We start from the raw sequence: 646,001 nt of genomic DNA, 5'->3' as shown, positions 1-646,001 counted from the left end.
AGTGGGGGCAACAGCAGCTGCGCTGGTAGACTTATCCACAGTTGCTGGTAAAAAAATCAGCAATCCGCCCTGGGTCAAATTTCAATCGGCAGGGTGGGTCAATTTTCCATCAGCGCCAACAACACGCCTGGCAGGATCGCTAATAAGAGCAAAGCTCGCATCGATCTGCGCATTGAGCTCCAATGCCGTGTCAACGATCAGACTGTCGAACAGAGCTTCTGCACTAGGGAAGTAATTATAGAAATTGGCACGCGATACCCCAGCAGCCGCTGCAAGCTCATTAATCGGCACACAAAGACCCCGTTCAGACAAGATCTGCCGGCCTGCGTTCTGAATACTCCGACGAGTTCGCTCCGCCTTTGAAACCTGAATTGCACACATTCTCACAGCAGCCATAAATGACGTTAATGTCAGCCATTCTACCTGTGATGCAAAACAGGATTAAGAAAATAGCTCTTCTGAATCGCACCGGGTTTCTTCATCGCACGTGACTATTTGTTGTGCTGTAAGCCAGTTCACGAGCCAAAGCGGCAGCTGGCGACGGTCAGAAAACGGCCAATAGCAGCCCGTAGGATGCGTCCAGAAATCAGGGGCAAATCACGCCGCTAGCTCAGCGATACACGTAGAAATCAACTCAGTAGTACTAATACAAGGTCGAGATCAGGATAGAGGCTATGTGTAGACCTCATAACTGCGCTGGGTGCACCGCTTGAAGGTGGTTCGAAAACCCTGACTCGTTCTCACACCGCCAGGTTGTCCAAAGCTTACCCCCCCTCTCACCTCCCATATCCAGCTCGAATGCCATCCAGTTTCTTGCCGGCATGATGTAACGGTTATAGCCCGGGAAAATCATCATTTCCACACAGTGCTGGACATCAATGGATTGGACTTTACTTGCGGTGCTGTTAAGGAGCTGCAAGAAGAGCCGCTCCGCCACACCGATTAGCGATGTATGCACGATGCCAGAAGACGTGAACTGCTGAATTTGCGCCCAGTTCGACGTAGGTGGAATGTCACGTCTGTAGCAGCTACCCCATGCAGCCACATGCACGTCACCCGAGGCGATAGAGACCCGTAGTAGTCGGTCTTCGGCAATTTTGGTGAGGGTTTCCAGCAGTCGCTTACGCTCCCCCTCATGATCGCCGTGAGACCAGTGGTCCTTCAGATCATCGGCATTGCTATCAAGTACGTGATCTTGGCCGAACGTATCTAGTAACCCTTCCGCCAACGATAATTTGGGATGAGCGACTGGAACCGAGGACATGAGAATCAGGTGCTGGCATTTGCTACCTGGATGCTTAGGCTCTCCAGCCTGGAGGGTGTTAAGCCATTGCTGAAAAGCTGTCCATGTATAGGAACCCATAATCTGAGTGCGCGATCGTTCAGTACGCAAATCAGCGACAAACAGAGACAGTGGTCCAAGGTGATGGCCGAAGCTGAAACCGGGCTGGGAATCTAAAAGAGGTAATGCCAGGGGGTCATCCTTCAGCTGCTCGCCCCACTGTATGGGCTCGAACTGGGGATCCTGTATGGATACATTCGCACGCTTTAGAGCCTCTAGTTGAGGCAAATCTTCCAGTGCGTGCTGCATCTGAAAAACCCAGAATGCTCTGCGAGCATGCCGTATGAGTACTTGAAACAACGGACAGTTCTGCATAGCCGGGCTATATGAGCCCCAACCGTCGAAAATGTCATGATCATCCCACATCATAACCGTCGGGATTCGAGCCATTGCATCCGCGGCATCAAGATTATACTCACGCCCCCAATCGCGCCTGGTTTCAGGTAGCCAACGCGTTGAGTAGAGGTCGAAATAGTACGCCTCTATCTCCTTTTCCAAGGTGCCATTAACCTTGAATTCAAGCTGCTCCTTGCGGGCCAACCCGACCCACCTTTTGAGCGCGTTGATGTCCTCCCAAATGGAGTCGAAGTAGATCTGGTCTCCACCCATACTCAGAAGATGAAAGCGCTTTAGCCCTTTATCGTGGATACGTCCCTCATGCCACAGCTGTTCTTTATCTAGCACATAGCCGTTGGGACGAAGTGCGCTGTCGTGATTGCAGAGCAAGTCAGCCCAGACCGCATATTGAGGGCGAGCAAGCTTCCTTAACCCGCTGGAATCGGTATAACCATTACAAGATACATAAGCGATCCTCGGGGCGTACTCGCGCCCAGGAATCGAGAACTCCCACTCAGGGCCGCCTCCTGCGATACCGTACTGCACGACACGTTCTTGATGGCCGAGATCACAGCTCAAGTCATACCGAAGAATTGTCTCATGGGAGGTTGCTAGAAGAACCCTGGGCACAGGACATGTACGCCCGTCGACACTCAATGTCGGAATTTTTGATCCCTTGCGAATACCTATCAGGGCAGTCACTTGCCATTGAGCCCCCTTGATTCCTCTGAATGAAAGCACAGGCCCCACGGTGAAAATAGCTTTAGGCATAACTGCTAGTCCTTTGTCAGTTCGGCGGCGATAACCTTAACGATTTTGGCGCGGGAGGTCGCTCTGGAGGCTAAGTTCATCGCCTCACCAGTTTGCTCCAGCCACTCCAAAAATCGCTGAAGAGCATGGCGGGTATGAGACTCGTCTCGGCAATTGGCGAGGAATGCGAATTGCACTTTCTGAACATCGTCCGCCACAAATATGCCGAAGGAGCCACTTACGACAGTCGCATCAGCGAAACCCAATAACGCAGCAGCCTGGGTTTCTGTTGCCCCCCGATGGCATGCAATTAAATGTATAGGCCCTTGTGCCCCCTCTAGGAGGCCAATTTGTTCGTGGTCACGTAAAAAAGGTTTACCCACTAGTTCACGGGCCGCAGCGACCGTGAAGGCTGCCGGTATCGCATGAACAAGGACTGCGACCTTAACGCCAGCTATCTCTGAAATCACACCCCGCTCATTTCCATCACATCCAGAAGCGGCCAGAGCATCGCGCAAGACTTTCTCCATTGCAGATTTACGCTGCCGAAAGTCAAGGCGCGTCCAATCCAGAGCCTGGCCCATATCAAAACGGCTGGATGCAGCGGAGGTGACCCCGCGCTGAGTCAAGACAACAACCGCGTCCAACAACGCCTCATGCACGCGCGTACGTAACTGCTCGGTCGTAGCGACATTCCCGCCTCTAAAGGGGGACTGCAGTGCAACATAGTCCTGAAAAAGTTGATTACGTTGCGTGATGTCAGCCTGAGCGGTGTCAACGGGCACGTTAGGCAAGGCAATCAAGCGCACTTTTCCTCGCGAGCTCGCCAAACCCTCTATGTACTCCGCGTGACATATTCCAATCTCGCCAGCACGCTTTGCCCATCCCGCATTACCATTGGATAGCACGATCAGGACATCACAATCCCTGACCGCTTTTAGACACGCGTCCCAGCTGTCTTGTGTCGCATCCTCAGGCGGAGCATCTTCGTTGATCCACACTTCAAACAGCTGCTTTCCGAAAAAAAGCGTGGACTCAATCTCGGCCTTGAGCTGCTTGCGGATGTGACTGAGCGCCTGATCACCACCCAAAGGAAAATGGTCAAGGCAACGACTTGAGATCATGACTTTGATTTTTTTTGACTGGGCCATCCCTTACTCCTTAGCCACCTGCGGGCAACCGATGTCCATCCTGAAGACTCTAGGCCTGTGGTCAGCGTTACCAGCCACCACATAGCGGTTTTCACAAACCTTCCACGAGAGTGATCATGTGCATAGATCAAGAGCTGAACAATTAGTCTTTAGTCAGCCACTTCGCATAGGAATCAATGTCCATCATCGGGACTGCGCCACTCAACTGAAGCTGCTCTATCAGTTTAAATAGGAAACTGCTGTCTTCGGCGGAAACACTAGTTCGTCGTGTAGGGTGCAAATGAGCCTATGGTCCAGCACATGGAACAGTGCCGGATTCTGTAAGCCTTGGTTGCCAATAAAGAAGATATAGCTGCGTGACGCTTGCTTCGCTTTTTTGGCTTCCATTCCCTCCTTTCGGGCTACTTCCAGCTCATTCTTGAGCCGTCCGCGTGCAACCTCCGACCATTCTCGCCAGTGGACGATCACTTGGTAGGGCGTAAGCTTTTCATCTTTCCACTCTCCCGCATTGAGCGAAATGGTCAGGTGTTCAGGCGACTCTACGGCCTGAGACCATGCCAGCTCTCCATAGAGCACACGCGCTTGAGCGAACTGCCCCAATCCATCCGAGCGAAGTTTCTTGAAGGCCGTTTGATAAGTAGTTGGAGTAACGCCGGGGACCTTGAGCGAGAGGTGCCGATCGTAGGGAAAGCGCAAAAACGCACGACAAATTGGGCGAATACTATTTGCAGCGCGCCGTCCTTCTCTGCGAGCTGTGTTGCCCATAGTGTCCTGCCGACCAACGCTCTGTGTTTGTTGCTCTGTGCGAGGCAAGGCGGGGTCGACGATTGTTCGAGTATCAATAAGTTGCAATCGGGCAGGGGATAAACCAGGGGAGGTCTCTAGCTCCTTCTGGATACTGCCGCGCTTGCCCTGGGCGATAACCTTGCTTTCTTTCTCCGTCTCACAATCTGGGCCATGAGGGTCGCGAATTTGAAAGTGAGCGCGCAATAGGTTTTCCGGGCGGTAGGACCGCGGGAAAGCCTGGATTTCACAGCCGGTGCACTGGTAGCCATAGGTGTCCACTACTGCCAACAGCTTGAGGTCTTCGGCCTCAACAATTTCCTTGGTCACACAGTCACGAGCATTATCCACGACGATTACTTCTCCATCGAGTTGGGGTGTTCGCCTTATTCAACTCGCAGCATACTGTCCGAAAGATAAGGGGCAAGATATGAACGATGAGCTTTATGTTTCCGTCGATGTCGAGACTTCAGGACCGGTGCCGGGCATTTATAGCCTGCTTTCCATTGGGGCTTGCCTTGTCTCGGAGCCTGCTCAGTCAATCTATCTCGAGCTTCAGCCAGATGGCCTAAAGCTCGATCCGGAAGCCGTGGCCGTAACGGGTCTTGACCTCCGCAAGCTCGAAAGCGAAGGGCTTGCTCCGCAGGCGGCGATGCTCAAGCTGGAGCAATGGTTGACCCAGGTCTGCTCCGCAGACCAGAAAGTCGTTTTCGTGGGGCTTAATGCCCCGTTTGACTGGTCCTTCATCAACTATTACTTCCACAAGTATTCTGGGTCGAACCCCTTTGGGTTCACCGCAATCGACATGAAGGCGTATTACATGGGAGTGACCGGATGCCGCTGGAAGGAAACCAAATCCTCCCAGATGACCGCCCGGCTCAATCCCATAAGCGCGCCCAACCATAACGCGCTAGACGACGCACGGTTTCAGGGGGAGCTTTTCGCTCTTATGTTGGCAGAAGCACGTAACCGTTAACCCGACCAGCGCCCCCAGGCGGCTTCAAGATACCGCCCATCCCTGAAGGACCAAGCCTTTATGCCATCACGGCTACTGGAGTTGCCCACAATGATTGCCATCGGGTGCGGCAGCTCTTGGGTGTAGTGTGCGGCGAACCGAGAAAAGCTCCCGATATCAGTTGGGGAGATCATAGGAATGCTTTGCGGGTGTGTATGCCAGTACCCTACCAAGCGGAGACCTTTAGCATTGGCCTGCTCAATTTCATTTCGGCAGCGACGAGCATTCAAATCCAGCCAAGTCCTGCCTGCCCGATCATCTTTATTAGGGCGAGTCGCCAAGGCGAGTACCAGTCCGGTAGCGCTTGAGGGGTCGACGAATAGCTGGCCCCCACGCTCTACATCAAAGCGCTTCTGCCTATAGCTCTCCAGGAGGCTCGCGACCTCCTGCGATACCAACAGAGGAGTGTTCAGCCCAGGCCAACTCCATTGCCAGGCGATCGCCGTCATTTACCTCTCTCCAATGTCTCCGGCCAGTCGCGCTCCAACTGAGCCTGATACATTCCGGCAGGTAGCTCAGGCCCAAGGTACTTACCTCCCAGCGTCACCACGTCATCAGGCCTATTGATGCTGCTGATCCAGCTCGGGCTATCGACGTTTCCATTCAACACTCGTAATGCAGTTTGAGAAACCATCGAAGCAATGTTCACCATTCCAAGAGAGCCTCCTGGGATGAAACTCTCCCCGCAGGCGGGAAGAGCGACGACTCCACCTTCCGGCCACTCGGTGAACTTGTGCTTAAAATCACCGTTGTCTGTGAACAGGCCTCGAGCATCGAATGCACCAGATGGAGCTAGGAGCGCATGTCCCACCTGCGTATGAGGCTCACTCCAGGCCTGGAGTAAACCCCAGGAGGTACCATTCGACTTGGATCCCCACAGTGCCACCTCCGACTGCCAGTCTGCGGTAGTAACCACCACCAGATCCGCCTGTTCAAAAACCTCGGGATTCTTGTACATCACCACTTCGGCGAAGGTTGCAAACGCCGCGACTTCCGTAGTGGGTAGGTCATTGCGAATTTGTTCCTGAAGTGCTTCGGCCTTTGGGAGGCCTAGGTCATCGGCACCGAGCACATGTCTGCCGAGATTCGCCGAGACCAAGTGGTCCGGGTCAATGAGTGTCAGGTGCCCAACACCCGAGCGCGCCAACTGGAGAGCGACGGTGCTGCCCAACGAGCCGACCCCAACACAAACGACGCGAGCCCCCTCGAGTTTCTGCGCCATGCCACTGAGGTCACGGGACAATATCTCGGTCCGATCCAGCACATCCAGTGTCGTTGCTCGGATCAGAACTGGGGGATGATTGATCGCAACTGCAGGCCGGCGCCGCGCTGATCGCAAGTAAAACCTCGACCCTCGATCCAACTGTGGGCCGAACGCCCGAACATTAAGGCAGTAAATCGGAGCACTGACATCCCCAGGAAGCTCCAATGCAATCCAGCGGTTGGGCAATGAGCCGCGCTCATTGAACCAAGCCAGCAGCTGCGTTCTGTCGTCAGGAGCAAGATGCGGCATGAGCCATGTGAGCAGTAGTTCAGGGGCTGGAAGACGCAGGTCCGGATAGCTCTGAAGCTTTGCGTAGAAACCTGGGGCCTCCGGTTCTCGCATCCTTGGAGATCGGCCAATCGTTCGCCGGCAGTGTCTTTTCAGTGATGCCAGATCCGTGGCGAGCCAGACTGTTTCTTGCCCAGACAGCAACGTTTGTCGAGGATCGCTAAGAGCAAACAGCTTCGAGGCGGTTTGGGGGCGATCGAGAAGAATTAGGTTCTGTAATGACAGCCCCTGCTGCCTAGACCAGTAAGATGTGATTTCCCGTCGAAATTCGGCGTTCCGAGTAGCTGCGCATGATCCCATTCGGGACAGATCAACGATTTTGCGTAACCGAGCAAGGCTGTCCGATACAACATATTCAGGGGCGCCCATCACTGGGCGCTCCTGGAAGCCATGAAGGCAAAGCCCGACTTCCATGGCGTGAGGCCATACAAGCCATGGTGAGGGCTCGACTGTAAGCCCCAACCCACCGCGGGGGAAATTCTTGGGAAAGCTGATGCGTAGCCGCCGCTCCGTGCCCGTATAGTCAACAGGCAGAGGAAAGTAGTAGCTCGCAGCTTCACCGGTCCGAGCGGCCGCAGGCCGAAGCAGCGCTAGTGCGGCATCTTCGCCAATAGCGCCTCGCAGCGCGGCTATACCGCGCTGCAGAGACGTATCGGTGTGATCAACCAAGACGCCCAACTGGCTTCACATCCTCTTGAGAGCCCGCTGTTCCGCTGAAACCACCAAATAGTGCCCCCATCGACGTGGAGTTTCGGGTGGTTCCGTCCGGGCGGCCAGGCATCGTCCAATTGGACGGAATTTCGCTGTTCACTGCCGAAATGAAGGTAGGACCCATGCCAAAGTTTTCCTTCACTGCTTTGGCAAAAGCCTCAGCGGACTCGAAGCTTTCAAGCCCCAGGGACACTGATGCGCTGGCAATCTCATGCCACTCCTTGAATGCCCGGCGGTAACGGTGCCCGTCGAGCGGCCTATTCCATTTCTCAGCGAAGTTTTCGCCGTTATCTGCCGGGTTGCAGACTAGGCATTCATTCCCCTGGCGTTTGACGTGATCCGGCATCCGCCGGACGATTTCTAGGATGGCGTCCAGTGGCTTTAGCGGCGCCGACTGCGACTCTTTCGCTACTTCAAGGTAGGCGTGGGTAGCGAGTGTGGTGATGACTGCCGAAATCGGGCGATGGTCTGCATTTTTGGTGCGAATGGCCCACTCATCTCGATGTCGCTTCAACAGCTTAATCGTTGCCCGAAGTGGGTCTTGATCGAGGTAGTCCTCATACTGCGGCAGTGGATCCTGAGTGGCGGCATCAAAGGTACGCTGACTTTTTGCGACGGCCAGATGCTCCAACGAAATCGTCTGTTTTGAAGCCACTTGCAGCCAGTTGGAGTAGGGGATCGGGCTGCTCGCCTTCCAGCCAGTTACCCGATCTGGCACTTCCAGCTTACCTTCGCCGTTGCCCTGAGAATTCCCATTGATGGCACGCGCCGGTGTGACATCAATGTGGAATCCGGGGTTTTCATCGGCATAGATGATCCGGATGCCCCGGCGTAGCTGCTTGATTTCCTCCTGAACGCGGCTGCCAGCTTTGAAGCTTTCCTCAATGGCATCCAGAACTCCTTGAGCTTCAGCCCCTTGGGCATGAGGGAGCCAAATAATGGCGTCCGCATCGATGGTGTCCAAATCTTCTGGAGCGCCAGAAACGGGTTTGATTGTCGTCTTCAGGCGCATGGAGCCTTGGACAAAAATATGCGCCTCCGCCAGTAGTGGATTGTCGGACGCGTTGAGGATCCGCTCCAACTGGGAGTATCGGTCGTTGATCTTCTCGTACTGTGCTTCCGACAGTGAGATTTCCCTCGCGGCGCGGAGCAGAAAGTGCTCCCAGCTCCCGCGCTTGGTCTGCTCATTGCTCATGGACATCAACGAACCTCCTGGGCTTGGTGGCCCAACTGTAGTGTTGGCGTGAACCTATTTTGGTTGTCTTTATCTCGATCGAAAATCAGGTAGGCGTGTTGGTGTTGCGTGGTGAGCAAGGCACCGAACTCAATTGCCAAAGCAGCGGGAATCGCCGCAAACACATGGATTGTGTCTGCAGTCATGGCCTCAAGCCGGCTCAAATGTGTTTGTAGAGCGTCGCGAAACGCGTGTATCACGCGCCGGTTCTGGACCATCGCGTAGCTAGGAACTGGGATGGTCAGCTCTGCGATACGTGCGCCAGGCAGTGCCTCTTCGACATCGCGAGTAGGGACTTGCGCGGAGATAGACAACACCAAAGCAAGCGGGCCTTCACCATCCGCGGGCGGTGTGAACACAAACTCCGGAGGCTCGGCTGACTGGTCAGGCCAACGTAGTTGGTGCTCGCGATTGAACGAGAAAAGCAGGCGCTTGGATCGATCACCTAAAGACTGCCCTAGCATGATTAGCGCCGGGATATCTGCCACGCCCACTACGGCCAGCGCAGGAGCATCACCATAGGCTCCTCCGCGGCGCTTTAGCTGCTGCTCTAATTCGTGCTGAATATTGTCCTGAATACTCAGCCAATAGTGGGCATCCCTGCCACGATGGCTCGGGGCCGGAAAAGTGATCTTGATGGGATGATCGAATGCAGTCAGTCCCTCTGAAGACATCGCCACCAACAGATCACGAACGGGGATGTCGTTGTTCGTCGCGAAATGCTGGCTTTGGACAATTACTGGAATCGCTCTTCCACCCTCAGGAGTGGTTGCCGCTAGCCGGACTCGTTCCAAGTACGCTTGGTGCAGGCCGCTAAGATCGCTTTCTGGATATCCATCAGCATCCCGATCAATTTTGTCATGGCAGCCAGGGCAGAGAAGCATGAGATTAGCTGGGTCGTTGGTAAGCGACGCGGCCTTGGCTTCGTCATGGTCAGATCGACCCCGTGGACCCTTTGGGCTAGCTGGCAGGATGTGGGCTACCTCGCCCCATTTCATGGGCTTACCTGCACGGTAGTCGTACATGAGGTCGGTGCCGCACAGCTCACAATGGCCTGCAGCCTGAGTCCACACGACACGCTTTGTAACGTCGTCGGTGTCGTAGCGACCGGTGGCGACATTGGCTTTTTCTTGTTTTCCCATGAAGCCTCCTTGAAATATCAGGAGCACTGATGCGTACTGGCTCTTTGAGATCAGATGAGGTCGCTAAATCGGAATTCAAGGGCGGGGAAGCGAAGCGGCTAAAATAAACATCGGCACCCCAAGCCGTTTTTTGCGCGCCGCTACCCTTCGCGAGCGGGAGCGCAATCGCCACGAGAGTCGACAGCTGGATCGCCGTGTGAGTGGCAGCCCCTGCTGCTCAAAGGTGGCCGTCATTCCCTCCCATGAAAACATGGATGCCCGGCACCTCTGCGTCGCCCTGACGCGTGGGGCTTGTCGGCTTGTCGTGTGCTCGGCAACGCCGGAGCTGGCACCACAACAGAGTTGCGTGAAGCTGCAGCCCGTTTCTTCGGGTGGTCGAATGGATGACGAACTCGCTCATTCCATCTTCCGGTGTCATAACAAGCGTCGCCTTGTGGCCCAGGCTGTGTAAAAACGTTTTTGAGCACGCTCGCGGCCCCCAACTGCGCAGAAAATCTCGCTTCTATGCGAAATCTTGGTCTGCTGACCTAGCGACAAATTTTAGATTTCACGCAGACGCGCGTACTTCGATTTGAGCTGCGCGTTTTTACACACTCTGGGCCGACACCAGCCTTTTACAACCGGCGACTCCCGGCCAGAAATCGAAGGCGGTGGCGAAGCGATATCTACTCTGTCCTTGATGAGATGGCGGGAGAGGCTGTGGCGCTTTCTGCGAAGGTTTTGCAGAATGAAGGGGTGCTATAGGGCGGTGGAACCTAGGTCTTAGGTGATTCCTTTTCGCTTCCAGATTTGCCAAGTAAATATCCTGCGATTGTTCCAAGTAGGCCCATGACCGGTGCAATTTGCTGATCAGAGTAACCCGCCACAACCAAGAAAACTGATGCAATGATAATGAGGATGGTTCCGAATGTTCTTAGCAGGTTTTCAGATGCTATTCCCTTGCCAAGTAGGTAGCCCACAACTACAACGATGACAAATCCGAATACTAAGACTGCTGAGCTTATGGTCATTGCTTCGTTTACAGACCACCAAGATTGTTGCTTGACGCTAGGAGTCTCGGAAGTAGTCCATGTGGCTGCAGTCGCCTTCTTGGCTGCAATTTGAGCCTTCAGCTCTTCAATTGTTTGGTCATTGCTTGGCATTTAATTGACTTTCCAGTAGGTGGATTTTTTTCTCAAGGTGAATGATTAGATCCTCCTGGTCTCGAATTATTGAGAGGAGATGAGAGTGACCGTCGATAGCCATGTCCTCAGAGAACTCTTTGGGTGGGGCAGGTGCAGCAATCTCAGCTGAGTCATTCATCAACTTAAGATCGTCAAGGTGAAAGTTCGGTGCAGGGGCGGGTTCTGGTGCGGAGTCTGATCGAATAGTTGGTTCGTGTTGGACAGCATCGACCCCATTGCTTTGTTGCTCTTGTTCGGCGGATGTGTAAGTCGCCCAAGTGGCCGCTGCCCAGCAAAGTAGCAATGATGCTTTAAACGCTATTGGTTTAGTCATGATGTCTATCCGAGGTGAGACTATTGATCACTGATAGACGATTTAACGACTTTGCGCCAATTTAGGCGTTGCATCGAATGGTCGAATGGCCGAATATTTCCCCATCTTATCGATCTTACGGGTTTAGGATTGGTAAGCCCGATTTCGGGGAGCAACCGGTTCAACTCCGGCGGCTATGTCAGCTACTCAAATGGCAGTGCTGTTCGTCTTGGCAGTCCTTGTGACTGCGTTTTCCGTGACCCCAGATCTGCTGATCGCGACGGCTCAATTCGCGAATGAGGGTAGTTTTATGATGAGAGAAATTAGTGTGGCGCTGTTTAAGTCGGTTTCCATGTGCGTTTCTGCCATCTGGTGTAGCTGTATTGCTGCTGGTGCAGTGCCCCGCTCCATCTGAGGACTGAGTCCTCAACAAGACCCCGCTACGAGCAATCTGGCGGGGTTTTTCATTTCTGCATCTGCTGCTTCCTGAGTCAGCGCAATCAGCGGCGCCTGTCGGATTTATATTTCTGCCCCGCTGAGGGGATATCGAGATGACTCGCATGCCTGAAAAAGAAATGAATGAATTCCCCCCTGTCTCGGCATGCCCCTTTAGTGTCTGGACAGGAGCGGCTCGGCTCCGGAAAATTCGAGAAGGCTGGAGGTCTGCAATCAGCCTGAAATGGTCATTCGTCTAGCCGAACCGAAGGGCAGCTCCTGTCCGTTAGCAACACCGTGAGTAGCACCGGTGTGGGCAACTCAAACCCCTGTCTCCTTGGCTCTTTTCAGCGTATCGCCTACCAAGGCCTGCGTTGCTCTTCCATAGTCCCTAGTTCCCTCATCGCACGCATGTCCTGTGGTGTAGGAATAGGCGCCGCGAAATCAAATTTGTACTCGGGCTTATAGTTTCCCGTGAACATCTCAATTGTCCCCTCTTCGTCTTGCTCTCCCAGCTGCCGGAACCCATTGGCCAAATGCCATTGCACTGCACTGGGCACCGCGTATGAGTGAAGCTCTCCGCCTGCTCGGCCCTCCGCCATAAGGCTTCTCGCCACCCCCATTCTGCGGTACGGCGAGAAAACAGTAATTGCCTCCATACGCCGAATTTTCGGCTTGCTCGTCTTGGTCACAATGATCATGCCCATTGGTATCCCGCTCGGATCATCGGCGACATACATCTTTGAATGTCCTCCCGCGATCATCATTTTCGTCTTGAGTATCTGCATGTAGCGTTGTTCCACGCTCCACCCCAACTCCATCCCCATTTCTTTCGCATAGAACATGGTGATACACAGGTGCGCCGCCATATCGGCATCCAAACGCTGCTTGTGTACCAGACGAATGCGCGCCCTCATCGCTTCCCCTTTTTTCCTCATCGTGGTTCTCCTGCGGCCGTGAGATTTTGGTTCATGATTTCAGCTTCCGTAGTTCACGTCGACGACCTCAACAGCCCGGAAACAGCAGTGTTGTCCACTTGATAGCCGCAGGTGAGATACGGCAGGAGCAACAGCTACTTCTGAACCGGCTGGGCGCTCTATTTCATCTACTGCATAATCGCGTTGACATACACACCGAATTGCATTGCTTCTGAACACCCAATTGCATTGATCCTGCACACAAAATTGCATCCGTAATGAACAACAAGTTCTGTCACTGAAAAACACAAGGCCCATACGAGATGGGCCTTGTGTTCACATCAACAAACCACTACTGCCAGTTAGCGGCGATCACACTATCCAATGCGGCGTGGTAGTTAGATGGCAAGCTGGTTTGTCCTGCACTAGGCGGTGCGAAGGCAGCCATGGCATTCACCAGGTTCTGTACTTTGCTATCGAGCAGCGTTTTACCATCGCTGGTCTTGAACTGCTCGATATGGTTTGCAGCACCGACATACCAGTCTTTTACGGTGAGTTTGTCAGAGGTACCGATAATGCTCACTTCCAGGTTGTTGGTCCCCGACACCTGTTTAAACCACAGCTGATCGGTGGCGATGCCACTAAGAAATTGAGCCATGTCGGTGTTGCCCGCAGTGGCGTCATTCTCAATCGCCGTATCTGCACCGTAGCCACGGCCCAGTACGTAGGTATCGTTACCTGCTCCGCCAGTCAGCGTATCCGTACCGCCCTGACCGTCCAAACGGTCGTTACCAACACCGTCAGTCAGGACATTGTTACCGGCATTTCCGACTAGGACGTTGTTGAGATTGCTACCCGTCGCGTTGATGGCGCTCGTGCCCGTGAGCGTCAGGCTTTCCACGTTGGCGAAATTGGCCAACGACAACGTCACGCTCGACTCGATGGTGTCAGCGCCCTCATTGGCACTCTCAGTCACCTTGTCAGTGGCAACATCAATGACATAGGTGTCATCACCCAGCCCACCAATCATGGTGTCGGCCCCGCCAAGCCCAATTAGTCGGTCGTTACCGGCATATCCAGTCAAGGTATTAGCCGCACTGTTGCCCGTGAGGATGTTATCCAGCGCATTGCCTCGTCCGCTGATAGCACTGGTTCCAGTCAACGTTAGGTTTTCGACGTTAGCCATGAGGTCCTTGTTCAAGCTGATACCTGTTTGAACCGTATCGGTGCCCTCGTTGACGTTTTCAGTCACTACATCAGAGGCGCTATCCAGCACATAGGTGTCATTACCAATACCTCCTTTCATGCTGTCGATGCCACTACCGCCATCCAGCCGGTCATCACCTGCATTGCCATTAAGTGTGTCGTTACCGCCACTGCCGCTCAGGGTGTCGTTGCCAGAACGCCCATTGAGGGTGTCGACTCCGGAGGTTCCATTGAGGGTGAGATTCTGAACGGTGATACCAACATTGAAGATATCGCTAACACTGAGGCCGCCTTTATCGGTTGCGGTCACCAACACACTGAGTGTGCTTGCGCCGTTTACCGGTGCAGTACCTGTGAGTTGGCGCGTACTCGCATTGAAGGTCAGCCAGCCGGGCAAAGCACTGCCATCTGCCATGGTCGCCTTGTAAGTCAGTGCATCACCTGCATCCGGGTCTGTGAACGCCCCACTGGGAACGGTGTAACTTAATGCAGCGCCTTCGGCGACCGTCTGATCAAGCAGAGCAGAGGCCAATACCGGCGCTCGGTTGGGTGGTGAAACTGTCAGCGTTACGTAAGTGCCTGCGGCTGAGCCATAGTTATCGGTGCCCCAGAGTACAAACTGTAGGTTACCCACGTTGGCTGATGTAGGCGTGCCCGATAGGGTTCTGGTTTGCGTATCAAAAGCCAACCAGCTCGGCAGTGCCGAACCATCCTGCATCGTTACGCTGTAAGTGATGGAGTCCCACGCATCTGGATCAGTAATGACCCCCGCCGCAAATACATAACTAAAAGCAGCACTTTGACTCGCTTTAAGCGTCGGAACCGAAGAGCTCACAACCGGCGCATGATTATTCGATGCGCGATCAACCACTTCCTGAATCTTCGCCTGATCCCAGACCACCCCATTAGCAAATTCAACACGCTCGATCTTACGATCGTAGGTAAGTCCGCCACTGTTGGTGTCCGCCGAGTAGTAACCGGCCAAAGCGATCTGGTCGGTACTGCTCTTGATCTTGATGAAGAGGTTTTCACCCTGACGGAATGCCAGAACATCGTTATCTGTTACACCGCTACCGAATCTCAACGTATCGACTGCTGTAATCACGTCGGTGTTATCGAACGTATCCTGACCATCTCCGCGATTGAAGTGGTACACATCATTGCCTGCACCACCGACGAGATAGTCATTGCCAGTAAGGCCTGTGAGCAGGTTATTGCCGGCGTTACCCCAAATCCCGTTGTCTAGAGCGTTGCCGGTAAGCAGCAAATCTGCCGAGCCATCACTGGCCAGCCGCTCGACGTTATTACCCAGCGTAAAGCTAACGGTGGTGCGAACGAAATCATCACCTTCACCGGCGTATTCGCTGACCACATCGCCAGCGTCCTCGACCGCGTAGTAGTCGTCGCCTGCGCCGCCCGCCAGTTCATCAGCACCGATACCGCCAAACAACGAGTCTTTACCGGAACCGCCTTCGAGTCGGTCATTACCACTACCGCCATCCAAATAGTCGTTACCGTCGCCGCCTAGCAACCTGTCATCGCCGGCACGGCCCCAAACCTGGTCATTGCCTGCGCCCGCGTCCAGTTGCTCAGAGCGGTCGCGATACCCCAGCAACTGATCGGCTGCGTCAGTACCAAGAATCCGGACACTGTTCTCGATCTCATCCACGGTCATGGACGAACCATCAGCAAAATCTATCCGATCCAGCTTGAAGTGCTCAGTAGGCTCTTGGAACCAGTTCTGAACGGTCAGCGCATCGGTTCCATTGGCCAGACTGATCAGAAGGTCATCACCATGGCGGACAAAGCTCAGGCTCGCACGGCTGATGCCCTCACCAAAGGTCAAAACATCAAATGAGGCCTCAATATTGGTGTAGTCCTCACCATCGCGACGCTCGATGATCAAATCCTTACCATCACCAAGATTGAAGAGATAGGTGTCCTCGCCGAACGAGCCATAGAGCGTGTCGTTGCCAGCGCCACCTTGCAGCGTATTGCTCAGTTGATCCCAGGCATCGCTGTAAGCGATCAGGCTGTCGTCTCCTGCTCCGCCACTCAGTGTGTCAGCGCCCTCACCATTGAGGATGTCGTTACCGTCGCCACCATCGAGGAGCCCTGAGCCGGTCAGCAGGTCGTCGCCTGTCTCACCATAGAGGCTATCTGCGCCTCCACCGCCTATGAGCGTGTCATTACCCTCACCAGCTTGCAGCTGATCATCTCCCCAATCGCCGTTGAGCAGGTCATCGCCGGCATCACCAAAGAGGCTGTCATTGCCATCGCCACCCGACAGGCTGTCCATTCCTGCACCGCCACTGATGAAGTCGTCGCCGTTGAGCCCTTGTACATCATCATTACCGGCTCCAGCGTCGATGAAGTCAGCGTCAGGGTGCGCAACAATCAGATCATCCCCAGAGCTACCAGCAACCGCTTGCATTGCGATTTCCGCAGCGTCCAAAACCTGGCCGTCGGCAAAACGGATCGACTCAAGGCCTTGTAGGCCGGTAGCCTTTGACTCGGGGTCGAAGTGATTCTGCACTCGAATGCTTTCACCGCTACCGTTGACCTTAACTACGAGGTCATTTTCCTCGCGACGCAGGGTGACTTGGCTCAGTACGAGATCTACCAACGAGAGTCGATCATTTCCTGTCTGCTCCACAATCACATCGCTGCCGTCGCCGACCTGGTAGAGGTAAGTGTCATCGCCAGCTCCGCCCATCAAGACGTCATCGCCTTTGCCGCCGCTGAGGGTGTCGGCAGTAGCGTAGGCCTGAATACTGTCATCGCCATCCTTACCGATTAGCACGGTGCTCAACAGATCTTGGCGACTCAACACCTCACCGCCAGCGAACTCAATCCGATCAATCGACATTGACGAGTTGCCTTCACTGTCGAAGAAGCCTTTCACTGTGATGCTGTCACCAACGCCATAACTCAGCAGTAAATCCTGTCCCGTACGGTTGACCGCCACAGACGCTAGAGAAATGCCCTCACCAAAGCGGATCATATCCTGCCGGCCAGGGGCGGCATCCTGGTTCAGAACCGTGTCTTGCCCATCACCCAGTTCGAACACGTAGGTGTCATTACCGCCAGCGCCACTGAGGGTGTCGTTACCTTTCTTACCCTGAAGAAGATCCTCTCCTTGGTAGCCGGTCAGCGTATCTGCTGCATCTGTACCAATCAGTACCAATGCCTTAAGGGCTTCGACACTTAGTTCGCCACCGTCGGCAAACACAACTTTGGACAGCGTCGGCAAGGCACCTTCAAAGAAACGCTTGATGGTAATAATGTCCTGACTTCCGACAATCGTCAGCGCAAGATCATTACCCACTCGCCGCCCGCTAATTTGGTTGACCGCAACGCCAGCCTCGAAGCGCAGAATATTCTGCTCCCCGCCCAGGTCGATGATCTGATCCTGGCCATCGCCACGCGTGAATACGTAGGTATCACTGCCTGACCCGCCCTCTAGAACATCATTACCCGTGCCGCCCGTGAGACTGTCATTCCCAGCAGCTCCCTTGATCAGATCATCACCCGCCAACCCCACGAGGACATCATCAGAGGCGTTGTAACCGATCAACTCATCGGCCTGCTCGGTGCCGATAAGCACCATTTGTTTGATGTCTTCGATGTTCCACTTGGTGAACGAGCTGACGAATGAAATACGATCAACAGCTTTGGCCGTCGCTCCGTCTTGTTCAAAGAAACCCAGTACGCGAAGGCTGTCAGTCGTGCCCTTGATGCTTAGCAACAGGTCATTGTCTTGCCGTTTGGCGGAGATATTCTGCGGATCTATGTCATCTTGGAACTCAATCATATCCATGCCATTGCTGGCATCCGTGTTATCGATGGTGTCCGCACCATCACCTAGTGAGAACAGATAAACATCCGAACCTGAGCCACCCACAAGCGTGTCGCTGCCAGCACCACCGATCAACTCGTCGTTACCAGCGCCACCCAGAAGGCTGTCATCGCCCGACTTGCCGTCAAGCGTGTCATTGTCGGCGCCGCCATCCAAAAGATCGTTACCAGCCCCGCCATCTAGTAAGTCAACACCCGCTTCGCCGGCCAAGGTGTCATTGCCTGCTCCACCAAATAACAGATCGTTGTCCATGCCGCCCGACAGCGAATCATTACCGTCACCACCTCTGATCAGATCATTGCCAGCACCGCCCGAGAGCGTATCGTTGCCAGAAGTGCCTTGCAGAACCTGATCGTCAGCATTGACCCCAGAGGTATCGCCTGCTGCACCTACAGGCTTAGTCGGCGGAGCATTCGGATCGCTCAATTGGGTGTTTTCAGTTACGGCATTAGCTGCTTTCGAAGACAGACTGCCGTCCGGCCAGAGAACAAACTCTGTCACTGCGCCAGCCGGAACCTGAGCATTCCCATTTTCGTCAATGACCGGTGAAAGGACATTCCCAGCAGCATCCTTGTAGTAAAGCATCGGACCGCTCAAGGAAACCGCGCCGCTGGCGACCCAGGTAGAGGGATCATTCAAATTGATACCGGCGAGCGCAGAGTTAACGCCCAAAAGTTGACCGCCAAACCAGCCGAATTTGTCGACACTGCTACCAAGAAACTGCCCCGAGGACATTACGTCACTAAGCGTCTGAGACGTCTTGCGCTTGCTCAGGTCGATCTTTGTAAGAAGATCACCCAAGTCTAATGAGTCACCATTAGCAAACTTGGCTTCACTGATTTTCAAGAACGAGCTATTAGACATGCTGATCTGGTCAGCGCCGTAATTGATATAGGTGGTATGTGGGCTCTGCTGAATCAGTAGGCTTGCGGCAGAAACGCCGGCGCCGAAAATGAGCGTGATGTTCCCGCTGTTGTCGCTGATGTAGTCAAAACCATCGCCACTTTCAAAGCGATAATCATCGTCCCCTGAGCCGCCAAACAAATAGTCATCACCACGGCCTCCAGTTAACTTATCGCTACCCTCCTGCCCCAATAGCGCATCAGATCCTGAGTCACCGAATAGCAGATCATCGTTACTGCCTGCCTGAACATGATCGTCACCAGCACCGCCGTAGAGACGGTCCTGGCCGATTGAAGAGAGCACCGTATCGTTGCCGCCATCGCCTTGCAGTACATTGCGGTCACCTGAAGATGCATCGAACCAATCCTGCACCCAGTCATCGCCATCGCCGCCGGAGAGATTGTCGCTGCCGGCTTCTCCCCAGAGGCTGTCATTGCCGTCATCACCATAAATAGTGTCGTTACCCGCCATACCCATGAGCGAATCATTACCATCGCCGCCACGAATAAAATCATTACCTACTTCAGCCCAAACTTTATCGTCTTTAAGTCCAGCATCGATAACATCGTTGCCATCCCCGCCCCAGATACTATCTACCCCATCCCCGCCAAAAATATAGTCATGATCGTCGCCTCCAGAAAGCGAATCATTACCAGATCCGCCATCTAACGTATCATTGCCCTTAGCGCCAAAAATATTGTCATTATCCGCTTCGCCATAGAGCTGATCATCGCCGCCACCACCGACGAGTTGATCGTTTCCAGTGCCACCAAAAAGTACATCATTACCTACAAGGTTGGTGTCATCGACATCTACTTCGTCGCCCCATAACAAATCATCATCGCCGCCACCATCTATAAAGTCATCACCGCCGCCACCTAATACTTGATCCTCGCCTGCACCAGCATAAATAGTGTCATTACCGTGCATTGCTGGAGCGAGAGCAACATAGCTTTCCTTAAGGCCCGGTTGATATCGATCAATTGTTGACAAGTCCCCGTGAATCTTATCCTTTCCACCCCCTGTGATTATGAGGTCGGAACCAGCGCCTGCAGTAACCTCATTATTTCCCTCGCCAGCATCTATATAGTCGTCATAAGTACTCTTGCTTGATGAACTATCCGCTTGTAGGCGAGTAATCACTCCACCATTCAATTGCTCAATAAATCCATCGCCAAAGAATTTATCATTACCAGCACCGCCGATAAGCGTGTCTTTACCAGATCCGCCAGCTAGAGCATTTTCGCCCTCGCCACCATCTATATAGTCATCACCGCCGCCGCCACTAATGAAATCCGAGCCTGAACCACCCTCTGCAAAATCGTCACCTTCACCGCCGGAATCTTTATCGTCAACTTTATCCAAGAATATAAAACTTGTACCTGAGCCGCCAAGAATATGATCATGGCCCTCGCCACCAACAAGGGTATTGTATCCACCTTTCCCGTCTAGCTCATCGTCGCCCTTTCCACCGCTTAATGAGTCGTAACCATTTCCACCCGTCAAAGTGTCGTTTTTGTTACCGCCCTCAAAATTTGACGAAGCGGTTGAAGATCCATTGTAGATGGTCGAATCGAACACCAGGGCCTTATCATTTAAATGAACCTGACTCAGGCTGTTACCAAGATCATCTTGTTCGCTGGCAGTAGAGCTGCGCCCATCAAATGTATTTTCTATATAGTAGTCAACAGCATCAATCGAGCCATCAGATTGATCAATATAATAAGCCTTGCCTAGAATGCCCTTGCCGACATTATGTGCCGATCCTGACGGCGTAGGAGCCTCCGGCTTTTTAGGGTCTTTATTCTCAAACGAAACGCCAAAATTGTTGGCCGAGCCACCAACAAAGAAATTCTTAATTACTATTGAGCCTGCCTGGCTGCCAAAAACAGCAACAGTTAAATCACCATTCGTATTGCGATGATATAAATTCCCATTGTCATCATAGAAATTGTCGGGCGAGTCTGCGCGCGAGTAAATCTTGCCAACCGGACCACCATTAATAAAAAGCTTGTTATCACCGAACGAATCAGTAATTACATCAGTGCCGCCATTTGACTCGTAATGATAACTATCATTACCCTGCCCGCCATTGAGTAGGTCATGGCCCTCGCCGCCATAAAAATCATCATCATTTTCACCGCCTATAAGCGTGTCGTTGTCTTCGCCGCCATATAGCTTGTCATTGCCGCTGCCGCCTTCTAGGTAGTCAGCACCAGCGTAACCACTGAGAATGTCGTTGCCGGACATTCCGTATAGGTGATCTTCCCGAGCACCACCCACCAAAGTGTTGCCGCTGTCATCACCAAACAAAAAACGGCGTGCATTAGGATCGTTAATAGTATTCGCTACAGACAAATTCATGTTTGAGGCTGAATCAGAGAAATACAAACTCAAGCCGTTATCTGCGGTCACAGGAAGAAAATCACTACCGTCTATTGATCGGGTTTTCATAACCCATGACAACATCTCTGCTCGATCGGCAATCCACTCCTGAGTCAGTGACCCTTGGCCAGTGTTGGCATCATACAGATCAAGCCCTGCCGCGTTAGAAGGCTCGACAGCGAAGATGCTCAGAGCATTCAGCGCATTTCGATATGCAATGCCTTTAGCATCATTTTGTTTAGCTGCTTCAATCCACTTTTCCGAATCGTCCTCAAGCCAAGTAAGTGTTTTTGTTCTTTCATCGCCAACAGTTGAGCTATTGAAAAACTCATACGCCTTCTGAATAAAATTGTCTGGGGTAACTTCGTTGACGACCTTACCTTGAAAACTACTCATCAATAGATTGAGTATTGTATCCGATCCTAGACTAACGATTTGCCCTAAATATTTCTTGGCATTCGAATTCGATGGCGCCAATAAATTCAAGTAAAGATCTTTTGGCAAGATATCCGTAAAATCAGACACCCCCATGATATTTAAACCGACCGCAACATCCTCAATTGTAACTGAAATAATTTTCTTGGCTGTTTCTGCGTAAGCGGCCTCGAAAGCGGCCCAAGAAAAAAGCATATTTTTCAAGTCACTAACAGTGTCGACATGATCAACCTGATCATTCTTACCAACCTGAAGCAACCTGTCTACAAACAGTGTCTCGCCGAGCTTATTTAGCATGACAATTCCTGGCCATGCCTGATTTAAATACAGCTCACCGCCAGGTAAGTTATCGCCATTCTGCGTAAACAAGGTATCGACCACACCGCGAAGGTCGGTCTCTCCAATAGCGCCGACGTCCGGTAGAATATAATCAAGATTTATAACTTGTGCCGCCAGCAGTGCACCCACCGCATTCGAAGCATTTTGTATTTTCTCCTTTATTAGCGCCGAATCAGAATCCGTAGTGCTGCCATAACGCATGGCCATCTGAAATACGTTATATTCACGGATAACCGACGAGAACAAACCCTCCCCCGAATTCACCCCAGAGGCACCGATCAACCATATTACCGAGTTTTTCGTATCTGTATCTAATGTAGCCATTGCAAGTGCCAGAGCCGCAGCATCTGTAATGTTCGATGGCCCAGATGGATCTATGTTGCCCAAATCAAGCATAGCAGCCACGACTGGCGCAAAACACTCGATCATATAGCCATATACGGGAGCATAGGCACCAACCGCCTTGACAGGGTCAGCTGCATTTAGAGCTGCCTGCTCACTCAACTCTCTGAAACGAGCCCGCTGAACTTCCGTCATAGTAGCTTTCATATTAATTTTCTCCCTTTATATATGCGCCATCAATTAAATTCATGGTCGACTCATAAATCCTTGCAAAGTCGACAAGCTGTGCTTTAGGAAAGTGATAACGAAGTTCAATATTTTGCCACGGAACAATTTTTGCAAAACAGGTCCCACCGCTGATTCCAGAGTCTCTCCGATCACAACGTATATGTGGATATCCCGCCTCAACCTGGCCACCACTTCCTTTCAGGAAATATATGTCCGGACCTTTGCCTTTAATCGCATCACTTACTTCATAAAATCCAAGAGCATTATTAAATCTGACGACATAATCTGAAATATCCCCCACAACCACATCAGGGAGAATTTTTTCAATCTCAAATCTTCCCTCTTGGGGTGGAATGACACCTAATTTACAGCTAATCTCAATCTCAAAATAAGGCTTGGCTGGATCAAGGGTGGACTGTATCGAATCATGCATATTTTTTTGAAGTTCCGTCACCGTGGTTCTCATTCGCACGCGAACCCCTGGATACCCCTTACCTTCCTTACTTACTCGGTAATACCCATTAAGGAAGATAAACTCAGAGTTACCAGCACTGCTTTCTGCATAATTAAAATCGAATTTTTTTCCAGCAACCCATACAGCTTCGCCAGACCTCATACCTTTATCCGTGTATTCAGCGTAACTTTCACCTCTTTTCTCTATCGCTGCTTTCGTATATTCAATACACTGCATATCGTCTGGCGGAATATAGAACTCAGACCCTTCCTCTTTGCATCCTGAAATTATCAACACCGAAGAAATTACGCCAAAAAATATTCCCGCGCTAATTAATCTTCGCCGCAGTCCACTACCAGCAAACAACAAAAAACTCATGGGATTTTCTCTTAGCGTTTAATTTCTATACTTTAGCGTTTTCTCTAACTTTCTTTCGCCCGCGTTCAAGCATGCAATTCATAGCTCGCACATACTCCGCAACACCCTGCGCTATCGAATACCGCTGTGCAGTTTCCCGCGCCGCCGCGCTTAACTCATCGCGCAACTCCAGCGGCTGTTTTAATGCCGCTAACAGTTGCTCGGCCAGTTGTTCGGCAGCGAAGAAGTCAACCAACAAGGCGCTTTCACCATGGCTGATCACTTCCCGCACCGGTGCGGTGTCTGAGGCAATAATCAAACAACCGCTGGCCATGGCCTCTAACAACGACCAAGACAACACGAAGGGGTAAGTCAGGTAGACATGTGCCGCCGAGACTTGCAGCACCTTCTTGTAAGTCTCATAGGGAACCTTGCCGAGAAAGTGCACGCGACTTAGATCCAGCTGATTTTCCGCAAGTAGCTTGCTACGCCAGTTAGGGACATCTTTGGGTAGGCTGCCGTAGCTGACACCATCGCCGCCAACTATCACCACCTGACAAGTGGGATGTTGTTTAAGCAACTGTGGTAGCGAGCGCATGAAGGTGTGAAAGCCACGGTAGGGTTCCAGGTTGCGCGCCACGAAGGTGACAATTGGCTGGCCGGCCTGCAGCCATTTGCCGTTGGGCAACTGCAGCTTTGCGTCGGGGTCTGGACCAAGACTTTCGGTATCGATACCTTCGTGAATGACCCGCAATTTATGCCGGTACGCCTCGGGGTGCAGGCTGTATTGCCATTGGGTTGGGGTGATGCCCAGGTCGCAATTTTCCAGGTTGAGCAGGTGCAGGCTGTTGCGGGTGCGCAGCCGCGCGGCGCTATCCAGGCTCAACGGAAACTCTGGGTCGAAGTTCGCATCGGCACCATGGGCGTGGTAGTAGAACTCGCAAAAATGAATCAGCTTGGCATCCGGGAAGACGTCCTTGGCGTATAGCGTTTCGCCCCAGCCAGGATGGGCGACTATTACGTCGGGCCGGTAGCCCTTGCGCTTGAGGTCCAACAGCAGACGCAACACTTGCTGACCGTGCAGCACGGCATCTTCAAAGCTGCGCAAATACGGATGGGTAGCTGCCGTGGTGCCACGCTGCGGTTTGTAGCGCAGCAGTTTTATAGCAGGCAGCCCGGGGGCGGTATCACGACCAATGGCCAGCACCTCGACGCCCGGTTGCTGGGCCAGATGCAGTGCGATATGCCGGAACTGACCGGGGAAGTTTTGGTGGATAAACAGCACTTTCATCCTGACGCTCCCTGCAGTTTTTCTGCTTAGGGTGATACTCCTGTAGCCGTACTACGGCTGCTTACCGCTCACTCAAGCTCTCGCTTTGATACTCCTTCAGGGGGCTCAAGAAGTAGTCGATTACTTTGCGCTTATCCGTCTTTACTTCTGCGCGCACAGACATGCCCGGTGACAGCGGTATCTGGTTATTACCGACGCGGATGCTGTTTTCTTTCAACTGGATACGGGTGCTGTAGATCAGACCGCGCTTTTCATCTTCGATGGCGTCGTTGGAGACGCTGACGACGGTGCCGTGCACTACGCCATACTTAGTGAAGGAGAAAGTCTCGACCTTGATCTCCACTTCCTGGCCTGGCCGGATGAAGCCGATGTCCTTGTTCTCCAGCATGGCCTCGACTTCCACTGGCTGGTCACTGGGGACGATAACCATCAAGGGTTGCGCCTCGGTGACTACGCCGCCATTGGTGTGAATAGCCAGCTGTTGTACGGTGCCGTTCACCGGGGCGACCAACTGCGTCAGGCGCTGACGTTGCTCAGCCTTCTTCAGTTCTTGACTGAGGGCGGCAACCTTCTGGCTCGCTTCGTGCTGCAGATCAAGCATGGCGCGACGGCTCTGCGCGAGGACATTTTGCTGACGTTGCTCGGCTTCTTTCTTGGACGCAAGCAGCTCGACGACGCGGGATCGCTGTACCACCAACTGGCGCTCCTGATCCATGCGTGTCTGTTCCTTTTCCAGCCAGGCGTGCTTGCCGAGGATGCCTCTGTCCAGTAACTGCTTGTAGTCGGTAGACAGTTGCCGGGCGATTGGCAGGCTTTCCTGCAGCGAGGTGACGGTAGCGCGTGCCGCTTGAATCTCGGCGACCTGTTGCTCAATCGCTGCCTGTACTTGATCTAGGCTGCTGCGCAGCTCTAGGTATTGGCCTTGCACCCACCGCTGGGCCGCTTGTTGTTGCTCGACACTGGAGTCTGGAAGCCAGTGAGCTAGCGAATCGGGGGCGCGGTTGTTTTGGATAGCCGCCAACAGAGCATTGGCCCGTGCGTTGTCTACTTGCGCTGCAAGCAGGTCGCCGTGCAGACGCTCTACGTCGGCACCGGTGATCTGCGTATCCAATTCCACCAACAACTCGCCAGCTTTGACCTGCTGGCCGTCGTAGACATGAATGGCTTTAACCACTGCCACTTCGCTGGGTTGAATGATTTTGCTCTTGCCACTGGCGACGACTTTGCCGCTGGCAGTGGCCACCACGTCGATCTCTCCTAGGCACGCCCAAAGCAGCGCCAAAACGGCGAAGGCGATGATCAGCCACTGAATAATACGTGGTGCGGGATGTACAGGTTGCTCCTGCAAGGCCAGGGCTGCTGGTAAGAATTGCAACTCATGGCTCAGCCGTGGCGCGGCATCCATGGACTTACGATTGCGCCAGGTGTGTCGCCACGCACGTTGGTAGCGGCTCAGTAGATCGCGTTTAGCACCCATGGCTTAACCCTGCTGCAGTCGGTGCAGACGGGCGTAATGGCCGGCCTGGTGGGTAAGGAGTTCGGCATGGCTGCCTTGCTCGACGATCTGCCCGCGATCCATGACGACGATGCGATTGGCCTCGCGAACGGCACTGAGGCGGTGCGCGATGATGATCACTGTACGGCCCTGGCAGATGGTCTTCATGTTCTGCTGGATAATACGCTCGGACTCATAGTCGAGCGCGCTGGTAGCCTCGTCAAAAATCAGGATCCGAGGGTTGCCAATCAGTGCCCGAGCGATGGCAATGCGCTGACGTTGGCCGCCCGACAGCGAGGCGCCATGCTCACCAACTACGGTGTCGTAACCTTCCGGTAGTTCGAGGATAAATTCGTGAGCGCCGGCCATTTTGGCGGCCTGCATCACTGTCTCTATGGGTGCACCAGGATCACTCAGTGCAATGTTCTCGCGGATGCTACGAGCAAAGAGCAGGTTGTCTTGCAACACCACGCCGATCTGCCGGCGCAAGGACGACACATCCGCCAGCGCCAGATCCATGCCGTCGACTAGCACGCGACCGCGCTCCGGGGTATAGAGGCGTTGCAGCAGGCGCGTTAGGGTGCTTTTGCCAGAGCCGGAGCGTCCGACCACACCAATCACCTCGCCGGCATGAATACTCAGACTGACGCCGCGCAGGACCTCAGAGCCGTCAGCACGATAACGGAAATGCACCTGATCGAATTCAATCTGCCCTTTGATTGGCGGCAACGCACTGCGGGTGGCTTGCGACAGCTCGGTACGGCTGTTGAGAATGTCGCCGAGACGCTGTACCGACACGCCGGTTTGCTGGAAATTAGTCCATAACTGGGCCAGGCGCATGATCGGTTGCGACACCCGGCCGGCGAGCATGTTGAAGGCAATCAGCTGGCCGACGCTGAGGTCGCCATCGATCACCAGCCGTGCGCCCATCCACAAGGTGGCGACCGTCACTAGCTTGCCGATTAGACCGACGCTTTCATTGGCGATAGTCGACAGGGTTTGCGTCTTGAAGCCGGCAGCCACATAAGCGGCCAACTGGTTGTCCCACTTACGGGTGATCTGTGGCTCAACCGCCATGGCCTTAAGAGTGTCAATGCCGTTGACCGTCTCGACCAAAAAAGCCTGATTCTCGGCGCCTCGACTGAAGCTTTCGTTGAGGCGAGCACGAAGTACGGGGGTGATCAACAGCGACACCACGAAATACAGTGGCAGCGACAACAGCACGATCAGTGTCAACCAACCACTGTAGACAAACATCACCGCGATAAACACCACCGAGAACAGCACATCCAATATCAGTGTGATGCTGTTGCCGGTGAGGAAGCTGCGGATGTTCTCCAGCTCACGTACCCGCGCCACCGAATCGCCGACTCGGCGCGCCTGAAAATAGGCCAGCGGCAGGGTCACCAAATGGCGAAATAGCCGTGAGCCCAGTTCCACATCAATACGACTGGCGGTGTGGGCAAACACATAGCTGCGCAGACCGCTGAGGGCCGTCTCGAACAGCATGATGCCGAGCAGACCGATGGCGATTACATCCAATGTGGACAGGCCGCGATGGACCAACACCTTGTCCATCACCACCTGAAAGAACAGAGGCGTCAGCAAGGCAAAAATGTTCAGTACAAACGAAACCAGCAGCACCTCGCCGAGCAGCTTGCGGTACTTGACGATGGCAGGAATGAACCAGGTGAAATCAAACTTGCTCAGTTCACCGGCGATTGAGGCCTCGGAGCGCAACAGAATCAGTTCGCCGTTCCAGCGTGTCTCCAGCTCCTCGAAGCTCAGCACCTCAGGCCGCTGTGCCAAGGGGTCGTGGATCAGGGCTTTACCTTCATCCAGACGGGCGATGATAAAGAAGCGGCCATCCCTATCACTGGCAATAGCCGGCAGTGGAGTGTGGCTGAGTCGCGAGAGAGAACTGCGCGCTGATTTAGCCTTGAGGCCTAGCTTTTTCGCCGCCAACAGAATTTCTGCACGGCCAAACAAGTGGCCATCTTCGGCGTATTCATGGGTGAGTTGCTCGGGTGATGCGGCGACATTATGGAAACGCGCAAGCATTACCAGGCAGGCAAGACCACTATCCGCGGCGGGGGCTGCACCCATTCCCGGGTGTTCATCTGTCATTAGCAATCCTTTGCGCAGACACCGTTAGATAAACGGTTGTTTGAACAGCGAACCTATCCCATCACTTGGTGTGTCGCAAGCGGCCAAAGTAACGATTCAGAGGCTTTCACATCATTTGTGAAAGTGTTCTCATCTGCACACGAGCCATAAGATGATTGAAGGCTTTGTGTCTGTTGGCGTTATCGGTGGAATCGAGAAGCACCTTAGGCCTGCGCTGCTGAAAATCATTGATCGGCAGTCGATGAATGGTGCGCGGTTGTTGACCAGCTAGTTCCCGACAGAGAAATGCTACGACCTGTTTGGTGATCCGACCATCGTCGACGCCATTCTGGATCGTATCGTTCACCGCACGCTCATGCTGTCGTTGAGCGGTGAATCAATGCGTAAGCGCAAAGGCAAGGAGCGCTAACGCACCTGCCGATTGCAACCCCAAAGCCGGTCACCTGTGAACGGCTTTCTCATTTCAGCCAAAGCGGGCCATGGCATGCGCAATCGATGTTCATCTGCGATGCAATTGGATGTTCAGAGCGAGTCCAATCCGGTGTGCAGATCACTGCGTTTTCCCAGTACGCACAAAGACAGAAATGGCAAAACAAAGACAGCATATACTTGTCGTTTTTCGAGAAACTGAAGGAGCACCAGATGAATAAAGCTGAACTGATCGAAGCAATCGCGGCCGCTGTTGACCTGCCAAAGGCTACTGCCGCTCGTACCCTAGATGCCATGACCAGCACCATAACTTCTGCTCTGAAGATCGGAGATAGCGTCAGCCTTGTTGGCTTTGGTACCTTCGCAGTAAAGGCCCGCGCTGCACGCGAAGGACGCAATCCGCAAACAGGTGCCACACTCAAGATAGCAGCAGCCAACTTGCCAAGTTTCAAAGCCGGGAAGACACTGAAAGATGCGGTTAACTGAGCATCCGGAAAATGCGTTGATCAAAGCGATAAAAAAATCCTTAAATCACCGCACCAAGTAATCGAAAAGTCACCGATACACTTTCTAGCCACGCAGCATTTTGGGTCGCAAGCCAAAATGCTGCACTTACAGACTCGACGGCATCCTGCCGCCAGCCTAAAATGCCTTCCAGGCGCAAAGGCGTGAGCTAATTACGGCCCTAGTATTGACTCAGTCAGATTGAATCTCTAAAGCCATAGCCGGAACCTCTCGCCCTATTGATGCCTGCAAAGATCCGGCAAAGAACCCACCCGCCTCGACATAACGCAAAGCAGATTTGGCGTCCTTCCAGCCAACATAACTCATCAGGGACTTTTGGTCCCAGCCGTTGCGTGTCGCCCAGGTCGCAAAACCACGGCGCAATGAATGGCTGCTGTACTGCACTCCGTCTAGCCCGGCACGCTGCAATGTTTGCCTTAGTAGTGGAATCACACTGTTGTGATTCAGCGCGGTTTCTTTTAATTGTCCCCAGCGGTTGATCCCACGAAACACCGGCCCGCCAACAATTCCCGCCACCGATATCCACTCTAGGTAAGCCTGCACCGGACAGAGGCGTTGCAAGGCCGGCGCTGAATAGGTAGTGCCAAGGTTGTCGCGGTCACCCTTACTCCTCGATAGGAAAAGCGTCATGCCCTCCCCGGCTCGCGCTTGAACATGCTCAACCTGCAGACGGCACAGTTCGTCGCTGCGGAAGGCTCGCCAAAAACCCAGCAAGATCAGCGCCCGGTCTCGCCAGCAGCGCAACAAAAGACCTAAGTCCTCAACTTCACGAGCGCGCAGCCCTTCCAGCTCCAGCCACAGCACGCACTGTTCCAAATGCGTGAGTTGCAGAGGCTCGGCCTGCTTCTCTTGGGTGGGATGCAGGGCGCGGATACCACGGAAAACTTGGCGCACCAGCGGCGCCTTAGTTGGATCGGGGAAGCCTTGGCTGTTGTGCCACTGGGCCAACGCAGAGAGGCGCAGCTTGAGGGTATTAGTCGAAAGGACGCTGGCATGCTCGACCAAGTAGCGCACCACGCTATCGCTGGTGGCCGGCAGGAAACCGCCCCAGCTCACCTCGTAATGCTCGAGTGCAGCCCGGTAAGCCCGTCGTGTGTTTTCACGAGTGGCGGCGCGCAGGTAGCGATCTAGCTCGGTCGATTCACTCATGTAGGGGGGGGGGCTCCTAGACAGGTGTACTGAAATCGCCGTGAAAAAAATCAAAAATGATCATAACACGGGATAATCCTCAATTATCACGTTCTATCTTGTGAATTAATACAAAATTTATAAAGCATAAATCAGTATGTAAATACATAGTATGTATGCTGGTACGAAATCGTAGGAGAGAACCCCATGGCACGTGGCGGCATTAACAAGGTATTGGTTAAACAAGCTCGTCAAGCACTGCTGGTCCGAGGTGAGAATCCAAGCCTTGATGCACTGCGAATCGAGCTAGGCAATACCGGCTCGAAAACCACTATTCACCGCTACCTAAAGGAGCTGGAAGCCGCTGAGGCTGGACGCTTGAGCGCAGCCAAGCCTCTCAGTGATCAGCTCACAGTGTTCGTGGCGCAACTATCGGAGCAGCTACAGGATGAAGCGAATGAGACCGTCACTCAGGCCCATGAGCGCTGGACCCAAGAGCGCACCGAATACGCCGAAAAAGTACGACAGGCCGAAATCTGTATCCAGCAACAGGGACTGGACACAGAGATCCTAGAGAACCAGTTAAAAGAGGAGCGCCAAGCTCATCACCAAGCCGTACAGCAACTTCAGCAGGCGCAGATTGAAAATGCACGCCAGCTACAGGCGAATCAAGATCTGATGACACGTCTAGCTGATCGTGACGAGCAGATTCGCTCACTGGAGGAGAAACACCAGCATGCTCGCGATGGTCTGGAGCACTACCGCGAAGCAGTGTTGATACAACGCGAGCAGGAGCTGCGGCGTAATGAGACAAAAGCCCAACAACTCCAGATGGAAATTCGCCAACTACAGCAAGCGCTGATGGTCAAGCAAGATGACATCACCCAGCTAAATCGCGACAACGAGCGACTGCTAACGGAAGCCAGGCTGTTGCAGAAGGAAATAGCCTGCCAGCAAGAATATATTAAGCAACAAACCATCGAAATAGCCGCACTAAATACTCGACTGACTCAATCACAAACAAATCTGATATATATACAAGAACACGTATCCACCTTAGATACAGATAATGTCGAGCTACGTAAAATTATCTCGGCGCAAACACTGTACGCAACATCTTTGGCAGGTAGTCTCGCTGAAGCAAACCTAGAATTAAGAAAATGCATGAAATTAAAAATACCGACCATTAAAAACAAATAACACATTCATTGAGTTTGCACCCGCCCATCAAATAAATAGCATTAGCAGCAAGGAATAAAATAGCAAGAACTAGAAAGGAGCTTTAATTTTTTATATATAGATTTTTAATCAGTGGCAACTTAAGAAATTTCCTAAATGTAGAGATATCTCTTTTTGCTCGCGCCGGGAATTATTAATTCAAAGAGAGTTACTCTGGGCACATTGGCTAGGCCGGCGGAGTCTTGTATCCGGAAACGTCCCAGAATCAAACTTCTACCTCGCCTTGCTCTGCACCTTGCTAGGCTTTGCTGCAGCAAAAAACTGCCGGAAATATAGTAATGATTTTTTTCTTCGAGCGTCGCTGCATGCCTTGTGCGCAACGAAAGCGAATGTCGATAGTCATCCACATCGCGGCCAGACCGGATACGCACCTCAAGATTCCACTGCGCTTCATCCCCCCAATCATGTAGCTCATACATACTCCACAGATCATGAAAAATCGCCCACGATTCAAGTAAAACTTTCTGAATTGAGTGACCACTGGCATATTGGTGAAATTTACCATCGAGAGCATAAGGATTGATGCTTCTATCGTTAATATCCTTCATTGTGTAAAGATTCAACGTCGAAACTAGCCATGAGTAATAAGCCATGGCGCAACTGCACCGTACACTGCCGTCCAGCGAGTAGTAATTATTCAACCCCAAGCCTTTGAGTTGATTGATGCATTGGTGGTGTGGCCGAGCACATCGTTTATATATCTGGCGCCTAAGGGATTTAAAACACGAAATCAATTGCTCAAAATCGGATTTACTCGTCCATTTGTTGGTTTCATCCATGAAGTCTAGGGATAGCCTTGAAACATCATACATTGGCGCAGCAATACTCAGCGGTGAGGCTCCTATCTTTCCTTCTAAATAGCGAAAATAAACAAAACAATTTTTGATCGAGTTAGAAGAGAGCGGGACAGCTATGATCCCCAACACATCCTCAGTGCCAATTTCGCGAGCCTTACGGAACCATGTAGCAAACGATTCCCCCCACACATAAAAAAATGAACACTCCTCGTCGGATAGCCTATGTACCGGAAATTGCCCCTCTAAAAACGGCCAGAGGTGAAAGCACAACCGAGAGCGATCCTTGGCGCGTATCCTTTTCAATTTCAGGTCTTGAAATATAGAGGAACAGGCTCTGCACTCGATCAAGTTAAGCTTATGCACCGGGCACTGAGTGACCCAGGGAAGCTGAAATAGGCTGCAGTGATATAATTTTTTTATACACTCATTACAGTGGCGCACCACCTCCTTGGGCGCAGAATATTTGGACATCAAAAGCCTGTCTAAAAAAGCATTGTCGACCGCCTGCGAAGAAAGGCCTAAAGCAAAACGTAAGGCCGTCAGATTAAACTGATGACTTTCGCACCATCGCGAATTCGCCCTACGGACTTGCATATTATCTCTCTCAACAAGGGAAATAAAATCCCTGAAGGAAATATCATTAACTATCAATGCTTTTAAGAAAATCAACCAAGACGATTCAAAGTAGACCATTTTCCGATGATACGTTAAGATGCTGCCCATACCACGCCTTCCTATTTAAATATACTTGAGAATTCAACCATGTTCGATTCAATGATAGCGTTCTGAATGGATTCGAAGGACAGATCAAAATCTTCTGCATCGCTGTTTCTCGAGCTGATTAGCATATATTCAATCGCAATAAACAAGTGCTCAATAGGAATCGGCACGGACGCCCCGCCTACGGCTTGTTTAGCTGCTTTATAAATTAATGTCGCATAGTTGTTTAATCGAAAGCCTTGGGCGAAAGCACGAGGTAAGAAAAATCGACTATACGAACATCCTGAGTCGGGCGGGTAGAACAGATCCTCATCGAAGTTCTGCAGTAGTGACTGTAGCCAAGCCTCATCGGTGCAACCTTCAAAGGCAATCCGTTGACTGAGAAACCTGGCCAAAATCGCGTCTTCCTTGGCGATGCGAAAGCTGCTGTGCCTGCTGTTGATATCGGATTGCGCGAAACCTACGGTGGTGGTTGTGATGCCCTTAATCTTGAGATCATTTTGGATGACCTGCAAATGCTTGTAGTCCTCCAAGCCTAGCGCCTGCATCTCATCAAGAATCAACAAGAAATGATTGCCGAGTATCGAAGACAGCTCGCACGCGATATGCGTCGTCAATCGACCTCGCAACTTGGCCAAGTTTTCACGAGTCTTCTGCATTAAATTAATCGCTTTGCAGATAGTTTCGATCACCGACTCGCTTTCGGAGACATCGCAGGAAACTAGCACCACATACTTGTCAGGAAACTCTTGAGCGATCAGGTGCTCTATCGCCATAGCACACTGCGTCTTACCCATCCTAGGAGTAGAATAAAAATATACACTAGGCCGGCCCAACCAAATTTGCTCTCGAATCATGCCGTAGGTCAAACCGATCGTCTTCGTTAAAGTTGTAAACCTCTTAATCCGTAACGGGTGAGAGTTGAGCAACGCTTCGCGCTGTTCCAAGTTAAGTGGATCAAACGACTCCATAGGTACTTCCTCATACTTAAAAATCTTTCATCAATCCCTTTAGATCCGGAATTTTTGACGGCATAACGGTTTTAATAATCGTGTTGGTCGTCAAATTGTATTTAGGCTCATTCACAATAGGCTGCTTGATGGCTGGTGGTTCCGTACCCCCCGTTTCTACCATTCCAAGAAAAGTTCCAACCAAATCGGGACGATCATTCGCAACCTCTGTGCTTATCCGATTGAGCTCGGACGCGACGCTTCGCGTGCTCCCTTGTTTCGGTGACTTGCCCGCTCCGCTATCGGTGGCTAACACCTGATTACGCAGGTGCCGTATGTAATGTTCAACGGGATCGTCAAGTTCGCTGATCGTTAACGCCCTTTTCGCCTTCAATTGATTGATGGCTTTTCGTGTTTTACGGCTATGCTTGGTGTTTGACCATTTTCCTGCTGCCTGTAACATCCCAATTGGCGAGCCATCTGGAAAATAAGCTCGCACTACCCGCATATCCTGCTCATCAAGCTCAATGTTGATTTCTGTATTAGCTAGCCACGGAGATTTTCGTAATATGTCATTGCTATAACGCACCCGGTCCAGATTAATGAATGGTCGAACTCCCTTATTGAGATAACATTTTACTTTTACTTTTACGGTAGTTCGATAATGCGTGATTGCGCTGACCTGGCTGTCCAACAGTCGTCGTGGAATAACATGCTGATTGTGTGCAGACATTTTCTGTCTAATGAACTCCAAGGGACTTAGAAATCCAATTCCTTCGCTTTCCAATGCATTATGTTGGGCGAAATGGTGGTAAGCCAATTCCTCTACAATACTTGCCTCCATTCTGTACGTTCGCGCGATGGCTGCGCCGTTAGCCGCCTTGCCGCTAAACGGGGATGCCCCGGTGGTGTTGGGTAATCGCTGAAAAATGCTCTGAGCAATATTTTTGAAGGTGTGCTCGACATTCGGTCGGCACTCGAAGTGACCAGGAGGGCCGTAATTCAGGAAAAATCCTAACTTCTGCCGCAACTCCTGCGACACCGAGGCGGCCAAATTGGAGAGTGCATTGTCAGGCATCACTACAGTAGGCAGAGCATGGCGCAGCTCTGGAATCCGCTCGCCGGGGAAACCCGCATCACCTTTGATGTGCATACCCAGCACGTTGTTCTCGGGCACTGGTAGTTGCGCGCGAAGGCTTTCGCTGATCAGGCGCACTACATCCGAGGCACTCACTTCCGAGCTATATACGACGAGAAACCATATTACCGCCGAGGACGCCCGATCGACTAAGGCGAGCACATTCAATCGCTTTAGGTTGATATAGCTAAAGAGTCCGTCTGCATTAGGTATACCGATGGTAAAGTCAGCATCAATTTTATGACTATCGATTTCCCAAGCATCGTATACCTCGACACTCCTAATCAATGCTTCTTTTCCGCTACCAAGGGACAGGTGCGCTTTGGCTCCTGCCTCATGATAGATCAACACATTTTTGTCAAAATGATGATGCAACTGCTTCTGCATAAAACTGGTAATTGAGCGACTGCCTCGATACTTTGTATTGAATGGCCACTCTGTGAAGGGGTGATTGAGCGCCTTTAACTCCTCAATAAATAGCTTCTGCAGCGTCTGAGGTTTGGGTCGAAATTCTTCTAAGTGTTTGTTTTTTCCCAGCTTCAGTATTTTGGCGAGCAATGAATCGTATAACACAGGGTATTTCTTGAATAACTGGCCTAGCGCGCCGGCGTAGCCAGATTTGTGCTCTGGCAGGTGTTGACCGATGGGCACAACGCGAGTGTAAGCATTGATTCGATAGTGTGGGATCAACGCTCTCTCACCCCAAACGCATCCATCATCCGCGAGCTCGGTACAGCGCCTGATCAGGCGGTGGAGCTCGCTGTTTGATATTTTGGTGCTTGCTCGGATTTGGTTTTGGGGCTCGCCATCCAAGTACAAATAAATCGCTGTCCTTCTTCGCTGAAAAAGGTCGCGGTCCTCACTGCTCATCTCCTCCGCATAAACCCCCTCCCAGGGCATGGTCAACCGAATGGACTGTTCTACCTCACACCGCCGGCGCCTTGTTCGCATAGAGTTCATCTCACTGACCAGAGCGTATTTCTCCCAAAACACTGGTTTTCCAAATCCAGCGTGATGGTCCCAAACAGTGCTTCTTGTGCAATTACACCAAGGACCTTCATCGGTTCATGATGCGGGGTGCGATCGAGCAGTCCTCCCACAGTGCCCTTAAGACCACCACGGATGAGGAGATTGACCTGATCAGATTCGGTGGCACACTTTTCATTTCTTATTTGATTAGAGAAAGCCATCACCTGCAGCCAGCGCGTGGACAGCATTGCAAGCTGCCCAATCCCTTTGGTGTTAAACAACGTTACGCGTACGTTCTCCTGTACACCCTGATGGTCGCGAACCTCCACCTCAGAGTGAGTTTCGGTGATGTCCCCGGTGATTAGTTGATGTAGTTCATACCCTCCGGTCTCAGGCTCTACGACAATGAACTCGCGGATTTTAAATTTCTCCTCCCAAGGATATTTAGCATTCAGTTCGCAGCCGAATTGGAACGATTTTATCTGGGGATTGCTCTCCAGTCGGCTGGCCCAATAAATACATTCGTTATTGCTGGCGAGGGTGATGTCCGCTGCTGATTTCACGCTGTACGCCAGCCACAGATTATTCTTGGTATTACGACGCGTGCCATGTGAGGCCATCAAGTGCCCGCGTAATTTTGACTTTAAAGAAGCCACTCCAAATCCTCCAACTTAAGACTTGAATACAAACACTTAACAGCCAAGCGAGCTTGAACTGCTGAGTACTTAATTAGCCGTGATAAGCGCTCGACTACGCCCCATATTTCCCAGCTGGATAGCGCTTCCCTCCTCGCGTTCAACGATACAAAAGAAGTCGGGGCTCTCACCCCAAATCTGCCATGTATGCACGGGAGAAGGACAACGCCCCAACACTACGGAGTTGTTTCGCGTCGACGCGGTTTAGTGAATTTTGGTCATGCGGGCAGGCGGCTGACTTGACATCAACCGTGATAAATGTGCAAAATCCGGAGGGTCAGGGGAACCTTTTTCTGACGTCTTCGCGAAGGCCCAGGGCTCCACCCCTGGGCTTTTTTTGCATCTAATATCCCTGCTAATTACTATCGTCAGCAGCTATTCATAAAACCTCCCGTTACGGGTGCCATGCCCCCTTTCGATTATGCTGTCAGTTTACGAAACAATTCCCAGCCGCTGGCGGGCTATCCAACTCGCCACATCTTTGGCCAGCGCAAAGCGTCCACGCCTATTACTCACTTCGAATACGGGAACGTCCAGTGTTCCGCGCGTCAGCGCTTGCCTAAAGGCATTCGGACTGGGGAAACCTAATTCCCGCCATAGATCCTTGCTTCCGAGCATTGCGCCATAACGCTCGCTCAATTGGTGCTCCAGATCGAGTGACAGGAGTTGAATATCTTGTTGGGAAGTCATGGTGTGCACCGTGTCGTGTAGTCACGCCATGTTAGTGGCGCGAGCCGTATTGGTCCATGGCCCCATAATCGCGTATTATTACTCTGGCCAAACTGCATAGATAGCCACAAATGATTGTTTTTAAAGAACAAAAATATATAGACGAAGAATTCGCTGAGTTTCGGCGGGAATTAAATTTGCTCAGTTTCGACGCGCTGGACATCCCAATTAAGGAGCTGAGCATTCGTTACTGGTACGAATCGCTGAGAACGGGGGCGGGCCTAAAAATACCCAGCCAACTTCAGGAAAAATTTGAACCGGACGCTATTTCTCGTACGACAAAAGGCACTATCGAGTTCACCACGAACAAGTGGTCAGCGTATCGAAGAGGTCAACACCGGCCCCAGAGTGCGCTGCTAAAAAAGGTAGAATCCGTCGCCCCTGGCTCGACTCGAGCACTTGACCATCCGCTCTGGTCAGTGCTCGACGTCACCAACACCCAGATGCTCGAAGGCGATGATTTTCTGCGCCGACTCACCCCAGAGATTCAATTTTTGGTTTTACAACCAAATGATCTGCTCATCGCGTCCGCGAATATTGAACCGCTCTCAAAAAGACGTATCAATCAAATTCTCCGAAGGTTAAATCTGGATGCTTTGGCCTGCCTAACTTGGTTTTTGCGTGATGCGCATGCCAATCAGGCCGATAACATTGAACTTATATTCGACGCCATCCATAATGCGCTGATCATGCTGGCCATGGATATGCACCATTTAAATATCGCGCTTCCGCTAATTAAAAAATTTATTGATGATATTCTGCCGCTAGGTTTGCCGCCTTACCTTAAACAATTGATGAAGCCAGAAGATTATTTGATTTCTTCATTTATTCTGAATGCAACGGCATATCATAATCTTGTCAGATTAAAACGACCCACTTCCTGGAAAAGCCGAAGAGGCTTCATGCTAAAACTGCTGGATGGCAAATGTGGCTTCGATATTAAGTTAGCAATGACAGCTGACCTGGAACTCATCCATAGTCACAACTCAATTTCGCCAGAGATCAATGATCAATTTAAGCAGAGGCATAGGGCACGCATCTATGCTTGGAGACGTTTACTCTATGGTGCTTCTTAATAGCCCCCAGCACCTGAATCTAAACTTATACGCGCCGTGCAAACTTCTGATATTCCGTCTGATGGTTCGAGTCTTATCAAGAGAATCCTGCTTGCAGATAATTTAAGCACTGGTGAGAAATTGCACTCACTTAACCAGTCAACTGTATATCTTTCGCTTAATACGTTCCCGCTTCAGTAACTGGAAGAAGCTTTCTGCCACAGCGTTGTCATGGCAGTTACCGCGCCGCCCCATGCTCACAAACAAGTTGTTGGCCTTCAGGAAACTCTGTCTGTCGCCCCTACTGAACTGGCTACCCTGATCTGAGTGAATCATCACTTCCTGCTTTGGTTCACGCCGCCAAACCGCCATCAGCAACACATCAATAGCTATATCGCTAGTCATCTACGGCTTCATTGACCAACCGATTACCTGTTGCGAAAACAGATCGAGCACCACAGTCAAATGCAACCAGCCCTTATAGGCGCGAATATAGGTCATGTCCGTGACCCAGAACTTGTTGGGCTCGGTAACATTGAATCGACGCTCCAGATGATTTGGAGAAACCAATGAAGGCTTTCCACCGTAGCACCTGGCCGACGCCGATAACCTGTCTGCGAGCGAAGCCCTTCCCGTCGCATTAATCGAGCAACAGGATGTCTGCCTCACTGCTCACCAAGCTAACGCAGGTCGTCATAGATTTGGCGGTAAGCGTAGACACCGCCGCTTTCTAGCCCGAGTGCTTGATCAGGCCAAGCAGGCGTTGTTCATCCTTGGCTCGTGCCGACTTTGGCTCAGCCAACCAGGCGTAGTAACCTCTGGCACGTACTTTCAAGGCCAGGCACAGACGGCGAACTTCATATTCCGCTGACAGCTGATTGATGAAGACGTACTTCAGCCGAACTCCTTGGTAAAGTACGCTGCGGCCTTTTTAAGGATTTCTCGCTCTTCGGTCACACGCTTAAGTTCAGCGCGCAAACGTCATAGTTCAGCATGCCTCTTGGGGCTTGCTGTAGCGCTTCACCCAGACAACTAGGCTTGCCGTCAACTACCGGCAGACCTCGCTCGGTCACCTGCGTGACTGCTTCGATTTTGAATTCTTCGGGGTAACGCGGGTTGCTCATAGCATCTCCTAATGGACCGCATTATGAGCCATGGAGGTGTCTACGAAACTAGGGGCGATTCACTGTCCCTGCACCTCATAATGTTGAACGCTCTATGGAAGATTTACTTCACCATGTCGCCTTAACTTTTATTTATTAGCATTTTTCTGTAAGTAAACTTTGGCTTTATCCGAAGAAATCCTGGAAGGTACATCTCCTATCCAATTGTTTCTAAAGTCTTATTTTATTTTCATCATCACCTGACCATTACTTCGGCGTACTATCCGGCGCCAGCCACAAGGAATGATATGGCTTTTGTAGACTCGCTCGTCGCTCAGCTCCTTCGCTGCCAGGTTGACCTCTGGGAAATTCAGGCGCGTCTGCAGGCCGAGACGGACAACGAGGCTTTGCATGACCTGCGCATTCAGTTGCGGCGTCTGCGCACCTTATTGCGGCCGCTGCGCAAGCACTCGAGCATTACGCCGTTGTATGTCGCCGCGACTGAGTTGGGCCGACTGACCACGCCCTGGCGTGATCTCGAAGTACTGATTGCGCATTTGCAGTCACAAGAGTTCTGGCACGCCAGCGCTGTGCGCGAAGCCGCGTTGCAGTCTGCTTACGCAACCTTGCGTGATGATCGAGTGCTCGGGCCTTTATTGGCATTGCTCGACAACTCCCCCGCTACGCTGCGCACTGCTGCCGAACAAGGACTATTGCTTGGAGGTAAGAAACGCATTCGCGCGTACCTGCACAAGCAACGCAAACAATTGCAGGCGGCGCTGGCTGACCCTCGCTGTGATCGGCATCGCTTGCGCCTGCTGACCAAGCGCGTGCGTTACAGCAATGAGATGTATGGCCAATGGTCCACGGAGTCCGCGGCGACCATGGCTGCGTTAAAGGATTTGCAAGCGGCACTGGGAGACTGGCATGACATGTACCAGTGGTGCCAACAAGCAACCTGCGCCGTTGACCTGCAGCCCTTAGAGGATTACTGGCAATTGCGCGCGAATCAGGCCTTGGCCGCCGCCGATGTGCCATTGCGCAGGCTCAGCAGACAGTTGGTCAAGTAATACTCATATCCCAACAAAACAGCGGCTGCTCCCTCGCGCCGCAGTGGGATCACGCCAGCCACATGCTAATGTTGGTGGCACCTGTTAATGCCCATTCTGGAGACGTTATGTTCGCTCGTTTACTGACTGCTACCGCACTGTCCCTGGCCTGCAGCCTGAGTTTTGCCCACGACTACAGCACCGCCGAGCTGAAAATTGATCACCCGTGGTCCCGCGAATTGCCGCCTAATGCCGCCGCAGGTGGTGCCTACTTTGTCGTGCATAACCATGGCAAAACGGCTGATCGCCTGGTCGGTGTGCAAACTCCACAAGCCGCCAAGGCGGAAATTCACACCATGGTGCAGCTGGGCGACGTGATGAAAATGCAGCAGCTCGACTCGGTGGGCATCCCCGCTGGCGGCCAGGCCGTGTTTGCTCCGGGCGGCAACCACGTGATGCTGTTTGGTTTGCAGAAACCCCTGGTGGCGGGCGAGCGCTTCCCGCTGACCCTGCAATTCGAGCACGCCGGCAAGGTTGAGGTTGAAGTGCAGGTCGAGGCCACTGCCCCCGACGCTCACGCCGGGCACTGAGTTCTGAGTATTAGCGGCAACCTGGCGGGTTGCCGCTGACTTTTAAGGGTTGCGATCCAGCAAATGGAAACGCGGCAAGCCCAGGCCCCACTGAATCGCTGCCAGGCGAGTCAACAATACCGTGAGCATCGCACACAGGGTGTCCAGCCAGTGCGGTGTGCCCAGTTCTCGCATCACGAGGAACACCACGGAGCCTAGGATGCAGGCCGTGGCGTAGATTTCCTTCTTGAAGATCAGCGGGATCTCGTTGCAGATCACGTCACGCATCACCCCGCCGGCAACCCCAGTCATCACGCCCATGATCACGGCGGTACTGAACGGCACATTGTGCTGCAGTGCCACTTCGCAACCGATTACAGTGAACACGGCCAGACCGAAGGCGTCGGCAATCAGCAGTCCGCGTTCATGAATCGGCTGGGTCATGCGCACCCACAGCACCGTGCCGATGGCAGCAACCGACGCCACCAGAATATAAGTGTCGTTGCGAATCCAGCTTACCGGGTGGTTGTCCAGAATCACGTCACGCAAGGTGCCGCCGCCTAGGGCGGTAACGATGGCAATTACCAGCACCCCGAACAGGTCCATGGATTTGCGCCCGGCCATCAGCGCGCCAGTGATGGCAAACACGGCAACGCCGAACAGGTCAGACCAATAGAAGATTTGTTGCATGATCAGTCAGCTAATTTCGAGGGGTGCGCATGGTAACAAACTCCTCGGCTGCCGTTGGGTGGATGCCCAGTGTTTCGTCGAAAATTTGCTTTGTAGCACCGGCTTTGAGGGCCACGGCCATGCCCTGAACGATTTCCCCAGCGTCCGGCCCGACCATGTGGCAACCCAGTACGCGGTCCGTGTCGGCATCCACCACCAGTTTCATCAGGGTCTTCTGCTGGCAGCTGCCAAGGCTCACTTGCATGGGCCGGAAGCGGCTTTCAAACACCTGCACATTGAAGCCTTCGGCCGTGGCCTGCTCTTCACTGAGGCCCACAGTGCCGATATTCGGCAGGCTGAAGACGGCAGTCGGGATCAGTTGATAGTCAACCGCACGGTACTCTTCAGGTTTGAACAAGCGCCGCGCCACGGCCATGCCTTCAGCCAGGGCCACCGGTGTGAGTTGCACCCGGCCGATCATGTCACCAATGGCCAGGATCGACGGTTCATCGGTTTGATACAGCTCATCAACCTGCACATAGCCGCGCTTATCCAAGCGTACCTGGGTGTGTTCCAGGCCGAGGTTGTCGAGCATCGGCCGCCGCCCTGTGGCGTAAAACACTGCATCGGCCGCCAATACGCGGCCATCCTGCAAGGTGGCCAACAGGCTGCCGTCGGCTTGTTTGTCGATGCGCACGATATCGCTGTTGAACTGCAGGTCCATGCCGCTCTTGCTCAGTTCCTCCTGCAAGTGTGTACGTACGGCGCCATCGAAGCCGCGCAGGAACAAATCGCCCCGGTAAATCAGTGATGTCTTGGCGCCCAGGCCGTGGAAGATCGAAGCAAATTCGACGGCGATATACCCTCCCCCAACCACCAATACCCGCTTGGGCAATTGTTCAAGGAAGAACGCCTCGTTGGAGGTGATAGCGTGCTCTGCGCCTGGAATTTCAGGCTTCTGCGGCCAGCCACCGGTGGCCAACAGGATGTGCCGGGCGCTGAATTCCTGGCCGTTGACTTCAACCCGGTGGCCGTCCTGCAGACGCGCGTGGCCTTCCAGCAGGGTGACGCCGCTGTTGACCAGCAAGGTGCGATATATGCCGTTCAACCGCTGAATTTCGCGGTTCTTGTTGCCGATTAGGGTGGCCCAATCAAAGCGCGCCTCTCTCAGTTGCCAGCCAAAGCTTTCAGCTTGGTCAAATGCCTCGGCGAAATGGGCGCCATACACCAGCAGCTTTTTCGGTACACAGCCCACGTTCACGCAGGTACCACCCAGGTAACGGCTTTCCGCCACGGCCACTTTGGCACCAAAACTGGCGGCGAATCGTGCAGCGCGTACGCCGCCGGAACCGGCGCCGATGACAAAAAGGTCAAAATCGTAATTCATCAATACTCTCCTGCTTGCCCCTGGCTGCGCGGATAAAGACGCGGGCAGCACCTAAACTGCAATCATGCCTGAAGGAGAGCCGCCGATGCGCCCTACTCTGACCCATATAGCCCTGCATGTGCCGGATCTGGACGCCTGCATCGCCTTTTACCGCGACTACTGCGCCATGCAGGTAATCCACGAGCGTGCGGGCAAAGGCTCACGGATTGTCTGGCTGGCCGAGCCTGGTAAAGAGCATTCATTCATTTTCGTGCTGATGCCCGGTGGCCAGGCGCGACAACTGGCCAGCGATGACTACAGCCACTTGGGCTTCGCCTTGGACAGCCGCGCAGCAGTCGATGCCATCGCCGCCCGTGCCTTGGCTGACGGCTGCCTGATCTGGCCTGCGCGGGATGAGCCTTATCCTGTGGGCTATTACTGCGGTGTGCGTGATCCTTCAGGTAATTACGTCGAGTTCAGCTATGGCCAGCCGCTGGGGCCGGGCGCAGAGCAAATGCCCATTCCTTGATTCAAGGGCCTGAAACGAAAAAGCCACCCGTAGGTGGCTTTGTTCAACGTTCGAGGCTTAGTAAGCCTTGCCCGTCTTGTAGAAGTTCTCGAAGCAGAAGTTGGTAGCTTCGATGTAGCCTTCGGCGCCGCCGCAGTCAAAGCGCTGGCCTTTGAACTTGTAGGCAATCACGCAGCCATCCTGGGCCTGCTTCATCAGCGCGTCAGTGATCTGGATTTCACCACCCTTGCCCGGCTCGGTTTGTTCGATCAGGTTGAAGATGTCCGGAGTCAGGATGTAGCGACCGATGATGGCCAGGTTCGATGGTGCATCTTCCGGCTTGGGTTTTTCCACCATGCTGTTCACGCGGTAGATGTCGTCGCGGATCATCTCGCCAGCAATCACACCGTATTTGGAGACTTCAGCCATCGGCACTTCCTGGATGGCCACGATCGAGCAGCGGAACTGGTTGTACAGTTTGACCATCTGCTTGAGTACGCTGTCGCCTTCAAGGTTGACGCACAGGTCGTCCGCCAGCACCACGGCGAAGGGTTCGTCACCGATCAGAGGACGGCCACACAAGATGGCGTGGCCCAGGCCTTTCATTTCCACCTGACGGGTGTAAGAGAAGCTGCACTCGTCGATCAGTTTACGGATGCCAACCAGGTATTTTTCCTTGTCGGTGCCGTGGATTTGATGTTCCAGCTCATAGCTGATGTCGAAGTGGTCTTCTAGCGCGCGCTTACCACGGCCGGTGACCATGGCGATTTCGGTCAAGCCGGCATCCAGGGCCTCTTCTACGCCGTACTGGATCAGTGGCTTGTTCACCACTGGCAGCATTTCCTTGGGCATGGCCTTGGTTGCAGGCAGGAAACGAGTGCCGTAACCGGCTGCCGGGAACAAGCATTTCTTGATCATGGTAATCCTTGAATGAAGGAGGTAACGGAGTTGCCGCGCAGTCTAATCAGCCGGCCGAGACCTTACAATGGCCTGCCGCTATTCGCCGCACCAGCACGCTACACCATAGGCGACGTTTATGAGTGGCGATCTAGAGACAATGTTGGTCGGTCTCGTGAGCTATCAGGCGATGCTGCATTTGCACTGCAGTTGGTGAATTCCCGTACTGGACGATGCTGGCACAACACTATCATTTGTCTTGACGCTGGGCTTAGAGTTGCCCTTGTTCGCAAGAAGAGCGGACGCCAAGTTTCAGTACTTAGGAGCTATTCATGCATCGAGCAATTCGAGTGGTACGCCCCCTTTCCCTTGGCCTGGCGTTCGCACTGGGTGCCAGCCAGGTATTCGCCGCCGGAGCCTTGGCTATAGACAGCAATCAGGGCGAGCAATATGGCTTTGCATACCAATACGCGGACGTTGGTGAAGCCCAAACGCGCGCTTTGAACGAATGCGGCGCCGGCTGCCAGGTAGTGCTGCAATTTGCCGATGAATGCGCGGCCTATGCAGCAGACCAAGCTAATGGCTCAAGCGTCTACGGTTGGGCGACGGCACCGTCTGCGGTTGGTGCACAAAGCGGCGCTATTTCCGAATGCGCAGCGCGTGGCGGCAACAGTTGCATCGTACGCACTTGGGGTTGTGAAAACTAACCGCTGGGCTGCACAGAGTGGCAGCTGTTAAGAACAGCATTTTCAATGCTCACTCTGTGGAGTGGGCGAAGCCCAATCTACTATCGAGGTTGCCATGCCTGATCTAAGCCAAGAGGCCTGCAGTGCATGCAGGCCCGGTAGCAAAGCACTGTGCGCCACCGAGCAGGTCGAGTTACTGAGCCAACTGCAGGGTTGGCAGATCGAAACCCGCGACGCCGTTGCGCAGCTGGAGAAATCCTTCACGTTCAGCAACTTTGCCCAGGCGCTGGCCTTTACCAACGCCGTGGGCGCGCTTGCCGAAGCGGCGGATCACCACCCGGCGCTGCTGACCGAGTGGGGCAAGGTCACTGTGACCTGGTGGACCCATACCCTTGCTGGGCTGCATCACAACGACTTCATCATGGCTGCACGTACTTCGGCGTTGCTATCACGGCCTAGCTGACTCGACGCCCAGGCTAGACGCGCTTAAACCGCAGGCGCCTCAATGCCAGGGATTACGGTGACCCTGACCTGCAATTCCTGTGCACCGCCGCCGAGTACCACGCCGCGCAAGGGGGTGACGTCGCTGAAGTCGCGGCCCCAACCGAGGGTGATGTGTTCGGCTTGCACCAGGCAGCGGTTGGTGGGGTCGAAATCCACCCAGCCGAGGGTTGGGCAAAATACCGAGACCCAGGCGTGGGACGCATCGGCGCCGATCATTCGCGGCTGGCCGGCCGGCGGATGGGTGAGGATGTAGCCGCTGACATAGCGCGCCGCCAGGCCCAGGCTGCGCAAACAGCCGATCATCAACTGGGCAAAGTCCTGGCACACGCCACGGCGGCCTTTGAGCACCTCTTCCAGGGGGGTGGATATATCTGTGGCGCTGTCATCGAACTCGAACTCGTCGAAGATCCGCTGCGTCAGTGCCAGTGCGCCCTGTAAATGGGGCCGGCCGGGGCTGAAACAGCTGCGGGCATAGTCGGCCAGCGCGCTGCTGCAGCGGATGTGTGGCGAGTCATAGAGGTAACGCGCGGCGTCCAGGGTCGCCGGGCTGCGCAGCTGTTGCAGCATTTGCGCCAGGCTTTCCCAACCTGGCCCGCCCTTGATCTGGCCCAAGCCTGGACGCGGGCTGAGGATAACGCTGGACTCGGCCTGCACCCGCAGCACTTTGTGCGGCTCGGTGAGGGTTACATGGCGGGTGAGATTGCCGAAGTAGTCTTCCCCGCCCTCCTCGTGCTCGGCTGCTGGTTCAACCCAGACCAGCGACGACTCAACCTGCTGATAGGCAAACGAACGCGGGGTCAGGTGCAGGTACTGCTGCGATAGGCTCACCGGGCTCTGGTAGCTGTACAGGGTTTCATGCACCACGCGGTAGCGCACGCCGCCTGCCATTGGCTCGCTCATGGTTGTTCCTTGATGCTGGTTGCATTGCTGGTGTAACTGAAAAACCGCACGCTGATCTGCTCCGATAATTGCTCGCCGGCCTGTTTGATCCGTTGCAGCAGGTCGATCAGGTGGGCATTGCCGCAATACAGATCGGCATCCGGGTCGAGCCCGAGCAGTTCGTCTTTGAGCGGTGCCAACAACAGTTCACCACAGCTGCCATAGGTAAACGCCAGCTTGCCGAGGCTGCTGAGAATGCCATCCAGCTGGAACAGCACCGAGCGCGGGTTGCTGCTGTCGAGCAGGAGCAAGTCGAGCACCGGCAGCCATTCCGACTGCGCCCGATAGCGGGCACGGTAGGTAACGATGCTGTCGGACAGCTCCAGTAGCCAATCGAGGCTGCCATCGGCGTCCATGGCCAGGGCGCGCTGCAGCACCAGGGTCTGGAATTGCAAGCGCTCCAGGCGCCGGCCGATGGACAGGAAGTTCCAGCCCAGGTCGCGGGTCATGCCGTCCAGGGCGAAGCCCGACAGGGTCATCAATGAGGCGGCGGCATCATCCAGCAAGGTCATGGCCTCGGCTGGTGACGGCGTGGCGCTGCTGGCCTGGCTGCGTTGCAGCATGCGGTTGAGGGCGCGCCAGTTGTCCGCTGACAAGCGTTCACGCAACTGGCTGGCGGTGTTGTACAGCTGCTGTTGCTGCCTCGCCAGGCCCGCCAGATCGGTCGACACCACCGCCTGCAGCAAGGTGCTCTCGATGCGTTCATCGCTCCAGCGGATCGGCGCCGGGGGTAGGCTTTGACTCTGGCTTTGCCCTGCGCCGCTGGATTGTTGTTGAGCCTTTGCCACGGCGTCTTTATCGGCGGTTTCGATCAGTTGCAGCCAGGCACAGAGGCCTTTGACGATGGTCCATTCAGCGCCCCGCTCATCGGGGCTGACGTTGAACAGAAAGCTCAAGGCCACGCGCATCAGGCGCGCGACATTGTCGCAGCGCTCGGTATTGCGCCCCAGCCAGAACAGGTTCTCGGCCATACGGCTGGACAAGTGGGTGTCGTCACGAATCAGGTCTTTGCTGGTGGTGGTGCGCGTCGACTGGCGGTGCGGCGCGACCTGCGCCCGTGCCTGCACCCAGGTGTCCTTGCTGCTGCCGCCGCGCTGCATGGTGATCACCCGCGAATCCGGCCCGGTCGCCACGCGGGTCAGGCCGCCGGGCATCACCACATAGCCGTCCGGAGTGGCGCAGGCGTACACGCGCAAGCCAATCGCTCGCGGGTTCAGGCCAACAGGTGCGCTGGTTTGCCAGACCGGTGCCTGGGACAGGCGCACCAGTTCCTGGGCTACGTAGTTGCGCGGGTTGGCGCGCATCTTGGCAATCAGCGCGGTGCGCGCCTCGCCAGTCAGGTCCTGGCCAAACACCGGCAACTGGCGCAATTGTGGAAAGCTGGGTTTGATCACCAGTTGATCAAGCTTGGCGATCACCTGCTCCAGGGCCGCCGGCTCGCCGCACCACCAGGTGGCGACCGATGGCATGCGCAACTCCTCACCCAGCAGGCGCTTGCTCAGTGCCGGCAGGAAGCCCAGCAACGCGCCGGACTCCAGCAGGTTGGAGCCCAGGCTGTTGGCGATCAGCACATTGCCCAGGCGCGCAGCCTCGGTCAGGCCGGCGACGCCCAGGGCCGACTCGGTGCGCAGCTCCAGGGGATCGCAGAAGTCATCGTCGACCCGGCGCATGATCACATGCACCCGTTGCAGGCCGGACAGGGTCTTCAGCCAGACAATACCGCCGCGCACGGTCAGGTCGCTGCCTTCCACCAGCGGCAAGCCCAGGTAGCGGGCGAGATAAGCCTGCTCGTAATAGGTTTCGTTGTAGGGGCCTGGCGTGAGCAAGACAATCAGCGGGGACTCGCTAACACGCAGCGGCACCCCGCCGTTGCCCGCGCACTGGCGCCCCCAATGGGCCAGGCTGGCGCGCAAGGTGGCGAAGAAGCCTGACAGGTCCTGAACTTTTAGGTCGCGCAGCAGATCAGGAAAGGTACGCGCGATCACCGCACGGTTTTCCAGGGCATAACCGGCACCGGATGGTGCCTGGGTGCGGTCTGCCACCACCCACCATTGGCCATTGGGCGCTCGGGCGAGATCGACGGCGTAAAAATGCAGGGCCACGTTGCCAGGATGGCGCATGCCATGGGCTGGACGCAGAAAACCGGCATGGCCGTGGATCAAGGCACTGGGCAGCAGGCCTTCCTGGAGCAAGCGCTGCTCGCCATAGACATCGCCAAGAATCTGATTGAGCAGCGTGGCGCGCTGGATCACCGCTGCCTCGATTCCGGCCCACTCGGCGTGGGGCAGAATCAGCGGTAGCACGTTCAAGTCCCAGGGCCGCTGAATGCCCTTGGCGTCGGCATACACGTTGTAGGTCACGCCGTTCTCGCGCACCTGGCTGTCCACTGCCTCCAGGCGCTGGCGCATTGACTCTGGCGATTCCTTGGCCAGGCTGGCGAGCATGGCGCGCCAATGCTCGCGGGGTTGGTTGCCCGCATCCAGCAGCTCGTCATAGCTGTTGGGGGGCGTACGGTATTCGGCGAGTAGTTTCTTTGGCATCAACTCGATTCTTCTGCGCGCAAAGGGCGAACCCGGCCGTTACTGCAGGCCGGGACGTTCAGGTGAGCTACCAAGGCTGCCAGCGCAGGTCCAGGGTCATGGGGAAGCTTGGGTTCAGCTCCTCCTTGTACACCCGCATTGGCCCTGGCGTGTGGCCGTGACTCCAGAAGCGGGCAAACCGGCGCGCTTCGGCGGCATTGGCGTTCACTGGCGAGCTTTCCTCGCTGCGCCCGCCTGGATGCACCACATGGTAGGTGCAACCGCCAATGGCGCGCCCGCTCCAATTGTCCACCAGGTCGAAGGTCAACGGTGCCTGCACCTTGATGGTCGGGTGCAAGGCCGACCACGGGCTCCAGGCGCGGAAACGCACCCCCGCGACATATTCACCCGGCACGCCAGTTGGGTGCAGCGGCAAGCGCCGGCCATTACAGGCGATCTCGTGACGGCCATCGGTGAGGCCGCGCACGCGCAATTGCATGCGCTCCACCGATGAGTCGACATAGCGCGCGGTACCGCCGCCGGTCATCTCTTCGCCCAGCACGTTCCAAGGCTCGATGGCCTGGCGCAACTCCATCTCCACGCCTTCGTAAACCACGGTGCCAAAACGCGGGAAACGGAACTCGATAAACGGTTCGAACCAGTGTTCTTCGAAGGCATAGCCACTGGCGCGCAGGTCCTTGACCACATCGCGAATGTCCTGAGCAACGAAGTGCGGCAGCATCCAGCGGTCATGCAGCGCGGTGCCCCAGTTGACCAGCTTGGCCTGGTACGGCTCGCGCCAGAAACGTGCCACCAGGGCGCGCAGCAAGAGCATCTGCAACAGGCTCATGCGCTCGTGGGGCGGCATTTCGAAGGCGCGGAACTCGACCAAACCGAGGCGCCCGGTAGGTCCGTCTGGCGAGTACAGCTTGTCGATGGAAAACTCGGACCTGTGGGTGTTGCCGGTCAGGTCCACCAGCAGGTTGCGCAACAGCCGATCGACCATCCAGGGTTTGTCGCCGGGGTGCATGGTCGGCAGGATCTGATCCATCTGTTGAAAGGCAATCGCCAGTTCATACAGGTTGTCGTCGCGGGCCTCGTCGACCCGTGGCGCCTGGCTGGTGGGGCCGATAAAGGTGCCGGAAAACAGGTAGGACAGCGCCGGGTGGTTCTGCCAGTAGGTGATCAAACTCTTGAGCAGGTCCGGGCGGCGCAGCAGCGGGCTGTCTTCGGCGGTGGCACCGCCGAGGGTGGCGTGGTTGCCGCCGCCGGTGCCGGTATGCCGGCCATCGAGCATGAATTTCTCGGTGCCCAGACGGGTCAGACGCGCCTCTTCATACAGGGTCGAAACCGTGTAGACCAGTTCGTTCCAACTGGCGGCCGGGTGGATATTGACCTCGATCACGCCCGGGTCTGGGGTCACGCTAAGCAGCTTGATGCGCGGGTCGCGCGGCGGCTGGTAGCCCTCGATGCGCAGCTTCAGCTTGAGCTTGGCGGCGCTGTGCTCGATGGCCGTGACCAGCGCCAGATAGTCTTCGATGCGCTTGAGTGGCGGCATAAACACATGCAGACGGCCATCACGAACCTGCACACACAGGGCGGTGTGAATTACATCGGCGGGCGCCAAGGGCTTTTCCGCCGTGGCAGCCGCTTTGCGGCTGAGCACCGGGCGCTTCTCGCTTTTTGCCGCAGTGGTCGCCAGGGCTTCACGCGGTGCAAAAGGATCGACGTCGAAGGTTTGCGGCATGTCCTCCGGCATCACCCAGGGCAGCGAGTTAAGCGGCAGGCGCAGGCCCATGGGCGAGTCGCCTTCCAGCAGGTACAGGCGCCCGCGTTTGAGCGGCCACGGGCAGGTGCGCCAGGCAATGCCCAGGGCAATGTCCGGGTCCAGGGCCTTGGTGGTCAGCGGCAGCACATAACCCACCACCGCGCCCAAGCCTTGCTCCAGCAGTCGCGCTAGGCGCTGGCGGGCTTCTGGAGCCTTGAGATCGAGTTGTAGCGGGTCGAGGTTGTCCGGCAGGCCCTGCTCCAGATGGGCCTGCTGAACCACGTCTTCGTACGCCGGAATCGGGCTGCTGGCCGGCAAACCGAGGATTTTGACCAGCTCGGCGGTAAAGCGCTTGGCCTCGTCAGGGCCGTAGCCGTCGTCATCGCCGTCGGCGGAAAAAAGGCTGGCATCAAGCCACATCGGCTGGCCATCGATGCGCCAGAACATATTCAGCGCCCAGCGCGGCAACGGCTCGCCCGGATACCACTTGCCCTGGCCGTAATGCAGCATGCCTCCGGGGGCGAAGTGGTTTTTCAAGCGCAGGGTCAGCTCGCCGGCCAAGGCGCGTTTGTGGTCGCCATGGGCTTCGGTGTTCCACTGGGCGCCGTCCATGTCGTCGATGGAAACGAACGTTGGCTCGCCGCCCTGGGTCAGGCGCACATCCTGCTGCTTGAGGTCGGCATCAACCTGCTGGCCGAGCTGGTCGATCTTGTGCCAGTCCTCATCGCTGTAAGGTTTAGTCACCCGCGGATCTTCATGAATGCGGGTGATGGTCATCTCGTGTTCAAAGGTCACCTCGGCCTTGTCGGTGAAGCCACTGACGGGTGCCGCCGAGGACGGCAACGCCGTACAGGCCAGCGGAATGTGCCCTTCGCTGGCGAGCATGCCCGAGGTGGGGTCGAGGCCGATCCAGCCGGCACCGGGGATATACACCTCGGTCCAGGCATGCAGGTCGGTAAAGTCCACCGCGGTGCCGCTGGGCCCATCCAGCGCTTCTTGGTCGGCCGTCAGCTGGATCAGGTAACCCGAAACAAAACGCGCTGCCAGACCGAACTCACGCAGGATCTGCACCAGCAGCCAAGCGCTGTCGCGGCACGACCCCGAGCCTTTTTGCAGGGTTTCTTCCGGGGTTTGCACCCCCGGTTCCATGCGCAGCAGATAAGCGATATCCGCCTGCAAGCGCTGGTTGAGGGCAACCAGGAAGTTATTGATTGGCTGGGCGTCGGGAAGGATGGCCTTGCGCGCCGCCGCGACCCATTTGCTCAGCAGCGGGCCGGGCTTGTCAGCTTGTAGATAGGCGCCCAGCTCCACCGCCAACTGCGCCGGATAGGCGAAGGGAAACTGCTCGGCGTACTTCTCGACGAAAAAGTCGAAGGGGTTGATGACGGTCATGTCCGCCACCAGGTCGACCGTGAACTCCAGGGTGCCGGACTTTTCCGGGAACACAAAACGGCCGATGTAGTTGCCGTAGGGGTCCTGTTGCCAATTGATAAAGTGTTCCTGCGGCGCCACCGTCAGCGAGTAAGACAGGATCGGCGTGCGCGCATGGGGCGCCGGACGCAGGCGCACCTCATGGGGCGACAGGCTGACCAGGCGATCATAGTGGTAGCTGGTTTTGTGGTGCAGCGCGACACGTATGGCCATCGACGGGTGCCTTCCATGAAGGTTTGCGCACGACGGCAGGCAACGCCCGGCCGCAGTGCTGGGAACGAGTTAAACCGGTGGTTGCAGAATTCATGCCCGTAGGCTCTGGATGGCACCTGTAGCGCTGCAATCGGCCGGCAAGCGCGGCAATCAGTATCCATGGGGCTGGGCTGCAGGCCTTACAGGGCGGCGCTGCCCTGCCCCGCGGCGGTTGGCGCCCTGCCCGGCCAGCGCCCAAGGGTGGTCGCGCACCAGAGTGGACAACCTGGCGCCTGTAAGTGGTGCGCTGCGCTGCTCGCTGCACCCATATGGCGCCTACAGCGCAAACCTGTCCGCCGTGGCGATGGCCAAGCCCGCCGGGATCGGGGAAGATTGCCAGCCAGAGTGACGCCACGGTTGCGGATTAACTGCCCCCATGCGCCGCCCAGCAGGTATCGCCATGCAATCACTTCCCAACGGTTTTCGTGCGCTCATCATCGGTGCCTCTGGTGCTATCGGCGCCGCATTGGTGGACGAGTTGCGCAACAGGCCAGGCTGCGCCCTGGTCGTGGCCCTGCATCGGCATTCACAACCGGCCATCGACTTTGCCGATGAAGCCAGTATCGCGGCCGCCGCTGCAGAGGTGGCCGACCAAGGGCCTTTCCAGCTGATCATTAATGCCACTGGTATTTTGCATGGCGGCGACCAAACCAGCGCTGCACCGCTAATGCCAGAAAAGCGCTTGGCCGATGTGCACTACGCGCAGATGCAGCAGGTCTTTCTGATCAACACTTTCGGCCCAGCGTTGGTGCTGCGCCATTTCAGCGGCTTGCTCGATCGCCAGCGCGGCATCCTGGCGCTGCTGTCGGCCAAGGTCGGCAGCATTGGCGACAACCGCCTCGGCGGCTGGTACAGCTACCGGGCCTCCAAAGCGGCGTTGAACATGCTGGTCAAAACCGCAGCCATCGAGCTCAAACGCAGCCAACCGAATGCGCTGCTGCTGGCCCTGCATCCGGGCACGGTCAACTCGCGGTTGTCGCAGCCGTTTCGCGGTGGCGAAATCGGCCGCAGCCCGGCCGCGGCCGCCCAGGACTTGCTGCGCGTGCTCGACCAGCAATCGGCCGAGGCCAGTGGCTGCTTTCTGTCTTACAGTGGCGAGCAGTTGCCTTGGTAACTAATGCCACTTTGTTTGACCGATGTCTGCACGCCAGCCCTGACTAGATCCTTACACTGCTAGCCCTGTTACTTGCCTTTCTGGAGCATCTGCATTTGTCCGCCGCCAAGTTACCCCTGCGCACCGTCGGCCTGACCCTGCTGGGTCTATTGCTGCTCGGCGGCTACATCTGGCAGCAGTGGCGTGGCCCGGAAGTCGCGGGCTATCGCCTGGAGCAGCGGCCCCTGGTGCAGCGGGTGGTGGCCAGCGGCGAGGTCGATAGTCAATCGATCAGCCAGATCGGCAGCGAAATCACCGGTGTGATCGCCCAGCGTTTGGTGCGCGAAGGCGATCGGGTGCAAGTGGGTGATTTGTTGCTGTCGCTCAACGACGAGGAGCAGCAGGCCAAGCTGCGCGAAGCCAGCGCCGCCCTGCGTCAGCTCACCGACTCCAGCCGCCCGCAGGCGCAAGCCACCCTGGCCGAACTGAATGACCGCCTGGCCCAGCTGAGCCGCGAACGGCAACGCCGTGAGCAGCTGTTCAAGCGCCAACTGCTTTCGGTTGAACAGCTGGAGCAGGCACGTCAGGTTGAGCTGATTGCGCGCCTGGCCCGTGACCGGGCGCAGCTGGCTGCCACCGCTCAGGCCCCCGGAGGCAGCGAAGAACAGGTGCTGCGCCAACGCCTGGCGGCGGCGGTGGCCAATCTGGCCAAGACGCAAATCTTCGCGCAGACCTCGGGTCTGGTGCAGAGCCGTGATGTGGAACCCGGTGACCTGGTGCAGCCTGGCCGCGTGTTGCTCACCCTCGCCCGTGCCGACAGCCAGGAAATTCGCCTGCCACTGGATGAGAAGAGCCTGGCACCGGTGGCCGTCGGCCAGAGCGCCACGGTAATTGCCGATGCCTACCCGCAACAACCACTCGCGGCGCGGGTCAGCTTTATGGCCCCGCAGGTGGATGCCGCCCGTGGCACCCTCGATGTGCACCTGGCGCTGCTGGAGCCGGCGGCGTTTCTGCGCCAGGGCATGACCGTGTCGGTGAGCATCGAAACCGGCCGCCGCCCGCAAGCCTTGGTGCTGCCCAACGATGCCCTGCGCGCCCGCCAGGGCGACCGCGCCGAGGTGCTGCGCGTGCGTGACGGTGTGGTTGAGGTGGTGACCGTGCGCCTCGGCTTGCAAGGCACCGGCTTGAGCGAGGTGCTCGAGGGCTTGCAGGTTGGCGACCAGGTGCTCAGCGGCGAAGCCGTGGCGGGCCAGCGCGTGCGCTGGCGCGAGCAGGCCATGCCCAGCAGCTGCGCGGAGTAAGCCCATGCGCCTGCACAATCCGCTGTGGACCGAATGGACCCTGGCCGTGCGCTTTCTCTTCGACAACCGCATGCAGACCCTGCTGATCAGCCTTGGGATTGCCATCGGCTGTGCGGTAATCGTGTTTATCACCGCGCTGATCACTGGCCTGCAGGCCAACGTGGTGCAACGCACCCTGGGTACCCAGGCGCATATCCGCATCCTGCCCTTGGACGAGGTCAACCACGCGCCGCCTGGCCTGCCTGCCGAATGGACCCTGCAGTTGGATAACCCGCGTGCCCAGCGTCTGCGCTCGATTACCAACTGGCAGGAGGTGCGCGACCTGTTGGATCAGGACCCGCAGCTGCGTGCGGTGTCGCCGCTGATCAGTGGCCCGGCCTTGGCCCGCCGCGGGCAAGCGCGCGCCTCGGTGGTGCTGATGGGTATCGATCCTGAGCGCTATGCGCGAATCATCCCCCTGGCCGACGACCTGCTCGCCGGTAGCGTCAGCATTCAGGCCGGCCACGCCTTGATCGGCAGCGAGCTGGCCAAGGATCTGGGCCTGCGCCTGGGCGACAAATTGCGCCTGGATGCCGGCGAAGGCCGCGAAGCCATCGTCGACGTCACCGGCATCTTCAACCTAGGGGTGCGTGAGCTGGACTCCCGCTACGTCTACCTCGACCTGAAACAGGCGCAGACCCTGCTGAACTTACCCGGTGGCGTCAGCGCGATCGAAACCACCGTGGCGCAGATCTTCCAGGCCGACCAGATTGCCCAGCGCCTCGGGCGCCTCACCGGTTTACAGGCGGAAAGCTGGATGGCCAGCAACGGCCAACTGCTCAATGCCCTGACGTCGCAAAGCATGACCACCCAGATGATCCGCATCTTCGTCGGCATTTCGGTGGCCTTCGGCATTGCCAGCGTGCTGGCGGTGAGCGTGGTTCAACGCACCCGTGAAATTGGCATCCTGCGCGCCATGGGCAGCCCTCGCGGGCAGATCCTGCGGGTGTTTTTGCTACAAGGCGGACTGCTCGGGCTGTTCGGCTCGCTGGTGGGCAGCGCGCTGGGTTGGGGGTTGGTGCAGGTGTTCAACCTGCTGGGGCCAAAGCTGTTCATCATCCCGGTGCCGGCTGACCTGATCCCGCTGGCGATCCTGATCGCTACCCTTACCGGCATTCTCGCCGCCGCCATGCCAGCCCGCCGCGCCGCACGTTATGACCCAGCCGTGGCGATTCGTTATGTCTGATGCCCTGCTGCCCCTAACGGGCCAAACTTCGCCAGCCAGCAGCGAAGTGCTGCGTCTGCAGCAAGTCGACAAGACCTTCAATGCTGGTACGCCACTTGCCAGCCAGGTGCTGCACGACATCAACCTGCGCCTGTGCCGTGGCGAACTGGCGGCGCTGATCGGCCCGTCGGGCTCAGGCAAGAGCACCCTGCTGAATATCATCGGCTTGCTCGACACCCCCAGCAGCGGTGAGCTGTACCTGCTCGGCCGGCCCACCCGCGATAGCGATGACGCGACCCGCACCGCGCTGCGTAATCAGGCGATTGGCTTTGTGTTCCAGTTCCATCACCTGATTTCCGCCTTTAGCGTGCTGGAAAACGTGCTGATGCCACTGATGATCCGCCACGGCAAGCCCAGCCGCGCCGAGCGGCAACTGGCCCTTGAGCTGTTGGCTGAGGTCGGGCTGGCGGACCTGGCCGAGCGCCGCCCAACGCAGATTTCCGGTGGCCAGCAGCAACGGGTGGCCATTGCCCGCGCACTGGTCACCCGCCCTCCGCTGCTACTGGCGGACGAACCCACCGGCAACCTCGACTCGCGCAGCGCACAGGGCATCTTTGAGTTGTTCCGCCGGGTCAATCAGCAGTTGGGCTGCGCCATTCTGGTGGTGACCCACGACCAGCAACTGGCCAACAGTTGCCAACGCATCATCCAGCTCAGCGATGGCCATATCGTGGCCGATGGCCCCAGCTAGCGGCGCTTGCGTAGATGGGCGGCGAGCAGTTGGCTGGCGCCCTGGGTCTTGGCCGTGTACCAGAACACCCGGCTGACGCCACGGGTAATTGCCACATAGGCCAGGCGCAGGTTTTCATCGGCCATGGCTTGGTCGTAACTGCTGGTAAAGAAGCCGCTGGCGGCATACAGCGCATTGCGCAGCGGATGGGCCGGCGCCGGGCTGCCGTCGTCGATGATGATCGCCACTTCGGCCTGCAGGCCCTTGGCCCGGTGAATACTGTAAGCCTTGACCGCTAGTTGCTTGTCCAGCCGTGCCTGGATCTGCTGCAACGGCGCATTACGCCGGCTGAGCAGCAAGACGGCGGTCTGCTCACGGCTCTGGCGCTCACTGGCATAGGCGCATTGCGCCTGGATCTGCGCCAGCAGCTCCGGCAACTGGCGGTTGAGGTCGAAGTCTTCGATCAGCTTGACCCCGTGATCGCCGGTTTGGGTGGGTTTGCACGCCTGACTGGCTTTCACCTGCTTACAGGCAACCGCGGCCAGCACCGCCTCGCCATCGCGAATCACGGCCTCGATGCTGCGGTAGTTGTTGCTCAGGTTCAGCACCTCGCTGTTCTTGGCCTGGCCTTTGCCGGGGAAGTGGCGATCAAAATCAATAAACAGCTCCGGCGAGCTGCCACGCCAGGCGTAGATCGACTGCCAGTCGTCGCCAATCGCCATCAGGCTGACCGCCTGCCCACGGCTCGCCAGGCTGCGCTGCACGGCCTGCAGCCAGAGCACGATCTGCGGCGAGATATCCTGAAACTCATCGATCAACAGATGGCTGAGGGGCGCCAGGGCATCGAGGCCGATACTCGACTCATCCACCGTCAAACGCTCGGTCAGGCACTGAAAGGCGCCATCGAAGGTCTGCAAGCCCTGGGCCTGCAGGCCGTGCTGAAAATAGGCCCAGAACTGCAGCAAGGCCTCGACAAACAGGCGCTCGCCCGGCGCACAACTCAGCTGCGCGGGCTGCAACTGATCGAGCCGAATGCCGATGCTCTGGCAAAAACCGGCTTGGGCATAGAACGCCTCATACAGCGGCAGTGCACTGAACTCCCCCGCCAGCTTGAAGCCTTGCAGTGGCGCCGGCCCTGGTTGGCCGCCGGTTTCGTTGGCCGGCGTCAACGCCAGCAGGCGGTGCACCTGTTGGCGAAAGGTCGGTTGCTCGGCATAGCACCGCTGGTAGGCCTCGATCAGCAGGCGCTGCTGAGCCGGGCGCAGGCGGCCGCAGGTGAGTGGGTTGTCCAGTTCACGAACTGCGGGCCGTTCGGCCAGTTGCTCGAACCACTGCGGGTTGTCCAACTCACTTTTGGCCAGCACGCCCATGGCCGAATGGAAGGTGCGTACGCACTGGCGCGCCTGGCTGGCACTGAAGTCGTACCCCCAAAACGCGAGAAGCTTGAGCAATTGTTCGCGCAACTGGGCGCAGGAGGCATTGGTGAAGGAAATCACGGTCAATTGCGACGGCGCGATGCCCACGTGGCAGAGCATAAACACCACTCGCAGCACCAGGGTGGTCGACTTGCCGGAGCCTGCCCCGGCGAAGATCCGGCTCAGTGGCTGACGCGTGAGGATCATCGCCCACTGCTCGTCCGAGGGCGGGCTGAGTAACCCGGCCTGCACGGCGGCGCCCACCCGCTCCCGCATGGCCAGGCTCTGCGCCGCTGTTACCGCCAGCAGCGTCGGGCCGTAGATGGCACGCTTGGACTTTTTGCCTGCCGCTGTGGCGCTGGAATGCTTACTGGCGGGCTTCGGTTGGGCTTGACTGGCACGTTTGCTCTGACGTGACGGGCCTTTTACCGTGGTTGTCACCGGGACCAAGGCCAGGGCTGCTTCACGCTCGGCACGCAGGTAGGCAGTGGTACGGGGGAAGTACCGCGCCAGGGCGGCGCGTAGGCGCAGCTGGTAGCGCTCAACAGCAGACAACATTCAACGATTTCCGCCCACGGTGGAGTTAGATCGTTGAATGATAAGTGGTTTTTCTCAGGTCAGGGGAAACCCATCAGCGCCTAGCCCAGCCGACTGGCTTGGCCGTGCAGCTCATCACGGGCCAGACGCAAGTCGTCGGCATCCTGGTTGAGCTGGTGAATGGCGTTGAGCAGACGCTGACGCAGCAACTCATCCTTGATCTGTTCGGCGGCGCGCATTACATCCAGGGCCGCAGCCTCGTTGTGGCTGGCAACGGCGTCCAACACTTTGCGCATGTTTCTAACTGATCGGCTCATGACTGGGTTCCTCCTGGATTAGTCAGCCATCCTAGGACCACAAGGTTGCCAAATGATTGCAGCGTCGGCCGAATGTCGGCGATGGGGAGTCGCGCCGGGAGTTTGTTGTGCTGCGCAACTACAGCCATGTGCCCGTGGCATTGCACCACGGGCACTTGCGGCTAGATGCCGTTATTCCGGCAAGGTGCCGGGCAGCAGTTCAAAGTTGGGGGTGAAGGTCGTCATCGCCGCCATCAACTGCTCAAAGGGTTTGCTGTCACCCTCGAACGTGGCTTTGCCACCAGCAATCAACTGAGCAAAGCTGGTCTTACGGGCCATTACCTGCTCGAGATCGCTGCGGTTGAGGGTGATGGTCAGGTCTGCATCCTTGACCTGCTGGCCTTTGATGTTGGTCAGTGTCGAGTTACTCAACTCAACCACGAACTGCTCGCCGTTGTCCGGGGTCTTGAGGTTGAAGACAAAGTGCTGACCGTCGAACTTGCTGCCATCCAGGCTGATGCCAAGGAAGTTCAGCCACAGCTCGGTGCTCATGCCACGAATCAAGTCTGGCCCGCCAGTTTTTGGCGATACGCCTTGAGGCATGCCATTGCGCAGTTCGTAGGCGGCAGCGAGGAAGCTGTTGCGCACGCTGGGGCTTTCTTTCTGGTAGCCCACTTGCTCGTAGACATCCGCCAGTAAGTCCTTGGCCGCGCTGTTGTTCGGCTCGGCATAGACCAGTTTGTTGAGGATTTCATAGGCCTCGCGGTACTGGCCCTGGTCGGCGAGGCTCTTGCCCTTGGCCATGATCTTCTCGGCGCCGCCCATCATCTCCACATACAGCGGTGCGGAGTCTTTTGGCGACAGCGGCATCAGGGTTGCCGGGTTGGCGTCCCAGTAGCCGAGGTAGCGGTTGAGCACTGCGCGACTATTGTGCTCTTCCGAGCCGTGATAACTGTGTGCTGCCCAGCTCTTTTTCAGGCTCTCGGGCAGTTTGTAGACGTTGTGAATCTCGTTGATGGTGACGCCCTGGTTGGCCTCGTGCAGCACGGCGTTGTTGAGGTTGGCGTACACGTCGCGTTGGGTGCGCATGACTTCCTGGATACGTTCGTTGCCGAAACGCGGCCAGCTGTGGGACGCGAACATCACGTCAGCCTGTTGGCCATAACGGTACAGGGCGACGTTGATATGTTTGGACCAAACCAGCGCATCTCGCACCAGGGCGCCGCGCAGGGTGTAGATATTGTGAATGGTGCCGGTGATGTTTTCTGCCGCCCAGAAGGCCTTGAACTGCGGAAAGTAGGTGTTCATCTCGGCGGGCGCCTCGGTTCCCGGCGTGCTCTGGAACTCCATCTCGACACCGTCGATGGTCAGCGTCACGAAGTCTTTCTCGATGTAGCGGTTGGGCTCGATCAGGCCCAGGTTGCCGGCGGCAGTATTCTTGCCGATTGACTGGTCGACGTGGCCGAACGGGCTACGCGGCAGCAATACGCCGTACTGGAAGAACATCCGTCGGGTCATGGCATTGCCGGCATACACGTTCTCGGCCACCGCATGTTCCATAAAGCCGGACGGCGCGATCAGCGGGATTTTGCCGCTGCGCACGTCGGCCTCCTCCACCACGCCGCGAATACCGCCGAAGTGGTCGCCATGGGAGTGGGAAACCACTACGGCCACCACCGGGCGCTTGCCGAGCTTCTCGTTGATAAAGTCCAGTGCGGCCTTGGCGGTTTCCTTGGCGGTCAGCACGTCAAAGATGATCCAGCCAGTGTCGCCCTTGATAAAGCTGATGTTGGCCAGGTCATAGCCGCGCACTTGATAAACCTTGCCCGGCACCACTTCATACAGGCCGTAGGCCATGTTGAGCACGGCCTGGCGCTGCAATGAGGGGTGGACGCTGTCGAAATCCTTGCCCTGCAACAGGTACTCGTAGCTGCCCATGTCCCAGGCCACGTTGCCGGCTTCGGCCATGATCTGCTTGTAGGGCGGTGCGGCGATAAAGCCCTTTTGCGCTTCCTCGAAGTCGCGTTTGTCCTCGAACGGCAGGCTCTTGCGCAAGGCATTTTGCAGCTCGATGGTATAGGGCGATGGCAGCTTGCCCTTGGCGTCGAAGTGCTTGCCTTGCATGGCGCCAGGATCAGTTTGGGCCACACCGCCGCCGGCGGCGTGAACCGTGGCACTGACGCTGCTGGCCAGGGTAATAGCCAACGCCAAACGAAGATTGCTGTGCTTTTTCATGTATTCATTCCTTTGTGCGCTATCGATATCGTTACTGCACTGATGCGTGTGGACTAGAAGCGCCACGTCATATTGGCTGTCAGGGTTTGAATCCAGGCATTGCTGTACTCGCCGGAAAGGCGCTCGCCAGAGAGTTTTTTGCTTTGCTCAACGGGCATATCGCCCATCCAGACTAAGTCCCAACTGAGGTTTACATCGGTGTTCTGATCCAGGCTGTAGGTGGCCCCGGTGCCAAGCCGCCAGGTCGAGCCCGTGGGCAGAATCACTCCGCGGTTGGCATCCGAGACAGCCGCCGTGTCATAGGCCAGGCCGAGGTTCCAAAGCAGCTGTGGATTGACCTGATATTGGCTGCCCACGGCCAACTGATAGGTATCCTTGAACCGCGCATCCACGCTTGCGGACTGGGCACCGGCCAGCTGGGTATCCAGCTCAACGCCGATCTCGCCAAACCGCGACCAGTCCTGCCAGTTGACACTGGCCAGCAACGCCCACTGTGCATTCAGCTGCTGATAGAGGCTGAGCGTGGCAGTTTGCGGCACCTGAGTGTCGAGCTGGATGCGCCGACCATCAAGCGGCGTCAGCAACGGTCCTGTACCACTGACATCCAGGCGGCTGTCGAAGTCCAGATTGATTTCACTGGTGTAAGCCAGACCAATCCGGGTGCCCGGCTGCGGGGCGTAAATCAGACCGAGGTTGGCGCCGTAGCCCCATGTCTGGTCCTCATACTTAAATTGGCCGTCGCTGCGATCGAGCAAGCCAAAGGGCGCTCGATTGATCGCTGCCTGCGACTCCAGCATGGCGTACATGGCCTTGACGCCGATGCCCAGGGACCACTGTTGATTAAGTTTGTAGGCCGCGCTCGGCACCAGCGATAGGCCGACAATCGAGGCGTTTTGCAGGTAATGGCGGCCGGCCCAATCGTTGTCGTAATTCTCGGCCAGGCCAAAGTCGCCATAGTTACCGAACCCTATGGTCCAGCGCTCATCCAGTTGCTGGCTGATAAAAAAACTGGCCGACGGGGTCAACCCCAACGGGTTGCCGCCATCACCGCCGCTCGCGGTGCTGGTGCCATCCACATCAAAGCCCAGGTCGCCAAACAACAGTTGGCCACCCGCACTCACCTGGGTGCCCGGCAAATAGCTGAGGCCAGCCGGATTGCTGGCGATGGTTGAAGGCCCCTGCGCCCGCGCCGCCGCCCCGGCGTTGGCCAGGCCGGTGTTATCGCTGCCAATTTCATACAGCATGATCCCGCCGGCCAGCGCTGAGGCCGGCAACGACAGGTACAGCGTGGCGGCGGTCAGTAGCGTTAGGTGACGCTTCGGCATAAGCAGGTTCCAGTGGCGGCGTGTGATCGCTGTGATTGCCATAGATTGAAGCACAGCGAGAAAATTACTTTAAATGGTATATTTTCAGAAAGTCATAACCTTGAGGTTATTATGATTACCCAACGCCGCTTGCTGCACTTGCTGACACTCGTCGAGTACGGCCATTTTGGCCGGGCTGCGGATGCCTTGAATATCTCCCAGCCAGCCTTGTCCAAAAGCATCCAGGCACTGGAGGCCGAACTTGAAGTCACCCTGGTTGACCGCAAGAGTGGCGGCGTCAGCCTGACAGTTTTTGGTCAGATAGTGGCCGAGCGCAGCAAGCCCCTGCTTACCGTAGAAGATGACTTGCGGCGAGAGATCAAACTGCTTAATGAGCACCAGATCGGCGCTCTGAGCGTGGCCTTCGGGCCTTATCCCAGCATCACGTGTGGTTATGCGGGCGCGTCGCGGCTGCTGGCTCGGCATCCGGGTATTAACATCGGCATGCGGGTGAGCGGCTGGCACGAAGTGGCCCAGCAGGTACAAGCGCGCACGGTAGACCTGGGCATTGCTGAAATCAGCGCCCTGGAGGGCAATGAGCATTTCGCCACCGAACTGCTTGGCGAACATGCCGGCCGGCTGTTCTGTCGGCCCGGACATCCGCTCTTGAGCGCAGGACCGCTGACGCCGGCCATGTTGTGCCAGTATCCGTGGATTTGCCCGCGCCTCCCTGGGCGCAGCAGCACGGCCTTACCGGCAGACTTGGGGGTGGCTGGGACGATTGACCCACTGAACGGTGATTTTGTCCCGGCCATTGAGATTGATGTACCCATGCACCTCGACAGCTTTTTGCATGCCAGCGATGCCCTGGCCATCAGCCTGCTGAGCAACATGGAATCAGCACTGCTGGCCGGCGAGGTTGCGCTGCTACCCGTGACAGGCTTTGCGCTGAAAGCCCATTACGGTTTTATCTACCTGCGCAATCGCAGCCTGGCACCGGCGGCCAAGGCCTATATGGCAGAAGTACGCGCGCTTGAGGCAGAGATTCGCGCCAAGGAACAGCGCCTGGCGGCACAGTTCGCCGTGCATCGTTAACGCCCACTGCCACGTAGCGCGCGCTCCACCTGGCTTTGTATGGCGTAGGCCGGGGCCTCAACGGTGCGATAGTCGCGAGTGTAATCGCTGGCGAACTGCGCGGCACCCCACTGCTGGTACTGCTGCACATGCTTGAGCTCATGGGCCCAGAGCGCGACGTTGTTCTGCGCGTCCTCGGCATGGCGAAAGACGATGATGTCGAGCAGCGTCACGGCATTCACATCAGGGTTTTGCAGCATGGTATTGGCGGCATTGAGGGCCACCCCATTACCGACCTGATAGCGCACGGCATCCAGCACCTGCAGGTCGTAATAACTCTCCAGCGCGGCGCGGATATGCAACGGAATGGCCTCCACCCCCTGTACCGAGGCGCTGTTGCGCGACTCCTCCAGCCAGCGCTGCAAGTTGGTGGCGGCGAGCTGATTGACGCTACTGGTAATCGCCTCAAGCTCTTCTTTACTGCCCGGCGCACAAAAGCACGCGACCACACAGACTTCACTCTGCCCGGCTGGGCAGGCGCTGACGCCAGTGGCGCTGGCTGCCATGAGCAAGAAGGCCAATAAGCGAAAAAGGTGAGGTACGGAAACGGGCAAAGAGTGGCTCCTGAAACAATGGCGTGTGCGGGCAATACTACCGGAGTAACCGCGCCAACTGGCGCCGGCACGCGTGGTTTGCAGCCACGCAACATGGAGGATTAAGGCGCAACAAAGCGCAGCGCAAGCATCGGTCTAGCCTAGCCATTGTGTGGGTCGGGCAATATTGACCTGGATAGCGCGCGTTTTTCAGCGCGCTGTTGGCTATAGTCGAAGGGAATTTCGTCGCGCTAAGGGCCCTGGAATGCACATGCCGCAACACCAGACCGTGATCGATGCCTTGTGCCAGGTGATTAGCGGCCATTTGCCGCCGCCATTACAACGCGTGCTGGATGAATTGATGGAGCGCCTGCAACAACAGCGCATCCACGCCGGTAGCAACAAGGAAGAGCAAACCTACATCGACTTCTTGCGCGTGTGTAAGCGCCTGCGTGACGTCGTGCCTTCGAATACGGCCGCCAGCATTTGCCAGCGGCTGCGCCATAACGCGCCCCTGAGTGCGCCGCCCAGTGATCTGAGTGAATGGAACCTGGTGGATGACACCGAGGTGGAGGCCATGCTCGACACTCGGCGCATGGCGCGCGCCTTGCGTATGCCACTGGGCACGCTTGAGTGGCGCCTGTGTAACTGCCTGGAGCAGGTCGATGGTGGGCTAAAGAAAGACAGCGACAATCCGTTGTCCCTGGAGTTTCTCTTGCACAACGTGCAAGCCGAGCTGCATGTGCATGAGCAGTCGGGGGCCATCCGCGAGGTGTTCTACCGCTGCTGCGTAGATGTTTTAGGGCAAGACTTAAAAGCCTATCTGGAACAACTGGATGGCGTATTTACCCAGTTTGCGATCGTGCCCCGTCGTGCGGGACTAACCCTGGCCAATCCCGCCCCCAAACACGTGCCTACCAGTGCTGCGGCGAACAGTAGTTATCACGCGATCAAACAGCTAAGCCCGCTCAGGGGCGAGCCCCAAGTTGGTCACAGCAACGCTCAGGCCGTCGGCCTGACGCAGTTGCAACAGGCGCTGCCGCTCTTACGGGCAACCCCCTGCCCGGAACATGGCTGGACAGCCGAGAGTTTCCTTGGCGCCCTGCAAGCGGCTGGCCTGCAGCCGTCAGCACAGCAATGCCAGGACACCCAATTGGTGGCCGAACTCTTTCAGCATATTGAGCACGAACAGGTTATCGCACCGGCCGTTAAGCCCGCCTTGCGCCGGTTGATGGCCCCGGTGGCTCAAGCTGTCATGCTCGACCCTGCAGCGTTTGCCGACCCGCTCCACCCGGTCCGCGCCAGCCTGGACAAAATGATGCGTCTGTGCGATTTCGCCGAGCCCGCCAACCTGGTACTGGATCGGCGGATGGAGCAATTGATCGACCAGATTGTCAGCGACTACCAGGGCGACAGTCGGGTCTTCAGCCGTTACGACGAGCAGCTGGAGCAACTGCTGGCCGCCCAGCAACGGGCCTACAACAACAATGCCGAGCGTGTGCTGCAATACCACCGCGGTCGCGACAAGCTGCAGCTGGCACGCCGGCAAGTAAAGAGCACCTTATTCGAGGTGCTCGGGCCACAGGCGCCGAAAGTACTGATCGAGTGGCTCGATGCCGGCTGGCAGGAGTTGATGGTGCACGCGTTGTTGCGCCAAGGTGAACAAGGGCAGGACTGGCTGGATCAACTGACGGTGATCCGTCAGCTAAGCGGCTGGCTGCACACGACACATCAGGTCAATGGCGATACAGCCCTGGCCGTCGAGCGCGCCTACGAAGTTGATCAGGTTCTGGAGTTGCTGCGCCGTCAGGTCGAAAGCTTGTTACCGGGGCAGTACCAGCACATTCCGGTGCTGCAGCACCTGCAGTTGCAACTGCAAGGGTTGGAGCCCATTGAGCTGATCGCCACCCCGCTCTCCAGCGAGCCTGTCACAGCGACCAGCCACGCCCCTGAGCAGCAGCGCTGGCATGAGCGCCTGCAGCAGTTGAGCACCGGCGACTGGCTAAGCACGGAGAGTGGACAAGCCCTGCAATTGATCTGGGCTAACCCGGCCAATGACCATTTTGTTCTCGCCGACCGCCAGGGCCACGAAGCCGGCAGTTTCAACAGCGCGGAGCTGATGCAGCGGTTGGCCAATGGTTGGATTGAGACGTCCACAACGGCACCGCCCAACGTGGTGAGGGATCACCTGCAAAGCATTGTCGGTCAGCTCTACCGTGACATCGCCCATGCCCGCAGTCATGACGAACTCACGGGCGTTTACAACCGCCGCAGCTTTGAAGCCTGCGTAGCGCAGACGATTAACCAGCACGACAATTACGCCTTTATTTACGGTCATATCGACCAGTTCAGCCTGCTCAATTCCAGCTGCGGCCCCTTGGCCGGTGATACTTACCTCAAGCAGTTAGCCGCCCTGCTCCGCGACCAATTACCCGCTGAAGCGACGCTGGCACGGATCGGTGCTGCCGACTTCGCCGTGGCCTTGCCCAAGACCGCTGGCGGCCAGGCTTACAGAACCGCAGAAAAGCTGCGCCTCGCCGTAGAGACCCAAGCCTTTAACTGGCAAGGCCAGGATCGCAGCCTGACCATGAGCCTGGGGTTGGTACTGACCAGCGAGCGCCGCGATGTGATCAACATTTTTTGCGACCTGCAAACTGCCTGCAATGCCGCCAAGGAGTCAGGACGCAACCGTGTGCACATTTACGATGAAGCGGTTGATGGTGCGCAAACCAGCCTGATGGCAATCGCGGCGCGGGTGGACGGGATTATTGAGCGCGGCGAGCTGAGCATGCGTATGCAACAAATCGCCCCAGCCGACAGTCAGCAACACCAGCTCCCCCATTACGAACTGCTACTGGTCATGGAAAACGACATCAATTTGCTCGACTTCATCACCGCCGCAGAACGCTATCACCGGATGACCAAGGTGGACCGTTGGGTGCTCAAGCGCGCATTCAGCGAGCTGGCCGAGTGTCCACAGGTGTGGGAGAAGACCAGCGGTGTTTCCATCAATCTGTCCGGCAGTAGCCTGAACGACGATAAATTGCAGGGGTTTATCGAAAACCTGTTTGAGCAATACCCGGTGCCCCCCGAACGTATCTGCTTCGAGCTGACTGAAACCGCCGCGGTGGCCAACCTGACCAAAACCGCAGATTTTGTTCGCCAGTTGCAGAAGCTGGGCTGCACCTTTTCTATTGACGACTTTGGTACCGGATTTTCATCCTATGAGTACCTCAAGCGGCTGCCGGTCGACTACGTCAAAATCGACGGCAGCTTCGTCAAGGAAATCGAGCGCTCGCCCAGCGACCTGGCCATGGTCAAATCGATCAACGAAATCGCCCATGTGCTGGGGCGCAAGACCATCGCTGAATACGTCGAAACCCAGAGCATTCGCGAGCAGTTGGCCGCCCTTGGCGTTGACTATGTGCAGGGCTATGGCGTCGAACACCCGCGGCCATTGAGCGAGTACCTACAAAGCTGCTAGCCGCAGCCGTTAGGCGCTGACGGGCAAGGCAACGCCGTCGACATCATCCAGTGCCCCATGACTGTCCGCAAACTGCTCGCGGATGCGCAGCATCTCGGGCAACGCTGTTTTGAAAGGGCCAAGCAAGTTGGGGTCAAAATGGCTGCCGGCCAGCGCCTCGATATGGCTGACGGCGGCCTCTACCGTCCAGGCATGCTTGTAGGGGCGCTCAGTGGTCAACGCGTCGAACACATCCGCCAGGGCTGCAATGCGCGCCAGCAACGGAATATCTTCGCCTTTGAGGCCGTTGGGGTAGCCGCTGCCGTCCCATTTTTCGTGATGACAAAGGGCGATTACCCAGGCGCTCTGCAACAACTCATCGGTGTGTTGGCCAATGATGTCGGCGCCCATTTGCGGGTGGCACTTCATGACTTCCCATTCGTCAGCGGTCAACGCACCTTGCTTGAGCAGAATATGGTCGGGAATACCAATCTTGCCGACATCATGCATGGGCGATGCGTTGTAGAGGATTTCCACGCTTTTCTCGCCCAAGCCTGCCGCCGAGCCAATCAGCCGACAGAAATGGCTCATGCGGATGATGTGGTTACCGGTTTCATTGTCACGAAACTCGGCCGCGCGGCCCAAGCGGCGGATAATCTGCTGGCGGGTGTTGAACAGCTCCGCCGTGCGCTCACCGACCTGGCGGGCCAGCTCGCGGTTTTGATCATAAAGCGCCAGGTGAGTACGCACCCGCGCCAGCACGATGGCCGGGCTGACGGGTTTGGTGATGTAGTCGACCGCGCCCAGTTCAAGGCCGTGACGCTCGTCCTCGACCTCACTCATGGCGGTAACAAAGATCACCGGAATGGTGCGGGTGTCGGGATTGCTCTTCAGTTGTTCGCAGACCTGATAGCCGTCCAACCCGGGCATCATCACATCCAGTAGGATCAGATCCGGTGGATTGGGCGAGGCGGCGATCTTCAGCGCTTTTTCGCCACTCAGGGCGACCCGGGTACGGTAAAAAGGCGACAGCACCGCATTGAGGATGTCGATGTTGTCGGCCATGTCATCGACCAGCAGGATGGTGCTTGGAGAGCTATCGGCGCTCACGGTGACTCCTCGTTGACTGGACCTCCTAGGCCCATCGGCACGTCACTCCAAACCAGCAGATAGCGTCATGCGCTGGCGTAGGGCCTGTACTAACTGTAGTGCCTGATCGAACTGGTAGCGACCAATCAATCGCTCCAGGTCCTGGGCCTCGGACTTCCAGCCCAGGCTCGCCAGCCCGACAAGGTGTGCACTCAGGCACTCGCCGGCCTCGCCGTCGTCTTCACGCAACAGGTATTCCAAGCGCTCCAGCCCTGCGCGCAACCGGACCAGGTCAACCTCGCCGGGTATCGCCGCGGGGCCAGCAGGGGCTGCGGGCGGCAGTGCCACGGTCTGCAGCCCTTGCTCAATATGGGTGATCAATCCGTGCAGTTCGAGTGCCAAGCCTTGCAGGTTCAACTCGGCGTCCTCATCACGGCCATGGCGGAGCTGCGCTTCGAGTTCTGCGGCATTCAGCATCAGGGCGCGAGCGCCAATATTGCCGGCCAGGCCTTTGAGTGAGTGTGCCGCGCGCACCGCCCCTTCACGATCCTGTTCTGCAAGTGCCGCGCGAACACGCTCCAGGCTGTCGGCCTGGGTTTCGCAGAAGCGCTTGAGTAACTTGCGCAGCAAGGCGCTATTGCCGTCCAGGCGCTGCAAGGCGGCGTCCATTTGCAGGCCGGCAATCAACGGTAAATGGCCATCGTCCGTCGTTAGGTCCGCCAGTGGGCCCTGACTGCCGGAGGACTTGATCCAGCGCTGCAAGGTGATGAACAGCTGATTGACATCAAGCGGCTTGGCGATGTGATCATTCATGCCGGCTTGCAGGCATTTTTCTTTGTCGCCGGCCATGGCATTGGCCGTCATGGCCAGAATTGGCAAATGGGCAAAGTGGGCTTGTGCCCGAATTCTGCGGGTTGCTTCAAAACCGTCCATCACCGGCATCTGGCAATCCATCAAGACACCGTCATAGCTCGTCTTGGCCACCATGGACAGCGCCTCGGCGCCGTTACAGGCAACATCCACGCGTATGCCGCCACGCGCGAGAATTTCCACGGTCATTTCCTGATTCACCTGGTTGTCCTCAACCAGCAGCAGAAAGGCGCCTTGCAGTGCCTGACGCGCTTCGTGCACCTCGGCCAGTAGCTCTTTCTTACGTGGCCGCGCCAGTGCCTGCTGGCCGAAGGTGTTGAGAATGCAATCGAGCAGGGACGACGGCGTGATTGGCTTGACCAGCACGCCGGCCACCGGAAGATTGGCCAAACGCACCAATAGCTCGTCGCGGTTGTAAGCCGTGACCATCACGAAAAAAGGCGTGTCGCCGATACGGCTGTCGCTGCGGATCGCACGAATGGCTTCGACCCCGTCCATGTCCGGCATCATCCAGTCCATGAGGACCAGTCGGTAAGGCTGACCCGCTGCGCTGGCGTCAGCGAGCACATCAATGGCCTCGCGCGCAGAACTAACCGCGGTCACGGCAAACTTCAGCGAGCTGAGCATGCTGTGGAAAATGCCTCGGGCACTGGCATTGTCATCGACCACCAGGATCGACAGGCCGAGCAAGCCATCGCCATCGACCAGCAGTTGGCGCTGCTGGCTTTGCAGCTTAAAGGGGGCGCGGATGAAAAACGTGCTGCCCACGCCCAGTTCAGTGTCGCAACCGATCTCACCGCCCATCAACTCCACCAGGCGCTGGCAGATCGTCAGGCCCAGCCCGGTGCCGCCGTATTTGCGCGAGGTCGACGAATCCGCCTGGGAGAACGCCTGAAACAACTTGGCGCTTTGCTCTGGGCTCAGACCGATGCCGGTATCGCTGACCTCAAAGCGCAGCCATGCCTGGTCACTGTTTTGCTGTTCGCAGCGAATCGCAAGCGTGACCTCACCCCGCTCAGTGAACTTCAGTGCGTTGCTGACCAGATTATTGAGGATTTGTCCCAGTCGTAGCGGGTCGCCGATCAAACGGGTAGGCACGTCTGTACCGATATCAAACAGCAGTTCCAGGCCTTTTTCCTGCGCCTTGAGGGTGGCCAGATCAACCAGGCTGTCGAGCACATCCTCCAGGTAAAACGCGGTCGTCTCGACCTGCAGCTTGCCTGCTTCGATCTTGGAGAAGTCGAGGATGTCGTTGATGATCCCCAGCAGCCCCTGGGCCGCGCTGGAGATTTTTTCGAGGTAATTGCGCTGGCGTTTGTCCAGCTGACTGTCTAGCGCCAGATGGCTCATGCCCATGATCACGTTCATAGGCGTGCGTATTTCGTGGCTCATGTTGGCGAGAAAATCCGATTTGAGCCGTGTGGCCTCCTCTGCCAGCTCCTTTGCCTGGGTCATGGCTTGTTCAGCGGCCTTCTGCGCTGAAATATCAATCAGTGTGCCGACCAGTCCGGCGATCTTGCCATCACTGCCCGGGTAACTGGACAAGCAGTAAATGGCCGGGTGCATCTCGCCATCAGCGCCTGGAATGCGCATTTCGCGGGTGTACAAACCACCCTCGCGCAAGACTTTTTCGTTGGCCTGCTGGTAGAGCGGCCGGTCCTCGACGGGTAACTGCAAGAACTGCAACACCGTCTTACCGATCAGGTCTTCGCGGCGCACGTTAAACACATCGAGGAACGCCTGGTTGAAGCCCAGGTAATGGGCCTCGGCATCCTTGAAAAAGATCGGGTACGGCAAGGTGTCGAGCAACACCCGCTGAAACTCCAGCTGCTCGGCAATGGTCTGCTCGTAGTGCTTGCGTTCGGTGATATCGCGCACCGTAACGCAGGCGCACGCTGGATGGCCTTCGACCAGGGGCAAGCGGGTCAACCCCAGCTCAACAGGAAACTCGTGGCCGCGGCTATCCACCGCACTAAAGTCACCATTGACCCTGTCCATGGCGCGATGGCCCGTACCGGCCATGAAGCGCTTGCGCATCTCGGCGTGCTGCTGGCGGATGCTTGTTGGCACCAGTCGATCAATCGCCATGCCGATGAGGCTGCCGGGTGGATAGGCAAATTGCTCATGTGCTTTAGGGTTAGCAATCAGGATCTGACCTTCGGCATCCACCACCAGCATGCCATCCGGTGCAAATTCGATGATCTGTCGATACCAGGCATCAGATTCGCTGAACCGGCGGCGCTCGATCTCCAGTTCGCGAATAACCTCGCCGTAGCGGCTTAACGCCCGACTGAGGTCACCGATTTCCGAGACCTCATCGACATTGGCATAACGAATGTTGCGCTTGCCCGCGAGTAACTGATGAGTGTTGTGGGTCAGTGCCAGCAGTGGTTGCAGTACGCGGCGATGGTAAAAGCTGCGCAGCACCAGCAGTACCAGCAGCAGGCTGATGAGCATCAGCGCCACGGCGATTATGGTGGCACGGGTGAGCTGTTGCTGCAGGCTCTCGATGCGCGCTAGGCCTTCGCTGTGCAGCTTTTTTTCCAGTTTTTCCAGCGGATCGATAATCGCCAGCATGGTTTTCTGATAAGGCGCGCCGAAGACCAACTCGACGGCTTGCGCCCAGTCCCCTGCACGGGCAGTGGCAAAGGCCTGCATCTGCAACTGTGCCAGGCGCTGAGACTGATTCTGCGACTCCAGCAGCAGAGCTACATCCGTGCTTGTTAGCTGTTGCGACAGGAACTGCTCCAAGGCTTTGTCGTAGGTGCGGTCGCTGTTTTTTTCGTCCAGGTAGGCCTGGTAATAAAGTTCATCTGTGGTGGTGACATAGTTACGCACCGCCAGGGTCAGGGCGTGACTGCCCAACTGCAGGCTGTTGATGGTTTCGCTGGCCTGATGCAGGCGAGTCATCTCCGCGCGGTAATCCTGGCTCAAGGTAAAGGCCAGCCAGACACTGGCACACGCGGCTATAAGCAGGCTTACCACCAGCCATGTCAGCAGGTTACTGAATTTGGCAAGTCTCACGGCGAACTCCCTTCTCCTTGTGCAACAGCCAATGACGTCCCGGTACAGGCAGAACCCAAGTGGTTATCCAAGCAGAACAACACATCACGGCGGGTCTAGCAATTCCACCTCAGTCTGGCAGCCCATTGCTCATTGTGCGTCTGCAAAAACGACAAGGCCCGGTAAACCGGGCCTTGGAACTCTCTGTTGTTGCGTGTTGCGCTGTCAGTCTAGAGACCAAGCTGTTTGCTGATGATCTCGTTCATCACCTCGCGCGTGCCGCCCCCAATGGACAGGATGCGGTTATCGCGGTACAGCCGCTCCACCAGGCTTTCACGCATAAAGCCCATACCGCCGAGGATCTGCGTGGCGTCGTAGGTGATGCGATCGGACACGTCAGTGGCGAAGTTCTTGGCCATGGAAATTTCCTTGATCACGCTCTTGCCGGCGGCCATCTTCGCGGCCTGGCGGTAGGTGAACTCGCGGGAAACTTCCAACTGGGTGGCCATCTCGGCCAAGCGGTGCTTGAGCACCTGGAATTTGCCGATCGGCTTGCCGAAGGCCTCACGCTCTTTGGCCCACTTCATCGACTCTTCCAGCGCCAATTGCGAGGTCATGTTGGCCATGATCGCCAGCGATAGCCGCTCGCTCTGAAAGTTGGCCATGATCCCAGCAAAACCCATGTTCTCGACGCCGATCAGGTTCTCCACCGGCACTTTGCAGTCATCGAAGAATAACTCGGCGGTGTCTGATGCCCACCAGCCCATCTTCTTCAGTGAGCGGCCAACGGTGAAGCCAGGGGTGCCTTTTTCGATCAGCAGTAGGCTAACACCGCCGAAACCGTCACCGCCGGTGCGTACGGCCACGGTGTAGTAGTCGGCGCGCACGCCGCTGGTGATAAAGGTCTTGCTGCCACTAACACGGTAGTAATCGCCCTCCTTTACCGCACGGGTTTTAAGGTTGGCGACATCGGAGCCGCCGCTGGGCTCGGTGACAGCCAAGGCCATGATCTTCTCGCCACTTAGCACCTGCGGCACCACACGATCACGCACCGCCGGCTTAGCCCACTTCAGTACCGGCGGCAGGCCGATATCCAGTGAGCCCAGCCCCGCCACCAGACCACCGGAACCGCAACGCATCAGCTCTTCGCTGACGGCCACCTTGGCGAACAGGTCGCCCTCGTGGCTGCCACCGAACTGCTCGGGGTAACCGATGCCTAGAATGCCGGCAGCGCCGGCCTTGACATACAGCTCGCGGGGGAAGCTCTCCGCCTCCTCCCACTCAGCCACGAAGGGCAGGATTTCCCGTTCGACAAAACGCCGTACCGAGTCGCGCAGCAGTTGATGGTTTGCGTCGAAATATTCTTGATAAGCAGACATGAGTAGGCTCCAGCCGAGATAGCCAGACCTTACCAAGCGCTTGCTTGGTATTCAAGGCGCTATTTATGCCATCACTGCCGCTGTTCCAGCCACGACAGGCGATGGGCTTCAGGTGCCCATAGGCCGCCGGCCAGACAACGCGTGGGCCAGGGTGCCACCGTCGACCATTTCCAGCTCTCCTCCCAAGGGCACGCCATGGGCGATACGGGTCAGGGATAAACCGTGGCCGGCCAGCATTTGCGCGATGTAGTGGGCCGTGGCCTCACCTTCGACAGTCGGGTTGGTGGCCAGGATGATTTCGCTAAACGCGGCTTCGTCGATGCGCGCCAGCAGCTCAGGAATGCCGATAGCCTCGGGACCGAGGCCATCGAGCGGCGACAAATGGCCCTTGAGCACGAAGTAGCGGCCGCGATAGCCGGTCTGCTCCACGGCAAACACATCCAGCGGCCCTTCCACTACACATAACACCGAATCGTCCCGGCGCGGATCGTCGCACTGCGGGCACAGTGGGTCTTCACACAAGGTGCGGCAGCGCTGGCAATGGCCAACACCTTCCATCGCTGTACTCAACGCATGGGCCAGGCGCATGCCGCCACTGCGATCACGCTCAAGCAACTGCAAAGCCATGCGTTGAGCAGTCTTCTGCCCGACACCCGGCAGGATGCGCAGCGAATCAATCAATTGGCGGATCAGCGGGCTGAAGCTCATGAAGGTTTACCAGAAAGGAAAACAACGCTTTTGAGTGTTCCCACTCGGTGTAAGTGGCGGTCAGACGTAGTGCAGAGCAAGGCGCGACTCGGCCTGGGCAGCGGAGTTTACTGGCTGTAAATGAGCATGCCCGGGCCGAGTCGCAACGCCGCTATGTGCTGCGGCTGGACGTCACGCTTAGAAGGGCATTTTGAAGCCGGGGGGGAGCTGCATGCCGGCAGTCATACCCGACATCTTGTCCTGGCTATTGGCTTCAATCTTGCGCACAGCGTCATTGACGGCGGCAGCAATCAGGTCTTCGAGGATTTCCTTGTCTTCCTGCATCAGGCTGTCATCCAGGCTGATACGTTTAACGTCGTGACGACCAGTCATCACCACGCTAACCAGGCCGGCACCGGACTGGCCAGTGACTTCGGCGTTGGCCAGTTCTTCTTGCATCTTTTGCATTTTTTCTTGCATCTGCTGGGCCTGTTTCATCAGACCGGCCATGCCACCTTTCATCATGGGATCACCTCAATACATTACGGGGTCAATATCGGCGCACCGCAATCAGCGCGGCACGCGTTGTTTAAGTTAACGGTGGGCTGGCGGACAGGCAGGCGCGTTAGGCCGCGACCCCATCCACCGGCACAATACTCTCGGCACGAATAACCGCGGCAAATTGCTGCTGCATCTGCTGGATCAGTGGGTCGGCATGAATCGACGCCTCAGCCTGGGCCTGACGCTCACCACGCTTGCGCGCCGCCGCCTGGGCCGGGGTTTCCTGCTCGGGTTTGCACAGCTGGATATCCAGGTTGATGCTGCGCCCTTGTAACTGGTTGAGCGCATCGTTGATCCGGCGCTGCTGGCTGGCGTTGAACAGCGCGCCCTGCGCCGGGTCCAAGTGCAGTAACCAGTTGTCGCCCTCCACCGCCATCAGGCTGCAGTTGGCGGCGATGCTGCCGGTCAGGCCACTCAAGCCCAACTGAGCAAACATCTCCAGCCACTGCGCGGCCAGCCCGGTGGCCGGCAGTGCGGCAGGTGCAACGATGTCGACCGGCACCTCAGGCTCATCGGGCAGCGTGTCCATATAGGCATAAGCGCTGTCATCGGCCATTTCATAGTCGTATTCCGGCGCGCCCTCTTCATCTTCATCGGCAGCCACTTCTGGTGCACTGACGGTCGCGGCAGGAGTGACTACAGCTCCGGCGACTGGCAACGGCTGAACAGCTACCGGCACGACCTCAGGCTCGGCAACAACCACGGCTGGCTCATTCCACGGCAGATCGACCTCAGCCACCGGTGCGCTTGCAGGCGCTACTACGACGGCGTTGGCTGGTACTGGCGTAACTGCAACGGTCTCGGCAGGTGCAGCAGCAACCGGAGCCTGCTCGGTAACAACCGCCGCAACCACTGCCGGGGCTTCAGCTATGGGGGCAGGCGCCGGCATAACCGCAGCACTGATGGGCGCCGCGGCCACTGGGTTGGGTCTGGAATCAGTGGTGGCCGGGCTGATCCCCAAGGGCTTTAGTGCGCCTCTGGGGGGCTGACCATTGTCGGCCGGGCGAAAGGCCAGCATGCGCAGCAAGACCATCTCGAAGCCACTGCGCGGGTCGGGGGCCAGGGGCAGATCGCGGCGACCGATCAGGCCCATCTGGTAATAGAACTGCACATCTTCGGCCGGCAAGGCTTGCGCCAGTGCCAGGACCCGATCACGGTCGCCCTGGCCATTGTCGACGGCATCCGGCAGCGCCTGAGCAATCGCCACGCGGTGCAGGACATTGAGAATCTCGGCCAGTACGCCGGCCCAATCCGGGCCTTGCTCGGCCAGATGGCGCACGGCCTCAATCAGCCCACGCGCGTCACCCTCCAGCAACGCTTGCAGCACGCCATACACTTGGCCGTGATCAAGCGTGCCGAGCATGGCGCGCACATCGGCGGCCAGTACCTTGCCCTCCCCGAAGGCGATGGCCTGGTCGGTGAGGCTCATGGCATCACGCATCGAGCCATCGGCGGCACGGCCCAACAGCCACAACGCATCGTCTTCAAACGGTACTTGTTCAACACCCAGCACATGGGTCAGGTGCTCGACCACTCGCTCAGGCGGCATGTTCTTCAGCGAGAACTGCAGGCAACGCGAGAGGATGGTTACCGGCAGTTTCTGCGGGTCGGTGGTAGCCAGCAGGAATTTGACGTGGGGTGGCGGCTCTTCGAGGGTTTTCAGCAAGGCGTTGAACGAGTGCGAAGACAGCATGTGCACTTCGTCGATCAGGTAGACCTTGAAGCGCCCGCGGCTCGGTGCGTACTGCACGTTGTCGAGCAGCTCACGGGTGTCTTCGACCTTGGTGCGGCTGGCGGCATCGACTTCGATCAGGTCAATAAAACGGCCTTCGTCGATTTCCTTGCAGATCGAGCACACGCCGCACGGCGTGGAGCTGACGCCGGTCTCGCAGTTCAGGCATTTGGCGATGATCCGCGCAATGGTGGTCTTGCCCACCCCACGGGTACCGGTAAACAGATAAGCGTGGTGCAGTCGCTGGCTGTCGAGCGCGTTGATAAGGGCCTTGAGCACATGGGTCTGGCCGACCATTTCGCGGAACGAGCGCGGACGCCATTTACGTGCAAGAACCTGATAACTCATCGAAAACCGTCGCGACAGGGAGGCTAAAGAGGGCTAATCCTAGCGGAGCAAGCGGCAAATTGCACCCGCTGCCTGGCCGCAGCAAAAACTGCCGCACACAACGACGCTCAGGACTGGCCGCGAATGATCTACAGAGAAAACTACAAGAGGTTGATGCTGCGCCACAGTTGAGCGCTGGTATTACTGACAGGTGTTGCCTTGGGCAACACCTAGAATTTGGAGGCGACCCCGCCAGCCACACCCCGGCACACAATGTCACCGCTACGGCTGCTCCCTTCCAGGCCTGACCGGGTTAACGGCTGATCGTTGCGGGGGGACCGACAGGGCCACCATAACGACGCTCGCCTTGCAGCGAGCCGCGCCATTGTACCGGCTTGTCGACAACTTACAACCGCTCTGCGGTGATTAAAACGCAGAATTAAAACATAGCGGCAACAAGCACTTGCCGTACCTAAACCCGAAAGCGACCGACCAGCTGAGCCAGCGAACTGGACAGTTCAGACAAGTGCTGAGTGGCCTTGGTGCTTTGTTCCGAGTTCTGCGCCGCATCATTGGACAGGTCGCGAATATCGCTGATATTGCGGGCGATTTCTTCGGTAACACTGCCCTGCTCCTCGCAGGCCGTGGCGATTTGCGCAGCCATGTCGTTAATCCGCTGCACCGAATCACCGGTATCACTGAGCGCCTGATCGACCCCGGCGGCCCGCTCGACACTGTCGCGCGCTTGGCTGCCGCCGGCGTGCATGGCTTTAACCGCGTTCTGCACCCCGGACTGCAGGCGTTGAATCATCTCCTGGATATCCTTGGTGGAGTCTTGCGTACGTGCTGCCAGCGCCCTGACCTCATCCGCTACTACGGCAAATCCGCGTCCCTGCTCGCCAGCGCGGGCGGCCTCGATAGCGGCGTTGAGCGCCAGCAAGTTGGTCTGCTCGGCGATGCCTTTGATCACGGCGAGCACAGCACCGATATTGGCGGTTTCCTGCTCCAGGGTCTGGATCGTGTCGGAGGCGTTCTCCACCTCCTGGGCCAGTTGGCGAATGGCATTGATGGTGGCGCTGACCACCTGGGCGCCCTGGCGTGATTGCTGTTCGGCATCACGGGCTGCATCGGCGGCGTTTTGCGCGTTGCGGGCCACCTCGTGGACGGCGGCACTCATCTCGGTGGCTGCCGTGCTGACTTGGTCGACTGCCGCGTGCTCGCTGCTGATCAAACGGTCGTTGGCGGCTGCCATATTGGCCAGATCCTGGGCCGAGCTTTTCACTTCATCCGTGACTCGCCCGACTTCCTTGATCAGCGGCTGCAACTTATCCAGGAAGCGGTTGAAGGCAAAACTGAGACGGCCCAGCTCATCACGGGACAGCACATCCAGGCGCACACGCAGGTCACCATCGCCATCGGCAATCTGTTCGATGCGGTTAAGTAAATTCTCCAAAGGACGAGTGACCAAAATCGGAAAACCGATCACCAGTACCAGGCACAGCAATAGACCTGCGCTGACAATCAGGCCCTGCTCCCAACCCAAGCGCTCGCCCATGGCAACGGCGGCGGCGCCCTCGGCACTGGCGGCCTGATCTTCCAAGTCGCCCAGTTTGTCGATGGCTTCACGCATGCTTTCAAATTGGCTTTCGCTGTCGCCAAAACTCAGCTTGCTGGCCGCCAGGGCGTCGTTGCCCGACAGTTGCAGCACCTGCTGAGACGTGGTCTTCCAGCGTTCAAAGCCACGGTCGAACTGAGCTACCAATTGCAGCGCCTCAGACCCTGGCTGCATCGCGGCATATTTGTGCACCCGGTCATAAGCCTGCTGCAGGTTCTCGGCATGAGCAGCCTTGAGGTTGCTGACGTAATCTCCGGCTGCCGCATCCAGCAGGCTGCGTTCCGCGACGAAAGCCTGATAAAGGTCGCGGTCGGCATTGAGCAACAGGCTGATGGCCGGCAAATAACGGCCTGTGAGTTTACTGCTGGAGTCGGTCACCTGATTGATGCCGCGCATGCCCAGAACGCCCATCAGCACCAGCAAGAACGCCAGGAGCAAAATGGGCAAAGCAATTTTCCAGCGAAAGCCAAGATTGGCGAACACACTCAACATGTCGAACTCCCGACGCAGAGGCGGCTATCAGCGATATGCTCTTCTGCCAGCGTAGACCCTGGCCCGCCACTCCAGCCAGTTATCGGCCAATAGCTTGAATACATAAACAAAAACGCCTCCGGGAGTGGAGGCGTTTTTCTGGGTTGATCGTTACATCACTGCGATGACTTTATTCCGGCTTGCTGTCGACGACCCCGGCAGTGTTATCGAGCAAACTCTTGGTGGCGGTTTGCAGGAAGGCTTCGAGCTTGTGCTTGAGATCAGGCGCCTGTTGTAGATCGACCCGCGTGGCACTGGCCTTGGCGCCCAACTGGTAATCGTACAGACGAGCGTCAAAGCCTTTGGGTTGAATCAGAATCCGTTCTGGTGAAACGATGGCCACGGTCTGGTCGCCACCGGAAGGCTTGATCACACCAATGCCGCCGTCGCCTGCGGGCAGGTTAAGCAGGTCACGGCCCCAGCACTGATGGCGCACCTCACCACCGAGGCGGCCCATGATGGTTGGCACCACGTCGATCTGCGTCCCCACCACTTCGCTGCTGGTGCCGAATTTCTCCTGGATGCCGGGAGCAATCAACAGCAGCGGCACGTTGAAGCGGTGCAAGTCCATTTCCGTCAGTTGTTCATCGGCGCCAAAGCCATGGTCGCCAACGATCACGAACAGCGTCTCCTTGAAGTACGGCGCTTTGCGCGCCTTCTCGAAGAACTGGCCCAGGGCCCAGTCCGAATAGCGCATGGCGGTCAGGTGCTCGTCCGTCGAACCCTGGCCGCTCACCCGCTCCACCGGCAAGTCGCTCGGCAAGGCGTATGGCGTGTGGTTGGAGAGTGTTTGCAGCAAGACGTAAAACGGTTTGCTGCCGTAATTTTTTTCCAGTTCCAGGGCTCCACGATCAAACATGTCTTGGTCGGACACGCCCCAGGTCGGGTCCATGAACACTGGGTTGACGAAGTCTTCGCGGCCGATGAAGTTGGTCATGCCCTGGTTGCTGAAGAACCCGGACTGGTTGTCCCACTGGAAGTTGCCGTTGTACACGTACAGGTTGTCAAAACCGCGGGGACTCAACAGTTGCGGCAAGCCGGAAAACTTGTGGCCACCCTCAGGGGTGCGCATCAAGTACTCAAAGCCCGGCAGATTAGGGAAACAGGCCATGGTGGCAAACATGCCTTGATGGGTATGGGTGCCATTGGAGAAGAAGCGTTTGAACAGCAGCCCTTCCTTTGCCAGCTTGTCGAAATGCGGGGTGATGTTCAGCGGGCTGCCCAAAGCGCCAACGAAGTGGCCGGCAAAGCTTTCCATGAGGATCACCACCACATTTTTGATCGGCAGCGTGCCCTCTGCTGGCGGTGTGAAATCGCGGCGAATCGCGGCGCTATCCGCATCCACCAGCTTGTCGTGCGGTGTCAGGAGCATCTCGCGCACGGCCTTGAGTGCGTCCTCATCCTTCAGGGTGGCCTTCCAGGCATTGTCGCGATGGGTGCCGAAGGTGTTGGCGGCTGCGGTATACAGGGTCAAGGTGCCATTCAGGCCCAGCTGATTGGCGAACATAGAGTCAGTGGTATAGGCATCGCCCCAGCGCAGTGGCGGTCCCTGACGCAGATGACCGCGCGCGGCTACAACGGAAATCACCAAACACAGCAACAGTGCCAGCCAGCGCCATTGCCACGGCAATGAATGGGGTGCAGTGCTGAGTTGCAGACTTGGCTGCGCCGGGCGAGTAAGCAGATCGAGGCCTTTGAATGCCTTGGCCAGTACCCAGGTAGCGATTGCCCAGGCCAGCAGGTAGCGACCGACCGGGAAACCATTCCAAAGCATGCTCAGGACCGTTTGCGGGTCTTCCTGGAAATACTGGAACACCAGGCTGTTCAGGCGCTGGTGGAATTCACGGTAGAAATCCAACTCAGTCAGGGCTAGGAACAGGGTCAAGCTGGCAAAGCCGGTCAGCCACCAGCGCAAGGCTTGGCGCGCAGCCATGGCGCGCTGGCTGAATAGCGCCAATACCAACGGAACGCAGGCATATACGACCACGCGCAGGTCAAAGCGCATGCCGTTGTAGAAGGCTTCGACAAAAGTGCTGGCCGGCGTATCGCCTATCAGCTCGCGGTTGTAGATCAGCAATGCGCCGCGCAACAGGCCGTACATCAGCAGCAAGGCCAAGGCACTTAAGGCGGTGAAGGTCAGGTGACTGGCGATAGTCGGGCGAATGCTCGGCGATGCCGAGGACTTGGCGTGCAAGGTGTCCGCGAGGGCCATGGAGTTAAAATCCGTACTGCTAATTAATGAAAAGGAACCGGGCACTGGCCCGCTGCTGGGCGACAACTGCGCCGATTATGCGCAAAACAAGGCGATCCAGTATGCACAGACCCTGTAAAAAAATTGTTGAGAGGTTAAACGGCTGAGCCCTGCCCTGTAGGCTCAGCCAGCCCCACGATCAGGTCCACTCTTCCAGGCGCGAGAACTGGCTGGCAATGTCATCGCCGGTGCGCTGTAGGGCAACGCCTTGAGCAGCCTTGTTCAGGCGGATTACAGCCACATTGGCACGCTCGCCAAAGTCGACCCAGTGTTTGGTGCCGCTCGGCAGGGTCAGCAGATCGCCGCGCTCGCACAGCACTTCGTAGACGTAATCTTCAATATGCAGGCTAACCAGGCCACGACCGGCGAGGAACAGGCTGCTGTGCTCGCCATCCAGGCAAAACTCATCGGCAAAGCGTTCACGCAGCACCAGCCCTTGTGCGTCAGCGGCCTTGAGGCTGAGCACTTCGTCGACCACATAGCCCTGGGCTAGTAGCGGCGCGAGCAGCTTCTGACTCTCGTTAGTCAGGGTTGCCACATCAAGACCGAGTACAACTGCCGCCGGGACGGACCATTGCTCAAGCCCCACGCCAACCTCGGCCAACGTGCGTGCAATGTCGTCGGCATGGCACAGCACCTTGTTCGGCTGTTCCGGCAGGCTCTGGTGATAAACGCTCAAACGGCTCACGGGCGAAACTCCTCAATCGGCATGATCATTTCACGGCCCGCTGGCGGGCTGAACGGGCGCAGGCACCCAGCGGCTCATGATAACGGCTGCGCCCAGCGCCGCCAGGCTGGCCAAGGCAAAGGTCCAGCCTGGCCCGAGAGCCTTCCAGCTGTAACCGGCATACAGTGCCCCAAATGCACCGCCAACACCCGCCAGGGCTGCATATAAGGCCTGGCCCTGCCCCTGCTGGCGGGAATCGAAACTGCGTTGAACAAAATGAATAACTGCAGCATGAAAGCAGCCAAAGGTGGCGGCGTGCAGCAACTGGGCGAACAGCAGCACCGCCCAGTGCTCGGCCAGGTAGCCCAGCAGCCACCAGCGCAGTGCGGCCAGGAGAAAGCTGCCAATCAACAAACGCCGCAAGCTGACTCGCTGCATCAACCAGGGCATCCCCATAAACAGCAGAATTTCCGCCACCACACCGAGCGCCCAGAGCTGGCCGATGACCCCGCGCGAATAGCCCAGGCTCTCCAGGTGGATGCTGATAAAGGTGTAGTAAGGCCCGTGGGACAGCTGCATCAGGCCCACACACAGGTAAAAGGCGATTACGCCGGGTTGGCGCAACTGGCGCAGGAAGCCGCCGCGCTCGGCCACGGGCGGTGCATGCACCGGCTGGGCATCCGGCACCCAGCAACTGCTCAGGGCGATGCCGGCGATGATGGCGAGCAATATCCACGGGTACAGCGCCAGGCTGAACACCTCGAACAGCCATCCCAAACCGACCACGGTGAGGATGAAACCCACCGAACCCCACAATCGCAACTGGGTATAGCGCGCCGACTGTTCGCGCAGATGGGCCAGGGTAATGACCTCGAACTGCGGCAGCACCGCATGCCAGAAGAACGCATGCAGGGCCATCACCAGCGCCAGCCAGGCGTAGCTCTGGCTGACAAAGATCAGGCTCAAACTGGCCAAGGTGCAGAAGGCGCCAATACGCACGATCAGTAAACGCCGGCCTGTACGATCACCCAGCCAGCCCCACAGGTTCGGCGCCAGGCAGCGCATCAGCATAGGGATGGCCACCAGTTCGCCAATGCGCGCCGGTGAGAATCCCAGGTGTTCGAAGTACAAAGCCAGAAACGGCGCCGTGGCGCCGAGCAAGGCAAAGTAAAAGAGGTAAAAACCCGACAGCCGCCAGTACGGCAGCGGCTGTTGGCTCATAGCCGCTGGCCGATCACAGTTGCGGCAATACCGGGGTGATGACTTGCACGGCAGCGTTCTGCGCGCGGTGACGCATCAGGTGATCAAGCAAGACGATAGCCATCATGGCTTCGGCAATAGGCGTGGCGCGGATACCCACGCACGGGTCGTGACGGCCCTTGGTGATGACGTCCACCGAATTGCCGTGGATATCGATTGAGCGGCCTGGGGTGGTGATACTGGACGTCGGCTTGAGCGCCAGATGCGCGACAATCGGCTGCCCAGAGGAGATACCGCCAAGAATGCCGCCGGCATTGTTGGACAGGAAACCGTCGGGGGTCATCTCGTCACGGTGCTCGGTGCCGCGCTGCGCCACGCTGGCGAAACCAGCGCCGATTTCTACCCCTTTAACCGCGTTGATGCTCATCAGCGCATGGGCCAGCTCGGCATCCAGGCGATCGAAGATAGGCTCGCCCAACCCCGGCATCACGCCCTCGGCAACCACGGTAATCTTCGCCCCGACCGAATCCTGGTCGCGACGCAGCTGGTCCATGTAAGCCTCAAGTTCCGGCACCTTGTCCGGGTCCGGGCTGAAAAATGCGTTGTCTTCCACGCCGTCCCAGCTCTTGAACGGAATCTCGATCGGCCCCAGCTGGCTCATGTAACCGCGCACGCTGATGCCAAAACCGGCCAGCACTTTCTTGGCAATCGCCCCGGCCGCCACGCGCATGGCGGTTTCCCGCGCCGAACTGCGGCCGCCGCCACGGTAATCGCGCAGGCCATATTTATGGTGGTAGGTGTAGTCGGCATGGGCCGGACGGAACAGGTCCTGGATCGCCGAATAGTCCTTGGACTTCTGATCGGTGTTGCGAATCAGCAAACCAATGGCGCAACCGGTGGTCTTGCCCTCAAACACGCCGGCGAGGATTTCCACCTCATCCGCTTCCTGGCGCTGCGTAGTGTGACGGCTGGTACCGGGCTTGCGCCGATCCAGATCGCGCTGCAGGTCGGCCTGCGACAGCTCGATACCCGGCGGGCAACCATCAACAATGGCCACCAGGGCCGGGCCATGGCTTTCGCCGGCGGTGGTAACAGTAAACAGCTTGCCGTAGGTATTGCCAGACATGCAGAGTGCTCCGCGGGGCTGAAACGAGGGGCCGGCAGTATACCTGTGCCGGCTGCGAGGAGCACGTTTGCAGGCGATAGCGGCAGCAGGTTTCAGCGCGGAAAGCCTCTCGAGCCGCCAGCCGAGTGGCCGATATACTAACAATGACGCGCCTATGTCGCGCGCCTGCAAGGAACCTGAACATGACTGATGATCCTGAGCAGCCCAGCCACGAAGAGCAGATCAGCGCCCTGAAGCGCCAGTGGGCCGAGCTGCCCCCGCGGCAATGGCAACTGCTGCGTCTGTCACCGTTGGCGACCGAACGCAGTACCGGTCCGCGACCGCTGCGTTTTGCCGAGCTGGCGCGCCTGGAGCGGCACAGCCCGACCTTGAGCATGCTGCGCCTGACCATCCAACTGCCGGCGCAACTGCTGCACAAGGAACAAAACGTCCTGGAAGTGTGGCTCGACCATCAACAGCGCACCCTGCAGTTTGGCCCTGAGACAGGTTTGCTGATCGAGCCCAATAATCGCGGCTTGGCGCGTTTTCTGCTGGCCCAGGGCATCCTGTGGGCGCAACAACGCTGTGGTCATTACCGGGTGATCGGCGCTGATTTCGCCGCCAAGGACAGCTTCGACGAACAGCAGCGCAGCCGCCGCGACCACATCCTCGAAGCCCTAGGCTTTACCATCAGCTACAGCGATAAACTGCAGATCAAGGGGGGCTTTGGCGCCAACCTGGCCAGCGACCTGATTGGCGAATGGAACCGCGACAAGGTGCAAACCATCGCCCTGCTCGACGCCGGCAAGATTCTCCAGCAGGCCGACCAGACCCTGGCCGAGCAGGCCATCAAACTACGTCAGAAAGAAGAGTTGCTGGCGGCCTACAAGCGTGACGAGGGCGCCCTGCGCTTTACCATCAGCGCTCTGATGCTGCTCTGCCTGTTTCTGACCGCCCTCACCCTGTGGATGATGTTTCGCTAACCCAGCACCCGCTGGCGAAACAGCGCCTGGTGCTCGCGGCACTGGGCGGCAGCCAGCAAAAACACGCCATGACCGCCCTGCTCGAACTCCAGCCAGGTGAAATCCACCTCGGGATAGAGCTCTTCAACGTGCACCTGACTGTTACCCACTTCGACGATAAGAATGCCGCGCTCAGTCAGATGGTCGGCCGCCTCGGCCAGCATGCGCCGCACCAGGTCCAGGCCGTCATCGCCACAGGCCAGGCCTAGCGCCGGCTCGTGCTGGTATTCGGCCGGCATGTCGGCGAAATCCTCGGCATCCACATAGGGTGGATTGGAGACGATCAGGTCGAAGCGCTGCTTGGGCAAACCGCTAAAACCATCGCCCTGGACGCCATACACACGGTCTTCAAGGTTGTGCCGGTGGATATTTTCACTGGCCACTTCCAGCGCATCGAAGGAAATATCCCCCAGCACCACTTCTGCCTCGGGAAAGGCCACAGCGCAGGCGATACCGATACAGCCGGAACCCGTGCACAGGTCAAGAATTCGCGCTGGGGTATGGGGCAACCACGGCTCGAACTGCTGACCAATCAACTCGGCAATGGGCGAACGCGGAATCAGCACCCGCTCATCCACCACAAACGGCATGCCGCAAAACCAGGCCTCACCAAGCAGATAAGCCGTCGGAATGCGGTCCTCAATGCGCTGCTTCAACAAGCCTTGTAGGTAAGTGCGCTCGTCGTCTTCCAGGCGGCAGTCGAGGTAGCTGTCGGCGATTTCCCACGGCAGGTGCAGCGCCCCCAAAACCAACTGGCGCGCTTCATCCCAGGCATTGTCGGTGCCGTGACCGAAGAACAGTTCGCTGGCATGAAAACGGCTGACGGCCCAACGGATATGGTCACGCAGGGTACGCAGGCGGGAATCGGTCACGGCACAGTCCTCCAAAACGGGAGGCGATTTTAGGTGCTAGTGGCCTGTACGGCTAGTTGGTTCACTCAAGTTCGGATGCCTGCGGTTGTGAGGCAACGCAGTATTAGGACTTTAGGCGCCGAATCTGACTAATTGAGCGAGCCACACAGGCCACCCGGGACTGCTGCTGGCGAGTCGCTTGCAATCGGTGTCGCGCGCTCGCCTGAGATCGTCTGACAATCCATGCGGAACCACTTGCCCATCTGCACACTCTGACCTTGGTTAGTCCCGCAGGAACCTGCCATGAAGCGCTCCAACCTCCCCTCCGCCCGCCGCTTTCGCATGCACAGCCAATCGCGCTGGCATTGGCGCCTGGCGTTGCTGCTGGCCGGCCTTGTGGTGTGCCTGGGTGCATTACTGCTATTGGCAGGCGCTGCCAGCCTGCTTGGCCAACCCAGCACGCCCCCGCTTATTGTTGAACCCTTGCCTCTGCTGCTTGGCGGCGGATTGCTGCTGTGCTGTGGCGTGCTCGGCTGGCGCGCCTGCCGGACACGCTTGCGCCGCCGCAGCGACATCAGCCTGCCTCGGCACCTACTGAAGAAATCGCACTAAGTGCAACGAGCCGCACAAGCGCTGAATTTTTTCCGCTTAGCCAGTTAAACTGGCGGCCCGTGGCGGAGCCCTATATGCAAGACGACGACCTCAACCTGTTCAAATCCGCGACTCAGGGCATCAAACCCCTTGTCCACGACCGTGCCGACACCGGCAAAAGCAAAGCCGATCGCCAGTTACTGGCCAAACGCCGACAAGCCGCCACCGTGCGGGTAGACAACGTCACGGTCGACGGTCTGTCCGATCTGTTTGTCATCGACGTCGCCGCCGAGGAAGAACTCTACTGGGCTCGCGACGGCGTGCAGGACGGCCAGATGCGCAAGCTCAAGGCCGGCCAGATCAGCTTCGAAGGCAGCCTCGACCTGCACGGCATGAGCGTGGAGAAAGCCCGAGAAACCCTCTGGGAGTTCCTCGCCGAAGCCGGCAAATTCGAAATCCGTTGCGTACGCGTCACCCACGGCAAAGCCGCGCGCATGGACGGCAAGCGTCCGTTGATCAAAAGCCACGTCAACACCTGGCTGCGCCAGCACCCACTGGTGTTGGGCTTTAGCTCCTGCCTGGGCAAGCACGGTGGCACCGGCGCGCTCTATGTGATGCTCAAACGCACCATGCTCGAAGGCCGCGACGAGTAATCACGCTACCCCTTCACTGGCCACAGGCTGATAGCGCGCTCGGCCAGGGCCGTGATGGTTAGACTCGGATTGACCCCGACATTGGCGGGGATGCTACTGCCATCGATAACAAACAATCCGGCATGGCCAAACACCTGATGACGGGCGTCGATCACTCCCGCCTCAGGCGACGCCGCGATCACCGCGCCGCCCAGCAGGTGCGCCGTTACCGCACGATTACCCAGGCTCTCGGCCAACACATTCAGGCCGTCGCCGCCACTCACCCGAGCAAACGCACGGGCAGCGGCATTGGCCTGGGGCAAGTAGGTGGGTGACGCAGCCCCAACCGCCAGCCGCGAATCCAGGCCGAAAGCGCCCAGGCGCCAGAACCGCCGCCGATAGTCAAAAGCCAGTTCGTTATCGGCCTGCTGCATAACCGTGAGCACCGAGATGCGTTCTTGCCACTGCCGTGCGCCCCAGCGGCGCAGGGTCGTCCAGGGTTGCCCCAGCAAACGCAACAGCACTTTCGCGGCACGCCGCAGTGGCTGCGGATCATCCACCAGAGGGCCCATGTACCAGCGCATAAAGGCATAACTACGCGGGAAGCGGTTCTGCGTGATGTGGGTGCTGGCGTCCGGGTAAAAGTGACTGGAGATGGTCGTGCCGGCGCTGATGTCCACCCCCGGCTTACCGAGAATGCCGACAATCGCCTCGCTGTTGGTGCGCACATGCTGGCCAATTGCTGCGGGCAGCGCCGGCAGCGTGCGATAACGGTCACGGCTGGCGAAGAGAATTTCCAGAGTACCCAGCACCCCGGCGGCCAGAATCACCTGCGGAGCCCGCAACACGACCGCACCCATGCCGCGGCGCTGCAGATGCACGTGATAGTACTCACCCTTGCGACTCAGGTGACTGACGCGTGCTTCGCTGATTACCTGCACACCCAACTGCCGAGCGAGGTGCAGGTAGTTCTTGTCCAGGCTGTTTTTCGCGCCTTGGGCGCAGCCACTGATGCAGTTACCGCAGCGACTGCAGCCTTGGCGCAGCGGTCCCTTACCGGCGAAAAAGGGATCGACAGCGGCGTCAGGTGCGCCAAAGTAAATGCCCTGGGTCACCGGCCCATAACTGTCGGCACGGCCCAGTTGCGCCGCCGTTTGCTGCAGCCAGTCATCCTGCAGGCCGACATAGGGATTGACGCTGGCTCCGAGCATTTGTCGGGCCCGCTGATAATGCGGCGCCAGTTCGCGCTGCCAGTCGCTGTGCAGATCGCGCCAGGCCGGCGCCTGATAAAAACTCGCCTTCGGCTCCAACAGCACTGCGGCATACACCAGACTGCCACCGCCTACGCCAACGCCATGGACCACACCGACATTGGCAAACACCTTCTGTGCCAAAGGCCCGCGCATGCCCAGCGCTGGCGCCCAGAGCAGATGCCGCACGGAGCTGCCAGCACGCTGCAGATCGGCGCTGGTCAAGTCTCGCCCCTGCTCTAACACCGCAACCCGATAGCCCTTCTCGGCCAGACGCAGGGCACTGACGCTGCCGCCAAAGCCGGAACCGATGACGATCACATCGAAGTCGGCGCTCATCGCCCCCGCACCAGCACGAAAGGTAAACCAATCCGGCGCAGCAGCGGCAGATCGACAAAGGTCAGGCACAGGCAGTGCTGTTCATCCAACTGACGTAACTCGTCGCGCACCCAGCGCCACGGCAAGCGCGTCGCGGCGCCGTAGCTCAATGCCGCGCACGGCTTGCCATCCAGCCACGACGGCTGCTCGCCACACGCCATGGGCAAGGCCTCGCGCAGGCCGGCACCGCAGCGCAGCAGGTTGACCGCGGCCTCTGGCGTGCTGAAGCGCTTGCCATACCATCCTGGTAAGCCACTCAGCGCCACGCTTGGCCCCGCACTCAGACGCAACCACCAGGGTCCGACAAAAGCCGCACGCCAAGTGCCCAGCCGCGCTTGTGGCGCCACGGCTGGCAGCTCGGCATAACGTGCATGTAGCTGCGTAAGAGAAAGGGCGTTGAGATCGTCGAGCATGGCCTGCGCCTTATTATTAGAGTAGTTGCTCTAAAGTACCCACTTGCGCGTCAATGAACAGCGCCGACTTCGGTCAAAACTGACGCCAAAGCCGCCAGCACAGCCATATGGCACCCAACATGGCGGTTAAAAATAACGGCGTATCTCTTGCCAGCCTCCGACCTGCCCCCTACCCTGCGCGTCTGCACTGCTTACTGGAAAAGTCATGTCCCTGGAACAGAATTACACCGCCATTCTCGGTCAACTCGGCGAAGACGTCGGTCGCGAAGGCTTGCTCGACACCCCCAAGCGCGCGGCCAAAGCCATGCAGTACCTGTGTCGCGGCTACCAGCAAAGCCTGGAAGAAGTCACCAACGGCGCCCTGTTCAGCTCCGACAACAGCGAGATGGTGCTGGTCAAGAACATCGAGCTGTATTCGCTTTGTGAGCATCACCTGCTGCCCTTCATTGGCAAGGCCCACGTGGCCTACATCCCCAATGGCAAAGTACTCGGGCTGTCGAAGGTCGCGCGGATTGTCGATATGTATGCGCGCCGCCTGCAGATCCAGGAAAACCTCAGCCGACAGATTGCCGAGGCAATCCAGCAAGTCACCGGCGCCCTGGGCGTGGCCGTGGTCATCGAAGCCCAGCACATGTGCATGATGATGCGCGGCGTGGAGAAGCAAAATTCATCGATGGTCACCTCGGTAATGCTCGGTGAGTTCCGCGACAACGCCGCCACTCGCAGCGAGTTTCTCAGCCTAGTGCGTTGAACCTGGCGAAACGAGAAAACCGGCTGCGGCCGGTTTTTTTCTGCCTGCTACCGACCGGCTGTCCAGCCAGCGGCCGGCCGTTCAGGTAAGCTGCGCGCCTTATTGACTACCCAAGGAGCGCACGGCAGTGCTTATCAAGGCGTTACGAATTGGCCTGGGCCAACTGATTATCTTCATCGACTTCATCACCCGTCCGCGCAAAATGCAGCGCAGCCCTGAGGCCCAGGCTGAAGTTAACCAGTCTGCGTCCAACCTGGCCCTGTACCAGTTTCGCGCCTGCCCGTTTTGTGTAAAAACCCGCCGTACTCTGCACAAACTCAATGTGCCGATGACCCTGCGCGATGCCAAGAACGATCCCCAGGCACGCCTGGAGCTTGAACAACAGGGCGGCAAGATTCAGGTCCCATGCCTGCGCATTGAGGAAAACGGCCAGAGCACCTGGCTGTATGAGTCCAAGGCCATTGCCAGCTATCTGCAGCAGCGTTTTGCCTGAAAGACAGCACGCATAAAAAAACCGGCCAATGGCCGGTTTTTTTATGCCGCTACTTCAGTCGAGCATGCCGACATGGCGCGGCTGGCTGGCCACTCGCTCCAGCCAGCCGCGGACCGCAGGATAAGGCGTCAGATCAAAACCACCTTCGTCCGCCACATGGGTGTAGGCATACAGGGCGATGTCGGCAATCGAATAGTGCTCACCCACCAGGTAAGGCGTGCGACTCAGTTGCAGCTCCATGACCTTGAGGGCCTTGTAGCCGCGTACGTGGCATTCCTCGTACTCCTTCTGCCGTTCGGCCGGCAACCCCTGATACAGCTGAATAAAACGCGCTACCGCGACATAGGGCTCGTGGCTGTATTGCTCGAAGAACTGCCACTGCAACACCTGGGTGCGCAGGCGCGGCTCGGTGGGCAGAAACTCGCTGCCGTCGGCGAGAAAATTGAGGATGGCGTTGGACTCCCACAGGCAGGTGCCGTCTTCCAGCTCCAGCACCGGGATCTTGCCGTTGGGGTTTTTGGCCAGGAATGCCTCGCTCTGGGTCTCGCCCTTGAGAATATCCACCGCCACCCATTCATACGGAAGACCAAGCAGCTCCAGCATCAGCTTGATCTTGTAGCAGTTGCCGGAACGGTAATCGCCGTAAACCTTGTACATGAGCCCTCCCCGATCAGTCCGCGTTGGCGGCCTGTGCTTGACGAATAACGGCAGCCAGACGCTTGAGCCCTTCGCTCAGGCGCTCCGGCGCAACATGGCTGAAGTTAAGCCGCAGATAGCCCGGATGCTGGTCCGGGTCGACGAAGAACGGCTCGCCCGGCATAAAGGCGACGTTCTGCGCCAGTGCCGGCGCCAGTAAGGTGCGGGTATCCAGCGGTTGCTTCAGGGTCAGCCAGAAGAACAGCCCGCCTTGAGGGATTTCCCAGTTGGCAATATCGCCAAAGTGCTCGACCAGCGCCGTCTGCATGGCATCACGACGCAGACGATAGAAGTCGCGCAACTCGGCCAGATGACCGCGGTACTGTTCAGTGCCCAGCCACTGCAGGGCCTGCCACTGGCCAATGCGATTGGTGTGCAGGTCGGCCGATTGCTTCAGACGCAACAGGTGCGGATAGAGGTCAGGGGTGGCGATCAAAAAGCCCACGCGCAGGCCTGGCAGCAGGGTTTTCGACACGGTGCCGGTGTAGATCCAACTGGCGGTTTTCAGGCGGGTGACGATCGGCGTGGCCTGGCCGGCATCAAACACCAGCTCGCGGTAAGGTTCATCTTCGATCAGGGTGACGTTGAACTCATCCAGCAAGGCCGCCACGGCATCGCGCTTGGCTTCGCTGTAGCGCACCGCGGAAGGGTTCTGGAAAGTGGGAATCAGGTAGGCGAACGCCGGCTTGTGTTGCTCCAAGCGCGCGCGCAACTCGCCAAGCTCAGGACCATCGGCTTCCTGGGTGACGGTGATGCAATCGGCACCAAACAGCTGGAAAGCCTGCAGGGCGGCCAGATAGGTTGGCGCTTCCAGCAGGACTTCGGTGCCCGGATCGATAAACAGCTTGGAGGCCAGGTCGAGGGTCTGCTGCGAACCGCTGACGATCAGTACCTGACTGGCATCGCATGGCACGCCCAAGGCGCGTGCTTCGGCAGCAATGGCTTCGCGCAGCGCCGGCTCACCTTCGCTCATGCCGTACTGACTCATGCTCGCCGGCATGCCACTCCAGTCCACCTTTGGCAACATGGCTTCGGCAGGCAGGCCGCCGGCGAAGGACATCACTTCCGGGCGCTGGGCCGCGGCAAGGATCTCGCGAATCAAGGAACTTTTCAGGCGGGCAACACGTTCGGAAAAAGCCATGGAAATCACCGGTAGCAAAGGCGCAATAAATTAAGTCAAACTGATTGACCGAAATTACGCCGACCAAGCTAGATACGTCAATATGCTTGACCTGAAAAACAGTGCCACTCAGCAGACTGCCATGGAAGCCTTCTTCCTCGGCTACCAAGCCTTCACCGCCAAGGCCGACGAAATGCTCGCGCGCCGCGGGTTGGGTCGGGTGCATCACCGCATCCTGTTTTTTATCGCCCGTTACCCCGGCCTTAGCGTCAAAGAACTACTCGCAGCCCTGGGCGTGAGCAAACAAGCGCTGAATATCCCGCTGCGGCAATTGATGGAGATGCAGCTGGTACAGAGCGTTACGGCCGCCGATGACAAGCGCAAACGCCTGCTCGGCTTCACCCCGGAAGGCGCCAAGCTGGAGCTGGCCCTGCGCCGCGAGCAGGCCAAGCTGCTGCAGCGAGTGTTCGGCGAAACCGGTGAAGCTGCGGTGCATGGCTGGCTGGCGGTCAATCAGGCGCTGGGCAATACCCGGCCAACCGGCACTAACTGACCCATACAGTTGCCGTTGAGCTAGGCGATACAGTTTCTACTGCTACTAATTCAGCTGAAAACTGTACCGCCCATTGCTTGTTTCGCTGTACCGCGACACCTGCCGACAGGGCCGCTTAGTCTGGGCGCCACTGCCGGAGCCACGCCCATGACCATCCAATTGCTACTCGCCTTTATCACCTTCGCTTTTGTTATGTCGGTCACCCCAGGGCCGAACAATATGATGCTGCTGGCCTCCGGCGTTAACTTCGGCCTACGCCGCAGCCTGCCACACCTGCTGGGGATCAGCCTGGGCTTGATGCTGATGGTATGCGCCATGGGCTTTGGCCTCGGCCAACTGCTCAAGCTGTACCCGCCGCTGTTCAACATCCTGCGCTATGTCGGCGGGGCTTACCTGTTGTACCTGAGCTGGCGGATCGCCACGGCGGCGGCCCCGCAGGTGGACGGCGCTGCAGACGCCAAGCCCTTCGGCCTGCTGCAGGCTGCGGCCTTTCAGTGGGTCAACCCCAAGGCCTGGATCATGGCCGTGGCCGCCATCACCACCTATGCACCGGCGCAGCCGCTGTGGCATCAGGTGTTGCTGATCGCGGGCTTGTTCGCCCTGATAAACTACCCGACCTGTTCGATCTGGGTGCTGGCCGGCAGCCTGCTGCGCCGTACCCTGAATAACCCGCGGCGGCGCCGGCAATTCAATGCTGCGATGGCGGCCCTGCTGGTGTTGTCTCTCTATCCGCTGCTGTTACCCGCCCCGGGAGTTGTTTGATGTCTGCTGCACCTGCCCCGCGTTTACTCGCCGACAGCTCCCTGAGCGCCCTGGTCGCCGGTTTCATCGCCATGCTCACCGGCCATACCAGCGGCCTGGTGCTGATTTTTCAGGCTGGCCAGGCTGCCGGTTTGAGCGATCTGCTGATTGCCTCGTGGATCTGGGCCCTCTCCTTAGGGATGGCGGTGTGCACCATTGGCCTGTCGCTGTACTACCGTGCTCCGATCGTGGTGGCCTGGTCGACGCCGGGCGCTGCCCTGCTGATCAGCAGCCTGCCGGGCGTGAGTTTCAGTGAGGCGATTGGCGCCTACCTGCTGTGCGCCGTGCTGCTGACTCTGGTGGGCCTGACCGGCACCTTTGAGCGCTTGATGCGCCATCTGCCCGCCTCCCTGGCTGCGGCCCTGCTGGCTGGGATTCTGTTCCGCATCGCCAGCGCCATCTTCGGCGCTGCCGAGCAGCAAAGCCTGCTGGTGCTGAGCATGCTGGCCAGCTACCTGATCTTCAAACGCCTGCAACCGCGCTACGCGGTGCTCGCGGCGCTGCTGGTGGGTTGCGGGTTGGCTTATCAGCTGGGCCTGCTCGACCTGTCAGCCGTGCCGCTAAGCGTGGCGCTGCCGCAGTGGACCACGCCAACCTTCACCCTCAACGCCGCCATCAGCATCGGCCTGCCGCTGTTCGTGGTGGCGATGGCCTCGCAGAACATTCCTGGTCTGGCCGTGCTGCGCGCCGATGGCTACAACGTGCCGGCCTCGCCACTGCTCAGCGCAACGGGCATTGCTTCGTTCCTGCTGGCCCCACTGGGCGCCCACGGGGTCAACCTGGCCGCCATCACAGCGGCCATCTGCACCGGTCCGCATGCCCATGAAGACCCACGCAAGCGCTACACCGCGGCGGTGTTCTGTGGGTTGTTCTATGCCCTGGCGGGGCTGTTCGGTGCCAGTTTGGTGGCACTGTTCGCCGCTCTGCCCAGCGCCCTGCTGCTGTCGGTGGCGGCCATCGCCTTGCTGGGTTCGATCGGCAATGGCCTGAGCGTGGCCATGCAAGCGCCCAACGAGCGCGAAGCGGCGCTGCTGACCTTTATGGTCAGCGCCTCGGGAATCAGTTTCTTCGGTATCGGCTCGGCCTTCTGGGGCCTGGTGGCCGGCGTTGTGACCCTGATAATCGTCAACGCCGGCAAGCGTTACTAGGGTCTGTTGACGTTTCAGCGCGAGCTGCGTTGCTGCGAGAAATGGTCCCCGGTTAGGCGCAGAACGCAGGTAATGGTTATTCCCTTGCCCAGTCCTGCAACAACAGCGGGGGCCATTTCTCGCGCAACCCGAAGGGCCGGGCCGGTTTTTGTGCGAGGCGGCGTTACTCGTCGCTTATTTGGAACAACCAAATCACGCTCCTCGTGCCTTGCCTCGCGCAAAAACCGGCTCCGGCGCGGCCGCGATGAAACGTCAACAGACCCTAACGCCGCCTCAGGCGCTGGCGGCGGACAGCTCGCGGCCATGCACGCGATTCACCAGCCAGCCAAATAGCGCGGCGGTGAAGAACATGATGAAGCCATACAGCGCCGCCGGGATGGCCATGGTCGGGTTATTCAGCAACGCCGGGCTCAGCGCCAGGGCTATGGCCAGGGTGCCGTTGTGGATGCCAATCTCCATGCCGATGGCAATCGACTGACGCAGGCTCAGCTTCATCAGGCGCGGCACCCAGTAGCCCACGCCGAGGCTGACCAAGTTGAACACCAGCGCCGCCAGACCGACCTGCGGGGCATAGGTGACCACGGTGTCCCAATCCTTGGCGATGGCCAGGGCAATGATCAGCAGCAGGAACAGGCCCGAAAGAATCTTCACCGGCTTATCCATGCGCGCAGCAAAACCAGGCATCTGACGCTTGATCAGCATGCCAATGGCCACCGGCCCCAGCACAATGGCAAACACCTGCAGCACCTTGCCGAACTGCAACGGCAGCGTCTGATCGGCGGCCATAAAGTGATTCAGCGACAGATTGACGATGATCGGCATGGTCAAGATCGCGATCACCGAGTTCACTGCCGTTAGGGTGATATTCAGTGCCACGTCACCGTGGGCCAGGTGGCTGTAGAGGTTGGCACTGGTACCACCCGGCGAGGCTGCCAGCAGCATCAGGCCTACCGCCAACGCCGGCGCCAGACCAAAGCCCTTGGCAATAAAGAAACACACCACCGGCAAGAGCAGGATCTGGCACACCAACCCCACCAGCACCGGCTTGGGAAACTGCACCACGCGGGCAAAGTCGGCCAGGCTCAGCGACAGGCCAAGGCCGAGCATGATGATGCCCAAGGCCGCGGGGAGGAAAATTATCAGCAGTGGATCGGCTGTCATTGTTGTTATTCCCTTATTTAAGACTGGCTCGATTGTGCAAGGCTCGCCGCCCAGGCACCAGTGGCCTGCGCGGCCAAGTCTGTGCGACTTTGCGGCAAAATATGTAGGCACAAAAAAGGCGCCGTAGCGCCCTTTTCATGCACGGCGCGATTTACATCGCGGTCACGCCACCATCGACGGCCAAAGCCTGACCGGTGGTGAAGGCGGCGGCATCGCTGCACAGGTAGAGCACCGCAGCGGCGATTTCCTCAACCTTGCCGATACGGCCAACCGGGTGCATGGCGATGGCGAACTCGCCCTTCTTCGGATCGGACTCATAGGCGCGGCGGAACATATCGGTGTCGATCACCGCTGGGCACACGGCATTGACCCGCACCTTCTTCTTGGCAAACTCGATGGCGGCCGACTTGGTCAGACCGATCACCGCATGCTTGGAGGCGCTGTAGATACTCATTTTCGGCGCAGCACCGAGACCGGCCACCGAGGCGGTGTTGACGATGGCGCCGCCACCCTGGGCCACCAGCAGCGGCAACTGGTACTTCATGCACAGCCATACGCCTTTGACGTTGACGCCCATGATGGCGTCGAACTCGGCTTCGCTGCCTTCGTTGAGGCGCCCCTTCTCAATTTCGATGCCCGCGTTGTTGAAGGCGTAATCCAAGCGACCGTAGGCCTCGATTACGGTGGTCATCAGCGCCTGCACCTCAGCGTCGCGGCTGACATCGCAGCGCACGAACAGTGCTTCGCCGCCGGCCTGACGGATCAGTTCGACCGTCTGCTCGCCACCCGCCACATCGACGTCAGACACCACCACCTTGAGGCCTTCGCTGGCAAATGCCTGGGCGGTGGCGCGACCGATTCCGTTAGCGGCGCCCGTTACCAGGGCGACCTGACCGGAGAAACTCATGCTCATGACTGTGTCCTTATCTGCAAGTGGATAACTGCGGGCAGTCTAGCCAGTCCCCCGGTGTACCGGCAGCACTATCAGGCGCTCGGTTAGGGCCTTATGCAGCTCACTGATAAAGCCACCGGGTGCTTCATCATTGAGATGGATCAGCGCCCATTTGCCAAGGTGCTGGCGCTTGCTGGAATGGCCGTAGCGGGCTATCACAGTAACTTCCTTGCCTGCGAGTAACTGCCATGTCCGCCCAACTCAACCGCCAATTCCTCCTGGCCCAGCGCCCGCAAGGCCTGCCCAGCCGGGAAACCTTCAGTTATGTAGAAACTAACCTTGGCGAGCCAGGCCCTGGGCAGATTCTGGTGAAGAACGAATACCTGTCCCTGGACCCGGCGATGCGCGGCTGGATGAACGACGCCAAGTCGTATATTCCACCGGTTGGCCTGGGTGAAGTGATGCGCGCCCTCGGTGTCGGCAAGGTGATCGCTTCGCAGAACTCGGCATTTGCCGTCGGTGACTACGTGAACGGCGCCCTGGGTGTGCAGGATTACTTCCTCGGCGAGCCGAAGGGCTTCTACAAGGTTGACCCGAATCGCGCGCCGTTGCCGCTGTATCTGTCGGCACTGGGCATGACCGGCATGACCGCCTATTTCGCCCTGCTCGACGTTGGCCAACCCAAGGCCGGTGAAACCGTGGTGATTTCCGGTGCAGCCGGCGCGGTGGGCAGCATTGCCGGGCAAATCGCCAAGCTCAAGGGTTGCCGCGTGGTCGGCATTGCCGGCGGCGCTGACAAGTGCAAGTTCCTCATTGACGAGCTCGGCTTCGATGGCGCCATCGACTACAAAAGCGAGGATGTGATTGCTGGACTGAAACGTGAATGCCCGAAAGGCGTTGACGTGTACTTCGATAACGTCGGCGGCGACATTCTTGATGCCGTGCTCACCCGCCTGGCCTTCAAGGCGCGGGTGGTGATTTGCGGAGCCATCAGCCAGTACAACAACAAGCAGGCGGTCAAAGGCCCGGCTAACTACCTCAATCTGCTGGTCAACAGCGCACGCATGGAAGGCATGGTGGTGATGACCTACGCCCCGCGCTTTGCCGAGGCAGCGGCGGAAATGGGCGGCTGGCTGGCCAGCGGCAAGCTGAAAAGCAAGGAAGATATCGTCAGCGGCCTGCAGACCTTCCCGGAAACCCTGCTGAAACTGTTCAGCGGCGAGAACTTCGGCAAGCTGGTGCTGAAGGTCGACTGAATCGAGCCTGCGTGTTGCAGTAGGAGCGGCTTTAGCCGCGATACTTTCAAAGTAAACGGCATCGCGGATAAACCCGCTCCTACAGCCGAAAGTCACGTTAACTCAGCAGAAACACCCGGATTGCATCCGGTCTACGCACCTTCCGTGACTTAAGCCAGTTCGGCCAGCACGGCCGCCAACGCTTGCTGTGGGTTAGCGGCCTGGCTGATCGGTCTGCCGATCACCAGATAATCCGAGCCAGCCTGCAACGCCTGACTCGGGGTCAGAATGCGGCGCTGATCGTCCTCAGCACTGCCTGCCGGACGAATTCCCGGCGTCACCAACTGCAACTGCGGGTGCGCCACTTTCAGCACACCGGCCTCTTGCGCCGAACACACCAGACCGTCCATGCCAGCCTGCTGAGCCAGCCCTGCCAGACGCAGAACCTGGGTTTGCGGCTCGATATCCAGGCCAATACCGCTCAAGTCTTCGCGCTCCATGCTGGTCAGCACGGTCACGCCAATCAGCAACGGCTTGGCGCCGTTAAGCTTGTCCAGCTCATTGCGGCAGGCCGCCATCATGCGCAGGCCGCCGGAGCAGTGCACGTTGACCATCCACACGCCCATTTCGGCGGCAGCCTTGACAGCCATGGCCGTGGTATTCGGGATGTCGTGAAATTTGAGGTCGAGGAACACGTCAAAGCCCTTGGCTTGCAGTGCTTCCACAATGGACGGCCCGCAGCGGGTGAACAGCTCTTTGCCGACTTTTACCCGGCACTGTGCCGGATCAAGCTGCACCGCCAGCGCAAGGGCTGCGTCGGCGTTAGGGAAATCGAGGGCAACGATAATAGGGCTCAAGCAGGACATGGCAGCTTCTCAGGCAAGTCAAAACGCCGCGCATTGTACCTCAGGGGGCGCTACCGCGGCCCCTGAGGTACACAGTTAAAGCAGGTGACTGAGGGCAAAGGCAGTCATAAACCCCGCCAGGGTGATCAGCCCAGTGAGCGCATGGGTTTCGGCAAAAGCTTCCGGAATCAGGGTATCCACCAGCATGCACAACACCGCACCAGCAGAAAAGCCCAAGGCAAAGGACAACCACAGCGGTGACACCTCGGCCATCAGCGCCGGCCCCACCATGGCCGCCACACCGGAGAGCAGCACGATCACGCCCCACAAGGTAAATACATACCCGGCACTGCGGCCCTCGCCTTTCAACCCTGCCGCGCTGGCCAGGCCTTCCGGCAGGTTGGCCAGGAAAATCGCCACCAGCATGACCGCGCTGATGTTGCCACCGCCGAGCAAACCCAAGCCCAAGCCGAGAGACTCGGGAATGCCATCGAGGAAGGCGCCAGCTGCAATCAACAGCCCAACCAGCGAGCCCTTGCCCGGCAAACGGCTGCGGTGATGCCGTTCAAGATGATCAAGGTATTCGTCCGCCAGCACAAAAACCGTACCGCCGATCAACAGGCCACTCAGGGTCGGCCACAAGCCACCCAGGCGCTGGGCCTCGGGGATCTGCTCGAAGCACAGGGCTGCGATCAGTACGCCGCTGCCATAAGCCATCACCGTAGCCACCAGTTTGCGTGGCAAGTGCCAGTAGAAACCAATCAATGCCCCGACCAGCAGGCTGCTGGCTGCCAGCCAGCCCCAAAGCCCGGCCTTGAAAACCATCGCCCAATCCATACCGTCTCCCGTTAAAGGACCCAGGCTAACGGTTGCAAGGGATACCTGTCAGCCCTGACACAGTGAAAGGCTGAATCGATGATGGGTTAAGCTGGGCGCCGGAAACCCTCCGCCAACTGCAAGAGTGAACGCACAGCATGGGACGAGTCGTGGCCGCCGCGGTGTATACCAAAGGCAAAAGAGTGGCCGATATAGAATTGGTCGAAGGCAGCAACTGGGCCGCAAAGCCTGACCATTTCGTCTGGATCGGCCTGCAAAAACCCGATGCGGCGGCCCTACACAGCCTGCAGCAGCAGTTTCATCTGCACGAACTGGCCATCACCGACGCACTCGAACAGCACAACCGCCCCAAGCTAGAAACCTTTGGTGATGCACTGTTTATGGTGCTCTACAACCCGGTGCGCATCGACGGCAAACTGGAGTTCGTGGAAACCCATCTGTTTGCAGGCAAGGGCTACATCATCAGCGCCCGTTATGGCGATTCGTCACCTTACTCACGGGTGCGCCAGAGCTGCGAGGCACGGCCACTGCTGCTGGAAAACGGCGAGGATTTCGTCCTCTACGCCCTGCTCGACTTCATCGTGGAAAACTACCGACCAGTCACCGAGCTAATCCACAGCGAGATTGATGAGCTCGAACAAAACGTACTCAGCCAGTCATTGCGGCAAGAAGACATCGAACGCATTCACAGCCTGCGCCGTGAGTTGCTGCGCTTGCGCCGCTACGTGGCACCCATGGTGGAGATCTGCCAGGAGCTGCAAAGCCTGTCGTTCCCGTTTATCGACAAAAACATGCGTCCGTACTTTCGCGACGTGGCGATCCACGTCAACCGCCTGCTGGAAGACCTCACCGGCCTACGTGATATCGCCAGCCAGACCATCGAAATCGGCCTACTGCTTGAGTCGTCGCGACAAAGTCTGGTGCAGCGAAAATTTGCCGCCTGGGCAGCGATCCTGGCGTTTCCTACGGCTGTGGCCGGGATTTACGGGATGAACTTCCAAAACATGCCCGAGCTGACCTGGCATTACGGCTACTTCGGTGTGCTGGCACTGATCGGGGTTGGCTGCACAGCGCTGTTTGCCAACTTCAAGCGCCTGGACTGGCTCTAGGCCAGGCCTGCACCATCGCTCAAAGTCCCCACGGTCAATGGGTCAGGCCGCTGATACGGCTCGGCCCTGCGCCACGAAGCGCATCATCCACTCGGCCACCATGTTGCCCTGGTGCTGCAGGTCCAGGCTGTTAATGCCTTGTTGGTAAACCTGCTCGCCATAGACATCCTGGCGAATGTTCAGAATCGAACGGGAGTAATCCGGCACAAACTCCGGATGGCCTTGGAAGCAAAGCACTTGATCGCCGATGTAATAAGCGGCGATCGGGCAGAACGCACTGCTTGCAAGTACGGTGGCATTGACCGGGGGCTCGGTCACCTGATCTTGGTGGCTGATCAGTAGCGACAACTGCTCGGCATGGGGCTGCAGCCACTCGGGTTGTTCGACCACCTCGTATTGATGCACACCTACGCCCCAGCCCTGCCAGGCCCGTTCAGTTTTACCCCCCAGGACCAACGCCAGCAGTTGGTGACCAAAGCAGATGCCCATGAGTTTGTCGCCGTGCTCGTAGCGCTCCAGCACATAGGTGCGCAAGGTCTGAATCCAGTCGTCCTGACCAAAGGAATCGTACTTGCTGCCAGTGATCAAATAAGCGTCGAAATGCCGCGAATCATCCGGGTAATGGCCCTGTACCACATTGAATACTTCAAACTCGGCGGCTATCGGCTGACGCGCGAACAGCTGCTGAAACATCCAACCGTATCCGCGGTACTGCTCAACCAGTTCAGGCCGGATGTTGTCGGTTTCTAGGATGCAAATACTCAGGGTCATCAGGCTTCCTTAGGCAGTAGGGAGAGCAAACAGGCGTGTGTTTTTTTTAACACAGATGACCGAACAATTGAACGCCCACTCTCTGCAATGGGTGAAAAATCACCGCCTGATGCTCGTAAGCCCGCCGCAGCCATCAAGGCACGCAGCCCGACTTAGTCCTCGGCGCCGTAAGCCACCCTGGCCAGCCCCAGCATGACCAACAGAAAACCAGCCATCAGCATTGTGTTTACGATAATCGAGGCAGCAAACCACATAGGAAACCGTCCTTTCGCACTGAGATAGAGGTCAATAGCTGGGGCGAACATGGCCAATTGAGGTCGTACCAATCGCCTTCGGCATAACTGTATATCCATACAGTTAATAAAATCAAGCATTGCCCTGCAGGTCTATCCACATCGCGTAAGTGCCGCTCATTCGCCAGTCGCAGCCGGCTCTGGGGGATAAAAACACCCCGCCGAAATGCCACCAAAACCTCAGTGCCAGGCTCAAGCAAATGGTGAAAGTTACTGATTTTTTTGACTTTAAATTCCGCTCACGTACACCGATGCCACCCTGCCGCCAACCTTGCGTGAACCGGAAGGGCTGTATATATTCCAGCCCTCGCAGCATTGCCCCATTACCCGAATGGCGAATCAGTAGACACACAGGCCTTGAAAAGAGGCTCGGTGCTACAAAAAATCCATGGATCAATGGATTAATTCACCCCACGGTTTATGGCGCAGATGCGCGCTTCGTAAAATGCCCCGGTGGCGAAATAGGTATACGCAGCGGACTTAAAATCCGCCAGACGCGAGTCTATGCCGGTTCAAGTCCGGCCCGGGGCACCAGTTACGCCAAAGATCATGCTGGCTTCAGCATGCGTCTTCAGCCAGGCCCATCGGCAGCCTTTGTACATCGACCGCCACGCCCTCCGCTGACAGCCATTTCGGCAGCCATATAACTGCAGTCACACCTATGCGACAATATGCGCAATGTCCGCCATGACAGGTTGTGTGAAAACGACTGCGCGCGTTTGAACGACCTGATGAACTCCGTTTTCATCTCTCAGCAGCTGGGTCAATACACCCAGATGTTGTTGTCTACGTACACCCGCAGGATCAACTCAAGCTCCGACTGGAGCGTGCTGGAGAATCGTGTATTGCCATCAATACGCTTTAGTTCCAGCCAGCCATAAGCTATTGATAGGTAAACACTTTGATCTCCACCGCTAACATCACCATGCAATTCGGGGCTAAACCCCTGTTCGAGAACGTTTCCGTCAAGTTCGGCGGCGGCAACCGTTATGGCCTGATCGGGGCTAACGGCTGCGGCAAGTCGACCTTTATGAAGATCCTGGGCGGCGATCTCGAACCCTCCGGCGGGCAGGTGATGCTGGAGCCGAACGTGCGCCTGGGTAAGTTGCGCCAGGACCAGTTCGCCTACGAGCAGTTCAGCGTAATCGACACCGTGATCATGGGTCACGAAGAGCTCTGGGCCGTCAAAGCCGAGCGTGACCGCATCTACTCGCTGCCAGAAATGAGCGAAGAAGACGGCATGGCCGTGGCCGAGCTGGAAACCGAGTTCGCCGAGATGGACGGCTACACCGCCGAATCCCGCGCGGGTGAACTGCTGCTGGGCCTGGGTATCGGCATCGAGCAGCATTTTGGCCCGATGAGTGAAGTGTCCCCCGGCTGGAAACTGCGTGTGCTGCTGGCCCAGGCACTGTTCTCCGACCCGGAAGTGTTGCTGTTGGACGAACCGACCAACCACTTGGACATCAACACCATCCGCTGGCTGGAAAACATCCTGACCCAGCGCAACAGCACCATGATCATCATTTCTCACGACCGTCACTTCCTCAACTCGGTCTGCACCCACATGGCCGACCTGGACTACGGCGAGCTGCGTCTGTTCCCGGGCAACTACGACGAGTACATGACCGCCGCCACCCAGTCGCGCGAGCAATTGCTGTCGGACAACGCCAAGAAGAAAGCGCAGATCAACGAACTGCAATCCTTCGTCAGCCGCTTCTCGGCCAACGCCTCGAAAGCCAAGCAAGCCACTTCGCGCGCCAAGCAGATCGACAAGATCCAGCTGGCCGAGGTCAAGCCGTCCAGTCGGATCAGCCCGTTCATCCGTTTCGAGCAGACCAAGAAGCTGCACCGCAACGCCGTGACCGTGGACCACATGGCCAAGGGCTTCGACGGCAAGATTCTGTTCAAGAACTTCAGCTTCACCGTGGAAGCCGGCGAGCGCGTGGCCATCATCGGCCCGAATGGCATCGGCAAAACCACCCTGCTGCGTACCCTGGTGGGCGAACTGACCCCAGATGCCGGCTCGGTGAAGTGGACTGAAAGTGCGGAACTCGGCTACTACGCCCAGGACCACGCCCACGACTTCGAAGACGACTGCAGCCTGTTCGACTGGATGGGCCAGTGGACCCAGGGCGAGCAGATGGTGCGCGGCACGCTCGGGCGCATGCTGTTTTCCAACGACGAAATCCTCAAGTCGGTCAAGGTTATCTCAGGTGGTGAACAAGGCCGCATGCTGTTCGGCAAGCTGATTCTGCAAAAGCCCAACGTGCTGGTCATGGACGAACCAACCAACCACTTGGATATGGAATCCATCGAAGCGCTCAACCTGGCGCTGGAAAACTACCCGGGTACGCTGATCTTCGTCAGCCACGACCGTGAGTTCGTGGGCTCCTTGGCGACGCGCATCATCGAGTTGTCGGCTAACGGCATCACCGACTTCAGCGGCACCTACGACGACTATCTGCGCAGCCAGGGCGTGATCGTCTAACAGGCCGTTGAAAAACTACCTGCGTTGGCAATACCGCGTTAAAAACGGCCTCACAGCCGAAGGCTGAACGTGCTTTAGCACGGCCCCAAAGGGGTGAGTGAAGCGAGTCAAATGCTCATTTACAACTCATAAACTCCGCTTTTTCGGCCGTTTTTTCCTTGTCTTGCCTGCCTCGCCTACATTTTTCAACGGCCCGCTAAGCCTGCCAGATCCGCTGTCCGTCATAAAAACGCCCCGCAATTGCGGGGCGTTTTTTATTGCCGGCTAAATACTCAGGCCATGGCGGGCGCAAAGTAGGCGGCAATCTGTTCCTGCGCGGCACTCAGGGCAGCGGCGCGCGGGGCTTCGCCGTAGGCCAGGCCTTGGGCGCGCACCACCTCGATATCGCTGATACCGAGGAAGCGCAGTACCACCTGCAGATAATCTTCATGGCCAACGCCGCTCGGTTGACCGGCATGCAGACCGCCGGCGGTGGAGACGATCACCACCTTTTTACCGCCCGCCAGGCCTTTGGGGCCGTTCTCGTCGTAGGTGAAGGTCTTGCCGGCCACCGAGATGCGGTCGATCCAAGCCTTCAGCTGGCTGGGTACACTGAAGTTGTACATCGGTGCGGCGATGACGATGGCATCGGCGTCGAGGAACTCCTGCAGGGTCGACTCTGCCAGTTCAGCTTCGTGCTGCTGCGCCGCATCGCGCAGCTCAGTGGCCGTACCGGCCGCGACCAGGCTAGCCGCCGAGAAATGGCTCAAAGCGTCCGCCGCCAGGTCACGGTAGCTCAGGCTGGCCGTTGGCTCGGCGGCCAACCAGGCAGCAACCACGCTGTGGCTGAGTTGGCGCGAGGCGGATGCGTCACCGAGGATGCTGGAGTCGAGGTGCAAGAGTTTCATGGGTGTCTCCTTGAGTAGGGATCGCAGGGTGGCGATCAAGTGAAACAAAGCTTACCGATAGAACCAATAGCCGATTAGTCAGGAAAAATGTGATAGTTCGTCCCACTGACAGGACGATGACCGCCATGCAAGACCTCAACGATCTCTACTATTTCGCCAAAGTGGTCGATGCCGGCGGCTTTGCTGCCGCCGGGCGCCTGCTGGGCATTCCCAAGTCGCGCCTGTCGCGGCGCCTGGCCGAACTGGAAACCCGACTCGGCGCGCGCCTGCTGCAACGCAGCACGCGCAAGCTGTCGCTGACCGACATTGGCGAGCAGTACTACCGGCATTGCCAGGCCATGCTGCTGGCCGCCGAGATGGCCGACGAAGCCGTGGCCAGCCATGCCAGCGCGCCGCGCGGGCGCCTACGGGTCTCCTGCCCGGTGGCACTGGCGCAATCGCACCTGAGCCCGATCATCAACGACTTCCTCGCCGCCTATCCGCAGGTGCAGCTGGACATGCTGCTGACCAACCGCCGAGTCGATCTGCTGGCAGAAGGTATCGATGTGGCGTTGCGGGTACGCGATGATGGCGATCAGGATCCGGCGCTGATCGCCCGCAAGCTGCGCCCCGGACGCCTCGCCCTAGTTGCAGCGCCGGCATTGCTGGCGGGCCAGTCGATCAACGATCCTGCCGAGCTCACCCGCTTACCGCTACTCGGCGCCGTCGAGGCTGATCGCAAGGTGCATGTGCGTCTGTTCGCCGCCGATGGCAGTAAGCGCGAGATCGCCGTTGAACCGCGCCTGGGCATCGACGATTTTGCCGTGCGCAAAAGCGCGGCCCTGGCCGGCCTGGGCGTAACCCTGCTGCCTTGGCAGTTTTGCCAAGAGGAACTGGCCGCCGGCCGCCTGCAGCAGTTACTCCCCGAATGGACGTTGCCAGGCGGCTATCTGCAGGCGGTGTACCCCCATAGGCGCGGCATGTTGCCGGCCGTACGGGCCTGGATCGAGCATCTGAGCGAAGCCTTTAAAGGTGACTGGGACCAACCAATATGAGAGCACTACCTGAGGAGACAACCATGAACCCGGATGCCGTCGCCCGTTATCTGTTGCAACTGCCCGGCATGCACGAAGAGCGCAAGTGGGGCAATTGCCGAGTGTTCTCCATCGCAGGCAACAAGATGATCGCAATCCTCGACCTAATGGGCAGCGATCTGGCCTTCAAGGTCGACCAGGACCTATTCCTCGGCTTCACCGACCGCCCCGGCATTCGCCCCGCGCCCTATCTAGCCCGTGCCCACTGGATCAGCATGGCGGTGCCCTACCCGCTGGCCGACATGGAACTGCAGACCTTGCTGCGCCGCTCCCATCAACTGGTGGTGGGCCGCCTGCCAAAGCTTAAGCGCATCGGCCTGCTGCTGGATTAGCTCAGCCGCCACTGCGCGCTCACTTCTAGGCGTGAGCGTGCAGGGTTAAACGAACAAGGCCTAGGCGGGATAGTGACGGGCGAGAAAGCCCAGCAGGTGACGATTGACCGCTTCGGGTTGCTCGCATTGCAACCAATGGCCGCACTGCGCCAGCACATGACTTTCCAAATCGGGGATCAGCTTGGGCATCTGCTTGAGGGTATAGGCCTCCAGGGTGCCAACCGGGTCGAGGTCACCCAGCAGGAACAGCGCTGGCTGCTCGATCTGCCGACCGGCCAGACCTTCCGTGCGTTGCCAGTTGCGCTCGAAGTTGCGGTACCAGTTCAGCGCACCACGAAAACCGAGCCCGCTAAAGGTGGCGACGTAACCGGCAAAGGCCTGCGGCGAACACCAGGCCGGCAGTTGATCGACCTGTTGCAGGCCATCGAACAGCCCGGCGCCGGCGGGTTTGTCCTGTAGGAACAGGTCTTTGGGTACTGCCGCGGAGAGGTTGTGCATCATCCAGCGCAAGGTACGTGGGATGTCAGCGTCCATTTCCGCCTCGGCCACGCCAGGGGTCTGAAAATGCAGGATGTAATGGAATCGCCCGGCATACAGCTGCTGCATGATGCCAATCGCCGGCTGTTTGGGCCGCCCACCAAAAGGCACAGCCATGCCCACCACGGCCCTGACCCGCTTCGGCTCCAATAAGGCCAGGTGCCAGGCAATCGGCGCGCCCCAGTCATGGCCAATCACACAGACCTGCTCCTGACCCAGAACATCCATCGCCGCCTGGATATCGCCACACACGGTCAGCAGGTCATAGGCCTCGACGGCTTGCGGCGCACTGCTTTGCCCGTAGCCACGCATTTCCGGGATAAACACCTGATAACCAGAAGCGAGCAACGGCTCCAGCTGATGGCGCCAGGACAACCAACACTCCGGAAAGCCATGCAACAGCCACAGCGGCCGACCGTCCGCTGGGCCGGCGCTGTAGAGGCTGAGGTTTATGCCGTTGACGGCCAGCAACTGGTGATCGAGTGGGCGCATGCAGAACTCCTTGATGGTGCAGCACTATGCCAAAGACGGAGGACCTGTGGCACACCATCACTAGGCGCAATACCGCGTCAAAGCATCAGCACGAAGGGTTTCTGTCACACGTGCAGTTGGCCGGCAGCGTCAACGCATCGCCCACAGAGTCTCGCAGCTGGGCCAGACAGAACAGGCGATTCTGGAAGACTCGACTTCGGGGTAATACAGCGCCACCACGCCGTCCAGGTCACGATGTTTCCAGCACGGGTGATAACACAGCACCACAGCGCGGGTGCTGGCACTCAAGGTGCTGTCGACAGGGTCGGCGCGGGTCGTTTCGATGATTACCCAAGCCCATCAGCCCTGGGCACTGCTCCAGTCGATCAGGCTGAACTGCCAGGTGGCCAGAATCAGCAGACCGAACAGGATGCGGTACCAGGCAAAGGTCACATAGCTGTGGTTGGCGATGAACTTGAGCAAGGCGCGCACCGCAATCATGGCGAAGATAAACGAGGTGACAAAACCAATGGCGAACACCGGCAGATCGCCCGGCTGAAACAGCTCGCGGTATTTGTAGCCCGAGTACACCGCCGCCCCAACCATGGTCGGCATCGCCAAAAAGAAGGAAAACTCGGTGGCTGCCTTGCGTGACAAACCGAACAGCAACCCGCCGATAATGGTTGCGCCCGAGCGCGAAGTACCCGGAATCATCGCCAGGCACTGGGCGCAGCCGACCTTGAGAGCATCCTTCCAGGTCATTTGATCGACGGTTTCGACGGCGACCAGATGCACCCGCCGTTCGGCCCACAGCATGATCACGCCGCCCACCACCAACGCCACGGCCACGGTAATCGGGTTGAAGAGGTAAGCGTGGATCACATCGGCAAAAGCCACCCCAAGAATCACTGCGGGAAAAAACGCGATCAGCAAATTGATGGTAAAGCGCTGGGCCTCAGCCTGCTTGGGCAGCCCCACCACCACGTCGAGAATCTTGCGCCGGTACTCCCAGACCACGGCCAGAATCGCCCCCAACTGGATGATGATATTGAAGGCCATGGCCCGATCACCGCCGAAGCCCAACAGGTCAGCGACGATAATTTGGTGGCCGGTGCTGGAGATCGGCAAAAACTCGGTCAGCCCCTCAACAATGCCCAAAATCAGCGCTTGTACTGCAGTCCAATAATCCATATCCATCCCACTCAGCGCCAAGGCCAAACTGTTATTCACGTGATTGGCGGTCAAATCAAAACAACTCGCCGTTATAGGCCGCGCAGTTTATCAACTCAGCACGTGCTCTGACCGGCGTTTTTTTGCCGTTGTCCGCCGGTGCAAGCATTATCGAGCGCGGCCAATGGCTAATTGCCAAGGCTCTGGGACGGTGCTTAGCTGTAGAGACGATTTCCGGAGTCATTGCCATGCCAACCTTTCGCCGCCTACCTATCAGCCGCCGTCTGTGGCTGATAGTGCTGGTCGCTGTGGCCTTGCTGCTGGCCATGAGCGTGCTGCTGTTGCGCCAGAGTTATGACGACCTATACGCCGGCAAGGTATTGAAGACCCAACACGTGGTGGAGAGCGTACAGGGCATCCTCAAGCATCAGCATGCGCTGCAACTCAGCGGCAAACTGAGCCAAGAACAAGCGCAACAGCAGGCCATCACCCTGATCCGCGATCTGCGGTACGGCCAGAATGAATATTTCTGGATCAACGACCTGGGTCCGAAAATGGTCATGCACGCCATCAAACCAGAACTCGAAGGCAAGGACCTTGGCGGCATGAAGGACCCCAACGGCCTGCCACTGTTCAATGAGATGGTGCGTATTGCGAAAACCCAAGGGGCTGGCAGCCTCGGCTACAGTTGGCCGAAGCCAGGTGCCTCGGAGCCGGTCGACAAAGTCTCTTACATTGCCCTGTTCGAACCCTGGGGCTGGATTCTCGGCTCGGGCATTTATATCGACGATATGCAGAGCGAATTCCGCAGCCAAGCCATTCGTACCCTGGTCAGCACCCTGGTTATTGTCATTTTAATGGTCATCCTCGCCAGCTTGATCGTGCGCAGCATCGCCCGGCCATTGGCAGAAACGGTCAATGCCATGGCCAGCATCGCCAGTGGTGAGGCCGACTTGACGCGCAGCCTGTCGACCCTCGGTAGTGATGAATTGAGTGCCACAGCCCGCCACTTCAATACCTTCACCCAGCGGTTACGCCAGGTCATCACCGAGTCCCTTGGTGCTGCCGGAGAGTTGGATAACGCCGCCAGCGCACTCGGGCAGATTTCCGCCGAGGCCAGCCAGTACAGCCGTCAGCAGGCCGAGCAGATGGAGTTGGTGGCCACAGCCATCAATCAAGTCAGCTATGCCGTGCAGGATGTGGCCCGCAATGCTGAACATGCCTCCAACGAAATGATCCAAGCCGAGCAACAAGCCACCCAGGGGCAGCGCAATATCGGCAGCAGCCTGAAGCAAATCGATCAACTGTCCGGCACCATCGCCCAGGCAGTGGAGGTCATCCAGAGTCTGGCCAAAGAAAGCACCCAGATCGGTAGTGTCCTGGAAGTAATTCGCTCGATAGCTGAACAGACCAACCTGCTGGCCCTGAATGCCGCCATCGAAGCCGCCCGCGCGGGTGAACAGGGTCGTGGCTTTGCCGTAGTGGCTGACGAAGTGCGCCTGCTGGCGCAGCGCACGCAAAAGTCCACGGCCGAAATCCACACCATGATCGAGCGCTTGCAGAGCAATTCGGAAGCAGCGGTCGACGTCATCAACGAGAGCAGCCGCGCCTCGCAATTGACGGTGGAACAGGCCAGCCAAGCCGGCGAAAGCCTCAACCTGATCACCCAGTCATTGTCCAACCTGAGCAGCCTCAACAGCTCGATTGCCAGCGCCACCCTGCAGCAGTCGCATGTGGTTGACGATATCAATCAGAATGTCACCCAAGCGGCAGGGCTGGCCAACAGCAACTCAGCCGCCGCCGAGCAATCCAGCAACGCCAGCCGTGACCTGAGCGCACTGGCAGCGAAGCTAAGTGGCCTGCTGGGTCAATTTCGCGTGTAAGAGGACATTATGAGCAGCATGGAGCACCAGGAAGTTGATCTGAGCAAGCCACAGAACCAGGACCTGATCTGGGACTTGGACAGCATGGCCCGGCGGGAGCTGGCAGAGCGCTTTATCCAGCTGTTTGAAAACCGCCTGTGCGTGTATTCGGAGTCGGTGAGTCAGCTCTACACCAACTACAACCTGCACTTCCCCTCCGAAATGGGCCGCAAGATGGTGGTGCTGCCCAACCCCTATGCCTTCCATGACACCTTGCATGGCATTGACTCTTTGGCTGTGCGCAAGACGGGGCTGTGCGTTCTGCCTGGTATGGTGATGGGTAAGCCCGGGTTGTTGTTGACCACGGAAATCAAAAACGGCGGGCCGGGGCCGAAGACCATGCCGTTCAAGCAGGCGTTGGCGCAAATCATCAGCAATCAGAAGAAGATCGGCGACGACTTCCTGCCGATCATGATGAAGGGCGATCTGCGCGAGTTTGACCAGCAGATGCCCTATATCCATCTGCATCGCCTGCAGGTGCAAAAGCTCAGTCGCCTGTCCGCGTTCGAGCGCAGCGACATCCAGCAGAGCATCACACGCAAGTTGCTCCTGCTGTATCGCCAGGCCGACAGCCTGTCCTGCTGATTAATCTCAAGCCAAACGGATCAAGCCCTGACGTGCCACGCGCAGTAGCGCTGGCAGCTGCGTGTCGATTTCGCCTGCAGATACACGGATAACGGCCCAGTCGAGACTGTCGCTGGGGCGTTCTGACAGGGGTATCTGCTGGTCGGTGAACTCGAGTAACCGGCTGGCCGCTGGCGACCAGCCATCGAGTTGGCGCAGCAAAGTCACAGGCAAGCGTGCATCCAGCAGCACTTTGCGCAAAGGAGCCGCGCTGCAAACTGGGGTTAGGCGATGGGGGCAGTTCATGGGTGTGTTCCGGCCTCGTGAATCCCGCTTGGCAGCGGTGAGAGGCAACACCGAACCAGCGCTTTAGCGGTATTTCGAAGACTTCACAGAAGTCCCCTGGCGCCCCGCAAGTAGCTGTTTAAATCGGCGCTGTGGCAACCATGCTAGAGAACCGCCGCTAAAACTGTCAAGGCCACCCTGCCCACCTATCTTTTGGATGGCAGACCAATTTTCCAGGTGTGCGTGCTACGGCTCGGCGCGCGCCAGCGCCCTGTAGCGCAGTTTCCTGCTGTAACACCCTTCCCACTATTTACCCTCAGTGATTTTCGCCTGCAGGCCTGAAAACCCCGAAATAGAGACCTTACGGCCTCGAATTGGTGCATGGCATGGAAACTGCCTTAGCGATCAGGATGCAGCACTCGCCTTGGATGGGCGTTTCAGCGTGCCAGGACCGCGCGAAACCTCTTCACCCAATGATGAGAGCACTCATGAACAACAAGAAAACCCTGCTCGCACTCGCTGTCGCCGCCTGCCTAACCGTGCCTGCCCAAGCCTCTGCCGCGACCGGCTACACCCAAACCAAATACCCGATCGTGCTGACCCACGGCATGCTTGGCTTCGACAACATACTCGGCATCGATTACTGGTACGGCATCCCGTCCGCCCTACGTCGTGACGGTGCCAAGGTCTATGTCACCGAAGTCAGCCAACTCAACACCTCCGAAGCCCGTGGCGAAGAGTTGCTTGAGCAAGTGGAAGAAATCGTTGCCATTAGTGGCAAGCCAAAGGTCAATCTGCTCGGCCACAGCCATGGCGGGCCGACCATCCGTTATGTAGCAGCGATTCGTCCTGATCTGGTGGCGTCAGTAACCAGCATCGGCGCTCCGCACAAAGGCTCGGCTGCTGCCGACTTTATCCGCAACGTACCCCCAGGCTCGGCTGGTGAAACCCTGCTGGCTGGCATCGTCAACGGCTTGGGCGGGCTGATTAATCTGCTGTCTGGCAGCTCTAGCACGTCGCCGCAAAATGCACTGGGCTCACTGGAGTCGCTTAACAGCGTGGGCGCAGCCAAGTTCAACGCCAAGTTCCCCCAAGGTATGCCGACCAGCGCCTGCGGTGAGGGTGTCTACAGCGTTAATGGCATTCGTTATTACTCCTGGAGCGGCACTAGCCCGGTCACCAACGTGTTGGATCCGAGCGACTTGCTCATGGGTGCGGCTTCGCTGACCTTCAAGGAAGCCAACGACGGCCTGGTGGGTCGCTGCAGTTCGCACCTGGGCAAGGTGGTGCGCGATAACTACCGGATGAACCACCTAGATGAGGTGAACCAGTTCATCGGCCTGACCAGCCTGTTCGAGACCAGCCCGGTCAGCGTCTATCGCCAGCACGCCAACCGCCTGAAAAACGACAGTCTGTAAGCCCGGTTGTGGCGCCGGCAACGGCGCCACAACACTGATGAGTAGTTGCGGTGAAGAAAATCATATTGCTGTTGCCGGTGTTTTTTGCGGCCTGTGTTGCGATCACCCTGTACCTGGAGCCCGTTACGCCTGAACCTGCCACAGGCCTAGCCGGCGGTTCTGCCACTGCCAGTAGCAAACAACTGCCCGCCGCCCAGCCACAAGCTGCGGTAGATCGCCCCGCCCCCGCGTCAACCCATGCCACACCACTCCCCGCCTCGTTCAGCGGCACCCAAGTGGATGGCGAGTTCCAGCTCGATGAGCACGGCAATCTGCGGATTACACGCGACATCGTGCAAATTTTTGATTACTTCCTCAGCGCTATCGGTGAGGAAACCCTGGCACAGAGCATTGAGCGCTTGCAGGCCCATATTCGTAGCCAACTGCCAGCCCCCGCCGAGGCTCAAGCCTTGGCGCTGCTGGAGCAATACCTCGACTACAAGCGTCAACTGGTTCTGTTGGAGCGCGACCTGCCACAACTGCCCAGCCTGGACGCCCTGAAGCAACGCGAAATGGCCGTGCAGGCGCTGCGCGCACGGCTCTTCAGCAGTGAGGTGCATCAAGTATTTTTTGCCGCCGATGAAAGCTACAACCTGTTCACCCTGGAGCGTTTGGCCATCCAGCGTGATGACAGCCTGGATGCCAACGCCAAAAGCGCAGCCCTGGATCGACTGCGTGAGGGCTTGTCGGAAGAGCTGCAAGCCAGCGTACTGCCGCAACTGCACACTGAGCTGCGCAGCCAGACCAGCGCTCTGCAAGCCGCTGGCGGCAGTGCTGAACAACTCCAGGCGCTGCGCCAGCAATTAGTGGGCAATCAAGCGGCCAATCGCTTGCAGGCGTTGGATCAACAACGGCAAAACTGGAAACAGCGGCTGCAGCGTTTTCAGCAGGAAAAAAGTGCTATCGAAAACCATCCAGGGCTCACGTCAGCTGACAAACAGGCGGCCATTCAACGCCTAGCGCAAGAGCAGTTCGATGAGCGTGAGCGTCTGCGACTGGATGCCAGCGCACAACTGGCCAGTGCCCGGCAAAACAACACCCCATAAACCAAGCCCGCGTCATGCGCGGGCCTGTTCTCAGCAGCCCGATCAGGCGCCGATACGGCGGTCCAGCGACAGCTTGCCAGCACCTTCGATCAATAACACAGCGCTGATCAAGGCCAGGATCATGGCGTACTCAAAACCGTTTTCGGTGATGAAAAAACCGTTAACCCAGTGCACGCTGACAATCGCGACCAGCATGGCAATCAGCAGCGAGACGGCAGCTGGTCGCACCAGCAGACCAACGACCAAGGCCAGGCCACCGAAGAACTCGGCGCTGCCGGCCAGGGCGGCCATCAAATAGCCTGGCGTGATGCCAATACTCTCCATCCACTGCGCCACGCCTGCCAGGCCATAGCCACCAAACCAGCCAAACAGCTTCTGTGAACCGTGGGCGGCAAACGTCAGGCCGGTGACAACTCGCAACAGACTAATACCGTAGCCGGCATGGGTGCGAGTAATGGATGTGAGCAGAGCATTCATGGCGTGATCCTCGGTGCAGGGGCTTAAGAAGCTCTAGATTAGCCAATTATTTGATAATTAAAACCGTAAAATACGGCATTTAAATATCGAATAATTCGATTTATAGGCTTATTTCCTGCGTTGCTCAGGCGCGTCCAGGCTGTAGCGCTCCCGTACAAACGCCAGCCGATATTTATTCACGCTGCTGACATAGCTGACGGCAGCTAAGCCCATCTGCTCCATGGCCACCCGCTCGACCTGAAAGAACCACTGGTTGGCGTTCAAGCCGCGCCGCCGCGCTTCGGCCCGCAGACTTTGCACCCGTTGCGGACCCATGCTGTAGGCAGCCAGGGCAAACGCCAGTCGTTCGGGATCGGCAATCTGCGCACTGGCAAAAAAGCGCCGGCGCAGCATGGCCAGATAGCGGCTCGACGCCTGCACGTTACCTTCAAGGTTACTGATATTGCTGACGCCAACGCTCTGCGCCGCTGGCCGCGTGATCTGCATCAGGCCGGTAGCGCCGTTTGCTCCGCGGGCCGCTGGGTTCAAGGATGATTCCTTGTAGGCCACGGCTGCCAGATTCAACCAGTCGAGATCGGCCTGCTCGGCATGGCGCTGCAACACACTACGGACCTTCTCCAGCCGCTGTCGGTCGGCACGGGCCAGGGGGTAATGCACCCGATAAGCGCGACGATTGAGCCGCACGAAGGCTGCATCCTGGTCACCTGCCGGCGCGTAGCCCTGCAAAAAACGATTGGCCTTAGCCAGCAGCATCGGCGCATCACGGCGCACCCACCAGTGCATATCGCTGCGCGCCCCCACCTGTAAATGGCGCTCCACGCGCAATTTGGGCAACACCTTGGCCCAGCGCTCGGCAATCGGTTGCTCGACCGCGCTAAAGGGATAAATCCCGGCCTGGACCATCTCGAGCACATCTTCAACCGCCAGGCTGCTGTCCACCCACTCGATCAGCAGCGGCGCCAATTTGCGTTGCCCGAGTTGTTGATTGAGCTGGCGCACGGCCTCAGCGGCGGCGCTACCGCGAGGCAAGGTCAGGTTGCGACCGGCCAACTGCTCCAGGCGTCGGTAACGCCGCGTGCCTTGACGCGTGACCAGTACCATCGGCACCTGCGCCTCGGTCGCGCGGGTCGGGGTGACGTGTTGTTGGCCCTGCAGGCTTAACAGCTCTCCCGGCGCCAACAGATCACCTTCACCCCGTTGCAGGGCGGCCAGCAGTTGCTCTTTGGCTTTGGGGATCAGCCGCAGCCGCAATGGCCGCTGACTATCACGATTGAGGTATTGGACAAAGCTGCGCACCCGCTGCAGTTCAACGCCAAGCGCCTGGCCCTTGACCTCTGCGGAACTGTGACGACTCTGATTGATCAGCACCCGCAGCTCGCCGCGCTGGCGGATATCGGCCAGGTCAGCCGTCACCTGAGCGCCTTGCTCCGGGTGCAGCGGCTCGCCCAGGCGCGCACTGACCGGCAGTGGCAGCCACAGCAGCAGGTAAATGAACAGCCGTCGGATCATCCGCTCTCCATACAGGCAACCAGGGCAAACCACCCCGCCAGCCTGAGAGATGGGCGGCCACGGCGGCCGCGGAGGTTCGCACAGCGCGATCAAAGGCGCCAGCCAAAGCTAGCTCGATACGTTAAAAAGCGGGTTTAACCCTCTGTAAATAGAGGCTTTATAGCTTGTTAATAAGCTCTGCTATGCTGCGCCGGCAACAGCCCTTAGCAGCGTCAGAGGAAGCACCATGCAACTCATCGACATTGGCGTCAATCTGACCCATCCAAGCTTTGCCAACCAACGTGAAGCGGTACTCGAACGTGCCATTGCCGCGGGTGTTTGCCAGATGCTGCTGACTGGCACCAGCGTGGAAGGCAGTGAACAGGCCCTGCAGCTGTGTGAACAACTCGACCCGCAAGGCCAGCGCCTGTTCGCTACAGCTGGCGTTCATCCCCATGACGCCAGCAGCTGGACAGCCGACAGCCCGCGCGTGCTGCTCGACCTTCTCAAGCACTCCCGCGCCCGTGCCGTAGGTGAATGCGGACTGGACTTTAATCGCGACTTTTCCCCGCGGCCCCTGCAGGAAAAAGCCCTGGAGCAACAATTGGCCCTGGCCGTCGAGTTGCAGTTACCTGTGTTTCTCCATGAGCGCGACGCGACTGAACGCCTATTGGCCATCCTGCGTGAGTTCCGTGACCAATTGCCGGCCGCGGTGGTGCATTGCTTCACCGGCGAGCAGCGCAGCTTGTTCAGTTACCTCGACCTGGACCTGTACATCGGCATTACCGGCTGGGTCTGCGATGAGCGCCGCGGCAGTCATCTGCACCCCTTGTTGCGTGAGATTCCCCCGCAGCGCCTGATGCTGGAAAGCGACGCGCCCTTCCTGCTGCCACGCAACCTGCGACCCAAGCCCAAAAGTGGCAAAAATGAACCGGCATTTTTGCCTCACGTGCTTAATGAAGTGGCCTTGCACCGCGGCGAGAGCCTCGAACAACTGGCACTCAGTACCAGCGCCAATGCCCGCCGATTTTTTGCATTACCTTCTATTGCCGATACGCAATTCGCTGATGATGAAACCTGCGCCTAAGCTACTGTCATGCTTGCGTAGACACTTTGTTTCCAATTGGTTAAAGCTCACTTGCTGCTGGCCGTTACAGTGACCAAGCCAACATTGATGTTGGTCAAGTGGTCAGCAACGGTCCTGTATAAGAATGCTGGCGCATTGCCATCCGGCACCTCAACCCTCTGACTGAAGAAGATCCCCATGGGCGCGTGGATGCGAGATTTATCCCTCAAGTACAAGTTCTGGGCAGTCAATGCCGTGTCGTTCTTCACCACTCTGCTGCTGGTTCTTTACGCCATGCAGTTGGAGCAGCAAACGGCTGTCAGTTCAGCTAAACGTGCGGCCCAGGAACAGGCGCAGATGCTGGCCAGTTGGCCGGCAGAGCAAACCCTGCCAAAAGGCGAGCAGTTGCTGACCTTTGCCAAGGGCCAAACGCCGAGCCGTGCCGGCACTGCCGAGTTGGCCCGAGCCCAAGGCTGGGTCGACCTTGAAGGCGATGCTGTGGCTGCGGATGAGCCGTTGATTGGCGCTCATGTGATTGATCTCGCCAACGGTCAACGTCTCGCCGTGCTGGCCCACGCGCCAACGCTGCTGCAGGTATTCGAGCAGCGCGCCTTCAGCTACGCCGTGGTGGTGTGTGTGCTGATGTTGGCATTGCTGGCAGCCTCGCAACTGTTGATTCACTTCCTTTTGGTGCACCTCAACACCCTTAAAGACGTGATGTTGCAGGTGGAAAAGAGTGGTGATCTGAACGCCCGTGTGCCGCTCTCCAGCCGCGACGAAGTGGGCCAGATGGCCAGCGCCTTCAACGCTATGCAGGCTGGTTATCTGCGCATTGTCAGCGCCGTCGATCAAGCCGCCAGCCGCCTGGATGTCGATGCAGAGTTGCTGGCAGCGAACATGCAGAACGTTCGCCAGGGCATGCTCGGCCAACAAAGCGAGACCGACCAGGTGGCCACCGCCATCAACGAGATGTCGGCGACAGTGCATCACATTGCCCAATACACCGCTGAAACCCGCGACCAGTCGAAAAATGCCGACCAATTGGCTGGCGATGGCCAGGCGGCCGTCAGCCGCGTCAGTCAATCAATTGCCGGGTTGTCAGCGGGCGTCCAACAAACCGCGGAAATGATTCAGCGCCTGGCCACCGACAGCCAGAAAATCAGCAACGTCGTCAATGAAATCCACGGCATTGCCGAGCAAACCAACCTGCTCGCCCTGAATGCCGCGATCGAAGCCGCCCGTGCGGGGGAAATGGGTCGCGGCTTTGCCGTGGTGGCCGATGAAGTGCGCAACCTGGCCAAGCGCGTGCAAAATTCCACCGACGAAATCACCACCATGATCGGCACCCTGCAGTCAGGCACCCGCGACGCCGTCGACTTCATGCAGGAAAGCTCGTTCAAGGCTGACGACTGCGTGCAGCAGGCTCAGGAAGCCGGCGAAGCCCTGGCCGCTATTGCCGGTGCCGTTGGGCAGATGCGTGACAGCAATACGCAAATTGCCGTGGCAGCAGAACAGCAAAGCCAGGTTGCCGAAGAAATGACCCGCGCGGTGATCAGCATTCGCGATGTCACCGAGAAGACCGTGCAACAAACCGTTGAGTCGGCCAGCACCAGTAAGCACCTGGCCATTCTGGCCGGTGACCTGACCAAAGCCATTCACCAACTCAAGTTCTAAACCTTGGCTATTGCCTGCCGGCTGCAACAGCTCCGGCAGGCAACCTCAGCCAAACACCGTAACGGTCTGCCGACTCAAGGCAATCAGCTCCCCGCTCGGGCTCCACAGTCCGGCAGCAATATGCCCGTAACCGTCACGGGCATGCTCCACTTCAGCCTGATACATGCACCAGTCCTCGGTGGTCAGGGCCGGGAATGGCTGCACGAACTCGATGGTCCATGTCAGCGAGCTGCCCGGTGCCGGCGCACTCAGGTGCGGCAGCACCGCTGGCGGCCAAGCGTCTACCAGGGCCAGTAAGTGCGCTTCCTCCAGCGCCTCCACTGGATCGTGGTCACGCAAGCGTACCCAGCCGCCCATATGCCGCGATTGGTTGTTACTGAACGGCATGCCGCCCTCGCCCCAGCGCATGGCCAGATAGCGGGTGAACTCCGGGGTGACGTTCTTGATGTAGGGCATTTCCTGACACTCGGCTGCCGGCTTCATCGTCGGCGCGGGCAGTGCCGGCACATCGATTACCGAGGACCGCGAAGCGCCAAAACTGCCCTGCACCAGGGTCACTACCTGGCCGTTCTGCACCGCACGTCCCAGCACCTGGCTAACCGCCTTGCCCTCACGCAGCACTTCGGCCTCGAAACTCACCGGCGCATCCAGTGTCAGGGGCCCGACGAAGGTCACCGCCAGCGAACGCACCGGCCGCCCAGCCGGCACCTTGGCGCGCATGGCCTCAAACACCAATGCCACAGCCAGCCCGCCAAAACCGGCGCGGCCCTGGCCCCAGACACTGGGAATCACCACCGCATGGGGATTGAGGCGCACCGCGTGAAGCAATTGAGAAAACGTCATGCCAACCTCGCAAAGAAAATTCAGTGGCGATCTTAGGCGACGCCACTGGCCGTTAGGAACCGACTGAACGGATATTTATGCCCGTGTTAACGAGGCATTGATCAAGCATGCTGAACCCATCAACCCGGCGTTTTGGTTAAGCGCCAAGGCAAGCCTCGGCGCAAGACGCGCAAGCTGCGTACCAACGACTGGGCATCCAGCGCAGTGCGACCATACTGCTGCGCCTCAAACGCCTGGGCAAATGCCCTGATTGCTTCGGCCTGCGCCGGCAACTGCCGGGCCGCACGTTCGGCATAGGCCCGTGGGCCTTCCGCGGCCTGACGTGGCACGCCATGGCGAGCGAGCAAGCGGTCGAAATGGCGAAATTGGCGCAGCAGCGGATCGCACTCGCGGCGCCAGGGTTTGAACAAAAACAACGCCAACAGCCCCAGCAACAGCCCGCCGCCACCCACCAGTGCCAGGCCCAGTAATTGACCGTCCATGCGCCCAAACCAGCGCTGCAAGAGCTGCAGCTGCTGGGCACCTTGATAGCCGAGAACCCAGCGCTGCCAACCGTGGTTGAGATCGTCCCAACTCAGACGCAACTGATTCAGCCAGGCCACCTGCCGATAGCGCAGGGGCGACAGCGGAGAGTCGGCCAGAAAGCTTTGCTCGCCACTGAGAGCCTGCTCAAGCCCCTGCTCAATTCGCTCGGGCGCGACGGCAAAGGTCGGATCGACGCTGGTCCAGCCCTGCCCGGCTTGCCAGTACTCAACCCAGGCATGGGCGTCGAACTGGCGCACAGTGAGAAAATTGCCCCGCGGGTTCAGCTCCCCTCCCTGATAACCGGCCACCACCCGCGCAGGGATGCCGGCTGCGCGCAGCACAAAGGTCATGGCCCCGGCGTAATGCGCGCAAAACCCACGACGGGTACGAAACAGAAACTCATCAATGCTATCGACACCCACCAGGGGCGGTTTCAGGGTGTAGTGATAAGGCTCGCGATTGAAGTGCTGCAATAACGCCTGCACCAGGTCGTCTGGTTTCGGATGGCGGGCCAGCAGCTCGCGGGCCCACGCGCGGCTGCGTGGATCGCTCTGCGCCGGCAGTTGCAGGCTGTCGCCCATGGCGCTCATGGGTAGATCGGCATTGCGCAGCACCTCTGGCCAGGATCGCACACGGTATTGCAGCGGCTGATCGAGCGGCTGCGGCGACTGCAAACTGAAGTCGCGGCGCGCTTGGATACCGCCCTCCTCGCTGCGCGCCACATCCAAGGCAAACAGCCAATTACGCCCACTGGCCTGGGCGATCACGCTGTACTCCCAGGGCTGCCCACGGGCAGTCCACTGCGCAGCGTTTGGCTGATTGACCAAGGGCGCCTGGGACCAGCGCCGACCATCAAAGTGTTCAAGGGTCAGCGCGCGCCAGTACAACTGCGCCCGTGCCGGCGGCGCGCCGTCAAAGGTGGCGGTAAATACCAGCTCATCGGACTTGCTCAGCTCGGCAATATCGGCCGGCGCCATGCTGTCAGACAGGCCACTCAGGGCCTTGTTAGGGTTAGGCAGCGCCCACAGCGGCCCCAGACGCGGAAAGAACACAAACAGCAGCAGCATCAACGGCAGCGCCTGGGCCAACAACCCTAAAGAAAGGCGCAGGGTCGGCCAGGGACGCATGGCCAGCCGGCTTTGCTGTAAGCCGATCAAGGCCGCCAGCAGTGCGCTGACCGGCAGCAGGCTGTAGGCGGCGGCCAGCAGGCTGTCATCGAACAGGTAGGCAGTTACCACGCAGAAGAAACCAAGCAGGATCAACACTAAGGCATCACGCTGGCTGCGCAGCTCCACCAGCTTGAGGACAAACGCGGCGATCAACAGCACCACCCCGGCATCGAGGCCCACCAGGCTGCCGCGCGAGGCGAATACACCCGCCGCAGCGGCCAACATCAGCCCAGCTTTGGCCAGGCGGGTTGGATAACCGACGCGCATGCGAAAGATCTGCACTCGCCAACCGGCGCAGCCCAGCCACAGGCCAATTACCCACAGCGGCAGATGGCCAAGGTGCGGCACGATCACCAGGGCCTGGGCCACCAGCAGCCAGGTCAGGCTAATGCGCGGAATCGCTGGCTGAGCACGGGCTTCGCTCATGGGCTACTCCCGAACAACGCCAGGGCCCTTAGGCAGGTTTCACGCTGAGCGGCCCCGCTGGCCATGGGCAAGTGCTGACCGGGCAGGTGCAGGGCAAACGCCTGCTGCGCCGCGCTTAACTGCAATACCCAATGGCACAAGTGCGACAGGCGCGTCTCGACATCGCCACCTATGGCCTCGAAATCCAGGCAGATATCACGCCCCGCCAGCGCAGCAAAATCCTTCACCAGCAAACCCTGGCCTCGTGAATAGGCTTTCCAGTGCAGACGCTTTTTCGAGTCGCCCGGCTGGTAACTGCGCAAGCCCTGAAAGTCATCACTGCCTTGGCCTAGCGCCCGACTGCCCTGCTCTTCGCTGTCGTCTGCGCCGGCAGTCAGCAAGGGCAAATCGGCGGCCAGAGGTTGCGGATAGACCAGCACGGACTGGTCCAGATCGACCCAACTCCAGGCCAGCAGAATCCCCAGGGGAAAGCGACTCTCGACCCGCAAGCGACCTGGCCTTAACCAACCGCGGGCCTGTGCTGGCAGGTTCAGTTCGGCATCACTGACGCCACCGGCGGGCACATCCAGCACCTGTAAGTCCGCCTTCGACCAGCCCAGGGCAATGGCTTGATGCTCACGCCCGCCACTTTCCAGGCGCAATCGAAAGCGCCCCTGCTCGCCGACAAACACCGGATTGGCGCCCACAGCTCTGAGGGTTAAACCGGCCAGGTTGCGGTAGGTATGCAGGATGGCAATTATAAACAGCGACATCAGCAGAAAGGTCAGGCCGTAGGCCAGGCTGTTCTGGTAATTGATCGCCGCCAGCAGCATCAACAGTAAGACCAAGGCAAAAGCACCGCCCGTAGCGCTCGGCACAATGAAAATGCGCCGCTGGTTCAGCGTTACGCTGCTAGCGGCGGGGATGCGCCGGGCTAGCCAACGCTGCCAACGTCGTTGCAAGGCCGCCAACATCAGCGCCGGCCTGATACAACGGACCACAACCCAGGGCCGCCACTCACAGCGCAGGGACCTCGCGCAGCAGCCACTGCACCAGGGCGCCGCCACCATGGCCAGCCGGGTCAGCCTGCTCGCGCAGACGGTGACCAACCACCGACGGCAGCACCGCCTGGATGTCTTCCGGAATCACATAATCACGCCCAGCGAGAAACGCCCAAGCCTTAGCTGCTGCAAGCAAGGCCAGGCTGGCGCGTGGCGACAGGCCCCAGGCGAACTGCGGTTGGCTGCGAGTCGCCTCCACCAGACGCAGTAAGTAATCGACCAGGGCATCGCTGACCCGCACCTTGGGTACTTCCGCCTGGATCAGCGCCAACTCGCGGTGCTCCAGCAAGGGCTGCAGGCGCGGCAACAAGCCACGGCGGGCTTCACCCAACAGCAGTGCCTTTTCCGCGGCGGGCGCCGGATAGCCCAGGGACAGGCGCATCAGAAAACGGTCCAACTGCGATTCCGGCAGACTGAAGGTGCCGCCCTGGCTGATGGGATTTTGCGTGGCAATCACAAAAAACGGTTCAGGCAAGGGCCGGGTTGCCCCCTCGATGGTCACCTGGCCCTCCTCCATGGCTTCGAGCAAGGCGCTCTGGCTCTTGGGCGTGGCCCGGTTGATCTCATCAGCCAGCACCAACTCGGTAAAGATCGGCCCCGGATGAAAGACAAACTGGCCGCTGTCCTTATCGAACACCGAGGTGCCGAGAATGTCGCCAGGGAGCAGATCGGAGGTGAACTGGATGCGCTGAAAACTCAGGCCCAGCACCCGCGCCAACGCATGACTGAGGGTGGTTTTGCCCATGCCGGGCAGGTCTTCGATGAGTAAATGACCACGGGCCAACAAGCAGGCCAGGGCCAGGCGCACCTGTGGCTCCTTACCCAATATCACCTCATTGACGGCCTGCAAAACGGCATCCAGCTTACTGCGCATACGACTCTCCTCAAGGCAGGGGTCGATGCTACTGCGCGTATGCGTTGACGCATAGACATTGGCAATCTTTGCTGACAATGGTCTATCAGGGCAGGTCGCTGGCCACCCGCGCGCGCCAATCCGGCTCAGCAAGCAAACCGAGCAAGGCTGTGTGCAATAGTTCCAGGCTGCTGGTGGGTGTGTCCGGGTGGCAACCCATGGCGCGCAAGGTGGTAAGAAATACCAGGGACGGTTGGCCCAGAGCTGTTTTGTCGGTCGCTGAGGCCACCTGCGCCGAGCGGGTATCCGAGACCCAGAGGTCGAAGCGTTTGTGCCGCAGCATATTGGGACCGAGCTTGGCGCTGCTGACTTCGATAACGCTAAAACCCCGCACCAGCAAGTATTCACCTAAGCCGCTGCCCAGGTAACTGCCGATGCTGTAGGGCCGGGCATCCTCCAGGGTTTGCAGGCGTACTTCGTGGCCCGCCGGGGCATACAGGCCATAGCGACTGAGTACCAACGGGCTGATCCAGCGCAGGCTGGTTTCCCGCTCTTGACTGCGCTCAATGGGGAACACACAGGTACCAGGCTGATTTTGCGCCTCTTTTAATCCACGTTTGAGCGGCAACACCTCAATGCTGTAAGGCACGCCCGCGCGCTCGAACAGCTGCTTGATCAGCTCGATGGTTGGCCCCTGCAAGCGCTCGCCTTCGGCTTCAACCCAGGGCGGCTCATTGAAGGTCAGCAAGCGAATCGGCGCCTGATCGGCCTGGGCCGCAGAACCCAGCAGCGCACCCAGGCTCAGTACCAACAATCGCAACAGGGCGCGCGGGGCACTCATTGCCATTTGCGAATCGCCTCCGGGTACGTCAGGGTCTGCCCTGCCGGCTGCTCATCGCCCTGCGGCATGGGTGAACCAGGCTGTGCCAGCCAGTAGGCAGCATCCCGCAGTGGCCCCAGGCGCGGCTGACAGCGCTGCAACTCGCCCCGCTCGGCAATACGCGCCAGCTCCAGGTCCATCTGACTGGCCAGGTTGTGCAGGCTGCTGGCCACCGTCTGCCGGCCATCCACCAGCGGCCCCAGTTGTTGCCACCAGAGAGCCGCCAGGGCCGCGTAATCCGGCACATTGGTGCCGGTCGGGGTCCACACATCACGGGCGCGGCTGCGGTAAAACTCGACCAGGCCGCCCAAGCGCGGGGCAGCATCGGTCATGGCCTGGGACTGCACATCGGAGAGGCGCACCGGGGTCAGCCCCACCAACGCCTTACGCAGCGAGACTGTCTTGGCAACGGTAAATTGCGCATACAGCCAGGCGGCGGCCTGACGGTCGGTGGCCGTGCTGTCGAGCAAGGTCCAGGCGCCGACATCCTGGTAACCGGACTTCATTCCCGGCCGCCAGTAGGCGCCAACCGGCGACGGCGCCACCCGCCAGCGCGCACTGCCGTCGGGGTTGTACATAGCATTCCCAGCATGCACTAGGTTCGGTACAAACGCTGTGTACCAGAAAATCTGTTGGGCAATCTGGCCCTTGGGCACCCACTCGGTCGACGTCGTAAAGGTCAAATCGCGCGCTTGTGGCGGGGCAAAACGGTCCAGCCAGCTTTTGTATTTGCTCATCGCATAGATTGCCGCCGGGCTGTCCAGCGCGCCGCCGCGACTGACCGAAGCACCTACCGGGTGGCAGCCGTCCACGCGAATCCCCCAGTCATCCACTGGCAGGCCATTGGGCAAGCCTGGGTCGCCGACCCCGGCTAGGCCCAGCCAGGCATCGGAAAAGCGCCAGCCCAGGGACGGGTCCATACGGCCGTAATCCATATGGCCCCAGACCCGCTGACCATCCAGTTCGCGCACATGCACGGTGAAAAATTCGGCAATGTCCTCATAGGCGCGCCAGTTCTGCGGCACCCCAAGTGGGTAGCCATAACGTTGGGCAAAGGCCTGCTTGAGTTCAGGGCGGCTGAACCAGTCATGGCGGTACCAGTAGAGGTTGGCAAACTGCTGGTCAGGCAACTGATAGAGCTTGCCATCCGGACCGCTGGTAAAGCGCAAGGCCATGAAATCGGCCAGGTCCAGGGTTGGCAGGGTCACCTCACGGCCATCGCCGGCCATGTAGTCGGATAACACCAGGGTCTTGCCCATGCGAAAGTGAGTGCCGATAAAATCGCTGTCATTCACATAAGCATCATAGATCGGCAGCCCCGTCTGCATCTGCGCCTGGAGCTTCTTTACTACGTCGTCCTCGCCGGTGATTTCGTGCACCACCTGAATACCGGTGATATCGGCAAAGGCCCGCGCCAGCACCTTGCTCTCGTATTCATGGGTGGGAATCTGCTCGGAAACCACGCGAATCTGCATGCCGCGATAAGGCGCAGCGGCGCGAATAAACCAAGTCATTTCCGCCAACTGCTCAGCGGCAGTCAAGGTTGAAGGTTGGAACTCCTTGGCAATCCAGCCCTGCGCCTGGGCCAGTTGCTCCTTGGGGACAGACTCCTGCGCTAGCAGCGGAGTGCTGTAGATGCCCGTTACCAGCAGCCCCAAAAAGGCTCTCTGTAACAACCGAGCAAGCGATAACGGCATAAAATGGCAGCCTTGAACGCATAAATGGCGTGTTATTTTGGGTTAAATATAGCTGCAATCCGGGCAGGTAACCTACCCGATCCAAGTAACTGTAAGCAGCAAGGGAGAACACCATGGCTAAGCGCGTAGCGCTGGTGCTGGGCTCGGGCGGAGCCCGCGGTTATGCGCATATCGGCGTGATCGAAGAACTGCAGGCCCGCGGCTATGAAATCGGCTGTATTGCCGGTTGCTCCATGGGCGCAGTCGTCGGCGGGATTTATGCCGCCGGTAAGCTGCGCGAATACCGCGAATGGATCGAAAGCCTGGACTACCTGGATGTGCTGCGCCTGCTGGATGTGAGCTTTCGCCTGGGCGCCATTCGCGGCGAGAAGATCTTCGGCAAAATTCGCGAACTGGTCGGCGAGATCAACATCGAAGACCTAAGCATCCCCTACACCGCCGTCGCCACCGACCTCACCAACCAACAAGAAATCTGGTTTCAGGAAGGTTGTCTGCACCAGGCCATGCGCGCCTCAGCGGCGATTCCCAGTCTCTTCACCCCGGTCGTGCAGGGCAATCGCATGCTGGTGGACGGCGGCCTACTTAACCCTCTGCCGATCGTGCCGGTGGTGGCCAGCCATTGCGACCTGATCATCGCGGTCAACCTCAGCGCCACCAACCAGAAGCAGTACCAACTGCCGGTCATCGAGCGGCCGCCGGCATTGAAGAATCGCTTCGACCTGCTGATGGAATCCCTCGGCTCGCGCTTGCCGTTCAAGCGCAAGGGCAGCGAGGCTGACGACGGCGAATTACTCTTGCTCGACGCCCCCGCCGCCAATGCCTGGCTGGAACCCGTCGTCAGCAAGCCGCAGGCTTCATCGAGCACCTCCGCCAACGGTTCACGGCTTGCCGACCTGAGCGGCCCGGCCTCGCTGCTGGACGTGATTAACCAGAGCTTCGAGGTCATGCAAACGTCCCTGGCGCAGTACAAGATTGCCGGTTATCCGCCGGACATCCTGATCAACATCCCCAAGCGCGTGTGCCGTTCGTTCGAGTTCTACAAAGCTCCGGAGTTGATCCAGCTGGGCCGCATCATTGCCCACGACACACTGGATAAATACGAACGCGATAACGCCTGACCGCGGCTAAACCTCCAGCAAGCGATACCCCACGCCGGCCTCGGTGACGATAAAGCGTGGTGCGGCAGGGTCGTCATTGAGTTTCTGCCGCAGATGACCCACCACCACCCGCAGGTAGTGGCTGTCGTCTGCGTGGCTGGGGCCCCAGATGTCCTTGAGCAGTTGCTGCTGAGTGACGACGCGGCCCAGATGCCGCGCCAACAGGGCCAGCACGTCGTACTCCTTGCGCGTCAAGCTAACCTCGGCACCGTCCAGCGTCACCCGCCGATAAGCAAAATCCACGCTTAGCGCACCGCTGCTGATACGCGCCTGCGCCTGTTCAGCACCGCCGGCCTGGCGCAGCAAAGCGCGCACGCGGGCAAGGAACTCCTGAATGCCGAAAGGCTTGGTCACGTAGTCATTGGCGCCGCCGTCCAGGGCCAGGACTTTTTCACTCTCTCTGGCGCGCACCGAGAGCACCAGCACCGGCACCTGCGACCACTCGCGCAGTTCACGCAGCACGGCCTGACCGTCCATGTCCGGCAGGCCGAGGTCGAGCACCACCAAGTCGGGTTTGCTCAACGCCGCGTGGGCCAGGCCTTCACTGCCATTGACCGCTTCCAGCACCTTGTAGCCTTGGGCAATCAGGCTGATGCGCAGAAACTTGCGGATCTGCGCTTCGTCATCAATTACCAGGAGGGTGGGTTGATTACTGGTCATCGCATTCGTCTACTGTTCATCATCAAGCGCCGGCTGGGGATGCAGCGGCAGGTGCAGGGTCAACGTAGCACCGTGACCGTCGATACCCTCGCTGACGCTCACCCGGCCGCCGTGGGCACCGATCATACCCTGACAGATGGCCAGCCCGAGTCCTGTGCCCTGCCCGCCGCGGTCACCACGCGCCGCGGTATAGAACATGTCGAAAATCTTCTCCCGTTCGTAGGCCGGAATCCCCGGCCCTTGATCGCTCACACTAAAGCGCAGCTCCTGGACATCGCTATCAACGCTGATGCGCAAACGGCCCTGACTGGGCGAAAAGCGTGCAGCGTTCTCCAGCACATTGATCAACGCCTGCTCGATCAGTGCCCCGTGCACATACAGCAAGGGCAACTGCTGCGGCACCTGCAGCTCGACCTGCAAGGGTGCTAACACCGGGCGCAAACGCTGTACGGCACTGGCGACGATATCGGCGGGCGCCACCCAGTCACGCGCCAGGGCCAAGCCGCCGTGGCCCAAGCGCGTCATGTCCAGCAGGTTCTGGATATAGCGATCCAGGCGCTCGGCCTCATCGCGGGTGCCCTCCAGCAGCTCACGCCTGTCGCTCAACGGAATGCGCTCGCCGAGGGCCAGCAGGCTGTCGATAGACCCGCGCATAACGGTCAAGGGCGTGCGCAAGTCATGGGACACCGAGGCCAGCAAGGCGCTGCGCAACTCTTCGGTCTGGCCGTGCAGACGGGCTGCCTCCAGTTCCTGCGCCAACTGCGCGCGCTCCAGCGCCTGCGCCAGTGGTTGCGCCAAGGCAGCCAGCAAGCGGCGCTGCTCCGGCGCCAAGGGCCGCTGATCTTTTGGACTCACCCCAAGCAATGCCAGCGGGCCTTCCTGGGCCGATAAGGGCCACCACCACCAGCGCCCACCGGGCAAGGTGCCGGTGCCCAAGCCGGCGGCCTGCTCATGCTGCCAGGCCCAGTCAGCTGCGGCGCGCTCTTGCTCGGTGAGCAGCCGTTGCACCCCGGCTTCGACCTTCCAGACCTCATCGTCGCTGCGCGCCAGCACACTGATCTCAAGCTCGTTCCAACCACTCAAGTGCTGCAGGGCGGCGGCCAGCACTGCCTGGCGATCGGTGGCGGCGGTCAGTTTGCGCGAGAGGTCCAATAGCGCCGTGGTTTCTGCCTGCGTCTGGCGCAGGGCTTCCATTTGCCGACGTTGGCGGCTGGCCAGATTGCCGGTCAAGGCAGCCATCAGCAGGAAGAACAACAAGGTCAGTACGTCTTGCTGGCGAGCGATGGTCAGCGACCAGGTCGGCGGGATAAAAAAGAAGTTGTACGCCAGAAACGACAGCCCGGCGCAGGCCAGAGCCGGCCCCAGGCTGCTGCGTACCGCCACCAGCAACACCGCAGCCAAAAACACTAGGGAGATATTCGGCAATTCGAGAAAGCGCGAGACCCCCAGCGCCACCCCGGTGGCACCCACGGCCGCCAGTAACGCCAGCAAGTAGTCGTGCCACTGCAGCGGCAGCCGACGGCGACTGCTCGCTTGCGGTGGCTCGCCCTGGCTGTCCAGCACACTGATCTCGAGGCCCTGCCCCAGCGCCAACAAGCGTTCGGCCAGCCCTCGACCGAAGTAACGGCGGCGCAGATGCTGGCGGCTACGGCCCACCAGAATCACGCTGGCGCGGCGCTCGCGCGCATGTTCGACCAGGGTTTTCGCCACCTCACCGGCGCGCAGACTGATAACTTCCCCGCCCAGGCGCTCGGCCAACTGCTGCGCTGCCTGCAGATAACCCAGGCCTTGCTCGTCCCGGTCCGCGCCGATATCAACATGCACCACTGACCAAGGCAAATGACGCCGCTCCGCCACCCGGCTGGCATGCCGCACCAGGCGTTCGGCGTCTTCACTGGCGTCGATGCCGACCAACAAGCGCCCACGCAGCGTAGGCGCCTGTTGCCCCTGCAAGCGGTAACGCCGGCTGAGGTCGGCATCCACCCGCGCCGCTGCCGTTTGCATGGCCAACTCGCGTAATGCGGTGAGGTTGGTCTGCGAGAAAAACGCATCAATCGCCGCCCGCGCCTGCTCTGGCACGTAGACCTTGCCGTCGTGCAAGCGTTCGAGCAGCTCCCGGGGTGGCAGGTCGATCAGCAAAATCTCATCGGCTTCTTGCAGCACCCAGTCCGGTACTGTTTCGCGCACCTGCACACCGGTGATATCGCGAACCTGATCGTTGAGGCTTTCCAGGTGCTGGACGTTGACGGTGGTGTAGATGTCGATGCCCGCCTCCAGCAGCTCGCGCACGTCTTGCCAGCGCTTACTGTGGCGGCTGCCCGGAGCGTTGGTGTGGGCCAGTTCATCGACCAGCAACAGTTTGGGCGGCTTGGCCAGAATGCCGTCCAGGTCCATCTCGGTCATGGCCACGTCACGGTACATGAGGCTGCGCTGCGGTTGCTGCGGCACGCCCACCAGCAAGGCTTCGGTCTCCGCCCGACCATGGGTTTCCACCACGCCGGCGCGCAGGTCGACGCCCTGACGCAGTTGCGCCTGGGCGGCCTGCAACATGGCAAAGGTCTTGCCGACGCCGGGGGCCGCGCCGAGGAAAACTTTCAGCCGGCCACGGCCCTCGCGGGGCATCTCGGCCAACAGGGCATCGGCACGTACGGCATCACTCATAGGGCTTACTCAGGGGCAACTAGCAGGCTGTTGAAAAATGTAGGCGAGGCAGGCAAGACAAGGCAAAAACGGCCGCAACGTAGCGAAGCGCAGTAACAGCCATAGGCTGGCCCACAGGGCGAGCGTAGCGAGTCAAAAGCGGAGTTTACGAGTTGTAAATGAGCATTTGACTCGCTTCGCTCACCCCTTTGGGGCCGTGCTAAAGCACGTTCAGCCTTCGGCTGTGAGGCCGTTTTTAACGCAGTATTGCCAACGCAGGTAGTTTTTCAACGGCCTGCTAAAGGGCGATTGTCGGCCAGGGCCATGTTGAGAGCCAGCACATTGACCACTGCCGGTCCCACCAAAGGCTTCTCAGTGTGTTGCACCAGCAGGCGCTCCAACGCTTCAACCGGCATGCTGCGGGCGGCGGCGATGCGGGCAATCTGGTAGCGCGCGGCCGCTGGCGGCAGGTGCGGATCAAGGCCGCTGCCGGAGGTGGTCAGCAGCGCCATGGGTACCGCGCCCTGGCCGGCAACGCTGAGTTGGGCGGCATCGGTGGCGACCCGTTCAGCCAATGCCGGGTTGCTCGGTGCCAGGTTGCTGGCACCGCTGGCGACCGTGGCGAAACCTGCTGCCGAGGGCCGCGACTGGAACCACTCGGCGCCGCTGAATGGTTGGGCCAGCAGTGCACTGCCGCGCACCTCACCCTTGGCATCCTTGACCAGGCTGCCGTTGGCTTGCGTCGGGAACGCAACCTGGGCAATGCCGGTGACTGCCAGCGGATACACCACACCGGTAACCAGTGTCAGCAAGGCCAACAGACTTACGGCGGGACGAAGTTGTTTAAGCATGATCATTCTCCAAATTCTATGTAGCCCGGATGCAATCCGGGGCCACGGTTCCCGGATTGCATCCGGGCTACAGGCGGTAGGATGGGTTGAGCGCAGCGATACCCATCATTGCAATCTCCTTGGGTATCGCTGCGCTCAACGCAAACCCACAAATGCGCTACACCAGCCCCACTGCTACCAGCAGCAGATCGATCAGTTTGATCCCGATAAAGGGCGCGACAATGCCGCCAAGGCCGTAGATCAGCAGGTTGCGGCGCAGCAAGCTCGCGGCATCCAGCGCCTGGACCCGTACTCCGCGCAGGGCCAGGGGAATCAGCGCGACGATAATCAGGGCGTTAAACACGATCGCCGAGAGAATCGCGCTCTGCGGGCTGTGCAGGCCCATCAGGTTGAGCACGCCGAGCTGCGGGTAGATGCCGGCAAACAGCGCCGGCAGGATGGCGAAGTACTTGGCGATGTCGTTGGCCACCGAGAAGGTGGTCAGCGCGCCACGGGTCACCAGCAGCTCCTTGCCGACCTGCACCACGTCCAGCAACTTGGTTGGGTCGCTGTCCAGGTCCACCAAGTTGGCGGCCTCGCGGGCGGCCTGGGTGCCATCGTTCATGGCCATGCCGACGTCAGCTTGGGCCAGCGCCGGGGCGTCGTTGGCACCGTCGCCACACATGGCGACCATCTTGCCTTCGGCCTGTTCACTGCGGATGCGCTGCAGTTTGCGCTCTGGCGTGGCTTCGGCAATAAAGTCATCAACCCCGGCTTCGGCGGCAATCGCCGCGGCGGTCAACGGGTTATCGCCGGTCACCATGATGGTGCGAATGCCCATCGCCCGTAGCTCGGCGAAACGCTCGCGAATGCCGGGTTTAACCACGTCCTTCAGATGAATGGCGCCCAGCAACTGACCATCGCCGGCTACCAGCAAGGGCGTGCCACCGCTCTGGGCGATTTTCTCGACTTCACGGGTCAGGGCCGCCGGCACCTGCTCACGACTCAGGTTGAGGTAATTGAGCACCGAATCAACTGCGCCCTTGCGGTAGATATGCCCTTCCCAGTCGGCCCCGGACAACCGCGTTTCGGCCGAGAACGGAATCACTTTGATCGTCTCGCGGACTGGCTCCTGCAAGGGGTGCAGACCACGCAAGTACTCGACAATCGACTTGCCCTCGGCGGTGTCGTCGGCCAACGAGGCCAGCAACGCAGCTTGCGCCAAGTCGGTAGTGGACACGCCAGGCGCCTTGATCATGGCGCTGCAGCGACGGTTACCGAAGGTGATGGTGCCGGTCTTGTCCAGCAGCAAGACGTGCACGTCACCGGCGGCTTCCACTGCACGGCCAGACTTGGCAATCACGTTCAGGCGCACCAGGCGGTCCATGCCGGCGATGCCGATGGCCGACAACAAGCCGCCAATGGTGGTCGGAATCAGCGTCACCAACAGCGCCACCAGGTACACCAGCGGTAGGTCGCCACCGGCATAACGGGCGAACGGTTGCAGGGTCGCGACCACCAGCAGGAAGATCAGCGTCAGGCCAATGAGGAGGATATCCAGCGCCACTTCATTGGGAGTTTTCTGCCGCTTGGCACCTTCCACCAGGGCAATCATCCGGTCGAGGGTCGACTCGCCCGGATCGGCGGTGATCTGCACCAGCAACCAATCCGAGACCACGCCGGTGTTGCCGGTAACGGCCGAACGGTCGCCACCGGACTCACGAATCACTGGCGCGGACTCACCGGTAATCGCCGCCTCGTTGACCGCAGCGATGCCTTCGATCACCTCGCCGTCACCGGGAATCTGCTCGCCGCACTCAACCCGCACTATATCGCCGCGGCGCAGGCTGCTGGCGGCAACGGTGGTGTAGTGCCCCGGACTGGTTTGCTTGCGCGCACTCAGGCCCTGGCTGCCCGCTTTGAGGCTGTCGGCGCGCGCTTTGCCACGGCCTTCGGCCAAGGCTTCGGCAAAGTTGGCAAACAACACGGTGAACCACAGCCACAGGGCGATCTGCACCGCCAGCCCCGTGGTCACTTGTGGGTTGGGTACAAAGCACAGCAGCGTGGTGACCACGGCCGTCAGCTCCACCACCAGCATCACCGGGGAGCGCACCAGTTGGCGCGGGTCGAGCTTGACGAAGGCTTGTTTCAGCGCCGGTTTCCACAGCGCCGCCAGGCTGGTCTTAGCCTGTTTGGTATCTTGCTTGGCGCTTTTCAGCACCTTGGTCTGCGAATTCATAGCGGATTCCTTATTGAGCCAACATGCCCAGATGTTCGGCAATCGGGCCCAGGGCCAGTGCCGGCAGGAAGGTCAAGCCACCCACCAGCAAGATGGTCAACGTCAGCAAGGTGACGAACAGCGGGCCGTGGGTGGGGAAGCTGTTGCTGCCAATCGGTGCACGCTTCTTCGCCGCCAGGCTGCCGGCAATCGCCAGAATCGGCAGGATGTAACCGAAGCGGCCAATCAGCATCGCCAGGCCAATCATCAGGTTGTGGTACGGCGTGTTGGCGCCGAAACCGCCGAAGGCCGAACCGTTGTTCGCTGCACCCGAGGTGTAGTTGTAGAGAATCTGGCTAAAGCCATGGGCACCAGGGTTGCTTACCGAGGCTGACGCGACCGGCAAACTGGCAGCCAAGGCACCCAGAACCAAGACACCGACCGGCATCACCAGCAAGGTGGCCACCAGCAAGCGAACTTCACGGGCTTCGAGCTTCTTGCCGAGGTATTCCGGGGTGCGGCCGATCATCAGGCCGGCCAGGAACACCGCAATCAACACGAACAGCAACATGCCGTACAACCCGGCACCGACGCCGCCGAAGATCACTTCACCGAGCATCATGTTGAACATCGGCACCATACCGCCCAGCGGGCTGAAGCTGTCGTGCATGGCATTCACCGAGCCGTTGGACGCGGCCGTGGTGGTCACCGCCCAGAGGCTCGATGCCACCGTGCCGAAGCGGCTTTCCTTACCTTCCAGCGAACCCACTTGCTCAATCGACGCGGCGCTCAGGGCCGGGTTGGGCTGCAGCTCGGAATACGTGGTCACACCTAGGCCGAGCACAAACAGAATCAGCATGCTGGCGAGCAGCGCGCGGCTCTGGCGCAAATCCTTGACGTAATGACCGAAGGTGAACAGCAAGGCCACCGGAATCAGGATGATCGAGGCCACCTCGAACAGGTTGCTCCACGCCGTCGGGTTCTCAAACGGGTGCGCCGAGTTGACGCCAAAGAAGCCGCCACCGTTGGTGCCCAATTGCTTGATCGCAATCTGGCTGGCAGCCGGGCCCAACGGAATGGTCTGGTCGGCACCTTGCAGCGTCACGGCGTGGGCATAATCGAGGAAGGTTTGCGGCACGCCCTGCCACACCAGCAACAACGCCAGAATCAGGCAGAACGGCAACAGGCCATAGAGTGTGGCGCGGGTCAGGTCGACCCAGAAGTTACCTAGGTTGTTGGTGGACTTGCGCGCAATGCCACGGCAGAACACCACCAGCACCGCCAAGCCAACCGCCGGGCTGACGAAGTTCTGCACCGTCAGACCAATCATCTGGCTGAAGTAGCTCAGCGAGGCTTCACCGCTGTAAGCCTGCCAGTTGGTATTGCTGACAAAACTCACCGCGGTATTGAACGCCAGCGTCCACTCCATACCCGGCAAGTGTTGCGGGTTAAGCGGCAAGCTGCCTTGCATAAGTAAAATGCTGAACAGCACCACCAGGCTGACGGCGGTGAACGCCAGTAATGCCAGGGCATAGGTTTTCCAGCTTTGTTCGGCGCGCTCATCCACCCCACCGAGCCGGTAACAAAGCCGCTCGACCGGCTGCAACAGCGGCGTGAGCAGGGTTTTCTGCCCTTCCATTACCCGGTACAGGTAACGCCCTAAGAAAGGCGCTGGAGCCAGCACCAACACAAAAAAGGCCAGCAATAGCCAAACGTCTTGAAACTGCATGGCGCCTCCTAGCTACGATCGGCGCGCAGCAGCGCGACCAACAAATAGATAAAAAGTCCTATGGCCATAGCCAAGGACAACCCATCGAGAATATTCATCTGTCCTACTCCTGGAAGCGGCTGTATCGCTGCTGGACAAAGCTTGCGCAAAAGCGCCGTAAAGGCGCGATTGCCACGCCACGGGCTGGGCATAAAGAAACCGTAAAATTTCGCGACGTGTTGCAAGGCATTCGTCGCCGCGCCGATGGTTGTGTTTGACACCGCAATGACCTCGCGCTGCTAAAGATTTCGCGGTCAAGACCGCTCCCACACATCTAGCAGGCGCCGCGCGTCCCCGGTCCCGTCAGGAGGCCAAGTGGAGGTGCTGTGTAGAGGGGCGTTTGGCATGGATGCCAAACGAGTCACGATGGGCCAGGGATGGCCCTTCGTGACGACCCTCGGAACAGCACCGGAACGAGGGAAGTTTCGCGCAGCGAAACCCGGATGCCGGGTGCGCTTTCTCTTTGGTTACTTTCTCTTTCGCGCAAGCAAAGAGAAAGTGACTCGGCGTAAAGCCGAAACCGGTAGTGGCCAAGCGCAACACGTAACAGGCTCAGAGCTTAAAATCTGACCGCACAGGCGGCTAGCGCGGGCATGGCGTTGTGTATCAAGGTCGATACAGTGCCGACACGCTGCCGATACGCCGACCCGCCAGCATGGCGACGGGCGGCGCTGCCGGGCATGGTCGCCGCGGTTATGACAGGCTAGGATGCCCGCCCCCTCCCACAGCCCTGAAGTCGATGGAGCCTGCACCGGTGCACCCCTTGAATGCACATGACGTGCGCCCCCGTAGCACCCGCGCCCTGATCGTTGATGACAACGAAGAGCTGCGTGAACTGCTGGGCGGCTACCTGAGTCGTTTCAATATCGACAGCCAAGCGGTCGGCGATGGCCAGGGCATGCGCCAGGCCCTGGCCCAGGGTCATTTCGACGTGATCATCCTCGACCTTATGCTGCCCGGCGAAGACGGCCTGGTGCTGTGCCGCGAGCTGCGCAGCCAGTCGGATATCCCGATTCTGATGCTCACCGCCCGTTGCGAGCCGACAGATCGCATCATCGGCCTGGAGCTCGGGGCCGACGACTACATGGCCAAACCGTTCGAGCCGCGCGAACTGGTGGCACGCATCCAGAGCATCCTGCGGCGGGTCCGCGACGACCGTTTCGAGCCACGGCAAGAGCCGCCCAGCAGCATCCGTTTTGATAACTGGCGCCTGCACAGCGTATTGCGCCAACTGCACGCCCCCGATGGCCTGGTGGTGCCGCTGTCGAATGCCGAATTCCGCCTGCTGTGGGTGTTCCTCGAACGCCCACGGCGGGTATTGAGCCGCGAACAGTTGCTGGATGCGGCCCGCGGCCGCTCCATCGAGGCCTTCGACCGCAGCATCGACCTGCTGGTCTCGCGCCTGCGGCAGAAACTCGGCGAAGACCCCAAGGCACCGCGCCTGATCAAGACCGTGCGCGGCGAGGGTTACCTGTTCGACGCCCGCGAGATCGCCTGATGCGCCGCGCTGACAGCCTGTTTGCGCGCCTGTTCGGCCTGTTGCTGTTGGCCATTGTGCTGGCCCATGTACTGGCCTTTGTCTGGTTCAGCCAGTACGGTCACCGTCCGCCACCACCGCCCCACTCGCCGCCCCCCGCCAATGGCCTGCCTGTTGGTCAACCGCCACCACCGCCGCCTGGTTTTGGCGGTCCGCTGGTGCCGCTGCTGTTTCAGTTGCTGACCCTGATCGTCGCCGCCTGGTATGGCGCGCGCCTGCTCAGCCGCCCCATTCAGCACCTGGCCGAAGCCGCCGAGCAGCTGAGCAACGACCTCGACAGCCCGCCGCTGGCCGAAACCGGCCCGCGCGAGTCGCGGTTGGCGGCCCATGCGTTCAACCAGATGCAGCACCGCATCCGCCAGCAGGTGCAGCAGCGCGGGCGCATGCTCGCTGCCGTCTCCCATGACCTGCGCACCCCGCTGGCACGCCTCAAACTGCGGGTCGAGGAAGTGCCCGATGCCCACCTGCGTGCCCGCATGGGCCAGGACCTTGGCGAGATGATCAGCATGCTCGACGCCACCCTCAACTACCTGCACGAACAGCGCAGTTGCGAGGCCCTGCAGTGGTTGGATTTGCAGGCCCTGGTCGAGTCCATGGCTGAAGACGCCCAGGACCGTGGTGCCGACGCGCAGGTCAGTGGTTACTGCGCGCCGCTGCGTGTGCAGCCGCTGGCACTGCGCTCGTGCCTGAGCAACCTGCTGGAAAATGCCCTGCGCTATGCCGGCAGCGCACAGATTGAGCTGCGCGACAGTCGTGAACAGGTCGAAGTACGGGTCTGCGATCACGGCCCCGGGATCGCCCCCGAACAGCGCGAGGCGGTGTTCGAAGCCTTCTTTCGCATCGAAGGCTCACGCAACCGCAACTCTGGCGGCGTCGGCCTGGGCCTGACCATCGCCCGTGAAGCGGCGCGCCGTCAGGGCGGCGACATTCACCTGGAACAAACGCCTGGCGGCGGTCTGACTGCCGTGCTCTGCCTGCCGCGCCAGCCGCCTGTATAAGCGCCGATACAAAGCCCACATAGCCTCGACACATGCACCACTGACGCTGCCAGCACCGGTAAACCCTTACCGGTGACAGCGATAGGAGTGACTCCCATGATCAGTGGTGTCAGCAGTTATTCGAGCTACAGCAGCTATAGCTCGACACTCGCCAGCAGCGCGCGCAACAGCACCGCCAATAGCACGGCGGCAAGTTGTAGCGGCGGCCCGGCGAAAGCCCAGGAAAAGCTCTTCAGCATTCTCGACAGCGATGGCAACGGCAGCGTGGCCAAGGAGGAGCTGGACAGCGCGCTCTCGGCTGCCAAGGACAGCGACAGCAGCCTGACAATCGATATCGATGAGCTGTTCAGTCAGTTGGATGCCAACAGCGACGGCAGCATCGATAAAGAAGAAACCGCCGCCCTGGCACCACCGCCGCCCCACGGTGGACCCGGTGGACCGGGCGGCGCCAATCCCGAAGAGCTGTTCGGCCAGCTGGACAGCGACGGTGATGGCAGCGTCGGTCTGGCCGAGCTGAGCAGCGCCTTGGGCGTCAGCAGCGACGACAGTGATCTGGCCACCCTGTTTGGTGAGCTGGACAGTGATGCCGACGGCGTTCTCAGCGCCCAGGAGACCGCCGCCCTGGCGCCACCACCCCCTCCGCCCGCGCAGATGAGCAGTGCCGACAGTGAGGAACTGTTCAGCGCCATCGACAGCGACAGTGATGGCAGCATCAGCAAGGATGAGTTGAGCAGTCTGTTCGAGGCCCTGACCAGCAGCGACAAGAGCAGCAGCACAAACGCCAGTGCCAGCAACGACAGCGGCTATGCCGATATGGTTGCCAGCCTGCTCAAGCAGTACAGCGAAAATACCAGCTATACCAGCAAGATCGGCAGTCAGCTCAGCCTGACGGCCTGAGTCGGCAGCTTGCAGCCGTTACCCGCGCGGCGGGCAACGGCTGCAGATCAGGTGGACGGAGTTTCGCTCGCGGCTTTGCCCGGCGTGGCGATCCAGTCCTTAAGCAGGCTGTAGGCCACTGCCAACAGAGTCGGACCGAGGAACAGGCCCATAAAACCAAAGGCCAGAATCCCGCCGAACACGCCGAGCAATACCACCACCAGCGGCAGGTTACCGCCGCGGCTGATCAGGTAGGGTTTCAGCACGTTATCCACGCCGCTGACGATAAAGGTGCCCCAGACGCCGAGGAAAATCGCCAGGCCGTAATCGCCCCGCCACACCAGCCAGGCCACCACCGGCCCCCAGATCAGGGGTGGGCCCATGGGGATCAGGCTGAACACGAACGTCAGCAAGCCGAGTAACACCGCACCCGGCACACCCGCAATCCAGAAGCCAATCAGCGCCAACAGGGCCTGAGCCGCGGCGGTGCCGATCACGCCGTTGACCACCCGTTGCACCGTGCCTGCCACCAGGTGCAGGTAATGATCGGCGCGCTCGCCGATCAGGCGGTGCAACAAGGCATGCACAAAGTGCGCAAGGGCCGGGCCGTCACGGTAGAAGAAGAAGATCAACACCAGGCTAAGCACCACTTCGAGCATGCCGCCGCCAATCTGCGCACTGCGCGCCAACAGCCAGTTGCCGATTTCACCCAAATACGGGCGAGCACTGGCGAACAGCGCCGCACCACGGGCATCGATGTCGTTCCAGAGACTCACCAGACGTTCGCCCACCAGCGGCAAACTCCCCAGCCAGGTGGGTGGCTCCGGCAGCCCATCGACCTGCACGGTCTTGAGCAAAGCCAGGCCCGTTTGAATATGGTCGGCCAGGTTGAAACCCAGCCACACCAGCGGTGCCGACAGCACCAGCATCCACACCAGGGTCAGCAAGGCAGCCGCCGCCGTTACTCCGACCTTGAGTGGCCCGGTCAGCAGGCGCATCAACGGCCAACTGGCAAAGGCCAGTACCGCCGCCCAAAACAGCGCCGACCAGAACGGCGCCAGCACCAGCACACAGGCGCCCAGCAGGATAAACAGCAGAATCTGCCCCAAAAGGCGGTCGTTATTTAACATCCAGTCTGCTCCCTGCAGAAAAAATCAAAACCGCGCGGCGAGTAACTCCCACGCGGTGCATTAACCTTGCGCCCATTATCACTGGCGAGTTTGCACGCTGATGACCAGCCCGGCCTCCGCGTTGACCTCGGCCGTCAACCGCGCACTGCGTACGCCCTGAGCCACCAGAGCCGCGCGCCAGGCCTCAGCCTGGGCACCCGCTAGGCTGACACGCAAGGTGCTGTCCATATTCAGGCTGCGCGCCAGCAATGCACTCCAGGCCGCGTTGGGCGTTGCCGGCAAATGCGCCAAGCTCAGGCGCTGGGTGCTTTTCAGTTGCTGCAACAGGGTTCCGGGGCTGGGCAACAGCTCAGCCAAGGGGGCGCTGGCGTTCAATTGCTCCACATGCAGGTAGGCACGGCGGTTGCCACGGGTAATCCCGTACAACACCAACAGGCTGTCTTGCTGCGGTGCAGCCAGGCGCAGCAAGGCGTAGGCCTGCTGATCGTCGCTGCCATACAGCTGGGCATTGGCAAACACGCTATTGGCCCACAGGCTGCTGGAGCCGCAATCACGGCCCTGGCACCAATACAGCAACTCGGCGCCCTGGGCCTGGACTTGGGTACGCGCGAGGTTGAACACATCCAGCGCGGCGTGACCGTCGGGCAAGGCATAGGTCAGGGCCGTCAGCTGCCCTTCGGCGCTGACCTGGGACTCGATCCGCAGCTTGCCGCTGATACGGCTCAAGGGCCCGGTGGGGAACACCCGCTCCAGGCCGCTGGCCTGACTGAACTCGATGATCTCGGCACGGGCAAAACGCGGTAGTACCTCAAGGTCCTGACTGCCCGCCACGTCGGCGGCCAGGGCCACACTGCCGTACAGACAAAACAGCATAAAACTGAATAAACGCACCGATAACCTCAACGTTGCAACATCGCTTGGGCGGCTTTGACCAGCTGCGCAGCCTCGGCCTCACGGGGCGGAACCAACAAGCCGCGCTGCACGGCCGGACGCCCACCCACGGTGGCCATCCAGCGCTGCAAGTGCTCAAGACCATCGACCGAAACACCGGCCCAGTCGTGGATTTTCACCCAAGGGTAGGTGGCGATATCGGCAATGCTGTAATCGCCGGCCAGGTATTCCACCTCGCCCAGACGCGTATTGAGCACCTCGTAGAGACGACGGGTTTCATTCTGATAGCGGTCAATCGGGCCCTGGAGTTTTTCCGGGTAATAGCGGAAGAACACATTGGCCTGACCCTGCATGGGCCCGACGCCGCCCATCTGGAACATCAACCACTGAATCACTTGCGAGCGGCCCTTGGCATCGGCCGGTATCAGTTGCCCGGTTTTTTCCGCCAGGTACAGCAGAATCGCCCCCGACTCAAACACCGCAAAATCGTCGTTGCCGCGGTCGACAATCGCCGGAATGCGGCCATTGGGATTGATCTTCAGGTAGGCCGGAGCTTTTTGCTCCTGCTGGTCAAAGCGCAGAGGGTGCACCTCATAGGCAAGCTCCAGCTCTTCCAGGGCAATCGAAACCTTGTGGCCATTGGGTGTGGCGGCGGTATACAGATCAATCATGGCGAACTCCTTATTAGGGTCTGTTGCCGTTTCATCGTGAGCCGCGTTGCCGCGAGAAATGGTCCCCGGTTAGGCGCAGGACGCAGGTAATGGTTATTCCCTTATCAAGTCCTGCAACAACAGCGGGGGCCATTTCGCGCGCAACCCGAAGGGCCGGGCCTGTTTTTGTGCGAGGCGGCGTTACTCGTCGCTTATTTGGAACAACCAAATCACGCTCCTCGCGCCTTGCCTCGCGCAAAAACCGGCTCCGGCGCGGCCGCGAATGAAACGGCAACAGACCCTAAGCGCCCAGAGTCCGCAGTTGCTCCACGCAAGTCAAGGCGCGTGGAAGAAGGGATTGAAACAGTCTGCGACAGACTGGGCGCCCGCCTCGTCATCCAGGTGCAAATGATGACCGCCAGGCAATGACTGCACGCTGAACGGCAAACCGGCCAACAGCTCCGTCAGGCCAGACTGGGCCTGCATCATGCCCTGCTCGGCCAGCACCAGGCTGACCGGGCACTGCACGGCGTGCACAAAAGCGGCGGCGTGGGCCTTGGTCAGTCGCAGCGGCGACGGCAGGGTCAAGCGTGCGTCGGTGCGCCAGGTGTAACCACCGGGTACCGGCATCAAACCGCGGCTGGCCAACAGCTCAGCGGCTTCGCGACTGACCGCACCGACGCCTTGCATACGCGCCGCCACGGCCCGCTCGATCTGCGCGTACACAGGCTTGCGTTTGTCGGCCAGGGCCAACTGCGCCAGCAGCGCGTCACCGAGCTTGGCCGGCGCCGTATCAGCTTCGCCGGTATAGGGAATCAGGCCATCGATGAGTGCCAGACGCTCGACCCGCTGCGGCATGGCGCCGGCCAGCAGCACCGAAACGATGGCACCCATGGAGTGTCCCAGCAGGGAAAAACGCTGCCAGCCAAACTGCTCGGCAACCTGCAGCACGTCGTGGACGTAATCCCAGATGGCATAGCTGCCGCCTGCCGGGCGGTGATCGGAATGACCGTGACCGGCCAGGTCCAGGGCGACAATGCGCAAGCCTTGCAGCTTGGGCGCCAGGCGGGCGAAGGTCATGGCGTTATCCAACCAGCCATGCAGGGCAATCACCGGCTGGCCATCCTCGGGACCGAACAGATGGGCCGCCAGTTCGATATGGGGCAAGCTTAAGCGGACTTCTTCAAAAGGCGTGGTCATACGGGTTGCTGCTCCTGACTCCAACGCTTGAACAGACCGCGCAGCAGCTCGGCCGTATCCTGCGGGCGCTCCAGCGGGAACATGTGCCCGCCCGGCACACTGAGGTATTCGCCTTGGGGCACCCGGCGCAGCAAACGGCCATGGTGAGCCATGACCACTCGGCTGTTACGGCCGCGCACCATGGCCAGAGGCACCTGCAGCTGCTGCGGTTTGCCCGGACTGGTGTGGGGCACGCTGCGGTAAATGCTTATTTCGGTTTGCGCATCAAAACGCAGCGCCAGCCCTTCGTTACTGGCCTGCAGGCCGTGGGCAACGTAATCGTCGAGGCACTCGGGATCAAAGCGACTGAACAGGGTTTTGCCCGCAAAATAATCGCGCGCTTCACCCGCATCGGCGAAACGTTCGCGCCGGCCAATGGTGCGCCCAGCCGGGGTGATGCGGTCGATAAAGCCAAAATGTTTGGCGGCACGAATCACCAGCTTGTCTGCCAGGGTCAGCAGCGGCGAATCAAGCATCACCACCCCGCGGTACAACTCGGGATGACGCAGCGCCGCGTGGTAATGCAGCACCCCGCCCAGGGAGTGGCCCACACCCCACACCGGCTCAGCGCGTTGTTGCAGATGAAAGATCAGCTCGCTGACCAGTTGCTCCCAGTTGTCGTTAACCGGAAAGCGCGGATCGTGGCCATGCTGCTCAAGAAAATCCACCGCGTAGTCAGCCCCCAGAGCACGGAACAACTTGCCGTAGGTGGCTGAAGGGAAGCCATTGGCATGGGCGAAAAAGACGGGCTGTGACATAAGAGAAAGGCTGGCCGGGAACTGAGGATTGGATTGTCCAGCAGCACCGCCCTGACAGCAATCGCAGAGCGGCCGCTGAATGACGGCAGTGTGGCCAAAGGCACGGCGGCAATGGTCATACCGCCGGGGTCGATCAGTCCGCCACGGGCGCCGACTTGCCCAACGGCACCACGGCCATGGTCAACCGTGACACGCAGCTGAGTTTGCCATCGTCACCACTCAAGCGGATGTCCCACACCTGGGTGGTGCGGCCCAAATGCAGCGGTCGCGCCACGGCGGTCACCCGCCCGCTGCGCAGGCCGCGCAGGTGATTGGCATTGACCTCCAGCCCTACGCAATAGAACTGCGTGCTGTCGATGCACAGGTAGCTGGCGGTGGACCCTAGGGTTTCCGCCAGCACCACCGAGGCGCCGCCATGTAGCAGGCCATAGGGTTGATGGGTGCGTGGATCGACCACCATGCTGGCAGTCAGCGAATCATCGTCGAACGCCTCAAAGCGGATATCCAGCAGTTCGACGATGGTGTTTTTCGACAGCGCATTCAGCGCCGTCAGCTCGGGTTGCTGCAACCAGATGCTCATGCCCGCTCCTTATTCATGCCAAAGCACCGGCTCGCGGCGCTCCATCCAGGCATCGTAGCGGTCAGCATAAGCACCCTCCACCACGCTGCGTTTGATTTTCAGGGTCGGCGTGAGGAAGCCGTTATCAATGCCCCAGACATCCTTGACCAGCACAATACCGAGCAGCCGCTCATGCTTGTCGAGTTGTCCATTGACCTCGTCCAGCAAGGCTTTGAGGCTTTGCTCCAACTCCACACGGCCACCCAGACTGGCGTCCTGGCGCGCCATCTCCGACAACACGCATAGGGCCATGGGTTGCGGCATGCCATCGCCAACCACGCACACCTGTTCGATCTTGCCATGCACGGCCAGGCGGTTCTCGATCGGCGCCGGGGCCACGTACTTGCCTTTGCTGGTCTTGAAGATTTCTTTCAAGCGTCCGGTGAGGCGCAAATTGCCCTCGCCATCCTGCTCGCCCTTGTCGCCCGTGCGCAGAAAACCATCGACGGTGAGGGTCTCGGCGGTCTTTTCCGGGTCCAGGTAGTAACCCTGCATGGTGGCGCCACTGCGCACCTGCACTTCGCCGGTTTCGGCAATCCGCACTTCAACATCGGTGCAGGGCTGGCCAATCCAGCCATGCCGGCGCTTACCGGGCCGGCAGACATGGGAGTAGCCGCAGTTTTCGGTCATGCCATAGACCTCAAACAGGTCCAGGCCCAGGCGCTGATACCACTTGAGCAAGGCATCCGGTACCGGCGCGGCGCCGCACAAGGCATAGCGCACGGCATCCAGCCCCAGGCCGGCAAGCACCTTGCGGCCCATCCAGCGCCCAACCAGCGGCAACTTGAGGAGGAAGTCCAGGCGCTGCTCGGGCATTTTCGCGAACACACCCATCTGGAACTTGGTCCAGATGCGCGGTACGCCAAACATCACGGTCGGCCGCGCCCGCTTGAGATCGGCGAGGAAGGTATCGAGGCTTTCGGCGAAGAAAATCGTCGAACCGCCGTAGAACGACACCATCTCGACAAACATGCGCTCGGCCACATGACAGAGCGGCAGATAGGAGAGCATGCGGTCGTTTTCATCAACGCCAAACAACTCAAGGCCACGGCTGGCGCCAAAGGCGAAGTTGCTGAAATTGTGCATCACCCCTTTCGGCGTGCCAGTGGTGCCGGAGGTATAGATGATGGTGCACAACTGATCGGCCGCAGGCTTGGGCTGATCCTGAATCGGCGTGCAGGCTTGCAGGTCGCTCCACAACGCGTCAAAACGCCCGCTGGGTCGTAGTGGCAGACCGACACAGGGAATTCCCTCGGGAACGCCTGGGGCCATGGCCGGCCAGTCGTCCAGCTTGCCGACAAACACCACCGCCGCCTGGGCATGTTCAAGCACCTGGCGCACCGAGTCAGCCGTGAGGTTGGGATACAGCGGCACCGACACATGCCCGGCCATCCAGATGGCCAGGTCGGTAATAATCCAGTGCGCGCAATTCTTGGAAATGATCGCAATGCGGCTGCCCTGGGGCAACTCCAGGCTGCGCAGCCAGTTGGCCGCACGACGGGCCTGGTCACCAACTTCGGACCAGTTCAGCTGTTCTATCTGGCCGCCGGCAATGGGCTGCGACAGGTAGGGTTTATTCGGGTGACGGGCTTCACGGGCGTAGAACGCATCCAGCGGTAAGCGGACAGCAGTCATCACAGGCATCCTCCATTGTTGTTGTTCTGGGGACAAACCAAGCACTTGCTTGGTTGAATAAACCACGCAGAAGAAGGAGGTGCAAGTGAAGAAATGTATCCGCCCAGCATGACCACCGCCGGCTCTGAAAGCCGACGACAGTCACTCAGTGCTTATGCGGGTGATGCAGCGCGTTGAGGTGCATTGCGCCCGGCAACGGCAGCTCGCCCTCTAGCTCTGCCAGGCTGGCTGTTTTCATGGGTAACGGCGCCTGCCGGTGCCCATGCTGAAGCAAGCCTGCCAGTTCACCGATAAAGGGCTGATGGCTGACCAGCAGCAATGTGTCCTCTGCGTGCGCATCCAGGTAGTCCACGGCCTCGCGCAGATCACCCTCTGGCGTAAGCCAATTGACGGTTTCAATCGGCGGATGGCTGGCCAGCACTTCGCGCACGATCTGCGCCGTTTGCTGGGCACGCACATAAGGGCTGGCGACAATCTTGCTCACGCCGTGGCCGGGCAAATGCCCGGCACTCTGTTTGACCTCCTTGCGCCCGTGCGGAGTCAGCTCGCGCTGGGCATCACTGCGCGCATGGGCCTCGGCCTCGCCATGGCGCAGTAACCAGAGCTTCACAGCTTTGGCTCTTCATCCCGCACTGGATGGGCCGCTGGCGGGATGCTGTGGGGCGTTTCGCCTTGCGGTGCGGCGGGAGTCGGCCAATCGCTGAACGGCCAAGGCTTTTCGTCCGTATTGAAGGTACCGAAACGACCGATCTGCGCCAGGTACTGACTCAGGCTGTCGCCAAAGCTCAGCAAGCTGGCGTTAGGCGCTGTGTAAAACAGGCGATAGCCTAGTTGCAGCAGCACCACACCGGCCAGCACCAGCTCAGCCACTTGCCAGGCACAGGCGAACAGCACCATCCAGAGTATGCGCAGCAGGATTGATTCGCGCTGCAGGTCCTGTTGGGGGTTATTCATAACTATCTCCTTATGGCAGCGCCGGCGGCGCAATGGGGTAAATCAGAAATCGTTGATGGAGATGAAATCGACGTCGGTTTTCGGCTCACCGCGCATCAGCAACTCGATAACCTGGGCCAGCGTACGCCCCTCAAAGAGAATCGCGTGCAGACCGGCGACCAAAGGCATGTACACCTCCAGGGCCTGGGCACGGGCCTTGAGCACCTTGAGGGTGTTGACCCCTTCGGCCACTTCCCCCAGGCGCGCCACGGCATCTTCCAGGCTCAAGCCCTGGCCGAGGGCAAAACCCACCTGGTAATTGCGGCTCTTGGCCGAGGAACAGGTAACGATCAGATCACCCACGCCGGCCAGCCCCAGGAAAGTCATCGGGTTGGCGCCCAGTTTGACCGCAAAGCGAGTCATTTCTGCGAGCGCGCGGGTAATCAGCATGCTCTTGGTGTTTTCGCCCATGCCCAGCGCCACGGCCATGCCGGCCATGATGGCGTAGACGTTTTTCAACGCGCCACCCAGCTCGACGCCAAAGCGGTCCTGGCTGGCGTATACGCGGAAGGTGCGCCCGTGCAGAGCAGCCTGCACGCGCTGGCAAAGGACCTCATCCTCGCTGGCCACCACGGTGGCCGTCAGGGCGTGCTCGGCCACTTCTCGGGCCAGGTTTGGCCCCGACAACACGCCAATTCGCGCCTCAGGGGCCACTTCCTCGAGTATCTGGCTCATGAGCTTGAAGCTTTCAGCCTCAATACCCTTGGTCAGGCTCACCAGCAACTTGCCCGCCAAGCCGGCGGCTAAGGGCTGCAGCACATTGCGCAAGGCACTGGACGGCAGCGCGACAAAAATCAGTTCGCACTGGGCCAAGGTGGCCGGCAAGTCGGTGACCGGATGGACGCCAGGATGAATCTTGATGCCTTTCAGGTAACGGGGGTTTTCCCGCTGGCTACGCATCGCTTCGGCCTGCGCAGGGTCGCGCATCCATTGGTAAACCTGTTGGCCATTTTCGGCCAACAGGTTGGCGATTGCCGTGCCGAAACTGCCGCCGCCAAGTACGGCAACGGGTTGCTGTTCAGTCATAACCTATCCCTGTATGAGCCTGCGGCTCAGGTAAGCGCCAGCACAGTGGCAATTTTCGCCATTATACGGCCCGCGCGCCAACGAACCAGCAGTGCCTATCAGGGCTGGGATGGGCTTCAGTGACTGGCAAAGCGCCGCAGCTCGGTTAACATGCCTAGACAAGCTCCTGCGAACAAGGTCGTTCCGTGTACTCATCCGCCATCCCGCCCTGCCCGCTCCCCCGTCTTGCCTGCCTCTTGCATGCCACACCTCCAGCTGTGCGGGCTCCCAGCCGCGCCTGGAGTTGCCGCCCATGAATACAGGCCACGGCTGGAACATCCGCACCCATACGTTACTCATCAGCCTGGGCCCGGCCCTGCTGCTGACGGTTCTGCTGACCAGCTTTTTCACCTTTTCGCGGCTGCAGGACCTGCGTGATGAAAGCATCAACACAGGCCAACTGATCGCCAACCAACTGGCCACCGCCACCGAGTACGGGGTATTGACCGGTAATCCAGAAGTATTGAAAACCCTGCTGCAAGCGACTCTGCAAACACCGCAGGTACGGTTTCTGGAAGTGCGCGACCCCAATGAAAATATTTTGGTGTACGTCGAGCAGAACAAAGCTGCCGTGCTGGAAGGTTCCCAGGTGGAGTTGTTCAACGCCTCCATCCAGATGCAAGCAAACCCTACTCAGGCAGCAAACCCGGCCAGTGACCCTGGTTACCTCGGGCGCGTGGTCGTTGGCATGTCCAACGATGCCTTTAACAGCCAGCAGCAGCTGATTTTGCTCAAGGCTTCGGCCCTGGCGCTGGGCGCCCTGGTGTTGACCTTCTTATTAGCGCGACGACTGGCCAGTCGCCTGTCCAACCCCATCAGCACCATGGCGGAGGCAGTCAAAGCGATTCAGGCCGGCAATTTCCAGGCCTCGGTGCCTGAACGTGGCAATGTTGAACTGGTTGAACTGGCGCGGCATATCAACAATCTGGCCAGCGGCCTGCAACAGGCCCAGGTCGAGCAGCAGCAAGCCATCAACCAACTGATCAAAACCCGTGAAGAGGCCGAGCAAGCCAACCGGGCTAAATCAGACTTTCTGGCCATGATGAGCCATGAACTGCGCACTCCCATGAACGGTGTCTTGGGCATGTTGCAGCTGCTGGAAACCACTGAAATGAACCGGGAACAGGCCGAGTACACCGCCCTGGCCACCGAGTCCACGGAGCACCTATTAAAGGTCATCAATGACATTCTCGATTTCTCTCGGATCGAGCGCGACGCCCTGGCGTTGGAGTGCATCCCGTTCAACCTGCTGGAATTGCTCCAGAGCTCTGCTCAGGTGTTCCAGCACAGCGCCCAGCAGCGCGGCCTGCAGCTGCAACTGGAGACTCAGCCGGGTCTGGAGCAGCTCGAAGTTCAGGGCGACCCGACGCGCATTCGACAGATTCTGGTCAACCTGCTCGGCAACGCACTGAAATTCACCGAGGAAGGCAGCATTCGCGTGCAAACTCGCTGGCAACCGCTGGATGACCAGGTGCTGTGGCTAACCTGTTCGGTGCAGGACAGCGGCATCGGTATATCCCCCGAGCGCCTGGAGCACATGTTCGACGCCTTCCAGCAGGCCGACACCTCGATTTCTCGCCGCTATGGCGGCACCGGCCTGGGTTTGCCGATTGCTCGCACCCTGGCCGAACGCATGGGTGGCACCTTGAGCGCCAAGAGCGAGGCTGGCCAGGGCTCAGTCTTCACTCTGGAGATTCCACTACCGTTTCGTCAGCAAAACGCCCGCCCCATCATGCTTGAGCGTGAAGCCACAGGCGATGACAACGGTCACCTGGTCCTGTTGGTGGAAGACAACCCAGTCAATCAGACCGTGATTGAGGCCATGCTGCGCAGCCTCGGCTATCAGGTTTGCCTGGTCGGTGACGGTGCGCAAGCCCTGCACAATGCCGAGCACTTTGAATATGCGGCCATCTTGATGGACTGCCGCCTGCCGATCATGGACGGCTACGAAGCCACCCGGCAGATCCGCTTGCTTGAGGGCAAGGGGCAGCTCCCCATCATAGCCCTGACCGCCAACGCCCTGCAGGGCGACCGTGAAGCCTGCCTGGCTGCCGGTATGGATGATTATCTGGCAAAACCTTTCAAACGCGCCGATCTGCAACGAATCCTGCAACGCTGGGTGCCCCCCCGACCTTCGGAGGCTGGTCAACAGTGCTAGAGTGCCGGAAACTTGTTCCAAGACAATGCGCGCCTATAGGGCGACTGGACACAATCCGGCACATTGAGCGTACACGCGTACGCAAGGCTGTGACTTTCACCGTAACGCAACAGTCTACGACTAGGCTGCCAGCGGACATCTATGTGTATTTGCCTGGCAAAGACCTTTAGCCAAGCCCTCCCGTACGGGGATTTTGAGGAGCTCGCATGACCAAACCAAACGCCTATTCTCGGGAAGAGCTGTTGCGCTGCAGCCGCGGCGAACTGTTCGGCCCAGGAAACGCGCAACTGCCCGCCCCGAACATGCTGATGATTGACCGCATCACCCATATCAGTGAAACCGGCGGCAAGTACGGCAAAGGCGAACTGGTTGCCGAGCTGGATATCAACCCGGACCTGTGGTTCTTCGCCTGCCACTTCGAAGGTGATCCGGTAATGCCAGGCTGCCTGGGCCTTGACGCCATGTGGCAGCTGGTGGGTTTTCACCTCGGCTGGCAAGGTTGCCCTGGGCGCGGCCGCGCGCTGGGTTCAGGCGAAGTGAAATTCTTCGGCCAGGTGCTACCAACCGCCAAGAAAGTCACTTACAACATTCAAATCAAACGCACGATCAACCGCTCCCTGGTCTTGGCAATTGCTGATGGCACCGTTAGCGTCGACGGCCGTGAAATCTACAGTGCAGAAGGCTTACGCGTAGGCCTGTTCACCTCTACCGATAACTTCTAAAGGACTCCCGCATGCGTCGCGTCGTCATCACTGGCCTGGGCATTGTTTCCTGCTTGGGCACTGATAAAGACTCCGTCTCCGCCAGCCTTCGCGCTGGTCGTTCAGGCATTCGCTTCAACCCAGCCTATGCCGAGATGGGCCTGCGCAGTCAGGTTTCCGGCTCGGTTGACCTGAACCTGGAAGAGCTGATTGACCGCAAGGTTTACCGCTTTATGGGCGACGCGGCGGCCTTCGCCTACCTGTCCATGGAACAAGCGATCAAGGATGCCGGCCTCAGCGCCGAAGAAGTGTCCAGCCCGCGTATCGGCCTGGTAGCAGGCTCTGGCGGCGCCTCGACCTTCAACCAGATGGAGGCCATGGACATCCTGCGCGAGAAAGGCGTCAAGCGCGTTGGCCCGTATCGCGTACCGCGCACCATGGGCAGCACCGTATCGGCCTGCCTGGCCACGCCGTTCAAGATCAAGGGTGTCAACTACTCGATCTCCTCGGCCTGTGCCACCAGCGCTCACTGCATTGGTCACGCCATGGAGCTGATCCAGTTGGGCAAGCAGGACATCGTGTTTGCCGGCGGCGGTGAAGAAGAACATTGGAGCCAGAGCTTCCTGTTCGACGCCATGGGCGCCCTCTCCAGCAAGTACAACGACACCCCGCAAAGCGCCTCGCGCGCCTACGATGCATCCCGTGATGGCTTCGTCATCGCCGGTGGCGGCGGCATGGTGGTGGTTGAAGAACTGGAACACGCCCTCAAGCGTGGCGCGAAGATCTATGCCGAAATCATCGGTTACGGCGCCACCTCGGACGGCTACGACATGGTCGCCCCAAGTGGCGAAGGCGCTGTGCGTTGCATGCAGCAGGCGCTGTCTACCGTTAACGAGCCAATCGACTACCTGAACACCCACGGCACCTCGACTCCGGTCGGCGACGTGGCAGAAAGCCGTGGCGTGCGTGAAGTGTTTGGTGACAAGGCGCCGCTGATCAGCTCGACCAAGAGCCTGTCGGGCCACTCCCTGGGCGCCGCCGGCGTGCATGAGGCGATCTATTGCATGCTGATGATGGAAGGCAACTTCCTCGCAGCCTCGGCCAATATCGAAACCCTCGACCCCGAGATTGCCGATTTGCCGATCCTGCGCGAAACCAAAGAGAACTTCAGCGCCAATGTGGTGATGAGCAACAGCTTTGGTTTTGGCGGCACCAACGCCACGCTGGTGTTGAAACGCTGGCAGAACTGATACGCCCCGCAACACGCCTCTTGCAGCTCGCCTGACCAAGAGGCTCACCGGGTAACAGCAGAGTAATGGCTGACAACTCAGTCATTACCCTGCCACCCGTCCCCGCCCCCGCCCCCGCCTCACTGCCTTCACTAGCCCTACGGGTTGTTTGCAGCCCCAACCAGCGGCACACCCCTGACTCCGTTTTTTATTCCCGCAAGCTCAAGCGCAGGCTTTATCATTCGCTCCACGCGTCCTGCCAAGTTGATTTTGCATGAAATTCGCCATCGCCCTGTTCGCCCCGCCTCACGCGCCGTCCTCACGTCGCGCCCTGCGCTTTGCTCAGGCTGTACTGGCTGGCGGGCATGAGATCAGCCGCCTGTTTTTTTATCAGGAAGGCGTGCACAGCGCCTCGCAGACGGTGGTCACCCCGCAGGATGAACTGGACCTAAGCCGCGAATGGAGCGACTTCGTTCGTGAACAGCAACTCGATGGCGTGGTGTGCATTGCCGCCGCCTTGCGCCGGGGCGTGCTCAATCAGGAAGAAGCCGACCGCTACAGCCGCAGCGCCGCCAACCTGGGACAAGACTGGGAGCTTTCTGGCCTGGGCCAACTGCACGAAGCAGCACAATTGAGTGACCGCTTGATCTGCTTCGGAGGCCATTGAGATGGCTAAATCCATGCTGCTGATCAGCCGTCAGGCACCCTGGAGCGGCCCCGGTGCCCGCGAGGCGCTGGATATCGCCCTGGCCGGCGGCGCCTTCGACCTGCCACTGGCCTTGCTGTTTCTCGATGATGGCGTACTGCAATTGTGCCCGACGCAACAACCGGCCCAACTGCAACAGAAAGACCTGACTGCCAACCTGCAGGCCCTGCCACTGTTTGGTGTTGAAGCCCTGTATGCCAGCAGCCGCAGCCTGCAGGAGCGCGGCCTGGACCCGCTGACCCTGAACCTGGCGGTAGAACCCCTGGACGATCAGGCCATCTGCGCCCTGATTGGCCGTTACGACCTGGTGATGACACTCTGATGACCACCTTGCACCTGCTTGCCCACTCGCCCTTCACCGACAGCCGCCTTAGCAGTTGCCTGCGCCTACTCGGCAGCCACGACGGCCTGCTGCTCAGCGGCGATGCGGTGTATGCGCTGCAACCCGGCACCGCCCAGCGCCACGCACTGGAACTGATGCCGGAAAGTATCGCCCTGTTCGCCCTCGACGAAGACCTGCAGGCGCGTGCGCTCAGTGGGCTGCCCAGTCGGGTCAAACGCCTGGATTATCCGGCGTTTGTCGAACTGACCCTCAGCTACGCCAAGGTCAACAGCTGGCTATGAGTGCCCTGCAAGTGAACGGCCAGAGCATTGCCCTGGATAAAGAGGGCTACCTGCTCGACCTCAACGACTGGTCACCCGCGGTAGCAGAAGCCCTGGCCGCACGCGAAGAGTTGCACCTGAGCGCCGAGCACTGGGAAGTGCTGCAACTGCTGCGTACGTTTTACACCGAGTATCAACTGTCACCCGCGACCCGCCCGCTGATCAAGTACGTCGCCCTGCACCTGGGCGCCGACAAGGGCAACAGCCTGCACCTTAATCGCCTGTTCAAGGGCACTCCCGCCAAGCTGGCGGCCAAGCTGGCTGGCCTGCCAAAACCGACGAATTGCCTATGAACCTGATCACTCCCGCTGAACACCCCTTTGCCCACTTCGTGCGCATCCTTGGTAAAGGCAAACGCGGCGCCCGCGATCTGACCCGCGAGGAGGCACACGAGGCCATGGGCCTGCTGCTCGACGACAAGGTCGAAGACACTCAGCTCGGCGCCTTCTTGATGCTGCTGCGGCACAAGGAAGAAAGCGCCGAAGAAATGGCCGGCTTCGCCGAAGCCGTGCGCGAACGCTTGCAGGTACCGCGCATCGCAGTCGACCTCGACTGGCCCAGTTACGCCGGTAAGAAGCGTCACTTGCCCTGGTACCTGCTGGCGGTCAAAGCCCTGGCCGCCAGCGGCGTGCGCATTCTCCTGCATGGCGGTGGCGCCCACACCGCCGGACGCATGTACAGCGAACAGCTGATTGCCCTGCTGGACATTCCCCTGTGCCGTGACTGGGACAGCGTGGCCCAGGCGCTGGATCAACAGCACCTAGCCTTTATCCCGCTGGGCGATTGGGCACCGCAGCTGCAGCGAATGATCGACCTGCGCAACATTCTTGGCCTGCGCTCGCCGATCCACTCACTGACCCGCATTCTCAACCCCCTACAAGCCCGCTGTGGCCTGCAGAGTATTTTCCATCCCGGCTATCAGGTGACCCACCGCGCCGCCAGCCAGCTGCTGGCGGACAACACCATCGTGATCAAAGGCGAAGGCGGTGAGATCGAGATCAATCCCGATGCCGTCAGCCACCTGTATGGCACCTGCGGCGGCGTGGATTGGGACGAAGAATGGCCGGCGCTGTCAGCGCTGCGGCATGTCAAACCCGAGCAATTGGACCCGGAGCATTTGCTCGCGGTTTGGCTGGGCAAAACCGAGGACGCCTATGGCCACCTGGCCGTGATTGCCACCATGGCCCTAGCCCTGCGCGGGCTGGGTGAAACCCGCGAAGCGGCATTCGCCCACGCCGAACAGCTCTGGCAACAGCGCCTGGGCTAACGCTCGTCAGTCCTGGAGTGCCAGGACTGATTTGGCGACTACTCGCGGCTTTGAGCGCCTTCGAACCAGGCGAGTTTTTCCCGCAGGGTCACCACCTCGCCGACGATCACTAGGGTCGGCGCACGCACCTGCTGCTGCGCCAAGAGCTCAGGCAGGCTGGCCAACGTGCCGGTGTAGACCCGCTGCTGCTGGGTAGTGCCCTGCTCGATCAGCGCCACCGGGGTTTCTGCTGCGCGGCCGTGGGCGATCAGCTGAGTGCAGATCTGCGGCAAACCCACCAGGCCCATGTAGAACACCAACGTCTGCCCCGGCGCGACCAGGTCGCGCCACGGCAGGTCACAGCTGCCATCCTTCAAGTGGCCGGTCACGAACCGCACCGATTGGGCGTGATCGCGATGGGTCAGGGGAATCCCGGCATAGGCGGCGCAACCACTGGCGGCGGTAATGCCCGGCACCACCTGAAAGGGAATGCCCTCGGCTGCGAGCTCCTCGATCTCTTCGCCGCCACGGCCGAAGATAAACGGATCGCCGCCCTTGAGGCGTAGCACCCGCTTGCCCTCTTTCGCCAGCGTCACCAGACGCTGATTGATTTCGTCCTGCGGCAGCGCATGCTCGGCGCGGCGTTTACCGACATAGATACGTTCGGCATCGCGGCGGCACAGCTCAACGATGGCCGGCGCCACCAGGCGGTCGTAGAGCACCACATCGGCCTGCTGCATCAGGCGCAAGGCGCGAAAGGTCAGCAAATCAGGATCGCCAGGCCCGGCGCCAACCAGGTAAACCTCGCCCAGCTGCCGCGGTGCGGCGCCGGCGATTTTCTCTTCCAGCAGACGTTCACCTTCATGCAACTTACCGGCAAATACACTCTCGGCGATCTGCCCCTGAAACACGTCCTCCCAGAACACCCGGCGCTGCTGCACATTGGGAAACAACGCTTTGACTCGCGCGCGGAAGCGCTTGGACAACCCCGCCAGCTGGCCATAGGTAGCCGGAATCCAGGTCTCGATCTTGGCCCGAATCAGGCGCGCCAGCACCGGTGCATCACCGCCACTGGTAATGGCGACGATCAACGGCGAGCGGTCGACGATGGCCGGAAAAATCACGCTGCACAGCTTCGGCGCATCCACCACATTGACCGGCACCCCCAACGCCTGGGCCTGCACCGATATTTGCGCATTCAGCGGCTCATCATCGGTGGCGGCGATGACCAGGCAGATGTCCTGCAGGTCGTCGGCCTGATAGCCGCGCAACTGCACAGAACCCTGGCTGCGCAGGGCCAGCTCAGTCAGCTGCGGATCAATCTCGGGAGCGACTACTTTCAGCGCTGCACCGGCATCCGCCAGTAAGCGGCCCTTGCGCAGCGCCACCTCGCCACCACCGACCAGCAACACGTTGCGGCCCTTGAGGTTGTGAAACAGAGGAAGGAAATCCATGGGCCAGTCTCGTGATCGGTTAAAACAAAACGGGGCGGCTCTGGCCACCCCGTAGTTCACTGCGCGGCTGCTCAGCCGATGACTTCAATCCCAGCCATATAAGGTTTGAGCACCTCCGGCACGCGGATCGAACCGTCGGCCTGCTGGTAGTTCTCCAACACAGCCACCAGGGTGCGACCCACGGCCAGGCCGGAGCCGTTGAGGGTGTGGACCAACTCTGGCTTGCCGGTTTCCGGGTTACGGTAGCGGGCTTGCATCCGGCGGGCCTGGAAATCGCCGCAGTTGGAGCAGGAGGAAATCTCGCGGTATTTGTCCTGGCTCGGCACCCATACTTCCAGGTCGTAGGTCTTCACTGCGCCGAAGCCCATATCACCGGTGCACAGCGCCAGCTTGCGATAAGGCAGCTCGAGCAACTGCAGCACGCGCTCGGCGTTGGCAGTCAGGCTTTCCAACGCTGCAAACGATTGGCTTGGCTCGACGATCTGTACCATCTCGACCTTGTCGAACTGGTGCTGACGGATCATGCCGCGCGTGTCACGGCCAGAGGCGCCGGCTTCACTGCGGAAACATGGGGTGTGCGCCACCAGCTTCATTGGTAGTTGCTTAGGGTCAAGAATTTCGCCGGCAACGATATTGGTCAGCGACACTTCAGCGGTAGGGATCAGGTACAGATCCGCCTCGCCTTCACGGCTGATCTTGAACAGGTCTTCCTCGAACTTCGGCAGCTGGCCAGTGCCTTGCAGCGCCGGCGCCTGCACCAGATAGGGCGTATAAGCTTCTTCGTAGCCGTGCTCTCCGGTGTGCAGGTTAATCATGAATTGCGCCAGGGCGCGGTGCATGCGGGCGATGGGGCCACGCAGCAAGGCAAAGCGCGCGCCGGAGAGCTTGGCGGCGGTTTCAAAATCCAGCCAGCCATGCTGCTCGCCGAGGGCGACGTGATCCTGAATCGGGAAATCAAAGCTGCGTGGCGTGCCCCAGCGCGAGACTTCAACGTTACCGTCTTCATCGGCCCCTACCGGCACCGACTCGTGCGGCAAGTTGGGGATGTTCAGCAGCAGGTTGTCCAACTCGACCTGGATGCTTTCTAGCTCGCGTTTGCCTTCTTCCAGGTCGCTGCCCATGCGATCGACTTCGGCGAGCAAAGGCGCGATGTCTTCGCCACGCTGCTTGGCCTGACCGATCGACTTGGAGCGGGCATTGCGCTCGGCCTGGAGTTGTTCAGTGCGGGTTTGCACGCTCTTGCGTTGCGCCTCAAGGGCTTCGAAACGCACCACGTCGAGCTGGAAGCCTCGGCTGGCAAGGCGTTCCGCTACTTCGTGGAGCTGCGCACGTACGAGTTTGGAGTCGAGCATGGTGGTGGTCCCAAAAAATCTGAATTGAACGCGCCGACAAGGGCGCAATGCCGCGCAGTTTACGGATTCTGCGCCGGCAAGCCGAGTGTTTTATCAGTTACAGGCGTGCCAGGGACATCCCCAGCCAGGCCGCCAGCAGGCCGCCCACTACGCTGCTTAACAGGTAGCCAGCAGCCACGCCGAACTGGCCAGCCTCCAGCAGACGCAACACTTCCAGGCTGAAGCTGGAAAAGGTGGTCAAGCCACCGAGTACGCCCACCGTTAAGCCGGTGCGCAGGACCAGGGGCAAATCGCTACGCAGGAGAAAATAAGCCGAGAGAAAACCGATAAGGAAACAGCCCACCAGATTGACCGCAAAAGTGGCCAGGTAGTAATGCCGTGGCCACTGCGTCACAACCCAGCTACTGGTGAGAAAACGCAGCACCGAGCCAACAGCACCGCCGACGGCGACTGCCAGAGCGACCTGGATCATGACTTACTCCTTTGCCGTGGGCTCTGCTGATCAAGGGCAGCCAAGTACTTCAGCTTTTCGCCAATTTTCAGCTCTAAACCGCGCGGCACTGGCTGGTAATAGCGGCGACCCAGCAGTTGCGCCGGCAGGTACTCTTCGCCCGCGGCATAAGCTTCGGGCTCGTCGTGGGCATAGCGATACTCATCGCCATAACCCAGTTCTTTCATCAATTTGGTCGGCGCGTTGCGCAAGTGCAGCGGCACTTCCAGCGAGCCATGCTCGGCCGCTTCACGCTTGGCCTGGTTGAAGGCGTTGTACACCGCGTTGCTTTTCGGTGCACAGGCCAAGTACACAATCGCCTGGGCCACGGCCAGTTCACCCTCGGGGCTACCCAGGCGCTCTTGCACATCCCAGGCATTCAGGCAAAGGGTCAGGGCCCGCGGATCGGCATTGCCGATATCTTCACTGGCCATGCGCACCACCCGGCGGGCGATATACAAGGGGTCGCAGCCACCGTCGAGCATGCGTGCGAACCAGTACAGCGCACCGTCCGGACTGGAACCACGCACGGACTTATGCAGCGCAGAAATCTGGTCGTAAAAGGCCTCGCCGCCCTTATCAAAACGCCGACGACTGTCGCCCAGCAAGTTCTGCAGCAGCTCGACGCCGATTTCGCTGGCGTCTTCGGCCAGGTCTGCGGCGTTTTCCAGCAGATTGAGCAAGCGCCGGCCATCACCATCGGCGGCGGCCAGCAACATCTGAAAACTCGCCTCGGGCAAGCTCAGCTGGCGTTTGCCCAAGCCCTTGTCCTCACTCAAGGCGCGCTGCACCAACTGACGCATGGCCGCCTCATCCAGGCTTTGCAGGACATACACCCGCGCACGCGAGAGCAAGGCGTTGTTGAGTTCGAACGAGGGGTTTTCCGTGGTGGCGCCGATAAAGATCAGCGTGCCGTCTTCCACGTAAGGCAGGAAGGCATCCTGCTGCGACTTGTTAAAACGGTGCACTTCATCGACAAACAGAATGGTCCGTCGGCCATATTGTGCCGCTTGCTGTTTGGCGATTTCTACCGCCTGACGGATCTCCTTGACCCCCGAGAGCACCGCCGAAAGGGTTTCGAAGTGGGCCTCGGAGACTTCCGCCAGCAGGCGAGCCAGGGTGGTTTTACCCACCCCAGGCGGGCCCCAGAAGATCATCGAATGCAGCGCGCCCTGCTCCAGCGCCTCACGCAGTGGCTTGCCCGGCGCCAACAGGTGCTGCTGACCGACATACTCCTGCAGGTTGGCGGCCCGTAAACGGGCAGCCAGCGGTTGAGCAATCGGCGTGCTGCGAAACAGATCCATGGCGGCGGTGACAACCCTCTCGACGGCGAACGCTTATTCTTCGATCACGTCAGCGTCGGCCGGCGGCTGGAAGCTGAACTGCGCGGCATCCATGGGCTGATTCATCTTCACGCTGAGAAACAGGATATTGGTGCGCTGGCCGGAACCATCGATCAGCTGCATGTCGTTGATCACACCATTGCGAAACGACAGGCGCAGGTTATCGAACAGGCTGTCTTTGGCCTTGGGCTTGAGGATGAAGTCGACCACACTGCCGCCTTCCTTGTGGCTGATCTCGAAGTTGTCGCTGATCTTCGACACGTCGCCGGACAGCAGCAAGGCCGGGGTATGGGTCAGGCGCTGATCGAGGGTCTGGATGGTCACCTGATTGAGATCAGGGTCGAACAGCCAGACCTTCTGGCCATTGGAGACGAGCAACTGCTCCTGAGGCGCATCGGTGTGCCAGCGGAACAGCCCAGGACGCTTGAGCGACAGTTCACCAGCGGTTTCCTGCAACTGGGTGCCGGAGCCGTCCAGGGTCAGTTGCGAGAAGCGCGCGGTCAGGGTCTGCGCCTGACTGAGCAGGTGGGTCAGACGAGCCACGGCGGCGGCATCATCGGCCTGGGCCGGAAGAGTGACCAGGGCCATAACAGCCAACAACAGCATGCGAAAAGCGCGCATGGAAATCCTCTTGGAGTGAGAAAACTAAAATCAGTCGCGAACCGGACTCGGTGCTATGACCTCACGGGAGCCGTTTGTGTTCATTGAAGTCACCACACCGGCCATTTCCATGGCTTCGACCATGCGTGCGGCGCGGTTGTAGCCGATCTTCAATTTACGCTGCACAGCGGAAATCGATGCACGGCGACTTTCCAACACAAAGTTGACGGCCTCGTCATAGAGCGGATCAGACTCGCTACCCTCACCGCCCTCGCCACTGCCGCCACCGTCAAAGCCACTGCCGGACTCTTCCACGCCAGCCAGAATGTCTTCGATATAGTCCGGCGAGCCGCGCAGTTTCCAGGCCTCAACCACGCGATGAACTTCTTCATCGGAGACAAACGCGCCATGCACACGAATCGGCAAGCCAGTGCCCGGCGGCAGGTACAGCATGTCGCCATGGCCGAGCAGTTGTTCGGCGCCGCCCTGGTCGAGGATGGTGCGCGAGTCGATCTTGCTGGAGACCTGGAAGGCCATACGGGTGGGAATGTTGGCCTTAATCAAACCAGTGATCACATCCACCGACGGGCGCTGGGTGGCGAGAATCAGGTGAATACCGGCAGCCCGCGCCTTTTGTGCGATCCGCGCGATCAGTTCTTCAACCTTCTTGCCGACGATCATCATCATGTCGGCAAATTCGTCGACCACTACCACGATGGTCGGCAGGGTTTTCAGCAGCGGCGCTTCGTCGTGAATGCTTTCGCGCTTGTACAGCGGATCGCTCAACGGCGTGCCGGCTTCCTCAGCGTCTTTGACCTTGCGGTTGAAGCCGGCCAAGTTACGCACGCCCATCTTCGACATCAGCTTGTAGCGCCGCTCCATCTCGGCGACGCTCCAGCGCAGGGCGTTGGCCGCCTCTTTCATGTCGGTGACGACCGGGCAAAGCAGGTGCGGAATGCCCTCGTAAATCGACAGTTCAAGCATTTTCGGGTCGATCATGATCAAGCGCGCCTGCTCCGGCGTGGACTTGAACAGGATCGACAGGATCATCGCGTTGACCCCCACCGACTTACCAGACCCCGTGGTACCCGCCACCAGCAGGTGCGGCATCTTGGCCAGATCGGTAATCACCGGACGGCCGCCGATATCGTGGCCAAGGGCCAGGGTGACTGGCGATTTAGCTTCGTCGTACTCCGGCGAAGACAGCACTTCGGAGAAGCGCACGATCTGCCGGTCTTCGTTGGGGATTTCGATACCGACGGTGGTCTTGCCGGGGATCACTTCGACTACCCGCACGCTGATGATCGCCATCGAGCGCGCCAAGTCCTTGGCCAGGCCGGAAATTCGGCTGACTTTGATGCCAGGCGCCAACTGAATCTCGAAACGGGTGATCACCGGGCCCGGATGCACCGACTCGACCATCACCTCAACACCGAACTCCTTGAGCTTGATCTCCAGCAGCCGAGACATGGCTTCCAGTGACTCAGGGGAGAATTTCTTCTGCACTTTCTCGGCCACATCCAGGATCGAGATGGGCGGCAAGCTGCCTTCCACCGCGCTGTCGGTGAACAACGGCGCCTGTTTCTCCTTCAGCACCCGCTTGCTCTGTTCGGCGGCTTTCGGCGGAGCTGGCGGGGTGATGACCGGCGCAGGGCGGCTCTCGCGCTCGCTCATGTGCTTACTCAAGGACTCTTCGCGTTCGATCAGGCGCTCTTTGACCTTGGCCTGCTCGCGACGGTCCAGCGGCGCGGCCATATTGCTGACGCGCTCATCCACTTCCCGCAACTTGGTGGCCAATTGCTGGCGCTCAACGCGAGAGTTCCACCAGCGATTGATGGCGCTGTGGATCAGCTCAAACAAGTCGAGGGTGATCTTACCGGTCACATCCATAACCTTGAACCACGACAAATCGCAGAACACGGTCAACCCAAACAGAAACAGACTGATGAACAGCAAGGTGCTGCCTTGCACGTTCAGCGAATCAAGCGCCAGCTGACCCAGGCTTTCGCCCAAGGCACCGCCCGCGGATGCCGGCAGATTGCCGCCATTATTGAAGTGGATAAAGGCCAGGGCCGAGCCTGAGAGCACCAGAAACACCAGGCCGATCATGCGCCAGGAAAACAGCCAGCCGCTCCAGTCAAAGGCCTGATGGCGCTGGCGGAATACCTGCCAGGTCTTGGCTGCCAGCAACAGGGGAAACAGATAGGCGAAATAGCCCAGGGCCACAAACAGGATGTCGGCACACCAGGCGCCAACGGGGCCGGCAGCGTTCTGCACCTGGGCGACATTGCTGTCGTGGCTCCAACTGCGATCACTTTTGTCGTAACTGAGAAGCGCCATCCAAAGGATCAAGCAAAGCGAGCCGAGCGCAAGCAATGCCCCTTCCTTGAGGCGGTAGTGCAGCTGCTGACGCCAAACGGGCGTCTGCGCTGGAGGAGTCGTGCTGTTCTTCAAAACGCTTAATTTCCTGCGCCTGGGGCGGCCCTGACCAATGTTTGACCGCCGATTGCGCTGCATTGTACGGCTTTAGTGACGTGATGACATGCCGCCGGAAGCGCCTGCAGTGCATTTTGCCGGCCTCTCCCGCTTCGGTGTAGCATAGCCACCAGCACCCCTGTGAGCGGCTCAATTGGAGCACGCATTCTCTTTTGTGACAAAGGCTTATGAGGTCTTTTTATGAGCGAAGTCAAGCATTCACGCCTGATCATCCTGGGCTCAGGCCCCGCCGGTTACACCGCTGCGGTGTACGCTGCCCGCGCCAACCTCAAGCCCCTGGTTATCACCGGCATGCAGGCTGGCGGCCAACTGACCACCACGACTGAAGTGGACAACTGGCCGGGCGACGTTGAAGGCCTGACCGGCCCGGCACTGATGGAACGCATGCAAAAGCATGCTGAGCGTTTCGATACCGAAATCGCTTACGACCACATTCATACCGCCGAGCTGCAGCAACGTCCTTTCGTGCTCAAAGGCGACAGCGCCACCTACACCTGCGACGCCCTGATCATTGCCACTGGCGCCTCGGCCCAGTACCTCGGCCTGCCATCGGAAGAAGCCTTTGCCGGCAAGGGTGTCTCCGCCTGCGCCACCTGCGATGGCTTCTTCTATCGCAACCAGGTGGTCGCAGTGGTCGGCGGCGGCAATACCGCCGTTGAGGAAGCCCTGTACCTGGCCAACATCGCCAAGGAAGTGCACCTGATCCATCGCCGCGACAAGCTGCGCTCGGAGAAAATTCTCCAGGACAAGCTGTTCGAGAAAGCCGCCAACGGCAATGTGCGCCTGCACTGGAACCAGAGCCTCGACGAAGTCCTGGGCGATGCCAGCGGCGTTACCGGCGTGCGCCTGAAGGACACGCTCAACGGTGAAACCTCCGAGCTGGCCCTGGCCGGCGTGTTTATTGCCATCGGCCACAAGCCCAACACCGAGCTGTTCGTCAACCAGCTGGAGATGCGCGACGGCTACCTGAGCGTGCGCGGCGGCAGTGAAGGCAACGCCACTGCTACCACCATCCCAGGTGTCTTTGCTGCGGGCGACGTGGCTGACCACGTTTACCGCCAGGCCATTACCTCTGCCGGCGCTGGCTGCATGGCGGCACTGGATGCCGAGAAGTTCCTCGACGACAATTAAGTCGTCTCGGCGGGCGCCTGGCGCCCGCCTCCCCTCCCCCTGCTGGCATCCCTCCTCATGCTGACCTGGCTGCAGCGCGATTCATTGAATTTCCCGCCACTAAATCGCGCCTTGCGCGAGCCCAATGGGCTGTTGGCCGCGGGCGGCGATCTCAGCCCTGCGCGGCTGATTCAAGCATACCGGCACGGCTGCTTCCCCTGGTTTCAAGATGGCCAGCCGATTCTCTGGTGGTCCCCCGACCCGCGCACCGTATTGTTCCCTGAGGAACTGCACGTATCGCGCAGCCTGGAGAAATGCCTGCGCCAACAGCGCTACAAGGTCACCCTCGACCAGCAATTCAGCCGCGTGATCCAAGCCTGTGCTGCACCGCGCACCTATGCCGACAGCACCTGGATCACCACACCCATGCAGGCGGCCTACTTGCAGCTGCACGAGCAAGGTATTGCCCATTCCGTCGAGGTTTGGCAAGACGAGGAGCTGGTCGGCGGCCTCTACGGCCTGGCCATGGGCCAGCTGTTTTTTGGCGAATCCATGTTCAGTCGCGCTGACAACGCCTCCAAGGTGGGCTTTGTCACCCTGGTTAGGCAGTTGCAAGATTGGGGTTTTCGCCTGATCGACTGCCAGATGCCCACCCAGCACTTGCATAGCTTCGGTGCCCGCGCCATTTCACGGGACGCCTTTGCTGAGCACTTGCGCAACGACCTGGACCTGCCAACAAGCGCTAATTGGCGTGCCTGGTCGGGTGCGACCAGCTGACATACACTTAAAACGCACGCATCCCGCGAGACCTAACCATGACCGAGTTGGCGCGACTCAAGTTTTATGCCACTCAAGCCCATCCCTGCAGCTACCTGCCGACAGAACAGGCCACCACCCTGTTTCTCGACCCCAGCCAGCCCATGGATGCGCAGGTTTATGCCGAACTGTCAGAAGTCGGTTTCCGCCGCAGTGGCGACCACTTGTACCGCCCGCACTGTCAGAATTGCTCCGCCTGCGTACCCGCACGTCTACCCGCAGCCGATTTCACCCCCAATCGCCAGCAAAGGCGCATCCGCAGCCGCAATGCCGACCTGCAGGTCCAAGCCGCGCGCCCGACCTTCAGTGAAGAATATTACGACCTGTACGCCAGCTACATCGAACAACGCCACGCGGATGGCGACATGTATCCGCCCAACCGCGAGCAGTTTTCGACTTTTTTGGTTCGCGACCTGCCCTTTTCACGCTTTTACGAATTCCGCCTAGACGGACGCCTACTCGCCGTGGCGGTCACCGACGTGTTACCCAACGGCTTATCAGCGGTTTACACCTTCTACGATCCAGATGAAGAACATCGCAGCCTGGGGCGCTACGCCATCCTCTGGCAAATCGCCGAAACGGCCCGCCTGGGCCTCCACGCGCTCTACCTCGGCTACTGGATCAAGAACTGCCGAAAGATGAATTACAAGACGCAATACCGCCCCATTGAACTCTTTGTCAATCAACGCTGGGTGATACTCACCTGAAGCCCTTGGCGTACGCGGCCTTTTTCGGGCACAATGCACGCCGCTTTTGCCTGGCGCCAGTTGCACCGGGCCACTCATTTGTATACCGAGGGCTTTACTGCATGTCGAAAGAAGACAGCTTCGAAATGGAAGGCACTGTCGTCGACACCCTGCCCAACACCATGTTCCGTGTGGAGTTGGAAAATGGGCACGTCGTTACTGCGCACATTTCCGGCAAGATGCGCAAAAATTACATCCGCATCCTCACCGGCGACAAAGTTCGTGTTGAGCTGACCCCTTATGACTTGAGCAAAGGCCGCATTACTTACCGCGCTCGCTGATCAAGCCCTAATAAAAAACGCCCGGCTAGCCGGGCGTTTTTTATTGCCTGGCAAAAAGCCTCAGGCCATTTCCACCGTCGTTTCATAATCGAAAGTCAGCTCCCCAGAGCTCACATCGATATGCACGACACCGCCATGCTCGGCCAGCTCACCGAAGAGAATCTCTTCCGCCAACGGACGTTTGATCTTGTCCTGAATCAAGCGTGCCATCGGCCTGGCGCCCATTTGCGCATCGTAACCACGCTCCGCCAACCAGCAGCGCGCAGCGTCGCTAACCTCAAGCTGCACATGTTTGTCCTCAAGCTGCGCCTGCAACTCGGTGAGAAACTTGTCGACGATGCTTTTGATCACCTCATGGTTGAGGCGACCAAACTGGATGATGGTATCCAGGCGATTACGGAACTCCGGCGTAAAGCCCTTCTTGATCACTTCCATGGCATCCGAAGAGTGATCCTGATGGGTGAAGCCAATCGACGCCCGCGCTGCAGTTTCTGCACCGGCATTGGTGGTCATGATCAGAATCACATTGCGGAAGTCCGCCTTGCGGCCATTGTTGTCGGTCAAGGTGCCGTGATCCATCACCTGCAACAGCAGGTTGAAGACTTCCGGATGGGCCTTTTCGATTTCATCGAGCAGCAACACACAGTGCGGCATTTTCGTGATGGCTTCAGTCAACAGGCCACCCTGGTCAAAGCCGACGTAGCCCGGTGGCGCACCAATCAAGCGTGAAACCGTATGCCGCTCCATGTACTCAGACATGTCAAAGCGCACCAGTTCAATACCCATGGCCCGCGCCAGCTGACGCGCCGCCTCGGTCTTGCCAACACCGGTTGGCCCAGCAAAGAGGAACGAACCCACCGGCTTATCCGGCGACTTGAGCCCGGCCCGCGACAATTTGATCGCGGTGGCCAGTGAATCGATCGCGGCATCCTGGCCAAACACAGTCAATTTCAGATCGCGTTCTAGGTTGCGCAGCAACTCCTTGTCGGAGCTGGTGACATGTTTTGGCGGAATCCGCGCGATCTTGGCGACGATGTCTTCAACCTGGGCCACCTCGATGCGCTTCAGCCGCTTAGCTTCAGGCTGCAGGCGCTGGTAGGCCCCTGCCTCGTCGATGACGTCAATGGCCTTGTCCGGCATGTGCCGATCATTGATGTAGCGCGCAGCCAGCTCCGCAGCGGCCCGCAACGCCTCATCGCTGTACTCGATGTGGTGGTGTTGCTCAAAACGCGCGCGCAAGCCCCGCAGGATGCCCACGGTGTCTTCAACTGACGGCTCGCTAACATCCACCTTTTGAAAGCGCCGCGCCAAGGCCCGGTCTTTCTCGAAGATGCCGCGAAACTCCTGAAAGGTGGTTGAGCCAATGCAGCGAATCTCACCCGAGGAGAGCATCGGCTTGAGCAGATTGGACGCATCCATCACTCCGCCGGAGGCCGCACCTGCACCGATAATGGTGTGAATTTCATCGATAAACAGAATCGCCTGAGGACGCTTGCGCAGCTCATTGAGCAACGCCTTGAAGCGCTTCTCGAAGTCGCCGCGGTATTTGGTCCCCGCCAGCAATGCGCCCAGATCCAGGGAATACACGACGCTTTGAGCCAGCAGGTCCGGCACCTGATTGTCGACAATGCGCTTGGCCAGCCCCTCAGCAATGGCGGTTTTACCCACGCCGGCCTCACCCACCAGCAACGGATTGTTTTTCCGGCGACGGGCCAGGATCTGCGCCACCCGCTCAACTTCCGTCTCGCGCCCAACCAGCGGATCTATACGACCCTGGCGAGCTAACTCGTTAAGGTTGGTGGCATAGGCATCCAGCGGGTTACTCGACGAGGCCGTGTCAGCGCCCTCTTCATCCTGCATTTCTTGCTCGCCATCATGGGCATCGCCATGGCCTGGAACCTTGGAAATGCCATGGGCGATGTAATTGACCACATCAATGCGCGCAACACTTTGCTGCTTGAGCAGAAACACAGCCTGGCTTTCCTGCTCGCTGAAAATCGCCACCAGCACATTGGCGCCGGTAACCTCGCGCTTGCCAGAGCTTTGCACGTGGAAAACAGCACGCTGCAGGACACGCTGAAACCCAAGCGTTGGCTGAGTTTCGCGCTCTTCATCGTGAGCAGGGATAAGGGGTGTGGTGGAATCAATAAACTCACGCAGATCGTGCCTGAGCTTGTCCAGATTGGCACCGCAGGCGCGCAGAACCGAAGCAGCAGCTTCGTTGTCCAGCAAGGCCAGTAATAGATGCTCAACCGTCATGAATTCATGACGCTTGGTGCGTGCCTCCTTGAAGGCGAGATTGAGGGTAACTTCGAGCTCTCGATTTAACATGCTTCACCTCTTACCCAAGTGGCCGGCATCAACCGTCCTTCTCGATTTCACAGAGTAGCGGATGCTGGCTCTCCCTCGCGTACTGATTGACCTGCATCGCCTTGGTTTCGGCGATATCGCGGGTGTATAAACCGCAGACAGCACGCCCCTCAGTGTGGACAGCCAGCATAATCTTGGTTGCCTGTTCGCGATTCAGGCTGAAAAAAACCTCCAGCACCTCAACAACGAAATCCATCGGCGTGTAGTCATCATTCAGCAGCAGCACCTTATAAAGAGGCGGTGCCTGCAATGTTGGCTTGGCCTCCTGCACGGCCAAGTCCGATGCATCATCCTCATGCTGGGCGGGATGATCATGATTGAATGTTAGTCGAATCTGGCTGCGTGCATGCATGCTGGAAAGATTGCTTCGCAAGTGGAATAAGCGGGATGTCAGGCAGAGTTTGAACGACTTCGCAGTCGTCTGCCGCATGACCTTGACTAACGGCAAAACAGTGTTACAACAAACTTGTACTCACGCGCTGAGCACGGGTGTGTCGCCTCCTCGCCAAACGGCTGACCGGAGCGCGATGCCAAAATGGATGATACTCCAGTGATGGAGACCTTTGCAGAGGGATATCGGCATGGTTAGCGGCAAGGTCAAGTGGTTCAATAACGCCAAAGGCTACGGGTTCATCCTGGCCGATGGCCGAGATGATGAAGATCTGTTCGCACACTTCTCGGCTATTCAGATGGAAGGCTACAAAACGCTCAAGGCGGGCCAAGTAGTTTGTTTCGATATTATCCAAGGCCCCAAAGGCCTGCATGCGATCAATATCAGCGCACCGGCATCCGTACGCAGCCCGGCTACCATTGCCAGCCCTGCCGCAACCAGTACTATTAATGCCTGAAAAATCCAGGCAATAACCCAATAAAAAAGGCCGATCATATGATCGGCCTTTTTTGTGTTTCGCCCAGCTTACATGTGCGCGATGGTCGCATCACCAAACTGCGAGCAAGACATCAGCTTGGCGCCTTCCATCAAACGCTCGAAGTCGTAGGTCACAGTCTTGGCTGTGATCGCGCCTTCGGTGCCCTTGATGATCAGGTCAGCCGCCTCAGTCCAACCCATGTGACGCAGCATCATCTCGGCAGAGAGAATCAGCGAGCCTGGGTTGACCTTGTCCAGGCCAGCATACTTCGGCGCAGTGCCGTGAGTGGCTTCGAACATGGCAATGGTGTCAGACAGGTTGGCGCCCGGAGCAATACCGATACCGCCCACTTCTGCCGCCAAGGCGTCAGACAGGTAGTCACCGTTCAGGTTCAGGGTCGCGATCACGTCATATTCGGCCGGACGCAGCAAAATCTGCTGCAGCATGGCATCGGCGATGGCGTCTTTAACGACGACGTTCTTGCCGGTGTTCGGGTTCTTGAACTGCATCCAAGGACCGCCATCCAGCAACTCGGCACCGAATTCGTTTTTGGCGATTTCGTAGCCCCAATCTTTGAAGGCACCTTCGGTGAACTTCATGATGTTGCCTTTGTGCACGATGGTCAGCGACTCGCGATTGTTATCAACCACGTACTGCAGCGCTTTGCGCATCAGGCGCTGGGTGCCTTGCTTGGAAACCGGCTTGATGCCGATACCGCAATCCGTATCGAAACGGATCTTCTTGACGCCCATTTCCTCTTTGAGGAACTTAATGACTTTTTCTGCTTCAGGCGAACCTGCTTTCCACTCGATACCCGCGTAGATGTCTTCGGAGTTCTCACGGAAGATGGTCATGTCGACGTCTTGCGGATTTTTCACCGGGCTTGGCACGCCGGTGAACCAACGCACTGGACGCAGGCAAACATACAGGTCGAGCTCTTGGCGCAGGGCCACGTTCAAAGAGCGAATGCCGCCGCCAACTGGCGTGGTCAATGGACCTTTGATCGACACGACATAGTCGCGCACTGCTTCGAGGGTTTCTTTCGGCAGCCAGGTGTCTTGATCGTAAACCTGGGTCGCTTTTTCGCCGGCGTAAACTTCCATCCAGGCAATTTTGCGCTCGCCGTTGTAGGCCTTGGCAACCGCCGCGTCGACGACTTTGATCATCACCGGACTGATATCAATGCCGATGCCATCACCTTCGATAAAAGGGATGATCGGATTGTTCGGTACATTCAGTGACATGTCGGCATTTACGGTGATTTTGTCGCCGCCTGCTGGCACCTGGATCTTTTGGTATCCCATGCTGGACTCCGTTGTTCTCGTGGTCTGACATACCGCTGCGCGGATGGCGCGGCAGATGGATCTTTTGGTCTCGGAAAGGCAAATCATTCTTGTAGTTTTTCTACAAAAAGTCACGCACTTTCCTTTATAAAGCCAACTTCTTACTGCATTGCGACAGCCTAAGACGGGCTATCGGCGTCAGCATGTAGCCAAACTACAAAGCACTACACACTGCAACAAATTGACCCTGATTGAATCTAGCAGCACATCGCACACTTAACCGAGTCTCGCTCCATCATGCCTGTGCGCGCTACCATCAGCGACCCGCCCAAGGAGCATCGCATGCGCTTCACTCCCCACGTCACCGTCGCCACCATCGTTGAAGACAATGGCCGCTTCCTAATGGTTGAAGAGCTCGCCGATGGTCAAGCCGTATTTAACCAGCCCGCCGGACATTTGGAAGCAGACGAAAGTCTCATTCAGGCCGCCCTCAGGGAAACCCTGGAAGAAACTGGCTGGGATGTCGAACTGACCTCGGTGACCGGCATTTACCTGTACACCGCGCCCAGCAATGGCATTACCTATCAGCGCATCTGTTTTGCCGCCAAACCTGTTCGCCACCATCCCGACTTAGCGCTCGACCACGGCATCATTGGCCCGCAATGGCTGACTCGCGAGGAGCTCGCGGCCCAACCCGAGCGCTGGCGCAGCGAGCTGGTCATGCAGTGCATTGACGACTACCTGACTGGCGAACACTTTCCACTGTCCGTGATCCGCTCGCCGCGCTGATCAGCGCAGCCGTGCCGAGCCTGATAGAATCGCCACCTTTATTGCCTTATAGCCGCGCCTGAATACTTATGCCCGATCCAGTCCGTGACACCTCAACACAGCGCGTAATCGTCGGCATGTCCGGCGGCGTCGACTCTTCCGTCTCTGCCTTGCTGCTACTGGAGCAAGGCTATCAAGTGGAAGGCCTGTTCATGAAGAACTGGGAGGAAGACGACGGCACGGACTACTGCACGGCCATGGATGACCTGGCCGATGCTCAAGCGGTATGCGACCGCATCGGCATCAAGCTGCACACCGCCAACTTTGCCGCTGAGTACTGGGATAACGTCTTCGAGCACTTTCTGGCCGAGTACAAAGCCGGACGCACGCCGAACCCGGACATCCTCTGCAATCGCGAAATCAAGTTCAAAGCCTTTCTCGATTACGCCCTGATGCTCGGTGCCGACCTGATTGCCACCGGCCACTATGTGCGTCGCCGCGACATCGACGGACGCACCGAACTGCTCAAGGGCCTCGATCCCAACAAGGATCAAAGCTACTTCCTGCACGCGGTTGGCGGCACCCAGATCGCACGCACCCTGTTTCCGGTTGGTGAACTGGAAAAACCCGCCGTGCGCGCCATCGCCGAAAAATATGAATTGGCCACCGCAAAGAAGAAAGACTCCACCGGCATCTGTTTTATTGGCGAACGGCGCTTCAGCGACTTCCTCAAGCAATACCTGCCCGCTCAACCTGGGGTGATTGAAACCACCGACGGCGAACAGATCGGCCAGCACCACGGCTTGATGTATCACACCATTGGCCAGCGCCAGGGGCTGGGCATTGGCGGAATGAAAGACGCCAGCGACGAACCTTGGTACGTGCTCGCCAAAGACGTCGCGCGCAACGTACTGGTCGTCGGCCAGGGCAACGAACATCCCTGGCTGTTTTCCCGCGCCTTGTTGGCGTCGGAAATATTCTGGGTCAACCCTGTAGACCTCAGCTCGCCCCGCCAACTGACGGCCAAAGTCCGCTACCGGCAAAGCGATCAGCAGTGCACCCTGGAGCAAACCCCCGAGGGCTATCGCGCCGTATTCGACACCCCACAACGCGCCGTCACCCCTGGGCAATCAGTGGTGTTCTATGACGGCGATATTTGCCTGGGTGGCGGCGTGATCGAAACCGCCGAGCCCTGGAGCTTCACGGAGCAGCGCCCATGAGCCCGACCCAGGAGCAATTGATCGCTCTCGGCGCCGTTTTCGAAGCAGCCTTTCTGGTGGATAAAATCGCCAAGAGCGGCCAGGTCAGCGAAGCACCTTTGGGCTGCATGCTCGGCAGCCTGCTGGTACGTGACCCGAAAAACACCCTGGATGTTTACGGCGGCGACGACCTGAACCTGCGCGACGGTTACCGCGCACTGGTCAGCGCCCTGGAGCGCGACCCATCAACCCTGCAGCGTGACTCCTTGCGTTACGCCCTGGCGCTATTGGGCCTGGAGCGCAAGCTGGCCAAGAGAGACGACATGCTGCAAATCATGGGCTCCCGTCTGGACCAGATCCAGCAACAAGTGCAGCACTTCGGCCTGGTGCATGACAACGTGATTGCCGCGTGCGGCGGCCTCTATCAGGACACCCTGAGCACTTTTAGTCAGCGCATTCAGGTGCAAGGTGACATGCGCCACCTGCAGCAACCGAGCAACGCCGCCAAGATTCGCGCCTTGCTGCTAACTGGCATCCGCGCCGCCCGCCTTTGGCGGCAACTGGGCGGGCACCGCTGGCAGTTGGTATTCAGTCGGGGAAAGTTGCTCAACGAACTCCGCCCCTTGCTGCGCGGCTAGGCCCGTGCTGACCCGCAGCGTCAAACCCCTGCAAGGGGCCGCTATGCTGGCGCTGTCGGCCCTGTTGTTTTCGCTGATGGGCGTCGCCATTCGCGAGGTGTCGGTCAGCGTCAACAATGAGTCTGTGGTGTTCTTTCGCAACCTGGTGGGCGTGGTGTTTTTTCTGCCGCTGGTGCTGATCAAAGGCTTTCAGCCGCTACGCACTCAGCGCCTCAAGTCGCACCTGTGGCGCACCACCTACGGCCTGGCGGCAATGTACTGCTTCTTCTACGCCATCGCCCACTTGCCGCTCGCCGACGCCATGCTGTTTACCTACTCGGCGCCCGTGTTCACCCCGATCATCGCCTGGTGGCTGCTCAAGGAGTCGCTCAGCAAACGCATGCTGATCGCCACCTGTATCGGCCTTACAGGCGTGCTACTGGTGGCCAAGCCCAGCGCCGCGCTGCTCGACAGCCAGGCCATGATTGGCCTGGCTGCGAGCTTGCTGGCGGCCTTTGCTTTTGTTTCGATTCGCGAGATGAGCGACACCGAACCTGCTTATCGGATCGTGTTTTACTTCTCTTTGTTCAGCGCTTTGATCTCGGCGATTCCACTGATCTGGGCCTGGCAGCCGCTGCACAGTCATGAACTTTGGTTGTTGCTGATCGTCGGACTGCTGGCCACCACCAGCCAGATTGTCATGTCCAAGGCCTATAGCCTGGCGCCGCCCGGCGTGATCGGACCGTTCGCTTATCTGGCCATTGTCTTCGCCGGGCTGATCGCCTGGTTGCGCTGGGGTGAAACACCGGACAGCGCCTCACTGCTGGGCGCGGCATTGATTTTCTCGGCCAGCCTGCTGTCCATTGCCCGACGGCGCGACTGACGGCAACGCGCCAGTCCGGGCTCAGCTGCATTTTTAATGTATGATATGCGCCCTTTTCGTCGCCCGACTGCCCGAGAACACCCCATGCAGCTTTCCTCGCTCACTGCGGTTTCCCCCGTTGATGGCCGTTACGCCAGCAAAACCAGCGCCCTGCGCCCCATTTTCAGTGAATACGGCCTGATCCGTTTCCGCGTCATGGTTGAAGTGCGCTGGTTGCAGCGCCTCGCCGCCCACACCGGCATTGCCGAAGTGGCGCCCTTCTCAGCCGAAGCCAACGCCTTGCTCAACACCTTGGCCGATAACTTCGAGCTGGCCCACGCCGAGCGCGTGAAAGAAATCGAGCGCACCACCAACCACGACGTAAAAGCCGTGGAGTACCTGCTCAAGGAACAAGCAGCCAAGCTGCCAGAGCTGGATAAAATCAGCGAGTTCATCCACTTCGCCTGCACCAGTGAAGACATCAACAACCTGTCCCACGCCCTGATGCTGCGTGAAGGCCGTGACGGTGTGTTGCTGCCGCTCATGCGCCAAACGGCCGACGCTATCCGCCAACTGGCCGTCAAGTTCGCTGCCGTGCCGATGCTCTCGCGTACCCACGGCCAGCCGGCTTCGCCGACCACTCTGGGCAAGGAACTGGCCAACGTGGTCTACCGCCTGGAGCGACAGATCGCCCAGGTAGCTGCCGTGCCGCTGCTGGGTAAAATCAACGGTGCCGTCGGCAACTACAATGCGCACCTGTCGGCCTACCCGGATATCGATTGGGAAGCCAACGCCAAGCAATTCATCGAAGGTGACCTGGGCCTGCAGTTCAACCCCTACACCACGCAGATCGAACCGCACGACTACATCGCCGAACTGTTCGACGCCATCGCTCGCTTCAACACCATCCTGATCGACTTCGATCGCGATATCTGGGGCTACATCTCCCTCGGCTACTTCAAGCAGCGCACCATCGCTGGCGAAATCGGCTCGTCGACCATGCCGCACAAGGTCAACCCGATCGACTTCGAAAACTCCGAAGGCAACCTGGGCATCGCCAACGCACTGCTGCAGCACCTAGCCAGCAAATTGCCGATCTCGCGCTGGCAGCGTGACCTGACGGACTCCACCGTACTGCGCAACCTGGGCGTGGGTTTTGCCCACAGCATCATGGCGTATGAGGCCACCCTGAAAGGCATCAGCAAACTGGAGCTGAACGAGACGCGCATTGCCGCCGATCTGGATGCTTGCTGGGAAGTGCTCGCCGAGCCGATCCAGACCGTCATGCGCCGCTATGCCATCGAGAACCCCTACGAGAAGCTCAAAGAGCTGACTCGCGGCAAAGGCATCAGCCCGGAAGCCCTGCTGACCTTCATTGACGGTCTGGACATGCCTGCCGCCGCCAAGGCCGAACTCAAGCTACTGACGCCGGCTAACTACATCGGCAACGCCATCGAGCAAGCCAAGCGCATCTAAAGCGCCTGGACGTTTTGCACGCCCGGCAGTGCCGGGCGTTTTTTATTATGGCCATGACCTGGCAAGGACTTAGCGATGAATCCTGACACTCCCATGCAACTACTGGGCGGCCTCACGGCACGCGAGTTCCTGCGCGACTACTGGCAAAAGAAACCCCTGCTGATCCGCCAAGCCATCAGCGACTTCGAGAACCCAGTCTCCCCGGACGAACTGGCCGGCCTGTCACTGGAAGACGAAATCGAAGCACGCCTGGTCATCGAGCATGGCCAGCAACCCTGGGAGCTGCGCCGCGGCCCCTTCACTGAAGATGACTTCAAGGCCCTGCCGGAACGCGACTGGACCCTGCTGGTTCAGGCGGTTGACCAGTTTGTGCCGGAAGTCTCGGAGCTGCTGGAACACTTCCGCTTCCTGCCGAGCTGGCGCATCGACGACGTGATGATCAGCTACGCCGCACCCGGCGGCGGCGTCGGCCCCCACTACGACAACTACGATGTGTTCCTGCTGCAAGCCCACGGCCAACGCCGCTGGAAAATCGGCCAGATGTGCGATGCCGACAGCCCGATTCTGGAACACGCCGACCTGCGCATCCTCGCTGACTTTGCCGAGACCGATGAGTGGGTACTGGAACCCGGCGACATGCTCTACCTGCCACCCCGCCTCGCCCACTTTGGTATCGCCGAGAATGACTGCATGACTTACTCCGTGGGTTTCCGCGCCCCCAGCGCAGCCGAAGTACTGACCCACTTCACCGACTTCCTTGGCCAATTCCTGACCGACGAAGAGCGCTACAGCGATGCCGGCAGCGTCCCCTGCACTGACCCGCACCAAATCCAGCGCGACGCCCTGGATCGCCTCAAAGCCCTGCTCAATGAGCACATGAATGACGAGCGCCTGCTGCTGACCTGGTTCGGCCAATTCATGACCGAGCCGCGTTACCCGGAACTGGTTGCCGGCCCGGAACTGGAAGAAGACGACCTGCTCGCCAGCCTCGAAGATGGCGCCGTACTGGTGCGCAACCCCAGCGCCCGCCTAGCCTGGTCCGATGTTGACGACGATCTGCTGCTATTTGCCAGCGGCCAAAGTCGCCTGCTGCCCGGCAACCTGCGCGAACTACTGAAACTGATCTGCGCCGCCGACGCTCTGCACAGCGACAACCTGGGCCAATGGCTTGCCGACGACGAGGGGCGTAATCTGCTCCTAGAACTGGTCAAACAAGGCAGCCTGGAGTTTGCTGATGAGTGACATCCACGTCCGCATTGCCGATTGGCAAAAGGACCACGCCGCCCTGCGCAGCATTCGCGAGACGGTGTTCATAGCCGAACAAGCAGTGCCGCCGGAGCTGGAATGGGATGCTGACGATGCGAGCGCCGTGCACTTTCTCGCCCTTGAAGGCGAGTATCCGATCGGCACCGCACGCCTGCTACCGGACGGCCATATCGGCCGTGTTTCGGTACTCAAGGACTGGCGCGGCCTGAAAGTTGGCGATGCGCTGTTGCGCGCAGCCATCAGCGAGGCCGAGAAACGCGGCCTGAAGCAGCAAATGCTCAGCGCGCAGGTGCATGCCAGCTCGTTCTATGAGCGCTTTGGCTTTGCGGTCGTCAGCGGCGAATTTCTCGACGCCGGCATCCCCCATGTCGACATGGTGCGCCACAGCCACTGAGGATCGCATGAACAACCACGACGCCCCGCCTCTCAGCACCGACGAGCCCGGCGCCCACGAGCTGCCCGCCATTGAGTTTGAGTCGCCGGGGCGTTTTGCCATCCATAACCCAGCCCAACAAAACAGCCCACCCAGCGAAATCCAGGCGGCCGCCTTTACCCTCGGCGAACACCGCGACCTGCAAGCTTTCAGCACCCCGGAGCAAGCCCGCAGCCACGCCCTAGCGTTGCTGCAACAGGCCCGGCGCCAACTCTGCCTGTACAGCTCCGACCTGGAGCCCTGGCTCTACCATCACAGCAGCATCCAGGAGGCCTGCACCCGCTTCCTGCTGGCCAATCCGAAGAACCAGTTGCGCATTCTTCTACGTGACAGCTCCCGCGCGATTAAAGATGGCCATCGCCTGCTGACCCTGGCGCGCCGTCTGCCCAGCAGTTGCCAGATACGCAAGCTGCATCCGGACTACCCGAACGAAGAAATCACCTTCCTACTGGTCGATAACTGCGGCCTGCTGCTGCGCCCGGAGCTGAGCCAATTTGCTGGCTACGCTCTGTATCAAGACCCCGTACGCAACCGCCAGCGCCTAAGCCAATTCGAACAAGCCTGGGCCACCAGCATCAGCGACGCCGACCTGAGGAGTTTTCTGCTATGACCCTGCGCCCACTGCTGGCCTGCCTGCTCCTGAGCCTGAGCCTCACGACCCAGGCCGCCACCGAAGCCATCGCCCTCAGCTACCGCAGCGCCGACGAAGTGCTCAGCGTCGCCCAATCGGTGCTCGGCAGCGAAGGCCGGGTGAGCGCCTATGGCAACCAACTGATCGTCAACGCCTCGCCCGCCAAGATTACCGAGCTGCGCACTCTGCTCAGCCAACTGGACACCGAGCCCAAACGCCTGCTGATCAGCGTCGATACCCGCGACAGCAGCCAACAAAATGACCGTGGCTATTCCGTCAATGGCTCCGCCAGTGTCGGCAACGTCGAGATTGAAAGCGGTCGTGGAGAAGTTCGCGGTCAAGATCAGGTACGTATCATCCGCCGCAGCACCGACAGTCGCAGTGGCGGCGTCCAGCAGGTACAAGCCAGCGAAGGCTATCCAGCCCTGATCCAGGTGGGCCAGAGCGTGCCGCTGACCAGCACCACCACCGGTCCGTATGGGCAAATCTACAATCAGACCCAGTACCGTAATGTGACCCAGGGCTTTTATGTCACCGCCAGCCTGACCGGCGATATTGTCCACGTCAGCATCAGCAGCAATAACGACAAGCTCAGCCAGAATCACAGTGGCGCCATCGATATCCAGAGCACCGACACCCGTGTCAGCGGCCGAGTCGGCGAATGGCTGACACTGGGCGGTGTCAGCTCAGACAATCAAACCGACCAGAGCGGCTTCCTTCAGCGCCGCAGCACCCAAGGCCAGCAGGACATGACCCTGCGCCTGAAGGTCGAGGTTTTGCCCTAAGCCAAACTGACCGACGAGTCGCCCTGCGCAATTATGTAGTGCAGTGAATTGCGCACTACAAAGCATTTGACGAAGGTTGTTTTCGGGCGCATCATGGCGCCGCTCCCGCTAGCCTGGGGTCCTGTTTAGGGCCTCTGGATCGACGCCAAACACTATTTGACGCGATTCATGTCCAGACCGCCCATAAGGCTGTACGACGAGACTGCGACTGGAACGAAGTTGTCCTGAGGGACGGGGAAGCGTTTTACGTACACAGCTCACTGCAAGATTGCATCACACGGTACCCAACGGTTTCCACGAACCAGCAAGTGCTAGATGTACATTTTGCATGTCGACGCGGTACGTCTCGTCACCCCTCCTCCCAGCTACAACCTTGTCTCGGTCCAAACCTCGGCGTCATGTGGTGAGCAACCCGCAACAATAAACCTTCTTCACACAGGTTTGAGTGGGGAAAGTCGGTGCTCAACCAATACACACTTTGAAGGATTGACCATGTCAGCTTATCAAAACGACATCAAAGCCGTTGCCGCCCTTAAAGCCGCCGCAGGCAGCAGCTGGAGCGCTATCGACCCTGAGTCCGTGGCCCGCATGCGCGCCCAGAACCGCTTCAAAACCGGTCTGGAAATCGCTCAGTACACTGCCGACATCATGCGCAAAGACATGGCCGAGTACGATGCTGACTCCTCAGTCTACACCCAGTCCCTGGGCTGCTGGCATGGTTTCATCGGTCAGCAAAAGCTGATTTCGATCAAGAAGCACCTGAAGACCACCAACAAGCGCTACCTCTACCTGTCGGGTTGGATGGTTGCTGCTCTGCGTTCGGATTTCGGTCCGCTGCCGGATCAGTCCATGCACGAGAAAACCTCGGTTTCCGGCCTGATCGAAGAGCTGTACACCTTCCTGCGCCAGGCTGACGCCCGTGAGCTGGACCTGCTGTTCACCGCTCTGGATGCTGCTCGCGCTGCTGGCGACAAAGTCAAAGCAGACGAAATCCAGGCTCAGATCGACGGCTACGAAACTCACGTTGTACCGATCATTGCCGACATCGACGCTGGTTTCGGCAACCCAGAAGCCACCTACCTGCTGGCTAAGAAAATGATCGAAGCGGGTGCTTGCTGCATCCAGATCGAAAACCAGGTTTCCGATGAGAAGCAGTGCGGCCACCAGGACGGTAAAGTGACCGTTCCTCACGCCGACTTCCTGGCCAAGATCAACGCTGTTCGCTACGCATTCCTCGAGCTGGGCATCGACAACGGCGTGATCGTTGCACGTACCGACTCCCTGGGTGCTGGCCTGACCAAGCAAATCGCTGTTACCAACGAGCCGGGCGACCTGGGCGACCAGTACAACTCCTTCCTGGATTGCGAAGAAGTTTCTGCTGCCGACCTGAACAACGGCGACGTAGTTCTGAACCGTGGCGGCAAGCTGCTGCGTCCTAAGCGCCTGCCTTCCAACCTGTTCCAGTTCCGCGCTGGCACCGGTGAAGCACGCTGCGTACTGGACAGCATCACTTCGCTGCAGAACGGCGCTGACATGCTGTGGATCGAAACCGAGAAGCCGCACGTTGGTCAGATCGCTGGCATGGTTAACGAAATTCGTAAAACCATCCCGAACGCCAAGCTGGTTTACAACAACAGCCCATCGTTCAACTGGACTCTGAACTTCCGTCAGCAAATGTTCGACATCATGGTTAGCGAAGGCAAAGACGTTTCTGCCTACGACCGCACCAAGCTGATGAGCGTTGACTACGACACCACTGACCTGGCTGCTCGTGCTGACGAAATGATCCGTACCTTCCAACGCGACGCTTCGGCTCAGGCTGGTATCTTCCACCACCTGATCACACTGCCGACCTACCACACCGCCGCGCTGTCGACCGACAACCTGGCCAAAGGGTACTTCGCAGAAGAAGGCATGCTGGCTTACGTGAAAGGCGTTCAGCGTCAGGAGATCCGTCAAGGTATCGCTTGCGTTAAGCACCAGAACATGTCCGGCTCCGACATTGGCGATGCTCACAAAGAGTACTTCGCTGGTGAAGCAGCTCTGAAAGCAGGCGGCAAAGACAACACCATGAACCAGTTCAGCTAATAGCGACTGCTTCTGCCCGGCAAAGATCTCGATCCAAGCCAGGCATGGTGTGAGAAAACCCCAGTAGCGATACTGGGGTTTTTCTTTTTCTGCGTTTAACCCCCCCCTACAGGTCGGCACACTTCCTAGCGCCCGCCCTGCATCTTTCGCAAAGCCGACAAAAATGGTCAGCGCCTGGCTATTCACCCCAAGCCGGATATGCTGCATAACTGCAGCCAAGCCTGGCAAACGCTTGCGCACCAAGGGTTTCTTCGACTAAAAGCCTACTAATTACCTCGATAGATAAATTTACTTACCACTCTTGTCGCGGGTAGAATTGCGCAAATTTTTTGACGATCCGTTTTCGTTACCGCACAAGCAGTTACAGCAATCTTGTAACGCTTGGCGCAAGATAGAGCAGGATCGCGAGGGGCAGCATGATGAGCGAAGCCACAAACCTTTTGTCACACAATTGGGGATTTGCGTTCTTTTTACTCGGGGTATTTGGCCTGATCGGCTTTATGCTCGGCGTGTCCAGCCTGCTCGGCAGCAAGGCATTCGGGCGCAGTAAAAATGAACCCTTCGAATCCGGCATGCTGCCCACCGGCGGCGCGCGTCTGCGCTTGTCCGCCAAGTTCTATCTGGTCGCGATGCTCTTCGTGATCTTCGACGTTGAAGCCCTCTTTCTCTTTGCCTGGGCCGTTTCTGTTCGCGAAAGCGGGTGGGCCGGCTTTATCGAAGCTACGCTTTTTATAGCAATTCTGTTGGCTGGCCTTGTCTATCTATGGCGGATCGGTGCTCTTGACTGGGCTCCCGAGAGTCGTCGCAAACGGCAGGCAAAGCTAAAACAATGAGGCTTTGGCGATGCAATACAAACTCACCAGGATCGACCCGGACGCGCCCAATGAGCAGTATCCGATCGGCGAGCGGGAAACCGTAGCCGATCCGCTAGAAGGCCAAGTCCACCGCAACATCTACATGGGCAAGCTCCAGGATGTGCTGAATTCGACGGTCAATTGGGGTCGCAAGAACTCCCTTTGGCCATACAACTTCGGCCTTTCGTGCTGCTATGTGGAAATGACCACAGCCTTTACCGCCCCCCACGATATCGCCCGTTTCGGTGCCGAAGTAATTCGAGCATCGCCGCGTCAGGCTGACTTCATGGTCGTCGCCGGTACCTGCTTCGTAAAAATGGCGCCGATCATTCAGCGCCTTTACGAGCAAATGCTGGAGCCCAAGTGGGTCATCTCCATGGGTGCCTGCGCCAACTCCGGCGGTATGTACGACATTTACTCGGTCGTTCAGGGGGTGGATAAATTCCTCCCCGTGGACGTTTATGTGCCCGGCTGTCCGCCCCGCCCTGAGGCCTTCTTGCAAGCGTTGATGTTGCTGCAAGAGTCCATCGGCCAGGAGCGTCGTCCGTTGTCCTGGGTGGTCGGCGAGCAAGGCGTGTACCGCGCCGATATGCCGTCACAAAAGGAACAGCGCCGCGAACAGCGGATTCAGGTCACCAACCTACGCAGCCCCGACGAAGTCTGACGCGGTCTTTGCACAACAAAGCCCACTCCATTCTTTACGTTGACCGATAGCGACCGAGACTATGACTGCAGACACCGCTCTGTACATCCCGCCCTACAAGGCTGACGACCAAGATGTCGTCGTTGAATTGAACTCGCGCTTTGGCGCAGAGGCATTCACCGCCCAGGAAACCCGTACCGGCATGCCGGTGATCTGGGTTGCCCGCGAAAAACTGGTCGACGTGCTGCGTTTCCTGCGCAACCTGCCGCGCCCCTACGTCATGCTCTACGACCTGCATGGCGTCGATGAGCGCCTGCGCACCCAGCGCCGCGGCTTGCCGGGCGCCGACTTCAGTGTGTTCTACCATCTGATGTCGATCGAGCGTAACAGCGACGTCATGATCAAAGTCGCCCTGTCCGAGAGCGATCTCAGCCTGCCTAGCGTCACCAGCATCTGGCCGAATGCCAACTGGTATGAGCGTGAAGTCTGGGACATGTACGGCATCACTTTTACAGGTCACCCGCACCTGACCCGCATCATGATGCCGCCGACCTGGGAAGGTCACCCGCTGCGCAAGGACTACCCAGCGCGCGCCACTGAATTCGATCCGTACAGCCTGACCCTGGCCAAACAGCAACTGGAAGAAGAAGCCGCTCGCTTCAATCCGGAAGACTGGGGCATGAAGCGCAAAGGCGAGAACGAGGACTACATGTTCCTCAACCTCGGCCCTAACCACCCCTCCGCCCACGGCGCCTTCCGCATCATCCTGCAACTGGATGGCGAAGAAATCGTCGACTGCGTGCCGGAAGTTGGCTACCACCACCGTGGTGCCGAGAAGATGGCCGAGCGTCAGTCCTGGCACAGTTTCATTCCCTACACCGACCGCATCGACTACCTCGGCGGGGTGATGAACAACCTGCCGTACGTGCTGGCCGTCGAGAAACTCGCTGGCATCAAGGTGCCGCAGAAGGTTGACGTCATCCGCATCATGATGGCCGAGTTCTTCCGCATCACCAGCCACCTGCTGTTCCTCGGCACTTACATCCAGGACGTCGGCGCCATGACGCCGGTGTTCTTCACGTTCACCGACCGCCAGCGCGCCTACACCGTAATCGAAGCGATCACCGGCTTCCGCCTGCACCCGGCCTGGTACCGCATCGGTGGTGTCGCCCACGACCTGCCGCGTGGCTGGGAAAAACTGGTCAAGGACTTCGTCGACTGGCTGCCCAAGCGCCTCGACGAGTACGAGAAAGCCGCCCTGCAGAACAGCATCTTGCGTGGCCGGACCATCGGCGTGGCGCAGTACAACACCAAAGAAGCCCTGGAATGGGGCGTCACTGGTGCTGGCCTGCGCTCCACCGGCCTGGACTTCGACCTGCGCAAGGCACGCCCCTACTCGGGCTACGAAAACTTCGAGTTCGAAGTGCCGCTGGCCGTCAATGGCGACGCCTATGACCGCTGCATGGTGCGTGTAGAAGAAATGCGCCAGAGCATCAAGATCATCGACCAGTGCATGAAGAACATGCCGGCCGGCGCCTACAAGGCGGATCACCCGCTGACCACGCCGCCACCGAAAGAGCGCACGCTGCAGCACATCGAGACCCTGATCACGCACTTCCTGCAAGTTTCCTGGGGCCCGGTGATGCCGGCCAACGAATCCTTCCAGATGATCGAGGCCACCAAAGGCATCAACAGTTATTACCTGACGAGCGACGGCGGCACCATGAGCTACCGCACCCGTATTCGCACCCCGAGTTTCCCCCACTTGCAGCAGATCCCTTCAGTGATCCGCGGCAGCATGGTGGCTGACCTGATTGCGTATCTGGGCAGTATCGATTTCGTTATGGCCGATGTGGACCGCTAATCATGAGCCAAAGCAGCCTGATCCAATCCGACCGTTTCGTCCTCAGTGAGGCTGAGCGCTCAGCCATTGAGCACGAATTGCATCACTACGAAGATTCCCGCGCCGCCTCCATCGAAGCACTGAAGATCGTGCAAAAGGCCCGTGGCTGGGTGCCGGATGGCGCGATTGCCGCCATCGGCGAACTGATCGGCATTCCTGCCAGTGATGTCGAAGGCGTTGCCACCTTCTACAGCCAGATTTTCCGCCAGCCAGTCGGTCGCCACATCATCCGTGTCTGCGACAGCATGGTCTGCTATATCGGTGGTCATGAGTCGGTAGTTAGCAGCCTGCAGCAACAACTGGGCATTGGCTTGGGTGAAACCACCCAAGATGGCCGCTTCACTCTGCTGCCGGTGTGCTGCCTGGGCAACTGCGACAAGGCGCCGGCACTGATGATTGACGATCACACCTTCGGTGACGTGCAACCTACCGGCGTGGCCGCTTTGCTGGAGAACTACCCATGAGACTCAGCTCTTTTGGCCCAGCCAACAGCATTGCCCGCAGCGCAGAAACCCATCCGCTGACTTGGCGTTTGCGTGAAGACGCGGCCCCGGTGTGGCTCGCCGAATACCAGGCCAAAGACGGCTACAGTGCCGCCCGCAAAGCCTTGGCGCAAATGTCCCAGGACGAAATCGTCCAAACGGTTAAAGACTCCGGCCTCAAGGGCCGCGGCGGCGCCGGCTTCCCCACTGGGGTGAAGTGGGGCCTGATGCCCAAGGACGACGCACAGAACATCCGTTACCTGTTGTGTAACGCCGATGAGATGGAGCCCAACACCTGGAAAGACCGCATGCTCATGGAGCAGCAGCCGCACTTGCTGATCGAAGGCATGTTGATCAGCGCGCGCGCACTCAAGGCTTATCGCGGCTACATCTTCCTGCGCGGCGAATACGTCGATGCTGCTACCAACCTCAATCGCGCCATTGATGAAGCCAAGGCCGCCGGCCTGCTGGGCAAAAACATCCTCGGCAGCGGTTTTGATTTCGAGCTATTCGTGCACACCGGTGCTGGGCGCTACATCTGCGGTGAAGAAACCGCACTGATCAACTCCCTTGAAGGCCGCCGAGCCAACCCGCGCTCCAAGCCGCCCTTCCCGGCTGCCGTTGGCGTATGGGGCAAGCCGACCTGCGTGAACAACGTCGAAACCCTGTGCAACGTGCCCGCCATCGTGGGTAACGGTGTCGACTGGTACAAATCCCTGGCCCGTGCCGGCAGCGAAGACATGGGCACCAAGCTCATGGGCTTCTCCGGCAAGGTGAAAAACCCCGGCCTGTGGGAGCTGCCGTTCGGCGTCCCAGCTCGCGAGCTGTTCGAAGACTACGCCGGCGGCATGCGCGATGGCTTCAAGCTCAAGTGCTGGCAACCCGGCGGCGCCGGTACCGGCTTCCTGCTTCCGGAACACCTGGACGCGCCCATGTTTGCCGCTGGCATCGCCAAAGTCGGCACGCGTATGGGCACAGGTTTAGCCATGGCGGTCGACGAGAGCATCAACATGGTCTCGCTGCTGCGCAATATGGAAGAGTTCTTTGCCCGCGAATCCTGCGGTTTCTGCACCCCTTGCCGCGACGGCCTGCCTTGGAGCGTGAAAACCTTGCGCGCCCTGGAACGAGGCGCCGGACAACAAGGCGACATCGAAACCCTGGAGCAGCTGTGCAATAACCTCGGCCCTGGTAAGACTTTCTGCGCCCACGCCCCGGGTGCCATCGAGCCTCTGGGCAGCGCGATCAAGTACTTCCGCCACGAGTTTGAAGCCGGTATTGCTGAGCAAAGCCAGGTAAATAAGCTGACGCAACGGGTCGGCGCATAAGAGATTTGCAGCTTGGCGGCCTTTACAAGGCCACGACTGCGACCGTGATTCCATTAGCCACGTCTGCCTTCGGGCGGATAAACGAAGAAAACTGAACCATGGCCACTATCCACGTAGACGGCAAAGCGTTCGAAGTTGACGGTGCAGACAACCTGCTACAGGCCTGTCTGTCACTGGGACTCGACATTCCGTATTTCTGCTGGCACCCCGCCCTCGGCAGCGTTGGCGCCTGTCGCCAGTGTGCGGTCAAGCAGTACACCGACGAAAACGACAAACGCGGTCGTCTGGTGATGTCCTGCATGACGCCGGCCACCGACAACAGCTGGATCGCCATCGACGACGAGGAAGCCAAAGCCTTCCGCGCCAGCGTGGTCGAGTGGCTGATGACCAACCACCCGCACGACTGCCCGGTGTGTGAAGAAGGTGGCCACTGCCACTTGCAAGACATGACCGTGATGACCGGCCACAACCAGCGCCGTTATCGCTTTAGCAAGCGCACCCACCAGAATCAGGAGCTCGGCCCGTTCATCGCCCACGAGATGAACCGCTGCATCGCCTGCTATCGCTGCGTGCGTTATTACAAGGACTACGCCGGCGGTACCGACCTCGGTGTATTCGGCGCCCACGACAACGTCTACTTCGGCCGTGTCGAAGATGGCGTGCTGGAAAGTGAGTTTGCCGGCAACCTCACCGAAGTCTGCCCGACCGGTGTGTTCACCGACAAAACCCACTCCGAGCGCTACAACCGTAAGTGGGACATGCAGTTCTCGCCGAGCATCTGTCACGGCTGCTCCGCCGGCTGCAACATCAGCCCCGGAGAGCGTTACGGCGAAATCCGCCGCATCGAGAACCGCTACAATGGCTCGGTCAACCACTACTTCCTCTGCGACCGTGGCCGCTTCGGCTATGGCTACGTCAACCGTGAAGACCGCCCGCGTCAGCCGTTGCTGGCCAATGGCAATCCGCTGAGCCTGGATACCGCCCTGGACAAAGCCGCCGCCCTGCTCAAAGACCAGCGCGTTATCGGCATCGGCTCGCCGCGTGCCAGCCTGGAAAGCAACTTCGCCCTGCGCGAACTGGTGGGTGCGAACAACTTCTACAGCGGCATCAATGCCGTCGAGTTGAACAACCTGCGTCTGGTGCTGCAGATCCTGCGCGACAGCCCGCTGCCGATCGCCTCGATGCGCGAGATCGAAGAGCACGATGCGGTGTTCGTCCTCGGTGAAGACCTGACCCAGACCGCTGCCCGCATCGCCCTGGCCCTGCGCCAGTCAGTGAAGAACAAAGCGGTGGCCATGGCTGAAGCCATGAAGGTTCAGCCGTGGTTGAATGCCGCCGTACAGAACATTGGCCAGCACGCCCTCAGCCCATTGTTTATCGCCAGCCTGAGCGACACCAAGCTGGATGACGTGGCCGAAGAAACCGTGCACGCCGCCCCGGACGACCTTGCCCGCCTCGGCTTTGCCGTGGCCCACGCGCTGGATGCCAGCTCACCCGCCGTGGCCAATCTCGATCCCGAAGCGGCTGCATTGGCGCAACGGATTGCCGACGCCCTGCTCAACGCCAAGCGTCCACTGATTGTTTCCGGTGCGTCCCTGGGCTCCCAGGCCATCCTGGAAGCCAGTGCCAACATTGCCAAGGCCCTCAAGCTGCGCGAGAAAAACGCCTCCATCAGCCTAGTGGTTGCCGAGGCCAACAGCCTGGGCCTGGCCATGCTTGGCGGCGACGCAGTCGAAGCCGGCCTGCAAAGCCTGATCGATGGCCAGGCCGATGCCGTGGTGGTACTGGAAAACGATTTGTATCGCCGTGCCGACGCGGCCCAGGTGGACGCTGCCCTGCAAGCCGCCAAGGTCTTGCTGGTGCTTGATCACCAGCGCACAGCGACCGCCGCCCGTGCCGACCTGTTGTTCCCGGCCGCCAGCTTCGCCGAAGGCGATGGCACCCTGGTCAGCCAGGAAGGCCGCGCTCAGCGCTTCTTCCAGGTTTACGAGCCGTCCTATTACAAGCCGGAGATTCTGATCCGCGAAGGCTGGCGCTGGCTGCATGCCCTGCACAGCACCCTGCAGCACAAGCCGGTGGACTGGACTCAACTTGATCAGGTAACCGCCGCCTGCGCTGCCAGCAACGTCGAGCTGGCCGGCATCATTGGTGCTGCACCGAGCGCCTCGTTCCGCATCAAGGGCATGAAGTTGGCCCGCGAACCGCTGCGCTACAGTGGCCGTACATCCATGCGCGCCAACATCAGCGTGCATGAGCCGCGCACCCCGCAGGATCAGGACAGCGCCTTCGCCTTCTCCATGGAAGGCTACTCAGGTTCGGCTGAACCGCGTCAGCAGGTGCCATTTGCCTGGTCGCCGGGTTGGAACTCGCCGCAAGCCTGGAACAAGTTCCAGGACGAAGTCGGTGGTCACCTGCGTGCCGGCGACCCTGGCATCCGCCTGATCGAACCCAAGGGCGATGGCCTGAACTGGTTCACCGGCGTGCCCAAGCCATTTGCCCCGGCCGCCGGTCAATGGCAAGTGGTGCCGCTCTACCATCTGTTTGGCAGTGACGAAACCAGCGCCCTGGCCGCACCGATTCAGGAACGCATAGTTCCGGCGTACGTGGCCCTGGCCAAAGCCGAAGCTGACAAGTTGGGCGTCAATGACGGAGCCCTGCTCAGCCTGCAAGTGGGCAGCCACAAGCTGAGTTTGCCACTGCAGATCGATGACAGCCTGAGTTTGGGCGTGATCGGTCTTCCGGTAGGTCTGGCAGGCATTCCTTCGGCCATCTTCGGCACCTTCGCCGAGGCTCTGCAGGAGGCCGCACAATGAGTTGGCTAACGCCCGAACTGCTGGAAATCTTCTTTGCCGTGGTCAAGGCCATCGTCATCCTGCTCGCGGTGGTGATCTGTGGCGCCCTGCTCAGCTGGGTCGAGCGCCGCTTGCTGGCCCTCTGGCAGGACCGCTACGGTCCGAACCGGGTGGGCCCGTTTGGTGCCTTCCAGATCGCCGCCGACATGATCAAGATGTTCTTCAAGGAAGACTGGACCCCTCCATTCGCCGACAAGATGATCTTCACCATCGCGCCGATTGTAGCTTTCAGCACTTTGCTGATCGCTTTTGCGGTGGTGCCGATTACCCCAACCTGGGGCGTGGCGGATCTCAACATCGGCTTGCTGTTCTTCTTCGCCATGGCTGGCTTGACCGTCTATGCCGTGTTGTTTGCCGGCTGGGCCAGTAACAACAAGTTCGCCCTGCTCGGTAGCCTGCGGGCCTCGGCCCAGACCATTTCCTATGAAGTGTTTATGGGCCTGTCGCTGATGGGCGTGGTGATCCAGGCCGGCTCGTTCAACCTACGCGAGATCGTCGAAGCCCAGCACCAAGGCCTGTGGTACATCATTCCGCAGTTCATCGGCTTCTGTACGTTCTTCATTGCCGGTGTGGCCGTGACTCACCGTCACCCCTTCGACCAGCCGGAAGCTGAACAGGAACTGGCCGACGGTTATCACATTGAATATGCCGGGATGAAATGGGGCATGTTCTTCGTCGGCGAATACGTCGGCATCGTGTTGATTTCGGCACTGCTGGTCACGCTGTTCTTCGGCGGCTGGCACGGCCCATTCGATATCCTGCCGCAGATTCCGTTTGTCTGGTTCGCCCTGAAAACGGCCTTTTTCATCATGATCTTCATTCTGCTGCGCGCTTCCATCCCGCGCCCGCGTTATGACCAGGTCATGACCTTCAGCTGGACGTTCTGCCTGCCGCTGACCCTGATCAACCTGCTGGTTACCGCTGCCTTTGTGCTGCTCGCGGCCCCTGGCGCGGTTCAGTGAGGAATATGAACATGATCAAGTACATCCTCCACGTTCTTTACGGCACCTACACCCAGCTGCGCAGCCTGGTGATGGTGTTCTCCCACTCTTTCCGCAAGCGCGACACCCTGCAGTACCCGGAAGAAGCGGTGTACCTGCCGCCGCGTTACCGTGGCCGCATCGTCCTGACCCGCGATCCGGATGGCGAAGAGCGTTGCGTTGCTTGCAACCTGTGCGCCGTAGCTTGCCCGGTTGGCTGCATCTCCCTGCAGAAAGCTGAAACCGAAGACGGCCGTTGGTATCCGGAGTTTTTCCGCATCAACTTCTCGCGCTGCATCTTTTGCGGCCTGTGCGAAGAAGCCTGCCCGACCACCGCAATTCAGCTCACGCCCGACTTCGAGATGGCCGACTTCAAACGCCAGGATCTGGTGTATGAGAAAGAGGACCTGCTGATCTCCGGCCCCGGCAAGAACCCTGATTACAATTTCTACCGCGTGGCCGGTATGGCCATTGCCGGTAAACCGAAAGGGGCTGCACAAGATGAAGCCCAACCGATCAACGTGAAGAGCCTGCTGCCCTAAGGAGGACGCTGTGGAATTTGCTTTCTATTTCGCCGCCGGCGTCGCTGTAGTGGCCACCCTGCGGGTGATCACCAACACCAACCCGGTTCATGCCCTGCTCTATCTGATCGTCTCGCTGCTGGCCGTATCGATGTGCTTTTTTAGCCTCGGCGCGCCCTTTGCTGGGGTTCTGGAGATCATCGTCTACGCCGGTGCCATCATGGTGCTATTCGTGTTCGTGGTGATGATGCTCAACCTCGGCCCACCCGCCAGTGTCCAAGAACGTCAATGGATGACCCCAGGCATCTGGGGCGGTCCGGCAATGATGTCCCTGGCTTTGCTGTGCGAGCTGCTCTACGTACTGTTCGGCAATCACAGTGGCGCGGCCATTGGTGTCACTACCGTCGATGCCAAGGCCGTGGGCATCAGCCTGTTCGGTCCTTACCTGCTGGTCGTCGAACTGGCCTCCATGCTGCTGTTGGCAGCACTGGTTGCCGCCTTCCACCTCGGCCGTCACGAGGCGAATGAATGACTATGGATATGATTCCAATGGAGCATGGCCTGGCTGTGGCCGGCGTGCTGTTCTGCCTGGGCCTGGTCGGCCTGATGGTGCGGCGCAACATCTTGTTCGTGCTGATGAGCTTGGAAGTGATGATGAACGCCACTGCCCTGGCCTTTGTCGTGGCCGGTAGTCGCTGGGCGCAAGCCGATGGACAGATCATGTTCATTCTGGTGATCACCCTGGCAGCCGCCGAAGCCAGTATTGGCCTGGCGATCCTGCTGCAGCTGTATCGCCGCTTCCACACCCTCGATATCGACGCTGCCAGCGAGATGCGCGGATGAACCTCATATTCCTGACGTGCCTGTTCCCCCTACTCGGTTTCGCGCTGCTGGCGTTTTCCCGCGGCCGTTTCTCCGAAAACCTCTCGGCCTTGATCGGCGTCGGCTCGGTGGGCCTCTCGGCCCTGACCAGCGCATGGATCATCTACCAGTTCAACGTCGCCCCACCGGAGGGCGGCGCCTACAGCCAGCTGCTCTGGCAGTGGATGGCGGTGGACGGTTTCACACCGAGCTTCACCCTGTATCTGGACGGCCTGTCGCTGACCATGCTCGGCGTGGTTACCGGCGTTGGCTTCCTGATCCATATGTTCGCCTCGTGGTACATGCGCGGCGAGGCCGGTTACTCGCGCTTCTTCGCCTACACCAACCTGTTTATCTTCAGCATGCTGCTGCTGATCCTCGGCGATAACCTGCTGTTGCTGTACTTCGGCTGGGAAGGCGTGGGGCTGTGCAGCTACCTGCTGATCGGCTTCTACTACAGCAATCGCAACAACGGTAATGCCGCCCTCAAGGCCTTTATCGTCACCCGTATCGGCGACGTGTTCATGGCGATTGGCTTGTTCATTCTGGTGCAGCAACTGGGCACCCTGAACATTCAAGAGCTGCTGGTGTTGGCACCGCAGAAGTTCGCCGCTGGCGACTTCTGGATGCAGCTGGCGACCCTGATGCTGCTGGGTGGCGCGGTCGGTAAATCCGCCCAGCTGCCCCTGCAAACCTGGCTGGCCGACGCCATGGCGGGCCCGACTCCGGTCTCCGCCCTGATCCACGCGGCCACCATGGTCACCGCCGGTGTCTATCTGATCGCTCGTACCCACGGCCTGTTCCTGCTCGCCCCTGAAGTACTGCAGCTGGTTGGTATCGTCGGCGGCGTGACCCTGGTCCTGGCCGGCTTTGCCGCCCTGGTACAGACCGACATCAAACGCATCCTCGCCTACTCGACCATGAGCCAAATCGGCTATATGTTCCTGGCACTCGGCGTCGGCGCATGGGATGGCGCGATCTTCCACCTGATGACCCACGCCTTCTTCAAGGCCCTGCTGTTCCTCGCTTCCGGTGCAGTGATCGTGGCCTGCCACCATGAGCAGAACATCTTCAAGATGGGCGGTCTGTGGAAGAAGCTACCACTGGCCTATATCAGCTTCGTAGTCGGTGGCTCCGCCCTGGCGGCCCTGCCGCTGGTCACTGCGGGTTTCTACTCCAAGGACGAAATCCTCTGGGAAGCCCTGGCAAGCGGCCATCAGAACCTGCTGATCGCCGGTTTGGTGGGCGCCTTCATGACTTCGCTGTACACCTTCCGCCTGATCTTCATCACCTTCCACGGTGAGGCAAAGAGCGAAGCCCACGGTGGTCATGGCGTCGCCTACTGGCTGCCGCTGTCGGTGCTGATCGTGCTGTCGACCTTCGTCGGCGCCCTGATCACGCCACCGCTGGCGGGCGTACTGCCACAAAGCGTCGGCCATGCCGGCGGCGCCGCCCAGCACTCGCTGGAGCTGATCTCCGCTGCCATCGCCATCAGTGGCATCCTGCTGGCTGCTCTGCTGTTCCTCGGCAAACGCCGCCTGGTTACGGCCATCGCCAACAGCGCCGTCGGCCGCCTGCTCAGTGCCTGGTGGTTCGCCGCCTGGGGCTTTGACTGGGTCTACGACAAGCTGTTCGTCAAACCCTATCTGCTTATCTGCCGCCTACTCGGCAATGACCCGCTGAACACCACCATGGGTGTGTTGCCAAGCCTGGCCCGCGGCGGTCACCACCTGGTGGCACGCGCCCAGACCGGTAACCTGCGCTGGTATGCCTACTCCATGGTGGCGGGAGCCGTACTGTTGCTGGGCATCGCCCTGCTGGCGGCGGCCTGATATGAATTTGCCCATTTGTGTAAGGAATTGAGCCCGTTATGATTTTGCCCTGGCTAATCCTGATCCCCTTTATCGGCGGTATTTTGTGCTGGCAAGGCGAGCGCTTCGGCGCCGCCCTGCCCCGCGCCATCGCCATGTTCACCATGCTGCTGGAACTGGCCCTGTGTCTCTGGCTGTGGTCCACCGGCGACTTCCAGCTGGCTCCGCACCCAGGTGCCGATCCGGTCTGGACCCTGGAATTCAAGCAGGTGTGGATTGAGCGCTTCGGCATCAACCTCCACCTGGCAATGGATGGCCTGTCGCTGCTGATGATCCTGCTCACCGGCCTGCTCGGGGTGCTGTCGGTACTCTGCTCGTGGAGTGAGATCCAGAAGAACGTTGGTTTCTTCCACCTCAACCTGATGTGGATTCTGGGCGGTGTGATCGGCGTATTCCTCGCCCTTGACCTGTTCCTGTTCTTCTTCTTCTGGGAAATGATGCTGGTGCCGATGTACTTCCTGATTGCGCTGTGGGGACACAGCTCAGCGGAAGGCAAAACCCGCATCTACGCCGCCACCAAGTTCTTCATCTACACCCAGGCCAGCGGCCTGATCATGCTGGTAGCGATTCTCGGCCTGGTACTGGTCAACTACAGCACCAGCGGCGTGCTGACTTTCGACTACAGCCAATTGCTGAAAGCCGAACTGCCAGCCGGGGTCGAATACATCCTGATGCTCGGTTTCTTCGTCGCTTTCGCGGTCAAGCTGCCGGTCGTGCCGTTCCACTCCTGGCTGCCGGACGCCCACGCCCAGGCACCCACGGCTGGCTCCGTGGACCTGGCCGGCATCCTGCTGAAAACAGCCGCTTACGGTCTGCTGCGCTTTGCCCTGCCGTTGTTCCCCAACGCATCGGCCGAGTTCGCCCCAATCGCCATGGTGCTCGGCCTAATCGGCATTTTCTACGGTGCCTTCCTGGCCTTTGCACAAAACGACATCAAGCGCCTGGTGGCCTACTCCAGCGTCTCGCACATGGGCTTTATCCTGATCGGCATCTACTCCGGCAGCCAGCAAGCGCTGCAAGGCGTGGTGGTGCAGATGCTCGCTCACGGCCTGTCCGCAGCAGCACTGTTTATCCTCTGCGGTCAGCTCTATGAGCGCCTGCACACCCGTGACATGCGCGAGATGGGCGGCCTCTGGTCACGCATAGCGTACCTGCCAGCAATAAGCCTGTTCTTCGCCGCCGCGTCGCTGGGCTTGCCGGGGACCGGTAACTTTGTCGGCGAATTCCTGATCCTGCTGGGCTCGTTCAAGAGCACGCCTTGGATCGTGGTGGTGGCCACCTTCGGCTTGGTGTTCGGTTCGGTTTACTCGCTGATCATGATCCACCGCGCCTACTTCGGTCCGGCCAAGGCCGAGCATACCCTGCGCGGCATGAACGGCCGTGAACTGGGCATGGCCTTGAGCCTGGCGATCCTGCTGATTCTGCTCGGGGTGTATCCGCAACCGATTTTGGATACTTCCGCCGCCACCATGCAGGGCGTGCAAAGCTGGCTGGACACGGCCTTCACTCAACTCGCTTCGGCCCGGTAAGTAAGAGTTATGGAATTGACCACTCAACACCTCATCGCCCTGCTACCGCTGCTGGTCACCTGTGCCACCATCGTGGTGGTCATGCTGGCGATTGCCTGGCGGCGTCATCACTCGCAGACCTTCGTGCTCTCGGTGGTAGGCCTCAACCTGGCCCTACTGTCGATCATCCCAGCCCTCAAGGTCGCGCCGTTGGCCGTCACCGGCCTGCTGCAGATAGACAGCTATGCCTGCTTCTACATCGGCCTGATCCTCGCCGCGACTTTGGCCTGCGTCACCCTGGCTCATGCCTATCTGGGCGGTGAAGGCGACAGCGGCCCTGGCTTTCCGGGCAACCGTGAAGAGTTCTACCTGCTGATTCTGCTGGCCGCCGCCGGCGGTATCGTACTGGTCAGCGCTCAGCACCTGGCGGGCCTATTTATCGGTCTGGAGCTGCTCTCAGTGCCGGTCTATGGCCTGGTGGCCTACGCCTTCTTCAACAAGCGCTCGTTGGAAGCCGGGATCAAATACATGGTCCTCTCGGCTGCCGGCTCGGCCTTTTTGCTGTTTGGCATGGCTTTGTTGTACGCCGATGCGGGCACCCTGAGCTTTGCCGGCCTGGGCAGCAAGCTGGGCGCTGCTGGCCAACTCAGTCAACTGGTGCACCTGGGCGTTGGCATGATGATGGTCGGTCTGGCCTTCAAACTGTCGATGGTGCCCTTCCACCTGTGGACGCCAGACGTCTATGAAGGCGCACCCGCGCCAGTGGCGGCCTTTCTTGCTACCGCCAGTAAGGTGGCCGTGTTTGCCGTGCTGCTGCGCCTGTATCAGCTGTCCCCAGCTCTGGCTGGCGGCTGGTTGAACGACCTACTGAGCATCATCGCGATCGCCTCGATCCTGGTCGGCAACCTGCTGGCCCTGACCCAGACCAACATCAAGCGCCTGCTCGGTTACTCCTCCATCGCCCACTTCGGCTATCTGCTGGTGGCCCTGATTGCCAGCAATGGCATGGCGGTGGAGGCCATTGGCGTGTACCTGACCACTTATGTGCTGACCAGCCTGGGTGCCTTCGGTGTGGTCACACTGATGTCCACTCCATTCCACGGCCGTGACTGTGATGCACTGTACGAATACCGCGGCCTGTTCTGGCGTCGGCCAACCCTTACGGCAGTACTAACCTTGATGATGCTGTCGCTGGCGGGCATCCCGCTAACGGCGGGCTTTATCGGTAAGTTCTACATCATCGCCGTGGGCGTCGAGGCGCACCTGTGGTGGCTGCTGGGTAGTTTGATCATCGGCAGCGCCATCGGCGTGTTCTATTACCTGCGGGTGATGATCACCCTGTTCCTGGTGACACCGGGCCTGCATCGTCACGATGCGCCGGAGAACTGGGGTCAGCGCGCTGGCGGCATCATGCTGATGGCGATTGCCGCTCTGACCCTGCTGCTCGGCGTGTACCCGCAACCGCTGCTGGAGTTGCTGCAACACACGGCCCTTACGGCGCTGTAACTGCAAGCAAGCCACAAAAAAGCCCCGAAGTTCGGGGCTTTTTTGTGGCTGCGCATCCGTCAAAGTCACATGTATAAGCGCGGCTTCAGCCACAACTATTGCTGCTATCTCCTGGGGCGACATACTTTTTTGCGTTGCCGCTGATCCCTTGCGGACGACTCAACGGCTACAGCACCAAGGCTGCCAACACCAGGTAACGACCGCTCTTGACCACTAGCACCAGCAACAAGAAGCGCACAAAGGGTTCGCGCATCACCCCGGCAACCAAGGTCAGGGGGTCACCGACCACCGGCAACCAGCTCAGCAGTAAGCTCCAGCGCCCGTAACGCTTGTACCAACCTTGTGCCCGCAGCAACTGCGCCGGGCTAACCGGAAACCAGCGGCGCGATTGAAAACGCACCAGCTCACGGCCCAACCACCAATTAATGGTCGAGCCCAAGGTGTTGCCGGCGATGGCCACCAACAACAAGCCGGCCACGTTGTACTCATCGGTCAGCAACAGGGCCACCAGCCCGGCCTCTGACTGCAGGGGCAACAGGGTCGCAGCGCCGAGCGCCAGCAGAAAAAGACCGAAATAAGCCATCAGTTCCAGCACCGACTCATGCGGCCTTCCAGGCGCTGACGATGATGGCCATACCCACTAACGTCACCCCAGCGCCCAACCAGTCCAGCGGACTGAGCTTGACCCCATCGACAACACGCAGCCAGAGCAACGCGCTGACCACATACACCCCACCATAGGCGGCATACACCCGGCCACTGGCCGCCGGATGCAGACTCAGCAGCCAGACAAACAACACCAGACTCAGCGCTGCCGGCAACAACAGCCACACCGAGCCATCCTTGCGCAGCCACAGGTACGGCAAAAAGCAGCCGATGATTTCCGCCACGGCGGTGGCAAAGAACAGCGCCATGATTTTTAGCACAGGGATTACTCACGCAAGAAGGAAGGACTGGCCAGCGGATTACAACGATTAGGCCGCCACCGAGAGTTGCACATGATGCCGATAACATCGAGCAGGACCAAGCGCGGCTCTGTTAGCACGGAAATCTGCATGGAGCCACCACAAAAAGCCCCTCGCCACGTGCAGAATTTGCAACGCATCACGTTATTAATGTTCAGTATCTTATTCATTCTGTGCATACTTCTTGCTTTATAAACATAGCCTTGGGCGCTAAGTCGCCACAGTGCACATCAAGAAGCCCCGGCCACGGCCGATAGCTACTCAGTCCAGAGCACACCCAAAAGGATCACCCCCATGCCGTTCAGTCGCCTCTCTATCCAGTGGAAAATTACGCTACTGGCCGGACTTTGCTTACTGGTAATCGTGACCTTGCTGGTGGCCACCTCCCTGTACCAGGCGCGTAACAGCGCTGAGCTGGTCAAGCACTCCAGCAGCCAGATGCTCGAACAAGCGGCGCAATTGCGCATGCAGGCTCGCGCCGAAGCCCAAGCGCTGGAGATCCAGCGCTACTTCATGGACGCTTACCAGTACGGTAAAGGCTTCTCGCGCCAAGTGCTGTTCCTGCGCGCACAGGCCGAAAAACGTTTTCTTGACGCCTTTGACCTGCGCGAAGACATGACCCGCCAGGTGCGTACTGCACTGGAAGGCAACCCCGATCTGCTGGGCTTGTATGTGGTGTTCGAGACCAATGCCCTGGACGGCAAAGACAATCTGTTCGCTGGCCAGGCGGAGCTGGGCAGCAACGATAAAGGCCGTTTCTCGCTGTACTGGAGCCAGGCTACCGTTGGTGAGTTGGAGTCCGAGCCCCTCACCGAGGAACAACTCGCCGACACCACGGCCGGCCCCAGCGGCACGCCCTACAACGCCTGGTACACCTGCCCCCGCGACACCAAGGCAGCCTGTGTGCTTGACCCCTACTTCGACGATGTCGGCGGCAAACAAATCCTCATGACCAGCATCGCCTTTCCCCTGCTGCTGGACGGCAAAGTGGTCGGCGTGATGGGCGTCGATATCAGTCTCGATAGCCTGCAAAAACTCAGCATGCAAGCGCATAAAGCGCTCTATGAGGGTGCCGGCCAGGTCAGCATCATCAGCCCTGTCGGGCTGCTCGCGGGTCACAGCAATAACAGCAAACTGCTGGGCGAACCTCTGCTGAAGGCTTTTGCTGAGCAAGGTAGCGAGCTGCTTGACCTGGTCAAGCGCGGCGAGCCGGCGGTGCTTAAACATTCGCAGATGCAGCGCCTTATCAGCCCGTGGCAGCCGATCCCTGGCGCCCAGCCCTGGAGCGTTCTGCTGGAAGTACCCAATGCCGTGCTGCTCAAGCCAGCCCTGCAACTGGAAGAACAACTCGACCAGCAAAGCACCGCCGACAGCGCTAAATCACTAGTACTGGGCCTGCTTGCCGTGCTCCTCGGCCTGCTGCTGATGTGGCTGACCGCCCGCGGCGTTACCCGGCCGATCCTTGGCGTGGCGGCCATGCTCAAGGACATCGCCTCCGGCGAAGGCGACCTGACCCGTCGCCTGGCTTACGCCAAGCAGGATGAACTGGGTGAGCTGACGGGCTGGTTCAACCGTTTTCTCGACAAGCTGCAACCGATCATCAGCGACGTGAAAAACTCCGTTCAGGATGCCCGCAGCACCGCCGACCAGTCCTCGGCGATTGCCAACCAGACCAGCGCCGGTATGCAGCAGCAATACCGCGAAGTTGATCAAGTGGCGACAGCCTTCCATGAAATGAGCGCCACCGCCCAGGACGTGGCCCGCAGTGCGGCCCAGGCAGCCGAGGCCGCTCGCGGCGCCGACCAGGCCACCCGTGAAGGGCTGGGCGTGATCGACACCACGACCCTGAGCATTGAGCACTTGGCCAGCGAAATGACCACTGCCATGCGCGAGGTCGAAGGCCTGGCCAGTAGCAGCGATAAGATTGGTTCGGTGTTGGAAGTGATCCGCTCGATCGCCGAGCAAACCAACCTGCTGGCCCTCAATGCCGCCATCGAAGCCGCCCGCGCCGGGGAAGCCGGGCGCGGTTTTGCTGTGGTGGCCGATGAGGTGCGCAACCTGGCCAAACGCACCCAGGATTCCGTGGAGGAGATCCGCCAAGTGATCGAAGGCCTGCAAAGCGGCACCCGCGAAGTGGTCAACAGCATGCACAGCAGCCATCGTCAGGCCCAGGGCAGCGTGACCCAAGTGGAAATGGCAGTGGCCGCCCTGCAGCGCATTGGCGAAGCTGTCGGCGTGATCACCGACATGAACCTGCAAATCGCCAGTGCCGCGGAAGAGCAAAGCTCGGTAGCGGACGAGATCAACCGCAATATCTCCTCAATCCGTGACGTCACCGAAGCTATTTCCAGCCAGGCGGCCGAATCGGCCCAGGTCAGTCAAGCTCTCAACAGCCTGGCTAACCATCAGCAAAAATTGATGGATCAATTCCGCGTATAAAGGTGTTTGCACTCAGGCTGGCGTCATTTGCGCGCCAGCCTGGCGTGCCCCTCCTTGCCCTGGACTGCGCTGCACACTAGGGTTTTTCGGACCTCAAGGGAGAAACACCGATGCTCAATTTTGTTCTCGTCGCCGGCTCCAGCCGCGCCAACAGCCAGTCCGCCAAAGTGGCTGAATTTCTCCGCCAACGCCTGATCGAACAGGGTCACAGCAGTGCCGCACACTGCAGCGTGATCAACTTGGGCGCAGGCCCGTTGCCGCTCTGGCCAAGCGATGACAGCGGCCCATGGCCACAGTATGCCGAACAGTTGAAGAACGCCGACGCGCTGGTAATCGTCGCCCCGGAATGGAATGGCATGGCCTGCCCGGCGATCAAAAACTTCTTCATCTATGCCAGCAAGGCCGAACTGGCGCACAAGCCTGGGCTATTGGTGGGCGTTTCGTCCGGCATCGGCGGCGCTTATCCGATCAGCGAACTGCGCGCGTCCAGCTACAAAAACTGCCGCCTTTGCTACATCCCCGAACACCTGATCGTGCGCCATGCCGAGCAGGTCTTGAACGACGGCGCCGCCAGCAATGAAGACGATCAGCGCCTGCGCCCACGCATCGATTACGCCCTGGATATTCTCAACAAATACGCCCAGGCACTGCAGCCGGTGCGCGCCAGCATCGACCTTAGCCAACCCGAGTTCGCCAACGGCATGTAAAGCCGCGCGACATAAAAAAAGCCCGGCACATGGCCGGGCTTTTTTTATGTCTGGGCAAGCACTGATCAGGAGCGCCACATCCGCGCCAGGGTGCCGTCACGCTCAATAAAGTGGCGTTTAAGGCCGCCAGCAATGTGCAGGCCGATCAAGGCAATGGCGAACCACGGCAGGTTCTCATGCAGCTCTTCGGCAATTTCCCGCACATCGCCGTTAGGGGTGAACTTGGGTAGAGGGAACAGGCCATAGAACTCGAACGGTTTAGTGCTGGTGCCCAAAGCCACCAACAAATAACCCGACAACGGCAGGCCGATCATCAACACGTACAAACCGATGTGCACACCCTTGGCCAGCAGGTTGGCCGGGCCATTGTCACCAATGGCGCGCGGCTTAGGGTTGACCAGGGTCCACAGCAGGCGCAGGCCGATCAGCAGCAGCAATAGGCTGCCAGTGGATTTATGCAGGCTGTAGAGCACCGGCCGCAGGGGATTATCACGGCCAAACTCACCCATCAGGAACCCGCCGGCCAGCATGCCGATGATCAGCAGCGCCATCAGCCAGTGCAGGGCGCGACTGACGCTGCCATAGGTGTCTTCGGTATTGCGCAACATGCAGTTCTCCTAGTGGTCCGGGCCCGCGCCGGTCATGGCGCTGATCATCCCCGCCCAGGCTTAACCCAAGCTTAAGCCGATAACGCCAGCGGCCATGTGCCGATCATTCACGCGGTGAAGTCACTTGGTCTGTGCCGGAGGGTCTTTATAATCACGACCAGTTATAAGGGAGAGCGGCATGCACGCCATACAGATCAAATCCCCGGCCCTGACCATCAAGGCCGGCCCCCGTGCCCTGGAGCGGATCAAGGCCAATGGCCTGACGCCCTCAGATGTCGGGATTTTGCCCGGCGCCGCCGGCGGCCCGAAGGCCCTGGGTATTCAGGGCCTGGACCTGGCGCTGTTTGGCGACTGGCTGGCCCGTGCGCCCCGTGAGCGCGCCCTGATCGGTGCATCCATTGGCTCCTGGCGCTTTGCCAGTGCCTGCCTGCCCGATGCTGCCGCCGGCATTCGTCGCCTTGGCGAGCTGTACAACGACCAGCACTTCAGCAAAGACAGCAACAGAGCCGAGGTCAGCGCCAGCTGTCGGCAGATGCTCGCCGACCTGCTCGACGGCCAGGACGCCCAGTTGCTGAACAACCCCCACTATCGCCTGAACATCGTGGTGGTCAAAAGCCATGGCCTGCTCGCCGAGGATCACCCCAAACGCCTAGGCCTCGGGCTGTCGGCCGTGATCGGCAACAACCTGCTAAGCCGCGCACGGCTGGGCAAACACTTCGAACGTCTGATTGCCCACGACAGTCGCCAAGCCCCGCCATTGCAGGCCCTGGATGATTTCACCACGCGCTACCTGAGCCTGACCCCGGAAAACCTGCGCCACAGCCTGCTGGCCTCTGGCTCCATTCCCATGGTCATGGAAGCGGTGCGCGACATCCCCGGCGCGGCCAAAGGCACCTACCGCGATGGCGGCCTGCTCGACTATCACCTCGACCTGCCCTACAGCGGCAGCGACATCGTGCTCTACCCGCACTTCACCGACCGAGTGATTCCCGGCTGGTTCGACAAGAGCCTGCCCTGGCGCCGGGCCGACAATGGTCGCCTGCAGGACGTGCTGCTGCTCGCCCCATCACGCGAATACCTGGCCCGCCTGCCCCACGGCAAGCTGCCGGACCGCAACGACTTCAAACGCTACCTGGGCGATCCGACCGGCCGCCGGCGCTACTGGGATCAGGCCATGGCCGAGAGCCAGCGCCTGGGTGATGAATTCCTAGAACTGGCCGATAATGGCCGCCTCGCCGAGCGCCTGCAGGCGCTCTGAAACCACCACTGCTGGCTGCCCGATAGCGGCGGCCCTGCCCCGAGACCCGCCATGGCCCGCCTGTCCCTGCACTTTCCCGAAGACCAGTACTGCTACCAGACCCAGCTGACGGTGCGGGTCACCGACATCAATGGTGCCAATCACCTGGGCAACGACTCGATGATCTCGATGATTTCCGAGGCGCGGGCGCGTTTTCTTTTCGAGTTCGGCATTACCGAAGCGGCCAGCGAAGGCGTCGGCATCATCGTCACCGACCTGGCCACCACCTATAAAGCCGAAGCCCACGCCCGCGACCAATTGCTGTTTGAAGTCGGCGTGATGGACTTCAACACCTATGGGGGCGACATCACCTTCCGTATCACCCGCCCAGCCGACGGCACGCTGGTGGCCATGGCCAAATCGGGTTTTGTATTTTTCAACTACAGCAGCAGCCAGGTCACGCCCATACCCGAGGCGTTCCGCAATAAATTCCCCAAGGTCAACTGGCTGAGCTGAGCCCGGCAGCGCCCCAACTCGGCGCACCCATTCGCCATCACGCCCCGTTTCAGCCCACGGCGTGCGCCTGAACTGCACTCAAGCGCTGATTTAGCGGCACCAGGCAGACCTGGCTCAGCTCTTGCAAATACCCTCGCAGCGGCAACCAAAGACGGTTGCCACCGCACGACAAAGACGTCGCGTCATCCTCGCAGCAATGTGAGCCATGGCGCGGCGTCTTTTGCGTTTGGCCCCAGTGATCGGGGCGGTGGACGGGCCGTGATCCGGACGTTCCGCTAGCAACTCTCTCAACCTGACTGTGGCTTCGGCCGCAGGGTTGTCCGCCACAAGCAGACGACCTCCCCGGCGGGTCAAGGTCAGCGTGTCCACGACCATGCTGAACCCTGACCCGACCGGGCCCCTTTGAGCCAACGAGGTGTTCGATGAATACAAGTTTCTGGAAAGCCGGCCACGCGCCCACGCTGTTTGCAGCCTTTCTCTATTTCGATCTGAGTTTCATGATCTGGTATGTGCTCGGTCCAATGGGCGTGCAAATTGCCGCCGACCTGCAGCTGACCACCCAACAACGCGGCATGATGGTCGCCACGCCGATCCTCGCCGGTGCCGTGCTGCGCTTCCTGATGGGTATCTTGGCGGACCGCACCTCGCCAAAAACCGCCGGTCTGATCGGCCAGGTGATCGTCATCGGCGCCCTGTTCTGCGCCTGGCAACTGGGCATTCACAGCTATGAGCAGGCTCTACTGCTGGGACTGTTCCTCGGCTTTGCCGGTGCCTCGTTTGCGGTTTCCCTGCCGCTGGCTTCCCAGTGGTATCCGCCAGAGCACCAGGGCAAGGCCATGGGCATCGCCGGTGCGGGCAACTCGGGCACCGTGCTCGCCGCCCTGTTTGCGCCAGGCCTGGCTGCAGCCTTCGGCTGGGGCAATGTGTTCGGCCTGGCGCTGATCCCGCTTGTGCTGACCCTGATCATCTTCGCCAGCGTGGCCAAGAACGCCCCCAACCGCCCCGCCCCGAAAGCCCTGGCCGACTACCTGAAAGCCCTCGGTGACCGCGACAGCTGGTGGTTTATGTTCTTCTACAGCGTCACCTTCGGCGGCTTCCTCGGCCTGGCCAGCACCCTGCCCGGCTACTTCCATGACCAGTACGGTTTCGACCCGGTCAAGGCGGGCTACTACACCGCTGCCTGCGTTTTCGCCGGCAGCCTGATGCGCCCCCTGGGCGGCGCCCTGGCCGACCGGATCGGCGGCATCCGCAGCCTGTTGGTGGTCTACACCGTGGCTTCGCTGAGCATCTGCGCCGTCGGCTTCAACCTGCCCAGCGCCACCGCGGCCCTGGCGCTGTTCGTGGTCGCCATGCTCAGCCTAGGGGCCGGTAACGGTGCCGTGTTCCAACTGGTGCCGCAGCGCTTTCGCAAGGAAATCGGCGTAATGACTGGTCTGATCGGCATGGCCGGCGGCATCGGTGGCTTCCTGTTGGCAGCCGGCCTGGGTGCGGTCAAGCAATCCACCGGCGACTACCAACTGGGCCTGTGGCTGTTTGCCAGCCTGGGTATCCTCGCCTGGTTCGGCCTCTATGGGGTCAAACTGCGCTGGAGAACCACCTGGGGCTCGGCGGCCGTGACGGCTGCACGGGTTTAAGCACTAGCCCCTAACCTTGTCATGGCCCGCGCCGGTTTTTGCCGCCGCGGGCTTTGTCGTCAGCCACACCGAGAGAGTCGCCCATGAGCCTGCAATTGAGCGCTGGTGAAGCCACGGCCACCGGCCCCCGGGCCGAGAACCAGGATGCCCTGCGCATCGTCACGCCGACGCCGGCCCTGGCCGCCAGCAAAGGCAGCCTGTTCGCCCTCGCCGATGGCGTCAGCCAATGCGCCGACGGCGGCCTCGCCGCCCGCGCCACCCTGCAGGCCCTGGCCCTGGATTACTACGCCACACCAGAAACCTGGGCCGTGGCGCAATCGCTCGATCGCCTGCTGATCGCCCACAATCGCTGGCTACAGGCCAATGGTGGCGGCCAGCCGCTGCTCACCACCCTCACCGCCTTGGTACTACGGGGGCGGCGTTTTACCCTGGCCCACGTCGGCGACTGCCGCGCCTACCGCTGGCACGCCGACACCCTGGAGCTGCTGACCGAGGACCATGTCTGGGAACAGCCCGGCATGCAGCATGTGCTCAAACGTGCCCTGGGCCTGGATCAGCACCTGGTGGTGGATTACCTGGAAGGCGAACTGCACGAAGGCGAGAGTTTCCTGCTGGTCTGCGACGGCATCTGGTCGGTGCTCGGCGATCATGGCATTCGCAGCATCCTGCAGGCCGAAGCCGAACCCACTGCCGCCTGCCAAGCCCTGGTCAGCGCCGCCCATCTGGCCGGCAGCCAGGACAACGCCAGCGCCCTGCTGGTGCGCATCGAACAGTTGCCGCAAAGCGCCCTGGCCGACACCCTGGCCCAGCTCGACCAATGGCCGCTGCCGCCGAAACTGCGCGCTGGCCAAACCTTCGAGGGCTGGCAGGTAGAAAGCCTGCTGGGCGAGTCACGCCAGTCCCTGCTGTACCGGGTGCACGACAACCAGCAACGCGCCTGGCTGCTCAAGACCCTGCCACCGAGCCGTCATAACGACCCACAGGCCGGCCCGGCACTGCTGCAGGAAGAGTGGTTTCTCAAGCGGGTGGCCGGCCGCCATTTTGCCGAGGCCCACCCCCTGCCTCAACGCCAGCACCTGTATTACGTGCAGCGCGAATACCGCGGCCAGACCCTGGCCGAACAGCTGCGCCTAAACGGCCCGCTGGCCCTGCCGCACTGGCTGGAGATTGCCCCGCGCCTGTTACGGGCGCTGGGCATGCTGCACCGACGCAATATCCTGCACCGCGACATCAAGCCGGAAAACCTGCTGTGGAGCGAGGATGGCGAGCTGCGCGTGCTTGATCTTGGCCTGGCGTATTGCCCTGGCCTGTCGCGCGATGAAGAACACAGCGTGCCGGGCACCCCCAGTTACATCGCCCCAGAAGCCTTTGCCGGCGCTTCTCCCAGCGCACAGCAGGATCTCTATGCCGCCGGCGTCAGCCTCTATTACCTGCTGACCGGGCATTACCCCTACGGCGAAATCGAAGCCTTCCAGCACCCGCGCTTTGGCCAGCCGACCGCCGCCAGCCGCTACCGTCCGGACCTGCCGAACTGGCTGGACGACTGCCTGAACCGCGCCGTGACCGCCAACCCGGCGGAGCGCTTCGAGACCGCAGAGGAATGGCTGCTGCTGTTCGAACGTGGCGAGCGTGAAGCCATCAGCAGCCGCCCACGACCATTGCTGGAGCGCGAACCCCTGGCTGTCTGGCGTGGTCTGGCGCTGCTGTCGCTGCTGGCCAACCTGGTATTGCTGGTGCTGTTGATGCAGGGCTGACGCCCCGCCAGGCAGCATGCAGGCACCACCGCGGTGCAACTTTGCCTTAAAGCAGTGCGCAACGCCCTCAAGGCCGACCTTAAAACCCCTGGCAAGGGCCCAAATACCGCGCCTGGGCAAAGTTGGCACAACCCCTGCAATAGCCAATCTGACAATTTAAATAAAGCGCAGCCCTCAACGATGAAGGCCGCACTTCCCGACAGAACGGGACTTGGACAAAGGCGTCCTGCTAGGTAACTGGCAGGGCGCCTTTTTTTATCCCTAGAAATGCGGTTGCAGATGCGTGGAGTAAAGCCATGAACAAACTCAAGTTGGTAATGATCGGTAACGGCATGGCCGGGGTTCGCACCCTGGAAGAGCTGCTCAAGCTGGCCCCCGATCTCTACGACATCACCGTGTTCGGCGCCGAACCGCACCCCAACTACAACCGCATTCTGTTGTCGCCGGTGCTGGCTGGCGAGCAGACCTTCGAAGAGATCGTGCTCAACGACCTCAGCTGGTATGCCGACCACAACATCCGCCTGCTGCTCAATCGCAAAGTGGTGCAGATCGACCGCAAAAAGCGCCTGGTGATTGCCGAAGACGGCACCAGCGCCGAGTACGATCGCCTGCTGATCGCCACTGGCTCCAACCCGTTTATCCTGCCGGTGCCGGGCAACAAGCTGCACGGCGTGATCGGCTACCGCGACATCGCCGACACCCAGATGATGATCGACACCGCCAAAACCCACAGCCACGCCGTGGTCATCGGCGGCGGCCTGCTCGGCCTGGAAGCGGCCAACGGCCTCAAGCTGCGCGGCATGGACGTGACCGTGGTGCACTTGTCCGACTGGCTATTGGAGCGTCAGCTCGACCGCACCGCCGGCAAGTTGCTGCAAACCGCCCTGGAAGCGCGCGGCATTCACTTCCGTCTCAATGAACAGACCGAAGAACTGATGGACAACGGCGAAGGCCGGGTCTGCGCGGTGCAGTTCAAGAGTGGCGACGTGATCCCCGCCGACCTGGTGGTGATGGCCGCCGGTATCCGCCCCAACACCGAACTGGCTGAGAAAGCCGGCATTCCGTGCAACCGCGGCATCCTCGTCAACGACACCATGCAGACCTACGACCCGCGCGTGTATTCGATCGGCGAGTGTGCCAACCACCGTGGCACCGCCTACGGCCTGGTGGCGCCGTTGTTCGACCAGGCTAAGGTCTGCGCCAACCACCTGGCCCAACTCGGTTTTGCCCGTTACCAGGGCTCGGTCACCTCAACCAAGTTGAAAGTCACCGGCATCGACCTGTTCTCCGCTGGCGAATTCATGGGCGCCGACGGCACCGAAACCATCACCCTCTCCGACCCTATCGGCGGCGTGTACAAGAAGCTGGTGATCAAGGACGACATCCTGGTCGGTGCCTGCCTGTACGGCGACACCGCGGACGGCGGCTGGTATTTCCGCCAAGTGAAAGAAAACGCCAACATCAGCCAGATCCGCGATCACCTGATGTTCGGTGAGAACGTCATCGGCGACGTCGGCCACCAGGGCCAGAACAGCACCGCGAGCATGCCTGACAGCGCCGAAGTGTGCGGCTGTAACGGCGTGTGCAAGGGCACCATCGTCAAGGCCATTCAGGAAAACGGCCTGTTCAGTGTTGACGAGGTCAAGAAACACACCAAGGCCGCCAGCTCCTGCGGCTCCTGCGCCGGCCTGGTTGAGCAGATCCTGATCAGTACCGTCGGCGGCGCCGCCGACGTCAAACCGAAAAGCGAAAAAGCCGTGTGCGGTTGCACCGAGCTGAACCATGGCCAGGTGCGCAAGCTGATCCGCGACAAGCACCTGATCACCATGAGCCAGGCCATGACTGAAATGGGCTGGACCTCACCCAACGGTTGCGGCACCTGCCGCCCTGCCCTCAACTATTACCTGCTGTCGACCTGGCCAGGTGAGGCCAAGGACGATCCGCAGTCGCGCCTGATCAACGAGCGCGCCCACGCCAACATCCAAAAAGACGGCACCTACTCGGTCGTGCCACGCATGTGGGGCGGCGTCACCAATCCGTCCGAGCTACGCCGGATCGCCGACGTCGCCGACAAGTACAACGTGCCGATGGTCAAGGTCACCGGCGGTCAGCGTATCGACCTGCTGGGGATCAAGAAGGAAGATCTGCCGGCGGTGTGGAAAGACCTCGACATGCCCTCCGGCCACGCCTACGGCAAGTCCATCCGCACCGTGAAGACCTGCGTTGGCAGCGAGTTCTGCCGCTTCGGCACGCAGAACTCGACCCAGCTGGGCATCGACCTGGAACACGACCTGTTCAACATGTGGTCGCCGCACAAGGTCAAGCTGGCGGTCTCCGGCTGCCCGCGCAACTGCGCCGAGGCAGGGATCAAGGACGTCGGCATCATCGGTGTGGATTCAGGCTGGGAGATGTATATCGGCGGCAACGGCGGGATCAAAACCGAGGTAGCTGAGTTCTTCGTCAAGGTCAAAACCGCCGAAGAAGTGCGCGAATACAACGGCGCCTTCCTGCAGCTGTATCGCGAGGAGGCCTTCTACCTGGAGCGCACCGTGCACTACATGCAGCGCGTTGGCATGGACCATATCAAGAAGGCCGTGCTGGAAGATGAAGGCAACCGCCAAGCGCTGAATGCGCGCCTGCAGTTCGCCCTGTCGTTTGAACAGGACCCGTGGAAAGAGCGCATCGAACAGCCGCAGCTGAAGAAAGAATTCGACCGCATCGCGATCACCGAACTGGCCTGAGTGCCGCCGCCTGGCGGGGCTGAACAAGCGCCCCGCCAGCCGCACAACCTGCTTGAGGACTACGTTATGAATTGGCTGGATATCTGTGCCCTGGAAGAAATCAACGTGCTCGGTTCGCGCATCGTCGACGGCCCCAAGGGCGACATCGCCATCTTCCGCACCAGCAACGACGAGGTGTTTGCCCTCGACGACCGCTGCCCACACAAAGGCGGCCCACTGTCCCAGGGGCTGATCTACGGCAAGCGCGTGGCCTGCCCGCTGCACAACTGGCAGATCGACCTGGAAAGCGGCGAAGCCCTGGCGCCGGACGTCGGCTGCACCCACAAGTACCCGGTCAAGCTGGAAAACGGCCGGGTCCTGCTGGCCCTGAAAACCATCACCGAGTGCGCGTAAGCCTGCAACAGCCAGCCTGCTGACCGCCTTGCGCGGCAGCGGCGTACGGGACAAGAGCCATGACCGCAAACCCAGCCACACACATCACCGCCTCCACCTGCTGCTACTGCGGCGTGGGCTGCGGCGTGCTGATCGAGCATGACGGCGAACAGATTCTCGGCGTCAAGGGCGATCCACAGCACCCCGCCAACTTCGGCAAGCTGTGCAGCAAGGGCTCGACCCTGCACCTCACCGGCGACCTCAGTGCCCGCGCGCTGTACCCCGAACTGCGCCTGGGCAAAGGCCTGGCGCGTTCACGCACGGACTGGGACAACGCCCTCGATCACGCCGCCAATGTGTTCGCCGAAACCATCCGCGAGCATGGCCCCGACAGCGTGGCGTTCTATATCTCCGGCCAGTTGCTGACCGAGGATTACTACGCCTTCAACAAGCTGGCCCGCGCGGTGGTCGGCACCAACAACATCGATAGCAACTCGCGGCTGTGCATGTCCTCGGCTGTGGCCGGCTACAAGCGCAGCCTGGGTGCCGATGCGCCGCCGTGCAACTACGAGGACATCGAGCAGACCGACTGCCTGCTGATCGCCGGCTCCAATATGGCCTATGCCCATCCGGTACTGTTTCGCCGCCTGGAAGAAGCCAAAGCCAAGCGCCCGGAAATGCGCATCATCGTTATCGATCCACGGCGCACCGACACCTGCGAACTGGCCGACTTGCACATAGCTCTGCAGCCCGGCACCGACGTTGCGCTGTTCCACGGCCTGCTGCACATCCTCATGTGGGAAGGCTGGATCGACCGGCGCTTTATCGACCAGCACACCGAAGGCTTCGATGCCCTCAAGACCCTGGTGCGCGACTACACCCCGCAAATGGTCAGCGAACTCTGCGGCATCCCGGTGGCCGACCTGCAGACCTGCGCCCGCCTGATCGGCAGCGCGCCGAGCTTTCTGTCTCTGTGGTGCATGGGCCTCAACCAATCGAGCAGCGGCAGCGCTAAAAACAGCGCCCTGATCAACCTGCACCTGGCCACCGGGCAAATCGGCCGGGCCGGCGCCGGACCCTTCTCCCTCACTGGCCAGCCCAATGCCATGGGCGGACGGGAAACCGGCAGCCTCAGCAATCTGCTTCCTGGCCACCGCGACGCCGGCAACCGCCAGCACCGTGAAGAAGTGGCGCGTTACTGGGGCGTCGAGCAATTGCCGGACAACACCGGCCTGACCGCAGTTGAGCTGTTTGACGCCGTCCACGCCGGGCGCATCAAGGCCCTGTGGATTGCCTGCAGCAACCCCGCGCAGTCGATGCCCAACCAGACCCTGATTCACCAGGCGCTGGCCAGCTGCCCGTTCGTGGTGGTGCAAGAAGCCTTCGCCAACACCGAGACCTGCCGCTACGCCGACCTGCTGCTACCCGCCGCCAGTTGGGGCGAGAAAGAAGGCACGGTGACCAACTCCGAACGGCGCATCACCCATGTGCGCCAGGCCGTGCCGGCACCCGCTGAAGCGCGGCCGGACTGGGCCATCACCAATGACTTCGCCCGCCGTCTCGAAGCCCTGCTGCGCCCCGACCAAGCCAGCCTGTTTGACTTCGACAGCCCGCAAGCACTGTTCGACGAATACAAATACCTGACCGAAGACCGCGACCTCGACCTCTGCGGCCTGAGTTATGCGCTGCTGGATGCGCAAGGCCCGCAACAATGGCCATTCCCCCGCGGCGCAAGCGCCGGCACTGCGCGCCTGTACGCCAACGCCCAGTTCCCGACGCTGACCGGGCGAGCGCACTTTATTGCCGACGCCTACCGCGCCCCGCAGGAAAAGCGCGATACCCGTTTTACCCTGAGCCTCAACACCGGCCGCCTGCGTGACCAGTGGCACGGCATGAGCCGCACCGGCACCGCCCCACGCCTGTTTGCCCACGCTGAAGAAGCCGTGGTCAGCCTGCACCCGGACGAACTCCGCCGCCGGCGCCTGCAAGACGGCCAGCTGGTAACGCTCAAGAGTCGCCGTGGCAGCCTGGTACTGCCGGTACACAGCGACGACAGCGTGCGCTCCGGCCATGCCTACCTGCCCATGCACTGGGGCGATCGCTTCCTCAAGGGCTTGGGCACCAACGTATTGACCTCACCAGCCTTCGATCCGCTGTCGAAACAGCCTGAACTGAAACACGCGGCGGTGGAAGTCAGCAAAGTTGACCTGCCCTGGCAGTTGTTCGCCCTGGTAGAAGGCGACGTGCAGAATCGCCTCGGCGCCTTGCGCCCGCTGCTGGAAGGTTTTACCTATGCCAGCCTGGTGCCCTGCGGTCGCGAACACCCCGCCCTGGTGCTGCGCGCCGCAGCGGCCGTGCCGCCGGACAACGCCTTGCTGGCGCAAATCGACCAGTTGCTTGGCCTCAATGACGGTCCGGTACTGGCCTATGACGACCCGCGCAAGGCCGTTGGCAAGCGCGTACGCATCGAAGACGGCCGCATCACTGCCATTCGCCTGGCCGGCGAGACCGCTGCCCGTGACTGGCTGAAAAGCCTGTGGCAGGAGCAGCGCGCCGATGCCGAACTGCGCCGCTGGTTCCTCGCACCGCTGAGCACGCCTCCCGGCAGCGCAGAAGCCCCCAGCAGTGGCGGTAAAACCGTTTGCAGCTGCATGAACGTCAGCCGCAACGCCATTTGCGCCGGTATCGGCCGCGGCCTGGATTTGGCTGGACTGAAGCAGGAACTCGGTTGCGGCAGCCAATGCGGCTCCTGCGTCCCGGAAATCAAACAACTGCTGGCGAAACCGATGTCCGCCACTGTTAACGCCTGAGGAGAAACCCATGAGCGCAAAAGTCTGGCTGGTAGGCGCAGGCCCTGGCGACCCCGAGTTGCTGACCCTCAAGGCCGTGCGTGCCCTGAAACAGGCGCAGATCGTCATGATTGATGACCTGGTCAACCCGGCCGTGCTCGAGCACTGCCCCGACGCTCGGGTGATCAGCGTTGGCAAGCGCGGCGGTTGCCGCTCCACGCCCCAGGCCTTTATCCATCGCTTGATGCTGCGCTATGCCCGCCAAGGCAAGTGCGTGGTACGCCTGAAAGGCGGTGACCCGTGCATCTTCGGGCGCGGCAGCGAAGAAGCCGACTGGCTTGAGCAGTTCGGAATCGAAGTAGAAATGGTCAATGGCATCACCGCCGGCCTGGCGGGCGCGACCAATTGCGGCATTCCCCTGACCCTGCGCGGCGTCAGCCGTGGCGTCACTCTGGTTACCGCCCACACCCAGGATGACAGCAGCCTGAATTGGGCCGCCCTGGCGCAAGGCGGCACGACCCTGGTGGTGTACATGGGCGTGGCCAAATTGGGCGAGATTCGCGACAGCCTGTTGGCCGGTGGTATGCGCGCCGACATGCCGGTGGCGATGATCGAGAACGCCTCACTGCCGCAGCAGCGCGAATGCCGCAGCACCCTTGCGGCCATGCAAGCCGCAGCCACTGACTTCCAGCTGAAAAGCCCTGCCATTCTGGTGCTCGGCGATGTCGCCGCAAGCCGCCAGGCGCTGGCCCTGGTGCACAGCGCCTAACCGCTTCGCTCCTGCGCCTGTGCGCACTGCCCGGCCCAGGTCGGGCTTTTTTACGGGCATAAAAAAACCCGGCCGGAGCCGGGTTTTTCGGATCATGCTCAGGCTAGCTGAGCATGACGGTGCAGCACTTACTTACCCGCTTCAACAGCCGCTTCTACGCGACGGTTTACAGCGCGGCCAGCTTCGCTAGCGTTGTCAGCAACCGGAGCAGCTTCGCCGTTGCCTACAGCGTTTACGCGATCAGCTTCAACGCCGTACTGGTTAACCAGTACTGCACGAACAGCGTTTGCACGACGCTCGGACAGCTTCTGGTTGTAGGCGTCAGAACCAACGGAGTCAGTGTGACCTTCCACGGTGGTGCTGGTTTGTGGGTACTGCTTCATGAAGTCAGCCAGGTTTTTGATATCGCCGTAGCTGTCTTGCTTCACGTCAGCTTTATCGAAGTCAAATTTCACGTCCAGTTCAACGCGAACAGCTTCAGCAACAACTACACAGCCATCAGCATCAACGGTAGCGTTGGCTTCGGTGCCTGGGCACTTGTCCAGGTTGTCGCACACGCCGTCGCTGTCTTCGTCGTTGCAGACTTCAGCAACAACTGGAGCTGGCTCAGCTTTCTTGGTGCCGCCGCCGAAGTTGGCGCCGATGCCCAGGCCAGCGGCCATTTCGGTTTCGTTAGCGTCGATGTTGTACATCGCGTCAACGCTAGCCTTGGCGAAAACGTTCTCGGTGAAGTAGTACTTCACGCCAGTGCCCACGTTAGCGAAGGTGCTGTGGTCACGGCCGGTACGATCCGGAACGTTGCTGATGTTCTGGTGAGCGAAGCCAGCAGACACGAAAGGACGCAGGCCTACACCTGGGGTACCGAAGTTGTACACGGCGTCAAGGGCAGCCAGGTTGCCTTTGATGTTCTTGTTGCCGGTGTCATTTTCCGAACGCATGTCGTGGTATTCGCCGTACGACAGCGCCAGTTGCACGTCATCAGTCAGGAAGTAACCAACCGAACCGCCGAGCAGGTTGCCGTTGCTCAGATCGCGAGAGCTGTCGGTGATGTAACGCTTACCGAAAGCATCCACCTCGACTGCGCCTTGGCCCTGAGCCAGTGCGCCGATGGAAGTGGCAGCAACGAGAGCGCCAATGACTACGCCTAAGGTGTTTTTCAGTTTCATCCGTAAATCCCCATTATTCATGAATTACACAGTTGCCCAACAGTTTAGGAACAACTCAGTTTCGGATTTTAGCACGCGTGACCCGCGAACTAACAAAAATTTCACATAACTATTCGTCGGTCACACCGGCAAATTTCTCGCGTAAGCGGTCCAGCGCACGTTTGTAGCGCATTTTTGTCGCGCTCAAGCCCATATGCATGATGTCGGCGATTTCCTGGAACTCCAGTTCAGCAACAAACCGCAGCACCAGAATCTCACGATCAATCGGGTTCACATGCACCAGCCAACGATCTAGGCCGCCGCGATCCTCAGGCTTTGGCGTTTTTTCTTCCGACGCCTCTTCTAGCGGATCCAGACTCAGAGCATCGAGCAAACGGCGTTTGCGCCGCTCTTTACGATATTGGGTAATGCACTCGTTATACGTGATGCTATATAGCCATGTTTTAAACTTGGACTTGCCTTCAAAGTTCTTTAAACCATAAAGAACCTTGAGCATGACCTCCTGGCAGACATCATCCGCATCACGGTCATTACCCAGATAACGCGCACAGACATTGAACAGCGTGCGCTGGTAACGGCGCATAAGCTCTTCATAAGCACGAGTAATGTGGAATAGCTCGACGCGTGCACGCTCCACCAACTCTTCATCCGAGAGTTCACGGGGATCGTAACGCGAGGATAACGCTTGAACTGTATTCAAAACGAATTGGGCCGGCAGTCAGGTCTAGACAGCCGCCACCCAAAACCTCGAATGGAATGGGTTAGCGGCATACAGTAGCAGGGTTTGGAGCGTTAGTGACTGCTCACTCGCTGCTCAAGAAGCACCCGATTGGCGACAGAAACCAGCTCGCCTGAGGCCGTCAGCAGCGTGGTTTTAACCGTGCCGATTTCCTCGATCTGCCCCTCAATCTCGCCAACCTGAATGTCTTGCCCAACCGCGTACAACTCGCGCACATAAATGCCCGCCAGAATTTGCCCGGCAATATCACGACTGCCCAGCCCCAGCGCCAGCGCCACTGCCGCACCCACCGAGATCAGAACAATGGCGATCACGTTGTTGAGCAGATCGGTCTTCACCTCGAGCTGCCCAATGGCCACCGACAGGCTGATGATGATGATCAGACCCTGCGCGATACGACCCAGGCCATTGGCATATTCCAGCCCAACACCTTCGGCAGCACCGCGTACTACGCCATTAAGCAGTTGCGCCAGCAACACGCCAGCCAGCAGAACCAGGGCTGCGCCGAATACTTTCGGCACATACAGCGCCAGCACATCGAGGGTTGCGGAGACCCGCTCAAGGCCCAGCAACTCAGCGGCCGAGACCAGAAACACCAGCAGGATGAACCAGTAGACGATTTTGCCGATCAGGGTCGAAACCGAAACCTGAATGCCGACCCGGCCGATCATCTTGGTCAGCCCGGTGCCCGCCATCAGGCGGTCCAAGCCGATTTTGGCCAGCACCTTGGATAACAAGGTGTCCAGCAGTTTGGCCACCACAAAACCGAGCAGCACCAGCACCAGAGCGCCAATCAGGTTCGGGATGAAGACGGCGACACGGGTCCAGAGCGCGCCCATGGCGCCTACCAAACCTTGAGTTACAGGATCAAATTCCATGTTCAATCAGCCTTATCAGCAGGACGGACGGAGGGAGTACGACGGGAAACCGGGGCCACATGGGCCGAGCCCTTGTTCAGGGCGATCATCAATGCACCCATCCAGTGCCCCAGCAAACTGAACAGATCACCGGCACCAACCTGGCGGTTGGCGGTTTTCAGCACGCGACCCAGGCAAGCATCGTCGTCATGGCTGGAAGGCGCGGTGTTCAACAGATCACGCAGTGATTGTTCAAATGGATCGTGCATAGGCACCTCGGGGTATATGGGGGCTAGACGCTGGCAAACGACAGCTGGTCACGTCAAAGCCAGCGCAAGCGGCGGAACAGCCACCACTGGCCACAGGTCAACCCCACCATCAACAGGCACACCACGACAAAGCCGTAAGTGTGGTCGGCACCCGGAATACCGCCAACATTTATACCCAGTAAGCCGGTGAGGAAACTCAGAGGCAGGAAGAAACCCGTAATGATGCCGAAGCGGTACATGGTCCGGTTCATTTGCTCGGACATACGCCGATGCTCGGACTCGAGGATCAGCGCCACTCGCTCGCGGATCAACTCCAGCTCTTCGAGACAACGGGTCAGGTGGTTGTGCAACTCATTCCAGTACCCTGATGCTGCCTCATCGAACCAGGGACGCCGGTGGCTGGACAGCTGCGCATAGATGTCGCGCTGCGGCGCCAAAAAACGCCGCAATCCGGCCGAACGGCGGCGGACCTGTTGCAACTGGGCATGATCCGGCACATAGCGCTCATCGGCATCAATGCGCTCCTCCTCGCCGTCCACCGGATCGGTCAAGGCCACCACCAGGCTTTCCACTTTGCTGGTCAACTGGCTGGCCAACCCCAGCATCAACTCGGAGATGGTCTTCGGCCCCTGGCCTTGGGCAAACTGCAGCGCCAGGTCATTGACCGCGCGCATTGGCCGCAAGCGCATGGAGATCAGTTGCTGAGCGTTGGCAAAGATGCGGATCGACACCATGTCTTCAGGCTCGGCGCCGGGATTGAGATTGACCCCACGCAGAAACAGCAGAAGCTCATCCCCCGGAAGTGCCAGCAGCCGCGGCCGAGTGTTTTCCTCCAGCAGCAGATCACAGCTGAACTCACTCAACCCGCTGCGCTGGCGCAACCACTCCTGCGCCATGGGATGACTGCGATCCCAATGCAGCCAGAGACTTTCCTCGGGCTGCAAGCTCAGGCTGTCTAGCGCCTCCCGCGCCAGGCGGCGCGCGCCACCATGCCCATCCAGCACAAAGCCGTGGACCAGGCCCGACTGCGCATTTACATCCTCGTGCATTACCACTCCTGGGCCGGGTATCCAAATAAACAAACAGGCCCGCCGTGGAGGCAGGCCTGCGGGTGCAACGGCAACAACTTAGGCCGGCATTTGCAGCGGCTGCGGCGAAACAATGATGCCGTTGTTGTCGGCATACACGTACTCACCCGGACGGAATGTCACACCGCCAAAGGTGACGGCCACGTTCAGGTCGCCGATGCCGCGCTTGTCGGTCTTCATCGGGTGGCTGGCCAGCGCCTGCACGCCCAGCGCGGTTTGCGCGATGACATCCACATCGCGGATGCAGCCATACACCACCAGGCCTTCCCAGCCATTCTTGGCAGCTTTCTCAGCCAGCATGTCGCCCAGCAGGGCGCGACGCAGCGAACCGCCGCCGTCGACAACCAGCACTTTGCCCTTGCCGTCCAGATCAACCTGATCCTTGACCAGGGAGTTGTCCTCGAAACACTTGATGGTGACGATTTCACCACCAAACGAATCATGGCCGCCGAAGTTACTGAACATCGGCTCGACTACCTGCACCAGCTCTGGGTAGGCATCGCACAAATCGGGAGTGACGTATTGCATGGCAAAACTCCTGTAAGGAACAACAAAATTCAGATATCGGGGGCTGGTCGGCAACGGCACAGCCCAAATGGCTAATAGCTACAGCTTAACCTCGTCGGCCGGCGAGCGGAACGCTGGTGGCAAGCACTGGTGCTGCAGCCAATGCTCGACCAGCGGCCAGACCTCTTGCTGCGCCGGCTTGCTGAGCAACATCTCGACATGACCAAAATCGGAGGAGAAACCTGTCTTGCGTCCCAGACACAGGTACTCGCGCGCGGCCGAGCCAAACTGCTTGAGCAGCTTGTGGCAAGCCCATGGCGGGTCCTGACGATCACCCTCGGCGCTGACGGCCAGTACCGGCACCTGCACATCCGCCAGGCCCGCCCACCAGTCGCGCTCGGCATCGCCAAAACGCCCGAACAGACCGTGCCAACGCAAGCTCTCCAGGGCTAAACCAATGGGCTCGTCCTCCGGGCCACGCTTAAGCCGCGAGCCGGAGAGATGGGCAAAGCGCTTGAGCAGCAAGCGGCCGCCCCACTCCACCGGCGGCACCTTCAGTGGCCAGTAGATTCGGCTGATTTGACTGCCGAACAAAGCGGCCGAGGCCACCTCATGCTCCCCCAGGTAATGACCACCGAGGGCCGCAGTCAGGGTCGTACCGCCAAGCGAGTGACCCAACCAGTGCGGCACTTGTCCTGTCTGCTCGCGGACGAACGCGGCAATCGCCGGCAAGTCGTAGCGTGCATAGTCGCTGACGCGGTTGTGCTTGTACTGCTGATTGCGCGGCGACAAGCCGTGGCCACGCATCTCAGCGATCCACACATCAAAACCACAGCGCGCCAGGTGCGGCCCTAGGCCAATGGCTTTGGGTGAATACCAGAACCGCCGATTGGAAAAACTGCCATGCAGAAGAACGACCGGCACACCACGGGTGTGCTCACTGCCGGCCTGGCCCAGGCGAGTCAAGGCCAGCTCGACGCTGTAATCACCACTATTGCCAGGCTTGAGGCGATAAACGTCTTCGCTGAGGTCGTTACGAAACTCGGCACTGATTAATGCGACGGGGAATAGACTGCTGCTGCTTTGCATAATGCTTCTTGAACAAAAAGTTGCCGGGAGCAATTTTTGACGTCGCCCCTGCGACGGCCCGAAAAGTGCCAGCCAAGGATGGTAGGACACAAAAACGCCAGGAGCGTTTTTGAGCGCAAGCCCCGGAGGGGTGAGGCACATGGATGTGCTGAACACAAAAAAGGGCGGAAACCCCGCCCCTTCATGGATGAGGAATGATCAGGCCGGTGCTTGGCCTTCCGCCAGGAAGAACCAGGTATCCAGTACCGAGTCAGGGTTCAGGGAAACGCTCTCGATACCCTGCTCCATCAGCCAACGTGCCAGGTCCGGATGATCCGACGGCCCCTGACCACAAATACCAATGTATTTGTTGGCCTTGCGGCACGCCTGAATGGCATTGGACAGCAGCTTCTTGACCGCCGGATTACGCTCGTCGAACAGGTGCGCAATGATCCCCGAGTCACGGTCCAAGCCCAAGGTCAGCTGGGTCAGGTCATTGGAGCCGATGGAGAAGCCGTCGAAGAACTCCAGGAACTCCTCGGCCAGAATGGCGTTGGACGGCAGCTCGCACATCATGATCACGCGCAGGTCATTTTCGCCGCGTTTGAGGCCATTGCTGGCCAGCAGATCGACCACCTGGCTGGCTTCGCCGAGGGTACGCACGAACGGCACCATGATCTCGACGTTGGTCAGGCCCATCTCGTTGCGCACTTTCTTCAGTGCCCGGCATTCCAGCTCGAAGCAGTCGCGGAACGACTCGCTGATGTAGCGCGACGCACCACGGAAGCCCAGCATCGGGTTCTCTTCTTCCGGCTCATAGAGCTTGCCGCCAATCAGGTTGGCGTATTCGTTGGACTTGAAGTCCGACAGGCGCACGATGACTTTCTTCGGCCAGAAGGCTGCAGCCAGAGTACTGATGCCCTCGACCAGCTTTTCAACGTAGAAACCAACCGGATCGCCATAACCGGCAATGCGCTTCTCGACGCTGTCCTTGATCTCCGCCGGCAGGCTGGCGAAGTTCAACAAAGCTTTCGGGTGCACGCCGATCATGCGATTGATGATGAACTCCAGGCGCGCCAGGCCCACACCTTCATTAGGCAACTGGGCGAAGTCAAAAGCGCGGTCCGGGTTGCCGACGTTCATCATGATCTTGAACGGCAGATCAGGCATGGCATCCACGGAGTTTTTGCGGATATCGAAGCCCAGCTGACCTTCAAAGATAAAGCCGGTATCACCCTCGGCACAGGACACGGTTACGCCCTGGCCATCGCTCAGCACGTGGGTGGCATTGCCACAGCCAACCACAGCCGGAATACCCAGTTCACGGGCGATGATCGCAGCGTGGCACGTACGCCCACCGCGGTTGGTGACGATGGCGCTGGCGCGCTTCATCACCGGCTCCCAGTCCGGGTCGGTCATATCGGAAACCAGCACGTCGCCGGGCTGAACCTTGTCCATCTCGGACACGTCGTGAATAACCTTGACCGGGCCAGCACCAATGCGCTGGCCGATGGCACGGCCTTCGACCAGTACGGTGCCTTTTTCCTTGAGCAGGTAGCGCTCCATCACATTGATATTGGAGCGGCTCTTCACGGTTTCCGGACGAGCCTGGACGATGTACAGCTTGCCGTCATCGCCATCTTTGGCCCACTCGATGTCCATCGGCCGGCCGTAGTGCTTCTCGATGATCAGCGCCTGTTTGGCCAACTCGGTGACTTCGGCATCGCTCAGGCAGAAGCGCGAACGCTCGGCGCGATCAACATCGACCACTTTGACCGAACGACCGGCCTTGGCTTCATCGCCGTAGACCATCTTGATTGCTTTGCTGCCCAGGTTGCGGCGCAGGATGGCCGGGCGGCCAGCTTCCAGGGTTTGCTTGTGCACGTAAAATTCGTCGGGGTTGACCGCACCTTGCACGACGGTTTCGCCCAGGCCGTAAGCGCCGGTGATAAACACCACGTCACGGAAGCCCGACTCGGTGTCGAGGGTGAACAGCACGCCGGCAGTGCCGGTTTCCGAACGGACCATGCGTTGCACGCCAGCAGACAGGGCGACCAGTTTGTGGTCGAAGCCCTGGTGTACGCGGTAAGCGATGGCACGGTCGTTGAACAGTGAGGCGAATACTTCCTTGGCCGCGCGGATCACGTTGTCCACACCGCGGATGTTCAGGAAGGTTTCCTGCTGACCAGCAAACGAGGCATCCGGCAAGTCTTCGGCGGTCGCCGAAGAGCGCACAGCCACCGCCATATTTGGATTGCCGGCGGACATGGCTTCGAATGCCGTGCGGATTTCGCTGTTCAGGCGCTCGGGGAACTCGGCTTCCATCACCCACTGACGGATCTGAGCACCGGTGCGGGCCAGAGCGTTGACGTCATCCACGTCCAGCGCATCCAGAGCCGCATGGATCTGCTCATTCAGGCCACTGAGTTCGAGAAAGTCGCGGTAGGCCTGGGCGGTGGTGGCAAAACCACCAGGCACCGATACACCGGCGCCGGCGAGATTGCTGATCATCTCGCCCAGGGAGGCGTTCTTGCCCCCTACGTGCTCGACGTCGTGGTTGCCGAGCTTATCGAGGGAAACTACGTACTCTACCAAGGTGATCTCTCCACTAGTGGGTTGGAAAAGCGCAGGATGCCGGAAAATCCCTTACCGCGGCGCCCTGCGCCACGGTGGCCTGCCCCTTGAAAATAAGTAACAATGCCGTCTGGCAAGGGCTTGTCGAAACTGGCCCATGATAGCCAAGAATCGTCCCCACCTTAAGGCCTTTGGTGCAAATGAAACGAACCGCTTTTTTCATCTCCGATGGCACCGGCATCACGGCCGAAGCACTGGGTCAGAGTTTGCTGGCGCAATTCGAAACGATCACCTTCGACAAGCTCACTCGCCCATACATCGACAGCATCGAAAAAGCGCGCGCAATGGTACAACAAATAAACGCTGCCGCAGAGAAAGACGGGGGCCGCCCGATCATCTTTGACACCGTGGTTAACCAGGAAATTCGCGACATCCTGGCTGAATCTTCGGGCTTTATGATCGACATTTTCTCGACCTATTTAGCCCCGCTTGAGCAGGAACTGACGTCTCATTCGTCCTACTCGGTGGGCAAATCACACTCCATTTCACACAACGCCAATTACATGGAGCGGATTGATGCGGTGAACTTCGCCCTCGATAACGACGACGGCGCCCGCACTCATTACTACGACAAGGCCGACCTGATCTTGGTGGGCGTCTCACGTTGTGGCAAAACCCCGACCTGCCTGTACATGGCCATGCAGTATGGCATTCGCGCCGCCAACTACCCGCTGACCGAAGAAGACATGGAGCGCCTGCAACTGCCAGCCGCCCTCAAGCAGCACAAGGACAAGCTGTTCGGCCTGACCATCGACCCCGACCGCCTCACGGCCATCCGTAACGAGCGCAAGCCCAACAGCCGCTACGCCAGTTACGCCCAGTGCGAATTCGAAGTGCGCCAGGTTGAAAACCTGTTCCGTCGCGAGAACATCCCGCACATCAATTCCACTCATTTCTCGGTGGAAGAAATCTCCGCCAAGATACTGGTGGAAAAAGGCGTGGAACGGCGCCTGAAGTAAGCAGGCTTCAGACTTGCGCGCGGCGCGCCCCCAATGCTGGGGCCGCCGGGCCATCCTGCCCTTACAGCAGCCAGCCCGCGGGTACTTTGGGCAAATCCTCGGGGCAATCGATATCGTCCAGTACCGGCCCCTCGAACAAGCTCCAACCCAACTCAGCCAGGCGCTCACGGGTGCTGCTGGCGACGCTGGCGCTGCTCCAGGCAATCTCGGCGAACACTCGCGGATGGCTTTGCCGCAAGCCCAGTAGGACGTAACCGCCATCACTGGCCGGAAACAGCACGCTGTCGTGACGGGCCAGCCCCTCGGCCGCCTGACGCAACAATTGCGCCGTCAGTTGCGGGCAGTCGGTGCCAATCAATAGCACCGGCAAGCCCAATTGCACACCCGCTTCGACCGCACGCGCCATACGCTGGCCCAGGTCGCCATCGCCCTGATCGCGCAGCTCCACCCCAGCTGGCCAGTCAAACTCCGCCCAAGCCGGATCGCCAGGCGGCGGGCTCAGACATAACTGCAACGGGCCGAGTGCCGCGGCCTGGGCCGTCGCCAGCGTGGTCTGCAACATACGCTGCGCCAGGCGCGCGGCGCCCTCACCGCCCAGCGCCGGAATCAGTCGAGTTTTGGCCCGCCCGGCTTGCGGGGCCTTGGCAAAAATAATGATGCGTACGGCGCTCATCGATAGGCCTCGGCCAGTTGCGCCACCGGCACGCCGCGCCAATAGGCCCAGCGCAGCCGCCACATCAGGAATATCGTGCGCCACACGCCGCGCTGCTCCCAGCGCCGCCCCGAGGTGCTCAGGCGCGTGGCGATGCACGCCGGCCGGCTCAGTTGGCGCAGACGCGTGCACAGCTCGATATCTTCCATCAGCGGCTGATCAGCGTAACCACCAAGGGCCTCGAAGCGGCTGCGCAGGACGAAAATGCCTTGGTCGCCGGTGGCGATGGAGGTCAGCCGCGAGCGCCAGTTGATCAGCCGCGCCACCATTTTGAGCAACCAAGGGCGACCGTCGATGCGCAGATCGAAGCGCCCCCAGCAGCACTGTCCATCAACCAACGCTGCCTCGATCAATTGATCGGCAGCCGCCGGCAGGCGCGTATCAGCATGCACAAACCACAGCACAGCGCCCGCAGCCTGGGCGGCGCCAGCATTCATTTGCCGGGCGCGGCCACGGGGCGTGTCCAACCACAGGACGCCAGCCGGCAACAACGCCCGACTGCCGTCCGTGCTGCCGCCATCGGCCACGATAATTTCTGCGCCACGGGCCTGTAACGGCGCCAGCTCGGCCAACAGTTCCGGCAGGTTGGCCGCTTCGTTAAGGGCCGGAATGATGATGCTCAAGCTCATGGCGTGCGGTTCAGGTGCCAGTCATAGTCGAGAAACTCGATGTCAATTTCGCCGTCCAGCAACTGCTGGCGCTGCGCGTCATCCAGGCCCAGAGCATCAGCCTGACTGGCGAAGTAGTTAGCCAGGGTCTGGCCGTTTTGCTCGAAGTCATCCTGATACCAGTCGAAGATGCTCGACACCTCCAGGCTGTCACCGGTCAGGCGATTGCGACTGCGATCGGTCAAAAACCGCTGCTCGGCATCCGCCAACTGCGCCTGCAACTGCGCGCCGTTGTAAGCCTCGGCGCGCAGGGCCGGGCAGCCGATGCTGGCGCAGTTGAGGGCAAAGTGCGTGCGTGGCTGGTGATAGCCCTGCTCGCCGCGAATCAACTCATGTTCCAGCTCGTCCAGGCTGCGGGTCTTGCCTAGCAGCTGCAGGGCCGGTTGCTTCCAGGGCGAGCGCAACAGGCTGCCCAGATCCTTGATCGACTCCAGATCCGGGTAACCGCCGAGCACCAACTCGACGGTGGCCGCGTTGTAGGCATTGATCAGCATGGCCAACTGCTCGTCCTCGCTCCAGCGCGCAAACGCCGCCGGGCGCACCGCTGCCACCTTGCCCAGGTAGGCGCGCAGCTGCTCACGCTCGGCGGCCATGCCGGCGTAATCCACCTGACTGGCATGGCCGCCCTCAAGCACGCGCACATGGCGGCTGAGGAGATCATTCCACAGGCGGTTGTCCAGCCCGGCCGCAGTCGCAGGGGCGGCCAGGGCCAGCCCGAGCAGCAGACTCAACAGGCAACGATAAAAGCGCATAGGGTGTTCTCAACAAGTCAGGGTAAACATCAGACCCACGTTACCGCGCTATGATTCAAACCGTTTGCATGGCGGCAAAGGCTTGCTGCAAGTCGGCGAGCAAATCAGTTGGATCTTCCAGGCCGATGTGCAAACGGGCCATCACCTTGCCCTGCCAGCGCGCCGCCGTCACGCTGCGACTGCTGGGGGGGTGACAGGGAATCATCAGGCTTTCGTAACCGCCCCAGCTGTAACCGATGCCAAACAGCCGCGTGCTGTCGATCAGCCGATTGACCTGGGCACGGCTGATGCCTTCGGCAAACACCACACCGAGCAGACCGCAGGCGTACTCAGGTTTGAAGTCGCGCTGCCACAGTTCATGCCCGGCGGCACCGGCCAGCGGTGGGTATAGCAGCTCGGCCACTTCCGCACGCTGGGCCAACCAGGCCAGCACTTGGACGGTGTTCTCGCGGTGCACGGTCAGGCGCGCCGCCAACGTGCGCAGGCCGCGCAGGGCCAGGTAAGCATCGTCGCCACCCACCGACAGGCCGAGGGCTGCATAGGTCTGGCGCAAGCGCGGCTGCACGGCCGCCGTACACAGAATTGCCCCAAGCAGCACATCGGAATGGCCGACGATGTACTTGGTCGCCGCGTGCAGCGACACATCGATACCCAAGGCAAAAGCATCCCAACCCAGCGGCGTGGCCCAAGTGCTGTCAGCCACCAGCAGCGCGCCCTGGGCGTGAGCGGCGGCCGCCAGGGCAGGCACGTCATGAATTTCAAAGGTCAGAGAACCGGCAGCTTCGACAAATACCACGCGGGTGTTGGCCTGCAGCAGCTCGCTGATCTCGGCGCCGATCAGCGGGTCGTAGTAGCTGGTGTGGATGCCCAGGCGCGCCAACAGGCCATCGCACAAAGCCCGCGTCGGCTCGTAGCAGGCATCGCTCATCAGCAGGTGATCGCCTGGTTGCAGCAAGGCCAGCAGCGTGGTGCTGATCGCGGACAAACCGGACGGCGTCAGCAGGCAATCGGCAGCGCCTTCCAGTGCGCAGAGCGCCTGTTCCAGGGCCATGGTGGTTTCGCTGCCATGCCGCCCATAGGTGCGCCGCGTACCCGCCGCAGCCTTAAGCTCTGTGGTATTGGCAAACAGCAGGGTCGAGGCGCGCACCACCGGCGGATTGACCGGGCCGTAGCACGACTTGTCCGCCCGCCCGCTGTGGGCCAGGCGCGTGGCGGGACGGTCGCTGGGAAGATCAGTCATGGCAGGGCCTGCATCGCGGGTGAATAAATAGGCAGCGGTCACGCTAATGGAAATCTGCGGTCTTGAATAGAAGAGGCGCCCCGCGCCAGGGTTTGTTAGGGTCGCCGACCAATATCAGCCAATTTTGTAACGTCAGGCACGCACGCCACTCTAATGGGCACGTTGTCGGAGATTTGTCCTTATGCACCCTATGCTGCCCCTGCTCAACGCCTTGAATTTCCCCAGCCTGCGCCGCGGGCCGGTCGAGGCGTTGCAGGTCAACCTGACCTACCGCTGCAACCAGCGCTGCCTGCATTGCCATGTGAATGCTGGGCCGACGCGCACCGAAAGCATGACCGATGCCAGCTTGGCGCTGCTGCTGCAGGTGCTGGATGCCCATCCGGTGCAGACCCTGGACCTAACCGGCGGCGCGCCGGAGCTGCACCCGCGCTTTCGTGAGCTGGTCAGCCATGCGCGGCGCGCCGGCATCCGCGTCATCGACCGCTGCAACCTAAGCATCCTCAGCGAACCAGGCCAGGGCGATCTGGCCGCGTTTCTGGCCGCAGAGGGTGTCGAGGTCAGCGCTTCGCTGCCCTGCTACTCGCGCGAACGGGTCGACCAGCAACGTGGTGACGGCGTGTTCGAGGCCAGCATCGCCGGCCTGCGCCAACTCAATGCGCTGGGCTATGGCATTGAGGGTTCGGGGTTGCTGCTTAACCTGGTCTACAACCCCCAAGGGCCAAGCCTGCCGCCGCCGCAACAAGCCCTGGAGCAGGACTACAAGGCGCACTTGCAGGAAGACTTCGGCATCCAGTTCAACCAACTGCTGACCATCACCAACCAACCGATTTCCCGGTTTGGCAGCACCCTGGTCAGCAAGGGCCAGTTCAACGGCTATATGCAGTTGCTGCGTGACAACTACCGCGCCGACAACCTCAAGACCGTCATGTGCCGCAGCCTGGTCAGCGTCGACTGGCAGGGTTACCTGTATGACTGCGACTTCAACCAGATGCTTGAACTGCACCTGCAATTGCCTGCCGACGCTATGTTGGCCCGTGACCGAGCGCACCTGAGTGACCTGCTCAACAACCGTTTCGACGGCAACCCGATCGTCACCCGCGACCATTGCTATGCCTGCACCGCCGGCCAAGGCTCCAGTTGCTCGGGCGCCTTGGGCTGAAACAAGCGCCGGATTATTGCTTGCCGCATGGGTGGGCACCAACCCACCCCACAACAGGAACTCACCGCCCCATGACTCTGCGTAAAAGCCTGCTGCTCGGCCTGATCCTGCTCTTACTGGCCAGCTTTTTTGCCTTCGACCTCGGCCAGTACCTGACCCTGGCCAGCCTCAAGGCCCAGCAAAGCGCCTTGCAAGCCCAGGTGGCGGCCGAGCCGTGGCTGGCCGCCGGGGCGTTTTTTGCCGTGTATGTGGCCGTCACCGGCCTGTCGCTGCCCGGCGCCAGCCTGATGACCCTGGTGGCCGGCGCTTTGTTCGGCCTTTGGCAAGGCCTTTTGATTGTGTCCTTCGCCTCCACCTTGGGCGCGCTGTTGTCGATGTTCAGCAGCCGTTTTCTACTGCAGGACTGGGTGCAGCAGCGCTTCGGCCAGCGCCTGGCGGGCATTGAGGCCGGGCTGGCGCGTGACGGCGCCTTTTACCTGTTTGCCCTGCGTCTGGTGCCGGTGTTTCCGTTCTTTCTGATCAACCTGGCCATGGGCCTGACCAAACTGCCGGCGCGCACCTTCTGGTGGGTCAGCCAGCTCGGCATGTTGCCCGGCACCCTGGTCTATGTGAATGCCGGCCGCGAGCTTGGCCAACTGGACTCCCTCGGCGGAATCCTCTCCCCCGGCCTGCTCGGCGCCTTTGCCCTGCTCGGGGTGTTTCCGCTGCTGGCGCGCAAGCTGCTGGATCGTCTGCAGGCCCGGCGTGTGTATCAGGGCTGGGACAAACCCAAGCGTTTTGAGCGCAATCTACTGGTGATCGGCGGCGGCAGCGCCGGCCTGGTCAGCGCTTACATTGCCGCGGCGGTAAAGGCCGAGGTCAGCCTGATCGAAAAACACCAGCTCGGCGGCGATTGCCTGAACACCGGCTGCGTTCCCTCCAAAGCCCTGCTGCGCTCAGCCAAATTTGCCGCCGAGCTGCGCAAGGCCGAACAACTGGGCTTCAAACAGGCCCACGCCGAGGTGGATTTTGCTGCGGTGATGGAGCGCGTGCAGCGGGTGATCACTACCATCGAGCCCCACGACTCGGCCGAACGTTACACAGGCCTGGGGGTTGAGATGCTGGCCGGCAATGCCCGCCTGACCTCGCCGTGGTCGGTCGAGGTCAACGGTAAAACCCTAACCAGCCGCGCCATCATCATCGCCAGCGGCGCTCGCCCCCTGGTGCCTGCCCTGCCAGGCCTGGAGCTGATTGAGCCGCTGACTTCAGACAACGTCTGGGCACTGCGCGAACGGCCGGCACGCTTGCTGGTACTGGGTGGCGGGCCGATTGGCTGTGAGCTGAGCCAGGCCTTCCAGCGCCTCGGTAGTCAGGTCACCCAGGTGGAAATGGCCGAGCGCCTGCTGGTACGCGAAGACCCCGAGGCCAGCGCCGCATTGACCCAGCAACTGCGCCTTGAAGGCGTGGATCTGCGCCTGCAGCACCAGGCCGTGCGGGTTGTCGTGCAGGACGGCGAGAAACAACTGATCTGCCTCGACCGGGTCAACCAGCAGGAAGTGGCCATCGCCTTCGATCAACTGCTGCTGGCCCTCGGCCGAGTGGCCAACACTCAGGGCCTGGGCCTGGAAACCCTTGACCTCAAGCTGCGTGGCAACGGCACGCTGGAAACCGATGAGTACCTGGCCACACGCTTCCCCAACATCTACGCCTGCGGCGACGTGACCGGGCCTTATCAGTTCACCCATGTGGCCGCGCACCAGGCCTGGTATGCGGCGGTGAATGCGCTGTTTGGCGATTTCAAGCGCTTCAAAGTGGATTACCGGGTAATCCCCTGGGCCACCTTCACCGACCCGGAAATCGCCCGTGTTGGCCTCAACGAACAGGACGCCAAGGTCCAGGGCATCGCCTATGAGGTGACCCACTTCGCCATCGACGACCTCGACCGGGCGATTGCCGACGAGGCCGCCCATGGCTATATCAAGGTGCTCACGGTGCCCGGCAAGGACCGCATCCTCGGCGCCACCATCGTCGGCGAACATGCCGCCGAACTGCTCACCGAATATGTGCTGGCGATGAAGCATGGCCTGGGCATGAACAAGATTCTCGGCACCATCCACACCTACCCGACCCTCAGCGAAACCAACAAGTACGCGGCCGGTGAGTGGAAGCGCGCCCACGCCCCACAGGGTCTGTTGCGGCTGGTGCAGCGCCTGCACGCCTGGCGTTTGCGATGAACCAGGGCTTCGACCTGTTGCTGGCCGGCGCCGGTCACGCCCATCTCGGTGTGCTGCGCCGCTGGGCCGAGCCGTCGGCCCGGCACAACCGCCCGACGGGTCGCATCGGCCTGCTCAGCGCCGATGGCCATGCCTGGTATTCGGGCATGCTGCCGGGCTTGCTCAGTGGCCGTTATCAGTTGGCCGAGTGCCGTATCGAGCTGGATGCCCTGTGCCGCGCTGCCGGCGTTGAACTGCTGATCGGCCAAGCCACGGGACTGGACAGCGCCAGCCAACAGCTGCAACTGAGCGACGGCCGCGCGCTGGACTACAACTATCTGTCCCTCAACCTCGGCTCCCTGCCTGCCCTGCCCGCACAATCCGGCAGCGGCCTGGAGCTACTGGCGGTAAAACCTTTCAGTGCCTTTATCCAGGGCTGGCAGCGCTGGCAAAGCACGCCACAACCACTGGCAATCCTCGGTGGCGGTGCCGCCGGCGTGGAGTTGGCCCTGGCTATAGCGGCCAAGGTGCAGACAGTGACCCTGCTGACCGGCAGCACCCTGCTCAGCGGACATCCGCCGGCGCTGCGCCAGCGAGCCCTCAAGCACCTGGCCCGGAGAGGCGTGCGCGTACAGGAACACTGCCCGGTCGAAGCCATTGTTTATGAGCAGTTGCTCAGCCATGGTCGTTCGGTCTGGCAGGGCCATCGACTAATGGTTGCCAGCGGCGCCAGCGCCCTGCCCTGGCTGGCCGACAGCGGCCTGGCCTGTGATGCGCAGGGTTTTGTGCAGATCAATGCGCAGCTGCAGAGCACCTCCCACAACAATGTTTTCGCGGTCGGGGACTGCGCCAGCCTGGCCCACTGCCCGCACAACGGCGTGTATGCCGTGCGCCAGGGGCCGGTGTTGGCGCAGAACCTGGCGGCCTTGCTGTGCGGCCGGCCGCTGCAAACCTTTAACCCGCAACGCCGCGCCCTGGCCCTGCTTGCAACGGGCGACGGTGGTGCGCTGGCCAGCTGGGCCGGACTGACGGGCGAAGGCACACTGTTCGGCCATTGGAAAGACCATCTCGATCGCGGCTTTATGCAGCGCCACCGTATTCCTTAACTTATTTTCAGCTCATCAACCACGAGGCCCGTCATGCTCGAATCCGTGCAGAACTACTACGGCAAGGTCCTGCAACACAGCAACGACCTGAAAACCAGCGCCTGCTGCGATGTCTCCAGCATGCCCGACTGGCTTAAACCGCTGCTGGCCAAACTGCACCCGCAGGTCACCGAGCGTTACTACGGCTGCGGCCTGGTGGCCCCGGCCGTGCTAGAAGGCGCACGGGTGCTGGACCTCGGCAGTGGCTCTGGGCGTGACTGCTACCTGCTGGCGCAATTGGTGGGCCGCCAAGGCCAGGTGGTTGGCGTGGACATGACCGTCGAGCAACTGGCGGTGGCCAACGCCCATCTGCAGTACCACGCCGAGCAGTTCGGCTTTGCCAATGTCGAGTTCCGCCAGGGCTATATCGAGAACCTCGATGCCCTGGGCTTGAGCGATGCCAGCTTCGACGCGATCGTCTCCAACTGCGTGATCAACCTCTCGCCGGACAAGGACAGCGTGCTGCGCGAGGCCTATCGCCTGCTGAAGAAAGGCGGCGAGCTGTACTTCTCCGACATCTATGCCGACCGCCGCCTGCCGGCCGCGCTGCGTGAAGACGAGTTGCTGTACGGCGAATGCCTGGGCGGCGCGCTGTACTGGAACGACTTCCACAACCTGGCCAAGCGCCACGGCTTTGCCGACCCGCGCTTGGTGGAAGACCGGCCGATCGCCATTACCGACCCCAAACTGGCCGCCAAACTGGGTAATACCCGCTTCTATTCCGCCACTTACCGGCTGTTCAAACTGGATGACCTGGAGCCGGCCTGCGAAGACCACGGTCAGGCAGTGATCTATCACGGCGGCATCGCCGATGCGCCCCATACCTTCGTCCTCGACAAACACCACAATATCGAAACCGGCAAGGTCTTCCCGGTGTGCGGCAACACCTACCGCATGTTGCATGACAGCCGCTTCGCGCCGTACTTCAGCTTTATTGGCGATTTCAGCCAGCACTTCGGCATATTCCAGGGCTGCGGCTCGGTGCTGCCTTACGACAATGACAACGGCACCGCCAACCCAGGCGCCTGCTGCTGAATCGGGAGACCGCACGATGAAGGTTCTGTTTCTGTGCACCGCCAACAGCTGCCGCAGCATCCTCAGCGAGGCGGCCTTCAATCATCTGGCACCAGCCGGCATGCGCGCCTACAGCGCCGGCAGCGCACCCAGCGGCGTGGTTCACCCGCTGAGCCTGCACACGCTTAACCACGCTGGCATCGACACCACTGGCCTAGCCAGTAAAGGCAACGAGGCGCACCTAGCGCTGGCGCCGGACTACGTCATCAGTGTTTGCGGGCGCGCCGCGCAACAGCCCTGCCCGGCCTACTTCGGCAGCAGTACGCGCTTGCATTGGGGGCTGGATGATCCGGCCGAGGTACACGGCAGCAGCCTTGAAGTAGAGGCCGCCTTCGCCGCCACCCTGGCGCAGATCGAGCGGCGCCTGCAGGTATTTTTTGCCTTGCCCTTCGCGCAACAAAGCCCAGCGCAACTGCTGCCACAACTGCTCGCCATCGGTGAGTTGCCGTGACGACAACAAGGGGCCTTTAACTGGTCGGCAAATCGATAAAAAACAACCCTCCCTAGGCTTGTGGCGCTGCCACAGCATGCTGTTATGATCGGGCCCGCGGTCTACCCCTGATAATAAAAATCACTAGTGGAGTGTCGATTTGCCTTTCCTTGGTGCCCAGCGCTGGCTGCTGCAACGCGCGCCCAGCGTATTCGCCCTGCTGCTTGTGGCATTGATGAGTGCCAGCCTGGCGTGGCAGAGCGTCGCCTGGCAGCGCTTGCTCCGCGCCCCGGCGGCGACCAATAACAGCGCTACTGACAGTCAGGCTCACACGCCAGATATGCAGGCCCTGCTGCCGTTGTTCGGCAGTGCCCCAGTGGCCGATAGCGGCGTAGCCCCCAACACCAACCTGCGCCTGACCCTGCTCGGCAGCTTTGTCGATACCGCGGGTAAGGGCTCCAGCGCCATCATCCAGCTCGAAGGCAGCCCGGCCAAACGTTATGCAGTGGGTCAGGAGCTGAGTAGCGGTGTGCTGCTACATGCTGTGTACCGCGACCGGGTAGAGCTAAAGCGCAACGGCCGCCTGGAAACCCTGGCCTTCAGCAATCGCAAGACAACCCCGGCGTCCGGGCTCGTTAGCCCTGCGCCTGACAGCGAGAGTGCTGCCCAATTACAGGCTCTGAGCGACGAGGACACCCTGCAGTTGCAGCAACGCATGCAGGCCTTGCGCGACCAACTCCAGGCTACAGACGATGCACCCGCGCAGCTGGAAACCACCGAACCTACCGAACCGTCTACGGAAGCATATTAAGTTTATGTCTAGGATTCTGCCGCGCCTGAGTTGCGCACTGTTCGCTGCTGGTTTGTTGGTTACTCCCGTGCCGCTGCTGGCCGCTATTACTGCCGTAGCAGCCGATAGCAGCCAGCAGGAGGAACGCTGGACCATCAACCTGAAAAACGCCGACATCCGCGAGTTTATCGACCAGGTTGCCGACATCACCGGCGAGACCTTTATTGTCGACCCGCGGGTCAAGGGTCAGGTCAGCGTGCTGTCCAAAACCCCGTTGACCCTCAGCGAGGTCTATCAGCTGTTTCTCTCGGTGATGTCGACCCACGGTTTCAGTGTGGTGACCCAAGGCGACCAGGCCCGTGTCATCCCCAACGCTGAAGCCAAGGCCGAAGCCAACGGCGCCGCCAACACACCGGGCAAGCTGGAAACCCGCCTGATCCAAGTGCAGCAGGGCTCGGTAGCAGAACTGATCCCGCTGATTCGGCCGCTGGTGCCGCAATATGGTCACCTAGCCGCCGTGACCTCGGCCAACGCCCTGATCATCAGTGACCGCAGCGCCAATATCGCCCGTATCGAAGACCTGATTCGCCAACTGGACCAGAAAGGCAGCAACGACTACAGCGTGGTCAACCTGCAACACGCCTGGGTGATGGACGCCGCCGAACTGCTCAATAACGCCATGCTACGTGGCCAGGCCAAGGGCAGCAGCGGCACTCAGGTGATTGCCGATGCACGCACCAATCGCCTGATCATCCTCGGCCCACCGGCGGCGCGGGCCAAGCTGGTGGGCATGGCCCAGTTGATGGACACCCCCACCACCCGCTCGGCCAATACCCGGGTGATCCGCTTGCGTCATAACGATGCCAAAGCACTGGCGGAAACCCTCGGGCAACTCTCTGAAGGTCTGAAAGCGCCGGCTGGCGGCGAGTCCAGCGGCCAGCAGAAAAACATCATGATCCGTGCCGACGAAAGCCTGAACGCTCTGGTGCTGTATGCCGAGCCGGAAGTCGTCGCCACCCTTGAGGAAATCGTTCGCCAACTCGACGTACCCCGCGCCCAGGTTATGGTCGAAGCCGCCATCGTCGAAATCAGCGGCGACATCAGCGATGCCATCGGCGTGCAATGGGCGATTGATGCACGTGGCGATTCAGGCGGTCTGGGCGGCACCAACTTCAGCAACACCGGCCTGTCAGTCGGGACGGTGCTCAGTGCCATTCAGGACAAGAAAATCCCAACCGCCTTGCCCGATGGCGCCATCATCGGCCTCGGCAATGACGACTTCGGCGTCCTGGTGACCGCCCTGTCGGCCAACAGCAACTTCAACTTGCTCTCCACGCCCAGCCTGCTGACCCTGGACAACCAGAAAGCCGAGATTCTGGTCGGCCAGAATGTGCCGTTCCAGACAGGCTCTTACACCACCGACGCAGCCGGGGCGAACAACCCCTTTACCACCGTCGAGCGTCAGGATGTCGGGGTCAAGCTCAAGGTCGTGCCACACATCAACGACGGTGCCACCCTGCGCCTGGAGATCGACCAGGAAATCTCCTCCCTGGCACCGACAGCCACCGCCACCTCCGGCGCCACCGACCTGATCACCAACAAGCGCTCGATCAAGAGCACCGTGCTGGCCGAAGACGGACAGATCGTGGTTCTCGGCGGCCTGATCCAGGATGACGTGACCCAAAGCGACTCCAAGGTGCCGTTGCTCGGCGACATCCCCTTTCTCGGTGCACTGTTCCGCTCCAGTAAAGACGTACACACCAAACGCAACCTGATGGTGTTCCTGCGCCCGACCATCATTCGCAATGCCACCGGCCTCGCGGCGATTTCGGGCAAGAAGTACAGCGACATCCGCATCCTCGGCGCCGATGGCAACGACAAGATCCCCAACGTGCTGCCACGCACCCCTGGCCAGTTGTTTGACGGCCAAGGCGGCGCCGCCGTCGACCTGCGTCAGCCATAACTCACCCCTCCATCGCAGGAGGTAGGCCCTAGCAAGGCATACCTCCTCCGGGGAATGGTGAGCGCCCCTCCCGCCCCTTACTCTGCCAGCACTGCACAAGGTCACCGACGTCAGAGGTGGGCTCCGACGCCAAGCCCTTTGCGGTGCTTCATCACGGTTATTTGCCCGCGCAGTTTTCACGGCACTGCCTGGGCATTTTTTTGCCTCGGCATTTGCCTTTGCCGGCGCCTGCTGAGCCCGCCACCAGCCTGAGGGGCTAGCGATGATCCAGACCCGCGACGTGCGCCAGTTGATCCTGCAGCACCCGCTGTTCAACTTGTTTGCCAAGGACGCCCAAGAACGCCTCCTCGGTGAGGCGCAACAGCGTCATGCACCGGCCAACAGCCTGCTGCTGCAACAAGGCCAGCCGGCGGAACGTTTTTTTCTGGTGCTCAGTGGGCGGGTAAAGCTGTTCCGCATTTCTGCCGACGGCCAGGAAAAAGTGGTGGAGATCATTCACCCCGGACAAACCTTTGCCGAAGCGGTGATGTTTATGCAGCACGCGGTGTATCCGGTATGTGCTGAAAGCCTCGACGCCGTCGAGCTGGTTAGCTTCCCCAATCGCCTGATGCTGAACCTGCTCGCCGAACACCCGGCCACCTGCCTGCACCTGCTCGGCCACCTGAGTATTCGCTTGCACCAGCGCCTGGGTGAGATCGAGACCCTGACCCTGCAGAACGCCACCCAGCGCTTTGCCCTGTACCTGATTCAACAACTGGAAAACCGCGCCGTCGACAGCGCCGAAATTGACCTGCAGCTGCCCAAACGGCTGATTGCGGCGCGCCTGTCGATGCAGCCGGAAACACTCTCGCGGACCATGGCCCGCCTGCGTCAGGCCGGGCTGATCGAAAGCCGTGGCCGGCACATTCATATCCCCAGCGTGGCGCGCCTGCTCACCGAGTTTAATGAAGACCCGGGGCTTATTGCCCGCGCAGGCTGAAGTGGGGAAACAGCTGCTGCATTAACTGCCAGAGTTCACGCTGATGCAGGGGCTCAGGGGCCGCCGGCAGGCTCGGGTCCCACATCTGATCCGTACGCACACACTGCACCACATAGCGTTCAACACCGGCGTCGCGCAGGCGCTTGGCCAGGGTCCAGAGTTTGTGAAAATCGAGCAGGTGCCAGTGCACGGTGGTGCGGCATTCGTAGTCGACCCCGCTGGCCAGCAATAACTCCAGGCTGCGCCAGTTGGCCGCGCCACTGCCGCGAATGCCGGTAATCAGCGCGGTGTCTTCGGCCAGTGCCTTGACATCGAAGCCCACCCAATCCACCAGTGGCAACACTCGCTCCAGTGCCTGCGGGCGGATACCGGCCGTGTGCAGGCCGATCTTGTAACCCAGCTCGCGCACCTCGACAATTGCCGCCGGCAAGGCCGCCTGCAAGGTAGGCTCGCCACCGCTGAACACCACGGCTTCAAGCAAACCCTGACGGCGCTGGAGGAAATCCACAATCTCGGGCCAAGGTTTCTCGTCCTTGCCGCGCGGCACGATCAGCCCTGGATTGTGGCAATAGCGACAGCGCCAGGCACAGCCCTGACAGAACAATACGCAAGCCAGGCGCCCCGGATAATCCAGGGTGGTCAGGGGCACAAAGCCCCCGACCCGTAGCGCTGGCGTCACGCCGAGCGGCATGAACTGGCCGCTTCGGTGAAGTGCCGGCGCTCGCGGTGCTCGGCCTGCTTGCCCGGATTGAAGGCCGCCACCGGACGGTGATAGCCCATCACGCGGGTCCAGACTTCGCAGCGTTGACGCAGTTCTTGCGGGAGTTGTTCGACGGTCATGGTATTGCTCCTTGCGTGGATAAAGAGGTTTAAGAACCTGTTTACGATCTCGCGAGCTAGAGCCAGACAAGGCAAAAGTGGCCGAGAGAGCGGAATTTACAGGCTGTAAATGAGCATCTTGAGGCCAGTTTTAACGCGGTATGGCCGACGCGCAGCTGATCGTAGACAGGTTCTCAGGCGCAGCTCTCGGCACAAGCCTGCTGCCGCTGCAGCAGGGCCTGATCGCACTGCGGGCAGAATTCGTGTTCGCCGGCCAGGTAGCCGTGCACCGGACAGATGGAAAAGGTCGGGGTGATGGTCAGGTACGGCAGGCGGAAGCGGCTCAAGGCGTTGCGCACCAGGTTCTTGCAGGCCTCGGTGGAGCTGATCCGCTCGGCCATATACAGGTGCAGCACGGTGCCGCCGGTGTACTTGCACTGCAGGGCGTCCTGCAGCTCCAGCGCCTCGAAAGGGTCGTCGGTAAAACCCACTGGCAGCTGCGAGGAATTGGTGTAGTACGGCGCATCGCCACAACCGGCCTGGAGAATGTCCGGGTAGCGTTTAAGGTCTTCCTTGGCGAAGCGGTAGGTGGTGCCCTCCGCCGGCGTGGCTTCGAGGTTGTACAGGTGGCCGGTTTCTTCCTGGAAGCGCACCAGGGTAGCGCGCACATGGTCGAGCAGGAGCAGGGCAAACTCGCGCCCGGTGGCGGTATGCATGCCCTCGCGATCGGCGCTGAAGTTGCGCAGCATCTCGTGGATGCCATTCAGGCCGATGGTCGAGAAGTGGTTACGCAGGGTGCCCAGGTAACGCTTGGTGTAGGGGTACAGACCATTGTCCATATGGTGCTGGATGACCTTGCGCTTGACCTCCAGGCTCTGCATGGCCAGCTCCATCAGCTGATCGATACGCCGCAGCAAGCCACTGGTGTCGCCCTTGTACTCGTAGCCCAGGCGCGCGCAGTTGATGGTTAGCACGCCCAACGAGCCGGTCTGCTCGGCCGAGCCAAACAGGCCGCCACCGCGCTTGAGCAGCTCGCGCACGTCCAGTTGCAGGCGGCAGCACATGGAGCGCACCTGGTTGGGCTGCATGTCCGAGTTAAGGAAGTTCTGGAAGTACGGCAGGCCGTAGCGCGCGGTCATCTCGAACAGGCGCTCGGCGTTCTCGCTGTCCCAGGGGAAGTCGTGGGTGATGTTGTAGGTCGGGATCGGGAAGGTGAACACCCGGCCCTTGGCATCGCCGGCCTGCATCACCTCGATATAGGCGCGGTTGATCAGCTCCATCTCGGCCTGCAGCTCGCCGTAGGCGAAGGGCATTTCCACCCCGCCGATATAGGGGATCTGCTCACGCAGGTCTTCGGGGCAGACCCAGTCGAAGGTCAGGTTGGTGAACGGCGTTTGCGTGCCCCAGCGCGACGGCACGTTGAGGTTGTAGATGAACTCCTGAATGGCCTGACGCACTTCATCGAAGCCCAGCTGGTCCTTGCGCACATAAGGCGCCAGGTAGGTGTCGAAGGAGCTGAACGCTTGGGCGCCGGCCCATTCGTTTTGCAGGGTGCCGAGGAAATTGACCATCTGCCCCAGGGCACTGGTCAGGTGCTTGGGTGGCCCGGCTTCGACCCGCCCCGGCACGCCGTTCAAACCCTCATTGAGCAGGGTGCGCAGCGACCAGCCGGCGCAATAGCCGGCGAGCATGTCCAGGTCGTGGATATGCAAGGCGCCCTCGCGGTGAGCCTCACCGATTTCGGCGCTGTACACCTCGTCCAGCCAGTAATTGGCGGTGACCTTACCGGCCACATTGAGTACCAGACCACCGAGGGAATAGCCCTGGTTGGCATTGGCCTGCACGCGCCAGTCTTCACGGGACAGGTATTCGTTCATCGAGGCGGCCACTTCGACGATCGCCTTGCGGTCACGGCGCAGGCGCCCATGCTGCTCGCGATAGACGATATAGGCGCGGGCAGTGGCGTAGTAATACGCCTCCATCAGTACCCGTTCGACCTGGTCCTGCACCTGCTCGACATCCAGGGTTTCATGGGCCATTAGACGAGCAAGCACCAGCTCAGCCAGCGCACCGGCCTGGGCCGCGACAAACTCGCCGCTGGCATTGCCCGCAGCCGTCAAAGCCCGTTCGATCTTGACCAATTCAAAGGCAACCAAACGACCATCGCGCTTGCGCAACGACACCGGACGACGGCTATGGGGCAAACCAGACATACGACCTCCACCACTACATGTTGTTATTTAAGCAATAAAGAAACACAACATGGAGCAATTTACGGAGAACTCGCCCTCAAGCAATTGACAGCCGTCAACTTTATTCAAAAGCATAAAATACGCGTCAGCATGGCCACACTGCGCCAGCATTCTGGGTCGCCGCCTGGTGGCCACGGCCTGTCCATTTGGCCACTGGCCGGCGCTGATGGCTCTTCCCATACTGGCGATTGGACACCTACCCAAGGAGATCGCCATGTATTGCGTGACCGTGCTCTACCCCAATCAGGCCGATGGCCATTTTGACTTCACGTATTACCGCGACAAGCATCTGCCAATGATGCTGGAGATGCTCGGCGATAACGTCGTCAGCATGCAGCTGCGGCGTGGCATGCACGCCGTGGATGGCTCACCGGCGCCGTACCTTTGCCTGCTCAACACCCACATTCGCTCGCCAGAGCAGTTTGCCCAGGTGATGACCGACAACAGCACGCGCGTACTCGGCGACATCCCCAACTACACCAACCTGCAGCCAATCATCCAGATCGACGAAGTTCTCTAAGGCCCTGCAGCGCCAGGCGCGCACCGCGCTGCGCCTGGTCGGGCAACTGCAGCAACAATCGTGGTTTGGGCCGGACTTGGTATTGACGTACCTGAGTTTCGATTTCAATAATGACCGCTATGAAAAAGAAGCTAGAAAAAGCCAAACGCGGTCGCCCCCTCAGTTTCAATCGGCAAGCCGCCCTGCACACTGCCCTGCACATGTTCTGGGCTCAGGGCTACGAAGGCACCTCAATCGCCGATCTTGTCAGTGCCATGGGCATCGCTCCCCCGAGCCTTTACAGCGCCTTTGGCTCCAAGGAACAGCTGTACCTGGAGGCGATTGAGCTGTACCTGCAGGGCCCTGGCAGCTTTATCAAGCACGCGCTGGAGCAAACCCACACCGCCCACGACTTTATCCAGCAAATGCTGCGTAATGCCGCTGCAGAGTTCACCACCCACAGCCACCCACCAGGCTGCATCGTGTCCACCGGTCTGGTTGCCAGCGGCGCCCTGCATCACAGGATGGCGCAGAACATGCGCGACCTGCGCAGCGCTACCCTGGATGCCATCGGTCGCCGCCTGGAAGCGGCGCGCGCACTCGGCGAGCTGCCGATCAATAGCGACTGTCCGGGCATGGCCCGTTTCTTTGCTGCGATTATTCAGGGCATGTCCATCCAGGCCCGCGACGGCGCCACTCCGGAAGAACTGCAGGCCATGATCAACCTCGCCATGGCCTCCTGGCCGCGCCCTTAAGCGCACTCCCCACCTCGGGCATGCCCTCGACATGCACTGAAATACGCTGAAATACCCAGGCACTTCTGCGTGCATTTACTTTAGCGATCACTAGCAAACAAGAGCACTGCTCTTCTTTTGCCAGTGTTGCGCGCGACCAGCAGCACTCACCTAGAAGTGCACCAGCGCGCGCGAACCTTTGATGACTGCCCGCAACAGCACGGCACGAATGCTCCGCAAAGCCATTAGCTAAAGGGAATCCGCTATGTCTATCGAACGAATCTTCATCGTCGGCGACAAGTTCAAGCAGTTCGCCGAGAACACCAACGTCATGCTTGCTAGCGAGCTGGAAGCAATCCTCGATGGTGACCTGCTGCATGAACGCAATCTGCGTTTCCAGCTAGGTCAGGGCGTTTCAGAAGAACAGATTACGCGCTTGCTGGAGAAGACCAGCAGCCAGAAGAAAGCCTGGCTTGCCGACTTCGCCAAACCGCAAAAAGCCAGCCGCCAACACGTGCACAAACACCGCATGGAGAACTCCATGATCAGCTTGCCGCGCCGACTGACCCGCAGCACCTACGAGGTGGACGTGCTGCTGGATGAGCGCTGTGCAGAAATGAGCGACCACGTTACCGGCCAGCACATTCAGGGCATGGTGCTAACCGAAGCCGCCCGGCAGACCTTTCTCGCTGTCAGTGAAGAGTTCTACCTGGTGGACCAGAAAGACAGCAGCTACTTCGTCATCAACAACATGGATGTGCAGTACCTGCATTTTGTCTTCCCGCTACCGATGAGCATCCACTACGAAGTGCTCGATCACAGTATCAACCCGCGCCGCGGCTCACACCGTTTCGACGTCAGCATGTCGGTGATTCAGGGCCAGCAAACCTGTTGCGTCATCAAAACCAAGTTCTCCACCTACCCCGACGCGGTGATTGCCGAAAAAGAAGGCCTATTGGCCAAAGGCGCCATCGACAGTGAACTGAATATGGAGGTCCGCCATGAGCAGTTTGCCTGAGGCTCCGCAGCGCTGGTCTGCGTTCTTCGATGTCGACGGCACCCTGATCAGCATCAAGAGCATGTTCAGTTTCCTCGACTTCCTCGTCGACCACTTGCCCGCGAGTGCGGCACCGCGACTTCACACTCATCGCGAGACCCTGCTGCAGATGATTGCCGCCGAGCAACCGCGCGAAGCCATCAACCGCTTCTACTACAGCATCTATGCCGGCCTGGACGTCGCCTGGGTGCAACAGTTGGGGCGCGACTGGTACGCCAGTATCCGTCAGCACGATGGCCTGTTTTTCCAGCGAATGTTGGATGAAATTTGCTGGCATCAACAGCAAGGCGCCAGCACCGTCCTGGTCTCCGGCTCCTTTGCCGCCCTGCTGACGCCACTGGCCGAAGAGCTGGGTGTCAGCGATGTCATTGCGGCCCCCATGGAAACCCGCAACGGCTTCTACACCGGCCAGCTTACGGGCCTACCAACGATTGGCCAGGGCAAGGCCGATGGCCTGCTGGCCTTTACCCGCCAGCACGGCCTACAGCCCCGGCATTGCTATGCCTACGGCGACGACGTTTCCGACATCCCAATGCTGGAGAGCGTGGGCCACCCCTGCATGGTCAACCCGAGCGCGCAGGTGCGTGACATGTGTCAGCAGCGCAACTGGCACGTCATCGAAGCCGCTTAAAGCCAGCGTTTAGCTGCACATCCGCATGGACAGCCCTGTGCAATCCACGCGGATGTGAACGGCCTATCACCTACCTGTCCGTTCGAACAGTGATGCCCAACAGGCTGGCTACGTAACGTACAGGTAAGCCCCGGTTAACGACTTACCCCGATCGAACATCCTTATGGAGAGCGACATGAACAGACTTCTGGCAAACAAATCCGTCCCGGCTGTTGGCCTTGGCTGCATGGGCATGAGTGAGTTCTATGGCGAGACCGACGACGCCCAGTCGCTGGACACCCTGCACGCCGCGCTGGAACTCGGCTATCGCCACTTCGACACCTCCGACATGTATGGCCGTGGCCACAACGAAGAGCTGCTCGGCAAGTTCGTCAAACAACTCGGCCCACGCCGCGACGAGATCCTGCTAGCGACCAAGTTCGGTATTTATCGCGACCCAAGCGACAAGTACAACCTGCTGATTGATGGCTCGCGCGAGTACGTAAAAAAGGCCTGTGAAGCCTCGCTCAAGCGCCTCAACACCGACTGCATCGATCTGTATTACGTGCACCGCCGTGACCCCAATACGCCCATCGAAGAAACCATCAGCGCGATGGCCGAGCTGGTGCAGGAAGGCAAGATCAAAGCCATCGGCTTGTCGGAGGTCTCAGTCGAAACCCTACGCAAAGCGCACGCGGTGCACCCTATCGCGGCCTTGCAGAGTGAGTACTCGCTGTGGTCTCGCGATCTGGAAGAAGACATTCTGCCCGTGCTGCAAAACCTCAACATTGCCCTGGTTGCTTACAGCCCACTGGGACGGGGCTTCCTCACGGGCGCCATCACCAAACAACACATTGAACAGGCCAGTGCCGACAGCGACTTCCGCGCCAAGTTGCCGCGCTTCCAGGGTGAGAATCTTGATAGCAACCTGCAACTGGTTCGGGCCCTGGAAGAGCTCAGCCAAGAGCTTAAGTGCACACCGGCGCAACTGGCCCTGGCCTGGTTGCTGGAGCAGTACGACAACCTGCATGTAATCCCAGGCACCAAGCGCATCAAGTACCTAAAAGGCAACTTTGCGGCCCAGGATATCAAGCTCGACGTCGCCGCCTGCACCATGCTCGGCAAGATCTTCGCGCCACAAGCCATCGCCGGTAAACGCTACCCAGACGCCATCCTCAAAGGCACCAACATCTGAGTTGCAGACTGCCGGCAGCTCTGCCGAGCTGCCGGCCAATGACTGGCCATCAAGGAGCCGTGCAGATGAACGCGCAAGTATTGATCGTCGGCGGCGGACCGACCGGCATGACCCTGGCACTGCAACTGAAGCGTTTTGGCATTACTTGTCGCCTGATTGAAAAACGTCCCAAAGAGCCCTCGGGTTCAAAAGCGCTGAGTGTCAATCCAGCCTCGCTAACCCTGCTCAATGATCTCGGGGTGGCCAGTGATCTGGTGGCAGTTGGACACAAGACCGACGTCATCAATTTGCTCTACCACAATCAGCCGCTGACCCGTGCACGCTTTGCCAAGCTGCCGAGCAAGTACCCGTATTTTCTGATGTTGCCGCAGCCGGACACCGAGGCCGTGCTGGAGCAACGCCTCAATGACCTGGACCAGCACATCGAACGGGACTGTGAACTGCTTGGGCTGCAGCCCCACAGCGACCATGTGGAGGTTGAGTTGCGTGAGGGAAACCAGACCCGCCGGCAGCGCTTTGCCTATGTGGTGGGCTGCGATGGCGGGCTGAGCACAGTGCGCAATGAGTTGGGGCTCAGCTTTACCGGCTACGACTACAACATGCACTTCATCCTGGCCGATCTGCGCATTGACTGGGACGGCAAGCAGCAGCAAGGTTTTTACTTTATTCGTGATGACGGCTTTCTGATTCTCTTACCGCTCAAGAGTGGTTATCACCGCATCGTCATCAAGGTCGCCGAGCAGTGCCCGCCTGGCTACAAGCCAAGCCTGCAGGAGATCCGCGACTACATTGCCCGCTACGAGATACCCGGACTGCAGGTCAGTGAACCGATCTGGCTCTCTAGCGCCCCGTTCTATAACCGCTCAGCATCGGCCATCCGCCAGCAGCGCGTATTCCTCGCCGGTGATGCGGCCCATATGTTCAGCCCCATCGGTGGGTTTGGCATGAACTCCGGCATTGCCGATGCCTTTAACCTGGGGTGGAAGCTCGGCTATGCCATGAACGGCATAGGCAGTGACGCCCTCCTGCAGTCCTATGCCGAAGAGCGCGAGCAAAACACCCAGGCCTTGCTGGCCAAAACCGACAAATCCACATCACTGATTGCCCGCCTGGATCGTCACCAGCCGGCAGACGAGCAGCACTACTTACCCCTGCTGCGTAACCGCCCATTTATTCGCCAGTTCCCACTGGAGACGGCCGGACTGACATTGCGCTACGGGCCTGCAACAAAGGCCCTGGCAAGCGGTTGCATGCTGCCTTATGCCCGTAACGGCGCGGGTTTGCCAGACAGTCTGCAGTTGGTTGGCCAGGCGCAACACACCCTGCTTCTGGCCAGTGACGCGCTGCCACAGGCCTCTGCTTTGCAGCGCTTACACCGCGCACTGGCACCGTTACACGCGCGCTTGCGAATTCAGGTCCTGAGTGCCGCTGAAGGTGAGATTGCCATCGGCCAGCTACTGCCTGACCCCCACCAGCAGTTGCGCTCGACCTGGCAACTGCAGGACGGCGACTACCTGCTGGTAAGACCGGACCTGTTCATTGAGCACCGTGGTCACCTGGACGATCTCGACGCGCTCAGCCGGCACCTGGCCACGCACTACACGCCAGACGCGGCCCGACAAACACGACTCGCTGGCTAAGGAGAGCCCCCATGAAAACCATAGCCAGTCGCCCGCTGGGGCAAATCGAGACCAGTATGGCCTTGATGCACCAGCTCAACGGCAGTACACAAACCACCAGCCTGCTGAGCGTGGGCGGGACCTTACCGACCGAGATCATCAACCAGGCGGCAGCGGCGCTACATGCCCGCCACCCGCTGCTGCACAGCCGCATTGAAGAACGTGCCGATGCCTTGCACTTTTGCGCTGATGTGCCCTTTGAGCACATTGCTGTGCAGTGTTTGCCAAGCCGCACAGGCACAACGCAAAGCCAGCTCTTAGAGCAGCAACTTGATCAGGTGCTTGATCCCAGCCGCCAGCTTTGGCGGCTGCTGGTGCTCAGTGACGCTCAAGCCACTCAGCACCTGCTACTGCTCACCTGTCATCACGCCATTGTCGATGCGGTGAGCTTGGTTCAGCTGCTGGACGAGTTTTTGGACGACTGCGAACGTCTTTGTTCGGGCCTGACATTGCAGTGCGACGTCGAACCTCTGGCCGCGCCCCTGGAAGCACATTTGGCAGACGCCAGCGTGCCAGCTCCGGTGTGTGCCACACCCCCAGCGCTGCCCTACCTGCAAACACTGGCACTCGAACAGCGAACCACAAGGGTCAGTCGACTGTTGCTGCAACGCAGCCTCAGCAACCACCTGCAGCGCATGGCGGGCCAACAGCAGTTGAGCCTGAACTCGTTGCTGGCCGGCGCCCTGCTCAAGTCCGCCGAGGATATTGGCTGCGGCCCACAGCTTCGCATCGGCACTGCTATATCACTGCGCCAGCGGGCGGCACGCACAATTTCGCGCAGCAGCATCGGTTGTTATATCGGTGTGGCACACCAGTGTCTGAACGTGGCCGATCGTGCACTGCTCGATCTGGCCACTGACTATCAGCAACAACTGCGCGCCAGTCTGCCCATGCAAGCCCTGCGTCAGCCGGACATTGGGCTGTCCGCACGCCGCCAGGGGATTGACCGCCTGCGCCAGCAGCAGGGGTTCAGCCAGGGCATTGCGCTGACCAACCACGGCAACATCCATTTCTCCCCACGCCAGCACCTGCAGGTACACGACTACGTCAACGTCGCCTCGCGCGTTGCCGGCAATTTTGCCGTGGCTGTTCACGTCACCCGCTTTCAGGGCTGTTTGTCGCTGTGTTTCACCTTTGCCAAACCCTTGATGAGTGAAACCCAAATCCACTTGCTCCAGCGCAGGCTGCTGCGCGCCCTGCTGAGTCTCAACCCGGTCAGTGAGGTGACCTCATGAAGTCCGCTTTTATTCAGTTGGCGCAAGGCCAGTTGCGCTTTCTCGACAGCCAAAGTGACGGCCCTGTGATCATCTTGCTGCATGGTAACTCTTCAGCTGCGGCCGCCTTCAGCGAGCAGTTTGCCGAGTTTGGCGAGCACTACCGCTTACTGGCGCTGGACTTACCCGGCCATGGCCAATCCAGCCCCATGGCAGCTGCGCAGTACAGCTTTGCCGGCTTCGCCGACACGCTGATTGAATTTATCGAGCAGCTGCAACTGCACGACGTTGTGCTGGTGGGTCACAGCCTTGGCGGCCATGCAGCGCTTGAAGCCTTGCCGCAGCTGACGAGTGTGCGGGGCTTAGTCCTGCTGGGTGCGCCACCGTTCAACAGCCAACTGGCGGCGCAAGTGTTTCACCCGGAGCCCACGGGCGGCCTGGTGTTTCAGGCCGGTCTGGATAATCAGCAAGTAGCCCGCCTGGCCGCCGCATTCGTCAGCCCGAACACCGCGACCGAACACCGACAGGCCACTCTGGAGCACTTTATTCGCGTCACCGATCCACTGGTGCGCTCAGCCTTGGGCGCAAGCCTGAGCCGCGGCGACTTTGCCGATGAGCTTGCGCTGCTCGCCACCAGCGGCGTGCCCGCCCTACTCGTGCTGGGCGAGGACGATGCCTTTATCAATGCCAAGGCCTGTGCACAACCGCAGGTATTTGCCACAACACCTCTGCAAATCGCCCTGCTCAGTGGTTGCGGTCACTGCCCGCATATCGAAGTCCCGCAGCATTGCAATGACCTGATCAACGCCTTTATCAGCACCCTCTATGAGACCTCGCCATGCACGCTTTCGTAATCAATTCGTTTGGCCCTAGCGACGTGTTCGAACACGTCGAACTAGCAACCCCCTCTGCCGGCAAAGGCCAATTAGTGGTCGCCATTGCCGCCAGTGGCATCAACCCGTTGGACTACAAAATCCGCCGCGGAGATTTCCCCGGTTTCACCCACGACTTCCCCGCCATCCTGCACGGTGATTTCGCCGGTACGGTGAGTGCAGTAGGTGAAGGTGTCAGCGGCTTTGCCATCGGCGATCAGGTCTACGGCTGCGCCGGCGGCGTACGGGGTCGCCAGGGTGCACTCGCCGACTTCATGCAAGTTGATGCGGCGCTGGTCGCGCACAAACCCAAGAACCTGTCGATGGCCGAAGCGGCAGTACTGCCTCTGGTCGCCATTACCGCTTGGGAAGGGCTGATCGACCAGGCGGATATTCAGGCCGGTGATCGGGTGCTGGTTCATGCTGGCACAGGCGGTGTGGGGCACATCGCCGCGCAGCTGGCCAAGTGGAAAGGTGCGCAGGTGTTCACCACCGTCAGCTCGCCGGAAAAAGCTGCGCTATCACGCCAGTTGGGGGCTGATGTCACCATCGACTACCGCAACATGTCGGTTGCTCAGTACGTTGAGCAGTACACCGGTGGCCAGGGTTTTGACGTTGTGGTCGATACCGTGGGCGGCGAAACGTTCGAGCAGAGCCAACAGGCCGCCCGGGTGGGTGGCACCATCATCAGCGTGCTGGCTTTGGGCAAGCTCGACCTGACGACGGCCTGGGCGCGCAAACAAAGCATTCACTGTGTGAACATGTCGTGGCCGATGGCCACCGGCGTCGGCATGCAGCAGCATGGTTTCATTCTTCAGCAAATCGCCCAGTTAGCAGAGAACGGCAGTTTACGACCGTTGCTTGACCCACAAGCGTTCAGCTTCTCGCAGATCGCCGCCGCCCATGCCTTTGCCGAAAGTGGTCAAGCCGTGGGCAAGATCAGCCTGATCCAAGGCTGAGTGAGGCGCCTCATGCCCACAACGATCAAGCGCGCGGAGCCTCCTGGCCCGCGCAGCGCCTTGCTCCTAAATATCAGTGCGTTCCTGCTCTGGGCCTCGGCCACCCTGGTGTTCAAGGCCCTTGACCACTTACCAGTGTGGGACGTTTTTGCGTACCGGGTGATCGGCTCGTTGGGTTGGTGTGTGCTGCTGCTGTGGCTAGGCGGCAGTTTGACTGAGACGTGGCACACGCTGCGCTCGGGCCAGGAGCGCTGGCAGCTGCTGATCAGCAGCGGGTTAATTGCTTGCAACTGGTTTCTGGTGATTTGGGCAGTGGCACACAACCGCTTACTGGACGCAAGCCTCGGTTACTACCTGTCCCCAGTGCTCAGCGTAGTGCTTGCGCATCTGCTATTCGGGGAGCCCTGGGGGCGCCGCGAACAGCTCACCAGCGCACTCTGCCTGTGCGGCGTGGTGTTGATTGTCGCAGGCGCGCAAGACCTTCAGGTGCCTTGGACAGGCCTGGTCATTGCCATGACCTTTGCGCTGTACAGCGCCGTCAAAAAGCGCTGCCAAACTCCAGCCCTGATAGGCCTCGGCGTCGAAACGACTCTGGTCGCCCTCCCAGCCGCTGCACTGCTGCTGTTAAGCCACTGGGACGCATCGGCAAGCATCGGCCCTCGCCCGTCTGACTGGCTCTGGCTCGTGCTATTGGGCCTGATAACGACGGTGCCGATGTGGCTCTACATCGCCTCAGTTAAGGCGCTGTCGCTGACCACTGTTGGCTTCTTGCAGTACCTCAACCCCACGCTGATGTTCATCCTGGCCATCACACTGTTCGGGGAAACATTCAGCGGGCTCAAGCTGGCAGGGTTCGCGCTGATCTGGTGTGCCTTGGCCGGACTGCTGCTAAGCAACGCCCTGCGCTGGCAACGTACGCACGCCATCAGTCGCCCGAAAGCGATCGCCAAGGAGATGCCATGAGCCTGGTAGATATGCCCTCGGCCCACTTTACCCAAGCCAGTGAATGGAATCGCTTCGCCTTGCCGGAGCAGTTTCGCGGTTGCGTGGACCATACACCGGCCCTGCTCAACCACGCCGACCAGGAGCAAGACTGGCAGCGCTGGACTGAGCATTTATTGCAAAGCCCTTTTACCCACGTGGTGATCGGCGAGCTCATGGGTAACCGCCATGGGCAAGCACTGCTGGAAGCTATCAACCGTCTGGCACCGCATATCACGCCCTGGCTAGAAACCCCCTGTCTGGTCGAGATCGACACCCTTAAGCACCTCTGTAACAGCCCGGCGCGCTTCGGCCTACAGCTGCATCTACATGTTCACAGAGAGGACTGCCAAAGCAGCAGCCAGCAGTTGGACAACTTGCTCAGCCTGATCGAACAGTTGCCCGAACAGGCTCCGGCCTTGTCTTTGTTACTGCGCGACGCTCCCAGCGCATCTGCCTCGCAACTTCAAACGTGCCTGGAGCTGGCCAAGCAATTTGGCTTTACCCGCATCACCCTCTGCGACGAGCAGGCACGGCTCACACCATTGGGCGCCGGCAACTTGTGCAGCCATTTGGCCAAGCAACTGCGCGGCCTTACCGACAACGGGCTCAGCTTGGGCTTCATGGCCGGTAATCAACACGGTTTGGCCGTCGTTAACAGCATGTCTGCAATCGCCAATGGCGCTCATTTCGTCCACGGCAGCATTCTCGCCAGCGCCCACACCCTGGGGCTCAACCAACTGCTGCGCAATTATGTAATGCCTGATCAACACGCGATTTGCCGCTATGCCGAACTGATCAGCCAACTGACCGGACTACCCGCCGAAAGCCCCGAACCTAGACAGCCCGACCTGAGCAGCAGCGTGCACGTGAGTCACTGTCCAGCGCTGCCTGAGCAACTGCCGATCAATCACGAAGTGCCACGCTTCATCTTTCATGTCAGCGCTGATGATTGGCATGTGCGCCTGCACATTGAACAGGGAACGCAGCGCCTTGATCTGGGTGAGCGAGTCCATCACTACGTACTGCTGCTACTCGCCCGTGAGTTCTGTCAGCAACAAGACCAGCAGCGACTGAATGGCAACAGCGGCTGCGACCCGCTCAGCCTCGGCTGGATAGAGCGGGAGTGCCTGCACAAGATGATTGGGGACAGCGATACCCAGCTGAATGTGAAGATTTTCCGCGCAATTAAACAAATCAGCTGCGCCTTGACGACTGCCAACCTGGCGAATTTCAAGCCCGTCCTCACACGCGTTGGCTGCATTCGCTTCGCTTGTCCGAACTTCACCATCTTCAAAGATTCCTCCCTCGAGTACGACGTACGGGGCTGGATACGACTCAATGCTCATCCAGCAGCGAGCGTTTTCCCCTGACGGGGTCAGTAACAAAACCCATCCCATACAAGGAGTTAGTTATGCATCGGAGTTTACCGACCACCGCCCTGTTGATCGCCATGGGATTAACCGCCACCGGCATTGCCCAAGCCGAATCTGCACTGCCGAAGAATCCACGAATGCTGGAGCAATTGGCCAATCTGACGTTTATCAGTGAGAGCCTGGCCAAACAATCGGCCTACTTTGAAGCGAACCAAATTGTTCGCCGTTTTTTTCTCTGCATTCCAGAGGCCTCTAATCAAAAGCAACAGCCTGGAACGCTGGACAAAGTAAAGAAGTGCTTTGACGAGACAGTCGATGACAGCATTCTCATCGATATCGGCGGGAAGCTCTCCAGTGGCCGGGCATCGGCGCTGAGCATCGCCACTCAAGGGCTGGCCAGCATTCGCCAGAATGCCTCGTTCTCGTTGAGCGCACCCTACATCAGCAAATACAACGGTGGCCGATTGGCCGGTACCGGCACTATCGAACTGAACTTCAACGTCATGGTGCATCAGGACATCACGGCTGTATCCGGTGAGCCGCAACCCTTCGACCCCACACCAGGCCCGCAATTGTTCGTCAGCAACAACACCCTGGGTTTGAAATCCATCGCACCCGGGAAATGGCGAATCACCTTGCTCAAGGTCAGTCCACTGCTCACCCAGTTGAGCCCGAATATCAAGTTCAACACCCCCTACCCGAGCTTCCCAATCAACAAGTTCTAATACCCAGCGCAGTAAAAGAAAGGCCTGGCAACTGCCCGAAGAGACAGGTGCCAGGCCTTTCTGCACGCTCCTAAAGTCCTAATCCTAGGTCACCGGGCAGGGAGCAATCTGATGGTTACACACGCACAACATCCTCATGCGCACGCCTATCAACTGCTTGTCAGTTCTGAGCTGCAACAAATCCAAGCCTGCCGAGAGTTACGCGAACGTGTTTTCGCCCATGAATTACAGTGGGTGCCTCGGAGTGTGGACGGCCAGGAACGTGATGCTTTCGATCCAGGCAGCGTGCATGTTGCTGTCATTCATCAATGGCAAGTGGCCGGTTACCTGCGCATCACGCCGTACGGCAAACCCTGGATGTTAAATGAATGTTTCAGCTTCCTGCTGGAGGCCGGAGCACGGAGTGAGATGGGCCAAGACAGCCTGGAAGTTTCCCGCCTGGCAGTCGAGCGCAAACATCGCGGGCGCACCCTCCATGACCACTACAGCGTGTTCGACCAACTGATCACAGGCATCATCGACTACTCACTGCGCACCCACTGTCGCTACTGGTTTGTGGTGGTCGCCGAGCCGATCTATCGCTTACTGCTGAAGAAAGGTCTGCCCTGCGCACGCCTGGGGCCTATCGTGCAGATGCCCGATGGTGTCCAGACCCTGGCCGTGCGCATTGATCTGCAGGCATTCATGCACAGCGCACCGTCGCTCTTTAGCGCTGCCACCGGACTCCAGGTACAGGCCAGTCCACGCGAAGTCATGGTCGTCTAAACAGCAATTACGCCGTAGTGAATAGCTTTGGCAATCGCCTGGGAACGGTTGAGCACGTCAAGCTTGCGAAAGATATTGCCAAAGTGAAACTTCACCGTGCGCTCGGAAATACTCAGGATATTGGAAATATCCCAGGTACTTTTGCCCTCTTTGGCCCAATGCAGCACCTCCTGCTCACGGGCAGAAATATCCGGAGCCATGAGGCTGCTGCGATTCAAGCCACCGCGTCGATTGAAGATTTCGTGCACGTGGGGCGCCAGGTACGCCAAGGCTTCCACGTGCTCGTCGGCAACTTCTGTCGCTGGCAAAACCATGGAAATCAGCGTCGCACTGGTGCCTGTCCGCCCTGCAACAGAGCAGGCAAGGCCATTACTGCCAACAAATTCATGGGCTGTGCGCATGAAGGCACCACTGGCACTGCCGCACTGCCGATACCCTTGCTCCCAGGAAAAAGCCCCTGAGGCCTGCTGGGCGTATTTCAGGATCGGATCTTGCAGCTGATAGGCATCGCGGAAATACAGCTCAACCCACTCAGGGTGATAGCCGTAATTAAGTAATTGCTGTGTAGCTTTAAGCTCCAGCGTCGCGGCGTTGTCCAGGCAAATCACCATCGAGGTGAAGGGAATCACGCCCCTGGCCAGCGCAATCACCTGCTCGACTTCTGCAGGATCACTGCTGGCCTGGATGCAGAACTGAGCAAGCTCAAGGAGTTTGATGAGGTCGTTGCGTGAGTGAAACATCCTGTTCATGAGTTCTGGCCTCCCTGTCTGACATTTACACCCTGCTCGGGTGGACATGTTCAACGTGCCGTAACACTGCAACGGTCTGAACCGATGCTAGCGCTGTGCAGCGTGCTTTCTCAAGACTTATTTAACGATCACTAATAAATTAATAAATCACCACACGCCACATGCGCGGGCAGCCCATCACGCATAATTGCGCCTTGAATTGACGCCTCGACCTTATCAACACCGCCTAACCCCACCCGGCGTTTACGGAGTTACATCTGTGCCCCCAATCACTCATCCCGCGCCCGGTCGCTTACTGGTTATCGGTTATGTCTGGCCAGAGCCGCGCTCATCGGCGGCCGGCGGGCACATGATGCAGTTGCTTGACTGCTTCCTCGCCGACGGCTGGCGGATCACCTTCGCCAGCCCGGCGGGCGAAGGCGAGCACAAGGCCGATCTCGCCAGCCTGGGCATCGCCGAACAGAACATCACCCTCAACTGCACAAGCTTCGATGACTTCGTCCGCGAGCTAAACCCGGACGTGGTGCTGTTCGACCGCTTTATGATGGAGGAGCAATTCGGCTGGCGCGTCGAGAAGCACTGCCCCAATGCCCTGCGCGTGCTGGAAACCTCGGACCTGCAAAGCCTGCGTGATGCCCGCCAACAGGCACTGAAAGAGCAACTGGCGGCCGGCGACCACGAGGATTTCACCCAACTGCTGAACCTCGATCAGCGCCAACTGTTCCAGCGCATGGCGGCGGGCGACACCGCGCAACGCGAGATCGCCGCCATCTACCGCGCGGACCTGAGCCTGATGATCTCCGATGCCGAGATCGAGCTGCTCACCACCCAGTTCAAACTGCCGCCGGCGCTGCTAGTGCACTGCCCGCTGCTGCTCGACAGCACGCCGCAAGCGGTGCCGGGCTTTAGCGAGCGCGAGCACTTCATCAGCATCGGCAACTTCCGCCACGCCCCCAACTGGGACGCCGTGCTGTGGCTGAAAAACAGCCTGTGGCCGCTGATCCGCCAGCAGTTGCCCAAAGCTCAGCTGCATATCTATGGGTCCTACACACCGCCCAAGGCCACGGCGTTGCACAACCCCGCACAGGGCTTTCACATCATGAATTGGGCGCCAGATGCGCTTGAGGTGATGCGCAACGCCCGCGTGTGCCTCGCGCCGCTGCGCTTTGGTGCCGGAATCAAGGGCAAGATTGCCGACGCTCTGCTCTGTGGCACGCCCAACGTCACCACGCCGATTGGCAGCGAAGGCATGCACGGCGACCTGCCCTGGCCCGGCGTGATCGCCAGCAGCCCGCAAGATCTGGCTGACGCGGCGGTGCAGTTGTACCAGGACCAAGCCGCCTGGCAGCAGGCCCAGAACGCCGGCTGGCAATTGCTGGCGGCACGCTACGATAAAACCCGCTTCGCCGAACAACTGATGACGCGCATCAACGAATGCCGAGCCCTGCTCAGCGAGCATCGGCGCGACAACTTCACCGGCGCAATGCTGCGTCACCATCACCACAAGAGCACCCAGTACATGGCGCAATGGATCGCGGCCAAGAACCGCCTGCCCGGCGCCTAAGCCAGCCCTGTACTTGCCCGACGGACAGCCATAATGCGAGGGTTGATTCACCTCGCAACCAGGAGCACGAAGACCATGCAACCCATCCACCAACGCCTCGGCGCCCTGCTCTGCCTGTCGCTGCTGTTGAGTGCGTGCAGCAGCAGCCCCGGTTACTTCGAAGCCCAGCAGCCGACTGCGGGCAGCAGCCTGCTCTACCTCTACCGGCCCAAGGCCGTCAACCCGGGGATGCAGCCATTGCGCTTTTCCTATCCGGATATTCAACTGGATGGCCGTAGCGTTGGCCAGTTGCCGTTCAACAGCCATTTCGCGGTCGGCCTTAGCCCAGGTAAACACACGCTGCGGGTCACAGGCCTGAGCAAAAATGCCAAGTGGGAACCGCGCGACATCGAGCAGAGCTTCACCGTCAGCGCCGGCGAGGTGAAATACATGAAGCTCAACGTGCAGTACAACCTCAACGAGATGAACCTCGGCCAACCCTCGCCGAGCTACACGCTGTTCCTCATGCCGGTTCGCTCGGACGATGCGGTCTACGAAATTCGCAACACTTCGCCCCTCGACTGACCCGCGCCCGCGTCGCACACTCTGCAACCAGACCAAACCTGGCCCTGCCATGAGGGCCAGCAACTTGCGGAGTAATGCCCAGTGCCATTGATTCTCTCTCGCCCCGGCCAACTCGTCCTGCTCGCCCTGGCCAGTAGCCTGTTGGCCGCCTGCAGCAGCGCACCGGCGCCCGACAGCAGCCTGCAGAGCAAAGCCCAGCACAGCACGATTCAGCTACAAGGCGTGCCGGGGGGGGTGTACACCAAAGTGGAAAGCATTACGGCCACAGTTACCGCCATCGATTACCAGAGCCGCCTGGTCAGCTTGCAGGACCCGCTTGGCAATCAACGCACCCTGCACGCCGGGCCCAATGTGCAGCACCTGGAGCGGGTCAAGGTGGGCGATCGGGTACATGCCAATGCCGCCGAAGAAACTGCAGTCTTTCTCCAGGGCCGTGGCGTCGCAGCGGACGACGGGATCATCGAGCGCCTGCTGCGTGAGGCCAAGAGCGGCCAGCCCGGCCTGGCCATGAGCGGCAGCGAACAAGTCACAGCCCGGGTCGTCGCGATTGACCTGGCGCAGCACAGCGCCACTCTGCAATACCCCAACGGCAAGCAGCGTACCTTCGCCGTGCGCCCGGACGTAGCCCTCAGCCCATCATCGGTCGGTAGTCAGGTGGTCATCCGCACGACCACGGCCATGCTCATTCGAGTCGAAAAACCCTGAGTTACCCCGCCTACCACTCAGCAAAGGAATGCTTCGCTATGCACAACACTCGATTGCGTGCCCTCATCAGCGCCCTGCTCCTGCTCGCAGCGCCACTGGCTAGCGCCGGGCCGTTGCGTGACAAGCTGCAAGAGTTGCGAGCCGAGCGCCAGGCACCGCATGCAAACGTACAGCGCGACCTGGCCTACGGCAGCGACAAGCAGCAGCGCCTGGATCTGTACCTGCCAGCCAATGCCCAACAGGCCCCAGTGCTGGTGATGGTGCATGGCGGCGCCTGGCGCATCGGCGACAAGGGTGCCGATGCGGTGGTCGACAACAAGGTCAAACGTTGGCTGCCCAAGGGCTTTATCTTCGTCTCGATCAACTACCGACTGCTGCCGGCCGCAGCCCCGCAACAACAAGCGGATGACGTCGCCCACGCCCTGGCCTTCGTCCAGCAACATGCCAGCGGCTGGGGTGGCGATCCGCGCAAAGTCATCCTCATGGGCCACTCGGCAGGCGCTCACCTGGTCAGTCTGTTGGCAGCCCGGCCGCAGCACGCCTACGACCTCGGCGCCGCGCCCTGGCTCGGCACCGTCGCCCTCGACAGTGCGGCCATGGATGTTGAACAGATCATGCAGCGCTCCCATGCGCGTTTTTACGACCAGGCCTTCGGCAAATCCCCCGCTTACTGGGCCGCCACCTCGCCACTGCACCAACTGGATAAAACCGCCACACCGCTGCTGGCCGTCTGCTCCAGCCAGCGCAGCGACTCCTGCCCCGCTGCGCAGAAATTTATCGCGGCCGCCAACCGCCTCGGTGTAAATGCCCAACTGCTCAGCCAGGACCGCAGTCACAAAGCTATCAACCAGGACCTGGGCGTCGATAACGCTTACACCAGAGAAGTTGAACGCTTTATGGCGACCCTCGATAGCAAGGTCGCGCAACAGCTGGGGTTGGGCCGTTAACCGCAACCAAGATGGCGGTATTTCGGGTTCAGTCAGGCCCGTTACTCACGGACTCCGGTGCCCGCAGTCGATCGGCTCAAACAGCGGCTGTTGCTTTGGCACCAGCAGACACCCAGCGATGCCTGACGCGCTCATCACCGGCCCGCGATTAAATCACCCAGAATTGACGCGAATCATTATTAATTAGATTAGTAACACCTAACCTCTGCCTACCTTCACTGTCAGAGGAAGCTCCCATGAGCCCCCGTCTCCTGTTTACCCTTACCGCACTGTTGGCGGCCACCCAGAGTTACGCCAAGGAATACCCGATCGGCGAGCCGCAGCAATGCGCCGGCATGGAGGTGGGTGCCGTGTACCTGCAGCCCATCGTCATGGACCCACCAGGCATGATGCGCCCGGCGGCCGAGTCGGATGTGCATATGGAGGCCGACATCAGCGCCCTGGAAAGCAATGCCCACGGCTTCCAGGAAGGCAGTTTCGTCCCCTATCTGGGCGTGCGCTACCGCCTGCAAAAGGTCGGCAGCGAGCAGCTGGTTGAGGGCGACTTCCATGCCATGGTGGCCAACGATGGTCCCCACTACGGCGACAACCTCAAACTGATGGGCCCAGGCCAATACCAGCTGACCTACTGGGTCAGCGCTCCCGGAGGCCATGGCGCGCACTTCGGCCGGCATACCGACAAGGAAACCGGCGTGGCACCGTGGTTCGCCCCCTGCGAGCTGAACTACAGCTTCACCTTCGCCGGCATCGGCAAAAAAGGCGGCTACTAGGGTCTGTTGCCGCTTCATTCGCGGCCGCGCCTGAGGGCGCGCCCTTTGCTGGAGAAGCCTGATGAAGCTTTACCCCTTGCTGCTTGCCGCCATCCTGCCCGGCGTCGCCCTGGCCGCGCCCCTGCCCAGCTATGAACTGCAGATCCGCGACGGACATTTCACCCCCACCAGCCTGCAGGTGGCCGCCGGGCAACGCTTCAAAATCATCGTCCACAACCTCGGCCAAGGTCCGGTGGAGTTTGAAAGCACGCCGCTGCGCATCGAGAAGGTGCTCAGCCCCGGCGTCAGCTCCTTTGTCGTCATCCACCCGCTCAAGCCCGGCAGTTATGGCTTCTTCGACGAGTTCCACCCGGAACTGCCGCCTGGCGTGATCGAGGCTCGTTGAGCCGTTAATTTCGAGGTTTACCCATGGAACAAGCCCTGCTGATCGTCTGGCGCGAAAGCGTCGAGGCCTTGTTGGTAATCGGGATTTTATTCGCCTGGCTGCGCCAGCAACCCGGCCGACGCCACGCCATGGTCTATCTGTGGGGCGGCGTAGGCCTGGGCCTGCTGTTGGCCGGGCTGCTGGCCGGCTTGATGGCGCTGGCGGGCAACTGGATGAATGGCCCGTCTGGGGAATGGTTCCAGGCCGGCCTGAGCCTGGTCGCCAGCCTGCTGATCTTGCAGATGGCCTGCTGGATGGCGCGCCACGGCGGGCAATTGCGCCAGCAACTACAGCGCGACGCCGGCGCCGCCTTGCAGCAAGGCCGCTTGCTCAGCCTGAGCCTGTTGGTGGCGCTGGCCGTGGCCCGCGAGGGCAGCGAAACGGTGATCTTTCTCTATGGCGTCAGCACCACGGCCAACCCATCCAGCCTGGCCCTCGGCGCCCTGCTCGGTTTGCTGCTGGGGCTGGCGTGCTTTGCCCTGTTGCAGGCCGGTAGCCGCTTTATCGCCTGGCGGCAGTTCTTTTTAATCAGCGAATGGCTGCTGATTTTGCTCGGCGGCGCCCTGCTGATCAGCGCCCTGGACCGCGCCAGCGCACAGTGGATGGCCATGGAGCTGCCCGAGCAGCTGTACACCCTGATCGGTACACCGCTATGGGACAGCTCGGCCCTATTGGATGACGGCAGTCGCGTCGGCACCCTGCTGGCCAGCCTGACCGGCTACCGGGCAATGCCCTCGGCGCTGCAGGCGCTGCTGCTGGGTGGTTACTGGCTGCTGGCCTGGCGCCTGCTGCGCAAGCCAGCCCCGGTGCTGCGGAGCAGTCTGGCGTGAACACCGCCATTAATGCCTGGCTCATGCAGGCCGGGCACGCCATGCGCCGCCATGCCGGGGTGATCCGCCGCCTGCAATGGGCGGTGGTGCTGTTCTACTGCGTGCTGCTGGTGATTCCCGCGTTCCTGTCGTTGCCGCCGGCCGAAGCGGGAATCCTCAACAACCTGACCCTGCTGGCGCAGTTTCTGTTCTGGGGGCTGTGGTGGCCCTTTGTGTTGCTCTCGGTGGTGCTGTTCGGCCGCCTTTGGTGCGGCGTGCTCTGCCCGGAAGGCGCGCTCAGCGAATGGGCCAGCCAGCGCGGCTTGGGCCGCGGCACGCCGCGCTGGATGCGCTGGGGCGGCTGGCCGACCCTGGCGTTTCTGCTCACCACTTTGTATGGCCAGTTGATCAGTGTTTACGACTACGCCCAGGCCGCCCTGCTGATTCTCGGCGGCTCTACCCTGGCGGCGATGCTGGTGGGCTTTCTCTATGGCCGCGGCAAGCGGGTCTGGTGCCGTTACCTGTGCCCGGTCAGCGGCGTGTTCGGGTTGCTGGCTAAGCTCGCGCCAGTGCATTTTCATGTCGATGAACAACGCTGGCGCGACAACGCCGCGCCGCACCTGCCGCCGCCCAACTGCGCGCCGCTGCTGGACATCCGCCGCATGCGCGGCGCATCGGCCTGTCACGCCTGCGGCCGCTGCAGCGGCCAGCGCGATGCGGTGCAGCTGATCGCCCGTTCCAGCAACGAAGAAATCGTCCGTTACGGCAATAGCCCCGACAACCTCTGGGAAGTACGTTTGCTGCTCTACGGCGTGATTGGCCTGGCCATGGGCGCCTTTCAGTGGACGGTCAGCCCCTGGTTTATCAGCCTCAAACAGACCATGGCCGAATGGCTGGTGGCCCGCGACATTCTCTGGCCGCTGGAGGCTAACGCGCCTTGGTGGCTGCTGACCCACTACCCGCAACTGAACGATGCCTTCACCTGGCTGGACGGCCTGGCGATCAGCCTTTACCTATTGGCCGCCAGCGTGCTGCTGGGCGGCAGTTTGCAGCTGCTGATCCACGTCAGCAGCCGCCTGGCCGGACAGACTCCAGCCTTTGCCCGCCAACTCATGCTGTGCCTGATCCCTTTGGGCGCGGCCGGGCTGTTTCTCGGCCTCTCGGCCACCACGGTCAAACTGCTGCGCTACGAAGGCCTGGCCCTGCTCTGGGTACAACCGACCCGCGCCGCCCTGCTCGGCGCCGCCATCACCTGGTGCCTGTGGCTAAGCTGGCGGGTTTGCAAGCCCTTGCCCGTCAGCCGCAAGGTCGGTTTATTGCTGAGCATGACCCTGGTCTGCAGCCTGATTGGCTATGGCTGGTGGTTGCAGTTCTGGGGGTGGTAACGACCAAGACCAGCGCTGACTAATAAAAATGCCTGCGGTCGTACTGGACCACCGCATCAACCGCCAAGTCGCGGTGCATTTGCCGATCAGTTCTTAGCCGCGCCGTTGTTGAACAATTTGCCAAGTGGGTCTCATCCTGTTCGCAAGCGGACAAAAAACTGTCATTAGTCGGTCGCTTTTACCCAGTAGCGTCAAGGTTCCGTCCATTGCTTTTGAGGAGCCGACCTTGACCACTCATAACGAAGACAACGCACTGTTTGGCAGCGGTGATGAATTACCCAGCAACCACTCCAGCAACCCCCATATGAGTGAGTTGATCAGCGACCTCAGCCGCCGCCAAGTGCTGGCTGGCGGTGCCACCTTGGGCGCGTTGGCGTTTTTCGGCGTAAGCCTGCCAGGCACCAGCGAGGCCGCCGAACCCGTAGCCAAAGGCTTGGGTTTTCCTTTCTCGCGCTCACGCCTGCCCTTCACCCCGGTGGCTATTGGCCGCGGCGATACCATCAGCGTACCGGCAGGCTATAAGGCCACGCCGTTTATTCCCTGGGGAACGCCGATTACCGGCAGCTATCCTGCGTTTCTCGATGACGCCAGCAACAGCGCCCGAGACCAGGCCGAACAGGTTGGCATGCACCACGACGGCATGCACTTCTTCCCTATCGACGCCCAACGGGGTCATGGCCACGGCCATAACAGTGAGCACGGCTTGCTGGTGCTCAACCACGAGTACATCGACGCGCCGCTACTGCACCCTAACGGCCCAACGGTGGTGGCTGGCAAACGCAGCAGCGCCGAGGAAGTGCGCAAGGAGATCAACGCCCACGGCGTCTCGGTGGTGGAAATCCGCCGTAACGTGCGCGGTGAATGGGAGGTGATGCCCAGCGCCCGCAACCGCCGCATAACCGCAGCCACACCGATGCAAATTCAGGGGCCGGCCCGTGGCCATGCCCTTATGCGCACCCGCCACAGCCCCGACGGCACCGCGACGCGTGGCACCCAAAACAACTGCGCCAATGGCCACACGCCCTGGGGCACCTACCTGACTTGCGAAGAAAACTGGGCAGGCTATTTCGCCAACCGCGATACCACGCTGCCCCGCGAACAAAAGCGCTATGGCCTGCGCAGCACCAGCCGCTTCGGCTGGGACACCCTGCCAGGCGATGAATTCGAGCGTTTCGACGCCACCCGCAAGGCGGATAACGCCAGCGGCGACTACCGCAACGAGCCCAACCAGTTTGGCTGGATCGTCGAAATCGACCCCTTCAACCCCGACTCAGTGCCGGTCAAGCATACGGCTCTGGGCCGCTTCGCCCACGAAGGACTGGTGTTTGCTCCAGTGCGCTCCGGTAAGCGCGTGGTTTGCTACTCCGGCGACGACTCGCAGAACGAGTACATCTACAAATACGTCAGCCGTGACAAATACCGTCCAGGTCGCAGCAATGGCCAACTGCTGGATAACGGAACCCTCTACGTCGGCCGTTTCAATGGCGACAACAGCGGCCAATGGCTGGCGCTGGACTTTAACGATCCAGCCTTCCAGGCTGCCTGTACGGCGGCTGGAGTAACCTTTGCCGACCAGGGCGATGTACTGATCAACACCCGCCTGGCCGCCGACGTTGTCGGCGCGACCAAGATGGACCGCCCGGAATGGGGCGCGGTACACCCCGATACTGGCGAGATCTACTTCACCCTGACCAACAACACCGCCCGCACCACCGCCGATGCAGCCAACCCACGGCCCGCCAACGCCAATGGCCACATCATCCGCTGGCGCGAAGAGTCCCGTGACCATGCGGGCACCCACTTCAGCTGGAGCCTGTTTCTGCTGGCCGGCCCACAAGCTGACAGCCGCAGCCCCAAAGGCAAGCCGCTGGACGCCAGCAACATCCTCGCTAGCCCAGACGGCCTGTGGTTCGACCCCGAAGGACGGTTGTGGATTCAAACCGACATGAGTGGCAGCCAGTTGGCCAGCGGCCCGTTCGGTAATAACCAGATGCTGGTGGCAGACCCAAAAACCGGCGAGATGAAGCGCTTTCTGGTCGGTCCGCTGGGTGCGGAAATCACCGGCATCACCGCCACTCCTGATATGCGCACGCTGTTTATTAACGTGCAGCACCCCGGCGAAGGCTCCACCGCCACCAACCTGCTCAGCACCTGGCCCGACGGTCCGGGTAAACGCCCACGCTCGGCCACGGTCATCATCAGCCGAGTGGACAAAAGGCGCCTGCTGTAACTAAAGCGCCTGCGAAGACACCCAAGCATCATTCTGGATCAGCCATTTGGCTGACCCCGCGTGATGCTTGCGGCAGACGGTTTAACTCCGCGACCAAACCATAACGACTGAATAAAGCGTTAAGTTTTCAGCCGCCGGTCATGTTCATAAAGCGCAGCACCTGTACGTCATCGTTCAGGCGGAAGTCGTGGCCCCAGGGTTTGCGGGCGATGGCGCCCAGCAGGGCATCGCGGATGCGCGCCGGTTCGCCGGGGTAGCGGCGCAGAATGGCTTTCAAATCCAGCCCATGCTCATTACCCAGGCACAGCAGCAGGCGGCCTTCGGCAGTCAGGCGCACGCGGTTGCAGCTGCCGCAAAAGTTATGGCTGTGCGGTGAGATAAAGCCGATACGGGTGTTGTCCACGCCAGGAATGCGCCAGTAGCGGGACGGCCCCTGGGTCGATTCAGCGGATTCAACCAAGTCGTAACGCTGCTCAATCAGGGCCCGCACCTCGGCACTGGAACAGAACGCCTCGGCGCGGCTGTGCTCACTGATGGTGCCCAGCGGCATTTCCTCGATAAAACTGATGTCCAACTGGTTGGCCACGGCGTAGTCGACCAGGGCCGGCACTTCGCTGTCGTTGCGGCCTTTCATCACCACTACGTTGAGCTTGATGTGCTTGAAGCCCGCGTCCTGTGAGGCGGCGATGCCGGCCAGCACCTGATCGAGTTCACCGGTGCGGGTGATGGCGTGAAATTTTTCCGCGTCCAGGCTATCCAGGCTGACGTTCAGGCGTTTGACCCCTGCCGTGCGCAATCCTTGGGCATAACGCTGCAACTGTGACCCATTAGTGGTCAGCACCAGTTCACGCAGGCCCGGCAGGCTGGCGATACGCTCGCACAGCCCGACAATGCCCTTGCGCACCAGCGGCTCGCCGCCAGTGAGGCGAATCTTCTTCACCCCCAGTTCAACAAACTGTTCGGCCAGCAGGTACAGCTCTTCCAGCCCCAGCACCTGCTGGCGCGGCAGAAAGGTCATGTCCTCGGCCATGCAATACACGCAGCGGAAGTCGCATCTATCCGTGACCGACATGCGTACGTAGTCGATCTCCCGGCCGAAGCCATCCTGCAACAAGCTGCCCATCCGCACCTCTCCTGTGGGTTAGTGCATCCAGCGGGTTACTGCAACAACGGGGAGTCTGCCCCCGCCAACTGAATGCCTTGGATATCTGCAGCGCCGACCAGGGTCTGCAAATACTGCGCCACGGATTTTTGCCAAACCCGCTGATACAGCTCGCGACGGATATCCTGAGCCACCGCCTCGTAAGGCAGTTGCAAGCCTTCGATACGCTGATCGACATACACCACATGGAAACCATAACGGCTTTCCAGCGGCTGGCTGACCAGGCCCTGGGGCTGACGGAACAACTGACGCTCGAACTCCGGTACGGTCTGGCCTTTGCTCAACTGACCGAGCGCGCCGCCCTGCTCTTTCGACGGGCAGGCCGAATGGGCCAGGGCCAACTCGGTGAAGCGCTGCGTGTCAGCCTGCAATTGCACCAGCAAGGCGTCGGCCTGTTCGCGCTTGCTGATCCGCGCCTCGATATCGTCCGGCGCGCACTCCAGCAGGATATGCCGGGCGGCCAGCAGCGGTGCGCTGACAAAACGCGGCAGGTTGCTGGCGTAGAAGTGCTCACAGACACTCTCATCGGCTTCCGGCACCGGCACTTCCAGCTCGATCAGGCTGCGAATCGCCGCCTCTTCCTGGCTCTCGCCAATCCCAGCTTCCACCTCGACGCTCAGCGCGCTGCAGCGTTGCTGCAACAGCTCGCGAATCACCAGCGCCTGAGCCGCGAGGAACATCGCCTCGCTCTGCTCGGCTGCCGGGTGATATTGCAGCTCCAGGGCCATGGCCTCGGGCTCGATCAGCACGCCATTGACGCGAATCCGCGGCCAATCCTGCTCGCTGCTGGCAATCAGCAACGGTTCGGCATCGGGCGCAGCAGGCGCCGGGTCGAACTCCACCACCGCACTGGCCGTTGCCTGCGGCAACTCATGGGCCAGCTCGGTTTCCAGCAAGGGGTTGGCCAGCGGCTTGTCGCCGCCACAACCACCCGAGCCACCGTTAGTACCACCACATCCACATGCCATGACAACCTCCAATAGCTTGTATTTTCAGGTCCCGAAGGACCTGATTCCGGGGCTGGCGATTCAACGCAGCAGCCCCGAGCGGTTTAACCCTTTTGCCGCACGATCTGGTAGCGCCGGCCCAGGTACCACACTGGAGCACTGACGATGTGCACCAGGCGGGTGAAAGGGAACAGCACAAACAGGGTCAGGCCGAGGAACACGTGCAGCTTGTACACCAGGCCCACCGAAGTAATGGCTTCAGCGGCATGCACCGGCTGCAGGGTCACGGTGTATTGCGCCCAGTTGGCCAGTTGCACCATCACCGAACCGTCCATGTGCTGGGTCGAAGCGACGATGGTCAGCAGGCCGAGCACCAACTGCGCCAGCAACACCAGCAGGATGAGGATGTCCGAGGTGCTGGACGAGGCCCGCACGCGGTCATCGGTCAGCCGGCGCTTGACCAGCATCAGCAAGCCGATCAGGCACAGCACGCCGAAGAAGCCGCCGGAGACCATGGCCAGCAACTGCTTGTTCTCAGTGCTGATCACATGGTGGTAAAGCGACGCCGGCATCAGCAGGCCGACAAAGTGTCCGGCCAGCACGAACAGCACGCCGACGTGGAACAGGTTGCTGGCGATGCGCATGTAGCGTTGCTCGGCCGCATTGCGGTTGAACACCTGGCTGGAACCGGCCTTCCAGGAGTACTGCGACAGATCAAAGCGCGCCCAGCTGCCGATCAGGCAGATGGCCAGCGCGATATAGGGATAAACCCCGAACACCATTAAGTTGAAGCTAGACATGACGTGCCTCCTGGGTCAGTTCAGTGGCCAACCCATCCTGTTTGAAATCGACCCAGTGCAGCGGGATCGGTGACTCTTCGCGGGCCTTGCCCGGTGCGCTGGCCATGCTCGGGCAACGCTCCTGCTGCTCGGCATTGAGGAAGTCCACGGCCTCCTCCTCCCAGATTTTGTCCAGGGCTTCGAGCGAGTCGTCACGGACTTCCGCGGCGACCTGCTCACGCACTTCGGCCATGGCCTCCTGCGGCTCAACCCCGGCGATCTGCAACAACGCACGGAAGCAACCGGCATAGGCGCTTTCGCGCTCGTCCAGGCGCGTCGCCAGCAATGCCAGCAGATGCGCGACATCGGCCAGGCCCTCGCGGGCCTCCAGGTCTTCGCGGGTGGAGAGGAACTCCAGGTACAGCGGGATGTAGTCCGGCAGCTCTTTGACGCCGATGGCAAAACCGGCCTCTTCGTACTGGGCCATCATGTCGACCATGGCCTGACCCCGGTCGCGGGACTCACCGTGCACGTGTTCGAACAGCAACAGCGACAGCGCGCGACCGCGGCCGAACAGGGCACCGTAGTGCTCCTGGCCGTCCATCAGGTCGTTTTCGCAGATCAGTTCGAGCAGCTCGTGCAGCGCATTGCGCTGCTCCGGGCTGATTTCACGGCTGGCAGCAATCGCCTGATCCAGTTCGTCACGCCCCGCCAGCAATTGCTCGGTGGGGTAGTCGAGTAGCAGGGAAATCACCTTGAGAATTTGCATGCTCAGTCCTCCCACAACTGTACGGTTTTCAGGATGTCGCGCTTGTTGGCCTTCTTGCCGCCGAACATGTTGGTGTCCGAGCTGCCACTGCAACCGCTACCAAAGCTGAAGCCACAGCCGGAACGCTCGGCAAAGGCATCACTCATGGCGTCTTCACGGTGCGCGCTGGGCACCACGAAACGGTCTTCGTAGTTGGCAATCGCCAGGTAGCGGTACATGTCCTCGACCTGGGCCACGGACAGACCCACGTCTTCCAGCACCTTGAGGTCCTGTACGCCATCGACCTGCTCGGCACGCTTGTAGGCACGCATCGCCAGCAGACGCTTGAGAGCCAGTTTCACCGGCGCCACATCGCCTGCGGTCAGCAGGTTGGCCAGGTAACGCAGCGGAATGCGCAGGCTGTCGACATCCGGGATCACCCCGTTCATGCCCACGGTGCCGGCGGTGGCGGCGTTCTGGATCGGCGACAGCGGCGGCACGTACCAAACCATCGGCAGCGTGCGGTATTCCGGGTGCAGCGGCAGGGCCAGCTTCCAGTCCACGGCCATCATGTACACCGGCGAACGCTGGGCGGCGTTGATCACCGACTGCGGTACACCATCGGCCAGGGCCTGCTTGATCACGGCGGGATCATGGGGGTCCATGAAAATATCCAGCTGCTTCTGGTACAGGTCCTGCTCGTTCGGTGTGCTGGCCACTTCGTGGATACGGTCGGCGTCGTACAGCAGCACGCCGAGGTAGCGGATGCGCCCTACGCAGGTTTCCGAGCAGACGGTCGGCATGCCGGCTTCGATCCGTGGGTAGCAGAAGATGCACTTCTCGGATTTACCGCTCTTCCAGTTGAAGTAGATCTTCTTGTACGGGCAGCCGCTGATGCACATGCGCCAGCCGCGGCACTTCTCCTGGTCGATGAGGACGATGCCGTCTTCTTCACGCTTGTAGATCGCGCCGCTCGGGCAGGATGCCGCGCACGCTGGGTTCAGGCAGTGCTCGCACAGACGCGGCAGGTACATCATGAAGGTATTTTCATACTCGCCATAAATGTCGGCCTGGATCTGGTCGAAGTTCTTGTCCTTACGGCGCTTGGCGAACTCGGTGCCGAGAATCTCTTCCCAGTTCGGGCCCCACTCGATCTTCTGCATGCGCTTGCCGGTGATCACCGAACGCGGCCGTGCGGTCGGCTGGTGCTCACCCAGCGGCGCGGTGTGCAGGTGCTGATAGTCGAAGTCGAACGGCTCGTAGTAGTCGTCGATGGTCGGCAGGTCCGGGTTGGCGAAGATGTTCGCCAGCACGCGGAACTTGCCGCCAATGCGCGGGTTGATCGAGCCATCCTTGTTGCGCACCCAGCCGCCCTTCCACTTGTCCTGGTTCTCCCACTCTTTCGGGTAACCAATACCTGGCTTGGTTTCAACGTTGTTGAACCACGCGTATTCCATGCCTTCACGGCTGGTCCAGACGTTTTTGCAGGTGATCGAGCAGGTGTGGCAACCGATGCATTTGTCGAGGTTCAGGACCATGCCGACTTGTGAACGAATTTTCATGTCAGCTCTCCTCAGAGGTCTTTTGGCAGGGGTTGTGGCAGAGCGTCGCCGCCCAGGCCGCCAACATCGGTGCCGTCGAGCCAGTCGACCTTGGCCATCTTGCGCACCACCACAAACTCATCGCGGTTGCAGCCCACGGTGCCGTAGTAGTTGAAGCCATAAGCCTGCTGCGCGTAGCCGCCGATCATGTGGGTGGGTTTAAGCACCACACGGGTCACCGAGTTGTGGTGGCCGCCGCGGGTCTTGGTGGTTTCACTGCCAGGGACGTTCACGATCCGTTCCTGGGCGTGATACATCATCACCATGCCGTCTTTCACCCGCTGGCTGACCACCGCACGGGCGGTCAGTGCGCCGTTGGCGTTGAAGCATTCGACCCAGTCGTTGTCCTCGATACCGGCACGCTTGGCGTCGGTTTCCGAGAGCCAGATGATCGGCCCGCCACGGCTCAGAGTGAGCATGATCAGATTGTCGCTGTAGGTGCTGTGGATACCCCACTTCTGGTGCGGGGTGATCCAGTTGAGAACGATCTCGGTATTACCGTTAGTACGCTTGCCCTTCACGTAGTCGATGGTGCGGGTGTTGATCGGTGGCCGGTAGCTCATCAGCTGCTCGCCGAAGGCCTGCATCCACGGGTGATCCTGATAGAACTGCTGGCGGCCGGTGATGGTGCGCCACGGGATGTACTCGTGAACGTTGGTGTAGCCGGCGTTGTAGCTCACGTGTTCGTCTTCCAGGCCTGACCAGGTCGGGCTGGAGATGATCTTGCGCGGCTGCGCCTGGATGTCGCGGAAGCGAATCGCTTCGTGCTCTTTCGGCAGTGCCAGGTGGCTGTGATCGAGGCCGGTGAACTCGGAGAGTGCCGCCCACGCCTTGACCGCCACGTGACCGTTGGTTTCCGGGGCCAGGGACAGAATCACTTCCGCCGCGTCGATGGCCGTGTCGATGTGCGGACGGCCCTTGCTCACGCCTTCGTCGCGAACCTTGTGGTTCAGCTCGCCGAGGAAGTCGACCTCGTGCTGGGTGTTCCAGTTGATGCCCTTGCCGCCGTTGCCGTTCTTGTCCAGCAATGGGCCGAGGGAACTGAACTTCTTGTACACGTTCGGGTAGTCACGCTCGACGACGCGCATGTTCGGGCAGTTCTTGCCCGGAATCGGCGCTTCGCCTGCGGTTTTCCAATCGATGCCACCAAACGGCTGGGCCAGTTCGCCCGGGCTGTCGTGCAGCAACGGGGTGGTGACCAGGTCCTGCTCGACGCCGAGGTGACCGACCGACATTTCCGAGAAGCGCTTGGCGATGCCCTTGTAGATTTCCCAGTCGGAACGCGATTCCCACGCCGGATCAATCGCCGCCGACAGCGGGTGAATGAACGGGTGCATGTCCGAGGTGTTCATGTCGTCTTTCTCGTACCAGGTTGCCGTCGGCAACACGATGTCCGAGTAGACGCAGGTGGAGGACATACGGAAGTCCAGGGTGGTGACCAAATCGAGCTTGCCGATCGCGCCTTCGTCCACCCACTCGACATCGTTGGGCTTGAAGCCGCCACGCTTGCCGAGGTCTTCGTTCATCACGCCGTTCTTGGTGCCCAACAGGTACTTGAGCATGTACTCGTGGCCTTTGCCCGAGCTGCCCAGCAGGTTGGAACGCCAGATAAACATGTTGCGCGGGAAGTTGTTCGGGTGATCCGGCTGCTCACAGGAGAAGCGCAGCGAACCGTCCTGCAACGACTTGGTCACGTAATCCACCGGCGACATGCCGGCTGCGGCCGCATCACGGGTGATCTGCAACGGGTTGCGATTGAGCTGTGGCGCGCTAGGCAACCAGCCGCCACGTTCGGCGCGGATGTTGTAGTCCAGGGCGTGCTCGGGGAACTGCGTCTTGTCGGCCAGCGGCGAGAGCACTTCGTGCATGCTCATCTTCTCGTGGCGCCACTGCGAACTGTGGTTGTAGAAGAAGCTGGTGCCGTTCATCTGCCGGGGTGCCGGGCTCCAGTCCAGGCCGAAGGCCAATGGCAACCAGCCGCACTGCGGACGCAGTTTTTCCTGACCGACATAGTGAGCCCAGCCACCGCCAGTCTGACCTACACAACCACACAACATCAGCATGTTGATCAGGCCGCGGTAGTTCATGTCCATGTGGTACCAGTGGTTCATCGCCGCACCGACGATGATCATGGAACGACCCTTGGTCTTGTCGGCGTTGTCAGCGAACTCACGGGCGATCTGGATCGCCTTCTCACGGCTAACGCCGGTGATCAGTTCCTGCCAGGCCGGAGTGCCCGGAACGCTGGCATCGTTGTAGTCCTTGGCGACGTTGCTGCCACCCAAGCCACGGTCGATGGCCAGGTTGGCGGCCGAGAGGTCGAACACGGTGGCGACTTTCGCCTGGCTACCGTCAGCCAGGGTGATGGTGCGCACCGGTACACGACGCAGTTGCACGGCTTCGCCGGCCACATGTTGGAAGTGCTCGTGGGTCTGGCCGCCGAAATACGGGAAGGCCACTTCGGCCACGCCTTCGCCGATCAGGCTCAGTTGCAGGTCGATCTCGCGGCCTTCGCCGCCTTCCAGGGCCTGGATGTTCCACTTGCCCTTCTGGCCCCAGCGGTAGCCGATCGAACCCAGCGGCGACACCAGCTCATTGCTGTTGGCGTCCAGGGCGATGGTTTTCCACTCAGGGTTGTTCTCTTGACCGAGGTTGTCGGCGAGGTCGGAGGCACGCAGGAAGCGGTCCGGCTGGTAGCTTGGCTGTTCAGCCGAGCCGGCGTGATCCTTGAGCAGCACCAGCACCGGCAAGTCGGTGTAGCGCTTGGCGTAATCCTTGAAGTAAGCGCTCGGCTTGTCGAGGTGGAACTCTTTGAAAATAACGTGGTTGAACGCCTGCGCCAGCGCCGCATCGGTGCCCTGCTTGGGGTTCAGCCACAGGTCGGTAAGCTTGGCCACCTCGGAGTAGTCCGGGGTGATGGAGACGGTCTTGGTGCCCTTGTAACGCACTTCGGTGAAGAAGTGCGCGTCTGGCGTGCGCGTCTGCGGCACGTTGGAGCCCCAGGCGATGATGTAGTTGGAGTTGTACCAGTCGGCCGATTCCGGCACGTCGGTCTGCTCGCCCCACACCTGCGGCGAGGCCGGCGGCAAGTCGCAGTACCAGTCGTAGAAGCTCAGGCACACGCCACCGATCAGCGACAGGTAACGAGAACCCGCGGCATAGCTGACCATCGACATCGCCGGGATCGGCGAGAAGCCCACCACGCGGTCCGGGCCGTGCTGCTTGACGGTGTAGACGTTGGCGGCGGCGATGATTTCATTGGCTTCGTCCCAGCTGGAACGAATAAAGCCACCCATGCCGCGCTTGCTCTTGTACGACTCGGCCTTGACCGGGTCGGAGACGATGCTGGCCCAAGCCTCCACCGGCGCCATGGTCAGGCGCGCTTCACGCCACAACTTGAGCAGCGGCTTGCGGATTTTCGGGTACTTCAACCGATTGGCGCTGTAGATGTACCAGCTGTAGCTGGCACCACGAGGACAGCCGCGCGGTTCGTGGTTAGGCAGGTCGTTGCGGGTACGCGGGTAGTCGGTCTGCTGGGTTTCCCAGGTGATCAGGCCGTTCTTCACGTAGATCTTCCACGAGCAGGAACCCGTGCAGTTCACCCCGTGGGTGGAACGCACGATCTTGTCGTACTGCCAGCGGGCGCGATAGACGTTTTCCCAGTCGCGAGACTCCTGACGAGTCTCGCCGTGGCCGTCGGCAAATTCACCCTGCTTGCGATTGAAGAAACGCAGTTGGTCGAGTAAGTGGCTCATTTTCTTTCCTCTCAGGCCGGCGGCGAAATAGCCGCCACCGGCACAGTCAATAACGGTTGCAATCTGGGCGGAAAACTCGTTCTAGGGCGTCGCGAGCGAAGGTCAGGCAAGGCAAAAGTGGTTGAGGAAGCGGAATTTACGTTCTGTAAATGAGCATTCCGAAATCACTTTTAACGCCGCCTGGCCGAGCGCAGCAGCTCTTGAACGGGTTTTTAGCAAGGCATCTCTGCGCCTTTCCTCGCATAGCTCCACCAGGTCAGCAAAATGCAGCTGACGTAGAAGCCGACAAACACATACAGGGCCATTTGCGGGCCGCCGGTCAGGGCCATCGAGGAGCCAAAGGATTTCGGGATAAAGAAGGCGCCGTAGGCGGCAATCGCCGAGCTGAAGCCCAGTACGGCAGCGGCTTCCTTACCGGCGTTCTTGCCGGCCTGCTCCTGCACGTCCTTGCTCTTGCCGGCGCTGAGGCGCTCGTGCAGGGTGCGGAAAATCACCGGGATCATGCGAAAGGTCGAACCGTTGCCCACACCTGTGGTAACGAACAGCAACATGAACATGGCCAGGAAGCCGTAGAAGTTGCCTTCACTGCCGGCCTGCGGCAGGAAGTGCAGGACGCCGAACACCGCGGCGATCATCACCACGAAGTTCCACAGGGTGACGCGGGCGCCGCCCATCTTGTCGGCCAGCCAGCCGCCGACCGGGCGAATCAACGCACCCACCAGCGGGCCGAGGAAGGCGAACTTGAGCGGATCAACGCCCGGGAACTGGGTCTTGATCAGCATCGGGAAGCCGGCGGCAAAGCCGATAAACGAACCGAAGGTGGCCAGGTACAACCAGCACATCAACCAGTTGTGCTTGCGCTTGAAGATCACCGCCTGCTCGCTGAACGAGGCCTTGGCGCTGGACAGGTCATTCATGCCAAACCAGGCGGCAATGGTCACCGCGAGGATAAACGGCACCCAGATAAAGCCGGCGTTCTGCAACCACAGCTGGCTGCCGTCTGGCAGGTTCTGCGGGGCACCACCGAGGGCACCGAAGATGCCGAGGGAGATCACCAGCGGTACGCCGAACTGCATCACCGACACACCAAGGTTACCCAGGCCAGCATTCATTCCCAGTGCAGTGCCCTGCTGGGCCTTGGGGTAGAAGAAGCTGATGTTGGACATGCTCGAGGCGAAGTTGCCGCCACCGAAACCGCACAACAGGGCAATCAGCACAAACACGTTGTAGGAGGTGTTGGGGTCCTGCACGGCAAACCCCATCCACAGCGCCGGTGCCAGCAAGGACGCAGTGCTCAGGGCCGTCCAGCGGCGGCCGCCGAAGATCGGCACCATAAACGAATAAAAGATCCGCAGGGTGGCACCGGACAGGCCCGGCAAGGCCGCCAGCCAGAACAACTGGTCAGTGGTAAAGGTGAAGCCGATGCTGTTGAGACGGACGATCACCGTGCTCCACACCATCCATACCGCGAACGCCAGCAGCAGCGCCGGGATCGAGATCCACAGGTTGCGGGTGGCAATCGCCTTGCCGCCGGCAGCCCAGAAGTGACTGTCCTCCGGGCGCCAGTCGGTAATCACCGGCCCCTGTTTGGGCACTGCGCCCGTCACCGCATTTTTTGTGGCTGACATGGTCTTTCTCCTAGAACGAATCAGGCGTCGCCAGGCAGCGGGCTGTTTGCCCCACTACCCATCATTGGGGTTTTGCGCACTTCGCTGAGGTACATCCAGATCAGCGAGACCCAGACCACCCCGTACATCAACATGAAGCAGGACGAGCGCACGCCGGTGAGGTCCACCAGGGCGCCGAACATGATCGGCAGGACAAAACCACCCAGGCCGCCGGCCAGGCCGACGATGCCGGAGATGGCGCCCATGTTTTGCGGGTAGTCGTTGGAGATGTACTTGAACACCGAGGCCTTGCCGAAGGCGAAGGCGATGCCCATGACAAACAGCAGCACGGTGAACAGCACAGGGCTGAGGCCGATGTGGAAGCTCTGCGGGCCGTTGACGGTCTGGATCACCAGGTCTGTCGGCGGATAGGACAGCAGGAACAGGCAGATCCAGCTCACCCACATCACCCACCAGGTCACGCTATGGGCGCCCCACTTGTCCGACATCCAGCCGCCGATGGCACGCAGCACACCGCCCGGCAGGGAGAAGCAGGCCGCCAGCAGCGCCGCGCTTTGCAGGTTGAAGCCGTACTCCTGCACGTAGTACTTGGTCATCCACAGGGCCAGGGCCACATAGCCGCCGAAGACGATCGAGTAGTACTGGCAGTAACGCCACACTTTCGGGTCTTTGAGGGTCAGCAGCTGCTCTTTCAGCGACACCGAGCTGGGCACCCGGTGTGCCTTGTTCTCGTAGGTGAGGAACCAGAACAGCAGCGCGGTGATAAACATCACGGCCGAGAACACCTTGGGCACCATCTGCCAGCTGGCGGCGGCGATGATCGCCGGGGCGACAAACTTGGTCACCGCGGCACCGGCGTTACCGGCACCGAAGATGCCCATGGCCGTGCCCTGGGTGGATTTATCAAACCACTTGGCGACGTAGGCGATGCCCACCGAGAACGAGCCACCGGCCAGGCCGACAAACAGGCCGAGGAGCAGGAAGTGCCAGTACTCGGTGGCCAGGCTGATCATGTAGATCGGCAGCACGCACACCAGCATCAGAATGAAGAAGACGATGCGCCCACCGAACTTGTCGGTCAGCAGGCCCAACGGCAGACGGACCAGCGAGCCGGTCAGCACCGGGGTCGCCGCCAGCAAGCCGAACTGGGTTTCGTTCAGCTGCAGAAGCTCCTTAACCGGCACACCGAGGACGGCGAACATCATCCAGACCATGAAACAGACCGTAAATGCCAGGGTACTCATCCCCAACACCAAGCCTTGTTGAACCTTCACACTCGCCATGACGGACTCCTAATCCGGTTACCATGGCTCGCACACTAGGTAGTCAGAGGCCGAGCAAAATTGACCTGGGTCAAGTCGGACCCAGGGGGCAAACCCCTACCCTGCGCCCCTCTACCTCTTAAGTGATAGCGCCTAAATGCTCCAATAAGTCTATAAATAACAGGCTCTTAGCCAATTAGGCTGAGTTCGATGGGCGCCTCGTTGGCCGTCCAGGTTCTTTGGAGGTAGTAGTGCCATGTTGAAGTGGATGCGCAGCTCATTACCGGCCCGTGCCGGCTTTGCCGTGCTGCTGATTGCCGTCCTCGCCCTGGCCAGCGCCCTCAGTGCCGGGGTGATTGCCTGGCTCAGCCAGGACGATGCCGCCGCCATCAACACCGCCGGCTCCCTGCGCATGGCCACCTACCAACTGAGCTGGAAGCTCGAAGCCCAGGCGCCGCGCGAACAGATCGACAGCCTGGTGGCCAGCTTCGAACAACGCCTGGACAGCGCCGACCTGCACAAGGTGCTGGAAAGCGACCCGCAAGCACCGCTGCAAAGCGCCTACCTGCAGTTGCAAAGTAACTGGCGCAACAACCTGCGCCCGGCCCTTGCCAGTGATGACCGCCGGCACTTTCTCGACCAGGCCGATGGCTTCGTCGAGCAACTCAACCACTTCGTGCTGTTGCTGCAGCAAAAGAGCGAACGCAAGCAAAGCTGGCAGCAGAACATTCAGGGCGCGTCACTGTTCATTACCGTGCTGATCCTGCTGATCGGCATGTACGAGCTGCAAACCAACGTCATCACCCCGCTGCAATACCTGATGAGCGCCGCCGAGCGCTTTCGCGATGGCGATCACTCGGCACGGGTGGAGTTCCAGTCAGAAGACGAGTTAGGGCAAATGGCCCTGAGCTTCAACGCCATGGCCGATGCCATCGAAGAGTCGCACCGCACCCTGGAAAGCCGTGTCGCGCAGAAAACCGCCACCCTCAACCAGGCCAATGGCGCCCTGCAATTGCTGTTTTTCAGCAGCCGCCAGTTGGCCAGCCACCTGACCAGCGCCGAACAGCTGGACCTGCTGATCGACAACTTCCAGGCCCTGATCCCCGGCCTGCGCCTGACCCTGTGCCTGCACGGCAACCCGCACAAACCCGCGGAACAACTGATCGCCCTGCACGGCAGCGAGTCGCGAGAAATTTGCTCGCGCAATGACTGCGCCACCTGCGAACGGCAACTCAAACCCAACCTGCAGACCTACCCGATCAACAACCAGGGCAACAGTCTCGGCGAGCTGAGCGCCAACTTCGTCGATGGCCACCGCCCACAGCACTGGGAGAACGAGCTGATCCAGGCACTCGCTGACCTGGTCGGCACGGCACTGTCGCTAGAGCGCCAGCGCGAGCAGGACCATCGCTTGCTGCTGCTGGATGAGCGCACCATCATCGCCCGCGAGCTGCATGACTCACTGGCCCAGGCGCTGTCGTATATGAAGCTGCAGGTCAGCCGCCTGCAAACTCTGATGCGCCGCGGCGAAAGCGCCGAGCAGCTGTTTGCCGTCAGCGAGGAAATCCGCGAAGGCATCAACAATGCTTACCGCCAGCTGCGCGAGCTGCTGACCACCTTCCGCCTGCAGATCCACGGCAGCGGCCTGGATCAAGCCCTGGATGACACCGTGCGCGAATTTGCCGAACGCGGCGCCTTCGAGGTCCTGCTGCAGGTCGAACCGCTGGCTTTCACCCTGGATGCCAGCGAACAGATCCACCTGCTGCAGATCGCCCGCGAGGCGCTGTCCAACTGCGCCCGCCATGCCCAGGCCAAACACGTCAAAGTGCATCTGGGCCAGCAGGGCGAGCGCATCGAGCTGCTGATCGAAGACGACGGTTGCGGCATCGGTGCCAGCCCCGACCCGCGCCAGCATCACGGCCTGACCATCATGCAAGAACGCACCCGCAGCCTGAACGGCCAGCTCGACGTGAGCCGCAACACGCCCCACGGCACCCGTATCCACCTGAGTTTCCAGCCCGGATTTCTCGGTCGCCATGCAGAGGAATCACCCGCATGAACACGCCATCCGCCGACACCCCGCCGCGCGCCCGCATTCTCCTGGTCGATGACCACCCGATGATGCGCCGCGGCATCCGTCAGCTGCTGGAGCTGGAAGACGACTTCCTCATCGTCGGCGAAGCCAATAATGGCGAAGAAGCCCTGAGCCTGATAGACAGCCTGCAACCGCAACTGATCCTGCTGGACAACAACATGCCGCAGATGAACGGGGTAGAAACCCTCAAGCGCCTGCGCCAGGTCGGCTATCCCGGCAAGATTTTGTTGTTCACCGTCTCTGACGCGGAACGGGACGTGCGCGATGCCCTGCGCTTTGGCGCCGACGGCTATCTGCTCAAGGACATGGAGCCGGAAAAACTCATCCAGCAAGTGCGCGAGGCCCTGCAGGGTGAGCTGGTGATCAGCCCAACCCTGACCCGCGTCCTGGCCCAGGCCCTGCGTGAACCGCAAGGCGCGCCCCAGGTGGAACTCACCGAGCGCGAGCGTCAGGTGCTGAAGATGATTGCCGGCGGCAACAGCAACAAAATGATCGGCCGCAAACTGGGCATCACCGAAGGCACGGTCAAGGTCCACGTAAAAAACCTGCTGCACAAACTCGGCCTGCGCTCCCGGGTCGAAGCCGCCGTCTGGGCCATGGAGCATGTGGGGCACTGACCTCTGCAACGATGCTGTTGCGCGCAGTCGTGATGCGGTTAAAAAATTCGCGGTCAAGACCGCTCCCACAAATAGCGCCGCGCCCTGCCTAGCGAAGCGCAAGACCGAGGCGCCCGGTAACTCAGCCCGTAGGATGGGTTGAGCGCAGCGATACCCATGCAGCTGGGCGATTAACGGGCAGCCATGCCTGTCAACCTCATGCGTAGGAGCGGCTTTAGCCGCGAAGCCTTTGCTCTTGGACTGCGCCCAATCGCTGACAACACGTCAGGCTGGAGCTCACGACAGCTCCCCACCGTCGCCAACTGGCACGTACGTTCAACCCTGCCACAAAAGCGTGACCGACTCAGCAATAGCCCGCCGGACACTGGGGTATTCTCCCGCGCCAAGGGCTGTTGCCGTTTCATTCACGGTTGATAAAGCGCCAACAGACCCTGGCCCAAAACAATAAAAATAATATCCGCCAGGTGCCTGCATATGGACTGCCGAGAAATCCCCCCCGGGGTGCTTCGCGACGACTTGCTGCAACTGCTTTGCCGCTGCGAACACTACCCGCTGACCCTGCTACTGGCCCCGGCCGGTTCGGGCAAGTCGACCCTGCTCAGCCACTGGCGCGCCCATTACAGCAGCCGCGCGCTGGCGTATTACCCACTGCAGGCCCGCGACAACCATGCCCTGCGCTTCTTCCGTCGACTGATCGAAAGCATTCGCGCCCAGGTCAGTGACTTCGACCTGTCGTGGTTCAACCCGCTAGAAGCCAGCCTGTCGCCGGAGGTGGTCGGTGAATACCTGGCAGAAGCCCTGGAGCGCATCGACGGCGGCCTGTGCCTGGTGTTCGACGACTTCCAGTACATCCGCGAGCCGGCCATCCTTGAGGTGCTGGCCGCCCTATTGGAAAAACTGCCGGACAACATCCGCGTGGTCATTTCCAGCCGTAACCATCCGGGTTTTTCCCTGACCCGCCTTAAGCTCGCCAACCAGTTGCTCAGCCTCGACCAGCAGGACCTGCGCCTGGACGCCAACGGCGTGCAGCAACTCAACACCCACCTCGGCGGCCCAGCCCTCAGCGAGGCCTACGTCAGCAGCCTGCTGGCGATGACCGAAGGCTGGATCGCCGGGGTCAAGCTGGCGCTGTTGGCCTATGCGCGTTTTGGTACCACGGCACTGGAATGCTTCAACGGCACCCAGCCGGAAATCGTCGACTACTTCGGCCATGTGGTGTTCAAGGGCCTGTCACCAAACCTGCATGAGTTCTTTTTGTGTACGGCGATCCTCGACAAATTCGACGGCGCGCTCTGCGACCACGTGCTGCAACGCACGGGCAGCGCACTGCTGCTGGAAGAGCTTTCAGCCCGCGAGCTGTTTATGCTGGCGGTGGAAAACCAGCCTGGCTGGTTTCGCTATCACGCCCTGTTACTGACCTTTCTCAACAGCCGCCTGCTGATCGAGCAACCGCAGTTGATCAGCGCCCTGCACAGCCGCGCCGCCGACTACTTTCTGGCCCGCAACGACCACGACCAGGCGTTACAACATGCCCAGCGCAGTGGCGATGAGGCGTTGTTTAGCCGCCTACTGGAGAGCAGCTGCGCGGCCTGGATTCCCCAAGGCCAGTTCAACGAACTGCTCAAGTGGGTCGAGCCCCTCAGCGAAGCTACCCTGCTCGCCAGCCCGCACCTGCTGGTGCCGCTGATCGGCGCCCTGACCCTGTCGCGGCGCTTCCATCAGGCGCGTTATTACCTCGATTGCATTCAGGCCCGCCAGGACCCAGCCGCGCCACTGCTGGAGCCGCTAACCCTGCAATTTCTGCATCTCAACCTGCAGCTGTTTCAGCATGACCTGGACTTTCATCCAGGCGCCGATTGCCAAGCGTTGCTGGCCCCTGGCGTGCACCACGGCATTCGCGCCGTGAGCCTGACCATCCTCGCCTATCACCACCTGATGAATGCGCGCCTGGAAACCTCAATCCGCTATGCCGTACAAGGCAAGGCCCTGCTCAGCCAAAGTGGCCACAGCTTTTTCGAGAGCTACGCCGACCTGATCATCGCCTTGTGCAACCGCTACGCCGGCCGCGCCAGCAGCGCCCGCAAGGATGTCTACAGCGACTACCAGCGCACCCCCAAGGCCTCGCCGGCCTGGGTCAACCGCGCCACGGCGATGGTCGTGGCCCTGTATGAGCAAAACCAGTTGGTGGCGGCGCAGCAGTTGTGTGAAGACCTGATGGCCGAGGTCAACTCCTCGTCCGCCACCGAGGCCATCGCCACCGTCTACATCACCCTCTCGCGCCTACTTCACCGGCGCCAACAAACGGTGCGCGCCACCCGCCTGCTGGAACAACTGGCGAGCATTTTGCAACTGGGCAACTACGCCCGTTTCGTCAGTCAGCTGGCTCAAGAGAGCCTGCGCCAGGCCTATATCAGCGGCAAAAGTGCAAGCCTCGACAGCCTGGCCCAGCGCTACCGGCTGGGCGAACTGCTGGCAGAGGGCTACTGGGACAGCGCCCGCCCCCACGATGAATGCTGGGAGCGCTACGGCCTGGCCTGCGTTTATTGGCTGCTCGGGCGCGGCGCCAAGGTGCGCGCCTGCCGCCTGCTCAAGGTGCTGGACGAATCCCTGCGCCACAGTGAGCTGACCGTGCGCCGGCTTATCATCGAAGCCAACCTGATGGTGGCCGGCAACAGCCAACCGGACCTGGCCGCCCAACGCCAGGAACTGCTGCGCCTGCTGGACGCCTACGGCATGGTCAATATCAGCCGTTCGGTGTTCGATGAAGCACCCGGCTTCGGCCCCGGTCTGCTGGCGCTGAGCCAGGCCGGGCTGCTGGATATTCCGGAGAAATACCGCGAATCCTATGCCGAGTTCTTCCCCGATGAGCGCACGGCCAACCGCAGCGAGCGCAACATCAACGGCCTGCTCACCGACAAGGAAAACGAGATTTTCGCCCACCTGCTCAGCGGTCTGTCCAATAGCCAGATCAGCGCGCAAACCGGGGTGGCGCTGTCCACCGCCAAATGGCACCTGAAAAACATCTACGCCAAGTTGAACGTCGCCAATCGCACCGAAGCCATCCTCTGCGTTCAGCCACGCACGTCACAAAACTGATCATCCCCCAGCCTTTATGGCGCCTTATTTACCCCACCCCCTCCCCCTGGAGGGGGTGGCTGGCCAACCCTTGCCCCTACTCTCCCGAGCGCTGCTGCCTGCGGGCAATCAGCCCACCTGCAACACCACAAAAATAAAAGAGGAGAGATTGCCATGGCTGTCTGGGTGACTTGGCCGGCTTTAACCAAGCTGGGTACATTGGGTATTTTCGCAGGCCTGCTCACGCTGAGCATGGAGCGTGAAGCCCTGTTGAAAAATAACCTGTTCGATGTCGACGACTATCCGCGCGCCAACAAGGACATCACCTGCGATGAACGCAGCAAAACCGTGCGTACCGAGGACGGCACCTGCAACATCCTCAGCAACCCGGCGGAAGGCTCGGTCAATCGCCGCTTCGGCCGTAACGTCGACCCCAGCATCACCTACGGCGAAACCGCAGCCGGCACCCTGCTGACGCCCAACCCGCGCGAAGTCAGTAATGTCCTGCTGGCCCGTGACACCTTCAAGCCAGCCACCAGCTTGAACTTTATTGCCGGCTCCTGGATTCAGTTCATGGTCCACGACTGGGTCAGCCACGGCGTTAACTCCGTTGGCGATGAGATTCAAGTGCCCTTGCCTGCCGGCGACGTATTGGGCTCAGGCAGTTTGTCGATCCAACGCACCCAGGCCGACCTCGACCGCAGCCCGGCCGATGCCGGCAAGCCGCCCACCTATCGCAACGTCAACACCCACTGGTGGGACGGCTCGCAGCTGTACGGCAGCAGCAAGGAAAGCAGCGACAAAATTCGTTCATTCGTCGACGGCCGCCTCAAGGTCAACGCCGACAACAGCCTGCCCACCGAGCTGATCAGCGGCAAACCGGTCACCGGCGTCAACGACAACTGGTGGCTGGGTCTGAGCATGCTCCACCAGCTGTTCACCCTTGAGCACAACGCCATCGCGGCCAAGCTCAAGCAAACCTACCCGGCGCAAACTGACCAGTGGATCTACGACCACGCGCGTCTGGTCAACGCCGCCCTGATGGCCAAGATCCACACCATCGAATGGACTCCGGCCATCATCGCCAACCCGGTTACCGAACGCGCCATGCATGCCAACTGGTATGGCCTGCTCGGCGACGGCGGCACCCGCGACAAGTACCAGGAAGAAATCCGCAAAGTGCGTGAGGACTTGGAGAAATCCGACTCCTTCATCTCGCGCATCCTGGGCATTGACCCGAATGCAGCCGATGGCGCTGGCAACTCCGCCATCTCCCACGCCCTCGCCGGCATCGTCGGTTCCGCCGCACCCAACAACCACGGCACGCCTTATACCCTGACTGAAGAGTTTGTCTCGGTGTACCGCATGCACCCCCTGTTGCGCGACAACATTGATGTCTACGACATCGGCTCGAACGTTGTGTCCCGCTCGATCCCCTTCGCCAACACCCGTGACCGCGACGCGCAAAGCATCATCAGCACTGAGCGTACGGACCGCCTGTGGTACTCCTTCGGCATCACCAACCCAGGCTCCCTGACCCTCAACAACTACCCGAACTCGCTGCGCAACTTGTCGATGCCTCTGATCGGCAATATCGACCTGGCGACCATCGACGTAGTGCGTGACCGTGAACGAGGTGTGCCGCGTTACAACGAGTTCCGTCGGCAGATCGGCCTCAACCCGATCACCAAGTTCGAAGACCTGACCACCGACCCAACCACCCTCGCCAAACTGAAGAAGGTCTACAACAACGACATCGAACTGATCGACACCATGGTCGGCCAGCAAGCTGAAACCGTGCGTCCTGAAGGCTTCGGTTTTGGCGAAACGGCGTTCCAGATCTTCATCTTGAATGCCTCGCGGCGCTTGATGACTGACCGCTTCTACACCGCCGACTACCGCCCAGAAATCTATACCCAGGTGGGCATGGATTGGGTCGAAAACACCACCATGGTCGACGTGCTCAAGCGTCACAACCCAGAGCTGAACACCAGCCTGAACGGCGTAGAAAACGCCTTCAAACCTTGGGGCCTGAACATCCCGGCGGATTACGAAAGCTGGCCGGCCGCCAACAAGCAGGAAAACCTCTGGGTCAACGGCGCCCTGCGCTCCCAGATCGCCGCCGACAAGCTGCCAGCGCTGGAGCCAGTGAACGTAGGTGGACTGATCAGCACCATCCTCTGGAAGAAGGTCAAGGACCGCACTGACGTGGCCCCCGCCGACTACCAGAAACCCCTGCACGCCCACGGCGTGATGGCCAAAGTGAAGTTTGCCGCCGTCGCCGGCAACCCTTACACCGGCCTGTTCCAGGGCGCTGACAGCGGCTTGCTGCGTCTGTCCCTGACTGGTGACCCTGCCGACCGCGGCTTTGCACCGGGCCTGGCCTGGAAGGCCTTTGTCGATGGCAAGCCATCGGAAAACGTCTCTGCGCTCTACACCCTCAGCGGCCAAGGCACCAACTACAACTACTTCGCCAACGAGCTGTCGCAGTACGTCGTACCAGAAGTCAACGAGTCGCTCGGCACCACCATCCTGTTCTCCGCGGTGAGCGCCAAACCGACCCTGCTGAAACTCAACGACATGGCCGAAGTCAGCCAAAAAGGCGTCGCCGTCGCCACGCCCAAGGCACCAACGCAGATCTACTTCGTACCTCGTGCCGAGCTGAAGAATCGCTTCTCCAGCGCCCCGCACGACTTCCGCAGCGACCTGCTGACCCTGACTGCCGGCACCACCCTGTATGACGTATACGCCACCTCGATGGAGATCAAGACCTCGATCATCCCCTCGATCAGCCGTACCTACGCCAGCCAGCGCCGCAACAGCGCCACCAAGATCGGCGAGATGCAACTGACCTCACCGATGATCGCCTCCACCTTCGGCGACAGCGGCGTGTTCTTCAAACACCAACGCAACGAAGACAAATAATCAGCCCCGCTGATTAGCCACAAACAACAACCCCGGCCATGGCCGGGGTTGTTGTTTTCTAGACCGCGCAAAGCTCAAACAGCCTCGACAATTTTTTTCGGAGCCGCCTAACATTTGGTTAAGGGGCGGGCTTGTCCAGCGTGAGATGGTTAGATCAATTATTTCTTTTTCGCTAGTTGGGCCTTGGCTGCCGACATGACTTCACTTGTGAATTTTGCTCGTTTGAGTTCGTCGTCAGTTGGGAATCCTACTGAATCAATAATTTTCTGACACTTTTCAAAAGTCCTAATATAGGATCGATTTTCAGAGTTTAGTGCATCAATGAGTTTCGAGGCATAGGCTGCAGCTTTTTTTGAGTTAGGCATAGGCGTGTCCATTGTGCCAATGCAGTGCCACTTGAAGAGCTGAATGATGTGCCATCTAACCTTTATGTAGTTCTGTGCATTGATCTTTCGACCATTAATTAGAGTTTGATACTTGTATAGCGCAAGGCAGGCCGCATAGTAGTACGATTCATGATCCTCTTCGCGAAAGAGATTGTCACCATTCGCAGAAAAAATTGTTGCTACATATCGGGCAGAGTTATGTGGAAGATCGAGAAACATGGCTGCGTAACATCTGGCCACTTCCCTTACATCGAATATTCGAGTTGATTGGTAACCAGCGTGCTTGTATTCGCCTTGACGCCGCTCAAAGTAAACCTGAGCTTCTGGAGAAACTAGGCCATTCTGTGCCTTGAAGTATTTCTGTACTAATTTTGCCTTACTGCGAAGCCCAAAAAATGCTTCCTTTGGTATGTCTGACTGGCTATTAGTTGCAGAAATAATATCACTTGCAGCATCATTCTCTGGCGACTCAATAAACTTGACAACAACATTTACTGAGTCGGTGAGCAGTAACTTATTTTCGTGCAGCGTACTGCTTGTTTGGCACCCATTTATTATTTGGTAGTTAGTTAACTGTATTTCCTTGGTATTGGGTGTAAGAGTCAGCTCTGGCGCAACAATTGTAATTCCGTTGTTTAGCACGGAGAATAATGATTTCTTGCCGGCATCTTTCAGTGTATCTTGGATTGCCGCATTGACATCATTTTTGCTTCCGAGGAAGGATCGAACATTTTCCTCAAATACTGATTCTTTAAGGTTGCCGTCTGTGCCTTCAAGAAGGGCCTCCACTAATTTACAGGCATTTACAATTGCAACGTAAGATTGTGGAATCCCAGGCATTGCAGGCATTCCGAAATATTCGACCAACTGGAGGGTTGCTTCATTTTTTTCAGAAAGTTTTGCGTAAAGCTCAATGAGCTCACTTCTACCTAGTGGGCTTATCGAAACCGAGCTAAAAAATTCAGTACTCTTTAAATATCTCTCGATAATATCAAACGATGCCTTTATCTCTCGCTCTGCATTGTAAACGCCAGATGTACAATAAAAGGCATGGCAACTTGGCCTGCGATTCTTAACTTTTTTAAGATTTGAAAATATTACTTTCAGTATCTCAACCGCCTCGGTATTGAACTTGCCATTAGGTAGTTTTGGGTCCAGGGATAAGAAATCTTCAAGACCTATCTTAAAGTTTGCAATCTCTTCTTTTTTAAATTGCTCTCCACTCTTAGCTTGAATAAATACGACTTCAACTGGAAGATTAATTTTGTGGGTTTTAAATACTTCTCTAGCGTCATCCGCTGTCGTAATCAGATCGCCGTCAATGATAAAGGCAAGTCCGTCAATTGATGCATCATCCTCGTCGGTTGTTACCACTGCTGGGTTAAAGCGACCAAAGAACAACTTTGACACAATGCAGTGATTGCAAAAACGTTCAAATTGCTTGCTCATTTGTTGATCTTCGTACTCGAAGTCACGAGCCAACTCTTCAACATGGCTTTTCAGAATAATATGCATAATGACAATCTTTCCAAGATAGTGTTAAATCAATGTAATTGGTGAGCACCTAACGTTTTAGTTCAGTGACCGACAAAAGAGAAACTTTTGACGACCCACTGAAATGCAGTAATGCCCCCCCGCCACAGTTCTATACCCAGAACCGTGGCGACTGCTATACCCTCTCTGATTTTTCGACATCACTCTTGAGCTGAAGAATGTCGCCAACCACTAAATATGTGTAAATAACATATCTATCGGCCTCGTCTTGACTGGAAATTACGTCGTGAGAGCCTTTTTGTGCGGCTTGAAATATTGAATCCAGCCGTTCCCCAAGGTATTTCATGTGTGAGCCAACTATTTCCTCAAACCTCTTGGACTTTGAATTATCTTCAACATAAGCAATAAGCCGGTTAATGTAATTATCTGACCCCAAGTTTATTTTTTGTTCTTTTCCGTTTACCTTTATCGTCTTTGGCTCTCTTGCTGGATAGAGGGCATCTGCGGTGTCTTGCAAGATGCGCCTACAGCTATGAACAGCATTTGACCAGTCTTCGGAATTTTCGGATTTAAGGTTTTCGTATACTGCTGAAAACTTCTGAACAGAGTCAGGAATCAAATAACCGACACTCTCGTCAACTCTAGTTCTAATCCTTGCGAATATGTCATCCGAAATTGATGAATACTTTATTTCATAGTAAACAGAAGAAACGTACTCATATATAAAGGCCCGGCGCACTGCAATAAATCCTGACTTATTACTGATACTTCTTCTTAAAGAGTCGCGCTCATTTTTGTTACCAGCTGGAGCTGAGACATATTGCTTTGGGTTTGCCGATGTTATTGATACATCGGCATCTCTTGCAACTGTCAAGCTGTCTTTTGCGGCATCGATATCGGACTGTAATTGCTCAAGAGATTCAAGGGATGCCGTCTCAGATATTTCGCCGTCAACTTTATTTTTATTGATGCGACCAGCTATTGCTGCAAGTGCCCAAATCTTTCTATCCACACCGCTAGGCGTAGCCGGATACCCGCTCACTTCATAAAGAAATATTTTTTGATGATCAAAGTGGCCAACCAATCTGGCAAGCCTACTTGCTTTTAAAGCAATGTTGCTCAGTGAATTAGAGTTAAGTTCAATGTCGCTAATTATGCTTTCACATAAAATTAGTGCTTCTTTCAGACCTTCGGATGTTGCAATGAACTCTTCCATTTCTGACCTTGTTCAAAGGGTATAACTATAAATAGACGACACAAATGACCTAATACCTTGCGCCACTTGTGCCTGATAACGTTCCTTGTCCATGCGTAACTCCTTGAATGCGCGCGTATCGTCTTGGGCAAAGGCGACACGGCAAAAGAAGGGAAAACGACAGGATCAAACCACTGATTTCGCCAGCCCTGTGCCGGCGAAATACCCGGCCAACTTAACCAACTCCGCTAAGGCTGTCTATTCAGGCCTGCGCACAGCACACAGCCAAGCCTTAGGCCTGAACCAAGTGCACCACTAACCCCGCTAGGGCGCAGCTCAGCAGCACTTGGATCACTCCGCGCTTGTAGCGGAACAGCGCCACGGCGGCGGCCACGGCGATGATGGCCGAGGGCAGATCGAAGTTGCCGCTAAAGCCCGTCGGCCAGAGCACGTGGTAGCCGAAGAACAGCGCCAGGTTGACGATCACGCCCACCACGGCGGCGGTAATGGCAGTCAGTGGCGCGGTGAATTTCAGTTCGTTGTGGGTCGATTCCACCAGCGGGCCGCCGGCGAGAATGAACAGAAACGACGGCAGAAAGGTGAACCAGGTAACCAGCGTGGCCGCCAGGGCGCCGGCGATAAACGCCTGTTCAGGGCCAAACACCTGCTGCACATAACCGCCAACAAAACCGACAAAGGCCACCACCATAATCAACGGCCCCGGTGTGGTTTCGCCCAGCGCCAGGCCGTCGATCATCTGTGTTGGGGTCAGCCAGCCATAGTGATCCACCGCGCCCTGGTACACATAGGGCAGCACGGCGTAGGCGCCGCCGAAGGTCAGCAGCGCTGCTTTGGTAAAGAACCAGCCCATTTGCGTCAGCGTGCCCTGCCAGCCGAACACGGCAGCGAGCACGCCCATCGGCAACAGCCACAAGCAAGCGCCAACCAGCAGCAACAGCGCCAGACGTGAAGCGCGAAAGCGCGCGTGGGCCGGGGTTGGCGTGTCGTCATCGATCAGCGCCGGGCCAAAGGTCTGCTTGGCTGGGCCGTGACCACCGCCGAGGCTGAAGTGCTGCGGGGCCAAGCGCCCACCCAGGTAACCAATCACAGCGGCACCGATAACGATCAGCGGGAATGGCAGTTTGAGGGCGAAGATGGCCACGAAGGACGCCCCGGCAATCCCCCATAACCAGTTGTTTTTCAGCGCCCGCGAGCCGATGCGGTGGGCGGCCTGCAAGACGATGGCGGTGACCGCCGGCTTGAGCCCGTAGAACAAACCCGCCACCAGCGGCACGTCGCCATAGGCGATGTACAGCCAAGACAGGCCGATAAGGATAAACAGCGACGGCAGCACAAACAGCACGCCGGCAATCACCCCGCCCCAGGTGCGATGCAACAGCCAGCCAATGTAGATGGCCAACTGCTGGGCCTCGGGGCCGGGCAGCAACATGCAGTAGTTGAGGGCATGCAGGAAGCGCCGCTCGGAGATCCAGCGGCGTTGCTCGACCAACTCCTGGTGCATGATCGCAATCTGCCCCGCCGGGCCGCCGAAACTGATCAAGCCCAGCTTTAACCAGAACCAGAAGGCCTGCAGCAGGCTGACGCTGCGGGCTGGCAAGGGGCTTGGGGGCTCAACAGGCATGGACATCACTCACACATCAGGGGGCTAAACGGCAACGGCCGGCAGTCTACAACAGCACTGTGACAGTGCCTGTGTGGCACTCACGCCAGCAAGGCTGCACAGCGCTGCTGCAGAAACGCCTGCAACAGCTTGACCCGCTCGGACACCTGGGCGCGATGGGGGCACAGCAGATTGAACGGCGCGCTCTCGCCCTGCCAGTCCGCCAGCAGCGGCAACAGACGCCCGGCATCGAGGTCGGCCTGCACGTCCAACTGCGCTTTGTAGACGATGCCGTGCCCAGCCAACGCCCAGCGCCGCGCCACTTCGCCGTCGTCACACAGGTAGTCACCACTGACGCGCACTTCCTCCACCTCACTGCCACGGCTGAAGCGCCAGAGGTCGTAGGCGCGGTCATTGCGCAGGTACAACACCGCCCGATGGCTGGCCAGCTCGGTCGGGCTCTGAGGCGTGCCGTGCTGCGCCAGATAGGCCGGGCTGGCGCAGACCATGCGCCGGTGCTGCGGCGCAATCGGCAGGGCCACCAAGCTGGAGTCGACTGGGACGCCGTAACGCAGAGCGATATCCACCGGCTCGCGGAACAGGTCGGCATTGCGGTCATTAAGCAGCAGGCGCAATTGGATATGCGGGTGCTGCTGCTTGAACTCGTCCAGCCAGGGCAACAGCACGTTACGGCCAAAATCCGAGGGCGCGGCCAGTTGCAGGCTGCCACTCAGGCCCAGGGTGTGGGCCTGCAGCGCCTGCTCGCCTTCGGCCAGGGCACCGAGGGCCAGGCGCACGCTGTCGAGATAACGGCGGCCTTCATCGGTGAGGCGCAGGCTGCGTGTGGAGCGCACCAGCAGGCGCACACCGAGGCGGGTTTCTAGGCGTTTGATGGCGATACTGGCGGCCGCCGGGGTCAGCTCAAGGGCCCGCGCGGCCGCAGAAAAACTGCCGCTGTCGGCCGTGCGCACGAAGATGTCCAGATCAAGAATCGAGCTCATTGATTAAAATCCTTAACAAGTGATTCCTTTTTACCCGGCTTTTTCCAGCACTACCATTGTTTGATCATGCAACCACGCCCACCACGGAGCAGTGGCCATGACCTGGCACTTCGATCACCTGGCATTCAACACCCACGACGGCGCGCCGTTGCAGCGCCTGTTCGGCGACTTGCTCGGCTTGCAGCCGGGCGCTCGTCCGCCCTTCCCGTTCCCCGGCCGCTGGCTGTATCAGGGCAACCAGGCGCTGGTGCATGTCATTGAGCGCGCCGATGTGAGCGGACCGATCCTCAGCCATATCGCCCTGCGCACCGACAGCGACGCCGCCCACGTGCTGGAACGGGTGCAAGCCAGTGGCCTGCCCCATCAGATCGCCCAGGTGCCGGAGGACGGCCTCTGGCAAATCTTTGTGCAGCTCCCCGGCGGCCTGTTGCTGGAGCTGGATGCACCGGCCACACAACCGCTACCCAGCACGTACCACTATCAGAGTAACGCCGGCGCACCGGCCTGAACCTGCCAAACAAGGAACCTGAACATGACCACCAGCACGCTGTTTCAACCCCTGAATCTGGCCGGGCGTGAACTGCCCAACCGCATCGTTATGGCGCCGCTCACCCGCGCCCGCAGCAGCCAACCCGGCGATATCCCCAACCCACTGATGGCCGAGTATTACGCCCAGCGTGCCAGCGCCGGCCTGATCGTCAGCGAAGCCACGCAGATCAGCCCGCAAGGTCAGGGCTACAGCTTTACCCCCGGCATTTACAGCGCCGAGCAGGTCAACGGGTGGCGGCAAGTGACCGATGCAGTGCATGCCGCCGGTGGGCGCATCGTCCTGCAGCTCTGGCACGTGGGGCGGATGTCCCATGCCAGCTTTCATGCCGATGGTTTGCCGGTGGCGCCCTCGGCCTTGGCACCGGACGCCCAGGTCTGGGTCGCTGGCGACGATGGCATCGGCCGTATGCTCGATTGCCCGACGCCGCGCGCACTGAGTACCACCGACATCGCCGCGATTATCGAGGACTACCGCCGCGCCGCGCGCAACGCCGACCTCGCTGGTTTTGACGGGGTGGAAATCCATGGCGCCAACGGTTATTTGATCGACCAGTTCCTGCGCAGCACCTCGAATCAGCGCACCGACGCTTATGGCGGCAGCCGCGAGCGGCGCATGCGTTTTCTTCAAGAGGTGGTCAGCGCAGTGGCCGAAGAAATCGGCGCGGCGCGGGTGGGTGTGCGCTTGGCACCGTTTATTACCGCGCGCAACATGGCCTGCCCGGACATTATCCCGACCATCCTTGAGGCTGCCGCGTACCTTGACCGCGTAGGTGTCGGTTATCTGCACCTCTCGGAAGCCGACTGGGATGACGCCCCGCAAATCCCCCATGAATTTCGCGTGAAGCTGCGCGCGGCGTATCACGGCGTCATCATCGTGGCCGGGCGTTATACCCGTGAGCGCGGCGAGGATTTACTGCAGCAAGGGCTGGTGGACTTAATCGCCTTTGGCCGTCCGTTTATTGCCAACCCTGACCTGCCGGCACGCCTGGCCCAGCACTGGCCGCTGGCCGAACTGGACAGCACCCGTTTGTTTGGTGGTGATGCCAGGGGTTATAGCGACTACCCTGCGTTTCAGGCATGAATAGCCCTGAGCGACTGAACGTCATTTCCACCGTATTTGGAGTACTTGCATGAAAGCCGTCGCCTATTACCAGTCCCTGCCCAGCAGCGACCCACACTCCCTGCAAGACATCGAACTGCCCGCGCCAACGCCCGGCCCCCGCGACCTGCTGGTGGCTGTGCGGGCCATCTCGGTCAATCCGGTGGACACCAAAATTCGCAGCAATGTCGCCCCCGCGGGCGGCCAGGCCAAGGTACTCGGCTGGGACGTGGCCGGCGTGGTGCAGGCGGTGGGCAGCGCGGTCAGCCTGTTTCAGGTCGGTGACGAGGTGTATTACGCCGGCGCGCTGCAACGTGCCGGCGGCAACAGCGAACTGCATGTTGTAGACGAGCGCATCGTCGGCCATAAGCCTAGGAGCCTGGGTTTTGCCGAAGCTGCCGCCCTGCCCCTGACCGCCATCACCGCCTGGGAGCTGTTGTTCGAGCGCCTGAAAATCGCCGAAGGCAGCGCCAGCAGTGGGCAAAGCCTGCTGATCATCGGCGCCGCCGGTGGCGTTGGTTCGATCCTTACCCAACTGGCGCGCCAGCTCACCGGCCTGACGGTGATCGGCACCGCCTCACGCCCGGAAACCGCCGACTGGGTGCGCCAGCTCGGCGCCCACCATGTAATCGACCACAGTCAGCCGTTGCTGCCACAGTTGCAGCAACTGGGTATTCAGCAGGTCGACCATGTGGCCAGCCTGACCCACACCGACCAGCACTACGACCAGCTGATCGAAGCCCTGGCACCCCAGGGGCAACTGGCGCTGATCGACGATCCGGCCCAGCTCGATGTGGTCAAGCTCAAACGCAAGAGCCTGTCGCTGCACTGGGAGTTCATGTACACCCGCTCGCTGTTCGAAACCCCGGACATGCAGGCCCAGCACGCGCTGCTAGAGCGGGTCGCCCAGCTGATCGACGCTGGCACCTTGCACACCACCCTCGGCGAACACTTCGGCAGCATCAACGCCAACAACCTGCGCCGCGCCCACGTCCTATTGGAAAGCGGCAAGGCCCGCGGCAAGATCGTGCTCGAAGGCTTCTAAACAACCCGCGTGGCGCGGCTGGTCTTAGCCCGCGCCACGGCGGCATTGGCAGGCTGACGGCTTTGTCGTTAGAGTCGTGCCAATTCGCCAGCCCCGGCGAGCTGCCGCAAGGACCGCCATGCCTACCCTAAATCGCAGTGATGCCCAGCAGCGTGCCGATGCCATCGGCGTATTCAATAGCGAACTGCAACGCCTGGAAGACGAGCAGGTCTTGCAGCTCAGCGAACCTCAGCGCAGCCGCTTACAGGCCCATCAGCAGGCCTTGCTGGCGCAGTATCGCGCCGCCTTCGACATAGACCAGAACAACCAGGCGCGGCAACTGTCGCTGGGCATGCGCATTGCCTCGTTCCTCGGTGCCTTGGCGTTGGCCGCCAGTGTGTTCTTCCTCTTCTACCAATTCTGGGGGCTGTTCGCCGAGGTGGCCCAGGTGGCCATCCTGATCAGCGCCAGCCTGCTGTCCCTGGGCCTGACCTTGGCCGTGCAACAGCGCGACAGTTCCGGTTATTTCAGCAAGCTGGCGGCCCTGGTGGCCTTTGCCTGTTTTGTGCTGAACATCGTCATGCTCGGGCAGATCTTCAATATCACCCCGTCCGACAAGGCCCTGCTGCCCTGGGCCGCCTATGCCCTGTTGCTGGCCTACGCCACTGAAGCGCGGGTGTTGTTGGCCGCAGGGATTGTCTGCCTGCTGGGGTTTATCGCCGCACGGGTCGGCACCTGGGGCGGGATGTACTGGCTGGGCTTTGGCGAGCGCCCGGAGAACTTCTTCCCCGCCGCCCTGCTGATGTTTGCCGTGCCCTGGCTCATCCCGCAGCGACGCTTCGACGGCTTTGCCATGACCTATCGGGTGTTCGCCCTGCTGGCGCTGTTTCTGCCGATGCTGCTGCTCGCGCACTGGGGCGACGGCAGCTACCTGGATTACCCGAGCGACGACATCGAAGCGGCCTATCAGCTGCTCGGCTTTGCTACGGCCGCCGCGGTGATCTGGCTTGGCGTGCGTCGTGAGTGGCCGGACGTGGTCAACACCGGGCTGACCTTCTTCGTCATCTTCTTCTACACCAAGCTGTTCGACTGGTGGTGGCAGAGCATGCCCAAGTACCTGTTCTTCCTCCTGCTGGGCCTTAGCGCCGTATTGATCCTGCTGATCCTGCGCCGCCTGCGCAGTGCCAATGGCTTGCTCGGAGGGCACCCACAATGAACTGGAGCAACCGCCACAGCCTGTTCGCCGGCCTGGGCCTGATTGTGCTGGTCAACGCCATCGCCCTCGCCGGGGTGGCCTGGAACCGCAGCGAGCCGGCCGACAGCCGCCTGCAGGTGTCCGAGCGCGAGCTGAGCCACAGCTACCCCTACTGGCGCCAGGACAACAGCGGCATCGCCCTGCACCTGATCCACCGCTGGCCCAACAGCAAACCCAACGACTACAGCTATGACAGCCTGCGCCAACTCAGCCCCGAGCAGATGGGCGCATTGGGCTTCAAGGTGCCCAGCGAACTCAACGACGAAAGCGTGCGCCGCTACCGCCGGCAACTGGATCGCGACGGCTTGCTGGTGCTGGAATTCAACGGCCCGCTGTATCAACAGCAACTGCACAGAGCCCGCGAACAATTGGAAAAAAGCCGCGCCGACCTCGCTGCGGTGCCAGACAACAAACAACTGATCGAGAGCCACAAACTGGCCCGCGAAACCCTGCAACGGGAACAGACCAGCGCCAGCCGCTTGTTCGTCATCGATGCCGGCAACGACCTGGCCAGCCTGCGGGCCCGTTACCCGGACCGTCAGCGTTACGCGATTGTGCAGGGTCGCTTCGATGCCTGGGCTTGGCATGACGACGGCCGCTGGCAGATTGGCGGCTCAGCCCAGGTGCCGGTGGCCGAGAGCATCAACCTGCCGCACCGTTGGCATGCCGTGTTCGCCAAACTGCCACGCCGGCCAGACACGCCGGGCTTCCCCCACTCCGGTGGCGACAGGCTGCTCAACGCCGAACTGGTGTTCGGCAAACGCCTGGAGCCGTGGGTGGTCGAGTTCAGCGCCGGCAAGCCTGAGTAATCCCACCGGGCCTTCGATGGGCCTCCTCACAGCTCGTAGAGAAACGCCTCGTCGAGCTGGTCCGGGGCGCTGATGGTGCTGTCGAGGTCTTTGATCAGGCCATTTTCCAGGCCGTAGATCCAACCGTAGACGGTCAGGTCCTGGCCGCGCATCCAGGCGTTCTGCACGATGGTGGTGTGGCAGACGTTGCGCACCTGGCGTTGCACGTTGAGCTCGCAGAGGCGATTGACCCGCTGCTCATCGTCCATGCCCTCGAACTCGTGCAGGCTCTGGTGATACAGCGCCTTGATCGCCCGCAGCCAGTTGTCGATCAGGCCTAGGGCCTGGTGGCTGATGGCCGCCCGCACACCGCCGCAGCCGTAGTGGCCGCAGACGATGATGTGTTTGACCTGTAGCACATCCACCGCGTACTGCAGCACCGACAGCAGGTTCATGTCGGTGGCCACCACCATATTGCCGACGTTGCGATGCACGAACAGTTCGCCCGGCATCAGGCCGACCACCTCATTGGCCGGCACTCGGCTGTCGGAACAACCGATCCACAGGAACTCCGGACGCTGCTGCATGGCCAGGCGTTTGAAGAACTGCGGGTCGCGGGCGTTCAGCGACTCGGACCAGAAACGGTTGTTCTCCAGTAGTTTATTCAGCTGCATTGCCTGACTCTCCAAAAAGGGCTTATCCACACAGTAGACGCAGTGGCGGATGCTGATTGCAGTATCCCGGCCACGCTCTTTTCGGCCTTGATAATGGTCAAGGTCATCAAGCCGTCACATTGCCCACACTGCCGGCCAGTTTCCTGTCTGGAGTGGCCGAAGATGCCCGACAGCTCGCTGCCCCTGGTGTATTCCTGTTCCGGTTGTTCCAACGTCGCGCAGCTGGCCAATACCCTGGCCCTGCGTCTGGATCGCCAAGGCCTGGCCGAGATGTCGTGCATTGCCGGCGTCGGCGGCGGCGTGGCGGCACTGATCAGCAAGGCCAAATCAGGCCGCCCGATCCTCGCCCTCGACGGCTGCCCGCTGCAATGCGTCAAGGGCTGCCTGGCGCAGCACGCCATCGAGCCCGACACCCACCTGATTCTCAGCCAGTACGGCCTGCGCAAACGCTACGGCGAAGACTGCAGCCCGGCGCAAGTGGACGCCCTGTTCCGTGAACTGAGCCTGCTGCTGCAACCCCGGCAACTGATTGCCAGCGATTGCCCACAGAGCCAGCACGCCTGAATTTCCGTTTTCCTTTGATGAGGTATGCACCATGAAGCCACTGCAACTTTCCCTGCTGGCCCTGGCGATAGCCGGCGGCAGCGCACAGGCCATTGCCAGCGAAGAGCTTGGCAACCTGTTCAGCGGCGGCAAGGCGATTGTCGATGCGCGCTATCGCTATGAGTTTGTCGATGAAGACAACGCCAAGGACCACGCCAACGCCCAGACCCTGCGCACCCGCATCGGCTTCCAGAGCGGTCAGTGGTACGGCCTCTCGGGCCTGGTGGAGGCCGACAACGTCAGCCACATCGGTGACGAAGGCTTCAACTCCACCCGCAACGGTCAGACCCAGTACTCCACTGTCGCCGACCCGGACGGCAGCGAGATCAACCAGGCCTTGCTGCGCTATGACCACCAGTACGGCAGCGCCGTAGCCGGCCGCCAACGCATCAACCTCGACAACCAGCGCTATATCGGTGGCGTGGCCTGGCGCCAGAACGAGCAAACCTACGATGGCGGCCTGGTGCAGTTCAAACCGCTGACCGGCCTGACCCTGACCGCGGCCTATATCGACAACGTCAACAGCATCTTCGGCCCGGACAACGGCCAGTACGACAACAAAACCAACCCGGCCAATATCGAAGGCCACAGCCAGCTGTTCAACGCCCAATACGTGGCCATGCCCGAGCTGACCGTCACCGGCTACGTCTACCAGTTGGGCCTGGATAACATTGCCGTGGCGCCCACTGCGGCCCTCGGCACCCTGGCCAGCCAGACCAACGGCCTGCGCCTGAACGGCGTAATTGCCGGGGTCAGCTACACGGCCGAATACGCCCAGCAAAAGGACTACGCCGACAACCCCAACGACCTCGACAGCGATTACTACCTGGCCGAACTGGGCTACACCCTGGCCGGTGTGGCACTGAAAGGCGGCTATGAAGTGCTCGGCGGTAGCGACGACGGCAAGGGTGCCGGCAACCTCGCGTTCCAGACCCCGCTGGCCACCAAGCATGCCTTCCAGGGCTGGGCCGACGTGTTCCTCACCACCCCAACCGACGGCATCAAGGACGCCTACCTCGGCGCCAGCCTGCCCTTGTTCGGCGGCACCGCCCAGGCCGTGTACCACGACTTCCGCGCCGAACAGAGCAGCCCGATCAGCCAGTACGGCGAAGAGCTGGACCTTTCCTACGCCCACCCGATCCCCGGTGTGAAAGGCCTGGTCGGCCTGGTCAAATATGCCGACTACGACGCCAACGACTTTGGTGTCGACACCCGCAAGTTCTGGACCCAGGTGCAGTACAGCTACTGACCCGCAACCTGGCCACAAACGCCAAACCGACACCGGCCCACCCACCGGAACTGCCTCTTTGGAGGTAGTCCCGGTGGGGCATGGGTCTGCAGGTCGTCAGGCTTTAAGATGGGGTTGGCTAACCCAAGGTGACGATTGATCCGCGAACTTCGCGGCTAAAGCCGCTCCTACAATTGCGGCGGCGTGCGGTGTCGGATCAGTCAGTACCGTGGCCGTGCGCGCCGCAGAATAGGTTGGGCCTAGAGGCTCTCTCTGGGCAGGAACAAGGCCTTACACCCGTTAATGCTTGCAGCGCTAGCGTCACGTCGTAGGAGCGGCTTTAGCCGCGAATTTCGCAGACAAATCCGTTCCTACACGCCTGCATGCGTGCCTTCAACGCATAACGTGGGCAGAGCTTTAAAGCGAGCCAGCACCCGCTGCCGCCCTTCAACCGCGCAAGGAACATGACCATGCAGGTTCTCGATCGCCGCAAGGCGCTGCAAATCCCGCCCATCTGGCGCCTAGGTTTTCGCCCGTTCTTTCTCGGCGGCAGCCTGTTTGCCCTGCTCGCCATTCCTTTGTGGATCGCCGCCCTCAACGGTCTGCTGGGCAACTGGCAACCGGCCGGTGGCTGGCTGGCCTGGCATCGCCATGAGCTGCTGTTTGGCTTTGGCGCGGCGATCATCGCCGGCTTCCTGCTCACTGCCGTGCAGAACTGGACCGGCCAGCCGGGCCTCAGCGGCAAGCCCCTGGCGGCACTGGCGGGGCTATGGTTGGCGGCGCGGCTGGGCTGGCTCTTCAACCTGCCGCTGCCCTTGCTGCTGCCACTGGAGGCGGCCTTCCTGTTTGCCGTGGCGGCGTTGATGGGCCAGCAGGTGTGGCGCGTGCGGCAGAAGAACAATTACCCGATTGTTGGCGTTTTATTGCTGCTCGCCAGCGTCAACTGCCTGCTGCTGTTTGGCCTGGCCACGGGCGATGACGGCCTGCAACGCCAGGCCGTCTATGCCGGGATCTGGCTGGTGGGCGCCTTGATGGGCCTGATCGGCGGCCGGGTCATTCCCTTCTTTACCCAGCGCGGCCTGCGCCGGGTGCAGGGGGTCAAACCCTGGGTGTGGCTGGATAAAAGCCTGCTGGCCTGCGGCCTGCTGCTGGCCGTGCTGTTTGCCACGGGCCTGGGCCTGCAACCAAGCCTGTGGCTGGCCCTGCCGCTGGCGGCCTTCGGCATCGGCCATCTGCTGCGTTTGGCGCGCTGGTATGACCGCGGTATCTGGCAGGTTGACCTGCTCTGGTCGCTGCACCTAGCAATTGCCTGGTTGGCCATTGCCGCTCTCGGCCTGGCGCTCTGGCACTTGGGCCTGCTGAGCAGCCCGAGCCCGGCGCTGCACGCGCTGACGGTCGGCGCCATGGCTGGGCTGATTCTGGCCATGATCGCCCGCGTCAGCCTCGGCCACACCGGCCGTGACTTGGTTGCCCCCAAAGCCATGGCCTGGGCTTTCGCCCTGCTCAATCTGGGTAGCGTGGCGCGGGTGTTCTTGCCCAGCGTCTGGCCGCTGTATTCGCTGTGGCTGGCCGCGGCCTGCTGGGCCGGAGCCTTCGGCCTGTTCGCCTGGCACTACGCGCCGATGCTGCTGAGCGCCCGTACCGATGGGCATCCGGGTTAATCGCGGTAACGGTTGTTCGCGGCTGAAGCCGCTCCTACAGGGACGGAGTGGCTCATCTTAATTCGATCTGCAATGAGCGCCGCGTCAGCGTCAGGTGCCCCGGATTGCATCCGGGCTACGGACTGTTTAGCGGACGCACCGACGGTGCATCCAGGCTAATCGCGGTTGCGGTTGTTCGCGGCTGAAGCCGCTCCTACGGTTACCGAGCGGCTCATCTTAATTCGATCTGCAATGAGCACCGCGTTAGCGTCAGGTGCCCCGGATTGCATCCGGGCTACGGACTGTTTAGCGGACGCACCGACGGTGCATCCAGGCTAATCGCGGTTGCGGTTGTTCGCGGCTGAAGCCGCTCCTACGGTTACCGAGCGGCTCATCTCAATTCGATCTGCAATGGGCGCCGCGTTAGCGTCAGGTGCCCCGGATTGCATCCGGCACGACAGCCGTAGGATGGGTTGAGCGCAGCGATACCCATCATGGGTTAGCGTGCAGGCTGCGACTTGATGGGTATCGCAAGCTCAACCCATCCTACCCAGCCCAAATCAGTTGGCGAAGGTAGCCCGGATGTAATCCGGGAAAGACCCACGCAAACACCCCAGCCCCAGAGGATTCCGAGGTTGAGGTTAGAACTGCCGTCAGCTGGCGCTGCGCAGCAACTGAGCTTCACCGAGTTGTTGCAGGGCGCTCCACAACCAGGTCGGCAACTCGTCGGGGTCGAGGCTGTCGAGCAGGTTTTTTACCGCCAGGCCCAGTTCGGTATCCCCTTCAATCACCAGGCGACGGCGGAAAAACAGGGTGTCCGGGTCTTCCTTGCGGCTGGCCAGTAGCAGGAAGTCGCCCCAGTTGCCGCTGATGCTGACCTGGGCCAGCGCCCGTTCGGCCACTTGCAGGCCGCTGTCGGTGCGGGTCAGGTACCAGGCCAGGTTGAGGTCACGCACCTGCAGGCGCAGCCAGCAGCCACGCAGGATATCGAAGGCACCGTCGGCCAAGGGCTCGGCGAACAAGCGATTAAGGCTCTTTTCCAGGGCCAGGCGTTGCAGCATAAAGGGCACATGACGGGTCAGCGGCAAGCAGCGCTCGGCACCGCGCAGGAACAAACCAGCAGGTTTCAACATACGCCCAACTCCTCGGCCCGCAGCATGCCGGGGCGGCCATGCCAGTAGCCATTGCAGCCCTCCACCGCCAGCGGCGGCAAGCCACCGTTGCGCACCGCATCAAAGGCGGCGATCACCTCTTCCATGCCTTGGGCCCGCGGACTCAGGCGCAGCAGGTCGACGCCGGCAGCCGGCAGCGAGGGGTAATCGGCCAACAGGTTATGTACCTCGGCCGACATGGTCTGGATGCCGTTGAGGGTGAACAGCGGCGTGCCTTCCTGGCTGAGCATGTTCATGCCCTCGGGGTATTTCTCGCAGCAGATGGCGCAATCGTCCTTGGCCAAGTTGTGCGCCCGCGCGGTGAAACAGCGTGCCGAATAGGCCAGCGGCAGATGGCCGTAGGCAAACACCTCGATCTGCGGCAACGGCGGCACATCCGCCAACTCCAGGTATTGAGCGCGGGCCAGGCGGATCAGTTCGGCCGAGCATTCCACCGGCGGCACCCAGCGCTGCAGGCCGCAGGCCGTGAACTCGGCCAGGGCATGGCCGTTGTAGATATTCAGGGCTGCGCCACCGACAAAACCAACGCCCTTGGCCGCGAGAAACTGCACCGCCGCCAGGTCATTGGCCTCCACCATCAGCTCGCCGTTGTCACACAGACGGCGCAGGCTCGACAGCTCGGAGGCGGCCTCCAGCAGGGTCAGCCCGCTGATCACCAGTTCCGCCGAACAGGCTTCGCGCAGGTCCCGGGCCAGGCCCAGCCAGTCATCCAGCGACAGGGCGCGGCGCTTGCTGCACACCGTCTCGCCCAGGTAAATCACGTCCAGCGGCTGGCTGGCCATCTCGGCATAAAAATCCAGCAATTGCTGGCGCTGCCAACCAAACAGTACCGGGCCAAGTGTCAGTTGCATGTGCATTCCCCTTATTGCCAGGCGCGGTGGTAGGCGCCCAGGGTGGTCTGGCTGCCTTCGGACAACGCCGCCAGCGCGCTGCGCCAGTCCGGCGCCACGCTGTAGCTGTGCGGGGCCTTGGTGTAGGCGTCCAGCGCCGCGCGCCAGACCTTGGTGACCTGCTCGACATAGGCCGGGCTGCGTTGCCGCCCTTCGATCTTCACCGCCGCCACGCCCATGCTCACCAGCTCGGGAATCAGCTCGATGGTGTTCAGGCTGGTGGGCTCTTCCAGGGCATGAAAGCGCTGGCCGTCGACCACAAAACGGCCTTTGCACAGGGTCGGATAGCCGGCCGATTCGCCTTCGGCGTAACGGTCGATCAGCACGCCATTCAGGCGCGCACTCAAGCCCTCGGCATCTTCACTCCAGCGCACCGCCTTGGCCGGCGAGCAGACGCCGCATAGGTTTGGCGACTCACCCGTGAGGTAGGACGACAGGTGGCAACGGCCCTCGGCCATGATGCACAGGCTGCCAAAGGCGAACACCTCGATCGGCACCGTGCTCTTGCTCGCCAGTTGCTTAACCTGGGCCAGCGACAACACCCGCGGCAACACTGCACGACGGATGCCGTAGCGCTCCTGGAAGAAATTCAGCGCGCCAGCATTGGTCGCCGAGCCCTGTACCGACAGGTGCAAATTGAGGTTGGGATGGCGCCGCGAGGCGTAGGCCAGCACGCCAGGGTCAGCGGCAATCAGCGCGTCCACGCCCAATTCGGCGGCATGGTCGACCGCCCGCTGCCAGCGCGCCCAGCCATCGGCGCGGGCGTAAGTATTGACCGCGATGTACAGCTGGCGACCCTGCTGACGGATCAGCTCAAGGCCGCTTTGCAGCTGTTTTTCATCCAGATTGAGGCCGGCGAAATGGCGCGCATTGGTGTCATCGCGAAAGCCCACATAGATGGCATCAGCGCCTTGGCGCACCGCCGCCTTGAGCGCGGGCAGGCTGCCTGCCGGACAGACCAGTTGCATGGCGTACTCCTAAGGGCAGGCGGCGGACAGTAACGCCGACGACGAGCCTGAACATGATGGCCGGCACTCTAGGGTTGCGACCCGGCACCAACCTTGACCAAGATCAACGCAGGCCATGTACAGCCCTGCGACCCAGTAGCGCAGGCCAGACAGCCACGCGCCCTGGGTACGGCCCACTCGGTGTTGGGGCCGCGTGTGCTGCGACCTACTGCAACAGCTCGGCAAAGCTCAGGTAGTTCACCGCCTCGCCGGCTTGCAGGGTCTGGCCGATTTCGATCACCGCCAGGCCGTCGCTCCAGCACGCCGAACTGAGCATCGCCGAGCCCTGGCGCGGATGCAGATGCACCTGCAACTGACCACTGGCATCCGCCTGCAGACGGGCCCGCAGGTACTGCCGGCGCGGCCGTGGCTGGGTCCAGCTGAACGCCGCCGGTAATGGCAGCGCCTTGGGCAGCACTTCGACACGGCCCTGGGCACGCAGCAGAAACGGCCGCGCCACGATCAGCGCGGTAATCAGCGCCGCCGCCGGATTGCCCGGCAACCCCAGCCAGGGCTTGCCGCCCACTTCGCCAAACGCCAGCGGTTTGCCCGGCTGAATGGCCAGGCGCCACAGGTGCAGCTCGCCGAGCTCGCGAATCGCCTGTTTGAGGTGATCCTCCTCGCCCACCGAGACGCCGCCGGAGGTCAGCAACATGTCCCATTCCGAAGCCGCCAGGCTCAAGGCATCACGGCTGGCGGCCAGGTCGTCGGCCATCACTTCATAGTCATGCACCTGCATCCCCAGGCTACGCAGCACCGCGCCGAGGGTGAAGCGATTGGCGTTGTAGATCTGCCCCGGTTGCAGGGCCTCTCCCGGTTCGCGCAGCTCATCGCCGCTGCTCAGCAGGCCGACCCGCAGCGGTCGATAAACCGCCACCTGGGCAAAGCCCATGCTCGCCAGCAGGCCGATTTCCTGGGGGCGCAGGCGCTGCCCCGCGCTCAGCAACAGGCTGCCATTAGTCAACTCCTCACCCCGCTGGCGCACATGGGCGCCCTGCTTGGCGGCCGGCAACCACACCCCGGAGCCTTCAACCCGGCAATCTTCCTGGGCCACCACGGTATCGGCGCCCGGCGGCAAGGGTGCGCCGGTAAAAATTCGCACCGCCTGCCCCGGTGCCAACGGTGTCAGGCCACTGTCACCGGCGGCGATGCGCCCGGCCAGGGGCAGAAAGCCGCCTTCGATGGGCAGGTCGCGGGCGCGCAATGCATAACCGTCCATGGCGCTGTTGTCCCAGGCCGGCACGTCGCTGGGCGCCAGCAGGTCTTCGGCCAGCACCCGGCCGAGGGCATCGACGAGGGCCACTTGCTCGACTTTTGGCGGACGCGGGGCGCGGCTAAGCAGGTGCTCGATGACCTCATCGACCGGGTGCAGGTTGCTGCCATCGCAGCCACAGCCACTCACGAACGCGGCCCGCAGGCAGCGACCGGGCGCTCCGGCAAGGCCTTGAGGTGCGGAACGAAATTGCACGGCCGGGTGCGGCTATCCAGTTGCTCGCCGAGGATCTTCTGCCAGGCGGTGCGGCAGGCATTCGGTGAACCTGGCATGCAGCACACCAGGGTGCTGTTGGCAAAACCGGCCAGCGCCCGCGACTGCAGGCTGGAGGTGCCGATTTCCAGCACCGAGACCTGGCGGAACAATTCGCCAAAGCCTTCGACGCGTTTGTCCAGCAACGGCTCCACGGCTTGGGGGGTGTTATCGCGGGCGGTAAAACCGGTGCCGCCGGTGATCAGCACCACCTGCACCAGGGCGTCGGCAATCCACTGCGAGAGCTGGGCGCGGATCTGGTAGATGTCGTCGATGACGATGGCCCGCGCCGCCAAGGCGTGCCCGGCTTCCTCCAGGTGGCTGATCAGGGTCTGGCCGGAGGTGTCGGTGTCCAGCGTGCGGGTATCGCTGACCGTGAGTACGGCGATGCGCAGCGGCTGGAAGCTGCTCTGGGCAAGGTGAGACATGCTGAAGTCCTCGACAGGATAAATTCAGCACAGCCTGCACGCCCCCAACTGCAGGGCCTATTCCCCGATGGAGGTAGGCCGCTGGCGCCAAAGGTTTACAGGCTATTGAAAAACTACCTGCGTTGCCGATACGGCGTTAAAAACAGGCTCAGAATGCTCATTTACAACTGTAAACTCCGCTTCTTCGCCTGTTTTTGCCTTGTCTCGGCTGCCTCGCCTACATTTTTCAACAGCCTGTTAGCGGCTTAACCGCCGGTAACGGTGGGAAAGAATGCCACTTCATCGCCATCGCTTAACGGCTCGGCGAGGCTGCAGAGGTCCTGATTGCGCGCGCACATCAGGTTCTGCTCAGCCAGCACCGCCCAGGCACCGCCACGGGCGGCCAGCTGCTCGCGCAACTGCGCCAGGGTCTGTACGTCGGCGTGCCAGTCGAGGCTTTCGCCGTCCAGGCCAAGGGTTTCGCGATAACGGGCAAAGTACTGGACGTTAATCATTCGGCGTCTCCGTGGCGGTAGTGGCCGCTCTTGCCGCCGAGCTTTTCCAGCAGACGCACCTGCTCGATGACCATGCCGCGGTCCACGGCCTTGCACATGTCATAGAGGGTCAGGGCGGCGACGCTGGCGGCGGTCAGGGCCTCCATTTCCACCCCGGTCTGGCCGGCCAGTTTGCAGCTGGCGGTGATCTGCACGCAGTCCTCGCCCTCGGCCTGCAGCAGTACCTTAACGCTGCTGAGCAACAGCGGATGGCACAGCGGAATCAGGTCAGAGGTCTTCTTTGCTGCCTGAATGCCGGCAATCCGTGCCACGGCGAACACATCACCTTTGGGGTGACCGCCCTGCACAATCATCTGCAGGGTTTGCGGGCGCATGCGCACCCGCGCTTCGGCCACCGCCTCGCGCTGGGTCAGGGCCTTGTCGGTGACATCGACCATGTTGGCGTGGCCGTGGGCATCAAGATGGGTGAGCACTGACGGTCTCCATAAGTCTGCAATCAAGGGCGTACTGCGTGCCCGCCAATGCGGGCGCGCAGCTATATCCAAAGAGGTACTGAAGGGCCGCTACAGCGCTGGCCATGGGGGTGCAAAACGACAGACGGCGCTGGCGTCAGAAGAACGACACCGGCAAGCCGTCGCGATCAAAGGCAATAAAATTGCCGATACTGCCGGTTTCAATCGCGCCGACCATCATCTTCAGCGGTTGTTCGGCTTCATCGCTGTTGGGCGCCTGGCCTGCGCGACCGGACAAGCCGGCGACGAACACCAGGTCCCAGTTGATGCCGGTGCGCGCCGACTCATCCAGCAGGCCGGCAAAATCCTCCAGTTCGGCGGGCAACTTATCCACGCACAACACCGGGCGCAGGGAGCCGCCCTGCTGCTCGGCATGTCGCTGTTTCTCGGCCTCGGTGGCGTCTTCCGGCAGCTCGGCGGCAACAAACACGAACAACAGGCGCTGCGGCTCGGGCTGAGCCTTGGCGGCACTCAGCAGGTCGGCAAACTGGGCAATATCCATGGTGGCGAATCCTGTGGGCAGAATTGAGCAAAATCATTGCCCTCACTCTATCGCCCTGCCCGCGCCTGACCATATCTCTTAAGGCATAGGCCGGCGGTTGGAGCCGCACGCCGCGATGCGCCCACAATCCAACGTTGATTGCTTCAAGGGTTTCGTCAGAGCAATGGCTTGAGCACCGGCCAGACGTTATCCAGCAGCCGAGGCTGGGCGGCGGCGGTCGGGTGGATGCCATCAGCCTGCGTCATCAGCGGCAAACCTGCCGCACCTTCCAGCAGGAAAGGCACCAAGGCAACATCCTGTTCCTTGGCCACTTGCGGGAACACGTCAGCAAAAGCGGTGGTGTAACGCAGGCCATAGTTAGGCGGTAATTTCATCCCCAGTATCAGCACTCGGGTTCCTGCCTTGCGCGCTTGCTGCACCATGGCCGCAAGGTTTTGTTGCAATTGCGCAGGCGGCTGGCCGCGCAAGCCATCGTTGCCACCCAGCTCGACGATCAGCAGGTCCGGGCGATGCTCTGCAAGCAGCGTCGGTAGGCGCGCCAAGCCTCCTGCGCTGGTGTCGCCACTGACCGATGCATTGACCACCTGGTAGTCAAAACCCTCTGCCTCCAGGCGCTGTTCGAGCAGGCTCACCCAGCCCTGGCGTGTATCCAGACCAAAAGCGGCGCTGATACTATCGCCGAGCACCAGCAAGGTGCCGGCCACAGCTCCCTGGGCCCACAGCAACAACGTCACCACGGCAGTTATTCGCCACGCCCGCATCGAATCCTCCTGAGCGCCAGTGCATGAACGCCACTTTGATGAACACACCGATTCTTACTGCCCGGCACCTTAACAAAGTGGTCCCTAGCGCGGAAGGCGAACTGAGCATCCTGCACGACCTGAGCCTGGACCTGTGCCGCGGTGACAGCCTGGCGATTGTCGGCAGCTCCGGCTCGGGCAAATCGACCCTGCTGGGCTTGCTCGCCGGCCTCGACCTGCCCAGCAGTGGCAGCATCCACCTGGCCGGCCAGGATCTGAGCCAGCTCGATGAGGACCAGCGTGCGCGCCTGCGCGCCGAGCAGGTCGGTTTCGTGTTCCAGTCATTCCAGTTGCTCGACAGCCTCAATGCTCTGGAAAACGTCATGCTGCCGCTGGAGCTGGAAGGCCATGCCGATGCCCGCCAACGGGCACGCGCCCTGCTTGAGCGGGTTGGCCTGGGGCATCGTCTGACCCACTACCCTCGCCAGCTGTCCGGTGGCGAACAGCAGCGCGTGGCGATTGCCCGTGCCTTTGTCGCCGAACCGGCCGTGCTGTTCGCCGACGAACCCACCGGCAACCTCGACAGCCACACCGGCGAACGCATCTGCGACCTGCTGTTTGAACTCAACCGTGAACGCGGCGCCACCCTGGTGCTGGTCACCCACGATGCCCGGCTGGCCCAGCGCTGCAATCGGCAGATCCGCCTTGAGGCCGGGCAGTTGGTCGATACCGTGCCTGCCCTATGAGCCGCCTGCCGTTCAGCCGCTTATTGGCCTTAGCAGGCCGCCAACTGCTGCGCGATGCCCGCGCCGGCGAATTGCGCACCCTGTTCGCCGCGCTGCTGATTGCCGTCGCTGCCAGCACCGCCATTGGTTATTTCAGCACCCGCCTGAATGACGGCATGCTGCTGCGCGCCAGTGAGTTTCTTGGCGCCGACCTGCAAATCAAAGGCAGCACTGCCGCCAGCAGCGAACAACTCGACGCCGGCACCGCCCTAGGCCTTGAATCTGCCCTGGTGGTGGAATTTGCCAGCGTGATCGCCAGCGACACAGGCATCCAACTGGCCAGCGTCAAGGCCGCGGACAACGCCTACCCCTTGCGCGGTCAGCTCAGAAGCGCCGCCACACCTTACGGCCCCGAGCAGCCCGGCGAGGGGCCTCAAGCGGGTGAAGCCTGGGTCGAAGTACGCCTGCTCAACGCCCTCAATCTAGAGGTCGGCGATAACCTGGAGGTGGGCCGCAAGCTCTTGCGCATCAGCCGGGTACTGACCTACGAGCCCGACCGCGCCGGCGACTTTTACAGCCTGGCCCCACACCTGTTGATGCATCTGGACGACCTCGCCGCGACTGACATCGTGCAGCCCGGCAGCCGCGTTACCTATCGCCTGCTCTGGCGTGGCGAGGCTGCGGCCCTGGCACGCTATCGCGAAGCGGTAACGCCAGGCCTGCAGGCTCAGCAAAAACTCGAAGATGCCCGCGATGGCAATGCCCAAATCGGCAACGCCCTGGGCCGCGCCGAACGCTATCTAAATCTGGCCAGCCTGGCCGCGATCCTGCTCGCCGGCGTCGCCGTGGCGTTGTCAGCCTCGCGCTTTGCCGCCCGGCGTTTCGATGCCAGCGCACTGCTGCGCTGCCTGGGCCTATCACGGCGCCAGGCACTGGGGTTATTCAGCCTGCAACTGGCCATCCTGGGCATAGCCGCCAGCCTCGGCGGCGCGGTGCTTGGCTGGCTGGCGCAACAGGTGTTGTTCTATTTACTGCAAGGCCTGCTGCCGGCAGATATCCCCTCCGGTGGTCTCTGGCCGGCACTGGCCGGTATGGCCACCGGGCTGGTTGCCCTCGCCGGTTTTGCCTTGCCGCCACTGGCTGCGCTGGGCCGCGTACCGCCACTGCGGGTGCTGCGCCGCGATTTGCTCCCCGTGCCCGCCAGCTCCTGGCTGGTGTACGGCGCCGCCTTGCTGGCACTGGGCCTGATCATGTGGCGCCTGAGCCTGGATCTGGCCTTGACCCTGGCCCTGCTGGGCGGCGGCTTGCTCACAGCGTTGCTGCTTGGCGGCTTGCTGCTGTTGGGCCTGCGCAGTCTGCGACGCTTGCTAGCCAATGCCGACTTGAGCTGGCGCCTGGGTTTGGGTCAGTTACTGCGTCAGCCATTGGCCGCCGCAGGCCAGGCGCTGGCGTTTGGCTTGATCATTCTGGCCATGGCACTGATCGCCTTACTGCGCGGCGAGCTACTCGACACGTGGCAAAATCAGCTGCCTGCCGACGCCCCCAATCATTTCGCCCTGAACATTCTGCCGGCTGAGCAAGCCGCCTTCGCCACCCACCTGGCCACGCTCACGCCCCATCCGCAACCGCTGTACCCGGTCGTGCCGGGGCGCTTGCTGCTGGTCAATGGTGAGCCACTGCGACAAACCGTGAGCAAGGAGTCGCGGGGCGAGCGCGCCCTCAACCGCGATCTGAGCCTGACCTGGGCCGCCGACATACCGGCGGACAACCAGTTGCTGGCCGGCCACTGGTGGCAGGCAAAATCGAACGACAGCCTGCCCGGCGTATCGGTGGAAGCCGAACTGGCCGCCAGCCTGCAGCTGAAACTGGGCGACCGCCTGAGCTTCAACGTCGGCGGCCTCAACCGCGATGCCCAGGTCACCAGCCTGCGCAAGGTTGACTGGAACAGTTTCCAGCCCAACTTCTACATGATCTTCGAGCCCGGCACCCTGCAGGACCTGCCCACCACCTACCTGACCAGTTTCTACCTGCCTGCCCAACAGGACCGGCAGTTGCTGGCACTAGCCCGCGCCTTCCCCACCGTCACCTTGTTGCAGGTCGATGCCCTGGTGGCGCAACTGCGCAGCATCCTCGCGCAAGTCACCCTGGCCATCGAGTTTGTCTTGCTGTTCGTCCTGGCCGCCGGGCTGGCGGTGCTGTTTGCCGGGCTGCAGACCACCCTCGATGAACGCATCCGTCAGGGCGCACTACTGCGGGCATTAGGGGCCGAGCGGCGCCTACTGGTGCGCGCCCGACGTGCTGAATTTGGCCTGCTCGGCGCCGCCAGCGGCCTGCTTGCGGCCCTTGGCTGCGAACTGATCAGCGCCCTGCTCTATCAACTGGTCTTCGACCTGGCGTGGCACCCTCATCCCTGGCTGTTGCTGTTGCCCTTGCTCGGCGCCCTGCTGGTCGGTGGCGCTGGCGTACTCGGCACCCGTCGCGCCCTGAATGCCAGCCCGCTGACCGTGCTACGGGAGGGCTGAGCTTGATAAACTCGCCACTCACTCATCACCTGCACAGCCCATGAGCCGCTATCGCCCACCTCGCTCCGCCGGCACTGCCCTGATCACCCCCGAAGGCGAGGCGCGCATGCGCGCCGAACTGCACGAACTTTGGCACGTGCGTCGCCCGCAAGTGACCCAGTCGGTCAGCGAAGCGGCCGCCCAAGGGGATCGTTCCGAGAACGCGGAATACACCTATGGCAAAAAGATGCTGCGTGAGATCGACAGCCGGGTGCGCTTTCTAACCAAGCGCCTGGAAAACCTCAAGGTCGTCGACAGCCGCCCCAGCGACCCCAACAAGGTCTACTTCGGCGCCTGGGTCAGCCTGGAGGATGACGATGGCCACGAATCGCGCTACCGGATTGTCGGCCCCGACGAACTGGACCTGAAGACCCAGCAAATCAGCATCGATGCCCCACTGGCCCGCGCCCTGATCGGTAAGGCCCTGGATGCCGAAGTACGGGTGCAGACGCCCACCGGGGAAAAAGCCTGGTATATCGTCGCCATCGAATACCCATAAGCGCCGGCGACCGCCAACAAGCGCCCCACGAGAACGACCGATGTCCGTAATTGAACTGATTGCCGCCTCACTCGGTGTGTTGGCCGTCTGGCTGACCATCCGCCAAAACCTCTGGTGCTGGCCCATCGGCCTGGTCATGGTGCTGATTTACAGCTGGATTTTTTACGACGTAAAACTCTATTCCGACATGCTTCTGCAAGGCGTCTACGCCGTGTTGCAGCTATATGGCTGGTGGCAATGGACGCGCGGCGGCAGCCAACACAACGGCCGGCAGATCAGCCGTCTGGGGGTTAACGGCTTGCTCCTGAGCCTGGCCATCGGCGCCGCCGGCAGCCTGCTACTGGGTTACGGCATGGCCACCTACACCGACGCTGCCGCCCCTTGGCTGGACGCCAGCCTGACCGCCTTCAGCCTGGTGGCACAGGTGTGGATGGCGCAAAAACGTCTGGAAAACTGGCTGCTGTGGATCATCCTCGACGTGATTTTTGTCGGCCTCTTTATCCATAAAGAGCTGTACCTGACCGCAGGCTTGTATGCCCTGTTCACCTTGCTGGCGATACATGGCTGGCGGCAGTGGCAGCGCCAGCCGGTTGCTGCTTATTCATGAAGGTCTTGGTTCTCACCGGCCCCGAGTCCAGCGGTAAAAGCTGGCTGGCTGCGAGCATCCAGCAGCGCTTTGGCGGTGTAATCGTTGGCGAGTACGTGCGCCACTTTATCGAGCAGCACCAGCGCGACACCTGCTATGCCGACATCGCGCCCATCGCCCAGGGCCAACTGGCCTGGGAGGATGCGGCGCGGGCAGCGGCCCCGCCTCTGCTGATTCTCGACACCCACCTGCTGAGCAATATGCTCTGGAGCGAGGCCCTGTTTGGCGCCTGCCCGCCATGGCTTGAACAGCAATTGCTCGCCCGCCATTACGACTTGCACCTGCTCCTCGACCCCAACGCCGTGCCTTGGGTCGATGACGGCCAACGCTGCCAGCCGCAACTTCCCCAGCGCGAGCAATTCCACCAGGCATGCCGTGACTGGTTACAGCAACACCAGCAAGCCTATGTCGACATCCAGGGCGACTGGTCGCAACGTCAGCAGCAGGCGCTGACACAGGTAGACACCTGGCTACAGCGGGCAGACTGAGACAACGGCCGACGCCGAAGTAACAAGCAAACGAGTCCACCACAATAGACGCCTCAGGCTTGCCAAGCCACGCATCACTTGGCATAAGTCCACTCCATTATAAAAAAACATAAGGACGTTCTTGATGCGCCTCCTGCGTCGTGTGCTAGTGCTGGCACTTCTGGCCCTTTTACTGGGCGTCGCCGTGGTGATGTATTTCATTGCCAACCCCAACCTGCCGACGTTCGTGCAGCCCAAACAGCTGCATTACCTTGAGCAGTGGAGCCCAGAGGCGCGGCAAACCTACTACTACACCCCGCAGGGCACCCAGGTTAAAGGCCTGCAATACGACTGGTTCACTGCGCTGGAGCGGCCCTTCTCAACGGCCAAATTCGCTGAACTGGACTATTTGGCCCGTTTTGGTTTCCTGACCGACCCGCAGCAACAGCCCAGCAGTGCCAACCCAGGCAACTTGCCAGTCGGTTTTACCCACCATCAGGATGCCGAGACGGGCACCCGCTACCTGGACATCAGCTGCGCGGCCTGCCACACCGGCGAGTTGCGCTACCAGGGCCAAGCGGTGCGTATTGATGGCGGTGCCGCCCTGCATTCGCTGGCATCCACCGTGCCGACCCTGCGCGGTGGCAGCTTTGGCCAGGCGCTGGGCATGAGCATGGCCTTCACCTATTACAGCCCGCTCAAATTCAAACGCTTCGCCAAAACTGTCCTGGGCACGCAATACCCGAAAGGCCGCAGCGAACTGCGCAGCGAATTCAAGCAAGTGCTCGATCGCATGCTCGGGCAAGCCTGGAACGACACTCACCGAGGCCTCTACCCCACCCAGGAAGGCTTCGGCCGCACCGACGCCTTCGGCCGGATTGCCAACAGCGTGTTTGGCGACACCCTTGATGCCAGCAACTATCACGTCGCCAACGCCCCCGTGAGTTACCCCCATGTGTGGGATATCTGGAAGTTCGACTGGGTGCAGTGGAATGCCTCTGCCATGCAGCCGATGGCACGCAATATCGGCGAAGCATTGGGCGTCGGCGCCCCGGTACGCCTGCTGCAAACCAATGGGGAGCCGCTTGCCGAAGCCGAGCGTTATCCATCCGGCGTGCGCCTGCGCGACCTCTACACCCTTGAAGACACCCTGCGCCAACTGCAACCACCCCGCTGGCCGCAAGAAGTGCTGGGCAAGATTGACCTGGCCAGCGCCAGCCAGGGGCGCGCCCTGTTTGCCGAGAACTGCGCTTACTGTCATGCCGCCAACGTCGCCCCGCCCGGCGAGCACCTGGCCGCGGCACGCAACCCGGAGTGGCGGGTGCGTTTGGTACCAACCCGCATCATCGGCACCGACTCAACCGCCGCCGACAACATTGCCGATCAGCGCTTTGATATCCGCAAGCTGGGCTGGACGAAAACCGAGCTGAGCAAACTTAACGTCCGCCTGATCGGAAGCGACCTCAGCGAGGTCGATTTTTCCAGCATTTCCAGCGCCAAGGGCCTGGCCTATATCACCGCCTATGTCGAGCAGCGTGCTTACAAGGACGCCGGCATTGGTGCCGCCGAGCAAGCCCGCATGAACGGCTACGGCCTGCCCATTGGCGTGCAGGAAAAGCGCGGCTACAAGGCCCGCCCGCTGCAAGGCATCTGGGCGACGCCGCCGTTCCTGCACAATGGCTCGGTGCCCAACCTATATCAGCTGCTGTCGCCAGTAGCCGAACGAGACACGCAGTTCTGGGTCGGCAACTTCGAATACGACCCCCGGCACGCCGGTTTTGTCAGCGATAAATTCCCCGGCGGCTTTTTGCTCGACACCGGCATTACCGGCAACAGCAATCGCGGCCATGAGTTCCGCGACGGCTGCCGCCAGGACGGTGTGATTGGTCGCGCCTTGCAACCAGAAGAGCGCTGGGCGCTGATCGAATACCTCAAGGTCATGGGCGACAGCGCGCTGGAAAAACAGCTCACCCCGATCGACAGCAAACCCTGGAATGCCGGCCCCAACTGCCCACAATAACCCCTGCTGGCGCGTCGCCATGACGCGCCCACTGCGCACTTACACCTACAACAAGGATGCTGTCGATGTTTAAGCAAATCTGGCTCTGGCTGGGCCGCCTGCTGGGCCGTGTGTTGCTCTTGCTGCTGGTGCTGGGCCTGACTGGCGCAGTATTGGGCTACGCCTACTACAGCTGGAAGTTCTCCGGCCCGGTGGCCAGTGAGGAGCAGATCCCTGCTGATGAAAGCGCCCATACCGAGGCCATCATCGAAGACGCCATTCGCGTCGTCGAACAACACCGCAGCGACACCCGCGTACTGCGCGATGCCCATGCCAAAGCCCACGGTTGCGTGAAAGCCGAGGTGCGCGTGCGCAGCGACCTTGCGCCGCAATGGCAACACGGCGTGCTGCGCGAGCCGGGCAAAACCTGGCAAGCCTGGATGCGCCTGTCCAACGGCAACGCCTACCCGCAGTTTGACCGTGTGCGCGATGCCCGCGGCATGGGCCTGAAGCTGCTCGACGTACCGGGTGAAAAACTGCTCGGCACGGCCGCGGAACAAGACTTCGTGATGTTCAACCACCCGACCTTTTTCGTGCGTGACGTGGCCCAGTACCGGCAGAACTTCGCCGCCCAGGCCAAGGGTGAAAAAGTCATGGCCTTCTTCCCCAGTGCCGACCCACGCACCTGGGAATTGCGTCATCTGCTGATCGCCCTACAAACCCTAAGCCCGGCGCCAGAAACGCCGCTGGCCAGCACCTACAGCTCAATCGCCCCATTCAAGCTTGGCCCGCAGGTAATCAAGTACCGGGTAATCCCCGCCAACGACCAATGCCCGGCCTACAGCCCGGCGGCGCAAAACCGCGAGCTGCCCAACTTCCTGCGCAACGCCTTGTACCAGCAACTCTCGGCGGATCGCGTCGACGCCTGTTTTGCCCTGCAGGTGCAGGCGCAAAATCCGGCTTACTACATGCCCATCGAAGACCCGAGCGTGGCCTGGGATGAACGCATCTCGCCGTTTGTCACGGTCGCCGACATCCGCGTACCCGCCCAAGACTTCGACAGCCGCGAGCAGAATGTGCTGTGCGACAACCTGTCCTTCAATCCCTGGCACGCCCTGCCCGAGCACCAGCCATTGGGCGGTATCAACCGTTTGCGCAAAGCGGTGTACGAAGCCGTTAGCGTTTACCGACATGCTCGCAATCACGCCCCCAGCAGCGAAACACCCAAATGACAGGGTCGTGCGCCGCCATTTGATTTTTTGCGACACGCTCGATCATTTTCACGACAGGGTGTGACTTAACGGTCAACTGCCGCCATCAATACTTACGAACGGGCAATACAGCGCTGCTTTCGCTGTCAGCCCAACGTGAATTGGGCAGATAGCCGGAGAAACACCCCATGAGCAACACCTTACGCTTCAACGACGCACTCTTGATCGCCGACCGCGCGTTCCGACCTTTTCAATGCGTGGCCTGGGCCCCACAACCGGGCAGCGGCGAACTCAGCATCAGCGTGATCGACCGCAGCAGCACCCGCCTGCTGGGTCGCACCAAGCTGAGCGCCAGCACCTACAGCGATGCCGATCAACTGGCCAGCGTCCTGCAACAATCCCGCGCAGCCCTGAGCGAGCAAGGCTACGCGCTGGAACCCTGGACGATGCCGGCGTAACCGTTGACCAAAGCAAAAAGCTGAACCGCGGGTTAATTCTGCTCACCTAAGCAGTGACAGACGTAGCCCGGATAAAATCCGGGGACGAATTTGCAGGATAATCAGCGCCCCGGACTTCTTCCGGGCTACAAAAAAGGCGACCCGTGGGTCGCCTTTTTTGTTTTCACCAACACAGGCTGGAAAGCGCTTAGTAGTAAGCGTTTTCCTTGATGCTGTGGTCGGTCACATCACGCACGCCTTTAAGCTCAGGGATGCGCTCCAGCAAGGTTTTCTCGATGCCCTCCTTGAGGGTCACATCGGCCTGACCGCAACCCTGACAGCCACCGCCAAACTTCAACACGGCAATGCCGTCGTCGACGACATCGATCAGGCTGACTTCACCGCCGTGACCGGCCAGACCCGGATTGATCTCAGTCTGCAGGTAGTAATTGATGCGCTCGTTGACCGGGCTGTCGGCGTTAACCATTGGCACCTTGGCATTCGGCGCCTTGATGGTCAGCTGGCCGCCCATGCGGTCGGTGGCGTAATCGACCACGGCGTCATCGAGAAAGGTCTCGCTGAAGGCGTCGATATACGCCGTGAAGCTCTTCAGTGCCAGTGCGGTGTCTTCCGGCTTTTCTTCGCCCGGCTTGCAGTAGGCAATACAGGTTTCGGCGTACTGGGTACCCGGCTGGGTGATGAAGATACGAATGCCGATGCCTGGGGTGCTCTGCTTACTCAGCAGGTCAGCCAGATAATCGTGGGCAGCTTCGGTGATATTGATGGCGCTCATGGCAACTCCTCGCGAACATGGGCGCAGTGTACGCCACTGCCCCGGCGCCGGCAAAGTCCTAGTAATTTAGTAGGACTAAAAAGTTGTAGCCGTTAGGTACTGATCTCGATTTAGCGCCCCACACAGACCGGAGGATGGTGTGGAGCGCAGCCATACCCATCACGCTCACTGGCAATTTGATGGGTTTCGCTCGCTCAACCCATCCTACGGGTACCCTGCGGCTGCCGTAGGAGCGGCTTCAGCCGCGAAGTGGGTGTTCAGGGTTGGAGGGTTCGCGGCTAAAGCCGCTCCTACAAAAGCCTGGTCGTCGTGCACACAAGCAGCGCAATTCTCTGGATTAGCGAGAGCCGCGCAGTGGGCTATATCAGCAACAGCAACAGCAACGCTCGCCCTCATTCCCGTAGGAACTTCAGCCGCGAATTTCGCGCCAAACAGCAGCACTTACAGATTCTGGTAGCGGTTCATGTCCAGCACCCCGGCCTCCAGCGGCTCGGTTTGCTCGATATAGCGCGCCAGATCATGGAAGTAGTACCAAAACTGCGGATGGCTGCGGCGCACGCCCCAGCGCTGGGTGATGCGTTCAAAGGCGGCGGCGTCCTTGCTCTGCTCCAGCGCTGCGACAAACGCCGGCACCTCGGCGGCCGGCACATTGAAGATAAAGTTGGGATAGCTGCTCAGCACCCCCGGATAGACCGTCAGGTCATCCAGCCCCGGCTGATAGCGCAGAGACTCGCCCATGATGAATGCCACATTACTGTGAGCCCGGTTGCGCAGCAGGCTGTAGACCTCGCGCTGACCATCCGCGAGTTCGATACGCAGCAGGGTGGCTTCCGGCAACTGATCAATGACTTTGAGGCTGGCTGCCGGCCGCGCCGTGAGGCGGCTCAGGCGCTGCTCGACCGCCTGCAGCTGCGGGCTGACAGTGGTGCGATAACAGTTGCCACTCAGGCACCGGTTGATCGGGTCAGGCTTGGCATTCAGGCTGCCATGCCGGGCCAGCAAGGCACTGACAAAGCTCTGTTTGGGCCGCAACGGCTCCAGCGCCAGGGCACTGGGCGTGTCGGTATCCAATGGCGGATAGGAAAGCCACAGCTTGAGTTTGCCGCTGTCCTGATACCAATCATCGCGCAGCGCCTGGCGGCTTTGCGCGGGCATCAGGCGCAGGAAGTTCTGCTCGGCACCGTTACGGATCAAATCGAAATACATGCGTGTTTGCGCCTGGTGGGAGACATTGCCAAACACGTCAAAGTTGACCACCAGCTGATAGTAAGCGCGCTCGAACAGCGGGTAATCGAGTAGCCACAGGGTCTGCGGCACCGCACCAACCAGGCCTTTTTCCACAGCCGCACTGTCGTGGTGGCGGAAGACCGACAGCAAGGCATTGTCGTTACCGGCCCAGATGCTCGACCAAGCGGGCGCGGGTGCATCGGCGTAGGCCTCGTTGCGCAGCGCCTCGTACTGGTTGCGCAGGTCTTTGTAGTCACCCCACACCAGCGGCAGATTAGCCAACTGCGCCACCTGCCCTGGGATGGCCAGCAACGGCGTGGCCTCCTCGCGGAAGTCAGCATCGGTGATAAACAAATCCTGCTCCGGGGCCTGGAACAGCGCCCAGAACTGATCGCGGATCACATCGGTAGCAATCTGCCCACGACACACTGGCCCACGGATAAAGGTGCGCACGAAGTACTCGGCGTTATCCAGCATGAACTGATAACGGGCCTGGGCGGGAATGGCGGCAAAGGTCTCGAACGGGTTGGCGCGCCGCTGCGGGCCGTAGCCGGGCACCGCATCCACCGTCCAGTTGCCGCTGAAAAACAGCTCGTTGACCCGTGCCAGCTTCTGCGCGCTCAAGCCATAGGTGATATGGGTCTTATGCACGATGACGCCCTGCACCGGCCACAGGCGGTAGTAAAAGGTATTGCCCGGATCATCGTTAGGGCGGCGCGTGGCAATCGGGTCAATCGGCTGGCCGCTGGGGGTGCGCGAACGCACCAACTGGAAGAAATGCCCCGGCTCGCCGCCGGCAAAATACAGATGGGCAATAAACAGATGCTCATACAGCCAGCGGCTCACCAGGTTGGCGCGGGCACCGTTGGCATTCAACAGCGCTTCCCACTCGACAATCTGCTCCGCTTCGCTGGCGCTGGGTTGCAGGGCCTGTGAGTCCACCGGCGCACCCGCCGCCAGCCAAGCCTGCAGGGTTTGATATTCCTGCGGCTCCAGCCCCGTTACAGCAAAGGGCATGCCTTCGGCCGGGCGCTTGGCCGCGTAACTGGCGAACTCCCCGGGTAGTGCGCACTGGTTGTTACGAGCAATGCCCAGCTCCAGCTCGGCAGGCAGCTTGGCGTTGGCCACCAGCGGTTTGGCATGACCCAGTTCCAGCATGCGCGCCATCAACGCCGCCTGACTGCCTTGGGTATTGAGTACCGAATAGAAGCTCTTGCGCCGCCAGGCTGCCTCACCGTGGGCATCGAGATACAGCCGCGTGGTGGCCTGCTCATTCGTGCGGCCGCCGTCGTAAACCAGGGTTTTGCTCGCACCACGCTGCACGCCTTCGCCGCTACCCAGGTTGAGCTGGCACGGCGCGTCGTAACAGGCATGGCATGCCACGCACTTGGCCGTGAAAATCGGCTGCACATCGCGGCTGTAGGAGACCGGCTCGGCCTGCAGCAACGGCGCAATAAAGATCAACAGCATGCTGACAAGTGCCCGGAGCGACATGGTTCTGATCCCTGAATGACGTGAAGACAGCAAAAGCGGCGATTTTAGTCGTCTTCAGGGGCGCAAAGCCAATGGCACCAACATGAGCGATTTTCATGCAAATGCCGAGCGTGCTCAGAAACCATACAGTTTTGCTATCATCGCCGCCTTTCTGTTCCCCTGCTTCCAGGTAGTTGTCATGTCCGCCATGTCCGATCGCACCGCCCGCCTTCACGCCCTGCAGCAAGCGCTGCAGCAACGCATCCTGATTCTCGACGGCGGCATGGGCACCATGATCCAGAGCTACAAGCTGGAAGAAGAGGACTACCGTGGCGAGCGCTTCGCCGACTGGCCGAGCGATGTGAAAGGCAACAACGACTTGCTGCTGCTGAGCCGCCCGGACGTGATCGCCGCCATTGAGAAGGCCTACCTGGACGCCGGCGCTGACATTCTGGAAACCAACACCTTCAACGCCACCCAGGTGTCCCAGGCCGACTACGGCATGGAATCCCTGGTCTATGAGCTGAACGTCGAAGGCGCCCGCGTGGCCCGCAGCGTGGCCGATGCCAAGACCCTGGAAACCCCGGACAAGCCACGCTTCGTTGCTGGCGTACTCGGCCCTACCAGTCGCACCTGCTCACTGTCGCCGGATGTAAACAACCCTGGCTACCGCAACGTCACCTTTGATGAGCTGGTGACGAACTACGTTGAAGCCACCCGCGGCCTGATCGAAGGCGGCGCCGACCTAATCCTGATCGAAACCATCTTCGACACCCTCAACGCCAAGGCGGCGATCTTCGCCGTGCAGGAAGTCTTTGAGCAGCAAGGTTTCGAGCTGCCGATCATGATCTCCGGCACCATCACCGACGCCTCCGGCCGCACATTGTCCGGGCAGACCACCGAAGCCTTCTGGAACTCCATCAGCCACGCTAAGCCGATTTCCGTGGGCCTGAACTGCGCCCTCGGGGCCAAAGAGCTGCGCCCGTACCTGGAAGAGTTGTCGAGCAAGGCCGACACCCGCGTGTCCGCCCACCCCAACGCTGGCCTGCCGAACGCCTTTGGTGAATACGACGAAAGCCCGGCGGAAATGGCCGTGGTGGTGGAAGAATTCGCCGCCAGCGGCTTCCTGAACATCGTCGGCGGCTGCTGCGGCACCACGCCTGCGCACATCAAGGCGATTGCCGAGGCCGTGGCCAAGTACCCGCCGCGCGCTATTCCGGACATCCCCAAGGCCTGCCGTCTCTCCGGCCTGGAGCCGTTTACCATCGACCGCAGCTCGCTGTTTGTGAACGTCGGCGAGCGTACCAACATCACCGGTTCGGCCCGCTTCGCCCGCCTGATCCGTGAAGACAACTACACCGAAGCCCTCGAAGTCGCCCTGCAACAGGTGGAAGCCGGCGCGCAGATCATCGACATCAACATGGACGAGGGCATGCTCGACTCCAAGGCGGCGATGGTCACCTTCCTCAACCTGATCGCTGGCGAGCCGGACATCTCCCGCGTGCCGATCATGATCGACTCCTCGAAGTGGGACGTGATCGAAGCCGGCCTCAAGTGCATCCAGGGCAAGGGCATCGTTAACTCGATTTCCATGAAAGAAGGCGTCGAGCAGTTCAAGCACCATGCCAAGCTGTGCAAGCGCTACGGCGCCGCCGTGGTGGTGATGGCCTTCGACGAAGCCGGCCAAGCCGACACCGCCGCGCGCAAGCGCGAAATCTGCCAGCGCAGCTACGACATTCTGGTCAATGAAGTGGGCTTCCCGCCCCAGGACATCATCTTCGACCCGAACATCTTCGCCGTCGCCACCGGCATCGAAGAGCACAACAACTACGCGGTCGACTTTATAGACGCCTGCGCCTACATCCGCGACCACCTGCCCTACGCCCTCACCTCGGGCGGCGTGTCCAACGTGTCGTTCTCGTTCCGCGGCAACAACCCAGTGCGCGAAGCCATTCACTCGGTGTTCTTGTACTACGCGATCAAGAACGGCCTGACCATGGGCATCGTCAACGCCGGCCAGCTGGAAATCTACGACGAGATCCCCAAAGAGCTGCGCGACCGCGTTGAAGACGTGATCCTCAACCGCACCCCGGAAGGCACCGACGCCCTGCTGGCCATTGCCGACAACTACAAGGGCGACGGCAGCGTTAAAGAAGCCGAAACCGAAGAGTGGCGCACCTGGACGGTGGTCGAGCGCCTCAAGCACGCGCTGGTTAAAGGCATCACCGCCTTTATCGTCGAAGACACCGAGGAATGCCGCCAGCAGTGCGCACGCCCGATCGAAGTGATCGAAGGCCCGCTGATGGCCGGCATGAACGTGGTCGGCGACCTGTTCGGCGAAGGCAAGATGTTCCTCCCGCAAGTGGTGAAATCCGCCCGCGTGATGAAGCAGGCCGTGGCCCACCTGATCCCCTTTATCGAGCTGGAAAAAGGCGACAAACCGGAAGCCAAGGGCAAGATCCTCATGGCCACGGTAAAAGGCGACGTGCACGACATCGGCAAGAACATCGTCGGCGTGGTGCTCGGCTGTAACGGCTACGACATCGTCGACCTCGGCGTGATGGTGCCGGCGGAGAAAATCCTGCAAACGGCGATTGCCGAGAAGTGCGACATCATCGGCCTGTCCGGCCTGATCACCCCGTCGCTGGACGAGATGGTGCACGTCGCCCGCGAAATGCAGCGCCAGGGCTTCCACCTGCCACTGATGATCGGCGGCGCCACCACCTCCAAAGCCCACACAGCAGTCAAGATCGAGCCCAAGTACCAGAACGACGCCGTGGTCTACGTCACCGACGCCTCGCGCGCCGTGGGCGTGGCCACCCAGCTGCTGTCCAAGGAGCTGAAAGCCGCCTTCGTTGAGAACACCCGCCTCGACTACATCGAAGTGCGTGAACGCACCGCCGCGCGTAGCTCGCGCACCGAGCGCCTGCCCTACGCCGCCGCGGTCGCCAACAAGCCGAAATTCGACTGGGCCACCTACCAGCCGCCAGTACCAAGCTTTACCGGCACCCGTGTGCTGGACGATATCGACCTCAACGTACTGGCCGAGTACATCGACTGGACGCCGTTCTTTATCTCCTGGGACCTGGCCGGCAAGTACCCGCGCATCCTCACCGATGAAGTGGTTGGCGAAGCCGCCACCGCGCTGTTCGCCGATGCTCAGGCGATGTTGAAGAAGCTGATCGACGAAAAACTCATCAGCGCCCGCGCCGTGCTCGGCTTCTGGCCCGCCAACCAGGTGCAGGACGACGATATCCAGCTGTACGGCGACGACGGCCAGCCGCTGGCCAAACTGCATCACCTGCGCCAGCAAACCATCAAGCCGGACGGCAAGCCAAACTTCGCCCTGGCTGACTTCGTGGCTCCGCAGGACAGCGGCCTGACCGACTACGTCGGTGGTTTTATCACCACCGCCGGCATCGGCGCGGAAGAAGTGGCCAAGGCCTACCAAAACGCCGGCGACGACTACAACTCGATCATGGTCAAAGCCCTGGCCGACCGCCTGGCCGAAGCCTGCGCCGAATGGCTGCACAAGCAAGTGCGCACCGACTTCTGGGGCTACGACAAAGACGAAGCGCTGGATAACGACGCATTGATCAAAGAGCAATACAAAGGCATCCGCCCTGCCCCCGGCTACCCGGCCTGCCCGGATCACACCGAGAAAGGCACCCTGTTCGACCTGCTCGACCCGGCGGCCACCCACAACCAGGCCGGCCGCAGTGGCGTGTTTCTCACCGAACACTACGCCATGTTCCCGGCCGCCTCGGTCAGCGGCTGGTACTTCGCCCACCCCCAAGCCCAGTACTTCGCCGTTGGCAAGGTCGATCAAGATCAGGTCGAGAGCTACACCGCCCGCAAAGGCCAGGACATGGCCGTTAGCGAGCGCTGGCTGGCGCCAAACCTGGGCTACGACTACTAAGCCCGCGCAAACAATCAGGCCCGCTTATGCGGGCCTGATTGTTTATGGGTAACCTGCCGTGCAGCGCCCAACGCGGCGCTAGCAACTTGCCGCAAGATGGCGGCCTCCACAGCGACCCAAACCGCCTGTTCCAAGCCCCCCCATCAGTGCAAGTGCCACGTCCCGTGGGAGCGGTCTTGACCGCGAAGCTTTTAACCCCATCCGCACCAAACCCAACCACCGCACGCCCCATCACCAGAGCAGCTTCCCGCCCTGCGACGCCCATCGCTGGAATTGGCGATAGTTACACAGCGACTGAACGCTTTGCCCAACACGCAATAGACCCACTCAACCAGAATCGGGTAATGTTTGAGCCGAATCTGATCACCTAGCTGATCGAGCAACCATGGCTTTGCGCCCATGGTGCATAACTCCCCTCAGCGGTCATCGCACCGCTACAAAGCCCGGCCTAGACAGGGATAGCCGAGAGGACAAGGAATGTTATCCACCAAGCCCGTAAAAGCGTTATCACCCCATTTGGGGTCTATTTATAGTTATAAGGCTTTCCAATGACCGCGTACAAATGGACCTGTCTCGCGTGTGATGAGACCAATGAGGCCAATTCAAATAGTTGTGCAAAGTGCGGCTGTCCTTCCACTGCCAATGCAACTGAAGTTGAGGCCCATAAAGCGTATTTTAATTCAGGTCAAGGCAAGAAATACCAACGCTTTAAGTGCCAGCATGATAAATATCAAGTTGGAGAAACTCGTAATTCTGGCGGTCTTCTCTCTAGTATTTTCGAGGTCGAGTCCGAAAAATTCTCGTTCATAGCTTGCGCGCGTTGTGGGTACACAGAGTTTTATCGCGGAGAGCGCAGCGTCCTTCGCAATATCTTCGACCTAAACCTTTGAGAAACCTTATAACAATGCGCTCAAATCGTTCGCTTTGCTCACTGGGACCGGCTAAAGCCGGCCCCTTAGCTTAATCGTTATGTGCCAAAGGAAGGCCTATGTCGTCCCCAAAAGACAGAGTTGTAGTGGCAAGCGATGTAAGCTCACGGGATGGTATTGGTGTCGAAATTTACAGAGACAACGAGTTGATCGTTGAGCTATTTCGTGATGACACAGAAAGAACTCGCACAATCACTGTATTTAAAGAATCAATCTCGCTGGAACTCATGGAAGAATCCATTCAAATTTTCAAAAATGAAATTCCATGGGCTTTTAGTGATCCAGTGTAATTGGCGCATAACAATGCGCTCAAATCGTTCGCTTCGCTCACTGGGACCGGCTAAAGCCGGCCCCTTAGCTTAATCGTTAGAGGTTGATGTGAATATCAGCGTCATCCCACGATCCATATTTTCTCTATCTCTAGCAGTATCGTTATTCTTGATATTTAGCTTTGCAAGCATGTCAATAATTTCAGCAGAACCTAATTTTTTACTCATGGCGGCAGCTTCAATTCTGACCAGCATTGCAATATCGATTTCCTGTTTCAGCAAAGGCTTTCTAGATTCGCGCAACCAAACATCAGTCGCGCACGTTTTATTTGTAATAATTCTTATGTCAACTGCCTCATACATATGCTTAATTCCACTTTTCGCTTTGTTAGCCTACCTTTTTATCCGAGTAGTGGGCGATCCACATGCGGCCGATGCAGGTATGGCTATATGGGCAATTTCTGTTATCTTTCCGCTTGGTTTTGCAACAACGATTGGAGCGGCCTTAAGCCATAGAACTTTAACAACAATCAGTTCTGCCAGTGTCAACCTCTAACTAGCGGTTCAAATCGTTCGCTTCGCTCTCTGGGACCGCGTACCGCGGCCCCTTAACCTAAACGTTATGCACTATGAGGTATTGCGTGGACAAGAAGACATTCGCCATCGAGCCTGGCATAGGTGCCGGTCCAATAATACTTGGCAAACATCGAGACTCCATTCAGGAAGCGTACACATACGTATACTCAAGTTTCTTCAAAGTTCAAACGTCTAAATTTCGATCAGATCAATGCGAGTTAGCGGGTTTCATCGCGCATTATGACTTAACTGGTAAAACCAAACACATCGAAATATTTAATAGCGAACGCCAAGCAATTGAGTATGAAATTTTTGGTATGAAAGCCAAGAGCACAACACTATCAAGCCTGAAGAAATATCTAATTTTAAAAGGCGTTTTTTTCGAGATCGATGATTACGGTATAAAAGCTGCCAGCATTGGGCTTTCCACCTTCAATCACGACCTGCAATCAGACGAAGATATTATTGAAAGTTTCGGTATTTTCAACCCAGTGCAAAGCGCATAACAAACGGTTCAAATCGTTCGCTTCGCTCTCTGGGACTGCGTGCCGCAGCCCCTTAACCTAAACGTTAGAGGCAAAGCGTGAAACTTAAGTGGCTAACCTTACCGCTAATCGCAATCATGCTAGGTGTGGCTAGCCTATATACATTTGCACACACGCTACCGAGTCTTGCCCTCCCCCTAAAGTCAGTAAATGCATATGCTCTTACTGATGGTGGATCACTAACAGTTGAGCTAGAAGACGCAGAAAGAAATCAGCTTTACTTCGGGATCAAAGGTGATCTAGATACACCGCGTGAAAAATTTCCATCATTCTATATGCGCACCTTCTTAGGTATACCTCTTATGGTTACACCAGATATTGGCAGCCTTGAGGAGCATGAGCTTGCAAATTTCGCAAAGAGCCTAGCAGAGGCAAATCTCACAACAGATTCACTGAGCAAGGTTAAAAATAACGATCTAGATGGGCTTTCAAAAACCGAGTTCAAGTACGCCGTCATCTACTCTATATACAGCAGCATCAGCGAGCGCCATGCCTCTAACTAATGGTTCAAGTCACTCGCTTCGCTCGTTCGGGACCGCGTTCCGCGGCCCCTTAACCAAACGTTAGGTGCAATCGTGAATATCAGCAGCTTCGTAGAAAGCACATATAAATTATTCGAGTGCTTCGAGAAGCCTAAGTGCGCGACTGATATAAATCATTGCGAAGAGTGCGTAGATCATAACAATGAGATTAATGGTGCAAATCGGCGTGATCTATCGCCTGAACAAATAGGCACGGTATGCTGGAGCATCTCTTCATTCCTTACACCGCAAGCAATGGGCTATTATATTCCCCGATTTATCGAGCTGGCTGTTACAGGGATAAACGATAAAGACGATACTCCTTACATGTGTGCATTCATAAACCAAATAGGTCTCAACTCAGACTCTAATCAATTCTCGTTATTTTCGAAGGAGCAAAGAGCGGCGGTAGTAAACAGTTTGGTTGCCATAAAAAATCACCACATGGATATACTGATTGATAATTGTTGGGAAAATGACATCGACCCTGCAATTAACCAGTGGAGCACCTAACTAGTGGTTCAAATCGTTCGCTTCGCTCACTGGGACTGGCTAAAGCCAGCCCCTTAACCAAACGTTATAGGCCATGCTGATTAACATTCTTAAGCAAGCCCTAGCTCCAGCTGTAGCATCGAAAGCGTTTGTGCACTACTGGCGCGGCAACTACGCGAAAAGCCATGCGCTTTTAGTTAAAGCCAGCAGCTGGAACCCTGACGTAGTAAAAGACAGCATATTTGAAGCCTGTCTTGGGCTTAGCCTTTATCATCTGGGCAAGCACGAAGCAGCAATGCCGCATCTAGTTTCAGCTAAAAAATTTCTAAATAAGGTCTCATCGCACAATTCCGAGGTGGCTTCGGTAGAAAATGAAACCCTAAAAGAAATAATCCAAATATTGAGTTGTCGCAATGGCCTATAACAAGGCGCTGAAGCCGCTCATTTCATTCGCTGGGACCGGCGAAGCCGGCCCCTTAGCTTAATCGTTATACAGCGACCAAAACCATGGAAACGGAAATGATCTTAGACTGCTCCGACCAAAGCACAGCATGGTCAACCGTCTGCGAAATATTTAATACAGACAAATCAACTCTTACCTTACTGCTAAGACCACTCACCCCTTATCAAGATCACACATATAGACCGGAAGAGTATATTTACAAAAAAATTTGCGATGCACTTGGAAACCCCAAATCAGAAATAAAAGCGATGTGGTTTCACGGCACAAGAACTAATGATATAGCCTCCTTCCACACAAGAGGAATTCTCCCTAAGAGCGCAATAAAGGAAGAAATAAAAACAACTCTAATTCCTCTATCTTCTGGAATAGAGAGGAAAGGAAATAATCAATTCAGCATGTCAATTCAAGGGAAACAAACCCCAGCTGACGAAGGGCCTTTTGCTGTCCTCTTTAAAGAAGTAGCGATTCATGCTCCAGGATTCAATCACAGTTACGTAGATACTCCAGAAATGGTTGAAGATATCGCAGGAACCTTGCTGGGTGAAAATTATGACCAGCTTGTCATGCGATACAGATCAATAACAGAGCCATATGTTGTCACCTTCATAGGGGAGGCTGGGGGGCATGAGTTGTCGCTGGCGCTTTGGTATCTTCATTCAATTGTCGATGGTGATCCGTCCGTAGAGGCTGCGGACAGAGCAAATACTTGTTTCAATTCCAAGGGCATCACGATAGACCCATCGAGAATTGTTAGATCTGAACCAATAGGCAATGTATAACAACTGGTTCAAATCGCTCACTTCGTTCGCTGGGACGAGCTAAAGCCCGCCCCTTAACCAAACGTTAGGCACAGCAAGGAACAGCTATGCATCAAATCATCGCGATAGCCGCAGCTTTATTCATGCTCCCCTTGCTTATGCCATCGTTAAAGTGGGTTATAGGCTGTGTTGCTGCATTCACTATCATTTGCCTTGCAGCTTATCTTCAACACTACTATTCAGCTTTATCGAATCCAACCCAAGGTAGCCCAGGGGACGGATTGGGAATTATATTCTCTATATTTTTTATCCTATGCTTCTCTGGTGGCACAGCAGCAAAACTCATATACATATTCACTCGGAAGCACTTAAATGGATCACAACATAAACGAGGTGGCAATGCCTAACAAGGCGCTCAAATCGTTCGCTTCGCTCACTGGGACCGCGTTCCGCGGCCCCTTAGCTTAATCGTTAGGGTCAAAACAAATATTGGAGTACCACGCACATGGAAGTCAGATGCAACTCACTAAATGAAGTCCGCGAAAACGTCGACAGAATTGATCGCGAAATCGTTACGTTAATCGCTAAGCGCGGCAATTTCGTCACTCAAGCAGCATCATTAAAAAAAACAACAGACGAAGTAAAAGCGCCCAATCGAGTAGAGCAAGTTATTGCAAAAGTCACCGCGCTTGCACAAGAGCAAGGGGCGAACCCTCTGGTAGTAGAAAGCGTCTATCGCGCTATGATATCGGCGTTCATTGAGGCAGAGCTAAAAGAGCACTCTCTGCTTAACGCGCATACCGGAAAACCCTAACTAGTGGTTCAAATCGCTCGCTTCGCTCACTGGGACGGGCTAAAGCCCGCCCCTTAACCAAACGTTAGGGGTTACTCATTGCCCATTTTCAACAGGCACTAATGATGACATCTCAAACTGAGCCACTAAAAACTAGCGAAGCAATCCACAAGGTCATGATTGCAAACCTCATAATTATGCTGATATTTATGTTCGCACCGTATACCGAGTTACTTACAGTCACGTCAAATTTTTTACAAATAAAAATAGCAAGCTCTTGCTCCGTCGGTGCATGGATTTCACCACGGCATGCGTTATCTATGAGCGCCAGCATGGCATTCAGCGTATCGATTGCCATATTTTTTTCTTTGTTCGGCGCTTACTCCAAGGAAGAAATGAAACGAGAAAGAAATGGAGGGAGTGTCATACTTGGCATGACATTAATAGCGGTATTTCTATTTTATTTTGTTGTTTTTTACCTGCCATGCGGCGCATCCAGTTATCACGGAACCACCACAGGTAAAGCCAGACTAGGCGAGGCGATGATCTATTTCTTAACAAACTATAAACTTTTATTTATTTTATTTGTTTCTGGATTTTCTGGCTTGCTATTTTATTGCACTGCGCTGGCGTTAAAGCTAATAAAAGACGGAAAGTGAATTTATAGTGCGTGGAATTCCCCCCCCTAACAAGCGGTTCAAATCGTTCGCTTCGCTCTCTGGGACTGCGTGCCGCAGCCCCTTAACCTAAACGTTAGGCCGCACAATGAAAAATACAATCAACCTAACATGTAATTTGCTCGCAATATTATGCATTCCACTTGCCCTAGCTTACTATGTATTCATAATGATCACGCTTACAGGCATCATATCAATCCTTACGAATAACTTAAAAATTTCCTGGCTATTTATTCTACTAACGCTTCAAATAATTTTTGGGAGTTATGGCTGGATATCTCTATACAAACTATACAAAGCAAGAAACAAAAATCTTAGCAAAACTCCAGAATGCATCAAAGCAGGTATTACTTGTGGATTTCTTTCAATCGCATGGAATCCACTAATGCTTGTATGTGCAACGCCTGCTATAGCACTTTCAACAATATTGTTATTTTCGCGGGCGTACCGTGCAAATGCGTAACAAGCGTATATGGACTCTCCCCACAAGTAGTGAGCAAAGCTTTTCTTTTGCACTTGTCGTCAGCGCGGTTGCATTCGTATATCCGGCCTGTTTTGGGCTTTTCGCCCTGGCCAATCTGTAGTTCGCGCAGCGGGGGCCAAGCGTTCAATCGATCACGCGGATCATGATTGTTATCGGCCTTATTCCGCTGCAGGACTCGCCTGTTCCGACAGTGCTGCTGCTCACCACAACCACAAGAAAACCATCACGTATTACTGATTACCTCCGCCGTCAGGCGGGATTTGTGCTCTGCCAATTGCCATTGAAACGCCGCTCATGGCACCACACCGCCCAGCATTCAAATCGTTCGCTTCGTTCGCTGGGCCCGGCAAAGCCGGCCCCTTAGCTTAATCCTTAGCTCTGCTTGCGCCACCCAAATAGTGACACTATAGTGTCACTTTGATCGAATCTAGGGTGCCACCATGAAAGTTGAGCTTGTCACCAATCTCAAGCGCCAAGCCACGAAAATCCTGGCAGACCTCCACGTGTCAAAGGAGCCGGTACTGATCACCGAGCATGGTCAACCATCTGCGTATCTCGTCGATGTACAGGATTACGAGTTCATGCAACGCCGACTGGCACTGCTTGACGGGCTCTCACGTGGAGAGCGCGCAGTACTTGAAGGGAGAACGTACACCCAAAGTGAGGCCAAGGAGAAAATGAGCAAATGGCTGAAGTAATCTGGACGGAGCCCGCCCTCCAAGAGCTGGAAGCCATCGCTGAGTACATTGCCCTAGATAATTTCACAGCAGCAAGCCAGTTTGTCAGCGCTGTTTTCGAAAAAACCAAACGCCTAGAAAGTTTTCCCCAGTCGGGTCTAACTCCGCCAGAGCTTCCAAACTCCGTTTATAGAGAGCTAGTGGCACCACCCTGCCGGGTTCTTTATCGTGAAAATGGCAACCAGGTTTTCATCCTATTTGTTATGAGAGAGGAACGGCAGCTTCGCGCTTATATGCTCGGTAATAGCTAACAACTTATATGGACTCTCCCAGCAAGTAGTGAGCAACGCTTTTCTTTTGCACTTGTCGTCAGCGCGGCTGCATTCGTACACTTGGTTTGCAGCGAAGGATCGCCAAGCTTGAAACCAGCACAACAGCACCCGAGCAACTTCGCTTTTTGCACCTAGAGGCAGCACCATGGATATCAATACAACCGCCATATTTATCACCGTCGCATTGGCGCATTTCGTTGCTCTGCTAAGCCCAGGACCAGATTTTTTGCTGGTGGTGAAAAGCGCCGTACGCAACAAGAAGCAAGTGGCTATCGGTGTGGCCTTGGGCATTGCCTCTGCGAACGCAGTTTATATCGCCTTGTGCCTTGCCGGCGTCGGCGCAATTCTAGCAAGTTCGATCACCATAATGACTGCGATAAAATTTGCCGGCGGCGTCTTTTTAACTTATTTAGCCGTCATGGCCCTTAAAGCCAAGAAAAGCGACTATGCCTTTCTTATAAAATCGGCAGAGGCTGAAGGCACAAAAGAATCCACGTTCGCTAAAGAATTCCTGATTGGTTTTGCTTCCGGCATTCTAAATCCCAAGAACCCGCTGTTTTACCTCAGTCTGTTCACACTAATACTCAACAACGAAGTCGGCATCGGCTTCAAGATTGCGCTCGGTGTCTGGATGACCTTGATCGTGTTACTGTGGGACTCGTTTATTATTTTTGCCCTGTCGCATAAACACGTGCGCAGCCTATTCAATCGCGGCGCATTTTATATCGACAAAACTGCAGGCGTAATATTGGGTGCATTTGGCGTGACGTTAATTTACTCGGCACTCATCAAGAACAATAAGTAAGCGCCAGCCGCACTATTACTCTCTGTCCTAACGCAAAAAGCCCCGCTAGCAAAACTGGCGGGGCTTTTTGTTGCTGCCGGATCAGGCGGCCAGGCTGTTTTGCGCGCGCTCCTGGCTGGCGAAGCGCAGCATCCATTCGGCCACTGCCACGCCCTGATGCTGCAAGCTCATGCTGCTGATGGCCTGTTGGTAACGGGCCTCGCCGAGGAATTCGCGGCGCAGGTTGAGCAGGCCCAGTTCGTAGTCGTCGACAAATTCGGGGTGGGCCTGGAAGCACAGCACCTGGTCGCCAATGCGGTAAGCGGCGTTGGGGCAGAACGGGCTGCTGGCCAGCAGCGTGGCGCCGACTGGTAGCTCGGTGACCTGGTCCTGGTGGAACACCAGCATGTCGAGGTGTTCCAGGCTCGGGCTCATCCACTCGGGTTGTTCGAGCACGGCGTAGCGATTGACGCCAATACCCCAGCCTTGGGCGGCACGTTCGGTCTTACCGCCCAGCAGCAGGGCCAGCAGTTGGTGGCCGAAGCAGATGCCGATCAGGCGGTCGCCATTGTCATAGCGCTCAAGCAGGAACTCGCGCAGGGTCTGAATCCACGGATCAGTGCCGAACGAGTCGGCCTTGCTGCCGGTAATCAGGTAGGCGTCGTAGCCTTGGGCAGCATCCGGGTAGCAACCTTCCACCACGTTGAACACATCGAACTGCGCCGGTATCGACTGCTTCTCAAACAACTGCCTGAACATTCGGCCATAGCCGTGGTACTGCTCAATCAACTGAGGTCGGAGGATGTCGGTTTCCAGGATGCAGATGCGCATGGTCATAGTTGGGGATGGTTACCTCTTGTTGGATGTTGGAATGGGAAAAACGCGCGCTTTTTAACACGTCATTTCGCCCATGAAAACCATCCATTTTCGCCCCTCGGCAAATCGTCTGGACCACTGGCGCCACGCGGCTTCCAGCATATTCCTGCAGAGGCCGAAATACGGCCCTTGAAGGAAAAAAGTGGCCGCCAAGACCGGTGCAAATAAACGACCAACGGTAGCTTTATTTGCTGCCCGCGCATGCCGCTGAACCACCCAACAGAAGGCTAACGCGAAGAGGCACTGATGCCGTTCGGCTGGCTGGCCGCGCACAGCAAGGTTCGCCTGCCACTCCACGACGCAGCCCTAACCGCCAAACGCCTGAATGCTGTCAGCCGCCCCCGCAATAGCGCGAGCAGTTGCTGATACTTATGAGCGCTTAAGGGGGCCTTGCCCGCCTACATTTCGAAGTGCTTGCGCACGCAGTCTTCCAGCAACTGGCGCGAGTCGGCTTCGTCGCTGTGTTCGAGCCGCTGGTACAGGGTTTGGGCGATGCGGCTAAAGACCTTCATCACTGCGGGGTCGAAATGACTGCCGGTGTCTTGATCCAGAATCGCCATGGCCGCGTCGAAGCCCATCGGCTCCTTGTACGGGCGCTTTGAGCACAGCGCATCGAATACATCAGCCACAGCAAAAATTCGCGCGGCCAGCGGAATCTGCTCGCCGCTCAATGCCCGCGGGTAGCCGCTGCCGTCCCACTTTTCATGATGGCCCGCCACCACCGCATGGGCGCCGTCGAGCCAGCCCATGCCCTTGACGATCTGTTCGCCTTGCTCGACATGGGTGCGCATCACCGCCATTTCCCCAGCGTCGAGCTTGCCGGGCTTGAGCAGGATGGCATCGGGGATGCCGATCTTGCCGACGTCATGGAGAAAACTGCCGGCGATCAACGCCTGCATTTCGCGCCCGGCCAAGCTCATGCGCTCGGCAATCTGCGCAGCAATCCAGGCGACCCGATAATTGTGCGCGCCGGTGTCGGAGTCGCGTTTGGCTATCGCTCGCCCCAGGGCCTCCATCATTGAGATATGCGAATCAAGCACCTCGCGGGCCTTGCGGTCGTTGTCCGTGGACAGAAACGCCACCAGCGGGAAAATCAGCGCGCCACTGAGTAGCGAGGCGAGGCCGATCAACATCGCCACTGTCAGTGAGTTGCTGAATATCTGCTCGCGCTGCCAGGCGGGAATGATGCGCACGCCTTCAAAGTAACCACTGATCGCACCCTGGCTATCGCCCGGCGTGTCGCGCAGCGGCACAAATACACGCAGGACCCAGTCACGGCTCAGCTCGACACTTTCATAAGACGCCTGCTGGTATTGCGGTGCGCCGTGGGGGGCGAGAAATGGCTCGATGACGGCGCCCTGCTCGCTCATCGACTCGGCCACCTTGTGGCCCTGTGGGTCGTAGATTTCCGCGATATCAAACAGGCCGCCGGTAATGGTATCCGCGGCCTTGCGTGCATTCTGCTGACCTTCTGCACTCTCCAGGCCGACAGCGCGGTAGTAGTGCAATACCCGCGCGGACTCCTCGATGGCCAGCGACACCACGCTTTCTTCAGCGCTTTCTCGGGCCACAAACCAGGCCACGGGGCTGGCGATCGAGGCCAGCGCAATACTGACAGCGGCGATACGCAACGCCGTGCGTTTGAGAAATTGATTCATCCTGCGCCAGTCACTCCACACAATAAGACGCCCTGCTCAGGCCCAGCGAACTGGCGTGAGTGTCGCAGTGACTGCTTAAGCAATGCTTAACCTTAAGGCGCCAGGCGGGTGGTTGCGGCGGACGTCAAAATGCCGAGTACAGGGCAAGCACAGAGCAATCACCGATGCCCTGTAGCCCTTGAGCTTTGGCGGCGCGCGCCATCTGATCTGCTTTTTATTTAAAAAACTGAGTCTGTTTTCATTTGTGTGCTGAGCCGATCATGCGCCCCGCCTGCTACAGCCAGATGGAGCTACCTGCATGAGCGAACGCATTCCCGCGCGGATCGTCGAAACCATTGACCCGCAACGTCCAATCCGCCTGACACCCGCGCAAGCGGGCGGCACCATTCACACCCGCAGTTTCAGCGGGCTGTTTCGCAGCCTGCGCCTGGGCGGGGCCGGGTTGCTGATCGTGCTGTTTTTTGCCACCGCTTGGTTCAACTGGAACGGCCAGCAAGCGGTGCTCTGGGACCTGGGCAGCGGCAAGATCCATCTATTTGCCCTGACCCTGTGGCCGCAGGATTTCGTCCTGATCTCGGCCACCCTGATCATCGCCGCCTTCGGCCTGTTCTTTATCACCGTGCTGGCCGGGCGCGTCTGGTGCGGCTACACCTGCCCGCAAAGCGTGTGGACCTGGATGTTCATGTGGGTGGAGAAAACCATCGAGGGCGAACGCAACCAGCGCATCAAGCTGGCCGCCGCGCCCTGGAGCGTTGGCAAGCTGCTGCGGCGCAGTGCTAAGCACGGCCTGTGGTTGCTGCTCAGCGGTGCTACGGCGTTAACCTTTGTCGGTTACCTGACGCCGATCCGCGAACTGAGCAGCGCCCTACTGAGCCTTGAACTGGAATACGCCACCAGCTTCTGGCTGGTGTTTTTCAGCGTACTGACTTACCTCAACGCCGGCTGGATGCGCGAGCAGGTGTGCCTGCACATGTGCCCTTATGCACGTTTTCAAAGCGTGATGTTCGATCAGAACACCCTCAACGTGGCCTATGACAGCCGCCGCGGCGAAGGTCGCGGGGCGCGCAAGAAAGACAGCGACTACCGGGCCGAAGGCCTGGGCGACTGCATCGACTGCACCCTGTGTGTGCAGGTCTGCCCGACCGGCATCGACATCCGCGACGGCCTGCAACTGGGCTGTATCAGTTGCGGCGCCTGCATCGACGCCTGCGACAGCGTGATGGACAAAATGAACTACCCACGGGGCCTGGTGCGCTACGCCAGTGAAAACAGCCTGGCCGGCGGCAAAACCCAGGTACTGCGCCCGCGCCTGCTGGGCTATGCCACCACCTTGACGGTGATGATCGGCGCGCTGATCTGGGCCCTGAATGCCCGCACTGAGGTGTCGCTGGACGTAGCTAAGGACCGCACGATGTTCCGTGAGAACAGCCAGGGGCAGATCGAGAACAGCTACAACCTCAAAGTCATCAACAAGACCCAGCAGCCGCAACGTTATGCTCTGAGCTTGGATGACGGCGCGCGCTTCCAGCTCCAAGGCGCCGAGGTGCTGCAGTTGGCCGCCGGAGAAATGCGCAACGTGGCCGTCAGCGTGGCCCTGCTCGGCGCGCCGGCAGCCCACTCGCCGGAACAGCTGCGCTTTCACCTGCGTGATACCAATGACGTAGACAGTGCCGTCAGCACCGAGAGCACCTTTGTCGCCCCGCGCCAACGCTGAGGACGGTCGCCTGGACACTGCGCAGGCAGTACAGTGGCAGGCAACAGAGCCTGCCAGAGTCCCGAGCGACCGCATGAAGCGCTACGAGAAGTTTGCCGACGAAATCGCCGCCCTGATTCGTAGCGGCGTGCTCGCACCCGGCGAAAAGGTGCCGTCGGTGCGCCATGCCAGCCGTACCTATGGCATCAGCCCGTCCACTGTGTTCGAGGCCTACTACCTGCTGGAGAGTCGCGGCCTGATCAGCGCCCGTCCGCGCTCCGGTTACTTCGTCCGCGACCAGGCGCAGCGGCCGCTGCACGAGCCGCAACAGCGCAGCCGCGAAGCGCAGACCAGCGAAGTGGATGTCAGCGAGCTGGTGTTCTCCGTGCTCGCCTCCCTCAAGGACCCACACACCGTGCCCTTCGGCTCGGCCTTCCCGAGCCCGGCGCTATTCCCCCTGCCGCGCCTGGCCCGCTGCATGAGCAAGAGCCTGCGGGCCATGCCGGCCCATGCGGTGATCGCCGACATGACCGAGGGCAACCCCGACCTGCGCCGACAAATTGCCCTGCGCTACCTGAACAGCGGCGTACTGCTGGCACCGCAAGAACTGGTGATCAGCAATGGCGCCATGGAGGCGCTGAACCTGTGCCTGCAGTGCGTAACCCAACCGGGCGACCTGGTGGCCATCGAAGGGCCGGCGTTCTACGCCACCCTGCAGGTGCTGGAACGGCTGAAACTCAAGGCGGTGGAAATCCCCGTGCACCCGCGCGAAGGCATCGACCTGGAGGCTCTGGCCAACAGCCTGGCGCACCTGCCGATCAAGGCCTGCTGGCTGATGAGCCATCTGCAGAACCCGCTCGGCGCGAGCATGAGCGAGGCGAAAAAGCGCGACCTCTATGCCCTGCTGGAGCAGCACCAGCTGCCGCTGATTGAGGACGATGTGTACGCCGAGCTGTACTTCGGCAGCCAGCCGCCGAAGCCGGTGAAGAGTTTTGACCGCGCCGGCCTGGTGATGCACTGCGGCTCGTTTTCCAAGTGCCTGGCACCGGGCTACCGGGTCGGCTGGGTGGCCGGTGGGCGCTATGCCGAGCAGATTCGGCGCCTCAAGCTAATGACCACCATTTCGCCCTCAGTGCCGGCCCAAGCGGCCATTGCCGAGTACCTGCAACACGGTGGCTACGACCGCCACCTGCGCAGCTTGCGCCATGCGTTGGAAAGCCAGCAGGCGTCGATGCTGGCCTCGGCGGCCCGGCACTTTCCCGCCGACACGCGCGTCACCCGCCCGGCCGGCGGCTACTTTCTGTGGTTTGAATTTGCCCCGCAGGTCGACTCACTGCAACTGTTCAAGCAGGCCCTGGCCGAGGGCATCAGCCTGGCGCCGGGGCCGATCTTCTCCGCCACCCGCGGCTTTGGCCACTGCGCACGGCTCAATTCCGGCCACCCCTGGGACGCCGCCAGCGAAGCCGCCATGGCCGTGCTGGGGCGGCTGCTCGCGGCGTTTTAGCGCTCAAGCATCAGGTGCCGACGGCGCTGCACAGCTCCACCAGGGTGCCATCCGGGCAGCGCACATAAGAAACCATCTGCCCCCAAGGCTTGCTCACCGGCGGGGCAATTTCTTCGGCACCGGCCGCCACGGCGCGGGCATGGGCCGCTGGCACATCCTCAGTCACAAAGCCCACTTCCATGCCCAGTGGTTGCGGCGAACGATGGGCCTCGACATGGCCGCAACTGAAGTTTGACTCGGCCAACTCATGGGCGGCAAAAGCCAGGGCTGTAGCGCCGGTTTCCAACTCGCCATAAGTGCCGGACTCATGCACAAAGCGCGGTTGAAAGCCGAAGGCATTCTGGAAAAATGCCAGTGAAGCCCTGACATCCGGCACATAGATAATGGTGTAGGCAAAGCGCATGGCAGTTCTCCGAAGAGGTTGATTTCAGCCCTGAAGCACGGTCAACAGTACGCCAATCCCCGCCGCGGCAACCACCGCGCCGGCGCCCAGAGTCAGGCTACTCAGCAATGCCTCATGGCGACTGCCCTTGAGCAGCAAGGCGGACAACTGCGCCAGCAATACCACCAACCCGGCCAGCAGACCCATGGCGGTAAGGCTAACGATAAAACCAATGCGCCAGGCCGAGGCATACACCGGCGGCGTGCCATCGGCGGCCGGGGTGTGCAGCAGAATGCCCTGGGGATTGGCCTCGGCCGTAAACCAGCCGGCCAGCGCTGCCAAGGCAAAAACCAGTGCCAGCAGCAGGCCGATGTTCAGCAGTTTGTTCGACAGTAAGGGCATCAGTGTTCGCTCCCGGCATAGATCCACATGGATTGAGTGTGGCCGGCGCGGCTAAAGCCCAGGCCCTCGTAGAAGGCGATGGCGCGACCGTCGGCGGTCAGCATTTGCTGATGGAAGCCGGCGTACCGCGCCTGCAAGGCATTCATCAGCAAACGGCCAATGCCCTGCCCCTGCACCTCTGGATGCACCAGCATGTGCGGGTAATAGACCACCAGATGACCATCGGAAATGGCATTACCCAAACCCAGCAAGCGCCCATCGCGACGGGCCGTGACCAGGCTGTGGGAGTTGCGCAGCGCTGCCAGCAATTGCTGCGGTTTGTCGGCGCTGGACCATTGGTTGGCCTGATAGAGGGCCAGCACTTCGGCTTCGCCAAGGGTGTCGTCAAGGGAGATATGAACAGTCATGCCAGGGTGCCTGAGTGGATAAGCCCGCGACTATTCACTAATCCGCTGCGCCCGACAATCCGTCAGGCCTCAGCGTACAGGCGGGCGAACTCTGCCAGCGGCATCGGCCGGCCAAATAGGTAGCCTTGAAAATGCCGGCAACCATTGGCCAACACCAGAGCCCGCTGGGCCTCGGTCTCTACGCCTTCGGCGATAACGTCCAGGTTGAGGCTGTTGGCCAGACTGCAGATAGCGCGAATGATCGCCAGGCTGTTGGGATCATCCGGCAAGGCACGTACGAACGACTGGTCGATTTTCAGTTGGTCCAGCGGCAGTTGCTGCAAATAGGCCATGGACGAGTAGCCCGTGCCAAAATCGTCAATCGAGAAGCGGATGCCGTGGGCCTTGAGGGCCGTCATGCGCAGCACTGCACCCGCCAGGTCATCAAGCAGCAACGACTCGGTCAGCTCCAGCTTCAAGCGGTGCGGGTCGGCGCCACTGGCCTTCAGCAACGCCATGACCTGGTCGACAAAGTGCGGCTGATACAGCACGCGCGCACTCAGGTTGACCGCCAGACGCAACTCCTCTGTGGCAGGCTGCCGCGCCCACTCGGCGAGTTGCTCGCACGCTTGGCGGAGCATCTGCAGGTCCAGTTCCTCAATCAAGCCAGCGCGCTCGGCCACGCCGACAAACGCCGCGGGCGAGAGCAAGCCGCGTTGCGGGTGCTGCCAGCGCACGAGCGCTTCGGCACCGATCAGGCTGTAGTTCTCATCCATCTGCGGCTGCAGGTACATGACGAACTCGCCCGCGACCAGGCCGCGACGAATATCCTCCTCCAGCTGCAGGCGCGCACTCACGGCCTCCTGCATCGCCGGGTCAAAAAAGCGCAGGGCATTCTTGCCGGCAGCCTTGGCCTCGTACATGGACAGGTCCGCGCGCTTCATCAATTCATGGCTGTCGACCAGCTCGTCGTTGAACAGCAGCACGCCGATGCTGGCGGTGCTGCGCAGTTCCAGCTCGCCGATCAGGTAAGACGCCTCCAGGGCGTGCAGGATGGTTTGGCCGATGCCCTCAACTTGCCCGGCGGCGTCTTCGGAGTGCGGCTCAAGGTCTTCCAGCAGCACCACAAACTCGTCACCACCCAGACGGGCCACGGTGTCGCACGTGCGAATCGCATGACTCAGACGCTCGGCCACCAGGCACAGCAACTGGTCGCCGGTCTGGTGACCGTGCAGGTCGTTGACGTTCTTGAAGTTGTCCAAGTCGAGAAACATCAGCGCAGCAAACTTGCCTTTACGCGCGCTGGCGGCCTGCGCTTGCTGCAGACGGTCGAGCAACAGCCGACGGTTGGGCAGCCCCGTCAGGGCATCGAAAAACGCCAGGTGTTTGATCTGATCTTCCGCAGCCTTGTGCTCGGAAATATCGGTCAATGAGGCCACGTAATTACTGACGCGGCCGAACCCATCACGCACCGCACTGATCGACAGCCACTCGGGAAACACCTCGCCGCTCTTGCGCCGGTTCCAGATTTCACCCTCCCAGGCCGAGGTCTCGTTGATGCTGCGCCACATGGCCTGATAGAACTCGGGCCCCTGTCGACCAGAGCTGAGCATGCGCGTGTCCTTGCCGATGACATCCGCAGCGCTGTAGCCGGTGATGGCACTAAAGGCTTGGTTGATGCGCAAGATCTTGCTGCTGGCATCGGTAATTACCATGCCTTGCTGCGACTCGAAGGCAATGGCGGCGATGCGCCGTTCCATCTCCACGTTCTCACGCTCGGAGATATCCCGCGCCACCATCACTACCGCGCGCTTGCCTTCCAGCAGCCCTTCAAGACGCTGAGCGCGGCCTTCAAACACCGTGGTGCCGGCCTGGGTATGAATGGCGTATTGGAGAATTTGTGGCGTATCGCTGGCCAGGGTGCGCTGGATAAACGCATAGAAACGTTCGGCCTCGCCCTGGGACATCACCTCATGCAAGCGTTTGCCCAGCAATTCGGCACGCGGCAACAGCAGCAACCTGGGTTCGGGGGCGACAACGTCAACGTAATGACCATCTTCGTCCAGCACCAGCAACAGATCGGGAATCGCGCGGGTAACGGCGCCCATGCGTGCATCGCTTTGCGCCAGGGCGCGCTCAGTATCCAGTCGCTGTTCGATATCCCGTAGCAACAGACCGAGGATTAAGGTTGCCAGCGGTAGCACCAGCAAAATCGGCAACGCCACCTCGTGCAAGCTCAACGAGGCCTGAGCGGCAGGCAACAATGCCAACAGCAGCACCATCAGCACATGCACCAGCAGACCAAACGCGAGTAACTGCCAAGGGCCAATCTTCAGTTTGCCGCGCCGGTACCAATAGCGGTAAGCCAGACCCAGCAACACCGGCATCAGCACATTGGCCAAGCCGATCCAGACGCCGCTACCGCCCAGCCAGAGGCGATAACCGCCGGCCATAAGGCCCGCCACAGCCGCCGCCAAGGGTCCGCCAAATAGCCCGGCCATGCTCAGCACCACCGTGCGAGCATCAAAAATAAGACCTTGTTGCAAGACGATTGGCGTGAGCATGCCAACAATGCAGGTACTGCCGAACAGGAGTCCCGACAGCAGTGGAGCCACGACGCAATGATCAGTCCACAGGCGTCTGTTGATGGTCTGCAACCAGCACAACGCCAGCAGCAGAGCAGCGCCCTGAATGAAGTCGAGAATCATGGTGGTGGGTTCCTAATGCCTGATACAGCCATACAGCACTGGGGTCAGCGCATTAAACAGCTTAATGATAGTAGTTTACATCAGCAGTAACCCCACAGCCAGAAAGGTCTAGCCTCAGGCTGGGCCCACAGTTGCCGATCTGCCTTCAGCCCCTGCGCCAGGGTCATAGCCAGCACCCGCCGCAATGCTCTAGATTCGCCGTTGGCGTATTTAAGTCCCGCATAACAACGACAAGCGCGAGAGCCATGACCCAAGCCGACCTGATTTCCCCTGCCCGCTTCCTTGCCCGCCTGCCTAAGCACCTTCCTCGCATCGGGAGGATGCTGCGCGGGTTGTACTACGCCGGGATCCGCAACCGCGACAAAACCCTGTCACTGGCCTGGGCCCTAGAACGCGCCACCCGCCTTTACCCAGACAACCCGGCGCTGATGGATGAACAGCGGCGCCTTAGCTATCGCCAGTTCAACGCCTGGGCGAACCGTCTGGCCTGGGCCTTCAAGGCCGACGGCGTGGGCCATGGCGATGTAGTCGCAGTGCTGGTGGAAAACCGCCTGGAGTTACTCGCCGTCCTCGCTGCCCTGACCAAACTGGGCGCTATCGGCGCACTGCTCAATACCACCCAGCGCGGCAAGGTACTCAGCCACAGCCTGAACCTGGTGAAGCCAAGGTTCTTTGTGATTGGCGAAGAGCTGGTCGATGCCTTCAATGAGGTCCGTCCCCACGTGCACGGCGCCGAGCACCCGTGCTACTGGCTAGCCGATCAAGATACGCTGCAGGACAGTGGCAACACGCCTGACAACTGGGTCAACCTTGGTCTGCGCCAAGCCAGCCAGAGTGAGCAGAATTTGCCGGACAGCCTGCGCGTCAAGATGAAGGACCCGTGCTTCTACATCTACACCTCCGGCACCACCGGCCTGCCCAAAGCCTCGATCATGAGCCACGGCAAATGGATCAAAGCCTACGGTGGCTTCGGCCACTCCGGCCTGGGCCTGGGCAGCAGCGACGTGCTCTACCTGACGCTGCCTTGCTATCACAACAATGCCGTGACGGTCTGCTGGGGCTCGGCCCTGGCCGGCGGCGCGGCCATCGCGCTGCGACGCAAGTTCTCGGCCAGCGCCTTCTGGAAAGACGTCGCCCACTATCAGGCCACCAGCTTCGGTTATATCGGCGAACTGTGCCGCTACCTGCTCAACCAGCCCGTCACTGACCATGAGCTCAACAACAGCCTGACCAGCATGATCGGCAACGGCCTGCGCCCGGCGATCTGGGCTGAGTTCAAGACACGTTTCGACATCGAGCAAATCGCCGAGTTCTACGCCTCTAGCGAAGGCAATATCGCCTTCACCAACGTCTTCAACTTCGACAACACCGTAGGTTTTACGCCGGCCACCTTCGCCATCGTCTGCTACGACCTGGAAAATGACCGGCCGCTGCGTAACGCCAAGGGTTTTCTGGAAAAGGTCAAAGCTGGCCAACCTGGCCTGCTGGTCAGTGAAATCAGCAAGAAATTCCCCTTCGACGGCTACACCGACCCGGCCAAGAGTGAGGCGGTGATCCTGCGTAACGTGTTCAAAAAGGGCGACGCCTGGTTCAACACCGGCGACCTGATGCGCGACATCGGCTGCAAGCACGCGCAGTTTGTCGATCGCCTGGGTGACACCTTCCGCTGGAAGGGCGAGAACGTCTCCACCACGGAAGTGGAAAGCGTGCTGGGGGCTTTTCCTGGCGTAGAGGATGCGGTGGTGTATGGCGTGGCCATCAACGGCAGCGATGGCCGCTGCGGCATGGCCGCGCTGCGCATGGCTGCAGACTCGACACTCGACACGCAGGCCCTGGCGCAGTATCTGGATGGCGAGCTGCCCGTGTATGCCGCGCCGCTGTTTATCCGCCTGCTGAGCGAGCTGGAAACCACCGGCACCTTCAAATACAAGAAGAACGACCTCAAGCAAGTGGCCTACAACCCGGCGCAAACCGGCGATCCGCTATTCGTGCGCCTGCCTGGCGCCAAGGCTTTCCAGCCAGTGGATGACCAACTCTGGGCACGCATCGAAGCGGGCGAATTTCGCTTCTGAGGTTTACTTGCGGAACTCGAAATTGAGCTGGGCGCCTTCAACCTTGTCCAACAGGTTGTCCGACTCCAGCTTCTCGCGATCAAGGTCATTGGTGATCAACTTGCCACTGAGCTGAAAAGCCGAGGGCTCAGCCGGCTTCTCGCCAAACAGCGGCGGCAGCAGGCGTGGCTTGGGCACTATTTCGGGGATCGGCTCACCGGGCTCCAGTTGATCGACCAGGTCATGAGGCAGGCTCAAATCAAGGGGCAGCGGCGCCAGCTTCTGGCCCGTCGCGCTCGATTTGCTCGCGGGCTTGCTGGCAGCAGGTTTAGGACGCGGCGCTTGCGCCTTCACCACCGGCGTGGGCAATGGTGCCGATTCAGGCTGGGCGGGCACACCGACAGGCGTTGGGGTAGGCACTGGCACATCAAGACGGGTAACCGCGGCCGGCACTTCGGCTACATCGGGCACCTCCACCGGAACGGAAGGCGCCAAGGGCACGGCATCCTTGGGCTCATCGCAGCCACTCAGGCACAGCATCAATGCAATCAGGCAGTAACGGATCATGGTCGGCGCGCGCGAATTAAAGATGCCATGCTCGCCTTCATCCTTGTTCGTTGGCAAGTGCTCGCGCGCCCAGCCACGCTGCGCAGCCCCTTCAACTGCCGCCAACCTCCTGACACAACTGCGTGGCGAGCATGCCCAGGGTCATGATCGCCCGCTCCACCTCACGACTCCACGGCAAGCCACAACTCAGGCGCAGGCAGTGGTTGAACTGCTCGGTGTTACTGAAGATGCCGCCAGGGACGATGCTAATACCGTGCTGCAAGGCACGCACATGCAGCTCCTTGCAGTTGACCGCTGCCGGCAGACTCAGCCAGAGAGTGAAACCACCGTTGGGCCGCGTCATCTGCGTGCCTTCCGGGAAGTGCTGCTGCACCGCCAACTGGAACGCCGTGAGGTTCTTGCGGTACTCCTGACGGATGTGCCGCAGATGGCGGTCGTAACCACCGTTTTCCAGGTAGGCGGCCACGCCCATTTGAGTAACGCTGCAGGCCGAGTAGGAGCTGAAGGTTTGCAGACGCTGAATGGCCTGCTGGTATTTACCGGCAATCACCCAACCGATGCGCGCCCCCGGCGACAGGGTTTTCGAGAAGCTTGAGCAATACACCACCCGCCCCTGGCGATCGAAGGCTTTGAGGGCACGACTGGCGCCCTCGTCGAACATCAGCTCGCCGTAGATATCGTCTTCGATGATCTGCAGGTCATGGCTTTCGGCCAACCGTAACAGTTCGCGCTGACGCGCTTCCGGCAGCGTTCCGCCCATTGGATTACTGACCCGTGCAGTCAACACCAGGGCCTTGATCGACCACTGACTGGCCGCCAACTGCAAAGCCTCCAGGCTGATGCCGGTGTTGGCGTCACTGGGGATCTCGATAACCTTCAGACCGAGCAGATCGGCCACCTGCAGCAAGCCGTAATACGTCGGTGATTCGACGGCAATCAGATCGCCCGGCTGGGTCATCACCCGCAGGGTCATGTGCACCGCGTCGGTACAGCCATGTGTAATCACCACGTCGGCCGGGGCCACCACCACGCCGGCATCACGCATGCGAATGGCCACTTGGCGGCGCAAGGGCTCGTGGCCTGGGCTGAACATATAACCGAACGCCTGGGAGCCATGAAAACGGGTGACCTTGGCTACCTGCTGCTGCAAGGCACGCACAGGCAGATAAGAGCTGTGTGGCACGGCGGCGCCGAGTGGCAATACACCCTCGGTGCGCGATTCGCTGAGTACCTGGCTGATGATGCTGCTACGGGTCACCAGTGCCGGCCCTTCGACCGTGGCAATGTCCGGCGTTTGTGCGGTCAGCGCCGCACTCTGGTGCACATAAAACCCCGATTGCGGCCGCGCCCGGATCAAACCCTGATCCTCCAGATTGGCATAGGCCTGCAACACGGTGGCATGGCTGACACTCATCTGCGCACTCAGCTTACGCACCGAGGGCACACGCTCACCCGGCTGATACACGCCACGGCGGATATCGTCGGCCAGTTGCTGGGCGATGCGCTGATAGAGCAACAGATTGGTCATGGCTGCGGGTCCGCTAAATTGAACCGATACAGTAACAAAGCCGGCAGCCACTGAACCGGCACAGTTATCAGCATAGTCGACGATACAGCACAGTTTTCAATCAGTGCTCAGGACCGCTGGCACAATAAAAAAACCCGGTACCTTGCGGCAGCCGGGGTTTTGTCTACGCGCCGGAATTAACGCGCAGGACTGAGCTGGCCTTGCTCGTCGGAGAAGACGATTTCAACCCGCCGATTCTGGGCGCGACCGCGTTGCGAGGCATTTTCCGCCAACGGATGAGCTTCGCCGTAGCCTACAACCTGCAGGCGCTGCTTGTTGACCCCGAGGTCTTCCAGCACATTGGCCACTTCCTGGGCGCGCTCGCGGGACAGAGCCAGATTGGAGGGCTGATCACCCTGGTTGTCGGTATAACCCTCGATACGCACGATGCGTCGCGGGTTGAGCTGAAGAAACTGCACCAGCTTCAACACGGTGCGATTGGCCGAGGCATTCAGGCTGGCCTGAGCCGGCTCGAACAGCACATCGCCCAAGGTCATCACCAGACCGCGCTCACCCTGATTACGGGTCAGGCTGACCATCTGTTCTTCCTGCGCTTGGCCCTGTTGCTGCACGCTAAGCAATTTGGCATCGCGCAACGCTTGCTGCAGGCGCTGGCGCTCACCTTCCAGCTTGGCGATGCGCTCCTGATTGAGCAGCAGCTGACTGCCCTCACTGGCGATATCGCTATAACGCTGGCTCAGATAGGCGTAATGGATGACGTCCTCGCTGCTGCCCCAGTACCCGGCATAACGATCGGCACGGGCCAGTGACTCGCCAGCACGGATCACATCCTTGGGCGAGTTGCGCAGCACGTCGGGCGCTTCCTTGACCTTGTAGAAGCTGACGCGGGCCGCCTCCAGAGCGCTTTCACTGCGCTGCTGATCAGCACAGCCGCCGAGCAGCATGGCCGCGGCACAGAGGGTCAACAGGCGCGAGGATGGGCGATTCATTGCAGGTCCCCCAACTGTTTGCGCAAGCGCGTGATGCGTGCCTGCAGGTCGGCCAACTGCGCCTGGCTCTTGGCCGTCAACACGCGTGACTCGGCCAGGCGCGCATCCAGCTCAGCCTCTTCGGCCAACACACGTGCGCGCTTGTAATCCTGCTCCCCCATGTTCTTGTGCGCACGGGCAAGCTTCTGCTCAGCCAGCTGCATCTCAGCCAACTGCTCAGTAGCACCCACGGCACGGGCCTGAGCCACCGCCTGCTCACTCAAGCGCAACTGTTCGTTAGGCACAGGGTCAACCGCGCAGCCGGCCATGGTCAGGCCCAAGGCGAGAATGCAGAGATATCGATTACGCACGAAAATCATCCTACTGAGACGGGGCATCAACGGCTGGCGCTTGCTGCGCTTGCCAGCGCGCCATGTTGGCTTGCAGCACGGCGGCGGGAACACCAGAGGCGAGCAATTCTGTCATCTTTTTTGCCAGTTGTCCGCGCAGCCAAGGCTCATTGCACGCCGAGTTATGAGACAACCCCAGAAACAACGGCTGGCTCATAACCACCGCAGGCAAGGCCTGCAGCTGCTCGAGCAAAGCTGAACCGGCCACGGCCAGTTGACCGGCATCACGCGGCGCCAACACATAGTCATACTGTCCTGAAGCTAATGCCTGCAGAGCCTTGGACAGGCTCGACTGGGTTTCAATACTGAGATTGTCCTTGGCGAACGCGGCAAATTCCGCAGAGCTCGCACCATGGCGAATGTCTGCACCTTTATAACCGCGCAGGCTATTCCAATCGTTGTAGACCAAGGCTTGATCAGGACGCACCCAGACCACGGTGTCTATGGCCCAAGCCGGTGGATGCACGTAATCCAACTGTTCGAGCTGAGGCAACGTCAATGGTGTATCCAGTAGCAAGTCCATGCGGCCATTGCGTACTTCGTCCTGAGCTGACGTCCAGGTGCCACTGTCGAGCACCGCAATCTCAACGCCCAACTCGCGACCCAGATGCTGCAGCAGGTCAACGCTGGCACCTTGCAGCAGCTCGGGATGCTGCGGATCACGCCATAAATACGGCGGCGACTGCGGGTTACCCGTGGCCACCAGACGCTCGCATTTGCCTGCCGCCAGCACTCCCGACGGCAAACAAAAGACGCTGCTCAACAACACAGCACAGATAAACCGACCATTACTCATGCACAGCATCCCGACAGAACGTTTGATTGGCCGCGTTCGCCACTCGCGCCTTTATAGCAGGCTTCATGCTAGCTTAAACGGCTTCTCAATAACCATTCGTGATAAGGCCTCGCCATGAGAAAACTGCTGATCTGTCTTGCCCTGATTCTGGCCGCCGGAGCCACAACCCTGTACCTCTCCCCCGCATCGTTGCTTGCCAGCGTGCAATTTACCGAGCGGCAATTAGCCGGTCTCGATTCGCGCCAAGTACAGGTGGGTGAGTTCAACGTTCATTATTACGAAGGCGGCCCGCAAGGCGCAGAAACCATCCTGATGATTCACGGCTTTGGTGCCGACAAGGACAATTGGCTGCGTTTTTCCCGCCCGCTGACAGCCCGTTATCACGTTGTCGCCCTCGACCTGCCGGGGTTTGGCGACAGCAGTAAACCCGAGGCCAGTTATGACGTAGGCACTCAGGTTGAACGCTTGAATGCCTTCGCCAAAGCCATCGGCCTTCACAAATTGCACCTGATTGGCAATTCCATGGGTGGCCACATTGCTGCGCTGTATGCCGCACGCCACCCCGAAGAGGTCCTGTCGGTCGCGCTGCTAAACAATGCAGGCGTCAACGCTCCACAAGCCAGTGAACTGTTCAAGCGCCTGGACCGGGGGGACGCCAACCCGCTACTGGTTCGCAACGCTGACGACTTCAGCAACATGCTGGACCTTCTCTTTGTAGAAAAGCCGCCGCTACCGGGCTCGCTCAAGCAATACCTGGCAGAGCGCGCGATGGCCAGCCACGACTTCAATCAGAAGATATTCAACCAACTGCGCGAACGCTATATCCCTCTGGAAACAGAGCTGGCGAAGATCCAGGTACCGACCCTGCTGCTCTGGGGTGATCAGGATCAGATTCTGGATGTGTCGAGCATCAAGGTCATGCAACCCCTGCTCAAACAGCCCAGCGTAGTGATCATGCAAGCGTGCGGACACCTGCCGATGATCGAGCGCCCGGAAGAAACCGCCGAGCACTACCTGGCGTTTCTCGACAGCGTTAAACGCTGAACACCGCGCAATAAAAAACCCGCTCAATGAGCGGGTTTTTTATTGGCTGAGAAAACTGGCTTAAACCAGTTTCTCCAGCTCAGGTACCGCTTCGAACAGATCAGCTACCAGACCGTAGTCGGCTACCTGGAAGATCGGCGCTTCTTCGTCCTTGTTGATCGCAACGATCACTTTGGAGTCTTTCATGCCGGCCAGGTGCTGGATCGCGCCGGAAATACCAACGGCGATGTACAGCTGAGGAGCAACGATCTTGCCGGTTTGACCAACCTGCATGTCGTTCGGAACGAAACCGGCGTCCACTGCAGCGCGCGAAGCACCCACAGCAGCACCCAACTTGTCGGCCACTTTGTACAGCAGCTGGAAGTTGTCGCCGTTCTGCATGCCGCGACCGCCGGAAACGACGATCTTGGCAGCGGTCAGTTCTGGACGATCGGACTTGGCCAGCTCTTCGCCAACGAAAGCCGACTTGCCAGCATCGGCAGCGCCGCTGACCGCTTCAACAGCAGCCGAACCGCCTTCAGCAGCAACCGGGTCGAAACCGGTGGAACGCACAGTGATCACTTTCACGGCAGCCGAAGACTGCACGGTAGCGATGGCGTTACCTGCATAGATCGGACGTTGGAAGGTATCAGCGCTGACTACGGCAGTGATTTCGGAGATCTGGTCAACGTCCAACTGCGCAGCAACGCGCGGCAGGATGTTTTTGCCATTGGAAGTAGCGGCAGCCAGGATGTGGCTGTAGCTCTTGCCCAACTCGGCAACCAGTGGCGCAACGTTTTCCGGCAGCTGATGAGCGTAAGCCGCGTTGTCGGCAACCAGAACCTTGGCAACGCCAGCGACTTTGGCCGCAGCTTCAGCAGCAGCGCCACAAGCAGCGCCAGCCACCAGAACGTGAATGTCGCCGCCGATGGCTTGCGCCGCGGCAACGGTGTTCAGCGTGGCAGCAGCCAGGGCAGCGTTAGTGTGTTCAGCAATAACCAAGATAGTCATTTAGATTACCTTCGCCTCGTTCTTCAGTTTCTCGACCAGTTCAGCCACGGACTTGACCTTGATACCAGCGCTGCGGGTAGCCGGCGCTTCTACTTTCAGGGTCTTGACGGTGGAGGTGGTAGAAACGCCCAGGGCGTCCGGGGTTACCACTTCCAGCGGCTTTTTCTTGGCCTTCATGATGTTCGGCAACGACGCATAGCGCGGCTCATTGAGGCGCAGGTCGGTGGTCACGATCGCCGGCAGGTTCAACGCAACGGTCTGCAGACCGCCGTCGATTTCGCGGGTTACGTTGACCTTGTCGCCAGCCACTTCAACCTTGGAGGCGAAGGTGCCTTGGCCGAAACCGGTCAGGGCAGCCAACATCTGGCCAGTCTGGTTGTTGTCGCTGTCGATGGCCTGTTTACCCAGGATCACCAGCTGAGGCTGCTCTTTGTCGACCACTGCTTTAAGCAGTTTGGCCACAGCCAGGGAATTCAATTCGTCAGCGCTTTCAACCAGGATCGCGCGATCAGCACCCAGAGCCAGCGCAGTGCGCAGTTGCTCTTGAGCAGTGGTCGGACCGATGGAGACGACGACGATTTCGCTAGCCACGCCTTTTTCTTTCAGGCGGACGGCTTCTTCCACGGCGATTTCGCAGAAGGGGTTCATCGACATCTTGACGTTTGCAAGGTCAACGCCGGAATTGTCCGCTTTGACGCGAACTTTGACGTTGTAGTCGACCACTCGTTTGACAGCTACAAGAACCTTCATGGATTCCTCGTTACTCTCCGGTGAATAAGAATGTCGTCCAGGCGCACCTGGTCGGCTCTGCGGGGGTCGGCCGGAACCGACAAACAGCCCAAATAATGAGCGCAAAACCGTCCATATCTTGACCGTAACGCCTTGCCTGGTCAATACGGAGCCGCGCTCATTAATCGTCATGCAGCCTCGATAATACAAGGCTTGGACAGAATTCAAACAAACGTTTGTATTGGACCTCTCCGAGGGTGTGGATATAATGCCTTGGCTCTGATCATGGAAAGGTCCTAGCTTCCAATATTAAAACATCGAAGAGCCCTGAGTAGGAGATAGTCTGTGGAACGCGAATTTATGGAATTCGACGTCGTCATCGTCGGCGCCGGCCCTGCTGGTTTGTCCGCCGCCTGCCGACTGAAACAGAAGGCCGCTGAAGCTGGTAAAGAGATCAGCGTCTGCGTAGTAGAGAAAGGTTCCGAAGTCGGCGCCCATATTCTCTCTGGCGCAGTCTTCGAGCCGCGCGCGCTGAACGAACTGTTCCCGGACTGGAAGGAACTCGGCGCACCGCTGAATACCGCGGTCAAGCGCGACGACATCTACATGCTGAAAAACGCCGACAGCGCAGTCAAGGTGCCGAATTTCTTCGTGCCCAAGACCATGCACAACGAAGGCAACTACATCATCTCCCTGGGCAACCTATGCCGCTGGCTGGCCCAGCAGGCTGAAAACCTTGGTGTAGAGATCTACCCAGGCTTCGCCGCTCAGGAAGTGCTGTTCGACGAAAACAACGTGGTGCGCGGCATCATCACTGGCGACCTCGGCGTCGACCGTGAAGGCCATCCGAAGGAAGGTCTGTACACCCCCGGCATGGAACTGCGTGGCAAATACACGCTGTTCGCCGAAGGCTGCCGCGGTCACCTCGGCAAGCAACTGATCAACAAGTTCAACCTGGACAGCGACGCCGATGCCCAGCACTACGGTATCGGCATCAAGGAAATCTGGGACATCGACCCGGCCAAACACGAGCAAGGCCTGGTGGTGCACACCGCTGGCTGGCCACTGTCGATGGTCGATAGCGAGAACACCGGTGGTTCGTTCCTTTATCACCTGGAAAACAACCAGGTCGTGGTCGGCCTGATCGTTGACTTGTCCTACAGCAACGCCTACCTCTCGCCGTTCGACGAGTTCCAGCGCTATAAGCACCACCCTGTGGTAGCCCAGTACCTGGAAGGCGGCAAGCGCGTAGCGTACGGCGCCCGCGCCATCTGCAAAGGCGGCCTGAACTCGCTGCCGAAAATGGTCTTCAACGGCGGCGCACTTATCGGTTGCGATCTGGGCACCCTGAACTTCGCCAAGATCAAAGGCAGCCACACTGCCATGAAGTCCGGCATGCTCGCGGCCGACGCCGTAGCTGACGCCCTGTTTGCCGGCAAAGACGGCGGCGATGAGCTGACTTCTTACGTTGACGCATTCAAAGGCAGCTGGCTGTTCGATGAACTGTTCCGCAGCCGCAACTTCGGCCCGGCGATTCACAAGTTCGGCGTACTCGGTGGTGGCGCATTCAACTACCTGGACCAGAACATCTTCGGTGGCAAGATCCCGTTCACCCTGCACGACACCAAGCCTGACTACGCGCACATGAAGCTGGCGGCTGACTCGACGAAAATCGACTATCCGAAGCCAGACGGCAAACTCAGCTTCGACAAGCTGAGCTCGGTGTTCCTCTCCAGCACTAACCATGAAGAAGAGCAGCCCTGCCACCTGAAACTCGCTGACGCCAGCATCCCGCTGGGCAAAAACCTGCCGTTGTACGACGAGCCTGCACAGCGTTACTGCCCGGCCGGCGTTTACGAGGTGGTGAGCCTGGAAAACGGCGACAAGAAGTTCCAGATCAACGCGCAGAACTGCGTGCACTGCAAGACCTGCGACATCAAAGACCCGTCGCAGAACATCACCTGGGTAACCCCAGAGGGTGCTGGCGGCCCAACCTACCCGAACATGTAACGGACAGGCTGGTCGCAATAAAAAAGGGCTCCCGCGGGAGCCCTTTTGTTTACCTGGGATTTAAGCGTCCAGCGGACCAATAGGGAAAAACACCCCGCCACTCCAGACGCCCAACCACTCATGGCCATCGATTTCGCGCGACTGCGCCAACTCGACCAACTGATAGAACACATTGCGATGCACCCGTGCTTCGAGGTTGGTGCGCATCAGCACGTAAGGGGAAGGCTCCTGCGTCAGCGGATCAATCACTACACGCAATGGATGCTCGGTGCCCGCCGCCACCTCATCGTCAACATTATTGGTAAAGCGCAGCACCTGCGCCTCACCCTCGCCCTCCACCTGCAGACTGACCGCCACAAAGGGCGCGTCGTCCACCTGGATGCCAACCTTCTCCACCGGGGTGACCAGAAAATAGTCATCGCCGTCGCGCCGAATGATGCCGGAGAACAGCCGTACCATGGGTTTGCGGCCAATCGGCGTACCCAGGTAGTACCAAGTGCCATCGCGAGCAATGCGCATATCGATTGCGCCGCAGAACGGTGGATTCCACAGGTGCACCGGCGGAAAGCCCTTTTTGTCGGCGACCGGTATCTGCGCCAGCAGGTTGCCTGGATCAATCATGGGTAACCCCTTGCTCACTGATCCCAAGTAGACGCCGCGCATAATCACGCAAGGGCGCCGCCAGCAGATCCTCCGGCTTGGCATCGTAAAGCGTCAATAAGCCGCCCCGGCTTCGGATTTGCGCCGTGTCGACCAGATACCGCGTATTGGTTTCGATCAGCATCAAGTGCACCACGCCGTGATCGACGCCAAGACGATCCAGCGCCTCCTGATCCTGCCACTCATCCGTAGTGCCGATGCGGTCATCGGCCGCGGCAAAGCGCGCATAGAACAGATAGTTGGCTCCGGCAGTGCGCGCCTGCGCCATGGCCTCTTCCAGCCCGACAGGGGCCGGCGCCCGGCGCACGAGCGGGAAGTATTGAATAAAACCGCTGAAAGCCTCCTCCGCCACCACGTTAGGTCGCGGATACGCCTTGCCGGGCGGCACGAAGGGGGCCTGACCGATGTAGATAAAGGAGTCCGGCTGCAGGTGCCAGTTACTCACCCGATAGGTACGACTGTGATCCAGCACGCCGGCATCGCGGAATTGATAGCCCACGCCATCGGCCATATCACTGACCTTCATGCAGCCACTCAGCCCCACCCACAACAGCACCCATATCAGCTTACGCATCGCTCACTCCCTCTACACCGCGACAAGAAAACGGCGGACCAACCCTAGATGGCCGATGCCAATGCAGCATCCGCGCCACTACAAGCCGCGCTGCCACTCCTGACGTAAATGAGCCTGCTGCGGCTGCTCGATGGCTTTGCGCACCTGCGCCAGCATGCGCGCCTTATCGACACCCAGCGTGCCCTTGAGCACTAGATAATTGGACGCATGATCGCTGCGAAACACCGTATCGCGCAGTTCCAGCGCCTGCAGCAGTTGCTCGATCTCGCGAAACAACTGGTCCTGACTCAGCGGCTGATAATCGGCAAAACCGGCACGAAAACGCGCCTCACCGGTGGGAAAGCTCACCACCAGGGTAGACAGGTATTCTGGCTGGGCGGCATTCATCAGCCGCGCAGAGTTCAACGCGTGCTGCTCGCTCAACAGCTGCCCGCCCAAGCCGTTGAGGACCATCACCGAACGGGTGATACCGGCCTGCCCAAGCTTGTCCAACGCCCTCAGGGTCGACTCGAACGTCTCCCCCTTGTTGACCCGCGCCAGCACCTCGTCATCCCCGGACTCGGCACCGACATAGGCCATTTTCAAGCCGGCATCGGCCAACTCCTTGAGCTCGTCGACCGACTTTTTGCGCAGGTTGCGCGGCAGACAATAACTGGACACCCGCTCGACCTGCGGCATGTGCTCACGAATGGCACCAAGAATCGCCAGCAGCCGACGCGTCGGCAGCACCAGTGCATCGCCGTCGGCAAGAAAGACTCGCTGCACGATCAGCTGCTCACCGCAGCGCTGGATTTCCGCCAGCACTTCAGCCTCGTCGCGGGCGCGAAACTTCTTCTGCGGCTGCGTGTACATCTCGCAAAAGCCACAATTGTTCCACGAACAACCGTTGGTCACGGGCAGGATCAGCGAATGCGCCTCGCTGGGCGGACGAAACACCGGCTCGATGTAATTGATTGGGAACACTGCAGACATGGCACTCACTCAAATGCTGGCAGCTTAGCCGCCAATAATTTTCATCACCGTAACACCACCCGAGAACGCCAGCTCCTGCTTATCGCCCAGCGCCCGCACCAGCAAACGCTGCAAGGCCGGCAAAGCCTGATGGCGCGGCTTGTCCAGCAGGTCACCGATAAAATGCCGGTTACTGGAAGACAGGCAACCGTGTAACCAGCCGGTAGACGACAAGCGCAGGCGCGAACAGCTACGGCAGAACGGCACACTCTCATTGGCAATCACACCAAAGAACCCGCGCCCGGGGATCTCATAACGCAACGCCGTAGCATCCTGCGGTGCATCGGCTTGCTGATACTCATACCGCGCACCAATCACAGCCAGCAATTCGTCCAGGCCGACAAACTGGCGCTGAAAACCCTGTGGATCCCGTGCCAGGTGGCCCATGCGCATCAACTCGATAAAGCGCAACTCAAACCCGCGCTCCAGGCAATAGTCCAACAGCGGCAGCACCTGATCGAGATTCTGCCCACGCAACGGCACCATATTAAGCTTGATGTTCAGCCCAGCAGCACGCGCATCCTGCAAGCCGGCCAGCACGGTCGACAAATCACCGCCACGGGCAATCCGACGAAACGCCAGCGGGTCGAGGGTATCCAGGGAGACGTTCAGACGCTTGATGCCGCAGGCCAGTAATGCCGGCAATTTGCGACTGAGCAACTGGCCATTGGTGGTCAGGCTGATGTCCTGCAACCCCAGACCCGCCACCTGCTGCAGAAACGGCTCAAACCTGGGGCTGACCAGCGGTTCGCCACCGGTAATGCGTAGGCGCTCGATACCGGCGGCTTCGATCAAATACGCCACCGCACGGCCCAGGGCATCTGCCGACAACTCATCTTCGGCGGCAACCAGACGCTTGCCATCGGCCACACAGTAGGTACAGGCGTAATTACAGGCAGCCGTGAGGCTAATGCGCAGGTTGCGAAAACGCCTGCCCTGGCGATCAACAATCATGGGAAGCTCCGGCGGTCAGTGCGCCGGAGTATATCGGCGCCAGCCTGCACGGCACACGCCAGGCATGCCGTCATAGACCAGCTGAATGACCTCAACTGCTCGGCGCTTCGCCATCGCGCTTGCGCTTGTTGCCCATGCGCACGCCGATGTCCATGAGGAACTGGAAGAAGCCTTCCTGATCTTCCAGCACGCCACGCCAGAACGGCGAGTGGTAGAGCGATACAGCACCATCCACCAACGCCCAGGCGGCGCAAAAGTGGAAGTACGGCGGCACGTCTTCAAGCTTGCCTTCGGAGATACGGCCCTTGATCAGCAAGGTCAGGCGCTCGAAGTTGGAGGCGCGGATCTTGTGCAGCTCCTCGACCATTTCCGGCACATGGTTGCCTTTGACGGCCTTTTCTTCCAGGCGATCAAACAACCGGTAGCGCTGCGGATCACGCATGCGGAACTCGAAAAAAGCCCGCGACATGGCTTCCTTGTCGCGCTCTACATCGGCCGACTGCAAGATTCCGTTCAATTCGCGCTCGTAGTCGAGCATCAAACGCAGATAAATCTCCGCCTTTGATTTGAAGTGCTTATAGATAGTGCCTTTGCCGATGCCGACCGCATCAGCAATCATCTCGACGGTCACACCTTCCTCACCTTGCTCAAGGAACAGCTTCAGCGAGGTGTCGAGAATCTCTTGCTCGCGGCGGCGAAACTCACGGACCTTACGGGGTTCTTTTTGCATAAAAAACACTGAGGGAGACAAAAAAAGAAGTCGCGTATTATGCCTATCTAGCGCAGAAATGCACGGATCATCGGCGCTTCAAGGCATTATCTAAGGTTTCCCCAGCGCCTGGCAGGCCAACCGAAAAACTCTCACCCGCCCATCTGACACGCCTTTTGCCAACCCTCAGCGCCAGCGCGCCAGCAGCTTCTCGGCCCACCATTGGCCAGTCAAACCGCCGATACAGAGCAAACCGCACCGGGCAGGCTTCAGGCGCCCAAGTGAGTAAGGGCTATTCCAAAAGCGTTTAAAAATGCCGGCGTTTCGCCTGGACGCTGGGCAAACATCGCCAATACTTGAACTTACTGGCGCGCGGCTTCTTCCCCCCAAGTGCCCCGCCAGGAAAGGTGCAGCAGACCGCGCACCTTTCGTTCTACTCCTAATGGTCTTAACCCGGATTCCCCCCCAGAAACCGGGTTTTTTTTACCTGCGATTTACCCGCGCCAAAGGGAACAGACGCTGGAAATTCTGCGTGGTCTGCTCCGCCAAGGTATCGACATCCACGCCACGCAGCGGCGCCAGAAACTCGGCTACATCGCGCACGTATTCAGGCAGGTTGGGCTTGCCGCGATGGGGTATCGGCGCCAGATACGGCGCGTCGGTCTCGATCAGCAAGCGGTCAGCCGGCACCTGGCGCGCCACGTCACGCAGCGCATCGGCATTGCGAAAGGTCACAATGCCGGACAGGGAAATATAAAAGCCCAGATCCAGCGCGGCCTTGGCCATCGGCCAGTCTTCGGTAAAACAATGCAACACGCCAGCCTGCGGCAACGCCGCCTCGCGCAACAAGGCCAAGGTGTCAGCGCGCGCTTCGCGGGTGTGCACAATTACCGGCTTGCCGGTGAGTTGCGCAGCTTGCAAATGCAACCGAAAAGCCTGGCGCTGCAACTCGGCCGCTTCCGGCTCGTAGTGATAGTCCAGACCTGTTTCGCCAATGGCCACCACATGGGGGTGATTCAGCTCGGCCAACAGCCAATCCAGCGCAGGCGCTACACCCGGCTGCAGGTCCAGCGGATGCACACCCACTGTGCAATCAACATCGGCATAGCGTTCGCTCAAGGCTTTGACCACCGCCGCATTGTCGGCACTGATGCCAATACACAGGAAATGGCCAACACCGCGCCCGCGCGCAGCCGCCAGCGCCGCATCGAGGGAACCGCCATAGGCGCTCAGATCGAGACGATCAAGGTGACAGTGGGAATCAATCAGCACGAAAAAACCTCAGGCCGCGGACTGCGCAGAACAGGCAGCCTCGGACAATTAACGCTCAGCGCAGGTGGCTGTTACATCGTATGGGTTGGACGATCGGACTTCAGCGCGCCGGCCAGATAGGTCTCGATCTTGTTACGGGCGGCGTTGTCGCCATCATTGAACTGCACACCAACGCCCGCTGCACGGTTGCCTTGTGCGCCTTTCGGGGTGATCCAGACAACCTTGCCGGCGACCGGAATTTTCTCCGGCTCGTCCATCAGATTGAGCAACATGAACACCTCATCGCCCAACTTGTAGCTCTTGTTGGTCGGGATAAACAGGCCGCCGTTTTTGATAAAGGGCATATAGGCGGCATACAACACGGACTTGTCCTTGATGGTCAGAGACAAGATCCCGTTACGCGGACCCAAATTCGGTGGCAAGCTCATGCGGCATTCCTAGCAAACTGATCCAATGGCCGATTCTAGCCCGGTCCGGGCAAGCTTGCCCACTGCACGAGCAAGGCTTCGAGAAGCAAGACACGATTAAGGTTGGCCTTGCCGAGGACTTTTTGACGCTGCGCCAGCAACCAGTCCTGCAGTGCCAGTACCTTGTTCTGGGTCGTTTTCTCCGCCAGGTACTGCACCACCTTGTGCATATCCGCCAAACCCAAGCCGGTTTCATCACGCGTCATCTGGTAACGCAGCATCAATTGCGCCCAGTCGCAGAACCAGTCGAACAGCAGAATCAGCGGCACGGCATTCCAGCTTTCGGCCAACTGACTGACACCGATCTGTTGCTTGATCAGCTTTTTCACCCCGTCGACCACCTGCGCGCGCTGCGCCAGTACGCCCTGCCCGTGCAAACGCACGGCTTCCAGCGGCGAGCCGCCGGCCAGCTGCAGCAGGTCCTGCACCTGCGCATCCTCCACATCGGCCAAGGCGCTGCGCAACCAGAGCAAGCTCTCGCCGGCACTTGGTAGCGGACAGGCTTGTTGCACGCAGCGACTCTTGACCGTCGGCAGCAGCCGACTGGGCTGATGGCTGACCAACAGCAGAACAGTATCGCCCGAGGGCTCTTCCAGGCTTTTCAGCAAGGCATTGGCCGCGTTCAGGTTCATCGCCTCAACGGGCTCAAGCAGCACCACCTTGCGTCCGCCCAACTGCGCGGTTTGCACCACGAAGCTAACCAACTCGCGGACCTGGTCGACCCGAATGGCTTTATCAACCTCCTCCGGTTCGAGGACAAAGTCGTCTGGATGAGTCCCCGCCGCCAGCAGATGACAGCCCTTGCACTGACCGCAGGCCTCTAACGCAACAGGCGCATGGCACAACAGCAAGGCACGCAAACGCTCGGCCAGCGCACGCTTGCCGATACCGGCCGGGCCATGCAGCAGATAGGCGTGGGCATGTTGCTTGCGACTGGCCAACTGCTGCCAGAGCGCGGCCTGCCAGGGATAGGCTTCAGCCACGGCAGCGCCCTACCAGTTCCGGCAACAAGGCATCCAGGGACGCCTGAACTGCCGCCAACGATTGGCCAGCATCCAGAATGCGATAGCGTTGTGGCGCCAGCGCGGCACGTTCGAGGTATGTTTTGCGCACCGCATCGAAGAAGCTGCGGCCTTCCTGCTCGAAACGGTCCAACCGGCCGCGCGCGGCCGCGCGGGCCAGGCCCACCTCAATCGGCAAATCAAATACCAGGGTCAGATCAGGACGCAGCGAACCCTGCACAAAGCTTTCCAGCTGCTCGATCCGCGCCGTGGACAAACCGCGGCCACCGCCCTGGTAGGCATAAGTCGCATCGGTAAAGCGGTCGCAAAGAACCACGCTACCGCGCGCCAACGCCGGCCGGATAACCTCGGCCAGGTGCTGGGCGCGGGCCGCGAACACCAGCAATAACTCGGTATCGGCCGCCATGACTTCGCTGCTGGGGGTCAGCAGCAGTTCACGAATCCGTTCGGCCAGCGGTGTGCCTCCCGGCTCACGGGTGAGCAGCACATCGATACCCTGCTCGCGCAGGCGCTCGGCCAGGTAATCCCGGTTGGTGCTTTTGCCGGCCCCTTCCGGGCCTTCCAAGGTAATAAACAGGCCGCTCACTGGCTGTCCTTTTTGAGTTCGGGCGTGGCTGGGCTGGAACGATAATCGGCGCGGCGTTTGAGCTGAAACTCGCGTACCGCGCGGTTGTGCGCATCCAGGCTGGCGGAGAATACATGGCTGCCGTCGCCGCGGGCGACGAAATACAAGCTGTTACCCGGTGCCGGATGCAGCGCGGCATGAATAGCGGCGCGCCCCACCAGGGCAATCGGCGTGGGTGGTAAGCCGGCATTGGTGTAAGTGTTATAGGGCGTAGGTTCACGCAAATTGGCGCGGGTCAGATTGCCGTTGTAGCGCGCCCCAAGGCCATAAATCACCGCTGGGTCGGTCTGCAGCAACATGCCAATGCGCAAGCGCCGCACGAACACGCCGGCAATTTCCTCGCGTTCGTGGGGCACGCCGGTTTCCTTCTCCACCAACGAGGCCATGATCAATGCCTGCCTTGGATCTTTATAAGGCAAGCCTTCGGCCCGCTGCGCCCACTCCTGCGCCAGCACTTCATCCATCCGCGCCAACGCCTGCTTAAGCAGATCAAGGTCGCGCATGCCGCGCACATAGCGGTATGTATCAGGAAAGAACCGCCCCTCAGGATGCACTCCGTCGCGCCCCAGGCGCGCCATCAGTTGTGCATCGCTTAGACCGGCCAACTCTTGCACCAGCTTGTCCTGCCGCGCCAGGGCGCTGCGCACCTGCTGAAAGTTCCAGCCTTCAACCAACGTTAGGCTGTACTGCACCACTTCACCGCGCTGCCACAGCGTGAGCAACTCACGGGCAGTCATGCCCGGCGTCAGGCGGTATTCACCACTGTGCAGGGCATGTTCGGCCAGATTGAAGCGCCAGTACAGACGCAGCCAGAAGGCATCCTGTAGCACACCCTCCGCTTGCAGACGATTGAGCACCCCGCCAGGCGTTGCACCCGCGGCGACATCCACAAACTGCTCGGCGGACAGTTGCAGCGGTTGCTGCAAGGCCTCGCGCTGCCACCAGAACGCCAACGCCAACAACAAGCCGGCAGTCAGCACGCCAACGCCCAGTAGCACCGATATTTTTCGCATCACAACTCAACAGCCCACTAGGTCGCCAGCAATGGCCTGCAGTTTACGGGTGAGCGGGCCGACCGGCCAGTCATGTGCAGCCAAGGCGCGCACTGGCCAGACACCATAGAGGCTGTTACACACAAACACCTCATCGGCGCTTATCAACTCGGCATAGTCGATGTCACGCTCAACGACGGTGACACCCAACTGCCGCGCCTGGGCCAGTAATTCACCGCGCATCACACCCGCCACTCCGCAGCGGGTAAGTTGCGGGGTCAGCAAAACCTGATCGCGGACCATAAACAAATTGCTGAAAACCCCCTCGACCACCCGCCCCGTGGTGTCACAGAGCAAGCCTTCGGCATAGTCCGGCGACTGCCATTCGGCACGCGCCAGCACTTGCTCCAGCCGGTTGAGGTGCTTGAGCCCGGCCAGCAAGGGCTGCTCGGCCAGACGGGTTACGCAGGGAAACAGACGCACGCCCTGTTCGGCATTGGTCGCGGGATACGCCGGGCGAGGAGCGCCCAGCATAATCCGCCGTGGCTGCGTCGGTTCCGGCAAGGCATAGCCACGCTGACCATCGCCACGGGTCAACATCAACTTGAGCACACCGTCGCCAAGCTGCGCAGCAAAGGTCAGCAACTCTTGCCGCAACAAGCCCAGGTCACAGGGCAACGCCAAACGCGTGCAGCCCTGCTGCAGACGTGCCAACTGGCGCTCAAGCAATTGAATCTGCGCGCCGCGAACGCCCATGGTGGCGAACAAGCCGTCGCCATAGGCCAAGCCACGGTCCTGGACCGACAGCGACTCAGCCGGCTGCCCGTCGATCCAACTCAGCATCAGCCGACAAACCGGCGAAACACCAGCGAACCGTTGGTTCCGCCAAAGCCGAAGGAGTTGGACAGCACCACATCGATCTTGCGGCTTTTGGCTTGATGCGGGACGAAGTCCAGGTCGCATCCCTCATCCGGCTCATCCAAATTAATGGTCGGCGGAGCCACCTGATCGCGCAGCGCTAGCACACTGAAGATCGCCTCGACTGCGCCAGCGGCGCCCAGCAGGTGCCCAGTCATCGACTTGGTGGAGCTGACCGACAGTTTGTAGGCATGCTCACCAAACACCGACTTGATCGCCGCCACTTCCGCCTTGTCACCGGCCGACGTGGAGGTGCCATGGGCGTTGATGTAGTCGACCTGATCCGGGCTCACCCCGGCATCGCGCAGCGCCTGGGTCATGCAGCGTGCCGCACCCTCTCCGTCTTCCGGCGGCGATGTCATGTGATAAGCATCGCCGCTCATGCCAAAACCTATCAGCTCGGCATAGATGGTCGCGCCACGTGCCTTGGCGTGCTCCAACTCTTCCAGCACCAGAGCGCCGGCACCGTCGGACAAGACAAAACCATCACGGTCTTTGTCCCACGGGCGACTGGCACGGGTCGGCTCATCGTTGCGGGTCGACAGGGCGCGCGCTGCGGCAAAACCGCCGATGCCCAGTCCGCAAGCGGCCATTTCGGCGCCACCGGCGACCATGACGTCAGCTTCGCCATAAGCAATATTGCGCGCCGCCATGCCGATGCAATGGGTGCCAGTGGTGCAGGCTGTGGCAATAGCGTAATTCGGTCCCTGCAGCCCAAGATGGATCGACAGGAAGCCGGAAATCATATTGATGATCGAGCCCGGCACGAAGAACGGCGAAATCCGCCGCGGACCCTGCTCAATCAGCGATTTACAGTTGTTCTCAATATTGGTCAGGCCGCCGATACCCGAGCCCATGGCCACGCCAATGCGCTCACGGTTGGCATCCGTAACTTCCAGGCCGGAATGCCGCACGGCCTGAAAACTGGCCGCCAATCCGTACTGGATAAACAAGTCGATTTTCCGGGCCTCTTTGGCCGACAGGTACTCTTCGACATTGAAGCCCTTGACCGAGCCGCCAAAACGGGTGGTGTAGGCCGAAAGGTCCATGTGTTCAATCGGACCGATACCGCTACGCCCTTCCAGAATGCCCTGCCAGCTACTCGATACATCCGTACCCAGTGGCGTGAGCATGCCCATCCCGGTAATCACTACACGTCTACGCGACACAGCAAGTTCCTCTTTTTGTTCGATATTCCAGACTTAACCGCACTTAAAGAAAAACCGCACGCCGGTAAAGGCAGTGCGGTTTTTCCAAGTCGGGAATCGACGATTACGGACTGTTACGCGTGAGCGGTAACGTAATCGATAGCTTCCTGAACGGTGGTGATCTTCTCGGCTTGCTCGTCCGGGATTTCGGTCTCGAATTCCTCTTCCAGAGCCATCACCAGTTCAACGGTGTCAAGGGAGTCAGCACCCAGGTCCTCGACGAAGGAAGCGCTGTTGGTTACTTCCTCTTCTTTGACGCCAAGTTGCTCGGCAACGATTTTCTTGACGCGTTCTTCGATGGTGCTCATACCTTGTTTTCACTCCTATGGACAAATCCAGGTAGCTGGTTGCGGCTAAGTGTATAGAAAGGGTTTTCTGCATTTCAAGCTGAATGCCACAACCACCCTTGCTACACATCAACCTTCTATCGATAAACCAGCCACGACGTTATAACGAATTCTAAACCGCTGTTATGACAGATACTCGAGGCATCTGGTCACATTCAACTCATGTACATGCCGCCATTCACCGGGATAGTAGCCCCAGTGACGTAGGCGGCGCCATCAGAAACCAAGAAAGCCACGACCTTGGCGATCTCTTCCGCCTGACCAAGACGACCCAGCGGGATCTGCGTCAACAACGCATCGCGCTGCGCATCCGGCAATTCACGGGTCATATCGGTGTCGATAAAACCAGGCGCCACCGAGTTCACCGTGATCGCCCGCGAGCCCACTTCACGCGCCAGCGCGCGGCTGAAGCCCTCAAGACCCGCCTTGGCTGCCGCGTAGTTGACCTGGCCAGCATTGCCCATGGCACCGACGACCGAACCAATATTAATGATGCGACCCCAGCGCGCCTTGGTCATGCCGCGCAACACGGCCTTGGACAAACGGTAGAGGCTGTTCAGGTTGGTATTGATGACATCGAACCACTCGTCGTCTTTCATCCGCAACATCAGATTATCGCGGGTGATACCGGCGTTATTAACCAAAATCAACGGCTGACCGAGGTGCTGCTGAATATGCTCCAGGGTCGCGGCAACCGACTCGCTGTCACTCACATCCAAGACCAGGCCAGCGCCTTCAATGCCATTCGCCTTGAGAGTCTCGGCAATGCGCTCGGCACCGGCCGGCGAAGTCGCCGTACCTATTACCACCGCGCCTTGACGCCCCAACTCAAGCGCAATGGCCTGACCAATACCACGGCTTGCGCCAGTAACCAGCGCGACCTTACCTTGCAGGCTCATATCCATTTCTCCTTGATTCAGACCAGTGCCGCACGGGCAGCAGCGAAAGCATCGGGGGTATCCAGGTTGTGGGTATTCACACCCTTGACACAGCGCTTGTTCAAGCCGGACAGCACACGACCAGGACCGCACTCCACCAGGTCAGTCACACCACGATCGGCCAGGCAAACCATTGATTCGACCCAACGCACCGGGTTGTACAGCTGCGCCAGCAGGTCACGCTTGAGACTCTCAAGATCCTGCACAACCGCCGCACTGACGTTCTGCACCATCGGGATCTGCGGCGCCTGCCAGTTGATGTCGGCAACAGCCTGAGCAAACCGCTCCGCCGCCGGACGCATCAGTTCGCAATGCGACGGCACACTCACCGGCAATGCCATCGCACGCTTGGCACCATGGGCCTTACAGGCCGCAATCGCGCGCTCAACGGCAGCCGCACCACCGGCAATAACCACCTGACCAGGGGCATTGAAATTCACTGCACTGACCACCTCGCCCTGGGCTGCTTCGGCACAGGCTGCCAGCACCTGAGCATCGTCCAGGCCGAGAATCGCCGCCATACCACCCTGCCCAGCCGGCACGGCCTGCTGCATCAACTGACCACGGCGCTCCACCAACTTCAGCGCATCGGCAAAGCCGAGACTGCCCGCCGCCACCAAGGCCGAATACTCGCCCAGACTATGCCCGGCGACAAAGGCTGGACGCACGCCAGCCTCAGCCAACCACAGACGCCACAAGGCAATCGAGGCAGCCAGAATCGCAGGCTGAGTCTTGTCGGTTTGATTGAGCAGCGCTTCCGGCCCTTGCTGGGTCAACGCCCAGAGGTCGTAACCCAACGCGGCGGACGCTTCAGCAAAGGTCTCGATAATCAGCGCGTGCTGAGCACCCTGCTCAGCCAACATGCCAAGGGCTTGAGAGCCCTGGCCTGGAAAGACAAATGCGAGGTTTGCAGACATTTGAATGGCTCTCTAATGATCTGATCGTCGAAGGAATAGTCATCCGGTAGACCCGGCGAAATACGTTCTTCGTTGGATGCCAGGCCCACCAAAGGGGTCACATCCTACAGCAACAGATGCTCAAGACGCCCATGCAGACGCTGCGGCAGGTTTTCTCGCACCTCCGCCAACGCCAGGCGGATGGCACTTTGAAAGGCCTCAGGGGCTGCCGCGCCATGACTTTTGACCACAATTCCCTGCAGACCTAGAAAGCTCGCGCCATTGCGCTGCACCGGCCCCAACTCACGTTGCAAACGGCGTAACAGCGGCAGCGCCAACAAGCCCAGCAGGCGAGCCCGTAGCGACGCACGGAACAACGCCTCGATCCGCGTCGCAATCATCGCAGCCAAACCCTCGCTGGATTTGAGCAGAATATTGCCGACAAAACCGTCGCACACCACCACATCGGCGTCGCCACGGTAGAGCCCATCCCCCTCAATGAAGCCGATGTAATTCAGCCCCTGCGCCTGCTGCAACAGACTGGCTGCCAGCTTCACCTGCTGATTACCCTTGACGTCTTCGGTGCCGACATTCAACAGCGCCACGCGCGGACGCTCAACGCCAAGCGCCTCGGCAGCCACAACGCCCATCAGGGCAAACTGGTACAAATGCTCGGCACTGCAATCGACATTGGCACCCAGATCCAGCAGGTGACAATGACCGCGCGCCGTAGGAATGGCCGTAACCATGGCCGGTCGATCAATACCCGGCAGGGTTTTCAGCACATAGCGCGACAACGCCATCAGAGCCCCGGTATTGCCAGCACTGACACAGGCCTGCGCCTTGCCATCACGCAGCAATTCCAGCGCCACGCGCATGGAGGAGTCAGGTTTACCGCGCAACGCCTGTGAGGGACGTTCGGCCATGCCAATCACTTCAGCGGCGTGCTCAATGCGCAGGCGCGAGCGATCGACACCGGAATGGCGGGCAATCAGTTCTTCAAGGAGGGATTCTTGGCCGACGAGGACCAGGTGCAACGAGGGGATTTCGGCCAAACAGGCGAGGCTGGCCGGAACAATGCAGTGGGGACCGAAGTCCCCACCCATTGCATCAACTGCGATGATCGGAGCGGACAAGATTTACTCGTCAGCGCCCTTGTCGATCACTTTACGACCACGATAAACGCCTTCCGGAGACACGTGGTGACGCAGGTGTACTTCACCAGTGCTTTTCTCTACGGACAGAGCGCTAGCGTCCAGTGCGTCGTGCGAACGGCGCATGTCGCGGGCGGAACGGGATTTTTTGTTCTGCTGAACAGCCATAACTTATTAACTCCTAAACGTTTGGGTCACGCTTTAACTGCGCAAGTACGCTGAACGGGTTGGACCGTGTTACCTCGTCCTCGCTCGAATCAGGCTCATCAAGGCCCGCCGGCGGCTGGCAAGCATCAGGGGCATGGGCTGGAACAATCGGCAAGGCGAGCAATAATTCATCCTCAACCAACGCCAACAAATCCAGCGGTTCCTCACCCATTTCCAGGACATCGTAGCCTTTCGGCTGCAACTCAATGGCCGTTCCTTCTTTCACCACAGCGTATTCACATTCGCTATGGATCGGCAGAGCGACCAGCTCCAGACAACGCTGACAAACCATCTTGACTTCAACATCGATCTCGCTGCGAATAACCACAGCTTTTTGCTCATCGCGACCGAAGACAAACTTCGCCCGAACGAGCCCAGCGTCATCCGCAAGCGGATCACAGAGTCGCAACAAGCCAGCTAGCAACACCTCCCCTTCCAGGGTAGTGCCACGATCAGCCAGTTTGCGCGGATCAACGTGAGGTGGAATCGGTGCATTCAACATAGGCGCAGCATTCTAGGGATGCGCCCTACCACTGTCAAAGGAAATTCCACCTGTCAGCCCATAGACATAGCCACTAGAATCGCCGGCCACGCCACAGGAGAAGACCATGCAACCCCTGGTACTCGCATCCAGCTCACCTTACCGCCGCGAACTGCTCAGTCGCTTGCGCTTGCCATTTACCTGGAGCGCCCCGGCAATCGACGAAAGCCACCGCCCGAACGAGAGCCCTGAAAGCCTGGTACGCCGCCTGGCAGAAGAAAAAGCGCGCGCCTTGGCCGAGCAACACCCCAACCACCTGATCATCGGCTCAGACCAGGTCGCCGTGCTTGGCGACCAGATCCTTGGCAAGCCCCACACCATGAGCCGTGCACAAGCGCAGCTAGAAGCCGCCAGCGGTGCCAGCGTGACCTTCCTGACCGGTCTCTGCCTGCTCAACAGTGCCAGCAATCGCCAGCAAACCGACTGCATCAGGTTTACCGTGCATTTTCGCCAGCTCGACCCCGAGCGCATTCGCCGCTACCTGGAGGCCGAACAGCCCTTTGACTGCGCCGGCAGCTTCAAGGCCGAAGGTTTGGGTGTCAGCCTGTTTCGCGCTACCGAGGGCTGCGACGCTACCAGCCTAATAGGCCTCCCCCTGATCCGCCTGGTGGACATGCTCATCAATGAAGGCGTGCAAATCCCCTGACCGCGCCATAATGAAAAAGCCCGGCAAAAGCCGGGCTCAGACAACAGTCTTGAACGATCAGCGCAGCGTCGGCCCCGAGAAGCCCGCCCAGATCGCCACATGCTCAGCCACACTGGCGCCAAGCTTTTTCGCAAAGCGATCAAACGGTGTGTCCTGCAGGGTGTAATCAACGATTTCCTTGGCACCAATCACGTCGCGCGCAACATAGCTGCTGCTGCCCAGCTTATCGACCAAGCCCAACGCCAATGCCTGCTCACCCGACCAGACCAACCCAGAGAACAACTCTGGATGCCCTTCAACCTTCAGGCGATCGCCACGCCCCTGCTTGACGCTGTCGATAAACTGCCGATGCGTGGTATTCAGCACCGACTGCCAGAACTGCGTCTCGTCAGCCTTTTGCGGCTGGAAGGGGTCGAGAAAGGCCTTGTGCTCACCGGAGGTGTACACGCGCCGCTCAACACCGACTTTTTGCATCACATCGACAAAACCAAAACTGGCCGCCGTCACACCAATGGAACCCACCAAACTGGATTTGTCGGCGTAAATTTCATCAGCCGCACTGGCGATGTAATAGGCCCCAGAAGCACCAATATCGGTAATCACTGCATACACCTTGACCGCAGTGTGCTCGGCCCGCAGCCGGCGAATTTCGTCATAGATATAGCCGGACTGCACCGGGCTACCACCCGGACTGTTGATACGCAGGATAATGCCCTTGGTTTTCGGGTCCTCGAAGGCCGCGCGCAGACTGCTAACGATGTTATCGGCACTGGCCGACTCCTGATCGGCAATCACCCCACGCACTTCGATCAGCGCCGTATGCGATGCACTGCGTGCTGCCGTTTTCTGAAAATCAAGCATCGGCGAGAACATTGCCAGTGCGCCAAACAGGTACACAAAAGTCAGCAACTTGAAGAAGATCCCCCAGCGCCGCGCCCTACGCTGCTCTTGCACGCCCGCCAGCAGAGTCGTTTCCAGCAGCTTCCAACTTTTACCCTCAGCACCCTCTGCCGAGGCCGTCTTCCATTCGTCCGCCATGCTCATCCTTCCTGTCAATTATTCACCGGAAAATCACGCCAACCACTCGCGCAACTGTGAAAAACGTTCGATCGCCAAACGCGGCCGCTGCTCCTGCAGCACAGCCAAGGGCTGCGCCCCGTAGCCAACCGCCACCGAATCCATGCCAGCGTTATGCGCCATCTGCAAATCGAATGACGAGTCCCCCACCATCAACGCCCGCTCCGGCGGCAACTGAAAATGCTGGAGGGTCTCATGCAACATCAACGGATGGGGCTTGCTGGCCGTTTCATCCGCGCAACGCGTGAGATCAAAATAATCACACCAGCCACGCCCCTTGAGCACCCGCTGCAAACCATGGCGACTCTTGCCCGTAGCCACCGCCAAGTGAAAGCCCTGCGCCCGAAATGCCTCAAGCGCCTCAGCCACACCCGGAAACAGCGGTGACGGCTCGGTCTCCAGAGTTAAATAGCAGTCACTGTAGCGCTGCGCAAAGCGCTCACTACACGCCTGATCCTCCAGCTCGGGATACAACACCCGAATAGCCTCCGGCAAGGCCAGGCCAATAATGCCTTTGATGACCACATCATCGAGGCGCGGCAATCCACTGCTAAGGGCAGCCTGATGCATCGCCTCAACGATACGACCGATGGAGTCGACCAGCGTGCCATCCCAGTCGAAGATCAGCAGCTGATAATCACGCACCCAGACGCTCCAGCGTACGCGCCCACATTTCATCCACCGGCGCTTCCAATTGCAGCTCGCCGCCATCCGGCAGCGGCACCCGCAGTGCGTATGCATGCAGGAACAGACGCTTGCCTCCGGCATCGCGAATTTCACGGGTGAAGTCTTCGTCGCCGTATTTCGAATCGCCAGCAATCGCATGCCCGGCATGCAGCGCATGCACACGAATCTGATGGGTGCGCCCAGTAACAGGCTTGGCCTCGATCAAGGTGGCGAATTCACCAAAGCGGCGCAGCACACGAAAGATCGTCAGCGCCTCCTTGCCCTCATCATTGACCTCAACCATGCGCTCGCCGGAACGCAGGGTGTTCTTCAGCAATGGCGCATTGACCTGTTTCTTGGCCGTCGCCCAGTGCCCGCGCACCAGCGCCATATAGCGCTTGTCCACGCCATCACCGCGCAATTCGGCATGCAGATGGCGCAGCATGCTGCGCTTTTTAGCGATCATCAGCAGACCAGATGTATCGCGATCCAGGCGATGGACCAACTCCAATTCCTTGGCATCCGGACGCAACTGGCGAAATGCCTCAATCACCCCAAAGTTCAGGCCGCTACCACCATGCACAGCAATCCCAGCAGGCTTGTTAATAACAATCAGCGCCTTGTCCTCGAAGACAATTGACGCCTCCAAGCGGTCAAGCAAGCCCTGCGCCAGTGGCGCCGGCTCATCACGCTCAGCCAGGCGTAGCGGCGGCACGCGAACAATATCGCCGGCCTGCAACTTATATTCAGGTTTGATTCGACCCTTGTTCACCCGCACTTCGCCTTTACGCAAAATGCGATAAATCAAAGTCTTGGGCACACCCTTGAGCTGGGTGCGCAAGAAGTTGTCGATACGCTGGCCGGCATACTCCGGCGCGACCTCCAGCAGTTGCACTGCGGTGATCGGAGAGGAAGGATTTGTCATCCTTCAATCATAACAATTTTTTATGGAATTGAAGCACTTAATGATTACTGCTATATTCGCGAACGCCGCCAAAAGCGGTCCGATTTGCGGATGTTCGCTAAAACTGCCATCCCCCATCGAGCGCAATCCATTCAGGACGTAAGGCCGTCCGACGGATCATTCGCCGCCAAGGCCGTGAATGAGCCGGAAACCAACGCCTTTAGATACGACGCGCGATAATCCCTGAGGATTATTGCGGTAATTGCTAACCCGCTGCGGATTCTGCGCGCGGCACCCGATTTTCTTCGGATACGTGTAGGGTGGAGATGCACAACCGTCGGACTGTGTAGCATTGGACCTTATTCAAGACGCTTCATTACGTCCGCTACCGATGGTTGATTCCTCCTCCTGACTGAATGCTTCAGTCATCACCATTAGCAGGAGATGTCGTCGCGACCCCGGCCCTATTGGCCGAGCGCCGCTAGACACTGGAACGGCTGACAACCGCTCCTGACTCACCTGACACCGACCGTGAGAGTCGTGTGTGCCGAACGCTTTTTCCGCAAGCCCGGAAACCGACGGTACAACATGAAAAGAATGCTAATTAACGCCACTCAACCCGAAGAGTTGCGTGTTGCTCTGGTAGATGGCCAGCGCCTGTACGACCTGGACATCGAGTCCGGTGCCCGTGAACAGAAGAAAGCCAACATCTACAAAGGCAAGATCACCCGCGTCGAACCCAGCCTCGAAGCTGCGTTCGTCGACTTTGGTGCCGATCGCCACGGCTTCCTGCCGCTGAAAGAAATCTCCCGCGAATATTTCTCCAAGGCTCCTGAAGGCCGCGTCAACATCAAGGACGTGCTCAAGGAAGGCCAGGAAGTCATCGTCCAGGTCGAGAAAGAAGAGCGTGGCAACAAGGGCGCCGCCCTCACCACCTTCATCAGCCTCGCCGGTCGCTATCTGGTACTGATGCCGAACAACCCACGTGCCGGTGGCATCTCGCGCCGCATTGAAGGCGAAGAACGTAACGAACTGCGTGAAGCCCTCAACGGCCTCAACGCACCGGCAGACATGGGCCTGATCGTGCGCACTGCAGGCCTGGGTCGCTCCAGCGAAGAAATGCAGTGGGACCTCGATTACCTGCTGCAACTGTGGGGCGCCATCAAGGAAGCCTCGCTGGACCGCGCCGCGCCTTTCCTGATCTACCAGGAAAGCAACGTGATCATCCGCGCCATCCGCGACTACCTGCGCCAGGACATCGGCGAAGTACTGGTCGACAGCGTTGAAGCGCAGCAGGAAGCCCTGAGCTTCATCAACCAGGTGATGCCGCAGTACGCCAGCAAGATCAAGCTGTACGAAGACAGCGTGCCGCTGTTCAACCGCTTCCAGATTGAAAGCCAGATCGAAACCGCCTTCCAGCGTGAAGTACGCCTGCCATCCGGCGGCTCGATCGTGATCGACCCGACCGAAGCCCTGGTGTCCATCGACATCAACTCGGCCCGCGCGACCAAAGGCAGCGACATCGAAGAAACCGCCCTGCAGACCAACCTGGAAGCAGCCGAAGAAATCGCTCGCCAACTGCGTCTGCGCGACATCGGCGGCCTGATCGTGATCGACTTCATCGACATGACCCCGGCCAAGAACCAGCGCGCCGTGGAAGAAAAAGTCCGCGAAAGCCTGGAAGCCGACCGTGCCCGTGTACAAGTCGGTCGCATCTCGCGCTTCGGCCTGCTGGAAATGTCCCGTCAGCGCCTGCGTCCATCCCTGGGCGAAAGCAGCGGCATCGTCTGCCCGCGTTGCAACGGCCAGGGCATCATTCGTGATGTTGAGTCGCTGTCGCTGGCGATCCTGCGCCTGATCGAAGAAGAAGCCCTGAAAGACCGCACCGCCGAAGTTCGCGCCCAAGTGCCAATTCCGGTCGCCGCCTTCCTGCTCAACGAAAAACGCAACTCGATCACCAAGATCGAACTGCGCACCCGTGCACGCATCGTGATCCTGCCAAACGATCACCTGGAAACGCCGCACTTCGAAGTGCAGCGCCTGCGCGACGACAGCCCGGATCTGCAGACCCCGCTGTCCAGCTATGAAATGACCACCGTCGAAGTGGAAGAAGCCCAACCGGCTGCCGCCACCCGCACCCTGGCACGCCAGGAAGCTGCCGTGAAGACCGCTCCGGAACGCACCGCCGCTCCGGCTCCAGCCCCGATCACCGAAGCACCGGCTGCGCCTGTTGCCCATGCCGCCAGCAGCGAGCCAAGCCTGTTCAAAGGTCTGGTCAAGTCGCTGGTCAGCCTGTTCGCCAGCAAAGAAGAAGCGCCGGCACTGGTAATCGAAAAACCAACCATCGAACGCGCACCGCGCAGCGAAGAGCAGCGCCGTAACGGTCGCCAGCAAACTCGCGGCCGTGGTGGTCGTGGCGGTCGCGACGAAGAGCGCAAGCCGCGCGAAGAGCGTCAGCCTCGTGAAGAACGCGCCGCCCGCGAGCCACGCGAACCCCGTGAAGAGCGCCAACCGCGCCAGCCGCGTGAAGAGCGTCAACCACGTGAAGTGGTAGAAGTTCGCGAGCCGCAGGAAGTGCGTCAGTCGCGTCCGCCGCGCGAGCCTCGTGAAGACCGCAAACCACGCGAAGAGCGTCAGCCGCGTGAACTGCGTGAGCCGCTGGATGCACAAGGCCAGGAAGTGGTTCGTGAAGAACGCCCTGCTCGTCCGCCACGGGAAGAACGTCAACCACGCGCACCGCGTGAAGAGCGTCAACCGCGCGCCGAGAAAGTCAGCGAAGACGAAGAAGTACTGAGCAGCGAAGAACAACTGCAAGATGATGGCCAGGACAACAGTGAAGGTGGCGATCGCCCCCGCCGCCGTTCCCGTGGTCAGCGTCGCCGCAGCAATCGTCGCGAGCGTCAAAGCGATGCCAATGGCAACGTGATCGAAGGCAGCGAAGAAGGCACCGAAGAGTCGGCCGAACAGCCTGCTCAAGAACTGCCAGTGGCTGATGTTGCCGTAGCGACTGCAGTAGCCGTCGCTGCCAGCGAAATCATCAGCGACAGCCAAGCCGCTACCGAAGTTGCCGCTGAAACCGCCGCTCCGGCAGTTACCAGCCACAACGAAGAAGCTGTTGCCGTAGTTGCCGAGCCAAGCCCTGCTGCTGTCGCTGAACCTGCTCCTGCAGAACAAGCCGCTGCAAGCGTAAGCGAAGTGATCGTTGAGCCGGCCCCAGCTGTAGTAGAAGCTGAAACCGTGCAGGCAGTGACTGCAACTGTTGAAGCGCCTGCCGCCGTTGCCGAAGCAGCACCAGAAGTTGTTGCTGCACCGACAGACGTGGCGCCTGTAGTCGTCGAGGTTGCTGCTGAAGCAGTACCTGAGGCAGCTACCGTGGCCGAAGTGGTCGCCGCACCGGTAATTGCCGGTGGCCGCGCGCCCAACGACCCACGCGAAGTTCGTCGTCGTCAACGCGAAGCCGAACGCCTGGCACAAGAGGCCGCTCAGGCCCCTGTCGCCAGCATCGAAGTGGCCGCAGCACCGGAAGCCGAAGTTGTAGCCGCTGTTGAAGCGCCAGCAAGCGCCAACGTCGACAGCGAACCTGCTGCCGTCGTTGAGACTGCTCCGGCCGCTGAAACCGCAGTAGAGACTGAGGCCAACACGGCCAGCGAAGCTGAAGTACAACAGGCCGAGGAAGTGAAACCCCTCACCTGATGTAGTCCATCCATAAAAAAGGGGATGCTAAATGCATCCCCTTTTTTATTTGCGTCTTTTAATCAGTGCAATTGGCTCCATACCCGCCAAACATTGCAGCACCCCCAAACGTAGGAGCGGCTTCAGCCGCGAATATCAGGGGTAGAACTGCTTAGACCAGAGGCGCACAGCGCATCACAAGATATTCGGCTCAATCTCTAGCGAAACGGCAAACTGCGCCTGTATGTCGGCCTGGATACGGCGGGCCAGCGCCAGCAGCTGGGCGCCTGTAGCCTCACCGTAATTGACCAGTACCAGTGCCTGCTGACGGTGAACACCCGCATCGCCATCGCGAAAGCCCTTCCAGCCAGCTTTCTCGATTAGCCAGCCCGCAGCCAGCTTCACCTGACCATCGGCCTGCGGATACGCCACCAGATCGGCATGTTCCACGCGCAACTGCGCCGCCAGGTCGGCAGACACCAAGGGATTTTTGAAAAAACTCCCGGCATTGCCGAGCACAGCCGGATCGGGCAGCTTTTCGCTGCGAATGCTGCAGATGGCCAGACTGACATCACTGGCGGTCGGCTCGCTAACCCCCTGCTCGGCCAGCCGCTGACGCAGCGGACCGTAATCTAGACGCAGAGCGCCAGCGCGAGCCAAGGCGAAGCGCACACGCAGAATCAACCAGCGACCCGCTTCACGCTTGAACCGGCTGTCACGGTAAGCAAACTCACACTCGTCCAGCGTGAACTCACGCAACTCACCGGTGTGCCGATCCAGGGCGGTCAGCCCGGCAAACACATCTTTGATTTCAACCCCATAAGCGCCAACGTTCTGCATCGGCGCCGCGCCCACCGTACCGGGAATCAGACTGAGATTCTCCAGCCCTTGCAGGCCTTGCTCCAGGGTCCATTGCACAAAGGGATGCCAGGGCTCCCCCGCTTCGGCTTCCACCAACACCGCATCACCCTGGCTCGACACAATCCGCAGACCGCGACTGGCCATGCGCAGCACCAGCGCCTCAACATCACCCGTCAGCAACAGGTTGCTGCCACCGCCAATCACCAGCAGCGGTAATTGCAGGCGCTTGGCCGCCTGGAGCGCCTCGCCCACCTCGGCATCGTCATGGGCATGCGCCAGGTAACGCGCACGCGTCGCCACGCCGAAGGTATTGAACGGCTGCAGCGAAACATCGGCTTCTACATTCAGACTCACAGGCGCCCCCGAACTTCAGCCAGCAAGCAGGCCGCGGCCTGTTCAGCCAGATCCAGAACGTGCTCGAAGCCCTCTTCGCCCCCGTAATACGGGTCCGGCATTTCATCCAGGGCCAACTGATAACGACGCAGGTAGAGGTCCAGCTCCGCATGGGAGTCAGCCGGCTGCAGCGCTTGCAGATCAGCCATATTGCTGGCGTCCATCGCCAGAATCAGATCAAAGCGGGAAAAATCCTCGACCTGCACCTGCCGACCACGCAGCGCCGTCATGTCGTATCCACGGCGCTGAGCCGCCAGGCGCGTGCGGGTGTCCGCCGGCTTGCCTACATGCCAATCGCTGGTACCCGCGGAGTCCACAGCAACCTGGGCATCGAGCCCCGCCGCACTCAACTGCTGGCGAAATACCGCCTCGGCAGTTGGCGAACGACAGATATTACCCAGGCAAACAAACAAAACCCGCATCAAGCCCCCAACAGGCGGCGGACCCGCTGCAGGTCTTCCAGGGTGTCGACGCCTGCGGGTGGCGACTGCAAGGCATCGGCAACATGAATGGCCACGCCATGCCAGAGCGCACGCAGCTGCTCAAGGCACTCGGTATCTTCAAGCTGACACGGGCCCCAGGCGACGAAGTCGTGCAGAAAGCCGGCGCGGTAAGCATAAATACCGATATGCCGACGGTACGGCACGCCGGCCGGCAAGGCATCGCGGCTGAGCGCAAACGCATCTCGCGCCCACGGCAACGGCGCACGACTGAAGGTCAGGGCCAGGCCTTTGAGGTTGCACGAGACCTTGACCACATTGGGATTGAACAGCGCCGCCACATCTTCAATAGGCTCAGCCAAGGTGGCGATCCCGGCTTCGCTGTGGGCGGCCAGATTGGCAGCCACCTGATCGATGATCGCCGGCGGGATCAACGGTTCGTCGCCCTGCACGTTGACCACAATGGCATCCGCAGCCAAGCCCAGTTGCGTCGCCACTTCGGCCAGGCGATCAGTACCGGAGTTGTGTTCGGGGCGGGTCATGACCACTTCGGCACCAAAGCCCTGGCAGGCTTCAAGAATGCGCGCATCATCGGTGGCAATGACCACCCGCGCAGCACTGCTTTTGCGCGCCTGCTCCCAGACATGCTGAACCATCGGCTTGCCGGCAATGTCCTGCAGCGGCTTACCCGGCAGGCGGCTGGAGGCATAACGGGCTGGGATAACCACGGTGAAGGCAGTGTGCATACTATTTATCCAGACGCTCGTCAGTGCTCAAAGTGCGCGCTTCGCTTTCCAGCATCACTGGGATGCCATCACGCACCGGGAAGGCCAAGGCATCAGCCTTGCAGATCAACTCGGACTTGTCGCTCGTCAGCTTCAGCGGGCCTTTGCACAGTGGGCAGGCAAGAATATCGAGCAGTTTCGGGTCCATGATGGCGTCCTTGAAGGCAAATTAATAAACGGAGGAATCCGTGACAGATCAGTGGCGGGCGACCAGCAAAGCATCCAGCTGCCCATCCAGCCAGGCGCTAAAGGCCGGCGAAGGTCGTGCATCGACCGCCAGATACCACCAATCCGGTTGTGCGAAGGCACGACACTTGACCGCATCCTTCTCAGTCATCAGCAGTGGCAACGACGGGCTGAACTCCAGGCTCGCCGCGCTGTAGGTGGCATGATCGGCAAACGCATGGGCGATTGGGCGCCAGTTTAGCGCCTCAAGGGTACGGAAGAAACGCTGCGGATTACCGATACCCGCCACTGCATGGACGGCCTGCCCCGGAGCAAATACATCCAGGGACTGGCGCTCGCCACTGGCGACATTGACCAGTGCCGTTGGCTGCAGGGTAAAACCGAAACCCTCGGCGCTATCGGCACTGGCACCGTTGAACAGCACGGCATCTACCGACTGCAACCGCGCCTGCGGCTCGCGCAGCGGGCCGACAGGCAAGCAACGGCCATTCCCCAGGCCGCGCACCGCATCAATCAACACCAGCTCTAGGTCGCGGGCGAGGCGGTAATGCTGCAAACCGTCGTCGCAGAGAATCAAGTCCAGCGGCTCGGCGCTGAGCAAGGCCTGCACCGCGCGCGCGCGATCAGGGTCGATCATCAGCGCGACGCCGCTGCGCTGCACCAACAGCAAGGGCTCATCTCCCGCTTCGTCGGCACTCTGCTCGGCCGTGACGCGCCACGGTACGCTCGGCGGCTGGGCGCCATAACCACGACTGACCACACCAACGCGCAGCCCGCGAGCGCGGCAATGGTCGATCAAATAGAGAATCAGCGGCGTCTTGCCGGTACCGCCCACGGTGATATTACCCACCACGATCACCGGCACCGGGGCACGATAGGATGGCGACTGACCAGCAAGGAAGCGCTGACGCTTACGCTGCACCACTGCGCGGTACAGCCACTCCAGCGGACGCAGCAGTAATAAAGCCTGATGGCCTTGATACCAGGCGTTGACCAGCCGCTCTGCCAAGCCCATCAAGGTGCCGCCTTGGCCTCAACAGTGGTGATGCGCAAGTGGGCAAAGCCCAGCTTGCCGGCGGCATCCATGGCGGTGATAAAAGCTTGATGCGGGGTTTTGGCATCAGCGCTAAGGGTCAAGGGCAAGCTGTTGTTGCCCTCTGACTCGCGCTGCAGAGCAGTCATCAGACTGTCCAGATCACTGGTAAGCAACAGCTGGCCGTTGACCTCGTACTGGCCATCAGCGCCCACCAACACCTCCAATTGCTTCTGCGCACTGGCTTCTGGCGGCGTACCGCTGCTGGCTTCGGGCAAGTCGATCTTCAGTTGGCTGGGCCGGCTGAAGGTGGTGGTGACGACGAAGAACAACAGCAACACGAAAATCACGTCAATCAACGACGTGAGATTAAGGTAAACCTCTTCGCGGGCCGCACCGCCCGCCCTGCGGCGAAATTTCACGCTTTACCCACCTCGCTGAAATCCACCTCACGGTCACCTTGCACCACTTCTACCAACTTGATGGCTTCCTGCTCCATGGACACCACAATCTCGTCGATGCGGCGCAGCAGGTAGCGATGGAAGAACACCGCCGGGATGGCCACGATCAGGCCGGCAGCCGTGGTGATTAACGCCTTGCCGATGCCACTGGCCAATGCGGCCGTGTTGGCCATGCCGCCATCCATGAAACCACTGAAAATCTCGATCATGCCGAACACGGTGCCCAGCAAGCCCAGCAGCGGCGCCATGGCAGCAATGGAGCCCAGGGCATTGAGGTAGCGCTCCAGCTCATGGATGACCCGGCTGGCGGCTTCCTCGATGCACTCTTTCATGATCTCGCGACCATGCTTGGAGTTGGCCAGACCAGCGGCCAGCACCTCACCTAACGGCGAAGAAGCGCGCAGCTCTTTGAGCTTCTGACTATTCAGTTGTTTGTCTTTGATCCAGCGCCACACCTGACCGAGCAGATGGGCCGGAGCCACGCGACTGACACGCAGGGTCCACAAGCGCTCGGCAATGATCGCCAGGGCCACAATCGAACTCAAAATAATCGGCAGCATCATCCAACCGCCAGCTTTGACCAATTCCCACACTGTGGCATGCCCCCTAGTAAAAAGTGGCCACACTCTAGGGTCTGTTCCCGCTTCATTGCAAGCCGCGTTGTCGCGAGAAATGGTCCCCGGTTAGGCGCAGGACGCAGGTAATGGTTATTCCCTTGCCAAGTCCTGCAACAACAGCGGGGGCCATTTCTCGCACAACCCGAAGGGCCGGGCCGGATTTTGCGCGAGGCGGCGTTGCTCGTCGCTTATTTGGAACAACCAAATCGCGCTCCTCGCGCCTTGCCTCGCGCAAAATCCGGCGCCGGCGCGGCCGCGAATGAAACGGGAACAGACCCTGGCATAGGGCCGTGACGCCGCCGACCGCTGCGGTTCGCATTTTTACCGGCATCTCTTATCGCCAGAAATACCGCTGCTCCCGTTCACCACGGGCCTCGCCGTATTGACCCAGCAGCAGGCGCAAGGTGCCATTGGGCACGTTGTCATAGACCACAGCGCCAAGCGCACGGTAACGCGCCATCACCCGCGGATGGGGATGGCCGTAGGCGTTATAACGGCCCCGCGAGAGCAACACCGCCCGCGGCGCCACGGCCTGCACAAACGCCAGGGACGAGGAGCTGCCACTGCCGTGATGAGGCACCTGCAGCCAGTCGGCGCGCAGATCGCGACCACTGGCCAATAGCGCCCGCTCGGCGGCCTGATCAATATCACCGGTGAGCAACAAACGCTCGCCGCTCGCCGCCTCGACCTGCAATACACAGGATGCCGCATTGCCCTCTGGCGCCTGCTGCCAGCGCCAAGTGGTGAAAAGCACCCCATCCCATTGCCAACTGTCGCCATCGATGCATGCCTGCGCCGCCAATTGCGCCGGCAGCGCCGATGCCTCACCACTCAAGACACGCCCTACGACTAAGCCCCGCTTTAATGCCTCAGCGCCACCGGCGTGATCTAGGTCGGCATGACTGAGCAGCAGCACATCCAGGCGGTTGACGCCCTGTGCGCGCAGTGCCGGCAATACCAAGCGCTCGCCCAAGTCGAAATCCCCATGCCTGGGGCCGGCGTCATACAACAGCGCATGCTCGCGAGTGCGCAGCAGCACCGATAAGCCCTGCCCCACATCCCAATGCCAAACCTCCACCTCCCCCACAGCCGGCCGGGCAACTGGCACCCACAGCAAGGGCAGCACGAGCAAGAAGCCCAGACCGCGCCCTGGCACACCCGCCGGCAACAGCAGTAGCACGGCCCCGAGCGCCCCCAGACACCAGGCCCACAGTGGTGGCGCCACGGGCAGCCAGGCGGGCAGTACGGCAGCCATTTGCGTCAACACCAAGAACAAACCGTGCAACAACCCGCCGGCCAGCCACAAACACGCCTCACCCAGCCATGGCACAGGCAACAGCAACGTCCCGAGCAAGGCCAGTGGTACTACCAAGACACCCAGCAACGGCACCGCCAGCAAATTAGCCAGCGGCCCGCTGATACTCACAGGCAGGCCCAGGGCGAGCATCGCCGGCAGCAGGCCCACCGCCATGGCCCACTGTGCTCGCCCCCAACTGCGCCACCACGACCAGGCGCCCAGACGGCCGGCGAACACCAGCAACAACACCGCCACAGCGGCAAACGACAACCAGAACCCCGCCTGCAAACTGGCCAGAGGCTCAACCAGCAACACGGCATTGAGCGCCACCAGCAGCGGCAGCCAGACACCCAGATGACGAAAACGCAATCGCCACAACAGCACCAGTGCCACCATCACACAGGCCCGCTGCACCGGCACCTCGAAGCCCGCCAGCACGCCGTAACCCACCGCAGCAGCGAATCCCAGACCACAGGCCCACGGCAGCCACGGCAACGCCCGCGGCCATAAGCCCAGCCGCGCCAAGCCGGCCACGGCGGCATACACCAAGCCTGCCAACAGGGCGATATGCTGACCGGAGATCACCATTAGATGAACCGTGCCGGTGGCCTGCAGCGCCTGCCAGTCAGCCCGCGACAACCCCGAGCCATCACCCAGCACCAGCGCCGCCAGAGCACCTTCACGGGCAAAGGCCGGGGTCTGTAGCAAACGCTGGCGCAACTGGTCACGCCATCCGGTGATGCCACCGGCCGCCTGCACGCGCTCACCGGCCTTGACGCTGCCCACCGCACCGATGCGCTGGGCCAGCAGCCAGGCCTCGTAATCAAACACATGGGGATTGGCAGTGCCGAGCGGGCGACGCAACTGCACCGCCAGACGCCAGCGCTCGCCAGCCTGCATCGGCGGGCCGCCATACCAGGACAGACGCAGCCGTTGCGGCAGCTGCACCGTGCGTGCTTCGGCCGCTTCAAGCTGAAAGCGCAGCACGCCATCGCCGCGTGCTGGCAACCCCGTCACCTGCCCTTCGAGCCACAGCGTGCGGTTGTCCAGGGCTGCCGTCAGTCGGTCATCCAGCGCCCATTGCGCCGACGTGCAGGCCCAGGCAAAACCCAGGAGGAAAAAGCCCAAGGGATAACTGCGCCACAGCAGCAACAACCCTACCAGCACCAATACCAGCAACAGCCAGGTCGGCGGCAATACCGTCAGCCAGCGCAAAGCCAACAAGCCCATCGCCAGCGCCAACATCCCTGTGCGCATCTGCCACCACCCCGAAAACACATCCGTGCTCACAGCATAGCGGGCGGCGCCTGCATATTTATTGTCACAAAGTGAACCTCGGCCAGCGCCCATAAAGCCGTGCATAATGTCGGCGCGCCTGTCCGCCAGAGAGCCCCCATGCCGCGTCGCCTATTCAAGCGTTATATGCCTGACCCCGAGTACCTCAAGGGCCACCCTACCCTGCGGCACTTGGGACAAGTCCTGCACGACCCTAACCTCTGGCACCTCAACCGCCACTCGGTGTCGCGCGCCATGGCCATGGGCCTATTCGCGGCGTTTATTCCCATTCCCATGCAGATGCTTCTGGCCGCCAGCCTGGCTGTGATCAGCCGCGCCAACCTGCCGATCTCGGTTGGCCTCGTGTGGCTGACCAACCCGATCACCATGCCACCGGTGTTTTACTGCACCTATCAACTGGGCAGCTGGATTCTGCAGACACCCAGCATGGTGATGCCCGACGAGCTGACCTGGGCCTGGATCAGTGCCGAACTCAGCAGCTTATGGCAGCCCTTCCTGCTCGGCTCAGTGATTACCGGACTGCTAGCTGCGGGTCTAGGTTATGGCTTGACCATGACTTACTGGCGCTGGTGGGTACGCCACAACTGGCGCAAACGCCAGGAAGCCCGGCGCCAGCGCTGAATAAAAAACGCCGCATCAAGCACACTGTTGCCCGCTTAAAGCGCCACAAACGTAGCCCAGATGAAATCGGGGAAAAATGTGCAGGACAACCAGCGCCCCGGATTTCATCCGGGCTACAAAAATGCCGCTCACCCGACTTAAGTGAACGGCATTGCGCATCCAGCGGCGTTTTTTATTCAGGCTAACAACTACTCGTAGCGCAAGGCCTCGGCAGGCTGGATCTGCGCAGCACGCCAGGACGGATACAGGGTGGCCAGAAAGCTCAGACCAAACCCGGCAGCACACACCAGCAGCACATCGGCCGATTGCAGGTCCGACGGCAGATTGCTGATGTAGTAAACGTCCGAGCTGAACACATGCTGGCCGCTGACACGCTCGATCCAGGCCACCAGGGTGCTGACATTCAGCGCTGCCAAAACGCCCAGCACGGCGCCCACCAGGGTGCCGACAAAACCGATCAGCGTGCCCTGGACCATGAAGATCTGCATGATCTGCGCGGGCGTTGCGCCCAGGGTGCGCAGGATGGCGATATCGCCGCCCTTATCGGCCACCACCATGATCAGGGTGGCGATGATATTGAAAGCCGCCACCGCCACGATCAGCAGCAACAGCAGGCCGATCATGGTCTTCTCCATTTTCATCGCACTGAACAGGCTGCCCTGGGTCAGGGTCCAATCCACCGCGCGATAGCCCTCACCCAGCTGCTGGGCAATGGCACTGGACACCTGCGGCGCCTGGTACAGGTCCTTCAGCGCCAGGCGCACGCTCTGCACCTGATGGGGCTGCCAACGCAGCATCTGCGCGGCATCCGCCAAGTGAATCATGGCCAGGGAGCCATCCAGCTCAGCGCCGACCTTGAATACCCCGACCACATTCAAGCGCTGCAACCGCGGCGTCACACCGCCAGCGGCGCTGCTGCGCTCGGGAATAATCAGAGTCAGCTTGTCGCCCAGATTAAGGCGAAAGCGTCGGGCGGTGACATCACCCACCACCACGCCGAACTCACCAGCCTGCAGGTCCGCCAAGCGCCCCTGCTGCATATGTTCGGCAATAATTGAGACTTGCGGCTCCAGTTGCGGGTCAATGCCGCTGATCTGGATTGGCTGCATCGCGCCCCTGAACGAGAGCATGCCTTCCAACTCAGTAAAGGGCACCGCCGCTGTCACCTGCGGATGCTTCAGAGCAGCTGCAGCCACGGGCTGCCAGTCATCCAACGGCTGCGCAGCGAGCAGGCTGGCATGGGGCACCATGCCGAGAATCCGCGTGCTCATTTCCTTCTGGAAACCGTTCATCACCGAGAGCACCACGATCATCGCCAGCACGCCCAGGGCCAGGCCGATCATCGAGGTCAGGGCAATAAACGAGATGAAGTGGTTACGCCGCTTGGCGCGGGTATAGCGCGTGCCAATAAAAACGCTGAGAGGCCGGAACATATCAGATCGCCACCAGCCGGCCGTCTTCCAGACGCAGTACTCGGTCCATCTGCCGCGCCAGCGCCATGTCGTGGGTCACCACCAGGAAGGCGGTCTGCGAGGAGCTGCTCAGCTCACGCATCAGGTCCTGAATACCCTGGGCAGTGTGTTGATCGAGGTTGCCGGTCGGTTCATCGAGCAGCACCAGGCCCGGACGATTGGCCAGAGCACGGGCAATGGCCACGCGCTGACGCTCGCCACCGGACAACTCTGCCGGCTTGTGCGACAGGCGATGGCCCAGCCCCACACGCTCCAACAGCGCCGTGGCGCGCTGACGTGCCTCTGGAATGGCCACCCGACCAATCAGCAGCGGCATGCAGACGTTTTCCAGGGCGCTGAACTCGGCGAGCAAATGGTGGAATTGATAGACGAAGCCCAACGCCCGATTGCGCAGCAGACCGCGCTGTTTTTCATTCAGGGCCGACAACTCTTCGCCCGCCAGCCAGACGCTGCCAGTGCTCGGCGTATCCAGACCGCCGAGCATGTTGAGCAAGGTGCTCTTGCCCGAACCGGAGCTGCCGACAATCGCCACGCGCTCGCCGGGCAGCAATTCCAGCTGCAAGTCGGCCAGTACCACCACCGCTTGCGGGCCCTCGTCATAACTCTTGCCCAAGTTACGGCAACTGAGCACGGCACGCCCGGCCTGGGTTTCATTGGTCATAGCGAACTCACTCATAGCGCAAGGCCTCTGCGGGCTGGGTGCGGGCGGCACGCCAGGCGGGATATAAGGTGGCAAAAAAACTCAGCAACAAGGCGGCGGCGCTGACCAGCAGCACATCGCCGAGCAGCAATTGCGCCGGGATGTAGTCGATGAAGTACACCGCCGAGTTAAGAATCTTGAAGCCAAACAAGCTTTCCAGACTGGAGATGGCGCTGCTGATATACAGCGAGGCCAGGCTGCCCAGTGCAGCACCGAGCACGGTGCCGACCACGCCAATCACGGTGCCTTGAACCATAAAGATGGCCATGATCTGCCCAGGTGTCGCGCCCAGAGTACGCAGGATGGCGATGTCGGCCTTCTTGTCGGTAACCACCATCACCAGGGTGGAGATGATGTTGAACGCGGCCACAGCGACGATCAGCAGCAACAGCAGGCCGATAATGGCCTTCTCCATGCGGATCGCCTGGTAAAGGTTGCCATGGCTGCGGGTCCAGTCACGGGCATAAAAGTCATCGCTCAAGCGCCCAGCCAACTGCCAGGAGACCTTGGGGGCCTGGAACAGATCGGCCAGTTTCAGGCGGATGCCCTGCACCTGATCAGGCTTCCAGCGGTGCAGGCGAGCCAGGTCCTGGATATTGGCCATGGCCACGAAGTTGTCCACTTCACCGGCACCCACATGGAAGATGCCGACCACGGTGAAACGCTTCAGACGCGGGAACATGCCCGCCGGGGTCACCGTGACTTCCGGCGCGACGAAGGTGACCTTGTCGCCAACCCCTACGCCGAGTTTGGCTGCGGAGCTGTCGCCGATAACGATGCCAAAGCTGCCCGGCGTCAGGGCCGCAAGGCTGCCTTTTTGGAAGTAATCGCCAATGATCGAGACCTTGGCCTCTTCCTGGGGATCAATGGCATTGATCAGCACTTTTTGCACTTCGCCGTTGCTGCTCAGCAAACCCTGCATCTGCACGAAAGGCGCCACTGCCAGCACCTGCGGATGCTTGGCCATGCTGGCCGCCAGGCTGCGCCAGTCATTGATCGGCACACTGCTTTCCACGGTGGCGTGCGGCACCATGCCGAGCACACGGGTGCGCATCTCGCGGTCGAAACCATTCATTACCGACAGCACGACGATCATCACCAGCACGCCAAGGGCCAGGCCAATCATCGACGTCAGGGAGATAAAGGAAACGAAGTGGTTGCGGCGCTTGGCGCGCGTGTAACGCGCACCGATGAAAATGGACAGCGGTCTGAACATAGGAGAAGTATTCGCTGGCGAAAGAAGAGACGTCCTGGTCGGGCCTTGCAGTGCCCGCTAGCGCAGACAGGAGACGCATCGGGCGCTTTTCAGTCCGTGCGGCTAGCAGGGTCTGGCTGCGCGCCGTACACTCTGACAACCACTCAGGCCATGGGTTCGCCATGTCGACACAAGACGTAGATGATCGCCGCGAATACTACCGTATCGACGACACGATCGCACTGGATTTCACCCCACTGTCAGGCGCCAACGCCCAGGCCAACGAGGTGCTGCAAGACGCTTCGCCGCTGTTCAATCTGCTCAGCGATTTGCACTTGATGGACTTCGAATCCCAGCACCTGCTGCGCCACATCAGCGAGCGCGACCGCACCCTGGCCAATTACCTAAAAGTGATCAATAAGCGCATTGATCTGCTCGGCCAGGCCCTGGCGCAGAACCTGCTGCGCGACATCGGCGCACCGCGGCGAGTGTCGATGTCCGAAGGCGGCATCAGCTTCAACAACCTGCTGCCCATATCGGCTGGCACCCACTTGGCCATCAAAATGGTGCTTATGCCCCAAGGGCTTGGCCTGCTACTGCGCGCCGAGGTCATCAACTGCCGTGAGCGTAATGATGGCCAGTTTGAAATCGGCACCGAATTCGAAGCCCTGACCGACGCACAGCGCCAGTTACTCGCCCGCCACATTTTGCAAAAGCAGGCCCTGGAGCGCCGTCAGCTGCGCGAACAACCTTAAGGCAACTGCCGTACCGCTAAACAAGGAGCAAGCGTGACAGTCATCTACGGCCACCGCGGCGCCAAAGGCGAAGCACCGGAAAACACCCTCGCCAGCTTTCAACGCTGCCTGGAGCACGGCGTCAAACGCTGCGAACTGGATCTGCACCTGTCCAGCGACGGCGAATTGATGGTCATTCATGACCCCACCCTCAAACACACCACCGGCCGGCGCGGCAAAGTCAGTCAACACAGCGCCGCCGAACTGATGAGCTACGACGCGCGCCAAGGCGGCCCTGGCTGGAAACAGCCCTGCCCGATTCCGCGCCTGGAAGAGCTGTTCCAACACTGCGACTTCGACCACTGGCAGCTGGAAGTGAAAAGCGCTTCGCGGGTCAAAGCCGCGTGCATGGCCCTGGCGATCCGCGAACTGGTTGAGCGCTACGGCCTGCTCGACAAGGTCACCGTAACCTCCAGCTCCCGCGTTGTGCTGCGTGCCCTCAAGCGCCTAACCCCGGACTTGTCCCGCGGCTTGGTTGCCGAGTACGCCTGGCTCGACCCGCTGAAAGTGGCCAAGCACTATGGCTGCGACCTGCTGGCCCTGAACTGGACCCTGTGCACCCCGGAACGCCTGCAAAAAGCCCAGCGCCAGGGCCTGCATGTGTCGGTATGGACAGTCAATGAACCGGCCTTGATGCGTCGCCTGGCGGATTTCGGCGTAGACAGCGTGATCACCGACTTCCCCGGACTGGCCGCACAAACCCTGAAAAGTTGAAAGCCAAACTGCGCACAATAAAAAACCGACCTCGATGGGTCGGTTTTTTATTGCCTGATTCAGAAACTCTCCCGGTTCGGCCAGCGCCACGCCTGGGAGTCACTGAACGGATCTACCCCGCCCGGCTCAGGCCACCGGCCGGAGCCGCTCAAAAAAGCCGGTTGAGGCCGTCGAACGCCGCCACCCGGTAGGCTTCCGCCATGGTCGGGTAGTTGAAGGTGGTGTTGACGAAATACTTGAGGGTATTGGCTTCGCCCTTCTGGTTCATGATCGCCTGACCGATGTGCACGATCTCCGACGCCTGGTAGCCAAAGCAATGCACGCCAAGGATTTCCAGGGTCTCGCGGTGAAACAGAATTTTCAGCATGCCCACCGGCTCAGCGGAAATCTGCGCCCGTGCCATACCCTTGAAGAACGCCTTGCCGACCTCGTAAGGGATCTGCTCCTGGGTCAGTTCTTGCTCGTTCTTACCGATCGAGCTGATTTCCGGAATGGTGTAGATGCCCGTTGGCACATCGTTGACGAAACGGCAGCTGTCATTGCCCACCGCATTGCCCGCGGCTGAACGGCCCTGGTCATAAGCGGCACTGGCCAGGCTCGGCCAGCCAATCACGTCGCCGGCGGCATACACATTCGGGATCGAGGTTTGGTAATGCTGATCCACTTCCACCTGGCCACGGCCGTTGGCCTTCAGGCCAATGTTTTCCAGCCCCAGCTTGTCGGTGTTGCCGGTACGCCCATTACACCAGAGCAAGGCGTCGGCCTTGATCTTCTTGCCGGACTTCAGGTGCAGGATCACGCCGTGCTCCTGACCCTCAATGCGCTCGTACTCTTCGTGGTGACGAATCGTCACGTTGTTGTTGCTCAGGTGATAACTCAACGCCTGGGAAATTTCGTCGTCAAGGAAGCTAAGCAGTTGGTCACGGTTGTCGATCAAATCGACCAGTACACCGAGGCCACTGAAGATCGATGCGTATTCACAACCGATCACGCCAGCGCCGTAGATGATCAAACGACGCGGGGTGTGGCTGAGACCGAGGATGGTGTCGCTGTCATAAACCCGCGGATGGCTGAAGTCGACATCCAGCGGACGATACGGGCGCGAACCGGTAGCAATCACCACCTGCTTGGCCACCATGGTTTCCATCACCCCATTGGGGCAAACCACTTGAATGGTCTGGGCGTCGGCAAAACTGGCAGAACCACAGAACACATCGATGCGATTGCGCGCGTAGTAACCGGTGCGCGAACTGACCTGTTTGGCAATCACCCGCTCGGCGCTTTTCAGCACATCAGGGAAGGAGAACCAGCGCGGCTCACCGATCTGGCGGAACAGCGGGTTGGTGTTGTACTGCATGATCTGCCGTACCGAGTGACGCAAGGCCTTGGACGGGATAGTGCCCAGGTGCGTGCAGTTGCCCCCCACCAGCCGACGATCATCGACCACGGCAACCTTGCGCCCGGCCTTGGACGCATTCATGGCTGCACCCTCGCCTGCAGGGCCTGAACCCAGCACCACCACGTCGTAGTTGTAGACCGCCATGCTTACTCCTCGATAACTGTCCGGCGCGCCGCTCTGGCGCCCGCCATGACCGCGGCAATAAGCCGAGGTATTTACAATGCTGACAACAGCTTAGCTGCCACTCATGGCGCTGAACATTAGCGCTTGGTCGCGTCGTAGGCGAGCTTTGCCGGCACTACATTTTGCTCGCGCTGCACTTCTTCGCATTTTTCCCGCACGCCACCGCAGATCGAGCACTCTTTCTCGATGCCCAAATTGGCGATACCACCGCAGGAACCGGCAATCGGTTTGCGCCCGAAGATCACTCCGACGGCCATGCCCAGCACCACCAATAACATGCCGACAAACACCAGCAACCAGGTCATTGCTGCTCTCCTTTAACCAGCCAACGCTGAAATGCGCTGCTGCGTTGTGTGACAAAGCCTTGCTCGCCACGGGTCACAAACAGCGCCTTGATGCCCTCGCGCTCGGCAAACGCCAGCCCGCGCTCCGGCCCCAGCACCATCAACAGGGTAGACAGACCATCGGCACGCTGCACCGAGGCATCCACCACACTGACCTGAGCCAGCGCGTGGTTAATGGGCGCGGCAGTTTGCGGGTCCAGGGTGTGGGAATAGCGTCGACCGTCACGCTCGAAATAGTTGTGATAATCGCCCGACGTTGAAATGCCCTCGCCATCCAGGGTGAGGATGGTTTGCGCCACCTGCTGATCGTCCAGCGGCGCCTCGATGGCAACGCGCCAGGCGGAACCGTCACCCTTGCGGCCTAAGGCCTTGAGCTCGCCCGTAACCTCCACGAGATAACTGCTCACCCCCAGCTGCTGCAAGCGTGCACCGATGCGATCAACCGCATAACCGGCAGCAATGCTGTTGAAGTCGACCATCAACGCCACGTCCTTGCACAGCTGCTGGCCGTCAATGTGCAAATGCCGATGACCAATACGCTCACGCGCCTCAGCGATTTGCTCGGCGCTAGGCACCTGCTCGCCACGGGACTGCGGGCCAAAACCCCAAAGATTGAGCAACGGTTCCAGGGTCAGGTCGAAGGCTCCGGCACTCTGCAGCGACAACTGCTCGCCAAATCGCACCAGCCCCAGCAGCGACTCGGGCATCGACTGACACCCCTTGGCCGGTAGCGCATTGAAGCGACTGATCAGCGAGTCGCTGCGGTAGGTCGACAGCTGTTGATCGACCTCGGCAAGAATCGCCTCGGTGGCCGCCTGAGCCTCGGCCAACGCCGGACCGTCGCTGCCACGCAGGTATTTGACCGAGTAACGGCTGCCCATGGTCGGGCCGCCGAACTCCTCAACCCGTTCACTGCAGCCCACCAGACTTACGCAGGTCAGCAGCAGTGCGACTACCCAGCGGCTATCAACCACCGAAGTCGTCCAGCAGGATGTTGTCACGCTCGACCCCAAGGTCCAGCAGCATCTTCACCACAGCAGCGTTCATCATGGGCGGACCACACATGTAGAACTCGCAGTCTTCCGGCGCCGGGTGGTCCTTCAGGTAGTTCTCAAACAGCACGTTATGGATAAAGCCCTTGAGGCCGGTCCAATTGTCTTCGGGTTGCGGATCGGACAACGCCAAGTGCCACTGAAAGTTCGGGTTATCCGCCTGCAGCTGATCGTATTCCTCGACATAGAAGGCCTCACGCAGGGACCGCGCGCCATACCAGAAGCTGATCTTGCGCTTGGAGCCCAGACGTTTGAGCTGGTCGAAGATGTGCGAACGCATCGGCGCCATACCGGCACCACCGCCGATGAAAATCATCTCGGCATCGGTGTCCTTGGCGAAGAACTCACCGAACGGGCCGTACACCGTGACCTTGTCACCGGGCTTCAAGCCAAATACCCAGGACGACATCTTGCCCGGCGGCAAATGATCCTTGCCCGGCGGTGGCGAGGCGATACGGATGTTGAATTTGACGATGCCCTTTTCGTCCGGGTAGTTGGCCATGGAGTAAGCGCGAATGACCGTCTCGTCGACCTTGGACACGTACTTCCACTGGTTGAACTTGTCCCAGTCGCCCCGGTACTCGGGCTGGATGTCGAAATCCTTGTAGTGCACCTCGTGGGGCGGGCATTCCAACTGCACGTAACCACCCGCGCGGAAGTCCACACTCTCGCCCTCAGGCAGGCGCAGGGTCAGCTCCTTGATGAAAGTGGCGACGTTGGGGTTGGACTCCACCGTGCACTCCCACTTCTTCACGCCGAACACTTCTTCCGGCACTTCAATATGCATGTCCTGTTTGACCGGCGTCTGGCAGGACAGGCGCCAGCCTTCACGGGCCTGACGGCGGGTGAAGTTGGCTTCCTCGGTGGGCAGCATCTCACCACCACCGCTTTCGACGATGCACTTGCACTGGGCGCAGGTACCGCCGCCGCCACAAGCTGAAGACAGGAACACGTTATTTGCCGCCAGGGTCTGCAGCAATTTGCCACCGGCCGGCACGGTAAGGGTGCGCTCGCCGTTGATGACGATATTCACGTCGCCGCTGGATACCAGCTTGGCGCGTGCGGCGAGGATGATCACCACCAGTCCGAGGACGATGGCGGTGAACATGCCAATGGCCAGGAAGATTTCAAAGCTAATCACACATGGCTCCTTAGAGTTGAACGCCGCTGAAAGACATAAAGCCCAGCGACATCAGACCGATGGTGATGAAGGTAATCCCCAGCCCCTGCAGGCCTTCGGGCACATCACTGTATTTGAGCTTCTCGCGGATACCCGCCAACAAGGCAATCGCCAGGGCCCAGGACAGCCCGGAGCCCACGCCGTAAACCACGCTTTCGCCAAGGTTGTAGTCGCGTTCAACCATAAACAGCGAGCCAGCCATAATGGCGCAGTTCACCGTGATCAGCGGCAGGAACACGCCCAGGGCGTTGTAGAGCGACGGCACGTACTTATCCAGGAGCATTTCGAGGATCTGCACGATGGCGGCAATTACGCCGATATAGCTGAGCAGGCCAAGAAACGACAGGTCCACCTCTGGCAAGCCCGCCCAAGCCAGAGCGCCGTCCTTGAGCAGGTAGGTGTACAGCAGGTTGTTGGCCGGGATGGTGATGGCTTGCACCACGATCACCGCAACACCCAGGCCAATGGCCGTTTCCACCTTTTTGGAGATGGCGATAAAGGTGCACATGCCAAGGAAAAACGCCAAGGCCATGTTCTCAACGAACACCGCCTTCACGAACAAGCTGATGTAGTGTTCCATCAATAGGCCTCCTTATCCGAAACCTGCGGCGCCATCTTGAAGCTCGGCGCCTCCTTCTGTTCGGTCTTCCAGCTGCGCAGCGCCCAGATGATCAGGCCAATCAGAAAGAATGCCGAAGGCGGCAGCAACAGCATGCCGTTGGGCTGGTACCAGCCGCCTTCATTGAGGGTCGGCAGAATGCTGTAGCCCAGCAGTTTGCCGGCGCCAAACAGTTCACGGATCACGCCGAGCACAATCAGCATGGCGCTGTAGCCCAAACCGTTGCCGATACCGTCGCAGAACGACAGCAGCGGCGGGTTCTGCATGGCAAACGCCTCGGCACGGCCCATCACGATGCAGTTGGTGATAATCAGACCGACGAACACCGACAGCTGCTTGGCCAGGCTAAAGGCATAGGCCTTGAGCACCTGATCAACCACGATCACCAGGGACGCGATGATCACCATCTGCACGATCATGCGGATGGAGCTGGGGATCTGGCTGCGAATCATCGAGATAAACAGGTTGGAGAAGCCGGTCACCAGAGTCAGGGCGATCGACATCACCAAGGCCGTTTTCAGGTTGGAGGTCACCGCCAGGGCCGAACAGATGCCGAGAATCTGCAAACCGATGGGGTTGTTGTGCAGGATCGGGTCCAGCAGCACTTGCTTGAATGTTGGCTGGCTCATGCTTACGCCTCCCCTTTTTGCAGTTTCATCAGGAACGGACCGAAGCCGTTCTCGCCCAGCCAGAAGTGCAGCAGGTTATCCACGCCTTTACTGGTCAGGGTCGCACCGGCCAGGCCGTCGACCTGATGCTGGGCATTGGCCGCCGCCGGATCGACGCTGCCCTTGATGATCTGCACAGCCAGTTGGCCATTGCCATCAAACAGGGTCTTGCCGTGCCACAAGGCCTTCCATTTCGGGTTATCCACCTCACCACCCAGGCCTGGCGTCTCGCCATGCTGGTAGAACCCGAGGCCAACCACGGTATTCAGATCGCCCTTCACGGCCATAAATCCATACAGGGTCGACCACAGGCCGTAGCCGCGAATCGGCATGATCAGGGTGTCGAGTTGGCCGTCGGACTCCACCATATAGACGGTGGAATAACGCTCGCGGCGCTTGATCGAGGCAATGTCCTGCTCGCCTTTGAGGGCATCCGAGAGGGCTGGATCTTTGGCGGCCTTTAGCGGGTCGAAGCTGGCGGCATCCTGAGCATCGGTGAACTGGCCGGTCTGCAGGTCAACCACACGGGCCTTGATCCGCTCGGCGTACAGAGCCTTGACGGCCTTGGCCGACATGTCGGCTTCACCCAGGCCAGCAATCGCCAAAATACTGCGCTGTTTGTCCAGCAGGCGGTTTTCCACCTGTACGGGCTTAAGTGCCACGGCGGCACCGGCGACAAATACCGAACACACCAGGCAGACGATCAACGCCACCATCAGGGTGCGAACAGTGGACTCTTGTTGACTAGACATTACGTGCCAGCCTCCGCTTGATATTGGCCTGAACGACAAAGTGGTCAATCAAAGGCGCACACAGGTTGGCGAACAGAATCGCTAGCATCATGCCTTCCGGGAAGGCCGGGTTGACCACCCGAATCAACACCACCATGACGCCAATCAGCGCGCCGAAGATCCACTTGCCGGTATTGGTCATCGATGCCGAAACCGGATCGGTGGCCATGAAGATCATGCCGAAGGCAAAGCCACCGACCACCAGATGCCAGTGCCACGGCATGGCGAACATCGGGTTAGTCGCCGAACCGATGCCGTTGAACAGGTAGCTCATGGCGACCATGCCCAGCATCACGCCGCTGACGATGCGCCAGGAGGCAATCTTGGTCAGCAACAACACGGCGCCACCGATGAAGATGGCCAAGGTGCTGGTCTCACCCATCGAGCCATGCTCAAAACCGACGAAGGCATTCCACCAGCTCAAGCCATTGGCCGTGACCTGTTCGATGCCACCGGACGCGGCAACACTAAGGGCGGTGGCGCCGGCGAAACCGTCCACCGCCGTCCACACGGCATCGCCGCTGAGCTGCGCCGGATAGGCGAAAAACAGAAAGGCGCGACCGACCAGGGCCGGGTTAAGAAAGTTCTTGCCGGTGCCGCCAAAGACTTCCTTGCCGATCACCACACCGAAGCTGATACCCAGCGCCACCTGCCAAAGCGGAATGCTCGGCGGCAGAATCAGGGCAAACAGCACCGAGGTCACAAAGAAGCCTTCATTCACCTCATGCTTGCGGATCGAGGCAAACAGCACCTCCCAGAAACCGCCAACGATAAAGGTCACTGCGTACACCGGGAGGAAATACGCCGCGCCCTGGATCAGGTTGTCCGAGAGGCTATTTGGGTCAAAACCCGCCAGCGCGCCGATCAGAGCAAAGCGCCAGCCCTCCTGGGCGACCAGCAGTTCCGGCTGCGCGGCAAACAAGCTATTGGCCTGATAACCGATGTTCCACATGCCGAAAAACAGTGCCGGCATCACGCAGAACCACACCGTCATCATCATGCGCTTGAGGTCGATGCCATCGCGCACGTGAGCGGTGGTTTTGGTCACGCTGCTGGGACGATAGAAAAAGGTATCGGCCGCTTCATAGAGGGCATACCACTTCTCGAAGCGCCCGCCTTTCTCGAAGTTATGTTCGATTTTGTCGAGGAATTTACGCAAGGACATCGATCAGCCCTCCTTCTCTATGCGAGTCAGGTTGTCCCGCAGGATCGGGCCGTATTCATACTTACCGGCACACACGTAGGTACAGAGCGCCAGGTCTTCTTCGTCCAGCTCCAGGCAACCGAGCTTCTGCGCCATTTCGCTGTCACCGACGATCAGGTAACGCAGCAATTGGGTAGGCAGGATGTCCAGCGGCATCACCGCCTCATAGTTGCCCACCGGCACCATGGCCCGTGGGCTGCCGTTGGTGCTGGTATCAAAAGCAAAGCGCTTGGCCGCGGCCAACTTGGAAACGAAGATATTCAGCACCGAATGCTTGTTCACCCCGGCGCGCAGGTAATGCAGCAGTTCGCGCTCGTCGCCTTCATGCAGGCAAGAGACTTGCTGGTGATAACGCCCCAGGTAGGCAAAGGGGCCACGTGCAGTGCGCCCGCCAAATACCGAGCCGGAAATCACACGATTCAACCCAGGCTGCAACTCGCCAGCACTCAGGCTTTGCAAGCAAGCCCCAAGGCGCGTACGCAGCAAACGCGGTTGATTGACCACGGGGCCGGCCAGAGCAATCACCCGTTCCACCCACAGTTGCCCAGTGGTAAAGAGTTTGCCGATGGCAATCACATCCTGATAACCGATCTGCCAGACACTCTTGCTGGCGCTCACCGGATCGAGGAAGTGCATATGGGTGCCCGGCAAACCCGCCGGATGGGGGCCGCTGAAGCTCTCGGTGTGAACACCTTCCAGCTGTTCACCGGGCAGGCCTACATCGGGCGCCTTGCACAGAAACACCTTGGCCAGCCGAGCCAGCACCTGCAGGCCGGCGGCGAAATCGTCGGCATAGGCCTGGATGATCAGCGCCGGGTCAGCGGCCAGCGGTTGGGTATCGATGGCCGTGACGAAGATCGAGCTGGGCACGGCATCAATCGCCGGCACCTTGCTGAACGGGCGACTGCGCAGCGCAGTCCACAAGCCCGATTGCAGCAGGTTGTCGCGTACCGCCTGGGACTCAAGGCTGGCCAACTGGGCTGCTGGGTAGCTAGCAAACTGCACGGCATCATCGCCCTCCAGCTCAATCACCACCGATTGCAGCACACGCTGGGCGCCGCGGTGAATGGCACTGACCACCCCAGCCCCAGGCGCGGTGAAATGCACGCCAGGGTTGTTCTTGTCACTGAACAACGGTTGGCCGAGCTTGACCCGATCCCCCACCTGCACCGCCATGCTCGGCTTCATGCCGTGATAATCACAGCCCAGCACCGCCACACTGCGCACCGGGCGAGCGACCCCGATGTGCTGCTGCGGACTGCCGGTGATTGGCAGATCCAGCCCACGTTTGATCTTGATCATTGAGTACCCCATGCGCTGCAACCAGCGCATTTACCGAATTCAAATACTGCCCGAGTGACAAAAGTCCGCGTTGTACGGCAGGCGTCATAAACGTTACGGATAGTTGCCCCCTGCAATCAAAGCTTTTGATTATAAAAACATCGTTGATGCGATGCTCGCGCCCATGCGACCGATTGATTCAAGTATTGGTAACACCATGCAACAGTGCCCGCTTGACCACTGCGCCCCCCGTGGCCAAATCTGCACGCAGACTCAGGAGCCTACGCCATGCACCGATTGATTTGCCTGATCTTGCTATTTAGCAGCGCCAATCTACTGGCCAACGAGCGCGACCGCCTGCTTGAGGCCGCATTCAGCCCCTACCGGCAAGCGGCCGAAAAGCCTCTGCAACGGCAAAACCAGGCCGTACTCAACTACCTGTGGGTCGATGTGTACGCCGCTGCGCTCTACACCGAACCGGGTATCAGCCCCCGCCAAGCCGTGGGCAACAGCCACCGGCAACGCCTGGAGTTGTACTACTTCCGCGCGATAGACCGGGAAGACGTGATCAAGGCGGCCTGGGTCACCCTCGAACGCCAGCAATCGGCAGCCCAACTGCAGCGCCTGCGCCCCGAACTGGACGCCTTGCACGCGACCTTCGCCGACATTCAACCCGGCGACCGCTATGCCCTCGACTATTCGGTTACCGCTGGCCTGCACCTGGAGCGTAACGGCCGCCGCGTGTTCAGTAGCCGCAACGCCGAACTGGCCCACGCTTACCTGGGCATCTGGCTGGCTGACAATGGTTTGTCCGCCAGCCTGCGCGAGCAACTGCTCGGCGCCGCGCCGCCTCAGGCCGCGCGGGTCTTGAGCCAGTAGCACAGGCCGATAAAAGCCAACCAGAATGGAATTGCATAGACCGACAGGTTGATCCCCGGAATCAGCAACATCACCCCCAGAATCAAGGCCACAAACGCCAGGCACAGGTAGTTGCTGAACGGATACCACAGCGACTTGAAGCCAGGTTCGATGCCGCGCTTGTTGAGGCTTTGACGAAACTTGAGATGCGACAGGCTAATCATCGCCCAGTTGATCACCAGCGACGACACCACCAAGGCCATCAGCATTTCCAGCGCCCGCTGCGGCGCCAGGTAGTTGACCAGCACGCACAGCAAGGTGATCAGCGCTGACACGCCAATCGCCAGCACCGGCACACCACGACTGTTGACCTTGAGAAAGGCCTTGGGCGCATCGCCCTGCTCGGCCAGGCCGAAGAGCATGCGGCTGTTGCAGTAGACGCCACTGTTGTAGACCGACAGCGCCGCCGTCAGCACCACAAAATTCAACAGATGGGCCGCTGTGTCACTGCCCAGCAGGGAGAAAATCTGCACGAAGGGACTGCCGCTATAAGGGTCGCCGGCGGCATTCAGGGTTTCCAGCAGCTTGTCCCACGGATAGAGCATCAACAGCACACTGAGGGCGCCGATGTAGAAAATCAAAATCCGCCAGATCACCTGATTGATCGCTTTGGGAATCACCTTCTTCGGCTCGGCCGCCTCAGCGGCGGTAATCCCCACCAACTCCAGGCCACCGAAGGAAAACATGATGATTGCCAGCACCATCACCAGGCCTTCAAGGCCATTGGGGAAGAAGCCGCCATGGCTCCACAGGTTGCTCACCGCCGCCTGCTCGCCGCCGGTACCGCTGACCAGCAGGAAGATGCCCAGCAGGATCATGCCGATGATCGCCACCACCTTGACCAGGGCGAACCAGAACTCGGTCTCACCGAAGACTTTCACGCTGGTCAGGTTGAGCAGGTTGATGGCCACAAAGAACACCGCCGCCGACACCCAGGTCGGGATCTCTGGCCACCAGAACTGAATGTACTTGCCCACCGCCGTAAGCTCGGCCATGCCCACCAGCACATACAGCACCCAGTAGTTCCAGCCCGAGAGAAAACCGGCATAGCCACCGAAATACTTGTGCGCAAAGTGGCTGAAAGAGCCAGCCATCGGTTCCTCGACAATCATCTCGCCCAATTGGCGCATGATCAGAAAAGCAATAAAGCCGGCAATCGCATAGCCGAGGATCATCGACGGCCCGGCGGACTTCAGCACCCCGGCCGAGCCGAGGAACAACCCCGTGCCGATCGCCCCACCCAGGGCGATCAACTGGATATGACGGTTTTGCAGACCGCGCTTGAGTTCACCCGTGTGGAGCGGCTGATTCATTGTTACTGCCTCATCGCGGCGACGCGTGTAACGCCGGCGCAGTGGTCAACCTCTGCGCAGGATCACCGCCTGAAGGTTGCATTGACGAAAAACGGCAGCTGCTGCCGCCGCTTGCTTGACTGGTCGGCCAGTTTAGCGTGCTGCGCCTATTTAGGGCACCCGGCTTTGCCTGTTACGCCGCCAGTAACGCGCCCTGCCAGAGAGTTCTGCCGGCGGCAATCGCTTAACGCTTTGTTAACATTACCAAGCCTAAAGTGACTCTCAATTGTTCAGGGCGCCTGCGGAGTGTTCCGCTTCAGCCCGGTATTACTCGGAGAGTCATGATGATTGCTGCCCGTGCAGAATCTTCGCGCAAAGGCATCGAATGGGCAGCCCTGGGCTGGATGTTCCTGTTCTTCTGGTACATGTCCGGGGTCACGCAACTGCTGCTGTTTGCCACCGACACCATTGGCTGGCGCGGTTTCCGCCAAACCCTGCTGCTCAGCGGCTTGTGGCTGGTGCCCTTGTTGCTGTACCCGGCCCACACGCGCCGCCTGGCCGGCATCATCGGTGGTGCGCTGTGGCTGTGCTCGCTGCCGGCTTTTGGCTATTACCTGATTTACGGTCAGGACTTCTCCCAAAGCGTCATCTTCATCATGTTCGAGAGCAACAACGCCGAGGCCGCCGAATACATCAGCCAATACCTGACCTGGTGGATGCCGCTGGCGTTTATTGGCTATGGCCTGGGCGCCTGGCTGCTCTGGCAAAAAATTCGTCCGGTCTATCTGCCCCGACGCTCGGCCATTATTGCCAGCGCGCTGATTGTGACGGCCACCGTCGGCTATCCCGCACGTTACATACTCACCAGCGACAACCTGAGCGCCGGTGTAAACAAGTTCGAAGAACGACTGGCCGCCGTCACCCCCTGGCAAGTCATGGTTGGCTACCACCAATATCGCCTGCAACTGGGCAACATGCAGGATCTGCTCACCGCCAACGCCCAGTTACCACCCCTGAAAAACCTGACCGACGCCCATGCAGGGCAGCCGAACACCCTGGTGCTGGTGATCGGCGAATCAACCAATCGCCAGCGTATGAGCCTGTATGGCTACCCACGCGCCACCACGCCAAAGCTGGATGCCATGCGCGACCAACTGCAGGTGTTCGACAACGTCGTGACCCCGCGCCCTTACACCATTGAAGCGCTGCAACAGGTGCTGACCTTTGCCGACGAGCAAAACCCCGACGCTTACCTGACCACGCCCTCGATCATCAACCTGATGAAGCAAGCCGGTTACAAGACCTTCTGGATCACCAACCAGCAGACCATGACCGAACGCAACACCATGCTCACCACCTTCTCCAAGCAGGCCGATGAACAGGTGTACCTGAACAACAACCGCGAACAGAACGCCCGCCAGTACGACGGCGAAGTGCTGGCCCCGTTCAGTCAGGCGTTGGCCGACCAGGCGCCGCGCAAATTAATCGTGGTGCACCTGCTCGGCACTCACATGAGCTACAAGTACCGCTATCCCGAGGACTACGCCCAATTCAACGACCGTAAAGGTGTACCAGCCTGGGTCACCGACGACCAACTGCCGACCTACAACAGCTACGACAATGCGGTGCTGTACAACGACTTCGTGGTGTCCAGCCTGATCGAGCGACTGTCGGGTAGCCAGGCCAATGGCTTCTTGCTGTACCTGGCGGACCACGGCGAAGCGGTGTTTGACTCCCCCACCGACACCATCCTGGGTCGCAGTGAAGGCCGGCCAACCGCACCGATGTACACCATCCCCTTTATGCTCTGGACATCCAAACAATGGCAGGCGAACAACCCGGTTGCCTATCAACAGGAACTGGGGCGCCCCTACAGCAGCGCCAACCTGATTCACACCTGGGCCGACCTCGCGGGCTTGCGCTCCGATGAACTTGACCCGGCCAAGAGTCTGGTAAGCGCGTCATTCAAGGAGCGGCCGCTGCTGATTGGCGACCCTTATCAGCCCAAGTCCATGATCGACTTCAGCCTGATCAAGCCCAAGCCACAAGTGGCGTTTGAGGATAAGAGCCTGGAACGGCTGCAAGCTGCACCGATAAACTGAACGAGTCGCGCGCTTACTCAGGCTCGCGCAATGGCGGCTGCGGCTCACCCGGTAGCCAGCGCTGATAAATGACCGCGAAGCTGCCATCGGCCTTCATCTCATCCAGCGTGGTTTGCCAGCGCTGCAACGTCTGCACGTCGGTGCCGCGCCAGAAGGCGATATAGCCATAAGAGGTGCGGTACGGCAGAACCACCTCCACATCGTCGGCGGTCAGGTAATCCACCTGGCTGGCAGCATCGCCTCGACTGAAGAAGCTCAGGTTATCGGCCAAAATCAGCTTGATCCGGCCGCGGCGCAGCATTTTGAACATCTGCACCGGCTCGTTGACACCCAGCAGATTAGGCTGGCCCTGCGCGGTGAGCTCCTGAAAAGTGAACCAATCGCGCGGCACAGCAATCTGCCCGGCGGCGGCCAGCTCTGCTTGATTGCCAATCACCAGGCCCGAATTCTTCAGCGCATAAAAGCTGTCACGGGCCAACAAAATCGGCCCTACCCACTGAAAGGACGCCTCGCGCTCAGCATTGCGAATGGTCGCAAACAGGGCAGTATCGGGCGTGCGCTGCACCGTCTGGTAACCCCGCGCCCAAGGCACGACCTGAATACTGGCCACCTGCCCCTGACGGCGCAGAATCTCTTCAACCACCTCGGTCGCCATGCCGGCAGCCAGCCCCTCGCGCGAGAAACTCACCGGCGGATACTCCTCCGTGTACAGCTGCAGCGGTGCAGCAAACAGCGCCCCAGAGCAGCCCAGCAACAAAGCAAACAACAGCGCAAGGGAGTTGAGCACGGCAATCCTCGATCAGCACGTAAAGCAACATGACAACTGCATCAGTCTGCAGACTAACGCCAATTCCCCTGATACGGCGAAAACCATAGGCCTCCAAGCAGACGCAGTGCCCACAGCACAATGCAAAACGGGAGCCGAAGCTCCCGTTTTGTTGTTACCCGGCGTCGCTATTAACGCGGGAAGGCTGGTGGGTTAACCCCGGCCATATCTTCCATCACGCGCACAACCTGGCAGCTGTAGCCAAACTCGTTGTCGTACCACACGTACAGGACAACGCGGTTGTCATTGCAGATGGTGGCTTCAGCATCGACCACACCGGCGTGGCGCGAACCGACGAAGTCGGTGGAAACCACTTCCTGAGACTGAACGAAGTCGATCTGCTTTTGCAGATCCGAATGCATGGCCATCTGGCGCAGGTATTCGTTGATTTCGTCACGGGTGGTGGCTTTCTCAAGGTTGAGGTTGAGGATGGCCATCGACACGTTTGGCGTCGGTACGCGAATGGCGTTGCCGGTCAGCTTGCCTTTCAGCACTGGCAGCGCCTTGGCGGCAGCGGTCGCGGCGCCAGTTTCGCTGATCACCATGTTCAACGGTGCCGAACGACCACGGCGATCACCTTTGTGGAAGTTGTCGATCAGGTTCTGGTCGTTGGTGTACGAGTGCACGGTCTCCACGTGACCGTTGGCAATGCCGTACTGATCGTTGATCGCCTTGAGCACCGGCACGATAGCGTTGGTGGTGCAGGAAGCCGCCGAGATGATCTTGTCATCGGCAGTGATGTCGCCATGGTTGACGCCATGCACGATGTTCTTCAGCGCGCCCTTGCCCGGTGCAGTCAGCACCACGCGATCAACACCTGGGCAGGCCAGGTGCTGGCCCAGACCCTCGGCGTCACGCCATACACCGGTGTTGTCCACCAGCAAGGCGTTTTCGATGCCGTACTGGGTGTAGTCCACTTCGGTCGGCGACTTGGCGTAAATCACCTGGATCAGGTTGCCGTTGGCGGTGATGGTGTTGTTGGCTTCATCAATGGTGATGGTGCCGTCGAACGGGCCATGGACCGAGTCACGACGCAGCAGGCTGGCACGCTTGACCAGGTCATTCGGGGCGCCTTTGCGCACAACGATGGCGCGCAGACGCAGGCCGTCGCCACCACCGGTTTTCTCGATCAGGATGCGCGCCAGCAGGCGGCCGATACGACCGAAGCCGTACAGCACCACGTCGGTGCCTTTGCGCGCCACGCCGTTTTGCTGACCCACAACCTGAGCCAGCTCTTCACGCAGGAACTGCTCAAGGCTGCGGCCTGCGCCTTCAGCCTTGAACTTGGCGGCCATCTTGCCCAGGTCCACCGACGCGGCACCGAGCTTGAGCTCGCTCATCGCTTTGATGATCGGGAAGGTGTCGTGCACCGACAGCTCGCCATCGTTAGCCAGGCGGTGACGGGCAAAACGGTGGGCTTTGAGGATCGAGATCACCGAGCGGTTGATCAGACCGCGACCGAAGATCGAGGTCACCACATTGTTATTGCGGTAAAGCTGACCGATCAACGGAATCATCGCCTCGGCGAGCGCTTCACGATCAATCCATTCACCAAGACACTGGTCGGGCTTCTGAGTCACGGGCAGTACCTTCCACATATGTAGGGGCTGAAAAAAGGGGCTACATTATGCCGGCGCAGCCGCGCAGGAGCAATGCACGCCTGTCGTCAGTCGCCGGCTAAAAACCGTACAAGTGGCCGATATGCCCGACATAGCCGCTAGCGACTGCCATTCAGTGGTCACCCCCGCTACAATCGCGCCTTTCTCGTCACGTCCGCGAGCCGACCGTGCCTGTACTGCGCCTACCCAGCCTTCCCGCCGCCAGCAGCAAACACTTCTCTGCTAAACAAGAGTGGGGCAATTTGCCCGGTGCTGCGCTGTCTCTGGCGATTGCCGAGGCGGCGACTGCCGCCAAACGCTTCACCCTGCTGCTGACTGCCGACAGCCAGAGTGCCGAGCGACTTGAACAAGAGCTGGGCTTTTTTGCCCCGGAACTGTCCGTGCTGCACTTTCCCGACTGGGAAACCCTGCCCTACGACCAGTTCTCGCCGCACCAGGACATCATCTCCCAGCGCATCGCCAGCCTTTATCGCCTGCCGGAGCTAAGCCGCGGCGTGTTGGTGGTACCAATCACCACGGCCCTGCACCGCCTGGCGCCGACGCGCTTTCTGCTCGGCACCAGTTTGGTATTGGACGTGGGCCAGAAGCTCAACGTCGAGCAGATGCGCACGCGCCTGGAGTCGGCCGGCTATCGCTGCGTCGACACCGTGTATGAACACGGTGAGTTCGCCGTACGCGGCGCGCTGATCGACCTGTTCCCGATGGGCAGCGAGTTGCCTTATCGCATCGACCTGTTCGATGATGAAATCGAAACCCTGCGTACCTTCGACGCGGAAACCCAACGTTCGATCGACAAGGTCGAGTCGATCCGCCTGCTGCCGGCTCGCGAGTTTCCTCTGGATAAAAAGGCTGTCACCGACTTCCGTGCACGCTTTCGCGAGCGCTTCGATGTGGATTTCCGCCGCTGCCCGATCTTCCAGGACATGGCCAGCGGCATCACCCCGGCCGGCATCGAGTACTACCTGCCGCTGTTCTTCGAAGACACCGCCAGCCTGTTCGACTACCTGCCCGAAGACACTCAGGTGTTCTCCCTGCCCGGCATCGAACAGGCTGCCGAGCAATTCTGGCACGACGTGCGCAACCGCTACGAGGACCGGCGCGGCGATCTGGAGCGACCACTGGTGCCGCCCGCCGAGCTGTTCCTGCCAGTAGAAGACTGCTTCGCCCGCCTCAAGCAATGGCCGCGAGTCGTGGCCAACCCGGAAGCCATCGAGCCTGGCGTCGGCCGCGAATGCTTCGCAGCCCGCCCGCTGCCGAACCTGGCGATTGAAGCCAAGGCCAACCAGCCTTTGGCCAGGCTGGCGGCCTTTCTCGACGAGTTCCCCGGTCGCGTGCTGTTCAGCGCCGAATCCGCTGGCCGCCGTGAAGTCTTGCTGGAGTTGCTGGCGCGCCTGAACCTGCGCCCGCAAACCGTGGATGGCTGGGCCGAGTTTCTCGCCAGCAAAGAGCGCCTGGCCGTCAGCATCGCGCCGATGGACGAAGGCCTGCTGCTGGATCAACCCGCCCTGGCCCTGATTGCCGAAAGCCCGCTGTTCGGTCAACGGGTGATGCAACGCCGCCGCCGCGACAAACGCAGCGACGGCCACGATGCTGTGATCAAGAACCTCGCCGAACTGCGCGAAGGCGCGCCGGTGGTGCATATCGACCACGGCGTCGGCCGCTACCTGGGCCTGGTCACCCTGGAAATCGACGGCCAGGCCGCCGAGTTCCTGACCATGATGTACGCAGAAGAGGCCAAGCTGTATGTGCCGGTCGCCAGCCTGCACCTGATCGCCCGCTACACCGGCAGCGACGACGCCCTGGCGCCATTGCACCGGCTCGGTTCGGAAACCTGGCAGAAGGCCAAGCGCAAAGCCGCCGAACAAGTCCGTGATGTGGCCGCCGAGCTGCTGGACATCTACGCCCGCCGCGCCGCCCGCGAAGGCTATGCGTTCAAGGACCCAATGGCCGACTACGCCACCTTTAGCGCCGGCTTCCCGTTCGAGGAAACCCCGGACCAGCAAACCACCATCGATGCGGTCAAAGCCGACATGCTCTCGGGCAAGCCGATGGATCGCCTGGTCTGCGGCGACGTTGGCTTCGGCAAGACCGAAGTGGCCATGCGCGCGGCCTTTATCGCCGTGCACAGCGGCCGTCAGGTCGCCGTGTTGGTGCCCACCACCCTGCTCGCCCAACAGCACTACAACAGCTTCCGCGACCGCTTTGCCGACTGGCCGGTGAATGTCGAGGTAATGAGCCGCTTCAAGTCCAACAAGGAAGTGGCCGAGGCCGTTGGCAAGCTGGCCGAGGGCAAGATCGATATCGTCATCGGCACCCACAAACTGCTGCAAGACGATGTCAAATTCCAGAACCTCGGGCTGGTGATCATCGACGAAGAACACCGCTTCGGCGTGCGCCAGAAGGAGCAGCTCAAAGCTCTGCGCAGTGAGGTCGACATTCTCACCCTGACTGCAACGCCGATCCCGCGCACCCTCAACATGGCTGTGTCTGGCATGCGCGACCTGTCGATCATCGCCACCCCGCCGGCGCGCCGGCTGTCGGTGCGCACCTTCGTCATGGAAGCCAACAAGCCGACGATCAAGGAAGCCCTGCTGCGTGAACTACTGCGTGGCGGCCAGGTGTATTACCTGCACAACGATGTGAAAACCATCGAGAAGTGCGCCGCCGATCTGGCCGAACTGGTGCCCGAGGCACGTATCGGCATCGGGCACGGCCAGCTCGGCGAGCGCGAGCTGGAACAGGTGATGAGCGACTTCTACCACAAGCGCTTCAACGTGCTGATCGCCTCAACCATCATCGAGACCGGCATCGACGTGCCGAGCGCCAACACCATCATCATCGAGCGCGCCGACAAATTCGGTCTGGCCCAGCTGCACCAGTTGCGTGGCCGCGTCGGTCGCAGTCACCACCAGGCCTACGCCTACCTGCTGACCCCGCCGCGCAAGCAGATGACTCCAGACGCCGAGAAGCGCCTGGAAGCCATCGCCAACACCCAGGACCTCGGCGCTGGCTTTGTGCTTGCTACCAACGACCTGGAAATTCGTGGCGCCGGCGAGCTGCTGGGCGACGGCCAAAGCGGGCAGATTCAAGCGGTCGGTTTCACCCTGTATATGGAAATGCTCGAACGCGCGGTCAAGTCGATCCGTAAGGGCGAACAACCGAACCTCGACCAGCCGTTGGGCGGCGGCCCGGAGATCAACCTGCGCGTGCCGGCACTGATCCCCGACGATTACCTGCCGGATGTGCACGCCCGCCTGATGCTGTACAAACGCATCGCCTCGGCCGCCGACGAGGAGGCCCTGAAGGACTTGCAGGTGGAGATGATCGACCGCTTCGGCTTGCTGCCCGAACCGAGCAAAAACCTGGTGCGCCTGACACTGCTGAAGCTGCAAGCGGAAAAGCTCGGCATCAAGAAGGTCGACGCCGGCCCGCAAGGCGGTCGCCTTGAGTTTGCCAGCGACACCTGCGTCGAACCGCTGACACTGATCAAGCTGATCCAGGGCCAGCCCAACCGCTACAAGTTCGAAGGCGCCACCCAGTTCAAATTCCAGGTGCCGATGGAGCGCCCGGAAGACCGTTTTAATACCTTGGAGGCGCTATTGGAGCGCCTGACCCCACAATCCACATAGGCGCTGTTGCGCTCGGTGATGCTGCGTTAAAAACAGGCTCGAACAGTGAATTTGCTCACTGAACGCACTTTAGTGCGGCCCGTAGGGCGAGCGAAGCGAGTAATGCTCATTTACAACCAGTAAACTCCGCTTCCTCGCCTGTTTTTGCCTTGCCTGACCTTCGCTCACGACGCCCCCATGCGGATTGTAATTCTCCCGAAAGGACTGATTTATGCGTTTACTTCGCTTGCTCCCCCTACTGCTCACCCTGCTGGCACCCAGCGTCTTTGCCGCGGGGAATTATCAGGTTGAGCTAATTCTCTTCCGCCAAGCCGGCACGCCGATCCTGGCCAGCCAACCGGTACCGGATGAGTGGGCCGGCGACGCACAACTGCCCGCCAGCGGCAGCCAGCGCGGCACCGCACTGAATGCCGAGGCTGCCAAGTTGGTGGCCGCCAACGGCTATGAGGTGGTCCTGCACCAAGCCTGGGTACAGGCCGCCGGCCCAACCCCGGTAAAAGTCGCCCTGAGCAGCGGCCAGGCACAGCTGGGCCACTCTCCAGCTGAAGGCACCCTGAGCCTGACCTTCGTTGACTACCTGGATGTGGATGCCGATTTCTGGGTCAACCAGTTCGATGCCGACGGCCTGGTTACCGCCAGCGAACGCATCAAACACAGCAGCCGCCTGAAGAACGGCCAACTGACCTACCTGGACCACGGCAGCCTGGGCCTACTGATCAAAGTTACGCCGCAGTAAGGGCACCTTTACCGGACAATAAAAAACCGCCGATTAGGCGGTTTTTTATTGGGGGAAATACCCAGGCAACGCCTAACTGGCCAATACCCGCGCCAGGGTGGCCTTGACCTGATCCATGCCCGCCGCCAGCACCCGTTCGATATCGGCCATGGTAATCAACTCGCTGGACTTGCCGGCTGCCGGGTTAACCACCAGCGCCAGGCATGCATAAGGCAATTCCAGCTCACGGGCCAGAGCCGCCTCGGGCATACCCGTCATCCCAACAATGTCGCAGCCATCGCGCTGCATGCGCGCAATCTCCGCCGCACTCTCCAGGCGTGGTCCCTGGGTGCAGCCGTACACACCAAAATCACTGAAACTGCAGCCGCTGGCCTGGAGTGCGGCAAGCAGCTGACTGCGCAACTCGGCTGCGTATGGGTAGCTGAAGTCGATGTGGGTGACGTGCTCAAGCCCGTCCTGACCATCGGCCTGAAAAAACGTGTGCTCGCGACCGTAGGTGTAATCGATGATCTGCTCGGGCACGCAAAAATGCCCTGCTGGCATATCCGCATGGATACCGCCCACCGCATTCACCGCAACAATCGCCTCGGCGCCAGCCTGCTTGAGCGCCCAGAGATTGGCGCGGTAGTTGACCTGATGCGGCGGGATGCGATGGGGATGGCCGTGACGGGCGAGAAACAGCACCTCACGCCCGGCAAAGTGCCCGCGTAGGATAGGCGCCGACGGGGCGCCATAGGGCGTATCGATATGCAGCTCAGTGTCGATGCGCAAACCATCCAGTTGGGTCAGGCCAGTGCCACCGATAATCGCGTAAACCGTCATCTTAGCCTCACTCAATCAATTCAGCGGCGCGCAAGGCACCCAACGCGGCCAGCCAGCGAGGCTGCTGACGGTAATCAGTGCTCGCCGTGCCCTGCCCGCGCATACGTTGCAGCCCCTGGGGTGGCTGCACGTGCAAGCGCTGCAGCGCACTCAGGGCCAGCTCGGCCGCCGCCCGATCATTACACACCAGGCCCATGTCACAGCCGGCGGTCAACGCCGCTTCAATCCGACTGGCAGCATCGCCGACCACATGGGCGCCGGCCATCGACAAGTCATCGCTAAAGATCACGCCTTTGAACTGCAGCTCGCCGCGCAGGATGTCCTGCAGCCAGCGCCGCGAGAATCCGGCCGGCTGGTTGTCGACCTGCGGATAGATCACATGGGCCGGCATCACCGCCGCCAGTTGCTGGCTGAGCAAGGCAAACGGCTGCAGGTCGGCGGCGCGGATCTGCTCCAGGCTGCGCTCGTCCACTGGAATCGCCACATGGGAATCCGCCTCGGCCCAACCATGGCCAGGGAAGTGTTTGCCGGTAGCGGCCATACCGGCAGCCGCCATACCGCGGATAAAGGCGCCAGCCAATTGCGCTGCACGTTGCGGATCACCGTGAAACGAACGTGTGCCGACCACCGCACTGCGCTGGTAATCCAGATCCAGCACTGGAGCAAAACTCAGGTCCAGCCCCACAGCCAGCACTTCAGTAGCCATCAACCAACCACAGTGTTCGGCCAGCTGTTCAGCATTGGATTGCGCGGCAATCGCCGCCATCGCTGGCAAACGCACAAAGCCCTGACGCAAGCGCTGCACGCGCCCGCCTTCCTGATCAACCGCCAAAAGCAGGTCCGGACGCACGGCCCGAATAGCCATGCTCAACTCACGCACCTGGCGCGGGCATTCGATATTGCGCGCAAACAAAATCAGCCCAGCCACTTCAGGCTGGCGCAGCAACTGGCGATCCTCGGCGGTCAGCCAAGTGCCGCCGATATCCAGCATCAAAGAACCTTGCATAACAGCCTTCCTTAACAATCAGCAGCGGCCCAATCGGGGCACGGCGCTTCATCAATCAGCACCCGGCAGTGCACAGGCACGCGAGCAAAGAGGTCGAGTAAATCGGCATTGCGCAGACGCACGCAGCCATGGGACAACGGCACGCCCATCGGCTCGGAGTCCGGGGTGCCGTGTAGGTAGATGTAGCGGCGAAAGGTATCGACGCGACCAAGGCGATTGCGGCCCAGCTCGCAGCCGCTAAGCCAGAGAATGCGAGTAAGAATCCAGTCGCGACCCGGAAATTGCGCCTGCAACTCCGGGCTGAATACCTCGCCCGTCCAGCGCCGACCACGCAGCACAGCACCGCAGGGCAAACCAGCGCCAATTTTGGCGCGCACCTGATGCAAGCCGCGCGGCGTACAGCCCGAACCATTGAGTTCACCGGCGCCATTGAGCGCCGTGGAAACCGGCAGACGCAGTAACAGGCGACCCGCAGCAAAGCCATACAGCTGCTGATCGGCGAGGGAAATATGGAGGAAATCGAGGGTCAACATGGGGCGCTAGCTTAGGGTCTGTTCCCGCTTCATCGCAAGCCGCGTTGCCGCGAATGAAGCGGGAACAGACCCTAACGGATTGGCCTTGCCGCGCCCACCGCCAAGGTTTACAGCTTGGGCACCAACGGGGAATTTTTGCTACGCGGTTTTAGCTGCGCCTTGGCCAAAGCCTCGTCAGTGACACCACTTTCGGCGCGCATACCGGCGGCCAGGAACGGCACCATCAGTCGCATTACCTGCTCAATCGAGGTATTTACACCAAAATCGTTCTCAGCAATGGCGCGCAAGGCCTTGATCCCGGACATGCTGAACGCCGCCGCACCCAGCATAAAGTGCACACGCCAGAACAACTCAATCGGCGGAACGCGCGGGGCCGTTTCGTAAACCAGCTGCATGTAACGGCGGAAGACTTTGCCGTACATGTCCTCCAGATACCGTCGCAAGTGCCCCTGGCTCTGACTGAAAGCCAGCCCCAACAGGCGCATGAAAATCGACAGATCATTACCACTGCGCGGTTTTACGGCGAGCGATTGCTCAACGAGAATTTCCAGCAACTCTTCAAGGCTAGCCTTGGTTTCAGGCTTGCCCTGGCGACGATCCAACTCACGTTCGAGGCTGATGCAGAATGGGCCAAGAAAGCGCGAGAACACCGCTTGAATCAGGGCCTTTTTCGAGCCGAAGTGATAGTTCACCGCAGCCAGATTAACTCCAGCCTTACTGGTGATCAGGCGCAGGGAAGTCTCAGAGAAACCCTTCTCCGCAAACAACTGCTCTGCCGCATCGAGAATACGCTCGACAGTTTCTGACTGGGCCATGGCCGCTCCGCCTAACAAACACTTGTTTGAAACATACGTTTCAAGCTGATCAATTGTCAAGCCGATCCGTGGCCATACAGCCTAGTTCAGTGCCTCGACAAACAAAGTTCTCAGTGCGAGACGTTCCGCAGCCTCTGCGGGTTACAAGCCACTCTCAACGGATATACCAATCAGCGGGATTGCCAAGCGCATTTCACTGTATATAATCACAGCACCTGTACAAACAGACAGACCCTCTACCATGATCAAGCTCACCCCGCGCCAAAGCGAAATCCTAGCCTTTATCAAACGCTGCCTGGAAGACCACGGCTTCCCGCCGACACGCGCCGAAATTGCCCAGGAACTCGGCTTCAAATCGCCCAATGCCGCCGAAGAGCACCTCAAGGCCCTGGCACGCAAAGGCGCCATTGAAATGACCCCTGGCGCCTCCCGCGGCATTCGCATCCCCGGCTTCGAACCCAACGCCGTTGAAGAGGACGGCCTGGCCGTCATCGGTCGCGTTGCTGCAGGCGCACCGATTCTGGCCCAGCAGCATGTAGAAGAAACCTGCAAGATCAATCCAGCCTTCTTCCACCCCCGCGCCGACTACCTGCTGCGCGTGAACGGCATGAGCATGAAGGACATCGGCATCTTCGACGGCGACCTGCTGGCCGTGCACACCACCCGCGAAGCACGTAACGGACAAATTGTCGTGGCCCGCATTGACGATGAAGTGACAGTGAAGCGCTTTCAACGCACCGGCAACAAGGTTCTGTTGATTGCGGAAAACCCGGACTTTGCACCGATAGAAATCAATCTTGAAGAACAAGACCTCGTGATCGAAGGCTTGAGTGTCGGCGTAATCCGCCGCTAGAGGAGGCTTTATGCAGTTCCCACAGTCGCCCAACCGTACCCAACTTCCGCTGTTTGATGCCTTCCTGCCCTCGCCAATGGCGCCCTTGCTAAACAGCAACGGCCAAACGCCCTGGATGGAAGAAACCGAAACCTGCAGCGAATTGACCTTACGCGGCTCGACTGGACACTGCCTGAACCTACTGGCACCCATCCTGCGCGAACTCAGCCAGAACCAGGACGCACGCTGGCTGACCCTGATCGCCCCACCCAGCAGCTTGACGCAAACCTGGCTACGCAACTCAGGGCTCAATCGTGAGCGCATCATGCTGCTGCACCCACGAGGCGAACAAAGCGCCCGCGACCTTGCCTGCTCAGTCCTGCGCCTGGGCCGCAGCCATACCGTGATCAGTTGGCTGCACCCACTGGATGCCAGTACTCAGCAACAATTGGCCAACGCGGCACAAGCCGGTGGAGCACAAAGCCTGAATATCAGTCTGAGCTAAGGCTTTCCGCTGCTCAGCAGCAGATCCAATTAAACAGCAACAACCCCGCGTAGTATGAGTTGCGCTCAGGACACCCATAAAGTCTCGAACCACTTACGCGCTGCATGTGTACGCAAGCCCTTGTAGGAGCCAGCTAGCTGGCGATTGGGCGAGCACACAGAACTTGGCAGCCGTCACGCTCGAAGCCTCTCCCACGACAACGCCGCAACACCACAAACACGCACACTCATGCAGGCTGCGAGTTTATTGACACGCAGTGCATGAGCATATGCCTGCTGTGGCAGCAGCATTTTATGGCGCTGTACCCGTTATGTGTTGCGCACGGGGCCGCTACCGGTTTTTGCTTTACGCCGAGTCACTTTCTCTTGACTCGCTTTGCTCACCATTCGGGCAAGCCTGCGGCTGTTACTTCGCTTCGCTACGTTCCGGCCTCCTGACGGGACCGGGAAACCGAGGCGCCTGCAAATCCGTGGGAGCGGTCTTGACCGCGAAGCTTTTAACTGCGCCAACTCGCCGCTGTGTCAGACACAGCCATCGGCAATGGGACCAATGCCTTGCAACACGTAACGGGTACATAGCCATTTTTATTGGTGACATTCACGGCGGAAGCCGCCGCTACAACGCAACATGCACCAAGTAGCTGACCCGCAGCTTGCCAACAGCCTGCAACTCCTTACGGCTTCGTGATTTTCTTCGTCCTGCGCTGGTGAATCCAATCAACGATCTCACCTTCAGGCGCATAGCCACTGACTGTCTGCCGCAGCAACTTGCGTACACAGTCATAATCATCCTGCTCAACAGCCTGCAAGAGCTCGCTCAGAACGGCCTTGAAATCATCCCATGACAGGTGATCTTCATTGGCACGCATGATCATCGGATGCTCAGTGGCAATCACGTCATCACCAATCAACAACTCTTCGTAAAGCTTTTCACCAGGGCGCAGACCGCTAAATTCAATAGCAATATCGCCATAAGGATTCTTCTCAGAGCGCACACTCAGGCCACTGAGGTGAATCATTTTCTCAGCCAATTCAGCGATTTTCACTGGCTGCCCCATATCCAGCACAAATACATCACCACCCTGCCCCATGGCACCAGCCTGAATGACTAATTGAGCGGCCTCGGGGATGGTCATGAAATAACGAGTGATGTTCGGGTGGGTCACAGTCACCGGGCCACCCCGACGAATTTGCTCATGAAACAGCGGAATGACCGAACCTGAAGACCCCAACACATTGCCAAAACGCACCATGGTGAACCGGGTTTTATTGACCTGATGCAGGCCCTCTTTATCTCCAAACAACACCGGCGCGGATTCGCGACTGAGTGCCTGCAGTACCATTTCTGCCAAGCGCTTGGTGCTGCCCATCACATTTGTAGGTCGCACAGCCTTGTCCGTAGAAATCAACACAAAGTGCTCTACACCGGCCCTAACAGCAGCCTGGGCGGTGTATGTCGAACCCACGACATTGTTAAGCACGCCCTCGGCAATATTGTGCTCAACCATCGGTACATGCTTGTAAGCGGCAGCGTGATAAACGGTATTGACCGCCCACGAGCGCATCACATCTAACAACCGCTGCGGATTGCGAATCGAGCCTAGAATGGGCACCAGTCGCACAGCCAAGGACTCACGGCGAATACGCTGTTCAAGCTCGCTGTGAATGCTGTAAAGATTGAACTCGCTGTGTTCGAACAGCAGCAAGGTGGTAGGTCCAGTAGACACAATCTGCCGGCACAACTCCGAGCCAATCGAACCACCGGCCCCCGTAACCATCACCACCTGATCGCGAATGCAGCGCTCGAACAAAGCTTTCTGCGGTGGCACGGCATCGCGCCCGAGTAAATCGGCGATGTCGACCTCTTGCACATCATCGACCGTGACCCGACCGCTGGCTAAATCCATAAAGCCCGGCACACTGCGCACGTGTAGCGGGTACTGCTCCAACAACTCCAACACCTCACGGCGTCTTGCCCGCGTGGCAGATGGAATAGCCAATAAGATCTCATTGGCGCCAGTTTCATCAATCATCTGCTGAATGTGCTTAGCGTTGTAAACCCGCAGCCCTGCGATAACCCGATTGGCAATGCCCGGATCATCGTCAATAAACGCCACCGCACGCATACCGCGCCCAAGTCGTAATGCCGCGACCAACTGATTGCCTGCAGCACCGGCGCCATAAACAGCCACCCGAGGCAAACCATCATCTTTGCGACTGAACTTGAACGGCTGATTTGATGAATACCAATCGCCCATAAAATACTGGCGCATTAGCAAGCGTAAACCGCCAATGGATAAAAGGCTCAGCAGCCAATAATTGAATACCATCGAACGCGGAATAACCTTTGGGGCCCCCTGATACCAATACACCGCAAGCGCCAACAACAAGGCCGAGATAGAAACTGCCTTAGCAATCGCAAGCAGTGCATCATTACCGAAATAGCGCATCACCGCGCGGTACATACCAAAGCGGATGAACAATGGAATGGCAATCACAGGAGCAGCTAAAAATAGCCAAAAATGCCCAGTTAATGGCTCAATCGCTTTGCTGTCGCCCAAACGCACCACAAACGCCAGCCACAACGAAACCCAGACCAGTACCACGTCCGTAGCGACTTGAAGCAAGCGCTTGTGGCGCCTAGGTAAACCAACCAAACGAGTTCGTAACTTTTCGGCCAACCCCAACACGATAATCCCTCACCACGACTGTAAGAACAAAAATTCCAGAAACTGAGAATTCAAAAAAACCATCGAGCGGATTTTATCCACCCCAAAAGTCTTAAATCTACTGCTGATAGCCAGCTTTGAACTTTAAAGCCAAAAAAATCAGCGGGATGTATGACACTAAAACACCAATAAAACCATCCAGAACCCCAAAAGTTACACACAGGGAAATCGGTAAAAGCCACAGGATATTGATTAGCAAAACACACAAAGTAACCGGCTTGTGCCCCGCGTACAACCGCGCCGCACATTGATAAGCGTGAGTACGGTGCGGCTCATATACCTTGTCGCCACGAATCAAACGACGAAGCAATGTAAAAGTTGCATCAACAACAAATACACCAAGCAATATCAACCAAGCCCACAATAATTGCGGCTGCACCCAAGCGGCTTGTAAAGATAGAACCCCCACTGTAATGCCAAGAAATCCGCTGCCAGAATCCCCCATAAACACTTTTGCAGGGGGAAAGTTCAAAATTAAAAAACCAGCAACTGCCGCCGCTAAGAATAAAGGCACAAGATACTGGCCAAGCTGAATTTCAGCTCCCAAATAGCTTGAAACACCATACAACAACGCCCCACTCACACAGACAAAAATGGCCTCAACGCTGGCAATACCATCGATACCATCCATAAAATTGTACAAATTTAGCAACCATACCAAATACACTGCAGCAAGCATGTGACCAAACCATCCCAAGTCGATAGTAAAGCCACATATCATCAAAGGCGGTAAGCCACCCACCCAAAATAACGACCAAAAAGCTGCAGCAAAATGCCCACTTAAACGCCAACGTATAGCAACATCAGCGATGTCATCGCGAAAGCCCAAAAAGGCTACAAAAAAACCTGAGAGCAAGGAAATAAAATTTATCGTACTAACAAGTCCCTGAGCAAAAATCACAGAAAGACTTATAAAAAAAATCACAGAAAATAAAATACCTCCGCCACGAGGCACAGCAATAGAGTGAGAACTTCGCGCATTGACAAGATCATTCAAGCTCGAGTGACGCGCATAAATTTGAAACACGCCCACCAACACAAACGAGCACAGAAAAACAGCCAGCAACTGAACAGCGTAAATAAACACTTAATTAATTTCCCGATAATAATTAACAGTCTGCGCCAGCGCGGTATCAACTGAAACAGGAGGCCGCCACCCTAAAACTTCGCAAGTCTGCTGCATATCAACCTGTAACGAACCACACAACCGCTGAAACAAAGCGTCTTGCCCAACACAATGGGCAATCATACGCAGAAAAAAAACGGGCACAGAAATTAATCTCGAAGATTTACCCATAGCACTAGCAACGCGCAGCAATAGATCACCAGTTGAAAGATCCTCGCCATCGCTTAATAAAAAGACTCTATTAGCGGCCAATGGATGAGCAGTGCAAACTACCAAAAGATCAACAAGGTTATCCACTGAGACAAAACTACGCTTATTTCTGACTGCACCAAATGGTAATGGAATACCCCTCCGCGTCCACTGCATCATTTTAAGAAAGTTTGCGCCAACACCAGGGCCATAAACGAGCACCGGCCGGATGATTACTAACTCCATTTCGGTATCAGCGCAAAGCGCAGACAGGCCTTCCTCTGCAGCCTTCTTGGATAACCCATAAGGATCAGAAGCTTGAAGCTTTCCCTCTGCACAATATGGCTGACCAATTTCTGTGCTTTCACCCATTGCCTTAATGGAACTGATAAAAACAAAACGTTTCACGCCGCGGTCTGCCGCCTGACGAGCCAGTGATAATGTGCCATCGACATTGATTTTGTGGAAAAGCGATAAACCTTCATTTCCCTCGCTAGCAAGTACATGAGCACGTGCAGCAACATGTACTACAACTTCCACATCTGCCAATCCGAACGCCCAGTCGACATCAAACTCCAAACCAGGGTAATAAAATAATCCTGCACACTCAGGCGGCTCATCGACACCGGAACGAAGCGCCAAAATAACTTCGTGTCCAGCGGAATTCAATGCGCGCAACAAGGGTGTACCTACAAAGCCTGTACCGCCGGTCAAGAGCACTTTCACTTTACCGCCTCACAGGCAAGTGCATGCAGCCCTATATAAATACCAGAATTTTGAATTTTTATTATTATATTCATAATATACTTATTATTTAGCAAGAGGCTAAAGCAAGGAAAACAAAGCGCCGCAGCAGTCGCAAGCGCTTCAACCAACCAGACTCAACGCAAAACCACCTTCACAACAGTAATTAATATAATTCTAATATCATTAATAAAACTCTGAGTATTGACATAGTCCAAATAAAACTTTTGCTTAATCGGCAACACTACATCTATATAGGCTTGCCTTGGATTTTCATAAGTAGCTAGCAACTCATTTTCATCAACCATCTCGATAGATGCAAGATCTGTTATCCCTGGACGAACCGACAAAACCTTATCGCGAACCTCAACAGGATAGCAGTCGATAAACTCCTGCACTTCAGGGCGCGGCCCAACCAGGCTCATGCTACCGACTACCACATCAATCAGCTGAGGCAACTCGTCGAGTTTGTATTTACGTAAGAAATGACCAGAGCGAGTGACTCTACTATCAAGGCCGACTGTTAATCGGCCTGATAAATCTGCATTCACTGACATGGTACGAAATTTGTGAATTCGAAATGGAACACCATGACGCCCAACTCGCACTTGCCGATAGAAGACAGGCCCAGAAGAGTCTAGCTTGACCCAAGCGGCTACGAGTATGAAGACAGGCAGTAATATTAAAATGCCGAGCACGGCACATACAAAATCGAAAATACGTTTAAGCATCCTGCAGCACCGTTTTGACAGCATCAACCACACGAATGAGATCCCCTTCTGTCATACGCGTGTAGAGGGGTAAGGTCACCTCCTGCTCAAACAGCTTTTGAGCAACAGGAAAGTCTTCCACTAATAATTCACAGCTGTTTTTCCAGTACGGATGCAAGTGCAAAGGAATAAAGTGTACTGAGCAACCAACGCCCAACTCTGACATTTTTACAATGAACTCATCACGACCAATGCGCGCCTCAGGCAAAATACGGACTGGATAGAGATGCCGCGCATGCATATCGCCAATCGGCGAATTTTGAGGAATAACGATAGGTAGATCCTTCAACTTCTCGTTGTAAAACAACGCCATTCGCTCTCTTTTTTCCTGAAATCCAGACAATTTACGCAATTGATGAATCCCAATTGCTGCAGCCGGATCACTTAAATTGTACTTGAAACCAGGTGCCACGACCTCGTAGAACCATGCGGGGGTTGTAGAGACATAACGATCAAATGCATCACGGCTTATGCCATGCAGGCGCATCACACGACAACGCTTAGCAATCTCCTGGCACCTAGTTACTACCATACCGCCTTCGCCGGTGGTCATGGTCTTATTAGCATAAAAACTGAAGACAGTAACATCAGAATCAAGAGTTCCAATTTTACGCCCGCTCCAAGTAGTTGGAAGTGCGTGGGCAGCATCTTCAACAACACGCAGATTGTGTTTTTTAGCCAAGGTTAACAATTTATCCATGTCGCAGCTTAAGCCTGCGAAGTGCACAGGCATAATTGCCTTTGTACGCGAGGTGATTGCCGCCTCTACTGCTGCTGGATCGATGTTAAAGGTATCTTCAAGGACGTCCACCATAACGGGAGTCGCCCCTAAATAACGTACTACCTCTGCTGTTGCCGTGAAGGTATACGTAGGCAAAATAACCTCATCACCCGGCCCCACACCAATTGCTTCTAACGCGAGATGAAGACCTGCGGTTGCAGAATTAACGGCAATACTTTCAACATCACCGCCAAGAAATGCGCTGAAATCTTGTTCGAACTGACGCGTCTTGGGGCCTGTTGTTACCCATCCAGAACGCAACGCGCTCACGACCTCAGCAATTTCTTCTTCACAGATTTCGGGCAATGCAAATGGAAGAAATTTATTATCCATCATAATTATCCAAATATTATCAAAAATTATACATCAAGGAAATTCAAAAGATCGAAAACCTAGCGCCACTCACTTGGAGTCGGGATCAGCAGAACTTACCCCCCTCAAAAACTCTAAGTGCTCAAAATCAAAGTAAGTAAACTCTATGCCTGGGGAGTGAATATATCGCTTATCGAAAGAACCAGTGTTTCCTATTATTTTTGCAGGGTTACCCGCCACCACAGAAAAGTCAGGAATTTCTCCCTTAACAACACTGCCGGCAGCAATTATACATCCTTTCCCGATACTAGCCCCCGGCATAATAACAGCACCTGCCGCAATAAAAGTATAGTCGCCAATGGATACTGGAGCACGGACATAACCAATGCGATCATCTGCCGCCACTTTAATAAAGTCCGCACCCAAAAGCCTAATTGAAACATGACTACTATGGGTAAAAATCCCAACATAAGCACCAATTTGCACACCATCGCCTATGCTAATGCCATTACTTGCATCCAATATTGAATGATGCCAGACCCAGCACTGATCTCCGATCTTAAGTTTTCCGGGCTCCAATATGCTAGCAGTAGAACTTATTCTCGTATTCCGAAAAAATCGCTTACTACAGCGATCATAATATCCGTAAACCATAAACGGCCTAGTAAATAAAGCGGCGAAATTCTGCAAAAATGATATTATGTAGCCCGCCGGCGAAAGATATATTTTTTTCAGAAAACTCATATAGACCTCCTAGAATTAAATATAGCACTCAGGAGCAAGGTTAAATTTCCACGCCTACTCAGAGCATTCTCAGCAAAAGAAAATGCACGCGCCCCCATACTATCAAGTTGATCCTGATCACTCGTGACAGCTGATTGCATTGCCTCTGTAATTTTTTGAATGTTTTCCGGCTCAACAACCCAACCACACTGGCACTCTTCAACAATCGTTGCCGCTTCACTTCCCTCGTCAACTATTGCCAAAATTGGCTTGGCTGAGAACATATAAGCTGTCATTTTCGAAGGTAAGGCCGTACTCGAAATACCTTTTCTCAACGGCATAATTAACACATCAGACTTGGATTGAAGAAGAGCAACCTGCGCTGGCAAAACCTCTATAAACTCTATATCGCAACTATAATTTTTAGCCACATCCTGACACCTAATTTTATCGGGACCATCCCCAGCTATAATCAAGCGCGAGCCTTCCAAACCGGAACGACCGAATGCATGTATCAATAAATCAACGCCAGCAGAAGGATTTACAGTACCTAAAAACAAAAAACACTTGCCTACAATTTCATTTCGACGTGGAGAATCTCGAAACACATTAAAGCTACTATCATCTTGCCAATTTCTAACAACCATGATTTTTGAACTATCAATATTTCTCGTAGCTATGAGATATCGACGCATTTGATTTGAAATTGCAACAACTTTATCAGCTGAGCGGAGAACATATTTATCAAAAGAAACAAAAACTTTACTTACAACCCCCCCCAAAAAACCGAGTTTTGCAACCAATGATTCAGGATAAACATCTTGGACATGTATAACAAATGGTATATTAAACTTACGTGAAATTCGCGCCAGCATTAATTGCGAAAACACAGGCCATACATTTGCATAAATAACTTCAATGTTTTTCTGATGCAGCTTTACAAAATTTTCCAGACTGCGTCCATAACTGTAACTTTCTAAAAGCCTGCCGAGAACGCTAGATCTCGCACAAACATATGAATCAGAAATCACGTGTTCAAAACAATAGCTACTAGCTTCTTCAGAGGAAAAATTAAATCCATAAGGCCTAGAGGGCCTAGGAGAGAAAACTACAACTTCAGCTTCCCCACTTAATGTACTGGCAATGTCATATGATATATTTGCAGAAACTACAGGCTCAGGAGGAAATAAAGAAGAAGCGATTAAAATCATTAATTAGTATTCCTTCCAAACAACTCGCATCACATAATCGCGATAACTGTGGATTATTCGCACCACCTTATCTGCCACATTCGGCATGCTGTAATCAGCCACCAAACGCAAGTTGCGCTCATCACCACGACACTGACTCTCCAGCACCTGGAGGCCCTGCAGCACGCGCTCGACCTCAAGGCCGACCATCATGACCGATGCCTCTTCCATACCTTCCGGACGCTCATGTGCTTCCCGGATATTTAGCGCAGGAAAATTGAGAATCGAGGACTCCTCGTTGATGGTGCCACTGTCGGACAAAACGGCTTTAGACTCCACTTGCAACTTGTTGTAATCTTTGAAACCCAAGGGCTTGAGCAGGCGTACGTTGCCATGGAATACCACTCCCATCGCGTCCACACGCTTTTGCGTACGTGGATGTGTGGAGACGATTACTGGGTAATCGTAATGCGCGGCGACCGCGTTGAGTACATCCACAAGCTTGAGAAAATTCTTGTCGGAGTCGATGTTCTCTTCACGGTGACCACTAACCACAAAGAACTTGCCTGGCTCCAAGTTCAAGCGCCCCAGCACATCGGAGGCTTCAATACCCTCACGGTAATGATTTAGCACTTCAAACATAGGGCTACCAGTCTTGATAATCATGTCTGGTGGCAGACCTTCTCGCAGCAGGTAGTCGCGCGCAATGGTGCTGTAGGTCAGGTTGATGTCGGCGGTATGATCGACGATACGCCGGTTAATCTCTTCGGGGACGCGCATATCAAAACAACGATTGCCAGCCTCCATATGGAAGGTAGGAATCTTGCGACGCTTAGCGGGGATCACCGCCATGCAGCTATTGGTATCTCCCAACACCAGCAAGGCCTCAGGCTGCACTTCAGCCAGCACGCGATCCACTGCGATGATTACATTGCCAATGGTTTCGGCACCGCTACTACCGGCAGCATTCAGAAAATGATCCGGTTTACGAATACCTAGATCATCAAAAAAAATCTGATTCAACTCGTAATCGTAGTTTTGCCCAGTATGTACCAACACATGCTCACAGCACTCATCAAGCTTGGCCATCACGCGCGAAAGACGAATGATTTCCGGACGGGTACCCACCACGGTGACAACTTTCAATTTTTTCATTGCAGTATCCTGCTCACAGCCGCTCATGCCTCAGTCCCCACAGCGCAGGTAAAGGTATCTGGGTGTTCACGGTCAAAAATTTCATTGGCCCAAAGCATGACAATCATTTCTTCGTCACCAATATTGGTGATGTCATGAGTCCAGCCAGGCACGGTTTCGACGATTTGAGGCGCTTCACCCGTGGTTAATAATTCGTAAAATTCACCCGTTACAATATGGCGAAAACGAAAACAAGCTCGCCCCCTTATAACAAGAAATTTTTCGGTCTTTGAATGATGATAATGCCCGCCGCGGGTAATACCAGGATGGGCCGTAAAGAACGAAAACTGGCCTGAGTCTTTAGTTTTAAGCATTTCAACGAACACACCACGTGAGTCGCCGTACTTAGGCACATCGTAGGCAAATCGTTCGGCCGGCAGGTAACTTAGATAGGTAGAGTACAACGCTCTTACCAGTCCGGTACCAACGGGCTCAGTAATCATCGACTTACGGCTGTCGCGGAAGCTATACAGTTGTTCGGCAAGATCACCTATGGTGATGCTATATTGTGGTTCGACGCTAACAAACGGACCGTCTACCAACTTCCCATCCATGACATGGATGAAATGACGCACCACATCGTCGATGTACACAAGGTTAATGCAAGCAGTCGGGTCATTAATCTGAATTGGTAAATCACGAGTGATGTTATGGCAGAAGGTAGCCACCGCAGAGTTGTAATTTGCGCGCGCCCACTTCCCAAAAACGTTTGGCAAACGAAATATATGTAACGGAGTACCGCAGATGCTTACCAACTCCAGCAAAGCCTCTTCAGCACCACGCTTACTAATACCGTAAGGATTTTCCTGTTCGGCCTGGCTTGATGATGTGTAAAGCACTGGCAGCATTTTTTTGCTCGCCTTTATGGCATTACATAACACTTGAGTGAGATCTGTATTACCACTTTGGAACTCTTGTGGATCTTCTGGCCGGTTCACACCCGCCAAGTGAAATACGAAATCTACATCAAGGATCAACTGCGGCAATAAGCTTGGATCGTCGCCACGCGTGAAGCGCAAAAGCTCGACATCATTGCGCTCACGCAAGTGCGTAATTAAATTTTTGCCAATAAAGCCATCGGCGCCAGTGATCAGCACTTTCATCGCTTATTCCTCAGCGGTTGCGTATTCACCGCGTTGAATAGCGCGCATGAAATCCAACTTAAGTAGCAAGCGCTGCATGCCTTCGACATCTAAACGCTCAGTGTTGTGGGAGTTGTAATCTTCGGTGCGAGAAATCTTCTCTTCACCCTGCTCCACAAACTTACCGTAATTGAGATCACGCAAATCAGGCGGTACGCGATAATACTCACCACGGTCCTCTGCACAGGCCATTTCCTCACGGCTGAGTAACGCCTCGTAAAGCTTCTCGCCATGACGCGTGCCAATAATTTGAATCGGATGTTCAGGCTTGCCAAGCAATGCAGTCAGCGCCTGGGCCAAAACTTCCACCGTTGCAGCAGGCGCCTTCTGTACGAACATATCGCCATTATTTCCGTGCTCGAAGGCATACAGCACCAGATCCACGGCATCCGCCAATGTCATCATGAAGCGCGTCATGTTTGGATCGGTCAATGTCAGAGGTAGACCCGCTCGAATTTGCTCAATAAATAACGGAATCACCGAGCCTCGAGAGGCCATAACATTGCCGTAACGGGTACCACAAATCACTGTCCTACTGTCTTCGACATTACGCGATTTGGCGACCATCACTTTTTCCATCATCGCCTTTGAAATACCCATAGCATTGATTGGGTAAACCGCTTTATCCGTGCTGAGACAGACCACACGCCTGATACCGTTTTGGATAGCTGCCTCCAACACGTTTTCAGTGCCGAGCACATTGGTTTTGACCGCCTCCAAGGGATGGAACTCACAGGATGGCACTTGCTTCAGCGCTGCCGCGTGAAATATGTAGTCCACGCCACGAGTGGCGTTGAGGATACTCTGATAGTCGCGAACATCGCCGATGTAAAACTTTAATTTAGCGTTAGCGTAGCGTTTACGCATGTCATCTTGCTTTTTTTCATCGCGACTAAAGATACGAATTTCTTCGATATCCGTATTCAAAAAACGCTTCAGAACCGCATTACCGAAAGAACCCGTACCACCGGTTATGAGTAGCTTTTTGCCTCTAAACATATCTATACCCTCCCCGCACTAAAATCTGTATTTTTTTGCCGAACCGTCGCTTTAACTTCAGCCAGCACGCAAGACAGCTCGTCAAACGAATAAACTTTTTTGATTTGCGAATCAGTCAAAGCAGGTAGCATTCGCTCAACATAAGCCCGATCTCTTGGATCTGCCAAAATAGCTATCGCTATAGAATTATTATAAATTGCCTCTACCAACACCGTAGATTTTCTTGCTAAACAAATTTTATTAGAAATAGAAGAGCTAAAATCGCTAACAAACACCACACGACCAGCATATTTATTATAATGCTCTAAATTATCTTTAGGGTGCAGCTTAACTGAAATTTTGTAATCCATACCCACCAGGTAGTCTAAGATAGATATATTTACCCCAACATCCCTCGACTCTGGAAAAAATACAATTTCATATATGGGTTCAACACTCCGGCCGCGCGAGAACATGTTACGAGCAACCTCCTCGTCATACACAAATTTCCCATCAGTCGCATACAACTCAGACAAATGCTTGCGTGCATACTCCGTTGTGCAGTAAAAAATATCACCCGCCAAACCTGCAGGTGTCTTAAATGCATATTCAATACCATGCGGAACGCAGACAGAACTTATCGAGTATTTTTGGCATAGCCGCATTTCAAGTATTGCAAACCTATCCTCTTTGTTGCCCGTATAATATTTATCGACCCGACTGCTTTTAAAAATCAGATTAAGATGGTACGCAAAATTTGACGTGTGAGCGATTCGCTTTGAAAAATAGTACAGTACATACCCTGTGTACCATCCACCCAGCAGTCGCTTTGACTCACTTAAGATCAAAAAATAATCGCGAACGGCCATAACTGGAACGACGAACAGCGAAAAAAATCTTTCACCCATCCCTCCGAATGAATACATTGATGAGGACGAGGATTTCTTTTGAAATAGATCATCATAATAGAATGCTACAGCTCCCGAATCATTCAGGAATCGCATTTTGTCGAACGATGCAGGGCTACGAATAATTGAAAAAGCAGGAGAGCTAATTTTCGCCCGTCCTCTGCTTTTCAGAAGTGTCAGCGCAGGAATGATCAACGAGCTGGCCACTACAACAATGAGTGATACAACATACAACATACAACTTAAAAAATAATAATAAAAAAAACCAAGATTGCATATGTGCAAGCCTATACGTCTTGCTGCAGCAGCATGAAGTGACCACACACCTTTGTACTGCCTAAATAAAATAGCATCTGCACCACTGCTATTCAACGTTGAGGCTGCCTCTGCCACCCTCAAGTAAAAATGCATGAAAATCTCATTTATATAATTAGACGCGAAGCCTACTGATGTAGCCTCTGAGTTAATATCTTCAATAAACCTCTCAGAATATATCGAATCAAAAGAGTCCTCACGGCCCTCAGACTTATGGCTCAACCCAGAAAGCTCAGTATACTCAACTATATTCTTCACCATTTCCTCTCCTGGGCTAATATTCAAACTCTAAGGCTTATTGCTACCATATTCAAAAATATTTGAAACATATCCAAATGTCCCGTATGCAAAATACAGCCCAGTCAACAAAACGCCTACATTTAGCCCTCTATTCACAGGCAGTGCGTAATATAAAAAAACAAAATACGCCATCATATTAACACGATCCCCTCCCACGAGAAATACAATCACTATTAGCGGGATAAAAACCAATACAGCCTCAACTTTATTTTTCGCATACCAGACACTTAAGGTAAAAAAAACAAACACCCTAACTAACTCCTCGACACCTCGAAAGCCATTATAGTAGGAATTAAACTTTGAGACCAATTGACCCGAAACAAGACCGACAGGGATTAATAGCAGCAACGCCAAAACCAAGAAAGCACTTGAAATTCGCTTAGTAATAACCACCCTAAATATTTGAGCACAAAGAAATTTAAAAAAAATTGAAAAATATATTATCAACGTCTGCGCATGCGATATCAGCGCGAGAAATGAAAACACATAAAATGATCTTAGCTTATCAATATATAAAAACGATAACCCAGCAAAAATGAAGCCAAACTTTAGTCTTTCGGCTGAGAAATACATAGCTATCAGATAATAATTTGTCAAAGTAAGAAAGGTCGCAACATAAAGAGAAGCTTTCCACCGCTGGAAAAGCGCTAACGACACCCATGCAAGTAAAGAATTTGAAATCGCGATGAAGAGATCTTTTTCAAGATAAGGACTTGCCAACCAAGACAAAAAAAAGTGGACAAACTCTAGTGAATCTATAGTGCCTGTATAGAAAACATATGCATCTCCTAGAGCCAATCCGCTTAAACCCTCATATATTTTCCTGTAATGAATTTGATCACCCAACACATAAAAAGGCCCAACATAGTAACTGCCAAAAAAAACAATCAGAACGACACACGAATAGGAAAATATTTTTAAACCATAATAAAGCTTTGCAGCATTAACATGCATAACCACTACCTGAATAATAAAAAACTTCGAAACGACATCACAAAAAAGTCGACAGACTCAATATTAAACCATCAAATTTACAACCTCAAAGCCAACTTTTCATAACCAGAATTAAGTCAACTCAACACCCCATTGATCGCATCTAAAATTTTCAGCTAAATACACTCTTCTCTGTAAATATTTAAAATCACTCTATCAGCACAAAAAATAAATCGCTCACAACTCCCTGGCTGTGTTTCACACCATACGAATTATTATTCCCCATTCAAGAAAGTGAAGAATCTCAATATCCTTGCATTGTCCGAAGGTGCTTTTCTGCCAAAAAATTTTCATGGATCAATAGATCCGCCCGACTGAGTGTATATATACATCATTTTTTGTAACATTAAGGTAGAGCGCCTTGTTTCCTTTTAAGTTAGTCGGCACTTGGTGAGGCATATACACCATGTGCTGATCTTCATTAAAAATCACTTTAGAGATACAGATGCTATTTTTATCTTATACCGCTCTAATTGGGCAATAGTCATTGACCACTTCAGACTGATACTGTTTTTTGACCTCAAGGACTTTTAAGATATCTTTGGGGTTTAGCAGCGGCTCGACACCTTGCACATTAAGATAAATATCCTCGGCTATCAGTTGGGCAGCTTCAGCCAACCGATCGGCACCGGTGAGCGCTTGATCACTGGTCATCACGGCATTAAACCCGCATCTGCGAGTACTTTAGCAATGTGCTCATCTTCGCAGGCAATGTATGCGGCCTTCTTTGGCAAAGCTCTAGCGCTCAGCTCTGCCCCCCCCCCCCCACAAGATCATGTTTTTACCAAGAAGAGGAATCAGCGGCATTCCTGGGAAACGTGAATATTTAATCCGGGCCGGGATGATGACCGTTTTCATATCGTATGCCTAAGCATTGAGCGCATAGACAGAAGTACTTGAAAGCTCGTAAAGCGTGGGAGTTATTGCTAATAGGGGCAGAGCGCCCGCCGCACTTCGGTACGCTTGGAACACTTTATCTGCCTCTTGTCGACGAGGGTCATCCGCGCCATAACCATCAAAACCAGCCAAGTAGACTGACCTTCCCCGACCGCTTGTAGCTATCGCTAGGGCATAGGCAATCACGAGTGAGGTCGGTAGTTGCGCATAATGCGCGTGAAAGGCAAAAGAGCCAGCCTGTACGCTCAAGCCAAAATCCAGTAATTGTTTACCCGCCAAAGCTAACTGCACATCATCCGGCAGCATGGAGGCTGGTGTAGCTAGCGGTTGGGGTAAGCGAGCATGGACTTCGCAGTCAGCGAGCAATCGCACTGGGTGACAGGCGGCGCGGATATCAATGAGGTCATCACTCAGGCTAAGTTGGGTATTCAGCGCGATAACGAACGGCTTCTGCTGACGAATAAAGCTTTCTAGTGCAGGGCGATGAGCCTGCACTCCTGGCCCGCTACCGAGTATCAGCACATCGCGCCCTTGGATCATGTCCATAGGGTTCCAACTGCCTCTTGGCTCCCCCCGGTAGAAGTGTCGTGCAGCCTCCAGCGTGGTAAGGCTGAACTTTTTGCCACCTTCGGTTTTCAGATGGTCAATCACCGCAAGAATGTCTTCTTCGCTGTAACGGCTGTCTCCGAGCATTTCCTGAATATATGACGGGTGAATGCCGTGCTTACCCGCTAAATAGTAATAGGGATTACTGCCCCAGCCGTAACGTGCCTGTAGCGGCTGGAAATGCTTACGAATCACCCCCATCAACGGCGTTATATTGGTAGTGGCACTGCGCTCGGCCTCAAGGGCCAGTACCAGATACTCTGTTTTGACATTACCCGGGCCGCGCCCCATCCCTGTAACGGTCCCATCTACCCAGGTCACTCCAGACTCAATAGCTGCAACCGAGTTCGCTAGCGCCTGCCCCATGTTGTCATGGGTGTGTATGCCTAAGGGACCAGACCAGCCAGCCTTGAAAGCTTCAATAACTTGGCGCGTGTGTGCCGGGCACATGCTACCCATAGAATCAGCAAAATAGAGTACATCTAATGGATAACGACTCGCCATTTCGGCCAGAACTGTTATCTCTTTAAGTTCACGATCAGCAACTTGCATTAAATTGAAGCCGACGGTGTAGCCCTTTTCTTTTAGCCATGTTGCTGCCGGCAAGGCTCTTTCAAACTCATGTACGTGGCAAGCAATCCGCACAAGCTCAATGGGTGAATCGCTCTTGGGGCTAAACAGCCGACTTAACTTTGCGTGCATCTCATCCAAATGACCCAGTATTTCACTGGCGTTGATCATGACGCCTAGATTAAGACCGTCCGGAATTGAAATACTGCGAATAAAGCTATCTGTTGTATAAGCACAGCCACCTTTAAAGCCATCGTAATTTAACGAGCGAAGGCCCAACTCAACGTAATCGGTGCCGATGCTCAACATGGCTCGGAGATAGTCTTCGACTAGCTCAATAGAAAAATTCCAAGAATTGTAATAACCACCATCACGAAGAGTGCAGTCTAATAATATGACTGGTTTACTTTGCATAAATTCCTCAGCTGAGTGGATGACCAAACATAGCTCCATGCTTGATTTTAAGCAGTACTTTAAGATCTCGATCAAACCAGTCCATCAAGTAATTTGCAAAAAACGTACATACAAGAGTCGCTATAGCAGCACCTTTTATCCCATAAATTGGAATAAGAACAAAATTTAAACCGATATTAATTACGACAGCCAAGGCTGTACGGAGTGCGAATTTCCGCTCCATTTTCTCAGCATTGAAATAGCGTGCCGACACAGAGCCCATAGCAGCAAACACTGAAGTCCACATTATGATATCCAGCACCGGGGCGGAATCTTTATATTCAACACCAAATGCAAATAACATTAAATAGTCACTTAGCATTGTCACAACGGCAGCAGACAGCACACTCAACCAAATGACCAATCTAAATAACTGCCGCAATCTTTTGTGGTACTCAACCAAGCTTCCTTGCTTCAACTTGATAATGGCAGGCAATAGTGAGACGGTAACAAGAGCAATCACAATGGCCCAAGCCTCGTATATTCTCACTGCGGCAGAGTACACGCCAACCTCTTGCAAACCCAGCATGTTACGAATCATCACTTGATCAATGCGCATGTACAGCTGAATGGCTACAGCCCCCATGACCATCGGCCAAGCACTTTTTAGCATTTGCTTTGCTTCCGCCCAGCAGAAAACACTAAAAAATATAATCTCTTTACTCTTGATTGCCGCAATGAAGAATATTATAGCCAACACCACGCTATCCAAGAGAAAAGCTACAACAAACCAAATCAAATCAGCCTGAATAAATATCAAGAACAATTTTAATACCGACACTAAAAACAAAGCCAGCGACTTACAAATTGCAGAATACTTTGCCTTGACTTGCGACTGAAAATAAAAATCAACTACTAGAAATGAAGTAAAAAAAACACTGGCCGCGATGATGCTGGTATAGATTTTTATCTCAAAAGTCTCACTCGCATTCCATATCACAGCCTCAACCACGATAAAACTTACTAGGGCCGCAACAATCATCATCCAAAAAGCCGTACCCATGAGTGATTGTTTTTTTTCTGGTGCGCTAACAAGTTCACGCACCAATATCGCATCCATTCCCAGGCGAGAAATAGCCGTAATAAATGTCGAGATAGCCAAAATATAACTTAAAATACCAAAGCGCTCAGGCCCAAGATAGCGCGCAATATAAATTCCGACAAAAACCCCAGAAACAATACGTAGAAACTGCTCAGCCATCATCCAGGACGAGTTAAAGAAATAGCGCTTGAACACACCCCCTCTAATAGTATCGAGCATATTAATCAACACCCCACACCCACAGAAAAACAATCACTAATAAAATCGAAAATCTCCACCATCAAAAGACACACCCCAATAATTTAATAACTAAAAACACCATAAAATCTTTACTTCAAGGAACCAGCCGCGAGCGCAAGAGACATTAAATTATCTACTTATAGATCCGCAACTGGCACAAGAGAACAATCAAGATTTAGAATTAACACCCTTAATTAACATGATACGAATAAGAGCAAAAAACACACCGAGCATGCTACCCAAAATCACACCGAGCACCAATATCAATAATTTCTTTGGTTTAATGGGGGTTTCAGATATTTCCGCAGCACTATCTAGCGTGAACACCGCAACGCCATCCGGACTTACACTGACTTTAGCCAAGAAGTCCAACTGATTTTCCAAGTCACGTAGGCCGGCGATGAAGGGGTCGTCATTCTTGCGATTTTGCAGCACATCCAACTCAGCACGAATGGCCTTGGCACCACGCATATACATCAAGTTGCCGTCAACGAACTGCTCCAGCTCACCATCCGATGAGGTTCTGCTAGCTTTTACCTGCGGTGCTTGCAAGCCGACCTTATCTGCTACCTTCAAGGCTTCGCTTAGACGGGCTATACGGTCTTCGCGGAGCATTTTGGCGCTATCACGCAGCACTGCGATTCGGCTTTGTATAGAGCGAACTCGCGTACTAATTTCTGTGGCAACAGTGTCGGCCATGTCTTGCCGGGTTTTATTTGCTACTCGATCGACATACAAGTTTGCCCACTCTGCTGCCCGGCCGGGGTCGGCAGATTGAGCCGTCACGGCAAATCGCTCAGGGCTGTTTTTAGCGTCAGGATTGGTGATGCTCAGCTTTTTATTGAAGCTCTCACGAAGTTCATCCTTGGCCGTTGTATCTTGGCCTTTCGTTTCGGCTGGCAGATATACTTGCTCGAAAAAGTCACGACGCAAACCGTCCGAACGTAAGTTCTGAGTAAACATTGAGTAGACACTTGCAGGCGTGAACTCTTTTAGCCCAGCCTCTGAGCGCCCGAGGTTATAGCCGGCAATATCGGCTAAACGCGGCGGCAGAATTGTAGATTGACTCTCATAAACGGGTGAAGAAAAGAACGCATAACTTGCAGCAAGCACCGTAATCGCAAGGGTTACCACGCTAATCAACAGTTTTTGCTTCCACAGATTCTGAGCAAGCTCAAACAAGTCGATCTCATCGCTATTTACAGTCACGGGCGTTGGGGTAGTCGTGCTCACTGGAGCTCCATTTTTACGTCGATATTGAATAATTTTGTTTGATTCGGCCTAGCTGCCTCACACCTTCGTTTAAGAAAATCCAAGTACATTCACCCAGTTCAGACACGCTACCGCCCTAGGATTTACCGTTGCTTTCCTAAAAACGATTTAGCTACAGATTTTACCGACATTGCCGGGTATTACTTGCGGTGCGTCCGTTCTCGATTGAGAACGGGCACGCCTGCTTATGAGGCTTTAGTGATACTGGCCAGCGGAACACTGATTTGTTGCTGACGATTGAGCAGATTAAGTAACAAGACCACCCGCTCATCGCCATCCATAGCCAAAAAAATGGCGTCCAGATCGGCAAAGCCACCCTCGGAAATGCGTACACTTTGACCCACGTGGAGCACAGGCGTGGGTTCTTGAGCAGAACGCTGCTGTAGCTGACAAATCAGCCGGATATCAACTTCAACCGGCATACCACCAAAGCTAACCACACGAGACACTCCGCGGGTCGATCGCAGAGGTGCCCAGTTTGCATCTGCCGCTAGCGCTATAAATAGATAACCAGGGAACAGCGATTGAATGTTGACCTTCCGGCGGCCTCGCACAATGCATTCATACTGATGCAACGGCCTAAAACACTGGTAACCCTGCCGTTCAAGGTGTTCTTGCGCACGATCATCTTGGCGTGGCTTGCACTGCACAAGGTACCAGGCGGCTTGGTGTGACGTGCAAGCTGACTGCTCAGTGCTCATCGCTGTAAATTCGCTCCGGATCTTGACTCATCTGAATGTGAAAAAGCCTCTATACAGAATGTCTTTGACCCTCTTTAGGCCTGAAGCCATTGGTGCCTTAAAAACGGGCGGTCAACTGCGCATCACGATGATGCCTATTCCCATACCGCTCGCTCAAATCGCGGCAAGGCGGCGTTGCACAGTACAAATGTCTGACGGTAACTCGGCCATCTACGCCACAAGCCCCCCACCCTGGCTGGTCCGTACGGGTAGAACAACCAGCGCTAGTACTTATTCTGGCACGAATGCCGTAATGAACCTTACCGATAAGTACATAGCCGCCCAATGGGGCATACATTCGAATGGCACACCGGCGGACCCAAAGTGCCTGATAACCGACAAACAGTAGATAGGACAGCGCAATAATGCACTGCTCAAGCAACTTGATGTATTGCTCAGCCTGCTGCTGATCACGGCTAAAGCCAAATTTGAATGAATTTTTCATAACGACAGGTAGCAGCTTGGCCGATGATGGACTGCATAAGATCGGCACTTTGAAGCCGGCTGCTAGCAGGTATGGAATGTGGCCTACATGATCGATACACGCACGGATGAAGACTAAGGCCTTAATACAGTTCAAGGAGAAATCAATCGGACTGCTGTTGACTCCTGCCCGACCTTCAGGCGAGATCTCCGCGACAGTAAATAGACAGCAGTCGAGAAGTACGACGTGTGTATCCATCCGCAACTGATGGCAGGGGCCCGTCACGCCAGCAATGGCGCCGTGGTACAGGATGTGCGGATAGCTCATGGTTAGTCCTTTAACTCGGGCAGATGACAGCGTCACATCATCCATGGACACCGACTACTAGACGAACGCATTACTGATCGACCGGCTAGCATTTTAGCGGGCGGCATTATGCCATGCAGAGCACACTCTGACGAGCTAGAGAGCTGCGTGAAGGGTTATCTGCAAGAGGCCAGATTCATAACGGCGGCATACAAGCGGGAGGGTATTGGTTCAACCCAGATCGTCAGCAATCTGGGTCATATGCGGGTAAAAAAATACAATCTGCTGCTGCGAGTTTAAGGCGCGTGTGCCGCTAGTCATGAAGCATCAACTGCGACTGCCTGAGAAAGCGTTGACTCAACCTAGATCGCCAGCAAGCTAGCTCCTGCGGTAGGTCGTTCACCTGATGCAGTCACTCGTCTTCGTTTACCCGATCACGCAGCTCTTTACCCGGCTTGAAGTGCGGGACAAATTTGCCGTCCAGGCTCACCGAGTCCCCCGTCTTCGGGTTGCGACCAACCCGCGGCGCGCGAAAATGCAGGGAAAAGCTACCAAAGCCACGAATCTCGATGCGATCGCCAGTCGATAGCGCCTGGGACATTTGCTCGAGCATGGTCTTGATGGCCAGCTCGACATCCTTGGATGAGAGCTGCCCCTGATGGGTAACGATGCGTTCGATCAACTCCGACTTGGTCATGGTTTTCCCTTCTATATCAAGCGGCTAGATCACTAGGTAGATCGTTTTTAGCATGTTGAACGGGTTTTGAACAGCCCACAATTTCAGCATGCTATGCAACCTCCATAACGCAGGCATCGCGAGCACGCTCGCCTCAACAGGTTTGAGTTTTTGCCCTTGTCGCGCTAACAGCATGCAGTGGCGACATGGCTTTTGGCGGGCTAAGCACCCGCTGTGGGTCGCGGGATGCTGTCAGCGCGAATAGCTGTGCGCGCCCCACGCCAGCAGCAGCTTGCGTTCAACAGGTTCGCGGTCAAGACCGCTCCCACGACGCTCGTAGGCGCTTTGGTCTACTAGGCCCGCATGAAGACGAAGCGAGGCAACCACTGCAGCAGGCCCGAAAGCTGAGCACAGCAGCAGTGCAGAAGTGCAGACACCACAAGGATGGACATGAACTACTTTTTTGCGGGCACAAAAAAGGGCGACCGAAGTCGCCCTTTTTCTGGAGTACCTGAACTTAGTTCTGGTTTTCCATTTGCGCACGGATCAGATCACCAATGGTGGTCGGACCTGTGGTTTCTACTTCTTGCTTGGTACGCAATTCTTTCATTGCGTCTTTTTCGTCTTCAACGTCTTTCGACTTGACCGACAAGCTGATTACGCGGCTCTTACGGTCAACGCTGATGATCTTGGCTTCTACTTCTTCGCCTTCTTTCAGAACGTTACGCGCGTCTTCAACGCGGTCACGGCTGATTTCGGAGGCTTTCAGTACAGCTTCGATGCCTTCAGCCAGGGTGATTACAGCGCCCTTGGCGTCAACTTCTTTAACGATACCGCGCACGATGGTGCCTTTATCGTTAACAGCTACGTAGTTGGAGAACGGATCGTCTTCGAGCTGCTTGATGCCGAGGGAGATGCGCTCACGCTCAGGATCAACCGACAGGATTACGGTGTCCAGCTCGTCGCCCTTCTTGAAGCGACGCACGGCTTCTTCGCCGGCTTCGTGCCAAGAAATGTCGGACAGGTGAACCAGACCGTCGATGCCGCCGTCCAGACCAATGAAGATACCGAAATCGGTGATCGACTTGATGGTGCCGGAGATCTTGTCGCCCTTGTTGAATTGACCCGAGAAATCTTCCCACGGGTTAACTTTGCACTGCTTGATGCCGAGGGAGATACGACGACGCTCTTCGTCGATATCCAGAACCATAACTTCCACTTCGTCGCCAACCTGAACGACTTTCGACGGGTGAATGTTTTTGTTGGTCCAGTCCATTTCGGAAACGTGCACCAGACCTTCCACGCCTTCTTCCAGCTCTGCGAAGCAGCCGTAGTCGGTCAGGTTGGTTACACGCGCAGTTACGCGAGTGCTTTCTGGGTAACGTGCCTTGATAGCAACCCATGGGTCTTCGCCCAGTTGCTTGAGGCCCAGGGAAACACGATTGCGCTCGCGATCGTATTTGAGAACCTTAACGTCGATTTCATCGCCAACGTTGACGATCTCCGACGGATGCTTGATGCGCTTCCAAGCCATGTCGGTGATGTGCAGCAGGCCGTCCACGCCGCCGAGGTCGACGAATGCGCCGTAGTCGGTGAGGTTTTTGACGATACCTTTAACTTGTTGACCTTCCTGCAAGGATTCCAGCAGAGCTTCGCGCTCGGCGCTGTTTTCGGCTTCCAGGACGCTGCGGCGAGAAACGACAACGTTGTTGCGCTTCTGGTCGAGCTTGATAACTTTGAACTCGAGTTCTTTGCCTTCCAGGTGAGCGGTATCGCGCACTGGACGGACGTCAACCAGGGAACCTGGCAGGAACGCACGGATGCCGTTAACGTCGACAGTGAAGCCGCCTTTAACCTTACCGTTGATAACGCCCTTAACCACTTCCTCAGCTGCGAAGGCTGCTTCCAGAACAATCCAGCACTCGGCGCGCTTGGCTTTTTCACGGGACAGCTTGGTTTCACCAAAGCCATCTTCAACCGCGTCCAGCGCAACGTGCACTTCGTCACCGACCTTGATGGTCAGCTCGCCAGCGTCGTTGTAGAACTGCTCGAGCGGGATGACGCCCTCGGACTTCAGGCCAGCGTGTACGGTTACCCAGTCACCGTCGATATCAACGATGATACCGGTGATGATGGCACCCGGCTGAAGGTTGAGGGTCTGTAGGCTTTCTTCAAAGAGGTCTGCAAAGCTTTCGCTCATTTTAATTCCTGTTGATCAGGGGCGGAAAATCGCCCAGCTCCACATTCCAGACAATGTGGGTTCGTTCAATTAAAGAAGCCATGCGGTCAAGGACTGGTTCCCCGCCTGTCTTCTTGTTCATCCGGCGATGTCGCGATCGGCGACTTCACTCAGAATGCGTTCCAGCACCTGCTCGATGGAGAGCTCCGTGGAATCCAGCTGTATCGCGTCAAGTGCCGGCTTTAAGGGGGCTATGGCGCGCTGGGTGTCGCGCTCATCGCGCGCACGGATCTCTTCTAGCAGACTCGCAAGGCTAACATCATCGCCTTTAGCCTTCAACTGCAAGTAGCGCCGACGGGCACGCTCCTCGGCGCTGGCGGTGAGGAATACCTTCAGCGGGGCATCGGGAAATACCACGGTGCCCATGTCGCGACCATCGGCAATCAGCCCCGGCGCTTCGCGAAAGGCGCGCTGGCGCTGCAGCAAAGCTTCGCGCACGGCAGGCAAGGCGGCCACCTGGGAAGCGTCGGCACCAATCTGCTCATTACGGATGGCTTCGGTGACCTCTTCGCCCTCCAGAATGATGCGTTGGCCATGACCTTCAGCGGCGGCGATGAACTGCACATCCAGATGAGCGGCAAGCATTTTCAGCGCATCTTCATTGGCCAGGTCGACGCCATGATTACGTGCAGCAAATGCCAGCAAGCGATACAGCGCACCCGAGTCGAGCAAACACCAACCGAGCTTGCGCGCGAGAATGCCGGCGATCGTGCCCTTACCGGAGCCGCTCGGCCCATCAATGGCGATGACCGGGGCGAGAGTGGTCATGCTTGCACCTCTTCGGCGACACGAATGCCGACCTGAGCCGCCAACCCGAGAAAGTTCGGGAAGGACGTTGCCACGTTGGCGCAGTCATGGATGCGAATCGGCGCACTGGCGCGCAGCGACGCCACGCTGAACGACATGGCGATGCGGTGATCGCCATGGCTGTGCACTTCGCCGCCGCCAATGGCGCCGCCGTCAATAATGATGCCGTCTGGAGTCGGCTCGCACTGGATGCCCAGGGCCAGCATGCCATCAGCCATAACCTGAATACGGTCGGACTCCTTGACCCGCAGCTCTTCAGCGCCGCGCAGGATGGTGCGCCCTTCGGCACAGGCCGCGGCGATAAACAGCACCGGGAACTCGTCGATGGCCAGCGGCACCAGGTCTTCAGGAATATCGATGCCGCGCAGCTTGGCGGCACGTACACGCAGATCCGCCACCGGCTCGCCACCCACTTCACGCAGGTTTTCCAGGCTGATATCGGCGCCCATCAATTTAAGAATATCGATGACCCCTGTGCGGGTCGGGTTGATGCCGACATGCTCGAGCAACAACTCGGAACCCTCAGCAATGCTCGCCGCCACCAGGAAGAACGCGGCGGAGGAGATATCCGCTGGCACTTCGATATGGGTCGCAGTCAGCTTGTGGCCGGACTCGACGGTCGCCGTACTGCCGTGCACCGCAACCGGGTAGCCGAAGCCGCGCAGCATACGCTCGGTGTGATCGCGGGTCGGTGCAGGCTCGGTAACGGCCGTCTCACCCGCCGCATACAAACCCGCCAGCAGCAGGCTGGATTTGACCTGGGCACTGGCCATCGGCATCTCGTAGCTCATCCCGGTCAGGCGCTGACCACCGCGAATCACCAGCGGCGGTCGCCCTTCTGCTGCCGTTTCGATCACCGCGCCCATTTCGCGCAGCGGCTTGGCCACGCGATTCATCGGTCGCTTGGACAGCGACGCATCGCCAGTCAGGGTGGTGTCGAATGCCTGGGCGGCCAGCAAGCCCGAAAGCAGGCGCATGGAGGTGCCCGAGTTACCCAGGTACAGCGGCCCCGGCGGCGCCTGCAAGCCGTGCAAGCCGACGCCATGGATGGTGACGCGACCATGCTGCGGACCTTCGATAACCACGCCCATGTCGCGAAAGGCCTGCAGGGTCGCCAGGGCGTCTTCGCCCTCAAGGAAACCTTCGACCTCAGTGGTGCCTTCGGCTAGCGAGCCGAGCATGATCGAGCGGTGCGAAATGGATTTGTCGCCCGGAACACGAATCCGGCCCGACAGGCTGCCGCCCGGCTGGGCGAGGTAAATCAGATCATTCGAATGCATAGCGTCCACATAAGCCCTGCGGGCCAAAATTTTGCTGAAATGCTCACGTGCTACCCGAGCGCGAGTAAACACGCCCAGCATGTGATGTCCGTCGCCAGTGTCGATCGCCGCGCGCAAGGCGTCGAGATCGCCACGAAAGGCATCGAGTATCCGCAACACCGCATCGCGATTGGTGAGAAAAATGTCATGCCACATCACTGGATCGCTGCCGGCAATCCGGGTGAAATCACGAAAACCACCGGCGGCGTAGCGGAATATCTCTAGGTTCTCGCTGCGTTTGGCCAGCGAGTCAACCAAACCGAAGGCCAGTAAATGCGGCAGATGGCTGGTGGCGGCGAGCACTTCGTCGTGATGCTCGACGTCCATGTGCTCGACATCGGCGCCCAACTCGCGCCAGAGCCGATCAACTATCTGCAACGCAGCGCCATCGGTATCCGCCAACGGCGTAAGAATCACCTTATGACGGCGGAACAGCTGACCATTACTGGCCTCTACCCCGCTCTGCTCGGAGCCGGCAATGGGGTGTCCAGGGACAAAACGCGGCGGCACACCGTCGAAAGCCAGCGCTGCAGCACGGACCACATTGCCTTTGGCGCTGCCCACGTCCGTCAGCACGGCATCACCCAACGGCAACTGCGCCAAGGCGCCCAGCAGCTTTTGCATGGCCAGAATCGGCACCGCCAGCTGGATCACATCCGCGCCCACGCAAGCCGCTGCCAAGTCTTCCTCGCAGCGATCAACCACGCCCAACTCGACCGCCATGCGGCGGGATTCGGGATCGAGGTCGACGCCGATCACTTCGCGAAACAAGCCTTTGTCGCGTAAGCCCTTGGCAAACGAGCCGCCGATCAAACCCAGACCCACCACCACCAGCCGACCCAACGCCGGTGCCGCAACGGCCTCAGCCACGGGGCAACACCTTGGCCAGCGCCTCAAGGAAACGAGCATTCTCAGCCGGCAGGCCGATGGAGATGCGCAGGTAAGTCGGCATACCGTAGTTGGCCACTGGCCGCACGATGACGCCCTCACGCAGCAGCGCCTGAAAAATCGGCATGGCTTCGCAGCCTAGGTCCACGGCAATAAAGTTGGCCTTGGAGGCAATCCAGCTCAAACCCAGCTGACGGAAACCCGCTTCCAGCTGTGCCATGCCCTGGTCGTTGATCGTGCGACTAGCCGCCAGATAGTCGCTGTCGGCCAACGCAGCACAAGCCGCCGCCAGTGCCAAGCTGTTGACGTTGAATGGCTGGCGCACACGATTGAGCACATCGGCAATCTGCGCCGAGCAAATGCCGTAACCCACCCGCAACGCCGCCAAGCCATAAGCCTTGGAGAAGGTGCGCGAAACCAGCAGGTTCGGGTAACGGGCCAGATAGGTCAGGCCATCGGGCAATTCATCGCCTTCAGCATACTCGATATAGGCCTCATCCAGCACCACCAGCACGCTTTCCGGCACCCGTGAAAGGAATGCCTCAAGCGCCTGCGGACCAAACCAGGTACCGGTTGGGTTATTGGGGTTGGCGATAAAGACCACACGGGTCTGGGCATCAATCGCCGCCAGCATGGCGTCGAGGTCATGGCCAAAGGCCTTGGCCGGCACCACGTGCGCGTCGGCACCGACGGCCTGGGTGACGATCGGATAGACCGCAAAGGCGTGCTCGCTGAACACCGCATTCAAGCCGGGCGCCAAATAGGCGCGGGCCACCAGCTCGAGAATATCGTTGGAACCGTTACCCAGCGTCACCTGGCTGACCTGCACACCGCAGCGTTGCGCCAGGGCGCTTTTCAGGGCAAAGCCATTGCCATCGGGATAGCGCGTCAACTCACCCAGAGCCTGACCAATCGCTTCCAGCGCGCGCGGGCTGGGGCCCAGCGGGTTTTCGTTGCTGGCCAGTTTGACAATCTGCAGCGGGTCGAGATTCAGCTCGCGCGCCAGCTCATCGACCGGCTTACCCGGTACATAGGGAGACAGCTTCTGCACGCCCGGCAAGGCCTGGGCAAGAAAATCGGTCATACACACGCCTCGAACTGCAGGTTACGGCCAAGCGGGTTTTGCACAACGTTGCGCTCTGCTTTCGCTGCAGGAGTGGCTTTAGTCGCACATTTCGCGGCTAAAGCGGCTCCTACAGAAAAGCGCGCTAGCTGATGCATCAGCCAAGCGGCCATAAGTGCTTTTAAAGTACCGCTTTCGGGTAAGAGCCAAGCACCTTGAGGGCCACGGCTTCCTGATTGATCTGCTCCAGCACGGCACTGATCAGTGGATCACGGTGATGGCCGACAAAATCGATAAAGAAGGCGTAAGTCCACTTACCACTGCGCGACGGCCGCGTTTCAATGCGCGTCAGGTCGATGCCGCTGGTATGGAACGGCACCAGCAACTCGTGCAGCGCGCCCGGCTTGTTGCGCATGGAGACAATGACCGAAGTCTTGTCGTCGCCGGTAGGCGGCACTTCCTGGCTGCCGATGATCAGGAAGCGCGTGGAGTTGTCCGGGCGATCCTCGATTTTCTCCGCCAGCTTGGTCAAGCCATACAGGCTGGCTGCCATATCACCGGCGATGGCCGCCGAATTCCACTCACTTTTCACCCGCTTCGCCGCATCGGCATTGCTGGCCACGGCCACGCGCTCGACATTCGGGTAGTGGGCGTCCAGCCACTTGCGGCACTGGGCCAGGGACTGGGCGTGAGAGTAGATACGGGTGATTTTGTCGGTCTTGGTGGTTTCGCCGACCAGCAGGTGGTGGTGGATACGCAGTTCCACCTCACCGCAGATCACCATGTCGTGCTCAAGGAAGCTGTCGAGGGTGTGATTGATCGCGCCTTCGGTGGAGTTCTCCACCGGCACCACGCCAAAATTCACCGCGCCGGCCGCCACTTCGCGGAACACTTCGTCGATGGCCGCCATCGGCACGCTGATCACCGCGTGGCCGAAATGCTTCATCGCCGCCGCCTGGGAGAACGTCCCTTCCGGGCCGAGGTAAGCCACTTTCAGCGGCTGCTCAAGGGCCAGGCAGGAAGACATGATCTCGCGGAACAAACGCGCCACTTCCTCGTTGTCCAGCGGTCCCTGGTTGAGTTCCATGATGTGCTTGAGCACCCAGGCCTCACGTTCAGGACGATAGAACACCGGCTTTTCCCCAGCCGGCAGCGAGAGCATCTTCACCCGCGCCACTTCCTGGGCGCAGCTGGCGCGCTCGCTGATCAGCTCGAGGATTTTCTCGTCGAGGCTGTCAATGCGCACCCGCAGCGCCTTGAGCTGATCGAGATCAGACATCAGCCGTGCTCCTTCTCGAACTCGGCCATGTAGGCGACCAGCGCTTCTACGGCATCCAGACCCACAGCGTTGTAGATGGAGGCACGCATGCCGCCTACCGAGCGATGGCCTTTCAGGTTGAGCAAACCGCGGGCATCGGCACCGGCCAGGAACGGCTTGTCCAGGCGGTCATCGGCCAGGCGGAATGGCACGTTCATCCACGAGCGGGCGTTCACGGCAATTGGGTTGCTGTACAAGGCGCTGCTGTCGATGGCCTTGTAGAGCAGGTCTTTCTTGGCGCGGTTGAGACGCTCCATGGCTTCGACGCCGCCCTGCTCTTTCAGCCATTCAAACACCAGACCGGACAGGTACCAGGAGAAGGTCGCCGGGGTGTTGTACATCGAGCCGTTATCGGCGGCGATTTTGTAGTTGAGCATGGTCGGGCAGATGGAGCGGGCCTTGCCGAGCAAGTCCTCACGCACGATTACCACCACCAGGCCACTAGGGCCGATGTTCTTCTGCGCGCCGGCGTAAATCATGCCGAACTGCGACACATCGATGGGACGCGAGAGGATGTCCGAAGACATGTCCACCACCAGCGGTACGTCGCCCACTTCCGGCACCCAGTCAAACTGCAGGCCGCCAATTGTTTCGTTACTGGCGTAGTGCAGGTAGGCCGCGTTCTTGCTCAACTGCCAGTCGTTCTGCCCAGGAATGGCGAAGTAGTCATACGGCTTGGCGCTGGCCGCGACATTGATAGTGCCGAAGCGACGAGCTTCTTCGATGCTCTTCTGCGACCAGATACCGGTATCGATGTAATCGGCAACGCCTTCTTCCGGCAACAAGTTCAGCGGAATCTCGGCGAACTGCTGGCTGGCGCCACCCTGCAGGAACAGCACTTTGTAGTTGGACGGGATGGCCAACAGGTCACGCAGGTCCTGTTCGGCTTTTTCCGCGATGGCCACGTAGTCGTCGCTGCGATGGCTCATCTCCATCACCGACAGGCCTTTGCCTTGCCAGTCCAGCAGATCCGCCTGGGCACGCAGCAAAACAGCTTCGGGAAGCGCGGCCGGGCCGGCGCAGAAGTTATGGGCTCGTTTGCTCACATCGACTCTCACTGTAATAGGACCGGCCGCCTGTACGGCGGCCGGTCGATATGACTTGTACTGACAGCGCCATCGCAGCCCGATGGCACCGCCCTGCTGCTGTTACTCGTCGCTGGCGACAACCTCGTCAGCGTCTGCGCCGCCGGCTTGCTCAGCCAGAACGCCGTCGCCTGCTTCACCTTCAGCCAGGTCGTCGCCGTCCAGCGCTTCAGCGTCAAGTTCTTCGCCCTCAACTTCAGAAGGCTCCTGCACGCGCTCCAGGCCGACCAGGGTTTCATCACTGGCCAGCTTGATCAGGGTTACGCCCTGGGTGTTACGGCCAAGGGACGAAACCTCGTCGACACGGGTACGCACCAGGGTGCCCTGATCGGAGATCAGCATGATTTCCTCACCATCGAGCACCTGCACAGCGCCCACCAGCGCACCGTTACGCTCGTTGCTGACCATGGCAATCACGCCCTGACCACCACGACCGCGACGCGGGAACTCAGCCATTGCCGTACGCTTGCCGTAACCACGGGCCGAGGCGGTGAGGATCTGCGCGCCCGCTTCGGGAATCAGCATGCTGATGATGAACTGACCATCGGGCAGACGCATGCCGCGCACGCCGCGGGCGGTACGGCCCATGGTGCGCACTTTGCTTTCTTTAAAGCGAATCACCTTGCCGCCGTCGGAGAACATCATCACTTCACGGGCACCGTCAGTGACCGCTGCGGCGATCAGGGTATCGCCCTCATCCAGACGCAGGGCAATCAAACCGCTGCTGCGCGGACGACTGAACTGCACCAGCGGCGTCTTCTTCACGGTGCCTTTGGCGGTTGCCATAAAGATGTAGGCGCCGGTTGGCTCATCGGAGCCTTCAGCGTCATCGCCGTCTTCGTCTTCGCCCAGCTCTTCAACTTCTTCCTGCTCGACAATCACGCCTTCGATGTCGTCGCTTTCGTCGCCTTCCGGCGCCTGCTGACGCAGGGCTTCCAAGTCGACCTGGAGCATGGCGGTAATCTGCTCGCCCTCATCCAGCGGCAACAGGTTGACCAGCGGACGACCACGAGCGGCGCGGGAGGCCTCAGGAATTTCGTAGGTCTTCAGCCAGTACACCTTGCCCTTGCTGGAGAACAGCAACAGGGTGGCGTGGCTGTTGGCGACCAACAGGTGTTCGATGTAGTCCTCGTCCTTCACGCCCGTCGCCGACTTGCCTTTGCCGCCGCGGCGCTGGGCCTGGTAGGCCACCAGCGGTTGCGACTTGGCATAGCCACCGTGGGAGATGGTCACCACACGCTCTTCTTCGGTGATCAAATCCGCCAGGGTCAAGTCCAGACGAGTATCAAGAATCTCGGTACGGCGCTTGTCGCCGAACTCGGCTTTAACGCCTTCGAGCTCTTCGCGGATCACTTCCATCAGGCGCGTGGCGCTGGTGAGGATGCGGATCAGCTCGCCGATCTGGGTGAGAATTTCCTGGTACTCGGCCAGCAACTTCTCGTGCTCCAGCCCGGTCAGGCGGTGCAGACGCAGTTCGAGAATGGCTTGGGCCTGCTCGGGCGACAGGAAGTACTTACCTTCGCGCAGGCCGTATTGCGGGTCCAGCGTCTCGGGACGGCACGAATCAGCACCGGCGCGCTCAACCATGGCCACTACGGCCGAGGATTCCCAAGCGGTGGCAATCAGGCTTTCTTTAGCTTCAGCCGGGGTCGGCGAGGCTTTGATCAGGGCGATAACCGGATCAATGTTGGACAGCGCAACCGCCTGACCTTCAAGGATATGGCCGCGCTCACGGGCCTTGCGCAGTTCGAACACGGTACGCCGGGTCACCACTTCACGACGGTGCAGGACGAACGCTTCAAGCAGGTCTTTGAGGTTCAGGGTGCGCGGCTGGCCGTCAATCAGGGCCACCACGTTGATACCGAACACGGTCTGCAGCTGGGTCTGGGCGTAGAGGTTGTTGAGCACCACTTCGGCCACTTCACCACGGCGCAGCTCAATCACTACGCGCATACCATCCTTGTCGGACTCGTCGCGCAGCTCGCTGATACCTTCAAGCTTCTTCTCTTTCACCAGCTCGGCGATCTTCTCGATCAACCGCGCCTTGTTCAGCTGGTACGGCAGCTCGGTAATGATGATCTGCTGGCGACCGCCGGCCTTGTCCATATCTTCAATAATGGCGCGGGCGCGGATCTGAATGCGGCCACGACCGGTGCGATAGGCTTCGATGATGCCGGCACGGCCGTTGATGATCGCCGCCGTCGGGAAGTCCGGGCCAGGGATGTACTGCATCAGCTCATCGACGGTCAGGTCTGGATTGTCGATCAGCGCCAGGCAGCCATCGATCACTTCGCCAAGGTTGTGCGGCGGAATGTTGGTGGCCATGCCCACGGCGATACCGCTGGAGCCGTTGACCAGCAGGTTGGGGATCTTGGTCGGCATGACCGCCGGGATCATCTCGGTGCCGTCGTAGTTCGGCACCCAGTCGACGGTTTCCTTGTCTAGGTCAGCCAGCAGCTCATGGGCCAGCTTGGCCATGCGCACTTCGGTGTATCGCATGGCTGCAGCGTTGTCGCCGTCCACCGAACCGAAGTTGCCTTGACCGTCCACCAGCAGGTAGCGCAGCGAGAACGGCTGCGCCATCCGTACGATGGTGTCGTACACGGCCGTGTCACCGTGCGGGTGATACTTACCGATCACGTCGCCGACCACACGGGCGGACTTCTTGTACGCCTTGTTCCAGTCGTTACCCAGCTCACTCATCGCGAACAGCACACGACGGTGCACGGGCTTCAAGCCATCGCGTGCATCCGGCAGCGCGCGGCCGACAATTACGCTCATCGCGTAGTCGAGATACGACTGTTTCAGCTCGTCTTCGATATTGACCGGTAGAATTTCTTTGGCCAGTTCGCCCATGAGAAGCCTGGTTCCTTTTTCTGGTGAAACTTCGCGCCGACCCTGGAGGCGATGGCGAAGCTCGCCGCTGCGACCCCCAGGGCCTGCAACGACTCACGACAAATCAACGAGTTAAGCTATGGATCTGCGCAGTTTGACGCCCCTTCTGGGGCGTCCTGAAAACTGCCGGAGCTTACCACAATCACCGCCTCGCACCTAGGGTCTGTTCCCGCTTCATCACGAGCCGCGTTGCTGCGAGAAATGGCCCCCGGTTAGGCGCAGGACGCAGGTAATGGTTACTCCCTTATCAAGTCCTGCAACAACAGCGGGGGCCATTTCGCGCGCAACCCGAAGGGCCGGGCCAGTTTTTGTGCGAGGCGGCGTTACTCGTCGCTTATTTGGAACAACCAAATCACGCTCCTCGCGCCTTGCCTCGCGCAAAAACAGGCTCCGGCGCGGCCGCGAATGAAACGGGAACAGACCCTTGCCCGCAGGACAGGCAAAAAACAGGGCTCAGTGCAGACGCTTGCGGCACATCAGCTGGGCCATTTTTGCGGCATCCGGGCGCTCGACCACACCTTTCTCGGTGACCAGATAGTCAATCAAGTCAGCAGGCGTCACGTCGAACACTGGATTCAGCGCTGGTACATCGGCAGCAATCCGCTGACCGGCCAGTTCCAGCAACTCGCCACCGTCGCGCTCTTCGATGGGAATCTCATCGCCGCTTTCGAGGCTCATATCAATGGTCGAGCTGGGCGCCACCACCATAAAGCGCACACCGTGGTGCATGGCATTCACCGCCAGCTGATAGGTACCGATCTTGTTGGCCACATCACCGTTGGCGGCAATTCGGTCGGCGCCGACGATCACCCAGGTAATACCCTTGGTTTTCATCAGATGAGCCGCCGCCGAGTCGGCATTCAGGCTCACCGGCACGCCATCACACGCCAGCTCCCAGGCAGTCAAGCGCGAACCCTGCAGCCAGGGCCGGGTTTCATCGGCATACACATGCTCAACCAGCCCTTCCAAATAGGCAGCGCGAATCACCCCCAGCGCCGTGCCAAAGCCACCGGTCGCCAGCGCACCCGCATTGCAATGGGTCATGACTGGCTGCGAATTGCCTTGCTGCTGGCGAATCAGCTCCATCCCCAGCTGCGCCATGGTCAGATTGGCCTCGCGGTCACTGGCATGGATACCGACCGCCTCCTGCTCCATAACCCGCAGCGGATCATCCCCCACCTTCAGGCGCTGCAAACGCTCACGCATACAGTTGAGCGCCCAGAACAGATTGACCGCCGTTGGCCGTGATTCACTGAGCAGGCGAAAATCCTCTTCCAGCGCCGCCTGCCAGTCACCGCCTGCCGCCACCCGTGCGCGCACCGCCAGCACCACGGCATAGGCCGCGGCAATACCAATGGCCGGCGCACCGCGCACCACCATCAAACGAATAGCGTCAGCCACCGCGGCGGCCGAATCGTAGGCCAACCAGGCTTGTGTAAACGGCAGCAAGCGCTGATCAAGCAAGTGCAGCGCACCCTCGCGCCAGGCAATGGCGGTCACTTTCTCTGCCGCCAACAATTGCTCGCGCATACCTTTACCCCACACCCAGAAACCAAAAGCCGCCGATTATAGCGAGCCGCCCCACAAGACGCTCGGGTATACTGGCGCGCCCTTAACCCCGACACACCAGCCCTCTGCCCGTCGCCCCAGCGCCACGCCAGAGCCGCTCACCGGATTAGCCGACATGCCAGACGCCAGCGCCCCGCTCGACCTCCTGCTCCTGCCCACTTGGCTGGTGCCGGTCGAACCCGCCGGCGTGGTCCTCAAGGATCACGGCCTGGGCATTCGCGACGGCCGTATCGCCCTGATCGCGCCACGGGCCACGGCGCTCAAGCACGCCGCCAAGGAAGTGCGCGAACTCCCGGACATGCTCCTCAGCCCCGGCCTGATCAACGCCCACGGCCATGCCGCCATGACCCTGTTTCGCGGCCTGGCCGACGACCTGCCACTGATGACCTGGCTGGAACAGCACATCTGGCCCGCCGAAGCGCGCTGGGTCGATGAAGCCTTCGTGCGTGACGGCACTGAACTGGCCATCGCCGAGCAACTTAAAGGGGGCATCACCTGCTTCTCGGACATGTACTTCTTCCCGGAAGTGGCCAGCGAAGTGATTCACGCCAGCGGCATCCGCGCACAGATCAGCGTGCCGGTGCTGGACTTCCCGATTCCTGGCGCCCGCGATGCCGACGAGGCGCTGCGCAAGGGCCTGCATCTGTTCGACGACCTGCGCCAGCACCCGCGCCTGTCAGTTGCCTTCGGTCCTCACGCGCCTTACACCGTCAGCGACGACAAGCTGGAAAACATCCGCATGCTGGCCGAAGAGCTGGATGCTGGCATTCACATGCACGTGCATGAAACCGCCTTCGAAGTGCAGCAGAGCCTGACCCAATGGGGCGAACGCCCGCTGGCCCGCCTCGCCCGCTTGGGCCTGCTGGGCCCGCGCTTCCAGGCCGTACACATGACCCAGATCAGCGACGACGACCTGGCCCTACTGATAGAAAGCAACAGCTCAGTGATTCACTGCCCGCAGTCCAACCTGAAACTGGCCTGTGGCTTCTGCCCGGTGGAATGGCTGTGGCAGGCCGGTGTCAACGTGGCTATCGGTACAGATGGTGCCGCCAGCAACAACAGTCTCGACCTGCTCAACGAAACCCGCACCGCCGCCCTGCTGGCCAAGGCCACGGCCGGCTCAGCTACTGCCCTGGACGCCCATCGCGCCTTGCGCCTAGCCACCCTAAATGGCGCCCGCGCTCTGGGCCTGGACGCGCACACCGGCTCGCTGGAAGTGGGCAAGATGGCTGACCTGCTGGCCTTCGACCTCTCGGGCCTGGGCCTGCAGCCGGTTTATGACCCGGTCTCCCAACTGATTTACGCGGGCAGCCGCGAAGCAATAAAACATGTCTGGGTCGGTGGTAAGCAGTTGCTCGACAACCGCCAGCTAACCCGACTGGACGAGGAACGCCTGCTGGCGACCGCCCGCCAGTGGGGCGAGCGCATCGCGGCCCGCTAATTCATTATTCTTCAGTCTTCATTTACAGGTGCTGATATGAGCAACGTCGACCACGCCGAAATCGCCAAATTCGAAGCCCTGGCGCACCGCTGGTGGGACCGCGAAAGCGAGTTCAAGCCACTGCACGACATCAACCCGCTGCGGGTCAACTGGATTGACGAACGCGTCAGCCTGGCCGGCAAAAAAGTGCTCGATATCGGCTGCGGCGGCGGCATCCTCAGTGAAGCCATGGCCCTGCGTGGCGCCACGGTCACCGCCATCGACATGGGCGAAGCCCCACTGGCGGTAGCCCGCCTGCATCAACTGGAATCCGGCGTGTCGGTCGACTACCGACAAACCACCGCCGAAACCCTGGCCGAGGAAATGCCCGAGCAGTTCGACGTGGTCACCTGCCTGGAAATGCTTGAGCACGTACCCGACCCCTCCTCGGTGATCCGCGCCTGCCACGCCATGGTCAAGCCGGGCGGCCAGGTCTTCTTCTCCACCATCAACCGCAACCCCAAGGCTTACCTGTTTGCGATTATTGGTGCCGAGTACCTGATGCGCCTGCTGCCGCGCGGCACCCATGATTTCAAGAAGTTTATTCGCCCCTCTGAACTGGGCGCCTGGAGCCGTGACACCGGCCTGCAGGTCAAAGACATCATCGGCCTGACCTACAACCCGCTGCTCAAGCACTACAAGCTGTCCAGCGATGTCGACGTCAACTACATGATCCAGACCCTGAAGGAAGACTGATGCGCCTGCGTGCTGTGCTTTTCGACATGGACGGCACCCTGCTCGACAGCGCGCCGGACTTTATCGCCGTGTGCCAGGCCATGCGCCTTGAGCGCGGCTTACCAGCGGTGGCCGAACACCTGGTTCGCGACCAGGTCTCCGGCGGCGCCCGCGCTATGGTCGCCAGTGCCTTCGCCATGGCCCCAGAGGCTGACGGCTTTGAGGACCTGCGCCAGGAGTTTCTGGAGCGCTACCAGCAGCACTGCGCCATCCTCACCCGCCCGTATGCCGGCATCGAGTCACTGCTGGCCGACATCGAGCACGCCAAACTGATCTGGGGCGTGGCTACCAACAAGCCACTGCGCTACGCCGAACCGATCATGCAGCAACTTGGCCTGGCCCAGCGCTCGGCGGTGCTGGTCTGCCCGGATCACGTCAGCCGCAGCAAGCCCGACCCGGAAATGATCCTGCTGGCCTGCGAGAAAATCGGCATCGCCCCCAACGCCACCCTGTTCGTCGGCGACGACGCCCGCGACATCGAAGCCGGGCGTACCGCAGGCTGTAAAACCGCCGCAGTCACCTGGGGCTACATCCACCCTGATGACAACCCCAACCACTGGGGCGCCGACGTGGTGGTCAAGCATCCTGCCGAGCTGCGCACGATCCTCGATCGCGCGCTCTGCGGTTGCTGAGCCACCCGACTGCAGCGCAAACCCATTTACGCAATAACGAGATACCTGCCATGTTCGACTACACCGCCCGCCCCGACCTGCTGCAGGGCCGCATCATTCTGATTACCGGTGCCGGTCGCGGCATCGGCGCCGCCGCCGCCCTAAGCTATGCCGCCCACGGTGCCACCGTGCTGTTGCTGGGTAAGACCGAGGACAACCTCAACGAGGTCTACGACCAGATCGAAGCCGCCGGCTACCCACAGGCCGCCGTCATCCCCTTCAACCTGGAAACCGCCCTGGCGCATCAGTACGACGAACTGGCGGCCATGGTTGAGCGTGAATTCGGCCATCTCGATGGCATGCTGCACAACGCCGCCATCCTCGGCCCGCGCACGCCGCTGGAGCAGCTATCCGGCGACAACTTCATGCGCGTCATGCAGGTCAACGTCAACGCCACCTTTATGCTGACCAGCACCCTGCTGCCGCTGCTCAAGCTGTCCAAGGATGCCTCGGTGATCTTCACCTCCAGCAGCGTCGGCCGTAAGGGCCGTGCCTACTGGGGTGCCTACGCCACCTCAAAGTTCGCCAACGAGGGGCTGATGCAGGTGTTGGCCGACGAGATGGACGGCATCTGCCCAGGCCGCGCCAACAGCATCAACCCCGGCGCCACCCGCACAGGCATGCGCGCCCAGGCCTATCCGGGCGAAAACCCAGCCAACAACCCGCTGCCCGAAGCCATCATGCCGCTCTACCTGTACCTGATGGGTCCAGACAGCATCGGCGTCAACGGTCAGGCTTTCGACGCGCAGTAAGACAAGGGGCTGTTGCCGCTTTATCGTGAACCACGAATGCAGCGGCAAAAGACCCTGTGACAAACGACCGCCGGTTTTCCGGCGGCCACCTCTAGCAAGCGGCATCAGATTGCCAGCAGTCGCGTCAGAGAACCGGCAAAGACTCGCCACACGGCACCTTACACCGCTCTCAACTCACTGATAAACAAAGCCTTTTCACCAAAATCCAGAACCTGGCATGGAATTCGCTCTATGCCTACTGTCGCAGCATTGAGCGCCAGAGGTTCACCATGGTCACCCACAGCCAAACCAACACCATCGATTTCGACGCCGCCAAACTGCAGCGCCTGGGCTTTTCCAGCAACCGCACGCAGTCTCTGCGCCCGGTCAGCCTGGCCCAATTGCGCCAGCAGCTAAGCCTGCAACTGCAGACCAGCCTCGACGTCGAGCGCATCCTCGGCCTGTTTTTCCGTGAAGTGCAGCGCCTGGTGCCGTTGGGGGCCCTGAGCTATCAACTGGCGGCCAGCGACCTGCGCCTTGACCTCGGCGTGCGCGCCAGCCACTCGGCGTGCTACCGCCTCAGCCATGAAGGCGAATACCTCGGCGAGCTGACCTTTCGCCGCGGCGTGCGCTTTGCCGAAGAAGAACTCGGCCAACTCGAATCCCTGCTGGCCAGCCTGTTGTTCCCACTGCGTAACGCCTTGCTCTATCGCAACGCCATGCGCAGCGCCCTGCGCGACGCCTTGACCGATACCGGTAACCGCCTGGCCATGGATCAGGTGCTGCAACGGGAAGTTGACGTAGCACGGCGCACCCAACAACCGCTGTCGCTGCTGATGCTTGACCTCGACCACTTCAAACGCATCAACGACACCTACGGCCACAGCACCGGCGACGAAGTGCTGAAAGCCATTGCCGCGACCCTCAAGGCCCAGTTGCGTAACATCGACATGATCTTCCGCTTTGGCGGTGAAGAGTTTCTCGTGGTGCTGTCCAACACCAGCCGTGAGGCCGCCGCCATGGTTGGCGAGCGCTTGCGTCACGCGGTAATGGACCTGCAATGCCTGGCCCAGGGCCGCGCCATCGAACTGTCCATCAGCCTCGGCTGCGCCACCCTGCTGCCGGCTGAATCCGTCGACAGCGTCCTGCGCCGCGCAGACACCGCTCTGTATTCTGCCAAACGCGACGGCCGCAACCGCCTGGCCATGGCTGGCTAAGCAACTTCGAGACAAAAAAATGGGCTCCCGAGGGAGCCCATTTTTGTTACTGCGGCTTGCGCGGTGTGCGCCCGAAGCCTGGTCGCTGGCCGTCGCCAGCTGGTCGACCGCCACGCTTGGCCGGCGCACCGGCAGGTTTGCGCGCGGGCCGATCGGCCAACTCAACACCGGCACGGCCACTAGGCTTGCTTGGACGCTTGTTAGCGCTGTCGTTCGGACGATCAGCCACCGGCGTACCGCGCGACGAGTCGCCACGACCGGCCGGACGCGAACCCCGCTCAGACGAGTCGCTACGACCAGCAGGACGTGGCGTGCGCGAACCGCGCTCAGCATTCTCGCCAGTGCCTTGCGGACGCGGCGCGCGTGGCGCACCTTCAGCCCCTTCACGACGCGCGGACGGACGCGAAGCGCTGTCGCCACCGCCGTGGGCCGGACGCAAGGTACGCGCCGGACGCTCGCCACGGCCAACCGGTTTGGCCGCCTTGCGCTGCATACGATCGAGCTTCTCGCGGGTCTTTTCCTTCATGCCCGGCAAGGCAATCGGGGTTAGGCCAACTTCAGCGCTGAGGATATCCACCTCGCGCTGGCCCATTTCACGCCAACGTCCCATGGTCAGATCGGAGGTGAGGAACACCGGACCGAAGCGCACGCGCTTCAGGCGGCTGACCACCAGGCCCTGAGATTCCCACAGGCGACGCACTTCACGGTTACGGCCTTCCATCACCACGCAGTGATACCAGTGGTTGAAGCCTTCGCCACCCGGCGCTTCTTTGATGTCGGTAAAGCGCGCCGGTCCGTCTTCCAGGACCACGCCTGCTTTCAAGCGCTCGATCATTTCCTCGTCGACTTCACCGCGCACGCGCACGGCGTACTCGCGGTCCATCTCGTTGGAAGGGTGCATCAGGCGGTTGGCCAACTCACCGTCAGTGGTGAACATCAGCAAGCCGGTGGTGTTGATGTCGAGGCGGCCGATGCTGATCCAGCGGCCTTCTTTCGGCCGTGGCAGGCGGTCAAACACGGTCGGACGGCCTTCTGGGTCGTCACGGGTGCAGATCTCGCCATCGGGCTTGTTGTAGATCAGCACACGACGAACCGACTCACCGCCTTCTTCGCGCTTGAGCAGGCGGCCATCGAGGCTAATGGCGTCCAAGGAATCAACCCGCTGACCCAAGGTGGCCACGTTATTGTTGACCTTGACGCGACCGAGGCTGATCCAGCTCTCGATATCACGACGCGAGCCTAAGCCCATGCGCGCCATGACTTTCTGTAGTTTTTCCCCGGCGGGACTGTATTCGGACTCACTCATCTGGGCACCTCCCGGTGTGACAGTTAATTAATAGTGATGGATAAAGCGCGGCGACTAATCGCCAAAAGGGCGCGAATCATACGCTCATTAACAGTCGCGCGCACGACTGAGCCTAGCAGGCTGTTGAAAAACTACCTGCGTTGGCAATCCTGCGTTAAAAACAGGCTCGGATGCTCATTTACAGCTCGTAAACTCCGCGTCCTCGCCTGTTTTTGCCTTGTCTTGCCTGCCTCGCTTACGTTTTCAACGGCCTGCTAGCGCAACGACAACCGGCAGTGAGATCAACCGCCCAACGGCAGGGTCAATCGCGCATCCGCTCCAGCGCCTCGGCGGCGATTGCCCGCGCGAGCGCGGCCTCTTCTTCGGCGTCGGCATCCAGCTCTGGCGCGCTTTCAAGGGCAACCAGGTCGGCCACTGGCGCAGGCGAAACCGCCGCCAACGCCGCCGGCTCGGGCACTTCTGGCAGCTCAAGCAAATCATCGAAGTCAGTCTTCAGACCCTGCTCCATGCCATCCAGCTCGGCCAGCAGGCTACGGAAACTGGTTTCATCGCGTGGTTCGGCCGGCAGCGGCTCGCCGTCCGCATCCAGTTCGGCGTCGGCGCGCGCCTGCAGGCCGGCGGGCACCGGCAGGTCTTCGTCGAACGCCAGCAGCGGTTCGGGCTCCAGCTCACGCAAGGCAGCCAGGGTCGGCAAGTCGTCCAAACCCTTGAGGTTGAAGTGATCGAGAAAGGCCTTGGTGGTCGCCAGCATCGCAGGCCGGCCCGGCACATCGCGATGGCCGACCACGCGAATCCACTCGCGCTCCTGCAGGGTCTTGATGATCTGGCTGTTGACCGCCACGCCGCGGATGTCTTCGATCTCGCCACGGGTGATCGGCTGGCGATAGGCAATCAGTGCCAAGGTTTCCAGCATGGCGCGGGAATAGCGCTGCGGACGCTCCTCCCACAACCGCCCGACCCAGGGCGCGTAACGCTCGCGCACCTGCAGGCGATAGCCGCTGGCAACCTCCTGCAGCTCAAAGGCACGGCCCTCACAGGACTTGCCCAACAGCGTCAGGGCCTTCTTGAACACCGCCGGCTCCGGCCGCTCGGCCTCCTCGAACAGCTCATAGAAGCGTTCAAGCGACTGCGGTTTGCCCGAGGCAAGCATAAAGGCCTCCAGCAAGGAGGCCAGTTCACGAGGTTCGTTCAGGTTCATCGTTGCACTCTTGAGTCACGTGCCTGCGGCTGGGCCAGCAGGTCAATCATTCAGCCCGCGCACGGACGTGAATAGGGCCAAAGATCTCGTTCTGCACCAGTTCCACCAGCTGCTCTTTGATCAGTTCCAGCACGGCCATAAAAGTCACCACCACGCCCAAGCGCCCTTCTTCCGCCAGAAACAACGCGACAAAGGGCACGAAAGCGCCGCCTTTCAGGCGCTCCAACACTTCGCTCATGCGCTCGCGGGTCGACAGCACTTCGCGGCTGACCTGGTGACTCTCGAACATGTCGGCACGCCGCAGCACCTCGGCCATGGACAACAGCAGCTCTTCCAGGCTGACATCCGGCAACAGCTTGCGCGCCTTGGCCTGCGGCGCTTCCAGGCACGGCACGGTAAGGTCGCGACCGACCCGCGGCAGCTGGTCGATGCCTTCGGCCGCGGCCTTGTAACGCTCATACTCCTGCAGCCGGCGGATCAGTTCGGCACGCGGGTCGTCTTCCTCTTCTTCGATTGTCGCCGAGCGCGGCAACAACATCCGTGACTTGATCTCGGCCAGCATGGCGGCCATGACCAGGTACTCGGCAGCCAGTTCCAGGCGTACCGACTGCATCAGCTCGACATAGCCCATGTACTGGCGGGTGATCTCGGCCACCGGAATGTCCAGCACATCGATGTTCTGCTTGCGGATCAGGTACAGCAGCAGGTCCAGCGGCCCCTCGAAAGCTTCGAGAAACACTTCCAGGGCATCCGGCGGGATATACAAATCCAGCGGCATCTCGGTGACGGCTTGGCCGTACACCAGGGCAAACGGCAACTCCTGCTGAGCGCTGGCCGGATCAACCGCAACCGTGGCGTCGCTCATCAGGCTTGCGCCGCGAACGGTGCTGGGTCGCCACAACCGACGCGAATCACTTCCGGCTCGTCGCCGGCCAGGTTGATCACCGTCGAAGCTTCCAGGCCGCCAAAGCCACCATCGATGATCAAGTCCACATGGTGCTCGAGCACCTGGCGCATTTCGTACGGATCACTCAACGGCTCGGCGTCACCGGGCATGATCAGGCTGACGCTCATCAGCGGCTCGCCCAGCTGCTCCAGCAGCGCCATGGCGATCGGATGACTCGGCACACGCAAGCCGATGGTGCGGCGCTTGGGGTGCATCAGCATGCGCGGCACTTCGCGGGTGGCATTCAAAATAAAGGTGTAAGGCCCCGGCGTATGGGCCTTGAGCAGGCGAAAGGCGCCTGTATCGACCTTGGCGAACAGGCCCAACTGCGACAGGTCGCTGCACACCAGGGTGAAGTTGTGTTTGTCGTCCAGCTGGCGCAAGCGGCGAATGCGCTCGACCGCAGACTTATCGCCGATGTGGCAACCAACGGCATAGGAAGAATCCGTGGGGTAAACCACCACGCCGCCGTTTCTGATGATTTCCACCGCCTGCTTGATCAGGCGCGCCTGCGGATTTTCCGGATGGATCTGGAAAAATTGGCTCACGTCGGTTGCCTCTTCAGCATGCAGGTGATGAATAGTCATGGTCGAACCGAGTCCACAAAGGCGACAGATCTTCGGGAAGCGGGCGGTGCAGACCCAGTTCAGACCAGTCGCCGGGGGCATGGAAATCGCTGCCAACGCTGGCCAACAAGGCAAATTCGCGAGCCAGAATGGCCAACCCGCCGACCTGTTCGGCAGGCTGCATGCCATTCACCACTTCCAGGGCCTGGCCGCCGGCCTGACAGTATTCCGCAATCAAGCGCCTGCGCTTGCTGCGCGTAAAGTCGTACTGCCAGGGATGCGCCAGACTGACCCAGGCGCCCGCTTCGCGCAGGGTGCCGACTGCCTGCTCCAAGGTCGGCCAGTGCTGTTTGACGTCGCCGAGCTTGCCCGACCCCAACCACTTGCGAAACGCCTCGGCACGATCCCGGACAAAACCTGCACGCACCATAAACTCGGCAAAGTGCGGGCGGGCCGGCGCGTTGCCACTGTCGCCGAGTTCCTGCTGCACCGCGCGGGCGCCGTCCAACGCGCCAGGCATGCCTTTGGCCGCCAGGCGCAGACTGATTTCCTCGGCACGCAGCCAACGGCCGTCACGCAATTCACTGATCGACTGCACCAGGGCTGGCGCATCGGCGGCAAAGCCGTAGCCCAACACATGAATGGTCGCCCCGCCCCAGGTGCAGGACAGCTCCACGCCATTAATAAAGTGCATATCCAGCGCCTGGGCAGCCGCGCGGGCTTCATCCAGGCCTTCAAGGGTGTCGTGATCGGTCAGGGCCAGCATCTGCACCCCGTTTTCATGGGCGCGCGCCACCACTGCCGCCGGCGCTAGGGCGCCGTCGGAAGCAGTGCTGTGGCAGTGCAGATCGACGTTCATCAGGCTACTTTCGCTATGTTTGATGTTTGTTATTATGCCGCCACATCCTCCTCCTGGCTGCTGCCGTGAAACAATTCATCGATTTCATTCCGCTTCTGCTGTTTTTCATCGTTTTCAAGCTTGACCCCCGCACCGTCGAATTCGCCGGCCAGAGCATTGAACTGGGCGGTATTTTCAGCGCCACTGGCGTGCTAATCGCCAGTTCGGTGGTGGTCTATGGCACGCTGTTCGCCGTGCAAAAGCGCCTGGAGAAAGGCCAATGGCTGACCCTGGCGGCCTGCTTGCTGTTCGGCGGCATGACCCTAGCGTTCCACAGCGAAACCTTCCTGAAATGGAAAGCCCCGGTGGTTAACTGGCTGTTTGCCTTGGGCTTTGCCGGCAGCCACTGGATCGGCGACAAGCTGCTGATCCAGCGCATGATGGGCCATGCCATCAGCCTGCCGGCGCCGGTGTGGCGCAACCTGAACCTGGCCTGGATCGCCTTCTTCCTGATTGCCGGGAGCGCCAACCTGTTCGTCGCCTTTACCTTTCAGAGCATCTGGGTCGACTTCAAGGTGTTCGGCAGCCTGGGCATGACCCTGCTGTTCCTGGTGGGCCAGGGTATTTACCTGTCGCGCCACCTGCATGATGAACAACCGGCCAATGGGCCTACCGACTCCAAGGACTGACATGCTCTACGCCATCATCGCCACTGATATCGCCAACTCCCTCGACCAGCGCCTGGCCGCACGCCCTGCCCACCTGGCCCGCCTGACCCAATTGCAGAGCGAGGGCCGCCTGGTACTGGCCGGCCCGCACCCGGCCATCGACAGCAACGACCCCGGCGCCGCCGGTTTCAGCGGCAGCCTGATCGTGGCCGAGTTCGACTCCCTCAGCGCCGCGCAAAGCTGGGCCGATGCCGACCCCTACCGTGCCGCCGGCGTGTATGCCAACGTGCTGGTGAAACCGTTCAAGCAAGTCTTGCCCTGAGGCAAGGCGCTGCCCGCCCCGCCAACCACAAGAATAATAATTCAGGAAACCGGAGTTCCCATGCGCCTCAGCCAGCTTGCTCTTATCGTCAGCTTCAGTGTGTTTGCCCAGGCCGCCCTGGCCGAACAAACGCCCGCTCCGGTCATCACCAGCGTGGTCAACGCCGAGGTGCGCGCCATGAATGCACAGCTTGACCAGCTGGAGCAGCGTCTGGCTGAGAGCGAGCGCCTGCGTGGCGAACTCAGCGCACAACTGGAAGGCAGCCAGGCCGAGCAGGAAAACGCCCAGCTTGCGCGCCTGCGCCAGGACAATCAGCGCCTCAAGCTGCAACTCAAGGCCGCCCAGGCGCAGCAACCCCAGCGTTTCCTCGGCGAACAGCAACAATGGTTTGCCGTCGGCGGCGCGGTGGCTATCTTCGGCTTTATTCTCGGCATGCTCGCCCGCGGCAAACGCCGGTCTCGGCGCGAATGGTCCAACTGAGCACCTTATGAGCGAACTGCTGCTGATCGATGACGACACCGAACTGTGCGACCTGCTCAGCCGCTGGCTGAGCCAGGAAGGTTTTCAGGTCAGTGCCTGCCACGATGCCCACAGCGCCCGCGCCCTGCTCGCGCAGAGCAGCCCGGATGCGGTGATTCTCGACGTCATGCTGCCCGACGGCAGCGGTCTTGACCTGCTCAAGCACCTGCGCCGCGAGCACCCAGAGCTGCCGGTACTGATGCTCTCCGCCCGTGGCGAGCCACTGGACCGCATCCTCGGCCTGGAACTGGGCGCCGATGACTACCTGGCCAAACCCTGTGATCCGCGCGAGCTCACCGCACGCCTGCGTGCCGTGCTGCGCCGCAGCCTGCCGCCGGCCACAGTCAGCCAACTGCAACTCGGCGACCTCAGTTACAGCCAGGCCCGCGGCGTAGTCAGCATCGGCGAGCAGGAAATCAGCCTGACCCTGTCGGAAAGCCGCATCCTCGAAGCCCTGTTGCAGCAGCCCGGCGAACCGGTAGACAAGCAAGCCCTGGCGCAACTGGCCCTGGGCCGCAAGCTGACCCTTTATGACCGCAGCCTGGACATGCACGTCAGCAACCTGCGCAAGAAGCTCCGCCCCCACGATGACGGCCGACCACGCATCGTCGCCCTGCGCAGCCGCGGCTATTACTACAGCCTTTAATGCACGACCTTAACTGCCGTCTTTACCCAGCCTTTACGCTTGCCTGACCGCCCCTGACCTTGCCCGCCCTAAACTGGCCACATCCGGTAATCGCCGGGATCAAGACGAGGACACGACCATGCGCAAGACCCTGATTGCTCTGTTATTCGCTGCCACCCTGCCAGCTGTCGCCCTGGCCATGCCCGAAGACGGCAAGCGTCATGGCGGTGAGCACGGCGCACAAATGCTCAAAGAACTGGACCTGAGCAAGGAACAGCGCCAAAGCATCGGCAAGCTGATGCGTGAGCAGATGGACAGCCGCCGCAGCATCACCCAACGCTACATGGACAAACTGCCGGCAACCGAGCAGAAAGCCATGCAGGACGAACTGAAAGCAGCCAAAACCAAGAACGAGCAAGCCATCCGCGCACTGCTCAAACCAGAACAGCAAAAAGGTTACGACGCCGCCCTGCAGAAAATGGCCGAGCGCCACGCCGAAATGGCCGAATTCCAAGCCTGGAAAGCCCAGCGCGCGGTAAAAGCCGAGTAAACACTCCGGGCCACGGCCGTTAGGTCGCCACCCCGAACCCACCTATATTCCCCGCCGCCCCTATGGGCCGGCGGGTTTTGTCGCTTGAGGAGTCCCCGTGCGGTCATTGTTCTGGCGCATATTTGCCAGCTTCTGGTTGGTCTTTGCCGTACTGGTGGGGTTAACCCTGCTGCTGGGCAAGGCCCTCAACCAGGACGCCTGGGTCCTCAACCACCACCCGGCTATCGATGGCCTCGCCGAGCGCTGGACCCAGCTCTATGAAAATCGCGGCGAACAAGTCGCCCAGGCCTACCTGGAAAAACGCAAAAAGCGCTTCCACGTCGATGTACAGGTGCTCGACGACACCGGCGAGCCGCTGGTCAAAGGCACCTTTCCGCGCCGCGCCGCGGCCTTCGAAGCCCGCCAGCACAATGAACAACGCCTGCCCTGGCGGCGCCTGACCGGCGAATACACCAGCCCGGAGAGTGGCACCAGCTACCTGTTGATTTATCGCATCCCCTACCCGGAACTCGCCGCCTGGCACCGTGACAGCCTGCTCTGGCCGCTCAGCGCACTGGTGATCAGCCTGCTGGTCATCAGCCTGTTCAGCCTGCTGCTGACCCTGTCGTTCACCCGCCCGCTGCAACGTTTACGCAGCGCCGTGCATGACCTCGGACAAACGACGTACCAACAGACCAGTCTGGCGCAGCTGGCCACCCGCCGCGATGAGTTCGGCGTACTGGCCAACGATTTCAACCGCATGGGCGCGCGCCTGCAAAGCCTGATCAGCAGCCAGCGCCAATTACTGCGTGACGTCTCCCACGAGCTGCGTTCGCCACTGGCGCGCCTGCGCATCGCCCTGGCCCTGGCCGAGCGCGCTGATAACGCTGAACGCGAGCAGCTATGGCCACGCCTGGACCTGGAGTGTGATCGCCTGGAAGCGCTGATCAGCGAAATTCTGGCGTTGGCGCGCATGGATGCCGATCCGGGGCCCGCCCAAACGATTGATCTGCCAGGGCTGCTGGGCAAACTGCAGGAGGACGCCCGTTTAAGTGATCCCGAGCAGCAGATTCGTATTCAGCTGGAACCTGACCTGCACTGCCTGGGCTGGGCGTCGATGCTCGAACGAGCGTTGGACAACCTGCTGCGTAATGCCCTGCGTTTCAACCCACCGGAGCAGCCGATTGAGATCAGCGCCCGCCGCCAAGGCCCGTGGCTGCACCTGTGCGTGCGTGACCACGGCCCCGGCGTCAGTGCCGAGCAACTGCCCAAACTGGGCGAGGCTTTCTACCGCGCCCCCGGCCAGGACAGCAGCGGTCACGGCCTCGGCCTGACCATCGCGCGCCGCGCCGCCGAGCGCCATGGCGGCAGACTGGAGCTGAGCAACGCCCGTGATGGCGGCTTTAGCGCCTGCCTACAACTACCGCTGACCGAAGCGCATTAAGGGCTGTTGAGCCTAAACCGCGGGCCAGGCGCTGACGAAGTCCTGGGGATCGAGCAGCACCGGCGTACGTAACTCGCCCGCCGGCATACCCAGGTAGATAAAGGCAATGACGTGCTCATCCGCGTCCAGCCCAAGCCCGGCAGCGACCGCACGGGAATGGGACAGCTCGCCAGTGCGCCAGACAGCACCGATGCCCTGAGCATGGGCAGCCAGCAACAGGCCATGGGCGGCGCAACCGGCCGCCAGAATCTGTTCCTGTTGCGGCACCTTGGTGTGGGCCTGCAGGCGCGCGATCACCGCCACCAGTAAAGGCGCGCGCATTGGCATGGCGCGGGCTTTGGCCAACGCTTCGGCCTTGGCGTCGGGTTGTTCGGCCAGCAGCGTGGTGGCGAACAATTCGCCCAGCGCGGTTAACCCGGCGCCTTCGATGGTGAGAAAACGCCAGGGCCGTAACTGACCGTGATCCGGGGCGCGCAAGGCGGCACGGAACAGCAGCTCGCGCTGCGCGGCATCCGGCGCAGGCGCCGTCAGACGCGGTACAGAAACACGATTAAGCAGAGCGTCAAGCGCCTCCATCGGCCACCTCCAGATCAAAGAGTTGGCATTCTAGCCGATCACGCTGCGGCGCTTACGGGCAAATCCGGCCGACAACCCAACAGGCCTCGGTAAAGCTCTGATTTACAGCGCCCGCCGCGCGAGTAGAATGGCGCCCCCGTTCACTGCGAGCCCAAGCCGACGTCATGGCCCTTTCGACCCTGCGCATCATCGGTTTCATTCTTGGCATCTTTCTCATCACCCTGGCCGTCAGCATGACGATCCCGATGCTGACCCTGGTGCTGTTCGAGCGCAGCGACGACCTCGATGCTTTTCTTTGGTCCAGCCTGATTTGCCTGGTTGCCGGCGTCTTGATGATGTTGCCCGGCCGGCCTAAAGACGCCCATCTGCGCCCCCGCGACATGTACTTTCTGACCACCGCCAGTTGGGTCGTGGTGTGTTGCTTCGCGGCCTTGCCGATGGTGATCATCCAGCACATCAGCTATACGGACTCGTTCTTCGAGACCATGTCCGGCATCACCACCACCGGTTCCACCGTGCTCACCGGCCTTGACCATGCGTCGCCGGGCCTGTTGATCTGGCGTTCGATGCTGCACTGGCTGGGGGGCATCGGCTTTATCGGCATGGCGGTGGCGATTCTGCCGCTGCTGCGCGTCGGCGGTATGCGCCTATTCCAGACTGAGTCCTCGGACTGGGGCGAAAAGGTCATGCCGCGCTCGCACATGGCCGCCAAGTACATTCTCGGCATTTACAGCCTGCTTACTCTGCTGGGTTTTGGCGCTTTCTGGCTCGCCGGCATGACCCCGTTCGACGCGATCAATCACTCAATGTCGATGATCTCCACCGGCGGCTTCTCCACCTCCGATAACTCCATGGCCAACTGGCGTCAGCCGGCGGTGCACTGGGTGGCCATCCTGTTCATGATGCTCGGCAGCCTGCCGTTCACCCTGTATGTCGCCACAATGCGCGGCAACCGCAAAGCCCTGTTCAAGGATCATCAGGTGCGCGGCTTCGTCGGCTTTCTGGTGTTGACATGGCTAGTGTTCGGCACCTGGCTGTGGGCCAACTCCGAACACAGCTGGATGGATGCCTTCCGCATCGTTGCCCTCAACGTCACGTCGGTGGTCACCACTACGGGCGTGGCCCTGGGTGACTACACCTTGTGGGGCAGTTTCTCGGTGCTGCTGTTCTTCTACTTGACCTTTGTCGGCGGCTGCTCCGGCTCCACCGCCGGCGGCCTGAAGATCTTCCGTTTCCAGGTGGCTTATGTGCTGCTCAAGGCCAACTTGCAGCAGCTGATCCACCCGCGCGCGGTGATCAAGCAGCAATACAACGGCCACAACCTGGACGAAGACATCGTTCGCTCGCTGATCACCTTTTCGTTTTTCTTCACCATCACCATCGGCCTGATTGCCCTCGGCTTGGCGCTGATCGGTCTGGACTGGGTCACCGCCCTGACCGGCGCCGCCACCGCCGTGTGTAACGTCGGCCCTGGCCTGGGTCCGATCATCGGCCCGGTCGGCAACTTCTCCACCCTGCCGGATGCCGCCAAGTGGCTACTGACCATCGGCATGCTGTTGGGCCGTCTGGAAATCCTTACCGTGCTGGTGCTGCTGACCAAGGCATTCTGGAAGCACTGACCGGCGTTACAGCCGGGCGCGATACTCGCCCGGCGTGCTGGCAAACCAGCGGCGGAAGGCGCGAAAGAAATTGCTCGGATCGGCAAAGCCGAGCAAATAGGCGATTTCCAGTAGGGTCAAGTTGGGTTGGGCCAGGTACTGCACCACCAACTCGCGGCGCGTGTCGTCGAGCAACTGCTGAAAGCTCGTGCCCTCCTCCTGCAGGCGCCGCTGCAAGGTGCGCTGCGACAGACACAACGCCTGGGCCACAGCATCGCGCTTGGGCTCGCCCTGGGGCAACAGGCGGCACACCACCTGACGGGTCTGGTGCGTGACTCGACTCTCGGAAAACCGTGCCAGGTATTCACCGGCAAAGCGATCATGCAACTGCGCCAGGGCCGCATTGGCTGTGGGTAATGGTGTCTGCAGATCGCTGCGGGCAAAGATCAGCGCATAGTGCTCGCAATTGAATTTAAGCGGTGCCTGGAACGCCTGCTGATAGGGATCAAGATCACTGGGCGGCTCACCCTGAAAACAGATCTGCAAAGGTGTAATCGGCTTACCGCTGATCCACCGGCAAAACGCCAGGGTGCAGGCCAGTGAAGCCTCGGCACTCTGCCGGGCCGGCGCCAGATGATCGCCATGAATGCTCAAGATCAAGCCATAGCCCTGCCCCAAGGGGCGAAAACTCAAGTCCGCACCCTCAGCAATGATGCGCTGGTAACGCACCAGGCGGGCAAAGCCTTCCTGCAGCGTATGGCTGGACATCAAGGCATAGCCGACCACATGAAAGGAGCCGGGGCGCACCACCTTGGCCATGTTCAGGCCGATGGCTGGATTACCCGACACCTCAACCGCCCGCAGCCACAGGCGCGTCATGCTGTCTTGGGCAAAGCGTGCGTCCGGGTCATCGAGGGCGGCGTAATCCAGCCCCAAGTCGAGAAACAGACTACGGCAGTCGACACCGCCCATTTCCAGAGCCTGGACAATGCCCAGGGCCCAGCTCGACGACGTGGTACGTTGGCTCATAACACTATTCTTATTCTGGAGGGCTAACAGGGTGCTGGCGGCCCAAGGATACTAAACTGGCACTCAATGTCACTGGCCCACGAAGACACTCCACTTACACTGCAGGCACCGCCAACCCCCGAGGTATGCCATGTCCAGCCAAACCCAAGAACGCTTTAACAGCTTTGCCGAGTTCTACCCCTTCTACCTGCAAGAGCACAGCAACGACACCTGCCGGCGCCTGCATTACGTCGGCAGCCTGCTGGTTCTGAGCGTTCTCGGGTATGCCATCAGCACCCAGCACTGGGCGATGTTGTGGCTGTTACCACTAGTGGGTTATGGCTTTGCCTGGGTCGGCCACTTCGTGTTTGAAAAAAACCGACCAGCCACCTTCAAATACCCGCTGTACAGCTTTCTCGGCGACTGGGTGATGCTCAAGGACGCCTTTACCGGCCGCATTCGCTTCTAAGCAAGCGCCACCGCACGTTCCCACTGAAGCGCCTGCGCACACCGTTGGGCGGCGCTGCTTGGCGGCTGACACACGGCTTGGTTATGATCCCCGGCCAGGTTACTTCAGGCCCAGGTTTGCAGACCGCCCAGACGCCCACTAGAGGCGTCAGTCATCAGCAGGGATCGTTTAAGTCGTATGAAAGCTGTCAGCCCCGCTCATCGCGCCAATAATTTACCGACACCACCGCTTCGCGAGTACTACTCGCGCATTCTCGCCTATATCGCTGTGGCGGCCAGCGTGGCAGCGGGCAACTACGCCCACTACTTCGGCAACGAATTGCTCTGGCTCGTGCCTTACACCCTGCTTTATCCGCACCTGGCGCACCACGTAAGCGCTCGCTTCAAGTACGACCACCCCCAGCAAACCTATCTGGTGCTGCTCTTTCTCGACGCCCTGCATGCCGGTGCCGCCATTGCCCTACTGGGGTTATCGGTAGTGCCCTGCCTGATGCTGATACTGACCCTGGCATTCAGCGCCCTGATCAATGGCGGCCTGCGGCAACTAGGCCTGGCTTTATTGGTAGCGGCCAGCGGCGCGATCTTCACCGGCGCGTTGATCAACCTGCAACTCAAAGCCAACACGCCGGCCCTGGTGGCCGTGGTCAGTGTGCTGTTCACCACCCTGTATATCTGCATCACCGCTTACTTCGTGCATCAGCAGGGGTTGAACCTGGCGGTGGCCCGCGGCGACATCAAGCGCGAACAGGAAAAAGCCGCCCGACTGGCCCGTAACCTGGCCAAGTACCTGTCCCCACAGGTCTGGGAAATGATCTTTAGCGGCAAGAAACACGTGCGCCTGGAAACCCAGCGCAAGAAGCTCACGGTGTTTTTCTCCGACATCAAAGGCTTTACCGAGCTGGCCGAAGAATTGGAGGCCGAGGCCCTCACCGACCTGCTTAACACCTATCTCAACGAAATGTCGAAGATCGCCCTGAAGTACGGCGGCACCATCGACAAGTTCGTCGGCGACTGCGTGATGGTGTTCTTCGGCGACCCAGCCAGCCAGGGCGCAAAAAAGGACGCCGTGGCCGCCGTATCCATGGCCATTGCCATGCGTAAGCACATGAAGGTACTGCGCCAGCAATGGCGCGCCCAGGGCATCACCAAGCCGCTGGAAATCCGCATGGGCCTGAACACCGGCTACTGCACGGTGGGTAACTTCGGCGCCGATACCCGCATGGACTACACCATCATCGGTCGCGAAGTGAACCTCGCCAGCCGCCTGGAGAGCGCGGCCGAATCCGGCGAAATCCTCATTTCCCACGAAGCCTATTCGCTGGTCAAGGACGTGATCATGTGCCGCGACAAGGGCCAGATCACAGTCAAAGGCTTTACCCGCCCGGTGCAGATCTACCAGGTGGTGGATTTCCGCCGCGACCTCGGTGCCAGCTCCAGCTACCTGGAGCACGAGCTACCGGGCTTCTCCATGTACCTGGACACCAACGGCATCCAGAACTACGACAAGGAAAAGGTCATTCAGGCCCTCAACCTGGCGGCCGAGAAGCTGCGCGACAAGGTCATCCTCTAAGTCGGCAACCCCAGATTCACTTACGCGGAAGGCGCCAGCCCCAACTGACAGGGCTGGCCATCCAGCAGGACCTGATGGGCCAGAAACTCCAGCGCCGAAGCGCGCCAGGATTGCTGCGCCGCCAGCGCCGCACAGGCCTCCCGCGACAGCCCCATGGCCGCCAGACAGGCCTCACGCAACTCTTCGTTCATCACCCCGCTGACGCCCGCCGTCAGGACGTCCAGCGGCCCGGCCACCGGAAATGCCGCCACCGGCGTACCGCAAGCCAGGGCCTCAAGCATCACCAGGCCATAGGTGTCGGTGCGCGAGGGAAACACCAGCACACTGGCCGCCCCGTAGGCTTCAGCCAGCGCTGCGCCCTGGCGATAACCGAGAAACTCCACCTGCGGATAGCGCGCTTGCAGCTCTGCCCGTTGCGGGCCATCGCCGACCACCCGCTTGATCCCTGGCAGGTCGAGATCAAGAAAAGCGCCGATATTTTTCTCCGGCGCCACCCGACCGACATACAGGAACACCGGCGGCAGCGGCTCAGTGCGCCCTGCCAAGGGTTTAAACAGCCGGGTATTCACGCCCTTGCGCCACAGGTGCAGATTGCTCAGCCGCCACAGGCCAAACTCCGCCGCCATCCGCTCGGTGCTGACCAGCACCGCCTGACTCGGCCGATGAAACGCACGCAGCCAGGCATAGCCCCAGGACAGCGGCAGCCACGGCCAGCGAGTAGTCACATAATGCGGGAAATGGGTATGGATGGCCGACGTAAAGGCCAACCCACGCCGGTCCAGCCAACAGCGCGCCGCCCAACCCAGCGGCCCTTCGGTCGCCAGATGAACCATGTCTGGGGCAAAAGCGCGAATGGCCGGGCCAACCCGCCAGAGGTCCCAGGCCAGGGCAATTTCCGGATAACTGGGGCACGGCAGATGACGAAAATCTTGCGGCGTCAGCAGCTTGACCTGATGACCAAGCCCCTGCAGTTCAGCCACCAAAGCCTGCAGGCAGGTGACGACGCCATTGACCTGGGGCAGCCAGGCATCCGTGACGATCAACACCCTCATACGACAGGCTCAGCGCTGGTCGCCTCAGCCTGCGCCAAGCTGGCCTGGCGCGCCTGATCTTCCGCCAGCCGATACAGCTCGATACGGCCATCCCAGTGTTCGATCAAGGCCGTGCACGACTCAACCCAGTCACCGCAATTGAGGTACTCGACCTCGCCCATCTGGCGGATTTCGGCATGGTGGATATGGCCGCAGATCACGCCATTGAAACCACGCTTGGCACACTCATGGACGATGGCTTCTTCGAAGTCGCTGATAAAGTTAACCGCCGACTTGACCTTGTGTTTGAGGTAGGCCGACAGCGACCAGTAGCCATAGCCGTAACGCCCACGCCAGTGGTTGAGCCAGCGGTTAAGGGTCAGGGTGAACTCGTAGGCACTGTCGCCAAGGAACGCCAGCCAGCGGTGATAGCGGGTAATCACATCAAACTGATCACCGTGCACCACCAGCAAGCGCCGGCCGTCTGCAGTGACATGCTCGGCCTCATCGACCAGTTGGATATTGCCCAGTATCAGCGAGGAGTAACGGCGCAGGAACTCATCGTGGTTGCCAGTGACATAAATCACCTCAGTACCGCGTTTACTCATGGTCAACAGCCGGCGCAACACGTTGGTGTGGGCCTGGGGCCAGTAGATACCACTGCGCAGCTTCCAGCCGTCAATGATGTCGCCCACCAAATAGACCTTGTCGGCGTGGTAACGCTTGAGAAACGCCGCCAGGTGTTCTGCCTGGCAGTCACGCGTGCCCAAGTGAACGTCCGACACCCAAAGGGTGCGTACGCGTTGCTTACGAGTCGGTCTGGCGAGCTGGGCACTGGTCATCGGCGGCTTCCGGCTTGGGTTTCCCCGAGCCTGAGTCACGGCAATGAAAGCGCCATGACAATTGGGCGGCAATTCAATGACAGCCGCCAAAACGTCACGGCGGTGTAGACTGCCGGCTCGATTCAGGAGTCTGCCATGCACCCGGTCCTCTCCCTGCGCCAGTACCGCCACGAACAGATTGCCCACAGCCACGCACACGCCCAATTGGTGTTCGGCCTGTCCGGCTGCCTGGATTTCGAGGTGGCCGGCCAGGGCTGCCAGGTGCTCAGCCACAGCCTCGCCGTGGTGCCGCCCAGCGCCCATCACGCCTGCGCCAGCCCGGCGGGCAGCCACTGCCTGGTTCTCGACGTACCCATAGGCGGATGGCTGCAGCAGCGCCTGGGTGTCCATGCCGATGCCGGCCAGCGCCTGCTCGAACGGCCTGGCCGGGTGCTGCTCAATCCAGCCCAAAGCCAACTGGTCAACTGGCTGGCCGCCAGCCCGATCAACGACGAAGTGATCGCCCAGCAAGGCGCCGCCCTGCTTCTGGCCAGCCTCAGCAGCAGCCAACCCGCGCCCCAAGCTGGCTTGCCCCTGACCTTGATCGACGCTCACATCACGCGCCACTGCGCCCATCCGCTTCAGGTCGCCGACCTGGCGCGCCTGTGCGGCCTGTCGACGGCACGCTTCCATGCGCGCTTTCTGGCCGAAACCGGGCAGACGCCCATGGACTACGTACGCAGCCACCGCCTACAACTGGGCCGCGAACTGCTGTTGAGCAGCAACCTGGCGGTGGGAGATATCGCCGCGCGGGTCGGCTACGCCTCCCAGAGCGCTTTTACCGCCGCCCTGTTGCGCCAACTCGGCAGCACACCGCGTCAGCTGCGCCGCGAGTCTCGCGACAAATCCCACGAGTAGCGCGACAGACCGCGCATACAGGCGCCGCCTAGACTCTGGGGCTACTCAGGAGGCGCCGATGCACATCATCCAATGGCAATATTTCCAGCCCATGTCGCTGCACAGCACAGGCAAGGTGCGCCTGGCATGAACCGGCGCAAGGCTCTGCTGGCGTTGCACCTGGGCGCGCTGTTCTTCGGCCTCTCCGGGATCTTCGGCAAGCTGGCCCTGGCCGCCCCGATCGTCATCGTGTTTGGCCGCGCCCTGTTCGCCGTTGCCGCGCTAGGCCTGTTTACCCAGCGCGGCGCGGCTCAGGTGCGTCCCAACTGGCAGCGCTGCCTGGCGCTGGCCGGGGCGGGTCTGCTGCTCGGCGGGCACTGGTGGAGTTTCTTTATCGCGATAAAGGTCGCGGGCGTGGCGGTGGCCACTCTTGGCTTCGCCAGCTTCCCGGCCTTTACCGTGCTGCTCGAAGGCTTGCTGTTCAAGGAGCGGGTCAGCCGTGGCGAGTGGGCCGTGGTTGGCCTGGTCTGCCTGGGCCTGGCACTGGTCACCCCGCATTTTGACTTCGGCAGCGAGGCCACCCTCGGGCTGGCCTGGGCGGTACTCTCCGGCCTGCTGTTCGCCCTAGTCTCGGTGAGTAATCGCGCCACCACCCGCGGCCTGCACCCGGCCCAGGCGGCGCTGTGGCAGAACATCAGCATCCTGCTCTGCAGCCTGCCCTTGGCCTGGAGCCTGCTGCCGACGGTGCGCGCCCTCGATTGGTTGTGGATCGCCCTGCTCGGCCTGCTCTGCACGGCCCTGGCGCACAGCCTGTTCGTCGCCAGCCTGCGCGTACTCAACGCACGCAGCGCCTCAGTGGTGTTTGCGCTAGAGCCGGTCTACGGCATCGCCTTCGCCTGGTGGTTGTTTCACGAGCAACCGAGCCTGCGCATGCTTGGCGGCGGCGCGCTGATCGTCTTGGCCACGCTGCTCTCTGCGAGACTGAGCAAACACAGCCCGAGTGTCGACGACCTTAGTTAATTCAGCGGTCGTTATGGCCCAGGTCGCGCTGCGGATCGATCAGGTCGCGAATCCGCTGCTTGAGCACCTTGGCCTCGGGGAAGCCGCCATCGGCCTTACGTTCCCACACCTGCACACCGTCACAGGTAATGCGAAAGGTGCCGCCCGTGGCCGGCTCCAGGCTGACCCGCGCCAGGTCATCGCTGAAGCTGCTGAGCAGCTCCTGAGCTAGCCAGGCAGCCCGCAATAACCACTGACACTGGGTGCAATAACTGATCACCACTTCGGCTTTGGACGTGTTCATCTGCGTGCTCTCGACTAGGGGGAGCCGATAGTAGCGAGCCTGACGCCTCAACGTCAGCCCATCTGGCGTCAGAAACAAAACGCCGCAGCACTATGGCTGCGGCGTTGGGCTGACACACCGTGGTTCAGGCAATACGTGCAAGCAGTGCCCGAGCCTCGAGCCTCTGCTCGTCGTCACCCTCGATAATCACCTCATTGAGGATGTCGCACGCGCTGACCAGATCGCCCTGCTCGATATAGGCCAGCGCCTTGTTCAGCTTGACCAAGTTCTGCCGGTTGCTGGCCAGATGCTGCAAATCACTCAGCTCGGCCGCCTGGCCACGCGGCAACGGTTCACGGGCAAAGGCATCGGCAAAACTGTCATCCAGAATCAGCTCGTCCTTCGCCCCCATCACAGGCCAACCGGCAAAAGCGCTGTCGGCGTGCTGCTCAGCCGACAGTTCGCTGACTTCCGGCAACTGCCGTAAGTCCGAACGAAAACCCGGATCGTTGGCCACCACGGCCAAATCAGCTGCACGTGCGCGAGTAGATGCCGCCGTTTTGAATGGGCTGAGCACATCCCAGTCAGTGTCCAGCGACAAGTCATCCAGGTTCAACTGGAACTCATCCAGCGCCGTCGGCGTGGTGTCTTGCCCCGCCTCATCCAGCAACAACACGGCATCTTCCAGCAAGCGACTGGCATAACGGGCGCGCAACTGATCAAGCTGCTCCAGCTCGACGCCTTGCTCACGCAGCGCCGCCTCTTCCTGATTGAAACCTGCACCGTCACCCAACTCGCCCAGCACGCTGAGTAAACGCAGACGCAAGTCAGTGCGCTGAGGCGCCTGCTCAATGGCCTGACGCAGCACCACAAGCGCCTCGCCGAAGCGGCCGTAGGCGATGTAGATATTGGCCCCATCCAGAGCATCTGCCTCAGCGGCCGGCGCTCGCGGCGCCAGCGAGGCTGCAACTACCGGCGCAGCAGCCACCACGGCAACAGGCGCCGGCACCGCGACGGGCGCTGGCGCGTCACCCGGAGGTGTTGCGACAGTGACCACAGCGGCCTCGGGTTGACGCCGACGCCGCCACAACGCCAGCCCCGCCAACACGCCCAGCAGCAAACCGATGCCAGCGACTGGCCAATGCCAACCCAGAGGCGATGCGTCTGCCGAAAGATCCGTAGTCGCAACAGGCGCAACGACAGCCGCGGGGGCGTTCACGGCGGCAGGGACGACAGCCTGATCGACGCTGGCCAGATCGGCACGCAACAATTCCAACTGTTGATCCTTGGCCTGCATCTGCTCCTGCAGCGCTTGCAATTGGGCCTGCAAAGTCAGCATCGACGCCTGCAACTGGCGATTTTCTTCCGCTCGCTGCGCCAGCTCCTGATCGATGCGTAGCTGTGTTTCGTCGCGGGCCGGTGCAGCGGCTTGAGCAATTTCGGGGGCGCTCACAGGCGCGCCCGGTTGCGTGTCAGTCACTGCCGCAGGCGCCGCCGCCACGCGTGCCACCGTCGCTGCGGCGTCCGGCAGCAACAGGTCGGCACCCAGAGACAGGCGATTCTTGTCACCGCCCAGGAAGGCCTGTGGATTCAAGCCATACAACGCCTCCATCAAGGCCGACTGCGACAGGCTACTGCCAGCCTCACGCAGGCGCTGGGCAATCAGCCACAGGCTGTCGCCGCGCTGCACCGTATAGCGTTGCCCCTGGGTTGCCGGCGGCAAATCCACCACGGGGGCAGCAACCGGACGAGTCATGTTGGCGCGCGAGCGCTGAACCACAGGAGCAGCAGCCACGGCGCTATAGGCTGAGGAACTGGGCGGGTCGAGCAACACCGTATATTCGCGCAGCAGCTGACCATTGGGCCGCGCCACTTCGATGATGAAATTCAGGTAGGGCTCCTGCACCGGCTTGCTGGACACCACCCGAATGACATGACGGTTGCCACGCAGCAACGGGGTGAAGCGCAAGTCGTTAAGGAAAAACAGCCGATCCACCCCGGACCGGGCGAAGTCGGCATCGGAGGCCAGGCGCACGCGAATGTCATCGCTGTCCAAACCGCCCATTTGCAGCAGCTCGATCTCGGCTTCCAGTGGCTGATTGAGCGCTGAATGCAGGGTAATTGCGCCCAAGCCCAATGCTGGGACCAACCCGGAGTACAAGACCGAACCGGACGCCAGCGTCAGTAGCAGCGTGCGTACATGCGCCATAAAGCCTCCAACCGAACGTCCACCGCCACGCTGTACAAGCGCCCTCGCCAGCGCATCCCTGTGGCGAGCAAAAGGGTGGACAGACAGGTGCAATGCGGGGGATCTACGCTCCGTGTTCGACCCGGCTAGCTGATCAGCATGGCCATTACCGACGAACGCCAGCGTAATGACCAAATGCCATCAGACTCACCTGCAGCATAGGCGAACCTGTTCACAAACAGCCGCAATAGCGTGACACGCATCACAAAAAACACCGTCACATCGACCAATGACCGCCAATAAACCGTCGAGCCACGCGCTCAGTGCTTCTCCAAGTTGGCCAGGATACGTTCCTGAACCTGCTGGCAACGCTGCAGCTCGACCGGATCGATACCGGCAAACAGCTCGTGGCGTAATTGGGTGGAGATGGCCTCAATTTGCTCGATCAGCGGCTGGGCCTTGGTACTCAGGGTGATCTGCTTGGCGCGCCGATCGTCGGCCACCGCCTGCCGACTGACCAGGCCCTGTGCCTCCAGGCCATCAAGCAAACGCGCCAGGGTTGGGCCTTCGACCCCAACGCTCTGGGCCAGCTCGCGCTGGGTCGGCGGCGTATCGAAACGGGCCAGATGGAGCAGCACCAGCCAGCGTGCCTGGGAAAGACCGAGGCCTACCAGACGACGATCCAGTTCGGCACGCCAGGCTCGGGACAATTGCGCCAACTGCATGGCAAAACGGTGTTGCTGGAACTGCGGCATAAAAAACTCGTGGGGCTGCTTGTACTAATTATTAGTCAGCTAAGCATGACCTGCGCGTAGAGAACAAGCACCACCCGCCGCTTACCACTTCACATATTGATCTTCGACAAAGCCCCAGAGGTTTTCGATCAAAACAGACGGTCGTCCATGGGGCCGCAGTACGCCGTTGAAGCGTCCGAATATCTGTTTGAAGTTACTGGCGATAATACCCAGATTGGTGCGCTCTTCATGCAGGCCATGGGCCTCGAAGCGCAGCTCCACCTGACCATCAAAAGACTGGATGCGCCAAGGCAGGAGTGGCTGCTGACGGTCAAACTCGAAACGCACGGTATCAACTTTAAGCAACTCGCCATCCAGCCAGAAGCAGTTCTCGGTGAAGCTGGTTTCGTTGACCCCGCAGGACAGGTTCACCCCAACCCGCAGCTCCCCCGCCTGACCAGACAGACACGCCCAGTTCCAGAAAGTCTCCGGGCGCATGTAACCAGCAGACCAATCGTGATGAGCGAAGGCATTGATCGTCTGCAGGTCGAAATCACCGAGGGCACTGTGCACCGTACCGCTACAGCGCACCCCAGCTACCTTCTGCGCGTAAACCCAGCCATTGGCGGCCGTTGGCGTGCACAAGCACATGGGCTGGAACGCCGGTTCGGCCTCGGAGAAGCGCGCTTCAATGCGCGTCCCGTCGTCCAGCTCAACCAGCAGGCTTTTCTCCAATGGCGCCGGGTAATTCTCCAGACGCAGGCGATTACCACCCCAACGCACTTCGCAAACGCCGTCATTCGGCTGCTGGGAAAACTGGCTGCCAAAGCCCAGGGGCAGCTTGAACTGGCGTTCGATCATGCGCCCGGAGGCCGGGTGGAAGAGATAGACAAAGCCGACACCGGCCAGGCTCAGATTGGCCAGGGCGCAACCGCCAATCAGCGTTTCACTGATCAAACCGAAGTACTGAAACTGGTGAAACCGCCGCCATTTCGCCAAACGCCCCAAAGGACGCCCCATGGGCGAACGGAAGTCGAAATCACGGTAATTGATGTGCGTAGGCGCAGCGACAAACTGGCCGTAATGGGGCTGGCCATCGGCCTTGATCAGTTGGTCCATCCGGCGCCGCTCACAATGACTGGAGCGGCGATGCTAGCACCGCCCGGCGGCCGTGCCAGTCACCCATCACGCCAACCCCAGGGACCAAATCAGCCAGCCATCACGGCGCCGTGCAGGCCAGTGCCACTTGATTGCGCCCCGCGCCCTTGGCCACATACAGCGCGCGGTCAGCGCGCTCGTAAAGCTGGGTCAGCGCCCCGGTCGGCTGTGGCTGCAAGCAGGCCACACCCACGGACAGCGTGACCACCGCCGCGGTGGTCGAAGCCTCGTGGGCAATCTGCAACTGTTCGAGGGCCGCGCGCAGGCTTTCGGCGCGTTGCTGGGCTTCATCAAGGCTGATGTCATAGAGCAGCACGGCAAACTCTTCCCCGCCCAGGCGCACAGCCATATCCAGCGGCCGCCGACCGGCCTGAGCCAGTAACTGCCCGACCCGCTGCAACACATAGTCGCCAGCCTGGTGGCCGTAGTGATCGTTATAAGCCTTGAAATGATCGATATCGCAGATCAGCAGCGCCAGGCTCACCTCATCGCGTTGCGCCAGGCGCCACAGGCGCTCCAGCTGGCGATTGAAACTACGGCGGTTGTGCAAGCCAGTCAGGCTGTCGTGATCGGCCAATACCCGCATCAAGCGACTGACCAGAAAGTGCTCGCGGGATTTGTACTCCAGCAGGTAGCAGCCAACGATACCGATCAGATTGCCGAACAAGAGAAACATCAGATTATTGAACAGCCGCGCCGTCGGGATGCCCACCAGCAACTCAAACAGCAGGTAACTGCTGAGCATCAAGGCTGGGCTGATCAACGCCTCGGACAGGCGTAAACCGGCAAGAAAGTAGCCCGCCATACAGACCAGCAACAAGCCTTCATAGGGGTAACTGGGATCGACGCTATGGGCGATGCCGACGACCGCCGCTGTACCGACACCCAGCACGGAAATACAGGCGATCGTCAGTGGATTGAGCAGCTGGGTATGCCGGCGCTGAATCAGCAAATAACCACACACCAGCAAAAACGCCAGCACAAACATCCGTACCGCCAGCATCCACCAGCGCTCGACGGAGTCGATCAGCAGTTGGTCGACCGCAGCAAACCCCAGCCACAACACAATCGCGCCTGGCAGCGCTGTGCGTTGCAGCTCGAAGCGGTCGTCTCGGACAAAATCGAGGTACTCATGCTCCAGCACTGGGCTGAAACGCAGCCGGCGAAACCCGACTGACAACTGATCCGCGTATGAATTGGAGCCAACGTCGCCTAACCACTCGTGATGTTGCGCCACCCTGCACTCTCCAGCACCGTACTCTATTTACTATAGCCTACGGCCGAGAGTGCCACATTTCCGCCGCACACAAATGCCAGATTAATGACGACCCACCGACAGCGGAGCGCCCTTCAGACCTCGAACTCCGCCTGCAACGCCGCGCGCACGCAATGCAAGACCCCCTCACTGGCGCGTCCCTGAAACTGCGCACTGAGACTGGCCACTGCCGGCAACTCACCTTCACCGTCGAGAAACGCTTCTTGAATCTCGCCCAATAGTTCCTCGGGCAGATCCAGGGCCTGTTCCAGCGACAATTGCTGAGCCGCAATAGCCTCGGCCAGCAGGCTGTAGACGTTCTTCTCCGAGCAGTTCAACTGCCGAGCGATCTGCGCCGGCGTCATACCGGCACAAGCCAGGCTGATCAGCTCATGGCGCAAGTCGGCAACCACCCGCGGCGCCTCGGCAGCGCCTTGCAGCACCTCAAGAAAGGCCATGCCGTAACGCTCAAGCTTGCGCGCGCCAACGCCACTGACCTGAGCCATCTCCGCCAGGGAGCCGGGCTTGCTGCGTAACATTTCCAGCAGGGTGGCATCCGGGAAGATCACATACGGCGGTACCGAATGTTCCTGAGCCAGGTTGCGCCGCAGGGTGCGCAGGGCCTCCCACTGTTCGCGCTCTTCGATGCGTACCAGTTGGCTGGCACTGCTGCCAGCGCCTTTGCCAGCGCCGCTGCTTTGCGGTTTCGGCTCGCGGCGCAACTGTAAAGGCTCCTCGCCGCGCAGCAATGGCCGACAGGTCTCGGACAGGCGCAAACCACCGTAGCCTTCGAGGTCGACATCAGCCAAGCCACGGGCCACCAACTGGCGGAACAACGTGCGCCACTCACCCTCACTCAGGGCCTTGCCAACCCCGAAGACGGACAAGTGCTGATGACCGAGGCTGCGGACCTTGTCGTTGTCGCGCCCAAGCAACAGATCGACCAGATGGCCGACCCCATAGCGCTGACCACTGCGATAGATCGCCGACAGCGCCTGACGTGCAGGCTCTGTGGCATCCCAGGTCTGCACGCCGTCGACGCAGTTGTCGCAATGGCCGCAAGGGTTGGGCATGTCCTCGTCGAAATAGGCCAGCAGCGCCTGACGGCGACAGCGGATCTGCTCGCACAACGCCAGCATGGCATCCAGCTTGTGCTGCTCCAGGCGCTTGTGACGTTCATCGCCATCGGAATTGTTGAGCATCTGCTTGAGTTGCACCACGTCCTGCAGGCCGTAGGCCATCCAGGCATCGGCCGGCAGCCCGTCACGGCCGGCGCGGCCGGTCTCCTGGTAATAGGCTTCCAGGGATTTGGGCAGGTCCAGGTGGGCCACAAAGCGCACGTTGGGTTTGTCGATACCCATTCCGAAGGCAATGGTGGCGACCATGATCAGGCCTTCCTCATTGAGGAAGCGCCTCTGGTGATAGGCCCGCAGGTCGCTGGGCAGGCCCGCGTGGTAAGGCAATGCGGGGAAGCCCTGGGCGCTGAGGAACGCCGCTACTTCGTCGACTTTTTTGCGTGACAGGCAATAAACGATACCGGCATCGCCACGGCGTTCGGCGAGAAAGCCCAGCAACTGCTTGCGCGGCTGCTCCTTGGGCACGATCCGATAGAAGATGTTTGGACGGTCAAAACTGGCGAGAAAACGCTCGGCGTTCTCCAGATGCAGACGCTGAACGATCTCCTCACGGGTGCGCATGTCCGCCGTGGCGGTCAGGGCAATCCGCGGCACATTGGGAAACAGCTCGGCCAGCTGGCCTAATTGCAGGTATTCCGGGCGAAAATCATGGCCCCACTGCGATACACAGTGCGCCTCGTCGATGGCAAACAGGGCGATCTGCAAGCCGCGCAGGAAATCCAGCATGCGCTGCTGCACCAGGCGTTCCGGCGCCAGGTAGAGCATTTTGATCTCGCCACGACGGATGCGCGCGGCAATCTCGCGCTGGGCCTCGGCGCTCAGGGTCGAGTTCAGCGCGGCCGCAGCCACGCCCAGCTCTTCCAGGGTGGCCACCTGATCGTCCATCAACGCGATCAAGGGTGACACCACCACCGCCAGGCCGTCGCGCAGCAGCGCCGGGACCTGGAAACACAGCGATTTACCGCCGCCCGTGGGCATCAGCACCAGAGCATCTTCGCCGCCGGCCACGCGCTCGATAATCGCCTGCTGGCGACCACGGAAATGGTCATAGCCGAAGACGTCTTTAAGGATGCGTTGAGCCTGTTCGAGCATAGAAACTCCAAATCGTGGCGGAAAACCTCATCCCTGAGGCCGTCGCAGAATCATTCTCCGGCTTTATCGAGGGCATATAGCTGTCAGCCCGGCCAGAAAGGCGAGCATTATACGCGACCCAGCCGCGACAAAGGCCCACGCCCATCGGCGGTGCTTTTGCCCACGGCCGCAGTAGACTAGAATCGTCCTTCGCTTATTCCCTCAAGGTAGCCCCCGATGTCCTTCGCCGAGCAATTGACCCGCCTGCAAGCCTTCCTCGACGCCGACGAGCTGCACGACGAGGCCCTGGACTACGTCGCAGCCCACGGTTACCTGACCGCCCTGTCGATCTGCACCGAGCAGCCCGACGAGCGCGAGTGGATCGACGCCCTGTTCTCCGAGCCGCCGCACTACCGCAGCGAGGAAGAGCGCGCCGAGATCGAAGCCACCCTGATCCAACTCAAAGCCCACATCGCCCGCCAACTGGCCAGCGACGACGAGCCGGAAATCCCTTGCGACCTCGACCTCGGCGACGAGCCGGACGATTCGGACCTGCGCGGCTGGTGCATCGGCTTTATGGAAGGCGTATTCCTGCGTGAAGCCGCCTGGTTTGAAAACGCCGAAGAAGAAGTCAGCGAGCTGCTGCTGCCGATCATGGTGGTTTCCGGCCTGTTCGACGACCAACCGGAATTCAGCGACATCGCGGCCGACGCCAAGCTGGTAGACGACATGGTTGAGCAGATTCCCGAATTGCTCACCGCCCTGTTCCTGCTGTGCAACGCTCCCGACGAAAAACCCGCCCTGCTCAAACCGCGCCACCACTGACAGCAGCGTCCAGCCATGAGCAGCAGCCCGCGTGTACACCGCCATCTGGGTGTGCGTTACCTGCTGCTGACCATTGGCTGGCTGAGTGTGCTGTTGGGGGTTATTGGTATCTTCCTGCCAGTGCTGCCAACCACGCCGTTCCTGCTCTTGGCGGCGGCCTGCTTCATGCGCAGCTCGGCGCGCTTCTATAATTGGCTGGTGAGCCACCCTCGGCTCGGCCCCTGGATTCACGATTACCTCGAAGGCCAGGGCATCCCGTTGCGTGGCAAGGTCTACGCTATCAGTCTGATGTGGTTGAGCATCGCCCTGTCCTGCTATCTGGTACCGATGATGTGGGCGCGGGCGTTCATGCTCACCAGTGCGGTACTGGTCAGCCTGTACATCCTCCGGCAAAAAACCTTGCCGGCGCGCGTACCACACCCATAGTCCGCTGGCAGATGAGCCAGGTATCCCGCCATGCTGCATAAGCTGCAACGCCGCAACGCGATCAGGGCCACACAGCCATCATGGCTGCGCAGGCTGCTGCTCGCGTGCTTGCTTGCGGGCGTGGCCATCAGTCAGGCCAACTGGGATTTTGGCCTGATTCTGCAGAAAGCCGAGCAGCGCTACGGCAACCTCGGCCTGGCCAAGGGCCGCATCGAGGCCTGGGATGAGCTGATCAACAGCAATCTGGGCAAATCCGAAAGCGAACTGCTGCAGACCACCAACCGCTTCTTCAATCGCCAGCTGCGCTTCGTCGACGACAGCCAAAACTGGCGCCAGAACGATTACTGGGCCTCGCCGATCGAAGCCCTGGTCAAAGGCGCCGGTGACTGCGAGGACTACGCGATTGCCAAGTACTTCACCCTGCGCCGCCTGGGGGTGCCCAGCGAAAAACTGCGCATCACCTACGTCAAGGCGCTGCGCTACAACCAGGCGCACATGGTCCTCACCTACTACGCCACGCCCAGCGCCATACCCTTGGTACTGGACAACCTGATCAGTGAGATTCGCCCGGCTTCGCAGCGTAAAGACCTGCTGCCGGTGTACGCATTCAACGCCGAGGGCCTTTATCTGCCCGGCGCGGCCGGCGGCAAACGGGCCAGCGACAGCAAAAAACTGTCGCGATGGCAGGACCTGCTGAAAAAAATGAAAAGTGAAGGCTTCGCCATCGGCGAAGGTTAGGAGAAGGTCATGTCACTACTCAAACAGCTCTTTTTGGCCATTTGCCTCTTCTTGGTGGTGGCCTTTACCGGCAGCTTCATTGCCGGCGTCGAGAGCTCGCGTGAGCAATTGCTCAGTCAACTGCGTTCCCACGCTCAGGACGCCGCCACCGCGCTGGGGCTATCGATGACGCCCCACGTCGACGACCCAGCGATGATCGAGCTGATGGTCAGCTCAGTGTTCGACAGTGGCTACTTCGCCAGCATCCGCGTGGTGCGCATCGACAACGGCGATGTGATCGTCGAACGCACCACCACCGGCATCAGCGAGCAGCCTGTGCCGGCCTGGTTCGCCAGCCTGGTCAACCTGCAACCCCAGGGCGGCGACGCCCTGATCATGCGCGGCTGGGAGCAAGCTGCCCGCGTCGAAGTGCTCAGTCACCCGCAGTTCGCCCTGGCCAAGTTATGGGACAGCGCCCTTGGCAGCCTGGCCTGGCTGCTGATCTGCGGCCTGATCAGCGCCATTCTCGGTGGCTGGCTACTACGCACCCAGTTACGTCCCCTGGACAACATGGTCAACCAGGCCGAAGCCATCACCCGCCGCGAATTCCTGACCACCCCGGAGATCCCCAGAACACCGGAACTCAAGCGCGTTGTACTGGCCATGAACCAAATGGTCGAGAAGCTCAAAACCCTGTTTGCCGAAGAAGCCTCACGCAGTGAAAAACTGCGCGCAGAAGCCTACCAGGACAGCCTTACCGGGCTCGCCAACCGTCGCCTGTTCGATATTCACCTGGCTGATCGGCTGACTGAAAACGAACAGCATGCCGAGGGTTATTTGCTGTTACTGCGGGTCAACGACCTCGGCGGCCTCAACCAGCGCCTCGGCGGCCAACAAACCGATGCCCTGATCAGCGCTATTGGTGAATGCCTCAAACGCTTGCAGGCCCAGCACGGCAACTCCGACTGGCTGGCCTCGCGTAACCGCGGGGGCGAGTTCTCCCTGCTAGCGCCGGGCCTGACGGGCGAGGATGCCGACCAACTGGCCAGCGAACTCTGCACCAGCCTGGACAACCTTCGCCAAACGGGCGCCTCCGACTGCACGCCCGTGGCTCACTTGGGGCTGGCCGCATTCAAGCAAGGGGAAACAGCCGGCAACGTATTTGGCCGTGCGGATCAGGCCTTGGCCCAGGCACAGAGCAATCCAAGCAAGCCCTGGGCGCGGGTCGATGACTTCAACAGCCTGCCGACCCAAGGGCTGCACGACTGGCGCACCTGGATCGACGCCGCCCTCAACCAGGGCAAGGTGCAGCTGTACTTCCAGCCGGTGGTCGAATGCGCTGCACCGCAAAACATTCTCCACCGCAAAGTCCTCGCTCGTCTGCTCGATCCGCAGGGCGAAGCCATTGCCGCCGGCCGCTTCCTGCCCTGGATTGAACGCCTGGGTTGGCTGGCGCGCTTTGACCTGGCCATGCTGGAACACAGCCTGCGCCACCTCAGCCAGTATCCACAGCCGCTGGCCCTCAGCCTCTCGGCCGCCACCCTGCGCGAGCCGGCCAGCCTTGCGCGCCTGCTCGCGCTACTTAAGAACCACCCGCAGCATGCCAGTCTGATGACCCTGGAGATCGACGAGCGCCACCTGCCGCCTGCTGCAGAACTGGAGCGCTTCAGCCAAGCCGTGCGCGAAACGGGTTACCGGTTGGGACTGCAACATTTCGGTGGACGCTTCAGCCTGATCGGCAACCTGACCCATTTGGGCCTCGCCTACCTGAAGATCGACGGCAATTACATCCGTGCTATCGACCTGGAAAGCGACAAGCGCCTGTTTATCGAAGCCATGTTCCGCGCCACCAACAGCATCGACTTGCCGCTGATGGCTGAAATGGTGGAAACCGCTGGCGAACTTCATGCACTCAAGGAGCTGGGGATCTATGCCGCCATGGGCCGCCTGATTGGCGCACCGGCACCCTGGAAGGACTAGATCGTTGACCCATCTGGCGCGCGGTGCGCCCCATCAAGGCAATGGCTACCCCCCAACCCGCGCGCCGGCTACACTGACAGCAGGTTTAGAGTGCACACGCATGGCGCTGCGATAAATCGAAGCCCATAGAAACTGCAATGCAAACAATAATAATCGACAGTGCTATGACGTCACTCTAACCACTGAGAAATTGCCGTCTGCCAGGAGCTCATGCATGCCACCCCGACAGCTGATGTACCCCCTTGCTGTCATGCTCGCCCTCCTTCTTACGCCCCTTGCGGCACAGTCCGAAGACGGCGTTAGTGCACACGACATTCGCCTCGGCATGGTCAACGCTCAAAGCGGCCCAGCGTCCGGCTTAGGCATTCACATGAAAGCCGGTGTTCAGGCCTACTTCACCCGCGTCAACGCCGCAGGCGGCGTTCATGGCCGCACGCTCAACCTGATCGTCAAAGATGATGGGTATGAACCCGCTCGCAGTGCCGCGCACACGGAAGAGTTGATCAATCGCGACAACGTATTCGCCCTGCTTGGCTACGTCGGCACCCCAACCTCAAGGGCCGCCCTGCCCATTGCCATGCGCGCGGAGGTACCTTACCTGTTCCCCTTCACCGGCGCCGAGTTTCTGCGCACCCCGGTGAAAAAGTGGGCATTCAATGTGCGCGCCTCCTACCTGGATGAAACCGAAACACTGGTTGAGCACCTGACCAGCGATCTCGGGGTTAGCAAAATCGCCCTGCTGATGCAGGACGACTCCTTCGGTGAGTCAGTCAAAAGCGGCATTAGCGGCGCCTTGAGTAAACGCAACCTGAGCATTCACGCGGAGGCCCGAATCAACCGCAACTCGCTGGATGTAGCCGGAGCAGTGGCCACGCTTAAACAGGCCCAACCGGAAGCCATTGCCTTTGTCGGCACTTACCGGCAGCTATCCGCAGCCATTCAAGCGGCGAAAATAGCCGGTATCCACGCACGCTTCGTGACAGTGTCTTTCATCGGCACAGAAGACTTTATTGCAGCCGCGGGACCCAACGGCGATGGCGTGTATATCACCCAGGTCATGCCCTCACCGCACGACACCTCGCTGGCCATCGTGCGCCAGTACCTGGCCGATGTACCGCCTGCCGAGGTGGGTTATACATCCCTGGAGGGCTATATAAATGCCAGTGTCTTCGTACAAGCGCTGCAAGCCACCGGTGCAGAACCCACACGATCAAAACTTGCAAACGTGCTTAAAAATCTGAACGCGGATATTGCTGGCTTCCCTGTGCACTTCTCACCCAAGCGCCATCAAGGCTCCACAGCCGTGTTCCTCACGCGGGTAGAGGCAGGCAAGGCGCTGCCTGTGCAGACCATGCGCTGAGCCTCACGCCCGGTCCTGTTCAGCATCGGTCATAACGCCTTGTGCGCATCAACAAAAAGGCCCACGCCCCAGAGGGGTGTGGGCCTGATGACTTCAGCAGGGTTTAAGCAGCATCAACCTTGAGGCTGCCATCATTGAGCATGCCCAGGATCACACTGGCTTCGTTAGCCCCTGGACCATAGCTGGCAAACAGGTTCACGTCCTGCAGGACAATGGTCTGCTCAGTCGACGTCGCCGGATTCGACGTTGTGGTATCACTCACTTTGATGACCGTATCCAATGCAGAAGAGCCGCCAAAGCTGGCAGTGCTGATATCGATAAAACTCAGCAGATTACCCACATCCCCGGTTTGTCCGTGCTCGCCGATAAGCAGTTGCGAAAGATCAAGACGATCGCCTTGAGCATTGCCATTGAAGTTGTGGACAAAGCCCAGCACGGTGTCAGATCCACTGTCACCGGCCAGCCATTTGAAGGTGTCGTGACCCGTACCACCGATCAACAGGTCATCACCCGTTCCGCCAATCAGCGTGTCATTGCCACCCTGCCCGTAAAGGATGTCATTACCGGCACCACCACTGAGGATGTCATTTCCGCCTACGGAGCCTTCCTGGCCGAAAGTGGCATGATCGGCAGCAATCAAGGTGCTGAGTTGGCCATTTGTCGCCCCAGGATGTGCGGCAACAAATGCAGCCCAGCCACCATCGGCGTTATCAGCATGGATGCTGTCACCGAAGATGATGTCGTTGCCGCTACCGCCATTCAGTTCATCGTTACCCACGCCAGCAACACTGGTTGATCCACCGGAAATGGTACCAATCACCGAAGTCAGCTGATTGGCGGTGGTCACGTTATTGGCACTGCCACCGACACCTTCAACCTGACTCAACAGAGACAACGCGCCAGCATCCACGCTTATGCCAACAGACTCGATAGTGAATGTCTGCCCGACGGTGGTCCCATCTGAGTTTTCGATACGCCCCACTTCACTGACGTTATCGCCATCCCCTCCACCAAGAACATGCAGCATTGCATCTGAAGAGCTAACGCTCTCTACAGTAGTGCCATTATTGTTGTAGGCCCGGTTCGGCACACCGTCAGATACAAACAGCACCTTGTTCACATCCGCCGCCGATATCGGTGAATTGCCGCCTGATGACTGAATCCAGTTATTGGCTTGAACCAAACCAGCCTCATAGTTCGTATATTCCCCGCCCGTAGCACTACCATTGGCAGTCATCGCATTGACGAAGGCGATGGCAGCAATCAGTTGTGCACTGTTGTCGGAACCACCTGCAGTAAGCGTGAACGTAGAGCCTGCGGGTGCGTCTGTACCAAACTTGACCAGATGCACCCGGATATCACTGGCACCCGAGTTGTACAGGCCGTTGAGGGACGCAATTACAGACTGCTTCAACGCATCGAGACGGCTGATATTGCTGGTTGCACCAGCGGAATTGGTGAACTGGATAGTGGTCGTCATGCTGCCCGAGTTATCCAGTACGTAGGCGATGTTGGCCTTCTGGCCAGCCAACTGTGTGGCACCACCGATATCACCGATCAGCACATCGTTGCCGCTACCGCCCTGGATGTCGCCATCTGGAGCATACCGCGAGGTATCCACCTCGTGATCCGTGCCTTGTGCTGGATTGTCATTGACGTTCTTACCAACCACGAGCGCATTTTCATCGCTACCAAAGATGGTGATGGTCAGCGTCGCCGTGCGTGGCGTTGTGCCATCCGTGACGGTGTAGGTGTAAGTCTCGGTCAGCGTGCCGCCATCATTAAGCGCTTGCACTGCCGGCTTGGTGTTGTCCAGCGCATAGCTGTAGTTGCCGTTTGAATTCAACGTCAAGGTACCGTAGGCGTTACCACCGGTGTAGCCAGTTACCGTAAGTGGGTCGACATCAACATCGGTGTCAGCCACATCGCCACGGATTGCGCTGTCGGGCGCGCCGTTGTGCGCTTGGTTCGCCAGTACATTGCCGCTGGCATCGCTCTGGTCTTCCCTCGCCCAGTTGGTATCAGCATTGGCAACCGGACGATCATTGGTACCGAAGACCGTGATGGTCAGTGTTGCAGTCCGCGGCGCCGTACCGTCTGTGACCGTGTAAGTATAGGTTTCGGTTAGCGTGTCACCCTCACCCAGAGCCTGAACCGCCGGGTTGGTGTCAGTGAGGCTGTAGCTGTAGGTTCCGCTAGCATTCCAGGTGAGGGTGCCATAGGCATTGCCGCCGGTGACACCCGTCACGGTCAAGGTTTCGCCATCGACATCGCTATCCGCCACATCACCTCTGGCCACGCTGTCAGGAGCGCCGTTGTGCGATTGGTTCAGCAGCAGGTTACCGCTGGCATCACTGCTATCTTCTTTCGCCCAGTTCGTATCTGCATTGACCACTGGCGCATCGTTCGAGCCGAACACAGTGATGGTAAGCGTTGCTGTGCGCGGCACTGAACCATCGGTGACCGTATAGGTGTAAGTTTCGGTCCGCTTCTCGCCATCATCCAGGGCCTGGACCGCCGCCTTGGTATTGTCCACGGCGTAGGTATAGGTGCCACTAGGGCTCCAGGTCAGGGTGCCATAGACATTGCCGCCAGTAACGCCGGTGACCGTCAGCGTGTCGTCGACATCGGTGTCAGCCACGTCCCCCCGCACAGCGCTGTCTGGCGCCCCATTGTGGGCTAGACTTTGCAGCATATTGCCGGTGGCATTGATGACATCTTCCTGCGCCCAATTGGTATCGGCTTTGGCGATTGGAGAATCGTTGCTGCCATTGATGGTAATCGTCAGTGTGCTGGTGGTTGGATCTCCATCCGCATCCTGCGCGGTATAGGTAAGAACCTTCACCACGGCAACGCCATCATCAAGCGCCTGGGTCGCTACGGCGTCGTTGTTCAGCGTGAACGTGTAATGCCCATTTGGATCAAGCACCAAGGTTCCGTACTGAGCAAGATCGGCGATGGCACCAGCGTTTCCAGCACTCCAATTCAAGAAAGACAGCGGCACATCTGCACCGGAGCCATCGTTGGCCAGTACATTACCCTCAATGGGTACAACCGGCGGTGTAACCGCAGCAAGCAGCGTATTAACCAATCCACCAAAGTTTGTAACCAGGATCGGAGCGCCACTTCCATCAAGATCAACATCCTGCAAACGGGCATTGTTGATGCCGTCACCGACCCCAATAGCAGTAACGTTGATGCCATTGCTGTCGACAAAAGTGTTCCATGCGCTGGCCGTTGCATCGCTCAGGGAATTATTTCCTGACCCAGTCTGCTCGTTCGGATTACCGTCGCTGATAAAGAACACCTGATTGCTTGAGCCTAGAATCGGCGTGTAAGCAACCATGGTTTCCTGTATGGCATCGGTAAAGTCGGTTGATCCATTAAAAGGCCGGTTGGCAATGATGCTGTCCACTTGAGCATTGAAATCAGCCAACGTGGTCACGGGCGCGTATGAAGTCGAGTCAGATGAGAAGGCCACGATGGTGATCCGCACATCCCCGCCATTGCCATTGAACAGAGCCTGGCCGGCAGACTTGACGGCATTCATCATGGTGGTGAATTCGCTGTTGCTGATGCTGCCGCTGGAGTCCAACACGAACGCCGCGTTGATGTTTTTACCCGCAGCCTCAGTCACCGAACCACTGTTGCTATTGGCTTGCGGCGTATCGTCATCAACATTGATGGTCAGGCTTCCGTCCACGATATCGGTATCACCGTCGGTTACCCGGTAAGCCAGATCAAAAGAGACATTGTTCTCGTCATTGCCCAGTGGGTGATCAATCACTGCATTCTGCGTAACGGTGTAAGCACCAGAGGCCGTGTTCAGTGTCACCGTGAGGACGGTGGTGCCATCTTGCTTGATCAGCAAGTTATCGCCCGATTTGACATACTCAAAGCCATCGGGCGCTCCCGATGTCAGCCATTCGATTGAACCGGAGCCATCAGCACCGAAAGCATGTCCCAAGGTGCCGCTCTCATTGGCAGAGTCAGCATCATCATCAATGCCATTCGCAATGCCATGAGCGAGCGCATCATCATCCAGTTGCACCGTTGCGTTCTGACTGACCGTGGGCATGTCGTCGATGATGTCGATCGTGATCGATGCCGGACCTGAGACTTCAGAACCGTCGGTAGTTGTCAGACTGAACACATCTTGCTCGGTGACAGCCGGAACATCGGTGGTCGCTTCTGTGAGCTTGTAGCTATAGGTGGCAATGCCTGTCAGGGCGTTGTATCCCGTGACGGTCAATGTGCCGTGCGCACCCTGAACCACGTTATTGTTGCCAAGGTTCGCAATGCTGATGACGACCGGCGCACCAAACCCGGTGATGGTCACCGACTCGATGTCACCCAGCCCATCGGAATCAGCCAGCGCAAAAGTACCACCAGCGAACTCGCCGTTACCGCCTGCATCAGTGCCATTCGGGAACAATCCGGCTTCGTCAACCACACTGTCGGTGGCCCGCACATCAATTGTCGGAGCCTCGTTAGTGCCCTCGATACGGATGGTCAACTCTGCCAGCGAGACATCACCATCCCCGTCCCGCATGGTGTAGAGCAATTTCTGACTGATTACAGAGCCATCTGTGAGCGCCTGAGTATCTGGGTCAGCATTATTCAAGGTGTAGGTATAAGAACCGTTCGGATTCAGCTGCAAGGTGCCGTACTTGGCCAGTTCAACAAGTGCTGTCTGGTTAAGGTTGGCATCGTCATTCCAGCGTACAAACGCCTTGCCTCCATCATTGCCGCCGGAGTCGTTACCCAGCACATTGCCGGTTGCGACGACATGCAGAGGGTCGCCCTCAAACACCGTGTCGGCAGTGTCATCGGTGGCCGTCGGAGAGTCATCACGGAAGGAGACACGCCCTCCCAGATCAAAGTCAGCGGAGGCGGTGTCATTATCGCCATCGGTAACGGTAGCTGTGAGTTTCACCAACCCCGACGCCAAGGATTTAACTTCGTCCGGGTCGGTAGTCGGATGGAAAATTGCGCGCAGCTGTTCAAGGGATACAACACCGGTATTGACGTTGACTGAAAGGGTGAAGACGTTTTCCTCACCACCATCAGCGACCCCGTTCAGATCCACATACCCGACTACGCCGCCCGCCCCATCGCTTTTGAGCAACACAACCTGGCCCGAAACCGTATCCACCAAATTCGAGGCAGTTCCATCAACAACCTTGAGGCTATAGCCGACACTCTTCAAGCCGTCCTCACCCGCATTGTGGGTGAAAGCCCCAGCGAAGTTGCCACTGGCAGTCGCACCAGGTACACCGAGATCAGTCTCATCAACCTGCAAGTTGAAAAGATTCCAGTTGGCCTGGATGTTGACGTCGTTGAAGTCATCATCAGGACTGCCAGTCAGGTCTTCCCAGTTCTGGTTACCTGGCTCGCCATTGTCCGTCAGGTGCGCGCCGTCGACATTGAGCGCGCCATCGCTAAACAGCACATGGGAACCGTCAGAACCCAGCAGCACAGTGGCTCCCACCTTGGCGACCCATTGATCGCCAACCTTCTCAAAGGTGACCATCGCACCATCGGCGAGCCCGAGATTGTTAACGGCACCATTGGGGATGATGAAGAAGCCGGTGGTATCCGGATCCAAGCTATTGATGACGTCAGGCACACCCGGGTGGCCCTTGACGTTTGCCCAGATCACTTGGCCGCTGACAGGGTTTCCATCCGCATCTTTGGTGTAATAGCCATAGCTGCTGTAGTAGCCCGCACTCCCGCCGAGGAACTCAACCGAGAGCTGCGCTCCGGTTGCCCCCGAGGCGCTGATGCTTGGACCGTCATCCTCAAAGCTGATCTGCCGTCCGATCTGAACCTCGGCGGTTTTCACATCGCCGTCCCCATCGGTAACGGTTACCACCGCGTTGATCTTGCCTGCCAGATTGACGGCTTCGTCGTAGCTGCTTCCGGTGATTGGATGCTGCAAGGAAATGTACTGCGCCACGCTTATTTTGCCGTCATCGGTGATAGCCACTGCAAATGCAGCTTTGCCGGCATCCGCCCCGCCGCCGTCAACGCGCCCCACGATCAACAGGCCTTCCTTAACCAGCGTGATGGTCTGGCCGTCGGTGGTTGTTAGCCCGCTCGCCGCGTTGGAAATCGACAGGCTCAACACCAGGCCGGCGCCTTCCTGGTCTTGACCAACATTCGAACCGGCTGTGCTGACCAACGCCGAAGCACTTTGCGCATAACCGCTGGGTGACAAATCGCCACCTGGATTACTGACCCCGGCAAACAGTCCACTGACCGACGAATCACCTGTGTCGTTATTTTGCAGCCCTGCCGTTTCGTCATGAGTGACACCAACCTCACCGACAAGACGGATCGCGGCGGTTGGGCCATCATCGTCAAAACCAATCAACTGACCGATGGGCACAGAAGCCACATCGACATCACCATCGCCATCAGTGACCGTCACCACCGCATTGATCTTGCCCAGCAGCGTGACCGTCTCATCAAAGCTGCCAACGCCGCCTGAATGATTCGGGTGGTTGAGCGACATGTACTGCGCAACGCTGACGAAACCATTGGCATCGATGGCCACAGCAAACGCAGCCTTGCCGGTGTCAGCCCCAGCACCAACAACCCGCCCAACAACAAGATCTCCTTCCAGCGAAAGCGAGATGCTTTGACCATTGGTGGTCGTCAGCCCGGAATCTGCCGAACCGGTGAGCTCAAGGCTCACAACCTTGGTAGCACCTTCATTATCTTCACCGGTATCACTGAGCAGCGTCAGCACCACTGGCAGTGTGCTTGTGGCGAAGCCGGACAAATCGGTGCCGGCATTGGCCACACTGCCAAATACGGCAACGCCAGGCACATCGTTGCCGTCGCTGTTCACTAATGCGCTGAATACGGGAATCTGCTGCAAACCCGCCGTTTCATCGTGCACGACCTTACTCAGCAGCGGATTGAGGAAAATGCTGGCATGTGGGCCGTCATCCTCAATGCTGAACACGCCAGCCCCGAGGGCAACCGCGGCCTCACTGCTGTCGCCGTCGGCATCTGTCACTGTCTGCACGATTTGCAGATCAGAGGCATTTTCAAGTGTGAGCGTTGAACTGTCGTCATCACTGCCGGTTGCGGCGTGCCAGATATTGTTGACCGGGCTTCCTAGCTGGGTGAACGTCACAACACCCGTATTGCTATCAACACTGATAGTGAAATAGTCGACCCCACCCACTGAACCGGTTATGACATCGCCTACCTGGTACAGCAGTATTTCCGCGCCCTGGCCATAACCGTCGCCATCACCACCTTCACCCAGTTTGTCATTCGACTGCAGAGCAAACAGCCCTGAACCGATGCCATCCACTTTAAGCGCCAACGCGTAGGTCACATCACCAGGGCCGTCGGTGCCGTAATCAATACTCGTGACAAAATTGTCGGCAAAGTCCGCACTGACCGACGCCTTGCCTGCAGGATCAGAATTGCCGGCCTGCTCAGTGCCCACCTTGCGCGTCTCATCCAGCACCAGGGTATCCAGCACCGCATCGGCAACAGCCGCCCGCGGGCCGTCGTCGTCAAAGCTGAAGTAGCTGGTGTTGCTGACCAGGCCCTCTTGGCCTTCACCCTCAACCGTGGTGTGGCTGATCAGATCCACTGTGGCCGATTGAGTGATGCTGTCGCCATCGGCATCCTCACGGGTCACGGTGTATTGCAGTTGTACGGCGCCGTCGGTGAGCAGCTGCAGCTGCACAGCCTCATCGAAGGTTCCGTTGCTGGGATGCTCCAGCGCTTCAAACAGCGTGGTTTGCAGCTGCTCGCCGACGATGGCGATGGTGAATACCGGATCACCACCATTGGCATCCCGGCCGACGATTACGCCCGCCTCAAGGAACAACGTGATCGCGCCACCGGCCATCGAGAACAAGTTGGTCGCCAACCCACCCTCAGGCGGAAAGCCGACAAAACTCAAAACACCCTTGGTCGTGCCTGCTCCATCCGCGCCATAGCTGCCACCCGGCGCTGCAAACAGGCTGGTTAAGCCACCCGTCACATTCGTTGTTACCTGACCTAGGCCAGGGCCCACATCGTCGGTATTGCCGTCAGTATCCAGCTCACCCACTGCCAGGCGCTCATCGCCTTCGGTTTCATCCACATTGACGAAAAGTGCGGCTTGCTCCTCAGGTGAGACATCCACGCTCACCGTTAGGGTTGGACCGTCGTCGTCAAAGCTGAAGTAGCTGGTGTTGCTGACCAGACCCTCTTGGCCCTCACCCTCAACCGTCGTGTGGCTGATCAGATCCACTGTGGCCGATTGAGTGATGCTGTCGCCATCGGCATCCTCACGGGTCACGGTGTATTGCAGTTGTACGGCGCCGTCGGTGAGCAGCTGCAGCTGCACAGCCTCATCGAAGGTTCCGTTGTCGGGATGCTCCAGCGCTTCAAACAACGTGGTTTGCAGCTGCTCGCCGACGATGGCGATGGTGAATACGGGATCGCCACCATTGGCATCCCGACCGACGATTACGCCCTCCACAAGGAACAACGTGATCGCGCCACCGGCCATCGAGAACAAGTTGGTCGCCAACCCACCTTCAGGCGGAAAGCCGACAAAACTCAAAACGCCCTTGGTCGTGCCTGCTCCATCCGCGCCATAGCTGCCGCCCGGTGCAGCAAACAGACTGGTTAAGCCACCCGCCACATTCGTTGTTACCTGACCTAGGCCTGGGCCCACATCGTCGGTATTGCCATCGGTGTCCAGCTCACCCACTGCCAGGCGTTCATCACCTTCGGTTTCATCCACATTGACCAAGAGTGCGGCTTGCTCTTCACGTGAGATATCCACGCTCACCGTTAGGGTCGGACCGTCGTCGCGGAACACCAACAGCCCCCCCAGGTCCAGATTGGCACTGGCAGTGTCACCATCGCCGTCGGTTGCAACCGCAACCAGCCTTATGGCTCCGCCGGCAATAGCCAAAGGCTCATCGTTGTTGCTCGGGTCCGGGTGCTGCAACGCGCGCAGTTGGGTCAGGGTCAAATCACCCGCCCCATCGACTTCTGCCGTGAAGGCCACCACAGCGGGATCGCCATCGACCCAACCCTGGATAGTGCCATCCACCAGATGCAACTCGATGACGGCGCCCGTGGCGGCATCCCTAAGGCCACTGTCGAGACTGCCGATCTCAAGGGCGTAAGCAACGGCGCCACCATCCGCGCCCAAGCTGGCTTGGAAGGCCCCGGCGAAATTGCCCGTCGCACTGAGATCAAGACTGGTCTCATCGACAACCAACGCAGAGAACTCGCCCTGCCCAAGGCTGATAGCGGGATTGTCGTCGTTGATCTGCACATTCAGCTGTACGGTTGGCGACACATCGCCATCGAGGTCAAACATGCGCACGGCGAAGCTCTCGCCAACCTGGTCAGCCGTGCCGCTGGCATTGGGATTAGTGTGATCAAGGGTGTTATCGCTGAGCGTATAGGTCCAATTTCCCGCCCCATCAACGGTAAGCACACCGTATTGGCCCTGGACCACGCCGCCATTGGTCACATCGATAAAGTTGCCGTTGATATCCTGGATTTGCAGGGCTGAGATACCATCCGGGGAATTGATAACAATGCGCCCGCTGGCCTGCTCGGCGGCACTGTCTGGGTTGCTGCCATCGCCCAAGGCCTCTTCATCAACCACGCCAGGCCCGGCAATGAGCTGGCCTTCGGCATCTTGGTACTCAACCTCAAGGTCAGGCGTAAAGTCCACGACCTCGGGATCAGGTACGTCCGCGGCTTCCGCTACCCGAAACTCTGGCGCCGAGCCGATCGGGCCTGTGGGATACCCAATGGTGGGGTCAACTGCCTCACCGGTTTCACCCAGCAGCACGAAGGAATGTCCACCGCCGGCGCCACCCGCGCCGCCCGCACCACCGCCGCCTGGTCCCGCAGCAGTGGCTTCAGCGTTTTGTGTCGGGTCGACGCCCGCTTCGATAGCCGCTTGCAACTGCTCAACATCCGTCAGCTCTTGCTGACTGGGTGCCACGGGCGCGGCGTCTGCAGGCGCATCGCTTGCCCCATCAGCTTGCGCCTGGGCCAGCAGTTGGCTGTCGAGCATCTGGGTACTCTCACGCCCCAGGGTCAACTCGCCGCCACCGGCGAGTGCGACCGCCACGGAGCCATCGACGCCAGTGACCAATTGCTCGCCGGCAAACACACGATCACCTTCCGTTAGAAGCCGGCGCGTTCCGTCGCTAGCGACTGCGTAAACCTCGCCTACTACTTGTCTGACGACACCGATCAACGTAGCCATGAGTCCATCCTCCGCAACACCGCTGCCGACCACCGTCGGCACATGCTCAAAAGATCAATGCACCCGTCAAATCCGTAGGAATACGCACAACTCGCCAACCCGAGGCCTTACTGCAGTAACGAAAAAAATATTGCGACAATAAAATGTCGCCAAAACGTCACTGCAAACACCCTCTAAACGGCCGATTGACATTTCCCTAGCCCAAGGCCCACTGACCACCAAATTCTCATCACGCACAGGCTGCAAGCCACGCATTACGTAACGACTAAATAAAACAATGTGCTGCTTTACGCTGCCTGCATAAGATTTTTTCGGCATATCACTTGTTACAAAGTTTTCTTAGATGAACGAAAAGATGTTCTTAGCTGTGTAGTTACAAGCCTGAATCAGCTGAACAGGCGAAATCGTCAATTACTTGGCGACAGGAATAAAACAGCTTCCAAGGAGACTGACTTCATGCGCCGTCCGAACCTTATCTGCAGCAGCATCGCGCTCGCCGTGAGCTGCACATCCGCCCACGCCATGACCCTGACCGAGGCCATTCAAAGCACGGTCGAAAACCACCCGCAGATCCAGGCCAGCCAGAACGCGCGCCTGTCTGCCGACGAGGAAGTCAAAGTAGCCAAGGGCGGCTACCTGCCGAGCGTCGATGTGCTCGCGGGTTACGGTCGGCAGAACTCCGACACACCAAGCACCCGTGCGTTGTCGCCGGGCAGCCACAACAAAGAAACCCTGACCTACGGCACCTCAGAGCTGCGCTTGCGGCAAATGCTGTTTGACGGATTCAACACCCCCAACGAAGTGGCGCGCACTGAAGCGGTCGTTAACTCGCGGGCCTATTACACCCTCGGTACCGCCGAGGCGCTGGCCTTGCGTACCATCGAGGTCTACCTCGACGTGCTCAAGCGCCGCGAAATGGTCACCCTGGCCACCAATAACCTGCAGGCGCACTTGCGCATGCATGATCAGATCCGCCTGCGCAGCGACCAAGGCGTGGGCCGCACGGCCGACTCCGACCAGGCCGAAGCGCGCTTGGCCCTGGCCCAGAACAACCTCTACACCGAGCAGGTCAATTTGGCCGATGCCGAGGCCAGCTTTCTCAGTGTTACCGGTCGCCCCGCCGACGACCTGGCCTCTCCCGCCAGCATCAAAAGCGCCATGCCGACCGACATCAACAGCGCTCGCCAAAGCGTGGCCAGCAACAACCCATTGCTGAAATCCGCGCAAGCCGATGTGCAGGCCGCCGAGAAGCAATACGAATCGGCCAAATCCCCCTTCTACCCACGCTTCGATGCCGAGTTGGCCACCAATGCGGACAACGATGTCTCAGGTGAAAACGGCCATTCCAACGGCTGGCGTGCCGGCGTGTCGATGAACTACAACCTGTTCAACGGCATGCGTGACAAGGCTCGCCTGCAGTCATCGGCCTACAAAATCAACGAGGCCATGGACATCCGCAACAACGCCCTGCGTGAACTCAACGAGAACCTCGCCCTGGCCTGGAACGCCATGGACAACGCCCGCCTGCAAACGCCCAAAGCCCGTGACTATGCGGACTACTCCGCACGTGTGCGCGAGGCCTACCAACAGCAATTCACCCTGGGCCAGCGCACCTTGCTGGATCTGCTCGACAGTGAAAACGAGCTGTTCACCGCCAACCGTCGCTATACCGAGGTGCGCTACACCGAAGAGTTCTCCATGTACCGGGTGATAGCGGCCACCGGCGCCCTGCTGCAGCAACAGAACATTGTCGTACCGACGGAAGCCGTTGCCCTCAGCGATGTGCAAAACCAGGCCAGCCTGCCGGAGATGAAGTAACCCGGCCTGATGGCTGACGCGCGGCAACCGCCAAGACGCAACACCGCATAAGCTCTGCCGGCTAATCGGCCGGGAAACGCAATGCAAAGGAGTAGTTGCCATTGACGACCATGGAGCGGCCTGGACCGGTGGGAGATCCGCGGCTTAGCCACGACGATCCACTACTGGATGGCCTATTGATCCTGTGCAGGCTGCACGACTGCCCTGCCAGTCGCGCCAGCCTGACTGCCGGCTTGCCCTTGCCCGAGCAACGCCTGTCAGCCGAATTGCTGCCTCGCGCAGCGGCCCGCGCAGGCTTGCAGGGTCGCTTGTTGCGGCGCGAACTCAGCGCCATCTCCAGTCTGAACCTGCCCGTATTGCTGCTGCTTAAAAACGGCCGCAGCAGCGTTCTGAGCCGCTGGGGCGACAATCAGCAAGCCCTGGTACTGCCCTGCGAAACCGATGGCGGCGAGCAGTGGGTCAGCCGCGAGGAACTCACCGAGGCCTACAGCGGCCAGGCCCTGTTCGCCCGCCCGCGCCACGAGCTGGAAGAGGCCCGCAAGCCACTGGTACCGCGGGTAGAAGCCTGGTTTCGCGACACCCTGAAACTCTCCCGCGGCCTGTATGGCGATGCCTTGCTGGCCAGCCTGCTGGTCAACCTGCTGGGCCTGATGGTGCCGCTGTTCGTGATGCAAACCTACGACCGCGTGGTGCCCAACCAGGCCTTGTCGACGCTATGGGTGCTGGTCATCGGCCTGTTTATTGGCACCGCGTTCGAGCTGCTCTTACGGGTATTACGGGCCCATCTGCTGGATACCGCCGGCAAAAAGACCGACGTGGTCCTGTCAGCCACCTTGTTCGAACGCATCACCGGCATGTCGATGAGTGCTCGCCCTGCCACGGTTGGCGGTTTTGCCCAGAGCATTCATGACTTCCAGGGCCTGCGCGAGTTCCTCACGGCGGTCACCCTGACCAGCCTGATCGACCTGCCCTTCACCATCCTGATGTTGCTGGTTATCGGCCTACTCGGCGGCCCCCTGGTCATAATCCCAATCTTGGCATTCCCAATAACAGCCCTGTTTGCCTTCATCATCCAAAGCCGCTTGCGCGACACCGTACAACGCAGCCTCACCCTCGGCGCCGCCCGGCAGGCCTTGCTGATCGAAACCCTCGGCGGCCTGGAAACCCTCAAAGCCTGCAGTGCCGAAAGCGAGCGCCAGCACAAATGGGAAAGCACCCACGGCGCCCTCGCACGACTGGACAGCCACTCACGACTGCTGGCAGCCGTGGCCATGAACGGCACCCTGTTCCTCCAGCAAGTAGCGGGTATGGCCACCATCGTCGTCGGTGTGTACAGCATCACCGCAGGCACGCTTAGCGTCGGTGCATTGGTCGCCTGCTACATGCTCGGCAGTCGGGTCTTGGCACCGCTGGGGCAAATTGCCGGGCTGATCACCCGTTACCAGCAAGCTCAACTGACGATGAAAAGCACCGACGCCCTGATGAGCCTGCCCCAGGAGCGTCAGGCCAAACAGCGTCCCCTGGAACGCACCCACCTGAAAGGTGCCCTGGATGTACGCCAGGTCAGCTTCAGCTATCCCGGCCAAAGCACCCCGGCGCTGGCCAATATCAGCCTGCGCATGAAGGCCGGCGAGCACATCGGCATCATCGGCCGCAGCGGCTCGGGTAAAAGTACCCTGGCACGCCTGGTGATGGGCTTCTACCCACCGGCAGAAGGTCAACTGCTACTGGACGGCCTCGACCTGCGGCAACTGGACGTTGCCGACCTGCGTCACCAGATCGGCTATGTCGCCCACGACCTACCTCTGCTGGCCGGCAGCCTGCGCGAAAATCTGACCCTCGGCGCCCGCTATGTCAGCGACGAGCGCATGCTCGAAGTCGCGGAAATGACCGGCGTCGGCGATCTCGCCCGGCAACATCCGCAAGGCTTCGACCGCCCCGTGGGTGAGCGCGGCCAATTACTCTCCGGCGGTCAACGCCAAGCCGTACTGATGGCCCGCGCACTGCTGCTGGACCCGCCAATTTTGCTGTTTGATGAGCCCACCAGCGCCATGGACAACACCAGCGAGGAAATCCTGCGCAACCGCCTGCATATCTGGGCCAAGAACAAGACCCTGCTGCTGATCACCCACCGCACCTCCATGCTCAGCCTGGTGGACAGCCTGATCGTGCTGGATAACGGTCATATTGTTGCTGACGGCCCCAAAGAAGCTGTCATCGAAGCCCTGCGCAAGGGCCGTGTCGGCCCTGCCGCCGTCTAGGGTCTGTTGCCATTTCATTCATGGCCGCGCCGGAGCCGGTTTTTGCGCGAGGCAAGGCGCGAGGAGTGTGATTGGTTGTTCCAAATAAGCGACGAGTAACGCCGACTCGCACAAAAACCGGCCCGGCCCTTCGGGTTGCGCGAGAAATGGCCCCCGCTGTTGTTGCAGGACTTGATAAGGGAATGACCATTATCTGCGTCCTGCGCCTAACCGGGGACCATTTTTCGCGGCAACGCGGCTCACGATGAAACGGCAACAGACCCTAGGATGCTCATGATGGAACTCAGCCAGTCGTTGCGCGAATACGTCACTCAGTGGCGGCAAAAGCCCGACACCGAGTTTATGCCCGAGGTGGACGGCACCCTGCTGGAGGACTCACCGACCCTGGCGCGTATCACCGTATGGCTGGTTAGCCTGCTGCTTCTAGTGGCGTTGATATGGGCCAAGTTTGCGGTACTGGAAGAAGTCACCATGGGCGAAGGCAAGGCCATTCCGTCGAGCAAGATTCAGGTCATTCAGAACCTGGAAGGCGGCATCGTTGCCGAGATTTTCGTCCGCGAAGGGCAGTTGGTGAATAAGGGCGATGTGCTGCTACGTCTGGATGACACCCGCTTTCTCTCCAACCGCGGTGAAAGCGATGCCGACCGCATGGCCCTCACCGCCCGCCTGGAACGCCTGCAGGCGGAAGCCGAAGGCCGCCCTCTGGAGATGCCCGCTGAAATCACCCTGAAGGCACCGCAATTGGTCGAGGACGAGTTGGCCCTGTACAACTCGCGCCAGGACCGACTGCACAGCGAACAACGCACCCTCAACGAGCAACTGCGGCAAAAAACCCAGGAACTGGCGGAATTCAGCTCCAAACAGCAGCAATACCGCTCCAGCCTTGGCTTGATCCAGCAGGAGTTGAACATGTCGCAACCGCTGGTCAGCAGCGGCGCCATTTCCGAAGTGGAGATTCTCCGTTTACGTCGCAGTGCCGTGGAAATGCGTGGCTCACTGGACGCCACCACCCTGGCCATCCCACGGGCGCAGGCGGGCATCAGCGAAATCAAAAGCAAGATGGAGGAGTCTGAGCTGGCGTTTCGCTCTGATGCCTTCAAAGAGCTCAACGAGGTGCGCACCGAACTGCAAAAAATCACCGCCAGCAGCCTGGCCATCGAGGACCGCGTTAGCCGCACCACCGTGCAATCGCCGGTGCACGGCATCATCAAACAACTCAAGGTCAACACCATCGGTGGCGTGGTCCAGCCTGGTAGCGATCTGCTGGAAATCGTGCCGTTGGAAGACAACCTACTGATCGAGGCCAAGGTCCGCCCGCAAGACGTGGCCTTCCTGCATCCTGGGCAAAAAGCCATGGTCAAGTTCAGCGCCTACGACTACACCATTTACGGCGGTCTCAAGGCCAATCTCGAGCTGATCAGCGCCGACACCATCACCGACGAAGAAGGCAACAGCTTCTACCTAATCCAGGTGCGCACCGACAAAAACCACCTCGGCAGCGACGCTCATCCACTGCTGATTATCCCCGGCATGATCGCCACGGTAGACATCATCACCGGCGAAAAAAGCGTCCTCGACTACCTGCTCAAGCCAGTGCTTAAAGCGCGCTCCGAAGCCCTGCGCGAACGTTAAGCGGACGCAGGGGCCCGACCATGATTGCGCTGATAAGTGGTCTCGCCCATGGCCGCAATCTGCCCGTCGATCAGCGCCTCAAACGGTTGCAGCAAGGCCGCGAACGAGTGCGGCCTTTCCAACGCCTCCAGCGCCACGACGATGGCCTCCAGGGTCGACAAGGCGCCGGCCATCGGTGCCTTGCGCAGGCGGTAGCGCGACTCCAGCCCCGCAGGCAGACACACTCGCGGCAATGCCGCCAATAAGGGATTGAGGTACAGCAGTTTGCGCGCCTTGCGCCAGGTGCCATCCGGCACCACCAGCAACAGTGGGCGCTCCTGAGCGCTGATGGCCATGCTGGCCAGCGGCTGCGCGTCGTCGCCGGGAAACAACAGGCACGCCTGATACGCAGGGTCAGCCAGCCAGCTCGCCAAGTCGGCAAATTGCTCGCCCACCTGCAACTCGCCATTGACCAGGCCCAGGGCCGCCAGGCGCGCCGTGTTCAAGGCATGCCGGCTTTCCTCCGGGTGCTGCAAAATCAACACCCGCGTACGGCTCTGCAGCTGCGGTATCAGGGCACACAAACAATGACTGTGGGGCCGTTGGCAGCGCCCGCAGCGTGCACGCGCCGCGACATCAGACATGCTCAGACCGCATCGCCCTTGCGTCGATAAGGGAACACGTCGATCACCTTGCCCTCACGAATGGCGGTCTGCAGCCCTTGCCAGTACTCGGAGGTAAACAGGTCGCCATGCAACTGATTGAACAGCCGACGCTGGCGAATATCGACAAACAGGAACGGCGGGAACTCCTCCGGGAACACATCCAGCGGCCCTACCGAGTACCACGGCTCGGATGACATTTCGTCTTCCGGGTAGCGGGCCTGGGGGATCTTGCGGAAGTTCACTTCGGTCAGGTAGCAAATTTCGTCGTAGTCATAGAACACCACGCGGCCGTGACGGGTGACGCCGAAGTTCTTCAGTAGCATGTCGCCGGGGAAGATATTGGCCGCCGCCAATTGCTTGATGGCCAGACCGTACTCCTCCAGCGCATCCCGTACCTGGGCCTCGTTGGCGTGCTCCAAGTAGATGTTCAGCGGCGTCATGCGCCGCTCGGTCCAGCAGTGGCGCACCAGCACCACATCACCCTCGACCTGTACCGTAGACGGCGCCACTTCCAGCAACTCGGCCAGGCACTCGGGGTCGAACTTGCTCAGCGGGAAGCGGAAGTCGGCAAATTCCTGGGTATCGGCCATGCGCCCGACGCGGTCGACGCTTTTCACCATGCGGTATTTCTCCAACACGGTGGCACGGTCGACGTTCTTCGACGGCGAGAAACGGTCCTTGATGATTTTGAATACGGTATTGAAGCCCGGCAGGGTGAACACGCTCATGACCATGCCGCGCACGCCCGGCGCCATGATGAATTTGTCATCCACATTGGCCAGGTGGTTGATCAGCGCGCGATAGAACTCCGACTTGCCATGCTTGTAGAAGCCGATCGAGGTGTACAGCTCAGCAATGTGCTTGCCCGGCATGATGCGCCGCAAAAAGCCAATGAACTCCGCCGGATAGCCGACCCGTACCATGAAGTAGGAACGGGTGAAGGAGAAGATGATCGACACCTCTGCCTCGTCGGTAATCAGCGCGTCCACCTGGATGCCCTGGCCCTCGCGGTGCAGGAAGGGAATCACCAGCGGCCACTGCTCATCACGGGTGAAGATACGCCCCACCACATAAGCACCCTTGTTGCGGTACAGGCGCGAGGCGAACAGCTCGATGCACAGCTCCGGGTCCTTGCACACCCAGTCCGGCAGGTTCTGCCGCAACTGGCTGAGCACATGGCCAAGGTCACGCTCTAGGTCCTCATAAGGCACCTCGAAGCGGTAATCCTCGAACAACTGGCGCAGTGCCGTCTCCAGGTCGCCCTGGGGGTGATACTGACGCACCTGCGGCGCCCGCTCGTTGACCCGCAGCGCCGGGCGCGTGGTGTGGATAAACATGCAGCCGTCGCTGATCTGATCGTGCTTGAACAGGCCGCAAAAAATCGAGTTAAACCAGGTTTCCGCCAGCTCGTCGTCAAAACGCAGATCGATCAGGGCGATATAGGCGCTCTTCACCAGCGGCCATTGGCTGACATCCAGCAGCACCTCGTCGACGTGGGCCTGGTGCAAAAGCTCACTCACCTCGGCGACTTTCTCTTCGTACAAGTTAATCCGCGCGGCCGATGCCTGCTGGATTTCCTGCCACTGCGCCTGCTCGAAACGTACTCGCGCGCCATTGGTGATCTGGCGGAAGTGCTCGCGGTAATCGTCAAAGCCTTCGAGGATAAGCTTGGCGATATTGCCGGCCGGCCATTGCTGTGGCATGAGAAAGCCTCTACGCGGAGAAAAGAAAGAGTGGCGAGCTTAGAGTCTGTTGCCGCTTGATCGCAAGCCAGGTTGCCGCGATTGAAACGGCATAGGCCCTACGCCAGCTGCCGGGCACGCAGGTAAGCCTCGATAAACTCGATAAACGCCTGCACTTTGCGCGTGGCGCGGCGGTGACTGGGGTACATGGCGAGGATCAGCGGGCCGAAGGCATCCGGGGCGATCTGGTAGTCGGGCAGCACCTGCACCAACCGGCCGCTGGCTAGCAAAGGCTGCACACTCCAATGCGGACAATCGAGCACGCCCTGGCCGGCCAGACAGGCCGCCAGCAGCAGGTCGTAGTTATCGCTGCTCAAACGCCCCAGGGGAAGCAGAGTAAAGGTTTGCTCATTGAGGCTCAGGCGCCAGCGCCGGTCGAGCACCACATGCTCGTAAATCAGCGCCTGATGGCTGAGCAGATCATTGGCTACCTGCGGCGTGCCGCAACGCTGCAGATACTCAGGGCTGGCGCACAGCAGGATACGACTGGCCGCCAGCGGCTTGACGATCATCCCAGGCAAGTCGCCACGGCCTTCGCGCAGGGCTAGATCGATACCCGCCTCCAGCAGATCGACATAATCGTCGCAGAGATTGACCTGCAGTTTCAGTTGCGGGTGTTCAGCCATAAACGCCGCGCAGGCCTCATTGAAAAACGCTGGGCCGAAGGCCAGCGGTGCCGTCAGACGCAGGGTGCCGTGCAGGCTGTGCTGCAACTGGCCAATCTCCTCGCCGGCCTCACGTAGGCTGGCCAGCACTTGTCGGGCTGTGTCCAGGTACAGCAAGCCGGCCTCAGTCAGCACCAGGCGCCGGGTCGAGCGCTCGAACAGCCGCGCGCCCAGTTCGTCTTCTAGATGGCCAACCGCCTTGGTCAGCGCCGACGGGGTCTTGCCCAACTGTTCAGCCGCACGACTGAAACTGCCCAGTTCGGCGGTGACGACAAACATATTGAGGGCACTGAGCTTGTCCATTTATTCCTCTGCGGCACAGCCATGACGATTAACCAAGAGTAGCGCGGCGCAGGGACTGAATCCTAGCCAGATATTCTTGCCATTCAGGCACAGCAAAACTCAGGCATAACCCCGTTCGCGCAGGAAGGCTTCGAGGAACTGGATAAATACCTGGACCTTGTGGGTCGCCCGTCGATGGCTCGGGTAGACGGCCAGGATGTGCACACCGAATGCATCCGGATCGAGCTCACAATCGCTCATCAGGCGCACCAGGCGGCCATCGGCCAGGTACGGTGCGGCGCTCCACCAGGGCGTGATCAACAGGCCAGCGCCGGCCACTGCGTTGGCCAGGAGAAAGTCGTAGTTGTCGCTGAGGATGCGTGGCACTGGCTGCTCAATGCGCATCACCTGCTCGGCCTGACGAAAGGTCCAGTAATGGCGGCTGAGTGCCGGGTGCTTGTACATCAGCCACTCATGTTCGCCCAAGGTCGCCGGCGTCACTGGCAATGGCTGACGCGCCAGGTAGGCCGGGCTGGCACTCAGAACAATGCGGTTGCTGCCCACCGGCCGGGCAATCAGGCCAGGAATGTCGCAGGCGCCTTCATGCAGGATCAGGTCGTGGCCGCTTTCGAGGATGAACTGGTCGTTGTCACTCAAGTCCACCTGCAAACGCAGCTGCGGGTGCGCCAGGCAGAACGCCGCACAGACATCGGCCAGAAACGCCGGGCCAAAGGCCAGCGCCGCCGAGATGCGCAACTCGCCATGCAGGCCGTGCTGCATCTGGCCGATTTCCTCGCTGGCATTGTTCAGGCAATTCAGGGCTTCGCGCGCAGCCTGGGCATACAGGCGCCCGGCTTCGGTCAATTGCATGCGCCGAGTGGTGCGTTCGAACAGGCGGATGCCCTGCTCTTCCTCCAGCGCTGCAATGGATTTGGCCACGGCCGACGGAGTCTTGCCCAGCTGCTCGGCGGCGCGGCTAAAGCTGTTCTGCTCGACCACACACACCAGCGTGGTCAGCGCGTTGAATTTATCCACCATTGACTCCCAACAGGAACAAAAGTTGTGCCCGAACCGGGCATTCCGCTGCCAGACGAACTTGCTTAGTCTCGCAGCAAGCCCAATAAAAACAAGGGAGTCACCATGAAACGGTTTATTCCAAGCCTGCTCAGCGCTGCGCTGGCTTGTGCCTCACTGGAATCGATGGCCGCCGCCGATTTGATCCTCACCAACGCCAAGGTGTTTACCGGCGAACCCGGCCAGGCCTTGCAACAGGCCGTGGCGGTGGAGGACGGCAAAATCCTCCAGGTTGGCAGCAATGCCGCGATCAACGCCCTGGCCGACGCCAAGACCCAGCGGATCGACCTGGCCGGCAAGGTGCTGATGCCCGGCATGATCGACACCCACAGCCATCCGGTCATGGGGGCTATGGCCAGCATGGGGGCCAACCTGTATGACGAAGTGAAACCACTGGCAGAGCTTGAGCAGTGGATCATCGAGCAGGACAACGCTGGGCATGCACGCCACGCTGACGTAATCCTGATTGACGGCGCGAGTTCGGCCTATTGGGAGCAAAGCGCTGAAATTGGCAAGATCTTCAACCAGGGTCGCTGGGCCGACCAACCGGTAGTGCTCAACGGCATCGACGGGCACACCGGCTGGGCCAACAATGCCATGCTCAAACGGGTCAAGATCGACGCCGCCCTGGTGAAGAGCCTGCCCGAGAAAGAGCAAAACTATTTCGGCCATGCAGCCGACTTCACCCCTAACGGCTATTTAGCTGAGAACGCTTGGGACCGGGTACGCAGCCAACTGCCAGCGCCTAGCCACGAATTCATGCTCGATGCGACCCGTGAAGCGGTGAAACTTAACAATCAGGTTGGCGTGACCGCCTGGATGGACGCTGCCGCCAATGCCGGCCTCGGTGATTCGGTATTCGAGTTAATCCCAACCGATACGACCACCGGCGTTCTGCCGCTGTACCGCACGCTCGCCGAAAACGGCGAACTCAGTGCCCACGTCGCCGCCCTGATGATCGCCAACCCGAAGAGCAAGCCGGCCGATCTAGCCGTGATCGACAAGGTCGTGCAGCAGTTCAAGGGCGTGCCCAACCTGAGCTTCCCCGGCATCAAGATCTTTGCCGACGGGGTTATGGAGTTCCCCGGGCAGACCGCGGCGGTGATCGATCCGTTTAAAAACAGCCTCAAGCGCGGCGAGCTGCTGATCGACCCGGCCAACTTTGGCCAGCTGGTAGCCGCGGCAGAGAAACGCGACTGGATCGTACATATGCACGCCGTCGGTGACCGCGCGGTGCGTGAAACGCTGAACGGCGTGGAATACGCACGCAAGCTCAACCCAACCCCTATGCCGCACAGCATCAGCCACCTGCAACTGGTCAACCCGAAGGAGTTTCCACGCTTCAAGGAACTTGGCGTGATCGCCTCCATGCAGTTGCTGTGGGCCACTGCGGAGAGCTACACCGAGGAACTGGTCAAGCCTTACGTCAGCGCCATGACCTACAGCCACCAGTATCCCGCCCAATCGCTGCACAAGGCCGGCGCCACCATTGCCGGCGCCAGCGACTGGCCGGTGTCCAGCCCCAACCCATGGAACGCCATCGCCCAGGCCAGCACCCGTAAAGGTCCGCTGGGCGTCCTGAATGCCAAGGAAAGCATCGACCGCGAAACCATGTTCTACGCCTACACCCTGAATGCAGCCAAGGCTCTGCGCCTGGACCAGCAAATCGGCTCCCTGGCACCCGGCAAGCAAGCCGACCTGATCGTCCTCGACCGTGACGTGTTCAAGGTCAGCGATGCCGAGTTGTTCGACACCCAGGTGCTCGAAACCTTCTTTGCCGGCAAGTCGGTGTACCGCGCCGAAGCCACGCCCGCTGTTGCCCAGGCGCAGTAACAGCAAAAACCAAGGCTATGGCCTCACGCCGTAGGAGCGGCTTCAGCCGCGATGCTTTCAAGGCAAACGGCATCGCGGATAAATCCGCTCCTACACAAGCCCAATGGCGCCCTCAACCCAGAACGTGAACAGCGGCAAAACAAAGTCGCTGCCGCCCTCTCGGCAGTAACGCTGTAACGCCGTTACCGCCGGGTCGGGCGCAGCCTCACCCCACGCCCCGCACAAACATAAAAATAGGGATGTACACATGAACCGATTGATCGCTCTCGCCCTCGCCAGCTTGGCGCTCGCGCCCCTCTGCGCCCAAGCCATCGACATCAATGAGCAGTTCAGCCTGCTCGTCACCCCCACCCTGGTCAGCGACTACCGCGCCAGCGGCATCTCGCAAACCCTCGGCGACCCGGCGGCCCAGCTCAACGTGATGCTCAGTCACGCCAGCGGCCTGTATGCCGGGGTCTGGACCTCCAATGTCGACTTTGGCCATGATGATCAAGCCCGCCAGGAACTTGAGTATTTCGCCGGTTACTACTGGCAGATCAGCGACGCCATCAGCCTCGACGCCTGGTACACCCAATATGATTTCTCCGGCGCGAGCCAATACAACCAAAGTGATGTCCAGGCCACTCTGGACGCCTACGGCGTACTGCTGGGGGCTAAATACGCCAGCAACGTAAAAGGCCCAGACTACGAAGATGAAAACGGCAACTGGCACACCGGCGCCCAGAACGAAGACCTAGCCTCGGCCTTTATCGGTTACCGCACGCTGCTGCCGGCCGAGATCGGCTTCGAAGCCCGCTATGAATATGTCGATTACAAGGACGAGGCGTTCTGGAACAGCGACTTCAGCAGCAGTCGCTCCGACTACCGCGATTGGGAAGTCAAGTTGACCCGCGACCTGCTCGGCGTGAGCTGGGGCCTGAGCTATATCGACACCGACCTGTCAAAAGCCGAATGCCTGAACTTTATGGGGTACGACGACGTCTGCAGCGCAACCCTGGTGGCTAGCGCCAGCAAGACTTTCTAACCCCCATCCGCGAAGGGCTGGCTGGACGGCTAATGTGGCGATAGGCGGTTGATGATACGTATATCGCCACAAAATCGCGGCATACGCCGTTCGCGGTCGAGACCGCTCCCACAAAAATTGCGCCTGACGCAAACCCTGTGGGAGCGGCCTTGGCCGCGAATCCAGGCGACTCGGTGACGCAGCCGAGCCAGTGGCGCGGTGCGCTGCTGATGAAACGTATAACCGTCACGAACCCGTATGGGCACAGGTCTTGTGTTTCAAACAGCGTCAAACATAAGACCCTCCGACTACGAAACTGCATTATTGTCAGCACCGCGGCCAAACACATACGCATTGCCTTGGCCGCCATTGCCACCAACAATGGTCGGCCTACTCCGCTTGCGAGCTTGTGCCGTGTCCACCTCTGCTTATCTGCGCCTGATCGGCCTTGCCGCCATCTGGGGTGCCAGCTTCCTGTTTATGCGCGTGGCGGCCCCGGTGCTTGGCGCCGTGCCGACCGCGTTCTTTCGCGTGATACTGGCGGGGCTCGGCCTGTTCGCCTTGCTTCTGGTACTGAGCGTAAAGCTGGATTTTCACGGCAAATTCAAACAGGTGCTGCTGCTCGGAGTGATCAACTCCGGCGTGCCGGCGCTGATGTACACCCTCGCCGCCCTGGTGTTGCCAGCCGGCTACTCAGCCATTTTCAACGCCACCACGCCGCTGATGGGCACGCTCATCGGTGCCCTGTTTTTTGCCGAGCGCATGACCTTGAACAAAGGCCTTGGGGTGTTTCTTGGCCTGTTCGGGGTGGCTGTGCTAACCCGCACCGGACCGTTGGCGTTTAGCCTGGAATTGCTATGGGGCGCCCTGGCCTGCCTGCTTGCCACCACCTGTTATGGCTTTGCTGGCTTCCTCGCGCGGCGTTGGCTGGACCAGCAAGGCGGCCTCGACAGTCGCCTGTCGGCCTTTGGCAGCATGCTCGGCGCCAGTCTGTTCCTGCTGCCGCTGTTTGCCTGGACGCTGTGGCAGCAACCACCGGCCAGCTGGGGCGGGCTTAACGTCTGGCTGTCACTGCTGGGCCTGGGGCTGCTCTGCACGGCGCTGGCCTATGTGTTGTATTTCCAGCTGCTGAGCGATATCGGCCCACTGAAATCCATGGCCGTGACCTTTCTGATTCCGCCATTCGGGGTGTTCTGGGGGGTGTTATTGCTCGATGAGCCGCTGTCGTGGGCCTATCTGTACGGTGGCGCACTGATTCTGCTGGCCCTGTATCTGGTGCTTAAGCCCGCCGTTGCAGCGGAGCACCCGCGCGCCGCCTAAGACGACGCGCGAGAATCACCTTCACTCGCCGCAGGGCGGCTCGCCCGGCAGGGTTGGCGGATGTTCCAACAAGTCCCTGGACAGGGCCTCGCCAGCCATCTGCCGCTCCTTGCCCAACTGCTCCACCAGGGTGTCGCGCAGCTCGACCACGTCGGCATCGCCGGCACTGGCGGCCAGGTTCAGCCAGGCATAGGCCTGCACCGGATCCTTAGGCAACCCGTAACCGATCACCTGCAAGGCGCCCAGACGCGACTGCGCCTCGCTATTGCCCTGCTTGGCCGCCAGCAACCAGCACTGAGCGGCGCGGCGATAGCGGGTGTCGTCGTAATAGCGCTGCGCCAGGCTATTGGCCGCCAGCACCGAGCCCTGACGCACGGCTGAACGCAGCCAGCGCTCACCATCCTGACCGGACAACAGCTCGCCCAGGCGGAACTGCGCCTCTGGCATACCGGCTACTGCAGCCTGTTCCAGCAGGTACAGGCCTTCGCTCTGGCGACCCGCGTCGAGCGCCTTGAGACCATTCAGATAGTCGTCCGTGGCCGACGCCTGGACGGTGCCGCTCAGCAGCACCGCCAATCCATACACAAGGGTTTTTCTCACTGAACCATTTCCTGTTCGGTAAACAGCCCGTCGAACAGCATGCTCGACAGGTAACGCTCGCCGGAGTCCGGCAGGATCACCACGATGGTTTTGCCCTGCATCTGTGGTTCGCTGGCTATACGGACGGCTGCCGCCATCGCCGCGCCACAGGAAATCCCGCACAAAATGCCTTCTTCGCGCATCAGGCGCAGGGCCGTGGCCTTGGCATCGTCATCGCTCACCAGTTCAACCCGGTCAACAATGCTCAGATCGAGGTTCTTCGGTACAAAGCCGGCACCAATGCCCTGGATCTTATGCGGCGCAGGCTTGAGCTCGTGCCCAGCGCGGGCCTGGGTGATCACCGGTGAAGTGATCGGCTCGACGGCCACGGAAACAATCGCCTTGCCCTGCACATGTTTGAAATAACGCGAAATGCCGGTGATGGTACCGCCCGTGCCGACGCCAGCCACCAACATATCGACGTTGCCGTCGGTGTCATTCCAGATTTCCGGGCCGGTGGTTTTTTCATGGATCGCCGGGTTCGCAGGGTTCTCGAACTGCTGCGGCAGGAAGTACTTGCTCGGGTCGCTGTTAGCGATTTCCGTGGCCTTGTCGATGGCGCCCTTCATGCCCTTGGTCGGCTCGGTCAGCACCAGCTCGGCGCCCAGGCCCTTGAGCACTTTGCGCCGCTCCAGGCTCATGGACGAAGGCATGGTCAGCAGCAGCTTGTAGCCCTTGGCGGCTGCCACGAAGGCCAGACCGATGCCGGTATTGCCCGAGGTTGGCTCAACAATGGTCATGCCCGGTTTGAGCACGCCGCGCTCCTCAGCATCCCAAATCATGTTGGCGCCGATCCGGCACTTGACCGAATAAGCCGGGTTGCGACCCTCGATCTTGGCCAGAATGGTTACCCCAGGCGGGCCCAGGCGATTGATCCGCACCAGCGGGGTATTACCGATGGCTTGTGCGTTATCTGCATAAATGCGGCTCATAACGAAGTCCTCCTGTCTGCGTCGCTGATAATCAACCAAGCCTAAGGTGCCGGCTTGAGGCCGTCTAGTCGCTGGGAGCTGTTTCCGCTTCAGCGCAGGCACCATGGACACACAATGAGCGGGGAATGAAACGCTAACACCCTTCAACCCAGAGTTTGCTGACTCGTCATTCAGTGACTGAATGCTGCGTCTGCGTTCACAGGCCACTAGCCCGCGCGTTATAGTCGGCTTTTCCAATACTGTACTGTCCAGTTTCGCCGCTGGCTTTAGCGTCCGAGGTTTCCCCATGAAGTTCGAAGGTACCCAGTCCTACGTCGCCACCGACGATCTCAAGCTGGCGGTCAATGCAGCCATCACCCTGCAACGCCCGCTGCTGGTCAAGGGCGAGCCTGGCACCGGCAAGACCATGCTGGCCGAGCAACTGGCCGAGTCCTTTGGCGCCAAGCTGATCACCTGGCACATCAAGTCCACCACCAAGGCCCACCAGGGCCTGTACGAGTACGACGCGGTAAGCCGCCTACGCGACTCGCAGCTGGATTCGGACAAGGTCCACGACGTACGCAACTACATCAAGAAGGGCAAATTGTGGGAAGCCTTCGAGTCCGAAGAGCGGGTCATCCTGCTGATCGACGAGATCGACAAGGCCGACATCGAGTTCCCTAACGACCTGCTGCAAGAACTCGACAAGATGGAGTTCTACGTTTACGAGACCAACGAGACGATCAAAGCCAAAGTACGGCCGATCATCATCATCACCTCGAACAACGAAAAAGAGCTGCCGGACGCCTTCCTGCGCCGCTGCTTCTTCCACTACATCGCCTTCCCCGATCGCGGCACCCTGCAAAAGATCGTCGACGTGCACTACCCCAACATCAAGAAAGACCTGGTGGCCGAAGCCCTCGACGTATTCTTCGACGTGCGCAAAGTGCCAGGCCTGAAGAAAAAGCCTTCCACCAGCGAACTGGTTGACTGGCTCAAGCTGCTGATGGCCGACAACATCGGCGAAGCGGTACTGCGCGAACGCGATCCGACCAAGGCCATCCCGCCACTGGCCGGCGCCCTGGTGAAGAACGAGCAGGATGTAATGCTGCTTGAGCGCCTGGCGTTTATGAGCCGTCGCGGTAGTCGCTGATTGCCTCCCCTCTCCCATTCATGGGAGAGGGGCCGGGGGAGAGGGTATCAGCGACCGCGCGTCGCCTGCCCCCACCCTCTCCCTAGCCCTCTCCCCCAAGGGAGAGGGGATTGTCACCTGTTTCCCGGAGGGCAACTTATATGCTGCTCAACCTGTTCAACGAAATGCGTGCCGCCAAGGTACCGGTGTCGGTGCGCGAGCTGCTTGATCTGCTCAATGCGCTCAAGCACAACGTCGTGTTCGCCGACATGGACGAGTTCTACTTCCTTGCCCGCGCCATTCTGGTCAAGGACGAACGCCATTTCGACAAGTTCGACCGCGCGTTCGGCGCCTACTTCAAGGGCCTGGAAAACCTCAACCAGCACATCGAGGCGTTGATCCCCGATGAATGGCTGCGCAAAGAATTCGAGCGCTCCCTGACCGACGAAGAGCGCGCCCGGATCGAGTCTCTCGGCGGCCTCGACAAGCTGATCGAGGAGTTCAAGAAGCGCCTCGAAGAGCAAAAGGAACGCCACGAAGGCGGCAACAAGTGGATCGGCACCGGCGGCACCAGCCCGTTCGGCTCCGGTGGCTACAACCCGGAAGGCATCCGCGTCGGCGACGCCGGCAAGCGCCAGGGCAAAGCAGTCAAGGTCTGGGACCAGCGCGAGTACAAAAACCTCGACGACCAAGTCGAGCTGGGCACGCGCAACATCAAGGTCGCCCTGCGTCGCCTGCGCAAGTTTGCCCGCCAAGGCGCCCAGGATGAGCTCGATCTGGACGGCACCATCGACTTCACCGCCCGCGACGGCGGCCTGCTGAATATCCAGATGCGTCCGGAGCGCCGCAATGCGGTCAAATTGCTGATCCTGTTCGACATCGGCGGCTCCATGGACGCCCACGTCAAGGTTTGCGAAGAGCTGTTCAGCGCCTGCAAGACCGAGTTCAAGCACCTGGAGTACTTCTACTTCCACAACTGCGTGTACGAGTCGGTGTGGAAGAACAACCTGCGCCGCACCTCGGAGCGCTTCTCCACCCTCGACCTGCTGCACAAGTACGGCGCCGACTACAAAGTGGTGTTCGTCGGCGACGCAGCCATGGCCCCCTACGAAATCACCCAGGCCGGCGGCAGCGTCGAACACTGGAACGAAGAGCCGGGCTACCTGTGGATCAAGCGTTTTATGGAGAAGTACAAAAAGCTTATCTGGATCAACCCCTACCCCAAGGACACCTGGAACTACACCGCCTCGACCAACATCATGCGCGAACTGGTGGAAGATCAGATGTACCCGCTGACACTGAGCGGGCTGGAAGAAGGGATGCGGTTTCTTTCCAAGTAAACCAAGTGCAATAAATAACGGGCCCAAGTGGGCCCGTTATTTATTGGTTTTAGATCATGCGCAAGGATCGGAAAGGCTACGGAATTTATAGCCTGCCTAGGCCATGCACTTCAGGGATATGACTGGCTGTGATCGGCCAAGAGCGGACATACTTGGCTAGTATTTGCGCAAGGATATTTAGCAGAAAAATTAGGGGTAGATAACTATCCGCGCGGTAGGGTCAAGTAACCTGTCTTCCGATTGCTCTTTGTTAGCCTCCGACAAGGAGGAAAAACAGCGCAACACTACGCTTTGTCTCGGCCCCCCAAAAGGGTCGACCCAAGCGGAGCAAACACCCACTGCAGGTGAACAGCTCTCCCGCTTGTAGTCGAAGGTTTGCCAGACCCCTGGTTGCTGTACCGCGACTTTCTGCACGAACTTCTTGGTTATTTCTATCAGTTGCTGGGACGATGCGTTTGTACTCGGATCATTGAATACAGTGGACAGCGCGTCCGGATTTTTTTGGTAATCATTGGACATAAGGTACACATAACAAAACTCCAAAATAGTTGGATCTGTGCTCTTTGCTGAAGCAGGGGCAGTGATCTCTTCCTTCGCAATTAAACGGGCATGCATTGCAGGCGAGGATGTGACTGCTTGTGCGCTTATTCCTGCTGGAATGGCTAGGATCAACTCATGATTGACGCGATTACGCCACACGCTCAAGGGCGCCTTGTAGCCAGAGCGCAACTTTCCGGCAATCGCCATGAAATCGCTGGGTTCGTTGATCAGTTGCCCAGATAAATCCTGAATGACGTCCATGGGCTTGATCCCTGCCTTGGCCGCCGGGCTATCCGGTGTGACGCTGACAACCCAGGCACCATTCGTATCATTGAGGCCCAGAGCCTTGACCAATTCGGGACTAAGACTTTCAAGAGTAAGGCCTAGATTGTCGGCCGCCTGACTCCTGCTGGCTGTTGGTACGGGGGCGAGTATTTCCGGCGCGACAGATGGCGATGATGGCGAAGGGTCCGTTTCCGAGTCGTCAGAAAGAACTGGCACAACGACCATAGTTGCGACGGCAACTGTCCCTAAAGCAGCCACTGTCCCTGAGTCCACGCCTGGCATCATCGACCCCGCTATTGCGCCCATCGTGGCCAGTTCTCCTAGACCTCCATCGGAGGCACAGCCATTGATGCCTGAAAAGCAGCAGGCTATGGCGAAATAGCGGGCTGACTTCGAGATGTCTATGAGCATTTAAATCACCAAGGTAATGAAACATACGCGCTCGTATCTATTGGCATAATGGCAATTTCGACATGATTTTGTATATCAACTGTTAACGGTTGTTGGCCTAAATCTTTTTGCAGCATGCGGTCGGCCCGCACAGCGAAAGGAGGCGCATCGACGGCGCGGGTCGCCGCAGACTTAGTAGCTAATCAGGCGTGAGTGCTTCAAGTAAATGTCCGCTCCTGGCCGACTTTTGCCAGTCGTCACCAGCAGCGATGGGTCGATAACAGCCAAGCTTCATAGGGGCTGGAGCCTGGAAACAGGCCAGCCCGAAGGCCACCCAACTCAACCACCAATTAACGCCAATGGCGCGACTGCACCTGCCGGCTGCGACCCAGGCCGGCCAGGGCAGCGAGGGTCAGCAGCGTACCTTCTACCAACCAGGCCAGCAGCAAACCGCAGCTGAGGCCCCAGGCGATGGCTTGGGGGGCCAGCAAGACTTGGTAGCTGTAGCCGTTGTAGGTTTCTTCCAGCAGTGGCCGGTCGGCTGCGGTGATCAGGTGCCAGACGCGCTGATACCAGGCGCCCTGCATAGCCCACCATTCGGCCTCCAGCTGCGCATCACGGCTGACCAGGGCGGCCACGCTCTGGCCGTCGCTGCGCATCACGGGGTCGTCACTCACCCGGTAATGGGCCACCAGTGCGTCCAGATCGCCCTTGAAGAACTTCTGTGCAGTCGCGCGAAAGCCCTTGAGGCTCTGCTGTGCTTCCAGCCGGTGGGCCTCCAGGCGCTGGCTGTAATCGGTGATAAACCCTGGCACCTGCACACCCACCAGCAAGCCAAAGGTAAACACCAACAAACGTAGATAGCTGCGCAACATATTCCTCTCCCTGAAGTTTTCGGACGGCGTTACACGCTGCCATCGGCAATGCATTCACCACGGCGCCACAGGCGCCACTCGCCTGAGCGCATCAGCATCCAGGCCTCGTTGCTGGTCAGTGGCGCCGTGGCCAGCACAGTGACCACATCATTGGGCGAGGTTTCCGCCTGGAAATCCACGGTCAGCTCGGCATCGGTCAGGCAGGCCGGGCCAAAAGGTGCCCGGCGGGTGATATAGGCCAGCTTGGTCGAGCAAAAACTGAACAGCCAGTCACCGTTGCTGAGCAGGCAGTTGAACACACCCTGGCTGCGGTAGTGCGCGCAGGCCTGCACCAGCACCGGCAAGAGCATCTCCACCGTCACCGGCTCGGGGAACGCCTGGCGCACGCGGTTGAGCAGATCGCAAAAGGCTGCCTCACTGTCGGTATCGCCCACCGCCCGGTAGAAGCTCGGCGCGGGAGCGAAATCAGCCAGTTGGCCGTTGTGCGCGAAGCACCAGTTGCGGCCCCAGAGTTCGCGCACGAACGGATGGGTATTGGCCAGGCAGACGTTGCCGACGTTGGCCTGGCGGATATGGCCGATCACTGTTTCGCTCTTGATCGGGTAGCGCTGCACCAGCCGCGCCACCTCGGACTCGACGCTCGCTGCCGGGTCCTGGAACAGGCGCAAACCACGCCCCTCATAGAAGCCGATACCCCAGCCGTCGCGGTGCGGGCCGGTACCGCCGCCGCGCTGCATCAGCCCGGTAAAGCTGAACACGATATCGGTCGGCACATTGGCGCTCATGCCCAGCAGTTCACACATGACTCAACCCTCCGCCTGCAAGGCGCGGCGTAACAACTGGACTTCCCGCTGCAGGCGCGCCTCGATGCGCGTGCGCCCCAGCGGTAGAAAACGCGTGAGAATACGCCACAGCAACGCGGGCACATCGCCACGTCGCCGCGGCAACAGATGCAGGTGCAGATGGGGCACATGCTGATTGGCCACCGGGCCGTCATTGAGCAGCAGATTGATGCCCTGCACGCCCAGTTCCGGGCAGCCATACAGGGCCTTGGTCACCCGTGCGGCCAGCGCCAGCAGAGCATCGCGGGCGGGTACGGACAGATCGCCGAGTAGCGGCGCGTGTTCACGACTGACAATCAGCACATGGGCCGGGCGCAACGGAAAGATATCCAGCAGGACGAGGAAGTGTTCATCCTCATGCAGCAGATGGGCCGGCATCTGGCCGGCGGCGATGGCACAAAACACGCAATTCATGGGCATTCCCTAGCTCGAACAACCCATGCTGAACGCCCGCCGCAGGCCAGGCAAGGGCCAATTGCGCAGCGCTCCGGGCGCGGCAATTACAGCCGTGGTTCGATGCGCAGACGGCGATCGCCGTGCTGATCGATGCGTGTATCAGCTTGCGGTGCGGGGTCACGCTGCAGCACTTCGCGCAGGGTGGGCTCGTCGTCAGCACCGGCGGCGGCCGCGCGCTCCTGTCGGTGCTTCTGGCTTAGGCGCTCAAACGGCCAGCGGATCAGGGCGAACAATAGGTACACGCCCATGGCCAGCATGGCGTACATGCTCAGGTCCGCCGCCGCGCGCCAGGCGTTGTTGCCCACTTTCAGCAGCAAATCGAGGGCGGTGATGGCGATCGCCGGAGCGAACTGCTCTTTGGCCGGGTCGACCACCGTGGGCGAGAACAGCAGCACCGCCATAATCACCCGCAGCGGCTCGCGCAGCCAGCGCCACAGCCAGCCAGTCATGCGCAGCCAAACCAGCAGGCAACCCAAGGCGGCAGCGCCATACAGGCTCCAGGCGAGCAGATAGTCGTGTTCAGTCATGCGCGTTCATGGCCGGGCTGGCAAAAGGGCGCTTATGATAGCGGCTTTTGCCCGTCGCGGCCTCCCCCGCCCGCCGTCCGCGCCAACCGCCTGCATCAACCGTTCACACCCACAGAGAACCGCCCATGCCGCACGCCCCGATAGCCCGCCAAGCCAGCAGTGCCGACCCGTACGCCTGGCTGGAGCAACGCGACGACGCCGAAGTCCTGGCCCACCTGCGCGCCGAAAACACCTATCTGGAGGCTGAACTGGCCGAGCAAGGGCCGTTGCGCGAGCAGTTGTTCGAGGAGATCAAGGGCCGCATCCGCGAGACCGACCTGTCGCTGCCCTCGCCCTGGGGCCCGTGGCTGTATTACCAGCGCACCACCGCCGGCGACGAATACCCGCGTCACTACCGCTGCCCGCGCCCGACCGATGGAGCGCTGAGCGTCGACCCAGCCCAGGAGCAATTGCTCCTCGACCCCAACGCCCTGGCCGACGGCGGCTTTATCGCCCTCGGCGCCTTCACTATAAGCCCCGACCACAGCCTGCTGGCCTACAGCCTGGACACCAGCGGCGATGAGATCTATCAGCTGTTTGTTAAGGACCTGACCAGCGGCGCCATCACTGCCCTGCCCTTCGACGATTGCGACGGCAGCCTGACCTGGGCCAACGACAACCAGACCCTGTTCTTCGCCGAACTGGACGACACCCACCGGCCGCACAAGCTGTATCGCCACACCCTGGGCCAGGACGGCGCCGAGTTGGTGTTCGAGGAATCCGACGGGCGCTTCTTTCTGCATTGCTATCGCTCCAGCTCCGAGCGCCAGTTGATCCTCCTGCTCAGCAGCAAGACCACCAGCGAAAGCTGGGTGCTGGATGCCGCCACGCCCCAAGGCGAGTTTCGCTGCCTGGCGCCGCGCGAGGACGACCACGAATACGACGTCGACCACGGCCAGCTCGATGGCCAGTGGGCCTGGCTGATCCGCAGCAACCAGAGCGGCATCAACTTCGCGCTCTACGCCGCCAGCGAAGCCCAGCCAGAGCGTCAGCACTGGCGCGAGCTTATCGCCCATGACCCGCAGGTGATGCTCGAAGGCCTGAGCCTGAACGCTGACGCCTATGTGCTGAGCCTGCGTGAAGCCGGCCTGCCGATCATTCAGGTGCATCCCCACGGTATGCCGAGTTATCGCGTGCAGTTGCCGGATGCCGCCTACAGCCTGTCGGTGCAGGACACCCTAGAATTTGCCAGCCCGCTGATTCGTCTGCGCTACGAAGCGCTCAATCGCCCGGCGCAAATCCGCCAGTTGGAGCTGGCCAGCGGCGCCCAACAGGTGCTCAAGGAAACCCCGGTGCTCGGCCCGTTCGATGCCGACGCCTACGTCAGCCAGCGCCTGTGGGCCAGCGCTGCCGACGGCACGCAAATCCCCATTAGCCTGGTGGCCAAACGCGAGGTGCTCGGTCAACCGGCACCGCTTTACCTGTACGGTTACGGCGCCTATGGCGAAAGCCTCGACCCGTGGTTTTCCCATGCGCGCCTGAGCCTGCTGGAGCGCGGTTTCGTGTTTGCCATCGCCCATGTGCGCGGCGGCGGCGAGCTGGGCGAGGCCTGGTACCGCGCCGGCAAGCTGGAGCACAAGGCCAACAGCTTCAGTGACTTTATCGCCTGCGCCGAACACCTGATCGCCAGCGGCTACACCCGCCCGCAGCAGTTGGCCATCAGCGGCGGCAGCGCCGGCGGTTTGTTAATCGGCGCGGTGCTTAACCAGCGCCCCGAGCTGTTTGCCGCGGCGATTGCCGAAGTGCCTTTCGTCGATGTGCTCAACACCATGCAGAACCCCGACCTGCCGCTGACCGTCACCGAGTACGACGAGTGGGGCGACCCGCATGACCCCGAGGTCTACGCGCGGATCAAGTCCTACGCGCCCTACGAAAACGTAAGCGCCCAGGCCTACCCGGCGATCCTCGCTGTGGCCGGCTACAACGACAGCCGCGTGCAGTACTGGGAAGCAGCCAAGTGGGTGGCCAAGCTACGCGCGAGCAAGACCGACAACCACCTGTTGCTGCTGAAAACCGACCTGGACGCCGGCCACGGCGGCATGAGCGGCCGCTACCAGGCGCTCAAGGATGTGGCGCTGGAGTACAGCTTCCTGCTCAAGGTGCTCGCGAGCGCGCCATGACCGCAGCGGCGGCCAACACCGCGCCAGCCCTGGGCTTTGTCCTGACCCAGCACTGGCGTGACACGCCCACCGGCACCGAGGTCGAGTTCTGGCTGGCCACCGATGCCGGCCCGCGCCTGCTGCGCCTGTCGCAGCAGCCCGCCGTGGCGTTTATCCCAGAAGCCCAGCGCGCCCAAGCCGAGGCGCTGCTGCAGGGCGAACGCGATGTCGAGTTGCGCCCTTTGGGCCTGCGCGACTTCCAGCAGCGGCCGGTGCTCGGCCTGTATTGCCAGCACTACCGCCAATTGCTGCACCTCGACAAGCTGCTGCGTGGTGCCGGGGTGGATGTCTACGAGGCCGATATTCGCCCGCCCGAGCGCTACCTGATGGAGCGCTTTATCACCGCACCCGTGAGTTTTAGCGGCCGCCCAGGTGCCGACGGCGTGCTGTTCGATGCCCAGTTAAAGCCCGCGCCGGACTATCGCCCACCCCTGCGCCTGGTCTCCCTGGACATCGAAACCAACCCCCAGGGCGAGCTGTACTCCATCGCCCTGGAAGGCTGCGGCCAACGCCAGGTGTATATGCTCGGCCGGGCCCAAGCGGCGGACCCAGCGGTGGACTTCCAACTGGAGTACTGCAGCAGCCGCGGGCAACTGCTGGAGCGCCTGAACCAGTGGCTGGCCACCCACGACCCCGACGCCATCATCGGCTGGAACCTGGTGCAGTTCGACCTGCGCGTGCTGCACGAACATGCGCGGCGCCTGGCCATCCCCTTGCGCCTCGGCCGTGACGGCGCGGAAATGCTCTGGCGTGAGCATGGCAGCGGCAACCAGCATTACTTCGCCTCGGCGGCCGGGCGCCTGCTGATCGACGGCATCGAAGCCCTGCGCGAGGCGACCTGGCGCTTTAGCTCGTTCAGCCTGGAAAACGTTGCCCAGACCCTGCTCGGCGAAGGCAAGTCGATCGACAACCCCTACCAGCGCATGGCCGAAATCGACCGCATGTTCGTCGAGGACAAGCCTGCCCTGGCGCGCTACAACCTGCGTGACTGCGAGCTGGTGACGCGGATCTTCGCCAAGACCGAGCTGCTCACCTTCCTGCTCGAACGCGCCACCGTCACCGGCCTGGCCGTCGACCGCAGCGGCGGCTCGGTGGCGGCCTTCACTCATCTGTATTTGCCCTTGATGCACCGCCAGGGCTTTGTTGCACCCAACCTCGGCGAGCGCCCGCCGCAGGCCAGCCCTGGTGGTTTCGTCATGGAGTCGCAGCCGGGGTTGTACGAGTCGGTGTTGGTGCTGGACTACAAGAGCCTCTACCCGTCGATCATCCGTACCTTTCTGATCGACCCCGTGGGTTTGGTGCAAGGTCTGCAGCAGCCTGACGATGGGAACTCGGTGGCGGGTTTTCTTGGCGCCCGCTTCTCACGCCACAGCCATTGCCTGCCGGGCATCGTCGCGCGGGTGGCCGAGGGCCGGGAAACCGCCAAGCGCGAGCATAACCAGCCGCTGTCACAAGCGCTGAAGATCATCATGAACGCCTTCTACGGCGTGCTCGGCTCCAGCGGTTGTCGCTTCTTCGACACGCGCCTGGCCTCCTCGATCACCCTGCGCGGCCACCAGATCATGCACCGCACCCGCGCCCTGATCGAAGCCGAGGGTTATCAGGTGATCTATGGCGACACCGACTCGACCTTTGTCTGGCTCGGCCGCGAACACGACGAAGCCGACGCCACACGCATCGGCCTCGCACTGGTGCAGCGGGTCAACCAGTGGTGGCGCGAGCACCTGCACAGCGAACTGGGCCTGGACAGCGCCCTAGAGCTGCAATTCGAGACCCACTACCGGCGCTTCCTGATGCCCACCATTCGCGGTGCCGAAGAAGGCAGCAAGAAGCGCTACGCCGGCCTGGTGCGCCGCGCCGACGGCAGCCAGGAGATGGTCTACAAAGGACTGGAAACCGTGCGCAGCGACTGGTCGCCGCTGGCCCAGCAGTTCCAGCAGGAGCTGTACCTGCGCATCTTCAAGCGCCAACCGTACCAGGCCTATGTGCGCGACTTTGTGCAACGCACCCTGGCCGGCGAGCTGGACGAGTTGCTGGTGTACCGCAAACGCCTGCGCCGCAAACTCGACGACTATGAGCGCAATGTGCCGCCCCACGTACGCGCCGCGCGCCTGGCCGACGCTTACAACGACCTGCACGGCCGGCCCCGGCAATACCAGAGCGGCGGCTGGATCAGCTATGTGATCACCCGCGCCGGCCCGGAACCGCTGGAAGCACGCAGCGCGCCCATCGACTACGAGCACTACCTGACCCGCCAGTTGCAGCCGGTGGCCGACGCCATCCTGCCCTTCGTCGACGACGACTTCAGCGCCCTGGTGGGCGGCCAACTCGGGCTGTTCTAGGCATTCGGTTGGCGTCGGTTTTGCGGCCCCGACGTGGGCAGATGGCCCGGTGTTAAAGCTTCGCGGTCAAGACCGCTCCCACAAACACTAACGCCATCCCGCCCAGTGAGAGGGCCTAATGCAGGTACTGCATCGAGCGGTTGGGCTCTTTCTCTTGCCTGCTGCAACTGTCACTGCGTCGCGCAGGCGAAAGCACACACGGCCCCGTGGGAGCGGTCTTGACCGCGAAGCTGTTGACTGTAAAGAACAGCGCTTGCCGGCATCTACGTTGAAACGCTTGCGCTGCAACACAACAGGTTTAACCACTCGGCCAAAGGGCTGCCTGCTGGTCGAATCAAGGTAGACTGCCGGCCTTCGATTCCCGCCGCCGCCAGCCGAGACCACCATGAAGCGCTTTGTCCTGCTCGATACCGCCCCGATCCCCAACAACGGCGGCGCCCTGTGCCTGTTCGAGTACGGCGAAGACTTCGTGATCAAGATCCAGGGCGGCGACGGCGGCCAGCTGATGAACACGCGCATGCACGGCTCGGAAGATGCCCTGGCGCAAATCCCCTGCAAGCGCATCGCCGGTCGCCCAGCACCGCGCGGCCTGGTCGGCGGTTTGGGCATGGGCTTTACCCTGGCCTCGGCACTGCAGCACATCGGCAAGAACGGCAAGGTGGTGGTGGCCGAACTGGTGCCCGGGGTGATCGAGTGGAACCGCGGCGCGCTGGGCGAGAAAGCCGGCATGCCGATCCTCGACCCCCGCGCCGAGATCCGTTGCCAGGATGTGGCCGAGGTAATCAAAAGCGAACCCCTGGGCTTCGACGCCATCATGCTGGACGTCGATAACGGCCCCGAAGGCCTGACCCACACCGGCAACAACTGGCTGTACTCGATGGCCGGCCTGCACGCCTGCCACCGCGCCCTGCGCCCGGCCGGCATCCTCGCGGTATGGTCAGCCAGCGCCGACCGCAAGTTCGCCGAGAAGGTCGGCAAAGCCGGCTTCAAGGTTGAGGAAGTGCAGGTCTACGCCCACGGCAACAAGGGCACCAAACACACCCTGTGGATCGGCAGCAAACTCAAGGGCTAACCGGCGTGCTTTAGCCGTCATAGAGAACGGGTTAAGCTTCGGTTATGTGATCAAACGAATTAGCAGGTAAGAACATGAGCACGGAAAAATCCGCGGCGACCCTCAAGACCGACCGCATCATCGCCGAAGCCCAGCGTTCGCGCGAAGCCGGCTACCGCGACAAGGCACTGAAGATGTACCCGCACGTGTGCGGCCGCTGCAGCCGTGAATTCGCCGGCAAACGCCTGAGCGAACTGACCGTGCACCACCGCGACCACAACCACGACAACAACCCACAAGACGGCTCCAACTGGGAGCTGCTGTGCCTGTTCTGTCACGACAACGAACACTCGCGCTACACCGACCAGCAGTACTTCGCCGAAGGCTCCACCGCCAGCCCCAAAGGCCCGAAGTCGACCCACAAAGCCTTCGCCGACCTGGCCGCGCTGCTGAAAAGCAAAGAGTAAGTCCCATCGCCGCGGGCAATCGTAGGATGGGTTGAGGCGCGCAGCGTCGATACCCATCAACAGCGGATCGCTGGCTATCGACAGAGAATTGATAGGCACCGAGGGCGGAGTGATGGGTATCGCTGCGCTCAACCCATCATCCGGTCTACGGCCTGCCGGGGCTCATCACGGCAGGCCGAACATGGCCGTCCAGTAGATGCCGGCATCGCTACTCGAATCCACCGCATAGGCCGCACCCAGCTCGCGATATTGCGGGTTCATCAGGTTGGCGCAATGCCCAGGGCTGGCCAGCCAGCCATCGACCACCTTGCGCACGCTGTCGTGCCCGGCGGCGATGTTCTCGCCGATCTGCTGGCCGAGATAACCGGCCAGTTCGGCGCGATCACCCGGCATACGACCATCACGATCCTTGTGATCGAAGAAGTTGTGATTGGCCATATCCCGCGAATACAACTCGGCGGCACTCGCCAGCGTGGCATTCCAGGCCAGCGCGCCAGTGGCCGCAAAGGCTTGGGTGCCGCACTGACGCGGCTGAGTGCGGGCGGTGTTGATCGCGGCGAGCAGTTGCTGGCCTTCCGCCTGCCAGTCAGCCAAACGCGCCGACAAAAGCTGCCGCGCCAGTACGATGCGCCACTCACGGTCCGCGCGGCTGACGCCAACATCGACAAACTGCGGGTCGAGCAACACCTGACAGAAACTCTCCTGCAGCGCCGTCATGGCCGCCTGGGCATTGCGCGGCCCGGACAGGCTGATCGCCTGCACGCTGGTCATCGGATAGCCCGCACGGGCCAGCTCCGGCTGCAGTCCACCGAGACTATTCAGCGCCAGCACCAGGCGCGCATCACTGGCCAGCGGAGGCAACGGCAGGGACGCCTGACCGGCACAGCGCTGCGCCTGGCTGCGGTAGGCATTGATCGACTCCACCAGCTGCGTCTCCTCACTGGCCTTGGCAGGGGCCGCACACAGCAGCGCCAGCGATAGAGCCGTAAGATGCAAAACCGAGAATAAAACGCGCATGAAAGTCTCCCTTGAACTGACAGCGTCAATGATCGGCGATTTTGCCACGCCGCGCATAATGGCATGCAGGTTCCGGCGAAACTGCGCAGGGCAAAACCATATAACCCGCACAGCATACTTGTGCCTGATCAAGTTCTTGTTGCCGCTGTTGCCGTAGCCTTGCCCTGTTCGCTGCGCGCAAGCGCCGCCAGGAGCCGCCCCATGGCCAAGCCATTCCCCCTGCATCCCAAACACCCCGAACGCATTTGCTGGGGCTGCGACAGGTATTGCCCCGCCGGCTCACTGGCCTGCGGCAATGGCTCGGACCGCACCATGCACCCGGCAGAAATGCTCGGCGACGATTGGTACCTGCACGGCGACTGGGGCATCGTGGTGCTGCCGGAATCTGAGTCAGCCGCAGCGACCGAGAACGCCCCCGACTGAGTCGTCCACCCCACTCGCCGCGCCAGCAGCAAAGCAAGCCGGTATACTCGCGCGCTTTGTGCAAGAGCATCCCCCCGTGGCCAACAGACGCTACAGCTGCATCGGTTTATTCAACCCCAAGTCCCCAGAGAACGTCGGCTCGGTGATGCGCGCCGCTGGCTGCTACGGCGTCAATTCGGTGTTTTACACCGGCAAGCGTTATGCCCGCGCCCAGGAATTTGCCACAGACACCAAGATGATCCACCAGGACATCCCGCTGATCGGTATCGATGATTTGCAGAAGATCATTCCGCTGGGTTGCACGCCCGTGGCCGTGGAGCTGATCGAAGGCGCCCGCCCGCTGCCGGAATACACCCACCCGGATCGCGCCATTTATATCTTCGGCCCGGAAGACGGCTCCCTCGGCAAGGACGTACTGGAGTGGTGTGAGGACGTAATCTACATCCCCACCCAGGGCTGCATGAACCTGGCCGCGACGGTCAACGTGGTGCTCTATGACCGCCTGGCCAAGGGCCTGAATACCAAGTCCGGGGCCAAGTTCAAGTAAGCCGTCGCGCCACTATCGACCCGACTTGAGCCGACTAAAGGCCCGCGTCAGCGCCCGATTGAACGCTTGAGCATTGTCATTCTTGGTGTACAGCTGAGCGCGCAGCGCCGCCGGCGGATAGATACCGGGGTCGGCGAGGATCGCCGGATCAACGCTGGCATTGGCTGCCGGCACCGCATTGGCGTAGTAGATGCTGTTGCTGATGGCACCGATCACCTCCGGGGTCATCAGGTGATCCATCAACGCCAAACCGGCGGCAGGGTGCGGCGCATCCTTAGGAATCACCATCGCATCGAACCAGATCAGCGTGCCTTCACGCGGGATGCTGTAGTGCAGGCTATAGGGCTTGCCCGCCTGCTGCGCCTGACTGGCGGCAATCGATACATTGCCGTTCCAGGACATGGCCAGACAGGTGTCGCCGTTGGCCAGGTCGCTGATATTGCGGTCATTGTCAAAATAACGAATCGACGGCCGCACCTTGGCCAAATGCGCTTCGGCAAGCTTCAGGTCATCCAGGCTTTGTCGGTTGATATCGAGCCCCAGGTAACGGAACGCCGCGGCAAACACCTCGTTAGGGTCGTTGAGAAAGCTCACCCCGCAGTCGGCAAACTTCGCCACCACCTGCGGATCGAGCAACATGGACCAACTGTCCGTCGGCGCATTGGCTATGCGTTTGCCGATCGCCTGCTGCTGATAGCCAAACCCCGTGGTGCCCCAGACATACAGACCGGCATAGCGATTACCCGGATCGAACGTCGCCATATGCCCGGTGAACTCGGGATCAAGACCACTGAAATGCGGCAATGCGGTTTTATCCAGCGGCTGGATCGCGCCGCTCTGGATTGCCCGCTGTAAGTGTTGACCGGCCGTCAGCACCAGGTCATAGCCACTGCGCCCCGTCAGCAGCTTGGTTTCCACCGTTTCCAGCGAGTCAAAGTGGTCGACCACCACCTTGATGCCGGTCTTCTTCTCAAAGTTGCTGAGGGTGTCCGGGGCCAGGTACTCGCCCCAGATAAACAAATTGACCTGCTTCGGCGCCTCGGCCGCCAGCGCCTGAACGCTAGCGGCCAGGCCCAGGGCCAACAAACTGGCATGGAATTTCATCAGAGCCCCCTAGGCGCGCTTGGGCGCGGCGTATTGCGGCATGGTGATGCAGGCAACGTTGCCACCACCGAGGAGAATTTCCCGCGAGTTGTCGATGCCGAGGATGCGGTGCTTGGGGAACAGTTCGGCCAGGGTGGCCTGGGCCACGCGGTCGCAAGGGTCATTGAACAACGGCACAACAATGGCCGAGTTGCCGGCGTAGTAGTTGATGTAGGACGCGCAGATCTGCGTGCCGGCCTGGCGCGTATGGGTGGCATCGTCCTGGTCCAGACCTGCGGCCTCCTCCGCTGTCCACTCCAACACACGCGGCTGCGGCAGCTTGTGTACTTCAAGCGCGCCGCCTTGGGCATCACGGGTGCTGCGCAGGATGTCGTAGGCCTCCTGGTAGATTTCCCACTGCGGGTCCGAACGGTCGTCGGTCCACTGCTGCACCACCACACCGGGGCGTACGAAGCAGGCCAGGTCATCGATATGGCCGTCGGTTTCATCGAACTTGCAACCGCGCGGCAGCCAGATCACCTGTTCGGCACCGAGGTAGTCGGACAGCCTGCGGGTCATCTCATCCTTGCCCAGGTGGGCGTTGCGGTTGCGGTTGAGCAGGCACTGCTCGGTAGTCAGCAGGGTACGCTGACCGTCGGTTTGGATGCCGCCCATCTCGGCAATAAAGGGCGCGCGGTAGCGGTCATAGCCTTCGATTTCGAGGATCTTCTGCGCGATCTGATCGTCTTTGTCCCACGGGTAGTACAGGCCGCCGTCCAGACCACCGTAAGCGTTGAACTCGAAGTCCACGCCGCGCACTTCGCCGCTGTCGTCATTGACCAGAAAGGCCGGGCCGCTGTCGCGGAACCAGGTGTCGTTGCAGGTCATTTCCACCACCCGCACATGGGCCGGCAACTGGCGACGGGCGTTGGCGTACTGGCTGGCCGAGGCGCACACGGTGACCGGCTCGCTGCTGGCAATCGCGCTGACGATATCCACCCAGACCTTCTGCGCCGGCTTGGCACCGTTGCGCCAGACGTCGGTGCGCTCCGGCCAGCCGAGCCAGCAACCGGCCTTGGGTTCGAATTCGCCGGGCAGACGGAAGCCATCGGCTTTAGGGAGTGAAGTCAGGGAACGCGCCATCGGATGCACCTTTAATGCCTGTGGGGAAGATGGCCACACAGTACGCGGCGCTTTGGCCGAGGTTCCAACGACGATAATTACGGAATAACTGAATTCAACTCATCAATCAGCTAGCTGATCCGCGAACCAATCTAAGAAGTTGGCCACCGCCGGCTTCTCCAGACGAATCCGTTCACAGACCAACGCATACTGCCCGAGCGCCGCCACGCTGGCGTTGAACGGGCGTACTAGACGGCCGCTGGCCAAATCTTCGGCAGCCGTCAGATTATCTCCCATGGCCACCCCCTGCCCTTGCGCTGCTGCCTCCAGAGCCAGGCCTGCATGGCCTAAATACAGATGACGAGCCGGCTGAATATCGCCGGCATGGGTGGTCAGCCAGGCGGTCCAGGTCTTGCCGTCCTGATCGTCATGCAGCAGACCATGCCGGGCCAGATCACGCGGGTGTTTGAGCCCTCCCAGGTTGAACAGGCTGGGACTGCACACAGGGAAGAATTGCAGGGTCGGCAGCGGTCGCACAAAGTACGCACTGGCATCCTCCGGCCCAGTGCCGTAGGTGATCGCCAGGTCAATATCCGGGCTGGGCAGACAGGCTTCCAGAAGCTGTTCGTGCAAATGCAGGGTGATTTGCGGGTAGCGGTCGCTGAAGTCAGCCAGGCGGCTGACCAGCCATTTCTGCGCCAGCTCGGGCGTTACCGCAATACGCAACACCACCTGAGAGCCGGGATCACGCAGCTCGTCACAGGCCTCACCGATCAGCTCGAAAGCCTGCTGCAAACGCTGTAGTAAGCGCCGCGCCGCGGGCGTCGGCACAACTTGCCGACCCTCGCGGGCAAACAGTGGCGTAGCCAGTTGCTCTTCCAGCTGGCGAATCTGGTGGCTGACCGCACTGTCGGTGACGCACAGCTCGGCAGCGGCGCGGCCGAAATGGGCATGGCGGGCGGCGCACTCAAAGGTGCGCAAGGCAGTAAGCGATGGCAGGCGACGCATAGACGGGCTCCAGGCTGCGGCCGTGCATGCTCGCCCAGCCGCGCCCAGGCGTCCAGCTCACCCGCTGCGTCTAGCGCAACCTAGGGCTGCAGTGCAAAGCAAGTACGGCTTAAACAGCACCGTTGCTTTTAGGTTTGCGCAGCAGTTTGCTGTCGAGCACTTTCGAGGGTTTGCCCAGCAGGCTTTCGCTGAGTTCGATGAAATCTTTGGTGCTGACTTTGTCCATGCGCATCAAGCCGCGGGCCACGTCGTCGAGGGAATAGCGACCTTCGCTGGTTTGACGGATTTCCTTGTCCAGCTCCTGCAGCAGCACCACCGAGCGCGCGGTGATCGCGCCGTTGGAGTGTTCGCCGCGCAAGCTGGTGACTTTCAGACCCCAGCGCAGCAGTTTTTTGCGCACTTGCTGGTAACGCGGCTCGGTCATACCACCGGCGCGGCGCAGCAGTTCGATGGCGTAGTACTCAGCCAGGCCTTCGCTGATCCAATCACTGGCATCGGTATCTCGGATACCGCCCAGCACGTGGACCAACTCATGGACCACCGAACTGGTGCCGTTTTCGCTGACCAGGGGGCGCTCGGCGTGCATAAACAGCGAATTAGGTGCGGACAGGCCGCCGCGCCACATCGGGTCGGCTGCACCGACCACCAGCAATTTACGCGGGTCGCGGGGGAATACCGCTTGGGCTTCTGGCCAAACAAACGTCAGCAGGGTCAACACGTCCATGCGGCGCATACCCTCGCCTATCGGCGCGGCGATGGTCACATCGGTTTCACCAAGGTGCGCACGGCGGGTGCCGATTTTACCGGCGATGATCCAGCCAATCGGCCGATCAAATTTGCGCGACGGGTTGTCGATGCGAAAGCGGTTCTTGCCGATCCGTGGCCAGCCGGTTTCCACCGCCTTCCAGCCCTCTGGCAGTTCAAACTGCAGGCGCGCGACCATTTCCACATTGTCGTCCTGCTTGAGCTGGGCCGCCGGCACCAGGTCGTCGCCGCGCAACAGCGCCCAATCGGCGGTCATCCGGGCGGTGTAGGCGCCTGACTCTTTTTGCTGGTTGATGCGCACGCGGTAACTGAGACTGGCCGGACCTTTGGCCGGAACCCAGGTGGCGCGCCCGGCGGTGTCTTCCGTCCATTGGCCGTCAGCCTTGAAGTCACGGTATTGGCCGGAGGTGCCCAAGGCAAACGCCATGCTGTGAATCAACTCGCCCTTGGCCAGGGTCAGGCGCACCTCGGCCTCGTCGGAGGCTGGCAAGAAGCGCACCTGGTAATCCAGATCCACCCGTTTGGCCGCCCACAACGGCGCGCTCAGGGCCAACAGGCCGACGGACAACAAGGCATTCAGGCGCAGGTGCATGGTTCTTCTCCGTGAATTGGGGGTCTGTTGCCGCTTGCTCGCCAAACGCGGCTTAGCAGGCCGTTGAAAAATGTAGGCGAGGCAGGCAAGACAAGGCAAAAACGGCCGAAAAAGCGGAGTTTACGAGTTGTAAATGAGCATTTGACTCGCTTTGCTCACCCCTTTTGGGCCGTGCTAAAGCACGTTCAGCCTTCGGCTGTGAGGCCGTTTTTAACGCAGTATTGCCAACGCAGGTAGTTTTTCATCGGCCTGTTAGCCGGAGCGAAAAATCAGGTAGTCCTCCCAATCTTCCTCGGCCACGCTGTTTTCACTGAGCATGCGCCCGGACTGGGAAATACGTTCGTGATGCACGGCCTGCGGGTCACCGCAAACCAGGTGGTGCCACAGCAACAAGTCCTTGCCTTCGGCCACCAGGCGATAGGCGCAGGTGGGCGGCAGCCACTGGAACTGGTCGGCCTGATCGGGCGTCAACTGGATGCAGTCGGCGACGAACTGGCGACGGTTGGGGTAATCGGTGCAACGACAGGTGTTCAGGTCCAGCAATTTGCAGGCGATGCGCGTGTAGTAAACGCTGCCATCGTCTTCGTCTTCCAGTTTCTGCAGGCAGCACAGGCCGCAGCCGTCGCACAGCGACTCCCACTCATCCTGATCAAGCTGGGCGAGGGTTTTACGTTTCCAGAAGGGTTCGACTTTGGCGGCCATGGTTCTACAACTGAGTTCTGCAAAAGGTCGGCAGTCTAGGGTCTGCTGCCGTTTCATCGCAAGCAAATGAAACGGGAACAGCCCCTAGCAGACGACCCTACCCGCCGGCATCAATAGCCGCGACTGAAGGTGACTTCGCCCTGCAGCGGCTGGCCTGCGTGATAGGCCTGCAGGTTGCGCACAAACAGCTGCACCATGGGCGCTGGCAGGGTCGGCGCGGCGCTGTGGCCGGTGAGCAGCAAGCGCGGTGTCGACCAGAACGGATGGCTTGGCGGCAGCGGCTCCTCGCGACACACATCCAGCACTGCGCCCGCCAGTTGGCCTGCTTCAAGGGCGGCGACCAAATCCGCATCGACCACCGCAGATCCCCGACCGGCATTGATAAACAGCGCGCTAGGTTTGAGCTGGGCCAACAGGCGGGCATCGAACAGATTGGTGGTGGCTGGCGTATCCGGCAGCAGGTTAACCAGGTAATCGGCGTGGGCCGCCTGCTCCGCCAACTGCGACAAACCCACCACCTGCGCGAATGGCGCTTGCTGGCGAGCCTGACTGGCCACGCCAAATACCTGCACACCCAGTGCGCTGAACACCTGGGCGACGGCGCTGGCAATATCGCCGGCACCGACCAGCAACAAACGCCGCCCCTGCAGACTGCCCGTCAGGCGCTCGTCCCAATGCCGCTCGGCCTGACTGGCCAGCCGCGCGAGCAAGTGGCGCTCATGGGCCAGCACATAGGTCAGCAGGTATTCGGCCATCAGCGGGCCAAAGATGCCGCTGGCGCGGCTCAGCCGGTAGTCGCGTGGTAGATCGGCAGCCAGCAGCGGGGTAATGCCCGCCCAGGTGGACTGCAGCCAGTCCGGCTTGAAGCCTTGGCGCAGCAAGCCGACCAGCAGATCCGGCGGGCCTAGCCACAGCGGACAGCTGGCTGCCCAGGCTGCCAGCTCGGCAGGGTCGTTGCTAACACACAGTTGCAGGTCCGCCGCGGCGGCTGTCAGCAACTCGGCATAAGCGCCGTGCGCGGCGTCGGCAACCAGCAGGCGCATGGCTTAGATAGGGTCGTTACGGCACAGCAACTCTTGCGGCAAGTGCTGGATGTATTCGTCTTCGCCCGGCGGCATTTGCAGGTGATAGCCCTGCTTTTCGAGATTCTCCAGCACCTGAGCGATATCTTCACGGGCCAGTTTGCGTTCAGGGCTGAGCACCAGATCGAAAGCGTGAATCGGCGCGCCAAAGGCCACCAACAAGGCCTCTGGGACTTTCTTCAAGGCCTCGCTGCGCTCGACATACAGATACATCTCGTTCTTGCGCGGGCTTTTATAGATGGAGCAGATACGTTTCATGCGGTTTCCTTGGCCAGCAGCTCAAGCAGAGCCGGACCCATTAATTCACGCCGCCAGCCACGTAGGGCATCAGGCAATTGATACGGCCCATTCGGGTAACCGGTCTTGAGCAAGGCATCGAGGATCTTCTTGCGCAACATCAACTCGGGCGCCATCTGCAGACGCTCAGCCTCGCGCTGAGCAAAGGCCTTGAGCTTTTTCAACAGGGCCGAGGCCTCCAGCGGCAGCGGCTCGGGTAAAGCCGCAGGCCATTGCGCTTCCGGCAGGGCAGCGGCTTGCTTGATCAACTCAAGCAGCTGATTGCCATCCTGACGCACGGTCCGTGGGTGCATGTCTTCGATGCGCGCCAGACTCACCAGGTTGTCTGGCTGGGTACGGGCCAGCGGCCACAGGCAATGATCACGCAGAATATGGCTGCGCGGCTTGTTACGGGCGCGCGCTTCGCGCTCGCGCCAGGCACACAGCTCGCGCAGCACGGCGAGCTGCTGGGGCGCCAGCTTCCAGGCCAGCTTGGCCTCGCGATACAACTCTTCGGGGAGCACTTCGCGGCGCATATTGCTGATCAGCTCGGCACCGTCCTCCAGCACAGCGGCGGTTTTCTCTGCCGACAACTGCGGTGCCAACTTGCGGTAAACCTCGGCCAGGTGCACAGCATCCTCCGCGGCATAGCTGACCTGCGTCTCGCTCAAGGGCCGCTGCAGCCAGTCGGAACGGGTTTCGCCCTTGGGCAGCTCGATACCGAGCACCGCCTGCACCAGGCGCGAATAGCCCATGGAGAAGCCGAGATTGAGGTAAGCCGCCGCCAGCTGGGTGTCGAACAGCGGCGCCGGCAGGCTGCCGGTCAGACGCAGCAGCACTTCCAGGTCTTCACTGCAGGCATGCAGCACCTTGAGCAGCGCCGGGTTTTCCAGCAGTGCGGCAAAGGGTTGCCAGTCGCGGATCAGCAGCGGGTCGATCAGATAGGCACGTTCGCCATCCCCCACCTGCAGCAAGCCAGCAATCGGGTAGAAGGTATCCACCCGCATAAATTCGGTATCGAGGGCTACGAACGGCAACTGCTGCCATGCGGCGCAATGCTGCGCCAGGCTGACGTCGTCGCGAATCCAGTGAATATCGATAGCCACACAGCTCTCCCTTATGAATGCCGCGCAGTATATATCGCCAGCGTCCATAGCCGGACATTCACGCCTTGCTGCGAACAAATCAGCTCTCTATGCTCGGGCGCTTGTCTCTTCAAGAAGCCAATCAAGGATAGTTATGAACAAGCTTCTGGGCCTTGGCGCCCTGCTCACCGGCGCTGCCGCCGCGTACCTGATCATCGCCCCCAGCCCGATTGACCCGGTTGCCTGGGAAGCTCCGCCAATCCCCTTGATGAGCGGCGCGCTGGAGCCCAACGACACCCTGATGAAAGCCGAACTGATCGGCAAAGGTGCCATTCACGGCCCGGAAGACACCGCCGTGGACGCCGAGGGCCGCCTCTACGCCAGCCTGCACAATGGTCAGGTGGTGCGCTTTGGCAGCGACGGACAACCAGCCGTATTCGCCGACACCCAGGGCCGACCGCTGGGCATGGACTTCGACCGCCAGGGCAACCTGATCGTGGCCGACGCCTACAAAGGCCTGCTGAGCATCAATCCACAAGGGCAGATCCGCGTACTCAGCACCACCGCAGGCGGCGTGCCATTTGCCTTTACCGACGATCTGGACATCGCCAGTGACGGGCGCATCTATTTCAGCGATGCCTCGGACAAGTTCCAGCAACCGGACTACCTGCTCGACCTGCTCGAAGCCCGCCCCCACGGCCGCCTGCTGCGCTACGACCCAGCCACTGACAGCACCGAGGTGCTGCTCAAGGACCTGTACTTCGCCAACGGCGTGGCCCTGTCGGCCAACGAAGACTTCGTTCTGGTCAACGAAACCTACCGCTATCGCATCAGCCGCTATTGGCTGAAAGGTGAAAAAGCCGGCCAGCACGACATTTTCATCGACAATCTGGTGGGTCTGCCGGACAACCTGCAGGGTGATCGCGCCGGCACCTTCTGGGTCGCCCTGCCCACGCCGCGCCTGGCCGATACCGACCTGCTGCACCGTCACCCCTGGGCCAAAAATCTGCTGGCCAAGCTGCCCCGCGCCCTGTGGCCCAAGCCGCAGAACTACGGCCTGGTGCTGGCCCTCAACGAGAACGGCGAAATCATCCACAGCCTGCACGACACCAGCGGCACGCACCTACGCATGATCACCTCGGCCAAGCCCGTCGGTAATTACCTCTACCTTGGCAGCCTGAACAACGACCGCATCGGCAAGCTGCAGATCAAGTAAGCCCAGCCCCCAACACCACCACAGGAGTTCGGTATGCCCATCGCCCAACTGCTCAGCCCGCAACAATTGGCCGAGCGCCTGCAGCAACCCGGCCTGGTGCTGCTCGATTGCCGCTTCGCCCTCGACGATCCGGCCTACGGCCTGCGTAGCTATAACGCCGGGCATATTGCCGGCGCTCAATTCGCTGACCTCGAACGCGACCTCTCGGCCCCGGTGCGCAAGGGCATTACCGGCCGCCATCCGCTGCCCGCTAGCAATGCGCTGATCGCCACGCTGCAAGCCTGGGGCATCAATAACGACAGCCAGATTGTCCTCTATGACGACGGCCCGGGCGCCTTTGCGGCGCGCGCCTGGTGGCTGTTGGCTTGGCTGGGTAAGCAGGACAACGTCTGGCTATTGGATGGTGGCCTGCAAGCCTGGAACGCCGCCGGCTTACCACTGACCGCTGCAAGCGCCAGCCCACAGCCAGGCAACTTTAGCGGCCAGCCCCAGCCGGCACTGGTGCTAGACGCCAGCCAATTGCAACAGCGCCTGGACAGCACACAAATGACCTTGCTGGACGCTCGCGCCCAGCCGCGCTTTCGCGGCGAAGTGGAGCCTCTGGACCCGGTCGCCGGACACATCCCCGGCGCCCAGTGCGCGGTGTTTACCGACAACCTCGCCAGCAATGGCGGCTTCTTGCCAGCGCCGCAGTTGCAACAGCGCTTTGCCGCCCTGCTCGGCTCGCGACCGGCCAGCGATCTGGTGGCCTACTGCGGCTCCGGCGTCACGGCCTGTCACAACCTGTTTGCCCTGTGCCTGGCCGGCTACCCACTGGCACCGCTGTACGCAGGCTCATGGAGCGAATGGATCACTGACCCGCAGCGACCGGTCGCCACCGGCGATTGAGAAGAATGCCAGATAGCCCCCAGCCTTAAGCGCTGGGGGCTATATAGAAAATAACCAGAAACCCAAAACAGTTTAAAAACAGCCCTTTACAGCCGATTGATCGCACTACACTTCAAAACATGCGGCTAACCCCGCTGCCGGCGGGGCCTTTGCCATATCCCGTTCAAACAGCTGCCAAGCGCCCCGGCCCCGCCGACCACCTTTTACGAGGGTTTTATGGGTATTGCCGCCAGCGACCTGTGCCAGCACGTGATCCGCCCCACCCTGATCTATCTGGAGCGCTACTCCACCGCTGCCGAAGCGTTGCTGCTGGGCGCGGCGGCCTGCCAGTCAGCCCTCGGCGCAGTGCTGAACGACCGCCGCGGTCATGGCCTTTATCGCATCGGTAGCCAGCGCCATGCGCAGCTCTGGGATCAGCACCTGGCGCGCGACCCAGACCTGGCCAGCAAGATCCGCGGTCTGGCCAGCCAGCATGCCTTCCTCAGCGCCCCCCATCTGGAACTGACGGTCAACCTGCGCTACGCCACGGCGATTGCCTGGATGCTGGTGGAGGCCGCCGACAAGCCGCTGCCCGCCAGCCATGACCTGCTAGGACTGGCCCGCGTCTGGCGCCAGGTGTTTTACCCCCAGGGCCGTTCGCGGGACTTTATCGACGCCTGGGAGCACTGCATCGGCAAGGTGCCGATTGCGGCCTGAGCGGTACTTAAACTCGCGCACACATCAGAGCGGCGAAGCGATCGCCTGCTCCAGCGCCTTGATCAGCGCCGGGTCATCCGGCTGGGTCTGGCTGGAAAAACTGGCAATCACCTGGCCCCGGCGATCCACCACGTATTTATAGAAATTCCAGCGCGGCGCACTGCTTTGCGTCGCCAACTGCTTAAACAAAGGAATGGCCTGGTCGCCCGTCACCACCTGCGGCTCGCTCATGGCAAAGGTCACGCCGTAATTGACGTAGCAGACCTTGGCTGTTTCAGCACTGGCATCCGCCTCCTGACTGAAGTCGTTGGATGGCACCCCGAGTACCTGCAGCCCTTGGGCCCGATACGTCTGATAGAGCGCCTCCAGCCCCTTGAACTGCGGCGCAAACCCACAATAGCTGGCGGTGTTGACCACCAGCAGGGGCTTGCCGGCGAACTGCTGGCACAGGTCGATGCTGTCCTTGGCCCGCAACCTCGGCAACTCACCCTGCAACAACGGCCCACAATCAGCCGCCAACACCGGGCCGCTCAAGGCAGCCAGCAACAAAGCCAACAGGGATAGACGGATAGGCATGGCGTGCTCCACAGCATTCATCAGTGAAAAATCGTGTAGTTACGCATCAGTTTCAGGCCTGTGTCTGAAGCAGCGTGCAGCTGCGCGGCTGCAAAACTGAACGCGGCAGCCCTCGCCCAATCAAGCCGATAGCAACCTGTACAGCGAAGAGGCGACTTAGAAGTTGTTGGCCAGCTGACCACCGGCGATCACCCGCTTGGCGTTCAGGTAGCTGCGCTGCCAATAGGCCGTCGACAGGCTTTCCAGGCGCACCGTGCCGCCACTGGAGGGGGCATGGACGAAACGCCCCTCACCAACATAGATGCCGGCATGACTAACCCGACCACCACCCGCGGTGGCAAAGAACACCAAGTCACCAGTCTGCAGGGCCTCGCGGCGTACGCTGGGCACCGGCATGGCGATCAGTTCACGGGTGGAGCGCGGCAGGTTGATGCCAGCGGCATCACGGTAGACGTAGCCAATCAAACCACTGCAATCGAAACCACTATCCGGGGTGTTGCCGCCATAACGATACGGCGTTCCGACCAAACCAATGGCACGCAGCAAAACGTCGTCAGCCACGGGAGGAAACTGCTCGAATGGTGCACTGACAACAGGAGGAGATGGTGGCGGAGAACTGGCACAGCCGCTCAGCAGGGCCACAGCAACAACGAGGGCGACACGGGTTGTTGCGGACATGGCGGACGATCCTGAGGGTGGATGCGCCTTACTTTGCCGGTCGCAAGGCTCTGACGCAAGGATCAGAGCCGCACGGGCTTAGCGATGCAGGGGATTACGTTGTGGCGCAACCGGTGCCTGAGCAAGCACACGCTTGGCTTCCATAAAGCTGGCACGCCAGTAACGATCATCCAGGCTGTCTACACGTACGCCACCGCTGCGGGAGCTGGACGAGTGGATGAACTGGTCGTCGCCAATGTAGATGCCGGCATGGCTGACACGCCCGCGCCCACGATTATTGAAGAAGACGATGTCGCCCGGCTCCAACTCGGTGCGCGAAACCAGCGGCGCATCCAGGTTGATCATCTCGCGAGTCGAACGCGGCAGCTTGATTCCGGCCTCTTCGCGGAACAGGTAACCGACGAAACCGCTGCAATCGAAACCGGTTTTGGTCGAGGTGCCGCCCGGACGGTAACGGGTACCAACCAGTTCGAAGCCACGATCAAGAATGCTGTCTGCCAGCGCCGGCAGCACGTAGGGCTGCTCATCGGTCAACTCGGTGACCTGGGCGGGCGAAGGTTCCGGCAGCTGTACAGGTGCAGTTTGCACAGCAACAGGATGGTGCACTGCATGGCCCGCACACGCGGACAAGAGTGCTGCAAATGCCAATGGCACGAGGGGTGCGAAGCGTTTGAGCATGGGCACAGCCGTGTCTTTAGTTATTCGAAGGGCCCGAATATGCCTTCCATAAGGCCCATATGCAAATTTAATTAGCCAAAATGTGACCTTTAGATCACGCAGCTACCTCTAAGCGCCCACTGCTGCATCAACCGCTCAAGACCGCCTTGGCAACGCGGGAAAAAGCCCAATCGCGCTAAAACAGGGGGCTGAAGCCAAACACGGATAAGCGATCAAGCACGTTGCAGCATGCCGCTAGAGCCGCCTGTAACCGTTGGTCAGTGGAATCACTGGGACGCTATGACGCACCCATGAGCAATCAGTGATTGACCGTGTGCGCCAGCATCACCGACAACTGGCACAGCGGCCGACCGCTTTGCGCCTGCCATTGATTGAAGGCATCTTGCACAGCCGCCAGCTCCTTGAGACTCGTGGGGGCTTTGTCGACGATGCCCTGAGCCTTGAGCGCCGCCACCATATCGTCAGAAGGCACGAAGGTGTCCTTGCCGATCATGCGCAACAAGCGCGGAGCCGACAGCCCACCCAGTTGAGCACCATGCTTGGCCAGGTACTTCCACAGGCCGACGATATCGTTGCAGGGCCAGTCGGCGATCAGCGCACCGAAGCTGCCCCGCTCGTGCGCCACATCCAGCACGAACTGGGCATTGCGCGGCACGCTCTTGAGCTTGCCCAGGTGACGGATAAGCCGCGCATCCTGCATCAGCCGCTCCAGATGCTCGGCGCCCATCAGTACCACCTTGTGCGGATCGAAGCCAAAGAACGCCTGCTCGAAAGCCGGCCACTTGGCATCCACCAGACTGTGCTTGAGGCCAGCACGAAAGACCCGCAGGGCAATCAGCGACAAATAACGATCATCACCAATCTGGCGCAGCTCGGCCTCTGTACGCGGCGTCGGCAATCGCGCCTCCAGGGCCGCCACTGAACCGAAGCGGTTCAGACAGTATTCGTGCAGCCATTTATAGTCGCGCATGGTGGGTACTCGCTGGCAATCGCGCCGCGTCAGAGGTTCATCAGGTCAACAAAGCGCGGCGTGGCCGTGTCGTCGATGCGCAGGCTGGTAAAGTCGAACAGGTTGCGATCCGCCAGCTGCGACGGCACCACATTCTGCAGGGCACGGAACATGATCTCGGTGCGTCCCGGCGATTTGCGCTCCCACTCGTGCAGCATCTCCTTGACCACCTGACGCTGCAGGTTCTCTTGGGAGCCGCAGAGGTTGCACGGGATGATCGGGAATTCCTTGAGCACCGAATAGGCCTCGATATCCGCCTCGCTGCAGTAAGCCAACGGGCGAATCACCACATTGCGCCCGTCGTCGGAGAGCAGCTTGGGCGGCATGGCCTTCAAGGTGCCGCCGTAGAACATATTAAGGAAGAAGGTTTCGACGATATCGTCGCGGTGATGCCCCAAGGCCATCTTGGTCGCGCCAATCTCGTCGGCGTAGGTGTACAGCGTGCCGCGGCGCAGGCGTGAACACAGCGAGCAGGTGGTCTTGCCTTCGGGGATCTTGTCCTTGACCACCGAATAGGTGTCTTTCTCAATGATGTGGTACTGCACGCCAATGGACTCAAGATACGCCGGCAACACATGCTCAGGAAAACCCGGCTGTTTCTGGTCCATGTTCACTGCAACGATCTCAAACTTGATCGGCGCCACCTTCTGCAAGTGCAGCAAGACATCGAGCATGGTGTAACTGTCTTTACCGCCAGACAGGCAAACCATGACCTTGTCGCCCTCCTCAATCATGTTGAAGTCGCTGACGGCTTCGCCGGCCAAGCGGCGCAGGCGTTTCTGCAGTTTGTTCTGATTGACCGAAAGGCTGCCCATGGTGCTTGAAATCCGTGCAAGTCTTGAAAGTGCGGCATTTTACCCACAAAGCCCGCCCTGCCCTAGCCCATAAGTCATCGCCAGGAGTTCAGCTGTAGGTGCCTGCATGCTAGGGTTTAGCCATGACCGCCGACCTCAATCCCGACCTCGACCTTGCCGAGCAACTGCTCGAATTGCTGCAAGCCTGCCCCCAGGGCTGCAGCGAATATGAGCTGATCCAGCAACTCAAGGCGCGTCACTCGACGCACATCCCCCACCTGCCACTGACCGACCGGCTGGTGCTGTTTCGTACCCACTTCTTGCTGTTCAACGCCCTCTATCGCCTGCGTGATCAACTCTGGGCCGAGCAGCGCGGCCATCTGCAGATCAGCGCCCTGTGCACCTGCCTGCTGCCTTATCAAGCCGGCTGTGCCGCCCTCAGCGAACACGACCCACTGCGCGACTACTACCTTGATCTGCAACAACTGCGCGACACCAGCGCCGACGATGTCGATCAACTGATGGCCAGCTTCTGGACCCGCCTGCAGGGTGGCGACGAGAAGCGCGCCGCCCTGGAGTTGTTCGAGCTGCATGAGGAAAGTCGGCTGGACCTCAGCACCATCAAATACCGCTACCGCCAACTGGTGAGCCTGCACCACCCCGACCGGGGCGGCAGCACCAGCCGCTTGCAGTCGATCAACCAGGCCATGGAAATACTGCAACGCTATTACGAGTAAATTTCAGAGGCCGATTTGCTCTAAAGCACCACCCCACGAGGGCGAAAACCCGCACCTATACTGCGACATACGGTCGCATAGATTCGGCCTGACACCTGGTGACGCTGCTCACGCGCACCAGGCGTTCGCCCGGGGTGATCGCCATAAGAAAAGAGGAGGTGTCGACATGATCCACCACGTTTGGGGGCTCTTCACCCATCCCGATGAGGAATGGCAAGAAATCCGTGGCGAGGAAGAAAGCATCAGCCACATGTATCTCACCCACGTACTGCTGCTGGCAGCCATTCCGGCAGTTTGTGCTTACCTCGGCACCACCAAGGTCGGCTGGAGCATTGGCAATGGCGCCCCGGTGATGCTCACCGAAGCCAGCGCCCTGCAACTCAGCATCATGTCCTACTTGGCCATGCTCGCTGGCGTTGCCGTGATGGCAGCCGTCGTACACTGGATGGCACGCACCTACGACGCGGCACCGAGCATGGCGCAGAGCGTGGTGTTTGCGGCCTACACCGCCACACCGTTGTTCGTCGGCGGGCTGGCGGCACTGTACCCGAACATGTGGCTGGCCATGTTCGTTGGCATCGCAGCCATCTGCTACACGGTTTACCTGCTGTATGTGGGCATCCCAACCTTTATGAATATTCCAACGGAGGAAGGCTTCCTGTTTTCCAGCTCGGTCCTGGCGGTAGGCCTGGTGGTGCTGGTCTCGATGATTGCCCTGTCGGTAATTTTCTGGGGCTTTGGCGTCGGCCCGGTGTACACCAGCTGACAGACAGCTATCAGGTAACTGACTCAACCCGAAGCCGCCGAACAGGCGGCTTCGTCGTTTTCTGGCTGTAGAGGACAGCAGGCTTGGGCATAATTGCCGCGACCGCGGAGCTGCAGGGTCTGTTCCCGCTTCATCGCGAGCCGCGTTGCAGCGAGAAATGGTCCCCGGTTAGGCGCAGGGCGCAGATAATGGTCACCCCCTTATCAAGCCCTGCAACAACAGCGGGGGCCATTTCTCGCGCAACCCGAAGGGCCGGGCCGATTTTTGTGCGAGGCGGCGTTACTCGTCGCTTATTTGGAACAACCAAATCGCGCTCCTCGCGCCTTGCCTCGCGCAAAAACCGGCTCCGGCGCGGCCACGAATGAAACGGGAACAGACCCTGAATGCCTGACCTGCTCAACCAACGTATTGAATCCTGCTATCAGCAGGCCGAAGCCTTCTTCAAGCGCTCATTCAAACGCCCTGAAGTCAGCCTCAAACTACGCGGCCAAAAGGCCGGCGTGGCCCATCTGCACGAGAACCTGCTGCGCTTCAACCCACAGCTGTACCGGGAAAACCACGCGCATTTTCTTGAGCAGACGGTGGCCCATGAAGTGGCCCATTTGATTGCCCACCAGATGTTCGGCTCTGGCATTCAGCCCCACGGCGAGGAATGGCAACTGATCATGCGTGGCGTCTACGAGCTGCCACCGCACCGCTGCCACACCTATGCGGTGCAGCGGCGTACCGCGCTGCGCTACATCTATCGTTGCAAATGCCCTGAGCAGGATTTCGCCTTCAGCGCCCAGCGCCACACGCTGGTGGGCAAAGGCCGGCGCTACCTGTGCCGGCGTTGCCGAGCGACGCTGGTATTTAGCGGCCAACAGCGCCGCGAGTAGTTAGCAGGCCGTTGAAAAACTACCTGCGTTGGCAATACTGCGTTAAAAACGACCGAGAAATGCTCATTTACAACTCGTAAACTCCGCTTTCTCGGCCGTTTTTGCCTTGTCTTACCTGCCTCGCCTACATTTTTCAACAGCCTGCTAGCCAATCACCTTGGCGGCTTTGAGCGCCTCAATCTGCTCGCTGGAATAACCCAGCCCCTGCAGCACCTCAACACTGTGAGCCCCAACCGGTGCGCCGACATGCCGTGGCGCCGGCAAACCTGCAGAGAACTTGATCGGACAAGCAATCTGCCGTTGCGGCGTTTTGCCTTCGCGCGGCACCTCCACCACCAGCTCTCGGGCCTGAATCTGTGGATGCTCGACCGCTTCGGACAGTGGCAGCAACGGTTCGACACAGGCATCCAGGGCGGCAAACACCTCGCGCCACTCGGCAAAATCGCGCAGCTCGAACTCCAGCTGAATTTCCCGCTTCAGCGCTTGCTGCACCTCCGGCTGCTGATTCAAGCCGCGAGCCGCCAGTTCCGGACGGCCAATAGCTGCGCACAGCTGCTGCATAAATTGCGGTTCCAGGCTGCCCACCGAAAACCAGCGCCCATCGCGAGTGCGGTAATAGTCGTAAAAACTGCCGCCGTTCAGCGCCTGATTCTCCATCTGCGGTTCCACCCCGCAGGCCAGGTAGCCGGCGCCGGCCATGGCGTGCAGGCTAAAGGCGCAGTCGGTCATGCTGATATCCACCTGCTGCCCCTCCCCCGTCACTTGCCGCTGGATCACCGCAGCGAGCAAGCCCATCACCCCATGCAGGGAGCCACCGGCGATGTCAGCCGCCTGAATACCCAGCGGCAGCGGCCCGGTATCACGGCGCCCGGTGTAACTGGCCAGGCCGGCGACGGCCAGATAATTGAGGTCATGGCCGGCGCGGTCCTTGTACGGCCCGGTCTGGCCATAACCGGTGATCGACACGTAGATCAGCTTGGGGTTGATGGCTTTGAGCGCTGCATAACCAACGCCAAGTTTGTCCATCACCCCTGGACGAAACTGCTCCAGCACGATGTCGTAATCGAGCACCAAGCGCTTGACCAGCTCGACCGCCTCGGGCTTTTTCAGGTCCAGGGCCATGCAGCGTTTGTTGCGATTGAGGTAGGCGTGACTGGCCGACACCCCGTCCGCATGGGGTGGCAGCACCCGCACCAGGTCCATGCGCGTCGGCGACTCAATGCGCAGCACGTCCGCGCCCATATCCGCAAGCAGCAGCGAGGCAAACGGCCCTGGCAGCAAGGTGGAGAAGTCCAACACTTTCAACGACGACAACGGGCCCGACATGGTGACTCCTAACAATGATTGAACTGGCCTAGAGCATGTCCGGGCGATTTCCAGAATTACAGCCGGACTACGGTTCTGCCTGACGTAGCCCGGATGCAATCCGGGAGCGACGTAAAATTACTCCCAGACCAGCGGCTGGCGCGCTGGCAGTGCGGCGACCAACTCGGTATAGCGCGCCTCCAGCACATTACGGCGGATCTTCATGGTGGGTGTCATGCAGCCGTTGTCTACCGTCCACGGCTCACGCACCAGAACGAAATGACTGATGCGCTCATGGGGTTGCAGCTGCGTATTGAGGTGGGCCAGGGTGGTCTGCAACTCGGTGCTGACCTGTTCGGCAGGCAACAGCCGCGCTGCCGGCGAGAGTTCAATCAGCGCCAGCGGCTGATCCAGGTTGCTGCCCATCAGGCAGACCTGCTCCACATGGCTGTTCTTGGCGATCTCACCCTCAATCGGCGCCGGCGCCACGTACTTGCCCTTGCTGGTTTTGAAGATGTCCTTCACCCGGCCGGTGATGCGCAGGTATCCATCGCTGTCCAGCTCCCCCTTGTCACCGGTGTGCAGCCAGCCGTCCTTCAAGGTCTCGGCGGTTTTCTCCGGGCCCAGGTAGTAACCCAGCATCAGCGTCGGGCTGCGAAACAGAATTTCGCCGTCCTCGGCAATGCGCACTTCCAGCCCCGGCATTGCCCGGCCAACGGTGCCAAAGCGCACCTGTCCTGGCCGATTGAAGCAGCCATAGGCGACGTTTTCGCTCATCCCGTAGCCTTCACAGAGGGTCAGGCCGATGGCGTGATACCAGTCGAGCAGCCCGCGGGAAATCGCCGCTGCACCGGAGATCATCACGCGCGCCTGATCCAGCCCCAGGCCCCGGCGGATCTTGCGTGCCACCAACCCGCCCAGCAGCGGAATGCGCAGCAGCCGCGCCAGTTTGGCCTGGGGTAATTTCTCCAGCACGCCTTGCTGAAAGCGCGTCCACAAGCGTGGCACGGCGAAAAACACCGTCGGCCGGACGTGACGCAAATCACTGGCAAAGCTCTCCAGTGACTCGACAAAAGCCACCGGTGCGCCGCAGTAAAGGCTGTTGAACTCGACCATAAACCGCTCGGCCACATGGGACAGCGGCAGAAAGGAAAAGAACCGATCCTGCGGACTCATGCGCAATTCCGCGCAGGCATTGGCCGAGGTATAGGCCATCGCCTGCACCGACAGCATCACGCCCTTGGGGTTGCCGGTGGTGCCGGAGGTGTACACCAGGGTCAGCACCTGCTCAGGCTGCTGCTCTGCCAGGGTTTGCAAGGGTGCATGGCGGGCCAACAGGCTGTGCCATTCATGAGCGCAGGCCAGGGTTGGATATGGCAGAGCAATGCGCGTCAGTTGCGCGCCGATCCCCGCCTCCAGCTTGTCGGCATCATCCAGCTTGCCCAGCAGGATCACCTTGCACTGCGCATGCTCCAGCACATAGGCAATGCTCTCGGCCGACTGCAGAGGGTACAGCGGCACGCTAACCAGTCCGGCCATCATGATCGCCAGGTCGCTGACAAACCACTCGGCGCAGTTCTTCGACAGCAGCGCCACCCGATCGCCCGGCGCGCAGCCCAGCGCCAGCAAGGCACTGGCCAGGCGCCGCGCCTGATCATCGACCTGACGCCAGGTCAGGTCGTGCCACTGGCCGTTAATCGGCTGGCGCAGCCAGACCGCATCGGGCTGCACAGTCAGCCAATGGGCAAACTGTTGTAACGGCAGTTGTACAGTCATGGCGCCTCTCTTCTTATTATTGGCAGTGCGCATTGGCCAGCTCAGGCATGCCCGTCAGAGCTTCATGCCACGGCTGATGATCTCTTTCATGATCTCCGAGGTGCCGGCGAAGATGCGCTGGATACGTGCGTTCGCGTACATCTTGCAGATCGGGTACTCCCACATATAGCCCCAGCCGCCGTGCAATTGCACGCCTTCATCGACGACTTTGCCGAGCAACTCAGTGGTAAACAGCTTGGCCTCGGCGGCCACTTCCGGGCTGAGCTTCTTCTGGTTGTGGTCCATCACGCAGCGGTCGACAAACACCTGGGCCACGTCGATCTGGGTGCGCATCTCGGCCAGCTTGAAGCGGGTGTTCTGGAAGTGGGAAATCGGCCGATCAAACGCCTTGCGTTCCTTCACATAGTCGATGGTCACCTGCAACGCCGCCTCCGCACCGCCTACGGCGCCACAGGCGTTGGTCAGGCGCTCCTGGGCGAGCATGTTCATCAGGTAGAAAAAGCCGCCCTTGGCATCACCGAGCACATTGGCTTTCGGCACCTTGACGTTGGTGAAGAACAACTCGGCAGTGTCCTGGCTCTTCATGCCGAGTTTTTTCAGCGGCGTGCCGCGCTCGAAGCCGGCCATGCCGCGCTCCACCAGAAACAGGCCCATGGCGTGTTTGTTAGCTGGGTCGGTCTTGGCCGCAACGATGACCACGTCAGCCAGGATGCCGTTGGAGATAAACACCTTGGAGCCGTTCAGCTCATAGTGATCGCCCTTGTCTACGGCCGTGGTACGCATACCCGCCAGGTCGGAGCCAGCGCTCGGCTCGGTCATGGCCACCGCCAGGATAATCTCGCCGCTGATGATGCCCGGCAGCAGTCGCGCCTTCTGTTCAGCATTGCCGTATTCGGTGATGTAAGGGCCACACAGCGCCGAGTGCAGCGGCAACATAAAGCCGGCCTCGTTAATGTTGGCCAGCTCCTCACACATGATCTGCTCGTAGCGGAAATCCTTCAGACCGCTGCCGCCGTATTCCTCATCAGCCCAGGGCAGCAGAAAACCCATCTCACCGGCTTTCTTCCACACCTCGCGGCTAACCACGCCGGCCTCCTCCCAGGCGTCCTGGTGCGGCACCACTTCCTTTTGCAGAAAGGCGCGGAACGACTCGCGGAACATGTTGTGTTCGGTTTCGAAGTGAATGCGTTGCATGGACGGCAGCTCCTGACAGGATTGAGACGTCCCACCAGAGTAGGCGGCGCAGGCCGCAGCGGTCAGTGACGCATACGCTCAGCTGCGGTTGACGTTTTCGGTCAGAAGGCGGATGTAAATTACCGCGGTCAATTTATCCGGCCCGCGTTGCCAGTACCATGGCCCCCGCTTTTGCCAACCCAGACGGCTTGCCCGCCTGAACGCCGACCCAATACGCGCCACGAGTGCATGATGAACAACGAAAATAGAGCCTTGGCGTTTGCCCCCCTGATCATGCCCTTTGCATTTACCGGCTATGCCTCCTTTGCCGGAATTTCCGGCTTCGATATGCAGGAGGGGTTACTGACATTCTTTCTTTTATTCCTCGGCACTGTCGTCGCTGGCCTGCCGGTGGCCTACCTCTACGAGTTCTTTATCGGCATGCGCTTTTACCAACTGCTGGCGAAAAAGAACCGGGTGAACATTGTCACCCTGACGTTGGGCGGCGTATTTGTAGCCGATATTCCGATGCTGCTGATCTGGCCCCTGGCTCACGGCAAAGGCACCGTCGATTTCGCCGTGACCGTGCAGCTGTTCTCCTTTGTCGGTTTTATGATCGGCCTGAATTTCTGGGTGCTGCTGAACTTCGAAAGCCTGCGCGATCGGGTTAAAGGGCTGCTGCACAAGGCCTGATGCGCAGGGCCGCAAACGCGAGAGCTTGCCCCAGACAAACAAATGGCTTTTTACCCGTTAACTGTTGCAGCGCTGGCGTCACGCCGTAGGAGCGGCTTCAGCCGCGAAGCTTGCAGGGCAAACGGCATCGCGGCTGAAGCCGCTCCTACAAAAGCCCAATCGCGCCTTCGCCGTATAACGTGGACAGAGACAAACAAAAGCCCGTCACCAGGACGGGCTTTTGTTAACTGCAAAGGCTTACGCCAAGGTGCGCGTCGCCTGAGGCGCCGCGACGGGCGCTGGGCCGTTGCCCAGTTCGTTGTGCAGAGCGGTTTCATCCAGCTGCTTGCACCACTTGGCTACCACCACGGTGGCCACGCCGTTGCCGATCAGGTTGGTCAGAGCGCGGGCTTCGGACATAAAGCGGTCGATACCGAGAATCAGCGCCAGACCCGCCACCGGCAAGGTGCCGACCGCCGAGAGCGTCGCCGCCAGCACGATAAAGCCGCTGCCGGTCACCCCCGCCGCGCCTTTGGAGGCAATCAGCAGTACCGCCAGCAAGGTCATTTGATCGACCAGACCCATTGGGGTGTCGGTGGCCTGGGCGATAAACACCGCGGCCATGGTCAGGTAGATCGAGGTGCCATCCAGGTTGAAGGAGTAACCGGTCGGGATCACCAGACCCACCACCGACTTGTCGCAGCCGAGCTTCTCCATCTTGCGCAGCATGTTAGGCAGCGCCGACTCCGACGATGAGGTGCCCAGCACGATCATCAGCTCTTCGCGGATGTAGCGGATAAAACGCAGGATGCTGAAGCCGTGGGCGCGGGCGATACCGCCGAGGATCACCAGCACGAACAGCACGCAGGTGATGTAGAAGCAGATCATCAACTGGCCCAGTTGCACCAGCGAACCCACGCCGTACTGGCCGATGGTAAAGGCCATGGCACCGAAGGCACCCAGCGGCGCGACCTTCATGATCATGCCGATGATGTTGAACATCACCTGGGCGATGCGGTCGATAAATTCCAGCACCGGGCGACCGTAGTCACCCATGCGATGCAGGGCGAAACCGAACATCAGCGAGAACATCAACACCTGCAGGATATCGCCGGTGGCGAAGGCGCCGACCACGGTGCTTGGGATGATATTGAGGAAGAACCCGATGGTGCTCTGCTGCGCGCCCGCCTGGGTGTAAGCGGTGATGCCCGAGGTATTCAGGGTGGCCACGTCGACATGCATGCCAGCGCCCGGCTGCACCAGGTTGACCACCACCAAACCAATCACCAGCGCCACGCTGGAAACAATCTCGAAATACAACAGCGCCAGGCCACCGGTCTTGCCCACCGCTTTCATGTTCTGCATGCCGGCGATGCCGCTGACTACGGTGCAGAAGATGATCGGCGCAATGGCCATCTTGATCAGTTTGACGAAGCCATCACCGAGCGGCTTCAACGCCACCCCGGCTTGCGGGTAGAAATGGCCGATGGCAACGCCCAAGGCGATGGCCACCAGCACTTGCACATATAGGCTTCTGTAAAAAGGTTTGCGGGTCATGGCAGTGTTCCTCATGGGAGCGCACAGCACCCTCCAGGGGCACCGGCGCCAAACGCAGCGCTGACTCTCCTTACCTGGAGAGATTTATTTTTCACTCGCGCTTAACGCAAGCTTGCTAGCCCTATCGCAAGCCCCATGCCAGGCCTAAAATAAATAATAAATCCTTTAAAAACATATAGTTAAAAATTAATCAGAGAGAAAACAGCGAGCAATCTGGCGGATCTCCGCACAGCCGCTGGCGGTTATCCGCCAACCTAACCAGGCAACCGCCCCCACGCTTGGCCAGCACGCCTGCCGGCGGCTTGTGGCGATACCAATCCGCGGCCTAACATCCTTCTACAGGCCGGCCAACAGGTGTCCTGTGACTGCCCATTTGCTCAGCACCCAGGGGTCTGCGTGATCACCGAAATACCCCAGCCATCCATTGCCCGGCGCCCACGCTGGCGCAGCCTGCTGTTACTGGCCCTGGTGCTGTTGCCGCTGCTGTGGCCGGTGCAGCAACTGGCCGAGCGCTACTACCGGGAAAAACTGCTAGAGCGCAACAGCCAGACCCTCGACCTGTTCGTCGCCAACCTGCTCGGCACCCTTAAACGCTATGAAGTGCTGCCCGCCCTGCTCGGCGACCTGCCGGCCCTGCGTGCAGCCCTGGCCACGCCCCAGGACGACACGCGCTTAAAGCAAGCCAATCAGTTGCTCAAGGACACCGCCGAACTCACCGGTGCCGCCGTGATCTACCTGATGGCAACCGACGGCCAGACCATTGCCTCATCGAACTGGGACCAAGCCGACAGCTTCACCGGGCGCAACTTCACCTTCCGCCCGTATTTCCGTGACGCCATGGCCGACAAACCCGGACGCTTCTTCGGCCTCGGTACCTCGTCGGGCAAGCGCGGCTATTACTTTGCCGATGCCCTGCACGAGAACGGCAAAATCCTCGGCGTGCTGGTGGTCAAGATTCACCTCGATCACACCGAAACCCTGTGGGGCAAAACCCCCGAACAATTGCTAGTGACCGACGCCAATGGCGTGGTGATTCTCACCTCGCAGACCGACTGGCGTTTTCGTGCCAGCCGGCCACTGAGCGCCAGCAGCCGCCAGCAGATTGCCCGCGACCAGCCCTACCCGACCATCGACCCGCCGCCACTGCAATTGCCCGCCCAGCAGTGGCTGCAACAGAGCCGCACCCTGGCGCAAACCGACTGGCAGGTGAGCATCCTCGCCCCGCGTTATCTGGTAACCCGGCCGGTACAGACCGTGCTACTGATCGCCGCCGCCAGCTTGCTCGCCGTGCTGTTGTTGCTCGGTCTACTGATGCAGCGCCGGCGCCACTACCTGCAACGCATCGCCCTCGCCGCACAGACCCGCAACGAGCTGGAAATCCGCGTGCACCAGCGCACCCAGGACCTGCAAAACCTCAACAACCGCCTCAAGGATGAAGTGCTCGAACGCGAGCACACCCAGCAAGAACTGCTGCGCACCCAGGACGAGCTGCTGCAAGCCGGTAAGCTGTCGGCCCTGGGCACCATGTCGGCGAGCATCAGCCACGAGCTGAACCAGCCGCTGGCGGCGATCCGCAGTTATGCCGACAACGCCAATATCCTGCTCGACCAACAACGCATCGAAGAAACCCACAACAACCTGCGCCTGATCAGTGAGCTGACCACGCGCATGGCCTCAATCATCGCCCACCTGCGCGCCTTCGCCCGCCGCGACCGCCACGCCCCTGAAAGCGTGGCCCTGCAACCGGCTCTGGAAGATGCCCTGGCGCTACTGGCCAAGCGCCGGCGCAGTCTCGACGTGGAGCTGATCCGCGACCTGCCCGAGACACCGCTGTGGGTGCAGGCCGGCGAAACCCGCCTGCGCCAGGTGCTCGGCAACCTGCTCGGCAACGCCCTCGATGCCCTCAGTGGCGTCGCCCCGCCGCGGCGCCTGTGGCTGACCGTGGAGCAACGCAGCGACAGCATCACCCTGCTGATCCGCGACAACGGCCCAGGCTTCAGCCCCGAGGCCCTGCAACGCGCACGCGAACCCTTCTTCACCACCAAGACCAACGCCCAGGGCCTGGGTCTTGGCCTGGCCATCTGCGACAACCTGATCAGCGCCCTCGGCGGTGAACTGGCCCTGGCCAACCACCCACAAGGCGGCGCCCTGCTCAGCCTTAATTTGCAACGGGCCGCGGGCGGCACCAGCGCCCAATCTGCCGAGGACTCACCACTATGAGCAGCACCCTTGAGATGACCTGCCAGGTGCTGCTGGTCGACGACGACCCGCACCTGCGCCAAGCCCTGAGCCAGACCCTTGACCTGGCCGGCTTCCAGGTCAGCACCCGCGCCGACGCCCAGGGCCTGGCCGCCCAATTGCCAACCGACTGGCCCGGCGTGGTGGTGAGCGACATCCGCATGCCCGGCCTCGACGGTCTGCAGTTACTGGAGCAGTTGCAACAGGCTGACCCGCAACTGCCGGTGATCCTGATCACCGGCCATGGTGATGTGCCGATGGCGGTGCAAGCCATGCGCGCCGGCGCCTTTGATTTTCTGGAAAAACCCTTCGCCAGCGACGACCTGCTCGCCAGCGTGCGCCGCGCCCTGGCCTTGCGCCAACTGGTGCTGGAAAACCGCAGCCTGCGCCTGGCCCTGGCCGACCGCCAACAACTGAGCGCGCGCCTGCTCGGTCGCTCACCGGCCATGCAGCGCATGCGCGAACAGCTCGGCGCCCTGGCAGCGATCGACACCGACGTGCTGATCCTCGGCGAAACCGGCGCCGGCAAAGAGGTGGTGGCCCGCGCCCTGCACGATCACTCCAGCCGCCGCAACGGCCCCTTCGTCGCCATCAATGCCGGCGCCCTGGCCGAGTCGGTGGTGGAAAGCGAGCTGTTCGGCCACGAGGCCGGCGCCTTTACCGGCGCGCAAAAACGCCGCATCGGCAAGTTCGAGTTTGCCAACGGCGGCACCCTGTTTCTCGATGAAATCGAAAGCATGAGCCTGGAGGTACAGGTCAAGCTGCTGCGCCTACTGCAAGAGCGGGTAGTCGAACGCCTCGGCGGCAACCAGCTGATCCCCCTGGATATCCGCATCATCGCCGCCAGCAAGGAAGACCTGCGCAGCAGCGCCGACCAGGGCCGCTTTCGCGCCGACCTGTATTACCGCCTGAACGTCACCCCGCTGCGCATCCCGCCACTGCGCGAACGGGGCGACGATGTGCTCAGCCTGTTCCAGCACTTTGCCGACGCCGCCAGCGCCCGCCATAGCTTGCCGGTGCGCGAATTGCCCGCCCCGGCTCGCGCCCAACTGCTGCGCCACGGCTGGCCGGGCAATGTGCGCGAGCTGCAAAACGCCGCCCAACGCTTTGCCCTGGGCCTGGAGCTGGGCCTGCAAGACCCGCTTGCGAGCCCGGCGGCCCAGCAAGCCGCGGCGAACGGCGGTCTCAGCCAGCAGGTCGACGCCTATGAACGGGCGCTGATCGCCGCCGAACTGGCCCGCCCGCACAACTCCCTGCGCAGCCTCGCCGAGGCCCTCGGCCTGCCACGTAAAACCCTGCACGACAAACTGCGCAAACACGGCCTGAGCCTGGCGGCGGCCGACCTGGGTGACAGCGACTAGGCTGCTGTAACTGTGATCGCAACCTCAACCGTTCGCGGTCGAGACCGCTCCCACACCCATCAGGCCTGGCGCAAACTCTGTGGGAGCGGCCTTGGCCGTGAAGCGTCGCCGCGCACCGGCAGGATGGGTTGAACCTGCGTTCCCCTGCCAAAGGTCTAGAGAGGGGATTTCCCTCATGTGGTCCTGGCTACGGATGCCATATGCTCAAACCCGCACCCGTATCCACTCACAGGAAACCTCAAATGCACGCAGCCAGTGATGACAAACGCCCAACAGCCGATGTAGCGGAAAACAATGCGTTCTTCCCCTCTCCGTACTCCCTGTCACAGTTCACCTCGCCGAAGTCCGACTTAAGTGGCGCGCACTACCCCACGCCCTACAACGGCGGGCGCTGGAAAATCCTGATGATTGCCGCGGATGAGCGCTATTTGCAGATGCAAAACGGCACCATGTTCTCCACCGGCAACCACCCCATCGAAACCCTCCTGCCCATGTATCACCTCGACCAGGCAGGCTTTGAGTTTGATATCGCCACACTGTCTGGCAACCCAGTCAAATTCGAATACTGGGCATTCCCTGAAGAAGATATCGAAGTAAAAGCCATCCACGACAAATACCTGGCGCAGTTCAAACAACCGCTGAAACTGGCTGACGTCATCGCGCAGCACCTGGGTGAAGATTCGGACTACCTGGCTGTGTTTATCCCCGGTGGTCACGGCGCATTGATTGGCCTGCCCCACAGCCGGGATATAAAAGCGGTCCTGCATTGGGCGATGCAGCACGATCGTCACATCATCACCCTGTGCCATGGGCCGGCGGCCCTGCTCGCGGCAGGCGTGGGTGAGGCCACGCAGGATTACCTGTTCAAGGGCTACAAAATCTGTGCCTTCCCCGACGCACTCGATGCGCAAACACCACAAATGGGCTACATGCCGGGTGAAATGCCGTGGTTTATGGGTGAAAAGCTCAAGGCATTAGGCGTCGAAATCATCAACCAGGACATTGCCGGGCACACCCATCAGGATCGCAAGCTAATCACCGGCGACAGCCCATTGGCCTCCAACAAAGTGGGCCAATTGGCCGCTCAGGCCCTGCTCAGCGAAGTGGAAAAAGGCTGACATGCCCTCAAGCAGAACGCCCGCAACGGCAATAAACTCCTTGCTCGACAGCCTCCTGCGCATAGAAAGGAGCCAACACCTTTCGCACATACAGGAGGCTGTTCGGCAAGTTGCTACCCCGCTGGGTTACGAGCTGTTTGCCATGTTCTCGATGGCCGCCATCCCCGACGCAATTATCGGCCGGGTTTACTGGCTTGAAGGGGACTGGTTCGCCGACGGCAGCAGTGTCGACACCGCCACTTACGTTCAACGCTGCCCGGTTACGCAACACGTATTGCAAACCGATGAGGCGTTCTTCTGGAGCAAAAACGCATCTGCTGCAGAAGACCTCTACCGCATCGTGCAAGTACCGGCAGGTCCAGGCATTCATGGCCTGCAAGTGCCTATTTTCGGACGTACAGGCCTTGAGGGTGCTGTCAGCTTCGGCGGCAACACCATCGACAGCAGTGCACAAACACGCCTTTTGCTGGCCATGATCGGCCAGCAAAGCTTTCGCAAAGCCAAGCAACTGCTGGAACACAACGAACGCGAGCTACCACCCGCACTCACCCAGAGAGAACGCGAAGTGTTGCAGTGGATTGCCTCGGGGCGACGCCAATCAGAGATTGCCACCATCCTCGGTTTGTCACCGCGCACGGTCGAAAACCACCTGCGGCGCGCTCGATTGCGCCTGGGGGTGGCAACCACAGCCCAAGCGCTCCATGCAGCACTGCAACGGGGCGAAATCAAACACTGAACAGCGCAGGGACTCGCACGCGCTTATGGGCCACCAACCCCCATAACCTACAGGCCAAAGGGATAGCTTGTCCGCCATTGCCCGCGCGGCCTACCATCGGCGAGTTTTTTCACCGGGACCCGTCATGCGCGAACGCACCATCGCAAGTCATTTCGTCCGTGCTGCCCTGCGCGGCGCCGAACGCCATGGCCAGGATTACACCCCCCTGCTGCGTCAGCTGAACATCCAGCCGGCACTGCTCGACGAGCCGCGCGCGCGCATCGCCCCCGAGCAGTTCGCCCGCCTGATGCAACTGCTGTGGGAATCCCTCGACGACGAATATATGGGCTTTGGCCGCCAGCGCAGCAAGCGCGGCACCTTTGCCATGATGTGCTACGCCATCATCCATTGCCGCTCGCTGGAAAAAGCCCTGACCCGCGGTGGCCTGTTCTACAGCCTGTTCCCCGACGCGCCGAGCATTAGCCTCAGCCGTGAAGGCGACTGGGCTCGCCTGACCGTGGACGACTCGACCCTCTGGGACCCGGACCACTTTCTGGTGGAAAGCCTGCTGGTGATCTGGCATCGCCTCGGCAGTTGGCTGATCGGCCAGCGCATCCGCCTAGAAGAAGCCACCTTCGCCTACCCGGAACCGGCCCACAGCAGCGAATACCAGCGCCTGTTCCCCTGCTCTCGGCGCTTTGCCGCCGGCAGCACCAGTTTGCTGTTTCAAGCCCGCTACCTGGCCATGCCGCTGCTGCAGGACGAACGCACCCTCAAGCAGTTCCTCCAGCATTCACCCGCCGACCTGCTGGCCCGCCCGGACGGCGGTGACAGCCTGATCAGCCAGATCCGCCGCCTGCTCGGCCGCGACTGCAGCGCCTGGCCGGACCTGGAAGCCGTGGCTCGCCAGCTGCACATGAGCCCGCAAACCCTGCGCCGCCACCTCAGCGAGGAAGGTTCCAGCTTTCAGGAATTGAAAGACCACCTGCGCCGCGACCTGGCCATCTACCACCTGGGCCGCAGCGACCTGTCGATCCAGGACATCGCCGAGCAACTGGGCTTTTCCGAACCCTCGGCCTTTCACCGCGCGTTTAAAAAGTGGACCGGCCTCACCCCCGGCGCCTACCGCGCCAATCAGGAAGGCTGATACGCCCATGCCTGCCGGCGAAGTTGCCCTGCGGCCTGTTACACTGCGCCTCTTTTTGTAGCGGCTACCACCATGACTGATCCGATCCGCCTGTCCAAACGCCTTGCCGAGCTGGTCGGCTGCTCACGCCGTGAAGCCGAGCTGTATATCGAGGGCGGCTGGGTCAGCGTGGACGGCCAAATCGTCGAAGAACCGCATTTCAAAGTGGCCGACGAGACCGTCGCCCTGCACCCGGAGGCAGTTCTCACACCCCAGGAGCCGATTACCCTGCTGCTGCACAAACCGGCCGGGCAAACGCCTGAACAAGCCGAGCAGCTGCTGAACAAGGCTAACCAGAGCGCCCTCGACCTCTCAGCGGTGCGCCCTCTGCAACGCCACTTCGAACGCCTGACCCTGTGCCTGCCGCTGGACACCGACGCCTGCGGCCTGCAGGTGTTCACCCAGAACTGGAGCGTGTCGCGCAAGCTCAGCGACGACGCCAAGAAGCTGGAGCAGGAGTTCATCGTCGAAGTCAGCGGCACGCTGCAAGCCCACGGCCTCAAGCGCCTGGCCCACGGCCTGAACTTTCGCGGCAAGCCACTGGCGCCCTGCAAGGTCAGCTGGCAGAACGAAACGCGCCTGCGCTTCGCCCTGAAAAACCCGCTGCCAGGGCAAATTCGCCACATGTGCGAAAGCGTTGGCCTAAAGGTCATCGCCCTCAAGCGCATCCGCATCGGCGGCGTGCCCATGGGCAAACTGGCCAACGCCGAATGGCGTTACCTGGCGGACAAAGAGAAGTTCTAGGCCGCCGCCATCAGCCCATCGACTCACCACTGCCCGTGTAAGGAAGCGCCCGCTTCATGAGCCGCAACATTCTCCGCAGCACCCTCCTGTGCGCCGCCCTGCTCACCTCAGCGACAGCGGCCGCCAAGGTTGAGGTGCAAGCCGTACAGCACAAAAGCGCCGGCCCGATCCTCGCCGTGAACATCTCCGAGGCGATTGCCCCCGGCGACTACGAAGCCCTGCTCAAAGGCCTGCTGGCAAACCCTGGCAAGTTCAAGAAGAAGCTGGCGTTGCTGGACAACATCGGCGGCAGCGTGGCGGAAGCCATCCGCATGGGCCGCCTGCTGCGCGAGTCCGGCTTCGACACCCTGGTGCCGGCCGATGCCGTGTGCCAGGGCAGCTGCGTCTACCTATTGGCCGCCGGCCGCGACAAAACCGTACGCGGCCACGTCGGCATCCACCGCCCCTACTTCCCCAACGGCGACTCCGCCCAAAGCGGCAACACCCTGCGCTACAGCACCGCCGCCTACCTCCAGGAAATGCGCATCCCCGCCAGCCTGCTCACCGACATGCAAGCCATCCCCCCACACAACGTCCGCGTGCTGACGCACAAAGAGTTGGCTGGGTATCGGCTCGACTAAGGGCGTGCGGTTGGGCAAGGCTTCACTTGGCTAGACAGAAGCTCAGGGCCGGGCAGGTCACGGTGAACTGAGTACAGCTGCCCACCTGCCCGAGCAAGAGCGCTCCACCGCTTAAGGCCAGTCAACTACAACTGCTTGCGGGTCCCCTTTACGCATCTGATCCAACTCAACATCGGCCTTGGCTTGGGTCGCGTGGCAAAACTGGAAGGCGTTCTGGGTTTTCCCGTTGGGGCCTTTGGCCTCAGCCATGCAAACCGCAGCACCTGGCGCGCAAGCCGCCGCATTGAGTTTGAAATCACCCCAAACGCCGGGCTGTCTCTGTTTAACGTGGTCTATGTAACTCTTGAGCGAAGGCTGCATATCGTTTGCGGCCCCGGCGATTAGTTTGACCGGACTGGCAGTAGCTCCATCAGTGTGCTGAGTGGCCAGCACGGCCGTGCAATACATAGCCCCTTCCAGAGTTGTTGTTTGTTTCGCCAATGGCGCGCCTGAAACATCTCCAGCTGGCACTGTTGGCGCCGTCTCTCCAGGGCCGACCACAACAGAAACCATGTTAAACATGCCGCCTCGCCACACCTGCATATTCACCCGTGAACCGATTGCTTTTTTTGCGACCGCCAATCTGAAGTCGATAGTGTCCGCAATAGGCTGGCCATCGAGGGCTACGATCACGTCCTGAGACAAAATCCCTGCTTGTTGAGCACCACTGCCCGGAACTGTTCCTAACACCACCACTCCAGCTGACGGTCGTGACAAGGCCCTCGCTCGTTGCGGGTCGATGGTATCCATGCTTATGCCGACCTTTCCGCGAGGCAGATTGGTGCTCTGGCAGACTTTCTCCACCCATACCTGGCTGGCAGCCACTTTTCGTGCATTGCCGACCTGTTTCATAACGGGCTCCGTGCTTGCTAGATACATCGGCACCTCGCTCAAGGACATCTCAATGTAGTCACACGCCTTGGCGCGATAACGCTCGGGCGTTTCGCGATTTACAAGTTTCTGCAGGTCAGTCGGTGAAACACCTTCTGGTGTCGATAGGGTTGTTGCGCTGGGGGCTGGCGTTGTCGACGACGATGAAGGGGCCGTTTCCGAGTCATCAGGAAGGAGCGGCGAAACGACCATAGACGTGACTGCCACCGTCCCTAAAACATTCGAAACACCTGAGTTCATGCCTGGGATCATCGACGTCCCTAATGCGCCCATCGTAGCAAGCTCTCCCACACCGCCATCGGAGGCACATCCAGTGATGCCTAACAAACAGCAGGCAATGGCGAAGTAGCGGGCTGACTTCAAGATGTCTACGAGCATTTGAATTATCCAAAATGATGGAAGGTCGGTACTTTTACAGTCAGGAATAGTAGCTCGTAGGATGGGTTGAGCGCAGCGATACCCATGCAGCGCGACCAAACACCTTGTGCAGCCGGATAGCCGTTTAGGTGTCGTTTTACTCAACCCAAACTGCTGTGCGGAAAGGTCCCTGCTTCTGGCTAACGCCCCACCGCTTGCTGGCTTCGACCTGATTACGCTTGCGCTGGGATATTCAAAATGTGCCAGCGCTTGACTGGCTTGATCCTCGTAATGCATTGCATATCCAGCGCATCTTACAAGAGACCTTCTCCAATATTATCAAGCACACCAACGCCACAGAAATCCGGATTACCACATCCTCTGATGCGACTCATGTCAGGGTCATCATTGTCGATAATGGCCAGGGTTTCCCGGCAGAACAGTCCGCTGGCTATAACGGCAAAGGGCTGAAAAACCAACTTCGCCGCGCCGCCTCAATCGGCGCTGAAATGCTATGGCACTCCACTGCAACCGGCGTGAGTGTCACCTTGGTGTTGCCGATTGTGGCCACCGAGCGCAGTGGCCAGCCCACCCCAGTGCCGGGCTAGTTGTCGCCTCAGGCATCGCGAAACAAGTCGTGGGCATCCAGCAAGCGGTAGGCGATCTCCGGGCGTTTTTCCAAACCGCGGCGGATGGCCGCCTGGATGGCCTGACGCGTCTTGCGGCACAGGCCTGGCAGGTCATCAATATTCACCGCGATACCCCGCATGCTGCGCACTTCATTGCGACCTGGAGCAACATGCACGCGAATGCCCAACTGCTCGGCCAGGCGTTGCTGGATACGCTCCAAATCGCCAAGGCTGTCCAGGTTCTCCAGCCGCTCAACCAGACGTTTTTCCTCCGGCCGGGTCAGGCGCAGAAAGCGCAGGTCGGCCTCGGGGTTATCAAACAAACCGTCTCGCCCGCAAATGCAGGCGCCGGGTGGGCAGGATTGGCGATTCTGAAAGGAAGGCGTCATGACCATGGAGCATAACCATCCCCAGACGCTGTTGCCTATGGTCTACGGGACAAACAGCGGCAATGACCCCTATGGCTCAGCGTAACGCTGCTCTATACGCAGGTAATCGCCGCTGTCGCGCAATGCTTTAAGGCCCTGATTGAACACGTCACGCTGGCTGGCCTGGCGAAAGCCGACGCTGTAGGGCGTGCTGGGAAACAGCGGGTAGTAAGTCAGCGCCTGGGTGACATCGACTTGATCGGCCACCTGGGTGTTGAAGTATTTGAAGATGCGCAGATCACCGATGATCAGGTCGGCCCGCCCTGAATACAGCAGGCGGTTGCGGTTGATCTGCAGGGCCTCTTCGCGGTAAAGCGGGTTGCGCTCGGCCATGGCCTGGAACGTAGGACCTAGCAGGTAGCGGGCACGCTGATAGGTGCTGATGGAATAGCGGGCCATGTCGGCGATGTTAAGAATGGCTAGGTTTCGACTGGCGAGTGCCACAGCGACGTTGTGGTATTCGATGTACGTATCGGAATAGAACGCCGGCACCCTGCTTTGCACACCGGTGGTAGCGATGGCATCCAGCTCGCCACGCGCCAGCATCAGGTGCAGGCGCTCCATAGGGGCGTAGTAAGGCGTCAATTGCAGGCTGCCACGCGTGGCAGCGGCCATCACCAGGTCATATTCCAGACCGCGCGGTTCGCCCTCGAAGATATACGGTGGTTTGTGGGTGCCAAAACCGATGCGCAACAGCTCGGCCGCCGCCATCTGGCAGTAACAACAGCACAACAACGCCAGCAGACCAACCCGCATACCCGCCCCCTCGTTCGCGACTGCCCAGCATACCGACAAAGCAGCAACAGCGGCAGGCGCCGGGGTTAATCGCTAGCGGGCACCTGAGCGACTATGGCGGGCACTGTGGCACGCACGGCATTGCGGCTATGGGCACCAAAGTTACCGATCAGCTCGATCAGCAAGGCGTTCAGCTCAGCGCTCGGCGCCGGTTCTGCAGCCAACTGATTGCCGGCGCTAAAACCCGGCGCCTGTTCGGCGGCAGTGAGGGATTGAGCCAGCAACGCATCCAGTTGATTGGCGCGTGCAAACGATTGCGCCGACACCACGTTGCGCAGGTAGCCACTGTCGAAGGCCGGGTAGCGCGCCTCCTTGTCCGCCTGGGCATAGGCCTGCAACAACGGGCTGGCGCTTTCACCGTCATGCAGCAGTTGCTGCAACCACTTGAGCTGGAATTTTTCGACCACTGTGTGCCGCGTGGCCACCCGAGCGATGGCAGCCTGCTTGTCCTCGGGGAAGCCTGCAGCGTCCTTGGCCGCCGTCCAGATCAAGTCTGGGGTCTCGACACCGGGCAGCACTTTGGCGTGATAGGGCTGAGTCAGGTCCTGCAGGTAATGCAGGCCCCAGCCCATAAAGCGATAACCCCAATACGGATGACCGTGTTCGAAGGCGTAGCGGGCCAAGCCGAAATACTGGAAGGCACGCCACTCGGGATAGGTACGGGTAAGAAACGGCCCAGCGGCAAAGACGATGGCGTCTTCGTGGTAATACCCGATATGAAACGGCGCTTGGGACGAATATTCAAAACGCGCATCGCCAAACGGCTGCACGCCGAAGTTGTACTGGCTGCCAACCTCGCCAGGGTTGTCGCTGAACAGGTTGATATCGTGACCGTAGTCCGGCTCATCGGCGGCACTGGCCACCACCACCAGCGGCGCAACCCCCTCCCCTGGCTGCACGGCAAGAAACTTCCACTCGCCCCAGATGCTGACCTGTTTGTAGACCATCACCTGCTGTGCATTCAGGTGTACGCGGTCGCTGCCTGGATGCCCTGGCAAGGCTTGAACAAAGTTGGCCAGCTTGATCTCCGGACTGATACGCAGCGCCTTGAGGAAATCGCGCTGGCGCGCCCCCTCGCCTTCGACCTGCCAGCGCAGTGCTGCCGGACGTGCGGGATAGCCGGGGAAGTTGGCCAGGGCGAAGGCTTCCTGCTCGTCCAGCAGGGCCTGTAACCCCTGCGCTTCACTGCGCAGAAAATCTTCCAGCGCCTCGACCTTGACCTCTGGCGCCTGCTGCATCGACGGCAGCCCCTGCAACGCCAGGGCACTGCCCAGGGAATGATTGGACCAGGCCAGGACACTGCCCGGCAGGCTCACCAGTAACAGGCACACAGCAGCAGATAGACAACGCATGGGAGACTCTTCTTCAACGGACGCCGGCCGCCCGTAGCGACCACCAGTAGCAGGTCGGCCAGATTACCAGCGCGCCCGCCTGCCGGCAGTGTCCAGCCGTGCCAGGACGACTCACAAAAGAGGCCGCAGGCAGCCCGTAACAGCCATCCGCGCGGCTTGCCACGAACGGGTTATTAGAAGAACGCAATGAACGCGATAAAACCGACGTGTATGGCCACAATCAGCCAAAACTGTCGCTGATAAGACGCCTTGCGACTCTTGTGGCGGATCAGCCGCTGCGCCACAAGGCCACCCGGCCAGCCACCCAGAAACTCGTAGAGATGCAAACGCGCTTCCGGCGTGCGCTGCAGGCCTCGGATAGCCCGTTGCTTGTCGCGGTAATAGGCCAGGAAGCACACCGGACTCATCAGCAGGTAGAGCATTAACAGCAACGCCAGCGGCTGAGGGTGTTGCAGCAAAGGCTGGAGATCGTCGCGCCAAAGGGGCCAGCGGCTCTCGAAGGCATCGCGCAGCTGGGTGACCATCGTCGCCTCGCCAGCGCCCTCAAGCGCCTGCTGCGCAGAGCATCCTCGGTCGCTGTAACGCACCACACCGTCAGCCTGGATGCACTTATAGACTTGCGCCTGAGCCAGGCCGAACGGCATGAGCAACAAGACGACCAGGCAGTACTTCAGGCCGCCAAGAATTACTCGCTGCACAGCTTACTCAGCGGTGGGCATTTTGCGTTTCAGCGGCGCCAGGCCATCACTGCTGGACAGTGCAGGTGCATCAGGCTTCGGCCGGTTGCTGGTCTTGCGCTTGTTCGGCTTGGCGGTGGCTTTCTTCGCGGCGCCTTTCTTATCGGTCTTGCCGTCGGTTTTTTTCTTCTTCGGCCCAACGGCCTTGCCGGAAGCCTTGAGGTTTTTCGGGCCCTGGTAGATGCCCTTGATGTCTTTGATGTTACGGCGTTCGAAACGCTGCTTGAGGTAGCGCTCGATGCTCGACATCAGGTTCCAGTCGCTATGGCAGATTAGCGAAATGGCCAGGCCTTCCTTGCCGGCGCGACCGGTGCGACCGATACGGTGCACGTAGTCATCGCCACTGCGCGGCATGTCGAAGTTGATCACCAGGTCCAGACCGTCCACGTCCAGACCACGGGCCGCCACATCGGTGGCGACTAGAATCTTGGCCCCACCCTGCTTCATGCGGTCGATGGCCAGCTTGCGGTCCTTCTGGTCCTTGTCGCCGTGCAGCACGAACACTTTGTACTCGGCGGCCACCAACTTGCCGTACAGACGGTCGGCCTGCACCTTGGTGTTGGTGAAGATGATCGCCTTGTCGTAGGTCTCGTTGGCCAGCAACCAATCCACCAGACGCTCTTTGTGGTGGTTGTGGTCGGCGGTGATGATCTGCTGACGGGTGCCTTCGTTGAGCTGGCTAACGCTGTTGAGCTGCAGGTGCAGCGGATCGCGCAATACGCTGCCGACCATTTCGCGCAGGCCGGCACCGCCGGTGGTGGCGGAGAACAGCATGGTTTGCTGACGGTTGCAGCACTCCCCAGCCAGACGCTGCACGTCCTCGGCAAAGCCCATGTCGAGCATGCGGTCGGCTTCGTCGAGGATCAGCACTTCAACGTCATTCAGTTTCAGGTTGCCAGCGTTCAGCTGCTCAAGCATGCGCCCTGGAGTGCCGATCAGGATGTCCGGCACCTTGCGCAGCATGGCGGCCTGCACCTTGAAGTCTTCACCGCCGGTGATCATCCCCGACTTAATAAAGGTGAACTGCGAGAAGCGCTCAACTTCCTTGAGGGTCTGCTGGGCCAACTCGCGGGTCGGCAGCAGGATCAGCGCACGGATGGTGACGCGTTGCTGGCTCGGGCCCATCAGGCGGTTGAGCAAGGGCAGAACAAAAGCGGCGGTCTTACCGCTGCCGGTCTGCGCGGTTACCCGCAGGTCACGCCCTTCCAGCGCCGGCGGAATGGCCGCTGCCTGGACCGGGGTTGGCTCGACAAATTTAAGCTCGGCCACGGCTTTCAGCAGACGTTCATGCAGGGCGAATTGGGCAAACACGGGTAACACCTCGAAAAAATCACAGAATCAACTGCATAGGGTAACCCGGATGCCGCTGCAAGGCCTGGATTTTTCACCCAGGCCAGCGACAACAGCCTAGTCTGGACCACGCTAGACTCACGCGTGCAATCTCTAAGCAGGACCTCCAAGGAGTCATAACTATGCCCGCCAAACCGTTTCTAATGCTAGGCACTACCTGCCTGGCCTTGCTGCTGAGCGCCGGTCAGGCCCTGGCCGACCCCAGCAACGGCAAGTCCAACCAGGCCAAAGGCCAAAATGGCAAAGACGCCAGCAGCCAACACCCATCCAGCCAGCCTGAGAAAGGTAAAAAAACCACCCATACCAGCAACGACGATTACGACGATGACGATTTCCAGCGCCGCTACGACGATGACCTCGACGACATCCGGCGGATTTTCAGTCGTAACAGCGACAGCTATGGCCAGGCGCAAGCACTGCCACCGGGTATCCGCAAAAACCTCGCCCGTGGCAAGCCGCTGCCACCCGGCATCGCGAAGAAACTCGACCCCGCTTTCGCCCGGCAACTGCCCTACTACCAAGGCTACGAGTGGCAACAGGTAGGCACCGACGCGGCCCTGGTCAACATCACAACTGGCATCGTGCGCGAAGTGCTCAACGACGTGCTGCGCTAACGCCAGCCTATATGCCCGACCATTGACCCAACTCAGCGATGGCCATTTGCCAGCCTGCATACTGAAAGGACCATCAGTACGGGGGGCCGCCAATGTCGTCTTTGTTCAAGAACAGCCGTGATTTGCGCCAGCATCTGCAGGAACACCCGAGCCTGACGCCACAAGGCATGTCACTGGGCAACCTGCTGCTTGAGTGCGGCGTCATCTCGCCCTCACAGCTGGAAAAAGCCCTCAGCCACCAGCACCAACACCCCGAACTGGGCCGTCTCGGTCAGGTGCTGCTGGAACTGAAGATGATCAGCGCCGAGCGCCTGGGCCTGACCCTGGCCCAGCAACTAGGTATCGCCCAGGTCAGCCTGGAGAACTTCGACATCCAGCCGGAGTGCGTGAAGCTGGTGCCTGAGAGCCTGGCGCGGCGCTATCTGGTGGTGCCGTTGATGCTTGATGGCGAGCGCCTGATCGTCGCCTCCCCTGACCCAACCCACTGCGAACTCCTGCACCTGTTGGGTTTTGTCACCGGCAAACCGGTGGAAGCGGTATTGGCCAACGCCAGCGAAGTGGAACAAACCATCAGCCGCCTGTATGCCAGCGCCACCGCCCATGAGTTGCCAGAAAACGAAACCAGCGAACAATCGCTGAGCTTGCACCGCATCAAGCAGTTGGCCGAGGACCCGCCCACTGTGCGTTTTGTCGACTCGCTGCTGGAAGAGGCTATCAGCCGCCGCGCCTCGGACATTCATTTGCGGCCGGGCGAGCACGACGTGGTGATTCTGCTGCGTATCGACGGCGTGCTACTGGAGATCCGCCGGGTTAAGCACAGCAACCTGTCCGCCATCGTCAGCCGAATCAAAATTATCGGCGGCATGAACATCGCTGAGCGGCGCCTGCCCCAGGATGGCCGGCACATGGTCAAACAGGGCGACCGCACCATCGACCTGCGCCTGTCGATCATGCCCACGGTGCATGGCGAGAGCGTGGTGATCCGTATCCTCGACACCCGCCAAAGCCTGAAAACCCTCGACCAAATCGGCTTCAATGGTCGCGACGTTGAGCGCTTCCGCGACCTGATCAGCCACAACCAGGGCATCGTCTTAGTCACCGGCCCCACCGGCTCGGGCAAGAGCACCACCTTGTATGCCGCCCTGAACGGGATCAAGAGCAGCGGCGTCAACATCATCACCGTGGAAGACCCGGTGGAATACCAGATCGACGGCATCCGCCAGATCCAGGTCAAGCCGCAGATCGGCTACACCTTCGCCCGCGCCCTGCGCCACATCCTGCGCCATGACCCAGACGTAATCATGGTCGGCGAAATCCGCGACCAGGAAACCGCCATGATGGCCACCGAAAGTGCCCTCACCGGCCACTTGGTGCTCAGCACCCTGCACACCAACAGCGCGGCCACCACCGTGACCCGCCTGCTGGAAATCGGCATTGCCCCCTACCTGCTCAACGCCAGCCTGTTGGGGGTTCTGGCCCAGCGCCTGGTACGACGCAACTGCCCGCACTGCCTGGTTGAGGAAGAGGTCAGCGCCCATGTGCGCAGCACCCTGGGGCTCAGCAGCGACGAACCCTTTTATGTGGGGAGCGGTTGCGAGCATTGCCGCAACCTCGGCTTTGCCGGGCGGGTGGCCGCTTATGAGTTGCTGGAAGTGACCCCGGCGCTGCGCGCCCTGATCGAACCGTCGGTATCGGCACAAAGCATCGAGCAGCAAGCCATCCACGACGGCATGCGCCCGCTGACTCAGAGTGCCCTGCAACTGGCGCGGGACAAGCTCATCCCGCTCAATGAGGTGTACCGCGTGCGCCTGGAGTAAACCTACGCGGGTAAATGGCCAACCTTCACGTAGATCAAACAGCCCTCAGTCGAGAACGGCCGATGGCTGGAGCCGTGGGGGTTGCGCAGCCAGGTACCGGCCGGGTAATCGCCCTGCTCGTCCTGAAAAGTACCTTCCAGCACCAGGATTTCTTCACCCCCCCAATGGCTGTGCGGCTTGAACTGGGTGCCCGGTGCCCAGCGCACCAAGGCGGTGTGGGTCGTGCCTACGCTGTCCAGCGGCAACACACTCAAGCCCTCGACCAATCCGGGTTGCCACTGGGCACTGCGGGTATCGATGCGCCCGGCAATCTCGTCGTCTGCCGTCAGGTGACAGAGTTTGACGAACAGCAGGCAGCCGTCCGGGCTGGAAGGCGCGTGCTGGCTGCCCGGTGGATTTTTCAGCCAGGTGCCGGCCGGGTACTGACCGTGCTCGTCGGCAAACACGCCGTCCAGCACCAGGATTTCTTCGCCCAGGGGATGCAGGTGAGCCTTAAAGGAGGAACCCGCGGCATACCGCACAATCGAGGTGGTGCGCCCACTTTCCGCGGCCAGGCGTTCCAGCGGTCGGCGCTCGACACCCGGCAGTGGCGAGGGCTGCCAAGCCACGGCGTGGCTATCGATGACCACGCGCTGGTGCAAATCGGTATTCAACTGCATGACCTGTCTCCGTGTATTCAAAGGCCCTGCCGAGCCTGGCGACGCAAGAGTCGCGCGCTGTCCCAGCCGATCAGCAGTACCGCCAGCCAGATCGGCAGGTAGGTCCACAGCTGCGCCGGGTTGAAATGCTCGCCCAGCACCAGCACCGACACCGCAAACAGCAGCACCGGCTCGACATAACTGAGGATGCCGAACAGCCCCAACGGCAGCAAGCGGCTGGAGGCCATCATCGCGCCGAAGGCCAGGGTGCTTAGCAACCCCAGCCCAGGCAGCAACCACCATAGTTGCGGCGCCAGGCTAAACACGTCAGGCAGGCCGGCGCTGGCGATCAGCCAGATGGCCAGCGGTGCCAGCATGAGCATCTCCAGAATAAAACCGGACAAGGCATCCAGACGCATCCAGCGCCGCAACATGAAATACGGCGGGTAGCCCAGGGCTGCCAGCAGAGTCACCCAAGAGAACGCGCGGGTCAGCCACAGTTCATGCACCACCCCGAGCACGGCACAGACCACCGCCAACGTCTGCAACGGCCGCAGGCGTTCGCCATAGAACAGCCGGCCGACCAGCACCATTGCCAGCGGCAAGAGGAAATAGCCGAGGGAAATCTCCAGCATCCGCCCGGCCAGGGGCGCCCAGACAAACAGCGCCCATTGCACCCCCATCAAAGCCGCCGCCAGGGGCAAGGCCGCCAGCAAACGCGGTTCACGACGCAGGCGCTGCAGCACCGCACCCAGCACGCCCCACTGCCGCGTGAGCAGCACCAGCAGCAACACCATCGGGATCGACCAGAGCACGCGCTGGGCAAACACCTGCACGCCATCCAGCGGCGCCAGTTCGCGCACATAACCGGGAATCAGCACAAACAACACCGACGCAATCAGCGACAAACCGACGCCACGTCCGGACAACTGCATACACGCCTCACCTGGGCCCGGCTTATCCACGCAAGGAAAACCTGACCATCTGTTGCAAAAGCCGGCCACCTTAGCGCGTTCATATCGACAGAGATAGGCACAAACCGTCGCCCATAAAAAAGCCTGATCGATTAACCGATCAGGCCAGGGTTGCGGCCAAGGAGAGCGACCGCGGAGAAACCGCAAAGAATGCCATTAACGTCTGGAGCAAGACGCTCCAGAGGGGATGCGCACAGGTTAGATAGATACCGATCGATTAAATAGCGCAAAAAACCGCTTTAAATGATCGACCAGACTGATCTATCGTGCCCATGTACCGCGCCCGTGATGCACGCTTATTGCGGCTTGCAGGTCAGTTGGATACGCATATGGATAACGCTGCGGGTAAAACGCACGGTCAGGTTCTCGCGCTTGCCGCCAGCCAGCGTCGTCTTGCGCACCCGCGGGCTTTCCGGGCCGTTGGCAAAGCGCGCCACGCAACTGGCATCGGCCTTGCCATAGTTTTCCAACAGCAGGCCGACCATGTTGTGGTCGATTTCCACCGCCGTGGCCGAGACTTCGCTGCCGTTGAGCTGCTTGCTCACGTCAATCGGGTAAGCCAGGGCTGTCAGCGGCAGCGCCAACAGCAAAAAAGCACAAAGTTTCTTCATCGGTGGTCTCCGCCAAGGGGGCGCCAGCTTAGGACACAAAGAGGCCAAGATGAAAGCACCCCGCGTTAGCCTGGAACAATGGCGCACCCTGCAGGCTGTGGTCGACAACGGCGGCTTTGCTCAAGCCGCCGAGGTTTTACACCGTTCACAATCGTCCATCAGCTACACCGTGGCGCGCATGCAGGAGCAGTTAGGCGTGCCGTTGCTGCGCATCGACGGGCGCAAGGCGGTGCTCACCGATGCCGGTGACGTGTTACTGCGCCGCTCGCGCCAACTGGTGCTGCAGGCCAGCCAACTGGAAGACCTGGCCTACAACCTGGACCAGGGCTGGGAAGCGGAAGTGCGTCTGGTGGTCGATGCGGCCTATCCAACCGAACGTCTGCTGCGCGCACTGGCGGCCTTTATGCCGCAAAGCCGCGGCTGTCGCGTGCGCCTGCGCGAAGAAGTGCTCTCCGGGGTCGAGGAAGTACTGCTCGAAGGCAATGCCGACCTGGCCATCAGCAGCCTGGATATCGTCGGTTACCTGGGCCATGAGCTCTGCGAAGTCGAATTTATCGCCGTCGCCCACCCCGACCACGCCCTGCACCAACTGCAACGGGACCTGACCTTTGCCGACCTGCAAAACCAGCTGCAGGTGGTGATCCGCGACTCCGGCCGCAGCCGCCCACGGGATGTCGGCTGGCTCGGTGCCGAACAGCGCTGGACGGTCAGCAGCTTGTCCACCGCCGCTCACTTCGTCAGCAGCGGCCTGGGGTTTGCCTGGCTACCCCGGCACCTGATCCAACGTGAGCTGGACGCCCAGCAGCTGAAGGCCTTGCCGCTGGAAAGCGGGATGAGCAACCACCCGCGTTTCACCCTCTACAGCCACAAAGACAAAGCCCTGGGCCCGGCCAGCCGGATTCTGGTGGAGCTGATCAAGACCTACGACAGCTGCAATCTGGACGATCAGCCCTGACTGCGGCACAGTTGAGCCCAGTCGCACAAAGCCCCAGCCCGCACGAGCCCCACGAGGAAAGTCCATGGCCTTTTTCACCCACGACGGTTGCCAGTTGCACTACGAGGATTACGGCCACGGCACGCCGCTGCTGCTGGTTCACGGCCTGGGCTCCAGCACCCTGGATTGGGAATCGCAGATCCCCGTGCTTAGCCCCTTGTACCGGGTGATCGTTATCGACCTACGCGGCCATGGCCGCTCCGACAAGCCCGATGAGCACTACAGCATTGCCGGCTTTGCCGAGGATGTGGCCGCGTTGATCGAACACCTGCAGCTCGGCACCGTGCATCTGGTGGGCATCTCCATGGGTGGCATGATCGGCTTTCAACTCGGCGTCGATCGCCCGGAGCTGTTGCGCAGCCTGACCATCGTCAACAGCGGCCCGGAGGTGAAAGCCAAATCCTTTGCCGATTGCGTGCAAATTGCCAAACGCTGGAGCCTGTCGCGCCTACTGAGTCTGGAGACCATCGCCAAGGGTCTGGGCAAACTGCTATTCCCCAAACCCGAGCAGGTCGAACTGCGCCTGAAGATCGAACGCCGCTGGCCGCGCAACGACAAGCGTGCCTACCTGTCCAGCCTGGACGCCATCATCGGCTGGGGCGTGCGTGGGCAAATCAGCAAGATCACCTGCCCGACCCTGGTGGTCAGCGGCGACCGCGATTACACACCAGTGGCGAACAAGCAGGCCTATGTCGACGAGATGGTCAATGCCCGCCTGGTGGTGATCGAAGACTCCCGCCATGCCACGCCCATGGACCAACCCGAAGCCTTCAATAGCCAACTGCTGCACTTTCTCACCGAGCTGGATGGCACCTCCCAGCCGGTTAACCCGCCGATGAAAAAAACGCGCAAGCAAAAACCATAACCTAACAGGACACCGACACCATGCTGAAAACCCTCGCCCTTGCCGCCGGCACCTTGCTGTTCAGCGCCAACCTGCTGGCCGCAGACAAGCCCCATGTACTGCTCAATACCAGCCAGGGTGCGATTGAAATCGAGCTGGAGGCCGACAAGGCGCCGATCAGCGTGAAGAACTTTCTCGCTTATGTGGACAGCGGCTATTACAACGGCACCATCTTCCACCGTGTGATCCCCAACTTCATGGTTCAGGGCGGCGGCTTCACCCCGGACATGCAGCAGAAAGCCACCCAGCCACCGATCAAGAATGAAGCTGATAACGGCCTGCGCAATGTGCGTGGCTCGCTGGCCATGGCCCGCACCTCGGCGGTGGACTCAGCCACCAGCCAGTTCTTTATCAACAGCACCAACAACGACTTCCTCGACAACGGCCAGCGCGACTTCGGCTATGCCGTGTTTGCCCATGTGGTCAAAGGCATGGACGTGGTCGACCGTATCTCGGCAATGCCTACCGGCGCCCGTGATGTACCGCGTGAAGCGATCCTGATCATCGACGCCAAGCGCCTGTAAACGCCACAACGAAAAAGCCGCGCCGGCAGTACTAACTGCCGGCGCGGCTTTTTTCTGGTCGACGCTAAAGCATGCTGCTTAGCGATTCATGCTCTTGAACTTGACGATCAGTTTTTCCGGCTTTTTCTCTTCTTTGGCCAGCGCGTAAATCAAGCGCTCGCCATCCGGGCCAGCACCCAGCTCGATGTAGCTGAAAATCGGCTCGCCCAATTTGACCACGTCCATCATGTCGCCGTAGCGCTGAAACACGAAGATCTTGTTGTCTTCGCGAATCTCGCCATAGAAGCTGCTGCTCGGCGGCAGGTTGACGTCGATGAAGCGCTTGGCCGCCAGGGTGTTAACGTCCTTGCTGCGGTCTTCGGCGCGCAGCCCCAGAACGATGTTGCGTCCCTGCTGGTCCTTGATGCCGAGGTCTTTCATAACCGGCGCCTTGCCGGTCTTCACGTACTCGGCATAGACCGCGTGATCGTCAAACACCACCGCCTGACCTTCAGTCCACACCTGATACCAGTCATCGTTATTCAGCGCTGCTTCCGCGGCCTTGGCGGCACTCGCTGATGGGGCCGGAGCATTCATGCTGCAAGCAGCCAAGGTGGCGGCCAGCAGGGCAATCGACAGCGGTTTGATAACAAACGATTTCATAGACTCAGCAACTCCGGCGTTAGAAGACATAGGCCTGCAAAATTGCCCGAGTTTCGTGACAGGACTATGACCCCTTTATGACAAATCCCTTTTCGGCCACCGCCAGCAATGCGTTAGCCCTGCTCCGCGTGCCGATAAGGCAACAATTCGCGCGCCTGCTGAGCATACAACTGCACGCCTGCACGCTCCTGCTGAAGAAAATCCGCCACGGCGGCGCGCAAGCCCGGATGACACAGGTAGTGCCAGGAACGGGTGAGCTGCGGCTCAAAACCGCGAATCAGCTTGTGCTCGCCCTGGGCGCCAGCATCGAAGCGCTGCAAACCCTGGCCGATGGCGTAGTCGATGCCCTGATAGAAACAGGTTTCAAAGTGCAAGCGGTCGAAATCACCCAGGCAGCCCCAGTAGCGACCATACAAGGTGTCGCCGGCCTGCAGGCTGAAAGCCATGGCGACCGCACGCCCGCGCTGCCGAGCCAACACCACGCGAATCGTCTCCGGCAGACGCTCGGCCAGCAGGCTAAAGAAACTGCGCGTCAGGTACGGTTGACGCCCACGCACGTGATAGGTGTTGGCGTAGCAGGCATAGACAAAATCCCACTCAGGCTCGCTGAGTTGCCGACCCTCACACCACTCAAACTCGATGCCCTGCCCCGCCACCTGCTCGCGCTCCTTGCGCAGCTGCTTGCGTTTGCGCGAGGTCAGTTGATCGAGAAAGTCGGCAAAATCGCGATAACCGCGGTTGTGCCAGAGGAACTGGCAACCCAGGCGTTCCAGCCAGCCCTCACGGCCGCGCAGCAACTGATCGGCAGCGGCATCGGTGAAGTTCACATGCCAGCTCGACAGGCTCTGGTCATGCAAGCTGGCGCTCAACTCATTCAGTAGCTGCGCCGCTGCCACACCATCACCCAGCAATCTGCCCCCACTGACCGGAGTAAAGGGCACCGCGGTTAGCAGTTTGGGGTAGTAGTCGATCCCGGCACGGGCACAGACCTCAGCCCAAGCCATGTCGAAGACATACTCGCCATAGGAATGCTGCTTCACATAACCCGGCAACGCCGCCAGCGGCGCGCCATGGGCATCGACCAACAGGCGATGGGCCGGTTGCCAGCCCGTTCCTGGGCCAACACTGCCGCTGTCCTCCAGCACCGACAGAAAACCGTGTTGAACAAACGGCTGAGAGTCCGCCAACAAGGCATTCCACTGGGCGGCAGGCAGATCGCTAAGGCTATCGAGAGTCAGAATAGGCATGGGCTCAGTCTGGGGTTTTGTGCCGACGAAAAAAAGCCCCGCACGAGGCGGGGCTTAAGAGGAGCAGCACTGTTACAACATTTTTAGAACACGTATTGAGCGCGCAGCGAGATAGCTTTGCCGTCGTCGTCAGTGGCGTCGGTTTCACGTTTCTGTACGGCAACGGTATCGTCGTCAGTCGTGCTCATCAGGTAGTTAAGGGAAACCTTAACGGCCTCATTGGCGTACCAGTTCACACCCAGGGTGTGGATCTTGGCGGTCGTTTCATCGATATTCAGACCAGAAATGGTGTCCAGGCCGCCGTTATCGTCTTCAACCTGCAGGTTGTCGTAACGGTAGAACACTTCCCATGCACCCATGGTCTTGTCAGCAGGCTTGATGGCGTCAAACTTGCCGCCGTCCAGCTTGTAGGTACGCGACTCACCGGTCAGCGTGTAAGCCAGTTGAGCGTTGTAACCTGTTGCGGTGCGATCGCTGTTGTCGTCTTGACCGCTGAGGTCACGCTTCAAGTATTCGCTCTGCACCGAAATCGGGCCATTCATGTAGGCGAACTCAGCGCCCCATACTTGGTCATCGCTGAAGTAGCCGGCGTCAGTGTCAGCCATTTTGATGGACGACGAATTCTTAGTGTTCTCGGTGATGCCTCGCACGCCCAGACGGGAGGTGATGCCACCCTTGAAGGTGTCATCTTCGTAACTGCGCTGCGCGTAATCCAGGCCCAGGTGCAGCACTTCGGTCTCGCTAACGATCGGGGCAAATACGCCACGGGCGTTGAAGGTGTTTACATCTTCGCCGTCGTCATCTTCGCCCAGCTGCTCGGTAGTATCACCGTAGGTGGCAGTACCGTCTTGCTGGGTGATGCCAGCCGAACCGTAGAACATGCCAGCGGTGGTGCCGCTAACCTGGATACCCATGCCGTCTTCCTTGTCGTTAACCCAGGAAGCCAGGTCATAGACAGCGGTACGCTCGATGGCGGTGGTCCACTTGGAGCTGGTGGCTTTTTCCAGGCCGTAGTCCTGGTCAAACTTACCGACCTTGATCACGATCGGCGCGAAGCCAGTGTAAGCAATGGAAGCTTCATCCCACTTGGTTTTGGAGCCAGCCAGGTCAGCGAAGTCAACGTTGGCCTGGTAGCGCCAGTCCTTGTAGTTACCGCCGAATTCCAGCTGAGCGCGACGGAAGTAGGATTCGTTGGCGCTGTTGTTGTTCTTGGTGTAAACACCGTCGAACTGGTCGAAGTCAGCCTGCAGACGGCCGCCCAGCTTGAAGCTGTACTGCTTGTCAGTGGTGGTAACTTCCAGACCGCTCTTGGTCTTGATCATGATGTCAGTACCGTCAGTGGTCACGGTACCTGCGAAAGCCTGGGCCGAAACGGCCAGTGCGAGGGCGCTGGCGGCAAAACCGGCGAAGTGCTTACGAATCATCCAGAATTCCCCTACTTAGTCTTAAGAAACACCGAAGCCGTTGGGCTACGTTGTGTTGGGGGGAATATTGGCGGGGGGTTATTTCAGCTCAGTTGCACAAATATAAAGCTTTTGTGACAGTGGAACTTTTCCAGGCAGTTGAAAAACAAGCGTTTTTAGCCGAATGGCGAAGGCACGCTACGCAGATCATCGACGCCTGCAGCGCCCATGTCGTCAGCCTTACGAGCGTTTTTCTGGCTTTTTGGCGGCGCGTGCGAGGCGCTCGGCCAATGCATCCAGACCTCTGATTTCAACCTCGGGCAGTTGCTGCACGACACGTTGAGTAAGGCGCAGTTGGCGAATAAAGCGCCGACAGTTAATGCACATGGCCAGGTGAGTACGCACCGCAAAACGCTCACGCAAGGTCAATTGCCCATCGAGAAAATCACTCGAGCGCAGCACCAGTTGTTTGCAGCTCAACATTGGCCAGTCTCCTCAAAGTGTTCCAACGTGGCAAAAACCTTTAACCGGGCACGGTGCAGCAGCACACGGACATTAGAGAGCGAGATATCAAGAAGATTACAAATAGCGTCCAATTCAAGCCCTTGACGCTCGCGCAACAGCAAAACACTGTTCTGCAACTCAGGCAGGGTGACCAGGGTTTTCTCCAAACACTCGCGCAGCTCGCTGGCGTTCAGCAGGGCCTCTGGCGAATCTTCATGCCACGCATGGGGTGCCAGCAGCCAGTGACCATCGGCTGAAAAGCGCTCATCGCCGACGCTGCCATGGGGGGACGGCAGGTCATCCAGCAACACTTCACGACGGTTCTGTTTGAGGCGAGCCTTGGCCGTATTGGCCGTGATGGTGAACAGCCAGGTCTTGAGACTGGAACGTCCCTGAAAACCGTGCAGATGGCGCACCACAGCCAGCCAGGCGTCCTGCACCACCTCATCGGCATGGCGACTGCCGACAATGGCGTAGGCCACCGCCCGCATGCCGCCCTGATAGGCCACCACCAACTCGCGAAACGCTCGCTGCTCCCCCGCCAGCAGGCGAGTGAGCAACGCGCTGTCGGCGGGATAATCCATCAACGCTTGCGCAGGATCACGCTGCCAATGGAGTAACCGGCACCGAAGGAGCTGAGCACGCCCAGGGCACCGCGTGGCAGATCATCCTGATTCTTGTGCAGGGCAATCACCGAACCGGCGGAACTGGTGTTGGCGTAGGTGTCGAGAATCACCGGCGCTTCGCTTGGCTCGGCGTCACGGCCCAGCAGCTTGCGGGTGATCAGCAGGTTCATGTTGAGGTTGGCCTGGTGCAGCCAGAAGCGCTTGACGTCGCCGACGTTCAACTGGTTTTCCGCCAGGTGTGCGGCGATCAGCTCGGCCACCATCGGGCAGACATCGCGGAATACCTTGCGGCCTTCCTGGACGAAGAGCTTGTCCGGCGCGCCGATACCCTCTTCCGCGGCGCGGTTGAGGAAGCCGAAGTTGTTACGGATGTTGTTGGAGAACTGGGTGATCAGCTTGGTGCCAACAATGTCGAACTGATGCGCGGAAGTAGCCAGATCGGCACGTTCCACCAGCACCGCAGTGGCGGCATCGCCAAAGATGAAATGACTGTCGCGGTCACGAAAGTTGAGGTGGCCGGTGCAGATCTCCGGGCTAATCACCAGCACGGCACGGGCCTGGCCTAGTTGCACGCAGTTGGTCGCCGCTTGCAGGCCGAAGGTGGCCGACGAGCAGGCCACGTTCATGTCATAGGCAAAACCCTGAATACCCAGAGCCGCCTGAATCTCAATCGAAATGGCCGGGTAGGCGCGCTGCAGGTTGGAGCAGGCAACGATGACCATGTCCACATCGGCGGCGGTCTTGCCGGCACGGGCCAGGGCGTCTTGAGCAGCGCCTACGCCCATCTGGCAGAGGATCGACTGTTCGTCGTTGCTGCGCTCGGGAATCCGCGGGGTCATGCGTTGCGGGTCAAGAATGCCGGCCTTGTCGATGACAAAGCGACTTTTGATCCCGGAGGCTTTTTCGATAAATGCGGCGCTGGATTCGGTCAGCGCCTGGACTTCGCCAGACTCGATAGCAGCAGCGTTATCCGCGTTGAATTGCTGAACGTAAGCATTGAACGCTTGCACCAACTCCTCGTTGGAGATGCTGTTCGCTGGGGTGTACAAGCCAGTGCCACTGATTACGACGTTGTGCACGGTCTTTCCTCTTCTTGTCATGGCCACCCGCAGTGGCCGGTTATGCGCTAAAGCCTCTGGGCTGCGAGCCACAGGCACAAATATGGGGGGCGACACCTCAGGGTCGGGTCGGCACACCGACAAAGGCCCTGAAAAAAAGCAGAGTTTGCCACAGCCAGGGCCTGCGCGTCCGCCTGTCAGACCAACGCCTAACGACAGACTGCTGCATGTCAATAGAAGATGCCTGCTGTGCGGTGCAAGACACATGTTCTGTGCCTGCCCTTAGCAGAGATGGCGGCGCCCAGTCGGACGCCGAAAAGAGGAAGAAAGGCGGATAGAACAGCTCAGGCTAGCGCCCCAAAACGCGGTAATGGCGGGCCAGCAAATGATCAAGAGAAAACACACCCGGCCCTCTGGCCAGCAGATAGAGCAGCACCGCCGCCCAAGTGGCATGGGTCGGATAGGCATCTGGATAGACCAATAGTTGAATGACCAAGGTCATGCCCAGCAGACCCAATGCTGCAAAACGCGTGGCCAGCCCCAGCAATAGCAGTAGAGCCAGTACATGCTCGGCCGTCGCGGCCAGCAGCGCCGCAACGGCCGGGGCGATAAATGGCAACTGGTATTCGCTGGCAAACAATTCAACCGCGAAATCCGCCAGCCGTGGCCAACCGATTTGCCAGGTACCGGCAAACGGATCAAGCGCAAAATTCGCCACTTTGGTTTGCCCGGCCTTCCAGAACAGCGCTGCCAGGGCAAAACGCCCCAACAGGGCTAGCAGGCTGTGGGGCACCTTCGAGCACAACGCGACATAGCGTTCGAGCAAAGCAACCAGGCCGTCCATACGGGGCCGAGTACTGAACTGAGACATAGGTTTTTCCTTTAATGACTGGGTTCGCAACACAGAACCTGAGCCTGCAGCAGCAAGGCCAAACTGGCCGCAAGATCGAAATGGGAGTCCGTCGCTGCTGCCGCTGCGGCAAGCCCAAGGGGCTGTCCTTGCTGCAGAGCTCGGACAAAATTTGCGCAGCCCACACCGACGGCATGCACCTGGACCTGCCATTGGCTGCGCAGCACTAGGGCGTGCTCCGCCTGCAACGGATCCAGTGAGGCAAAGTCAGCGTCGCCTTGGTGGGCTTGCCAGATGGACACCAACGCATAGGGCGCACTGAGCACTGCCACGCTGGCATGCAGATTGATGCGCAAATCGCCCAAGGTGTCAGGCTGCGCCAGGGCCGCGGCCAGCTGATCCGCCGTCAGGGGTTGGCTGTCAGCGGCGTGATAGGCCTGCACCCGAGCACGCTCCAGACGCGCCACCGCCGCCAGATAGGGCACGCTGGCCGCCGGAGCAAAGCCCTCGACGAAGTCGGCAAAATCACCACCATAGTCCACCAACAGCGGCGTGCGCGGCGGCGCCTGGCGCACATAGACAAGCGCCATGGCGCGAAAGAAGGCCGCCCCCACCAGTTGCACCAACACCGGGTAACTGTCGGCCAGGGCATCCACCAGGGAACTCTGCACATTGTTCCGGTAGACCGTAAAACGCACCGCCTGATCAGAGCCATTGGCCGTCACCAAGCCCACCGGACATGCGCCCTCGGGAGCGAGCAAGGCCGCAGCAAAGTCCGCGTAGAGACTCATGCCGCACACCCCGCCGCGCCATGCTCGCGCAGCAAGCTGTCGGCCTGCCGCGCCTCAGCCAGTAGCACGGCCAATGCTGGCACCTGATGGTCTCGCTCGATCAGGGTCGGCAGCGCCCCGGTCAACGTCAGGGTCTGCGCATACAAGGCCCAGACAGCCTGATCGACCGGCGCACCATGGCTGTCAATCAGCAGGCGCGCACCGGCGCCATCACAGTCCTCGGCAAACCCGGCCAAGTGCAGCTCACCCACCGCATGCAGCGGCAGGCTCTGGATATAAGCCCAGGGATCGCGCTGGTGATTGATGCTGGAGACATACACATTGTTCACATCCAGCAGCAGCCCACAGCCGGTGCGCTGCACCACCTCACCAAGGAACTGCGCCTCATCCATGCTTGAGCAGGCAAATTCGACATAGGTCGCCGGATTTTCCAGCAACATCTGCCGCTGCAAACGACTCTGCACCCGATCGATGTGCTCACAGACTCGCGCCAGGGTGGCGGCGTCATAGGCCACCGGTAACAGATCATGGAAAAACACCTGATCATGACTGGACCAGGCCAGGTGTTCGGAAAAAGCCTGTGGCTGATAACGCTCAATCAACACAGCCAGCCGCTGTAGATGGGCCTCATCCAGCGGTGCGGCGGCACCGATGGACAGCCCTACACCATGCAGTGATAAGGCATAGCGTTCACGCAGCAAGCCCAGGTAATGGTGGAACGGCCCGCCGGCCACCATGTAGTTCTCGGCATGCACCTCGAAAAACCCAACATCCGCCGAGCTGTCCAGAATCGCCTGGTAATGCTCAGATTTGAGGCCCAGGCCCGCGCGCGCTGGCAACTGCGGCGCACGGGCCGCAGACCCGGCAGCAAACCCTGCTGCGTGATTGGTCATGATCCGTCCCTAATCAGCCTTTGGCTTTGAATGCCGCCAACTGACCAAAGCCGGTTGGCGAACTCTGACTGACGGTTTGCTCACACGTGCCCTTGGGAACCAGCTTCCAAGCATCGCTCTGATAGTCCTTTTTCGAAGTGCCTGCACAGGAAGTTCCAGCACCTGCTGCGCAGTCGTTCTGACCTTTTAGCGCAACACCAAAGCATTTATCACTGTCGCCGGCCGCTTGGGCGGTCAGTGGCGCAGCCGCGAGTGTGAGAGCTGAACCCAATGCCAAGGCCAGGGCTGCGGCGGAAAACGTGCTCGTATTGCTCATGGTGAAATCCTCATATCGACAATGAAATACACAGTAAAACAGGCAACGGCTTGCTTACCTGTATCACTAGAGCTGATTAGCCAAGCATTGTTACAACGGATGAGGATTTTTTGTTTGCGCGCAGACGCGTCGGGCCCCATGCAGGTAATTACCCCCACAGCAGCCGGCCTGATGATCAAGGGTCTACGCTCATCTGATGATTTCTGAAGGACAGCCACTGTGGTTTATCCGCGTTTGTTCACCTGCCTGTTCAGCCTGATGTTCAGCACCGCGCTGTCGGCAGAGACGTTGCGCCTGGTGGCCAATACCTGGCCGCCGTTTACGGACGCGCAGTTGCAAAACAATGGCCTGGCCACTGACTTGGTCAGCACCGCCCTGCAACGCGCCGGCTACACCAGCGAATATCATGAGGTGCCCTGGGCGCGTGCGCTGCAGGGCATGCAACATGACCGCTACGATGTTCTGCTGTCCTCCTGGTTCGCCGCCGAGCGGCAAGCCTATGGAATCTACTCCGAGCCTTACCTGATCAACCGCATCCGTTTTATGCGCCGCACCGGCAGCGTCATCGAGTTCAAGCACTTGGATGACCTGCTGCCCTACAGCATCGCGGTGGCCAGGGGGTTTGCCTACGGGCCAACGTTCGACAGCGACGCACGCCTGCACAAAGAAGTGGCCTCCAGCTTTGCGACCGCCGCACGCATGCTCGCCGCTGGGCGTGTCGACCTGACCCTGGAAGACGAATGGGTGGCCAGGTACTACCTCAGCCATGAACTGGCCGAACTCAGCCCGGCACTGGAGTTTTTACCCGTTCCACTGTCCGAATCGCCGCTGCATATTCTGGTGCGGCGCAAGCACCCACAGAGTGGGCAAATCGTAAGTGCCTTCAATCAGGCACTGCGAGATATGCGTGCCGACGGCAGCTACACCGCCATTCTGCAACGCCACGGCCTGCAGTAAGCACTGCGCGACCTCAGCCGTCTGCGGCGTTACTTGACCAGGGTTACCGGCAGTTCGCTAAGCCTGACCACCTCACTGGCCACCGAGCCCAGCAGCGAACCCAGGGTTAGGCCGGCACCATGACTGCCGATGATGATGCTCTGGCAATCCAGCTCCTTGGCGCAGGCAACGATGCTGGCACCCGGCGCACCAACGCGGCTGTGCACAGTAGAGGAGATGCCTGCTTGCTGTAACTGCGCCAGCGCTGTGACCAGGGCACTGTTGCTGTGGCTTTGGTAGTACTCGTGCAAATCTTCAGCACTCATCCCCTGACTGATGCGACTGGGCAGGTGCGGCTGCACATTGAGCAGATGCACGGCGCACGCATCACTGAGCAAGCCACCCTGCTGAATCTGTTCAATCAAGTAGGCCACCGCACGGTCGGCATGGGCGGAACCGTCGCTGGCCAGTAGGACTATTTGCATATTCATACTCCTTGATCATCAACTCATCTAAAGCGCCGCCGTTGGCCCCTATGCCCGCAAACGACGCAACACAACCTTTTCCAGTTCTACCAGCACGCACACACCGACGGCAGTCCCCAGGCACCAGGCCCAGGCCAGCACGGGTAACGCGGCCATGGCAAACAGCCCCTGCAACGGCGGCCAGTAAGTCAGCGCCAGTTGCAGGGCGCTGAGCACCAGCACCATGGCCCAGATCATCGGGTTATCCCGCCAGCCAAAACGTGCCGGGCCATACAGGCTGCGGCTGCTGAACAGGTAACCGATTTCACACGCGACCATGGCATTCACCGCCAGGCTGCGGCTGGCCTCCAGGGCCCAGCCCAGGTGTTGGCTGTAGGCAAACAGCCCGAGGCTGACCACGGTCATCAACATGGCGATCCAGACAATCCGCCATAACAGCACGGGGCTCAGCAGCGGCATGCGCGGATCGCGCGGCGGCCGGGCCATCAAGCCTTGCTCTGCCGGTTCGAAGGCCAGGGCCAATGCCAAGGTGACGGCAGTAATCATATTGATCCAAAGAATCTGCAACGGTGTGATCGGCAATGTCAGGCCAAAGGCAATCGCCACCAGCAACACCAGCGCCTCGCCACCATTGGTGGGCAGAATAAACATGATGGCCTTTTTCAGCGTGTCGTAGACCGCCCGTCCCTCTTCCACGGCATGGGTGATGGTGGCGAAGTTATCGTCGGCCAGCACCATCTGCGCCGCTTCCTTGGCCACCTCAGTGCCTTTGATGCCCATGGCAATACCGATGTCGGCACGCTTGAGGGCCGGGGCGTCGTTGACGCCATCACCGGTCATTGCCACCCGTTCGCCGAGGGCCTGCAAGCGCTCAACCAGGCGCAGCTTGTGGCTCGGATTGGTGCGGGCAAACACCTCGGTAGTGGCCAGGCGAGCGTCCAGTTCGGCATCGCTGAGGGTGTCCAATTCGACGCCGGTTAACGGCGCGTCACTGTTCAGCCCCAGACTGCGAGCAATGCTGGCGGCGGTGGCAGCGTGATCGCCGGTAATCATCTTCACGCGGATGCCGGCACTGTGGCAGTCGGCGATGGCACGGATGACCTCCTCGCGCGGCGGATCGAGCATGCCGACCAAGCCGAGCAGGACAAAATCACCGTCGATATCGGCATAGTTCAGTTCGTGCTGCACCTGCGGCAGTGTGCGCAGGGCCAGGCCGATCATGCGCAAGCCCTGACTCGCGCCCTGCTCCAGGCGGACACGCCAATGCTTGAGGTTGAGGGGTTCGTCGTGGCCATCGCGCCACTGCCGATTGCACAGCGCCAGCAGGCGCTCAGGCGCCCCGACCACATAGATCAGGCCATGGCCGCTGTGATCATGATGCAGGCTGGCCGAGTAGCGGCGCTCGGAGCTGAATGGAATGCTATCTGCCTGCGGCAACTGCTGGTGCTCCTGAGCAAGCTGCAAACCCAGCTTGCCCGCCAGGGTCAGCAAGGCCGCCTCTGTCGGGTCACCGCTGATCTGCCACTGCTTATCGCTCAGGGCCAGACTGGCGTTGTTGGCCAGCAGACCGGCACGGGCCAACTCACGCAAATCATGGGCACTGTCCAGGCTGCACAACTGGCCGTCATCGCAATGAATGCTGCCATGGGGCGCATAACCGACGCCTTCGACCTGATAGTGATGACCAGCAGTAAACACTTGCTGCACGGTCATTTCGTTGCGGGTCAGGGTGCCAGTCTTGTCGGTGCAAATCACCGTCACCGCGCCCAGGCTTTCCACTGCCGGCAAGCGGCGAATAATGGCCCGCCGCCGCGCCATGCGCTGCACGCCCAAGGCCAGAATAATCGTTAGCACGGCCGGCAAACCCTCGGGGATCGCCGCCACAGCCAGGCCTACAGAGGCCATCAGCATTTCGCTGGCACTGTAGCCGCGCAGCAACACACCAAAGGCGAAGGTCAGGCCGGCCAGCGCCACAATAATCAGGGTCAGATAACGGGCAAAGCGGCTCATATCGGCCAGCAACGGGGTTTGCAAGGCGGTGACCGCGCCGAGCATATGGCTGATGCGCCCCAGCTCGGTGTTCTCTCCCGTGGCCACCACCACACCACAACCGCTGCCGGCGCTGACCAGGGTGCCGGAGTAAGCCATGCAACGCCGATCACCCAGGCTGGCCAGGGCTGCCACAGGTGCGATGTGTTTATCCACCGGCAGTGATTCCCCCGTCAGAGCGGCCTCTTCGATGCGCAGATCGCGCGCCTCCAGCAGGCGCAGGTCAGCCGGCACTCGATCACCAGCATCCAGCAGCACCACATCACCCGGCACCAACTGCTCGGCCGCCAAGCTGAGCACCTCACCATCACGGCGCACGCGGCTGTCCACGGTGAGCATCGACTGGATCGCACGCATCGCTTGCTCGGCCTTGCCCTCCTGGATAAAGCCGATCACCGCATTGATTAGCACCACGGCAAAAATCACCGCACTGTCGAGCCACTGGCCCAGCGCCAGGGTCATCGCCATGGAGGCCAGCAACACATAGATCAACAGGTTATGAAACTGCAGCAGAAAACGCCGCCAGGGGGTTAGCCCCGCGCGCTGCGGCAGTTGGTTGAGGCCGTAGTCCTGCAGACGCTCGGCGGCTTGCGCGCTGCTGAGTCCGACGTCGCTGCTGTGCAGCTGCTGCAGACTGTGCCCGCGGGTAAGGGCGTGCCAGTCACAAGGTTCGGGCTCGCGCATCGTCGATTCCTCCTGGAGAGAAACCCGAGCCTAACAGTATCCGTCGCTCACCCACCGGCCTGGATCAAGGTAAGTGCGCCCACCTCGCAATCACACCGGCTGGACTACAGACGACTCCATTGGCAGCGTATCGGCCAATACAATGCAATTACGCCCTTGATGCTTGGCCTGGTACAACGCAGCGTCCGCAGCATTCAGCCAGGCCGTCGTATCCGCCAGGGCCGGGCTGTAACCGGCGATACCAATACTCAGACTGACCTGCAACTCTTCGGCCTCGACAAAGCGCAAGCCACTTACTGCCGCGCGCACCCGCTCAAGTACTTCGTAGGCCTGGGCTGGGGTGGCGCGAGGCAACAACACACAAAACTCATCACCGCCATAACGCCCGGCAGTATCGGCGCCGCGTAGGTTGCGGCTGATGCACTCGCCGACCTCACGCAACACGCTATCGCCGGCCACATGCCCATGACGATCATTGGCGTGCTTGAAGTGGTCGACATCAATCAACACCAGACAGGCCGGTGTCGCCATCTGCCGACAGCGTTCGAACTCCAGCCCCAGGCATTCCTTCCAGTAACCACGATTGAACAACTGAGTCAGGCTGTCGGTACGGCTTAAATCACGCAAGGCGCGCTTGCTGCGACCCAGCTGCACGGCCAGTTGGTAAAGCACCAGACCGATGGTCAGCGGGTGCAGCACCAACATCGGAATGCAGGCATAAATCACCGTTTGACTGGTCAGCGGCTGCCAGCCAAAACCGAACAACAGCACCGCCAGCACCATGCCCAGCACCTGCAAGCACAGACCCCAGCCAACCAGGCGCGCGCCCCCTGCCGCCGTATTGTTCATGGCCAGCATCGACAGCATCATCACCGTGGGCAGCACGTTGAACTGAATGGTGGCAATCCAAAAGCCGCCCATCAGCGAATCCATCAGCACTTGGCGGCGCTCCACCTGCAGCGGCTTTTCAGCACGTTGCGCCAGCTGTAGTGCTAACAACGGCCAGAGGTAACAATTGGCCACCAGCACAGCCCACAACCACAGCGGTGCACCCTGCTCATGCAGCACCGCCGCCACGCAAAAAAAGCCCACACCCAAGCCAATCGCCCGCGGCAGGAAGCTGCGGCGGGCCAATGCCAGACCGGCTTGTTTCGACAGCGGTGTTCCCTGCGTGCCTGACTTCAACTGGCCATTACCCCTACAAAACGGCGGACTCTAACCTAAGCATCGTGGCGTCGATATAACCCCTTAGTCCCCCTCAAGCACGCAAGCGACTCAAAGTCGTTACGGCTGAGGCTGGGCGAGCCGTTGCAAGAGTAGCGAACACAGCATGGCCACAGCCCACCAAAACAGCCTTAGAGACTGGGCTGCGCAAGAAACGTCGCAATCCGGGCCTGATAGGCTGACGACTCGCGCTGACGCTCAATTTCCGCCCACAGACGCTTTGCCTTGTCCGGTTGGGCCTGACAAAAGGCATTGGACAGCATCAAGTAATAGGCCTTCGTTTCCAGCGGTAACTCGGCTTTTTCGATATCCAGCGCCAACATCGGATGCCTCTGCAAGACGAAATCGGCACGCAGGCTTTGCAGCGCAACCGCATCGACCCGTTGCTCCTTGAGCATGCGCAGCAGGGCCAGCGGATCGCGACTGGACTCATCCACCGTAGCGCCGTGGCTGCGTAAAAAATCGCTGATGGAAAACCCGCTCAACGAGCCAATGGCGCTCGTCAATTGGCGAAATTCCGTGCCATTCCAGCCCACCGAACTGCCACGACGCCGATACAGCGCATAGACCGAGGTATGCAAACGCTTACTCTCATCCAGGCGGCCGTCACTGTCGGTCGGGTAGCGCCCCATGCTCAGACGCTCAGCCTTGAAACTGGAAGCAAACGCGCCGTCATAGCGACCCCGCGCCAGCCCCGCCAGGCAACGCTTCCAAGGCACCGCCACATAGCGAATATGCAGCTGGCTGGCTGCAGCCACCAGGCTTAGCAGCTCAAAATTGAGGCCCGTGTGATCCGTCATCACCCACGGGTAGGAGTCCTTGTCTTCATAACAAAACGTCAACGTGTCTGCGGCCTGTGAAGTAAGCGGCGACAGGACCAACAACAGCAGAATGACAAGACATCGCAACGTGCTGCCCCCCGGCATCAGCGCAGCCTCGCAAGATCGCGAGGCTAACTGCCAGTATAGGTCAGCGGCACCCACATTGTGATCAAGCTGGCACGTTAGTACTCGGCCAGCCAAACCAAAACCTTATGAAAGGCTTGCCTGAAAACCCGCCAGCCCGCGCCGCGCCTGGGCACGAATAGCACCCTGTACTGCCGGCAACCAACCCAGCAACCAGCCCTTGAGGCCCAGAGCCTGGCGACTCCAGCGCCACAGGTCAAAATGATCGCGGTGCTCAATGATGCGCCCGTTACCAAACACGAACTCGGCGCGGATCACATTGACCACGGTGCGCCCGGTCTGGCTGAAGGTGTAGCGCGCCACCCACTGCGCCGATCCGCGCTGATCGTCTGCCTCAACACCGTCATAGGTCAGGGAAAAATCGGCCGCTCGCGTGCACAGCATACGCCACATATCGCCGGCCTCACGGCCCTGCAAGCCGACAAAAACCGGGTCGCTGAAACGCACATCGGCGCTGTAGCACGCGGCCATGGCCTCGGCATCGAGACGCTGAAAAGCCTGATAGAAGGTGTGGATCAGTTCGACATTGGCGTGAGTCATGGCGGCATTCCGATAAGGACAGGTGCTGAGTATGGTCGGCACCACGTCACCCTGCGATTGGCATTAATGCCAACTTTGTGTTGATAATCGCCAATACGCATCTATCAGGAACACGCCCCATGATTCAGGTCGCGGTATTCGTCAGCCCACTGACGGTGTGCTCCAGCCTAAGCCAGGCCTGCGACGCCTTCAGCCTCGCCAACCGCCTGGCCGGACAACGTCTGTTTGCCCTGCACAGGTTCAGCGTCGACGGCCTGCCGGTGGCACTGGACTATGCGCAGATTCAGGTCGACGGCGACCTGAGCAGCGCCGAACGCGCCGACGTGGTGTTGCTACCCGCCACCGGCAGCGACATCGACAAGCTGCTCGCCCAACACACCGTCCTGCTCGCCTGGCTGGCTTACCGCCCGTCAAGCCAACAACTGGCCAGCATCTGCAGCAGCGCCTTCTTGCTGGCCGCTGCCGGCCTGCTGGATGGCGGCCCAGCCACCACCCATTGGGCCCTGGCCGACAGCTTTCGCCGCCGTTTCCCAAAGGTCCATCTGAACGAACGCGCCCTACTCAGCCAACAGCACAATCGCTTTTGTTCAGGCGGCGCCCAGGCCGGCCTGGACCTGTGCCTGCACCTGATTGGCTGGCATGCCGGCCTTTGGCTGGCGCAACAGGTGGCCGCCGCCCTGGTGGTGGAGCGCCACCGCGGCCTGCAAAGCCGCTTTCAGCCTTTGCTCCCGGAGGCCCGCCAAGATGACGCAGGCATCAACGCCCTGCTGCTGTGGCTGCAACGTCATCATGCCCGAGCACTCGACCTCGAACAGCTGGCCGCACGCCTGCACTGTTCAACGCGCAGCCTGCTGCGGCGCTTCAAGGCCGCCACCGGCCTGACCCCGATCGATTACCTGCAACGCTTGCGCATCAGCGCCGCGCAAAGCGCCCTGCACCAACCCCAGCGCTCACTTGAACAGGTGGCCCAAGCCGTCGGCTACCAGGACCGGGCCACCTTCGCCCGCCTGTTCAAACAACTATGCGGCGAAACCCCAGGCGCCTTTCGCCGGCGCGTACGCGATAGCCCGACTTAAAAGCTGCCCAGGTCGTCAGAAATACTCCACACAGCGCCGGTTTGACTTGTATTTGCGCCGTCTATTCCGGTACTTTCCGCGCCCCGTCGCACGTCCTCAAGGAGCACCATGAAACCCGCCGACCTTGTCATGCAAAGCTATGGCCGCTGCTGCGCCAGCGATGGCTTTTTCGACAGTTTTTACCAGTACTTTCTCGCCAGTTCGCCGCAGATCCGCGATCGCTTTGCCAACACCGACATGCCGGCGCAAAAACTCCTGCTGCGCCATGGCATTCTCAATCTGGTGATGTACGCCCGCGGCATGCCGGACACCAAATTGCGCGCCCTCGGCAGCACCCATTCGCGCGAAGGCTTCAATATCCGACCGGAACTTTACGACCTCTGGCTCAACGCCCTGCTGCAGGCCATCGGTGAACACGACAAGAGCTGCGACGCGGATACCCGCCAGGCCTGGCGCGAAGTGCTGAACAAAGGCATCGACGTGATCAAGGCGCAGTACTGAGCCGGCGCCCTTACACCGAGGGCATGTCCGCGAAGTAACAGTCTGCAAAGCAGCTACCCATCACCACGCCCTTCGCGGGCAAGACGGACAACGCCTGGCCAGAGCGGTTGCCCGGCGCTCTAAGCCACCGCCGCCGGATGACGACTTGTAACCTCAGTACCCAGGCGCTGTCCGCAGCCGCCTGAAAGGCTGCACAGCAGGCACCGCGGGGCCTGCAGAGCCAGCACCAGGCCCGACAAATCATACCTTTGGACGAGTGACGCTCCGGCGAGCACTTCATAAAGTCGCCCGCACTCACCCGCGCACGTCTGCCAAAGGTTCTGCCCATGATTCGCACCCGCCGCCCTCTGTGGTTTATCGCCAGCGTGCTGCTGAGCATGCTCAGCGTCAGTGCCCTGGCCGCACCGGCCAGCTACGAACAAGCCCAGATCTACGCCTGCCGTGCCGCCAGCAGCTTCATGATCTATCGCGGTGAAGGCCTGCAACCCGAGCATGCACAACAAGTGCAGGCCGACCTGCAGGAACTGCAAAACGTCACCCAGCCGCTGCTGGCCCAAGGCGATGCCGCCCTCAACAGCGCCCTGAAGAGCCTGGTAGCCCAGCTGCAGGAAGGCATGCAGTACGGCCCTGAAGAAGAAGACATGCCCTGGGCTTACCCATCCAACCTGAGCAAGAACCTGCGCAGCTTCCTCAAGGCTTCAATGGACGCGGAGCAACGGCAAGGACTGAGCAGCGGCGTATCGCCAAAGATCCAGTACCTGATGACCCAGTACATTTACAGCGCCTACTTCGGCCTGTTTGAGGTCAGCCGCGAAACCCCGGACATCTACCTCGGCCAGACCGAAGTGCAGCTGATCCCGCAGATCGAAGCCGCCGTGGGCGCCGATACCGCCAGCACCGACGCGAAAACCCGCACCCGCTGGAAGTTCCTCAAGACCGCCCTGGCCGACATGGACAGCAGCGTTAGCAGCAACTCCACCCGTTCCAAGCGCCCCTTTGCGCCGCTGGTGGTCGACCGTCACGGTCGTTCACTGACTGGCCTGCTGCTGCAGCAACCGGGCACCTAAGTACCGGGCGGGCTCCGGCCCGCCTTGCTCAAAATCCCGCCTACACGTCCCGCCAGCACTGCCTCAGCCTTGCGCCATCAGACTGGCGATATCCGTCAGACGGGCGTCCACATGGGCTTCCAGCGCCTTGATGTCCGCAGCATGCTTGCTCTGCATGGCCACCTGCTGCTGACACAATTGCAATGCCGTCAGCACCAACAAACGGTCACTCGCCAATCCCCGCGCCTTAACGCTGTTCTCAGCCAGCATCTGCTTGAGCAACTGGGCTGCGGCCTGCAAAGCCGGCGCCTCGTTGACCGAGGTTTTGATGCTGTAGTCACGGCCCAGAATGGAAACAAGGCTGACCACATCCGCCGCGTCACTCATGAGCTAACCGGACTCCGACTGCTTTCACCACCGGCCAGCGCCACCAGCGCCTGAATCCGCGCCAGGGTCGCGCTTTGCTGATCGTCCTGCTCCAGCGCACTGAGCTGCAGGGTTTCGTTTTCTTCCTTAAAGCTGGCCAGCTCGGTGGCCAGTTGTGCGTTGGCGCTCAACAGCACCCGATTCTCTTCCACCAGGGTTCGAACAAGCCCTTCCAGCTGACTTAGTGAATTTTCCAACATATTGATTACTCAGGCTTTTTGGCGGGCCGCCACAATAGAGAAAAGCTTCCGCAGATGCCAGCCAAGCAGCCGGCAGGCGAACGCCACACGTCTGTTAGTCAGGCAAATGCCAAGAAAAGTCCACGACGCTGACAGAAGTGCGGCAATAAAGCTGATTCGTCGACCACGACCAAGAGCCAACGGCGCGGCCGCCTGCGCCGACCGTATGATCGGCGCCTTCGGTGGTGCGGCTCGCTGATGGGCTTTACCCCTCCACCAGGCTCCACTGCTTGCTTACGCGCTTGTCCGAGACCGGCAGCTTGGTGCCCAGTTGCTGGGCGAATAGCGACACGCGGTATTCCTCCAACATCCAGCGGTACAGCACCAGCTGTGGATCGCGCTTACCCTCCTGACGGTGTTTACTCAGGCGCGCCTGGTATTGCGCCCAGCAGGCGTTCAGCTCGCCGCTCCAGACCCGGTCTTTCTGCAACTGACCGGCCAGTTTGTCGAAGCGCTGCTCGATGGCCTTGAGGTAGCGCGGCAGTTCCTTCAACCACTCGGCCGGGGTTTCACGCACAAAGCCCGGATAGACCAGATTGCTCAGTTGCAGCTTGATGTCGTTGAGGGCCACAGCCTGGGCCAGGTCGATCTTGCCCTTGAAGCGTTTTTGCAGGGCGTGCCAGAGCTTGAGAATCTCCAGGGTCAGCTTGGCCAGGCGCTCGGCGTGCTCGGTCCAGGCGCCACGTTTCTGTTCGGCCAGGGCTGCCAGCGCCGCACCATCACGCGGCAGCGGCTCGACACCGTCGAGGATGCAGCTGTCCAGGCTGGCCAGCAGGATGTCTTCCACCAGGGCATCGACGCGGCCCATGTCGCGATACAGCAGGCCCAGTTCGGTCAACCCCGGCAGCTTGCCACGCAGGAACTTGGCCGGCTCGGCCAGTTGTTGCAGGAGCAAACGCTGCAACGCGCGACGGTGCTGGAAGTCCGCTTCGGCGGCCGTCGAAAAGCGCTCTTCCTTGACCACTCCAGCCTCTTCCACCAGCGCCGGGAACACGGTCATGCTCAGGCCGGCAATCTTGTGCTGGGTGCTTGAAGCCACCTCAGCAAAGGCCTTGGCCTGCACCGGTTGCTGGGCCTGTTTTTGCGGGATCGCCAAAGCGGCCTGGCTGGCCTCAGCAAAGCGTGCGGTCAGCTCGGCCAGATCGCGACCTTCACCAAGGAACTTGCCCGTGGCATCCACCACTTCCAGGTTCATCCGCAGGTGGCTGTCGAGCTGCTGGGCGGCTTCGACCCAGGCTTCATCCGGCACACGTACGCCAGTCATGCGTTGCAGCTCGCGGCCCAGCGCCTGCGGCAACGAACCCTCAGCAAAACTGATACGTGCCAGGGCGGCCTTGATAAAGTCCGGCACCGGCACGAAGTTCTTGCGTAGCGCCTTGGGCAGCTCGCGCACTAGGGCGATGCACTTGGCCTCCAGCACGCCGGGCACCAGCCACTCCAGGCGCTCGGGCGGCAATTGCGGCAGCAGCGGTGCTGGCACCCGCAGGGTCACGCCATCGCGCGGATGGTTGGGTTCGAAGTGATACGTCAGTGGCAGTTGCAGCTCGCCGAGTTGCAGTTTGTCCGGGTAATGGGCGGCGGTGACTTCGTTGGCCTCGCGGGCCAGCACGTCTTCCTCGCGCATGATCAGCAGCTGCGGGTTCTTCGCGCTTTCGATCTTGTACCAGCTGTCGAAGGTGGCGGTCTGATGGATCTCCGCCGGGATGCGCGCATCGTAGAAGGCGAACAGGGTTTCCTCGTCAGCCAGGATGTCACGGCGGCGCGCCTTGGCTTCCAGTTCGTCGAGCTGCTCCAGCAACTCGCTGTTGGCTTTCAGGCAGCGCGCACGGGACTGGATCTCGCCACGCACCAGGCCTTCGCGGATAAACAGCTCACGCGACAATACCGGCTCAATCGGCCCGTAATGCACCGCGCGGCGACCGACCACAATCAAGCCGTAAAGCGTGATCTGCTCGTAAGCCACCACCTGGCCGCGCTTTTTCTCCCAGTGCGGCTCGAAGTGGTTCTTCTTGATCAGGTGGCCAGCCAGCGGCTCGATCCAGTCCGGCTCGATCTTTGCCACCTGGCGTGCATAGAGCTTGGTGGTTTCCACCAGTTCAGCGGTCATCAACCATTGCGGACGCTTCTTGCCCAGCCCCGAGGATGGATGAATCCAGAAACGCCGCTGACGGGCGCCAAGGTAGTCGCCCTCCTCGGTCTTCTGCCCGATCTGGCTGAGCAGGCCGGAAAGGATCGCCTTGTGCAGTTTGGGAAAGTCCGCCGGCGTGGCGTTATTGCTCAGCTGCAGCTCCTTGCAGATCAGGCTGAGCTGGCGATGGGAGTCACGCCACTCGCGCAGGCGCAAGTAATTGAGGAAGTTCTTCCGGCACCAGCTGCGCAACGCACTGGCACCCAGCGCCAGGCGCTGCTCCTCGAAGCCGCGCCACAGGTTGACCAGCGCGGCGAAGTCGGAATCCACGTCCTTCCACTGCGCATGGGCTTGGTCGGCAGCTTGCTGACGCTCGGGTGGGCGCTCGCGTACGTCCTGCACCGACAGCGCACTGGCGATGATCAACACTTCCTGCAGGCTGCCCTGCTTGGCGCCTTCCAGCAGCATGCGACCCAGACGAGGATCTACCGGCAGACGCGCCAGTTGGCGCCCGAGCGGGGTCAGCTGGCCCTCGCGATTGACCGCCGACAGCTCCTGCAACAGGTTAAAGCCGTCGCTGATGGCCTTGCCGTCCGGCGCCTCGATAAAGGGGAACTGCTCGATGGCGCCGAGGCGCAGATGGAGCATCTGCAAAATGACGGCGGCCAGGTTGGTGCGCAGAATTTCAGGGTCGGTAAACGCCGGCCGGCCGTTGAAATCGTCCTCGCTGTACAGGCGCACGCAGATGCCCGGCTCGACCCGCCCGCAGCGGCCTTTGCGCTGATTGGCACTGGCTTGCGAGACGGCCTCGATGGGCAAACGCTGAACCTTGGCGCGGTAGCTGTAGCGGCTGATGCGCGCCGTGCCGCTGTCGATCACATAACGAATGCCAGGCACTGTCAGCGAGGTTTCCGCGACGTTGGTGGCCAGCACAATCTTGCGTCCGGGCCGTGATTGGAAAATCTTCTGCTGCTCGGCCGGCGATAGCCGCGCGTACAGCGGCAGCACTTCGGCGTGCTTGAGGTTGGCCTTGCGCAGCAAGTCGGCGGCGTCGCGAATCTCGCGCTCGCCGGGCAGGAACACCAGCACGTCGCCGGGGCGCTTGCCTTCGCTGCGCTCGAACGCAGCGAACTCATCCAGCGCACGCAGAATCGCCTGATCGACACTGAGGTCGTCTTCTAGGGTTTCGCCGTTCTCGTCTTGCTCACCGAGCAGCGGGCGGTACCAGGTGTCGACCGGAAAGGTACGGCCGGATACTTCGACAATCGGCGCATCGTTGAAGTGCGCGGAAAAGCGCGCCAGGTCGATGGTCGCCGAGGTAATGATCAGCTTCAGATCGGGGCGGCGCACCAGCAGGGTTTTGAGAAAACCCAGGAGGAAGTCGATGTTCAGGCTGCGCTCATGGGCCTCGTCGACGATGATCGTGTCGTACTTTTCCAGGTAACGGTCGTGCTGGGTTTCCGCCAGCAGGATGCCGTCGGTCATCAGTTTGATCAGCGTGGAGTCAGTGCTCTGGTCTTCGAAACGCACTTGATAGCCGACCAACTCACCAAGCGGCGTGTTCAGCTCTTCCGCCACCCGCGTGGCCACGCTGCGCGCGGCGATACGGCGCGGCTGGGTATGGCCGATCAGGCCATGCACGCCTCGACCCAGCTCCAGGCAGATCTTCGGCAACTGGGTGGTCTTGCCCGAGCCGGTTTCGCCGGCGATCACCACCACCTGATGCTTGGCGATGGCGGCCTTGATCTCATCGCGCTTGGCGGCAATCGGCAGACTGTCGTCGTAACGGATCGCCGGAATGCTCAGCCGACGCGCCTCGACCTTGGCGCAGGAGTGCTGCAACCGCTCAGCCCACTGCGCCTGCTTGACCGCATCCGGATGCTTACGCAACTCGTGCAACTGCCGACGCAGCTTGTGCCGGTCGCCCAGCAGGGCCAGCTCGACGGATTTGTGCAGGGTATCGAAGACGGCTGTTGAATCGGTCATCAGGCAATCGCGGGCAAATTGATCAGGGCGGCGATTGTCGCAGATTTAGCGCTCAGCCGGCCAAAGCCTGCGCAGCTAGAACGCAGGATTGCGGTAGACCTCCTCCCCGCCCAGCAACGTCCAGAGCACCTTGGCTTTACCGATTTGCTTGGTCGGCAAGTCGAAAATGTTCTTGTCCAGCACCAGCAAGTCGGCCTGTTTACCGACTTCCAGCGAACCGGTGCTCTGCTCCTGGCGCAGGGTGTAGGCGGCATCCAGGGTGTAAGCCTTAACCGCCGCGGCGAGATTGGGCAGGCTGCGCTCACCCAGGCTCAGGGCGTTTTGCATGATGCCAAGGGGCGACAGCGGGTTCACGTCCCAGTCGGAACTCAGGGTCACGCGGGCACCCGACTCATAGAGCTGGCGCATCGGCAGCATTTGGTAGGCGCGCTCGCCGATCATTGGCACGTTGTCCTTGAGGAACGATGGCGTGAAATAAGGGCTGGGCTGGAAGTCTGCAATCGCATTCAGCTGCTTGAAGCGCGGCACGTCAGCGTTGTCCACCAGCTCGACGTGGGTGATGCGATGGCGACCCTGACCACGAGTGGCGTCGATCGCATCCAGGGCATCACTGACCGCCTGGTCGCCGATGGCATGGATGTGCATGTCGAAACCGGCCTTGCTCAGTTCTCGGGCGTAACGTTCGAGACGCTCAGGACTGAAGTAGTACAACCCCTTGGCATAGACGCCCGGCAGACTCTGGTCATAGGGCTTTTGCAGCCGCGCGGTAGTGTTGTGGGTAATGCCGTCGACATAGAACTTGATCTGGGTGACGCGCAGCAGGCTGTCGTCAGAGCCTGGGTCATACATGCCTTTGAGTGCTGCCAGTTGCTCGTCGTCATCCAGCTGCGGATAGGCCCAGAGATCCAGTGCGGTGCGAGCCTTCAGCTGATCTTTGTCAGCGGCCTTTTGCCAGGCTTCAAGGTGGCCGCGGCGCCAGAACACCCGCGCATCGGCCACCGAGGTGATGCCGTTTTTCGCTAGTTCGTCCTGCCCGGCCAACACGGCCTGGTAATACACGTCTTGCAGGGCCTTGGATGGCGGCAGCGCCTTGTCCAGGGCCAGGTCACCCGCGTTATCCAGCAATACACCCGTGGCCTCACCCTGCTCATCACGCAGAATGATGCCGCCGACCGGATTGGGCGTTTTGGTATCGATACCAGCCAGTTCCAGAGCCTTGGAGTTAAGCCAATAGGCGTGCGAGGTTTCCTCCATGATTGCCACCGGACGCTCGCTGATGATGCCGTCGAGCAATGCCAGCGGGCTTTGCTTGGCCTCCAGCAAAGCATGCAAACCGAAACCCGAACCCAGCAGCCATTCGCCCTCGGTATCCGCAGCGCAGGTTTTTAGCGCGTGCAGCCATTGCGGCACGTCGTCTTCAGGACTCAGCTCGCAACCGGCCTGGGCCTCCGACGAGGCATCCAGCACATGGGCATGGGTGTCCTGAAACCCCGGCAGCACCAGCCGGCCGTCGAGATCGATCTGTTCGGTTTCATCATCGACGTACTCGGCCACATCCTCATCACTGCCAATTGCAACAATGCTACCGTCTTCGTCTATGACCAGGGCACTGGCCCACGGCTGCGCGGAATTCACCGTGTAGATCTTGGCGTTATGCAGCAGCATGGTACTGGCTTCGGCAACCCCAGCAAGGCTACCTGCCAATAGCCCGAAAGCAGCAAGAAATGGTGCGGCTCGCATGGTCGATACCTCGTAAAAGTTGGCCGATTTAATCGGTGTGCTGAGTCAGTAAAGAACACCCAGCCAACCGCGCCAGGCCTTGGGCTTGCGCCCATCGCCTGGCCCGGCGCATCACAGCTGAGACTTACAGAATATCCAGCGGGTAGCTGGTGATAATGCGGATCTCGTCATTGTCCGCGCCTGAGTTAGTGGCGTTCATGGCGCTATTACCGCGGTAGGTGGCTTGACGTAGGGTCACGGAGAGGTCCTTGGCCGGGCCGGCTTGCACCACATAGGCCACTTGAATATCGCGCTCCCACTCCTTGCCGTCGGTCAAGTCGCTGTAGAAGCCATAGGCGCCGCTGGCGTCGGCATGGCTGCCATCGGCGTCGCTGCCGCGCACGTAGCGGGTCATAAAGCTCAGGCCCGGCACGCCGAAGCTGCTGGCGTCGAGGTCATATTGCAGCTTGTAGGACTGCTCGCCAGGGGCGTTGAAGTCAGCGAACTGCGAGGAGTTGGCCAACCAGATCGAGCCGGCTGGATTGAACGTGCCGCCGCCAGTTTCCACCCCAAGGTAGTCAAACGGCGTGCTGCCGTTGATGCGCTGGTGGGCGAAGGTCAGGGTGTGTGCGCCACGGATCAAGGCCAGTGCCAGACTGTAAGCATCGGTGTTGATCTGGCCGGCTTTAGCGTCGCCCGTGTCGTCGGTCTTGTAATAAGCCAGGCTGGTGTTCAGGCTAGTTTCTTCGCCCAACACCCAGCTGTGGTAGAGATCGGCGTAATACTGCTGCCATACATCCTCGTAGTTGGAGGCGTGCAGGCCGCCCGACAGGGTGTCGCTGAAGCTGTAGTCACCGCCGATAAAATCGGCGCGACTAAACCTTGTCTGGCCGTACGTAGTGCCCAGATTACCGTCCTGGTTGGTGCTATTTTCCGCGTTGCCGGAGGTAAAGTGACCGCCCTGCAGGGCCAGGCCGGCAATCTCGTTACTGGTCAGCAAGCCACCGGTGAAGTGTTGCGGCATCAGGTACAGGTCGCTGTAGCCAAACACCGGGCTGTTGGGTTGCAGGTTACCGGCCTTCAGTTCGGTCTCGGATACCCGCAATTTAACTGCGCCACCGACTAGGCCATAAGCACTCTCGCCTTGGCAGCTGCCGGTAAGGTTGTCGCAATGGTTACTGCCTGGGAAAACGTTTACGCCACCCACCCCGCCCGTCCCGCCGGTACCCGCACCGCCGGTCAAACGCACCGCGCCATTGGCAAAGGCATCCATACCAAAGCCGACGGTACCTTGGGTAAAGCCCGAGGTGTAGGTCAGCATGGCCGCCTGACCCCACTCATTGATAGAGCCCTGATTGCTATTCACACCGTCGACGTTATCGGCGGCGTTATTGTTATTTTTGAAGTTGCGATTAATCGCCACGTTGCGATTCAACACGCTCAACGTGCTGTCTTCAACAAAACCATTCGACTGGCCTTGGCTGGAGTCTGCCAGGCCTTTGGCCAATGCCTCGACAGCCACCTCATCGGCGGCATTGGCCATCTGCAAGGTGGCCAGCGAAACGGCCAACGTCAAAGCGCTACAGGTCTTCATGTACATGGGGTGTTCCTTATTATTGGAGGGCGATAACGGACAAAGCACAGCGTTGCGGCACTCATCTCAACGTACGCAAGACTGTCGAGAGGGCAGCAGGCTGACGTGAAGAAAGCGCATAAAAACTGCTGCATCGCGGCTGTAATCGGTCGCTACTGGCCTGTGAATACCCGCACAGCACCGCGATGCAGCCAAAAGAGAGGCGCGATGCCCCTCAGGAGCAGACTTTCTTACACCGCTGGCAGGTTCTTAGTGACACAGTGAATTCCGCCACCGCCGGCGGCAATCGGGTCGATATTCACCTGCACCACCACCCGGCCCGGATACAGCTTGGTGAGCAAATCCTTGGCATATTTGTCGGCCGCCGTATCACCGAACTGCGGCACGATCACCGCGCCATTGATGGGCAGGTAATTGATGTAGCCCGGCGCGAAGTCTGGGTTGTTCTGGGTGTAGACGTTGCTGCGCTTTTTCAGCGGTGGCGGCAGGGTGAATACCTGGAGCTTGTTGCCATCGGCATCGGTGGCGGCCTTGAGGATGTCCAGATGCTTGCGGGTCACCGCGTAGTCATAGGACTTGGGGTCGTTGTCGAGGTTGGCGATGACCACGCCTTTGCTGGCAAAGCGTGCGTAGAAGTCGACGTGGGCATCGGTGATGTCCTTGTCCTTGATGCCTGGCAACCAGATGATTTTGCGCAAGCCCAGATTGGCCTTCAGCTCGGCTTCGATTTGCGCGCGGCTCATGCCCGGATTGCGGTTGCTGTTGACCCAGCAGCTCTCGGTCATGATCGCCGTGCCGTGGCCATCAATTTCAATGCCACCGCCCTCACCGGTCAGCTGACTGCTGATGTAGGTGGCGTTGGTCTGGTAGCTCAGTTCATCAGCCACCAAGGTGTCGTTAGCATGGGTTTGCTTGTTGCCCCAACCGTTGAAGTTGAAGTCCACCAGGCCGCGACCGCCCTGATCGTCCACCACAAAGCAGCCGCCAAAGTCGCGCATCCAGATGTCATCCAACGCCACACTGATGAACTTGATATTAGTGGTGCCGCACTTGCTTTTGGCCAGCGCCAATTGCGCCGGGCGGCACAACACGGTCACCGGCTGGTACTTGGCGATGGTCTTGGCCAGCAGCGCCACGGTGTTGTTTACCGGCGTGGCCCAATCAGCCCAGACGCCAGAGGTCGCGCCAAAGGACAGGAAAATTCGCTCCTGCAGCTCGTTCTCATCCGGCATGTACCAGCTGCCAGCAACGGCGGCGCGCACTTGCTGAGCATTCAGGCCTAAGCCCATGGAAGCGACGGCGCCAAGACCGGCGACGGCACCCAGCTGCTTGATAAAATCACGACGTGTAGACATGCGTTAACCCTCGGTTTTATCCGTATTGGCCGATCATCAGGTGCCGCCAGCGCGACGCCCTGCCCCAGACCGCCCCCTCCCTACAGGCCATACCTGCGGGGTAAATCAGCGCCCTTACTGAACGCTGGCGGTCTTGAACTTGGTCCAGGCGCGCATACGCGCGCGCATCTCGCGCTGGGGAATGTCCTTGCCAGGGATCAGCCGCTCATAGGTGGCATCATCGACATAGATATCCGGGTTGTTGCGCATGTCCGCGTCAACACTGGCGCGAGCCTTGGCACTGGAGGTCGGATAGCCGGTGAAGTTACTGATCGCTGCCATGTTTTCCGGGCGCATGACGAAGTTGATAAAGGCATAGGCGTATTCCGGGTGCTTGGCATCGGCGGGAATGGCCATGGTGTCCATCCAGACGGTGGTGCCCTCCTTGGGAATCCGGTACTGGAAGTCGATCGGCTTGCCCGCAGCCACCGCCGCCCGCTGCGCCTGGGTGACATCGCCGCTGTAGCCCAGCGACAGGCACAGGTTGCCGTTGACCAGATCGGTCACCGGCTGCGACTGGAATTTGCGGATATACGGTTTGATCGAAGTGAGCAAGGCCACCGCCGCGTCCAAATCCTGGGCCTGCCCACTACGCGCTGGACGGCCGAGGTAGTTGAGCGCCACGGCCAGCACTTCGTCGGGAGAGTCGATCATCGAAATGCCGCAGTCGGCGAATTTGGCCGCGTTCTCCGGTTTGAACAACAGGTCCAGGCTGTTGACCGGAGCATCGGCCAAACGCTGCTGGATCTGCGCAGCGTTATAGGTAATTCCGATCGACCCCCAGGTGTAAGGCACCACAGCGTGACGCGAATACGGATATTTAGTTTGCAGGCGCTGCAAACCAGGCTCGATATCGGCCACTGCGGGCAACTTGCTCTTATCCAGCTTTTGCAACGCCCCGGCACGCATCAAACGCTCGGCCACGGTGTCACCCGGGAAGATCAGGTCGTAGCCGCTGCGGCCGGCCATCATCTTGGCTTCCAGGGTTTCACTGCCATCCATCACGTCATAGGTGACCTGGATACCGGTTTCTGCGGTGAACTTGGCGAGCGTATCCTCGGCAAAGTAATCGGCCCAGTTGTACAGCTTGAGGGTCTTATCCTCGGCCGCCTGGGCCGTCGAGGCCAGAGCGCCGAGGGTCAGGCTCAGGGAACAGAGCAACAATGTGCGGGAAGCGTGCATGATCAGACTCCTGGGTGATTCCAGCGGGCATTCAAATGACGGCCATCGAGGCCCAGCAACGGGCCGTACATTTCCGGCCGGCGGTCGCGGTAGATCCCCCACGTCAGGCGCTCTTCGCGCATCACGGCAAGATCCAGGGTCTGAACCAGCACACCACGGCTGTCACGATCAGCTTCGGCGAGCAACTTGCCCTTGTGGTCGGTGATAAACGACGAGCCGTAGAAACTCATTTGCAGAGCCGGATCACTCGGCGCCACTTCGCGGCCAACGCGGTTGGCGGCAATCACCGGTAGGATGTTGGCCGCCGCATGGCCACGCTGAGTCAGCTGCCAGTGGTCGCGAGAATCCATGGCTGCAGCACCTGGCTCGGAGCCGATGGCGGTCGGATACAGCAGCACCTCAGCGCCCATCAGCGCCAGGCAGCGGGCCGTTTCCGGGAACCACTGATCCCAGCAAATGCCCGCACCAATGCGCCCAAATGCGGTATCCCAGACTTTGAAGCCGGTATCACCAGGACTGAAATACTCCTTCTCCTGATAACCAATGGCGTTGGGAATGTGGGTCTTGCGATAAACCCCCAACAGCGTGCCATCGGCATCCGCCACAGCCAGCGAGTTGAAGTAGGCATTCCCGGCTTTTTCAAACCAGCTCAGCGGCAATACCACGCCGAGCTCCTTGGCCAGCGTCGCAAAGCGCTTGAGCAAAGAACTGCTGGAATACTCTTCGGCCAAGGCCAGGTGCTTGTGATCCTGCTCGATACAGAAGTACGGCGTGGCGAACAGCTCCTGCAACAGGATCAGCTGTGCGCCCTTGGCCGCAGCCTCACGCACCAGCTGCTCAGCCTGATCAAGGTTGTTGTTCAAATCCCAGCTGCACGCGAACTGGGTGGTGGCAACGGTCAGTTTGCTCATGCTCTCACCCCTTCAACGGCCAGGCCGGTTGCTGTTGAGTGATGCAATGCACCCCGCCACCGCCATGGGCCAGATGATTGATCTGCACCGGCACCACTTCGCGACCGGGGAAGGCCTGAGCCAGTACGGCAGCGGCTTCCTTGTCGGCCTCAATGCCGTAGGCCGGCATGATGATGGCGCCGTTGGCGATATAGAAATTGGTGTAGGAGGCGCAGAACACTTCGGCCTCGGTATCCACCGCATCGGTGGCTTCATACAGCTCAATCAATTCAAACTTGCGACCCTGAGCATCGGTGGCCAACTCCAGTGCACGACGGTTCTCACGCACCACCTCGGCATACACCGAACCCTGGTCACGGGTGGCATCCACCAGCAGCACGCCAGGGCGGGCAAAGGCGCAAACACCGTCGACGTGACCATCGGTCATATCGCCGGTAACGAAGTCGGGATCACCCGGCAGCCAGATGGTTTTTGTCACCCCCAACAGCCGGGCGAAAATCTCCTCCATTTCGGCCCTACCCATGCCTGGGTTGCGATTGGGATTGAGCAGCACCGATTCGGTGGTGATTAGCGTGCCTTCGCCGTCGACATGGATAGCACCGCCTTCGTTGCTCAGCGGCGTACCGAAGCACTCCAGACCCAGACTGTTGAGCACTCGGCGCGCCAAGCTCTCATCGAGATCGTGGGCCGACTTACCGCCCCAGGCGTTGAAGCGCCAGCTGACACCGGCCAAGCCACGTTGCGGATGACAGACAAAGCTCGGGCCGGAATCGCGGCACCAGCTATCATTCACCGTCTGTACGATCAGCTCGATATTGCCGCCACACAGCGCCTGGGCACGGGCGACGGCAGAAGGATCGACGATCATCTTCACCGGTTCGAAGCGGGCGATGGCATTGGCCACCCGAGCGAAATCCACCTGCACATCGGCCAGGGTCACGCCCCAACCCGACTCCCACAACGCTTGATTGTGCGGCCAAACCATCCAGGTGGCGGCGTGTGGTGCCCATTCAGCGGGCATCCGCCAAGCGCTCTGCTGTACTTCATTTTGCTGCATGACAAGTGCCTTTCAGTTAAGTCATTGTTATCACTGAAAACCGCCTTCGCGGTCATGGCACCCATCCTAGGCCTGTAAAATTAGTGCAACAAACGATGGATTTTGCCGACAAATGATTAGCAGGACTTATTAGGGTCTGCTCCCGCTTCGTCGCGACCGCGACGAAGCCAGTTTTTGCGCGGAGTTAGGCGCAAGGAGAGAAATTTGGTTATTCCAAATGAACGACGAGTAACGACACGCCGCGCAAAAACTGGCACGTCCCGAAGGGTTGCGCGTCAAATGGCGCCATGCGTCGTTGCGGGACTTGCCAAGGGAGCGACCATTGCCTGCGCCCCACGCCTAGCCTGGCGCCATTTGACGCAGCAACGCGGCTCGCGCCGAAACGGGAGAAGACCCTAGCATGCTCAAACACTGGCCACCCCTGAACGCCCTGCGCGGCTTCGAAGCTGCCGCACGGCTTGGCAGTTTCCATAAGGCTGCCGAGGAGCTGCACCTGACCCAGTCGGCCATCAGCCAACAGATTCGCAGCCTCGAAGGCTATCTGGAGCAGCCGCTGTTCTTCAGGAACGGCCGCAGCGTGGCCCTGACCGATGCGGGCTTTGACTTGCTCAGCACCACCCAGTCGATGCTGCAGCAACTGGCCGTCGGCATTCGCCGCCTGGAGCAGTACCGCAAGCCCAACCAGTTGGTGGTCAACACCACACCGGCGTTTGCCCGCAACTGGTTATTGCCGCGCCTGGCGGATTTTCATCGACTGCACCCGGAGGTCGACCTGTGGCTGCTGACCACCGACGAGACGCCTGACATGGCCACCCAGACCATCGACATCGCCATCCGCGATGACCTCAGTGCTCAGGCCGAATGCAGCTTCAAGGTACTGCACGCCGACCGTCTGCTGCCGGCCTGCCACCCCCACCTGCTCACGCTGCCAGCCGAGCAGCGCACCACCCTGCACGGTGAACGGGAAATGGACTGGAGTCACTGGGCGGTGCAAGCCGGCGTGGACGTCGGCCAGCAGCAACACGGACTGAACTTCTCCGACCCTGGCCTGTTACTGGATGCCGCCTGCCAGGGCCTGGGCATTGCCCTGGTCAGCCAGCTACTCAGCCAGCAGGCGCTGGCCAACGGCCTATTACAGCCACTGCTGGAGCAAACCATTCGTGGCCCGAACTGGGCCTGGTTGATCCATCGCGATAGCGAAGCCGATCCTTTGACCCGCGGTTTCTGCGCCTGGCTACAGGAACAACTTGAGCAGAATTAACCCGCCATAAAAAACGCCACCCGAAGGTGGCGTCTTTTGCACGCGTTCAAGTCAGCCGACGCTTACTTGCTGGCGATTTTCTTCAGCTCTTCGTCACGCAGTTCGCGGCGCAGGATCTTGCCGACGTTGGTGGTCGGCAGCGTTTCGCGGAACTCGATGGCTTTGGGCATCTTGTAGCCGGTGACGTTGGCGCGCATGTGCTCCATCACCTGCTCCTTGCTCAAACTAGCGCCTGGCTTGGCCACCACGAACAGCTTGATCGCCTCGCCCGAACGCTCGTCTGGGATACCGATAGCTGCGCATTGCAGCACGCCCGGCAAGGTGGCGAGTACGTCTTCCAGCTCGTTCGGGTAGACGTTGAAGCCGGACACCAAAATCATGTCCTTCTTGCGGTCGACGATGCGCAGGTAGCCATCGGCCTGGATCACGGCGATGTCGCCGGTCTTCAGCCAGCCGTCGGCATCGAGGATTTCATCGGTGGCGTCCTGGCGCTGCCAGTAGCCTTTCATCACCTGCGGGCCCTTGACGCACAGCTCGCCGCGCTCGCCCAGGGGCTGTTCGACGCCGTTGTCGTCGATCACCTTGCACAGGGTCGACGGCACGGGAATACCGATGGTGCCCAACTGGATGTTGTCGACCGGGTTGACCGTGGCCACCGGACTGGTTTCGGTCATGCCGAAGCCTTCGCAAATCGAGCAACCGGTCACTTCTTTCCAGCGCTCAGCGGTGGCCATTTGCAGGGCCATGCCGCCGGACAGGGTCAGTTTCAAGCCGGAGAAGTCCAGTTTGCGGAACTCTTCGTTGTTGCACAGGGCAACAAACAAGGTGTTAAGACCGACAAAACCGGTGAACTTGTACTTGGCCAGGTCCTTGATCATACCTGGCAGGTCGCGCGGGTTGGTGACCAACAGGTTGTGGTTACCGATCAGCATCATTGCCATGCAGTGAAAGGTGAAGGCATAGATGTGATACAGCGGCAACGGCGCAACGATGATCTCAGAGGCTTCGTGCAGGCTGGAGCCCATCAGGGCGCGGCATTGCAGCATGTTGGCCATCAGGTTGCGATGGGTCAGCATGGCACCCTTGGCCACCCCAGTGGTGCCACCGGTGTATTGCAATACGGCGATGTCGCCGGCAGCCGGGCTGGCTTCACGGACGATCTTGCCACGGCCCTTGGCCATGGCAGCGTTGAACGTCACGGCTTGTGGCAGATGGTACGGCGGCACCATCTTCTTCACGTACTTGACCACAGCGTTGATCAGCAAGCGCTTGGGCAGCGCCAGCAGGTCGGCCACTTCGGTGATGATCACGTGCTTAACGCCGGTTTTTGGCAGCACTTCTTCGGCCAGGTGGGCCATGTTAGCCAGGCACACCAGCGCCTTGGCGCCGGAGTCGTTGAACTGGTGTTCCATTTCCCGCGCGGTATACAGCGGGTTGGTGTTAACCACGACCAGGCCGGCACGGATAGCACCGAAGACCACGATCGGGTATTGCAGAATGTTTGGCATCTGCACGGCGATACGGTCGCCCGGTTGCAGATCGGTGTGCTGTTGCAGGTAGGCGGCAAAGTTGCCCGACAACTCATACAACTCAGCGTAGGTGAGGGTCTTGCCCAGGTTGCTGAACGCCGGTTTGTCCGCAAAACGCTGGCAGGATTGTTTCAGTACCGCCTGAATATTCGGGTACTGGTCGGCATCGATTTCGGCAGGAATGCCCGCAGGGTACTTGTCCTTCCAGAAGTTTTCAGACATGGAAGCCCTCTCCTAAACTGCAGCTGATCTTTACCGCCTGAACGACGGTTATTCTTGGTTTTTTACCGGTCAATTTGCCCATTTACGGGCAAAAAACCGCGCCGAGCGTAACAGTTTTACCCAGGCCAGACCAGCAGCAAAAACCGCCTAGCGAGTATCGAGAATGACTAAAAATACAACTTTAGTCACCCACGAAAACCCGCTCAGCAACAGCCTAAAACCCTTTTAAACACGGGACCTCAGGCGATATCGCGCAGCTCGCGACGGAGGATTTTACCCACCGGACTCATCGGCAACGCATCGCGCAGGACGATATGCCGAGGCACTTTGTAGCCGGTGAAGTTCTCCCGACAGAAGGCCTTCAACTCATCCACTGTCACACCGCCGGCACGTGGCACCACGAACAGCTTGACCGCCTCGCCGGAGCGCTCGTCCGGTACGCCGATCACGGCGCAACTGGCCACCTGCGGGTGAGTCATGAGCACATCTTCGATCTCGTTGGGATAGACATTGAAACCGGAGACGATGATGAGGTCCTTCTTGCGGTCGACAATCCGCACAAACCCGTCGGCATCGATGATCGCCACGTCGCCAGTCTTCAGCCAACCGTCGGCGTCGAGCACCTCAGCCGTGGCCTCGGGACGCTGCCAGTAGCCCTTCATGACCTGCGGGCCAAGGATGCACAGCTCGCCGCGCTCGCCGAGCGGCTGCTCGACACCGTCGTCGTCAATCACCTTGAACGCCGTGCCCGGCACCGGAATGCCCACAGTGCCCAGACGGGCCTTGTTGCCGTAAGGGTTGGTGCTGGCCACCGGCGAGGTTTCAGTCAGGCCGTAGCCTTCCACCACCGTGCAACCCGTGATCGCCTGCCAGCGCTCGGCCGTGGCCTTGACCAGCGCGGTGCCGCCGGAGTTGGTGACCTTGAGGTGGCTGAAGTCGATGTCCTTGAATTCAGGATGGTCCATCAGCGCCACGAACAACGTGTTCAGCCCCAGCAAGGCGGAGAAACGCCACTTTTTCAGCTCTTTGATAAAGCCGCTGATATCGCGCGGGTTGCTGATCAGAATGTTGTGGTTGCCATTGACCATCATGCACATGCAGTTCGCGGTGAAGGCATAGATATGGTAGAGCGGCAGGGGCGCGATCATGATCTCCTGCCCCTCTTTCATCAGCGGCTGGCCATCATCGCCCTGCTGCGACAGACAGGCGTGCACCTGCTGCATATTGGCCACCAAGTTACTGTGGGTCAGCATCGCGCCCTTGGCCACCCCGGTGGTGCCACCGGTGTATTGCAGCACGGCGATATCGGCCAGCTCGACCTTGACCGGCTTGAGACCATGGCCGCCGCCCTGGCGCAGCACCTGCTTGAAGGACTGAGCCTGGGGCAACTGGTAGTCCGGCACCATCTTCTTCACGTGCTTGACCACGCTGTTGACCAGCCAGCCCTTGAGGCTGGGCAACATATCGCCCATGCGCGCCTCAATCAGAAACTCGATATCGGTGTCGGGCAGCACTTCCTGCACCAAGCGGCCGAACACATTGAGGTACACCAGCGCGCGGGCGCCAGAGTCCTTGAACTGGTGACGCATCTCCCGCGCGGTGTACAGCGGGTTGGTGTTGACCACGATCAGCCCGGCGCGCAGGGCACCAAACACGGCGATCGGGTATTGCAGGATATTGGGCATCTGCACGGCGATACGGTCGCCGGGCTTGAGGTCAGTGTGTTTTTGCAGGTAGGCGCCAAAGGCCGCTGAGAGACGGTCCAGCTCGGCGTAGGTCAGGGTTACACCCATATTGCTGAAGGCCGGACGATCGGCAAATTTCTTGCAGGAGCGCTCAAACACTTCAACGACGGATTTGTACTCCGTCAGGTCGATCTGATTGGCCACTCCGGCCGGGCGTTTATCATTCCAGAACTCAGCGAGCATTATTATTATCTCCATCGACAAGCCGATCCGCGCGCGCGGGACTGGCTCGGAACTTAACAGCTCCGGATCAAGGCGAAAACACCTGCCAGGGTGTTATTAGCGAGATGAATCACACAGGCCCACGCTATACACATGAATCAGCCTAGACTCAGACGACCCACCACCAGCGCCGCGGAGCCCAGATGCGCGGATTGATTCTGCTAAGTTGCCTGCTGATCTCGCTCAACGTTAGCGCCCGTGCCGCCGATGTGCGCCTGGCCACCCTTGAATACCCGCCCTACAGCTCAGTATCACTGCCAGAGCGTGGCAGCATCGTTGAGCTAACCACCCGCGCCTTTGCGGCAACCGGCAACAGCGTGCAAATTGATTTTCTACCGTGGGCACGCGCCTTGGCGGAGCTGCGCAAGGGTAACTACGACGGCATCCTGCTGCTCTGGCCGGAAGAGATCATCAGCGAACAGCTGATCGCCTCACGCCCGCTGCTGTACAGCGAACTGGGCTTTTTTATCCGCCAAGACACCCCTGTCGCCTTCACTGAACTCAGTCAACTAAAAGGACGGAAGGTCGGCATTGCCCGCGGCTATGGTTACCCGAAGGACATCCTCAATTCCGGCATCGTCAGCGAAGAAGGCACAGACGACCTAACCAATCTGCGCAAACTTGCCGCTGGGCGTTTCGATCTGGTGCTGTTGGAGCAACAAGTAGGGCTGCACCTGCTCAGTCGTGAACCGGCGCTGCAAAAAAACCTGGCCTGGCAGGGACAAATCCTGGCGCGTATTCCCCTGTTCGTTGGCTTTGCCCCGCCCAAGCCCGGCCAGCCCGATTGGGCCAGCGTTTACGCCCAAGGCCTGAGCGCCCTGTTCGCCAATGGCGACTATCTGCGCATCCTGCAGAAACACAGCCAGACAATTCCCTGAAGCGACTTTGCCCGCAGCCGCTAGACGTGCAAAATGCCCCGTCTCCCCGGGCACAAGGACCCGCCATGCACCACGAATCTTTTTGGCTGAATGCCAGCGATGCCACCCCGCTCTTCGTCAATCGCTGGTTCGCCGATGAGGCACCCAAAGCGATTGTCATGATTGCCCATGGCATGGCAGAACACAGTGGTCGCTATGGCCGCCTCGCTACCGCCTTGGTCCAAGCGGGTTTTGCCGTGTATGGGCACGATCAGCGCGGCCACGGCCGCAGCGCAGAACATGGCATTGCGGGCCACTACGCCGACCAGGATGGCTGGTCAAAAGTGGTCAGTGACCTGACCGGCATCAACCATCACATCCGCAAACAATACCCAGATACGCCGATCTTCCTGCTGGCCCACAGCATGGGCAGCTACATCGGCCAGGCGTATCTGATGCAACACAGTTGCAGCCTGCAAGGCGCGATTCTCTCGGGTTCCAATTACCAACCTGTGGGCCTGTACCGCGCCGCCGAGCAGATTGCCCGCTTCGAGCGCTGGCGCCAGGGGCCGACGGGGCGCAGCGCGCTGCTGGAGTTCCTCTCGTTTGGCTCGTTCAACAAGGCCTTCAAGCCCAATCGCACAGCCTTTGACTGGCTAAGCCGCGACCCGGCAGAGGTCGACAAGTACATCACCGACCCGCTGTGCGGCTTCCGTTGCACCAACCAACTGTGGCTCGACCTACTCCAGGGCCTGCAACACATCACCCCGCGCGGTAGCCTGTTGCAGATCGACAGCAATCTACCGTTGCTGGTGATCGGCGGCGAATGTGATCCGGTCAGCGAAGGCAAGCGTCTGAAGGCACTGGCAGGCGCACTGTGCAGTGCCGGCGCCAACAACCTGCAAGTGAAAATCTACCCGAATGCGCGCCATGAACTGTTCAACGAAACCAATCGCGACGAGGTTACCGCCGACGTGATCCACTGGTTGAACCAGGCCCTGAACGCCAGCCGTAATTGTCCCACCAGCAAGGAGACCCCATGAGTCTGGTCAAGAACTTCCCCTACGACGCCCTCGAAATCGGCCAAACCGCCACTTACAGCAAAAGCGTCGAGGAACGTGATATCCAGCTGTTCGCCGCGGTGTCCGGTGACTGCAACCCGGTGCACCTGGATGCCGACTATGCCGCCACCACCCTGTTCAAAGAGCGCATTGCCCACGGCATGTTCAGCGGCGCCCTGATCAGTGCGGCGATTGCCTGCCAATTGCCTGGCCCTGGCACCATCTACCTGGGTCAAAGCCTGAAGTTCAGCCGCCCGGTCAAACTGGGCGACACCCTGAGCGTACGCTTGGAAGTGCTGGAAAAGCTGCCCAAGGGCCGGGTAAAACTGGCCACTCGCGTCTTCAACCAGAACGACGAGCAAGTGGTTGACGGCGAAGCTGAAGTGCTGGCTCCACGCAGCGAACAAACCCTGGAAATGCCCGCTCTACCGCCCGTCACCATCGGCTGAGCAATCGCGTCACGCCGGCCAGTGCGCCGGCGTGACGCGAACCTCCGCTCGAATTGCAGGCAAAAAAATGGGCGACATAAGTCGCCCAAAATTGCCTTGCGTGCCCTGCAGCTGGAAGAATCAGTCGCGCTTGGTGGTGGCCGGAGCCTTGACCTTGTGCGCGTCCTTCCAGACGAAATAACCGAAGCCAGCAAAGAAGGCGACCATCAGCCCGACGGTGCCAATACCGGCGATTACCACTACGTCCATAAACATGGCTATGTCCTCTCTTCTTGCACTGAATGTGATGGCTTCAAGGTAGCGAGAGAACGCGTGTGGAAAATTGACCCGGATCAATAGTGCGAAGGGGCGAAAGCCGTGGATCAGCAAGCACTGACCTGGATCAACAAAGCGGGTGGCACGGCGCGGCGAATGGTCACGCCCGCCGGGCGTTTCAGCGTTTTTTCGGTTTGCTTTTCGGCTTCTTCTTGGCCTTGCTCAGCGGCAACGCCTGGGCAAAAGCGTCGCGTACTTCATTCAGGCGTTTGTCATGCAGGTCATGGATGCGCTTGTCGCGCTCAGCGGCGAAGTCGATCAGTTTGTCGTCGCTCATAATGGCGGCAGTACCAGGCGGAAGGTGAGATTCAGGCGCGGCGCGCAGGGGCTGCGGGTCTTTGCCACTTGATGTTGCCAATGATGCTGGGTTGCGCCAGCCATGACCAGCAGCGAGCCGTGGCCCAAGGTCAACGAATGTTCGATACGACTGCCGCCCTTGCGACGCAGATCGAAGCGCCGTGCGCCGCCCAGGCTAAGGGAAGCAATCAGCGGGTTGCGCCCCAGCACAGCCTCGTCATCACTGTGCCAGCCCATCGAGTCCTGGCCGTCACGGTAATAATTGAGCAGCACGCCATTCAAGCGCTGCCCGGCCTCGGCTTGCACGCGAGCGCGGATCTCGGCCAGCAAGGGCGTCCAGGGCAACGGCTGATGGCTCAGACCGGCATAGCCGTAACGCGCCTCGCTGTCGCCATACCAAGCCAGCAGGCGCGGCACCGGATGCTGGCGCCCATGCACAAACACCTCGGGCTGCTGCCACGGCACCTCGGCCAGCAACGTGGCCAGCCAGTCATCGGCGGTCGCGCGGTCAAGCCACACGGGGTGCCAGCGCAGGTCGGCATCGGCCAGGGTCAGCGGTAGGTCGCTAAATAGATCCACGGTTATCTCGAACAACGGTACAGACGTCAATTAGGCCCTAAACTTCCACATCTACCCACAGGCCTTGGCGCGGCAACTGCTCCAACACCTGCGCATCGGCTTCATCCACCTCACCCTCGGCCAGTTGCTCGGCGGTATAGCCGCGGCGTTGCTGGCGACGGCGCTGCTCTTGCCGCAGCAGCTCCTCGGTTTCCTGCGGATGACGCTTCTCCAGGCTCACCGAGCTTTCGCTGGAGCTGGCCTGAACCGGCGTCACCGGCGGGATTTCCGGTCGCGGTTTGGGCACGTCCTGCTGCGCCGTCACCGGCTGCAGGCTGTGGGGAATGGGCGGCAACATGGCAGTTTTCTCATGTCCTTTGGTCAGACTGTCGGCCGTTCAGCCGGCGACTTGAACCTGCTGAAACAGCACTAACTACACTTTCGACCGACAACCAGTCGGCAAGTGCCGTCGCCCTGCGCACGGCGTTCCGTTACCATAGCCGGCTTTTTCACCGCGGGAGTCAAGCATGGCGCAGTATCAACCGGGGCAACGCTGGATTAGTGACAGCGAAGCTGAATTGGGTCTTGGCACCGTCCTGGCAGAGGATGGTCGGTTGCTTACCGTACTCTACCCGGCCACAGGCGACACCCGTCAGTACGCCACCCGTAATGCACCGCTGACCCGTGTGCGGTTTTCGCCGGGCGACGACATCACCCATTTTGAAGGCTGGAAACTGACCGTCCAGGAAGTCGACGACGTCGACGGCCTGCTGGTTTATCACGGCCTGAATGCGCAGCACCAGCCGGTGACCATGCCGGAAACCCAGCTGTCGAACTTTATTCAGTTCCGCCTGGCCAGCGACCGCCTGTTTGCCGGGCAGATTGACCCTCTGGCGTGGTTCAGCCTGCGCTACCAGACCCTCGCCCACACCAGCCGCCAACTGCAGTCATCACTGTGGGGCCTGGGTGGCGTGCGTGCGCAACCGATCGCCCACCAGCTGCACATCGCCCGCGAAGTCGCCGACCGCAGCGCCCCGCGCGTATTGCTGGCCGACGAAGTGGGCCTGGGCAAGACCATCGAAGCTGGCTTGGTGATCCATCGCCAGCTGCTCAGCGGCCGCGCCAACCGCGTACTGATCCTGGTGCCGGAAAACCTCCAGCACCAATGGCTGGTGGAAATGCGCCGGCGCTTCAATCTGCAAGTCGCCCTGTTCGACGCAGAGCGCTGCGCCGAGAGCGATGCCGACAACCCCTTCGAAGACAGCCAACTGGCGCTGGTGGCGCTGGAATGGCTGCGCGACGACGACCGCGCCCAGGCGCACCTGCTCGCCGCCGACTGGGACCTACTGGTGGTCGACGAAGCCCACCACCTGGTCTGGCACCCGGAACAAGCCAGCGCCGAGTATCAACTGGTGGAAGAGCTGGCCCGGCAGATCGCCGGCGTGCTGCTGCTGACCGCCACGCCGGAGCAATTGGGTCTGGACAGCCACTTCGCCCGCCTGCGCCTGCTCGACCCGGACCGTTTCCACGACCTGGCGGCCTTCCGCGCTGAAAGCGCGCAGTACCAGCCGGTGGCCGAAGCCGTGCAGGAACTGCTCGATCAAGGCAAATTATCGAAGAAGGCCCGCGACGCCATTCATGGCTTCCTCGGTGCCGAAGGCGACGAGCTGCTGGCCGCCGTCGAAGGCGGTGACGACGACGCCCGTGCACGCATGGTCCGCGAGCTGCTGGACCGCCACGGCACCGGCCGCGTGCTGTTTCGCAACACCCGCTCAGCGGTGCAGGGTTTCCCTGAGCGTGAACTGCACGCCTACCCGCTGTCCTGCCCAGACGCCTACCTGGAACTGCCATTGGGCGAGCACGCCGACCTCTACCCGGAAGTCAGCTACCAGGCCCAGCCCGAGGCCGGCGACGAAGAGCGCTGGTGGCGCTTCGACCCGCGCGTCGAGTGGCTGATCGACACCCTGAAGATGCTGAAAAAGGTCAAGGTACTGGTCATCTGCGCCCACGCCGAAACCGCCCTGGACCTGGAAGACGCCCTGCGCGTGCGCTCCGGCATCCCAGCCACGGTGTTCCACGAGGGCATGAACATCCTCGAGCGGGACCGCGCCGCCGCCTACTTCGCCGATGAAGAGTTCGGCGCCCAGGTGCTGATCTGCTCGGAAATTGGCAGCGAAGGCCGCAACTTCCAGTTCAGCCATCATCTGGTGCTGTTCGACCTGCCGGCCCACCCGGACCTGCTCGAGCAACGCATCGGCCGTCTCGACCGGATCGGCCAGAAGCACACCATCCAGCTGCACGTGCCGTACCTAGAAACCAGCCCGCAAGAGCGCCTGTTTCAGTGGTACCACCAGGCCCTGAATGCCTTCCTCAACACCTGCCCGACCGGCAACGCCCTGCAGCATCAGTTCGGCCCACGCCTGCTGCCGCTGCTGGAAGCCGGTGATGACGGCGAGTGGCAAGCGCTGATCGATGAAGCTCAGGCCGAGCGCCTGCGTCTCGAAGGCGAGCTGCATGCCGGCCGTGACCGCCTGCTGGAGCTCAACTCCGGGGGTGCCGGTGAAGGTGAGGCGCTGGTCGAAGCGATTCTCGAACAGGACGACGAATTCGCCCTACCGATCTACATGGAAGCGCTGTTCGACGCCTTTGGTATCGACAGCGAAGACCATTCCGAGAACGCCCTGATCCTGCGTCCCAGCGAGAAAATGCTGGATGCCAGCTTCCCCTTGGGCGACGACGAAGCCGTGACCATCACCTACGACCGCAACCTGGCGCTGTCGCGCGAGGACATGCAGTTCCTCACCTGGGAACACCCCATGGTGCAAGGCGGCATGGACCTGGTGCTGTCCGGCTCGATGGGCAACACCTCGGTGGCACTGTTGAAAAACAAGGCACTGAAGCCCGGCACCGTGTTGCTCGAACTGCTCTACGTCAGCGAAGTGGTGGCCCCGCGCGCCCTGCAACTGGGCCGCTACCTGCCCCCAGCCGCCCTGCGCTGCCTGCTCGACAGCAATGGCAACGACCTGGCCAGCAAGGTGTCCTTCGACAAGCTCAACGAACAGTTGGAAGGTGTGCCACGGGCCAGCGCCAACAAGTTCGTGCAGGCTCAGCGCGATGTGCTCAATCCGAAGATCAACGCAGGCGAAGCCAAGATTGCCCCGCGTCACGCCGAGCGCGTGGCCGAGGCCAAGCAACGCCTGGCCGCCGACACCGAGGAAGAGCTGGCGCGCCTGACGGCCCTGCAAGCAGTCAACCCGAGCGTGCGCAACAGCGAGCTGGACGCCCTGCGCCACCGCCGTGAGCAAGGCCTGGCCATGCTCGACAAGGCCGCCCTGCGCCTGGAGGCAATCCGCGTGCTGGTGGCTGGCTAAACGCAGCGCGTTACACGAAAAACCCGGCAGTGATTGCCGGGTTTTTCGTATCTAGGCTTAATCACTGCCAATAGCCTTTGTCCCGTACCACTAGAGCGTCCCATCCATGAATTTTCTTCTGCTCTCCGGCAGCTTCCACCGCCGCAGCTACTCCCAGGCACTGCTGCGTTTTATTGCCGAGCAACTGCCCGAGCATCAGCACGTCAGCCCCGACCTACTGCATCTGCCGTTCTACAGCGAAGACCTGGCCGGCGAGCAGCGTCCACAGGTCATTGTGGATTTCCTCCAGCAGGTCAGTGCCGCCGACGCGCTGATCGTCTGCAGCCCCGAGTACAACCACAGCATCCCGGCGGTGCTGAAAAACGCCATCGACTGGGCCTCGCGCCCGGCGTTCAATTCGCCACTAAAAGACAAACCCGTGACCTTTATCACCCAAGCCAACAGCCCTGTGGGCGGCGCCAGGGCACAGGCGCACCTGAAGCTGGTGTTCGACTCCACCCTGTCGCGCATCCATATGTGCCACGAGATGATGATTGCCGGCGTCGAGCAGAAGTTTGATGAGCACCTGAGCCTGGTCGACGAGCCCAGCCAGACGCGGATCAAGCGGCACCTGGCCAATTTCATCCAATTCATTTGTTGAGCCACATATCCCCGGACTGCGCCTGGGCTACGGTTTACCAGTCCAGCGTCAGTTGGCTCTTGAACCGTCGCGTTTCGCCACTAAGCGGATCGACAAAGCTGAGCTCTTGAGCCAGTAACTTCAGCGGTTTGGCGTAATCGTCCTGCGCATCGCTGGCGGCGATCAGCTGCGGGTAGAAGGGGTCGTTGCAGATCCCGGCGCCGAGGGCGGCCAGATGCACGCGCAGTTGATGCTTCTTGCCGGTCACTGGGTACAAGCCATAGCGGCACAGACCGCCCTGCACTTCACGCACCTCGATACGGGTTTCGCTGTTCGGTGTGCCCGCCACTTCCTGCATGCGAAAGAACGGCTCGGCAGGCCCCAGGCGCGTGTGGCGCAATAAGGGGAAGTCCACATCAGGCAGCGCTGGGGCAATGGCTTCGTAGGATTTATCGATCTGCCGGTCACGAAACAGCGCCTGATAGGCGTCGCGACTGGCAGGGTTGGCCGAGAACAACACCAACCCCGCCGTCAGCCGGTCAATGCGGTGAATGGGCACCAACTGCGGATTGCCCAAACGGCGCACCAGCCGCGCCAACAAGGTTTGCTCAACGTAGCCGCCAGAGGGCGTGACCGGCAGAAAATGGGGTTTGTCTGCCACCACCAGGTGCTCGTCGGCATACAGAATGCTCTCGACAAAGGGCACCACGATTTCGCTCGGCACTTCGCGAAAATAGTGGATGCGCAGGCCGACCTTGTAAGCGTGCTCGGCCCCGACTGGCTGCTGCTCAGCATCCAGCACGCGACCACGAGCCATGCGGTCAAGCCAGACCTCGCGACTGATCGCCGGAAAGTGCGCACATAAGCAATCGAGCACCGTCGCCCAATCACCTTGGGGCAAATGCAGGGTGCTGCGCCGCGCCAGGGCTTCAGGCATTGGCAGCAGGCTCATCATCCAGTTCGTCGTCGGCACTGGCCGAGATCGCGCTCAGGCAATTCAGCTGCTGCACGCCGTCGGCATCGCTGAGGCTCCAGCACTGGCTGGCTGCATCGAACGTGGCCGCCAGCACCGCGGCGCTGGTGAATTTCCACACCCGACGGGTGCGGCCATCCATGCACTCGATCTGCAACAACAGCTGTTCAGCATCACCGCCCTGCCCTGCTGCCAGCGCAGCCTGGGCCGCGACCAAGGCTTCCGGCGCAAGGACAAACTCCCAAGCGTGCAAGCCGTTGATTTCGAGCATGTCGGTGGACTGGAGAATATCCAGCAAGGAAGGAGTGGTCATAACCGTGCGCAGCCTAAGAAAACCGGGCGAGCATGATAGGGGCTGCGGCGACACAGGTCGAATCAACGCGACGATCTAACGCAGAAGGGGCTTTAACGGCGGCGCCCTGTTACGAGCGCCGCGGCTAAAGCCCCTTCTGCAAAATCTGCGGAACCACCGTAAGGGCGGTTCCAGTCGTCATCAACGCAGGTGTTCAAGCATGCCGTAGTACCACATGCCGACCGCCAGCATCGGGTTGCCGAACACGTCGCCCATCGGCACTTTGATGTGCTTGCAGGCGGCGAAGGTGTCGAACTTCTCCAGGGTGCCGGTCATGGCGTTGGCCATGATCTCACCCATGATGTGAGTGGTAGCCACGCCATGGCCGGAGTAGCCCTGGCAGTACCAGACGTTGTCCGAGAGCTTACCCAACTGAGGGATGCGGTTCATCACGATGCCCATCGCGCAGCTCCACTGGAAGTCGATTTCCACGCCTTTCAGCGCCGGAAAAGTGCGTTCAATGCACGGGCGCAACTCGGCGGCGATATCGCGCGAATCGCGGCCAGAGTAGTTGGCACCGCCGCCAAACAACAGGCGGCCGTCGGCAGTCATGCGGTAGTAGTCAAGCACGAAGCGGCAGTCGTACACCGCCAGGTCCTGCGGGTTGAGCTGCTTGGCCAGGTCGCCCAGCGGCTTGGTGGTGACGATGCCGCCCATGGCCGGGAAGATCATGCCCTTGAGTTTCTTGCGCTCAAGCTTGTGGTACACGTCGCCGGCCAGCAGCACCTGCTTGGCTTCGACGCGGCCCTGAGCAGTAATCACCGCCGGGTTGGCTCCATGCACGATGTCCAGCACTTCGGAGTGCTCGAAGATCAGCGCGCCCAGGCTCTCGGCGGCTTTAGCCTCGCCGATGCACAGGTTCAACGGGTGCAGGTGCATGTTGCGGGTGTTCTTGATCGCGCCGCAGTACAGGTCACTCTGCAGGTGATTGCGCACGCCCTGGGCGTCTAGCAGGGTGACTTGATCACCCATGCCGCGGCGCACGGCTTCCTCGTAGGACGCGTTCAGCTCGTTCATGTGCACTGGCTTCATCGCCGCGTGCAGGTGACCGTGCTTGAGGTCGCACTGGATGCCGTACTTGGCCACCCGACTCTTGATGATGTCGTGACCACGCCAGCGCAGATTCCAGATGAAGTCATCGACGTCCTGGCCGAGGGTCTTGCTCATCTGTTTGTGCATGGCCTCTTCGCCGGACAGGCTGCCGGTGACCTGGCCGCCGTTGCGCCCCGTGGCGCCCCAACCAATCTTATTGGCCTCGATGATCGCCACTTTCAGCCCACGCTCGGCCAGCTCCACCGCCGTGGCCACACCGGTAAAGCCGCCACCGATGATGGCCACGTCAACCTGCACAGTGCCCTGCACCGTCGGGTAATCAGTTTCGCTATTGAGGGTGGCACTGTAATAAGACGGGCAGCGCTCGGCGGCGGCAATCACGGGTTTCAGGGCAGCGGTCATGGTGTATTCCTTGTTGGCGCAGCGCAGAGAGGCTGAGCGATTACAGCAAAAGGTCAGGCGAGATCATTGGGGCACGTGACAACGGCCAGGGACGAAGCCTGAAGCCGTGCACACGACTAAAACGCCCCGTCTGGTGGCCGCGCGTGGCGACAATGCCAAAGCGCCCAGAAGGCTGCAGGAATATGAGCAGACAAGCCGCTGACGGGCGACTTGCCCAAAGAAAAACGCCGTTCGCAATTCATGTCGCACAGACTCACACGGGCATTCACCGAGTTAAATCCAGTTTTATCTACGCTTAGTTTTGATATTGCTAAACATTTGCCCGCACTGTTCAGCCAGCATTCGCCAAGCGCAGAAAATCTCGGCACTCTGGCTACCCAAAACCAGCACCCACTACCGGTGTACACCTGCGGAGCAAACCTGATGGATCAACTGCGTTCGCTGCGCATCTTTACCCAGGTCATCGCCTCCGGCAGTTTTGCCGCCGCAGCCCGCGCCCTGGACCTTGCCCCGGCCGTGGTAACCCGCGCGATTGCCGACCTGGAGCAGCACCTGGGTGCTCGCCTACTCAACCGCAGCAGCCGGCGTCTGGCGTTGACGGAGATTGGCGCGACTTACTTACCGCGCGCACGGTTGATTCTTGCCGAACTGGATGACGCCGACGCCCTGGCCGGCGCCGCCACAGAGCGCCCCAGCGGCACCCTGCGAATCCTCTGCCCGCCGGCCTTTGCGGCACACCAACTGGCGCGCCAGTTGCCCGAGTTTTATCGTCAGTACCCGGACATCCATCTGGAAATCAGCAGCCCAGGAGCCGTAGAGGTTGCCGATGAGAACTTTGACGTGTCGATCCTGTCGATTGGCGAACAAGGCTTGCAGGGCGACTTTATTGTGCGACCACTGGCCTGTTCCTCATTCATCATCTGCGCTTCACCGGACTACCTGGCTCGCCACGGTTGCCCGCAACAACCCCAGGACCTGCTCCAGCACGCTGGTCTGCTGCCCGCCGTAAGCGCCGTGCGCCGCGAGCTAACGCTGTACCGCCAGATACCCGACGGCCAGGCCAACGACAGCATCCGCCTGGCACTCCCGCCAACCGTGCTGGCCACGCCACAGATTGAACTGATCCTTGCTGCCGCCCTGGCCGGCCTGGGTGTGGCCGGTTTGCCATCGTTTGTCAGCGCTCAAGCGCTCCGTGAAGGGCGCCTGCAGAGACTCCTCCCAGACTGGCGCGGCACGACGCTGAACCTCTACGTGGCCATGCCCACACGTAAATACGTCCCTGCGCGCAGCCGAGTATTTATCGATTTCCTCCTGCAGACATTCGGTGGAAATCGCAACGATCCCTGGCTCAACGGCACGCTCTGATCATCGCCTAGCGATAACTCGCGGCCACGTTCGAATACTCAACGCGCGCATCCAAATCTTCATGTTTGCCTGCCACCGACTGCTGCGGCGGTACGCGCCCTTCGTAGCGTAACAGGGTCTTATCCGCAGCACTGAAGGTCAGCCGCAAGGGCGCAACTACCAGGCCGACCCAGAAACTACTGGGACTCAACGAAAAGTGAGCCTGTCCGTCAACACTGCCGTCGTAGCGCACAGTAAAACCGTAAGTCTGTTTTTCGCGCAGCACGATAAAGCGCACGGGCAAACTCTGCCCGGCCACCAATGCGGCCCAATGCTGGTAAATAAATCCGTGTAACGACGGCCCGCTGAGCACAGGACTGCTGACCTCCTCCTCAGCACTGCTCCACTGCCCCTGCTCGTACAACCGGTAGCGCAGGTGGCGACCATCGGCACTCACGTGCACCGAACCGCTGAAGTCGTTCTGTTGATTAATCACCGTAAACACGTGCAGGGCATAGTCTGCCGCGACCTGTGCCGACTCGACGATGATCAGTCGCCCATCGGGCTCGCGGGTTAAGTGGGTGGCGAGCAGACCTTCGGCGCCCTCTTGTACGCGGCGCTCATAGCGAAAGAGCGGCGGCTGGCCGGGTCGATCCTGGGCATAGGTGGCGCCCTGATAAATCAGCTCACCCGCCGCATCGGGGCGGCTATCGAGCATGCGCAGCTGGACATGACTGGGCTCATCCAGAGCAGCAAACAGCGGCCCCGCCGTCAGCAGACCAAGGCCCAGGATGACGGCGCGGCAAGAACGAGTGGGCAATTTACGCATAGCGACCTCCAGCCCTGGCGACATGCACAGGGAGGTCGCCACTCTAGGCAGGCGCACGGCGGGCAAACAGTAGCCAGCGCGCAAGGCAACCTTGCAAAACCCGCAATGATCGCGCGTTAGTTGCGACTCAATGCTGCAAATGCCCGTAAAGTTTGGCGTACAGACCACCGTCGGCGATCAGCTGCTGATGATCACCGTCCTCGGCGATGCGCCCGCCGTCGAACACCAACACCCGATCGGCCTGCTTCACCGCGGACAAGCGATGGGCAATGATCAGGGTGGTACGACCGCTGAGGAAGCGCCCGAGGGCCTGATGCAGCGCGTATTCGGTGGCGGCATCCAGGGCTGAGGTGGCTTCATCGAGGATCACCACGTTCGGCTCGGCCAGCACCATCCGCGCAATCGCCAGGCGCTGCCGCTGACCGCCAGATAGGCGCACACCGGAGCGGCCGACGATGCTGTCCAGGCCTTGCGGCAACACGCGGATAGCCTCGGCCAGCTGAGCGATTTCCAAGGCGCGCCAGCAGGCTTCATCACTGCGCTCGCGGCCCATGGTCAGGTTGGCGCGCACGGTGTCGTTGAACAGCGCCGGGTGTTGCAGCACCACCGCGACATGCTCGCGGATACACGCCAGGCCGGCCTGCTCCTGACTGACACCACCAAAACTGATGCTGCCGGCCTGTGGCGTATAGAGCCCTAGCAGCAGCTGCACCAAGGTGCTTTTACCACCACCGCTGGCACCAACGATGGCGACCTTCTCGCCCGGCGCGATGCTCAGGTTGAGGCCGTCCAGCACCGGTTCGTCGTTGTAGGCAAAGTGCAGATCGCGCACCTCAATGCCAACCGTACCGTGACCGACAAAGGGATCGACCTGGGCCGGGTATTGCGGCTCGTCGGCCCGCGCCAGCAACTCGTTGATCCGCGTCAACGCACCGCCGGCGGCGTAATAGGCGTATTGCAGGCTGAGCAGTTGTTCGACCGGGCCGATCATGAACCATAGGTAGCTGAACACCGCGAGCATCTGCCCAATCGACAGGTCGGAAAACAGCACGGTGAGCATGGCCGCCGCACGGAACACGTCGATACCAAACTGGAACAGCAAACCGCTGGCGCGGCTAGAGGCGTCGCTCTTCCACTGCGAGGCCACGGCGTAGTCGCGCACCTCACGGGCCTTGGTGCCGAGGCGACCGAGGAAGAAACCCTGGCGATTGCCGGCGCGCACCTCCTGAATGGCCTCCAGGGTTTCCCCCAGGGCCTGGGTAAAGCGCGCGGTGCTGTCGTTTTCCAGTTTCTTCAGGTGCTTGACCCGCTTGCCCAACTGCACCGTGGCGTAGATCACCAACGGGTTGAACAGCAGAATCAGCAGCGCCAACTGCCAGTGCATCCACAGCAAAATCGCCGAGGTGCCGGCCAGGGTAAGCATGGCCACCAGAAAGCGGCTGAGGGTTTCGCCGACGAACTTGTCGAGCGTATCCAGATCGGTGACCAGGTGAGTGGTTACGGTGCCGCTGCCGAGGCTTTCGTACTCCGCCAGGGAGATGCGCTTGAGCCGTTCGATCAGGCGCAGGCGAATGCGGTAGACGATGTCTTTCGACAACCGCGCAAACAGCCGCGCCTGCAACACGTTGAAGCACAGGGCCGAGCCGCGCAGCAGCAGGGTCAGCACCAGCATCAGGCCGATGTAACCCACTGCCTGCTGGGCTGCGACGGGCAGAAAACGGTTCATCACCAACAAGGCGGCGTCGCCATTACCCAGCAGCACTTCGTCCACCAGCAACGGCAACAGCAAGGGGATCGGCACGCTGCACAGGGTGGTCAGCACCGCCACGGCATTGGCCAAGAACAAGGCCTTGCGGTGGCGCAGGGCCAGCCGGCGGATTTCCGCCCAGCTCAGACGGTCCGCCAACGGTTGGTCAAGCATGGGTGGCCCGCTCCAGCCAGCGCGCCAGCAGCGGCTGCAGCTGTGCCAACGGCTGATAACCATTGGTCAGCAGGGCCTTCTGCCCGTTGTGCTCGGCCAGCAAGGTGGGGAAACCGGCAATACCCAGGTCCTGCACCCAGGCGAAGTCCTTCTGCGTTGCCGCTTGCGTGGCCGCACTGTCAAAGGCTTCGGCAAACGCCTGGCGCGGCAAGCCCGCGGCGGTCGCCAGCTCGCGCAACACCGGCGCCTGGGTGACATCGCGGCCTTCACAATAAAAGGCTTCCTGGATCAGCTGCAGCAACGTCCAGACCTTTTCGCCATCCAGTTGGCGCGCGGTGACCAGCGCCCGGCACGCCGGCTCGGTGTGGTAAACCAGACCTTCGGGCAAGCCATCGTGAAAGTTAAACAGCTGTCCGGTCATGGCATTGACCGCCTGCCAGTGACCAAGAATGCGCACCCGCCCGGCCGGATCGAGGGCGGCGCGCTCCTGGCGCAAGCCACCGACCACCAGCTCCAGCGGCACACCACAGGCCTCGGCCTGCTCGGCCAGGGCCTGCAGCACCGGAGCAAAGCCCCAGCACCAGGAACACATCGGGTCCATCACATAGAGCAGGCGGGTGTGCATGGCTCAGGCCTCTTTCTTCTGCCGTGGATTGTGCCCCAGGGGATGCGGCTGGTTGCGCGCTTTGGCCAGTTCGATCTGCTTTTGCCGCTCACGGGCACCGGCACGGGTTTTCTCGCTGAGGTTGTCCCAGCAATAAGGGCAGCTGACGCCCGCCACGTAATGCGGTGACTGGCAGTCCTCTTGGGTAATGGGTGCGCGACAAGCGTGGCACTGGTCGTAATCGCCTTCGGAGAGGTCGTGACGCACCGTCACCCGGTTGTCGAAGACAAAGCAGTCACCGCGCCACAGGCTGTTTTCCTCAGGCACTTCCTCGAGGTACTTGAGGATGCCGCCCTTGAGGTGAAACACCTCGGCGTAGCCGGCCCCCAGCATGTAGCTGGAGGCTTTTTCGCAACGGATACCGCCGGTGCAGAACATCGCCACTTTCTTGTGTTTGGCCGGGTCGAAGTGGGCTTCGACGTACTCGGGAAACTCACGAAAGCTCTTGGTCTTCGGGTCGATGGCGCGCTCGAAGGTGCCGATCGCCACTTCGTAGTCATTACGGGTATCGATCACCAGCACTTCCGGGTCAGCAATCAGAGCGTTCCAGTCCTGGGGCTCAACATAGGTACCGACCAACTGGTTGGGATCGACACCCGGCACACCGAGGGTGACGATTTCTTTCTTCAATTTGACCTTGCTGCGGTAGAACGGCTGTTCATCGCAATAGGACTCTTTGTGGTCGATATCGACAAAACGCGGGTCAGCCTTGAGCCAGGTCAGCAGGCCGTCAATGCCGGCGCGACTGCCGGATACGGTGCCGTTGATGCCTTCTTCGGCGATCAGCAGAGTACCTTTGACGCCGTTATCCAACAGGGTTTGCAACAGGGGTTCGCGCAGCGCCTCGAAGTCCGGCAGAGACACGAACTTGTACAGCGCGGCCACGACAATGGCTTGGGTCATAAAAAACGCTCCAGGTGGTCGTCCACGTAAAGGACGGACCGGACAATACAAACAACAACGCCGGCGAAGGCCGGCGCTGCTGAATGGTAACAGATCGCGTTCAGGCCGATCAGCTTGGGCTACTGATCAGTTAGTGGCTTTTGCTACCACCCTGACACGTCGGCGACGCCGGCACCGCGTGCAGTGCAGCCCACTCCTCAGCGGTGTAGGTGTGCAGCGCCAGCGCGTGGATCTGCCCCATCAACGCGCCCACGGCGGCATACACCCGCTGGTGACGCTTGACGAGATTGAGGCCGGCGAACAGCGCACTGACCACCACGACCTTGTAATGGGTTTCCAGGCCACGGCTGTGCATATGGCTCTCGTCCAGCACCTCAAGGTGTTCCGGCGCCAGGGCCTGCAGGACGGCTTGCAACTGATCACGCTTGCTCATTCAGGTTCTCGTTCAAGGCTTCTTGGCGGCGGCGGGATCAACTTTTTCCATCATCTCGGCCAGCAGCTTATTGACCTCAGGTACGGCCTTTTCCAGGCGACCCTGGGTCATTTGCGCCGACTGCGCGCTGAGGGTCGGCATTTTTTCCATGACCTTCTTGCCCAGCGGCGACTGGTAGAACTCAATCAGGCCCTTGAGTTCAGCTTCCGAGAAGTTAGTGGTGTACAGCTTGATCAGGTCGGGCTTGATCTTGTCCCAGCCCACGGCTTTTTCCAGGGCAACATTGGCCTTGGCCTGATAGCTTTCCAGCAGGGCTTTTTTCGACTCCGGCGCTTTGGCCTGGGCGAAGCGCTGGGCAAACATCTGCTGCACCTGGGCATAAACCGGCACGGCAAGCTTGTCGGCATGGGCCAGGATCAGAAATTTTTCAGCATCGGCGGCATGACTTTTGGCATCAGCCATTACCTGGCCAGTGGCGCAAACCAACAGAGCAGCGGTGCAAAGCGCGCGAAAACGGGTCATCGGGAGTCCTTGTCTGAGCAATGTGAGCGATAGGCGGGTTCGGCCACGCCCGGCGCCGCACATTCTGCGCCCAAGCCTGCACCGGGCTCAAGCAGCCTTAAGATGGGGCACCACAGGTCGCCGCCAGGCAAAAGACAGGCACAGCGCCCACCATCGGGCAGACGATGCCCCCCAAGGCGTAAAAACGGCTTAAACTAACGAACTGGGTTTGAATGCAATCCCGTTTCTCCACATCTGCACACATGGAAGTGTCCGATGAATAGCCAAGCCATCGCCGTACCACCTGCCCTGTTACCCCGCCTGTGCGACAGCCGCGGACAACTTGATCCGCAGCACATCGGTTGGTCCCGGCGCCCTCAGCTGAACTGCGCCCTGCCTGGCAACCTGGGCCGGCGCAAGCGCTGGAATCACTGGTGCATCACCACGCCGCAGTGGACCCTGTCGCTGACCCAGGCCGACCTCGACTATGTCGGTTATGGCGCTGCTTACTTTCTTGACCTGCAGACTGGCCAGGCCGTGGCCCACACCCAGATGCGCCCTTTCGCCCGTGGCTGCCGTTTACCGGATACGCCGCTGCAAAGCCATGCGTTCGAGCACCCGCAATTGCAGATCAGAATCGACGAGCAGCCAGGGCGCCTGCGCCTGAACTGTGTGGCGCCAAGCATTGGCGGCCATCCCCTGCACGTCGAGCTGGAGATCATTCGTCCGCGCCACCTGGACTCGGTCAACCTAGTGGTGCCCTTTGCCGGCAAAGGCTTCCATGCCTGCAGTCGGCAGATCGGCCTGCCGTGCACGGGCAACCTGCAACTGGGCGACAACAGTTACAGTTGCGAGAGTGGCCACAGCTTTGCCGCCCTGGATTTCGGCCGCGGCGTCTGGCCATTCAACAGTCACTGGACCCGCGCCGCCTTCGCCGCCCCTGGCGGTATTGCCGGCAACTTTGGTGACGGCTGGACCGACCACAGCGGCCTGTCGGAAAACGCCCTGTGGTTTGGCGGCGAACTGCTGCACCTGCCGCACCCGGTACACATCAAAGCCAGCACAGGTGATGAGCTGAGTAACTGGCGCCTCAGCAGTGCCGACGGCCGCGTGGCCCTAACCTTCAGCCCGCATAAACAACACCGGGCTAACCCGCAAGTGGGCCCGCTGCAGGCCAACACCCAACAGTGGTTCGGTCGCTTTGACGGTGCCTTGCGCGCGCCCAGCGGCGAGTCGGTGCCCGTCAATGGCGCCTTGGGCTGGATTGGCAGCACCGTCGCCCGCTGGTAGTCAGCGCCGCCCATCGGCCTACACTGCTAGGGTCTGTTGCCGTTTCATCGTCAGCCGCGTTGCGACGAGAAACGGCAACAGACCCTAGCCACCCTCCCCCCAGGAACCACCGCCATGCATCGCATTGAAACCGACAGCCTAGGGCCTATCGAGGTCCCGGCCGAGGCTTACTGGGGCGCTCAGACTCAGCGTTCGCAGAGGTATTTTTCCAGTGGACAGGAGGCCATGCCGCTGCCGGTGATTTATGCCCTGAGCCTGATCAAGAAGGCCGCCGCCCGGGTCAACCAGCGCAACGGCAGCCTCAGCGCCGAGATCGGCCAACTGATCGAACAGGTCGCTGATGAAGTCCTCGCGGGCCAGCATGACGCGCAATTCCCCCTACGGGTCTGGCAGACCGGCAGCGGCACGCAAAGCAACATGAACGTCAACGAGGTGATCGCCGGCCGCGCCAACGAACTGGCCGGCCAAGGCCGCGGCGGCAAACAGCCGGTACACCCCAACGACCATGTCAACGCGGCGCAAAGTTCCAACGACAGCTTCCCCACCGCCATGCATATCGCCACCCTGCTGGCCGTGCACCAACAGCTGTTGCCGGCACTGCATGAACTCACCGCAGGGCTGGCCCTCAAGGCCCGCATCTATGCCGAGCTGCTGAAAAGCGGTCGCACTCACTTGATGGACGCCACACCCATCACCTTCGGGCAGGAACTCTCGGCCTTCGTCGCCCAACTGGGTTACGCCGAAGCCGCCATCCTGGCGTGCCTGCCGGCGGTCTGCCAGTTAGCCCAGGGCGGCACAGCGGTGGGCACGGGGCTCAACGCGCCGGCCGACTTCGGCTCGGCAATGGCCAGCGAATTGGCGGTCCTGACCGGCTTACCACTGATCAGTGCCGAGAATAAATTTGCCGCCTTGAGCGGCCATGAAGCGCTGGTCAGCCTGAGCGGCGCGCTAAAAACACTCGCCGTGTGCCTGATGAAACTGGCCAACGACTTGCGCCTGCTCGGCTCCGGTCCGCGCACAGGCCTTGCGGAAGTACGCCTGCCAGCCAATGAACCGGGCAGCTCGATCATGCCCGGCAAGGTCAACCCGACCCAGTGCGAAGCCCTGTCGATGATCGCCTGCCAGGTGCTGGGCAACGACGTCACCCTCGGTATCGCCGCCAGCCAGGGCCAACTGCAGCTGAACGTGTTCAAGCCGGTGATCATTTACAACCTGCTGCAATCGATCCAGTTACTGGCCGACGGCTGCCGTAACTTTCAGCACCACTGCATCGACGGACTCGAAGCCGATGCGGCGCAAATGGCCCTGCACTTACAGAACAGCCTGATGCTGGTTACGGCGCTGAACCCGCATATCGGCTACGACCGCGCTGCCGAGATCGCCAAGCTGGCCTACCGCGACGGCTGCACCTTGCGCGCCGCAGCCCTGACCTTGGGCTACCTCAGTGGCGAGCAGTTTGACGACTGGGTCCGCGCCGAACAGATGCTCGGCACCCCAGCCAACACAGGGGCGTGATCCGGCGGCCAGCAACCATTGGTCGCCAACTGCAACGCCTTGACCACAGCTGCTTACACTGAAATCCGATAGCTCGTTTGCGAGGGTTTTAACATGTTCGGTCAACGCAGAGTGGATCCCAGCCCTGGCACGCACTACCGCAGCGAGCGGGTCAGCGCGGTCAACGGTCAGTACTTTTTCTCTACCCGAGAAGGCAGCCTGGAAGGCCCCTACTTCACCCGGGTCGACGCCGAGCGAGAAATCGCCTTTTACATTCGGCGGATGATTCAGGCCAAGGACATCATCGAAAGCCGCTCGTTCTAAACTCACGGCGAGCCCATAAAAAAACCGCGCCTCGGCGCGGTTTTTTATTCTTCAATGAGGCCTTCTCAGCGCACGGCCTCGAACAAACCGGTGGCACCCATGCCGCCACCCACACACATGGTCACGATGCCATAGCGCAGGTTGCGCCGCTGCAGCTCGCGCACCAGATGGCCGACCTGGCGCGAGCCGGTCATGCCGAATGGGTGACCGATGGAAATCGAGCCGCCATTGACGTTGTACTTGTCGTTATCAATCCCCATGAAGTCGCGCGCATAGATACACTGGGAGGCAAAGGCCTCATTCAGCTCCCACAGGTCAATATCGGCAATCTGCAGGCCGCGTGCCTTCAGCAGCTTGGGTACCGAGTAGACCGGGCCGATGCCCATCTCATCGGGCTCGCAGCCGGCCACGGTGAAACCGCGAAAGAATGCCCGTGGTTTCAGGCCCAGTTCAATGGCTTTATCCAGGCTCATCACCAGCGTCATCGAGGCGCCATCGGACAGCTGCGAGGCGTTGCCGGCAGTTACCGAACCGTCCTCGGCAAACACCGGCTTGAGCGCCGCCAGGCTTTCCAGGGTGGTGTCGGCGCGGTTGCAGTCATCGCGATCAACGATACCGTCGACCAGGCTCTTCTCGCCCGTGGCCTTGTCTTCGACCTGGTACTTGACCGCCATCGGCACGATTTCATCGTCGAACAAACCCTCAGCCTGGGCGCGCGCGGTGCGCTGCTGACTTTGCAGGGCATACAGGTCCTGCTGCTCACGGGTCACGCCATAGCGGCGGGCAACGATTTCCGCCGTCTGCCCCATGGGGAAGTAAATGCCCGGCAAATTCTGCTGAATCAGCGGATTGAACAGCTGATTGGTGTTCATGCTCTTCAGCGTCATGCTAATCGACTCGACACCGCCGGCGACGATCACGTCGCTGCAGCCAGAGGCAATCTGGTTGGCGGCAATCGCGATAGCCTGCAAACCCGAGGAGCAGTAGCGGTTGAGGGTCATGCCGGCCACGTCTTTGCCCAGGCGCGACAGCACGGCCACGTTGCGACCGATGTTCATGCCCTGAGCGCCCTCGTTGGAGCCGGCGCCGACGATGCAGTCATCCACCAGCAGCGGGTCCAGGTCATTGCGCTCAAGCAGGGCGTTGACACAGTGGGCCGCCATGTCATCCGGGCGGGTCTGGTTGAACTTGCCGCGAAACGACTTAGCTAGGCCAGTGCGCACACTGTCGACGATAACTACTTCACGCATGATTACCTCTGCTGGTTCGGGTGGACGATGGCTACAGAGTAGAACCGCCCAACCGCCCGCGGCGACGATCATTCATCCGCCGTATGCAGCGCCATCCAAGCTTCTCAATCGCGGGCGTAGGCGGCCTCCAGCGCATCATTGATGGTGCGCAGTACCTTGACCCGGGCAAAGCGTTTGTCGTTGGCCTCCACCAGGGTCCAGGGGGCGATCTCGCTACTGGTGCGGTCGACCATGTCGCCCACTGCATCACTGTACTGCTGCCACTTGTCGCGGTTACGCCAATCGTCTTCGGTGATTTTGAAGCGTTTGAACGGGATCTGCTCACGCTCTTCGAAACGCTGCAGCTGAGTCGCCTGGTCGATCGACAACCAAAACTTCACCAACACCACGCCCGCGCGGGTCAGCTGTTCTTCGAAGTCATTGATTTCGCTGTAGGCGCGCAGCCAATCTGCCGGGCTGCAATAGCCCTCCACGCGCTCCACCAGAACCCTGCCATACCAGGAGCGGTCAAATACGGTGAACTTGCCGCGCGGCGGGATATGCCGCCAGAAGCGCCACAAATAGGGCTGGGCCAGCTCCTCCTCGGTGGGTGCGGCAATCGGCACGATGCGGTACTGACGTGGGTCCAGGGCCGCCGCCACGCGGCGAATGGCACCGCCCTTGCCGGCCGCATCGTTGCCCTCAAACACAGCGATTAGAGCATGCTTGCGAAAGCGTTTGTCGCGCATCAAACCGGCCAGTCGCGCCTGCTCGGTTGCCAGTTGCTCCTGGTACTCGTCCTTGCCCAGACGCTGGGTCATGTCCAGGCTGTCCAGCAGGCCCAGGTTGTCCAAACTGGAAATCAGCGGCGCGGCATGGGGCTGACTGTGGGGCAGTTCCTTGCGTTGCAGCGCGGCCTGCAGGCCCTCCAGCAGAATGCGTCCGACGGTCAGGCTGCGGTAATACTCGTTAGCGCCCTCGACCACATACCAGGGCGCGTAGTCGCGGCTGCTGCGGCGCAAGATGCGCTCGCCGTAGCGCACGAACTTGTCGTAGGTTTTCGACTGCTGCCAGTCCAGCGGACTGATGCGCCAGCTGTGCAGGGGGTCGTCCTTAAGGGTGTTGAGGCGCACGTTCATCTGCTTTTTCGACAGGTGAAACCAGAATTTGAAAATCAGCGCACCTTCGTCACAGAGCATGCGTTCCAGGCGCTCAGCGCTGTCGATGGCCTGGTCCAGCACGGCATTCTTGATCCGCCCGTGCACCCGCCCCTGGAGCATTTGGCTGTACCAGTTGCCGAAGAAGATACCGATCCGCCCTTTCGGCGGCAGCTGACGCCAGTACCGCCAGGCCGGTGGGCGGGCCAGCTCTTCGTCGGTCTGCTGGTCGAAGGTATTTACCTGAATCAGCCGCGGGTCCATCCACTCGTTGAGCAGCTTGACCGTTTCGCCTTTGCCGGCGCCTTCGATGCCGTTGATCAGCACCACCACCGGAAAGCGTGCCTGCTGCTGCAATTCAAACTGCGCCTCCAGCAAGGCCTCACGCAGCGCCGGCACGGCCGCCTCGTAGGTTTCCTTGTCGATGGCATGACCGATCTCGGCGGACTCAAACATAAACAGGCTCCAGAACAGCAGATGATGGCGCCAGCCTAGCCGATTGCCGAAGCGTTTGTCTGAGTCCTTGCCGTAGATCAAGCGTTACCAGGTGGATCGGCCAGCAGGCTGTTGAAAAACTACCTGCGTTGGCAATCCTGCGTTAAAAACAGGCTCGGAATGCTCATTTACAGCTCGTAAACTCCGCTTCCTCGCCTGTTTTTGCCTTGTCTTGCCTGCCTCGCCTACGTTTTTCAACGGCCTGCTAAAATGCGCGCCTCTTTGCCAGGTGCGCGCCATGACCGATCAACCCACATCCGCCGACTTCCAGCACGCCCAGCTCGATTGGGACGCCGACGGTCAGCCGCGCTCACGCCAGTTTGCCGATGTGTATTTCGCCAATGACGGCGGTCTGGCCGAAGCCCGCCATGCTTTCCTGCTGCAGAACGACCTAGCCCGGCGCTTTGCCGAACTGGCAGCGGGCGAGCACCTGGTGATCGGTGAAACCGGTTTCGGCACCGGGCTGAATTTTCTCGGCGCTTGGCAACTGTTCGAGCAACACGCTGGAGCCGACTGTCGCCTGCACTTTGTCAGCGTGGAAAAGTACCCATTAACCCGCAACGACCTGCAGCGGGCCCTGGCCCTGTGGCCGGAGCTGGCAACCTACGCCGACGCCCTGCTGGCCCAATACGTGGCCGTACACCCTGGCTTTCAGCGTTTCACCTTTGCCTGTGGCCGGATCAGCCTGACCCTGCTGATTGGCGATGCTCTGGAGCAGCTGCCGCAGCTGGATGCCGCCATCGATGCCTGGTTCCTCGACGGTTTCGCCCCCCAGCGCAACCCGCAGATGTGGTGCCCGGAGCTGTTCGCCGAACTGGCCCGACTGTCCCACCCTGGCACCACCCTGGGCACTTATTGCAGCGCTGGCGACGTGCGCCGCGGGCTCAAAGCCGCTGGCTTTAGCATGCGCCGGGTACCCGGCATCGGGCGCAAGTGGGAGGTACTCAAGGGCCAGTTCAATGGCCCCGCCAGCAGTTCCGGCAAACCCTGGTTTGCCCGGCCAGGCTGGTGCCCTGCCGTGCGTGAGGCGCTGGTGATCGGCGCCGGCCTGGCGGGTTGCGCCACGGCCGCCAGCCTGGCTGCCCGCGGCTGGCAAGTGACGCTACTGGAACGTCACGCTGCCATCGCCGAGGAGGCCTCCGGCAACCCCCAGGGCGTGCTGTATTTAAAACTCTCGGCCCACGGTACGGCCTTGTCGCGCCTGATTGTCAGCGGCTTCGGCTACACCCGCCGACTGCTGGAGCAGTTACAACGCGGCCTCGACTGGGACGCCTGTGGCGTTCTGCAACTGGCATTAGACGCCAAGGAGCAAGCACGCCAAGCGCCGCTGGCGGCAGCCTTCCCACCCGATCTATTGCACGTACTCAGTCGCGAAGAAGCCGAAGCTCTCGCCGGTATCGCCCTGGGCAGCGGCGGACTGTTCTACCCCGAAGGTGGCTGGGTGCATCCACCAGCGCTCTGCCAACGGCTGAGTGAGCATCCACGGATTCGCCTGCTGCCCTTGCACGACGTCGTCGACCTGCAACACCATGCCGATGGTTGGCACGCCTGCGTGGCCGGCCAGGTGGTCGCCAGCGCCCCGGTGGTGGTGCTCGCCGGTGCCGCCGAGATTGCACGCTTCCCGGCTGCCGCCGGCCTGCCACTTAAACGCATCCGCGGGCAAATCACCCGCCTGCCACAAACCGCCAGCAGCGCCAAGCTGCGCACCGTGGTCTGCGCCGAAGGTTATGTGGCACCGCCACGCCTGGGCGAACACACCCTCGGCGCCAGCTTCGACTTCCACAGTCAGGAGGTCACACCAACAGCCGCCGAACACGCCAGCAACCTGCAGCTACTGGAAGAAATCTCCAGCGACCTGGCCGCCCGCCTGCACAGCAGCACACTCGACCCCGCCAGCCTGCAAGGCCGTGCAGCATTTCGCTGCACCAGCCCCGACTACCTGCCGATCATCGGGCCATTGGCCGACCCGCAGGCCTTCGCCGCGGCCTACGCCGTGCTGAGCAAAAACGCCCGCCAGGTGCCAGATACGCCCTGCCCCTGGCTGGACGGCCTGTACGTCAACAGCGGCCACGGCTCCCGCGGCCTGATCAGCGCCCCACTGGCCGGCGAACTGCTGGCCGCCTGGCTGGATAACGAGCCGCTGCCACTGCCGCGCGAGGTCGCCGAAGCCTGCCACCCCAACCGCTTTGCCGTGCGCCAACTGAGCCGCGGCCAATAGTCGCACGCCGTGCTGAGGCCCCGTCAGAACTGGCTGCCCGAGCGGATCAGGGTTAGGCTGATAACCAGGCCCGCGGTATTCAGACCGGCAAACTGCGCGACGCCCTTACTCTGCGCCGGCCTCTGGAGAACCAGCCGATGAGCGACACCCCACGCGCGGCCCATCAGGACGCGATGCTCAAGCGCCTGGCGCGCATTGAAGGACAAATGCGTGGCCTGCAAGCCATGATCCGTCGCGACGAAGACTGCGAAGCCATCGCCCAGCAATTTGCCGCGGCGCGCAAGGCCTTGGACAAGGCCTACCAGGAGTTACTGGCCTGCATGCTGGAAGAAGCCGTGCTTGATCCCAACCAGGACAGCAGCGCCACCCTGAGCCGAGTCCGCGGCATTTTTACCAAGTACACCTAAGCCAGCAGCGCACAAGCCTATGGCTTGAAGCCGCCGCTGCAACCCGGCACAGTGGCTACAGACACACCAAAATAAGAAAAATAGGTTACCTGATGCCTCGCATGAGTCTGTTTTTGCTCTGGCTGTGCCTGTGCAACAGTGCCTGGGCACTGAGCCCGGCACGCCTGGACAGCGCCGACATACGCCTGTCCCTGGCCCCGCACATGAGCTACCTGGAAGACCCACGCGGCAACCTGCGCCTGCAGGACGTGCGGAACACCCCCAGCGAACGCTTCCAGCCGGTCAACCGCGAGCACATCAACCTGGGCAAGAACAAATCGGTCTGGTGGTTTCGGCTTGAGCTTAAAAACCAACTGCCGAATGCCTTGCCCGGCTTCCTGGAAATCAACTACCCGCTGCTCGATCACCTGCAGGTGTTTTTGCTGACGCCCGATGGCCGGGTTAACAGCCAGGAAAGTGGCGACCGCTTTGCCTTTAACGAGCGGCCAGTGAAAGTGCGCAACTTCTGGTTTCCGCTGCAGCTGCCCAGTGGCGACAGCCAACTGCTGATCCGCGTGGAGACCAGCAGCACCGTGTTTTTGCCGATTTTCTTCAGCACCTACAGCGCCAACGCCGCCGCCCAGGAAAACCTCATGGCCTGGAACGGCGCCTTCTACGGCATGCTGCTGGCGATGATTTTCTACAACCTGTTTCTGTTTCTCTCGCTGCGTGAAGCCACCTATTTCTGGTACGTGCTTTACGGCTTGAATGTCGGCCTGCTGGGCGCCTGCTTTGACGGCATGTTGTTCAAACTGCTGCCCGATTACACCGAGCTGCAGGCCGTGAGCATCTATATCCTGCTGTTCACCCAGACGCTGGCGGCGGGCCAGTTCAGCCGCTACTTCCTGCATACCCGGCAATTTTTCCCGCGTCTGGACAGCGGCCTGCGCGTGGCCATGTTGGTCATCGTGGCCACGCTGCTCAGCGGCCTGCTGCTGGACCTGCAACTGTGGGGCGCGCTGGCCAGCATCACCTTGTTGAGCTTTTCCCTGGCGCTGCTGTTGGTGGGTATTTTCAGCTGGCGTCAGGGGGTGTCCTACGGCCCGTATTACACCGTCGCCTGGACCGTGCTGCTGCTGGCCTTTGCGATTGTCACGGCAGGTTCCCTGGGCTTCGACATCCTCGGTCTGTATGGCGCCACGGTAATCAAAATCGGCGTCACTATCGAACTGATCACCCTGTCCATCGGCCTGGCCAACCGCATCAACATTCTCAAGGATGAAGGCTTCTCCTCGCGCCAGGCCGCCGAGCAGGCCAACCTTGCCAACCAGGCCAAGGGCCGCTTTCTGGCCACCATGAGCCACGAGATCCGGACCCCACTGAACGGCGTATTGGGCATGCTGCAACTGCTCAAGGACACGCCACTGGACCGCAGCCAGCGCTTTTATGTCGACACCATTGCCAGCTCTGGCCGCTCGCTGCTGGCGGTGATCAACGACATCCTCGACTACGCCCGCATCGAATCCGGCAAGCTCAAGCTGGAACATATCGAGTTTGACCTGGAACAGCTGATCGCCGAGACCTTCAGTCTGTTTACCGCCCAGGCCCTGGAAAAACGCCTGCGCTTGTATGTCAGCATGGAAGGCGGCGTCCCGCAGCGCGTCCTCGGCGACCCCACCCGGCTCAAGCAGGTACTGATGAACCTGCTCAGCAACGCCTTGAAGTTCACCAGCGACGGCCATGTCAGCCTGACTGTTTACCGGCGCTGCAACGCACTGCAACAGTGGCAGCTGCACCTCAGTATCAGCGACACCGGTATTGGCATTAGCGAGCAGGTGCAAACGCAGCTGTTCGACTCCTTTGCCCAGGGCGACTCCAGCACCACTCGCCGCTATGGCGGCAGTGGCCTGGGCCTGGCCATCAGCAAGGAGCTGGTGGAAATGATGGGGGGACAGATCGAGGTGCACAGCACCATGGGCCAGGGCAGCCAGTTCAATTTCCACATACCGCTGCTGGTCGACAGCGACGCAGTCGACCCGCTTTGCGAGCTGCTAACTGGACGCACGGCCCTGCTGACATCACTGGATGGTTTGGCCCTGGACGCCTTGAGCGGCCTGCTCAGCCGCTGGGGCATGCGCACCGAGCGCTGCCAGACCCCTGAACGCCTGCAAAGCTGTCTGGATGACTTTGCCAGCCCGCCCCTGCTGGTGCTGATGGCACCCTGGCCTGGCAGCGTCGCCAGCTGGCTGGAGCCCGTACGTTCGCGCCTGCAAGCAGGCCAGCCGGTGCTGCTGCTATGCCCACCCGGGCAAGGCAGTCAACTGCCCGAATACGGCGCCCTGCGAGTGCGCAATCTGACCCAACCCCTGGCAATCACCGAACTGCGCCAGCACCTGCTAGAGTTGTATCAGCAGCCACGCCCAGCGACGCCAACGCTGGTGGCCGAGCCGCCACGGGTGCGCAGCAACGCCCCCTGCATTCTGATTGCCGAAGACAACCCGGTGAATCAACTGGTTGCTCAGGGCCTGCTGAAAAAGCGTGGCTACAACGTGCGCACGGTCAACACCGGTGCCGCCGCCGTGGCTGAATACCTGCGCGCACCGAGCGCCATACAGCTGATTTTGATGGATTGCGAAATGCCGGAAATGGACGGTTTTGAAGCAACCCGACAGATTCGCCAACTGGAGCAACGTCAGCACCTGCGGGCGGTGCCGATCATCGCCCTGACGGCGCACATCTTTGATGAGTATCGCCAGCAGGGCCAGGCGGCGGGTATGGACGACTTTATCGGTAAACCACTGGACAGCCAGTTGCTGTACGACACCCTGGAACGCTTCCTTCCCGAAGCAACAGAGTCATAGCCCGACAGCATGGCGCCAGGCTGCTACCATCGCCCGGCGCTGAGGAGGCGCTGCCTATGTTGATCCCCCAAGCCCTGCTGGAAGCCGACACCCTGACCCGCTTGATCGAGGACTTCGTCACCCGCGAAGGCACCGACAATGGCGACGAAACCCCGCTGGACACCCGCGTGCTGCGCGTGCGCCGTGCGCTGGACAAAGGTGAAGCGGTGATAGCCTTCGACCCCGACAGCCAGCAATGCATGCTGCTGTTGAAGCGCGATGTGCCGAAAGAATGGTTCATCGAGCCGAACGACGCGTGAACGGAGCGGCCTGTTAACCGCGCAAGCCGCTTTCGCGCTCCCACACACAGCGCACCCGCAAGTCATCTTCCGCAGGGCTGTGGAAACCGCGCTCCGACTCCCAGCGAAAGGTGTGACAACCTTTCAGTTCGGTGTCCAGATGGACCACCGCGCTGGCCCAGTACAGGCGCTTGAGCAAGGTTTCAAACTGCTCAACCCACAGTGGCCATTCGTACTCCAGGGCCCGGTAGCTGGCGCCGAAGTGAATCACCTGGGTCTGGTACAGGCCCTCGCCCGCGGTCTCGCAGCAGCTGAACATCTCCCGCCCGAGAAACGGCCAGGCCTCACCGCTGGGCAAGCTGGCCAACACCTGGCGATTGGTGTCGCGGCGCAGGCGCCGTTCATCCGTCCGGTCAGACGGCCAGTCGCGGATGCAGCCATAGACGATGGATTCGGACTCCACGCGGGTACTCCAGAGAAAGCAGGCAGGCCTGCACCGTGCTGCTCTGAGGCAGACGGTGCAACGGCAGGCAGCCTTCTATCACAGGCGGCGCCTGACGACCATCTCTGCGTAGCGCCGCAGTGACCGGTTGCACAGCACGCGCATGCGCTGGCGACCGGCAACACAGGCGCTGAGCGACCTCAGACCGGTGCGGTTTTGCTGCGCATCTTGCCGGCCATGCTGGCCATTTCGCTGTACAGCAGCTGCGGGTTCTTCTGCTTCAACGCCCAGGCCATACGGCCCTGTTCGTGGGGCAGGATCATGAACTCGCCTTTGTCGATGGCGGTGTAGATGTACTCGGCAATGTCCGTGGCGCTGATCGGCGAACTTTCCAGCAGCTTGCCGACTGCCTGCTTCATCGCCGGCGTAGGGCCGCGGAAGGAGTCCAGCAGGTTGGTCTGGAAGAACGATGGGCAGACCACATGCACACCCACCTGCTGAGCCTGCAATTCGATCAGCAGGCTTTCCGAGAGGGCCACCACACCGGCTTTGGCGACGTTGTAGTTGCTCATGGCTGGGCCTTGCATCAGCGCCGCCATGGAGGCGATGTTGACGATCTTGCCCTGGCTGCGCTGCAGCAGCGGCAAGAAGGCCTTGCAGCCCTTGACCACGCCCATCAGGTTGATGGCGATCTGCCAATCCCAGTCTTCCAGCGACAGCTCTTCGAAGAAGCCACCCGAGGCCACGCCGGCGTTGTTGACGATCACATCAATGCCACCGAGCTTTTCTTCGCAGGCCTGGGCCAGGGCCGTCAGCTGACTGTAGTCGCGCACATCACAGCGCTGGGTGAAACCGTCGCCGCCGGCCTCGCGGACCAGCTTTAGGGTTTCAGTCAAACCGGCATCGTTGACATCCGAAAGTGCCAACTGCCAGCCCTCACGGGCCCAACGCAGCGCTATCTCACGGCCCAGACCAGAACCTGCACCGGTAATCATCATGCGCTTTTGCATCGTCAGAGCCTTCTTGTGCGGGAAATTGGCCTGCAGTGTAACCAAGGCCGCACGTGCGCCAACGCGCTATAAAGCGCCTGAATACCGCACCCCACGGGCATGCAATTACTGCATGAGCAAGGCGGCAGAACTCATGTCGCGCTGGGCGAACAAGGCAAAGTCATTGGCCACCAGCGGCCGGGCAAACCAGTACCCCTGGCCCTGATCGCAACCCAGCTCAGCCAGCATGCAACGGGTCGAATCATCTTCGATGCCCTCGGCAATCGTGAGCAGGTGCAGGCTTTTCGCCATCTGGATGATGGCCGTGACGATGGCCCGGTCTTGCGGGCTGTCCTGCAGCTTGCGCACAAACGACTGGTCGATTTTCAATTTATCCACGTGAAAACGCTGCAGATAAGACAAGTTGGAGTAGCCGGTGCCGAAGTCATCAATGGACAACTTCACACCCAGCGCCTTGAGGCGATACAGGGTGTCGATAAAGCCTTCGGAGTCCTGCAGCAGCAGAGATTCGGTCAACTCCAACTCCAGGCACTCCGCGGGCAGGCCGTAACGGTGCAAGGCAGCAGCCACTAACGCCTCCAGGTTGCCGCGGCGAAACTGCACCGTGGACAGGTTGACCGACACCACAAAGGCCGGCAACCCAGCGGCCCGCCAGAGCATCATCTGCCGGCACGCCTCGTTCAACACCCACTCACCAATCTCGACGATCAGCCCGGAGCTCTCGGCCACCGGAATGAACTTGTCCGGCCCGACCATCCCACGCTCTGGATGCTGCCAACGAATCAGCGCTTCAGCCGAGAGCAAACGGCCGCTGTGAATATCGACAATGGGCTGGTAGTGCAACACAAATTGCTGCTGGCTCAAGGCTTCTCGTAGCCCCGAATCGAGGTTCAGACGCTCGAGAATATCGGCGTTCATGCGCGTATCAAAAAAGCGGAAGGCATTACGCCCAGCAGCCTTGGCCTGGTACATGGCCAGATCAGCATGCTTGAGCAAGGCGGCAAAATCATCGCCATCTTCCGGGTACAGGGCGACGCCGATGGAGACCGACGAAACGATCTGCATGCCTTTAAGACTGAAGGGCTGAATCATCGCATCCAGCACATGATTGGCTACCGCAGAAATGGCCCCCAGATCCGGCACATCGGTGAGCACAATAAGAAACTCGTCACCGCCCTGACGGCTGACGGTATCCACCTCGCGCACGGCACCCTGCAAACGCCGGGCAACTTCTTTGAGCAGCTCGTCACCGGCGTCATGGCCGAGGGAGTCGTTGATGGTCTTGAAGTTATCCAAATCAAGAAACAGCAAAGCTGCACGGCGCTGATAACGGCGCGCCTGACCGATGGCCTGCTCCATGCGGTCGCTAACCAGCAACCGATTGGGCAGATTGGTCAGGGCGTCGTGCTGAGCCAAATGGGTGAAGCTGGCCTCGGAGGCTTTGACCCGCTGAATTTCCTCCTGCAGGCGCTGCATGGTCTGGCGCAGGTCATTGGCCAGAATCCATACGGCGCAGGCACACACCAGCAAAATGCAGCTGACGTTGACCATCCGCCCAAGCCCCATCGGCAGCGGTTCAAAGCGCTGCCAGCCGAACATCGCGGCACAGGTTATGAGCGCAACAGAGGCCAACATAAACAGCAACAAGGCCACAAACAGCCTCAAGCGCGAGACCATACCGGCGACGATCAGGATCACCGGATAACCCAGCAAGGCACCGCTGTACAGGCCCTGACTGATCCACAGTGACACGCTGACGACCGCCGTCATGGTCCCTAGCACCAGCACAATGGCCGTATCGGTGGCACCACGCAGGTTCAGCCGGGCGCCGGCCATAACCGCCAGCATGGCCAGGATCACCAGCAAGGAATTCGTCCAGCTGTTGGCCAGCACCGTCTGCACACCGATGATGACCAGCACCACGCTGAGCACGGAGGAAATCTGGTTCAACCGCCGCGCTTGCGCACCGCGATCCACCGATTCCAGCAAGAGGGCTTGTTGCTCCAGCAGATTACTCATCGCGTTTCCATTCAGTCCAAACGGTCAACAAACCTGTGCAGGGGCGCGACGCTAGCCAAACCGCCGCCCGTCGGCAAGACTTTGTTGGCGTTACACGCAACCAAGCCTCCCGCGCCAAGACCGTGCCGACCGTGCGCGCATAAAAAAGGCGACCCGAAGGCCGCCTAACGTTACACGGAGTTGATGCAATCAGTGGGCTACGGCACCGCTGGCGCCCAGGCCGGTTTGCGAGCGAACGAACTGTGGCAGGAAGCGCGCACGTTCTTCAGCCGCCGAGGTGGATTTGTCGGTGATCGAGAAGAACCAGATCCCGATAAACGCCACCGCCATGGAGAACAGCGCCGGGTACTCGTAGGGGAAGATTGCCTGCGCATGACCCAGTACCTGCACCCACACGGTTGGGCCGAGGATCATCAGCGTTACCGCAGTCACCAGGCCCAGCCAGCCGCCGATCATGGCGCCACGGGTGGTCAGGTTCTTCCAGTACATGCTGAGGAACAGCACGGGGAAGTTGCAGCTGGCTGCGATCGAGAACGCCAGACCTACCATGAACGCGATGTTCTGCTTCTCGAACAGGATACCCAGACCGATCGCCAACACGCCCAGGGCGATGGTGGTGATCTTCGACACGCGGATTTCATCCTTGTCGTTGGCCTTGCCCTTCTTGATCACACTGGCATACAGGTCGTGGGACACCGCCGTTGCGCCAGCCAGGGTCAAGCCTGCTACTACCGCCAAGATGGTGGCGAAGGCCACAGCCGAGATAAAGCCGAGGAACAGGTTGCCGCCGACCGCATTGGCCAGGTGAATAGCCGCCATGTTGTTACCGCCCACCAGCAAGCCAGAGGCATCCATGAACGATGGGTTGGTGCTGACCAGCAGGATCGCGCCGAAGCCGATGATAAAGGTCAGGATGTAGAAGTAGCCGATAAAGCCAGTGGCGTAGAACACCGATTTACGAGCTTCTTTAGCGTCGCCAACGGTGAAGAAGCGCATCAGGATGTGCGGCAGACCTGCAGTACCGAACATCAGGGCCAGGCCGAGGGAGATCGCCGACACCGGATCTTTCACCAGACCGCCGGGGCTCATGATCGCCAGGCCTTTCGGGTGCACTTTGACCGCTTCGGCGAACAGCTGAGCGAAGTCGAAGTTGACGTGTTTCATCACCATCAGGGCCATAAAGCTGGCACCGGACAGCAGCATGACCGCCTTGATGATCTGTACCCAGGTGGTTGCCAGCATGCCGCCGAACAACACGTAGAGCATCATCAGTACGCCCACCAGGACCACCGCGACGTAGTAGTCGAGGCCGAACAGCAGCTGAATCAGCTTGCCGGCACCCACCATCTGCGCGATCAGGTAGAACGCCACCACCACCAGCGAACCGCTGGCCGAGAGGGTACGGATTTCCATCTGCTTGAGGCGGTACGAGGCCACGTCGGCAAAGGTGTATTTGCCCAGGTTGCGCAGGCGCTCGGCCATCAGGAAGAGGATCACCGGCCAGCCCACGAGGAAGCCGATCGAATAGATCAGGCCGTCATAGCCGGAGGTGTACACCAGCGCGGAAATCCCCAGGAAGGACGCCGCCGACATGTAGTCGCCGGCAATCGCCAGGCCGTTCTGGAAGCCGGTGATGTTGCCGCCAGCAGCGTAGTAGTCAGAGGCCGAGTTGTTCTTTTTCGATGCCCAGTAGGTTATGCACAGGGTCGCACCAACAAAGGCCACGAACATGACAATCGCCGAGACGTTCACCGGTTGACGCTGCACTTCGCCGGTCAAGGCTTCGCCAGCCCACAGCAGCGGGGCAAAAATGGACAAACCCAAGGCAGTCAGTAGACGCGCAATCATTTCTGCACCTCGTCAAGAATGGCCTGATTCAGGGCATCGAACTCGCCGTTGGCGCGTTGCACATAGATGCCGGTGAGGATGAAGGCAGAGAGGATCAAGCCAACACCCATGGGAATGCCCCAGGTGGTGACTGACCCTTCACTGATGGGCGTACCCAACAGTTGCGGAGCAAAGGCGATCAGCAGGATAAAGGTTACATACAGGCCAAGCATGATGGCCGACAGCAGCCAGGCGAAACGCTCGCGCTTGGCTACCAGTTGCTTGAATTGCGGAGTTTTTTCGATCCGCTCGTAGACGTCGTCTTTCATTGTTGTTGTCCTCCACAGCACGGGTTGCTGGTGAGTTCACTCTAGATCGCCAGCGCCGGGGTGAAAGACGACCTTAGTCGTAGCCACGACCAAAGTCGCAGGTCACAGGTGCCCAGGAATCACCAGGCCTTTGCGCCGGTAAGCCTCGATATCAATGCCGAACGCCCCCGTAGGATAGACATCCTTGATTCGGTACGAACGACCGCTGTGGTCACGCGGGGTTTCCTGCAGATCAACCACCCGCTCGGGGCCCAATTGCTTGTCTTCGTTAAGCACCAGCAAGACCTTGGGCTTGAGTTTGCTTAGCGGTGAGCAGGCGATAATGATGCCGACCTCGCCGTTGTTCATCTCGACGATCTCGCCGGGCGGGTAGATGCCGATACGGCGCACGAAGACCTTCACCAGCTCCTCATCGAACTGGCTGCCGCTGGCTTCGAACAGGATGCGCAGCGCTTCCAGGCTCGATTTGCCCTTGCTGTAGGGGCGATCACTGTTGATCGCGTCATAAGCGTCGACCACCGCAACGATCTTGGCAAAGTAGGGAATCCGTGGCGCATCCAAGCCACGCGGGTAGCCGCGACCGTCCAGGCGTTCGTGATGAGAAAAGGCAACGTCCACCGCTGCCGCAGTAACCTGCTGATTGCTCATCAGCAACTTGCGCCCTTCGCTGGCATGGCTCTGCATGACGCGCAGTTCGTGGGGCGTCAAGGCGCCGGGCTTGTTGAGAATGGCACTGGGCACCTTGATCTTGCCCACGTCATGGAGCATGCCGCACATGCCCAGGTGCTCCAGCTCGTCCTGCCGCAGGCCCAGTTCACGGCCCAAGGCGATGCTGAAGATGGCCACCCGCAGACAATGCTCAGCAGTGTATTCATCGCTGTTCTTGATTCGCGCCAGCCAGAGCATGGCGCCGGGGTTGCGCAACATGCTCTCGACACATTCCTTGACCACCACCTTTACCTGCGCCACATCCAGCTCATGACCCAGACGCACCGCCTCCAGCAGGCGCAAGGATTGCTCGCGAGCGGAGTGAAAGGCGGGCTCGGCCTGCTGCATTTCCAGGTTGAAATCGACCTTGGCAATCACCGGCTGCAGCTCGGCGGTGGCCGCGGCCGCAAGGTTTTCCTCGACCTGACGCTGCATCCCGACCGAACGCCGAGCATCCACCCAGACGTATTGGCAGACTTCGGCCAGCAACAGAATTTCCTGCTGCTGACGAATTCGAAAGCCTTGAAACAGAAACGCCGTCTCGCCCCACGGGCGGTCCAGCTCAACCACGTACATGCCAATGCTCAGCTGCCCAATGGGCATTTTGATGCGGTCACGGGCACCAGCATCCGACATACACATACTCCGCAGGGAAAACCCCCTAATTCATTAATAATGGTCGCACCCCGGCCATGAAACAAGGCGCCGCCGCCTGCTTGTTTCGATCGAACAGCGAGTACTTGCGGCCTTCATCTAATTAGCCAATCACTATCAACACCATAATCAAGATTGACTCTCACAATCATTAGCAAAGCCCTACTCTGAACCTGTCGCTCCAGCCCAGATTCCGAGGTGCATCATGTGCAAAACCATCAGCTTCACCCTTATGCATTTCTGCATCGCCTTCAGCGTTGGCTATGCGTTGACCGGCAGCTTGACTGTTGGCGGCTTGCTCGCGGTGGTGGAGCCCCTGTGCAACTCGGTGGGTTTTTACTTCCACGAAAAATTCTGGAGTCATCTGCAGCAAGCCGATGCAAACGGCGCCGCCCATCCGATCAGTCAGTGGCTGCACGCGCACAGCTAACGACGCCTGCACCTTGAGCGTGCCGGCAGCCTCCTACCGGCGCGCCGAATCCGCTAAGATGCGCGCCTTCGTTTTCAGACCTGCGCCCGACCATGCCCATCACGTCTCGCTTCCCCGTCTTGCCGTACCTGTTCGCCAGCGTGCTCGCCCTCTCGGCCCTGGCCGGGCTGTGGTACGCCATTGGCCAACCTGTGGTGCTGGCCGATGCCGCCACCCCGACCCATAAGCTGCAGTGCGCGTCCTACACGCCGTTTGACAAGGACCAGTCGCCGTTCGACCAGCCCTTCACCCTGCGCCCGGAACGCATCGATGCCGACCTGGCCCTGCTGGCCACGCGCTTCCAGTGTGTGCGCACCTATTCGATGACCGGCCTGGAAGGCATTCCTGACATGGCGCGCAAGCACGGCCTGAAGCTGCTGCTGGGGGCTTGGGTCAGTGCCAACCCGGTGGACACCGCCATTGAGGTCGAGGCGCTGATCAAAAGCGCCAACGCCAACCCGGATGTGGTCGACGGCGTCATCGTCGGCAACGAAGCCTTGCTGCGCAAGGAAGTCACTGGCGACCAGTTGGTCAAACTGATCCAGCAGGTCAAAGCCCAGGTCAAGCAACCGGTGACCTATGCCGATGTCTGGGAGTTCTGGCTGCAATACCCGCAAGTGGCGCCGGCCGTAGACTTCCTCACCATTCACCTGCTGCCGTACTGGGAAGATGACCCCACCGGCATCGATGCCGCCCTCGCCCACGTCGGCGAGGTGCGCCGCACCTTTGGCAATCGCTTTGCGCCGAAAGACATCCTGATCGGCGAAACCGGCTGGCCCAGCGAAGGCCGCCAGCGCGAAACCGCCCTGCCCAGCCGCGTCAACGAAGCCAAGTTCATCCGCGGCTTTGTCACCATGGCCGAGCAGAACGGCTGGCGCTACAACCTGATCGAAGCCTTCGACCAACCCTGGAAGCGGGTCAGCGAAGGGGCCGTTGGCGGCTTTTGGGGCCTCTACGATGCCGACCGACAGGACAAGGGCGTGCTCGCCGGCCCCGTCTCCAACCTGCCGCACTGGCCGTTGTGGCTGGCCCTGAGCCTTGGCCTGTTTGCCGCCAGCCTGACGCTGGCCGGCAGACCAGCCTCGACCCGCGCCGCTTTGCTGCTGCCACCCGTGGGCGCCCTGGGCGCCGCCTGTATTGGCCTGTGGGCCGAACTGGCGCTGATCACCAGCCGCTACCTGGCCGAATGGCTGTGGGCCGCGGCCCTGATCGGCCTGAACCTGCTGGTGCTGGCCCACGCCAGCCTGAGCCTGAGCACCCACAGCGGCTGGCGTGCGCGGGCCTATGCCTGGCTGCAGGCCCGAGCCGGCTGGTGGTTGCTGGCCAGCGGCTTTGCCGGCGCAGTGCTGATGCTGGCGCTGGTGTTCGACGCCCGCTACCGCAGCTTCCCGAGCGCCGCCCTGCTGCTGCCGGCACTGTTCTACCTGTGCCGCCCGGTGGCCGCACCGCGCCGCGAAATCGCCCTACTGGCGGTCTTCGTTGGCGCCGGTATCGTGCCGCAGCTGTACGAGGAAACCCTCGGCAACCTGCAGGCCATTGGCTGGGCGGCTGTCAGCCTGCTGCTGCTCGGCGCCCTATGGCGCAGCCTGCGCCTAGCACGCGGGTAAAAAACGCGGACAAAAAAAGGGATGACCATGGTCATCCCTTTTTTATATGGCTATGCCCCCGTTAACTGTTGCAGCGCTAGCGCCGCACCGTAGGAGCGGCTTCAGCCGCGATGCTTTCAAGGCAAACGGCATCGCGGATAAATCCGCTCCTACAGAAGCTCAATCGCACCTTCAACACATAACGTGGACAGAGCCTTTTTTATGCCGGCAACCTCAGGCCGGAAGCGGCGCCCGCACCAGGCGGAGCGCTGCGATCACCAAAGCAAACACCGCCAGACTGGCGGTGTAAAGCACCAGGGCAGGCAAGGCGAACAGCAGCGCCACTACTGCCAGCACCGAACCCTTGCGGCCCGGCAGCAAGAACCCCAACAGCGCCGCCCCCAGTGCCACCCAGGCCAGCACTCGCCAGTGAATCAACAGCCCCAGCGTGGCGCGCACCTGGCACTGCCAAAGGCCGGCATCGTCGGCACAAGCGCCCACCCACTGGCCATCTTCCATAAAACCAAAGCGCACGCCGTAACAGGCCGCCAACCACAGCGACAGAACCAGCAACAAAATCAGCGGTACAGGGCGCGACATAGAACTACTCCAGAAGGCAAAAACGGCGCCAAGGATAACCGCCAACCCCGGCGATGCAAGCCATACACACCCGCAACCACAGGCCAATAGAAAAAATAGTTCCTTGTTTACGGGTTGCCCCATTGTGTACGCCATAGTCTCTATGGTCCTTTAGGGTCTGCTGCCGTTTCATCGTGAGCCGCGTTGCTGCGAGAAATGGTCCCCGGTTAGGCGCAGGGCGCAGGTAATGGTTATTCCCTTATCAAGCCCTGCAACAACAGCGGGGGCCATTTCTCGCGCAACCCGAAGGGCCGGGCCAGTTTTTGTGCGAGGCGGCGTTACTCGTCGCTTATTTGGAATAACCAAATCACGCTCCTCGCGCCTTGCCTCGCGCAAAGACTGCCTCCGGCGCGGCCACGAATGAAACAGCAACAGACCCTAACCGACTCTAACCCCATGAGATTGCACCATGCTCCGGCTTACCAGCCTTGCCGCCGTGCTTGCCGGCCTGCTTCTGACCACCTCAGCCCAGGCCACCCGCATCGATGCCAGCACCTACGGCTACCCCATCAGCAATCCGTTCGAAGCCACCATCAGCGGCACACCGCCGGACCTGCGTCCGAGCCTGCCCGCCGACGAGGACATCGAGCAGAGCGACTACCGCCTGAGCCTGCATGCCGACGGCGCCAAGCGCCTGCCGGATATTTTCTGGAATGGCACCAGCCTGCCCTATCGCCTGGCCCAGCAGGACGGTCCGGCACCGCTGATCTTTATTATCGCCGGCACGGGTTCGGCATACTCAACCGGCACGGCCGAGTCGCTGAAAAGGCTGTTCTACGGCGCCGGCTACCATGTGGTGCAACTGTCTTCGCCGACCAGCTACGACTTCATCACGGCAGCGTCCACCAGCGCCACGCCAGGCATTTCCAGCGAAGACGCCCAAGACCTGTACCGGGTGATGGAAGGCATCAAGGCCCAGCACGGCGACCTGCAAGTCACCGACTACCACCTCACCGGCTACAGCCTGGGCGCCCTCAACGCCGCTTTTGTCAGCCACTTGGATGAACAGCGCAAAAGCTTCAATTTCAAACGGGTGCTGATGCTCAACCCGCCCGTAGACCTGCTGACCTCGGTCGACAACCTCGACCGCCTGTCGCGGGCGCAGTTGCAGCTGCAAGGCCAGTCGGCGTCGTTCGATCTGGTCTTCGACAAACTGGCACGCTACTTCAAGGACAAGGGCCGGATCGAAATCGACCAAGCGCTGCTGTATGACTTTCAGGACTCCAAGGAGCGCCTCAATACGCCAACCATGGCCGCGCTGATCGGCAGCGCCTTCCGCTTCTCGGTGGCGGATATCGTGTTCACCTCCGACCTGATCAACCGGCGCGGCTTGATCACTCCGCCCCAGCAGCAATTCAACTACGGCACCGAGCTGACCCCCTTCTTCCAGAAAGCCGCCGCCTGCAACTTCCGCTGCTATGCCGAGCAGCAATTGCTGCCCATGTGGCAGGCCAAGCATGCGGGAGGCTCGCTGCCAGAGCTCAATCAGCAGGTCAGCCTGCACGCCCTGAAAAGCTACCTGAAGAACACGCCGAAAATTGCCGTAATGACCAACGCCGACGACCTGATCCTCGGCCCTGGCGACCTCAGCTTCCTGCGTCAAACCTTCGGCCCGCGCCTGAGCGTTTACCCCCTGGGCGGCCATTGCGGCAACCTCGACTACCGCGTCAACACCGACGCCATGCTGGAGTTTTTCCGTGGCTAAGCACCTGCTCCTGACCGCCCTACTCCTGGGCAGCGGCCTGGCTCACGCCGACCAAGCCAGCCACAGCGCCGATGAAGGCTTCACCCAACCGCTGCAACGTCTGACCTTCGTCTCCGGGCCCGACACCTTCGTCACCGCCAGCAACGCCGCCATGCAGGTCTACGACCCGCTGGAGCGCTGGAACCGCAGCATCTACCAGTTCAACTACCGTCTCGATCAGTGGGTCATGCTGCCGGCAGTGCAGGGCTACGTCTACGTCACCCCCAAGCCGCTGCGCACCGGCGTAAGCAACTTCTTCAGCAACCTGGGCGATGTCACCAGCCTGGGCAACAGCCTGCTGCAGTTGAAAGGCGAACGGGCCATGCGCACCACCGCGCGCCTGCTGTTCAACACCCTGCTGGGTGTCGGCGGCCTATGGGACCCGGCCACCGCCATGGGTGTGCCAAAAGAGCGTGAAGACTTTGGCCAGACCCTCGGTCACTACGGCGTGCCCAACGGTCCCTACTTGGTGTTACCGCTGTTCGGCCCGTCCAACCTGCGCGACACCACGGGCTTAGTGGCTGACACCGTGGCAGCCAGCAACATCAACTACCTCGACGTGGCCGAAAGCAGCAGCCAGCATCCAGAAATAAAAGTCCTGGAGGCCATCGATACGCGCTATGTCACGCCGTTCAAATACGGCCAGCTGAATACGCCCTTCGAATACTCGCGGGTGCGTTACCTGTACGGTGAAGTGCGCAGACTGCAGATCAGCGACTAAGCGCTCAGCAACCGCTCCTCAGCGCGTCGACAAGGGCTCGAGCACCTGAGGAGCGGCACTCAAGCTGCCGAGATCGAGGAAACTGCTCAGCGCTTCCTTGCGCGCCATCGCATCCTGGTAGCCGAGTTCGATCAGCTCGCCGCAATAACCCGCCTCAAACAGCAGATAACTGAGCACGCCGGCACCGCTGGCCTTGGTCGCACCCGGCCCGCGCAGAAACATGCGCAGGGTTTTCGGCAGCTCATGGCGATGGCGGGCGGCGATCTGGTCCAGCGGCTGGCTGGGCGCAATCACCAACACATCCACCGGCTTCAACCCCAAACCCCGCGGATGCAGGCCAGACGGCACCAGACCACTCATGTGATTGAGGCGTTGCAACAGCTCAATATCGCCTTCCAGACTGTCGATGAACGTGCTGTTAAGCATATGCCCACTGATTTGCGCCAGGCTCGGTGGCCGCGCGCTCTGCGCCCGAGGTAACTCAACGGGCGGTGTGCCGCTGCCCTGGGGATTGCCACTCACGCCCACCACCAGCACCCGCGTAGCGCCCAGGTGCAAGGCGGGACTGATGGGCGCCGACTGACGCACCGCGCCATCACCGAAGTACTCGCGATTGACCTTGACCGGCGGAAAGATCAACGGAATTGCCGTACTGGCCAACAAGTGTTCAAGGCTCAAGCGCGTGGGCACGCCGACACGCCGATGGCGGAACCAGGGGTCAATGCTGCCGCGCCCCTGATAGAAGGTCACCGCTTGGCCCGACTCGTAGCCAAAGGCCGTCACCGCCACCGCGCGCAGCTGCCGCCGGGCAATCGCCGCGTGAATACCGGAGAAATCCAGCTCGCGAGTGAGCAACTCACGCAGCGGCGAGCTATCCAGCAGCGCCACCGGCATATCGCCCCCCAGGCCGAGCATGCTGTGTCCGACGAAACGTCCGGCCTGACGCAGCACGCCCGGCCAGTCACTGCGATACACCTGATGGGTATGAAAACCCTGCCAGACTGCCGTTAGCCTCCGGATGGCCTCACTGAAATGCAACGCCCCGCAGGCCAGACCCACGGCATTGATGGCGCCGGCCGAGGTGCCGACGATGACCGGAAACGGATTTTTCGCCGCATCTGGCAACAAATCGGCAATCGCCGCCAGCACCCCGACCTGATAGGCCGCACGGGCCCCACCTCCGGAGAGAATGAGTCCGGTCACATGTTTTTTGGCGCTGGCGGCTTGAGTCATGAAAACGTCCCGGTTTTTCTTGGCAAGTGTAGAAGCGCTTATCGACGGCGTTTCTTATACAGTTTCGCTTCACCTACAGGCCGCGTCTTGAACCGCCGATGGGCCCACAAGTACTGCTCCGGGCACACTTCAATGGCCTGCTCGACCCATTGATTGATGCGCAGGCAATCGGCCTCTTCATTCTCGCTGGGGAAATCCGCCAGCGGCGGATGGACGATAACCCGATAGCCCTGCCCATCGGGCAAGCGTTGTTGAGTAAAGGGAATCACCCGCGCCTTGCCCATCCGCGCAAATTTGCTGGTGGCCGTAACCGTAGCCGCCGCCACACCGAACAAGGGCACAAACACACTGCGCTGGGCGCCGTAATCCTGGTCGGGGGCATACCAGACCACGCCGCCAGCGCGCAGCGTTTTGAGCATGCCACGCACATCATCGCGGCCAATCACGCCCAGCAGACGCTGTTCACGACCACGACGCTGGACATAGTCAAACACCGGGTTCTTGTGCGGCCGGTACATGCCGTACATGTCTCGCTGCACGGCCAGCAGCGCGCCGCCCATTTCCAGGGTGGTGAAATGCAGGGCCATCAGAATCACGCCCTGGCCATCGGCCTCGGCCTGCTGCAGATGCTCAACCCCTTCGACCGTGCCCAAGCGACGCAAGCGCGCAACCGGCCACCACCAGCTGATGGCCATTTCAAAAAAGGTCATGCCGGTGGAGGCAAAGTTCTCCTTCACCATGCGCTGCCGCTCAAGGGCGGACATGTGTGGGAAACACAGCTGCAGATTGAGTTCGACAATTTGCCGACGCGACGTGGCAAAGCGGTACATCAGCGCACCCAGCCCACGCCCCAGGCGCAGCAACACCTTGTAAGGCAGCTGCGTGACCAGCCATAGCAGGCCAAGGCACAACCACAGCAGCCAGAAGCGCGGATGGAGAAAATAGGCGCGAAACCGAGGGCCTTCCATTACATATTCCAGATTCACAACAAAGGTCGCGCATTCTACATAGGTTGCCCGGCTTGCGGCCCACCGGCGTTATCGCTATAAGTCGTCGCCTATTTCGTTGGTAGCGTTTGTTTCATCCGTGGCGACAGCCGTCGGGTGCCGCTGCTTGACAGCCGCCTTTGTCCTTCTGTGCAGACCATGAGCCAAGCCGACCTTCTCGACCAAGACCCCGTGTTCCAACTCAAAGGCAGCATGCTGGCCATCACGGTGCTGGAGCTGGCCCACAACGACCTGGAGCGCCTCGACCGGCAGTTGGCGGAGAAGGTCGCCCAAGCGCCCAACTTCTTCAGCAATACCCCGCTGGTGCTGGCCCTGGATAAACTGCCGGAAGGCGAACCCAGCCTCGACCTGGCCGCCCTAATGAGCGTCTGCCGCCAGCATGGCCTGCGCACCCTGGCTGTGCGCGCCAGCAGTGAAGACCATATCAGCGCCGCCCTGGCCCTCGACTTGCCCGTACTGCCACCCTCCGGCGCCCGTGAGCGCTTGATCGAGCCAGAACCGGTCAAAGAGCCAGAGAAACCCGCCGAACCCGTGGCCCGCCCAAGTAAAGTCGTAACCACCCCCATTCGCGGCGGCCAACAGGTCTATGCCCAGGGCGGGGATTTGATCGTGCTGGCACCGGTCAGCGCCGGTGCCGAGTTGCTGGCCGACGGCAATATCCATGTCTACGGCCCGATGCGCGGCCGCGCACTGGCCGGGATCAAGGGTGACCGCACGGCACGCATCTTCTGCCAACAACTTGGCGCCGAATTACTGTCTATTGCTGGCCAGTACAAGGTCGCCGAAGACCTGCGCCGCGAGCCGTTATGGGCCGAAGCCGTACAGGTCAGCCTGTCGGCTGACGTGTTGAACATCACCCGCCTTTAACGGATACTGCGGCCAATTTTAAGGGACACACGGCACCCGCAAAGCCGCCGTTCTGGCTGATCACGTTGCCGTTTAATCGATATTTGGGGTAAAGCACCTTGGCCAAGATTCTCGTAGTCACTTCCGGCAAGGGCGGCGTGGGCAAAACCACCAGCAGCGCTGCCATCGGCACCGGCCTCGCCCTACGCGGGCACAAGACCGTAATCGTCGACTTCGACGTCGGTCTGCGTAACCTCGACCTGATCATGGGCTGCGAGCGTCGCGTGGTGTACGACTTCGTCAACGTCATCAACGGCGAAGCGACCCTGACCCAGGCCCTGATCAAAGACAAGCGCCTGGAAAACCTCTACGTGCTGGCTGCCAGCCAGACCCGCGACAAAGACGCGCTGACCAAAGAAGGCGTCGGCAAGGTCATCGACGAGCTGTCGCAAAACTTCGAATTCGTCATCTGCGACTCCCCGGCCGGTATCGAAACCGGCGCCCACCTGGCGATGTACTTCGCCGATGAGGCGATTGTCGTGACCAACCCGGAAGTTTCCTCGGTGCGCGACTCGGACCGTATGCTCGGCCTGTTGGCGAGCAAATCACGCCGCGCCGAACAAGGCGAAACACCGATCAAGGAACACCTGCTGCTGACCCGCTACAACCCTGAGCGCGTGGTCAAGGGCGAGATGCTCGGCGTCGAAGACGTTGAAGAAATCCTCGCCATTCGCCTGCTCGGCGTAATCCCGGAATCGCAAGCGGTGCTCAAAGCCTCCAACCAAGGCGTACCGGTGATTCTCGACGACCAAAGCGACGCCGGCCAAGCCTATGGTGATGCCGTCGACCGTCTGCTCGGCAAGGAAGTTGCCCATCGTTTCCTCGATGTGCAGAAGAAAGGACTCATGCAGCGTTTATTTGGTGGCCGTGAATGAATATTTTCGACTTCTTTCGCGAGCGTAAGCCGAAGGAAACCCCCGCTTCAGTTGCCAAAGAGCGCCTGTCGATCATCGTTGCCCACGAACGTGGCCAGCGCAGTCAGCCTGACTACCTGCCGGCTCTGCAGAAAGAGCTGGTGGAAGTGATCCGCAAGTACGTCAACATCGACCAGGACCAAGTCCAGGTCGCCCTGGAAAACCAGGGCAGCTGCTCGATCCTTGAGCTGAACATCACCCTGCCCGATCGTTGATCGCGCGGACGTGAACAACGGCGGCCAATTGGCCGCCGTTTGCATTTATGCCCCTTAGCATTAGTGGAACGCACCATGCCGCTGTCGAATGTCGAAATCATCCACCAGGACGCCGCCCTGCTGGTGATCAACAAGCCTACCCTGCTGCTCTCGGTGCCCGGCCGCGCCGAAGACAACAAGGACTGCCTGGTCACCCGCCTGCAAGACAACGGCTACCCGGAAGCACGCATCGTGCACCGCCTGGACTGGGAAACCTCCGGCATCATCGTGCTCGCCCGCGATGCCGACAGCCACCGCGAACTCTCGCGGCAATTCCACGACCGCGAAACCGAAAAGGCCTACACCGCCCTGTGCTGGGGTGAGCCTGCCGCCGACAGCGGCAGCATCGACCTGCCGCTGCGCTACGACCCACCGACCAAGCCGCGGCATGTGGTTGACCACGAGCAAGGCAAACACGCCCAAACCTTCTGGAAGGTGCTGCAGCGCTGCGGCCATTACAGCCGCGTCGAGCTGACCCCAATCACCGGCCGCTCACACCAGTTGCGCGTGCACATGCTTTCGATCGGCCATCCGCTGCTGGGCGACGGCCTCTATGCCCACCCCGAAGCCCTCGCCGCCTACCCACGCCTGTGCCTGCACGCCAGCATGCTTGCCCTCACCCACCCGCAAACAGGCGAGCGGATGCGCTTCGAGTGCCCGGCGCCGTTCTAAAAAGCCCCTAAACGATAGTCACACCGCACATAAAGGAAGTGCCCCACCAAACCTAGCCAGCTCTCCTGAGCTCAAGTTAAACTTCACTGTATTAGGGATCGTTTGCACCACCATTCCACCGGAAAAGCCCACTACAAGGAACCGTAATGCCTTCTCCAACTGACGCCACTCCTGGCTCATACATCGACTTCAGCGGCAATAACTTAATCGACAGTCTAGTAGCGGGCACCAAGTGGGGTGGCGGGGCCGGCACTTATGCCTCTTTGACCTACAGCTTCTTTGTTTCAGGACAGTCCTACTACGCCACAAATTACTCTGACGACAATGAGTACCTCGCCGCTTATGTTCTGAGTATCAAACAACAGACAGCCATTACTAACGCTCTGCAGAAATGGAGCACCGTAGCCAATCTTACTTTCAGCCAAGTCAGCGACAGCATGACTAGCACCGGCGATTTGAGATTTTCTGGCTACGTAAATATGCCAAACGATGTTGCCGCATGGGCTTATTATCCCAGCCAAAGCCCTAGCGGTGGCGATACATGGGTCGGGCCATCCACTGCAGAAGAAACACCCACTCCCGGCAGTTACGACTTCATGACATTTACCCATGAAATCGGCCATGCGATAGGACTCAAGCACCCGTTTGAAAGTGAGCCCGACAATAACAATACGTTACCTGCAGCCTATGACGATGTGCGCTATACGGTAATGAGCTACAACAACAGCTATGACTTTGAACCAACAGGTCCAATGCTGCTGGACATTGCAGCAATCCAATATATCTACGGAAAAAACCTGGCTTGGCAAACGGGCAACAACACTTACAAATGGGCAGCTGACGCACGTATTTTTGAAACACTTTGGGATGCCGGCGGAACAGATACTATCGACGCGAGCAACCAAACACGCGGCGTCGGAATCAATCTTAACAGCGGCGAATTTAGCTCTATCGGCCAAGGCATATACAGTTATGACAAGGGCACTTACATCAACAACTGCCTAAATATCGCTTACGGTTGTACGATTGAGAACGCCATAGGCAGTAACTTCAACGACACGATAATAGGCAATGCTGTCGCCAACATACTGAATGGTGGTACCGGCAATGACACACTGATCGGCGGCCTCGGTAACGACACCTATGTCGTCAATATTGCAACCGATGTGATCAGCGAAACCAGCACTCTTGCCAGCGAGATAGACACTGTACAAGCGGCCGTCAGCTGGACGCTGGGCGCCAACCTCGAAAAGCTCCTGCTCATCGGCAGCGCTGCAATCAACGCCACCGGCAACACGCTCAACAACACTCTGATCGGCAATGCCGCCGCCAACATACTGAACGGCGGCACCGGCAATGACACACTGATCGGCGGCCTCGGTAACGACACTTATGTCGTCAATGTTGCAACCGATGTGATTAGCGAAACCAGCACTCTTGCCAGCGATATAGACACTGTACAAGCGGCCGTCAGCTGGGCGTTGGGTGCCAATCTTGAAAAGCTCCTACTCACAGGCAGCGCTGCAATCAACGCCACCGGCAACACGCTCAACAACTCCCTGATCGGCAATG

574 protein-coding genes, 1 tRNA gene, 1 other RNA gene and 5 pseudogenes are annotated in these 646,001 nt (G+C 59.9%); 249 read left to right on the top strand and 332 right to left on the bottom strand.

The genetic code is table 11. From position 1 onward, the window contains the following. Window positions 1-81: 81 nt before the first annotated feature. The 4 genes from AC56DI_RS13720 to AC56DI_RS13705 form a co-directional block, all read right to left on the bottom strand. Window positions 82-381, bottom strand: a complete 300-nt coding sequence (locus tag AC56DI_RS13720) for a TetR/AcrR family transcriptional regulator (protein ID WP_496346644.1) — start codon at window positions 379-381, stop codon at window positions 82-84. 304 nt (window positions 382-685) lie between these two features. Continuing rightward, the gene (locus tag AC56DI_RS13715) at window positions 686-2,449 is read right to left on the bottom strand and encodes an alkaline phosphatase D family protein (protein WP_496346643.1); all 1,764 of its coding nucleotides are present in this window, start codon (window positions 2,447-2,449) and stop codon (window positions 686-688) included. A gap of 5 nt (window positions 2,450-2,454) precedes the next feature. Next, a complete protein-coding gene (locus AC56DI_RS13710; protein WP_496346642.1) occupies window positions 2,455-3,579 on the bottom strand; it encodes a DUF4062 domain-containing protein in 1,125 nt (374 codons plus the stop codon). A gap of 219 nt (window positions 3,580-3,798) precedes the next feature. Then, window positions 3,799-4,713 carry a hypothetical protein gene (locus AC56DI_RS13705; protein ID WP_496346641.1) on the bottom strand — a complete coding sequence of 305 codons (915 nt, stop codon included), beginning with the start codon at window positions 4,711-4,713 and terminating at the stop codon, window positions 3,799-3,801. Between the two features lie 79 nt (window positions 4,714-4,792). On the opposite strand from AC56DI_RS13705, the gene AC56DI_RS13700 reads away from it, so the two are divergent. Continuing rightward, window positions 4,793-5,338 (top strand): 3'-5' exonuclease, encoded by a 546-nt coding sequence (locus AC56DI_RS13700; RefSeq protein WP_496346640.1) that lies wholly within the window; start codon window positions 4,793-4,795, stop codon window positions 5,336-5,338. Here AC56DI_RS13700 and AC56DI_RS13695 read toward each other — a convergent pair. From AC56DI_RS13695 to AC56DI_RS13635, 13 genes are all read right to left on the bottom strand, one after another. Beyond that, a complete protein-coding gene (locus AC56DI_RS13695) occupies window positions 5,335-5,826 on the bottom strand; it encodes a Mov34/MPN/PAD-1 family protein (protein WP_496346639.1) in 492 nt (163 codons plus the stop codon). The genes AC56DI_RS13700 and AC56DI_RS13695 overlap by 4 nt on opposite strands. Then, on the bottom strand, window positions 5,823-6,983 hold the full coding sequence (locus tag AC56DI_RS13690) for a ThiF family adenylyltransferase (RefSeq protein ID WP_496346638.1): 1,161 nt from the start codon (window positions 6,981-6,983) through the stop codon (window positions 5,823-5,825). Before AC56DI_RS13690 ends, AC56DI_RS13695 begins: the two co-directional genes overlap by 4 nt. Before the next feature lie 607 nt (window positions 6,984-7,590). Further along, entirely contained in the window at window positions 7,591-8,841 is a 1,251-nt protein-coding gene (locus tag AC56DI_RS13685) for a nucleotidyltransferase domain-containing protein (RefSeq protein ID WP_496346637.1), read from the bottom strand. Beyond that, on the bottom strand, window positions 8,841-10,016 hold the full coding sequence (locus tag AC56DI_RS13680; protein ID WP_496346636.1) for an HNH endonuclease: 1,176 nt from the start codon (window positions 10,014-10,016) through the stop codon (window positions 8,841-8,843). Before AC56DI_RS13680 ends, AC56DI_RS13685 begins: the two co-directional genes overlap by 1 nt. Before the next feature lie 755 nt (window positions 10,017-10,771). Then, window positions 10,772-11,158, bottom strand: a complete 387-nt coding sequence (locus AC56DI_RS13675; RefSeq protein WP_496346635.1) for a hypothetical protein — start codon at window positions 11,156-11,158, stop codon at window positions 10,772-10,774. Further along, window positions 11,145-11,513: a hypothetical protein gene (locus AC56DI_RS13670; RefSeq protein ID WP_496346634.1), complete on the bottom strand. Its 369-nt coding sequence runs from the start codon at window positions 11,511-11,513 to the stop codon at window positions 11,145-11,147. Before AC56DI_RS13670 ends, AC56DI_RS13675 begins: the two co-directional genes overlap by 14 nt. A 773-nt stretch (window positions 11,514-12,286) precedes the next feature. Beyond that, complete coding sequence (locus tag AC56DI_RS13665; protein WP_496346633.1) at window positions 12,287-12,865, bottom strand: hypothetical protein; 579 nt, start codon at window positions 12,863-12,865, stop codon at window positions 12,287-12,289. Window positions 12,866-13,196: 331 nt separating this feature from the next. Further along, window positions 13,197-22,520 carry a calcium-binding protein gene (locus AC56DI_RS13660; protein ID WP_496346632.1) on the bottom strand — a complete coding sequence of 3,108 codons (9,324 nt, stop codon included), beginning with the start codon at window positions 22,518-22,520 and terminating at the stop codon, window positions 13,197-13,199. A 1-nt stretch (window position 22,521) separates the two neighbouring features. Next, complete coding sequence (locus AC56DI_RS13655; protein ID WP_496346631.1) at window positions 22,522-23,373, bottom strand: hypothetical protein; 852 nt, start codon at window positions 23,371-23,373, stop codon at window positions 22,522-22,524. Window positions 23,374-23,398: 25 nt separating this feature from the next. After that, window positions 23,399-24,643 (bottom strand): glycosyltransferase family 4 protein, encoded by a 1,245-nt coding sequence (locus tag AC56DI_RS13650; protein WP_496346630.1) that lies wholly within the window; start codon window positions 24,641-24,643, stop codon window positions 23,399-23,401. A gap of 61 nt (window positions 24,644-24,704) precedes the next feature. Beyond that, window positions 24,705-26,120, bottom strand: a complete 1,416-nt coding sequence (locus AC56DI_RS13645) for an HlyD family type I secretion periplasmic adaptor subunit (protein WP_496346629.1) — start codon at window positions 26,118-26,120, stop codon at window positions 24,705-24,707. Between the two features lie 3 nt (window positions 26,121-26,123). After that, window positions 26,124-28,265 (bottom strand): type I secretion system permease/ATPase, encoded by a 2,142-nt coding sequence (locus tag AC56DI_RS13640; protein WP_496346628.1) that lies wholly within the window; start codon window positions 28,263-28,265, stop codon window positions 26,124-26,126. Window positions 28,266-28,371: 106 nt separating this feature from the next. Next, window positions 28,372-28,611 carry a hypothetical protein gene (locus tag AC56DI_RS13635; RefSeq protein WP_496346627.1) on the bottom strand — a complete coding sequence of 80 codons (240 nt, stop codon included), beginning with the start codon at window positions 28,609-28,611 and terminating at the stop codon, window positions 28,372-28,374. On the opposite strand from AC56DI_RS13635, the pseudogene AC56DI_RS13630 reads away from it, so the two are divergent. Further along, window positions 28,561-28,674: pseudogene (locus AC56DI_RS13630) on the top strand (ATP-binding protein); the annotation flags it as partial. The gene AC56DI_RS13635 and the pseudogene AC56DI_RS13630 sit on opposite strands and share 51 nt — an antisense overlap. Window positions 28,675-28,907: 233 nt before the next feature. Continuing rightward, a complete protein-coding gene (locus tag AC56DI_RS13625) occupies window positions 28,908-29,180 on the top strand; it encodes an HU family DNA-binding protein (protein WP_496346626.1) in 273 nt (90 codons plus the stop codon). 210 nt (window positions 29,181-29,390) lie between these two features. On the opposite strand, the gene AC56DI_RS13620 is transcribed toward AC56DI_RS13625, so the two are convergent. Beyond that, complete coding sequence (locus tag AC56DI_RS13620; protein WP_496346625.1) at window positions 29,391-30,368, bottom strand: site-specific integrase; 978 nt, start codon at window positions 30,366-30,368, stop codon at window positions 29,391-29,393. Window positions 30,369-30,554: 186 nt separating this feature from the next. On the opposite strand from AC56DI_RS13620, the gene AC56DI_RS13615 reads away from it, so the two are divergent. Beyond that, complete coding sequence (locus tag AC56DI_RS13615) at window positions 30,555-31,547, top strand: DNA-binding protein (protein WP_496346624.1); 993 nt, start codon at window positions 30,555-30,557, stop codon at window positions 31,545-31,547. Window positions 31,548-31,678: 131 nt separating this feature from the next. Here the strand turns inward: AC56DI_RS13615 and AC56DI_RS13610 are convergent, their stop codons facing one another. From AC56DI_RS13610 to AC56DI_RS13590, 5 genes are all read right to left on the bottom strand, one after another. Continuing rightward, complete coding sequence (locus tag AC56DI_RS13610) at window positions 31,679-33,106, bottom strand: hypothetical protein (RefSeq protein ID WP_496346623.1); 1,428 nt, start codon at window positions 33,104-33,106, stop codon at window positions 31,679-31,681. 11 nt (window positions 33,107-33,117) lie between these two features. After that, a complete protein-coding gene (locus AC56DI_RS13605; protein WP_496346622.1) occupies window positions 33,118-34,074 on the bottom strand; it encodes an ATP-binding protein in 957 nt (318 codons plus the stop codon). A gap of 16 nt (window positions 34,075-34,090) precedes the next feature. After that, on the bottom strand, window positions 34,091-36,061 hold the full coding sequence (locus AC56DI_RS13600; RefSeq protein WP_496346621.1) for a hypothetical protein: 1,971 nt from the start codon (window positions 36,059-36,061) through the stop codon (window positions 34,091-34,093). A gap of 86 nt (window positions 36,062-36,147) precedes the next feature. Continuing rightward, window positions 36,148-36,816, bottom strand: a complete 669-nt coding sequence (locus AC56DI_RS13595; protein WP_496346620.1) for a hypothetical protein — start codon at window positions 36,814-36,816, stop codon at window positions 36,148-36,150. A gap of 471 nt (window positions 36,817-37,287) precedes the next feature. Further along, window positions 37,288-37,545 (bottom strand): hypothetical protein, encoded by a 258-nt coding sequence (locus AC56DI_RS13590; protein ID WP_496346619.1) that lies wholly within the window; start codon window positions 37,543-37,545, stop codon window positions 37,288-37,290. A gap of 110 nt (window positions 37,546-37,655) precedes the next feature. Here AC56DI_RS13590 and AC56DI_RS13585 point away from each other — a divergent pair, with 110 nt between their 5' ends. Continuing rightward, window positions 37,656-38,660 (top strand): hypothetical protein, encoded by a 1,005-nt coding sequence (locus tag AC56DI_RS13585; protein WP_496346618.1) that lies wholly within the window; start codon window positions 37,656-37,658, stop codon window positions 38,658-38,660. Window positions 38,661-38,798: 138 nt separating this feature from the next. On the opposite strand, the pseudogene AC56DI_RS13580 reads toward AC56DI_RS13585, so the two are convergent. Beyond that, window positions 38,799-39,763: pseudogene (locus AC56DI_RS13580) on the bottom strand (IS3 family transposase). 287 nt (window positions 39,764-40,050) lie between these two features. Between AC56DI_RS13580 and AC56DI_RS13575 the strand changes: the two are divergent. After that, window positions 40,051-40,812 (top strand): CHAD domain-containing protein, encoded by a 762-nt coding sequence (locus AC56DI_RS13575; protein ID WP_496346617.1) that lies wholly within the window; start codon window positions 40,051-40,053, stop codon window positions 40,810-40,812. A 107-nt stretch (window positions 40,813-40,919) separates the two neighbouring features. Then, window positions 40,920-41,381 (top strand): copper chaperone PCu(A)C, encoded by a 462-nt coding sequence (locus AC56DI_RS13570; RefSeq protein WP_496346616.1) that lies wholly within the window; start codon window positions 40,920-40,922, stop codon window positions 41,379-41,381. Window positions 41,382-41,423: 42 nt separating this feature from the next. Here the strand turns inward: AC56DI_RS13570 and AC56DI_RS13565 are convergent, their stop codons facing one another. Beyond that, window positions 41,424-42,050, bottom strand: coding sequence for a trimeric intracellular cation channel family protein (locus AC56DI_RS13565; protein ID WP_496346615.1), 627 nt, complete (start codon window positions 42,048-42,050; stop codon window positions 41,424-41,426). Window positions 42,051-42,060: 10 nt separating this feature from the next. Further along, complete coding sequence (gene gorA, locus AC56DI_RS13560) at window positions 42,061-43,416, bottom strand: glutathione-disulfide reductase (protein WP_496346614.1); 1,356 nt, start codon at window positions 43,414-43,416, stop codon at window positions 42,061-42,063. Window positions 43,417-43,501: 85 nt separating this feature from the next. Between gorA and AC56DI_RS13555 the strand changes: the two genes are divergently transcribed. Next, window positions 43,502-43,924 (top strand): VOC family protein, encoded by a 423-nt coding sequence (locus AC56DI_RS13555; protein WP_496346613.1) that lies wholly within the window; start codon window positions 43,502-43,504, stop codon window positions 43,922-43,924. Between the two features lie 57 nt (window positions 43,925-43,981). Here AC56DI_RS13555 and galU read toward each other — a convergent pair whose 3' ends face one another. Beyond that, window positions 43,982-44,821 (bottom strand): UTP--glucose-1-phosphate uridylyltransferase GalU, encoded by an 840-nt coding sequence (gene galU, locus AC56DI_RS13550; RefSeq protein WP_324520716.1) that lies wholly within the window; start codon window positions 44,819-44,821, stop codon window positions 43,982-43,984. 311 nt (window positions 44,822-45,132) lie between these two features. On the opposite strand from galU, the gene AC56DI_RS13545 reads away from it, so the two are divergent. Both AC56DI_RS13545 and AC56DI_RS13540 read left to right on the top strand, forming a co-directional pair. Next, a complete protein-coding gene (locus AC56DI_RS13545) occupies window positions 45,133-45,507 on the top strand; it encodes a DUF4189 domain-containing protein (protein ID WP_496346612.1) in 375 nt (124 codons plus the stop codon). A gap of 94 nt (window positions 45,508-45,601) precedes the next feature. Then, window positions 45,602-45,949, top strand: coding sequence for a 4a-hydroxytetrahydrobiopterin dehydratase (locus AC56DI_RS13540; protein WP_496346611.1), 348 nt, complete (start codon window positions 45,602-45,604; stop codon window positions 45,947-45,949). Window positions 45,950-45,972: 23 nt separating this feature from the next. Here the strand turns inward: AC56DI_RS13540 and AC56DI_RS13535 are convergent, their stop codons facing one another. From AC56DI_RS13535 to AC56DI_RS13525, 3 genes are all read right to left on the bottom strand, one after another. Beyond that, the gene (locus AC56DI_RS13535) at window positions 45,973-46,890 is read right to left on the bottom strand and encodes a transglutaminase family protein (RefSeq protein WP_496346610.1); all 918 of its coding nucleotides are present in this window, start codon (window positions 46,888-46,890) and stop codon (window positions 45,973-45,975) included. Beyond that, the gene (locus AC56DI_RS13530) at window positions 46,887-49,469 is read right to left on the bottom strand and encodes a circularly permuted type 2 ATP-grasp protein (RefSeq protein ID WP_496346609.1); all 2,583 of its coding nucleotides are present in this window, start codon (window positions 49,467-49,469) and stop codon (window positions 46,887-46,889) included. Before AC56DI_RS13530 ends, AC56DI_RS13535 begins: the two co-directional genes overlap by 4 nt. Before the next feature lie 67 nt (window positions 49,470-49,536). Next, on the bottom strand, window positions 49,537-52,860 hold the full coding sequence (locus AC56DI_RS13525; RefSeq protein ID WP_496346608.1) for a transglutaminase family protein: 3,324 nt from the start codon (window positions 52,858-52,860) through the stop codon (window positions 49,537-49,539). 433 nt (window positions 52,861-53,293) lie between these two features. Between AC56DI_RS13525 and AC56DI_RS13520 the strand changes: the two genes are divergently transcribed. The 4 genes from AC56DI_RS13520 to AC56DI_RS13505 all read left to right on the top strand — a co-directional run bounded on the left by AC56DI_RS13520 (window position 53,294) and on the right by AC56DI_RS13505 (window position 57,248). Continuing rightward, window positions 53,294-54,013, top strand: a complete 720-nt coding sequence (locus AC56DI_RS13520; protein ID WP_496346663.1) for an SDR family NAD(P)-dependent oxidoreductase — start codon at window positions 53,294-53,296, stop codon at window positions 54,011-54,013. 95 nt (window positions 54,014-54,108) lie between these two features. Continuing rightward, complete coding sequence (locus tag AC56DI_RS13515) at window positions 54,109-55,293, top strand: efflux RND transporter periplasmic adaptor subunit (RefSeq protein ID WP_496346607.1); 1,185 nt, start codon at window positions 54,109-54,111, stop codon at window positions 55,291-55,293. A 4-nt stretch (window positions 55,294-55,297) separates the two neighbouring features. Then, window positions 55,298-56,518 carry an ABC transporter permease gene (locus tag AC56DI_RS13510; protein WP_496346606.1) on the top strand — a complete coding sequence of 407 codons (1,221 nt, stop codon included), beginning with the start codon at window positions 55,298-55,300 and terminating at the stop codon, window positions 56,516-56,518. Further along, window positions 56,511-57,248, top strand: coding sequence for an ABC transporter ATP-binding protein (locus AC56DI_RS13505; protein ID WP_496346605.1), 738 nt, complete (start codon window positions 56,511-56,513; stop codon window positions 57,246-57,248). Before AC56DI_RS13510 ends, AC56DI_RS13505 begins: the two co-directional genes overlap by 8 nt. On the opposite strand, the gene AC56DI_RS13500 is transcribed toward AC56DI_RS13505, so the two are convergent. The 4 genes from AC56DI_RS13500 to AC56DI_RS13485 all read right to left on the bottom strand — a co-directional run bounded on the left by AC56DI_RS13500 (window position 57,245) and on the right by AC56DI_RS13485 (window position 63,035). After that, window positions 57,245-59,200: a UvrD-helicase domain-containing protein gene (locus AC56DI_RS13500; RefSeq protein ID WP_496346604.1), complete on the bottom strand. Its 1,956-nt coding sequence runs from the start codon at window positions 59,198-59,200 to the stop codon at window positions 57,245-57,247. The genes AC56DI_RS13505 and AC56DI_RS13500 overlap by 4 nt on opposite strands. A gap of 80 nt (window positions 59,201-59,280) precedes the next feature. Further along, entirely contained in the window at window positions 59,281-59,496 is a 216-nt protein-coding gene (locus AC56DI_RS13495) for a hypothetical protein (protein WP_496346603.1), read from the bottom strand. A 171-nt stretch (window positions 59,497-59,667) separates the two neighbouring features. After that, entirely contained in the window at window positions 59,668-61,710 is a 2,043-nt protein-coding gene (locus tag AC56DI_RS13490) for an alkyl/aryl-sulfatase (RefSeq protein ID WP_496346602.1), read from the bottom strand. A 53-nt stretch (window positions 61,711-61,763) separates the two neighbouring features. Further along, window positions 61,764-63,035 carry an OmpP1/FadL family transporter gene (locus AC56DI_RS13485; RefSeq protein WP_496346601.1) on the bottom strand — a complete coding sequence of 424 codons (1,272 nt, stop codon included), beginning with the start codon at window positions 63,033-63,035 and terminating at the stop codon, window positions 61,764-61,766. 111 nt (window positions 63,036-63,146) lie between these two features. On the opposite strand from AC56DI_RS13485, the gene AC56DI_RS13480 reads away from it, so the two are divergent. Further along, window positions 63,147-64,109: a LysR family transcriptional regulator gene (locus AC56DI_RS13480; protein ID WP_496346600.1), complete on the top strand. Its 963-nt coding sequence runs from the start codon at window positions 63,147-63,149 to the stop codon at window positions 64,107-64,109. Here the strand turns inward: AC56DI_RS13480 and AC56DI_RS13475 are convergent. Next, window positions 64,106-64,654 carry an eCIS core domain-containing protein gene (locus tag AC56DI_RS13475; protein WP_496346599.1) on the bottom strand — a complete coding sequence of 183 codons (549 nt, stop codon included), beginning with the start codon at window positions 64,652-64,654 and terminating at the stop codon, window positions 64,106-64,108. The genes AC56DI_RS13480 and AC56DI_RS13475 overlap by 4 nt on opposite strands. 298 nt (window positions 64,655-64,952) lie before the next feature. On the opposite strand from AC56DI_RS13475, the gene AC56DI_RS13470 reads away from it, so the two are divergent. Continuing rightward, window positions 64,953-68,165: a DUF1631 family protein gene (locus AC56DI_RS13470; RefSeq protein ID WP_496346598.1), complete on the top strand. Its 3,213-nt coding sequence runs from the start codon at window positions 64,953-64,955 to the stop codon at window positions 68,163-68,165. A gap of 9 nt (window positions 68,166-68,174) precedes the next feature. Here AC56DI_RS13470 and AC56DI_RS13465 read toward each other — a convergent pair whose 3' ends face one another. The 13 genes and pseudogenes from AC56DI_RS13465 to aroC form a co-directional block, all read right to left on the bottom strand. Continuing rightward, window positions 68,175-69,254 carry a response regulator gene (locus AC56DI_RS13465; RefSeq protein ID WP_496346597.1) on the bottom strand — a complete coding sequence of 360 codons (1,080 nt, stop codon included), beginning with the start codon at window positions 69,252-69,254 and terminating at the stop codon, window positions 68,175-68,177. 42 nt (window positions 69,255-69,296) lie between these two features. Then, a complete protein-coding gene (locus AC56DI_RS13460; RefSeq protein WP_496346596.1) occupies window positions 69,297-73,127 on the bottom strand; it encodes a response regulator in 3,831 nt (1,276 codons plus the stop codon). Between the two features lie 209 nt (window positions 73,128-73,336). Next, the gene (locus tag AC56DI_RS13455) at window positions 73,337-74,485 is read right to left on the bottom strand and encodes an acyl-CoA dehydrogenase family protein (protein ID WP_496346595.1); all 1,149 of its coding nucleotides are present in this window, start codon (window positions 74,483-74,485) and stop codon (window positions 73,337-73,339) included. 108 nt (window positions 74,486-74,593) lie between these two features. Then, window positions 74,594-75,193, bottom strand: a complete 600-nt coding sequence (gene recR / locus AC56DI_RS13450; protein ID WP_324520740.1) for a recombination mediator RecR — start codon at window positions 75,191-75,193, stop codon at window positions 74,594-74,596. Window positions 75,194-75,370: 177 nt separating this feature from the next. Then, a complete protein-coding gene (locus tag AC56DI_RS13445; protein WP_324520742.1) occupies window positions 75,371-75,697 on the bottom strand; it encodes a YbaB/EbfC family nucleoid-associated protein in 327 nt (108 codons plus the stop codon). A gap of 100 nt (window positions 75,698-75,797) precedes the next feature. Further along, window positions 75,798-77,813, bottom strand: coding sequence for a DNA polymerase III subunit gamma/tau (dnaX, locus tag AC56DI_RS13440; RefSeq protein WP_496346594.1), 2,016 nt, complete (start codon window positions 77,811-77,813; stop codon window positions 75,798-75,800). Window positions 77,814-78,039: 226 nt separating this feature from the next. Continuing rightward, window positions 78,040-78,136, bottom strand: an RNA gene (ffs, locus tag AC56DI_RS13435) — signal recognition particle sRNA small type. 128 nt (window positions 78,137-78,264) lie between these two features. Beyond that, on the bottom strand, window positions 78,265-79,044 hold the full coding sequence (locus AC56DI_RS13430) for a methyl-accepting chemotaxis protein (RefSeq protein WP_496346662.1): 780 nt from the start codon (window positions 79,042-79,044) through the stop codon (window positions 78,265-78,267). A 78-nt stretch (window positions 79,045-79,122) separates the two neighbouring features. Beyond that, window positions 79,123-79,899 (bottom strand): annotated as a pseudogene (locus tag AC56DI_RS13425) (HAMP domain-containing protein); the annotation flags it as partial. Window positions 79,900-80,068: 169 nt separating this feature from the next. Then, the gene (locus AC56DI_RS13420; RefSeq protein ID WP_496346593.1) at window positions 80,069-82,150 is read right to left on the bottom strand and encodes an LTA synthase family protein; all 2,082 of its coding nucleotides are present in this window, start codon (window positions 82,148-82,150) and stop codon (window positions 80,069-80,071) included. Between the two features lie 178 nt (window positions 82,151-82,328). Further along, the gene (locus AC56DI_RS13415) at window positions 82,329-82,877 is read right to left on the bottom strand and encodes a cupin domain-containing protein (protein ID WP_496346592.1); all 549 of its coding nucleotides are present in this window, start codon (window positions 82,875-82,877) and stop codon (window positions 82,329-82,331) included. Window positions 82,878-82,907: 30 nt separating this feature from the next. Beyond that, the gene (locus AC56DI_RS13410; RefSeq protein WP_496346591.1) at window positions 82,908-84,077 is read right to left on the bottom strand and encodes an MFS transporter; all 1,170 of its coding nucleotides are present in this window, start codon (window positions 84,075-84,077) and stop codon (window positions 82,908-82,910) included. A 13-nt stretch (window positions 84,078-84,090) separates the two neighbouring features. Beyond that, window positions 84,091-85,182, bottom strand: coding sequence for a chorismate synthase (gene aroC / locus AC56DI_RS13405; RefSeq protein ID WP_496346590.1), 1,092 nt, complete (start codon window positions 85,180-85,182; stop codon window positions 84,091-84,093). 182 nt (window positions 85,183-85,364) lie between these two features. Between aroC and AC56DI_RS13400 the strand changes: the two genes are divergently transcribed. Continuing rightward, on the top strand, window positions 85,365-86,144 hold the full coding sequence (locus tag AC56DI_RS13400) for a hypothetical protein (protein WP_496346589.1): 780 nt from the start codon (window positions 85,365-85,367) through the stop codon (window positions 86,142-86,144). Here the strand turns inward: AC56DI_RS13400 and prmB are convergent. Continuing rightward, entirely contained in the window at window positions 86,141-87,055 is a 915-nt protein-coding gene (gene prmB / locus AC56DI_RS13395; protein WP_496346588.1) for a 50S ribosomal protein L3 N(5)-glutamine methyltransferase, read from the bottom strand. The genes AC56DI_RS13400 and prmB overlap by 4 nt on opposite strands. 282 nt (window positions 87,056-87,337) lie before the next feature. On the opposite strand from prmB, the gene AC56DI_RS13390 reads away from it, so the two are divergent. Together AC56DI_RS13390 and AC56DI_RS13385 are read left to right on the top strand one after the other, a co-directional pair. Then, on the top strand, window positions 87,338-87,646 hold the full coding sequence (locus AC56DI_RS13390; protein WP_496346587.1) for a hypothetical protein: 309 nt from the start codon (window positions 87,338-87,340) through the stop codon (window positions 87,644-87,646). A gap of 74 nt (window positions 87,647-87,720) precedes the next feature. Continuing rightward, entirely contained in the window at window positions 87,721-88,278 is a 558-nt protein-coding gene (locus AC56DI_RS13385; protein ID WP_422587677.1) for a Smr/MutS family protein, read from the top strand. Window positions 88,279-88,283: 5 nt separating this feature from the next. Here AC56DI_RS13385 and AC56DI_RS13380 read toward each other — a convergent pair whose 3' ends face one another. Together AC56DI_RS13380 and AC56DI_RS13375 are read right to left on the bottom strand one after the other, a co-directional pair. Then, the gene (locus AC56DI_RS13380; RefSeq protein ID WP_496346586.1) at window positions 88,284-89,846 is read right to left on the bottom strand and encodes an FAD-dependent oxidoreductase; all 1,563 of its coding nucleotides are present in this window, start codon (window positions 89,844-89,846) and stop codon (window positions 88,284-88,286) included. Then, window positions 89,843-90,298: a hypothetical protein gene (locus tag AC56DI_RS13375; RefSeq protein ID WP_496346585.1), complete on the bottom strand. Its 456-nt coding sequence runs from the start codon at window positions 90,296-90,298 to the stop codon at window positions 89,843-89,845. The genes AC56DI_RS13380 and AC56DI_RS13375 overlap by 4 nt, the downstream gene beginning before the upstream one ends. Window positions 90,299-90,503: 205 nt before the next feature. Between AC56DI_RS13375 and folE the strand changes: the two genes are divergently transcribed. Next, a complete protein-coding gene (folE, locus tag AC56DI_RS13370) occupies window positions 90,504-91,049 on the top strand; it encodes a GTP cyclohydrolase I FolE (protein WP_324520762.1) in 546 nt (181 codons plus the stop codon). 127 nt (window positions 91,050-91,176) lie between these two features. Beyond that, the gene (locus AC56DI_RS13365; RefSeq protein WP_496346584.1) at window positions 91,177-91,542 is read left to right on the top strand and encodes a glutaredoxin family protein; all 366 of its coding nucleotides are present in this window, start codon (window positions 91,177-91,179) and stop codon (window positions 91,540-91,542) included. Between the two features lie 54 nt (window positions 91,543-91,596). Here the strand turns inward: AC56DI_RS13365 and AC56DI_RS13360 are convergent, their stop codons facing one another. Together AC56DI_RS13360 and AC56DI_RS13355 are read right to left on the bottom strand one after the other, a co-directional pair. Beyond that, window positions 91,597-92,199 (bottom strand): glutathione S-transferase family protein, encoded by a 603-nt coding sequence (locus AC56DI_RS13360; protein WP_496346583.1) that lies wholly within the window; start codon window positions 92,197-92,199, stop codon window positions 91,597-91,599. 13 nt (window positions 92,200-92,212) lie between these two features. Further along, the gene (locus AC56DI_RS13355; RefSeq protein ID WP_496346582.1) at window positions 92,213-93,379 is read right to left on the bottom strand and encodes an aminotransferase-like domain-containing protein; all 1,167 of its coding nucleotides are present in this window, start codon (window positions 93,377-93,379) and stop codon (window positions 92,213-92,215) included. Window positions 93,380-93,461: 82 nt separating this feature from the next. On the opposite strand from AC56DI_RS13355, the gene AC56DI_RS13350 reads away from it, so the two are divergent. From AC56DI_RS13350 to AC56DI_RS13340, 3 genes are all read left to right on the top strand, one after another. Then, the gene (locus AC56DI_RS13350) at window positions 93,462-93,911 is read left to right on the top strand and encodes a MarR family winged helix-turn-helix transcriptional regulator (RefSeq protein WP_324522053.1); all 450 of its coding nucleotides are present in this window, start codon (window positions 93,462-93,464) and stop codon (window positions 93,909-93,911) included. Between the two features lie 147 nt (window positions 93,912-94,058). Beyond that, window positions 94,059-94,673, top strand: coding sequence for a LysE family translocator (locus tag AC56DI_RS13345; RefSeq protein ID WP_422587683.1), 615 nt, complete (start codon window positions 94,059-94,061; stop codon window positions 94,671-94,673). Continuing rightward, on the top strand, window positions 94,673-95,860 hold the full coding sequence (locus tag AC56DI_RS13340; protein ID WP_496346581.1) for a benzoate/H(+) symporter BenE family transporter: 1,188 nt from the start codon (window positions 94,673-94,675) through the stop codon (window positions 95,858-95,860). Before AC56DI_RS13345 ends, AC56DI_RS13340 begins: the two co-directional genes overlap by 1 nt. A 273-nt stretch (window positions 95,861-96,133) precedes the next feature. On the opposite strand, the gene AC56DI_RS13335 is transcribed toward AC56DI_RS13340, so the two are convergent. The 3 genes from AC56DI_RS13335 to AC56DI_RS13325 form a co-directional block, all read right to left on the bottom strand. Next, window positions 96,134-97,021, bottom strand: a complete 888-nt coding sequence (locus AC56DI_RS13335; RefSeq protein WP_496346580.1) for a bile acid:sodium symporter family protein — start codon at window positions 97,019-97,021, stop codon at window positions 96,134-96,136. 151 nt (window positions 97,022-97,172) lie between these two features. Further along, on the bottom strand, window positions 97,173-97,934 hold the full coding sequence (locus AC56DI_RS13330; protein ID WP_496346579.1) for an SDR family oxidoreductase: 762 nt from the start codon (window positions 97,932-97,934) through the stop codon (window positions 97,173-97,175). A gap of 39 nt (window positions 97,935-97,973) precedes the next feature. Then, window positions 97,974-98,132 (bottom strand): hypothetical protein, encoded by a 159-nt coding sequence (locus AC56DI_RS13325; RefSeq protein ID WP_496346578.1) that lies wholly within the window; start codon window positions 98,130-98,132, stop codon window positions 97,974-97,976. Between the two features lie 29 nt (window positions 98,133-98,161). Between AC56DI_RS13325 and AC56DI_RS13320 the strand changes: the two genes are divergently transcribed. Then, entirely contained in the window at window positions 98,162-99,169 is a 1,008-nt protein-coding gene (locus tag AC56DI_RS13320) for an NADP-dependent oxidoreductase (protein WP_496346577.1), read from the top strand. 149 nt (window positions 99,170-99,318) lie between these two features. Here AC56DI_RS13320 and pyrF read toward each other — a convergent pair whose 3' ends face one another. Next, complete coding sequence (gene pyrF / locus AC56DI_RS13315) at window positions 99,319-100,014, bottom strand: orotidine-5'-phosphate decarboxylase (protein WP_496346576.1); 696 nt, start codon at window positions 100,012-100,014, stop codon at window positions 99,319-99,321. 75 nt (window positions 100,015-100,089) lie between these two features. After that, a complete protein-coding gene (locus tag AC56DI_RS13310; RefSeq protein WP_496346575.1) occupies window positions 100,090-100,830 on the bottom strand; it encodes a ZIP family metal transporter in 741 nt (246 codons plus the stop codon). A 137-nt stretch (window positions 100,831-100,967) separates the two neighbouring features. Between AC56DI_RS13310 and AC56DI_RS13305 the strand changes: the two genes are divergently transcribed. Next, window positions 100,968-101,939 carry a magnesium and cobalt transport protein CorA gene (locus tag AC56DI_RS13305; protein ID WP_496346574.1) on the top strand — a complete coding sequence of 324 codons (972 nt, stop codon included), beginning with the start codon at window positions 100,968-100,970 and terminating at the stop codon, window positions 101,937-101,939. A gap of 42 nt (window positions 101,940-101,981) precedes the next feature. On the opposite strand, the gene AC56DI_RS13300 is transcribed toward AC56DI_RS13305, so the two are convergent. Next, window positions 101,982-102,710: an amidotransferase gene (locus tag AC56DI_RS13300; protein ID WP_496346573.1), complete on the bottom strand. Its 729-nt coding sequence runs from the start codon at window positions 102,708-102,710 to the stop codon at window positions 101,982-101,984. A gap of 740 nt (window positions 102,711-103,450) precedes the next feature. Here AC56DI_RS13300 and AC56DI_RS13295 point away from each other — a divergent pair. Beyond that, window positions 103,451-103,537 (top strand) — tRNA-Leu (locus tag AC56DI_RS13295). A 367-nt stretch (window positions 103,538-103,904) separates the two neighbouring features. Then, a complete protein-coding gene (locus AC56DI_RS13290) occupies window positions 103,905-105,491 on the top strand; it encodes an ABC-F family ATPase (RefSeq protein ID WP_324517808.1) in 1,587 nt (528 codons plus the stop codon). A 272-nt stretch (window positions 105,492-105,763) separates the two neighbouring features. On the opposite strand, the gene AC56DI_RS13285 is transcribed toward AC56DI_RS13290, so the two are convergent. Next, window positions 105,764-106,378 (bottom strand): FMN-dependent NADH-azoreductase, encoded by a 615-nt coding sequence (locus AC56DI_RS13285; protein WP_496346572.1) that lies wholly within the window; start codon window positions 106,376-106,378, stop codon window positions 105,764-105,766. Between the two features lie 125 nt (window positions 106,379-106,503). Between AC56DI_RS13285 and AC56DI_RS13280 the strand changes: the two genes are divergently transcribed. Both AC56DI_RS13280 and AC56DI_RS13275 read left to right on the top strand, forming a co-directional pair. Next, complete coding sequence (locus tag AC56DI_RS13280) at window positions 106,504-107,412, top strand: LysR substrate-binding domain-containing protein (protein ID WP_496346661.1); 909 nt, start codon at window positions 106,504-106,506, stop codon at window positions 107,410-107,412. Between the two features lie 23 nt (window positions 107,413-107,435). Beyond that, entirely contained in the window at window positions 107,436-107,783 is a 348-nt protein-coding gene (locus AC56DI_RS13275; RefSeq protein WP_496346571.1) for an MmcQ/YjbR family DNA-binding protein, read from the top strand. 60 nt (window positions 107,784-107,843) lie between these two features. Here AC56DI_RS13275 and AC56DI_RS13270 read toward each other — a convergent pair whose 3' ends face one another. Both AC56DI_RS13270 and AC56DI_RS13265 read right to left on the bottom strand, forming a co-directional pair. After that, window positions 107,844-108,812, bottom strand: coding sequence for an alpha/beta fold hydrolase (locus AC56DI_RS13270; RefSeq protein WP_496346570.1), 969 nt, complete (start codon window positions 108,810-108,812; stop codon window positions 107,844-107,846). A gap of 339 nt (window positions 108,813-109,151) precedes the next feature. Beyond that, window positions 109,152-109,982, bottom strand: a complete 831-nt coding sequence (locus AC56DI_RS13265; protein WP_496346660.1) for an undecaprenyl-diphosphate phosphatase — start codon at window positions 109,980-109,982, stop codon at window positions 109,152-109,154. A gap of 227 nt (window positions 109,983-110,209) precedes the next feature. On the opposite strand from AC56DI_RS13265, the gene AC56DI_RS13260 reads away from it, so the two are divergent. Then, window positions 110,210-111,844 (top strand): methyl-accepting chemotaxis protein, encoded by a 1,635-nt coding sequence (locus AC56DI_RS13260; protein WP_496346569.1) that lies wholly within the window; start codon window positions 110,210-110,212, stop codon window positions 111,842-111,844. A 9-nt stretch (window positions 111,845-111,853) separates the two neighbouring features. Then, window positions 111,854-112,468, top strand: a complete 615-nt coding sequence (locus tag AC56DI_RS13255) for a hypothetical protein (RefSeq protein ID WP_496346568.1) — start codon at window positions 111,854-111,856, stop codon at window positions 112,466-112,468. Between the two features lie 6 nt (window positions 112,469-112,474). Here AC56DI_RS13255 and AC56DI_RS13250 read toward each other — a convergent pair whose 3' ends face one another. Further along, window positions 112,475-112,753 (bottom strand): hypothetical protein, encoded by a 279-nt coding sequence (locus tag AC56DI_RS13250; protein ID WP_496346567.1) that lies wholly within the window; start codon window positions 112,751-112,753, stop codon window positions 112,475-112,477. 467 nt (window positions 112,754-113,220) lie between these two features. Between AC56DI_RS13250 and AC56DI_RS13245 the strand changes: the two genes are divergently transcribed. Both AC56DI_RS13245 and AC56DI_RS13240 read left to right on the top strand, forming a co-directional pair. After that, window positions 113,221-114,150 carry a triacylglycerol lipase gene (locus tag AC56DI_RS13245; RefSeq protein WP_496346566.1) on the top strand — a complete coding sequence of 310 codons (930 nt, stop codon included), beginning with the start codon at window positions 113,221-113,223 and terminating at the stop codon, window positions 114,148-114,150. A gap of 50 nt (window positions 114,151-114,200) precedes the next feature. Then, window positions 114,201-115,235 (top strand): lipase secretion chaperone, encoded by a 1,035-nt coding sequence (locus tag AC56DI_RS13240; protein ID WP_496346565.1) that lies wholly within the window; start codon window positions 114,201-114,203, stop codon window positions 115,233-115,235. 42 nt (window positions 115,236-115,277) lie between these two features. Here the strand turns inward: AC56DI_RS13240 and AC56DI_RS13235 are convergent, their stop codons facing one another. After that, window positions 115,278-115,712, bottom strand: coding sequence for a DoxX family protein (locus tag AC56DI_RS13235; RefSeq protein WP_496346564.1), 435 nt, complete (start codon window positions 115,710-115,712; stop codon window positions 115,278-115,280). A 108-nt stretch (window positions 115,713-115,820) separates the two neighbouring features. After that, window positions 115,821-117,221, bottom strand: a complete 1,401-nt coding sequence (locus AC56DI_RS13230) for an MltF family protein (RefSeq protein ID WP_496346563.1) — start codon at window positions 117,219-117,221, stop codon at window positions 115,821-115,823. 226 nt (window positions 117,222-117,447) lie between these two features. Between AC56DI_RS13230 and AC56DI_RS13225 the strand changes: the two genes are divergently transcribed. Together AC56DI_RS13225 and AC56DI_RS13220 are read left to right on the top strand one after the other, a co-directional pair. Next, window positions 117,448-118,287 carry a TatD family hydrolase gene (locus tag AC56DI_RS13225; RefSeq protein ID WP_496346562.1) on the top strand — a complete coding sequence of 280 codons (840 nt, stop codon included), beginning with the start codon at window positions 117,448-117,450 and terminating at the stop codon, window positions 118,285-118,287. Window positions 118,288-118,464: 177 nt separating this feature from the next. After that, window positions 118,465-119,940, top strand: coding sequence for a methyl-accepting chemotaxis protein (locus AC56DI_RS13220; protein ID WP_496346561.1), 1,476 nt, complete (start codon window positions 118,465-118,467; stop codon window positions 119,938-119,940). A 45-nt stretch (window positions 119,941-119,985) separates the two neighbouring features. On the opposite strand, the gene AC56DI_RS13215 is transcribed toward AC56DI_RS13220, so the two are convergent. From AC56DI_RS13215 to AC56DI_RS13190, 6 genes are all read right to left on the bottom strand, one after another. Further along, complete coding sequence (locus AC56DI_RS13215) at window positions 119,986-120,783, bottom strand: acyl-CoA thioesterase (protein WP_496346560.1); 798 nt, start codon at window positions 120,781-120,783, stop codon at window positions 119,986-119,988. Between the two features lie 119 nt (window positions 120,784-120,902). Then, window positions 120,903-122,903, bottom strand: coding sequence for a transglutaminase TgpA family protein (locus tag AC56DI_RS13210; RefSeq protein ID WP_496346559.1), 2,001 nt, complete (start codon window positions 122,901-122,903; stop codon window positions 120,903-120,905). Then, complete coding sequence (locus tag AC56DI_RS13205; RefSeq protein ID WP_496346558.1) at window positions 122,900-123,856, bottom strand: DUF58 domain-containing protein; 957 nt, start codon at window positions 123,854-123,856, stop codon at window positions 122,900-122,902. Before AC56DI_RS13205 ends, AC56DI_RS13210 begins: the two co-directional genes overlap by 4 nt. 43 nt (window positions 123,857-123,899) lie before the next feature. Further along, window positions 123,900-124,817 carry an AAA family ATPase gene (locus tag AC56DI_RS13200; protein ID WP_496346557.1) on the bottom strand — a complete coding sequence of 306 codons (918 nt, stop codon included), beginning with the start codon at window positions 124,815-124,817 and terminating at the stop codon, window positions 123,900-123,902. 85 nt (window positions 124,818-124,902) lie between these two features. Beyond that, window positions 124,903-125,637 (bottom strand): substrate-binding periplasmic protein, encoded by a 735-nt coding sequence (locus tag AC56DI_RS13195; protein ID WP_496346556.1) that lies wholly within the window; start codon window positions 125,635-125,637, stop codon window positions 124,903-124,905. Next, on the bottom strand, window positions 125,634-127,313 hold the full coding sequence (locus AC56DI_RS13190; RefSeq protein ID WP_496346659.1) for an ABC transporter substrate-binding protein: 1,680 nt from the start codon (window positions 127,311-127,313) through the stop codon (window positions 125,634-125,636). Before AC56DI_RS13190 ends, AC56DI_RS13195 begins: the two co-directional genes overlap by 4 nt. Window positions 127,314-127,486: 173 nt before the next feature. Here AC56DI_RS13190 and AC56DI_RS13185 point away from each other — a divergent pair, with 173 nt between their 5' ends. Beyond that, entirely contained in the window at window positions 127,487-128,491 is a 1,005-nt protein-coding gene (locus AC56DI_RS13185) for a patatin-like phospholipase family protein (RefSeq protein ID WP_496346555.1), read from the top strand. A gap of 6 nt (window positions 128,492-128,497) precedes the next feature. Here AC56DI_RS13185 and AC56DI_RS13180 read toward each other — a convergent pair whose 3' ends face one another. The 6 genes from AC56DI_RS13180 to AC56DI_RS13155 form a co-directional block, all read right to left on the bottom strand. Continuing rightward, a complete protein-coding gene (locus tag AC56DI_RS13180) occupies window positions 128,498-129,190 on the bottom strand; it encodes a response regulator (protein ID WP_496346554.1) in 693 nt (230 codons plus the stop codon). Between the two features lie 9 nt (window positions 129,191-129,199). Continuing rightward, the gene (locus AC56DI_RS13175; RefSeq protein WP_496346553.1) at window positions 129,200-131,851 is read right to left on the bottom strand and encodes a DUF4118 domain-containing protein; all 2,652 of its coding nucleotides are present in this window, start codon (window positions 131,849-131,851) and stop codon (window positions 129,200-129,202) included. Between the two features lie 266 nt (window positions 131,852-132,117). Continuing rightward, window positions 132,118-132,681: a potassium-transporting ATPase subunit KdpC gene (gene kdpC / locus AC56DI_RS13170; protein ID WP_496346552.1), complete on the bottom strand. Its 564-nt coding sequence runs from the start codon at window positions 132,679-132,681 to the stop codon at window positions 132,118-132,120. A gap of 157 nt (window positions 132,682-132,838) precedes the next feature. Beyond that, window positions 132,839-134,899, bottom strand: coding sequence for a potassium-transporting ATPase subunit KdpB (gene kdpB, locus AC56DI_RS13165; protein WP_496346551.1), 2,061 nt, complete (start codon window positions 134,897-134,899; stop codon window positions 132,839-132,841). A gap of 10 nt (window positions 134,900-134,909) precedes the next feature. After that, complete coding sequence (gene kdpA / locus AC56DI_RS13160) at window positions 134,910-136,607, bottom strand: potassium-transporting ATPase subunit KdpA (protein WP_496346550.1); 1,698 nt, start codon at window positions 136,605-136,607, stop codon at window positions 134,910-134,912. Window positions 136,608-136,615: 8 nt separating this feature from the next. Beyond that, entirely contained in the window at window positions 136,616-136,705 is a 90-nt protein-coding gene (locus AC56DI_RS13155; protein WP_422589056.1) for a K(+)-transporting ATPase subunit F, read from the bottom strand. A 704-nt stretch (window positions 136,706-137,409) separates the two neighbouring features. On the opposite strand from AC56DI_RS13155, the gene AC56DI_RS13150 reads away from it, so the two are divergent. The 3 genes from AC56DI_RS13150 to xopAW all read left to right on the top strand — a co-directional run bounded on the left by AC56DI_RS13150 (window position 137,410) and on the right by xopAW (window position 140,078). Beyond that, on the top strand, window positions 137,410-138,144 hold the full coding sequence (locus AC56DI_RS13150; RefSeq protein WP_422589055.1) for a response regulator: 735 nt from the start codon (window positions 137,410-137,412) through the stop codon (window positions 138,142-138,144). After that, window positions 138,144-139,181, top strand: coding sequence for an ATP-binding protein (locus AC56DI_RS13145; RefSeq protein WP_496346549.1), 1,038 nt, complete (start codon window positions 138,144-138,146; stop codon window positions 139,179-139,181). Before AC56DI_RS13150 ends, AC56DI_RS13145 begins: the two co-directional genes overlap by 1 nt. A gap of 96 nt (window positions 139,182-139,277) precedes the next feature. Next, on the top strand, window positions 139,278-140,078 hold the full coding sequence (gene xopAW, locus AC56DI_RS13140; protein WP_496346548.1) for a XopAW family type III secretion system calcium-binding effector: 801 nt from the start codon (window positions 139,278-139,280) through the stop codon (window positions 140,076-140,078). 47 nt (window positions 140,079-140,125) lie between these two features. Here xopAW and AC56DI_RS13135 read toward each other — a convergent pair whose 3' ends face one another. From AC56DI_RS13135 to AC56DI_RS13090, 10 genes are all read right to left on the bottom strand, one after another. Beyond that, on the bottom strand, window positions 140,126-141,187 hold the full coding sequence (locus AC56DI_RS13135; protein ID WP_496346547.1) for an AI-2E family transporter: 1,062 nt from the start codon (window positions 141,185-141,187) through the stop codon (window positions 140,126-140,128). Between the two features lie 78 nt (window positions 141,188-141,265). Then, window positions 141,266-142,078, bottom strand: a complete 813-nt coding sequence (locus tag AC56DI_RS13130) for a DUF4892 domain-containing protein (RefSeq protein ID WP_496346546.1) — start codon at window positions 142,076-142,078, stop codon at window positions 141,266-141,268. An 8-nt stretch (window positions 142,079-142,086) separates the two neighbouring features. Beyond that, window positions 142,087-142,749 carry a glutathione S-transferase family protein gene (locus tag AC56DI_RS13125; protein ID WP_496346545.1) on the bottom strand — a complete coding sequence of 221 codons (663 nt, stop codon included), beginning with the start codon at window positions 142,747-142,749 and terminating at the stop codon, window positions 142,087-142,089. A 315-nt stretch (window positions 142,750-143,064) separates the two neighbouring features. Beyond that, the gene (locus AC56DI_RS13120; protein WP_496346544.1) at window positions 143,065-143,928 is read right to left on the bottom strand and encodes an alpha/beta hydrolase; all 864 of its coding nucleotides are present in this window, start codon (window positions 143,926-143,928) and stop codon (window positions 143,065-143,067) included. Then, window positions 143,925-144,725 (bottom strand): alpha/beta fold hydrolase, encoded by an 801-nt coding sequence (locus AC56DI_RS13115; protein ID WP_496346543.1) that lies wholly within the window; start codon window positions 144,723-144,725, stop codon window positions 143,925-143,927. The genes AC56DI_RS13120 and AC56DI_RS13115 overlap by 4 nt, the downstream gene beginning before the upstream one ends. A gap of 133 nt (window positions 144,726-144,858) precedes the next feature. Then, window positions 144,859-145,305, bottom strand: a complete 447-nt coding sequence (locus AC56DI_RS13110) for a hotdog fold thioesterase (protein ID WP_496346542.1) — start codon at window positions 145,303-145,305, stop codon at window positions 144,859-144,861. 9 nt (window positions 145,306-145,314) lie between these two features. Continuing rightward, window positions 145,315-146,982, bottom strand: a complete 1,668-nt coding sequence (locus tag AC56DI_RS13105) for an AMP-binding protein (RefSeq protein WP_496346541.1) — start codon at window positions 146,980-146,982, stop codon at window positions 145,315-145,317. A 142-nt stretch (window positions 146,983-147,124) separates the two neighbouring features. Beyond that, window positions 147,125-147,589 carry a phosphohistidine phosphatase SixA gene (sixA, locus tag AC56DI_RS13100; RefSeq protein ID WP_496346540.1) on the bottom strand — a complete coding sequence of 155 codons (465 nt, stop codon included), beginning with the start codon at window positions 147,587-147,589 and terminating at the stop codon, window positions 147,125-147,127. Next, window positions 147,586-147,933, bottom strand: a complete 348-nt coding sequence (locus AC56DI_RS13095) for a DUF4389 domain-containing protein (RefSeq protein ID WP_496346539.1) — start codon at window positions 147,931-147,933, stop codon at window positions 147,586-147,588. Before AC56DI_RS13095 ends, sixA begins: the two co-directional genes overlap by 4 nt. 42 nt (window positions 147,934-147,975) lie before the next feature. Next, a complete protein-coding gene (locus AC56DI_RS13090) occupies window positions 147,976-148,998 on the bottom strand; it encodes an NAD(P)H-dependent glycerol-3-phosphate dehydrogenase (protein ID WP_496346538.1) in 1,023 nt (340 codons plus the stop codon). Window positions 148,999-149,290: 292 nt separating this feature from the next. On the opposite strand from AC56DI_RS13090, the gene AC56DI_RS13085 reads away from it, so the two are divergent. The 8 genes from AC56DI_RS13085 (at window position 149,291) to AC56DI_RS13050 (ending at window position 155,761) form a co-directional block, all read left to right on the top strand. Continuing rightward, window positions 149,291-151,195 carry an ATP-binding protein gene (locus AC56DI_RS13085; protein ID WP_496346537.1) on the top strand — a complete coding sequence of 635 codons (1,905 nt, stop codon included), beginning with the start codon at window positions 149,291-149,293 and terminating at the stop codon, window positions 151,193-151,195. A 206-nt stretch (window positions 151,196-151,401) separates the two neighbouring features. Beyond that, window positions 151,402-151,917, top strand: a complete 516-nt coding sequence (fabA, locus tag AC56DI_RS13080) for a 3-hydroxyacyl-[acyl-carrier-protein] dehydratase FabA (RefSeq protein ID WP_324517770.1) — start codon at window positions 151,402-151,404, stop codon at window positions 151,915-151,917. A gap of 11 nt (window positions 151,918-151,928) precedes the next feature. Beyond that, a complete protein-coding gene (fabB, locus tag AC56DI_RS13075; RefSeq protein WP_496346536.1) occupies window positions 151,929-153,146 on the top strand; it encodes a beta-ketoacyl-ACP synthase I in 1,218 nt (405 codons plus the stop codon). Between the two features lie 253 nt (window positions 153,147-153,399). Beyond that, window positions 153,400-153,792: a sulfurtransferase complex subunit TusD gene (tusD, locus tag AC56DI_RS13070; protein ID WP_324517768.1), complete on the top strand. Its 393-nt coding sequence runs from the start codon at window positions 153,400-153,402 to the stop codon at window positions 153,790-153,792. Window position 153,793: 1 nt separating this feature from the next. Beyond that, the gene (gene tusC / locus AC56DI_RS13065) at window positions 153,794-154,153 is read left to right on the top strand and encodes a sulfurtransferase complex subunit TusC (protein ID WP_496346535.1); all 360 of its coding nucleotides are present in this window, start codon (window positions 153,794-153,796) and stop codon (window positions 154,151-154,153) included. Next, on the top strand, window positions 154,153-154,455 hold the full coding sequence (gene tusB / locus AC56DI_RS13060; protein ID WP_496346534.1) for a sulfurtransferase complex subunit TusB: 303 nt from the start codon (window positions 154,153-154,155) through the stop codon (window positions 154,453-154,455). The genes tusC and tusB overlap by 1 nt, the downstream gene beginning before the upstream one ends. Next, window positions 154,452-154,787 carry a TusE/DsrC/DsvC family sulfur relay protein gene (locus AC56DI_RS13055; protein WP_496346533.1) on the top strand — a complete coding sequence of 112 codons (336 nt, stop codon included), beginning with the start codon at window positions 154,452-154,454 and terminating at the stop codon, window positions 154,785-154,787. The genes tusB and AC56DI_RS13055 overlap by 4 nt, the downstream gene beginning before the upstream one ends. After that, window positions 154,784-155,761, top strand: coding sequence for a glycosyl transferase family protein (locus AC56DI_RS13050; RefSeq protein ID WP_496346532.1), 978 nt, complete (start codon window positions 154,784-154,786; stop codon window positions 155,759-155,761). The genes AC56DI_RS13055 and AC56DI_RS13050 overlap by 4 nt, the downstream gene beginning before the upstream one ends. Window positions 155,762-155,799: 38 nt before the next feature. Here the strand turns inward: AC56DI_RS13050 and cysG are convergent, their stop codons facing one another. The 6 genes from cysG to ftsK form a co-directional block, all read right to left on the bottom strand. Beyond that, window positions 155,800-157,194: a siroheme synthase CysG gene (gene cysG, locus AC56DI_RS13045; RefSeq protein WP_496346531.1), complete on the bottom strand. Its 1,395-nt coding sequence runs from the start codon at window positions 157,192-157,194 to the stop codon at window positions 155,800-155,802. Between the two features lie 71 nt (window positions 157,195-157,265). After that, window positions 157,266-158,546 carry a serine--tRNA ligase gene (serS, locus tag AC56DI_RS13040; RefSeq protein WP_496346530.1) on the bottom strand — a complete coding sequence of 427 codons (1,281 nt, stop codon included), beginning with the start codon at window positions 158,544-158,546 and terminating at the stop codon, window positions 157,266-157,268. A 97-nt stretch (window positions 158,547-158,643) separates the two neighbouring features. Continuing rightward, entirely contained in the window at window positions 158,644-159,018 is a 375-nt protein-coding gene (crcB, locus tag AC56DI_RS13035; RefSeq protein ID WP_496346529.1) for a fluoride efflux transporter CrcB, read from the bottom strand. Beyond that, complete coding sequence (locus AC56DI_RS13030; protein ID WP_496346528.1) at window positions 159,015-160,340, bottom strand: replication-associated recombination protein A; 1,326 nt, start codon at window positions 160,338-160,340, stop codon at window positions 159,015-159,017. The genes crcB and AC56DI_RS13030 overlap by 4 nt, the downstream gene beginning before the upstream one ends. A gap of 33 nt (window positions 160,341-160,373) precedes the next feature. After that, entirely contained in the window at window positions 160,374-161,000 is a 627-nt protein-coding gene (gene lolA / locus AC56DI_RS13025) for an outer membrane lipoprotein periplasmic chaperone LolA (protein WP_496346527.1), read from the bottom strand. A 30-nt stretch (window positions 161,001-161,030) separates the two neighbouring features. Continuing rightward, window positions 161,031-163,496 carry a DNA translocase FtsK gene (ftsK, locus tag AC56DI_RS13020; protein ID WP_496346526.1) on the bottom strand — a complete coding sequence of 822 codons (2,466 nt, stop codon included), beginning with the start codon at window positions 163,494-163,496 and terminating at the stop codon, window positions 161,031-161,033. 159 nt (window positions 163,497-163,655) lie between these two features. Here ftsK and trxB point away from each other — a divergent pair, with 159 nt between their 5' ends. The 4 genes from trxB to infA all read left to right on the top strand — a co-directional run bounded on the left by trxB (window position 163,656) and on the right by infA (window position 166,428). Then, on the top strand, window positions 163,656-164,606 hold the full coding sequence (gene trxB, locus AC56DI_RS13015; RefSeq protein ID WP_496346525.1) for a thioredoxin-disulfide reductase: 951 nt from the start codon (window positions 163,656-163,658) through the stop codon (window positions 164,604-164,606). Window positions 164,607-164,663: 57 nt separating this feature from the next. Then, window positions 164,664-165,362, top strand: coding sequence for a leucyl/phenylalanyl-tRNA--protein transferase (gene aat / locus AC56DI_RS13010; protein ID WP_496346524.1), 699 nt, complete (start codon window positions 164,664-164,666; stop codon window positions 165,360-165,362). A 38-nt stretch (window positions 165,363-165,400) separates the two neighbouring features. Further along, window positions 165,401-166,108, top strand: coding sequence for an arginyltransferase (locus AC56DI_RS13005; protein WP_496346523.1), 708 nt, complete (start codon window positions 165,401-165,403; stop codon window positions 166,106-166,108). Between the two features lie 101 nt (window positions 166,109-166,209). After that, window positions 166,210-166,428, top strand: coding sequence for a translation initiation factor IF-1 (gene infA / locus AC56DI_RS13000; RefSeq protein WP_002553999.1), 219 nt, complete (start codon window positions 166,210-166,212; stop codon window positions 166,426-166,428). A gap of 60 nt (window positions 166,429-166,488) precedes the next feature. Here the strand turns inward: infA and clpA are convergent, their stop codons facing one another. Beyond that, window positions 166,489-168,759, bottom strand: a complete 2,271-nt coding sequence (gene clpA, locus AC56DI_RS12995) for an ATP-dependent Clp protease ATP-binding subunit ClpA (RefSeq protein WP_496346522.1) — start codon at window positions 168,757-168,759, stop codon at window positions 166,489-166,491. 28 nt (window positions 168,760-168,787) lie between these two features. Further along, complete coding sequence (gene clpS, locus AC56DI_RS12990) at window positions 168,788-169,150, bottom strand: ATP-dependent Clp protease adapter ClpS (protein ID WP_496346521.1); 363 nt, start codon at window positions 169,148-169,150, stop codon at window positions 168,788-168,790. A gap of 229 nt (window positions 169,151-169,379) precedes the next feature. Between clpS and AC56DI_RS12985 the strand changes: the two genes are divergently transcribed. Next, window positions 169,380-169,646 (top strand): cold shock domain-containing protein, encoded by a 267-nt coding sequence (locus AC56DI_RS12985; RefSeq protein ID WP_496346520.1) that lies wholly within the window; start codon window positions 169,380-169,382, stop codon window positions 169,644-169,646. 68 nt (window positions 169,647-169,714) lie between these two features. On the opposite strand, the gene icd is transcribed toward AC56DI_RS12985, so the two are convergent. Next, window positions 169,715-170,971 (bottom strand): NADP-dependent isocitrate dehydrogenase, encoded by a 1,257-nt coding sequence (gene icd / locus AC56DI_RS12980; RefSeq protein WP_496346519.1) that lies wholly within the window; start codon window positions 170,969-170,971, stop codon window positions 169,715-169,717. 321 nt (window positions 170,972-171,292) lie between these two features. On the opposite strand from icd, the gene AC56DI_RS12975 reads away from it, so the two are divergent. The 23 genes from AC56DI_RS12975 (at window position 171,293) to nuoN (ending at window position 196,381) form a co-directional block, all read left to right on the top strand. Then, window positions 171,293-171,739, top strand: coding sequence for an NUDIX hydrolase (locus tag AC56DI_RS12975; protein ID WP_496346518.1), 447 nt, complete (start codon window positions 171,293-171,295; stop codon window positions 171,737-171,739). Window positions 171,740-171,807: 68 nt separating this feature from the next. After that, the gene (mnmA, locus tag AC56DI_RS12970) at window positions 171,808-172,938 is read left to right on the top strand and encodes a tRNA 2-thiouridine(34) synthase MnmA (RefSeq protein ID WP_496346517.1); all 1,131 of its coding nucleotides are present in this window, start codon (window positions 171,808-171,810) and stop codon (window positions 172,936-172,938) included. After that, window positions 172,935-173,555 carry a high frequency lysogenization protein HflD gene (hflD, locus tag AC56DI_RS12965; RefSeq protein WP_496346516.1) on the top strand — a complete coding sequence of 207 codons (621 nt, stop codon included), beginning with the start codon at window positions 172,935-172,937 and terminating at the stop codon, window positions 173,553-173,555. Before mnmA ends, hflD begins: the two co-directional genes overlap by 4 nt. Window positions 173,556-173,598: 43 nt before the next feature. Further along, window positions 173,599-174,417: a DMT family transporter gene (locus AC56DI_RS12960; RefSeq protein WP_324517865.1), complete on the top strand. Its 819-nt coding sequence runs from the start codon at window positions 173,599-173,601 to the stop codon at window positions 174,415-174,417. A gap of 84 nt (window positions 174,418-174,501) precedes the next feature. Next, window positions 174,502-175,872 (top strand): adenylosuccinate lyase, encoded by a 1,371-nt coding sequence (gene purB, locus AC56DI_RS12955; protein WP_496346515.1) that lies wholly within the window; start codon window positions 174,502-174,504, stop codon window positions 175,870-175,872. 75 nt (window positions 175,873-175,947) lie between these two features. Continuing rightward, window positions 175,948-177,114: a ribosomal protein uL16 3-hydroxylase gene (locus AC56DI_RS12950; protein ID WP_324517426.1), complete on the top strand. Its 1,167-nt coding sequence runs from the start codon at window positions 175,948-175,950 to the stop codon at window positions 177,112-177,114. After that, on the top strand, window positions 177,107-177,532 hold the full coding sequence (locus AC56DI_RS12945; RefSeq protein ID WP_324517425.1) for a GNAT family N-acetyltransferase: 426 nt from the start codon (window positions 177,107-177,109) through the stop codon (window positions 177,530-177,532). Before AC56DI_RS12950 ends, AC56DI_RS12945 begins: the two co-directional genes overlap by 8 nt. Before the next feature lie 7 nt (window positions 177,533-177,539). After that, window positions 177,540-178,181: a DUF7931 domain-containing protein gene (locus AC56DI_RS12940; RefSeq protein ID WP_496346514.1), complete on the top strand. Its 642-nt coding sequence runs from the start codon at window positions 177,540-177,542 to the stop codon at window positions 178,179-178,181. Beyond that, window positions 178,178-178,987: a secretin N-terminal domain-containing protein gene (locus tag AC56DI_RS12935; protein ID WP_496346513.1), complete on the top strand. Its 810-nt coding sequence runs from the start codon at window positions 178,178-178,180 to the stop codon at window positions 178,985-178,987. Before AC56DI_RS12940 ends, AC56DI_RS12935 begins: the two co-directional genes overlap by 4 nt. Before the next feature lie 492 nt (window positions 178,988-179,479). Further along, complete coding sequence (locus tag AC56DI_RS12930; protein WP_324517422.1) at window positions 179,480-181,075, top strand: isocitrate lyase; 1,596 nt, start codon at window positions 179,480-179,482, stop codon at window positions 181,073-181,075. A 419-nt stretch (window positions 181,076-181,494) separates the two neighbouring features. After that, window positions 181,495-181,908: an NADH-quinone oxidoreductase subunit A gene (locus tag AC56DI_RS12925; RefSeq protein ID WP_496346512.1), complete on the top strand. Its 414-nt coding sequence runs from the start codon at window positions 181,495-181,497 to the stop codon at window positions 181,906-181,908. Window positions 181,909-181,918: 10 nt separating this feature from the next. After that, the gene (locus tag AC56DI_RS12920; RefSeq protein WP_324517421.1) at window positions 181,919-182,593 is read left to right on the top strand and encodes an NADH-quinone oxidoreductase subunit B; all 675 of its coding nucleotides are present in this window, start codon (window positions 181,919-181,921) and stop codon (window positions 182,591-182,593) included. Window positions 182,594-182,654: 61 nt separating this feature from the next. Beyond that, window positions 182,655-184,436, top strand: a complete 1,782-nt coding sequence (gene nuoC / locus AC56DI_RS12915; RefSeq protein WP_496346511.1) for an NADH-quinone oxidoreductase subunit C/D — start codon at window positions 182,655-182,657, stop codon at window positions 184,434-184,436. Between the two features lie 2 nt (window positions 184,437-184,438). Then, window positions 184,439-184,939: an NADH-quinone oxidoreductase subunit NuoE gene (nuoE, locus tag AC56DI_RS12910; protein WP_496346510.1), complete on the top strand. Its 501-nt coding sequence runs from the start codon at window positions 184,439-184,441 to the stop codon at window positions 184,937-184,939. Next, window positions 184,936-186,282 carry an NADH-quinone oxidoreductase subunit NuoF gene (gene nuoF / locus AC56DI_RS12905; protein WP_496346509.1) on the top strand — a complete coding sequence of 449 codons (1,347 nt, stop codon included), beginning with the start codon at window positions 184,936-184,938 and terminating at the stop codon, window positions 186,280-186,282. Before nuoE ends, nuoF begins: the two co-directional genes overlap by 4 nt. A gap of 98 nt (window positions 186,283-186,380) precedes the next feature. Beyond that, the gene (nuoG, locus tag AC56DI_RS12900; RefSeq protein WP_496346508.1) at window positions 186,381-189,095 is read left to right on the top strand and encodes an NADH-quinone oxidoreductase subunit NuoG; all 2,715 of its coding nucleotides are present in this window, start codon (window positions 186,381-186,383) and stop codon (window positions 189,093-189,095) included. Next, complete coding sequence (gene nuoH, locus AC56DI_RS12895) at window positions 189,092-190,096, top strand: NADH-quinone oxidoreductase subunit NuoH (RefSeq protein WP_496346507.1); 1,005 nt, start codon at window positions 189,092-189,094, stop codon at window positions 190,094-190,096. Before nuoG ends, nuoH begins: the two co-directional genes overlap by 4 nt. Window positions 190,097-190,107: 11 nt before the next feature. Next, on the top strand, window positions 190,108-190,656 hold the full coding sequence (gene nuoI / locus AC56DI_RS12890; protein WP_422587717.1) for an NADH-quinone oxidoreductase subunit NuoI: 549 nt from the start codon (window positions 190,108-190,110) through the stop codon (window positions 190,654-190,656). 10 nt (window positions 190,657-190,666) lie between these two features. Further along, window positions 190,667-191,167, top strand: a complete 501-nt coding sequence (nuoJ, locus tag AC56DI_RS12885; RefSeq protein ID WP_496346506.1) for an NADH-quinone oxidoreductase subunit J — start codon at window positions 190,667-190,669, stop codon at window positions 191,165-191,167. 2 nt (window positions 191,168-191,169) lie between these two features. Then, window positions 191,170-191,478: an NADH-quinone oxidoreductase subunit NuoK gene (nuoK, locus tag AC56DI_RS12880; RefSeq protein WP_324517413.1), complete on the top strand. Its 309-nt coding sequence runs from the start codon at window positions 191,170-191,172 to the stop codon at window positions 191,476-191,478. Continuing rightward, window positions 191,475-193,328 carry an NADH-quinone oxidoreductase subunit L gene (gene nuoL / locus AC56DI_RS12875; RefSeq protein WP_496346505.1) on the top strand — a complete coding sequence of 618 codons (1,854 nt, stop codon included), beginning with the start codon at window positions 191,475-191,477 and terminating at the stop codon, window positions 193,326-193,328. Before nuoK ends, nuoL begins: the two co-directional genes overlap by 4 nt. Window positions 193,329-193,366: 38 nt before the next feature. After that, window positions 193,367-194,896 carry an NADH-quinone oxidoreductase subunit M gene (gene nuoM / locus AC56DI_RS12870; RefSeq protein ID WP_496346504.1) on the top strand — a complete coding sequence of 510 codons (1,530 nt, stop codon included), beginning with the start codon at window positions 193,367-193,369 and terminating at the stop codon, window positions 194,894-194,896. Between the two features lie 9 nt (window positions 194,897-194,905). Beyond that, window positions 194,906-196,381 (top strand): NADH-quinone oxidoreductase subunit NuoN, encoded by a 1,476-nt coding sequence (nuoN, locus tag AC56DI_RS12865; protein ID WP_496346503.1) that lies wholly within the window; start codon window positions 194,906-194,908, stop codon window positions 196,379-196,381. A gap of 166 nt (window positions 196,382-196,547) precedes the next feature. On the opposite strand, the gene AC56DI_RS12860 is transcribed toward nuoN, so the two are convergent. Together AC56DI_RS12860 and AC56DI_RS12855 are read right to left on the bottom strand one after the other, a co-directional pair. Next, window positions 196,548-196,964, bottom strand: coding sequence for a YqaA family protein (locus tag AC56DI_RS12860; protein WP_496346658.1), 417 nt, complete (start codon window positions 196,962-196,964; stop codon window positions 196,548-196,550). 16 nt (window positions 196,965-196,980) lie between these two features. Beyond that, window positions 196,981-197,313: a YnfA family protein gene (locus tag AC56DI_RS12855; protein WP_496346657.1), complete on the bottom strand. Its 333-nt coding sequence runs from the start codon at window positions 197,311-197,313 to the stop codon at window positions 196,981-196,983. Between the two features lie 327 nt (window positions 197,314-197,640). Between AC56DI_RS12855 and AC56DI_RS12850 the strand changes: the two are divergent. The 3 genes and pseudogenes from AC56DI_RS12850 to AC56DI_RS12840 all read left to right on the top strand — a co-directional run. Next, window positions 197,641-198,927: pseudogene (locus AC56DI_RS12850) on the top strand (methyl-accepting chemotaxis protein); the annotation flags it as partial. A 102-nt stretch (window positions 198,928-199,029) separates the two neighbouring features. Then, complete coding sequence (locus AC56DI_RS12845; RefSeq protein WP_496346656.1) at window positions 199,030-199,785, top strand: methyl-accepting chemotaxis protein; 756 nt, start codon at window positions 199,030-199,032, stop codon at window positions 199,783-199,785. Window positions 199,786-199,895: 110 nt separating this feature from the next. Continuing rightward, window positions 199,896-200,492 carry an NADPH-dependent FMN reductase gene (locus AC56DI_RS12840; RefSeq protein WP_496346502.1) on the top strand — a complete coding sequence of 199 codons (597 nt, stop codon included), beginning with the start codon at window positions 199,896-199,898 and terminating at the stop codon, window positions 200,490-200,492. Window positions 200,493-200,557: 65 nt separating this feature from the next. Here AC56DI_RS12840 and AC56DI_RS12835 read toward each other — a convergent pair whose 3' ends face one another. Then, window positions 200,558-201,100: a cytochrome b gene (locus AC56DI_RS12835; RefSeq protein WP_496346501.1), complete on the bottom strand. Its 543-nt coding sequence runs from the start codon at window positions 201,098-201,100 to the stop codon at window positions 200,558-200,560. Window positions 201,101-201,278: 178 nt separating this feature from the next. On the opposite strand from AC56DI_RS12835, the gene AC56DI_RS12830 reads away from it, so the two are divergent. From AC56DI_RS12830 to cobA, 8 genes are all read left to right on the top strand, one after another. Beyond that, window positions 201,279-202,358 carry a patatin-like phospholipase family protein gene (locus tag AC56DI_RS12830; protein WP_496346500.1) on the top strand — a complete coding sequence of 360 codons (1,080 nt, stop codon included), beginning with the start codon at window positions 201,279-201,281 and terminating at the stop codon, window positions 202,356-202,358. A gap of 51 nt (window positions 202,359-202,409) precedes the next feature. Continuing rightward, on the top strand, window positions 202,410-202,853 hold the full coding sequence (locus AC56DI_RS12825; protein WP_496346499.1) for a thioesterase family protein: 444 nt from the start codon (window positions 202,410-202,412) through the stop codon (window positions 202,851-202,853). A 422-nt stretch (window positions 202,854-203,275) separates the two neighbouring features. Then, entirely contained in the window at window positions 203,276-204,487 is a 1,212-nt protein-coding gene (locus AC56DI_RS12820; protein ID WP_324517404.1) for a NarK family nitrate/nitrite MFS transporter, read from the top strand. Window positions 204,488-204,570: 83 nt separating this feature from the next. Beyond that, a complete protein-coding gene (locus AC56DI_RS12815; RefSeq protein WP_496346498.1) occupies window positions 204,571-206,241 on the top strand; it encodes a bifunctional protein-serine/threonine kinase/phosphatase in 1,671 nt (556 codons plus the stop codon). A gap of 296 nt (window positions 206,242-206,537) precedes the next feature. Beyond that, window positions 206,538-208,982 carry a nitrite reductase large subunit NirB gene (nirB, locus tag AC56DI_RS12810; protein ID WP_496346497.1) on the top strand — a complete coding sequence of 815 codons (2,445 nt, stop codon included), beginning with the start codon at window positions 206,538-206,540 and terminating at the stop codon, window positions 208,980-208,982. Between the two features lie 66 nt (window positions 208,983-209,048). Continuing rightward, on the top strand, window positions 209,049-209,375 hold the full coding sequence (nirD, locus tag AC56DI_RS12805) for a nitrite reductase small subunit NirD (RefSeq protein ID WP_324517401.1): 327 nt from the start codon (window positions 209,049-209,051) through the stop codon (window positions 209,373-209,375). A gap of 59 nt (window positions 209,376-209,434) precedes the next feature. Continuing rightward, window positions 209,435-212,164: a nitrate reductase gene (locus AC56DI_RS12800; RefSeq protein WP_496346496.1), complete on the top strand. Its 2,730-nt coding sequence runs from the start codon at window positions 209,435-209,437 to the stop codon at window positions 212,162-212,164. A 10-nt stretch (window positions 212,165-212,174) separates the two neighbouring features. Beyond that, complete coding sequence (gene cobA, locus AC56DI_RS12795) at window positions 212,175-212,912, top strand: uroporphyrinogen-III C-methyltransferase (RefSeq protein ID WP_496346495.1); 738 nt, start codon at window positions 212,175-212,177, stop codon at window positions 212,910-212,912. A 128-nt stretch (window positions 212,913-213,040) separates the two neighbouring features. Here the strand turns inward: cobA and AC56DI_RS12790 are convergent, their stop codons facing one another. From AC56DI_RS12790 to ppsA, 8 genes are all read right to left on the bottom strand, one after another. Next, a complete protein-coding gene (locus AC56DI_RS12790) occupies window positions 213,041-214,078 on the bottom strand; it encodes an OmpA family protein (protein WP_496346494.1) in 1,038 nt (345 codons plus the stop codon). 109 nt (window positions 214,079-214,187) lie between these two features. Further along, window positions 214,188-214,778, bottom strand: coding sequence for an RNA polymerase sigma factor SigX (gene sigX, locus AC56DI_RS12785; protein WP_422587223.1), 591 nt, complete (start codon window positions 214,776-214,778; stop codon window positions 214,188-214,190). 92 nt (window positions 214,779-214,870) lie between these two features. Further along, window positions 214,871-215,695, bottom strand: coding sequence for a mechanosensitive ion channel family protein (locus AC56DI_RS12780; RefSeq protein ID WP_496346493.1), 825 nt, complete (start codon window positions 215,693-215,695; stop codon window positions 214,871-214,873). Between the two features lie 2 nt (window positions 215,696-215,697). Next, window positions 215,698-215,943: a CrfX protein gene (locus tag AC56DI_RS12775; RefSeq protein WP_496346492.1), complete on the bottom strand. Its 246-nt coding sequence runs from the start codon at window positions 215,941-215,943 to the stop codon at window positions 215,698-215,700. Window positions 215,944-215,996: 53 nt separating this feature from the next. Continuing rightward, on the bottom strand, window positions 215,997-216,992 hold the full coding sequence (gene cmaX / locus AC56DI_RS12770) for a divalent cation transporter CmaX (protein WP_496346491.1): 996 nt from the start codon (window positions 216,990-216,992) through the stop codon (window positions 215,997-215,999). Window positions 216,993-217,070: 78 nt separating this feature from the next. After that, window positions 217,071-217,559 carry a ribonuclease E activity regulator RraA gene (rraA, locus tag AC56DI_RS12765; RefSeq protein WP_324517393.1) on the bottom strand — a complete coding sequence of 163 codons (489 nt, stop codon included), beginning with the start codon at window positions 217,557-217,559 and terminating at the stop codon, window positions 217,071-217,073. 78 nt (window positions 217,560-217,637) lie between these two features. Further along, window positions 217,638-218,627 carry an alpha/beta fold hydrolase gene (locus AC56DI_RS12760; protein ID WP_496346490.1) on the bottom strand — a complete coding sequence of 330 codons (990 nt, stop codon included), beginning with the start codon at window positions 218,625-218,627 and terminating at the stop codon, window positions 217,638-217,640. Window positions 218,628-218,825: 198 nt separating this feature from the next. Continuing rightward, window positions 218,826-221,201, bottom strand: a complete 2,376-nt coding sequence (gene ppsA / locus AC56DI_RS12755; protein ID WP_496346489.1) for a phosphoenolpyruvate synthase — start codon at window positions 221,199-221,201, stop codon at window positions 218,826-218,828. A gap of 179 nt (window positions 221,202-221,380) precedes the next feature. Between ppsA and ppsR the strand changes: the two genes are divergently transcribed. Further along, window positions 221,381-222,199 (top strand): posphoenolpyruvate synthetase regulatory kinase/phosphorylase PpsR, encoded by an 819-nt coding sequence (gene ppsR, locus AC56DI_RS12750; RefSeq protein WP_496346488.1) that lies wholly within the window; start codon window positions 221,381-221,383, stop codon window positions 222,197-222,199. A gap of 61 nt (window positions 222,200-222,260) precedes the next feature. On the opposite strand, the gene AC56DI_RS12745 is transcribed toward ppsR, so the two are convergent. From AC56DI_RS12745 to metC, 4 genes are read right to left on the bottom strand one after another with little or no spacing between them, the layout of a single operon-like run. Then, window positions 222,261-222,872 (bottom strand): TIGR04282 family arsenosugar biosynthesis glycosyltransferase, encoded by a 612-nt coding sequence (locus AC56DI_RS12745; protein WP_496346487.1) that lies wholly within the window; start codon window positions 222,870-222,872, stop codon window positions 222,261-222,263. Then, window positions 222,869-223,540, bottom strand: a complete 672-nt coding sequence (locus AC56DI_RS12740) for a TIGR04283 family arsenosugar biosynthesis glycosyltransferase (RefSeq protein ID WP_496346486.1) — start codon at window positions 223,538-223,540, stop codon at window positions 222,869-222,871. Before AC56DI_RS12740 ends, AC56DI_RS12745 begins: the two co-directional genes overlap by 4 nt. Then, entirely contained in the window at window positions 223,537-224,331 is a 795-nt protein-coding gene (locus AC56DI_RS12735) for a DUF547 domain-containing protein (protein WP_496346485.1), read from the bottom strand. The genes AC56DI_RS12740 and AC56DI_RS12735 overlap by 4 nt, the downstream gene beginning before the upstream one ends. 55 nt (window positions 224,332-224,386) lie before the next feature. Then, on the bottom strand, window positions 224,387-225,571 hold the full coding sequence (gene metC, locus AC56DI_RS12730; RefSeq protein ID WP_496346484.1) for a cystathionine beta-lyase: 1,185 nt from the start codon (window positions 225,569-225,571) through the stop codon (window positions 224,387-224,389). A gap of 181 nt (window positions 225,572-225,752) precedes the next feature. Between metC and arsS the strand changes: the two genes are divergently transcribed. From arsS to AC56DI_RS12690, 8 genes are all read left to right on the top strand, one after another. Then, window positions 225,753-226,730: an arsenosugar biosynthesis radical SAM (seleno)protein ArsS gene (gene arsS, locus AC56DI_RS12725; RefSeq protein ID WP_496346483.1), complete on the top strand. Its 978-nt coding sequence runs from the start codon at window positions 225,753-225,755 to the stop codon at window positions 226,728-226,730. Window positions 226,731-226,801: 71 nt separating this feature from the next. Beyond that, a complete protein-coding gene (locus AC56DI_RS12720; protein WP_496346482.1) occupies window positions 226,802-228,943 on the top strand; it encodes a dihydrolipoyl dehydrogenase family protein in 2,142 nt (713 codons plus the stop codon). Further along, complete coding sequence (locus AC56DI_RS12715; RefSeq protein ID WP_496346481.1) at window positions 228,940-230,028, top strand: FAD-dependent oxidoreductase; 1,089 nt, start codon at window positions 228,940-228,942, stop codon at window positions 230,026-230,028. The genes AC56DI_RS12720 and AC56DI_RS12715 overlap by 4 nt, the downstream gene beginning before the upstream one ends. 33 nt (window positions 230,029-230,061) lie before the next feature. Next, window positions 230,062-231,102: a methyltransferase domain-containing protein gene (locus tag AC56DI_RS12710; protein ID WP_496346480.1), complete on the top strand. Its 1,041-nt coding sequence runs from the start codon at window positions 230,062-230,064 to the stop codon at window positions 231,100-231,102. A gap of 16 nt (window positions 231,103-231,118) precedes the next feature. Beyond that, entirely contained in the window at window positions 231,119-231,592 is a 474-nt protein-coding gene (locus tag AC56DI_RS12705; protein ID WP_496346479.1) for an arsenate reductase ArsC, read from the top strand. Between the two features lie 139 nt (window positions 231,593-231,731). Then, entirely contained in the window at window positions 231,732-232,382 is a 651-nt protein-coding gene (locus tag AC56DI_RS12700) for a type II secretion system protein N (protein ID WP_496346478.1), read from the top strand. A gap of 4 nt (window positions 232,383-232,386) precedes the next feature. Continuing rightward, window positions 232,387-234,324: a type II secretion system secretin GspD gene (gene gspD / locus AC56DI_RS12695; RefSeq protein WP_496346477.1), complete on the top strand. Its 1,938-nt coding sequence runs from the start codon at window positions 232,387-232,389 to the stop codon at window positions 234,322-234,324. A gap of 262 nt (window positions 234,325-234,586) precedes the next feature. Continuing rightward, the gene (locus AC56DI_RS12690) at window positions 234,587-235,303 is read left to right on the top strand and encodes a Crp/Fnr family transcriptional regulator (protein ID WP_496346476.1); all 717 of its coding nucleotides are present in this window, start codon (window positions 234,587-234,589) and stop codon (window positions 235,301-235,303) included. Here the strand turns inward: AC56DI_RS12690 and AC56DI_RS12685 are convergent. From AC56DI_RS12685 to AC56DI_RS12675, 3 genes are all read right to left on the bottom strand, one after another. Next, window positions 235,284-235,982, bottom strand: a complete 699-nt coding sequence (locus tag AC56DI_RS12685; RefSeq protein ID WP_496346655.1) for an anaerobic ribonucleoside-triphosphate reductase activating protein — start codon at window positions 235,980-235,982, stop codon at window positions 235,284-235,286. The genes AC56DI_RS12690 and AC56DI_RS12685 overlap by 20 nt on opposite strands. After that, window positions 235,979-236,143 (bottom strand): anaerobic ribonucleoside-triphosphate reductase, encoded by a 165-nt coding sequence (gene nrdD / locus AC56DI_RS12680; protein WP_496346475.1) that lies wholly within the window; start codon window positions 236,141-236,143, stop codon window positions 235,979-235,981. The genes AC56DI_RS12685 and nrdD overlap by 4 nt, the downstream gene beginning before the upstream one ends. 173 nt (window positions 236,144-236,316) lie before the next feature. Next, complete coding sequence (locus tag AC56DI_RS12675) at window positions 236,317-238,335, bottom strand: ribonucleoside triphosphate reductase (RefSeq protein ID WP_496346474.1); 2,019 nt, start codon at window positions 238,333-238,335, stop codon at window positions 236,317-236,319. A 253-nt stretch (window positions 238,336-238,588) separates the two neighbouring features. Between AC56DI_RS12675 and AC56DI_RS12670 the strand changes: the two genes are divergently transcribed. The 13 genes from AC56DI_RS12670 to AC56DI_RS12610 all read left to right on the top strand — a co-directional run bounded on the left by AC56DI_RS12670 (window position 238,589) and on the right by AC56DI_RS12610 (window position 251,040). Continuing rightward, the gene (locus AC56DI_RS12670; protein WP_496346473.1) at window positions 238,589-238,894 is read left to right on the top strand and encodes an EthD family reductase; all 306 of its coding nucleotides are present in this window, start codon (window positions 238,589-238,591) and stop codon (window positions 238,892-238,894) included. Window positions 238,895-239,004: 110 nt separating this feature from the next. Further along, entirely contained in the window at window positions 239,005-239,628 is a 624-nt protein-coding gene (locus tag AC56DI_RS12665; protein WP_496346472.1) for a TetR/AcrR family transcriptional regulator, read from the top strand. A 244-nt stretch (window positions 239,629-239,872) separates the two neighbouring features. Next, window positions 239,873-240,625 carry an AfsA-related hotdog domain-containing protein gene (locus tag AC56DI_RS12660; protein ID WP_496346471.1) on the top strand — a complete coding sequence of 251 codons (753 nt, stop codon included), beginning with the start codon at window positions 239,873-239,875 and terminating at the stop codon, window positions 240,623-240,625. Then, window positions 240,609-241,295, top strand: a complete 687-nt coding sequence (locus AC56DI_RS12655; RefSeq protein ID WP_496346470.1) for an HAD family hydrolase — start codon at window positions 240,609-240,611, stop codon at window positions 241,293-241,295. Before AC56DI_RS12660 ends, AC56DI_RS12655 begins: the two co-directional genes overlap by 17 nt. A gap of 175 nt (window positions 241,296-241,470) precedes the next feature. Further along, complete coding sequence (locus AC56DI_RS12650) at window positions 241,471-242,469, top strand: aldo/keto reductase (RefSeq protein WP_496346469.1); 999 nt, start codon at window positions 241,471-241,473, stop codon at window positions 242,467-242,469. A 65-nt stretch (window positions 242,470-242,534) separates the two neighbouring features. Beyond that, window positions 242,535-244,109: an FAD-dependent monooxygenase gene (locus AC56DI_RS12645; protein ID WP_496346468.1), complete on the top strand. Its 1,575-nt coding sequence runs from the start codon at window positions 242,535-242,537 to the stop codon at window positions 244,107-244,109. A gap of 11 nt (window positions 244,110-244,120) precedes the next feature. Further along, window positions 244,121-245,383: a condensation domain-containing protein gene (locus tag AC56DI_RS12640; protein WP_496346467.1), complete on the top strand. Its 1,263-nt coding sequence runs from the start codon at window positions 244,121-244,123 to the stop codon at window positions 245,381-245,383. Next, a complete protein-coding gene (locus tag AC56DI_RS12635; protein ID WP_496346466.1) occupies window positions 245,380-246,216 on the top strand; it encodes an alpha/beta fold hydrolase in 837 nt (278 codons plus the stop codon). The genes AC56DI_RS12640 and AC56DI_RS12635 overlap by 4 nt, the downstream gene beginning before the upstream one ends. Then, window positions 246,201-247,193, top strand: coding sequence for a zinc-dependent alcohol dehydrogenase family protein (locus AC56DI_RS12630; RefSeq protein ID WP_496346465.1), 993 nt, complete (start codon window positions 246,201-246,203; stop codon window positions 247,191-247,193). Before AC56DI_RS12635 ends, AC56DI_RS12630 begins: the two co-directional genes overlap by 16 nt. 12 nt (window positions 247,194-247,205) lie before the next feature. Then, on the top strand, window positions 247,206-248,156 hold the full coding sequence (rarD, locus tag AC56DI_RS12625) for an EamA family transporter RarD (protein WP_496346464.1): 951 nt from the start codon (window positions 247,206-247,208) through the stop codon (window positions 248,154-248,156). Beyond that, complete coding sequence (locus tag AC56DI_RS12620; protein WP_496346463.1) at window positions 248,153-249,547, top strand: hypothetical protein; 1,395 nt, start codon at window positions 248,153-248,155, stop codon at window positions 249,545-249,547. The genes rarD (AC56DI_RS12625) and AC56DI_RS12620 overlap by 4 nt, the downstream gene beginning before the upstream one ends. A gap of 41 nt (window positions 249,548-249,588) precedes the next feature. Beyond that, a complete protein-coding gene (locus AC56DI_RS12615; RefSeq protein ID WP_496346462.1) occupies window positions 249,589-250,275 on the top strand; it encodes a hypothetical protein in 687 nt (228 codons plus the stop codon). A gap of 111 nt (window positions 250,276-250,386) precedes the next feature. Further along, window positions 250,387-251,040 (top strand): acyl-homoserine-lactone synthase, encoded by a 654-nt coding sequence (locus AC56DI_RS12610; protein ID WP_496346461.1) that lies wholly within the window; start codon window positions 250,387-250,389, stop codon window positions 251,038-251,040. On the opposite strand, the gene AC56DI_RS12605 is transcribed toward AC56DI_RS12610, so the two are convergent. Next, the gene (locus tag AC56DI_RS12605; protein WP_496346460.1) at window positions 251,037-251,837 is read right to left on the bottom strand and encodes a helix-turn-helix transcriptional regulator; all 801 of its coding nucleotides are present in this window, start codon (window positions 251,835-251,837) and stop codon (window positions 251,037-251,039) included. The genes AC56DI_RS12610 and AC56DI_RS12605 overlap by 4 nt on opposite strands. 220 nt (window positions 251,838-252,057) lie before the next feature. On the opposite strand from AC56DI_RS12605, the gene AC56DI_RS12600 reads away from it, so the two are divergent. The 9 genes from AC56DI_RS12600 to AC56DI_RS12560 all read left to right on the top strand — a co-directional run bounded on the left by AC56DI_RS12600 (window position 252,058) and on the right by AC56DI_RS12560 (window position 261,187). Further along, complete coding sequence (locus AC56DI_RS12600; protein ID WP_496346654.1) at window positions 252,058-253,353, top strand: glycosyltransferase; 1,296 nt, start codon at window positions 252,058-252,060, stop codon at window positions 253,351-253,353. 75 nt (window positions 253,354-253,428) lie between these two features. Continuing rightward, window positions 253,429-253,917, top strand: a complete 489-nt coding sequence (locus AC56DI_RS12595; protein WP_496346459.1) for a DUF2846 domain-containing protein — start codon at window positions 253,429-253,431, stop codon at window positions 253,915-253,917. 81 nt (window positions 253,918-253,998) lie between these two features. Then, window positions 253,999-254,622 carry a hypothetical protein gene (locus AC56DI_RS12590; protein ID WP_496346458.1) on the top strand — a complete coding sequence of 208 codons (624 nt, stop codon included), beginning with the start codon at window positions 253,999-254,001 and terminating at the stop codon, window positions 254,620-254,622. A gap of 38 nt (window positions 254,623-254,660) precedes the next feature. Further along, window positions 254,661-255,569, top strand: coding sequence for an alpha/beta hydrolase family protein (locus AC56DI_RS12585; protein ID WP_496346457.1), 909 nt, complete (start codon window positions 254,661-254,663; stop codon window positions 255,567-255,569). Between the two features lie 236 nt (window positions 255,570-255,805). Further along, complete coding sequence (locus AC56DI_RS12580) at window positions 255,806-256,339, top strand: iron transporter (protein WP_496346456.1); 534 nt, start codon at window positions 255,806-255,808, stop codon at window positions 256,337-256,339. Between the two features lie 61 nt (window positions 256,340-256,400). Then, window positions 256,401-256,724 carry a cupredoxin domain-containing protein gene (locus AC56DI_RS12575; RefSeq protein ID WP_496346455.1) on the top strand — a complete coding sequence of 108 codons (324 nt, stop codon included), beginning with the start codon at window positions 256,401-256,403 and terminating at the stop codon, window positions 256,722-256,724. A gap of 23 nt (window positions 256,725-256,747) precedes the next feature. Beyond that, the gene (locus AC56DI_RS12570; RefSeq protein WP_496346454.1) at window positions 256,748-257,593 is read left to right on the top strand and encodes an FTR1 family iron permease; all 846 of its coding nucleotides are present in this window, start codon (window positions 256,748-256,750) and stop codon (window positions 257,591-257,593) included. Window positions 257,594-257,616: 23 nt separating this feature from the next. Next, window positions 257,617-258,957, top strand: coding sequence for a 4Fe-4S binding protein (locus tag AC56DI_RS12565; RefSeq protein WP_496346653.1), 1,341 nt, complete (start codon window positions 257,617-257,619; stop codon window positions 258,955-258,957). 226 nt (window positions 258,958-259,183) lie between these two features. Further along, on the top strand, window positions 259,184-261,187 hold the full coding sequence (locus AC56DI_RS12560; protein WP_496346453.1) for a PhoX family protein: 2,004 nt from the start codon (window positions 259,184-259,186) through the stop codon (window positions 261,185-261,187). Window positions 261,188-261,314: 127 nt separating this feature from the next. Here the strand turns inward: AC56DI_RS12560 and moaA are convergent, their stop codons facing one another. From moaA to AC56DI_RS12520, 8 genes are all read right to left on the bottom strand, one after another. After that, window positions 261,315-262,310, bottom strand: a complete 996-nt coding sequence (gene moaA / locus AC56DI_RS12555; RefSeq protein WP_496346452.1) for a GTP 3',8-cyclase MoaA — start codon at window positions 262,308-262,310, stop codon at window positions 261,315-261,317. 35 nt (window positions 262,311-262,345) lie between these two features. Further along, window positions 262,346-263,317, bottom strand: coding sequence for a peptidylprolyl isomerase (locus AC56DI_RS12550; RefSeq protein WP_496346451.1), 972 nt, complete (start codon window positions 263,315-263,317; stop codon window positions 262,346-262,348). Window positions 263,318-263,400: 83 nt separating this feature from the next. After that, complete coding sequence (narI, locus tag AC56DI_RS12545) at window positions 263,401-264,096, bottom strand: respiratory nitrate reductase subunit gamma (protein ID WP_496346450.1); 696 nt, start codon at window positions 264,094-264,096, stop codon at window positions 263,401-263,403. Continuing rightward, entirely contained in the window at window positions 264,089-264,844 is a 756-nt protein-coding gene (gene narJ, locus AC56DI_RS12540) for a nitrate reductase molybdenum cofactor assembly chaperone (protein ID WP_496346449.1), read from the bottom strand. The genes narI and narJ overlap by 8 nt, the downstream gene beginning before the upstream one ends. 2 nt (window positions 264,845-264,846) lie before the next feature. Next, window positions 264,847-266,385, bottom strand: a complete 1,539-nt coding sequence (narH, locus tag AC56DI_RS12535) for a nitrate reductase subunit beta (protein WP_324520222.1) — start codon at window positions 266,383-266,385, stop codon at window positions 264,847-264,849. Window positions 266,386-266,396: 11 nt separating this feature from the next. Further along, window positions 266,397-270,179 carry a nitrate reductase subunit alpha gene (locus tag AC56DI_RS12530; RefSeq protein ID WP_496346448.1) on the bottom strand — a complete coding sequence of 1,261 codons (3,783 nt, stop codon included), beginning with the start codon at window positions 270,177-270,179 and terminating at the stop codon, window positions 266,397-266,399. 212 nt (window positions 270,180-270,391) lie between these two features. Beyond that, window positions 270,392-271,807, bottom strand: coding sequence for a NarK family nitrate/nitrite MFS transporter (locus tag AC56DI_RS12525; protein ID WP_496346447.1), 1,416 nt, complete (start codon window positions 271,805-271,807; stop codon window positions 270,392-270,394). 20 nt (window positions 271,808-271,827) lie between these two features. Continuing rightward, window positions 271,828-273,090, bottom strand: a complete 1,263-nt coding sequence (locus AC56DI_RS12520; RefSeq protein WP_496346446.1) for an MFS transporter — start codon at window positions 273,088-273,090, stop codon at window positions 271,828-271,830. A 235-nt stretch (window positions 273,091-273,325) separates the two neighbouring features. On the opposite strand from AC56DI_RS12520, the gene AC56DI_RS12515 reads away from it, so the two are divergent. The 4 genes from AC56DI_RS12515 to AC56DI_RS12500 all read left to right on the top strand — a co-directional run bounded on the left by AC56DI_RS12515 (window position 273,326) and on the right by AC56DI_RS12500 (window position 281,781). Continuing rightward, window positions 273,326-275,128: a histidine kinase gene (locus AC56DI_RS12515; RefSeq protein WP_496346445.1), complete on the top strand. Its 1,803-nt coding sequence runs from the start codon at window positions 273,326-273,328 to the stop codon at window positions 275,126-275,128. Then, a complete protein-coding gene (narL, locus tag AC56DI_RS12510) occupies window positions 275,125-275,781 on the top strand; it encodes a two-component system response regulator NarL (RefSeq protein ID WP_496346444.1) in 657 nt (218 codons plus the stop codon). The genes AC56DI_RS12515 and narL overlap by 4 nt, the downstream gene beginning before the upstream one ends. 474 nt (window positions 275,782-276,255) lie before the next feature. Continuing rightward, window positions 276,256-278,877 (top strand): winged helix-turn-helix domain-containing protein, encoded by a 2,622-nt coding sequence (locus tag AC56DI_RS12505; RefSeq protein WP_496346443.1) that lies wholly within the window; start codon window positions 276,256-276,258, stop codon window positions 278,875-278,877. 153 nt (window positions 278,878-279,030) lie between these two features. Then, window positions 279,031-281,781 (top strand): peroxidase family protein, encoded by a 2,751-nt coding sequence (locus tag AC56DI_RS12500; RefSeq protein WP_496346442.1) that lies wholly within the window; start codon window positions 279,031-279,033, stop codon window positions 281,779-281,781. A gap of 158 nt (window positions 281,782-281,939) precedes the next feature. On the opposite strand, the gene AC56DI_RS12495 is transcribed toward AC56DI_RS12500, so the two are convergent. The 4 genes from AC56DI_RS12495 to AC56DI_RS12480 all read right to left on the bottom strand — a co-directional run bounded on the left by AC56DI_RS12495 (window position 281,940) and on the right by AC56DI_RS12480 (window position 287,478). Then, window positions 281,940-283,682 carry an AIPR family protein gene (locus tag AC56DI_RS12495; protein WP_496346441.1) on the bottom strand — a complete coding sequence of 581 codons (1,743 nt, stop codon included), beginning with the start codon at window positions 283,680-283,682 and terminating at the stop codon, window positions 281,940-281,942. A 154-nt stretch (window positions 283,683-283,836) separates the two neighbouring features. Next, window positions 283,837-284,877, bottom strand: coding sequence for an AbiTii domain-containing protein (locus tag AC56DI_RS12490; RefSeq protein ID WP_496346440.1), 1,041 nt, complete (start codon window positions 284,875-284,877; stop codon window positions 283,837-283,839). 271 nt (window positions 284,878-285,148) lie between these two features. Further along, window positions 285,149-286,504, bottom strand: a complete 1,356-nt coding sequence (gene chrA, locus AC56DI_RS12485; protein ID WP_496346439.1) for a chromate efflux transporter — start codon at window positions 286,502-286,504, stop codon at window positions 285,149-285,151. A 74-nt stretch (window positions 286,505-286,578) separates the two neighbouring features. Further along, entirely contained in the window at window positions 286,579-287,478 is a 900-nt protein-coding gene (locus tag AC56DI_RS12480; RefSeq protein ID WP_496346438.1) for a LysR family transcriptional regulator, read from the bottom strand. Window positions 287,479-287,575: 97 nt separating this feature from the next. Here AC56DI_RS12480 and AC56DI_RS12475 point away from each other — a divergent pair, with 97 nt between their 5' ends. From AC56DI_RS12475 to AC56DI_RS12455, 5 genes are all read left to right on the top strand, one after another. Continuing rightward, window positions 287,576-287,986, top strand: coding sequence for a VOC family protein (locus AC56DI_RS12475; RefSeq protein WP_496346437.1), 411 nt, complete (start codon window positions 287,576-287,578; stop codon window positions 287,984-287,986). A 24-nt stretch (window positions 287,987-288,010) separates the two neighbouring features. Beyond that, window positions 288,011-289,108 carry an alkene reductase gene (locus AC56DI_RS12470; protein ID WP_496346436.1) on the top strand — a complete coding sequence of 366 codons (1,098 nt, stop codon included), beginning with the start codon at window positions 288,011-288,013 and terminating at the stop codon, window positions 289,106-289,108. Between the two features lie 49 nt (window positions 289,109-289,157). Continuing rightward, entirely contained in the window at window positions 289,158-290,171 is a 1,014-nt protein-coding gene (locus AC56DI_RS12465) for a zinc-binding alcohol dehydrogenase family protein (protein WP_496346435.1), read from the top strand. A 118-nt stretch (window positions 290,172-290,289) separates the two neighbouring features. Next, window positions 290,290-291,366, top strand: coding sequence for a DUF2157 domain-containing protein (locus tag AC56DI_RS12460; RefSeq protein ID WP_496346434.1), 1,077 nt, complete (start codon window positions 290,290-290,292; stop codon window positions 291,364-291,366). Then, window positions 291,363-292,214 (top strand): DUF4824 family protein, encoded by an 852-nt coding sequence (locus AC56DI_RS12455; RefSeq protein ID WP_496346433.1) that lies wholly within the window; start codon window positions 291,363-291,365, stop codon window positions 292,212-292,214. The genes AC56DI_RS12460 and AC56DI_RS12455 overlap by 4 nt, the downstream gene beginning before the upstream one ends. Before the next feature lie 26 nt (window positions 292,215-292,240). Here the strand turns inward: AC56DI_RS12455 and can are convergent, their stop codons facing one another. Next, window positions 292,241-292,867 carry a carbonate dehydratase gene (gene can, locus AC56DI_RS12450; protein ID WP_422588396.1) on the bottom strand — a complete coding sequence of 209 codons (627 nt, stop codon included), beginning with the start codon at window positions 292,865-292,867 and terminating at the stop codon, window positions 292,241-292,243. A 162-nt stretch (window positions 292,868-293,029) separates the two neighbouring features. Here can and AC56DI_RS12445 point away from each other — a divergent pair, with 162 nt between their 5' ends. From AC56DI_RS12445 to AC56DI_RS12435, 3 genes are all read left to right on the top strand, one after another. Further along, entirely contained in the window at window positions 293,030-293,431 is a 402-nt protein-coding gene (locus AC56DI_RS12445; RefSeq protein WP_422588397.1) for a putative zinc-binding protein, read from the top strand. 31 nt (window positions 293,432-293,462) lie between these two features. After that, window positions 293,463-294,719, top strand: a complete 1,257-nt coding sequence (locus tag AC56DI_RS12440) for an alginate export family protein (RefSeq protein ID WP_496346432.1) — start codon at window positions 293,463-293,465, stop codon at window positions 294,717-294,719. A 449-nt stretch (window positions 294,720-295,168) separates the two neighbouring features. After that, on the top strand, window positions 295,169-296,359 hold the full coding sequence (locus AC56DI_RS12435; protein WP_496346431.1) for an NnrS family protein: 1,191 nt from the start codon (window positions 295,169-295,171) through the stop codon (window positions 296,357-296,359). A gap of 632 nt (window positions 296,360-296,991) precedes the next feature. Here AC56DI_RS12435 and ubiT read toward each other — a convergent pair. The 9 genes from ubiT to AC56DI_RS12390 all read right to left on the bottom strand — a co-directional run bounded on the left by ubiT (window position 296,992) and on the right by AC56DI_RS12390 (window position 303,629). Further along, the gene (gene ubiT, locus AC56DI_RS12430; RefSeq protein WP_422586681.1) at window positions 296,992-297,471 is read right to left on the bottom strand and encodes a ubiquinone anaerobic biosynthesis accessory factor UbiT; all 480 of its coding nucleotides are present in this window, start codon (window positions 297,469-297,471) and stop codon (window positions 296,992-296,994) included. Then, window positions 297,465-298,361 (bottom strand): U32 family peptidase, encoded by an 897-nt coding sequence (locus tag AC56DI_RS12425; protein WP_496346430.1) that lies wholly within the window; start codon window positions 298,359-298,361, stop codon window positions 297,465-297,467. The genes ubiT and AC56DI_RS12425 overlap by 7 nt, the downstream gene beginning before the upstream one ends. An 11-nt stretch (window positions 298,362-298,372) precedes the next feature. Beyond that, a complete protein-coding gene (ubiU, locus tag AC56DI_RS12420; RefSeq protein ID WP_422586683.1) occupies window positions 298,373-299,368 on the bottom strand; it encodes a ubiquinone anaerobic biosynthesis protein UbiU in 996 nt (331 codons plus the stop codon). Window positions 299,369-299,573: 205 nt separating this feature from the next. Further along, window positions 299,574-300,809, bottom strand: a complete 1,236-nt coding sequence (locus tag AC56DI_RS12415; protein WP_496346429.1) for a molybdopterin molybdotransferase MoeA — start codon at window positions 300,807-300,809, stop codon at window positions 299,574-299,576. Further along, window positions 300,806-301,360 (bottom strand): molybdenum cofactor biosynthesis protein B, encoded by a 555-nt coding sequence (moaB, locus tag AC56DI_RS12410; RefSeq protein ID WP_496346428.1) that lies wholly within the window; start codon window positions 301,358-301,360, stop codon window positions 300,806-300,808. The genes AC56DI_RS12415 and moaB overlap by 4 nt, the downstream gene beginning before the upstream one ends. Before the next feature lie 245 nt (window positions 301,361-301,605). Further along, window positions 301,606-301,854, bottom strand: a complete 249-nt coding sequence (locus AC56DI_RS12405) for a MoaD/ThiS family protein (protein ID WP_422588755.1) — start codon at window positions 301,852-301,854, stop codon at window positions 301,606-301,608. After that, on the bottom strand, window positions 301,851-302,327 hold the full coding sequence (gene moaC, locus AC56DI_RS12400) for a cyclic pyranopterin monophosphate synthase MoaC (RefSeq protein WP_496346427.1): 477 nt from the start codon (window positions 302,325-302,327) through the stop codon (window positions 301,851-301,853). The genes AC56DI_RS12405 and moaC overlap by 4 nt, the downstream gene beginning before the upstream one ends. A 136-nt stretch (window positions 302,328-302,463) precedes the next feature. After that, window positions 302,464-302,868 carry a ribonucleotide reductase subunit alpha gene (locus AC56DI_RS12395; RefSeq protein ID WP_496346426.1) on the bottom strand — a complete coding sequence of 135 codons (405 nt, stop codon included), beginning with the start codon at window positions 302,866-302,868 and terminating at the stop codon, window positions 302,464-302,466. A gap of 155 nt (window positions 302,869-303,023) precedes the next feature. Continuing rightward, complete coding sequence (locus AC56DI_RS12390; RefSeq protein ID WP_496346425.1) at window positions 303,024-303,629, bottom strand: arylesterase; 606 nt, start codon at window positions 303,627-303,629, stop codon at window positions 303,024-303,026. Between the two features lie 38 nt (window positions 303,630-303,667). Between AC56DI_RS12390 and AC56DI_RS12385 the strand changes: the two genes are divergently transcribed. The 8 genes from AC56DI_RS12385 to AC56DI_RS12350 all read left to right on the top strand — a co-directional run bounded on the left by AC56DI_RS12385 (window position 303,668) and on the right by AC56DI_RS12350 (window position 312,174). Next, window positions 303,668-304,354 (top strand): ABC transporter ATP-binding protein, encoded by a 687-nt coding sequence (locus AC56DI_RS12385; protein WP_496346652.1) that lies wholly within the window; start codon window positions 303,668-303,670, stop codon window positions 304,352-304,354. Beyond that, complete coding sequence (locus AC56DI_RS12380) at window positions 304,351-306,855, top strand: ABC transporter permease (protein ID WP_496346424.1); 2,505 nt, start codon at window positions 304,351-304,353, stop codon at window positions 306,853-306,855. Before AC56DI_RS12385 ends, AC56DI_RS12380 begins: the two co-directional genes overlap by 4 nt. A gap of 40 nt (window positions 306,856-306,895) precedes the next feature. Beyond that, entirely contained in the window at window positions 306,896-307,393 is a 498-nt protein-coding gene (greB, locus tag AC56DI_RS12375; RefSeq protein ID WP_324522094.1) for a transcription elongation factor GreB, read from the top strand. Between the two features lie 40 nt (window positions 307,394-307,433). Then, a complete protein-coding gene (pnuC, locus tag AC56DI_RS12370) occupies window positions 307,434-308,000 on the top strand; it encodes a nicotinamide riboside transporter PnuC (protein ID WP_496346423.1) in 567 nt (188 codons plus the stop codon). Further along, on the top strand, window positions 307,997-308,527 hold the full coding sequence (locus AC56DI_RS12365; RefSeq protein WP_496346422.1) for an AAA family ATPase: 531 nt from the start codon (window positions 307,997-307,999) through the stop codon (window positions 308,525-308,527). The genes pnuC and AC56DI_RS12365 overlap by 4 nt, the downstream gene beginning before the upstream one ends. 124 nt (window positions 308,528-308,651) lie before the next feature. Continuing rightward, window positions 308,652-310,526: a di-heme-cytochrome C peroxidase gene (locus tag AC56DI_RS12360; RefSeq protein ID WP_496346421.1), complete on the top strand. Its 1,875-nt coding sequence runs from the start codon at window positions 308,652-308,654 to the stop codon at window positions 310,524-310,526. Between the two features lie 65 nt (window positions 310,527-310,591). Then, complete coding sequence (locus AC56DI_RS12355; RefSeq protein ID WP_496346420.1) at window positions 310,592-311,737, top strand: catalase family protein; 1,146 nt, start codon at window positions 310,592-310,594, stop codon at window positions 311,735-311,737. A 167-nt stretch (window positions 311,738-311,904) separates the two neighbouring features. Next, the gene (locus AC56DI_RS12350; RefSeq protein WP_496346419.1) at window positions 311,905-312,174 is read left to right on the top strand and encodes a hypothetical protein; all 270 of its coding nucleotides are present in this window, start codon (window positions 311,905-311,907) and stop codon (window positions 312,172-312,174) included. A 187-nt stretch (window positions 312,175-312,361) separates the two neighbouring features. Here AC56DI_RS12350 and nfuA read toward each other — a convergent pair whose 3' ends face one another. Together nfuA and AC56DI_RS12340 are read right to left on the bottom strand one after the other, a co-directional pair. Continuing rightward, a complete protein-coding gene (nfuA, locus tag AC56DI_RS12345) occupies window positions 312,362-312,946 on the bottom strand; it encodes a Fe-S biogenesis protein NfuA (RefSeq protein WP_324522101.1) in 585 nt (194 codons plus the stop codon). Window positions 312,947-313,387: 441 nt separating this feature from the next. After that, complete coding sequence (locus AC56DI_RS12340) at window positions 313,388-315,667, bottom strand: fatty acid cis/trans isomerase (RefSeq protein WP_496346418.1); 2,280 nt, start codon at window positions 315,665-315,667, stop codon at window positions 313,388-313,390. 187 nt (window positions 315,668-315,854) lie between these two features. On the opposite strand from AC56DI_RS12340, the gene metH reads away from it, so the two are divergent. From metH to AC56DI_RS12325, 3 genes are all read left to right on the top strand, one after another. Beyond that, the gene (gene metH, locus AC56DI_RS12335) at window positions 315,855-319,565 is read left to right on the top strand and encodes a methionine synthase (RefSeq protein ID WP_496346651.1); all 3,711 of its coding nucleotides are present in this window, start codon (window positions 315,855-315,857) and stop codon (window positions 319,563-319,565) included. A 548-nt stretch (window positions 319,566-320,113) separates the two neighbouring features. Then, complete coding sequence (locus AC56DI_RS12330) at window positions 320,114-320,455, top strand: zinc ribbon domain-containing protein (RefSeq protein ID WP_496346417.1); 342 nt, start codon at window positions 320,114-320,116, stop codon at window positions 320,453-320,455. A 98-nt stretch (window positions 320,456-320,553) separates the two neighbouring features. Beyond that, window positions 320,554-320,784: a hypothetical protein gene (locus AC56DI_RS12325; RefSeq protein ID WP_496346416.1), complete on the top strand. Its 231-nt coding sequence runs from the start codon at window positions 320,554-320,556 to the stop codon at window positions 320,782-320,784. A gap of 69 nt (window positions 320,785-320,853) precedes the next feature. On the opposite strand, the gene AC56DI_RS12320 is transcribed toward AC56DI_RS12325, so the two are convergent. Further along, window positions 320,854-321,126 (bottom strand): hypothetical protein, encoded by a 273-nt coding sequence (locus AC56DI_RS12320; RefSeq protein ID WP_496346415.1) that lies wholly within the window; start codon window positions 321,124-321,126, stop codon window positions 320,854-320,856. 278 nt (window positions 321,127-321,404) lie between these two features. On the opposite strand from AC56DI_RS12320, the gene AC56DI_RS12315 reads away from it, so the two are divergent. The 10 genes from AC56DI_RS12315 (at window position 321,405) to AC56DI_RS12270 (ending at window position 327,886) form a co-directional block, all read left to right on the top strand. Continuing rightward, the gene (locus tag AC56DI_RS12315; protein ID WP_496346414.1) at window positions 321,405-321,845 is read left to right on the top strand and encodes a hypothetical protein; all 441 of its coding nucleotides are present in this window, start codon (window positions 321,405-321,407) and stop codon (window positions 321,843-321,845) included. 77 nt (window positions 321,846-321,922) lie between these two features. Then, window positions 321,923-322,387 carry a hypothetical protein gene (locus tag AC56DI_RS12310; RefSeq protein ID WP_496346413.1) on the top strand — a complete coding sequence of 155 codons (465 nt, stop codon included), beginning with the start codon at window positions 321,923-321,925 and terminating at the stop codon, window positions 322,385-322,387. Window positions 322,388-322,459: 72 nt separating this feature from the next. Next, on the top strand, window positions 322,460-322,918 hold the full coding sequence (locus tag AC56DI_RS12305; protein WP_496346412.1) for a hypothetical protein: 459 nt from the start codon (window positions 322,460-322,462) through the stop codon (window positions 322,916-322,918). Between the two features lie 73 nt (window positions 322,919-322,991). Beyond that, on the top strand, window positions 322,992-323,321 hold the full coding sequence (locus AC56DI_RS12300) for a hypothetical protein (protein WP_496346411.1): 330 nt from the start codon (window positions 322,992-322,994) through the stop codon (window positions 323,319-323,321). A gap of 83 nt (window positions 323,322-323,404) precedes the next feature. Next, window positions 323,405-324,139, top strand: coding sequence for a hypothetical protein (locus tag AC56DI_RS12295; protein WP_496346410.1), 735 nt, complete (start codon window positions 323,405-323,407; stop codon window positions 324,137-324,139). Window positions 324,140-324,623: 484 nt separating this feature from the next. Beyond that, window positions 324,624-324,932 (top strand): chorismate mutase, encoded by a 309-nt coding sequence (locus AC56DI_RS12290; RefSeq protein ID WP_496346409.1) that lies wholly within the window; start codon window positions 324,624-324,626, stop codon window positions 324,930-324,932. 104 nt (window positions 324,933-325,036) lie between these two features. Next, window positions 325,037-325,570, top strand: a complete 534-nt coding sequence (locus AC56DI_RS12285) for a hypothetical protein (RefSeq protein WP_496346408.1) — start codon at window positions 325,037-325,039, stop codon at window positions 325,568-325,570. Between the two features lie 942 nt (window positions 325,571-326,512). Then, window positions 326,513-326,770 (top strand): type II toxin-antitoxin system Phd/YefM family antitoxin, encoded by a 258-nt coding sequence (locus AC56DI_RS12280; protein ID WP_422581966.1) that lies wholly within the window; start codon window positions 326,513-326,515, stop codon window positions 326,768-326,770. Then, the gene (locus tag AC56DI_RS12275; RefSeq protein WP_496346407.1) at window positions 326,758-327,060 is read left to right on the top strand and encodes a type II toxin-antitoxin system RelE/ParE family toxin; all 303 of its coding nucleotides are present in this window, start codon (window positions 326,758-326,760) and stop codon (window positions 327,058-327,060) included. The genes AC56DI_RS12280 and AC56DI_RS12275 overlap by 13 nt, the downstream gene beginning before the upstream one ends. A gap of 166 nt (window positions 327,061-327,226) precedes the next feature. Beyond that, window positions 327,227-327,886, top strand: coding sequence for a LysE family translocator (locus AC56DI_RS12270; protein ID WP_496346406.1), 660 nt, complete (start codon window positions 327,227-327,229; stop codon window positions 327,884-327,886). An 81-nt stretch (window positions 327,887-327,967) separates the two neighbouring features. Here the strand turns inward: AC56DI_RS12270 and AC56DI_RS12265 are convergent, their stop codons facing one another. Next, window positions 327,968-328,702, bottom strand: coding sequence for an amidotransferase (locus tag AC56DI_RS12265; protein ID WP_496346405.1), 735 nt, complete (start codon window positions 328,700-328,702; stop codon window positions 327,968-327,970). A gap of 437 nt (window positions 328,703-329,139) precedes the next feature. Continuing rightward, entirely contained in the window at window positions 329,140-330,399 is a 1,260-nt protein-coding gene (locus AC56DI_RS12260; RefSeq protein WP_496346404.1) for an HD-GYP domain-containing protein, read from the bottom strand. 298 nt (window positions 330,400-330,697) lie between these two features. Between AC56DI_RS12260 and ccoG the strand changes: the two genes are divergently transcribed. After that, window positions 330,698-332,113 (top strand): cytochrome c oxidase accessory protein CcoG, encoded by a 1,416-nt coding sequence (ccoG, locus tag AC56DI_RS12255; RefSeq protein WP_496346403.1) that lies wholly within the window; start codon window positions 330,698-330,700, stop codon window positions 332,111-332,113. 73 nt (window positions 332,114-332,186) lie between these two features. Next, entirely contained in the window at window positions 332,187-333,596 is a 1,410-nt protein-coding gene (gene mapR / locus AC56DI_RS12250) for a GntR family transcriptional regulator MpaR (RefSeq protein WP_496346402.1), read from the top strand. Window positions 333,597-333,606: 10 nt separating this feature from the next. On the opposite strand, the gene AC56DI_RS12245 is transcribed toward mapR, so the two are convergent. The 4 genes from AC56DI_RS12245 to AC56DI_RS12230 form a co-directional block, all read right to left on the bottom strand. Beyond that, window positions 333,607-333,999 (bottom strand): VOC family protein, encoded by a 393-nt coding sequence (locus tag AC56DI_RS12245; RefSeq protein ID WP_496346401.1) that lies wholly within the window; start codon window positions 333,997-333,999, stop codon window positions 333,607-333,609. 24 nt (window positions 334,000-334,023) lie between these two features. Continuing rightward, window positions 334,024-334,380: a hypothetical protein gene (locus AC56DI_RS12240; RefSeq protein WP_496346400.1), complete on the bottom strand. Its 357-nt coding sequence runs from the start codon at window positions 334,378-334,380 to the stop codon at window positions 334,024-334,026. Then, complete coding sequence (locus AC56DI_RS12235) at window positions 334,380-334,787, bottom strand: GNAT family N-acetyltransferase (protein ID WP_496346399.1); 408 nt, start codon at window positions 334,785-334,787, stop codon at window positions 334,380-334,382. Before AC56DI_RS12235 ends, AC56DI_RS12240 begins: the two co-directional genes overlap by 1 nt. Before the next feature lie 62 nt (window positions 334,788-334,849). After that, window positions 334,850-337,474, bottom strand: a complete 2,625-nt coding sequence (locus AC56DI_RS12230; protein ID WP_496346398.1) for an EAL domain-containing protein — start codon at window positions 337,472-337,474, stop codon at window positions 334,850-334,852. 245 nt (window positions 337,475-337,719) lie between these two features. On the opposite strand from AC56DI_RS12230, the gene AC56DI_RS12225 reads away from it, so the two are divergent. Further along, window positions 337,720-339,546, top strand: a complete 1,827-nt coding sequence (locus AC56DI_RS12225) for a long-chain-acyl-CoA synthetase (RefSeq protein ID WP_496346397.1) — start codon at window positions 337,720-337,722, stop codon at window positions 339,544-339,546. A 3-nt stretch (window positions 339,547-339,549) separates the two neighbouring features. Here the strand turns inward: AC56DI_RS12225 and AC56DI_RS12220 are convergent, their stop codons facing one another. The 5 genes from AC56DI_RS12220 to AC56DI_RS12200 form a co-directional block, all read right to left on the bottom strand. Further along, on the bottom strand, window positions 339,550-340,092 hold the full coding sequence (locus tag AC56DI_RS12220) for a translation initiation factor 2 (RefSeq protein WP_496346396.1): 543 nt from the start codon (window positions 340,090-340,092) through the stop codon (window positions 339,550-339,552). A gap of 91 nt (window positions 340,093-340,183) precedes the next feature. Next, window positions 340,184-341,620 carry an aminotransferase-like domain-containing protein gene (locus tag AC56DI_RS12215; RefSeq protein WP_496346395.1) on the bottom strand — a complete coding sequence of 479 codons (1,437 nt, stop codon included), beginning with the start codon at window positions 341,618-341,620 and terminating at the stop codon, window positions 340,184-340,186. A gap of 176 nt (window positions 341,621-341,796) precedes the next feature. Further along, the gene (locus AC56DI_RS12210) at window positions 341,797-342,609 is read right to left on the bottom strand and encodes an OmpA family protein (protein ID WP_496346394.1); all 813 of its coding nucleotides are present in this window, start codon (window positions 342,607-342,609) and stop codon (window positions 341,797-341,799) included. Continuing rightward, the gene (locus AC56DI_RS12205) at window positions 342,606-342,917 is read right to left on the bottom strand and encodes a DUF4398 domain-containing protein (RefSeq protein ID WP_496346650.1); all 312 of its coding nucleotides are present in this window, start codon (window positions 342,915-342,917) and stop codon (window positions 342,606-342,608) included. Before AC56DI_RS12205 ends, AC56DI_RS12210 begins: the two co-directional genes overlap by 4 nt. 52 nt (window positions 342,918-342,969) lie before the next feature. Beyond that, window positions 342,970-343,794 carry a substrate-binding periplasmic protein gene (locus AC56DI_RS12200; RefSeq protein WP_496346393.1) on the bottom strand — a complete coding sequence of 275 codons (825 nt, stop codon included), beginning with the start codon at window positions 343,792-343,794 and terminating at the stop codon, window positions 342,970-342,972. A gap of 114 nt (window positions 343,795-343,908) precedes the next feature. On the opposite strand from AC56DI_RS12200, the gene AC56DI_RS12195 reads away from it, so the two are divergent. Next, window positions 343,909-344,838 carry an alpha/beta fold hydrolase gene (locus AC56DI_RS12195; protein WP_496346392.1) on the top strand — a complete coding sequence of 310 codons (930 nt, stop codon included), beginning with the start codon at window positions 343,909-343,911 and terminating at the stop codon, window positions 344,836-344,838. A gap of 60 nt (window positions 344,839-344,898) precedes the next feature. Here AC56DI_RS12195 and AC56DI_RS12190 read toward each other — a convergent pair whose 3' ends face one another. Both AC56DI_RS12190 and AC56DI_RS12185 read right to left on the bottom strand, forming a co-directional pair. After that, a complete protein-coding gene (locus AC56DI_RS12190; protein WP_496346391.1) occupies window positions 344,899-345,828 on the bottom strand; it encodes an electron transfer flavoprotein subunit alpha/FixB family protein in 930 nt (309 codons plus the stop codon). Next, window positions 345,829-346,578, bottom strand: a complete 750-nt coding sequence (locus tag AC56DI_RS12185; RefSeq protein WP_324521745.1) for an electron transfer flavoprotein subunit beta/FixA family protein — start codon at window positions 346,576-346,578, stop codon at window positions 345,829-345,831. Between the two features lie 324 nt (window positions 346,579-346,902). Between AC56DI_RS12185 and AC56DI_RS12180 the strand changes: the two genes are divergently transcribed. Beyond that, a complete protein-coding gene (locus AC56DI_RS12180) occupies window positions 346,903-348,567 on the top strand; it encodes an electron transfer flavoprotein-ubiquinone oxidoreductase (RefSeq protein WP_496346390.1) in 1,665 nt (554 codons plus the stop codon). Window positions 348,568-348,627: 60 nt separating this feature from the next. On the opposite strand, the gene AC56DI_RS12175 is transcribed toward AC56DI_RS12180, so the two are convergent. The 18 genes from AC56DI_RS12175 to AC56DI_RS12090 form a co-directional block, all read right to left on the bottom strand. Beyond that, window positions 348,628-349,188: a DUF1285 domain-containing protein gene (locus AC56DI_RS12175; RefSeq protein WP_496346389.1), complete on the bottom strand. Its 561-nt coding sequence runs from the start codon at window positions 349,186-349,188 to the stop codon at window positions 348,628-348,630. After that, window positions 349,181-349,801: a DUF4823 domain-containing protein gene (locus AC56DI_RS12170; protein ID WP_496346388.1), complete on the bottom strand. Its 621-nt coding sequence runs from the start codon at window positions 349,799-349,801 to the stop codon at window positions 349,181-349,183. The genes AC56DI_RS12175 and AC56DI_RS12170 overlap by 8 nt, the downstream gene beginning before the upstream one ends. A 78-nt stretch (window positions 349,802-349,879) precedes the next feature. Continuing rightward, a complete protein-coding gene (locus AC56DI_RS12165; protein ID WP_496346387.1) occupies window positions 349,880-350,773 on the bottom strand; it encodes a radical SAM protein in 894 nt (297 codons plus the stop codon). A 24-nt stretch (window positions 350,774-350,797) separates the two neighbouring features. Further along, window positions 350,798-351,766: a GTP 3',8-cyclase MoaA gene (locus AC56DI_RS12160; protein WP_496346386.1), complete on the bottom strand. Its 969-nt coding sequence runs from the start codon at window positions 351,764-351,766 to the stop codon at window positions 350,798-350,800. 91 nt (window positions 351,767-351,857) lie between these two features. Continuing rightward, on the bottom strand, window positions 351,858-352,496 hold the full coding sequence (locus AC56DI_RS12155) for a TetR/AcrR family transcriptional regulator (RefSeq protein WP_422588234.1): 639 nt from the start codon (window positions 352,494-352,496) through the stop codon (window positions 351,858-351,860). 462 nt (window positions 352,497-352,958) lie between these two features. Further along, window positions 352,959-353,747 carry a TatD family hydrolase gene (locus AC56DI_RS12150; RefSeq protein ID WP_496346385.1) on the bottom strand — a complete coding sequence of 263 codons (789 nt, stop codon included), beginning with the start codon at window positions 353,745-353,747 and terminating at the stop codon, window positions 352,959-352,961. Window positions 353,748-353,818: 71 nt separating this feature from the next. Then, window positions 353,819-354,175 (bottom strand): PilZ domain-containing protein, encoded by a 357-nt coding sequence (locus AC56DI_RS12145; RefSeq protein ID WP_422588236.1) that lies wholly within the window; start codon window positions 354,173-354,175, stop codon window positions 353,819-353,821. 35 nt (window positions 354,176-354,210) lie between these two features. After that, window positions 354,211-355,197: a DNA polymerase III subunit delta' gene (locus AC56DI_RS12140; protein ID WP_496346384.1), complete on the bottom strand. Its 987-nt coding sequence runs from the start codon at window positions 355,195-355,197 to the stop codon at window positions 354,211-354,213. Beyond that, on the bottom strand, window positions 355,190-355,822 hold the full coding sequence (tmk, locus tag AC56DI_RS12135) for a dTMP kinase (RefSeq protein WP_496346383.1): 633 nt from the start codon (window positions 355,820-355,822) through the stop codon (window positions 355,190-355,192). The genes AC56DI_RS12140 and tmk overlap by 8 nt, the downstream gene beginning before the upstream one ends. Then, window positions 355,819-356,877: an endolytic transglycosylase MltG gene (gene mltG, locus AC56DI_RS12130; RefSeq protein ID WP_496346382.1), complete on the bottom strand. Its 1,059-nt coding sequence runs from the start codon at window positions 356,875-356,877 to the stop codon at window positions 355,819-355,821. The genes tmk and mltG overlap by 4 nt, the downstream gene beginning before the upstream one ends. A 3-nt stretch (window positions 356,878-356,880) precedes the next feature. Next, window positions 356,881-357,696, bottom strand: coding sequence for an aminodeoxychorismate lyase (pabC, locus tag AC56DI_RS12125; RefSeq protein WP_496346381.1), 816 nt, complete (start codon window positions 357,694-357,696; stop codon window positions 356,881-356,883). Beyond that, window positions 357,696-358,940: a beta-ketoacyl-ACP synthase II gene (gene fabF / locus AC56DI_RS12120; RefSeq protein WP_324519674.1), complete on the bottom strand. Its 1,245-nt coding sequence runs from the start codon at window positions 358,938-358,940 to the stop codon at window positions 357,696-357,698. Before fabF ends, pabC begins: the two co-directional genes overlap by 1 nt. Window positions 358,941-359,053: 113 nt before the next feature. Next, window positions 359,054-359,287: an acyl carrier protein gene (acpP, locus tag AC56DI_RS12115; RefSeq protein ID WP_058066290.1), complete on the bottom strand. Its 234-nt coding sequence runs from the start codon at window positions 359,285-359,287 to the stop codon at window positions 359,054-359,056. Window positions 359,288-359,481: 194 nt separating this feature from the next. After that, window positions 359,482-360,225: a 3-oxoacyl-ACP reductase FabG gene (gene fabG / locus AC56DI_RS12110; RefSeq protein ID WP_324519673.1), complete on the bottom strand. Its 744-nt coding sequence runs from the start codon at window positions 360,223-360,225 to the stop codon at window positions 359,482-359,484. 17 nt (window positions 360,226-360,242) lie between these two features. Further along, window positions 360,243-361,181 (bottom strand): ACP S-malonyltransferase, encoded by a 939-nt coding sequence (gene fabD / locus AC56DI_RS12105; RefSeq protein ID WP_496346380.1) that lies wholly within the window; start codon window positions 361,179-361,181, stop codon window positions 360,243-360,245. A gap of 104 nt (window positions 361,182-361,285) precedes the next feature. Beyond that, window positions 361,286-362,296 carry a phosphate acyltransferase PlsX gene (plsX, locus tag AC56DI_RS12100; RefSeq protein ID WP_496346379.1) on the bottom strand — a complete coding sequence of 337 codons (1,011 nt, stop codon included), beginning with the start codon at window positions 362,294-362,296 and terminating at the stop codon, window positions 361,286-361,288. Window positions 362,297-362,299: 3 nt separating this feature from the next. Next, a complete protein-coding gene (rpmF, locus tag AC56DI_RS12095; RefSeq protein ID WP_324519670.1) occupies window positions 362,300-362,482 on the bottom strand; it encodes a 50S ribosomal protein L32 in 183 nt (60 codons plus the stop codon). A 13-nt stretch (window positions 362,483-362,495) separates the two neighbouring features. Continuing rightward, on the bottom strand, window positions 362,496-363,023 hold the full coding sequence (locus AC56DI_RS12090) for a YceD family protein (RefSeq protein WP_496346378.1): 528 nt from the start codon (window positions 363,021-363,023) through the stop codon (window positions 362,496-362,498). Window positions 363,024-363,129: 106 nt separating this feature from the next. On the opposite strand from AC56DI_RS12090, the gene AC56DI_RS12085 reads away from it, so the two are divergent. Continuing rightward, complete coding sequence (locus AC56DI_RS12085) at window positions 363,130-363,708, top strand: Maf family protein (RefSeq protein ID WP_496346377.1); 579 nt, start codon at window positions 363,130-363,132, stop codon at window positions 363,706-363,708. Between the two features lie 57 nt (window positions 363,709-363,765). Here AC56DI_RS12085 and sppA read toward each other — a convergent pair whose 3' ends face one another. From sppA to rluC, 3 genes are read right to left on the bottom strand one after another with little or no spacing between them, the layout of a single operon-like run. Next, window positions 363,766-364,746 (bottom strand): signal peptide peptidase SppA, encoded by a 981-nt coding sequence (sppA, locus tag AC56DI_RS12080; RefSeq protein WP_324519665.1) that lies wholly within the window; start codon window positions 364,744-364,746, stop codon window positions 363,766-363,768. Between the two features lie 33 nt (window positions 364,747-364,779). Further along, the gene (locus tag AC56DI_RS12075) at window positions 364,780-365,430 is read right to left on the bottom strand and encodes an HAD-IA family hydrolase (RefSeq protein WP_496346376.1); all 651 of its coding nucleotides are present in this window, start codon (window positions 365,428-365,430) and stop codon (window positions 364,780-364,782) included. Then, window positions 365,423-366,376 (bottom strand): 23S rRNA pseudouridine(955/2504/2580) synthase RluC, encoded by a 954-nt coding sequence (gene rluC / locus AC56DI_RS12070; protein WP_422588799.1) that lies wholly within the window; start codon window positions 366,374-366,376, stop codon window positions 365,423-365,425. Before rluC ends, AC56DI_RS12075 begins: the two co-directional genes overlap by 8 nt. Window positions 366,377-366,943: 567 nt before the next feature. On the opposite strand from rluC, the gene rne reads away from it, so the two are divergent. Continuing rightward, a complete protein-coding gene (gene rne, locus AC56DI_RS12065) occupies window positions 366,944-370,048 on the top strand; it encodes a ribonuclease E (protein ID WP_496346375.1) in 3,105 nt (1,034 codons plus the stop codon). A 174-nt stretch (window positions 370,049-370,222) separates the two neighbouring features. On the opposite strand, the gene murB is transcribed toward rne, so the two are convergent. The 8 genes from murB to AC56DI_RS12025 all read right to left on the bottom strand — a co-directional run bounded on the left by murB (window position 370,223) and on the right by AC56DI_RS12025 (window position 377,357). After that, complete coding sequence (gene murB / locus AC56DI_RS12060; protein ID WP_496346374.1) at window positions 370,223-371,242, bottom strand: UDP-N-acetylmuramate dehydrogenase; 1,020 nt, start codon at window positions 371,240-371,242, stop codon at window positions 370,223-370,225. Continuing rightward, window positions 371,239-371,703 (bottom strand): low molecular weight protein-tyrosine-phosphatase, encoded by a 465-nt coding sequence (locus AC56DI_RS12055; protein ID WP_496346373.1) that lies wholly within the window; start codon window positions 371,701-371,703, stop codon window positions 371,239-371,241. The genes murB and AC56DI_RS12055 overlap by 4 nt, the downstream gene beginning before the upstream one ends. Next, a complete protein-coding gene (kdsB, locus tag AC56DI_RS12050) occupies window positions 371,703-372,467 on the bottom strand; it encodes a 3-deoxy-manno-octulosonate cytidylyltransferase (protein ID WP_496346372.1) in 765 nt (254 codons plus the stop codon). Before kdsB ends, AC56DI_RS12055 begins: the two co-directional genes overlap by 1 nt. 1 nt (window position 372,468) lies before the next feature. After that, window positions 372,469-372,654 (bottom strand): Trm112 family protein, encoded by a 186-nt coding sequence (locus tag AC56DI_RS12045; RefSeq protein ID WP_324519655.1) that lies wholly within the window; start codon window positions 372,652-372,654, stop codon window positions 372,469-372,471. A gap of 48 nt (window positions 372,655-372,702) precedes the next feature. Next, window positions 372,703-373,707 carry a tetraacyldisaccharide 4'-kinase gene (lpxK, locus tag AC56DI_RS12040; protein WP_496346371.1) on the bottom strand — a complete coding sequence of 335 codons (1,005 nt, stop codon included), beginning with the start codon at window positions 373,705-373,707 and terminating at the stop codon, window positions 372,703-372,705. Further along, window positions 373,707-374,147: an ExbD/TolR family protein gene (locus tag AC56DI_RS12035; protein ID WP_496346370.1), complete on the bottom strand. Its 441-nt coding sequence runs from the start codon at window positions 374,145-374,147 to the stop codon at window positions 373,707-373,709. Before AC56DI_RS12035 ends, lpxK begins: the two co-directional genes overlap by 1 nt. Beyond that, window positions 374,144-374,779, bottom strand: coding sequence for a MotA/TolQ/ExbB proton channel family protein (locus AC56DI_RS12030; RefSeq protein ID WP_496346369.1), 636 nt, complete (start codon window positions 374,777-374,779; stop codon window positions 374,144-374,146). The genes AC56DI_RS12035 and AC56DI_RS12030 overlap by 4 nt, the downstream gene beginning before the upstream one ends. A gap of 358 nt (window positions 374,780-375,137) precedes the next feature. Beyond that, entirely contained in the window at window positions 375,138-377,357 is a 2,220-nt protein-coding gene (locus tag AC56DI_RS12025) for a DNA internalization-related competence protein ComEC/Rec2 (protein WP_496346368.1), read from the bottom strand. Window positions 377,358-377,495: 138 nt separating this feature from the next. Between AC56DI_RS12025 and AC56DI_RS12020 the strand changes: the two genes are divergently transcribed. Further along, the gene (locus AC56DI_RS12020) at window positions 377,496-378,017 is read left to right on the top strand and encodes a DUF2062 domain-containing protein (RefSeq protein ID WP_496346367.1); all 522 of its coding nucleotides are present in this window, start codon (window positions 377,496-377,498) and stop codon (window positions 378,015-378,017) included. Between the two features lie 188 nt (window positions 378,018-378,205). On the opposite strand, the gene AC56DI_RS12015 is transcribed toward AC56DI_RS12020, so the two are convergent. Genes AC56DI_RS12015 through AC56DI_RS12005 form a run of 3 tightly spaced genes read right to left on the bottom strand, consistent with a single transcriptional unit; the run spans window position 378,206 to window position 381,405 of the window. After that, entirely contained in the window at window positions 378,206-379,450 is a 1,245-nt protein-coding gene (locus AC56DI_RS12015; RefSeq protein WP_496346366.1) for a lipoprotein-releasing ABC transporter permease subunit, read from the bottom strand. 1 nt (window position 379,451) lies between these two features. Then, entirely contained in the window at window positions 379,452-380,150 is a 699-nt protein-coding gene (gene lolD, locus AC56DI_RS12010; RefSeq protein WP_324519681.1) for a lipoprotein-releasing ABC transporter ATP-binding protein LolD, read from the bottom strand. Window positions 380,151-380,157: 7 nt separating this feature from the next. Beyond that, window positions 380,158-381,405: a lipoprotein-releasing ABC transporter permease subunit gene (locus AC56DI_RS12005; protein ID WP_496346365.1), complete on the bottom strand. Its 1,248-nt coding sequence runs from the start codon at window positions 381,403-381,405 to the stop codon at window positions 380,158-380,160. A gap of 161 nt (window positions 381,406-381,566) precedes the next feature. Here AC56DI_RS12005 and AC56DI_RS12000 point away from each other — a divergent pair, with 161 nt between their 5' ends. After that, a complete protein-coding gene (locus tag AC56DI_RS12000; protein ID WP_496346364.1) occupies window positions 381,567-382,139 on the top strand; it encodes a PilZ domain-containing protein in 573 nt (190 codons plus the stop codon). Window positions 382,140-382,172: 33 nt separating this feature from the next. After that, on the top strand, window positions 382,173-382,892 hold the full coding sequence (locus AC56DI_RS11995) for a glycerophosphodiester phosphodiesterase (RefSeq protein WP_324519642.1): 720 nt from the start codon (window positions 382,173-382,175) through the stop codon (window positions 382,890-382,892). Window positions 382,893-383,040: 148 nt separating this feature from the next. Here the strand turns inward: AC56DI_RS11995 and sthA are convergent, their stop codons facing one another. From sthA to AC56DI_RS11950, 9 genes are all read right to left on the bottom strand, one after another. Continuing rightward, window positions 383,041-384,435 (bottom strand): Si-specific NAD(P)(+) transhydrogenase, encoded by a 1,395-nt coding sequence (gene sthA, locus AC56DI_RS11990; RefSeq protein WP_496346363.1) that lies wholly within the window; start codon window positions 384,433-384,435, stop codon window positions 383,041-383,043. Window positions 384,436-384,551: 116 nt separating this feature from the next. Continuing rightward, window positions 384,552-384,779, bottom strand: coding sequence for a (Na+)-NQR maturation NqrM (nqrM, locus tag AC56DI_RS11985; RefSeq protein ID WP_422588041.1), 228 nt, complete (start codon window positions 384,777-384,779; stop codon window positions 384,552-384,554). Beyond that, window positions 384,776-385,792, bottom strand: coding sequence for an FAD:protein FMN transferase (locus tag AC56DI_RS11980; RefSeq protein ID WP_496346362.1), 1,017 nt, complete (start codon window positions 385,790-385,792; stop codon window positions 384,776-384,778). The genes nqrM and AC56DI_RS11980 overlap by 4 nt, the downstream gene beginning before the upstream one ends. Continuing rightward, window positions 385,785-387,011 carry an NADH:ubiquinone reductase (Na(+)-transporting) subunit F gene (nqrF, locus tag AC56DI_RS11975; protein WP_496346361.1) on the bottom strand — a complete coding sequence of 409 codons (1,227 nt, stop codon included), beginning with the start codon at window positions 387,009-387,011 and terminating at the stop codon, window positions 385,785-385,787. Before nqrF ends, AC56DI_RS11980 begins: the two co-directional genes overlap by 8 nt. A gap of 10 nt (window positions 387,012-387,021) precedes the next feature. Then, on the bottom strand, window positions 387,022-387,630 hold the full coding sequence (gene nqrE / locus AC56DI_RS11970) for an NADH:ubiquinone reductase (Na(+)-transporting) subunit E (protein WP_324519638.1): 609 nt from the start codon (window positions 387,628-387,630) through the stop codon (window positions 387,022-387,024). Continuing rightward, entirely contained in the window at window positions 387,630-388,298 is a 669-nt protein-coding gene (locus tag AC56DI_RS11965) for an NADH:ubiquinone reductase (Na(+)-transporting) subunit D (protein WP_496346360.1), read from the bottom strand. The genes nqrE and AC56DI_RS11965 overlap by 1 nt, the downstream gene beginning before the upstream one ends. A gap of 2 nt (window positions 388,299-388,300) precedes the next feature. Then, window positions 388,301-389,089: a Na(+)-translocating NADH-quinone reductase subunit C gene (locus AC56DI_RS11960; protein ID WP_496346359.1), complete on the bottom strand. Its 789-nt coding sequence runs from the start codon at window positions 389,087-389,089 to the stop codon at window positions 388,301-388,303. Continuing rightward, window positions 389,082-390,293, bottom strand: a complete 1,212-nt coding sequence (locus AC56DI_RS11955; protein ID WP_496346358.1) for an NADH:ubiquinone reductase (Na(+)-transporting) subunit B — start codon at window positions 390,291-390,293, stop codon at window positions 389,082-389,084. The genes AC56DI_RS11960 and AC56DI_RS11955 overlap by 8 nt, the downstream gene beginning before the upstream one ends. A gap of 3 nt (window positions 390,294-390,296) precedes the next feature. Then, complete coding sequence (locus AC56DI_RS11950; protein WP_496346357.1) at window positions 390,297-391,634, bottom strand: Na(+)-translocating NADH-quinone reductase subunit A; 1,338 nt, start codon at window positions 391,632-391,634, stop codon at window positions 390,297-390,299. A 267-nt stretch (window positions 391,635-391,901) separates the two neighbouring features. Here AC56DI_RS11950 and AC56DI_RS11945 point away from each other — a divergent pair, with 267 nt between their 5' ends. Then, on the top strand, window positions 391,902-392,492 hold the full coding sequence (locus tag AC56DI_RS11945) for a chalcone isomerase family protein (RefSeq protein WP_496346356.1): 591 nt from the start codon (window positions 391,902-391,904) through the stop codon (window positions 392,490-392,492). On the opposite strand, the gene AC56DI_RS11940 is transcribed toward AC56DI_RS11945, so the two are convergent. Further along, on the bottom strand, window positions 392,465-393,844 hold the full coding sequence (locus AC56DI_RS11940) for an amino acid permease (RefSeq protein WP_496346355.1): 1,380 nt from the start codon (window positions 393,842-393,844) through the stop codon (window positions 392,465-392,467). The genes AC56DI_RS11945 and AC56DI_RS11940 overlap by 28 nt on opposite strands. A gap of 320 nt (window positions 393,845-394,164) precedes the next feature. Between AC56DI_RS11940 and cptA the strand changes: the two genes are divergently transcribed. After that, window positions 394,165-395,925, top strand: a complete 1,761-nt coding sequence (gene cptA / locus AC56DI_RS11935; RefSeq protein WP_496346354.1) for a phosphoethanolamine transferase CptA — start codon at window positions 394,165-394,167, stop codon at window positions 395,923-395,925. Window positions 395,926-395,938: 13 nt separating this feature from the next. Here cptA and AC56DI_RS11930 read toward each other — a convergent pair whose 3' ends face one another. Together AC56DI_RS11930 and AC56DI_RS11925 are read right to left on the bottom strand one after the other, a co-directional pair. Then, window positions 395,939-396,712: a substrate-binding periplasmic protein gene (locus AC56DI_RS11930; protein WP_496346353.1), complete on the bottom strand. Its 774-nt coding sequence runs from the start codon at window positions 396,710-396,712 to the stop codon at window positions 395,939-395,941. 170 nt (window positions 396,713-396,882) lie between these two features. Continuing rightward, window positions 396,883-398,349 (bottom strand): glyceraldehyde-3-phosphate dehydrogenase, encoded by a 1,467-nt coding sequence (locus AC56DI_RS11925; RefSeq protein WP_496346352.1) that lies wholly within the window; start codon window positions 398,347-398,349, stop codon window positions 396,883-396,885. A 188-nt stretch (window positions 398,350-398,537) separates the two neighbouring features. Here AC56DI_RS11925 and mfd point away from each other — a divergent pair, with 188 nt between their 5' ends. Together mfd and AC56DI_RS11915 are read left to right on the top strand one after the other, a co-directional pair. Next, entirely contained in the window at window positions 398,538-401,999 is a 3,462-nt protein-coding gene (gene mfd / locus AC56DI_RS11920; protein ID WP_496346351.1) for a transcription-repair coupling factor, read from the top strand. 211 nt (window positions 402,000-402,210) lie between these two features. Next, window positions 402,211-402,735 carry a CsiV family protein gene (locus AC56DI_RS11915; protein WP_496346350.1) on the top strand — a complete coding sequence of 175 codons (525 nt, stop codon included), beginning with the start codon at window positions 402,211-402,213 and terminating at the stop codon, window positions 402,733-402,735. Between the two features lie 72 nt (window positions 402,736-402,807). Here the strand turns inward: AC56DI_RS11915 and AC56DI_RS11910 are convergent, their stop codons facing one another. From AC56DI_RS11910 to AC56DI_RS11895, 4 genes are all read right to left on the bottom strand, one after another. After that, a complete protein-coding gene (locus AC56DI_RS11910) occupies window positions 402,808-403,557 on the bottom strand; it encodes an S-methyl-5'-thioinosine phosphorylase (RefSeq protein ID WP_496346349.1) in 750 nt (249 codons plus the stop codon). A gap of 7 nt (window positions 403,558-403,564) precedes the next feature. Continuing rightward, window positions 403,565-404,563: a beta-N-acetylhexosaminidase gene (gene nagZ, locus AC56DI_RS11905; RefSeq protein ID WP_496346348.1), complete on the bottom strand. Its 999-nt coding sequence runs from the start codon at window positions 404,561-404,563 to the stop codon at window positions 403,565-403,567. Window positions 404,564-404,574: 11 nt separating this feature from the next. After that, window positions 404,575-405,096 (bottom strand): L,D-transpeptidase family protein, encoded by a 522-nt coding sequence (locus tag AC56DI_RS11900; protein WP_496346347.1) that lies wholly within the window; start codon window positions 405,094-405,096, stop codon window positions 404,575-404,577. Window positions 405,097-405,203: 107 nt separating this feature from the next. Then, on the bottom strand, window positions 405,204-405,911 hold the full coding sequence (locus AC56DI_RS11895) for a TetR/AcrR family transcriptional regulator (protein ID WP_496346346.1): 708 nt from the start codon (window positions 405,909-405,911) through the stop codon (window positions 405,204-405,206). A gap of 241 nt (window positions 405,912-406,152) precedes the next feature. Here AC56DI_RS11895 and lexA point away from each other — a divergent pair, with 241 nt between their 5' ends. Then, the gene (gene lexA / locus AC56DI_RS11890) at window positions 406,153-406,764 is read left to right on the top strand and encodes a transcriptional repressor LexA (protein ID WP_496346345.1); all 612 of its coding nucleotides are present in this window, start codon (window positions 406,153-406,155) and stop codon (window positions 406,762-406,764) included. Between the two features lie 10 nt (window positions 406,765-406,774). Next, window positions 406,775-407,248 carry an SOS-induced cell division inhibitor SulA gene (sulA, locus tag AC56DI_RS11885; protein ID WP_496346344.1) on the top strand — a complete coding sequence of 158 codons (474 nt, stop codon included), beginning with the start codon at window positions 406,775-406,777 and terminating at the stop codon, window positions 407,246-407,248. Between the two features lie 673 nt (window positions 407,249-407,921). On the opposite strand, the gene AC56DI_RS11880 is transcribed toward sulA, so the two are convergent. From AC56DI_RS11880 to mtnA, 27 genes and pseudogenes are all read right to left on the bottom strand, one after another. Then, window positions 407,922-409,928 carry a polysaccharide biosynthesis protein gene (locus AC56DI_RS11880; protein WP_496346649.1) on the bottom strand — a complete coding sequence of 669 codons (2,007 nt, stop codon included), beginning with the start codon at window positions 409,926-409,928 and terminating at the stop codon, window positions 407,922-407,924. A 106-nt stretch (window positions 409,929-410,034) separates the two neighbouring features. Then, a complete protein-coding gene (locus AC56DI_RS11875; RefSeq protein WP_496346343.1) occupies window positions 410,035-411,063 on the bottom strand; it encodes an MraY family glycosyltransferase in 1,029 nt (342 codons plus the stop codon). Continuing rightward, on the bottom strand, window positions 411,064-412,017 hold the full coding sequence (locus AC56DI_RS11870) for an NAD-dependent epimerase/dehydratase family protein (RefSeq protein ID WP_496346342.1): 954 nt from the start codon (window positions 412,015-412,017) through the stop codon (window positions 411,064-411,066). It abuts the gene before it with no gap. 155 nt (window positions 412,018-412,172) lie between these two features. Continuing rightward, the gene (locus AC56DI_RS11865; RefSeq protein ID WP_496346341.1) at window positions 412,173-412,766 is read right to left on the bottom strand and encodes a sugar transferase; all 594 of its coding nucleotides are present in this window, start codon (window positions 412,764-412,766) and stop codon (window positions 412,173-412,175) included. Next, window positions 412,759-413,919: a DegT/DnrJ/EryC1/StrS family aminotransferase gene (locus AC56DI_RS11860; protein ID WP_496346340.1), complete on the bottom strand. Its 1,161-nt coding sequence runs from the start codon at window positions 413,917-413,919 to the stop codon at window positions 412,759-412,761. The genes AC56DI_RS11865 and AC56DI_RS11860 overlap by 8 nt, the downstream gene beginning before the upstream one ends. Window positions 413,920-413,988: 69 nt before the next feature. After that, the gene (locus tag AC56DI_RS11855) at window positions 413,989-414,642 is read right to left on the bottom strand and encodes an acyltransferase (RefSeq protein WP_496346339.1); all 654 of its coding nucleotides are present in this window, start codon (window positions 414,640-414,642) and stop codon (window positions 413,989-413,991) included. After that, entirely contained in the window at window positions 414,639-415,832 is a 1,194-nt protein-coding gene (locus AC56DI_RS11850) for a glycosyltransferase family 4 protein (protein WP_496346338.1), read from the bottom strand. The genes AC56DI_RS11855 and AC56DI_RS11850 overlap by 4 nt, the downstream gene beginning before the upstream one ends. Window positions 415,833-415,835: 3 nt before the next feature. Next, window positions 415,836-416,966 carry a non-hydrolyzing UDP-N-acetylglucosamine 2-epimerase gene (gene wecB / locus AC56DI_RS11845; RefSeq protein ID WP_496346337.1) on the bottom strand — a complete coding sequence of 377 codons (1,131 nt, stop codon included), beginning with the start codon at window positions 416,964-416,966 and terminating at the stop codon, window positions 415,836-415,838. Between the two features lie 23 nt (window positions 416,967-416,989). Then, on the bottom strand, window positions 416,990-418,108 hold the full coding sequence (gene wbjC, locus AC56DI_RS11840) for a UDP-2-acetamido-2,6-beta-L-arabino-hexul-4-ose reductase (RefSeq protein WP_496346336.1): 1,119 nt from the start codon (window positions 418,106-418,108) through the stop codon (window positions 416,990-416,992). Window positions 418,109-418,111: 3 nt separating this feature from the next. After that, entirely contained in the window at window positions 418,112-419,146 is a 1,035-nt protein-coding gene (locus AC56DI_RS11835; RefSeq protein ID WP_496346335.1) for a polysaccharide biosynthesis protein, read from the bottom strand. 2 nt (window positions 419,147-419,148) lie between these two features. Continuing rightward, window positions 419,149-420,609, bottom strand: coding sequence for a hypothetical protein (locus AC56DI_RS11830; RefSeq protein WP_496346334.1), 1,461 nt, complete (start codon window positions 420,607-420,609; stop codon window positions 419,149-419,151). Between the two features lie 27 nt (window positions 420,610-420,636). Next, window positions 420,637-421,602: a hypothetical protein gene (locus tag AC56DI_RS11825; protein WP_496346333.1), complete on the bottom strand. Its 966-nt coding sequence runs from the start codon at window positions 421,600-421,602 to the stop codon at window positions 420,637-420,639. Between the two features lie 498 nt (window positions 421,603-422,100). Next, window positions 422,101-422,499: pseudogene (locus AC56DI_RS11820) on the bottom strand (cytidylyltransferase domain-containing protein). 9 nt (window positions 422,500-422,508) lie between these two features. Then, complete coding sequence (locus AC56DI_RS11815) at window positions 422,509-424,203, bottom strand: aldolase catalytic domain-containing protein (RefSeq protein ID WP_496346332.1); 1,695 nt, start codon at window positions 424,201-424,203, stop codon at window positions 422,509-422,511. Then, window positions 424,136-425,428 carry a flippase gene (locus AC56DI_RS11810; RefSeq protein ID WP_496346331.1) on the bottom strand — a complete coding sequence of 431 codons (1,293 nt, stop codon included), beginning with the start codon at window positions 425,426-425,428 and terminating at the stop codon, window positions 424,136-424,138. Before AC56DI_RS11810 ends, AC56DI_RS11815 begins: the two co-directional genes overlap by 68 nt. A 189-nt stretch (window positions 425,429-425,617) precedes the next feature. Further along, complete coding sequence (locus tag AC56DI_RS11805; protein ID WP_496346330.1) at window positions 425,618-426,682, bottom strand: LPS O-antigen chain length determinant protein WzzB; 1,065 nt, start codon at window positions 426,680-426,682, stop codon at window positions 425,618-425,620. Window positions 426,683-426,906: 224 nt separating this feature from the next. After that, on the bottom strand, window positions 426,907-427,422 hold the full coding sequence (rfaH, locus tag AC56DI_RS11800; protein ID WP_496346329.1) for a transcription/translation regulatory transformer protein RfaH: 516 nt from the start codon (window positions 427,420-427,422) through the stop codon (window positions 426,907-426,909). A gap of 97 nt (window positions 427,423-427,519) precedes the next feature. Then, a complete protein-coding gene (locus AC56DI_RS11795) occupies window positions 427,520-428,212 on the bottom strand; it encodes an MBL fold metallo-hydrolase (RefSeq protein ID WP_496346328.1) in 693 nt (230 codons plus the stop codon). Window positions 428,213-428,603: 391 nt separating this feature from the next. Next, window positions 428,604-428,888, bottom strand: a complete 285-nt coding sequence (gene ihfB / locus AC56DI_RS11790) for an integration host factor subunit beta (protein ID WP_324519592.1) — start codon at window positions 428,886-428,888, stop codon at window positions 428,604-428,606. Window positions 428,889-429,384: 496 nt separating this feature from the next. Further along, on the bottom strand, window positions 429,385-431,067 hold the full coding sequence (gene rpsA / locus AC56DI_RS11785; protein ID WP_324519591.1) for a 30S ribosomal protein S1: 1,683 nt from the start codon (window positions 431,065-431,067) through the stop codon (window positions 429,385-429,387). Between the two features lie 117 nt (window positions 431,068-431,184). Further along, the gene (gene cmk / locus AC56DI_RS11780; RefSeq protein ID WP_324519590.1) at window positions 431,185-431,874 is read right to left on the bottom strand and encodes a (d)CMP kinase; all 690 of its coding nucleotides are present in this window, start codon (window positions 431,872-431,874) and stop codon (window positions 431,185-431,187) included. Then, window positions 431,871-434,102: a bifunctional prephenate dehydrogenase/3-phosphoshikimate 1-carboxyvinyltransferase gene (locus tag AC56DI_RS11775; RefSeq protein ID WP_496346327.1), complete on the bottom strand. Its 2,232-nt coding sequence runs from the start codon at window positions 434,100-434,102 to the stop codon at window positions 431,871-431,873. Before AC56DI_RS11775 ends, cmk begins: the two co-directional genes overlap by 4 nt. Next, complete coding sequence (gene hisC, locus AC56DI_RS11770; protein WP_496346326.1) at window positions 434,095-435,204, bottom strand: histidinol-phosphate transaminase; 1,110 nt, start codon at window positions 435,202-435,204, stop codon at window positions 434,095-434,097. Before hisC ends, AC56DI_RS11775 begins: the two co-directional genes overlap by 8 nt. Window positions 435,205-435,364: 160 nt before the next feature. Beyond that, window positions 435,365-436,462, bottom strand: coding sequence for a prephenate dehydratase (gene pheA / locus AC56DI_RS11765; RefSeq protein WP_422587863.1), 1,098 nt, complete (start codon window positions 436,460-436,462; stop codon window positions 435,365-435,367). Then, window positions 436,462-437,547, bottom strand: a complete 1,086-nt coding sequence (gene serC / locus AC56DI_RS11760) for a 3-phosphoserine/phosphohydroxythreonine transaminase (RefSeq protein ID WP_496346325.1) — start codon at window positions 437,545-437,547, stop codon at window positions 436,462-436,464. The genes pheA and serC overlap by 1 nt, the downstream gene beginning before the upstream one ends. Window positions 437,548-437,649: 102 nt before the next feature. Continuing rightward, a complete protein-coding gene (gyrA, locus tag AC56DI_RS11755) occupies window positions 437,650-440,442 on the bottom strand; it encodes a DNA gyrase subunit A (protein WP_496346324.1) in 2,793 nt (930 codons plus the stop codon). Window positions 440,443-440,934: 492 nt separating this feature from the next. After that, a complete protein-coding gene (gene mtnA / locus AC56DI_RS11750) occupies window positions 440,935-442,011 on the bottom strand; it encodes an S-methyl-5-thioribose-1-phosphate isomerase (protein ID WP_496346323.1) in 1,077 nt (358 codons plus the stop codon). A gap of 154 nt (window positions 442,012-442,165) precedes the next feature. Here mtnA and AC56DI_RS11745 point away from each other — a divergent pair, with 154 nt between their 5' ends. The 5 genes from AC56DI_RS11745 to AC56DI_RS11725 all read left to right on the top strand — a co-directional run bounded on the left by AC56DI_RS11745 (window position 442,166) and on the right by AC56DI_RS11725 (window position 446,884). Further along, entirely contained in the window at window positions 442,166-443,491 is a 1,326-nt protein-coding gene (locus AC56DI_RS11745) for a TRZ/ATZ family hydrolase (RefSeq protein ID WP_496346322.1), read from the top strand. Between the two features lie 36 nt (window positions 443,492-443,527). Next, window positions 443,528-444,226 carry a bifunctional 2-polyprenyl-6-hydroxyphenol methylase/3-demethylubiquinol 3-O-methyltransferase UbiG gene (gene ubiG, locus AC56DI_RS11740; RefSeq protein ID WP_496346321.1) on the top strand — a complete coding sequence of 233 codons (699 nt, stop codon included), beginning with the start codon at window positions 443,528-443,530 and terminating at the stop codon, window positions 444,224-444,226. Further along, window positions 444,226-444,897, top strand: coding sequence for an N-acetylmuramic acid 6-phosphate phosphatase MupP (gene mupP / locus AC56DI_RS11735; protein WP_496346320.1), 672 nt, complete (start codon window positions 444,226-444,228; stop codon window positions 444,895-444,897). Before ubiG ends, mupP begins: the two co-directional genes overlap by 1 nt. 50 nt (window positions 444,898-444,947) lie before the next feature. Then, entirely contained in the window at window positions 444,948-445,688 is a 741-nt protein-coding gene (locus AC56DI_RS11730; protein ID WP_496346319.1) for a YciK family oxidoreductase, read from the top strand. 269 nt (window positions 445,689-445,957) lie between these two features. Further along, the gene (locus AC56DI_RS11725; protein WP_496346318.1) at window positions 445,958-446,884 is read left to right on the top strand and encodes a GGDEF domain-containing protein; all 927 of its coding nucleotides are present in this window, start codon (window positions 445,958-445,960) and stop codon (window positions 446,882-446,884) included. A gap of 46 nt (window positions 446,885-446,930) precedes the next feature. Here AC56DI_RS11725 and rluB read toward each other — a convergent pair whose 3' ends face one another. From rluB to AC56DI_RS11700, 5 genes are all read right to left on the bottom strand, one after another. Then, window positions 446,931-448,190 (bottom strand): 23S rRNA pseudouridine(2605) synthase RluB, encoded by a 1,260-nt coding sequence (gene rluB, locus AC56DI_RS11720; protein ID WP_324519578.1) that lies wholly within the window; start codon window positions 448,188-448,190, stop codon window positions 446,931-446,933. Window positions 448,191-448,491: 301 nt separating this feature from the next. Further along, a complete protein-coding gene (gene scpB, locus AC56DI_RS11715; RefSeq protein WP_496346317.1) occupies window positions 448,492-449,388 on the bottom strand; it encodes an SMC-Scp complex subunit ScpB in 897 nt (298 codons plus the stop codon). 46 nt (window positions 449,389-449,434) lie between these two features. Continuing rightward, entirely contained in the window at window positions 449,435-450,253 is an 819-nt protein-coding gene (locus AC56DI_RS11710) for a segregation and condensation protein A (RefSeq protein WP_496346316.1), read from the bottom strand. Further along, window positions 450,253-450,882 carry an L-threonylcarbamoyladenylate synthase gene (locus tag AC56DI_RS11705; RefSeq protein ID WP_422586652.1) on the bottom strand — a complete coding sequence of 210 codons (630 nt, stop codon included), beginning with the start codon at window positions 450,880-450,882 and terminating at the stop codon, window positions 450,253-450,255. Before AC56DI_RS11705 ends, AC56DI_RS11710 begins: the two co-directional genes overlap by 1 nt. A 13-nt stretch (window positions 450,883-450,895) precedes the next feature. Then, the gene (locus AC56DI_RS11700) at window positions 450,896-451,759 is read right to left on the bottom strand and encodes a PHP domain-containing protein (RefSeq protein ID WP_496346315.1); all 864 of its coding nucleotides are present in this window, start codon (window positions 451,757-451,759) and stop codon (window positions 450,896-450,898) included. Window positions 451,760-451,824: 65 nt separating this feature from the next. Here AC56DI_RS11700 and AC56DI_RS11695 point away from each other — a divergent pair, with 65 nt between their 5' ends. The 6 genes from AC56DI_RS11695 (at window position 451,825) to AC56DI_RS11670 (ending at window position 455,845) form a co-directional block, all read left to right on the top strand. Further along, on the top strand, window positions 451,825-452,427 hold the full coding sequence (locus AC56DI_RS11695; RefSeq protein ID WP_324519575.1) for a septation protein A: 603 nt from the start codon (window positions 451,825-451,827) through the stop codon (window positions 452,425-452,427). A gap of 1 nt (window position 452,428) precedes the next feature. Beyond that, the gene (locus AC56DI_RS11690) at window positions 452,429-452,728 is read left to right on the top strand and encodes a YciI family protein (RefSeq protein WP_496346314.1); all 300 of its coding nucleotides are present in this window, start codon (window positions 452,429-452,431) and stop codon (window positions 452,726-452,728) included. Between the two features lie 60 nt (window positions 452,729-452,788). Further along, a complete protein-coding gene (locus AC56DI_RS11685; protein WP_496346313.1) occupies window positions 452,789-453,208 on the top strand; it encodes an SH3 domain-containing protein in 420 nt (139 codons plus the stop codon). Window positions 453,209-453,215: 7 nt separating this feature from the next. Beyond that, window positions 453,216-453,893, top strand: coding sequence for a response regulator transcription factor (locus AC56DI_RS11680; protein WP_496346312.1), 678 nt, complete (start codon window positions 453,216-453,218; stop codon window positions 453,891-453,893). Between the two features lie 118 nt (window positions 453,894-454,011). Next, complete coding sequence (locus tag AC56DI_RS11675; protein WP_496346311.1) at window positions 454,012-454,422, top strand: LTXXQ domain protein; 411 nt, start codon at window positions 454,012-454,014, stop codon at window positions 454,420-454,422. Between the two features lie 97 nt (window positions 454,423-454,519). Then, window positions 454,520-455,845 carry a sensor histidine kinase gene (locus AC56DI_RS11670; protein ID WP_496346310.1) on the top strand — a complete coding sequence of 442 codons (1,326 nt, stop codon included), beginning with the start codon at window positions 454,520-454,522 and terminating at the stop codon, window positions 455,843-455,845. Window positions 455,846-455,857: 12 nt separating this feature from the next. On the opposite strand, the gene AC56DI_RS11665 is transcribed toward AC56DI_RS11670, so the two are convergent. After that, on the bottom strand, window positions 455,858-456,421 hold the full coding sequence (locus AC56DI_RS11665) for a nitroreductase family protein (protein ID WP_496346309.1): 564 nt from the start codon (window positions 456,419-456,421) through the stop codon (window positions 455,858-455,860). Between the two features lie 164 nt (window positions 456,422-456,585). Between AC56DI_RS11665 and AC56DI_RS11660 the strand changes: the two genes are divergently transcribed. Then, window positions 456,586-458,040 carry a TrkH family potassium uptake protein gene (locus AC56DI_RS11660; protein ID WP_496346308.1) on the top strand — a complete coding sequence of 485 codons (1,455 nt, stop codon included), beginning with the start codon at window positions 456,586-456,588 and terminating at the stop codon, window positions 458,038-458,040. Between the two features lie 6 nt (window positions 458,041-458,046). On the opposite strand, the gene AC56DI_RS11655 is transcribed toward AC56DI_RS11660, so the two are convergent. Next, on the bottom strand, window positions 458,047-459,048 hold the full coding sequence (locus AC56DI_RS11655; RefSeq protein ID WP_496346307.1) for an AraC family transcriptional regulator: 1,002 nt from the start codon (window positions 459,046-459,048) through the stop codon (window positions 458,047-458,049). 130 nt (window positions 459,049-459,178) lie between these two features. On the opposite strand from AC56DI_RS11655, the gene AC56DI_RS11650 reads away from it, so the two are divergent. Together AC56DI_RS11650 and AC56DI_RS11645 are read left to right on the top strand one after the other, a co-directional pair. Then, the gene (locus AC56DI_RS11650) at window positions 459,179-459,496 is read left to right on the top strand and encodes an Mpo1-like protein (protein ID WP_496346306.1); all 318 of its coding nucleotides are present in this window, start codon (window positions 459,179-459,181) and stop codon (window positions 459,494-459,496) included. 177 nt (window positions 459,497-459,673) lie between these two features. Next, window positions 459,674-461,065: an adenylate/guanylate cyclase domain-containing protein gene (locus AC56DI_RS11645; RefSeq protein WP_496346305.1), complete on the top strand. Its 1,392-nt coding sequence runs from the start codon at window positions 459,674-459,676 to the stop codon at window positions 461,063-461,065. A 20-nt stretch (window positions 461,066-461,085) separates the two neighbouring features. Here the strand turns inward: AC56DI_RS11645 and AC56DI_RS11640 are convergent, their stop codons facing one another. Continuing rightward, window positions 461,086-462,117 carry a glycosyltransferase family 4 protein gene (locus AC56DI_RS11640; protein WP_496346304.1) on the bottom strand — a complete coding sequence of 344 codons (1,032 nt, stop codon included), beginning with the start codon at window positions 462,115-462,117 and terminating at the stop codon, window positions 461,086-461,088. Then, complete coding sequence (locus AC56DI_RS11635) at window positions 462,114-462,938, bottom strand: UDP-2,3-diacylglucosamine diphosphatase (RefSeq protein WP_496346303.1); 825 nt, start codon at window positions 462,936-462,938, stop codon at window positions 462,114-462,116. The genes AC56DI_RS11640 and AC56DI_RS11635 overlap by 4 nt, the downstream gene beginning before the upstream one ends. Before the next feature lie 135 nt (window positions 462,939-463,073). Between AC56DI_RS11635 and AC56DI_RS11630 the strand changes: the two genes are divergently transcribed. Next, window positions 463,074-463,835, top strand: a complete 762-nt coding sequence (locus tag AC56DI_RS11630) for a helix-turn-helix transcriptional regulator (RefSeq protein ID WP_496346302.1) — start codon at window positions 463,074-463,076, stop codon at window positions 463,833-463,835. Window positions 463,836-463,961: 126 nt separating this feature from the next. Next, on the top strand, window positions 463,962-464,834 hold the full coding sequence (locus tag AC56DI_RS11625; RefSeq protein ID WP_496346301.1) for a DMT family transporter: 873 nt from the start codon (window positions 463,962-463,964) through the stop codon (window positions 464,832-464,834). 1 nt (window position 464,835) lies between these two features. Here the strand turns inward: AC56DI_RS11625 and AC56DI_RS11620 are convergent, their stop codons facing one another. The 6 genes from AC56DI_RS11620 to recQ all read right to left on the bottom strand — a co-directional run bounded on the left by AC56DI_RS11620 (window position 464,836) and on the right by recQ (window position 472,659). Beyond that, window positions 464,836-465,117, bottom strand: a complete 282-nt coding sequence (locus AC56DI_RS11620) for an Rdx family protein (protein WP_496346300.1) — start codon at window positions 465,115-465,117, stop codon at window positions 464,836-464,838. Between the two features lie 124 nt (window positions 465,118-465,241). Next, window positions 465,242-467,305, bottom strand: coding sequence for a motility hub landmark protein FimV (locus AC56DI_RS11615; protein WP_496346299.1), 2,064 nt, complete (start codon window positions 467,303-467,305; stop codon window positions 465,242-465,244). Window positions 467,306-467,604: 299 nt separating this feature from the next. Further along, a complete protein-coding gene (locus AC56DI_RS11610; protein WP_496346298.1) occupies window positions 467,605-468,039 on the bottom strand; it encodes a MarR family transcriptional regulator in 435 nt (144 codons plus the stop codon). 81 nt (window positions 468,040-468,120) lie between these two features. Beyond that, the gene (locus tag AC56DI_RS11605) at window positions 468,121-469,137 is read right to left on the bottom strand and encodes a DUF2804 domain-containing protein (RefSeq protein WP_496346297.1); all 1,017 of its coding nucleotides are present in this window, start codon (window positions 469,135-469,137) and stop codon (window positions 468,121-468,123) included. 100 nt (window positions 469,138-469,237) lie between these two features. Then, on the bottom strand, window positions 469,238-470,413 hold the full coding sequence (locus tag AC56DI_RS11600; RefSeq protein ID WP_496346296.1) for a GGDEF domain-containing protein: 1,176 nt from the start codon (window positions 470,411-470,413) through the stop codon (window positions 469,238-469,240). A gap of 113 nt (window positions 470,414-470,526) precedes the next feature. Then, entirely contained in the window at window positions 470,527-472,659 is a 2,133-nt protein-coding gene (gene recQ, locus AC56DI_RS11595; protein ID WP_496346295.1) for a DNA helicase RecQ, read from the bottom strand. A gap of 216 nt (window positions 472,660-472,875) precedes the next feature. Between recQ and AC56DI_RS11590 the strand changes: the two genes are divergently transcribed. From AC56DI_RS11590 to AC56DI_RS11570, 5 genes are all read left to right on the top strand, one after another. Next, on the top strand, window positions 472,876-473,463 hold the full coding sequence (locus AC56DI_RS11590) for a UPF0149 family protein (protein ID WP_496346294.1): 588 nt from the start codon (window positions 472,876-472,878) through the stop codon (window positions 473,461-473,463). A gap of 15 nt (window positions 473,464-473,478) precedes the next feature. Beyond that, a complete protein-coding gene (locus tag AC56DI_RS11585) occupies window positions 473,479-473,889 on the top strand; it encodes a YbaN family protein (RefSeq protein WP_496346293.1) in 411 nt (136 codons plus the stop codon). 30 nt (window positions 473,890-473,919) lie between these two features. Then, on the top strand, window positions 473,920-474,627 hold the full coding sequence (lapG, locus tag AC56DI_RS11580) for a cysteine protease LapG (RefSeq protein ID WP_496346292.1): 708 nt from the start codon (window positions 473,920-473,922) through the stop codon (window positions 474,625-474,627). A gap of 9 nt (window positions 474,628-474,636) precedes the next feature. Beyond that, entirely contained in the window at window positions 474,637-476,586 is a 1,950-nt protein-coding gene (gene lapD, locus AC56DI_RS11575) for a cyclic di-GMP receptor LapD (protein WP_496346291.1), read from the top strand. Between the two features lie 214 nt (window positions 476,587-476,800). Further along, the gene (locus tag AC56DI_RS11570; protein ID WP_496346290.1) at window positions 476,801-477,946 is read left to right on the top strand and encodes an ABC transporter substrate-binding protein; all 1,146 of its coding nucleotides are present in this window, start codon (window positions 476,801-476,803) and stop codon (window positions 477,944-477,946) included. 103 nt (window positions 477,947-478,049) lie between these two features. On the opposite strand, the gene AC56DI_RS11565 is transcribed toward AC56DI_RS11570, so the two are convergent. Beyond that, entirely contained in the window at window positions 478,050-488,204 is a 10,155-nt protein-coding gene (locus tag AC56DI_RS11565) for a retention module-containing protein (RefSeq protein ID WP_496346289.1), read from the bottom strand. Window positions 488,205-488,660: 456 nt separating this feature from the next. On the opposite strand from AC56DI_RS11565, the gene AC56DI_RS11560 reads away from it, so the two are divergent. From AC56DI_RS11560 to AC56DI_RS11550, 3 genes are all read left to right on the top strand, one after another. Beyond that, entirely contained in the window at window positions 488,661-490,022 is a 1,362-nt protein-coding gene (locus tag AC56DI_RS11560; protein WP_496346288.1) for a TolC family outer membrane protein, read from the top strand. Between the two features lie 101 nt (window positions 490,023-490,123). After that, complete coding sequence (locus AC56DI_RS11555; protein ID WP_496346287.1) at window positions 490,124-492,283, top strand: type I secretion system permease/ATPase; 2,160 nt, start codon at window positions 490,124-490,126, stop codon at window positions 492,281-492,283. A 276-nt stretch (window positions 492,284-492,559) separates the two neighbouring features. After that, entirely contained in the window at window positions 492,560-493,915 is a 1,356-nt protein-coding gene (locus AC56DI_RS11550; RefSeq protein WP_496346648.1) for an HlyD family type I secretion periplasmic adaptor subunit, read from the top strand. On the opposite strand, the gene AC56DI_RS11545 is transcribed toward AC56DI_RS11550, so the two are convergent. From AC56DI_RS11545 to AC56DI_RS11530, 4 genes are all read right to left on the bottom strand, one after another. After that, window positions 493,912-494,538, bottom strand: coding sequence for a tRNA-uridine aminocarboxypropyltransferase (locus AC56DI_RS11545; protein WP_496346286.1), 627 nt, complete (start codon window positions 494,536-494,538; stop codon window positions 493,912-493,914). The two genes, AC56DI_RS11550 and AC56DI_RS11545, sit on opposite strands and share 4 nt — an antisense overlap. A 2-nt stretch (window positions 494,539-494,540) precedes the next feature. Further along, window positions 494,541-496,262, bottom strand: a complete 1,722-nt coding sequence (aceK, locus tag AC56DI_RS11540) for a bifunctional isocitrate dehydrogenase kinase/phosphatase (RefSeq protein WP_496346285.1) — start codon at window positions 496,260-496,262, stop codon at window positions 494,541-494,543. Between the two features lie 98 nt (window positions 496,263-496,360). Next, a complete protein-coding gene (locus AC56DI_RS11535; RefSeq protein WP_496346284.1) occupies window positions 496,361-497,269 on the bottom strand; it encodes a LysR family transcriptional regulator in 909 nt (302 codons plus the stop codon). Between the two features lie 99 nt (window positions 497,270-497,368). Then, the gene (locus AC56DI_RS11530; protein ID WP_496346283.1) at window positions 497,369-498,283 is read right to left on the bottom strand and encodes a LysR family transcriptional regulator; all 915 of its coding nucleotides are present in this window, start codon (window positions 498,281-498,283) and stop codon (window positions 497,369-497,371) included. 105 nt (window positions 498,284-498,388) lie between these two features. On the opposite strand from AC56DI_RS11530, the gene AC56DI_RS11525 reads away from it, so the two are divergent. The 3 genes from AC56DI_RS11525 to AC56DI_RS11515 all read left to right on the top strand — a co-directional run bounded on the left by AC56DI_RS11525 (window position 498,389) and on the right by AC56DI_RS11515 (window position 502,478). Beyond that, window positions 498,389-500,155: an amidohydrolase gene (locus tag AC56DI_RS11525; protein WP_496346282.1), complete on the top strand. Its 1,767-nt coding sequence runs from the start codon at window positions 498,389-498,391 to the stop codon at window positions 500,153-500,155. A 247-nt stretch (window positions 500,156-500,402) separates the two neighbouring features. Beyond that, a complete protein-coding gene (locus AC56DI_RS11520) occupies window positions 500,403-501,179 on the top strand; it encodes a TorF family putative porin (protein WP_496346281.1) in 777 nt (258 codons plus the stop codon). A 393-nt stretch (window positions 501,180-501,572) separates the two neighbouring features. After that, complete coding sequence (locus tag AC56DI_RS11515) at window positions 501,573-502,478, top strand: DMT family transporter (protein ID WP_496346280.1); 906 nt, start codon at window positions 501,573-501,575, stop codon at window positions 502,476-502,478. Window positions 502,479-502,499: 21 nt separating this feature from the next. Here the strand turns inward: AC56DI_RS11515 and AC56DI_RS11510 are convergent, their stop codons facing one another. Then, complete coding sequence (locus AC56DI_RS11510; protein ID WP_496346279.1) at window positions 502,500-503,078, bottom strand: tetratricopeptide repeat protein; 579 nt, start codon at window positions 503,076-503,078, stop codon at window positions 502,500-502,502. Further along, on the bottom strand, window positions 503,075-504,049 hold the full coding sequence (gene cysK / locus AC56DI_RS11505; RefSeq protein WP_496346278.1) for a cysteine synthase A: 975 nt from the start codon (window positions 504,047-504,049) through the stop codon (window positions 503,075-503,077). Before cysK ends, AC56DI_RS11510 begins: the two co-directional genes overlap by 4 nt. 286 nt (window positions 504,050-504,335) lie before the next feature. Here cysK and AC56DI_RS11500 point away from each other — a divergent pair, with 286 nt between their 5' ends. Continuing rightward, window positions 504,336-505,181, top strand: a complete 846-nt coding sequence (locus AC56DI_RS11500; RefSeq protein ID WP_496346277.1) for an AAA family ATPase — start codon at window positions 504,336-504,338, stop codon at window positions 505,179-505,181. A 140-nt stretch (window positions 505,182-505,321) separates the two neighbouring features. Next, complete coding sequence (locus AC56DI_RS11495) at window positions 505,322-506,500, top strand: vWA domain-containing protein (RefSeq protein WP_324522190.1); 1,179 nt, start codon at window positions 505,322-505,324, stop codon at window positions 506,498-506,500. Between the two features lie 189 nt (window positions 506,501-506,689). Here the strand turns inward: AC56DI_RS11495 and AC56DI_RS11490 are convergent, their stop codons facing one another. From AC56DI_RS11490 to AC56DI_RS11470, 5 genes are all read right to left on the bottom strand, one after another. Further along, window positions 506,690-507,736 carry a PDZ domain-containing protein gene (locus AC56DI_RS11490; RefSeq protein ID WP_496346276.1) on the bottom strand — a complete coding sequence of 349 codons (1,047 nt, stop codon included), beginning with the start codon at window positions 507,734-507,736 and terminating at the stop codon, window positions 506,690-506,692. Window positions 507,737-508,065: 329 nt separating this feature from the next. Next, window positions 508,066-508,590, bottom strand: coding sequence for a DUF2937 family protein (locus AC56DI_RS11485; RefSeq protein ID WP_324522187.1), 525 nt, complete (start codon window positions 508,588-508,590; stop codon window positions 508,066-508,068). Between the two features lie 29 nt (window positions 508,591-508,619). After that, the gene (locus AC56DI_RS11480) at window positions 508,620-509,393 is read right to left on the bottom strand and encodes a class II glutamine amidotransferase (protein ID WP_496346275.1); all 774 of its coding nucleotides are present in this window, start codon (window positions 509,391-509,393) and stop codon (window positions 508,620-508,622) included. A 3-nt stretch (window positions 509,394-509,396) separates the two neighbouring features. Next, on the bottom strand, window positions 509,397-509,846 hold the full coding sequence (locus AC56DI_RS11475; protein ID WP_496346274.1) for an HIT family protein: 450 nt from the start codon (window positions 509,844-509,846) through the stop codon (window positions 509,397-509,399). An 86-nt stretch (window positions 509,847-509,932) separates the two neighbouring features. Then, complete coding sequence (locus tag AC56DI_RS11470; protein ID WP_496346273.1) at window positions 509,933-510,415, bottom strand: MFS transporter; 483 nt, start codon at window positions 510,413-510,415, stop codon at window positions 509,933-509,935. A gap of 125 nt (window positions 510,416-510,540) precedes the next feature. Here AC56DI_RS11470 and AC56DI_RS11465 point away from each other — a divergent pair, with 125 nt between their 5' ends. The 4 genes from AC56DI_RS11465 (at window position 510,541) to AC56DI_RS11450 (ending at window position 516,473) form a co-directional block, all read left to right on the top strand. Continuing rightward, entirely contained in the window at window positions 510,541-512,574 is a 2,034-nt protein-coding gene (locus AC56DI_RS11465) for a S9 family peptidase (protein WP_496346272.1), read from the top strand. Continuing rightward, window positions 512,571-514,955, top strand: coding sequence for a DNA polymerase II (locus AC56DI_RS11460; RefSeq protein ID WP_496346271.1), 2,385 nt, complete (start codon window positions 512,571-512,573; stop codon window positions 514,953-514,955). Before AC56DI_RS11465 ends, AC56DI_RS11460 begins: the two co-directional genes overlap by 4 nt. 385 nt (window positions 514,956-515,340) lie before the next feature. Next, entirely contained in the window at window positions 515,341-516,027 is a 687-nt protein-coding gene (locus AC56DI_RS11455; protein WP_496346270.1) for a spermidine synthase, read from the top strand. Between the two features lie 74 nt (window positions 516,028-516,101). Beyond that, on the top strand, window positions 516,102-516,473 hold the full coding sequence (locus AC56DI_RS11450) for a YajD family HNH nuclease (RefSeq protein WP_324519400.1): 372 nt from the start codon (window positions 516,102-516,104) through the stop codon (window positions 516,471-516,473). 165 nt (window positions 516,474-516,638) lie between these two features. Here the strand turns inward: AC56DI_RS11450 and AC56DI_RS11445 are convergent, their stop codons facing one another. Beyond that, window positions 516,639-517,490: a CAP domain-containing protein gene (locus AC56DI_RS11445; RefSeq protein ID WP_496346269.1), complete on the bottom strand. Its 852-nt coding sequence runs from the start codon at window positions 517,488-517,490 to the stop codon at window positions 516,639-516,641. Between the two features lie 201 nt (window positions 517,491-517,691). Between AC56DI_RS11445 and AC56DI_RS11440 the strand changes: the two genes are divergently transcribed. Continuing rightward, window positions 517,692-517,913, top strand: a complete 222-nt coding sequence (locus AC56DI_RS11440) for a DUF3079 domain-containing protein (RefSeq protein ID WP_496346268.1) — start codon at window positions 517,692-517,694, stop codon at window positions 517,911-517,913. 76 nt (window positions 517,914-517,989) lie between these two features. Beyond that, window positions 517,990-518,460: an RNA methyltransferase gene (locus AC56DI_RS11435; protein WP_422588422.1), complete on the top strand. Its 471-nt coding sequence runs from the start codon at window positions 517,990-517,992 to the stop codon at window positions 518,458-518,460. 12 nt (window positions 518,461-518,472) lie between these two features. Here the strand turns inward: AC56DI_RS11435 and AC56DI_RS11430 are convergent, their stop codons facing one another. The 8 genes from AC56DI_RS11430 to rnd all read right to left on the bottom strand — a co-directional run bounded on the left by AC56DI_RS11430 (window position 518,473) and on the right by rnd (window position 526,196). After that, entirely contained in the window at window positions 518,473-519,564 is a 1,092-nt protein-coding gene (locus AC56DI_RS11430; RefSeq protein WP_496346267.1) for an extracellular solute-binding protein, read from the bottom strand. A 9-nt stretch (window positions 519,565-519,573) separates the two neighbouring features. Then, window positions 519,574-520,686 (bottom strand): agmatine deiminase, encoded by a 1,113-nt coding sequence (gene aguA / locus AC56DI_RS11425; RefSeq protein WP_496346266.1) that lies wholly within the window; start codon window positions 520,684-520,686, stop codon window positions 519,574-519,576. Between the two features lie 102 nt (window positions 520,687-520,788). Continuing rightward, complete coding sequence (locus AC56DI_RS11420) at window positions 520,789-521,673, bottom strand: LysR substrate-binding domain-containing protein (protein ID WP_496346265.1); 885 nt, start codon at window positions 521,671-521,673, stop codon at window positions 520,789-520,791. Between the two features lie 109 nt (window positions 521,674-521,782). After that, on the bottom strand, window positions 521,783-523,030 hold the full coding sequence (locus AC56DI_RS11415) for a hypothetical protein (protein WP_496346264.1): 1,248 nt from the start codon (window positions 523,028-523,030) through the stop codon (window positions 521,783-521,785). Between the two features lie 252 nt (window positions 523,031-523,282). Then, on the bottom strand, window positions 523,283-523,732 hold the full coding sequence (locus tag AC56DI_RS11410) for a YcgN family cysteine cluster protein (RefSeq protein WP_496346263.1): 450 nt from the start codon (window positions 523,730-523,732) through the stop codon (window positions 523,283-523,285). 110 nt (window positions 523,733-523,842) lie between these two features. Next, window positions 523,843-524,775, bottom strand: coding sequence for a D-2-hydroxyacid dehydrogenase (locus AC56DI_RS11405; protein ID WP_496346262.1), 933 nt, complete (start codon window positions 524,773-524,775; stop codon window positions 523,843-523,845). A gap of 3 nt (window positions 524,776-524,778) precedes the next feature. Beyond that, window positions 524,779-525,072, bottom strand: a complete 294-nt coding sequence (locus AC56DI_RS11400; RefSeq protein WP_324519390.1) for a YcgL domain-containing protein — start codon at window positions 525,070-525,072, stop codon at window positions 524,779-524,781. Beyond that, the gene (gene rnd, locus AC56DI_RS11395; RefSeq protein WP_496346261.1) at window positions 525,069-526,196 is read right to left on the bottom strand and encodes a ribonuclease D; all 1,128 of its coding nucleotides are present in this window, start codon (window positions 526,194-526,196) and stop codon (window positions 525,069-525,071) included. Before rnd ends, AC56DI_RS11400 begins: the two co-directional genes overlap by 4 nt. Window positions 526,197-526,329: 133 nt before the next feature. On the opposite strand from rnd, the gene AC56DI_RS11390 reads away from it, so the two are divergent. The 3 genes from AC56DI_RS11390 (at window position 526,330) to AC56DI_RS11380 (ending at window position 528,975) form a co-directional block, all read left to right on the top strand. Further along, entirely contained in the window at window positions 526,330-527,391 is a 1,062-nt protein-coding gene (locus AC56DI_RS11390) for an SMP-30/gluconolactonase/LRE family protein (RefSeq protein ID WP_496346260.1), read from the top strand. A 33-nt stretch (window positions 527,392-527,424) separates the two neighbouring features. Beyond that, window positions 527,425-528,279, top strand: coding sequence for a sulfurtransferase (locus AC56DI_RS11385; RefSeq protein ID WP_496346259.1), 855 nt, complete (start codon window positions 527,425-527,427; stop codon window positions 528,277-528,279). Between the two features lie 216 nt (window positions 528,280-528,495). Next, entirely contained in the window at window positions 528,496-528,975 is a 480-nt protein-coding gene (locus tag AC56DI_RS11380) for a hypothetical protein (RefSeq protein ID WP_422588413.1), read from the top strand. A gap of 24 nt (window positions 528,976-528,999) precedes the next feature. Here the strand turns inward: AC56DI_RS11380 and AC56DI_RS11375 are convergent, their stop codons facing one another. The 5 genes from AC56DI_RS11375 to ttcA form a co-directional block, all read right to left on the bottom strand. Then, window positions 529,000-529,551 carry a glutathione peroxidase gene (locus tag AC56DI_RS11375; RefSeq protein ID WP_496346258.1) on the bottom strand — a complete coding sequence of 184 codons (552 nt, stop codon included), beginning with the start codon at window positions 529,549-529,551 and terminating at the stop codon, window positions 529,000-529,002. 156 nt (window positions 529,552-529,707) lie between these two features. Further along, window positions 529,708-530,229 (bottom strand): C40 family peptidase, encoded by a 522-nt coding sequence (locus AC56DI_RS11370; protein ID WP_496346257.1) that lies wholly within the window; start codon window positions 530,227-530,229, stop codon window positions 529,708-529,710. Window positions 530,230-530,307: 78 nt separating this feature from the next. Beyond that, on the bottom strand, window positions 530,308-530,907 hold the full coding sequence (locus AC56DI_RS11365) for a C40 family peptidase (RefSeq protein WP_496346256.1): 600 nt from the start codon (window positions 530,905-530,907) through the stop codon (window positions 530,308-530,310). 298 nt (window positions 530,908-531,205) lie between these two features. Beyond that, window positions 531,206-531,877: a DNA-3-methyladenine glycosylase I gene (locus AC56DI_RS11360; protein WP_496346255.1), complete on the bottom strand. Its 672-nt coding sequence runs from the start codon at window positions 531,875-531,877 to the stop codon at window positions 531,206-531,208. Window positions 531,878-531,906: 29 nt separating this feature from the next. Further along, window positions 531,907-532,731, bottom strand: coding sequence for a tRNA 2-thiocytidine(32) synthetase TtcA (gene ttcA / locus AC56DI_RS11355; RefSeq protein WP_324519379.1), 825 nt, complete (start codon window positions 532,729-532,731; stop codon window positions 531,907-531,909). 122 nt (window positions 532,732-532,853) lie between these two features. Here ttcA and AC56DI_RS11350 point away from each other — a divergent pair, with 122 nt between their 5' ends. The 3 genes from AC56DI_RS11350 (at window position 532,854) to AC56DI_RS11340 (ending at window position 535,091) form a co-directional block, all read left to right on the top strand. Then, window positions 532,854-533,447, top strand: coding sequence for a DNA-J related domain-containing protein (locus AC56DI_RS11350; protein ID WP_496346254.1), 594 nt, complete (start codon window positions 532,854-532,856; stop codon window positions 533,445-533,447). Between the two features lie 166 nt (window positions 533,448-533,613). Further along, complete coding sequence (locus AC56DI_RS11345; protein ID WP_324519377.1) at window positions 533,614-534,213, top strand: Yip1 family protein; 600 nt, start codon at window positions 533,614-533,616, stop codon at window positions 534,211-534,213. A gap of 383 nt (window positions 534,214-534,596) precedes the next feature. Next, window positions 534,597-535,091 carry a SprT family zinc-dependent metalloprotease gene (locus AC56DI_RS11340; protein ID WP_422587332.1) on the top strand — a complete coding sequence of 165 codons (495 nt, stop codon included), beginning with the start codon at window positions 534,597-534,599 and terminating at the stop codon, window positions 535,089-535,091. 144 nt (window positions 535,092-535,235) lie between these two features. Here the strand turns inward: AC56DI_RS11340 and AC56DI_RS11335 are convergent, their stop codons facing one another. The 3 genes from AC56DI_RS11335 to AC56DI_RS11325 all read right to left on the bottom strand — a co-directional run bounded on the left by AC56DI_RS11335 (window position 535,236) and on the right by AC56DI_RS11325 (window position 539,366). After that, window positions 535,236-536,417: a CaiB/BaiF CoA transferase family protein gene (locus AC56DI_RS11335; protein WP_496346253.1), complete on the bottom strand. Its 1,182-nt coding sequence runs from the start codon at window positions 536,415-536,417 to the stop codon at window positions 535,236-535,238. Between the two features lie 117 nt (window positions 536,418-536,534). Then, window positions 536,535-538,172 (bottom strand): AMP-binding protein, encoded by a 1,638-nt coding sequence (locus tag AC56DI_RS11330; RefSeq protein WP_496346252.1) that lies wholly within the window; start codon window positions 538,170-538,172, stop codon window positions 536,535-536,537. Window positions 538,173-538,226: 54 nt separating this feature from the next. Beyond that, a complete protein-coding gene (locus AC56DI_RS11325; protein ID WP_496346251.1) occupies window positions 538,227-539,366 on the bottom strand; it encodes an acyl-CoA dehydrogenase family protein in 1,140 nt (379 codons plus the stop codon). 231 nt (window positions 539,367-539,597) lie between these two features. Between AC56DI_RS11325 and AC56DI_RS11320 the strand changes: the two genes are divergently transcribed. Next, entirely contained in the window at window positions 539,598-540,038 is a 441-nt protein-coding gene (locus tag AC56DI_RS11320) for a hypothetical protein (RefSeq protein ID WP_496346250.1), read from the top strand. A gap of 237 nt (window positions 540,039-540,275) precedes the next feature. On the opposite strand, the gene AC56DI_RS11315 is transcribed toward AC56DI_RS11320, so the two are convergent. After that, window positions 540,276-541,574: a dicarboxylate/amino acid:cation symporter gene (locus AC56DI_RS11315; RefSeq protein WP_324519371.1), complete on the bottom strand. Its 1,299-nt coding sequence runs from the start codon at window positions 541,572-541,574 to the stop codon at window positions 540,276-540,278. Window positions 541,575-541,982: 408 nt separating this feature from the next. Between AC56DI_RS11315 and AC56DI_RS11310 the strand changes: the two genes are divergently transcribed. The 7 genes from AC56DI_RS11310 to AC56DI_RS11280 all read left to right on the top strand — a co-directional run bounded on the left by AC56DI_RS11310 (window position 541,983) and on the right by AC56DI_RS11280 (window position 549,556). Beyond that, window positions 541,983-543,794 (top strand): sensor histidine kinase, encoded by a 1,812-nt coding sequence (locus tag AC56DI_RS11310; protein ID WP_496346647.1) that lies wholly within the window; start codon window positions 541,983-541,985, stop codon window positions 543,792-543,794. Continuing rightward, window positions 543,791-545,173, top strand: coding sequence for a sigma-54-dependent transcriptional regulator (locus tag AC56DI_RS11305; protein ID WP_496346249.1), 1,383 nt, complete (start codon window positions 543,791-543,793; stop codon window positions 545,171-545,173). The genes AC56DI_RS11310 and AC56DI_RS11305 overlap by 4 nt, the downstream gene beginning before the upstream one ends. 242 nt (window positions 545,174-545,415) lie before the next feature. Then, the gene (hchA, locus tag AC56DI_RS11300) at window positions 545,416-546,291 is read left to right on the top strand and encodes a glyoxalase III HchA (protein ID WP_496346248.1); all 876 of its coding nucleotides are present in this window, start codon (window positions 545,416-545,418) and stop codon (window positions 546,289-546,291) included. 1 nt (window position 546,292) lies between these two features. Beyond that, entirely contained in the window at window positions 546,293-547,027 is a 735-nt protein-coding gene (locus tag AC56DI_RS11295; RefSeq protein WP_496346247.1) for a PA1136 family autoinducer-binding transcriptional regulator, read from the top strand. Window positions 547,028-547,151: 124 nt separating this feature from the next. Further along, complete coding sequence (locus tag AC56DI_RS11290) at window positions 547,152-548,153, top strand: AraC family transcriptional regulator (protein WP_496346246.1); 1,002 nt, start codon at window positions 547,152-547,154, stop codon at window positions 548,151-548,153. A gap of 72 nt (window positions 548,154-548,225) precedes the next feature. Further along, the gene (locus AC56DI_RS11285) at window positions 548,226-548,936 is read left to right on the top strand and encodes an rRNA pseudouridine synthase (RefSeq protein WP_496346245.1); all 711 of its coding nucleotides are present in this window, start codon (window positions 548,226-548,228) and stop codon (window positions 548,934-548,936) included. 56 nt (window positions 548,937-548,992) lie between these two features. Continuing rightward, entirely contained in the window at window positions 548,993-549,556 is a 564-nt protein-coding gene (locus AC56DI_RS11280) for a COG3904 family protein (RefSeq protein WP_496346244.1), read from the top strand. A gap of 111 nt (window positions 549,557-549,667) precedes the next feature. On the opposite strand, the gene AC56DI_RS11275 is transcribed toward AC56DI_RS11280, so the two are convergent. Beyond that, window positions 549,668-550,864, bottom strand: a complete 1,197-nt coding sequence (locus AC56DI_RS11275; RefSeq protein ID WP_496346243.1) for a S1C family serine protease — start codon at window positions 550,862-550,864, stop codon at window positions 549,668-549,670. 218 nt (window positions 550,865-551,082) lie between these two features. On the opposite strand from AC56DI_RS11275, the gene AC56DI_RS11270 reads away from it, so the two are divergent. Beyond that, window positions 551,083-551,451 carry a sensor histidine kinase gene (locus AC56DI_RS11270; RefSeq protein ID WP_496346242.1) on the top strand — a complete coding sequence of 123 codons (369 nt, stop codon included), beginning with the start codon at window positions 551,083-551,085 and terminating at the stop codon, window positions 551,449-551,451. Window positions 551,452-551,459: 8 nt separating this feature from the next. Here AC56DI_RS11270 and AC56DI_RS11265 read toward each other — a convergent pair whose 3' ends face one another. From AC56DI_RS11265 to AC56DI_RS11245, 5 genes are all read right to left on the bottom strand, one after another. Next, window positions 551,460-551,861 carry a hypothetical protein gene (locus tag AC56DI_RS11265; protein WP_496346241.1) on the bottom strand — a complete coding sequence of 134 codons (402 nt, stop codon included), beginning with the start codon at window positions 551,859-551,861 and terminating at the stop codon, window positions 551,460-551,462. A gap of 69 nt (window positions 551,862-551,930) precedes the next feature. Beyond that, window positions 551,931-552,656, bottom strand: coding sequence for a substrate-binding periplasmic protein (locus tag AC56DI_RS11260; protein WP_496346240.1), 726 nt, complete (start codon window positions 552,654-552,656; stop codon window positions 551,931-551,933). A gap of 65 nt (window positions 552,657-552,721) precedes the next feature. Next, window positions 552,722-554,047 (bottom strand): phospholipase, encoded by a 1,326-nt coding sequence (locus AC56DI_RS11255; RefSeq protein WP_496346239.1) that lies wholly within the window; start codon window positions 554,045-554,047, stop codon window positions 552,722-552,724. 173 nt (window positions 554,048-554,220) lie between these two features. Further along, a complete protein-coding gene (locus AC56DI_RS11250; RefSeq protein ID WP_496346238.1) occupies window positions 554,221-554,745 on the bottom strand; it encodes a DUF1294 domain-containing protein in 525 nt (174 codons plus the stop codon). 3 nt (window positions 554,746-554,748) lie between these two features. Next, complete coding sequence (locus AC56DI_RS11245; RefSeq protein WP_496346237.1) at window positions 554,749-556,095, bottom strand: DEAD/DEAH box helicase; 1,347 nt, start codon at window positions 556,093-556,095, stop codon at window positions 554,749-554,751. A 161-nt stretch (window positions 556,096-556,256) separates the two neighbouring features. Between AC56DI_RS11245 and AC56DI_RS11240 the strand changes: the two genes are divergently transcribed. Together AC56DI_RS11240 and AC56DI_RS11235 are read left to right on the top strand one after the other, a co-directional pair. Beyond that, window positions 556,257-556,748 (top strand): anti-virulence regulator CigR family protein, encoded by a 492-nt coding sequence (locus AC56DI_RS11240; protein WP_496346236.1) that lies wholly within the window; start codon window positions 556,257-556,259, stop codon window positions 556,746-556,748. Between the two features lie 92 nt (window positions 556,749-556,840). After that, the gene (locus AC56DI_RS11235) at window positions 556,841-558,565 is read left to right on the top strand and encodes a GspE/PulE family protein (protein ID WP_496346235.1); all 1,725 of its coding nucleotides are present in this window, start codon (window positions 556,841-556,843) and stop codon (window positions 558,563-558,565) included. A gap of 2 nt (window positions 558,566-558,567) precedes the next feature. Here the strand turns inward: AC56DI_RS11235 and AC56DI_RS11230 are convergent, their stop codons facing one another. From AC56DI_RS11230 to AC56DI_RS11220, 3 genes are all read right to left on the bottom strand, one after another. Next, entirely contained in the window at window positions 558,568-559,224 is a 657-nt protein-coding gene (locus tag AC56DI_RS11230; protein WP_496346234.1) for a cupin domain-containing protein, read from the bottom strand. Between the two features lie 17 nt (window positions 559,225-559,241). After that, the gene (gene rarD / locus AC56DI_RS11225) at window positions 559,242-560,138 is read right to left on the bottom strand and encodes an EamA family transporter RarD (protein WP_496346233.1); all 897 of its coding nucleotides are present in this window, start codon (window positions 560,136-560,138) and stop codon (window positions 559,242-559,244) included. A 335-nt stretch (window positions 560,139-560,473) separates the two neighbouring features. Continuing rightward, complete coding sequence (locus tag AC56DI_RS11220; protein ID WP_496346232.1) at window positions 560,474-560,788, bottom strand: 3-phosphoglycerate kinase; 315 nt, start codon at window positions 560,786-560,788, stop codon at window positions 560,474-560,476. A gap of 49 nt (window positions 560,789-560,837) precedes the next feature. Here AC56DI_RS11220 and AC56DI_RS11215 point away from each other — a divergent pair, with 49 nt between their 5' ends. The 3 genes from AC56DI_RS11215 to AC56DI_RS11205 all read left to right on the top strand — a co-directional run bounded on the left by AC56DI_RS11215 (window position 560,838) and on the right by AC56DI_RS11205 (window position 563,210). Further along, window positions 560,838-561,743, top strand: coding sequence for a LysR family transcriptional regulator (locus AC56DI_RS11215; protein ID WP_422587350.1), 906 nt, complete (start codon window positions 560,838-560,840; stop codon window positions 561,741-561,743). A 64-nt stretch (window positions 561,744-561,807) separates the two neighbouring features. Next, entirely contained in the window at window positions 561,808-562,647 is an 840-nt protein-coding gene (locus AC56DI_RS11210; RefSeq protein WP_496346231.1) for an alpha/beta fold hydrolase, read from the top strand. Window positions 562,648-562,667: 20 nt separating this feature from the next. Further along, window positions 562,668-563,210 carry a peptidylprolyl isomerase gene (locus AC56DI_RS11205; protein WP_422587352.1) on the top strand — a complete coding sequence of 181 codons (543 nt, stop codon included), beginning with the start codon at window positions 562,668-562,670 and terminating at the stop codon, window positions 563,208-563,210. Window positions 563,211-563,288: 78 nt separating this feature from the next. On the opposite strand, the gene AC56DI_RS11200 is transcribed toward AC56DI_RS11205, so the two are convergent. The 10 genes from AC56DI_RS11200 to AC56DI_RS11155 all read right to left on the bottom strand — a co-directional run bounded on the left by AC56DI_RS11200 (window position 563,289) and on the right by AC56DI_RS11155 (window position 571,540). Continuing rightward, complete coding sequence (locus AC56DI_RS11200; RefSeq protein ID WP_496346230.1) at window positions 563,289-563,852, bottom strand: hypothetical protein; 564 nt, start codon at window positions 563,850-563,852, stop codon at window positions 563,289-563,291. Between the two features lie 113 nt (window positions 563,853-563,965). Beyond that, on the bottom strand, window positions 563,966-565,099 hold the full coding sequence (locus tag AC56DI_RS11195) for a GNAT family N-acetyltransferase (protein WP_496346229.1): 1,134 nt from the start codon (window positions 565,097-565,099) through the stop codon (window positions 563,966-563,968). An 83-nt stretch (window positions 565,100-565,182) separates the two neighbouring features. Continuing rightward, window positions 565,183-566,523 carry an OprO/OprP family phosphate-selective porin gene (locus AC56DI_RS11190; protein WP_496346228.1) on the bottom strand — a complete coding sequence of 447 codons (1,341 nt, stop codon included), beginning with the start codon at window positions 566,521-566,523 and terminating at the stop codon, window positions 565,183-565,185. A 219-nt stretch (window positions 566,524-566,742) separates the two neighbouring features. Beyond that, window positions 566,743-566,985: an anti-sigma factor family protein gene (locus AC56DI_RS11185; protein ID WP_496346227.1), complete on the bottom strand. Its 243-nt coding sequence runs from the start codon at window positions 566,983-566,985 to the stop codon at window positions 566,743-566,745. Next, window positions 566,979-567,590: an RNA polymerase sigma factor gene (locus AC56DI_RS11180; protein WP_496346226.1), complete on the bottom strand. Its 612-nt coding sequence runs from the start codon at window positions 567,588-567,590 to the stop codon at window positions 566,979-566,981. The genes AC56DI_RS11185 and AC56DI_RS11180 overlap by 7 nt, the downstream gene beginning before the upstream one ends. After that, entirely contained in the window at window positions 567,590-568,711 is a 1,122-nt protein-coding gene (locus tag AC56DI_RS11175) for a beta-ketoacyl-ACP synthase III (RefSeq protein WP_324519346.1), read from the bottom strand. The genes AC56DI_RS11180 and AC56DI_RS11175 overlap by 1 nt, the downstream gene beginning before the upstream one ends. 328 nt (window positions 568,712-569,039) lie before the next feature. Further along, window positions 569,040-569,534: a DoxX family protein gene (locus AC56DI_RS11170; RefSeq protein ID WP_496346646.1), complete on the bottom strand. Its 495-nt coding sequence runs from the start codon at window positions 569,532-569,534 to the stop codon at window positions 569,040-569,042. 38 nt (window positions 569,535-569,572) lie between these two features. After that, window positions 569,573-570,331 carry an HvfC/BufC family peptide modification chaperone gene (locus AC56DI_RS11165; RefSeq protein ID WP_496346225.1) on the bottom strand — a complete coding sequence of 253 codons (759 nt, stop codon included), beginning with the start codon at window positions 570,329-570,331 and terminating at the stop codon, window positions 569,573-569,575. Next, window positions 570,328-571,224, bottom strand: coding sequence for an MNIO family bufferin maturase (gene bufB / locus AC56DI_RS11160; RefSeq protein ID WP_496346224.1), 897 nt, complete (start codon window positions 571,222-571,224; stop codon window positions 570,328-570,330). The genes AC56DI_RS11165 and bufB overlap by 4 nt, the downstream gene beginning before the upstream one ends. A gap of 13 nt (window positions 571,225-571,237) precedes the next feature. Continuing rightward, complete coding sequence (locus AC56DI_RS11155) at window positions 571,238-571,540, bottom strand: BufA1 family periplasmic bufferin-type metallophore (protein ID WP_422588730.1); 303 nt, start codon at window positions 571,538-571,540, stop codon at window positions 571,238-571,240. Between the two features lie 258 nt (window positions 571,541-571,798). Between AC56DI_RS11155 and AC56DI_RS11150 the strand changes: the two genes are divergently transcribed. Continuing rightward, window positions 571,799-572,497 (top strand): substrate-binding periplasmic protein, encoded by a 699-nt coding sequence (locus tag AC56DI_RS11150; protein ID WP_496346645.1) that lies wholly within the window; start codon window positions 571,799-571,801, stop codon window positions 572,495-572,497. 29 nt (window positions 572,498-572,526) lie between these two features. On the opposite strand, the gene AC56DI_RS11145 is transcribed toward AC56DI_RS11150, so the two are convergent. From AC56DI_RS11145 to AC56DI_RS11125, 5 genes are all read right to left on the bottom strand, one after another. Beyond that, window positions 572,527-572,961, bottom strand: a complete 435-nt coding sequence (locus tag AC56DI_RS11145; protein WP_496346223.1) for a universal stress protein — start codon at window positions 572,959-572,961, stop codon at window positions 572,527-572,529. Between the two features lie 48 nt (window positions 572,962-573,009). Then, complete coding sequence (locus AC56DI_RS11140) at window positions 573,010-575,694, bottom strand: cation-translocating P-type ATPase (protein ID WP_496346222.1); 2,685 nt, start codon at window positions 575,692-575,694, stop codon at window positions 573,010-573,012. 90 nt (window positions 575,695-575,784) lie between these two features. Then, a complete protein-coding gene (locus AC56DI_RS11135; RefSeq protein ID WP_496346221.1) occupies window positions 575,785-576,879 on the bottom strand; it encodes a diguanylate cyclase in 1,095 nt (364 codons plus the stop codon). Between the two features lie 170 nt (window positions 576,880-577,049). Beyond that, window positions 577,050-577,760 (bottom strand): substrate-binding periplasmic protein, encoded by a 711-nt coding sequence (locus tag AC56DI_RS11130; RefSeq protein ID WP_496346220.1) that lies wholly within the window; start codon window positions 577,758-577,760, stop codon window positions 577,050-577,052. A gap of 189 nt (window positions 577,761-577,949) precedes the next feature. Next, the gene (locus AC56DI_RS11125) at window positions 577,950-578,423 is read right to left on the bottom strand and encodes a nuclear transport factor 2 family protein (protein WP_496346219.1); all 474 of its coding nucleotides are present in this window, start codon (window positions 578,421-578,423) and stop codon (window positions 577,950-577,952) included. Between the two features lie 119 nt (window positions 578,424-578,542). Here AC56DI_RS11125 and AC56DI_RS11120 point away from each other — a divergent pair, with 119 nt between their 5' ends. From AC56DI_RS11120 to AC56DI_RS11110, 3 genes are all read left to right on the top strand, one after another. Then, window positions 578,543-579,499, top strand: coding sequence for a GlxA family transcriptional regulator (locus AC56DI_RS11120; protein WP_496346218.1), 957 nt, complete (start codon window positions 578,543-578,545; stop codon window positions 579,497-579,499). Window positions 579,500-579,607: 108 nt separating this feature from the next. Next, the gene (locus AC56DI_RS11115; protein WP_496346217.1) at window positions 579,608-580,000 is read left to right on the top strand and encodes a globin; all 393 of its coding nucleotides are present in this window, start codon (window positions 579,608-579,610) and stop codon (window positions 579,998-580,000) included. A gap of 326 nt (window positions 580,001-580,326) precedes the next feature. Continuing rightward, a complete protein-coding gene (locus AC56DI_RS11110) occupies window positions 580,327-581,067 on the top strand; it encodes a hypothetical protein (protein WP_496346216.1) in 741 nt (246 codons plus the stop codon). Between the two features lie 63 nt (window positions 581,068-581,130). Here the strand turns inward: AC56DI_RS11110 and zapA are convergent, their stop codons facing one another. The 9 genes from zapA to AC56DI_RS11065 all read right to left on the bottom strand — a co-directional run bounded on the left by zapA (window position 581,131) and on the right by AC56DI_RS11065 (window position 593,682). Continuing rightward, window positions 581,131-581,433 (bottom strand): cell division protein ZapA, encoded by a 303-nt coding sequence (zapA, locus tag AC56DI_RS11105; RefSeq protein WP_496346215.1) that lies wholly within the window; start codon window positions 581,431-581,433, stop codon window positions 581,131-581,133. Beyond that, window positions 581,430-581,672 carry a hypothetical protein gene (locus AC56DI_RS11100; RefSeq protein WP_496346214.1) on the bottom strand — a complete coding sequence of 81 codons (243 nt, stop codon included), beginning with the start codon at window positions 581,670-581,672 and terminating at the stop codon, window positions 581,430-581,432. The genes zapA and AC56DI_RS11100 overlap by 4 nt, the downstream gene beginning before the upstream one ends. Window positions 581,673-581,916: 244 nt before the next feature. Further along, a complete protein-coding gene (hrpA, locus tag AC56DI_RS11095; protein WP_496346213.1) occupies window positions 581,917-585,825 on the bottom strand; it encodes an ATP-dependent RNA helicase HrpA in 3,909 nt (1,302 codons plus the stop codon). Between the two features lie 75 nt (window positions 585,826-585,900). Then, window positions 585,901-587,490 carry an amidohydrolase gene (locus AC56DI_RS11090; protein WP_496346212.1) on the bottom strand — a complete coding sequence of 530 codons (1,590 nt, stop codon included), beginning with the start codon at window positions 587,488-587,490 and terminating at the stop codon, window positions 585,901-585,903. Between the two features lie 199 nt (window positions 587,491-587,689). Then, a complete protein-coding gene (locus tag AC56DI_RS11085; RefSeq protein WP_496346211.1) occupies window positions 587,690-589,144 on the bottom strand; it encodes an OprD family porin in 1,455 nt (484 codons plus the stop codon). Between the two features lie 224 nt (window positions 589,145-589,368). Further along, window positions 589,369-590,493, bottom strand: a complete 1,125-nt coding sequence (locus AC56DI_RS11080; protein WP_496346210.1) for an agmatine deiminase family protein — start codon at window positions 590,491-590,493, stop codon at window positions 589,369-589,371. A gap of 114 nt (window positions 590,494-590,607) precedes the next feature. Continuing rightward, window positions 590,608-591,714 (bottom strand): extracellular solute-binding protein, encoded by a 1,107-nt coding sequence (locus AC56DI_RS11075; RefSeq protein ID WP_496346209.1) that lies wholly within the window; start codon window positions 591,712-591,714, stop codon window positions 590,608-590,610. 2 nt (window positions 591,715-591,716) lie between these two features. Next, complete coding sequence (gene aguB / locus AC56DI_RS11070) at window positions 591,717-592,625, bottom strand: N-carbamoylputrescine amidase (RefSeq protein ID WP_496346208.1); 909 nt, start codon at window positions 592,623-592,625, stop codon at window positions 591,717-591,719. Between the two features lie 4 nt (window positions 592,626-592,629). Further along, window positions 592,630-593,682, bottom strand: a complete 1,053-nt coding sequence (locus AC56DI_RS11065) for an agmatine deiminase family protein (RefSeq protein ID WP_496346207.1) — start codon at window positions 593,680-593,682, stop codon at window positions 592,630-592,632. A 400-nt stretch (window positions 593,683-594,082) separates the two neighbouring features. Here AC56DI_RS11065 and AC56DI_RS11060 point away from each other — a divergent pair, with 400 nt between their 5' ends. Continuing rightward, window positions 594,083-594,943, top strand: a complete 861-nt coding sequence (locus AC56DI_RS11060) for a LysR family transcriptional regulator (RefSeq protein ID WP_496346206.1) — start codon at window positions 594,083-594,085, stop codon at window positions 594,941-594,943. Window positions 594,944-595,005: 62 nt separating this feature from the next. On the opposite strand, the gene fadD1 is transcribed toward AC56DI_RS11060, so the two are convergent. Next, complete coding sequence (gene fadD1, locus AC56DI_RS11055; RefSeq protein ID WP_496346205.1) at window positions 595,006-596,694, bottom strand: long-chain-fatty-acid--CoA ligase FadD1; 1,689 nt, start codon at window positions 596,692-596,694, stop codon at window positions 595,006-595,008. Between the two features lie 239 nt (window positions 596,695-596,933). Continuing rightward, complete coding sequence (fadD2, locus tag AC56DI_RS11050; protein ID WP_496346204.1) at window positions 596,934-598,622, bottom strand: long-chain-fatty-acid--CoA ligase FadD2; 1,689 nt, start codon at window positions 598,620-598,622, stop codon at window positions 596,934-596,936. A gap of 182 nt (window positions 598,623-598,804) precedes the next feature. On the opposite strand from fadD2, the gene AC56DI_RS11045 reads away from it, so the two are divergent. The 3 genes from AC56DI_RS11045 (at window position 598,805) to AC56DI_RS11035 (ending at window position 601,028) form a co-directional block, all read left to right on the top strand. Continuing rightward, window positions 598,805-599,539, top strand: coding sequence for a substrate-binding periplasmic protein (locus AC56DI_RS11045; RefSeq protein WP_496346203.1), 735 nt, complete (start codon window positions 598,805-598,807; stop codon window positions 599,537-599,539). A 65-nt stretch (window positions 599,540-599,604) separates the two neighbouring features. Continuing rightward, window positions 599,605-600,561 (top strand): alpha/beta hydrolase, encoded by a 957-nt coding sequence (locus AC56DI_RS11040; RefSeq protein WP_496346202.1) that lies wholly within the window; start codon window positions 599,605-599,607, stop codon window positions 600,559-600,561. Further along, window positions 600,558-601,028, top strand: a complete 471-nt coding sequence (locus AC56DI_RS11035; RefSeq protein ID WP_496346201.1) for a MaoC family dehydratase — start codon at window positions 600,558-600,560, stop codon at window positions 601,026-601,028. The genes AC56DI_RS11040 and AC56DI_RS11035 overlap by 4 nt, the downstream gene beginning before the upstream one ends. Before the next feature lie 120 nt (window positions 601,029-601,148). On the opposite strand, the gene ccoM is transcribed toward AC56DI_RS11035, so the two are convergent. From ccoM to AC56DI_RS11015, 4 genes are all read right to left on the bottom strand, one after another. Continuing rightward, complete coding sequence (ccoM, locus tag AC56DI_RS11030) at window positions 601,149-601,283, bottom strand: cytochrome c oxidase subunit CcoM (RefSeq protein ID WP_324519327.1); 135 nt, start codon at window positions 601,281-601,283, stop codon at window positions 601,149-601,151. Between the two features lie 178 nt (window positions 601,284-601,461). Beyond that, complete coding sequence (locus tag AC56DI_RS11025; RefSeq protein ID WP_496346664.1) at window positions 601,462-601,620, bottom strand: hypothetical protein; 159 nt, start codon at window positions 601,618-601,620, stop codon at window positions 601,462-601,464. After that, window positions 601,617-602,219, bottom strand: coding sequence for an alpha-ketoglutarate-dependent dioxygenase AlkB family protein (locus AC56DI_RS11020; protein ID WP_496346200.1), 603 nt, complete (start codon window positions 602,217-602,219; stop codon window positions 601,617-601,619). Before AC56DI_RS11020 ends, AC56DI_RS11025 begins: the two co-directional genes overlap by 4 nt. Window positions 602,220-602,256: 37 nt before the next feature. Then, on the bottom strand, window positions 602,257-602,556 hold the full coding sequence (locus AC56DI_RS11015) for an aspartate-semialdehyde dehydrogenase (protein ID WP_496346199.1): 300 nt from the start codon (window positions 602,554-602,556) through the stop codon (window positions 602,257-602,259). Window positions 602,557-602,725: 169 nt separating this feature from the next. On the opposite strand from AC56DI_RS11015, the gene rapA reads away from it, so the two are divergent. Together rapA and AC56DI_RS11005 are read left to right on the top strand one after the other, a co-directional pair. Further along, window positions 602,726-605,569: an RNA polymerase-associated protein RapA gene (gene rapA, locus AC56DI_RS11010; protein ID WP_496346198.1), complete on the top strand. Its 2,844-nt coding sequence runs from the start codon at window positions 602,726-602,728 to the stop codon at window positions 605,567-605,569. Window positions 605,570-605,675: 106 nt separating this feature from the next. Beyond that, complete coding sequence (locus AC56DI_RS11005) at window positions 605,676-606,209, top strand: NADPH-dependent FMN reductase (RefSeq protein ID WP_496346197.1); 534 nt, start codon at window positions 605,676-605,678, stop codon at window positions 606,207-606,209. Between the two features lie 34 nt (window positions 606,210-606,243). Here the strand turns inward: AC56DI_RS11005 and AC56DI_RS11000 are convergent, their stop codons facing one another. The 3 genes from AC56DI_RS11000 to AC56DI_RS10990 all read right to left on the bottom strand — a co-directional run bounded on the left by AC56DI_RS11000 (window position 606,244) and on the right by AC56DI_RS10990 (window position 608,968). Further along, window positions 606,244-607,140 carry a pseudouridine synthase gene (locus AC56DI_RS11000; RefSeq protein WP_496346196.1) on the bottom strand — a complete coding sequence of 299 codons (897 nt, stop codon included), beginning with the start codon at window positions 607,138-607,140 and terminating at the stop codon, window positions 606,244-606,246. Further along, window positions 607,118-607,474, bottom strand: coding sequence for a DUF5629 family protein (locus AC56DI_RS10995; protein WP_496346195.1), 357 nt, complete (start codon window positions 607,472-607,474; stop codon window positions 607,118-607,120). The genes AC56DI_RS11000 and AC56DI_RS10995 overlap by 23 nt, the downstream gene beginning before the upstream one ends. A gap of 180 nt (window positions 607,475-607,654) precedes the next feature. Further along, window positions 607,655-608,968, bottom strand: coding sequence for an NAD(P)/FAD-dependent oxidoreductase (locus AC56DI_RS10990; RefSeq protein ID WP_496346194.1), 1,314 nt, complete (start codon window positions 608,966-608,968; stop codon window positions 607,655-607,657). Window positions 608,969-609,391: 423 nt separating this feature from the next. On the opposite strand from AC56DI_RS10990, the gene AC56DI_RS10985 reads away from it, so the two are divergent. Continuing rightward, entirely contained in the window at window positions 609,392-610,333 is a 942-nt protein-coding gene (locus tag AC56DI_RS10985) for a LysR family transcriptional regulator (RefSeq protein WP_496346193.1), read from the top strand. A 7-nt stretch (window positions 610,334-610,340) separates the two neighbouring features. Here AC56DI_RS10985 and AC56DI_RS10980 read toward each other — a convergent pair whose 3' ends face one another. From AC56DI_RS10980 to AC56DI_RS10955, 6 genes are all read right to left on the bottom strand, one after another. Beyond that, complete coding sequence (locus tag AC56DI_RS10980) at window positions 610,341-611,141, bottom strand: hypothetical protein (protein ID WP_496346192.1); 801 nt, start codon at window positions 611,139-611,141, stop codon at window positions 610,341-610,343. A 127-nt stretch (window positions 611,142-611,268) separates the two neighbouring features. Further along, a complete protein-coding gene (locus tag AC56DI_RS10975) occupies window positions 611,269-613,062 on the bottom strand; it encodes an ABC transporter ATP-binding protein (protein WP_496346191.1) in 1,794 nt (597 codons plus the stop codon). Next, complete coding sequence (locus tag AC56DI_RS10970; protein WP_496346190.1) at window positions 613,055-613,687, bottom strand: DsbA family protein; 633 nt, start codon at window positions 613,685-613,687, stop codon at window positions 613,055-613,057. Before AC56DI_RS10970 ends, AC56DI_RS10975 begins: the two co-directional genes overlap by 8 nt. A gap of 3 nt (window positions 613,688-613,690) precedes the next feature. Further along, window positions 613,691-614,629: an oxygen-dependent tRNA uridine(34) hydroxylase TrhO gene (trhO, locus tag AC56DI_RS10965; RefSeq protein WP_496346189.1), complete on the bottom strand. Its 939-nt coding sequence runs from the start codon at window positions 614,627-614,629 to the stop codon at window positions 613,691-613,693. 130 nt (window positions 614,630-614,759) lie between these two features. Beyond that, complete coding sequence (locus AC56DI_RS10960) at window positions 614,760-615,062, bottom strand: BolA family protein (RefSeq protein ID WP_496346188.1); 303 nt, start codon at window positions 615,060-615,062, stop codon at window positions 614,760-614,762. Window positions 615,063-615,074: 12 nt separating this feature from the next. After that, window positions 615,075-615,584: a DUF2059 domain-containing protein gene (locus tag AC56DI_RS10955; RefSeq protein ID WP_496346187.1), complete on the bottom strand. Its 510-nt coding sequence runs from the start codon at window positions 615,582-615,584 to the stop codon at window positions 615,075-615,077. Between the two features lie 255 nt (window positions 615,585-615,839). On the opposite strand from AC56DI_RS10955, the gene AC56DI_RS10950 reads away from it, so the two are divergent. From AC56DI_RS10950 to AC56DI_RS10940, 3 genes are all read left to right on the top strand, one after another. Then, a complete protein-coding gene (locus AC56DI_RS10950) occupies window positions 615,840-616,853 on the top strand; it encodes a DUF2804 domain-containing protein (RefSeq protein WP_496346186.1) in 1,014 nt (337 codons plus the stop codon). A 114-nt stretch (window positions 616,854-616,967) separates the two neighbouring features. Further along, complete coding sequence (locus AC56DI_RS10945) at window positions 616,968-618,368, top strand: class II fumarate hydratase (protein ID WP_496346185.1); 1,401 nt, start codon at window positions 616,968-616,970, stop codon at window positions 618,366-618,368. A 93-nt stretch (window positions 618,369-618,461) separates the two neighbouring features. Further along, complete coding sequence (locus AC56DI_RS10940; RefSeq protein ID WP_496346184.1) at window positions 618,462-618,671, top strand: DUF6316 family protein; 210 nt, start codon at window positions 618,462-618,464, stop codon at window positions 618,669-618,671. 65 nt (window positions 618,672-618,736) lie between these two features. Here the strand turns inward: AC56DI_RS10940 and AC56DI_RS10935 are convergent, their stop codons facing one another. Next, window positions 618,737-619,921 (bottom strand): thiolase family protein, encoded by a 1,185-nt coding sequence (locus AC56DI_RS10935; protein ID WP_496346183.1) that lies wholly within the window; start codon window positions 619,919-619,921, stop codon window positions 618,737-618,739. A gap of 104 nt (window positions 619,922-620,025) precedes the next feature. Next, the gene (gene pap / locus AC56DI_RS10930; protein ID WP_496346182.1) at window positions 620,026-621,513 is read right to left on the bottom strand and encodes a polyphosphate:AMP phosphotransferase; all 1,488 of its coding nucleotides are present in this window, start codon (window positions 621,511-621,513) and stop codon (window positions 620,026-620,028) included. A gap of 277 nt (window positions 621,514-621,790) precedes the next feature. On the opposite strand from pap, the gene mnmC reads away from it, so the two are divergent. The 4 genes from mnmC (at window position 621,791) to AC56DI_RS10910 (ending at window position 627,316) form a co-directional block, all read left to right on the top strand. Next, window positions 621,791-623,770, top strand: coding sequence for a bifunctional tRNA (5-methylaminomethyl-2-thiouridine)(34)-methyltransferase MnmC2/FAD-dependent 5-carboxymethylaminomethyl-2-thiouridine(34) oxidoreductase MnmC1 (gene mnmC, locus AC56DI_RS10925; RefSeq protein ID WP_496346181.1), 1,980 nt, complete (start codon window positions 621,791-621,793; stop codon window positions 623,768-623,770). Between the two features lie 137 nt (window positions 623,771-623,907). Then, entirely contained in the window at window positions 623,908-624,177 is a 270-nt protein-coding gene (locus tag AC56DI_RS10920) for a metal-sensing transcriptional repressor (protein ID WP_496346180.1), read from the top strand. Between the two features lie 92 nt (window positions 624,178-624,269). Next, on the top strand, window positions 624,270-627,017 hold the full coding sequence (locus tag AC56DI_RS10915) for a hybrid sensor histidine kinase/response regulator family protein (RefSeq protein WP_496346179.1): 2,748 nt from the start codon (window positions 624,270-624,272) through the stop codon (window positions 627,015-627,017). A gap of 56 nt (window positions 627,018-627,073) precedes the next feature. Further along, a complete protein-coding gene (locus AC56DI_RS10910; RefSeq protein WP_496346178.1) occupies window positions 627,074-627,316 on the top strand; it encodes a YheU family protein in 243 nt (80 codons plus the stop codon). A gap of 13 nt (window positions 627,317-627,329) precedes the next feature. Here the strand turns inward: AC56DI_RS10910 and AC56DI_RS10905 are convergent, their stop codons facing one another. The 6 genes from AC56DI_RS10905 to AC56DI_RS10880 all read right to left on the bottom strand — a co-directional run bounded on the left by AC56DI_RS10905 (window position 627,330) and on the right by AC56DI_RS10880 (window position 634,266). Further along, window positions 627,330-627,758, bottom strand: coding sequence for a hypothetical protein (locus AC56DI_RS10905; protein ID WP_496346177.1), 429 nt, complete (start codon window positions 627,756-627,758; stop codon window positions 627,330-627,332). A gap of 179 nt (window positions 627,759-627,937) precedes the next feature. Beyond that, a complete protein-coding gene (locus AC56DI_RS10900) occupies window positions 627,938-628,747 on the bottom strand; it encodes an SDR family oxidoreductase (RefSeq protein WP_496346176.1) in 810 nt (269 codons plus the stop codon). Between the two features lie 105 nt (window positions 628,748-628,852). Beyond that, window positions 628,853-630,766 carry a putative bifunctional diguanylate cyclase/phosphodiesterase gene (locus AC56DI_RS10895; RefSeq protein ID WP_496346175.1) on the bottom strand — a complete coding sequence of 638 codons (1,914 nt, stop codon included), beginning with the start codon at window positions 630,764-630,766 and terminating at the stop codon, window positions 628,853-628,855. Between the two features lie 189 nt (window positions 630,767-630,955). Then, entirely contained in the window at window positions 630,956-632,614 is a 1,659-nt protein-coding gene (locus AC56DI_RS10890) for a cation acetate symporter (RefSeq protein WP_496346174.1), read from the bottom strand. After that, window positions 632,611-632,922 (bottom strand): DUF485 domain-containing protein, encoded by a 312-nt coding sequence (locus AC56DI_RS10885; protein ID WP_324519302.1) that lies wholly within the window; start codon window positions 632,920-632,922, stop codon window positions 632,611-632,613. The genes AC56DI_RS10890 and AC56DI_RS10885 overlap by 4 nt, the downstream gene beginning before the upstream one ends. 102 nt (window positions 632,923-633,024) lie before the next feature. Continuing rightward, on the bottom strand, window positions 633,025-634,266 hold the full coding sequence (locus AC56DI_RS10880) for an HD-GYP domain-containing protein (protein ID WP_496346173.1): 1,242 nt from the start codon (window positions 634,264-634,266) through the stop codon (window positions 633,025-633,027). 223 nt (window positions 634,267-634,489) lie between these two features. Between AC56DI_RS10880 and AC56DI_RS10875 the strand changes: the two genes are divergently transcribed. Together AC56DI_RS10875 and AC56DI_RS10870 are read left to right on the top strand one after the other, a co-directional pair. After that, window positions 634,490-634,714: a DUF2061 domain-containing protein gene (locus AC56DI_RS10875; RefSeq protein WP_496346172.1), complete on the top strand. Its 225-nt coding sequence runs from the start codon at window positions 634,490-634,492 to the stop codon at window positions 634,712-634,714. Window positions 634,715-634,806: 92 nt separating this feature from the next. Beyond that, complete coding sequence (locus AC56DI_RS10870) at window positions 634,807-636,360, top strand: glycoside hydrolase family 17 protein (protein WP_496346171.1); 1,554 nt, start codon at window positions 634,807-634,809, stop codon at window positions 636,358-636,360. Window positions 636,361-636,573: 213 nt separating this feature from the next. Here the strand turns inward: AC56DI_RS10870 and AC56DI_RS10865 are convergent, their stop codons facing one another. Next, on the bottom strand, window positions 636,574-636,939 hold the full coding sequence (locus AC56DI_RS10865) for a hypothetical protein (protein ID WP_496346170.1): 366 nt from the start codon (window positions 636,937-636,939) through the stop codon (window positions 636,574-636,576). A gap of 448 nt (window positions 636,940-637,387) precedes the next feature. On the opposite strand from AC56DI_RS10865, the gene AC56DI_RS10860 reads away from it, so the two are divergent. Next, window positions 637,388-638,683: an alpha/beta fold hydrolase family protein gene (locus AC56DI_RS10860; RefSeq protein ID WP_496346169.1), complete on the top strand. Its 1,296-nt coding sequence runs from the start codon at window positions 637,388-637,390 to the stop codon at window positions 638,681-638,683. Beyond that, window positions 638,676-639,443, top strand: a complete 768-nt coding sequence (locus AC56DI_RS10855) for an MlaA family lipoprotein (RefSeq protein WP_496346168.1) — start codon at window positions 638,676-638,678, stop codon at window positions 639,441-639,443. Before AC56DI_RS10860 ends, AC56DI_RS10855 begins: the two co-directional genes overlap by 8 nt. 18 nt (window positions 639,444-639,461) lie before the next feature. Here the strand turns inward: AC56DI_RS10855 and AC56DI_RS10850 are convergent, their stop codons facing one another. Continuing rightward, complete coding sequence (locus AC56DI_RS10850) at window positions 639,462-640,676, bottom strand: patatin-like phospholipase family protein (RefSeq protein ID WP_496346167.1); 1,215 nt, start codon at window positions 640,674-640,676, stop codon at window positions 639,462-639,464. A 38-nt stretch (window positions 640,677-640,714) separates the two neighbouring features. Next, window positions 640,715-641,644, bottom strand: a complete 930-nt coding sequence (locus AC56DI_RS10845; protein ID WP_496346166.1) for a lipid A biosynthesis lauroyl acyltransferase — start codon at window positions 641,642-641,644, stop codon at window positions 640,715-640,717. A 177-nt stretch (window positions 641,645-641,821) separates the two neighbouring features. Between AC56DI_RS10845 and minC the strand changes: the two genes are divergently transcribed. The 5 genes from minC to AC56DI_RS10820 all read left to right on the top strand — a co-directional run. Then, window positions 641,822-642,550 (top strand): septum site-determining protein MinC, encoded by a 729-nt coding sequence (gene minC, locus AC56DI_RS10840; RefSeq protein ID WP_496346165.1) that lies wholly within the window; start codon window positions 641,822-641,824, stop codon window positions 642,548-642,550. Window positions 642,551-642,648: 98 nt separating this feature from the next. After that, the gene (gene minD, locus AC56DI_RS10835; RefSeq protein WP_324519292.1) at window positions 642,649-643,464 is read left to right on the top strand and encodes a septum site-determining protein MinD; all 816 of its coding nucleotides are present in this window, start codon (window positions 642,649-642,651) and stop codon (window positions 643,462-643,464) included. Further along, window positions 643,461-643,718: a cell division topological specificity factor MinE gene (gene minE, locus AC56DI_RS10830; RefSeq protein ID WP_324519291.1), complete on the top strand. Its 258-nt coding sequence runs from the start codon at window positions 643,461-643,463 to the stop codon at window positions 643,716-643,718. Before minD ends, minE begins: the two co-directional genes overlap by 4 nt. 75 nt (window positions 643,719-643,793) lie before the next feature. Beyond that, a complete protein-coding gene (locus AC56DI_RS10825; protein WP_496346164.1) occupies window positions 643,794-644,429 on the top strand; it encodes an RluA family pseudouridine synthase in 636 nt (211 codons plus the stop codon). Window positions 644,430-644,575: 146 nt separating this feature from the next. Continuing rightward, on the top strand, window positions 644,576-646,001 hold a 1,426-nt coding region (locus AC56DI_RS10820), incomplete at its 3' end, for a M10 family metallopeptidase C-terminal domain-containing protein (protein ID WP_496346163.1).

The organism is Pseudomonas sp. BGA-UO-ETr-WB11, assembly GCF_059567785.1.
Note: the sequence above shows the minus strand (reverse complement) of the source record. Positions and strands in the feature narration are given on the sequence as shown.

Excerpts from the sequence above, each read along its gene's own strand:
- AC56DI_RS13125 (WP_496346545.1), bottom strand. The coding sequence starts at position 142,749 with ATGATTGATCTGTATACCGCCGCCACACCCAATGGCCACAAGGTTTCG.
- AC56DI_RS13680 (WP_496346636.1), bottom strand. The coding sequence starts at position 10,016 with ATGGGAAAACAAGAAAAAGCCAATGTCGCCACCGGTCGCTACGACACC.
- AC56DI_RS13690 (WP_496346638.1), bottom strand. The coding sequence starts at position 6,983 with ATGCGAGAACCGGAGGCCCCAGGTTTCTACGCAAAGCTTCAGAGCTAT.
- AC56DI_RS12355 (WP_496346420.1), top strand. The coding sequence starts at position 310,592 with ATGTTTAAGCAAATCTGGCTCTGGCTGGGCCGCCTGCTGGGCCGTGTG.
- AC56DI_RS13215 (WP_496346560.1), bottom strand. The coding sequence starts at position 120,783 with ATGACGTTTTCTCAATTGCTTCACGCGGTGCGCCTCAATCCCCATGCG.
- AC56DI_RS11700 (WP_496346315.1), bottom strand. The coding sequence starts at position 451,759 with ATGAACGTCGATCTGCACTGCCACAGCACTGCTTCCGACGGCGCCCTA.
- AC56DI_RS11075 (WP_496346209.1), bottom strand. The coding sequence starts at position 591,714 with ATGCACGCTTCCCGCACATTGTTGCTCTGTTCCCTGAGCCTGACCCTC.
- AC56DI_RS11490 (WP_496346276.1), bottom strand. The coding sequence starts at position 507,736 with ATGCTCATAGACATCTCGAAGTCAGCCCGCTATTTCGCCATAGCCTGC.
- AC56DI_RS10865 (WP_496346170.1), bottom strand. The coding sequence starts at position 636,939 with ATGTCGCGCCCTGTACCGCTGATTTTGTTGCTGGTTCTGTCGCTGTGG.
- AC56DI_RS11190 (WP_496346228.1), bottom strand. The coding sequence starts at position 566,523 with ATGATTCGTAAGCACTTCGCCGGTTTTGCCGCCAGCGCCCTCGCACTG.
- AC56DI_RS10995 (WP_496346195.1), bottom strand. The coding sequence starts at position 607,474 with ATGACCACTCCTTCCTTGCTGGATATTCTCCAGTCCACCGACATGCTC.
- AC56DI_RS12930 (WP_324517422.1), top strand. The coding sequence starts at position 179,480 with ATGTCAGCTTATCAAAACGACATCAAAGCCGTTGCCGCCCTTAAAGCC.
- purB (WP_496346515.1), top strand. The coding sequence starts at position 174,502 with ATGCAGCTTTCCTCGCTCACTGCGGTTTCCCCCGTTGATGGCCGTTAC.
- AC56DI_RS11850 (WP_496346338.1), bottom strand. The coding sequence starts at position 415,832 with ATGATTTTAATCGCTTCTTCTTTATTTCCTCCTGAGCCTGTAGTTTCT.
- lpxK (WP_496346371.1), bottom strand. The coding sequence starts at position 373,707 with ATGGGCTTGGCAGAGCGGCTGGTCAACGCCTGGTATCAAGGCCATCAG.
- folE (WP_324520762.1), top strand. The coding sequence starts at position 90,504 with ATGTCCCTGGAACAGAATTACACCGCCATTCTCGGTCAACTCGGCGAA.
- AC56DI_RS10860 (WP_496346169.1), top strand. The coding sequence starts at position 637,388 with ATGCTCCGGCTTACCAGCCTTGCCGCCGTGCTTGCCGGCCTGCTTCTG.
- AC56DI_RS11430 (WP_496346267.1), bottom strand. The coding sequence starts at position 519,564 with ATGAAATTCCATGCCAGTTTGTTGGCCCTGGGCCTGGCCGCTAGCGTT.
- wecB (WP_496346337.1), bottom strand. The coding sequence starts at position 416,966 with ATGAAAAAATTGAAAGTTGTCACCGTGGTGGGTACCCGTCCGGAAATC.
- AC56DI_RS11475 (WP_496346274.1), bottom strand. The coding sequence starts at position 509,846 with ATGAATTGCGTGTTTTGTGCCATCGCCGCCGGCCAGATGCCGGCCCAT.
- lolD (WP_324519681.1), bottom strand. The coding sequence starts at position 380,150 with ATGACCAATGAAACCCAGGCCGGGCGTGCCGTGCTCAGTTGCCGTAAC.
- AC56DI_RS12860 (WP_496346658.1), bottom strand. The coding sequence starts at position 196,964 with ATGGCTTATTTCGGTCTTTTTCTGCTGGCGCTCGGCGCTGCGACCCTG.
- AC56DI_RS10880 (WP_496346173.1), bottom strand. The coding sequence starts at position 634,266 with ATGTCGGATGCTGGTGCCCGTGACCGCATCAAAATGCCCATTGGGCAG.
- nuoI (WP_422587717.1), top strand. The coding sequence starts at position 190,108 with ATGATCAAGTACATCCTCCACGTTCTTTACGGCACCTACACCCAGCTG.
- AC56DI_RS12550 (WP_496346451.1), bottom strand. The coding sequence starts at position 263,317 with ATGGCATGTGGATGTGGTGGTACTAACGGTGGCTCGGGTGGTTGTGGC.
- AC56DI_RS12495 (WP_496346441.1), bottom strand. The coding sequence starts at position 283,682 with ATGCATATTATTCTGAAAAGCCATGTTGAAGAGTTGGCTCGTGACTTC.
- AC56DI_RS12500 (WP_496346442.1), top strand. The coding sequence starts at position 279,031 with ATGGCTGTCTGGGTGACTTGGCCGGCTTTAACCAAGCTGGGTACATTG.
- AC56DI_RS11645 (WP_496346305.1), top strand. The coding sequence starts at position 459,674 with ATGAAAGCTGTCAGCCCCGCTCATCGCGCCAATAATTTACCGACACCA.
- AC56DI_RS13265 (WP_496346660.1), bottom strand. The coding sequence starts at position 109,982 with ATGGATTATTGGACTGCAGTACAAGCGCTGATTTTGGGCATTGTTGAG.
- AC56DI_RS11215 (WP_422587350.1), top strand. The coding sequence starts at position 560,838 with ATGAAAGCACCCCGCGTTAGCCTGGAACAATGGCGCACCCTGCAGGCT.
- AC56DI_RS12975 (WP_496346518.1), top strand. The coding sequence starts at position 171,293 with ATGCGCTTCACTCCCCACGTCACCGTCGCCACCATCGTTGAAGACAAT.
- AC56DI_RS11865 (WP_496346341.1), bottom strand. The coding sequence starts at position 412,766 with ATGCTTAAACGTATTTTCGATTTTGTATGTGCCGTGCTCGGCATTTTA.
- fadD2 (WP_496346204.1), bottom strand. The coding sequence starts at position 598,622 with ATGCTCGCTGAGTTCTGGAATGATAAACGCCCGGCCGGAGTGGCCAAT.
- cptA (WP_496346354.1), top strand. The coding sequence starts at position 394,165 with ATGATGATTGCTGCCCGTGCAGAATCTTCGCGCAAAGGCATCGAATGG.
- AC56DI_RS13640 (WP_496346628.1), bottom strand. The coding sequence starts at position 28,265 with ATGACAGATGAACACCCGGGAATGGGTGCAGCCCCCGCCGCGGATAGT.
- AC56DI_RS11915 (WP_496346350.1), top strand. The coding sequence starts at position 402,211 with ATGCGTTTACTTCGCTTGCTCCCCCTACTGCTCACCCTGCTGGCACCC.
- AC56DI_RS13605 (WP_496346622.1), bottom strand. The coding sequence starts at position 34,074 with ATGGAGTCGTTTGATCCACTTAACTTGGAACAGCGCGAAGCGTTGCTC.
- gorA (WP_496346614.1), bottom strand. The coding sequence starts at position 43,416 with ATGAATTACGATTTTGACCTTTTTGTCATCGGCGCCGGTTCCGGCGGC.
- AC56DI_RS13350 (WP_324522053.1), top strand. The coding sequence starts at position 93,462 with ATGCTTGACCTGAAAAACAGTGCCACTCAGCAGACTGCCATGGAAGCC.
- AC56DI_RS11240 (WP_496346236.1), top strand. The coding sequence starts at position 556,257 with ATGCCCGCCAAACCGTTTCTAATGCTAGGCACTACCTGCCTGGCCTTG.
- AC56DI_RS12935 (WP_496346513.1), top strand. The coding sequence starts at position 178,178 with ATGACCCTGCGCCCACTGCTGGCCTGCCTGCTCCTGAGCCTGAGCCTC.
- ubiG (WP_496346321.1), top strand. The coding sequence starts at position 443,528 with ATGAGCAACGTCGACCACGCCGAAATCGCCAAATTCGAAGCCCTGGCG.
- AC56DI_RS12940 (WP_496346514.1), top strand. The coding sequence starts at position 177,540 with ATGAACAACCACGACGCCCCGCCTCTCAGCACCGACGAGCCCGGCGCC.
- AC56DI_RS10955 (WP_496346187.1), bottom strand. The coding sequence starts at position 615,584 with ATGACCCGTTTTCGCGCGCTTTGCACCGCTGCTCTGTTGGTTTGCGCC.
- tusB (WP_496346534.1), top strand. The coding sequence starts at position 154,153 with ATGACCACCTTGCACCTGCTTGCCCACTCGCCCTTCACCGACAGCCGC.
- AC56DI_RS12025 (WP_496346368.1), bottom strand. The coding sequence starts at position 377,357 with ATGCGCACAGGGATGTTGGCGCTGGCGATGGGCTTGTTGGCTTTGCGC.
- AC56DI_RS13255 (WP_496346568.1), top strand. The coding sequence starts at position 111,854 with ATGAGCAGCATGGAGCACCAGGAAGTTGATCTGAGCAAGCCACAGAAC.
- nuoE (WP_496346510.1), top strand. The coding sequence starts at position 184,439 with ATGAGCCAAAGCAGCCTGATCCAATCCGACCGTTTCGTCCTCAGTGAG.
- hisC (WP_496346326.1), bottom strand. The coding sequence starts at position 435,204 with ATGACCGATTTTCTTGCCCAGGCCTTGCCGGGCGTGCAGAAGCTGTCT.
- AC56DI_RS13645 (WP_496346629.1), bottom strand. The coding sequence starts at position 26,120 with ATGGGTGCTAAACGCGATCTACTGAGCCGCTACCAACGTGCGTGGCGA.
- AC56DI_RS13660 (WP_496346632.1), bottom strand. The coding sequence starts at position 22,520 with ATGAAAGCTACTATGACGGAAGTTCAGCGGGCTCGTTTCAGAGAGTTG.
- AC56DI_RS10985 (WP_496346193.1), top strand. The coding sequence starts at position 609,392 with ATGGATCAACTGCGTTCGCTGCGCATCTTTACCCAGGTCATCGCCTCC.
- nqrM (WP_422588041.1), bottom strand. The coding sequence starts at position 384,779 with ATGACCTGGTTGCTGGTGTTTGTCGGCATGTTATTGGTGGTGCTGGGC.
- cysK (WP_496346278.1), bottom strand. The coding sequence starts at position 504,049 with ATGAGCCGCATTTATGCAGATAACGCACAAGCCATCGGTAATACCCCG.
- AC56DI_RS12800 (WP_496346496.1), top strand. The coding sequence starts at position 209,435 with ATGACCGCAAACCCAGCCACACACATCACCGCCTCCACCTGCTGCTAC.
- AC56DI_RS13375 (WP_496346585.1), bottom strand. The coding sequence starts at position 90,298 with ATGCTCGACGATCTCAACGCCCTTTCTCTTACGCAGCTACATGCACGT.
- AC56DI_RS12225 (WP_496346397.1), top strand. The coding sequence starts at position 337,720 with ATGACCCAAGCCGACCTGATTTCCCCTGCCCGCTTCCTTGCCCGCCTG.
- AC56DI_RS13005 (WP_496346523.1), top strand. The coding sequence starts at position 165,401 with ATGACCGAGTTGGCGCGACTCAAGTTTTATGCCACTCAAGCCCATCCC.
- AC56DI_RS13720 (WP_496346644.1), bottom strand. The coding sequence starts at position 381 with ATGTGTGCAATTCAGGTTTCAAAGGCGGAGCGAACTCGTCGGAGTATT.
- metH (WP_496346651.1), top strand. The coding sequence starts at position 315,855 with ATGTCCGATCGCACCGCCCGCCTTCACGCCCTGCAGCAAGCGCTGCAG.
- AC56DI_RS12505 (WP_496346443.1), top strand. The coding sequence starts at position 276,256 with ATGGACTGCCGAGAAATCCCCCCCGGGGTGCTTCGCGACGACTTGCTG.
- AC56DI_RS12660 (WP_496346471.1), top strand. The coding sequence starts at position 239,873 with ATGTCTATCGAACGAATCTTCATCGTCGGCGACAAGTTCAAGCAGTTC.
- minC (WP_496346165.1), top strand. The coding sequence starts at position 641,822 with ATGAGCCAAGCCGACCTTCTCGACCAAGACCCCGTGTTCCAACTCAAA.
- sulA (WP_496346344.1), top strand. The coding sequence starts at position 406,775 with ATGCAGTTCCCACAGTCGCCCAACCGTACCCAACTTCCGCTGTTTGAT.
- lexA (WP_496346345.1), top strand. The coding sequence starts at position 406,153 with ATGATCAAGCTCACCCCGCGCCAAAGCGAAATCCTAGCCTTTATCAAA.
- AC56DI_RS13475 (WP_496346599.1), bottom strand. The coding sequence starts at position 64,654 with ATGGCAGCCAGCGCCACTGGCGTCAGCGCCTGCCCAGCCGGGCAGAGT.
- AC56DI_RS13650 (WP_496346630.1), bottom strand. The coding sequence starts at position 24,643 with ATGAAAGTGCTGTTTATCCACCAAAACTTCCCCGGTCAGTTCCGGCAT.
- nqrE (WP_324519638.1), bottom strand. The coding sequence starts at position 387,630 with ATGGAACACTACATCAGCTTGTTCGTGAAGGCGGTGTTCGTTGAGAAC.
- AC56DI_RS12270 (WP_496346406.1), top strand. The coding sequence starts at position 327,227 with ATGGATATCAATACAACCGCCATATTTATCACCGTCGCATTGGCGCAT.
- AC56DI_RS13510 (WP_496346606.1), top strand. The coding sequence starts at position 55,298 with ATGCGCCTGCACAATCCGCTGTGGACCGAATGGACCCTGGCCGTGCGC.
- AC56DI_RS10950 (WP_496346186.1), top strand. The coding sequence starts at position 615,840 with ATGAATAGCCAAGCCATCGCCGTACCACCTGCCCTGTTACCCCGCCTG.
- AC56DI_RS11655 (WP_496346307.1), bottom strand. The coding sequence starts at position 459,048 with ATGAGCCAACGTACCACGTCGTCGAGCTGGGCCCTGGGCATTGTCCAG.
- kdpC (WP_496346552.1), bottom strand. The coding sequence starts at position 132,681 with ATGCTTAAACAACTTCGTCCCGCCGTAAGTCTGTTGGCCTTGCTGACA.
- AC56DI_RS11630 (WP_496346302.1), top strand. The coding sequence starts at position 463,074 with ATGCACCCGGTCCTCTCCCTGCGCCAGTACCGCCACGAACAGATTGCC.
- AC56DI_RS13320 (WP_496346577.1), top strand. The coding sequence starts at position 98,162 with ATGTCCGCCCAACTCAACCGCCAATTCCTCCTGGCCCAGCGCCCGCAA.
- AC56DI_RS12520 (WP_496346446.1), bottom strand. The coding sequence starts at position 273,090 with ATGGCGAGTGTGAAGGTTCAACAAGGCTTGGTGTTGGGGATGAGTACC.
- AC56DI_RS12595 (WP_496346459.1), top strand. The coding sequence starts at position 253,429 with ATGCAACCCATCCACCAACGCCTCGGCGCCCTGCTCTGCCTGTCGCTG.
- AC56DI_RS12330 (WP_496346417.1), top strand. The coding sequence starts at position 320,114 with ATGACCGCGTACAAATGGACCTGTCTCGCGTGTGATGAGACCAATGAG.
- AC56DI_RS13445 (WP_324520742.1), bottom strand. The coding sequence starts at position 75,697 with ATGATGAAAGGTGGCATGGCCGGTCTGATGAAACAGGCCCAGCAGATG.
- AC56DI_RS12195 (WP_496346392.1), top strand. The coding sequence starts at position 343,909 with ATGAGAAAACTGCTGATCTGTCTTGCCCTGATTCTGGCCGCCGGAGCC.
- AC56DI_RS10975 (WP_496346191.1), bottom strand. The coding sequence starts at position 613,062 with ATGCTTGACCAACCGTTGGCGGACCGTCTGAGCTGGGCGGAAATCCGC.
- ubiU (WP_422586683.1), bottom strand. The coding sequence starts at position 299,368 with ATGCAACTGGTCTGTCCGGCAGGCAGCCTGCCCGCGCTCAAGGCGGCG.
- AC56DI_RS11635 (WP_496346303.1), bottom strand. The coding sequence starts at position 462,938 with ATGACCAGTGCCCAGCTCGCCAGACCGACTCGTAAGCAACGCGTACGC.
- arsS (WP_496346483.1), top strand. The coding sequence starts at position 225,753 with ATGCACCCTATGCTGCCCCTGCTCAACGCCTTGAATTTCCCCAGCCTG.
- AC56DI_RS12385 (WP_496346652.1), top strand. The coding sequence starts at position 303,668 with ATGAACACACCGATTCTTACTGCCCGGCACCTTAACAAAGTGGTCCCT.
- AC56DI_RS12720 (WP_496346482.1), top strand. The coding sequence starts at position 226,802 with ATGACTCTGCGTAAAAGCCTGCTGCTCGGCCTGATCCTGCTCTTACTG.
- AC56DI_RS11230 (WP_496346234.1), bottom strand. The coding sequence starts at position 559,224 with ATGCAGTTGAATACCGATTTGCACCAGCGCGTGGTCATCGATAGCCAC.
- AC56DI_RS11405 (WP_496346262.1), bottom strand. The coding sequence starts at position 524,775 with ATGCGCCTGCTGGTTGCCGACGCCGCGCACGGCGCTTATGCCGAGTTG.
- AC56DI_RS11040 (WP_496346202.1), top strand. The coding sequence starts at position 599,605 with ATGCACCACGAATCTTTTTGGCTGAATGCCAGCGATGCCACCCCGCTC.
- AC56DI_RS12235 (WP_496346399.1), bottom strand. The coding sequence starts at position 334,787 with ATGACTGTTCATATCTCCCTTGACGACACCCTTGGCGAAGCCGAAGTG.
- aroC (WP_496346590.1), bottom strand. The coding sequence starts at position 85,182 with ATGTCTGGCAATACCTACGGCAAGCTGTTTACTGTTACCACCGCCGGC.
- AC56DI_RS12215 (WP_496346395.1), bottom strand. The coding sequence starts at position 341,620 with ATGACCAATCTGTTGCTCTATCAGCGCATCGCCCAGCAACTGGCCGAC.
- AC56DI_RS13400 (WP_496346589.1), top strand. The coding sequence starts at position 85,365 with ATGACTGATGATCCTGAGCAGCCCAGCCACGAAGAGCAGATCAGCGCC.
- AC56DI_RS11545 (WP_496346286.1), bottom strand. The coding sequence starts at position 494,538 with ATGTCTGATGTCGCGGCGCGTGCACGCTGCGGGCGCTGCCAACGGCCC.
- AC56DI_RS11235 (WP_496346235.1), top strand. The coding sequence starts at position 556,841 with ATGTCGTCTTTGTTCAAGAACAGCCGTGATTTGCGCCAGCATCTGCAG.
- chrA (WP_496346439.1), bottom strand. The coding sequence starts at position 286,504 with ATGTCCATGCCTGTTGAGCCCCCAAGCCCCTTGCCAGCCCGCAGCGTC.
- AC56DI_RS13250 (WP_496346567.1), bottom strand. The coding sequence starts at position 112,753 with ATGAACTGCCCCCATCGCCTAACCCCAGTTTGCAGCGCGGCTCCTTTG.
- AC56DI_RS11265 (WP_496346241.1), bottom strand. The coding sequence starts at position 551,861 with ATGACGCCTTCCTTTCAGAATCGCCAATCCTGCCCACCCGGCGCCTGC.
- AC56DI_RS11035 (WP_496346201.1), top strand. The coding sequence starts at position 600,558 with ATGAGTCTGGTCAAGAACTTCCCCTACGACGCCCTCGAAATCGGCCAA.
- AC56DI_RS11065 (WP_496346207.1), bottom strand. The coding sequence starts at position 593,682 with ATGCAGCAAAATGAAGTACAGCAGAGCGCTTGGCGGATGCCCGCTGAA.
- AC56DI_RS13410 (WP_496346591.1), bottom strand. The coding sequence starts at position 84,077 with ATGAGCCAACAGCCGCTGCCGTACTGGCGGCTGTCGGGTTTTTACCTC.
- rarD (WP_496346233.1), bottom strand. The coding sequence starts at position 560,138 with ATGCAGTTGTCCGGACGTGGCGTCGGTTTGTCGCTGATTGCGTCGGTG.
- nuoM (WP_496346504.1), top strand. The coding sequence starts at position 193,367 with ATGATTTTGCCCTGGCTAATCCTGATCCCCTTTATCGGCGGTATTTTG.
- AC56DI_RS11965 (WP_496346360.1), bottom strand. The coding sequence starts at position 388,298 with ATGAGCCAGCCAACATTCAAGCAAGTGCTGCTGGACCCGATCCTGCAC.
- ftsK (WP_496346526.1), bottom strand. The coding sequence starts at position 163,496 with ATGCAGCGCAATCGGCGGTCAAACATTGGTCAGGGCCGCCCCAGGCGC.
- AC56DI_RS11710 (WP_496346316.1), bottom strand. The coding sequence starts at position 450,253 with ATGAGCGACGCCACGGTTGCGGTTGATCCGGCCAGCGCTCAGCAGGAG.
- AC56DI_RS11115 (WP_496346217.1), top strand. The coding sequence starts at position 579,608 with ATGAAACCCGCCGACCTTGTCATGCAAAGCTATGGCCGCTGCTGCGCC.
- AC56DI_RS10885 (WP_324519302.1), bottom strand. The coding sequence starts at position 632,922 with ATGAAAGACGACGTCTACGAGCGGATCGAAAAAACTCCGCAATTCAAG.
- AC56DI_RS13715 (WP_496346643.1), bottom strand. The coding sequence starts at position 2,449 with ATGCCTAAAGCTATTTTCACCGTGGGGCCTGTGCTTTCATTCAGAGGA.
- AC56DI_RS10960 (WP_496346188.1), bottom strand. The coding sequence starts at position 615,062 with ATGAGCAAGCGTGATCAGTTGCAAGCCGTCCTGCAGGCCCTGGCGCCG.
- AC56DI_RS11460 (WP_496346271.1), top strand. The coding sequence starts at position 512,571 with ATGACCGCAGCGGCGGCCAACACCGCGCCAGCCCTGGGCTTTGTCCTG.
- AC56DI_RS13455 (WP_496346595.1), bottom strand. The coding sequence starts at position 74,485 with ATGTCTGCTTATCAAGAATATTTCGACGCAAACCATCAACTGCTGCGC.
- AC56DI_RS12320 (WP_496346415.1), bottom strand. The coding sequence starts at position 321,126 with ATGTATGAGGCAGTTGACATAAGAATTATTACAAATAAAACGTGCGCG.
- pheA (WP_422587863.1), bottom strand. The coding sequence starts at position 436,462 with ATGTCTGATCTCGATCAGCTCAAGGCGCTGCGGGTGCGCATTGACAGC.
- AC56DI_RS12260 (WP_496346404.1), bottom strand. The coding sequence starts at position 330,399 with ATGAATCAATTTCTCAAACGCACGGCGTTGCGTATCGCCGCTGTCAGT.
- AC56DI_RS10825 (WP_496346164.1), top strand. The coding sequence starts at position 643,794 with ATGCCGCTGTCGAATGTCGAAATCATCCACCAGGACGCCGCCCTGCTG.
- AC56DI_RS11640 (WP_496346304.1), bottom strand. The coding sequence starts at position 462,117 with ATGAGGGTGTTGATCGTCACGGATGCCTGGCTGCCCCAGGTCAATGGC.
- AC56DI_RS11015 (WP_496346199.1), bottom strand. The coding sequence starts at position 602,556 with ATGTTGCCGCCCATTCCCCACAGCCTGCAGCCGGTGACGGCGCAGCAG.
- mnmC (WP_496346181.1), top strand. The coding sequence starts at position 621,791 with ATGACCGATCAACCCACATCCGCCGACTTCCAGCACGCCCAGCTCGAT.
- AC56DI_RS11590 (WP_496346294.1), top strand. The coding sequence starts at position 472,876 with ATGTCCTTCGCCGAGCAATTGACCCGCCTGCAAGCCTTCCTCGACGCC.
- AC56DI_RS12085 (WP_496346377.1), top strand. The coding sequence starts at position 363,130 with ATGCAACCCCTGGTACTCGCATCCAGCTCACCTTACCGCCGCGAACTG.
- AC56DI_RS10980 (WP_496346192.1), bottom strand. The coding sequence starts at position 611,141 with ATGCGTAAATTGCCCACTCGTTCTTGCCGCGCCGTCATCCTGGGCCTT.
- AC56DI_RS13495 (WP_496346603.1), bottom strand. The coding sequence starts at position 59,496 with ATGAGCCGATCAGTTAGAAACATGCGCAAAGTGTTGGACGCCGTTGCC.
- metC (WP_496346484.1), bottom strand. The coding sequence starts at position 225,571 with ATGACTGATCTTCCCAGCGACCGTCCCGCCACGCGCCTGGCCCACAGC.
- AC56DI_RS10915 (WP_496346179.1), top strand. The coding sequence starts at position 624,270 with ATGCCTCGCATGAGTCTGTTTTTGCTCTGGCTGTGCCTGTGCAACAGT.
- AC56DI_RS11100 (WP_496346214.1), bottom strand. The coding sequence starts at position 581,672 with ATGTTGGAAAATTCACTAAGTCAGCTGGAAGGGCTTGTTCGAACCCTG.
- AC56DI_RS11610 (WP_496346298.1), bottom strand. The coding sequence starts at position 468,039 with ATGCCGCAGTTCCAGCAACACCGTTTTGCCATGCAGTTGGCGCAATTG.
- AC56DI_RS12440 (WP_496346432.1), top strand. The coding sequence starts at position 293,463 with ATGAAGCCACTGCAACTTTCCCTGCTGGCCCTGGCGATAGCCGGCGGC.
- AC56DI_RS12825 (WP_496346499.1), top strand. The coding sequence starts at position 202,410 with ATGGCCCGCCTGTCCCTGCACTTTCCCGAAGACCAGTACTGCTACCAG.
- AC56DI_RS12390 (WP_496346425.1), bottom strand. The coding sequence starts at position 303,629 with ATGCGGGCGTGGCGAATAACTGCCGTGGTGACGTTGTTGCTGTGGGCC.
- rpmF (WP_324519670.1), bottom strand. The coding sequence starts at position 362,482 with ATGGCTGTTCAGCAGAACAAAAAATCCCGTTCCGCCCGCGACATGCGC.
- AC56DI_RS12445 (WP_422588397.1), top strand. The coding sequence starts at position 293,030 with ATGCCCGACAGCTCGCTGCCCCTGGTGTATTCCTGTTCCGGTTGTTCC.
- nuoK (WP_324517413.1), top strand. The coding sequence starts at position 191,170 with ATGGATATGATTCCAATGGAGCATGGCCTGGCTGTGGCCGGCGTGCTG.
- lapG (WP_496346292.1), top strand. The coding sequence starts at position 473,920 with ATGCTGCATAAGCTGCAACGCCGCAACGCGATCAGGGCCACACAGCCA.
- AC56DI_RS12470 (WP_496346436.1), top strand. The coding sequence starts at position 288,011 with ATGACCACCAGCACGCTGTTTCAACCCCTGAATCTGGCCGGGCGTGAA.
- AC56DI_RS13155 (WP_422589056.1), bottom strand. The coding sequence starts at position 136,705 with ATGAATATTCTCGATGGGTTGTCCTTGGCTATGGCCATAGGACTTTTT.
- AC56DI_RS11485 (WP_324522187.1), bottom strand. The coding sequence starts at position 508,590 with ATGTTGCGCAGCTATCTACGTTTGTTGGTGTTTACCTTTGGCTTGCTG.
- sthA (WP_496346363.1), bottom strand. The coding sequence starts at position 384,435 with ATGGCGGTCTACAACTACGACGTGGTGGTGCTGGGTTCAGGCCCTGCA.
- AC56DI_RS12705 (WP_496346479.1), top strand. The coding sequence starts at position 231,119 with ATGAAGGTTCTGTTTCTGTGCACCGCCAACAGCTGCCGCAGCATCCTC.
- AC56DI_RS12185 (WP_324521745.1), bottom strand. The coding sequence starts at position 346,578 with ATGAAGGTTCTTGTAGCTGTCAAACGAGTGGTCGACTACAACGTCAAA.
- rluB (WP_324519578.1), bottom strand. The coding sequence starts at position 448,190 with ATGAGTGAGTCCGAATACAGTCCCGCCGGGGAAAAACTACAGAAAGTC.
- recQ (WP_496346295.1), bottom strand. The coding sequence starts at position 472,659 with ATGCTCGAACAGGCTCAACGCATCCTTAAAGACGTCTTCGGCTATGAC.
- AC56DI_RS12740 (WP_496346486.1), bottom strand. The coding sequence starts at position 223,540 with ATGAGCTTGAGCATCATCATTCCGGCCCTTAACGAAGCGGCCAACCTG.
- aguB (WP_496346208.1), bottom strand. The coding sequence starts at position 592,625 with ATGAGCAAACTGACCGTTGCCACCACCCAGTTCGCGTGCAGCTGGGAT.
- AC56DI_RS12620 (WP_496346463.1), top strand. The coding sequence starts at position 248,153 with ATGAGCCTGGTAGATATGCCCTCGGCCCACTTTACCCAAGCCAGTGAA.
- AC56DI_RS12165 (WP_496346387.1), bottom strand. The coding sequence starts at position 350,773 with ATGTCTGCAGTGTTCCCAATCAATTACATCGAGCCGGTGTTTCGTCCG.
- AC56DI_RS12960 (WP_324517865.1), top strand. The coding sequence starts at position 173,599 with ATGCTGGCGCTGTCGGCCCTGTTGTTTTCGCTGATGGGCGTCGCCATT.
- fadD1 (WP_496346205.1), bottom strand. The coding sequence starts at position 596,694 with ATGTCTGAAAACTTCTGGAAGGACAAGTACCCTGCGGGCATTCCTGCC.
- aguA (WP_496346266.1), bottom strand. The coding sequence starts at position 520,686 with ATGGCGCGTTCCCTGACTTCACTCCCTAAAGCCGATGGCTTCCGTCTG.
- AC56DI_RS11415 (WP_496346264.1), bottom strand. The coding sequence starts at position 523,030 with ATGCACCTGCGCCTGAATGCCTTGTTGTCCGTCGGCCTGTTGGCCCTG.
- AC56DI_RS12425 (WP_496346430.1), bottom strand. The coding sequence starts at position 298,361 with ATGCAACTGACACTTGGCCCGGTACTGTTTGGTTGGCAGCGCCAGCAA.
- AC56DI_RS12610 (WP_496346461.1), top strand. The coding sequence starts at position 250,387 with ATGGTTACACACGCACAACATCCTCATGCGCACGCCTATCAACTGCTT.
- AC56DI_RS11455 (WP_496346270.1), top strand. The coding sequence starts at position 515,341 with ATGAAGCGCTTTGTCCTGCTCGATACCGCCCCGATCCCCAACAACGGC.
- mupP (WP_496346320.1), top strand. The coding sequence starts at position 444,226 with ATGCGCCTGCGTGCTGTGCTTTTCGACATGGACGGCACCCTGCTCGAC.
- clpS (WP_496346521.1), bottom strand. The coding sequence starts at position 169,150 with ATGCATGCACGCAGCCAGATTCGACTAACATTCAATCATGATCATCCC.
- AC56DI_RS13480 (WP_496346600.1), top strand. The coding sequence starts at position 63,147 with ATGATTACCCAACGCCGCTTGCTGCACTTGCTGACACTCGTCGAGTAC.
- AC56DI_RS12635 (WP_496346466.1), top strand. The coding sequence starts at position 245,380 with ATGAAGTCCGCTTTTATTCAGTTGGCGCAAGGCCAGTTGCGCTTTCTC.
- AC56DI_RS12605 (WP_496346460.1), bottom strand. The coding sequence starts at position 251,837 with ATGTCCACCCGAGCAGGGTGTAAATGTCAGACAGGGAGGCCAGAACTC.
- AC56DI_RS13115 (WP_496346543.1), bottom strand. The coding sequence starts at position 144,725 with ATGTCACAGCCCGTCTTTTTCGCCCATGCCAATGGCTTCCCTTCAGCC.
- pap (WP_496346182.1), bottom strand. The coding sequence starts at position 621,513 with ATGTTTGAGTCCGCCGAGATCGGTCATGCCATCGACAAGGAAACCTAC.
- AC56DI_RS12090 (WP_496346378.1), bottom strand. The coding sequence starts at position 363,023 with ATGTTGAATGCACCGATTCCACCTCACGTTGATCCGCGCAAACTGGCT.
- AC56DI_RS11120 (WP_496346218.1), top strand. The coding sequence starts at position 578,543 with ATGATTCAGGTCGCGGTATTCGTCAGCCCACTGACGGTGTGCTCCAGC.
- AC56DI_RS12475 (WP_496346437.1), top strand. The coding sequence starts at position 287,576 with ATGACCTGGCACTTCGATCACCTGGCATTCAACACCCACGACGGCGCG.
- nuoH (WP_496346507.1), top strand. The coding sequence starts at position 189,092 with ATGAGTTGGCTAACGCCCGAACTGCTGGAAATCTTCTTTGCCGTGGTC.
- AC56DI_RS11550 (WP_496346648.1), top strand. The coding sequence starts at position 492,560 with ATGGAACTCAGCCAGTCGTTGCGCGAATACGTCACTCAGTGGCGGCAA.
- AC56DI_RS12220 (WP_496346396.1), bottom strand. The coding sequence starts at position 340,092 with ATGATCCGTTACTGCCTGATTGCATTGATGCTGTGCCTGAGTGGCTGC.
- AC56DI_RS11180 (WP_496346226.1), bottom strand. The coding sequence starts at position 567,590 with ATGGATTATCCCGCCGACAGCGCGTTGCTCACTCGCCTGCTGGCGGGG.
- AC56DI_RS11730 (WP_496346319.1), top strand. The coding sequence starts at position 444,948 with ATGTTCGACTACACCGCCCGCCCCGACCTGCTGCAGGGCCGCATCATT.
- AC56DI_RS12575 (WP_496346455.1), top strand. The coding sequence starts at position 256,401 with ATGAAGCTTTACCCCTTGCTGCTTGCCGCCATCCTGCCCGGCGTCGCC.
- AC56DI_RS13430 (WP_496346662.1), bottom strand. The coding sequence starts at position 79,044 with ATGGCAGCCGCCAACGACCGTTTGATCAGCAGCGAGCACGCGGCAGTC.
- AC56DI_RS13490 (WP_496346602.1), bottom strand. The coding sequence starts at position 61,710 with ATGAAAAAGCACAGCAATCTTCGTTTGGCGTTGGCTATTACCCTGGCC.
- AC56DI_RS12245 (WP_496346401.1), bottom strand. The coding sequence starts at position 333,999 with ATGCGCTTTGCCTACACCATTATCTATGTGCCGGATGTCAGGGCTTCA.
- AC56DI_RS12580 (WP_496346456.1), top strand. The coding sequence starts at position 255,806 with ATGAGCCCCCGTCTCCTGTTTACCCTTACCGCACTGTTGGCGGCCACC.
- AC56DI_RS13620 (WP_496346625.1), bottom strand. The coding sequence starts at position 30,368 with ATGAGTGAATCGACCGAGCTAGATCGCTACCTGCGCGCCGCCACTCGT.
- AC56DI_RS12715 (WP_496346481.1), top strand. The coding sequence starts at position 228,940 with ATGAACCAGGGCTTCGACCTGTTGCTGGCCGGCGCCGGTCACGCCCAT.
- kdpA (WP_496346550.1), bottom strand. The coding sequence starts at position 136,607 with ATGCAGTTTCAAGACGTTTGGCTATTGCTGGCCTTTTTTGTGTTGGTG.
- fabB (WP_496346536.1), top strand. The coding sequence starts at position 151,929 with ATGCGTCGCGTCGTCATCACTGGCCTGGGCATTGTTTCCTGCTTGGGC.
- AC56DI_RS12295 (WP_496346410.1), top strand. The coding sequence starts at position 323,405 with ATGGAAACGGAAATGATCTTAGACTGCTCCGACCAAAGCACAGCATGG.
- AC56DI_RS13695 (WP_496346639.1), bottom strand. The coding sequence starts at position 5,826 with ATGACGGCGATCGCCTGGCAATGGAGTTGGCCTGGGCTGAACACTCCT.
- AC56DI_RS10870 (WP_496346171.1), top strand. The coding sequence starts at position 634,807 with ATGCCCATCACGTCTCGCTTCCCCGTCTTGCCGTACCTGTTCGCCAGC.
- AC56DI_RS10970 (WP_496346190.1), bottom strand. The coding sequence starts at position 613,687 with ATGCACACCCGCCTGCTCTATGTGATGGACCCGATGTGTTCCTGGTGC.
- AC56DI_RS13180 (WP_496346554.1), bottom strand. The coding sequence starts at position 129,190 with ATGACCAGTAATCAACCCACCCTCCTGGTAATTGATGACGAAGCGCAG.
- cmk (WP_324519590.1), bottom strand. The coding sequence starts at position 431,874 with ATGACCACTCTCGCCCCGGTCATCGCCATTGATGGGCCGAGCGGCTCC.
- AC56DI_RS13210 (WP_496346559.1), bottom strand. The coding sequence starts at position 122,903 with ATGAGCGAAGCCCGTGCTCAGCCAGCGATTCCGCGCATTAGCCTGACC.
- AC56DI_RS12735 (WP_496346485.1), bottom strand. The coding sequence starts at position 224,331 with ATGCGCTTTTATCGTTGCCTGTTGAGTCTGCTGCTCGGGCTGGCCCTG.
- AC56DI_RS10935 (WP_496346183.1), bottom strand. The coding sequence starts at position 619,921 with ATGCGTGAAGTAGTTATCGTCGACAGTGTGCGCACTGGCCTAGCTAAG.
- AC56DI_RS13585 (WP_496346618.1), top strand. The coding sequence starts at position 37,656 with ATGATTGTTTTTAAAGAACAAAAATATATAGACGAAGAATTCGCTGAG.
- AC56DI_RS12395 (WP_496346426.1), bottom strand. The coding sequence starts at position 302,868 with ATGGATATTGCCCAGTTTGCCGACCTGCTGAGTGCCGCCAAGGCTCAG.
- fabG (WP_324519673.1), bottom strand. The coding sequence starts at position 360,225 with ATGAGCCTGCAAGGTAAGGTCGCGCTGGTTACTGGCGCAAGCCGTGGT.
- cysG (WP_496346531.1), bottom strand. The coding sequence starts at position 157,194 with ATGGATTTCCTTCCTCTGTTTCACAACCTCAAGGGCCGCAACGTGTTG.
- AC56DI_RS12455 (WP_496346433.1), top strand. The coding sequence starts at position 291,363 with ATGAACTGGAGCAACCGCCACAGCCTGTTCGCCGGCCTGGGCCTGATT.
- AC56DI_RS11420 (WP_496346265.1), bottom strand. The coding sequence starts at position 521,673 with ATGCGTCGCCTGCCATCGCTTACTGCCTTGCGCACCTTTGAGTGCGCC.
- AC56DI_RS11650 (WP_496346306.1), top strand. The coding sequence starts at position 459,179 with ATGTCCAGCCAAACCCAAGAACGCTTTAACAGCTTTGCCGAGTTCTAC.
- AC56DI_RS12480 (WP_496346438.1), bottom strand. The coding sequence starts at position 287,478 with ATGAGCTCGATTCTTGATCTGGACATCTTCGTGCGCACGGCCGACAGC.
- AC56DI_RS13260 (WP_496346569.1), top strand. The coding sequence starts at position 110,210 with ATGCCAACCTTTCGCCGCCTACCTATCAGCCGCCGTCTGTGGCTGATA.
- AC56DI_RS11000 (WP_496346196.1), bottom strand. The coding sequence starts at position 607,140 with ATGAGCCTGCTGCCAATGCCTGAAGCCCTGGCGCGGCGCAGCACCCTG.
- AC56DI_RS11410 (WP_496346263.1), bottom strand. The coding sequence starts at position 523,732 with ATGGCCGCCAAAGTCGAACCCTTCTGGAAACGTAAAACCCTCGCCCAG.
- AC56DI_RS13420 (WP_496346593.1), bottom strand. The coding sequence starts at position 82,150 with ATGGCCCTCGCGGACACCTTGCACGCCAAGTCCTCGGCATCGCCGAGC.
- ccoG (WP_496346403.1), top strand. The coding sequence starts at position 330,698 with ATGAGCGAACGCATTCCCGCGCGGATCGTCGAAACCATTGACCCGCAA.
- AC56DI_RS12985 (WP_496346520.1), top strand. The coding sequence starts at position 169,380 with ATGGTTAGCGGCAAGGTCAAGTGGTTCAATAACGCCAAAGGCTACGGG.
- AC56DI_RS12630 (WP_496346465.1), top strand. The coding sequence starts at position 246,201 with ATGCACGCTTTCGTAATCAATTCGTTTGGCCCTAGCGACGTGTTCGAA.
- AC56DI_RS12200 (WP_496346393.1), bottom strand. The coding sequence starts at position 343,794 with ATGAGTAATGGTCGGTTTATCTGTGCTGTGTTGTTGAGCAGCGTCTTT.
- AC56DI_RS11315 (WP_324519371.1), bottom strand. The coding sequence starts at position 541,574 with ATGACCCGCAAACCTTTTTACAGAAGCCTATATGTGCAAGTGCTGGTG.
- AC56DI_RS12380 (WP_496346424.1), top strand. The coding sequence starts at position 304,351 with ATGAGCCGCCTGCCGTTCAGCCGCTTATTGGCCTTAGCAGGCCGCCAA.
- AC56DI_RS11295 (WP_496346247.1), top strand. The coding sequence starts at position 546,293 with ATGCCCTCAAGCAGAACGCCCGCAACGGCAATAAACTCCTTGCTCGAC.
- AC56DI_RS13270 (WP_496346570.1), bottom strand. The coding sequence starts at position 108,812 with ATGCGCCCACTCGATCACCAGTTGCTGGCCGTCAACGGCATAAACCTC.
- ccoM (WP_324519327.1), bottom strand. The coding sequence starts at position 601,283 with ATGTTTATGGACGTAGTGGTAATCGCCGGTATTGGCACCGTCGGGCTG.
- AC56DI_RS12460 (WP_496346434.1), top strand. The coding sequence starts at position 290,290 with ATGCCTACCCTAAATCGCAGTGATGCCCAGCAGCGTGCCGATGCCATC.
- AC56DI_RS11495 (WP_324522190.1), top strand. The coding sequence starts at position 505,322 with ATGCTGCTCAACCTGTTCAACGAAATGCGTGCCGCCAAGGTACCGGTG.
- AC56DI_RS11145 (WP_496346223.1), bottom strand. The coding sequence starts at position 572,961 with ATGCAAATAGTCCTACTGGCCAGCGACGGTTCCGCCCATGCCGACCGT.
- AC56DI_RS11345 (WP_324519377.1), top strand. The coding sequence starts at position 533,614 with ATGATCCACCACGTTTGGGGGCTCTTCACCCATCCCGATGAGGAATGG.
- AC56DI_RS13225 (WP_496346562.1), top strand. The coding sequence starts at position 117,448 with ATGCAACTCATCGACATTGGCGTCAATCTGACCCATCCAAGCTTTGCC.
- AC56DI_RS13700 (WP_496346640.1), top strand. The coding sequence starts at position 4,793 with ATGAACGATGAGCTTTATGTTTCCGTCGATGTCGAGACTTCAGGACCG.
- AC56DI_RS12665 (WP_496346472.1), top strand. The coding sequence starts at position 239,005 with ATGACCGCTATGAAAAAGAAGCTAGAAAAAGCCAAACGCGGTCGCCCC.
- AC56DI_RS11560 (WP_496346288.1), top strand. The coding sequence starts at position 488,661 with ATGCGCCGTCCGAACCTTATCTGCAGCAGCATCGCGCTCGCCGTGAGC.
- hflD (WP_496346516.1), top strand. The coding sequence starts at position 172,935 with ATGAGCCCGACCCAGGAGCAATTGATCGCTCTCGGCGCCGTTTTCGAA.
- AC56DI_RS13085 (WP_496346537.1), top strand. The coding sequence starts at position 149,291 with ATGAATACAGGCCACGGCTGGAACATCCGCACCCATACGTTACTCATC.
- AC56DI_RS13535 (WP_496346610.1), bottom strand. The coding sequence starts at position 46,890 with ATGAGCGAGCCAATGGCAGGCGGCGTGCGCTACCGCGTGGTGCATGAA.
- AC56DI_RS11060 (WP_496346206.1), top strand. The coding sequence starts at position 594,083 with ATGCTCAAACACTGGCCACCCCTGAACGCCCTGCGCGGCTTCGAAGCT.
- moaB (WP_496346428.1), bottom strand. The coding sequence starts at position 301,360 with ATGTCTCACCTTGCCCAGAGCAGCTTCCAGCCGCTGCGCATCGCCGTA.
- AC56DI_RS12325 (WP_496346416.1), top strand. The coding sequence starts at position 320,554 with ATGTCGTCCCCAAAAGACAGAGTTGTAGTGGCAAGCGATGTAAGCTCA.
- AC56DI_RS10945 (WP_496346185.1), top strand. The coding sequence starts at position 616,968 with ATGCATCGCATTGAAACCGACAGCCTAGGGCCTATCGAGGTCCCGGCC.
- AC56DI_RS13050 (WP_496346532.1), top strand. The coding sequence starts at position 154,784 with ATGAACCTGATCACTCCCGCTGAACACCCCTTTGCCCACTTCGTGCGC.
- AC56DI_RS13340 (WP_496346581.1), top strand. The coding sequence starts at position 94,673 with ATGTCTGCTGCACCTGCCCCGCGTTTACTCGCCGACAGCTCCCTGAGC.
- AC56DI_RS11260 (WP_496346240.1), bottom strand. The coding sequence starts at position 552,656 with ATGCGGGTTGGTCTGCTGGCGTTGTTGTGCTGTTGTTACTGCCAGATG.
- AC56DI_RS13345 (WP_422587683.1), top strand. The coding sequence starts at position 94,059 with ATGACCATCCAATTGCTACTCGCCTTTATCACCTTCGCTTTTGTTATG.
- AC56DI_RS11325 (WP_496346251.1), bottom strand. The coding sequence starts at position 539,366 with ATGCAACGCATTCACTTCGAAACCGAACACAACATGTTCCGCGAGTCG.
- AC56DI_RS12835 (WP_496346501.1), bottom strand. The coding sequence starts at position 201,100 with ATGTTGCGCAATACCGAAGACACCTATGGCAGCGTCAGTCGCGCCCTG.
- wbjC (WP_496346336.1), bottom strand. The coding sequence starts at position 418,108 with ATGAAAGTGCTGATCACTGGCGCCGATGGCTTTATTGGCAAAAATTTA.
- AC56DI_RS12015 (WP_496346366.1), bottom strand. The coding sequence starts at position 379,450 with ATGTTCCGGCCTCTCAGCGTTTTTATTGGCACGCGCTATACCCGCGCC.
- cmaX (WP_496346491.1), bottom strand. The coding sequence starts at position 216,992 with ATGCACGAGGATGTAAATGCGCAGTCGGGCCTGGTCCACGGCTTTGTG.
- AC56DI_RS10940 (WP_496346184.1), top strand. The coding sequence starts at position 618,462 with ATGTTCGGTCAACGCAGAGTGGATCCCAGCCCTGGCACGCACTACCGC.
- AC56DI_RS12265 (WP_496346405.1), bottom strand. The coding sequence starts at position 328,702 with ATGACCATGCGCATCTGCATCCTGGAAACCGACATCCTCCGACCTCAG.
- narI (WP_496346450.1), bottom strand. The coding sequence starts at position 264,096 with ATGTCTAGCTTCAACTTAATGGTGTTCGGGGTTTATCCCTATATCGCG.
- AC56DI_RS11825 (WP_496346333.1), bottom strand. The coding sequence starts at position 421,602 with ATGCATGTTAATGCTGCAAAGCTTTATTATGGTTTAAAAATATTTTCC.
- AC56DI_RS13505 (WP_496346605.1), top strand. The coding sequence starts at position 56,511 with ATGTCTGATGCCCTGCTGCCCCTAACGGGCCAAACTTCGCCAGCCAGC.
- AC56DI_RS11185 (WP_496346227.1), bottom strand. The coding sequence starts at position 566,985 with ATGTTGAGCTGCAAACAACTGGTGCTGCGCTCGAGTGATTTTCTCGAT.
- AC56DI_RS12285 (WP_496346408.1), top strand. The coding sequence starts at position 325,037 with ATGACATCTCAAACTGAGCCACTAAAAACTAGCGAAGCAATCCACAAG.
- AC56DI_RS11155 (WP_422588730.1), bottom strand. The coding sequence starts at position 571,540 with ATGAGCAATACGAGCACGTTTTCCGCCGCAGCCCTGGCCTTGGCATTG.
- nuoL (WP_496346505.1), top strand. The coding sequence starts at position 191,475 with ATGAACCTCATATTCCTGACGTGCCTGTTCCCCCTACTCGGTTTCGCG.
- AC56DI_RS13525 (WP_496346608.1), bottom strand. The coding sequence starts at position 52,860 with ATGGCCATACGTGTCGCGCTGCACCACAAAACCAGCTACCACTATGAT.
- serS (WP_496346530.1), bottom strand. The coding sequence starts at position 158,546 with ATGCTCGACTCCAAACTCGTACGTGCGCAGCTCCACGAAGTAGCGGAA.
- nuoN (WP_496346503.1), top strand. The coding sequence starts at position 194,906 with ATGGAATTGACCACTCAACACCTCATCGCCCTGCTACCGCTGCTGGTC.
- pnuC (WP_496346423.1), top strand. The coding sequence starts at position 307,434 with ATGTCCGTAATTGAACTGATTGCCGCCTCACTCGGTGTGTTGGCCGTC.
- AC56DI_RS12525 (WP_496346447.1), bottom strand. The coding sequence starts at position 271,807 with ATGTCAGCCACAAAAAATGCGGTGACGGGCGCAGTGCCCAAACAGGGG.
- AC56DI_RS11140 (WP_496346222.1), bottom strand. The coding sequence starts at position 575,694 with ATGCGCGAGCCCGAACCTTGTGACTGGCACGCCCTTACCCGCGGGCAC.
- AC56DI_RS13555 (WP_496346613.1), top strand. The coding sequence starts at position 43,502 with ATGCGCCCTACTCTGACCCATATAGCCCTGCATGTGCCGGATCTGGAC.
- AC56DI_RS11830 (WP_496346334.1), bottom strand. The coding sequence starts at position 420,609 with ATGGTGAAGAATATAGTTGAGTATACTGAGCTTTCTGGGTTGAGCCAT.
- AC56DI_RS11380 (WP_422588413.1), top strand. The coding sequence starts at position 528,496 with ATGGGTATTGCCGCCAGCGACCTGTGCCAGCACGTGATCCGCCCCACC.
- AC56DI_RS11795 (WP_496346328.1), bottom strand. The coding sequence starts at position 428,212 with ATGAGCTATCCGCACATCCTGTACCACGGCGCCATTGCTGGCGTGACG.
- AC56DI_RS12760 (WP_496346490.1), bottom strand. The coding sequence starts at position 218,627 with ATGCAAAGCAGCAGCAGTCTATTCCCCGTCGCATTAATCAGTGCCGAG.
- AC56DI_RS12950 (WP_324517426.1), top strand. The coding sequence starts at position 175,948 with ATGAATCCTGACACTCCCATGCAACTACTGGGCGGCCTCACGGCACGC.
- ihfB (WP_324519592.1), bottom strand. The coding sequence starts at position 428,888 with ATGACCAAGTCGGAGTTGATCGAACGCATCGTTACCCATCAGGGGCAG.
- bufB (WP_496346224.1), bottom strand. The coding sequence starts at position 571,224 with ATGACCAATCACGCAGCAGGGTTTGCTGCCGGGTCTGCGGCCCGTGCG.
- AC56DI_RS11685 (WP_496346313.1), top strand. The coding sequence starts at position 452,789 with ATGCGCCTCAGCCAGCTTGCTCTTATCGTCAGCTTCAGTGTGTTTGCC.
- AC56DI_RS10875 (WP_496346172.1), top strand. The coding sequence starts at position 634,490 with ATGTGCAAAACCATCAGCTTCACCCTTATGCATTTCTGCATCGCCTTC.
- AC56DI_RS10890 (WP_496346174.1), bottom strand. The coding sequence starts at position 632,614 with ATGATTGCGCGTCTACTGACTGCCTTGGGTTTGTCCATTTTTGCCCCG.
- AC56DI_RS11220 (WP_496346232.1), bottom strand. The coding sequence starts at position 560,788 with ATGAAGAAACTTTGTGCTTTTTTGCTGTTGGCGCTGCCGCTGACAGCC.
- AC56DI_RS11535 (WP_496346284.1), bottom strand. The coding sequence starts at position 497,269 with ATGGACAAGCTCAGTGCCCTCAATATGTTTGTCGTCACCGCCGAACTG.
- AC56DI_RS12775 (WP_496346492.1), bottom strand. The coding sequence starts at position 215,943 with ATGCACGATCCATTTGAACAATCACTGCGTGATCTGTTGAACACCGCG.
- AC56DI_RS11195 (WP_496346229.1), bottom strand. The coding sequence starts at position 565,099 with ATGCCTATTCTGACTCTCGATAGCCTTAGCGATCTGCCTGCCGCCCAG.
- AC56DI_RS12045 (WP_324519655.1), bottom strand. The coding sequence starts at position 372,654 with ATGGACCCGAAACTGCTCGATATTCTTGCCTGCCCACTGTGCAAAGGC.
- AC56DI_RS13710 (WP_496346642.1), bottom strand. The coding sequence starts at position 3,579 with ATGGCCCAGTCAAAAAAAATCAAAGTCATGATCTCAAGTCGTTGCCTT.
- AC56DI_RS11675 (WP_496346311.1), top strand. The coding sequence starts at position 454,012 with ATGCGCAAGACCCTGATTGCTCTGTTATTCGCTGCCACCCTGCCAGCT.
- AC56DI_RS12845 (WP_496346656.1), top strand. The coding sequence starts at position 199,030 with ATGCAGCAGCAATACCGCGAAGTTGATCAAGTGGCGACAGCCTTCCAT.
- AC56DI_RS13120 (WP_496346544.1), bottom strand. The coding sequence starts at position 143,928 with ATGACCACGCCTTTTGAAGAAGTCCGCTTAAGCTTGCCCCATATCGAA.
- narH (WP_324520222.1), bottom strand. The coding sequence starts at position 266,385 with ATGAAAATTCGTTCACAAGTCGGCATGGTCCTGAACCTCGACAAATGC.
- hchA (WP_496346248.1), top strand. The coding sequence starts at position 545,416 with ATGCACGCAGCCAGTGATGACAAACGCCCAACAGCCGATGTAGCGGAA.
- AC56DI_RS13175 (WP_496346553.1), bottom strand. The coding sequence starts at position 131,851 with ATGAGTGATGCCGTACGTGCCGATGCCCTGTTGGCCGAGATGCCCCGC.
- AC56DI_RS11860 (WP_496346340.1), bottom strand. The coding sequence starts at position 413,919 with ATGGATAATAAATTTCTTCCATTTGCATTGCCCGAAATCTGTGAAGAA.
- AC56DI_RS11340 (WP_422587332.1), top strand. The coding sequence starts at position 534,597 with ATGCCTGACCTGCTCAACCAACGTATTGAATCCTGCTATCAGCAGGCC.
- AC56DI_RS11615 (WP_496346299.1), bottom strand. The coding sequence starts at position 467,305 with ATGGCGCATGTACGCACGCTGCTACTGACGCTGGCGTCCGGTTCGGTC.
- AC56DI_RS12275 (WP_496346407.1), top strand. The coding sequence starts at position 326,758 with ATGGCTGAAGTAATCTGGACGGAGCCCGCCCTCCAAGAGCTGGAAGCC.
- AC56DI_RS13615 (WP_496346624.1), top strand. The coding sequence starts at position 30,555 with ATGGCACGTGGCGGCATTAACAAGGTATTGGTTAAACAAGCTCGTCAA.
- AC56DI_RS12020 (WP_496346367.1), top strand. The coding sequence starts at position 377,496 with ATGCCGCGTCGCCTATTCAAGCGTTATATGCCTGACCCCGAGTACCTC.
- AC56DI_RS11605 (WP_496346297.1), bottom strand. The coding sequence starts at position 469,137 with ATGGACCAACTGATCAAGGCCGATGGCCAGCCCCATTACGGCCAGTTT.
- rarD (WP_496346464.1), top strand. The coding sequence starts at position 247,206 with ATGCCCACAACGATCAAGCGCGCGGAGCCTCCTGGCCCGCGCAGCGCC.
- AC56DI_RS11660 (WP_496346308.1), top strand. The coding sequence starts at position 456,586 with ATGGCCCTTTCGACCCTGCGCATCATCGGTTTCATTCTTGGCATCTTT.
- sppA (WP_324519665.1), bottom strand. The coding sequence starts at position 364,746 with ATGGCGGACGAATGGAAGACGGCCTCGGCAGAGGGTGCTGAGGGTAAA.
- AC56DI_RS12920 (WP_324517421.1), top strand. The coding sequence starts at position 181,919 with ATGCAATACAAACTCACCAGGATCGACCCGGACGCGCCCAATGAGCAG.
- AC56DI_RS11955 (WP_496346358.1), bottom strand. The coding sequence starts at position 390,293 with ATGTCCTTGCGTAAATTCCTCGACAAAATCGAACATAACTTCGAGAAA.
- AC56DI_RS12280 (WP_422581966.1), top strand. The coding sequence starts at position 326,513 with ATGAAAGTTGAGCTTGTCACCAATCTCAAGCGCCAAGCCACGAAAATC.
- AC56DI_RS13530 (WP_496346609.1), bottom strand. The coding sequence starts at position 49,469 with ATGCCAAAGAAACTACTCGCCGAATACCGTACGCCCCCCAACAGCTAT.
- AC56DI_RS12645 (WP_496346468.1), top strand. The coding sequence starts at position 242,535 with ATGAACGCGCAAGTATTGATCGTCGGCGGCGGACCGACCGGCATGACC.
- AC56DI_RS13195 (WP_496346556.1), bottom strand. The coding sequence starts at position 125,637 with ATGAGTGCCCCGCGCGCCCTGTTGCGATTGTTGGTACTGAGCCTGGGT.
- AC56DI_RS12710 (WP_496346480.1), top strand. The coding sequence starts at position 230,062 with ATGCTCGAATCCGTGCAGAACTACTACGGCAAGGTCCTGCAACACAGC.
- AC56DI_RS12925 (WP_496346512.1), top strand. The coding sequence starts at position 181,495 with ATGAGCGAAGCCACAAACCTTTTGTCACACAATTGGGGATTTGCGTTC.
- AC56DI_RS12515 (WP_496346445.1), top strand. The coding sequence starts at position 273,326 with ATGTTGAAGTGGATGCGCAGCTCATTACCGGCCCGTGCCGGCTTTGCC.
- AC56DI_RS10920 (WP_496346180.1), top strand. The coding sequence starts at position 623,908 with ATGAGCGACACCCCACGCGCGGCCCATCAGGACGCGATGCTCAAGCGC.
- AC56DI_RS13500 (WP_496346604.1), bottom strand. The coding sequence starts at position 59,200 with ATGTTGTCTGCTGTTGAGCGCTACCAGCTGCGCCTACGCGCCGCCCTG.
- AC56DI_RS13385 (WP_422587677.1), top strand. The coding sequence starts at position 87,721 with ATGCAAGACGACGACCTCAACCTGTTCAAATCCGCGACTCAGGGCATC.
- AC56DI_RS11320 (WP_496346250.1), top strand. The coding sequence starts at position 539,598 with ATGAACAACGAAAATAGAGCCTTGGCGTTTGCCCCCCTGATCATGCCC.
- AC56DI_RS12840 (WP_496346502.1), top strand. The coding sequence starts at position 199,896 with ATGCTCAATTTTGTTCTCGTCGCCGGCTCCAGCCGCGCCAACAGCCAG.
- AC56DI_RS12790 (WP_496346494.1), bottom strand. The coding sequence starts at position 214,078 with ATGAAACTGAAAAACACCTTAGGCGTAGTCATTGGCGCTCTCGTTGCT.
- AC56DI_RS11960 (WP_496346359.1), bottom strand. The coding sequence starts at position 389,089 with ATGTCTAGTCAACAAGAGTCCACTGTTCGCACCCTGATGGTGGCGTTG.
- AC56DI_RS11620 (WP_496346300.1), bottom strand. The coding sequence starts at position 465,117 with ATGAACACGTCCAAAGCCGAAGTGGTGATCAGTTATTGCACCCAGTGT.
- cobA (WP_496346495.1), top strand. The coding sequence starts at position 212,175 with ATGAGCGCAAAAGTCTGGCTGGTAGGCGCAGGCCCTGGCGACCCCGAG.
- AC56DI_RS13545 (WP_496346612.1), top strand. The coding sequence starts at position 45,133 with ATGCATCGAGCAATTCGAGTGGTACGCCCCCTTTCCCTTGGCCTGGCG.
- AC56DI_RS13685 (WP_496346637.1), bottom strand. The coding sequence starts at position 8,841 with ATGTCCATGAGCAATGAGCAGACCAAGCGCGGGAGCTGGGAGCACTTT.
- AC56DI_RS11200 (WP_496346230.1), bottom strand. The coding sequence starts at position 563,852 with ATGAAATCGTTTGTTATCAAACCGCTGTCGATTGCCCTGCTGGCCGCC.
- AC56DI_RS11285 (WP_496346245.1), top strand. The coding sequence starts at position 548,226 with ATGACTGATCCGATCCGCCTGTCCAAACGCCTTGCCGAGCTGGTCGGC.
- AC56DI_RS13030 (WP_496346528.1), bottom strand. The coding sequence starts at position 160,340 with ATGGATCTGTTTCGCAGCACGCCGATTGCTCAACCGCTGGCTGCCCGT.
- AC56DI_RS13655 (WP_496346631.1), bottom strand. The coding sequence starts at position 23,373 with ATGAGTTTTTTGTTGTTTGCTGGTAGTGGACTGCGGCGAAGATTAATT.
- AC56DI_RS11690 (WP_496346314.1), top strand. The coding sequence starts at position 452,429 with ATGCTCTACGCCATCATCGCCACTGATATCGCCAACTCCCTCGACCAG.
- nrdD (WP_496346475.1), bottom strand. The coding sequence starts at position 236,143 with ATGACCGTCGAACAACTCCCGCAAGAACTGCGTCAACGCTGCGAAGTC.
- AC56DI_RS13390 (WP_496346587.1), top strand. The coding sequence starts at position 87,338 with ATGAAGCGCTCCAACCTCCCCTCCGCCCGCCGCTTTCGCATGCACAGC.
- AC56DI_RS11665 (WP_496346309.1), bottom strand. The coding sequence starts at position 456,421 with ATGGAGGCGCTTGACGCTCTGCTTAATCGTGTTTCTGTACCGCGTCTG.
- AC56DI_RS13540 (WP_496346611.1), top strand. The coding sequence starts at position 45,602 with ATGCCTGATCTAAGCCAAGAGGCCTGCAGTGCATGCAGGCCCGGTAGC.
- AC56DI_RS12565 (WP_496346653.1), top strand. The coding sequence starts at position 257,617 with ATGCAGGCCGGGCACGCCATGCGCCGCCATGCCGGGGTGATCCGCCGC.
- AC56DI_RS13275 (WP_496346571.1), top strand. The coding sequence starts at position 107,436 with ATGAACCCGGATGCCGTCGCCCGTTATCTGTTGCAACTGCCCGGCATG.
- AC56DI_RS12435 (WP_496346431.1), top strand. The coding sequence starts at position 295,169 with ATGCAGGTTCTCGATCGCCGCAAGGCGCTGCAAATCCCGCCCATCTGG.
- fabA (WP_324517770.1), top strand. The coding sequence starts at position 151,402 with ATGACCAAACCAAACGCCTATTCTCGGGAAGAGCTGTTGCGCTGCAGC.
- AC56DI_RS11170 (WP_496346646.1), bottom strand. The coding sequence starts at position 569,534 with ATGGACGGCCTGGTTGCTTTGCTCGAACGCTATGTCGCGTTGTGCTCG.
- AC56DI_RS12190 (WP_496346391.1), bottom strand. The coding sequence starts at position 345,828 with ATGACTATCTTGGTTATTGCTGAACACACTAACGCTGCCCTGGCTGCT.
- AC56DI_RS11045 (WP_496346203.1), top strand. The coding sequence starts at position 598,805 with ATGCGCGGATTGATTCTGCTAAGTTGCCTGCTGATCTCGCTCAACGTT.
- AC56DI_RS12360 (WP_496346421.1), top strand. The coding sequence starts at position 308,652 with ATGCGCCTCCTGCGTCGTGTGCTAGTGCTGGCACTTCTGGCCCTTTTA.
- AC56DI_RS11370 (WP_496346257.1), bottom strand. The coding sequence starts at position 530,229 with ATGTCCGCAACAACCCGTGTCGCCCTCGTTGTTGCTGTGGCCCTGCTG.
- AC56DI_RS12170 (WP_496346388.1), bottom strand. The coding sequence starts at position 349,801 with ATGCGTAAGCTGATATGGGTGCTGTTGTGGGTGGGGCTGAGTGGCTGC.
- AC56DI_RS13205 (WP_496346558.1), bottom strand. The coding sequence starts at position 123,856 with ATGTTGGCGGCCTTGCAACGACGTTGGCAGCGTTGGCTAGCCCGGCGC.
- AC56DI_RS11565 (WP_496346289.1), bottom strand. The coding sequence starts at position 488,204 with ATGGCTACGTTGATCGGTGTCGTCAGACAAGTAGTAGGCGAGGTTTAC.
- fabD (WP_496346380.1), bottom strand. The coding sequence starts at position 361,181 with ATGTCTGCAAACCTCGCATTTGTCTTTCCAGGCCAGGGCTCTCAAGCC.
- AC56DI_RS10850 (WP_496346167.1), bottom strand. The coding sequence starts at position 640,676 with ATGACTCAAGCCGCCAGCGCCAAAAAACATGTGACCGGACTCATTCTC.
- lapD (WP_496346291.1), top strand. The coding sequence starts at position 474,637 with ATGTCACTACTCAAACAGCTCTTTTTGGCCATTTGCCTCTTCTTGGTG.
- AC56DI_RS11005 (WP_496346197.1), top strand. The coding sequence starts at position 605,676 with ATGAATTTTCTTCTGCTCTCCGGCAGCTTCCACCGCCGCAGCTACTCC.
- AC56DI_RS11110 (WP_496346216.1), top strand. The coding sequence starts at position 580,327 with ATGATTCGCACCCGCCGCCCTCTGTGGTTTATCGCCAGCGTGCTGCTG.
- rapA (WP_496346198.1), top strand. The coding sequence starts at position 602,726 with ATGGCGCAGTATCAACCGGGGCAACGCTGGATTAGTGACAGCGAAGCT.
- AC56DI_RS11585 (WP_496346293.1), top strand. The coding sequence starts at position 473,479 with ATGAGCAGCAGCCCGCGTGTACACCGCCATCTGGGTGTGCGTTACCTG.
- AC56DI_RS11465 (WP_496346272.1), top strand. The coding sequence starts at position 510,541 with ATGCCGCACGCCCCGATAGCCCGCCAAGCCAGCAGTGCCGACCCGTAC.
- AC56DI_RS13200 (WP_496346557.1), bottom strand. The coding sequence starts at position 124,817 with ATGCGCAGTAAGCTGGATGCCGTTTTGCAGGCCGTCAATGAGGTGATA.
- AC56DI_RS11520 (WP_496346281.1), top strand. The coding sequence starts at position 500,403 with ATGAACCGATTGATCGCTCTCGCCCTCGCCAGCTTGGCGCTCGCGCCC.
- AC56DI_RS12365 (WP_496346422.1), top strand. The coding sequence starts at position 307,997 with ATGAAGGTCTTGGTTCTCACCGGCCCCGAGTCCAGCGGTAAAAGCTGG.
- zapA (WP_496346215.1), bottom strand. The coding sequence starts at position 581,433 with ATGAGTGACGCGGCGGATGTGGTCAGCCTTGTTTCCATTCTGGGCCGT.
- trhO (WP_496346189.1), bottom strand. The coding sequence starts at position 614,629 with ATGACCCAAGCCATTGTCGTGGCCGCGCTGTACAAGTTCGTGTCTCTG.
- AC56DI_RS10845 (WP_496346166.1), bottom strand. The coding sequence starts at position 641,644 with ATGGAAGGCCCTCGGTTTCGCGCCTATTTTCTCCATCCGCGCTTCTGG.
- AC56DI_RS12465 (WP_496346435.1), top strand. The coding sequence starts at position 289,158 with ATGAAAGCCGTCGCCTATTACCAGTCCCTGCCCAGCAGCGACCCACAC.
- aat (WP_496346524.1), top strand. The coding sequence starts at position 164,664 with ATGCTGACCTGGCTGCAGCGCGATTCATTGAATTTCCCGCCACTAAAT.
- AC56DI_RS11895 (WP_496346346.1), bottom strand. The coding sequence starts at position 405,911 with ATGGCCCAGTCAGAAACTGTCGAGCGTATTCTCGATGCGGCAGAGCAG.
- AC56DI_RS11150 (WP_496346645.1), top strand. The coding sequence starts at position 571,799 with ATGTTCAGCACCGCGCTGTCGGCAGAGACGTTGCGCCTGGTGGCCAAT.
- rraA (WP_324517393.1), bottom strand. The coding sequence starts at position 217,559 with ATGCAATACGTCACTCCCGATTTGTGCGATGCCTACCCAGAGCTGGTG.
- AC56DI_RS12205 (WP_496346650.1), bottom strand. The coding sequence starts at position 342,917 with ATGGCCGGCTGCGCGGTTGACCCTGTGCCTAACGAACAGTTGCGCTTG.
- AC56DI_RS13285 (WP_496346572.1), bottom strand. The coding sequence starts at position 106,378 with ATGAAACTCTTGCACCTCGACTCCAGCATCCTCGGTGACGCATCCGCC.
- AC56DI_RS13305 (WP_496346574.1), top strand. The coding sequence starts at position 100,968 with ATGGGACGAGTCGTGGCCGCCGCGGTGTATACCAAAGGCAAAAGAGTG.
- acpP (WP_058066290.1), bottom strand. The coding sequence starts at position 359,287 with ATGAGCACCATCGAAGAACGCGTCAAGAAAATCGTTGCCGAGCAACTT.
- recR (WP_324520740.1), bottom strand. The coding sequence starts at position 75,193 with ATGAGCTTCAGCCCGCTGATCCGCCAATTGATTGATTCGCTGCGCATC.
- AC56DI_RS12405 (WP_422588755.1), bottom strand. The coding sequence starts at position 301,854 with ATGATTAACGTCCAGTACTTTGCCCGTTATCGCGAAACCCTTGGCCTG.
- AC56DI_RS13360 (WP_496346583.1), bottom strand. The coding sequence starts at position 92,199 with ATGTACAAGGTTTACGGCGATTACCGTTCCGGCAACTGCTACAAGATC.
- AC56DI_RS11390 (WP_496346260.1), top strand. The coding sequence starts at position 526,330 with ATGAACAAGCTTCTGGGCCTTGGCGCCCTGCTCACCGGCGCTGCCGCC.
- AC56DI_RS11745 (WP_496346322.1), top strand. The coding sequence starts at position 442,166 with ATGCCAGACGCCAGCGCCCCGCTCGACCTCCTGCTCCTGCCCACTTGG.
- AC56DI_RS11835 (WP_496346335.1), bottom strand. The coding sequence starts at position 419,146 with ATGTTTAGAGGCAAAAAGCTACTCATAACCGGTGGTACGGGTTCTTTC.
- AC56DI_RS13485 (WP_496346601.1), bottom strand. The coding sequence starts at position 63,035 with ATGCCGAAGCGTCACCTAACGCTACTGACCGCCGCCACGCTGTACCTG.
- AC56DI_RS11280 (WP_496346244.1), top strand. The coding sequence starts at position 548,993 with ATGAGCCGCAACATTCTCCGCAGCACCCTCCTGTGCGCCGCCCTGCTC.
- AC56DI_RS13330 (WP_496346579.1), bottom strand. The coding sequence starts at position 97,934 with ATGAGCATGAGTTTCTCCGGTCAGGTCGCCCTGGTAACGGGCGCCGCT.
- AC56DI_RS11365 (WP_496346256.1), bottom strand. The coding sequence starts at position 530,907 with ATGCTCAAACGCTTCGCACCCCTCGTGCCATTGGCATTTGCAGCACTC.
- AC56DI_RS13300 (WP_496346573.1), bottom strand. The coding sequence starts at position 102,710 with ATGACCCTGAGTATTTGCATCCTAGAAACCGACAACATCCGGCCTGAA.
- AC56DI_RS12530 (WP_496346448.1), bottom strand. The coding sequence starts at position 270,179 with ATGAGCCACTTACTCGACCAACTGCGTTTCTTCAATCGCAAGCAGGGT.
- AC56DI_RS13380 (WP_496346586.1), bottom strand. The coding sequence starts at position 89,846 with ATGAGCGCCGACTTCGATGTGATCGTCATCGGTTCCGGCTTTGGCGGC.
- AC56DI_RS12640 (WP_496346467.1), top strand. The coding sequence starts at position 244,121 with ATGAAAACCATAGCCAGTCGCCCGCTGGGGCAAATCGAGACCAGTATG.
- lolA (WP_496346527.1), bottom strand. The coding sequence starts at position 161,000 with ATGCGCGCTTTTCGCATGCTGTTGTTGGCTGTTATGGCCCTGGTCACT.
- AC56DI_RS13665 (WP_496346633.1), bottom strand. The coding sequence starts at position 12,865 with ATGAGGAAAAAAGGGGAAGCGATGAGGGCGCGCATTCGTCTGGTACAC.
- AC56DI_RS13565 (WP_496346615.1), bottom strand. The coding sequence starts at position 42,050 with ATGCAACAAATCTTCTATTGGTCTGACCTGTTCGGCGTTGCCGTGTTT.
- AC56DI_RS11085 (WP_496346211.1), bottom strand. The coding sequence starts at position 589,144 with ATGTACATGAAGACCTGTAGCGCTTTGACGTTGGCCGTTTCGCTGGCC.
- AC56DI_RS11950 (WP_496346357.1), bottom strand. The coding sequence starts at position 391,634 with ATGATCAAGATCAAACGTGGGCTGGATCTGCCAATCACCGGCAGTCCG.
- AC56DI_RS13610 (WP_496346623.1), bottom strand. The coding sequence starts at position 33,106 with ATGGGCAGCATCTTAACGTATCATCGGAAAATGGTCTACTTTGAATCG.
- AC56DI_RS13355 (WP_496346582.1), bottom strand. The coding sequence starts at position 93,379 with ATGGCTTTTTCCGAACGTGTTGCCCGCCTGAAAAGTTCCTTGATTCGC.
- AC56DI_RS10900 (WP_496346176.1), bottom strand. The coding sequence starts at position 628,747 with ATGCAAAAGCGCATGATGATTACCGGTGCAGGTTCTGGTCTGGGCCGT.
- nuoG (WP_496346508.1), top strand. The coding sequence starts at position 186,381 with ATGGCCACTATCCACGTAGACGGCAAAGCGTTCGAAGTTGACGGTGCA.
- AC56DI_RS11400 (WP_324519390.1), bottom strand. The coding sequence starts at position 525,072 with ATGAAACGTATCTGCTCCATCTATAAAAGCCCGCGCAAGAACGAGATG.
- AC56DI_RS12830 (WP_496346500.1), top strand. The coding sequence starts at position 201,279 with ATGCACGCCATACAGATCAAATCCCCGGCCCTGACCATCAAGGCCGGC.
- AC56DI_RS11945 (WP_496346356.1), top strand. The coding sequence starts at position 391,902 with ATGCACCGATTGATTTGCCTGATCTTGCTATTTAGCAGCGCCAATCTA.
- AC56DI_RS12815 (WP_496346498.1), top strand. The coding sequence starts at position 204,571 with ATGAGCCTGCAATTGAGCGCTGGTGAAGCCACGGCCACCGGCCCCCGG.
- AC56DI_RS13570 (WP_496346616.1), top strand. The coding sequence starts at position 40,920 with ATGTTCGCTCGTTTACTGACTGCTACCGCACTGTCCCTGGCCTGCAGC.
- AC56DI_RS13145 (WP_496346549.1), top strand. The coding sequence starts at position 138,144 with ATGCGCCGCGCTGACAGCCTGTTTGCGCGCCTGTTCGGCCTGTTGCTG.
- AC56DI_RS12780 (WP_496346493.1), bottom strand. The coding sequence starts at position 215,695 with ATGGAATTTGATCCTGTAACTCAAGGTTTGGTAGGCGCCATGGGCGCG.
- AC56DI_RS13675 (WP_496346635.1), bottom strand. The coding sequence starts at position 11,158 with ATGCCAAGCAATGACCAAACAATTGAAGAGCTGAAGGCTCAAATTGCA.
- aceK (WP_496346285.1), bottom strand. The coding sequence starts at position 496,262 with ATGCCACAGCAATGGCCGGCCGGCAATATCGCCAAGCTTATCCTCGAA.
- ubiT (WP_422586681.1), bottom strand. The coding sequence starts at position 297,471 with ATGTTGAAACCTGCTGGTTTGTTCCTGCGCGGTGCCGAGCGCTGCTTG.
- kdpB (WP_496346551.1), bottom strand. The coding sequence starts at position 134,899 with ATGAATTCGCAGACCAAGGTGCTGAAAAGCGCCAAGCAAGATACCAAA.
- AC56DI_RS11090 (WP_496346212.1), bottom strand. The coding sequence starts at position 587,490 with ATGCTGCTGCATAACGCCAAGATCTACACGGTGAATTCCGCGCAGCCG.
- AC56DI_RS11450 (WP_324519400.1), top strand. The coding sequence starts at position 516,102 with ATGAGCACGGAAAAATCCGCGGCGACCCTCAAGACCGACCGCATCATC.
- AC56DI_RS11205 (WP_422587352.1), top strand. The coding sequence starts at position 562,668 with ATGCTGAAAACCCTCGCCCTTGCCGCCGGCACCTTGCTGTTCAGCGCC.
- AC56DI_RS12290 (WP_496346409.1), top strand. The coding sequence starts at position 324,624 with ATGGAAGTCAGATGCAACTCACTAAATGAAGTCCGCGAAAACGTCGAC.
- AC56DI_RS12655 (WP_496346470.1), top strand. The coding sequence starts at position 240,609 with ATGAGCAGTTTGCCTGAGGCTCCGCAGCGCTGGTCTGCGTTCTTCGAT.
- AC56DI_RS11525 (WP_496346282.1), top strand. The coding sequence starts at position 498,389 with ATGAAACGGTTTATTCCAAGCCTGCTCAGCGCTGCGCTGGCTTGTGCC.
- AC56DI_RS10910 (WP_496346178.1), top strand. The coding sequence starts at position 627,074 with ATGTTGATCCCCCAAGCCCTGCTGGAAGCCGACACCCTGACCCGCTTG.
- scpB (WP_496346317.1), bottom strand. The coding sequence starts at position 449,388 with ATGAACCTGAACGAACCTCGTGAACTGGCCTCCTTGCTGGAGGCCTTT.
- AC56DI_RS11255 (WP_496346239.1), bottom strand. The coding sequence starts at position 554,047 with ATGCGTTGTCTATCTGCTGCTGTGTGCCTGTTACTGGTGAGCCTGCCG.
- AC56DI_RS11680 (WP_496346312.1), top strand. The coding sequence starts at position 453,216 with ATGAGCGAACTGCTGCTGATCGATGACGACACCGAACTGTGCGACCTG.
- AC56DI_RS11810 (WP_496346331.1), bottom strand. The coding sequence starts at position 425,428 with ATGCTCGATACTATTAGAGGGGGTGTGTTCAAGCGCTATTTCTTTAAC.
- AC56DI_RS11360 (WP_496346255.1), bottom strand. The coding sequence starts at position 531,877 with ATGCGCGACTATAAATGGCTGCACGAATACTGTCTGAACCGCTTCGGT.
- AC56DI_RS11500 (WP_496346277.1), top strand. The coding sequence starts at position 504,336 with ATGAAGTTCGAAGGTACCCAGTCCTACGTCGCCACCGACGATCTCAAG.
- tusD (WP_324517768.1), top strand. The coding sequence starts at position 153,400 with ATGAAATTCGCCATCGCCCTGTTCGCCCCGCCTCACGCGCCGTCCTCA.
- infA (WP_002553999.1), top strand. The coding sequence starts at position 166,210 with ATGTCGAAAGAAGACAGCTTCGAAATGGAAGGCACTGTCGTCGACACC.
- tusC (WP_496346535.1), top strand. The coding sequence starts at position 153,794 with ATGGCTAAATCCATGCTGCTGATCAGCCGTCAGGCACCCTGGAGCGGC.
- AC56DI_RS12820 (WP_324517404.1), top strand. The coding sequence starts at position 203,276 with ATGAATACAAGTTTCTGGAAAGCCGGCCACGCGCCCACGCTGTTTGCA.
- rluC (WP_422588799.1), bottom strand. The coding sequence starts at position 366,376 with ATGACAAATCCTTCCTCTCCGATCACCGCAGTGCAACTGCTGGAGGTC.
- AC56DI_RS11080 (WP_496346210.1), bottom strand. The coding sequence starts at position 590,493 with ATGTCTACACGTCGTGATTTTATCAAGCAGCTGGGTGCCGTCGCCGGT.
- AC56DI_RS11910 (WP_496346349.1), bottom strand. The coding sequence starts at position 403,557 with ATGACGGTTTACGCGATTATCGGTGGCACTGGCCTGACCCAACTGGAT.
- AC56DI_RS12005 (WP_496346365.1), bottom strand. The coding sequence starts at position 381,405 with ATGTTCAGACCGCTGTCCATTTTCATCGGTGCGCGTTACACGCGCGCC.
- AC56DI_RS13230 (WP_496346563.1), bottom strand. The coding sequence starts at position 117,221 with ATGATCCGACGGCTGTTCATTTACCTGCTGCTGTGGCTGCCACTGCCG.
- AC56DI_RS10895 (WP_496346175.1), bottom strand. The coding sequence starts at position 630,766 with ATGAGTAATCTGCTGGAGCAACAAGCCCTCTTGCTGGAATCGGTGGAT.
- AC56DI_RS13625 (WP_496346626.1), top strand. The coding sequence starts at position 28,908 with ATGAATAAAGCTGAACTGATCGAAGCAATCGCGGCCGCTGTTGACCTG.
- mtnA (WP_496346323.1), bottom strand. The coding sequence starts at position 442,011 with ATGCGCGAGCAATTGTTGGCGGCAGAGAAAGTGACCGCCATTGCCTGG.
- AC56DI_RS10990 (WP_496346194.1), bottom strand. The coding sequence starts at position 608,968 with ATGACCGCTGCCCTGAAACCCGTGATTGCCGCCGCCGAGCGCTGCCCG.
- AC56DI_RS11925 (WP_496346352.1), bottom strand. The coding sequence starts at position 398,349 with ATGTGGAAGGTACTGCCCGTGACTCAGAAGCCCGACCAGTGTCTTGGT.
- nuoC (WP_496346511.1), top strand. The coding sequence starts at position 182,655 with ATGACTGCAGACACCGCTCTGTACATCCCGCCCTACAAGGCTGACGAC.
- AC56DI_RS11725 (WP_496346318.1), top strand. The coding sequence starts at position 445,958 with ATGGTCACCCACAGCCAAACCAACACCATCGATTTCGACGCCGCCAAA.
- nfuA (WP_324522101.1), bottom strand. The coding sequence starts at position 312,946 with ATGAGCGCCATCAATATCACCGAAGCTGCCCACGATTATCTGGCTGAC.
- AC56DI_RS11125 (WP_496346219.1), bottom strand. The coding sequence starts at position 578,423 with ATGACTCACGCCAATGTCGAACTGATCCACACCTTCTATCAGGCTTTT.
- AC56DI_RS12055 (WP_496346373.1), bottom strand. The coding sequence starts at position 371,703 with ATGCGGGTTTTGTTTGTTTGCCTGGGTAATATCTGTCGTTCGCCAACT.
- AC56DI_RS11350 (WP_496346254.1), top strand. The coding sequence starts at position 532,854 with ATGACCGCCGACCTCAATCCCGACCTCGACCTTGCCGAGCAACTGCTC.
- AC56DI_RS11470 (WP_496346273.1), bottom strand. The coding sequence starts at position 510,415 with ATGACTGAACACGACTATCTGCTCGCCTGGAGCCTGTATGGCGCTGCC.
- galU (WP_324520716.1), bottom strand. The coding sequence starts at position 44,821 with ATGATCAAGAAATGCTTGTTCCCGGCAGCCGGTTACGGCACTCGTTTC.
- AC56DI_RS11305 (WP_496346249.1), top strand. The coding sequence starts at position 543,791 with ATGAGCAGCACCCTTGAGATGACCTGCCAGGTGCTGCTGGTCGACGAC.
- AC56DI_RS11165 (WP_496346225.1), bottom strand. The coding sequence starts at position 570,331 with ATGAGTCTCTACGCGGACTTTGCTGCGGCCTTGCTCGCTCCCGAGGGC.
- nagZ (WP_496346348.1), bottom strand. The coding sequence starts at position 404,563 with ATGCAAGGTTCTTTGATGCTGGATATCGGCGGCACTTGGCTGACCGCC.
- AC56DI_RS12175 (WP_496346389.1), bottom strand. The coding sequence starts at position 349,188 with ATGATTGATCCAGGCAACCTGCTGGCGCAGATACCGGTCGCCGACAAA.
- AC56DI_RS12210 (WP_496346394.1), bottom strand. The coding sequence starts at position 342,609 with ATGAATCGCCCATCCTCGCGCCTGTTGACCCTCTGTGCCGCGGCCATG.
- greB (WP_324522094.1), top strand. The coding sequence starts at position 306,896 with ATGAGCCGCTATCGCCCACCTCGCTCCGCCGGCACTGCCCTGATCACC.
- AC56DI_RS12155 (WP_422588234.1), bottom strand. The coding sequence starts at position 352,496 with ATGCAAAAAGAACCCCGTAAGGTCCGTGAGTTTCGCCGCCGCGAGCAA.
- xopAW (WP_496346548.1), top strand. The coding sequence starts at position 139,278 with ATGATCAGTGGTGTCAGCAGTTATTCGAGCTACAGCAGCTATAGCTCG.
- AC56DI_RS13110 (WP_496346542.1), bottom strand. The coding sequence starts at position 145,305 with ATGAGCATCTGGTTGCAGCAACCCGAGCTGACGGCGCTGAATGCGCTG.
- icd (WP_496346519.1), bottom strand. The coding sequence starts at position 170,971 with ATGGGATACCAAAAGATCCAGGTGCCAGCAGGCGGCGACAAAATCACC.
- dnaX (WP_496346594.1), bottom strand. The coding sequence starts at position 77,813 with ATGAGTTATCAGGTTCTTGCACGTAAATGGCGTCCGCGCTCGTTCCGC.
- AC56DI_RS11940 (WP_496346355.1), bottom strand. The coding sequence starts at position 393,844 with ATGAATCAGCCGCTCCACACGGGTGAACTCAAGCGCGGTCTGCAAAAC.
- AC56DI_RS12145 (WP_422588236.1), bottom strand. The coding sequence starts at position 354,175 with ATGAGCTTGCCACCGAATTTGGGTCCGCGTAACGGGATCTTGTCTCTG.
- narJ (WP_496346449.1), bottom strand. The coding sequence starts at position 264,844 with ATGCAAATTCTCAAGGTGATTTCCCTGCTACTCGACTACCCCACCGAG.
- AC56DI_RS11375 (WP_496346258.1), bottom strand. The coding sequence starts at position 529,551 with ATGCCTATCCGTCTATCCCTGTTGGCTTTGTTGCTGGCTGCCTTGAGC.
- AC56DI_RS13575 (WP_496346617.1), top strand. The coding sequence starts at position 40,051 with ATGGCTTTTGTAGACTCGCTCGTCGCTCAGCTCCTTCGCTGCCAGGTT.
- kdsB (WP_496346372.1), bottom strand. The coding sequence starts at position 372,467 with ATGCACACTGCCTTCACCGTGGTTATCCCAGCCCGTTATGCCTCCAGC.
- AC56DI_RS12615 (WP_496346462.1), top strand. The coding sequence starts at position 249,589 with ATGCATCGGAGTTTACCGACCACCGCCCTGTTGATCGCCATGGGATTA.
- AC56DI_RS12650 (WP_496346469.1), top strand. The coding sequence starts at position 241,471 with ATGAACAGACTTCTGGCAAACAAATCCGTCCCGGCTGTTGGCCTTGGC.
- AC56DI_RS11445 (WP_496346269.1), bottom strand. The coding sequence starts at position 517,490 with ATGCGCGTTTTATTCTCGGTTTTGCATCTTACGGCTCTATCGCTGGCG.
- AC56DI_RS13470 (WP_496346598.1), top strand. The coding sequence starts at position 64,953 with ATGCCGCAACACCAGACCGTGATCGATGCCTTGTGCCAGGTGATTAGC.
- mnmA (WP_496346517.1), top strand. The coding sequence starts at position 171,808 with ATGCCCGATCCAGTCCGTGACACCTCAACACAGCGCGTAATCGTCGGC.
- AC56DI_RS13335 (WP_496346580.1), bottom strand. The coding sequence starts at position 97,021 with ATGACAGCCGATCCACTGCTGATAATTTTCCTCCCCGCGGCCTTGGGC.
- pyrF (WP_496346576.1), bottom strand. The coding sequence starts at position 100,014 with ATGTCCTGCTTGAGCCCTATTATCGTTGCCCTCGATTTCCCTAACGCC.
- AC56DI_RS11570 (WP_496346290.1), top strand. The coding sequence starts at position 476,801 with ATGCCACCCCGACAGCTGATGTACCCCCTTGCTGTCATGCTCGCCCTC.
- narL (WP_496346444.1), top strand. The coding sequence starts at position 275,125 with ATGAACACGCCATCCGCCGACACCCCGCCGCGCGCCCGCATTCTCCTG.
- AC56DI_RS13220 (WP_496346561.1), top strand. The coding sequence starts at position 118,465 with ATGGGCGCGTGGATGCGAGATTTATCCCTCAAGTACAAGTTCTGGGCA.
- AC56DI_RS12350 (WP_496346419.1), top strand. The coding sequence starts at position 311,905 with ATGAGCAACACCTTACGCTTCAACGACGCACTCTTGATCGCCGACCGC.
- AC56DI_RS12945 (WP_324517425.1), top strand. The coding sequence starts at position 177,107 with ATGAGTGACATCCACGTCCGCATTGCCGATTGGCAAAAGGACCACGCC.
- nirD (WP_324517401.1), top strand. The coding sequence starts at position 209,049 with ATGAATTGGCTGGATATCTGTGCCCTGGAAGAAATCAACGTGCTCGGT.
- AC56DI_RS13590 (WP_496346619.1), bottom strand. The coding sequence starts at position 37,545 with ATGACTTCCCAACAAGATATTCAACTCCTGTCACTCGATCTGGAGCAC.
- AC56DI_RS11290 (WP_496346246.1), top strand. The coding sequence starts at position 547,152 with ATGCGCGAACGCACCATCGCAAGTCATTTCGTCCGTGCTGCCCTGCGC.
- AC56DI_RS12490 (WP_496346440.1), bottom strand. The coding sequence starts at position 284,877 with ATGGAAGAGTTCATTGCAACATCCGAAGGTCTGAAAGAAGCACTAATT.
- AC56DI_RS11330 (WP_496346252.1), bottom strand. The coding sequence starts at position 538,172 with ATGACTGTACAACTGCCGTTACAACAGTTTGCCCATTGGCTGACTGTG.
- AC56DI_RS12340 (WP_496346418.1), bottom strand. The coding sequence starts at position 315,667 with ATGTCGCTCCGGGCACTTGTCAGCATGCTGTTGATCTTTATTGCGCCG.
- trxB (WP_496346525.1), top strand. The coding sequence starts at position 163,656 with ATGAGCGAAGTCAAGCATTCACGCCTGATCATCCTGGGCTCAGGCCCC.
- AC56DI_RS13280 (WP_496346661.1), top strand. The coding sequence starts at position 106,504 with ATGCAAGACCTCAACGATCTCTACTATTTCGCCAAAGTGGTCGATGCC.
- AC56DI_RS13245 (WP_496346566.1), top strand. The coding sequence starts at position 113,221 with ATGAACAACAAGAAAACCCTGCTCGCACTCGCTGTCGCCGCCTGCCTA.
- AC56DI_RS13310 (WP_496346575.1), bottom strand. The coding sequence starts at position 100,830 with ATGGATTGGGCGATGGTTTTCAAGGCCGGGCTTTGGGGCTGGCTGGCA.
- AC56DI_RS12745 (WP_496346487.1), bottom strand. The coding sequence starts at position 222,872 with ATGAGCGCCGTACGCATCATTATTTTTGCCAAGGCCCCGCAAGCCGGG.
- nuoF (WP_496346509.1), top strand. The coding sequence starts at position 184,936 with ATGAGACTCAGCTCTTTTGGCCCAGCCAACAGCATTGCCCGCAGCGCA.
- AC56DI_RS12230 (WP_496346398.1), bottom strand. The coding sequence starts at position 337,474 with ATGATTCTCGACTTCATTCAGGGCGCTGCTCTGCTGCTGGCGTTGTGC.
- AC56DI_RS13090 (WP_496346538.1), bottom strand. The coding sequence starts at position 148,998 with ATGACTGAACAGCAACCCGTTGCCGTACTTGGCGGCGGCAGTTTCGGC.
- pabC (WP_496346381.1), bottom strand. The coding sequence starts at position 357,696 with ATGCTGAGTTGGATCGACGGGCAGCCGGCTGAGTCGCTGTCGGTCCAG.
- AC56DI_RS11855 (WP_496346339.1), bottom strand. The coding sequence starts at position 414,642 with ATGAGTTTTCTGAAAAAAATATATCTTTCGCCGGCGGGCTACATAATA.
- AC56DI_RS12160 (WP_496346386.1), bottom strand. The coding sequence starts at position 351,766 with ATGATTGTTGATCGCCAGGGCAGGCGTTTTCGCAACCTGCGCATTAGC.
- gspD (WP_496346477.1), top strand. The coding sequence starts at position 232,387 with ATGTCTAGGATTCTGCCGCGCCTGAGTTGCGCACTGTTCGCTGCTGGT.
- AC56DI_RS11900 (WP_496346347.1), bottom strand. The coding sequence starts at position 405,096 with ATGTTGACCCTCGATTTCCTCCATATTTCCCTCGCCGATCAGCAGCTG.
- AC56DI_RS11210 (WP_496346231.1), top strand. The coding sequence starts at position 561,808 with ATGGCCTTTTTCACCCACGACGGTTGCCAGTTGCACTACGAGGATTAC.
- gyrA (WP_496346324.1), bottom strand. The coding sequence starts at position 440,442 with ATGGGCGAACTGGCCAAAGAAATTCTACCGGTCAATATCGAAGACGAG.
- AC56DI_RS13185 (WP_496346555.1), top strand. The coding sequence starts at position 127,487 with ATGGCTAAGCGCGTAGCGCTGGTGCTGGGCTCGGGCGGAGCCCGCGGT.
- AC56DI_RS11440 (WP_496346268.1), top strand. The coding sequence starts at position 517,692 with ATGGCCAAGCCATTCCCCCTGCATCCCAAACACCCCGAACGCATTTGC.
- AC56DI_RS11025 (WP_496346664.1), bottom strand. The coding sequence starts at position 601,620 with ATGAGCGACGACAAACTGATCGACTTCGCCGCTGAGCGCGACAAGCGC.
- AC56DI_RS11275 (WP_496346243.1), bottom strand. The coding sequence starts at position 550,864 with ATGCTCGTAGACATCTTGAAGTCAGCCCGCTACTTCGCCATTGCCTGC.
- clpA (WP_496346522.1), bottom strand. The coding sequence starts at position 168,759 with ATGTTAAATCGAGAGCTCGAAGTTACCCTCAATCTCGCCTTCAAGGAG.
- rpsA (WP_324519591.1), bottom strand. The coding sequence starts at position 431,067 with ATGAGCGAAAGCTTTGCAGACCTCTTTGAAGAAAGCCTACAGACCCTC.
- AC56DI_RS12000 (WP_496346364.1), top strand. The coding sequence starts at position 381,567 with ATGTCGACACAAGACGTAGATGATCGCCGCGAATACTACCGTATCGAC.
- AC56DI_RS11625 (WP_496346301.1), top strand. The coding sequence starts at position 463,962 with ATGAACCGGCGCAAGGCTCTGCTGGCGTTGCACCTGGGCGCGCTGTTC.
- AC56DI_RS13235 (WP_496346564.1), bottom strand. The coding sequence starts at position 115,712 with ATGAATGCTCTGCTCACATCCATTACTCGCACCCATGCCGGCTACGGT.
- ttcA (WP_324519379.1), bottom strand. The coding sequence starts at position 532,731 with ATGGGCAGCCTTTCGGTCAATCAGAACAAACTGCAGAAACGCCTGCGC.
- AC56DI_RS12240 (WP_496346400.1), bottom strand. The coding sequence starts at position 334,380 with ATGCCCTTACTGTCGAACAAACTGCTGAACATCGGCCTGCTGCTGGCA.
- crcB (WP_496346529.1), bottom strand. The coding sequence starts at position 159,018 with ATGATCCAGGTCGCTCTGGCAGTCGCCGTCGGCGGTGCTGTTGGCTCG.
- AC56DI_RS13600 (WP_496346621.1), bottom strand. The coding sequence starts at position 36,061 with ATGAGCAGTGAGGACCGCGACCTTTTTCAGCGAAGAAGGACAGCGATT.
- AC56DI_RS11480 (WP_496346275.1), bottom strand. The coding sequence starts at position 509,393 with ATGTGTGAACTGCTGGGCATGAGCGCCAATGTGCCGACCGATATCGTG.
- AC56DI_RS13135 (WP_496346547.1), bottom strand. The coding sequence starts at position 141,187 with ATGTTAAATAACGACCGCCTTTTGGGGCAGATTCTGCTGTTTATCCTG.
- AC56DI_RS13055 (WP_496346533.1), top strand. The coding sequence starts at position 154,452 with ATGAGTGCCCTGCAAGTGAACGGCCAGAGCATTGCCCTGGATAAAGAG.
- AC56DI_RS11335 (WP_496346253.1), bottom strand. The coding sequence starts at position 536,417 with ATGTCGGGCCCGTTGTCGTCGTTGAAAGTGTTGGACTTCTCCACCTTG.
- moaA (WP_496346452.1), bottom strand. The coding sequence starts at position 262,310 with ATGGGCAGCTTGTTGCAGGATGGCTTCGGCCGGGAGATCGACTACGTA.
- rne (WP_496346375.1), top strand. The coding sequence starts at position 366,944 with ATGAAAAGAATGCTAATTAACGCCACTCAACCCGAAGAGTTGCGTGTT.
- nirB (WP_496346497.1), top strand. The coding sequence starts at position 206,538 with ATGAACAAACTCAAGTTGGTAATGATCGGTAACGGCATGGCCGGGGTT.
- AC56DI_RS12300 (WP_496346411.1), top strand. The coding sequence starts at position 322,992 with ATGCTGATTAACATTCTTAAGCAAGCCCTAGCTCCAGCTGTAGCATCG.
- AC56DI_RS12570 (WP_496346454.1), top strand. The coding sequence starts at position 256,748 with ATGGAACAAGCCCTGCTGATCGTCTGGCGCGAAAGCGTCGAGGCCTTG.
- AC56DI_RS12585 (WP_496346457.1), top strand. The coding sequence starts at position 254,661 with ATGCACAACACTCGATTGCGTGCCCTCATCAGCGCCCTGCTCCTGCTC.
- AC56DI_RS13095 (WP_496346539.1), bottom strand. The coding sequence starts at position 147,933 with ATGAATAACCCCCAACAGGACCTGCAGCGCGAATCAATCCTGCTGCGC.
- rfaH (WP_496346329.1), bottom strand. The coding sequence starts at position 427,422 with ATGAGCACTGAGCAGTCAGCTTGCACGTCACACCAAGCCGCCTGGTAC.
- AC56DI_RS12690 (WP_496346476.1), top strand. The coding sequence starts at position 234,587 with ATGATCCAGACCCGCGACGTGCGCCAGTTGATCCTGCAGCACCCGCTG.
- AC56DI_RS13670 (WP_496346634.1), bottom strand. The coding sequence starts at position 11,513 with ATGACTAAACCAATAGCGTTTAAAGCATCATTGCTACTTTGCTGGGCA.
- can (WP_422588396.1), bottom strand. The coding sequence starts at position 292,867 with ATGCAGCTGAATAAACTACTGGAGAACAACCGTTTCTGGTCCGAGTCG.
- AC56DI_RS12670 (WP_496346473.1), top strand. The coding sequence starts at position 238,589 with ATGTATTGCGTGACCGTGCTCTACCCCAATCAGGCCGATGGCCATTTT.
- AC56DI_RS11385 (WP_496346259.1), top strand. The coding sequence starts at position 527,425 with ATGCCCATCGCCCAACTGCTCAGCCCGCAACAATTGGCCGAGCGCCTG.
- AC56DI_RS12675 (WP_496346474.1), bottom strand. The coding sequence starts at position 238,335 with ATGTCTGGTTTGCCCCATAGCCGTCGTCCGGTGTCGTTGCGCAAGCGC.
- minE (WP_324519291.1), top strand. The coding sequence starts at position 643,461 with ATGAATATTTTCGACTTCTTTCGCGAGCGTAAGCCGAAGGAAACCCCC.
- ppsR (WP_496346488.1), top strand. The coding sequence starts at position 221,381 with ATGAAACGAACCGCTTTTTTCATCTCCGATGGCACCGGCATCACGGCC.
- mapR (WP_496346402.1), top strand. The coding sequence starts at position 332,187 with ATGAAGCGCTACGAGAAGTTTGCCGACGAAATCGCCGCCCTGATTCGT.
- hrpA (WP_496346213.1), bottom strand. The coding sequence starts at position 585,825 with ATGACCGATTCAACAGCCGTCTTCGATACCCTGCACAAATCCGTCGAG.